Origin of the sequence: Lysobacter gummosus, from assembly GCF_001442805.1 — a bacterium.
Taxonomy (GTDB): Bacteria; Pseudomonadota; Gammaproteobacteria; order Xanthomonadales; family Xanthomonadaceae; genus Lysobacter; species Lysobacter gummosus.
In genome coordinates this window covers 4,008,116-4,930,861 of the sequence record NZ_CP011131.1, presented here as the reverse complement: position 1 = coordinate 4,930,861, position 922,746 = coordinate 4,008,116, and the positions used below count along the sequence as shown (strand labels likewise).

General features: G+C 66.5%; 723 protein-coding genes, 8 tRNA genes, 1 other RNA gene, 5 pseudogenes and 2 riboswitches (2 of these 739 only partly in view). Of the genes and pseudogenes, 499 read left to right on the top strand and 238 right to left on the bottom strand.

Going from position 1 to position 922,746, the window contains the following annotated elements; all coding sequences use genetic code 11:
* The 5 genes from LG3211_RS20005 to LG3211_RS19990 all read left to right on the top strand — a co-directional run.
* A protein-coding gene (locus tag LG3211_RS20005) for an adenosylcobalamin-dependent ribonucleoside-diphosphate reductase (protein WP_057944367.1) crosses the window boundary here: on the top strand, positions 1-119 show its 3' portion. Its footprint begins 2,035 nt before the window's first position; 119 of the gene's 2,154 nt are visible here — the last part of the coding sequence; its start codon lies off the left edge, out of view; the stop codon is at positions 117-119.
* Positions 120-434: 315 nt separating this feature from the next.
* Positions 435-938, top strand: coding sequence for a hypothetical protein (locus LG3211_RS20000; protein ID WP_057944366.1), 504 nt, complete (start codon positions 435-437; stop codon positions 936-938).
* A 126-nt stretch (positions 939-1,064) separates the two neighbouring features.
* Entirely contained in the window at positions 1,065-1,850 is a 786-nt protein-coding gene (locus LG3211_RS19995; protein ID WP_057944365.1) for a TSCPD domain-containing protein, read from the top strand.
* Positions 1,851-1,952: 102 nt separating this feature from the next.
* Positions 1,953-2,231 carry a hypothetical protein gene (locus tag LG3211_RS25955; RefSeq protein ID WP_148649035.1) on the top strand — a complete coding sequence of 93 codons (279 nt, stop codon included), beginning with the start codon at positions 1,953-1,955 and terminating at the stop codon, positions 2,229-2,231.
* Positions 2,232-3,208: 977 nt separating this feature from the next.
* Positions 3,209-4,468 carry a delta-60 repeat domain-containing protein gene (locus LG3211_RS19990; protein ID WP_057944364.1) on the top strand — a complete coding sequence of 420 codons (1,260 nt, stop codon included), beginning with the start codon at positions 3,209-3,211 and terminating at the stop codon, positions 4,466-4,468.
* Positions 4,469-4,593: 125 nt separating this feature from the next.
* Here LG3211_RS19990 and LG3211_RS19985 read toward each other — a convergent pair whose 3' ends face one another.
* Both LG3211_RS19985 and ubiG read right to left on the bottom strand, forming a co-directional pair.
* Positions 4,594-6,822 (bottom strand): TonB-dependent siderophore receptor, encoded by a 2,229-nt coding sequence (locus LG3211_RS19985; protein ID WP_057944363.1) that lies wholly within the window; start codon positions 6,820-6,822, stop codon positions 4,594-4,596.
* Between the two features lie 239 nt (positions 6,823-7,061).
* Positions 7,062-7,847 carry a bifunctional 2-polyprenyl-6-hydroxyphenol methylase/3-demethylubiquinol 3-O-methyltransferase UbiG gene (gene ubiG / locus LG3211_RS19980; RefSeq protein ID WP_057944362.1) on the bottom strand — a complete coding sequence of 262 codons (786 nt, stop codon included), beginning with the start codon at positions 7,845-7,847 and terminating at the stop codon, positions 7,062-7,064.
* A 129-nt stretch (positions 7,848-7,976) separates the two neighbouring features.
* Here ubiG and LG3211_RS19975 point away from each other — a divergent pair, with 129 nt between their 5' ends.
* On the top strand, positions 7,977-8,420 hold the full coding sequence (locus LG3211_RS19975; protein ID WP_057944361.1) for a DCC1-like thiol-disulfide oxidoreductase family protein: 444 nt from the start codon (positions 7,977-7,979) through the stop codon (positions 8,418-8,420).
* Positions 8,421-8,450: 30 nt separating this feature from the next.
* Here LG3211_RS19975 and LG3211_RS19970 read toward each other — a convergent pair whose 3' ends face one another.
* Positions 8,451-9,476: an AI-2E family transporter gene (locus LG3211_RS19970; RefSeq protein ID WP_057944360.1), complete on the bottom strand. Its 1,026-nt coding sequence runs from the start codon at positions 9,474-9,476 to the stop codon at positions 8,451-8,453.
* Positions 9,477-9,837: 361 nt separating this feature from the next.
* On the opposite strand from LG3211_RS19970, the gene LG3211_RS19965 reads away from it, so the two are divergent.
* The 10 genes from LG3211_RS19965 (at position 9,838) to LG3211_RS19920 (ending at position 39,651) form a co-directional block, all read left to right on the top strand.
* The gene (locus LG3211_RS19965) at positions 9,838-10,380 is read left to right on the top strand and encodes a hypothetical protein (RefSeq protein WP_057944359.1); all 543 of its coding nucleotides are present in this window, start codon (positions 9,838-9,840) and stop codon (positions 10,378-10,380) included.
* A gap of 1,213 nt (positions 10,381-11,593) precedes the next feature.
* Positions 11,594-26,800, top strand: coding sequence for a non-ribosomal peptide synthetase (locus tag LG3211_RS19960; protein ID WP_269465117.1), 15,207 nt, complete (start codon positions 11,594-11,596; stop codon positions 26,798-26,800).
* Between the two features lie 64 nt (positions 26,801-26,864).
* Positions 26,865-28,196, top strand: coding sequence for an MFS transporter (locus tag LG3211_RS19955; RefSeq protein ID WP_057944357.1), 1,332 nt, complete (start codon positions 26,865-26,867; stop codon positions 28,194-28,196).
* A 131-nt stretch (positions 28,197-28,327) separates the two neighbouring features.
* On the top strand, positions 28,328-29,131 hold the full coding sequence (locus tag LG3211_RS19950; protein ID WP_148649034.1) for a DUF6875 domain-containing protein: 804 nt from the start codon (positions 28,328-28,330) through the stop codon (positions 29,129-29,131).
* A complete protein-coding gene (locus LG3211_RS19945; RefSeq protein ID WP_083512688.1) occupies positions 29,128-30,534 on the top strand; it encodes an FAD-dependent oxidoreductase in 1,407 nt (468 codons plus the stop codon). The genes LG3211_RS19950 and LG3211_RS19945 overlap by 4 nt, the downstream gene beginning before the upstream one ends.
* Before the next feature lie 84 nt (positions 30,535-30,618).
* Positions 30,619-32,040: an MBOAT family O-acyltransferase gene (locus LG3211_RS19940; RefSeq protein WP_057944355.1), complete on the top strand. Its 1,422-nt coding sequence runs from the start codon at positions 30,619-30,621 to the stop codon at positions 32,038-32,040.
* Positions 32,015-33,205 carry a hypothetical protein gene (locus LG3211_RS19935; protein WP_148649033.1) on the top strand — a complete coding sequence of 397 codons (1,191 nt, stop codon included), beginning with the start codon at positions 32,015-32,017 and terminating at the stop codon, positions 33,203-33,205. The genes LG3211_RS19940 and LG3211_RS19935 overlap by 26 nt, the downstream gene beginning before the upstream one ends.
* Before the next feature lie 84 nt (positions 33,206-33,289).
* Complete coding sequence (locus tag LG3211_RS19930) at positions 33,290-35,317, top strand: acyltransferase family protein (protein ID WP_057944353.1); 2,028 nt, start codon at positions 33,290-33,292, stop codon at positions 35,315-35,317.
* Between the two features lie 35 nt (positions 35,318-35,352).
* A complete protein-coding gene (locus LG3211_RS19925) occupies positions 35,353-36,498 on the top strand; it encodes an efflux RND transporter periplasmic adaptor subunit (protein WP_057944352.1) in 1,146 nt (381 codons plus the stop codon).
* Positions 36,499-36,513: 15 nt separating this feature from the next.
* The gene (locus LG3211_RS19920; RefSeq protein WP_057944351.1) at positions 36,514-39,651 is read left to right on the top strand and encodes an efflux RND transporter permease subunit; all 3,138 of its coding nucleotides are present in this window, start codon (positions 36,514-36,516) and stop codon (positions 39,649-39,651) included.
* Between the two features lie 40 nt (positions 39,652-39,691).
* Here the strand turns inward: LG3211_RS19920 and LG3211_RS19915 are convergent, their stop codons facing one another.
* Positions 39,692-40,108, bottom strand: a complete 417-nt coding sequence (locus LG3211_RS19915; RefSeq protein ID WP_057944350.1) for an OsmC family protein — start codon at positions 40,106-40,108, stop codon at positions 39,692-39,694.
* Positions 40,109-40,722: 614 nt separating this feature from the next.
* On the opposite strand from LG3211_RS19915, the gene LG3211_RS19910 reads away from it, so the two are divergent.
* Positions 40,723-41,886 carry a lactonase family protein gene (locus LG3211_RS19910; protein ID WP_057944349.1) on the top strand — a complete coding sequence of 388 codons (1,164 nt, stop codon included), beginning with the start codon at positions 40,723-40,725 and terminating at the stop codon, positions 41,884-41,886.
* Positions 41,887-42,048: 162 nt separating this feature from the next.
* On the opposite strand, the gene LG3211_RS19905 is transcribed toward LG3211_RS19910, so the two are convergent.
* A complete protein-coding gene (locus LG3211_RS19905) occupies positions 42,049-43,851 on the bottom strand; it encodes an acyl-CoA dehydrogenase (protein WP_083512687.1) in 1,803 nt (600 codons plus the stop codon).
* Positions 43,852-43,927: 76 nt separating this feature from the next.
* Here LG3211_RS19905 and LG3211_RS19900 point away from each other — a divergent pair, with 76 nt between their 5' ends.
* Genes LG3211_RS19900 through LG3211_RS19890 form a run of 3 tightly spaced genes read left to right on the top strand, consistent with a single transcriptional unit; the run spans position 43,928 to position 45,708 of the window.
* On the top strand, positions 43,928-44,707 hold the full coding sequence (locus LG3211_RS19900; RefSeq protein ID WP_057944348.1) for a QsdR family transcriptional regulator: 780 nt from the start codon (positions 43,928-43,930) through the stop codon (positions 44,705-44,707).
* A gap of 30 nt (positions 44,708-44,737) precedes the next feature.
* Positions 44,738-45,133, top strand: coding sequence for a hypothetical protein (locus tag LG3211_RS19895; RefSeq protein WP_148649032.1), 396 nt, complete (start codon positions 44,738-44,740; stop codon positions 45,131-45,133).
* Positions 45,133-45,708: a hypothetical protein gene (locus LG3211_RS19890; RefSeq protein WP_148649031.1), complete on the top strand. Its 576-nt coding sequence runs from the start codon at positions 45,133-45,135 to the stop codon at positions 45,706-45,708. Before LG3211_RS19895 ends, LG3211_RS19890 begins: the two co-directional genes overlap by 1 nt.
* A gap of 73 nt (positions 45,709-45,781) precedes the next feature.
* Here LG3211_RS19890 and LG3211_RS19885 read toward each other — a convergent pair whose 3' ends face one another.
* Both LG3211_RS19885 and bla read right to left on the bottom strand, forming a co-directional pair.
* Positions 45,782-47,884, bottom strand: a complete 2,103-nt coding sequence (locus LG3211_RS19885) for an NHL repeat-containing protein (RefSeq protein WP_057944345.1) — start codon at positions 47,882-47,884, stop codon at positions 45,782-45,784.
* Between the two features lie 159 nt (positions 47,885-48,043).
* Complete coding sequence (gene bla, locus LG3211_RS19880) at positions 48,044-48,940, bottom strand: class A beta-lactamase (protein ID WP_057944344.1); 897 nt, start codon at positions 48,938-48,940, stop codon at positions 48,044-48,046.
* Positions 48,941-49,097: 157 nt separating this feature from the next.
* Between bla and LG3211_RS19875 the strand changes: the two genes are divergently transcribed.
* Positions 49,098-50,009: a hypothetical protein gene (locus LG3211_RS19875; protein WP_057944343.1), complete on the top strand. Its 912-nt coding sequence runs from the start codon at positions 49,098-49,100 to the stop codon at positions 50,007-50,009.
* Between the two features lie 15 nt (positions 50,010-50,024).
* On the opposite strand, the gene LG3211_RS19870 is transcribed toward LG3211_RS19875, so the two are convergent.
* Complete coding sequence (locus tag LG3211_RS19870; RefSeq protein ID WP_057945622.1) at positions 50,025-51,575, bottom strand: MFS transporter; 1,551 nt, start codon at positions 51,573-51,575, stop codon at positions 50,025-50,027.
* 319 nt (positions 51,576-51,894) lie between these two features.
* On the opposite strand from LG3211_RS19870, the gene LG3211_RS19865 reads away from it, so the two are divergent.
* The 5 genes from LG3211_RS19865 (at position 51,895) to LG3211_RS19840 (ending at position 59,610) form a co-directional block, all read left to right on the top strand.
* Complete coding sequence (locus LG3211_RS19865; protein WP_057944342.1) at positions 51,895-52,737, top strand: LysR family transcriptional regulator; 843 nt, start codon at positions 51,895-51,897, stop codon at positions 52,735-52,737.
* 166 nt (positions 52,738-52,903) lie between these two features.
* The gene (locus LG3211_RS25030; protein ID WP_237049780.1) at positions 52,904-55,690 is read left to right on the top strand and encodes an AAA family ATPase; all 2,787 of its coding nucleotides are present in this window, start codon (positions 52,904-52,906) and stop codon (positions 55,688-55,690) included.
* Positions 55,662-56,702, top strand: a complete 1,041-nt coding sequence (locus LG3211_RS19850; protein ID WP_237049779.1) for an McrC family protein — start codon at positions 55,662-55,664, stop codon at positions 56,700-56,702. Before LG3211_RS25030 ends, LG3211_RS19850 begins: the two co-directional genes overlap by 29 nt.
* Before the next feature lie 343 nt (positions 56,703-57,045).
* Positions 57,046-58,689, top strand: a complete 1,644-nt coding sequence (locus LG3211_RS19845) for a M28 family metallopeptidase (RefSeq protein WP_057945621.1) — start codon at positions 57,046-57,048, stop codon at positions 58,687-58,689.
* A gap of 129 nt (positions 58,690-58,818) precedes the next feature.
* Positions 58,819-59,610, top strand: a complete 792-nt coding sequence (locus tag LG3211_RS19840; protein ID WP_057944338.1) for a hypothetical protein — start codon at positions 58,819-58,821, stop codon at positions 59,608-59,610.
* Between the two features lie 27 nt (positions 59,611-59,637).
* On the opposite strand, the gene LG3211_RS19835 is transcribed toward LG3211_RS19840, so the two are convergent.
* The 3 genes from LG3211_RS19835 to LG3211_RS19825 form a co-directional block, all read right to left on the bottom strand.
* Positions 59,638-59,925 (bottom strand): hypothetical protein, encoded by a 288-nt coding sequence (locus tag LG3211_RS19835; protein WP_057944337.1) that lies wholly within the window; start codon positions 59,923-59,925, stop codon positions 59,638-59,640.
* Between the two features lie 71 nt (positions 59,926-59,996).
* Positions 59,997-60,374: a VOC family protein gene (locus tag LG3211_RS19830; protein WP_057944336.1), complete on the bottom strand. Its 378-nt coding sequence runs from the start codon at positions 60,372-60,374 to the stop codon at positions 59,997-59,999.
* A 166-nt stretch (positions 60,375-60,540) separates the two neighbouring features.
* The gene (locus LG3211_RS19825) at positions 60,541-61,092 is read right to left on the bottom strand and encodes a hypothetical protein (protein WP_057944335.1); all 552 of its coding nucleotides are present in this window, start codon (positions 61,090-61,092) and stop codon (positions 60,541-60,543) included.
* Between the two features lie 516 nt (positions 61,093-61,608).
* Between LG3211_RS19825 and LG3211_RS26545 the strand changes: the two genes are divergently transcribed.
* The 3 genes from LG3211_RS26545 to LG3211_RS19815 all read left to right on the top strand — a co-directional run bounded on the left by LG3211_RS26545 (position 61,609) and on the right by LG3211_RS19815 (position 63,633).
* Positions 61,609-61,746, top strand: coding sequence for a hypothetical protein (locus LG3211_RS26545; protein WP_187313057.1), 138 nt, complete (start codon positions 61,609-61,611; stop codon positions 61,744-61,746).
* An 81-nt stretch (positions 61,747-61,827) separates the two neighbouring features.
* Positions 61,828-63,102 (top strand): YcaO-like family protein, encoded by a 1,275-nt coding sequence (locus LG3211_RS19820; protein WP_057944334.1) that lies wholly within the window; start codon positions 61,828-61,830, stop codon positions 63,100-63,102.
* A gap of 63 nt (positions 63,103-63,165) precedes the next feature.
* On the top strand, positions 63,166-63,633 hold the full coding sequence (locus LG3211_RS19815; protein WP_057944333.1) for a hypothetical protein: 468 nt from the start codon (positions 63,166-63,168) through the stop codon (positions 63,631-63,633).
* A 56-nt stretch (positions 63,634-63,689) separates the two neighbouring features.
* On the opposite strand, the gene LG3211_RS19810 is transcribed toward LG3211_RS19815, so the two are convergent.
* Both LG3211_RS19810 and LG3211_RS19805 read right to left on the bottom strand, forming a co-directional pair.
* Positions 63,690-64,436: a hypothetical protein gene (locus LG3211_RS19810; RefSeq protein ID WP_057944332.1), complete on the bottom strand. Its 747-nt coding sequence runs from the start codon at positions 64,434-64,436 to the stop codon at positions 63,690-63,692.
* The gene (locus LG3211_RS19805; RefSeq protein ID WP_083512685.1) at positions 64,436-66,085 is read right to left on the bottom strand and encodes an alkaline phosphatase family protein; all 1,650 of its coding nucleotides are present in this window, start codon (positions 66,083-66,085) and stop codon (positions 64,436-64,438) included. The genes LG3211_RS19810 and LG3211_RS19805 overlap by 1 nt, the downstream gene beginning before the upstream one ends.
* A 489-nt stretch (positions 66,086-66,574) precedes the next feature.
* Between LG3211_RS19805 and LG3211_RS19800 the strand changes: the two genes are divergently transcribed.
* From LG3211_RS19800 to LG3211_RS19785, 4 genes are all read left to right on the top strand, one after another.
* On the top strand, positions 66,575-69,160 hold the full coding sequence (locus LG3211_RS19800; RefSeq protein ID WP_057944331.1) for a hypothetical protein: 2,586 nt from the start codon (positions 66,575-66,577) through the stop codon (positions 69,158-69,160).
* A gap of 255 nt (positions 69,161-69,415) precedes the next feature.
* On the top strand, positions 69,416-70,258 hold the full coding sequence (locus LG3211_RS19795; protein ID WP_057944330.1) for an ATP-grasp domain-containing protein: 843 nt from the start codon (positions 69,416-69,418) through the stop codon (positions 70,256-70,258).
* A gap of 114 nt (positions 70,259-70,372) precedes the next feature.
* Positions 70,373-70,843, top strand: coding sequence for a hypothetical protein (locus tag LG3211_RS19790; protein ID WP_057944329.1), 471 nt, complete (start codon positions 70,373-70,375; stop codon positions 70,841-70,843).
* A 74-nt stretch (positions 70,844-70,917) separates the two neighbouring features.
* On the top strand, positions 70,918-71,409 hold the full coding sequence (locus LG3211_RS19785) for a hypothetical protein (protein WP_148649030.1): 492 nt from the start codon (positions 70,918-70,920) through the stop codon (positions 71,407-71,409).
* Between the two features lie 33 nt (positions 71,410-71,442).
* On the opposite strand, the gene fabR is transcribed toward LG3211_RS19785, so the two are convergent.
* Positions 71,443-72,120 (bottom strand): HTH-type transcriptional repressor FabR, encoded by a 678-nt coding sequence (gene fabR, locus LG3211_RS19780; protein WP_386816087.1) that lies wholly within the window; start codon positions 72,118-72,120, stop codon positions 71,443-71,445.
* Positions 72,121-72,221: 101 nt separating this feature from the next.
* Between fabR and LG3211_RS19775 the strand changes: the two genes are divergently transcribed.
* Together LG3211_RS19775 and LG3211_RS19770 are read left to right on the top strand one after the other, a co-directional pair.
* Positions 72,222-73,328: a ferredoxin reductase gene (locus tag LG3211_RS19775; RefSeq protein ID WP_057944327.1), complete on the top strand. Its 1,107-nt coding sequence runs from the start codon at positions 72,222-72,224 to the stop codon at positions 73,326-73,328.
* A 7-nt stretch (positions 73,329-73,335) separates the two neighbouring features.
* Positions 73,336-74,475, top strand: a complete 1,140-nt coding sequence (locus LG3211_RS19770; protein ID WP_057944326.1) for a fatty acid desaturase family protein — start codon at positions 73,336-73,338, stop codon at positions 74,473-74,475.
* Positions 74,476-74,691: 216 nt separating this feature from the next.
* Here LG3211_RS19770 and LG3211_RS19765 read toward each other — a convergent pair whose 3' ends face one another.
* On the bottom strand, positions 74,692-75,396 hold the full coding sequence (locus LG3211_RS19765; RefSeq protein ID WP_057944325.1) for a glutathione S-transferase family protein: 705 nt from the start codon (positions 75,394-75,396) through the stop codon (positions 74,692-74,694).
* A gap of 140 nt (positions 75,397-75,536) precedes the next feature.
* Between LG3211_RS19765 and LG3211_RS19760 the strand changes: the two genes are divergently transcribed.
* The gene (locus LG3211_RS19760) at positions 75,537-76,430 is read left to right on the top strand and encodes a LysR substrate-binding domain-containing protein (protein WP_057944324.1); all 894 of its coding nucleotides are present in this window, start codon (positions 75,537-75,539) and stop codon (positions 76,428-76,430) included.
* A gap of 81 nt (positions 76,431-76,511) precedes the next feature.
* Here the strand turns inward: LG3211_RS19760 and LG3211_RS19755 are convergent, their stop codons facing one another.
* Positions 76,512-77,555: a pyridoxal-phosphate dependent enzyme gene (locus LG3211_RS19755; RefSeq protein WP_057944323.1), complete on the bottom strand. Its 1,044-nt coding sequence runs from the start codon at positions 77,553-77,555 to the stop codon at positions 76,512-76,514.
* 94 nt (positions 77,556-77,649) lie between these two features.
* Entirely contained in the window at positions 77,650-78,126 is a 477-nt protein-coding gene (locus tag LG3211_RS19750; protein ID WP_057944322.1) for an Lrp/AsnC family transcriptional regulator, read from the bottom strand.
* Positions 78,127-78,269: 143 nt separating this feature from the next.
* On the opposite strand from LG3211_RS19750, the gene LG3211_RS19745 reads away from it, so the two are divergent.
* Both LG3211_RS19745 and LG3211_RS19740 read left to right on the top strand, forming a co-directional pair.
* A complete protein-coding gene (locus tag LG3211_RS19745; RefSeq protein ID WP_148649029.1) occupies positions 78,270-79,763 on the top strand; it encodes a M20/M25/M40 family metallo-hydrolase in 1,494 nt (497 codons plus the stop codon).
* 45 nt (positions 79,764-79,808) lie between these two features.
* Positions 79,809-80,426: a glutathione S-transferase family protein gene (locus tag LG3211_RS19740; protein ID WP_057944321.1), complete on the top strand. Its 618-nt coding sequence runs from the start codon at positions 79,809-79,811 to the stop codon at positions 80,424-80,426.
* A 49-nt stretch (positions 80,427-80,475) separates the two neighbouring features.
* On the opposite strand, the gene LG3211_RS19735 is transcribed toward LG3211_RS19740, so the two are convergent.
* The 8 genes from LG3211_RS19735 to LG3211_RS19700 all read right to left on the bottom strand — a co-directional run bounded on the left by LG3211_RS19735 (position 80,476) and on the right by LG3211_RS19700 (position 86,906).
* Positions 80,476-81,339 (bottom strand): sterol desaturase family protein, encoded by an 864-nt coding sequence (locus LG3211_RS19735; RefSeq protein ID WP_057945618.1) that lies wholly within the window; start codon positions 81,337-81,339, stop codon positions 80,476-80,478.
* Complete coding sequence (locus tag LG3211_RS19730) at positions 81,339-81,836, bottom strand: SRPBCC family protein (protein ID WP_057944320.1); 498 nt, start codon at positions 81,834-81,836, stop codon at positions 81,339-81,341. The genes LG3211_RS19735 and LG3211_RS19730 overlap by 1 nt, the downstream gene beginning before the upstream one ends.
* A gap of 62 nt (positions 81,837-81,898) precedes the next feature.
* Positions 81,899-82,381 carry a hypothetical protein gene (locus LG3211_RS19725; RefSeq protein ID WP_057944319.1) on the bottom strand — a complete coding sequence of 161 codons (483 nt, stop codon included), beginning with the start codon at positions 82,379-82,381 and terminating at the stop codon, positions 81,899-81,901.
* A 345-nt stretch (positions 82,382-82,726) separates the two neighbouring features.
* The gene (locus tag LG3211_RS19715; protein WP_057944317.1) at positions 82,727-83,296 is read right to left on the bottom strand and encodes a hypothetical protein; all 570 of its coding nucleotides are present in this window, start codon (positions 83,294-83,296) and stop codon (positions 82,727-82,729) included.
* 57 nt (positions 83,297-83,353) lie between these two features.
* Positions 83,354-84,874: a Tle-like phospholipase domain-containing protein gene (locus LG3211_RS19710; protein WP_057944316.1), complete on the bottom strand. Its 1,521-nt coding sequence runs from the start codon at positions 84,872-84,874 to the stop codon at positions 83,354-83,356.
* Complete coding sequence (locus LG3211_RS19705; RefSeq protein WP_148649028.1) at positions 84,871-85,419, bottom strand: hypothetical protein; 549 nt, start codon at positions 85,417-85,419, stop codon at positions 84,871-84,873. The genes LG3211_RS19710 and LG3211_RS19705 overlap by 4 nt, the downstream gene beginning before the upstream one ends.
* 144 nt (positions 85,420-85,563) lie before the next feature.
* On the bottom strand, positions 85,564-86,091 hold the full coding sequence (locus LG3211_RS25950; protein WP_148649027.1) for a hypothetical protein: 528 nt from the start codon (positions 86,089-86,091) through the stop codon (positions 85,564-85,566).
* Positions 86,092-86,222: 131 nt separating this feature from the next.
* Positions 86,223-86,906: an SIR2 family NAD-dependent protein deacylase gene (locus LG3211_RS19700; protein WP_057944314.1), complete on the bottom strand. Its 684-nt coding sequence runs from the start codon at positions 86,904-86,906 to the stop codon at positions 86,223-86,225.
* Between the two features lie 217 nt (positions 86,907-87,123).
* Between LG3211_RS19700 and LG3211_RS26540 the strand changes: the two genes are divergently transcribed.
* Positions 87,124-88,653: an amidohydrolase family protein gene (locus LG3211_RS26540; protein WP_057944313.1), complete on the top strand. Its 1,530-nt coding sequence runs from the start codon at positions 87,124-87,126 to the stop codon at positions 88,651-88,653.
* Positions 88,654-88,683: 30 nt separating this feature from the next.
* Here the strand turns inward: LG3211_RS26540 and LG3211_RS19690 are convergent, their stop codons facing one another.
* The 4 genes from LG3211_RS19690 to ftrA all read right to left on the bottom strand — a co-directional run bounded on the left by LG3211_RS19690 (position 88,684) and on the right by ftrA (position 92,280).
* A complete protein-coding gene (locus tag LG3211_RS19690; RefSeq protein ID WP_148649026.1) occupies positions 88,684-89,616 on the bottom strand; it encodes a hypothetical protein in 933 nt (310 codons plus the stop codon).
* 38 nt (positions 89,617-89,654) lie between these two features.
* A complete protein-coding gene (locus tag LG3211_RS19685) occupies positions 89,655-90,110 on the bottom strand; it encodes a pentapeptide repeat-containing protein (RefSeq protein WP_057944311.1) in 456 nt (151 codons plus the stop codon).
* A gap of 80 nt (positions 90,111-90,190) precedes the next feature.
* Positions 90,191-91,015, bottom strand: a complete 825-nt coding sequence (locus tag LG3211_RS19680) for an alpha/beta fold hydrolase (RefSeq protein WP_057945617.1) — start codon at positions 91,013-91,015, stop codon at positions 90,191-90,193.
* A gap of 230 nt (positions 91,016-91,245) precedes the next feature.
* The gene (gene ftrA, locus LG3211_RS19675; protein WP_083512682.1) at positions 91,246-92,280 is read right to left on the bottom strand and encodes a transcriptional regulator FtrA; all 1,035 of its coding nucleotides are present in this window, start codon (positions 92,278-92,280) and stop codon (positions 91,246-91,248) included.
* A 92-nt stretch (positions 92,281-92,372) separates the two neighbouring features.
* Here ftrA and LG3211_RS19670 point away from each other — a divergent pair, with 92 nt between their 5' ends.
* The 4 genes from LG3211_RS19670 (at position 92,373) to LG3211_RS19655 (ending at position 95,322) form a co-directional block, all read left to right on the top strand.
* Entirely contained in the window at positions 92,373-92,786 is a 414-nt protein-coding gene (locus LG3211_RS19670; protein ID WP_057945615.1) for a rhodanese-like domain-containing protein, read from the top strand.
* A 311-nt stretch (positions 92,787-93,097) separates the two neighbouring features.
* Positions 93,098-93,523 carry a RidA family protein gene (locus LG3211_RS19665; protein WP_057944310.1) on the top strand — a complete coding sequence of 142 codons (426 nt, stop codon included), beginning with the start codon at positions 93,098-93,100 and terminating at the stop codon, positions 93,521-93,523.
* Between the two features lie 182 nt (positions 93,524-93,705).
* Entirely contained in the window at positions 93,706-94,257 is a 552-nt protein-coding gene (locus LG3211_RS19660; protein WP_057944309.1) for an HD domain-containing protein, read from the top strand.
* 162 nt (positions 94,258-94,419) lie between these two features.
* Positions 94,420-95,322 (top strand): aldo/keto reductase, encoded by a 903-nt coding sequence (locus LG3211_RS19655; protein ID WP_057944308.1) that lies wholly within the window; start codon positions 94,420-94,422, stop codon positions 95,320-95,322.
* Positions 95,323-95,401: 79 nt separating this feature from the next.
* Here the strand turns inward: LG3211_RS19655 and LG3211_RS19650 are convergent, their stop codons facing one another.
* On the bottom strand, positions 95,402-95,941 hold the full coding sequence (locus tag LG3211_RS19650) for an SRPBCC family protein (RefSeq protein WP_057944307.1): 540 nt from the start codon (positions 95,939-95,941) through the stop codon (positions 95,402-95,404).
* 41 nt (positions 95,942-95,982) lie between these two features.
* Positions 95,983-96,387, bottom strand: a complete 405-nt coding sequence (locus tag LG3211_RS19645) for a YciI family protein (RefSeq protein ID WP_057944306.1) — start codon at positions 96,385-96,387, stop codon at positions 95,983-95,985.
* A 283-nt stretch (positions 96,388-96,670) separates the two neighbouring features.
* On the opposite strand from LG3211_RS19645, the gene LG3211_RS19640 reads away from it, so the two are divergent.
* The 4 genes from LG3211_RS19640 to LG3211_RS19625 all read left to right on the top strand — a co-directional run bounded on the left by LG3211_RS19640 (position 96,671) and on the right by LG3211_RS19625 (position 102,057).
* Positions 96,671-97,780, top strand: a complete 1,110-nt coding sequence (locus LG3211_RS19640; RefSeq protein ID WP_057944305.1) for an alpha/beta fold hydrolase — start codon at positions 96,671-96,673, stop codon at positions 97,778-97,780.
* A gap of 506 nt (positions 97,781-98,286) precedes the next feature.
* Positions 98,287-99,192, top strand: a complete 906-nt coding sequence (gene gnd, locus LG3211_RS19635) for a phosphogluconate dehydrogenase (NAD(+)-dependent, decarboxylating) (RefSeq protein ID WP_057944304.1) — start codon at positions 98,287-98,289, stop codon at positions 99,190-99,192.
* Between the two features lie 95 nt (positions 99,193-99,287).
* Complete coding sequence (locus tag LG3211_RS19630) at positions 99,288-100,535, top strand: acetyltransferase domain-containing protein (RefSeq protein ID WP_083512681.1); 1,248 nt, start codon at positions 99,288-99,290, stop codon at positions 100,533-100,535.
* A gap of 268 nt (positions 100,536-100,803) precedes the next feature.
* On the top strand, positions 100,804-102,057 hold the full coding sequence (locus LG3211_RS19625; protein WP_083512680.1) for a family 8 glycosyl hydrolase: 1,254 nt from the start codon (positions 100,804-100,806) through the stop codon (positions 102,055-102,057).
* Positions 102,058-102,273: 216 nt separating this feature from the next.
* Here LG3211_RS19625 and LG3211_RS19620 read toward each other — a convergent pair whose 3' ends face one another.
* The 5 genes from LG3211_RS19620 to LG3211_RS19605 form a co-directional block, all read right to left on the bottom strand.
* On the bottom strand, positions 102,274-103,053 hold the full coding sequence (locus tag LG3211_RS19620; protein ID WP_057944303.1) for a DUF3955 domain-containing protein: 780 nt from the start codon (positions 103,051-103,053) through the stop codon (positions 102,274-102,276).
* 10 nt (positions 103,054-103,063) lie between these two features.
* Positions 103,064-105,115, bottom strand: a complete 2,052-nt coding sequence (locus tag LG3211_RS19615; protein ID WP_484502510.1) for a Tle-like phospholipase domain-containing protein — start codon at positions 105,113-105,115, stop codon at positions 103,064-103,066.
* On the bottom strand, positions 105,007-105,486 hold the full coding sequence (locus tag LG3211_RS25940; protein WP_148649025.1) for a hypothetical protein: 480 nt from the start codon (positions 105,484-105,486) through the stop codon (positions 105,007-105,009). The genes LG3211_RS19615 and LG3211_RS25940 overlap by 109 nt, the downstream gene beginning before the upstream one ends.
* Before the next feature lie 30 nt (positions 105,487-105,516).
* Entirely contained in the window at positions 105,517-106,422 is a 906-nt protein-coding gene (locus tag LG3211_RS19610) for an ankyrin repeat domain-containing protein (protein WP_237049778.1), read from the bottom strand.
* 333 nt (positions 106,423-106,755) lie between these two features.
* Positions 106,756-107,184 (bottom strand): hypothetical protein, encoded by a 429-nt coding sequence (locus LG3211_RS19605; RefSeq protein WP_057944301.1) that lies wholly within the window; start codon positions 107,182-107,184, stop codon positions 106,756-106,758.
* 234 nt (positions 107,185-107,418) lie between these two features.
* Here LG3211_RS19605 and LG3211_RS27230 point away from each other — a divergent pair, with 234 nt between their 5' ends.
* A complete protein-coding gene (locus LG3211_RS27230; protein WP_257720559.1) occupies positions 107,419-107,541 on the top strand; it encodes a hypothetical protein in 123 nt (40 codons plus the stop codon).
* A gap of 298 nt (positions 107,542-107,839) precedes the next feature.
* The gene (locus LG3211_RS19600; protein WP_148649023.1) at positions 107,840-108,286 is read left to right on the top strand and encodes a hypothetical protein; all 447 of its coding nucleotides are present in this window, start codon (positions 107,840-107,842) and stop codon (positions 108,284-108,286) included.
* Between the two features lie 99 nt (positions 108,287-108,385).
* Here the strand turns inward: LG3211_RS19600 and LG3211_RS19595 are convergent, their stop codons facing one another.
* Positions 108,386-108,577: a hypothetical protein gene (locus LG3211_RS19595; RefSeq protein WP_057944299.1), complete on the bottom strand. Its 192-nt coding sequence runs from the start codon at positions 108,575-108,577 to the stop codon at positions 108,386-108,388.
* Between the two features lie 295 nt (positions 108,578-108,872).
* On the opposite strand from LG3211_RS19595, the gene LG3211_RS19590 reads away from it, so the two are divergent.
* Positions 108,873-109,673 (top strand): N-acetylmuramoyl-L-alanine amidase, encoded by an 801-nt coding sequence (locus tag LG3211_RS19590; protein WP_057944298.1) that lies wholly within the window; start codon positions 108,873-108,875, stop codon positions 109,671-109,673.
* Position 109,674: 1 nt separating this feature from the next.
* On the opposite strand, the gene LG3211_RS19585 is transcribed toward LG3211_RS19590, so the two are convergent.
* On the bottom strand, positions 109,675-110,250 hold the full coding sequence (locus LG3211_RS19585) for an NADPH-dependent FMN reductase (RefSeq protein ID WP_057944297.1): 576 nt from the start codon (positions 110,248-110,250) through the stop codon (positions 109,675-109,677).
* A 154-nt stretch (positions 110,251-110,404) separates the two neighbouring features.
* A complete protein-coding gene (locus LG3211_RS19580; RefSeq protein WP_057945611.1) occupies positions 110,405-111,643 on the bottom strand; it encodes an APC family permease in 1,239 nt (412 codons plus the stop codon).
* A gap of 791 nt (positions 111,644-112,434) precedes the next feature.
* Here LG3211_RS19580 and LG3211_RS19575 point away from each other — a divergent pair.
* Complete coding sequence (locus LG3211_RS19575; protein WP_057944296.1) at positions 112,435-112,623, top strand: hypothetical protein; 189 nt, start codon at positions 112,435-112,437, stop codon at positions 112,621-112,623.
* Positions 112,624-112,862: 239 nt separating this feature from the next.
* The gene (locus tag LG3211_RS19570; RefSeq protein ID WP_386786673.1) at positions 112,863-113,657 is read left to right on the top strand and encodes a lytic transglycosylase domain-containing protein; all 795 of its coding nucleotides are present in this window, start codon (positions 112,863-112,865) and stop codon (positions 113,655-113,657) included.
* Between the two features lie 176 nt (positions 113,658-113,833).
* Here the strand turns inward: LG3211_RS19570 and LG3211_RS19565 are convergent, their stop codons facing one another.
* The gene (locus LG3211_RS19565) at positions 113,834-114,973 is read right to left on the bottom strand and encodes a PQQ-dependent sugar dehydrogenase (protein ID WP_057944295.1); all 1,140 of its coding nucleotides are present in this window, start codon (positions 114,971-114,973) and stop codon (positions 113,834-113,836) included.
* Between the two features lie 239 nt (positions 114,974-115,212).
* Positions 115,213-115,716: a hypothetical protein gene (locus LG3211_RS19560; RefSeq protein ID WP_057944294.1), complete on the bottom strand. Its 504-nt coding sequence runs from the start codon at positions 115,714-115,716 to the stop codon at positions 115,213-115,215.
* 374 nt (positions 115,717-116,090) lie between these two features.
* Here LG3211_RS19560 and LG3211_RS19555 point away from each other — a divergent pair, with 374 nt between their 5' ends.
* The 9 genes from LG3211_RS19555 to LG3211_RS19520 all read left to right on the top strand — a co-directional run bounded on the left by LG3211_RS19555 (position 116,091) and on the right by LG3211_RS19520 (position 122,037).
* Positions 116,091-116,279 carry a CPXCG motif-containing cysteine-rich protein gene (locus tag LG3211_RS19555; protein WP_057944293.1) on the top strand — a complete coding sequence of 63 codons (189 nt, stop codon included), beginning with the start codon at positions 116,091-116,093 and terminating at the stop codon, positions 116,277-116,279.
* The gene (locus LG3211_RS26535) at positions 116,276-116,452 is read left to right on the top strand and encodes a hypothetical protein (protein WP_187313056.1); all 177 of its coding nucleotides are present in this window, start codon (positions 116,276-116,278) and stop codon (positions 116,450-116,452) included. Before LG3211_RS19555 ends, LG3211_RS26535 begins: the two co-directional genes overlap by 4 nt.
* 11 nt (positions 116,453-116,463) lie before the next feature.
* Positions 116,464-117,621 (top strand): winged helix DNA-binding domain-containing protein, encoded by a 1,158-nt coding sequence (locus LG3211_RS19550; protein ID WP_057945609.1) that lies wholly within the window; start codon positions 116,464-116,466, stop codon positions 117,619-117,621.
* Between the two features lie 399 nt (positions 117,622-118,020).
* A complete protein-coding gene (locus LG3211_RS19545) occupies positions 118,021-118,404 on the top strand; it encodes an EF-hand domain-containing protein (protein ID WP_057944292.1) in 384 nt (127 codons plus the stop codon).
* 84 nt (positions 118,405-118,488) lie between these two features.
* Positions 118,489-119,235, top strand: a complete 747-nt coding sequence (locus LG3211_RS19540) for an HAD family hydrolase (RefSeq protein WP_057944291.1) — start codon at positions 118,489-118,491, stop codon at positions 119,233-119,235.
* A 123-nt stretch (positions 119,236-119,358) separates the two neighbouring features.
* Positions 119,359-119,835, top strand: a complete 477-nt coding sequence (locus LG3211_RS19535) for a glycogen synthase (RefSeq protein WP_148649021.1) — start codon at positions 119,359-119,361, stop codon at positions 119,833-119,835.
* Between the two features lie 274 nt (positions 119,836-120,109).
* Positions 120,110-120,592, top strand: coding sequence for a hypothetical protein (locus LG3211_RS19530; protein WP_057944289.1), 483 nt, complete (start codon positions 120,110-120,112; stop codon positions 120,590-120,592).
* 154 nt (positions 120,593-120,746) lie between these two features.
* On the top strand, positions 120,747-121,376 hold the full coding sequence (locus LG3211_RS19525) for a hypothetical protein (protein ID WP_057944288.1): 630 nt from the start codon (positions 120,747-120,749) through the stop codon (positions 121,374-121,376).
* Positions 121,377-121,509: 133 nt separating this feature from the next.
* Positions 121,510-122,037, top strand: a complete 528-nt coding sequence (locus LG3211_RS19520; protein ID WP_057944287.1) for a GNAT family N-acetyltransferase — start codon at positions 121,510-121,512, stop codon at positions 122,035-122,037.
* Between the two features lie 306 nt (positions 122,038-122,343).
* On the opposite strand, the gene LG3211_RS19515 is transcribed toward LG3211_RS19520, so the two are convergent.
* Positions 122,344-124,182 (bottom strand): ABCB family ABC transporter ATP-binding protein/permease, encoded by a 1,839-nt coding sequence (locus LG3211_RS19515; RefSeq protein WP_057944286.1) that lies wholly within the window; start codon positions 124,180-124,182, stop codon positions 122,344-122,346.
* Between the two features lie 209 nt (positions 124,183-124,391).
* Here LG3211_RS19515 and LG3211_RS19510 point away from each other — a divergent pair, with 209 nt between their 5' ends.
* Positions 124,392-125,222: a penicillin-binding transpeptidase domain-containing protein gene (locus tag LG3211_RS19510; protein ID WP_148649020.1), complete on the top strand. Its 831-nt coding sequence runs from the start codon at positions 124,392-124,394 to the stop codon at positions 125,220-125,222.
* Positions 125,223-125,268: 46 nt separating this feature from the next.
* On the opposite strand, the gene rtcR is transcribed toward LG3211_RS19510, so the two are convergent.
* Positions 125,269-126,864: an RNA repair transcriptional activator RtcR gene (rtcR, locus tag LG3211_RS19505; protein ID WP_057944284.1), complete on the bottom strand. Its 1,596-nt coding sequence runs from the start codon at positions 126,862-126,864 to the stop codon at positions 125,269-125,271.
* 176 nt (positions 126,865-127,040) lie between these two features.
* Here rtcR and LG3211_RS19500 point away from each other — a divergent pair, with 176 nt between their 5' ends.
* From LG3211_RS19500 to rtcA, 3 genes are all read left to right on the top strand, one after another.
* Positions 127,041-128,591 carry a TROVE domain-containing protein gene (locus tag LG3211_RS19500; RefSeq protein WP_057944283.1) on the top strand — a complete coding sequence of 517 codons (1,551 nt, stop codon included), beginning with the start codon at positions 127,041-127,043 and terminating at the stop codon, positions 128,589-128,591.
* Positions 128,592-129,505: 914 nt separating this feature from the next.
* Entirely contained in the window at positions 129,506-130,747 is a 1,242-nt protein-coding gene (locus tag LG3211_RS19495; RefSeq protein ID WP_057944282.1) for an RtcB family protein, read from the top strand.
* A 132-nt stretch (positions 130,748-130,879) separates the two neighbouring features.
* On the top strand, positions 130,880-131,902 hold the full coding sequence (gene rtcA, locus LG3211_RS19490) for an RNA 3'-terminal phosphate cyclase (RefSeq protein ID WP_057945608.1): 1,023 nt from the start codon (positions 130,880-130,882) through the stop codon (positions 131,900-131,902).
* A 117-nt stretch (positions 131,903-132,019) separates the two neighbouring features.
* Here the strand turns inward: rtcA and LG3211_RS19485 are convergent, their stop codons facing one another.
* From LG3211_RS19485 to LG3211_RS19475, 3 genes are all read right to left on the bottom strand, one after another.
* Positions 132,020-134,056 carry an FG-GAP repeat domain-containing protein gene (locus LG3211_RS19485; RefSeq protein WP_057944281.1) on the bottom strand — a complete coding sequence of 679 codons (2,037 nt, stop codon included), beginning with the start codon at positions 134,054-134,056 and terminating at the stop codon, positions 132,020-132,022.
* A gap of 274 nt (positions 134,057-134,330) precedes the next feature.
* Positions 134,331-136,316, bottom strand: coding sequence for a DUF11 domain-containing protein (locus LG3211_RS19480; RefSeq protein WP_057944280.1), 1,986 nt, complete (start codon positions 136,314-136,316; stop codon positions 134,331-134,333).
* A 442-nt stretch (positions 136,317-136,758) separates the two neighbouring features.
* Positions 136,759-137,103, bottom strand: coding sequence for a VOC family protein (locus LG3211_RS19475; RefSeq protein ID WP_057944279.1), 345 nt, complete (start codon positions 137,101-137,103; stop codon positions 136,759-136,761).
* A gap of 486 nt (positions 137,104-137,589) precedes the next feature.
* Here LG3211_RS19475 and LG3211_RS19470 point away from each other — a divergent pair, with 486 nt between their 5' ends.
* The 7 genes from LG3211_RS19470 to LG3211_RS19440 all read left to right on the top strand — a co-directional run bounded on the left by LG3211_RS19470 (position 137,590) and on the right by LG3211_RS19440 (position 145,311).
* A complete protein-coding gene (locus tag LG3211_RS19470; RefSeq protein ID WP_057944278.1) occupies positions 137,590-139,452 on the top strand; it encodes a M91 family zinc metallopeptidase in 1,863 nt (620 codons plus the stop codon).
* Entirely contained in the window at positions 139,439-140,140 is a 702-nt protein-coding gene (locus LG3211_RS19465) for a hypothetical protein (protein ID WP_148649019.1), read from the top strand. Before LG3211_RS19470 ends, LG3211_RS19465 begins: the two co-directional genes overlap by 14 nt.
* A 237-nt stretch (positions 140,141-140,377) precedes the next feature.
* The gene (gene dusA / locus LG3211_RS19460) at positions 140,378-141,400 is read left to right on the top strand and encodes a tRNA dihydrouridine(20/20a) synthase DusA (RefSeq protein ID WP_057944276.1); all 1,023 of its coding nucleotides are present in this window, start codon (positions 140,378-140,380) and stop codon (positions 141,398-141,400) included.
* A 144-nt stretch (positions 141,401-141,544) separates the two neighbouring features.
* Positions 141,545-142,480, top strand: coding sequence for an arginine deiminase-related protein (locus LG3211_RS19455; RefSeq protein ID WP_057944275.1), 936 nt, complete (start codon positions 141,545-141,547; stop codon positions 142,478-142,480).
* Between the two features lie 175 nt (positions 142,481-142,655).
* Positions 142,656-143,003 (top strand): hypothetical protein, encoded by a 348-nt coding sequence (locus tag LG3211_RS27105; protein WP_057944274.1) that lies wholly within the window; start codon positions 142,656-142,658, stop codon positions 143,001-143,003.
* A gap of 61 nt (positions 143,004-143,064) precedes the next feature.
* Positions 143,065-143,748, top strand: a complete 684-nt coding sequence (locus LG3211_RS19445) for a response regulator transcription factor (RefSeq protein ID WP_031372686.1) — start codon at positions 143,065-143,067, stop codon at positions 143,746-143,748.
* Positions 143,749-143,901: 153 nt separating this feature from the next.
* Complete coding sequence (locus LG3211_RS19440) at positions 143,902-145,311, top strand: ATP-binding protein (RefSeq protein ID WP_057944273.1); 1,410 nt, start codon at positions 143,902-143,904, stop codon at positions 145,309-145,311.
* Between the two features lie 196 nt (positions 145,312-145,507).
* On the opposite strand, the gene LG3211_RS19435 is transcribed toward LG3211_RS19440, so the two are convergent.
* Both LG3211_RS19435 and LG3211_RS19430 read right to left on the bottom strand, forming a co-directional pair.
* A complete protein-coding gene (locus LG3211_RS19435) occupies positions 145,508-146,257 on the bottom strand; it encodes a M90 family metallopeptidase (RefSeq protein ID WP_425479918.1) in 750 nt (249 codons plus the stop codon).
* A 59-nt stretch (positions 146,258-146,316) separates the two neighbouring features.
* Positions 146,317-146,592: a hypothetical protein gene (locus tag LG3211_RS19430; protein ID WP_057944271.1), complete on the bottom strand. Its 276-nt coding sequence runs from the start codon at positions 146,590-146,592 to the stop codon at positions 146,317-146,319.
* Positions 146,593-146,741: 149 nt separating this feature from the next.
* On the opposite strand from LG3211_RS19430, the gene LG3211_RS19425 reads away from it, so the two are divergent.
* From LG3211_RS19425 to LG3211_RS19380, 10 genes are all read left to right on the top strand, one after another.
* The gene (locus LG3211_RS19425; RefSeq protein WP_057944270.1) at positions 146,742-148,607 is read left to right on the top strand and encodes a DegV family protein; all 1,866 of its coding nucleotides are present in this window, start codon (positions 146,742-146,744) and stop codon (positions 148,605-148,607) included.
* Positions 148,608-148,700: 93 nt separating this feature from the next.
* The gene (plsY, locus tag LG3211_RS19420) at positions 148,701-149,381 is read left to right on the top strand and encodes a glycerol-3-phosphate 1-O-acyltransferase PlsY (protein WP_057944269.1); all 681 of its coding nucleotides are present in this window, start codon (positions 148,701-148,703) and stop codon (positions 149,379-149,381) included.
* The gene (gene birA, locus LG3211_RS19415; RefSeq protein ID WP_057945607.1) at positions 149,381-150,379 is read left to right on the top strand and encodes a bifunctional biotin--[acetyl-CoA-carboxylase] ligase/biotin operon repressor BirA; all 999 of its coding nucleotides are present in this window, start codon (positions 149,381-149,383) and stop codon (positions 150,377-150,379) included. Before plsY ends, birA begins: the two co-directional genes overlap by 1 nt.
* On the top strand, positions 150,376-151,134 hold the full coding sequence (locus tag LG3211_RS19410) for a type III pantothenate kinase (RefSeq protein ID WP_057944268.1): 759 nt from the start codon (positions 150,376-150,378) through the stop codon (positions 151,132-151,134). The genes birA and LG3211_RS19410 overlap by 4 nt, the downstream gene beginning before the upstream one ends.
* 22 nt (positions 151,135-151,156) lie before the next feature.
* A complete protein-coding gene (locus LG3211_RS19405; protein WP_057944267.1) occupies positions 151,157-151,999 on the top strand; it encodes an SPOR domain-containing protein in 843 nt (280 codons plus the stop codon).
* A gap of 100 nt (positions 152,000-152,099) precedes the next feature.
* Positions 152,100-152,175: transfer RNA gene (locus tag LG3211_RS19400), tRNA-Thr, on the top strand.
* Between the two features lie 639 nt (positions 152,176-152,814).
* A complete protein-coding gene (locus LG3211_RS19395; RefSeq protein ID WP_187313055.1) occupies positions 152,815-154,275 on the top strand; it encodes a heparin lyase I family protein in 1,461 nt (486 codons plus the stop codon).
* 265 nt (positions 154,276-154,540) lie between these two features.
* Entirely contained in the window at positions 154,541-155,464 is a 924-nt protein-coding gene (gene rocF, locus LG3211_RS19390) for an arginase (protein ID WP_057944265.1), read from the top strand.
* Between the two features lie 197 nt (positions 155,465-155,661).
* Entirely contained in the window at positions 155,662-155,811 is a 150-nt protein-coding gene (locus tag LG3211_RS19385; protein WP_057944264.1) for an entericidin A/B family lipoprotein, read from the top strand.
* Positions 155,812-156,141: 330 nt separating this feature from the next.
* Positions 156,142-156,342, top strand: coding sequence for a CsbD family protein (locus LG3211_RS19380; protein WP_057944263.1), 201 nt, complete (start codon positions 156,142-156,144; stop codon positions 156,340-156,342).
* Positions 156,343-156,511: 169 nt separating this feature from the next.
* Here LG3211_RS19380 and LG3211_RS19375 read toward each other — a convergent pair whose 3' ends face one another.
* The gene (locus LG3211_RS19375) at positions 156,512-157,369 is read right to left on the bottom strand and encodes a hypothetical protein (protein WP_083512676.1); all 858 of its coding nucleotides are present in this window, start codon (positions 157,367-157,369) and stop codon (positions 156,512-156,514) included.
* Positions 157,370-157,556: 187 nt separating this feature from the next.
* Here LG3211_RS19375 and LG3211_RS19370 point away from each other — a divergent pair, with 187 nt between their 5' ends.
* From LG3211_RS19370 to LG3211_RS19360, 3 genes are all read left to right on the top strand, one after another.
* On the top strand, positions 157,557-158,909 hold the full coding sequence (locus tag LG3211_RS19370) for a tryptophan--tRNA ligase (RefSeq protein ID WP_057944262.1): 1,353 nt from the start codon (positions 157,557-157,559) through the stop codon (positions 158,907-158,909).
* Positions 158,906-159,229, top strand: a complete 324-nt coding sequence (locus LG3211_RS19365; protein ID WP_057944261.1) for a hypothetical protein — start codon at positions 158,906-158,908, stop codon at positions 159,227-159,229. Before LG3211_RS19370 ends, LG3211_RS19365 begins: the two co-directional genes overlap by 4 nt.
* A gap of 191 nt (positions 159,230-159,420) precedes the next feature.
* Positions 159,421-160,383: an MBL fold metallo-hydrolase gene (locus tag LG3211_RS19360; RefSeq protein ID WP_057944260.1), complete on the top strand. Its 963-nt coding sequence runs from the start codon at positions 159,421-159,423 to the stop codon at positions 160,381-160,383.
* Positions 160,384-160,431: 48 nt separating this feature from the next.
* Here the strand turns inward: LG3211_RS19360 and LG3211_RS19355 are convergent, their stop codons facing one another.
* The 11 genes from LG3211_RS19355 to LG3211_RS19305 all read right to left on the bottom strand — a co-directional run bounded on the left by LG3211_RS19355 (position 160,432) and on the right by LG3211_RS19305 (position 179,627).
* Positions 160,432-160,815: a VOC family protein gene (locus LG3211_RS19355; RefSeq protein ID WP_057944259.1), complete on the bottom strand. Its 384-nt coding sequence runs from the start codon at positions 160,813-160,815 to the stop codon at positions 160,432-160,434.
* 333 nt (positions 160,816-161,148) lie between these two features.
* Positions 161,149-162,090: a HEAT repeat domain-containing protein gene (locus LG3211_RS19350; RefSeq protein WP_057944258.1), complete on the bottom strand. Its 942-nt coding sequence runs from the start codon at positions 162,088-162,090 to the stop codon at positions 161,149-161,151.
* An 80-nt stretch (positions 162,091-162,170) separates the two neighbouring features.
* A complete protein-coding gene (locus LG3211_RS19345; protein WP_057944257.1) occupies positions 162,171-163,001 on the bottom strand; it encodes a M23 family metallopeptidase in 831 nt (276 codons plus the stop codon).
* A 180-nt stretch (positions 163,002-163,181) separates the two neighbouring features.
* Entirely contained in the window at positions 163,182-163,979 is a 798-nt protein-coding gene (locus LG3211_RS19340; RefSeq protein ID WP_057944256.1) for a M23 family metallopeptidase, read from the bottom strand.
* 357 nt (positions 163,980-164,336) lie between these two features.
* Positions 164,337-165,701, bottom strand: a complete 1,365-nt coding sequence (locus LG3211_RS19335) for a dihydrolipoamide acetyltransferase family protein (RefSeq protein WP_057944255.1) — start codon at positions 165,699-165,701, stop codon at positions 164,337-164,339.
* A gap of 40 nt (positions 165,702-165,741) precedes the next feature.
* Positions 165,742-166,098, bottom strand: a complete 357-nt coding sequence (locus tag LG3211_RS19330; protein ID WP_057944254.1) for an SH3 domain-containing protein — start codon at positions 166,096-166,098, stop codon at positions 165,742-165,744.
* Position 166,099: 1 nt separating this feature from the next.
* Complete coding sequence (locus LG3211_RS19325) at positions 166,100-167,131, bottom strand: alpha-ketoacid dehydrogenase subunit beta (protein ID WP_057944253.1); 1,032 nt, start codon at positions 167,129-167,131, stop codon at positions 166,100-166,102.
* On the bottom strand, positions 167,128-168,201 hold the full coding sequence (gene pdhA / locus LG3211_RS19320) for a pyruvate dehydrogenase (acetyl-transferring) E1 component subunit alpha (RefSeq protein WP_057944252.1): 1,074 nt from the start codon (positions 168,199-168,201) through the stop codon (positions 167,128-167,130). The genes LG3211_RS19325 and pdhA overlap by 4 nt, the downstream gene beginning before the upstream one ends.
* Before the next feature lie 743 nt (positions 168,202-168,944).
* Positions 168,945-172,265 (bottom strand): lamin tail domain-containing protein, encoded by a 3,321-nt coding sequence (locus LG3211_RS19315; RefSeq protein ID WP_148649018.1) that lies wholly within the window; start codon positions 172,263-172,265, stop codon positions 168,945-168,947.
* A gap of 54 nt (positions 172,266-172,319) precedes the next feature.
* A complete protein-coding gene (locus tag LG3211_RS19310) occupies positions 172,320-175,844 on the bottom strand; it encodes a lamin tail domain-containing protein (RefSeq protein WP_057944250.1) in 3,525 nt (1,174 codons plus the stop codon).
* Positions 175,845-176,105: 261 nt separating this feature from the next.
* A complete protein-coding gene (locus LG3211_RS19305) occupies positions 176,106-179,627 on the bottom strand; it encodes a lamin tail domain-containing protein (RefSeq protein ID WP_083512673.1) in 3,522 nt (1,173 codons plus the stop codon).
* 221 nt (positions 179,628-179,848) lie between these two features.
* Between LG3211_RS19305 and LG3211_RS19300 the strand changes: the two genes are divergently transcribed.
* From LG3211_RS19300 to LG3211_RS26530, 3 genes are all read left to right on the top strand, one after another.
* Positions 179,849-180,724 (top strand): tryptophan 2,3-dioxygenase, encoded by an 876-nt coding sequence (locus LG3211_RS19300; RefSeq protein WP_057944248.1) that lies wholly within the window; start codon positions 179,849-179,851, stop codon positions 180,722-180,724.
* A gap of 313 nt (positions 180,725-181,037) precedes the next feature.
* Positions 181,038-182,621, top strand: coding sequence for a peptide MFS transporter (locus LG3211_RS19295; protein ID WP_057944247.1), 1,584 nt, complete (start codon positions 181,038-181,040; stop codon positions 182,619-182,621).
* A 28-nt stretch (positions 182,622-182,649) separates the two neighbouring features.
* On the top strand, positions 182,650-183,063 hold the full coding sequence (locus tag LG3211_RS26530) for a hypothetical protein (protein WP_057944246.1): 414 nt from the start codon (positions 182,650-182,652) through the stop codon (positions 183,061-183,063).
* Between the two features lie 714 nt (positions 183,064-183,777).
* On the opposite strand, the gene LG3211_RS19285 is transcribed toward LG3211_RS26530, so the two are convergent.
* Positions 183,778-184,362, bottom strand: coding sequence for a MarR family winged helix-turn-helix transcriptional regulator (locus LG3211_RS19285; RefSeq protein ID WP_083512672.1), 585 nt, complete (start codon positions 184,360-184,362; stop codon positions 183,778-183,780).
* Between the two features lie 98 nt (positions 184,363-184,460).
* Between LG3211_RS19285 and hppD the strand changes: the two genes are divergently transcribed.
* The 7 genes from hppD (at position 184,461) to LG3211_RS19250 (ending at position 192,236) form a co-directional block, all read left to right on the top strand.
* A complete protein-coding gene (hppD, locus tag LG3211_RS19280) occupies positions 184,461-185,552 on the top strand; it encodes a 4-hydroxyphenylpyruvate dioxygenase (RefSeq protein WP_057944245.1) in 1,092 nt (363 codons plus the stop codon).
* 31 nt (positions 185,553-185,583) lie between these two features.
* The gene (locus LG3211_RS19275) at positions 185,584-186,069 is read left to right on the top strand and encodes a hypothetical protein (protein ID WP_057944244.1); all 486 of its coding nucleotides are present in this window, start codon (positions 185,584-185,586) and stop codon (positions 186,067-186,069) included.
* 178 nt (positions 186,070-186,247) lie between these two features.
* Positions 186,248-187,531: a homogentisate 1,2-dioxygenase gene (gene hmgA, locus LG3211_RS19270; RefSeq protein ID WP_187313206.1), complete on the top strand. Its 1,284-nt coding sequence runs from the start codon at positions 186,248-186,250 to the stop codon at positions 187,529-187,531.
* A gap of 398 nt (positions 187,532-187,929) precedes the next feature.
* On the top strand, positions 187,930-188,559 hold the full coding sequence (locus LG3211_RS19265) for a hypothetical protein (RefSeq protein ID WP_057945603.1): 630 nt from the start codon (positions 187,930-187,932) through the stop codon (positions 188,557-188,559).
* A gap of 138 nt (positions 188,560-188,697) precedes the next feature.
* Positions 188,698-189,714 (top strand): sodium:calcium antiporter, encoded by a 1,017-nt coding sequence (locus tag LG3211_RS19260; RefSeq protein ID WP_057945602.1) that lies wholly within the window; start codon positions 188,698-188,700, stop codon positions 189,712-189,714.
* 421 nt (positions 189,715-190,135) lie between these two features.
* Positions 190,136-191,365: a Na+/H+ antiporter NhaA gene (gene nhaA / locus LG3211_RS19255; protein ID WP_057944243.1), complete on the top strand. Its 1,230-nt coding sequence runs from the start codon at positions 190,136-190,138 to the stop codon at positions 191,363-191,365.
* 4 nt (positions 191,366-191,369) lie between these two features.
* On the top strand, positions 191,370-192,236 hold the full coding sequence (locus tag LG3211_RS19250) for a Rossmann-fold NAD(P)-binding domain-containing protein (protein ID WP_148649016.1): 867 nt from the start codon (positions 191,370-191,372) through the stop codon (positions 192,234-192,236).
* On the opposite strand, the gene LG3211_RS27530 is transcribed toward LG3211_RS19250, so the two are convergent.
* Both LG3211_RS27530 and LG3211_RS19245 read right to left on the bottom strand, forming a co-directional pair.
* Complete coding sequence (locus tag LG3211_RS27530) at positions 192,233-192,328, bottom strand: DUF6053 domain-containing protein (protein WP_222837524.1); 96 nt, start codon at positions 192,326-192,328, stop codon at positions 192,233-192,235. The genes LG3211_RS19250 and LG3211_RS27530 overlap by 4 nt on opposite strands.
* A gap of 31 nt (positions 192,329-192,359) precedes the next feature.
* The gene (locus LG3211_RS19245; protein ID WP_057944242.1) at positions 192,360-193,241 is read right to left on the bottom strand and encodes a DMT family transporter; all 882 of its coding nucleotides are present in this window, start codon (positions 193,239-193,241) and stop codon (positions 192,360-192,362) included.
* 91 nt (positions 193,242-193,332) lie between these two features.
* On the opposite strand from LG3211_RS19245, the gene LG3211_RS19240 reads away from it, so the two are divergent.
* The gene (locus tag LG3211_RS19240) at positions 193,333-193,746 is read left to right on the top strand and encodes a hypothetical protein (RefSeq protein WP_148649015.1); all 414 of its coding nucleotides are present in this window, start codon (positions 193,333-193,335) and stop codon (positions 193,744-193,746) included.
* A gap of 13 nt (positions 193,747-193,759) precedes the next feature.
* Here the strand turns inward: LG3211_RS19240 and LG3211_RS19235 are convergent, their stop codons facing one another.
* The 3 genes from LG3211_RS19235 to LG3211_RS19225 form a co-directional block, all read right to left on the bottom strand.
* Positions 193,760-194,254, bottom strand: coding sequence for an Mpo1 family 2-hydroxy fatty acid dioxygenase (locus LG3211_RS19235; RefSeq protein ID WP_057944240.1), 495 nt, complete (start codon positions 194,252-194,254; stop codon positions 193,760-193,762).
* A gap of 79 nt (positions 194,255-194,333) precedes the next feature.
* Positions 194,334-194,669, bottom strand: coding sequence for a DMT family transporter (locus tag LG3211_RS19230; protein ID WP_057944239.1), 336 nt, complete (start codon positions 194,667-194,669; stop codon positions 194,334-194,336).
* A gap of 350 nt (positions 194,670-195,019) precedes the next feature.
* Positions 195,020-195,949 (bottom strand): phosphoribosylaminoimidazolesuccinocarboxamide synthase, encoded by a 930-nt coding sequence (locus LG3211_RS19225; protein WP_057944238.1) that lies wholly within the window; start codon positions 195,947-195,949, stop codon positions 195,020-195,022.
* 250 nt (positions 195,950-196,199) lie between these two features.
* Between LG3211_RS19225 and LG3211_RS19220 the strand changes: the two genes are divergently transcribed.
* From LG3211_RS19220 to LG3211_RS27685, 19 genes are all read left to right on the top strand, one after another.
* Positions 196,200-196,532, top strand: coding sequence for a J domain-containing protein (locus LG3211_RS19220; RefSeq protein ID WP_057944237.1), 333 nt, complete (start codon positions 196,200-196,202; stop codon positions 196,530-196,532).
* 133 nt (positions 196,533-196,665) lie between these two features.
* Positions 196,666-197,361 (top strand): ribulose-phosphate 3-epimerase, encoded by a 696-nt coding sequence (rpe, locus tag LG3211_RS19215; protein ID WP_187313054.1) that lies wholly within the window; start codon positions 196,666-196,668, stop codon positions 197,359-197,361.
* A 180-nt stretch (positions 197,362-197,541) separates the two neighbouring features.
* Entirely contained in the window at positions 197,542-198,015 is a 474-nt protein-coding gene (gene rraA, locus LG3211_RS19210) for a ribonuclease E activity regulator RraA (RefSeq protein WP_057944236.1), read from the top strand.
* A 52-nt stretch (positions 198,016-198,067) separates the two neighbouring features.
* Entirely contained in the window at positions 198,068-198,349 is a 282-nt protein-coding gene (locus LG3211_RS27525; RefSeq protein ID WP_425479979.1) for a hypothetical protein, read from the top strand.
* Complete coding sequence (yegS, locus tag LG3211_RS19205; protein ID WP_057944235.1) at positions 198,346-199,332, top strand: lipid kinase YegS; 987 nt, start codon at positions 198,346-198,348, stop codon at positions 199,330-199,332. The genes LG3211_RS27525 and yegS overlap by 4 nt, the downstream gene beginning before the upstream one ends.
* Positions 199,333-199,479: 147 nt before the next feature.
* Positions 199,480-200,970 carry an anthranilate synthase component I gene (gene trpE, locus LG3211_RS19200; protein WP_057944234.1) on the top strand — a complete coding sequence of 497 codons (1,491 nt, stop codon included), beginning with the start codon at positions 199,480-199,482 and terminating at the stop codon, positions 200,968-200,970.
* Positions 200,971-201,526: 556 nt separating this feature from the next.
* Entirely contained in the window at positions 201,527-201,721 is a 195-nt protein-coding gene (locus LG3211_RS19195; RefSeq protein ID WP_057944233.1) for a hypothetical protein, read from the top strand.
* Between the two features lie 235 nt (positions 201,722-201,956).
* Positions 201,957-202,631 carry a winged helix-turn-helix domain-containing protein gene (locus LG3211_RS19190; RefSeq protein WP_057944232.1) on the top strand — a complete coding sequence of 225 codons (675 nt, stop codon included), beginning with the start codon at positions 201,957-201,959 and terminating at the stop codon, positions 202,629-202,631.
* A gap of 52 nt (positions 202,632-202,683) precedes the next feature.
* Positions 202,684-204,042, top strand: coding sequence for a sensor histidine kinase (locus tag LG3211_RS19185; RefSeq protein ID WP_057944231.1), 1,359 nt, complete (start codon positions 202,684-202,686; stop codon positions 204,040-204,042).
* Positions 204,043-204,559: 517 nt separating this feature from the next.
* Complete coding sequence (locus LG3211_RS19180; protein ID WP_057944230.1) at positions 204,560-205,141, top strand: anthranilate synthase component II; 582 nt, start codon at positions 204,560-204,562, stop codon at positions 205,139-205,141.
* Positions 205,142-205,293: 152 nt separating this feature from the next.
* The gene (gene trpD / locus LG3211_RS19175; protein WP_057944229.1) at positions 205,294-206,328 is read left to right on the top strand and encodes an anthranilate phosphoribosyltransferase; all 1,035 of its coding nucleotides are present in this window, start codon (positions 205,294-205,296) and stop codon (positions 206,326-206,328) included.
* Between the two features lie 228 nt (positions 206,329-206,556).
* Positions 206,557-206,922 carry an antibiotic biosynthesis monooxygenase family protein gene (locus LG3211_RS19170; protein WP_057944228.1) on the top strand — a complete coding sequence of 122 codons (366 nt, stop codon included), beginning with the start codon at positions 206,557-206,559 and terminating at the stop codon, positions 206,920-206,922.
* Entirely contained in the window at positions 206,915-208,120 is a 1,206-nt protein-coding gene (iadA, locus tag LG3211_RS19165; RefSeq protein WP_222837522.1) for a beta-aspartyl-peptidase, read from the top strand. The genes LG3211_RS19170 and iadA overlap by 8 nt, the downstream gene beginning before the upstream one ends.
* Before the next feature lie 31 nt (positions 208,121-208,151).
* Entirely contained in the window at positions 208,152-208,997 is an 846-nt protein-coding gene (locus LG3211_RS19160) for a cyanophycinase (RefSeq protein WP_057944226.1), read from the top strand.
* A gap of 72 nt (positions 208,998-209,069) precedes the next feature.
* Complete coding sequence (gene cphA, locus LG3211_RS19155) at positions 209,070-211,859, top strand: cyanophycin synthetase (protein ID WP_057944225.1); 2,790 nt, start codon at positions 209,070-209,072, stop codon at positions 211,857-211,859.
* Positions 211,860-211,862: 3 nt separating this feature from the next.
* Positions 211,863-213,692 (top strand): Mur ligase family protein, encoded by a 1,830-nt coding sequence (locus tag LG3211_RS19150; protein WP_083512671.1) that lies wholly within the window; start codon positions 211,863-211,865, stop codon positions 213,690-213,692.
* Between the two features lie 3 nt (positions 213,693-213,695).
* Positions 213,696-214,487 (top strand): indole-3-glycerol phosphate synthase TrpC, encoded by a 792-nt coding sequence (gene trpC / locus LG3211_RS19145; RefSeq protein ID WP_057944224.1) that lies wholly within the window; start codon positions 213,696-213,698, stop codon positions 214,485-214,487.
* Positions 214,484-215,257, top strand: a complete 774-nt coding sequence (locus LG3211_RS19140) for a haloacid dehalogenase-like hydrolase (RefSeq protein ID WP_057944223.1) — start codon at positions 214,484-214,486, stop codon at positions 215,255-215,257. The genes trpC and LG3211_RS19140 overlap by 4 nt, the downstream gene beginning before the upstream one ends.
* A 30-nt stretch (positions 215,258-215,287) precedes the next feature.
* Positions 215,288-215,569, top strand: a complete 282-nt coding sequence (locus LG3211_RS27685; protein WP_484502500.1) for a DUF6053 domain-containing protein — start codon at positions 215,288-215,290, stop codon at positions 215,567-215,569.
* Here the strand turns inward: LG3211_RS27685 and LG3211_RS19135 are convergent.
* Both LG3211_RS19135 and crp read right to left on the bottom strand, forming a co-directional pair.
* A complete protein-coding gene (locus tag LG3211_RS19135; protein WP_057944222.1) occupies positions 215,509-215,970 on the bottom strand; it encodes a global regulator CLP-associated N-acetyltransferase in 462 nt (153 codons plus the stop codon). The genes LG3211_RS27685 and LG3211_RS19135 overlap by 61 nt on opposite strands.
* A 6-nt stretch (positions 215,971-215,976) precedes the next feature.
* The gene (gene crp, locus LG3211_RS19130) at positions 215,977-216,642 is read right to left on the bottom strand and encodes a cAMP-activated global transcriptional regulator CRP (RefSeq protein ID WP_056106010.1); all 666 of its coding nucleotides are present in this window, start codon (positions 216,640-216,642) and stop codon (positions 215,977-215,979) included.
* Between the two features lie 237 nt (positions 216,643-216,879).
* Here crp and speD point away from each other — a divergent pair, with 237 nt between their 5' ends.
* Positions 216,880-217,674: an adenosylmethionine decarboxylase gene (gene speD, locus LG3211_RS19125; protein WP_057944221.1), complete on the top strand. Its 795-nt coding sequence runs from the start codon at positions 216,880-216,882 to the stop codon at positions 217,672-217,674.
* Positions 217,675-217,993: 319 nt separating this feature from the next.
* Here speD and coq7 read toward each other — a convergent pair whose 3' ends face one another.
* On the bottom strand, positions 217,994-218,635 hold the full coding sequence (gene coq7, locus LG3211_RS19115) for a 2-polyprenyl-3-methyl-6-methoxy-1,4-benzoquinone monooxygenase (protein WP_057944219.1): 642 nt from the start codon (positions 218,633-218,635) through the stop codon (positions 217,994-217,996).
* A 177-nt stretch (positions 218,636-218,812) separates the two neighbouring features.
* Entirely contained in the window at positions 218,813-219,985 is a 1,173-nt protein-coding gene (locus LG3211_RS19110; protein WP_057944218.1) for a (Fe-S)-binding protein, read from the bottom strand.
* Between the two features lie 168 nt (positions 219,986-220,153).
* Between LG3211_RS19110 and rplM the strand changes: the two genes are divergently transcribed.
* The 3 genes from rplM (at position 220,154) to LG3211_RS19095 (ending at position 221,131) form a co-directional block, all read left to right on the top strand.
* Positions 220,154-220,582, top strand: coding sequence for a 50S ribosomal protein L13 (rplM, locus tag LG3211_RS19105; protein ID WP_057944217.1), 429 nt, complete (start codon positions 220,154-220,156; stop codon positions 220,580-220,582).
* Positions 220,583-220,591: 9 nt separating this feature from the next.
* Positions 220,592-220,984 carry a 30S ribosomal protein S9 gene (gene rpsI / locus LG3211_RS19100; RefSeq protein ID WP_057944216.1) on the top strand — a complete coding sequence of 131 codons (393 nt, stop codon included), beginning with the start codon at positions 220,592-220,594 and terminating at the stop codon, positions 220,982-220,984.
* Between the two features lie 72 nt (positions 220,985-221,056).
* Positions 221,057-221,131, top strand: a tRNA-Gln gene (locus LG3211_RS19095).
* A 114-nt stretch (positions 221,132-221,245) separates the two neighbouring features.
* On the opposite strand, the gene LG3211_RS19090 is transcribed toward LG3211_RS19095, so the two are convergent.
* Positions 221,246-221,755, bottom strand: coding sequence for a GNAT family N-acetyltransferase (locus LG3211_RS19090; protein WP_057944215.1), 510 nt, complete (start codon positions 221,753-221,755; stop codon positions 221,246-221,248).
* A gap of 282 nt (positions 221,756-222,037) precedes the next feature.
* On the opposite strand from LG3211_RS19090, the gene LG3211_RS19085 reads away from it, so the two are divergent.
* Positions 222,038-222,589 carry an ECF-type sigma factor gene (locus tag LG3211_RS19085; RefSeq protein WP_057944214.1) on the top strand — a complete coding sequence of 184 codons (552 nt, stop codon included), beginning with the start codon at positions 222,038-222,040 and terminating at the stop codon, positions 222,587-222,589.
* Between the two features lie 28 nt (positions 222,590-222,617).
* Positions 222,618-225,401 carry a serine/threonine-protein kinase gene (locus tag LG3211_RS19080; protein ID WP_057944213.1) on the top strand — a complete coding sequence of 928 codons (2,784 nt, stop codon included), beginning with the start codon at positions 222,618-222,620 and terminating at the stop codon, positions 225,399-225,401.
* Between the two features lie 340 nt (positions 225,402-225,741).
* Here LG3211_RS19080 and LG3211_RS19075 read toward each other — a convergent pair whose 3' ends face one another.
* On the bottom strand, positions 225,742-227,709 hold the full coding sequence (locus LG3211_RS19075) for a peptidoglycan DD-metalloendopeptidase family protein (protein WP_187313053.1): 1,968 nt from the start codon (positions 227,707-227,709) through the stop codon (positions 225,742-225,744).
* A 496-nt stretch (positions 227,710-228,205) separates the two neighbouring features.
* On the opposite strand from LG3211_RS19075, the gene LG3211_RS19070 reads away from it, so the two are divergent.
* Both LG3211_RS19070 and maiA read left to right on the top strand, forming a co-directional pair.
* Positions 228,206-229,192 carry a fumarylacetoacetate hydrolase family protein gene (locus tag LG3211_RS19070; RefSeq protein WP_057944211.1) on the top strand — a complete coding sequence of 329 codons (987 nt, stop codon included), beginning with the start codon at positions 228,206-228,208 and terminating at the stop codon, positions 229,190-229,192.
* A gap of 188 nt (positions 229,193-229,380) precedes the next feature.
* Entirely contained in the window at positions 229,381-230,043 is a 663-nt protein-coding gene (maiA, locus tag LG3211_RS19065; RefSeq protein WP_057944210.1) for a maleylacetoacetate isomerase, read from the top strand.
* Between the two features lie 178 nt (positions 230,044-230,221).
* Here maiA and LG3211_RS19060 read toward each other — a convergent pair whose 3' ends face one another.
* Positions 230,222-231,337, bottom strand: a complete 1,116-nt coding sequence (locus LG3211_RS19060; protein ID WP_057944209.1) for a PilT/PilU family type 4a pilus ATPase — start codon at positions 231,335-231,337, stop codon at positions 230,222-230,224.
* A gap of 98 nt (positions 231,338-231,435) precedes the next feature.
* Here LG3211_RS19060 and LG3211_RS19055 point away from each other — a divergent pair, with 98 nt between their 5' ends.
* The 20 genes from LG3211_RS19055 to LG3211_RS18960 all read left to right on the top strand — a co-directional run bounded on the left by LG3211_RS19055 (position 231,436) and on the right by LG3211_RS18960 (position 257,423).
* Positions 231,436-231,816 carry a DUF4398 domain-containing protein gene (locus LG3211_RS19055; protein WP_083512669.1) on the top strand — a complete coding sequence of 127 codons (381 nt, stop codon included), beginning with the start codon at positions 231,436-231,438 and terminating at the stop codon, positions 231,814-231,816.
* Entirely contained in the window at positions 231,813-232,451 is a 639-nt protein-coding gene (locus LG3211_RS19050; protein ID WP_057944208.1) for a hypothetical protein, read from the top strand. Before LG3211_RS19055 ends, LG3211_RS19050 begins: the two co-directional genes overlap by 4 nt.
* Positions 232,452-233,124: 673 nt before the next feature.
* A complete protein-coding gene (locus LG3211_RS19045; protein WP_057945597.1) occupies positions 233,125-233,340 on the top strand; it encodes an HP1242/YdcH family protein in 216 nt (71 codons plus the stop codon).
* Between the two features lie 463 nt (positions 233,341-233,803).
* Complete coding sequence (locus LG3211_RS19040; RefSeq protein WP_057944207.1) at positions 233,804-235,174, top strand: pyridoxal-phosphate dependent enzyme; 1,371 nt, start codon at positions 233,804-233,806, stop codon at positions 235,172-235,174.
* A gap of 407 nt (positions 235,175-235,581) precedes the next feature.
* On the top strand, positions 235,582-236,763 hold the full coding sequence (locus LG3211_RS19035) for a cystathionine gamma-synthase (protein ID WP_057944206.1): 1,182 nt from the start codon (positions 235,582-235,584) through the stop codon (positions 236,761-236,763).
* 80 nt (positions 236,764-236,843) lie between these two features.
* The gene (locus tag LG3211_RS19030; protein ID WP_057944205.1) at positions 236,844-238,217 is read left to right on the top strand and encodes a glycosyltransferase family 4 protein; all 1,374 of its coding nucleotides are present in this window, start codon (positions 236,844-236,846) and stop codon (positions 238,215-238,217) included.
* Positions 238,218-238,219: 2 nt separating this feature from the next.
* Positions 238,220-239,011 (top strand): ABC transporter permease, encoded by a 792-nt coding sequence (locus tag LG3211_RS19025; RefSeq protein ID WP_057944204.1) that lies wholly within the window; start codon positions 238,220-238,222, stop codon positions 239,009-239,011.
* Positions 239,008-240,264 carry an ABC transporter ATP-binding protein gene (locus LG3211_RS19020; protein WP_083512667.1) on the top strand — a complete coding sequence of 419 codons (1,257 nt, stop codon included), beginning with the start codon at positions 239,008-239,010 and terminating at the stop codon, positions 240,262-240,264. The genes LG3211_RS19025 and LG3211_RS19020 overlap by 4 nt, the downstream gene beginning before the upstream one ends.
* The gene (locus LG3211_RS19015; protein ID WP_148649013.1) at positions 240,198-241,661 is read left to right on the top strand and encodes a methyltransferase domain-containing protein; all 1,464 of its coding nucleotides are present in this window, start codon (positions 240,198-240,200) and stop codon (positions 241,659-241,661) included. Before LG3211_RS19020 ends, LG3211_RS19015 begins: the two co-directional genes overlap by 67 nt.
* The gene (locus tag LG3211_RS19010) at positions 241,658-242,593 is read left to right on the top strand and encodes a GDP-mannose 4,6-dehydratase (RefSeq protein ID WP_057944203.1); all 936 of its coding nucleotides are present in this window, start codon (positions 241,658-241,660) and stop codon (positions 242,591-242,593) included. Before LG3211_RS19015 ends, LG3211_RS19010 begins: the two co-directional genes overlap by 4 nt.
* Positions 242,590-243,564, top strand: coding sequence for a GDP-mannose 4,6-dehydratase (gene gmd / locus LG3211_RS19005; protein ID WP_057944202.1), 975 nt, complete (start codon positions 242,590-242,592; stop codon positions 243,562-243,564). The genes LG3211_RS19010 and gmd overlap by 4 nt, the downstream gene beginning before the upstream one ends.
* Positions 243,565-243,749: 185 nt before the next feature.
* Positions 243,750-247,757: a glycosyltransferase family 4 protein gene (locus LG3211_RS19000; protein ID WP_222837521.1), complete on the top strand. Its 4,008-nt coding sequence runs from the start codon at positions 243,750-243,752 to the stop codon at positions 247,755-247,757.
* Positions 247,687-249,285 carry a class I SAM-dependent methyltransferase gene (locus LG3211_RS18995; RefSeq protein ID WP_083512666.1) on the top strand — a complete coding sequence of 533 codons (1,599 nt, stop codon included), beginning with the start codon at positions 247,687-247,689 and terminating at the stop codon, positions 249,283-249,285. Before LG3211_RS19000 ends, LG3211_RS18995 begins: the two co-directional genes overlap by 71 nt.
* Before the next feature lie 161 nt (positions 249,286-249,446).
* A complete protein-coding gene (locus tag LG3211_RS18990; protein WP_057944199.1) occupies positions 249,447-252,257 on the top strand; it encodes a YfhO family protein in 2,811 nt (936 codons plus the stop codon).
* A 22-nt stretch (positions 252,258-252,279) separates the two neighbouring features.
* Positions 252,280-252,990, top strand: coding sequence for a sugar phosphate nucleotidyltransferase (locus LG3211_RS18985; protein WP_057944198.1), 711 nt, complete (start codon positions 252,280-252,282; stop codon positions 252,988-252,990).
* Positions 252,987-253,877 (top strand): NAD-dependent epimerase/dehydratase family protein, encoded by an 891-nt coding sequence (locus LG3211_RS18980; RefSeq protein WP_083512665.1) that lies wholly within the window; start codon positions 252,987-252,989, stop codon positions 253,875-253,877. The genes LG3211_RS18985 and LG3211_RS18980 overlap by 4 nt, the downstream gene beginning before the upstream one ends.
* Positions 253,874-254,872: a glycosyltransferase family 2 protein gene (locus LG3211_RS18975; protein WP_057944196.1), complete on the top strand. Its 999-nt coding sequence runs from the start codon at positions 253,874-253,876 to the stop codon at positions 254,870-254,872. Before LG3211_RS18980 ends, LG3211_RS18975 begins: the two co-directional genes overlap by 4 nt.
* Positions 254,865-256,094, top strand: a complete 1,230-nt coding sequence (locus LG3211_RS18970) for a polysaccharide biosynthesis protein (RefSeq protein WP_057944195.1) — start codon at positions 254,865-254,867, stop codon at positions 256,092-256,094. Before LG3211_RS18975 ends, LG3211_RS18970 begins: the two co-directional genes overlap by 8 nt.
* Positions 256,081-256,986 (top strand): class I SAM-dependent methyltransferase, encoded by a 906-nt coding sequence (locus LG3211_RS18965; protein WP_057944194.1) that lies wholly within the window; start codon positions 256,081-256,083, stop codon positions 256,984-256,986. The genes LG3211_RS18970 and LG3211_RS18965 overlap by 14 nt, the downstream gene beginning before the upstream one ends.
* A gap of 71 nt (positions 256,987-257,057) precedes the next feature.
* Positions 257,058-257,423, top strand: coding sequence for a DMT family transporter (locus LG3211_RS18960; protein ID WP_057944193.1), 366 nt, complete (start codon positions 257,058-257,060; stop codon positions 257,421-257,423).
* A 7-nt stretch (positions 257,424-257,430) separates the two neighbouring features.
* On the opposite strand, the gene LG3211_RS18955 is transcribed toward LG3211_RS18960, so the two are convergent.
* The 8 genes from LG3211_RS18955 to LG3211_RS18915 all read right to left on the bottom strand — a co-directional run bounded on the left by LG3211_RS18955 (position 257,431) and on the right by LG3211_RS18915 (position 266,256).
* Positions 257,431-257,898 carry an NUDIX domain-containing protein gene (locus LG3211_RS18955; RefSeq protein WP_057944192.1) on the bottom strand — a complete coding sequence of 156 codons (468 nt, stop codon included), beginning with the start codon at positions 257,896-257,898 and terminating at the stop codon, positions 257,431-257,433.
* A gap of 2,349 nt (positions 257,899-260,247) precedes the next feature.
* Entirely contained in the window at positions 260,248-261,171 is a 924-nt protein-coding gene (locus tag LG3211_RS18945; protein ID WP_057944190.1) for a glycosyltransferase family 2 protein, read from the bottom strand.
* Positions 261,168-262,256, bottom strand: coding sequence for a DegT/DnrJ/EryC1/StrS family aminotransferase (locus tag LG3211_RS18940; RefSeq protein ID WP_057944189.1), 1,089 nt, complete (start codon positions 262,254-262,256; stop codon positions 261,168-261,170). The genes LG3211_RS18945 and LG3211_RS18940 overlap by 4 nt, the downstream gene beginning before the upstream one ends.
* Positions 262,257-262,290: 34 nt before the next feature.
* The gene (locus LG3211_RS18935; protein WP_057944188.1) at positions 262,291-262,692 is read right to left on the bottom strand and encodes a GtrA family protein; all 402 of its coding nucleotides are present in this window, start codon (positions 262,690-262,692) and stop codon (positions 262,291-262,293) included.
* Positions 262,693-262,702: 10 nt separating this feature from the next.
* Positions 262,703-263,326, bottom strand: a complete 624-nt coding sequence (locus tag LG3211_RS18930) for an acetyltransferase (protein ID WP_083512660.1) — start codon at positions 263,324-263,326, stop codon at positions 262,703-262,705.
* Positions 263,327-263,559: 233 nt separating this feature from the next.
* Positions 263,560-264,501, bottom strand: coding sequence for an electron transfer flavoprotein subunit alpha/FixB family protein (locus tag LG3211_RS18925; RefSeq protein ID WP_057944186.1), 942 nt, complete (start codon positions 264,499-264,501; stop codon positions 263,560-263,562).
* A complete protein-coding gene (locus tag LG3211_RS18920) occupies positions 264,501-265,247 on the bottom strand; it encodes an electron transfer flavoprotein subunit beta/FixA family protein (protein ID WP_057944185.1) in 747 nt (248 codons plus the stop codon). Before LG3211_RS18920 ends, LG3211_RS18925 begins: the two co-directional genes overlap by 1 nt.
* Positions 265,248-265,419: 172 nt before the next feature.
* A complete protein-coding gene (locus tag LG3211_RS18915) occupies positions 265,420-266,256 on the bottom strand; it encodes a D-hexose-6-phosphate mutarotase (RefSeq protein ID WP_057944184.1) in 837 nt (278 codons plus the stop codon).
* Between the two features lie 180 nt (positions 266,257-266,436).
* Between LG3211_RS18915 and LG3211_RS18910 the strand changes: the two genes are divergently transcribed.
* Positions 266,437-267,849: a mannose-1-phosphate guanylyltransferase/mannose-6-phosphate isomerase gene (locus tag LG3211_RS18910; RefSeq protein WP_057944183.1), complete on the top strand. Its 1,413-nt coding sequence runs from the start codon at positions 266,437-266,439 to the stop codon at positions 267,847-267,849.
* Between the two features lie 252 nt (positions 267,850-268,101).
* On the opposite strand, the gene LG3211_RS18905 is transcribed toward LG3211_RS18910, so the two are convergent.
* Positions 268,102-269,010 (bottom strand): ATP-grasp domain-containing protein, encoded by a 909-nt coding sequence (locus LG3211_RS18905; RefSeq protein WP_057944182.1) that lies wholly within the window; start codon positions 269,008-269,010, stop codon positions 268,102-268,104.
* Between the two features lie 117 nt (positions 269,011-269,127).
* Here LG3211_RS18905 and LG3211_RS18900 point away from each other — a divergent pair, with 117 nt between their 5' ends.
* From LG3211_RS18900 to LG3211_RS18890, 3 genes are all read left to right on the top strand, one after another.
* The gene (locus LG3211_RS18900) at positions 269,128-269,847 is read left to right on the top strand and encodes a CoA transferase subunit A (protein ID WP_057944181.1); all 720 of its coding nucleotides are present in this window, start codon (positions 269,128-269,130) and stop codon (positions 269,845-269,847) included.
* A gap of 157 nt (positions 269,848-270,004) precedes the next feature.
* A complete protein-coding gene (locus LG3211_RS18895) occupies positions 270,005-270,637 on the top strand; it encodes a CoA transferase subunit B (protein WP_057944180.1) in 633 nt (210 codons plus the stop codon).
* Positions 270,638-270,902: 265 nt separating this feature from the next.
* Positions 270,903-273,143, top strand: coding sequence for a reprolysin-like metallopeptidase (locus LG3211_RS18890; RefSeq protein ID WP_057944179.1), 2,241 nt, complete (start codon positions 270,903-270,905; stop codon positions 273,141-273,143).
* A 98-nt stretch (positions 273,144-273,241) separates the two neighbouring features.
* Here LG3211_RS18890 and LG3211_RS18885 read toward each other — a convergent pair whose 3' ends face one another.
* Positions 273,242-274,909 carry an electron transfer flavoprotein-ubiquinone oxidoreductase gene (locus LG3211_RS18885; protein WP_057944178.1) on the bottom strand — a complete coding sequence of 556 codons (1,668 nt, stop codon included), beginning with the start codon at positions 274,907-274,909 and terminating at the stop codon, positions 273,242-273,244.
* Between the two features lie 293 nt (positions 274,910-275,202).
* On the opposite strand from LG3211_RS18885, the gene LG3211_RS18880 reads away from it, so the two are divergent.
* Positions 275,203-275,793: an alpha-ketoglutarate-dependent dioxygenase AlkB family protein gene (locus tag LG3211_RS18880; protein WP_057945594.1), complete on the top strand. Its 591-nt coding sequence runs from the start codon at positions 275,203-275,205 to the stop codon at positions 275,791-275,793.
* 205 nt (positions 275,794-275,998) lie between these two features.
* Here LG3211_RS18880 and LG3211_RS18875 read toward each other — a convergent pair whose 3' ends face one another.
* The 6 genes from LG3211_RS18875 to LG3211_RS18850 all read right to left on the bottom strand — a co-directional run bounded on the left by LG3211_RS18875 (position 275,999) and on the right by LG3211_RS18850 (position 282,054).
* Positions 275,999-277,189, bottom strand: coding sequence for a glycoside hydrolase family 16 protein (locus tag LG3211_RS18875; RefSeq protein ID WP_057944177.1), 1,191 nt, complete (start codon positions 277,187-277,189; stop codon positions 275,999-276,001).
* Between the two features lie 200 nt (positions 277,190-277,389).
* Positions 277,390-278,067 carry an ABC-type transport auxiliary lipoprotein family protein gene (locus LG3211_RS18870; protein ID WP_057945593.1) on the bottom strand — a complete coding sequence of 226 codons (678 nt, stop codon included), beginning with the start codon at positions 278,065-278,067 and terminating at the stop codon, positions 277,390-277,392.
* Between the two features lie 53 nt (positions 278,068-278,120).
* Positions 278,121-279,062: an MlaD family protein gene (locus tag LG3211_RS18865; RefSeq protein ID WP_057944176.1), complete on the bottom strand. Its 942-nt coding sequence runs from the start codon at positions 279,060-279,062 to the stop codon at positions 278,121-278,123.
* A gap of 34 nt (positions 279,063-279,096) precedes the next feature.
* Complete coding sequence (locus tag LG3211_RS18860) at positions 279,097-279,981, bottom strand: CPBP family intramembrane glutamic endopeptidase (RefSeq protein WP_057944175.1); 885 nt, start codon at positions 279,979-279,981, stop codon at positions 279,097-279,099.
* Positions 279,978-280,847, bottom strand: coding sequence for an ABC transporter ATP-binding protein (locus LG3211_RS18855; RefSeq protein WP_057944174.1), 870 nt, complete (start codon positions 280,845-280,847; stop codon positions 279,978-279,980). Before LG3211_RS18855 ends, LG3211_RS18860 begins: the two co-directional genes overlap by 4 nt.
* An 85-nt stretch (positions 280,848-280,932) precedes the next feature.
* Positions 280,933-282,054 carry an ABC transporter permease gene (locus LG3211_RS18850; RefSeq protein WP_057944173.1) on the bottom strand — a complete coding sequence of 374 codons (1,122 nt, stop codon included), beginning with the start codon at positions 282,052-282,054 and terminating at the stop codon, positions 280,933-280,935.
* Between the two features lie 226 nt (positions 282,055-282,280).
* Here LG3211_RS18850 and LG3211_RS18845 point away from each other — a divergent pair, with 226 nt between their 5' ends.
* A complete protein-coding gene (locus tag LG3211_RS18845) occupies positions 282,281-283,531 on the top strand; it encodes a threonine/serine exporter family protein (protein WP_057945592.1) in 1,251 nt (416 codons plus the stop codon).
* Positions 283,532-283,675: 144 nt separating this feature from the next.
* Here the strand turns inward: LG3211_RS18845 and LG3211_RS18840 are convergent, their stop codons facing one another.
* The 3 genes from LG3211_RS18840 to LG3211_RS18830 form a co-directional block, all read right to left on the bottom strand.
* On the bottom strand, positions 283,676-284,068 hold the full coding sequence (locus LG3211_RS18840; RefSeq protein WP_057944172.1) for an H-NS histone family protein: 393 nt from the start codon (positions 284,066-284,068) through the stop codon (positions 283,676-283,678).
* A gap of 518 nt (positions 284,069-284,586) precedes the next feature.
* Positions 284,587-286,308 carry a proline--tRNA ligase gene (locus LG3211_RS18835; RefSeq protein WP_057944171.1) on the bottom strand — a complete coding sequence of 574 codons (1,722 nt, stop codon included), beginning with the start codon at positions 286,306-286,308 and terminating at the stop codon, positions 284,587-284,589.
* A gap of 204 nt (positions 286,309-286,512) precedes the next feature.
* Positions 286,513-287,016, bottom strand: a complete 504-nt coding sequence (locus LG3211_RS18830; protein ID WP_237049777.1) for a DUF4124 domain-containing protein — start codon at positions 287,014-287,016, stop codon at positions 286,513-286,515.
* Positions 287,017-287,126: 110 nt separating this feature from the next.
* On the opposite strand from LG3211_RS18830, the gene pssA reads away from it, so the two are divergent.
* Genes pssA through rimI form a run of 3 tightly spaced genes read left to right on the top strand, consistent with a single transcriptional unit; the run spans position 287,127 to position 288,776 of the window.
* Positions 287,127-287,921, top strand: a complete 795-nt coding sequence (pssA, locus tag LG3211_RS18825; protein WP_057944169.1) for a CDP-diacylglycerol--serine O-phosphatidyltransferase — start codon at positions 287,127-287,129, stop codon at positions 287,919-287,921.
* Positions 287,922-287,925: 4 nt separating this feature from the next.
* The gene (locus LG3211_RS18820; protein WP_057944168.1) at positions 287,926-288,288 is read left to right on the top strand and encodes a hypothetical protein; all 363 of its coding nucleotides are present in this window, start codon (positions 287,926-287,928) and stop codon (positions 288,286-288,288) included.
* Positions 288,285-288,776 (top strand): ribosomal protein S18-alanine N-acetyltransferase, encoded by a 492-nt coding sequence (rimI, locus tag LG3211_RS18815; RefSeq protein ID WP_057944167.1) that lies wholly within the window; start codon positions 288,285-288,287, stop codon positions 288,774-288,776. Before LG3211_RS18820 ends, rimI begins: the two co-directional genes overlap by 4 nt.
* Before the next feature lie 18 nt (positions 288,777-288,794).
* Here rimI and LG3211_RS18810 read toward each other — a convergent pair whose 3' ends face one another.
* Positions 288,795-289,676: a DUF2785 domain-containing protein gene (locus tag LG3211_RS18810; protein WP_057944166.1), complete on the bottom strand. Its 882-nt coding sequence runs from the start codon at positions 289,674-289,676 to the stop codon at positions 288,795-288,797.
* 444 nt (positions 289,677-290,120) lie between these two features.
* On the opposite strand from LG3211_RS18810, the gene LG3211_RS18800 reads away from it, so the two are divergent.
* Positions 290,121-291,641, top strand: a complete 1,521-nt coding sequence (locus tag LG3211_RS18800; RefSeq protein ID WP_269465121.1) for a catalase — start codon at positions 290,121-290,123, stop codon at positions 291,639-291,641.
* Between the two features lie 147 nt (positions 291,642-291,788).
* Positions 291,789-292,418: an ankyrin repeat domain-containing protein gene (locus LG3211_RS18795; protein WP_083512657.1), complete on the top strand. Its 630-nt coding sequence runs from the start codon at positions 291,789-291,791 to the stop codon at positions 292,416-292,418.
* A gap of 84 nt (positions 292,419-292,502) precedes the next feature.
* On the opposite strand, the gene LG3211_RS18790 is transcribed toward LG3211_RS18795, so the two are convergent.
* The 3 genes from LG3211_RS18790 to LG3211_RS18780 form a co-directional block, all read right to left on the bottom strand.
* Positions 292,503-295,268, bottom strand: a complete 2,766-nt coding sequence (locus LG3211_RS18790; RefSeq protein WP_057944163.1) for a valine--tRNA ligase — start codon at positions 295,266-295,268, stop codon at positions 292,503-292,505.
* A 103-nt stretch (positions 295,269-295,371) separates the two neighbouring features.
* Entirely contained in the window at positions 295,372-295,797 is a 426-nt protein-coding gene (locus LG3211_RS18785; RefSeq protein ID WP_057944162.1) for a DNA polymerase III subunit chi, read from the bottom strand.
* Positions 295,798-295,945: 148 nt separating this feature from the next.
* Positions 295,946-297,418 (bottom strand): leucyl aminopeptidase, encoded by a 1,473-nt coding sequence (locus tag LG3211_RS18780; protein ID WP_057944161.1) that lies wholly within the window; start codon positions 297,416-297,418, stop codon positions 295,946-295,948.
* Positions 297,419-297,693: 275 nt separating this feature from the next.
* On the opposite strand from LG3211_RS18780, the gene lptF reads away from it, so the two are divergent.
* Positions 297,694-298,776, top strand: a complete 1,083-nt coding sequence (gene lptF, locus LG3211_RS18775; RefSeq protein ID WP_057944160.1) for an LPS export ABC transporter permease LptF — start codon at positions 297,694-297,696, stop codon at positions 298,774-298,776.
* Entirely contained in the window at positions 298,773-299,873 is a 1,101-nt protein-coding gene (lptG, locus tag LG3211_RS18770) for an LPS export ABC transporter permease LptG (RefSeq protein WP_057944159.1), read from the top strand. Before lptF ends, lptG begins: the two co-directional genes overlap by 4 nt.
* A gap of 36 nt (positions 299,874-299,909) precedes the next feature.
* Here lptG and LG3211_RS18765 read toward each other — a convergent pair whose 3' ends face one another.
* A complete protein-coding gene (locus LG3211_RS18765; RefSeq protein ID WP_057944158.1) occupies positions 299,910-300,383 on the bottom strand; it encodes an RDD family protein in 474 nt (157 codons plus the stop codon).
* Positions 300,384-300,548: 165 nt separating this feature from the next.
* On the opposite strand from LG3211_RS18765, the gene xerD reads away from it, so the two are divergent.
* The 17 genes from xerD to LG3211_RS18680 all read left to right on the top strand — a co-directional run bounded on the left by xerD (position 300,549) and on the right by LG3211_RS18680 (position 322,680).
* Positions 300,549-301,496 carry a site-specific tyrosine recombinase XerD gene (gene xerD, locus LG3211_RS18760; RefSeq protein WP_057944157.1) on the top strand — a complete coding sequence of 316 codons (948 nt, stop codon included), beginning with the start codon at positions 300,549-300,551 and terminating at the stop codon, positions 301,494-301,496.
* Positions 301,497-302,079: 583 nt separating this feature from the next.
* Positions 302,080-302,958 carry a DsbC family protein gene (locus LG3211_RS18755; RefSeq protein WP_057944156.1) on the top strand — a complete coding sequence of 293 codons (879 nt, stop codon included), beginning with the start codon at positions 302,080-302,082 and terminating at the stop codon, positions 302,956-302,958.
* A 392-nt stretch (positions 302,959-303,350) separates the two neighbouring features.
* Positions 303,351-307,316, top strand: a complete 3,966-nt coding sequence (gene purL / locus LG3211_RS18750) for a phosphoribosylformylglycinamidine synthase (RefSeq protein WP_057944155.1) — start codon at positions 303,351-303,353, stop codon at positions 307,314-307,316.
* Between the two features lie 393 nt (positions 307,317-307,709).
* Positions 307,710-309,446: a type II secretion system ATPase GspE gene (gspE, locus tag LG3211_RS18745; protein ID WP_148649220.1), complete on the top strand. Its 1,737-nt coding sequence runs from the start codon at positions 307,710-307,712 to the stop codon at positions 309,444-309,446.
* Between the two features lie 89 nt (positions 309,447-309,535).
* Positions 309,536-310,321 (top strand): DUF4333 domain-containing protein, encoded by a 786-nt coding sequence (locus LG3211_RS18740; RefSeq protein ID WP_187313052.1) that lies wholly within the window; start codon positions 309,536-309,538, stop codon positions 310,319-310,321.
* A 39-nt stretch (positions 310,322-310,360) separates the two neighbouring features.
* Positions 310,361-311,578, top strand: coding sequence for a type II secretion system protein XpsF (gene xpsF / locus LG3211_RS18735; protein ID WP_057944153.1), 1,218 nt, complete (start codon positions 310,361-310,363; stop codon positions 311,576-311,578).
* Positions 311,579-311,924: 346 nt separating this feature from the next.
* The gene (gene gspG / locus LG3211_RS18730) at positions 311,925-312,359 is read left to right on the top strand and encodes a type II secretion system major pseudopilin GspG (RefSeq protein WP_057944152.1); all 435 of its coding nucleotides are present in this window, start codon (positions 311,925-311,927) and stop codon (positions 312,357-312,359) included.
* Between the two features lie 151 nt (positions 312,360-312,510).
* Positions 312,511-312,945, top strand: a complete 435-nt coding sequence (gene xpsH, locus LG3211_RS18725; protein ID WP_148649010.1) for a type II secretion system protein XpsH — start codon at positions 312,511-312,513, stop codon at positions 312,943-312,945.
* Positions 312,942-313,424: a type II secretion system protein XpsI gene (gene xpsI, locus LG3211_RS18720; RefSeq protein ID WP_083512656.1), complete on the top strand. Its 483-nt coding sequence runs from the start codon at positions 312,942-312,944 to the stop codon at positions 313,422-313,424. The genes xpsH and xpsI overlap by 4 nt, the downstream gene beginning before the upstream one ends.
* Before the next feature lie 68 nt (positions 313,425-313,492).
* Positions 313,493-314,140, top strand: coding sequence for a prepilin-type N-terminal cleavage/methylation domain-containing protein (locus LG3211_RS18715; protein WP_057945588.1), 648 nt, complete (start codon positions 313,493-313,495; stop codon positions 314,138-314,140).
* Positions 314,140-315,069: a type II secretion system minor pseudopilin gene (locus tag LG3211_RS18710; RefSeq protein WP_057944150.1), complete on the top strand. Its 930-nt coding sequence runs from the start codon at positions 314,140-314,142 to the stop codon at positions 315,067-315,069. Before LG3211_RS18715 ends, LG3211_RS18710 begins: the two co-directional genes overlap by 1 nt.
* Entirely contained in the window at positions 315,066-316,238 is a 1,173-nt protein-coding gene (locus tag LG3211_RS18705; RefSeq protein WP_083512655.1) for a PilN domain-containing protein, read from the top strand. The genes LG3211_RS18710 and LG3211_RS18705 overlap by 4 nt, the downstream gene beginning before the upstream one ends.
* Entirely contained in the window at positions 316,228-316,899 is a 672-nt protein-coding gene (gene gspM / locus LG3211_RS18700) for a type II secretion system protein GspM (protein WP_235113805.1), read from the top strand. The genes LG3211_RS18705 and gspM overlap by 11 nt, the downstream gene beginning before the upstream one ends.
* The gene (locus tag LG3211_RS18695) at positions 316,889-317,680 is read left to right on the top strand and encodes a hypothetical protein (RefSeq protein ID WP_057944149.1); all 792 of its coding nucleotides are present in this window, start codon (positions 316,889-316,891) and stop codon (positions 317,678-317,680) included. Before gspM ends, LG3211_RS18695 begins: the two co-directional genes overlap by 11 nt.
* A gap of 9 nt (positions 317,681-317,689) precedes the next feature.
* Positions 317,690-319,948 (top strand): type II secretion system secretin GspD, encoded by a 2,259-nt coding sequence (gspD, locus tag LG3211_RS18690; RefSeq protein ID WP_057944148.1) that lies wholly within the window; start codon positions 317,690-317,692, stop codon positions 319,946-319,948.
* Between the two features lie 1,012 nt (positions 319,949-320,960).
* Positions 320,961-321,800 carry a glycosyltransferase gene (locus LG3211_RS18685; RefSeq protein WP_057944147.1) on the top strand — a complete coding sequence of 280 codons (840 nt, stop codon included), beginning with the start codon at positions 320,961-320,963 and terminating at the stop codon, positions 321,798-321,800.
* 7 nt (positions 321,801-321,807) lie between these two features.
* A complete protein-coding gene (locus tag LG3211_RS18680; RefSeq protein ID WP_057944146.1) occupies positions 321,808-322,680 on the top strand; it encodes a glycosyltransferase family 2 protein in 873 nt (290 codons plus the stop codon).
* Between the two features lie 158 nt (positions 322,681-322,838).
* On the opposite strand, the gene LG3211_RS18675 is transcribed toward LG3211_RS18680, so the two are convergent.
* On the bottom strand, positions 322,839-323,804 hold the full coding sequence (locus LG3211_RS18675) for an MBL fold metallo-hydrolase (protein WP_057944145.1): 966 nt from the start codon (positions 323,802-323,804) through the stop codon (positions 322,839-322,841).
* Between the two features lie 115 nt (positions 323,805-323,919).
* On the opposite strand from LG3211_RS18675, the gene LG3211_RS18670 reads away from it, so the two are divergent.
* A complete protein-coding gene (locus tag LG3211_RS18670; protein WP_057944144.1) occupies positions 323,920-324,801 on the top strand; it encodes a DUF1444 domain-containing protein in 882 nt (293 codons plus the stop codon).
* A 19-nt stretch (positions 324,802-324,820) separates the two neighbouring features.
* On the opposite strand, the gene LG3211_RS18665 is transcribed toward LG3211_RS18670, so the two are convergent.
* The 6 genes from LG3211_RS18665 to lpxO all read right to left on the bottom strand — a co-directional run bounded on the left by LG3211_RS18665 (position 324,821) and on the right by lpxO (position 330,547).
* Positions 324,821-325,084, bottom strand: a complete 264-nt coding sequence (locus LG3211_RS18665) for a hypothetical protein (RefSeq protein ID WP_057944143.1) — start codon at positions 325,082-325,084, stop codon at positions 324,821-324,823.
* Positions 325,085-325,097: 13 nt separating this feature from the next.
* Positions 325,098-325,910: an orotidine-5'-phosphate decarboxylase gene (pyrF, locus tag LG3211_RS18660; RefSeq protein ID WP_057944142.1), complete on the bottom strand. Its 813-nt coding sequence runs from the start codon at positions 325,908-325,910 to the stop codon at positions 325,098-325,100.
* 109 nt (positions 325,911-326,019) lie between these two features.
* Positions 326,020-326,757, bottom strand: a complete 738-nt coding sequence (gene map, locus LG3211_RS18655; RefSeq protein ID WP_057944141.1) for a type I methionyl aminopeptidase — start codon at positions 326,755-326,757, stop codon at positions 326,020-326,022.
* Between the two features lie 73 nt (positions 326,758-326,830).
* A complete protein-coding gene (locus LG3211_RS18650; protein WP_057944140.1) occupies positions 326,831-327,238 on the bottom strand; it encodes a hypothetical protein in 408 nt (135 codons plus the stop codon).
* 122 nt (positions 327,239-327,360) lie between these two features.
* The gene (ettA, locus tag LG3211_RS18645) at positions 327,361-329,022 is read right to left on the bottom strand and encodes an energy-dependent translational throttle protein EttA (protein WP_057944139.1); all 1,662 of its coding nucleotides are present in this window, start codon (positions 329,020-329,022) and stop codon (positions 327,361-327,363) included.
* 622 nt (positions 329,023-329,644) lie between these two features.
* Positions 329,645-330,547: a lipid A hydroxylase LpxO gene (gene lpxO / locus LG3211_RS18640; RefSeq protein WP_057944138.1), complete on the bottom strand. Its 903-nt coding sequence runs from the start codon at positions 330,545-330,547 to the stop codon at positions 329,645-329,647.
* Between the two features lie 283 nt (positions 330,548-330,830).
* Between lpxO and glyA the strand changes: the two genes are divergently transcribed.
* The 11 genes from glyA (at position 330,831) to LG3211_RS18585 (ending at position 341,492) form a co-directional block, all read left to right on the top strand.
* Positions 330,831-332,120, top strand: a complete 1,290-nt coding sequence (glyA, locus tag LG3211_RS18635; RefSeq protein WP_057944137.1) for a serine hydroxymethyltransferase — start codon at positions 330,831-330,833, stop codon at positions 332,118-332,120.
* 142 nt (positions 332,121-332,262) lie between these two features.
* Positions 332,263-332,781: a transcriptional regulator NrdR gene (gene nrdR / locus LG3211_RS18630; protein ID WP_057944136.1), complete on the top strand. Its 519-nt coding sequence runs from the start codon at positions 332,263-332,265 to the stop codon at positions 332,779-332,781.
* On the top strand, positions 332,778-333,254 hold the full coding sequence (locus LG3211_RS18625) for a hypothetical protein (protein ID WP_148649009.1): 477 nt from the start codon (positions 332,778-332,780) through the stop codon (positions 333,252-333,254). Before nrdR ends, LG3211_RS18625 begins: the two co-directional genes overlap by 4 nt.
* Positions 333,255-333,283: 29 nt before the next feature.
* A complete protein-coding gene (gene ribD, locus LG3211_RS18620; protein ID WP_057945585.1) occupies positions 333,284-334,348 on the top strand; it encodes a bifunctional diaminohydroxyphosphoribosylaminopyrimidine deaminase/5-amino-6-(5-phosphoribosylamino)uracil reductase RibD in 1,065 nt (354 codons plus the stop codon).
* Positions 334,349-334,530: 182 nt separating this feature from the next.
* The gene (locus tag LG3211_RS18615) at positions 334,531-335,307 is read left to right on the top strand and encodes a class I SAM-dependent methyltransferase (RefSeq protein WP_057944134.1); all 777 of its coding nucleotides are present in this window, start codon (positions 334,531-334,533) and stop codon (positions 335,305-335,307) included.
* A gap of 485 nt (positions 335,308-335,792) precedes the next feature.
* A riboswitch (FMN riboswitch) is annotated at positions 335,793-335,957 on the top strand.
* Between the two features lie 196 nt (positions 335,958-336,153).
* Positions 336,154-336,765 (top strand): riboflavin synthase, encoded by a 612-nt coding sequence (locus tag LG3211_RS18610; protein WP_057944133.1) that lies wholly within the window; start codon positions 336,154-336,156, stop codon positions 336,763-336,765.
* Positions 336,762-337,937: a 3,4-dihydroxy-2-butanone-4-phosphate synthase gene (gene ribB / locus LG3211_RS18605; RefSeq protein ID WP_057944132.1), complete on the top strand. Its 1,176-nt coding sequence runs from the start codon at positions 336,762-336,764 to the stop codon at positions 337,935-337,937. The genes LG3211_RS18610 and ribB overlap by 4 nt, the downstream gene beginning before the upstream one ends.
* Positions 337,938-338,168: 231 nt before the next feature.
* Positions 338,169-338,636: a 6,7-dimethyl-8-ribityllumazine synthase gene (gene ribH / locus LG3211_RS18600; RefSeq protein WP_057944131.1), complete on the top strand. Its 468-nt coding sequence runs from the start codon at positions 338,169-338,171 to the stop codon at positions 338,634-338,636.
* The gene (gene nusB, locus LG3211_RS18595) at positions 338,633-339,094 is read left to right on the top strand and encodes a transcription antitermination factor NusB (protein ID WP_057944130.1); all 462 of its coding nucleotides are present in this window, start codon (positions 338,633-338,635) and stop codon (positions 339,092-339,094) included. The genes ribH and nusB overlap by 4 nt, the downstream gene beginning before the upstream one ends.
* A 51-nt stretch (positions 339,095-339,145) precedes the next feature.
* Positions 339,146-340,153, top strand: a complete 1,008-nt coding sequence (thiL, locus tag LG3211_RS18590; protein WP_057944129.1) for a thiamine-phosphate kinase — start codon at positions 339,146-339,148, stop codon at positions 340,151-340,153.
* Between the two features lie 118 nt (positions 340,154-340,271).
* The gene (locus LG3211_RS18585; protein ID WP_057944128.1) at positions 340,272-341,492 is read left to right on the top strand and encodes a hypothetical protein; all 1,221 of its coding nucleotides are present in this window, start codon (positions 340,272-340,274) and stop codon (positions 341,490-341,492) included.
* Positions 341,493-341,621: 129 nt separating this feature from the next.
* Here the strand turns inward: LG3211_RS18585 and LG3211_RS18580 are convergent, their stop codons facing one another.
* From LG3211_RS18580 to LG3211_RS18565, 4 genes are all read right to left on the bottom strand, one after another.
* Positions 341,622-343,010 carry an FAD-binding oxidoreductase gene (locus LG3211_RS18580; RefSeq protein ID WP_057944127.1) on the bottom strand — a complete coding sequence of 463 codons (1,389 nt, stop codon included), beginning with the start codon at positions 343,008-343,010 and terminating at the stop codon, positions 341,622-341,624.
* Entirely contained in the window at positions 343,007-343,549 is a 543-nt protein-coding gene (locus LG3211_RS18575) for a metal-dependent hydrolase (RefSeq protein WP_057944126.1), read from the bottom strand. Before LG3211_RS18575 ends, LG3211_RS18580 begins: the two co-directional genes overlap by 4 nt.
* Before the next feature lie 229 nt (positions 343,550-343,778).
* Positions 343,779-344,192 carry a YraN family protein gene (locus LG3211_RS18570; protein ID WP_057944125.1) on the bottom strand — a complete coding sequence of 138 codons (414 nt, stop codon included), beginning with the start codon at positions 344,190-344,192 and terminating at the stop codon, positions 343,779-343,781.
* A complete protein-coding gene (locus tag LG3211_RS18565; protein WP_237049776.1) occupies positions 344,176-345,531 on the bottom strand; it encodes a penicillin-binding protein activator in 1,356 nt (451 codons plus the stop codon). Before LG3211_RS18565 ends, LG3211_RS18570 begins: the two co-directional genes overlap by 17 nt.
* 234 nt (positions 345,532-345,765) lie before the next feature.
* On the opposite strand from LG3211_RS18565, the gene rsmI reads away from it, so the two are divergent.
* Positions 345,766-346,593 carry a 16S rRNA (cytidine(1402)-2'-O)-methyltransferase gene (gene rsmI, locus LG3211_RS18560; RefSeq protein WP_057944124.1) on the top strand — a complete coding sequence of 276 codons (828 nt, stop codon included), beginning with the start codon at positions 345,766-345,768 and terminating at the stop codon, positions 346,591-346,593.
* Positions 346,594-346,603: 10 nt separating this feature from the next.
* Here rsmI and LG3211_RS18555 read toward each other — a convergent pair whose 3' ends face one another.
* Positions 346,604-346,945 carry a hypothetical protein gene (locus LG3211_RS18555; RefSeq protein ID WP_057944123.1) on the bottom strand — a complete coding sequence of 114 codons (342 nt, stop codon included), beginning with the start codon at positions 346,943-346,945 and terminating at the stop codon, positions 346,604-346,606.
* Between the two features lie 100 nt (positions 346,946-347,045).
* Here LG3211_RS18555 and rnpB point away from each other — a divergent pair.
* Positions 347,046-347,405, top strand: an RNA gene (rnpB, locus tag LG3211_RS24600) — RNase P RNA component class A.
* 427 nt (positions 347,406-347,832) lie between these two features.
* Here the strand turns inward: rnpB and LG3211_RS18550 are convergent.
* Positions 347,833-348,414 carry an ester cyclase gene (locus tag LG3211_RS18550; protein WP_057944122.1) on the bottom strand — a complete coding sequence of 194 codons (582 nt, stop codon included), beginning with the start codon at positions 348,412-348,414 and terminating at the stop codon, positions 347,833-347,835.
* A 477-nt stretch (positions 348,415-348,891) separates the two neighbouring features.
* Between LG3211_RS18550 and mraZ the strand changes: the two genes are divergently transcribed.
* From mraZ to lpxC, 15 genes and pseudogenes are all read left to right on the top strand, one after another.
* Complete coding sequence (mraZ, locus tag LG3211_RS18545) at positions 348,892-349,338, top strand: division/cell wall cluster transcriptional repressor MraZ (protein ID WP_057944121.1); 447 nt, start codon at positions 348,892-348,894, stop codon at positions 349,336-349,338.
* A gap of 11 nt (positions 349,339-349,349) precedes the next feature.
* The gene (rsmH, locus tag LG3211_RS18540) at positions 349,350-350,393 is read left to right on the top strand and encodes a 16S rRNA (cytosine(1402)-N(4))-methyltransferase RsmH (RefSeq protein WP_148649008.1); all 1,044 of its coding nucleotides are present in this window, start codon (positions 349,350-349,352) and stop codon (positions 350,391-350,393) included.
* Positions 350,390-350,653 carry a cell division protein FtsL gene (gene ftsL / locus LG3211_RS18535; RefSeq protein WP_031371593.1) on the top strand — a complete coding sequence of 88 codons (264 nt, stop codon included), beginning with the start codon at positions 350,390-350,392 and terminating at the stop codon, positions 350,651-350,653. Before rsmH ends, ftsL begins: the two co-directional genes overlap by 4 nt.
* Positions 350,650-352,662, top strand: coding sequence for a peptidoglycan D,D-transpeptidase FtsI family protein (locus LG3211_RS18530; RefSeq protein ID WP_083512653.1), 2,013 nt, complete (start codon positions 350,650-350,652; stop codon positions 352,660-352,662). Before ftsL ends, LG3211_RS18530 begins: the two co-directional genes overlap by 4 nt.
* Before the next feature lie 8 nt (positions 352,663-352,670).
* Positions 352,671-354,182 (top strand): UDP-N-acetylmuramoyl-L-alanyl-D-glutamate--2,6-diaminopimelate ligase, encoded by a 1,512-nt coding sequence (locus LG3211_RS18525; protein ID WP_083512923.1) that lies wholly within the window; start codon positions 352,671-352,673, stop codon positions 354,180-354,182.
* The gene (locus LG3211_RS18520) at positions 354,179-355,573 is read left to right on the top strand and encodes a UDP-N-acetylmuramoyl-tripeptide--D-alanyl-D-alanine ligase (RefSeq protein WP_057944118.1); all 1,395 of its coding nucleotides are present in this window, start codon (positions 354,179-354,181) and stop codon (positions 355,571-355,573) included. The genes LG3211_RS18525 and LG3211_RS18520 overlap by 4 nt, the downstream gene beginning before the upstream one ends.
* On the top strand, positions 355,563-356,651 hold the full coding sequence (gene mraY, locus LG3211_RS18515; protein WP_057944117.1) for a phospho-N-acetylmuramoyl-pentapeptide-transferase: 1,089 nt from the start codon (positions 355,563-355,565) through the stop codon (positions 356,649-356,651). The genes LG3211_RS18520 and mraY overlap by 11 nt, the downstream gene beginning before the upstream one ends.
* Positions 356,651-357,964: a putative lipid II flippase FtsW gene (gene ftsW, locus LG3211_RS18510; protein WP_057944116.1), complete on the top strand. Its 1,314-nt coding sequence runs from the start codon at positions 356,651-356,653 to the stop codon at positions 357,962-357,964. The genes mraY and ftsW overlap by 1 nt, the downstream gene beginning before the upstream one ends.
* On the top strand, positions 357,961-359,052 hold the full coding sequence (gene murG, locus LG3211_RS18505; RefSeq protein WP_057944115.1) for an undecaprenyldiphospho-muramoylpentapeptide beta-N-acetylglucosaminyltransferase: 1,092 nt from the start codon (positions 357,961-357,963) through the stop codon (positions 359,050-359,052). Before ftsW ends, murG begins: the two co-directional genes overlap by 4 nt.
* 175 nt (positions 359,053-359,227) lie before the next feature.
* On the top strand, positions 359,228-360,673 hold the full coding sequence (gene murC, locus LG3211_RS18500) for a UDP-N-acetylmuramate--L-alanine ligase (protein ID WP_057944114.1): 1,446 nt from the start codon (positions 359,228-359,230) through the stop codon (positions 360,671-360,673).
* On the top strand, positions 360,670-361,647 hold the full coding sequence (locus LG3211_RS18495; RefSeq protein ID WP_057944113.1) for a D-alanine--D-alanine ligase: 978 nt from the start codon (positions 360,670-360,672) through the stop codon (positions 361,645-361,647). The genes murC and LG3211_RS18495 overlap by 4 nt, the downstream gene beginning before the upstream one ends.
* A pseudogene (locus LG3211_RS18490) lies at positions 361,644-362,324 on the top strand (cell division protein FtsQ/DivIB); the annotation flags it as partial. The gene LG3211_RS18495 and the pseudogene LG3211_RS18490, both read left to right, overlap by 4 nt.
* Before the next feature lie 56 nt (positions 362,325-362,380).
* A complete protein-coding gene (gene ftsA / locus LG3211_RS18485; protein ID WP_057944111.1) occupies positions 362,381-363,616 on the top strand; it encodes a cell division protein FtsA in 1,236 nt (411 codons plus the stop codon).
* A gap of 194 nt (positions 363,617-363,810) precedes the next feature.
* Positions 363,811-364,884, top strand: a pseudogene (gene ftsZ, locus LG3211_RS18480) (cell division protein FtsZ); the annotation flags it as partial.
* Between the two features lie 535 nt (positions 364,885-365,419).
* A complete protein-coding gene (lpxC, locus tag LG3211_RS18475; protein ID WP_057944109.1) occupies positions 365,420-366,340 on the top strand; it encodes a UDP-3-O-acyl-N-acetylglucosamine deacetylase in 921 nt (306 codons plus the stop codon).
* A 373-nt stretch (positions 366,341-366,713) separates the two neighbouring features.
* Here lpxC and LG3211_RS18470 read toward each other — a convergent pair whose 3' ends face one another.
* Positions 366,714-367,181 (bottom strand): DciA family protein, encoded by a 468-nt coding sequence (locus LG3211_RS18470; protein ID WP_083512651.1) that lies wholly within the window; start codon positions 367,179-367,181, stop codon positions 366,714-366,716.
* A gap of 7 nt (positions 367,182-367,188) precedes the next feature.
* On the opposite strand from LG3211_RS18470, the gene LG3211_RS18465 reads away from it, so the two are divergent.
* The 3 genes from LG3211_RS18465 (at position 367,189) to LG3211_RS18455 (ending at position 372,236) form a co-directional block, all read left to right on the top strand.
* Entirely contained in the window at positions 367,189-368,100 is a 912-nt protein-coding gene (locus LG3211_RS18465) for a M23 family metallopeptidase (RefSeq protein ID WP_057944107.1), read from the top strand.
* Between the two features lie 361 nt (positions 368,101-368,461).
* On the top strand, positions 368,462-371,182 hold the full coding sequence (secA, locus tag LG3211_RS18460; RefSeq protein WP_057944106.1) for a preprotein translocase subunit SecA: 2,721 nt from the start codon (positions 368,462-368,464) through the stop codon (positions 371,180-371,182).
* Between the two features lie 88 nt (positions 371,183-371,270).
* On the top strand, positions 371,271-372,236 hold the full coding sequence (locus LG3211_RS18455; RefSeq protein WP_057945583.1) for a Nudix family hydrolase: 966 nt from the start codon (positions 371,271-371,273) through the stop codon (positions 372,234-372,236).
* Between the two features lie 238 nt (positions 372,237-372,474).
* Here LG3211_RS18455 and coaE read toward each other — a convergent pair whose 3' ends face one another.
* From coaE to pilB, 4 genes are read right to left on the bottom strand one after another with little or no spacing between them, the layout of a single operon-like run.
* Positions 372,475-373,095: a dephospho-CoA kinase gene (coaE, locus tag LG3211_RS18450; protein ID WP_057944105.1), complete on the bottom strand. Its 621-nt coding sequence runs from the start codon at positions 373,093-373,095 to the stop codon at positions 372,475-372,477.
* A 2-nt stretch (positions 373,096-373,097) separates the two neighbouring features.
* On the bottom strand, positions 373,098-373,985 hold the full coding sequence (locus tag LG3211_RS18445) for a prepilin peptidase (RefSeq protein ID WP_057944104.1): 888 nt from the start codon (positions 373,983-373,985) through the stop codon (positions 373,098-373,100).
* A gap of 21 nt (positions 373,986-374,006) precedes the next feature.
* On the bottom strand, positions 374,007-375,269 hold the full coding sequence (locus LG3211_RS18440; protein WP_057944103.1) for a type II secretion system F family protein: 1,263 nt from the start codon (positions 375,267-375,269) through the stop codon (positions 374,007-374,009).
* A 4-nt stretch (positions 375,270-375,273) separates the two neighbouring features.
* On the bottom strand, positions 375,274-377,004 hold the full coding sequence (gene pilB / locus LG3211_RS18435; RefSeq protein WP_083512649.1) for a type IV-A pilus assembly ATPase PilB: 1,731 nt from the start codon (positions 377,002-377,004) through the stop codon (positions 375,274-375,276).
* Between the two features lie 134 nt (positions 377,005-377,138).
* On the opposite strand from pilB, the gene LG3211_RS18430 reads away from it, so the two are divergent.
* The 10 genes from LG3211_RS18430 (at position 377,139) to LG3211_RS18385 (ending at position 387,099) form a co-directional block, all read left to right on the top strand.
* Positions 377,139-378,032 carry a glycosyltransferase family 2 protein gene (locus tag LG3211_RS18430; protein WP_057944102.1) on the top strand — a complete coding sequence of 298 codons (894 nt, stop codon included), beginning with the start codon at positions 377,139-377,141 and terminating at the stop codon, positions 378,030-378,032.
* A gap of 62 nt (positions 378,033-378,094) precedes the next feature.
* A complete protein-coding gene (locus tag LG3211_RS18425; protein WP_057944101.1) occupies positions 378,095-378,724 on the top strand; it encodes a class I SAM-dependent methyltransferase in 630 nt (209 codons plus the stop codon).
* Positions 378,725-378,779: 55 nt separating this feature from the next.
* A complete protein-coding gene (locus LG3211_RS18420) occupies positions 378,780-379,574 on the top strand; it encodes a hypothetical protein (RefSeq protein WP_148649007.1) in 795 nt (264 codons plus the stop codon).
* On the top strand, positions 379,571-380,743 hold the full coding sequence (locus tag LG3211_RS18415; protein ID WP_057944099.1) for a glycosyltransferase: 1,173 nt from the start codon (positions 379,571-379,573) through the stop codon (positions 380,741-380,743). Before LG3211_RS18420 ends, LG3211_RS18415 begins: the two co-directional genes overlap by 4 nt.
* A 149-nt stretch (positions 380,744-380,892) precedes the next feature.
* Positions 380,893-382,293, top strand: coding sequence for a UbiA family prenyltransferase (locus tag LG3211_RS18410; RefSeq protein ID WP_057945581.1), 1,401 nt, complete (start codon positions 380,893-380,895; stop codon positions 382,291-382,293).
* Positions 382,290-383,588, top strand: coding sequence for an FAD-binding oxidoreductase (locus LG3211_RS18405; protein WP_057944098.1), 1,299 nt, complete (start codon positions 382,290-382,292; stop codon positions 383,586-383,588). The genes LG3211_RS18410 and LG3211_RS18405 overlap by 4 nt, the downstream gene beginning before the upstream one ends.
* A 2-nt stretch (positions 383,589-383,590) precedes the next feature.
* Complete coding sequence (locus tag LG3211_RS18400) at positions 383,591-384,322, top strand: SDR family oxidoreductase (RefSeq protein ID WP_057944097.1); 732 nt, start codon at positions 383,591-383,593, stop codon at positions 384,320-384,322.
* A gap of 11 nt (positions 384,323-384,333) precedes the next feature.
* The gene (locus LG3211_RS18395; RefSeq protein WP_057944096.1) at positions 384,334-385,287 is read left to right on the top strand and encodes an NAD-dependent epimerase/dehydratase family protein; all 954 of its coding nucleotides are present in this window, start codon (positions 384,334-384,336) and stop codon (positions 385,285-385,287) included.
* Between the two features lie 68 nt (positions 385,288-385,355).
* Positions 385,356-386,663: an NAD(P)/FAD-dependent oxidoreductase gene (locus tag LG3211_RS18390; protein ID WP_057944095.1), complete on the top strand. Its 1,308-nt coding sequence runs from the start codon at positions 385,356-385,358 to the stop codon at positions 386,661-386,663.
* A 28-nt stretch (positions 386,664-386,691) separates the two neighbouring features.
* On the top strand, positions 386,692-387,099 hold the full coding sequence (locus tag LG3211_RS18385; protein WP_057944094.1) for a GtrA family protein: 408 nt from the start codon (positions 386,692-386,694) through the stop codon (positions 387,097-387,099).
* Positions 387,100-387,156: 57 nt separating this feature from the next.
* Here LG3211_RS18385 and LG3211_RS18380 read toward each other — a convergent pair whose 3' ends face one another.
* From LG3211_RS18380 to LG3211_RS18350, 7 genes are all read right to left on the bottom strand, one after another.
* Positions 387,157-389,049 carry a hypothetical protein gene (locus LG3211_RS18380; RefSeq protein ID WP_148649006.1) on the bottom strand — a complete coding sequence of 631 codons (1,893 nt, stop codon included), beginning with the start codon at positions 389,047-389,049 and terminating at the stop codon, positions 387,157-387,159.
* Between the two features lie 202 nt (positions 389,050-389,251).
* Positions 389,252-391,144, bottom strand: a complete 1,893-nt coding sequence (locus LG3211_RS18375) for a hypothetical protein (protein WP_148649005.1) — start codon at positions 391,142-391,144, stop codon at positions 389,252-389,254.
* Between the two features lie 91 nt (positions 391,145-391,235).
* Positions 391,236-393,131, bottom strand: a complete 1,896-nt coding sequence (locus LG3211_RS18370; protein ID WP_148649004.1) for a hypothetical protein — start codon at positions 393,129-393,131, stop codon at positions 391,236-391,238.
* 124 nt (positions 393,132-393,255) lie between these two features.
* Positions 393,256-393,669 carry a pilin gene (locus tag LG3211_RS18365; protein ID WP_057944090.1) on the bottom strand — a complete coding sequence of 138 codons (414 nt, stop codon included), beginning with the start codon at positions 393,667-393,669 and terminating at the stop codon, positions 393,256-393,258.
* Between the two features lie 366 nt (positions 393,670-394,035).
* Positions 394,036-394,467, bottom strand: coding sequence for a pilin (locus tag LG3211_RS18360; protein WP_057944089.1), 432 nt, complete (start codon positions 394,465-394,467; stop codon positions 394,036-394,038).
* A gap of 708 nt (positions 394,468-395,175) precedes the next feature.
* On the bottom strand, positions 395,176-396,585 hold the full coding sequence (locus LG3211_RS18355; protein WP_057944088.1) for a sigma-54-dependent transcriptional regulator: 1,410 nt from the start codon (positions 396,583-396,585) through the stop codon (positions 395,176-395,178).
* 97 nt (positions 396,586-396,682) lie between these two features.
* Positions 396,683-398,308, bottom strand: coding sequence for a sensor histidine kinase (locus LG3211_RS18350; protein WP_235113844.1), 1,626 nt, complete (start codon positions 398,306-398,308; stop codon positions 396,683-396,685).
* Between the two features lie 402 nt (positions 398,309-398,710).
* Here LG3211_RS18350 and sucC point away from each other — a divergent pair, with 402 nt between their 5' ends.
* The 5 genes from sucC to LG3211_RS18325 all read left to right on the top strand — a co-directional run bounded on the left by sucC (position 398,711) and on the right by LG3211_RS18325 (position 403,264).
* Positions 398,711-399,877 carry an ADP-forming succinate--CoA ligase subunit beta gene (gene sucC / locus LG3211_RS18345; RefSeq protein ID WP_057944087.1) on the top strand — a complete coding sequence of 389 codons (1,167 nt, stop codon included), beginning with the start codon at positions 398,711-398,713 and terminating at the stop codon, positions 399,875-399,877.
* A 12-nt stretch (positions 399,878-399,889) separates the two neighbouring features.
* The gene (sucD, locus tag LG3211_RS18340) at positions 399,890-400,765 is read left to right on the top strand and encodes a succinate--CoA ligase subunit alpha (RefSeq protein ID WP_057944086.1); all 876 of its coding nucleotides are present in this window, start codon (positions 399,890-399,892) and stop codon (positions 400,763-400,765) included.
* A gap of 154 nt (positions 400,766-400,919) precedes the next feature.
* Complete coding sequence (locus LG3211_RS18335; RefSeq protein ID WP_057944085.1) at positions 400,920-401,204, top strand: CopG family ribbon-helix-helix protein; 285 nt, start codon at positions 400,920-400,922, stop codon at positions 401,202-401,204.
* Between the two features lies 1 nt (position 401,205).
* A complete protein-coding gene (locus LG3211_RS18330; RefSeq protein ID WP_057944084.1) occupies positions 401,206-401,502 on the top strand; it encodes a type II toxin-antitoxin system RelE/ParE family toxin in 297 nt (98 codons plus the stop codon).
* A gap of 106 nt (positions 401,503-401,608) precedes the next feature.
* Positions 401,609-403,264: an NAD+ synthase gene (locus LG3211_RS18325; protein ID WP_057944083.1), complete on the top strand. Its 1,656-nt coding sequence runs from the start codon at positions 401,609-401,611 to the stop codon at positions 403,262-403,264.
* 352 nt (positions 403,265-403,616) lie between these two features.
* Here LG3211_RS18325 and LG3211_RS18320 read toward each other — a convergent pair whose 3' ends face one another.
* Positions 403,617-404,513: an outer membrane protein assembly factor BamD gene (locus LG3211_RS18320; protein ID WP_057944082.1), complete on the bottom strand. Its 897-nt coding sequence runs from the start codon at positions 404,511-404,513 to the stop codon at positions 403,617-403,619.
* 166 nt (positions 404,514-404,679) lie between these two features.
* Between LG3211_RS18320 and rluD the strand changes: the two genes are divergently transcribed.
* The 7 genes from rluD (at position 404,680) to clpB (ending at position 413,620) form a co-directional block, all read left to right on the top strand.
* Positions 404,680-405,654, top strand: coding sequence for a 23S rRNA pseudouridine(1911/1915/1917) synthase RluD (gene rluD / locus LG3211_RS18315; RefSeq protein ID WP_057944081.1), 975 nt, complete (start codon positions 404,680-404,682; stop codon positions 405,652-405,654).
* A complete protein-coding gene (gene pgeF, locus LG3211_RS18310) occupies positions 405,651-406,439 on the top strand; it encodes a peptidoglycan editing factor PgeF (protein ID WP_057944080.1) in 789 nt (262 codons plus the stop codon). Before rluD ends, pgeF begins: the two co-directional genes overlap by 4 nt.
* Positions 406,439-407,263 (top strand): PA3715 family protein, encoded by an 825-nt coding sequence (locus LG3211_RS26525; protein WP_057944079.1) that lies wholly within the window; start codon positions 406,439-406,441, stop codon positions 407,261-407,263. Before pgeF ends, LG3211_RS26525 begins: the two co-directional genes overlap by 1 nt.
* 17 nt (positions 407,264-407,280) lie before the next feature.
* Positions 407,281-407,982 carry a DUF4166 domain-containing protein gene (locus tag LG3211_RS18300; protein WP_057944078.1) on the top strand — a complete coding sequence of 234 codons (702 nt, stop codon included), beginning with the start codon at positions 407,281-407,283 and terminating at the stop codon, positions 407,980-407,982.
* A 436-nt stretch (positions 407,983-408,418) separates the two neighbouring features.
* Complete coding sequence (locus LG3211_RS18295; RefSeq protein WP_057944077.1) at positions 408,419-410,026, top strand: SulP family inorganic anion transporter; 1,608 nt, start codon at positions 408,419-408,421, stop codon at positions 410,024-410,026.
* Positions 410,027-410,081: 55 nt separating this feature from the next.
* On the top strand, positions 410,082-410,612 hold the full coding sequence (gene gloA / locus LG3211_RS18290; protein WP_057944076.1) for a lactoylglutathione lyase: 531 nt from the start codon (positions 410,082-410,084) through the stop codon (positions 410,610-410,612).
* A 422-nt stretch (positions 410,613-411,034) separates the two neighbouring features.
* Positions 411,035-413,620: an ATP-dependent chaperone ClpB gene (clpB, locus tag LG3211_RS18285; protein WP_057944075.1), complete on the top strand. Its 2,586-nt coding sequence runs from the start codon at positions 411,035-411,037 to the stop codon at positions 413,618-413,620.
* Between the two features lie 71 nt (positions 413,621-413,691).
* Here the strand turns inward: clpB and LG3211_RS18280 are convergent, their stop codons facing one another.
* From LG3211_RS18280 to LG3211_RS18270, 3 genes are all read right to left on the bottom strand, one after another.
* Complete coding sequence (locus LG3211_RS18280) at positions 413,692-415,737, bottom strand: amidohydrolase family protein (protein WP_057944074.1); 2,046 nt, start codon at positions 415,735-415,737, stop codon at positions 413,692-413,694.
* Between the two features lie 203 nt (positions 415,738-415,940).
* Complete coding sequence (locus tag LG3211_RS18275; protein ID WP_057944073.1) at positions 415,941-418,322, bottom strand: TonB-dependent receptor plug domain-containing protein; 2,382 nt, start codon at positions 418,320-418,322, stop codon at positions 415,941-415,943.
* Positions 418,323-418,575: 253 nt separating this feature from the next.
* Positions 418,576-419,331: an SDR family oxidoreductase gene (locus tag LG3211_RS18270; protein ID WP_057944072.1), complete on the bottom strand. Its 756-nt coding sequence runs from the start codon at positions 419,329-419,331 to the stop codon at positions 418,576-418,578.
* Positions 419,332-419,475: 144 nt separating this feature from the next.
* Positions 419,476-419,719: riboswitch (cobalamin riboswitch) on the top strand.
* 109 nt (positions 419,720-419,828) lie between these two features.
* On the opposite strand from LG3211_RS18270, the gene btuB reads away from it, so the two are divergent.
* From btuB to LG3211_RS18205, 13 genes are all read left to right on the top strand, one after another.
* On the top strand, positions 419,829-421,739 hold the full coding sequence (btuB, locus tag LG3211_RS18265) for a TonB-dependent vitamin B12 receptor (protein WP_425479977.1): 1,911 nt from the start codon (positions 419,829-419,831) through the stop codon (positions 421,737-421,739).
* A gap of 56 nt (positions 421,740-421,795) precedes the next feature.
* Positions 421,796-422,386: a hypothetical protein gene (locus LG3211_RS18260; RefSeq protein ID WP_148649002.1), complete on the top strand. Its 591-nt coding sequence runs from the start codon at positions 421,796-421,798 to the stop codon at positions 422,384-422,386.
* Positions 422,387-422,437: 51 nt separating this feature from the next.
* A complete protein-coding gene (locus tag LG3211_RS18255) occupies positions 422,438-423,046 on the top strand; it encodes a hypothetical protein (RefSeq protein WP_425479917.1) in 609 nt (202 codons plus the stop codon).
* Positions 423,047-423,123: 77 nt separating this feature from the next.
* Positions 423,124-423,690, top strand: a complete 567-nt coding sequence (gene cobO, locus LG3211_RS18250; RefSeq protein ID WP_057945577.1) for a cob(I)yrinic acid a,c-diamide adenosyltransferase — start codon at positions 423,124-423,126, stop codon at positions 423,688-423,690.
* Positions 423,691-423,719: 29 nt separating this feature from the next.
* On the top strand, positions 423,720-425,069 hold the full coding sequence (locus tag LG3211_RS18245) for a cobyrinic acid a,c-diamide synthase CobB (protein WP_083512644.1): 1,350 nt from the start codon (positions 423,720-423,722) through the stop codon (positions 425,067-425,069).
* A gap of 5 nt (positions 425,070-425,074) precedes the next feature.
* The gene (cbiB, locus tag LG3211_RS18240; RefSeq protein ID WP_057945575.1) at positions 425,075-426,004 is read left to right on the top strand and encodes an adenosylcobinamide-phosphate synthase CbiB; all 930 of its coding nucleotides are present in this window, start codon (positions 425,075-425,077) and stop codon (positions 426,002-426,004) included.
* A 56-nt stretch (positions 426,005-426,060) separates the two neighbouring features.
* Positions 426,061-427,080 (top strand): threonine-phosphate decarboxylase CobD, encoded by a 1,020-nt coding sequence (gene cobD, locus LG3211_RS18235; RefSeq protein WP_057944071.1) that lies wholly within the window; start codon positions 426,061-426,063, stop codon positions 427,078-427,080.
* Positions 427,077-428,555: a cobyric acid synthase gene (locus LG3211_RS18230; protein WP_057944070.1), complete on the top strand. Its 1,479-nt coding sequence runs from the start codon at positions 427,077-427,079 to the stop codon at positions 428,553-428,555. The genes cobD and LG3211_RS18230 overlap by 4 nt, the downstream gene beginning before the upstream one ends.
* A complete protein-coding gene (gene cobU / locus LG3211_RS18225; RefSeq protein ID WP_057944069.1) occupies positions 428,543-429,061 on the top strand; it encodes a bifunctional adenosylcobinamide kinase/adenosylcobinamide-phosphate guanylyltransferase in 519 nt (172 codons plus the stop codon). The genes LG3211_RS18230 and cobU overlap by 13 nt, the downstream gene beginning before the upstream one ends.
* Positions 429,062-429,123: 62 nt before the next feature.
* Positions 429,124-430,149, top strand: coding sequence for a nicotinate-nucleotide--dimethylbenzimidazole phosphoribosyltransferase (cobT, locus tag LG3211_RS18220; RefSeq protein WP_057945574.1), 1,026 nt, complete (start codon positions 429,124-429,126; stop codon positions 430,147-430,149).
* A gap of 133 nt (positions 430,150-430,282) precedes the next feature.
* A complete protein-coding gene (locus LG3211_RS18215) occupies positions 430,283-430,891 on the top strand; it encodes a histidine phosphatase family protein (protein WP_057944068.1) in 609 nt (202 codons plus the stop codon).
* Positions 430,888-431,631 (top strand): adenosylcobinamide-GDP ribazoletransferase, encoded by a 744-nt coding sequence (locus LG3211_RS18210; RefSeq protein ID WP_057944067.1) that lies wholly within the window; start codon positions 430,888-430,890, stop codon positions 431,629-431,631. Before LG3211_RS18215 ends, LG3211_RS18210 begins: the two co-directional genes overlap by 4 nt.
* A 92-nt stretch (positions 431,632-431,723) precedes the next feature.
* Positions 431,724-432,719 (top strand): AraC family transcriptional regulator, encoded by a 996-nt coding sequence (locus LG3211_RS18205; RefSeq protein WP_083512643.1) that lies wholly within the window; start codon positions 431,724-431,726, stop codon positions 432,717-432,719.
* A gap of 80 nt (positions 432,720-432,799) precedes the next feature.
* Here the strand turns inward: LG3211_RS18205 and LG3211_RS18200 are convergent, their stop codons facing one another.
* The 3 genes from LG3211_RS18200 to LG3211_RS18190 all read right to left on the bottom strand — a co-directional run bounded on the left by LG3211_RS18200 (position 432,800) and on the right by LG3211_RS18190 (position 438,169).
* Positions 432,800-433,510 carry a YceH family protein gene (locus tag LG3211_RS18200; RefSeq protein WP_083512642.1) on the bottom strand — a complete coding sequence of 237 codons (711 nt, stop codon included), beginning with the start codon at positions 433,508-433,510 and terminating at the stop codon, positions 432,800-432,802.
* Positions 433,511-433,552: 42 nt separating this feature from the next.
* Complete coding sequence (gene ybaL / locus LG3211_RS18195) at positions 433,553-435,244, bottom strand: YbaL family putative K(+) efflux transporter (protein ID WP_057944065.1); 1,692 nt, start codon at positions 435,242-435,244, stop codon at positions 433,553-433,555.
* A gap of 522 nt (positions 435,245-435,766) precedes the next feature.
* A complete protein-coding gene (locus tag LG3211_RS18190; RefSeq protein ID WP_057944064.1) occupies positions 435,767-438,169 on the bottom strand; it encodes a TonB-dependent receptor plug domain-containing protein in 2,403 nt (800 codons plus the stop codon).
* Positions 438,170-438,373: 204 nt separating this feature from the next.
* Here LG3211_RS18190 and LG3211_RS18185 point away from each other — a divergent pair, with 204 nt between their 5' ends.
* The 4 genes from LG3211_RS18185 (at position 438,374) to LG3211_RS18170 (ending at position 443,814) form a co-directional block, all read left to right on the top strand.
* Positions 438,374-440,245, top strand: coding sequence for an ABC-F family ATP-binding cassette domain-containing protein (locus tag LG3211_RS18185; protein ID WP_057944063.1), 1,872 nt, complete (start codon positions 438,374-438,376; stop codon positions 440,243-440,245).
* Positions 440,246-440,451: 206 nt separating this feature from the next.
* A complete protein-coding gene (locus tag LG3211_RS18180; RefSeq protein WP_057944062.1) occupies positions 440,452-440,799 on the top strand; it encodes an FmdB family zinc ribbon protein in 348 nt (115 codons plus the stop codon).
* A gap of 583 nt (positions 440,800-441,382) precedes the next feature.
* Complete coding sequence (aspS, locus tag LG3211_RS18175) at positions 441,383-443,152, top strand: aspartate--tRNA ligase (protein ID WP_057944061.1); 1,770 nt, start codon at positions 441,383-441,385, stop codon at positions 443,150-443,152.
* 125 nt (positions 443,153-443,277) lie between these two features.
* Positions 443,278-443,814, top strand: coding sequence for a GNAT family N-acetyltransferase (locus LG3211_RS18170; protein ID WP_057944060.1), 537 nt, complete (start codon positions 443,278-443,280; stop codon positions 443,812-443,814).
* Positions 443,815-444,852: 1,038 nt separating this feature from the next.
* Here LG3211_RS18170 and LG3211_RS18165 read toward each other — a convergent pair.
* From LG3211_RS18165 to LG3211_RS25920, 5 genes are all read right to left on the bottom strand, one after another.
* Positions 444,853-445,332 carry a hypothetical protein gene (locus LG3211_RS18165; RefSeq protein ID WP_057944059.1) on the bottom strand — a complete coding sequence of 160 codons (480 nt, stop codon included), beginning with the start codon at positions 445,330-445,332 and terminating at the stop codon, positions 444,853-444,855.
* Positions 445,333-445,354: 22 nt separating this feature from the next.
* Positions 445,355-446,551 carry a LamG domain-containing protein gene (locus LG3211_RS18160; RefSeq protein WP_083512641.1) on the bottom strand — a complete coding sequence of 399 codons (1,197 nt, stop codon included), beginning with the start codon at positions 446,549-446,551 and terminating at the stop codon, positions 445,355-445,357.
* A gap of 202 nt (positions 446,552-446,753) precedes the next feature.
* Positions 446,754-447,080 (bottom strand): hypothetical protein, encoded by a 327-nt coding sequence (locus LG3211_RS18155; protein ID WP_057944057.1) that lies wholly within the window; start codon positions 447,078-447,080, stop codon positions 446,754-446,756.
* Between the two features lie 354 nt (positions 447,081-447,434).
* Entirely contained in the window at positions 447,435-448,919 is a 1,485-nt protein-coding gene (locus LG3211_RS18150) for a DUF4832 domain-containing protein (RefSeq protein ID WP_057944056.1), read from the bottom strand.
* A gap of 124 nt (positions 448,920-449,043) precedes the next feature.
* Positions 449,044-449,262 carry a hypothetical protein gene (locus LG3211_RS25920; RefSeq protein ID WP_148649001.1) on the bottom strand — a complete coding sequence of 73 codons (219 nt, stop codon included), beginning with the start codon at positions 449,260-449,262 and terminating at the stop codon, positions 449,044-449,046.
* A 121-nt stretch (positions 449,263-449,383) separates the two neighbouring features.
* Here LG3211_RS25920 and LG3211_RS18145 point away from each other — a divergent pair, with 121 nt between their 5' ends.
* The 20 genes from LG3211_RS18145 (at position 449,384) to LG3211_RS18050 (ending at position 466,836) form a co-directional block, all read left to right on the top strand.
* Positions 449,384-450,010 (top strand): esterase/lipase family protein, encoded by a 627-nt coding sequence (locus LG3211_RS18145; RefSeq protein ID WP_057944055.1) that lies wholly within the window; start codon positions 449,384-449,386, stop codon positions 450,008-450,010.
* Positions 450,011-450,115: 105 nt separating this feature from the next.
* Entirely contained in the window at positions 450,116-450,847 is a 732-nt protein-coding gene (locus LG3211_RS18140) for a YebC/PmpR family DNA-binding transcriptional regulator (RefSeq protein ID WP_057944054.1), read from the top strand.
* 16 nt (positions 450,848-450,863) lie between these two features.
* Positions 450,864-451,391: a crossover junction endodeoxyribonuclease RuvC gene (gene ruvC / locus LG3211_RS18135; protein WP_057944053.1), complete on the top strand. Its 528-nt coding sequence runs from the start codon at positions 450,864-450,866 to the stop codon at positions 451,389-451,391.
* Between the two features lie 165 nt (positions 451,392-451,556).
* Positions 451,557-452,150: a Holliday junction branch migration protein RuvA gene (ruvA, locus tag LG3211_RS18130; protein ID WP_057944052.1), complete on the top strand. Its 594-nt coding sequence runs from the start codon at positions 451,557-451,559 to the stop codon at positions 452,148-452,150.
* A 34-nt stretch (positions 452,151-452,184) separates the two neighbouring features.
* Entirely contained in the window at positions 452,185-454,131 is a 1,947-nt protein-coding gene (locus LG3211_RS18125; RefSeq protein ID WP_057944051.1) for a potassium transporter Kup, read from the top strand.
* Positions 454,132-454,334: 203 nt separating this feature from the next.
* The gene (locus LG3211_RS18120; RefSeq protein ID WP_235115073.1) at positions 454,335-456,188 is read left to right on the top strand and encodes a potassium transporter Kup; all 1,854 of its coding nucleotides are present in this window, start codon (positions 454,335-454,337) and stop codon (positions 456,186-456,188) included.
* A gap of 160 nt (positions 456,189-456,348) precedes the next feature.
* Positions 456,349-456,798 (top strand): cupin domain-containing protein, encoded by a 450-nt coding sequence (locus LG3211_RS18115; RefSeq protein ID WP_057944049.1) that lies wholly within the window; start codon positions 456,349-456,351, stop codon positions 456,796-456,798.
* Positions 456,799-457,073: 275 nt separating this feature from the next.
* Entirely contained in the window at positions 457,074-458,111 is a 1,038-nt protein-coding gene (ruvB, locus tag LG3211_RS18110) for a Holliday junction branch migration DNA helicase RuvB (protein ID WP_057944048.1), read from the top strand.
* A gap of 40 nt (positions 458,112-458,151) precedes the next feature.
* A complete protein-coding gene (ybgC, locus tag LG3211_RS18105; RefSeq protein WP_057944047.1) occupies positions 458,152-458,607 on the top strand; it encodes a tol-pal system-associated acyl-CoA thioesterase in 456 nt (151 codons plus the stop codon).
* A gap of 169 nt (positions 458,608-458,776) precedes the next feature.
* Positions 458,777-459,559 (top strand): protein TolQ, encoded by a 783-nt coding sequence (gene tolQ, locus LG3211_RS18100; protein ID WP_057944046.1) that lies wholly within the window; start codon positions 458,777-458,779, stop codon positions 459,557-459,559.
* Positions 459,560-459,651: 92 nt separating this feature from the next.
* Positions 459,652-460,104: a protein TolR gene (tolR, locus tag LG3211_RS18095; RefSeq protein WP_057944045.1), complete on the top strand. Its 453-nt coding sequence runs from the start codon at positions 459,652-459,654 to the stop codon at positions 460,102-460,104.
* Positions 460,101-461,054 (top strand): cell envelope integrity protein TolA, encoded by a 954-nt coding sequence (tolA, locus tag LG3211_RS18090; RefSeq protein ID WP_057944044.1) that lies wholly within the window; start codon positions 460,101-460,103, stop codon positions 461,052-461,054. The genes tolR and tolA overlap by 4 nt, the downstream gene beginning before the upstream one ends.
* The gene (locus LG3211_RS18085; RefSeq protein WP_057944043.1) at positions 461,054-461,539 is read left to right on the top strand and encodes an energy transducer TonB; all 486 of its coding nucleotides are present in this window, start codon (positions 461,054-461,056) and stop codon (positions 461,537-461,539) included. Before tolA ends, LG3211_RS18085 begins: the two co-directional genes overlap by 1 nt.
* A 214-nt stretch (positions 461,540-461,753) precedes the next feature.
* Positions 461,754-463,073, top strand: coding sequence for a Tol-Pal system beta propeller repeat protein TolB (tolB, locus tag LG3211_RS18080; protein WP_057944042.1), 1,320 nt, complete (start codon positions 461,754-461,756; stop codon positions 463,071-463,073).
* 94 nt (positions 463,074-463,167) lie between these two features.
* Positions 463,168-463,689, top strand: coding sequence for a peptidoglycan-associated lipoprotein Pal (gene pal / locus LG3211_RS18075; RefSeq protein WP_057944041.1), 522 nt, complete (start codon positions 463,168-463,170; stop codon positions 463,687-463,689).
* A 46-nt stretch (positions 463,690-463,735) separates the two neighbouring features.
* A complete protein-coding gene (gene ybgF, locus LG3211_RS18070) occupies positions 463,736-464,539 on the top strand; it encodes a tol-pal system protein YbgF (RefSeq protein WP_057944040.1) in 804 nt (267 codons plus the stop codon).
* An 8-nt stretch (positions 464,540-464,547) separates the two neighbouring features.
* Positions 464,548-465,225, top strand: coding sequence for a 7-carboxy-7-deazaguanine synthase QueE (gene queE, locus LG3211_RS18065; RefSeq protein ID WP_057944039.1), 678 nt, complete (start codon positions 464,548-464,550; stop codon positions 465,223-465,225).
* 329 nt (positions 465,226-465,554) lie between these two features.
* A complete protein-coding gene (gene queC, locus LG3211_RS18060) occupies positions 465,555-466,253 on the top strand; it encodes a 7-cyano-7-deazaguanine synthase QueC (RefSeq protein WP_057944038.1) in 699 nt (232 codons plus the stop codon).
* 112 nt (positions 466,254-466,365) lie between these two features.
* A tRNA-Lys gene (locus LG3211_RS18055) sits at positions 466,366-466,441 on the top strand.
* 14 nt (positions 466,442-466,455) lie between these two features.
* Positions 466,456-466,836, top strand: coding sequence for a phage portal family protein (locus LG3211_RS18050; protein WP_187313051.1), 381 nt, complete (start codon positions 466,456-466,458; stop codon positions 466,834-466,836).
* Positions 466,837-467,013: 177 nt separating this feature from the next.
* Here the strand turns inward: LG3211_RS18050 and LG3211_RS25910 are convergent, their stop codons facing one another.
* From LG3211_RS25910 to LG3211_RS25895, 5 genes are all read right to left on the bottom strand, one after another.
* On the bottom strand, positions 467,014-467,211 hold the full coding sequence (locus tag LG3211_RS25910) for a hypothetical protein (RefSeq protein ID WP_148649000.1): 198 nt from the start codon (positions 467,209-467,211) through the stop codon (positions 467,014-467,016).
* Positions 467,212-467,391: 180 nt separating this feature from the next.
* Entirely contained in the window at positions 467,392-468,414 is a 1,023-nt protein-coding gene (locus LG3211_RS25905; protein ID WP_148648999.1) for a hypothetical protein, read from the bottom strand.
* Positions 468,414-469,241 carry a hypothetical protein gene (locus LG3211_RS18045; RefSeq protein ID WP_148648998.1) on the bottom strand — a complete coding sequence of 276 codons (828 nt, stop codon included), beginning with the start codon at positions 469,239-469,241 and terminating at the stop codon, positions 468,414-468,416. Before LG3211_RS18045 ends, LG3211_RS25905 begins: the two co-directional genes overlap by 1 nt.
* A 1,127-nt stretch (positions 469,242-470,368) precedes the next feature.
* On the bottom strand, positions 470,369-471,034 hold the full coding sequence (locus LG3211_RS25900) for a hypothetical protein (RefSeq protein WP_148648997.1): 666 nt from the start codon (positions 471,032-471,034) through the stop codon (positions 470,369-470,371).
* Positions 471,035-471,048: 14 nt separating this feature from the next.
* On the bottom strand, positions 471,049-471,474 hold the full coding sequence (locus tag LG3211_RS25895; protein WP_148648996.1) for a hypothetical protein: 426 nt from the start codon (positions 471,472-471,474) through the stop codon (positions 471,049-471,051).
* Positions 471,475-471,910: 436 nt separating this feature from the next.
* Between LG3211_RS25895 and LG3211_RS25890 the strand changes: the two genes are divergently transcribed.
* The 5 genes from LG3211_RS25890 to LG3211_RS18020 all read left to right on the top strand — a co-directional run bounded on the left by LG3211_RS25890 (position 471,911) and on the right by LG3211_RS18020 (position 476,960).
* Positions 471,911-472,855 carry a retron St85 family effector protein gene (locus LG3211_RS25890; protein ID WP_148648995.1) on the top strand — a complete coding sequence of 315 codons (945 nt, stop codon included), beginning with the start codon at positions 471,911-471,913 and terminating at the stop codon, positions 472,853-472,855.
* Positions 472,852-473,787, top strand: coding sequence for a retron St85 family RNA-directed DNA polymerase (locus LG3211_RS25020; protein ID WP_083512640.1), 936 nt, complete (start codon positions 472,852-472,854; stop codon positions 473,785-473,787). The genes LG3211_RS25890 and LG3211_RS25020 overlap by 4 nt, the downstream gene beginning before the upstream one ends.
* Positions 473,788-474,351: 564 nt before the next feature.
* The gene (chrA, locus tag LG3211_RS18030) at positions 474,352-475,575 is read left to right on the top strand and encodes a chromate efflux transporter (RefSeq protein ID WP_057944033.1); all 1,224 of its coding nucleotides are present in this window, start codon (positions 474,352-474,354) and stop codon (positions 475,573-475,575) included.
* A 313-nt stretch (positions 475,576-475,888) separates the two neighbouring features.
* On the top strand, positions 475,889-476,323 hold the full coding sequence (arsN2, locus tag LG3211_RS18025) for an arsenic resistance N-acetyltransferase ArsN2 (protein ID WP_057944032.1): 435 nt from the start codon (positions 475,889-475,891) through the stop codon (positions 476,321-476,323).
* A 214-nt stretch (positions 476,324-476,537) separates the two neighbouring features.
* The gene (locus tag LG3211_RS18020) at positions 476,538-476,960 is read left to right on the top strand and encodes a hypothetical protein (RefSeq protein WP_057944031.1); all 423 of its coding nucleotides are present in this window, start codon (positions 476,538-476,540) and stop codon (positions 476,958-476,960) included.
* Positions 476,961-476,968: 8 nt separating this feature from the next.
* Here the strand turns inward: LG3211_RS18020 and LG3211_RS18015 are convergent, their stop codons facing one another.
* The 3 genes from LG3211_RS18015 to LG3211_RS18005 are packed head-to-tail and all read right to left on the bottom strand — an operon-like array spanning position 476,969 to position 480,201.
* The gene (locus LG3211_RS18015; RefSeq protein WP_057944030.1) at positions 476,969-478,099 is read right to left on the bottom strand and encodes an ABC transporter substrate-binding protein; all 1,131 of its coding nucleotides are present in this window, start codon (positions 478,097-478,099) and stop codon (positions 476,969-476,971) included.
* The gene (locus LG3211_RS18010) at positions 478,096-479,484 is read right to left on the bottom strand and encodes a sensor histidine kinase (RefSeq protein ID WP_057944029.1); all 1,389 of its coding nucleotides are present in this window, start codon (positions 479,482-479,484) and stop codon (positions 478,096-478,098) included. Before LG3211_RS18010 ends, LG3211_RS18015 begins: the two co-directional genes overlap by 4 nt.
* Before the next feature lie 6 nt (positions 479,485-479,490).
* Positions 479,491-480,201 (bottom strand): response regulator transcription factor, encoded by a 711-nt coding sequence (locus tag LG3211_RS18005; protein ID WP_057944028.1) that lies wholly within the window; start codon positions 480,199-480,201, stop codon positions 479,491-479,493.
* 483 nt (positions 480,202-480,684) lie between these two features.
* On the opposite strand from LG3211_RS18005, the gene LG3211_RS18000 reads away from it, so the two are divergent.
* From LG3211_RS18000 to LG3211_RS17975, 6 genes are all read left to right on the top strand, one after another.
* Positions 480,685-481,683: a glycoside hydrolase family 6 protein gene (locus LG3211_RS18000; RefSeq protein WP_222837520.1), complete on the top strand. Its 999-nt coding sequence runs from the start codon at positions 480,685-480,687 to the stop codon at positions 481,681-481,683.
* A 208-nt stretch (positions 481,684-481,891) separates the two neighbouring features.
* The gene (locus LG3211_RS17995; RefSeq protein WP_148648994.1) at positions 481,892-482,131 is read left to right on the top strand and encodes a hypothetical protein; all 240 of its coding nucleotides are present in this window, start codon (positions 481,892-481,894) and stop codon (positions 482,129-482,131) included.
* 241 nt (positions 482,132-482,372) lie between these two features.
* On the top strand, positions 482,373-482,891 hold the full coding sequence (locus LG3211_RS17990; RefSeq protein WP_057944025.1) for a M23 family metallopeptidase: 519 nt from the start codon (positions 482,373-482,375) through the stop codon (positions 482,889-482,891).
* 98 nt (positions 482,892-482,989) lie between these two features.
* The gene (locus tag LG3211_RS17985; RefSeq protein WP_057944024.1) at positions 482,990-483,856 is read left to right on the top strand and encodes a PhzF family phenazine biosynthesis protein; all 867 of its coding nucleotides are present in this window, start codon (positions 482,990-482,992) and stop codon (positions 483,854-483,856) included.
* Between the two features lie 573 nt (positions 483,857-484,429).
* A complete protein-coding gene (locus LG3211_RS17980; RefSeq protein WP_083512638.1) occupies positions 484,430-485,884 on the top strand; it encodes a collagen-like triple helix repeat-containing protein in 1,455 nt (484 codons plus the stop codon).
* Positions 485,885-486,040: 156 nt separating this feature from the next.
* A complete protein-coding gene (locus LG3211_RS17975) occupies positions 486,041-487,762 on the top strand; it encodes a ShlB/FhaC/HecB family hemolysin secretion/activation protein (protein ID WP_057944022.1) in 1,722 nt (573 codons plus the stop codon).
* A gap of 166 nt (positions 487,763-487,928) precedes the next feature.
* On the opposite strand, the gene recQ is transcribed toward LG3211_RS17975, so the two are convergent.
* The 3 genes from recQ to LG3211_RS17960 all read right to left on the bottom strand — a co-directional run bounded on the left by recQ (position 487,929) and on the right by LG3211_RS17960 (position 491,157).
* Positions 487,929-489,746, bottom strand: coding sequence for a DNA helicase RecQ (recQ, locus tag LG3211_RS17970; protein ID WP_057944021.1), 1,818 nt, complete (start codon positions 489,744-489,746; stop codon positions 487,929-487,931).
* A gap of 101 nt (positions 489,747-489,847) precedes the next feature.
* Positions 489,848-490,288: a nuclear transport factor 2 family protein gene (locus LG3211_RS17965; protein ID WP_057944020.1), complete on the bottom strand. Its 441-nt coding sequence runs from the start codon at positions 490,286-490,288 to the stop codon at positions 489,848-489,850.
* Positions 490,285-491,157: a nuclear transport factor 2 family protein gene (locus tag LG3211_RS17960; RefSeq protein ID WP_057944019.1), complete on the bottom strand. Its 873-nt coding sequence runs from the start codon at positions 491,155-491,157 to the stop codon at positions 490,285-490,287. The genes LG3211_RS17965 and LG3211_RS17960 overlap by 4 nt, the downstream gene beginning before the upstream one ends.
* A gap of 157 nt (positions 491,158-491,314) precedes the next feature.
* Here LG3211_RS17960 and LG3211_RS17955 point away from each other — a divergent pair, with 157 nt between their 5' ends.
* Positions 491,315-492,271 carry a LysR substrate-binding domain-containing protein gene (locus tag LG3211_RS17955; protein ID WP_057944018.1) on the top strand — a complete coding sequence of 319 codons (957 nt, stop codon included), beginning with the start codon at positions 491,315-491,317 and terminating at the stop codon, positions 492,269-492,271.
* 109 nt (positions 492,272-492,380) lie between these two features.
* Here the strand turns inward: LG3211_RS17955 and LG3211_RS17950 are convergent, their stop codons facing one another.
* On the bottom strand, positions 492,381-492,950 hold the full coding sequence (locus tag LG3211_RS17950; RefSeq protein WP_057945572.1) for a Dps family protein: 570 nt from the start codon (positions 492,948-492,950) through the stop codon (positions 492,381-492,383).
* A 158-nt stretch (positions 492,951-493,108) separates the two neighbouring features.
* On the opposite strand from LG3211_RS17950, the pseudogene hrpA reads away from it, so the two are divergent.
* Positions 493,109-495,019 (top strand): annotated as a pseudogene (gene hrpA / locus LG3211_RS27515) (ATP-dependent RNA helicase HrpA); the annotation flags it as partial.
* A gap of 141 nt (positions 495,020-495,160) precedes the next feature.
* A pseudogene (locus LG3211_RS27510) lies at positions 495,161-497,320 on the top strand (DUF3418 domain-containing protein); the annotation flags it as partial.
* 234 nt (positions 497,321-497,554) lie between these two features.
* On the opposite strand, the gene LG3211_RS17940 reads toward LG3211_RS27510, so the two are convergent.
* Positions 497,555-498,034 (bottom strand): hypothetical protein, encoded by a 480-nt coding sequence (locus LG3211_RS17940; RefSeq protein WP_057944016.1) that lies wholly within the window; start codon positions 498,032-498,034, stop codon positions 497,555-497,557.
* Positions 498,035-498,106: 72 nt separating this feature from the next.
* The gene (locus tag LG3211_RS17935) at positions 498,107-498,631 is read right to left on the bottom strand and encodes a hypothetical protein (protein WP_057944015.1); all 525 of its coding nucleotides are present in this window, start codon (positions 498,629-498,631) and stop codon (positions 498,107-498,109) included.
* Between the two features lie 259 nt (positions 498,632-498,890).
* Between LG3211_RS17935 and LG3211_RS17930 the strand changes: the two genes are divergently transcribed.
* The 4 genes from LG3211_RS17930 (at position 498,891) to LG3211_RS17915 (ending at position 505,891) form a co-directional block, all read left to right on the top strand.
* Positions 498,891-501,032, top strand: a complete 2,142-nt coding sequence (locus tag LG3211_RS17930) for a RelA/SpoT family protein (protein WP_235115074.1) — start codon at positions 498,891-498,893, stop codon at positions 501,030-501,032.
* A 234-nt stretch (positions 501,033-501,266) separates the two neighbouring features.
* Complete coding sequence (locus LG3211_RS17925) at positions 501,267-502,874, top strand: hypothetical protein (RefSeq protein WP_057944014.1); 1,608 nt, start codon at positions 501,267-501,269, stop codon at positions 502,872-502,874.
* A gap of 258 nt (positions 502,875-503,132) precedes the next feature.
* A complete protein-coding gene (locus LG3211_RS17920) occupies positions 503,133-504,650 on the top strand; it encodes an NBR1-Ig-like domain-containing protein (RefSeq protein ID WP_187313049.1) in 1,518 nt (505 codons plus the stop codon).
* A 305-nt stretch (positions 504,651-504,955) separates the two neighbouring features.
* Positions 504,956-505,891 carry a glycosyltransferase family 2 protein gene (locus LG3211_RS17915; RefSeq protein ID WP_057944012.1) on the top strand — a complete coding sequence of 312 codons (936 nt, stop codon included), beginning with the start codon at positions 504,956-504,958 and terminating at the stop codon, positions 505,889-505,891.
* On the opposite strand, the gene LG3211_RS27680 is transcribed toward LG3211_RS17915, so the two are convergent.
* Positions 505,888-505,998 (bottom strand): hypothetical protein, encoded by a 111-nt coding sequence (locus LG3211_RS27680; protein ID WP_484502509.1) that lies wholly within the window; start codon positions 505,996-505,998, stop codon positions 505,888-505,890. The genes LG3211_RS17915 and LG3211_RS27680 overlap by 4 nt on opposite strands.
* On the opposite strand from LG3211_RS27680, the gene LG3211_RS27505 reads away from it, so the two are divergent.
* The 11 genes from LG3211_RS27505 (at position 505,946) to LG3211_RS25880 (ending at position 527,484) form a co-directional block, all read left to right on the top strand.
* The gene (locus tag LG3211_RS27505) at positions 505,946-506,128 is read left to right on the top strand and encodes a DUF6053 domain-containing protein (protein WP_222837519.1); all 183 of its coding nucleotides are present in this window, start codon (positions 505,946-505,948) and stop codon (positions 506,126-506,128) included. The two genes, LG3211_RS27680 and LG3211_RS27505, sit on opposite strands and share 53 nt — an antisense overlap.
* Positions 506,129-506,214: 86 nt before the next feature.
* Complete coding sequence (gene mrcB / locus LG3211_RS17910) at positions 506,215-508,629, top strand: penicillin-binding protein 1B (protein WP_057944011.1); 2,415 nt, start codon at positions 506,215-506,217, stop codon at positions 508,627-508,629.
* 3 nt (positions 508,630-508,632) lie between these two features.
* A complete protein-coding gene (locus LG3211_RS25885) occupies positions 508,633-509,250 on the top strand; it encodes a hypothetical protein (RefSeq protein ID WP_057944010.1) in 618 nt (205 codons plus the stop codon).
* Positions 509,251-509,257: 7 nt separating this feature from the next.
* A complete protein-coding gene (gene yoaA / locus LG3211_RS17900) occupies positions 509,258-511,372 on the top strand; it encodes a DNA repair helicase YoaA (RefSeq protein WP_057944009.1) in 2,115 nt (704 codons plus the stop codon).
* Between the two features lie 17 nt (positions 511,373-511,389).
* Positions 511,390-511,824, top strand: coding sequence for a VOC family protein (locus LG3211_RS17895; protein ID WP_057944008.1), 435 nt, complete (start codon positions 511,390-511,392; stop codon positions 511,822-511,824).
* A 301-nt stretch (positions 511,825-512,125) separates the two neighbouring features.
* Positions 512,126-512,848: a tRNA (adenosine(37)-N6)-threonylcarbamoyltransferase complex dimerization subunit type 1 TsaB gene (gene tsaB, locus LG3211_RS17890; protein ID WP_057944007.1), complete on the top strand. Its 723-nt coding sequence runs from the start codon at positions 512,126-512,128 to the stop codon at positions 512,846-512,848.
* Between the two features lie 301 nt (positions 512,849-513,149).
* On the top strand, positions 513,150-513,335 hold the full coding sequence (locus LG3211_RS17885) for a hypothetical protein (protein ID WP_057944006.1): 186 nt from the start codon (positions 513,150-513,152) through the stop codon (positions 513,333-513,335).
* Positions 513,336-513,962: 627 nt separating this feature from the next.
* The gene (locus LG3211_RS17880; protein ID WP_148648993.1) at positions 513,963-514,472 is read left to right on the top strand and encodes a hypothetical protein; all 510 of its coding nucleotides are present in this window, start codon (positions 513,963-513,965) and stop codon (positions 514,470-514,472) included.
* 126 nt (positions 514,473-514,598) lie between these two features.
* Positions 514,599-521,492 (top strand): pre-peptidase C-terminal domain-containing protein, encoded by a 6,894-nt coding sequence (locus LG3211_RS17875; protein ID WP_187313048.1) that lies wholly within the window; start codon positions 514,599-514,601, stop codon positions 521,490-521,492.
* Positions 521,493-521,548: 56 nt separating this feature from the next.
* Entirely contained in the window at positions 521,549-526,999 is a 5,451-nt protein-coding gene (locus tag LG3211_RS17870; RefSeq protein WP_083512634.1) for a T6SS effector amidase Tae4 family protein, read from the top strand.
* 8 nt (positions 527,000-527,007) lie between these two features.
* Positions 527,008-527,484, top strand: coding sequence for a hypothetical protein (locus LG3211_RS25880; protein ID WP_148648992.1), 477 nt, complete (start codon positions 527,008-527,010; stop codon positions 527,482-527,484).
* Positions 527,485-528,054: 570 nt separating this feature from the next.
* Here the strand turns inward: LG3211_RS25880 and LG3211_RS17865 are convergent.
* The 3 genes from LG3211_RS17865 to gshB form a co-directional block, all read right to left on the bottom strand.
* The gene (locus tag LG3211_RS17865; RefSeq protein ID WP_057944002.1) at positions 528,055-529,071 is read right to left on the bottom strand and encodes a cytochrome-c peroxidase; all 1,017 of its coding nucleotides are present in this window, start codon (positions 529,069-529,071) and stop codon (positions 528,055-528,057) included.
* Positions 529,072-529,147: 76 nt separating this feature from the next.
* Positions 529,148-530,029 carry an energy transducer TonB gene (locus LG3211_RS17860; RefSeq protein ID WP_057944001.1) on the bottom strand — a complete coding sequence of 294 codons (882 nt, stop codon included), beginning with the start codon at positions 530,027-530,029 and terminating at the stop codon, positions 529,148-529,150.
* Positions 530,026-530,988 carry a glutathione synthase gene (gene gshB / locus LG3211_RS17855; RefSeq protein ID WP_057944000.1) on the bottom strand — a complete coding sequence of 321 codons (963 nt, stop codon included), beginning with the start codon at positions 530,986-530,988 and terminating at the stop codon, positions 530,026-530,028. Before gshB ends, LG3211_RS17860 begins: the two co-directional genes overlap by 4 nt.
* A gap of 331 nt (positions 530,989-531,319) precedes the next feature.
* On the opposite strand from gshB, the gene pilG reads away from it, so the two are divergent.
* The 13 genes from pilG (at position 531,320) to LG3211_RS17790 (ending at position 553,636) form a co-directional block, all read left to right on the top strand.
* The gene (gene pilG, locus LG3211_RS17850) at positions 531,320-531,718 is read left to right on the top strand and encodes a twitching motility response regulator PilG (protein ID WP_031372856.1); all 399 of its coding nucleotides are present in this window, start codon (positions 531,320-531,322) and stop codon (positions 531,716-531,718) included.
* A gap of 19 nt (positions 531,719-531,737) precedes the next feature.
* Positions 531,738-532,103: a response regulator gene (locus LG3211_RS17845; protein WP_057943999.1), complete on the top strand. Its 366-nt coding sequence runs from the start codon at positions 531,738-531,740 to the stop codon at positions 532,101-532,103.
* A gap of 10 nt (positions 532,104-532,113) precedes the next feature.
* Positions 532,114-532,659, top strand: coding sequence for a chemotaxis protein CheW (locus LG3211_RS17840; protein ID WP_057945570.1), 546 nt, complete (start codon positions 532,114-532,116; stop codon positions 532,657-532,659).
* Positions 532,660-532,714: 55 nt separating this feature from the next.
* Positions 532,715-534,733, top strand: a complete 2,019-nt coding sequence (locus tag LG3211_RS17835) for a methyl-accepting chemotaxis protein (protein WP_057943998.1) — start codon at positions 532,715-532,717, stop codon at positions 534,731-534,733.
* Between the two features lie 168 nt (positions 534,734-534,901).
* Complete coding sequence (locus tag LG3211_RS17830) at positions 534,902-541,750, top strand: Hpt domain-containing protein (protein WP_057943997.1); 6,849 nt, start codon at positions 534,902-534,904, stop codon at positions 541,748-541,750.
* Positions 541,743-543,758, top strand: coding sequence for a chemotaxis protein CheB (locus tag LG3211_RS17825; protein WP_083512632.1), 2,016 nt, complete (start codon positions 541,743-541,745; stop codon positions 543,756-543,758). Before LG3211_RS17830 ends, LG3211_RS17825 begins: the two co-directional genes overlap by 8 nt.
* 136 nt (positions 543,759-543,894) lie before the next feature.
* Entirely contained in the window at positions 543,895-544,410 is a 516-nt protein-coding gene (locus LG3211_RS17820) for a chemotaxis protein CheW (RefSeq protein ID WP_057943995.1), read from the top strand.
* Positions 544,411-544,445: 35 nt separating this feature from the next.
* Positions 544,446-545,528 (top strand): acyltransferase family protein, encoded by a 1,083-nt coding sequence (locus LG3211_RS17815; RefSeq protein ID WP_083512921.1) that lies wholly within the window; start codon positions 544,446-544,448, stop codon positions 545,526-545,528.
* Between the two features lie 840 nt (positions 545,529-546,368).
* Positions 546,369-547,532 carry an OprO/OprP family phosphate-selective porin gene (locus tag LG3211_RS17810; RefSeq protein ID WP_057943994.1) on the top strand — a complete coding sequence of 388 codons (1,164 nt, stop codon included), beginning with the start codon at positions 546,369-546,371 and terminating at the stop codon, positions 547,530-547,532.
* Between the two features lie 76 nt (positions 547,533-547,608).
* Complete coding sequence (locus LG3211_RS17805) at positions 547,609-549,774, top strand: ATP-binding protein (RefSeq protein WP_057943993.1); 2,166 nt, start codon at positions 547,609-547,611, stop codon at positions 549,772-549,774.
* A gap of 12 nt (positions 549,775-549,786) precedes the next feature.
* Complete coding sequence (locus tag LG3211_RS17800) at positions 549,787-550,155, top strand: response regulator (RefSeq protein ID WP_222837518.1); 369 nt, start codon at positions 549,787-549,789, stop codon at positions 550,153-550,155.
* Complete coding sequence (locus LG3211_RS17795; protein WP_057943992.1) at positions 550,155-550,616, top strand: chemotaxis protein CheX; 462 nt, start codon at positions 550,155-550,157, stop codon at positions 550,614-550,616. The genes LG3211_RS17800 and LG3211_RS17795 overlap by 1 nt, the downstream gene beginning before the upstream one ends.
* Before the next feature lie 314 nt (positions 550,617-550,930).
* Entirely contained in the window at positions 550,931-553,636 is a 2,706-nt protein-coding gene (locus LG3211_RS17790; RefSeq protein WP_057943991.1) for an ATP-binding protein, read from the top strand.
* Positions 553,637-553,679: 43 nt separating this feature from the next.
* On the opposite strand, the gene LG3211_RS17785 is transcribed toward LG3211_RS17790, so the two are convergent.
* Both LG3211_RS17785 and bioA read right to left on the bottom strand, forming a co-directional pair.
* Entirely contained in the window at positions 553,680-554,417 is a 738-nt protein-coding gene (locus tag LG3211_RS17785) for a 16S rRNA (uracil(1498)-N(3))-methyltransferase (RefSeq protein WP_057943990.1), read from the bottom strand.
* The gene (bioA, locus tag LG3211_RS17780) at positions 554,408-555,808 is read right to left on the bottom strand and encodes an adenosylmethionine--8-amino-7-oxononanoate transaminase (RefSeq protein ID WP_222837517.1); all 1,401 of its coding nucleotides are present in this window, start codon (positions 555,806-555,808) and stop codon (positions 554,408-554,410) included. Before bioA ends, LG3211_RS17785 begins: the two co-directional genes overlap by 10 nt.
* 92 nt (positions 555,809-555,900) lie before the next feature.
* Between bioA and nudE the strand changes: the two genes are divergently transcribed.
* Genes nudE through mazG form a run of 3 tightly spaced genes read left to right on the top strand, consistent with a single transcriptional unit; the run spans position 555,901 to position 558,159 of the window.
* Complete coding sequence (gene nudE / locus LG3211_RS17775; RefSeq protein WP_057943988.1) at positions 555,901-556,503, top strand: ADP compounds hydrolase NudE; 603 nt, start codon at positions 555,901-555,903, stop codon at positions 556,501-556,503.
* Positions 556,500-557,330 carry a 3'(2'),5'-bisphosphate nucleotidase CysQ gene (gene cysQ, locus LG3211_RS17770; RefSeq protein ID WP_057943987.1) on the top strand — a complete coding sequence of 277 codons (831 nt, stop codon included), beginning with the start codon at positions 556,500-556,502 and terminating at the stop codon, positions 557,328-557,330. Before nudE ends, cysQ begins: the two co-directional genes overlap by 4 nt.
* Positions 557,323-558,159 carry a nucleoside triphosphate pyrophosphohydrolase gene (gene mazG / locus LG3211_RS17765; RefSeq protein WP_083512631.1) on the top strand — a complete coding sequence of 279 codons (837 nt, stop codon included), beginning with the start codon at positions 557,323-557,325 and terminating at the stop codon, positions 558,157-558,159. Before cysQ ends, mazG begins: the two co-directional genes overlap by 8 nt.
* 8 nt (positions 558,160-558,167) lie before the next feature.
* On the opposite strand, the gene LG3211_RS27500 is transcribed toward mazG, so the two are convergent.
* Entirely contained in the window at positions 558,168-558,230 is a 63-nt protein-coding gene (locus tag LG3211_RS27500) for a DUF6053 domain-containing protein (RefSeq protein WP_386792897.1), read from the bottom strand.
* A gap of 144 nt (positions 558,231-558,374) precedes the next feature.
* Here LG3211_RS27500 and LG3211_RS17760 point away from each other — a divergent pair, with 144 nt between their 5' ends.
* The 4 genes from LG3211_RS17760 (at position 558,375) to LG3211_RS17745 (ending at position 560,255) form a co-directional block, all read left to right on the top strand.
* The gene (locus tag LG3211_RS17760) at positions 558,375-558,701 is read left to right on the top strand and encodes a YnfA family protein (protein ID WP_057943986.1); all 327 of its coding nucleotides are present in this window, start codon (positions 558,375-558,377) and stop codon (positions 558,699-558,701) included.
* A gap of 75 nt (positions 558,702-558,776) precedes the next feature.
* Positions 558,777-559,391, top strand: coding sequence for a hypothetical protein (locus LG3211_RS17755; RefSeq protein ID WP_148648991.1), 615 nt, complete (start codon positions 558,777-558,779; stop codon positions 559,389-559,391).
* The gene (locus LG3211_RS17750; RefSeq protein ID WP_148648990.1) at positions 559,388-559,903 is read left to right on the top strand and encodes a hypothetical protein; all 516 of its coding nucleotides are present in this window, start codon (positions 559,388-559,390) and stop codon (positions 559,901-559,903) included. The genes LG3211_RS17755 and LG3211_RS17750 overlap by 4 nt, the downstream gene beginning before the upstream one ends.
* Positions 559,904-559,949: 46 nt before the next feature.
* Positions 559,950-560,255, top strand: a complete 306-nt coding sequence (locus tag LG3211_RS17745) for an Mpo1-like protein (protein WP_057943983.1) — start codon at positions 559,950-559,952, stop codon at positions 560,253-560,255.
* Positions 560,256-560,625: 370 nt separating this feature from the next.
* Here LG3211_RS17745 and LG3211_RS17740 read toward each other — a convergent pair whose 3' ends face one another.
* Complete coding sequence (locus LG3211_RS17740) at positions 560,626-560,967, bottom strand: DMT family protein (RefSeq protein ID WP_057943982.1); 342 nt, start codon at positions 560,965-560,967, stop codon at positions 560,626-560,628.
* 117 nt (positions 560,968-561,084) lie between these two features.
* On the opposite strand from LG3211_RS17740, the gene LG3211_RS17735 reads away from it, so the two are divergent.
* From LG3211_RS17735 to LG3211_RS17660, 16 genes are all read left to right on the top strand, one after another.
* Entirely contained in the window at positions 561,085-561,795 is a 711-nt protein-coding gene (locus tag LG3211_RS17735) for a response regulator transcription factor (RefSeq protein WP_036112873.1), read from the top strand.
* 15 nt (positions 561,796-561,810) lie between these two features.
* Entirely contained in the window at positions 561,811-563,148 is a 1,338-nt protein-coding gene (locus LG3211_RS17730) for a sensor histidine kinase (RefSeq protein WP_083512630.1), read from the top strand.
* Between the two features lie 390 nt (positions 563,149-563,538).
* Positions 563,539-565,125 (top strand): efflux RND transporter periplasmic adaptor subunit, encoded by a 1,587-nt coding sequence (locus LG3211_RS17725; protein WP_083512629.1) that lies wholly within the window; start codon positions 563,539-563,541, stop codon positions 565,123-565,125.
* The gene (locus LG3211_RS17720) at positions 565,122-565,844 is read left to right on the top strand and encodes an ABC transporter ATP-binding protein (RefSeq protein WP_148648989.1); all 723 of its coding nucleotides are present in this window, start codon (positions 565,122-565,124) and stop codon (positions 565,842-565,844) included. Before LG3211_RS17725 ends, LG3211_RS17720 begins: the two co-directional genes overlap by 4 nt.
* Positions 565,841-567,079, top strand: a complete 1,239-nt coding sequence (locus LG3211_RS17715; RefSeq protein ID WP_057943981.1) for an ABC transporter permease — start codon at positions 565,841-565,843, stop codon at positions 567,077-567,079. The genes LG3211_RS17720 and LG3211_RS17715 overlap by 4 nt, the downstream gene beginning before the upstream one ends.
* Before the next feature lie 106 nt (positions 567,080-567,185).
* Positions 567,186-568,388: a hypothetical protein gene (locus LG3211_RS17710; protein WP_057943980.1), complete on the top strand. Its 1,203-nt coding sequence runs from the start codon at positions 567,186-567,188 to the stop codon at positions 568,386-568,388.
* 382 nt (positions 568,389-568,770) lie between these two features.
* Positions 568,771-569,166, top strand: coding sequence for a diacylglycerol kinase (locus LG3211_RS17705; protein ID WP_057943979.1), 396 nt, complete (start codon positions 568,771-568,773; stop codon positions 569,164-569,166).
* A 121-nt stretch (positions 569,167-569,287) separates the two neighbouring features.
* Positions 569,288-570,040 carry a TerC family protein gene (locus tag LG3211_RS17700; protein WP_235113911.1) on the top strand — a complete coding sequence of 251 codons (753 nt, stop codon included), beginning with the start codon at positions 569,288-569,290 and terminating at the stop codon, positions 570,038-570,040.
* A gap of 347 nt (positions 570,041-570,387) precedes the next feature.
* Entirely contained in the window at positions 570,388-571,011 is a 624-nt protein-coding gene (locus LG3211_RS17695; protein WP_187313047.1) for a LemA family protein, read from the top strand.
* 214 nt (positions 571,012-571,225) lie between these two features.
* Positions 571,226-572,014, top strand: coding sequence for a TPM domain-containing protein (locus LG3211_RS17690; protein ID WP_148649214.1), 789 nt, complete (start codon positions 571,226-571,228; stop codon positions 572,012-572,014).
* Positions 572,014-572,508: a TPM domain-containing protein gene (locus LG3211_RS17685; protein WP_057943977.1), complete on the top strand. Its 495-nt coding sequence runs from the start codon at positions 572,014-572,016 to the stop codon at positions 572,506-572,508. Before LG3211_RS17690 ends, LG3211_RS17685 begins: the two co-directional genes overlap by 1 nt.
* A gap of 272 nt (positions 572,509-572,780) precedes the next feature.
* Entirely contained in the window at positions 572,781-573,680 is a 900-nt protein-coding gene (gene lgt, locus LG3211_RS17680; protein WP_057943976.1) for a prolipoprotein diacylglyceryl transferase, read from the top strand.
* Positions 573,681-573,683: 3 nt separating this feature from the next.
* Positions 573,684-574,478, top strand: a complete 795-nt coding sequence (locus LG3211_RS17675; protein ID WP_057943975.1) for a thymidylate synthase — start codon at positions 573,684-573,686, stop codon at positions 574,476-574,478.
* 10 nt (positions 574,479-574,488) lie between these two features.
* Positions 574,489-575,166, top strand: a complete 678-nt coding sequence (locus LG3211_RS17670; protein WP_148648988.1) for a DUF3828 domain-containing protein — start codon at positions 574,489-574,491, stop codon at positions 575,164-575,166.
* A gap of 46 nt (positions 575,167-575,212) precedes the next feature.
* Entirely contained in the window at positions 575,213-575,719 is a 507-nt protein-coding gene (locus tag LG3211_RS17665; protein ID WP_187313046.1) for a dihydrofolate reductase, read from the top strand.
* Between the two features lie 133 nt (positions 575,720-575,852).
* A complete protein-coding gene (locus tag LG3211_RS17660) occupies positions 575,853-577,805 on the top strand; it encodes an acyl-CoA synthetase (protein WP_057943973.1) in 1,953 nt (650 codons plus the stop codon).
* A 156-nt stretch (positions 577,806-577,961) separates the two neighbouring features.
* Here the strand turns inward: LG3211_RS17660 and LG3211_RS17655 are convergent, their stop codons facing one another.
* The 7 genes from LG3211_RS17655 to lptD all read right to left on the bottom strand — a co-directional run bounded on the left by LG3211_RS17655 (position 577,962) and on the right by lptD (position 585,910).
* Positions 577,962-578,651: a DUF1287 domain-containing protein gene (locus LG3211_RS17655; protein WP_057943972.1), complete on the bottom strand. Its 690-nt coding sequence runs from the start codon at positions 578,649-578,651 to the stop codon at positions 577,962-577,964.
* Positions 578,652-578,662: 11 nt separating this feature from the next.
* On the bottom strand, positions 578,663-579,526 hold the full coding sequence (locus tag LG3211_RS17650; RefSeq protein ID WP_083512628.1) for a symmetrical bis(5'-nucleosyl)-tetraphosphatase: 864 nt from the start codon (positions 579,524-579,526) through the stop codon (positions 578,663-578,665).
* Positions 579,527-579,539: 13 nt separating this feature from the next.
* A complete protein-coding gene (apaG, locus tag LG3211_RS17645) occupies positions 579,540-579,923 on the bottom strand; it encodes a Co2+/Mg2+ efflux protein ApaG (RefSeq protein ID WP_057943971.1) in 384 nt (127 codons plus the stop codon).
* Between the two features lie 243 nt (positions 579,924-580,166).
* A complete protein-coding gene (gene rsmA / locus LG3211_RS17640; RefSeq protein ID WP_057943970.1) occupies positions 580,167-581,003 on the bottom strand; it encodes a 16S rRNA (adenine(1518)-N(6)/adenine(1519)-N(6))-dimethyltransferase RsmA in 837 nt (278 codons plus the stop codon).
* On the bottom strand, positions 581,000-581,989 hold the full coding sequence (pdxA, locus tag LG3211_RS17635) for a 4-hydroxythreonine-4-phosphate dehydrogenase PdxA (RefSeq protein WP_057943969.1): 990 nt from the start codon (positions 581,987-581,989) through the stop codon (positions 581,000-581,002). The genes rsmA and pdxA overlap by 4 nt, the downstream gene beginning before the upstream one ends.
* Position 581,990: 1 nt before the next feature.
* Positions 581,991-583,355, bottom strand: a complete 1,365-nt coding sequence (locus LG3211_RS17630; RefSeq protein ID WP_057943968.1) for a peptidylprolyl isomerase — start codon at positions 583,353-583,355, stop codon at positions 581,991-581,993.
* Positions 583,352-585,910 carry an LPS assembly protein LptD gene (lptD, locus tag LG3211_RS17625; protein ID WP_057945561.1) on the bottom strand — a complete coding sequence of 853 codons (2,559 nt, stop codon included), beginning with the start codon at positions 585,908-585,910 and terminating at the stop codon, positions 583,352-583,354. The genes LG3211_RS17630 and lptD overlap by 4 nt, the downstream gene beginning before the upstream one ends.
* A 162-nt stretch (positions 585,911-586,072) precedes the next feature.
* Here lptD and msrB point away from each other — a divergent pair, with 162 nt between their 5' ends.
* Positions 586,073-586,531 (top strand): peptide-methionine (R)-S-oxide reductase MsrB, encoded by a 459-nt coding sequence (gene msrB, locus LG3211_RS17620; protein WP_057943967.1) that lies wholly within the window; start codon positions 586,073-586,075, stop codon positions 586,529-586,531.
* 56 nt (positions 586,532-586,587) lie between these two features.
* Here the strand turns inward: msrB and LG3211_RS17615 are convergent, their stop codons facing one another.
* From LG3211_RS17615 to LG3211_RS17605, 3 genes are read right to left on the bottom strand one after another with little or no spacing between them, the layout of a single operon-like run.
* Positions 586,588-587,499 carry a histone deacetylase family protein gene (locus LG3211_RS17615; RefSeq protein ID WP_057943966.1) on the bottom strand — a complete coding sequence of 304 codons (912 nt, stop codon included), beginning with the start codon at positions 587,497-587,499 and terminating at the stop codon, positions 586,588-586,590.
* A 2-nt stretch (positions 587,500-587,501) separates the two neighbouring features.
* Entirely contained in the window at positions 587,502-588,056 is a 555-nt protein-coding gene (locus tag LG3211_RS17610; protein ID WP_057943965.1) for a cob(I)yrinic acid a,c-diamide adenosyltransferase, read from the bottom strand.
* 8 nt (positions 588,057-588,064) lie between these two features.
* The gene (locus LG3211_RS17605) at positions 588,065-588,658 is read right to left on the bottom strand and encodes a hypothetical protein (RefSeq protein WP_057943964.1); all 594 of its coding nucleotides are present in this window, start codon (positions 588,656-588,658) and stop codon (positions 588,065-588,067) included.
* A 299-nt stretch (positions 588,659-588,957) separates the two neighbouring features.
* On the opposite strand from LG3211_RS17605, the gene LG3211_RS17600 reads away from it, so the two are divergent.
* From LG3211_RS17600 to LG3211_RS26515, 4 genes are read left to right on the top strand one after another with little or no spacing between them, the layout of a single operon-like run.
* Positions 588,958-590,349 carry an FAD-dependent monooxygenase gene (locus LG3211_RS17600; RefSeq protein ID WP_057943963.1) on the top strand — a complete coding sequence of 464 codons (1,392 nt, stop codon included), beginning with the start codon at positions 588,958-588,960 and terminating at the stop codon, positions 590,347-590,349.
* The gene (locus LG3211_RS17595) at positions 590,346-591,545 is read left to right on the top strand and encodes an FAD-dependent oxidoreductase (RefSeq protein WP_057943962.1); all 1,200 of its coding nucleotides are present in this window, start codon (positions 590,346-590,348) and stop codon (positions 591,543-591,545) included. The genes LG3211_RS17600 and LG3211_RS17595 overlap by 4 nt, the downstream gene beginning before the upstream one ends.
* On the top strand, positions 591,538-591,720 hold the full coding sequence (locus LG3211_RS25875; protein ID WP_148648987.1) for a hypothetical protein: 183 nt from the start codon (positions 591,538-591,540) through the stop codon (positions 591,718-591,720). Before LG3211_RS17595 ends, LG3211_RS25875 begins: the two co-directional genes overlap by 8 nt.
* On the top strand, positions 591,708-591,857 hold the full coding sequence (locus tag LG3211_RS26515) for a hypothetical protein (protein WP_187313045.1): 150 nt from the start codon (positions 591,708-591,710) through the stop codon (positions 591,855-591,857). The genes LG3211_RS25875 and LG3211_RS26515 overlap by 13 nt, the downstream gene beginning before the upstream one ends.
* Before the next feature lie 10 nt (positions 591,858-591,867).
* Here the strand turns inward: LG3211_RS26515 and LG3211_RS17590 are convergent, their stop codons facing one another.
* Positions 591,868-593,172, bottom strand: coding sequence for an MFS transporter (locus LG3211_RS17590; protein WP_057943961.1), 1,305 nt, complete (start codon positions 593,170-593,172; stop codon positions 591,868-591,870).
* A 196-nt stretch (positions 593,173-593,368) separates the two neighbouring features.
* On the opposite strand from LG3211_RS17590, the gene LG3211_RS17585 reads away from it, so the two are divergent.
* Positions 593,369-595,246: a DUF1302 domain-containing protein gene (locus tag LG3211_RS17585; RefSeq protein ID WP_057943960.1), complete on the top strand. Its 1,878-nt coding sequence runs from the start codon at positions 593,369-593,371 to the stop codon at positions 595,244-595,246.
* A 289-nt stretch (positions 595,247-595,535) separates the two neighbouring features.
* Here the strand turns inward: LG3211_RS17585 and LG3211_RS17580 are convergent, their stop codons facing one another.
* The 4 genes from LG3211_RS17580 to LG3211_RS17565 all read right to left on the bottom strand — a co-directional run bounded on the left by LG3211_RS17580 (position 595,536) and on the right by LG3211_RS17565 (position 599,994).
* Positions 595,536-596,228 carry a hypothetical protein gene (locus tag LG3211_RS17580; protein WP_057943959.1) on the bottom strand — a complete coding sequence of 231 codons (693 nt, stop codon included), beginning with the start codon at positions 596,226-596,228 and terminating at the stop codon, positions 595,536-595,538.
* A 224-nt stretch (positions 596,229-596,452) separates the two neighbouring features.
* On the bottom strand, positions 596,453-597,523 hold the full coding sequence (gene rlmM, locus LG3211_RS17575) for a 23S rRNA (cytidine(2498)-2'-O)-methyltransferase RlmM (protein ID WP_057943958.1): 1,071 nt from the start codon (positions 597,521-597,523) through the stop codon (positions 596,453-596,455).
* 129 nt (positions 597,524-597,652) lie between these two features.
* Positions 597,653-598,228, bottom strand: a complete 576-nt coding sequence (locus LG3211_RS17570) for a nucleoside deaminase (RefSeq protein ID WP_057943957.1) — start codon at positions 598,226-598,228, stop codon at positions 597,653-597,655.
* Positions 598,225-599,994 carry a glutamine--tRNA ligase/YqeY domain fusion protein gene (locus tag LG3211_RS17565; RefSeq protein ID WP_057943956.1) on the bottom strand — a complete coding sequence of 590 codons (1,770 nt, stop codon included), beginning with the start codon at positions 599,992-599,994 and terminating at the stop codon, positions 598,225-598,227. The genes LG3211_RS17570 and LG3211_RS17565 overlap by 4 nt, the downstream gene beginning before the upstream one ends.
* A 192-nt stretch (positions 599,995-600,186) precedes the next feature.
* On the opposite strand from LG3211_RS17565, the gene LG3211_RS17560 reads away from it, so the two are divergent.
* Both LG3211_RS17560 and LG3211_RS17555 read left to right on the top strand, forming a co-directional pair.
* Positions 600,187-600,459: a putative signal transducing protein gene (locus tag LG3211_RS17560; protein ID WP_057943955.1), complete on the top strand. Its 273-nt coding sequence runs from the start codon at positions 600,187-600,189 to the stop codon at positions 600,457-600,459.
* 264 nt (positions 600,460-600,723) lie between these two features.
* Positions 600,724-601,680 carry a DMT family transporter gene (locus LG3211_RS17555; RefSeq protein ID WP_057943954.1) on the top strand — a complete coding sequence of 319 codons (957 nt, stop codon included), beginning with the start codon at positions 600,724-600,726 and terminating at the stop codon, positions 601,678-601,680.
* 117 nt (positions 601,681-601,797) lie between these two features.
* Here LG3211_RS17555 and LG3211_RS17550 read toward each other — a convergent pair whose 3' ends face one another.
* The 3 genes from LG3211_RS17550 to LG3211_RS17540 all read right to left on the bottom strand — a co-directional run bounded on the left by LG3211_RS17550 (position 601,798) and on the right by LG3211_RS17540 (position 605,258).
* Positions 601,798-603,438 (bottom strand): peptide-N4-asparagine amidase, encoded by a 1,641-nt coding sequence (locus LG3211_RS17550; RefSeq protein WP_057943953.1) that lies wholly within the window; start codon positions 603,436-603,438, stop codon positions 601,798-601,800.
* Positions 603,439-603,784: 346 nt separating this feature from the next.
* Positions 603,785-604,096: a putative quinol monooxygenase gene (locus tag LG3211_RS17545; RefSeq protein WP_057943952.1), complete on the bottom strand. Its 312-nt coding sequence runs from the start codon at positions 604,094-604,096 to the stop codon at positions 603,785-603,787.
* Positions 604,097-604,313: 217 nt separating this feature from the next.
* On the bottom strand, positions 604,314-605,258 hold the full coding sequence (locus LG3211_RS17540; RefSeq protein ID WP_057943951.1) for a LysR substrate-binding domain-containing protein: 945 nt from the start codon (positions 605,256-605,258) through the stop codon (positions 604,314-604,316).
* Between the two features lie 155 nt (positions 605,259-605,413).
* Here LG3211_RS17540 and LG3211_RS17535 point away from each other — a divergent pair, with 155 nt between their 5' ends.
* Positions 605,414-605,953, top strand: a complete 540-nt coding sequence (locus LG3211_RS17535; protein WP_057943950.1) for a peroxiredoxin — start codon at positions 605,414-605,416, stop codon at positions 605,951-605,953.
* A gap of 363 nt (positions 605,954-606,316) precedes the next feature.
* Entirely contained in the window at positions 606,317-606,844 is a 528-nt protein-coding gene (gene ahpD, locus LG3211_RS17530) for an alkylhydroperoxidase, AhpD family (RefSeq protein ID WP_057943949.1), read from the top strand.
* Positions 606,845-607,733: 889 nt separating this feature from the next.
* On the opposite strand, the gene LG3211_RS25870 is transcribed toward ahpD, so the two are convergent.
* The 4 genes from LG3211_RS25870 to LG3211_RS17515 all read right to left on the bottom strand — a co-directional run bounded on the left by LG3211_RS25870 (position 607,734) and on the right by LG3211_RS17515 (position 613,254).
* The gene (locus LG3211_RS25870; protein WP_148648986.1) at positions 607,734-607,916 is read right to left on the bottom strand and encodes a hypothetical protein; all 183 of its coding nucleotides are present in this window, start codon (positions 607,914-607,916) and stop codon (positions 607,734-607,736) included.
* A gap of 78 nt (positions 607,917-607,994) precedes the next feature.
* Positions 607,995-609,602: a PKD domain-containing protein gene (locus LG3211_RS17525; protein WP_083512625.1), complete on the bottom strand. Its 1,608-nt coding sequence runs from the start codon at positions 609,600-609,602 to the stop codon at positions 607,995-607,997.
* 523 nt (positions 609,603-610,125) lie between these two features.
* Positions 610,126-612,000: a tetratricopeptide repeat protein gene (locus tag LG3211_RS17520; RefSeq protein ID WP_057943948.1), complete on the bottom strand. Its 1,875-nt coding sequence runs from the start codon at positions 611,998-612,000 to the stop codon at positions 610,126-610,128.
* Positions 612,001-612,054: 54 nt separating this feature from the next.
* Positions 612,055-613,254, bottom strand: coding sequence for a PqqD family protein (locus tag LG3211_RS17515; protein WP_057943947.1), 1,200 nt, complete (start codon positions 613,252-613,254; stop codon positions 612,055-612,057).
* A gap of 855 nt (positions 613,255-614,109) precedes the next feature.
* Between LG3211_RS17515 and prmC the strand changes: the two genes are divergently transcribed.
* From prmC to galE (LG3211_RS17465), 10 genes are all read left to right on the top strand, one after another.
* Complete coding sequence (gene prmC / locus LG3211_RS17510; protein WP_057943946.1) at positions 614,110-614,985, top strand: peptide chain release factor N(5)-glutamine methyltransferase; 876 nt, start codon at positions 614,110-614,112, stop codon at positions 614,983-614,985.
* 155 nt (positions 614,986-615,140) lie between these two features.
* Positions 615,141-616,082 (top strand): prolyl aminopeptidase, encoded by a 942-nt coding sequence (gene pip, locus LG3211_RS17505; protein ID WP_057943945.1) that lies wholly within the window; start codon positions 615,141-615,143, stop codon positions 616,080-616,082.
* 142 nt (positions 616,083-616,224) lie between these two features.
* The gene (locus tag LG3211_RS17500; protein ID WP_057943944.1) at positions 616,225-616,809 is read left to right on the top strand and encodes a hypothetical protein; all 585 of its coding nucleotides are present in this window, start codon (positions 616,225-616,227) and stop codon (positions 616,807-616,809) included.
* A gap of 531 nt (positions 616,810-617,340) precedes the next feature.
* Complete coding sequence (locus tag LG3211_RS17495; RefSeq protein ID WP_187313044.1) at positions 617,341-619,656, top strand: glycosyltransferase family 2 protein; 2,316 nt, start codon at positions 617,341-617,343, stop codon at positions 619,654-619,656.
* Between the two features lie 4 nt (positions 619,657-619,660).
* Entirely contained in the window at positions 619,661-620,452 is a 792-nt protein-coding gene (locus tag LG3211_RS17490) for an ABC transporter permease (protein ID WP_148648985.1), read from the top strand.
* An 11-nt stretch (positions 620,453-620,463) separates the two neighbouring features.
* Positions 620,464-621,594: an ABC transporter ATP-binding protein gene (locus LG3211_RS17485; protein ID WP_057943941.1), complete on the top strand. Its 1,131-nt coding sequence runs from the start codon at positions 620,464-620,466 to the stop codon at positions 621,592-621,594.
* A gap of 79 nt (positions 621,595-621,673) precedes the next feature.
* Positions 621,674-624,475, top strand: a complete 2,802-nt coding sequence (locus tag LG3211_RS17480) for a glycosyltransferase (RefSeq protein ID WP_057943940.1) — start codon at positions 621,674-621,676, stop codon at positions 624,473-624,475.
* Positions 624,476-624,677: 202 nt separating this feature from the next.
* Entirely contained in the window at positions 624,678-625,205 is a 528-nt protein-coding gene (locus tag LG3211_RS17475) for a methyltransferase domain-containing protein (protein ID WP_187313043.1), read from the top strand.
* Positions 625,206-625,231: 26 nt separating this feature from the next.
* Positions 625,232-626,146, top strand: coding sequence for a hypothetical protein (locus LG3211_RS17470; protein ID WP_148648984.1), 915 nt, complete (start codon positions 625,232-625,234; stop codon positions 626,144-626,146).
* A 54-nt stretch (positions 626,147-626,200) separates the two neighbouring features.
* Positions 626,201-627,217, top strand: coding sequence for a UDP-glucose 4-epimerase GalE (galE, locus tag LG3211_RS17465; RefSeq protein WP_083512622.1), 1,017 nt, complete (start codon positions 626,201-626,203; stop codon positions 627,215-627,217).
* A 54-nt stretch (positions 627,218-627,271) separates the two neighbouring features.
* Here galE (LG3211_RS17465) and LG3211_RS17460 read toward each other — a convergent pair whose 3' ends face one another.
* The 3 genes from LG3211_RS17460 to LG3211_RS17450 all read right to left on the bottom strand — a co-directional run bounded on the left by LG3211_RS17460 (position 627,272) and on the right by LG3211_RS17450 (position 629,561).
* Entirely contained in the window at positions 627,272-627,838 is a 567-nt protein-coding gene (locus LG3211_RS17460) for an NUDIX hydrolase (RefSeq protein ID WP_057943936.1), read from the bottom strand.
* A 190-nt stretch (positions 627,839-628,028) separates the two neighbouring features.
* Positions 628,029-628,958, bottom strand: a complete 930-nt coding sequence (locus tag LG3211_RS17455) for a 5'-3' exonuclease (RefSeq protein ID WP_057943935.1) — start codon at positions 628,956-628,958, stop codon at positions 628,029-628,031.
* 24 nt (positions 628,959-628,982) lie between these two features.
* Positions 628,983-629,561: a nitroreductase family protein gene (locus LG3211_RS17450; protein WP_425479976.1), complete on the bottom strand. Its 579-nt coding sequence runs from the start codon at positions 629,559-629,561 to the stop codon at positions 628,983-628,985.
* A 129-nt stretch (positions 629,562-629,690) separates the two neighbouring features.
* Between LG3211_RS17450 and LG3211_RS17445 the strand changes: the two genes are divergently transcribed.
* The 4 genes from LG3211_RS17445 to LG3211_RS17430 all read left to right on the top strand — a co-directional run bounded on the left by LG3211_RS17445 (position 629,691) and on the right by LG3211_RS17430 (position 634,550).
* On the top strand, positions 629,691-631,997 hold the full coding sequence (locus tag LG3211_RS17445) for a DUF1631 family protein (protein WP_187313042.1): 2,307 nt from the start codon (positions 629,691-629,693) through the stop codon (positions 631,995-631,997).
* Positions 631,998-632,392: 395 nt separating this feature from the next.
* The gene (locus LG3211_RS17440) at positions 632,393-633,496 is read left to right on the top strand and encodes an NAD(P) transhydrogenase subunit alpha (protein ID WP_057943932.1); all 1,104 of its coding nucleotides are present in this window, start codon (positions 632,393-632,395) and stop codon (positions 633,494-633,496) included.
* 6 nt (positions 633,497-633,502) lie between these two features.
* Positions 633,503-634,174, top strand: a complete 672-nt coding sequence (locus tag LG3211_RS17435; RefSeq protein ID WP_057943931.1) for a hypothetical protein — start codon at positions 633,503-633,505, stop codon at positions 634,172-634,174.
* 109 nt (positions 634,175-634,283) lie between these two features.
* Entirely contained in the window at positions 634,284-634,550 is a 267-nt protein-coding gene (locus tag LG3211_RS17430; RefSeq protein ID WP_057943930.1) for a polysaccharide deacetylase family protein, read from the top strand.
* A gap of 384 nt (positions 634,551-634,934) precedes the next feature.
* Here the strand turns inward: LG3211_RS17430 and LG3211_RS17425 are convergent, their stop codons facing one another.
* The 3 genes from LG3211_RS17425 to LG3211_RS17415 form a co-directional block, all read right to left on the bottom strand.
* Positions 634,935-635,450 (bottom strand): DUF3106 domain-containing protein, encoded by a 516-nt coding sequence (locus LG3211_RS17425; protein WP_057943929.1) that lies wholly within the window; start codon positions 635,448-635,450, stop codon positions 634,935-634,937.
* A 6-nt stretch (positions 635,451-635,456) separates the two neighbouring features.
* Positions 635,457-635,825: a hypothetical protein gene (locus tag LG3211_RS17420; RefSeq protein WP_083512920.1), complete on the bottom strand. Its 369-nt coding sequence runs from the start codon at positions 635,823-635,825 to the stop codon at positions 635,457-635,459.
* A 68-nt stretch (positions 635,826-635,893) separates the two neighbouring features.
* A complete protein-coding gene (locus LG3211_RS17415; protein ID WP_057945559.1) occupies positions 635,894-636,457 on the bottom strand; it encodes an RNA polymerase sigma factor in 564 nt (187 codons plus the stop codon).
* 443 nt (positions 636,458-636,900) lie between these two features.
* Here LG3211_RS17415 and LG3211_RS17410 point away from each other — a divergent pair, with 443 nt between their 5' ends.
* Both LG3211_RS17410 and LG3211_RS17405 read left to right on the top strand, forming a co-directional pair.
* Entirely contained in the window at positions 636,901-637,206 is a 306-nt protein-coding gene (locus tag LG3211_RS17410; protein WP_057943927.1) for an NAD(P) transhydrogenase subunit alpha part 2, read from the top strand.
* 131 nt (positions 637,207-637,337) lie between these two features.
* Positions 637,338-638,771, top strand: coding sequence for an NAD(P)(+) transhydrogenase (Re/Si-specific) subunit beta (locus LG3211_RS17405; RefSeq protein WP_057945558.1), 1,434 nt, complete (start codon positions 637,338-637,340; stop codon positions 638,769-638,771).
* Positions 638,772-638,819: 48 nt separating this feature from the next.
* Here LG3211_RS17405 and LG3211_RS17400 read toward each other — a convergent pair whose 3' ends face one another.
* The 4 genes from LG3211_RS17400 to LG3211_RS17385 all read right to left on the bottom strand — a co-directional run bounded on the left by LG3211_RS17400 (position 638,820) and on the right by LG3211_RS17385 (position 641,784).
* A complete protein-coding gene (locus tag LG3211_RS17400; RefSeq protein WP_057943926.1) occupies positions 638,820-639,293 on the bottom strand; it encodes a YehS family protein in 474 nt (157 codons plus the stop codon).
* Positions 639,294-639,574: 281 nt separating this feature from the next.
* Positions 639,575-640,192 carry a cytochrome P460 family protein gene (locus LG3211_RS17395; protein WP_057943925.1) on the bottom strand — a complete coding sequence of 206 codons (618 nt, stop codon included), beginning with the start codon at positions 640,190-640,192 and terminating at the stop codon, positions 639,575-639,577.
* Complete coding sequence (locus LG3211_RS17390) at positions 640,182-640,682, bottom strand: hypothetical protein (RefSeq protein WP_057943924.1); 501 nt, start codon at positions 640,680-640,682, stop codon at positions 640,182-640,184. The genes LG3211_RS17395 and LG3211_RS17390 overlap by 11 nt, the downstream gene beginning before the upstream one ends.
* 229 nt (positions 640,683-640,911) lie before the next feature.
* Complete coding sequence (locus LG3211_RS17385) at positions 640,912-641,784, bottom strand: helix-turn-helix domain-containing protein (protein WP_057943923.1); 873 nt, start codon at positions 641,782-641,784, stop codon at positions 640,912-640,914.
* Positions 641,785-642,059: 275 nt separating this feature from the next.
* On the opposite strand from LG3211_RS17385, the gene pdxR reads away from it, so the two are divergent.
* A complete protein-coding gene (pdxR, locus tag LG3211_RS17380; protein WP_057943922.1) occupies positions 642,060-643,514 on the top strand; it encodes a MocR-like pyridoxine biosynthesis transcription factor PdxR in 1,455 nt (484 codons plus the stop codon).
* Between the two features lie 14 nt (positions 643,515-643,528).
* On the opposite strand, the gene LG3211_RS17375 is transcribed toward pdxR, so the two are convergent.
* Positions 643,529-643,969: a hypothetical protein gene (locus tag LG3211_RS17375; protein ID WP_057943921.1), complete on the bottom strand. Its 441-nt coding sequence runs from the start codon at positions 643,967-643,969 to the stop codon at positions 643,529-643,531.
* A 101-nt stretch (positions 643,970-644,070) separates the two neighbouring features.
* On the opposite strand from LG3211_RS17375, the gene sufT reads away from it, so the two are divergent.
* From sufT to LG3211_RS17295, 18 genes and pseudogenes are all read left to right on the top strand, one after another.
* Positions 644,071-644,622 (top strand): putative Fe-S cluster assembly protein SufT, encoded by a 552-nt coding sequence (gene sufT, locus LG3211_RS17370; protein ID WP_057943920.1) that lies wholly within the window; start codon positions 644,071-644,073, stop codon positions 644,620-644,622.
* A gap of 894 nt (positions 644,623-645,516) precedes the next feature.
* Positions 645,517-647,292, top strand: coding sequence for a S8 family serine peptidase (locus LG3211_RS17365; RefSeq protein WP_083512619.1), 1,776 nt, complete (start codon positions 645,517-645,519; stop codon positions 647,290-647,292).
* Positions 647,293-648,491: 1,199 nt separating this feature from the next.
* Positions 648,492-650,300: a S8 family serine peptidase gene (locus tag LG3211_RS17360; RefSeq protein ID WP_083512618.1), complete on the top strand. Its 1,809-nt coding sequence runs from the start codon at positions 648,492-648,494 to the stop codon at positions 650,298-650,300.
* 213 nt (positions 650,301-650,513) lie between these two features.
* On the top strand, positions 650,514-651,068 hold the full coding sequence (locus LG3211_RS17355) for a hypothetical protein (RefSeq protein ID WP_148648983.1): 555 nt from the start codon (positions 650,514-650,516) through the stop codon (positions 651,066-651,068).
* A gap of 577 nt (positions 651,069-651,645) precedes the next feature.
* Complete coding sequence (locus tag LG3211_RS17350) at positions 651,646-653,151, top strand: S8 family peptidase (RefSeq protein WP_057943918.1); 1,506 nt, start codon at positions 651,646-651,648, stop codon at positions 653,149-653,151.
* A 385-nt stretch (positions 653,152-653,536) separates the two neighbouring features.
* The gene (locus LG3211_RS17345) at positions 653,537-654,112 is read left to right on the top strand and encodes a TetR/AcrR family transcriptional regulator (protein WP_057943917.1); all 576 of its coding nucleotides are present in this window, start codon (positions 653,537-653,539) and stop codon (positions 654,110-654,112) included.
* A gap of 96 nt (positions 654,113-654,208) precedes the next feature.
* Positions 654,209-654,496 (top strand): SDR family NAD(P)-dependent oxidoreductase, encoded by a 288-nt coding sequence (locus tag LG3211_RS17340; protein WP_057943916.1) that lies wholly within the window; start codon positions 654,209-654,211, stop codon positions 654,494-654,496.
* Between the two features lie 24 nt (positions 654,497-654,520).
* Entirely contained in the window at positions 654,521-655,522 is a 1,002-nt protein-coding gene (locus LG3211_RS17335; RefSeq protein ID WP_057943915.1) for an SDR family oxidoreductase, read from the top strand.
* Positions 655,519-656,202 carry a Rossmann-fold NAD(P)-binding domain-containing protein gene (locus LG3211_RS17330; protein ID WP_057945557.1) on the top strand — a complete coding sequence of 228 codons (684 nt, stop codon included), beginning with the start codon at positions 655,519-655,521 and terminating at the stop codon, positions 656,200-656,202. Before LG3211_RS17335 ends, LG3211_RS17330 begins: the two co-directional genes overlap by 4 nt.
* 214 nt (positions 656,203-656,416) lie before the next feature.
* Positions 656,417-656,986, top strand: coding sequence for a hypothetical protein (locus LG3211_RS17325; protein ID WP_148648982.1), 570 nt, complete (start codon positions 656,417-656,419; stop codon positions 656,984-656,986).
* A gap of 446 nt (positions 656,987-657,432) precedes the next feature.
* Positions 657,433-658,755: pseudogene (locus LG3211_RS17320) on the top strand (M12 family metallo-peptidase); the annotation flags it as partial.
* Positions 658,741-659,370, top strand: coding sequence for a PKD domain-containing protein (locus LG3211_RS27495; protein WP_386792931.1), 630 nt, complete (start codon positions 658,741-658,743; stop codon positions 659,368-659,370). The pseudogene LG3211_RS17320 and the gene LG3211_RS27495, both read left to right, overlap by 15 nt.
* A 280-nt stretch (positions 659,371-659,650) precedes the next feature.
* Positions 659,651-661,663 carry a proprotein convertase P-domain-containing protein gene (locus LG3211_RS26830; RefSeq protein ID WP_057943913.1) on the top strand — a complete coding sequence of 671 codons (2,013 nt, stop codon included), beginning with the start codon at positions 659,651-659,653 and terminating at the stop codon, positions 661,661-661,663.
* A gap of 722 nt (positions 661,664-662,385) precedes the next feature.
* A complete protein-coding gene (locus LG3211_RS17310) occupies positions 662,386-664,398 on the top strand; it encodes a proprotein convertase P-domain-containing protein (protein ID WP_057943912.1) in 2,013 nt (670 codons plus the stop codon).
* Positions 664,399-664,706: 308 nt separating this feature from the next.
* Positions 664,707-666,989, top strand: coding sequence for a M14 family zinc carboxypeptidase (locus LG3211_RS17305; protein ID WP_057943911.1), 2,283 nt, complete (start codon positions 664,707-664,709; stop codon positions 666,987-666,989).
* 196 nt (positions 666,990-667,185) lie between these two features.
* A complete protein-coding gene (locus LG3211_RS25860) occupies positions 667,186-667,467 on the top strand; it encodes a hypothetical protein (RefSeq protein WP_148648981.1) in 282 nt (93 codons plus the stop codon).
* Between the two features lie 169 nt (positions 667,468-667,636).
* On the top strand, positions 667,637-669,298 hold the full coding sequence (locus tag LG3211_RS17300) for a M20/M25/M40 family metallo-hydrolase (RefSeq protein ID WP_148648980.1): 1,662 nt from the start codon (positions 667,637-667,639) through the stop codon (positions 669,296-669,298).
* A gap of 347 nt (positions 669,299-669,645) precedes the next feature.
* The gene (locus LG3211_RS17295) at positions 669,646-670,917 is read left to right on the top strand and encodes a M20/M25/M40 family metallo-hydrolase (protein WP_148648979.1); all 1,272 of its coding nucleotides are present in this window, start codon (positions 669,646-669,648) and stop codon (positions 670,915-670,917) included.
* Positions 670,918-671,169: 252 nt separating this feature from the next.
* On the opposite strand, the gene LG3211_RS17290 is transcribed toward LG3211_RS17295, so the two are convergent.
* The 4 genes from LG3211_RS17290 to wrbA all read right to left on the bottom strand — a co-directional run bounded on the left by LG3211_RS17290 (position 671,170) and on the right by wrbA (position 673,618).
* Positions 671,170-671,838, bottom strand: a complete 669-nt coding sequence (locus tag LG3211_RS17290; RefSeq protein WP_148648978.1) for a hypothetical protein — start codon at positions 671,836-671,838, stop codon at positions 671,170-671,172.
* A gap of 198 nt (positions 671,839-672,036) precedes the next feature.
* Complete coding sequence (locus tag LG3211_RS17285; protein ID WP_057943907.1) at positions 672,037-672,522, bottom strand: asparaginase domain-containing protein; 486 nt, start codon at positions 672,520-672,522, stop codon at positions 672,037-672,039.
* A gap of 140 nt (positions 672,523-672,662) precedes the next feature.
* Positions 672,663-673,028, bottom strand: a complete 366-nt coding sequence (locus tag LG3211_RS17280; RefSeq protein WP_237049775.1) for a DUF2069 domain-containing protein — start codon at positions 673,026-673,028, stop codon at positions 672,663-672,665.
* Positions 673,025-673,618, bottom strand: coding sequence for an NAD(P)H:quinone oxidoreductase (gene wrbA / locus LG3211_RS17275; RefSeq protein ID WP_057943905.1), 594 nt, complete (start codon positions 673,616-673,618; stop codon positions 673,025-673,027). Before wrbA ends, LG3211_RS17280 begins: the two co-directional genes overlap by 4 nt.
* A gap of 257 nt (positions 673,619-673,875) precedes the next feature.
* On the opposite strand from wrbA, the gene LG3211_RS17270 reads away from it, so the two are divergent.
* From LG3211_RS17270 to LG3211_RS17260, 3 genes are read left to right on the top strand one after another with little or no spacing between them, the layout of a single operon-like run.
* On the top strand, positions 673,876-675,147 hold the full coding sequence (locus LG3211_RS17270; RefSeq protein ID WP_057943904.1) for a YihY family inner membrane protein: 1,272 nt from the start codon (positions 673,876-673,878) through the stop codon (positions 675,145-675,147).
* A gap of 2 nt (positions 675,148-675,149) precedes the next feature.
* Positions 675,150-675,803: a TlpA family protein disulfide reductase gene (locus LG3211_RS17265; protein ID WP_057945556.1), complete on the top strand. Its 654-nt coding sequence runs from the start codon at positions 675,150-675,152 to the stop codon at positions 675,801-675,803.
* 10 nt (positions 675,804-675,813) lie between these two features.
* On the top strand, positions 675,814-676,083 hold the full coding sequence (locus LG3211_RS17260; RefSeq protein ID WP_057943903.1) for an acylphosphatase: 270 nt from the start codon (positions 675,814-675,816) through the stop codon (positions 676,081-676,083).
* A 262-nt stretch (positions 676,084-676,345) separates the two neighbouring features.
* Here LG3211_RS17260 and LG3211_RS17255 read toward each other — a convergent pair whose 3' ends face one another.
* Together LG3211_RS17255 and LG3211_RS17250 are read right to left on the bottom strand one after the other, a co-directional pair.
* Entirely contained in the window at positions 676,346-677,206 is an 861-nt protein-coding gene (locus LG3211_RS17255) for a DUF2145 domain-containing protein (protein WP_083512615.1), read from the bottom strand.
* Positions 677,203-677,679 (bottom strand): hypothetical protein, encoded by a 477-nt coding sequence (locus LG3211_RS17250; protein ID WP_148648977.1) that lies wholly within the window; start codon positions 677,677-677,679, stop codon positions 677,203-677,205. The genes LG3211_RS17255 and LG3211_RS17250 overlap by 4 nt, the downstream gene beginning before the upstream one ends.
* Before the next feature lie 79 nt (positions 677,680-677,758).
* Between LG3211_RS17250 and LG3211_RS17245 the strand changes: the two genes are divergently transcribed.
* Positions 677,759-678,502 carry a helix-turn-helix domain-containing protein gene (locus tag LG3211_RS17245; protein WP_057943900.1) on the top strand — a complete coding sequence of 248 codons (744 nt, stop codon included), beginning with the start codon at positions 677,759-677,761 and terminating at the stop codon, positions 678,500-678,502.
* Between the two features lie 90 nt (positions 678,503-678,592).
* Here the strand turns inward: LG3211_RS17245 and ppk2 are convergent, their stop codons facing one another.
* The 7 genes from ppk2 to hemA all read right to left on the bottom strand — a co-directional run bounded on the left by ppk2 (position 678,593) and on the right by hemA (position 685,369).
* Complete coding sequence (gene ppk2, locus LG3211_RS17240; RefSeq protein ID WP_057943899.1) at positions 678,593-679,360, bottom strand: polyphosphate kinase 2; 768 nt, start codon at positions 679,358-679,360, stop codon at positions 678,593-678,595.
* Entirely contained in the window at positions 679,357-679,734 is a 378-nt protein-coding gene (locus tag LG3211_RS17235) for a helix-turn-helix domain-containing protein (RefSeq protein WP_057945555.1), read from the bottom strand. The genes ppk2 and LG3211_RS17235 overlap by 4 nt, the downstream gene beginning before the upstream one ends.
* A gap of 5 nt (positions 679,735-679,739) precedes the next feature.
* Positions 679,740-680,258, bottom strand: coding sequence for a molybdenum cofactor biosynthesis protein B (gene moaB, locus LG3211_RS17230; protein WP_057943898.1), 519 nt, complete (start codon positions 680,256-680,258; stop codon positions 679,740-679,742).
* A gap of 280 nt (positions 680,259-680,538) precedes the next feature.
* Positions 680,539-682,263, bottom strand: a complete 1,725-nt coding sequence (locus LG3211_RS17225; protein WP_057943897.1) for an O-linked N-acetylglucosamine transferase, SPINDLY family protein — start codon at positions 682,261-682,263, stop codon at positions 680,539-680,541.
* A 67-nt stretch (positions 682,264-682,330) separates the two neighbouring features.
* Entirely contained in the window at positions 682,331-682,789 is a 459-nt protein-coding gene (locus LG3211_RS17220; protein WP_057943896.1) for a GNAT family N-acetyltransferase, read from the bottom strand.
* A 132-nt stretch (positions 682,790-682,921) separates the two neighbouring features.
* Entirely contained in the window at positions 682,922-684,004 is a 1,083-nt protein-coding gene (gene prfA, locus LG3211_RS17215) for a peptide chain release factor 1 (RefSeq protein WP_057943895.1), read from the bottom strand.
* Between the two features lie 69 nt (positions 684,005-684,073).
* A complete protein-coding gene (gene hemA, locus LG3211_RS17210) occupies positions 684,074-685,369 on the bottom strand; it encodes a glutamyl-tRNA reductase (protein ID WP_057943894.1) in 1,296 nt (431 codons plus the stop codon).
* Positions 685,370-685,762: 393 nt separating this feature from the next.
* Between hemA and LG3211_RS17205 the strand changes: the two genes are divergently transcribed.
* The 54 genes from LG3211_RS17205 to LG3211_RS16940 all read left to right on the top strand — a co-directional run bounded on the left by LG3211_RS17205 (position 685,763) and on the right by LG3211_RS16940 (position 730,018).
* Positions 685,763-687,424: a tetratricopeptide repeat protein gene (locus tag LG3211_RS17205; protein WP_057945554.1), complete on the top strand. Its 1,662-nt coding sequence runs from the start codon at positions 685,763-685,765 to the stop codon at positions 687,422-687,424.
* A gap of 62 nt (positions 687,425-687,486) precedes the next feature.
* Entirely contained in the window at positions 687,487-688,116 is a 630-nt protein-coding gene (lolB, locus tag LG3211_RS17200; RefSeq protein ID WP_057945553.1) for a lipoprotein insertase outer membrane protein LolB, read from the top strand.
* Positions 688,117-688,148: 32 nt separating this feature from the next.
* Positions 688,149-689,018, top strand: a complete 870-nt coding sequence (gene ispE / locus LG3211_RS17195) for a 4-(cytidine 5'-diphospho)-2-C-methyl-D-erythritol kinase (RefSeq protein ID WP_057943893.1) — start codon at positions 688,149-688,151, stop codon at positions 689,016-689,018.
* 22 nt (positions 689,019-689,040) lie between these two features.
* Positions 689,041-689,117: transfer RNA gene (locus LG3211_RS17190), tRNA-Gln, on the top strand.
* A 111-nt stretch (positions 689,118-689,228) separates the two neighbouring features.
* Positions 689,229-690,188, top strand: coding sequence for a ribose-phosphate diphosphokinase (locus tag LG3211_RS17185; protein ID WP_057943892.1), 960 nt, complete (start codon positions 689,229-689,231; stop codon positions 690,186-690,188).
* Positions 690,189-690,364: 176 nt separating this feature from the next.
* On the top strand, positions 690,365-691,024 hold the full coding sequence (locus LG3211_RS17180) for a 50S ribosomal protein L25/general stress protein Ctc (protein ID WP_057943891.1): 660 nt from the start codon (positions 690,365-690,367) through the stop codon (positions 691,022-691,024).
* A gap of 59 nt (positions 691,025-691,083) precedes the next feature.
* Entirely contained in the window at positions 691,084-691,665 is a 582-nt protein-coding gene (gene pth / locus LG3211_RS17175; RefSeq protein ID WP_057943890.1) for an aminoacyl-tRNA hydrolase, read from the top strand.
* Positions 691,666-691,742: 77 nt separating this feature from the next.
* A complete protein-coding gene (ychF, locus tag LG3211_RS17170; RefSeq protein WP_057943889.1) occupies positions 691,743-692,834 on the top strand; it encodes a redox-regulated ATPase YchF in 1,092 nt (363 codons plus the stop codon).
* A gap of 125 nt (positions 692,835-692,959) precedes the next feature.
* Positions 692,960-693,045 (top strand) — tRNA-Tyr (locus LG3211_RS17165).
* 91 nt (positions 693,046-693,136) lie between these two features.
* Positions 693,137-693,211 (top strand) — tRNA-Gly (locus LG3211_RS17160).
* Between the two features lie 68 nt (positions 693,212-693,279).
* Positions 693,280-693,355: transfer RNA gene (locus LG3211_RS17155), tRNA-Thr, on the top strand.
* Positions 693,356-693,425: 70 nt separating this feature from the next.
* Positions 693,426-694,616, top strand: coding sequence for an elongation factor Tu (gene tuf, locus LG3211_RS17150; protein ID WP_057943879.1), 1,191 nt, complete (start codon positions 693,426-693,428; stop codon positions 694,614-694,616).
* Between the two features lie 273 nt (positions 694,617-694,889).
* Positions 694,890-694,965 (top strand) — tRNA-Trp (locus LG3211_RS17145).
* A gap of 96 nt (positions 694,966-695,061) precedes the next feature.
* A complete protein-coding gene (gene secE / locus LG3211_RS17140) occupies positions 695,062-695,439 on the top strand; it encodes a preprotein translocase subunit SecE (protein ID WP_057943888.1) in 378 nt (125 codons plus the stop codon).
* Positions 695,440-695,452: 13 nt separating this feature from the next.
* Positions 695,453-696,028: a transcription termination/antitermination protein NusG gene (gene nusG / locus LG3211_RS17135; RefSeq protein ID WP_057943887.1), complete on the top strand. Its 576-nt coding sequence runs from the start codon at positions 695,453-695,455 to the stop codon at positions 696,026-696,028.
* 263 nt (positions 696,029-696,291) lie between these two features.
* Positions 696,292-696,720 carry a 50S ribosomal protein L11 gene (rplK, locus tag LG3211_RS17130; protein WP_036115418.1) on the top strand — a complete coding sequence of 143 codons (429 nt, stop codon included), beginning with the start codon at positions 696,292-696,294 and terminating at the stop codon, positions 696,718-696,720.
* Between the two features lie 2 nt (positions 696,721-696,722).
* The gene (rplA, locus tag LG3211_RS17125) at positions 696,723-697,421 is read left to right on the top strand and encodes a 50S ribosomal protein L1 (protein ID WP_057943886.1); all 699 of its coding nucleotides are present in this window, start codon (positions 696,723-696,725) and stop codon (positions 697,419-697,421) included.
* 530 nt (positions 697,422-697,951) lie between these two features.
* Positions 697,952-698,485 carry a 50S ribosomal protein L10 gene (gene rplJ / locus LG3211_RS17120; RefSeq protein ID WP_057943885.1) on the top strand — a complete coding sequence of 178 codons (534 nt, stop codon included), beginning with the start codon at positions 697,952-697,954 and terminating at the stop codon, positions 698,483-698,485.
* A gap of 71 nt (positions 698,486-698,556) precedes the next feature.
* Positions 698,557-698,928, top strand: a complete 372-nt coding sequence (gene rplL, locus LG3211_RS17115) for a 50S ribosomal protein L7/L12 (protein WP_057943884.1) — start codon at positions 698,557-698,559, stop codon at positions 698,926-698,928.
* Between the two features lie 341 nt (positions 698,929-699,269).
* Positions 699,270-703,439: a DNA-directed RNA polymerase subunit beta gene (gene rpoB, locus LG3211_RS17110; protein ID WP_057943883.1), complete on the top strand. Its 4,170-nt coding sequence runs from the start codon at positions 699,270-699,272 to the stop codon at positions 703,437-703,439.
* 130 nt (positions 703,440-703,569) lie between these two features.
* Positions 703,570-707,796: a DNA-directed RNA polymerase subunit beta' gene (gene rpoC / locus LG3211_RS17105; protein WP_057943882.1), complete on the top strand. Its 4,227-nt coding sequence runs from the start codon at positions 703,570-703,572 to the stop codon at positions 707,794-707,796.
* Positions 707,797-708,206: 410 nt separating this feature from the next.
* Complete coding sequence (gene rpsL, locus LG3211_RS17100; protein WP_036115437.1) at positions 708,207-708,581, top strand: 30S ribosomal protein S12; 375 nt, start codon at positions 708,207-708,209, stop codon at positions 708,579-708,581.
* Positions 708,582-708,661: 80 nt separating this feature from the next.
* Positions 708,662-709,129, top strand: coding sequence for a 30S ribosomal protein S7 (gene rpsG / locus LG3211_RS17095; RefSeq protein WP_057943881.1), 468 nt, complete (start codon positions 708,662-708,664; stop codon positions 709,127-709,129).
* Between the two features lie 144 nt (positions 709,130-709,273).
* Positions 709,274-711,394, top strand: coding sequence for an elongation factor G (gene fusA, locus LG3211_RS17090; RefSeq protein WP_057943880.1), 2,121 nt, complete (start codon positions 709,274-709,276; stop codon positions 711,392-711,394).
* A gap of 167 nt (positions 711,395-711,561) precedes the next feature.
* The gene (tuf, locus tag LG3211_RS17085) at positions 711,562-712,752 is read left to right on the top strand and encodes an elongation factor Tu (protein WP_057943879.1); all 1,191 of its coding nucleotides are present in this window, start codon (positions 711,562-711,564) and stop codon (positions 712,750-712,752) included.
* 711 nt (positions 712,753-713,463) lie between these two features.
* The gene (gene rpsJ, locus LG3211_RS17080) at positions 713,464-713,775 is read left to right on the top strand and encodes a 30S ribosomal protein S10 (RefSeq protein ID WP_022968186.1); all 312 of its coding nucleotides are present in this window, start codon (positions 713,464-713,466) and stop codon (positions 713,773-713,775) included.
* Between the two features lie 10 nt (positions 713,776-713,785).
* Positions 713,786-714,442, top strand: coding sequence for a 50S ribosomal protein L3 (rplC, locus tag LG3211_RS17075; RefSeq protein ID WP_057943878.1), 657 nt, complete (start codon positions 713,786-713,788; stop codon positions 714,440-714,442).
* A 2-nt stretch (positions 714,443-714,444) separates the two neighbouring features.
* Complete coding sequence (gene rplD / locus LG3211_RS17070) at positions 714,445-715,050, top strand: 50S ribosomal protein L4 (RefSeq protein ID WP_057943877.1); 606 nt, start codon at positions 714,445-714,447, stop codon at positions 715,048-715,050.
* Positions 715,047-715,343, top strand: a complete 297-nt coding sequence (gene rplW, locus LG3211_RS17065) for a 50S ribosomal protein L23 (RefSeq protein ID WP_057943876.1) — start codon at positions 715,047-715,049, stop codon at positions 715,341-715,343. The genes rplD and rplW overlap by 4 nt, the downstream gene beginning before the upstream one ends.
* A gap of 10 nt (positions 715,344-715,353) precedes the next feature.
* The gene (rplB, locus tag LG3211_RS17060) at positions 715,354-716,181 is read left to right on the top strand and encodes a 50S ribosomal protein L2 (RefSeq protein WP_057943875.1); all 828 of its coding nucleotides are present in this window, start codon (positions 715,354-715,356) and stop codon (positions 716,179-716,181) included.
* 6 nt (positions 716,182-716,187) lie between these two features.
* Positions 716,188-716,457: a 30S ribosomal protein S19 gene (gene rpsS, locus LG3211_RS17055; protein ID WP_057943874.1), complete on the top strand. Its 270-nt coding sequence runs from the start codon at positions 716,188-716,190 to the stop codon at positions 716,455-716,457.
* A gap of 10 nt (positions 716,458-716,467) precedes the next feature.
* Positions 716,468-716,803 (top strand): 50S ribosomal protein L22, encoded by a 336-nt coding sequence (gene rplV / locus LG3211_RS17050; RefSeq protein ID WP_057943873.1) that lies wholly within the window; start codon positions 716,468-716,470, stop codon positions 716,801-716,803.
* Between the two features lie 14 nt (positions 716,804-716,817).
* Positions 716,818-717,561 (top strand): 30S ribosomal protein S3, encoded by a 744-nt coding sequence (gene rpsC / locus LG3211_RS17045; RefSeq protein WP_057943872.1) that lies wholly within the window; start codon positions 716,818-716,820, stop codon positions 717,559-717,561.
* Positions 717,562-717,567: 6 nt separating this feature from the next.
* The gene (rplP, locus tag LG3211_RS17040; RefSeq protein WP_036111797.1) at positions 717,568-717,981 is read left to right on the top strand and encodes a 50S ribosomal protein L16; all 414 of its coding nucleotides are present in this window, start codon (positions 717,568-717,570) and stop codon (positions 717,979-717,981) included.
* Complete coding sequence (rpmC, locus tag LG3211_RS17035; protein ID WP_057943871.1) at positions 717,981-718,166, top strand: 50S ribosomal protein L29; 186 nt, start codon at positions 717,981-717,983, stop codon at positions 718,164-718,166. Before rplP ends, rpmC begins: the two co-directional genes overlap by 1 nt.
* Positions 718,167-718,175: 9 nt before the next feature.
* Positions 718,176-718,445 carry a 30S ribosomal protein S17 gene (gene rpsQ, locus LG3211_RS17030; RefSeq protein WP_057943870.1) on the top strand — a complete coding sequence of 90 codons (270 nt, stop codon included), beginning with the start codon at positions 718,176-718,178 and terminating at the stop codon, positions 718,443-718,445.
* A 14-nt stretch (positions 718,446-718,459) separates the two neighbouring features.
* Positions 718,460-718,828 (top strand): 50S ribosomal protein L14, encoded by a 369-nt coding sequence (rplN, locus tag LG3211_RS17025; protein WP_031373826.1) that lies wholly within the window; start codon positions 718,460-718,462, stop codon positions 718,826-718,828.
* Positions 718,829-718,844: 16 nt separating this feature from the next.
* On the top strand, positions 718,845-719,159 hold the full coding sequence (gene rplX / locus LG3211_RS17020; protein WP_057943869.1) for a 50S ribosomal protein L24: 315 nt from the start codon (positions 718,845-718,847) through the stop codon (positions 719,157-719,159).
* Between the two features lie 11 nt (positions 719,160-719,170).
* Positions 719,171-719,713 (top strand): 50S ribosomal protein L5, encoded by a 543-nt coding sequence (gene rplE / locus LG3211_RS17015; protein WP_057943868.1) that lies wholly within the window; start codon positions 719,171-719,173, stop codon positions 719,711-719,713.
* A 15-nt stretch (positions 719,714-719,728) separates the two neighbouring features.
* Entirely contained in the window at positions 719,729-720,034 is a 306-nt protein-coding gene (gene rpsN, locus LG3211_RS17010) for a 30S ribosomal protein S14 (RefSeq protein ID WP_057943867.1), read from the top strand.
* 145 nt (positions 720,035-720,179) lie between these two features.
* The gene (rpsH, locus tag LG3211_RS17005) at positions 720,180-720,578 is read left to right on the top strand and encodes a 30S ribosomal protein S8 (protein WP_057943866.1); all 399 of its coding nucleotides are present in this window, start codon (positions 720,180-720,182) and stop codon (positions 720,576-720,578) included.
* Between the two features lie 14 nt (positions 720,579-720,592).
* Positions 720,593-721,120 (top strand): 50S ribosomal protein L6, encoded by a 528-nt coding sequence (rplF, locus tag LG3211_RS17000; protein ID WP_057943865.1) that lies wholly within the window; start codon positions 720,593-720,595, stop codon positions 721,118-721,120.
* A 66-nt stretch (positions 721,121-721,186) separates the two neighbouring features.
* Positions 721,187-721,540 (top strand): 50S ribosomal protein L18, encoded by a 354-nt coding sequence (rplR, locus tag LG3211_RS16995; RefSeq protein WP_057918898.1) that lies wholly within the window; start codon positions 721,187-721,189, stop codon positions 721,538-721,540.
* 201 nt (positions 721,541-721,741) lie between these two features.
* A complete protein-coding gene (gene rpsE / locus LG3211_RS16990; protein ID WP_046657640.1) occupies positions 721,742-722,281 on the top strand; it encodes a 30S ribosomal protein S5 in 540 nt (179 codons plus the stop codon).
* On the top strand, positions 722,274-722,480 hold the full coding sequence (rpmD, locus tag LG3211_RS16985; protein WP_036111762.1) for a 50S ribosomal protein L30: 207 nt from the start codon (positions 722,274-722,276) through the stop codon (positions 722,478-722,480). Before rpsE ends, rpmD begins: the two co-directional genes overlap by 8 nt.
* A gap of 10 nt (positions 722,481-722,490) precedes the next feature.
* Complete coding sequence (rplO, locus tag LG3211_RS16980; RefSeq protein WP_036111758.1) at positions 722,491-722,928, top strand: 50S ribosomal protein L15; 438 nt, start codon at positions 722,491-722,493, stop codon at positions 722,926-722,928.
* A 7-nt stretch (positions 722,929-722,935) separates the two neighbouring features.
* A complete protein-coding gene (gene secY / locus LG3211_RS16975) occupies positions 722,936-724,309 on the top strand; it encodes a preprotein translocase subunit SecY (RefSeq protein WP_057943864.1) in 1,374 nt (457 codons plus the stop codon).
* Between the two features lie 233 nt (positions 724,310-724,542).
* Entirely contained in the window at positions 724,543-724,899 is a 357-nt protein-coding gene (gene rpsM / locus LG3211_RS16970; RefSeq protein ID WP_036111754.1) for a 30S ribosomal protein S13, read from the top strand.
* A gap of 13 nt (positions 724,900-724,912) precedes the next feature.
* On the top strand, positions 724,913-725,305 hold the full coding sequence (gene rpsK / locus LG3211_RS16965) for a 30S ribosomal protein S11 (RefSeq protein ID WP_036111750.1): 393 nt from the start codon (positions 724,913-724,915) through the stop codon (positions 725,303-725,305).
* Positions 725,306-725,319: 14 nt separating this feature from the next.
* Positions 725,320-725,949, top strand: coding sequence for a 30S ribosomal protein S4 (gene rpsD / locus LG3211_RS16960; RefSeq protein ID WP_036111747.1), 630 nt, complete (start codon positions 725,320-725,322; stop codon positions 725,947-725,949).
* A gap of 159 nt (positions 725,950-726,108) precedes the next feature.
* On the top strand, positions 726,109-727,107 hold the full coding sequence (locus LG3211_RS16955; RefSeq protein WP_057943863.1) for a DNA-directed RNA polymerase subunit alpha: 999 nt from the start codon (positions 726,109-726,111) through the stop codon (positions 727,105-727,107).
* Between the two features lie 238 nt (positions 727,108-727,345).
* On the top strand, positions 727,346-727,720 hold the full coding sequence (gene rplQ / locus LG3211_RS16950; protein WP_057943862.1) for a 50S ribosomal protein L17: 375 nt from the start codon (positions 727,346-727,348) through the stop codon (positions 727,718-727,720).
* Between the two features lie 315 nt (positions 727,721-728,035).
* A complete protein-coding gene (locus tag LG3211_RS16945) occupies positions 728,036-728,536 on the top strand; it encodes a disulfide bond formation protein B (RefSeq protein ID WP_057943861.1) in 501 nt (166 codons plus the stop codon).
* A gap of 87 nt (positions 728,537-728,623) precedes the next feature.
* Positions 728,624-730,018: a class II 3-deoxy-7-phosphoheptulonate synthase gene (locus LG3211_RS16940; protein ID WP_057943860.1), complete on the top strand. Its 1,395-nt coding sequence runs from the start codon at positions 728,624-728,626 to the stop codon at positions 730,016-730,018.
* Positions 730,019-730,126: 108 nt separating this feature from the next.
* Here the strand turns inward: LG3211_RS16940 and LG3211_RS16935 are convergent, their stop codons facing one another.
* Positions 730,127-730,816 carry an ArsR/SmtB family transcription factor gene (locus LG3211_RS16935; protein WP_057943859.1) on the bottom strand — a complete coding sequence of 230 codons (690 nt, stop codon included), beginning with the start codon at positions 730,814-730,816 and terminating at the stop codon, positions 730,127-730,129.
* Between the two features lie 74 nt (positions 730,817-730,890).
* Between LG3211_RS16935 and LG3211_RS16930 the strand changes: the two genes are divergently transcribed.
* Positions 730,891-731,907 carry an alpha/beta hydrolase gene (locus tag LG3211_RS16930; RefSeq protein ID WP_057943858.1) on the top strand — a complete coding sequence of 339 codons (1,017 nt, stop codon included), beginning with the start codon at positions 730,891-730,893 and terminating at the stop codon, positions 731,905-731,907.
* 32 nt (positions 731,908-731,939) lie between these two features.
* Here the strand turns inward: LG3211_RS16930 and LG3211_RS16925 are convergent, their stop codons facing one another.
* From LG3211_RS16925 to typA, 8 genes are all read right to left on the bottom strand, one after another.
* Positions 731,940-733,580 (bottom strand): amidase, encoded by a 1,641-nt coding sequence (locus tag LG3211_RS16925; RefSeq protein WP_057943857.1) that lies wholly within the window; start codon positions 733,578-733,580, stop codon positions 731,940-731,942.
* A gap of 320 nt (positions 733,581-733,900) precedes the next feature.
* A complete protein-coding gene (pqqE, locus tag LG3211_RS16920) occupies positions 733,901-735,073 on the bottom strand; it encodes a pyrroloquinoline quinone biosynthesis protein PqqE (RefSeq protein WP_083512614.1) in 1,173 nt (390 codons plus the stop codon).
* A gap of 34 nt (positions 735,074-735,107) precedes the next feature.
* Positions 735,108-735,404 (bottom strand): pyrroloquinoline quinone biosynthesis peptide chaperone PqqD, encoded by a 297-nt coding sequence (gene pqqD / locus LG3211_RS16915; protein ID WP_057943856.1) that lies wholly within the window; start codon positions 735,402-735,404, stop codon positions 735,108-735,110.
* Positions 735,401-736,186, bottom strand: coding sequence for a pyrroloquinoline-quinone synthase PqqC (pqqC, locus tag LG3211_RS16910; RefSeq protein WP_057943855.1), 786 nt, complete (start codon positions 736,184-736,186; stop codon positions 735,401-735,403). Before pqqC ends, pqqD begins: the two co-directional genes overlap by 4 nt.
* A complete protein-coding gene (gene pqqB, locus LG3211_RS16905) occupies positions 736,183-737,115 on the bottom strand; it encodes a pyrroloquinoline quinone biosynthesis protein PqqB (protein WP_057945551.1) in 933 nt (310 codons plus the stop codon). The genes pqqC and pqqB overlap by 4 nt, the downstream gene beginning before the upstream one ends.
* A 64-nt stretch (positions 737,116-737,179) precedes the next feature.
* Entirely contained in the window at positions 737,180-737,263 is an 84-nt protein-coding gene (pqqA, locus tag LG3211_RS27490; RefSeq protein ID WP_036111709.1) for a pyrroloquinoline quinone precursor peptide PqqA, read from the bottom strand.
* Positions 737,264-737,680: 417 nt separating this feature from the next.
* Positions 737,681-738,154, bottom strand: a complete 474-nt coding sequence (locus tag LG3211_RS16895) for a DUF2127 domain-containing protein (RefSeq protein WP_057943854.1) — start codon at positions 738,152-738,154, stop codon at positions 737,681-737,683.
* 268 nt (positions 738,155-738,422) lie between these two features.
* Positions 738,423-740,252, bottom strand: coding sequence for a translational GTPase TypA (gene typA, locus LG3211_RS16890; RefSeq protein ID WP_057943853.1), 1,830 nt, complete (start codon positions 740,250-740,252; stop codon positions 738,423-738,425).
* Positions 740,253-740,721: 469 nt separating this feature from the next.
* Here typA and LG3211_RS16885 point away from each other — a divergent pair, with 469 nt between their 5' ends.
* The 5 genes from LG3211_RS16885 (at position 740,722) to LG3211_RS16865 (ending at position 745,541) form a co-directional block, all read left to right on the top strand.
* Positions 740,722-741,228, top strand: a complete 507-nt coding sequence (locus LG3211_RS16885; protein WP_057943852.1) for a peptidylprolyl isomerase — start codon at positions 740,722-740,724, stop codon at positions 741,226-741,228.
* Between the two features lie 435 nt (positions 741,229-741,663).
* Positions 741,664-742,869, top strand: a complete 1,206-nt coding sequence (locus LG3211_RS16880; protein WP_057943851.1) for a pyridoxal phosphate-dependent aminotransferase — start codon at positions 741,664-741,666, stop codon at positions 742,867-742,869.
* A 60-nt stretch (positions 742,870-742,929) separates the two neighbouring features.
* Positions 742,930-743,319, top strand: a complete 390-nt coding sequence (locus LG3211_RS16875) for a glutaredoxin family protein (RefSeq protein ID WP_057943850.1) — start codon at positions 742,930-742,932, stop codon at positions 743,317-743,319.
* 87 nt (positions 743,320-743,406) lie between these two features.
* Entirely contained in the window at positions 743,407-744,393 is a 987-nt protein-coding gene (locus tag LG3211_RS16870; RefSeq protein ID WP_057943849.1) for a malate dehydrogenase, read from the top strand.
* 473 nt (positions 744,394-744,866) lie between these two features.
* Positions 744,867-745,541, top strand: a complete 675-nt coding sequence (locus LG3211_RS16865) for a LuxR C-terminal-related transcriptional regulator (RefSeq protein WP_057943848.1) — start codon at positions 744,867-744,869, stop codon at positions 745,539-745,541.
* 18 nt (positions 745,542-745,559) lie between these two features.
* Here LG3211_RS16865 and LG3211_RS16860 read toward each other — a convergent pair whose 3' ends face one another.
* From LG3211_RS16860 to LG3211_RS16840, 5 genes are all read right to left on the bottom strand, one after another.
* Positions 745,560-745,964, bottom strand: a complete 405-nt coding sequence (locus LG3211_RS16860; protein WP_057943847.1) for a hypothetical protein — start codon at positions 745,962-745,964, stop codon at positions 745,560-745,562.
* A gap of 122 nt (positions 745,965-746,086) precedes the next feature.
* Positions 746,087-748,750 carry a hybrid sensor histidine kinase/response regulator gene (locus tag LG3211_RS16855; RefSeq protein WP_057943846.1) on the bottom strand — a complete coding sequence of 888 codons (2,664 nt, stop codon included), beginning with the start codon at positions 748,748-748,750 and terminating at the stop codon, positions 746,087-746,089.
* 215 nt (positions 748,751-748,965) lie between these two features.
* Positions 748,966-750,153 (bottom strand): OprO/OprP family phosphate-selective porin, encoded by a 1,188-nt coding sequence (locus LG3211_RS16850; RefSeq protein ID WP_057943845.1) that lies wholly within the window; start codon positions 750,151-750,153, stop codon positions 748,966-748,968.
* A gap of 129 nt (positions 750,154-750,282) precedes the next feature.
* A complete protein-coding gene (locus tag LG3211_RS16845) occupies positions 750,283-751,614 on the bottom strand; it encodes a dicarboxylate/amino acid:cation symporter (RefSeq protein ID WP_057943844.1) in 1,332 nt (443 codons plus the stop codon).
* A 43-nt stretch (positions 751,615-751,657) separates the two neighbouring features.
* Positions 751,658-752,986, bottom strand: coding sequence for an MFS transporter (locus tag LG3211_RS16840; protein WP_235113991.1), 1,329 nt, complete (start codon positions 752,984-752,986; stop codon positions 751,658-751,660).
* Positions 752,987-753,398: 412 nt separating this feature from the next.
* On the opposite strand from LG3211_RS16840, the gene LG3211_RS16835 reads away from it, so the two are divergent.
* Positions 753,399-755,762 (top strand): TonB-dependent receptor, encoded by a 2,364-nt coding sequence (locus LG3211_RS16835; protein ID WP_083512613.1) that lies wholly within the window; start codon positions 753,399-753,401, stop codon positions 755,760-755,762.
* A 254-nt stretch (positions 755,763-756,016) separates the two neighbouring features.
* Here LG3211_RS16835 and LG3211_RS16830 read toward each other — a convergent pair whose 3' ends face one another.
* The gene (locus LG3211_RS16830; protein ID WP_057943843.1) at positions 756,017-756,724 is read right to left on the bottom strand and encodes a Crp/Fnr family transcriptional regulator; all 708 of its coding nucleotides are present in this window, start codon (positions 756,722-756,724) and stop codon (positions 756,017-756,019) included.
* 103 nt (positions 756,725-756,827) lie between these two features.
* Here LG3211_RS16830 and LG3211_RS16825 point away from each other — a divergent pair, with 103 nt between their 5' ends.
* Positions 756,828-757,589 carry a class II aldolase/adducin family protein gene (locus LG3211_RS16825; protein WP_148648976.1) on the top strand — a complete coding sequence of 254 codons (762 nt, stop codon included), beginning with the start codon at positions 756,828-756,830 and terminating at the stop codon, positions 757,587-757,589.
* A gap of 207 nt (positions 757,590-757,796) precedes the next feature.
* Positions 757,797-758,672 carry a bile acid:sodium symporter family protein gene (locus tag LG3211_RS16820; RefSeq protein ID WP_057943842.1) on the top strand — a complete coding sequence of 292 codons (876 nt, stop codon included), beginning with the start codon at positions 757,797-757,799 and terminating at the stop codon, positions 758,670-758,672.
* 267 nt (positions 758,673-758,939) lie between these two features.
* On the opposite strand, the gene LG3211_RS16815 is transcribed toward LG3211_RS16820, so the two are convergent.
* On the bottom strand, positions 758,940-759,821 hold the full coding sequence (locus tag LG3211_RS16815; RefSeq protein WP_057943841.1) for a PhzF family phenazine biosynthesis protein: 882 nt from the start codon (positions 759,819-759,821) through the stop codon (positions 758,940-758,942).
* A gap of 350 nt (positions 759,822-760,171) precedes the next feature.
* Between LG3211_RS16815 and LG3211_RS16810 the strand changes: the two genes are divergently transcribed.
* The 4 genes from LG3211_RS16810 to LG3211_RS16795 all read left to right on the top strand — a co-directional run bounded on the left by LG3211_RS16810 (position 760,172) and on the right by LG3211_RS16795 (position 766,595).
* A complete protein-coding gene (locus tag LG3211_RS16810; RefSeq protein ID WP_057943840.1) occupies positions 760,172-762,781 on the top strand; it encodes a bifunctional aspartate kinase/diaminopimelate decarboxylase in 2,610 nt (869 codons plus the stop codon).
* A gap of 49 nt (positions 762,782-762,830) precedes the next feature.
* A complete protein-coding gene (gene murL / locus LG3211_RS16805; protein WP_057943839.1) occupies positions 762,831-764,192 on the top strand; it encodes a UDP-N-acetyl-alpha-D-muramoyl-L-alanyl-L-glutamate epimerase in 1,362 nt (453 codons plus the stop codon).
* Positions 764,173-765,573, top strand: a complete 1,401-nt coding sequence (gene murD, locus LG3211_RS16800) for a UDP-N-acetylmuramoyl-L-alanine--D-glutamate ligase (RefSeq protein ID WP_057943838.1) — start codon at positions 764,173-764,175, stop codon at positions 765,571-765,573. Before murL ends, murD begins: the two co-directional genes overlap by 20 nt.
* Positions 765,574-765,797: 224 nt before the next feature.
* Positions 765,798-766,595, top strand: coding sequence for a dienelactone hydrolase family protein (locus LG3211_RS16795; RefSeq protein WP_057943837.1), 798 nt, complete (start codon positions 765,798-765,800; stop codon positions 766,593-766,595).
* A 318-nt stretch (positions 766,596-766,913) separates the two neighbouring features.
* Here LG3211_RS16795 and LG3211_RS16790 read toward each other — a convergent pair whose 3' ends face one another.
* Positions 766,914-767,912: a polyprenyl synthetase family protein gene (locus tag LG3211_RS16790; RefSeq protein WP_057943836.1), complete on the bottom strand. Its 999-nt coding sequence runs from the start codon at positions 767,910-767,912 to the stop codon at positions 766,914-766,916.
* A gap of 1,130 nt (positions 767,913-769,042) precedes the next feature.
* Between LG3211_RS16790 and LG3211_RS16785 the strand changes: the two genes are divergently transcribed.
* Positions 769,043-779,038 carry a DUF7507 domain-containing protein gene (locus LG3211_RS16785; protein ID WP_187313040.1) on the top strand — a complete coding sequence of 3,332 codons (9,996 nt, stop codon included), beginning with the start codon at positions 769,043-769,045 and terminating at the stop codon, positions 779,036-779,038.
* A 10-nt stretch (positions 779,039-779,048) separates the two neighbouring features.
* Entirely contained in the window at positions 779,049-782,876 is a 3,828-nt protein-coding gene (locus tag LG3211_RS16780; RefSeq protein WP_148648975.1) for an OmpA family protein, read from the top strand.
* A gap of 57 nt (positions 782,877-782,933) precedes the next feature.
* Here LG3211_RS16780 and LG3211_RS25855 read toward each other — a convergent pair whose 3' ends face one another.
* From LG3211_RS25855 to LG3211_RS16765, 4 genes are all read right to left on the bottom strand, one after another.
* Positions 782,934-783,272 (bottom strand): hypothetical protein, encoded by a 339-nt coding sequence (locus tag LG3211_RS25855; protein ID WP_148648974.1) that lies wholly within the window; start codon positions 783,270-783,272, stop codon positions 782,934-782,936.
* 320 nt (positions 783,273-783,592) lie between these two features.
* Positions 783,593-784,701 (bottom strand): IS3 family transposase gene (locus LG3211_RS25000; protein ID WP_148648973.1). Its coding sequence is split into 2 segments (ribosomal slippage): positions 783,593-784,440 and positions 784,440-784,701, totalling 1,110 coding nucleotides; the frame shifts between segments, so codons are not numbered across the junction.
* Between the two features lie 239 nt (positions 784,702-784,940).
* Positions 784,941-785,285, bottom strand: coding sequence for a hypothetical protein (locus LG3211_RS25850; protein WP_148648972.1), 345 nt, complete (start codon positions 785,283-785,285; stop codon positions 784,941-784,943).
* Positions 785,286-785,288: 3 nt separating this feature from the next.
* A complete protein-coding gene (locus LG3211_RS16765) occupies positions 785,289-800,030 on the bottom strand; it encodes a putative Ig domain-containing protein (protein ID WP_083512610.1) in 14,742 nt (4,913 codons plus the stop codon).
* Between the two features lie 280 nt (positions 800,031-800,310).
* Here LG3211_RS16765 and LG3211_RS16760 point away from each other — a divergent pair, with 280 nt between their 5' ends.
* A complete protein-coding gene (locus LG3211_RS16760; RefSeq protein ID WP_057943832.1) occupies positions 800,311-801,456 on the top strand; it encodes a tetratricopeptide repeat protein in 1,146 nt (381 codons plus the stop codon).
* A 76-nt stretch (positions 801,457-801,532) separates the two neighbouring features.
* Here the strand turns inward: LG3211_RS16760 and LG3211_RS16755 are convergent, their stop codons facing one another.
* Both LG3211_RS16755 and LG3211_RS16750 read right to left on the bottom strand, forming a co-directional pair.
* The gene (locus tag LG3211_RS16755; RefSeq protein ID WP_083512608.1) at positions 801,533-803,380 is read right to left on the bottom strand and encodes a cyclic peptide export ABC transporter; all 1,848 of its coding nucleotides are present in this window, start codon (positions 803,378-803,380) and stop codon (positions 801,533-801,535) included.
* Positions 803,377-805,833, bottom strand: coding sequence for a penicillin acylase family protein (locus tag LG3211_RS16750; RefSeq protein WP_057943831.1), 2,457 nt, complete (start codon positions 805,831-805,833; stop codon positions 803,377-803,379). The genes LG3211_RS16755 and LG3211_RS16750 overlap by 4 nt, the downstream gene beginning before the upstream one ends.
* A gap of 658 nt (positions 805,834-806,491) precedes the next feature.
* Between LG3211_RS16750 and LG3211_RS16745 the strand changes: the two genes are divergently transcribed.
* The 25 genes from LG3211_RS16745 to LG3211_RS16625 all read left to right on the top strand — a co-directional run bounded on the left by LG3211_RS16745 (position 806,492) and on the right by LG3211_RS16625 (position 871,439).
* On the top strand, positions 806,492-808,141 hold the full coding sequence (locus LG3211_RS16745; protein ID WP_187313039.1) for a fatty acyl-AMP ligase: 1,650 nt from the start codon (positions 806,492-806,494) through the stop codon (positions 808,139-808,141).
* Positions 808,142-808,190: 49 nt separating this feature from the next.
* A complete protein-coding gene (locus LG3211_RS16740; RefSeq protein ID WP_083512606.1) occupies positions 808,191-808,457 on the top strand; it encodes an acyl carrier protein in 267 nt (88 codons plus the stop codon).
* A 23-nt stretch (positions 808,458-808,480) separates the two neighbouring features.
* On the top strand, positions 808,481-814,972 hold the full coding sequence (locus tag LG3211_RS16735; RefSeq protein WP_057943828.1) for a non-ribosomal peptide synthetase: 6,492 nt from the start codon (positions 808,481-808,483) through the stop codon (positions 814,970-814,972).
* 58 nt (positions 814,973-815,030) lie between these two features.
* Complete coding sequence (locus LG3211_RS16730; RefSeq protein WP_057943827.1) at positions 815,031-824,837, top strand: non-ribosomal peptide synthetase; 9,807 nt, start codon at positions 815,031-815,033, stop codon at positions 824,835-824,837.
* Positions 824,834-834,838 (top strand): non-ribosomal peptide synthetase, encoded by a 10,005-nt coding sequence (locus LG3211_RS16725; protein ID WP_057943826.1) that lies wholly within the window; start codon positions 824,834-824,836, stop codon positions 834,836-834,838. Before LG3211_RS16730 ends, LG3211_RS16725 begins: the two co-directional genes overlap by 4 nt.
* Positions 834,831-848,630, top strand: coding sequence for a non-ribosomal peptide synthetase (locus tag LG3211_RS16720; RefSeq protein ID WP_057943825.1), 13,800 nt, complete (start codon positions 834,831-834,833; stop codon positions 848,628-848,630). Before LG3211_RS16725 ends, LG3211_RS16720 begins: the two co-directional genes overlap by 8 nt.
* Positions 848,627-849,394 (top strand): thioesterase II family protein, encoded by a 768-nt coding sequence (locus tag LG3211_RS16715; RefSeq protein WP_057943824.1) that lies wholly within the window; start codon positions 848,627-848,629, stop codon positions 849,392-849,394. Before LG3211_RS16720 ends, LG3211_RS16715 begins: the two co-directional genes overlap by 4 nt.
* A 49-nt stretch (positions 849,395-849,443) precedes the next feature.
* Positions 849,444-850,403 carry a TauD/TfdA family dioxygenase gene (locus LG3211_RS16710; protein WP_057943823.1) on the top strand — a complete coding sequence of 320 codons (960 nt, stop codon included), beginning with the start codon at positions 849,444-849,446 and terminating at the stop codon, positions 850,401-850,403.
* Between the two features lie 99 nt (positions 850,404-850,502).
* Positions 850,503-851,612, top strand: coding sequence for an amidinotransferase (locus tag LG3211_RS16705; protein ID WP_057943822.1), 1,110 nt, complete (start codon positions 850,503-850,505; stop codon positions 851,610-851,612).
* A 68-nt stretch (positions 851,613-851,680) separates the two neighbouring features.
* Positions 851,681-852,370 (top strand): HalD/BesD family halogenase, encoded by a 690-nt coding sequence (locus LG3211_RS16700; protein ID WP_057943821.1) that lies wholly within the window; start codon positions 851,681-851,683, stop codon positions 852,368-852,370.
* A 178-nt stretch (positions 852,371-852,548) separates the two neighbouring features.
* The gene (locus LG3211_RS26505; RefSeq protein WP_187313038.1) at positions 852,549-854,798 is read left to right on the top strand and encodes a DUF5916 domain-containing protein; all 2,250 of its coding nucleotides are present in this window, start codon (positions 852,549-852,551) and stop codon (positions 854,796-854,798) included.
* Positions 854,799-854,914: 116 nt separating this feature from the next.
* Positions 854,915-855,487: an RNA polymerase sigma factor gene (locus LG3211_RS26500; protein ID WP_057943819.1), complete on the top strand. Its 573-nt coding sequence runs from the start codon at positions 854,915-854,917 to the stop codon at positions 855,485-855,487.
* A 2-nt stretch (positions 855,488-855,489) separates the two neighbouring features.
* Positions 855,490-856,332, top strand: coding sequence for a hypothetical protein (locus LG3211_RS26495; protein WP_057943818.1), 843 nt, complete (start codon positions 855,490-855,492; stop codon positions 856,330-856,332).
* Between the two features lie 48 nt (positions 856,333-856,380).
* A complete protein-coding gene (locus LG3211_RS16680; protein WP_057943817.1) occupies positions 856,381-857,442 on the top strand; it encodes an outer membrane protein assembly factor BamD in 1,062 nt (353 codons plus the stop codon).
* A gap of 92 nt (positions 857,443-857,534) precedes the next feature.
* Positions 857,535-858,161, top strand: coding sequence for an ankyrin repeat domain-containing protein (locus LG3211_RS16675; protein WP_057943816.1), 627 nt, complete (start codon positions 857,535-857,537; stop codon positions 858,159-858,161).
* A 490-nt stretch (positions 858,162-858,651) separates the two neighbouring features.
* A complete protein-coding gene (gene ssb / locus LG3211_RS16670; RefSeq protein WP_057943815.1) occupies positions 858,652-859,215 on the top strand; it encodes a single-stranded DNA-binding protein in 564 nt (187 codons plus the stop codon).
* 432 nt (positions 859,216-859,647) lie between these two features.
* The gene (locus LG3211_RS16665) at positions 859,648-861,093 is read left to right on the top strand and encodes an undecaprenyl-phosphate glucose phosphotransferase (protein WP_057943814.1); all 1,446 of its coding nucleotides are present in this window, start codon (positions 859,648-859,650) and stop codon (positions 861,091-861,093) included.
* 342 nt (positions 861,094-861,435) lie between these two features.
* Positions 861,436-862,164, top strand: a complete 729-nt coding sequence (locus LG3211_RS16660; protein WP_187313037.1) for a polysaccharide biosynthesis/export family protein — start codon at positions 861,436-861,438, stop codon at positions 862,162-862,164.
* A complete protein-coding gene (locus LG3211_RS16655) occupies positions 862,165-863,673 on the top strand; it encodes a GumC family protein (protein ID WP_057943812.1) in 1,509 nt (502 codons plus the stop codon).
* A 47-nt stretch (positions 863,674-863,720) separates the two neighbouring features.
* Positions 863,721-864,809, top strand: a complete 1,089-nt coding sequence (locus tag LG3211_RS16650) for a glycoside hydrolase family 5 protein (protein WP_187313036.1) — start codon at positions 863,721-863,723, stop codon at positions 864,807-864,809.
* A complete protein-coding gene (locus tag LG3211_RS16645) occupies positions 864,806-866,128 on the top strand; it encodes a VpsF family polysaccharide biosynthesis protein (protein ID WP_057943810.1) in 1,323 nt (440 codons plus the stop codon). The genes LG3211_RS16650 and LG3211_RS16645 overlap by 4 nt, the downstream gene beginning before the upstream one ends.
* Positions 866,125-867,291: a glycosyltransferase gene (locus LG3211_RS16640; RefSeq protein WP_083512603.1), complete on the top strand. Its 1,167-nt coding sequence runs from the start codon at positions 866,125-866,127 to the stop codon at positions 867,289-867,291. Before LG3211_RS16645 ends, LG3211_RS16640 begins: the two co-directional genes overlap by 4 nt.
* Entirely contained in the window at positions 867,288-868,730 is a 1,443-nt protein-coding gene (locus tag LG3211_RS24990) for a WecB/TagA/CpsF family glycosyltransferase (RefSeq protein ID WP_222837515.1), read from the top strand. Before LG3211_RS16640 ends, LG3211_RS24990 begins: the two co-directional genes overlap by 4 nt.
* Positions 868,717-870,264 carry a glucosamine inositolphosphorylceramide transferase family protein gene (locus LG3211_RS16630; RefSeq protein WP_148648968.1) on the top strand — a complete coding sequence of 516 codons (1,548 nt, stop codon included), beginning with the start codon at positions 868,717-868,719 and terminating at the stop codon, positions 870,262-870,264. The genes LG3211_RS24990 and LG3211_RS16630 overlap by 14 nt, the downstream gene beginning before the upstream one ends.
* 65 nt (positions 870,265-870,329) lie before the next feature.
* Positions 870,330-871,439, top strand: a complete 1,110-nt coding sequence (locus tag LG3211_RS16625) for a glycosyltransferase (protein WP_057943807.1) — start codon at positions 870,330-870,332, stop codon at positions 871,437-871,439.
* Positions 871,440-871,459: 20 nt separating this feature from the next.
* Here the strand turns inward: LG3211_RS16625 and LG3211_RS16620 are convergent, their stop codons facing one another.
* From LG3211_RS16620 to LG3211_RS16610, 3 genes are read right to left on the bottom strand one after another with little or no spacing between them, the layout of a single operon-like run.
* Positions 871,460-872,614 (bottom strand): GNAT family N-acetyltransferase, encoded by a 1,155-nt coding sequence (locus tag LG3211_RS16620; RefSeq protein ID WP_057943806.1) that lies wholly within the window; start codon positions 872,612-872,614, stop codon positions 871,460-871,462.
* Positions 872,611-873,564, bottom strand: coding sequence for a cupin-like domain-containing protein (locus LG3211_RS16615; RefSeq protein WP_222837514.1), 954 nt, complete (start codon positions 873,562-873,564; stop codon positions 872,611-872,613). Before LG3211_RS16615 ends, LG3211_RS16620 begins: the two co-directional genes overlap by 4 nt.
* A gap of 11 nt (positions 873,565-873,575) precedes the next feature.
* Positions 873,576-875,021, bottom strand: coding sequence for a lipopolysaccharide biosynthesis protein (locus LG3211_RS16610; protein ID WP_057943805.1), 1,446 nt, complete (start codon positions 875,019-875,021; stop codon positions 873,576-873,578).
* A 310-nt stretch (positions 875,022-875,331) separates the two neighbouring features.
* Between LG3211_RS16610 and galE (LG3211_RS16605) the strand changes: the two genes are divergently transcribed.
* From galE (LG3211_RS16605) to LG3211_RS16540, 14 genes are all read left to right on the top strand, one after another.
* Positions 875,332-876,297: a UDP-glucose 4-epimerase GalE gene (gene galE, locus LG3211_RS16605; protein WP_057945544.1), complete on the top strand. Its 966-nt coding sequence runs from the start codon at positions 875,332-875,334 to the stop codon at positions 876,295-876,297.
* 465 nt (positions 876,298-876,762) lie between these two features.
* Positions 876,763-879,834 (top strand): TonB-dependent receptor, encoded by a 3,072-nt coding sequence (locus LG3211_RS16600; RefSeq protein ID WP_057943804.1) that lies wholly within the window; start codon positions 876,763-876,765, stop codon positions 879,832-879,834.
* Between the two features lie 252 nt (positions 879,835-880,086).
* Complete coding sequence (locus tag LG3211_RS16595) at positions 880,087-880,800, top strand: SapC family protein (RefSeq protein WP_057943803.1); 714 nt, start codon at positions 880,087-880,089, stop codon at positions 880,798-880,800.
* A complete protein-coding gene (locus LG3211_RS16590) occupies positions 880,784-881,809 on the top strand; it encodes a cupin-like domain-containing protein (RefSeq protein WP_057943802.1) in 1,026 nt (341 codons plus the stop codon). The genes LG3211_RS16595 and LG3211_RS16590 overlap by 17 nt, the downstream gene beginning before the upstream one ends.
* A gap of 8 nt (positions 881,810-881,817) precedes the next feature.
* Positions 881,818-883,356 carry a tryptophan halogenase family protein gene (locus LG3211_RS16585; RefSeq protein WP_057943801.1) on the top strand — a complete coding sequence of 513 codons (1,539 nt, stop codon included), beginning with the start codon at positions 881,818-881,820 and terminating at the stop codon, positions 883,354-883,356.
* A complete protein-coding gene (locus LG3211_RS16580) occupies positions 883,346-885,088 on the top strand; it encodes a cellulase family glycosylhydrolase (protein WP_222837513.1) in 1,743 nt (580 codons plus the stop codon). Before LG3211_RS16585 ends, LG3211_RS16580 begins: the two co-directional genes overlap by 11 nt.
* Entirely contained in the window at positions 885,088-886,122 is a 1,035-nt protein-coding gene (glk, locus tag LG3211_RS16575; protein WP_083512600.1) for a glucokinase, read from the top strand. The genes LG3211_RS16580 and glk overlap by 1 nt, the downstream gene beginning before the upstream one ends.
* A gap of 365 nt (positions 886,123-886,487) precedes the next feature.
* The gene (locus LG3211_RS16570) at positions 886,488-887,603 is read left to right on the top strand and encodes a TlpA family protein disulfide reductase (protein WP_083512599.1); all 1,116 of its coding nucleotides are present in this window, start codon (positions 886,488-886,490) and stop codon (positions 887,601-887,603) included.
* 345 nt (positions 887,604-887,948) lie between these two features.
* The gene (gene rfbB / locus LG3211_RS16565) at positions 887,949-889,001 is read left to right on the top strand and encodes a dTDP-glucose 4,6-dehydratase (RefSeq protein WP_057943800.1); all 1,053 of its coding nucleotides are present in this window, start codon (positions 887,949-887,951) and stop codon (positions 888,999-889,001) included.
* Positions 889,002-889,023: 22 nt separating this feature from the next.
* A complete protein-coding gene (gene rfbA, locus LG3211_RS16560; RefSeq protein WP_057943799.1) occupies positions 889,024-889,908 on the top strand; it encodes a glucose-1-phosphate thymidylyltransferase RfbA in 885 nt (294 codons plus the stop codon).
* Between the two features lie 26 nt (positions 889,909-889,934).
* On the top strand, positions 889,935-890,492 hold the full coding sequence (gene rfbC / locus LG3211_RS16555; RefSeq protein WP_057943798.1) for a dTDP-4-dehydrorhamnose 3,5-epimerase: 558 nt from the start codon (positions 889,935-889,937) through the stop codon (positions 890,490-890,492).
* The gene (gene rfbD, locus LG3211_RS16550; protein WP_057943797.1) at positions 890,489-891,385 is read left to right on the top strand and encodes a dTDP-4-dehydrorhamnose reductase; all 897 of its coding nucleotides are present in this window, start codon (positions 890,489-890,491) and stop codon (positions 891,383-891,385) included. The genes rfbC and rfbD overlap by 4 nt, the downstream gene beginning before the upstream one ends.
* A 139-nt stretch (positions 891,386-891,524) precedes the next feature.
* The gene (locus LG3211_RS16545) at positions 891,525-893,582 is read left to right on the top strand and encodes an alpha/beta hydrolase family protein (protein ID WP_237049774.1); all 2,058 of its coding nucleotides are present in this window, start codon (positions 891,525-891,527) and stop codon (positions 893,580-893,582) included.
* A gap of 126 nt (positions 893,583-893,708) precedes the next feature.
* Complete coding sequence (locus LG3211_RS16540; RefSeq protein ID WP_057945541.1) at positions 893,709-895,676, top strand: alpha/beta hydrolase family protein; 1,968 nt, start codon at positions 893,709-893,711, stop codon at positions 895,674-895,676.
* Between the two features lie 99 nt (positions 895,677-895,775).
* Here the strand turns inward: LG3211_RS16540 and LG3211_RS16535 are convergent, their stop codons facing one another.
* Positions 895,776-897,554 carry a peptide MFS transporter gene (locus LG3211_RS16535; RefSeq protein WP_237049773.1) on the bottom strand — a complete coding sequence of 593 codons (1,779 nt, stop codon included), beginning with the start codon at positions 897,552-897,554 and terminating at the stop codon, positions 895,776-895,778.
* A 420-nt stretch (positions 897,555-897,974) separates the two neighbouring features.
* On the opposite strand from LG3211_RS16535, the gene LG3211_RS16530 reads away from it, so the two are divergent.
* The 3 genes from LG3211_RS16530 to LG3211_RS16520 all read left to right on the top strand — a co-directional run bounded on the left by LG3211_RS16530 (position 897,975) and on the right by LG3211_RS16520 (position 903,614).
* Positions 897,975-899,915: an OPT family oligopeptide transporter gene (locus LG3211_RS16530; RefSeq protein WP_057945539.1), complete on the top strand. Its 1,941-nt coding sequence runs from the start codon at positions 897,975-897,977 to the stop codon at positions 899,913-899,915.
* Positions 899,916-900,022: 107 nt separating this feature from the next.
* Positions 900,023-902,104, top strand: a complete 2,082-nt coding sequence (locus tag LG3211_RS16525) for a S9 family peptidase (RefSeq protein ID WP_057943796.1) — start codon at positions 900,023-900,025, stop codon at positions 902,102-902,104.
* A gap of 250 nt (positions 902,105-902,354) precedes the next feature.
* Positions 902,355-903,614, top strand: a complete 1,260-nt coding sequence (locus LG3211_RS16520; protein ID WP_057943795.1) for a DUF819 family protein — start codon at positions 902,355-902,357, stop codon at positions 903,612-903,614.
* A 218-nt stretch (positions 903,615-903,832) separates the two neighbouring features.
* On the opposite strand, the gene LG3211_RS16515 is transcribed toward LG3211_RS16520, so the two are convergent.
* From LG3211_RS16515 to LG3211_RS16495, 5 genes are all read right to left on the bottom strand, one after another.
* Positions 903,833-904,054, bottom strand: a complete 222-nt coding sequence (locus LG3211_RS16515) for a YbdD/YjiX family protein (RefSeq protein WP_057943794.1) — start codon at positions 904,052-904,054, stop codon at positions 903,833-903,835.
* A gap of 1 nt (position 904,055) precedes the next feature.
* Positions 904,056-906,128 (bottom strand): carbon starvation CstA family protein, encoded by a 2,073-nt coding sequence (locus LG3211_RS16510; RefSeq protein WP_057943793.1) that lies wholly within the window; start codon positions 906,126-906,128, stop codon positions 904,056-904,058.
* Between the two features lie 302 nt (positions 906,129-906,430).
* Positions 906,431-907,423 carry a magnesium/cobalt transporter CorA gene (corA, locus tag LG3211_RS16505; RefSeq protein WP_057943792.1) on the bottom strand — a complete coding sequence of 331 codons (993 nt, stop codon included), beginning with the start codon at positions 907,421-907,423 and terminating at the stop codon, positions 906,431-906,433.
* Between the two features lie 39 nt (positions 907,424-907,462).
* Positions 907,463-908,731, bottom strand: a complete 1,269-nt coding sequence (locus tag LG3211_RS16500; protein ID WP_057943791.1) for a lipoprotein N-acyltransferase Lnb domain-containing protein — start codon at positions 908,729-908,731, stop codon at positions 907,463-907,465.
* Between the two features lie 270 nt (positions 908,732-909,001).
* On the bottom strand, positions 909,002-909,871 hold the full coding sequence (locus LG3211_RS16495) for a CorC family transporter (protein ID WP_057943790.1): 870 nt from the start codon (positions 909,869-909,871) through the stop codon (positions 909,002-909,004).
* Positions 909,872-910,574: 703 nt separating this feature from the next.
* On the opposite strand from LG3211_RS16495, the gene LG3211_RS16490 reads away from it, so the two are divergent.
* Positions 910,575-911,102 carry a GspH/FimT family pseudopilin gene (locus LG3211_RS16490; RefSeq protein WP_057943789.1) on the top strand — a complete coding sequence of 176 codons (528 nt, stop codon included), beginning with the start codon at positions 910,575-910,577 and terminating at the stop codon, positions 911,100-911,102.
* 78 nt (positions 911,103-911,180) lie between these two features.
* On the opposite strand, the gene LG3211_RS16485 is transcribed toward LG3211_RS16490, so the two are convergent.
* Entirely contained in the window at positions 911,181-911,714 is a 534-nt protein-coding gene (locus LG3211_RS16485; RefSeq protein ID WP_057943788.1) for a GspH/FimT family pseudopilin, read from the bottom strand.
* A gap of 466 nt (positions 911,715-912,180) precedes the next feature.
* Here LG3211_RS16485 and LG3211_RS16480 point away from each other — a divergent pair, with 466 nt between their 5' ends.
* The 8 genes from LG3211_RS16480 to LG3211_RS16445 all read left to right on the top strand — a co-directional run bounded on the left by LG3211_RS16480 (position 912,181) and on the right by LG3211_RS16445 (position 920,788).
* Positions 912,181-912,708: a GspH/FimT family pseudopilin gene (locus tag LG3211_RS16480; RefSeq protein WP_057943787.1), complete on the top strand. Its 528-nt coding sequence runs from the start codon at positions 912,181-912,183 to the stop codon at positions 912,706-912,708.
* Positions 912,699-913,199: a type IV pilus modification protein PilV gene (gene pilV, locus LG3211_RS16475; protein ID WP_083512596.1), complete on the top strand. Its 501-nt coding sequence runs from the start codon at positions 912,699-912,701 to the stop codon at positions 913,197-913,199. The genes LG3211_RS16480 and pilV overlap by 10 nt, the downstream gene beginning before the upstream one ends.
* Positions 913,196-914,407 (top strand): PilW family protein, encoded by a 1,212-nt coding sequence (locus LG3211_RS16470; protein WP_083512595.1) that lies wholly within the window; start codon positions 913,196-913,198, stop codon positions 914,405-914,407. Before pilV ends, LG3211_RS16470 begins: the two co-directional genes overlap by 4 nt.
* Before the next feature lie 84 nt (positions 914,408-914,491).
* Positions 914,492-914,908: a pilus assembly PilX family protein gene (locus LG3211_RS16465; protein WP_237049772.1), complete on the top strand. Its 417-nt coding sequence runs from the start codon at positions 914,492-914,494 to the stop codon at positions 914,906-914,908.
* 14 nt (positions 914,909-914,922) lie between these two features.
* Entirely contained in the window at positions 914,923-919,182 is a 4,260-nt protein-coding gene (locus LG3211_RS16460; RefSeq protein WP_057943784.1) for a pilus assembly protein, read from the top strand.
* Entirely contained in the window at positions 919,130-919,624 is a 495-nt protein-coding gene (locus tag LG3211_RS16455) for a hypothetical protein (protein ID WP_148648967.1), read from the top strand. Before LG3211_RS16460 ends, LG3211_RS16455 begins: the two co-directional genes overlap by 53 nt.
* 21 nt (positions 919,625-919,645) lie before the next feature.
* Complete coding sequence (locus tag LG3211_RS16450; protein WP_057943782.1) at positions 919,646-920,110, top strand: type IV pilin protein; 465 nt, start codon at positions 919,646-919,648, stop codon at positions 920,108-920,110.
* Positions 920,111-920,275: 165 nt separating this feature from the next.
* Positions 920,276-920,788, top strand: coding sequence for a hypothetical protein (locus LG3211_RS16445; protein ID WP_057943781.1), 513 nt, complete (start codon positions 920,276-920,278; stop codon positions 920,786-920,788).
* Between the two features lie 31 nt (positions 920,789-920,819).
* Here LG3211_RS16445 and ybeY read toward each other — a convergent pair whose 3' ends face one another.
* The 3 genes from ybeY to LG3211_RS25840 form a co-directional block, all read right to left on the bottom strand.
* Positions 920,820-921,302 (bottom strand): rRNA maturation RNase YbeY, encoded by a 483-nt coding sequence (ybeY, locus tag LG3211_RS16440; RefSeq protein ID WP_057943780.1) that lies wholly within the window; start codon positions 921,300-921,302, stop codon positions 920,820-920,822.
* A gap of 147 nt (positions 921,303-921,449) precedes the next feature.
* On the bottom strand, positions 921,450-922,436 hold the full coding sequence (locus tag LG3211_RS16435) for a PhoH family protein (RefSeq protein ID WP_057943779.1): 987 nt from the start codon (positions 922,434-922,436) through the stop codon (positions 921,450-921,452).
* Positions 922,437-922,650: 214 nt separating this feature from the next.
* Positions 922,651-922,746 carry the 3' portion of a hypothetical protein gene (locus LG3211_RS25840; protein WP_148648966.1) on the bottom strand. Its footprint extends 297 nt past the window's final position, so only the last 96 of its 393 coding nucleotides appear in the window; its start codon lies off the right edge, out of view; it ends in the stop codon at positions 922,651-922,653.

Here is a 922,746-nt window from a genome sequence, read left to right as displayed (position 1 = left end):
TCGAAGACGGCAGCGTGCTCGAGGTCAAGGGCAACGAACAGATCGAATACGACGGCGAGATGCACACCGCCGCGAACCTGTTCGACGCCCTGAAAGAAGGCTATTACGGCAAGTTCTGACGGCGCGCCCGCCGCGCGCGGCCCAGGTAATCGGATCGATTCCCGGGGCGCGCAAGGCGGGCGGTCGCATTCAGCCGCGGCGCCCGCCGAGCGTCTTCGCGCAGGCCCGCGACCGGTCCGGTCCGGCGTCCCGGGCCGGCGCCAACGACCGCCCCGGCAGCGCTGGTAACCGCGACGAATCTCCCGGATGCGATCGGGTATCAGCCGCCACTGTTTTTCTCTCGCGCCACGGGTATAGCATCACTCCGGCAACACCCCGATTGCTGCACGTAGCCACGCGTACCGCTATTAGAAATCGCCCACCAGGAGGGCATCATGAGCAACGGTAATGGAGTGACGGCAACCCTGACCCAGGCCGCCGAGAACGTGAAAGAAACCGCGTCCAACATCGGTAGCGCCATCGCAACCCGCGCGGAAGAAGCCGTGGCCTCGGTCAAGAAGACCGCGACCAAGGCCCGCAAGGCCGCCAAGAAAGCCGTCGGCTCGGCGAAGAAGAAACTCGCCTCCGCCAGCGCCAAGGCCAAGAAGGAAGCCTCCGCGCTGAAGGACAAGGCCACCGGCAAGAAACCTGCCAAGAAGGCGGCGAAGAAGGCCGCAAAGAAAGCCGCGCCGAAGAAAGCCGCGAAGAAAGTAGCCAAGGCCGCGAAGAAGGCGGTCAAGGCCGTGAAGAAGACCGCGAAGAAGGCGGCCAAGAAGGTAGCGGCCAAGAAGGCGCCGGCCAAAAAGGCCGCGAAGAAAGTCGTGAAGAAGGCCGCCGCCAAGAAGGCGCCGGCGAAGAAGGCTGCGAAAAAAGCCGCCAAGAAAGCCGCCAAACGTTAAGCCTCAACGCTCCATTCCCTCTCCCGCTTGGCGGGAGAGGGCTAGGGTGAGGGCCGCCCCAGCCGCGCCGCACCCGTTCCAGCGTCACCCCACACCAGAACACGCAACGCAGTAGGAGTCGGGCCCATGGCCGTCAAGATCGAAAAGAAAATCAAGGGCTACAGCGTCGTCACCCCGGAAGACAAGGCGAAGGAAGCGGCGAAGGCAGCCGCGGCCAGCGCCGCGGCCGTGAAGGCCGAGGAACCGGTCGACAACGTCATCCAGATGCACGAACGCATCGAACGTCCCGAGATCCTGATCGGCTCGACCTACAAGATCAAATCGCCGCTGTTCGAGCACGCGCTGTACGTGACCATCAACGACATCGTGCTCAACGCCGGCACCGAGCACGAATCGCGCCGTCCGTTCGAGATCTTCATCAACTCCAAGAACATGGACCACTTCCAGTGGATCGTGGCGCTCACGCGCATCATGTCGGCGGTGTTCCGCAAGGGCGGCGACGTGACCTTCCTGGTCGATGAAATGAAGGCGGTGTTCGACCCGCGCGGCGGCTACTTCAAGGCCGGCGGCGTCTACATGCCGTCCCTGGTGGCCGAAATGGGCGCCATCGTCGAAGACCACCTCAAGTCGATCGGCATGATCCACGACCCGGAGATGAGCGACGCCCAGCGCGAACTCATCGCCGAGAAGCGCGCCGCCTACGAGCAGCGCGGCGCAAAAAAAAACTCTGAAGTAACCCGCTCGGCCAGCATCACCGTGGTCGAGCCGCGCAACGAAGACGTCACCGTCACCGGCGACGGCGCCTCGTTCCCGCCTTCGGCCACGGTCTGCCACAAGTGCAGCACCAAGGCGCTGGTGCTGATGGACGGCTGCGCGACGTGCTTGAACTGCGGTTATTCGAAGTGCGGTTGAGGGCGCTTCGGCCGGCGGCTTGATCGTTTTGTTCGCGTCCACAATTCATTCAAGCCGAAGCCGCTTTGCGGCTTCGGCTTAATTCACACACTAGCCCCATCCATGAAGCTACTGGAGCCATTTCGCCATCCGGCCGTGGTGGTGATGCATCTTCCGGGTGGTTTCACTCGTGTTCGGCTCTTCGCGCTCGGACATGGGGAGGGTTGGTGGGAAATTCCAACAGAGTCAATTCCACATCACCTGCGAAATCTGGGTGGCAAGTTGCTAGTCACCGTCTCGCGCTTCTCGGTGGAGGAGGATGACCTCATCGTCGATATCCGCAACCAGGTTCACAGCGTCTTGGTCGAGGCGTTACCAGTCTCCGAAGGGCAAAGTGATTAGTCCAATGCCAGCGGTCTTTCCCGTCTATGTCGCCGGGCACTCGGCTCATATTCGTACTGAGCAATCCCACACGTCTGTGCGGGTAGCTTAAAGCCGCCAGTTAGGCATCCAGAAGTTGCCAGTACCTGAAAGGGGCTCTCCGGAGCCCCTTTTCCTTTTTCGACAAACCACTTCTGCTCAAAGCCGACCGTGGTGGCTACGAAAGGTGGGTTCAGTGCGCCCAAGCGCTGGGTATTCCATGTCTCCGGAGCGTCTCAACGACGGAGATTCGCCTAGGGCACACTAGGCGAAAGGGGGCGCTGAATGTTCGCGCAGAATATGGAACTGCTCACCATCGCACACAGAAGCATGTCCTGGACCGAGAGACAGGGCAGTGGATGACCCTGGTCAAGCACATGGGGAAGTGCGACTACGGGACGGTCATCTAGCAGAAACGTGTTGGTCTGAAGCTTGCCGGAGGGGAGCCACGTTACCTGTGCCCGAACTGCCGGCTCGGCCAGGCGTGGCGAGCTTGTAGCCCGCGGCTTGGACAACTTCATGCCGCTTGCCAACAGCCTGTACGACCGCCGTAAGAACGCGTTCTTTTGAGAGCCGAGATCTTATCCGGCACGACAAGTTACGGCCGACACTTTGGCGGACCGTACCTCGTAAGTTCGAGGTACGAGTGCCCGATGAGCATCTCCCAATATCGAAGGCTTCGCCAACAGCGTCGTACGTCGTCAAGCAGTCCATCGAAGAGGCTGACAGGTTGATCGCCACGAACGGCCCGTCAGTGCGATAGATCAACTCACGCCGCGCTGCACGGCTACTTGCGCGATACCTGTACTCATGCACGGATTCCTTCGGAAAACCGCGCCCCCCCACACAGCCGCCTTCTAAACCTCGTGCGCTCAGCACTCCGCCGCTACACAGCAAGCGACAGTGAATTGAATGGAACACCAAATGGACTCAACCACATCCAACAAGGAGAACACGCAGTGATCAGCAACGCGATGAAGGTTTCGTTTGGCATGGCCATCGGCGCTATCGGCGCACTTGCAACGCCCGCACAGGCCGCATCGCTGGACCCGACGTTCGGTTCAGCAGGCATCACCTCCACCGCATTCGGCAATTACGGCGCCGCCGCCCGGATTGTGATCCAGCCCGACGGACGGATCGTCACCGCTGGCCAGACCGCCCTCGGCGAGTTCGCGCTGGCGCGTTATACGACCAGTGGCGTGCTGGATACGAGTTTCAATGGCACCGGCAAGGTCACCACCACGCCATCGGGCAGCTGCTCGGGACAGGCGCGCGCACTCGCCCTGCAGGCGGATGGCAAGATCGTCGTTGCGGGTACCTCGTGTCCGAACTTCACTTCCACTCGCAACTTCACCATCTATCGCTACAACACGGATGGTTCGCTGGACACCAGCTTCGGCAGCTCGGGCAAGGCGACCGTCAATTTCTACGCGGGGGCTTCGGAAGCCTACGCCATTGCCGTACAGGGCAGCTCGATCTGGGTTGCGGGCTATGCCGGTTCCGGCTTTGCACTGGCGCGCCTCACCAGCGGCGGGACCCTGGATTACAGCTTCGGCAGCGGTACCGGTACCGTCACCTCGGCGGTTGGCACCGGCTCGGCCTTCGTCAACAGTCTGGCCATCCAGGCCGATGGCAAACCCGTGCTGGCCGGCTACGCGTCGAGCGGCGGCACTGTATTCGCGTTGACGCGTTACACCACCAGTGGCGCGCTGGACACCACGTTCGGTTCCGGCGGTAAAGTTCTGACCAATGTGGGCGGCACGTCCACGGGCAACTCTTCCATCGCCACTTCGCTGGCGATTCAAAGCGACGGCAACATCGTCGCCGCGGGCTACGCTAAAAGCACGAGCGCCAGCTACTACCGATTTGCCGCCGTTCGTTACACCAGCGCCGGCGCGCTGGACAGCTACTTTGGATCCGGCACCGGCAAGGTCCTTACCGCCATCGGTAGCGGCGATGCGGTCGGTAGCGATGTCGCCATCGACGCCAACGGAGGAATCATTGTCGGCGGCTACTCCAATGCGGGCAGCTACCGCCAGTTGACCTTGAATCGCTACGACCCGTTCGGCAACCAGGACGCCAGCTTCGGGCCTGTTGCCACCACTGTCGGCAGTGCGAATGCCGCGGTTCAAGGGCTCGCAATCCAGGGTGACGGCAAAATCGTCGTGGCGGGCTACGGCAACTCGCCAGCGGCCTTCGTTGTTGCGCGTTACCAATAAGCTGCCGCTTTAGGTGTCGGCTGGTAAGGAATAGCGCCTTCCGGGAAAATCCACAGGCGGCTTGAAACACGAAGGGCTCCCACGCGGGAGCCCTTCTTTTTTGTCCACGAGTGCCGCCGCCCGCCTCAGAACCTGTACGTCACCGCCACCCGCACATTGCGCGGCTCGCCCCAGGTGTAGGTGCTGTAGGCGTTGAAGATCGTGTAATAGCGCTTGTCGAACAAGTTGCCGATGTTGAGCGTCGCCGACAGTTGCTCGTTGACCTGATAGCGCGCCATCGCGTCGAACACCCAATAAGGCTCGGTGCGGTGTTCGATCGTGCCGAGCGTCGGATGCGGGATATCGCCCCAGGTCGGGCTCTGCCAGCGCGCGCCGCCGCCGACGGTCCAGCCTTGCAGGCCGCCGCGCAGGCGATAGCTGGTGTGCACGCTGAACTGGTCTTCCGGTTCCAGCGTCGAAATCTTGCCGCCGTCCTTGCGCGCGATCTTGTGCGCGTAGCCGCCCTGGATCTGCCAGCCCGGGCGCAATTGGCCGGACAGTTCCAGCTCGTAACCTTCGGTGCGCACGCCGGGCAGGGCGCGATAGGCGATGCCGCCGCTGGGCGTGCGGCCGCCGGTCGGGTCGGGGTAGTTGTCCTGATCGAGCCGGAACACCGCGGCGCTGGCGTTGAGGCGGCCGTCGTAAAACTCGCCCTTCAGGCCGAGCTCGTAGTTGCGACCTTCCAGCGGATCGAGCCGGCGCCCTTGCTCGTCCTGATTGCTCTGCGGCTTGAAGATGCTGCTGTAGCTGACGAAGGCGGACAGGTTGTCGTTGAGGTCGTAGACCGCGCCGGCGTAGGGCACCAGGATGCCGCTCTTGTCGATATCCACCGCCTTGTAGTTGGCGATGCGGCTGCCGACGATGAGCTTCAACGGATCGGCCACATCGAAACGGCCGACGATGTAGGCGCCGCTCTCGCGGGTGACTTCGTCGTTGGCGAACGCCGACACCCACACCGGTTCCGGGATGTCGCCGTTCCAGCTGCGGTAGTCGGGCACTTGCAGCGGATAGTCGGCCGGCGCGAAGTAACCGTCGTTGGTCCAGCGTTTGCGCGACATGCTGCCGCCGATCACCAGTTCGTGCTCGCGGCCCAGCCAGGCGAACTTGCCGCTGAGGTACACATCGGCCGCGTTGCTGACGGTCTTGCCGATGTACTGGCCCAGCCACAGGCCGACGCCGGTGCCGGTGACCGGATCGGGATTGCCGGAGGCGCCGGCGCCGAGCGCGGCGTCGTAGCCGTTGACCTGATGGTTGAGCTGCAGCTTGGCGATCCAATCGTTGCCGAAATGGTGTTCCAGCGTGGCGAAGCCGGTGCGGGTGTACTGGCGCCAGCGGCTCCAGCGCGCGCCGTTGTTGAACGAGCGCGGCTTGCGATTGAAATCGCCGCGGCTGTCCAGCAGCGGGATGCCGCCCCAACTGGAGCCGCGCGGATCGCTGTCCTGATAATCGGCGCCGACGGTCAGCAGCGTGGCCTCGCCGATGTCGGCTTCCAGCACGCCGTACAACACTTCGGTCCGGCGCTGATAGTGATCGGTGTGCGCATGCGCGTCCTGGTAAGTGGCGACGGCGCGGCCGCGGATGCGGCCGTCGGCGCTGAGCGGGCCGCCGATGTCGAACTCGCCGCGGTAGTCGTCCCAGGAACCGGCGCCGAGCGTGACGCTGCCGCGCACCTCATTGCGCGAGGGCTTCTTGCGGATCAGGTTGATGGTGGCGCCGGGATCGCCGATGCCGGTCAGCAGGCCGGTCGCGCCCTTGAGCACTTCGACGCGGTCGTAGATCGCCATGTCGCTGAGCGTGTTGCCGGCCGAGTAGGCCGAATCGCGCTGCATCGGAATGCCGTCGTACTGGAAGTTGTTCACCGCAAAGCCGCGCGCGTAGTACTCGGTGCGCTCGCTGTCGTAGGTCACGATGCTCAGCCCCGGCGTGACGCGCATGACGTCGTCGATGCCGGTCAGGCCGAAGTCGTCCATTTCCTGGCGGGTGATGACGCTGATCGTCTGCGGCGTCTGCCGCGGCGTCAGCACCAGGCGCGTGGCGGTGGCGATGGTGCCCGGCGTGTAGGCGCCGCTGCCTTCGGTGACGGTGCCGAGCTGGTTGGCGGTGACCCGCACCGTTTCCAGCGTCTGCGCTTCGTCCGGCGGCGGCGCGGGTTCATCGGCGGCCTGCGCCGATTGCGCCCAGGCGGCGCCGACGCCGCTCAGGCCGAGCGCGCCAGCCGTTAGCGCGATGCGCAGGCTGGTGCTCAGCGACCGCGCGCAGGCGGCGCGAAACAAAGGATGAGGAGGGAGCCCACGCAGGGCGTAGCGAACGGACATGGCAAGCGCTTCCAGAGAGAGTGGTTCCTCTGGCGGCGGCTCGAGGGGGACGTCGCGCGCGGGCGGACGCCGCGGCGGTGGCGATTATATGGCCAATCCGGGCCGCGGTGATCGCGAGCCGCCTTCAGTGTCCCGGTCATGCTCGACGGCGACGCGTTGGCGGTCGTCCGGCGCGCGCCGCGGGAGCCGGACGATGCCCCCGCGCGAGCGCGGGCTCCGTCGCTGATCCGCGAACGGGTTCAGCGCGCCTGCGCGCGGGCGAAGCCCATGTAGGAAATCGACAAGTCGTCGCTGCGCTTGAGTTTCAGCTTCGAGCCGAGCTCGGCGAAGCTCATGCGTCCGAGCTTGTTGCGCACCAGCGCGTTGAGCGCGGTCAGCGGATTGATGGCTGGCGACAGGCCGGCGAATTCGTGTTCGCGCAGGCCATGGCGATTCATCGACGCGGCCAGTTCGTGCGGACGGATGAACTTGTCCCAGACGTGGACATCGCGCGGGATCAGCCGGGTGAGGCGCCAGTCCTGGGCGAGCTTGATGGCGACCAGTTTGCTCATGAAAGTGCGGTTGATCGTGTCGAACAGAAACACGCCGCCGGGCTTGAGCACGCGCGCGATCTGCGCCACGACGGCATCGGGGTCGTCCACGTGTTCCAGCACGTCGCAGCAGCACACCACGTCGAACTGGGCCGCATCGAAGGGCAGCGCCTCGGCGCTGGCTTGGCGGTAGTCGATGTTCAGGCCGGATCTTCCTGCGTGTTCGCGCGCCGCGGCCAGGCTCGGCAGCGAGCGATCCACGCCGGTCACCGCGCAGCCCAGGGCGGCGAATTCCTCCGACAGCAGTCCGCCGCCGCAGCCCACATCCAGTACCCGCAATCCGCGCGGGTCCAGACCCAGGCGTTCGCTCAGCACAGCGCGGAAATAGGCGAAACGCGGCGGATTGACCGAGGTGCGCAGCAGCGCCATGAATCCGTCCTGGTCCCACCAGGTGGCGTGGACGTGGTCGTAGATCGTGTTGTCTATGCTCGGCATGTCGGGTCTCGGACGGTGGCGGCCTTGACGGCCGGCGCTGGAATTAATCAATTAGCTATTTTGTTAATTGTTGTGTAAGGTAACCCCAACGCAGCGGCATTTCCAGTGCGGGCCTGAAAGGAGCCAGCCATGAGTCGGGAAACGGAAGCAGCATCGGGAAGCGGGGACGTCTGGCTGGTCTACGACGGCGAATGTCCGCTGTGCAACGCCTACTGCAAGCACGCGCGCGTCAGCGAAGCCGTCGGCCGGCTGCATCTGGTCGATGCGCGTGAACCCGGCGCGCTGATGGACGAAATCACCGCGGCCGGGCTGGATATCGACCAGGGCATGGTCCTCAAGTTCGAGAACGTCATGTACTACGGCCCGGAGGCGATCCGGATGCTGACTCTGCTGAGCACGCCGTCGGGTTATTTCAACCGCATCAGCTATTGGTTCTTCGGCGGGACTAAGCGCGCGCGGATCTTCTATCCGCTGAGCAAGGCGGTCCGCAACCTGGTGCTAAAACTGCTGGGCATCCGCTACATCGACAATCTGAAGACCGCGGCCGGATCGCCGCCGGCGAACGCGCGCTGACCGGCGCGAGCGATGGCCGGCCGCGCCGCATCAGATCCAGGACTGATCGACCAGTTCGCGCTTGATATAGGCGTAATAGATCGGACCGGCGATGAGCCCGGGCATGCCGAACGCCGCCTCCATCATCAGCATCGCCAGCAACAACTCCCAGGCGCGCGCCTTGATCTCGCCGCCGACGATGCGCGCGTTGAGGAAGTATTCCAGCTTGTGGATCAGCACCAGATAGACCAGCGCGGTGACCGCGACATAGATCGACACCGACAGCGCGGCGATGGTGATCAGGGTGTTCGAGATCAGATTGCCCACCACCGGCAACAGGCCGGCGATGAAGGTCACCACGATCAGCGTCTTCGACATCGGCACGTGGATGCCGAACAACGGCAGCACGATCAGCAGGAACACCGCGGTGAACGCGGTATTGAGCGCGGAGATCTTGATCTGCGCGAACACCACCCGGCGGAACGCGTCCGACAGGCGGCTGACCCGCGCCAGCAATTCCTGCCCCAGCGGCCCCAGGTGCAGCGCCGGCAGCTCTTCCTGCAGCGCGATCATCGCGCCCAGCACCATGCCCACCAGCAGGCGCGCGCTCAACTGCGCGGCTTCGGCGCCGACCAGGCTCAATTCGCCGCGATGCTCGTCCAGCCAGGCATTGAGCCCGCGCTTGAGGTCGGACATGTCGTCGGGCAGGTAGGGCTGCGCCCATAGCGGAACTTGATTGCGCGAAGCGTCGATGACGTCCATCAACCGCGCCAGCAGCGCCTGTTCGCCGCCGGTGTCGGCGCGGAAGAACGCGATCAGGCCCAGGGTGGCCAGGGTCAGAAAGCCGATGATCAGGATCGCCAGCAACGCCACCGCGATCAGCCGGGCGCGGCGTCCGCGCACCTTGCGATCGACCAGCGGCGCCAGCACGTGGATCAACTGGAACACCAGCAGGCCGGCCAGCACCGCGCCCAACAGTCCAAGCCGCAGAATCAGGAACAACCCGATCAGGCCCAGTATCCAGGCCGCGATGCGGGCGGGCGGCGCGGTCAAACGCGTTTCGGGCACTGTCGACATGGCGGTTCTTCAAGGCAGGGTGGAGAGGGTTGCGCGCCGGAAACTCCGGCGGACTTGCGCGATCGAGCAGTGCGAAACCGCCTGCGCCATAGACTACGGCACGGCCGTCGCCAACAGTATGAAGGGCAGCCATCGCCGGCGAGTCAGGCGCGGCGACGCTTGCGTGCCGGCGGACGGCTGAGCGCCCTCGCGCAGCGGCTGCCGAATCGATGCGGCGGCGACAGTGCGGGTGCCCTCGTTGCCGACCGCCTGCGCAAGTTCGCCGCCGCGCGCGTTCGCTAAGCTGCCGAAGCGGGATCGGCGAGGTGCGAACTCGGCGTCCCCGCATCGAGCCCAATCTCAACGACAGGAGGTTACAGAGATGAAAGCGCAATCCCCGTACCGCGCCGCCGGCCGATCGAAGTCCGCGCGGCTGGCGACCGCCGCCGCGCTCATGCTCGCGCTCGCCGGTTTCGCGCACAGCGCCTCGGCCGCGCAATGGGTGGCATCCGGGCGTTATCAATACTTCTCCGAAGGGGTGCTGGGCAGCAACGGGTCCAGCGGCTGCCAGGCCAATCAGACGCCGACCGCGTCGGGCGATTGCCCCGCCGATGCCGCCACCGGTTGGTTGCCGAACTACAACGCGGCGGTCGCCGCCGCCGATGCGGTCGAAGCCACCGGCGTATGCCGATTGGCGTATCAGTACCCGTCCTCGTGCCGGTTCGCGGGTTACGCCATCCAGGGCGTCGGCGTTTCGGCCAGCGAGACCTTCCAGCCCGGCGCCGATCTGCCGCTGCCTTGCACCAGCGGCGCCCATGCCGTGACCTACGTGATCTTCCGCCGGGTCACCGATTCGCCCGACGGCACGCCGGACGATCGCGGTATCGAAAGCGACTACATGGCGGACGAGTTCACCTGCGAATAAACCCGGCGGCGAATCGGCGTTGAAATCTTCGGGTAAGGCTCGCCACTCCGGTTGAGATCGGGGTGGCGAGCGCGTGCGTCTGGCTCGCATCGCATTGCCACGTTGGCATCAGGTTGCGACTTCCAGTGGCGATGCCGAGCGATTGCGTTGCATTCGTGCAACACGAAAATCCGTGGGCTACGCATCCGATCGATGTCTTGCAATGCCTCGCGGCCAGCATCGCAGCGGCCGCTGGTTGAACGAGATTCGGCGAGGTATCGCCGCGCGCGCGAAAAAAACAGCCTCGCAAATGATGCAACAACGAGAACCACGCACAGTTTGTTTGTTCGTAATTCCGTCGTTTGAGCGGGAAAAACTCGGTGATGCCAATCACGTTATCGATCACGATGCCGACCGCTAATTCGATTTAAGTTCAACTCTGAATTGTGATTTTTTTGGCCGCTACGCATGCAGATCGCAAACTGCATCACAACGAATCTGGCGACTCAACACGCAAGTTCCATCAGGCGACGCGACACAAATTGACAACCCAATAATGATCCCGTAGACAAATTCGCCACGCAGAAGCGTTTGTAGGGCACTGCGTGAGTGCCGGGGGATCGGCATCGGAGCACGTTCGCAAGGCAGCATCGCCGGGGGGCGAAATGGACAGCGGGAACTGCAGGAGCGCGTCGGCGCCGGATCTGGGCGCGTGGGCGAATGTCAAAGGAAAACAATGGTTTCGCCATGCGATTGCGCTGCGACCGGTGCGCGTCGCAGCGAGCGACTGCGTGTGCGGCCACTTTTCACGGCGTTTCCTGAACATCGTTCATGTTCACAACGCGTGTCACATTTCGTGTCCGGAACATGGCGATTTCTCCGTACTCGTTGCCAAGGGTCGCAGGATCACGGCCGAGCCTCGCACCGTCGAGGTCGTTGCCGAATCCGATGCCTGCGGCCCAAGGCAGCCCGGTGCTGCCACCGGGAAGTTGCGCATCTCGCCGCGATGCGCACCGCCGACGGCCGTCGCAGAGGTAGCGACGGCTAGGCGCAATTCTTGTGGAAAGGAAGCGTCGCGAATGCGCGATGCAAGCGGCTAGCCACCTCGTCGCCTGAAGGTAGCGGGGTTCGAGCGAACCAATACAACTCGAACGGAATGAGTCACAGGCTAAGGGATCTAGCAGTGAATACACGCGATCGAAACACGTCCTCCGTGCAGACGGAAGATTCGGAATTGTCTGCAGCTTCCATCGCGCAATCGCTGTCCGCGCAGGTCGCGACACTGAAGTTCTGCGCCGACGGTCATTTCGACTGCGCGCTGTCGCTGCAGTGGGATGCGGCATTGCTGCGCGAGTTGGAGTCGCTGGAGCGCGCTCATCGATTGAGCCGCTGCAGTGTCGTCGCGGCCGCTTGCGCGGCGGTGCTGGCGAAGCTGAGCGAACACGACAGCCTGTTGATCGGCGCGTCGCTGGCGCGCGGCGAACGCGCGCAGCGCGACGGCGTCGCCGGTCGCTTCGTCGATGCGCGCAGCTTGCCGATCGATGCCACGCAGTCCGTCGGCCAATGGCTGGCCGAAGTGGGGCGGTTGGTTGCGGCCGATGAGGGCGAGGTCGCGGGCGGCGGCGAAATCTCGCTGTTTTTCGCGCGTGGCGAAACCTTCGAACTGCATTTGCAGCTGAGCGCTGCCGATGACGGCATCGTCGGCCGGTTGAGCCATGCCTCGGCGCTGTTCGATCCGGCGATGGCCCAGCGTTGCGCCGGCTACCTGCAGCGCGCGATCGGCGCGATGGCGGCCGACGACGCTCAGCCGGTGGATCGCATCGATCTGCTCGACGCCGATGAACGCCGGCTGGTGCTGAGCGATCTCAATCAGACCCAGGCCGAGTATCCGCAGACCGCTTGCATTCATGAGCTGTTCGAGGCGCAGGTCGCGCGGACGCCGGATGCGACAGCGGTGGTGCATGGCGGCGAGTCGCTGAGCTATGCCGAGCTGAATCGTCAGGCCAACCGGCTTGCGAATCATCTGATCGGCCTGGGCGTGAAGCCCGATGACCGCGTCGGCATCAGCATCGAACGCGGTCTGTCGATGGTGATCGGTGTGTTTGGTGTGCTCAAGGCCGGCGGAGCGTATGTTCCGCTGGACCCGGTGTATCCGCGCGACCGTCTGGCGCACATGCTCGCCGACAGCGCGCCGGTGGCGGTGCTGACTTCAGCGGCGGCGCGCGAGTCGTTGCCGGACGTGGTGGCTGCGCCGTTGATCGATCTGGTTGATCCGGATGCGGCGTGGCGGAACGAACCCGCTGAAGCGCCCGTTGTGAGCGGCCTGACCTCCAGCCATCTCGCTTATCTGATCTACACCTCCGGTTCGACCGGCATGCCCAAGGGCGTGATGATCGAACACCGCAATGCGGTGAACTTCCTGGCCTGGGCCAAGGAGTCGTTCGAAGCATCGGTGCTGGCGAAGACGCTGTTCTCGACCTCGCTGAACTTCGACCTGTCGATCTACGAATGCTTCGCGCCGCTGATCGTCGGCGGCTGCACGGAAGTGGTCGATGACGCGCTGGCGCTGCAGGAAGGCGAGCACGACATCCGCCTGATCAACACCGTTCCGTCTGCATTGCAAGCCTTGCTGGACGCACAGGCGATCGACCCCAAGGTCGAAGTCGTCAACGTCGCCGGCGAAGCGCTGAAGCGCGAACTCGCCGAACGCCTGTTCGCGCAGACCCCGGTGCTGCGTCTGTGCAACCTGTACGGCCCGACCGAAACCACGACCTATTCGACCTGGGTCGCGATGGGCCGCGACAGCGGCTTCGCCCCGCACATCGGCCGTCCGCTGGCGAATACCCAGGTTTACCTGCTCGACCGTCACTTGCAGCCGGTGCCGATGGGCGCCAGCGGCGAGTTGTATATCGGCGGCGCCGGCGTGGCGCGCGGTTACTTCAATCGCGACGAACTGACGGCGGAACGTTTCCTGCCGAATCCGTTCATCGACGGCGAGCGCATGTACAAGACCGGCGACCTGGGTCGCTGGCGCGCCGACGGCAATATCGAATATCTGGGCCGCAACGACTTCCAGGTCAAGATCCGCGGCTTCCGCATCGAGCTGGGCGAGATCGAATCGCGCCTGATCGAGCACGAATCCGTGCGTGACGCCGTGGTGCTGGCGCGCGAAGACCAGCCCGGCGACAAGCGCCTGGTGGCCTACATCGTCACCCAAGACGATACGGCCATGGACGCCGATGCATTGCGCGCCCACCTGAGCGCGACGCTGCCGGACTACATGCTGCCGTCGGCCTATCTGCAACTGCAGAGCCTGCCGCGCACCTCCAACGGAAAACTCGACCGCAAGGCGTTGCCGGCACCGGACGCCGATGCCTATCGACGCCGCGATTACGAAGCCCCGCAAGGCGAGACCGAGACCCTGCTGGCGCAGCTGTGGGCCGACGTGCTCAAGCTCGACCGCGTCGGCCGCCACGATCATTTCTTCGAACTCGGCGGCCACTCCCTGCTCGCGGTGACCTCGCTCTCGCGCCTGCGCCGCGCGCTGTCGGTCGATGTGTCGCTGCGCGATCTGTTCGCGCGTCCGGTGCTGTCGGAACTGGCCGCGCATCTGCAAGGCCAGGCGCGCAGCGAGCAGCAGCCGATCCTGCCGGTATCGCGCGACCAGGAGCTGCCGCTGTCGTACGCGCAGCAGCGCTTGTGGTTCCTGGCTCAGGTCGATGGCGCCAGCGGCTCGTACCACGTCCCGCTGGCCCTGCGCCTGAGCGGCCGGCTCGATCGCGACGCACTGCAACGCACGCTCGACCGCATCGTATGGCGGCACGAGGCGCTGCGGACCACCTTCGTGCGCGAGCATGAGCAGACCGTGCAGCGCATCGCCGCGCCGGAACTGGGCTTCGCGCTGCAACACCGCGACCTGCGCGGCGATGTCGAATCGCTGCAAGGACATCTGCACGCGGAAGCCGAGGCGCCCTTCGATCTGGAGCGCGGCCCGCTGATCCGCGGGCAACTGCTGCAGACCGCGGACGACGAACACGTGCTGGTCGTGACCATGCACCACACCGTCTCCGACGGCTGGTCGAAGGGCTTGCTGATTCGCGAACTGGATGCGCTGTACAGCGCTTACGCGCGCGGCCAGGACGATCCGCTGCCGCCGCTGCCGATCCAGTACGCCGATTACGCCGTGTGGCAGCGCCAGTGGATGCGCGGCGACCAGTTGTCCAGGCAGAGCGCGTACTGGCGCAACGCATTGGACGGCGCGCCGGTGTTGCTGGAACTGCCGACCGACCGTCCGCGCCCGGCGCAGCCGGTCTTCGTCGGCGCCAGCGTCGCGGTCGAACTGGACGCCGCGCTGACCCAAAGCCTGAAACGGCTGAGTCAGCGCCACGGCATCACCCTCTACATGACCGTGCTGACCGCGTGGATGGCGGTGCTGTCGCGCCTGTCCGGTCAGGACGATGTCGTCGTCGGCAGCGTGGTGGCCAATCGCACCCGCACCGAGATCGAGGACCTGATCGGTTTCTTCGTCAACACCCAGGCGCTGCGCGCCAACATCGCCGGCACCGTGGGCGAGCTGTTGCAGCAGGTCAAGGGCCGCGTGCTGGATGCGCAGGAACACCAGGATTTGCCGTTCGAGCAAGTGGTGGAGATCGTCAATCCGCCGCGCAGCCTGTCGCACGCGCCGATTTTCCAGGTGCTGCTGGCCTGGCAGAACACCGACGCGGGCGAGTTGGCACTGCCGGATCTGAGCGCGACCCCGATCGAGATGCCCTACGATCTGGCCAAGCTGGATCTCGGCCTGGAGCTGTCGGAAGTCGAAGACCGCATCGCCGGCCGCCTGGAATACGCGACCGCGCTGTTCGACCGCGCCACCGCCGAGCGTTATGTGGGCTATCTGCGCCGGATGCTGCAGGCGCTGGCGAGCGACGATGCTCAACCGGTGGATCGCATCGATCTGCTCGATGCCGATGAGCGCCGGCGGGTGCTGAGCGATCTCAATCAGACCCAGGCCGAGTATCCGCAGACCGCTTGCATCCATGAGCTGTTCGAAGCGCAGGTCGCGCGGACGCCGGATGCGACGGCGGTGGTGCATGGCGGCGAATCGCTGAGCTATGCCGAGCTGAATCGTCAGGCCAACCGGCTTGCGAATCATCTGATCGGCCTGGGCGTGAAGCCCGATGACCGCGTCGGCATCAGCATCGAGCGTGGGCTGTCGATGGTTATCGGCGTGTTCGGCGTGCTCAAGTCCGGCGGCGCCTATGTGCCGCTGGACCCGGTGTACCCGCGCGACCGTCTGGCGCACATGCTCGCCGACAGCGCGCCGGTGGCGGTGCTGACTTCGGCGACGGCGCGCGAGTCGTTGCCGGACGTGGTGGCTGCGCCGTTGATCGATCTGGTTGATCCGGATGCGGCGTGGCGGAACGAACCCGCTGAAGCGCCCGTTGTGAGCGGCCTGACCTCCAGCCATCTCGCTTATCTGATCTACACCTCCGGTTCGACCGGCATGCCCAAGGGCGTGATGATCGAACACGGAAACGCGGTGAACTTCCTGGTCTGGGCGAAGGAATCGTTCGAAGCGTCGGTGCTGGCGAAGACGCTGTTCTCGACCTCGTTGAACTTCGATCTGTCGATCTACGAATGCTTCGCCCCGCTGATCGTCGGCGGCTGCACAGAAGTGGTCAATGACGCGCTGGCGTTGCAGGAAGGCGAGCACGACATCCGCCTGATCAACACCGTGCCGTCTGCATTGCAAGCCTTGCTGGACGCACAGGCCATCGACCCCAAGGTCGAAGTCGTCAACGTCGCTGGCGAAGCGCTCAAGCGCGAACTCGCCGAGCGTCTGTTTGCGCAGACGCCGGTGCAGCGTCTGTGCAACCTGTACGGCCCGACCGAAACGACGACGTACTCGACCTGGGTCGCGATGGACCGCGACAGCGGCTTCGCTCCGCACATCGGCCGTCCGCTGGCGAATACGCAGGTTTACCTGCTCGACCGTCACTTGCAGCCGGTGCCGATGGGCGCCAGCGGCGAGTTGTACATCGGCGGCGCCGGCGTGGCGCGCGGTTACTTCAACCGTGATGAGCTGACCGCGGAACGGTTCCTGCCCAATCCGTTCATCGACGGCGAGCGGATGTACAAGACCGGCGACCTGGGTCGCTGGCGCGCCGACGGCAATATCGAATATCTGGGCCGCAACGACTTCCAGGTCAAGATCCGCGGCTTCCGCATCGAGCTGGGCGAGATCGAATCGCGCCTGATCGAGCACGAAGCGGTGCGCGATGCCGTGGTGCTAGCGCGCGAAGACCAGCCCGGCGACAAGCGCCTGGTGGCCTACATCGTCACCCACGACGATACGGCCATGGACGCCGACGCATTGCGCGGCCACCTGAGCGCGACGCTGCCCGACTACATGCTGCCGTCGGCCTATCTGCACCTGCAGAGCCTGCCGCGCACCTCCAACGGCAAGCTCGACCGCAAGGCGCTGCCGGCGCCCGACGCCGATGCCTACCGCCGCTGCGACTACGAAGCGCCGCTGACCGAAACCGAAACCGCGCTGGCGCAGATCTGGGCCGGCGTGCTCAAGCTCGACCAGGTCGGCCGCCACGATCATTTCTTCGAACTCGGCGGCCACTCGCTGCTGGCGGTAACGCTGCTGTCGCGCATACGCAGCGCGATGTCGGTGGAAGTCTCGCTGAAGGATCTGTTCGCCCGGCCGGTGCTGTCGGATCTGGCGGCGCATCTGCAAGCGCAGGCTCGCAGCGAGCAACAGCCGATCCTGCCGGCGCCGCGCGATCAGGAACTGCCGCTGTCGTACGCGCAGCAGCGCCTGTGGTTCCTGGCCCAGGTCGACGGCGGCAGCGAGGCGTACCACATTCCGCTGGTCCTGCGTCTGCGCGGCGCGCTCGACCGCGCCGCCCTGCAGCGCGCGCTCGACCGCATCGTGTGGCGACATGAAGTGCTGCGCACCACGTTCCTGCGCGATCAGGAACAGACCGTGCAGCGCATCGCCCCGGCCGATATCGGCTTCTCGCTGCAGCGCGCGGATCTGCGCGGCGCGGACGCCGCGGCGGTGCGCCGGCGCCTGGACGAAGAGGCCGAGCGGCCCTTCGACATGGAACGCGGCCCGCTGGCCCGCGGCCTGTTGCTGCAAGTGAACGACGACGAACACCTGTTGGCGATCACGATGCACCACATCGTGTCCGACGGCTGGTCGCTGGCCGTGTTCAGCGATGAACTCAGCGCGTTGTATGCGGCCTATCTGGCCGGCGAAGACGACCCGCTGCTGCCGCTGCCGATCCAGTACAGCGACTACGCGGTCTGGCAACGGCAATGGCTGGTCGGCGATGTGCTGAGCAAGCAGAGCGATTACTGGCACAAGACCCTGGCCGGCGCGCCGGCGGTATTGGAACTGCCGACCGATCGCCCGCGTCCGCCGCAGCAATCCTTCGACGGCGCCATCGTACCGGTGCATTTCGACGCCGAGTTGAGCCAGGCCGTGCGCCGGCTCAGTCAGCGCCACGGCGCGACCTTGTACATGACCGTGCTGGCCGCGTGGATGGCGGTGCTGTCGCGTCTGTCGGGCCAGGACGACATCGTCGTCGGCACCGCCGTGGCCAATCGCACGCGCTCGGAAATCGAAGGCCTGATCGGCTTCTTCGTCAACACCCAGGCCTTGCGCGTCCCGGTCGATGGCAGCGCCTCGCAGCTGTTGCAGCGGGTCAAGACGCGGGTGCTGGAAGCGCAGGATCACCAGGACCTGCCGTTCGAACAGATCGTGGAACGGGTCAATCCGGTGCGCAGCATGGCGCACGCGCCGATCTTCCAGGTGATGCTGGCCTGGCAGAACACGGCCGAAGGCGTGCTCGAATTTCCCGGGATCGAGGCTTCGCTGGAAGACTCGACCTACGACGTGGCCAAGTTCGACCTCAGCCTGGATCTGGGCGAGAGCGACGGCTGCATTGTCGGCCGCATGGAATACGCGACCTCGTTGTTCGACCGCGCCACGGTCGAACGCGGCGTCGGCTACCTGCGCGGCATGCTCGCGGCGATGGCCGCCGACGATGCGCAGGCGGTCGATCGGATCGAGCTGCTCGGCGCCGACGAGCGCCATCAGATCCTGGAAGCCTGGAACGACACCGCCGCCGAGCTGCCGCCGCCGCAGTGCGTGCAGGCCCTGTTCGAAGCGCAGGTCGCGCAGCGTCCCGACGCCGTTGCCCTGGTGTACCAGGGCCGTGAGGTCAGCTACGCCGAACTCAACCGTCGCGCCAACCGCCTCGCGCACAGCCTGATCGCCGGCGGCCTGAAGCCCGACGACCGCGTCGCCATCTACATGGAACGCAGCGCCGAGATGGTCGTGGGCATCCTCGCCACGCTCAAGGCCGGCGGCGCCTACGTGCCGCTGGATCCGGCCTATCCGCCGGATCGCCTGGAATACATGCTCGGCGATGTCGGCCCGAAGGTGGTGCTGACTCAACCGGCGTTGCGCGCCTCGTTGCCGGCGACGAACGCGCAGGTGCGCGTGCTCGACGGCGACGATGCGCAATCCGCGCACGACGACAGCAACCCGGACCCGGCCACGCTGGGTCTGCGGCCGGATCAGCTGGCCTATGTGATCTACACCTCCGGCTCGACCGGTCTGCCCAAGGGCGTGATGATCGAGCACCGCAGCCTGACCACGCTGGTGCATGCGCTGGAAGTCGGCTACGCGCTCGAACCCGACGACCGCCTGCTGCAGTTCGCCGCGCTGAGCTTCGACATGTCGGTGGAGGAATACTTCGGCGCGCTGTGCACCGGCTGCACCCTGGTGCTGCGCAGCGACGAATGGATCGCCGATGCCACCACGTTCTGGCGCCACTGCGAAGAGCAGAAGATCAGCGTGCTGAATCTGCCCACCGCGTTCTGGCACCAGCTGGCCGACGAACGCGGCGGCGAGATTCCGCGCGGCGTTCGCCAGATCATGATCGGCGGCGAGAAAGTCAACTCGGAAATGGTCGCGCGCTGGTTCCAGCGCGACGGCCACCTGCCGCGCCTGATCAACGCCTACGGCCCGACCGAGGCGACGGTGGACGCGACCATGTGCGTGCTCGACGGCGATCCGGCCTCGCAGCTGCTGATCGGCAAGCCGATCGTGCACACCCGCATCTACATCCTCGATCAGCACCTGCAGCCGGCGCCGATCGGCGTGGCGGGCGAGCTCTATATCGGGGGCGCCCAGGTCGCGCGCGGCTATCTCAATCGCGCCCAGCTGACCGAAGAGCGTTTCATCGCCAGCCCGTTCGTGGCCGGCGAGCGTCTGTACAAGACCGGCGACCTGTGCCGTTGGCGCGGCGACGGCCAGATCGAATACCTCGGACGCAACGACTTCCAGGTCAAGATTCGCGGCTTCCGCATCGAGCTGGGCGAGATCGAAGCGCGTTTGGCGCAGTTCCCCGGCGTGCGCGAAAGCGCGGTGCTGGCGCGCGAAGACCAGCCCGGCGACAAGCGTCTGGTCGGTTACGTGTCGGCCGCCGATCCGAGCCAAATCGATATCGAAGCCTTGCGTGCGCATCTGGCCGAGAGCCTGCCGGCCTACATGGTGCCGGGCGCGTTCGTGGTGCTGGACCGCATGCCGATGACCGGCAACGGCAAGCTCGACCGCCAGGCGCTGCCGGCGCCGGACGCCTCCGCGTACCGGGTGCGCGAATACGAAGCGCCGGTCGGCGAGGTCGAATCCGCCCTGGCGCAGCTGTGGGCCGACGTGCTAAAGCTCGAGCGGGTCGGCCGCCACGACAACTTCTTCGAACTCGGCGGGCATTCGCTGCTTGCGGTGACGCTGTTGTCGCGCCTGCGCCGCGCGCTGGAAGTCGAGGTTTCGCTCAAGGATCTGTTCGCGCGTCCGGTGCTGGCCGAGCTGGCCGAGCATTTGCACGGACGCACCCGCAGCGAACAGCAGCCGATCCTGCCGGTGCCGCGCGATCAGGCCTTGCCGCTGTCGTACGCGCAACAACGCCTGTGGTTCTTCAGCCAGCTCGACGGCGGCAGCGAGGCGTATCACATCCCGATGGCGCTGCGCCTGCGCGGCGCGCTGGATCGCAGCGCGCTGCAGCGCGCGCTCGACCGCATCGTGGCGCGGCACGAAGTGCTGCGCACCACCTTCCGCCGTGTCGATGGCCAGACCGTGCAGCACATCGGCCCGGCCGATGCCGGCTTCGACCTGCGCATGCGCGATCTGCGCGGCGCCGACGCCGCGGCGCTGGACCGGCATCTGGCCGACGCCACCATCCGCGCCTTCGATCTGGAACACGGCCCGCTGTTGCGCGGCGAGCTGTTGCAGACCGCGGACGACGAACACGTCCTGTCGATCACCATGCATCACATCGCCTCCGACGGCTGGTCGGCGGGCGTGTTCACCGAAGAGCTGAGCGCCTTGTACGCCGCCTATCTGGCCGGCGAAGACGATCCGCTGCCGCCGTTGCCGATCCAGTACGCCGATTACGCGGTATGGCAACGGCACTGGCTGCAGGGCGAAGTGCTGGCGAAGCAGAGCGACTACTGGCAGCAAGCGCTGGCCGGCGCGCCGGCGCTGCTGGAACTGCCGACCGATCGCCCGCGCCCGCCGCAGCAATCCTTCGTCGGCGACGCGGTGCCGGTGGAGTTCGACGCCGAACTCACCCAGGCCCTGCGCAAGCTCGGCCAGCGCCACGGCGCGACCTTGTACATGACCGTGCTGGCGGCGTGGATGGCGGTGTTGTCGCGCCTGTCCGGCCAGGACGATGTCGTCGTCGGCACCGCCGTGGCCAATCGCACGCGCCCGGAAATCGAGCCGCTGATCGGCTTCTTCGTCAACACCCAGGCGCAGCGCGCGCAGATAGACGGCAGCGCCGCGCAACTGCTGCAGCAGGTCAAGAGCCGGGTGCTGGAAGCGCAGGATCATCAGGATCTGCCGTTCGAGCAGGTGGTGGAGCTGGTCAACCCGCTGCGCAGCCTGGCGCATGCGCCGATCTTCCAGGTGATGCTGGCCTGGCAGAATCTGGACGAAGAATCCCTGCGCCTGCCCGGCTTGAGCGTGTCGGAAGTCAATCCGGCCTACGGCATCGCCAAGTTCGATCTCGGCCTGGATCTGAGCGAAGTCGGCGAGCGCATCGTCGGCCAGCTGGAATACGCCAGCGCTTTGTTCGACCGATCCAGCATCGAGCGCCATCTGGGCTATCTGCGGCGGATGCTGCAGGCGATGGTTGTCGACGAGCATCAGGCGATCGCCGACATCGAACTGCCCGATGCGATCGAACGCGCCGAGCTGCTCGCGCTCGGCGACGGCGGCGCGCATGCCGACGGGCATCTCGATGCCGATGCGCAATCGCTGTACGCCTGGATTCTGGCCCAGGCCGAACGCACACCCGATGCGGCCGCCGTGGTCGAACCCGGCCGCGAATTGAACTACGGCGAACTGGTCGCGCGCGCCAACGGCGTGGCCCGGCATCTGCGCGAACTCGGCGCCGATGCCGACAGCCGCATCGCGATCCTGGCCGATCGCTCGATCGACTCGCTGATCGGCGTGCTCGGCATCCTGGCCGCAGGCGCGGCTTACGTGCCGGTCGATCCGGGTTATCCCGACGAACGCATCGCTTACGTGCTCAACGATGCGCAGGTCCTGGCCCTGTTGCTGCCGAACGAGGCCTTCGCCGAATACGCCGGCAAGGCCGTGCAATGGCGCGCAAGCCTGTCCGGCCACATCGCCACTGTCGCCGGATTGGCGGCGCATACCCGCGCGCCGGCGCTGAACGCCGATGCAGACGCCACCGCGTACGTGATTTACACCTCCGGCTCGACCGGCACGCCGAAGGGCGTGGTGGTCAGCCATCGCGGCGCGATGAATCTGGTGCGCGGTTTCGTCGCCGGACACGATTTCGCCGGCCAGCGTCTGCTGATGATTCCACCGCTGGTGTTCGATGCCTCGGTCGGCGACGTATTCCCAGCCCTGTCGGTCGGCGCGGCGCTGGTGCTGCATCCTTCGCCCGCCGACCTGACCGCGAGCGCGCTGGAAGACTATTGCCGCGAACATCGCATCAGCGCGATCGACGCGCCGGCGGCGTTGTGGCGGCGCTGGACCGACGGCCTGATCGATCTGCGCGCTGGCCGCGATGCGCCGGTGCTGCCGGACCTGCGCCTGTTGATGTTCGGCGGCGAAAGCGTTCCGCTGGAACTGGTGCGCCGCTTCGCGGAACTCACGCAAGGCCGGGTCGCGCTGAGCAACCACTACGGCCCGACCGAGGCGTCGGTCTGCGCCACCATGCTCGCCACCCGCGACGGCTCGGAGCTGTCCGGCGCCGAGCTGCCGATCGGCCGGCCGCTGCCGGGCGTGCGCACCTACGTGCTGGACGCGCAGTTGCGGCTGTTGCCGCGCGGCGCCGAAGGCGAGCTGTGCATCGGCGGCGTGGGTGTCGCGCACGGCTATCTGGGCGCGCCGGACCTCACCGCCGCGCGTTTCCTCGACGATCCGTTCGCGGCGCAGGCGGGGGCGAAGTTGTACCGCACCGGCGACCGCACGCGCTGGAATGCCGACGGCAGCCTGCAGTTCCTGGGCCGCGGCGATTTCCAGGTCAAGATCCGCGGCTTCCGTATCGAGTTGGGCGAGATCGAAGCTTGCCTGGCCGGTTGCCCCGGCGTCGGCGAAGTCGCGGTGCTGGCGCGCGAGGATCGCCCCGGCGACAAGCGTCTGGTCGCTTATGTGCGAAGCAACGACGAAGCCGGCGTCGAGATCGAAACCCTGCGCGCACACCTGAGCGCGGCGCTGCCCGAGTACATGGTGCCGGCGGCGTACGTGGTGCTGGAACGCATGCCACTGACCACCAACGGCAAGCTGGACCGCAAGGCATTGCCGGCGCCGCAGGCCGATGCGTATCTGTCGCGAGCCTACGAGGCGCCGGTCGGTGCCGTCGAAACCGCGATCGCGCAGTTGTGGAGCGAAGTGCTCAAGCTCGATCAGGTCGGCCGGCACGATAACTTCTTCGAACTCGGCGGCCATTCGCTGCTGGCGGTGAGCCTGATCGAGCGCATGCGCAACGCCGGCCTGGCCATCGACGTGCGCGCCTTGTTCGCCGCGCCGACCTTGCAGGCGCTGGCCGCGGCGGTCGGCGGCGACTACGCCAGCGTGGCGGTGCCGGCCAACGCGATCGCGCCCGACAGCGACACCATCGTGCCCGCGATGTTGCCGCTGGTGCGGCTGCAGCAGGCCGACATCGACCGCATCATCGCGGCGGTGCCCGGCGGCGCGGCCAATGTCCAGGACATCTATCCGCTGGCGCCGCTGCAGGAAAGCTTCCTGTTCCACCACGCGCTCGGCCGCCACGGCGACGTGTTCCTGTCGCCGACGCTGTACGCCGTGCAGCATCGCGAGGATTTCGATCGCTACGCCGAAGCCTTGCAGACGGTGATCGACCGTCACGACATCCTGCGCACCGCGCTGGCCTGGGAAGGCCTGCCCGAACCGGTGCAGGTGGTGTGGCGGCGCGCGCCGCTGGTGATCGAGCAGATCGAACTCGATCCGGCCGACGGCGATATCGCCGTACAGCTGCGCGAGCGTTTCGATCCGCGCCATTACCGTCTGGATCTGCGCCAGGCGCCGGCGTGGCGCTGGTTCATCGCCCGCGACGAGCGCAACCAGCGCTGGGTCGCGCTGGAACTGATGCATCACCTGACCAGCGATCACACCGCGCTGCAGCTGATTCACGAGGAAGTCGAGGCGATCCTGCGCGGCCGCGTCAGCGAACTGCCGGCGCCGGTGCCGTTCCGCAATTTCGTCGCTCAGGCTCGCCTGGGTGTGAGCCGCGAAGAGCACGAAAGCTATTTCCGCAATCTGTTGGGCGATATCGATGAGCCGACCGCGGCGTTCGGCCTGCTCGATACCCAGGGCGACGGCAGCCGCATCGCCGAAGCCGATTTCGAAGTCTCCGCCGATCTCAGCCGCCGCCTGCGCGCGGCCGCGCGCGCCGCCGGCGTGGGCCCGGCGACGCTGTGCCACCTCGCCTGGGCGATGGTGCTGGCACGGGTCAGCGGCCGCGACGATGTCGTGTTCGGCACGGTGATGTTCGGCCGCATGCACGGCGGCGAAGGCGCCGATCGCGGCATGGGCGTGTTCATCAACACCTTGCCGCTGCGTCTGGCGCTGGGCGAAGGCAGCGTGCGCGACAAGGTGCGACTGGCGCACGAGCGCCTGACCGAACTGCTGCGTCACGAGCACGCGCCGTTCAATCTGGCCCAGCGTTGCAGCGCGGTGCCGTCGCCGCTGCCGTTGTTCAACTCGCTGCTCAATTACCGCTATCAGGCGGCGGGCGAGGGCGGCGATGCGCAGGACGGTTTCTCCACCGGCCTGGAACTGCTGCAGTGGTCGGAGCGGACCAACTATCCCTTGACCGTGTCGGTCAACGATGAGGCCGATGGCGGCTTGAGCTTCAACGTCCAGGTCGATGAGTCGATCGATCCGGCTCTGATCTGCGCGATGTTCGATACCGCGCTGGCTTCGTTGGCGCAGGCGCTGGAACAGGCGCCGGGTTCGGCGCTGACGCAGTTGGAGGTGTTGCCGGCGGCTGAGCGGCAGCGCGTACTGGCCGATCTCAACGATACCGGCAAGGCGTATCCCGAGCAGGCTTGCATCCACCAGTTGTTCGAGGCGCAGGTCGCGCGGACGCCGGATGCGACGGCGGTGGTGCATCGTGGCGAATCGCTGAGCTATGCCGAATTGGATCGTCAGGCCAACCGGCTTGCGAATCATTTGATCGGCCTGGGCGTGAAGCCCGACGACCGTGTCGGCATCAGTATCGAACGCGGTCTTTCGATGGTGATCGGCGTGTTCGGCGTACTCAAGGCCGGCGGCGCCTACGTGCCGCTGGACCCGGTGTACCCGCGCGATCGTCTGGCGCACATGCTGGCCGACAGCGCGCCGGTGGCGGTGCTGACTTCGGCGACGGCGCGCGAGTCGTTGCCGGACGTGGTGGCGGCGCCGTTGATCGATCTGGTTGATCCGGATGCGGCGTGGCGGAGCGAATCTTCCGAAGCGCCAGCCGTGAACGGTCTGACGTCTAACCATCTTGCCTACCTGATCTACACCTCCGGTTCGACCGGCATGCCGAAGGGCGTGATGATCGAACACCGCAACGCGGTGAACTTCCTGGTCTGGGCGAAGGAATCGTTCGAAGCGTCGGTGCTGGCGAAGACGCTGTTCTCGACCTCGCTGAACTTCGATCTGTCGATCTACGAATGCTTCGCCCCGCTGATCGTCGGCGGCTGCACGGAAGTGGTCGATGACGCGCTGGCGCTGCAGGAAGGCGAGCACGACATCCGCCTGATCAACACCGTTCCGTCTGCATTGCAAGCCTTGCTGGACGCTCAGGCGATCGACCCCAAGGTCGAAGTCGTCAACGTCGCCGGCGAAGCGCTGAAGCGCGAACTGGCCGAACGCCTGTTCGCGCAGACCCCGGTGCAGCGCCTGTGCAACCTGTACGGCCCGACTGAAACTACGACCTACTCGACCTGGGTCGCGATGGACCGCGACAGCGGCTTCGCCCCGCACATCGGCCGTCCGCTGGCGAATACCCAGATTTACCTGCTCGACCGCCACTTGCAGCCGGTGCCGATGGGCGCCAGCGGCGAGTTGTACATCGGCGGCGCCGGCGTGGCGCGCGGCTACTTCAACCGTGATGAGCTGACCGCGGAACGCTTCCTGCGTAATCCGTTCATCGACGGCGAGCGCATGTACAAGACCGGCGACCTGGGTCGCTGGCGAGCCGACGGTAATATCGAATACCTGGGCCGCAACGACTTCCAAGTCAAGATCCGCGGCTTCCGCATCGAGCTGGGCGAGATCGAATCGCGCCTGATCGAGCACGAATCGGTGCGCGACGCCGTGGTGCTGGCGCGTGAAGATCAGCCGGGCCACAAGCGCCTGGTGGCCTACATCGTCACCCACGACGATACGGCGATGGACGCCGACGCATTGCGTGCCCATCTGAGCGCGACGCTGCCGGACTACATGCTGCCGTCGGCCTATCTGCAACTGCAAAGCCTGCCGCGCACCTCCAACGGCAAGCTCGACCACAAGGCGTTGCCGGCGCCCGACGCCGATGCCTACCGCCGCCGCGACTACGAAGCGCCGCAAGGCGAGACCGAAACCCTGCTGGCGCAGCTGTGGGCCGACGCACTCAAGCTCGACCGCGTCGGCCGCAACGACCGCTTCTTCGACCTCGGCGGTCATTCGCTGCTGGCCCTGCAAGTGCAAGGCCGTCTGCACGCGGCCGGTTTCGATCTGGCCCTGGCCGATCTGTTCGAACAGCCCACGCTCGCCGCGCTGGCCTCGCGCGTGGGCGATCGCCGCGCCCGCGCGCAAGCGACGCGGACGGGTGCCCCGGCGAAGACGCCGACGGTCGATTTTCAGTCCGATGACGCACCAGCGGAGCTGCCGCTATGAGCACCACCACGAAGCGATGGCGCGGCCGCATGCCGATGCAGTCATGCAAGGGAGCAATACGGGTATGAGCCGGTTCGTGCTGTCGCGGAATTTCCTGCTGGTGTGGATCGGGCAGATGCTCTCGGGCATCGGCTCGAAGCTGTCGAGCTTCGCCCTGGGACTGTGGGTGCTGCGCACCACCGGCTCGACCACCCAGTTCGCGATCACCTTCATCGTCACCGCGCTGCCGGCGATCTTCGCCGCGCCGTGGGCCGGCGCGCTGGTCGATCGCTGGGACCGGCGCACGATCCTGATGGTCTGCGACGTAGCGGCGATGACCTTGATGGCGTCGTTGGCCTTGCTGCTGTCCACTGGCCAACTCGCGGTCTGGCATGTGTACGCGGTCGCCGCGACCGCCTCGCTGCTGGAAACCTTCCGCAAGCCGGCTTTCCTCGCCAGCGTGCCGCTGCTGGTGCCGGCGCAACATCTGCCGCGCGCGAACGGGCTGGTTCATTCCGGCGAAGCCGCGGCCTCGATCTGCGGGCCGCTGCTGGCCGGTTTCCTGGTCAGCGCCATCGATTTCAAGGGCGTGCTGCTGATCGATGCTTCGACCTTCGCCGTCGGCATCGTGACCTTGTTGCTGGTGACGATCCCGCGCGCGCCGGCGAGCACCGGCGCAGCGCCCGAAAGCGTCTTGCGCGAAGCGGTGATCGGCTGGCGTTACGTGCACGGGCGGCCGGGATTGCTCGGCCTGCTGAAGGTGTATGGCTATAACCATTTCGTGTTCGCCATCGCCAGCGTGCTCATCGCACCCTTGCTGCTGTCGTTCTCCACGCCGGAGCGGGTCGGCATGCAATACGCCATCAGCGGCTGCGGCCTGCTGCTCGGCGGCCTGGCGATGACGATGTCGGGCGGGCCGAAGAAGCGCATCAACGGGGTGCTGGTGTTCTCGATGCTCGGCGGCGTGTTCCTGGCCGCGCATGGGCTGCATCCCACGTTCCTTCTGGTCGCGGTGGCGGGGTTCGTGTTGTTCACGATGCTGCCGGCGATCGACGCCTCCAACAACTCGCTGTGGCAAAGCAAGGTTCCGCCGCAGTTGCTGGGCCGCTGCTTCGCGATCCAGGACCTGGTGCTCAACGTGGCGATGGCGATCGGTTACTGCCTGGCCGGGCCGTTGTCGGATTACGTGTTCGGTCCGGCGCTGCTTGAAAACGGTTGGCTGGCCGACAGCGTCGGCAGCGTGATCGGCGTCGGCCCCGGCCGCGGCATCGGCCTGATGTTCGTGCTGCTGGGCGTGTCGATGAGCCTGGTCGCGCTGTGGGCCTACGGCGTGCCGGCGATCCGCCGCATCGACGAACTCGAAGACGTGGCGGCAGCCGAAGAAAAGAATCAAATCATCGCCGAGCCCTCGTACTGAGGCGTGGCGCGGATCACCAGGCGGCCTCTAGGGGACGGCCGGTTCACAACGACAGGAAGTGCAGCGATGAACAGGAAGTATCGAGCAGGTCAGCAAGGCTGGCGCGACAACGTGAAGGCAAGGAGTGCGAAATGAAGACTGAGCTAGGGCAATCCCCGGCGCCGTGCAAGCACGCCGCCGCGGCGGCCGGACACAACGACCAGACGCCGGCGGCGATGCAGTCGTCCGCGGTGCCGCGGCTGATGCGGGTCTCGGAAGTGGAGCGCGAATGCGAGCCGACTTCGACCTTGGCCGGCATGCTCAAGTGGGTGCGCGAATTCATCGGCGCGCCGCATCCCAACCTCGGCCGTTCCGGTTCGATCTGCCCGTTCGTTCCGGGCGCCCTGAACATGGACACGATCTGGATTTCCGAGGTCGCCGACGCCGAGCCGACCGTGGACAGCATCTCGGAGATCATCAAGGAATACCGCAACGTATTCCTGGCGACCGAGCCGACCAAGTCGCCGGACTCGATCAACAAGGCGTTCCTGGTCGCGTTCCCGACCCTGACCGCGCGCGGCGCGGAAGGCGCGGCGCTGGTCGATAAGGTGCAGTACCGGCTCAAGCCGTACTTCGTCGACCAGGGCATGATGCTCGGCGAGTTCCATTCGATGAACGAAAGCCCGGGCCTGCGCAATCCCGACTTCCGTCCGCTGCGCAGCCCGGTGCCGATGCTCGCCATCCGTCTGATGGTCGAATCGGATCTGCCGTTCATGACCCGCGATCTGTATGCGCCGGCCGAGCGCGCCGCGTTCCTGCGCTCGTATCTGTATCGTCTGGGCGGATCGCTGAAGCCGTCCAAGTTCAACGAAGCGCTGGAAAAGCTGATCGTTGCCGAGGTCGCCATGCGCACCGTGCCGGCCGAGGCCAGCGAAGCGGCGGTGGAGCCGGCATGAACCTGCATACGCGAGAACATGCCGACGGCAGCGCCAGCCTGGGCAAGGCCGAGACGATCGCCAGCGACACGCCGGCCAGCGAGCGCATCGCCATCGTCGGCGGCGGCCTGGCCGGTTCGATGCTGACCCTGGCGCTGGCGCAGAAGGGCTACGCGGTCGATCTGTACGAGCGCCAGCCCGATCCGCGCACGCAGGGCGGCCGCGCCGGCCGCTCGATCAACCTGGGCTTGTCCAAGCGCGGCATGCAGGCGCTGGAGATGGTCGGCCTGCTGCAGACCGTGCTCGATACCGCGGTGGTGATGAGCGGCCGGGTGATCCACGCGCCCGACGGCAGCACGCGCTATCAGCCCTACGGCAAGGACGCCAGCGAAGTCCTGCATTCGATCGACCGCAACCAGCTGGGTCATCTGCTACTGGATCACGCCGAGCGCCATCCGCAGGTGCGCCTGCACTTCGGTCACCGCCTGGCGCAGGTCGACAAGGCCGCGCGCACGGTCGAGTTCGAGACCGCGCAGGGCCGCGTGGTCGCGCATCCGCAGTGGATGGTCGGCGCCGACGGCGCGTTCTCCAGCGCGCGGCGCGAACTGCAGCGCGGCGAGCGCGCCAACTATCACCAGGAATACCTGGAGTGGGGCTACAAGGAACTGACCCTGGCGCCCGGCGCCGACGGCCAGTCGGTGATCGAGCTGACCGCGCTGCACGTGTGGCCGCGCAGCCATTGCCTGTTCGTCTCCCATCCCAACCGCGACGGCTCGCACACCCTGACCTTGTTCCTGCCGTTCGAAGGCGAGGACAGCTTCGCCACGGTGCGCACGCCGGAAGAAATCACCGCGCTGATCAGCAAGTACTTCCCCGATCTGGTGCGGCTGCTGCCGGGGCTGATCGAGGAATGGATGAAGCATCCGGTCGGCTCGCTCATCACCACCCGTACCGCGCCGTGGACCTTCGGCGATTGGGCGGTGCTGGTCGGCGACGCCTGCCATGCGGTGTATCCGTTCTACGGCCAGGGCATGAACTCGGCGTTCGAGGATTGCTGCACGCTGGTGTCCGCGCTGAGCGCGAACCAGGGCGACACCGCCGCGGCCTTCCACGCCTACGAACAGGCCCGCCGCCAGCACACCGACGTGCTGTGCGAGCTGTCGAAGGAGAACTTCGTCGAGCTGCGAAAGAAGGTGCAGTCGCCGTGGTTCGTCGCGCGCAAGCGCCTGGACATCGCCCTCAACCGCTTGTGGCCCAAGCGCTGGCTGCCGCTGTATTCGATGATCGCGCACACGACCATGCCCTACGGCGAGGCGCGCGCCCGCGCCCGGCAACAGGACGCGATCCTGCTGGGCTCGGCGAAGGCGCTGGCCGCGGTCGCGGTATGCGGCGTCGCCGCGGCGGCCTGGTGGTGGCTGCGATGACGGCCGCGCTCGCAAGCATCGGCGCCGGCCTGCGCACGGGCCGGTTGCGGATGCATCCGCGCTCACAGGCAACGGAGGCTCGCCGTGGTCTTTAATTCGCTCACGTTCCTGGTGTTTTTCGCGGTGGTGCTGTTCCTGCACAACCTGCGGCTGCCGTGGTCTATCAAGAAAGCCAATCTGCTGGTGGCGAGTTTTCTGTTCTACGCCGCATGGAACCCGCCGTTCCTGTTGCTGCTGTGGGCCTCCACCGTGGTCGATTGGGCCGTGGCGCTGAAGATCCATCGCCAGACCGAGCAGGGCCGGCGACGGGCCTGGCTGATCGTGTCGATCATCTTCAACCTGAGTTTTCTGGGCTTCTTCAAATACGGCAACTGGGCGCAGGAGAACTGGCACGCGCTGATGCAGTTGATCGGCGTGCAGTACACCGCGCCGAAGTGGAACATCCTGCTGCCGGTCGGCATCTCGTTCTACATCTTCCATTCGATGTCCTACACCCTGGACATCTACTGGAAGCGGGTCGAGCCGATTCCGAAGTTGTTCGACTTCGCCTTGTTCGTGTCGTTCTTCACCCAGTTGGTGGCCGGCCCGATCCTGCGCACCGCCGATCTGGTGCCGCAGTTCCAGCGTCCGCGCACCGCCACGGCGAATCAGCTGTGCTGGGGATTCGCGCTGATGATCTTCGGCATGTTCGAGAAAGTGGTGCTGGCCGACGGCGTGTTCGCGCCGGCGGTGGATGCGGTCTACGGCAACGGCGACCCGATCACCGGTGTCGACGCCTGGGTCGGAACGGCCTCGTTCGCCACGCAGATTTTCTTCGACTTCGCCGGTTACTCGGTCACCGCCATCGGCGCGGCCATGTGCCTTGGCTTCAGCATTCCGAACAACTTCCGCGCGCCGCTGGCGGCGATCGGCATCGCGGAATACTGGCGGCGCTGGCATATTTCGTTCTCGACCTGGCTGCGCGACTACGTGTACTACCCGCTCGGCGGCAGTCGCGACGGCGAAGCGCGCACCTACCTCAATCTGATGATCACCTTGTTGATCAGCGGCCTGTGGCACGGCGCGAACTGGACCTTCGTGATCTGGGGCGGCGTATTCGGCCTGCTGCTGTGCGGCGAGCGCTGGATGCGGCGCAAGACCAAGGCCTGGAACATTCCAAAGGGGCTGTGGTTCCAGGTCAGCATGATGTTGCTGACGTTCTGGATCATCACCTGCACCCGCGTGCTGTTCCGTTCGCCGACGCTGGCCGAGGCGATGTCGATCTACCGCAGCATGATCGGCCTGCATGCCGACGCCGCGCCGATCCTGTCGTTGTATCAGATCGTTCTGAGCATGGTCTGCGTGGTCCTGACCCTGTTCGCGCATTGGCATATGCGCGACAAGGAGCTGGAACACGTGGTTGCGCGCGCTCCGCAATGGCTGTTGGTCTCGGCCATGAGCGGCATGCTGTTTCTGACCATCATTACGCAAGGGAATGGCGATGGTTTCATCTACTTCCAGTTTTGACGCCGGCGCCGTCGCCCCCGATCTGCTCGGACCCGATCCGTCGCAGCGTCCGCATTCGGCCGTTTCCACCGCCGATTCGGAGAGCAGCTTCGGCACCGGGCTGGCGCGTCCGGTGCCGGATCAACCCTGGCCGAAGCTGATGCTGAAGGTGCTGATCAGCACCTTCCTGCTGGTGCTGGGCTGGGAGATCGCGATGCGCCATCTCGGCCTGCAGGCGGGCGATCTGGACGACGATCGCGACTACTGGGTCGAACAGCGGCGCAGGCTGGACAAGCTGCCCGCCGATTCGGTGGTGATCATCGGCGACTCGCGCGTGCTGTTCGGCACCGAGCTGAGCAAGTGGGAGGAACTCACCGGACGCAAGCCGCTGCAGCTCGCCTTGCCGGCCACCAGCGCGCAGCCGTTCCTGCACGATCTGGCCTCCGACGAACGCTTCGCCGGGCTGGTGGTGATCGGCATCAGCGAATCGAGCTATTTCAGCGATGAGCTGGGCCGGCGCGTGACGGTGCTGAAGTACATCGATCACCAGACGCCTTCGCAGAAGTCCGGCCATCTGCTGTACAAGGCCGCCTCGCGCGATCTGGCGTTCCTGGACAGCAACTACACCTTGTTCAAGCTGCTCGAACGGGCCGACTGGCCGCAACGCGAAGGCGTGGCGCCGCTGTCGGTATGGAAGATCGCCGAGTCCTACGACGACCGTCAGATGTATCTGTGGAACCGGATCGAGACCGATCCGCGCTTGAACGAACACGCGCGCTACGTTTGGGGCCAGTACTGGATCGGCGATCCGATCGAAAAGGACCTGGTCGATCGCGTGATCGCCAAGACCAAGCCCGACATCGATCGCATCCGCGCCAGGGGCGGTGAAGTGGTGTGGTTGCGCACGCCTTCGGCCGGCCATCTGCTGGATGTGGAGCGCGTGCGCTTCCCGCGCGCGGTGGGCTGGGATCGATTGATGCGCGAGACCAACTCGTTCGGCATCCATTTCGAGGACTACACCCAGATGCACAACCTCGACATTCCCGAGTGGTCGCATCTCTCGCAATCCGGCGCGCAGGTCTACACCGACGCCTACGTGAAGGTGCTGATGGAGCGGGTGGAGTGGTTGAAGGTGCACAGCAAGCGGTGGCAAGAGGAGGGCAGGCGCAAACCCGGCGACGGATGAACCCGGACGGTCCATGCCGGCCCGGCGCGAACGCGCGGGCCTTCAGCGGATTCCATTCAACTCTTGCCAAGCACAGGTAGCCCCATGTCCATTGCAGTCACAACCGACGCCATCGCGCCGGCCAAGGAAAAACCCGCAGCGCCGCACCTGGATTACCGACCCGACGTCGATGGCCTGCGCGCCATCGCGGTATTGCCGGTGGTGATCTTCCACGCGTTCCCGGCGCTGATACCCGGCGGCTTCGTCGGCGTGGATATCTTCTTCGTCATCTCCGGTTATCTGATTACCGGCATCCTGCTGCGCGCCTTGAACAAGCAGCAGTTCAGCCTGCTGGGCTTCTACGGCCGCCGCATCAAGCGCATCTTCCCGGCGCTGATCACCATGATGATCACGGTGTTCCTGTTCGGCTGGCTGGTGCTGTTGCCGGACGAATTCGAGCAACTGGGCAAACACATAGCCGCCGGCGCGGCCTTCGTGCTCAATCTGAGTTTGTTCATCGACACCAACCTGTACTTCGGCGCGATCGAGGCGCCGCTGGTGCATTTGTGGTCGCTGGGCGTGGAAGAGCAGTTCTACCTGGTGTGGCCGCTGCTGCTGTGGGCGACCTGGCGACTGGGCCGCTGGCAGGTGGCGCTGCTCGGCGCGATCACCGTGGTGTCGTTCTACTTGAACGTGTCGGCCGTGCACGAAGAACCGCTGCAGTCGTTCTATCTGCCGACCGCGCGCCTGTGGGAGCTCTCGCTCGGCGGTTTGCTCGCCTTCGCCACCCAGAACAAGGCCGCCCACGGCGGACATGAAAGCCTGCCGTCGTGGATTCCGCACAAGGGTTTGTTCGGCGACAACGCCCGCGCCAACCTCGGCGCGGTGCTGCTGATCGGTTCGTTCGCGTTCCTGCACAACAAGATGGAATTCCCCGGCTGGTGGGCGCTGGCGCCGGTGATCGGTTCGGTGCTGCTGATTTCCGCCGGCCCGGGCAGCTTCATCAGCCGCCGCGTGCTGAGCCAGCGCTGGATGGTGTTCGTCGGCCTGATCAGCTATCCGCTGTACCTGTGGCATTGGCCGCTGCTGTCGCTGGCCCATACCATCGACTGGCGCGACTACACCCCGGCCCTGCGCGTGGGCGTGGTGGCCCTGTCGTTCGTGCTGGCGTGGCTGACCTATCGCTACATCGAGCGGCCGCTGCGCGGCTCGCCGAAGACGCTGAAGGTCGCCAGCGGCCTGTTCGCGACGATGGCGGTGTGCGCGGTCGGCGGCTGGCTGACCTACAAGACCCAGATCCCGGCGCGTCCGATCCCGGCCGATGTGGCCAAGATCCTCGCCGCCGAAAACGAAGACTTCCCGTATCCGAAGGAGCCGGGTTTCCTCAACGTCGGCACCGGCGCGAAGAAGGTCTTGTTCATCGGCGACAGCACCCTGGCGCAGTACCACTGGCGCGTGGACAAGGTGCTCAAGGAGCATCCGGGCAACAGCCGCGGCGCGATCTTCGCCTGGCGCCCGGGTTGCGCCCCGCACGACGAAATCACCCGCGTCGCCCACGCCAAGTGCCGGCAGCTGCTGGTCGATGCCATCGCCATGGCCAAGACCGCGCCGATCGAATCGGTGGTGATCGGCTTCTCGTGGTACTCGTACCTGACCGGCAACCGCGACAGCGATCACGTCGGCGAAGTGCGCCCGCTGCTGCCGGTGGCCGATCCGGCGCTGGAGAACGTGCGCCGCATGGTCGAGGGCTTCGCCGCCTCGGGCAAGAAGGTCTACATCATGCAGAACGCGCCGCTCAATCCGGGCTTCGCGCCGCGGCAGATGGTCCAGCGCACCATTTTTGCGCCTGGTTTCCGGGTCAACAGCGAGCCGGCGAGCAAGCAGCACCTGTTGACGGCGTACGAGCCGTTCCTGGTACGGTTGCGGCAGATCGCCAAGGACAACAACGCGACCCTGATCGATCCGCTCGGCGGCCTGTGCCCGGAAGGCGTATGCCCTTCGATCACCAAGAACGACGAGCCGATCTACCGCGACGCGTTCCATCTGCGCAAGTTCTACATTCTCGAGAGCGTGAGCTACATCGATCCCGTCGTTCTCGATACCGGACATGATTCCATGCCCGGCGGTCGCTAGGAGAAACTGCAGTGCGTTCGTCAGTCAGCAATGCCATGGCGCTCGCCGCCGGATGTGCGCTCGCGATCCTGTTGCCTGCTTGCGGCGAAAGCCGCTCGCAGGAGGACGGGAGCAAGCCGCCGCAGCAGGTCGGCGTGGTCACGCTCGTCAATGCCCCGTTGGTCCTGACCCAGGAGTTGCCGGGCCGCACCCGCGCGATGCAGGTCGCCGACATCCGTCCGCAGGTCAGCGGCATCGTGAAAAAGCGCTTGTTCGTCGAGGGCGAATTCGTCCAGGCCGGGCAGGCGCTGTACCAGCTCGACGATGCGGTGTACCGGGCGAGCTTCGACAGCGCGCAGGCCAATCTGCGCAAGGCCGAGGTCACCGCCCACGCCGCGCAACTGGCGGCCAGGCGTTCGCGCGAGTTGAACAAGATCCACGCGGTCAGCGAGCAGGACAACGAGAGCGCGGTCATGGCCGCCGACCAGGCCCAGGCCGAAGTCGGCGTGGCGCGCGCCACCTTGCAGAGCGCGCGGGTCAATCTGGCCTACGCCAACATCGTCGCGCCGATCAGCGGGCGTATCGGCAAGTCCAACGTCACCGAAGGTTCGCTGGTCACCGCCAACCAGGACGAGCCGCTGGCGCTGGTGCAGAAGCTCGATCCGATCTACGTGGACGTCAATCAGCCCAGCGCCAACTGGCTGGCGCTGAAGCAGGCGATCGATTCGGGCCGGCTGCAATCCAGCGACGCCGGCGCGGCGGTCAGCATCCAACTGGAAAACGGTGCGGCCTACGGCCACGAAGGCAAGCTGCAGTTCTCCGACGTCACCGTCGACCCGACCACGGGCAACTTCCTGTTGCGCGCGGTGGTGCCCAATCCGAAGCTGACCCTGTTGCCGGGCATGTACGTGCGCGCGATCGTCAAGGAGGGCACGCTCGCCGATGCCTTGCTGGCGCCGCAGCAGGCGGTGACCCTGGACGCCGACGGCAAGGCCAGCGCCTGGGTCGTGGACAAGGACAACAAGGTCAAGCAGCGCAGCGTGCGCGTGTCGCGCACGGTCGGCGACCAGTGGCTGGTCGAGGACGGGCTCAAGGCGGGCGAACGCGTGATCGTGGAAGGCGGGCAGAAGGTAGAGCCCGACATGCTCGTGAAGGCGGTGCCGGTGTCCAGGCCGGCGCCGGCCGCGAGCGCCGGCCGTTAATTCAGGGAAGACTGGATGTCGCATTTTTTCATCAAGCGCCCCATCCTCGCGTGGGTGATCGCGATCGTCACCGTGCTGGTGGGGCTGTATGCGCTGACGCGGTTGCCGATTTCGCGTTATCCCGATATCGCGCCGCCGTCGGTGGATATCGAGGCCAGCTATCCGGGCGCGTCGGCCGAGACCGTGGAGGAATCGGTCACGCAGATCATCGAGCAGAACGTGACCGGGCTGGAGGGGCTCAAGGACATCGTCTCCACCAGCGACCGTTACGGCAACGTCACCGTCAGCCTGACCTTCGTCACCGGCACCGACCAGGATTTCGCCCAGATCCAGGTGCAGAACAAGCTGCAGCAGGCCACCCCGCTTTTGCCGCAGATCGTGCAGCAGCAGGGGATTTCCGTCACCAAGGCCAGCGGCGCGCGCCAGCTGGTGGTCGCCTTCGTCTCCACCAACGGCAATCTGCGCACGGATGAAATCGACGATTTCGTCGCCACCACCGTGTTCGATTCGCTCAGCCGCGTGCCCGGCGTGGGCACCGTGCAGTTGTTCGGCTCCAAGCGCGCGATGCGGATCTGGCTGGACGCGGACAAGCTCAACTCGTACAAGCTCACCCCCGCCGACGTGTCGGCGGCGGTGCAGGCGCAGAACTCGCAGGCCTCCATCGGCCAGCTCGGCGACACGCCGTCGGTGCAGGGCCAGCAGCTCAACGCCTCGGTGATCGCGCTGGGCCGGCTGCGCACGCCGGAGCAGTTCCGCAACATCATCCTGCGCAACGAAAGCGGCAGCGGCGCCAGCCTGCGCCTGGGCGACGTCGCCCGGGTCGAACTGGGCCGTGCCGACTACAGCCGCCTGGCGCGCTACAACGGCAAGCCCACCTCGGGCATCGGCATCACCCTGGCCAACGGCGCCAACTCGCTGGCGATGGTGGAAGGCGTCAAGGCCCAGCTCGACCGGCTCAAGCCGCAGATGCCGCGCGGGCTGACCGCGGTGTTTCCGTTCGACACCTCGCCCTACGTGCGCATGTCGATCCACGGCGTGGTCGAGACCTTGTTCGTGGCGATCTTCCTGGTGTTCGTGGTGATGTACCTGTTCCTGCAGGACATCCGCGCCACCCTGATCCCGACCATCGCCGTGCCGGTGGTGCTGCTGGGCACCTGCATCGTGCTGGCCGTGGTCGGCCTGTCCATCAACATGCTGACCATGTTCGCGGTGGTGCTGGCGATCGGCCTGCTGGTAGACGACGCGATCATCGTGGTCGAGAACGTCGAGCGGCTGATGCACGAGGAAGGGATGACGCCGGTGGAGGCGACCTCGCAGTCGATGAAGCAGATCACCGGCGCGCTGATCGGCATCGCCTCGGTGCTGTCGGTGATCTTCATTCCGATGTCGTTCCTGCAAGGCTCGGCCGGGGTCATCTACCGGCAGTTCTCGATCACCATCGTCTCGGCCATGGTGTTGTCGGTGATCGTCGCCATCGTGCTGACCCCGGCGCTGTGCGTGACCTTGCTCAAACCCTATGACCCGGCCGCGCCGCGGCGCCAGCGCGGGTTCTTCCATTGGTTCAACACCAAGTTCGACCAGGGCGGGCGGCGTTACGAGGGTTTCATCGCCGGCATGCTCAAGCGGCCGCTGCGCTGGGTGGCGGTGTACCTGGGCCTGGGCGTGCTGATGGCGGTGCTGTTCTTCCGCCTGCCGACCGCGTTCCTGCCCGCCGAGGACCAGGGCTATCTGCTGACGATGGTGCAGGGCCCGGTCGGCGCGACCCAGGCGCGGACCTTGAAGGTGCTCGACCAGGTCGAACACATCTTCCTGAAAGACGAGAGCAAGGCGGTGGCGGCGACCTTCACCGTGGCCGGCTCCAACTTCAGCGGCAAGGGCCAGAACGCCGGATTCGGCTTCATCCAGCTGCGCGACTGGAGCGAGCGCAAGCCCGCCGAGCTCGGCGTCAAGGCGGTGCAGCAGCGCGCAGCCAAGCAGTTGTCGAAGATCACCGACGCGCGCGTGTTCGCCTTCGCGCCGCCGCCGGTGGTCCAGCTCAGCGATTCGGTCGGTTTCGATTTCTATCTGCAGGACAGCTACGGCCAGGGCCACAAGGCGCTGACCGCGGCGCGCGACAAGTTCCTGGAGCTGGCGGCCAAGAGCCCCTTGCTGGCCAACGTGCGCGCCAACGGCCAGGACGACACGCCGCAGCTGTACATCAACATCGATCCGCAGAAAGTGGCCTCGCTGGGGCTGTCGATGAGCGATGTCGAGGACATGCTGTCGGTGGCCTGGGGCGGGCGCTACATCGACGACTTCATCGATCGCGGCCGGGTCAAGCGCGTGGTGATGCAGGCCGACGCGCCGTTCCGCATGCGGCCGGAGGATTTCGGCCGCTGGCACGTGCGCAACAAGCAGGGCGAGATGGTATCGGTGGCGGCGTTCGCGACTTCGCGCTGGGAACACGGCCCGCCGCAGCTGGAACGCTACAACGGCGTGTCGGCGATGAATCTCAACGGCGAGGCGGTAGAAGGCCTGAGCACCGGCGAGGCGATGCAGGAAGTCGAGCGCCTGGTCGCGCAATTGCCGCAGGGCTTCGCCGCCGAGTTCGTCGGCCAGTCGTTCGAGGAGCGCGAAGCGGTGTCGCAGGCGCCGCTGCTGTATGCGCTGTCGCTGCTGGTGGTGTTCCTGTGGCTGGCGGCCTTGTACGAAAGCTGGTCGATGCCGGTGGCGATTTTGCTGGCGGTGCCGCTGGGCATCATCGGCGTCGTCGTGTTCACTTTCATGCGCGGCATGGAGCGCGACGTGTACTTCCAGGTGGCGGTGTTGACCACGGTCGGGCTGACATCGAAGAACGCGATCTTGATCGTCGAATTCGCCAAGCACTATGTCGAGCAGGGCAAGTCGCTGATCGAAGCCACCGTGCTGGCCGCGCACAGCCGCCTGCGCCCGATCCTGATGACCTCGCTGGCGTTCGGTTTCGGCGTGTTGCCGCTGGCGGTCGCGACCGGTGCCGGCGCCGGCGCTCAGCGCGCGATCGGCACCGGCGTGTTCGGAGGCATGCTCGCCGGCACCTTCCTCGGCGTGATCTTCATTCCGCTGTTCTTCGTGCTGGTGCAGCGGGCGTTCCACAGCTTCCACCGCACCGCCGCGGCGGCGCCGGCGGCGCAGTAACGCCGCCCACGCGGCGACCGCTACGCGCGGTCGCCGCGGCTCAGGCTTGCGCCGCGTCCAGGCGGGTCGCGATGCGTACCTCGCCGGTCAGCACCTTGTGGATCGGGCAGGCGTTGGCGATCTGCAGCAAGCGCTCGCGCTGTTCTTCGCTGAGCTCGCCGAGCAGGCGGATGTTGCGTTCGATATCGGTGCCCGCGGCCGGCTTGCCGTCGGGATTGAAGCGCAGCGCGACTTCCACTCCGGCCAGCGGCCACTGCTTGCGCGCGGCGTACATGCGCACGGTGATCGCGGTGCAGGCGCCCAGGCTGGACAGCAGCAGGCGCTCGGGCGAGGGAGCGCTGTCGCCGCCGCCGAGCTCGGCCGGTTCGTCGGCCTGCCAGGTGTGGCCGCCGTCGTCGATGAAGGTCACCACGAAGGGCGTGGGTTCGGTGCGGGCGTTGACGGTGGCGACGGGCATGGCGGTCCTTGGGGGATGCGGCGTTGGGGCCGCTTGCGCTGACCTTAAGGCGGGCTTGCGGTTGGCGCTAGCTGGTGTTGCCGCACGGATAGTTTCATCGGCGGGTGTTGCTGAGCGTCGGTAACAGGACCGCTGCCAACAGAAGTGCGCATGAAGCCCCTCTCCCGCTTGCCACCCAAGGTGACTTCCTACGGGGCGCGGGAGAGGGGTTGGGGTGAGGGTGTCCGGCCAGCGGTGAGGCTTCCTTAAGAGCAAGAGCATTCGCGCCTGCGGCGCTCATCCCTCACCCCGGCCCTCTCCCGCAAGCGGGAGAGGGAGAGGGAGAAGGAGATCGCCGAGGCTGCCAACAGAAGTGCGCATGAAGCCCCTCTCCCGCTGGCGGGAGAGGGGTTGGGGTGAGGGTGTCCGGCCAGCGGTGAGGTTTCCTTAAGAGCAAGAGCATTCGCGCCGCGGCGCTCATCCCCTCTCCCTCTCCCTCTCCCTCTCCCTCTCCCGCAAGCGGGAGAGGGAGAGGGAGATCGCCGAGATCGCAGCGCCTCGGCATGACATTCGACAGGGGCCGTGCGCAGCCGCGTTGCCGATCATCGACGCTCCCTCCCCCGAAGGACGCCCGCATGAACGCATCTCGCCTGCCGCTCGCCCTGAGCCTGATCCTCGCCGCGCTGGCCGCCAACGCGCAGGTCGTCGGCGTTGCAGTGGATTCCAAGGCGATCCTGGTCGATGGCCAGAGCGCGATCGCGGCCAAGCCGGCCGGCGATTCGGCGGTGTTCTTCAAGCTCGATGGCGGCGAGTTGCTCAAACTCGGCGAAGTGAAGCTGCCGACCAGTTACCTGGGCCCGCCCGAATCGCTGGCGGTGTCCGCGCGCGGCGATCTGGCGCTAGTGGTGTCGTCCTCGCGCGTGGATGCGGCCGATCCGAAGGCTTACGCCAACGACGACACGCTGTCGGTGGTCGATCTGTCCGGCAAGACCCCGCGCCTGAGCCAGACCTTGGCGCTCGGCGTGCGGCCGTCCTCGGTCAAGTTCCATCCCGGCGGCGCGATGGCGGTGGTGGCGTCCAATCCCGACAACGCGCTGGTGTGGCTGTCGATCCGCGACGGCAAGGTCGCCATCGCCGACAAGCAACCTCTCGAGGCAGGGCGCGGGCCGCTCACCGTCTCGTTCCCGGCCGACGGCAAGCACATGCTGGTCGCCCAGGCCGACGCGCAGCGCGTGTCGTTGTATGCGCTGGAAAACGAGCGCATCAAGACGCCGCCGATCCGCGACATGGTCGCCGGCGTCACGCCGTTCACCGTCGCCTATTGCGGCGACAGCGGACTGGCCGTGGTCGGCAACTTCGGCATTCCCGATGCCGGCAACGGCGATATCGACACGGTCAGCCTGATCGACACCACCGGCGCCAAGCCGCGCGTGATCGACACCGTCGCGGTCGGCTCGGCGCCGGAAGACGTCGCCTGTTCGCCCGACGGCCGTTACGCGGCGACGACGGTGCAGAACATGAGCAACCGGCCGAAGGATCATCCCTTCTATTCGCCGAACAGTCTGGTGGTGCTGCTGAAGCTCGAAAACCGCCGGCTGCGGCGCGTGGCCGAAGCGCCCATCGGCGCCTGGGCCGAGGGCCTGGTGTTCGGCGAGGATTCCAGGACCGTGCTGGCGCAGAGCATCGACGATCGCGCGCTGCATGTGCTGAGGATCGACGGCGATACGCTCAAGCCGGCGCGCGCGCCGATCGTGTTCGGCAACGGCGCGCCGGTGGGGATCGGCATCGCCGGGCGTTGAGTTCGAGCTGCGGCGATAGCTTTAGGTCTTTTGTGGGAGGGGCTTCAGCCCCGATGCTCTTGGCTCAAATCGCCTTGAACTTTCCGCGGATCTCACCGAAAAGCATCGGGGCTGAAGCCCCTCCCACAAAAGACCTCCAAGCCGCGTCGGCCGGCGCCTTCATCAAAACCATTCTGCCCGCATCGCATGCGCGCTGGGCTCGGCCTCGCTCACCAACTTCGCCGCCAGTTCCACCTGCGGCAATTCATGGGCGAAGAAGAACCGGCAAGCCTGCAGCTTGCCCTGATAGAACGCGGTATCGGCTTCGCTGGCAGTGGCGAGCGCGTTTTGCGCGATCGTCGCCTGACGCAGCCACAACCAGCCGATGACGACATGGCCGAGCAGGGTCATGTAATGCCCGGCGTTAGCCAAACCCAGGCGCACTTCGCCGGCGGCCATGCGCTGGCCCACCGCCGCGGTGGCGGCGCCGGCCAGTTTCGCCGCGGCGCCCAGTTGCGCGGCCAGCGCCTGCAATTCCGGTAACGCGGCGGCTTGCGCGCAGCTCGCGCCGATCTCGCGCAACAGCAGCTTCAACGCCGCGCCGTTCTGCATCATCGCCTTGCGTCCGAGCAGGTCCAACGCCTGGATGCCGTTGGTGCCTTCGTGGATCGGATTGATGCGATTGTCGCGATAACACTGTTCGACCGGATACTCGCGGGTGTAGCCGTAGCCGCCGAGAATCTGGATCGCCAGTTCGTTGGCCTTGAGCGAGTAATCCGAACCCCAGGCCTTGATGATCGGCGTCAGCAGATCCAGCAGCAGCGCGCTTTCGCCGCGCACGGTGTCGTCCGGATCGAGCGCCTGATCGACCAGCAGCGCGGTGTAGAAGCCCAGCGCCTGCGCGCCTTCGACCCAGCATTTCTGCAACAGCAGCATGCGCCGCACGTCGGCGTGCTCGATCAGCGGCAGCGGCGGCGAGGCCGGATCTTTCTGGTCCGGATGACGTCCCTGGCGGCGTTCGCGCGCGTACTGCAGCGAATACAGATACGCCGCGCTGCCTTGCTGCACCGCGCCCAGGCCGACGCCGATGCGTTCCTCGTTCATCATGTGGAACATGTACGTCAGACCCTGATGCGGCTGTCCGACCAGATAGCCGTGGCAGTCGCCGGACTCGCCGAACTTGAGGAAGGTGTTGACGCTGCCGCGCTGGCCCATCTTATGGTTCAGTCCGGCCAGACTGACATCGTTGCGCGGCCCGCGTGCGCCGTCGTCGCCAACACGCCAGCGCGGCACGATGAACAGGCTGATGCCGCGCACGCCGGGCGGCCCGCCGGGAATCTTCGCCAGTACCAGATGCACGATGTTTTCCCCGAGTTCGTGGTCGCCGGCGGAGATCCACATCTTCGCGCCGCTGATGCGATAACTGCCGTCGGCCTGCGGTTCGGCCTGGGTCTTGATGTCGGCGAGCGAAGAACCGGCCTGCGGCTCGGACAGGCACATGGTGCCGTAGTAGCGGCCATCGACGATCGGCTTCATGTACAGCCGTTTCTGTTCGTCGCTGGCGTAGGCCTCGAGCAGATTGGCCACGCCGCGCGCCAGCGCCGGATAGGCGACGGTGGACGGGTTGGCCGCGGAGAACATGCAGTCGCACACCGCGCCGATCACGAACGGCAATTGCATGCCGCCGTCTTCGAAGTCGGCCAGCACCGCCATGAAGCCGGCTTCGTTGAACGCCCGCAGGCTTTCGCCGATTTCCGGGATCAGCTCGACCCGGCCATCGACCATGCGCGGTTCGTTGAGATCGCTCTTGCGGTTGTGCGGCAGGAACTTGCTCACCGCCAGTTGATGCGCCAGTTCGATCGCCGCGTCGAAGGTCTCGCGGCCATGCTCGGCGAAGCGTGGATAACGCGCGAGGCGCTCCACCTCGAGCAGTTCGTACAGCATGAAATCCAGATGGCGGCGGTCGATCAGCGGACTGGAACTCATGCTTGCGCTCCGGCAGTGGGTGAGTCATTCTTTACATGTGACTCATCAGGAGTCAATCCGGGAATTCGTCCAGGCCATGCCCAAGTCGCCCGCGCGCAAGCCCGCCGCCCCGCCGAAAGGCCCGTCCAAGCCGGTTTCGGCCAAGCGCGCCGCGGTCCAGGCCAAACCCGCGCCGGCCCAGACCCGGCTCGAGCAGGCCTTGCGCGAATCCACGCCGCGCCGCGCCACCCCGCTGGACCTGTTCCGCGCCGCGCGCCGCGGCTGGATCGCGGGCGAGCGATTGGACATCGGCGCATTGGCCGCCGAATTGGGCATCGGCCGCGCCACCGCGTTCCGCTGGGTCGGCAGCCGCGAGCAACTGCTCGGCGAAGTGGTGTGGTCGCTGTGCGAGCCCTTGCTGCAACAGGCCGCGGCGGCGACCTCCGGGCGCGGGCCGCGCCGCGTCGCGGCGATCTGCGAATACGCGATCCGGGCGATGCTGGTGTATCCGCCGCTGCGCCGTTTCATCGAGCAGGACGCCGAATTCGCCCTGCGCCTGCTGACTTCGAAACAAGGGCCGGTGCAGGAGCGGGTGATCGGCCAGGTGCGCGAACTGCTGCGCCATCAGGCCGATCAGGGCGCGCTGGTGCTGCCGCTCAATGTCGACACCTTGTCGTATCTGATCGTGCGCTTGTGCGAGTCGTTCCTGTACGCCGATGTGATCAGCGGGCAGCGCGTGGATGCGGCCGAGGCGGGGTTGGCGATCGAGTTGCTGTTGTCGGGCAAGGTCGAGCCGCGGGCGAAGGCGTCGCCGAACGATCCGGGCAAGACTTCATCGCCGCGCCGCCGTGGCGGCGGTGGAAACAGTCGGGCATAGTTCGCGCAGTCATTCCCCGGTCTGGCTCGCATGAATCAAGATCCCTATCGCGCTCCTTCCTCGACGGTCCCTGATTCCTCCCGGTCGAAGTGGAGCCTTTGCGTGGCGATCCTGGCTTTCGTGCAGGTGCTGCTGGCGCTTCTGGGCGCGCCCTCGATGCTGGAGATGGTGAGCAGCGGCGATGTCTCCATGGTGCTTTTCGGCGCGTACTGGCTCGCCACGGCGAGCTTGCTGGTCGGCGGGGCGATGCTGTTGTGGCGCAAGCCGCTCGCGGCGATGGTCTTGTGCGCTTTGTCGGCGTTGGGCATGAGCGCGGCATTGATCGATTGGCGGCCGCTGTTGAGCATCACCGGCTTCGGCATCGCGCTGGTAGGAGCGCTGGTCGCTCTGAGCGTGATCAGGCGGGGGCCGGCCGCTCAGGTCTGATGCGCGCGCGGCCGGCGTCGCGGGGAATCTCCTGCGCGGGCGGGGCGCATAAGATATCCGTGTCGCGGCCGGCGACCGTCATCCAGGGGGAGTCCATGCGTTGTGTACTTTATTGCGCCGTGCTGGCGGTCGCGCTGTTTCCATTCGGCCATGCCAAGGCGCAGATGCCGATGATCATCAACGATGCGATCGCGGCGACGGTCAGTTCCGAACGCGCCGCGGTGAAGATCGATCCGGCGCCCGAGGGCCAGGCGCAGATCGTTTTCTATCGCAAGCGGCCGTTTTTCGGCAACAAGGAAATCTTCGCCCTGAGCGAAGGCGGCAACGAGTTCGCGCAGCTGCGGTTCGGCCAGTACGCGGTCCATGTCATCGAGCCGGGCACGCGCCAGTTCGCGCTCGCGGCCGGCGGCGAAGCCTTGGAGTTGCAGGCGCAAGCCGGCCAGACTTATTACGTGGAAGGCGAATTGGTCAAAGCCGAGGGCGGCAAACGCCAGAGCCTGAAGCGGGTGGACGAGGACCAGTTCCGCAAGGTGTCGTTCCAGTTGATGAAGCTGGAGACGAAGGCGGCCGAGTGATTCGGGTTCGCGCCCTCTGTCCGGCCCAAGGCAGTCGCCTGGGGCCGCAAGCGGGAGAGGGCGCAGCCGCGCCTTACTGCAAAGTCACCGCCAGATCTCGATTCGCCGCCGCCTCGTTGCCGCTGTAATCGCGGGCGGTAATGCGCAAGGTGTAGTCGCCCGGCTGCAGTTCGCTCGGCAGCCATAGTCCGGCGCTCAGCTGGCCGTCGCGCACGGTGTTGGTCAGCAGGTAACGGAAGCGGGTGATCGCGCTGCCGTGCACGGTGATGCCGCTGTCGGGCGCGTACACGGTCTTGGTCGCGTCGGCCTGCGAGGGCAGACGATTGAATTCGATGTTCATGCGCGGGCTTTCATAACCCGGCAGCGGTTGTCCGGCCGAGTCCAGCCACTGATAGCCCAGCGCATACAGACCCAGCCGCCGGCGCGGCAGATTGTCGTCCACTTGGTCCCAGGCTTCGGCGACGATCTGCAACCCCGACAAAGCGCGCGACACCAACACGCGGCCCTTGAGCTTGGTGCGCAGCGGCTGCGCCAACGAGTCGAGCAATTCGATGCGCTCGATGCGCGGCGGGTAGTGATCGGCGTAATGGCTGAAGTCCAGGCTGATCGCGTTGCGCTCGTAACCGGCGGCGCCCAGGCTCAGGTGCACGTGCGCCATCGCGTTGATGGTGCCCAGCACATCGCCGGCCTTGAAGCGGGTGCCGCGCAGCAGGCGCATGCGTTCGATCTTGCCGGCATCGTCCATGATCGACTGGAACCGCGCCGGATCGATCGGCTCGCCCTGCGCGGTGCGGCCCACGCGCATGTGGATGTAGCTGATCTGATCCAGCGCCGCGCCTTCGCCGAGATTGCCGAAGCCCCAGGCGCTGGACGGATTGCTGACCTTCGCATCGGCGATCGCCAGCACCTGCTGGCCGATGTCGCCGCGGATGTCGAGGCCGCCGTGCAGATGGTGGCGGCTTTCGTGTTGGCCGTCGCCGCGCACTTCGCCGAGCGTGCCGACCACTTCGTGCCAGCCGTCCTGCGGCTTCAGCGGCCAGCGTCCGGCGGTGAAAGGCAGCGGGTCCTGCGGCGACGGCCCGGCCACGCTGGCGATCGGTTGCGCCGCGGCCGGGGCGATGCGGTGCACGCGATAACTCGCCGCGTCGGTCACGTACACCGCGCCGTCGCGATCCAGCGTCATCGCCGCCGGCAGCGACAGCCGTTGTTCCTGCGCCTGTCCGGTCAGCACCGTCCAGTTGCCGTCGGGGCGGATCTGAAAGGTCAGGCCCGAGAGCATGTCGCCGACGTACATCACGCCGTCGTGGGCGATCGCCAGCGCCGACGGCCGATACAGCGGATTGCCGCCTTCGCTGTCCGGCACCAGGGTGAGAGTGATCACGTCGCCATCGGGTTCGACCTTGCGCAGTGCCTTGTTGCGCGTGTCGGCGACCCACAGCAGGCCCTGCGCATCCAACGCCAACGCAGTCGGCGTGTCGAAGCGCGCGATCGCCGCGGCGCCGTCCAGGAATCCGGGCTTGTCGCCGCCGGCCAGGGTGCTGACGGTGCCGTCGGGCTGGATCACGCGGATGCGGTCGTTGTAGGTGTCGGCGACGAACACGCGGCCGCGCTGATCCACGGCGACGCTGATCGGGCCATTGAACTGCGCCTGCGCGCCGGGGCCGTCGCGATAGCCGGCGATGCCGGTGCCGGCCAGCGTGGTGACCGCGCCGAGTTTGGAAATCTTGCGGATCGCATGATTGCCTGTATCGGCCACATACAGATTGCCCGCGCTGTCCAGCGCCAGCCCCGACGGCGTACTGAACGCCGCGGCGGTGCCGACGCCGTCGGCGAAGCCTTCTTTCGAGCCGGCCACCGTCGCCACGCTGCCGTCGGGGCGGATCATGCGGATGCGGTTGCTGTCGCCGGCATCGCTCAGATACAGCGTGCCGTTGCCGCTGCGTACCAGCCCGTAGGGATCGGCGAAGCGCGCCTGCGCGGCCGCGCCGTCGCGCAGGCCGCGCACGCCGTCGCCGGCGACCTGTTCCAGTTGCGCGATCCAGCCGATCGGCGTCGGCGCCGGCGGCGCCGCGACCGTCGCGATCAGGCGGCGGGTGCCGGGTTCGAACACGAAGGTCGCGGCGAGCGCCGCGACGGTGAGGCCGGCGGCGAGCCAGATCCAGGTTTTGCGGGTCATGCGGTTCCTTGGCGCGTGGACGGCGCCGTCGCGGCGCTGTCCTCCTGATCATGATTCTAAGTCACGCCATCGAACGAGCGCCGTCATCGCTCCCCGCCAACGCGGTCACGGTGAGCGCAAGCGACGCGATCGGCCGCCTGCGCGCAACGCAACGCGACTTCACGCCGCCGCGCCGCCCCAGGCCGAGTACACCAGCCGCGCGACCTGCGCATGCACCGCATCGCGCGCGGCGTCGTCGAGCTTGGCGGTCTGCAGATAACTCACGATCAGGATCGGCGCGCGCCCCGGCGGCCAGACGATGCCGACATCGTTATTGGCCTCGCCGGCGGTGCCGGTCTTGTCGCCAACCCGCACGCCCGCCGGCAGGCCCGCGCGCAGGCGCTTGTCGCCGGTCTTGTTCGCGACCAGCCATGCGGTCAGCTGTTCTCTCGATGCCGGCTTCAGCGCATCGCCGAGCAGCAGCGCGCGCATCGTCGCCACCTGCGCCAGCGGCGAGCTGGTGTCGCGCGGATCGTCGGCCGCGCCGCGGTTGAGCTCGGGCTCGGTGCGATCGCAACGGGTGACGGTGTCGCCGATATCGCGCAGAAACCGTGTCAACCCCTGCGGTCCGCCGACCAGCGGCAGCAGCAGGTTCGCCGCCGGATTGTCGCTGAGCGTGGTGGTGGCTTCGCACAACTGCGCGACGGTGGCGCTGGAGCCCACCAGCGGCTGGGTGAACGGCGCGTGCGAGATCATGTCGGCGGCGGTGATCGGAACCTTGCGATCCAGCGTCAGCTTGCCCAGTTCGACCTGACGCAACACCGCCGCGGCCAGCAGGTACTTGAACGAGCTGCACATGCGAAAGCGCTCATCGCCGCGCCACTGCATGCTCTGGCCGCTGCCGGTGTCGATCGCGGCCACGCCGAGGCGGCCGCCGGTGGGCTTCTCCAATGCGCGCAGGCGGGCGTTCCAGTCGGGCTCGTGCCCGGCCTTGGGCGCGGCGGCGCCGAACGCGGCGCCGGTGCCGGCGGCCAACAGCAGGCCGCTGGCGCATTGCAGAAAGTGACGTCGTTGCATCGGGGGATCTCCTTCGGGGCGAGCCTGGATTATTCGCAGCCGCCGCGGCGCCGACAAACGAGGATTTCTCGCGGCAGGCAAAAGAAATCCTTGCAGCACCTGCAACCGCGGCGGCGGTGCTGGCATCAACACCTGTCAACATCCTGCGAGCGCCCGCATGAACGCCAGTACCGCCTGTGTCGTCTACGCCTCTTTGTTCGCCGTGGTCGCAGCGCCGCTGGCGTTCGCGCTGTTCGGCCTGCTGCGCCGCGAGCGCGGACCGGTGCCGCCGCGCGCGCGCTGGGATTGGCGGCTGTCGCTCAACTCGGGCCTCATGTATGCGTTCAGCTTCAGCCTGATCTTCTTCATCCAGGAATTGTTCCTGGTGCTGCCCAAGGCCTTGACGCCGGGATTGAAGGCGACGCTGTTCCACAACAATCATCATTGGGACGGCGACAACCCGCTGGCGCGGTTGTTCCAGGGCACCGGCGCGTTGGCGATCCTGCTGACCGCGATCGGCTTCAGCCTGTGGTTGAAGCTGCGCCCGCCGCGCTCGGCGAGCTTGCGATTGTTCGTACTGTGGACCGCCTTTCACGGCTTCTTTCAATCGCTGCCGCAGGTGGTGGTGGGCGCGGTGATTCCGCAGAACGATGTCGGCATGGCCTTCGACTATCTGCAGTTGAGCGAGGCGACCAAGCTGGTGCTGGCCGGCATCGCCTTGCCGGTCATCGTGATCCTGGCGACGCGTTTCGCCCGGCCGCTGCTGGAGTTCGCCGCCAACGCCGGCGATGTCGCCACGCCGCTGCGCCGCAGCGGCTTCATGCTGCGCACCGCGACCTTGCCGGCGTTGCTGGCCCTGCCGGTGATCGTCGCGATGCGGGTGCCGGGCAGTCTGGATCAGGTCGCGATCGTGCCGGTGGCGGAATTCGTGATCGGCGTGTTCTGGCTGCAGGCCTATGCCTGGTTCGCCAGGCCGCAGCGGATCGGACAGGTCGAATCCGCGCCGTCGGCATTGGGCGCGGCGCTGATGGTGGCGGCGCAGTTGCTGATCTTCCAGTTCGCGTTGCGGCCGGGGATCGCGTTCTTCTGAGCGGGCGATCCTTGCCTACCGGCCGCAGGCTTCCGCCTTTGCGCCCGCCGCTGGCGTCGCCGCGCGCGCGGGCGCGAACAGCGCCAGACTCAGCGCGGCCAGCACCCACACGCCCAGGCCGCCGTACCACAGCACCCAGCCGAAGCCGTGGACCAACGCCTCGCGCGCTATCTCCTGCACCTGACCCGGCAAACGCAGGGCCTGCGCCGCGCTCAAATCGCCCGCCGCCACCCGTCCGGCCAACGCGCGCAACTGTGTGCCGTCGAGCGCGGCTCCGTACACCGAGCGCAGATGCGCGGCGATGCCGGCGATCAGGATCAAACCCATCAACGCGATATTGATCGCCAGCGTGATCAGCCGCGCGCTCATGTCGATGCCCGAGGCCATGCCGGTGCGCGAGGCCGGCACCGATCCGGTCGTGGTGTTGCTGACTGGCGTATTCGTAAGGCCCAGGCCGCAGCCGGCCAGCAGGGCGCCGGGCAGCATGGTGATCCAGCTCGCATCAGACCGCGCGCTGCCGTAGCGCATCGCCAGGAAACCCAGGCCGATCGCGAACAGGCCCAGCGGAATGATCCAGCCCGGGCGATAGCGCGCCGACCAGCGCTCGGCCAGCGGCGGCATCGCCAGCGTCGGCAAGGTGTAGGCCAGCAAAGCCAGACCGGCGGTGACGGTGTCGTAGCCCAGCGCGCTCTGGAAATAGATCGGCAGGTAGATCATGAACGGCCAGAAGCTGAAGTTCATACCGATCGAGCCCATGATCGCGCCGGAAAATTCGCGGATGCGGAACACGCCGAAATCGAACATCGGATGCGGATGGCGTTTTTCCACCCGCACGAACGCGATCAGGCTCAGCACGGTGAGCGCGAGCACGCCCAACAGCAGCGGATCGGCATAGCCCGATTCCGGCGCCTGGGTGATGTAGTAGGTCAGCCCCAGCACGCCCAGCGACAAGGTCAGCAGGCCGGCGCGGTCGAGCTTGTGCGATTGCGCTTCGCGCGATTCCTGCGCGCCCAGCGCGATCAGCGCCCAGGTCAGCAGCGCCAGCGGCGCGTGCACCAGGAACACCCAATGCCAGTTCGACAGCGCCACGATCGCGCCGCCGATGATCGGCCCGAAGCCCAGCCCGGCGCCGAACACGATGCCGAACACCGCGAACGCGCGGCTGCGTTCGCGGCCGTCGCGGAACTGATGCGAGAGGATCGCGAACTGGCTGGTCAGCATCGCGCCGCCGGCCAGCCCTTGCAGGAAACGTCCGCCGATCAGCACCGGCATGCTCTGCGCCCAGCCGCACAACAGCGAAGTCAGGCCGAAGGCGATCGTGCTGATCACGAACACGCGGCGACGGCCGTAGCGGTCGGCGAGGGTGCCGGCGGCCATCAGCACGGTGGTGCAGGCCAGGGTGTAGGCGTTCATCACCCACTGCATGTCGCGCAGGTCGCCGTGCAGTTGCTGCTCCAGGGTCGGCAGGATCACCGGCACGCTGGAGATTTCCAGGCCGAACATCAGCGCGGCCAGGCTGACGGCGGCCAACGCGAGGGTGTTTCGGGCGGCGGGGGACAAGGTCATTGCGGCGTCCTTCGTGAAAGCGGCCGAGGGCGGCGGCCACGGCGCGGCGTCGCCGCGCACGCCGGGGCGGCGCGGTTCGGGATTAGGCAAGCGGGAGGGGCGGCGGCTGTCGTGGCAGGGGCTTGCGCCCCGGCGCTTTCGATCCGATACCAATTAAATGCAAGCGCTGATCGAAAGGCCCCGGGGTGCAAACCCCTCCCACGAAAGCGGCGGTGGCGAGTCGATGGCGATCATTCTGGCCAAACCCGACTCATGAGGGAAATGATTAAATTTTGTAGGGTCTATTAATCGCAATCATCAATCGACGTATGCTGACGGCATGGACCTGGACCCGACCCTGCTGCGAACCTTCGTCGCCGTGACCGAATCCGGCGGCTTCACCCGCGCGGCCGAGCGCCTGCACCTGACCCAGTCCGCGGTCAGCCATCAGATCCGCCGCCTGGAGGAACAGCTGGGCTGCTCGCTGCTTCACCGCACCACGCGCCGGCTGACCCTGACCGAGGACGGCGAAGACTTCCTGCGCCACGCCGAACAGATCCTGCAATCGCTGGACGCGCTGTCGCGGCGCTTCCAGCCCTCGCCGATCACCGGCGTGGTGCGATTCGGCGTGCCGGAAAATTTCATCGGCGACCGCCTGCCCAACCTGCTGTGCCAGTTCACCCGCGCGTTCCCGGCCGTGCGCATGGACATCAGCGTGAGCATGAGCATGGACCTGCGCCAGATGGTCGATGCCGACGAGCTCGATCTGGCCGTCGTCATCGCATTGCCCGGCGGCGCCGCCGACACGGTGCTGCGGCGCACGCGTTTCGTCTGGGTCGCATCGGACACCTTCGACGTCGCCCCCGGCCGCTCGCTGCCGTTCGCGTTTTTCCCCTCGCCGTGCATCAACCGCCAGATCGGCGTGTCCGCGCTCGACGGCACCGATGTGGAGTGGCACGTGATGTTCACCTCGCCCAGCTCGCAAGGCTTGAACGCGGCGATCTCCGCGGGCCTGGGCATCACCGTGATGATCGAGGACGACGTCCTGCCCGGCATGCGCATCGTCGACGGCCAATACGGCCTGCCCTCGCTGCCGCCGGCCGAATTCGTGCTGCTGCGCCGGCCGGGCGGGTGCACGCCGGCGGTGGCGGAGTTCGGCAAGTTGGTGTTGGAGTTGCCGTAACTTTGCGCGGCCGGTTCGTGCGGCGGTTGATTCGGCGATGAAGCATCCGCGGCCGTTCGTACGAAACCGGCCCGCGTAGGCATACATTCGACCTTGCCGATCCAGCGCTCAGACCATCGCGATTGTTGTATCGTTCCGCGAGCTTCCAGGGACAGGGACAGAATCGATGGCGTTCGATCAAGACACTCGCGTCTGGGACGATTTCCTTCAGGCCTGGCCGATCGAGCGTCTGCGCACGATGACGCTGCCCGAATACGCCACCGCCGGCGACAAGAACAGTTTCGTCTACTGGATGGAAAGCCGGCTGGACGGCCTGGGCAGCATCTGGGGCGGATCGGCGTTCAAGTTCGGCATTTACTCCCGCGTCGCCGCCACCGCTATCGCCACCACGGCGGCCGACGACGATCTTTCGCGTGCATACGACGGCCAGTACGGCTGGTATCGCAAGTTCGGCCGGACCGCGGCCGAGGCCTTCGAAGCGGTCAGGCGCGAAGTAATAGCCGTGGCCACGGCCGCGCGCGATGGCCGGCTCGAGGACATCGACGCCAGCCCGTTGGGCGAGGCGTACCGCTGGAAAATCGCCTTTCACTATCAGTCCCGGCAGTCGCCGCAGATCGTCTGCGTCTACCTGCGCAAGCCGTTGCTGGGATTTCTCGGCCTGCCGGCGAACAGCCGCCGCGAATTGCCGCAAAGCCGGCTGTATCGCGACATCGCCGCGCGCCGGCCGCAGTCCGAGTCCATCGTCGCCTTCAGTCATCGCTTGTGGCGGGAGTGGGCGCGCAACAATCCCTACGCGATCAAGCTCACCGACGGCGCGGTGCGCAACGGCTATCTGACCCTCAATCTGGTGTCGGCGCCGTTTCCCGAAAACATGCGGGGTGGCTTAGGCGACGAGGAACATGGCGAAGTCGCGCGCTTCCGCACCGACACCGGATTCGAATTCGAGTCCGACATCCGCGCGTCGAGCGACACCCGTGGCCGCCTGCGCAAGCGCTTGAACCGTTATTTTTCCGACGCGGACATCAAGGCCGGCGACATCGTCCACATCTCGCCGGAAGCCGAAGGGCGCTACCTGATTTCGCGCCAGCTCCCCGCCGTGTCGCCTGTCCGCAACCGAGTCGCCGAGCCGCCTTTCGAAAGGACCCCGATGATGAGCAAGCCGCCCCTCAATCAGATTCTGTTTGGCCCGCCGGGCACGGGCAAGACCTATCACGCGATCGACAAGGCGTTGGAAATCCTCGCTCCGGACCTGTTGGCCCAACATGCCGCCGACCCGGGCGGGCGCGCAGTCTTGAAAAAGCGTTTCGACGAATTGGTCCACGACAAGCTGGTGCAGTTCGTGACCTTCCATCAAAGCTTCAGCTACGAGGATTTCGTCGAAGGAATCCGCGCACATGCGCCGGTCGATGGCGGCGCCCTGCGTTATGAAGTGGACGATGGCGTATTCAAATCGATCTGCGCCGCGGCCGCCGGCGCGAAGATAGCCAGGAAAGCGCAGGCGCCGTTCGACCTTTCCGGTAAGCGCATCTGGAAGATGTCGCTCGGCAACAGCCGGGGCAGCGATTCGTACATCTACGAGGAATGCATCAAGAACGGCATCGCGCTGCTGGGGTACGGCGACGGCATCGACTTCAGTGGTTGCACTACCCGGGCCGAGGTCTACCAACGCTTCCTGCGCGAAGGCCAGAAGGTGGAGTCCGGCGATTACGCCGTGACCGCGGTGGCGACGTTCCTGCTGCGGATCAAGCAGGGCGATTTGCTGGTCGTCAGCGACGGCCTGCAGAAGTTCCGCGCCATCGGTGAGGTCATCGGCGATTACCGCCCGGTTCCGCGCGAGGGCGACGAGTACACGCAATGCCGCGCGATCCGCTGGCTGCGCGTCTACGAGCCATCCTTGCCGCTCGATCAGCTGATGCACAATCAGTTCAGCCAGATGACGATCTACCAGTTGCACGACGGCTCCATAGACCGCGACAAGCTGGAGCAGCTGCTGGGGCTGCAGGGCGAAGCGCAGCCCGGCGCGCGGCCGCACGTACTGATTATCGACGAGATCAATCGCGGGAATATCTCGCGTATTTTCGGCGAGCTGATCACCTTGATCGAGCCGTCCAAGCGCGTCGGCGAGGACGAGGCGCTGGAGGTCATCCTTCCCTATTCGAAGGAGAGGTTCGGGGTTCCGGGCAATGTCCATTTGATCGGAACGATGAACACCGCCGACCGCTCCCTGACCGGGCTGGACATCGCCCTGCGGCGCCGCTTCGAGTTCTTCCGAGATGCCGTCGCGGCCCGAGTTGCTGTCTGCGATCGTCGTGGAAGGCGTCAATATCGGCGAGATGCTCGCGGTCATGAATCGGCGCATCGAGGTTCTGCTCGATCGCGACCATCACCTGGGGCATGCGTATTTCATGGCGCTCGACAAGGAGCGCAGCCTGTCGCGTCTGGCCGCCGTGTTCCGCAATCAGATTCTGCCGCTGCTGCAGGAATACTTCTTCGAGGACTGGGAACGAATCCGCTGGGTGCTCAACGATCAGAACAAGGCCGAAGGGCATCGATTCATCATCGAGCCCAAGCGGTCGGTCGAAGGCCTGTTCGGCAGCACGACCGATTTGGCCGCTTGAAAACCGGATCTGGCAGGTCGATACGGAAGCGTTCGGCCAGGCCGACAGTTATCGCGGCATCATCGCGGTCTGACCATGGCCGCTCTGGTCACTGTCCGCGAGTACGCGCGTCTGACCACCGGCGCGGCCGCGGGTTCCCTGGACGAAGCCGCCGTTCCCGTCGCTGTCTTCGACTGGCTGTGCGCGGAAAGCGAACGCCTGCGCGCATCCGGCGCGGCCCTGGTGCAACTCGAGGGTCGGCGTTGGCTGCGATTGGACAATTATGTCGGTGTGATCGAGGCGCCGTGCGGCACCCGCATCGAGATATTGCCCAAGCACGTCGACGGCCAGGATGAGCAGGCCGTCGCTGCCGCCCGCAATCTGTTGTGCAAGATGCTGTCGCGCTGCCTCAATCTGAGCCCGCGCGAAAGCGCCGCGACGCATTTGCGTACCTTCGATGCGCCGCTGACCGAATGGGTGATGCGGCAGTTTCTCGAAGGCCTCGACCATCTGATCAAGCGCGGCATACGCTTCGATTACCGCGCCGTGCGCGAGCAACAGCGCTATCTGCGCGGTCGGCTGGATGTCACGCGGCAGCTGCGGCAACCGCCCGGACGCGAGCACCTGTTCCAGATCGAGCACGACATATTCGATTGCGACCGAGCGGAAAACCGCTTGCTGCGCAGCGCGCTCGACCGGGTCTGCAAGCTGACCGGCGACCCGCGCAATTGGCGCTTGTCGCGGGAACTCGCCAGCTATCTGGCGGCGGTGCCCGTCAGCGCCGATCACGCCACGGATTTTCGCGACTGGCGCGAGGATCGCTTGATGGCCCACTACCGGCCGTTGAAGCCCTGGTGCAGCGTGATTCTCGGCGGCCACAGTCCGCTCGCCGTCGCTGGAGCATGGCGCGGCCTGAGTTTGCTGTTCCCGATGGAACGGGTGTTCGAGCGCTATGTCGAGGCATGTCTGCGGCGCCAGTTGCCGGCCGACACCGCGGTCAAACCCGGCGCGTCCTCGCGTCACCTGTGCCGCCACCGCGAGCGCGACTGGTTCCAGCTCAAGCCCGATTTCCTGCTGTCGCGCCGCGATCGCAGCTGGGTACTCGATACCAAGTGGAAACGGCTGGACGTCTCGCGCGGCATGGCCGGCGAGAAGTACGGGCTGGCGCAATCGGATTTCTATCAGCTGTTCGCCTATGGCCGGCACTATCTGGACGATCGCGGCGAGTTGTTTCTGGTCTATCCGAAAACCGTCGACTTTCACGCGCCGCTGGAGGAGTTCGTCTACTCCGACAGTCTGCGCTTGCGGGTACTGCCGTTCGATCTGGAACGCGACATCGTGCTCGGCCTGGACGAGCGCTTGTCGTAGCGCCTTTGCTCGCGCTTGCCTGGCAGACCAGGCCGTCGCCGGTCCGGTCCGGGCCGACGTCCTGGCGGCCACCGTCGGAGGCTCGGCCGACCCAGGGTTCACCGCGCCGATGAGCCCGTCCGTGCCGGCCCCTCCGTGGCGGGTATGCCCGGGCAGGCGCGCCCGCCTCATCGTCCGAACCCCGTCGGCCGGCGCTTCCGCTTCCGCTCCGCGCCACAAATGCCCAACGGCCGATAGACCCATCACGCCCTCCTGGCTAGTATCGGCCGGACCATCCGAGGGCCTCCCCATGAAGTTCCCAATCGCCACCCCGTTGGCGGTGCTCTGCGCCGCCGTCCTTTCGATGCCGGCCATCGCCGCCAAGCCGGCCAAAGCGCCGAAGGCGCCCAAAGCCCCCACCTTCGACACCAAGCGCCTGTCGGAGGAAGTGAAGGTGCTGTCCTCCGACGAGTTCGAGGGCCGCGGCCCGGCCACCGCCGGCGAGACCAAGACCATCGACTACGTCGTCGCCCAGCTTAAGGCGGCCGGCGTCCAGCCCGGCGGCGAGCTCAAGGACGGCAAGCGCCTGTGGACCCAGCCGGTGCCGCTGCTGCGCGCGGAAATCGCCGGCACGCCTAGCTTGTCGGTGTCGGTGAAGAAGAAGGCCCGCGCCCTGACCCAGGGCAACGAGATCGCCGTGCGCGCCGCGCTCGACGGCTCCACCAACGTCGCCATCAAGAACGCCCCGCTGGTGTTCGCCGGCTACGGCATCACCGCGCCCGAGCGCCAGTGGGACGACTTCAAGAACGTCGATCTGAAAGGCAAGATCGCCATCGTCCTGATCAACGACCCGGACTTCGAATCCGGCCAGGGCGACTTCGGCGGCAAGGCCATGACCTACTACGGCCGCTGGACCTACAAGTTCGAAGAGGCCGCGCGCCGCGGTGCGGTCGGTTTGCTGATCGTGCACGAGACCGATCCGGCCTCCTACGGCTGGGCCACGGTCAAGAACTCCAACACCAACACCATGTTCGACGTGGTCCGCGACAAGCCCGGCGCCTCGCACCCGACCATGGAAGGCTGGATCCAGCGCGACTTCGCCGTGAGCCTGCTCAAGAGCGCCGGCCTGGACTTCGACAAGCTCAAGAAGCAGGCGCAGACCCGCGAGTTCAAGCCGGTCACGCTGAAGAACGTCACCCTCTCGGCCAACTACGTGGTCGACAGCGCGGTGATCACCTCGCAGAACATCGTCGGCCGTATCGAAGGCAGCAAGAAGCCCGACGAGACCGTCATCTACAGCGCGCATTGGGATCACCTGGGCGTCGGCCAGCCCGATGCGAAGGGCGACAAGATCTACAACGGCGCGGTGGACAACGCCACCGGCACCGCGGCGCTGATCGAAATCGGCCGCGCCTTCGCCAAGGGCAAGAAGCCGCAGCGCTCGGTGGTGCTGCTCAACGTCACCGCGGAAGAAAAGGGCCTGCTGGGTTCGGAGTACTACTCTGCGCGTCCGCTGTACCCGCTGAGCAAGACCGTCGCCGTCATCAACATGGACGCGCTCGATCCGACCGGCCCGTCGCGCGACTTCACCACTTCCGGCAGCGCCAAGCAGGAGCTGCTGGATGAGCTGATCGCCACCGGCCAGCGCTGGAACCTCAACTACGTCACCGACCCGAAGCCGGAAGCCGGGCACTTCTTCCGCTCCGATCATTTCCCCTTCGCCAAGCGCGGCGTGCCGGCGGTCTCGTTCGGCTCGGGCGAAGACAAGGTCGATGGCGGGCAAGCCGCGGGCAAGGCCGAGCAAGAGGCCTACACCCGCGATCGCTACCACCAGCCCGCCGACCAGTGGGAGTCCAGCTGGACCTTCACCGGCATGGCGCGCGACCTGCAGGTGCTCTACACCCTGGGCAACGATCTGGCCAATTCGAACCGCTGGCCGAACTGGAGCCAGGATTCGGAGTTCCGCGCGGCGCGCGATGCGAGCGCGGCCGACCGCGGCGCCAAGTAACACGGTTCAATCGCGCCGGCCGATGCCGGCGCGATGCTGGACGTCGCGGCCGCGCCGGAGCTCGCCTCCGCGCGGCCGCGTTCGTTTCCGCCCGCAAGGGCGACACCCGCCACGGACAGGCCCCCCGATATGACCGCGCAAACGCCCCACGTCCTGCTCAACGAATGCGAGGCCCTCGACTTCGACGGCCTGCACCTGCGCAACGTACTGCTGTGCGACCCCGACGCGCCCCGGCAATGGGGCGATCTCTACCGCGCGCGCGCGCAGGCCACGCCCGACCGGCGCTTCCTGTGCTCGGCGCTGTGGGCCGGCTACCGCTGCGTGTATCGGGTGGACGCCGACGCGCGGATCTCGCTGGTCGCCTTCGACTACCCCTTCCATGAGGGCCGCCCCGCCGACATCGTCAACGAAGCGATGCCGGGCGACTTCTGGCTGTGCATGAGCGAACGCTTCGGCGGCCCCGGCGCCTACGTCCCGGTGAAAGACGGCCAGGTACAACCGCGCGAGCACTGGTTGTTCGAACTCGAACACGGCCACCGCTACGTGCTGGGCCGCGACCTGAAACCCGGCGAATGGCCGCCGCCCTTGCCGAGCCGGCACGAACTCGCCGAACGCTCGCAAACCTGCAGCCTGCTGGTGCGCGCCGTCGGCGGCCTGCTGTTGGCCGAACACAAGCTCTACGTCGACCGCAACATCGCCCGCACCCCGAGCTACCTCGCCGACCACGCCCCCGCCAACGCCGTATACGTTCGCCTGTCCGCCGGCTCGCACACGGTGACGTTGCGCGAGTGGGACCCGGAGAAGCCGAATCGGATGGAATCGGCGACGGTGGGGTTCGATCTTGATTCGGGGGAGGGGGTGGAGATTGTCGCCAGTCAGGCGGAGGGGCGGTTGTGTTTGGAGTTTGTTTCGCGGGTTTGATGGGGGAGGCGTAACTCCGGTATGGAATCAGTAGTCGCGTTCCAACGTCCAAAGATAGAGCGGTGACGGAAAACGCGACGACAGCTCGACGATATCCTCGGGCGTGGCGCCATCCACATAGCTGTGAACGGCGATGAGCTGTACCTCATCCGGTGAAACCGGTGACCAGCATTCGAGTCCGAGCTGCGCCAACGTCGGCGGTCGCGAGAGCACATCCAACGCAGCGCCATAGGTGGATTTGCCACCGAGCCAGCGCTCGCAGACCACCTCGACGGAATCCGCTTTGAAGATAATCAATGAAAAATCGGTTGGCATGTCGCGCTCCTATCTACCCGGCGGCGATCCCGGACCGCCGCAGTCTCGCAGGTCTCAGCCGGACAATGACATCACACCGGCAAGTTATGCCCAATCCGTGACAACACTACCGTCGGATCGACCAGGGTGAAATCGCGAATCATCCATGGCCGATCCTCGGGTGCGCCGATGTCCACGCCGAAGGTCTGCGCGATGTTCTGCTCGGCCAGATGCCGCCACCAATCGTCGGCGTTCTCCACCAGCAGATGCATCTGGAAGTTCTGCGCGTGCTGGGCGAGGTAGAACTTCTGCAACAGGGAACTGCAGTCGCCGTGATGGACGTAGGCCAGATCGTCCGACGACCACGGAATGGCGAAACCGATCGCGGTGTAGAAGCGTTTCGACAACTCGAAGCCGCGGGCTGGCACGAAGACTTTGGCTTCGACGGTTCGCAGGTTGAGCGCGGTCATGGGCGGACGATCGGCTGAGAGTGTTCTGTTGATCGTAGACGATGCCGGGTCGATGCGAATGCGTTGGCGATACACCCAGTCCGCTGCCTTCGCTAAGTCGCCTAACATCGCGCGCCAGGCGGGGTAGAAAAGTGCCCGCTCCATACTCGGAGCGGGCACCGGCAACTCAGTTGAAAACGTAACCCTGAATGCCTTCGTTCACCACGTTCGATCCGCCTTCGCAGTTGGCGTGCACGGTGTCGAAGTGGTCGAACCAGCCTTGGCCGTTGTTGTACAGGCAGCGGTACAGGGGAATGGTGCCGGGGATGTTGGTCGATGCGATGTAGCCGTTCTGGCCCCAGGCGCCGGGATGACGTTGCTGGCCTTCGCAGTTGGGATCGGTCGAGGTGAAGTCGTCGCGCTGGCCGACGATGTTCGGATTGGTCAGGAAGCAGCTGTACAACGGATGCGAGCCATCGAACGGCGTGCTCGATACCGAGCCCGATGCGCCTTGCAGGGTGTAGGAAACCGAGCCGTACGGCGGGATCAGGCTGGTCCAGTGCAAGCGGCGAAAGCCCGAATCGACGTAGCGGTTCAACGCTACGAGAGTCACGCCCGCGGGCGCCGCCGCGCGGACGTTGAGGCCGGCGTGGGCGTTCTGCGCGTAGGCGGGGGAAGCGGCGATCAGGGCCATCGACAGCGCGGTCAGGCCCGCGAGTTGCTTAAGCATCGTCTTCATTCGTTCAAGTTCCTTTTGTGAGTGATGCGAACGCATCGGGGCGTTCGCGGTGCAACAGCTAACATGGATCGATCGCGTTCATCACCGCGCGGCGCGCTTCGGGCGGATGCGGCAAAGCGGATGTTTCGCTGTGTGCGTTCGTGATCGCATCGAACGCGGAAATTCGACAGGTTGCAGCGCATGCGCTGTAGGCCTTGCGGCGATTGGCCGCGGGTGTTTGCGGCTAGCGCTCGCGGGCCCGTTTGTCGTCGCCGTTTCGTTTCGCAGTTACGTTGGACCCAGGCGTCTGTTCGCCGGGAAAGGCGGCGCCGTGAACCCGCCGGCCCCAGCCAAAACCCGCGAATCTGTGGCCGCAGTCGCATAACCACACGGCCCGCGATCTGGTTGTGATTGACTCCCCGGTCACGGCCGGCGTATTGCTGATCAGCAGGCCGCCGCGAGCGCGCGGTTCACACCGGCGCCATGGTCCGGCACTGCGGGGATTTATCGCTTGCACCAACACCTACGAGGGACTGTATGAAGAAGTTGATCGGAACGACCATCGTCAAGTCGCCTGTCAGCCTGGCCATTGCCGCGCAGCAGCAGGTCAGCCAGAACCAGGCGCCGGCGCCGACGCCGGAAGAGAAGGCGATCCTGGATCTGCTCGCCAAGTAAGCGGCGAGGGTGTGAGCGAAGCGGCGCGGCTCAGGCCGGGCCGCTTCGTTTTTGCGAACCCATGGCGCAAGGAGCGCGGGCATGATTCCGTTGGAACGCGAGCGGTCGCTGGCCGGGGCCGAGCGAGTGGTGAGGGCCTTTATCGCCCAGCAAGGCTGGAGCGCGCGCATCGACAGCAGCGACACGGGGCTGCAAGGCGCGCTGTGCATGGTGCACGACGCCGACGGCGAGGCCATCGGCAGCGGCTTCGGCAAGGGCGAGCCCGAGGCGGCGCGGGTCGGCGCGTTGTACGAGGCGGTGGAGCATATCTACGCGAACAGCTGTGCGCCGCAAGAACGCGTGGAATTGCGCGCCGCCACGCAACTGTTCGCCGATCCGCGGTATGCCGCGTTGCCGTTCGTTGCCGAGTTCGGCCGGCAGGCCTCGCGGCAACTGAGTTGCCTGTGCTATCGCCGGTTTTTCGATGAAAGCGATGGCGACGCGCTCGCCGTGCCGGCGTTCCTGTGCCGGCCCAATGCGCTGGCGGATCTGTTGCCGGGCGACGACTTCGACTACGCCAGCGTGATCCGCTACGGCTCCAACAGCGGGACCGCGATCGGCGCCAGCCTGGAAGAAGCGGCGGTGCATGCGATCGGCGAACTGATCGAACGCGATTCGTGGTCGTTGTTCCTGCTCGCGCATTACCTGGGCGATGCTTCGAGTTTCGGCGCCTGGGTCGATCCGGGCTCGCTGCCCGAATCGGTCGCGGCGGTGCACGCGGCCGCGAGCGAACAACTGGGTCGCGAAGTGTTGTTGATCGATGCGACCAGCGATCTCGGCGTGCCGGCATTCATCGCCACCACCGATCGCATCCTTGATGGCGAAGCGGTATTCCCGAGTGGGTACGGCGCGTCCTTGTACGCCGGCCATGCGGCGATCCGCGCGCTGACCGAACTGGTGCAGACGGTGCTGGTGGGGCAGCGTCTGGCCACCGTGGGTGAGTACAGCCGGCAGGTGCTGCAGGCGCTGAGCGAGTATCCGAAGCTGCGCGCCTGCGCTTATTTTCAGGTGGAGCGTCAGCGCATGCGGCAGACGGACTGGTCGTACCCACAACGCGAGCGACAGCCGCCGTCGGCGTTGCTGCGAGAATTGATCGTCACCCTGGCCGGGCGCGGCATCGACGTGCATCACTTGGTCCATCACCGCGAGGGCGATGCGTTCTGCGTGGTCAGTTGCGTATCGCTGGAGCTTGAGCGCTTCCTGCTGGTCACCACCGGCATGGTGATGGCGCCGGGGCGGCGCGGCATGGCGTTGCTCACGGGCGGGTTGCCTGTGCGCGCGATGCGCGATGCGTCTGTCGAGACATCGGCGGGATAAGCGCGAACCCGCTGGTGCGATGTCCGGGCATCTGCTCGGCTAAAGATACTTGGATCGTTACTGATGAATTTTCGTCTTCCGACGATAGCGCTGATCTGCCTGGCGCTGACTGCCTGTGAGCCTGCGACCGACAAGAAGCCGAGCCGATCCCGCGCCGAAACGACCGCGGATTTCATCGCGAGGTCGAAAAAGAATCTCGCCGCCGGAGCCGGCTACGCCGATTTTCGCAAGGCGGCGCTGGCGATGGGATGGGTGCCCCGCAAGAGCAGGCGCTGCCTGCACGGGGACTTTCAGGCCGGAGAAAAACAGCCCGGCGAAAACAAGTCGGCGTCGAATCCGTACTGCGCCGATATGCCGGAGTTGGGCGCGTTCGACGAAAACGGCAGCCATCTGGCGCTGTTCGGCTATCCGCGTTCGCCATGGAGGCTGCAGGCCGTGGTCGCCGGCGACAGCGAACGCAGACACGTGCCCGGCGATTCCTCCGGCTTCGTCGTGCTCAAGTGGTCGCTGGCGGATACTGCCGCAAATTGATCGGCTGCGACGGCATCGGCCTGCGGCGGTTCGATGCCGCCGACAGGCCGGTTGTTTCAGTGCGTATGGCCGCTGTGCTGCTTCACATAATTCGCCGCGAACGGATCGAGTTCCATATCGCCCAGATCCGCGTAATCGGTCTCGCGATAGTCGATCGTCGCGGTGAACGCCGCATCCGCGCTCACCCGCTCCAGCTTGCGCAGACGCAGTTCGTAGAGACCGGGTTCGCCGGTCTTGGCCTTGCGCTTGCCGGTGCGGTAGTACGCGGGCAGGGCGTCGGCTTCGATCCATTCCAGCGCTATCGGCTGGCCTTCGGCGCTTTCGCCGTTATAGCGCGCGGCGGTGGTGCCGAAGGCCTTGGTCTGGCCGTCGCGCTTGAGCGCCGTCCGCAGTTCGGGGTCGATCAGGCTGGCCAGTTGCGGCCACTGCGGCATCTGCCCGATGGTGCGCAGATCGCCGGGGGACCACGAAACGCTGCGCTGTTCCTTCGCGAACAGTTCCAGCCGCGCGATGCCGTCGGGCGTCTTGCGCCACAGCTCCACCGGTTCGCCCTGCATGCGGTATTCGATGCGGTCGGCCGAGCGCACCAGTACCAGGGTTCGCCCGCCCTTGGCGTCGCGGACTTGGTACTCGGCCACCAGCGCTTGCGAAGCGGACGCCGACGCTGTTGCGACAGCCGGCGCGGCGTACTTCGTATCGTCGCCGCTTTGCGTCGCTCCGCCGGCCCGCGAGGGGCCGGCGAACGCGAAGGACACCGCGATGGACAACGACAGCACTGCCAGCGTGGTCGATCCGCTGCGCATCACAGCTTGGCCGACTGCCGCGCCATGCCCGCGCGCAGGTCTTCTTCCATCAGCGGGGCGGCGATCGCGGAGCGGCCGCGGCCGTTGCCGCACTGGCCCAGCAGGGTGCACAGGAAGATGCTGGTGTTGCGCTGCGACTGCGCCATCACGTGGAAGATCGTGTTCTGCTCGACCACGCCCTGGAACGAATGCGCGCCGGGGCCGCGGGCGTAGATGGCGACGTCTTCCGCGGCGTGGGTTTCATCGCTCAGCGGCACGGTCGCTTCCTGCAGGTAATCCTGGTGCGTGGTGTCGATCGCGGTCAGGTCCGGACGCGCGTTCGGGCCGCGGTAGCCGGGGCCGTTGACGTAGCCCAGCGTGGTGTAGGGCTTGCCGTTCTTGTCCAGCGCCAGTCGGCCGTTGGTGACGACCTTGCCGAGGATGTCGTTGCCGCGGTCGGGATAGCCGGCGACGGTGAAGGTGTGGCTGTGGTCGGCGGTGACGATGATCAGGGTGTCGCGCTCGGAGGTCTTCTCCAACGCCTTGCGCACCGCGTCCGACAGCGCGATGGTGTCGGTGAGCGCACGGCTGGCGTTGCCGGCGTGGTGCGCGTGATCGACGCGGCCGCCTTCGACCATCAGGAAGTAGCCTTTGCGGCTGTTGGCTTCCAGCACGTCGATGGCCTTCGAGGTCATGTCGGCCAGGCTCGGTTCCTTGCCGCTGTCGTTCGGGCGGTCTTGCTCGTATTCCATGTGCGAGCGCTCGAACAGGCCCAGCAGATGGCGGGTGCGGCGCGGATCGACGGCGTCGAACTGGGCCTTGTTCCACACGTAAGGCGAAGCCGCGCGCGCGGCCCATTCCTGCGGCAGGTTGCGGCCGTCCTTGCGGCGGCCGGCGGCGCCGGCGTCTTCCGGATCGCTCACGGTGTTGGGCAGGAAGTAGCCGCGGCCGCCGCCGAGCGCGACTTCCAGGCCGTCGCCGTAGGGGAATTCGACTAACTGGCGGGCGATGTCCTTGCAGCCGTTGGCCTTGGCCTCGGCGGGCAGCTCGGCGTCGCTTTCCCAATCGCGGTTGGGCGTATGCGAATACGTGGCCGCCGGCGTGGCGTGGGTGATGCGCGCGGTGCTGACGATGCCGGTCGCAAGGCCCAGCGCCTCGGACAGTTCCAGCATGGTGACCACGCCCTGGCCGCGCGCGGAGGCGCAGTCGCCGTACTTGGCTTTCTGCGTGACGCTGAGCACGCCCTGGTTGGTCTTGATGCCGGTGACCATCGCGGTCATGGTCGGCGCCGAATCCGGCGTCTGGCCATCGACCGAGTAGGTCTTGGACAGGCTCACGTACGGCAGGCGCTCGAACGACAGCGAATGCTCTTCGCCGCTGCCGCCCTTGAGCTGGCCTTCGCGGATGCGCGCGGCGGAGATGGTGGAAATGCCCATGCCGTCGCCGACGAACAGAATCACGTTCTTGGCCTTGAACGGGCTCGGGCGCAGGTTGGCGCCGTCGCGCGCGGTCTGCGCGCCTTCCTCGAACCAGCGCTGCGCGCTTTCCTGGCGGGCCGGCGACTTGGGCGCGGCCTGTTTGGGCGCGGCCAGCACGGGCAGGGCGATGAGAGCGGTGAAGATGGCGCCGCCGAGAACGGTGGCGGCGACGGAATTCGGAGTCTGGCGCATGGAGGGCTCGGGATCGGGGGATCGAGGGAGCCACACTTTGCGGGACCCGCGTTTCAGTCGCATGACTGTCTGGGATCACAGCGCCGAGCGACGCCGCAGTAACGAGCGCGATGCCCATCGCACTGCGAATTCGCTGCAATGCGCAACGGATCGCGGGCTGTCCCGATGCGGCCCGGTTTGTTCCCGGAATCGTCCTCGTAAATCCTCATGCGCTTGTCTAGCGTGGGCTCGCAACACTTGGCGCGATCGAATCGGATCGCGCGAGACCGGGCCGGCATGCACTGGAACGAGTTCCGGCCGCGTCGCGACCGACGTCGTTCTCCCTGTGAGCGGCGGCGGTTCGCGGCGCGGCCTCCATGCGCGCGCACTCCGCGCGACGGTCACGCTGAACAGGGAAAACCGCGAAATCACTAGGGCTGTCCCCAGTATCACCGCACATCGCGACGCCCTAGGCTGTCCGCTTGAGTCACCGCCTGCGAGGACAGCGCCATGGTCATGATGATCGACGACCGCACTCCCTACATCTCGCCGCCGCCTCCGCCCCCGCCGCCTACGCCGCCGGAGTTGAAGAAGGCCGATCCGGCGCAGGCCAACGCCGCGATCAAGCAGATGACGCCGGAGCAGCAGGCGCAGCTGAAGACCGACGTCGAGGCGATGTCGGTCAGCGACCGCACCGATTTCGTCAACGATCTGGCGGCCAAGCTCGACGCGCCGCAGTTGCTGAAAGTCGAATCGGTGTTCGGCAAGGACGCGGTCAACGACGCGGTGGAAACGCGCAGCCCGGCGACGGTGCGCGAGGAGTACGCCAACCTGTCCGCCGGCAAGCCCGCCGACGATCCGGCGCCGGTGTCGAGCGTGCCGGTCGATCAGCAGGTCAGTCAGGCGCAGCAGGACTACAAGGATCAGGTGCAGGGCACCGGCATCACCTCGACCTATCAGTTGACCGAACTGGCCAAGGCGCATCCCAACGATCAGGCCTATCTGGGCGAACTGGCGCGGCTGTCGAAGGACGGCGGCGAACTGCAGGCTGGCGCCAGCACCATGCCGGGCAGTCTGTTCCAGAAAGACGCCTCCGGTAATTACAGCTGGGGCGCCGACGCGCAAGGCGACGCCCGCCGCGATGCGTTCGCCAATCTGGTCGATGCCGGCCTGCAGCGCGGCACGCTGAAGGAAAGCGACATCCGCAGCGATGCGGCGACCAATCCGGTCTGGACCGACGTCGCGCAGCGAATCGGCCTGTCGCAGGTCGGGCCCACCGACGCCTCGCGCGCGGTCGCGGACAAGGTCGATGATCTGAGCGGCGCGCAGAAGAGCGCGAAGGACGATGCGGCCAAGCTCGACAAGGAACTCGGCGGATTGTTGGCCGAAGCCGGCCCGCTGACGCCGCAGCAGCAGGCGAAGTTCATCGAGGCGTATCGCAACGACCCCGATCACAAGCCGACCTACGACAAGGCGATCCAGACCTCGCAGGCGCTCAACGATTATCTGGCGAGCAATCGCGACGCGGTGCTCGACGCCTCGGTGCGCGATCCCGAAGTAGCGCAGCAGGTCCACGATTCGGTCGTCGCCCTGGCCGAAAGCGGCCACGGCATCACCGCCCTGCAATACCTGGCCGATGTGCAGCGCGTTCCGGATTCGGCCCTGGGCGCCGCGTTCGCGAAGTTCACCGATCTCAACGGCGAGGTGCTGACCAACGCGTCGTCCTCGGCGATGGCCGAACTGCTGGCCAAGAACGACGGCAGCGTCAGCGCCGCGCAGGCGCAGTTCACCAACCTGATGGACGCCATCGGCAAGGGCGTGCCGGCGTGGGGCGGCTACAAGGATTTCAGCGAGGGGCAGAAAGTCCTCGACGCCTTCGCCAAGGGCGATTTCAAGGCGATCGACTATTACTCCAAGCTCTACAACGATGCCTCGCCGACCATGCGCGCGTTCGCCGGCGCGGGCGTGGTGCTCGGCGCGGTGTCGGCGACCGCGGCGGGCAAGGAAGGCGACTACGTCAACGCGGTCAAGGGCTATGCCCAGGCCGGCGAAAACGGCGCGCGCCTGATTTCCGGCGCGCTCAACGGCCTGGCCGAGAGCGGACGGCTGGCGCAGTACGCCGGCACCTTCACCGGCGCGGCCGGTTTCGCCGCGAAGCTGGCGCCCGGGCTGGGCCTGATCGCCAACACCGCCTCGTTCGTGCACAGCTTCGGCGAGGCGAAGGACGGCAACGTCGGCTACGCCATCGCCTTGTTCGGCGACACCATCGGCGTGCTCGGCAGCGCGCTTGAGTGCTTCCCGCCCACCGCGATTCCCGGCGCGATCGTGGCCGGCATCGGCGGCATCGTCTCCGGCGTCGGCGGCTTCGTCGGCGAGCTGATCAACGGCGGCGAACGCCGCGACGAGATCCGCGGCTTGTTGAAGGAGGCCGGCGTGGACCCGGCGATCATCGACAACATGGTCGCCAGCGGTTCCAAGCTGTACGAGATGACCAAGGACTTGGACATGACGCCCGAGCAGGTGCAGTCGTTGATCAAGTCCCAGCCGGGCATCGCGTTCTCGCCCGGACATGCGCAGGCCTTCGTCGATGCGGCCAAGGCCTGCGGCCTGACCGGTTCGGAAGTGCAGCCCTTCGCGGAGAAACTCGCGCAGGATAATTCCGAATTCGCCTGGGACCTGTTCAACCAGCGCAGCAACGCCAATCCTTCGCCGGAGCAGTATGCGCAGCAGTTGCGCGGCTTCGTCGAGAACCTGTATCCGGACGCGAGCGATTACGCCAAGCAGCAATCGCCGGAGTTGTTCGGCCAGGCGGCCGAACAGCGCGACGCGGCGGTGCGCGATTACGAGCGCGACGGCTTGAGCACGACTTGGGAAATGAGCCTGGGCAACGACCTCAAGAACAACAGCGACCCGGCCTACCGCGCCGAGATGATCGGCCGACTGCAGCAGGATGGTCGCCTGGAAAGCTTCACTCAGTTCATTTCCGGCTACGGCGATCTGTGGAGTGGCGACGCCCGGGCCGCGATCGGCGATGCGGTGAAGGCCGGCCGGCTTTCGCAGTCCGATGCGGACAATGCATTGAAGTACTTGCCCTGACCGCCGGGCCGACAGACCCAGGCCACAAACAGGCGCGTAAATTCGCCCCCTTTGAAAAAGGGGGGCTGCGCGCGACGAAAGCCCGAAGTACGGGAGCGCCCGCCGCGCGGGGGATTGGCTCTTCAACCGTACGCATGACGATGCCACAGGCCGGATCAACCACGGCCGCAGTGGTTTTTTCCCGGCCAGACGTTATCGTTCCCACCAGAGCACGCGACGCGAGATAGCGTCCGCGGCCATCGTAGGGACACGGCCATGCTGCGGATCGCATTATTGGAAGACAAGTTGACGATCGTCAGCGCGCCGGTCGGCGTCGCGGTCTACGACTTCGATTTCGAACTGTATTTTCGCTGCAGCCATCCGGCATTTTTCGAAGGCGACACCCCCTGCGTCCTGCGCGTCGGCGCGGTCGAGGACTATGCCGCGCAGTACCAGGAAAAGCTCGATTGGGGTTTGCGTCCGGTGAACACGCCCGAGCAGCACGAGCGGGCCAGCGAGTTGTCGGTGTGGTATCCGCTACTGACCGACATGACGCCGCGCACGCGGATTTTCGAGCAATTGCCGGACGCGACGGAGATAGAGCGCGAGTTTGCCTGGCCGATCTTCCTCAAGGGCTCGCGTCAGACCAACAAGCACAATCTGAAACTGTCGATCATTCGCGATCGCGGTCAATACGTATGGGCCGCTGAGCAATACCGCCGCGATCCGGTACTGCATTGGCAGCGGCCGGTCGTGCGCGAGTTCGTGCCGCTGCAGCCGGTAGCGGGCGGTATCCCCGGAAAGGTGCCGGCGTCGATGGAGTTCCGTAGTTTCTGGTGGCGCGGGCATTGCGTGGGGTGGGGCCGCTATTGGTATCAGGCGGCCGACTATGCCTGCGACGATATCGACACCGGACTCGCGCTGGCGCACGAGGCGGCGCGGCGTCTGCAAGTGCCGTTCCTTGTGGTCGATATAGCCAGGGCCGTGGACGGTCGCTGGATCGTCATCGAATGCAATGATGCGCAGGAATCGGGCTACGCCGCGGCGCCGCCCCGGGCGATCTGGAGCGCGATACTCGAACGGATCGAGCTGGCGCAGCCGGGGCAGGGCGCGGTCTGAACGTAATGCTTGGCAGACGTCTGCTGCGTGGGGTTTTCCCTAGCGGCGCCGCGTAAGCGCGCGTGGGAACATCCGCGCCGGATCACCGCCCGCCTTGCCCAGGAACACTCTGCAATGACCTACAAGCTCGCGCTCTACATCCCGCTGGCCGTAACCGCGGTAGCCCTGGCGCTGGCCGCCCTGGGCGTGTTCTTCATCAAGCGGCGCCATAAGCAGAAGCTGGCGCTGCGTTTTGCCTTCGTGTGTTTCCTGATGGCGGCGCTGGTCGGCGGGGTGATGGCGCCGGGGATGTTTCTCGATCGGGTGACGCTAGATGAGCGACGCCTGGAGCAGCCGCACGGGATCTGGTTCATGCCCGGCTACGGGCCGAAAGGTTTCGATCTGGCGCGGGTGCGCGAGATCGCGATCGGCGTGCGCGAACGCACGGCGCGGCGCGGCCGACGGGTGAGCGAGGAAGTGTGGACGGCAACCTACGAGGACGGCAGCACCGAGGCGGTGGTGGCCGGGGATCTGTGGAAGCACCACGATCGGGAGATCATCGAGCGATTGCGCAAGCGCGGCATCGTGGTCAATGATCTGCGCTGAGCCGCGCCGGCGATGTCCGCTTCGCCGATAACCCGCGCAAGACTTCTTTCCCGCGATATCGATCGAGTCCGCCCATGCGCGCCCATCATCTGCGAATGAAATACCTGCTGGCCGATTTCGCCGTCGGCGAACCGGTGGCCTTCGTCAACGCGTTCGGCGGCGAAGGCGGCGTGCAGGCCTTGCGCAAGTTCTGGGCGCAGGTCGGCGAGGATCTGCCCGAGGACGATCGCGTCGGCGAGGACGGCATCGCGATCGACCGCCTGCGCGTCGGCGAAGACGGGCCGAGCATGCTGATGTTGAGCCTGCCCGCGCCGCAGCAGCGCAACGAAGTGTATTTCCTCGCCGTTATCGTGCGCCCGCAGCCGGTGCGGGTGTTTTATCTGGAAAAATCCGTGCTGCCCGACGGCAGGGAGTTGACGATGATCGCCGAGCGCGACGCGCGCGGGCGCTACAACTGGGGCCCGGGCTGCGAACCCGATCCCAGGCAGTTCGCCGCGCTGTTGGCCAGCCTGCTGGCCACGCCCGATGCGCAGCCGATGTCGTTCTTCGAATTGCCGCTGCGCTGATCTGCGCGCGGTGGCGCCAGCGCCGGAACGCGCTCAGCGATTGGCCGCGCTTCTGGCCGCGTTCTTCGCCGCCATCGACATCGCCCGTGAGCCGGCCAGGATCATCCGCACCATCACGCTCATCTGTTCGATCAGCTCGGGGTCTTTCTCGCGCGGCATGTCCATGGCGGTGGCGCCCATGGCGAACACCAGGCGGGTGATCGACCGCGCGACCAGGGCCGGTTCGTACAGCGTGACCTTGTCGATCGCGGCCAGGCGGATCAGGTCGACCCGCAGCTCTTCTTCGAAAAACGACAGCTCGCGATCGACCGCGCGCTTGAACGCGTCCGAGCCGACCGTGCCTTCGCGCAGCAGTACGTGCAGCAGTTTGTCGTCGGCGCGCAGTTGATCCATGAACGCTTCGATCGAGCTGCGCACGATGCTGCGGCGCGCGGCCACGCGCTGGCGCGCTTCGCCGACGATCTGGCGCAGGGATTGTCCGGCGAGGTCGATCAGCGCCACCGCCAGTTCGTCGGTGTCGCGGAATTGGCGATAGAAACTGTTCGGGGCGATGCCCGCTTCGCGCGCGACCTCGCGCAGGCTCAGGCTGGACACGCTGCGGTGCGGTCCGATCAGTTTCAGCGCGGCGGCGATCAGGTCCTCACGGGAGATCGTCGCCTTGCGGCCCGGGTGCGTATCGGCGTCGATATCGGTATGGAGGCGTTGGCTCACGGATGGCTGGCGCGAAGACGGGCAGCGCACATGATACCTCTGTTACGGAATTAATATACGGTTGTGCACACACCTGTGCGGATATGTGTATAGTTCCGGCTATGAACGCTGCCATCCGCCCCTCCACCCGCCGCCCCCAGAGCCGTCTTCGACGGCTCATCGCGCCCCTGGTGGCTCCGCAAGTCTTTGATTTCTGGGCCTCCAGGCTCCATCCGACCTGGTCCTGGGAGCGCTCGCTGGCGCGCATCGTCGGCCGCAGCGAGGCCTCGGCCGACGCGGTGACCCTGCTGCTGGCGCCGAACCGGCACTGGCGCGGCGCCCGCGCCGGTCAGCATCTGATGGTCGGCGCGCGTATCGATGGTGTCCTGGTGCAGCGCAGCTACAGCCTGTCGCACGCGCCGCGCGGCGACGGCCGCATCGCCATCACGGTCAAGGCGATCGAGGGCGGCAAGCTCAGCCGCCATCTGCACGGCGAGGCCAAGGTCGGCGACGTGCTGGAACTCGGCGCCGCTTTCGGCGACATGGTGCTGCCCGAACGCGTCGATGGCGCGTGGCTGTTTCTCGCCGCCGGCAGCGGCATCACGCCGTTGATGGCGATGACGCGCGAACTGGCCGCGCAAGGCATGCCGGCGCCGCTGACCGTGTTGTATTGGGCGCGTCGCCGCGAAGAATTATGTTTCGTCGATGAGCTGCGCGAGATCGCGGCCCGGCATCCGAATTTCCGCGTGCGCTTTCTGCTGACCCGGCAGGAGCCGCGCGACGACGACGAAGACGCCGGCCGCATCGATCCGGCGCTGCTGGCCAGGCATGTCGGCGATCTGTCCGCGCGTCAGGTCTATGCCTGCGGCCCGGGCGGTTTCGTCGTGCAGGCGCGCGAGTCCGGCGCCGCGCAGGCGCGCGCCTTCGCCGCGGAAGCTTTCACGCCGCCGCCGCGCACGCTGGAAGAAAGCGGCACGGTCGAAGTCCTGCTCGCGCGCAGCGGCCGCACCGTGGAACTGCCGCGCGGCGAGTCGCTGCTGACCGCGCTGGAATCGCAAGGCCTGAAGCTGCCCTCGGGTTGCCGCATGGGTCTGTGCAACACCTGCTCGTGCGGCAAAACCTCCGGCACCACCCGTCATCTGCACACCGGCGATGTTCAGGCCGAACCGGTGTCTTCGCTGCGTCTGTGCGTGAACAGCGCGACCAGCCACCTCGTCCTCGATCTGTGATCCGCTCATGACCACTGCCCGCAATCGTCCGCTGACCCCGACCGAACTCGACCGCTTCGGCGAAGAACTCGACGCGCTGCGCGCGCGCACCGTCGCCCAACTGGGCCGGGTCGATGCCGACTACATCCGCCGCGTGGTCGCGGCCGTGCGCTACATCAGCCTGTTCGGCCGCCTGCTGCTGTTCGTCGGCGCGATCGGCGGTGCGTTCGTGTCGTGGCTGTTCTGGCCGGCCTGCATCGCCGGCACGGTGTTGCTGGGCCTGGCGAAGATCCTGGAGAACATGGAAGTCGGCCACAACGTCATGCACGGCCAGTACGACTGGATGCGCGATCCGCACCTGGACGGCAAGACCTACGAGTGGGACATCGTCGCCACCGGCGACAACTGGCGCAAAACCCACAACTACATGCACCACACCTGGACCAACGTGCGCGGCATGGACGACGACATCGGCTACGGCCTGCTGCGTCTGTTCCCCGAGCAGCGCTGGCGCGCGTTCTATCTGCTGCAGCCGTTCATCGCGGTGGTGTTCGCGATCCTGTTCGAGTGGGGCGTGGCGATCCAGGAACTGCGCGTGGGCCGCTGGCTGGCCGGCAAGACCACGCATCGGGCGATGTGGCGCAAGTTCGCGCCGGTCGGCCGCAAGATGGGCAAGCAGTTGCTCAAGGACTACGTGCTGTTTCCGGCGCTGGCCGGGCCGTTTTTCCTGCCGGTGCTGATCGGCAACCTGATCGCCAACGTGATGCGCAACATCTGGACTTACACGGTGATCTTCTGCGGTCACTTCACCACGGATGTGGAAGTGTTCCCGAAGGAATCGGTACGCAACGAGTCGCGCGGGCATTGGTATCTGCGCCAGTTGCGCGGGTCGGCGAATCTTACCGGCGGCAAGTGGATGGATCTGATGACGGGCAATCTGAGCCATCAGATCGAGCATCATTTCTATCCGGACATTCCGGCGCGGCGCTATGCGGCGTTGGCGGTGGAGGTTCGGGAGATCTGCGGGCGATACGGCCAGCATTACGATACTGGTTCGCTGCCTAAGCAGTTCGCGCAGGTGATTTGGCGGATCTTGCGGCATGCGTGGCCTAGCCGGCCGGGCAAGCGGCGGCCGCTGGTGCGGGCTGAGGCGGTTGCTGAGGCTTGAGGGCGACAGCAACAGCTCAAATCCCCCGCATCCGCTTCGCGGATGCTTGCCCCCTTTTCTAAAGGGATGGGACGAGTTGAAGCCGCAAGGCCTGCGTAGGTAAATCGACGCGTCATATCAGCGCGTCTGCCTGCAGGCCTCGAGGATTCGCGGCGATCGGTTCCCTTTGAAAAAGGGGGGGCAGGGGGGATTTGCTCTTAACTCTCCAAGCGCCGATCAAGCCGCCCGCTTGTACCGCACCGCCTCATCCAAAGCGACCTCGCCTAGAAACCCGCCGCTGCTGCGAGCCGGCTGCTGCTGTTCGATCGCATGCGCGAAAACCACCGCCGGATCGGCCTGCAGCTTGTCGTACAGGCGCTGCAAGTTCGGATAGTCGCGACGATCGACGACCTCGTGATACTTGGTCCAGCGGGCAATGCCGACGAAATACGCATCGGCCAAGGTGCGATGTTCGCCCAGCAGCCAGGGCTTGTCGCCGAGCATGCGCTCCAACTCCTCATGCGCCCGCACCACGCGGCCGCGACCGTATTCGGTCAGCGCGGCCTTGGTCGCCTCGTCCACTTCGTGCTCCAGAACATGCCACAGCGAGGCGAAGGAATTGAAGAAGGTGGTGTTGAGGAAAGCGAGCATGCGGTTGAGTTCGTCGAACTCGCGCGTGCCCTGCCGGTAGGCGATGCCGCTGGCGACGGCGTTGGCGCCGATGTGGTTGAGGATGGCCATGCTTTCGACCAAGGCGTCGCCCGACTCGGTCAGCAGCGCCGGGGTTTCGCCGACCGGGTTGATGGTGCGGTAGGCGTCGGTGTGGATCATCTCGGGCATCTCCACTCGCGCCAGCCGGTAGGGCAGGCCGGACCATTCCAGCGCGACGATGGAGCCGAACGAGCAGCCGGAGGGGACGCCGTAGTAAAGGATCGGGGACATGGGGTTTCCTTCTTAAGTGAGTGAGCCGGGACACAGGCTGTGTGCGTGTCGCGGCGGTGGAGTCACTGTAAGTTCGTGGACTTTGGCTGTGTAGTCGGGGAAAAGTGGACTCAAAGTCCACGCTTGTGTACTTTGCGGGCATGCTCAATCTCAACGATCTGGTCTTGTTCGCCGCCGCGGTCGAGCACGGCGGCTTCGCCGCGGCCTCGCGCCGGCTCGGCGTGCCCAAGTCCACGGTCAGCAAGCGGGTGGCGGCGCTGGAGGAGGAACTCGGCGTGCGCCTGATCCACCGCACCTCGCGCAGCTTCACCCTCACCGACACCGGCCGCGACTTCCACGAGCACGCGCGCGCGGCGCTGATCGAAACCGAGGCGGCGGAGAACATCGTGCGCCGCCGCGTCGCCGAACCCAGCGGCAAGGTCCGCATCACCTGCGGCGTGCCGACCGCGCAGGACTATCTGGCCGAACATCTGCCGGCGCTGGCGCGGGCGTATCCGCGCCTGCATGTGCAACTCGACGTCAGCGATCGCTGGGTCGATCTGGTCCAGGAGGGCTACGACATCGGCGTGCGCAGCCACTTCGCGCCCTTGCCCGATTCGGGCCTGATCCAGCGTCAGGCGCTGGTGGAAACCATCGTCGTGGTCGCCGCGCCGGCGTATCTGGCGCAGCGCGGCGAACCGCAGCGGCCGCAGGATCTGGCCGGGCACGACGCCCTGCTGACCGGCCTGTCCGGACGCACGGCGTGGACGCTCGAAGACGCGGCTGGCGCCCGCATCGAGGTCGAGCCGATCGCGCGCATGACCGCCAACGAAGGCCGCGTGCTGTGCGCCGCCGCGGTCGCCGGGCTCGGCGTGACGGTGTTGCCGCAGCGCATGTGCCGCGACGAACTCGCAGACGGCCGCCTGCGCCGGGTGCTGCCGCAATGGAGCGCGGGACAGGTGACGACGACGCTGGTGATGCCGCATCGCCGCGGCCAGTTGCCCGGTGTGCGCGCGACCGTGGAATTCCTGCTCGATTGCCTGTCGCGGCGGTGATGCCGCGACGCGAGCGTTCGCGGTCGCGTCGTTGCCGGTTCACGCATTACTTGCGAACGAATGCGCGCTGCGTGCACCGCTCTACTCGCGCATCGCGCCTTCGGTGATCAGCAACAGCACGCTGCTGTCGGCGTCCAGGCCGTGCGCATCGCGCAGGGCGGGATCGGCGGTCGCATGCAGCAGTCCGGCCCATCCGGCGGCGCCGGACGCGCTGCTGTCGGGCCCGCCGCCGGCGCGCAACAGCGCGGGCGCGGCCGACAACTGGGCTTCATCGACGCTCAACGCGCTCACCCGGTGCCGCTGCAGCACGGCCAATGCCGAGGCCGAGGCCAGACCGCACGAAAGCATTTCCGCGCAGGTGTCCAGGTCGCCGTCGATCCGCACCGGCGCCGCGCGCGCCAAGGCGTGGGCGAGGCAGGCGGCCGATCGCGGTTCGACCGCGACGATGCGCGCAGGCAGGCGCAACTGCGCGTGCAAGCCTTCGGCCATCGCCGCGGCGAGTCCGCCGACGCCGGCCTGCACGAAGACGTGGCTGGGTCGTTCGTGCGCGCGCTCGCGCAACTGCGCGTGCAGTTCGCGCGCGATCAGGCCGTAACCGGCCATGACATCGGCGACCACTGGATCGGCCGGGTCGGCGCTGGTATCGGCGATCAACACGCCGTCGCCGCGCGCCGCCGCGGCGTGCGCGGCCAGCACTGCGTCGTCGTAGCTGCCGTCCACGCGCACCACCTCGCCGCCGAGCGCGCGGATGCGCGCGGCGCGCGCCGGCGACACCGCCGCGGGCAAGTAGACGCGCGCCGCCGCGCCTGCGCGCTGCGCTGCCGCGCTCACCGACAGGCCGTGATTACCGTCGCTGGCGCAGATCAATCGCGGCCTCGTTGCGCGGCCGCCGCAAGCCTGACGCAACTGCTCCAGCGAACGCGCGCCGGTCAGCCGGCTCAACGCGCGCAGGCCGGCGACCATGCCGCCGAGAACTTTGAAATTGCCCAGCGGCCGTTCGTTCTCGGCCTTGGCCAGCACGCGCCGCACGCCGCAGTGTTGCGCCAGTTCGGGCAGATCGAGCAGTCGGGTGGGGCGATAGTCCGACCACAGTTGCGCCGGGTCGTTGAGCCAGGAGTCGTTCATGCCGCCAGTGTGGCGGCGCCGCCGCGCGCTTGCGCCGCATCCCGGGGCCGCGCGATGCGAAAAAACCGCGCGATCGCGCCGCCGTGCGCGCAGCTCAGTCGTCTTCGTCCAGCGATACCGGAATCGTCAGCCCGCGCTTGACCAGGCTGAGCGCGACATTGGTGGTGAAGCGCTTGATGTTGGGGTTGTCTTCGACCATGCGGATCATCAGCGCGTCGAAGTTCTCCGTATCCGGCGCGGTCATCACCAGGACGAAGTCGGCCTCGCCGGTGACGTAGAACACTTGCTGCACCTGATCCTGCGCGGACAGCCAGCGGCGCAGTTGCGCCAGCAGTTCCGGGCGCTCGCGCTCGACCTGCAGCGAGACGATGAAGAAGGTGGGCTTGCCGATCTGCCTGGGATCGAGCAGCGCCGCCTGGCGCACGATCACCCCGTCCTCGCGCATGCGCCGCAGGCGGCGCTGGATCGCCGAGGGCGACAGCGCGACCTGTTCGGCCAGGCGCTCGGCGGTCTGGCCGGCGTCTTCCTGCACCAGATTGAGCAGTTGGCGATCGAAGCGGTCGAGTTTCATGCGCGCATCTTAAATCCAGGCGTCGGCGAAAAATCACCCAGCGCAGGCGGCAGGCGCGGAAAAACCGCGTCCGGCGCCGTCGCTATGCGGCGCAAACGCGCGCCGGCGCCGTTAGCCTTTCCGCCTCCCCCCGAGGTGCCGTCATGGATGCTCCCAAGCTGGATTCGGCCGAGTTGGATTTCGCCGCGCTGCAAGGCCATGTCGATGGCCTCTGGCAGGAGCGCATCCTGCCGGCGCTGTGCGACTACATCGCCATCCCCTGCCAGTCGCCGGCCTTCGATCCCGATTGGGCCGCGCACGGCCATATGCAACGCGCGGCCGACCTGATGACCGCCTGGGCGCGCGAGCATCTGATCGCGGTGCCCGGCGCCAGCATCGAAGCGTTGCAGCTGCCCGGGCGCACGCCGCTGATCTTCATCGATATCCCGGCGCATGGCCGCGGTGCAAGCGATGCGCCGGTGCTGATCTACGGTCATCTGGACAAACAGCCGCCGATGCCGGGCTGGGCGCCGGGGCGCGATGCGTGGACGCCGGTGTTCGAAGGCGATCGCCTGTACGGTCGCGGCGGCGCCGACGACGGTTATGCGATCTTCGCCGCGATCGCGGCATTGCTCGCCTTGCGCGCACAGTCCCTGGCGCATCCGCGTTGCCAGATCCTGATCGAGGCCAGCGAAGAATCCAGCAGCATCGATCTGCCGGCCTACATCGAACAACTCGCGCCGCGCCTGGGCCAGCCTGCGTTGATCGTCGCGCTCGATGCCGGCTGCGGCAATTATGAGCAACTGTGGACCACGACCTCGCTGCGCGGACAGGTGGCCGGCACCCTGACAGTGCGGGTGCTGGATGAAGGCGTGCATTCCGGCGATGCGTCCGGGATCGTGCCGTCGAGTTTCCGCATCGCCCGGCAGTTGTTGTCGCGGCTGGAAGATCCCGCGACCGGCGAGATCGTCGCCGACTTCCACGTCGAGATCCCGCGCCACCGCCGCGAACAGGCCGCGATGGCGGCGGCCGCATTGGGGCCGGGGTTGCTCGAAAGCTTTCCGTTCCACGCGCGGACACAGCCGGTGCAGGACGATCTGTGCGAACTCGCGCTCAATCGTTCTTGGCGGCCGCAATTGGCGATCACCGGCATCGACGGCGCGCCGCGCGTGGCCGACGCGGCTGCGGTGATGCAGCCGTTTACCGCGCTCAAACTGGGCCTGCGCCTGCCACCGACTCTGGACCCGGACGCGGCGGCGAAACGCTTGCAGGCCTTGCTCGAATCCGACCCGCCGTATCGCAGCGACGTGCGCTTCGAACTGGATTTCGCCAGCCGCGGCTGGCATGCGCCAGCGGCGGCGCCGTGGCTGGCCGAGAGTCTGGAGCGCGCCTCGCAACGCGCCTTCGGCCGCGCCAGCGCCCTGATCGGCGGAGGCGGCGGCATTCCGTTCCTGGCCATGCTCGGCGAGCGTTATCCGCATGCGCAGTTCCTGGTCACCGGTGTGCTGGGCCCTCAATCCAACGCCCACGGGCCGAACGAATTCCTGCACCTGCCCACCGCGCGCCGGCTCACCGCAGCCTTGGCCCAGGTGCTGCACGATGCCGCGCGCACCACCCACGACACGGCGCGAACCGATAGCCTGAGCGCCGTCGCGTAGCGCCTTGCGCCCCTCTTCCGCTTTTGCAAACTCATAAGGTTCGCCATGCAACTGCTCTATCAAACCCACTCGCCGTATGCGCGCAAGGCGCTGGTGTTCGCGCACGAGGCCGGTCTGGCCGATCGCATCGAGGTCGTGCATCACGAGACCAGCCCGACCCTGCGCAACGAAACGGTCTATGCGCAAAATCCGCTCGGCAAGGTGCCGGTGCTGATCCGCCCCGGACAAACGCCGATATTCGATTCGGACGTCATCTGCGCCTACCTGGACACGCTGCACGATGGCGCGCCGCTGATTCCGCGCGACGGCGAAGCGCGTTGGCATGTGCTGCAACTTCAGGCGCTGGCGCAGGGGCTGGCCGACTTCGGCATCAAGGTGCGCTGGGAAACCGTGCGCCGGCCCGAAGCGCTGCGCTATGAGGCGCTACGCACGGGTTACACGCAAAAGCTGATCGAAAGCTACGATTGGCTGGAACGCGAACTCGATACCGACACGGCCGTGCACGTGGGCCATATCGCGGTGGCGACGGCGCTGAGCTGGCTGGAGTTTCGCGAGCTGCCCGATTTCCGCGCCGGCCGGCCGCGACTGAGCGCGTGGCTGGATGCGTTCGAGCGTCGCGAATCGATGCGGGCGACGCCGCTGTCGGGCGAAACCCAGGACTGAGCGGGGCCCGCGCCGGTCGTGGCGCGAACAACAGCGCCGGCAACCGATCCTAGCGGCCGGCTTCGTTTCCAGCGGCCGCATCCAGATGCGACAGCGAGCGTTCCGGCGGCCCGAACAACTGCCCGAACACGCCGCGCAGCCCGCGCGCGCGCCAGGCATCGCGGAACATCGCGATCCATTCGTGGAAGGTCAGCCGGATCGGATTGTGCCCGCGCACCTGGCCGACGATGCCGTATTCGCACGGCACCTGTTCGTCTTCTTCCACGTAGGTGCCGAACCACTTGTCCCAGACGATCAGCACGCCGGCGTAGTTGCGGTCGATGTACTTCGCATTGCGGGCGTGATGCACGCGATGGTGCGAGGGCGTGTTGAAGATTTTCTCCAGCCAGCCCAGCTTGCCCACCGCCTGAGTGTGGACGAAGAACTGGAAGGCCAGATTGATCGCCACCACCGCGACGATGTGCTTGGGCTCGAAGCCGATCCAGGCCAGTGGCAGCCAGAACAGCCACATGCCCGAGATCGGGTAGGTCAGGCTCTGGCGGAACGCGGTGGACAGGTTCAGGCGTTCGGAAGAGTGATGGGTGACGTGCGAGGCCCACATCCAGCGGATGCGGTGGCTGGCGCGATGGAACCAGTAGTAGAAGAAATCCTGCGCGAGGAACAGCGCGGCGATGGTCCACAGCGAGGCCGGCGGCAATTCGAACAAACGGTGTGCGTACACCGCGTAGTAGATGCCGATCACGATCAGCCACGCGACCGCGTCGCTGGCCTGGTGCATCAACGCCAGCGCCGCGTTCGACAAGGTATCGCGCAGGCTGTATTGATCGGGCCGGCGCTTGCGCCAATACCACGCCTCCAGCGCGATCAACAGCAGGAACACCGGCGCCAGCGCCAGCAGAATCCAGTCCTGCATCAGCCGCGCTCCTTGCGCCACGCGCCTTCCAGGCTCTGCGCCATGCGGTCCAGGCAGCGCCGCATCGCCGCGCGCATGAAGCCGCGCAGCAGCGGCGCGGCCAGCGGCCAGGCCAGCGCGCTGGTGAGTTCGAATTCGTAGCGCCACACCACCCGCGTCGATTCGCTGCCGTCGTCGTGTTCGGCTTCGAAGCGCCAATCGGCGTGGCCTTCGCGCGCCAGCCACGACAGCGGCGGGCGCAAGCCGCTGAGCACATAGGCGTGGCGGCGCGGCGGATCGAGCACGGTGATGCGCTCCATCAACTTCGAGCCGTCGCGGTTTTCCAGCGCGCGCAGACTGCCGACCGCGGCCGGCGCCAGCGGCGTGATGCGCTTGAGTCCGGGAATCGGCCCGTAGCCTTCGAACAGCGCCGGGAAGCGTTCGCTGTCGAGGGCGAGGGCGAACACCGCCTCGGGCGCGGCGGCGATGCTGCGTTCGGCGGTGAGGGAAAGGCGCATGGCCGGAGTCTAGGAGCGGCTCAGTGGGTTGTCCACACGCTTGCGTATGTTTTGCGGGGCGCCTAGTCGGGCTTGCGTTCGGGCTTGAGGCAGCTCAGGCCGCGCAACAGACGGCCGGTGTGACCGTCCCGGTCAAGACGTCCGACGCATCGTTCGCCGTCGCGGCCGAACACGACCCCGGGGCTGATCCACTTCACCGGGTTCTTTTGGTCCAGCGGAATCAGCATCGGGCAATTTCTTATCGTGGCCGCGCACAGGCGGCGCTCGGGAACGTCGGGCCGGTCTGCGTGCAACACGATCACATCGCCCGATCGGCGCCAACTGCCGTACGAAAACGAATCGCGCGGACAGATATCGCGCCACGGCCGGCTCACGTAACGTCCGGAATCGAGCAGGCGCAAGTCCTCGCCCATCAGCAACCCCCCCGTCCAGTTCTGTCCGGGCTGCATGTACGGACTGGCTTGCAGCACGAACACCGGCGCGGCGATGCAGACGGCCAGGGTCGTCGCCATGAGGGAGAACACGAAGGCTTTCGAGGCGAGCATCGGCTGTCACCTGTGATCCGATGGGTTGATCCTAACGTCAGCGAAGCCGGCTTGCCTGTATCGGGACATCCGCCAGAACAAGGCGACCGAGATGTTCTGTTTCATGTTCGACACTCTGAATCGGGAACCGGCCCTGCGATCGCGCGCGCCGCGCCCGTCGATGCGTTCGCGCTGGGCGGCGATCATGGGGGGGCTTTCAACCATAGCGTAACGGCGCGCATCTGTTGGGGCAGACGCTGCGAGCGCGCCGCCCGATCCGGCCGCCGCGGCGCTGAGCGTTTCATGCGATCGGCACCACCGCCTGTTCGCATCCCAGTCGGGGCGAAGTTGCGGCCGTGTCGTCGATCATCGTTGTTGCACGGGCAGGTACTGACTTTTGTCGCCGTACCCCTGGGCCTTGCGATCGATGTTGGCGCACAGACGGCCGCTGCACAGGGTTAGATCGGCGCTGTTGATCGCTTTGAGTTTGTCGGCCGCGATCTGGTTGTCGCGAATCACGCCGGCATAGTGCGTGGACAGCCAGGCGCCGCCGGCCAGCAGCAGCCCCATGCACCCGATAAGCACGGCGGAGGTTTTCCAGAGCAGGTTCTTGTGCAGAGCTTCCATGCGCTGCAGCTGCTGAGCGAGCGCCTGCGACCCGTTGCCCAAAAGCGCGCCGGCTTGGCTCAAGCGCTTTTGATAATCGTCAACAGGCTGTTCCAGGCCGCTTTGCAGTTTGCCCATCAGTGCGCCAGGCAGATGGCTCAAGGTGGCGTCGGCCGATTGCCGGACGGTCTCCGGAAGCTGCAGCGACAGTGTTTTCAACTGTTGCGATAATGCGCGCTGCTGGTGTTCGATCTGGGTGCAGTTGCGTTCGAACTGTTCCATGAGCGTGGCGGTCGCGCTGATCAGCTCGGTCATTTCCTGCTGGTCCATGTGGGGCATTTCTCCTTTGGCGAACGGTCACGGCAAGTTTCAGCGAGGGCGGGCGACTCAGCGCGAGCGGCCACCGTGACTATGCGATGCGGCTTGCTGCTGCTCGCGTTGTTGCTGCTGTTGCGCGACCAAGCGTTCGGCCGCTTGCTGTTGCTCTTGCCGATCGACGGTGGCGACGGCCTGTTGGCGCAGTTGTTGCCCGGCATCGTGGTTCGCGGCGGACTGGGTCATCGCGCGGAAAGTTTCCCGATCGCCGGAGGCATGGGCCTGAGTCATTTGTTTGACGAAGGCCAAGGGGTCCCTGCTGAGCAGCGCGGTGCCGGCGCCGACTGCAGCGGCTTTGGAGTGCAGGAAGTCGCTGATGCTGTCGGCCGCTTCGTACGCCTTCTTGCCGACGTTCTCCCCGACCTGCGTGGCCTTCCGGCCGACGCTTTCGCCCAGTTCGGCGGCCTTCTTGCCAAAGTGCTCGCCTGCCTCGATGGCTTTCTTCCCGGCATAAACGCCCAGATCGACCGCTTTCTCGCCGGTTTCGATGGCTTGCTTTCCGACTTGCACGCCTAGCTCGGCGGCCTTCCTGTCGGCCTTCTCGTGCAGTTCAAGAATCTTCTCGCCGGTGTCGACGACCGCCTTGCCGGTCTGTACGCCGGTCTCGACAGCTCTTTTGGCAGCCTTCTCGTGCAGCTCGACCACTTTCTCGCCGATTTCGACGGTTTGGGTGATGCCGCCGCGCAAGTGGCGAACATCGTCGCGGTACTTGTCGATCATCGGCTCGTATTGCTTAGCCAAGGCCTGGGTCCTGGGATCGCTGAGGACGGAGACATCCTTGTTGCCGGCGCCATCAACGTTAAGGAAGTTGTCCATGTTGTGCGAGGTGCCCTTGGTTCCGGACAGCACCGCCGCCACGATCGGAGCGCGATGCAGGGCGTCGGTCGAAAGGCCTTCGTGGTTGTTGTAACCGGCGGCTTTCAGACTGCTGATTTCTTCCGGCTTGGCGTAGACGCGAACCTGGCCGTAATGCGGACTCGCGGCGCTGACCGCATCGCCGGCCATGACGTGATTGACGAAGCGGTTGCCGCCTTCGGGCACGCCGTAGTCGAGGCTGGCGGCGCCGTAGGGATTGAAGGCTTCGCCGCGCAGGCCGAATTTGTGCGCGGTGGCCTGGGCCAGGCCGCCGCCTAGGGAATGGCCGGTGGTGGTGACTTCGGGGATATGGCCGTATCTACGAACACTCTTTTTTGCGTGGTCCAATGCGTGCCTAGTCAACTCCAGCGCGTCATCGATCTGGGGATTGACGCCTTTGGTCACCATGCCGCCGTCTGCAATGAGGCCATCTCTCTTGGCCTCGCGATCGAATTCGGTGCCGCGATGCGCCACCACGATCTCGCCGGTATCCACGCGCTGGTAGATGGCCCCCTGGTAGCCGGACGGGCGATCCATGGATTCCAAGACCTTGTACGTTACACCTTCGCGTTCGAATTTATCGCCGACGAGATGGTGAATTTGGCCTTTCAGTCCGTTGTGCACTTCGCCGTAGGAATGCGATGCCAGATGGGCGTACTGCTGGGACGTGATGGTCATGACTTGGTTGCCTTTGGAGCGAGAGAGACAGTGAACAGTTCGCTGTCTCGCAGATGAGTCATGGTCGAGCGTTCGGTTTCCCCGAAATTAACCGGATGTTCCAGGCTCGTGATCTCAGTATCTAAATAGTCCGCCCTTACGAAATAGGTGGCTTGAGCCTGCTGCGCTTCCAATTGGTTCAAATCGATACTAGGTATGAACCGAGTTTCACCTTTCGCTCCCGTAGCCATCAGATCCGCGCGAGCCTGGATCAACTTCCAGCGACACACGCCACGACCGTAGTAGTCCTCATCGATCATTTCATCGAGGTGCACCAGGCCGGTGTATTCGGTGTCACTGACCCGAGTCCAGGCAATCGGGATGTGATGGACCGGTATCGGCCAGGGCATGCCACCGTTCTCGCTGGGAGGCGGTAGACATTCCGGCGTCACCACGTCGAATTGCACGATGCCCGCGACTGACTTGAATGGGCCTGGAGCATTGGCGATGGTCAGGGTCAGCAGGTAGGCCTGCTTGGGGTGCGGGTTCTGCTTGAAGTCGGGCATGATTTTCTCGTGCGAGGAAGAGCTGCAAGCGGACAAGAGCAGCAACAGACTCAGGCCAATCCACAAAAGGTGTTGTCGCATATCCATTCCTTGAGACGCCTCGCGTTTTTAGGCTCGTCGCAGACATCGCCAACGTCGAGCCGGTCACTTTGGAAATTCGAATTTGATCTCGTCTCCGGAACGGAAGCTCGAACGTGGAAACTCGCCAGGTCGAAATCCTGGATAGGACGCTTGTAAGGTGTCGTTTGAAATCCATCGGATCTTCAGCTGCTTGTAGTCGTACGGAGCTTCGAATCCGGCAATCGGATCAGTGACTGTGCTTGCTTCCATTGGGGGGACGCTCATCACGTGTACCGAGGTAAAACACATCCCTGGGGCGCCCTGTGATTGTTCGAGCACCGCTTTGTGTTTTCTGTCTGGGGAATAGACAGTTCCGACATGGCCGGTCTCGCATCCGCATGAAGCCAGCATGGTGAAAAAGCCAAGGAGCAGTAATTTCTGGATTTTTTCATTATTGCTGTCCCTTGGCGCAGAGGTAAGCCTCGATGGTCGTTGCCCGGGCTGTGGGTTCTGCTCAAGCCACTGCGTGGCTCTACCGGCGGACGGGCGAAAGTCGCATGCGGTCAAAGCTGATGACGGGTTCAGCATCATCCATGAGCGGTGTCGGCGCATATCCAGTCCTTGAAGCGGCTGGGTTCGAGGCTACGTCCTGTGGACGCGACCTTCAAGGTTGAATAAATGTGCCCGAAGACCGAGCGGCTTAACCGCCGCGATTCAACTGTGCCGAAGACGGATGAGCCGTCTCAGTGCGACAACCACCGCGCCACCAACGGCGGCACCGTCTCCACCGCGGTGCCCTGCAGGAAGCGGTAATAACGCGGCACCTCCTGCAGTTCGGGCGACACGAATACGCGCTCGGCGGTGGGCGGGGCGTAATCGACCAGGCCCGCGGCCGGGAATACGGTCAGCGAGGTGCCGATCGCCAGCACCTTGTCGGCGTTGGAGAAATGCTGCGCCGCCTGCTCCAGGTGCAGGACGCCTTCGCCGAACCAGACCACATCCGGACGCAACTGGCTGCCCAGTTCGCACAGATCGCCGATCTCGATCAGCGGGCCCTTGAGCGTGTAGATGCGCGATTGGTCGGCGCTGCTGCGCGCCTTGAGGATTTCGCCGTGCACGTGGATCACGTGGGTGGAGCCGGCGCGCTCGTGCAGGTCGTCGATGTTCTGCGTGATGACGACGACGCTGTACTTGTCCTCAAGCCGCGCGATGGCCTCGTGCGCGGCGTTCGGGCGCGCGGCCAGCACGGCCTTGCGGCGCTCGTTGTAGAAACGCAGGACCGTGGCGGGGTCTCGCTCGAATGCCTGCGGCGAAGCGACGTCCTGCAGACGATACTCGTGCCACAGGCCGCCCATGTCGCGGAAGGTCTTCAGGCCGCTTTCGGCGCTGACGCCGGCGCCGGTGAATACGACGATGTTCTGTTTCATGTTCGACACTCTGAATCGGACGCCGGCGTCGCGATCGCGATCGCCGCGCCCGCCGGTGCGGCCACGCGGGGCGGCAACGATTGCGGCGGATCTTTCAACCATAACGCAACGACGCGCATCTGTTGAGGGCGGACGCTGCGAGCGCGCCGCCCGATTCCGGCCGCCGCGGCTTCGCGGCCGGTGCTTATCATCGACACCTCACGAGTGGGAGACAGGAATGATCGCTTATCTGCTGGGCATGGTCTTGGGCGCGGCGCCGGCAACGGCGGCCGCCGCAACCGCGACGGCGCCGCCGGCCGCCGCGTCCGTCGAGCCCGCCGGCAGCTGGGTGGTTCGCGATGTCACCGTTATTCCGGCCGATACCGATGAAGTGCTGGCGCATCGCACGGTGCTGATTCGCGACGGCAAGATCGCGCGGATTCTGCCGCCCGGCGCGGTGGCGAAGGTCAAGGACGCGTCGGTGGTGGATGGGCGCGGCAAGTTCCTGGTGCCCGGTTTCGTCGATGCGCACTTGCACTTGGCCACCGAGGGCGCGATTCGCGGCAGCAAGGACGCGACGCTGTCCGGCCTGGATCTGGGCCGCGACCATCGCTACGACCGCCAGGTGATGTTGAGCCTGCTCAAGGCCGGCGTTACCGGCGCGGCCAATCTGGGCGGCAGCGTGAGCAGCGATGACGACCTGTTGTGGCTGCGCGGCGAAATCGATGCCGGCCGCATCGACGGGCCCAAGCTGTACGTTGGCAAGCTCATCAACGGCCCGCGCGCGGCGGTCGCGGCCAAGCCCGAAGGCGCGGTGCCGGCGTCGAAACCCGAGGCGCCGACCACCGCCGCCGACGGCGTCACCGCGGTGCGCCGCGCGCGCGAACGCGGCTACGATTTCATCAAGCCGTATCAGTTCCTCAATCGCGAAACCTATCTGGCCGTGGTCGAAGAATCCAAGCGACAGGGCTTCATCACCACCGGCCATCTGCCGCAACTGGGTTGCGGCACCTGCGCCGATCGCGATTTCACCTTCGCCCATCCGATGACCAACGTCGCCCACATCGAAGAGCTGGCGCGCTTCGCCCGTTTCGGCAGCGATCTGGCGCCGAAGGACATCGACGCGCTGGCGCAGGCGATGGTCGATAGCCGCATGTCGGTGTCGCCCGGCCTGATCACGCTCAAGACCATCGTCGGCATGTACGTGCAGCGCGAAGTGCCGCCGGTTCCCGGCGAATGGCTGAAACTGGTCGATCCGGTCACGCGCCGCGAGTGGGCGCCGCCGGCCAACCGCTATCTGAGCCAGGCCTTCCGCGATCAGGAGAACGCCGACCGCTTCTCGGCCGGCTACGACTTCGGCCGCGTGCTCGCGCGCGAGTTGTGGAAGCGCGGGGTCGGCTTCACTGTCGGCACCGACGCTCCCTTGCCTGGGCTGCCGTTCGGCGTGTCGGCACAACAGGAAATGATCGAACTGCGCGAGATCGGCCTCAAGCCGGTGGAAGTGCTGCGCGCGGCCTCGATCAACGCCCATCGCCTGTTCGACCCGGGCGCCGGCAGCGGCGCGGTGCGCGAGGGCGAACGCGCGAACCTGGTCTTGCTCAACGCCGATCCGCTGGCCGATGTCCAGAACGTGGCGAAGATCGACGGCGTGTTCGCGCAAGGGCGCTGGCTGTCGATGGAACAGATAGATCGCAAGCTGGCCGAAGGGGAAGCCTTCCAGCGCGACCTGGAGCGGCAGTTGCAGGCGCGCAAGCCGGCGGCGCCGTGAGCCTGGCGCCGGCGATCGCCGAGGCGGCGGTCAGCGGCCGGATTCGCTGATCGCCCGATGGATGTCGCAGGCGTAAATGCGCCGGCCGCTGAGCAGGTACAGCGTATCGCCGCGGCCGGCGATGCGCGCCGCGCGCAGCGGCTCGCCGTCTTCGTCGATCAATTCGAAACTCGCCGCCGCGCAGGCCTGTGGACCGTCATCCAGGCTCAGCAAGTGATAAGTATCGCGATGGCGGTAGCCTCCGGCGAACAGGACATGGCGATGATGCACGGCGAAGGCATGCGAACCGATCGCGGGATCGGGCAACGTCCATGAGCGCACGATGCGGTGATCGCGCAGTTGCACCAGCGGAAAGCCGGTGTAGTAGCACAACCAGGTTTCGTTATGGCTGGCGAGGTTGAGCGCGTAGCAATCGGCCATGCTGTCCAGCGGTGCCGGCGGATCGTAGCGGAACACGCTCGTTCCTTGCGCGTCCCAGGCGACCAGGCCCGCGGTGGAAATCGGGTCGTCGCCGAATACCCCCTCGTCGAAATACCCGGTCCATATCTCGCCGCGCGCCGTCGTCTGAAGATGCTCGATGCCGTCGCCCAGCGCCAATTCGCGCAACAACTCGCCCGATCGCGAGTACACGCGGCCGTTGAGGCGGCTGTAACCGCCGCGCTGATGGGAGCGCGCGCAGGCCAGCAACAGATCGTCGCCGAGTGGTTGCAAGTGATGGATGTTGTGATGCTTGTCGTCGATGATCGCGTCCAACACGCATTCGCCGTCGAGCCAGGCCTGCGCGCGATAGCGCCGCGACGCGACCGGACGGTGCTTCGACGAAGCCGGGCCGCCGCCGCGATGATCCGGCGATCCGAGCGTATGCAGGGTATACAGCGTGCGCTGCGGGCCGGGATCGAAAGCGACCAGTTCGCCCGAGCCCGGATCGAGCGTGACAATGGGCCACAGTTGCAGAGTCTTCATGACGTGGGTCGAGTCCATTCGGATGCAGGCGAGGGATATCAGCGCCGCGGCGCAGTCTCGATCATGCCCGCGGATACAGGATCGAAGCCGGCCGGGAAGCGGGTGCTGTCGTCGTACTGCGCGCCTTCAAGCTTGCAGCCGTGCAACTGCGCACCACTGAAATCGGCGCCTTGCACGCGGGTGGCGCCGCCGAGCGCGTCGAGGCCCAGGTCGGCATCGCGCAGATTCGCGCCGGCCAGATTCGCGCCGCGCAAGTTCGCGCCGCGCAAATCCGCGCCCTGGAAAATGCATCCGGACAGGTCGCTGTCCGCCAGGATGGCCCAATACAGATTGGAGCGCGCGAAGCTGCGGCCGCGCAAGACTGCGGTGCCCATTGCGCACAGGGCGCTGAAATCGCCGTCCTCGCAGTCGATCGAATCGGCCGGCAGGTAGTAGACGCCCAGGTGATCGCCGTCTTCGTCGGTAAACGCTACGCGTCGTTTGTCGGTCGCCATCGCCGGCCCATCGTGTCGGTGCGGGCCCAGCTTAGCGCCCGCACCGCCCGGCGAAAACGCCGGGCGCCCGGCCTCGGGTTTCAGCCTTGCAAGAACGCCAGCAGATCGGCGTTGAGCCGGTCCTTGTGGGTGTCGGTCAATCCGTGCGGCGCGCCCGGGTAGACGATGAGCTTGCTGTTCTTGATCAACTTGGCCGATGCGCGGCCGGCGGCGTCGATCGGCACGACCTGATCGTCGTCGCCGTGCACGATCAAGGTCGGCACGTCGAATTTCTTCAGGTCTTCGGTGAAATCGGTGGCCGAGAACGCGGCGATGGAGTCGTAGGTGTTCTTGTGGCCGCCGGCCATGCCCTGCACCCAGAACCAGTCGATCGCGCCTTGCGAAGGCTTGGCGCCGGGCCGGTTGTAGCCGAAGAACGGGCCGGCGGCCAGGTCCTTGTACAACTGCGAACGGTCGGCGAGCGAGGCCGCGCGCAGGCCGTCGAACACCTCGCTCGGCAAGCCGCCGGGATTGCGCTCGGTCTTGAGCATCAGCGGCGGCACCGCCGAAATCAGTCCGGCTTTCGCGACCCGCGCGGTGCCGTGACGGCCGATGTAGCGCGCCACTTCGCCGCCGCCGGTGGAGAAACCGAACAGGACCGCATCGCGCAGGTCCAGGTGTTCGATCAGTTCGGCCAGATCGTCGGCGTAGTGATCCATGTCGTTGCCGTCCCAAGGCTGGGCGGAACGGCCGTGGCCGCGGCGGTCGTGGGCGATGCAGCGAAAACCGTTGCCGGCCAGGAAGAACATCTGCGCTTCCCAACTGTCGGCGGTCAGCGGCCAGCCGTGGCAGAACACCACCGCGGGACCGCTGCCCCAATCCTTGTAGTACAACTCGATACCGGCGCGCGTGGTGAAGGTGCTCATGGGGGCTCCGTGGTCGGTGGGGTGCCCGCGCGACAGCAGTCCGCGCACGGCCAGGGCGGCCGCTCGCGGCATGCCATCCTGGCGGAAGCTGGAGAACGGGCGGCGCGAGGACGCGGCCCATTACCGGTCCACGGGCAAAGCAGGTGGCGCCGGACAGCGTGATTGTCGATTCGTGACGGTTATCGCGATCGGATTTAGCGCGCGCGCTCATTGCGCCGCGCCGCCGCGCTTCAGCCGCGTTCGCGCGCGAAGCGTTGCCGATAGTCGCGCGGGCTGACGCCGAGCTTGCGGCGGAAGTGGTGGCGCATGGTGATCGCGCTGCCGAAGCCGGTCTCGCCGGCGATGCGGTCGATCGAGGCGGGCGTGGTTTCCAGCAGTTCGCGCGCGCGCTCGACCCTCGCCTGGATCAGCCAGTCGGCCGGCGTGGCGCCGGTGGCCTGCTTGAAGTGGCGCATGAAACTGCGCTCGCTCATCGCCGCGATCCGCGCCAGTTCGGCGATCGTCAGCGGCTCGGCCAGGCGCCTGCGCATGTCGTCCAGCAGCGGCGCCAGCGCGCCGCGTTCGCTGCGTTGCACCGGCCGTTCGATGTACTGCGCCTGGCCGCCTTCGCGATGCGGCGCGATCACCAGGCGCCGCGCCACGTGATTGGCGATGCGCGGGCCCCAATCGCGCCGCACCAGATGCAGGCACAGGTCCAGTCCGGCGGCGCTGCCGGCTGAGGTCAGCAGGTGGCCTTCGTCCACGTACAAGGCGTTGGCGTCGATGCGGATGCGCGGATAGCGTTCGCGCAGGGTTTCGAGGTAACGCCAGTGCGTGGTGGCGCGGCGGCCGTCGAGCAGACCGGTCGCGGCCAGCACGAACACGCCCGAGCAGATCGACAGCAGCCGCGCGCCGCGCGCATGCGCTTCGCGCAGGGCGTCGGCGATGGCGGCGGGCACCGGCGCGTCGCTGCCGCTCCAGCCTGGAACGATCACCGTGCCGGCGCGGGCCAGCCGGTCCAGTCCGCCGTCGGCCTGGATTTTCAGGCCGTACTGGCCGCGCAAGGGGCGGCGCTGGGCGGCGCAGGTTTCGAAGCGGTACCAATCGCGGCCCAGGCGTTCGCGGGTCAGTTCCGGCCGCGCCAACCCGAACACTTCCGCCGCGCAGGAAAATTCGAACGCGCACAGGCCTTCGTAGGCCAGCACCGCCACGCGCGGATTGATCGGCGCGCCGGTCTTCGCGGCGGCGCGCGCGGGCTTGCGGAGCACTGCGGCGGACTTCGGCATGATTTGATCGAAGTGTGGCAATCCTGCCAATGGTGGCGCAGACGGGCGCTGCCGACAATGAGCGTGTCGTCCTTACCTCGCCGGAGTTGATCATGCGCAATGCCGTCACCGAGATTCCCGCCGCCGCGCCCGCATCGGCGCTGGCGCACTTCCAGTCGCAATTCGCCTTCGAGACCGATTGCTGGGACACCCACGCCGCGATGGCCACGGCCGAGCCCGGCTTCGTGCTGGTCGATACGCGCAGCCCCGAGCTGTACGCGCGCGGCCACGTGCCCGGCGCGATCAATCTGCCGCATCGCAAGATCATCGCCTCGCGCATGGCCGCGTACCCGGCCTCGACCTTGTTCGTCGTCTACTGCGCCGGCCCGCATTGCAACGGCGCCGCACGCGGCGCGGTGCGGCTGGCCGAGCTGGGCTATGCGGTCAAGCTGATGGCCGGCGGCGTCACCGGCTGGCTCGACGAAGGCTTCGCGCTGGCGAGCGGGGAGGCCGAGGCGGCGGCGTGAGCGAAGCCGCGGCGCCTTCGCGCAAGTTGGATGGCAGATTCCGCCATGGAGTCGCGACGCGATCGGTATCCGCCGTCGGGCCGGTAGCCTGCCCGCGTGGCGGCCGAACGCGAGAATCCGAACGCCGCGCGCGTTGAGCGAGGTGTTCGCCTTGCCCGCCGGGCGCGGCGGGGGCTGAGCGAAAAATTTCTTCGCGGCGCGCATGTCACGGCGAAGCGGGCTGTATCGTCGTACCGTGGCGAGCGATTCGAAGACGCGCATCGACGCGTCCGCATCGCCGCATCGCCATCCCCCATTCGCAAGGAATCCGCATGAACTCCGCATCTCCCCGGCCGGTCTTCGCCCTCAGCAATCCCGTCGGCCTGTACGACCCCGCGCCCAACGGCTATTCGCATCTGGCCCAGGTCGAAGCCGGCGCGCGCTGGATACTGGTCGCGGGGCAGGGCGGTGAAACCGCCGACGGCGCGCTCGATCCCGACTTCCGCGCGCAGGTGCGCCAGGCCATGGCCAATCTGATCACCGCCCTGGCCGCGGCCGGCGCCGGCCCGCGCGATGTGGTGAAGTTCACCGTGCTGGTGGTCGATCACAGCCACGAGCGGCTGCACGTGTTCGGGGAAGAACTGGTGGCGGCGTTCGGCGCCGATCACCGCCCCGCCTGCACTTTGATTCCGGTGCCGCGCCTGGCCCTGGACGGGATGTTGTTCGAGATCGAGGCGAGCGCCGCGGTAGCGGCCTGAGTCGAGGCTTGTCGCCGCCGGAATCGACCGGCGGCGGCCGTGCGCGGCGCGAACGTGATAAATTGTGTTCGCGCCTGCAACGGGCGCGTCCCGCGGCCGTTCGCCGCCATCCCCGCCTTCCAATCCCCGCCCGCGCAGCCCGACTGCGTGGCGCGATCGGTTGGACGTCAGCAGGAGCCCGTATGAATCCATCGCAAGCCTTGATCCTGCGCGCCGCGGCGTTCGCCGCCGAGCGCCACCGCCATCAGCGCCGTCTCGACGCCGCCAGCACGCCGTACATCAACCATCCGCTGGCCCTGGCCGATGTGCTGGCCAATGAGGGAGGCATCGACGACCCGCTGGTGCTGTGCGCGGCGTTGCTGCACGACACCATCGAAGACACCGAAACCACCGCTGCGCAAATCGAGGCCGCATTCGGCGCGCAGATCGCCGCGGTGGTGTTGGAAGTCAGCGACGACAAATCCCTGAGCAAGCACGAGCGCAAGCGCTTGCAGATCGAACACGCCGCGCACGCATCGGCGCCGGCGCAGTTGATCAAGCTTGCAGACAAGATCTGCAACCTGCGCGATCTGCTGCAGACGCCGCCGAAGGACTGGTCGGCCGCCCGCAAGCGCGAATACTTCGAGTGGTCGGCCCGCGTGATCGCCGGCGTGCGCGGCGTGCACCCGGGTCTGGAAGCGGTGTTCGACGCGGTCTACGCGCACGTCGAGGAATTGGCGGACAGCGCCGCCTGAACCCGCCGGGGCAGGTTCAGCGAGGTCGCGCCGCGGCCTGCTGATGTATCGGCGCAAACGCTACGGCGCATGAGCCTGGCTGGGAGGCTCGCTCCGCTCCCGCAGCACAGCGTTGCGGACGGCGCAGGATAGACTGGGCATCCCCCGATCCGCGTCCATGCCATGCCCGTCCATACCGAAACCGAAACGCCCGCCCTGCAACTGTCGCCCATCGTCGCCGGCGTGTGGCGCATGGCCGACTGGAACTTCGATGTCGATCAGCGCCGGGACTGGATCCATCAGGCCCTGGCGCTGGGCATCGACAGCTTCGATCACGCCGATATCTACGGCGACTACCGGGTGGAGTCGTTGTTCGGCGAGGCGTTGGCGGCCGAGCCGTCCTTGCGCGATCGCATCAGGATCGTCAGCAAGTGCGGGATCAAGCTGACTTCGGCGCAGCGGCCGGAGCACCGGATCAAGTCCTACGACAGCTCGCGCGAGCACGTGCTGGCTTCGGTCGACAATTCGCTGCGCGCGTTGAACACCGATCGCCTCGATCTGCTGCTGATCCATCGCCCGGATCTGCTGATGGACGCCGATGCCTTGGCGCGCGCCTTCGAAGACCTGAAGGCCGCCGGCAAGGTGCTGCATGTCGGCGTGTCCAACCACACGCCGGCGCAGTTGGCGCTGTTGAACTCGCGCCATCGCCTGGCCACGCATCAGATCGAACTGTCGCCGCTGCATCTGCCGCCGCTCGACGACGGCACGCTGGAACAATGCCAGGCGCTGGCGATGCGGCCGATGATCTGGTCGCCGCTCGGCGGCGGGCGCTTGTTCGACGACGCCGACCTCCACGCCCGGCAGGTGCGCGAGGTGCTGGCGGCGGTGGGCGAACGCCACGGCGGCGCGTCGGTGGCGACGATGGCGTATGCGTGGCTGCTGCGGCATCCCTCGCGGCCGTGGCCGATCACCGGCAGCGGCCGCGTGCAGGGCCTGCGCGATGCGGTGCAGGCGCTGACGATTCAGCTCAGCGCGCAGGACTGGTACGAAATCTGGCAGGCCGCCGCGGGCCGCGAAGTGGCCTGAGGCCGCGGGACGCCATCGCGCAAACACGAAGGCCGCCGGTATTCCGGCGGCCTTCGTGTTTGCGCGCATTGGCAACGGCTTATTGCGCGAACGAATTCTCGCTGAGCCGCTTGAGGTCGCGCAGGCCTTTTTCGAACATGCCGCCGACCATCTTGTCCATGCTCATGAAGATGCCGATCGCCTTGAACAGGAAGTTGTGGCGGCCACTCATGGCCCAGGTCACCTCGGTGCGCGCGCCGACCGGCGTGAAGGTGAATTCGGCCAGGTTGTGGGCTTCGAAGGGCTTGAGGAAATCCAACTGGATCTTGATGTACTGGTCCGGGCGGGTTTCCAGGATCAGCATGCGGCCCTCGCCGACGTCCTTGTTGCCGACCCAGGCGTAGATCGCGCCTTCGCCCGAGGCGGCGCCTTCGTAGCTGCGGCGCAGATGGGGATCGACGTTTTCGAACGGCGACCACTGCGGCCAGCGGTGGAAATCCTGCACCTGGGCGAACGCGGCCGCGGGCGGCGCGTCGATGAGGATGCTGCGCTCGACGCGGAAATCCGATGGCCGCATCGCCGCCACGGCCAGGAACAACACGATGAGCGCGGCGATTGCCAGAAGAATGATCTGCAGCATGGAGAGGCGTCCTGAGGTTCGGGTAAGAGGCGATGCCGCGATCAGCGGCCTTGCGATTCCAGGCGCTCGACCGATTCTTGCACGTCGGCGGGGAAGTCCTCGATTTCCATGACCTTGCGGATCTCGATGGTCTCGTTGTCCGAACCCGGGCAGCGCTTGGCCCAGGCGATGGCCTCCTCGCGCGAAGCCACATCGAGCATCCAGAAGCCGCCGAGCACTTCCTTGGCCTCCGGGAACGGGCCGTCGGTGACCGTGGGCCGGCCGCCGCGGAAGCTGACGCGAGCGCCCATCGACGGCGGATGCAGGCCATCGAGCGAGATCAGCACGCCGGCTTCCTGCAGTTCCTGGTTGTAAGCCCTCATCGTCTCGATCTGTTCGGCGCTGGGCAGCGTGCCGGCCTTCGCGGATTCGTAGCCTTGCGGAATCATCAGCATCATGTAGCGCATGGGTGTTTCTCCTGTCGTTGTCGTTGGGTAGACGCGGCGGGCAGGCTTGGCGTTTAAGCCGGTTGCGGCACCGCGTTCTTGCAAGGACGACGAACCGGCGCGCGCCGGATCGACACGCGGGCGAAAAATATTTCGCCTCGCCCGCGACGGCGACCCGGCGGCGATCCACGCGGCAGCCGCCGCGGAACTGAATCGAATCTGTCTTGCGTGTGCCGCGATGCCGCAGCGGCGACCAAGGGACTGCTTACCATCGCGCCTTCATTGACCGAAGGCGAGGGCGGTAATGAGCAATTGGCAGGTCGCACGCAATGCATGGGCCTGGAGTCTGGCTGGCCTGTTGCTGAGCCTGGGCGCGGCCCGGGCCTTCGATGCGCCGGCGCCGGCGCGACCGGCCGCGGCCAAGGCCGCGCCGGCGGCTGCCGGCAAGGGCGCCTCGAAGGCGCGACCGGCGCCGGATACGAGCCTGGACCTGTACGCCGAACCCGATCGGCTCGTGGACATCGGCGGTGGCCGCCGGCTCAACCTGCGCTGCACCGGCCAGGGCGAGCCGACCGTGCTGCTGGAGTCGGGTTTCGGCGCCGACTCATTGGCCTGGGCCAAGTCGCAGCCGCAGATCGCGCTGCAGAACCGGGTGTGCTCCTACGATCGCGCTGGCCTGGGCCACAGCGACGCCGGTCCCTTGCCGCGCGATCTGCAGGCCGATGTCGCCGACCTGCACGCGCTGATCGACGCCGCCGACCTGGAAACGCCGCTGATCCTGGTCGGCCATTCTTACGGCAGCCAGATCGTGCGCCGCTTCGACGAGCGCTATCCCAAGCAGGTCGCCGCGCTGGTGCTGGTCGATCCGCCGGAGCAGAACGTCGGCGAGTTTTCCGCCGCCTACGCCAAGACCGAGGCCGCGATCGCGCCGAAGATGCTCGCGCTGTACGCCGCCTGCGAGCAGGGCGCGAAGGACGGCCGGCTGAGCGCGGCCAAGCCGCCGTCCGGCCTGCGCAACTGCCTGCGCGGGCCTAACCCGAACTACAGCGACAAATTGAACGCCGCCATCCGCGCCTGGCGCTCCAAGCCGGCGTTCTGGCAGACCATGATTTCCGGCTCGCAGGACCGCCTGTCGATGTACGGCAGCGCCGTGCCCAAGAGCGAGCGCCACGACGGCAAACCGGTGATCGTGCTCAGCGCCGACCAGCCGTACGCGGGCGCGCCGCCGGACGATCTCAAGGCGCTGACCGATGCGCGCGAACAGACGCATATGGCGTTGATCGCGACCTCGCGGCTGGCCAAGCGGGTGACCATCGCCAACAGTTCGCACGACATTCCCGGCGATCAGCCCGCGGCACCGGCGATCGCGGTGTTCGAGGCGATGCAGATGCGCAAGCGGGGCGAGGGGCGGTAGGTGGGGGCGGACTTCGGCAAGAAGCGAGAGGTATCTGATACTGGCTCAGTCATCGTCGTCCCGTTTCGTCACGCTTCCCCACGCCCGTCATTCCCGCGAACGCGGGCTCTGCTTTACTTCGGCGGCGCCGAACATCCAGCGTCTTTCGTGCAAGGTAGCCGCATCCCTTCAAGTCCGTCATTCCCGCGAAGGCGGGAATCCAGGGCCTTTCGTGCGAGAACGCCTGAAGTCACTGGATGTTCGGCGCCGCTGAAGTAAAGCAGAGCCCGCCTTCGCGGGAGTGACGGTAGGTAAGAACGCCGAGTCGTCCCATCGCCCCAAGCCGGAACGACACCAGCCAACCACACCAAGATGGAATATACCGTCACACCCACGCACCCCTTGCCCAACGCCAACACGCTCACACTTCTTTATCGCCACAAGCCGGAATATCGGCAACTTCGCGGCGCCGCAGTCAGCGCCCGCCGCGTCACCGCATTCGAACGCATAAACACGAAGGAGTCAGCATGGAACTGGGCATGGTCGGCCTCGGGCGCATGGGCGCCAATATGGCCGAGCGATTGGTGCGCGGCGGACACAAGGTCAGCGGTTACGATCCCGGCCCGGCGGCGCGCGAGCAAGCCGCCGCGCGCGGTGTGGGTACGCTGGCGTCGCTGGCCGAACTGGTCGCCGCGCTGCCGGCGCCGCGCGCGCTGTGGCTGATGGTGCCGGCCGGCAAGGTGGTCGATGCGACCATCGCCGAACTGCTGCCGCTGCTCGCGCCCGGCGACACGATCATCGACGGCGGCAACTCCAACTACAAAGACACCATGCGCCGCGCCGCGGAGCTGGCGGAGCACGGCCTGCACTACGTCGATTCGGGCACCAGCGGCGGCGTATGGGGCCTGAAGGAAGGCTACAGCCTGATGATCGGCGGGGAAGAAGCCGCGGTCGAACGCCTGCGGCCGATCTTCGAAACCCTGGCGCCGGCGGCCGATCGCGGCTGGGGCCGGGTCGGGCCCAGCGGCGCCGGACACTTCACCAAGATGGTCCACAACGGCATCGAGTACGGCCTGATGCAGGCCTATGCGGAAGGCTTCGCGATCATGGGCCATAAGGCCGACTTCGGCCTGGACCTGCACCAGATCGCCGAAATCTGGCGCCACGGCAGCGTCGTGCGTTCCTGGCTGCTGGACCTGAGTTCGGACGCGCTCGGCAAGAATCCGAGCCTGGACGGCATCGCGGCTTACGTCGAAGACTCCGGCGAAGGCCGCTGGACCGTGGCCGAGGCGATCGACCTCAACGTCTCAGCGCCGGTGATCACCGCGTCCTTGCTCGAACGCCTGCGCTCGCGCGACAAGGATTCCTTCGCGGACAAACTGCTCGCGGCGATGCGCAACGAGTTCGGCGGGCACGCGATCCGCAAGGAATGAATTGACGCCGCCGGGCTCTGAGCCCGGCGCGCGTCGCGGCGGCCGCGCTATGCTCGCGGCCAGCCGCGCATCCGGCGGCGCTTGCAGGCCCGCGCATGTCCATGCCATCGCCGCCGTCATCGATCCCGGCCGACGCGGCCGTTTCCGCACCGGCCGCGAGCGTTGCCGACGCGCCCGGCCTGACCCGCCTGGGTGCGGCGCGGCTGGACATGATCGACACCTTGCGCGGTCTGGTGATCGCCCTGATGGTGCTCGACCACGTTCGCGATTTCTTCCATCGCCAGGCGCTGCAGTTCAGCCCTACCGACCTGGATCAGACCACGCCCGCGCTGTTCGCCACGCGCTGGGTCACGCATCTGTGCGCGCCGAGTTTCGTCTTCCTCGCCGGCGTGTCGATCTACCTGCAGGGCGTCGGCGGCAAGAGCCGCGCCGAACTGTCGCGCTTCACGCTCTCGCGCGGCGCCTGGCTGGTGCTGCTGGAACTGACCGTGGTCGGTTTCGGCTTCCAGTTCCTGTGGCCGTTCGTGTTCCTGCAGGTGATCTGGGCGATCGGCTTTTCCATGATCGCGATGTCCGCGTTGCTGTGGCTGCCGCGTCAGGCGGTGTTGGCGCTGGGCGTGCTGATCGTCGCCGGGCACGGCTTCCTGGGCGGGTTCGATGCGCGGTCGCTGGGCGCGTGGGCGCCGCTGTGGACCGTGCTGATGCGGCCGGGCCCGTTGCCGGGCATCGAAAGTTTCGTCGCTTATCCGGCGCTGCCGTGGACCGGCGTGATGCTGATCGGCTACGGCCTGGGGCCGATGTTTCTGCTGGAAGCGGAGCGGCGCCGACGCGCGATCGCTGCGCTGGCGCTGGCGTTGTTGGCGACGTTCGCGATCCTGCGCGGCGTGGTGGCGTTCGGCGATCCCAGGCCGTGGCGGCGCATGACCGATCCGCTCTTCGATGCGATGTCGTTCGTCAACGTCTCCAAGTATCCGCCGTCGTTGCAATATGTCCTGGCGACATTGGGCGTGTCGTTGCTGCTCATGCTCGCCCTGGAGCGATTGCGCGGCCCGTTGCGTCCGGTGCTGCTTGCCTACGGCCGAACGCCGTTGTTCACCTACCTGCTGCACATCTATCTGGCGCACGGATTGGCCGTGGCGATCGGCGTCGCCGGCGGAATTCCGGCGTCGGCGTTCCCCGGCATCATCGGCAACGGCCAGCGCCTGCTCGAGGCAGGCTGGGGCATGGGATTGCCGGCGGTGTTCGGCATGTGGCTGCTGGTGCTGGCGATCCTGTATCCGTTGTCTGGCTGGTTCGCAGGAGTCAAACGCCGCCGCCGCGACCGCTGGTTGAGTTACTTATGATCTAAGACCTTGGTCTAATTGAGAGGCGGCGCATGCCGCTTTCACACGTGCGGTCACGGATGACAACGATGTCTTCTCTCGCGTCGCGCTAGCCTGCGCAGGCAGTCCGGGCTCGAGCATGCGCGAGCCCGGCTGCACCCGTCGCCGCTTTCGCACCGACCTTGTTTCGTCGAATCGATCCTCTCCCACATGCGCTTTCATGCGCGTGAAGCGGGCGGGTGCGCGCGCGGCCTTGTCCGGTTGTCGTTCCCCACTTCGGAGATACCTCATGGCTATCGTCACGAAATCCACGCATCGCACCCTGGTACGCCGCGGCCTGCAATGGCTCGCCCTGGCCGCCGCCGCCACGGCTTTCATCGGCGCCGCGCAGGCCGCGCCGAACTATCCCTTCGGCAGTCATCGCCAGGCCTATGTCAGCGGCACGCTCAGTCCGAGCGTCGGCCGCGCCTCGGCCGATCAGTCCACCGCTTCGTTCTACAACAGCTGGAAACAGCGCTATCTCAAGACCGCGTGCAAGTCCGGCGAGTACCGCATCAAGGCCGACACCGGCGATGCCTACGTGGTCTCCGAAGGCCAGGGCTACGGCATGCTGATCACGGTGATGATGGCCGGCAACGATCCGCAGGCGCAGACGTATTTCGACGGTCTGCACCGCTATAACCGCGGCCATCCCAGCGTCAACGACCCCGACCTGTTGGCCTGGGCGCAGGACGTGAACTGCAAGAACGTGGTCGGCGCCGACTCGGCCACCGACGGCGATCTCGACATCGCCTACGCCTTGTTGCTGGCCGATGCGCAATGGGGTTCGGCCGGTTCGATCAACTACCTCAGCGAAGCGCGCAAGGTGATCGCCGCGATCCGCCGCAGCAACGTGCATCCCACCACCAAGCTGGTGAATCTGGGCGACTGGGTCGATAGCAGCTCGCCGACGTACTACAACTCCACGCGCAGTTCGGACTGGATGCTCGGCCACTTCCGCGCCTTCGGCGCCAAGCTCGGCGACAGCTACTGGACCGGCGTGCTCGACGCGCACCAGAACCTGATCGTGAAGATGCAGAGCACCTACGCGCCGAACACCGGCCTGCTGCCGGACTTCATCGTCAACACCAACACCACCGCCAGGCCGGCGCCGGCGGGCTTCCTCGAAGGCGACTACGACGGCGCGTATTCGTGGAACGCCGGGCGGGTGCCGTGGCGCATCGGCATCGATGCGGCGGTCAGCGGCGACACGCGTTCGCGCACCGCCGCGCGCAAGCTCAGCCAATGGATCCGGGTCAAGGCCGGGAACAATCCCAGCAACGTAAAGGCCGGCTACAAGCTCGACGGCTCGGTGATCGACAACTACAACGAAGTGTTCTTCACCGCGCCGTTCGCTGTGGCCGCCACCGTCGATCCCGATGCGCAGGCGTGGCTCGACAAGCTGTGGACCTACATGGCCACCGGCGCGCCCGGCGATTACTACGGCGACAGCGTCAAGCTGTTGTCGATGCTGGCGGTGTCGAATAACTGGATCAAACCCTGATCCCGCCGCGTTGAAGCGGGCGGCGCACCGGCATGGTGCGCCGCTCGCGTGGCGCATGAATGCCTTGTCGCACGGTCGGCATGATGGTGCCCGGCCGCAGAGATCGGAAGTCCATGCAATGGCGCCGGATCGGCTTCGGCGCGGTTGGCTGCATGCGCCGTCGCGTTCGAGGCCGGCGGTGGTCGCGGTGCGGCCGCCTGGCTGAGCCGGGCGGCGTTACGAGGCCGGCGTACGCTCGCCGCCGGCGCGCGCGCGATGCACGAGACGGCGGACCACGACGCATGCGCCGACAAGCGAGCCGACCGCGATCGCCGCCGCGCCGATAGGCAACAAGGCGAACGGCTCATGGACGAAGCGGGGTTCGTCGATGCGGGCAACGATCAGGTCGAAGGCGATGCAGCACGAAATGCCGGGCGCGATCAGAAGCGCGGATACGGGAACATTGCGCAAGATGAAATTTCGACTACGGGCACGAGGCCGCAATGGTTGCACCGGCAATGTCGGTTCCGGCGAGGCCGGCGGCTGCGGATCGGCGCATGTGGATGGGGCGGGGCAAAGATAATGCAATGATCGCAGTCGCCGGCACGACCGGGCGGAATCCAGAATTCGCGGGAGGGATGCTCTGGGCGAGATTTCGGAAACCTGGGCCCAAAATAGCGGCGATACGCCGATTTCCTGCTTCCACTGCTCCAGCCATTGCGGATTGCCGGTTTCCACCAGACGCCGCTGCCAGGCATGCGGCCAGCGCCGTATCTGCGCGGCCCGCGCCAAGGCCTCATCGCGGCCGGGCTGGGCTTCGTACCACATCAGCAGGAACGGGTCGCGGGAATACCGGTTGGCGGATTTCATGATGCGCGAGGCGTGCTCGAACGCATCGTAGCCGATCTGCTCCAGATCGCGGCCCACGCCGATGATGTAAGGACGACTGCGCTGATGGGCCAGCACGTACACCAGCCAGGGAGCGGCGGCATCCTCGGTCGCTGCGGGGACTTCCATGCAGCCAGGCTCAGCGCTTCTTGCCCGGCTCGTCGGGGCCCTGGGTTTGCGTTTGCTGCTGCGTGCGCTGGCGCTCCAGTTCTTGGTCGAGCGCCTGATTGGCGGCCGCGAGCTTCTGGTCGGATTGTTCGACCGGCGTGTTGAGCGCCTGTTGCGACGACACGGACGCGCGCTTGTGGGCAGGATCGTCGAGCTTGCCCTCAACCGCGAAAATATTGCCGTTCGGCGCCGGCACGACATGGTCCACCCGGTTCAGCGCATTGGCCGCCCTCGAGACATCCGTGCCCGGATGCCGGCCTAGAGGATCTTTGGACTCGGCCAGCAACGCGCGGCTGATCCGCTCGCTGCCTTCGTCGTAGGGCTTGCCCAGTTGCGCATCGAGCTTGCGCATGCCGTCGCGAATCTGCAGCAGCATCGAATGGTCGCGGTGCCCGGAGTGGTCCGGACCGGGCGGCGCCGGCTTGCCGGCCGCCGGCGCCTGCTCCGGCGCGACCGGTTGCGGGAGCTGCGCGCGCGCCGCGCGTTCCTGCGCCTGCACTCGCGACGCCATGCTCGGCAATACCGCCTCGGTCATCAGATGGCGTTCGATGCCCTCGCCGGCCTGCGTCGTCACGCCGCGCGCGAAGCGCGCCGTCTGCGTGAGATCGAATACATTGGAATTGGCCGCGAGCCCGGCCGTGGCGCCGATGGCCGCGCCGGCACCGGCTCCGGCGGCGGGCATGCGCGCGGATACGGCATCCAGGGCGCGGCCGCCGCTGTCCAAGGCCCGGTCCGACGCGATGCCTGAGCCTGCGATCACTGCGTGCCGCGTGTGCTCGACCACGGCCTGCACGCGCTCGAGTTCGACCACCCGCGTCGAGGCCGTCGCACGGATCGAGACCGCATCGGCCGTCGCATCGGCGCGTGCCTGCGCGGCCTCGCCGCGATTGCGCGCATGCGCTTCGACCCCGCCGCGCTCGATGTCGTCGGCCTGGTCGTGCGCCCAACGCTGCACGCCATCGGGCAAAACATCCAGGCGGCTGAGGCCGCGCAACACGCCCGCGCTGGCTTGCGCGCCACGCAACTGCATCTCGCCCTGCACCGTATCGACCGCCGCCTCCGCGTGGCCCACGGCCAGCCGCGCTTGCGCCGCGGACTCGCCGCCCACGCGCACCCCGGCCTGCACCGTCGCATGCGAAACGCCGGAAACCACGTCGGCGAAATCGGCCGCCTTCGCCGTCGCGCCGCGCACCGCGTCGCCAGCGTCGTCCATGCCCTGGGCCGTGATCCGTCCGGACGCCGCCGCGACCTGGCCCACCGAGTGGCCTAGGTGCGCTCCCTGCAGCGTCATGTGCGCGGTTTCCAGCACTGGCTTGGCGAAGTTGGAGATTTCGGTCAGCGTCAATCGCTGCTCGCGATCTATCAGGCGGCCCGCGCCGTCCCAGGCTTTTACATCGTCCAGCGGTACGACCTTGCCGGCGGCGAGCGGCAAGTCGCGCAGCATCTGGTTGGTGTCGCCTTCGGCGAGTTGCTTGACGAATTCGCGCACGGCCGGACGGGCGTGCTCGGGCATCATGACGTTGAGTTTGGAGCTCAGCAGTTGCTGGCCTTCCGGAACTCTGTGCAGCAGGTCGCAGGTTTCCCCGAGCACGCCGCCCAGTTGCCTGCGATGCAGCGCATCGAGGCGGTCGATGTTGTGCTGGATGCCTTCGTTGAGCAGTTCGCCGTGGATCTGGTAGGAGGTGACGGTGTGGTTGGTGTCGTGGATCTGCACGCCGGGGGTTTCGCGGGCGAATCGGGCCGCCGTTTCGGGGTGCAGGCCCGCGGCATTGAAGGTAGTGGTGGGCCGGCCGGTGACCGCCGACATGGCCGAGGCCATGCCGCCGCCGAGGGAGTGGCCGGCGTATTCGGCGTCGAGGCCGAAGCGTTCCATGTCCACCGCCAGTCGCATCGTACGGTCGTAATAATCGGTCTTCATGCCGATGGACTGTGGAAAGTTGTTGGCGACGAAGTCTTCGGCGCCGGTGGCGTGGAGTTCGCCGTCCGGCCCGACGACTTCGCCGGCCGATCCCTTGGGGACGATGACCGGTTTGTAGCCGGGGCCAGGACTTCCGGGATGGGGAAGTAGATTTCGGCGCGGAAGCCGGAATCATCGGGCTTGAGATAGTCGAGCAACTGTTTGTCGGTCAGGTGTGCAAGCTTAGGAGCGGTTTCTCGCAATTTGTCGAGATTTTCGCTTGCGCGAATCCAACCTGGAGGCGATTTCTTGCCTTCTTCCGTCGCATGCTCACCCATCGCGGACCAATAAGTGTCCTTGGATAACACCGCCATGTTGTCGTCGTGATAGGTGCGTTGCAGCTCGTCGGCACGGGCGATGGCGGCCGGATTGCCGCTATCGTGCAGGCGGCGCAGCAAGTCTTGGCGGGCCTTGAGTTCATCGGCGGTGGGAAACATGGCGACTCCTTGTCGTTTCGGTTTGGCGACTTACAGCAACGGAATGTCTTTTTCTTCTGTTGGGTAACCAAAAGATTGGCGCATACGCTTGATATGTGGGGGCATCGGTGGACGCTTATATCCATGCGCGAGCAGCCATTGCTGGCACTTACGCTGCCACTCGACAAAGTCAGGTTTGCTCGGATACCAGAAAATTTCAGAAATAACGAAGGACTGCCCCGCCGGAACGCCAGGAGGACGAGTCCCTTCCATGGTTGGGTCCGCGCCATGCTCAAGCAGCCAGAGCGCCTGCTGAAAACCTCCACGCCCTGTGTAATCGCTCAGGATGGTCGAGCCCTGGCTACGTGCGTTGACATCGGCGCCGCGCTCGACGAGAAGTTTCACGTTCTGCCACTGCTGCCCCCAAAGGAAAGCTTGCAGCAACAGCGTTTCGTCGTTGGAGTTCCGAGTGCTCGGATCGCCGCCATGATCGAGCAGCAGCTTGAGGTAAACGGTATCGTCGGCCTTGGCCGCCCACACCATGGCGTTGTTCGGATAGGAGGTGTCAACGCTGCCGTCCTTGTACTTGGTCACCCTTGGTGTCGGAAACCGTGCATTCGGATCGGCGCCATTCTCCAGCAACACCTGCAGCGCTTTCGGGTACTTGTACATAACCAAAAACGCAATCAGCGGGTACTTCGCTTCCTGGCTGAAAATCTTGTCCGGGTTGACCCCTTCGTCTTTCATCAGCCGCCGCACTTCATCGACCCGGCCGGCGTCGGCGGCCAGGATCAATTGCTGGGCTTTGGGGTTGTCCGGGAACCAGGATGCCGCATCGATCGCCAGCGCCCGGTTGGATGGCGGCGCCTCGAGACAGCCTGCGCTCGACAACAACAGCAGTACGAGCAGTGCGTGCGAGGCGCAAGTGGCAAAACGTGCAAGGGCTGTCCAGCGCAAGGTCGGTCTCCTGATGCGGAACGCGGTGTTCGGCTTGGGCGATTCTAAGCAGGCTGGGCGCGAATGTTTCGTATGGCTATCGGTTTTTATCGACGGCGCCCGTGTGAATCGGAGAATGTGTGCCGATGGCGTGCTCTGATGCTGTGCTTCCTGCCCGCTGATGAGGCGCAGAACACCCGTACCTGTTTTTGCTCCCCCGTCGCCCGACGGCGGGCGCCATGTCGAAGGCCGCAACGGTCTCGGTGTCGGTTAGCAGCGCCGGCGCTATTGCTGCAAATCCGTGTGTGATGTTCCCAGTAGGCATGCAACGACCGTGACTATTTTTTTACTTTCCTAGCGGGCGCACACTGTCTGCCACAGTGCTTCTTTGAAAGCGCCGATGCCCGGGTCGCCCGTGTTTACTATCAGGGGTTTCAGACTCTCGGGAACGTAAAACTTCGTGTAGCCAACATATGCGCCGTCTCGATTCTTCATGTTGATTTCGCCGCAAACGGCATAGGGATGGCCTTCCCTGGTCAATCGAGGGCTCATTTCGATATTGCGAAACATGGCTGAGCCGCGATCGGTGAGTTGGTCGAGTATTGCGCGTTTTGCCGCTTCCTCGGTGATAGGGGGAATGGGCGCTTTAGCGGCAGGAGCGACGGGCAGATCGGCCTTGGCCGCAGTCGTGGTCGCCTTCGTTTCGGCGAGAACGGTTGGAGCGAACGCAAACGCAGCCGCGAGGGTGGCGAGCAGGTAATAGCGGATGTTGGGCAGCGACATGGAGTTCTCCGGGATGCAGGAGCCATCAGTCGGCTCTAGGCATGGTTTCGGCTCGCGTGCGAGGAACGATGAATTACGAAGTGACTTGGGCGTCAACGACGGAGTTCATGAGAGAGCAAAAATTCAAAAAAGACAACGGCAACTCAAAGTTTCGCTTGCGAGTGATTTGTCGGGGATGTTTTTTCCGCATGAAACGCGCGAAAAATGTTTTGAAGTAAAGGCACCGGTTGATGCATGGCCGAAGTGATATTCAAACTGTGGACCTGCATGGCCACCGGCGCGCCCGGCGATTACTACGGCGACAGCGTCAAGCTGTTGTCGATGCTGGCGGTGTCGAATAACTGGATCAAACCCTGATCCCGCCGCGTTGAAGCGGGCGGCGCACCGGCATGGCGCGCCGCCCGCCTCGCGCGTGAGTGCCTTGTCGCCCAAGTCGGCAAGGTCGTACCCGCCCGCATAGGTCGAAAGTCCATGGAGTGTGGCCGGCGTCTCGATTAGGATCGGGACGCCGGCCACGATGGGGATCGTCCGCGAAGCCGGCCCGGTTACACACCCGGCACCTATGGAAGGCGAGCGGACCCGTTCGGTCCGTACCTGCGGCGTTCGCGGCCGCACCGACGAGGCATAAGGAACCATGCGCAAAATCGAGTTTTCGTTGAGCAAGACGTTACTGAGCCTGATCCTCGCCACGGCCTGCGCCGCGGCGACCGCTTCCGACACGCCCGCGCCGTTCGACGCGACGGCGGTGCTGGAGCAGCAGAAGCAGATCCGCGGCGACATCGACGCCGGCCGCGGCAATTACGGCAAATTGAATGCGGCCACGCGCCAGGAACTGCGTTCGCGTCAGGATCGTCTGAGCAAGCTGCTCGACGGCCACCGCTACGAAGACCTCAGCGCCGGCGATCGCGAACAGGCCCATCAGGACCTGAGCTGGATTCAGTCGGCCGGCGCGGACAAGGTCGAAGACCGGGTCACCTGCGAACGCGTGCGCGCGATCGGCAGCAACCGCGTCGAGCGCGTGTGCAAGAGCGCGTCGCAGCGTCGCGACGAGCAGAAGAACCGCGTCGATCCCAAACTCGATACGCCCGGCGTTCGCAACTGACGCCAAGCGGCGCCGCGCGGGTCGGGCCCGCGCGGCGCCGGATGTCGGCGTGATTGATTTCCAATGGCCGGCTTCAACGCCGCCGGCCGCTAACCGCGATCAATCGCAGCAACGGCAAGGCTCGCCGTTGCCCGGGCTCCAGCCCGGCATGCCGCCGCAGCGGTCCTGGCAGATCTTGATGCTGCACAGCGCCTTGTCCGGCGGGGCCGAACCCGCGGCCTGCACGCCGAATCCGAATCCGAAAGCGGCCAACGCGAACGCGGCCAGATAGCCGTAAGACTTGCGTTTCATGCGCGATCCTCCTGTCGTGGCGACATGTCCGGAGGCCGCGCGATCGACGAGATGCGATCGGCTGGGCGCGGTCGCCGGCGCGCGGGCAGGGGCCCGCGTCGGCGGCACTGTAGGTCCGCCGGGCAGGCCGAACTGTCCAGCGCGTCACCAAAGCCGCGCCGGGTGACAGTTGTAACGATGCGGCGCGTACACGCCGGCGAGGGCGGATGTTCGCGGCCTGCGCCGGCGCGTGCCGCATTCAGCCGCCGCGGCATCCTCTACACTGATCGCTCGATCGCAGCACGAGCGCAGTCGCATGACTTTCCCGTTCCGTTCCTGGCATCCGCTGGCCTTCGCGCTGGCCGTCAGCGTGCTCGCCGCGGCCGGTTGCGCCAGCGCGCCGCCGCACAATCCGCTGGCGCAGTGGCATCCCTCGCCGAACTACAACGAACGCCGCGCGCAGTTGATCGTGCTGCACCACACCCAGCAGGACAGCGTCGAGCGCTCGCTGCTGACCCTGCGCACGCGCAACTCGCAAGGGCAGGTCAGCGCGCACTATCTGATCGGCGAGGACGGCCGCATCTATCAACTGGTCGCCGAAGACCAGCGCGCCTGGCATGCCGGCGCCGGCCGCTGGGGCGATATCTGGGATCTGAATTCGACCTCCATCGGCATCGAGATCGACAACGACGGCAGCGAGCCGTTCGCCGAGCCGCAGATTCAAAGCCTGCTGAAACTGCTCGGCGACATCACCACGCGGCTGGGCATTCCGCGTTACATGATCGTCGCCCACGGCGACATCGCGCCCACGCGCAAGACCGATCCTAGCGTGTTGTTCCCGTGGGCGCGTCTGGCGCAGGCCGGCTTCGGCCTGTGGCCGCGCGACGACCGGCCGGCGCCGCCGCCGGGATTCGACGCCTGGGCGGCGTTGCGTCTGGTCGGTTACGACCTGCGCGAACCCGGCGCGGCGCTGGCCGCGTTCCATCGTCACTTTCGCGGCAACGAAATGCGCGAATGGCAGCGGGGCGATGCGGAGATCCTCTACGACCTGCAACGGCAATTGATGGCGCTGCCCGAAGGCGCGCCGCCGCCGCCGGCCGCGCCGCCGTTGCGTTGAATCAAGCCGCGGCTTCGTACGGCATCGCCGTGCGCGCGTCGCGCAGCGCCCACGCCCACCAGCTCAGGCGCGCGAGCGTGGTGGTCATGGCCTGATGCGCGGCCTGCGGTTCGCGCAATTCCCCGTCGACGCCGAACTGGCGCCAGGCATGGACCAGGTTGACGCAGTCGCGCAAGGTCACCGCATGCAGCTCGCCGTACACCTGGCGCAATTGCTCGATCGCGCGCAGGCCGCCGGAACTGGCGCCGTAGCTGACGAACGCCACCGGCTTGGCGCGCCAGGGTTCGTAGCACGCGTCGATCAAGGCCTTGAGCGCGGCCGGATAGCCGTGGTTGTACTCGGGCGTGATCACCAGGAATCCATCGGCCGCGTGCAGGCGTTCGCGCAGTTGCTGCAATTGCGCTTCGTCGCTGCGGTTGATGCGGCCCGACAGCGGCCAGTCGAGCGGATCGATGCGGTCGATCTCGAAACCGCCGTGGCGCACAACGCGCCGCTGTGCCCATTCGGCGACCACGTCGCAGAAGCGGCCTTCGCGCGCGCTGCCGAGAATCAGCGCGAGCCGTAGGGGAGAAGTCATGGCGATCGCTCGCAGATGAGGAAGCCGGCAGACTACGACCTCAAGCTTGGTTGAGGTCAAGCCAGCCGCGCCCGCGCAGGTGGCATCAACGCGCGATCGTGTTGTCCGGCAAACGTCCGGGCGGGCCGCCGCCGCGGCCCGCATCACAGCACGCTCAGGCTGCGTCCGGCTTGCGCCGCAGCTTGTAGATCACCGCGCCAACCAGCAGCGCGACCGCGCCGGCGATCAGATTCTTCGCGCTGGCGCTGGCGAGCAGGCCCAGCGACAGCACGATCGCGGCGACCGGAATCAGCGGGCCGCCGGGCAGGTGCAAGGCGCCTTCGCGATCGCGATGGCGCTTTTGCAGCACCAGCACCGACACCGCGGTGCCGATGTAGGTGCACAGGCGCGCGACCACCGACAACAGCGCCAGTTGCTGGAACGAGCCGGTCAGCGCCAGCACCAGCGCGATCACGCCGATGAACAGCACCGCCCGCGCCGGAGTGTGAAAGCGCGGATGGATCGCGCCGAGCCAGCGCGGGCCGTAGCCGTCCTGCGACAAGGCCAGCAGATAACGCGGCCCCATCATCACCGTGTTGCTGTTGGTGCCCAGGATCGAGATCGCCGCGCCGATGGTCAACACCAGCGCCAGGCCGGTGCCGCTGAAGTGGGCGGCGGCTTCGGCCAAAGGACTGGACGACGTCGCGATATCAGGCAGCGTCCCCAGCGCGACGAGTTGCACGGTGAAGTAAATGATCGTGACCAGCGTGATCATCGTCAGCAACGCGAACGGCACGTCGCGGCGCGGATTGCGGTACTCGCCCGCCGCCGCCGGCAGATTCTCGAACCCGGCGTAGGCGAACAGCAGCAGCAACGCGGCCTCGCCGAGATTTTCCATTTTCAGCGGCGCGTCGGAATGCAGCAGCGAGGGATCGAAGTAGAACGCGCCGATGGCGACGAACAGCACCAGCGGCACCAGCTTGCCGATCGCCAGCGCCACGCCCGCGCGCGCCGCGGTGCGCACGCCCCAAACGTTGATCAGCACCAGCAGGCCCAGGGAACCTGCGACCACGAACAACCGCGCCGGCCCACCCTTGGCCGCCGGCCAGAACAGCGCCACCGCTTCGGCCAGGCCGTTGCTCAGCGAGGCGGCGGTGGAGATGCGCGTGACCAGCAGCATCCAGCCCACTTCGAAACCGGCGAACGGGCCGAAGGCTTCGCGTGCGTACAGATAGCCGCCGCCGGGTTGGTCGAAATAACTCGCGGCCTGGGCGTAGCACAGCACCAGCAGCGCGACCGCGAAGCCGGCCAGCAGCACCGCCCACAGGCTGGACGGGCCGAGCAGCAGCGCGGCGGTCGCCGGCAGCAGATAGATGCCGCTGCCGATGACGTCGTTGATCGACAGACCGACGATCTGCCAACGGCTGACGGCGCGTACGGTATTGGGATGATCGGCCGAGGCTTCGGGACGAGAGGACGGAACGGACGCGCGCGACGGCGTCGGCTGGCTCGGCGGCTGGCTCAAAAGGTGGTTCCCCTCGCTCGATGGCGTGCGGCGCGCGGCGCCGCTGTGATCGCACCATAGGCCGAGTCGGCGGCGGGTTTCAATCCGCAGCGCGGCATGGCGATATAAGCCGGGCATGGGCGTGGCGGCGAGGGCGGTGGGTTCGGGAGGTGGCGAGGCGAGTGCGCGTAGCGGTTCGGCGCGAATGCGGCGAAGGCGATCGAGGCGTTCGATCGATGCGAGCATCGCATCCGCCACGGCGTGGCTTCGGCATCGCCTCGCGCGCGGCGCGAACGCCGGGCGAGCGTTCGGCGACGACGCGAGCCACCGCGGCCATCGGGAAACCATCGTGCAGTGCTGTGTACGTAAACGTTTTGTTTTGTTCAGCCGCGCGCACGGCCGCGCGATGCGCGCAAACGAGGACTGGTTCACGCTTTCGCGCTGTTCATGCCGCGCGGCTAACGCAAGTCGGCGCGCACCGGGTTAAGGAAACGTAGCGGACGCCGGCTCCGCATCCGTTTGCGTTCATACCGGTGACGGCAGTGTGCAGCGCGTGCCGTCGCTTCCCCCGGCACGCGTAACCGGCGAGCGGCCGGGCGATCCCGGTGCTCCCCCGCGCCGCGTCCGCCGTCGCCGCGACTGGCAGTCCGGCCGCCGTTCGGCCCCGCGAACCCGGCCCATTCCTGGAGGTAACCGCTCTGATGAAGATCGACATCCGCAACGCGCTGTACGTAACGGCCGCCGTGGCCACGCTTTCGCTCGCCGCCTGCGCGAGCAAGGGCGAGACCACCGATGCGCCGGCCGCGTCCACCGCGCCACCGGCGACCGACACCGCGCCGGCCGACGCCACCACCACGCCGCCGTCGAACGGCGGCGGTTCCGGCGGCTGAGGCCGGGCAGGCGGCGTGAGGATCGGGCCCTGCGCTCGCTCCTCGCGCCGCCGTCGTTGCGTCACACGGGCGGCCACCGGGCCGCCCGTCGTTTATCCGCCCTGGCGCGTCTCTCCGGCCGCCGGCCCTGAACGAAAAGCGCCGCCGCCTGAACGCGCCGGCCCCCTACGTGAACGCCACGCCGCGACCCTGACCTGTGGCGCTGGTGTAGCGGCCGCGCCGCCCTAAAATCGCGGCTCATGAACGCGCGTTTGCCCCGTCCCGCCCTGCGTATCGCCGCCGCCCTCGTGCTGCTGGCGCTGAGCGCCGGCGCGCAGGCGCGCACCGTGTATCGCTGCGTGCGCGACGGCACGGTCAGCCTGGCGACCGCGCCGGAGCCCGGTTCGCGCTGCACGCCGAAACAGATCGACGACAACGCCGTGAAGCTGCCCAATCTGTGGGGCGAGATGGGCGTGATCAACGGAAATCTGTACGAGCGCCAGCAGGATGGCAAGACCGTCTACAGCACGCGCAAGCTGCCCGGCTCGGTACGGGTGATGGGCTTCACCGTGGAAACCCCGCCGGGCGAACCGGCGCATCCGGGCCTGGGCAAGGTCGGCAAGCCGCAACTGGACAAATTCCCCGCGCAGTTCCGCAGCGCGGCCAAGGCCAACGGCCTGGACGATGCCTGGCTGCGCGCGATCGCGCACGCCGAAAGCGGTTTCGACGCCAAGGCGGTGTCGAACAAGGGCGCGCAAGGGGTGATGCAGTTGATGCCGGACACGGCGAAGGAATACGGCGTCGCCGATCCGTTCTCCTCGGCCGAGTCGATCAACGCCGGCGCGCGCCACATCAAGTCGCTGATGCGCCGCTATCACAACGACCTGACCCTGGTCGCGGCCGCGTACAACGCCGGCATCGGCACGGTCGCGCGCTTCGGCGGCGTGCCGCCGTATCGGGAAACGCAGGAATACATCGCCAAGGTGCAGGCGCTGCATCAGCGCTATCAGCTGGCGATGGGGACGCGTAAGCCTGAGTTGCGGGCGGCGCAGTGAAGCAGGAACGAGTGGGGAGGAGTGAGGAGTGAGTTAAGGCGGGGCGGTTTTATCGTAGTCGAAAAAAAGCGGGCCGAAGCCCGCTTTTTTTGTTGAAGGGATGGAGGTGGTGGCCGAAGCGCGTTATCCGCCTTAACTCACTCCTCACTCCTCACTCCTCTCCATTCTTTTCTGCCTCAGATAGGCGTCAACCGCAACAACCGCGCACCGGTCCCGTCTTCAAGCAACCAGACATCGCCGTTGGGCCCCTGCTCGACTTCGCGAATGCGCTTGCCCATGGGATAGCGCTCGGCCTCGGCGGCGGTGTTGCCGTTGAAGCGCACCCGCACCAGCGCCTGCGAAGCCAGACCGCCGATCAGGCCGCTGCCGCTCCAGTTGGGGAACCGCGTGCCCGAATAGATGACGAAGCCGGCCGGCGCGATCACCGGGTTCCACCACGCTTCGGGCGCGTTGAGATCCGGACGCGTGCTGTGGCGTGGAATCGGCGTGCCGTCGTAGTGATCGCCCTGCGACACCAGCGGCCAGCCATAGTTGGAACCGCGTTCGATCAGGTTGAGTTCGTCGCCGCCCTTCGGCCCCATCTCGTGGATCCACAGCTTGCTCTGCGCATCGAAAGCGATGCCGAGCAGATTGCGGTGACCGTAGGACCACACCGTCGCGGCGACACCGCCGCGGCTGTAGAAGGGATTGTCGCTGGGCACGCTGCCGTCGTCGTTGAGGCGGATCACCTTGCCCAGCGGCGAATTCAGATCCTGCGCCGGATCGAACTTCTGCCGTTCGCTGGAGGTGATCCACAGCTTGCGATCGGGACCGAAGGCGAGGCGATGGCCATAGTGGTTGCTGCCGCTGACCTTGGGCTGGCGCCACAACACCTGCAGATTGCTCAGCGAACCGCCGCTGCTGGTGAGGTTGAGCTTGGCGCGCGCGACGGTGGCGCCGGCGGTGCCGCTGGTGCTGCCCTTCTCGGCGTAACTGATGTAGATCAGGCCGTTGGTGGCGTACGACGGATGCAGGATCACATCGCCCAAACCGCCCTGGCCGCCGTAGGCCACCGTCGGCACGCCGGTGATGGTCTGCGCGGTGCCGCCGATGGTCAGCACCTTGAGCACGCCGCGTTTTTCCGTGACCAGCAGGCGGCCGTTGGGCAGGAAGGTCATCGCCCAGGGTTCGTTGAAGCGCGCGACTTCGGTCGCGGTGAATGGATTGGCCTTGGCGGCCTGCGCGGTTGCGCCATCGTCGCGCGCTTGCGCCGCCGGCGCGGCGAACGCGGCCAGCAGCGCGCTGGAACACAGCAGGCAGAGCGTCGAGCGTTTCATTGCGGTTCTCCGGCTTGAGCATGGGGGGTGAAGCCGGGCCGAGAGTGCCACCGAAGCCGGAGCGTTCTTGCGACCGGCTCGGCAGTTCGCGGCGCACGGGCGTGCATCGCCCGCGATCTTCAACCGCGATCACGCGCGCAATGAGGCTTGCGCGCTAGGAAATCGTAAGCATGCGAGATCGCGCCGCGAACGCGGCCACATCGATGCTGCATTGGCATCACGCGATCTATGCCGCTGCGCTAAGCGAACGCCGCCAACGAATCGAACGGCAGGACTTCCGCGCCGACGGTGTTGGCGAGCATGCGCGCTTCGGCCTGCGTGAGCACTTCGCGATCGCCGTCGATCACCACCAGGATGCGGCCGGCCTGGATATGCGCGTCGAACTTGCGCCGGATCGGATCGGGCAGGGAGGAACCCACCAGCGCCGAGGCCCAGCAGCCGACCATCGCGCCAGCGACGGTCGCCGCGGCGGCGCCGGCGATGGTCAAGCCGATCGGCGCGATCACCACCGCCAGCAATCCGGCCAGCAGGCCGGCGGCGCCGCCGTAACCGGCGCCGCGCACCGCGGCGGGCATGAGATCGGTGTCGGCTTCGCGGCGGTCGTTGGGAATCGATTCGAGTTCGATGTCCGCACGCGCGATCAGAAGAATGTCGTTGTCATGCACGCCGGCCTCGCGCGCGGCGTCCATCGCCGCTTGCGCAGTGGCCAGATCGGGGGTGCTGAATACATGGCGGGTTTTCATGCTTGCTCTCCGCGCGCGGCCGCCGTGGGCGCCGTCGGTCAGCGCCGTTCGCACCGGACGGGCACGGCGGCTGGTGCCAGCCCGGGCCATATGGCCCAGCGTCCGCCCGGATGGGTTAGCGCGGAGTGATGCGCCGGGTGAACGGGCGCGTAGGCGGCTGCGCCGATTCACGGCGGTTGTCGCGACATGCGGCGTGGGCAGTCGGAAAGGGCAGGGACACGCTGGCGTGAGCAACCGCGCGGCGCGTGGCATCGCCCGCCCGATCTTTTTTCCGCGAGCGGGGTTTTGCCCTGACCGCCAGGGATGAAGAACGTCACTGGACGCGGCCGGTTTCGCGCCGCATCCTGCGCCAGCCACCGCTGCCGGAGTCCGCCATGTTGCCGAGCGCCGAAGTTTTCTGCCCGTACTGCGGCGAACCGATCGAACTGATCATCGACGACTCCGCCGGCGATCAGCGTTATATCGAAGACTGCCAGGTCTGTTGCCGTCCGATCGTGGTCGCGGTCAGCCTGGATGAGGACGGCGAGCCGCGCGTGGACGTGTTCGGCGAGGACGAGGCATGAGGCCTGCGCGCGTGCAGTTTTCAGCGCTCGCGTGGGCCGTGTTCGCCAGCGCGTTCGCGGCGCGCGCCGCCAGCGGTGCCAGCGTCGAGCAATGGAGCCCGCCGCGCATCGCCAGCGACCGCGACGGCCACGGCGACGCCAGTTGGCCGCCGCGTTGCCCGCGGCCGCGCTGAGGCCGCGGACGATGCCGGTCAAACCGCGCGCCGCCGCGGCATCAGGCGGCGAGGGCGAGGTCCTGCGCGTGCGCGCGCTCAATCGCGCCTTGCTCGCGCGGCAGTCCTTGTTAGAGCGCAGTGCGCAATCGCCGCTGCAGATGGTCGAGCGCTTGATCGGGCTGCAGGCGCAGGCGCCGAATCCGCCGTACCTGGGGCTGTGGACGCGCCTGCAAACATTTTCGCTGGATGATTTGTCGCAGGCCATGCACGCGCGCCGGATCGTGCGCGCGACGATGATGCGCGGCACCTTGCATCTGGTCAGCGCGGACGATTACCGCGCCTTGCGTTCGGTGCTGCAACCGGTGTTGCGGCGTCTGTCGATGCAGAGCGCGCACGCCAAGGCTCTCGACGGGCTCGACCTGGCGGCGGTGCGCAAGGCCGGCGCCGATGCCTTGCGCGAGCGGCCGCTCAGCGCGACCGCGCTGGGCGCGGCCCTGAGCGCGCATTGGCCGGCGCACGACGGAAACGAACTCGCGCTGTTGGTGCGCAGCGTCGAACCACTGGTGCACGTGCCGCCAGCCGGGATCTGGGATTCGCATAAAGCGGCGAGCTTCGCCACCGCGCAGGACTGGCTCGGCGCGGCCATCGCCGACGAAGCCGACGATGCGGCGGTCGAGGCGATGCTGCTGCGTTACCTGGGCGCGTTCGGCCCGGCCAGCGCGCGCGACGCCAGCGTGTGGTCGGGGCTGACCGCGACGCGCCAGCATCTGCAACGGCTGCGTCCGCGATTGCGCGTGTTCCGCGACGAAGACGGCACCGAACTGTTCGATCTGCCCGATGCGCCGCGCCCCCACGAAGACACGCCGGCGCCGCCGCGGCTGTTGCCGGAATTCGACAACGTACTGCTGGCGCATGCGCAGCGGGCGCGGATTCTGCCCGAAGCCCGGCGCGCCTCGGTGTTCACCCGCAACGGGCTGGTCGCCGCGACCGTGCTGATCGACGGTTTCGTCGCCGGCACGTGGAAATTGCAGCGCGAGGCCGCCGCGGCGACATTGACGATCACCCCGTTCAAGCGCCTGAGCGCGGCCGATCGCGCCGCGCTGGAGAGCGAAGCCGAGGATTGCCTGCGCGTGGCCGCGCCGGAGCAGGCGCGGCGTGAGGTGCGGTTCGCGGCGGTGCACAAGTGACTGCGCGCGGCGAAGCTGTCCGGCCGCAGTCGAAATCCGGTCCGGCGAACATTCGAAACCGGCCGCCGCGGCACATACCGCAGCGAATCGATCGCCGTTGACCGGCGCATTCGTAAAGGTTGTGTTGCGTTCAGCGAATTCGCGCCGACCGCGCGCCGTGCAATTTCCGGCGCAGGTCACGTTTTGCGGCTTATCCGTGCCCGAGCGGCGCCCGGCCTAACGCGCGCGCGCCGCGCTGTGGTTAAGCGAACGTAGCTTTAACACCCGCGCGCTCCGTTTCGTTCAGAAGCGCGAGGGCAAGGTTGGGGCCGTGCGGTAAGCCTCACTGCGCGAACAAGCCGAACCAGTCCCAGGTAACGCAACCGCGCGGCTCAGCACATTCATTCCAGGAGAACCGACATGAATTTCAAGCATAAGTCCCGCAAGCCGATGATCCTCGCGATGGCTCTGGCCGCCACCTTGTCGGCGCCGCTCGCCTTCGCGCAATCGGCCGGCGAACAGGCGCCGCCGAGCAGCGACGCGGCGACCGCGGCCAGCGCGGCGCAGGACGCCGGCGCGGCCACCGCCGCGCAGCCGGCGGCGGCTCCGCAGAAGAAGAGCTGGGCCGATGTGGACGGCGACAAGGACGGCAATCTGAGCAAGACCGAGGCCTCCGCGGTACCGGCGCTGGGTCAGGTGTTCGATCAGGCCGACTCCGACGCCAACGGCTCGCTGACGCCGGACGAATACAAGAATTACGTCGCCAAGGTCCAATCCAACGGCGGCGGCAAGAAGGGCGGCTGATTCCGGCCGAGCCCTTGGGGGCAGGAGTTCCTGCGTTGTGTGAAGGGCGGCTTCGGCCGCCCTTTTTTGTCCGCGCGCGCGGCAATGCGGGATAATGCCGGCATGAGCGCTTCCCCCCTCCGTATGGTCGGCTTCGACGCCGACGACACCCTCTGGCGCAGCCAGGATTACTTCGACCAGGCCCAGCTCGATTTCGAGCGCATCGTCGGCGCCTACGTCGATCTGCACGACGCGCGCCTGCATGAGCGCCTGTACGCGATCGAGAAAAGCAACATCGGCGTGTTCGGCTACGGCGTCAAAGGCATGACCTTGTCGATGATCGAGGCGGCGGTGGAAATCACCTCCCAGCGCATCAGCGCGGCCGATCTGCATCGCATCGTCGAACTGGGCAAGGACTTGCTGCGCCATCCGGTGGAGATCCTGCCGGGCATTCCCGAAGCGGTGGCGGCCATCGCGGCCGAGTTCGAGGTGGTGCTGATCACCAAGGGCGATCTGTTCCATCAGGAAGCCAAGGTCAGGCAGTGCGGGCTGGCCGATCTGTTCCGGCGCATCGAGATCGTCAGCGAGAAGGACGTGGAAACCTACGCGCGCCTGCTGCGCGAGTTCGAGCTGCCGGCCTCGCAGTTCGTCATGGTCGGCAATTCGCTGCGCTCGGACATCGCGCCGGTGCTGGCGCTGGGCGGCTGGGGCATTCATGTCCCGTATCACACCACCTGGGCGCACGAGAACGAGGCGGAGATCGCCGCCGACGCGCCGCGCCTGCGCCGGGTCGAGCAGGCGGCGCAGTTGCCGCAGACGGTGCGCGAGCTGGCCGCGATCGCGGCGAACTGAACGGCCGCTCCACAATCCGGCGGCGGCGAGGCCCGGGGCGGAATCATTAAAAACCGGTTCACTGTCGCGGGCTCACAGTCGCACCGTGCCTGCCGACGATGCAGGCGTCCCAGGAGCCCCGCCATGACCGCTTTCTCTCGCTGGCTTGCACCCGTCGTATTCGCTGCCGGTCTCGGCGCGGTGATGACGGCGTTGCCGACGCCGGCCCGCGCCGACGATCAGCTGGCGCGCGTGATCGTCGATATCGCCGACGTGATCGTGCGCAACAACACCCCCTATTACCGTTACGGCAACTACGGTTACGCCGACCGCCTGGTGGTGGTGCGCGACCGCTGGGGCCGCCCGACCTATTACCGCAACGTCCCGCGCTACGTCGATTACCGCTATCGCCCGGCGCCGCCGCCGCGTTATTACGGCTACAACCGTTACGACAACAATCGCGGCTATTACGACCGCGACTGCAACCGCCACGGCAAGTGCCGCACCACCTACTACGACGCCCGTTACGACAACCGCTACGACAATCGCTACTACGACCGCCATGACGGCCGCGGTCACGGCAACGGCCGCGGTAACGGCCATTGGCGCCACGACGATTGATCCAGACCTCCGATCGGGCGTGTGATTCACGCCCGTGATCCATGCGCCGGCCGAGTCGCTCCGGCCGTCACCCTCAATCTCGCGACGGCGCCCCACGGCGCCGTCGCCGTTTCGGTCGGCGCGTTCGGCCGGGTGATCGGGTCGGCGGAGCCGCCGCCACTGTCGGAACCGGCAGGCGCCGCGGTCATCGCGCGGTGGTAGCCTGCGCTTCCGTTGCTGCCGCCGTTAGCGGCGGCGTTCCCATTTCGTGAGCTCAGATCCTGTGAGGTTCGCCATGCGCATCGATAGCGAAGGTTCCGCCATCCGTACCGTTTCCACCCGACGTGCGCCGCGCGCGCTGCTCGCGGCGCTGCTGCTGGCGGCGATCGCGGTGCCGGGCGCGGCGTCGGCGCACGGCACCATCACCTGCAAGCTCAAGTTCTCCATGTCCGGCTGGTCGGTGTTCTACAAGACTTCCTCCGGCCGCGGCACCATCAGCTGCAGCAACGGCCAGAGCATGGCGGTGAAGATCAGCGCCAAAGGCGGCGGCCTGACGGTGGGCAAGTCGCGCATCGACCACGGCACCGGCGAATTCTCCGGCGTGCACGGCATCAGCGACACCCTGGGCAACTACGCCACCGCCGAAGCGCATGCAGGCGCGTCCAAGTCGAGCAAGGCCCAGGTCATGACCAAGGGCGAGGTCTCGCTGGCCTTGGCCGGCACCGGCCAGGGCTGGGATCTGGGCGTGGCCTTCGGCAAGTTCACGATTTCGCGCTGACGCGGCGCGCTCGGTGGCTGCCGGATGAACGCGCGCGCGCCCGGCGGTTTGATCCGGGCGCATCGCCCCCGATCTAGTACTTGATTGAGTCGATAGCCACCGCCCGCTGCGCGATCGCAGACGCTACAGGACCGACGGTCCGAGGGAGCCCGCCATGACCGACAAACTCAAGACCCGTTTCTTCGCTCTGACCGCGTCCATCGCGGCCTTGCTGGGCACGTCCGCGCATGCGCAGGACCTGCCGGCGGGCTGGGACCCGCGCAGCGGCGACGGCTGGGTCGATGCGTGGTTGGGCGACATCAGCCGCTACGGCGCGCGCTATCGCGAACCGTTCGTGGACGAGATGGTTCGCTACTACGGCGCGCCGCGCGAGTTGGTCAGCGATCTGCTCGACCGCCGCCACTGGACGCCGGGCGATGTCTATTACGCCTGCGCGATCGCCCAGGTGCTGGGTCGTCCCTGTCGCTACGTGGTGGACGAATGGGACCGCGATCATGTCGAAGGCTGGGGCGGGGTGGCGCTGCGGCTCGGGGTGAAGCCCGGTTCGAGCGAGTTCCACAAGCTCAAGCGCGGTTTCGTGCCGACCTACGACCGCTGGGGCCGGCCGATCGTCATCGACAGCGAATTGCGCCGCGATTTTCCCAATCGCCCGTATCGCGATTACGCCGACGCCGCGCCGGCCAAGGGCAAGGCCGGCAAGGCCGGCGGCGAAAAAGCCCCTGGCGGCAAGGACAAGGCCAAGCCGGGCAACCGCGGCCACGGCAAGGCGCCAGGGCAGGGCTGAGCGCGGCGGCAGTCGATGTGAATCGGGATGACGGCGGCCGCGAGGTCGCCGTTTTTATTCGTGCGTTTGCCCGGCGCGAATCTTCGCGCGTCCAGGTGGCACCGGCGCGCCGCCCGGCCGCTATCATCGGCCTATGAACGACTCATCCTCTTCCGCCAGCCCCGCCCCGATCGAGATCGTCGGCGAGGTGCGCATCGTCGGCTTCCATCCGCGCTGGCGCGAGGACTTCGCCCGACTCAACATCGAATGGCTGGAGCGCTGGTTCAAGGTCGAGCCGGTCGATCGCGAAGTGCTCGGCGATCCGCAGACCCATCTGCTCGACGGCGGCGGCCGGGTGCTGTTCGCGGTGGACGACAGCGATCGCGTGCTCGGCACCGTCGCGCTGCTGCGTCACGACGACGGTCTGGTCGAGCTGACCAAGATGGCGGTGGAACCGGCGCTGCGCGGCGGCGGCATCGGCCGCAAGCTGATGCACGGGGCGATCGAAGCGTTCGCGCAGATGGGCGGGCGCGAGCTGTTCCTGGAATCGAGCAAGAAACTCGGGCCGGCGCTGAAGCTGTACGAAAGCATGGGCTTCCGCCATCACCCGGCGCCGCGGCCGGGCTCGCATTACCAGCGCGCCGATGTGTACATGATCTGGGAACCCGATTCGGCGGCGTGATCACCGGTTGATGGAACCCCGATTGAGCCTCCCTTCCGCTTGCCACCCAAGGTGACTGCTTTCGGGGCGCGGGGGGAGCGGACGTTGCTTGCGAGCCACTGGCTCGCACGTCCGCGAACGCCTAAACGCTATGCGTTTGGGCCGGGGTGGGGTTGGGTTGAAGGTGCGCGGGCCGGCGCGGAATCCAGGCAACAGCATTCGCGCCTGCGGCGCTCATCCCCTCACCCCAGCCCTCTCCCGCGAACGGGAGAGGGAGCATGAGAGGGAGAGGGGGACGGAGCGGGAGAGGGAGCGCGAGAGGGAGGTCTAAGCGACCACTTCGTCTTCCTGCCGCTGCTGCAGATCCCACATCTGCGCATACACCCCGTCCATCGCCAGCAACTGGCTGTGGGTGCCGCGTTCGAGGATGCGGCCGGCGTCCATCACCAGAATCTGGTCCGCATCCATCACCGTCGATAGGCGGTGCGCGATCACCAGGGTCGTGCGACCTACCGCGAGCCGGTCCAGTTCGTCCTGGATCGCGCGCTCGGACTTGGAATCCAGGGCCGAGGTGGCTTCGTCGAAGATCAGGATCGACGGGTTCTTCAACAACGCGCGCGCGATCGCCACGCGCTGCTTCTCGCCGCCCGACAGCTTGAGGCCGCGTTCGCCGACCGGGGTTTCGTAACCGTCGGGCAGGCCGACGATGAAATCGTGGATGTGCGCGGCGCGCGCCGCCGCTTCGACGTCGGCGTCCTGCGCTTCGGGCCGGCCGTAACGGATGTTGTAGCCGATGGTGTCGTTGAACAGCACCGTGTCCTGAGGAACGATGCCGATCGCGCCGCGCAGCGAGGACTGCGTCAGCGCGCGCAGATCGCGGCCGTCGATATCGATCGCGCCGCTGTCGATGTCGTAGAAGCGATACAGCAACCGCGCCAGCGTCGATTTGCCCGAGCCCGAGTGGCCGACCACCGCGACGGTGGCGCCGGCGGGAATCTCGAAATCGATGCCGCGCAGGATTTCGCGGCGGGTGTCGTAGCTGAAGCGCACATCGCGGAACGCCACGCTGGGCTGCGAGGTGGTCAGCACCTGCGCGTCGGGCGCATCGCGCACGTCCTGGCGTTCGTCGAGCAGGCCGAACAACCGCTCCATGTTGGTCAGGGCCTGCTTCACTTCGCGGTACATCATGCCGAGCATGAACAACGGCGCCGACAACTGCAGCAAGTAAGCGTTGACCAGGACCAGGTCGCCGACCGTCATCGTACCCTCGACCACGCCGTGCGCGGCCAGCCACATCATCGCCGTCACGCCTAGTGCGACCACCAGGCTCTGGCCGAGATTGAGCACCGCCAGGGTCTTGATCGACATCACCATGGAATTTTCCACATGGCGCAGGTTGTCGTCGTAGCGGCGCGCTTCGTGTTCTTCGTTGTTGAAGTACTTGACCGTCTCGTAGTTGAGCAGCGAATCCACCGCGCGTTCGTTGGCGCGGGTGTCGGCCTCGACCTGCGCGCGGTAATAACGCGTGCGCCATTCGGTCACCGAGAACGTCCACGCGCCGTAGAGCACCAGGGTGCCGATCGCGACCGCGCCGAAGCGCCAGTCGTAGATCCACACCAGCACCGTGGTCACCATCGTCACTTCCAGCAGCACCGGGACGATGGTGTAGATGGTCCAGTCCAGCAGGTCGGCGATCGAGCTGCCGCCGCGCTCGACATCGCGGGCGACGCCGCCGGTGCGGCGGGCGAGGTGGAATTTCAGGCTCAGCCCGTGCAGATGCCTGAACACCTGCAAGGTCACCTGGCGCGAGGTGCGCGCCATGACCCGCGCGAACACCACCTGGCGCAATTCGGTGAACAAGGTCACGCCGATGCGCGCGATGCCGTAGGACAGCAGCAGGCCGACCGGCAGCAGCAACGGGGTGACCGGCACGTTGAGGCGGTCGATCAGATGCTTGAGCGCCAGCGGCACGTACAGATTGACCAGCTTGGCCGCGAGCACCATCGCCAGCGCCAGCGCGATCCGGCCTACGTAGGGCCGCAGGTACGGCAGCAGCGAGGCGATCACCGACCATTCGCCGCGCCGCTCGCTGGCGCGCGCGACCGGCGCGGCCCCATCGGTGGGATTGTCGGCGGCGGGCGTCTCGACGGGCGGGATGGCGGTCATGCGGTCCTTGGCGGGCGGTGGCGGCTGAGGATAGAACCTCAAGCGCGCTTGCGGTCAAGCCGAAGGCCGCGCCTTGCGGCGGCGCGCTCGAAAAGCGCGGGCGAGGCGTGGCATCCTGGGCACGGCCGCGTGCCGCCGCAAGGCGCCGCGCCGGTAATTGGAACCAACCGCAGTCGATCAGCCGTATCCGAGCAAGGAGCAATGCAGGCATGACAGCCGTGAAAGGCGGAATCGCCGCCGTGATGTCCGTGGTGACGCTGTGGATCGGCGCGGTCGCCGCCGCGCCGCAACAGATGCGCCCGCCGGGCGACTTCGAGGTCTTTCCCGATCCGGCCGCGCTGCCGAAGGAACCCTCGCTGAGCGCCTGTTTCCTGCTGTTCGACGTCAACGGCGGCGAAGTCCGGCGTTCGCCCGCGCAAGGCTGCGCGCGCCGGGTCGCGCCGGGAGAGACCTTCGAGATCGCCGCGAACCTGGCTGCCCTGGACGCGGGCACGGTGCGCGGCAACGCGGCGACCCGCGGCGCGCAGAACCTGGAAGCGGCCCTGGGCTATGCGCCGCCGGACGATGCGCGCGAACAGGTGCAGAACCTGGGTGCCGGCCGCATGGGCGAGTACCTGAGACGATTCACCTACGGCAACGCCGACACCCGCAGCGGCGGCGAGTACTGGAACGGCGGTTCGCTGGAGATTTCGCCCAGCGAGCAGATGCATTTCCTGAGCCGGCTGTTCCGCAACGAACTGCCGGCCAGCCGTCAGGCCATGACCGAGGTGCAGTCCATGCTGGGCCAGCCGTCGGAAGTGATGGTCGGCCGCAACGGTGTGGCGATCGTGCGCGTCCCGCGGGTCGGCGACACTTCGGTGATCGGCAAGAGCGCTTCGCTGGTGGTCGGCAATGAAGCGATCAGCTGGCAGGTCGGCCAGATCGACCGCGGCAGTCGCCGCTTCGTCTTCGTCAGCTGCGTGACCGGGCCGCGCAGTCTGCCGCGCAACGCCGCGGCGGTGTTGGCGGAGGCCGAGTTGCGCAACGGCGGCGCGCTCTAAAACAACCCGCACGCGAACGGCGGCGCGGACGATCCGCGCCGTCGCCTCAGTCCCGCGCCTTCACCCGCTCCCAATCCAGGCCGAACCGCGCCAGATACTTGCGCAGCCGGTCGGCATCGTTGCTGCTGGCCTTGCTCGCGCGCGACACCGCGAACAATTCGCGGCCGGCTTGCGACAGGCTCTTGGCCTGAGCGCATACGCGCAGCACGTCCTCCAGCTGCACGCGTTCGAAACGGTCCAGGCGCGCGGCGTCTTCGCCGAGCACGCGTTCCAGCGCCGAAGCCTGCGTCGGCGCGCCGTGCCATTGCCGGCGCAGGCGAGCGATTTCCTCTTCGACCAGATCGATGCGGATGCGCCCGCCTTCGGCCAGGGTCGCCAGACGCATCACCGACGCGCCCAGATCGCGGAAGTTGCCGCTCCAACTGGCGTCGCCGCCGCGGGCGAAGGCGAGGTAGCGTTCGCGCGCTTCCTTGTTGAACATGACCCGCTGGTGGTTCTCGCGCGAATGCCGTTCGAGTTCGAAATCCAGGTTGGGCTCGATGTCTTCCGCGCGCTCGGCCAGGCCGGGCAGGCGGTAGGTCCACAGATTCAGTCGCGCCAGCAAGTCCTCGCGGAAACGGCCTTCCAGCACCGACACCTGCAAGTCGCGGTTGGTGCCGGCGATCAACTGGAAATCGCTTTCGACTTCCTTGTCGCCGCCGACCGGCAGGAAGCGTTTCTCCTCCAGCGCGCGCAGCAGCATGGCCTGTTCGTCCAGGCCCAGTTCGCCGATTTCGTCCAGGAACAGCAGGCCCTGGTGCGCCGAACGCAGCAGCCCGGCGCGATCGGCCGAAGCGCCGGTGTAGGCGCCCTTGATATGGCCGAACAAGGTGCTCATCGCGCCGTCGCCGCGCAGCGTCGCGCAGTTCACCTCGACGAAGCGTCCGGGCAGTTGATGCTTCTGCTTTTTCAGATCGAACACGCGCCGCGCCAGCTGGCTCTTGCCGGCGCCGGTCGGGCCCATCAGCAGCATCGGCGACTTCGAGCGCGTGGCCACTGTTTCGATCTGCTCGATCATGCGGTTGAACGCGGGATTGCGCGTGGCGATGCCGCTCTTGAGTAGATCGCGATCGTGCAGGCGCTGCTCGGCGAAACGCTGGGCGATGCGGTCGTAGCGCGACAGATCCAGATCGATCAGCGCATACGAGCCCGGGTTGGTGCCTTTTTGCTTGCGCGGCGGCGCGGTCTGCAGCAGGCGGCCGGGGAACAGGCGGCTTTCGGTGAGCAGGAACCAGCAGATCTGGCTGACGTGGGTGCCGGTGGTGATGTGGACGTAGTAGTCCTCTTCCTCGGGGCGGAAGTCGTAACCGCGCACGAAGTCGTCGAGCACGCCGTAGACGGCTTCGAAATCCCATGGGTCGGCGAGGAAGGTGTCGTGGCGGCGCACGCGGGTCTCCGGCGAGACCTGGGCCAGATCCTCCCCGACCTGCTGGGCGAGTTGGGCGAAGCGGCGCTCATCGACCAGCAGCTCCAGCCGGTCGAGCAGGAAATCCTCGTGCATGCCCAGCGACACGGTCGGCCGCCACTTCTCCCAGCGGCCCGGGCCGTAGCCGGCCGCATCGAGCTGGGTGCCGAGCATGCCGATCACTACTTGGCGTTTCATGGCGATCCCATTGGATAGATTCTTATCCATGAGTATAGATATTTTACAATTCAGAGGGACGGCTGAAATCCGGGTTTCAAGAAAAATTCGTTGTAAATCAAAAAGATGTAATCATCCCTTCGAAGTTGGCACGGCGCTTGCTCTGGTACAGGCCAGTCCCCAGCCGGAATGCCCCGATGGCCAACTTCAATCTCTTCGCTTCCGCCCGCGGCGCTTCGGTGCCGGCGGCGACCTCGCGCAACGAGGCGGGCGGCCAGGCCTATGCGCGTCGCCCGCAGACGGCGCTGGCGCTGTACGCGGCCACCGGTTGCTTGAACAACACTTACTACGCCAGCGCCGAGGAGCAGCTCGATCACGTCCTGAGCTTGTGCGCGCAGGTCGAGCCGGCCTTCGTCGCCAAGACCGCGATCCACACCCGCCAGCGCGGCCACATGAAGGACATGCCGGCGTTGTTGCTGGCCAGCCTGACCGCCCGCGACGGCGCCGCGTTCGAGCGCGCGTTCGGCCGGGTGATCGACAACGGCCGCATGCTGAGCACGTTCGTCCAGATCGTGCGCAGCGGCCGGATCGGTCGCAAGTCGCTGGGTTCGCAGCCCAAGCGCCTGGTGCGGCAGTGGTTGGACAACGCCTCGGTGGAGCAGTTGCTGGCCGCGGCGATCGGTCAGCAGCCCTCGCTGGCGGACGTGATCAAGATGGTCCACCCCAAGCCGGCCGATGCCGAGCGCGCGGCGCTGTATGCGTGGCTGATCGGCAAGCCGTTCGACGAAGCGGCGCTGCCGGCCAAGGTGCGCGCGTTCGAGGCCTTCAAGCGCTCGACCGATGCGCCGATGCCGAAGCTGCCGTTCCAGTACTTCACCTCGCTGCCGTTGAGCGTGGCGCACTGGACCCAGTTGGCGCGCACGGTGTCGTGGCAGACCTTGCGCATGAACCTCAACACCTTCCAGCGTCACGGGGTGTTCGACGATCCGGCGGTGGTGACCGAGATTGCCGCGCGTCTGGCCGACGTCGATGAAATCCGCAATGCCCGCGTGTTCCCGTACCAGTTGTTGAGCGCGTATCACGCCGGCGGCGAATTGCCGGCGCCGATCATCGCCGCCCTGCAGGACGCGATGGAGATCGCGACCGGCCAGGTGCCGGCGCTGCAGGGCGAGGTGGTGGTCGCGGTGGACGTGTCGGGCTCGATGAGCGCGTCGATCACCGGTTACCGCAAGGGCGCGACCAGCAAGGTGCGGTGCGTGGACGTGGCGGCGCTGATCGCGGCGTGCATCCAGCGCACTCATGCGGCCGCGCGGGTGATGCCGTTCGACACCGAAGTGCGTGGGTTGCGGCTGAACCCGCGCGACAGCGTCACCACCCAGGCGGCGCAGTTGGCGTCGTTGTGTGGCGGCGGTACCGCGGTGAGCGCGCCGCTGGCGCAGTTGAATCGGGAGAAGGCCAAGGTCGATCTGCTGGTGATGGTGTCCGACAACGAGAGCTGGCGCGACACCCGCAGTGGCGGCGCGACCGCGACGATGCGCGAGTGGGCGCAGATCAAGGCGCGTTGCCCGGATGCGCGGCTGGTGTGCATCGACTTGCAGCCGACCGCGACCAGCCAGACGGTCGAGTCGCCGGACGTGCTGCATATCGGCGGCTTCAGCGATGCGGTGTTCGATCTGTTGGCGGTCTACGCGGCGCAGGGCAGCGATGCCGCGCGCTGGGTCGAGCGGATCGGATCGATACCGTTGTAAGGCGGCGCAGGGATCGCGCCGCCGCGGCGCAAGGACGCGCCGCGACGCGAACGCAGGGAACGCGTTCGCGAGGACGGGAGCGGATGCCCGTCCGCCGCACGCGCCAGGCAGGTGCGAGGCGGCGCAGGATGCGGCCGGCGGACAATGGGGTCCGCCGGCCGGCTTCGGAGGATTCGAGTTTGCCGTTGCATGGCGAATGCTTGACGAAACTACACCTATCACGTGCCAGGACGCGGGTTCGAGTCCCGCCCGCCCGCAAGGGCGGTAGCTCAGTCGGATAGAGCAGGAAAACGTTTCGTCGCCTTTTGTCGCAATGCAAGGGCATCGGGTTTGCGAGTGGGTTCGGGTCGGATTGGACCGGCCTGGCCGTCGTACTGCGAATGCTGGCGAAACTACATCGGAACTCACAGACGCGGGTTCGAATCCCGCCCGCCGCGAGGCGGTAGTTCAGCCCGGTAGAACGGTGGGTAAGTCGTTTCGCGGAATAACTTGTCGCAGTGCGCCGGTTTCATGCTGTTCGAGCCGTGCGCTCATCGTTTCGCCGCTGTATCGCGAATGCTTGTGGAACTACATTTTATCCTGGTGTCGTGGGTTCGAATCCCGCCCGTTGCGAGACGGTAGCTCAGTCGGTAGAGCGCAGAATGTTCCGCATCACCCTGGTCGCGATGCATCGGTTTTTGTTTCAAGCGTGTCACGACGCGAATGCGGGCGGAACTACAACCTCCAACGTTCCATATTCCGCTTTTACTGGTCGCATCGTGCCGCGTCCTTTACCGCCGCGAGCGGTCGCAACGCCCCGTGCGCTGAACAGCGCTGGCCGTGCGCGCCGCAACGCTGCATCCTTCACGTTCCCGCCGGCCGCGAGCGCCGGCGGGAGACAGGGCCGCAAGGCCCGCAACACAGAGAGCAAGACCATGAACGCCAATAGCAACGCCGAAGTCCATTACGACGTCATCAACGAGCCGGGCGCGGTGCCGATCAAGCACTGGACCCGCGGCGTGCCGCTGGAAGACGAGGCGCGCCGTCAGCTGCAGAACATCGCCAAGCTGCCCTTCATCCACCGCTGGGTCGCGGTGATGCCCGACGTGCACCTGGGCAAGGGCGCGACCGTGGGTTCGGTGGTGCCGACCGTGGGCGCGATCGTGCCGGCGGCGGTCGGCGTGGACATCGGCTGCGGCATGATCGCGGTGCGCACCACGCTGATGGCCGAGGATCTTCCGGACCAGCTCGGCGAAGTGCGCGCGGCGATCGAGAAGGCCGTGCCGCACGGCCGCACCGTCGGCCGCGGGCAGCGCGACAAGGGCGCATGGGCGAATCCGCCCGAGGCTTCGCTGCAGCGTTGGGCCGGTCTGCACGAGGGGTTCGATCGCATCATCGCCAAGCACCCGAAGCTGGAGCGCAGCAACCACTTGAGCCATCTGGGTACGCTCGGCACCGGCAATCACTTCGTCGAGGTCTGCCTGGACGAGGAAAGCCGCGTGTGGTTCATGCTGCACTCCGGTTCGCGCGGCGTCGGCAACGCGATTGGCAGCCACTTCATCGAGCTGGCCAAGCAGGACATGCGTCGCTGGATGATCAATCTGCCGGACCAGGACCTAGCGTATCTGCCAGAAGGCAGCGAGCACTACGACGACTACGTGTTCGCGGTCGAGTGGGCGCAGCAGTTCGCCCGCAGCAATCGCCAGATCATGATGCAGCACGTGGTCGAAGCGGTGCGCACGGTGATCGCAAAGCCGTTCCAGGCCCAGGCCGAGGCGGTCAACTGCCATCATAATTACGTCAACCGCGAGCATCATTTCGGCAAGGACGTGCTGGTGACGCGCAAGGGCGCGGTGAGCGCGCGCAAGGGCGAGCTGGGCATCATTCCCGGCAGCATGGGCGCGAAGAGCTTCATCGTCCGCGGGCTGGGCAATGCGGACAGCTTCCATAGCTGCAGCCACGGCGCCGGCCGCGTGATGAGCCGCACCGAGGCGAAGAAGCGCATCAGCCTGGACGACCACGCCAAGGCGACCGCGCACGTGGAATGCCGCAAGGACGCCGACGTCGTGGACGAGTCGCCGGCCGCGTACAAGTCGATCGATGCGGTCATGGCCGCGCAGAGCGACCTGGTCGAGATCGTGCATACCCTGCGTCAGGTGGTGTGCGTGAAGGGTTGAGTGGCGGCGCGGACGGCATCCGTTTTCGCGTGCGGTACTGCGCGGCAATCGAAATCAGCGGGCGGTGAGGACCGTTCGCACAGGAAAGGAGTACGGGCGGCCGCAGGGCCGCTCACTGTCATGGATCGCAAGATGGAATTGATCGAAATCAGCGGGCAGGAAGGCGGCGGACAGCTGCTGCGCACCGCATTGAGCTTGAGCCTGTGCACCGGCACCGCGTTCGAGATGCAGCACATCCGCGCCAAGCGTTCGCGCCCGGGCCTGATGCGCCAGCATCTGACCGCGGTCGGCGCGGCGGCGCAGATCGGCCGCGCCCACGTCGATGGCGCGCAACTGGGCGCGACCACGCTGCGCTTCGTACCCGGGCAGGTACAGGCCGGCCGCTATCGTTTCTCGATCGGCACCGCCGGTTCGGCGACGCTGGTGCTGCAGACCGTGCTGCCGGCGCTGTGGTCCTGCGCGCAGGCCTCGGAGCTGATCGTGGAAGGCGGCACCCACAATCCGCTCGCGCCGAGCGCGGACTTCATCGCCCAGGCCTATCTGCCGGCGCTGCGCCGCATGGGCGTGGACACCGCGTTCGCATTGCAGCGCCACGGTTTCTTCCCGGCCGGCGGTGGCAGCGTGCAACTGCGCGTGTCGGGCGACGCGCGCCTGGGCCAATGCGCGTTCGATCAGCGCGATCCGGCGCCACGCCTGGAGGCGACGGCATTGTTGTCGGCCTTGCAGGACCAGATCGGCTATCGCGAACTGCAGGTGGTCGGCGAGCGCCTGAATCTGGGCGAGGACGCCCTGCATCTGCGCCGCGCCGCCGATGCGCAAAGCCCGGGCAACGTGCTGATGCTGAGCGTGAGCGGCGATGCGCAGCACACCGAGTTGTTCGACGCGCTCGGCGAGCGCGGGATCAGCGCGGAACAGGTCGCCATCGGCGTGGTCAAGAAGGTCGAGAGTTATCTCGCCTCCAGCGCCGCGGTCGGCGAGCACCTGTCGGACCAGTTGCTGTTGCCGATGGCGCTGGCCGGCGGCGGCGAGTTCACCACCGCCTTCATCAGCGATCACCTGTCCAGCAACGCGCGGCTGATCGAGAAGTTCCTGCCGGTGGAGATCGATTGGGTGCAGGTCGAGAAGCGGTGCTGGCGGGTCAGGATCAGCTCCTGATCACGGTTGCGCAGTGTGTGTGTCGTGCATGCGACGCCGCTATCGGAAACGAAACAGCCCGCGTGATGCGGGCTGTTTCGTTCTTCCGGCGGTGGTCTGGTCTGCGCGAGTCGTCGATCAAAGTCCGCTCGGCGACCAGCGTGCGATCGGCGACCAGGCGCGAGGATATTCGGGCATGACAACGCCAACGAAGCCCGCGCCGGTGGACGCCCACAACTGCATGCTGTTGCCGTCGCTCCAGACCAGGTCGGTTTTCTTGTCGCCGGTGTAATCGCCGCTGCCGACGACGCGCCATGCGCTGCCGACCGAGTAACTGCTGCCCCAGACACGGTGCGGGCCGGCCATTTTCCAGATCACGAACGCGCCGGCGCCCGCATGGCGCCAGAAAAGATCGGAGCGGCCGTCGCCGTCGGTGTCGCCAGTGCCGGCCAGTTCCCAGCCTTGCGGATAGCCGCCCATTTCGCGGCGTTCGAACATCAGCTTGGATGTGTTGGACCATAGCCGCATGCGCTGGCCGTCGCTGCAGATCATGTCCATGCGGCCGTCGCCGTTGAGATCGCCGGAACCCACTACCTGCCACGGTGCCGGCAGTGGATAGCCCTTGCGCGATGCGATGCGGGCGCCGTCCATCGTCCATGCCGACAGGCTGGTGTTGCCTTGATCGCGCCAGATCAGATCGCTCTTGCCGTCGCTGTCGATGTCGCCGACCGCGACCACGCGGAAGCCGGCCGGAAACGGCACCATCTCTTCGCCGATGAAACCACCGGCGGTGCCTTTCCACATCTGCATGGAATAACCGTTGCTCCAGATCAGATCCAAGCGGCCGTCGCCCTGGAAATCGCCGCTGGCGACGACGTTCCAATCCGGCCCGACCGAATACGACGCGCCGCTGCTTTTGCTAGCGCCATCCATGGTCCAGTAGGCCCAATAGTTCTTCGAATCGCTTCGCCACAGCATGTCGCTCTTGCCGTCGCCGTCGATGTCGTTGACGGTCGGCGTAGGCGCCACCGGCTTGCAGTTCTGGCCGTAGAACATGGTTATGTTCTGCAGCGGGTGGCCGCCGATGACAACGTCGGTGCAGCCATCGCTGTTGAGATCGCCCGCGGCAATCTGCAGGTGTATGTTGCTTTGCGCCCCTCCGGGGAACGCCGCCCGGGGCTGCTCGGGTCCGAACACGCCTTTGTCTTGCAGGTAGTAGCTGACGATGGTGTCGTGAGTGGAGAACAGGTCGGTCTGCCCGTCGCGGTCCAGGTCCACGGCCAGCACCGAACGTTGCGGTTCCGCGGAGACCAGCCCCGGTTGGTTCTGCAATCGCCCATGGTCGTCTTGAATATGCAGATGCAGCCGGCCACCGGTGCTGCCGTTGGCCGCGGCGACGTCGTTGCGGCCGTCGCCGTTGAAATCGCCCACCGTCAGTCGCGTGGTCGGACTGCCTTCGCCCACACGGTAGGACTGGCTGGTGTTGAACCCGCCGATGCCATCATGCGGATAGACGGTGAAGCCATGCCAGCCCAGGTAGGCATGAATCATCAGATCGGGATGGCCGTCGTCGGTGACATCGGCGGCGACCGCGTAGGTGTTGAACTCGGGCGTCACCATCGGCTGACGCTGGCGGATGCCGCCAGTGCCGTCGCCGAACAGCACTGAGGTACCGCCGTAGATCTGACTGTGGATGATCACGTCGGCGTTGCCGTCCTTGTCCACGTCCATCGAAGTGATGTCGCCAGCGGAATAGTTGCTGGTGAAGGCGAACAAGCGCTTGTCGAAGTCGCCTGCGCCGTCGGCGATCAACAGGCCCAGACCGGTCCCGCGCGAGACGACGATATCGAGGATGCCGTCGCTATTGAGATCGACTAATTCGATCGCGCCAAAGCCGCCATTGGGCGGATCGCTGTAGGCCATGACCGGGCCGAGCGTGCCATCGGCTTGTTGCCGGTAGATCATCAGCTTGGGCGCGTTGATGGTCGGGTAATCGCGCTCCACCGGGTAGGTGGACACGATCAGATCGTCCAGTCCGTCGCCGGTGACGTCGCCTACCCGCACCGGGCCGACTTGGGCTTGCGCGATCGAGGCGTTGATCGGAGCGCCGAAGCGGAACGCCGCGGGCTCAGCCGTCGATGCAATGCCGTTCGGGGCGGCGGCCGGGGCGATCAATCCGGATTGCGGCGCGGCTAGGCGCGATTCGGGACCGCTTCGGCTTGTCGATGGGCCCGCCGATGGGCCGTGACTCCAATACGCGGCCGACGCGGCCGCAACGCACCCCAGGCCGATGACGGCCGTCCATGTCTTTCGCATCGATTGTGCCCCCTGTTCGAGGCGCCATCATAATTGGCGAATGTGCGATTTATCACGCTTTCTCTCGCCTATCGGCATCAAAGCCGACAGCTGAGGGCGCCCAGACCCGCCAAGCCTGATCGCTTTTCCCGTCTCAATAATCCGCCGGATTCGAACTGAAATTCACCGGCACGTTGACGCTCACGCAGCCGCCCACCGGCAGTACCACGCCGGTGACCGATACCGCGTTGCCGCCGGCGACGCCGCCGCCGGCCGGGCAGGTGCCGAGCGTGGCGCCGCTGCCGGCGCAGCTCCATGGGCCGCTCAGGGTCACGCCGGGCGGAAGGGTGTCGGTGATGGCGGCGCCGTTGGCCACGTCCGGGCCGGTCTGGTTGCAGGCGGTGATGACATAGGTCGTGCTGCCGCCGGGCGTGTAGGTGGCGGGTACGTCGGACTTGCTGATGCGCAGGCTGACCGACGGACGTACCACCGGCGTGCTCGGCGGCGTCGGATCGGGGCAAGGCGTGGCGATCGGGCAGTTGGCGTCGCCGCCGCCGCCCACGCGCGCGGTGTTGACCATGTTGCCGGAGGCGGCGAAGTCTATGTTGACGGTGAAGCCGAAAGTCGAGCTGGCCGCGGCTGCGATCGCGGTATTGCTGATGCACGTCAGCGTGTTGGAAGCCGCGGTGCAGGCCCAGTCGGCGGCATTGGCGCCGCTCAGGACGACCGTGCCGTCGGGAACGTTGAGTCCGGCCGGCAAGGTGTCGGTGACGGTGAGCTGGCCGATCGTGGCGAGGGTGCCGCTGTTGCTGACCGCGATGTTGTAGGTGCCGGTGCTGCCGGCGGTGAACTGGGTCTGCGGCGTGGTCTTGTCGACCGCCAGGTTGATGCAGTCCACCGCGAAATTGACGCTGGCGCTGTTGTTGGTCGGATCGATGTCGCCGAAGCGGTCGGCCGCGGAGAAATCGACGGTGGCGGTGTTGGGCACGGTGGCGTTGCACACCGCGTTGTTGGCGAGGTTGCCGGTGACGGTGAAGGTGAGCGTGCCGCCGGGCGCGAGCGAATAGCCGCCGGTGAAGGCGAGGTTGCCGGTACCGCTGGCCGCCGGACATGTCGAGCCGGCGCTGGCGGCGCAGGTCCAGGTCGCGCCGGTGACTTGCGCGGGCAGGGTGTCGGCGATGTCCGGCGCGTCGGTACCGGGAATCGTCGGCGCCTGATTGCCGGCGACGACCGGGTTGATGTCGAGATTGCTGACCACGACGGTGTAGGTCACCGGCTGGCCGCGGCGCACGCGCGGCGCCGAGACGGTCTTGGTGATACCGACGTTGGCCGGCACCGAGGCGATGAAGTTGCGCACTTCATGGATGTTGTTGAGGCCGCCGGTCGAGCCGGCGTAGCCCATGCGCAGGTCGGCCGGCGCGGTGTAGGGGAAGTTGACGTTGTTGAGCAGCACCGTCGGCGTGGTGCCGTCCAGGCCGAGCGAGACGGTGACGGTGTAGCCCGGCGATGGCGTGTTCGGCAGCAGCGCCACACGCAGGCGGTCGCCGGTCGGTCGGGCGGTCACGCTGGGCGTGTCGATGCCGCCGCTGACCGCGCCGCTGGCCAGCCAGCGGTTGTTATCGCTGAGCGGGCCGCGCAACACCACCCGGTCGGCCTGGCTGCCGGGGCTGCTGCTGTTGGCCGGACAGCCGCCGACGACGCCGGGCTGCGAGCCGGAGAAGTTGCCGAATTCGTCCAGGCCGATGCCCAGGTAACCGCCGTTGCCGCCGCAATAGCCCAGGCTGCCGCCGGGCTGGGCGCCGACCATGGTGCCGGTGGCGTCGTAGAGAAAGAAGGTCGTGCCGTCGGCGCCGTTGCCGCCCCAGTTGACGTAGTCGAACTCGACGATCACGCCCTGTGACGACGGGAACGAGCCGCCGGTGTAGAGAGCCAAGCCCTGCTGGTTGTTGCTGTTGGTGCTCAGGCGCAGCCAGCCGCTGCCATTGGCGTCGTTGACGTTGTTGGGGATGGCGCCGTAGCCGCCGGTCAGGATGCCGCTGTCGTTGATGCCGACGTTGTTGGTGCCGGTGATGGTCCAGCCCGTCTCGGTGTTGTTGCGGAAGGTCGAGGTGACCTTGAACTGGGCCTGGGCGCTGGACATGCACAACGCCGCCGCGGCCAGAATCGTAAGTGCCGGAAAGCCGGCACGAAGGCCACGATGCGATATCAACATGTCGATCCCCAACGGACGCCGGCGTCCCCCAATGGACGCGCTCCGGCACGGCATCAACATCGGCCCAAGGGGATGAAATTTGGGTAAAAAGAGTGATTTAAGTGTGCGGATAAATCCCGATCCGGGGGCTGGGTCGCAAATCGGATCGCCCGGGCGGATGAGAGACAGCGGGTCGTCACGCGGTACGCGTAGAGGGAGCGCGCGCCGCGACGGGGTCGGGACTCAGCGTCTGGGGTCTTCTGGATTGACGACTGCCGCGCAACCGACCCGGCCGGGACGAAGGTTCAGCCCGCCATCGCCGCGGCGGGCAAAAGCGATCGGCGCCGCGTACGCAGACAAGCGGCCAGCGCCCATGCAGATGCGCAACCGGCTAGAGCTGCCACAGGCCGTGATCGTTGCCGCCCTGAAGATAAATCGCGAAGGTTCCGTGGCCGGGTATCAACGTGGGCTCGACCGCGACCGTGCCACCCGCCTGCACCACTGCCGCGACTGCGGCTTGGATGTCCTTCACCCGCCAATACGGCCGGACCACCGGTTCTTCCGTGGCGCGCAACGGCGCGCGCACGCCCACCAGCCCGCCGCCGGCCATGATCGCGGTCCGGGCATTGCCGAGGCCGGCGTCGGGCTCGCCGAACTGCACCGCGTTCGCCGCCGCGTAGGCCGCGCATACGGCATCGACGTGCTTGGTCACGATTTCGAGATAGTGGATCTGCATGGCGATGGTTCTCCGATGGTCGATGACGGTATCGGTCGCGGCGATGATCCGCGCGCTTGATCGGCATAGTTCGCGGACGTTTACAGGAGTGTCCGGCCGTGACCATGGAAGAATTCGAGCGCTATTTCAACGGCCGGTCGCTGCCGCGCGAACTCATTTGGCTTCAGGCCCCCAGCAGCCTATGCCCGACTTTGCGCAAGGTTCCGCGTTGATCGAACACGACGGATCGGCCTTGACGCGCAGAATTTATGAATCGGACGAAGTTGCATTTTTATTGTTTTTAATCAGTGTTTTATGCCGATTTCATGCGATCCCGGTACATGGCTGCGGCCTCGACACATGCGGTCATGAAGCAAAGCGCGATCCGACAGTTTCTGTTGCACACCGTGGGCAAAGCAGCGCTTTACGTAGGGTCGCCCCGAGATTGTGCGGCTCCGGCGGCGCGCGTATTACAGGCGCATCCCCTCATGACCCAAGGACGCAGGCATGGCCATCCCCGATCTTCCGCCGCCGTCGCCACCCTCGCCGCCGGTAACGCGCGAACCGGCGCCGCCGACCGTCAAGCAACTGGAAACCGCCACGCCCGAGCAGGCGCGCCAGCAGATCGACGCGCTCACGCCCGAAGGCCAGAAGGCGCTCAAGACCGAAGTCGACAAGCTCCCGGTCGCCGAGCGCGAGCACCTCATCAACGGCCTGGCCGGAAAACTCGAAGCGCCGCAACTGACCAAGCTGGAACCGGTGTTCGGCAAGGACTCGGTCAAGCAGGCGGTCGAGTCGCACGCCAGCGCGACCGTGCGCGAGGACTACGCGCGGCAGAGTCCCGGCGGCAGCGTCACTCAGAAAGGCAATCAGGTCACGGTGGAAACCAGCGACAACGACGACAACGTCCGCGTCAGCCGCGATGCGCAGACCGGCGATGTCACGGTCAACGTCAACGGCCAGGAACATCGCTACAGCGCCGCGCAGGCCGAGCACATCACCATCCGCACCCACGGCGGCAACGACGTGATCGGCGTGGCGCCGGACATGCAGGTCAACTTCAGCGTCGAAGGCGGCGACGGCAACGACATCATCGCCGGCGGCGCGGGCGCGGACACGCTCGACGGCGGCGCCGGCGACGACCGCATCATCGGCGGCCTCGGCAGCGATCGCATGATCGGCGGCAGCGGCAGCGATAATCTCGGCGATTCTTCCAGCCTGCTGGATATCAGTCTGCTGTCCCGCGGCATCGTGCCGCGCAGCGGTGGCGGCAACGATGTGATCGAAGGCGGCGACGGCATCGACACCATCAAGGCCGGCAGCGGCGACGACAAGATCGACGGCGGCGCCGAGGACGACAAGATCGATGCCGGCGAAGGCCAGGATGTGGTCGCCGGCGGCAAGGGCGACGACCGCATTCAAGGCGGCGCGGGCCACGATGAAATCGACGGCGGCGAGGGCGACGATTACCTCGACGGCTTCACCGGCCACGACCAGCTCAAGGGCGGCGTGGGCGCCGACACCATTTACGGCGGCGAGGGCGACGACAACGTCGATGGCGGCGAGGGCGAGGATTACCTCGACGGCTATCTCGGTAACGACAGCATTTCCGGTGGCGATGGCAAGGATGTGGTCTCCGGCGGGCAGGGCGAAGACAGCCTGTTCGGCGACAAGGGCGACGATGTGATCTACACCGGCGCCGGCCGCGATTTCGTCGGCGACTTCGATGGAACCAATGCGGTTTATTACCAGGGCGAGGACAATCTCTCGGTCAACGACGCCACGCGCAACAACGCCAAGACCGTGACGGTGGAAATCATCGGCGTGCCCGACACGATCCAGATCGAAGGCTCGCCGGAGTTCCAGGCGCGCATGCGCGCGGATCTGGAAACCCTGGCCGCCTCGCCGACCGGGCAGCAGATGCTCAAGGACCTGGACAAGCAAGGCAACGACGGCGGGTTCCTGTGGTTCGACGACGACAACAAACTCACCATCCGTGAATTGAAGGCCGAAAACGGCAAGGGCGGCGGCCAGTTCGGCGGCGACGGTTTCGCCGAGATCAACCCGGCCTTCCATCTGGACGACGACGACGGCCGGGTGCCGCCGATCACCGTGCTGTATCACGAACTGGCCCATGCGCGCGCGGCGATGAGCGATCACTGGGCGGGCGGCCAGTACCACGACGACGCCGATCCGAATCAGTCCGACGACGGCATCGAGAACGGCGAGCGTCAGGCGGTCGGCCTGCCCGTGGATCACGACAACGATCCCAAGACCGCTGCCGTGCCCGCGCCGGACACGCCCGCCGCCCTGACGGAAAATGCGATCCGTGAGGAAATGGGCTATGGTCCGCGCAATGACTATCGCTGATGAGCATGCGCCGATCGCGATGACGACAAGCGCCGGCATCGAGGCCGGTTGCGTTAACGCCGATGATCCGACGCCGCGCCGCGCGCGCGCCGTCGGCCGTGGCGCGCGAGGTTGGGCGATGGCGTTGTTGGCGGTGGCGCAGGTATTCGCAGCGAGCGCTTGCGGCGCGGGGAAAGCGATGAGCGAGGACGCAGTCGAAATCAGCGCCACGGTGCGCGACGCCAATACGCGGCTGGACATCGAATGGTCGCTGCTCAATCGCGGGCAGCGGCCGTTGCTGGCGCTGGTCGCTCCACTCAAACACGATGAGTCCGCCGGCGAACAGACCATCTACGTGAGCCGTGGCGAGGACGGCGCGGTCGTGTTCGCGCTGCGCGCGTTCGCCGCCGACGGCGCGGTCGCGGCGCAGGACCGGATCGGCGCCAAGCCGCTCGCGCCCGGTCAGCGTCTGCAAGGCAAGGCGCACGTCGCCTTGCCCTTGCGCAGCTTCGAACCGTATCGGTCCGCGGCCGATATCGCCACGCCGGCCACGGTGCGCGTATGCATAGGCGTGATCGATGCCGACGCACGGTTTCCGCACAGCGCGCGCCAAGCCGATGGCAGCGTGGCGACGTACCACGATCCGGCCCTGGTCAAACTGCAGCGCGTGGTGTGCACCGCGCCGATAGCGATCGAAGGGCGGCGCTGACCGGAGGGGTTTCGGCGTACGGCTGAAGCGGGCGTTTCATGGCCGGGCGGCGAGTGGGATTTCTCGGAACAGCTTCGAAGAGGTCGAAAGCGCCGCCGGATCGGCCCGGGCGACCGGCGCCTATCTGCCGTCCATATCGGCACGGACCACGACCAGAACCGGGACCGGTTCACTTTCGGGGAGGCGGCTTAGCCCGTTATCGGCGAGAATTAGCCTCCACGCGTCACTCCCGCCTCCATGACCGCTCCCGATCCCTCCATCCCCCAGCCGCCGCGTCAGGCCGTGTTCGAGCGCCTGTCCGTCGCCCCGATGATGGACTGGACCGACTCCCACTGCCGCGTCTTCCATCGCGTCCTCGCCCCGCATGCGCGGCTGTATACCGAAATGGTCCACGCCAACGCGGTCATCCACGGCGATCGCGCGCGCTTGCTGGCGATGGACCCGGTCGAGCACCCGGTGGCGCTGCAGCTCGGCGGCAGCGAGCCGGCGTTGCTGGCGCAGGCGGCGCGGATCGGCGCCGAGCGCGGTTTCGATGAGATCAATCTCAATTGCGGCTGCCCGTCGGACCGGGTCCAGGCCGGGCGCTTCGGCGCCTGCCTGATGCGCGAGCCGGCGCTGGTGGCCGCGTCGGTCGCGGCGATGGTCGCGGCCTGCGACGTGCCGGTGACGGTGAAGTGCCGGCTCGGCGTGGACGACGATCACCGCTTCGAAGGCTTCCTCGCCTTCATCGACGAGGTCGCCGCGGCCGGCTGCGGCATGTTCGTCGTGCATGCGCGCAATGCCTGGCTCAAGGGCCTGTCGCCGAAGGAAAACCGCGAAGTGCCGCCGCTGCGCTACGACTGGGCCTACCGGCTCAAGCGCGAACGCCCGCATTTGCAGGTGATCGTCAACGGCGGCATCGCCACGCCGGAAGAGGCCGCCTCGCACCTGGATCACGCCGACGGCGCGATGCTCGGCCGCGCCGCGTATCACGAGCCCTACGTGCTGCACCGGCTCGACACCGCCTGGTTCGGCGGCGAGTTGCGCAGCCGCGCCGAGTTGCTGCGTTCGCTGCGGCCCTATGTGGAAAGCCAGCTCGAACGCGGCGTGTTCCTCAAGCACATGACCCGGCACATGCTCGGCCTGTTCCACGGCGAGCGCGGCGGCCGCGCGTTCCGGCAGGTGCTCAGCGAAGGCGCGCACAAGCCCGGCGCGGACTGGTCGCTGATCGAGCAGGCGCTGGCGGTGACCGAATCCTTCGCCACGCGCGATGCGGCCTGAGGCCGCGCCCGCAGGCCTGACGGCGGGCGCGAGCCCGGATTGCGATCGTTGTCTCACCACCGTTGCCGCGCCCCCGCCGTCCCACCGCGATCGCCAGAGCCGCCACGGCCGGCGCCTGTCGCCCCTGCGCATGAGCCGAAGCCGATGATCACTCGCGACCTGCCCAGCTTCTTCGATCATGCCCGCACGCTGGGCCCGGATTTCGGCCCGGCCACCGCGCGCGCGGCGTTCCTGGTCGCGCCCGACGGCTTCGCCCGCGCCGAGCAGTCGGCCGGCGACAACCGCTACATGGCCCAGGCCGCCGCCTTCGACCCCGGTCGCGCCAGCGCCCAGCACCGCGATCTGCACCGCGCCTTGTCGCTGTCGCTGCCGACGATCTGCTTCGCCGGCGACCCGGACACCCCCGACGCGCTGTTCCCGAACAACGTCTTCGCCACCGGCCGCGGCGATGCCGCCGTCGGCGCGCAACCGCGCTATGTGATCGGGCGCATGCGCCATCCCGTGCGCCAGCGCGAAGCCGGGCGCGAGGACATCCGCGCCTTCTTCCGCGAGGTGCTGGGCTACCCGGAAGTGGACCTGTCCACACAGCCGCATGCCTGCGAACTCACCGGCGCGCTGGTGATCGACCGTGCCCGCGGCCTGGGCTTCGCCGGCTTGTCGGAGCGATGCGACGAGCAGGGCGCGCGGCTGATGCACCGCGCCCTGGGTCTGCGCGCCACCCTGATGTTCGAGCTGGCGCCGGGCGAGTACCACACCAACGTGGTCCTGGCGGTGCTGGCCGGGCGCGCCGCGCTGGTGTGCCCGGGCGGATTCGCCGATCCGGCCGTGGCCGAGGCCATCGCCGGGTTCTACGCGCCCAACGGCATCGTCCTGTCGGCGGCCGAACATGCGGCTTTCGTCGCCAATTCGATCGCTTTATCGACCTATGGCCTGTGGATGAGCGCCGCCGCCGGGCGGGCGCTGAGCGAGCCCACGCGCGCGGCGCTGGCCCGCGCCGGGTTCGCCGTGTCCACGGTCGAGCTCGACGCCATCGAGGCCGGCGGTGGCTCGCTGCGCTGCTGCGTCGGCGAGATCTTTTGAAGGACCCATCGCCTCGGCGGCCGCGGTCGCAACGTGTGACCGGGGTCCGGCCGGCCTGAATGGCGGCTGGGATGAGGCGGAAAAGTTCAGATCGGATTCACCGCAACGTTTCGAAAATGCCTGCACGCTGCAACTTCGCCACATTATTGTTCCGCTGGGGTCATCCTAGAACGTCATGAGCATCCGGTCCGCCCGCGTCCTGTCGTTGTTGCTGCTCGTCGCCTGTGCGGCGGCGGCCGGCGGCGCCTGGGCGCAGCATGACGACGGCGGCCGCCCCTGGCGCGGCCACGAGCGCCGCGAGGACCGCAGCTCGCTGTCCAACTCGGTCCGCCGGTTCGAGCGCGAAAGCGGCGGCGGCCAGGTGCTCAGCGCCGAACGCATCCCTTTCGACGGTCGCGACGTAAACCGGGTCAAGGTGGTGGACTCCACCGGCCGGGTCAAGATCTATATGGACGACCCGCAGCAGCGGGGGCGCCGCGACGACGACCGTCCTACACGCCGCGAAGACAACGACAACGACTAACCTTCGCACCGACAGTCCACAAAACGATCCTGTCGGGCTGCATATCATCAAGGGAGTGCCCATGCGAATTCTGCTGGTCGAAGACGAAGCGCCGTTGCGCGAGACCCTGGCTGCGCGCCTGAAGCGCGAGGGCTTCGCGGTCGATGCCGCGCAAGACGGCGAGGAAGGCCTGTATATGGGCCGCGAGGTGCCGTTCGACCTGGGTATCATCGATCTGGGCCTGCCGAAGATGTCCGGCATGGAGCTGATCAAGGCCCTGCGCGATGAGGGCAAGAAATTCCCGGTGCTGATCCTCACCGCGCGCTCGAGCTGGCAGGACAAGGTCGAAGGCCTCAAGCAGGGCGCCGACGACTACCTGGTCAAGCCCTTCCACGTCGAAGAACTGCTCGCCCGCCTCAACGCGCTGGTCCGCCGCGCCGCCGGCTGGAGCAAGCCCACCCTGGAATGCGGCCCGGTGATGCTGGATCTGGCCGCGCAGACGGTCAGCGTCAACGGCGGCAACGTCGATCTGACCAGCTATGAGTACAAGGTGCTGGAGTACCTGATGATGCACGCCGGTGAGCTGGTCTCGAAGGCCGACCTCACCGAGCACATCTACCAGCAGGACTTCGACCGCGACTCCAACGTGCTGGAAGTCTTCATCGGCCGTCTGCGCAAGAAGCTCGACCCGGATGGCGCGCTCAAGCCGATCGAGACCGTGCGCGGCCGCGGCTACCGTTTCGCCATCCCGCGCAGCGGCGACTGAGCTTAGGCCGTCGCCGCCGATGAGGTTTGACAGCGTTCGCGCGGCGGCGATCTACTAGGCCGCATTCCGCGCGGCGAGCGTTTTCCAGGAGTTTCACCGATCCATGAGGCCCGCGCCTCCCACCGATGCGGGCCGGACGGCCCGCCCGACGCCATGAGCTGGGGACAGCCCCGGTCGCTGCGCGCGCGCCAGTTGCTGGCCGCCAGCCTCGGCCTGCTCGCGTTCCTGGCCCTGGCCGGCGTGGCGCTGGATCGCGCCTTCCTGGAAACCGCGGAAAACAACCTGCGCCAGCGCCTGACCAGTTACGCGCTGGCCTACGCCGCCGACACCGATTTCGGTCGCGGCGGCGAAATCATCCCGCCCTACGACCCGCCCGATCCGCGTTTCGACCGGCCCGGCAGCGGCTTGTACGCCGAAGTGATCCTGCCCAACGACCATTGGGACTCGGTATCGGCCCAGGGCCCGGTGCTGCCCGACGGCGGCATGCTCAAGCCGACGCAGGAGACCTTCGACGGCCCGCTGCCGCTGACCGAAATCAGCGGCCGGTCGGGGGAGGCCTACCGCTACGGCCGCGGCCTGATCTGGAGCGTGGACGGCGATTCCAAGTCCGAGTTTCAGTACACGATCTACATCCTCGAAGACACCAGCGCGCTGCGCCATCAGGTCGCGGTGTTCCGCCAGGCGCTGTGGCGCTATCTGGGCGGCGCCGGCGTGATCCTGCTGTTGCTGCAGGCCTTGATCATGCAGTGGAGCTTGCGTCCGCTGAAGCGGGTGATCGAAGAGCTCAAGCGCGTGCAGCGCGGCCTGGCCTCGCGCATGAGCGAGCGCCACCCGCGCGAGCTGGAACCGCTGACCGAGAGCATCAACGCCTTCATCGAGAGCGAGCGCGAGAACCTCGACCGCCAGCGCAACACCCTGGCCGATCTCGCCCACAGCCTGAAAACCCCGCTGGCGGTGCTGCGCGCGCGCCTGGACGATCAGAACGGCCCGGTGCCGATCGATCCGGAACTGCGCGAAGACGTCGATATCCAGCTGCGGCGCATGAACGATCTGGTGTCCTACCAGCTCGCGCGCGCGGCCTCCGGCGGCCACGCCTTGTTCGCCGCGCCCGTGGCGATCGAGCCGCATGCGGAAGAGATCGTGCGCGGCCTGGAAAAGGTCTACGCGCCCAAGGGCATCCTGTGCGAATTCGACCTGGCCGACGGCGTGCAATTCCACGGCGAGCCGGGCGATCTGCAGGAACTGCTCGGCAACCTGCTGGAAAACGCATTCAAGTGGGCGAACTCGCGGGTGCTGCTGACGGTGAAGCCCGGCGAAGTCGCGGCCAACCGCCGTCCCGGCCTGCTGCTGGCGGTGGACGACGACGGCCCGGGCATCGCCCCGGAGAAAGTCGCCTCGATCCTGCAGCGCGGCGTGCGCGGCGATGAGCGCGTGCAAGGCCACGGCATCGGGCTGGCGATCGTGCAGGACCTGGTGCGCGGTTACCGCGGCACTTTGGATGTCACCCCGTCGCAGGAACTGGGTGGCACGAGGTTCGAAGTGAAGTTGCCGCCGGGGTTGTGATCGCCTTGGCGTGCTGACTTGGCCCATGAGAGGGCTGCTTTTGTGGGAAGGGCTTCAGCCCCGATGCTTTTCTCTCAGCTCGCCATGAACTTTCCACAGGCCTGATCGAAAAGCATCGGGGCTGAAGCCCCTCCCACAAGAGCGGCCTCTCCCACAAAAGATTTCGTGACGGCGATGACGGCATGAGCGCTGCCGATCAGGCGAACGGAGACGGCCCGTAGAAGCGCTGCAAATGCCCAGCGATCGTCGGCATCTGCTCGCGCAGCGCCGCCGGATCGCTGAAGTGGTACTCGGTGACCACGGCGAAGAATTCTTCCGGCGCTTCGGCGGCGTAAGGATCGATCCGCGTTTCGCGCCGGTCGTCCACCCGTTCGATGAAATCGTCGTAAGCGTGTTGGAAATCATGCGCCCACTCGCGCTGCCACGGACGCGGCAAGGGCGGGGTGCCGTCGAGCACGCCATCGAGCACATCGAGCTTGTGCGCCATCTCGTGCGCAGCCACGCAGAAGCCCGCGCGCGGGTCTTCGCAATCGGCCTGGACATCGGCCCAGGACAGGATCAGCGGCCCGGCGTCCCAGGATTCGCCGATCAATTCGTCCTGCCATTCGTGCAGAACCCCGGCCGCGTCGGTGTGGCTGCGATTGACCCGGAATGCGTCGGGATAAACGATCAGCTGCGACCAGCCGCGCAAACCTTCTTCGCCGAATTCCAGCAGCGGCAGGCAGCACAGCATGGCGAGCTGGACGCGCTGGGCCGGGCCCAGCTCCAGTTCGCCGATCGGGCTGATGGTCTTCTCGTGCACGAATCGCGCGGACAGCGCGCGCAGGCGTTCGCGGCGGGTTTCATCCAGCGCTTGCGCCCACGGCACGGCGGCGACGGCGTCGCGCCAGACGGTGTCGTCGACAGGTGCGGGAGGGCGCCGCAGACGGCGCAGGAACTCGAACAAGGGAATCTGCGAAGCGCGTGGGTGGAGACGGGCGGGCCGGTTTGCTTAAGGCCGGTCGATCAGCGGAACATGCCCGGCAGGAAATTGTGCCAGCGCGGCGATTGCAAGCGATTGGTGTTGTCGGAGTCGCTGTGCATGCTCGGCTTGGCCTTGGTGTCGCGCGCGGTCGCCGGAGCGGTGTTGCGGCCGGTGCTGCGTGCCGCCGTGTCCTTGCGGGACGCGGCGCTGTCGGAGCAGGCGTCGTTGGGGCTGAGCTTGTTGACCTCGCGCGCGCCGACCTCGGTGATGGCCAGGCTGGCGAAAGCGAACAGCAGGCACAGACAGATCCGTAACATGGCGGAATCCTTGGGGGTCGGCGCGGCCCGACAGGCCGTGAGCGATTGCCGACTATAGCGCGAATTGCATACCGAATCCGGCGACTCGGCCGGCCCGGGCGTGCTGCGGCGCAGCAGGGGCCCGCTCAGGTTTGCGCCAGACTGCGGTCATGCCGCCCGCCCGTCTTCCGCTGACCGCCCCGGCGCTGCGCCGGGCCCTGATCGCGGGCGCCCGGCGGGTCATCGCCGGCCGCGATACCCTCAACCGGATCAACGTCTTCCCGGTCGCCGACGGCGACACCGGCAACAACCTCGCGCACACCCTCGGCAGCCTGCTGAACGGGGCGCTGAGCCGGCGCAGCCGGCATATCGGCGAACTGTTGCGGCGCATCGGCGACGACGCCATCGACGGCGCGCGCGGCAATTCCGGGGCGATCCTGGCGCAGTTCCTGTACGGGGTCGCCGAGCACGCGCGCGCTCAGCCGGAACTGGACGCGACCACCCTGGCGGCCTCGGTGCGCCACGGCGCCGGCAATGCCCGCGCCGCGCTCGCGCACCCGGTCGAGGGCACCATTCTGAGCGTGATCAACGCCTTCGCCGATGCGCTGGACGAAGCAGCCCGGGCCAGCGCCGACGGCGATCCGCGTCCGGGCTTCGTGGTCGCGCTGGCGCGGGCCCGCATCGCTCTGGCGCGCACGCCCCAGCAGATGGCCTTGCTGCAAAGGGCCGGCGTGGTCGATGCCGGCGCGCAGGGCTTCGTCGATCTGCTCGAAGGCATCGCGGAATTCGTCGATGGCGGCCCGCGCGCGCTGCGCATGCACGGCGCCGCCGGGGCCGCGAACGAAGCCTGCGCCGGCCATGCGCACGGCGCCGGCGATACGCAGATTCCCGTCCTGCACGAGACGGTGGACCCGCACCGGCGCTGGTGCAGCGAGTGCCTGCTGATCGGCACCGAGCTGTCGCGCGACGCCTTGCGCGACGCGCTGGAGGCGATCGGCGCCGACTCGCTGGTGCTGGCCGGCGGCAGCACCCGCCTGCGCGTACACGGCCATGTCGCCTCGCCGCAGGCCTTGTTCGACGTATGCGCCGGCCATGGCGCGGTCGAAGGCATGAAGGCCGACGACATGCTGGCGCAGCAACGCAGCGTGGAGCGGGTGCAGCGGGTGGCGGTGGTCACCGACAGCGCCGCCGATCTGCCGGAGGAACTGGCCGAACGCTACGGCCTGCACACCGTGCCGGTGCGGGTGTCGGTGGACGACCGCGATTACCTGGACAAGGTCGGCCTGGCCACCGGCGAGTTCTACCGCCGCATGGCCGCCGGCGCCGCGCGTCCGCAGGCCGAACAGCCGCGCACCAGCCAGCCGCCGCCCGGCGATTTCCGCCGGGTCTTCGAATTCCTGCTGGGCCATCGCGCCCAGGTGCTGTACGTGGGGTTGTCGCGCGCGGTCTCGGGCACCTTGCAGTCGGGCGAACAGGCCGCCGCGCGCGCCGACGGCAGCGGACGGGTGCAGGTGTTCGACACCTTCAACGCCGCCGGCGGGCAGGCCTTGCTGGCCTGGCGCGCGGCCGAGCTGGCGACGGACGGGATTGAGCTGGCGGCGATCCTTGCCGAGCTCGAACGACTGCGTCCGCTGACCGCCACCTGGGCGATGGCGCGCGACATCTCGCATGCCGTGCGCGGCGGCCGCATTCCGCCCTGGGCCGGGCCGCTGGTGCGTTTCACCGGCCTGACCCCGATAGCGAAGTTCAAGCCCGACGGACGCCTCGGCGTCAGCGGCGGCGTGTTCGCCAAGGCCGGCGCGCCGGAGGCGTTCGCGCGCTACATCGCCAAACGCAGCCCGCGCGGGCTGCGGTGGCGCGCGATCGTCGGCCATTGCGACGCGCGCGCGGACGGCGAGCGCCTGCTCGAAGCGCTGCGCCGGCGGCTGGATCTGGAGCAGGCCTGGGTGGTCGAGACTGGACCGGCGTTGGGCGCCCATGCCGGGCGCGGCGCCTTGCTGGTGTCGTTGCAGCCGGTGACGGACTCGGCGGCGTAAGCGGGCGATCGCGATGCGCAATACCCTTGCGCGCAATGCCCGGTCCCGCCGGCGCGACGCTGCAAACCCGGCGCCGTCCCGCATAATCCGCGCATGCCGTTCGCCGCTCTCACACCGCCGTTGTCCGTCGCCACCGCCGTGGCGCCGCTGTCGGTGCTGTTGCTGGTCGCCGCTTACCTGATCGGTTCGCTGTCGGGCAGCCTGCTGCTGGGCAAATTGCGCGGCGTGGACATCCGCCAGCACGGCAGCGGCAACGCCGGCGGAACCAACGCGTTCCGCACCCAGGGGCTGCGCTTCGCTCTGTGCGTGGTCGTCATCGATATCGGTAAAGGCGTGCTCGCGACCTGGCTGGCGCTGCGCTTCGCGCCGGTCGCGGCGAACTGGTCGGTGACCGCGCACGGCTATCTGGCCGCGTTCGCCGCGGTGCTCGGCCACGTCTGGCCGATCTGGCACGGTTTTCGTGGCGGCAAGGGCGCGGCGACCCTCGTCGGCGGGTTGGCGGTGCTGTGGCCGTTCGCGGTGCCGGTGCTGGTGGCGGTCTGGGCGGTGGTGATTGTGGCCAGCGGTTACGTCGGCCTGGCCACGGTGATCGCGGCGGTGAGTCTGCCGCTGCTGGCCTGGATCACCGATGCCGGCATGCCGCGGCTGTGGTTTTCGCTGGCGGCCGCGGCGCTGATCGTGTTCACCCATCGCGGCAATCTGGCGCGGCTGCGCGCCGGCACCGAATCGCGTTTCGCCCGGGCGCGTCTGCTGCATCGTTGGCGCCGGAGCTGATGGACGATCGCGCACTGCTGCAACGCCTGATCGCAGGCCCTGCCACCGGCGACGCCTTGGCCAGCGCGGCCGGGCAGACCCGCGCCGCGGTATGGAAGCGGATCGAGGCCCTGCGCGAAGCCGGCGTGGCGATCGAGGCCAAGCCCGGCCGCGGCTACGCGCTGTCGCAGCCGCTGGATCTGCTCGACGCCGAGGCGATCGCCGCGGCGCTGGACGCCGGCGCGCGCGCACGGCTGGCCGAACTCGATGTCGCTTGGAGCATCGATTCGACCAACAGCGAGCTGCTGCGCCGGACCACGCCCGCGCAGGGCGCTGCGGTGCTGCTGGCCGAACGCCAGACCGGCGGCCGCGGACGGCGCGGGCGGATCTGGGCCTCGCCGCTGGCGGCGCATGTCTATCTGTCGCTGGCCCGTTCCTTCGGCGGCGGCCTGGCCCGGCTGGGCGGCCTGAGCCTGGTCGCCGGCATCGCCGCGGTCCAGGCCCTGCACGGCCTGGGTTTCGACGCGGTGCGGCTGAAGTGGCCGAACGATCTGGTCGTGCTCGACCGCGCCGGCCTGCGCAAACTCGGCGGCCTGTTGATCGAAGGCGGCGGCGAATACGCCGGCCCGGCGCGCGCGGTGATCGGCCTGGGCCTCAACGTGCGCATGCCGGCCGCCGCGGCCGCGCAGATCGACCAGCCCTGGTGCGATCTGGCGACCTTGGCGGGCCCGCGCGCGCTGTCGCGCAACGCGGTCGCCGCGGCGCTGCTGGATGCGCTGCTGCCGGCGCTGGGCGAATTCGACGGCGCCGGCCTGGCGCCCTTCATCGAGCGCTATGCGGCCTTCGACGCATTGGCCGGGCAGGCGGTGAGCGTGCACGGCGCCGACGCCGAACACCAAGGCCACGCGGTCGGACTGGCCGACGACGGCGCCTTGCGCGTGCGTCTGCCCTCCGGCGAAGAACGCCGCTTCCATGCCGGCGAAGTCAGCGTGCGCCGCAGCGGCGAGGACGCGCGATGAACGCATGGCTGTTCGACCTGGGCAATACCCGGCTCAAGTGCGCGCCGCTGCGCGCCGACGGCCGCCCCGGGCCGGCGCTGGCCTTGCCGCATCGCGAAGAAGACATCACCGCAGCGTTGGCGCAGGCGCTGCCGAGCGAACGCATCGACGTGGCCTATCTGGCCAGCGTCGCCCATCCAGCCCAGCGCATGGCCGTGCTGCAGGCGCTGAGCGCGCGCTGCGCGCGGATATCGATCGCGCGCACGCAGACGCGCTTCGCGCTGCCCGGTTTCGGCGCGGTGCGCATCGCCTATGCCGACCCGCACAAGCTGGGCGCCGATCGGTTTCTCGCCTTGCTCGGCGCGCATGCGCAAGGGCAGGGCGCGGCCCTGATCTGCGGCGTCGGCACCGCGCTGACCATCGACCTGATCGACGCCCACGGCCAGCATCACGGCGGCCTGATCGCGCCGTCGCCGACGCTGATGCGCGAAGCGCTGCACGCGCGCGCGCCGCAATTGCCCGAGCTGGGCGGCGAGCGCATGGCTTTCGCCGCCGATACCGAGGACGCGTTGGCCTCCGGCTGCGACGGCGCCGCCCTGGCCTTGATCGAGCGCAGTCTGCTGGCGGGCAAGTTGAAACTCGGCGCAGTGCCGCGCCTGCTGCTGCACGGCGGCGGCAGCGACGCGCTCGCCGCCGCGCTGCCCACGCCGATCGCTTCGCCGACGCTGGTGCTGGAAGGCCTCGCGATCTGGGCCGGCGTCGAAACTCCGCGCTGAATCGTCAGGCTAGAATCCGCACATGCTTGTCCGCGCCCTCATCGTCTTGCTGCTTGTGCTCAACGTCGGCGTCGCCGCGTGGTGGATCGCGCGTCCCGCGCCGCCGCCGCCGGCGGAAGAAAAACTGCCGATGGGCGTGGCGCGTCTGCAGATCGTCGGCGAAGACCGGCTCATCGAGGGCTCGGCGACGGCCGCGACGGCGAATCCGGCCGCGCCAGCGGCGCAGACCGCCGCCGCCCCGCCGGTCGCGAACGCTGCCGCGCACAGCGCAACGGCTCCGAGCGCGGCCACTGCGCCGGCACCCGGGGCAGCGAAACCGACAACTCCTGCCACGCCGCCCGCCGTGGCCATCGCCGCGACTACGCCGCCGACCTCTCCGCTGCCTGCGCCTGAACCCGCGGCCAAGGCGCAATGCTTCAGCGTCGGCCCCTTCGCCGATGCCGCCGCGGCGGATGCGGCGCGGGCGAAACTGCAGCCGCTGGCACAAAAAATGGCCAGCCGCAGCGAAGGCGCCAGCAGCAAGAGTTCGCGCGGCTGGCGCGTGTATCTGCCGACCGCCAACGCTGAGGCCGCGCAGGCTACCGCGCAACGCATCCGCGCGGCCGGCTTCAACGATCTGTTCGTGATGAGCGGCGCCGACGCCAATGCCATCGCCCTGGGGCGTTTCCGCAGCGAGGAATCGGCGCGCAAACGCGGCAACGAACTAAGCGCCGCCGGTTTCGCCGCGCGCGTGGAGGCGCTGGGCGAGAGCGCGAGCGGTGCCACCTGGATCGACGTCGCCACCACCACCGCCAACGGCGACGCCTTGCGCCGCGCCGCCGGCGCCTCGCGTTGGCGCGGCCGTTCCTGCGCCGGCCTGGGCTGACCGGAGCGGTCAGGGGCGCGTCGCGCTGTCGCGATGAGACCCGGGCGCGATAGAATGCGCCGGCGCCACCGATCCACCGCGTGGCCGCAATACGTACCTTGCCGCTTTAGCTCAGTTGGTAGAGCACTCGCCTTGTAAGCGAGCGGTCGTCCGTTCGATTCGGACAAGCGGCACCACGCACCTCGCGACCCTCATGAACAAGCGTCCGGCCGATCCATCCGCGGGCCGGGCGGTTTCCGCCGCGCCGTGGATCGCCTGGCGAGCTATTGCGCATACGGAGCCGCGCTATGCGCGCCCGCGCTTCGCGCCGCGTACTGCCGTCACGCTCGGCAAATTCCCGGCGGCTCATGTCCGTTGTCGCAGGCGCCTCGTTCATGGCCGTGGGGCGAGTGGGAAGTCCTTGGCGCATCTGGCCACGCCGCCTTGCCCGCCGTTCCCGCGGAGGTGTCCGATATCCTGCTTCGGTGGGGCCGAGCATCCAGCCGCCGCGGTTTCGCCGCTTGCCGATGCCGTTCTCGCGAGCCGCTGTGTCGCGGGCCAATCTCTAAACACTCGTTTCGTTTTGGTTGTTCGCACACGTAATGCACGCGATTGGTATCGTGGTGCGCACGCAGTTCGCAATGCGATACCGAGCAAGCGCAAGACGATTGTGCGCGGCGCCTCACGGTTCGGCGGGGAGGTTCGGTGTCTGATTGCGGACGATCTTCTCGAATCGCAGAATGGCTTGGTCGGGGATTGTCCGCGAAACCCGGTGTCGGAGAACCATCGTGTCCGGCCTTGATTACAAGGGGTGTTGCATGATCCGGCTCAAGCAAATGCGATCGCTGTGCGCGATCGCGACGATGGCGATGATCCTGGCGCTGCTGTCGGCGCCGCTCGCGCACGCTCAACAGCCGCTGGTCGTCGTCGATTACGAAACCGGCACCGCCGACTCGGGCTACACCGGTGTGGAGACCACCGGGGCGACTGCGCCGGACGCGGTGTTCGTGAGCACCCAGTACGCGCGCTCGGGACTGTATTCGGTCGGCCACAAAGTAACCCTCGGCGATCCGGCCTATGTGTCCTATGGCGCGCCGCGCAGCGAGATGACGCTGGGCGCGCTGCCGATCGCGCGTTATACCAACGGCGATCATCGCGCCTACGCCTTCAGCGTACTGCTCAATGATTGGCAGGACTGGACCGGCGGTACCGCGACGATCGACATCATCTGGCAGTTCAAGCACGTCAACGGCGGGCCGGACATGTTCGTCGGCATCCGCCGTAACCAGATGCTGCTGCGTTACGGCAACGACCAGATCGTGCTGATCGACGACATTCGCCCCTACGACAATCAATGGATCGATTTGCGTTTCGAGGTCCTGTGGTCAAGCAACCCCGATGGCTATTTCACCGCCGACGTGCGCCTGCCGGGCGCGGCGGATTTCGTCCGCAAGGCCAATGTGAGCAACCACGCGACCTTCGATCCGGCGTCGGCCGGCGCGCATGGGGTGGTGCAGTGGGGCCTGTATCGTCCGGATTCCACGATCGCCAACGGCGCGGCGCTGACCCGGATCATCTATCACGACGACATTACCGTTACCGCGCTGCCGTCGCCGTCGATCCGGCTGCAGAAGGCCTTCGGGCGCGGTGGGCGCTTCGGTGCGGGCGATCAGTTCGGGCTGGTGATCGAGTCGGTGGCGATCGGGCGCAGGATAAGCGGCGACACCACCGGCACGGTCGCGCGGGTGAATTCGGCGCCGGTGGCGATGGTGACTCCCACGCCCGGGACCTATGTGTTGTCGGAAGTGCCGGCGCTCAGCGCGCCCACTACCAATCTCGCCAACTATCAAACCCGTTACGCCTGCACCAACAACAATCCCGGCGGCCCGGCGCCGCAGGGCACCGGCACCACCTTCAGCGTGACCGTGTCGGCGCAGGACGAACTCGAGTGCGTGTTCACCAATACCCGCAACACGGCCACCGATCTGACGGTGTTCATGACCAACACTCCCGCGGCCGGCAATAGCGATCAGGCCGACGATACGGTGACGCGCGGCGCCACCAGCACCTATCGCATCGTCGTGGCCAACAACGGGCCGGACACCTCCACCGGCGCGATCCTGCGCAGTTCCGCCCTGGCCGGATTGAATTGCACCAGTCCGGCGAGCTGCGTCGGCACGGCCTGTCCGAATGCTTCGGTGCCGATCGAGGCCTTGAACAGCAGCGCCGGAGTGGCGCTCGGAACCATGGCGATGGGCGAGAGCATCAGCCTGAGCCTGGATTGCATGGTGCAATAGCCTCGGCGCGGGCGCCGAGGAGCGTTCTGCCGTATCGCGCCATGCCATGCCACTGGTTCGGGTGCCTGGACGCGAGATCTATTCGCGCGAGGTTCCGCGCCCGCCCTCGGTCAGGCCGGGTTCGCGCCGAGGCACTAGAATGTGCCCATCGTCGGCGGCCGCAATGGCCCTGTTGCGGCGATCGCGCGATGCCGCGGGCATCCGCCGCGTTCACCTATCGATGCCGCGCGCTCATCCGTCAGCCAGCGCGGCCAGAGGAAGTCTTATGAATCGTACGTATCCCCGGGTTTCGCTGATCGGCGCCCCCACCGACGTCGGTGCCGGCCATCGCGGCGCGCGCCTGGGACCGGAAGCGCTGCGCATCGCCGGCCTGGGCGAGGCCCTGGCCGCGCGCGGCGTCGATGTGCTCGATCGCGGCAATCTGGACGGTCCGCGCAATCCCTGGCAGAAACCGGTCGACGGCTATCGCCATCTGCCCGAAGTGGTGGCCTGGAATCGCCTCGTCATGGACGCGGTCGGCGCGGAACTGCGCGAAGGCCGCATGCCGATCCTGCTCGGCGGCGATCACTGCCTGGGGCTGGGATCGATCACCGCGATCGCGCGCCATTGCCGCGAAACCGGCAAACAACTGCGCGTGCTGTGGCTCGATGCGCATGCCGACTTCAACACCAGCCAGGTCACGCCCTCGGGCAACATCCACGGCATGCCGGTGTCGTGCCTGTGCGGCATCGGGCCGGAAGCGCTGACCACGCTCGGCGGCCCGGCGCCGGCGATGCGCGCCGAAGACATTCGCCAGATCGGCATCCGCTCGGTCGATCCGGGCGAGAAGCAGTTGATCAAGCAGCACGGCCTGGATGTCTACGACATGCGCTACATCGATGAGATCGGCATGAAGCGGGTGATGGAGGAAGCGCTGGAAGGCGTGGACGACAACACCCATCTGCACGTGAGCTTCGATGTGGATTTCCTCGATCCGAGCATCGCTCCAGGCGTGGGCACCACGGTGCCGGGCGGGCCGAACTATCGCGAAGCGCAGTTGGTGATGGAGATGATCGCCGACAACGGACGTCTGGCTTCGCTGGACATCGTCGAACTCAATCCGATCCTCGACAAGCGCAACCGCACCGCGAAGCTGTCGGTGGATCTGGTCGAAAGCCTGTTCGGAAAATCGACGTTGATGCGCGATTGAAAACGCCATGAGCGGATCGGCTGGCGGCGATGAATCGCGGCTGACGCCGGTCCCAAGGATTGCCGTGCAAGCCTTTGTTTTGTCGGGTTTCCGGCGTGCGCTGCACGCAGGCTTCACATCCGCTCGCGTCTGATCGGTGCCCAGGACGCGACAAATGGCGCGGCCATCTGGTACCCGCAACCGACCAAGGAGTTCCCATGAAGCGTTTGACTGCCCTGTTGCTGCTCGCCCTGTTCTCGATCGGCACCCTGACTGCCTGCAACACCGTGGCCGGCGCCGGCAAGGACGTGAAGAAGGCCGGTGAAAAGGTCGAGCAGAAGGCCGAAGAAGTACGCGACGGCAAGTAAGTCGCAACGATTTCGCTGCAAGGAAAAGGCCGGAGCGATCCGGCCTTTTCTTTTGCCTGCGTGTCTTGCATGGCGAATGCGCAATGCGATGGCGCGCACAGCTCAAACTGAAGAATTCAAAGTGTTCATCGACATCAAGCTGCAGCTAACGCAATCGTGACCGGATGCGAATGGAGGCGCTGCGACACTGGCCCAGCGATATCGGCAAGCAGCAAGCCGCGTACGTGCGGGCGGGTTCCGATCCGATCCTCGCCATCGCGAATCTTGCGGGTGCGCGCGGGCATCGGCGCATCTTGCGAAATCCGCATCCCCCAACGAAGGAGTTCTACGATGAACAAAGACATCATTGCCGGCAAGTGGACCCAACTCAAGGGCAAGGCCAAGGCCAAGTGGGGCGACCTGACCGACGACGTGTTCGATGTCGCCGAGGGCAATTCCGAATACCTCGCCGGCAAATTGCAGGAACGCTATGGGTGGGAACGCGACCGCGCCGAGAAGGAAGTACGCGACTTCAGCAAGACCTTGAACTGAACGCGGTGACCGATGCCCCGGCCGCGGTGCAGCCCGCGGCCGGGTGAATCGGAGAGATCGCCGCGCGGCGCGTGGACCGCCCCGCTGGCGAGGTACGAGGAGCAGGTACGAGAAGAAACGGGCCGGATGCGAATCCGGCCCGTTTTTCTGCGCATGCGATGGTCGCGGCTTACCAACCGCGCGACGGCGGATCGGCGACGAAGCCGTTCGGAAACGCGCGCGGCTCGACATTGCGCGAGTAGTACGGATCGCGATAACGCGGCACGACGCCGCGCGCGACCAGATTGGCGTAGTCGTCGTAGCGCAACTGGATCACCTGCGCCGGCGAACGCGACGCGCGGACGAACTGGGTCTGCGACACCGGCGACCATTCGCGCGCACCGTGGCCGGTGCCGATCGATTGCGCGGCGGCGGTGTCGGCCATGCTCTGTTCGCGTGCGGCGCCGGCCGGTGCGGGCGCGGCGTTGCTGGCGCGGCGCTCGGCCTTGGCCGCGGAGGCGTCGGCCTCGCCGCGGGCGTAGGGCGGGTACGGATAGGGCGAGGGATACGGGCGCGGTTGCTCGTACGCCGGGCGGTATACCTGGCGCTCCTGGAACACCGCCACGCCGATCACGCCGACATTGTCCGGCCGGCCGGTGCGCGCGGCGTAGCTGTCGGGCAGGTCGGTGAAGACGAACTGGGCGACATCGTCCATCGACTTGCGCCAGCCGTTGATCTCGGTCGATTGCCAGGCTTCGAGCACGTAACCGGCCTGGGACGGGCTGGCGGTCTGGCCGCTGACGGCGTTGACGCCGTCCACCGACAGCACCACCAGCACGCGCCGGTCGCTGCTGTTGGTCAGGCGCACCGAATAGCGGTGGCCGGGCGTGCCGGCGATCCATTGCTGGCCGCGGTGCGACCAGTTCTGCAGCCAGTCGCCGTTGTCGCGGTCGATCACCGCGACATCGACCAGGGGGCGGGCGTAGCTCGGGGTGCAGGCGCCGGCGGTCAGCACGGCGCCGGCGAGCAGGACTAGCGAGCGGAACATGGCGCGATCTCCTTGGGGTTCGAAATCTGCAAACGCCGGGCCGCGGCCGGTGGGGTTAAGCGCCCGCGGGCCGGGTTTGCCGGCCGGCGGGCCCCGCCGACCGCGCGTACCCGCCGCCGACCGACTGCCTGCGCCGGCGTGGACTTTCCCTTTAAACTGGCCGATCACGCTCCACCCAGCGATTCCCATGACCCAGACCCGCGTTCTCACCGGCATCACCACCTCCGGCACTCCGCACCTCGGCAACTACGTCGGCGCGATCCGCCCGGCCATCGCCGCCAGCCGGACCCCGCAGGTGGAGAGCTATTACTTCCTGGCCGATCTGCACGCGCTGATCAAGGTGCAAGAACCCGAGCGCGTGCAGCGCTCGACTCTGGAAATCGCCGCGGCGTGGCTGGCCTGCGGCCTGGACCCGGCCACGGTGTGGTTCTACCGGCAGAGCGAAATAGTCGAGATTCCCGAACTGGCCTGGTTTCTGACCTGCGTCGCCGGCAAGGGCATCCTCAACCGCGCGCACGCCTACAAGGCCGCGGTCGACAAGAATCGCGAAGAGGGCGAAGACGACGACGCCGGCATCAACGCCGGCCTTTTCATGTACCCGGTGCTGATGTCGGCCGACATCCTGGTGTTCAACGCGCACAAGGTGCCGGTCGGCCGCGACCAGATCCAGCACATCGAGATGGCGCGCGATTTCGCCCAGCGCTTCAACCATCTGTACGGCGAGCATTTCGTCCTGCCCGAGGCCCTGATCGAAGAAAACGTGGCGACCTTGCCGGGCCTGGACGGCCGCAAGATGAGCAAGAGCTACGACAACACGATCCCGCTGTTCGCGCCGCGCGATCAGCTCAAGAGGCTGATCTATTCGATCGTCACCGACTCGCGCCTGCCGGGCGAGCCGAAGGACACCGAAGGCTCGGCGCTGTTCCAGATTTATCAGGCCTTCGCCAGCGAGGAAGAAACGCAGGCGATGCGCCGCGCCTTCGCCGACGGCATCGCCTGGGGCGAAGCCAAGCAGGCTTTGTTCGAGCGCATCGACGCCGAGATTACGCCGCTGCGCGAGAAGTACGAAGACCTGATGGCGCGTCCGCAGGACATCGAAGCGATCCTGATCGACGGCGCGCGCCGCGTGCGCGAGCGTTACGGCGTGGGCATGATGAAGCGTCTGCGCGAAGCGGTGGGCTTGCGCGATCTGTCGCAGACCGCCACAGCTGCGGGCGAGGCCAGGACCGATGCGAAGGCGGCGTCGCTGCCGGCGTTCAAGCAGTACCGCGAAGCCGACGGCCAGTTCTATTTCAAGCTGGCCGACGGCGAACAGGTGCTGCTGCAAAGTCGCGGTTTTGCCGCGCCCAAGGAGATCGGACAACTGATCGGCGCGGCCAAGGCCGGGCGCCTGGAACTGGCGCAGTTGCTGGCGGCGGCCGAACCGGTCGATGCCGCGCGGCAGGCGCAGATCGCGGCGGCGGTGGCGGCGATCGCGAAGGCCGAAGCCGATGCGCGCGCGGCCAAGGACGGCGCGGCGCGGGAGTCGGCCGGTTCGTGAGCCGCTTCGTCGAACTCAACCTGGCGTTGATCCTGTTTCTGCCGTGGTTCGCGATCCTCGGCGCCTTGTTCTGGCTGTATCCGCGCAAACCGCGGACACCTGCGCGGCAGTTGTTCGACGCGGTGTCGCTGGCGGTGTCGGTCTGCGCCTTCGTGCTGGCCGTGCATTGGGCGCATATGAATGCCGGGCACGGCCATGGCGCGATGTGGCCGCAGATATTGGCCACGTCCTTGGGCTATGGCGTGTTTCTCGCGGTGCTGGCGCTGGCCTTCGTGTTGCGTTGGCGCTGGTTGCGCGGAGTGAAAGATTACCGCGAGTGACCGAGGTCTTTTGTAGGAGGGGCTTCAGCCCCGATGCTTTCGGCTCAGATCACCCGGACCTACATCGCGACCTGAGCCAAAAGCATCGGGGCTGAAGCCCTTCCCACAAAAATCGTACCGACCAAAGCCGCATCGCCGCCATGACCTGCCAGGGCATAGACTCAGGTTAAGTCACAGCCGATGCTTTCGTCATGACCTCCCTCCGCGAACCTGCGCCGCACGATTCCGCCGAGCACGGCATCGTCACCATCGACACCGGTTTCCACCGGCCGGTATTCGACGCCGCGTATCTGGTGATCGAAAACGGCCGCGCCGCCTTCATCGATTGCGGCACCCAGCATTCGATTCCGGCCTTGCTCGACGCGCTGGCGCGGCACGGCCTGACCCCGGCCGAAGTCGATTGGCTGATCCTGACCCACGTGCACCTGGACCACGCCGGCGGCGCCGGCGCACTGATGCAGCGCCTGCCCAACGCGCGCCTGGTCGTGCATCCGCGCGGCGCCGCGCACATGATCGATCCCTCGCGCCTGGTCGCGGGCGCCACCGCGGTCTACGGCGAGCAGGAAATGACTCGCAGCTACGGCGAGATCGTGCCGGTACCGGCGCCGCGCGTGGTGGTGGCCGAAGACGGTCACGTGGTGAATCTGGTTGGTCGCGCGCTGCTGTGCGTGGATACGCCCGGCCACGCGCGCCATCACCTGTGCGTATGGGACGAACGCAGCCGCGGCTGGTTCACCGGCGACACCTTCGGTTTGTCGTACCGCGAATTCGATTCCGCGCACGGGCCTTTCATCGTGCCGACCTCCTCGCCGGTGCAGTTCGAGCCCGAACCGCTGAAGGCCTCGATCCGCGCCTTGCTCGCGCGCGATCCGGACTGGATGTACGTAACCCACTACGGCCGCATCGGCGACGCGCAGCGCCTGGGCGCCGATTTGATCGAGCAGATCGACGCGATGGTGCGACTGGCGCGCGAAGCGCGGTCGGCCAGCGACGGCCTGCATGCGCGCCTGACCGAGTCGCTGGCCGACCACTTCGTCGCGCGTGCGCGATCGCACGCGAGCCCGCTCAGCGACGAACAGGCGCGCGCGGCGCTGGCGGTGGATGTCGAGCTCAACGCGCAGGGACTGGAAGTCTGGTTGGCGCGGGCCGGTTGAGGCCGCGGCGCGTCAGCGCGATATCGACGTTGTGTCGGGGACGCGGACTCACTCCCAGACGTTGGGCGGCGATCCGAGTTCGGGGTGTTTCATGCGCACGATGCAGAAGCGGTGGCCGGTCGGGGCTTCCATCACCCACCAGCGTTTGACGAATTTGATCCGCTTGGCCCCGAGTTTTTCCAGGCGCTCGGCTTCGGCATCGAGGTCGTCGCTTTCAATGTCCAGGTGCACGCGCGAGGGGTGATCGACCTTCTGCACTTCCACGTGCAACTCGCCGGCGGCGTTGGCGAGTTGGGCGTATTGGGCGCCTTCGTCGTCGTAGGTGTCGACGCGGGCCAGGCCCAGGGCGGCGCTCCAGAAACTCGCGGCGGTATCGATGTCGTCGGTTTCGCAATCGATGATGAAACCGGCCAGACGGCTGCGGTGGGCCATGTCGTTGCTCCTGCATGGGGTCGGGTAAGAGTGCCGAGGCGAGGGTGCAGATGGAAGTGCCCTCGGCGCTTATGGCCGTTGCTGCTGCTTTTGCCGTTGCTATTGCATAGCTTTTGTTCGCCTGGCTTTGGCTTGGCGCCGCCCTCCGGGTGTCCCTGGTCTCGCGAGTTACAAGCTGCGCCCAGCAAAGGCAAAGGCAAAGGCAAAGTCGAAGTAGGAGCAAAGCGGAGCCGAAGCAAAATCTTGGCAACGGCAACGGCAACGGCAACGGCAACGGCAACGGCAACGGCAACGGCAACGGCAATGGCAATGGAAGTAGCAGCAACAGCAACCTCAGCGCTGCGGATACTCGCGCTCATGCCCATCGCCGTCCACCACCTGCTCGGCAGCCTTGCGATATAAGGCGTACTCACCCCGATTCATCGCGAAATTCTGCAGCGCGAACACCGCCGCATTGCGAGTCTCCGCGTCGGTCTGCGAATCGGAAGCAAGCGCAAGCAACGCATCCTTGAGCCGATCCGAACGCGTCCCCGAGGCGTTGATGCCGGCGATCGCCGCCTGACGCACGGCCAGGTCGCTGTCGAGGATGGCCTGATGCAGGATGTCTTCGTTGTTGCCGTTCTTGTTCCATTGCACCGACTGCAGCACGCTGCTCGCGCGCACCGCCGGGTCGGCGTGACGGCGCAGGGTGCCGAGCCGGTCGAGCAAGGGCGCGGCGTCTTCGCTGGCGATCACCGCCGGTGTCAGCATGTCGACCAGTTGCTTGAGCATGGCCGGGTCGCGTTCATCCTGGATCTGCCGCGACAGCAGGTCACGCACTTCCGGCACGTCCAGCGAGAACGACTTGAGCAGCTCCAGACCGTTGCGTCGCTGCTCGGGATCGCCGCTGTCGGCCAATTGCCGACCCAACTGCAGCACGTCCTGATTGGCCACGCCCTGCAGCACCGCCAGCAGCGCGCCGCGTTTGTCCAGCTCGGTCTCGAAGCTGTAACTGCGCAGCAATTCGCGCAAGTAAGCGGGATCGCGACGCGCGCGCTGGGTCATGCGGTCCAGGTTGTCGTCGCCGTTGCGCGCGGGGTAGGTGTAGGCGGCGAGGTCGCCTTGCGCCGGCGCGCGCGCGGACGACGCCAGCGCGTTGCGCGGGGCGGCGCCGGTCGCCGCCGCGGTGGCGTGGGTCGGCAGCGGCGCGGCGATGGCGCGGGTGATCGAGCTGCCGACGACGGCGCCGGTCAGCGCCGATGCGAGCAAGGCCAGAGTCAATTGCAATCGGTTCATACGGGGCGTTCCGAGTAGCGTTGTGTATCGCTCCAGCGGCCCGAAGCGGCGCGCACGCCGCTCCGGGCCGGTGACGCGGATCAGCAGTCCGGGGCGACGCGGCCGTCGGAACCGGTGAAGGTGTAGACGTCCGGGATGTACTTGTTGCTGCCGGCCGGCGCGATGTTGTTCCACAGGTTGCTGGTGCCGAACGTGCCGGTGACGGTTTCGCCGGTCTTCTGGCAACGGATGCTGACGACGGTGCCGTTGGCGAGCGAATCGACCACGCTGTAGCTGGTGCCCGGGCCGGAGCGCACGTTCAACGGCGAGCCAGCGGTCTTCACAGTGCCGGAGAAGCCGCCGGGCGGCGTGGTGCCGCAGCTGTTGCGGCTCTTGTAGGCGACTTCGTATCGATCGTAGACGATCGTCGAGCCGTTCCAGACGATCTTCTGGTCGTCGCCGTTGAGGCGCTGTTCGTAATGCAGATGCGCGGAGATGCTGTTGCCCGGGCGCGTGGTCTTGCCCAGGGTGCCGATCTTCTGGCCTTGCCTGACGTTGGCGCCGTTGGCGACGGCGATGCTGTCCAGATGCGCGTACCAGGTGGTCCAGCCGCCGCCGTGGTCGATCACCACCAGGCGGCCGTAACCGGTGCCCGGATGCGGGTTGTAGGTGGTGGCCTTGCCCGCGGCCGAGGCGACCACGGGCGAGCCGAGATCGGCGTCGCTGAGTGGACGCGGCTTGTGATTGAGATCCACCGCGTAGCGCAGGCCGTGGCCGGGATAGGTGTCGCCGTACCAGGTCTGGTTGCAGGCGAAAGGCATCTGGAAATCGGGGCGGGCCGCGTGCGCGGCGCTGGCGAGCAGGCCGAACGTCGCCGCGGCGAGGCAGGCGAGCATCGTGCGGCGGGCGCGGCGGTTATGCGAATGCGTCATGTCGGAAACCTCTTGAGCGATGAATGGGAGAACGCTAGAGGCCCCGGTTACGTGGGTGCCGAGGCGGTGTCGGTACGGCGTGGGGCGTATTGCGTATTGCATGGAACTTCGGTGCGCGGATCGGCGCGCTGATCGCTGCGCGTCTTGTCGATGCCGCGGCCGTTGCCGCTGCGCGGCGTATCAGCAATCCGGCGCGACGCGGCCGTCGGAACCGGTGTGGGTGTAGGCGTCGGGGATGTACTTGTTGCTGCCGCTGGCGCCGATGTTGTTCCAGATGTTGCTGGTGCCGTAGGTGCCGCTGATGCTCTCGCCGGTCTTCTGGCAGCGGATGCTCACGGTGCTGCCGTTGGCGACCGAATCGACGATGCTGTAGTTGGTGCCCGGGCCGGAGCGCACGTTCAGGGCCAAGCCGGCGGTCTTTACCGTGCCGGTGACGCCGCCGCCGCTGCCGCAACTGTTCTGGCTCTTGTAGTTCTTCTTCTCGAAGTACCGCAACGCCACGCCGTTCCACGTCGCCTTCTGCACCGCGCCGTTGTAGATCTGTTCGTAGTGCAGGTGCGGGGCGAGGTTGTACAGCGCGCTGGTGTTGCCGACCGCGCCGATCTTCTGGCCCTGGCGCACGCTGGCGCCGGCGGAGACCGCACGCGATTGCAGATGCGCGTGCAGGGTTTTCCAACCGCCGCCGTGATCGATGACGATGTAGTTGCCGTAACCGGTGTTGTTGGAATAAGTCGAAGTAACGACGGTGCCGGCGGCGGAGGCGACCACGGTGGAGCCGGCGGTGGAACGGCTGTCGCCGGCGGGGCGGTTCATATCGACCGAATTGCCCGGCTTGTGACCGTCCCAGGTGTTGGCGACCCATACATCGTTGCAGGCGAAGGGCATCTGGAAATTCGGCGCGGCCTGGGCCGCGTTCGCGGCCAGCAGGCACGAAGCCAGGGACGCCAGCGCGAAGGCGCGGCGCGGGAGATGGTTCATGGTGTTTCCTCGCTAATTGGGCGAGCCGGCGCGGCTCGCTGAAGGGTTGCGACTCCGACGCCTCTGGTCCCGCCAGGGGAGGGGACGCGCGACGCCGGAGTCGCAAGCCGACGCTAGCGGTATTCGTTACCTGTTTGTTATGTAAATTTTTTATTCCTGGACGCACGCGCGGCATCGACCGTGATCGCAGTCGCGCTCGGCGAAGACGTTTTTCTTACCTGTCGTTCAGCTGTCGCCCGCGCGCGAGGCTTGCGCGCGAAAGTTCGCGGCGAAACGCGCCGGTAAAAAACACAACGCCCCGGAATCGGGGCGTTGGTTGCTTGCTTTCGCGCGTGCCGCGCGGCGATGCGCTACGGCTTAATTCGCGCGGGCCAGATCGTCGATCATCGCCTTGAGGAAGCGCGCGGCTTCGCCGCCGGTGCAGGCGCGGTGATCGAAGGTCAGCGACAGCGGAATCACTTTGTGCGATTCGAAGCCGCCCATCACCGGCGTCATCTGATGACGGCCTTTGCCGGCGGCGATGATCGCCACCGTCGGCGGCACCACCACCGGGGTGGCGTAACGGCCGGCGAACATGCCGAAGTTCGACAGCGAGATCGTGTAGCCGGTGAGTTCCGAGGCCGGAATGCTGCGGTCTTCGACCTGCACGCGCAGACGGTTGATCGCTTCGCGCACGCCGCGCGAATCGAGCACGTCGGCATTGCGCAGCGCCGGCACGAACAGGCCATCGTCGGTGTCCACGGCGATGCCGATGTCCACGTGCGGATGCAGGGTGCGGGTGAGCTTGTCGCCGTCGAACCAGGCATTCAACGCCGGCACGGTCTTGCAGGCGACGACGATCGCGCGCACCAGGCGGCCGGTGATGTCGTTGCCCGGCGCCCAGGCGTGGATGTCGGCGTCGTCGGCGAGCGTGGTCGGCACGACCTTGCTGTGCGCGTCGGCCATTACCCGCGCCATGTTGCGGCGCACGCCCTTGAGCTGTTCCGGCTGGCCGGTCGCGGCCACGCCCGGCGGCTGGGTACGCATCGGACGGCCGGACTGCGACAAGGTGCTGCGCGAAGGCGCGGCCGGCGCTTCGGCGATCGGCGCGCGGGCAGGAGCCGCGACCGCCGCGGCGGGGGCCGCGCCGATCTTGGCCGAACCGTCGGCGGCGGCGCGCTTGACGTCGTCGTTGGTGACCACGCCGTCAGTACCGGTGGCGCGCACGCGGCTCAGATCGACGCCGAGCTTGCGCGCGAGCGCGCGCACCGCCGGCATCGCCTTGACCCCGCCGACCGCGACGGCTTGTTCGCTGCGCACCGCGTCGGAGGATTGCATCGCACCGACCACGGTGCCGCTGTCAGCGCGCTCGCCGCCTTCGGCGGGTTTCGCCGGTGCGGCCGGTTCGGCGGATGCGGCAGGCGCTTGAGGCGCCGGCGCATGACCGCCGCCGTGGTGATGCCCGGTATCTTGCCCATCGGCGCGCTGCGGCTGGCTGGGGTCGAGTTCGAACTCGGCCAGCATCGCGCCGGTGACGACGATATCGCCGGCGGCGCCGGCGAGCTTGAGCACCTTGCCCGACACGGGCGAAGGCACTTCCACCACCGCCTTGGCGGTTTCCATCGACACCAGGGTGTCGTCGAGGCGGATCGTGTCGCCGACCTTGACCGCCCATTCGACGATGGTCGCGTCGGGCAGGCCTTCGCCGAGGTCGGGAAGCAGGAAGGTCTTGGTATCGCTCATAAACGGGATCGTCTCTGAAAGAAGGGAGGGCGACGCGGCGTCACGACGCATCGCCTTGGAGGATTCGCAGATGGCGTGCGGGCACCCAGCCCTGCGCGCCGTCGTGTTCGCGTTGCGCCCACCACCAGCCGCCGAGTTCGTCGAGCAGCCGCAGCGACTGGCCGACGGACACGTCGAGCTCGCGTGCGTCGTAACCGCACAAGGCTTCGGCGCGTCCGGCGTCCAGCGGGCGCAGCAGATCGCACGGCGCCCAGCCGGCGCGGCCGTCGGCGACGCGGGTCCAGACGAAGGCGGGCCACTCGTCGTCGCGCTCGCCCAACTGCACGATCTCACCCGCCTCGAAGCGGATGGGATCGTGATGCCGGGTGCGATAGTCGGCGACGACGAGCGCGCGCATGTCAGCCGTGGCCGAGCGCGCGCTTGGCCGCGGCGACGATCTTGTCGACGCTGGGCAGGTACTTCATCTCCAGGCGGAACAGCGGGATGTGGGTGTCGTAGCCGGTGACGCGCTCGACCGGCGCGAGTAGGTCGTACATCGACTCCTCGGCCAGGCGCGCGGCGATCTCGGCGCCGAAGCCGGCGGTGCGCGGGGCTTCGTGCACGATCACGCAGCGGCCGGTCTTGGCCACCGATTCGGCGATGGTGGCGAAGTCCAGCGGCTTGAGCGTGGCGACGTCGATCACTTCCGCGCTGATCCCTTCGCCGGCGAGTTTGTCCGCCGCTTCCAGGGTTTCCTTGACCTGCGCGCCCCAGCTGACCAGGGTGATGTCGCTGCCGTCGCGCAGCACGTAGCACACGTCCAGCGGCAGCGCTTCGCCGTCGTCGGCGACCACTTCCTTGTACTGGCGATAGATGCGCTTGGGTTCGTAGAAGATCACCGGGTCCGGATCGCGGATCGCCGCCAGCAGCAGGCCGTAGGCGCGCGCCGGCGAGGACGGCAGCACCACGCGCAGGCCCGGCACGTTGGTGAACAAGGCCTCGTTGGCTTCGCTGTGATGTTCCGGCGCGCGGATGCCGCCGCCCCACGGCACGCGCAGCACCATCGGGCAGGTCAGGCGGCCGCGGGTGCGGTGACGGAAGCGCGCGGCGTGGCAGATGATGTGATCGAGCATCGGATAGACGAAGCCGTCGAACTGCGCTTCGGCCACCGGCTTCATGCCCTGCGCGGCCAAGCCGACGGTGAGGCCGGCGATGGTGGTTTCGTCCAGCGGCGTGTCGAGCACGCGCTCGCTGCCGAAGATCTGCTGCAGACCGGCGGTGGCGCGGAACACGCCGCCGTTGACGCCTACGTCTTCGCCGAGCACCAGCACGGTGTCGTCGTTACGCATCTCGTAGGCGAGCGCCTGCGTGATCGCTTCGATCAGGGTGATCGCGGCGGGCGTGGCCACCGGCTGACTCGTATCCACGTTGGCTTTCGTCGCGACGTTCATCGACGACCCTCCAGAGCAAGTACTTCGGCGCGCTGCGCCTGCAGATCCGCCGGCATGTCGGCGTAGAGATAATCGAACATGGCCTCGACCGGCTGCACCGGCGTTTCCAGGTAGGCGTTGATCTCGATATCGACCTTCTTGCCGCATTCCTCGGCCCAGGCTTTTTCGAGTTCTTCGTTCCACACGCCCTGATCGGTGAGATAAGTGCGCAGGCGCGGCATCGGATCGCGCGTCCATGCATCCTTGACTTCGGCATCGTCGCGGTAGCGGCGCGCATCGTCGGCGGTGGTGTGATCGTGCAGGCGGTAGGTCATGAACTCGATCACGCTGCCGCCCTGGCCGCTGCGCGCCAGTTCCGCGGCGCGGCGCATGCCTTCGAGCACCGCGATCAGATCGTTGCCGTCCACTTGCAGGCAATGCAGGCCGCCGGCCAGGCCCTTCTGCGCCAGCGTCTTGGCGCCGGTCTGCGCCGAGCGCGGCACCGAGATCGCCCAGCCGTTGTTGATCACGCACAGGATCAGCGGCAACTGATAAGCGCCGGCAGAGTTGAGCGCAGCGTAGAAGTCGGTCTTCGACGAACCGCCGTCGCCGCAGCAGGCCACGGCGAGGTTGGTTTCCTTGCGCAGCTTGAACGCCAGCGCGCCGCCGGCGGCATGCAGGCATTGGGTGGAGATCGGCACCGACCAGGCGAAGTCTTTACGCGGGCCGGCGAAGTCGTTGCCGCGCTCGTCGCCGCCCCAGTACAGCAGCACTTCGCGCGGTTGCACGCCGCGCATGAACTGGGCGCCGTATTCGCGATAGCTCGGCGCGAACACGTCGTCGGGCAGCATCGAGCCGCCGATGCCGACATGGGTGGCTTCGTGGCCCAGGCAGGCGGCATAGGTGCCGAGCTTGCCGGTGCGTTGCAAAGCGATGGCCTTGGTATCGAAGGTGCGCACGAACAGCATCTGCTTGAACAGCGGCAGCAGCGTGTTGGCGTCCTTGAACGCGGCGGGAATCTCGGCGACGGGTTTGCCGTCTGCGCCGAGGTATTGGAGATATTCGATTTCGAACGTCGCGGCGACGGTCATCGCGGAAGGTCCTCACGGGTGGGGATGAGGTCCGAATCGTTCCGGTCCCGGATCCAGTGCCGGGCGCGCTGGTCAGCTTCAGACGGCTGGGTCCGGAGACCGCGATTACAGCGGGTAGTTCCGGGCCGGGCTAAAGCCGCGACACCCTGGCGGGGCGCCGCGTCTGCCGCGAATGATACCGAAACCCGCGTTAAGCGCCGTTGCGCGCTGCGGCATGCATTGCGGGGCGAAAACCGCTAGGCGTCGCAGTTTGCGACCGGCGACAAGCCGGTTGCGTCGATCATTGAGGAAGCGGCCGAATATGCTTGCGCCGGTTTTCTCATGTGCAGCCGACACTTACGTTTTTGCGGTGAGACGATTAGGTCCTTGGCGCGTGAAGCCCGTACGTATGCGTAGTGCATCGCGAAGATCGCTCATACCGATATGCGAACTGAGACTTTGCGAGAGTCGGCGGTCCGGATTCGACAAGACCTGGTCGTATGGATATCGATGACAACCGCGAACAACCGAGTGGCGACCAGTCGCCTGTTTTGGCAAACACAATGAGGTTGACGGTTGCTGGACTGAACGCGCTTGCGCCGGTCTCTGAGCCGCTTGCCTGAGCTGAATGCACAAACTCCGGCCGAAGCCGGAGTTTGTGGGTGCCGGCCATCGAGCTGGACCGAACCGGAAGATGCATGACCGCAACCTGCCGGCCACACCCTTGAAGCAGCCTTATGCGTCGCGACCGATATCGTCAGCGATCACATGTCCACCGATTCACAGCAGGGTCCCGGTCCCGGCACTTCTTCCGCATGCCCGACCCAGGCCTGCGCCGAGTTGTTGCCAAGTTGAACGTCTTCGGACTGAGCATCGACCGAGACCGCCAGCTTGATGCCCTTGTTGATGAAGTCCTGAACCCATGCGGCAGGCCCGGTGACATCGAACTTGGCGACCTCATTGGCGGACATGATGGCGGTGCTGCATGCCACCGTTGTCTTGCCGTTGGCGATTTGCGATTGATCGCAGCTCCAATTCGCGCCGGTTGCGGTGACCGGTTCGAGGAATGCCGGCGACTCGGTGTCCAACGCGAAACCCACGCCTATGGATCTGGCGCGGCTGGGGCCGTGATTGGTCACGGTGACCGTGAAGTGGTAGTTCTCATTGGTCGGGATAAAACCGGAGCTTGCAATCGCGGTCACGCCGAGGTCAGCGCGTGGCGGCGGCAGCAAGTACACAACCGTCGGATCGCGATCGGACAGGCGCAAGGCCGAGTCGGGCTGATTGCGATGGGTTTCGGGGAAGTCGGCGTTGATGCGTGCACGGCTGAGCTCGATCGAAGTCGTAGCGGCCACCGTGGTTTCGTTGACCAGTACATGATCCAGACTTTGCGCATTGCCCTCGGCGACCGAGGTGTAGCGTTCGGTCGCGGGAACGATATCGGCGAGATTGATCAGGTTCGGCTCGACCAGATCCGCGCCGTCGCCCGGAACCGCGGTGGTTTCATCCAGACTGGGCGTGCCGGTCACGACGTTGACCACGTCGGCATAGGCGTCGTTGAACTGCGGCGAGTTGAAATCGCCCAGCACAATCAGACGGGTGGCCGGTTCGTTGATCTGGCGCTGGTTGAGATAGCCGGCCAGGAACTCGGCCTGCCGCTGCCGCTTGAGCCGCAGGTTTTTGCCGTTCAAGTCGTTGGGAACGATGCCGTCGGCGGACTGCTGATTCACCAGCACGGCGCTGAGCGGGAAGTCGCGGCCGTCGGCGTAGTGCACGACTGCATTGAGCACCAACGGCGGTCGATCGTTGAGCACAGCGGTGTTGCCGGTGCGATCCACCCAGACCGTGTCCTTGCCGAGTTGCGCGATGGACACCACTTCCACGCGCGGCTTGCCCGGCAACACGTCCGCGGTCTTGACCAGATAACCCGGGTCCAGGCCGAGCGCGTCGTTGCCTTCGAGCAAATGCGCCACATAGCGCGGATCGGGTTGGCCCGCGGCGACGGCATCGCTGTTGATGCGCGCGGCCAGCGTCTGCAGCGTGGCCAGATTTTCGATATCGGTCAGGCCGAGAATATCCGGCAGCTTCAGGTAATCGCGCACGCCGAGCGAGGCCTTGGCCACGCGGCGGTCGAACGCGGCCGGAATCATCACCGGCTCGGCGATGACCGGATCGTTGGCCGCGTCGAACAATCGCAGCGACGGATACATCGCCACGGTTACGCCCGGGCCGTCAGCGGTATCGGTTTGCGAAGCGGCCACGGCGATAGGCTGATCTTCCAGGAACGGTCGCTGGAAGTCGGCCATGGTGTCGGGGTCCATCAACACCGTATAGCGACGAGCGCTGTAATCGAGGATGCCCTTGAACTGCAGGACGTGGGTTCCATAGCCCAAGTCCAGTTGGCTATAGCCGAGCGCGTCGCTGTCTACCGCAATCAATTCCGGATTGAAATCCCACTGCGGATTGTCGCCTCCGGGGGGCGGCGGATCGCCGGCTCTGTAGCCCTCCTCGCGGAACGGTCGCGGGCTGTCCGTCGTGCCGTAGAAGACTCCGTTGGTGGTCGTGGCGGCAGCGGTTTCGTTGAGCGCGCCCTTGCCCGGTCCCATTACGGTAAGGCCGGACACGTAGATGCGCATGCCTTCGTAACGTTCGAGGTTGCCGGTGGCGAGCGCGGCGTTGTCATACACCGGTGCGGGCAGCGTCGTCTGATCAGTGAGAAAGACGATGCTGGGTGAGCCGCCGATCTGGGTCCTGGGCGCCTGATTCAGGTCGGCGGTGGGCACGAACTCGACCACCGTGCCGGTCACGCGGACCAGATTGCCGGTTGCCGCCGCGGCCGGCGGAGCGAAGCCGACGAAGACGAAGATGCCTTCGGAGGTGGCCGGATTCTGATCGTCGGCGCCGTCGGGGGTCTGCACGAAGAACCCATCGTCCTTGCGGCCGGTGACTATGCCTTCGATGGTCACCAGCCGGCCATTGAGCGGCGACACATCGCCGGAGCCCTGCACGGCGCCGATCGCGGTGATAGTCACATCGTCGTTTCGAATCATGATCTGGCCGCTGATATCCGCGCCGCTGGCGCCGACGATATTGCTCAGATCGACGAACGCGGTTTCGTTCGGCTCCGGCGTGGTATCGCCGAGCACCGGCACGATCACGCTGACTTCGCTCTGGCCGGCGGCGATGGTCGCGCTGCCGGCGGTTTGCGCGAGGTAGTCCAAACCGGCCGTGGCCGTACCGTCGCGGGTGACGTACTGGAAGCTGACGCCGCCGGCGCTGGCCGGTCGGTCCAGGCGGACGGTCACGGTCGCCGCGGTCTGGCCGGTGTTGCCTTCATCCACCGCGACATCCTGCACCGTCAGCGACGGCAGACCGCCGCTGCACAGGCGCGGCGCGGAGGCGCTGTTGCGCGGCGCCGGCGCAGCCACTTCGAAATCCAGGCTGTTGTCGCCGGTGTCGTTGCAGCCGCCGTCCTTGCGCGCAGCCGCGGTGGTCACGCCCAGCGTCGTGGCGAGCGGTTTGGTTTCCGAGCAGGTGGCGGTGGTGCTGATGCCCAAGGCGTCGATGCGCGGCGACGGGCAGGCGCCGGTGAGCGCGCTGTTGTGATTCACCAGCAGCACCTTGCCGCCGCTGGTCTGCATCTGGATGGTGCCGATCGCGTCGGGCGCCGGTAGCGCGGGGGTGTCGGCGCTGCCGTCGCCTTGCTTGATCAGATAGTAGCCGCCGGGCGCGATGGAGCCGCTGAGCGCGGTGCGCTGCCAGGCGAAGTTGCTGGCGGCGATGTTGTACTGGACGCTCCAGCCGCTCAGGTCGACCGCGGTGTCGCCGTTGTTGTGCAGCTCGATGAAATCGCTTTTGAAGCTGGCGCCGGCACTGCCGCCGCCGCTGTAGACCTGGCTGATGACGACCTCCGCCTGGGCCGATCCGGCCGCGGCGAAGGCCAGCGCTGCCGCCAGCAGGCGGCCCCCTGACTTGTTCATGTAACTCCCTTTTTGCCCGCCGGACCTTCCGTTGGGAGACCGATTTTGCATGATGTAGGTCTCAAAAATGGCGATGTTTGGGTGCCGATCGCGCGCCGCGGGCAAAAAAAAGACCCCGGCGCTGGGCCGGGGTCTTGAGGGCGTTCGCCGCGCGTCAGATCAAGGGACGACGAAGGTCGGCAACAGCGTTACGCGGCTGAACGCGGTCGCGCCGCCGAGAACGGTGATGTACCAGGTTCCGGCTTGCGGATTGGTGGTGAACACCACTTCGTTGTTGCCGGTCCGGATCGAGCGCAGATCGTAATCGCTGGTGGTCGCCGGCGCGCCGCGCTTGAGGTACAGCGAGACATCGCCGGTGCCGCCTTGAGTGATGACTCGCAGGTTGCGTGCGCCGGCCGGGATGTCGATCCGGTACACCTTGGCCTGGCCGGCTTCACCGGAGACACGGACGATTTCGGAGTTGGCGATCGGCGTGGCATCGCTACCCGCCGCGGTGATCGCCACCGAAGCCTCGGCCGCGTCGTTGCCGGCCACGGTGTCCTGCGAGGTCGTGGTGCCGGCGACGGCGAGCTTGACGCTCTTGCCGGCCAGATCGGCGGTGGCGGTGGCCGACAGCGTGAAGGTGGCGCTGTCGTTGGCCGCCAGTTGCGCGATGTCGCACGCCACCGAGGTCTTGCCGTTGGCGATCTGCGGTGCATCGCAGGTCCAGCTCGCGTTCGGCGCAGTCACGCTCAGCGACGGCACTTCGGCATCGAGGGCGAAGCCCACGCCGACCGCGTCGGCGCGGCCCGGGCCGTGGTTGCTCGCCACCACCGAGTAGCCGTAGCTCTGGCCGACTTGCGCCGTGGCGGCGTTGGCGGCCGCGGTCACGCCCAGATCGGCGATTTCGCGCGGGACCAGATACGTCACCACCGGGTCGTGATCGGACAGGCGCGAGGGCGAGTCGGCCAGGTTGCGGTTGACCTCCGGATAGTCGGCGTTGATGCGCGCATGGGCGAGCTGGATCGAGCCGGTGCTGACCACCATTTCCTCGTTGACCAGCACGTGATCCAGGCTTTGCGCATTGCCGTCGAACACGAAGGAGTAACGCTCGCTCGGGTCGGAGATGCTGGCCAGGTTGATCAGGTTCGGATCGACCAGATCGGCGCCGTCGCCCGGGACCACGGTCTCGTTGTCCGGGGTGGGCGTGCCGGTGATCACGTTCATCGCATCGACGTAGCCGTCGTTGAACTCGAACGCGTTGAAGTCGCCCAGCACCAGCAAGCGCGTGGCCGGGTTATCGGTCTGGCGCTGGTTGAGGTAGGTGGCGAGGAACTCGGCCTGCGCCTGACGCTTGCGGCGAACGCGGTCGCCGGAGTTCTGCGCGTCTTCGGTATCGACGTCGTTGAGCGAACGTTGGTGCACCAGCACCACGCTGATCGGGAAATCGCGGCCATCGGCGTAATGCACGACCGCGTCCAGAGCCAGCGGCGGACGATCGTTGAGCGGCTTGGTCGAGCCGGTCGGATCGGTCCACTGCGTGTCCTTGCCGATCTGCGTAACCGACGCCACGTCCACGCGCGGCTTGCCCGGCAGCACTTCGGCGGTCTTGACCAGATAACCCACGTCGATACCGCCGACGTCGTTGCCTTCCATCAGGTAAGCGACGTAGTTCGGATTCGGCTGTCCCGCAGTGACCGCGTCGGCGTTGATGCGCGCGGCCAGATCCTGCAGCGTGGTCAGGTTTTCGACTTCGACCGTGCCGAGGATGTCCGGGGTCTTGAGGTAATCGCGGATGCCCAGCGAGGCTTTCTTCTTGCGCTGGTCGTAAGCCGCGGCGGTGAGGACCGGATCGTCGGTATTGGGATCGTTTGCAGTATCGAAGAACCGCTCCAGGTTGTAGCCGGCCACCGAAACCGCATTGGGATCGACCGTCTCCACCGCCGCGTGCGGCGCCGGGCCCGGGGTCACGTTGACCGTCGAGGCCGGATCGACCAGCAGGGTGTAGCGGCGGAAGCCGTAATCCAGCGGACCGGTCATGCCGGTGATCACCGCGCCGTTGGCGACTTCAAGCTTCGGCGCGCCGAGCGCGTCGCTGTCCACGGTCATCAATTCGGCGTTGCCGTCCCAGCGCGGGATCGGCGGCGAGGTGCCGCCGCCCGGGATCGGCGTGCCCGGCTGGATGCCCGGCTCGCGGAACGGACGCGGCAGGTCGCCGATCACGCCATGGAAGATGCCGTTGCTGGTGCCGGTGGCGTTGGGCTCGTTGGTGCTGCCCTTGGTCGGCGCGGTCACGGTGAAGCTGGGGATCGACACGCGCATCGCTTCGAAGCGCTCGAGCGCGTCGAGCGGCGAGGTCGGCAGCACCTGCGGCAACACCACCGGAACCGGCAACGAAGCGGTGCCGGTCTGGCTGTAGGTGGCGAAGCTCAGCTCGGTCAGCGGCAGCTGGCCCAGGTCGGCGGTCGGGATGAACTCGACCACGGTGCCGCTGACGCGCACGCGGTTGCCCACCGTGGCCGCCGCGGTCGGCGCGGTGCTGGTGAACACGTACACGCCTTCGGAGGTGGCCGGATCGGCATCGGCGTCGGCGTCGCTGGCCTGGATGAAGAAGCCGTTGCTCTTGCGGCCGGTGACCACGCCTTCGGTGGTGACGATCTGACCGGTCAGCGGCGAGGTCGCGCCGTTGCCCTGGATGTCGTGGATCGGAACGATGACCACATCGTCGTTGACGATGGTGGCGGTGGCTTCGGCGAAGGCCGGCGGGACCGGCAGGCCGCCGCTGACGACCTGCACGCGCAGCTTGAAGGTTTCGCTGGCTTCCTGGACGGTGTCGCCGCTGACATCGACCGCGACGGTCGCGCTGCTCTGGCCTTCGGCGATGGTCCCGGTCAGGGCCGACACGGCGGTGTAGTCGCTGCCCGCGGTCGCGGTGCCGTCGAGGGTCGAGGCCGACCAGGCCACGCCGCCGGCGCCGGCCGGCTGGCTCAGGCTCAGGGTGAACACGAACGAAGTAGTGCCGCTGTTGCCTTCGTCCAGCGAGACGTCGGCGACGCTCAGCACCGGCTGATTGCCGCCGCTGCACGCGAACGCCGGCGAGGCGCTGTTGCGCGGCGTCGGCGCGGCGATGTCGAAGTCGTTGAGGTTGACGTCGGTGTCGGTGCAGCCGTTGTTCTTGCGGATGGCGGCGGTGGTGTTGCTCATCACCGGCGTGGGTTTGTCCCCGCCTTCAGAGCAGTTCGCGGTCGGGCCGATGCCGACCAGATCCACGCGCGTGGCCGGGCAGGCGCCGGTCAGTGCGGAGCTGTTGTTGACCAGCGCGACCTTGGCGGTCGAACCGGACATCGCGATCGGGCTGCCGTTGGGTGGCGCCGGAATGACGTCGGGGGTCGGCAGCGGATCGGTGCCGCCGGTGCCGTCGGCTTCCTTGATCAGGAAGTAGCCGCCGGGCGCGATCGAGCCGGTCAAGGGCGTGACCGTCCAGTTGCCGGTGCCCGTGGCGGACTGATACTGCACGCTCCAGCCGTTCAGACTGACCGCGCTGGCGCCGTTGTTATGCAGTTCGATGAAATCGCTTTTGTAGCGCGCGCCGGAGTTGCCGCCGCCGCCGTAAACCTGACTGATAACGACCTGCGCCTGCGCCGATCCGGCCGCGGCGAAGGCCAATACCACCGCCGCCAAAAGGCGGCTCGTGCGCTTGTCCATGTTGTTCCCCAAGTGAGCGTCTGCCCGACCTCCCCGGTCGCAGACGGCTGGATTGTGCACGAATACTCACTTTCTGGCGTTGCAGTGCGATGACTTCACATGATCTGCGTCACGCCTGGGCTGCCGTATCGGTGCGTTCGAGCCCCGCGCAGTAACGCAGTGGCGCGTATTCAGCCAGTGCGATGCTGCGGCGCGGCAGGCCGGGGACCGCCTTCGCGTGGAAGCGGCGGCGCCCGCAGGCGCCGCCGCAAGCCGTCCCTGTCAGGGCTGCGGCGCGGTCAACAGCGTCGTGGCCTGGGCGCCGTTGTCCCCAGGCTGGGTTTCAGCCGCTTGCGAGGTCGCCGAGACCGCCAGATCCAGGCCGGTGCCGGCCTGTTCGGCCAGCGTCGGCACGAACACGCGCAAGACCTCCTGCTGCCCGTTGTAGCCCGGCGCCAGCAGCGCGAGCGAGCAGGCCACGCTGCTGCGTCCGGCCTCCACGCGCGCGCTATCGCAGGTCCAGCCCGCGGGCGCGGTCACCCGCACCTCGCCCACGACTTGCGACCACGCCAGCCCCAGGCCGACGTTGCGGGCGATGTCGGGGCCGCGATTTTGCAGGCCGATCTGATACTCCAGTTCCTGCCCGGCGACCGCGGTCTGCGGCGCGGTGGTCCACAGGTTGAGGTCGGCGTGCGAGCGCGGCACCAGCCGCAGATGCAACGGATCGGTATCGGAGCCGCGCATCGGCGAGCCGGAGAAAGACCAGCTGAGCGGGAACGCGGAGTTGATGCGCGCGCGCTGCACCTGTACCGAATCGACCGCCGCGACCATGCGTTCGTCGATCAGCGCGTGCTGCAGTTCCTGGCGCGTGCCTTCGACGATGGAGGAATAGCGCTCGCCCACGGGGCTGAAGGTATCCGTGTCGATCAGGTTCGGCTCGACCCGATCGACCCCGTCGCCCGGCACCAGGGTCCACAAGGGATCGCTGGGTTGGCCGAGCAGGGTGCCGAAGGGATCGGTGAAGGCATCGCTGAAGGCATGCGCCTGCAGATCGCCGAGCAACAACAGCGGCAAGGCGTTCTCGCCCTGCTGGTGCTGCTGCGCCCATTGCGCGATGTACTCGGCCTGGGCGTGACGGCGCAGACGCAGGCGCTCGCCGTCGCGGCTGTCGGCCTGGCTGCCGGCGATCGGCGCGAGCTTGACCAGCACGATGCGCGCATCGAAGCGGCCGCGGTTGCCATGCACGCTCACGTCCATGGCCAGCGGCGGTTGCTCGAACAGACGCAGCGATTCGCCCCACGGAAACTCGTAGCGATCGTCGCGGGCGAGTTGCTCGGTGTGCTCGACCACCACGCGCGACGACGTCTGGCGCTGATCGCTGCGGACCAGGAAACCGATCTGCGTCTGCAGCGGATCGGGCGCGTCGATCAGCACCGGCCGATACAGCGGATCGGGCAGGCCATCGGCGACCGCGCGCTCGTTGCTCATCTGCGCCAGTTGCTGCAGCAAGGCCAGATTCTCGAAGCCGCTGACCGCGACGATGTCTGGCGCGCGCAGCGAGCCGGCCACGCCTTTGGCGATGACGAGCAGACGGTCGTACAACGCCGACGGATCGGTTTGCGGCTGTCCCGAGTTGGGCGGACTGACGGCGTCGTACAGCGCGCCCAGATCGTAATGGGCGATTTCGACCGGCGCCTGCGCATCGTCGCCGGCCTCGACGCCCGCCGGCTGTCGCGCCGGCGTCAGCAGGTGGATCGTAGCGGCGTTCTGCTGGATCACCGTGTAGTGCCCGCTGCGTTGATCCAGCGGCCCGACGATGCCGAGCACGCGCGCGCCGACGCTGACATCGAGGGCTTGCGAGTGAGCGTCGTCGCTGTCCACGCCGAGCACTTCCAGGTTGCCGTCCCAACGCGGCAGCCAGCCCACCGGTTCGCCGTTCTGCAGCGCCGGCAGCGCGCTGCCCATCTCGCGCACCGGCGGCGTCGTATCGACCGGACCATCGACGACGTAGAACAGCCCGTCGCTGGCCGGACGCAAGGCGCCGTAGTCGAACGCGCCGGTCGGCCCGACCACCAGCGATTCGCCGAGCGCTACCCGCATGCCTTCCAGCGCTTCATACCTGGTCACGCCGCCCAGCAAGGGTTGATTCGCCACCGGCGGCAGGCCGCTGGGCATGGCGATGTCTTCCAAGGTCGCGCCGTCGATCACCGTCATCGAGCCGCGCTGCGGATGATCGCCGGGGCCGTACAGCTCGGCGACCGTGCCGGATGCGCGCATGCGCCAACCCATCAGTATTTCCTGCGCGCCTTCGCGGGTTTTGACGAACACGCCCTCGGAGGTCTGCGGATCGGCGTCGGTTTCGCTCGCCGGCGCCTGCAGGAACACGCCTTGCGACGTCACCGCGGTGACGATGCCTTCGGCGTGGACGACGTGGCCGATCATCGGCGAGCGCTCGCCCGAGCCCTGGATGTCGTGGATCGCGGTGAGCACCGGGTCGTCATCGACGATCAGCGCTTCGGTGTCCAGGCGCGTGCCGCCGTTTTCGTCCGCGAACGCGCCGGAGAGAATGTCCACCTGCACCTTCACCGTTTCGTCCGGCTCGTGGCGGGCATCGCCGCGCACCAGCAGGTCGAAGCGCGCCTGCGCCTGGCCTTCGGCGATCGTGCCGCTGGCGTCGACCGGCTGATAGTCGTCCACCGCGGTGGCGCTGCCGCCCGAGACCGTGGTCGCGCGCCACTTCACCCCGCCCGGGCCGGCCGGACGATCGAGGTTGAGCTGGAACGCCAGGGCGCGATAGTCGCGATGGCCTTCGGCGCCTTCGGCGCGATTGACCGTCATGCGCGGCGGCGGCGCGCCGGTGTCGTCGTCGAGGATGGTCGCCTGGGTGTTGAGATAGTCGCCGTTGGCCGTCACCGCGCCGCGCAGGGCCTTGACCTGGATCAGGACGGTTTCGTCCGCCTCGGCCACACCATCGGCGCGCACCGGCAGGGTGAAGGTGCCGCTGATCTGCCCCGGCTCGATCCGGCCGCTCAGATTGATGGCCTGATAGTCCTCGCCGCTGGTGGCGGTGCCGCCGTTGCTGAAGGCGCTCCAGTCCACGCCGCTCGTGCCGGCCGGGCGATCCAGGCGCAGTTCGAACACGAACGGCGTGGTGCCCAGGTGGCCTTCGGGCCGGCTGATCGCTTCGACCGACAGCTTCGCCGGCGGCGGCGGACACACGTAACGCGTCGAGGACGCATTGCGCGGCGTGGTCGTGCCGACGAGGAAGTCGGCGGCGTTGGACTGGCTGTCGGTGCAACCGTTCTGCTTGCGCAACTGCGATTGCAGCGCCCCGGTGGCGACTGCGACCGGCTGCGCGCCTTCGGCGCAATCGGCCGAACCGTAACCGACGAAGTCGATCAGGCCGGTCGGGCAGGCGAGGTTGAGCGGGGTGTTGTTGGCGACCAGCGCGACCTTGCCGGCGGTGGTCGCCATCGAGGTCGAACCGGTGGCGTTGGCGCTGGGCAGGGCGCGGCCGCCGGTGCCGCTGCGTTGGCGGACCAGATAGAAGCCGCCCGCCGGAATGCTTCCGGTCAGCGGCGTGCGCTGCCAGTTGGCGCCCAACTCGGCGTATTGCACGCTCCAGCCGCTGAGGTCGACCGCGGCATTGCTGTTGTTGTGCAACTCGATGAAATCGGCGATATAGCCGGCGCTGGTGTTGCCGGCGCCGGAATAGACCTGGGAGACGACGACCTGGGCGCCGGCCGGGCCGGCCAGGGCCAAAGCGATACCCGCCGCGAGTGCGCGGTTGGCAAGTGCATGCATGAGTTTCCCCTTTAGTAGTGCGCCCGCGGACAGGACGACACGGCCTTGTGTCGCGTCGGGCGGGCTCGGCGATTATGCCGCCGGGCTGTCGCAATACCCGCGAATTCGCACGAAAAGCGTCATAGCAAGCGCGTCACTTGAGCACACAGCGTTGCCGTGTCCGAGACCCCCGCGCCGGGACGGATGCGCTACGCTTTGCGCCCCTGCCGCGAGCCCCGCCGATGTCCGTCGAGAAGAACCAGCGCGAACTGGAAAGCGGTATCCATACCGACCTGCACGGACGCATCACCTACGGCGGCTATCTGCAGTTGGACAAACTGCTCGCGGCGCAGCAGCCCTTGTCGCAGCCCAGCCATCACGACGAGATGCTCTTCATCATCCAGCACCAGGTGTCGGAGCTGTGGATGAAACTGATCATCCACGAGCTGCGCGCGGCGATCGAACACCTGCGCCTGGATCAGGTCTGGCAATGCCAGAAAGTGCTCTCGCGCTGCAAGCAGGTGCTGCGCCAGCTGACCGAACAGTGGTCGGTGCTGGAGACCCTGACGCCGTCGGAATACATGGGTTTTCGCGAGACCCTGGGGCCGTCGTCGGGCTTCCAGTCGCTGCAGTACCGCACCATCGAGTTCATGCTCGGCAACAAGAACGAGGCGATGCTGCGCGTGTTCGCGCACGACCCGCAGGGCCAGGCCACGCTGGAAACCGCGCTGGCCTCGCCGAGCCTGTACGACGAATTCCTGATGTATCTGGCGCGTTTCGGCCACGCCATTCCCGACGCTCACCTGCGCCGCGACTGGCGCCATCCGCACGTCAGCGATCCGGCCTTGCAGCCGGTGTTCGAACGCATCTACGAAAACACCGACGTGTACTGGCGCGAATACGCGCTGTGCGAAGACCTGGTGGACGTGGAAACCCAGTTCCAGCTGTGGCGCTTCCGCCACATGCGCACGGTGATGCGCATCATCGGCTTCAAGCGCGGCACCGGCGGCTCCAGCGGCGTGGGCTTCCTCAAGCAGGCGCTGGAACTGACCTTCTTCCCGGAGCTGTTCGAGGTGCGCACCAGCATCGGTCTGGCGGGCGATTCCGGAAGCTATTGAGTCCGGACGCCGGGTGCTGGGATTGGGCGGCGGAGCGCCGGCGCGCACCGATCCGCTCCCGCCGCATAGCCCATCCAGCGTGACAGTTGTCACCCGATCGCCGCACGAAGACACCGCGAACCCCGAACTTCGCCCCTGCGGCCGCGCAAAATCCATCCCCATTCAGGGGTTTAGGAGCGCGAATGTTGCGCCGCAACACGTCTCGCCAAGCTTCACAAAGGTTTGACGGGACCGGTCCGCACCGGTAAATCTCCCCGACCCGTGCCGTCGGCGTGGGATTTTCATTCAGTTTCCACACGACAGGGGACACCGCATGAGCGGAGCCGCGACATCCATCCAGGGCCAGGCGCCCATCCCGGAATTCGAACAGCGACTCGGGCATCCCAAGCCCCTGTGGATGCTGTTCATGACCGAGTTCTGGGAGCGTTTCGCCTTCTACGGCATCCGATGGGCGCTCGTGCTCTACATCGTGGCTCAGTTCTACAACGGCGACGGCGTCGGCCAGGCGCCGGCCAACCGCGTCTACGGCGCCTACCTGGCGCTGGTCTACGCCGCGGCGATCTTCGGCGGCTACATCGCCGACCGCGTGCTGGGGTATCAGCGCTCGATCCTGCTGGGCGCGGCGATCATGTCCGCCGGTTTGTTCATGATCGCGATCCCGAACGAACAGGTATTCAAGTTCGGCCTGGCCACGATCATCTGCGGCAACGGCCTGTTCAAGCCGAACATCTCGACCATGGTCGGCAAGCTCTACGCGGTCAGCGATGAGCGCCGGGATTCGGGCTTCACCATCTTCTACATGGGCATCAACCTCGGCGGCTTCCTGTCGCCGATCCTGACCGGCTGGCTGGCCGAGCAGGTGTTCGGCACCTCGGCGATGCCGGCCTACAAGATGGTGTTCCTGGCTTCCGGCGTGGGCATGCTGATCAGCCTGTTCTGGTTCTGGTTCGGCCGCCGCCAGCTCGAAGGCATCGGCCGTCCGCCCGCCGACAGCCAGGGCAAGCAGAAAGTGCTGTACGTATTCCTCGGCGCGCTGGCCGCGATTCCGGTGGTGTATTTCCTGCTCGCGCTCGGCGCCGGCACCTTGCAGTGGGTATTGCTGGCGATGTTCGTGGCGCTGTGCGGCCTGCTGTTGTTCGAAGGCTTCCGCGAAGGCTCGGCGCAGCGCGACAAAGTGATCGCGATGCTGATCATCTTCACCTTCAACATCCTGTTCTGGATGTTCTTCGAGCAGGCCGGCAGCTCCTTCACCTTCCTCGCCGATCAGATCGTCGACCGTCAGTTCAGCGGCGGCTTCGTATTCCCGAACGCGTGGTTCCAGTCGGTGAATTCGCTGGCGATCATCGCGCTGGCGCCGATCATCGCCTGGATCTGGGTGGCGATGCGCAACTCCAATCCCTCGATCCCGCGCAAGTTCGGCCTGGGCCTGATCTTCAACGGCCTGGCCTTCCTGTTGCTGGTGGTCGTGCTGACGCCGCTGGTGGTTCCGGCGATGGGCCTTGAGAGCCTGCCGTCGTGGTTGAAGTGGGCGCCGTCGGTGTCGCCGGGTTCCGCGTTCGCCGCGGCGCCGGGCAAGATTCCGTTCTGGTCGTTGTTCATGGTCTACGTGATCCAGTCGGTCGGCGAGTTGTGCCTGTCGCCGATCGGCCTGTCGATGGTGACCAAGCTGGCGCCGGTGCGCCTGGTCGGTTTCGGCATGGGCGGCTGGTTCCTGTCCACCGGCATCGGCAACAACCTGTCGGGCATCTTCGCCGGCGAAGTCAGCGGCGAGAAGGGCATGAGCACGGCGACGGCGCTGACCGGTTACGGTTTCGGCTTCATGGTTCTGGTGGGCGCGGGGTTGTTGTTGTTCCTGATCGCGCCGCTGGTGCAGAAGTTGATGCATGGGGTGAAGTGATCGCCTTGCGCTGATTGCGGCGATCGTTGTGTTCGAGAACGGCAGCTCAGGCTGCCGTTTTCTTTTGGTGCGGGACTATTGGCGGTGGCTGCTGCGGTTGTTGCTGTTGTACTTGCAGTTGCAGTTGCAGTTGCAGTTGCTGTTGCTGTTGCTGTTGCTGCTGATGCTGAGATTTTGCTCTGGCTTTGCTCTGCCGTTGCTGTTGCTGTTGCTGGGCGCAGCTTGTAACTCGCGAGACCAGGGACACCCGGAGGGCGGCGCACATGGACGTGCGCCGGGTGCCACCTTGGGCAGGATGCCCAAGGTGGCACCTGCCTGCGCAGGCACCGCACTCGTGGCTCTTGATGCGAAACAGCTAAAGCCCTTTCTTTGGTTACTTTCTTTGTGGCTTTGGACAAAGAAAGTGACCCGCCGCTCCATGGCGGAAGCTTTAGGCGTTTGATCTTGCTTCTGCTCCTGCTTAAGGCTTTTTTGCTCGTCATTCCCGCGAAAGCGGGAATCCAGAGACTTGAATCGTTCTCGCACGAAAGGCACTGGATTCCCGCTTTCGCGGGAATGACGGTAGGAGGGAGTGCGTAGGTTTGGGTGCTTCGATCAGAGGCTTCGGGTTCTTTAGAAGCTTCAAGCAAGATCAAATGCGACAAGCAAGATCAAACGCTAAACGCTTCCGCCATAGAGCGGCGGGTCACTTTCTTTGTCCAAAGCCACAAAGAAAGTAACCAAAGAAAGGGCTTTAGCTGTTTCGAGTCAAAAGCCACGAGTGCGTAGCTTGCGCAGGCAGGTCCCGCAGTGGGCATCCTGCCCACGGCGGGACCCGGCGCACGTCCATGTGCGCCGCCCTCCGGGTGTTCCTGGTCTCGCGAGTTACAGGCCGCGCCCAGCAACAGCAACAGCAACATCAAAGCCGAAGCGCACAGCAAAGCGAAGCCGAGGCAAAGCAAAGTCTTAGCAACGGCAACGGCAACGGCAACGGCAACGGCAACCGAAGCCGCCATTGCCAGCGCAATTTCAAATGGGATTGTGGCGGCAGCGCAACCGCAAAGCGGACTGCGGTTCTCGCCAAAACCACGCCGGCGCCCGCAAGGTCAGGGCGCGGCGTTCAATGCCGGAAGCGACAGCGCGCACCACCCGGCGCCGACGACAGCAAGCACGACGCTCAGCGCTTATCCGCCGCCATCTCCGCCTCGGCCTGCATCTCCAGCTCATCCAGCCGGTCCAGCAGACGAAACAGCGCGTCGCGCTCGGCCGATTCGATCCCCGCCAACAACCGCTGCTCGAAGGCCAGCGCCATCGGCGCGACCTCGTCATAAATCTTGTAGCCGTCCGGCGACAACCGCAGCACCGAACGGCGACGGTCGTCGTCGTGGGTGTCGCGCTCCAGGCGGCCGGCCTCGGTCAGGCGGGCGACGGCGCGGCTCACCGCGACTTTGTCCATCGCCGTGCGCTGCGCCACTTCGTTCGCGGACAAACCGGGGAAGCGGCCGAGCACGGCCATCACCCGCCACTCGGTCACGCTCAGCGCGTAACGCTCGGAATAGACCCGCGCGATCGCACTGCTGACCCGGTTCGACAACACCGACAGGCGATAGGGCAGGAAGTGGTCCAGGTCCAGCTCCGCGTGCCGGGCCGCGCCGCTGCGCGCGGCGGCGCGGACGGGGGGCGCGGTCGGGCCGGGGCCGGCCTGTTCAGGGTCGGAGGGGGCGGTGCCGGCCGGGCCGGACTGTGAGGTCGGTCGATTCATGCTGCACTGTGCCTTGCTTATGGTTTCATGTGAAACTATAACGACCCTTTCCCTGAGGCCGTCCGCAGCGGATCCGGCCGCCACCCGAGAACAATGCCATGAATGCACAGCCCAACCTCGGCATGCAGGTCACCACCTTCGAAAATCCGCTCGGCATCGACGGCTTCGAGTTCGTCGAGTTCGCCGCCCCGGCCGGGCAAGGCGAGATGCTCCACGACTATTTCCGCCGCCTGGGCTTTACCGCCGTGCTGCGCCACAAGTCGCGGCCGATCACGGTCTATCGCCAGGGCGGGGTGAACTTCCTGGTCAACGAAAGCCCGGACAGCTTCGCCTCGGCCTTCGCCGACGCGCACGGCCCCTGCGCGGCCGGGTTCGCCATCCGCTTCAAGAAGCCGGCGGCCGAAGTGCTCAAGGCGGTGCTCGGCAACGGCGGCGAAGCGGTGGGCGAGCGCGCCGACACCCGCGTCATCGACGCGCCCGTGGTCAAGGGCATCGGCGACTGCATGCTGTACCTGGTCGATCAATACGGCGACAAGGGCAACGCCTACGCCGACTACGAGCCGATCCCGGGCGCGGACCAGAACCCGACCGGGTTCGGCCTGACCTTCATCGACCATCTGACCCACAACCTGTACTTCGGCAACATGCAGAAGTGGTCGGATTACTACGAGCGCTTGTTCAACTTCCGCGAAATCCGCTACTTCGACATCAAGGGCGTCAAGACCGGCCTGGTGTCCAAGGCCATGACCGCGCCCGACGGCGTGGTGCGCATTCCGCTCAACGAGTCCAACGACCCCAAGAGCCAGATCAACGAATACCTGGACGCCTACAAGGGCGAGGGCATTCAGCACATCGCCTGCTTCACCGACAACATCTACGAGACCGTCGAGGCGATGCGCGCGCAGAACGTCGATTTCCTGGATACGCCGGACACCTATTTCGATGTGATCGACCTGCGCGTGCCCAATCATGGAGAGGACGTCGCGCGGTTGGCCAAGAACAAGATCCTGATCGACGCCGACCCGGAGACCCATCAGCGCAAACTGCTGCAGATCTTCACCAAGAACGCGATCGGCCCGATCTTCTTCGAGATCATCCAGCGCAAGGGCAACGAAGGCTTCGGCGAGGGCAATTTCCAAGCCTTGTTCGAGAGCATCGAGCGCGATCAGATGCAGCGCGGCGTGCTGTAATAAGCGCCCACCACGCCGCGAAGGAATCGCCATGCTGAAAGAACTCGTCGATCTGCTGACGTCCCGGGAGCTCGAGCCTGCGGAACTGGAATCGACCGTCGCCGCCATCGACGGCGCGGCGGACGATCCGGATATGGATTGGCTGTACGAGCCCACGCCGGAAGAACTGACGCAGACCGCGATCATCTTCAAGCTCCGCGATTTCATCGCGGTCGGCGACAAGATCGACGAAGTGCATGAGCAGATCAGCGATTTCTTCGCCGAACCGCTGCCGGATTATCCCTTGCACGAAGACGGCCGCTATTTCCTGCCGGACGAGTATTTCCTCTGGCTGGATCAGCAGTTGATCCAGCGCGCCGGGGACAACGGAGGTTACGAATTGCTCCTGCTCGGCCAGCATTACAGCGAGGAATTGCACGCTGTCGCGGTGCTGCGCGCCGATGCTCCGCGGACTTTGCAGCTCGCGACCGAGCTGGCATTGACCGTCGAGCGTGCGACCGAGCGCAGTCTGGCCTGATCGCGGAGATTCAGGCCGCCAGGATGTAACCCGCATCACCACCGTTTGCGTCACGCCGCCGCCGATGCCGCGGCATTCAACCGCCCAGCGAGCCCGTATGAGCACCGCAGCCAACGACATCGACAACGTCATCCCGATGCCCAGCACCGACAGCCTGCGCCAGAATCCGCGCGGCTACATGAGCGGGTTCGGCAACGAATTCGCAAGCGAAGCGGTGGCCGGCGCGCTGCCGGAAGGGCAGAACTCGCCGCAGCGCGTGGCGATGGGCCTGTACGCCGAGCAGCTCAGCGGCACCGCGTTCACCGCGCCGCGCAAGGAAAACCGGCGCAGCTGGCTATACCGCATTCGTCCGGCGGCGATGCACGGCACGTTCTCGCTATACCGGCAGCCGCAGTTCCATAACGAGTTCGGCGACGGCCCGGTTTCGCCCGACCAGTTGCGCTGGGACCCGCTGCCGTTGCCGCAGGCGCCGGTCGATTTCCTCGATGGCCTGTACACGATGGCCGGCAACGGCTCGGCCGCGGGCCAGCACGGTTGCGGCATCCATTTGTACGCCGCCAACCGTTCGATGGAAGGGCGTTATTTCTACGACGCCGACGGTGAGCTGTTGATCGTGCCGCAACAGGGTCGCCTGCTGATAGGCACCGAGTTCGGCGCGATCGAGGTCGAGCCGTTCGAAGTGGCGGTGATTCCGCGCGGCGTACGCTTCCGCGTCGAATTGCCCGACGGCGCTTCGCGCGGCTACGTGTGCGAGAACTTCGGTGCCGCGCTGCGCCTGCCGGACCTCGGCCCGATCGGTTCCAACGGCCTGGCCAATTCGCGCGATTTCCTCACCCCGCACGCGGCCTACGAGGACATCGACGGCGAGTTCGAGCTGATAGGCAAATTCCAGGGCCACCTGTGGCGCGCCGACATCGGCCACTCGCCGCTGGACGTGGTCGCCTGGCACGGCAACTACGCGCCATACAAATACGATCTGCGCCGCTTCAACACCATCGGCTCGATCAGCTTCGACCATCCCGATCCGTCGATCTTCACCGTGCTGACCTCGCCCAGCGACACGCCCGGCACGGCCAATATCGATTTCGTGATCTTCCCGCCGCGCTGGCTGGTGGCGCAGCACACCTTCCGGCCGCCGTGGTTCCATCGCAACATCGCGAGCGAATTCATGGGACTGGTGCATGGCGTGTACGACGCCAAGGCCGGCGGCTTCGCCCCGGGCGGCGCTTCGCTGCACAACAGCATGACCGGACATGGGCCGGATGCGGAGACCTTCGAGAAAGCCTCGCATGCCGATCTGAGCAAGCCGCATGTGATCACCGACACCATGGCTTTCATGTTCGAGACGCGCGCAGTGATTCGTCCGACCGCGCAGGCCTTCGATGCGGCGCACCGGCAGCGCGACTATCAGGCGTGCTGGGCGGGGCTGCGGAAGCATTTCGATCCGACTCGGAAAGAGTGAGCGAAGCGATCGCGTCGCATCGTCGATGGCTAGAAAACGACAACGCGCGGCTTCGGCCGCGCGTTTTGTTTGAGCTGCCATCGCCTTCGAGGTCTTTTGTGGGAGGGGCTTCAGCTCCGATGCTTTTCGATCGGAAGTGGTGAAGTTCCAAGCGATCGGAGCGAAGAGCATCGGAGCTGAAGCCCCTCCCACAAAAGACCTCGTGGATTCGCGGTTTCGCCATTCGGCTTAACCCGCCGCCGGCGACGCCGGCTTCGATCCAGCCCGCTTCTCGCCGCGTTCACGTAAAAACGCTAGGCTGCTTCGGCCATTCGAATCGCGCCCCGGGCGCCGGAGTTCCGCCGATGACACACGCGCCGACGACCTTCGCACCGACCCGCACCGCTTTGCTCGCCGCGATGCTGCTGAGCCTGGGCCTGAGCGCCTGCCAGCGCGAGGCGGCACCGACCGCAGCCGCGCCGGCGACGCCCGCGGCGGACACCGCGCCGGCGGTCAATCCGGCGCCGATCACCGACCAACCCGCGGAAAACGTGCCGCCGGCGACCGCGCCGGTATCCAATCCTCCGCCGGCCGCGAGCAGCACGCTCGCGCGCTTCGACGGCTACGGCGACATGCGCTTCGGCATGAGCGTGGAGCAGACCAGGCAGGCCTGGGGCGGCGAACTCAAGGGCAAGCCCTCGGCCGACAGCACTTGCTATTACCTGCTGCCGATCTGGGCGAGCAATGCGCGCGAGTTCGGTTTCATGGTCGAAGACGGCAAGTTCGCGCGCGTGGACGTGGGCGGCGAGAAAGAAGTCGCGCCCGGCGGCGGCAAGCGCGGCATGAGCGCGGACGAAATCCGTCGTCTGTATCCGGGCAAGGTCGAAGAGCAGCCGCACAAGTACGAACAAGGCGGCAAGTATCTGCGCGTGGCCGATCCGGCCGGCGGCGCGGGCGTGCTGGTGTTCGAAACCGGCGCCGACGGGAAGGTCGGTCACTGGCGCATCGGCGTGCCGCCGCAGGTGGATTACGTCGAGGGTTGTTTCTGATGGCTCGCTCCCGGCACGGTGGCCGTCGCCGCCGGCATTGACGGCCGGCGGACGAACCGGCCCGGCCGGGCATAGAATCGGGTTCGGAACGCTCGCGCCCGCAGCGCGCGAATCATTGATCGCAAGGGGATGACCGCCATGTTCGAAGCCGTCGGCTTGTTCGTATTGGGCCTGTTTCTGCTGGCTCTGGGCGGCGATTCGATCGTCAAGGGCGCGTCCGGCCTGGCCCAGCGCTTCGGCGCCTCGCCGTTCGCGGCCGGGCTGGTGCTGGTGGCCTTCGGCACTTCGCTGCCGGAACTGGCGGTCAATCTGCAGGCGGTGCTGCGCGGCCAGCAGGCGCTGGCGCTGGGCAACGCGGTCGGCAGCAACGTGGTCAATTTCGGCCTGACCCTGGGTCTGGCCGCGCTCGCCGCGCCGCTGGTGGTGCGTTGGCGGGCGTTGGCGCCGCTGTTGCTGGTGCTGCTGGTGGGCACCGTGGCGGTGATCGGCCTGGGCCTGGACGGCGCGCTGAGCCGGGCCGAGGGCCTGGGCATGATCGTGGTGTTCGTCGCGGTGGTCGCCTTCGCGGTCGCGCGCACACGCCGCGAGGCGCCGGAGCTGCAGGAGGCGATCGCCGCGTTCGCGCAGACCCAGACCCATCTGGGGTTGAACCTGGTGCGGGTGTTCATCGCCGCGGTGCTGCTGCACATGGGCGCGTATCTGATCGTCGGCGGCCACGGGCTGTGGAGCTTCGCCGCCGCCGCGCCGGCCGTCGCGGGCGGTTTCGGTTCGCCTAACGCGGCGATTATCGGCGCGGGCCTGGGCCTGTCGCCGCTGCTGACCGGCCTGTTGCCGGTCGCGATCGGCACCGCGCTGCCGGAAGTCGCCGCCGCCATCGCCGCGGCGCGGCGCGGGCAGGGCGACATCGTGGTCGGCCACGTGATCGGTTCGAGCCTGTTCAATCTGCTGATCGTGCTCGGCGGCATGGCCGCGCTGCACACGGTGCCGTTGCCGGAATCGTTCGTGCGTTTCGAACTGCCGGCCGCGGCGGTGTTCGCGCTGATGCTGTATCCGATGCTGCGCGGCGATCTGCGGGTGAGCAAGCGCGAGGGCGGGATTCTGCTGGTCGGTTTGCTGGTGTGGGTGGCGTTCGAGTTGGTGATGTTGCATCACTGATCGGGTTCGGATCGAAAACCTCACTGCCTAGAGGCTTGTCTCCCTCTCCCGCTTGCGGGAGAGGGCTGGGGTGAGGGCGCGCGTCGCAAGCCGAATCCTGCGCGCCCTCATCGCCCCCCCGCCTTCGCGGGGGGCAGGCTCTCCGGGCGCCTTCTCCCGCAAACGGGAGCAGGGACGAGCCGCGCATCCACAAACCCCATGCAACCCTCACCCCCTATTACTGCGTAGCGGCTTGTCTCCCTCTCCCGCTTGCGGGAGAGGGCTGGGGTGAGGGCGCGCGTCGCAAGTCGAATCCCGCGCGCCTTCATCCGCCCCCGTCTTCGCGGGGGCAGGCTCTCCGGACGCCTTCTCCCGCAAACGGGAGCAGGGACGAACCTCGCATCCACAAACCCCATGCAACCCCCGCCCCTATAATGGCCCGATGAGCGAAATCACCTCCTCGCCGCGCCTCACGCGCCGCGCCCTGCGCGCACTCAGCGAATTCTTCCGCCTTGAAGCCGCCGGCGGCATCGTCCTGATCGGCGCCGCGGTGCTGGCGCTGATCGCGGCCAATTCGCCGCTGCACGAAGCCTACGAAGCGTTCCGCCAGATCCCGGTGCAGGTGCGCATCGGCGCGCTCGACATCAGCAAACCGCTGCTGCTGTGGATCAACGACGGGCTGATGGCGATCTTCTTCCTGGTCGTCGCGCTGGAGATCAAGCGCGAAGCCCTCAGCGGACAATTGGCCGAACGCTCGCAACTGGTGCTGCCGCTGCTGTGCGCCTGCGCCGGCGTGATCGTGCCGGCGCTGTTGTTCTACGCGCTCAATGCCGGCGATGCCGCCTCGATGCGCGGCTGGGCCGTGCCGACAGCGACCGATATCGCCTTCGCGCTCGGCGTGCTGGCGCTGCTGGGCTCGCGCGTGCCGGTGGCGATGAAGCTGCTGCTGTCGACCATCGCCGTGGTCGATGACCTGATGGCGATCCTGATCATCGCGTTCTTCTATTCGCACGGCATGTCGGTCACCGCCCTGGTCTGGGCCGCGGTGGCGCTGGCGGCGATGTGGCTGCTCAACCGGCGCGGAGTGAAGTCGCTCGGGCCGTATCTGACGCTGGGCGTGGTGCTGTGGGTGTGCGTACTCAAGTCGGGCGTGCACGCCACCTTGGCCGGCGTCGCCACCGGTCTGATGATTCCGCACATCGACAAGCGCAACAACATCGACGACGCCCACGAGCACTCGCCGCTGGAAACCCTGGAGCACGCGCTGCATCCGTGGGTGGCTTACGCGATCCTGCCCTTGTTCGCCTTCGTCAACGCCGGCCTGTCGCTGAGCGGAGTCAAGCTGGAGGACGCCACCGCCGCGTTGCCGATGGGCATCGTGCTGGGCCTGGTGGTCGGCAAGCCGGTCGGCATCGTCGGCGCCGCGCTGCTGATGCGTGCGCTGGGCTGGGCGCGCTTCCCCAACGGCATGGACCTGCGGGCGATGATCGGCCTGGGGCTGATGTGCGGTATCGGTTTCACCATGAGCCTGTTCATCGCCTCGCTGGCCTATCAGGACCCGGCGCTGTACGAGGAAGCGGTTCTGGGTATCCTTGCCGCCTCGCTGCTGTCGGCGGTGATCGGCTTCGGTTGGCTGCGCGCGGTATTGCCGGTGCGCGGCGCCCAGGATTGAGTGCATGAAACATGCTTTGGTGTTCGGCGGCAGCGGCCAGATCGGCCTGCCGCTGTTGCAGCGTTTGTCCCACGCCGGCTGGCGGGTGACCGCGATCTCGCGGCACGAGCAATTCGATCGCCCCGGCCTGCACTGGCTGCAGGGCGATCTTGCGCAGATGCCGGAATTGCCGCCGCGGGTGGATGCGATCTTCAGCTGCGGCCCGCTGCTGAAGTTCGCCCAGTGGTATGCGCAATCCGGAATCGAGGCCACGCGGGTGATCGCGTTCGGCTCGACCAGCGCGGAAACCAAGCGCGGCTCGGCCGATGCGGAAGAGCGCCGCGTGGCCGGCGAATTGCGCGAAGGCGAGGCGGCCTTGTTCGCCGCCGCGCAACCGCGCAGCGACGCGGCCACGGTGCTGCGTCCGACCCTGATCTACGGCGCCGGCCGCGACGCGACCCTGACCCGGATCGCCCAGCTCGCCAAGCGCCTGAAGTATTTCCCGCTGCCGCGCGGCGCCAACGGCCTGCGTCAGCCGGTGCACGTGGACGATCTGGCCGACGCCGCCTTCGCCGCGCTGACCGCGCCGGCGAGTTTCGGCAACACCTACGCGGTGCCGGGCGGCGAGACCTTGAGTTATCGCGACATGGTCGAACGCACGCTGGCCTGCCTGCGTCCGCCGGTGAAGCTGGTCGAGTTGCCGTCGCCGTTGTTCAACCTCGCGCTGGTGGCCGCGCAGGCCGCCGGCCGCGCGACCGGGCTGGGCGAAGCGGCGGTGCGGCGCATGCGCACCGACATGACCTTCGACGCGGCGCCGGCGCGGCGCGATTTCGGGTATGCGCCGCGCAGCTTTCAGCCGAGCGCGGAGATGTTCGAGACGCCGCGCGACTAAGCGCCTGCGGCGGTGCGAGAGGGCTCTTTTGTGGGAGGGCCTTCAGGCCCGGTGCTTTTGTTTCCGATCATCGCGATCTGAGCCGAAAACACCGGGCCTGAAGGCCCTCCTACAACAACAGCTTCAAGCGGCTTGCTTGAGCGCGCGCGCCTTGGCCAGATTGCGCAGCGCGATCATCAGCACGCCGCCCAGCACCATCGCACCGCCGATCCACAGGCTCGGCCCCGGCCGATCTCCCCAGAACGCGATGCCGAGCGCGATCGCGAACACCGGCACCAGCAGCAGCCACGGCGTCACCTGCGCCACCGGATGGCGCTGCACCAGCACGTAGTACAGGCCGTGGCCGAGCAGCGAGGACACGAACGCGGCATAGATCGCGCCGGCCCAGGCCACCCAGCTGATCTGCGGCAACGCGCCCACGCCGCCGGGTTCCAGCACCAGGCTGATGATCAGCAGCGGCGGCACCGCGATCAGCGCGGTCCAGCCTTGCTGGGAAAACATGTCGAGCCCGCGCAGGCCCTTCATCAGCACCGTGCCCAGGGCCAGGAACGCGGCCGAGACCAGCATCAGCACCACCGCCAGCGGCTTGTCCAGCACCAGCGGGTCGAAGCCCAGCACCAGCACGCCGCAGAAGCTGATCGCGATCGCAACGCCAGTGCGCCAGGCGAAACGCTCGCCCAGCAGCCACCACGCCAGCAGCGCGGTCATCGGCACATAGCTTTGCAACACGATCGCCGGCGAGGACAGATCGCCGGCGGCCTTGAGCGCGCTGAAGCTCAGGCCGAAATGCAGCACGCCGATGCACAGGCACACCGCGATCAGGCGCGGCCACTGGCCCGGCGCCGGGCGCTTGAGGAAGAACACCAGCGGCAGCGCGAGCAGGGCGAAGCGCACGGCGGTGAACAGGAACGGCGGAATCTCGCGCAGCGCCAGCGCCGAGGTCAGGAAATTGATCGCCCACGACAGGACGACGAGCATCAGCAGAACCAGATCGCGGGCGGGCATGACGGTGTCGCTGGCCTGTCGTGTGGGCTATCGTGGCCGCCTTGCGGACGGACGCGAACAGCGCGGTGGGATCATCATTGTGAAGGATGCGATGCAGTCTGCGGGGCCGCTGTTGTGGCTGCTGGGCATAGCGGCGCTGGTGGCCGCGTTGGCGCCGGGCGCGTGGCTGTTGCGCGCGCTGGTCGCGCGCGTGGTCGGGGCGCGGCCTGCGTTCGGCGCGGCGCTGTGGTCGGTGGTGTTCGCGCTGATCGTGTGGGCGATGCTGGCGGTGATCGCGCTGATGGTCTCGCGCGGCAGCGCCGTGGGCAGTGGCGCGCCGTTTCTGGCCCTGGCGATGGTGTTGTCGTGGTGCGCGCTCAGCCTGAGCGTGCGCCTGTATCTGCCCGATCCGGCCGGGCTCAAATTGCCGTGGCCGCGCGCGCTGTGGGTGTCGCTGGCGCCGGTGCTGCTGTTGTGGGCGGAGCTGCTGCTTGCGTGGTGGTGGCTGATGCCGCGGATCGACTGAGGCCGAACGCGCCTCAGTACGACCAGCCCAGCTTGCGATACAGCTTGGACAGCACCCAAGCCGGGCCGATCAGCAGATAGGTCAGGTCGGTGAGGAAGCTGGGTTTCTTGCCTTCGATCTTGTGGCCGATGAACTGCGCGATCCAGGCGACCACGAATACGCCGATCGCCAGCCACAGCAGCGCGTTCAAGCCGAAGCTCGCGGCGATCCAATTGGTCAGCAGGGTGAACACCGCGAACTGCACCAGCATGCCCAGGCCGAGTTTGCGCGAGGCGCGGTAGTAGAACAGCATCGCCGCGAACATCGCCATGGCGGCCCACATACCCGGCTTGAACCAGGTGCCGGGCACGGGGATGCACCACAGCAGCGCGATCACGCTCCACAGGATCGCCGGCACGGCGAACACGTGGATGAGCTGGTTGGTGCCGTTGCGGTGATCGCCGGAGTAGCTGGCGAACCAGCGGTCGATCGGGCGGTCGTGTTCGGTGGCGTGGGCGAGGCTGCTCATGTTCGGCTCCCGGTGAGGCGTGACGGGCGCGAGGCCCGCGCGGTGGCTGGCGCGTCCGCGACGGGCGCGCGTGGTGCGGCTAGTGCGCGGCCGCTTTCGAGAATAGCTGGATCACGATGACGCCGGCGACGATCAGGCCGATGCCGGCCAGCGCGCCCGCATCCAGGGCCTGTTTCATGAACAGCCAGCCGATCAGGGCGATCAGCACGATGCCCACGCCCGACCACACCGCGTAGGCGACGCCGACCGGCACGGTCTTGAGCACCAGCGACAGGAAATAGAACGCGACCCCGTAGCCGGCGGCGACAAGGATCGTCGGCCCGGTTTTGGTGAATCCGTCCGAAGCCTTGAGCGCGCTGGTGGCGACGACCTCGGCGGCGATGGCGATGGCCAGGTAGAAGTAGCCGATGTTCATGCGCACCCGGATCTGCGTGGAGTAAGGCGGGCAGGGTAGCGCGCATGGCGTGGAGGCGTGGCGGAGGGCGTCGGGGCAGTGTTGCGTATTGGGTGGGCGGGGTCTGTAAAGCAGGCGACAGTCGGGCTTAAAGAGCAAATCCCCCCTGCCCCCCTTTTTCAAAGGGACGGGACGAGTTGACGCCGCAAAGCCTGCGTAGGTAAATCGACGCCGCGCATTAGCGCCCCTCCCGCATGCCATGAGGATTCGCGGCGATCGGTTCCCTTTGAAAAAGGGGGGCAGGGGGGATTTGCTCCACCCAACAAAAAGGCCGCATCCGCGGCCCTTTCGCTTCGAACCCAACGCCCGAATCAATCCACCGAAATCCCCGCCAACTTCAGCAAGGCCTCGGCGTACTTCGCCCGCGTGCGCTCGATCACTTCCGCCGGCAGATTCGGCCCCGGCGGGGTCTTGTCCCAGCCCAGCGTCTCCAGATAGTCGCGCACGAACTGCTTGTCGTAGCTCGGCGGGCTGGTGCCGACCTGATATTCGTCGGCCGGCCAGTAACGCGAGGAATCCGGCGTCAGCATCTCGTCCATCACGTACAGACGGCCGTCGGCGTCGGTGCCGAATTCGAACTTGGTGTCGGCCAGAAGAATCCCGCGCTCGGCGGCGAAATCGGCGGCGAAACGGTACAGCCGCAAGGTCGCGTCGCGCACCGCTTCGGCCAACTCGGCGCCGACCGTGCGCACCGCGGTGTCGAAGTCGATGTTTTCGTCGTGATCGCCCACCGCCGCCTTGGTCGAGGGGGTGAAGATCGGCTCGGCCAGCTTCTCGGCCTGGCGCAGGCCGCTGGGCAGGGCGATGCCGCTGATCCGGCCGGTGCGCTGGTAATCCTTCCAGCCGCTGCCGATCACGTAGCCGCGGGCGATGCATTCGATCGCCACCGGCTTGAGCCGTTTGGTCACCACCGCGCGTTTGGCGTAGAGCGCGGCGTCCACGCCCTGCGGCAGCACCGCCGCGACGTCGATGCCGGTGAGGTGGTTAGGGATGATGTGCGCGGTCTTGCCGAACCAGAAATTGCTGATCTGGCACAGCATCTCGCCCTTGCCCGGGATCGGGTCGGGCAGGACCACGTCGAAGGCGCTGAGCCGGTCGGTGGCGACCATCAGCAGGCAGTCGCCGCCGGGAGCGGCGCCCGCGGGCAGGCGGTCGGCGGGCAGATCGAAGACATCGCGGACTTTGCCGCGGTGGCGCAAGGGCAGGCCGGGCAGTTCGGATTGCAGCAGTGTGGTCGTCAACGTGGGGACCCCTGAAGGCAGTGCGTAGTCCCTCCATCGCGGTGCACAGGTCTGAAGCCGGCCTCCGGGAGCCGTCCGGCTCGCGCGTGCGTGCGCGACGGGGCCGGGCAGTGTACGCCGCCTGAGGGGTATGTGTAGCCCCCCGCCCGCCGGCGGCCCCGGATGGGCGCCGGCCCGGCCGCGGCGGCCCCCGGTTAAGATGGCCGCCGGCGGGCCGCGACGGCCCGGAAACGAGGCAGCCGGCGACCCGATGAAGCGTTGGTACGGCAAATTGCTGGGATTCTTCGCCGGCGCGGCCCTGCTGCGCGGCAACCCGTTCCTGGGCGCGGTGATCGGGGTGCTGATCGGCCACGCCTTCGACACCGACTGGTTCAAGCTGCGCGGCGACAACCCCTACGCGGTGCTGGGCCTGACCCTGGAGGCCACCGACGCCGAGGTCGATCAGGCCTACCGCCGGCTGATGGCGCAATACCACCCCGACCGGGTCGCCCAGGCCGCGCCCGACATCCGCCAGCAGGCCGAGACCAAGGCGCGTGAGATCAACCGCGCCTACGACCGCATCAAGACCCTGCGTAGGCGCTGACGCGCCAGAAACGAGTGCAGAGGAGTGAGGAGTGAGTAAAGGCCGCTCGACCGGCGCTTTTACTCACTCCTCACTCCTCTGCACTCGTTCCTGAGCTTTTACAATAGCCGCCTGTCCCGTCCGGCCCGACCCCATGTCCCTGCAATCCACCGTCATCGCCCCTTCGATCCTTTCGGCCAACTTCGCCAAGCTCGGCGAGGAAGTGGACAACGTGCTCAAGGCCGGCGCCGACTGGGTCCATTTCGACGTGATGGACAACCATTACGTGCCCAACCTGACCATCGGCCCGCTGGTCTGCGAAGCGCTGCGCAAGCACGGGGTGACCGCGCCGATCGACGTGCACCTGATGGTCGATCCGGTCGACCGCATCGTCCCGGACTTCGCCAAGGCCGGCGCCAGCACCATCAGCTTCCATCCCGAAGCCAGCCTGCACGTGCATCGCACCATCCAGCTGATCAAGTCGCACGGCTGCGGCGCGGGCCTGGTGTTGAACCCGGCCACGCCGATCGAAGTGCTGGACTGGGTGCTGGAGGATCTGGATCTGGTGCTGCTGATGTCGGTCAACCCGGGCTTCGGCGGCCAGAGCTTCATCCCGTCGGCGCTGGACAAGCTGCGCCGCGTGCGCGAGCGCATCGACAACAGCGGGCGCGCGATCCGACTGGAGATCGACGGCGGGGTGAAGGCGGACAACATCGCCGAGATCGCCGCCGCTGGCGCCGATACCTTCGTTGCGGGCTCGGCGATCTTCAATGCGCCGGGGGCGGATCAGCACGGTTATGACGAGATCGTGCGCCGGATGAAGGATGCGGTGGCTGCGGTGCGCAAGTAAGCGCTGCAGAGCGAATCCCCCTCGATCCCCCTCAACAAAGGGGGAAGTCCTTCGGCCGCTATCGCTCGCTCCCGAAGCGGCGCTGTTCCCCCCTCTTTGAAAAAGGGGGGCAGGGGGGATTCGCTCTTGCTCTTGCTCGTGGCATCGTCCCCACATCTCCCGCGACGCCGGAGCGACCCCATGAACACCTGCGACCTGTGCGACCTCCACGAAGCGCAAGTGCGCGTGCTCGAACTGCCGCTGCGCGACTACGGCGGCCGCATCGCCTTCGACGGCATCGTCAGCACCATCAAGGCCTACGAAGACAACGCCCTGGTCCGCGAGGCGGTGGCCGAGGCCGGCAACGGCCGGGTGCTGGTGATCGACGGCGGCGGCTCGCTGCGGCGGGCGATGCTCGGCGATCTGCTCGCGGCCAAGGCGGTCGAGAACGGTTGGGCCGGGGTGGTCGTGTTCGGCGCGATCCGCGACAGCGGCGCGCTCGGCGCGATGGAGCTGGGCGTCAAGGCGCTGGGCACTTGTCCGCGCAAGACCGACAAGCGCGGACAGGGATTGCGCGATGTCGAGGTCGAATTCGGTGGGGTGACGATCCATCCGGGCGAGTGGCTGTGCGCGGACGAGGATGGCGTGGTGTTGGCGCACGAGCGGTTGCGCTGAGGCGAACCGCGGTTTTGTGCGAGGGCCTTCAGGCCCGGCGCGCTTCGTTCCGATCGCGGTGAGCCGAAAGAAAAGCCTCGGGCCTGAAGGCCCTGCCACAAGGGTTTTGCGCAACCGTCGCCAAAAACAAAGAACGCGGACCTTGCGGCCCGCGTCCCGGAATATTTGGAGGCAATCCAGCCTCCGCCCGTCGTCCCTGATATGGCCTCCTATACTCCGGATCGGCCATGACAGATGTGTGACAGATTTTGCGCATTCGTATATTCACCTGCGCCGACGACGGCGGCTGTTAGCCTCGCGAACCCTGCATAACCGACGGATCGCCGACTCATGACCTCACCGCGCTGGCGTTTGATCCTCAACGGCAAATCGGCCGGCGACGACACCCTGCGCGAAGCGGTCGCGGCCTTGCGCGACCGCGGCGTCGTCCTCGATGTGCGGGTCACCTGGGAAGGCGGCGACGCCGAGCGCTACGTCGCCGAGGCCATCGCCGACGGCGTGACCACCCTCATCGCCGCCGGCGGCGACGGCACGCTCAGCGAAGTGGCGACCACGCTGGCGCATCGCGATGAGGCGGCCGATGCGCTGCCCAGCCTCGGCCTGGTGCCGCTCGGCACCGCGAACGATTTCGCCAGCGCCGCGCTGATTCCCACCGATCCGGCGCTGGCGCTGGATCTGATCCATCGCCAGCCGCCGCGGCCGATCGACCTGATCCGGCTGCAGGCGCCCGATGGCCTGCACTGGGCCGCCAATCTGGCCAGCGGCGGGTTCGGTACGCAGGTGACGATCGAGACCGATGCGGGGTTGAAGAAGATGCTGGGAGGACTGGCTTATCTGGTCACCGGCATCTCCAAACTCGGCAAGATCGAGCCGATCCGCGCGCGCCTGCACGGCGAGGATTTCGAATGGGAAGGCGAGTTCATCGCCCTGGGCATCGGCAACGGCAAGCAGGCCGGCGGCGGCCAGGTGCTGTGTCCGGACGCCCTGATCGACGACGGCCTGCTCGATGTGACCGTGGTTCCGGATCTGTCCGGCGAAGTCGGCGCGACCGCGCGCACCTTGCTGACCGAAGGCAAGCACGCCGCGCTGGACCGCGTCGCCACGCGCGCGCAACTGCGCTGGGTCGAGATCGAATCGCTGAAATCGCTGACCCTCAATCTCGACGGCGAACCGGTCCAGTCGCATCACTTCCGCATCGACTGCATCCCGGCGCGCGTGCGCATGCACCTGCCGGCCGACTGTCCGCTGCTGTCGGCGGTCGCGCGCGCCGCCGTCGCCGCCGGTGCGACCGCCGCGGCCGACGATCCGGTCGCCTGACCCCGTCGCGCCGCGCCCGCGAAGCAGTTACAGTTACCGCCATGAAAGCCTGGGCGAACCCGCATTTCCTCTGTGCCGACGTGGGTTGGCGATGGTGGCCGTCGGCCATCGTCGCTCCTGCCCACTCGTCCATGAAGGAACTGCCGCGTGATTTCGCACGAACTCTTCCAGCAACAGGCTGCTAACGGCTACACCCGTATTCCCGTCGTGCGCGAGGTCCTGTCCGACCTCGATACGCCGCTGTCGGTCTATCTCAAACTCGCCGACGGCCCGCACACTTACCTGTTCGAATCGGTCGAAGGCGGCGAGCGCTTCGGCCGCTACTCGATCATCGGCCTGCCCGCGCAGCGCGTGTACGCCTTCGCCGGCCACACCCTGTTCGTCAGCGAGCACGGCGAGCTGATCGAAAGCCGCGTGGTCGAAGACCCCTTCGCCGAAGTCGAACGTCTGCGCACCGAATACCGCGTGCCGAAGATCGACGGCCTGCCCGGCTTCACCGGCGGCCTGGTCGGCTGGTTCGGTTTCGAGTGCATCCAGTACATCGAAAAGCGCCTGGCCGGCCCAGGGCCGGACGGCGCGCACAAGCCCGATGAGCTCGGCACGCCCGATATCCTGCTGATGCAGAGCGAGGAAATCGCGGTATTCGACAATCTCAAGGGCCGCCTGTACCTGATCGTCCACGCCGATCCGCGCGAACCGCAGGCCTATGCGCGCGCCAACCGCCGTCTGGACCAGCTGGTGCACCGCCTGCGCATCGGCGGCGCCAGCTATCCGGAAACGCTCGACCCGGCGGGCCTGGACGAGGGCGACTTCGTCTCCGGCTTCACCCGCGAAGGCTTCATCGAGGCGGTGGAAAAATCCAAGGAACTCATCCGCGCCGGAGACATCTTCCAGGTGGTGCTGTCGCAGCGGCTCAGCGTGCCGTTCAAGGCGCGCCCGGTCGATGTGTACCGCGCGCTGCGCGCCTTGAATCCGTCGCCGTACATGTATTTCCTCGATGTCGGCGGCACCCAGGTGGTCGGCTCGTCGCCGGAAATCCTGGTGCGCCTGCAGGACGGCGAAGTCACCGTGCGGCCGATCGCCGGCACCCGCCCGCGCGGCAAGACGGTGGAAGAAGACAATGCGCTGGAAGCCGAATTGCTGGCCGATCCGAAGGAACGCGCCGAGCACCTGATGTTGATCGACCTGGGTCGCAACGATGTCGGTCGCGTCTCGCTGCCGGGCACGGTCGAGGTCGGCGAACAGTTCGGCATCGAGCGCTACAGCCACGTCATGCACATCGTCAGCGAAGTCACCGGCAAGCTGAAGGCCGACATGAGCTACATGGACGTGCTGCGCGCGACGTTCCCGGCCGGCACCGTCAGCGGCGCGCCGAAGATCCGCGCGCTGGAAGTGATCCGCGAGTTCGAGCCGGTCAAGCGCAACGTCTACTCCGGCGCGGTCGGCTACATCGGCTGGCACGGCGACGCCGACACCGCGATCGCGATCCGCACCGCGGTCATCCAGGACGGCCGCCTGCACGTGCAGGCCGGCGCCGGCATCGTCTACGACTCCGACCCGCAGAAGGAATGGGAAGAGACGATGAGCAAGGGGCGCGCGTTGTTCCGCGCGGTGGCCGAGGCGGCGCGGGGGCTCTGAGGTTCGGCCCGCTCTCAGCAATGACATGATGCGATGACGCTCGCCGAATGAGCGGCGTCATCCGCTTGTTCGCTCGCTTGTTCGCGGCCATGGTGCGCGCAGTTCCTGCGCGCGACTGCGCAATCGCATCGCTGCTTCGGGTATCGAGCCTCTGCGCTCTTGCTCGTCATTCCCGCGAACGCGGGAATCCAGCGACTTCAAACGCTCTCGCACGAAAGGCACTGGATGTTCGGCTCCGCCGAAGTAAAGCGGAGCCCGCGTTCGCGGGAATGACGGTCTGGAGAGATGGCGCTGAAGTCTCTGGATGCTCGGCTCCGCCGAAATAAAGCGCAGGCTACCTCCGCGTGAATACCGAACTTGTTCTCCGACGATTTTGAGCACGCCATAGCGCAGCCCCACCAGCGGCAAGCCCGTCGCAACCATCCCATCGCCCACATTAAAAAAAGTTCATCCGCCGGAAAGGCCCGGGGCAGGGCGGCGGGAGCAATCTGACTTCGCGATGGGGCCCACCCCACCGGCCAGACCTCCCACCCAAACGTTTCCCCAGGAGCCTCACATGAACGTCCGCAACGCCCTGATCGCCGTCGCTCTCACCGCGTTCGCCGGTTCCGCCTTCGCTGCCGCGCCGGCCACGACCGCTTCGACCGCCGCGCCGGCCGCCAAGACCGTCAAGCACAAGCATCACAAGGCCAAGAAGGCTGTGGCACCCAAGGCCGCCGCGGCTGCGGAGGCGGCGCCGGCATCGAACTGATCCTTCGCGAGCCTGCTCCCCCGAGCCCCACGCATCGTCGGCGTGGGGGCGATACCCCGCCGGTGTGAGCCGGCGGGGTATCTTTTTTCCGGGAATCGGGAATCGGGAAAGCCGAGCCAAAAAAGCCGGAAATGCCTGTCCTTGCCGGGTTTTTTCGATTCCCGATTCCCCATTCCCGATTCCCGCCCTTATCCTGTCCCCGCCACCTCACGCACCATCGCGATCCGGAGTCGGCATGCGCGTCCTGCTCGTCGAAGACGATCCCCATACCGCTGCCTTCATCGCCAAAGGCCTGCGCGAAGACGGGCACACCGTCGATCTTGCCGACAACGGCAAGGACGGCCTGTTCCTGGCCACCACCGAGAACGTGGATGCGATCGTGCTCGACCGCATGCTGCCGGCGCTCGACGGCCTGACCCTGCTGCAGACCCTGCGCGGCGCCGGCAATCGCACGCCGGTGCTGCTGCTGACCGCGCTGGGCGAAGTCGATCACCGCGTCGAGGGCCTGCGCGCCGGTGCCGACGATTATCTGGTCAAGCCCTTCGCCTATGCCGAACTCAGCGCGCGCCTGGACAGCGTCCTGCGCCGCGGCAGCTCCGGAGGCAGCGAGCCCACCCGCCTGCGCGTGGCCGATCTGGAACTGGATCTTCTCAGCCGCGAAGCCCGCCGCGGCGACAAGCGCATCGAACTGCAGCCGCGCGAATTCCGCCTGCTGGAATACCTGATGCGCCAGGCCGAACGCGTGGTCACCCGCACCATGCTGCTGGAAGCAGTGTGGGACTATCACTTCGACCCGCAGACCAACGTCATCGACGTGCACATCAGCCGCCTGCGCCAGAAGATCGATCAAGGCTATCCGCGCCCGCTGCTGCACACCGTGCGCGGCGCCGGTTACCGGCTGGGCGTATGAGCGCGGCCGGCGTGCAGCCGCGACGGCAACCGCATCGGTGCGAGCAGCCCGCATGCGCCTGATGCCGCGCTCGACCAGCGCGCGCCTGGCCCTGGCGGTGACTGCCTCGTTCCTGCTCGCCTTCGTGCTGCTCGGCTTCGGCGTGCACTACGCGGTGTCGGCGATGCTGATCCAGGACGCGCGCGAACTGGTGCGCGTGGACGCCGCCGGTCTGGTCGAGATGTACCAGGACGACGGCCGCGCCGCGCTGCTGGGCGAATTACGCGACCGCATCGGCTCGGGCGAAGACCCCGACGCGGTGTACGCGCTGACCGCGCCCGACGGCCGCGTGGTCGCCGGCAACACCGCGCTGCCGATCCATCGTCAGGGCGCGCGCTGGATCGAATTCACCGAGCACGGCGACGACGGCGACCTGCGCGTGGTCGCGCAATTGCAGCGCCTGCCCGACGGCACCACCCTGCTGACCGGCACCCGCACGCGCAGCCAGGATCGCTTTCTGTCGTTGATGCTGCGCACCGCGCTGGCCGCGTTCGTGGTCGCCGCCACCCTGGGCGCGCTGATCGGCTGGATGACCTCGCGCTGGGTCTCGCGCCGGCTTCGCCATCTGGACGGCACCGCCGAACGCGTGGGCAGCGGCGAACTCGGACTGCGCGCGCGCCTGGACGGCAGCGACGACGCCTTCGATCGGCTCGCGCGCCGCTTCAACGGCATGCTCGACCGGATCGAGGAACTGCTCGGCGGCGTGCGCCATGCCACCGATCACATCGCCCACGATCTGCGCACGCCGCTGACGCGTTTGCGCAACCGCCTGGAGGAAGTGCGCCGGCGCGAGCAGGGCGCCGAGGCCGGCGTCCAACTCGATGCGGCGATAGGCGAAACCGACCAGTTGCTGCATTCCTTCGGCGCGCTGCTGCGGCTGGCGCGGATCGAGGCGCAGCCGCCGGTGCACGACGAGCCGATGCTGGACTTGTCCGATCTGGCCCGCGACGCGGCCGAGCTGTACACGCCGATCGCCGGCGAACGCGGCATCGCCTTGAACACGCAACTGCCCGCGCCGGGCGAGGCGGCGGTGCGCGGCGATGCCGACCAGTTGTTCCAGATGCTGGTCAATCTGCTCGACAACGCTGTGAAGTACGCGCCGGCCGACACCGAAGTGCGCTTGAGCGTGCTGCGCGAACGCGGCGCGATCGCGGTGCAGATCGACGATCGCGGCCCGGGCATTCCCGCCGCCGACCGCGAGCGCGTGTTCGACCGCTTCCAGCGCCTGGAAACCCATCGCGGCTCGCCCGGCACCGGCCTGGGCATGAGCCTGGTGCGCGCGATCGTGCACCGCCACGGCGGCCATATCGCCTTGTTCGACAACGCCCCCGGCCTGCGCGTGCGGGTCACGCTGGGCGAAGCGGCGGCCTGACCGGGCGCGCCGCCAACCGTCGCACAAACCGCCGCGCGCCGGTTACAGTAGGGCCATGATCCTCCGCGCGATCCCGCACAATTCCCGCAAGGCCGGCCAGGGCTGGCGATGGTGGCGCAGCGCCTCCGTCCGCCTGTCGTCGTCTTTCGAGGAATCCGTGCGTGTCCCCGCCATCGCTATCCACCCCCGCGGCCGCTGAGCGCCGCCGCCGCCCCGCCCGGGGCGCGCCCCCAGTCACCAACGCCTGTCCGCCCGCCGCCCGCGCCCTGTCGCCGGCGCGCGCCGGCAATCCCTGGCCCGTATCACGCCCGCAGCCCGTTCGCAGACGGGATAATGGCCGGCTTGTGCCCGCGCCAGGGGGCCGCCGGAGCGTCGGCGGCGGGGCGCGGATTCGCGGGCCGACTCAGTCGCACGCGGGGACATCTTTCGCGGGCACGATGGCCGGGCCGGGCCCCGGCGCCGGACCGTATCCAGGCATTCCAGACATCCAAGGCACCACCCGCATTCGAGGCGCGTCATGTCCGTTCTGATGATCGACAACTACGACAGCTTTACCTACAACCTCGTGCAGTATCTGCAGGCGCTCGGCGCGGACGTGAAGGTGATCCGCAACGATGAATTGTCGGTGGAGGAAATCGAGAAACTCGCGCCCGAGCGCATCGTGATTTCGCCCGGCCCGAGCACGCCCGACCACGCCGGCGTGTCCCTCGAGGTGATCCGTCGGCTCGGCGAGCGCACGCCGATCCTCGGCGTGTGCCTGGGCCACCAGAGCCTGGGCCAGGCTTACGGCGGCCAGGTGATCCGCGCCAAGCGGATCATGCACGGCAAGACCTCGGCGATCCGCCACGAGGGCCTGGGCGTGTTCGCCGGCCTGCCCGACCGCTACGAAGCCACCCGCTATCACTCGCTGGTGGTGGAGCGCGAAACGCTGCCGGCGCATCTGGAAGTCACCGCCTGGACCGAATACGACGACGGCGGCTTCGAGGAAATCATGGGCCTGCGCCATCGCGAGCACCCGGTGGAGGGCGTGCAATTCCATCCCGAATCGATCAAGACCGAGCACGGCTACGCGCTGCTGCGCAATTTCCTGGAGCGGTGAGGGAATGCGGCGGGGAATGAAATGCGTGAGCAGGCAATGCAAGCGGCGATGGCGAAGCTCATCGTTCGCGATCCGAAGCCCTGCTTCCGCGCGATTCCCCGGTTCCCTGATGTTCCCCGATTGCCTTTGTGCCTAATTCGCGAATCCATCCCATGCCCCTGACTCCGCAAGAAGCCCTGCAACGCACCATCGAGCACCGCGAGATCTTCCACGACGAGATGGTCGATCTGATGCGCACCATCATGCGCGGCGAAATTTCCCCGACCATGACCGCGGCGATCCTGACCGGGTTGCGGGTGAAGAAGGAAACCGTCGGCGAAATCGCCGGCGCGGCGACCGTGCTGCGCGAATTCGCGCGGCCGGTGGAGGTCGCCGACCGGACCCATCTGGTCGATATCGTCGGCACCGGCGGCGACGGCGCGCACACCTTCAATATTTCCACCGCGAGCATGTTCGTGGTCGCCGCCAGCGGCGCCAAGGTCGCCAAGCACGGCAACCGCAGCGTGTCGTCCAAGTCCGGCAGTGCCGATGTGCTCGAAGCATTGGGCGCGGTGATCGAGCTGCAACCCGAGCAGGTCGGCCGCTGCATCGAACAAGCCGGCATCGGCTTCATGTTCGCGCCGGTGCACCATCCGGCGATGAAGGTGGTGTCGCCGGTGCGGCGCGAGATGGGCGTGCGCACCTTGTTCAATATTCTCGGGCCGCTGACCAATCCCGCCAACGCGCCCAGCATCCTGATGGGCGTGTTCCATCCCGACCTGGTCGGCATCCAGGTGCGCGTGCTGCAGGAACTGGGCGCGCAACGCGCCCTGGTGGTGTGGGGGCGCGATGGGATGGACGAAATCTCGCTGGGCGCCGGTTCGCTGGTCGGCGAACTGCGCGACGGCGTGGTGCGCGAGTACGAGGTGCATCCGGAAGATTTCGGGATCGCGATGGCGGCCAGCCGCAATCTGCGCGTGAACGATGCGGAGGAATCCAAGGCGATGCTGTTGCAGGCGCTGGAGAATCGCGATGGGCTGCCGCGGGAGATCGTGGCGCTGAATTCCGGTGCGGCGTTGTATGTGGCGGGGGTGGTGGAGAGTATTGCGGAAGGGATCGATTTGGCGCGTAAGTCGCTGGCCTCCGGTGCGGCTCGGGCCAAGTTGGATGAGTTTGTTGCGTTGACTCAGCGGTTGGCGGTGGGGTGAGCGGTTGGGGGAGAGCAGAAGCAAAAGCAAATCCCCCTAGCCCCCCTTTTTCAAAGGGGGGAACTGCAGGCGCGGTGATCGGGGGAGGGCGCGCGCATGCCGCGTTGAACCGAGCCAAGATATGACCCGCCGCATCGCCCCCCTCCCCAGCCCGTGCTGTTCCCCCCTTTGAAAAAGGGGGGCAGGGGGGATTTGCTTTTAACCGTTAAAACAAAAAACGAGCCAGCCATGTCAGCCAGCTTCGCCACCCCACCCAAGCCGCCGTACTACGCGGTGATCTTCAGCTCCCTGCGCACCGACCAGGGCGACGACGCCTACGGCGAAGCCGCCGCGCGCATGGTCGAACTGGCCGCGCAGCAACCCGGTTACCTCGGCGTGGAATCCACCCGTGGCGCGGACGGCTTCGGCATCACCGTCAGCTACTGGATCGACGAAGCCTCGATCCTGGGCTGGAAGCGCAACCTGGAACACACCGCGATCCGCGAGCGCGGCCGCAAGGAGTGGTATCAGCAGTTCGAACTGCGTGTGGCCAAGGTCGAACGCGCTTATGGTTGGAGCCGCAGCGACGCACCGCGCAGCCCCGTCCATGAGTAACCCCGCCATGACCGAGCACCCCACCAACGAACCCGCGCTGCGCCTGCTGCTCAACGCCCAGGTCTACGGGCCGCAAGCGCTGGGCCGGCAGAACCTGTTGCTCGGCGGCGGCAAGATTCTGTGGATGGGCATCGACACGCCCGACCTTCCGGCGCAGCTCCCGGTCGAGACCATCGACCTGCAAGGCCGGCGCCTGATTCCGGGCCTGATCGACGGCCACGTCCACGTCACCGGCGGCGGCGGCGAAGCCGGGTTCCGCACCCGCGTGCCGGCGCCGATGCTGTCGCGCTACACCCGCGCCGGCGTCACCAGCGTGGTCGGGCTGCTCGGCACCGACGACCTCGCGCGCGGCACCCGCGAGCTGGTCGCCGGCATCTACGCGCTGCGCGAGGAGGGCCTCAACGCATGGGGCTACTGCGGCGGCTATCACCTGCCGCCGACCACGCTGACCGGCAGCGTGCGCGGCGATGTGGTGTTCATCGAGCCGCTGATCGGCGTGGGCGAGATCGCGATCAGCGATCATCGCTCCAGCCAGCCCACGCTCGATGAGCTGCTGAAACTGGCCTCGGAAGCGCACGTCGCCGGCTTGATGACCAACAAGGCCGGCATCGTCCACCTGCACCTGGGCGACGGCCCGCGCGGCCTGGAACTGGTGCGGCAGGCGCTGGACATCAGCGAACTGCCTGCGCGCGTGTTCAACCCGACCCACGTCAACCGGCGCAAGGCGCTGTTCGAGGAAGCGGTGGAACTGGCGCGGCGCGGCTGCCATGTCGATCTGACCGCATTCCCGGTCGAAGAAGGCGAGGACGCCTGGACCGCGGAGGAAGCGCTGATCCGCTACCTCGACAGCGGCGCGCCGCCCGAGCGCATCAGCGTGAGCTCCGATGCCGGCGGCTGCCTGGCCTGCTTCGACGAACACGGCCGGATGTGCGGCATGGGCGTGGGCGAATCGGGCGCCTTGCTCGACTGCCTGAACGCGGTGCTGGCGCGCGGCGTCGATCTGGAGCGCGCGCTGCCGGCCTTCACTCTCAATCCGGCGCGCCTGCTGCGGCTGCCCGGCAAGGGCCTGATCGCCGCCGGCGCCGACGCCGATCTGGTCGCGCTGGACGTAAACGGCGCCGCCTTCGACGTGTTCATCGCCGGCCGGGCCCATCTGCGCGACGGCGCGGTGCTGCGGCGTGGTAATTTCGAAGCCTGATTCCAAGAACGATCAAAGCGAGTAAGTACGGATGTCACCAAGCAGAATCCCCGACGGTGAAGAGCGGGGCTGGATCGTTCCGATTGGCGGTGCCGAAGACAAGGAAAACGGAGCCAAGATACTGCAGCGTTTCCTCGAGCTGTGCGGCGGCGACGGCGCCGACATCGTGGTGATTCCCACCGCCAGCCGCTTGCCCGACACCGGCGACCGCTACGAAAAACTGTTCTCCGACCTCGGCGCCAACCGGGTGGAGGCGATGGATTTCGACACCCGCCGCGATTGCTTCGAACCCAACCGGATCAAGCGCATCGAGCAGGCCAGCGGCATTTTCTTCACCGGCGGCAACCAGCTGCGCATCTCGACCATGCTCGGCGGCACGCCGATTGCACAGGCGATCCGTGCGCAGAACGCACGCGGCGTGGCCGTGGGCGGCACCAGTGCCGGCGCCAGCATCCTCAGCGAACACATGATCGCCTTCGGCACCGAAGGCTCATCGCCGCGCGCCGACAGCGTGCGCCTGGCGCCGGGTCTGGGTCTGACCAATCGCGTGGTGATCGACCAGCATTTCCGCCAGCGCGACCGCCTCGGCCGCCTGGTCGCGGCGCTGGCCTACAACCCGTTCGCGATCGGCATCGGCCTGGACGAGGACACCGCGGCCTTCATCGGCCCGGACAACACCATCGAAGTGGAAGGCAGCGGCTCGGTCACCGTGGTCGATGCCGACGGCCTGCAGTTCTCCTCGATGCACATGGTCGGCGAGGACGAACCGGTATGCCTGCTCGGTTTGGGCGTGCACATCCTGACCAAAGGCGCTACGTTCAACCTCAACACCCGCAAGGCGTCGGCGGGTTCGCTGGCCGGCTCCAAATCGGCATGACCTGAGCCGGCACTGACTAATTGGTATGACCCCCATCTGCATGCTCCGAATCACCATGAACTGAGGTTTTCTATGCGCATTCTCGATCGTTCCGTCTACGTCGGTCCTTCGCTGTATGCGCACTTCCCGGTCATACGGCTGGAACTGGACTTGCAGGCGCTGGAAGCCTGGCCGACCGCGCGGCTGGGGCCGGCGTTCATCGATGCGCTGGTCGAGGCGCTGCCCGGCCTGGCCGAACACGGTTGCTCGTATCGCCAGCCCGGCGGCTTCGTGCGGCGCATGCGCGAGGACGAAGGCACCTGGCTCGGCCACGTGCTCGAACACGTCGCGATCGAATTGCAGAACGTCGCCGGCGAAAACGTCACCTTCGGCAAGACCCGCAGCGTCAGCGAGGATCGGCCCGGCGTGTATTCGGTGGTGTACGAATACGCGCAGCGCGATGAAGGCATCGCCGCCGGCGAGCTCGGCATCAAGTTGCTGTGCTCGCTGCTGCCGGCGGAGATCCGTCCGGCCGGCAGCGTGCCCGACGACTGGGAATGGGAAAGCGCGCGCGATGGCTTCATCCGCTACGCCCAGCGCCGCGCGCTGGGCCCGTCCACCGCTTCGCTGGTGCGTGCGGCCGAAGAGCGCAACATCCCGTGGCTGCGGCTCAACACCCAGTCGCTGATCCAGTTCGGCCACGGCAAGTACCAGCAGCGCATCCAGGCGACGGTGACCGGCAAGACCTCGCATATCGCGGTCGAGCTGGCCAGCGACAAGGAAGAGACCAACAAGATTCTCGCCTCGCTCGGCCTGCCGGTGCCGCGGCAGGAGTTGGTCACCGATTCCAGCGGCGCGATCCGCGCGGCGCGCAAACTCGGCGGCAGCGTGGTGACCAAGCCCTACAACGGCAACCATGGCCGCGGCATCACCATCGACATCTCCAGCGACGAGGACATCCGCGCCGGCTTCGAAGCCGCGCGCGAGCATTCGCGCTCGGTGATCGTGGAAACCTTCGTCGGCGGCGACGATCATCGCCTGCTGGTGATCAACGGCGAGCTGATCGCCGCGACCAAGCGCACGCCGGGGCACGTGGTCGGCGACGGCAAGTCCAGCATCGCCGAATTGGTCGAAGTGGTGAACCAGGACCCGCGCCGCGGCGTCGGCCACGAGAAAGTGCTGACGCGCCTGGAGCTGGATTCGCAGGCCGAACAGATGATGGAGCGGGTCGGCTACACCGCCGCCTCGATCCCGAAGGACGGCGAAATCGTCTATCTGCGCTCCACCGCCAATCTGTCCACCGGCGGCACCGCCACCGACGTTACCGACATCATCCATCCCGACAACCGCGACATGGCCGTGCGCGCGGTGCGCGCGATCGGCCTGGACGTGAGCGGCGTGGATTTCATCTCGCCGAACATCGCCGAGAGCTACAAGAACATCGGCGGCGGCATCTGCGAAATCAACGCAGCACCCGGCTTCCGCATGCACGTCGCGCCCAGCGAAGGCACCCCGCGCGATGCCGCCGGCCCGGTGATCGACATGCTGTTCGCGCCCGGCGCGCCCACGCGCGTGCCGATCGCGGCGGTGACCGGCACCAACGGCAAGACCACCACCGCGCGCATGCTCGCCCACATCACCAAGATGGGCGGCTTCACCCCGGGCCTGACCACCACCGACGGCGTCTACATCGACGGCCAGCGCACGGTCGAGGGCGACATGACCGGGCCGGTATCGGCGCGCATGGTGCTGTCGGACCCGCACGTGGATATCGCCGTGCTGGAAACCGCGCGCGGCGGTCTGCTGCGCGCCGGCATGGGCGTGTCCGAGGTCAACGTCGGCGCGGTGCTAAACATCCAGTCCGATCACCTGGGCCTGAAGGGCATCGACACGCTGGAGCAGCTGGCCGAGATCAAGCGCGTGGTGGTGGAAGTGGCCACCGACTGCGCCGTGCTCAACGCCGACGATCCGAACGTGCTGAAGATGTCCGCCTACACCGACGCCAAGGTGATCTGCTACGTCACCATGAACCCCTCGCACGCGCTGGTGCGCGAGCACATCCGCGCCGGCGGCCGCGCCTGCGCGCTGGAGGCCGGCATCAACGGCCACATGATCACGCTGTACGACAAGGGCAGCCATATCCCGCTGCTGTGGACGCACCTGATTCCGGCGACGATGGAAGGCCGCGCGCTGCACAACGTGCAGAACGCGATGGTGGCGGCGGCGATGGCGTTTTCGCTGGGGATCAAGCTCGACGCGATCCGCCATGGCCTGCGCACTTTCGATACGACCTTCTTCCAGGCCCCGGGCCGGATGAACGTCTACAACGAGCATCCGTTCAAGGTGCTGATGGACTACGGCCACAACGCGCATGCGGTCGGGGTGATGGCCGATCTGGCCCAGCGCCTGGACGTGAGCGGCTGCCGCATCGTGGTGCTGGCCGGTCCCGGCGATCGCCGCGACGAAGACCTGCACGCGATCGCCGAAGCCGTGGCCGGCCGCTTCGATCATTACATCTGCCGCCGCGACGATTCGCTGCGCGGCCGCGACGGCGACGAAGTGCCGCGCATCATCGCCAAGGCGCTGATGGCGCGCGGCGTGACCGAGGCGGCGATTTCGATCATTCCCGACGAGCAGCAGGCGGTGGAAGCGGCGCTGCGCATGGGCCAGGCCGGCGATCTGGTGCTGGTGTTCGCCGACGCGCTGGCGCGTTCGTGGAAGCAGATCATCCACTTCCAGCCCGAAGGCGTGGTCGCCGCGGTGTCGCAGCGCGCCGAGCTGCCGCCGCTGGAACCGGCGCTGGACGAAGCCGCCTTCGCGGCGATGGAAGGCGTGGTGCGCGACGAACGCGGGCTGGTGTTCGAGCGCGAAGAGAGCGATTGATCCGTGCCCCCGCAACCTGCCGACAATGCGGCGAGCTCCGATAAGGTCTCGCCCGATTACGTCTTCGCCTTCGAAGATTCGCGCCGGCTCACCGGCGCGAATCTGTATTTCGACGAGCCCGGCGCCGCGTTGGAAACCCACGGCGTCGCCGCCGATGCGCGCGCGCTGAGCGGCTGGCGGCAGAACCTCGCCGACGCCCGCGATGCACTGCATTGGAGCGAAGGCCGGATCGTCGTGCGCGAACACGCCAGCGGCGCGTCGCTGGCCTTCGTCGCGCCGATCGATCAGCTGTACGCCGCCACCGAAGTCAACGAATGGGCCTGGACCGACGCCGCCGGCGCGATCGAGCAATCGGCGCTGCCGCCGCACGCGCCCGGCCATGCCGCGTTGTGGGATCGCGGCGACGCCCTGCGCACCTTGCGCGCGCTCGCCGAAGCCGAAGCGCGGCCGGATCTGATCGCACTGCTGGAACAGGCGCGGATACACGGCCTGCCGGCCTACAGCGACGACGACGCGGTGTCGATCGGCGAGGGCGCCGGCAGCCAGACCTGGCCGCTGGACGCGCTGCCCGGTTCCACCCAGGTGCCGTGGCCGCGCCTGCATGCGATTCCCACCGCCGTGGTCACCGGTTCCAACGGCAAGACCACCAGCGTGCGCCTGCTCGCGGCGATGGCGCGCGCGCAGGGCTGGATCACCGCCTACAGCAGCACCGACGGTTTGTTCGTCGATGGCGAACGCGTGGACAGCGGCGATTATTCCGGCCCGGTCGGCGCGCGAACCTTGTTGCGCCAACCCACGGTGCAGGCGGCGATCCTGGAAACCGCGCGCGGCGGCATGCTGCGCCGGGGCGTGACGCCGCAGCAGGCGCGGGCGGCGTTGGTCACCAACATCAGCCCGGATCATTTCGGCGAGTACGGCATCCATTCGCTGGAAGACCTGGCCCAGGTCAAGTTGACGGTGGCGCGCGCGCTGGCCGACGACGGCGTGCTGGTGCTCAACGCCGACGACGCGCTGCTGCTGAAGCGCGGCGCCTCAACGCCGCATCCGCTGGCCTGGTTCGCGCTCGACGATGCGCATCCGCAACTGCGCGCGCATCGCGAACGCGGCGGCGCCACCTGCGGCGTCGGCGAAGGCCGGCTGTGGCTGAGCCTGGGCGAGGCGCGCCATGATCTGGGCGAAGTCGAGGCCCTGCCGCTGACCCTGGGCGGCCGCGCCCGCTACAACATCGCCAACCTGGCCGGCGCGGCGCTGGCCGCGGCCGCGCTGGGCGTGGACCCGGAGCGGATCGCGGCGGTGCTGGCGCGTTTCGGCTCGCAACCCGGCGACAACCCCGGCCGGCTGCAGCGCTGGAGCTTCGGCGCCAGCGAGGTCTACCTGGACTACGCGCACAACCCCGACGGCCTGCGCGGCCTGCTGGAAGTCGCGACCCGCCGCGACGGCCGGCTGGGCATCGTGCTGGGCCAGGCCGGCAACCGCGAGGACAAGGACATCCGCGCGCTGGCCGCGGTGGTGGCCTCGTTCCGGCCCGACCGGGTGGTGCTCAAGGACATCGAAAGCTTCCTGCGCGGCCGTGCCCCGGGCGAGGTCGCGCAGATCCTGCGCGCCGAGCTGCTGCGCCAGGGCGTGCCCGAAAGCGCGATCCGGCTGTGCCTGGATGAGGCCCGCGCCGCCGCCGAATTGCTGCAGTGGGCGGCCGAGGGCGACGTGCTGGTGTTGCCGATTCACAATTCCGACGCCCGCGATGCGGTTGTCGCCTTGCTCGATCGGCTGCAACTGGGACAATGGCGCCCCGGCCTGCCCCTGGCAGGCGACACGACTGGCGAAACGGAGTAACCGATGACCGATGTCTTGCGCACGATCCTGGCCCGCAAGGTCGAGGAAATCGAACAACGCAGCCGCGTGCGCTCCTTGGCCGACTTGCGCGCGCGCGCCGGCGCCCAGCCGCCCGCGCGCGGCTTCATGGACGCGATCAAGCGCAAGCACGCCTCGGGCGAGGCCGCGGTGATCGCCGAGGTCAAGAAAGCCAGCCCGTCTAAGGGCGTGATCCGCGCCGACTTCCGCCCCGGCGAGATCGCGCGCAGCTACCAGGCCGGCGGCGCCGCCTGCCTGTCGGTGCTGACCGACGTGGACTTCTTCCAGGGCAGCAACGCTTACCTGGGCGAAGCGCGCGAAGCCTGCTCGCTGCCGGCGTTGCGCAAGGATTTCACCATCGATCCGTATCAGGTCTACGAGGCGCGCACGATCGGCGCCGACGCGATCTTGCTGATCGTCGCCGCGCTGGAAGACGGGCCGATGATCGAGATGGCGGGTCTGGCGATGGAATTGGGCATGGACGTGCTGGTCGAGGTCCACGACATCGACGAGCTCGAACGCGCGCTGCAGACCGACTGCGAGCTGATCGGCGTCAACAACCGCAATCTGCGCACGTTCGAGGTGTCGCTGGATACCTCGATCGCGTTGCGCGCGGCGGTGCCGAAGGACCGCACTCTGGTGACCGAGAGCGGCATCGTCACCGCCGGCGATGTCGCCCGCATGCGCGGGGCGGGGATCGACACCTTCCTGGTCGGCGAGACCTTCATGCGCGAACGCGATCCGGGCTCGGCCCTGCAGCGTCTGTTCGCGGCATGAGCGCGACGCCGGCGCCCCCGGTGTCGAGCGCGTCGCTGTCGGGCGCGCGCTTTCCCGCGCTGCGCGCCGACGCGCCGCTGATCGTCTTCGACTTCGACCACACCTTGTACGACGGCGACTCAGGCAGCCATCTGTTCGCCTGGCTGATCAAGCGCTCGTGGTGGCGGATGGCGCTGGCGCTGCTGATCGCGCCGGTGGCCGGGCCGATGGTGGCGTGGCTGAAGACGCGGCGCGTGGGGATTTCCGCGTTCGTGTGGGTCGGCACGGTCGGCATGCATCGCGCCGGCAATCTGGACGCGGCGATCGATCGTTATGTCGCCACGCACAAGGAACAAATCCGCGTGCGCCTGCTGCCGATCGCGCTGGACGTGCTGCACCATCATCGCGAACAGGGCGATCAGGTGGTGATCGCCACCGGCGCACCGCCGGAGCTGGCGCGGGCGATCCTGGCCTTCGTCGCCCATGAAGACATGCCCGTGGTCGGCACCCTGGTCGGCCCGCGCCTGGGCGCGCTGGGCGCGCGCCGGCACTGCCATTCGCGCATGAAGATGACGATGCTGCGCGAAGCCGGCTTCACCGCGCCGGTGGAGATGGCCTATTCCGACAGCAGCGCCGACCTGCCGCTGCTGCAGGCCGCGCGCCATCCGGTGGTGGTCAATCCCAAGCCGCGGCGCGTGGAGATGTTCCGCCGCGTGCTGCCGCCGGGCACGCCGATCCTCAACTGGGGCTGCCCGGGGCGGGGCGGGGATGAGGTCGCTTCGGCGCAGTAATCCGACCGGACGGCGGTAGCCTCGTAAGCCATGAAGTCTTTTGTGGGAGGGGCTTCAGCCCCGATGCTCTCGGCTCAAATCACCGCGCACTTCCAGCAAGCGGCTTCGCCCTTGGCGAATATGGCGATCGGATCGGAAAGCATCGGGGCTGAAGCCCCTCCCACAAAAGACTTCGTGGCGGCGAAAAGGTGGGAATGCGCGGGATTACGGCTGAGCGACGGCGGGAATTGGCCTCAGCCGCGCAAGATCTTTCAGTCGCCCAGCGTCTTGACGAACTTCAACGACCCGTCCGAATACCCGCAACTGCGGTAGAACTCATGCGCCTGCGCGCGGCGGACGTTGCTGGTGACCTCGATGCGGCTGACGCCGTCGCGGCGGGCGCGGCGTTCGACTTCGCGCAGCAGTTGCCGGCCGATGCCCTGGCGATGGCAGGACGGGGCGACCACCAGGGCGGTGATCCGGGTCAGGTCGGCGCCGTGGGTCAGCGAATAACGGGTGTGGCTGGCGACCAGGCCGCAGGCGTGGCCGTCGATTTCGGCCAGCAACAGGTAATGGCGGGGATCGTCGTGCAGGGTGGCGATGCGCTCGATGGCCTCATCGCGGGTGCAGGGATAGCCCAGTTGGCCGAGCAGTTCGGCTACGTCGCTGGCATCGCCCAGCTCCGCGAGCCGCACCGTGGGTGCGGTCTGCGCAGAGGGGGCGATACGTCCCATCGAGGCTTAGCGGGTCCCGTACAGGACGACCGTCTTGCCGCGAGCGTGCAGTTTGCCGTCGGCCTGCAGCTTCTTGAGCACGCGTCCGGCCATTTCGCGGGAGCAGCCGACCAGACGCGAGAGCTCCTGGCGCGACACCCGCAACTGGGTGCCCTGCGGGTGGCTCATGGCCTCGGGTTCCTTCGCCAGGTCGTGCAGGGCGCGGACGATGCGGTCGGTGACGTCGAGGAAGGCCAGGCGGCCGGCCTTGCGGCTGGTGTCGAGCAGGCGCCGGGAAATCTGCGCGCCGATCGCATACAGCAGCTTGGGCGCGTCCAGCGACAGCCGGGTCAGCAGCAGGTCGTAGAGGCGCTCATGGCCGATCTCGGCCAGTTCGCAGGTGGCCCGGGTTCGCAGGATCACCTCGCGGTGGTCGCTCTCGATGAACAGGCCGAGTTCGCCTACGAACTCGCCGGGGCCGAAATAGCCCAGGACCAGTTCGCGACCGTCTTCTTCTTCGGTAATGATGCTGACCGAGCCGGAAACGACGTAATACAGAGTGCTGGCCGGATCGCCGGGGCGGAACACGTCCGTACGGGACGGGTAACGCCTGCGGTGGCAGTGGGCCAGGAAACGTTCGATCGTCGCGCCGTCAGGCAACAACGGGCTATTGGTTCGGCGCAAAGCAGTCAAGGGGGCTACCGGGTTGGCGGACATTGGAATGGGCTTCGTTTTCGGCCGAGCTTAGGGCGATACGGCCGCTGGAGCAAATCCTGCCGCTGAAAATGACGGGCCGATAGAGAGCGATGATGGAAGTTCAGTGGCGGTCACGCTTTTGTCACCAATACAGTCCAAAAACACCATGCGTTTCCCCCCGGGGCCAATTGCCTCATAATCTCGGCCCTCGCCGTCCGTCCGGAATCTTACTCAGTGGTCAAGCCGTTGCCGCGCCTGCGGTTGCAGGGTTTTAACAACCTCACCAAGGCCCTCTCGTTCAATATCTACGATGTTTGCTTCGCGGCTTCAGAAGACGAGCGCCGCCGGTATATCGAGTACATCGACGAGGCGTATAACGCCGACCGCCTCACCCAGATCCTCACGGATGTGGCGGAAATCATCGGTGCGAATATCCTGAACATCGCCCGCCAGGACTACGACCCGCAAGGGGCGTCGGTCACGATCCTGATCTCGGAAGAGCCGGTGATCGACAAGAAGGACGCCGGCAAGGAGATCATCGCCGACGCGGTGGTGGCGCACATGGACAAGTCGCACATCACCGTGCACACCTATCCGGAAACCCATCCGGACAACGGTATCGCGACCTTCCGCGCCGACATCGACGTGGCGACCTGCGGGGTGATTTCGCCGCTGAAAGCCCTGAATTACCTGATCGAGAGCTTCGAGTCCGACATCGTGGTGATGGACTACCGCGTGCGCGGGTTCACCCGCGACATCAAGGGCAAGAAGCACTACATCGATCACAAGATCCACTCGATCCAGGATTACCTGGCCAAGAACATCAAGTCGCGCTACGAGATGATCGACGTCAACGTCTATCAGGAAAATATCTTCCACACGAAGATGCACCTGAAGGAGTTCGACCTCGACACCTACCTGTTCGAAGAGAAGGCGAAGAACCTCTCGTTCAAGGAGCGGATGAAGATCGAGGCGCGCCTGCGCCGCGAGATCGAGGAGCTTTACCACGGGCGCAATCTGGCCGATTGAGGGCCGGAATCGGGAATTCGGAATTCGGGATTCGCCAAGGCGATGATCGGATCCGATCCGCCGTGGCGCCCGGGGTCTCCCGGGTCGTTCAGAAAAAGGCCGGCGCAAGCCGGCCTTTTTCGTTTGCGCAGTTTGTCTGCATTGCGCGGCTTGTCTCCCTCTCCCGCTTGCGGGAGAGGGTCGGGGTGAGGGCGCGCCGCAGGCGCGAGGGTTTGGGGATTCTCGCGACCGGAAAGCCCCTCACCCCAGCCCTCTCCCGCAAGCGGGAGAGGGAGCAGTGCAGGGCTCAGGGCGGGCGCAAAAGCGGCCCGGCCGGGCTTTAAAGCCGGTAAGCCACCGTCTTCATCAGTTTCGACGCCGCCGCCATGATCGTCGGCACGGGCATCGGCAGGATCCGCGCCCCGGCGTTTTCCGCATTTTCGGCGTGGCGGGCCTCATCGGCCTTCATCGTGCGCAGAATCGCCCGGCTGCGCTGGTCGCCTTCGGGTAGCGATTCCAGGTGTTCGTCGATATGCGCCTCGACCTGGCGCTCGGTCTCGACCACGAAACCCAGGTTCCAGCCGTCGCCGCGCAGGCCGGCCAGCACGCCGATGCTGAAGCTGCCGGCGTACCACAGCGGGTTGAGCAGGCTGGGCCGGCTGTCGAGTTCGCGCAGGCGGTCGGCGCACCAGGCCAGGTGGTCGGTTTCTTCCTGGGCCGCTTCCAGCAGGTGCTCGCGGGTGGATTCGTCGCGCGCCACCGCCGCCTGGCCGCAGTACAGCGCCTGCGCGCAGACCTCGCCGACGTGGTTGATCCGCATGAGTCCGGCGGAATGGCGCTTTTCGGCCGGTTCCAGCACCAGTTCGGCGGTGTTGCCGGCCGGATTCGGGCGTTCGGCGCCGGGGGCGCCGAAAACGGTGTCCAGGGCGCGCTGAGCTTCGCTGAGCACGCGATCCAAGGGGCTGAGTGCGCGAGGGTTCATGCGCCGATTCTACGGCGCGGGCGGCGTAGAAGTCGTTTGCGCGGCCAGGACAAATCGTCCGGGGCGGTTGTGGGAGGGGCTTGGGCCCCGAGGCTTTTGGCTCAGGTCGCCGCGATCGGATCGGAAAGCAGTCGGGGCCCAAGTCCCTCCCGCAACCGCGCAAAGCCGAAGCCGGAATCAGCCCGTCGGGGTTTCTTCCAGGCACTGCGCCAGAAACTCCAGCGGATGCTGCACCGGCGCCGTCGTGCCGTTGCCCAGGTGCAGCCGGCAGCCGATGTTCGCGCTGAGCAGCCGGGTCGCGCCGCTGCGCAGGAATTGATCGATCAGCGGCGCGCGGTATTCGGCCGCGCGCTCGGGGTCGGCGAACATCTGCGTGCCCGAGGCGCCGCAGCAGCCATGGCCGGCGTCGAGTTCGATCACCTCCAGCCCGGGGACGCCGGCCAGCAGGCGCCGCAGCGCCGGCACCGACTTGACCACGTTGCGCTGGGTGCAGGGCAGATGCAGGGCCACCCGCTGCGGGGTCGCGCGCCAGCGCAACGCGGCGGCGCGCTCGCCCAGGAAGCTCAGCGCATCGATCGTGCGCACGCCGCTGCCCAGGGCATGGGCAACGCCGTCGTGACAGCCGCTGGCCAGGGTCAGCACGGTGTCGTGGCCGGCGAAGGCGGCGCGATTGCCGGCCGCCAGCCGCGCCGCGGAATCGCGATTGCCGGCGTGTTCGTGCAGCGCGCCGCAGCAGCCTTGGCCGGCGACCGGGTCGAGTTCCACCCCGAGCGCGCCGCACAGCCGGGCCAGGGCCGCGCGCAGCGGGCTTTCATAGGCTTGGGCGACACAGCCCACGAACAGACCGACCCGGGCCGCCGGGGCCGGCGTGGCGGGCCTGGATGGCCAGCGCACCGGCCGGGGCGGCCGCGGAAGCGGCCGCAGCGAGGCGGGCAGCCAGCCATGGGCGCGCCGGTACAGGCCGAGCCCGGCGTTCAGCCAACGTGGCCGTGCCGCCAGGCTTTCGATCAGGCGCTGGCGCCAGGCCGGTGGGCGCCGTTCGCGCTGGCGCTGGCGCGCCTGGACCAATAATTGGCCATACTCCACGCCGGCCGGGCAGACCGCTTCGCAGCTGCCGCAGCCCAGGCAGTGGTCCAGGTGGGTGTCGGCGACGGCGGTCGGGGCGATGGTGTCCAGCGCCCAGGCCCGGGACAGCGCGATCCGGCCCCGCGGCGACTCGGTCTCCAGCCGTTCCAGGCTGTAGGTGGGGCAGACCGGCAGGCACAGCCCGCATTGGACGCAGCGATCGGCCAGGGCCACCAGCGGGTCCAGGACCGGCGGGGCAGGGGTCGGCGGGCGTGCGGCGGGCATGCGGCAGATGCTAGCGCAGCGGCCGCCGACTTGCGGAGGGGTGCCCGGACCGCTATCATTCCGCCTCTTTCGTTCCACAAACACAACGCGAGGCGAAATTCCGCCCCCGCTTCCCGCTCGGAAGCATGGCGAAATCAGCCCGACCACTGCACCCATATAAGAGTTTTCATGAAGACTTTCACCGCCAAGAACGAGACCGTCCAGCGCGACTGGTACGTCGTCGACGCGTCGGGCAAGACGCTCGGCCGTTTGTGCTCCGAACTCGCGCGCCGTCTGCGCGGCAAGCACAAGCCCGTCTACACCCCGCACGTCGATACCGGCGATTACCTGGTGGTAATCAACGCCGAAAAGATCACCGTCACCGGCAAGAAGCTGCAGGACAAGATGTACTACCGGTTCACCGGTTACGTCGGCAACCTGAAGAGCGAGACGCTGGGCCAGGCGCTTGAGCGCCACCCGGAACGCGTCATCGAGATCGGTGTGAAGGGCATGCTGCCGAAGAATCCGCTCGGCCGCGCCATGTACCGCAAGCTCAAGGTCTACAAGGGCTCCGAGCATCCGCACGCCGCGCAGCAGCCGCAGCCCCTGGACATCTAAGGTACGAACATGGCCATCCAACACAATTACGGCACCGGTCGCCGCAAGTCCTCCACCGCTCGCGTGTTCCTGCGCAAGGGCGAAGGCAAGATCACCATCAATCAGCGCACCATCGAAGACTTCTTCGGTCGTGAGACGGCGCGCATGATCGTGCGCCAGCCGCTCGAGCTGACCCAGTCGACGGACAAGTTCGACGTCAATGTCACCGTCTCCGGCGGCGGCATCACCGGCCAGGCCGGTGCGATCCGCCTGGGCATCGCCCGCGCGCTGGTCGAGTACGACGAAACCCTGAAGTCCGAGCTGCGCAAGGCCGGCTTCATGACCCGCGACGCCCGTGAAGTCGAGCGTAAGAAGGTCGGTCTGCACAAGGCTCGCCGCGCAACGCAGTTCTCCAAGCGCTAATCGCCGTTTGCTGCGTTTTTCGCAGCATCCGGTTTTTGCAGCTTCGAAGTTTTGCGCTAGAATCTGTTCCATAGCCCCGTCGCCAAGCGGTAAGGCACCTGACTCTGACTCAGGCATTCGGTGGTTCGAATCCATCCGGGGCTGCCATACCCAAGCCGGTCGCTGCAATCCAACGCAGTCGATCGCAACGAAAAACCCGCCAATCGGCGGGTTTTTTGTTTTCCGGGCCGGGGCGATGCGGCGTTCGTGGCCGCGGCGAACTCATTCGTCATCCAGCGGCCGGATCAGAGTGATCTCGTCGCGCAGCGGTATGCCGTGCCGGCCGATCCGCGCGATCGCCGGATCGGCCTCGCGTTCGCGATCGATCGCGCCCGGCGTCAACCGGTACAGGCGAAAGCCGCGGCGCTGATAAAAGCGCAGCGCATCCAGATTGTCGTTGGTGGTGCGGGTCAGCAGCCGTTGCAGGCCCAGAGCGCGGGCGCGCTGCGCGGCGAGTTCGATCAGCGCAGTGCCCAGACCGGCGCCGGGCGAGACCGCGTCCAGGGTGACGATCTCGGTCTGAATATCGTCGTCCAGCAGGGTCGCCAGACCGGCGATGCCGTCGTCGTCGCCCGATTGATCGGGCCCGGCGGCGCAGGCGATGAATCCCGGCAAGGCCGCGGCGTCGATCGCGCGCGCGTCGAGCATGATCGTCGCCGTGCCCCAGCGCCGCGTCAGAAAGCGGCCGATGGCGTGGCGGTCGGCGGCTTCAATGGCGCGGGGTATAGGCATGAGGCTTCGGAACGATGGCGGGCCGTTCACTGTAAGGGCGCAAACGCGGCCGGCGTATCGCCCGATGCGGCGTTTGGCGTGACGCAGACGGCGCTACGCAGGACGGGACCGCCATCCGCCGGCAAGCCACCGGGGCCGGACTCGCGCACGGCACCGGCCGGCGCCCCATCGAACCGTGCCGTCCGTCGCGTCTGCGACCTGCCGTCTCGCGCATTCTGCCTCTGCGCCGCGCCCGCTCGGCTACCATCCGCGCGCAGGGGCGAAGCGGCGTCGGGGGACGCGATGAGCGAGGATCTGACTCGATTGCTGCACGACTGGCGCGGGGGCGATATCGCCTCGCGCGATCAATTGTTCGCGCAGGTCTACGACACCCTGCGCGGCATGGCCGCGGCGCGCCTGGGCGCGCGCGGCGGCGACCGCACCCTGCAGGCGACCTCGCTGGTCAACGAAGCGCTGATCCGGCTGATCGGCAGCGACGTGGATTGGCAGGATCGCGCGCACTTCTACGCGCTGGCTTCGCTGAAGATGCGCGCGGTGCTGGTGGATCAAGCGCGGGCGCGGGCGGCCGACAAGCGCGGCGCGCGTCCGGTGATGCTGACCTTGTCGCACGCCGATCTGCAGGGCGGACAGACCGTCGGTTTCGATGTGCTGGCCTTGCACGACGCGCTGCAACGTTTGTCCGAACGCGACCCGCGCGCCGCGCGCGCGGTCGAGATGGCGTATTTCGGCGGCATGGAGCAGCGCGATATCGCCTGTGTGCTGGAAGTCTCCACGCCCACGGTCGAGCGCGACCTGCGTTTCGCCCGCGCCTGGTTGAGCCAGCAGTTGAGTTGAACCGGCCCCGGGCCGCGCAGGAGACGATATGCAAACTCAGCGTTGGCAGGAACTGCGCCGCTTGTTCGATGCGGTCTGCGATCTGCCGGCCGAGCGCTGGCGCGAGCAGTTGCGCGCGCTCAGCGACGACGATTCGCTGATCGAGGAAGTCCTGCAACTGCTCGGCGCGCAGACCGAGGCCTTCGGCCAGGTGGCGCGGCCGCTGGGCGAGTTGCTCGCCGACAGCGGCGGCAGCGAATTGCAGGCCGGCGATCGGCTCGATGCCTGGCGGCTGGTCGAGCGATTGGCCAGCGGCGGCATGGGCACGGTGTTCACCGCCGAACGCGTCGATGGTCTGTTCCGCCAGCAGGTCGCGATCAAGCTGCTGCGCAGCAACGCGGTCAATCAGGAAGAATTCGCCCAGCGTCTGGCGGCGGAGCGGCAACTGCTGGCCGAACTGCAGCATCCCAACATCGCCCGCTTGTACGACGGAGGCACCACGCCAACCGGACAGCCGTATCTGGTGATGGAGTACGTGCCCGGGCGGGCGCTGGACGAATACTGCGAATGGCGCGCGCCGGACCTGCGCCAGCGCCTGCATCTGTTCCAGCGCATCTGCGGCGCGGTGCAGAGCGCGCACCAGCGCCTGATCGTGCATTGCGACCTCAAGCCCGGCAACGTGCTGGTGCTGGACGACGGCGAGCCGGTGCTGCTGGATTTCGGCATCGCCCAGGTGCTGGACCGGCAGCAGGGCGACGGCGAACGCAACAACACCTTCTGCACGCCGGCCTACGCCAGCCCGGAACTGCTCGGCGGCGCGCGGGTCAGCGTGGTCAGCGATGTGTTCGCGCTCGGCGTGCTGCTGACCGAGTTGCTCGCCTGCCGCACGCTCGCGCGCACGCTGGCCGATCGCGACACGCCGGTGCCGCTGCCGAGCGCGCTGGCGCAAGCCGATTGCGCGTGGCGCTCGCAACTGCGTGGCGACCTGGATGCGATCGCCGCGCGCGCCTGCGACCTGGACCCGCGCAAGCGCTATTCCTCGGTCGAGGCCTTGTCGCAGGACATCGGCCGCCATCTGGACTGGCGCACCGTGACCGCGCGGCTTCCGACCTGGAGTTACCGCAGCACCCGCTATCTGCGCCGGCATTGGCGCGAAGCCGCCGCGACCGCGACGGTGCTGTTGTTGGCCGGCGGTTTCGTCTGGCGCGTCACCACCGAGCGTGCGCGTGCCCAGCGCGAAGCCGCGGTCGCCGAGCAGGTCAGCGAATTCCTGGTCTCGGCCTTCGACGCTGCCGACCCGCGCATGCGCGGCGCGCGCGCCGGCGAGGAGGTCAGTGCACGGCAAGTGCTGGATGCTTCGGCGGCGCGGATCGAGCAAGGTTTGAACGACACGCCGGCGATCCGCGCGCGGTTGCGCGCGGTGCTCGGCCGCGCCTATCGCAACCTCGGCCAGCCGCAGCGCGCCGAGGTCTTGCTGGATCAGGCGGCGAAGGAATTTCTCGATCCGGCAGTGGCGCGTCCGGATCAGGCCGCGCAGGCGCTGGCGGAATTGTCGCGTTCGATGAGCGATCGCCAGTACGGCCCGCAGGCGGTCGCGGTCGCGCGGCGCGCGTTGGCGTTGAGCGAAGGCGAGGGCGAGCCGCGCGCGCTGGCCGATGCCTACGACACCCTCGGTCTGGCTCTGGTCGCCGACAACCAGTACGACCCGGCCGAGCGAGCCTTCGAACAATCGCGGCGACTGCGCGGCAAGTACGCGATGGCGCAGTCGCCGGAGCAGCGCGCGGCGATGCTCGGCCATCTGGCGCAGCTGTATCTGCGCCGCGGCGAACTCAAGCGCGCCGAGCAGACGTTCCGCGAGGCCTTGCAGTTGTCGCGCCAGATCGGTGCGAACACGGTGGCGGTGCAGCTCAATCAGTTCGGCCTGGCCAAGGCCTTGTTCGGGCAGGGACGCGCCGAGGACATGCGCCGCGAGTTGGTCGAGAATCTGATCCTGGCGCGCGATCTGTACGGCGAGCAGAGCGACATGGTCGCCAACATCCATTCCGATCTGGCCAACGCCGCGCAGGACCTGGGCGAGACGCGCCAGGCCGACGAGCATTACCGCGCCGCGCTGGCGATCCTGGGCGTGGTGGCCGGCAAGCGCAGCCTCGACTACGGACGCGTGCTCAACAACTGGGCGGTGCTGGCCGACGAGCGCGGCGATGTCGGCGAGGCCGAACGGCGCTGGCGCGAGGCCTTGTCGATCCGGCGCGAGCATCTGGGGCCGGACGAACGCCGCGTGCTGCGGGTCGAAAGCGCGCTCGGGCGGCTGCTGGCGCGTAGCGGCCGCACCGAGCAGGCGCAGCCGTTCATCGAGCACTCCCTATCGATCTGGCGCAAGCAGCATGGCGAGGATCACGCCGGGCTGTTGATGGTGAAACTGACCCGGATCGAATGGCTGCTCAGCCGCGATCGCCTCGAGGAGGCCGGCGCGGAACTGGCGGCGCTGAATGTCGCGCAGGGCGAATACAACGCCTTCATGCTCGCGCGCATTCCGGCGCTGCAGGCCGAACTCGCGCAGCGTCGCGGCGACTGGGGCGAGGCCGAACGCGGCTGGGCGCGGGTGGTCGCAGACAGCGCGCAGGCCAGCGGCGAGCAGCAGCTCAAGACCGCCAAGGCGCGGGTGCCGTATGCCGAGGTGCTGCTGGCGCGCGGCGATGTCGCCGGGATGCGGCGGCAACTGCAATCGGCCGAGCCGGTGCTGCGGCGCGAGTTGCATCGCGAGTCGGAATTGTTGCGGCGGTTGAATGCGCTGGAGAGTGGCGAGGCCAGGTTACAGATGGCGGTGAGGTGAGGGCGTGGGTGAGAACAGACCGCAGGCTCCGCGCCCGCCACGGCCGTCATTCCCGCGAACGCGGGAATCCAGTGTCTTTAGTCGCCATTGCACGAAAGTCGCTGGATGTTCGGCTCCGCCGAAGTAGAGCGGAGCCCGCGTTCGCGGGAATGACGAGCTTGGAGGTTCGCGCCGCGTGGGCCATCGCATTCGCAACCACGCTGCCGCCGACGAACACGACAGAAACAAAAAACGCCGCCCGAAGGCGGCGTTTCTCATTGCGCTGACCCAAACTCCTGCGCTGAGCTGACTTTCAGGCTGGGCCGGCCAAACCGCGGCAGGCCCAGCCCCACTCAAGCCATCACTCGATCGCCTGCACATCCACCAGTCGCAAGCCCTTGGTCGCGTACTTCTCCGAAGACTGGAACAGCCCCTGCCAGCCCTTGACCGCTTCCAGCGCATGGCCGCCGGAACCGGCGCGGAACACGCCGACGTAGTTGCGCACGCCCGCATCGAGGTAGGTATCGACATCGATCAGGCGATAGCCGTTGTCGGACAACTCGTCCCACTTCGCGGTGAAGCCGCTCCACGAGGTCGAACGCCACAGCGCGGTGCTGTCGGTGCCTTCGCGGTACACGCCGACGAACTGGCGCTGACCATTGCCGATGTCGAAGCTTTCCATGTCGATCAGACGCAGGCCCAGGCCCTTGGCGATTTCGCGCTGATTGGCGAAGGCGCTGAAACCGGTGTGGCTCCACAGGCCGGCGTTGCCGGTGCCCGGACGGAACACGCCGACATAGTGGCGCGTGGTGCCGCTCAGGTAGGTGGTCATATCGACCAGGCGCTGGCCGTCGTCGCTGAGTTCCTTCCACACCGCGGTGAAGTTCTCCCAGCTGTCGGCGTTGTACAACGCGCCGCCGCCGGTTTCGCGCTTGAACACGCCGACGAAGTGGCGATCGCCGTTCTCGACATAGGTATCGATGTTCTCCAGGCGGAAGCCGTCGGCGACCAGCTCGGTGCGTTTCTGGGTGAAGGCGGTCCAGCTGGGCTTGTTGATCCGCATCTCGATCTCGTTGCTGGCGCGCCACACGCCCAGGTAGGTCTTGTTGTCGGTTTCGGCCGCGTCGAACGCGTACGGGGCGCTGGACGGGTACAGCAGGCTGAAGGGATGGGGCGCGGAGTGGTTGCTCAGCGCGGTCCAGTCGGTCGGGTCCATGCTGTTGGCGCCGGCCATCGCGGTGGCTTCGGTGCGGGTCAGGCTTTGCAACTGGGCGAAGGTCATCGGACGCGGACGCACGGAGTTGCCGACGCACGAACCCGGCGAGGTTTCCTGGCTGACGTGCACATGCACGTGCGGGCCACTGGATTTTCCGGTGTAGCCGACCTTGCCCAGATACTGGCCTTGCTTGATGACCGCGCCGGGGACCAGCAGTTCGGCCGGGATCGAGCCGGGCTGCATGTGCGCGTACAGGGCGACTTCGTTACCGCTCTGGATCTTGAGGAAGTTGCCGCCGGCCGAATACTGGCCGGTGCTCGGCGCGATCGGCTCGGGTTCGATTTCCTTCGACACGCGCGGATAGTTCTTCCACTCAGGCAGGTCGTTGAGGCCTTCGCAGACGATGCCGTCGGCCATCGCGTACAGCGGCAGGCCGTAGGCGCGGCGGCCCTCGGGCTTGGTCGAATCCGCGCCCGGGCGACGATCGTCCCAGGAGTCGCCGTCCCAGCCGGTCACGCTGTTGTCCAGGCCGTAGGCCTGGCTGCCGCCGACGTGGTTGCTCGAGGTCTGCCAGGCTTCGTTGAAGCGCAGATCGGTGGCCTTGCCCGGGAAGCGCAGCGGGCCGTTGTCGTTGGTGGCGGCGGCGAAGGGCAGGTTCTTGATCACCGGCGCGGAGAAGCCCTGCACGTAGACCGCGACCTTGACCGTGGTCGGGTAGGGCGCGCTGATGATGATCGGGAACGAGGACGGCACGTCCGGCGCGTTCGGGTCGGCGTTTTCGTAGTCGCAATTGCAGTTCTGGAACGCGTACTGGGTGCCCGGGGCGATTTCGACCGGGGCCAGGAAGTTGGACGCGAGCTGGTTGAGGATTTCGACCTTGGTGATCTTCAGCGGGGTGGCGCCGTCGTTGCGGATACCCATGCGCAGGGACACGCGGCCTTGCTTGGCGCCGCCGACCTGGGCCGGGCCGAGCGCTTCGAACACGACCTTGCCGTCCTTGATCGGGTTGACCACGTCGATGGTGAGGGCCTGGGCGTTGGCGCCGGTGGCGACGCACAGGGCGAGCGCGGCCGGCAGGGCGCGCAGGAGCAGCGAAGAGGACTGGATTTTCATGGTGGACTCCATAGGCATGATTGGGAAATCACGCGGTCGCAGAGGGACGAGCCCTCAACTGGTGAAGCCGGGATTTGGGATTAGGGATTCGGATTGGTGAAGCGGCCGCGTCGTTTCTGGCTTGCCAATCCCGAATCTCTAATCCCAAATCCCGGCTCTTCCCGGCTGGGTCTGTCCCGGCGAACCCGGGCGTGACCACGCCGCGCTTAACTCAACAAACCGCGCAACGGCGGCCGGACCCATCAACGGATTTCAAATTTTTTTTCGGGCCGGCCCGGAAGGCGGCAAAATGGCCGGCGAAGCGGGCGGCGGCGGGCTTCGGCGGGGCGCGCAAACGCAGTCCCGGCGGGCCTTGGGCGGCGGAACGGCGGGCTTGGCGGCCGGTTCGGACCCGCTGCGCGACGCCCGCGGCCCGTGCGGCTGCCAATGGCGCCGCTAGTGGTTACAATTGAAACCATTGCGCCGTGGCGCCCTGAAACGACATCGAGGTCTCTGGATGAAGCTTGGTTCCCTGAAGGAAGGCGGCCGCGACGGCACGCTGATCGTCGTCTCGCGCGACCTGAGCCGCGCCGTGCGCGCCACCGGCATCGCGCCGACCCTGCAGCGCGCGCTGGAGGACTGGTCCAACACCGCGCCGCGCTTGAACGCCTTGTCCGACGCGCTCAACGAGGGCAGCGCCGACGGCGCGTTCGACATCGATTTCGCCGCGCTCGCCGCGCCCTTGCCGCGCGCGTACGAGTTCGTCGATGGCAGCGCCTACCTGCCGCACGTCGAGCGCGTGCGCCGCGCCCGCGGCGCCGAGGTGCCGGAGAGCTTCTACAGCGACCCGCTGATGTACCAGGCCGTCAGCGCCGGCTTCTACGGCCCGCGCGACCCGGTGCGCGTGGTCAGCGAGGACTACGGCATCGACCTGGAAGCCGAAGTGGTGATCGTCACCGACGACGTGCCGATGGCGGTGACGCCCGAGGATGCCGCCGGCCATATCCAGCTGATCGGCCTGGTCAACGACGTCTCGCTGCGCAATCTGATTCCGAACGAACTGGCGAAGGGCTTCGGCTTCCTGCAGTCCAAGCCGCGTTCGGCGCTGAGCCCGGTGTTCGTGACCCCGGACGAACTCGGCCCGGCCTGGATCGGCAGCAAGGTGCACCGCCCGCTGACGACCCACATCAACGGCGAATGGTTCGGCGCGCCGGAAGCGGGCATCGACATGCAGTTCAACTTCGCCCAACTGGTGGCGCATGCGGCCAAGACCCGGCCCTTGTCGGCCGGCACCATCGTCGGCTCGGGCACGGTCGCCAACGAAGACACCAGCCTGGGCGCATCGTGCTTCGCCGAGCGCCGCACCGTGGAAACGCTGGAGCACGGCAAGCCGCTGACCCCGTTCATGAAGTTCGGCGATGTGGTGCGTATCGAGATGCTCGACGCCGACGGCAGCAGCCTGTTCGGCGCGATCGAGCAGCGCATGGAGCGGCCTTCCGCCTGACGGCGCCGCGCGCGGGACGAGTGGTTGCCCGTTCCGGCGCGTTGCGGCGCGCATCCCGGTAAGGTGCGCGTCGACGTCTGGGTGCGTGCGTGGAAACGAGGCGCCAGTCGCAACCCCGGCGTTGCGATCGACCCCGCACGCACGCGTTCCTCGTTACTCTCCACTCGGTTCTCTTTCAAGGCCATCCGGTGAGCGATCAACTGCGGCTGTATTCGTACTGGCGTTCCAGCGCGTCCTATCGCGTGCGCATCGGGCTCAACCTCAAGGGCCTGGATTACGAGATCGTCCCGGTCCATCTGGTCCGCAACGGCGGCGAACAACACGCTCCGGCCTATCGCGCGCTCAATCCGCAGGGATTGGTGCCGGTGCTGCAGCACGGCGCGCGCACGCTGACGCAATCCATCGCGATCCTGGAATACCTGGACGAAACCTGGCCGCGGCCGAACCTGCTGCCGGTGACCGCGCGCGACCGCCATCGCGTGCGCGCGATCGCCCAGACCATCGCCTGCGAAATCCACCCGCTCAACAATCTGCGCGTGCTGCAGTACCTGGACGGCACCTGGAACGTTCCGCAGCCCGAGCGCGACGGCTGGGTCAAGCACTGGATCATCGAGGGCTTCACCGCGGTGGAGACGATGCTGGCCGAGGACGCCGCCACCGGCACCTATTGCGAAGGCGACACCCCGGGCCTGGCCGACTGCTGCCTGATCCCGCAGTTGTACAACGCGCGCCGCTTCGGCGTGCCGCTGGAAGCGTTCCCGACCATCCTGCGCATCGAACAGGCTTGCCTTGCCTTGCCGGAGTTCGACAAGGCGCTGCCTGAGAATCAGCCCGATCGCCCGCCGGGGTAGGTTTGAGGAGTGAGTGCAGAGGAGTGAGAAGTGAGTAAAAGCGCGGTGGTCGAGCGATAACCTGCTTTATTCACTCCTCACTCCTGTCCACTCACTCCTAAGCAAACGGGCCCACAAGGGGCCCGTTTGCCACGGAACGCACTACTCGTTCCTCACTTCTCTAAACGCGTTCCTGGCTTCAGTGCGCCGCGGACGCGTCGTACATGTCCGCATACGGATCGTGCTCGCCGGTGCCGCCCTCGGACAGGCGGAACTTCAGCGCCAGGCCGTCGCGCGAGTCGGCCGCCTTGAGCGCCTCCTCCATCTCGATCTTGCCTTCCTTGTACAGGCGGAACAGGCACTGGTCGAACGACTCCATGCCTTCTTCCAGCGACTCTTCCATCGCCTGCTTGATCTCGTGCACCTGGCCGCGACGCATCAGATCGCGCACGTGCGGGGTGTTGATCAGGATCTCGGCCGCCGGCAGGCGACGCCCGTCCACGCCGATCACCAGGCGCTGCGAGACCACGGCCTTGAGGTTCAGCGCCAGGTTCATCAGCACGTTCTTGTGCGCGGCTTCCGGGAAGAAGTTGAGGATGCGCTCCAGGGTCTGGTCGGCGTTGTTGGAGTGCAGCGTCGCCAGGCACAGATGGCCGGTTTCGGCGAAGGCGATCGCCGCTTCCATCGTGGTCGCGTCCAGGATTTCGCCGATCAGGATCACGTCGGGCGCTTCGCGCATCGCGTTCTTGAGCGCGTTGTGGAAGGCGTGCGTGTCCAGGCCGACCTCGCGCTGGTTGACGATCGACTTCTTGTGCTTGTGCAGGTACTCGATCGGATCCTCGATGGTGAGGATGTGACCGGCCGTGCTGGAGTTGCGATGGTCGATCATCGAGGCCAGCGTGGTCGATTTGCCCGAACCGGTGGAGCCCACGATCAGCACCAGCCCGCGCGGGGCCATGATGATGTTCTTGAGCACCTGCGGCAGCTGCAGCTCTTCGATGCTCGGAATGATGCTGCGGATGGCGCGGATGACCATGCCGACTTCGCCGCGCTGCTTGAACACGTTGATGCGGAAGCGGCCGGCGTCGGGCAGGGCAAGGGCCATGTTCAGTTCGAGGTCACGCTCGAACAGCGGCACCTGGCCCTCGTCCATCAGCGAATACGCGATCTTCTTGACCATGCCCGGAGGCAGGCCCGTATTGCCGAGCGGGTACAAACGGCCTTCGACCTTGATGTACACCGGCGCGCCGGTCGTCAAGAACATGTCCGACGCGTTCTTTTCCGTCATCAGCTTCAGGAAATAGCCGATGTCCATGCATTCATACCCCTTGTTGACGGCGCGCGCCGTTGCAAGCACGCTGCCGGCTTGACGACAATGTCCGTGCGTCATCCCTTCCGCACAGCGCTCCCCTAATGCCCACAAGCTTCGCACAAATTCGTTTGCCGCTGCTGGCCGCAGTTCTCGCTTCCGGTCTGGCCGGCTGCGCGTCCACGCCCCCGCCCACCGGCGATCTGTCCGCCGCGCAGCAGGCGGTGATCCGCGCCGACGATGCCGACGCCGACCAGTACGCGCCGCAGGACCTCGCCGCCGCGCGCAGCGCCCTCAGCGGCGCCCAGGCCGCGATGTCGCAGGGTAAGGACGAGGACGCCCGGCGTCTGGCGCTGACTGCCGCGGCCGAGGCCGACCTGGCCTTTGCCCACAGCCGCGAGACCCTGGCCAACGCCGAACTCAACCAGCGTCGGGCCGAGATCGCCGAGTTGCGCCGCCGCCTGCAGAGCGGAGGTGATCAATGAGCGCGCGCCTGTTCGCCTTGCGCATCGCCGCCGCCGGCGCCTTGTCGTTGGCCTGCCTGAGCGCGCTGGCCGCGCCGGCGGACGACCCGGACGTGGCCCGGCTGGTCCAGCGCGTCAACGTCAGCGAGGCCAGTCCCGATGCCGCGCAATACGGCGCGTATGAGCGCCTGAAGGCGCGTCAGGCCATCGACGCGGTGCGTACCGCGCGCAGCCGCGACCGCGCCTGGACGTTGCGCATCGCCGATCGCCGGGTGGAAATTGCTGAAATTGTGACGCGCACCCAATTAGCGCAGCGCGAGATCGACCGTCTGGAGCGCGAGCGCAGCGATCTGCTGGTCGAAGCCAGCCGCCGCGACGCCGACCGCGCCCGCGCCGAAAGCGAGCGCCTGCGCGTGCAGGCGCAGATCCAGGCGGAAGAAGCCGAACGCCTGCGCCTGGCCGCCGAGCAGGAGACCCAGGCCCGGCAACAGGCCGAAGGCCTGCTCGACAACGTCGCCGGCCAGCAGGCCGCCAAGCTGCGGGCCGCGCGCGAGCGCGACGCCGAACTGGCGCGCAAGGAGGCCGAGCTGCTCGGCCAGACCGGTCAGGCCGTCGATGCGCCGAAGCCGGCCAAGCCCAAGCCGAAGAAGAAGTAATCGCTGCGCCCTCGGGCGCTGCTTGATGTGCGACCACGAGCCGGCTAGTCCGGCTCGTGGCGTTTTTGTGCGAGGCGAAGGCCGCGGCAGCTTTTGTGGGAGGGGCTTCAGCCCCGATGCTTTTCGGTCAGAGCCGATGAAGCGAGGGGCGAGCGGCTCGAAAAGCATCGGGGCTGAAGCCCCTCCCACAAAAGACCTCGCAGCCCTTCATGGACCGGTTGGATCTACCCGGCCTCAAGGCGCCCGACGCGGCGGTTTCGCCGCCCCCAGCCGACGAACGGCCGCGTGCGATACGGCCTCATCGCAGGCGCCGCCGGCGCTTGGCGACAGTCACCGCAAGTGTGACCGCCATATCAAGTAAAACAATGGCTTGCGACCGGTTTTCCGCTCGTCGGAGATTCCTGGCGGGCACCTGAAAACGCTTGCGGATCGCCCTTGCCGGATCCAGAACACAGGAGTAGGGTCAATTATCCGAGCGCTCCGCAAGCGCTCGGCGAAGAGCCAGGCCGATGACGCAAACGCCCCTTCCGCAGGACTCCGCCGCCGCACACTCAGGTGCGGTCGGATTGCGTGAAGCCGGCGCCGCACCGCGCCTGACCCACCATCTCACGCTCCCCCGCAACGCCCTGGTCTAGCGACCGGGGCGTTTGCATTCGTGCTGAAGGAGGCTTTCATGTTCGAAGAACGACCGCAGCCTGAAATCGACGCGCTCATCAAGAGCAACCCGGAGTTCAAGCAGCTCTACCAGCGCCACAAGGACCTCGACAAGAAGGTCATGGACGCCGAGCTCGGCGTATTGCCGATCGACGACACCACCTTGGGCCAGATGAAGCGCGAGAAGCTCGCGGCGAAGGACCGGCTGATCCAACTCTACGATCAGCAACATTGATGCCGTTCGCGTGCGTGCGGCCCATCTTCGGATGAGGCGGCCACGCATGCAGTGCAGCCGGCGCGACGCCGGTTGCGCACCGGTCGGGCCCGGAAGTCCCGACTCAGTCCACATGGACCCGACCCGTCCGCGGTCGCGGCTCCAGGCTTAGCGCGGGCGGCGGCGGTCATCCTCGTCGATCGCCGCCGCCCGCGGCTACCAACCCCGATAGCGCCCGATCCCGCCACCCGGCGGGTTTTGCCGTGCGCGCGCCCCCGGAGTCTTTTGCAGCAGGGGCTTCAGCCCCGATGCTTTTCGATCAGATCGGCGGAAACCCCAGTCGCCTTGATGGCGCCGCGGCGAACTGAGACAAAAAACATCGGGGCTCAAGCCCCTCCCGCAAACGCAGCCGAGGCGGCAACGCCCGCAACGGCGCGGCTAGAATGGTCCGATTCGCCGCACGGTAGCGGCTAGCAGGAACCTCATGGCCATCCATTCCTCGGTACTCGAACTCATCGGCAACACCCCGATCGTCAAGGCGCAGCGCCTGGACGCGGGCGTATGCGAGCTCTACCTCAAGCTCGAATCGCAGAACCCCGGCGGTTCGATCAAGGACCGCATCGGCCTGTCGATGATCGAAGCGGCGGAAAAGGCCGGCCGGATCAAGCCGGGCGACACCCTGGTGGAAGGCACCGCCGGCAACACCGGCATCGGTCTGGCCCTGGTCGCCCAGCAGAAGGGCTACAAGCTGCTGCTGGTCGTGCCCGACAAGATGAGCCGCGAGAAGATCTTCAACCTCAAGGCCATGGGCGCGCAGGTGGTGCTGACCCGTTCGGACGTGGCCAAGGGCCATCCGGACTACTACCAGGACCTGGCCGAGCGCATCGCGAAGGAAACCCCGGGCGCCTACTTCATCAACCAGTTCGGCAATCCGGACAACCCGGCCGCGCACGAATTCGGCACCGGCCCGGAAATCCTCGAACAGATGGGCGGCGACCTCGACGCGATCGTGTTCGGCTGCGGCAGCTCCGGCACCATGACCGGCCTGTCGCGCGCCTTCGCCAGGCTCTCGCCGGCCACCGAGTTGATCCTGGCCGATCCGGTCGGTTCGATCCTGGAGGAATACATCAACCGCGGCACTTTGTCGGACAAGTCCGCCAGTTGGATGGTCGAAGGCATCGGCGAGGATTTCCTGCCGCCGATCTCCGACTTCACCCGGGTCAAGAAGGCCTACGCGATCAACGACCAGGAAAGCTTCCTGACCGCGCGCGAGCTGCTGGAAAAAGAAGGCATCCTCGGCGGCTCCTCCACCGGCACCCTGCTGGCGGCGGCGCTGAAGTACTGCCGCGAGCAGACCGTGCCGAAGAAGGTGCTGGTGTTCGTCTGCGATACCGGCAACAAGTACCTGTCGAAGATGTACAACGACTACTGGATGCTCGACAACGGCTTCATCCAGCGCCAGCAGTACGGGGATTTGCGCGATCTGATCCTGCGGCCCTATTCGCAGCGCGATACGGTGGTGGTGGGGCCCGGCGATCTGTTGGTCACCGCCTACCAGCGCATGAAGCTTTACGACGTCTCGCAGTTGCCGGTGATGGACGGCGAACACATTGTCGGCATCGTCGATGAAAGCGACGTGCTGCTGCACGTGTACGGCGACGAATCGCGTTTCCGCGATCCGGTGTCGACCGCGATGGTCAGCAAGCTCGACAAGATTCCGGTCGCCGATCCGATCGAATCGCTGCTGCCGGTGTTCGACCGCGGCCATGTCGCCATCGTCATGGACGGGGACAAGTTCCTGGGCCTGATCACCCGTATCGATCTGCTCAACTTCCTGCGTCGCCGGGTGCAGTAAGGGCGGCTGCGCGAGCCGATGAGGAGAGGTTGAGGGGCCTGCCTGGTGGCGGGTGGGGCGTCCAACAGCATTCGCGCCTTCGGTGCTCATCCCCTCACCCCGGCCCTCTCCCGCAAGCGGGAGAGGGAGTAGATCCGCTCCATCCGCCGGGCCGCCGCTGGACAGGCGTCGCGCCAGCCGTTCGCGCCCGGTTCTGGCCCGCCGCCTGAACCGCGCATTCAGCTAATGGCCGCCGCGTGGACTGTGTGCGCCGTCTCAACCCCGCCGTGTGGCGCCCACAGCACGCCTGCACCCCCGCTGAAGTGCCGCCATGTGAACCAGGGGGCTCACAACCGCAATGTTAGAATTCGCGGTTGCGCCAATCGGCCGAATAGCTCGGTCGATCACTCAGCGGACGGAACGATTCAATGAGCCAACAACAGCCGCAAGGCGGAGCCCGCAAGCTCGGCCTGGGAACCCTCGCCATTCATGCCGGACAGTCGCCCGATCCGAGCACCGGCGCGGTCATGCCGCCGATCTACGCGACCTCGACCTACGCACAGAGCAGCCCCGGGCAGCATCAGGGCTTCGAATACTCGCGCAGCCACAACCCGACCCGCTTCGCCTACGAGCGCTGCATCGCCGGCCTGGAAGGCGGCACCCACGGTTACGCCTTCGCCTCCGGCCTGGCGGCGACCTCGACCATCCTGGAGATGTTCGACGCCGGCAGCCACGTGATCGCGATGGACGATGTCTACGGCGGCACCTACCGCCTGTTCGAGCGCGTGCGCCGGCGCAGCGCCGGGCTGGATTTCAGCTGGGTCGATCTGAGCGACGCGGCCGCCTTCGAAGCGGCGATCCGCCCGGACACCAAGCTGGTGTGGATCGAGACCCCGACCAACCCGCTGCTCAAGCTGGTCGATGTCGCCCAGATCGCCGCCATCGCGCGCAAGCACGGCCTGGTGGTGGTGGTCGATAACACCTTCTCCTCGCCGATCCTGCAGCGGCCGCTGGAACTGGGCGCGCACATCGTCATGCACTCGGCGACCAAGTACCTCAACGGCCACTCCGACATCGTCGGCGGCATCGCCGTGGTCGGCGACGACGCCGACCTGGCCGAGCGCATGACCTTCCTGCAGAACGCGGTGGGCGGCATCCAGGGCCCGTTCGACAGCTTCCTCGCTCTGCGCGGCCTGAAGACCCTGCACCTGCGCATGAAGGCGCACTGCGACAACGCCCAGGCCCTGGCCGAATGGCTGCAGACCCATCCTTCGGTCGAGAAAGTGATCTACCCGGGCCTGAAGTCGCACCCGCAGCACGAACTGGCCAAGCGCCAGATGCACGGCTTCGGCGGCATGGTCAGCATCTACGTCAAGGGCGGCATGGACGGCGCGCGGCGGATGATGGAGCGCTGCGAACTGTTCACCATCGCCGAATCGCTCGGCGGCGTGGAGAGCCTGGTCAATCACCCGGCGGTGATGACCCACGCCTCGATTCCGCCGGAGCGCCGCGCGGCGCTGGGCATTACCGACAATCTGGTGCGCCTGAGCGTCGGCGTGGAAGATCTGGCGGATTTGCGGGCTGAGCTTGAGCACGCGCTTGCGAACTGATCCGAATGGTCGCCTCCGCGAAACAGGAACCATCGGGTGAGCCGTTGAGCGACCTCACGATCTCCAGGTCCGATACGGGCATGTTCCTGCTGGGGCTGTCGGCGTGGGTGCGCCGGCAGAGCTGGCTGCGCGCGCTGTACCGTCTTTTCCCGCAGCGCCTGCGCGACAAGGTGTCGTTCATGCTGGCCGCTCGGGCGAGCCGGCGCGCGCATTTCGAACGCACGCCGGCGTGGTCGCGGCCGCTGCAGGCGCAGGCCGAAATCGCGGCGCCCGCCATCGCGCGCGACGACACGCCGGGCGTGAACATCTTCGCCTACCTGCGCGGTCAGTTCGGCTTGGCCGAGAGCGCGCGCATGTACGGCCGCGCGCTGATCGAATCGGGCTATCCGGTGGCCCTGCACGACATCGCCATCGATCTGCCGCATGGCCTGGACGACCGCAGCCTGGATGCGCATATCGGCGAGGACGCCGCGCACGGGATCAGCATCATCTTCGTCAATCCCGATTATCTGGACGAAGCGCTGAAGCACATCGGCCAGGCCAAGCTCAAGGGCCGCTACCTGATCGCCTGCTGGTTCTGGGAACTGGAAGAAATTCCCCAGGACTGGTTGCCGGCCCTGGATCTGGTCGACGAGATCCTGGTCGCGACGGCGTTCGTCGAGCAGGCGTTCCGGCGCGTGACCGACAAGCCGATCCTGCGGGTGCCGCTGCCGTTGTGTCCGGTGCCCGACAGCGGTCTCGGCCGCGAGGACTTCGGCCTGGCGCCCGAGCGCTTCGTGTTTCTGGTTACGTTCGACTTCAACTCCTGGATCCACCGCAAGAATCCGTTCGCGGCGGTCGAGGCGTTCCAGCGCGCGTTCCCGCCCGAGCGCGACGACGTGCAACTGCTGCTCAAGTCCAGCAACGGTTACCGCCATCCGGACAATTTCCTGAGCCTGCTGGCGCTGGGCGCTCGCGATCCGCGCATCGTCGTGCGCGACGAGGTGATCGACCGTGCCCACGTGCATGCGCTGCAGCGTTGCGCCGACGTCTACGTGTCGCTGCATCGCGCCGAGGGATTCGGCCTGGGCCTGGCCGAAAGCATGGCGCTGGGCAAGCCGGTGATCGGCACCGGCTGGTCCGGCAATCTGGAATTCATGAACGCCGACAACAGCTGCCTGGTCGATTACACGCTGGTGCCGGTCGGTGAAGGTGAATATCCGCATCCGCCCGGCGCGAAGTGGGCGCAGGCCGACGTCGAGCATGCCGCGATGCACATGCGCCGCCTGGCCGACGATCGCCAATACGCCGCCGAACTCGGCCGGCGCGCGCGCGAGGGCGTGCTGCACACGCTGTCGCCACGCGCCGCCGCCGATGCTATCGCCGCGCGGCTACGCGACCTTTCCGCGGCGTCGGCGACGAAGCGCGCAGGCGCGGACGCGCCGTCGGGCCCTCCAATCATGGGAAGTCACTAACTATGTTCCGTTTGTTCGGCGCCGCATGGCGCTACCGCGGCTTCATCGCCTCATCGGTGGTGAACGAATTCAAGTCGCGCTTCTCGCGCAGCACTTTCGGCGCCTTGTGGATTATTCTGCAGCCGCTCGCGCAGGTGATCATCTTCGCCACCATTTTGTCCAATGTGCTGGCGGCGCGGCTGGAAGGGGTCGATAACAAGTACGCCTACGCGATCTACCTGATTTCGGGAATCTTGTGCTGGTCGCTGTTCGCCGAGATCGTGCAGCGCTGCCAGAACGTGTTCATCGACAACACCTCGCTGCTCAAGAAGATGCAGTTCCCGCGCATCGCCCTGCCGGTGATCGCGATCGGTTCCTCGATGGTCAACAACATCGCCCTGCTGTGCGTGGTGATGGTGATTCTGCCGATCCTCGGCGTCTATCCGAACGTGCACTACCTGTGGCTGCCGCTGCTGATCGCCCTGACCGTCGCGCTGGCCACCGGCGTCGGCCTGATCGTCGGCGTGCTCAACGTGTTCATGCGCGACGTCGGCCACGTGATGGCGGTGGTGCTGCAGTTCTGGTTCTGGGTCACGCCGATCATTTATCCGATCAAGGTGGTGCCCGACACCTTCAAGGCGTCCCTGGCGTTCAACCCGGTCGCGCCGCTGGCGATGGCCTATCACGATGTCATCGTCTATCAGCGCGCGCCGCAGCAGAGCCTGGTCCTGGTGGCGATCGTCGCCGCGGTGCTGCTGCTGATCGCGATGATGCTGTTCCGCCGCGCCTCTTCGGAAATGGTGGACGTGCTATGAGCCTGCCGGTGATGGTGGTCGAAAATGTCGGCAAGGCCTACGTCGAGTACGCCAGCGAACTGCAGCGCTTCGCGCGTTGGTTCGGCGTGCCGGTGAAGCCGCGTGCCGAGCACTGGGTGATCCGCAACGTGTCCTTCAGCGTGCACCAGGGCGAATCGATCGGCGTGATCGGCCAGAACGGCGCCGGCAAGAGCACACTGCTGAAGATGATCACCGGCACCACCAAGCCCAGCGAAGGGCAGGTGACGGTGCGCGGACGCGTGTCGGCGCTGCTGGAGCTGGGGCTGGGTTTCAGCGGCGAGCTCACCGGTCGCCAGAACGTGGTCCACGCCGGCGGCCTGATGGGCCTGCCGCAAGACCAGATCGAAGCGCTGATGCCGCAGATCGAGGCGTTCGCCGAGGTGGGCGAATACTTCGATCAGCCGGTGCGTACCTATTCCAGCGGCATGCAGATGCGCGTCGCGTTCTCGATCGCGACGGCGGTGCGACCGGACGTGCTGATCGTCGATGAGGCGCTGTCGGTGGGCGACACCTACTTCGTCCACAAGTGCTTCAAGCGCATCCACGAATTTCGCGACGCCGGCACCACCCTGCTGATCGTGTCGCACGATCCGGTCGCGATCCAGGCGCTGTGCGACCGCGCGATCTTGCTCGATGGCGGCAAGGCCGTGCTCGACAGCGATCCCTACGAAGTCTTCGATTACTACAACGCGCTGATCGCCAAGCGCGAAAACAGCTCGGTGCGCACCGAGGTGTCGAAGGACGGCAAGGTCGCCACCGAGTCGGGCACCGGAGAGGCGGAGATCGCCGAACTGCAGTTGCTGGATCAGCACGGCGCGCCGGTGGAATTCATCGGCGTCGGCCAGGACGTGACGTTGCGCGCGCGCGTTCGCATCCACGATGCGGTGGATCGGCTGGTGTTCGGCTACATGATCCGCGACCGCCTGGGTCAGGCCATCTTCGGCACCAACACACATCACACCGGGCAAGTGCGCGAGCACCTGGATGCCGGTTCGGAAGTCGAATATCGGGTGCGTTTCCCGGCCAATCTGGGGGTCGGCACCTATTCGTTCTCGGTCGCGCTGACCAGCGCCGAGACCCACCTGCAGAAGAATTATCAGTGGCGCGATCTGGCGCTGGTGTTCACCGTGGCCAATCTGGACAAGTCGATGTTCGTAGGTACCGCTTGGATTCCGCCCTCCATCGATGTGGTGTCGCCGTTGCCGGCGCCGCGGCCGGAGGCCGTGCGATGAGCCGCGCGCTGGATCCGATGGATGTGGATGGGGTGATGCAGGCTGTCGCCACGCGTCTGCGCGACTCGATTCCGATCGAGTCCGACGGCGCGGTGGATGCCGACGGCGCGGTTGCGCGGATGCGCGAGCGCATCGATCGGGCGCTGTACCGGCACGCCGCGGGCGAACACGGTCTGCAGCACTGGCGCTCGGCCGCTTATTCGATTCCGATCAAGCGCGAATACGTGCTGTCGGAGCTGCTTGGGCCTTCCGACGCCAGCTTTGTGGAAATGGCGTACCGCGTGGTGTTGCGCCGCGAACCCGATCCGCAGGGACTGAACCATTTCTTGCACGAATTGCGTTCGGGCCACGTCACCAAGATCGAGGTGTTGGCGCAGTTGCGTTGGTCCGAGGAAGGAATGACCAAGCAAGTGCATATCGATGGTCTGCTCCTTCCGTACAAGTTGCAACAATGGAAACGCAAGCCAGTGCTCGGCCGGGCGCTGTCGTGGATTCACGGCCTGGCGCGGCTGGGCAGCTTGTTCGATCGTCAATACACCATCGAGGCGACGCAGGCGCGGGAAACCCATGAGCTCGGCCGGCATCTGAACATGATGTTGGACGAGCTGTCGGAGTTGCGTGGCCAGCGTGCCGGCTTGCTGCGCAACGTCGCCAGGATGATGCCTATGTTCGAGCGGATGCAGGCCGCCGAACTCGAGCGCGAACGCGCGCAGCCGGCGATGGATCGGCTCTACGCGGACTTCGAGGATGAGTTCCGCGGTTCGCGCGAATTGGTGCGGGCGCGGGTCGAACCGTATTTGGAATGGATTCGCGAAGTCGGTGCGGGCGAGCCTGGAGCGCCAGTGATCGACATCGGTTGCGGTCGCGGCGAATGGCTGGAACTGCTCGGCGAACACGGGTTTGAAGCCAGCGGTATCGATCTCAACCACGCTTTCGTCCTCAGCTGCGCCGATACCGGGCTGAAGGTAATCGAGGGCGACGCCGTGGAAGTGTTGCGCGGCATGCCGGAAGGCTCGGCCGGCGCGATCACGTCGATGCATTTGGTCGAACATTTGCCGTTCGAGCGGGTGGTGGCGTTGATCGACGCTGCGCTGCGCGCTTTGCGGCCTGGTGGATTGCTGTTGTTGGAGACGCCCAATCCGGAAAACTTGATGGTCGGCTCGCATTATTTCTACATGGATCCGACCCACCTCAAGCCGTTGCCGCCGGCGATGCTGCGTTGGGTGGTGGAAAACCGCGGTTTCGCCGAAGCGCGCATCGAACGGTTGAGCGCCCATCGCGCGCTCAACGCGCCGGCGATGCTGCCGCCGGAGATTCCCGGCTCCAAGTCGATCAACGACATGTTGTGGCATATGCACATCGCACCCGATTACGCCATCGTGGCGAGGCGTCCATGAGCGTCGTTGAAACGCTAGCGGCGCCACGCCGCCTGCTGGTCACCGGCGGCAGTGGATTCGTCGGCCGTTATGTGGAGGCGGCAGTGCGAGCGGGCGATTTCGGCGACTTCAGATTTCACACGCCGCCTCAAGGGTGGGATATCCGCGATGCCGAGGCGGCGTTGCAGATCGTCGAGGAAGTGCGCCCCGACGCGGTTCTGCACTTGGCCGCGCAAAGTTTCGTGCCGCGCTCGTTCGAAGATCCGCGCGAGACTTTCGAGATCAACACCCTGGGCACGCTGAATTTGTTGCAGGCGCTCAAGCGTGCCGAATTCTCCGGGCGCTTCTTGTACGTGAGCTCGGGCGACGTTTACGGCCAGGTCGCCGAATCGGATATGCCGGTGACCGAGCAGCTGATGCCGGCGCCGCGTAATCCCTATGCGGTCAGCAAGTTCGCGGCCGAGCAGTTGTGCCTGCAGTGGCAGCGCAGCGAAGGCCTGGACGCTATTGTGCTGCGTCCGTTCAATCACGTCGGGCCGGGCCAGGGGCGGCAATTCGTGCTGCCGGCGCTGGCCAGCCAGGTGGTTGCCATCGCGCAGGGGCGGCAGGCACCGGTGATCGAAGCCGGCGACATCGACACCACGCGCGACTTCACCGACGTGCGCGATATCGTCGCAGCTTATGCGGCGGCATTGCGCGACGGCGTCAGCGGCAGTTTGTATCTGATCGCGTCGGGCGTGGAGCGCAAAGTACGCGATCTGCTGGAGGCCATGTGCCGGATCGAAGGCATCGAAGTCGAGGTCCGGCAGGACCCGGCCAAGCTGCGCCGGGCCGAACAACGAAGGATGGTCGGTTCGTCGCGCGCGCTGAATGACGCGACCGGATGGGCTCCACGCATCCCGATGGACCAGACCTTGCAAGACATTCTCATCGACCAACGGAATAACTCATGAGCAACAAAAACGCATTGATCACCGGCATCACCGGTCAGGACGGCGCCTACCTTTCGCAGTTGCTGTTGTCAAAGGGCTACGGCGTGTATGGCGTCTTGGCCCGTCGCAGCAGCGACACGCTGTGGCGCCTGCGCGAACTGGGGATCGCCGATCAGGTGACGTTGCTCGACGGCGATTTGACCGACCTGTCGTCGATGATACGCGCGCTGCAGACCTCCAAGGCCGACGAGGTCTACAACCTCGGCGCGCAGAGCTTCGTCGGCTCGTCCTGGCAGCAGCCGTTGCTGACCGCGCAGGTCGATGGCGTGGGCGCGCTGAACGTGCTCGAGGCGGTGCGCATCGTCAATCCGCAGGCGCGTTTCTATCAGGCGTCGACCAGCGAAATGTTCGGCCTGATCCAGGCCGAAATGCAGGACGAAAAGACCCCATTCTATCCGCGCAGCCCCTACGGCGTGGCCAAGCTGATGGCGCATTGGGCCACGGTGAACTACCGCGAAAGCTTCAACCTGCACGCCTCCAGCGGCATCTTGTTCAATCACGAATCGCCGCTGCGCGGCATCGAGTTCGTGACCCGCAAGGTCACCGACGCGGTGGCGCGCATCAAGCTGGGACAGCAGAAAGAGCTGCGCCTGGGCAACATCGATTCCAAGCGCGACTGGGGCTTCGCCGGCGACTACGTCGAAGCGATGTGGCTGATGACCCAGCAGGACAGCGGCGACGACTATGTGGTCGCCACCGGCCAGACCACGACCGTGCGCGACATGTGCGCGATCGCGTTCGGCCACGTCGGTCTGAACATGGACGACCATCTGATCATCGACGAGAAGTTCTTCCGTCCGGCCGAAGTGGACGTACTGCTCGGCAATCCGGCCAAGGCCAAGGCCAAGTTGGGCTGGGCGCCCAAGACCTCGTTGCAGGAGCTCATCACGATGATGGTCGACGCCGACCTGCGCCGCTTGCAGGCGCGTTGAGGCAACACGCCGGTCCCGATCGGGACCGGCCTGCAACAAAGGACTGACCGGAATTGAAAATGGCTGAGAAGCGACACAAGTTACTGGCGATCAATTTCTTCCCCGCGTTCGTGCCGCCGCGCAGCGGCGGTGAACAGCGCTATTACATGTTGTACCGCCATCTTAGTGACGTCTTCGACGTGACCTTGCTGTCGGCGACCTACGCCGACGCCAAGTCAGAAACTATCGTGCATTCGCCCTCGTTCCGCGAGATTCGCGTACCCAAGCCGCGCGAGGCCGACCAGATCCACTGGAAGCTGGACTCCGAGCAGATCGGCCCGGAATGCTCCGGACTGGCGCTGGCATTGGCCGGCGAATTCGACACCGAACTCGGCCGGCAAATGGGGCGGCTGGTCGCGGCGGCCGATCTGATCGTGCACGAATCGCCGTTCACCCTGCCGTACGACCGGGGCGCGGGCAGCGACGGCAAGTTGCGCGTCTACAACGCCTACAACGTCGAGTATCGGCTTGCCGAGCAGATGTTCCATGGCGAGATCGGCCAGCGTGGCGCGGCTTTCATTCGCGACCTCGAGGCGCGACTGATCGCCTGCAGTTCCGCGGTGCTGGCGATCAGCGAGGAAGAGCGGCAGGAGTTCGCGCAGGTCTTCGACTTCCCGCTCGAGCGGATCCACCTGGCGCCGAACGGCTTCGAGCCGGCGACGGGCGGCCAGCCCGCGCGGCAGCGCGAACGTTCCGCATTGTTCCTGGGCAGCGCTCATCCACCCAATGTCGAGGCGCTCGCGTTCATCGTCGAGCGGCTGGCTCCGGCATTGCCCGACGTCGCCTTTCATGTGCTCGGCGCCGTGTGCGCGGCATATACCAAGCCGGTGCCGGACAACGTCAAGTTGCTCGGCTTCGTCGACGCGGCGGAGAAGGACGCGTTGTTGTGGCGTTGCGGCGCGGCGATCAATCCGCTGCGTAGCGGCGCCGGCACCAATCTCAAGATGCTCGACTACATGGCGCACTCGGCGCCGATTGTGTCCACGCCGATCGGTGCCCGCGGTCTGGACATCGAATCGGGTTCGCAGGCTCGAATCTGCGGTCTGGCGGATTTCGCCGCTGGCCTGCGCGAGACATTGGACCAGGCCGACGCGGCCCGGGCGATGGGTTCGCGTGGCGCCGAGTTCGCTCATGCGCGCTATACCTGGGAAGCCATCGCCGCCGGAGTCGTTCCCGCGATCGAGAACGTGCTGACGGCCCTGGCCGCCGGTACGGCCCGTAAACGGATCCTGGCGGTGTGCGACTACGAAGTGCATCGCGCCGCCGGCGGCGGACAGGTCAGGATCAAGGAACTGCTGACCGAAGTCGGGCGCGAATTCGATGTGACCTTGCTTTGCTACAACGACGGTCAGACCGAGGAGCGTCGTGCGATCGCCCCGGGCGTGATCCAACGTTCGGTGCCGAAGACCGCGGCTCATCGTCGCGAGAACATAGAATCGCTGAAGGGCAACAGCGTGTCGGTGGCCGACTTGGTCGCAGCCAAGCACTGCATGAATAACGACGCGCTGGTCGCTGCATTCCGCGAGGAAGCGGGTTCCGCCTCGCTGGTGAGCTTCGAGCAGTGCTTCATGGCACCGTTGCTGACGCTGGTGCCGCCCGGCGTGCCGGTCGTGCATTCTTCGCAGAACGTCGAGGCCGAGCTCAAGCGCGACTTGTTGACCGCGCGCAACGATGGCGCGGCATGGATCGAATTGGTGGAACGGCTGGAGCGCGAGGTGGCAACGCGCGCGGATGCGGTCTTCTGCGTATCCGACGCCGATACGGAGCGGTTTCGCGAGCGTTACGGCGTCGCCGACGTGCTGACGATCGAAAACGGCGTGCGCATGCCCACGATCCGCCGCGAGGCGCTGTCGCCGACCGGCGCTCAGGACAAGGCGCCTCTGGCCGTGTTCGTCGGCAGCGCGCATCCGCCGAACGTGCATGCGGCGCAGTTCATCGTCGAACAACTGGCGCCGCGTTGCCCGCAAGTCGGGTTCGCCCTGGTCGGTTCGGTGTGCGAAGCGCTCGACGTCGCTGCGCTGCCGTCCAACGTCGCTTTGCTCGGCTTCCTCGATCCGGTGGACAAGGATGCGCTGTTCGCGATCACCGATATCGCGGTGAATCCCTTGTTCGAAGGCGGTGGATCCAGCCTCAAGGTGCCGGACTTCCTCGCCGCCGGCCTGCCATTGCTGACCTCGCCCGTTGGCGTTCGCGGCTTCCCGGGCTTGTATCCGGACACGCATTACATCGAGGCCGCGCCGGAGGCGATGGCCGAATGGATTCCGAAGCTGCTCGGCGACACGTCGTTGCGCGAACGCATGTCCGCAGAAGCGATGGACTACGTCGCCTCACACCTGGACTGGCGGGTGTTAGGCGGGCGCATGCGCCGAGAGCTGAATCGGCTGATCGGTCACGAAGGTCCGTGCCGCGTACTGGTGCTGACCTATAGGTTCGGAGAGCCAGCGCGTGGCGGCGCTGAGGTCTATCTGCTCAACGTCCTGCGTGAGCTGGACAAGAACGATGACCTGCGTATCGACGTGGTAGCCCCGGCCGTGGGTGCGATCCACGATCGCTTGCACTTTTCCGCCGACTACGAGCCGCCCTCGGCGCGCGACGGCGTACCGGCGATGAGGGGAAGGGTGCATCTGTTTCCGCCCGATTCGCCCGTGCAGGACCGTTTCGACGAAGCGACAATTCTGCAAAGGACCTGGATGCATGAATCGCTGGAGATCGGCCGCAATCTTGCCGAAGAGCTGGGCGTCGGACTGCTGGGCGGATGGAACTATCCCGAGAACAGCGACGGCCGGATCGTGCGCTGGGCTGGGCGAGTGGCTCAAGTAAAGCTGCCGCAGGGAACCGAATCGGTCAAGATCGCCGGTCTGGCTTTACAGCCGGTGCGTGTGTCGATCCGCGTCGGCGGCGTCGACGCGGAGGCCAAGAGCCTGTCGGGCAAGTTTTCGTTCCAGCAGCGGTTGCCCGCGGCAGGCGAGCTGTTGGAACTGCACGCTTCGACCGTTATGGATAGCCGCGAGGACGCGCGCGAGCTCGCCTACCTCGTCTCCTCGATCGAGCTCGTCGGGCCCGATGGCAGCGTCCAGGTCGATTTGCGAGAAGGGATGGAGGAGCGCGGCCGGCGCAAATTGCCGGAGCGATGGGTCGGCGAGCTGGTCGATACGGCCAAACGTCGCCCGCGAGACATCGATCGCCGCTTCTGCCGGATCCGCGGACCGCACAGCCGCGCGATGGAGCACTGGCTCGATCGCAATGCCGCCAATTACGATGTGATCCTGGCTCAGGGCGTTCCGTTCGCCAGTTCGGTTCTGGGCGTGCGGGTCGCTGCCACCAACGGGCTGGCATCGATAGTGTTGCCGCACTTCCACATGGAAGATCGCTATTACCACTGGCGCGAGTTCTACGATGCGTTCGCGCAGGCCGAGGCGGTCATCGCTTTCCCGGTCGCCAGCAAGCGCGCGTTCTTCGACCGGGTTGGCGCCAACGCAGTGACGGCCGCCGGTGGCGGCTTCCATGCCGAGGACTTTTCCGCCGAGTCGATCGCCCGTGGTCGCGAGGCCTTCCGCAGCCTGCATCGTGGCGAGCGGCCCTTCGTATTGGTATTGGGGCGCAAGACCGGAGCGAAGAATTATCGGATGATCGTGCAGGCCTGCGGAAAACTCCGCGATTCCGGGCACGATCTGGACGTGGTGCTGATCGGACCCGACGACGACGGCCTGCCCCTGCAGGGCGCGGGTGTTCACTACTACGGTGCGCAGCCGCGGGAGGTGGTGATCGGAGCGCTGGCCGATTCGCTGTGTCTGGCGAACATGAGCGAAAGCGAGAGTTTCGGAATCGTTTTGCTTGAGTCGTGGATGGCGAAACGCCCGGTGATCGCGCGCAGCTCGACCGTGGCTTTCACCGAGTTGGTGCGCGACGGCGAGAACGGTTATCTCGCCGACAACCTCGACGACGTGGCCGCCGCGATCGAGCGCTACCTCGGCGACCGGGCTCTCGCCGATCGCCACGGCACGGCAGGAATCGACACGGCACAGGGATACAGTTGGGCGGCTTTGGCGGACCATCTGCGGCAGATCATCTTGGGGGTGGCAAGTGAGCGAAATCGAGGCATTGCACGGAAGGGTGATTCATCAGCTTCGGAACAAGGAGGTGCACGACCCTGACTTCCAGGCGCTGGCCTGGATCGACCATCACGTGCGGCCGATCCGCACTGTGCTGGACGTCGGCGCCAACGGCGGGCAGACCATCGCCTCGGTCAGGGCGGTCCTCGGCGAGGCCGTGGAAATCCACTCCTTCGAGGCCAACCCGAAGCTGTGGCCGGGGCTGGAGCGGATCGCGCAGGAATCCGGCGGGGCGGTGCATGTGCATCGGTCGGCATTGGGTACGCAGGCTGGAGAGCTGATCCTGCATGTCCCTTCCTCGGGCGGCCAGGTATTCCTCGAGGAATCCACTTTCGACCCGAGCCAGTTCGACAAGCCGTGGGTGCGTGAAAAGTATCTCGCGCGCGGTGGCCAGGCGCCGGAGCTGTTGCAGATGCGTGTGCCGGTCGAGCGCGGCGACGATTGCGCGCTGCGCCCCGACCTGATCAAGGTGGATGTCGAAGGTTTCGAGGCCTCGGCGATCCGCGGGCTGCTGCGGACCATCGTCGAGTTCCAGCCGGTGCTATTGGTGGAGAACAGCGATTGGCACAACGTGACCGAGTTGCTGAGCGAACTCGGCTACCGGCCGTTCCGCTGGGACGACGGCGCGATGAACCCGTTTCATGGCGCGACGACCAATACGTTCTATCTGCCCGCGGAGAAACCAGCAGTGATCGCAACGGATAACCAGATGCCGGATCTGCAACCTCAACCCGAGGCCGCCAGCGCAGGCTATTCCGAAGCCGCGGACGTCGCCGAGCACTTGGCCGATGTCGAGCGCATGCGGCAATTGCTTGCATCGCTTGGCGTATCGCTTCCTGGCGACGGATTGGCGCTGGACGTGGGCGGCGGTGCCGGCGGCCATAGTGCGTTGTTGGCCAATGATGTGAGGCGGATCTATTGCACCGATTACTTCGATCAGAACGCGCGCTTCGGCGGTGAACTGGTGAAGCTGGTGAAAGAGAAGGTCCTGCGCCACGGCCACGATTTCCCGGTCGAACGCTTCGAGTTCCACGCCGTCGACGCGATGAGCACGATCTATCGCGACGATCTGTTCGACGTGGTGTTCTCTTTCAACGCCTTCGAGCACATTCCCGATCCGGCTGCGGCCCTGCGCGAGATCGTGCGAGTGCTCAAGCCCGGCGGTATGGCCTACATCACCTTCGACCCGATCTGGACCTGCGATTTCGGCAGCCACTTCCAGCATCGCGTTCCCCGGCCCTGGCAGCACCTGATCAGCGACGACGGGCAGTTCGTGGAGATGATGAAGCAGGCGGGCGGCTCGGACGAAGAAGGGCAGGAGTACGTGAATGCCATGAATCGGCGCCGTCTTTCCTTCTACCGCGAATTGTTCGCCTCGTTCCGCGACGAGGTGGAGTATCTGCACGAGGGCGAATGGAGCGGTTGCGTCGTGCCCGGCAGCGAATCGCACGAGAATTTCCAGCGCTGCCTGTCGCTGGGCTACAGCCGCGAGGAGCTGCTGTTGCGCGGCATGGTCAAGGTGTTCAGAAAGAAGGCTCCGGGCCAGGCCCCGCCGGCAGCCGAGGCGTAGCCAAAGCGCTGGCGCCTGTTCGGCTGAGAAAGGGGGGAGATTCGATCGGTGGTTGGCTCCACGGGAATCGTCGTCCTCCGGCTATTGCGAAACTTTGATGTCGGCGAACGAAGCGGCGAAACGAGCAGAAATCACAACAGATGCACTCATCGGATAAATCAATGACCGTCGGTTCCGCCGAAGGCCGGGCGCGGCTCTCGCGATCGCAATTGCTGACTTGGTGGCTGGCTCTGGCCGCCGTGTTCGTCGGCTTCTACGTCGCGTATTTTTCGCCGGTGCTGTTCGGCGGCAGCGTGCTCGGTCCAGGCGATGGCATCGTCTACTACCTGGCGTTCTTCGATCTTCCGATCGGCCGCGTCTGGAACAGCATGATTTTGTCCGGCTATCCGGTGGTGACGGACATCCAGGCGCAGAGTCTGTATCTGTTGCGCTGGATCAGCCCGGATTTCAATACCCTCGTGCTGTCGGCCTACGTGGTCAGCGCGCTGGGCATGTTCGGCTTGAGCCTGAAACTGACCGGCTCGCGCATCGGCGCCTTCTTCGCCGCGATCGTGGTCTCCGGCAGCGGTTTCATGACGGGCCACCTGGGCCATTTGAGCATCATCCACGTCGCCGCCTGGATTCCCTTCATCCTTTGGGCCATCGCCTGCCTGCGCGGCATGCGCAGCGTCTGGCCCGTGATCGCCGGCGCTATGGCGGTCGCCTTGTCGGTCTATGCCGGCCATCCGCAGGTGTCGATCATCGGTCTGCTGCTGTCGGGGTGCTATGGCCTGCATGAGATCGGCTACGTGGCCCGGACGCGCGGCGCAGGCGAGGCCTGGGCGATGTTGCTGCGTGTCTTCGCCCTGTTCGCGCTGGGGCTGATGCTGGCGGCGCCGGCCTTGCTGCCGGTCACCCAGGCGGTATCGGACGGAGTTCGCTCGGGCTGGACGATCGAGGATTTCGGTTCCTATTCGTTGACCCCCGGCACGTTGCGGCTGCTCGCTTTCCCGAATCTCTACGGCACTTACGCCCCCAGCCCGTTCGGCGGGTACTCGGGTTTGTGGAACCTCACCGAGATCGCGATCTACGTCGGCATCTTGCCCGGACTGCTCGGCTTGGCCGCGCTGTTGGGTTGGCGGCGCGATCGCTCGCAGTGGTTCTGGGCCGCGGCCGCAGTCGTCGGCTTGCTGCTGTCGCTGGGGATCTCCACGCCACTGGGACATTGGGTGTACGAACTGCCGGTGCTCGGCAAGTTCCGCGCGCAGGGACGCTTCGGCCTGGTAACCATCATCGCGCTGGGAGTGCTGAGCGCGTACGGGTTCTCTGCGCTACTGCGCGCGCCGTTGCCGCGGCGGCGCCTGTATGCGCTGGCCGGCGCCTCGCTCGTGCTGCTGTCGATCGCGATCGCTTCGGTAGCGCTCGATCCGACGCCGCCGCATGGCTTGGCCGATGCCGCCGATGCCCGACTGTGGCCGAGGCCGGCGTTCTGGAGCGCGCTGTTGTTCATGGGGTTGTCGCTGATCGGTCTGCTGGCGCTGGCGCTGAAGCGCTCGCGGTTCGTCGCGGTCGCATGCGTGCTGCTGGTAGCGGTCGATCTGGGCAGTTTCGGCTGGTTCGAGCAATGGCGTTACTTCGCTTCGCCCAAGATGGAACAGCGCGACTTGAGTCGGAAGGCGGCGCAAGTGGTCGAACGCCTGGCCCAGGGCGACGGCCGCCTGCTGCCGGTGGATTCGGCCGAAATGCCTTACCACCCGTTGCGTCCGAACATCAACGTGCGCTTCCGCATTCCCAGCGTGGTCGGTTACGGCCCGCTGATGTCGGCGCGCTATTCGCAGTACACGCGCGCCGATTCGGTCGGCCGGTTCCCGATCACCGATCCCAACGCGCCGATCATGGACGTGCTGGCGATCCGCTGGATCGCCGGCGAGGGCGGGACCCTGGCGCCCGAACTGCTCGGCTCGGGTTGCGGCGCGCCGACGCCGATTCGACGCAAGGTGCGCGCGGTCGTGCCGCAAGGCGCGAGGGTTTCGGCCATTCGCGTGATCTCCAATTCGGCCTGCTCGGCAACGATAAGCACCGGCACGACGCTGGCGCGGATGCGCTTGTTCGACGCCGATGGCGCGAATGCGGGCGAGTACACCATCGATGTGGGCGAGGAAACGGCCGAATGGGCCTACGACCGACCCGACGTCGCCGCCACCATCAAGCACACCCGCCCGGCCGTATTTGAGACTTATCCCGCCGGCGACTTCCAGGGGCTGTGGTTCCAGGCCGATCTGCCGGTACGGACGCAGGCCGGAACCAAACCGCCGCGAACTATCGAAGTCGAGATGGAGGCGATCGAAGGCGCCACCTTGCGCGTGCGCACGCTGGCGCTGGTCGAGGACGAGGGCGCGCAGCCGCGGCCCTTGCGCATCGATGCCGACGCGGAGGCTTCCGCGCGGGCGCTGACGCGGCGCTGGCAGGTCGAAGGCTTGCCCGTCGTGTCCGAACGCAACGGCTACCGCGGCATGGTCTGGGGCGTGTGTTCGGCGCGCGTGGCCACGCCGGATCAGATCGCCGAAGCGCTGGGTTCGCGCCAACTCGGCGACGGCCGCAAGTTCGATCCGTTCGCCGAAGCGCTGCTGGAGCACGAGGACGGCAGGGCGCGCACGGACTGCCGCAGCGCGCCCCAGGTCACGGTACTGGACAAGCACGACGGTTACTGGAAACTGCGCGTGAGCGGCGACGGCGCTGCGCTGGCGATGATCAGCGAAAGCTATCACCGCGACTGGCGCGCCCGCGTCGATGGGAAAAAGGCGCCGGTGTTCGCGGCCGACGGCCTGATCATGGCCGTGCCGGTGCCGACCGGCGAACATACGCTCGAGCTGACTTACACACCCAAGCGCTATCGGATCGGCCTGTTGATCGCGTTGATCGCGATCGCCGGCTGTTTGCTCCTGGCGCTGGGCGCGTGGCGCAAGTCGGCCCGGGGCCGTTCCACCCAATAATCAAGAAAAGCAGGCGATAACCATGAAACGAGCTGTAATCCTGGCGGGTGGAAAAGGCACGCGACTGCGTCCCTATACCCTCGCGCTGCCCAAACCGCTGATGCCGGTCGGCGACTATCCGATCCTCGAGATCATCGTGCGCCAGTTGCGTCAGAACGGTTTCGATCACATCACGCTGGCGGTCAACCACCAGGCCGACTTGTTCAAGGCCTTCTTCGGCAATGGCGAGAAGTGGGGGTTGACCATCGACTACTCGCTGGAGCACATGCCGCTGAGCACGATGGGGCCGCTGAAGTTGATCCCGGATCTGCCGGATAATTTTCTGGTGATGAACGGCGACATTCTCACCGACATCGATTACGGCGCGTTCCTCGATGCGCACGCGCAGTCGCGGAGCCTGTTCAGCATCTCCGCGGCCAAGCGCGAGCAACGTATCGATTACGGTGTGCTGCACACCAACGACGACATGCGCCTGGTGGGTTTCGAGGAAAAGCCGACTTTCCCGTTCCTGGTCAGCATGGGTGTTTATGCGGTGTCGAACCGGGTGCTGGAAGTGATTCCGGAAAACCAGGCCTTCGGTTTCGATCACCTGGTGCTGGGTTATCTGCGTGACGACAAGCCGGTGCGCGTGGTGCCGCACGAGGGCTACTGGCTCGACATCGGCCGTCCCGACGACTATCAGCAGGCCCAGGACGACTGGCAGACGCTGTCGGCCAAACTCGCACTGGCATGAGCGATTTCTCTCCACAGCAGGGCGGATTGGCCGTCGGCGATCGGGTCGTGGTAACTGGCGCCAGCGGCTTCCTGGGACGCCATCTCGTCGGTCGCCTGCGAGCGGCCGGTGTCGAGGTGGCCACGCCGTCGCGCGGCGAAGGTTTCGATCTGCTCAACGACCAACTGCCGTTGGACGGCGCGACGCACGTGTTCCATCTCGCCGCGGAAACCGGCGTGCCCGACTCCTGGCAGGATCCGGCGCGCTTCCATCTGGTCAACACGCATGGAACCGTGCGCGTGCTCGATCAGTGCCGGCGCGCGGGCTGCGCGATGACCTACGTCGGCGCGTATATTTACGGCGTCCCGCAGCATCTGCCGATCGATGAAACCCATCCGGTCAATGCCAACAACCCCTATGCCTATTCCAAGTGGATGGGCGAGCAGGCTTGCGAGTGGTACGCCGACATGTATTCGATGGGCGTCACCGCGATCCGCCTGTTCAATACCTATGGGCCGGGCCAGAGCAACCGCTTCCTGATTCCGCGCATCGTCGAGCAGGTGATCGATCCGACGGTCGAGCGGATCGAGCTGATGGACTTGGCGCCGCGCCGCGACTATCTCTATGTAGACGACGCGGTCGATGCGCTGCTGGCCGCGCGCGGCCTGCCCGGTTACCGGTTGTACAATGTCGGCAGCGGCGTGTCCCACTCGATCAGCGACGTGCTGGAATCGGCCATGCGCCAGGCCGGCATCCGCAAGGAAGTGGTGGATCTGCAGCAAGTGCGCCCCAACGAAATTCCCGACGTGCGCGCCGACTGCTCGCGGATCGGACGCGAGTGTGGTTGGCGTCCCCGTTTCAGCCTCGATGAAGGCATCGAGCGCATGCTGGAAGAGGTCCGTAAATGAAATCCCTGCAGATTCTCTGTCCGGTATTCCGGGAAGAGGAAATCATCCTCGAATTCCATGAGCGCCTGCGCGAAGCGGTGCGGCCCTTGCGCGAGCGCTATTCGATCGCGGTGACCTACGCGCTGGATCCGGCTCCTGACCGCACCGAAGAGATCCTGCTCGCGCTTGCCGAGCGCGACCCGGAGGTGCGCGTACTGGTAATGTCGCGCCGCTTCGGCCATCAGGCCGCGCTCATGGCCGGCATCGACACCTGCCAGGCCGATGCCTTGATCATGCTCGATAGCGACGGCCAGCATCCTCCCGAGTTGATTCCGCGCCTGGTCGAAGCCTGGGAAGGCGGCTCGCAGATCGTCCAGACCATGCGCCGCGACGGCAACGAAACCGGCTTCCTCAAGCGTTCGACTTCGGCGATGTTCTATCGGCTGATCTCGCGCATCGGCTCGATCGAGCTGCAGTCCGGCGCCGCCGACTACCGCTTGCTCGATCGCGCGGTGGTGCAGGTGATCCGCGACCGCCTGCCGGAGACGAACATCTTCCTGCGCGGCATCGTCGCCTGGGTCGGCTATCGGATTTCCTTCATCGAGTTCGAGCCGCTGCGCCGCCTCAAGGGCGCGTCCAAGTACCGGCCTTCGGTGCTGGTGAACTTCGCCATCCAGGGCATCAGCTCGTTCTCCAAGACACCGCTGCGCCTGTGCACGATCACCGGCCTGTTCGTGGCGATGCTGAGCATGCTGGCCGCGGCCGGGCAGATGGCGGCGTATTTCCTGTTCGGCCACAGCGACGTGCAGGGCTGGGCGTCGCTGATGACCTTCGTCTCGCTGCTCGGCGGCGTGCAGCTGTTCTTCATGGGCATCCTCGGCGAATACCTGGGCCAGATCTTCGACGAGGTCAAGCGCCGTCCCCGTTACCTGATTCGCACCGACAGCGCCGCGCGCCCCGATGCTTCGCCCGGCGCCGCCGCCCAAACCGTTCCCGGACCTTCCGAACATGTTTGAAACCTTACGTATCGATTCGGCCGCGCTCGACCGCCTGGTGCTGCGCCGCGAAAACTCGCAGTTCGCCAGCGACCTGCACGAACGGCAGGCCGACCTGCGCGCGGCCGTCGCCGGCAAGCGCATCCTGGTAGTGGGCGGCGCCGGCACCATCGGCTCGTCGACGACGATGCTGATCTCGCGCCTGGCTCCGGCGGCGCTGCACGTGGTCGATCAGAGCGAGAACTATCTGGCCGAGCTGGTGCGCGATCTGCGCGGCCGTCCAGGCGGCCTGGACATCGCCGATTTCCGCACCTTGCCGATCGACTACGGCGCGCCGGTGATGGGACGTTTCCTGTCCGAGTCGGCGCCGTACGACATCGTCATGAACTTCGCCGCGCTCAAGCACGTGCGCTCGGAGAAGGACGTGTACTCGCTGCTGCAGATGATCGACACCAATGTCGTTCGCCACGTCCGCTTCAAGCGCTGGCTGGCGCAGTACGGCCACGGCGCGCGCTACTTCGCCGTGTCCACCGACAAGGCCGCCAACCCGACCAGCCTGATGGGCGCCAGCAAGCGCTTGATGGAAGACATCGTGTTCGACATCGCCGTGCCCGAAGGCGCGCTGGCGGTGTCGGCGCGTTTCGCCAACGTGGCGTTTTCCAACGGCAGCCTGCTGCAGGGCTTCCTGTACCGCCTGTCGAAGGGGCAGCCGCTGGCGGCGCCGCGCGATACCCGGCGTTACTTCGTTTCGCAGCAAGAGTCCGGCGAGATCTGCGCGCTGGCCGCGCTGCTGGGCGGCCACGAGCAGGTGCTGTTCCCCAAGCTCGATCCGGTGGCCGAGCTGCAACTGCTGGAAGACGTGGCCTGCCGGGTGCTGGGACACGCCGGGCTCACGCCGGAGTTGTTCGACGACGAGGACGCCGCACGCGCGGCCTTGCCGGCCCTGCGCGATGAGGGCCGCTGGCCGCTGCTGATCACCGCGCTCGACACCAGCGGCGAAAAGCCTTACGAGGAATTCGTCGGCCACGGCGAGCAGCAGGTCGATACCGGCCTGAGCACGCTCGGCGCGGTGCGCCATCTGCGCAGCCGGGCGATTTCCGACGGCGTGGTGTCGATGCTGGAAAACGCGGTCAACAGCGTCGATGGAACCCTCGATAAACGCGCTATCGTGGCGGCGATCGAGTCGGCCATTCCCAATTTCTCACATCGCGAAACCGGCAGGAATCTTGATGAGCGCCTCTGAACTTTCCGCTGCGGCGGCGACCCCGCACCAGCCCGCGCCCAATCTCGACGGCGCGTTGTGCCTGGCCTGCCTGGGCGAATACGGCCCGTGCAAGCTGCCCGGACTCAAGCAGTGCAAAAGCTGCGGCTTCATCACCGCCGATCTGGCGATGTCCGATGAGGCGCTGGCGGCGTTGTACGGCGAAGACTATTTCCACGGCGAGGAATACCGCGACTACGTCTCGGAAGAAGACAGCCTGAAGGACAACTTCCGCCGCCGCATCAAGACGCTGCAGCAGTTGATCCCGAACCTTTCGAAAACCGACGTGTTCGAGGTCGGCTGCGCTTACGGCTTCTTTCTCGACGAAGTCAAAGGCGACGTCGCTTCGGCCAAGGGCATCGACATCTCCGCCGACGCGGTCGCACACGCGCGCGCCAACAAGGGCGTGGACGCGATCGCCGGCAGTTATTCCGATTACCTCGTCGAGCCGCGGGTCGGATTGGTGGCGATGTGGGACACGGTCGAGCATCTGCCGCGTCCGGACTTGTTCATCCACAAGGCGCAGCGCGACCTGCTGCCGGGCGGGCATATCGCCATCACCACCGGCGACATAGACAGCCTCAACGCGCGCATGCGCGGCAAGCACTGGCGCATGATCCATCCGCCGACCCACCTGCATTATTTCTCGGTGGCGACGCTGCGGCGCATGCTCGAACGCAACGGTTTCGAAGTGGTGCACGTCAGCCATCCGGGCAACGCGCGCGACCTGCGTTCGATCCTGCACTTCATTCTCGACCTGCGCCTGGGCTGGGGCGGGCTGTATCGGCGTATCGCCAAATGGCGGATTTTCGATCTGTCGATATCGATGAATCTGTTCGACATCATGTTCGTGGTGGCGCGCCGCAAGGCCTGACCGCCGGCCGCGGCGAGGGCGGGGCGCTTTGACGCGCCCGGCTTTCGCGGGCAAACGCGAGTACCGGGACGATGTTCAAAGAGTTGCTGATGCCGTTGCTGTTCCTGATCTATACCGTCCTCAGCGTGGGCGGCATGGTCTTGGTCAAGTACGCCCTGCCTTCGTTCAAGGCGGCGTGGGACCAGCAGCACCAGATCTTCAACATCCACGCGCTGTGGGTCGGCACGGGCGCGACCATGTACGTGGTCAGCTTCCTGACCTGGATGATCATCCTCGCGCGCGCGCCGCTGAGCATCGCCTATCCGATCGCGATCGGCCTGAGCCTCGCCGGGTCGAGCCTGTGCGCAGTGTTCATCCTCAAGGAACAGCTCAGCACGATGGGTCTGCTCGGGATCGGGCTGATCTTCATCGGCGTGGTGCTGTTGAGTCGCAACTGAGCGGCGACTAGGCCGGCGGCGGTTCGCCGTTCTCGAAATACGCCGGCGCCGAGGCGTCGGGGGCCAGCGAACGCAGGCGCTTGGCGATGCTGGGCACCAGCAGCGCATAGGCATGCTCGGGTTCGCACCAGCGGAATTCCAGCAGTTCGATCCCATCGACGCGGATCGCTTGCGCAACCGCATCCGTCAGCGGTTCGCACTCGAACAGCAGATGCAGGCTTTCGCCGTACTGCGTGCTTGCGCTGAGATAGTCGATGCACAGCAGCCGGCGCGGCCGCACGCGCACGCCGATTTCTTCGAGGATTTCCCGGCGCAGCGCCTGCTCGGGCGATTCGTCGGCTTCGACCACGCCGCCCGGCAACAGCCAGTGCTCGCGATAGGACGGTTTGACGATCAGCAGCCGGCCGTCGCGGCCGCCGATCAGGCCGCCGGCGGAGATACGTTTCTTGGGAAAGTCGGCATCGAGCGGATTCATCGTTGCTGCACTCAGAATGTTGATCGCCGCCGCAGGACCTGCCGCGATTATGGAGAAGCGCGTCGGCGCCAAGCACAGCGCGGCACCGTTTCAGTTGCCACCGCGGCTTGAAGCAAAGCCGGATCATCGAAACACAGGATCAACGACGGCTTCCGGCTCCGCCGCATAAGACCGGATCGGCGAGCAATAGCGAGAAGGAAACAGGGCGTGGATCGCCAGCGTTGGCGGTGGTGGCCGGCATGGTCTTCAGCCGCACCGTGGCCCCCTGTCTGGGCACGGGTAGCGTCAGATGCGCGTGCGCTTCGGGACGGATTTCAACTTGCGTGGTCTGGGCGCCATCCACCCACACCTCGACACGACGCGGAACGAGGGTTCCCAGCTCCAGGTCCAGTGCGCAGCCGGAAACGCCGCCGGCCACCGCGGCGATGCGGATGGACGCGTCGCCCGACGACCAGATCAGCGATTTGCCGCCGCCTTGGTCTTCCGGCGGGTACCAGCCCTGTTCGGGCGCCAGCAATAGCGCTGGCGCGGCGGCGATCGGAGTCTTCAGGGCGTAACCCGTCTGCGTCCCGTCGCCGGACGTCACGGTGGTAAGCGAATGTATCGCGGCGAGCTCGCGCAGGAATTCGTCGATCCACGGCGTGCGAGCGCGTTCGTCCACTACGACTCCGGCAAAACCGGCGGAGTCGAACAGGCGCACTGCTTCGGCCGCCGGTCGCATGCTCAGCAGGGTCAGCCAGTTCGACGCGGCGCGTCCCTTCATTGCGCCATACGTCCAGTGCAGGTCGAGTCCGTGCAGTTGGTTGCGAAGCTGGATGTAGCTGGGGAGCGGGGTATCGGTCTCCGGGTATTCGAAGAACGGCAATTGCAGCACGCTGGCGCCGGGCGGCAGTTGCTTGCGCAGGTCGGCCACGAATTTGCGGTCGGCATCGAAATGGGCGATGGCCGTGGCGCTGCGTTCCTTGAGCATCCGGCGCCGGTCGGGCATTTGATCCGGAATCGCGATCAGCACCATCAGCACGGCGGCCAGCGGCGCCAGCCAGCGCCGGTTGTAGCTCGCCGCCGCCGTCTGTACGACATAGGCCAATACGATCAGGGAGGCGAAGCCGATCAGCGGCGAGACGCGATTCACCGCGCGGATATCCGGCGAGACTATCAGCGAGAACAGCGTGGCGAAGCCGCCGATGGTCGCGAAGAAGGTCATGATCGCGACCGTCATCGCGGCGAACTGCGCCTGCTGCGGCAAGCGGCGGCGCAGCGCCGGTACCAGCAGCACCAGCAACGCCAGGCAGAAGCCGGCCGAGCCGACCAGGCCGAGGCCGGCGCTGGAGTTTTCCGTCTTCAGCGGCGCCACTACATCGTATTTTTCCCTGAGCCGGGCGAACGGGTCGAAGCGATGGCCCGGCACCGGCAGCAACATCTGCGCGATCTTCAGCCCGAAGATTTCCGTTTCGGACACCCGCCGCACGGCGACCCGGTCGTTATTGCCGTTTTCCATGCGATACAACATGGTCGGCAGCAATTGCAGCGAGGTGCACAGGGCGATGACCGCGATCGACAACAGCATCCTGCGCAAACTCGAAGCGGCCCGGAACTGCAGGTAGCCGAGCGTGCCGGCGGCGCCGATCAGCACGCAGGCGAAAAAGCCGAAATAGATGCCGGTACTGCCGATCCAGATCAGGATCGCGGTGCGCGCGGCGACCGAGGCCCACCGTCGCGCTCGGGAGCGTTCCGGTGCGTTCGGATCGGCGGGCAGATAAGTCCAGGTCGCGACTAGCAGCGCCAGCGCCAACGCGGAATAGTTGTTGTAGTAAAGATGCTGCTCGCGCAGGAAATGAAACGGCAGCACCGAGAACGCGATCGATACCGCGACCGACAGCGCCAGGCCGATGCCGAGCCGTCTGGCGACGGCGAAACCGGCCAGCGCCGTCAGCGCCACGCCCAGCAGGTAGACGCGGTTGTAGCGAGGGCCGAAATCGCCGGGCGCCGCCACCGCGTTGGCCATGACGTGATTGGCGTAGTCGGCGTTGGGGAAGTCGAGATGATCCGTACCGATCGGCGCGCCGGCCAGATCGATGCGCGATACGCTGCCCGCCTTCTGCGCTTCCAGCACATAGGAATACTGCAACGCGTCGCCTTCGTACATGAACGGTACGTCCGCGCGGCCGTAGGTCATGCCTACGCCGTACCGACAGGCGATCACGGCGATCAGGATGGATACCAGGCAGGCGACGAGGTTGATCGTCGCGATCCGGCCGGGCTGCAAGGATGAGGAGGCGAGGCGACTCATGGATGCGGGTAAGGACTCGTTCGACGCATAGTTCGCGGGCACGTCCGCGACGGGGACGATTACTTTTGTTCGTCGATTACGTACAAAGGCTTGTCTTTGATCTCGTCGAGAATACGCCAGAGGTACTCGCCGATGATGCCCAGCATGAACATCAGGATGCCGCCGATGACCAGCAACGCGACCATGATCGGCGCCCAGCCGGTGAAGGGCGTGGCGTGCATCGTCCAGGCGACGACGATGACCGCCGCGTAGGCCACTCCGAGCAGGGCGAAGATCGCGCCGCACATGGACATGATGCGGATGGGCAGGTAGGAACCGTCGAGCAGGAAGTCGTAGAACAGTTTCATCTTCTTGCTGAAGTTGTACTGCGACTTGCCGACTTCGCGCTTGCGGCGCACGTAGGGCAGGTAGGTCGTAGTCAAGCCGGCCCAGATCACATCGCCCTGGTAGAAACGATTGCGCCCGCGGTAGCTGAGAAACAACTCCAGCGCGCGACGGCTCATCAACACGAAATCGAAGCCGCCGGCCGGGATGTCCGGGTTGGACGCCCGCAGTGCGCCGTAGGCCAGACGGGAGAAGAATTTGGCCCCGAAAGAGTCTTCGCGATCCTCGCGAAAGGCCACCACCACTTCCGAGCCGGCCAGCCATTTGTTGACCATGTCGGCGGTCAGCTCCGCCGGATCTTGCAGGTCGGCCGACATGTTGATGATCGCATCGCCGCTGGCGTGCCGATAGCCCGCCACGATCGCTGCCAACTGGCCGAAATTGCGGCTGAAACGGATGCGGCGCACGTTGGGGTCCATCCGCGCCACTTCCTCGATCTCGGCCTGCGAACCGTCCTTGGACCCGTCGTTGACGAAGATGATCTCGTACTGGTGCGCGGCCAGCGGCCCGTCCCGGTACAGCGCGACGATCGCCTCCCAGGTGCGTTTGATCGAGCCTTCGTTATGGTAGACGGGAATGACGTAGGTCACCTTGTTCACAGCGACTCCCCTTCCAGGTATGCATGCGCCAGCGCCGCGCAGACGCGGGCGATCTGTTCATCGGACATGCCGATGAAAAACGGAATGCCGAGGATGCGCTCGCCGATGTCGATAGCCACGTCCAACGGGCCGAACCGCTCGATATCGCGCAATGCCGGATGAGTATGCAAGGACGGCGAGTACCAGCGGCGGCTCTGGATGCCTCGACTGGCCAAGTGCTCGCTCCAGCGGGCGGCGGATGCTCCCGCGGGCAGCAGCACCGGCAACAACGGATAGATGCCGTCGGCGGGCTTGGCCTGATAACGCAGGAAAGGGCAGGTGCTGGCCAGCGCGCGCGCGTAGCGGGCGCTCAAGTCGCGGCGGGCGCGTTTGGTGTCGCCCCACTGATCGAACGAGGCCAGGCCGATGGCGCAGTGGTACTCGCTCATCTTGCCGTTGGTGCCGATGGAATCGAGCATCCCGATCGATGTGTCGATGCCGAAATTGGAAAGCTTGCGAATGCGCTCGATCCGCTCGACAGAGCGCGACAACACGGCGCCGCCCTCGGCGGTGCCGAAGGATTTTGTGGCATGGAAGCTGTACACGATATCGATCAACTCGCCCGGAGCCTGGTTGCCGAAGGCGCCGGCCGCGTCCACGACCACCGCTACCGACGTGTCGCGGACGAAAGCGTCCCACTCGTCGGTATCGTGCGGGCAGGCGAAGGTCGAGACCGGAATGACTGCGTCGATGCCGCCGCCGGCGACGGCCGCGCGGGCCAGTTGCGGGCTCAGCAGCCAGCGATCAGGGTCTATGTCGCAAAGCACCGGCGTCATCCCAACCCGGATCACCGAGGTCACCGTGGCCGCAAAGGTGATGGCGGGGATCAGGACGCGCGCTCCCGGCGGCAACTCCAGTGCCTGCAGCGCGAGTTCCAGCCCGACCGTGCAATTGGAGACGGTGGTGACCTGTTCCGGCAGCCATTGCCGGCCCACATCGGCGGCGATGCGACGTTCGAACTCGGCGTTGAGCGGGCCGAAATTGGTGTAGTACCGGTTCTGGTCGATCTGCCTCAGGTACGGCAGCAGGCTGTCGGCTTGCGGCATGTGGGGCACAAGCAAAGGAATGATGTTCATGGAGTCAGTCGGCGAACGAGTAATGCTTGTGGACGAGATAGCTGGCGACCGTCGAGCCGGCGACGAACAACGCCTGGCCGAACAGCGGGCTGGTACGGGTTGCCGCCACGAAAAGCGGAAGCAAAATGAGGTTCGCGGCGAATATCGCGCTGTTGCTGCCCAGGAAGCGCAGGAACTGCTTGCGCCAATCGTCCTGGGTGCGCTGGAACACCAGCAGCCGTTGAGTGAGGAACGACTGGGGCAGGGCTATGCAGTAGGCGACCACCACCGTCGCGGTCGGATGCCAGGCCTCACCGGACAGCAGATGCGTGGCCGCGAACGCCAGATAGCCGAACAGCGTGTTCCAGGCTCCGACGATCAGGAACCGTCGTTTGTCGGATTGCCACGTGTGGCGGAGCCACTTCATCGGCGTGCGGTCAACGCACGGGTTTGAGGCGGGCGGGGCTGCCGACATAGACGCCGCCGGCTTCCGGCAAATCGCCCACGACCACCGCGCCCATGCCGACGATCGCATCGGGGGCGACACGGACCTTCTCGCGCACGCAGCTGTTGGTGCCGAAGTACGCGCCGGCGCCGAGGATACAGTTGCCGCTGATGTTTACCCCGGGGGCGGTGCTTACGAAGTCTTCCAGATGGCAGTCGTGCCCGATGGTCGTGATCAGATTCAGGTTGACCTGGCGGCCGATGACGACGTCGCAGGTGACGATGCTGCCCGCGCAAATGATGCTGCCTTCGCCGACGCTGCTGCTGCGATGGATGCGCGCATCTGGATGCACCAAGGTCGGGTAGCGGGTCTGCGCCGGCAGCGAGGATTGCATCCTGCGCCGCGCCTGCGGGTTGCCGACTGCGAGCACCAGATCGGTGGTGGCCGGGTCGAAGCGACCGATGGGCTGCGTGGCGATGCCGGCGACGATGCGCTCGGTCCATAGATCGTCGCTTTCGTACACGGCGACCACGCGGTCGCTCAAGCCCATGTCTTCCAGCAGCATCAGGACTTCGCGTGCGAAACCGCCACCACCATAAAGTGCGAGTTTTCTCATGCTGGGGTCATGGGGGCCTGAGCGATGATGGAGCGAAATCGGCTGGACTTTCGTAAAGCTAAAGCATGCCCGCCGATGCGTGCGGACGGCTGTACATCGCAAGCCTGCAACGATTCCCCGTGCCTGGACATGGATCAGGTTTACTCGTAGGTCGAGCCCCAAAATAATCCCCGCCAGCGCGGCCGTGCTGGCGGGGTCTTCAGGTTAAGCGCAGTGGAAGTACCGCGGACCGGTCAGGCCAGCGCCGCTTCCAGCTCCGGCAACAGCTTGAACAAATCCCCCACCAGGCCGATATCGGCGATCTCGAAGATCGGCGCTTCGCCGTCCTTGTTGATGGCGACGATGGTGCCGGCGTCCTTGATGCCGGTCAGGTGCTGGATCGCGCCGCTGATGCCGACGGCGACGTACAGCTCCGGGGCGATGATCTTGCCGGTCTGGCCGACCTGCAGTTCGTTCGGCACGTAGCCGGCATCGACCGCGGCGCGCGAGGCGCCGACGGCGGCGCCGAGCTTGTCCGCGAAGTCGTAGATGATCTTGAAGTTGTCCGCCGAGCCCACGCCGCGGCCGCCGGAGACGACGCGCTTGGCGCTCTGCAGATCAGGGCGATCCGACTTGCCCGCGGCCAGGCCGACGAAACGGGTGTGGGTCGGAAGCGCGGCTTCGACCGAAGCGGCTTCGACCGCCGCGCCGCCGCCCTTCGCCGCTTCCGGCCACGAGGCCGTGCGCACGGTAGCGACGACGGTGTGATCGGCCGGCGCTTCGACGGTGATGATCGCGTTGCCGGCGTAGATCGGACGCTTGAAGGTATGGCTGCCTTCCACCGCCATGACGTCGGACACCTGCGCCACGTGCAACAGCGCGGCGACGCAGGGCATCAGGTCCTTGCCGAAGGTGGTCGAGGGGCCGAACACGTGGCTGTAGCCCTTGGCCAGCGCGGCGATCTGCGGCGCCAGCACCTGCGCGATCGCGTGGGCGTTGGCGGCGTTGGCGACGGTCAGCACCTTGGCGACGCCGGCGATCTGCGCGGCCTGCGCGGCGACGCCGGCCGGATCGGCGGCGAGCACGACGATGTCGATGGACTCGGGCTTCAGCGCCTGCGCGGCCGACACGCACTTGGCGGTGGACGCGTTGAGCTTGCCGTCGAGATGTTCGGCAACAATTAAAACCTTGCTCATCACAGCAACCCCTTCTGCTTAAGTGCGGCGACCAGTTCGGCCGCGTCCTTGACCATCACGCCCTTGCTGCGCTTGGGCGGCGGTGCGAAATGGGTGGTCTTGAGCGTATCGCCGGTGTCCACGCCGAGCTCGGCGAACTGGATGGTCTCCAGCGGCTTGCTCTTGGCCTTCATGATGTCGGGCAGCTTGATGAAGCGCGGCTCGTTGAGGCGCAGGTCGGTGGTGATCACCGCCGGCAGATCCACTTCCAGCGTTTCCAGGCCGGCGTCGACTTCGCGCGTCACCGTGGCCTTGCCGTCGGCGACTTCGAGCTTGGAGGCGAAGGTCGCCTGCGGGCGGCCCCACAGGGTGGCGAGCATCTGGCCGGTCTGGCTGGCGTCGTCGTCGATGGCCTGCTTGCCGAGGATGACGATGTCGGGCTGTTCTTTTTCGATCAGCTTGAGCAGCGCGCGCGCGGCGGTCAGCGGCTGGATCGGCTGGTCGCTGACCACGTGGATGGCGCGGTTGGCGCCCATGGCCAGGCCGTTGCGCAGATGCGGCTGGGCATCGGCGGGGGCGATCGTGGCGACCACGACTTCGGTGGCGATGCCCTTGTCGCGCAGGCGCAGGGCCTCTTCCAGGGCGATATCGTCGAACGGATTGGCCGACAGCTTGACGCCGTCGGTGACTACGCCGGAGCCATCCGGCTTGACCTGAATGCGGACGTTGTAGTCCACCACGCGCTTGTAGCCGACGAGGATCTTCATCGTGCGGGATTTCCTTGTGGGGGTGTCCGGCCGGGAGCGGCCAAGAGCCGCCAATTCTAACGGAGACGGCCGGGCCGGGGCAGCGCGCCATGGTTTTTGGCCGCGCGGGCGTTTCAAACGCCGGCCTTGCGCGATCGGCCGGCGGGCTCGCCCAGGGCCCGCGCGGCGGGCCTCAGCGGCCGGCGGAGGGCTCGACGGTGAGGATCTGCGCGCCGGTCCAGACCGCGCCGGGTTCCAGCCGCACCGGGCTGAGCACGTTGCCGGCTTCCACGCACACGAAGTGACGGTGCTCGCCGGCGCCCAGGTCGGCCAGCCCGGCGGCGAGTTCGGCGCCGGGATTCCACACCACGGTATCGGCGAAGCCTTCCGCTTCCAGGCGCAGCAGTTGCTCGCCGTCGGTGACCCGCAGCGGCTGGCGGGTATCGGCGTAGATGCGGTCGATTTCGCCCTCGAAGCGCACCGGCGCGTCGCTGGCCGCGAGTACCGCGCCGCCTTGTGTCGAATCGAGGTAATCGCGGTCTTCCAGGCCGTGGACCAGGGTGCCGGCGATGTCGGCCACGCGCAGATAGGTGTGCAGGGCGGCGCTGAATTCGAACGCCTCCTGGCCGGTGTTGCGCACGCTCAGGGCGATGCGCAGCCGGTTCGCGGCCGGCTCGATGTCCAGTTCAGCTTCGAACGGATACGGCCAGTGGCGACGGGTTTCCGCGCTGTCGCGCAGCGCGAACGCCAGCCGCGGCGGCAAGCTGCCGGCGATGTCCAGCGCGTCCCAGGTCAGGGTGCGGGCGAAGCCGTGGCGCGGGCCGTCGCCGCGTTCGCCGAATTGCGGAAAGATCACCGGCACGCCGCCGCGGATCGCCTTGCCGGCGCCGAAACTGGCGTTCGGGCTCAGGTACAGGCGCTCGCGGCCGCGGTAGCGCCAGGACAGCAGGTGGGCGCCGAACGCGCTGGCTTCGACGCGGGACGCGTCGGGGCCGTCCAGATGCAGGGAAGCGGGCAGTGAGTGGGGCATGAAAGTCCATCCGTGGAGGGAGCGCCGAGGGCGAAGCATGGCGCGGCGCGACGGCCCAGGCTGGCACGGCGATCATAGTACCGACAGCGCCGCGGACGTGGTTTAGGTGCCGTGAAGCCTGCCAGGCAGGGGGTTCGGCTATTCTTGGCGCCCCTTTCCGTTCCGAAATCTGGAGCCAGGATGCTTCATCCCGTCGTTCTAAGCGGTGGCAGCGGTTCGCGCCTGTGGCCGCTGTCCCGTCAGAATCAGCCCAAGCAGTTCCTGTCGCTGATCGGCGATCACTCGCTGTTCCAGGAAACCATCCTGCGCGCCAACGCCCTGCCCAACACCGGTGCCCCCGTCACCGTGTGCGCCGAGGACCACCGTTTCATGGTCGGCGAGCAGTTGCAGGGCATCGGCGTCGCCAACGGCGCCATCTTGCTCGAACCCATCGCGCGCAACACCGCGCCGGCGATCGCGCTGGCCGCGCTGCACCTGGTCGCCGGCGAACCCGACGCGACCATGCTGGTGCTGCCGGCCGATCATCTGATCGAAGACGTGGACGCGTTCCGCGATGCGGTCGCGCGCGCGGCGGTGCTGGCCGATCAGGATTGGCTGGTCACCTTCGGCATCCATCCGGACTATCCGGAAACCGGCTACGGCTACATCGATCGCGGCGACGCGCTGGGCGAGGGCGGCTACAAGGTCAGCGGTTTCGTCGAGAAGCCGGATCTGGCCACCGCCGAAGGCTATCTGGCCGCCGGCACCTACGCCTGGAACTCGGGCATGTTCCTGTTCAAGGCCCAGCGTTATCTCGACGAACTGGCGAGGCTGGCGCCGAAGATTCTCGAATCGGCGCGCGCGGCCTACGCCAAGGCCAACACCGACCTGGACTTCATCCGCCTGGGCAAGGACGAATTCGCCGCCAGCCCGAACGATTCCATCGACTACGCGGTGATGGAAAAGACCGACCGCGCCGCGGTGGTGCCGGTGAGCTGCGGCTGGAGCGACATCGGTTCGTGGTCGTCGCTGTGGGCGGTGGCCGAGCGCGACGACGACGGCAATCGCTACGAAGGCGACGTGATCTCGGTCGATACCACCGGCTCGCTGGTGCGCGCTTCGGATCGGCGCATGATCGCCACCATCGGCGTGGAAGACCTGGTCATCATCGACACGCCGGACGCGACTCTGGTCGCGCGCAAGGACCGCGTGCAGGACGTCAAGACCATCGTCGACAAGCTCAAGCAGGCCGGGCGCCAGGAGCATCTGTTCCACCGCAAGGTCTATCGTCCGTGGGGCAATTACGACTCCATCGACATGGGGCAGCGCTTTCAGGTCAAGCGCATCGAGGTCAAACCCGGCGGCGTGCTGAGTCTGCAGAAGCATCACAAGCGCGCCGAGCATTGGATCGTGGTGTCGGGCGTGGCCGAGGTTACCTGCGACGACAAGGTGTTCGAGCTGCGCGAGAACGAGAGCACCTATATTCCGCTGGGCAGCGTGCATCGCCTGCGCAATCGCGGCACCGAGCCGGTCGAGCTGATCGAGGTGCAGTCGGGCAGTTACCTTGGCGAGGACGATATCGTTCGCCTGGAAGACGTGTACGGGCGTTCGTAAGCGGCGCTGTCGGGTTGGTGAGGCGATGGGCGTTTGAATCTGCCTGTTGCCGAACCGCGGCTTAGGACCGCGACTCAGGAATGCAAAGACCGGCCATTGGCCGGTCTTTGTTTTTGTAGGGTTGTTGCAGCGGATCGAAAGGCATCGGGGCTGAAGCCCCTCCCACAAAAGACTTCGCGGCGACACAATCTTTTGTGGGAGGGGCTTCAGCCCCGATGCTTTCCGGTCAGACCAAGCGCCCGCACAACCAACTCAAGGCGCCGCCGTCTCCAACAGCTCCGCCAACACCTCGGCGAACCGATCCGCGCTGCCCGCGTCATGCGCGAAGAACAACGAAGGCTCGCACAACTCCAGTTCCAGCAACTGCGGCTGCCCCTCGCCATCGCGGATCAGATCCACCCGCGCATACGGCAGCGGTTCTTCCAGATCCAGCCGCGCCGTCATCGCGGTCAGCGCATGCAGCGCCACCGCGCGCTCGTCTTCGCCGGCTTCGCGCGCGTTGATGCGCTCCACCGCGCGCAGGTTCAGCGCGTCCTCGCGTTGCAGCATCGCGCCCTTGCGGATCGCGTGGCTGAAAACGCCGTTGAAATACATCAGCGCGGTTTCGCCGTCGCGATCCACCGAAGCCAGATACGGCTGCAGCATCGCGCTGCGGCCCTCGTCGAGCAGCCGCGCGATGTGATTGGCCGCGGCGAATTCCTGCGCGCGCGCATAACGCTGGGTGTCGCGCGAACCGGCGCTGATCGCCGGCTTGACCACGAACTCTTCCGCTTGCGGCTGCGCAAGCAGGAATTCCTGCAGCGCCGGCAACGGGTCCATCTCCGGTTCGACGAACACGGTCGCCACCACCGGCACGCCGCGCGCGGCCAGGTCGGCCAGGTAATGTTTGTCGGTGTTCCAGCGCAGCACCGGCCAGGGATTGAGCAGGCGGGTGAGGGCATCGACCCGTTCGCACCAGGCGGTGAATTCATCGAAGCGCTCGGTGTAATCCCACGGCGAGCGCAGCAATACGGTGTCGTATCGCGCCCAGGCCACGCTGGGGTCGTCCCAGGCGCGGATCTCGGCGTGCAGGCCGCGCGCCAGGCAGGCGGCGTGCAGCAGCGGCAGGTCGTCGTCCTGCGCGGCGGTGGCGATGGCGGTGACCAGGGCGAGTCGGCTCATATCGCAAGTCTAGCGTCGGCACACAATCAAGGCATTGTGGCGCCATTGCCCGAAAGTCCGCTACGTCCCGGCGCGGGCGCGCGTTAAACTGCGCTCATCCCGCAACGGAGTTGTCCCATGGCCCAGGCCATCGCCGCGAAAACCAAGCTGTATCCCAGTGCCAAAGACGCGCTGCAGGGCGTCGTCGCCGACGATCAGACCCTGGCGGTCGGCGGTTTCGGCCTGTGCGGCATCCCCGAAGCCCTGATCGGCGCGCTGCGCGACAGCGGGGTCAAAGGGCTGACCGCGATCTCCAACAACGCCGGCGTGGACGGCTTCGGCCTGGGCCTGCTGCTGGAAACGCGCCAGATCAGGAAGATGATTTCGTCCTACGTCGGCGAGAACAAGGAATTCGAGCGCCAGTTCCTGTCCGGCGAACTCGAACTCGAGTTCAACCCGCAAGGCACCCTGGCCGAGCGCCTGCGCGCCGGCGGCGCCGGCATTCCGGCCTTCTTCACCCGCACCGGCTACGGCACCGTGGTGGCCGAAGGCAAGGAGACGCGCGAGTTCGACGGCCATCATTACGTAATGGAAACCGCGCTCAAGGCCGACGTGTCGCTGGTCAAGGCGTGGAAGGCCGACACCTCCGGCAACCTGGTGTTCCGCAAGACCGCGCGCAATTTCAATCCGGCCTGCGCGATGGCCGGCAAGGTCTGCATCGCCGAGGTCGAGGAACTGGTCGCGCTGGGCGACATCGATCCCGATCACGTGCATCTGCCGGGCATCTACGTCGATCGCATCGTGGTCAACGCCACGCCGGAAAAACGCATCGAGCAGCGTACGGTTCGCGCCGGCTGAGCGAGCAGTCGCATCGTCGGTCGCGGCTCGGCGCCAAGCGCGCCGCGTACCGATCCGATGCGACAGGTTCGCCGCACAGGCCGCAACGGGCGTCGCCGGCGGGTTTGCTTCTCGCAGATGTTTTGACTTCCCTTTCGAATTACAGGACGAATCACTCATGGCATGGTCCCGCGACGAAATGGCGCAGCGCGCCGCGCAGGAACTCACCGACGGCGCTTACGTCAATCTCGGCATCGGCCTGCCGACGCTGGTCGCCAACTTCATTCCCGACGGCATGGACGTGTGGCTGCAGTCCGAGAACGGCCTGCTCGGCATCGGCCCGTTCCCGACCGAGGCGCAAGTCGACGCCGACCTCATCAACGCCGGCAAGCAGACCGTCACCGCGCGCGAAGGCGCCAGTTATTTCGGCAGCCACGACAGCTTCGCGATGATCCGCGGCGGCCATATCGATCTGGCCATCCTCGGCGCGATGCAGGTCACCGCCAAGGGCGATCTGGCCAACTGGATGGTGCCGGGCAAGATGGTCAAGGGCATGGGCGGCGCGATGGACCTGGTCGCCGGCGTCAAGCGCGTGGTCGTGCTGATGGAACACACCGCCAAGAGCGGCGAACACAAGATCCTGCCCGAATGCACGCTGCCGCTGACCGGCCTGGGCGTGGTCAACCGGATCATCACCGAACTTGCGGTCATGGATGTGACCGAACAGGGACTGGTGCTGGTCGAGTCCGCACCGGGCGTGAGCGAAGACGAACTGCGCGAGAAGACCGGTGTGCCCTTTCGGCGCGCCTGAACAGGTCTAAGGCACGCGCAAGCGCGCTCATCGAATCCGGATTCGGATATTTGCGAATCCGGCCCGAAAAGTCGCATATGAAACTGAATCCGCGGGCATTGCAGTCTGCCCGCCGGGCGTGCAGCATGGCGCGCTGCTATTCCCCGCCGGCTGATTCGTCATGCGCAATTTGTTCCTTGTCACTGCCTTGCTCCTTGGCGGAGCCGGCTGCACTTCCGCGGACCGCGATCCATCTTCGGAAGGCGCACGCAAGGACGCAACCGCGTTGTCCGCACGCACGCACGCAGGTCCGGTCGCATACGCACGCGCGCTGCCTGTCGCGGCCAAGCGCCGCGTCGGTTTCGGCCAATGGCCGGACCGCGGCGAACTGGTCGGCTATTCCGATCCGCGCGCCACGACCAGCGAAGGCGCTTACACCTGGCATCAGGTCGATCTGAGCGAACGCCATGCGATCGCCGCGATCGCGCAAGGCCACCTCAGCCTGACCACGCCGTCCGGCGAGAAGCTCGACTTCCGCTACGAACGCCACATCGAACATCCCGGCGGCGACTGGACCTGGGTCGGCCGCGTCGATCGCGACGGCGTCGTCCAGCAGGCGATCATCACCTTCGGCGAGCGCGCCGCGTTCGGCGCGATCGACCAGGACGGCAAGCCGGCGTTGAAGCTGACCATGCGCGACGGCAAGGCGTGGCTGGTGGAAACCGATCCGGTCAAGCTGGCCCTGGTCGAGAAGCAGTTCGGCGGCGGGCATCGCGACGATTTTCTGATTCCCAGCGCCGCCGTCGGCGCCGCCACCGATTCGCAGTCCAACCCGCTGGCGGCCGCGGCCGTCGCCGCGGCTCAGGCCGCGACCACGGTCGATGTGCTGGTTGGTTACAGCAACGGTTTCGCCGCCGGCCTGGGCGGCGCCTCGCAAGCGCAGACCCGGATCAACAATCTGGTCGACATCGCCAATCAGGCTTACATCAACAGCCAGATCGACGCGCGCATCCGCTTGGTGCATGCGATGCAGGTGAACTATCCGGACAACACCGACAACGGCGACGCGCTGGAGAAACTCACCGGCACCCGCACCACGCCGGTCGATCCGGCGTTCAACGCCCTGCGCGCGGCGCGCGACCAGTACGGCGCGGATCTGGTCTCGCTGGTGCGCAAGTACGATCGCCAGACCCAGAACGGCTGCGGCATCGCCTGGTTGATCGGCGGCGACCGCCAGCCGTACACCACCGGATCGGCCGGCAACGGCTATTCGGTGGTCAGCGACGGACGCCAGCAGGACGGCAACACCACGTATTTCTGCCGCGACGAATCCTTCGCCCACGAGCTCGGCCACAACATGGGCGCGCAGCACGATCGCGAAACCGCGAGCACCGACGGCACGCTGAAGTACGGCGCGTTCGTGTATTCCTTCGGCTACAAGACCGATGCCGCCGGCGGCAACTTCTACGACATCATGGCCTACGGCGATCAGGGCCAGACCGCGTACCGGGTGTTCTCCAACCCGCGCGTGACCTCGTGCGGCGGACGCGCCTGCGGCGTGGAGAATCAAGCCGACAACGCGCGCACGCTGTCGCAGACCATGCCCACGGCCGCGGCGTTCCGCGCCACGGTGGTGCCGGAGCAGGACTACGCGGATCTGATCGACGCGCGCGCTCAGGACGTCAACGGCGATGGCCGCTCGGACCTGCTGTGGGCCTTGAGCAGCAACACCGATTGGGCGTACTGGGCCATGAGCGGCGGCAGCAAGATCGGCGGCGCAGGGTATTCGGTGAGTCCGGAATGGCGCGTGGTGGCGACTGGCGATTTCCGCGGCGATGGGCGCGTGGATCTCATTTGGTCCGACGGCGCACAGATGCAGATGTGGGAAGGCAACGGCAGCGCTTTCGCCGGCGCGGCAATGCGCTCGTACCCGGCCGGCTACCGCCTGATCGCGGTCGGCGACGTCAACGGCGACGGCCGCGTGGATCTGGTCTGGCGCGATAACGGCAACACCCAGATCGGCATCTGGCTCATGAACGGTCCGGCCATCATCGGCAGCGCCGCCGCCGCCACCAGTCCGGGTTGGAAGGTGCTCGGCAGCGGCGATTTCGACGGCAACGGCCGCCTGGATCTGCTGTGGACCAACGACACCTCGATGCAGATGTGGCTCGGCCAGACCTCGGGCGGCTTCGGCGGCGCCAGCACGGAGAACTACCCGACCGGCTGGAGTCTGTTCGGCATCCAGGACGTGGACGGCGATAATCGCGACGATCTGTTGTGGCGTTATGCGCCGACCGGCGACGTCGCGTATTGGCGCATGAACGGCGGCACTCGCCTGTCGGGCCTCGGATTCGCCGCGTCGCCGGCGTGGCGTCCGATCCAGGTCGGCGATTGGAACGGCGATGGCCGCGGCGACATTTTGTGGACCGACGGACAGTCGATGCAGATGTGGCTGTGGAACGGCAGCGGATTCAACGGTCAGGCGGCGCCGGCCTATCCGGGCGGCTGGAATCTGATCCACCACTGATCGATCGAGCCCGCGGCGGCAACGCCGGTACACACGAAAAAGGCGCGATCTTCATGATCGCGCCTTTTTTCGTTTACCCGGCCGCGGCGCGGGTAGCGTTACAAGTTCTGATAGTTCGGCCCCGAGCCGCCTTCCGGCGTGACCCAGTTGATGATCTCGTACGGGTCCTTGATGTCGCAGGTCTTGCAGTGCACGCAGTTCGCGGAGTTGATCTGCAGGCGCTTGGCGCCGGCTTCTTCCACGATTTCGTACACGCCCGCCGGGCAGAAGCGCGTGCACGGGTTGCCGTACTCTTCCGCGCACTGGGTGATGCAGATGTTGGTGTCGGCGACCTTCAGGTGCACGGGCTGGTCTTCGTCGTGCTCGGTCGCGGCGAAATACACCGAGGCCAGGCGATCGCGCGGCGCCAGGGTGCGATCGATGTAATCGCGCTTGGGCTTTTCCGCCTCGCCGAGTTTCTGCAGCGACGGCCAGTCGGCCTTGTTCTTCAGCGTCCACGGCGACAAACCGCCGGTGACGGTTTCCCATGCGGCGTTGAACATGCCGAACCAGAAGCCCTTCTTGAAACCGGGCTTGATGTTGCGGACCTTCTTGAGCTCGGCCATGGCGTCGGAGGCGCGCAGCTTGGCGTCGAAACCGGCGCTTTCGAGCGCGCCTGCCGCATGCTGCGCGGCGAGGTGTTCGGCGGCAAGCATGCCGCTGCGGATCGCCTGGTGCGTGCCCTTGATCTTGGGCACGTTGAGCAGGCCGGCGGTGTCGCCGATCAGCAAGGCGCCGGGCATGTCCAGCTTGGGCAGCGACTGCCAGCCGCCGGTGACGATCGCGCGCGCGCCGGCCGAGACCAGATTGCCGCCTTCCAGCAGCGGCTTGATCATCGGGTGGTTCTTCCACTGCTGGAACGCTTCCCACGGCTTGTAGTCGGGATCGCGATAATCCAGTCCGCTGACGTAACCCAGCGCGATGCGGCCCTTGTCCAGGTGATACAGGAAGCTGCCGCCGTAGGTGTGGCTGTCGGCCGGCCAGCCCACGCTGTGCACGATCTTGCCGGGCGTGACGCGGTCTTCCGGCACCTGCCACAGTTCCTTGATGCCGATCGAATAGCCCTGCGGGTCGCTGTCGGCGTCGAGCTTGAAGCGCTTGATCAGGCGCTTGGTCAGATGGCCGCGCGCGCCCTCGGCGAATACGGTGACCTTGGCGCGGATGTCGATGCCGGCGGTGAAGCCGGGCTTGTGCGTCCCGTCCTTGGCGATGCCCATGTCGCCGATGCGCACGCCGGCGACGCGGCCGTCGGCATCGTGCAGGGTCTCGGCGGCGGCGAAGCCCGGATAGATTTCCACGCCCAGCGCTTCGGCCTGCGGCGCCATCCACGCGCACATCGCGCCGAGGCTGACGATGAAATTGCCGTGGTTGTTCATGTCCGGCGGCACGATCGGCGACTTGTAGCCGCCGGTCTTGGTCATCAGCCAGAACTCGTCCTCGCCGGCGGGCACGCAGATCGGCGGCGGATTGTCGCGCCAGCCCGGCAGCAGCGCGTCGAGCGGGCCCGGCTCGATCACCGCGCCGGACAGGATGTGCGCGCCGATGGTGCTGGATTTTTCGATCACGCACACCGACAGCTCGGGGTTGAGCTGCTTGAGCCGGATCGCGAACGAAAGCCCGGCCGGACCGGCGCCGACGGTGACGACGTCGTACTCCATGACGTCGCGTTCGATCTCGATGGCTGGCGTGTCGGACGGCTGGACCGAGTCGATCGGCTGTTCGCTCATGCTGGCGGTACTCGTGCGTGCAATCCGCTCATTGTCGCGGGTTTGCCCGGGTGGGCCAAGCGCGGCGGGCCGATCCGGACGCCGGACCGTTTTAAACGCGATGGCGGCCCGGTCGCGAGCGGGCCGCCATCGGGGCCCGAACGGGCGCCCGGAAGGCTGGAGGACAGGGGTTTGGGGCGTGGTTGGCGGCTTGTTCGCGGGCGATCGGCGGGGGCGCTGCCGCCGCGGGCGACTGCGATGCCGGCTGCAAGATCCGGATCGCGGCGGCGCGCGGCCGCGTGCTAGCGTGCCGCATGTCCGTGAAACCGCTGCCGCTGCAGGGCGCCGAACTCGCCTTCGATCCGCACTGGCTCGCGCACGAGGCGGCCGACGCCCTGTACGCGGCCGTGCTGGACGAAGTCGCCTGGGAGGTGCATCGCATCCGCTTGTTCGGCCGCGAGCATGATTCGCCGCGATTGAGCAGTTGGATCGGCGATCCCGATGCGCATTACCGTTATTCCGGCGCCGACTTCCGTCCGCATCCGTGGCCGCCGGCCTTGCTCGCGATTCGCCTGCTGTTGGCGGAGGAACTCGGCGCGCCGTTCAACAGCGTGCTGGCCAATCGTTATCGCGACGGCCGCGATGCGATGGGCTGGCACAGCGACGACGAACCCGAACTCGGGCCGGCGCCGGTGATCGCCTCGCTGAGCCTCGGCGCGAACCGGCGCTTCACCCTCAAGCATCGTCGCGACGCGTCGTTGAAAGCGGCGCTGGAATTGGGGCACGGCAGCTTGCTGGTGATGTCCGGGGCGACGCAGGCGAATTACCGGCATGCGCTGCCGCGCACCGCCAAGCCGGTGGGGGAGCGGATCAATTTGACGTTTCGGGTGATCGAGCGGCGTTGAGTGGGGCTTTGCTGAGTTCGTTGCGACCTGAGCGAAAAGCATCGGGCCTGAAGGCCCTCCCACAAAAAGCGTCGGGGCTGAAGGCCCTTCCACAAAAGTCATGCGGGCCTTCGGCAACTTTTGTGGGAGGGCCTTCAGGCCCGATGCCTTTCGTTCCGATTGCGGCACACCCGCAACCGGAACGACGCGCCCGCTCAACCGCGAATCAAGGCCGCTGCCAAGCGCGAATGTAATCCACATACGTCGTCGCCGACTGCGTGGTCGAAGCCGGCGGCTTGCCCGCATAGACGAAATGATCGACCAGGATCGAAGTTTCGATCTGGCTGATATTGCGAGTCGTGCGAACCAGCTGCCCGTCCACATAGAACCGTGTCGCATCCGGCGAGATATCGGCGCCGTAGACGTGATACCCCGCGCTCGGATCGAAGCTGATGGTGTGGATGTAACTGTCCAGATCCTCGGCGCCGTTCTTGATCACATACTGATTCAAGTACAGCCGGCTCTTGTTGTCGGAGTAATACTCGAACACGTCGGTTTCGTTCCACTGCTGCGCGCCGGGCGCCTGAAACGTCCAGAACGCCGGCCAGAAACCGGCCACGCCCGGCAGTTTCATGCGCGCCTCGATAAAGCCATAGCGGAAGTTGTAGCGCTTGTGCGAGGACAGCAGGCACGAAGTCCAGTCGTAATAGCGCCCCGACGGCGAGCGCACGCGCTCGCGCTTGGCCTGCATCGCCAGTACGCCGTTGCCGACCGAGCAATTGGCGGCCTGATTCCACTCCAACTGCTGGTTGCCCGGGTTGCCGTGGCCGTTATCGGATTCGGCCGAGGAATTGTCGGCCCACTTGTTCCAGTCCACCGTGGCGGCGGTGAATTCGTCCCCGAACTTATAGACCCAGTTGCTGCCGGCGCCGAGCGGCCGGCTATCGACCGGATCGCCGCCGGGCGGCGCGGCGGCGACGGTGAAGCTGCGCTCGGGAGCGAGATTGGTCCACTGCCCGCCGGCGTAGTACGACAGCCAGTAGCGATACTGCCCGGCCGGGAATTGCCCGCTTGCGGTGAGTTCGCGCTGGGTCGTGCCGACGGTGTAGTTGTTCTGATGGCCCAGGTCGAAATTGCGATCGCTGGCATCGCGCACCGCGAACACGACCTGATCGTAGGTGACCGGTTGCGGATTGAGCAACTGCGCGCCGAACAGCACGCTGGTATTCGCGACCGGCGCCTGGATGTCGCGGCCGATCGCGCGCAGCGGCGTGCCGCCCACGTTTTCGTAATCGATGGTGCCCGGCGGCGTGGCCTGGGCCAGGCCGATGCAGGCGAGAAGCTCGACGCCCAGCGCGAGCGTGAGCAGGGCGCGGCGCGCGCTGACGCGGCGGCGCTGCGAGAACGGTGCGGTCATGACTTTCCTCCGGAGGCGGCGCCAGGCATCGGCGCGGCGCAGTCTAGGAGCGCGCCGTGGCGCGGCTTGTGTTGGCAGTCACCGATTACAACGTTTTCGCGAACCTGTCGCGAAGCTGTCGGCAAGCTGTCGTCGCAAACGACAACGGCCATGCTCGCGCATGACCGTTGTCGGTGACCGGCGTCGGCGCGATCGGCGGATCAGCGCTTGTGCGTCTTCTCGTGCGCATCGCCCGAAGTCAGCGTCCACCCCGCGATCTGAGTGACGACGGTCTGCATCGACTGCTCGAAGGCGTTGATGACATCCGGCACGTCGACGCTCGCGGCCGGGCTGGATTGCAGGAAGGTGCGCGAGGCGACCACTTTCTGGTCGGCGTTGTGCATCAGCTTGGCGTTGATCTCGATCACCGCCGATGGCGTGGCGTTGCCGGCGTAATCGGATTCGAAGCGGCGCAGGTCCAGCACCAGCTTGTACTCCGAGGCGATGCCCGCACCCTGGCGCGCGACCGCGGCGATCTTGCCCGAGTCCTCCAGCGTGCGCAGCAGCGCGTCCTCGATCATGCTGCTGGGCAGCTTGGCCCAGGCCGCGCCCTTGTAGACCTGGATTTCGTTGCCGCTGGGACGCACGGCGATGCGCAGGCTGTCGATCATGCGCGCGGCGTTGGGCGCGCTCACCGAGAGCTGCCAGTTGGCGTTGGGCCAGGACGGATCGGCCTGTACGCGCGGGTCGGGCGCGTACTGGACGGTCGGGGTCTTGGGTTTTTCGCCGAGGATCGACGAACAACCGCTGAGCATGAGCAACGCAGCCAGGCCGGCGGCGAGCACGCGCGGCGGCGTGGCGGTGAAGGGCGGGCGGTTGCGCGCGCGGGTCGTCGTCATGGTCGTCATCGCAGTCGTGATCGCAGGGTCTGGCGAAGGCATCAAGTGGCGGCTCATCGCGCGGCTTTCTCCGGCTCGAATTCCTTCGTCGCGTCGCGTCCCAGCAGGTAGCGGGTGGGATTGCTGTCCAGGCGGTCGCTGATCCGGCGCAGATCGCGCACCAGCGAGCGCAGTTCGCTCAGGGTCGGGCCGAGCTGGGCCAGGCCGTCGTTGGCGAAGCTGCTGATCGCGGCGCGGTTGTCGTTGAGGATGCCGTTGGCGCCGTTGGCGGCCGAATCGAGCTTGGTCAGGGTGCTGTCGAGCTTGTTGATGATGCCCGGCAGCTTGCCGGCCAGTTCGCGGTCCACCGTTTCCACCGCGCGGTTGGTGGTGGTCAAGGTGGCGCTGAGTTGTTCGCTGGACTTCTTGGCGTTGGCGATCAGCTCGCGCAGGTCGCCGCGCTGGTCGGCGATCGAGCCGGTCAGCGATTCGATGTTGGCCAGGGTGTTGGACACGTGCTTGACGTTGTCGTCGCTGAGCACCTGGTCCAGGCGCGCGACCAGGCGGTTGGCGGTGTCGGCGATGTTCTGCAGCGCCGAGGCTTCGGTCTGGATGATCGGAATCTCGCCGCTGCCCTCGGCGTCGGCCAGCGCCGGGCTGTTGGGGCTGCCGCCGGTGAGCTGGATGATCGGCGTGCCGGTGATGCCGGTCAGCGACAGCTTGGCGCGGGTGTCGGTCTTCACCGGCGCGTCGGCCTGCAGGCGCAGCTTGGCGATGACCCGGCGCGGATCGTCCGGCGCCAGGCTCAGCTGCTGCACCGTGCCCACGCCGATGCCGTTGTATTGCACGGTGCTGCCTTCCGACAGGCCGGTGACCGGTTCGTTGAAGATCACCGCGTATTCGCGCCAGCTCTTCTCGGACGAATACTTGGCCGCCCACAGAGCGAACAACAGCAGGAACAGCGTCACCACGATCGTGAACGCGCCGATGAGGACGTAATTGGCCTTGGTTTCCATCAGGCACCTTTGAGCGATGAAGCCCTGGCCGGCATCATGCCAGCATGGGATAGGTAAACACGGTGAAATGCAGCAGGTTGAGGCCGAAGTGGGCGAGCACGGCGCCGAGCAGGCCGCCCTTGCGATACGCCCAACCGTAAGCCAGCCCCGCCAACGTAGCCAGAACGACCCAGCGCCAGCCGCCGCCGGCATGCACCAGGCCGAAGGCCAGCGCCGAGACCATGGTGGCGTAAGTCGCGCCGTGCCGGACCTCGCGCCAGCGCCGCTGCAGCGATTCCAGAAGATACCCGCGGAACATGGCTTCTTCGGTCAGCGCCACCAGCAGCAGATTGTTGAGCGCCCACAGCGCGCCGAAGGCGGGCCATTTCGGCGCCCATGTAAGCAGGTGCAAAGCCAGCGCCAAGCCCAGGCACAAAACGCCGGCGACTGTCGCGCCGATCAGACCCGCGGCCAGCGACGCGGCGACCGGCCGTTCGCCCTCGCCGTACAGGCGCAGCAACGGCCAGCACAGCAGCAGCCAGAACCCGGCCAGCGGTTTGTCGAAGTTGAAGTACAGCGACATCGGCGCCGAATCGGGCGTCAGCCGCAGGTCCTGGATCAGTTGCGGGTTGTGGAACCCCGGCATCAGGTGCAGGCCCAGGGCGAAGGCGACCAGCACGAACAACACATGCCCGGCGATGCGCGCGCCCTTGGCCCGCGCCGGTGTCACCAACCAGGCGGCCAGGATCAGCAGGGCGAAGGACATCAGCGCCAGCGGATCGAGCAGGCCGCGCGCCAGGGCGGCGACCATCGTCACCGTCAGCAAAGCGAGACTGGCCTTGCGTGCCCGCGGCCACCACAGCAGCGCCGCGGCCGCGCACAGCAGTCCCCAGATCGACACGCTCCACAGCGTGTCGGCATGCGCGAACAGCCCGCTCATCCGGCCTGCGCATCGGTCGGCTTGTGCGCGGTGCCGGCCACGTTCTTGTCGCGCGCGACCTGGGCGGCGCGCGCGCGCGGGCCGTGGAAATATTCCTGCACCCACGGGTGATCGAGCTTTTCCACTTCCTCGATCGGCGCGCAGGCGATGACCTTCTTGTCCGCCAGCACCGCGATGCGGTCGCAGATCGCGTACAGCGTGTCCAGGTCGTGGGTAATCAGGAACACGGTCAGGCCCAGCGCCTGTTGCAGCGTGCGGATCAGGCGGTCGAACGCGGCCGCGCCGATCGGGTCCAGGCCGGCGGTGGGTTCGTCGAGGAACAGCAGCGGCGGGTCCAGCGCCAGCGCGCGCGCCAGGCCGGCGCGCTTGCGCATGCCGCCGGACAACTGCGAGGGCAGCTTGTCGATCGCGTCCGCCGGCAGGCCCGACAGCTTGACCTTCAGCAGCGCCAGTTCGTAGCGCAGCGAATCGGGCAGGTCGCCGTGGTACTCCTTCAGCGGCACCTGCACGTTCTCGCCGACGGTCAGCGACGAGAACAGCGCGCCGTCCTGGAACAGCACGCCGGTGTTGCGTTCGATCTCTCGGCGCAGGCGCGGATCGGGATTGCGCGCGTCGATGCCCAGCACTTCGATCTCGCCGGCATTGGGCCGGCGCAGGCCCAGGACGGACCGCATCATCACCGACTTGCCGGTGCCCGAACCGCCGACCACGCCGATGATCTCGCCGCGCTTGACGTCCAGGTCCAGGCCGTCGTGCACGACCTGATCGCCGAAGCGGTTGACCAGGCCGCGGATGCGGATGATTACGTCGTCGGCTTTGCCGTCGGCTTCATCGGGAATCGGGAGTCGGGAATCGGGAATCGTCAAAGCGGTTTCTCCGCGAACTTCGCAAGCACGTGCGCGGCACGCCTTTCGACGATTCCCGATTCCCGATTCTCCATTCCCGGCCCGATCACCAGCCCATCTCCATGAACCATATCGCGAAGAACGCATCGAGCACGATCACCAGCGAAATCGACTGGACCACGCTGGAAGTCGTGCGCTCGCCGACCGACTGCGCGGTGCCTTGCACCTGCAGGCCTTCCAGGCAGCCGATCAGGCTGATCAGCAGGGCGAAGACCGGCGCCTTGGACATGCCGACCAGGAAATGGCGCAGTTGCATGGTGTCGTGCATGCGCGCCAGGTACTGCTGCGGCGGAATATCCAGGCCGTAGGCGCCGACGGTGAGGCCGCCGAGCAGGCCGGCGACCATCGCGATGAAGGTCAGCAGCGGCAGCATCACCAGCAGCGCCAGCACGCGCGGGATCACCAGCAGGTCGATCGGGTCCATGCCCAGGGTGCGGATCGCATCGACTTCCTCGCGGCTGACCATCGCGCCGATCTGCGCGGTGAAGGCGCTGGCGGTGCGGCCGGCGAGCACGATCGCGGTCAGCAGCACGCCGAACTCGCGCAGGAAGGCGATGCTGACCAGCTCGACCACGAAGATGGTCGCGCCGAAATCCTTCAGGATGGTCGAACCCAGGAACGCCACCACCGCGCCGACCAGATAACACAGCAGCGCGATCAGCGGCACCGCGTCCAGGCCGACCTGCTCCATGTGGTGCACGGTCGCGGTCGGACGAAAGCGCCCCGGGTTCTTGAACAACCGCAACATCTTGACCAGCGTTTCGCCGAAGAAGGCGATCAGCGCCAGCACTTCCTTCCAATTGTCGGTGACCGCGAAGCCCAGGCGCGCGAGCGCGGCCTGGAAGCCGTATTCGCGTTTCTTCTTCGGGCGCTCGTCGGCGACGTCCTCGATCGCGCTGACCAGCGCGCGATGACTGTCGTGGAAACTGAAGCTGGCGTCGAAATCCATCTGGTGGCGGCGCGCGTAGCGCATCAGCTGCAGCACGCCGACCGAGTCCAGGCGCTCGACCCCGGTCGCGTCGATTTCGCTGACGCCCTCGGGCACGTGCTTGAGCACGCTGCCGATGGTCACCGCATGTTCCAGCGTCCAACAGCCGGAAAGGCGTAGCCGCGAGGGCGCTTGGCCATCGGCGGCGATTTCCGGCGCTTGCGTGGTCGATACGGTCATAGGGCCTCGAGCGGGAGGATACAGGCTAGGGACGGCATGGTGAGTGTTGCGTGCAGTTTGGGGCTGGGACGGGAATGGGGAATCGGGAATCGGGAATCGGGGCCTCGAAGGATGCGATCAACCGCCGGCCGCTTTTGCTTCATCCGATTCCCCATTCCCCATTCCCCATTCCCCATTCCCCATTCCCGATTCCCGTCCCAGCCCACCCATGCGATCCTTGCGCGACATGTCCACCCCGCATCCGCTCAGCGCGACCAGTTACGCCGCCCGCATCGCCTTCGTGGTCGAGCTGGCCGAGCGTCTGCACAGTTACGGCACGACCGCGCAGCGCCTGGAAGGCGCGGTGACGGCGGTGGCGCAGAAACTGCGCTTGGAATGCGAGCCGTGGTCCAATCCGACCGGATTGATCCTGACCTTCAGCGATCCCAACCGGCCGCTGGGCGACAGCGACACCACTCGTGTCATCCGCCTGCCACCGGGCGAAAACGACCTCTACCGGCTCAGCGAAACCGACCGCATCGCCGAAGAGGTGATGGCCGGCAATCTGGATCTGGCCGCCGGCCACGCCGCGCTGGAGGCGCTGGACCGGCCTCGCAGCAAACGCTGGCGGGCGATGCAGGTGTTCGGCTACGGCCTGGCCGCCGGCGCGGTCGCCGGTCTGCTGCGGCTGCCGTGGCTGGACATCGGCGTGGCGGCGTTGAATGGATTGATGATCGGCCTGCTGGTGGATATTTCCGGCCAGCGCCCGCGTCTGCGCGAGGCGCTGGAGGCGATCGCGGGCATGTTCGCCGCGGCCTCGGTGCTGCTGGTGGCCAATTTCATCGCGCCGTTGAATCAGAACACGGTGATCATCGCCTCGCTGATCGTGCTGCTGCCGGGTATGGCGCTGACCAACGCGGTCAACGAATTGACCAGCCAGCATCTGGTATCGGGCACGGCGCGATTCGCCGGCGCGGTGACCACGGTGGTGAAACTCGCGGTGGGCACGGTCATCGGCCTGTACCTGGCCGATCTGGTCGGCCTGGAACCGGTGGTGCGGGCGTGGCGGCCGCAGGAATCCTGGGTCGAATGGTGCGGGCTGGCGGTGGCGTCCTACGCCTTCGCGGTGCTGTTCCGGGCCCACCGCAGCGATTACCTGAAAGTCATGGCCTCGGCCGCCGCCGGTTATCTGATTTCGCGCTTCGTGGGTTTGGCCTGGGGCAGCCCGGCCGGGATATTCCTCGCCGCCCTGATCATGACCGCGATCGGCAACGCCTACGCGCGCTGGGGCAATCGGCCCGGGGCGATCATCCGGGTGCCCGGCATCATCCTGCTGGTGCCCGGCAGCGTAAGCCTGCGCGGGCTGCTGACGATGATCCAGCAGCAGGACGTGAACGTCGGCCAGGATGCGATTCTGGCGGTGATCAATATCTTGCTGGCGTTGATCGCCGGGTTGATATTCGGGAATTTGTTGTTGCCTTCGCGGCGGAATCTTTGAGGGGGCGGGATTGGGGATTGTGAGGGCGGGGGGGGGTGGCTGCTGTTGCTTCGCCAATCCCTAATCCCTAATCACGAATCTCGGCTCCAATGAAAACGCCGGCTTAAGGCCGGCGTATTCGTTGATTTTGGTTTTTAGTCCAGATTACTTGATCAGGAAATCTTCCAGCTTCTTACCCTGCGCCGTATAAGCGGCCAGCCAGCGCGGTTGCTTGCCGCGGCCGGTCCAGGTTTCGCCGGTATTGGCCGGGTTGCGGTACTTCGGGGCGACCTTGCCCAACGGCTTGCGCGCCTTGCGGGCGGCGGCGGCCGGCTTGGCGGCGGCCTTGCTGGCCTTGCCTGCGCCGCGGGCAGCGGCCGGAGCGGCGCTACCGAACAGTTCTTCCAGGGTGTAACCCTCGGTTTTGAGCACCTGGCTGATTCTTTTGCGCACCGCCGCGATCGGCTTGCGCTTGTTCAACGTGGTCTTGCGCTTCTTGGCCTGGCTGATCAGGGATTCGAGTTCTTTCGCGGACAACGAGGACAGATCGATCGACATGGGGCCTCCGGGGAGTAATGGTCGGAAAACGGCCAATCCCTGGCGCGCGGCAGCATACTAATGGCAGCGCAGTCTGCCGTAAACGTAAGCAAAGATATATACCCCGATATTGGGGCGGCGCCGGTCGTGAGCGGCATCGGAATTCGCCGGGCCGATGCGGCGGTTAACCGCGATACTCACGCATGTCGCCGGGGCGGGCCGCGCTTGTCGTTAATCCAGCGCTATTGGGCGGTTTTGCCGGCGAAAGCGGCCGGATCGCGCTTGCACGGCAGGGCCGGCGAGGATTACGTCGGGGGTTTAGACGGATTTATCCAAACCTGGAGCCGCCGGTTTGGAAAGCAGGCGCGCAACCTGCTTATAAAAGCCGATTGGGCGATGACCCGGCGGCCGGCTCAGGCCGGGTCCGGGACGATGTCAAACACCGGCCGGTATTACCCGTGGCGCTGGGAAAGGTAATCGCCGGCGCCGCCGCGATGGGGCGGCGGCGCCGGTTTTAATCGCGCGCGCGGCGCCCGGCTTTACTGCGCGGCGCCGCCGATCCGGGCCAGGACCGCGGCGCGGTCGAGATTCTCCGCCTCGCTGGCGCGGCGGTGACGGTATTCGAAACTGCCCGCGGCCAGGCCGCGTTCGGACACCACCACCCGGTGCGGCACGCCGATCAGTTCCATGTCGGCGAACATCGCGCCCGGACGCAGGCCGCGGTCGTCGAGGGCGGCGTCCACGCCTGCCTTGAGCAGATCCTGGTACAGATCCTGCGCGGCCTGGGCCACGGCGGCGTCGTTCTTCGGATTGATCACGCACACCACCGCCTGCCACGGCGCCATCGCCTCGGGCCAGGCGATGCCGGCTTCGTCGAAGTTCTGCTCGATCGCCGCGGCGACGATGCGCGACACGCCGATGCCGTAGCAGCCCATCGCCGGGGTCGCGGCCTTGCCGCTGTCGTCGAGCACGCTGAGCTTCATCGCTTCGGCGTACTTGCGGCCGAGCTGGAACACGTGGCCGACCTCGATGCCGCGGGCGATGCCCAGGGTGCCCTTGCCGTCGGGCGAGGGATCGCCGGCCACCGCGTTGCGGATGTCGGCGACTTCGTCGGCCTCGGCCAGATCGCGGCCCCAGTTGACGCCGGCGAGGTGGTAGCCGTTTTCGTTCGCGCCGACCACGAAGTCGGCCATCGCCGCGACGCTGCGGTCGGCGATCACGCGCACGGGCTTGAGCGGCTTGACCGGGCCCAGGAAGCCCGGCTGCGCGCCCAGGTGTTCGAGGATTTCCGCTTCGGTGGCCAGGCGGTACTCGGCCAGGCCGGCGAGCTTGGACAGCTTGATCTCGTTGACCACGTGATCGCCGCGCACCAGCGCCAGGGCGAACTGCGGTTTGCCTTCGCCGTCGCTGCCGATGATCGCCACCGACTTGACCGTGCGCGCCAGGCCGATGCCGAGCAGGGCGGCAACGTCCTCGCAGTTTTTCTGCGTCGGCGTATCGACCTTGCGCAGTTCTTCGCCGGCCGCGGCGCGCGCGCCCGGCGCCAGCGCTTCGGCCAGCTCGACGTTGGCCGCGTAGTCCGAGCCGTCGGAGAAGGCGATCGCGTCCTCGCCCGAATCGGCCAGCACGTGGAACTCGTGCGAGGCGCTGCCGCCGATCGCGCCGGTGTCGGCGAACACGGCGCGGAACTTCAGTCCCAGGCGGGTGAAGATGCGGCCGTAGGTGTCGTACATGTTGCGGTATTCGCGGCCCAGGTCCTCGTCGGTGACGTGGAAGGAATAGGCGTCCTTCATCAGGAACTCGCGCGCGCGCATCACGCCGAAACGCGGGCGGATCTCGTCGCGGAACTTGGTCTGGATCTGATAGAAATTGACCGGCAGCTGCTTGTAGCTGGACAGCTCGTTGCGAGCGAAGTCGGTGATGACTTCCTCATGCGTGGGGCCGAAGCAGTACCAGGCTTCCTTGCGGTCCTTGATCTTCAGCAACTGGCCGCCGAATTTCTCCCAGCGCCCGGTTTCCTCCCACAGCTCCTTGGGCTGCACCGCCGGCATCAGCACTTCGATCGCGCCGGCGGCGTTCATTTCCTCGCGCACCGCGCGCTCGACCTTGCGCAATACGCGCAGGCCCAGCGGCGACCAGGTGTACAGGCCGGCGGCGAGCTTGCGGATCATGCCGGCCTTGAGCATCAGCTTGTGGCTGACGATTTCGGCTTCGGCGGGCGTTTCCTTGCTGGTGTGGAGATGGAACTGCGACAGACGCATCGGCTGGGGTTCGCGGACTTGGAAAGCGAACAGTTTGCCATGCGGCGGGATTCGGGACTTGGGACCTGGGACTCGCGAAGCGGTGGCGGGCGAGCGGATCGTTCGGGCGCGGGCGGACAAACGAAAACGCCGGGCGCCGCGGGGCGGCGTCCGGCGTCGTTCGATGGGCAGATGGAACCGGGAGCGCATCCCGATTCCCGGCGCTCAGCTGTCGGCCATCTTCGGGCCACCGACCGGGTTCGGCGCGGTGTTCGGCCTCGCATTCGGCGAAGAGGCCGCGGGCGCGGTCGTCGGCGCGGCGCAGTAGGCGCGGATCGAGGTCTGGGCCAGATCGACCTGGGCCTGGCGCTGCTTGGCGTCGAGCACGTTGTCGGGCTTGCCGTCGCCGTTGCTGTCCACGCCGACCTGGGCCGAGCTCTGCAACTGCTTGAGGTTGGCCCGCGCGGTGATGCACTGGCTGCTCTCGCTGGAGGCGGTGACGGTGGCCGACTGGGTCGGCGTACCGGTCTTGTTCTTGATCACCCGGTTCTTGACCTGACCGGATTGGCCGGGCGGTGGCGAGTCGGAATAGTGGGTGACGCCCTGGGCGTCCTTCCACTGATACAGCTCGGTGGCGGCGGCCGGCGCGGCCAGCACGACGGCCAGGGCGGCGCTCAGGCCCAGCGCCGAAAGGGCGCGACGGGCGGAAAGACGGGACATGCGGGACATGAGTGGCTCCGGAAACGGGGCAGGGCGGAACAGCCGGGACTAAGGTACGGCGGGGGAACGCGAATTGCAGCATCCTGCCGGGACGCAGGCAAGCGCTACACTTCCCAGTTATGGAACCTCAACCCTCGCCCCGCCCGCGCGGCCGCGGCATCTATCTGCTGCCTAATTTGTTCACCACCGGCGGCATGTTCGCCGGCTTCTACGCGATTATCGCCGCCACACAGGGGCGTTTCGACGAAGCCTGCATGGCGATCTTCATCGCCGCCATCCTCGACGGCGTGGACGGCCGGGTCGCCCGGCTGACCAATACCCAGAGCGAATTCGGGGTCCAGTACGACTCCCTGGCCGATCTGATCAGCTTCGGCCTGGCCCCGGCCCTGGTCATGTACCACTGGGCCCTGGAATCGACCAAGCTCGACGGGGTGATCCCGGGCAAGATCGGTTGGGTCGGCGCCTTTCTCTATGCCGCCTGCGCGGCCTTGCGGCTGGCGCGCTTCAATTCCCAGGTCGGGCAGGTGGACAAGCGCTGGTTCATCGGCCTGGCCAGCCCGGCCGCGGCCGGACTGGTGGCCAGCTTCGTATGGACCTGCCACAGCTTCGATCTGGACGGCGAGCAACTGCGCTACGGCGCGCTGGCGGTGACCACCATCGCCGGCCTGCTGATGGTCAGCCGGCTGCGCTATGTCAGCTTCAAGGGCAGCGGCCCGCGCAACGACCGGGTGCCGTTCCTGGCGATCCTGGTGGTGGTGGCGGTGCTGGTGGCGATCGCGATCGACCCGCCGCGGGTGCTGCTGGCGATCTTCGCCCCGTACGCGCTGTCCGGCCCGGTCCAGGCCATCTGGCGCCGGATGCGGCGCACGCCGCCGCCGGAAGCCCCGGCGCCGCCGCCCAAGAACGAGAGCTGAGCGCATGAGCGAACTGTGGAGCGCGCAACAGCGCGAGTGGCTGCAGGCGATGGGACACACGGTGCTGGCCCTGGCCGGCACCGAGACGGCGGCTGCGCCGGCGCCGGTGCTAGCGCAGGAAAGCGAGCGTGCCGACGATGCGCGCCCCGCGCCGGCCCGCGTCGACAGCGGCCGCGCCGCGCCCTCGCGCGATGCCGGCGGCGATCCGCCGCTGCTGCGCAATTTGCTGCGCGCCGCCCGCCGTCAGGCCGGCGACGCGGCGGTGCTGGCCTTGTTCGATGCGCAGGCGCTGCGCGGCAATCCGGCCGCCAAGCGCGCGCTGTGGCCGCAGTTGCGCGGCCTGCGCCGCGGGAGCGCAGGCGGATGAGCGCGCAGGTGTCGGACCGGGACCCCGCCGCCGCGCCGACCGCGCTGCGGCCGATGCGCGAGGACGATCTCGAACTCATCCACGCGATCGAAATCCGCGCCTACGAATTCCCCTGGACGCCGGGCATCTTCCGCGACTGCCTGCGCGCGGATTACCCCTCGTGGGTGTTGACCGAGCAAGAACGCATCCTGGGCTACTTCCTGATGAGCGTGGCCGCGGGCGAGGCGCACGTGCTCAACGTGTGCGTCGCGCCGGAAGCGCACGGCCACGGCTACGGCCGCAAGCTGCTGCGCGCGCTGATGCACATCGCGCGCGGACGCGGCGCCGAGCGGGTGTTCCTGGAAGTGCGTCCGTCCAATCCCGGCGCCATCGCCCTGTACCACAGCGAAGGCTTCAACGAGATCGGCCGCCGCCCGCGCTACTACCCGGCGCGCGGCGGGCGCGAGGACGCATTGGTAATGGCGATCGAGCTGCTGCCGCAGGAGTGAGCCGCGCCGGCCGCGGCGTCAGCGCAACTGCCGCAACGCCGCCGCGATCGCCGGTTTCAGATTCTTGATCGCCGCGTCTTCGCTCTGGTCGGTCTGCACGTACAGGCCGGACAGGAACGCCATCAGATCGTGGCGGCGTCCCAGCCAACCGGCGTAGTCGGCGCGATCGAGCTTGCCCACCTTGACCGGCAGCGCCGCGAACCAGGCGTCCCATTCTTCCGCCGACAGCAGCCCGCGCTGGGCGCCGAACAACACCGGCTGGGCCAGCCGGCCGGGTTCGCCGAACACGTAGGCGTGACCGCCGCGCGGCACCGCCTGCGCCGCGACCGCGGCCAGGATGCGTGGGTACTGCGCGCGCTCCAGCGCCGGGTTCAAGCTCAACTGCATCAGCCAGTCGGCGCCGTGGGCGACGCCGTGGCGCCAGCCTTCGCCTTCGCTGTAGCCGCGGTAATCGCGCACCGATTCGACGTAGGCCGCGGCGCGATCGACCATCGCCGCGCGTTCGGCCGCGCTCATCCACGGCCTGATCCGGTCGGTGCGCGCCACCTCCGCCAGCGCCAGCGCCGCGAACGGTTTGCCGAAGCCCGCCGCGTCCTCGCCGTCGAGCGTGGCGTACAGCGGATCGCGCAGGGCGCGCAAGGCGGCGGCATCGAAATCGCCCGCGCGCATCCACTGGCTCAAGGCCTCGAAGGCGATGCCGTCGCGCAATTCCGGGTCGGGATCGGAGAGGCAGCCGAGCAGGCCCTCGGCCAGCCGGCGCTTTTGCGCCGCATCGGGCACGGCGAACTGCGCCGCCTTGAGCGCCTGCAGCGAGGCCCGGGTCTGCCCGGCCGGCGGGCAGTCGCGCGCGAACGCCGGCGCGGCCAGCAGGCAAAGACCCAACAACACGATATGGCGCATGGCGTTCCCCCGGGCCGCGATGTCCGCGTGGCCCAGCCTAGGCGGCCGTGTCGCGGTGCCGCAAGGGCCGCAGGCGGCATGCCGATGTGCACGGCTTGCGCGTCGCGCGGCGATCGTTCGCCGCGCACGCAAGACGAAGGCCGGCGCGCCCGTCGCACGCGTTATCGGTTCATACGCGACAGCGGCAAGGCTGCATCAGTGACGGCGATCGAACTATCGATCATCGCTTCGCCGCGCATCGACCCTGCAGATGTGCGCCGCAACCGGATTGGCTGTCCGCCCTGAGCGCCATGCGCGATCGAACGGTGATGCCGTTGGCGGAACCGCCCATGCCGAATAGCCGCGAGCTATCGCTGCGATGCAAACAAACGATTTTCCACGATGGCATCGCTGTAGGACGCTCCCGCGCAGTCCCCAGGAGTAACCCCCATGCCTCAACGCAGTTTGATCGCGGCCCTCGTCTCCGCGCAGTTGCTGGTCTCCGGCGCCGTCTTCGCACAGGCCGCGTCCACCACCCTCACGCGCGACAACGGCGCGCCGGTCGGCGACAACCAGAACTCGCAGACCGCCGGCGCCGGCGGCCCGGTCCTGCTGCAGGACGTGCACCTGATCCAGAAGCTGCAACGCTTCGATCGCGAGCGCATCCCGGAACGGGTCGTCCACGCCCGCGGCACCGGCGCGCACGGCAGTTTCACCGTCAGCGGCGACATCTCGCAGTACACCCGCGCGAAACTGTTCCAGCCCGGCGTGACCACGCCGGTGTTCGTGCGCTTCTCCACGGTGATCCACGGCAACCATTCGCCGGAAACCCTGCGCGATCCGCACGGCTTCGCGACCAAGTTCTACACCAGCGAAGGCAATTGGGACCTGGTCGGCAACAACCTGCCGGTATTCTTCATCCGCGATGCGATCAAGTTCCCGGACATGGTGCATTCGCTCAAGCCCAGCCCCGACACCAACGTGCAGGACCCGGCGCGGGTCTTCGATTTCTTCTCGCACGTGCCCGAAGCCACGCAGATGCTGACGCGGGTGTACTCCGACTACGGCACGCCGCGCAGCTATCGCGAGATGGACGGCAACGGCGTGCACGCGTACAAACTGATCGACGACAAGGGCGGCTACGTCTACGTCAAATTCCACTGGGACAGCCGCCAGGGCGAACACAATCTGTCCGGCGCGGAAATCGCCGCGGTGCAGGGGCGCGACTTCAATCATCTGTCCAACGATCTGATGAAGGCGATCGATCGCGGCGACTATCCCAAGTGGGATCTGTACGTGCAGATCCTCAAGCCCGACCAGCTCGATCAGTTCGACTTCAATCCGCTCGACGCGACCAAGATCTGGTCCGGCGTGCCCGAGGTGAAAGTCGGCACCATGACCTTGAACCGCAATCCGGCCAATATCTTCCAGGAGACCGAGCAGGCCGCGTTCGCGCCGGCCAATCTGGTGCCGGGCATCGAGCCGTCGGAAGACCGTCTGCTGCAAGGGCGCATGTTCTCCTACGCCGACACGCAGCTTTACCGCGTCGGCACCAACGTCAACCAGTTGCCGATCAACGCGCCGAAGGTCGCGGTCAACAGCAACAACCAGGACGGCGAACACAACGGCGGCGCGCGCACCGGCAAGGTCAATTACGAGCCGTCGCGGATCGCGCCCAAGCCGCAGTCCGACGCCGCGCGCTACAGCGCCTTGCCGCTGGAAGGCGCGACCCAGCAGGCGCGCATCGCCAAGACCTTGAACTTCCGTCAGGCCGGCGAGTTCTACCGCTCGCTGCCGGCCAACGAGCGCACCAGCCTGATCGCGAATCTGGCCGGCGACCTGGGCCAGGTGCGCGACGAAACCACGATGTACACGATGCTCTCGTACTTCCATAAGGCCGACGCCGACTACGGCACGCGTCTGGCCCAGGCGCTCAAGCGCGATGTCGGCCGGGTGAAGACCTTGTCGGCGGCGTTGAGCGATTGATCCAGTCGCGGGCATGAGCGCGCAGCGGGCCGCGGTGTGCGGCTCGCTGCGGCAATGTTGAGAGTTGTCGCGCCGCGATCGGCGGTGACGCCGTGTCCGTTTGTGTCGCAATGGCCGCGCGATGGCTTTGATGTGTCGGGAGAACCTATGAATCGTTCCTTGTTGAAATTCCATGTCGCTCTGGCAGCGTCGTTGGCCTGCGCGGTCGCGGCTCCCGCATTCGCGCATGAGCCGCGGGCGTCGCAAACGACCGCGGCGCAAGCCCCGGCGGTGCAGGGCGCCGACCTGAGCCGCTACCTGTTCGATGCCGCGCGTTCGGGCGATACCGATGTGATCAAGTCGCTGCTGGCGCGCGGCGTGGCGGTGGATGCGCGCGATGAGCGCGGCTCGACCGCGTTGATCCTCGCCGCTTACTACGGCCACGCCGAGGCGGTGCGGGCGCTGCTCGCGGCCGGCGCGGCGCCCGACCTGAGCGACAGCGCACGCGGCAATACCGCACTGATGGGCGCCTTGTTCAAGGGCGAGACCGAATGCGCGCGCGTGCTGCTGGCCGATCCGCGCAGCAACGTTAATGCACGCAACGCGGCCGGGCAGACCGCGGCGATGTTCGCGGCCTTGTTCGGCCGCGCCGAGCTGATCGAAGCGCTGGCCTCGCGCGATGCCGACTTCGCCCTGACCGATGCCAGCGGCGCGACCGCCGAGTCGCTGGCGCGCGGGCAGGGCAATGCGGCGCTGGCCGATCGTCTGGCCGGCTTGAGCCGCAAGCGCGGCGGCTGACGGCGGCAACAAAAAAGCCGCGGCTCGGCCGCGGCTTTTCGTGGGCGACGGCGAACGGCCGCGAGGCCGTGCGCCAAAGCGGCGTCAGGCCAGCTTGGCGCGTTGCGCGGTCAGGCCTTCGAGCTGCACGTTCCAATCGACCAGACGCTTGCGCTCCTGCTCGACCACCGCCGGCGGCGCGTTCTGCACGAAGGTATCGCTGGCCAGCTTGCCCTTGCTCTTGCCGATCTCGCCTTCGACGCGCTTGATTTCCTTGTCCAGGCGGCCGCGTTCGGCGTCGAGTTTGTCCGCCGGCAACGGCACCAGCAAGGTCAGTTCGCCGACCACCGCGGGAGCGGCCGGAGGCGTCGGCGCGCCGTCGTCGATGAACTCGATGCGATCGATTCGGTTGAGGAATTTGAGCTGCGAAGCGAAGCGCTCGACCCGGGTGCGATCGGACGCGTCGCCCTTGCACAACAGCAAGGTCACGAAATCCGACGGCTTGACGTTGAGCTCGCTGCGCACCTTGCGCAGCGCCGACACCATCGCCTTGAGCCATTCCACATCGGCTTCGGCCTGGGCGTAATCGCCGGTGAATTCCGACGCCTGCGGATACGGACGCAGCATCACCGTGGTTTCGGCCACGCCGAGCTTGGGCGCGACCTGCTGCCACAGTTCCTCGGTCACGAACGGAATCAGCGGGTGCAGCAGCGACAGCAGGCGTTCGAGCACGTACAGCAGCGTATGACGCGTGCTGTTCGCCGCCGCCTGGTCTTCGCCCTGCAGCGCCGGCTTGGACAGCTCGACGAACCAGTCGCAGAACGCGTTCCAGGCGAATTCGTACAGGCTCTGTGCGAGCAGGTCGAAGCGGTAGGAGGCGAAGTGGGCTTCGGCTTCGGCTGCGGTCTTGGCCAGCTGCGCCAGGATCCAGCGCTCGGTATCGGTGGTGGGTTGCGGCACGCCGCTGAAGCTGGCGTCTTCCGTGTTCATCAGCACGAAGCGCGTGGCGTTCCACAGCTTGTTGCAGAAATTCTTGTAACCCTCGGCGCGGCCGAGATCGAACTTGATGTCGCGGCCGTGCGTGGCCAGGGCCGAGATGGTGAAGCGCAGCGCGTCGGCGCCGAAGGCCGGGATGCCTTCGGGGAATTCCTTGCGCGTGGCTTTCTCGATCTTCTCCGCCTGCTTGGGATTCATCAGGCCGGTGGTGCGCTTGCCGACCAGCTCATCGAGGGTGATGCCATCGACCAGATCGATCGGGTCGAGCACATTGCCCTTGGACTTGGACATCTTCTGCCCGTCCTTGTCGCGCACCAGACCGGTGATGTACACGTCCTTGAACGGAATCTGCCCGGTGAAGTGGTCGGTGAGCATGATCATGCGCGCGACCCAGAAGAAGATGATGTCGAAGCCGGTGACCAGGACGGAGGACGGAACAAACCGCTCAAACCCGCGCTCGGCCATCGCTGCCTGGTCCGGCCAGCCCATCGTGCTGAACGGCCACAGGCCCGAGGAGAACCACGTTTCCAGCACGTCGTTGTCCTGATGCAGCGCCACATCGGCGCCGATGCCGCCGCGCGCGCGCGCATCGGCCTCGTCGCGGCCGACGAAGATATTGCCCTGGGCGTCGTACCACGCCGGAATCCGATGACCCCACCACAGCTGGCGGCTGATGCACCAGTCCTGGATGTTTTCCATCCAGTGGCGATAGGTGTTGATCCAGTTCGGCGGCACGAAACGCACATCGCCGTTCTCGACCAGCTCCAGGCCGCGCTTGGCCAGCCCGTCCATCTGCACGAACCACTGGTCGGTCAGGTACGGCTCGATCACCTGGTTGGTGCGGTCGCCGCGCGGCACCTGCAGCTTGTGCGGCTTGGTTTCCACCAGCAGGCCTTCGGCTTCCAGATCGGCCAGCACGACCTTGCGCGCTTCATAGCGATCCAGGCCGACGTACTTGGCCGGCGCGTTGTCGTTGACCTTCGCCTCGGGGGTGAAGATGTTGATCATCGGCAGGCTGTGGCGCTGGCCGACCGCGTAGTCGTTGAAGTCGTGCGCGGGCGTGACCTTGACCACGCCGGTGCCGAACTCGCGATCCACGTAAGCGTCGGCGATGACCGGAATCTCGCGCGCGCTCAGCGGCAGCGTCACCGTCTTGCCGATCAGGTGCTGATAGCGCTCATCGTCGGGATGCACCATCACCGCGGTGTCGCCGAGCATGGTTTCCGGACGCGTGGTCGCCACCGTCAGCGTGGTGCTGCCGTCGCTTAGCGGGTAGGCGATCGACCACAGGAAGCCGTCTTCTTCTTCGTTGACCACTTCCAGGTCCGAGATCGCCGTCTTCAGCACCGGGTCCCAGTTGACCAGACGCTGGCCGCGGTAGATCAGGCCTTGCTCGTGCATGCGCACGAAGGCTTCGACCACGGCGGTGGAGGCGATCGGGTCCATCGTGAACACCGAACGCGACCAGTCGCCGGAGGTGCCCAGGCGGCGCATCTGCCGTTCGATGGTGTCGCCGGACTGGCGCTTCCACTGCCACACTTTTTCGATGAAACCGTCGCGGCCCAGGCCGTCGCGGGTCAGGCCTTCGGCGCCCAGGTTGCGCGCGACGACCATCTCGGTAGCGATGCCGGCGTGATCGGTGCCCATCTGCCACAAGGTGTCGTAGCCGCGCATGCGGTAGTAGCGGATCAGCGCGTCCTGCAAGGTGTGCTGGAACGCGTGACCCATGTGCAGCGTGCCGGTGACGTTCGGCGGCGGCAGCAGGATGGTATAGGGCTGGCCCTCGCCGCGCGGCTTGAATACGCCGCTGCTTTCCCACTGTTCGTACAGGCGGGTTTCGAACTGTTTGGGGTCGTAGCTGGGGGCGAGGGACATTTTTGGGCCGGGATTCGGGATTGGGGATTCGGGATTCGGAAGATCAAGGGCGGGACGCGGGCGGTCTTCGAATCTCGAATCCCCAATCCCGAATCCCGGCCTTTCACATATCGTGCTTGTTCAAACTCAAGCCGCGCGCCTGGTACTGCTTCCAGCGCTCGCGCAGCGGGCCGCGCGCGGAGTCGTCGGCGGGTACGACTTCCAGCACGCGTTCGAAGCCGTCGGCGACCGCGGCGTCGCGCAGGTTGATCACCAGCGCGCGCAGCGCGGCGTCGGACTCGGGCGCGGCGATCAGCACATCGGCTTCGTCCTCGTCTTCATCCATGCCGGCGATCTGGTGCGGGATGTAGGCGTCTTCGCCCATGTCCCACAGCATGTCGTCGAGCTGCTCGGCCTGTTCGGCGCTGCGCGCCAGGATCAGCGTCGGCAGGCCGGCGTCGTGGGCCTTGCGCGCGAGCTCGCAGACCAACCGAAGCGGTTCTTCTTTGAAACGCGGCGATTGGATCAGATAGAAATCAGCGCGGGGCATAGGGGCCGGGAATGGGGAAGCGGGAATGGGGAATCGGTTGACGCGAGAAGCGAAAGGCGAAAGGCGAAAGGCGAAAGCGAGAAGAGCGGAGCGGGAATCGGTCGCGGCGCAAGCGCCCTACCGATTCCCCATTCCCGATTCCCGTCCGTCAATTCCCGTTTCTTTCCAGCAACCACTGCGACAGCAACCCGACCGGACGGCCGGTCGCCAGGCCGCGCTTGCCTTCTTCGTTGGATACGCCGGCGATGTCCAGATGCGCCCAGCGCTGGCCTTCGGTGAAGCGCGACAGGAAGCAGCCGGCGGTGATCGCGCCGGCCCAGCGGCCGCCGATGTTGTAGACGTCGGCGAAGGTGGATTCCAGCTGGGTCTGGTACTCGTCCCACAGCGGCAGGCGCCAGGCGCGGTCGAAGACTTGCTCGCCGGCGGCGAGCAGTTCGGCCGAGAGCTGGTCGTCCTTGCTCATCAGGCCGGTGGCGAACTTGCCCAGCGCGACCACGCAGGCGCCGGTGAGGGTGGCCACGTCCAGCAGCGCCTGCGGCTCGAAACGCTGCGCGTAGGTCAGCGCGTCGCACAGGATCAGGCGGCCTTCGGCGTCGGTGTTGCCGACTTCGATGGTCTTGCCGGACATGCTGGTGAGCACGTCGGACGGGCGGTAAGCGTCGGCGTCGGGCATGTTTTCCACGGCCGGGACGATCACCACCAAGTTGATCGGCAACTGCATGCCCACCGCCGAGACGAACGTGCCCAGCACCGAGGCGGCGCCGCACATGTCGAACTTCATTTCCTCGATGCCGCCCTGGACCTTGAGGTTGATGCCGCCGGTATCGAAGGTGATGCCCTTGCCGACCAGCACGAACGGCTTGGCGTCGCCGCCGTTGGTGTACTTGAGCACGATCAGCTTGGGCGCGTTGGCCGAGCCGCGCGCCACCGCGAGCAGCGAGCCCATGCCCAGTTCTTCCATCTGCGCGCGGTCGAGCACTTCGCAGTCGGTGGTGTCGAAGCGGGCGGCGAATTCCTGCGCCTGCTGGGCCAGATAGGCCGGGTTGCAGACGTTCGGCGGCAGGTTGCCGAGTTCGCGCGCGAACTTGACGCCGGCGGCGATGGCCTGGCCCTGGGCCAGCGCGGTCGCGTCGCTGCCGTTGATCGACAGCTTGCGCAGGCCGGGTTCGTCTTTCTTCTTGCCCAGGGTGGCGGTGTAGCGGTAGCAGGCGTGATCGGCGGCGATGGCGGCCTGGCGGATCGCCCAGGCGGCGTCGCGGCCCAGCACCGGTTCTTCGCTGAAGGTCAGCAGCGCGTGCTGGACCGGACCGGCCTTGAGCGCGCGGGCGGCGTCGCCCACCGCCTTGAGATACTGGGCCACGCCGAACTTGCCGGCCTCGCCCAGGCCGACCACCAGCACCCGCGGCGCGGTGACGCCGGCGACATCGTGCAGCAGCGAGGTCTTGCCGGTCTTGCCGCTGATGTCGCCGCGTTCCAGCAGCGCGGTCAGGCGCCCGCCGCTGACTTCATCCAGCGTTCGCGCCGCTGCGGTCAGGGTCTTGTCAGCGAAGGCGCCTACCACGACGCAATCAGTTTGGGCGGCGGACGGCGCGTCGCGGTTCAGGTCGAATTCGAGGGTCATCCAACAGATTCCCGAGCAGATAAGAAGGTGAGTACGTACAATCGTCCGGCTTTGTCGAAGCTGGCGTTGCGGACCGCAAGGCCCGGTGCCGGAGCCGCAAGGCGTCCAGCGCCGCAAGGCGCGAGTGGATTCGTAACCGGAAGCTTCGGCTTGCCACCGGCTCCAGGACCGCGGTCCGGGGGGCAACGGGGCAGGACGGCCGTCGAACGAACTCCCGAGTTTAAAGCAAGCCCGCCCGATGCCGAAGCCCAACCCGAAGCGCGCCCCCACGCCTAATGCTCAAGCTTGACCGTTATCTGACCGGCGAATTCGCCCAGGCGATCTTCGCCACCCTGGTGGTGCTGCTGATCGTCAGTGTCGGCGGCGCCTTCACCGACGTGCTCGAGGACATCGCCAAGGGCAAGGTCCCGGCGGGCATGATGTTGGTTCAGCTGGGGCTGGTGCTGATCAAGTGGCTGCCGCTGATCCTGCCGCTGTCGCTGATGCTGGGCCTGATGATGGGCATGGGCCGGCTCTACCGCGACTCGGAAATGCCCGTGATCGCCTCCGTCGGCGTCGGCCCGCGGCGGATGCTCAAGCCGCTGATGCTGGTGGCCGGGCCGATCATCCTGGTCGTCGGGGCCTGCTCGCTGTGGCTGGGGCCGTGGGCCGACCGCGCTTCGCGGCAGATGATCAACGAGGCCAACCGCAGCCTGGTCGTGGCCGGCCTGGAGCCGGGCGCCTTCACCGGCCTGCCCAACGGCAACGGGGTGATCTACGTCGGCGGCATGTCCAACGACGGCAAGAGCTTCGACCGCATCTTCATCTACCGCAGCAAGCCCGACCGCCAGGACGTGACCACGTCCAAGACCGGCCGGCTGACGGTGAACGCCAACGGCGACCGCTATCTGACCCTGGACGACGGCTTCGAGGTCGAAGGCCCGGTGGACGGCAGCCTCAATTACCGCCTGATGCGCTACGCGCGCAACGATTTCCTGCTGCCGGCCAGCGAAGACCGCTACGACCCCAAATCGCCGGAAATGCTGCCGACCACGCAATTGTTCGGCGACACCAGGCCCGAGGCCGCGGCGCAGCTGCATTACCGCATCGCCCCGCCGCTGCTGGCGCTGGCCTTCGCCCTGCTGGCGATTCCGCTGGCGCGCAGCACGCCGCGTCAGGCGCGTTACGGCAGCATGCTGATCGGCTTTCTGGCTTATCTGATCGGCAATAACTTCATGATGATGGGCACCGGCTGGATCGAGGACGGCAAGATTCCGGCCGCGCTGGGCCTGTGGTGGCTGACCTTGCCGCTGCTGGCGGTCACCACCTGGATGTATTTCCGCGATGGCCGGGTCGGCCGCAGGCGGAGCCTGGTATGAAGCCGTTTCCGAAGATTCACGACATCTATGTCGGCAAGGTGGTGCTCAGCACCGTGCTGCTGACCTGGGCGGTGCTGCTGGGGCTGGACTTCATGCTCAGCTTCGTCGGCGAGTTCGGCGACATCGGCAAGGGCCGCTACGGTTTCATGCAGGCGCTGGCCTACATGGCTTTGACGGTGCCGCGACGCGCCTATTCGCTGTTCCCCTACGCCTCGGTGGTCGGTTCGCTGATGGCGCTGGGCCAGTTGGCGGCCACCTCGGAGCTGACCGTGCTGCGCGCGGTCGGCCTGTCGCGGCGCCGGCTCAGCATCGCGGTGGCCGGTTCGCTGGCGATCCTGACCCTGCTGATGGTGATCAACGGCGAAACCCTGGCGCCGGAAGCGCAGCGCCGCGGCGAGTCGCTCAAGGCCGCGGCCAAGTCGAACAATCAAGTCGTGGCCGAATACTCCGGCCTGTGGGCGCGCGAGGGCGATGTGATCCTCAGCGCCAGTCAGGGCCAGGAACGCAGCCAGGGCAGCGATCGCTGGCTGGAACTGCGCAACGTGAGCCTGTACCAGTTCGGCGCGGACGGGCGGCTGGTGTCGATCGCGGTGGCCGGCATCGCCGAGCATCGCCCCGGCGGCTGGTTGCTGCGCAATGTCACCCGCACCACCTTCCAGGCCAAATCGGCCGAAAAGAAGCAGATCGCCGAAGAGCGCTGGGAGTCCAAGCTCGACAGTTCGGCGCTGATGAGCGGCACCAACCGCCCGCGTTATCTCAGCGCCAAGGCCCTGCACAAGGCGATCGAAGACCGCGAGCGCAATCAGCTCGACGCGGGCGAATTCGAAGCGCATTACTGGGGCCGCTGGTTCTATCCGCTCAATGTGTTGGCGCTGTGTCTGGCGGCGGTGCCGTTCGCTTTCGGCAGCCTGCGTAGCGGCGGCATGGGCAAGCGCTTGTTCATCGGCATCGTGTTCGCGCTGGTGTTCTGGCTGCTGCAGACGCAGTTCGTCGAACTGGCCAAGGTGTTCCGCTTCGACTTCCGCCTGGCCTACGTGGCGCCGACGGTGGTGATGCTGGCGGTGTCGGCGTATCTGTTCAAACGGCGCTCGGGCTGATCGGCCCGGACGCGCGTCGTCTCGAACCGGAGCGGCTTACTTCTTTCGCTTAGGCAGGCGCAGCGTGCGGGTCGCGCTGGCGCGGTCGTGCCAGGTCAGCCGCTCGCGGTCGAACCACGCCCACCAAAAGCCCAGCCCGGCCGCGGCCAGCGACAAGGTGCCGACCGCGTAGCGAATCCACAGCGCCTTCCATTCCGGCGCCTGCTCGCCGCGGCCGACCACGCGCAAACGCCACGGCCGCATTCCCAGCGTCTGCCCGCCGCGGCGCCAGCTCACCGTCGAATACACGCCGGTGATGACCCAGCACACCAGCCACAGCAGCCATTGCAGCGCGCTGAAGGGGCGGATGTTCTCGTGCGAATCGTGGCCGGCGAGGGTGTAGCCGACCGCGAACACGGCGCCGGCGACCATCCACAGCGCCAGCACGGGGAACAGGTCGTACAGCATCGACAGCAGCCGCCACAGGATCAGGGCGGCGGGTTTGGCGGGAGCGGGGGCGGGTGCGGTCATCGGATCAGGATAAGCGAGCAGGCAAACGGGAAACATCGCGGACCGGCGGCGGCACAGGCCGCGCGCCGCACACAGGGCGGCCATTCTCCCATCGCATGCGCGCCGTGTTGCGATAGGCGCGCATCGATCGTCCCCATCGCGCGCCCGAGCCACTAAGCTGCCGGCATGAGCGCCAGCACTCCCGCCGAACGCCGCACCCAGGCCATGTCGCTGCCGCCGCTGGCGGAGGCCGACGACACGGCGATCACTCAGTTCCTCGACGCGATCTGGGCCGAAAACGGCCTGGCGCAGCAGACCCTCGACAGCTACCGGCGCGATCTGGAAGGCCTGGCGCGCTGGCGCGACGGGCGCGGCATCGCCGGCGCCGATCGCGGCGCGCTGTTCGACTACCTGTCCTGGCGCACGCGCGAAGGCTATTCGCCGCGCAGCAACGCCCGACTGCTGTCGGCGCTGCGCGCCTTTTACGCCTTCCGCCTGCGCCGCGGCGAACGCCGCGACGATCCGACCGCGCTGCTGGCGCCGCCGAAGCTGCCGCGCTCGCTGCCCAAGGCGCTGGCCGAAAGCCAGATCGACGCGCTGTTGAACGCCCCGGACACCGAAAACCCGCTGGGCTTGCGCGACCGCGCCATGCTCGAACTGATGTACGCCGCCGGCCTGCGCGTGAGTGAACTGGTGCACCTGCCCTCGACCGGGGTCAATCTGCGCCAGGGCGTGTTGCGGGTGATGGGCAAGGGCAGCAAGGAGCGGCTGGTGCCGCTGGGCGAAGAGGCCCAGCACTGGCTGGAGCGTTATCTGGCGCAATCGCGCCCGAAGTTGGCCGGCAAGCGCGCGCTGGCGCCGTTGTTCATCGAAGCCAGCGGCGAGGCGCCGACCCGGCAGGCGTTCTGGCATTTGGTCAAGCGCTATGCCGCGGTCGCCGGAATCGACCCGGGCAAGATCAGCCCGCACGGCCTGCGCCACAGTTTCGCCACGCATCTGCTCAATCGCGGCGCGGATTTGCGCGCGCTGCAGATGCTGCTGGGGCATAGCTCGTTGTCGACGACGCAGATTTACACCCTGGTGGCGCGCGAGCAGCTCAAGAAGCTGCATTCGAAGCATCACCCGAGGGGGTGAAAGCAGGCGCTTATGTGGCACCGCCGCATGCCTGCTTGAACGCCCGGCGCACTGCGCCGGGCCGGGAGCGTCGTCGCAGACCCGTCGTAGCTGCATTTGCGAGACCGCGGTTACGTCGTTCCCACCCCGGAGCAACTACAGGAGCAGCGCAAGCTGCGACCGCACCCCGTGCCTATGCGGCAGCCGCATGCCTGCTTGAACGCCCGGCGCACTGCGCCGGGCCGGACCGGGAGCGTCGTCGCAGACCCGTCGTAGCTGCATTTGCGAGACCGCAGTTACGCCGTTCCCACCCCGGAGCAACTACAGGAGCAGCGCAAGCTGCGACCGCGCCCCACGTGCCAACGCGAGTCGCAACTCAAACTGATCCAACCCAACTCAGCAAAGCCCCGAACCCATCGGCGCCGAGCGCCCACCGGCACATTCCCGCCTCGCCACGACCCCAAATCGCGACCCCCATCGCCCCTTAGCCTCGTGATACCCATCGCGGAACCGCGATCCCAGCCCCGGCCATGCCACAATCGGACGAACCTATTCCCTCTCGGGCGGTCCAAGGCCCGACAACAGAACGCCAAGGATTCGATAGATGAAGCGCATCATGTTCGCCGTGCTCGGCGCGATCAGCCTGTCCGCCTGTGCCCAGGCACCGCAGGCCGCCGCCGCCAAGACCGATCCGGTCAAGCCGGCCGCCGCCGCAGCCGCCGAAGCCCCCAAGGGCGCCGCGCCCAAGGTCGCCGCCGGCAGCGCCGATGCGCGCGCGGTAGACGCCATCCGCACCCTCAGCCCCAATATCAACATCGACAAGGTCGGCGCCGCGCCGATGCCGGGCTTCCGCGAAGCCCTGGCCCAGGGCCAGGTGGTCTACGTCAGCGACGACGGCCGTTACCTGTTCCTGCCCGGCTCCGGCGGCGCCCTGTTCGACACCCAGGCCAAGCGCAATCTCAGCGAAGACACCCTGGCCGGCATGCGCAAGGACCTGGTCAAGAGCATTCCGGTCAGCGAGCGCATCGTGTTCTCGCCGCCGAATCCCAAGCACACCGTCGCGGTGTTCACCGACGTGGAATGCGGCTACTGCCGCAAGCTGCACAGCGAGATCGCCGAATACAACCGCCAGGGCATCGCGGTGGAATACCTGGCCTTCCCGCGCGCCGGCATCGGCAGCGAGGATTACAAGAAGATGGTCTCGGTGTGGTGCGCGGCCGATCGCCGCAAGGCCCTGACCGAAGCCAAGAGCGACCACGGCGTCGCCGCCAAGGAATGCAAGAACACGATCGAGCAGCAGTACAACATCGGCCAGCGCGCCGGCCTGACCGGCACGCCGATGATTCTCAACAGCGAAGGCGTCCAGCTCGGCGGTTACGTCCCGCCGGCACAGCTGCGTCAGGCGCTGGACAAGCTGGCGGCCGAATCCAAGACCGCGGCCAAGCCGACCGCGGCGGTCGCCACGCCGGTGGGCGGGCTCTGAGCCTCGCCTGAGCGCGGCCGGCGGTTGCCGGCCGGCCAGCGTCAACGAAGGGCTCGCTCAGGCGGGCCCTTTGTATTTCAGCGGCTTAGCTGAGCCGTAATGGCAACTTCGAATGGGTTGTGCAACCTGAAGTTGACGGCGTTTCACGGGTGAGGCGTGAAACCTCCAGAGCCCGCTGCGCGCCAAATCCGTCGCTGCGCCGCCGCTCAATCCGGTCCCGGACCCGACCGGCCCGCCGAACTTGTAGCGTCCGACCCCCGACGCCGGAACCCCGACGCGACCCCCGAGCTTGCCGCGATCGGTCCAAGCGAACCTCTTCGCCCCGGCGCGGCCCGAAGCCCGCTCGCGTTTTCGATACAATACCGGGCCCTGCGTTGCACGGTTTCCCGGACATGATCGTCCTCGAGGGCCACTCGGCCCTGTCTTCGTTCCGCCGCGAGCGGCTCCAAGCCCGCCTGTCCGCCCTCCATTCCGATGTCCGCCTGCTCGATGCCTGGCCCGTGTACTGGGTCGAGCCCGAGCCCGGCGCCACGCCCGACGACGCAACGTTGCGCCGCATCCTGCAGGCCGAAGCCAGCGAAGCGGCGCGCGCAAGCGATGCCACCTCGCGCTATGTGACCCCGCGCCTGGGCACGCTCTCGCCCTGGGCCAGCAAGGCTACCGAGCTGCTGCGCGGCGCCGGCCAGCCGGTCAAGCGCGTGGAGCGCGGCACCCGCTACGACCTCAGCGGTTGGTCAGCCGATGCCGCCACCCAAGGCGCGCTGGCCAAGGTCCTGCATGACCCGATGACCCAGTCGCTGCTGCAAACGCGCGACGACGCGGCCGCATTGTTCGCGGTGCCGGCGCGCGGCGAACTCGAGCGCATCGCCCTGGAGCAGCTGGAAGCGGCCAACGGCCGCCTCGGCCTGGCCCTGGCCGAGGACGAAATCGCCTACCTGCGCGAGCGCTACGGCGCGCTCGGCCGAGCGCCGTCGGACGTCGAACTGATGATGTTCGCGCAGGCCAATTCCGAGCACTGCCGGCACAAGATCTTCAACGCATCCTGGACCCTCGACGGCCGCGACCAGCCGCAGTCGTTGTTCAAGATGATCAAGCACACTCACGCGCAGACGCCGGAAAACACCCTGTCGGCGTACAGCGACAACGCCGCGGTGGTGGAAGGCTATCCGACCCGGCGTTTCCGCCCGCAACCGGGCAGCCAGGCCTACACGGCCGAAGCGCAGACGCCGTCGGCGTTCTGCATCAAGGTCGAAACCCATAACCACCCGACCGCGATCGCTCCGTTTCCGGGCGCGAGCACCGGCAACGGCGGCGAAATCCGCGACGAAGGCGCGACCGGCCGTGGCGGCCGCCCGAAGGCCGGCCTGTGCGGTTTCAGCGTCTCGCACCTGCGCATTCCGACCCTGCCGCAGCCGTGGGAACGCCCGCGCGCGCTCAATCCGCGCATGGCGCCGGCCCTGGAAATCATGCTCGACGGCCCGATCGGCGCGGCCGCGTTCAACAACGAATTCGGCCGTCCGAACCTGGTCGGCTATTTCCGCAGTTTCGAACTGTCCGAAGGCGCGCTGACCCGCGCCTACGACAAGCCGATCATGCTGGCCGGCGGCCTGGGCGCGATCGACCGCATCCAGGTAGACAAACTCGGCCTGAAGCCCGGCCACGCGGTGATCGTGCTCGGCGGCCCGGCGATGCTGATCGGCCTGGGCGGCGGCGCGGCCAGTTCGGTCGCCTCTGGCGACAGCGCCGAAGCGCTGGATTTCGCCAGCGTGCAGCGCGACAACCCGGAGATGGAACGCCGCTGCCAGGAAGTGATCGACCGCTGCGTCGCGCTCGGCGCCGACAACCCGATCGACAGCGCCCACGACGTCGGCGCCGGCGGTTTGTCCAACGCCATTCCCGAACTGCTGCACGACTCCAACCTCGGCGGCGTGATCGATCTGGCGCAAGTGCCCAGCGACGATCCCTCGCTGTCGCCGATGCAGCTGTGGTGCAACGAATCGCAGGAACGCTACGTGCTCGGCCTGCCGGCCGATCGCGTGGCCGACTTCGCCGCGATCTGCGAACGCGAGCGCTGCCCGTTCGCGGTGGTCGGCTATGCGACGGCGGAAGAGCGTCTGGTGGTCGGCTACGGCGCCACGATCGAAAGCGTCTACGGCGAACAAGCCATCGCCAACCCCGATTGGCCGATCGATTTCCCGATGGACGTGCTGTTCGGCAAGCCGCCGAAGATGCACCGCGACGCCCGCCACCCGCCGCCGGCGCCGTGGCCGGCGCTGCAATGGGACGGGCTGGACCTGCACGACACCGGTTTGCGCGTGCTCGCGCATCCGACTGTCGCGGCGAAGAATTTCCTTGTCACCATCGGCGACCGCACCGTCGGCGGCCTGGTCGCGCGCGACCAGATGATCGGCCCGTGGCAACTGCCGCTGGCCGACTGCGCGATCACCTTGTCCGGTTTCGACGGCTTCGTCGGCGAAGCGATGGCGATCGGCGAACGCACCCCGATCGCGCTGCTCGACGCCGCCGCCGCCGCGCGCATGGCGGTCGGCGAAGCGATCACCAACCTGTGCGCGGCGCCGGTGGAATCGCTCAACCGCATCAAGCTGTCGGCGAACTGGATGGCCGCGGCCTCGCATCCGGGCGAAGACGCGCTGCTGTTCGACGCGGTGAAGGCAGTCGGCCTGGAGCTGTGCCCGGAGCTGGAGCTGAGCATCCCGGTCGGCAAGGATTCGCTGTCGATGCAGGCGCAGTGGGGCTCGGGCGACAGCGCGTCGAAGTCGGTGTCGCCGGTGTCGTTGATCGTCAGCGCGTTCGCGCCGGTGGTCGATGTGCGCCAACAACTTACCCCGCTGCTGTCGCGCGATCCCGATACCGAGTTGTGGCTGATCGGCCTGGGCGCCGGCAAGCAGCGCCTGGGCGGTTCGGTGCTGGCGCAGGTGCATCCCGATGCGGTCGAAAAACAGGCCGGCGACTCGCTGCCGGCCTTCGCCGGCGCGCCCGGCGACAGCAACCGCTTCGATGCCGGCGTGCCCGACCTCGACAGCCCGCAGCGCCTGCGCGATTTCTTCGAACTCATCCGCGATGCGCGCGAAGCCGGCCTGCTGCTGGCCTATCACGACCGCAGCGACGGCGGCGCCTTCGCCGCGCTGGCGGAAATGGCGTTCTGCTCGCGCCTGGGCGTGGACATCAGCCTCGACGGCTGGGGCGAAGATCCGTTCCGCACCTTGTTCAACGAAGAACTCGGCGCGATCGTGCAGATCCACAACGACGACCGCGCCGAATTCGCCGACCTGATCTCGCGCCACAACCTGATCGATTGCGCGCAGCGCATCGCCAAGCCGACCACGGCCGCGTCGGTGCGGGTGAAAGAGGACGGCAAGATTCTGGTCGAATGGCGCTGGGACGAATTGTTCGACGCCTGGTGGTCCACCAGCCACGCCTTGCAGAAGCTGCGCGACAACCCCGATTGCGCCGACGAAGAGCGCGCGATCGCGCGCGACTTCAACGCGCCGGGCCTGAAGCCCAAGCTCGGCTTCGATCCGGCGGACGATGTCGCCGCGCCGTTCGTCAACACCGGCGCGCGGCCCAAGGTCGCGATCCTGCGCGAGCAGGGCGTCAACGGCCAGATCGAAATGGCCGCCGCCTTCGACCGCGCCGGGTTCGAAGCCTTCGATGTACACATGAGCGACCTGATCAACGGCCGCTTCAAGCTGGACGACTTCAAGGGCTTCGCCGCCTGCGGCGGTTTCAGCTACGGCGACGTGCTCGGCGCGGGCCGCGGCTGGGCCACCAGCATCCTCGAACGCAGCGCGCTGCGCGATGCCTTCGCCGCGTTCTTCGCGCGCGAAGACAGTTTCTCGCTGGGCGTGTGCAACGGCTGCCAGATGCTGGCCCAGCTCAAGCCGATCGTCCCCGGCGCCGAGCATTGGCCGGTGTTCCTGCGCAATCGCAGCGAACAGTTCGAAGCGCGCCTGGGCCTGCTGGAAGTGGTCGAGTCGCCGTCGCTGTTCTTCCGCGGCATGGCCGGTTCGCGCATCCCGGTCGCGGTCGCCCACGGCGAGGGCCGGGCCAGCTTCGAAACAAACGGCATCGCCAGCGGCACCGATCAGGCTTCCGCCGACATCTCCCTGCGCTACATCGACGGCGACGGCCGCGTCGCCGACCGCTACCCGCTCAACCCCAACGGTTCGCCCGACGGCATCGCCGGCCTGACCAGCCGCGACGGCCGCGCCACCATCCTCATGCCGCACCCCGAGCGCACCCTGCGCAGCGCCAACTACAGCTGGGCGCCGAAGGACTGGGTCGAGGACTCGCCGTGGTTGCGGATGTTCCGCAATGCGCGGGTTTGGGTGGGGTGATCATGGGCGGTTGCGCCGGCCGGTCGGCCGGCCGCTGACGAAAGGGCGTCCGGTGGGCGCCCTTTTTTGTTGCATGCGTGATCCGTTCCGGTGGCGCCGCCGCTGAATCGGCGCCGATGGCTGAACCGCGGCCCCGCCGCGACAGGCCCGAGCGGCACGCGAACCGAGCGGCGGCGGAGTCAGAAATGTGACCATCCCTGCAGTCCGCGATGAATTGCCATCCGAATCCGATCTTGCGAGACCGCGCTCGCGCAAGCTCGTGTGGATTCGCCGATGCCGCCATCGTCTATGGAACCGAATCGATCCGCCGTGGTCTGGTAGAGACCGCGAACGAAACTGCTAAAGTCCAGGGTTCACGCGCAGGAGGGTGACGTGAACGCAGTAGCCACCACTATCGATCCGTCCGTCAACACCGCCGCGGCAAGCAGCGGCGACATCCAGTTGGCGGTAGACACGCGCATCGTCGATGCGCTGCTCGCCAAAGGCCGGCTCAAAGAGCCCGACCTGGCGCGCGCGCGGCGTTTGCAGGAGGAAACCGGCGGCAGTCTGCTGGCGCTGCTTTCGCGGCTGGGCCTGGTCTCCGAGCGCGATCACGCCGAGACCGTCGCCGCCGCGCTGGACCTGCCGCTGGTCAGCATCAAGGACGCGCCGGAGATGCCGCCGGAGGGCGTGGCGCTGACTCTGAAGTTCATGAAGCAGTTCGCGATCTGCCCGGTGGGCGAGGGCGACCGCCACGTCGAAGTGCTGATGGCCGATCCGCAGGACGCCTATCAGATGGACGCGCTGCGTTTGGCGACCCAGCGCGAGATCAAGCCCTATGTGGCGCTGCGCTCGGAGATCGGCGATCTGATCGAGCGCTGGCACGGCCAGGGCCGCAGCGCCATGGGCGCGATCGTCGAGACCGCCGAGGGCGAAGGCGCCGGCGATATGGACGATGTCGAGCATCTGCGCGACCTCGCCTCCGAAGCGCCGGTCATCCGCCTGGTGAATCTGGTGATCCAGCGCGCGGTCGAGCTGCGCGCCTCCGATATCCACATCGAACCGTTCGAAAACCGTTTGAAGGTGCGCTACCGCATCGACGGCGTGCTGACCGAGGGCGAAAGCCCGCCGGCCAACCTGACCGCGGCGGTGATCAGCCGCATCAAGATCATGGCCAAGCTCAACATCGCCGAGCGCCGCCTGCCGCAGGACGGCCGCATCATGCTGCGCGTGCAGGGCAAGGAACTCGACCTGCGCGTGAGCACGGTGCCGACCGCGCACGGCGAGTCGGTGGTGATGCGATTGCTCGATCGCGAAACGGTCGTGTTCGACTTCTACAAGCTCGGCTTCACGGACGAATTCCTGCCGCAGTTCCAGAAGGTGCTGGATCAGCCGCATGGGATCATGCTGGTGACCGGCCCGACCGGTTCGGGCAAGACCACCACGCTGTACACGGCGCTGAGCAAGCTCAACACCAGCGACGTCAAGATCATCACCGTCGAAGACCCGGTCGAATACCAGATCGAGGGCATCAACCAGATCCAGGCCAAGCCGCAGATCGGCCTGGACTTCGCCCACGCCCTGCGCTCGATCGTGCGCCAGGACCCGGACATCATCATGATCGGCGAAATGCGCGATCTGGAGACGTGCAAGATCGCGATCCAGTCGGCGCTCACCGGTCACCTGGTGTTGAGCACGCTGCACACCAACAACGCCGCCGGCGGCATCACCCGCCTGCTCGACATGGGCGTGGAAGACTACCTGCTGACCTCGACCATCAACGGCATCCTCGCCCAGCGCCTGGTGCGCAGGCTGGAGCCGACGCATGCGGAGAAATACCCCGCGTCGCCGGAAGAGATCGAGAAGTTCAACTTGCGCCGCTACCAGCCCGAGGGCGAGATCTATTTGTACCGGCCGCGTCCGTCGGCGCTGGCGCCCAGCGGGTATCACGGCCGCACCACGATCATGGAATTTCTGGTCATGAACGACGAGTTGCGCCGCGCGGTGATGCGTCATGCCGGCATGGGCGAGATCGAGCAGATCGCGCGCGAAACCGCGAACATGCGCACCATGTACGAGGACGGCATCGTCAAGGCGATGGCCGGGCTGACCACGATCGAGGAAGTGCTGCGGGTAACCGAGGATGCGTGAGCCCCGGCGGCCCGCGACGCCAGGCGCATGCGCGCCGCCGCGCCCGGACCTTGCGCGCGCGCGATGAAACATTCGACATGAAACAGGCCATGCACGGACGCAGATGGATGAAGTGGGCGGGCCCGGCCGCCGCGCTTGTGTCGTTGACCGGGTGCGAGGCGGCGATGGACCGCTGGTTTCCGCCGCAGCTCAAGCCCCCGCAGCTCGAACAACGCATTCGCACGCATATCTCCGAGCAGAAACTGCCGCCGCCGAAATCGGTGTCGTGCCCGCGCAAACTCACCTCCACGTCGGGCGATACGGTGCAGTGCGCGGTGGTCTCGGCCGCCGGCGATCGCTATCACTACCGATTCACCAGCGAACACCGCCAGGGCCGGCTGCTGCAATACGAATTGCGCGAGGTCCGCTCGTTCGTCACGGCCCGCGAATTGGAAGACACCATTGCGCAGACCCTGGCCAAGGGCGGTTCGGCCGCGGCCAAGGTCGTGTGCCCGGGTTCGCTGACCGGCCCGGTCGGCCGCCGCATGGACTGCGTGGCGACTTCGCCGTCGGGCGAGACCGAATCGGTCGGGCTGACGGTGGTCGAGGTGGGGGAGGACGTCTCGCAAATGCGTTATCAGATCACCACCCGCATCACCCGCGAGCGCTTGCAGGCCGGCTTGAAGGCGGCCTTGAACGAACGGGCGAAGCTGAGCGCGCAGTCGGTGCGATGCGACGGCCCGCTCGGCGAGCAGGTCGGCGACTTGGTGCGCTGTGTCGCAGTCGTCGATAGCGCGCGTCGCGTCGGCTTGACCGTGAAGACCGCGCAACGCGATCCTGAAACCCATATGCAGAACTTCGAATTTCAGCTCGATCCCGACAGCGCCCGCCACTGACGCCCTCCAACCGACCCAACGCCCAGCCGACCCCAGCGAATGCCCCTTTTCCACTACAAAGCCCTGAACGCGCGCGGCGAGCTGCTGGACGGCCAGATGGAGGCCGCGAGCAACGCCGAAGTCGTGCAGCGCCTGCAGGAACAAGGCCATCTGCCGGTCGAGGCCAAGCTGGCCTCGGAAGCGGGCGGGGCGTCGTCGTGGAAGGGCCTGTTCAAGCCCAAGCCGTTCACCGGCGCGCGGCTGGTGCAGTTCACCCAGCAGCTGTCGACCCTGCTCGGCGCCGGCCAGCCGCTGGATCGCGCCCTGACCATCCTGCTCGACCTGCCCGAGGACGAGGCGGCCAAGAGCACGGTCGCCGACATCCGCGATGCGGTGCGCGGCGGCACCTCGCTGTCGGTGGCGCTGGAGCGCCAGCACGGCACGTTCTCGCGTCTGTACATCAACATGGTCCGCGCCGGCGAGGCCGGCGGCAATCTGCACGAAACCCTGTCGCGCCTGGACGATTACCTGGAACGCAGCCGCTTGCTGCAGGGCAAGGTGATCAACGCCCTGATTTATCCGGCGATCCTGCTGTGCATGGTCGGCGCCAGCCTGATGTTCCTGCTGGGCTACGTGGTGCCGCAGTTCGGCGCGATGTACGAAAGCCTGGACGCCGAGCTGCCGATGTTCACCCAGGTCGTGCTGTGGGCGGGCATGTTCGTGCGCAATTGGTGGATCCTGCTGATCGCGGTGCCGGCGGTGGCGGTGCTGTGGTTCGACCGCAAGCGCCGCGATCCGGCATTCCGCGAGGCGCTCGACGCGTGGCTGCTGAAGCGCAAATTCGTCGGACCGTTGATCGGCAAGATCGAAACCGCGCGGCTGGCGCGCACCCTGGGCACGCTGGTGCGCAACGGCGTGCCGCTGATGACCGCCATCGGCATCGGCCGCAACGTGCTCAACAACCGCGTGCTGGCCGCCGACGTCGATGCCGCCGCCGAAGAGGTCAAGAACGGCGTGGCGCTGTCCACCGCGCTGTCCAAGGGCAAGCGCTTCCCGCGCCTGGCCATGCAGATGATCCAGGTCGGCGAGGAATCCGGCGCGCTCGACGCGATGCTGATGAAGACCGCCGAGACCTTCGAGCAGGACACCGCGATGGCGTTGGACCGCATGCTCGCCGCGCTGGTGCCGGTGGTGACCGTGGTCCTGGCCGGCATCGTCGGCACGGTGGTGATGGCGGTGCTGTTGCCGCTGTACGACCTCACTAACTCGATCGGTTGATCATGATCGAACCGCGCCCGCATCCCTTCGCCGCGAAGAACCTCCAGCCCCGGCCGCATCGCGACGCCGCGACGGGCGGCCCGCGCCGGGCCTGTCCGGTATTTACCGCTCCGCGCCGCAGCCTTGCGCCTGTTCATCCAGCGGCCTTGAACGCCCGCTGTACCGACTCGCGCGCACGGCGGGTTTCAGCGAACTTTGGCAATCGGTGCGGAACAGAATCCTTGCAACCCCGTTTCTGCCCGCCGAACGTTGAGGCTTCGGCATGGCCGGCCGCGCCATGCCCCGCCGAAGCCGCGCCCCATCTCAGCATCAACCTGTAACCCACTTTCTACGGATGACGACGACGATGCGTAACCTCCGCTCCAAGACCCGCTCCCCGTCCCCCCGCCACCAGCGCGGCATGAGCCTGATCGAGATCATCATCGTGATCGTGTTGATCGGCGCGGTGCTCGCCTTCGTCGGCAACCGCGTGCTCGGCGGCAAGGATCGCGGCGACTACAACCTGGCCAAGGGCCAGGTGCAGACGCTGGCCGGCAAGATCGACTCGTTCCAGATGGACACCGGCCGCCTGCCGGGCACGCTGGAAGAACTGGTCAAGCAGCCGGCCGACGCCAGCGGCTGGCTCGGCCCGTATGCGAAGGAAGTCGAGCTCAAGGATCCGTGGGGCCATCCGATCGAATACCGCCAGCCGGGCGAGAGCGGTCCCTACGACCTGGTCAGCTACGGCAAGGACGGCAAGGCCGGCGGCAGCAGCGTGGACGGCGATATCAAGAACAACTGAGGCCGGCGGTAAACACGCCAGGCAGATCAGGCCCCAGCGAGGTCGGTAATCGATGATGCGTTCGCGGCACAGTCCCTCCGCCCGAGGAGGGCGAGGAGATCAGGCCGCGACGCAGCCTGGGCCCGCGCGCGCGCGCGTCCGCCAGCGCGGCATGTCTTTGCTGGAGATGCTGCTGGTGATCGCCCTGATCGCCGCCATCGGCGTGCTGACCGTGGCCGCCTTGACCGGCGGCATCGCCGGCATGCAATTGCGCTCGGCGTCGAAGGAAATCGCCGCGCAACTACGCTACACGCGCAGTCAGGCGATCGCGACCGGACGCTCGCAGAAATTCACCCTCGATCCCGGCGCCCACACCTGGACCGCGCCCAACGGCCGCAGCGGCAGCATTCCCAAGTCGATCGGGCTGATCTTCACCGGCGCGCGCGAAGTGCAACCGCGCCGCGGCGAAGGCGCGATCATGTTTTTCTCCGACGGCGCCTCCACCGGCGGCCGGGTCAAGCTCAGCGCGAAGCAGGCGGCGTGGAACGTCGATGTCGCCTGGCTGACCGGCGAGGTCAAGCTCAAGCGCGGCGAGGCGCCGCGATGAGCGCGCCAGGCACGACACCGGCGCCGTCGCGGCGCCGCCTCGGCGCGCTGCGGCGCGCACCGTCCTCGCGCGAGCGCGGCTACACGCTGCTGGAAGTCATCGTCGCCTTCGCTCTGCTGGCGATGGCGCTGACCTTGTTGCTCGGCACCTTGTCGGGTGCGGCCAAGCAGGTGCGCTGGTCCAGCGACGCCGGCCGCGCCGCCTTGTATGCGCAATCGCTGATGGATCAGGTCGGCGTCGGCCAGGCGCTCAAGCCGGGCCAGCGCAGCGGCGATTTCGAGAACGGCCGTTACCGCTGGACGCTGGGCATCACCCAGTGGCGCGATTCGCTGCCGGCCTCCAACCAGCCCATCGACCCCAACGCCATGCGCCTGTTCGAAGTGCAGTTGGCGGTGGAGTGGGGCGACGGCGGCCCGAGCCGGCGCTTGTTCCTGCGCACTTTGCGCAGCAGCACGGCGTCGAACGAGGTGTCGCTGTGAGTCGCGCGATGGCGATGCGCAGCGTGAAAAAACGTGTCGCGACGAACCGCGGCCGCGTGCTGCGTGCAATTCCGCGCGCGGCGCGCGGCTTCACCCTGATCGAAGTGCTGCTGGCGATGGTGTTGCTGGTCGCCGGGCTGGCCCTGGCCTTCGCGACGCTGACCGCGGCGACCAAGACCGCTTCGCGCGGCGAGCTGTTGGCCCAACGCAGCGAACGCGAGCGCGCGGTCGAAGGCTTCCTGCGCAAGCGCATCGCCGCGACCCGGCCGATCCCGTTCGCTTTCGACCAGAGCACGGCGGTGCCGCAGCGCTTCGTCGGCGAGCCCGATCGCCTGCGTTTCGTCGCCGACCTTCCGGATTACCTGGGCCAGGGCGGCCCGTATCTGCACGATTTCGCCATCGAGAACGACGGCGACCAGACGCGGATGGTGCTGTCGCTGTCGATGGTGCTGGCCGGCGAGACCATCAAGGACGAACGCGAGCGGCCGCCGGAATTGCTGGTCGAAGGCTTGAAGTCGGCGCGTTTTCGTTATCGCGCGATCGACCCGCAGCGCGGCGGGCTCGGCGACTGGCAGGAACGCTGGCAGCAGCCCGATCAACTGCCGCTGTTCGTGGAGGTCACCCTGACCGATCGCGACGGCCGCAACTGGCCGCCGCTGGTGGTGTCGCTGCCGTTGGCCAGCGCGTCCTCCAACGGCTTCGTGCCGGAGCTGTGATGCGCGCGCATTCCACTCCCGTCGCCATGATTCGCCCGCGTCCGCGCAGCCGCGCACGCGGCGCGGCCTTGCTGCTTGTGATGTGGCTGATCGCGCTGCTGACGGCGCTGATCGGCGCCTTTTCGCTCACTGCGCGCACCGAAAACCTGCAGGGCCGGGTCATGGTCCGCGGCCTGGTCGCGCAGAACGCGGCGCGCGCCGGCATGGAGTATTCGCTGACGCGGGTGGCGATGACCGACCAGAAACTGCAGTGGCAGCCCGATGGCCGCCCGCATCGCTGGCGTTATGCCGATGCGCAGCTGGAGATCAAGATCGTCGATGAGAACGGCAAGATCGACCTCAACCAGGCCGACGCCACGCTGCTGACCGCGCTGCTGCAGGGCGCGGGCAAGATGGAGCAGTCCGAAGCGGCGCGACTGGCTGGCGCCATCATCGACTGGCGCGACGCCGATACGCTGACCCAGCCCTCCGGCGGCGCGGAAGATGCCGATTATTCGTCGGCCTCGCGGCCCTACGGCGCCAAGGATGCGGAGTTCGAAAGCGTGGCCGAACTGGAACAGGTGCTGGGCTTCACCCCCGAGCTGTATGCGCGGATCGCGCCCCACGTCACGGTTTACAGCGGCCGCACCCGGCCGGAACAGGCGTTCGCATCAAAGGAAGTGCTGGATGCTATGGGGTTGAACGGAAGCCAGCTGGTACAACAGCGGGAAAGAAACCAGCCGGGATCACAATTGCCGGGTGCCGACGGCAGCGGCGGCGTCGGCGGTCTCGTCGGCGAACGCAGCGGCACCTATAGTATCGACAGCCGTGCACGGCTAGCGGATGGCCGTGAATCGGTTTTGCGGGTGGTCGTGCGAGCGGGAGGGGGGGCAGTTCCAGGATTGCCGTACACCCCGCTACGTTGGGAGGAGGGAGCTTCATCACGATGAACTCGCAGGTTGCCGAAGGCCGGTTGGGTAACAACCGGTTGAGAAGTCTGAGCGCGCGGCTTGCACCCGGGGCGGGCGGCTTTTTCTCATGGTGGGGACGAACCCTCGCCTCATGGTTGCCGCTGCGCGCGCGCCAGGCGCTGGGCGTGGATCGCGGCCGCTTGTTGCTGCAGGTCGATGGCGATCAGGTTCATCTGCGCCTGCAACAGGGCCTGGAGGTCCGCGATCTGGCGGTGCTGCCCAGCCTGGCCGACTTGAACGTCGCGGGCGACGCGGTCGTCGCCGACCCGCTGGCGCCGTTGCTGCCGCCTCGCGTGGCTGAATTGCCGCGCTGGCTGTTGCTGCCGCCTGCCGCCAGTCTGCGCAGGCGTCTGACGTTGCCTGCCGCGGCGGCCGATCGGCTGCGCGACGTGGTCGGTTTCGAGATCGATCGCCAGACCCCATTCACCGCCGACGCGGTCGCCTTCGACGCGCGCGTGATCGGGCGCCGCGACAGCGACGGCCAGCTCGACGCCGAACTGGTGGCGGTGCCGCGCCAGTCGCTGGACCCGCAGCTCAGCGCGATCGGCCCGCTGGCCTCGACCCTGGCCGGCATCGAAGTCGCCGGTGGCGACGGCGTGCCGCTGGGCGTGAACCTGCTGCCGCCGGCCCAGCGCCGCACCCGCAGCGATCCGTTCCGCTTCTGGAACCTGGCCCTGGCCGCGGTCGCGGTGTTCGCGCTGGCCGCGGCGATGTGGCAGGTACTCGACAACCGCCGCGAAGCGATCGTGACCCTCAAGCAGACCATCGCCAAGAACGCCAGCGCCGCGCGCCAGGCCGCGACCCAGCGCCAGCAGATGGTCGATCTGATCGAAGGCCAGGCCTTCCTCGACCGCACCCGCGCCGCGCGTCCGAGCACGGTGGAAATCATCGACGAACTCAGCCGGCGCATGCCCGACAGCACTTACCTGGAAAAACTCGCGATCGAGGACGAAAGCCTGCTCATGATCGGTCTCAGCCGCGAGGCTTCGTCGCTGATCGGCAAGCTGCAGGGCACCAAGCTGTGGCGCTCGCCGGCGTTGACCGGCGCGGTCCAGCCCGACCCGGCCACCAGCCGCGACCGCTTCACCCTCACCGCCGAAATCGGCCCGCCCAAGGCGCAGACCCCGGAGGCCGCGCGTGGCCCCTAATCTGTCCGGCTTGCGCAACCTCGCCGCTGATCGCGAACGCTGGCTCGCGCTGGGCCTGCTGCTTGCCGCGCTCGGCATCGCTTACGCCGTGCTGATCCACCCGTGGTGGACGGTGCCGATGCTGGAGGCCGGCGACAACCTTCACGACCTGCAAGAGCGCGAACTGCGCCAGCGCATGGAGCTCAAGCAGGCGCCGCAGATCAAGCAGCGCCTGGAGCAGGTGCGCAAGCAGCAGGAAACCCGCCCCGGCTTCCTGCCCGAAACCACCGCCGAACTGGCCACGGCCGGATTGGTTCAGCGCCTGGAAACCGTGGTGCTGCAGGCCAGCCCCGGCAACCGCAGCTGCGGCATCGTCAACCGTTCGCCGCTGGCCGAGCCGCGCCGCGACCGCTACGCCCGCGTCGTGGTGCAGGTGCGCCTGCGCTGCGGCGCGCCGGAAACCGCGGCGGTGCTGCATTCGCTGGAAAGCGGCTCGCCGCGCCTGTTCGTCGGCAATCTCAACCTGCTGTCCACGCGCGGCTATTTCGTGCCCGGCACCGCCGGACCGGCCAACGACGGCGGCCTGGACGTGAGCTTCGACCTGTACGGCTACCTGCGTCCGGGCCCGGCTCCGGCCGCGGCGCCCGCCGCCCCTGCCGCGGGAGCCGCCAATGCGCCTTAACGATGCCAGCCCGCGTACCTGGCTGCTGGCCACCGTGGCCGGCTGGGCGCTGCTGACCTGGGTGCTGGCGCTGGCCGGCATGGGCCGCAGCGTCGATGCGCTGCCGGAAGACCCCAGCCTGGTCAAACCGCTGCCGCAGGTGCGCAAGAACCCGACCGACACCCTCGGCCCGCTCACCCAGTACAGTGAAATCGCCTCGCGCCCGCTGTTCGTCGACGACCGCCGGCCCAAGCCGTTCTTCATGCAGGGCAAGGGCGAGGGCGAGAACCAGGCGGCCGCGTTCGATTACCTGCTGACCAGCGTGATCCTGACTCCGCAGCTGTCGATGGCCTTCCTGCAACCGGCCGACGGCAGCGAGTCGGTGCGGGTCAAGCTGGGCGAGGTGCCCGAATCGCATCCGGCCTGGCGCCTGACCTCGCTGCAGCCGCGCCATGCCGTGTTCGAGGGGCCCGAAGGCCGGCGCGAACTCGACCTGCGCGTGTTCAACGGCCAGGGCGGCGAGCCGCCGACCGCGTCCACCTCGGCACCGCCCGGCGCGGCGGGCCCGCAGCCGGTCGGGCGTCCGATCCCGCCGATCCCGCCGCCGCCGATGCCCAACCGCTCGCCGCAGGTCTCGCAGGTGCCGCCACCGCCCACGCCGCAACCGCAACCCGCATCAACCGAAGCATCCGCGCCGCTCACCGAGCAGGCGCAGATGGAAGCCATCCGCAAGCGGATCGAGGCGCGTCGCGCGCAACTGCGGCAGCAACAAGCCGCTCAACCCCCGGCCAACACGCCGTAGAGTGAACGCATGAAGCTACGTCCCCAGCAATACGCCACCCATGCACTGGCCGCGGCGATCATCGCCTCGCAATTGGCCTCGTGCGCCAGCGTGATGTCGCCACGCGTCCAGCGCAACGGCGACCCGCAGGCCCTGAAGGGGTCCAAGGAAGAACAGGCCGGCGCGCGGCTCATCCACAACGGCGTCGAACAAAAGCCGCTGGAGGGCACCAGCGATGAGGACGGTCCCAAGGCGCAGATCCGCCGCGGCACCGGCCAGACCATCAACCGCGGCGCCGCGGTCAAGCCGCCGCCGGGGTTGCCGGTCACCACCGGCACCGCTTCGTTCAATTTCGAAGGCGAGTCCGTGCACGCGGTGGTCAAGGCCATCCTCGGCGACATGCTCGGGCAGAACTACGTGATCGCGCCGGGCGTGCAGGGCACCGTCACCCTGGCCACGCCCAAGCAGGTCAGCGCGGCCGAAGCGCTGAACCTGCTCGAGATGGTGCTGAGCTGGAACAACGCCCGCCTGGTCTACAGCGGCGGGCGCTACAACATCGTGCCGGCCGATCAGGCGCTGCCGGGCAACGTCGCCCCGCGCACCGGTTCGGCCGCGGACGCGCGCGGCTTCGAAGTGCGCACGGTGCCGCTGAAGTTCATCTCGGCCACTGAGATGGAGAAGATCCTCAAGCCGTACGCGCGTCCCAACGCGATCGTCAACGTCGATAACTCGCGCAACGTCGTCACCGTCGGCGGCACTCGCGCCGAACTCGAAAACTATCTGCGCACGATCGAAGTGTTCGACGTGGACTGGCTGTCGGGCATGTCGGTCGGCGTGTTCCCGCTGCAGTCGGGCAAGGCGAGCAAGGTCGTGGCCGACCTGGAAAAAGTGTTCGGCGAACAGAGCAAGTCGCCGGTCTCGGGCATGTTCCGCTTCATGCCGCTGGACGGCGCCAACGCGGTGATGGTGATCACTCCGCAGGCCGACTATCTGGACGACATCAAGGATTGGCTGGATCGCATCGACAGCGCCGGCGACAACGTCCAGCTGTATACGCAGGAACTCAAGTACATCAAGGCCAAGGATCTGGCCGATCGATTGTCGGAAGTGTTCGGCGGCCGCAGCGGCAGCTCGGGCGGCGGCGACGGCGCGCCTTCGTTGATGCCGGGATTGGAATCGACCGAAGTGCGCGACGATGGTTCGGGTACATCCAGCGCCGACATCGGCAAGAACAGCGGCGACAGCGGCTCAAGCGGCAGCAGCGGCGGCGGGCTCGGCAACGGCGCTTCACTGGGTTCGCGTCAATCCGGCAACGGCGCGGTGACGCTGGAAATCGACGGCAGCAAGGTCGGTGTGGCCGCGGTCGAGGAAACCAATTCGATCCTGGTTCGCAGCAGCCCGCAGGCGTGGAAGTCGATCCGCAACGTGATCGAAAAACTCGACGTGATGCCGATGCAGGTGCATATCGAGGCGCAGGTGGCCGAGGTCCAGCTCGGCGGCGACCTGAGCTACGGCGTGCAGTGGTTCCTGGATCGCGCGACCATCGACAACGGCTTGGGCAATCTGGCTTCGCGCAATCCCGATCGCACCCCGACCGGCATTCCGCCGAAATGGAGCACGCTCGCCGGCAGCATCGGCGGCAAGAGCGGCGACGGCCTGTCGTGGTCGTTGATCAAGAACAACGCTGCGGCGATCCTGACCGCGCTGGATTCTGTCACCGACGTGCACATCTTGCAGACGCCGTCGGTATTCGTGCGTAATAACGCCGAGGCCACGCTTAACGTCGGCACGCGCATTCCGATCGAATCGGTGTCGGTCAACACCGGCACCGGCAACAGCAACACCTACAGTCAGGTGCAGTACCTCGACACCGGCGTGATCCTAAAGGTGCGTCCGCGCGTCAGCCGCGACGGCATGGTGTTCATGGACATCGTGCAGGAGGTCAGCTCGGCGGTGCCGCGCGCGCAGGGCGATACATCCACCAACGTCTCGATCAACACTCGCAAGCTCAAGACCGAGGCGGCCGTGCAGAGCGGCGAGACGGTGATGCTGGCGGGCTTGATCAACGACACGACCAATCGCACCTCGACTGGCTTGCCGGGCCTGAGCCGCATCCCGGTACTCGGCGGCCTGTTCGGCAAGCAGGGTTCGAGTACCCAGCGGCGCGAGACCATCATCCTGCTGACGCCGACCCTGGTGCGCAACCCGCAGGAATCGCGTGACCTGACCGACGAATACAGCCGCCGGTTCCGAGCGATGGAACCGCTCAACTCCAAGAAAAAGAAGTAAAGCCCCTCACGCTGCGACGCGATCGGGGCGACCACGCACGGGGCCGGCATTGCCGGCCTCGTTTTTTTGCGGAGAGCCGTCTTTCCTGTCTTCCTCTTTGAAAAAGGGGCCGGGGGATTTGCTTTGCCAGCAGATCGCCGCGCCCCGCGGCGAAGAGCCAAATCCCCCGGCGCCTGCGGTGGATCCAGGCTTCGCGCTCTCGCCGGCGCCAGCCCCCTTTTTCAAAGGGAGCGAATTGCCGCGCGCTGACGTCCGCGAGGATCGGCGCCTTTGCTGTTCCCCCCCTTTGAAAAAGGGGGCACGGGGGATTCGCCTTTACCAGCAGATCGCCGCGCCCCGCGGCAAAGAGCCAAATCCCCCGGCGCCTGCGGTCGCTCCAGGCCTCGTGATCTCGCCGGCGCCAGCCCCCTTTTTCAAAGGGGGCGAATTGACGCGCAGCTGTCCGCGAGGATCGGCGCCTTTGCTGTTCCCCCCTTTGAAAAAGGGGGGGCAGGGGGGATTCGCTTTTACCAGCACATCGCCACGCCACGCCCCGCGGCAAAGAGCCAAATCCCCCAGCAACTGCAATCGATCCAGGCTTCGCGCTCTCGCAGGCGCCAGCCCCCTTTTTCAAAGGGGGCGAATTGACGCGCAGTTGTCCGCGAGGATCGGCGCCTTTGCTGTTCCCCCCTTTGAAAAAGGGGGGCAGGGGGGATTCGCTTTTACCAGCACATCGCCACGCCCCGCGGCAAAGAGCCAAATCCTCCAGCAACTGCAATCGATCCAGGCTTCGCGCTCTCGCAGGCGCCCGCCCCCTTTTTCAAAGGGGCGAATCGACGGCGCGCGCTGCCCCGCCTTTGCCGCGCCGTCCCGGTGACGCCGCCATCACCCGTACCCGCCCGCGATCGCGCACACTATGCGCGTCCCTTACGAACGCGCAGATGCCCGAACGTCCGCACCCGCCCTCGTTCCGCTTCGCCGCGCCGCCGATCGCGCGCGGCCCGGCCCGGGTCGCGCGTGGAGCGCCGACCCGATGAGCGAACTGCCCATCATCGTGGTCCCGGTCGGCGTCGACGACGACGCCCTCGACGCCTGCCTCGCCGCGCTGGAGTTGTGCACGCCGCCGGGCGCGCGGGTGTGGCTGGCCGACGATGCCCAGGCTGGGCCGCGCGGTTACGCCATCATCGAACGCTGGCTGCAGCGCACCGCGCTCAAGGCCGACTACAGCCGCCGCCAGCGCAGCATCGGCGAGGTCGCGCACCTGGACGAAATCTTGAATGTCTGCGGTGACGCCGACGTCGCCGTGCTCGCGGCCGACGCCGTGCCGGCGCCGGGCTGGCTGTCGCGCCTGCACGCCTGCTTCACCGCCGACGGCGCCATTGCCTCGGCCACGCCCTGGTGCAACGCCGGCGAAGCCGCGTCGTGGCCGCGCATCGGCGAAATCGAGCCGCCGCCCGACGCCAGCGATGCCGAACGCCTGGCGCGCGCGCTGGCGCAAATGCCGGCCGTGCATCCCGAACTGCCGGCCGCGATCGGCCACGCCGTGCTCCTGCGCGGCAGCGCGCGCCGCCGCGCCGGCGGCCTCGACGCGGCCAGTTACGGCTCGTGGTACGCGGCCCTGACCGATCTGTCGCTGCGCCTGTCCGGGCTGGGATGGCGCAACGTCCTGTGCGATACCGCCTTCGTCGCCCGCGCCGGCGAAGGCCGGCCCAGCGACGGCGACATGGACGCGCTGGCCGCGCGCTGGCCCGACTGGCACGCCCGCCTGGCCAACTTCCTCATGCACGACCCCCTGCGCGATCTGCGCCAACAACTCGCCGAACGCCTGGAACGCGTCGGCCCACCGGACATGCAACGTGATCTCTTCCTCTGACCAACCGATGAGGCCGCCCGCCCAGGGCCCGGCCTTCAAAGCCGTGGTGGTCAGCTACCGCAGCGCCGCTACCATCGACGAATGCCTGGAGCGGCTGCGCGCCTGCGACGGCGTCGTCGCGATCCGCGTGGTCGACAACCAGTCCGACGACGGCACCCTCGACATCATCCAGCGCCACGCCTCGCTCGATCCGCGACTGCGCTTCATCGCCAACCCGGACAACCCCGGCTTCTCGGTCGGCTGCAATCAGGGCGCCGCCGATCTGGAGCCGGCGCCGGAGGAAGACGACTGGCTGGCCTTCGTCAATCCCGACTGCATGGTCGAGCCCGACACGCTGCGACGCCTGCACGCGCTGGCCGCGCCGCTGGGGCAGGTGCTGATCAGCGCCGACCTGGTCAACGAACAAGGCGAACGCGACGCCGCGGTGCGCCGCCGCGATCCGGATTTCGGCGCGATGCTGGCCGGCATCGCGCGGCCGTGGGCGGCGCCGAAAATGGCCGTGGCGCCGGACGACACGCAGGCGCTGCAGGTGGTGGAAGCGACCTCGGGCGCGCTGATGCTGATGCCGCGCCATCTGTTCGCGCGCATCGGCGGATTCGACGAAGACTACCGCCTGCACGCGGAAGACCTGGACCTGTGCCGGCGCGTGCGCGAAGCCGGCGGCACCATCGCGGTGGCCAACGCCGTGCGAGTCATGCATGTGCGCGGCGTGTCCAGCCGCTCGCGGCCGTTCTTCGTGGAATGGAACAAGCATCGCGGCCTGTGGCGTTATTTCCGCAAATTCGAAGCGCCGCGGCGCGGCGCGCTGGTGCGCGCGGGTGTGTTCGCGGCGATCTGGCTGCGGTTTCCGATTGCGGCCTTGCGCGCGGCGCTGCGTTGAGGTCTTTTGCAGGAGGGGCTTCAGCCCCGATGCTTTTCTTTCAGATGAGTCGGTCGCTCGACTTCGCAGTCGCGCGCGATCGGACCGGAAAACATCGGGGCTGAAGCCCCTCCCACAAAAGAATCCACAAACGAATCCACAAAAGATCCCGGCGCCCGTCAAAGCTCCATCAGATCGCGCCCGATCACCAACTCACCCTTGAAATGCGGCGCCACCGCCGCCCGCCACACCTCGTCGGTCAAGGCAGGATCGCCGCCGGGCACGAAGTGATTGAGCACCAGCGTCTTCACTCCCGCTTCGCTGGCGAGCTTGCCGACCTGCTCGGTCGTCGTATGACTGTCGAGCAAATGCTGCCGCAACCGCGCCGCCTGCGCCTCGCTGGCGATCAGCTTCTCCAGCGCCGGCAGATACATCACCTCGTGCACCAGCACGTCGGCGCCGCGCGCCAGTTCGATCAGGGCCGCGCTGGGCCGGGTGTCGCCGGAAAACACGATCGAGCGATCCGGCGTGTCGAAGCGATACGCGAACGCCGGATGCATCGGCGGATGATCGACCAACGCCGCGGTAACCCGCACGCGTTCGTCGCGCATCACCTCGCCGCCGGCGCGCAACTCGTGCGGGCGGATCAGCGAGGCCAGCTCGGGCCGGCCTTCGTCGGCGATACGGGTGCGGATGTCGGTGTCGTTGAGGCGCAGGAACTGCCGGGTCATGCGCTTGAGCGGCGGCGGACCCCAGGTATCGACGCGATGGCGCAGATCCGCCGCCCAGGCCAGCCACAGCAGATTGCCGTAGTCGGCGTTGTGGTCGGAGTGATGATGGGTGAGGAACACGTTGCCGATCGCGCCCAGCGACAAGCCGGCCAGGGCCATCTGCCGGGCCACGCCGTTGCCGCAGTCGATGAGGTAGATCGCATCGTCCACCACCACCGCGCTGGCCGGAGCCGCGCGCAGCGCCTTGGGCGTCGGCCCGCCCGCGGTGCCGAGCAGGATCAGCCGCGTGCGTGCGCCCGGTTTCGAGACGGGTGTCGCGTCCGCCGCGGCGAGCGCGGGCAGGGCGCTCAGGCCCAGCGCGGCGACTGAGGCGCCGAGCAGGCGGCGGCGTGTGCGATCGGTGAATCGGTCCATGGCCGCTAGCCTAACCCGCGATCCGGATGCGTGAAGGTTGTGAATGCACCTGTCCACGGGGCGACCCGTATAGTCGGCCGACACGGGCCCGCGGGCCGACCACAAGGAACCGGTCATGTCCTTCTTCAGCAAGCTGTTCGGCGGCCGGCCCGAGGGACGGCCGCTGGAGCATCCGATGGATCTGCACGCCTTCGCCGACCGCTACGCGGCGTTGCTGCGCGAGGCCTGGCCGCAGGCGCGGCTGGCGATCACGCACGGCGCGCGGGTCGCGGACACGCGCATCGAGTGGTCGTTGCCGGACGGCTTCAAGGCCACGAATTTTCTCGGCAACAGTTACCAGCGTTATCTCGACGCGCCGCAGCGGTTGAGCGAGGTGCTTAGCGATCAACTGGCGTCGGCGCAGGCGATGCAGCGCAGTTTCGTCGATGGCGACAGCGACGAGGCCGGCCGCGCCAACGCGGTGATCCTGCCGGTGCTCAAGACCCGCGGCTGGCACGAGATCGCATTGCAGCAGGCGCGCTCGATCGGCGCCGGCGCGCAGATTCCCTTCATCGTCGAACCGCTGGCCGGCGATCTGGTGCTGACCTATGTCGAAGACACGCCCGAGTCGATGAGCTTCCTGTCGCCGACCGAAGCCGAGCGCCGCGGCCTGGGCCGCGAAGCGCTGCACGCGCAAGCGCTGAACAACCTGACCAAATTCCTGCCGGAACTGCAGATCCAGGGCGGTGAAGGCCGCTTTGTGGCGCGTCTGGACCGCAACTACGACGCCAGCATGGTGCTGTTGTTCGATCGTTGGCGCGAACGCATCGACGTGCAGGGCGATCCGGTGTTCGCGATCGCCGCGCGCGATGAGGTGATGGTTTGCGGCAGCGACGATGCGGAGAGCCTGGCGTCGCTGAAGGACATCGCCGCACAGATCGAACAATCTTCGGCCTACAACCTGTCGCGGGCGCTGTACGTGTTCCGCGAAGACCGCCTGCAGGTGCTGGCCGATTGAGGCGGCGCCAGCGCCGCGGTCAGCCGGTGCGCGGTTCGACCGCGGCGATCAGCGCTTCCAGCTCGGCCTGCTCCTGCGCCGTGCACGGCTCGATGAAATGCAGATCCGGGCCGTAGGCCAAGTCGAACTTCGCATTCACGCGTTTTCCGCGCCAGCGGCATAAGAAGAAATCCGCTTCGGGGACAAGACCTTCGCCGAGCAGTTCGACCTCGCCGCGCGCGAACAGTACGCGCAGCGCGGCGGCCACCTCGTGGTTGTCCATGTGCAGGAACGAGTGGCTCACGCGCGGGCCGCGCTCAGCGATAGCGGTTGATCTGATCGCGCAGCGACTTCGCGGCAATGGCGGCGGCCTGCGCGTAATCCTCGCCGGCGGAGGCGTACAGGATCGCACGCGAGCTGCTGACCATCAGGCCGGTGCCGTCGGCGGTCTTGGCGTTGCCGACCACCGCTTCGACATCGCCGCCCTGGGCGCCGACGCCGGGCACCAGGAACGGCACGTCGCCGACGATCGCGCGCACTTCGCGCAGTTGCGAAGGCCAGGTCGCGCCGACCACCAGCGAGCAGTTGCCGTTGCCGTTCCAGTCGCGCGCGACTTTTTCCGCGACGTGCTGATACAGCGGGCGGCCATCGACGAGCAGGTCCTGCAGATCGCCGGCGCCGGGATTGGAAGTGCGGCACAGCACCACCACGCCGCGGTCGGCGCGGTCGAGAAACGGCTGCACCGAATCGCGGCCCAGATACGGGTTGGCGGTGACCGCGTCGGCGCCGTAGCGGTCGAAGGCCTCGCTCACGTAGTGCTGCGCGGTGCTGCCGATGTCGCCGCGCTTGCTGTCCAGGATCACCGGGATGCCGGGATGTTTGGCGTGCACGTACTCGATCAGGCGGGTGAGCGCGTCTTCGGCGCGCAGCGCGGCGAAGTGGGCGATCTGCGGCTTGAACGCGCAGGCGTATTCGGCGGTGGCGTCGATGATGTCGCGATTGAAGGCGAACACCGCGTCGCCGTCGGCGGCGAACCTGGCCGGGAATTTCGCCGGCTCCGGGTCCAGGCCGACGCAGACCAGGGTGTCGGCGCTGTGCCAGCGCTGCCGCAACGACTGCATGAAACTCATATCGCGAATCCTTGTTGGGCCGGCGGCATCGGTCGCCGCGGCTTGAAGAAAAAATCCGGCCGGAAAACCACCGCGCCGCCGTGCTCCCGCGAATCCCGAATCCCGGCCTTCAAGTGACGATGATCGGCTCGCCCGAAGTCACCACCACCGTGTGTTCGAACTGCGCGGCGAAACCGCGGCGGCAGCGCATCGCCCAGCCGTCGGCGCCTTCGTCGGTCTGGGTGCAATGGGTGGCCAGGAACGGTTCGACCGTGATCACCATGCCTTCGTGCAGGCGGCGGGTGTCGCGCGGATCGTAGTAGCCGGGGATGTTGCCCGGCGCTTCGTGCAGGGCGCGGCCGACGCCGTGGCTGCCGAGGTTGCGGATCACGCGCAGGCCGCGCTTGGCGGCGACGCCTTCGACGGTGCGGCCGATGCTGTTGATCAGGTTGCCGGCGCGCAGTTGCGCGATCGCGGTGTCGCGCGCTTCCAAGGTCGCGTCGAGCAGTTTCTGCTGGGTGGCGTTGGGCGCGCCGATGACGAAACTGCCGCCGGTGTCGGCGAAGTAGCCGTCGAGTTCGGCCGAGACGTCGATATTGATCAGGTCGCCCTCGTGCAGCACGGTCGCATCGGGAATGCCGTGTGCGGCGATGGCGTTGATGCTGATGCAGGTCGCGCCGGGGAAATCGTAGGTCAGCTGCGGCGCCGAGCGCGCGCCGGCCTCGCGCAGCATCGCCGCGCCGATGGCGTCGAGATCGCGCGAGACCGCGCCGGGGACGGCGGCTTCGCGCATGGTCGTCAGGATCGACGCCACCAGCGAGCCGGCGCGGCGCAGGCCTTCGAGTTCGAATGCGTGCAGGACGGTCATGGGGTCATCCTCGGGTTCGGCGCGGGGGTGTGTGCATGATCGCGCAATGCGCGTGTTCCGGGCGTGCGGGCGTTCACGTCAGGGCGCGGATCAGCAGCGCCAGCGCCACGCTGGCGATGGTGCTGACCGCGGCGATGATCGCGCTGTCCTTGAAGCTGGTGCGCAGCGCCAGCATGAACGCTGCGATGAACGAGCCGAGCAGGATCGCCAGTACCACGAAGGCGCCGGTGCCCTGGAACTGGGTAATGCCGGTGGACGCGCCGAAACTGAGCAGGCCGAAGATCACCAGCACCGGCAGGATCGCTGCGTAGATCACCGCCCAGGCGGCTTCGCCGTAGCTCACCGCGCAACCGACCAGCTTGTCGGCGCTGATCCGTACCGTCGCGGTGGTGACGGCGAACCAGACGCCGAGTTTCAACGCCGCTTCCGGCGCGAACGCCAGCAAGGCGATGAAGGCGAGGATCGGCAGAAGGATCGGCATGGCGGTACGACTCGGCGGGAATTGCGAATGGCATGGTTGCGGTCGGCGCCGCGCGTGAAGATCGCGACGCCGGGTGCGCAGAACGAATCGGGCCGCGTCGATCGACGCGGCCCGATGGGGTCTTACTTCAGCGCCTTGAACCGCAGACGATGCGGCCGCGCGCCTTCTTCGCCGAGGCGACGCTTCTTGTCTTCTTCGTACTCGCGGTAGTTGCCCTGGAAGAACTCGACGTGCGAGTCGCCTTCGAAGGCCAGGATGTGGGTCGCGATGCGGTCCAGGAACCAGCGGTCGTGCGAGATGACCACCGCGCAGCCCGGGAACTCCAGCAGCGCGTCTTCCAGCGCGCGCAGGGTTTCGACGTCCAGGTCGTTGGACGGTTCGTCGAGCAGCAGCACGTTGCCGCCCTGCAGCAGGGTCTTGGCCAGATGCAGACGGCCGCGTTCGCCGCCCGACAGCGTGCCGACCATCTTCTGCTGGTCCTGGCCCTTGAAGTTGAAGCGGCCGAGGTAGGCGCGCGACTGGATCTCGACGCCGTTGATGTTGAGGATGTCGGCGCCGCCGGAGATTTCCTGGAACACGTTGTGGTTGCCGTCGAGCTTGTCGCGGCTCTGATCCACATAGGCGATCTTGGTGCTCGGGCCCTTGACGATCTCGCCCTTGTCCGGGGTTTCCTGGCCGGTGACCATCTTGAACAGCGTGGATTTACCGGCGCCGTTGGGACCGATGATGCCGACGATCGCGCCGGCCGGGATGATGAAGCTCAGGTCGTCGATCAGCAGGCGGTCGCCGAAGGACTTGGACACGTTCTTGAACTCGATCACCGAGTTGCCCAGGCGCTCGCCCGGCGGGATGAAGATTTCATTGGTCTCGTTGCGGCGCTGGTACTCGACCGAGTTGAGCTCTTCGAAGCGCGCCATGCGCGCCTTGCCCTTGGTGCGGCCGCCCTTGGCGTTGCTGCGCACCCATTCCAGTTCCTTCGCCAGCGCCTTCTGGCGGGCCTTTTCGCCGGATTCTTCCTGCTTGAGGCGCTCGGACTTCTGCTCCAGCCACGCGGTGTAGTTGCCCTTCCACGGGATGCCCTTGCCGCGGTCGAGTTCGAGAATCCACTCGGCGGCGTTTTCGAGGAAGTAGCGATCGTGGGTGACGGCCACCACGGTGCCGGTGTAGCGGGTCAGGAACTGCTCCAGCCATTCGACCGATTCGGCGTCGAGGTGGTTGGTCGGTTCGTCGAGCAGCAGCATGTCGGGCTTTTGCAGCAGCAGCTGGCACAGCGCGACGCGGCGCTTCTCGCCGCCCGACAGCTTGCCGATGATCGCTTCCCACGGCGGCAGGCGCAGCGCGTCGGCGGCGACTTCCAGCTGGTGTTCCAGGGTGTGGGCGTCGCCGGAGGCGAGGATCGCTTCCAGGCGCTGCTGTTCGGCGGCGAGCTTGTCGAAGTCGGCGCCTTCCTCGGCGTAGGCGTCGTAGATCTTGTCGAGCGCGGCCTGGGCGCTGAGCACGTCGCCCACGCCGACCTCGACCGCTTCGCGCACGGTGTGTTCCGGGTTGAGCTGCGGCTCCTGGGCCAGGTAGCCGACCTTGATGCCGGTGGCCGGGCGCGCTTCGCCGGTGAAGTCCTGATCGACGCCGGCCATGATCTTGAGCACGGTGGACTTGCCGGCGCCGTTCAGGCCGAGCAGGCCGATCTTGGCGCCGGGGAAGAACGACAGCGAGATGTCCTTGATGATCTGACGCTTCGGCGGCACGGTCTTGCTGACGCCGTTCATGGTGTAGATGTATTGCATGCGAACTCCGAAGCATGGACGCGCCGAGCCGGGCCGGGGAAGGCCGCAGGGGCGGGGCGGGAAACGAGGATTATCCCGCAGGCGCCGGCTGGGTTCCAGCGCGGGGGACGGGATCAGGAGATGGTGGCGCGGGGCGGGGATTCAAATGGCCGGGGTATGGGCCGTTGGAGTCGCAAAGGGAGGCGGGATTGGAGTTTCCGGGGCTGTGCTGCTGCCAGGCCGTCATTTCCGCACAAGTCGTCATTCCCGCGAAGGCGGGAATCCAGAGACTTAAGCGCCATCTCTCCACACCGTCATTCCCGCGAAGGCGGGAATCCAGAGACTTCAGCACCATCCCTCCAGGTCGTCATTCCCGCGAAGGCGGGCTCCGCTTTACTTCGGCGGAGCCGAACATCCAGGGCCTTTCGTGCGAGAGCCTTTGAAGTCGCTGGATTCCCGCTTTCGCGGGAATGACGGTCTGGAGGGATGGCGCTGAAGTCTCTGGACGTTCGGCTCCGCCGAAGTAAAGCGGAGCCTGCCTTCGCGGGAATGACGGCCTGGGAGGGACGTCGCCATCGACCAGGAACGCCATCGCAATCGCGCTGAAACAGGGCTCACCTGACCCGAAGCCCGAACTCCAACCTCAAAGCCAGACAATAAACGCCACCACCGCCACCACCGCCGCGTACTTGAAGAAGTAGTACGTCCCCTTGCTGCGTTCCTTCAGCCCCTTGGCCTTGAGCCGCAAGGTGTAGAAGTACTTGAACGCCTTATTGATCCCGCCGGTCTTGTCGCCCTCGTTATTGGGCGAGGCGCCGGCCGCGATCAGGCGCTTGGCGATGAAACGGTTCAGCCCGCGCGCCCAGCCCCAGCGCATCGGCCGCTCGATGTCGCAGAACAGGATGATGCGGTTCTGGCTGGAACCGTTCTGGGCCCAGTGGATGTAGGTCTCGTCGAACATGGTCCATTCGCCGTCGCGCCAGCTGTAGCGCTGGCCGTCCACGTCGATGAAACAGGCGTCGTCGTTGGGCGTGTCCAGGCCCAGGTGCAGGCGCAGCGAGCCGGCGTAGGGGTCGCGGTGCGGGCGCAGTTCGCCGCCCGGCGGCAGCTCGGTGAACATCGCCGCCTTGACGCTGGGCACCTCGCGCAACAGCTGGGTGGTGACCGGGCACAGCTCGGCGGCCGAGGGATGGGCGTCGTCGTACCACTTCAGGTAAAAGCGCTTCCAGCCGCGGCGGAAGAACGAGTTGAAGCCGACGTCGTTGTAACCCTCGGCGGCCTTGATCTGCTGCAGTTCGCGCAGATGCAGGGCCTCGGCGCGGATTTCGCGCCAGCGCGCGCGCAGCGGCTCCAGCTCCGGGAAGTACTGGTCCGGGCTCAGGAAGGCGGTGGTCGGCACCCGCGAGCAGGCGTACATCAGCACGTTGATCGGGGCCATGAAGGTCGAGTGGTCCAGCAGCTGCCGGCCCAGACGATGGCGCACCCGGCCGCGGTAGTGCACGTACACCGCGCTGGCGAGGAACAGGAAGACGAAGACCCATTTCATGGTCGCAACATCCGAATCAGGGGCCGCGCAAGTCGGGGGGCGCCGGGGTAGGGCGGCGGGTCCGGCGGTTGGGCGGGCACATTAAAAGTGTGAGGCGAGTATTGTCCGCCGGAGCGGGCGCCGATGGCAGCCCCGCCTTGGCGGTTGGCCGCCATACGCCCCTAGGCTAACATTTCAAGTCTTGCGTCAAGCCACCGGCACGTTAACGGCACCGCGTGCGTTGCCGGCCCGGCCGTTAGACCTCCTCCCCCCTTCCCCGTCCGCTCTTTCCCCGAGGCCGCGAATGTTTCCCAGCCACACCCGTATTGCCGGATTCGACGATGAACTCGCCCAGGCCATCGCCGACGAGGCGCGTCGCCAGGAAGACCACGTCGAATTGATCGCCTCGGAAAACTACGCCAGCCCGCGCGTGCTGGAGGCCCAGGGCAGCGTGCTGACCAATAAGTACGCCGAGGGCTACCCGGGCAAGCGCTATTACGGCGGCTGCGAATTCGTGGACGTCGCCGAGCAGCTGGCGATCGACCGGGTCAAGCAGCTGTTCGACGCCGATTACGGCAACGTGCAGCCGCATTCGGGCTCGCAGGCCAACCAGGCGGTGTATTTCGCCCTGCTCAACCCGGGCGACACCATCCTGGGCATGAGCCTGGCCCACGGCGGCCACCTGACCCACGGCGCCAAGGTCAACGCCAGCGGCAAGCTGTTCAACGCCGTGCAGTACGGCGTCAACGAGCAGGGCCTGATCGATTATGAGGAAGTCGAGCGCCTGGCCCTGGAGCACAAGCCGAAGATGGTCGTGGCCGGCTTCAGCGCCTACTCGCAAGTGGTGGACTGGGCGCGTTTCCGCGCCATCGCGGACAAGGTCGGCGCCTACCTGTTCGTGGACATGGCCCACGTCGCCGGCCTGATTGCCGCCGGCGTCTACCCCAGCCCGGTCCCGCACGCGCACGTGGTCACCTCGACCACCCACAAGACCCTGCGCGGCCCGCGCGGCGGCATCATCGTGGCCAAGCGCTGGGAATCGGCGGTGGACACCGGCACCGGCGCGGTGGATTTCGATGAAATGCAGAAGAAGCTGCAGAGCATCGTCTTCCCGGGCATCCAGGGCGGCCCGCTGATGCACGTGATCGCGGCCAAGGCGGTGGCGTTCAAGGAAGCGCTGGAGCCGGAGTTCAAGGACTACCAGGCCCAGGTCGTGAAGAACGCCCAGGCCATGGCCAAGACCATCATCGCGCGCGGCTACAAGATCGTTTCCGGCGGCACGCAGAATCATCTGATGCTGGTGGACATGATCGGCAAGGGCATCACCGGCAAGGACGCGGAAGCCGCGCTCGGCCGCGCCCACATCACCGTCAACAAGAACGCGGTGCCCAACGATCCGCAGAAGCCCTTCGTGACCTCGGGCCTGCGCATCGGCACCCCGGCCGTCACCACCCGCGGCTACAAGGAACCCGATTGCGTCGCCCTGGCCGAGTGGATCTGCGACGTGCTCGACAACCCGAAGGATGAGAAGGTCATCGCCGGGGTGCGCGAGAACGTGACCAGGCAGTGCGCTCAGTTCCCGGTTTACGGCTGAGAGCGAGGAGTGAGCGGTGAGGAGTGAGGAACGAGCAACAGCAACCGTGCCGTGGCTTGTTCTTGTTGCTGGTTCGGAGGACAGTGGCCGCGTTACCGGCCTGTCCACTCACTTCTCACTCCTCTCGACTCACTCCTAGCCAATGCATTGTCCCTTCTGCCAGCACGTGGACACCCGGGTCATCGATTCGCGCGTGTCCGACGACGGCGCGACCATCCGTCGCCGCCGCGTCTGCGAGGCTTGCGGGGAACGTTTCAGCACGATCGAGACGATCGAACTCAAGCTGCCGGTGATCATCAAGGGCGACGGCCGCCGCGAGGCCTTCGACGCGCGCAAGCTGCGCGCCGGCTTCGATCGCGCGCTGCAAAAGCGCCCGGTCTCGGAAGAACAGATCGAATCGGCGGTGCGCGCGGTGGTCCATCAACTGCGCATGACCGCCGAGCGCGAACTGGCCTCGCGCCGGATCGGCGAATTCGTCATGGCCGAGCTGCGCAAGCTCGACCATGTCGGCTACGTGCGCTTCGCCTCGGTGTACCGCTCGTTCGAGGACGTGGCCGATTTCCGCGAGGAACTCGACCGCCTGGAACGCGATATTCCCGGCGACGGGCAGCTGCCGCTGTTGGGCGACGACGTACAGGCCGAGCGACCCAAGCGGCGATGAGCGAGAGCGCTCCACGCAAGTACCGGTATGCGCGCGATAAATTGCGCAGCCATTGGTTTTCGATGTGGGTGCTGTACGCGACGGGCCTGCCGCTCGTAGCCGCCGGCGCTTACTTCTACCCCAGTCCGCCAGCGACCGGCTTGGCCATCGTGTGGGCGGTGCTGGCGCTGTTGCTGTGGTGGCGCGAACGCCGCGCGGAGGCGGCGCACTGGCGCGATATCGATGGCACCGCGCTGTGGTTCGACGACGGACATCTGTGCTGCGAGGGACCGATCCAGGGACGACTGGATCTGATCGAGGTGCGCGAGGTGCGGGCCTTTTTGAAACGAGGCGAAGTCGATCGGCTGGCGATCAAGCACGCGAGCGGGCATACGGTGTTGTTCATCGGCATCGACGATCCCGCGGCGTTTTTGGCCGATTTCCGCCGCAACGTGCCACGAGCGAGCTACCAGACTACGAAGGATTGGCTGTGAGCGAATTCAGCGCCACCGATCACGCCCACATGGCCCGCGCGCTGCGCCTGGCCGAGAAGGGCGCCTACACCACCAAACCCAATCCGATGGTCGGCTGCGTGATCGCGCACGGCGAGGAAATCGTCGGCGAGGGCTGGCACGTGCGCGCCGGAGAGCCGCACGCGGAAGTGCATGCGCTGCGCGCGGCCGGCGACCGCGCGCGCGGCGCGACCGCGTACGTGACCCTGGAGCCGTGCGCGCACACCGGCCGCACCGGGCCGTGCAGCGATGCGCTGATCGAAGCCGGCGTGGCGCGCGTGGTCGCGGCGATGCGCGACCCGTTCCCGCAAGTGGACGGCGCCGGTTTCGCCAAGCTGCAGGCGGCCGGCATCGCGGTGGAAAGCGGCCTGATGGAAACCCAGGCGCGCGCGCTCAATCGCGGCTACCTTGCGCGCCTGGAGCGTGGACGGCCGTGGCTGCGGGTCAAGCTGGCGACCAGCCTGGACGGCCGCAGCGCGCTGGCCAGCGGCGAATCCAAATGGATCAGCGGCGAGGCTTCGCGCCTGGACGTGCAGCGCTGGCGCGCGCGCTGCGGCGCGATCGTGACCGGCGCCGGCACCGTGCTGGCCGACGATCCTTCGCTGACCGTGCGCCTGGGCGACGACACCGCTTTCGTCGCGCCGCTGCGGGTGGTGCTCGATCCCGGCCTGGCCACGGTCGCGCGCGGTCGCGTGCGCGAAGGCGATGCGCCGACCTTGTACCTGCATGCGCCCGACGCCAAGCCGCCGCGCGATTTCAGCGCCCAGCACGCGGCGGTGCCGGTGCGCGAGGGCCGCATCGACCTGGAAGCGGTGCTCAAGCTGTTGGCCGAGCGCGGCGTCAACGAAATCCAGCTGGAAGCCGGCGCTACCCTGGCCGGCGCGTTTCTCGCCCAGGGGCTGGTCGATGAGGTGTTGCTGTACATCGCGCCGGTGCTGCTGGGCGAGAACGCGCGACCCTTGTTCGACGGCCTGGGCATCGAGGCGATGACTCACAAGCTGCAGCTGGATGTGATCGATGTGCGCCGGCTCGGTGAGGACACGCGGGTGTTGTTGCAGCCCAGGCGTCAGGGGTAACGAGGAGTGAGTTCACAGGAGTGAGGAGTGAGTTAGATCAAGAGCGTTCGTTGGCGGTTGCGACGGCGCTGGTTCGCTGTTTTTGCCGATTCTCTTCAGCGCATCTATCCCCCACTCACGCTGCTTTCGCCCTTGATCCTACTCACTCCTCACTCCTCTTAACTCACTCCTAGCTCCAACCCATGAGCCAGAACGCGTTCAAGGACCATTTCTCCGCGATCGCCGGCGCCTACGCGGCGGCGCGGCCGGAGTATCCGCCCGCCTTGTTCGAGCAGATCGCGCGCCACGTGCCGGCGCAGGCGCGGGTGTGGGAGCCCGGTTGCGGCAGCGGCCAGGCCACGCGCGGGTTGGCGGCGCATTTCGCTCAGGTGCACGCCACCGATCCGAGCGCGCAGCAGATCGAACAACACTGGGCGCGCGAAGCGGCGATGCGCGGCGACGGACCGGTCAGCCTGGCGATCGAGCCGGGCGAGCGCACCGAACTGGCCGATGGCAGCGTGCAGTTGGTCGCGGTGGCCCAGGCCGTGCATTGGTTCGATCGCGAACGCTTCTTCGCCGAATGCGATCGCGTGCTCGCGCCGGGCGGCGTGCTGGCGGCGTGGGCCTACGGCGATTTCCTGGCGCCGGAAGGCATGGTCGAGGCGGTGGCTGCGTTTCGTTTCCAGATCGACGAATACTGGCAGCGCGAAAACGCCGAAGTCCGCGACGGATACACCGGCTACGCGTGGCCGTTTGCGGCATTGCCGACGACGCCGGTGTGGCTGGAAGCGCAGTGGGGCCTGGGACGTTTTCTCGGCTATCTGAACAGTCTGTCGGCCAGCGAGCGCTGCCGTGCCGCGACCGGCGACGACCCGGTCGCGATGCACCGCACGGCCTTGACCCAGGCCTGGGGCATGGCCGAGGACGTGCGCACGATCCAGTGGCCGCTGCATCTGCATTTGCGGCGCAAGGCGGAATGATTCAGGTGGGGGCGTAAATCTCCAGGCCGTCACTCCCGCGAAGGGTGCAGAGCCTTTAGCGTCGTCCTCCAGACCGTCATTCCCGCGAGCGCGGGCTCCGCTTTACTTCGGCGGAGCCGAACATCCGGAGCCTTCAGCGCCATCCCTCCAGGCCGTCATTCCCGCGAAGGCGGGAATCCAGAGGCTTCAGCGCCCTCCCTCCAGACCGTCATTCCCGCGAACGCGGGAATCCAGAGACTTCAGCGCCATCCCTCCGGACCGTCATTCCCGCGAACGCGGGAATCCAGTGTCTTTGCCGTGACCTGCACGAAAGTCGCTGGATTCCCGCGTTCGCGGGAATGACGGCGGGGGAGAGGCGTCGCAGCCGGAAGCACCCCAACCTCCGCACCCACAGAACAAACCATCCGGCCCCAGCCAGCCCCGGACCACCGGCCCCCCAGGCCCCCGGTGCTAAACTCCCCCGGCCGGTTCGCCGGCACCACAGGTAACGTCTTCAGGGCGGGGCGAAACTCCCCACCGGCGGTAGGCGCGGCAACGCGCGAGCCCGCGAGCGCCTGCGGATCCCGGCCTCGGCCGCGCGAACCGCAGGGTCAGCAGATCCGGTCCAATGCCGGAGCCGACGGTCACAGTCCGGATGAAAGAAGACGGCTACGCGCGAGCCCGTTCGCGAACATGTTCGCGCGCACGGGCGAGACGACTCCCGCGGCCCGGCCGCGCGTCGTGCGTTGTCTTCAAAGCCTTGAGGCGTTTTTCGCTCACTTCATGCGGGAAACGTTTCATGACCCAGTTCAATCGCAACACCGGCGCGGCCTCGCGCCCGCGCGCCCTCCATCGGGAGGTGCGCTGATGTTCACCGGCATCATCGAAGGCGTCGGCAGCCTTGCCTCCACGCAAGACCTGGGCGGAGATGTGCGGTTGCGCATCGCTACCGGGACGCTGGATTTCTCCGAGCCCAAGTTGGGTGAGAGTATTTCGGTCAATGGGGTTTGTTTGACCGTGATTGCGTTCGGCTCCGGTTGGTTCGACGCCGACGCCTCCACCGAAACCCTGTCGCTGACCACGCTGGGCGCGCTCAAGCCCGGTGCGTTGACCAACCTGGAACGCGCGATGCGCCCGACCGACCGCCTCGGCGGCCACATGGTCAGCGGCCACGTCGATGGCGTCGGCGCGGTGCTGTCGGTGCACGAAGACGCGCGCGCGCAGCGCTGGCGCTTCCGCGCGCCGCAGCCGCTGCTGCGCTACATCGCCAAGAAAGGCTCGATCTGCGTCGATGGCGTCAGCCTGACGGTCAACGAAGCCGACAGCGAAGGGTTCGAGGTCGCGTTGATTCCGCATACCGTGCAGAACACCGCGTTCGCGCAGACCGGCGTGGGCGCTTCGGTCAATCTGGAAATCGATCTGGTGGCCCGCTACGTCGAGCGTCTGCTCGGCGAGCGCCGGCCCGGAGGTGCGGCATGAGTTTCGCGAGCGTTCCCGAACTGCTGGAGGAAATCCGCGCCGGCCGCATGGTGGTGATCGTCGATGACGAGGACCGCGAGAACGAAGGCGATCTGATCATGGCCGCCGAATTGGTGCGTCCGGCCGACATCAACTTCATGGTCACCCACGCCCGCGGCCTGGTGTGTCTGTCGCTGATGCGCGAGCGCTGCCTGCAACTGGGCCTGGGCCCGATGGTGCGCGACAACACGTCCTCGCACCACACCAATTTCACCGTCAGCATCGAGGCGGCCGAAGGCGTCACCACCGGCATTTCCGCCTACGACCGCGCGCATACCGTGCGCACGGCGGTACGGCCCGACGCCAAGCCGTCGGATCTGGCCCAGCCCGGCCACATCTTCCCGCTGATGTCGCAACCCGGCGGCGTGCTCAGCCGCGCCGGCCACACCGAGGCGGCGAGCGATCTGGCCCTGCTGGCCGGCCTGGAACCGGCCGGCGTGCTGGTGGAGATCCTCAACGCCGACGGCAGCATGGCGCGGCGTCCGCAGTTGGAAGCCTTCGCCGCCGAGCACGGGCTCAAGATCGGTTCGATCGAGGAATTGATCCGCTACCGCCTGGCCACCGAGCACACGGTCGAGCGCGTGGATTCGCGCGAGATCGAAACCGAGCACGGCCCGTTCCAGTTGCTGAGTTATCGCGACCGCCTGACTCATTCGCTGCATTTCGCCCTGACCCGCGGCGTCGCCGACGCGAACACGCCGACCCTGGTGCGCGTGCATGTGCAGAACCCGCTGGCCGACGCGCTGCATTGGCGTCGCCCGGACTTCGGCCCGGCGGTCGGCGACGTGCTGGCCGCGATCGCGCGCGAAGGCCGCGGCGCGCTGGTGCTGCTGGCCGACCATGCCGACGCCGAGGCCTTGCTGGCGCGCGTGCGCGAGCAGCCGGCCACGCACGCGGATGGGCACGGCGCGCACGAGCCCGCGTTCGAGGGGCAGGGCGGGACGGCCCCGGCCGAGCCGCCGACCCGCGGCCACGCCCTGCTGGAATGGCGGCGCAACGGCGCCGGCGGCCAGATCCTGGCCGACCTGGGCCTGGGCAAGCTGCGCGTGCTGGGCACGCCCCGGCGCCAGATCGGCCTGGCCGGGTTCGGGCTGGAAGTGGTCGAGTACGTGGATATCGCGGCGCTGGGGTGAGGTCGGCGGCGCTTCGTTTCTTCCATGCCGTCATTCCCGCGAAAGGGGGAATCCAGCGACTTCAAACGTCCTCGCACGAAAGGCCCTGGATTCCCGCCTTCGCGGGAATGACGAGCAAAAACAAAGGCCGGGCAAACCCCCGGCCACCGCCCACCCAACCGGCAGCCGATGCCTGCACCCGTTAAACTAGCCCCCTTTCGTCCAGCCCCCCTCAGTTCAGCGGACCCCGTCATGCCCCATTACGAAGGCGACCTGCGCAGCCCGCCGGGCGCGCGCTACGCCATCATCGCCAGCCGCTGGAACCCGCGCATCACCGACACCCTGGTGGCCGGTGCGCGCAAGACCTTCGCCGAACACGGCGTCACCGAGGGCGCCATCGACGTGATCCGCGTCCCCGGCGCCTGGGAACTGCCGGTGCTCGCGCGCCGCCTCGCGCTCGCCGGCCGTCACGCCGCCGTGGTCGCGCTGGGCTGCGTGGTGCGCGGCGATACCCGTCATTACGAACAAGTCGCCGACGGCTGCTCCGACGGCCTGATGCGCGTGTCGCTGGATCACGGCCTGGCCATCGCCAACGGCGTGCTCGCGGTGGAACGCCACGAGGACGCGGAAAACCGCGCCGGCGGCAGCCACGGCAACAAGGGCGAGGAAGCGGCGCTGGCCGCCTTGGAAATGAGTCACCTGCTGGAGCAACTGCCATGAATCGCCGCCGTCAGGATGGAATCGACCCCGTAGCGCGTTCGCGCGCCCGCCGCCGCGCGCTGCAGGCCGTGTACGCTTGGCAGCTGTCGGGCGCCAAGGTCAACGACGTGATCTCGCAGTTCGCCCACGAGCAGGCCCACGAAGTGGCCGACCTGATCTATTTCGAGGATCTGGTGCGCGGCGTGGATCAGCATCAGGACGATCTGGATCAGGCGCTCACGCCGTTCCTGGATCGCGAGATCGAACAGGTCGATCCGATCGAGCGCGCGACCCTGCGCATCGCCGCCTACGAACTGCGCCATCGCCCCGACGTGCCGTATCGCGTGGTCATCAACGAGGCGATCGAAACGGTCAAGCGCTTCGGCGCCGAGCACGGCCACACCTACGTCAACGGCGTGCTCGACCATGCCGCCGCGCAATGGCGCGCGGTGGAATTCAACGCTTCCAAGAAGAAGTGATCCGCTCGCGCCGCGCCCGTTGAACACGACGGGCGCGCCGGGACCGTCGCGATGAGCGCAGCCGAATTCGACCTGATCGCACGCATCCGCGCCCGCGCGGCGACGCGCGGGGACGTGGTGCTGGGCATCGGCGACGATGCCGCCTTGCTGCAGCCGCCGCCGGGCCGGCAGTTGGCGGTCGCTACCGACACGCTCAATCGCGGCGTGCATTTCGGCGACGACGCGGCCGCGGCCGATATCGGCTGGAAAGCGCTGGCGGTGAATCTGTCCGACCTGGCCGCGATGGGCGCCGAACCGGCCTGGTGCACCTTGTCGTTGTCGCTGCCGGATGAGGGCGGCGAGTCGCGCCAGACATTCGTCGATGGTTTTCTCGATGGTTTCCTGGAGCTGGCCGCGCAACACCGCGTGGCCCTGGTCGGCGGCGACACCACGCGCGGGCCCTTGTCGGTGTGCGTGACCGTGATCGGTTTCGTCGAACCCGGTTGGGCGTTGCGTCGCGACGCGGCGCAAGTCGGCGACGAAATCTGGGTTACCGGCACGCTCGGCGACGCCGCGGCCGCGCTGGCCCTGGCCGGCGTCGCGCCGTACTGCGATCACGAAGTGCGCAACAACAGCGGCGACGCACAGACCGACGCCGCGCGTTTGTTCGAACGGCTGCATCGCCCGACGCCGCGCGTCGTGGCTGGCCGTGCGCTGCGCGGATTGGCCCGCGCCGGCATCGATATTTCCGATGGTTTGCTGGCCGACCTCGGTCACGTGTGCGCGGCCTCGAACGTCGGTGCGTGCATCGAAGCCGGGCAACTGCCGACCTCGCATGCGCTCGCAGCCGCGCGCGACGGCGATTCGCGCCGTGTTCTGCAACTGACCGGCGGCGACGATTACGAACTGTGTTTCACCGTCGCGCCGCGGCAACGCGCGAGCGTCCTGCAGGCGTTGTCCGCGAGCGGCACGCTGGTGCAAATGATCGGCCACATAGAAGCGCAGCCGGGCGTGCGCGTACGCCTGCCCGATGGTTCGGCGTGGACGCCGCCGCGCAACGGCTATCAGCATTTCGGCTGAGAGTTCCCCGCGCGATCGCCGGGCTATGCCATCAGTTGGGTCGATCGCCCGGAAGAGTTCAGACCGCTTTCATTGCGCCGATGAGAGTCTGAACGCGACTTCCTCATTGCCTCTGCCCATGCGCCTGCCTGCATCGACGTCGGTTCGTTTTTGCAGGTCGCGCACCTGGATCTGGCTCGGCCTGGCCGGCGCGGCGCTGGGTTTGAGCGGTTGCGGCGCGGTGCGTTCGATCGCCGGCATCAACACTGTCCATCTGCAAGATGCGAAGGTCAGCGCGATCCAGGCCGGCATCGGCCCCGGGGTGAGCACGATCTGTCCGCGCCAGCCGGTGCAGATGCACGTGGCGGTCACCGCGCAACTGCCGCGCCAACCGGCGCCGGCGAGCTTCGAGACCTGGAGCGGCGGCAACGGCACGCGCCGCAACGGCATGCTGGATTTTCGCAATTTCGCTTTCTCCAGCGCGCAGGGACGGTTCGACGAACTGGGTTGGTTCGCGCCCGATCCCGATGTTCTGGCGACGGTGGACAGCGGTTTCGCGATCAGCACGCAGTTGCTGCACCCGACCGCGTCGCTGGCGCAGACGCGGCATTACCCGGCCGATTACCGCTGCATCGTCGGTGTCGGCGCGCCCGGCGGACCCGGGCCGGCGGGCGCGGATGGCGCCAGCGGTTTCAGCGGCAGCGATGGACGCAGCGGTTACGACGGCCAGGATGGACAAAGCGGCGGTCGCGGCGGCGACGGCATGCCGGGCGGCCCGGGTTTCCACGGGCCGCGGCTGCGCATGTACGCGACCTTTGCGAGCACGCGGCTGTATTCGAAGCTGATCGCGGTGCGCGTGCTCGGCGATTTCGAGGACTTCGTGCTGGCGCCGGCGGATCGCCCGCTGACCCTGATCGCGACCGGCGGCATCGGTGGCGCGGGCGGCGACGGCGGCATGGGCGGCAGCGGCGGCGATGGCGGACGCGGCGAAGGCGACAAGGACCGTCCGGGTTACGGCGGCGATGGCGGCGACGGAGGCGATGGCGGTTACGGCGCGCCCGGCGGCATCGGTGGCGACGGCGGCGGGATCGAATTGGTCTACGACCGGCGTTATCCCGAGCTCGCGCAGCTGCTGCGTTTCGACGTTTCCGGCGGCCGTCCCGGCCCGGGCGGCGAAGGCGGCAGCGGCGGCAGCCAGGGCAGCGGCGGCGGTGGCAGCCACTCGGGCCGCAGCGGAGGTTACGGCACGTACGGCTCGTCCGCTCCCGAGGGTTTGCCGGGGCGTCCGGGACATGCCGAACTCAGCGCGGGCGATGTATCGGCGTACTTTCGCGATCTGCCGGGCGTGCGGATGTTGTGAGCCGCCCCGCTGGGCAGGCGAGAACATCCAGGCCCACGATCCAGATTCAGTATCGTTCCGGCCCGATGCTTCAATCCACGCGCTCGCCGCACAGGCGCCGCGAAAAGAACAACCGCATCGCCAGGCGACTCATTCGTCCGGCAGCAGCTTGCCCGGATTGAGGATGCCGTCCGGATCGAACACCGTCTTCAACTGCCGCATCAACGCCAGCGTCTGCGCGCCCACCGCCTGCGGCATGAACTCGCGCTTGGCCAGGCCGATGCCGTGTTCGCCCGATAAAGTGCCGCCCAGCGCGAGCGCCAGTTCGAATACACGGTTCATCGCGTGGTGCCCGCGCTGGTTCTGCGATTCGTCGGCCGGGTCGTAGAGCAGGTTGACGTGCAGGTTGCCGTTGCCGGCGTGGCCGAAGCACACGATAGGCAAGTCGAATTCGCGCGACAGCGCCTGCACGCCGTCGACCAGTTCCGGAATGCGCGAGACCGGCACCACCACGTCTTCGTTGATCTTGCCCGGCGCCAGCGTGCGCAGCGACGGCGACAACGCCTTGCGCGCGGCCCAGAGTTTTTCGCGAGCGGCTTCGTCGGCGGCGTCGTCGAGCGAAAGCAGGCCGTCGCCGGCGGCGGCGCGCTTCAAGGCTTCGATCGCGTACGGCAGGGTCTGCGCATCGCCGTCGGCTTCGATCATCAGCAAGGCGCCGGCCTCGTGCGGCAGATCGGCGCCGCCGACATCGCGCGCCAGCTGCACCGCGTGCGCGTCCATGAATTCCAGCATCGACGGCGTCACCGGTTGCGCCATCAGCCGCGCGACCGCGAGCGCGGCCGAGGACACGTCGCGATAGATCGCGCGCAGCGCCGCGCGCGCCGGCGCCGACGGCGTCAGGCGCAGGCTGGCTTCGACGATCAGCGCCAGCGTGCCTTCGCTGCCGACCAGGAGACGATGCAAGTCGTAGCCGGTGGAGCCCTTGGTCGTGGCCGTGCCGCACACGATCAGTTCGCCCGCGCCGGTCACCGCGGTCAGCGCCAGCACGTTGTCGCGGCTGGCGCCGTACTTCACCGCGCGCGGGCCGCCGGCGTTGCAGGCCAGATTGCCGCCGACGGTGCTGAACGCCGCGCTGGTCGGGTCCGGCGGCCAGAACAGGCCGTGGGCCTTGAGCGCGGTCTGCAGGTCGCCGTTGAGCACGCCGGGTTCGACGATCGCGCAGCGGTCGCCGGGACGGATTTCGACGATGCGGTTCATACGCTCGAACGAGACCACCACGCCGCCGGCGATCGGCACCGATGCGCCGGTGGTGTTGGTGCCGCGTCCGCGCGCGACCACCGGCACGCGATGGCGCCGGCACGCGCGCACCAGCGCCTGCACTTGCTCGCGGTTGCGCGGCAGGGCGACCGCATCGGGCAACGCTTGCCGGCGCGAGTTGTCGTAAGCGTAGGCCAGCCGGTCGCCCGGATCGGTCAGCCACGCGTCGCCGAGCAGCTGCGCGAGCTCCTCGTGCAAGGCCGGCGGCAGGCGGCTGCTCATCGCGCCGGTTCCGCGCGCATCGACATCCGTCGCAAGCTCGCGCCGAGCGCGCCGACGGCGAGCGCGGGCAGCACGATCCAGCGTGCTTCCGACCACAGCACCTGCAGTCCGCGCGCGCTGAAGAAACGCGCGCCGATCGGCGAGACCTCGATAGGACGCCACGGCGCGAAGATGCGCGCGTCCGACCATGGCCAATACAGCGCCACGCCGAGGCCGCCGTCGGTCAGCGCATCCAGCAGCGGATGCGAGGCGGCGCAGACGAACAGCCACAAGGCCGCGCGCGACGGCGGCGCGCGCAACCAGCGCGAAGCCAGCGCGCCGAATACGGCGAGGATCGCCGCGAAGGCGAAGGAATGGCTGGCGCCACGATGACCGAAGTCGTCCGCGTAGGCGATGCCGAGCTTGAACGCGGCCACGTCGGCGTCCGGCAGCATCGCCGCGATCGCGCCGGCGACCAACAGCCGCGATGGAATCGTGCGCGGGCCCAGCGCCCAGCCCAAGGCGAGCGGAACCACGGCGTGGGTCATGATGGTCGGCATAGTGGGCTCATGGTATCGCCGCGGGCCGGCGGTTGCTGCTGGCAAATCGCTGTGCAACGGCGAAGTGTTTTGTGGGAGGGACTCAGTCCCGATGCTTTTCGATCAGATTGCGCGATCGTGGAAAGGTTTGGCGACCTGATCGAAAAGCATCGGGGCTGAAGCCCCTCCCACAAGAGCAAATCCCACAACAGCAAATGCCGCAAGAGCAAATGCCGCAAGAGCAAAAGCGCTAGACATCGTCGGCGCGAAACGCATCGCGCAGCCAGTTCAAGCGAGGCTGCGCCGGATCGCCATCGGCTTCGATCACATCGAAGCGGCACGGACAGTCGGCATAACGCGGATGAGCGAGCAAGAACGCCTGCGCGGCCAGCACCAGCTTGCGGCGTTTGCGCGCGTCCACCGAGGCCGCGCCGCCGCCGAAGCGATCGTCGCGGCGGTAACGCACTTCCACGAAGACCACGGTGCCGCCGTCGAGCACGACCAGATCGAGCTCGCCGAAACGGTAGTTGGCGTTGGCGGCGACGGCGCGCAGGCCGTGTTCGAGCAGATGCGCGCGCGCCGCGGCTTCGACCGCGGCGCCGCGGCCGCGACGATCCGGCGCGGTGCGCGCCGGACCGGCCGCCGGATCAGCGGCGCGAGGCATCCGCCAGCGGCACCGCGACGCCGCTGCTGAAGGTGGACCACGCCGGCGTGCGCAGCACGGTGCCGCCGCCGTCGATGCGCAGCACGCCGGTCGCGCCGGCGATGTAGGCATCCGGACGCGAAGCCAGACGTTCGAGATAGGCGCTGAGCTGCCAGGCGTCGTAGCCGAAGGCGAACAGGCGCGCGCCGCCGGGGCCACGCGCGGTCGGCAGCGTCTGGGCGACGCCGACCGCCGGCGACAGGCCGCGGATGCCGCCGGTGGTCCAGGTTTCCGAGGGGAAGGCGATGCCGTCCAGGACGCGGTCCTGCTCCGGCTTGCCGGTGCCCTGCAGCACTTGCGAGGTCGCCACGCGCGGCTTGTCGGACAAGCCGACCATCGCCAGCTTGGGCACCAGATTGCGCGCCGAGCTGCCCTTGACCGCGAGGAACACCGCATCGACGCCGCCTTCCTTGGCCACGAACGGGCCCAGGTCGGCGGTGCCTTCGCTGACGCTGTCGGTGACCACGGCGCCGCCGCCGGCCAGGCGTTCCTTCAGCGCGGCGATGGCGCGGCGCTGGCCGTCGTCGCCGCCGTCGATGGCGAGCACGCGCTTGACCTTGCGTTCGAGCAGGTAGTCGGCCGCGGCCAGGCCTTCGTCTTCCGGAGTCAGCGAGAAACTGACGTTGCCGCTGGGCGGCGCCACGTTGCCGCGATTGAGCGCGAGCACCGGCACCGGCAAGGCGCCTTTGGCGAACAGGGCGCTGACTTCATCGCGGCCGAGCGGGCCGATGACGAAGTCGTTGCCGTCGGCCACGGCCTTGTCGTAGGCGGCCAGGGTGCCGCCGCCGGTGCTGCCGGTGTCGTAGAAATGGATTTCCGGACGGCGCCGGGTTTCGCCGTAGTAGGCGGCGTTCAAACCGTCGCGCACCGACGCGCCGGCGATCATGCTCGGGCCGCTGGAAGGCAGCAGCACCGCCAGTTTCATCGGCGGGCGGTAGCCGTCGGCTTCCGCGGGCGGGCGCTGGCCGGCGTTGAAACTCCAGTCAGAGCTGCGGTCGAACGGACGCGGCAGCGGCAGTCCGCGCTTCATCAGCGCGCGGCCGACGAAGTTGTACAGCGGATCGCCGGGCGGCAGCGCGTTGGCTTCGCGGCTCAAGGTGGCGTCGTCGAGCTGGGTCAGCAGGCGATCGATCTGTTGTTCGTTCGCGGCGCGCTCGGCACCGGTCAGGCCGGCGTGTTTGCCGGCCAGATGGCCGGCCTGGGCCACGATCGGATTGGACGCGCTGACCGCGGCGGTGGGCCGGGTTTCCACGCTGGCGCAGCCGCCCAACAGCGCGGTCGCCGCCAAAGCACTGAACATCCATGTCAAAGCGGGCCGGTTTTTCTTATAAGTCATCGGCTTGCATTCGCCGCGCAGCGGCGTTCCTATGGGACCGGTTAGGATTCTACCCGGCCTGGGTAGCGGTGAATCATTCGCGCCGCCCCGGCTTCAGGTACGGCGCTGGACGGCGGGTACGGCATCCAGCGCGCGCGCCGGTGCGGTTCTTGCGTGCCCGGCGCCGCCCGGTTAAGCGATTTCATTCAGTTGAGCACGATGCAGACTCCCGCCACCTTACATATCGTCGCCACCCCGATCGGCAATCTCGGCGACCTCACTCCGCGCGCGCTGGAAACCTTGCGCAGCGTGGCGGCGATCTGCGCCGAGGACACGCGCCATACCCGCCAGTTGCTGTCGCATTTCGGCCTGGAACGGCCGTTGCTCGCCTTGCATCAGCACAACGAGGAACAGCAGGCGGCGCAGTTGGTGGCGCGTTTGCAGGCGGGCGAGTCGCTGGCGTTGGTGTCGGATGCGGGCACGCCGTTGGTCAGCGATCCGGGCTATCGCCTGGTCCGCGCCGCGCGCGCGGCCGGCATCCGGGTATCGCCCGTGCCGGGCGCTTGCGCCGCGATCGCCGCGCTCAGCGTCGCCGGCCTGGCCTCGGATCGGTTCAGTTTCGAAGGATTCCTGCCGGCCAAGACCTCGGCCCGGCGCGAGCGCCTGACCCGGCTGGCGGCCGAGCCGCAGACCTTGTTGTTCTACGAGTCGGCGCACCGCATCGAGGAAACCCTGGACGACATGGTGGCCGCGTTCGGCGAACAGCGCGTGGCGGTGATCGCGCGCGAGCTGACGAAACTGTTCGAGACCGTGCTCGACGGCCCGCTGGTCGAACTGGCGGCGCGGGTGAAGGCCGATCCCAATCAGCGCAAGGGCGAGTTCGTGGTGATCGTCGAGGGCGCCGGCGACGACGCCGACGCCAAGGTGATCGAGGGCAAGCGTATCTACGCCAAGCTCAGCGAGCATCTGCCGCCGTCCACCGCGGCGAAGCTGGCGGCGGAGTTGAGCGGGGCGCCGCGCAAGGCTTTGTACGGCAGCGGCGAATAAGCGCCGTCGATCAGCCCGGCGGCGGTTTGCGCAGGGGCCGCATCGCCGCGACCAGTTGATCCAGCAGTTTCGGCCCGGCCACCACATCGAACGACCAGCGGTCTTCGGAGATGAAGATCGGCAGGCCGTTGACCTGAAGCGTGCGTTCGCCGCCGTCGATGCTGAAGGAGCGCTCGCCGTCGATTTCAGTTCTGCGGATCGAGCCATAGGCCGGCCAGAACGCGGCCTGCAGTTCTTCCTCGGCCCAATCGGGCAGGCGCGCGGCGAGGCTTTGCGCGTCGAGCAGGCCGGCGCGGCGGAGCATGCCGCGGGGGTACAGCGGATAGTGGTCTTCGGGGTCGTCGCTTTGCATGGGCCGGCCGATCCTCGCCGCGGCGCGCGGGATGCGCGGTATTCGCCAATTTAACTGCGCGACGGCGGTTGAGCGCGTGCGCGTGCGACAATGCCGGCGCGAAGTAGGCCAGGCAGTCGCGTCATCGGGTCGCAAGATCCGGTGCCGAGGAAAGTCCGGGCTCCACAGGGCACGGTGCCAGGTAACGCCTGGGCGGCGCGAGCCGACGGAAAGTGCAACAGAGAGCAGACCGCCGAACGGCCCGCAAGGGTGCGTGGTAAGGGTGAAACGGTGCGGTAAGAGCGCACCGCGAGTCTGGCAACAGACCGGCACGGCAAACCCCACCGGGAGCAAAACCAAATAGGGAGACTATGTCGCGGCCCGCGATGTCTCCGGGTAGGTTGCTTGAGCGTAACGGTGACGTTGCGCCTAGAGGAATGACTGTCCACGACAGAACCCGGCTTATCGGCCTACTTCGCGCTTTTCTTGGCTGCGCCTTCGAAAAGCCCCAAAGTTTGCTTTGCAAACTTCGGGCCCCGCTATGTGCTTCCAAATCCCCGCCCCTTCGGGGCACCCCCTTTACTAAACGGGGCTCTCGTATTGATGGGGACGCGGAGAGCTGGGCGTTCGTTATTCGCTTTTGCTTGAAGCCCTCTCCCGCTTGCGGGGTGAGTGGGCGCCGCTTGCGAGCCATCGGCTCGCGCGTCCGCGAACGCCCAAACGCTACGCGTTTGGGCTGGGGTGGGTTGGGTGAGGGCGCGCGAGGCTCATGCGTCTGCGTAAGCCGCGGCGGCTGGCCCTCATCCGGCCCCCCGCCTTTGCGGGGGCAGGCTCTTCGGGCCACCTTCCCCCGCTCGCGGGAGAAGGGCTCGGTCGGCGTTGTTGGCTCGATCCGGCGTTATGCGCCGTTACTGCGCCGCGCCGATCTGCTTCATGAAAGCCTGGTTGTCCCAGAACAGCCACTCTTCGACCATTACCCCTTTTTCCCACCGGCCGATCGTGGCCATGTCCAGCTTGAAGCGCTTCTGGGTCGGGGCCAGGGTCTTGCCGTCGCCCAGCGCCATCGGCTGGCTGAAGGTGCCCTCCATCACTCCGGTTACCGCGGTCAGGTTGCCCTGGGCGATCTTGATCGGGTGGACCTTGATCTTGGTGTCGGGGGCGAAGGCGAACAGCGGCTTGAGTTCGGCGATGTGCGCGTCCAGGCCGGTGGTGATGCGGCCGTCGGGGTAGTGCACGAGGATGTTCTGCGCGTGGCTCTTATGGAAATCGTTCCACTGCTGGTTGCTGTAGTGGACGAAATCGAGCTCGTCGAAGGTCTGCAGGTTGCGGTCCTGCTGGGCCTGTTCGGCCTGCATCCGCTTGAGGATGGTCGCGTCGGCGGCCGCGGCGGTCAGGGGCGCGCGGTCGGGCGCGGCGCGGCTGCAGCCGGCTGCGAACAAGGCGGCCAGGGACAGGGCCAGCAGGCCGGCGCGCAGGGGCGGGGTGGGCATGGGGCGGAACTCCGGGAAACGGTGCCGGCCACGCTAGGCCCTGCTGCGTGAACCCGATGTCGGATGGCGCGGCCGCCGCATTGTGTCGATGTCGATAGCTGCCAGCGATCACGCCGGCAAATCCGATCTTCTGCGCCGATCTTCGCCTTTTGCTGCGCAGCAACATGGCCGCGGCAGGTCCACGCAACTGTGACGGAGTTCGCTCAAGGGTCACTTTGTGACGTTCAGAGTCTCAAAACATGAGACGAAACAAAGGGTAGTGGATAAGTCTTGAATAAGACTCTGAAGTTCGCTGCAAGCCATTGATGCGCCTAGCGAAATTTGGCCAGGAAAGTTGTTGACAACCCTGTGGGCCCTGCTAATGTGGACATCCGAGGGAAAACCTGGGTTTTAGTGGTTTTCGGAGGCCAATCGCCCAGCCGGGCGAAAGAACTGAGGTGACCCGTCCGGTAGAGACGGGAGCCGCAAAGGTGCGCAATGTTCCAAGGCGAAACCGCCATCACGATCGACGACAAGGGCCGGCTGGCGGTGCCCACCGCTTACCGTGACCTCGTCGCGCGCGAGTGCGACAACCGCCTGGTCATCACCTACAACCCCTTCGAGTCGGGCTCTCTCTATCTGTATCCGCTGTCGATCTGGGAACGCGTTCGCGACCAGGTCAACAAGCTGCCCAAGGTCAAGCAGGTCAATCGCAACATGCAGCTCAAGCTGGTCGGCGCGGCCGCGTTCGTCGAACTCGACGGCAACGGCCGCATCACCGTCCCGGCCAGCCACCGCGCCGCGGTCGGCATCGAGAAGAAGGCCGTATTGCTGGGCATGGGCGACAAATTCGAACTTTGGAGCGAGCAGGCGCACCACGCGCAGATCCGTCAGACCATCACCGACGACGATCTGAGCGACGAACTGCTCGACTTGCAGCTATGACGGGCGGTGGCATGGAACGCACGCACGCGCGATCCGGCCACCTTCCCGTGATGTACCGGCAGGTGCTTGAAGGCCTGCGGGTGCACGGGAACGGAGCCTATCTGGACGGCACGTTCGGACGCGGCGGGCATGCCCGCGGCGTGCTTTCGCAATTGCAGGCCGGAGGCCGGCTACTGGTGATGGACAAGGACCCCGAAGCGATCGCCGTGGCCGAAAGCGAGTTCGGCGCCGATCCGCGCGTGTCCATCTATCGCGGCAGCTTCGCCGACCTGGCCCAGTGGGACGCGACCGCGGCCGGTCTGGACGGCGTGCTGCTCGACCTGGGCGTGTCCTCGCCGCAGCTGGACGTGGCCGCGCGCGGTTTCAGTTTCGGCAAGGACGGCCCGCTGGACATGCGCATGGACCCGGACAACGGGCTGAGCGCGGCGGAATGGTTGGCCAAGGCGGGCGAGAAGGAGATCGCGGACGTGTTGTGGACGTATGGCGAGGAACGGCAGAGCCGCAAGATCGCGCGCACCATCGTGGCGCGTCGCGACGGGCAGCCGTTGACCCGCACCGCCCAGCTCGCCGACCTGATCGCCTCGGTCATGCCGCGCGGCGACCAGAAGATCCACCCGGCCACGCGCAGCTTCCAGGCCATCCGCATCTTCATCAACCGCGAGCTGGCCGATCTGGAACTCGGCCTGGACGCGGCGCTGGCGCGGCTCAAGCCCGGCGGCCGGCTGGCGGTGATCAGCTTCCATTCGCTGGAAGACCGCATCGTCAAGCAGTTCATCCTGCGTCACTCCAAGGCGCCGCCGGCCAACCGCCGAATGCCGGTGGAGATCGACTTCACCCCGACCCTGCTCGCCATCGGCGGCGCGCAGAAGGCCGAGTGGGAGGAAACCGCCGACAACCCGCGCGCGCGCAGCGCGGTGTTGCGGGTGGCCGAGAAGCTGGGATTCGGGAGTCGGGATTCGGGATTCGCTGAAGCCCAGGTCGATTCCGGCGCGCTCGACCCAATCCCCAATCCCCAATCCCCAATCCCGGCGACTCCGGCAGGAGGCGCCAAGTGATGCGCCTGCTGCTGGCCCTGCTGATCGTCGCCAATGTGGTGTCCGCGTTGTTGGTGGTGTTTGCGCGCCACGAGCATCGCCAGCTGTTCGTGCAGCTCAACAAGCTGCAGCGCGAGCGCGACGAGCTCAATATCGAATTCGGCCGGCTGCAGCTGGAGCAGGCCACCTGGGCGGAAAGCAACCGCATCGACCAGGTCGCGCGCGAGCGCATCGGGATGAAATTTCCCGAAGGCGCCGAAACCGTGGTGATCCGGCCATGAGCGCGCGCAAGAACAACAAGCGCCCCGGCCGCAGCGGTCCGCTCGACCGCGTGTTGGGCGAGCGCGGCAATCGCGGCGGCGGCCTGGACCGGCTGGTCGAAAACCTCGGCGAAGGTTTCTCGCGCCTGCGCGAGGAGCGCGCGCGCGCGGCCGGCAACAAGCCGCGCAACCGCAACGCCCAGTTCAATCTGCGCAACCGCCTGATCCTGGTCGGCGGCGCGCTGGGGCTGTGCTCGCTGGCGCTGCTGGGCCGCGCGCTGGATCTGCAGGTGATCAGCAACGATTTCTATCGCCAGCAGGGCGACGCGCGTTCGCTGCGCGAGATTCCGATTCCGACCTCGCGCGGCATGATCACCGACCGCAACGGCGAGCCGCTGGCGGTGTCCACGCCGGTGGAATCGATCTGGGGCAACCCGAAGGAACTGGCCAAGAGCCCCGAGCGCCTGCCGGAGCTGGCCAAGGCCCTGGGCGTGGCGCCGGACGAACTGACCCGCAAGCTGTCGCAGCGTTCGGGCAAGGAATTCATGTACCTCAAGCGCCGGATCAATCCGGACGAGGCGCGCAAGATCCTGGCGCACAAGATTCCCGGAGTGTTCTCGCAGCGCGAGTTCCGCCGCTTCTACCCGCAGGGCGAAGCGATGGCGCACGTGCTGGGCTTCACCAACATCGACGACCGCGGCCAGGAAGGTCTGGAGCTGGCGTTCGACCACGAGCTGCGCGGCAAGCCCGGCACCAAGCGGGTGATCCGCGACGGCGCCGGCCGCATCGTGGAGAACGTCGATCTGGTGCAGTCGGCCGAGCCGGGCAAGGACATTACCCTGACCCTGGATCGGCGCATCCAGTACCTGACCTATCGCGAACTGCGCCGCGCCCTGATCGACACCGGCGCCAGCAGCGCCTCGGCCGTGGTCCTGGACATCGAGACCGGCGAAGTGCTGGCGATGGCCAATCTGCCGACCTACAACCCGAACCTGCTCGGTGCCGGCAATCGCGACACCCATCGCAACCGCGCGATCACCGACGTGGTCGAGCCGGGTTCGACGATGAAGCCGATCACCGTCGCCGCCGCGCTCAACGCCGGCACCGTCAAGCCGACCACCCTGGTGAACACTTCGCCGGGCTGGATGCCCAACGGCCGCTACCGCATCACCGACACGCACAACAACGGCGTGTTGACCGTCACCGGCGTGATCACCAAGAGCTCGAACATCGGCGCGGCCAAACTGGCGCTGCCGTTGCCGAACGACTACTTCTATAAGTTCATCCGCAACTTCGGTTACGGCAGCAAGCCGGGCAGCGGCTTCCCGGGAGAATCCTCGGGCCTGCTCGCGCCGCCGCAGCGCTGGAGCGGCACGACCAAGGCGACCATGGCCTACGGCTACGGCCTGTCGGCCACGCCGCTGCAGATCGCGATCGCCTACGCGGCGATGGCCAACGGCGGCAAGATGATCCAGCCGACCTTCGTCAAGGGCCAGCCCAACGAAGCGCACCAGGTGCTCGACCCGGTCGTGGCCGGCGAAATCATGCGCATGATGCAGACCGTGACCGAGCCGGGCGGCACCGCCAAGCAGGCCGCGATCCTGGGCTATCACGTCGCCGGCAAGACCGGCACCACGCGCAAGTTCAGCGCCACCGGCGGTTATTCGAGGAAGTACGTGTCGCTGTTCGCCGGCGTCGTGCCGGTGGAGAAGCCGCGCTTTTCGATGGTGGTGGTGGTCAGCGAGCCCGATCCGACCAAGCGCGGTTACTACGGCGGTTCGGTGTCCGGCCCGGTATTCCGCAACGTCATGGACGGCGCGCTGCGCCTGATGGACGTGGCGCCGGACGATATCGAAACCTGGCTGGCGGTGCAGGCCGCGGCCGAGGCCAAGCGGCTCAAGCAGAGTGGCGGCAAGCCGACCGGCCCGGTGGTTCCGGCCGCGGCGACGGCGACCCATGCGGTCGCTTCGCCGCCGCCCATCGCCGCCAGCAGCGTCGCGCAGGCCGCGGCCCATGGAGGCGCTCGATGAGCCGCCTCATGGCCCTGGCCGAACTGTTGCCCGACATCGCCGGCATCCCCGGCGATCTGCGCATCACGGGTCTGGTGATGGACAGCCGCGCGGTGCGTCCGGGCAATGCCTTCGTGGCGATCGCCGGCTTCGGCGCGCACGGGCTCAAGTTCGTCGAACAGGCGCGCGCGCAGGGCGCGGTCGCGATCCTGTTCGAGCCGCCCGCGCCCGAGGACATTCCCGCGCCGGACGATGCGATCGCGGTGCCCGGGCTGCGTTCGCGCCTGGGCGCGATGGGCGACCAGTTCCATGGCCGCGCCACCGAAGCGATGACCGTGGTCGGCGTGACCGGCACCAACGGCAAGACCTCGACCGTGCAGTTGATCGCGCAGGCCTGGGCCTTGAGCGGCATCCGCTGCGGTACCGTCGGCACGCTCGGCGCCGGTTTGTACGGCGAGATCGTCCCGACCGGTTTCACCACGCCGCTGGTGCTGCAGCTGCACGAGTTGCTGGCCGACATGCACGAGGCCGGCGCGCAGGCGGTGGCGATGGAAGTCAGCTCGCACGCGCTCGACCAGGGACGCGTGGCCGGCGTGCATTTCGACGTCGGCGTGTTCACCAATCTCACCCGCGATCATCTCGACTACCACGGCGACATGGCCAGCTACGGCGCGGCCAAGGCGCGCTTGTTCGCGTGGTCGGAACTGAAGGCGGCGGCGATCAACCTGGACGACGAGTTCGGCCGCGAACTGATCGCGCAGCTGCCCAAGAGCGTGCGCGCGATCGGCCTGAGCTCGCGCGGCCGCGACGGCGCCACGATGCGCGCGCAGGCGTTGAGCTTCGACGGCCGCGGCATCGGTTTCGATCTGGTCGTCGCCGGCAAATCGCATCCGGTCGCCTCCAAGCTGCTCGGCCGCTTCAACGTCGACAATCTGCTGGCGGTGGCCGGCGCGCTGTACGCGCTGGACCAAGCGCCGGCGCAGATCGCGCAGACCCTGTCGCAGCTCGAACCCATTCACGGCCGCATGAACCGCCTCGGCGGCGACGGTGTGCTGCCGCTGGTGGTGATCGACTACGCGCACACGCCCGATGCGCTGGAGCAGGCCCTGGCCTCGCTGCGCGCGCACGCCAACGCGCGCCTGATCTGCGTGTTCGGCTGCGGCGGCGAGCGCGACCGCGGCAAGCGCCCGCAGATGGCGGCGATCGCCGAACACGACGCCGATCTGGCGATCGTCACCGACGACAACCCGCGCGGCGAAGACGGCGACGCCATCGTCGCGGACATTCTCGAAGGCTTCCGCGATCCGCAGCGCGCGGTCGTGCTGCGCGATCGCCGCGCCGCGATCGAGTACGCGATCGGTGAGGCCGGCCCCGACGACATCGTGCTGGTGGCCGGCAAGGGCCACGAGCCTTATCAGGAAATCCACGGCGTGCGCCATCCGTTCGACGACACCTTGATCGCACAGGCCGCGCTGGAAAGCCGTGAGCCGCGCAAGGGCGCGCATGTGCCACCGGCCCTGGGCGGGGAGGAGCGGCCATGAGGCGTTTGCTGCTGTCGGAAATCGCGCGCATGACCGGCGGCCGCCTGCACGGCGAAGACGCCGCGATCGACGTGGTCGCCACCGACACCCGCGCGTTGCCGGCGAGCGGCGCGGCCTTGTTCGTCGCGCTCAAGGGCGAGCGTTTCGACGGCCACGACCATGTCGCCAAGCTGGCCGGCACCGCCGTGGCCGGCGCGCTGGTTTCGCGCGAGATCGATGCGCCGATCGCGCAGGTGATCGTCGCCGACACCGAGCGCGCGCTGGCCGATCTGGCCACCACCGTGCAGTCCACCCGCGACACCCGCGTGGTCGCGATCACCGGCAGCAACGGCAAGACCAGCGTCAAGGCGCTGACCACGGCGATCCTGGAACAGGCCGCGCCGGGCCGCACTTATTCGACGCCGGGCAACCGCAACAACGAAATCGGCCTGCCGCTGGCGGTGCTGGACGCGCCGGAAGACGCGCAGTTCGCCATCTATGAAATGGGCGCGGGCAAGCCCGGCGACATCGATTACCTGGTGCGCATCGCGCGCCCGCAGGTGGCGCTGGTCAACAACGTCGCGCCGGCGCATCTGGAACGCATGGGCAGCCTGCTCGGCATCGCCGATACCAAGGCGGCGATCTACGACGCGCTGCCGTCGTATGGCGTGGCGGCGATCAATGCCGACGATGCGTTCGCGCCGTATTTCGAGAATCGCGCTTCGGGCCGCACGATCATCCGCTACGGGATCGATGCCAGCGCGGAGGTTACAGCTCGGGATGTTCGCGTCGGGCCTGAGGGTTCTACGTTCGCGCTTGTAACCCCGCTGGGCGAGGCCAAGATTGCGCTGAAGGCGATTGGCCGCCATAACGTGCGCAACGCACTCGCCGCGACCGCGCTGGCCCTGGGCGCGGGCATGTCGCTGGACATCATCGCCGCCGGCCTCGACGCCGCGCAGCCGGTCGACGGCCGCCTGATCACCCATCGCCTGGACAACGGCGCGGTGCTGATCGACGACAGCTACAACGCCAACCCGGGCTCGACCGCAGCCGCCATCGACACCCTGGCCGAGATGGCCGGCGAGAACTGGCTGGTGCTCGGCGCGATGCGCGAGATCGGCAATGAAGAAGTCGCCATGCACGCCGAGATCGGCCGCCGCGCCAAGGCCGCCGGCTTGCGCCGTCTGTTCGCGCTGGGCGAGCTGCCGAGCGCCGCCGCGCAGGCCTTCGGCGAAGGCGCGCAAGTGTTCGACAGCCACGACTCGCTGGCGCGCGCGCTCGACGCCGAGCTGCGCGAGGGCGTGCGCGTGTTGGTGAAAGGTTCGCACAGCAGTGCGATGGACAAGATCGTGACGGCGTTGCTGTCCGCGCACACACCCGCAACGGGGAAGGGGACGACGCATGTTGCTTGAACTCACTCGCTGGCTTGAACAACTGCAGAGCCTGTTCGGTCTGTTCGGCTATCTGACCTTCCGCGGCATTCTCAGCGCGTTGACCGCGCTCGCCCTGTCGCTGTGGTGGGGCCCGGCGGTGATCCGCAAGCTCGCCCAGTACAAGGGCGGCCAGCCGATCCGCCAGGACGGCCCGCAGAGCCACTTCTCCAAGGCCGGCACGCCGACCATGGGCGGCGCGCTGATCCTGATGACGGTGCTGGCCTCGGTGCTGCTGTGGGGCGACCTGCGCAACAGGTACGTGTGGCTGGTGCTGGCGGTGATGCTGTGCTTCGGCGCGATCGGCTGGTACGACGACTGGATCAAGATCGTGCGCCGCGATCCCAACGGCCTGAAGTCGCGCTGGAAGTATCTGCTGCAGTCGATCTTCGGCCTGGCCGCCGGCGCCTTCCTGTACTTCACCGCCGATCCGGCGGTGGTCGCCAGCACCACCTTCTATGTTCCGCTGATCAAGGCGGTGGCGATTCCGCTCGGCGCCGGCCTGATCGTGGTCGCGTATTTCTGGATCGTCGGCTTCTCCAACGCGGTCAACCTCACCGACGGCCTGGACGGGCTGGCGATCATGCCGACCGTGCTGGTGGCCTGCGCGCTGGGCGTGTTCGCCTACGCTTCGGGCCATGCCGAGTTCTCCAAGTACCTGCAGATTCCGCAGGTGCCCGGCGCCGGCGAGCTGGTGATCATCTGCGCGGCGATCGCCGGCGCGGGCCTCGGATTTTTGTGGTTCAACACCTATCCGGCCATGGTGTTCATGGGCGACATCGGCGCGCTGGCGCTGGGCGCGGTGCTCGGCACCATCGCCATCATCGTGCGCCAGGAACTGGTGCTGGTGATCATGGGCGGCGTGTTCGTGATCGAAACCCTGTCGGTGATGATCCAGGTCGCTTCGTTCAAGCTCACCGGCAAGCGCGTGTTCCGCATGGCGCCGATCCATCACCACTTCGAACTCAAGGGCTGGCCCGAGCCGCGCGTGATCGTGCGCTTCTGGATCATCTCGGTGGTGCTGGTCCTGGTCGGTCTGGCCACGCTCAAGGTCCGCTGATGGAAAATTCCGCACGCCAGGCAACCCGGCTCGACGCCATCCACGGTCGCTACGACCCGTGGCTGCTTTTCGTGTCCGCGGCGCTGGCCTGCGTCGGCGTGGTGATGGTCGGTTCGGCTTCGCTCGGCGTCGCCGCGACCCATGCGGTGGACCCGTTCTACTTCCTCACCCGCCATCTGATCTTCCTCGGCATCGGCCTGGGCCTGGCGTTCTGGCTGATGCGCACCGAGCTCAAGACCATCGAGCAGCACAACCAGTGGCTGCTGCTGGTGTGCGTGGTGCTGTTGCTGGCGGTGTTCGTGCCGGTGATCGGCAAGCAGGTCAACGGCGCCAAGCGCTGGATCAACCTGGGGCCGGCCAGCTTCCAGGCGGTCGAGGCGGTCAAGCTGATGTACATCGTCTGGCTGGCCAGCTACCTCAAGCGTTTCAGCGAAGACATTTCCGCGACCTGGGGCGCGATGCTCAAGCCGATCGGCGTGGCCATCGTGCTGGTCGGCCTGTTGCTGATGCAGCCCGACTTCGGCTCGTCCTCGCTGCTGCTGGCGATCACCGCCGGCATGCTGGTGCTGGGCGGCGTCAACATGCCGCGCATGTTCGGCCCGGTGCTGATCGGTCTGCCGGTGCTGGCGGTGATCGCCATCGCCGAGCCCTACCGCGTGGTGCGCCTGACCTCGTTCCTCAATCCCTGGGTCGATCCGTTCGGCACCGGTTATCAGCTGACCAATGCGCTGATGGCGGTCGGCCGCGGCGAATGGACCGGCGTCGGCCTGGGCGCGTCGGTGCAGAAGCTGTCGTACCTGCCCGAGGCGCATACCGACTTCATCATGGCGGTGATCGCGGAAGAGTTCGGTTTCGTCGGCGTGTGCGCCGTGGTCGGCCTGTACATGCTGCTGTCCGGGCGCGCGCTGTGGATCGGATTGAAGTGCGTGGAAATGCGCCGCCACTTCTCCGGCTACGTCGCCTTCGGCATCGCGCTGTGGATGGGGCTGCAGAGCTTCGTCTCGATCGGCGTGAACCTGGGCCTGCTGCCGACCAAGGGCCTGACCCTGCCGATGATTTCCTACGGCGGCTCCAGCGTGGTGATGAGCTGCGCGGCGCTGGCGGTGCTGCTGCGCGTGTCCTACGAACTGGACCGCGCCCAGCGCCAGGTCGCGCGCCTGCGCGGCGAAGCGACCCAGCCCGCGGCCGGCGCGCCGGCCACGGCGAATCCGATTCCGTCCGCCGCCGCCAACAGCGCGCGCGGCAGCGACGCCGCGCGCGGCACCAGCCGCCTGCGCGAGCGCGTCGAGCCGACGCTCGGGAGGTCCGCATGAGCGAGCTTCGTTCGAGCGAGCGCCCGGTGATGATCCTGGCCGGCGGCACGGGTGGACACATCTTCCCGGGACTGGCGGTGGCCAAGGCTTTGCGCGGCCGCAACGTCCCGGTGTGCTGGCTGGGCGCCGACGGCGGCATGGAAACCCGTCTGGTGCCGCAGCACGGCATCGATATCGACACCCTCGCCATCAGCGGCGTGCGCGGCAAGGGACTGGCGACGCTGTTGCGCGCGCCGTTCCGGCTGGCGGCGTCGGTGCGCGCGGCGCAGCGCGTGCTGCGCCAGCGCCAGCCGCGGGCGGTGATCAGTTTCGGCGGTTACGCCGCCGGCCCCGGCGGCATCGCCGCGCGGCTGGCCGGTCTGCCGTTGATCGTGCACGAACAAAATCGCGCTCCAGGCCTCACCAACCGCGTGCTGTCGCGTTTCGCGCGGCGCGTGCTGACCGGGTTCCCGGACACCTTCGCCAATGTCAGCGAAGAAGTCGTCGGCAATCCGGTGCGCGCGGAAATCGCCGAGATCGCGCCGCCGGCGCAGCGTTTCGCCGATCGCAGCGGCCCGCTGCGCCTGCTGGTGCTCGGCGGCAGCCAGGGCGCGCGCGCGCTCAACAGCGCAGTGCCCGAAGCCATCGCCGGTTTGCGCGGGCGAGTGCCGTGCGAAGTGCGTCATCAATGCGGCGAGAAGTTGCTGGCCGATGCGCAGCAAGCCTATGCCAAGGCCGGAATCATCGCTTCGTTGGAACCTTTCATCGCCGACATGTCGGCCGCTTACGCCTGGGCCGATCTGGTGGTCTGCCGCGCCGGCGCGCTGACCCTGGCCGAGCTGTGCGCGGCCGGCGTCGGCAGCGTGCTGGTGCCGTTCCCGCAGGCGGTGGACGACCACCAGACCAAGAACGCGCGCTTCCTGGTCGACCGCGGCGCGGCCCAGTTGCTGCCGCAGGCCGGCGAAGACCTGGGCGCGCGCCTGTCGGCGACGATCGAAATCCTGGCCGAGCGCGGCGTGCTGCTGCAGATGGCGCAAGCGGCGCGAAGCATCGCCAAACCCGACGCGGCCGATCGCGTCGCGGAGATTGTGCTGGAGGTGGCGCGATGAGGGCCGGGATTCGGGATTGGGGATTCGGGATTCGCAACGGCGAGTTCGGCCAACGCCCGGCCGATTCGCTGGTTGCTCCCGTGTCCTTATCGAAATCTCGGAAGTTCGCAATGCCGCAGTCGCTTTTTGTTTTTTCCAATCCCCAATCCCTAATCCCGAATCACGGACGTCAAGCATGAGCACCGCACTCCGCCGCCGCCTGCAGCACACCGGCGATCTGGCCAAGGCGTTTCCGCGCGTGCATTTCGTCGGCATCGGCGGCACCGGCATGAGCGGCATCGCCGAAGTCATGTGCACGCTGGGCTATCAGGTGTCCGGCTCGGACATGGCCGACAACGCCGTGACCCGCCGCCTGGCCTCGATGGGCGTCACCGTGCACCGCGGCCATTCCGCCGCCAACGTGCTCGGCGCCGATTGCGTGGTCGTGTCCAGCGCGATCAAGCGCGACAACCCGGAATTGATGGAAGCGCGCTCGCAGCGCATTCCGGTGGTGCCGCGCGCGGAAATGCTGGCCGAGCTGATGCGCTTCCGCCGCGGCATCGCAGTGGCCGGCACCCACGGCAAGACCACCACCACCTCGCTGACCGCCAGCGTGCTGGCCGAGGGCGGCATCGACCCGACCTTCGTGATCGGCGGCAAGCTGCTCGCCGCCGGCGCCAACGCCGGCCTGGGCGGCGGCCAGTGGCTGGTCGCCGAGGCCGACGAAAGCGACGGCAGCTTCCTGCGCCTGAATCCGCAGATCGCCATCGTCACCAACATCGACGCCGATCACCTGGAAAACTACGGCGGCGATTTCGCCAAGGTCCAGGCCGCGTTCGAGGAATTCCTGCATCGCCTGCCGTTCTACGGCCTGGCCGTGCTGTGCATCGACGACGCCAACGTCGCCAAGCTCGCCGCCGAAACGCCGCGTCACGTGATGACCTACGGCTTCGACGAAACCGCCGACGTGCGCGCCGAAGACGTCAGCCAGAACGGCGGCGCGATGCGCTTCACCCTGTGCCTGCCCGACGCGACCCGCACCGCGGTGACGCTGGCGCTGCCGGGCCGGCACAACGTGCTCAACGCGTTGGCCGCCGCGTCGGTGGCGTGGCAGTTGGGCGTGCAGCCCGACGCGATCGCGCGCGCGCTGGAGAAATTCGCCGGCATCGGCCGTCGCTTCAACCTGCTCGCCCAGATCAAGACCGACAAGGGCGCGACGGTGCAATTGGTGGACGACTACGGCCATCACCCGAAAGAGCTCGAAGCGGTGTTCGCCGCCGCGCGCGGCGGCTGGCCGGACAAGCGTCTGGTGGTGGCGTTCCAGCCGCATCGTTACAGCCGCACCCGCGATCTGTTCGACGACTTCGCCGCGGTGTTGTCGTCGGTGGACGCGCTGGTGCTGACCGAGGTCTATCCGGCCGGCGAAGCGCCGATCGCCGGTGCCGACGCCAAGTCGCTGGCGCGCGCGATCCGTGCGCGCGGCCGCATCGACCCGGTGGTGGTCAACACCGCCGCCGATCTGGCCGGCGTGCTGCCGGACGTATTGAACGACGGCGACCTGCTGTTGCTGATGGGCGCCGGCGATATCGGCGCGGCCGCGCAGCAGTTGTCGAGCAACGGTTTCCAAGGAGAATCCAAGTGAGTTCGCAGTTCGCTCCGCTTCGCGTCACCGATCCGGCGGTATTCGGCCGCGTCGCCGTGCTGATGGGCGGCACCAGTTCCGAGCGCGAGGTGTCGCTGGATTCCGGCCGCGGCGTGCTCGAAGCGCTGCGCTCGCGCGGCGTGGACGCGTTTGCGGTCGATGGCATTCCGGCCCTGATCGACGCCATCCGCGCCGGCAGCGTGGATCGCGTCTTCAACATCCTGCACGGCAACAAGGGCGGCGGCGAAGACGGCGTGCTGCAGGGCGTGCTCGAAGCGCTCGGCGTGCCTTACACCGGTTCGGACGTGCTCGGCTCGGCGCTGGCGATGGACAAGATCCGCACCAAGCAGGTGTGGATCGGCGCCGGCCTGCCGACCCCGAAGTACAAGCGCATCGCCAAGGGCGACGACGTGCACGCGGCGGCGCAAGAGATCGGCCTGCCGGTGATCATCAAGCCGTCCAGCGAAGGCTCCAGCGTCGGCGTGTCGCGCGTGCTCAAGGACGCCGACATCGACGACGCCGTCGCGCTGGCCGCGCGCTATCCCGGCGAGATGCTGATGGAGCAGATGGTGATCGGCGAGGAGCTCACCGTGGCCGTGCTGATCAACGGCGAGGGCTACACCGCACTGCCGTCGATCCGCATCGTGCCCAAGGGCGAGTGGTACGACTATCACGCCAAGTACATCGCCGATGACACCCAATACCTGTGTCCGGGTCTGGAAGGCGAGATCGAAAACGAAATCCGCCGCCTGGCGATGGAGGCCTTCGTCGCCGCCGGCTGCAAGGGATGGGGCCGCGTGGACTTCATGCGCGACCGCACCAGCGGCCAGCTGTACCTGATCGAGGTCAACACCGCGCCGGGCATGACCAGCCATTCGCTGGTGCCCAAGGCCGCGCGTCAGCTCGGCATCGAGTACGACGAGCTGTGCTGGCGCGTGCTCGAAGCGACCGTGCAAGGAGGTGCGGTGGCGTGAACGCCCTGCTGCGACTTGTCGGATGGGTGCTGGCGCTGGCCTTGGTCGCGCTGCCGGTCGTGGCCGTGCTCAACGGCTGGATCGGCGCGAACCAGTGGCCGCTCAAGCGCCTGCGCGTGACCGGCGAGTTCGAGCGGGTCGACGCGGCGGCGCTGCGCAAGACCTTGCTGCCGTACGCGCAGCGCGGTTTCTTCGCGGTCGACCTGCCGCGCGCGCAGGACGCGGTGGCGAAGCTGCCGTGGGTCGAGCATGCCGAAGTGCGCAAGCGCTGGCCCGATGTGCTGGAAGTCAGCGTGATCGAGCACAAGCCGTTCGCGCGCTGGGGCAAGGATCAGCTGTTGTCCGAGCAGGGCCGTTTGTTCCCGGTCAGCAACATCCAGGTGCCGGCCAACCTGCCGCAGTTCGGCGGTCCCGACACGCGCGTGGCCGATGTGGTCGCGCTGTACAACGAGTCGCGCGAGTTGTTCGCGCCGATCGGCCTGGACGTGAAGCAGATCGAAGTCGATCAGCGCGGCAGCTGGACCCTGGGTCTGGCCAACGGCGCGCAGATCGTGGTCGGTCGCAGTCAGGCGCGGGCGCGGTTGAGTCGCTTCGTCAAGTTGTTGCCGCAGTTGATGGCGCAGCGGGTGCAGGTGCTGGCGCGCGCGGATCTTCGTTACACCAATGGTTTTTCGCTGTCGTGGGCGCCGGTACAGGCGCCGGCGGCGGCACCGAAGCAGCAGCAAGGACAGTCATGAATCGCAAAGGCGACAAGTCGCTGATCGTAGGCCTCGACGTTGGCACCTCGAAAGTGGTGGCGCTGGTGGGCGAGTATTCGCCCGGCAATCCCATCGAGGTGATCGGCATCGGCTCGCACGAATCGCGCGGACTCAAGCGCGGCGTGGTCGTGGATATCGAATCCACCGTGCAGTCGATCCAGCGCGCGATCGAGGAAGCCGAGCTGATGGCCGGCTGCGAGATCCGCTCGGTGTATGCCTCGATTTCCGGCAACCACATCCAGTGCCGCAACTCGCAGGGCATCGCCCCGATCCGCGACGGCGAAGTCACCTATGGCGATCTGGACCGGGTGCTGGACGCGGCCAAGGCGGTGGCGATCCCGGCCGACCAGAAGATCCTGCATGCGATCCCGCGCGACTACGTGCTCGACGATTCGCAGGAAGGCATCCGCAATCCGGTCGGCATGACCGGCGTGCGCCTGGAGGTGCACGCGCACCTGGTGGTGTGCGCGCAGTCGGCCGCGGCCAACATCAGCAAGTGCGTGCAGCGCTGCGGCCTGCAGGTGGACGATCTGATCCTGGGCGTGCTGGCTTCGAGCAACGCGGTGCTGACCAGCGATGAGCGCGAGCTCGGCGTGGTGCTGGTCGATATCGGCGCGGGCACCACCGACATCGCGGTGTTCGTGCAGGGCGCGATCGCCCACAGCGCGTCGCTGCCGATCGCCGGCGATAAGGTCACGGAGGACATCGCGCACATGCTGCGCACGCCGACGCCGGAAGCCGAGCAGATCAAGGTGCGCTACGCCTGTGCGCTGGCGCAGATGGCCACCGCCGAGGAATCGATCCAGGTGCCCAGCGTCGGCGACCGTCCGCCGCGGCGCATGCCGCGCCACTCGCTGGCGCAGGCGGTGCAGGCGCGCTACGAGGAAATCTTCGAAATGATCCAGGCCGAGCTGCGCCGTTCCGGCTTCGAGCATCACGTCCGCGCCGGCATGGTCCTGACCGGCGGCGCGGCCAAGATGGAAGGCGTGGTCGAGCTGGCCGAGGAAATGCTGCAGATGCCGGTGCGCGTGGGCATTCCGCAGCACGTCACCGGCCTGGGCGAGGTGGTCGGCAACCCGGTGCACGCCACCGGCGTGGGCCTGCTGCTGATGGGCAGTCAGATCGAAAACCCGCGCCGTCCGGTGATCTCCACCGGTCGCGCCGGCAGCTTCTTCAACAAGATCAAGAACTGGTATCGCGGCGAGTTCTGACAGCCGGGATTTGAGATTCGGGATTCGTAACAGCAAGAGCGACAGCACTGGCAGGTTGTAGCAACGGCGGTAACGGTAGTAACAGAAACTAAAACCAAAAACGTCGAAGAGGACGGCATCGGAATCGAGACCAGCGCTTTTGCGAATCCCGAATCCCGATTCCCGAATCCCGACACTTATAAGAGGACGAGGACATGGCACACTTCGAATTGGTTGAAAAAATGGCCCCGAACGCGGTCATCAAGGTCGTTGGCGTGGGCGGCGGCGGCGGCAACGCCGTGGCGCACATGGTCAGCGGCAACGTCGATGGCGTGGAGTTCATCACCGCCAACACCGACGCCCAGGCGATCAAGAACTGCGGCGCCAAGCTGCAGCTGCAGCTGGGCAGCAACGTCACCAAGGGCCTGGGCGCCGGCGCGAATCCGGAAGTCGGCCGTCAGGCGGCGCTGGAAGATCGCGAACGCATCATGGACGCGCTGACCGGCGCCGACATGGTCTTCATCACCGCCGGCATGGGCGGCGGCACCGGCACGGGCGCGGCGCCGGTCGTGGCTCAGCTCGCGAAAGAGATGGGCATCCTGACCGTGGCCGTGGTCACCAAGCCGTTCCCGTTCGAAGGCCGCCGTCGCATGCAGGTCGCGCTCAAGGGCATCGAGGAGCTGTCGCACCACTGCGATTCGCTGATCACGATCCCCAACGAGAAGCTGATCACCGTGCTCGGCCGCAACGCGACGATGATCCAGGCCTTCCGCGCGGCGAACGACGTGCTGCTCGGCGCCGTGCAGGGCATCGCCGATCTGATCGTGCGTCCGGGCCTGATCAACGTCGATTTCGCCGACGTGCGCACCGTGATGAGCGAGATGGGCCTGGCGATGATGGGCACCGGTGCCGCGCGCGGCGACGATCGCGCTCAGGCCGCGGCCGAGTCGGCGATCCAGAACCCGCTGCTCGACGACGTCAACCTGGCCGGCGCCAACGGCATCCTGGTCAACATCACCGCCGGCCCGGACTTCACCATGGCCGAGTTCGACGAAGTGGGCCGCACCATCGAAGGCTTCGCTTCCGAAGACGCCACCGTGGTCATCGGCACCGTGCTCGATCCGGACATGCAGGACGAGGTCCGCGTCACCGTGGTCGCCACCGGCCTCAACCGCGTCGCCGCCAAGCAGTCGGTGCGCGGCCAGGGCTATGACCGCGAATCGCAGCGCGCGCCGATCCAACTGGTGCGCAACGCGACCACCGGCCAGCCCGAGTTCGGCGCCATGGACGACGTCGGCCATGCGCCGATGCCGAGCTTCGGCGGCAGCCTGCGCGGCAACACCCGCCAGGAACCGACCGGCCCGGCCGTGGCCGATTTCGGCAGCGACAACAGCTACCTGGACATCCCGGCGTTCCTGCGCCGTCAGGCGGATTGAAGCGTTGAAGCCAGGAACGAGTGCACAGGAGTGAAAAACGAGTAAAAGCCCGGCTTTTACTCACTCCTCTCAACTGGTTCCTGCTTCAAGAACCACCCAAGGGCCGGACTCGTCCCCGGCCCGAGGCATCTTGCCCCGGCGTTATCGCGCGGGGCTTTGGGCCGGTCGGCCCGACCCGAAAGGGCGGGCCGACCGGTCAGTTTGACGCTCGCTGTTGACAACGGCGGGACAGTGCGTCCTTTTCGTTCAGGTTCAGCGACCTGCGTGCTAATCTTGCGCAGTTTCGTGTCCGTCCCCATTAGCTATTCCGTCCTCGCGGCCCCAGGGCCTTGCGGACGGACAGCCAGCAAAATCCCAGAACAAGAACTTCGCGGAAGTCCCCACGACCATGCTGCGTCAGCGCACCCTCAAGAATGTGATCCGCGCCACCGGCGTGGGCCTGCACAGCGGCGAGAAGGTTTTTCTCACCCTGCGTCCGGCCCCGGTGGACACCGGCATCGTGTTCCGCCGCGTCGATCTCGACCCGGTGGTGGAGATGCCAGCGCGCGCCGATCTGGTCACCGAGACCACGTTGTGCACCGGCCTGACCTACGGCGTCGGCAAGGTCATGACGGTCGAGCATCTGCTCTCGGCCATGGCCGGGCTGGGCATCGACAACTGCTATGTCGAACTGTCGGCGCCGGAAGTGCCGATCATGGACGGCTCGGCCGGCCCGTTCGTATTCCTGCTGCAGTCCGCCGGCATCGCCGAGCAGGACGCGCCGAAACGTTTCATCCGCATCAAGCATCCGGTGGAAGTGCGCGAAGGCGACAAGGTCGCGCGTTTCGAGCCGTTCGAAGGCTTCCGCCTGGGCTTCACCGTGGTCTTCGACCACCCGGCGATCCCGGCCTCGCAGTCGCGCGCGGAAGTGCAGTTCTCCACCGAGAACTACATCCGCGAAGTCAGCCGCGCTCGCACCTTCGGCTTCATGCGCGATCTGGAGTACATGCGCGAACGCAACCTCGGCCTGGGCGGCTCGATGGACAACGCGATCGTGCTCGACGAATTCCGCGTGCTCAACGACGACGGCCTGCGCTACGCCGACGAGTTCGTGCGCCACAAGATCCTCGATGCGGTCGGCGACCTGTACCTCGCCGGCCATCCCATCATCGGCGCCTACGAGGGCCACAAGTCCGGCCACGCGCTCAACAACAAGCTGGTGCGCGCGCTGCTGGCCGAGCGTTCGGCCTGGGAACTGGTGAGCTACAGCGACGCCGAGCCGGTCCCGGTCGCCTACGGCGAACCGCTGACGGCCGGATACGCCGCCTGAGGCAGCGCCGGGTCGCCCCGATGGGCCGCCCGGACAAAGCCGGACCCGCGCCTCGCCGTGGTCCGCAACGCGCCCGCCATGGCGCCCGATCGACCCAGGGGCATCCGGCCGCCGCCGCGATGCCTGCTTCGTGCCGGAGCCCTCCGGCCTTATGCGAAGCCCGCCGGCCGCGTAGCGCCGGCCGTAAAAAGTCAGGAACGTTAACTCGGTCACACTCGTGAATGCAGCGTGACGCCTTAACGTTTTTCTAACGGAAATTTTCTGGAACCCTTCCGAACACTTAACAAACCCCTGGGGCCCGGCCAGTAGGATTCTCCGACCCGGCACTCGGACCCCCGCCGGCTCCGCCCCTGAAGCGCGAGCCTACCGAGCGTCAGCTGGCATCGTTGGAACCCGACGGATCGGGCTTGTTCAACGACGCCAGTGCGGCCTGCAGCGCAGCTTGCGTCGCGGCCGACATGGGTTTGGCCTTCCGAACCGGTGCTGCCGCCGGGTTGGGAACCGTCGTCTTGACGACGAGTTCGGCCGTATCCAGTCCGATGGATCGGGCTGCGTCGAGCAGTTCCGGAGCCGCGAGCCGAAGCTTGGCGCGCCACACCGGGGCATCGACGACGTACACGAGCCTGCCGCGTTCGAAGTTGGCCAGCCGCGCATGCGCGGCGATCGAAGGCGGCAGGTAGGGGCGTAACCGACGGTCCAGTTCGTCGAGCCACAGCGCTCGCCGGACGATGGAACCGCCCGGGTTGCCGGTAGCGGGGTCTGCTCCCGCCAGCGCATCCATAGCGATGCGCGGCGAGGATGGGCCGCGCGATGGCGGCCTTTTGGGCTTGTAATCAGACATCGGACACATGACCTATCAATCCATCGTAAACAACACGCGCGCCAGGCTGGATGGTTTCTTCCAGCAGTGCGGCCGGATCGGCGCTCGCCGCCCCGCGCTCGTCATGGCGCTGCTGCTCGGCACCGGCGTCACCATCGGTGCCGGCGCCGGCATCGCCGACAACCGCATGCTACGCGCCGAACTGGCCCAGCAGCAGGGCCAGATCGCCGCGACCCGCCGCGACGCGCAGCGCGAGATCAACGCCCTGGCCGCGCGCATGGGCGAGCTGCAGGCCGAGGCCAACCGCCTCAACGCCCTGGGCGAGCGCCTGACCCGCATCGGCCAGCTGCAGGACGGCGAGTTCGATTTCAACAAGCCGGTCGGCGTCGGTGGCGCCGGTCCCGTGCGCGACATGGCCAAGCCGGAGCTCAACGCCGGCATGGACCAGCTGGAAAGCCAGTTCAAGGCTTCCGGCGAACAGCTGTCGGTGCTCGAAGCGCTGCTGTTCAATCGCCAGATCGACATGAACGCGGTGCCCTCGCGCGCGCCGATCGCCAACAGCTACATCACTTCCGGCTTCGGCGGCCGCGCCGATCCGTTCAACGGCGGCGCTGCGTTCCACAAGGGCATTGATTTCGAAGCCGACGTCGGCGACCCGGTCCTGGCCGTGGCCGACGGCGTGGTCAGCTACTCCGGCGTGCGTTCGGGCTACGGCAACGTGGTCGAGATCGATCACGGCAATGGCTACGTGACTCGCTACGCGCACAACTCGCGTCTGCTGATGAAGGTCGGCGAGCTGGTCCGCGCCGGGCAGGAGATCGCCAAGGCCGGTTCCAGCGGCCGCTCCACCGGCGCCCACGTGCACTTCGAGGTCTGGGAAAGCGGCCGGGTCGTCAATCCGGTCAAGTTCCTCAACCAGCAGTCGCCGCTCAGAGGGTAAGGCGGGCCTGCTTGCGAGCCATTGGCTCGCGGCCCGTCGAACGCCCGCCGCACCGCGGCGGGCCGGAACGATAGACGGCAACTGCGAACCCCCGAATTGGGCAAAGTCCCACATTCGATAGGCGCACATCCCCCTTGATACCGTTCAGGTCGCCCCCCACGCTAGAATGCGTGTGGCCAAAGACCAGGCTCGATCCGATCGGGGGCGCATGGCGCCCCCGATTTCGTTTCGGCGAACCGCAAGGGGAGCCCTAGCGCGACGGATCGGCCGATCGACTGGATTCCTGGGGAACTTGCCGGCGGCAACGCGTTCTTAACACGTCCCGCCTGTGCAACCCCGTTCGCTTTACACGGACCCGTTCATGCTCAACAGCTTGCTTACCCGCGTTTTCGGCAGCCGCAACGATCGCCTGCTGCGCCAACTGCAACGATCGGTCGTCAAGATCAATGCGCTCGAGCCGGAGATGGAAAAACTCTCCGACGCCCAGTTGCAGGCCAAGACGCCGGAGTTCCAGCAGCGCATCGCCGACGGCGAGGCGCTGGACAAGCTGCTGCCGGAGGCCTTCGCGGTCTGCCGTGAAGCGTCCCGGCGCGTGCTGGGCATGCGTCACTACGACGTCCAGCTGATCGGCGGCATGGTCCTGCATCTGGGCAAGATCGCCGAGATGCGTACCGGCGAAGGCAAGACCCTGGTCGGCACGCTGCCGGTGTACCTCAACGCGCTCGAAGGCAAGGGCGTGCACGTGGTCACCGTCAACGACTACCTCGCACGCCGCGACTCGGCGTGGATGGGCAAGCTCTACAACTGGCTGGGCCTGAGCGTCGGCGTGGTTTACCCAGGCATGCAGCACAGCGACAAGCATGCCGCCTACGCCAGCGACATCACCTACGGCACCAACAACGAATTCGGCTTCGACTACCTGCGCGACAACATGGCGCTGTCGAAGGACGACCGTTTCCAGCGCAGCCTGCATTACGCGATCGTGGACGAAGTCGACTCGATCCTCATCGACGAAGCGCGCACGCCGCTGATCATCTCCGGCCCGGCCGACGAATCGCCGGAGCTGTACATCAAGGTCAACCGCATCGTTCCCTCGCTGACCCGCCAGGAGAAGGAAGACGGCGACGGCGATTACTGGGTCGATGAAAAGGGCAAGCAGGTGTACCTGTCCGAAGCCGGCCAGGAACATGCCGAAGAACTGCTGCGCAAGGCTGGAATCCTCTCGGAAGAAGACGATTCGCTGTACGCCGGCCACAACATCTCGGTCGTTCACCACCTCAACGCCGCGCTGCGCGCGCACGCCATCTATCAGCGCGATGTCGATTACATCGTCCGCGACGGCGAAGTGGTGATCGTGGACGAATTCACCGGCCGCACCCTGCAGGGTCGCCGCTGGTCCGACGGCCTGCACCAGGCGGTCGAAGCGAAGGAAGGCGTGCCGGTCCAGCGCGAAAACCAGACGCTGGCTTCGATCACCTTCCAGAACCTGTTCCGCATGTACAAGAAGCTGTCCGGCATGACCGGTACGGCGGATACGGAAGCGTACGAATTCCAGAGCATCTACGGCCTGGAAGTGATCGTGATTCCGACCAACCGCCCGATGCAGCGCAAGGACCATTCCGATCAGGTGTTCCTCAACCGCGCCGGCAAGTACCGCGCGGTGCTCGCCGAGATCAAGGCCTCCTACGAGCGCAAGCAGCCGGTGCTGGTCGGCACGACTTCGATCGAAGTATCGGAGATGCTCAGCCAGCAGCTCACCGCGGCCGGCGTCGCGCACGAAGTGCTCAACGCCAAGCAGCACGAGCGCGAGGCGAACATCATCGCCCAGGCCGGCCGGCCGGGCGCGATCACCATCGCCACCAACATGGCCGGCCGCGGCACCGACATCGTGCTCGGCGGTTCGCTGGAAGCCGAACTGGCCGATCTGGCCGCGCAGAACAACGGCGAACCGGTCGATGAAGTCACCCACAAGCGCCTGAAGGCGGCGTGGCAGGAACGTCACGACGCGGTCAAGGCCGCCGGCGGCCTGCACATCGTCGGCACCGAGCGCCACGAATCGCGCCGCATCGACAATCAGCTGCGTGGCCGCGCCGGCCGTCAGGGCGATCCGGGTTCCTCGCGCTTCTACCTGTCGCTCGAAGACAACCTGATGCGCATCTTCGCCGCCGACTGGGTGCAGCGCGTGATGGCGCGCATGGGCCTGAAGGAAGACGACATCATCGAAAGCCCGCTGGTGACCAAGCAGATCGCCAACGCGCAGCGCAAGGTCGAGGCGCACAACTTCGACATCCGCAAGAACCTGCTCGATTTCGACGACGTCAACAACGACCAGCGCAAGGTGATCTACGGCCAGCGCGACGAGTTGCTGGAAGCCGAGAGCGTGCAGGAGAACGTGGAAGGCATCCGCGCCGACGTGGTTGCCGACATCGTCCAGCGCTACGTGCCGGCCAATTCGGTCGATGAGCAGTGGGACCTGCCGGGTCTGCAGGCGACGATCGCACAGGATTTCAACGTCGATGTGCCGCTGGTGGAAATCGCCAACCAGGCCGACGAACTCGATTCCGACGCGGTCGGCCAGAAGGTCCAAGAAGCGGTCGCCGCGCATTTCAGTACGCGCGAAGAGCAGTTGGGCAGCGAAACCATGCGCATGCTCGAAAAGCACATCATGCTCAATGTGCTCGACCAGAACTGGAAGGAACATCTCGCGCGCATGGACTACCTGCGCCAGGGCATCCATCTGCGCGGTTATGCGCAGAAGCAGCCCAAGCAGGAGTACAAGAAGGAAGCCTTCGAGCTGTTCTCCGAGATGCTCGACAAGGTCAAGCGCGAAGTGGTGACGATCCTGGCGCGCGTGCGCATCCAGAGCGAAGACGAAATCGCGCAGATGGAAGCGCAGGAACGCGCCCAAGCCGAAGCGCAGTCGCGCCAGTTGCAGTTCCAGCACGCCAGCGCCGGCGGTTTCGGCGCCGACGAGGAAGCCGCGCAGGTGTCCGAAGACGCGTTCGCCAACGTCGGCCGCAACGATCCTTGCCCCTGCGGCAGCGGCAAGAAGTACAAGCATTGTCATGGGCAGTTGGGCTGATAAAGGCGGGATTCGGGATTCGGGGTTCGGGAATGGCAAAGCCGAATCCGGACTTGCCGGTCGCGAGGCCGGTGCTTCCGAATCCCCAATCCCGAATCTCCAATCCCGGCTCGTAGAAGTCGTCGCCGGAGTCATCCGCGACGCACGCGGCCGCATCCTGTTGAGCCGCCGCACCGAAGGCCGCGATCTGGCCGGACTGTGGGAGTTCCCCGGCGGCAAGCGCGAGCCGGGCGAAACCGCCGAGGCGGCGTTGAGCCGCGAGCTGCAGGAAGAACTCGGCATCGAGACCGAGGTCGGCGCCGCGCTGATCCGGGTGCCGCAGGCGTATCCCGACAAACGACTGGTCCTGGACGTGCGTGAGATCCGCGCCTGGCGCGGCAGCGCGCGCGGCCGCGAGGGCCAGGCTCTGATGTGGGTGCCGCCGCACAAGCTCGCCAGCTACGCGATGCCGCCGGCCGACCGGCCGGTGGTGGCGGCGCTGGAGCAGGCCGATCGCTACCTGGTTACGCCCGAACCCGGCGACAACGACGACGAATGGCTGGCCGCGCTGTCGCGCGCGCTGGCCGCGGGTGTGCGCCGGGTGCAGCTGCGCGCGCCCGAGTTGGGCGCCGGCGACGGGCAACGCTGGCCGCGTCTGGCGGCGGCCGCGGTCAAGCGTTGCCGCGCGGCCAAGGCCGAGGTGCTGATCAACGGCGACATCGCCCTGGCCAACGCGCTCGGCGCCGGCCTGCATCTGCGCGCGGCGCAGTTGCGGGAGCTGGGCGAGCGGCCGATCGCGGCCGGCGCGGTGCTGGCCGCTTCGTGCCACGACGCCGATGAACTGCGCGCGGCGCAGGCGCTGGGCTGCGATTTCGCCGTCGTCGGCTCGATCAGGCCGACCCCGAGCCACCCGAGCGTGCTCGGCATCGGCTGGGAAGCGTTCGCGGCCTTGCGCGAATCGGTGTCGCTGCCGATCTATGCGATCGGCGGGCTGGGTCCGGGCGATCTCGATGAAGCGCGACGCCATGGTGCCCAAGGCATCGCCGCGATACGGAGTTTGTGGGCGACTGCTTGAGGCGGTGCGCGTCCTTGCTCAAGCGGCCGCGATGGTCTGCTTAGAGCAGTCTGCAAGGGTTCAAGCGGGCAGGGGCGGTGCTATCGGACCGAAAGGCATCGGGCCTGAAGGCTCTTCCACAAAAATCCTGCCGCAGTCGCGGAGATCCTTGTGGGGGTGTCTTCAGGGCCGACGCCTTCGGCTCAATTCGCCGTACGCCCTCAAATCCGAGGCTTTTGACTCAGCCTGCCGTGCGCCTTCAGCCTCGCAGGCTCTCCGCCATCGCCCGATAGCGCCGGTCCAGCGCCTCGACCTGCACCTGTAGCGCCTCGATCGGCCCGTCGTTGACGAGGATGTCGTCGGCGATCGCCAGCCGCGCTTCGCGCGTCGCCTGGGCCGCGATCATGCGTTGGGCCAGTTCAACCTCGATACCGTCGCGGCGCATCACCCGGGCCTGCTGCACCGCCACCGGCACGTCCACGACCAGGCAACGATCCAGCCACGGATAAGCCTCGCGCCCGCCGCCTTCGGCCAGCAGCGGAATCGCCGCTATCGCATAGACGCCCGCGGCGGCTTCGCATTGCGCCCGCAGCATCGCCCGCACCAGCGGATGGACGATGGCTTCCAGCCGGCGCCGCGCGGTTTCATCGCCGAACACGAGCCGACGCATCGCCGCGCGGTCGAGCGCGCCCTGGGCATCGAGAATGTCGCGACCGAAGGCCGCGACGACCTGGGCCAATCCCTCGCTGCCGGTCTCGACCGCGGCGCGCGCGGCCACATCGGCATCGGCTACGACCACGCCCAGCGCCTGGAAGCGCCGGGTCACCTCGCTCTTGCCCGAGGCCACGCCGCCGGTCACGCCGACGCAGAACGCGGCCATGCTCAGCCGAGCCCGGAGAACCGCAGATAGGCCTGGAGCAGCGCTTCGCCCCAGAAGAAAACGATCCAGCCGGCGATCGCCAAATAGGGGCCGAACGGAATCGGAATGCCCATGTCGCGGCCCTTGACCGCGAGCCAGATCGAGCCGATCACCGCGCCGACCAGGGACGACATCAGAATCGTCGGCAGCACGCCCTTGAGCCCGACCCAGGCGCCGATGGCCGCCAGCAGCTTGAAGTCGCCGCCGCCCATGCCTTCGCGCGGGTCTTTGACCCGTTTGACCACGACCTGATACTGCTTGTAGACCCAGTTCACCAGCCACAGGCTGGTGAAGCCCGCGATCGCGCCGAGCACCGCCGGCTTGACCGGGAAATACAGGTTATCGCTGGCGGCGATGATGCCCAGCCACATCAGCGGCAAGGTCAGGCTGTCGGGCAGGTACTGCGTGCGCAGGTCGATGCCCGACAGGATGATCAGGAAGCTGGTGAACACCATCGCCCCGAAGCCCTGCCAGCCGAAGCCGAAGCGGGCCACGCAGGCCACCATCAGCAGCATGGTCAGCAGTTCGACCGCCGGGTACTGGATCGAGATCGGCGTCTTGCAGTGCCGGCACTTGCCGCGCAGCGCCAAGTAGCTGAATACCGGGATGTTTTCGTACCAGGACAGCTGGTGCTTGCAGTGCGGACAGTGCGAGCGCTCCACCGCGATGCCCGGCGGCGGCGGATCGTAGATCTCCGGCAGCTCCAGGGCCTCGCGCGCGTCCTTCTTCCACTCCCACTCCAATCGCTTGGGCAGGCGCAGGATCACCACGTTGTAAAAGCTGCCCAGCAGCAGTCCGAGTCCGGCCGCGAGCGGATACCCGAGGCCGGGGTTCTGATCTAGAAATGCCATGTGCGAAGGATACTTTGCCGATCAGATCGTCGCAGCCAGTTTGAAGATCGGCAGATACATGGCGACGACCATGCCGCCGACGATCACGCCGAGGATGATCATGATCAGCGGTTCCAGCAGGCTCGACAGCGCATCCACGGCGTTGTTGACTTCCTGCTCGTAGAACTCCGCGACCTTGACCAGCATGGTGTCGAGTGCGCCGGCCTCTTCGCCGATCGCGGTCATCTGGATCACCATGTGCGGGAACAGGTTGACCTGCTTCATCGCCATGTTGACCTGGTAGCCGACCGAGACGTCGTCGCGGATGCGCAGGACCGCCTTTTCGTAGACCACGTTGCCGGTCGCGCCGGCCACGGTGTCCAGTGCCTCGACCAGCGGCACGCCGGCGCGGAAGGTCACCGCCAGGGTGCGGGCGAAGCGGGCGATCGCGGCGTTGTGCAGGATCTGGCCGACGACCGGGATCTTGAGCATGGCCCGGTCGAGGAAGTGGGCGAAGGCGGGGGAGCGGTTCTTGGCCATGATGAAGGCCACGGCGGCGCCAATCACCACCAGCAATACCGCCCACCACCATGAAATCATGAAATCGCTCATGCCGATGACCATGAGCGTGAAGGCCGGCAAGTCGGCGCCGAAGCTCTTGAACGTGGCCTGGAACTGCGGCACCACGAAGATCAGCAGGATCGCGCTGACCAGGATCGCCACCGCGACCACGGTGGCGGGGTAGAACAAGGCCTTCTTGATCTTGCCCTTGAGGGTTTCGATGTTTTCTTTGTAGTTGGCGACCGTGTCGAGCACGGTTTCGAGCACGCCCGCCGATTCGCCGGCCTTGACCAGGTTGCGGTAAAGCTCATCGAACTGGACCGGATGCTTGCTCATGGCCTCGTGCAGCGACGAGCCGCTTTCCAGGTCGGCGCGCACCGAGTTCAGCAGCTTCTTCATGCGCGGGTTCTTGTGGCCCTCGCCGATGATTTCCAGCGAGGTCACGATCGGCACGCCCGACTTCATCATGGTGGCGATCTGGCGGCTGAAGATCGCGATTTCGCCCGGGGTGATGCGGCTGCCGGAGGCGCCGAACAGCGGCTTGCCCTTGGGCTTGACCACGGTCGGGGTGATGCCTTGCCGGCGCAGTTCGGCGCGCAGCAGGTTGGCGTTCTTGGCCGCCTGCTCGCCCTTCATCTTGATGCCGCGCTTGTCGGTGCCCTGCCAGACGAACATGTCGAGCGGGTTGGCCCGGCGTACTGCGGTCTGTGTGGCTTGCTTGGTGGCGGTTCGGGTCGCGGACATGGGCTTAGTCCTTGGTTACGCGGTTGATTTCGGCCAGGCTGGTGACACCGTTCATCGCCTTGTCCAAGGCCGAGCGGCGCAGATCGCGCACGCCCGACCGGATGGCGGCGGCGGCGATCTGCATCGCATTGCCGCCTTCGAGCACGATGGCCTGGATTTCGTCGGTCATGGGCATGACCTGATAGATGCCGGTACGTCCTTTGTAGCCTTCGGTGCAATCCGGGCACCCGACCGGCTCATAGAGTTTGACGCCGGCGGCAATTTCTTCGGGGGTGAAGCCTTCGGCGAGCAGGGCGTGCTCGGGCAGATGCACCTCGCGCTTGCAGTCGTGCAGGCGGCGGGCCAGGCGCTGGGCGATCACCAGGGTGACCGAGGAGGTGATGTTGTACGGCGCCACGCCCATGTTCATCAGGCGCGCGATGGTCTGCGGGGCGTCGTTGGTGTGCAGGGTGGACAGCACCATGTGGCCGGTCTGGGCGGCCTTGATGGCGATTTCGGCGGTTTCCAGGTCGCGGATTTCGCCGACCATGATCACGTCCGGATCCTGACGCAGGAAGCTGCGCAGGGCCGCGGCGAAGGTCATGCCGCGCTTGACGTTCATCTGTACCTGGTTGATGCCGGGCACGCGGATTTCGACCGGGTCTTCGACCGTGGAGATGTTGCGTTGGTCGTCGTTGAGGATGTTGAGCGCGGTGTACAGCGACACCGTCTTGCCCGAACCGGTCGGGCCGGTCACCAGGACCATGCCGTAAGGCTTTTGCACCGCACTGACGAACAGATCGCGCTGGTGGTCCTCGTAGCCGAGCTTCTCGATACCCAGCCGCGCCGCGCTGCCGTCGAGGATACGCAGCACGATCTTCTCGCCGAACAGGGTCGGCAAGGTGCTCATGCGGAAGTCGATCTGCTTGGTCTTGGACAGATTGAGCTTGATGCGTCCGTCCTGCGGCACGCGCTTCTCGGCGATGTCGAGCTGCGCCATGACCTTCAGGCGCGCGGCGATGCGCGCATGCAGCTTGTTGGGCACCTTGGCGACCTGCTTGAGCAGGCCGTCGATGCGCAGGCGCACGCGGTATTCGGTTTCGTAGGGTTCGAAATGGATGTCGGAGGCGCCGCGGCGGATCGCATCGACCAACACCTTGTTGATGAACTTCACGACCGGGGTGTCGTCGCCCTTGGCGTCGATGCCGGTGTCGGCGCCGACATTGGCCAGGTCGTCGTCGCGGCCGATCTCCAGCGTATCCAGGCCTTCGCCGTCGCCGACCGCGGCGGCGAGCTGGTCGGAGCTCTCCAGCCAGCGGTCCAGGGAGCGGCGGATCAGCTCGTCATCGACCAGGATCGCCTCGACGGCGGCGTTGGTCTGGAACTTGATGTCGTCGAGCGCGGCGGTGTTGGTCGGGTCGGACAGGCCGATGAACAGCTTGTTGCCGCGTTTGAACAGCGGCAGCGCGTTATGTTTGCGGATCAGCTCTTCGCTGATCGAACGGATCGCGGACTGGCCCGGATCCATCGCGGCGGGGTCGAACAGCGGTACGCCGAACTCGATCGAGTTGGCCGCGGCCAACTGCGCCGACGTGGCCAGCCGGTGTTCGGCCAGGTAGGTCGCCAGCGGCTTGCGCTCGGCGCTGGCCGCGGTCATGGCTTCGCGCGCCTTGACCTCGTCCAAGGCGCCGTCCATGACTAAACGCCGGGCGATGCCGGTGATCCCCACCAAATTGGCAGTAGCGACGGTGGACATTTCAGCCCTCAGTTTTCCCCACCCTGACTTTACCTCAATCTCAGTTCCTGGCGAGCTGACCGGTGTCGCTATTCTGCAGCCCGGCGGTATCGAGTCCAACTTGGACACGGTATCCTGCGCCACGGGGAGGTGGCATGCATATATCTATCGTTTTACCGGCCAAGAACGAGTCGGAGGGGCTGCAGCGCACGCTGCCGGCACTGCGCCAGGCGTTTCCGGCCGCCGAGGTCATCGTGGTGGACGACGGTTCCACCGACGACACCGCCGCCGTCGCCGCCCAGCTGGGGGCCAGGGTCCTGTCCTCGCCGTACTCGATGGGCAACGGCGCGGCCATCAAGCGCGGCGCCCGCGCGGCCAGCGGCGAGGTCATCGTATTCATGGACGCCGACGGCCAACATGATCCGAACCACATTTCGCTGCTGTTGGAGCGCCTCCAGCAGGGCTACGACATGGTCGTGGGTGCCCGCAGCTCGGGCGGCCAGGCCAGCGTCGGCCGCGGCCTGGCCAACGCGCTGTACAACCGCCTGGCCAGCTGGATGACCGGACACAAGGTGCTCGACCTCACCTCCGGCTTCCGGGCGGTGCGGGCGAGCAAGTTCCGCGAGTTCCTGCATCTGCTGCCCAACGGGTTCAGTTATCCGACAACCAGCACGATGGCGTTCTTTCGCAGCGCCTATCCGGTTACCTATGTGCCGATCGAGGTTGCGCGGCGCGTCGGCACGCAAAGCCACATCCGGCCTCTGCGCGATGGCGTTCGTTTTCTGCTGATCATCTTCAAGATCGCCACGCTTTATTCGCCCTTGAAGTTGTTCGCGCCGACGGCGATCGCCTTCGCCTTGCTGGGCCTGGGCCACTACGCCTGGACCTTCGCGACCCAGGGTCGGTTTACCAATATGAGTGCGTTGATGCTCAGCGCCTCGGTCATCGTTTTCCTGATCGGGCTGGTGTCGGAGCAGATTACCGGCCTGACCTATCTGCACGGACGAGACGCGGGAGTCGATCCCGACGAGAAGCCCGAATGGCGTTAGCAGGGACCGGCGGCGGACTGCGTAGCCGTTTTCGCGGCTACTCAGGTGCTCGTCCCGACGTCGTGCGACTGCTTCCGCCGCAGAGCAAGAGGGTGCTGGACGTGGGCTGCGGCGCCGGCATGAGCGCGGCGCTGATCCGTGAGCGCTGCCCGCAAGTACGCGTGATCGGGGTCGAGCCCTCGCCCGAACTGGCCGCGCATGCGCGCGAGAACCTGGACGAAATACTGCAAGGGCGGATCGACGATCCCGAAACGATTCGCGCCCTGGCCGCGCAGGAACCCTTCGACGCGATCATCTGCGCCGATGTGCTTGAGCACTTGGCCGAGCCGTTGCCCGTGCTGCAGGCACTGACCGAGCGCCTGGCCATTGGTGGATGCGTGATCACGAGCATTCCCAACGTTCGCCATCTTTCGACCTTCCTCGCGCTGGGATTGCTGGGCACCTGGCCGGCGCGCGATCGCGGCATCCACGATCGGACCCATCTGCGGTTCTTCGCGCGCGGCGACATCATCCGCCTCGGCCGCGCGGCCGGGCTGGAGCCGCGCGGCGAACGCCGGAATGTGCGTCTGATCGAATCCAAGGCCTGGAGTCTGGTGCCGGCCAAGTGCCTGGATTTCTGGCCGTTCCGCGGATTCGTGACGTTCCAGTATTTGCACCGCTGGGTGCGGGCCGACCACGATCGTGGCGACTGATTCGGGCAAGTTCTGGCGCCTGGGCCTGGGGTATGCGCTGGCGATAGCGGCGCTGGTGTTCGCGGCCCGCTATCTGGGCGTGCAGGGGCCGCAGTTTCTGAAAGCGATCGCCGCCATCGACCCAGCTCGCTTGTTGCTGGCGTTCGTGCTGTTCGCGTTGTCCCTGGTTTTCAACGCGGCCGCGTTCGCATCGGCCAACCGGGCCTTCGGCGTCGGTGTGATTGGCCCGCGGCTGAGCGCGGTATGGCTGGCGACTTTGCTCGCCAAATACGTGCCGGTCGGTATCGGCCATGTTCTCGGTCGCGGACTGATGCTGTCCGGGTTCGGCGTTTCGTCGCGAACGACGATGATCGTCGGCGTGTTGGAACAGGGGTTCTCGTTGTCGATCTGCGCTGCGATCGCGCTGGCCGCGTCCGCGTTGATCTATCGGCCGGACGGCGCCTTGTGGGTTGGCGCGGCCGCGCTTTTGACCGTCGTCGTTCTGATCGCGGCGGCCGTGCTGACCGGCAAGCGCAGCACCGTGAAGGTCGTGCCGTTGGCTGCGTCGTTACTCGGTTATGCCCTGGCGATGCTGCCTTATGCGGGTGCCTATCTGGTGCTGGTCGAACCCGCCGACACCCTGGCTTTCGTCCAGGCGCTGTTCGCCGGCACGGTTGCCGGGGTGCTTGCGATTCTGGTGCCGGGCGGCCTGGGCGTGCGCGAATCGGTGATCGCCTCGATGTCCGGCGCGGTCCAGGCGAGCACCGTGTTGGCCGGTGTGGTCGCCGCCCGGGCTCTGATCCTGGCCAGCGAATGCGCCGGCACCTTGGCCGGACATGCCTGGCTGCGTCGTAGCGGAGCAGGGCGATGATCGCGCAGACCCTGGTCGTCGCCGGACTGCGCGCATCCGGATCGGGTTATCCCAACGCCGAGCAGACTCTGAAACTGCTGCAGGCGCACGAGGTGGCGCGTATTCGCGATCTCGGCCGGGAATTGCCGCCGCATCTGCATTTGTGGACGCTGCGGCATCTTTCGCCCTTGAAGCAATTGCGTGCGCTGGCAGGCCTGGGCTTGGGCAATCTGTGCAGTCTGTTGCGAGTGTTGTGGGTCGCGCGCGGCGGCGAAAGCGTTCCGGTCTACGTGCCTTATCCCAGCGTCTTCTTCATGTGGCTGGCGTCGTGGCTGCCGCGCGGCATCCGCCCTTATTGCATCGTCGATGCGTACATCTCGATATGGGACTCGATGTTCCGCGATCGCGATCGCGATCGCAGCGGCGGCGGCTCCGCGGCCTCGCGATGGATCAAGCGTTTCGAAGCCCGCGCCTTGCGCGCCGCGTCCATGGTCCTGGTCGATACCGAGGCCAACCGGCTCAGCATGATCGACGACTTCGACCTGCAACCGCAGCGAGTGCGATCCTTGCCCCTGGCGATCGACGAAGCGCCGTTTCTGGCCGTGCCGTCCGGCGTGGAAGACTCGCATGAGCCCTTGCGTGTCCTGTTCGTGGGTACGCTGATTCCATTGCACGGCGTGCCGACGATCCTGTCGGCGATACAGCGGTTGTTGAGCGATGAGCGGCACGCCGGGCGTTTCCACTTCCGGTTCATCGGCGACGGACAACTGGGGCCGGCGTTGAGCGAGTTCATCGCCGGACACGATGCCACTCAGGTGAGCTGGGTGCGTCAATGGCAATCGCTGGAGGCGCTGGCGTCGGAGATCGCCGGTGCCGATATCTGTCTGGGCGTATTCGGCGGCGAAGGCAAGGCCGCGCGGGTGTTGCCGTTCAAGCTCTACATGTATCTGGCCGCCGGGCGGGCCATCGTCAGCCAGGGCAAGATGTCCCTGCCGCACGCGGTTCCGGCTCCGCCGCTGTTGGCGGTCGAGACCGCCGATGCGAACGATCTGGCACGGGCCTTGGCGTCGCTCGCCGAGGATTCCCGTCGCAGGTATTCTCTTGCCAGACAGGCGCGTGGTTATTTCACCGAGCATCTGGCGGGGGCGCGGGTGGTTTCCGCATGGCGTTCGATCCTGCAGCGGGAGTAACCCATGTCCGGCGGCCGATCTGGCTTTGATCTTATTTCGACAGGCACGGTCGCGGCGATCGCGCTTGTTCGCGTTCGACCCATCTCAACCCTGCAGGGCAGCGAGCGGTGACGGAACATACGCCTCAAACCGAGCGCAGCACCGTCGCCCTGTGTGTCGATCTCGACGGCACCTTGCTGAAATCCGATCTGCTGTACGAGTCGGTGCTGGCCTTGTTCAGCAGGCGACCGCTGCTGCTGCTCCTGCTGCCGTTCTGGCTGCTGCGGGGAAAAGCCGCGCTGAAGCATGAGATCGCCTCGCGAGTCGAGCTGGACGTCGCCACCTTGCCGTACGACGAACGCGTGGTGGACGCATTGCGCGAGACCCAGGCACGGCCGCGCGTGCTGTGTACCGCGAGCCACACGAAGTTCGCGCAACAAGTCGCGACCCATCTGGGCGTGTTCGATCTGGTGTTGGCCAGCGACGACGGTGTCAATCTGTCGGGCGCGAACAAAGCGCAGGCACTCGCCGAGCGTTTCGGTGAGCGCGGCTTCGACTACATGGGCAACGCCGCCATCGATCTGCCGGTGTGGGCGCGGGCGCGCAATGCCTGGGTCGTCAATGGTTCGCCGGGCCTGGCCGCGCGCGCGGCGCAGGTCGTCGATGTCGCCGGCCAACTGCCTGCGCAGGGCGGCGGGTTCAAGACCTGGATCAAGGCGCTACGCATCCACCAGTGGTTGAAGAACCTCCTGGTGTTCCTGCCGTTGCTGGCTTCGCACCGGTTCTTCGATGTCGAGGCCGTGATCGTCTCGGTGCTCGCCTTCATCGCTTTCAATCTGAGCGCTTCGGGCGTCTACGTCCTCAACGATCTGCTCGACTTGCCCGCCGACCGGCAGCATCCACGCAAGCGGTTGCGGCCGTTCGCCGCCGGGCGCCTGCCGTTGCTGCACGGTCTGTTCGTGGCGCCGCTGTTGGCGCTAGCTGGTTTCGCCTTGGCGCTCATCGCCAACCCCTGGTTCGCCCTGGTGCTGATGGGGTACTACGCGACGACCCTGGCCTATTCGCTGCGACTCAAGCGCATCGTCATGGTCGATGTGATCGTGTTGGCGAGCTTGTACACCTTGCGCATCATCGGCGGCGCGGTCGCGATCGGCGCCACGCTTTCGTTCTGGCTGCTCGCGTTCTCGATGTTCATCTTCCTCAGTCTGGCGATGCTCAAGCGCTACACCGAGTTGTCGGCGATTCTCGGCAACGGCCAGCGCAAGGTCAGCGGCCGTGGTTATGCGGTCGAGGATCTGCCGCTGATCCAATCCCTGGGCAGCAGCGCCGGCTATCTGGCCGTGCTGGTGTTCGCGCTCTACATCAATAGCCCGGAAAGCCTGGCGCTGTACGCGCGTCCGCAGGTGCTATGGCTGATCTGCCCGTTGCTGCTGTACTGGATCAGCCATCTGTGGATGACCTCCCATCGCGGCGGCATGGACGACGATCCGGTGGTGTTCGCGGCCACCGATCGCGCCAGCCAGATCGTGATCGTCTTTTGCGGATTGCTGGCCCTGGGCGCCATCGGATGACCCGGCCGGGCCAATCCTGGGGGCGTTATCCGCAGGCACGCCAGCGGATCGTGCCGCTGACCGATCGCCGCCAGCCATTGCCGCAGGTCGATGGCAGCGTTCTGCCCTACGGCAACGGCCGCAGTTACGGCGACAGTTGCCTCAACCCGGACGGCACCTTGCTGCACCTGCGCGGTCTCGATCGTTTCATCGCGTTCGATTCCGCCAGCGGCGTGTTGCGCTGCGAGGCCGGGGTGACCCTGGCGGACATCATCGCCATCGCCTTGCCGCAGGGCTGGTTCCTGCCGGTGACGCCGGGCACCCGTTACGTCACCGTGGGTGGCGCGATCGCCAACGACGTGCACGGCAAAAACCATCACGGCTCGGGCAATTTCGGCCATCACCTGCGCTGCTTCGAATTGCTGCGCAGCGACGGCAGCCGCCAGGTGTGCGCGCCCGGCGAGGATTTGTTCGCGGCCAGCGTCGGTGGGCTGGGGTTGACCGGCGCGATCGTCTGGGCGGAATTGCAATTGCGGCGCGTGCCCGGTCCGTGGATGGAGGTCGAGTCGATCCGCTTCGGCCAGCTCGACGATTTTTTCGCTCTGTCGGCGCAATCGGCGCACAGCCACGAATACACCGTCGCCTGGATCGACTGCATGGCTCGCGGCCGCTCCCTAGGGCGCGGCCATTTCCTGCGCGCCGATCATGCGCCCGGCGACGCCGGCCGGCATGTGCCCGCGTCGGCGACGCCTATGGCGATGCCGTTCACACCGCCCATGTCGCTGGTCAACCGGCTCAGCCTGCGTCCGCTCAACGCCTTGTACTACCACCGCCAGCGGGCGCCGCGCCGACGCGACAGTGTTCATTACGCGAACTACTTCTATCCGCTCGACGGCATCGGCGACTGGAACCGCATGTACGGCCCGCGCGGTTTCTTCCAGCACCAATGCGTGCTGCCGCCAGCGAACGCGCGCGACGGCATCGCCGCGATGCTCGGTGAAATCTCGCGCGACGGCGGCGGTTCGTTCTTGGCGGTGCTGAAAGAATTCGGCGAGATTCCCTCGCTCGGCCTGCTTTCGTTTCCTCGTCCCGGCACGACGCTGGCATTGGATTTTCCTAATGGCGGCCCGGCGACCTTCGCGCTGCTCGATCGCCTCGACGCCATCGTCGCCGAGGCCGGCGGCGCGGTGTATCCGGCCAAGGATGCGCGCATGTCCGGCCGTCTGTTCCGTAGCGCATACCCGCAATGGCCGCGCTTTCAGGCCCATATCGATCCGAAGTTCTCGTCCGGTTTTTGGCGCCGGGTGATGGAGTGAGCATGTACCGAGTCCTGATCATCGGCGCCACATCGGCCATCGCCGAGGCCACCGCCCGTGTTTACGCCGCTCGCGGCGCCGCGCTGTATCTGGTCGGTCGCGACCTGGACCGGCTGAGCGCGATCGCCGCCGACCTGGGCGTACGCGGCGCCGGCAAGACCGCGGTGAGCGCGTTCGACGTCAACGCTTACGAGCGGCATCAGGACGTGCTCGACGCGGCCTGGGCCGAGTTCGGCCAGATCGATCTGGTTCTGATCGCGCACGGTACCTTGCCCGACCAGGCGGCTTGCGAGGCGTCGGCGGAACTGGCGCTGCGCGAGTTTTCCACCAATGGCTTGTCCACCATCGCGTTGGCCACGGCGATCGCTCCGCGGCTCAAGTCCGGTTCCACGCTGGCGGCGATCTCGTCCGTCGCCGGCGATCGCGGCCGTGCCAGCAACTATCTTTACGGCAGCGCCAAAGCCGCGGTCAGCACCTTTTTCAGCGGCCTGCGCCAACGTCTCAACGCCGACGGGATCAATGTGCTGACGATCAAGCCGGGCTTCGTCGATACGCCGATGACCCGGTCGTTCAAGAAAGGCGCGTTGTGGGCCACGCCCGACCGGATAGCGCGCGGCATCGTCGATGCGATCGACAAGCGCCGCGGCGTGGCCTACCTGCCATGGTTCTGGTGGGGAATCATGCAGGCGATCAAGAACATCCCCGAATTCGTCTTTCGCCGTATCAAGCTGTAAGCCGGATTTCGATGAACGACAAGCACGCCAAGATCGTACTGACCGGCGCCGCCGGACTGGTCGGCCAGAATTTGATCGTCGAGTTGAAGGCACAGGGCTATACCCGGCTGGTCGCGATTGACAAGCACGCCTACAACCTAGACATCCTCAAGTCGCTGCATCCCGATGTCGAAGCCATTCACGCGGATCTGGCGGACCCTGCCGAAACGGCGAAGTGGGAACCGGCCCTGCGCGACGCGCGTTGCCTGATCCAGCTGCATGCGCAGATCACCGGCAAGCACGGCGAGTTGTTCATCCGCAACAACATCGACGCCACCCGCGTCGTCCTGGAGGCGTGCAAGCGCCAGCGGATGCCGTATCTGGTGCACATAAGCTCGTCGGTGGTGAATTCGGTCGCCAACGACGATTACACCAATACGAAGAAGCAGCAGGAGGCCATGGTCGTGCACAGCGGCCTGCGCCACTGCGTGCTGCGTCCGACTCTGATGTTCGGCTGGTTCGATCCCAAGCACCTGGGCTGGCTGTCGCGCTTCATGGCGCGCACGCCGGTATTCCCGATCCCGGGCGACGGCAAGTTCATGCGCCAGCCGCTGTACGAGCGCGACTTCTGCCGCTGCATCGTCAAGTGCATCGAGCGCGAACCGCAAGGCGCGATCTACGACATCGTCGGCGACACTCGCATTACCTATGTCGACATCATCAAGACCATCAAGGCGGCCAAGGGCTTGCGCACCTGGATCGTGCATATCCCCATCGCCTGGTTCGCTTTTCTGCTGCGGACCTATGCCGTGTTCAGTCGCAAGCCGCCGTTTACCGTGGATCAGCTCAAAGCCTTGTCGGCCGGCGACGACTTCAAGGGCGTGGACACTCAGGCGGTGTTCGGAGTCGCCCAGCATGCCTTCGAGGACGCGGTGCGCGAGAGCTACTGCGATCCGACCTATTCTAAGATCGTTCTCAAGCGCTGAAGCTTCCAGGCCCTTCGGTTCGCACCCGAGGGCCGATCACTCTAACTCCCCGAATACGCCGAGCCTCAATGACCACTGCACCGAAACGTTTCGCGATCGTCGGCTCCGGCCCGATGGGATTGATGGCGGCCATGGAACTTCTCAAGCAGGGTCACCAGGTCGATATCTACGAACGCGACGATCGCATCGGCGGCATGTCGGCCAGCTTTAATTTCGATGGCCTCAAGATCGAACGCTACTATCACTTCATCTGCAAGACCGACCACGCTCTGTTCGAGTTGCTGGATTCGCTTGGTTTGTCGGACCGGCTGAAGTGGACCGACACCAAGATGGGCTATTACTACGACGGCAAGTTGTACAAGTGGGGTACGCCCTTCGCGTTGCTGGCGTTCCCCAAGCTTGGCCTCATCAGCAAGTTTCGTTACGCCCTGCATGTAATGGTGACCAAGGGCATCAAGGACTGGACAGCGCTGGATCGGGTCAACGCTACCGCATGGCTGCGCCGCTGGCTGGGCGAGCGGGGTTACGACGTGCTTTGGCGCCGCACCTTCCATCTCAAATTCTTCGAATACACCGACAATCTTTCGGCCTCGTGGATCGGCACGCGGATCAAACGCATCGCCCTGTCCCGGCGCAGTCTGCTGAGCGAGAGCCTGGGTTATATCGAAGGTGGCTCGGAGACCGTGCTGGAAGCGATGGAGCGCTTCATCCTCGAGCACGGCGGCAGGATCCATCTCAAGCAAGGCATCGATCAAGTCAACGTCGATCAAGGCCGGGTCACCGGCGTGCGCGTAGCCGGCGAGGACCGCGCCTGCGACGCCGTGCTATCAACCGCTCCGATCCAGTACGTGCCGGGCATGGTCCCGGCGCTGCCGCGCGAATTCGCCGATCGCATACGCCGGATCGAGAACATCCCGGTGGCTTGCGTCATCCTCAAGTTGCGCCATGCGCTAAGCGCGAACTTCTGGATGAACATCAGCGATCCGGAGATCGAAATCCCAGGCGTCATCGAGTACTCCAACCTCAATCCCGGCACGGGCGAGGGCGAGCACATCCTGTACGCGCCGTTCTATATGCCCAAGACCCATCCCAAGTGGTCCCGCAGCAACGAACAGTTGATCGACGAGGTCGTCGGCTATCTGTCGAAGATCAATCCCGCGTTCGGCCCCGACTGGATTGTCGCCCGTCATTGCCATCGCTACGACTTCGCCCAGACCATTTGCCCGCCGGGCTTCCAGGCCATGCTGCCGGCGATGAAGACGCCGGTGCCAGGTTTTTACATGGCCGATACTTCGTATTACTACCCCGAGGATCGATCGATCAACGAGAGCATAGCGGTTGGACGCACACTCGCCGCCGTCGCCGCCGCCGATTAATCGCACCCCTTCGGATGAGGTAAGTACCTTGATTTCGCGCCGCTTCATTCTTTTCGTTCTGGCGGGCGGGGCCGCGGCCGTGGTCAATTTCGGCTCGCGGATCGCGCTGAGTACGTGGATGGACTATGTCCCTGCCATCACGCTCGCCTATTGCCTGGGTATGGCGACGGCCTTCGTCCTCAACAAGATTTTCGTTTTCCAGGCCGACGGCGCGGCGCGGCTACATCGCCAGATCGGCTGGTTCGTCGCGGTCAACCTTGCCGCGGTACTGCAGACGATCGCGATCAGTTTGCTACTGGTTCGCGTGGTGCTGCCGGCGATCGGAGTTCACGCTCACGCAGAAACGATCGCGCACGCCATCGGCATCGCTGTTCCCGTCGTTACGAGCTACTTCGGGCACAAATACCTTTCTTTCGCGCCGGGCAGGAGCGAATAAGCCGGCGTTGGCGGCGTGCGCGAAGGCCTAGGCCGTTCCTCGGGTGTTGCAGGTCGGCTAGGGCGTCGGCGCAGGATCATGAGGCGACACCGGAGACGATGTTACCGCCGGTTCGCTGTAGCGCAGCCGGTAGTCTTGCTCGAACCCGGCATGCCCAAGCCAGGATTCGCCGCGCAAACGCAGCCGGGCTACGCGTTCGCTTTTGTCGGTGGCCAGCCAGTCCCAGAGCGACTGTGTGTTTTCGATAAGCGGCGACAGCAGGAATCCCGCCCGCGCCGCACCCGGAACGATGCGATAGCTGCGTTGCGTTCCATCGCCGAGCTCCAGATCGATATACAAGCGAGGCGATCGGTGCAGCGCCCCGGCGGCCCGGCCCCAGGCGGTGGGCTCGATGTCGATGCTCAAAGCGAGCGCTTGACCGGGCCTGGAAGGAACCACGACGAACTCATCGAGGCGGCCTTGCGCTTCTCCCAGCGGCTTCGCGGTCGCTCGGGCACTGGCATTGCGCTGCATGAGCAGCAGGCCGCGCTCGCTCAAACGCGGACGGTAGGTCTGGATGACCTGCAGCATCGCCAACGGGTCCTCGCTCATCGGCAGGCGACCGTCGATGGCCCTGAGGTCCAACATGACCCACTGCGGGCCGCGCGATGAAACGATGAAATCGCGATTCATCGCCGCCAGCTCGGGCGTATAAGCCGAATAGCCTTGGAAGATCGGACGCGGCCGGTAATTGAGTTGGTTGAGGAAAAGGACGCCCTGTCCGACGGAGATGATGTCTATCGGGTCGCGGCCGACCAGTTGCCTGGTTTGAGGCATCGACGCGTCGGCTCTCAGCTCGCGCGTGTTGCGGCTGAGATATTCGGTCCGCGGAGCGAACAAAACCAGATCGAGTGCGCGTTGTATCGACGTGTCGACGGCAGGGGCGCCTATGGCCAGGAAGAGCTTCTGGTCCGGGCGAATGGATGGCAACGCGAAGGCGCCGGCTGCGCAGGCAACGGCGGCGGCCGTTGTGAATCGCCGCAAGCCATTGCTATGAACGAAAATCCCGAGCAGTACCAGGACGGTTGCGGCGGTAGGGAAAAAGATAAACAGGTGGACAGTATCGACTCTCGTGAATGCTGCCTTGAAAGATAGACCCACGGTCGCGGCCGCGAGCATGAAGAACGCAATGCGCTGGGGCCAGCCTAAGCGCGAACGTGCGAAAGCCAATGCCAACACGGCCAACGCCAGCGCCAACGTCACGAACCCGATCGTATCGGTCCACTCGGGGCCTGGGCGTTGCATCGCATGGCTATAGCCGATCGCTACCTGGAAGCTTCTTTCCAGGTGTGTAGGGAGGTCGGCCAAGTCGTGGCCGGTAAGCCACCACAACATCAGTGCGGTGATCGCGCTAGAGCCGACCGATAGCAAACCGGTGCGCACGTACCTGGTCATCGCGATAGGGGCGCTGATCAACCAGGCGATCCACAATGGGAAAAGGCTGAACTTGATTAGCCAAGGGATGGCGCACGCGGCTCCGGCCGCGATGGCTATCCAGGCGGAGTGTCGGAAAGCGCCTTCATGCGCTCGCCACATGGCGATCAAGGCGATCGGATAGATCGTCAGCCAGAGCACGTCGCCGGCCCAGACCGTACCGAACCAAACCACGATCAGCAACAAGGCCAAGCGTGATGAGGGGGCAAGGGCCGAGCATGCAATCGCAAACAACATTGCATAAAGCGCCGAAAAAGCTACTTGGCCGCAAGCGGCGACCAGCAGCATCGATGGCGTGTAGCTGAATTGAGGGCTCAACAACCCCAGGGGGCCGTAAGTGAAAACGATGTCCTGGCCCCAGCGCGCACCGTGCTCGGCGCCCCAAGTGACGACAGACGCCCAGGATGGGTCTATGTCGTAGCCTGCGGAACCCCGGCTGAAATGGAACCCAAGCAGGAACACCAGCAACGTACTCACAAACAGCGCCAAGCCGGACCAAGTTATCTTGGATGGTGGGCGCTGGGTTCGTGCTTTGCCTTCGCCTAAGGGAGCTTGCATCTCAGTAACCAACATTGATGATTTCGATGATCCTGACGCGCCGAGTGTCTGTGATGGCAAGGAGCGAGAGCTCAGATTCGCCGTCGGTCAAATTCATGGGTTCAAGATTCGACATAATGGTTTATGGATGCGCTGAAATCATCTTACGAGCCGGCTCCAATGCAGCCTGCCCGGCCCTGTCTTTAGCCGAGGTTTCTTGGTTCAACCGCCACAACAGACGCGCTGCTTCATCGCGTAATCCGTTATGCGCCAGAGCCTGAACGAGCAGTGCGCCCACCTCGGATGGCACGCCAGGCTGCCAGGCATGCCGCAGTTCGGTTAGTGCGTCGGACCAGTGGCCTATACGTCCATAGATGATTGCCGCTGCATAGTGCAGTTGCCATTTTGGGCCGACATTGTCCGCCTGACCGCTGGCCTTGTTGGCGATGGCGGCGATGGTCGCTGCGATGCGCTGTTCGGACTGTTTGCCGCAACGATGGTCGCGACTGACCTGCATCAACAGGCCGACGGTCTGGGTTTCGGCGAGGGTCAATCTATCTCTTGCATCGCGAATCGCTTGATCCAACCAAGCGGGATCCGGAGGGTTGCCCGATAGGCAGCGGATCGAAGTCATATCCAGATACGCAAGGAGACGGGTGCGCGGGTTGTTCGAGTTGGCCATCGGCGAAATCAGCGCAAATGCCTGTTCATAGCGCTTGCGATTGATGGCTTCGATCATCTTGGCTTGCACGGCACGAAGCGAGTGCGGATGGTTGCGCACCGACTGATCGACGATGGCTTCCTTGCTGCGCCAAATATTTGCCTGTTGCCAGGTGATCGAGGCTAAGGCTGCGGCGCACAGTGCGAACGCAGTCAGCGCACCGTATCGAAGGCGCGAGTCATTCCGGAGCTTTTCGGGAAGCAGGGAAATCAAGCCTGCAATCATCAGCAGAAGTCCGACCGATGGCAGATAGTTGCGGTGTTCGAAATACAATTCCAGCGGCAAGATCGTCGATTCGACCCCATGAGCCACCAGGAAGAAGAACCAGCCGGCGAACAAATGCGGCGCGCGGCGCCGCAGGACGATGACAATCACGCTGATCGCCACGAGGGCCAACAGTGCCACCATTGTGCTGGGCGGCGACAGCAAGCCGGTGGAAATGGCGAAATCGTCGTTAAAGACACTCATGTTTTCGCCTCTGGGAAATATCAACATTCCCAGATACGAAAACAGCGCGCGTGCTTGCGACAACAGCCGTTGCGGCATATCGAATTCGAGAATTCGGTAGCCGCCCAACAAAATGGAGGGCCGGATGACGGCGACCAGTCCGGCCAACAGAACCGGCAGGATCAGTGTCGTCGCATAGAACCAGGCCAGCGTCCGCTTCGACGCCTCATCGCGCTTGAAGTACGCCAGCTCCAGCACCAGGCACAGCGCGGAAGCGACGGCTGCGTTTTCCTTGCTAAGCAGACCCAGCAGCCACAATGCGGGGAACGCCGCGAACAACCAGATGCGAGCCTTGAGTAGCTGTGAGGAGATCAGTGCCGACCGGCCCCTGAGATAGGCCAGCAGTGCGAGCAGCACGAATAACGTGCTCAGTTGGGCCATGCGTTGCACGGCGTAAAGCACGGTGCTGACATGCAGTGGATGCAGTAACCACAGCGCTGTCAGCAAGCCCGCCGACACTGCGACAGTGTCGGGCGAACGATGGTCGGCAGCCAGAAGTTTCTGCAGAAGGCGAAAGATCAGGACGGAGCAGATCAGGTGGGTCGCCAGATTGCCGGCTTTGTAGTCCAAAGGCGTGGCGCCGCCGATGGCCGCGCTGAGCATGAAGCTCGCCATGGATACCGGCCGTCCGAGTACTCCCGAGACGTTGCCGAACATCACCTCGCTCCAATCGAGCCGTCCGGCCGCCCAGAGCCTTACCGGCATCAGATTGAACGTGTCGTCGAATAGGTACGGTCCATCCAGGCCGACAGAGTAAATCAGCATCGCCGCGAGGATCGCGGCGGATACTATCCATCTGGCTTTCATCGGATTTTGCCTGCTACGCGCATGCCGCGTGCGGCGACATCCCGCCGATATCCGCCGTGGTACCTACGACCGCTTGTTGCCGAACGGTTGTTCATTCCTGCTCGAGCAGTGACCGGGTCTTGGCGAGCTCGGCCTGGCCCTGCTTGTCGTAGGGCTTCATCCTTTTCTCCAGCACTGCAAGCAACTGCTGCGCTTCGGCCTTCATTTTGCGGCCTGCGTAGATCTGCGAGAGCAGCGTGCCTACCGGAAGATCTGCGCTGGCTTTCCAGGCCAGTTCTGCTTGCGTCTGTGCTTCAGCGGCTCGGCCGGCACGGAGCAATGTCTCTGCCGCCAGGAAACGGGTCAGCCATTTTGCGCGCGATTTGTCGGGTTGGGCGGACGCGCGGTCGAGCATGGTGATGATGCCGTCCGCTATTGCGGAGTCGGTCAATTGGCTGCAGCCGCGTTCCCTGCTGAATCGCGTAAGCAATCGCAAGGCAGGCACTTCAGCCATGCTCAGGCTCGGGCGGGCTTTGGCCACCGCGTTCTGGAAGTCCATCGGAGTTACCGTCTTGCCGGTCATGCAGTCCAGTGTTACCCAGCTGATGCGTCCGACCACTTGATTGCGCAGATTGCTTCCTCCGAGTAGATCGGCGAAGGCGTCATAGGCTCCTTGAGGATTGGCCTGCTGCTGGAGCGACATGGTTGCGCGTTCTAACTGCGCTCGCATCGAGCCCGGGTGATGCTTGAGGCCTTGTTCGAGCATTGTGTCCGACGCCGCCCAGACGTTGGCGCGGCCGGCGGTCGCGAACGCGAACGAAAGGGCGAAGCCGCCGACGATCAGCGCGCCCAGTTGCTTGGGGCTGAAGATATTGAGCGGCAGATCTTCTGGCAGCAGCGCGGTTAGGCCCACCAGTGCCAAGATCAGGCCGAGAGCCGGCAGGTAGTTACGATGTTCGAAATACAGCTCCAAGGGAATGATGCTCGACTCGACGCCGTGAGCGGCGAGGAAGAAGAACCAGCCGACGAAGACGCTAGGCGCGCGCTTACGTAGCTTGATGGCGAGGGCGCTGATCAGTGCAAGCGCAAGGATCGATACGGCGGTCGTGACGGGGGCGAACAGCCCTCGCGACGGGACGAAGTCGTCGGTGTACAGGCCCATCAACGGCGTGCGCGGAATGATGACCGTGACGATGTAGTCCATCAGCGCCCGCGACTGAGTCATCAACCTTTCGATCAGGGTGAAGTCGCGTTCGGAGTAACTGACCAACAATTTGCTCGGGGCGAGCAGGAGCACTCCCAGCACGGCCAGCGCGGGCAATATAAGAAAAACCGCGAAGAACGCCTGCCTGACCCGTTTATGTCCGGTGCGCGCGAGAAAGTACCCCAGCTCCACCACCAGGCACAGCGCCGGAGCGACGGCGGCGTTCTCTTTGCTCATCAGTCCGGCCAGCACGAACAGGGGGAACAGTACGAACAGGGCAGGAAGCGCCGTAGTCAACTTATCCTTGATGAGTTGTTGCCGCGCAGCGAGATAAGTCCACAGTGAAAGCAGGACGAACAACGTGCTCAACTGCGCCATGCGCTGCACCGAGTAGAGCACGGTGCTCGTGTTGATCGGGTGCAGTAGCCACAAAGCGATGACTACGCTGGCAAGCATGTCGGCGCGCATGGACAGACGGGGGTCTTCGGCGAGGAAGCGACGAATGACCTGCCAACCGACGAAGCCGCAAAGCAAGTGGACGATCAGGTTGCCGAGCTTGTACGCGTACGGGGTGTGCCCGCCGAACTGTGCGCTGAGCAGGAAGCTGGCCATCGAGATCGGCCGACCCAGGAGTCCGGACTGGTTACCGAACACGATCGACTGCCAAGTCGCCTCGCCGTTGAGCCAGCTTTGTATTGGCGCCAGGTTGGGCTGGTCGTCGAATATGAAGGGGCCGGACAAGCCGGCCCAATAGACGAACACGGTGAGCGCCATTGCGGCCAGCAGTACTAAACGAGCGGGCATAGTCCGTTCCAAAAAATGAACTCGCGCAGACTATACGGAGCGCAAGGCGTTCTGCCGAGTGCAGCCCGGGCGTGGAGTGACTTGTTGCTCGTTTTCTTCCTGGGCGATGGTAAGTAAACGACTCTCAGCGGCACTCTGCGGGCACAAGCGTCAGATTGGTGCCGCTGGCCACGCTGCAATCCCATTCCAGGCGTCCGCTTTCCAATGAGGGGCGCAGGGTAAACGTTACCGGCGTGCTGGCGCCAGGAGACGATACGGCGGTGATCACTCCAGAGGCGCCGACATCGACGCTGGCGCAATAACTGGAAGCGGCGAAGCTGTAGCCGGTGTTGGTCGCGGTAACCATATCGATTCCGCCTCGGTCTTGTGCGGTTTCGGAAACTGCGATCTTTGCCCCTGCCGCCACATTGAGGCATTCGGCATTTTTGGTGCGGGTTACGTAATCGAGGTAGGCCGGTAATGCGATGGAGATGAGGATGCCGAGGATTGCGATGACAATCATCAGTTCGATCAAGGTAAAACCCTTCTGCGGTTTCATTGCGGTATCCCCCTGGATATTTGGCTGCGACCCGCGCCGGCCGTCGTCGATCCTTCGGCAGTGCTTTTGCACTGCGCGCGATAACTAAAGAGGTAAGCACGGCTCGTGCCAACTTTTCCTGTTGTTGGTCGCTGCAGGAGGAAAAACGGCTATTCGTGGCTTTTTGATGCCGTACGGATTGAATCTGGCGACGAACGGTTCGTACGGTCGCGATGCGCAGGCAATCACAGTGGGATTCGGTCGATCGAAATTGTTGGAATCTATGGGCTAAATGGGACCGGAAAAACGGTTCTTATTTAGAAACGCCAAAACAAAAGGCCCCGGCTTGCGCCGGGGCCTTTATTGAAGCAGGTAGTAATCAGTCGATTACGGACGGCATTCAGCCGGAACCTGCGACATCTTGGTGCCGGCCGGGACCGAGCAATCCCATTCGATGCGGCCAGCGGCCTGGGTCGGCTTCAGGGTGAACGCGACAGAAGCGCCGCCGGTGCCGCCAACGCCGCCGAGGGTGGTCGCGATGATCACGCCGGTACCGGCAGTGATGGCGACGGTGGAGCAGTAGCTGCTGGCGATGAAGCTGTAGCCGGTGTTGGTCGCGGTGATCGCGCCGAGCGAGCCACGGTCCTGAGCGGTTTCCGACACGGCCAGCTTGGCGGCGGCGGCGACGTTGAGGCACTCAACGTTCTTGGTGCGGATCGTGTAGTCCTGGTACGCCGGCAGAGCGATGGCGATCAGGATGCCCAGGATCGCGATGACGATCATCAGTTCGATGAGGGTAAAGCCTTGCTGCTTCTTCATGGTGTATCCCCTAGGAGTGATTGAGTTGCTTCACGTGCCAACAGGTCCGGTGTTCGATCCTTCGGCAGCCGTGCGTGCCGCACGTGCATGTAAGGCTACGCACATCCCATGCCAACTCCCCGGTACGCGGCGGCGTGGATAGAAACTGATAGCCCAGTCACGTATCGACGCGCAGGGGCTTGGATGGGGTGACGCACAGGGTCACTCGGCGCGTGGGTTCGGTGACCAAATGCGTCAGGTTGAATGTGAGGGGTGAGAAATTGCGATTTTCGTCACATCGCCCTGCGTGCGGACATTTTTGCAGTGCGTCACAAAGTGAGTTGTTCGATCGGTCTGTGCATCTGCGCTTGCCTCGGAGGAAGCGTTTGTGACCAAAGCGTTGCGATTTGCCACTGAATAAGTGGAGTGATGCGCGAGTGGGCATCTCTAAAGATGTCAGTGCGCATCCGCGCCGGGCCGGCGCGTTCGATCGGTCACTTAGCGCTGCGTTCGCCGAGCCGTTAGCCCGCTCGCGATCGACGCGACCTTACATCGTGATTCTGGCTACAAGAGTTCGGCGGTAACTCGCAGCACTATCGGCTTCGGCGATTTGACGCAGCCCGCAGCCCGACAGGCGCGGCCTGAATCAGGCGCGCCGTGCGTGTATGGAGTTCGAATCAGCGATTAGCGCGGCGATGGCGCTGCGACGGCCTCGACAGGCCGCCGCGATCAGTCAATCCCAAGCTTCTTGAGCTTATACCGCAGCGCACGAAAGGTAATCCCCAGCGCCGCCGCGGTGCGGGTCTTGTTGTAGCGGTTTTCCTGCAGCGCCTGCTGGATCGCGGCGCGTTCTATTTCCTCGATGTACGAGGGCAGGGCGCTGGTCGCGGTGTCGCGCGGGTTGAGCGTGCGCGGGTCGACGGCGCCGGCTTGCTGTGGCGGGTTGCCGTTCTGGGCGACGTTGGCCGGCAGCGGCGGCGGCTGCGTGGACAGGCGCGGCAGGCGCAGGTCGGTGGCGCTGAGCACTTCGCCTTCGGCCAGGGCCAGGGCGCGTTCGAGGATGTTTTCCAGCTCGCGCACGTTGCCGGGGAAGCCGTACGCACGCAGCGCGTCGAGGGCGTCGTCGCCCAGGCGCGGGACCGGACGGCCCTGGTTGCCGGCGAGGCGGTGCAGGATCTTGCCGGCCAGGCCGGGCAGGTCGTCGAGGCGCTCGCGCAGCGGCGGCACGCGCAGCTCGATGACGTTGATGCGGTAATAAAGGTCTTGGCGGAAGCGGCCGTCGGCCACCAGCGCGGCGAGGTCCTTGTGGGTCGCCGACAGAATGCGCACGTCGACCACCAGTTCGGCTTGCGCGCCGACCGGGCGGATCGATTTTTCCTGGATCGCGCGCAGCAGCTTGACCTGCATCGGCAACGGCAGCTCGGCGACTTCGTCGAGGAACAAGGTGCCGCCGTCGGCGGCCTGGAACAGGCCGGGCTTGTCGGCGTGGGCGCCGGTGAAGCTGCCTTTCTTATGGCCGAAGAATTCGCTTTCCATCAGCTCGGCCGGAATCGCGCCGCAGTTGACCGGCACGAACGGGCCGTCGGCGCGGCCGCCTTCGGAGTGGATGGTGCGCGCGACCAGTTCCTTGCCCACGCCGGACTCGCCGGCGATGTACACCGGCGCCTGGCTGCGCGCGACCTTGCCGATGGTCTGGCGCAGTTTGATCATCGCCGGCGATTCGCCGTACAGGCGCGAGCCCACGGCCTCGCTGGCGCTGCGGCGGGTGTCGTTGAGTTCCAGCGCGTGCCGCACCAGATCGCGCAGCACCGCCAGATCGACCGGCTTGGCGACGAAATCGAAGGCGCCGGCCTTGAGCGCATCGACCGCGGCTTCGACGTTGCCGAAGGCGGTGATCATCGCCACCGGGGTGTTCGGGTACTTCTGGCTGATCTCGGCGACCAGATCCATGCCCGAGCCGTCCGGCAGGCGCATGTCGGTCAGGCACAAGTCGTAACTGTTGCGCAGCAGCTGGCTGCGAGCCTCGCCGAGGCCCGACGCGGTGTCGCAACGCAGGCCCATCCGGCCCAAGGTCATGACCAGCAGCTCGCGAATATCGCGCTCGTCATCGACTACCAATGCACTACGGGTTTCAGCCATTACGCCCTCCACCGCCCACGATAGCTTAACGAACCTGTCGCGGCCAAGACGCTTGTGGCACAGATTCTGCTTATGACGTCGATTGCGATGCCGTCGTTCAGGGCGAGGACAACGCGCTTGCGCCGGCCAGACGGATGCGGAAACAGCCGCCGCCGCCGGGAACCGGCACGTAATCCAGCGCCGCTTGGTTGGCCCGGCACAGCTCGCGCGCGATATACAGACCCAGACCGGTGCCGTGGCTGGAGGTGGTGAAGAACGGGCGGAACAGGCGTTCGGCGACGGAATCGGGAATGCCCGGGCCGCGATCGAGCACATCGATCGCCGGCAGACCGACTTCGTCGAAATACACATGCACGGTCACGCGCGCCGGCTCGCCGGGGATGCGGCCGTAGGTCAGCGCGTTGTGCACCAGCACGGTCAGGGCCTGATGCAGTTGGCGCGGATCGACCAGCGCCGAGGCCTGGCTGTGCGAGCCGGTCGCGCGCAGCGTGTCTTGTTCGATCGGATGGCTGACGCGGTATTCGTCCACGAACTGGCGCACGAAGCCCATCAGCTCCACATGCTCGGGCTTGGCCGGCTCGCGCCGTGCCATGCCGAGCACGTTCTCGACGATGCCGTTCATGCGCGAGCCCTGCTGGCGCACGATTTCCAGCAGGCGCCGGTCGGAGATGGCGATGTCGCGCGACTCTTCCAGCAACTGCACCGCATAGTTGATCGCCGCGAGCGGATTGCGGATCTCGTGGGCGAGGCTGGCGGAAAAGCGGCCGAGCGCGGCCAGGGTGATCGATTCGGCGCGGCGCGAGACCAGCGAGGTGTCGTCGAGGAAGATCAGGGTCTGGTCGCTGCCGGCGAGCAGACGGGTGAAGCGCGGCACCACTTCGGGCAGGTCCGGCGCGAGTTGCAGCGGACTTTCGTCGGGGCGGCCTTCGACCCGCCAGCGGCTCAGGCGGCGCGCGAGCTCGGGCGAGGCGATGGCGAGGATGCGGTGGCCGTGGCGGGTGCCGTCGTACTCGCCGCTGTCGCCGAGCAGCAGCATCGCCGCCTCGTTGGCCAGGCGCAGGCGGCCTTCGCCGTCGACCAGCAGCACGCCGGTGCGCATGCGGCGGATGATCAGCTCGTTGATCTCGGCGTAGTTGGCGGCCTCGGCGCCGCGGCGCTCGGCCAGTTCCTGGCTCTCGCGCATCTGCCGGCCGAGCATGTTGGTCAGCAGCGCGATCGACAGATAGCCCAGCGCGAACATGATCGGCTCGGCGATGGTGCGGCCGGTGCTTTCGTTGCCCAGCTCGGTCCACAGCCATTCGCCGATCAGCCCCAGGCAGGCCACGATGGCCGCGCCGATGCCGTAGCGCGCGCGCAGCAGCAAGGCCGCGGCGCCGACGTTGAACATCAGCATCAGCGCGATCCCGGTGCCAGCGCCGGGCAGGGCGTGGATGGCCAGGATGCCGAAGAACAGGTCGCAGGCGATGCCGGCCAGGACCTGGCTGCGCAGGTCGCCACGGCGGCTGAACACGAACAGCAAGGTGGCGATGAACAGATAAGACAGCGACAGCGAGCGCGCGAACAGATCGTGGCGCGGCGCGCCGATCAGGTTGTCGACCGGCCCGAACAGGAAGAACACCAGCAACGCGGCTTCGAGCAGGCGGTAGAGGGTGAAGAAATACAGTTCGCGGCGCAGCGCGAGGTCCGCATCGGCTGGACTGACGGGAGCGAGACCTGGCGGCAAACGGGTTTCCATACGCGGGCGGGGTATCGGTCAGTATAGGGCGGCTGACCGCTCCGAACCGGCGTGACCGCTGCCCGGACGCATTCGCGACGTGCGTCGGCCCGATCCCGGGCCGTCCCGCGGGGCCGGTGCGACCTTGCCGGATCGGGCCTGAGGCCATCCGCGGCCTGCCGGCAGACGGCGGCCGCGGGCCGCGCCGGCCCTGCCGGACCCGGGCCGGAGGCGGCCGGCGCTGGCATCGGCGGTCACAAAGCCGGTACAGGCTGGGTCCTGCGGCCGGGCCGGCTGCGATCGGGTTTTGCTCGGCCCGCCGCGATCGGCGACAATGCGGCCCCCTCGCGCGTCCGCCGGCTCTTGGCCGGGGTACATGCGCGGGACGTCTTTCACTCCCCTCGGTGACGCATGAATTTCCACGAATATCAGGCAAAGCAGCTGTTTGCCGACTACGGCATCGCAGTGCCGGCCGGGCGCGTTGCGCGCACTCCCGATGAAGCGGTCGCGGCCGCCAAGGCCATTCCGGGCGATCTTTGGGTGGTCAAGGCCCAGATCCACGCCGGTGGCCGCGGCAAGGCCGGCGGCGTCAAGCTGGCGAAGAACTTCGACGAAGTGAAGCAGTACGCCAAGGCCATGCTGGGCACCAAGATGGAGACCTACCAGTCGGCCGGCGTGGCACTGCCGATCGATACGGTGCTGATCTCCGAAGGCACCGACATCGCCAAGGAACTGTATCTGTCGGTGTTGGTGGATCGCTCGACCCAGTCGGTCACCTTCATCGCTTCGGCCGAAGGCGGCGTGGAAATCGAGAAGGTCGCCGAGGAAACTCCGGACGCGATCAAGACCGTGCACGTCAACTACGTGCAGGGCCTGCAGGCCTACCAGTGCCGTGAGCTCGCTTTCGACCTGGGCCTCAATGCCAAGCAGGCCGGCCAGCTGACCACGATCATGCTGGGCCTGTACAAGCTGTTCAACGAGAAGGACCTGGCGCTGGTCGAACTCAACCCGCTGGCGATCCTCACCAACGGCAACCTGGCCGTGCTCGACGGCAAGGTCAACAGCGACGACAACGCCACGTTCCGTCACAAGGACCTGGCCGCGATGCGCGATATCCGCCAGGAAGACGAGACCGAGGTGCTGGCCAGCCAGCACGACCTCAACTACGTCACCATGGACGGCAACATCGGTTGCATGGTCAACGGCGCCGGCCTGGCGATGGCGACCATGGACGTCATCCAGCTGGAAGGCGGCTCGCCGGCCAACTTCCTCGACGTCGGCGGCGGCGCCACCAAGGAGCGCGTGACCGAGGCGTTCAAGCTCATCCTGAGCTCGGACAAGGTCAAGGCGATCTTCGTCAACATCTTCGGCGGCATCGTCCGCTGCGACATGATCGCCGAGGGCATCATCGCCGCGGTCAAGGAAGTCGACGTCAAGGTGCCGGTGATCGTGCGCCTGGAAGGCACCAACGTGGAAGCCGGCAAGGAACTGCTGAAGAATTCGGGTCTGGCCATTACCCCGGCCGACAACATCAACGACGGCGCTAAGAAGGCGGTTGCTGCCGTCGCTGGCAAGTAAGGGGCTGATGACATGTCCGTTTTGATCAATAAGAACACCAAGGTGATCGTGCAGGGCTTCACCGGCTCGCAGGGCACCTTCCACGCCGAACAGATGCTCGAGTACGGCACCAAGGTCGTCGGCGGCGTGACTCCGGGCAAGGGCGGCACCCAGCACCTGGGCCTGCCGGTCTTCAACACCGTGCGCGACGCGGTCGATGAAACCGGCGCCGACGCATCGGTGATCTACGTGCCGCCGCCGTTCGCGGCCGACGCGATCCTGGAAGCCGCCGCGGCCGGCATCAAGGTCATCGTGTGCATCACCGAAGGCATCCCGGTGCTGGACATGCTGCGGGTGAAGAACACCCTCAACGGCTTTGAGGACGTGGTCCTGGTCGGTCCGAACTGCCCCGGCGTCATCACCCCGGGCGAGTGCAAGATCGGCATCATGCCGGGCCACATCCACAAGCCGGGCAAGATCGGCATCGTTTCGCGTTCGGGCACGCTGACCTATGAAGCGGTCAAGCAGACCACCGACGTGGGCCTGGGCCAATCGACCTGCATCGGCATCGGCGGCGATCCGATCAACGGCACCAACTTCATCGACGCGCTGAAGTGGTTCCAGGACGATCCGCAGACCGAAGGCATCATCATGGTCGGCGAGATCGGCGGTTCGGCCGAGGAAGAAGCGGCCGAGTTCATCAGCCAGTACGTGACCAAGCCGGTCGTCGGCTTCATCGCAGGCGCCTCGGCGCCGAAGGGCAAGCGCATGGGCCACGCCGGCGCGATCGCCTCCGGCGGCTCGGGCACGGCCGAAGGCAAGTTCGCGGCGATGGAGAAGGCCGGCGTCACCACGGTGAAGTCGCCGGGCGATCTGGGCGCGGCGATTGCCAAGCGGTTGGCTAAGTAAGGCCTCCCCAGCGGGATCGATCCGCTGCATTGAGCCGACGAAGAAGCCGCCCTCGGGCGGCTTTTTCGTTTGCGCCACCGCCGGGCGGCGGCATGGATGCATGTAGCACAGATGTGCTACATTGCGCGACAACGCACCGATAGCCGAGGACGCCATGTCCACTACCACGATCCGGCTGACCGAAGAACTCAAGGTCCGCATCGCCCGCGCCGCCGAGCGCGCCGGAACCACGCCGCACGGTTTCATACTCGAAGCCATCGCCGAGAAGACCGAAGCGCAGGAACGTCGCGACGAGATGCGCGATCTGGCCGAGCAGCGTTATGCGCAGATTCTCGCCAGCGGCCAAGTCATCGCCTGGTCCGACATGCGCAGCTACCTGCAAGCCCGCGCCGCGGGACGATCCGCGCCCGCGCCGAAGCCGGGAAAGCCGGGTCGTTGAGATGGCGAAGGTCGAGTTCGCCCCGGAACTGCTCGAAGATATCGACCGGATCATCGACCATCTGGCTGCGCACGAGGTCGCGCAGGCCGGGGCGCGCATCGAGGGTATCGTCAATGCCTTCGATGCGCTCGCCGACAATCCGTTGATCGGCCGGCCCGCGGTGTCGGACTTGCGCGAACTGATCATAGGTCGCGACACGCAGGGCTATGTGGCGCTGTACCGCTATGCCGAAGCGATCGATACGGTGTTCGTGCTGGCGATCCGCGCTCAGAAGGAAGCCGGCTACACACGGCTTTAGTCCATTCGACTGAATTTTAGTATCGCCATCCGATTTCGAAACCGTTCGCTCCTAAACTTCGTTCGCGCCCCATCCTTTTCCGCGCCACTCAACGAGTAACCGCCGCATGTCCGCATCGCTCCGCATCGCCCTGGCCCAATTCGACTTCCCCGTCGGCGCGGTCGAAAAAAACGCCGAGCGCATCGCGACGATGATCGCGCAGGCGCGCGACGAGCACGGCGCCGACGTGGTGCTGTTCCCGGAACTGGCGGTCAGCGGTTATCCGCCGGAAGACCTGCTGCTGCGGCCGAGCTTCCTCGCCGATTGCGAAGCCGCGCTGCTGCGCATCGCCGGCGCGGCGCGCGGCATCGTCGCGGTGGTCGGCTGGCCGCAGGCGGCCGGCGCCATCGTCTACAACGCCGCCAGCGTGTTGCGCGATGGGCAGGTCGAAGCCACCTATCGCAAGCGCGAACTGCCCAACTACGCGGTGTTCGACGAACGCCGCTACTTCGACGTCGATCCCGACGGCGAGGCCTGCGTGTTCGAGGTCCGGGGCCGCCAGTCGCAGGCCAGCGTGCAGGTCGGCGTGGTGATTTGCGAAGATCTGTGGTTCGCCGAGCCGCTGGCGGCGACCGCGAAGGCCGGCGCCAGCCTGGTGCTGGTCCCCAATGCTTCGCCGTTCGAACGCGACAAGCACGCCCAGCGCGACGCCTTGCTGGAAACGCGCGTGCAGGAGACCGGCGTGGCGCTGGCCTATCTCAACGTGGTCGGCGGCCAGGACGCGCTGGTATTCGACGGCGCATCGGTGCTGGCCGACGGCGACGGCACCGTGCATCCGGCCGCGACCGCGTTCGAAGATCATTGGCTTATCGCCGACTACTTTGATGAAACCCGCAGCTTCACTCCGGTGTCGTGGCCAACCGAAGCCGACGAAGGCCGGGACGCGCTGGCCTGGCGGGCCGTGGTGCGCGGCACCCGCGATTACTGCCGCAAGAACGGTTTCGAAAAAGTCTGGCTGGGGCTGTCGGGCGGCATCGACTCGTCCTTGGTCATGGCCATCGCGGTCGACGCGCTCGGCGCGGAGAACGTCATCGCGGTGCGCATGCCTTCGCGCTACACCGCCGACATGTCCAACGATCTGGCCGCCGAACAATGCCAGACTCAGGGCGTGCGCCTGCTCGCGCTGCCGATCGAAAAACCGTTTCAGGGCTATCTGGACACCTTGGCGGAGACCTTCGCCGGCAAGGCGGTGGACGTGACCGAGGAAAATCTGCAATCGCGCACCCGCGGCGCGTTGCTGATGGCGATGAGCAACAAATTCGGCGGTCTGCTGTTGACCACCGGCAACAAGAGCGAATACGCGGTCGGCTACGCCACCATCTACGGCGATATGTGCGGCGGATACGCGCCGATCAAGGACTTGTACAAGACCGAAGTATTCGCCCTCGCGCGCTGGCGCAACGCGATCGCCGGCGCCCCGGTCATCCCGTGGGCGGTGATCGACCGTCCGCCTTCGGCGGAATTGCGCGAGAACCAGAAAGACCAGGATTCGCTGCCGCCCTACGACGTACTCGATGCGATCTTGCTGCGTCATGTCGATCAGGAGCAGTCGCGCGACGAGATCGTCGCCGCCGGTTTCGAGCCGGCGACGGTGGACCGGGTGCTGCGTCTGGTGCGGATCAGCGAATGGAAGCGGCATCAGGCCGCGCCGGGACCTAAGGTTTCGCATCGCGCGTTCGGGCGTGAGCGGCGGTATCCGATCACTAACGGCTACTCGGCCTGAGTGCGCGTCGGCGGATATCGTTCGCCGAGACGCCTCACACCCAGCAGCCCACATAGCTTCCCGCCCCCCACGCAGCTGTTCTCCCCTTTGAAAAAAGGGGGGGCTAGGGGGATTTGCTCTTGCCGTCCAATCACCACGCATCACGAGCAAAGCAAATCCCCCGCGCAGGGCAGATCGATCCCGTCTTCGCGCAAGCGCCGGGCGCCGCCCCCCTTTTTCAAAGGGGGAGAATTGACGCGCTTGTTCGGGGGAGGGGGTCGCCGTTGGATCGTCGCTGCGGATTCCAGCCCCCAAACAAAAACGCCGCCCGAAGGCGGCGTTTTCAGTACTGCTGCGAGCCGAACCCAGGCGCTCAGTTCTTGCGCTTGGCTTCTTCCTTGTCGCGGTTATCCACCGCCGACTTCTCGCCCGCGAACGGGTTGAGCTTGCGCAGGTTGCTCGGGTAGTCCGGCCAGTCGCCCGACAGCGCCGGGTGGCCGGCGTCGTTCTGCTGCAGCACGCGCTTGGCGTCGGTGGCGAGCTTGTCGTTGCCCAGGCCCTCGTAGGACTTCACCAGCACCGCCACCGCGTCGTTCTGGTAACGGCTCTGCGGGTAGGTTTCCAGCAGGTACTTGGCGCGATCGGCCGCGGCCACGTAGGCGGTACGGCGCAGGTAGTACAGCGACACGTCCAGCTCATGGCGCGAGAAGGTGTCGCGCAGCGCCATCATGCGCTTGCGCGAATCCTCGGCGTAACGGCTGTTCGGGTAGCGCTCGACCACGATCAGGAAGTCGTTGTAGGCCTGCATCGGCGTGGCCAGGTCGCGGCGGCTGACATCCAGGCGCCAGACCTTCTGCAGGAACACCGTGTCGCGGCTGGAGTTGACCAGGCCACGCAGGAAGTACAGATACGCGATGTTGCGATGGGTCGGGTAGGTACGGATGAAGCGGTCGATGCTGCTGATCGCGTCGTCGTGCTTGCCCGACTTGTACTGGGCGTAGGCGGTCTCGATCAGCGCCTGCTCGGTGTAGGGGCCGTACGGGTACTGGGCGACCAGGCGCTTGAAGCTGACCTCGGCCGAGGCCCAGTTGCCGTTGGTCATCGACTTGTGGGCCTTCTCGTAGATGGCCTCGACCGGCTGGCCTTCATCCGCGTCCTTGTCCTTCTTGAACATCTTGCCGACGCTCTTGCAGCCGGTGGCGGCGACGGCGACAAGCAACAGCAGGCAAAACAGGCGAACAATGCGGGACGGGGCAGAACGTACAGTCATGGCAGGCATCGACGGGCGCCGGAGGCACGAAGAGCCGATAATAGCAGTCCGCGGGTCGAGCCCCTTAACCGATCCCGTACCTCCTCGCCGGCCGCCCCCGCGCCGACCGGCCCACCGCAGCTCCTGGCTGCGGCCCCTTTTTCATAGATTCCGTAGACCCGACCCGATGAGCGAACCCCGCCAGACCCTGACCGCGACCGTGCCCGACAGCGCGGCCGGCCGCCGCTTCGACGCCGTGCTCGCCGAGCTGTTCCCCGATTATTCGCGCTCGCGGCTCGCGGCCTGGATCAAAAGCGGCGATGCCCGCCTGAACGGCCAGGAGGTCCGCCCGCGCGACCCGGTTCGGGGCGGGGAGAGCGTCGAATTGAACGTGGTCCTGGACACCCAGACCCACGCCGAGGCCGAGGACATCGCCCTGAACATCCTCTACGAGGACGCCGAGGTCATCGTCATCGACAAGCCGGCCGGGCTGGTCGTGCACCCCGGCGCCGGCAACCCGGCCGGGACCCTGGTCAATGCGCTGCTGCACCACGACCCTTCGCTGGCCTCGCTGCCGCGCGCCGGCATCGTCCACCGCCTGGACAAGGACACCTCCGGCGTCATGGTCGTGGCCCGCACCCTGCCGGCGCACACCTCGCTGGTCGATCAACTGTCCGAACGCGAAGTCCATCGCCAATACCTGGCGGTGGTGGTCGGCGCGCTGGTCTCCGGCGGCACCGCCAACGCCCCGATCGACCGCCATCCGCGCGACCGCCTGCGCATGGGCGTGCGCGACGACGGCAAGGACGCGGTCACCCATTACCGCCTGCGCGAACGCTTCCGCGCCCACACCTTGCTCGAATGCCGGCTCGAAACCGGGCGCACGCATCAGATCCGCGTGCACATGCAGCACCTCAAGCACCCGATCATCGGCGACCCGCTGTACGGCGGCCCGCTCAAGCTGCCCAAGGGCGCGACCGACGGTCTGGTCGAGGCGCTGCGCGGATTCAAGCGCCAGGCCCTGCACGCGGAAACCCTGGAGTTCGTGCATCCGGTCAGCGGCGAACCGGTGCGTTGCAGCGCCGCGGTGCCGGCCGACATGCTGCATCTGCTCGCCGAACTGCGCGCCGACACGCGCGCGGCGGTGGAAGCCGGCCGATGAGCGCTGCGGCCGGGCAGGCGCCGTGGCTGGCCGCGGACTGGCCGCTGCCGGCCCGCGTGCACGGCTTCACCACCGTGCGCGGCGGCCTGGGCGTATCGCAGCCTCCGTTCGACCGCTTCAACCTCGGCACGCGCTACGGCAGCGATCGCGACGATCCGGCCGCGGTGACGCGCAATCGCGAATTGCTGGCGCAACGCGCGGCGCTGCCATCGACGCCGCGCTGGCTGCATCAGGTGCATGGCGCCGGCGTGCTGCGTTTCGACGACAGCGCCGCCGACCGCCAGCCGCAGCTGCACGAACCCGAAGCCGACGCATCGGCGACCTCGGTGCCCGGCGTCGTGCTCGCCATCCTCACCGCCGATTGCCTGCCGGTGCTGTTCGCGGCCGAAGACGGCAGCGAGATCGGCGCCGCCCATGCCGGCTGGCGCGGTCTGGCCGACGGCGTGCTCGAAGCCACCGTCGCGGCGATGCGCACCTCGCCGCAGCGCCTGCACGCCTGGCTCGGACCGGCGGCGGGGCCGCGGCATTACGAGATCGGCGCGGAAGTACGCAATGCCTTCCTCGCCCGCGATCCGGGCGCGGATGCGGCCTTCGTCGCGACGCGGCCGGGGCATTGGTTAGTGGATTTGTATGCGCTGGCGCGGATGCGACTGGCGCAGGCCGGATTGCGCGCCGATCATATGCACGGCGGCGGCTTGTGCACGATCGCCGATCCCGAACGCTTTTATTCCCACCGCCGCGACCGCCGCACCGGACGCATGGCGACGCTCATATGGATGGATTGATGCGCACCACGGCCCATCGGACGGTCCTGTCCCTGTCGTTATCCCTCGTCGCACTAATAGTTAGCGCCGACGCCGTCGCGGCGGATTGCGCTTCGCGCCTGCCCGAACTGCTGCAGGCGGCCTATCCCGGCGCACGCGAGGGCAGCGGCGACGAGGAAGGTCTGTTGCGCACCGCCGGCGCGCAGCCGCGCTGGATTCAAATCGACGAAGTCGCGTGCAAGGTGTGGCCGGCGTCGCCGGACAAGACCTTGCTCGCGGTGCGCCTGCGCCACCAGGCCGCCAGCGGCCTCGAGGTGGAATCCGCCGATCTGGAAGTGCTGGTGGCCGACTCGGCGCAGCCGCGCATCGCGCAGCGTTACCGCGAGGACGACGCGTTGCAGTCCGATGCCATCCGGATCGGCTCGATCGCGCTCGACACCGCGCGATACCGCCTCAACGAAACCACCGCCGCCTTCGGCGTGCGGATCGACTACAACGGTTCTTCGCGCGCCAATCCTTACGGCAGCACGCAGCTGAACCTGTACGTCGCCGACGGCGACTCGCTGCGGCCGGTGTTGCGCAAGCTGGAAGTGGCGCTGGATCGCGGCGAATGGGACACCAACTGCGCCGGCGAGTTCGAGACCGTCAAGCGCACCGTCGCCATCGACGCCAAGCGCGATCGCGGCTATGCCGGTTTGCGCATCGCCAGTGTCGAAGAAGCCCGGCGCAGCGTGGCCAAGGGCGACGACTGCACCGAGCTGCCGGTGTCCAAGCGCCAGCGCGTCGCCCGCCTGGCCTTCGACGGCCGTCAATACACCGTGCCGGCCGACCTGCGCGGCCTGTAAGTTTTGGAGCACGGATCATGAAGAACGCGCCGGAGCGCCTGAAAACGCGCGAGGGACTGTACCCGCGCGTGCTGGGCGTGCGTTTCGTATTGCTGCCGCGAACCCTGCGCCTGCTGCACGGGCGCGGCGGCCGCCAGCGCTATCGCGGCGAAGCCGAGGTCGAACGCGGCCCGGGCCTGTGCTCGCGCTTGTTCGCGCGTATCGCCGGATTGCCGAAGGCGCATGCCGGGCCGATCGAAGTGGAGATCGACGCCGGCCCGCGCGGCGAAACCTGGACGCGGCGTTTCGGCAAATCGGCGATGCGTTCGCGCCTGCTGGAACGCGACGGCCTGGTGTTCGAGCGCCTGGGGCCGATGCGCTTCGCGTTCGCGCTCGAACTCAGCGGCGAGCTGCCGGAAGCGGCAGCCTCGGGCGTGCTGTCGTTGCAGACCGGCGCGGCGGTGACGGTGTCGTCCGCGTTGAGCCCGTCGCCGATGTCGGGCGGCATGGGCCAGTTGTCGATGAGCGAAGGCGCCGACGAGGACGCGAACGAGCCCGGCCTGACCTGGCGGCTGGTGCGCGTGCGCGCGCTCGGCCTGCCCTTGCCGCTGGGCTGGTTCGGCGGCGTGCGTGCGCGCGAGTTCGAGCGCGACGGACGTTACCGCTTCGACGTGCGCGCGGCGCTGCCGGGCATCGGGCTGCTGGTGCATTACCAGGGCTGGCTGGACGTCGAGGGCTGAGCGGAGCGGGGCGGACCCGCGTTCCGGCGCGGGTTTTGGGCCGCTGCGTTTCCGCGTCGCGGGTGCGCGGCGGGCGCGCGACGTTCTATGCTGCGTGGCGACGGTGTCGGGAACGGCGAAATCGGCGGGTTTTCGGGGATTTCATCCCAGGCGCGGTGGCTTGGCGGCTTGGGTGGCGATCGGGAATTCCAAGCGGCCGCGAACCTCGTTCGACTGACGTCAGAACTCCCGTTCGTTCGGCACGTCCCCGCACAAGGATCGCGGGTTCCATCCGCAAGGAGGCGCCCCTTCCCGCATTCCGAGTGCCGCCCATGAGTGTCGTCAGTTCGTTTCCCTCCGCGCCGTGTTCCGACTTCGCGGCCGCGCCGCTGTCGGTTCCTGGGTTTCTTCGTCGGGCTGAGTCGGCGGGTGGCGCTATGGACGGGGGACGCGGCTGGTGAACGTCGGGACCCCAACCAAACAGCGCTCGTGGTTCGTCGCCGGCGACCTCAACGGCTTCTTCGGCCTGGTGGTCGATAACCTGTCGATCCTGGGTTTCATCTCCGCCGCGCTGATCGGCATCTTCGGTTTTCCGGCCGAAGTCATTTACACCCGCATGTTCCCCGGCACCGCGTTCGGCGTGCTGGTGGGCAATCTGATCTACACCTGGATGGCGCGGCGACTGGCCGCCAAGACCGGCCGCGACGATGTCACCGCGATGCCGCTGGGCCTGGACGCGCCGACCAGCATCGGCATGGCCTTGCTGGTGCTCGGCCCGGCCTTCGTCGGCTTCAAGCAGGCCGGCATGGACGAAGCCGCCGCGGCGACCGCGACCTGGCAGCTCGGCATGGCCTCGCTGATCGTGATGGGCCTGCTCAAGTTCGTGCTGTCGTTCTTCGGTGACGCGGTGACGCGGTTGATTCCGCGCGCCGGCCTGCTGGGCTCGATCGCCGGCGTGGCGCTGGTGCTGATGGGCTTTCTGCCGCTGATCGAAACCCTGCGCTCGCCGATGGTCGGGTTCATGACGCTCGGACTGTTGCTGTACGTGTTGATCGCCAAGGGACGTTTGCCGATCAAACTGCCGGGCGTATTCGTCGCCTTCGTGTTCGGCACCGTATTGTTCTACGGCTTCGGCGCGCTGGGCCTGGGCGCGCCCGGCTTCACCTTCCCCACGCCGCAGCCGCTGAACTTCGTCCTGCCGCTGCCGACGCTGGGCTTCATCGACGGCCTGCCGTACACCGTGCCGTATCTGCCGCTGCTGCTGCCGTTCGGCCTGCTGATGGTGGTCGGCGGTATCAACGTCAGCGAAAGCGCGCGCGCGGCCGGCGACGACTACCGCACGCGCGATATTTTGCTGGCCGAGGCGTTTTCGACCCTGGTCGCCGGCCTGGTCGGCGGCGTCGCCCAGACCACGCCCTACATCGGCCAGCCCGCGTACAAGCACATGGGCGCGCGCAGCGGCTACACGCTGCTGACGGGTTTGTTCATCGGCCTGGGCGGCATGCTCGGCATCGTCTCGGGCCTGGTGCAGTGGCTGCCGCTGGCGGTGCTGGCGCCGATCATCGTCTACGTCGCGCTCGACATCACCACACAGGCCTTCCAGGCCACGCCGGGCAAGCACGCCACCGCGATGGTGTTCGGCTTCCTGCCCTCGGTGGCGTACATGCTCGCGATCAAGACCGGCAACCCGGGCTGGATCGCGCCGGATCACCACGCCCAGCTGATGAGCGCGCTCGACGGCCACGGCCTGCCGGAACTGGCGGTGATCGTGACCCTGGGCAACGGTTTCATCATGACCTCGATGATCTGGACCTCGGCGGTCGCGGCGATGGTCGATGGCCGCCTGCGCCGCGCCGCGGCGTTCCTGCTCGCGGGCGCGGGATTGGCCTTGTTCGGCATCATCCACTCGGTCGATCCGCGCGGCGGCGTGTACCTGCCGTGGGCGCTGGAAGGGTTGTCGCGCACCATCGCCTGGCAGTTCATCGGCGCGTACATCGGCCTGGCCGTGTTGCTGGTTCTGCTGTCTTTCCAGCGCGATCCGGTAGCGGCGCCGCCGCAGGCTTGAGACTTCGCCGCCGCGGCCTCAAATCATCCATTCCCTTTTCGAACGGCCTCACGCCATGTCCCTGCAGAACGAACTCAACGCCGTGCCCGGCGTGACCGCGCAACCGGAAGCCGCCACGCGCGACTTCGTGTTCAACCACACCATGCTGCGGATCAAGGATCCGAATAAGTCGCTGGATTTCTACACCCGCGTGCTCGGCTTCACCCTGGTGCGCAAGCGCGATTTTCCCGAGGCCAAGTTCAGTCTGTACTTCCTGGTGTTGGTGAACGATCCCGCGCAGATTCCCGCGGAGGAACCGGCGCGCGGCGAATGGCTGTTGAGCCAGCGCGGGGTGCTGGAACTTACGCACAACCATGGCACTGAGGACGATGCGGCGTTCGCGTATCACCATGGCAACAGCGAGCCGCGCGGCTTCGGGCATATCTGCGTGTCGGTGCCGGATGTGCAGGCGGCTTGCGCGCGTTTCGAGCAGTTGGGGGTCGAGTTTCAGAAGAAGCTCAGCGATGGGCGCATGAAGCACATCGCCTTCATCAAGGACCCGGACGGGTATTGGGTCGAGATTCTGCAGCCAACCGATCTGGTTTGATTCGCCCGGCCAGTAGTTCCCCTCTTTTGAAAATGGGGTAGGGGGGATTCGCTTTTGCTTTTACGCTCAGAAGCAAATCCCCCGCGCTATCGAGTCGATCAAACCTCGAGCCGACGCCGGGCGCTCGCCCCCTTTTTCAAAGTGGGCGCCAGTTAGCGCGCCCGGGTCTCCGCCGCCGCCGCGCCAGCGTTCCCCCTTTGAAAAAGGGGGGCTAGGGGGGATTTGCTTTTGCCGCCCCCCCCCCAGTCCCCCGCGCCCCAAGCACCGTCCCGCCTTCCATCACCCCGCGCGCCGCCCCTTTTTCAAAGAGGCCCACAGCCCGCGCTCGCTTGAAAGATTGCGCCCCGACCCGCATTAACAGGTCATTCGCGGCTCGTGCGCGACACTCGCGTCCGGCCGCCACACCTTTCGGAGAAACCTCCATGCGAATGGACAAGCTCACCTCGCGCTTCCAGCAGTCCCTGTCGGATGCGCAGTCGCTGGCGGTCGGGCGCGACCACAGCGTCATCGAACCGGCGCATCTGCTGACCGCGCTGCTGGACCAGAGCGGCGGCAGCACCAAGCCATTGCTGGCACAGGCCGGGGTCAACGTGCCGCTGCTGCGCGAGCGCCTGGGCGAAGCGCTGGAGAAGCTGCCCAAGGTCTCGGGGCAGGCCGGCAACGTCTCGGTCGGCAACGATCTGGCGCGGCTGCTCAACGTCACCGACAAACTGGCCCAGCAACGCGGCGATGCCTTCATCGCCAGCGAACTGTTCCTGCTCGCCGCGCTCGACGACGGCGGCGATGTCGGCCGCGCGCTCAAGGCCGCCGGCGCCACCAAGGCCAAGCTGGAACCGGCCATCGACAAGCTGCGAGGCGGCGAAAGCGTGCAATCGGAAAACGCCGAGGAACAGCGGCAGGCGCTGGAAAAATACTGCATCGACCTGACCGCGCGCGCCGAGTCGGGCAAGCTCGATCCGGTGGTCGGCCGCGATGAGGAAATCCGCCGCACCATCCAGGTGCTGCAACGCCGCACCAAGAACAACCCGGTGCTGATCGGCGAACCCGGCGTGGGCAAGACCGCCATCGTCGAAGGCCTGGCCCAGCGCATCATCAATAACGAAGTGCCCGAAGGCCTGCGCGGCAAGCGCGTGCTCTCGCTCGACATGGGCGCGCTGATCGCCGGCGCCAAATTTCGCGGCGAATTCGAAGAGCGCCTGAAAGCGGTGCTCAGCGACCTGTCCAAGAACGAAGGCCAGGTCATCTTGTTCATCGACGAACTGCACACCATGGTCGGCGCGGGCAAGGCCGAGGGTTCCATGGACGCCGGCAACATGCTCAAGCCGGCGCTGGCGCGCGGCGAGCTGCATTGCATCGGTGCGACCACGCTGGACGAATACCGCAAGTATGTCGAGAAGGATGCCGCGCTGGAGCGCCGCTTCCAGAAAGTGTTCGTCGGCGAGCCTTCGGTCGAGGACACCATCGCGATCCTGCGCGGTTTGAAAGAGCGCTACGCGGTGCACCACGGCGTGGAGATCACCGATCCGGCGATCGTCGCTGCGGCTACTTTGTCGCATCGCTACATCGCCGACCGCCAACTGCCCGACAAGGCCATCGACCTGATGGACGAAGCGGCCTCGCGCATCCGCATGGAGATCGACTCCAAGCCGGAAGAACTCGATCGCAAGGAGCGCCGGCTGATCCAGCTCAAGATCCAGCGCGAGGCGCTGAAGAAGGAGAAGGACGCCGAATCCAAGCAGCGCCTGGCCGACCTGGAAGCCGAGATCGCCACCCTGGAGCGGCAGTTCAACGACCTGGAAGAAATCTGGAAGGCGGAAAAAGCCACCTTGCAGGGCGCGACCAAGATCAAGGAGCAGATCGAGCAGGCCAAGCTCGAACTCGAAGCGGCGCAGCGCACGCAGGATTTCGGCCGCATGAGCGAAATCCAGTACGGTCGTCTGCCCGAGTTGGAGAAGCAGCTCAAGGCCGCGCAGGAAGTCGAGACCAAGGGCTTCACGTTGCTGCAGGACAAGGTCACCGCGGAGGAAATCGCGGAAGTGGTCGCGCGCTGGACCGGTATCCCGGTGTCGAAGATGCTCGAAGGCGAGCGCGACAAGCTGCTGAAGATGGAGCAGGCGCTGCACGCGCGCGTGGTCGGCCAGGACGAAGCGGTGCGCGTAGTGTCCGACGCGGTGCGCCGTTCGCGCGCGGGCCTGTCCGATCCCAATCGCCCCAGCGGTTCGTTCCTGTTCCTGGGCCCGACCGGCGTGGGCAAGACCGAACTGTGCAAGGCGCTGGCCGAATTCCTGTTCGATTCGTCCGACGCGATGATCCGCATCGACATGAGCGAGTTCATGGAGAAGCACGCGGTCAGCCGTCTGGTCGGCGCGCCTCCGGGCTATGTCGGCTATGAAGAAGGCGGCTACCTGACCGAGGCCGTGCGCCGCCGTCCGTACAGCGTGATCCTGCTCGATGAAGTCGAGAAGGCGCATCCGGATGTGTTCAACATCCTGCTGCAGGTGCTCGACGATGGCCGCCTGACCGACGGTCAGGGTCGCACGGTGGATTTCCGCAACACCGTGATCGTGATGACCTCGAACCTGGGCTCGCAGATGATCCAGGAACTCAACAACGACGACACGCCGGAAAGCTACACGCAGATGAAGGCGGCGGTGATGGGCGTGGTGCAGGCGCACTTCCGTCCGGAATTCATCAATCGCCTGGACGATATCGTCGTGTTCCATCCGCTCGACAAGAGCCAGATCCGCGAGATCGCCAAGATCCAGCTGCACGGCCTGGAAAAGCGCCTGGGCGAACGCGGCCTGAAGCTCGCCTTGTCGGATGCGGCGCTGACCTTGATCGGCAACGTCGGTTTCGACCCGGTCTACGGTGCGCGTCCGCTCAAGCGCGCGGTGCAGCAGCAGTTGGAGAACCCGCTTGCGCAGAAGATTCTCGGCGGCGAGTTCGTCAGCGGCGACACCATCGGCGTCGAGGCCGAGGCGGGGCATCTGGTGTTCCGCAAGAGTTGATCGACCGGTGATTAGTGAAGACCAGAACGGCCCGCATGCGCGGGCCGTTCTGGTTTCTGCGGCGACCGGCGTTACTGTCCGACCGCCACCGCCTTGCGAGGCACGATCCCCAGGGCCTTCTCGATCTGCGCCGGATCGAAGCGCTTGCCGCCCTTGAACACCGCCTCGACCTTGCGGATGTCTTCCATGTTCTTGATCGGGTCGCCGTCGATCAGCACCAGGTCGGCGAACTTGCCCGGCGCGATCACGCCGCGGTCCTTGTCCACGCCCAGCACCTGCGACGGCGTCAGCGTCGCCAGGCGCAACACTTCGGCGTTGGGAATGCCGGCGCGCGAGTACGACACCAGCTCCGAATGCAGCATGTAGCCGGCCAACGCGTCGGTGCCGGGCAGGATGGTCACGCCGGCGTCGTACAGCGCCTTGAGCAGGCGCATCATCGCCGGGAACGATTTCGCGTACGCCTCTTCTTCGCCCTTCGGCGCTTTAAGCGCGCCCCAGCTCAGATTGCGCTGCGCCTGCGGCGGCAGGCGCGAGGCCACGGTCTTCAGGCCCGGCGGCGTCTTGTCCTGAGGATTGCCGGCGAACAAGTCCTCTTCGATGCCCATGGTCGGGTCGATCACAGTGTGGTGGCGCTTGAGGAACTCGATGAACTCGCGCACTTCCGGCTTGTCCGGCGGGAACTCGAACGCGTGCGCGCCGACTTCGGTCAGGCGCGCCATGGTGTGGGTGTCCTGCACGCGCGGGTACATGAAGTTGAGTTCGACGAACAGCATGTGCTGCAACTCGTCGGCGCCGCCTTCGATGAACTGCTTGGCCGACATGAACGCCGGCACGTGGCCGCTGTAACGCAGGCCGCGGGCGTGGGCGCGGTCGGCGATCACCGGCACCAGCTCGGGTTTAAGCGATGAGTAACTCTTGATCTGCATGTAGCCGTGGTCGGCGTACCAATCCACCGCCTTGATCGCCTCTTCCGGCGTGGCGACCAGCATCTTGGTCGGCCCCGCGTACGGGCCGGGGCCGTCGATGAAACCGGCGGCGAGCACGCGCGGGCCGATCTCGGTGCCGGCGTCGAAGCGCTTGATCTTTTCCAGGAACGCGTCGGTGTTGTTGGCCAGATCGCGGCTGCTGGTGATGCCGTTGGCGATGTCCATGGCGCCGTCGGAATCGGAGTAATGCTTGTGCACATCCCACAGGCCCGGCATCAGGAAGCGATTGCCGGCGTCGAAGATTTCCGCGTTCGCGGGCGCCTTCATCGCCGCGTCCGGAGCGACGCGGATGACGCGTTCGCCTTCGACCAGCACGCTGGTGTTGGGCGTCACCGTGAGGTCGCGCGGGTCGTACAGGCGCGCATTGCGGATCAGCAGCGGGCCCTTGGGCGCGTGGGTGAGTTCGCGCGCCATGCGCAGCGACCATTGCGCGCCGGCGTTGTCCTGCAATTCGATCAGCTTGGGCAGCGAATCGGCCAACTCCGGCGCGATCACCGACACCCAACCGGAGGAGAAGATCACCGCCGCGGTGTCGCCGTTCGCGTCCAGCCAGACCGAGTCGGGCGTGTAGTTCATGCCGGCGATGCGATACAGCGACAAGCGCCGCGGCCCGTTCTTGCTCGCGATGTCGAACGTGCCGGCTTCTTCCAGCCGCGCCTCGCCGGCCGGCAACAGCGCCAGCTTGCGGCCCGGCGCCTTGAGCAGGGCGCGCGCCAGCACGGCCTGCATTTCCGGCGTCGCGTTGAGCGGCAGGAAGAACGCCGGCGCGCTCAGGGCTTTCTCGCCCTGTTCGCTGTCGTTCTTCCAGCTGGCCTTGCCGCCGCGCACGCTGAAATGCTCGCTTATGGGGACTTTGAGGTAGTTGTTGCCTTCGGCGTCGTACTGGGTCGGGATGCCGGCGGCGTCCAGGGTCCAGCGGCTCTTGATGTGATCGCCGCGGCCGCGGTCCTGGTACTGGAATTCGGCCTGGGCGCTGCCGTCGGCGGCGGTGTCCACGCTCTGCTGGCCGGCGGGCTTGCCTTGCATCAACACGGTCTGCTCGCGCTTGCCGGGCGCGGCGAGGGCGTCGGATACGGCCAGGGCGAGCATCATCGGGACGAGCGACAGCAACAGCGGAGCGGTCATGCGCATGGCGTGGGCCTCGGCTTTGCGTAAGGACGATGTGCGGAGCCTCGCACTTGCCCGGCCCGGCGATGGCCGGTGCGTGCGGCGGCAGGCTTGGTGTATAGCCGATCCGGGCCGCCCGGGTATGTGCCGGAAGAATGGAAAATCGGGCAAAAAACGACGGCCCGGAATTCCGGGCCGTCGGGTCGTGCGTGTCGCCTGCGTCTAACTCACCACTTGTAGCCGACCTTCAGGTAAGCGAAGGCGCCGTTGAAGCCGAACGGCGAGGCGGTGTTGTACGGCAGGTAGTTGCGGGTGCCCAGGACCAGCTTCTGCTCGTCGGGATATTCGTTGAGCACGTTGTCGCCGCCCACGGTGAAGTCCCAGTTGTTCAAGCGATACGTCGCGGCCAGATCCAGCGTCCATTTCGCGCCGAAGGTCTGATCCTGCAGCGGATCGGTCGCGTGCAGTTCGGTGAACTCGCCGTAGCGCGTGGCGGTGGCGTTGAAGCTCCAGTTGCCGGTCTTCCAGTCGCCGGCGAGGAAGAACTTGTCCTTCGGCGCGCCCTTGGTGATGCGGCCGATCTCGGTGCGGCCGATGCGCACCGCGTTCGGATCGATCGCCGCCAGGCGCGCCGGGTTGGGCGCGATCTTCTCGATCTCGGTCTTGGAGTAGTTGTAGCCCAAGGTCAGATTGAACTTGCCCGACGCCCAATCCCAGGCCTGGGTCGCGACGATGTCCACGCCCTGCGTCTTGGTGTCGACCGCGTTGGTGAAGTAACGCCCGCCGCCGATGCCCGGATAACCATTGGCCTGCAGGTAGTTGCGCACCGCGGTGCTGGTCAGGTTTTCCGACAGCAGGATGCGATCGTCCACGGTGATGTGGTAAGCGTCGATGGTGATGTACAAGCCATCCGACGGCTGCAGCACCAGGCCCAGGCTGTAGTTGGTGGATTCCTCGGCCTTCAGCGGCTCGGAACCCAGCGCGACCGCGGCCGGGTTATCGACGCGGAAGGTGCCGATTTCATACGGAATGCCGCTGATGAAGTTGGTCGCGATCGACTGGAAAAACTGCTGCTGCAGCGACGGCGCGCGGAAGCCGGTGGAGGCGGTGGCGCGCAGCGCGACCTTGTCGGTGAAGGCGTAGCGCGCCGACAACTTGCCCGAAGTGGTGTCGCCGAAATCGCTGTAGCTCTCGTAGCGCGCGGCGAGGCCGGCGGAGAACTTGTCGGTCAGGTCGGCTTCGACATCGGCATAGAACGAATAACTGTGGCGGTCGAACTCGCCGGCGTCGCTGGCTCGGAAACCGGAGAACACCTGCGCGCCGGGGATGATCTGGCCGTTGGACGCGGGCACGCCGCCGTTGGCGTAGGACAGCGGCTCGCCGGCGCGCTGGCTGAATTCCTCGCCGCGCCATTCCGCGCCCCAGGCGAAGGTCACCGGGTATTGCCAGCCGAAATCCACCGGCCGGGTGAAGTCCAGGTTCAACACGTGCTGGGTCACTTCCAGCGCGCCGGCGTAGAACTGCGTCGGCGAGGTCGGGCCCAGGCTGCGGTTGAGGGTGTGCTCGATGTCGAAGGTCAGGCCGTTATGGCCGTAGTTGTAGCTGAAATCGATCTGGGTGCCGCCGGCGGTCTCGGTGCGCAGGCCGACCACCGCGGCGCGGTCCTTGCTGATGTTGTGGATCTGCGGCAGGAAGCCGTTGGGATAGATCGACGGAATGTTGCGCGCATCGCCGGCGAAGCGGAAATAGCCGTTGGAAAGCACATCGCGCTTGCTGTAGCTGCCGAAGGAATAGAAGGTCAGGTAGTCGGCCGGCTTGTATTCGCCGTTGTACGACACCGCGCCGCTGTCGATCTCCGGATCGCCGTAGCGCTGTTCGACCACGCCCTGGAACGGACGCGCGCGGTTGGTCTGGTCCTGATGTCCGCCCTGCGCGGCCAGATGCACCTTGCCGTTTTCGCCGAGCTTGAGGCCGACATCGCCCGACAGCTGGTACTGCTCGCCGTCGCCGGCGCTGTACTGGCCGTAGCGCGCGGCGATGCTGCCGCCCGAATCGCTGCCCTTGAGCACGATATTGACCACGCCGGCGATGGCGTCGGAGCCGTATTGCGCCGAGGCGCCGTCGCGCAGCACTTCCACGCGCTCGATGGAGGCGATCGGAATGGCGTTGAGGTCCACCGGCGAGGAGCCGCGGCCCTGGCTGCCGTTGAGGTTGATCAGCGCGGTGGTGTGACGGCGCTTGCCGTTGACCAGCACCAGCACCTGATCGGGCGCGAGCCCGCGCAACTGCGCCGGGCGCACCGCGTCGGTGCCGTCGGTGATGGCCGGGCGCGGGAAGTTCAGCGAGGGCAGGGCGCGCGCCAGCGCGGTGGCCAGTTCGACCGTGCCGCTGGCTTCGAGGGTTTCCGGCGTGATGATGTCGATCGGCGCGGTCGATTCGGCGACGGTGCGGTCGGACACGCGGGTGCCGGTCACGATGACCTGGTCCAGGGTTTTGGGATCGCCTTGCGGAGCGGCGTCTTGAGCGAAGGCGGCGGGCGCGGCGAATGCGATCAGCAGGCCCAGGGCCAGTGGGTGAAGGGGTCCGGTGAGCTTGCGACTGGCGTGCATGAAGACTCCTGGTGGGGGTGACATCGATGGCAATCGGGTTTAACACGCTTATAACAAGCGGGTCAATAAAGCGGCCAAGCTGTGCCTAACGCAAGTAGCCAAAAAGTGGTAAACGCCCCAGTTTCGGCGCCGGGCCGCTCCGAAGCGCCGCCAATCCCGAATCCCGATCCCGGCTCCAAAAAAAACGCCGGGTCGCATCGATCGCGATCCCGGCGTCCGGAAGAGGGTGCGGCGACCTGCGCCGCGGAGCGGCTCAGATGATCAGCGCGCCCCCATCGACGTCGATCACCGTGCCGGTGACGTAGGCGTTGTCGATCGCGAACAGATAGGCCGAAGCGATTTCGTCCGTGCGGCCGACCCGGCCGACCGGCAGTTTCTCGCCGGCCCGCGCCAGCGCCGACATGCGCGCGAACGGTTCCATGCCGTGGTAGCCGTCGCTGTCGGTCAGGCCTGGGCTGATGGCGTTGACGCGCAGCGGCGCCAATTCGCGCGCCAGCACTTTGACGCTGGCTTCCAGCGCGGCGTTGATCACGGTGCGGGCGAGCGCGCCGGGCGTGGCCTTGCGCGCGACGATGCCGCTGGTCAGGGTCACGCTGCCGTTGCCGCTGAGATAGGGCAGGGCCAGCTGCACGGCCTGGATCGAGCCCCACAGCTTGCGTTCGAACGCCTGCCGCGCCTGATCGAGGTCCAGTTCGGCCAAGGGTCCGGCCGGCGCCGGGGCGCTGGCGGCGATGATCAGGTGGTCGATCCGGCCGGCGCGCTCGAACAGGCGGCGCAGGCTGTCGATGTCGTCCAACTGCGCCTGATGGGTGTCGATACTGGATTTGGCCAGCGGACGCAGCGTGTCGGCGGTGGCGTCCAGCTGCTGCAGATCGGCGCAGGCCAGGGTCAGCTGGCCGCGGCGGCGCGACAGGCGTGCCGACAGGGCGCGGCCGATACCCGACTGCGCGCCGAGGATCAGGCTGCGGACGTTCGGGGCGGGGCTCAGGCGCAAGTCGGTGGCGTTCATCGGCGGGATCGGGTCGCGGCGGGTGAGTGCATCGTCCACGGACTGCGCCCGCGAATGAATCAGACGCGTCTGAAATGTGCCTGAGGGGTCGCGCATGTGCCTCATCGAGGCCCATACCCTGGCGCCGCCACCGGGCGGCACTGTTAAGATGCCCGCGCTCAAGGTGATCGCCGACACAGTCGGGCGATTGAAACGGGAATCCGGTGGCGCGCGGCTCATGCCGAACGCTCAAGCCGGAGCTGCCCCCGCAACGGTAGGCGAGTCAACGTAACGCTCTTGGCCACTGTGCTGATGCACGGGAAGGCGCGTTACGGGAACCGCGATCGGGTGTTCGCACCGATCGCTTCCGCTCGCGAGCCCGGAGACCGGCCCGGAGCGCGAACCGACAGGCGGAGGGCCGTGTCTCGGGAATCCTGCGCTCGCGCCTGCCTCCCTTGCCGCTCTTCGTGTGTCTCGACCTAGTCTGGACCGCGCGGGTGAGGCGCGGCCGTGGAGACCTGCCAGTGATTGCGTCTGTAGTTGCCGTTGCATTTCCGTCGCGCCCCGCGCGGCTTGCCCTGAATACCGCCTTGTGCGCCGCCCTGGCCGGCGCCGCCTTCGGCGCCAGCGCCGATACCGCGGTGGATATCGACCAGGTCGTGGTCACCGCCAGCCGTACCGCCCAGACCCAGGACGCGACCCTGGCCGCGGTGACGGTGATCGATCGCGCCGACATCGAGCGCCTGCAGCCGGCCTCGCTGCCGGACCTGCTGCGCGGCACGCCGGGCGCATCGCTGGCCAACCACGGCGGCGCGGGCAAATCCACCTCGCTGTTCCTGCGAGGCACCGAATCCGATCACGTGCTGGTGCTGGTCGATGGCATCAAGCTCGGCTCGGCCACCAGCGGCGGCGCCTCGCTGCAGGACATTCCGGTCGAACAGATCGAACGCGTGGAAATCGTGCGCGGCCCGTTCTCCAGCCTGTACGGCTCCGAAGCCATCGGCGGCGTGGTCCAGATCTTCACCCGCCGCCCGCAGGGCGCGTTCGCGCCGAACTTCAGTCTGTCGCTGGGCAGCAACCAGACCCATCGCGGCTCCGCCGGCGTCGCCGGCAAGGGCGAGCGCGGCTGGTATTCGATCAACGCCGCGCACGAAGACACCGACGGCATCAACGCCTGCCGCGGCAAGCCCTCGCCGGGCGGCGCGGGCTGTTTCACCAATTCGCCCGATCGCGACGGCTACCGCAACAGCTCGCTGACCGTGCAGGGCGGCTACCGTTTCAGCGAACAATGGGACGCCGAGGCGCGCGTGCTGCGCGCCCAGAGCAACAACCTCTACGACGGCAGCCAGAACAATCAGACCGACGCGGTGCAGCAAGTGGCCGGCGCCAAGCTGCGTTACAAGCCCAACGACCGCGTCAGCGTGAGCCTCAACGCCGGACGCAGCGCCGATCTGAGCGACAACTACAAGAACGGCAAGTATTCGAGCACCTTCGATACGCGGCGCCAGTTGGGTTCGGTGCAGGGCGATTTCAGCCTCGGGCAGAATCTGCTGACCGCCGGCTTCGATTGGCAGCGCGACGAGATCGAAAGCAGCACCCGCTACGCGCGCGACCATCGCATCCTGCGCGGCGCGTTCGGCCAATGGCAGCGCGACTTCGGCGCGCATGCGCTGCAGGCCAGCCTGCGCCGCGACGACGACAGCCAGTTCGGCGGGGAAACCACCGGCAGCGTGCTGTGGGGCTGGGATTTCACCGAATCGATGCGCCTGACCGCCAGCTACGGCACTGCGTTCAAGGCGCCGACCTTCAACGAGCTGTACTTCCCCGGTTACGGCAATCCGGAGCTTTCCCCGGAAACCTCGCGCAGCTTCGAGCTCGGGCTGCGCGGCAGCTTCGGCGGCGAACGCCGGCAGGTGTGGTCGCTCAACGCCTACCAGACCCGGATCGACGATCTGATCGCCTACGACGCATCGCGCGGTGTGCCCGGCAACGTCGATCGCGCCCGCATCCGCGGCCTGGAAGCGGTGCTCGATACGCGCCTGGCCGACTGGGACCTGCGCGCCAGCGCGACCTGGCTGGACGCGCGCAACGACAGCCGCAACAGCTACAACGACAACTATCTGCCGCGCCGCGCGCGCCGCAGCGCACGCATCGACCTGGACCGCCGCTTCGAGTTGGGCGCCGCCCGCGCCGTGTCCTTCGGCGCCAGCGTCTACGCCGCCGGCCAGCGCTACGACGATCTGGCCAACGCCCGCAGCCTGGGCGGCTATGCTCTGACCGACTTGCGCCTGGGCTACGCCTTCGACGCGGCCTGGAGCTTGCAGTTATCGGCCAATAACCTGTTCGACCGGCATTACGAAACCGCGGCCTTCTACAATCAGCCCGGCCGCAACTATCTGCTGACGCTGCGTTACCGCCCCCTTCGCTGATGTCACCGCGCCACCCCGGCCGCGTCCGCGCGGCCGGCTCCGACCGAGAGCTTGAGATGAACGATCTGTCCGTGCCCGTGAAAACCAGCATCGTCGCGGTCCTGCTGACGCTGATGATCGCCACGCGCTTCCATCACTTCGGCAGCGCGCTGCACCTGCCTGATGCGTCGATGGCGGTGTTCTTCCTGGGCGGCGTGTATCTGCGCCGGCATGCGTTGTTCGCAGGCTTCATGCTGTTGGCGGTGGCGATCGACTACGTCGCCATCACCGGCCGCGGCCTGAGCTTCTACCAGCATTACTGCGTGACGCCGTCGTATGCGTCCTTGCTGCTGGCCTACGCGGTGCTGTGGTACGCCGGGCGGATGTACGCACCGCGCATGGCCGCGAACGGACGCGCGGTGGCGATCGGGCTGGGCCTGGCGCTGGTCGCGGCGAGCGTGTCGTTCCTGATTTCCAACGGCGCCTTCTACTGGTTCGGCGGCCGCTATCCGCAGCCCAACCTCGACCAGTATCTGGCGCGCCTGTGGCGATGGGGGCCGCTGTTCGTGCGCACCACCATGATCTACATCGCCAGCGGGTTCCTGGTGCATGCGCTGATCGCGCGCTTCGCGCCGGCGCACGCGGCGCAGTCGCGCAGCCGGGCCTGATCGCCCGCGCAAGCGCTTATCGGTTTTGCCAGTCGATTCGGGAGTTCGAACATGTCGATCCTGCTTGCCCCCAGCGATGCGATCCTGCCCTTGCGTTCGCGCAACGCGCAGATAGCCACCGCCGCGCTCCTGGCCGTGTTGATGATCTGCACGCGCGGCCAGCATTTCGCCACCGTGGACGCTCTGCCCAGCGCGTCGTGGGCGGTGTTCTTCCTGGCCGGGGCGATGCTGCGGCCGGGCTGGGTGTTTCCGGCCCTGTTCGTGCTGTCCTCGCTGCTGGACCTGGCCAGCCTGGCGCTGGGCCGGATCACCGACTGGTGCCTGTCGCCGGCGTACTGGGCGCTGGCGCTGGCCTACGGCGCGCTGTGGATGGGCGGACGCTTCTATGCGCGCATGCACCGCGATCATTGGCGCAGCGTGCCGCGACTGGTGCTGGCGCTGCTGGCGACCTCGGTGGTGGCCTACCTGATCTCCAAGGGCGGGTTCTATTTCCTCTCCGGGCGCTACCCGGACGCCTCGCTGGCCGGCTTCATCGATCGCATCGCGCAGTACTACCCGCGCACCCTGGGCACCCTGGCCGGTTATGTCGGCGTGGGCTTCTCGGTCTATGCCGTGGCCCGTCTGCTCGATGCGCGCGATCGCTTCGGAGCGGCGGCGTGAGCGCGCCCGGCGACGAGGCGCAAGCCGCGGATCGCGCCGGCTATGCCGGCCTGAGCGAAGAAAAACACCGCGAGCGCATGCAGCGCAAGAAGGAGCTGATCGATCGCAAGATCGCCAAGGCGACCATCGAGCGCGGCGTGCTGGTGGTCAACACCGGCAACGGCAAGGGCAAGAGTTCCTCCGGTTTCGGCATGCTCGCCCGTTCGCTCGGCCACGGCTTCAAGTGCGGCGTGGTGCAGTTCATCAAGGGCAGTTTTTCGACCGGGGAAGAAGCCTTCTTCCGCCGTTTCGAGGAGCTCGAATACCACGTGATGGGCGAGGGCTTCACCTGGGAGACCCAGGACAAGCAGCGCGACATCGCCGCGGCGCAGGCGGCCTGGGCCATCTCGGCGAAGATGATGAGCGATGAAGCCTACGACTTCGTGCTGCTGGACGAACTCAACATCGCCCTGGCGCATCGCTACGTCGCCCTCGACGACGTGCTCGCCGCGGTCGCGGCGCGGCCGCCGCGCCAGCATGTGGTCATCACCGGCCGCGGCGCGCCCGATGCCTTGATCGAAGCGGCCGACACGGTTACCGAGATGCGCGTGATCAAGCATGCGTTCAAGGCCGGGATCAAGGCGCAGCAGGGGATCGAGTTGTGATCTCGGGAATCGGGAATGGGGAATCGGGAATGGCAACAGCCGCGACCACGCGGGCTTTTGCCGTCCCGATTCCCGATTCCCCATTCCCGATTCCCGTCGATTGCCCGGCGCTGCTCATCTCCGCGCCCGCCTCCGGCCAGGGCAAGACCAGCGTCACCGCCGCGATCGCGCGCTGGCATGGGCGCCAGGGCCGGCGCGTGCGGGTGTTCAAGACCGGACCGGATTTTCTCGATCCGATGGTGCTCGAACGCGCCAGCGGCCACCCGGTGCAGCAGCTGGATCTGTGGATGTGCGGCGAAGCCGACGTGCGCGCGCGTCTGCACGCGGCCGCGAGCGAAGCCGATCTGATCCTGATCGAAGGCGTGATGGGCTTGTTCGACGGCACGCCGTCCAGCGCCGATCTGGCCGAACGACTCGGCGTGCCGGTGCTGGCGGTGATCGACGGTTCGGCGATGGCGCAGACCTTCGGCGCGCTCGCCACCGGCCTGGCGCGTTATCGCGACGGCGTGCGCGTGTACGGCGTCGCCGCCAACCGCATCGGCAGCGCTTATCACGCGCAACTGCTGCGCGAGAGTCTGCCCGCCGATCTGCGCTGGCTCGGCGCGTTGCCGCGCGATCCCGCGCTGGCGCTGCCGGAACGACACCTGGGCTTGGTCGCGGCCGGCGAACTGGGCGATATCGACGCGCGTCTGGACGCGCTCGCCGATGCCTGGGCCGAGCATGCCGATATCGAGCTGCCGCCGCCGGTGACGTTCGCGCCGGCCGCGACGGCCGCGGTGGAGCGCGCGCTCGCCGGCCGCCGCATCGCGATCGCGCGCGACGCGGCCATGTGTTTTTTGTACCCGGCGAATCTGGACCTGCTGCGCGCCGCCGGCGCCGAGCTGGCGTTCTTCTCGCCGATCGCCGGCGACGGCCTGCCCGAATGCGATGCGGTGTGGCTGCCGGGCGGTTATCCGGAACTGCATCTGGCGGCGCTGTCGGCCAATCGCGGCTTGCGCGATGCGCTGCACGCGCATGTCGATGCCGGCAAGCCCGTGCTGGCCGAATGCGGTGGCCTGTTGTATGCGCTCGACAGCTTGCAGGACCGCGACGGCGCCAGCGCCGCGATGGCCGGCCTGCTGCGCGGCAGCGCGACGATCCAGCCGCGTCTGGCGGCGCTGGGATTGCAGGCGGTGACGCTGGCCGAAGGCGAACTGCGCGGACACACCTTCCACTACGCGCGCGCCGAGATCCAGGCCGAGGCGATCGCCGATTCCAGCAATCCCAATGGCGGCCCCAGCCGCGAAGCGGTGTATCGGCGCCAGCGCCTCACCGCTAGCTTCGTCCACTTCTATTTTCCGTCCAACCCTGCCGCGGCCCTGTCACTGTTTCTGCCATGAATCTCATGCCGCTGGCCCTGGCGATGCTGGCCGGCGTGCTGCTGGATGCGCTGCTGGGCGAACCGCGGCGCGCGCATCCGCTGGTGGCGTTCGGGCGGCTGGCGCGCGCGATCGAATCGATCCTGCATCGCGACAGCCGCGTGCGCGGCGCGATGGCGTGGTTGCTGGCGGTGGTGCCGTTCAGCGCCGCGGCGTGGTGGCTGCAGCGGCAATTGCTTGCGTGGTCGCCGTGGGCCGATGGCGTCTACGCCGCCGCGGCCCTGTACTTCGCCATCGGCCTGCGCAGCCTGAGAGAACACGCCACGCCGGTGGCCGCCGCTCTGGCCGCCGCCGATCTGCCGGCCGCGCGCGCAGCGGTCGGGCGCATCGTCAGCCGCGATACGCAGGCGCTCGACGCCGAGCGCGTGGCCGCGGCGGCGACCGAATCGGTGCTGGAGAACGGCAGCGACGCGGTGTTCGCGGCGCTGTTCTGGTTCGCCGTGCTCGGCCCGGCCGGCGTGGTGCTGTATCGGCTGGCGAACACGCTGGATGCGATGTGGGGTTATCGCACCGCGCGCTATCGACGCTTCGGTTGGGCGGCGGCGCGCATCGACGACGTGCTCAACTGGATTCCCGCGCGCCTGACCGCGATGACTTACGCCGCGCTCGGCCACACCGGCAGCGCGCTGCGTTGCTGGCGCACCCAGGCGAGCGCCTGGGACAGCCCGAACGCGGGCCCGGTGATGGCCGCCGGCGCGGGCGCGCTGCGGGTGCGGCTGGGCGGCGACGCGCCGTATCACGGCGTGTGGGAATCGCGGCCGTTGTTGGGCGAGGGCGCCGCGCCCGACGCCGATTCGATCCTGCGCGCGCTGAGTCTGGTGGTGCGCGGAACCGCGTACTGGCTGTGCGGATTTCTATTGCTCGCCTTCGGCTGGTGGCTGCATGCGGATGCATGAGGCCGGTCGCGTTGGCATGACACGACTGCAACGGTTCGCGCGCGGAGGCGACGACCATGCTTGAACACGGCGGCCGCCTGTTGCGCGCAGCGCAGCGCTACGGCATTCCCGCGCGGGATTGGCTGGACCTGTCCACCGGCATCAATCCAGTCGCTTGGCCGGTGCCGGCCATTCCTGCCCGCGCCTGGCATCGATTGCCGGAAGACGACGACGGCTTGCTCGATGTCGCGCGCGGTTATTACGGCGCGGGCGATCTGCTCGCGGTCGCCGGTTCGCAAGCCGCGATCCAGGCCTTGCCCGAGCTGCGCGCGCCCTCGCGCGTGGGCGTGCTCGCGCCCGGCTACGCCGAGCATGCGCACGCGTGGCGGCGCGCCGGACACCAGGTGACGACGCATTCGGCGGCGGAGCTGTTCGCCCGCGCCGATGAGTTCGAGGTGATCGTGCTGATCCATCCGAACAATCCCGGCGGCGATGCGTTCGAACGCGACGCGCTGCTGGCCTTGCACGCGCAACTGGCCGCGCGCGGCGGCTGGCTGCTGATCGACGAAGCCTTCATCGACGCCACGCCCGAACACAGCCTGTGCGCGGACAGCGCGCGCGACGGCCTGATCGTATTGCGTTCGGTCGGAAAGTTCTTCGGTCTGGCCGGCGCCCGCGCCGGCTTCGTCTGCGCCGCGCCGGCCTTGCTCGAACGCCTGCGCGATCGGCTCGGCCCGTGGACGCTGACCGGGCCGGCGCGTTATGCGCTGCGCCATGCCCTGGCCGATCGCAAGTGGCAGGATGCGATGCGCGCGCAACTGCTGGAGCAAGGCGCGCGGCTGGCGCGATTGCTGAGCGCGCACGGCCTGGCGCCCAGCGGCGGCAGCGCGTTCTTCCAGTGGCGCCGCGACCGCCGCGCGCCGCAATGGCATCAGGCCTTGGCCGAGCGCGGCATCCTGACCCGCTTGTTCGAGCAACCGCCGAGCCTGCGTTTCGGTTTGCCGGGCGCGGAACACGAGTGGCAGCGACTGGACGACGCGCTGGCGCAAATCCGCAAGGATGCGACGATGCACGATCACGACGGGAGCGATACATGACGGCGCGGGTAGTGATGGTGCAAGGCTGCACGTCGGATGCGGGCAAGAGCGCGCTGGTCACGGCCCTGTGCCGATGGCTGCGGCGCCGCGGCGTCGCGGTCGCGCCGTTCAAGCCGCAGAACATGGCGCTCAATTCGGCGGTGACCGAGGACGGCGGCGAGATCGGCCGCGCCCAGGCGGTGCAGGCGCAGGCGGCCGGGCTGGCGCCGCATACCGATTTCAACCCGATCCTGCTCAAGCCCAACAGCGATACCGGCGCGCAGGTGATCGTGCACGGCCGCGCGGTGGCCAACCTGGACGCGCGCGACTATCACGACTACAAGCGTGTGGCGATGGAAGCGGTGCTGGTCTCGCACCAGCGCCTGACCGACCTGTTCGAAGCGGTGGTGGTCGAAGGCGCCGGTAGCCCGGCCGAGATCAATCTGCGCGCCAACGACATCGCCAACATGGGCTATGCCGAAGCGGTGGATTGCCCGGTACTGTTGATCGCCGACATCGACCGCGGCGGCGTGTTCGCGCATCTGGTCGGCACCCTGGCGCTGTTGTCCGAGAGCGAACGCGCGCGCGTGAAAGGCTTCGTCATCAATCGTTTTCGCGGCGATATCGGCCTGCTGCAACCCGGGCTGGACTGGCTGCAGCGCGAAACCGGCAAGCCGGTGCTGGGCGTGTTGCCGTATCTGCACGGCCTGCACCTGGAGGCCGAGGACGCCTTGCCACGCGCCGACGAGAGCAAGCAGGGCGCGCGCTTGCGCGTGGCCGTGCCGGCCTTGCCGCGGATCAGCAATCACAACGACTTCGACGCGCTGCGCGCGCATCCGCAGGTCGAGTGCGTGTTCGTCGGCCCGGGCGAAACCCCGCCGGTGTGCGATCTGATCGTGCTGCCCGGCTCGAAATCGACCCGCGCCGACCTGGACTGGCTGCGCCGGCAGGGTTGGCCCTCGGCGATTTCCCGGCATCTGCGCTACGGCGGCAAGCTGATCGGCATCTGCGGCGGATGGCAGATGCTCGGCCGCGCCGTGCACGATCCGCTCGGCATCGAAGGCGAGGCCGGTTCCAGCACCGGGCTGGGCTGGTTCGATCTGGAGACCACCCTGGACGCGCACAAGCAACTGCGCAACGCGCGCGGCCGGCTCGCGTTCGGCGAAGCGACGGTCGGCGGTTACGAAATCCATTGCGGCATCAGCACCGGCGCCGCGTTGGAGCGGCCGGCGATGCATCTGGAAGACGGTCGCCGCGACGGCGCGATTTCCGCCGACGGGCAGATCCTCGGCACCTATCTGCACGGCGTGTTCGACGAGCCGCAGGCCCTGGCCGCGTTGTTGCGCTGGGCCGGACTGGAGCAGGCGCAGGCGCTGGATCTGCGCGGCCTGCGCGAGGCCAGCATCGAACGGCTGGCCGATGCAGTGGAAGCGCACCTGGATACCGCGGCATTGGCGCAGTTGTTCGGATTGGAGCCGGTCGCATGCGCAGTCTGATTCTGGGCGGCGCGCGTTCGGGCAAGAGCGCGTTGGCCGAACGGCTGGCGTCGTCGTTCGATGAAGTGGTCTACATCGCCACCGCGCAGGCGCTGGATGGCGAGATGAGCGAGCGCATCGCCCATCACCGCGCGCGCCGGCCGGCGCAGTGGGCCTGCATCGAAGAGCCGTTCGCCCTGGCCGACACCTTGCGCGCGCAAGCCGCGCCGGGCCGCTGCCTGCTGGTGGATTGCCTGACGCTGTGGCTCAGCAATCTGCTCGGCGCGGCGGATGAGGGCGTGTGGGAGCGCGAACGCAGCGCCTTGTTGTCGGCCTTGCCCGGGCTGGACGGCACGGTGCTGTTGGTCAGCAACGAAGTCGGCCTGGGCGTGATTCCGATGGGCGAATTGACCCGGCGTTATGTCGATGAGGCCGGGCGGCTGCATCAGGCGCTGGGACAGGTGTGCGAGCGGGTGGTCTTCGTCGCCGCGGGTTTGCCGCTGGTGTTGAAAGGGCCCGCGTTGTGAGTACGGCGATCGAAGGAGTGTTGAATTTGAACGAGCAAGGCGTGTGGTGGCGGGGCGAGTGCATGCGCCCGGATGCGGACATTCGCGCGCAGGCGCTGGCGCGGCAGCAACAGCTGACCAAGCCGCCGGGCTCGCTGGGCGCGCTGGAAGCGCTGGCGGTGCGGCTGGCGGAGTTGCAGCGCACGCCGACGCCGTCGGCGCAGCGGGTGTGGATCAGTGTGTTCGCCGCCGATCACGGCGTCGCCGCCGAAGGCGTGTCGGCGTTTCCGCAGGCGGTCACCGGCGAGATGGTGCGTAACTTCGCCAGCGGCGGCGCCGCGATCAGCGTGCTCGCGCGCAGCCTCGGCGCCAATCTGGACGTGGTCAACCTGGGCACGGTCAACGATCCGGGCCCGGTGGCCGGCGTGCATCGCGCGATCATCGCGCCGAGCACGGACAACTTCTGCGAAGGCCCGGCGATGAGTCAGGCGCAGCTGCAAGCCGCGCTAGCGGCCGGCGCGGCCAGCGTGCGCGCGGCGCTGGACGCCGGCGCGCAGGTGTTCATCGGCGGCGAGATGGGCATCGCCAACACCACCTCGGCGGCGGCGCTGGCTTGCGCGCTGTTGCAACGCGCGCCGGCCGAACTGGCCGGCGCCGGCACCGGCCTGGATGCGGCCGGCATCGCGCACAAGGTCGCGGTGATCGAGCGCGCGCTGGCGTTGCACGCCGGCGCCGGCGACGACTGGGAACGCTTGCGCCGCCTGGGCGGTTTCGAAATCGCCGCGCTGGCCGGCGCGTACGTGGCCGCGGCCCAGGCCGGGCTGCCGGTGCTGGTCGATGGCTTCATCGCCTCGGTCGCCGCGCTGACGGCGCTGCGGCTCAATCCGGATTGCCGCGACTGGCTGCTGTACGCGCACCGCTCGCACGAGCGCGGCCACGCCGCGGTGCTCGACGCCCTGCAGGCGCAGCCGCTGCTGGATCTGCAACTGCGCCTGGGCGAAGCCAGCGGCGCGGCGGTGGCGGTGCCGCTGCTGCGGCTGGCCTGCGATCTGCACAACGCCATGGCGACCTTCGCCCAGGCCGGCGTCTCGGCCGGCGCGCGCGCGTGAACCGTCGGCCGCGCCTCGTAGGGCAAGTGTATGGACCTGCGCAAGTGCGCTCGCGGTCCCATTCCCGCGTGGACGCAGAGCAGGCATCATCGTGGCCCACGATCGCCGACCGCGCACAAGGACTGATGCCGCGATGAGCTCAAACGCCGCCCCCATCGATCTGCTGCGCCACGGCGACACCGGCCATCGCAGCTACCGCGGCCAACTCGACGACAGCCTGCTGGAACTGGGCTGGCGGCAGATGCGCGACGCCGTGCTCGGCCGCGACTGGGACGCCATCGTCAGCTCGCCGCTGCAGCGCTGCGCGGCGTTCGCGCAGGAGTTGTCGCAGGTGCGCGGCTTGCCGCTGAGCCTGGAGCCGCGATTGCGCGAATATCACTTCGGCCAATGGCAGGGCAAACCGGTGGACGCGATCGCCGCTGAAGAGAGCGACGCACTGGCGCGGTTCTGGGCCGATCCGGTCGCGCATCCGCCGCCGGGCGCGGAGCGCTTCGCCGATTTCGCCGCGCGCCTGACCGCGGCCGCGGATGAAATCGTGCGCGGCTACGCCGGTCAGCGCGTGCTGGTGGTGACCCACGGCGGGGTGATCCGGCTGCTGCGCTGCCTGGCGGCGGGACGGCGTTACACCGACCTGCTCAATATCGATGTCGCGCATGCCTCGCTGCATGCGTTGAACTGGCCGCCGAAGCCGATGCGCGAAAGCCAGGCCGCGCTGGCTCAGGCCGATCCGGTCGGCGGCTGATGCGCGCGCTGCTGGCCGCGATCGGGTTCCTCACCCGGATTCCGGTGCCGGCGCGGGTGTTCGCCGATCCGCGCGCGCAGACGCGTTCGCTGGTCTGGTATCCGCTGGTCGGGCTGCTGATCGGCGTTTTGCTGTGCGCGCTGGCCTGGCTGCTGCAGACCCGCCCGCCGCTGTTGGTGGCGGCGCTGTTGCTGACGTTGTGGGTGGTATTGACCGGCGCCTTGCACCTGGACGGCCTGGCCGACAGCGCCGACGCCTGGGTCGGCGGCATGGGCCGCGACGAAGCGCAACGGCGCGAGCGCACCCTGACGATCATGAAAGACCCGCGCAGCGGCCCGATCGGCGTGGTCGCGGTGGTGCTGGCGCTGCTGCTGAAATTCGCCGCGCTGGCGAGCCTGCCGGCGCCGGCGTGGGCGGCGCTGCTGCTGGCGCCGATGCTGGCGCGCGCGGCGCTGACCCTGGCGTTCGTGACCACGCCCTATGTGCGCAGCGGCGGATTGGGGCAGTCGCTGGTCGATGCGCCGCGCGCGGCCTGCATCGTCGCCCTGTTGGTCAGTGCCGCGACATGCGCGCTCGCCGGCTGGCGCGGCGGCGTGGCGCTGCTGGTGGCGTTGGCGCTGTTCGCGCTATGGCGCCGCGCCTGCATGCGTCGCCTGCAGGGCATGACCGGCGACACCTGCGGAGCCTTGACCGAGTTGACCGAAGCCGGCGTGCTGGTCGCCTGGGCCTTGTCGCAGTAGGGCCGACGGCGAAAGCGCAAGATAGGAACCGCCGGCCGGGCCCGCGCCTGCGACGCTGGCGACCGATCCCCCCATGCCGCGAGGCGCCCGCCATGTCCCCCGTGAAGGACCATCCCGCCGCTGCGACCGCGCCGCCCGCCGAGGCCGATAACGACGCCGGCGACGACGCCTCGCGCGAACGCGCCAAGGGCGCGTTCAAGCCCGTCACCCGCAACGCCCATCAGCGCCGTATCGAACGTGCGGTCGCGCTGATCGAGCAGGCGATCGTACGCGGCGAAGACCCGCCCGAACTGAGCCGCCTGGCCGAAGCCGCGGCGTTCTCGCCGTTTCACTTCCATCGCGTGTACCGGGCGATGACCGGCGAAACCACCGGCCAGACCGTGGCGCGATTGCGCCTGCTGCAAGGGCTGCGCCTGCTCGCCAGCGCCGATCGCTCGATCACCGACGCCGCGCTCGCGGTCGGTTACCAGACTCCGCAGGCCTTCACCCGCGCGTTCCGCCAGGGCGTGGGCGGCACGCCCAGCGAACTGCGCGCGCAGCCCGAGCGGTTGTGGCGCGAAATCGACCGGTTGTCGCAGCCACCGCCGACCGACGCCGCCGCGACGGCGGCGCCGCTGCGCGTGGAAGTGGTCAGCGTCGATCCGTTCCAGGTCGTCGCCTTGCGCGTGACCGGCGCGTATCCGGAACAGAACCAGGGCTATGGCCGTTTGTTCGGCTGGGCCGCGGAGAACGGACTGCTGGATTCGCTGCGCGGCTTGTACGGCGTGCCGTGGGACGATCGCCGCGACGTGGAGCCGCAGGCCTGTGGATTCGATTGCATGCTCGCGCTGGGCGCGCCGTTCCGCCTCGATCCGGTTACCGCCGCCGGCCTGCGCAAGATGCAACTGGGCGGCGGCCGCTACGCACGCGTCCGCCATGTCGGCGCCTTCGATGGCCTGGAGGCGCTGACCGACGCGGTATTGGCGCTGTGGTTGCCCGGCAGCGGCGAATCCTTGCGCGCCGCGCCGCTGCATCACGAGTATCTGGACGATCCCGACGAAGTGCCCGCGGCGCTGCTGCGCACGGATATCTATCTGCCGCTGGCCTAGGGCGCGGCGAGGGTTGCAGCTAAACCCGCGCGATCGCCGCTAATTCCCAGCCGCGACCACATCCGTCCCCGCGACGGACCTCAGGCCCCGGCCGCTTCCAGCCGCGCTTCCAGTTCGGCGACCTTCGCCTCCAGCGCTTCGATGCGTTGAATCAGCGCCGATTGCGCCGCCGGCGACGCGCCGCCGCCGTCCTCCGAGCCGCCCGAGACGCTGCCGTTCCACACCGGCTCGCCGCACAGCAGATGGCCGTAGCGATCCTCGCGTTGCCCGGGCTGACGGCCGAGCAGCCGCACCAGCGGCGGCGAATGCTGCGCCAGCCGTTCCAGCGCGTATTGCACGTCGCCGGCCGATTCGAACTTGGCCATGCGCTCGCTGCGCACCAGCAACTCGTGCGTGGTCTGCGGGCCGCGCAGCATCAGCAGCGCAATCAGCATGCTCTGCGGACGGGTCACGTCCAGCACCGTGCCGGCGCGGTGCGAGTAGCGCTCCGCGCGCGAGGCGTGCTGCGACTTCACCCAGCCGCGCGGTTCCAGCCGGCGCAGCGCGTTGGCGACCTCGCCTTGTTCCAGAGCCGTGATCGGCTCGCGCGAGGTCTTTTGATTGCACGCGGTGACGATGGCGTTGAGGGTCAGCGGATACGCGTCGGGCGTGGTCGCTTCCTTTTCGATCAGGCTGCCGATGATGCGGGCCTCGGTCGCGCTGAGCTGCGGCGCGAGGTTTTCCGGCGCGGCATCGGCGTGGGTGTTTTCGGTGCCTGTGGACTCGGGTTCGGAGGTATCGATTGCGCTCATGATCGTGCGGGTTTCCAGAAAGACGGGATCAGCCTAGCGCGCTCAGACCAAGGCCGTCGATGGCGGCAGATGACGGTCGCCGCGGTACACCGGCGCGGCCAGCACCATCTCGGCCAGGCTGTGCGCCAATTCGCGCTCGGCCATCACCGCGCCGTCGGCGCCGTGCTGGATGAGATGACGGACTTCGTTGTCGCTGTGCGCGCGCGCGACGATGCTCAGCGCCGGATTGATCTCGCGCAGCTTGGCGATGATCTCGCCGGCTTCCAGCGCCTGCGGGATCGCCAGCATCACCGTGGTCGCGCGCTCGGGCACGGCTTCGCGCAGCACGCGCTCGTTGACCGCGTTGCCCAGGATCGCCGGCAGACCGGCCGCGCGCGCCTTGGCGATCAGGCTGTCTTCGCCGTCGATGACCACCAGCGGCACGCCGTGCTCGGTCAACAGGCGCGCCAGCTCGCTGCCGACGCGGCCGTAGCCGATCAGGATCACATGCTTGTCGATATCGGCCGGCACCGGCGCGATCACCGGATCGATTTGCGCTTCCTGCAGCGCGGCCGCTTCGCGCGCCTGCTTGCGGTCGAGCCAGGCGAACAGCAGCGGATTGACCACGATCGACATCAGCGCGCCGGCCAGGATCAGGTCCTGGCCTTCCTTGGGCAGGATCTTCAGCTCGATGCCGAGGGTGGCGAGGATGAAGGAGAACTCGCCGATCTGCGCCAGGCTGGCGGAAATCATCAGCGCGGTCGAATTGGGCTTGCCGAACGCGCGCACCAGCGCATAGGCCGCGGCCGATTTGCCGAGCACGATGATCGCGAACACCGCCAGCACTTCCAGCGGCTCCTCGATCAGGATCATCGGATTGAACAGCATGCCGACCGAGACGAAGAACAACACCGCGAACGCATCGCGCAGCGGCAGGGTCTCGTTGGCGGCCTGATGGCTGAATTCGGATTCGTTGAGCATCATTCCGGCGAAGAACGCGCCCAGCGCGAACGACACCCCGAACAGCTCGGCCGAGCCGAACGCCACGCCCAGCGCGATCGCCAGCACGCACAGGGTGAACAACTCGCGCGAACCGGTGCCGGCGACCCGTTCGAGAATCCACGGAATCACCCGCCGCCCGACAATCAGCATGAACGCGACGAAGGCGCCGACCTTGGCCAGGGTGACGAACAACTGGCTCCAGATCGCCGAGCCTTCGGTGTCTTCGCCCTTGAGCAATCCCGACAGCGCCGGCAGCAGCACCAGCGCCAGCACCATCGCCAGGTCTTCCACGATCAGCCAGCCGACCGCGATGCGGCCCTTGGCGGTTTCCACCAGCCGTCGCTCTTCCAGCGCCCGCAGCAGCACCACGGTACTGGCGACCGACAAGGCCAGCCCGAACACCAGTCCGGCCCCGTGCGACCACCCCAGATACCACGCCATGCCCCAACCCAACGCGGTGGCCACCACGATCTGCAAGATCGCGCCGGGCAAGGCGATGGCTTTGACCTCGAGCAGATCGCCGAGCGAGAAATGCAGGCCGACGCCGAACATCAGCAAGATGACGCCGATTTCGGCCAACTGCGGCGCGAGGGTTTGATCGCCGACGAAACCCGGCGTGAAGGGACCGGCGATGATGCCGGCGATGAGGTAGCCCACCAGCGGCGACAGCCGCAGGCGTTGCGCGATCATTCCGAAGATGAAGGCCAGGACGAAGCCGGCTACCAGGATCGCGATCAGGGACGTGTGGTGCATCGGATCTCCTGTGGTCTGGTCCTTAGAGAATGTGTGCTGGGGGCGCCCGATGCAAGTCTTTCTCGTTTGGCGGGCGCTCGCAAACGATTGTTTCTGCGAGATTTTTGTTGAAAATCCGGAGGCCGGCGCGGGCCTGGTGCGACGACTTCATGCTGGCCGGCAGGGCTGCGCCGCATTTCGTCCGCGACCGGCCGCGGGGACTGCAGGCAGGCACTGTCTGGATGAATCCCGGTTCAGTCCCGCGCCGTCGATCGCGCGCGCAGCGGCCGGTTTGCGCGAAATCCTAGCCGCGGCGGTGTGCAGGGCGCGGGAACGGCGCAACGAGGTCTTTTGTGGGAGGGAGCTTTAGCCCCGATGCTTTTCGATCCGGCGCGGTGATCTGAAACAAAAGCATCGGGGCTAAAGCTCCCTCCCACAAAAGACTTGCGGCGTCTCGCGGTGATGTGGCCTGTGCAAAAACGAATCAGGGCCGCACTGGGCGGCCCTGATTCGTTCGCGTTTCGATCGCTTAGCTGCGATCCCTCACCACTTGTACCCGACCTTCGCATAAGCGAACGCGCCGTTGAACCCGAACGGCGAATTGCCGCTGTACGGCAACTGCCCGCTCTCGCTGTTGGCGTAAATCGATTCGTCCGGGTACTCGTTGAGCACGTTGTCGCCGCCGACGGTGAACTCCCAGCCGTCGATGGCGTAAGTGGCGGCCAGATCCAACGTCCACTTCGCCGCGTAAGTCTGATCGCGCACGCCGCTGGGATCGTCGTTGAAGGTGTGGAACTCGCCGTAGCGCGTCGCGGTGGCGTCGAAGCGCCACGGGCCGGTGTTCCAGCTGCCGCCGAGGAAGAACTTGTCGCGCGGCGCGCCCTGGGTGATGCGGCCTTGTTCGACCCGGCCGATGCGCTGCAGGTTCAGGCCGCCGGCGGTGAGTTCCGGCGGATTGGCGGCGATGCGCTCCAGCGTGGTCTTGTTGTGGTTGTAGCCGCCGGTGAGATCCAGCGTGCCGTTGCCGAGCGTCCACTTGTAGCTGCCGACGATGTCGATGCCGCGCGTGCGGGTATCCACCGCGTTGGTGAAGTAACGCCCGCCGTTGATGCCGGGATAGCCGCGCGCTTCCAGGAAGCTAGCCACCGCCGGACCGCGCAGGTTTTCCGAGAGGATGATGCGGTCGTCCACGTCCACCTGATAGGCATCGACGGTGATGTACAGGCCTTCCACTGGCTGCAGCACCAGGCCCAGGCCGATGTTGGTGGATTCCTCGGCCTTGAGCGGCTCGGCGCCGAGCGCGATCGCGGCCGGATCGTCCACGGCGAAGGTGCGGACCTGGAACGGGTTGGGATCGCCGAGCACGATCACCGTCTGCGTGGACTGATAGAACTGCTGCTGCAGCGACGGCGCGCGGAAGCCGGTCGAGACCGTGCCGCGCAACGCGACCTTGTCGCTGAAGGCGTAGCGCGCCGACAGCTTGCCGGACGTGGTTTCGCCGAAGTCGCTGTAGCTCTCGTAACGCGCGGCGGCGCCGAGCGAGAGCTTGTCGGTCACGTCGGTTTCCACGTCGGCGTAGAACGAATAGCTATGACGGTCGCGGCGGCTGGCGTCGGACGGAGTGAAGCCGGGGAACACCTGCGCGCCCGGCGCGCCGGGCTCGGGACCGGCGACGTAGGAGGCGAGTTCGCCCGCGCTCTGGTTGAATTTTTCGCCGCGCCATTCCGCGCCGAAGGCGAAGGTCAGCGGGTACTTTAGCCAGCCCACGTCGAAAGCCTTGTTGAAATCGGCGTTGAGCACGTTCTGGGTGACTTCCAGCGCGCCGATGTAGAAATCGTGCGGCGAGGCGACGCCCAGGGTGCGGTTCAAGCTGTTGCGCACGTCGAAGTCGAGCTGGTTCTGCCCGTAGTTGTAGCTCAGGTCGAGATTCCAGCCGCCGCCGGTCTGGCCGCGCAGGCCCAGCACCAACGCGCGGTCCTTGCTGAGGTTGTCGATCTGCGGCAGGAAGCCGTTCGGATACACCGACAAAATGTTGTTCGCATTGCCGGGCGCGCGGAAATAGCCGTTGGAAATCGCGCGGCGGCGGCTGGCGGTGCCGAAGGAATAGAACTCCACGCCCTCGGCGGCTTGGTACTGCGCGTTGTAGGCCACCGCGGCCTGATCGATTTCCGGATCGCCGTAGCGATGCACGACCTTGCCCGGCGGATTGCTGGTCGGCGTGACCGGGCCCAGGTACGGCCGCGCGCGGTCGGTGTTGTCGCTGTGGCCGCCCTGCGCCGACAGATGCACGCTGCCGTTCTCGCCGAGCTTGAAGCCGGCGTCGCCGGACAACTGGTACTGCTTGCCATCGCCGGCGCTGAACTGGCCGTAGCGCGCGGCGATGCTGCCGCCTTCGCCGGAACCCTTCAGCACGATGTTGATGACGCCGGCGATCGCATCGGAGCCGTACTGCGCCGAGGCGCCGTCGCGCAGCACTTCCACGCGCTCGATCGCGGCGATCGGGATCGCGTTGAGATCCACCGGCGAGGAGCCGCGGCCGATGCTGTCGTTGAGATTGATCAGGGACGTGGTGTGGCGGCGCTTGCCGTTGACCAGCACCAGCACCTGGTCCGGGGCCAATCCGCGCAGCTGTGCCGGGCGCACCGCGTCGGTGGCGTCGGTGATGGCCGGGCGCGGGAAGTTCAGCGAGGGCAGGGCGCGGGCCAGGGCGGTGGCCAGTTCGACCGTGCCGGTGGACTCCAGGGTCTGCGGGGTGATGATGTCGATCGGCGCGGTGGACTCGGCCACGGTGCGGTCGGACACGCGGGTGCCGGTGACGATCAGGGTGTCGAGGTTGGTCGGATTCGAGGCCGGGGCCTCGGGGGCGCCGGCGTCCTGGGCCCAGGCGGGCGAGCTGGCGAGGGCGATTAATACGGCGGTGCTGAGCAGGGACAGGCGGCGGGACATGGACACTCCGGGCGGTCGAACGGGGGACGTCAGGGCGAGCGCGGCCGCCACGGCCGGCGCGAGGGGCGCTTTGCCGCGGGAGGCGATCTCGTTGACGCGTGGGGGCGGTCTGAGGCCGAGGTTCCGATTATTCGACGGCCGCCCCGGGCGCGGCCGAACTTGTCCTCATGAGCAAATACCGATCAGTCATGCGACCATATCCGCATGATTTCTTTCCGTGATTTCGCCATGCGGCGCGGCGAACGCCTGCTGCTGTCCAACGTAGACCTGACCCTGCACGCCGGCTGGCGGGTGGGCGTGATCGGCCGTAACGGCACCGGCAAGTCCTCGCTGTTCGCGGCGATCCAGGGCGAAGTCGAGGCCGACCGTGGCGATATCGACGTCCCCAACCGGGTGCGCATCGCCAGCGTGGCGCAGGAGACCCCGGCCCTGGACGACCCGGCGCTGGACTTCGTCCTGTCCGGCGACGCCAACGTCTACAAGGTCATCGCCGCCGAGCGCGAAGCGGTCGAGCGCGAGGACTGGGAGGCGGTCGCCGAGGCCCACCACCAGCTCGAAGAACTGGGCGGCTACGACGCCACCGCGCGCGCCGGCAAGCTGCTGCACGGCCTGGGCTTCAGCGCCGACACCCACGAACGCGCGGTCAAGGAATTCTCCGGCGGCTGGCGCGTGCGCCTGAACCTGGCGCGCGCGCTGATGACGCCGTCGGACCTGCTGCTGCTCGACGAACCGACCAACCACCTGGACCTGGATGCGGTGCTGTGGCTGGAGCAATGGCTGCTGAAGTACCCGGGCACCTTGCTGCTGATCTCGCACGACCGCGAATTCCTCGACGAAGTCACCACCCACACCCTGCATCTGCACGACGGCAAGGCCAAGCTCTACACCGGCGACTACACGGCCTTCGAGCGCCAGCGCGCCGAGCACCTGCGCCTGCAGCAGATCACCCACGAAAAGCAGCAGGCCGAGCGCGCCCATCTGCAGAGCTTCATCGACCGCTTCAGCGCCAGCGCGGCCAAGGCCAAGCAGGCGCAGTCGCGGGTCAAGCGCCTGGCCAAGATGGTCGGCACCGAGGCGGTGCGGCAGGAACGCGCGCTGCGCATCGAATTCCCGGCCCCGACCAAGCTGCCGCACGCGCTGCTGCGCCTGATCCACGCCGATTGCGGCTACGGCGATCACGTCGTCCTCGACGATGTCAGCTTCATCCTCGAAGCCGGCGACCGCATCGCCCTGCTCGGTCCCAACGGCGCGGGTAAATCCACGCTGGTGAAATCGCTGGTCGGCGAGCTGGAACTGCTGACCGGCGAGCGCGGCGGCCATCCGGACCTGCGCATCGGCTACTTCGCCCAGCACACGGTCGAATCGCTGCACGAGGGCGTAAGCCCCATCGACCATCTGGCCGAGATCGCGCCGGGCGTGTCGACGCAGCAACTGCGCGATTTCCTCGGCAAGTGGAATTTCCCCGGCGACCGCGCCTTCGAATCGGTCGATGGTTTCTCCGGCGGCGAACGCGCGCGCCTGGCCCTGGCGATGATCGCCTGGCGCAAGCCGAACGTGCTGCTGCTCGACGAACCGACCAACCACCTGGACCTGGACGTGCGCGAAGCGCTGGCCGAAGCGCTGTCGGATTTCGACGGCGCGATCGTGCTGGTCTCGCACGATCGCCACCTCATCGGCCTGGTCTGCGAAACCTTCTGGCGCGTGGCCGATGGCGTGGCGCAGCCGTTCGACGGCGACCTCGACGCCTACGCGGTGTGGCTGCGCACGCGCGACAACAGCAACGACGGCAAGGGAGCGGCCGCGGCCAAGGCCGCCGCGCAGGCCACCGCCGCGGGCAAGGCGGCGCCGGCCGGCAAGGGCGCGCGCAAGGCCAATCCGCACAAGCTGGCCGAAGCCGAAAAGCGCATGGCCGAACTGGAATCCAAGCTGCACACGCTGGACATGGATCTGGCCGACCCGACCAAGTACGCCGGCGGCGGCGACAACGCCGCCGAACTGGCCAAGCAGCGCGAACAGGTCGCGGCCGAATTGGCCAAGGCCGAGGCGGAGTGGATGGCGTTGTACGACGCGGCCTGAGGTTGCAGTCCTCTGCCGCGAGCGAAAAGGGGCTCGGAACGAAGGCTCGGCCGTTCCCTTCTCCCGCTTGCGGGAGAAGGCGCCCCGAAGGGGCGGATGAGGGCACGCAAGCCCCGAACCGCAGCCCTCACGCCCCCGCAGCGCTTGCATCGGCCCGATCCGCCCCCAAACTGTCCCACTCTGCCGTTCCGAACACAGCCATCGCCATGCCCATCTACGCCTTCCAGTGCAGCGCCTGCGGCCACAGCTTCGACCGCCTGCAGAAGCTGTCCGACGCCGACCCCACCATCTGCCCCGAATGCGGCGCCGAGAAGGTCGGCCGCCAGCTGACCGCGCCTCAGTTCCGTCTGGCCGGCGGCGGCTGGTACGAGACCGATTTCAAGAAGGACGGCGACAAGAAGCGCAATCTGGCCGGCGAGGGCAGCTCGGGTGGTTCGTCCTCGGCCTCCGGCGGCGACAGCAAGCCGGCCGAGAAGAAGGGCGACAGCAAGCCCGAGAAAAAGGCCGAATCGGCGCCGGCGAGCAAGCCGGCCACGGGCGGCGGGGCGGCCTGAGCCTTCGGCGCTGAGCCGTCGATGTGATCGTGAAAGGGCGCCGGAAGGCGCCCTTTCTGCTTTTCTGCTTTGGGGGGCAGCTCGGCCTGCCCTTGAGCGACATCCTTTCAAGTCCGTCATTCCCGCGAACGCGGGAATCCAGTGTCTTGCCGCGGTCTGGACGAAAGTCGCTGGATGTTCGGCTCCGCCGAAGTAAAGCGGAGCCCGCGTTCGCGGGAATGACGGCATTCGGGGTGATCAGCGCTCATGTCGCGCCAATACCCGTAAAGACGCCGCCAGGGCCGCGCCCACGAAACGCATAGTCGCCAGACGGCATTCAACATCGCCCGATACCGCCAGGGTCTTTTGTGGGAGGGCCTTCAGGCCCGACGCTTTCGGCTCCGATCGCCGACGCGGATGGAAAAGCCCGAGCTTGAAGGCCCTCCCAAAAGATCGGCCGAACCCCCGGTGCGCTGCCGGTGCTCTAGAATGTCCGGTCCCGGCCCCCGGCCGGTGAGGCGATCCGGCCCGGCCACCCGCCGCGGCCCGGTCCATCCGCCTGCTGCATCCCCCACGATTCACAGATCCACCTATCGGAGCTTCCATGCGTACCCACTTCTGCGGCCTCGTCGATGAGGCGCTGATCGGCCAGACCGTCACCTTGTGCGGCTGGGTCAACACCAATCGCGTCCAGAGCCACGTGGTGTTCACCGATCTGCGAGATCACGAAGGCGTGGTGCAGATCGTGGTCGATTCGGACATGGCCGACCTGTTCAAGACCGCCAGCGACCTGAGCGTGGAAAGCTGCGTGCGCGTCACCGGCACCGTGCGCGTGCGCGGCGCGGCCAACGACAAGATCCGCAGCGGCAAGGTCGAAGTGCTGCCGAGTTCGATCGAAGTGCTCAACAAGGCCGAGCCGCTGCCGTTCCACGCCCACGAGAACGCCGGGGAAGAAACCCGCCTGACCTACCGTTACCTGGACCTGCGCCGCCCGGAAATGCAGAAGATGATGCGCACCCGCATCCGTCTGGTGCAGTCGCTGCGCCGCTGGCTCGACGCGCGCGGCTTCCAGGACATCGAAACCCCGATCCTGACCAAGGCCACGCCCGAAGGCGCGCGCGACTTCCTGGTCCCGGCGCGCATGCATCCGGGCGAGTTCTACGCGCTGCCGCAGTCGCCGCAGCTGTTCAAGCAGATCCTGATGGTGGCCGGCTTCGACCGTTACTACCAGATCGCGCGCTGCTTCCGCGACGAAGCGCTGCGCGCCGACCGCCAGCTCGAATTCACCCAGCTCGACATGGAGTTCGCCTGGGTGTCCGAACGCGACGTGCAGGACACGGTCGAGGACATGATCCGGGTCGTGTTCAAGGAAAGCATCGACGTCGAACTCGACGCGCAGTTCCCGCGCATGACCTACGCCGAAGCGATGCGCCGCTACGGCTCGGACAAGCCCGACCTGCGCATCGATCTGGAATTCGTCGATATCGCCGAACTGGTCAAGACTTGCGAGTTCAAGGTCTTCACCGATTGGGCCAACCACCCTGAGGGTCGCGTGATCGCGCTGCGGGCGCCGGGCGCGGGCGCGTTCTCGCGCAAGCAGATCGACGAAGCCGGCGCGCACGCGGCCAAGTACGGCGCCAAGGGCCTGGCGTGGATGAAGATCGAAGACGCCGGCAAGGGCCGCGAGGGCATCAACTCGCCGATCGCGAAGTTCCTCGACGACGCGACGCTGGCGAAGATCGTCGAAGCCACCGGCGCGCAGAACGGCGATGCGATCTTCTTCGGCGCGGCCGATTACAAGACCGCGAGCGACTTCATGGGCGCGCTGCGCTTGAAGTTGGGTAAGGATCTGGATTTGGTCGGCGAAGGCTGGAAGCCGCTGTGGGTCACCGACTTCCCGATGTTCGAATGGGACGAAGAGGCGCAGCGCTACGTCGCCCTGCATCACCCCTTCACCGCGCCGGCGGTGGACGACATCGCCGATCTGCGCACCAACGCCAAGACCGCGGTGTCGCGCGGTTACGACATGGTGCTCAACGGCAACGAGATCGGCGGCGGTTCGATCCGCATCCATCGTCCGCAGATGCAGTCGGCGGTGTTCGATCTGCTCGGCATCGGCGCGGAGGAAGCCGAGGCGAAGTTCGGCTTCCTGCTCGACGCTCTGAAGTACGGCGCGCCGCCGCACGGCGGCATCGCCTTCGGTATCGACCGCATCGCCGCGCTGATGGCCGGTACCGAATCGATCCGCGACGTGATCGCGTTCCCGAAGACCACGACCGCGCAATGCCTGATGACCGGCGCGCCCTCAAAGATTCCGGACGCGCAGCTGGCGGAAGTGCATGTGATGGTGCGGCCGAAGAAAGATCCGGCTTGAGATCGGCTTGATCTGAGCTAGATCGGCGCATCGACCCGGCTTCGCGCCGGGTCGATGCATTTGAGGGGATCGGTTTGGCTCCGATCCATTGGCATGTCGATGAATTTCATTCCATGCGAGGCCTTATGAGCAGCGAAACCCCGCAGTTTTCGATCCGCCGCGCCGGCGTCGCCGACGCCGCGACCGTGGCCGATATCGCCACGCGCACGTTCGTGGAGACTTTCGGCGCCATGTATCCGCCGGAGGATCTGGAGTTTTTCCTGCGCGACAGTTATTCGATCGAGAAGCAGACGATCATCCTGTCGCATCCGGACTACGCGATCTTCCTGCTGGAGCGAGACAGCGTCGTCGTCGGCCACGCCGCCGCGGGCCCGTGCGGCCTGCCGCATCCGCAGGTGGCGCCGGGCGATGGCGAGCTGAAGCGTCTGTACCTGCTGCGCGAGGCGCAGAACGGCGGCTGGGGTGCGCGCTTGTTCGAGACGGTGCTGGAATGGCTGCTGCGCGATGGGCCGCGCACGTTGTGGATCGGGGTGTGGTCGGAGAATTTCGGCGCGCAGCGGTTTTATGCGCGTTATGGGTTCGAGCGGGTGGGCGAGTACGAGTTCATCGTGGGTGGTACTCACGATCATGAGTTTGTTTTGCGGCGGGGCGCGGCAGGCTGATGCCGTTGCCAGGATTGTGCTTCGTCTTGGCTTAGCCCTGCTTTTGCCATTGCCAAGATTTTGCTTTGCCTTTGTATTTGTCGTTGCCGGGCGCAGCTAGTAACTCGCGAGACCAGGGACACCCGGAGGGCGGCGCACAAGGACGTGCGCCGGGTCCCACCTTGGGCAGGATGCCCAATGTGGGACCTGCCTGCGTCGGCATCGCACTCGTCGCTTTTGATTCGAAACTGCCAAAGCCTTTTCTTTGGTTACTTTTGACCGAAGGAAATCCCGTGGGACTTTGTGGCTTTGGACAAAGAAAGTAACCCGCCGCTCCATGGCGGAAGCGTTTAGCGTTTGATCTCGCTCTTGCTCTGCTTGAGGCTTCTGTGTTTTTGCTCGTCATTCCCGCGAAGGCGGGAATCCAGCGACTTCAAGCGTTCTCGCACGAAAGGCACTGGATTCCCGCCTTCGCGGGAATGACGGTAGGAGGGAGTGCGCAGGGCTGGGTGCTTCGATCTGAGGCTTCGGATTCTTTAGAAGCTTCAAGCAAGATCAAACGCTATAAGCAAGATCAAACGCTAAACGCTTCCGCCATAGAGCGGCGGGTCACTTTCTTTGTCCAAAGCCACAAAGTCCCACGGGATTTCCTTCGGTCAAAAGTAACCAAAGAAAGGGCTTTGGCTGTTTCGAGTCAAGAGCCACGAGTGCGATGCTTGCGCGGGCAGGTCCCGCAGTGGGCATCCTGCACACGGCGGGACCCGGCGCACGTCCATGTGCGCCGCCCTCCGGGTGTCCCTGGTCTCGCGAGTTACAGGCGGCGCCAAGCAACGGCAAAGGCGAAGCCAAAGCCAAAGCCAAAGCCAAAGCCAAAGCAATGCCAAAGCTAGGACCGGAGCGAAAAACAAAGCAAGAAACAGAGCAAGAGCCAGAGCCAGAGCCAGAGCAAATTCCTCGCCGGCAGCGCTTACCCCGCGCACTCGACCCCAAAACAAAACGGCCCCGCCTCGCCATCGCGAAGCAGGGCCGTACGTCTGACGACGTCAACCAATCAGACTATCAACGTCCGTCGAGCAACACGTTCAACGTCGTGGCATCCAACGCTCCGCGCTTCTGCCCGAGCTTAAGCAACATCGCCTCCAGATCCCCTGCCGCCGCCGACGTGCGCGTAGTCGCCGTGGCCGACTTGAGATCGCTGGCCGGCGCGGTGTCGATCCGCACCTGTTGTCCCTTGATCACCAGAGGCTGCGGCCTGCTCTTCGCCGACGAACCGCCGACGTGCTCGATCAGGATGCCGTTGTAGCCCAGGATCGGCTCGGCCGCGGCGCCGGATTTGGCCGGGGCCGCCAGCGCGTCGGTCAGGCGGGTTTCGATCGCGCGCATCGACGCGGCATCGGTGACGGTGACCACCGGGTTCGGGCGGCCCGAATAGATCAGGTAGGTGATCTGCAATCTCGGCGCCTCGGCGGCCAGGGCCAGGGCCGGCGCGGCCAGCAACGCCAACGCGGCGATCAGAGTCTTGAGCGAACGCTTGTGCATGGTTCCTCCGTGAGCCGCTGGCTCAGTTGACTTGTTCATGACCGCTGCCTTCGATGCTGTCGGACCACACGCGGTAGAAACCGCAGAAATCCGTGTATGGGCCGCGATTGGCGGTGCGCGGATCGGTGATTTCGTTGCCGGAGTTGTCGCGGTTGGTGGCCGCGGTGCTGCCGGGTTTGTGCGTCCATTTGCCGTTGGCGTCGCGGCGGTACCAGTGGTAGTCGTAGTTGGGCCCGACCACCAGCGCGGAAATGTTCTTGTAGCTGCTGGCGTTGATCGCAGTGTCGGCGACCGGCTCCAGGCCGTCGCGCTCGGCCGCCGCGCGCACCGCCGCGCAGGTCAGCGAGGTGTACATGCCGCCGGCCGCGCGCCCGGGCTGGGCGAAGGTGTTGGTGCCCTTGTTGTTGGCGTAGTTGTAGCAGTTGTTGTTGCGCTGGCGGGTGCTGCCGTCGTTCCAGTAGGTCGGCTGGAAGTTGGTGCGGCCGGCGAACATGATGTCGCCCAGGCCGCCGCTGGCGTCGGCCGGCAGCGCGCGGTTGTAGACCAGCACTTCGTCGACGCGGTCGCTGAAGCGGTACGACGGGATGTTCATGTGTCCGCCGATCTGGAACGGCAGGACGGTGTTGTCGATGTTGGCCAGCATCGGCGAGGGCTGCGCGGTGGTGCGGCGGCCGTCGATGTAGAACGAGATCGTGTACGGCGCGCTGCTGCGGTTGACCACCGCGGCGATGTGATGCCAGCGGTTGGGCGCCATGGTCAGGCTGCCGTCGGAGACGTAGTTGGCCCAGGTGGTGCCATCGTTGAGTTGCAGCAGCACGTTGCGGCCCTGATCGACGGCCAACACGTAGCCGCGTCCGTTGCCGCCGCCGCGGTTTTCGATCACGGTCTTCACTCCCGACGAGCCCGGCGCGGCCATGCGGATCCACGCGGCGAGGGTGAAGCTGCCGGTGCCGAAGTTGAGGTTCGGCGAATTGGGGACTTCCACGTACTTGCCGCCGCTCAGGTCGGCCGAGGTGCTGAGCCAGCCCCACGACGAGGCGGCGCCGCCGACGACAGTGCCGTTGCGGCCGTAGCCGCTGGTGTCGTAAGCGGTGGTGCCCGACAGGTCCAGATGCCATTCGCCGACCAGGCCATTGGTGACCCGCGGCGGTGCAGCATGTGCGGTGAGACAGGGCGCGAGCGCGAGGCTCAACGCCAGAAACCATGACGATCGATACATACCGACTCCCTGGTGAACGCCCTCGCTGGGCGTGGCCGGAATCTAGAAGCCGGCCGCAGCCGCAAACGTGACAGCGCACGCGGATCGCGGCGGCGTCATCGCACGTTCTTATAGCGTTTTCGGCTTATGTGAGCAGCGTCTTCTACGGAGCGGGACCCGGGCCTGAACGCCTGCGCGCCGGCCAGGGCGACGCCGTTTGGCCTCAGCCGAAACTGTGCATGAAACTGCGTAGTTGTTTACGTATCTGCGACACACTGCGGCTCAGGCCCGGGTCGCCGGGAATCTGCTCGCAGCGGCAATCGATGCGGCCCTGGCTGATCAGCTTGTCCGGCGCCCAGCGCAGCAGCAGCGGGTAGTCGTGTTGAAGCTGAGCTTCGACACGGTCGAAATACAGATGGATCGGATTGATCAACGACACGTGCCGCCGCGGATGGCAGGAAGCCGGCGCCGCGGAGTACATCGCCACCGCCGCCAGCAAGGCCGAGGCGAGGACGTTGACGATGGGCAGTGCAGGGTGGCTGTGGGCCATTACGCGTTGCCGTCGGCGGAGGAGTGGCGCGCATCCTGAAGCGGGCGCAGCCCTCGATTAATTGCGCGCCGTCACACTAGCAAGGGTTTGCTGTTTCTGGCTTGTACTTAATTGACATGTATCACCTTTTTATTTGTCCAAATTTTTACAAAGGGCTTGACTGGTTTCATTTGCTGCAAAGCTTCGTGACAGCGGTCAAACACCGTCTCGCCGGAATCGGTGCGTGTTGTCATCGAACTGTGATCGAACTTCGGCTTGGCTGACCGTTTGTAACCGTCCAGCCCCGAATCCGCCGTGCGATCCGGGACGAAACCGCGGGCCGGCGCCCGCGCGGGACGCCGGCCCGCGGCAAAGTCAGCGGGCCGCAGCGACAGTCACCGTTCCCAGGGGCAGGCGGCCGCTGGTGTCGCGGCCGCTGTTCTGCGCGGCGATGCCGGGACGGCCGGGCGCGGTGTCGGCGATCGCCAGACGCAGCGAGTAACTGCCCGGCGCGAGCGTGGCCGGCACCGTCGCGGTGCGATCGAGCAGGCTCGGCGCGGCGCCCGGCAACAAGGTGTTCAAGGGATAGTCGAAAGCGGCCTTGGCGCGGGTGATGCCGCCGGCATCGACCCAGTGCAGCTCGGTCTGATACAGGTGATACAGCGGCGCCGAGCCGGTGTTCTCCACGCTCAGCTTGAGCGGGATCGGGGCGCCGGCGCGCATGCTGTCGGGCCAGTTGACCTGGCGCACGGTGAACTCGTAGCCCAATGCGCGCTTGATCGTGCGCATCTGGCTGGCGTAACCGGCGCTCTCGTGCTGGCCGGCCGGGCCGAGCCAGGTGAAGTGGTAGTCCTTGAGCATCTTGACGATGTTGGCGGTGCGCGAGGTCCAGGTCTTCTTCTGGTCGGCGTAGGGGCTTTCGCCGCCGATCGGGTTGGATTTCCAGTTCTCGCGCGCGGCCGGGACTTCATTGCGGAAGCCCCATTCCAGATTCCACCAGCCGGTGTCGTCGCAGCGCGGCATCTGCGGGCTGTAGGCGCTGCACATGGCGGTGAAGGACGGGAAGAAATCCTCGCTGATGCCGAAGGTCGTGCCGCCCAGGTCGCTGGCGCGCGCGTAGCGCGTGTGCACCGGCGTCTGCACGAACGCGGCCGCGTAGGCGTCGCGCACGGTCTGGCGGGTGGTCGCGTCCGGTTCCCAGGCTTCGCAGCCGGAGGTGTGCCACTCGCCCCAGAAGCCGAGCAGGCCGACGTGGATCGCGGTGATGCGCGGATCGCCGTCGTAGCGTTGGCCGAAGGCGGTCACGAACTGGCGCAACTGCTCGCGCATCTGCGGCGTGTTGTATTCCGGCGCGCGGCCCGGGCCGTCGCCGCCGCAACTGGTGTAGTCGTGGCCGACGACGTTGACCGGCGACTGTTCGAGGAACTTCGGATAGTCGCGTTCGAGTTGGCCTTCGGTCTTGTTGAAATAGAAGCTGATGTTGTTGCTCACGCCGTCGGGATAGTCCGCGACCGGGCGCAGGATGAAGGTCGCCTTCGGGTTCTCGGCCAGGATCGGCGCGAGGTGGCGCTGCTCGAAACCGGCCCAGTCGAACTGCTGGTCGGCGGTCTCGATCTCGCGCCACGGCACGTAGATCTGGTACATCGACGCGCCGTAGTGATTGTCCGGCAGGCCGCCGTCGGCGCCGACGGTGGTTCCCCACAGCAGGAAACCGCGATGCGGGTTGGGCAGGTCGTCGCTGCTCTGTGCCGGGCGCAGTTCGCCGGCGTGGGCGAGCGGCGCGGACAGCATCGCGAGCGCGGCCACGGCGGCCGAAGCCAGAACGGTCAGGACGGGTGAGGCGGGGTGTCGGAGGCTCATGCGCAGTATTCAGGCCAGGGTGGCGCGAATCCTGGCGCTTGTATGCGCGGACAAACGGACCTGAGTCACGCTATGCAGGGTTTATCGTTCTTTATCTTTCGTCGTGAGGATATTCGCCACTATTTCAATCGAAATGTGATGAATTTGTTTCGTTTTGTAGCGTGGACTGGCGGCCGGCCGCGCCGGCCGGGCTGAACTCCAGGGGCGATTCGGCGCCGCGAGTGCGGTGAAACTGTGCGATTGCTACCTGCCGCGGCGCCGCCGACGACCGGGACTGGCGGCGCGCCGCGACGATCCGTCCGCGTCCGACCAATGCACCGATATCGCCGCGTTCGGCGGCCACGACGATTCGCGAAAGCCGCCGGCGTTCGACCCATCGCGGTCCCCGTCCGCCCCGGCGCTGCTTGGATCGCAAGCCCGACGGCCCGATATTGCGAAGACCGCAGCCGCAGCGAGGAACGCATATGGCCAAACCCCCCAGCCTTCGCAGGGTCGTGATGCTGCACGGCATCTGGATGCCGGGCGTGTCGATGGCCTGGCTCGGCGCGCGGCTGTCGGCGGCCGGGTTCGAGCCGGAGGTGTTCGCCTACGCCGGCGCCAGCGGAGGCCCGCAGGCGACGATTCCGCGTCTGATCGACAGCCTGCGTCGCGCCCCCGGCCACGTGCTCGCGCATAGCCTGGGCGGACTGATCACCCTGAGCGCGTTGAGCGATCACCCCGACTTGCCGGTGCGGCGCGTGGTCTGCCTGGGGTCGCCGCTGCTCGGCAGCGCCGCCGCCCACGGCCTGGCGAGCCACGCCTGGAGCGCGCCCGCGCTGGGCCGCGCCGCGGATCTGCTCAAGACCGGCTGCCCGCCGTGGCAGGGCGAGGCCCAGATCGGGCTGATCGCCGGCAGCAGTCCGCATGGCCTGGGCCGCTATTTCGGCCGCTTCGACGGCGACAGCGACGGCACCGTGGCGGTTTCCGAGACGCGCCTGCCGGGTCTGGCCGCGCATGCGGTGATCCCGGCCAGCCACAGCGGCCTGCTGTTTTCCGCGCAGGCCGCGCGCATGGCCGAGGCCTTCTTCCGTCGCGGCCGTTTCGGCGACTGAGGCCGGGCCGGCGGCGCGGGCGGCATTAATCCTCGTTTTCGAGTCCGCGCCTTAACCTGATCGGGTAAAATCGCCGGCTTGTTCATACAACACGCCGGTAACGCCATGGGTAGAGGTCCGTCGATCGAAGCACGCAAGAACGCCGAGGATTCGCGGCGCGGCAAGATCTTCACCAAGATCATCCGCGAAATCAGCGTGGCCGCGCGTCGCGGCGGCGGCGATCCCAACGGCAATCCGAGCCTGCGCACCGCGGTCGATAAAGGCCTGTCGGCGAACATGTCCAAGGATGTGATCGAGCGCGCCATCAAGAAAGCCACCGGCGCGCTGGAGGGCGTGGAATACGAGGAAATGCGCTACGAGGGCTACGCCCCGGGCGGCGTGGCGGTGATCGTGGATTGCCTGACCGACAACAAGGTCCGCACCGTCGCCGACGTACGCCATGCCTTCGGCAAGTTCGGCGGCAACCTGGGCACCGACGGCTCGGTGTCCTTCATGTTCGCCAAGCGCGGCGTGCTGTGGTTCGAGGCCGGCGCGGACGAGGAAAAGATCACCGAGGTGGCGATCGACGCCGGCGCGGACGATGTCGTGGTCTACGCCGAGGACGGCTCGATCGACGTGCTGACCTCGCCGGAGGCCTTCGTCGCGGTCAAGGCGGCGATGGACGCCGCCGGTCTGGTCGCCGGACAGGCGGAAGTCACCTATCGCGCCGACAACAACATCGCCGTCAGCGGCGAGACCGCGCAGCAAGTGGTCAAGCTGCTGAACTGGCTGGAAGACATGGACGACGTGCAGAGCGTCTACTCCAACGCCGATCTGGGCGAGGATGCCTACGCGTAACGCGTAGACTCCAGCCGTGATCAGAATCCTAGGGATCGACCCGGGCTCGCAGCGCACCGGCCTGGGCGTCATCGACGTCGCCAGCGACGGGCGTTGCACGTTCGTCCACGCCTGCGCGCTCAAGTTGCTGGACGCGGAGGATTTTCCCTCGCGCCTGGGCCTGCTGTGCGAGGGGCTGGAAGCCATCCTGGACGAGTTCCAGCCGGCCCAGGTCGCGATCGAAACCGTCTTCATGGACAAGTCCGCGACCTCCGCGCTCAAGCTCGGCCACGCCCGCGGCGCGGCGCTGGCCACGGTGGTGCGGCGGCGGATCAAGATCGCCGAATACCCGCCGCGGGTGATCAAGCAGTCGCTGGTCGGGCGTGGCGCGGCCGACAAGCAGCAGGTCCAGCACATGGTGCGGCTGTTGCTGAATATTCCCGAAGTGAAGCTGCAGGCCGACGCCGCCGACGCGCTTGCGGTCGCGCTGACCCATGCCCACATGAGTGCTACGGCCCAGCGCACCGGTATTTCCACCCAGCAGTTGCGCAGGCGCGGGGCCTGAAATGATCGCCGACACGGGGATCGCCGCGAAGTACGCGGCGTGCGGGGTAGGGACCCGTGCGCGCGGCCGCGTTGTCGTAATCGCCCACCGGCGACATTGTCCGAATCCTGAATCCTCGCGGCGCGCCGATCCCGGCGTGCCGCATACCGCGTTTGGAGTCTCACCGTGATCGGTCGTCTCAAAGGCATCCTGGTGCACAAGCAGCCGCCGTGGCTGGTCATCGACGTGCACGGCGTGGGCTACGAGCTCGAAGCGCCGATGAGCACGTTCTACGATCTGCCCGATATCGGCCGCGAAGTCGCCTTGTTCACCCACTACGCGCAAAAGGAAGACAGCGTGTCGCTGTACGGCTTCCTGCGCGAAGGCGAGCGCCGTCTGTTCCGCGACGTGCAAAAAGTCAGCGGCATCGGCGCCAAGATCGCGCTGGCGGTGCTGTCGGGCGTACCGGTGGAAGAATTCGCGCGCCTGGTGCAGGTCGGCGACGTCACCGCGCTGACGCGCATTCCCGGCATCGGGAAGAAAACCGCCGAACGCATGGTGGTCGAACTGCGCGACCGCGCCGCCGATCTGGCCGGCATCGGCGCGACGCTCGGCGGCAACGGCGGCGTGCCCGCCGACGCGCAGAGCGAGGCGACGATCGCGCTGCAGCAACTGGGTTACAAGCCGGCCGAAGCCGCGCGCATGGCGCGCGACGCCGTCGCCGCCGGCGACGATGCCGCCGCCATCATCCGCAAAGCGCTAAAGTCCGCGCTTCGTTGAGCCAAGGCGGGCCTCCGCCACGGAACTACGCGAAATGTCTTCCACTGTTCCTTCCAGTCCGAAAGACGCTCACGGCCATAAGGCCGCGAATGGACACGACTCAGGCCATCACGGGGCCAAGCGCGGGCTTCCGGGGTTGGTTGTCGGCGCGATCGGCGTGGTCTTCGGCGACATCGGCACCAGCCCGCTGTACACGCTGAAAGAAGCGTTCTCGCCGCATTTCGGCCTGACCGGCAACCACGACACCGTGCTCGGCATTCTGTCGCTGGTGTTCTGGGCGCTGATGATCGTGGTCACGCTGAAGTACGTGACCATCATCATGCGCGCCGACAACGACGGCGAAGGCGGGATCATGGCGCTGATGACCCTGGCCCAGCGCACGCTGGCCAAGGGCGGGCGCTCGGCGTATGTGGTCGGCATTCTCGGCATTTTCGGCGCCTCGCTGTTCTTCGGCGACAGCGTCATCACCCCGGCGATTTCGGTGCTCGGCGCGGTCGAGGGCCTGGAAGTCGCCGCGCCCGGGCTGCACCGTTTCATCGTGCCGATCACCGTGTTGATCCTGGTGATGGTGTTCATGGCGCAACGCTTCGGCACGGAGAAAGTCGGCAAGGTGTTCGGGCCGATCACCATGATCTGGTTCATCGCGCTGGCCGCGATCGGCATCCACAACATCATCCAGGGCCCGGAAGTGTTCAAGGCGCTGAATCCGATCTGGGGCGTGCGCTTCTTCATGGAACACGGCTGGCATTCGGTGCTGATCCTCGGCGCGGTGGTGCTGGCGGTGACCGGCGGCGAAGCGCTGTACGCCGACATGGGCCACTTCGGCGCCAAGCCGATCCGCTACGCCTGGTACACGATGGTGCTGCCGTGCCTGATGCTCAATTACCTGGGCCAGGGCGCGTTCGTGCTGCACCATCCCGAGGCGGTCAAGAATCCGTTCTTCGAAGCGGTGCCGTCGTGGGCTCTGTACCCGATGATCGTGCTGGCGACGATGGCGGCGGTGATCGCATCCCAGGCGGTGATCACCGGCGCGTATTCGGTCGCGCGCCAAGCCATGCAGCTGGGCTACATCCCGCGCATGCAGATCAAGCACACCTCCAGCGACACCATCGGCCAGATCTACGTGCCGTACATCAACTGGGTGCTGGCGATCACGGTGATCGGCGTGGTGCTGGCCTTCCGCAGCTCCACCGCGCTTGCCACCGCATACGGCATTTCGGTCGCCACCACGATGCTGATCGACACCCTGCTGCTGGCCTTGGTCGCGCGCGCGCTGTGGCCGCGCTGGCGCAAGTGGGTGCTGCCGCTGTGCGTGGTGTTCTTCATCGTCGATGTCGGCTTCGTCTTCGCCAACGGCGCCAAGTTCTTCCAGGGCGCGTGGTTCCCGGTGGTGCTCGGCCTGGCCGTGTTCACCCTGCTGCGCACCTGGCGCCGCGGCCGCGAGCTGCTGCACGAGGAAGTGCGCAAGGAAGGCATCCAGCTCGACAGTTTCCTGCCCGGCCTGATGCTGGCGCCGCCGGCGCGCGTGCCGGGCACGGCGATCTTCATGACCGCCGACAAGGGCGTGGTGCCGCACGCACTGCTGCACAACCTCAAGCACAACAAGGTGCTGCACGAGCGCAATGTGTTCCTGACCGTGGAAACCCTCGGCATTCCGTATGCGCCGAAGGAGAAGCGGCTCAAGATCGAGGCGATCGGCAACGACTTCTATCGCGTGCTGATCCGCTTCGGTTTCATGGAAGTGCCCGACGTGCCGCTGGCGCTGATGCGCTCGTGCGACGCCGGCGGCATCTACTTCGATCCGATGGATACCACCTACTTCGCCAGCCGCGAAACCGTGGTCGCCAGCCGCCACCGCGGCATGCCGATCTGGCGCGACCGCCTGTTCGCCTTCATGCACCGCAACGCCGCGCCGGCCACCGGTTTCTTCCGGATTCCGGGCAACCGGCTGGTCGAACTGGGCGCTCAGGTCGAAATCTGAGCGCCGGCCCCGGGCCGGCGGCGTGACGCGGTTCGCGCCGCGCCGGCCTGGCGTGCCGCGTCGGCGTCATCCATAAAGCGCTAGAGTTCGCGCAGCGCCGCGCCCGTTCGCCGGGCCGGCCGTCCATTCCGGGGAATCCGATGTCCGCCAGCAAGCCCTCCCACGCTCACGCCGATGGCGCCAGCGGCCACGCCAAGACCGGCATGGCCGGCCTGGTGGCCGGCGCGATCGGCGTCGTCTTCGGCGACATCGGCACCAGCCCGCTGTACACCTTGAAGGAAGCGTTCTCGCCGCATTACGGGCTGGTGCCGAACGAGCACACCGTGCTCGGCATCCTGTCGCTGGTGTTCTGGTCGCTGATGATCGTGGTGACCTTGAAGTACGTGGCGGTGATCATGCGCGCCGACAACGATGGCGAGGGCGGCATCATGGCCCTGACCGCGCTGACCCAGCGCACGGTCAAGCACAATCCGCGCGCGGTCTACATCATCGGGATTCTCGGCATCTTCGGCGCCTCGCTGTTCTTCGGCGACGGCGTGATCACCCCGGCGATCTCGGTGCTGTCGGCGGTGGAAGGCCTGGAGGTGGCGGCGCCGCAGCTGGATCGTTTCATCGTGCCGATCACGGTGGCGGTGCTGGTGATCTTGTTCATCGCGCAACGCTTCGGCACCGAAGTCGTCGGCAGGGCCTTCGGCCCGGTGATGATCGTGTGGTTCTTCGTGCTCGGCGCGATCGGCGTGTACAACATCGTCGAGGCGCCGCAGGTGATCAAGGCGCTGAACCCGGTCTGGGGCATCCGTTTCTTCGCCGAACACAATTGGCATGCGGTGTTCGTGCTCGGCGCGGTGGTGCTGGCGGTGACCGGCGGCGAAGCGCTGTACGCCGACATGGGCCACTTCGGCAAATGGCCGATCCGCCTGGCCTGGACCTATTTCGCCTTGCCGGCGCTGACCTTGAACTACCTCGGCCAGGGCGCGCTGATGCTCAACAAGCCCTCGGCGGTCGCCAATCCTTTCTTTGAAGCGGTGCCGCAATGGGCGCTGTTCCCGATGATCGGCCTGGCCACCGCGGCCACGGTGATCGCCTCGCAGGCGGTCATCACCGGCGCGTATTCGGTCGCGCGCCAGGCCATGCAACTGGGCTACATCCCGCGCATGGCGATCAAGCACACCTCGCGCGACACCATCGGGCAGATCTACATTCCGGCGGTCAACTGGATGCTGCTGGCGCTGGTGATCGTGTCGGTGGTCGGCTTCGGCAGTTCCACCGCGCTGGCGACCGCCTACGGCGTGTCGGTGACCGGCACCATGTTGATCACCAGCGTGCTGATGATCATCTACCTGCGCGCCAACAGCCGTGTGCCGGCGCCGTTGTTCTGGCTGCTCGCGGCGGTGTTCGTGCTGGTGGACGTGGCGTTCTTCTACGCCAACATCATCAAGTTCATGGACGGCGCCTGGTTCCCGCTGCTGCTCGGCCTGATCCTGTTCACGATGATGCGCACCTGGCGCCGCGGCCGCGAATTGCTGCACGAAGAGGTGCGCAAGGAAGGCATCCAGCTCGACAGCTTCCTGCCCGGGCTGATGTTGGCGCCGCCGGTGCGCGTGCCCGGCACGGCGATCTTCATGACCGCCGATAAGGACGTGGTTCCGCACGGACTGATGCACAACCTCAAGCACAACAAGGTGCTGCACGCGCGCAACGTGTTCCTGACCGTGGAAACCCTGGGCATGCCGCACGCGCCGTTGGAAAAGCGGCTCAAGATCGAATCGATCGGGAACGATTTCTATCGCGTGCTGATCCGTTTCGGTTTCATGGAAGTGCCCGACGTGCCGCTGGCGCTGATGCGCTCGTGCGACGCGGGCGGCATCTATTTCGATCCGATGGAGACCACGTATTTCGCCAGCCGCGAAACCGTGGTCGCCAGCCGCCATCGCGGCATGCCGATCTGGCGCGACCGCCTGTTCGCCTTCATGCATCGCAACGCCGCGCCGGCGACCGGGTTCTTCCGGATTCCGGGCAATCGGCTGGTGGAGTTGGGCGCCCAGGTCGAGATCTGAGCGGTCGCCGGATCGGCGGCTTGTCATATCGGCAAGCGGCTTTGCAGGAACGCTGCGATGCGCGCGGCGAGCCGGGAATAACCGTTCCATCCGCAACGGCGACGCGCGCTGCGCGTGCGCCTAGCCTCGTGCTGACTCTCATCGATCACGAGGTTTCCCGATGTCCGATCCGCGCGCGTTCGTCATCCAGCAGGCCGACGCCGAGACCATGGCCGGCGACGGCACCCAGCTGTGGCTGCTCGCCGACGCCAGCGACTGCTGCGGCGCGCTCGGCGCCAACCGCCTGCGCCTGCAGCCCGGCGCGGCCGGTGCCCGGCCGCATCTGCACAAGCGTTCCAGCGAGGCCTTCTACGTGCTCGAAGGCGTCCTGGAGATGGTCATCGGCGGAGATACCGTGCGGGTGGAGCAGGGCGGCTACGCGGTGATTCCGCCCGGCGTGGTGCATTCCTTCGCCGCCACCGCCGGCGAGGTCGCGGACGTCTTCATCACCCTGACCCCGGGCGTGGAACGCTTCGACTACTTCCGCATGCTGCCGAGCATCCTGCGCGGCGAGGTCGATGCGCAGACGCTGGCGCAGGTACACGATCGCTACGACGTGCATTTCGTCTGAAGACACAAGCGTCCACCACCCGCCCACCCGCATCCCCGAGGTCGATTCCCCCCTTTGAAAAAGGGGGGCAGGGGGGATTCGCTTTTCACGAAGCCGCGCAACAGCAAATCCCCCGGCGCCCCACCGACATCGCCGCGTCACAACCACGATGGCCGCCCGCCCCCTTTTTCAAAGGGGGCTCGTTCGCGCCGAATTCGCCGCGTCATTGCGTCAATCGCGGCCAAACCTTCATCCAGTCCTGCCCGCGTCCCCCCGTCCCATGCGAACATATCCGCATGAACGATCCACGCATCCTCGCTCCCGGCGCCACCCGCGAAGACGACGCCATCGAGGCCTCCATCCGGCCCAAGCGCCTGGACGAGTACCTGGGCCAGCAGCCGGTGCGCGAGCAGCTCAAGATCTACATCGAGGCCGCCAAGCAGCGCGGCGAGGCGCTCGATCACGTGCTGATCTTCGGCCCGCCCGGCCTGGGCAAGACCACGCTGAGCCACGTCATCGCCAACGAACTGGGCGTCAACCTGCGCCAGACCTCCGGCCCGGTGATCGAGAAAGCCGGCGACCTGGCCGCGCTGCTGACCAATCTGCAGCCGCACGACGTGCTGTTCGTGGACGAAATCCATCGCCTCTCGCCCGTGGTCGAGGAAGTGCTGTACCCGGCGATGGAGGACTACCAGATCGACATCATGATCGGCGAAGGCCCCGCGGCCCGTTCGATCAAGCTCGACCTGCCGCCGTTCACGCTGATCGGCGCGACCACCCGCGCCGGCCTGCTGACCGCGCCGCTGCGCGACCGCTTCGGCATCACCCAGCGCCTGGAGTTCTACAACGCCGAGGAGCTGACCCGGATCGTGCGCCGCTCGGCGCAGATACTGGGCATTTCCTGCGTGCCCGAGGGCGCGGCCGAGATCGCCCGGCGCTCGCGCGGCACCCCGCGCATCGCCAACCGCCTGCTGCGGCGCGTGCGCGACTACGCCCAGGTTCGCGCCGGCGGGGTCATCGACCACGCCACCGCCGATGCGGCCATGCTCATGCTCAAGATCGATCCGGAAGGCTTCGACGATCTCGACCGGCGCCTGCTGCGCACCATCATCGAGTCCTTCGACGGCGGCCCGGTCGGGGTGGAATCGCTGGCCGCGGCGCTGAGCGAGGAGCGCGGCACGCTCGAAGACGTGATCGAGCCGTTCCTGATCCAGCAGGGCTACCTGATCCGCACCGCGCGTGGTCGCATGGCCACGCCCAAGGCCTATCGCCTGATGGGCCTGAAGCCGCGCGTGGACACGCCCAATCTGTTCGACCCGGAACCGGAGCTGTGAGCACGACTGCGATGCAAGCGATTGTCCTGGGAGCCCGCTCTTGACGTCCGATTTCCCATCCCCGACGCCCGAATCCCAGCTATTCAGTTGGCCGACACGCGTGTATTGGGAAGATACCGACGCTGGCGGCGTGGTGTATCACGCGCAATATCTGGCGTTTCTGGAGCGCGCGCGCAGCGAATGGGTGCGTGCGCTGGGTTACGGCCAGGACGGTTTGCGCCGCGATCACGGGCTGTTGTTCGTGGTCGCCGGCATGCAGATCGGTTTCCTCAAGCCGGCGCGGCTGGACGACGCGCTGGAGGTCACGGTGGAACTGCGGCGCTGCCGCCGCGCCAGCCTGATCTTCGCGCAGACCGTGCGGCGCGGCGCGGAAACGCTGATCAGCGCCGAGGTCCGGGTCGCCGCGGTGGACGCCGAGCATTGGCGTCCATGCGCGATCCCGCCCGGGATGCTGGCGCAATTGCAGGCGCAGGAAGCGCCCGGCGACGGCGGCTGACCGCATCGGCGGCCCGCCCGGCGCCTTGCACCGCGCTTCACGAACTTCGCTGTAAAAACTTCCGCATCAAATTACCGTTTCAACCCCTCCACACCCCGCGGCTCGTTGACTCCCCACGGACCGCGCTGCCCCATCACAGGCCCGCGTATCGGGCTACGGAGAACCAAGCATGACGTCATCGCTGATCGCGCTTCTGGCCACGACTGTGCAAGCCCTGCCGGAGGAAGCCGCCCAGGCCGTGACGCAAGGCGCCGCGGCGGCCGCCACGGCCACCGCCGGCTTCAATCTGTGGGATCTGGTGATCAAGGCCAGCCTGCCGGTTCAGCTCATCATGGCCCTGCTGGTGATCGCCTCGATCACCTCGTGGTTCATCATCTTCCGCAAGTGGAAGGTGATCCGCCGCGCCAGGTCCGAGGCCGACCATTTCGAAGAGCGTTTCTGGTCGGGCGCGGAGCTGTCCAAGCTCTACGCCGGCACCACCGAGCGCGCGCGCTCGGTCGGCGGCCTGGAGGCGATCTTCGAAGCCGGTTTCCGCGAGTTCAACCGCATCCGCCAGCGTCGCGGCGTCGATGCCCGCGCCCAGCTCGAAGGCGCCCAGCGGGCGATGCGCGCGACCGGTTCGCGCGAGCTCGACGGGCTTGAACACAACCTGGAACTGCTGGCCAACATCGGCTCAACCTCGCCCTACATCGGCCTGGTCGGCACCGTGTTCGGCATCATGGTGACGATGCATTCGCTGGTGTCCACCACCAAGCAGGTCGGCATCGCCGACGTCGCGCCGGGCATCTCCGAGGCACTGCTGGCGACCGCGATGGGCCTGTTCGTGGCGATCCCGGCGGTGTGGGCCTACAACCGTTTCGCCACCGGAGTGGAACGCCTGGCGGTGCGGTACGACGCGTTCTCGGAAGAGTTCTCCTCGATCCTGCAGCGGCAGGCGCACCTGGACGAGTGATGCGGCCCGCGCCGATCACCACTCCGCCCAGCCCGCGCTCAGCGCGACCGCTGCGCTCGCCGTAATCGAGCGCAACCGACGAGGAATCCGCCATGTCCGGCACCGCTATCCGCCGCCCGCGCAAACGCAAGCTCAAGGCCGAGATCAACGTCGTGCCTTACATCGACGTGATGTTGGTGCTGCTGATCATCTTCATGGTCACCGCGCCCTTGCTCAGCCTGGGCGTAGACGTCGAGCTGCCCAAGTCCAACGTGAAGTCCATCGACGCCAAGAACGACCCGATCGTGGTCAGCGTCGATAAGGACGGGCACTACTTCCTGGCGCTGAAGGCCGGCAACAACGAAGCCGTCAGCCGCGACACCCTGGCGACCAAGATCGGCGCCCTGGTCAAGCAGAACGGCAAGGACAAGCTGCAGGTGTTCATCGCCGCCGAAGGCACGGCCAATTACCAGAAAGTCTTCGACGCGATGAAGGTGCTGCAGGACGCCGGCGTGGAAAAAGTCGGCCTGATGAGCCAGCCCGAGCAGCGGAGCCGGGCGCAATGAGGGAAACCCGCGCCGACACCGTGCAAGCCGTGATCGTGGTCGTGCTGCTGCACGGCCTGCTGATCGTGGCCATTTTCCTGAGCATGCTCTGGAATTGGCAAAGCGAGCAGGTGGCCGCCGCGGGCTCGCCGATTTCCTCCGAACTCACCGACATCAGCGACCTGTCGGCGGCGATGCAGCGCACCTTGCGCAATCGCCCCAAGCCGGTGGAAACGCTGCCCACGCCCGAGCCGGAAGACGCAGCGCCGCTGCCGCAACCGATCCCGGAACCCAAGCCGCAGGACGCGCCCGCGCCGCAGCAGCAGGCGCCGCAGGATTTCATCCCGGTGCCCGACGACACCAGCCAGGAACAGGTGGTGGACACGCCCACGCCCAACCGGGCCGAAGAGCAGAAGGTGCAGGAAGCCAAGGCGCGCCAGGAGCAGGTCGATCTGACCGAGCAAAAACGCCAGGAAGAAGCGCAGCAACAGCAGCGCCTGGCCGCCGAGCAGCAGGAAAAGCTCAAGGAACTCGAAAAGATCCGCGCCGAGCGCGCCAAGCTGCAGAAGCAGACCAATCTGGCCGAGCAGAAGCTGCAGCAGCTCGCCGACGCGCGCGCCGCCAACGCCAGCCAGAACGCGGCGTCGCCGTCGCCGTCGCAGCCGGCCGGCAACGAAGGCGTGGACGCCGGCCTGGCCGCGCGCTACGCCGCCGCGCTGCAATCGGCGATCGTGCAGAAGTGGACGCGTCCGGACACCGTGCCGATCGGCGCCGGCTGCCGGCTCAACATCCGCCAGTTGCCCGGCGGCAACGTGATCTCGGTGGAAGTCGTCGAGCCCTGCGGCTACGACGAACAAGGCCGGCGTTCGATCGAGGCCGCCGTGCTCAAGGCCCAGCCGCTGCCCTACGCCGGCTTCGAGAAAGTGTTCTCGCGCAACCTCAACCTCAACTTCAAGGCCGAGGACCGCTGATGGCCGCCTTCGCTGCCGCGCGCGGTTCGCGCCTGGTCTTGCTCGGTGTCGTGGTGGCGATGGCCGTCGCCGCGTTCGCGCCGCCGGCCGCCGCGCGCCGTCCCGAGCCGATGGGCTCGGACTGCTCGCAGCCCGAGCGCTGCCTGCCGCAAAACCAGCTGCGTTATTACGAACTGCTGCGCGAAAACATCCTGCAGCGCTGGCGTCCGCCGTCCAGCGTGGCCGCCGACAGCACCTGCACCCTCGACCTGCGCCAGTTGCCGGGCGGGCAGGTGGCGGCCGTGCAGACGGTCGCCCCCTGCGACCTCGACGAGGCCGGCCGCAGCTCGCTGCTGGCGGCGGTGTGGGCGGCCCAGCCGCTGCCGTACGAGGGCTACGAACAGGTGTTCAAGCGCCAGCTGCGGCTGAATCTGCGCGCGCAAGAGCCCGACGACGCGGAAGACGGCAAGGTCAAACGCTGGTGGAGACGTCTGCGCGAGCGCTGAGACGCTCTGGCCGCCGAACGGCGTTGTGCCGAAGCGGTCCGGATGATCGCGAATTTTCGCCTCCGATCCCTGCCGATCCGCGCCGTTGGCGACCGTTGGGCCGGCCGGGCCTGCCGGAAATGCAAATTGACCCCAGGTTTTGAGCCCACGTTCACTCAACAGCGTTAACAATGCCGAACCTGAACAAACCCCCGTTGAACCCCACGGAGTGCCGATGAAACGATCCCTGCGCTGGCTGGCTTCACTGCTGGCTCTCCTGCTTCCCCTCGCCGCCGCGGCCCAGCAGCAAGGCTTGGAGATCGACATCGTCGGCGGCAACGCATCGGCCACGCCGATCGCGGTCGTGCCGATGCCCTACCAGGGGGGCGCCGCCGCGCCGCCCACCGATATCGCCGAAGTGGTGCGCAACGACCTCAACCGTTCCGGCCAGTTCCGCGGCCTGCCGGTCGAGCAGATGACGGCCAAGCCGACCCGCGGCAGCGAGATCAGCTATCCGGATTGGCGCGCGCTCAACCAGGACTACATCGTCGTCGGCCGCGTCGCCGACGCTGGCGCCGGCAGCTACCGGGTCGAGTACGAACTGTTCGACGTGGCCAAGCAGCAGCGCCTGCTGGGCTTCGCCCTGACCGCGCGCTCCAACGCGATGCGCGATGTCGCCCACCAGATCGCCGACGCGGTGTACGAGAAGATCACCGGCGTGCGCGGCGCGTTCTTCACCCGCATCGCCTACGTGACCGCTACCGGCCTGGGCCGCGGCAGCAACTTCGCGCTGATGGTCGCCGACTCCGACGGCTACAACCCGCAGACCGTGGTGCGCTCGCCCGAACCGCTGGTGTCCCCGTCGTGGAGCCCGGACGGCAACAAGCTGGCCTATGTGAGCTTCGAGGGCGGCAATTCCTCGATCTACATCCAGAACATCGGCACCGGCAGCCGCGAGCTGATCGCCAAGTTCCGCGGCATCAACGGCGCCCCGGCGTTCTCCCCCGACGGCCGCCGCCTGGCCCTGACCCTGTCGCGCAGCGGCAACCCGGAGATTTACGTGATGGACCTGGGCAGCAAGGCGCTGACCCAGCTGACCAACCACTTCGCCATCGACACCGAGCCGACCTGGTCGGCCGACGGCAGCAAGATCTATTTCACCTCCGACCGGGGCGGCAAGCCGCAGATCTACGTGGTCGCCGCCAGCGGCGGCGGCGCCACCCGGGTGACCTTCCAGGGCAGCTACAACGCCAGCGCCGACGTGTCCTACGACGGCAAGAAGATCGTCACCGCGCAGGGCGCCGGCAGCACCTACCGCATCGCGATGATGGATTCCAGCCTCGGCTCGCCGCGCTGGAGCACTTTGTCGCCCGGTTCGCTCGACGAGTCGCCGAGCTTTGCCCCGAATGCCTCCATGATCATTTATGCTGCGCGCGAAGGACGCCGTGGCGTGCTGTATGCCGTTTCCGCCGATGCCCGGGTGCGCCAGCGCCTGGTGCTCGCGGACGGCGACGTGCGCGAACCGGCCTGGGGACCTTACCGGCTGCCGCGCTGAAGCGCCGGCCGACCCCATGCGCAGATCGCGCCAGCTCGCCTGCTGACCCCCGAACGACTCCTGCCCCACGCTATAAACTGACGAGGAATACCCCATGAACAACGCTGCCCGCATTCTGCTCGCCGCCGTGCTCTGCACCGCGGCCGTCGCCTGCTCGAAGAAGGTCAAGGAAGTCCCGCCGACCGACTCCACCGGCCCGACCACCACCCAGCCCGGTGGCGATACCGGCCCGACCGCGTCCGGCGCCTACGGCCCGAACGACCTCGACACCGACGCCTGCCTGCGTCAGCGCGTGGTCTACTTCGACCTCGACCAGGATTCGCTGAAGCCGGAATTCCAGGCCATCGTCGGCTGCCACGCCAAGTACCTGCGCGACCGTCCGTCCTCGCGCATGACCCTGGAAGGCAACGCCGACGAGCGCGGCAGCCGCGAGTACAACTTCGGCCTCGGCGAGCGCCGCGGCAAGGCGGTGTCCTCGGCGATCCAGGCCAACGGCGGCTCGGGCAGCCAGATCACCGTGACCTCCTACGGCGAAGAGCGCCCGGTCTGCACCGAGTCCAACGAAGACTGCTGGGCCAAGAACCGTCGCGTCGAGATCGTCTACACCGCCAAGTAAGCCGCGGTCGTAAACATCCACGCTATACAACGAAGGCTTATCAGCGATGCGTAAATTCGCACTAGCCTTGGCGATCGTGGCGGCCTCGACGGCCGCCACGCCCGCTTTTGCCCAGCGCGCCAGCCTGGCCGACCGCGTCGCGGTGCTTGAGCAGCGCGCTTCGGACAATCAGGCCAATCTCGACCTGCTCAACCAGGTCACCCAGCTGCGGACCGAAATGCAGGCCCTGCGCTCGCAGATCGAAGAACTGCAGCAGCAGAACAAGCAGCTGCAAGACAGCAGCAAAGCCCAGTACCTGGACACCGATAATCGCCTCAACCGTCTCGAAGGCGGTGCCGGCGCACCCGCGGCGCCCGCCGCAGGCTCGCCGCAGGCATCCGCTCCGACACCGCCGCCCGCGGCGGTGAAGGACAGCCCGCCGACCGTGCACGGCGATGCGGGCCTGATCGCCCAGAGCGGCGACGAACGCGCCGCCTACGACACCGCCTTCGGCGCTCTGAAGGCCGGGCAGTACGTCGAATCGGCGCGGCTGTTCCAGGAATTCCTGGCCGCGCACCCGGGCGGCACCTATGCGCCGAACGCCTTGTACTGGCTCGGCGAAAGCTATTACGTCACGCAGAATTACCAACTCGCGCAGGAGCAGTTCCAGGCCCTGCTCGATCGCTATCCGACCCACGACAAGGCCGCCGGCGCCCTGCTCAAGGTCGGCCTGGCACAGTTCGGTCTGAAACAGGTCGATGCCGCCGAGCGCACGCTCGCCGACGTCGCGACCCGCTATCCCGGCACCGACGCGGCCCGCACAGCCTCCGATCGCCTCAACGCGATCCAGCTGAGCCGGCTGCGCAACTAAGGTTTCCCATGAACGCCGTTGTCACCCAGACGGCCGAGGCGCCGTCCGAGCGCCTGCGGCTGACCGAAATCTTCCTGTCGCTGCAGGGCGAGTCCAACAGCATCGGCTGGCCGACCGTGTTCGTGCGCCTGACTGGCTGCCCGCTGCGCTGCCAGTACTGCGACACCGCGTACGCCTTCCACGGCGGCGAATGGTGGGAGTTCGACGCGATCCTGGCCGAGGTCGCCAAGCACGGCGCCCGCCACGTCTGCGTGACCGGCGGCGAGCCGCTGGCGCAAAAGCGCTGCATCCAATTGCTGCAGAAGCTGTGCGACGCCGGCTATGAGGTTTCGCTGGAGACCTCCGGCGCGATCGACATCGGCCCGGTCGACCCGCGCGTCTCGCGGGTGCTGGACATCAAGACCCCCGATTCGCTGGAAGCCCACCGCAACCTGTGGAGCAACCTGCCGCTGCTGACCGCGCACGACCAGATCAAGTTCGTGATCTGCAGCCGCGAAGACTACGAGTGGTCGAAGGCCATCGTCGCCGAGCACGGCCTGACCGCGATCTGCGACGTCCTGTTCTCGCCGAGCTTCACCCAGATCAAACCCAGCGACCTGGCCGACTGGATCGTCGCCGATCGCCTGCCGGTACGGTTCCAGCTGCAGCTGCACAAGATTCTTTGGAACGACGAGCCGGGTAGGTGAGAGCGGGGATCGGAGATTCGGGATTCGGGGTGCGTTGAAGCGAGTCCGTCCGTCCCGACGCGTTGCGTTGCAATGCGCTGCAATGTTCCGATTTGCCGACTTTTCTGCTCGTCATTCCCGCGAAGGCGGGAATCCAGGGCTTCATCGCGACATGACTCTGAAGTCTCTGGATTCCCGCCTTCGCGGGAATGACGAGCGAAACATCAGCTAACCGGTTTAGCCTTTCCCGATTCCCGATTCCCGATTCCCGATTCCCGATTCCCGATTCCCGATTCCCGATTCCCGATTCCCGATTCCCGATTCCCGATTCCCGATCCAGAGCCCGCCCCATGAAAAACGCCGTCGTTCTAGTCTCCGGAGGCATGGACTCCGCCGTCGTCATCGCCATCGCGCGCGAGCAGGGCTTTGCCGTGCACGCCTTGAGCGTGCGCTACGGCCAGCGCCACACCTCCGAACTCGACGCCGCCGCGCGCGTCGCCGTGTCCCTGGGCGCGGTCGCGCACAAGACCGTCAGCGTGGACCTGCGCAGCATCGGCGGCTCGGCCCTGACGGATGAGACCATCTCGGTCCCGCTGGACAACGACGGCCACGCCATCGGCGCCGCCGCGGCCAAGGACGACATCCCCGTCACCTACGTCCCGGCGCGCAACACCATCATGCTGTCCATCGCCCTGGGCTGGGCCGAAGTGCTCGGCGCCAATGACATCTTCTGCGGTGTCAACGCCGTGGACTACTCCGGCTACCCCGACTGCCGCCCCGAATTCGTGGAAGCCTTCGAGCGCCTGGCCAACCTGGCGACCAAGGCCGGCGTAGAAGGCGCCGGGCTGCGCGTCCAGGCCCCGCTGCAGTTCATGAGCAAGGCCGACATCGTCCGCGAAGGCCTGCGCCTGGGCGTGGATTTCAGCCAGACCGTCTCGTGCTACCAGGCCGACGATGCCGGCCGCGCCTGCGGCCACTGCGACGCCTGCCGCCTGCGCGCGGAGGGCTTCAACGCCGCCGGCGTGGCCGATCCCACGCACTACGTCTGACCCGCCCGCGCCGCGCCACTGAACGCGAATCGCCGGGGGGCCTGACTCGGCGGCGCAAGCTTTGTTAGAATGCTCGACCCGGCGCAGCGCCGGGACCGAGGCGCACCACTTCGGGTCGTTAGCTCAGTCGGTAGAGCAGAAGACTTTTAATCTTTTGGTCGAAGGTTCGAATCCTTCACGACCCACCAAATAAAACAGGCACTTGGGATTGCTCCTAAGTGCCTTTTTTCTTGCTTCGGGAAAATTGCCGGTAAAAATAACGCGCCTCCCGCATCTGCTGCACGGCTTCGGCAAGAAGGACAGTGTGCAGGTGATCGCGATCAGCGAAGTCGCGTCGAAGGATGAATTTCTAGGGATCAAAGGCGCGACGCGCGATGATGTTTTGGCTGCGCATCGGGTACCACCGCAATTGCTGGGGACCGTACCGAACAACACTGGCGGTTTTGGCGACGTGGAGAAGGCCGCCCGCGTGTTCGCGCGAAATGAACTATTGCCGCTGCAAACGCGATTCCGCCGGGTCGATGATCGGATCGGGGAGGAAGTGGTACGTTTCCTCCCGTGCGACCTCGGTATGCCAGCCTAGGATTTGTACGCTCAAGCAGTGCTTGCATGCTGATAGTGGGCGCCGGTAAAGACATTTTCGTCTCCAAGAAAAAAGGCGCCAGACGGCGCCCTTTTCTTCAGATAAATTGAATTGGATTGCCTTCTGCGTCGACAGGCTGTCATCTTTGAGCATTCGCTTAACGAAGCCAATTGATGGTTATCGTGCTTGCTCCGCATCAGCGCCAAAAATCTTAGTGTCTTTGGCAATAAGCCCCGGAGCATGAATTTCGCAATAAGCGTCGTCGTCAGCGACCGTCGGTTGCGAGATGGTTAGGGAAATTGGCGTTGAGCCGCCACTGCTTAGCAAGAAGCCTTCGAAATGAATTTCAGTATGCAGCATGGTCAGTGATTCCATTTGTTCACTAGCCAGCACTACGCCAACGTAACGCGTAAACGTTTGGCTGGTGTATAACCTTGCGGGCGCGTCGCCGTTAGCCAGAAAGAACTCAGAGGTCGTTGTCGCGCCATGCATTGCCGTGCATGGCGCGACAGCTGAAGCTATTTCAGCGACGCGAATGGCGGAATGGACTCCAACTTAATTCGTAATTATTACCCTGCCAACGGAGTTGGATTTATCTCCAGGGTCCTTCTTGAGTGTTCCAGACGCCTTTGTGCATGTGCTCGTGTGATCCACCGAGTTCGTCACCGTGCCGCTGGCATCAGTCAGCGTTGTTCGCCAGCCGAACGTACCCGTTGGCTTAGTGCTATCGACACTGCACCTAAAATTGAAGGTTAGCGGCGACTCAGTCTGGCTTGAGTAGGAGCCGTCGTAGTCGTCGCAGGACCAGCCGGAAGGACACGTAATATTCTCAGTGTGTCGTTGTACGGGAAAGGTCGGCGTTCCTTGGAAATTGATCTTGGCCAGAATATTCGTATTGTGCGGTCCCGTCACGTTGGGGATGCTCAGGATCTTAAACTGCAATCCATATCCCTTTAGGTAATTTTGTTTCTCGGCGTCGCAAAGGACTCGTTGGTTTTCACCCGCCAGCTTTGCGTAGTACATCGCGCAGCGGCGAGACGTAATGTTGTGATCATCTATGAACCCGGCAGCGTGACCCAGTTCGTGCAGCATTGCGGTCTGCCAATCAAGCTTGTCGGCCGGTACGGTAGATCCTGCGGTGCAAGTGAATCCTACCCGCTGTGGATTGAGTGGGCTCATGCGTGCCCGATCCACATAGGTGTCCGAATTGATCATCGTGGTAAGCGTTTGGCCCGTCCGCGTCTGGGCAGTCTGCATTGGTACATTGAGGTCGGGTATTTCCTTGTCCTCTACAGTGTGATGCGAGTAATTGTATGCTTGCGTCTGCGTCGCGACCCGAGGTTGATTGGCTACGGAGTCCGTCCAAAAATAGTAACCTGCGCCTACGGCATTCCACGTATTTGCCGCGCCTATCGTAGGGTAAATACAGGCAGACACCGACTCATGAAATCCGACGGCGTTGGATGTCGTCTCCCATAGATAAGCAAGTTCTGGCGTTTCTTGTGCTTGGGCGAGTCCGCTCCACGCGGCAATTCCTGCCAGCAGCGCGATGTGATAGTGCTTCGACTTCACCTTCATCACGTCCCCCCGTTCTTACTTTTGCCCTTGGACAACTTGGCTAGATCATTTTCGGCGGTCTTTACATCCTTCGGAGACTCGCCGAACAGGGTGGGTCGAGGGCCTGGGAGCAAGGCGCCGTTTGCGGTGATTTCATACGCGAGAAACAGCAAGGCATTGAATCCCACTTCCGCTTGCTTCTTGTTCTGCGCGACTATCTGCTCATATCGATTCTTCGACACGACTAGTAGATAGGTTTTTCCAGGCGTCACCGCGATGTCAGATGAGACATCCACGTAGGAGCCGTCGGCAGCTTTGCCTGATTCTCGCGCAAGATAGATGGTGTCGCCAGCCGCACGGGATCCTTTGATCGATCTCACAACAGTGAACGGGATCGACGATAAGAACCCGTCAATGCGAGTTTTGTTGTCTTCAACTTTGCCTGCCTTAGCCACCACAACGGTATCCGCTAGCAACATCTGTTCTGCGGGGGATGTCTTCCCCTTAAACAGTCTATGGGTCATGTCGAAAATATCGATTTGGCGTTCGCGATAAGTCGCCACATCGGCCGACGTAAACCCCAAGGCGGCTAGGTTTATTGCTGCGTCGCGCGAATCCGCATCTGCTTGTTCACTATCGACTGCGCTCTTAGCGGACACCTTTCCGGTGCTTTGCAACTGTTGATAGCTACTCAGCCGGCCCCGTTTCGCGAGGGCATCGATTCGCTCTTGCTGTTGCGCTCGCACTTCAGCACGTGCACGTTCCATCCGGCCGTCAACTGGAGTCGCTGCCAGTGCGGAAATGCTGGAGCCGGCCAAGGCAGTAACTATTGCTAAGTTTCGCCACATTTCACTTCTCTCCTTGTGAGGGGGCTGCCCCAATCATGCAGTTGTCTCGCGACGAATTCCTCTCGTTCAGGTCGGGAGCTTCGTTTTGAGTTGCGATTGGCGAGTATTGCAATCCTCGCCTGCCGCGCCATTGAGCGCGACACCCCGAGTGTAACTAGAGGTCGTATTGAAGATTGGGATGTGGTGCGCGCCAGAGTTTGCTAATCGTGCGCTGTCACCAGCGCTACGCCAACGAATACGCGAGCGCTTAGAGGGTCAATGCGGGGCTCGGGGCGCGCGTTCGCCCGCTGGCGCGCGATCGAGATCCCGCCGCGCCTTCCTGCTACTAGTGTGCCTTTCGACTCAAATCGTGGAGCGGAGTGGGCGTCCTAGCCACAACGGCTATAGCGGGGCTCGGAGGGAACACTTTTTCGACGCGAATGACGCGCGCAAGGCGGTTTTCAGGGCTGCGGCGGAGCCCGATTTAGCACGCTCCATCAGTCGATGAGATGAGCGGGAAACCGCAGCGTTTTCCAAAGCGAGGGGAGGAGGCGTCGGGAAACGGTAACCTCATCGGGAAGGACCGTTTTCAGCGCGTAAGTCTCTTCTATTAAATTGATTTGTAGGTCGCCGCAGAGGAGTAATTTTCGGTAACTCGATCGGTAACCGATAAGTCCGCGTTACCGATGCTACTGATTTCCGACGGTGCCCCAAATGTTCTGGGCCCTAATCGCTCCGGCCAAAGTCCGCACAATCTTAGGCTGTAAGACTCGGGCCGCTACGATGGCGCCATGCCGTCCTGTCTTGTTCGATACCGGGTCGTGATCCCGCCGCGCGGCCGACGTGGTGGAAATCCTGCCCACACCGTCGCCGGCACCGCCCTAGTTGATGAGGAATGGGAACCCGACGAATGGGGCGACCCAGGCCGCTGCGTGCGGCGTCGCGCCCTGGTGATGCGGCGTGGTGAAGATGGCGGCTGCTACCTAGATCGCGTGCGAGGACGCTCAGGCCACTGGCGGATCACTGGTGCGAAGATCGCGGGCGCTATCCGTTGGGCCGGCACCACAGACGTCGAATTCGACCTAGCCTAATTATTCTAGACATATGCTGGATCACTGATTTGGCCCGACTAACTCACGAGCAGTAAGTCAATCATGCGGGATGCGCCCAAGCACTTTATCTATTGATAACTTCAGGGCTGCCTCATCGGGATACACGGCATCTAGGAACTGCTGCGTCGGCTCCCTCGATATCCCTATATCTTGGCGTACGGCAGCTACAGCGCGGAGCATCGCTTTCCCGGTATCAATTACGTTATCAAGGATGAAGCCAGCTAGCTGGGTATGCTTTTCGAGATAGAGGGGGTTCTCCTTACCGTTAGGGAGTTGGTCTAGATCGGCTCTCATCTTCATGGCTTGCAGAAATAGCGGGCCCACCCTGCTGACATATTCATTGCCTAGTCGCGCGGCGTCCAGGCTTGCAACAGTCGCAGCCATGGTGAGCTTCGCAGTAGCGTCTTGAAAACTTAAGGATGCGTCTTGGTAGTCAATATTAAGATTTGCCAATGACGAAAACGCAGCTTGTCCTTTTGTCATCGCTTGGACGCCAGCAAGAAGAATTTCACGTTTGGTTTGCAGCTCTCGGTCTATGGCCTTTTGATCGCTATCCTCTCTTAGCTTCCATATCGCAACTAAAGCGGTTAAACAGATGCTGACAGCTGGCCACTGAATATCGTAACCAATTGCGGTCGAAACAGTCTCGCTCGCAACCGCCGCGACTATTAGGGTTGGAAGTATTAGGACTGCTTTGTTCATAGGCTCATTCTCCGTCAGATACCAAATCCAGTGGTTTCGGCCAGGTAATCGCGATCACAATTTGGGCAGCAATTCTCCGTGGGTGATTTCCGATTGAGATGAATTAGTACTTGGCTACGCTCCCAGCAAAGTAAGCAGTATGGGTCGCCGCTACCCGCCCCACTTTCATTGGCTAGGTAATAGGCATCAAGATATTTGACGATTTTTGTTCTCAGTTTAAGAGCGGGGCTTAAATTTTCAATTTCTTTGAAGGGTTCGGAGCGTTCTTGCGCAACAGATAGCATGGCCTCTTGTGCATGTATCAATTGCTTCGAGACTGCGAGTGCAATCGCACGGCTTTTTTCTTGAGCCAAAGCGTCATTGCCTTCTAATAGCAACTTATGCGTGCTCGTTGCTTCAGACAGCGTAGCGCGAGCATTGGTAATGGCGTCCCAGCCCATAGCCCCTCCTAATGATTGGTCTTAAGAGAAGTCTGCGGCGATTCGCGGGCCAGTCAAGCCATGGGGGTGAGGTCGTCCAGCGCGGGCACAACTGAGCCTTTACAGTCGCAGCAGCAGGCGCGACCGGCCATGCTGCGATGCCGCAGGGGGGCGCACAGGTTGCCCTTTACCGCTGTCACATGCCACAAGCTGGTCTCCCTGTTGCTCCTGCCGTATTGACGATCGACGCGCTATGTGTCCAAACTTCTCGCGCTCTTTACGCGACGGCAATGGAATGCCACGAATTGTGAAATGTCCGGCGCTGCGCCGGACGGCGAGGGATTGATTGGGATTATCGCCCCGTATAACCGGCTCGGGCTCACCGCCTCCGGTCCGCGGGTCCTCGGCGGTAAGCCCGATCCGGTTATACGGGGCGGTTTCTTGGTGAAGAGAGCAGATGTCTGATCCACGTGGGGACTTCGTCGCAAGAATCGATCTATCCAAAACGCGTGTGCGCGCGTTTGAGGGTTTCATTTTTTTGTGCGGTGGAGAGAATGCGAGTGATCCAAGGCCGATCAAGTCGATTCGCCACATGATTTATCACGAGCTAACTTCAAGCAGGCATAGCCAGATGGCAAGCCGATTGAAATTGGCCGAAGAAATCCAAAACTGGTTTCACGACGGCTACTACCGGGATCTGGTCACGCTGGAAGAACACCTCGCAGGACTGTCTGCGGTGATAGTTCTAGTAGTAGAAAGCGAGGGCGCCATAGCTGAGTTAGGTGCCTTCGCAGTCAGTCCAGCGATTCTCGACCGTCTTCTGGTCCTTATCGCTGAAATTCATTACGAGACTACATCTTTCATCCGATTGGGGCCGATACGGCGGCTAGAGAACAACAGCGAAAAATCAGTCTTGGTTTATGACTGGCATGATCGATCGGTGATCGGAAGAAGTACGATCAACTTTGATAAGTTTGAAGGTGAAGTTGGAGGTGTCGTTGACGCTATCCGTAATTTTACCGGGCCAGGACAATCGGAGCGCATATTCCGTCCAGTAGAGCCGGCTCATGTGATGTTTCTGATTTGCGAGCTCTGCGATCTTTTCGGGGCGTTGAACACTACGGAAATATCCATTTACTTGAAAGGCCTTGGCCTCGAAGTAGAATCGGACCAACTTAAGCAATATCTATTTCTCCTAGAGAAGCTTGATCTACTTCGGATCAAGGCAAATGGGCATGGTCGGTATTATTACCCGCCGGAATGGGTGTCGAGAATCTCATTTGGGTATACCCCTGGGGATCATATCGACAAGGAGCGCCTCCGCGTCAATGTCACGGAGTACTACGACAAATCCCTGAAGAGTCGGTCGGACGTCGTTCGAAAAATTAGGCGAGCCTCATGATTGGGTTAGTCAGTCAAGTCGCTGAGAAAGTAGGTATTTCCTCGCAGGCTTGTCGGCGCATAGCCAGTAGCGCATATCTGCGCTACAAAAAATTCGTTATCCCAAAAAGTAACGGGCGAGATTTCAGGTTCGTGGCGCAGCCCGCGAAAGAGGTTAAGGCGATTCAGCGAGCCTTGGTGGAAATTCTTGGGGCCTATCTGCCAGTCCATGATTCCGCAACAGCCTATCGCATCGGGTTATCGATTTGCGATAATGCGCGTAGGCATGCGTCAGCAAAATTTATAACAAAGCTGGATTTTTCGGATTTCTTTCCATCAATTGACGCTCCAGCTTTATCCGCTCATCTTCGCGCTCACATTGCGAATATTTCGGATGCGGAAGTTATGTTTATTATGAACGCCTGTTTGTGGCGGCCTGAAGGGCGTCAAGTGCTCTGTATTGGTGCGCCAAGTTCACCAATGCTGTCGAATTCAGTGATGTTTGAATTTGATACTTTAATTTCTGGGCTGGCTAGTCAAGCCGACGTGGTTTATACGCGATACTCGGACGATATAACGGTTTCGTCTCGCGAACCCGATAAGCTTCGAGGAATTGAGATTGCAATCCGAAAAGCATGCGCAACTATGAGCCATCCAAAGCTTGAGATAAATGAAAAGAAGCGGGTGGCTGTTGGTCGTGGAAATGCGATGCGGGTGACTGGTCTGACGCTAACCAATGCTGCTGACGTTTCAGTCGGGCGACTAAGGAAGCGAGGAGTTCGCGCTGGCATTAATCGATATGTCAACGGGGATCTGGACGATGATCAGGTTGAGCGACTGAAAGGTGAGCTGGCCTTCGTGCTAAGCGTTGAACCCAACTTTGCAGAGGCTTTGTTGCGATCCTACGGCGCCATGTCGCTTAGTAAAATCTTGCCTCGCAAAGTACTTCCCTGAATCGAATATCCGCCGACTCCAGCGGCTTGACTATGGCGAGTGGCGGGCGCCAGCTGTGAGAGGATTCGGCCACCGCATAGGGCCTAGGTTGGACCGCGATTGTGTGATGAAACTAGCCTCTAAGCCGGGAAAATTACGGCCAGTGTTCTAGTGCAATCAGTGCCTTATGCGCCTGCCTTCGGAAAAATTGGGTAATCTAAGTGATTGAATTTAAAGCCTTACTAGCAGAGACTTTTAATCTTTTGGTCGAAGGTTCGAATCCTTCACGACCCACCAAATAAAACAGGCACCTAGGGCCAGCGCCCTAGGTGCCTTTTCTTATTCTGCATGCGCGATCGCTCATGCTTCTGGCGCGGCAAGGGCGCCAATACTGCCGGCCCTGTCCGCTGGTCGGCCCGGCAGCGTTGGAGTTCTATCCGGCACGACCAAGTCCATGCAACGCACTTGTCGATTGCCTCTGTGTCGGTTTTCGAACCCACAAACCCTCTGCGGATTCCCGGCTGCTAACTGACACAGGCGTGTTGGTAGCATGACGTCTGCCTTCACTTTCACTGTGAGCCGCCGTTGTCCGATATAGCCCCCAAAGACGCGCTAAGTCCGGGCTCGGCAAGCGAAGTGTTCCGGGTGTTCCTGGGGCTGGGCCTGACCTCGTTCGGCGGCCCGATCGCTCATCTGGCCTACTTTCGCCAGGAGTTCGTGACGCGGCGAGGGTGGCTGGACGATGCCCGCTTCGCGCAGTTGTTGTCGGTGTGTCAGTTTCTGCCGGGGCCGGCCAGTAGCCAGATGGGGTTTGCGATTGGGTTGTTCCGTGGCGGCTGGCTCGGCGCGCTTGCGGCCTTCATCGCGTTCACGCTGCCATCGGCGCTGTTGATGGTCGGCTTCGCCGCGCTGGCGCCGCAGCTCGGGCACGGTGTTGGCGCGGCGGCGGTGCATGGTCTGAAGTTGGTTGCCGTGGTCGTGGTCGCGCACGGTCTGTTGGGCATGGTGCGGCAATTGGCGCCGGATGCGACGCGTGCTCTGATCGCCGCCGGTGCGGCGGCCCTGATCGTGGCGACCGGCAGCGCGTGGATGCAGCTCATCGCGATTGCGCTCGGAGGGATGCTGGGGACCTTGGTGTGCAGGCGTGCGGCCGCAGGTGCTGTCGCTGCTTTCCCCATACGCTACGGCAGTCGCGGCGGAATAGTGTTTCTGGGCGTTTTCCTGCTTGGCTTATGTGGTGCGTTGATGTGGCCGTCTGCGAGTGAGCCCACGACCGCGGGGCTGGCCGCCGCGTTCTACCGGGCCGGGGCGCTGGTGTTCGGGGGCGGTCATGTCGTGTTGCCGCTGTTGCAGGAATCGGTGGTGAAGAGCGGTTGGATGGGGGCTGACAGTTTCTTGTCCGGTTACGGCGCTGCGCAGGCGATGCCCGGGCCGATGTTCTCCTTGGCTGCGTTTCTCGGTGCGGAGGTGCCGTTGAATTCTTCGCCTCTGGTGGGTGCGGCCGTTGCGTTGCTGGCGGTGTTCATCCCCGGCTTCTTGTTGTTGCTGGCGGTGCTGCCGATCTGGGGGCGTCTGGTGCAGCGACCCTGGGCTGCCAACGCGATGGCCGGCGTTAACGCCGCCGTCGTCGGATTGCTGATAGCGGCGTTCTACGATCCGGTCCTGACCGAGGGTGTGCGCGGCTTGACTGATATCGCCGTCGCTGTGATCGGGTTTTCGCTGTTGGCGGCCGTTAGAGTCTCGGCGCTGTGGGTCGTGCTGTGGTGCGTGGCCGCGTCCATAGCGGCGAACCTGGCCGGATGGTCGTAACGTCGCAGCGGCTCGGAACTGCGATCTTGCGTATGGCGCATGCGGGGTGCGCGGGCAATGAACGCGCTGGTCTGCTGCTTGAACCGGCGCCTCGGCGTGGCCCGTCGCACTGCAGGGGAGGCGGCTCTGATTGGCGCTGCCGCGGCCAATTTGTTCGCAGCGCGATCGGATGCTGCGCTGACGGCGGCCGCGGTACTCATCGAGATGCCCGTTATGCTATCGGTAATACATATCGTCAGCCGTTCGAAAAGTTGGTGCGAGGCGGGCGTGTCATCGGTTCGTTGAAAATCGATCAAGCAACAGGACTATCACTATGCGTCTGGTTTCACCGGTTCTCATCGAACCAGAAACACTGGCTTTTCTGGCGGGCAGCGGGCTGCCGGTGGCGGACCTCGGCGCAAACTCGACAGTCAGGCTCTTTGCGGCGCGCCGAGGCAACGTCATCGACGGGGTGGTCGGGTTGGAACTCGACGGCCCCCACGTCTTGCTGCGCTCCCTGGCGGTGTCTGCTGAGTTGCGCGGCAGCGGCCTCGGCGTCGCCCTGGTGGGTTTTGCCGAGCGCGCGGCGGCAGAAAGCGGGGCGGTGGGCCTCTATCTTCTGACTACGACTGCGGCCGATTTCTTCCGGCGACTGGACTTCGTCGATCTCGACAGGACGCAGGCCCCTCCGGCAATCGCGGCGACGCAAGAGTTCGCTTCGCTTTGCCCGGCGTCGTCGGCCTTTCTCTACAAGCGGCTTGGGCCGTAGCGGTCGGGAAAAACAGGCGCCCGCGAGCTGTCGGTGGCCCGGCAGGGCGCACGAGACCGCGCATCGAGAGCGCGCCCGCGATCGCGTGCAGGCCAACACCAGCGGCAAATAGCGCACGTGGCGCGGCTGTTATGATGCCGGCCCGCTGGTCGCCGCCGGAAAACGCCGCGACCACGCGCCGGATCATCGCAAACACTTACAAGGAGCGGGTTTGATGGGGATCGTCGGTTTGGCGCTGTTCGGCGCTTTGTGCGGCTTGGCTTTTCTCAACGTCATGGCGTTGATGGCCAAGAACGGCAGCAATCAGCGCGATCATGTGGAGTTCGATTCGCAGCAGGACGTGTACGCCATCGTCGATGCCTGGGCCGCGAGCAACGGTTACGCGCTCAAGCACAACCAGGGCGATAAGCGCACCTACCAGAAAGGCAGCGGCTTCCTGACCGCGCCGATGTTCCTGGAATTGGACCGCTCGGGGACGAAGTATTCGATCACCAGCTACGTGCGCATCAACGGTTTCATCATCCAGGGCGATGTCGCGCTGGGCGGCGGCGGGTTCATGGTGAAGGTGCCGCGTTCGCTCGCCAAGAAGGCGCAGAACCAGTTGTTCGAGCAGTTGCAGCTCGCGCCGTTGGCGTAAGCGGCGACTCAGCGTGCCGCCGCCGTGGCGGCGCTGTCGGGTGCCAGGTAATTGCGCCATTGCTGCAGGAAGCGCCGCCGCTTCACTTCGTCCAGGTAGACCAGGAAGCCCAGGCCCAGCGGCGTGCGCCGCAGGGTCGTGCTGTTCGGGTCCAGGTCCGGGTAGATGCGCGCCGGCGCGGGCAGGTCGGTGCGCGCCGGAATCAGCTTGGCCTCGCGGGCGAGGATGGCCTGTCCGCGCGCCGACAGCAGGTGATCGAGAAAGCGCTGCGCTTCGGCCGGATTGGGCGCGTCGCGCAGGATCAGCGCGGTGCGCGCGACCAGCAGCAGATGATCGCGCGGTAGCACGATCCGCAGCGGCGCGCCGCGCTCGATGCGCTGCAGGGCGTACGAGCCGAAGACGCCGTAGGCGGCCACCATTTCGCCCGACGAGAGCTGATCGAGCAAGTTGTCCATGCGCTTGAACAGGCGCGCCTGGTTTTCGCCGAGCGAGGTCAGCATGGGGCCGGCGTCGTTGCCGAGCAGCTTGGCTTCCTGCGTGGCGATGAAATACGCCACGGCGCTGTCGCGCGGGTCTTGCAGGGCGATGCGGCCGCGCAGCGGGTGCTCGGATTCGCGCAGCAGTTTTTGCAACTGGCTGCGGGTCCGCGGCGCGCGCTGCGCGTCCAGGTGCGCGGTGTTGTAGACCATCACCACCGGCTCGTAACCGTAGGCGAAGATTTCGTCGCGCCAGCGCGCGGCCGTGGGCAGGGCCTGGTTCTGCGGTGAGCGGTATGGCCGGCTGTAACCGTCGTTGACCAGTTTGATCTGCAGGTCGGTGCTGGCGCTCAGCAGCAGGTCGGGGCGTTCCTGCGCCGCCGCCGAGCGCGCGCTGCGCTGGTAGATGTCCTGCGTGTCCAGATGCGAGTAACGCACCTCGACGCCGGGATGGATGCGCTGATAGTCGAGGATCAGCGCGCGCATCAGGCCGACATTGGACGATCCATGCAAGACCAGCCGGCCTTGCCGGGCGATGGACGGTTCGAACACGGCGATGCGTTCGTTCTGCTTCGGCCGCGCCTGCGCCGGCGCCAGATACACCGCGCCGACCGAAGCGATCAGGAACAGCGCCATCGTCGCGATCAGCCGCAGCAGTTTCATGCCGCGTCCTTGGGCAGGTGCAGGCGCACGCTCAGACCGCCGAGCCGCGACGGCGCCAGCACGACGCGGCCGCCGTGGCTCTCGACCACGCGCTTGACGATCGCCAGTCCCAATCCCGCGCCCTGCGCCGAAGCGTTTTCGCCGCGGCCGAAGCGCTCGAACGCGCGCTCGCAATCCTCCGCGCTCATGCCGGGGCCGGCGTCGCTGACGCTGAGCGCAAGCCCGCAGTCATCCTGCTCTAGCAGCACCTGCACCGGCGATTCGGCGCCGGCGCCGTGCTTGATCGCGTTGTCGATCAGGTTCTTGATCGCCTCGCGCAGCATCAGCGCGTCGCCGTGCAGCGCGGTGTCGCCGGCCTTGCATTCGAAACTCACCCGCGGCCGCGGTTCGGCCTGCGGCACCGATTCGTGCAGGGCCTGGCGGGCGATGGTTTCCAGGTTCAAGGGCTTGAAGTTGTGCAGTTCGGCGCGATGGGTCACGTTGGCGTGGCTGAGCAACTGGTTGAGCAGGCGGCTGAGCTTGCCGGAGTGGCGCTCGATCGCGTACAGGCCCTGCCGCCATTGCTGCGGATTGTTCTGGTGCAGCGACAACTGCGCCTGCGCGCGCAGCGAAGCCAGCGGATTGCGCATCTGATGCGCGGCTTCGGCGATGTAGGTGCGCAACACGTCGATGTTGGTGGAAAGCCGCGACATGAAGTGGTTTTGCGCCGCCACCACGTGCGACAGCTCGGTCGGCACCGCGCGGGTGATCGGGCGCAGGTCGAACGGCGTGCGCACGCTGAAATCCTGTTCGATCCGCGCCAGCGGTTGCAATGCGCGATCGATCGCGAACCACGCTAGCAGCAAAATCGCCACGGTGAATATCGCGATCCAGCCGGTGACATGCCAGACGATGTCCTTCGCGACTTCATCGCGCGCGCGCCGGGTCTGGCCGATCTGCACCAGCGCCGCTTCCGGTCCGTCGGCGCTGCTGGCGGCGCGGCGCAATACGGCGAAGCGAACGGCTTCGCCGCGGTACTGCGCATCGAAGAAGCTCGCGTGATCGCTCGCCGCCGATGGCGGCCGCGGCAAGTCGTCGTAACCGGTCAGGGTGCGTCCGCCGGCGAGAAACACCCGGTAGAACGCGCGGTCGTCCGGCGCCGCCGACAGCAGTTCCAGCGCGGCGCAGGGGATGTTCGCCTCCCACTGTCCATCGACCAGGGTGATGCTGTCGGCGATGGTCAGCGCCGAGGCGTTGAGCAAGCGGTCGTAGGACAAATCCGCGGCGCGCCGGCCGTACTGGCTGGCGCCGAAGAACAACAGCAGCATGCCGACCAGCGACAACAGGCCGATCGACAGCAGCAGAGTGCGCCGAATCGAAGGGCGCGTGTGTTCGGGCTCGGTCATGCGCGCTCAGTCGTGGGCGACGCCGGCCGACGCGGCCAGGATCGATTCGCCGCGGATGGTCTCGGCCAGATAACCCGAGCCGCGCACGGTGACGATGCGCAGGAACTGCTGCGGCAGTTTCTTGCGCAGCCGCGCGATGTAAAGCTCGACCGTGTTCGAGCCGGCTTCTTCGCTCAGCGCGAACAAGCGATTGGTGATTTCGCTCTTGCTGACCACCTGGCCGAGCCGGCCGACCAGGATTTCCAGCAGGCTGTATTCGCGATTGGGCAGGTCGATGGTGCGGTCCTCGAACTTCACCCGGCGCGCGGCGTTGTCCATCACCAGCGGGCCGATGCGCACCAGGCTCGAGGTCTGGGCCTGACGGCGGCGGGTGAGGGCGCGGCAGCGCGCGCTGAGTTCGCGGAAGTCGAAGGGCTTGCCGATGTAGTCGTCGGCGCCGACATCGAGCGCGCTGATGCGGTCTTCGATGTCGGAACGCTCGGTCAGCATCAGCACCGGCGTGGCGTCGCCGCGGCGGCGCAGTTCGGCGAGCAGGCTCAGGCCGTCCATGCGCGGCAGGCCGATGTCGAGCAGGATCAGATCGTAGCGTTCGTGTTCGAGAAAACGGCAGGCGTTGAGGCCGTCGGATTCGTGATCGACGGCGTTGCCGGTGCGGCGCAGATGCTGCACCACGGCCTGGGCCAGGTCGAGATTGTCTTCGATCAAGAAAATACGCATTGAAACTCCTGGATGACCTGGATAGCCGTGCGCCTTGCGCGAACGGCGCATGCCAGGTGAGAAGGGGATTCGACAGGCCGATCTCGCGCCTGATGCGCTGCGGCCTGAGTCGTTGCCGCAACTGCGACAGGTCGGCGACAGCCTATCTGCTTAGACTGAACGCGTGCTCTGGAGGGAGTGTTCGGTTGCGCTTGATCGTTGTGGTTCGGGCCGGCCGATAGTTGATGGACGCATGCTCCGGGGAAGGGAGCATGCGTCCACGACTAACACGACGAATTTTCACTGTCGATGATTGCCGCGACCAATATCCGAAAGTGTGAGGAATTTAAAAGTGCAATGCCGGCGGCGCGGTCATTTTGTCGGGTACGGGCACTTGCGAACAAAGTAGAGCTGATGGCTGTAGCAACAAAAACTAGGTATCGCGCGAAACGAACGCATCGCCGCCGACCACTACCCGTCAATGCGTCACTTGCAGGAGGAGACATGCGTCAAACAAACAAGGCCGCGGCATCGATGGCCCGGAATCATTCGCGCAATCGCGTCGCCCCGGCGACCTTGCTGCTGGCCGTGGCCGCCGTGTTCGGCAGCGGCTGCGCGACCGCGGCGAACCAGAGCAGCGGTTTCTATGTCGATCCCGATTCCAATCCGGCGGTGTGGGTGCGCGATCATGCCTCCGACTCGCGCGCGAGCACGATCAAGACTTCGATTGCGACCAAGCCGATGGCGCGCTGGTTCGGCAACTGGAGCGGCAACATCGGCAGCGCGGTGTCGCGTTTCGTCGAGGCCGCGCGCGCCGCCGACAAGCTGCCGATCCTGGTCGCGTACAACATCACCAGCCGCGATTGCGGCAGCCATTCCGAAGGCGGCGCGGGCAGCGCCGAGGCTTATCGCGCCTGGATTTCCAGTTTCGCCTCCGGCATCGGCAATACCCGCGCCGTGGTGGTGATCGAGCCCGATGCCCTGGCTCAGTTGAAAGACTGCCTGAGCGAGGCCAAGCAGACCGAACGGCTCGGCTTGCTGAGCTACGCCGCGCGCGAGTTCAAGCTGCGCGCGCCCAATGCGATGGTCTATCACGACGGCGGCAACGCCGGCTGGATCGCCGCGGACGAAATGGCGCGGCGTCTGAACTCGGCCGGCCTCGGCGAGATCCGCGGCTTCGCCTTGAACGTGTCGAACTACAAGACCACCGCCGATTCCAATGCCTACGGCGCATCGGTCAAGGCGCAGTTGAAGAGCCAGTTCGGCTACGAGAAACCGTTCGTGGTCGATACCAGCCGCAACGGCAACGGTTCCAACGGCGAGTGGTGCAATCCGGCCGGACGCAAGCTCGGCGTGGTCTCGCGCACCGCCACCAGCGGCGCGGAGATGTTGCTGTGGGTGAAGGTGCCGGGCGATTCCGACGGCCCCTGCGGCATCGCGCCGAACACGCCGGCCGGCACGTTCTCGCCGGATATCGCCACGCGCCTGATCGACGGGCGCTGATGTGGCCGGCGTTGTGCTGATCGCATAGCGCCCGGGCCGGGCCGCGGACGACTCGCGGCCCGGCGCTGTCGCGGCGCGCGCTATCGCGCGGCCGTGTTCTGTTTCGATTCGATCCGCCGCGTCCGTCGCGGCGGCCGGGGACGCTTGCGCTCGGATTCTGGCATTCGGTGTCGCCGGTACGGTCGTGGTCTTGTTCTGGAGTGGTCGTATGTCTTCGTTACCGCATCGCCGCGCCGCGCGGCGCCGGCTGCGCTTTGTCTGGATGCTGGCGCTGTATGCGGCGTTCGTCACCAGCGTGGCGTTGTCGGCCGATCGCGCGGCGTTTCTGGCGCAGGTGCAGGCGCTGTCGGACGGCGGCCCGCCGGCGGTCGCACCAAAGCGAGGCGAGGCGGTGATCACTCAAACGGCGGTCGCTGTGCCGCTGACTCGAAACGCCGAGGCACGCTGATGTTTTCGCGCGACGGCGCAAGGTTGCGACCTTCGTGCCGGCGCCGTGGTTTCTCCGCCACGCACTCACGGGCCCTATGCCCCCTCGGGCCCGACCGACCGCGCTCTTCTTCGGCGGACGTGCGGTTGGCGGAGCGTTGCGGTGCGGTCTCCACTCGTGGATGGAGACCGCTCCGCAGCGGTTTATTCGCGGCGGCGCACTGGCGCCGCCGTCCATCCCATGTTCTTTCGAGGAAGTTCGCATGCCGGGTTTTTCCGTTCGTCTCGCCGTCGCATTGAGCGCCGCGCTCGCATTGCCGTCCGCGTTCGCCGCCGCGCCGAAATTCCAGATGCCGTTTCCGTGCAAGCAGGTCTGGCACGGCAATACCCGCGAAAACCACAGCCCGAAGCTGGCGGTGGACTTGAGCCGCAGCAACGGCGCGGGCGACAAAGTCGTGGCCGCGGCCAAGGGCCGGGTCAGCAAGGTGCGCAATCTGGGCAACACCAGTTACGGCAAGTACGTGGTGATCGATCACGGCGGCGGCTGGAGCACGCTGTACGCGCATCTGAATTCGTATTCGGTCAAGGTCGGCGACAACCTCGCCCTGGGCCAGGGCATCGGCACGGTCGGCAACACCGGCACCTCGTTCGGCGCGCACCTGCACCATGAGCAGTTGCTCAACGGCGCCTTGCAGAAGATCAAGTTCAACGGCGCGCAGATCCATTACTTCGACGGCCGCGACAAGTACACCGACTACAAGAGCGCGAACTCCTGCCCATGACCGTCGCGTTGGCCGCGGCCGGCTCAAGCCGCCGCGGCCCGAGTCAACAGGCCTAAAGCCACATCGCCGCGGCCTGCCGCGGCCGTTACGATCGGGGCATGAGCCTGCGACGTTATCTGCAACTGGATGTGTTCGCCCACCGCATCGGCGCCGGCAATCCGCTGGCGGTGGTGTTCGACGCGCAAGGCATGGACACGGCGGCGATGCAGTCCTTCGCCGCGTGGATGCATCTGCCGGAAACCATCTTCCTGCTGCCGCCGCAGGCCGGCGCGGATTACCGCGTGCGCATCTTCACGCCGCGCCAGGAACTGGCCTTCGCCGGACATCCGAGCATCGGCGCGGCCTGGGCGGTGCTGGATGCGCGGCGGGTCGCGGCCGACCGCGTCGAGTTGATCCAGCAATGCGACGCAGGCCTGCTGCCGGTGAAGCTCGCGCACGACGCCGGCCAGGTTCGCGTCAGCATCCGCACGCCGCGCGCTCGTGCGTGCGCGGTCGATGCCGCGCACGGCGCACGCATCGATGCCGCGCTGGCCGGTGCGGCGCGCGGCGCATTGGCGCCGGCGTTGTGGGACAACGGCCCGCGCTGGTGGCTGGCCGAGCTGGCCGACGCGGCCGCCGTGCGCGGTCTGCACCCGGATCTGGCCGCCATCGCCGCGCTCAGCGGCGAGGATTCGCTCGGCCTGGCGGTGTTCGCGCGCAGCGACGAGACCGGCCATGCCTGGGTGGTGCGGGCGTTCTGTCCGGGCGACGGCATCGCCGAGGACCCGGTCACCGGCAGCGCCAACGCGGCGATCGCCTCGGCCTTGCTCGCCGCCGGTCGGGTCGCGCGCGGCGATGCGTACAGCGTCAGCCAGGGGCGCGAGGTCGGCCGCGATGGCTATATCGAGTTGCGGATCGACGAGGACGGCGAGGTCTGGATCGGCGGCCGGGTGCAGGCGGTGATCCGCGGCACGGTGGAGTGGTGAGCGCTCCGATTACGCACATCTAAATTGCGTAATCGCTTCGCGTAAATTTGCGTGATTTACGTAGTTCATCACACTTCGCCGCACCGGCAGTCTGTGCGGCCGTTCCGGTTTCCTGCGGCGCAGGCCTCTGTATTTAAGGCATCGTTCGAGTGCCTGTCGGTGCCCATTAATCCCGAAAGTCAGATATCCGGCCGCCCTCTATGGTCGAGTCGATCACACTTTACGGTGGTAGTTTGCGTGAGCGACCCGAGGCCGCCCGGTCCTGTCCGCACCTCGCCGCAGGGCGGTTGACCGCTGTGCCCGGCGGCCCGCGTTCCGGCACGCCGCCGTGAATGAAAATCACGCTTTCTCACGGAAAATGCCGGCTATCGGAAATCTCCGCCGGTCCAATCGGATCGTGCCGTTTCATCACGTGTCCTTAACACTAATCAGGTGCAGCCTGTTCACGGTGCACACGAAATGACACCTCGAATGTGTGTTACCGGCGCTCGACCGGTGTCGCCCCCGCGAACGCAGGCGTAGCGATTAACCCCTAGGGCACGAAGCTGCCCAGAGCTGCATTCGGAGGACGTGATGGATACTCACAGCATTCGTAAGGCCCTTTCCTACAGCCTGCTCGCGGCGTGCATCTTGACGATCACGGTATCCACGACCGGCTGCTCGGGGTCGGGCGGGGTCAAATCCAATTTCAATCCCAATCCGGGCGGTCCCGGCGGCCCCGGTGAGCCCGGCGGTCCCGGCGGCCCGGGCGATCCGGGCGGTCCCGGTGGCCCCGGCGGCCCAGGCAATCCCGGTGGTCCGGGTGGCCCCGGCAATCCGGGCGGTCCCGGTGGTCCGGGCAATCCCGGCGGTCCTGGCGGTCCCGGCAACCCGGGTGGTCCGGGCGGCCCCGGCGGCACCAGCCTCCCCGGTAATCCGGTCGGTTCGATCGTCACCGTCGCGGGCAATCTGTTGACCGGCATCGGCACGGGCGTCAGCACGCTCGGCGCGCAGATTCCGAACCAGTCGCTGCTCGGCGGCAGCAATCCTACGACTCAGGGTCTGGCCACGGTCATCGACGACCTGGGCAAGACCATCAGCGGGCTCGGCACCTCCACCAGCAGCGGTCTGGGCCAGATCGGCAATATCAGCGATCCGCTCGGCACCACCGTCGGCGGCGTCGATAACCTCGTGGTCAACGTAGGCACCACCGTCGATGACCTGGGCAAGACCGTCGCCACGGTCGGCGCCTTCCAGGGCTCGCCGATCCAGCCGCTCACCAGCACGGCCGGCGGACTGGTTTCCGGCGTCGGCACCGGCGTGAAGACGGTCGGGACCAAGCTCGGCGGTGTGCTCGAAGGTACGCAGAGCCAGCAGCTGACCGGCGCGTTGAGCCAGGTGCTCACGCCGATCGCGGGCCTGGGTCAGGCCAACGGCGGCACGACCGGCGGCAGCGGCGGCGGCAATCTGGTCGCCAACCTGTCGCGCGGCGCGGGCGGCGTGGTCGGCGGCGTGGCTTCGGCCGGCAATACCCTCGGCGCGGCCATCGGCGGCGCACCGGTACCGGGCGGCGCGACCAATCTGGTCGGCGGCGCGGTGCAGGGCGTCAGCGGCAATCTCGGCACGGTCGGCGCGGGTATCACCGCGGGGCTGGGCAATGCCGGCACGATCGCCAACCCGGTCGGGGTGACCGTGGCCGGCGCGACCACCGGCGTGGCCGGACTCGGCGGCACAGTCGTCGCGGTCGGCACCGGTCTGTCCACCACCGGCGCGACTACGCCGTTGGGGCCGGTCACCAGCCTGGTCGGCGGCGCGGTCGCCGGCGTGGGCGGTGGCATCAATCAGGTAGGCACTACAGCGACGGCGGCCGTGAACGGTCCGCTGCAGCCGGTTACCCAGGGGCTGAGCACGGTCGTCAACGGCGTGGCCGGGGCGACCGGGCTCAACAACACCAACGGTGGCCTGCTCGGCGGCGTGATCGGCAGCACGGACAGCGGCAAGGGGGGCTTGCTCGGTACCGGCCTGCTCGGCAAGGGCGACAAGCCGTAAGCGGTGTGTGACACAGCGCGCGGGAACGGTACGGTGCCGTTCCCGTCGCGCCATAACGACATAGAGTGAAAGCAGGACTTGCGGATGCGCGTTCGGCCCAGGGCGGGCGCGCATCCTCATTGGCAGTCGTTGCAGCCATCGCTAAAGGGGTACCGCATGGGTACAGGGCTTTGGGGGAAGCGCTATCCACTCGCGCTGGCGGTCACCGCGCTGTTGCAGGCGAGCATGCCGGCGTATTCCCAGACCGCCCCGCCGCGATTGCCGAGCACCGGCAATCCGCTGCAGACCCTGCCGCAAGCGCCGCTGCCCAAGGCCGAACCCAAGGTCAGCACGACCGTCGCGCCGCAGCAGAATCCGGAAATGGCCGCGTTGCTGGCGCTGCAGCTCACGCCGGCGAAGTTCGAGGTGTCCGGAGTCAAGTCGGTGCCGTTCGATCAGGTCACCGCCCTGTTCGCGCCGCTGGCCGGCAAACAGATCACCGTCGGCGATCTGCTCACCACCGCCGCGGCCTGCACCAAGTTGTATCGCGACCGCGGTTACGCGCTGTCGTTCTGTTATGTCCCCACGCAGGATTTCGCCGACGGCACGGTGCGCGTGGTGGCGGTGGAAGGTTATGTCGCGAAGGTGAACATCAGCGGCAAGGTCGGCAATCTGGAACGCAAGTTGCGCGCGATCGCGCAGCACATCGTCGATGACCGGCCGCTGCGCCAGAGCACCTTCGAACGCTATTCGCAGATCCTGGGCTTCCTGCCCGGGGCCAAGCTCAACATCAACGTGCCCGCGCCGACCACCACGGACGGGGCGACCTCGCTCGACCTGAGCGTGGGCAGCAAGCGTTACGACGCGACCTGGGCGCTGGAGTTCAATCATCCCGGCACCCAGGGTCTGGTCACATTGAATCTCAACGCACTGACCTCGCTGGCCGAGCAATGGAGCCTGGCGGCGCTGTATCCGGACGGGCGCGGCGACGAGCGCTTCTACAGCGCCGGGTATTCGCAGTTGTTCGGCAGCGACGGCTGGATCGGGCGCGCCGAAGGTTCGCGCTATCGCGGCGTGCCGGTCACCAATACGCCGCTGCCGGAGTTTCTCGATCACCGCATCGAGCAGGACCGGGTGGCGATCAGTGCGCGCTATCCGCTGCGGCTGAGCAACGAGCGCTCGCTGTTCGTGTCGGCGGGCGTTTACGCGGCCGATCAGTCCGATCGCTACTTCAACACCATCAACGGCGCCAGCCTGGAGCAGCGCTCCAAGACCCGGGTAGTGCAGGGCACGCTGGACTACACCCGCGCCAAGAAGGATCGCGCGCGTCAGGTCAGCTTCGCGATCGCGCGCGGCCTCGACGCCTGGGGCGCGTCGGCGGACACCCTGACCAATCTGAGCGGGGTGAATCTGGCCGCGGCCAGCGACGTGTCGTTCACCAAATACAGCCTGGGCTATGCGCAGACGCGCACGTGGAAGGAGCAGCGCTACGCCGCGGTGCTGCGCGCGAGCGGGCAGTACACCCGCCAGCGCCTGCCCTCGTCGGAGCAGATCAGTTTCGGCGGCGCGCGGTTCGGTCTGGCTTACGATCCTGGCGAGACTTCAGGCGACAAGGGGTGGGGCGCCGGCCTGGAATTCAGCCGCAATTTCCGTCCGCAGAAGCGATGGCTCAAGGCGGTGTCGCCTTACGTGGTGGCGCAACACGCGCAGGTGTCGCTGACCGACGGCCGCCGTCCGCAGCCCGACAAGCTGGGTTCGCTCGGCGTCGGCGTGCGGCTGTCGGACAACAAGCACTACAGTCTCGATTTCGCCTACGCCAAACCCACCGCGGACCTGCCGTTGGAAAGGGACAGTCGCAAGCCACGCTGGAATCTGAATTTTTCGTATCAGTTGCCGTGAGCACGGGCGAGGCCGGAAGCGAAGCACAGTCTTGGGGGTAGGAGCGGCTCAAGCCGCGACCACGAAACTTCGCATGCATTGCAACTGCGATGTTCGCGGCCGCGGCGTGTGACCGAAGGAAATCCCCGCGGGACGCCGCTGCTACATGTTCGCGCCGGTCGCGGCCTCAGGCCTGATCGAGTAAGTGCTGCAGCACCGCCTCGCCGTAGCGGTCGAGCTTGCTCGCGCCGATGCCGGGGATGCGCGCGAGTTCGTCCAGGTCGTCCGGCGCGTGTTCGGCGATCGCGCGCAGGGTGCTGTCGTGGAAGATCACGTAGGCCGGGACGTTCTGCTCGCGCGCGGTGATCGAGCGCCATTCGCGCAGGGCGTTGAAGCGGATCAGCGATTCGGGATCCAGGTCGATCATCGGCGCCGCGCTGGCGCCGCCGCGCGCCTTGCGCGTGCTGGCGCGCGCGGCCTTCGGCGCTTCGGTGCGGAAACGCAGGGCGCGCTCGCCGCGCAGCACCGGGGCGCTGTCGGCGGTCAGGCGCAAGGCGCCGTGGCGTTCGATGTCGGCTTCCAGCAGGCCGGCGGCGACCAACTGGCGGAACACGCTGCTCCACTGCTTGGCATCCAGGTCGCTGCCGATGCCGAAGGTGCTCAGTTCCTCGTGGCCGAAGCGGGTGACCTTTTCGGTCGCCGCGCCGCGCAGCACGTCGATGACGTGGCCGGCGCCGAAGCGCTGGCCGGTGCGGTACACGCACGACAGCGCCTTGCGCGCGGCGGTGGTGCCGTCCCAACTCTGCGGCGGCTCCATGCAGTTGTCGCAGTTGCCGCAATCGCCCGGGTGCGGTTCGCCGAACCACCCGAGCAGACTCTTGCGCCGGCACTCGGTGGACTCGCAGAACCCCAGCAAGGAATCCAGCTTGCGCAGCTCCAGCCGCTTGCGTTCTTCGCCGGCTTCGCCTTGCTGGATGAGTTGGCGCAGATTGACCACATCGCCCAGGCCGTAGCAGAGCCAGGCTTCGGCCGGTTCGCCGTCGCGGCCGGCGCGGCCGGTCTCTTGGTAATAGCCTTCGATCGATTTGGGCAGGTCGATATGGGCGACGAAGCGCACGTCGGGTTTGTCGATGCCCATGCCGAAGGCGATGGTCGCGACCATGACCACGCCGTCTTCCTGCAGGAACCGGCGTTGGTTGCCGGCGCGCACGCTGGCTTCGATGCCGGCGTGATACGGCAGCGCCTTGATCCCGGCGGCGACCAGTTGCTCGGCCACCGACTCCACCCGCTTGCGCGAGAACGCATAGACGATGCCGCTCTCGTCGCGATGCGCGGCGAGGAAATCCAGCAGCTGGCGGGTGCCGTTGTCCTTGTGCACGACGCGGTAGCGCACGTTGGGACGGTCGAAGGAGCTGACGAAGCGGCGCGCGTCTTCCAGGGTCAGCCGTTCGGCGATCTCGCGCTGGGTCGGCGCGTCGGCGGTGGCGGTCAGGGCGATGCGCGGGATGTCGGGCCAGCGCTCGTGCAGGATGGTGAGTTCGCGGTATTCGGGACGGAAGTCGTGGCCCCATTGCGAGACGCAGTGGGCTTCGTCGATGGCGAACAGGGCGATCTTGGCGCGGTCGAGCAGGTTCAGGCAGCGCCCGGTGAGCAGGCGCTCGGGCGCGACGTAGAGCAGGTCGAGTTCGCCGGCGAGCAACTGGCGCTCGACTTCGGCGGCGGCGTCCGCGCTCAGGGTGGAGTTGAGATACGCCGCGCGCACGCCGAGCTGGCGCATCGCCTCGACCTGGTCCTGCATCAGCGCGATCAGCGGCGAGACCACCAGGCCGCAGCCTTCGCGCACCAGCGAGGGGATCTGATAGCACAGCGATTTGCCGCCGCCGGTCGGCATCAGCACCAGGGCGTCGCCGCCGTCGATCACGTGCTGGACGATCTGCGCCTGTTCGCCGCGGAACGCGGTATGGCCGAAGACGCGGTGAAGGATTTCTAGAGCGGGGGAGGGCATGGGCCTAGTTTACCCGTGCCGGTCCTTCGGTCGGTCGGGAATGGCCGCGGCTTTGGGTAGGGGCTTGGAGATCGGTGGGTCGGATCGCCGCGCCCCAGCCCTCAGCGCGAGCGCCGCTTCACATGCCACACATTGCAGATCTTGCGATCGCGCACCTGATACACCGTGAGCTCATCGGCGACCTTGCCGTCGGCGCCGCCGCTGACCCTTTCGCGGCTCATGACGATGTCGTCCACCGCCTGCATCTGCACGATGTCCACCCGCACATGCGGCCGCTTGGCGAACGCGCCGCGGTAGAAGCGGGCGCGCTCGCCGGCGTTGGCGCCGGCGATGGAGGCGCCGACCAGCCCTTCGTCGTCGCGGTCGCGCCGGTAGGTGCGCGCGTCATGGCTGGCCAGGGCCAGGAACGCTTCGACATCGTCGTCGTTCCAGGCCTGCACGTAGCGGCGCACCACCGCTTCCTGCGCGCTCTCGGCCTGCGCCAGCGCCAGCCACGACACCGCCAGCAGGACGGCGATCAGCCACCAGCGCCAGTGTTTCATCGCCCGGTCCCGGCGACGGCGGCGCCGCTCACCAGCCGCTGCAGCGGCCACAGATCGCGCACCAGGCCATCGCGCACGCGCAGGATCGACACCAGTTCCTTCACTTCGCCGGGCTTGGCGGTGTCGGTGATGCGCTCGTGCATGGCGACCAGATCGCCGACCGCGAACGCGGCCAGGGTCTGCACTTGCAGGCCGTCGCCCTTGGCGTACAGCGCGCGGTAGACACGATCGCGGCTGGGGGCATCGACGATGTTCTTCGACGGTTCCTCGGCCAGGCGATCGGGGTCTTCGGACATGCGGTTATGCCGCGAATCGGGAGCGAACAAGGCCAGGAAACCGTCGGCGTCGGCGCGGTTGCTGGTCTGCACCAGTGCGTGCATGGTCGCCAGCGCGGCGGCGCTTTGGCCGCGGTTGTCGTCGCTTTCGCGGACCACGTGCCACAGGTCCTGGATCAGGCCGTCGCGCACGCGGTAGACCACCATCATCACGGTCGGCTCGCTCTGGCCCGGCACGTCGATGCGCACCTTCCCGACCAGCAGTTCGCCCAGCGCGATCGATTCGGTCTGCTGGATCTTCGGCGTGACCGGCTCGGCCATCGCCTTGGCGAACCAGGCGCGCAGCTTGTCGGCGCCGTGCATCTGCTCCAGGCGCGGGCCGGCCAGACGGCGAGGGTCCTTGGGCAGGCCGAAGATCTGCGCCTGCGGTGCGTACAAGGCGAGGAAGGTTTCCAGATCGTTGTCGTTGAGGGCGCGCAGGTCGGCCTGGACCACCGCCGCGGGCGTGGCCGCGGCGTCGGCGAGGGCCGGGATGGGGCAGGACAACAACGACAGCGCCGCGAGGGCGAGCGTCAGCAGGGTTCGGCGCGGCATGGGGGAACTCCGGGGGGAATGGCCTAGGCAGGCTTTGGTCTGGGCGGGTTCGCGCCGTTTCGGTCGGTGCGGGCTATGCTTTGCTTCCAGCGAATCCTAGGAATCCCGGGTCGCGCCGGACAAGCCGAAAATCGCCGCCAATCCATAAGTTGAATTTATGACTGGACCGACCCTGCCCCCGCTCAGCGCGATCCGCGCCTTCGAAGCCGCCGCGCGCCTGGGCAGCTTCACCCGCGCCGCGGAAGAGCTGGACATGACCCAGGCCGCGGTCAGCTACCAGATCAAGCGCCTGGAGCAGCGCCTGGGCCTGGTGCTGTTCCAGCGTCTGGCGCGCAAGGTCGTGCTGACCCGCGACGGCGAGCGTCTGGCGCCGGCGGTGCTCGATGCCTTCCAAGGCCTGCGCGGCGCGTTCGCGCAAAGCCGCGAGCGTTCGCAGAGCGAACTGGCGATCACCGCGTTGCCGACCATCGGCGCGAACTGGCTGGTGCCGCGCCTGGGCGGCTTCCAGCTGGCGCAACCGCGATTGGCGGTGCGCCTGGACACCAGCGTGCCCTTGATCGATCTGGCCCAGGGCGAGTTCGACCTGAGCCTGCGCAACGGCGGCGGCCAGTGGCCGGGCATGAGCGCGCACTTCCTGCTGCCGGGCTTGTTCACGCCGCTGTGCAGTCCGGCGCTGATCGCCAGCGGCGCCTTGCGCACGCCGGCGGATCTGCTGGGACTGGCGCGGATCGGCCGCGAACGCTGGTGGCGGCAATGGCTGCACGCGGCCGGCGTGGCCACGGGCGAGGCGCCGCTGGTCTCGGCGATCGATCTGGGTGTGGAGCAGTACGAGGTCACCGCCGCGCTGGCCGGGCAGGGCGTGGCGATCACCTCGCCGCTGTTTTTCCGCGCCGAACTGGCGTCGGGGCGGCTGGTGCAGCCGTTCGAATTGATCGTGCGCGACAGCCGCGACTACTGGCTGGCCTATCCGGAGGTGCGGCGCGGCAGCGCCAAGATCTGCGCGTTCCGCGATTGGGTCCTGGCGCAGGCGCGGCAGGATCTGGAGACATGGCGCGCCGAATGCGAGCGCGCCGGCGCGCCGTTGCCGTCGCTGGCGCAAGCCGCGCCGGCCTGAGCGCCGCGGCGGGACTTACGAAAAATCCCTCCGCCGTTGCCGGCGAAGGGGTCGGATCGAGCAAGCCGGCGCCACGCTCAGCGCATAGCCGGCCGAACTGCGCGGGCGATCACTGCAACAGCGAACGCAGCATCCACGCATACTTCTCGTGGGTCTGCAGACGCTGGGTCAGCAGGTCTTCGGTCGGCGCGTCATCGACGTCGTCGGCCTGGTCGAGTACCTTGCGCGCGGTGCGGCACACCGCTTCGTTGCCCACCACCAGCTGGCGAACCATTTCGTGCCAGTCGGCGGCGTCGGTCAGGCCCGGTTCTTCCGGAATCGAGGTCAGACGCACGAATTCGGCATAGGAACCCGGCGCATTGAAGCCCAGCGCGCGGATGCGCTCGGCGATCTCGTCCAGCGCGGTCCACTGCTCGGTGTACTGGGTCTCGAACATGACGTGCAGGCTGTTGAACATCGGCCCGGTCACGTTCCAATGGAAGTTGTGGGTCTTCAGGTACAGGGTGTAGCTGTCGGCCAGGAAGCGCGACAGACCTTCGGCGATCTTCTTGCGATCGGCGGTCGAGATCCCGATATCGATCGAGGGCGCGCCGTCGCCGGCGGCAGGCGATGCGGCCGGATTGACCGGCGCCTTGGACTTGCCGGGTTTGGTCTTGACGGGCTTGGTGGACTTGGCCATGGGCGACTCCTTCTCCATTGCGGGGGTTCTGTGGATTTGAAGCTGGGATCTTGAGCTGGTGCCGGAGCGGTTTTTCCGGAACTTGCGGCGACAATAGGCGCTGTCGCCAAAGATGTGAAATGGTTTGTTCCTAGCGCTGCGATGCAAACGATCTATCGATGAATACCAGCCATACCCAACAGTCTAATCACGCCGACGCGAGCGCTGCGTTACGGCAGGCGCGGCGCGCCATCGACGGCGCGCTCAGCCGCGATCGCGGCCGCCTGCACGGCCTGTGGTCGCGCTGGAGCGGCAAGCCCGGCGACGACAAGGCGCAGGCCGCGTTCGCGCAGGCATTGGCCGCTTCCGTCGCGCAGCGCGAAGCGCGCGCGAAGTCGCTGCCGCGCGCGCCGGTGGACCCGGCTTTGCCGATCGCGGCCGAAGGCGATCGCATCGTCGAATTGATCCGCAAGCATCCGGTGGTGGTGATCGCGGGCGAAACCGGTTCCGGCAAGACCACCCAGTTGCCGAAGCTGTGCCTAGCCGCCGGCCGCGGCGCCGCCGGCATGATCGGCTGCACCCAGCCGCGCCGCATCGCCGCGCGCGCGGTGGCGCGGCGCGTGGCGGAGGAGCTCAACACCCAGATCGGCGAAACCGTCGGCTACCAGGTGCGTTTCAACGACAACGTCGGCGAGCGCACCGCGGTGAAGTTCATGACCGACGGCATCTTGCTGGCGGAAATCCAGTCCGACCGCTGGCTGTCGGCCTACGACACCATCCTGATCGACGAGGCGCACGAGCGCAGCCTCAACATCGACTTCCTGTTGGGCTATCTGAAGCAGTTGCTGAAGAAGCGGCCCGACCTGAAGGTCATCGTGACCTCGGCGACCATCGACACCGACCGCTTCGCCGCGCATTTCGACAATGCGCCGGTGGTCAACGTGGAAGGGCGCGGGTATCCGGTCAGCGTGCGTTATCGGCCTTTGGACGAGACGGAAACCGGGAATCGGGAGTCGGCAACCGTTGAAGCGGACTCGCGGCGTCCGGGCCGTCCGAATCCCGAATCCCGAACCCCGAATGCCGCGATCTCGACCAACGACGGCATTGTCGCGGCCTGCGACGAAATCACCCGCGAAGACCCGCGCGGCGACGTGCTGATCTTCCTGTCCGGCGAGCGCGAGATCCGCGACGCGCACCAGGCGCTGGAGCGGCGCAAATACCGCGAGACCGAAGTGCTGCCGCTGTACGCGCGGCTGTCGGTGCGCGACCAGGACCGGGTGTTCAATCCCGGCCCCAAGCGCCGCATCGTGCTGGCGACCAACGTCGCCGAAACCTCGCTGACCGTGCCGCGCATCCGCTACGTGGTCGATCCGGGCCTGGCGCGGGTCAAGCGTTACAGCCCGCGCGGCAAGCTCGACCGCCTGCACATCGAACCGATCAGCCAGGCCAGCGCCGACCAGCGCAAGGGCCGCTGCGGCCGCATCAGCGAAGGCACCTGCTACCGCTTGTACAGCGAAGCGGATTTCGAATCGCGCGCGCGCTACACCGATCCGGAAATCCGTCGCGCCGCGCTGGCCGGGGTGATCCTGCGCATGCTCTCGCTGGGCCTGGGGCATATCGAGGACTTCCCGTTCCTGGAGCCGCCCGACAGCCGCGCCGTCGCCGACGGCTGGCAGCAGTTGGCCGAACTGGGCGCGGTGGACGAAGGCAGGAAACTCACCGCGATCGGCCGGACCATGGCGCGCCTGCCGGTGGACGTGAAGCTCGCGCGCATGCTGGTCGCGGCCAACGACCACGGCTGCCTGCGCGAGATGATCGCCATCGCCGCGTTCCTGGGCATCCAGGACCCGCGCGAACGCCCGGCCGACCAGCGCGGCGCGGCCGACGCCGCGCATGCGCTGTTCGCCGATCCGCGTTCGGAATTCGTCGGCATCCTGAATTTGTGGGACGGCTACCAGAACGCCCACGAGGAGCTGACTCAGTCCAAGCTGCGCGCCTGGTGCGAGAAGCATTTCCTCGGCTTCCTGCGCATGCGCGAGTGGCGTGAGCTGCATCGGCAGTTGAAGTTGCTGTGCGATGAGCTCGGTTGGGCGAGCCACCGCGTCAGCGAGCCACCGGCTCGCGCGGTGGCGAGCGCCCGGCCACGGATGGCCGGGCCGGACGGTCCGGAGGCGAAAGTGTCGCGCCAGGGACGGCAGCCGCAGTCGTCGCTCGAAGACGGCCGCGACGGCTACGCGACCTTGCACCGCGCCCTGATCGCCGGCCTGCCGACCCAGATCGGTTTCCGCGCCGACAAGGGCTTCTACGACGGCCCGCGCGGGCGCAAGTTCCAGTTGTTCCCGGGCTCGCCGCTGGCCAAAAAGCCGCCGCCGTGGGTGCTGTCGGCGACCTTGCTCGACACCGAGCGGGTGTGGTCGATGACCAACGCCAACATCGAGCCGGACTGGGCGATCCAGGAACTGCCGCATCTGCTGGCGCGGCGTCATCACGATCCGCGCTGGGCGCGTTCGCAAGGCCGCGTGGTCGGCAGCGAGCAGATCAGCCTGTTCGGGCTGGTGCTGGCGCCGAAGCGGCCGATCCATTACGGCGCGCTGTATCCGGAAGAGAGCCGCATCATCTTCGTCCGCGACGCGCTGGTGACCGGCGAGATCAACACCCGCGCCGCGTTCTTGCCGCGCAATCTCGCCACCCTGGCCAAGGCGCACGAAGAAGAAGCCAAGCAGCGCCGCGCCGGGCTGGTGGTGGATGAGGAATGGATGGCGCAGTGGTACCTGGACCGCTTGCCGGCGCAGGTGCACAACGCGCAGGCGCTGGACGCCTGGTACAACAAGTTGCCGGCCGACGAGAAGGCCAGGCTGGAGTGGTCCGGCGACGATCTGATGATCGGCGGCGAAAGCGAGGCCGCGCGCTTCCCGCCATATCTGCAACTGGGCAACGCGCGGCTGGCGGTGAGTTACCGCTTCGAGCCGGGCGCGCCGGACGACGGCATGACCCTGGCGGTGCCGCTGCATCTGCTCAACGCGCTCGATCCGGCGCAGCTGTCGTGGCTGGCGCCGGGCTTCGTCGCCGACAAGGCCGCTGCCTTGATCAAGTCGTTGCCGAAAACGCTGCGGCGCAACTTCGTGCCGGCGCCGGATTTCGCCAAGGCCTTCTTCGAGGCCTATTCAACTTCCGAGGGCGACGATCTGGTCGGCACGCTGGCGCGCTTCCTGCGCAAGCTCGGCGGCACCGAGGTCGCGCCGACGGATTTCGATGCGGCGTCGATCGAGCCGCATCTGCGCATGAATCTGCGCTTGCTCGATGCGCCGCAAGGCAAGGGCAAGCAGGGCGAGGCGGTGGTGCTGGCCGAGTCGCGCGACCTGGACGAACTGCGCGCGCGCTTCGGCGAACGCGCCGCGCGCGCCTTCGCCGCGCAGGCCGCCGACGGCCTGGGCCAGCGCGGCCTGACGACGTTCCCGGAGCAGCCGATCCCGATGTCGGTGCCCGGCGCGGCCGGCGTGCCGGCATTCCCGGCCTTGCACGACGACGGCGAGACCGTGTCGCTGCGCGTGCACGCCGAGCGCGAGGCCGCGTTGCGCGCGCATCCGCGCGGCGTGCGCAGGCTGCTGACGATCGCGATGGCGGAGAAGCTCAAGCAATCGCGCAAGCAATTGCCGATCCAGGCCAAGACCGGCCTGCTGTACGCGGCGATCGAATCGGCCGCGCCGCGCAAGGAGCGCGTGTCGCCGACCCGCGCGGCGCAGATCGCCGCCTTGCAGACCGGCGCGGGGAAGAACGTCGCCGCGCACGACCGCCCGCGCGACAGCGACCGCCTGCGCGAGGATCTGGTCGATGGCGCCCTGCAATCGTTGCTGGGCGACGATGCCGAGCTGGTCGCGGTGCGCGATCCGGCCGCGTTCGAACTGCGCCGCGATACCGTCGCGCGCAAGCTGTTTCCCGAGGCGATGGAGCGCTTGCGCCAGGCCGAGGCGATCCTCAGCGCGGTCGCGGAAGTGCGCGCGCGCCTGGAATCGCCGCTGATGGGCTGGGCCAGCGGCAATCTCGACGACATGCGCGCGCAACTGGCGCGGCTGACCCCGCCGGGCTTCCTGCGCGATGTCGCCACCGTGGCGCTGGCCGAGTACCCGCGTTACCTCAAGGCCTTGTCGGTGCGCAGCGAACGCGCGCTGCGCGATCCGGTGCGCGACCAGGCGCGGATGCTGGAGATCAAACCCTTCGTCGATGCGCTGGACGCGGCCAACGCGGCCGGCGAGGACGACAGCGAAGGCTGGCAAGCCTTGCGCTGGGATATCGAGGAACTGCGGGTGTCGTTGTTCGCGCAGGAACTGGGCGTGCGCGGCGGGGTGTCGCCGAAGAAGCTGGCGCAGCGGTTGGCCGGCTTGCGCGATTGATGCCCGTGCTGCGTCGCGGCCGTCGCTGTGGCCCCACGAAGTCTCTGTGGGAGGGGCTTCAGCCCCGATGCTTTCGGCTCAGATCGCTGCAGAACCTATGAGCAAACAAGCTTCATCGCCCCGGATAGGAAAACATCGGGGCTGAAGCCCTCCTGCAGAGACCTTGGGCAGAAACAACGAAGGCGGCCAAGGCCGCCTTCGTTCGATCCGATCGCCGGGCACGCAGCCCGCACCTCAATCCAACCGCTTGACCTTGGCCTTCGGCGTCTGCCCTTCGGCTTCCAGGTACCAGCCGCCCATCAGGCCGGGACGGATGGTGATCTTCGGCGCCGGCACCGACTTGCCGAGGAACAGCGAGCCTTCCACCACGCGCCAGCGCTGGCCGTTTTCCAAGGTCAGCACGGTACCGCTGGACCAGCCGCGGAACTCGCCCTTCAAAGTGCTGGTCACCGGTTCCACGTCGCCGCGATCGAGCAGGCCCTTGCGCTCGGTGCGCACCTGCTTGACCGCTTCGGTGACCGCGACGTTCTGGTCTTGCGACAGCAACTCGTTCAAGGCCTGCAACTGCTGCGCCGACAGCGTGTCCAGGCCGGTGGCCTTGAGCTGTTCGGCGGTGAAGCGCTGTTCGACCGGCACGTAGGGACGCTCGGCGCCGAAGGCGGCGGGGGCGATCGCGAACAGCACGGCAACGGTCAACGAAGACAGCACACGCATGACGAACTCCGAAGCGGGATGTGCAAGCGGTTGAGGCCCGCGCGCGAAGCCGCGCGCGGGAACAGGGAGGGGTTACTTGACGCGGCTGACCTTGGCGCGGGTGTTGTAGCCCTGCACCGACAGGTACCAGGCGTTGCCGATGATGCTCGGGGTGATGCGCACCTGCGGCGATTCCAGCGTGCGCACGCCCGGCAGGTCGGCGTTGTCTTCCTGGCGCCATTCCTGGCCGTTATCGAGCACGTAGGTCTGGCCGCGGTTGAAACCGGTGAAGCTGCCGTTGAGGCGTGCGACGACCGGCTCCTTGGATGCGCCGACCGACAGGAAGCCGGTGCGCTCGTGCTTGGACTCTTCCTTGGCCTTGACCGCGGCCTTGCTGGTCTCGGCATCGACGGTATGGTTGAGCCAGGCGTTCAGGTTGCTCAGTTCGGTGTCGCTGAGCTTGGTCAGGCCGGCGTTCTTGAACTGCTCGGCGCTCATTTGCTGTTCGATTTTCTGTTGCGCCATCGCGGCCGGCGCGGCCAGGGCGGCGGCGAGGCAGGCGGCCAGCGCGAAGGCGGTGGGCAGGCGGCGCAACGCGGTAGGGGGAATCGCGGACATTCGTGCTGTTCCTCGGGGCGGTTGCTCGCTAGTGTAGACGTTAGCCGCGCCCGCTTCGATGTATCGCGCGCGCCGCGTCGCCGCAGTGCGGTCGCCGTTGCGGCCGCCCGCATCCGCGGGCGCCGCGTTCCCCATTCACCGCCACCGTTCCGCCCGCCGCCCCACCCGCACGCTCCCCAACGAACAGGCTCCGCCAGCACACCGACCCTTCGCAGTGAACGCTTCCCCCGCCGAGTCTCATTCGCCCCTGTCCGACGTGCTGGCGCTGCCCGCGGCGGCGGCCCTGTCCGCGCCCTTGCGCAAGGCGCTGAGCGCGGCCGCGCTCAAGCCCGAGGCCGGCGCCGGCGCGCTGGATTCGCCGGCGGTGGTCGCCGCGACCATGGATGCGCTGGCCTTGCTCGACGCCGACAGCGACACCGTCGCCGCGGCGATCCTGCATGTCTATCCAGGCTGGGCCGCGGCCTTGGGCCCGGGCCTGGAGCGCGAACATCCGGTGGTCGCCGCCCTGCTCGACGGCCAGCGCGCCGCCGGCCAAGTCTGGGCGCTGCATGCCGAACAAAGCCGGCGCTCGGGCACCGAGGGCCTGCGCCGGCTGTTGCTGGCGATCGTGCGCGACCTGCGCGTGGTGCCGATCCTGCTGGCGCGCCAGCTCGCGCGCATGCGCCACGCCGACGCCCTGGCGCCGGAGACGCGGCGCGAGCTGGCGGCGTTGACCCGCGACATCCACGCGCCGCTGGCCAACCGCCTGGGCATCTGGCAGCTCAAGTGGGAACTCGAAGACCTGGCGTTCCGCTATCTGGAACCGCAGACCTATCAGAAGATCGCCCGCCTGCTGGACGAAAAGCGCGGCGATCGCGAGCGCTACATCGAGCAGGTCAAGCGCACCCTGCGCGAAGCCATGGTCGCGCAGGGCCTCAAGGCCGAAGTCGCCGGCAGGCCCAAGCACATCTACAGCATCTGGAAGAAGATGCAGCGCAAGGACGCGCCGATCAGCGAGCTGTACGACCTGCGCGCGGTGCGGGTGATGGTGGACGACGTGGGCGCGTGCTACGCCGCGCTCGGCGTGGTCCACGCCACCTGGACACCGATCCCGAGCGAGTTCGACGACTACATCGCCCGGCCCAAGCGCAACGACTACCGCTCGCTGCACACCGCCGTGGTCGGGCCGGAAGGCAAGACCCTGGAAGTGCAGATCCGCACCCACGAGATGCATCGCCAGGCCGAGCTCGGCGTGGCCGCGCACTGGAAATACAAGGAAGTCGGCAGCCACAGCGCCGATGCCGCGTTCGACCGCAAGATCGCCTGGATGCGGCGCCTGCTCGACGCCAAGAGCGAAGGCGGCCAGGGCGGCGACGAGGCGCTGGCCAGCGAGCTGGATACCGAGCTGGTCGAAGACCGGGTCTATGTGCTCACGCCCAAGGGCGAGGTGATCGATCTGCCGGCCGGCGCCACGCCGCTGGATTTCGCTTATCACGTGCACACCGAAGTCGGTCATCGCTGCCGCGGCGCCAAGATCGACGGCCGCATCGTGCCGCTGGATCACAAGCTGCGCACCGGCGACCGGGTGGAAATCCTGACCGCCAAGACCGGCGAACCGCGCCGCGACTGGCTGGTGGCCTCGAACGGTTTCCTGGCCAGCAACCGCTCGCGCGAGAAGGTGCGCAACTGGTTCCACAAGCTCGACCGCTCGCGCAACGAAACCGCCGGACGCGAGTTGCTGGACAAGGAACTGCGCCGGCTCGGTGTGCTCGGCGCCGATCTGGCGCCGGCGCGCGAACGCTTCAATCTGGCCAGCGACGGCGATCTGTACGTGCAGGTCGCGCTCGGCGACATCGGCCCGCACCAGATCGGCCGGGTCCTGCTGGAGCACGAACGGGCGATGTCGGCGCCGCCGCCGGCGCCCGCCTCGGGTTCAACCACCACCATTCCGCCGGCGCCGCGCAAGGTGCCGGGCAAGTCCACCGATTTCACCGTCGAAGGCGTGGGCAACCTGCTGGTGCAGCTGGCGCGCTGCTGCCAGCCGCTGCCGGGCGAGCCGATCGTCGGTTACCTCACCCGCGGCCGCGGCGTCAGCGTGCATCGTCCCGGCTGCGGCGCGTTCGAGCGCCTGGCCGCCGCCCAGCCGCAGCGGGTGCTGCCGGTGGAGTGGGGGCGCAAGGGCTCGGGCTACGAGGTCGATATCGAAGTCCTGGCCCTGGACCGCAAGTGGCTGCTCAAGGAAGTCACCAACGTGATCGCCCAGGGCAACGCGCACGTGATCAGCATCCGCAGCGATGTCGAGCGCAACGGCGCGCAGGTGCGGCTGCGGCTGCGCTTGCGGGTGGGCGATTACGGGCAGTTGTCGAGCCTGCTCGGCAAGCTGTCGTCGCTGCCAGGGGTGGAGTACGCGCAGCGCAGTTGAGGTGAGGTGTTGCGCGGCGGCGGGCCGAAAAGCGTCGGGGCTGAAGGCCCCTCCCACAAAATACTTCGCGGCTTTCGCAATCTGTTGTGGGAGGGGCCTTCAGCCCCGATGCCTTTCGATCAGGTAACCCGCCCCCCACACCGGCATTCATCGCGCTTCGCCTTCGCACTGCGCTCGCACGCCATGGCGAAAATAACAGCACGATCGTCATCCTCGTAGCGCTATCCTGTCGCCGTGAAATCCCGCCCGCCGTCCTCGCCCGAAGGTTCCGCCACGCACGCCGCAGGCGCCGCGCGGATCGAACCCCTCGCCGGCGATTGGAGCACGCTGCATTTCGACGACGAACCGCGCCGCGATCCCGCCTCCGACCGCGCCCGGCGCCAGCGCTGGACCCGCATCGCGCTGGCGGTCGCCGCGCTCGCGGTGTTGTCGGCGTTGATCGTGTGGCGGCAACCGCTGTCGGAATGGCTGTGGCCCGACACCCGCCTGCAAAGCCTGCGCGAACAGGCCGCGCGCGCGCTGGCCGAAGGCCGCCTGACCTCGCCCGACGGCCGCGGCGCGCGCGAGTTGTACGAAGCCGCGCTGGCGCTGGATCCCGATCGCAGCGACGCGCGCACCGGCCTGACCCGCACCGGCGAGGCGGCGCTGCAGCAGGCGCGCCAGGCCATCGACGGCGGCCATTTCGAATTCGCCCGCGGCCGCCTGGAACTGGCCCGCGATCTGGCCACCCCGCGCGACCGGGTCGAAACCCTGGCCCAGCGCCTGCGCGAACGCGAAGCCACCCACGCCGGCCTGGACCGGATGGTCGCCGCCGCGGCGAGCGCGCGCGAGCAAGGCCGCCTCGACGGCGCGCCGGACACCGCCCTGCCGCTGTACCAGCGCGTGCTGGAGCTGCAGCCGCAACGCAACGACGCCCTGGAAGGTCGCGACGACACCCTGGCCGAACTGCTGCAACAAGCGCGCCAGGCCCTGGAAAACGGCGAACTGGTGCGCGGCGCGCAAGGCGTCCAGCGCGCCCAGCAGGCCGATCCGGGCCATGCCGATCTGCCCGACAGCCTCACCGTGCTGGAGCGCCATATCGAACGCCGCCGCCGCGAAGCCGATCAGGCCCTGCGCCGGCAGCGCCTGGAGCTCGCCTTGGCCGCTTATCGCGACCTGCTCGCGGTGCGCGCCGACGACGGCGCCGCGCGCAACGGCCTGGTCGCGATCGCCGATGCCCACGCCGCGCGCGCCGAGCGATTGGCCGCCGATTTCGATTTCGCCCAGGCCGAGGCCGAGTTGGCGCAGGCGCGCGAGATCGCGGTGACTGCGCCTTCGATCGCGGTCGCGCGCCAGCATCTGGACCGCGCGCGCGAATCGCACAAACGCTTCGACCAGGAGGCGCCGGGCAAGCAGCGCCAGTCCTTGCAGCGCCTGTTGGCGCAGGCCGCGGCCGCCGAACAGCGCGGCGATCTGCTGACCCCGCCCGGCGACAGCGCCTACGACAAATTGCGCGCGGCGCAGGCCATCGCGCCGCAGAACCCGGCCGTGCGCGCGGCCGTGGCGCGGCTGCTGCCGACCGCCAAGCGCTGCTTCGAACGCGAGCTCAGCGGCAACCGCCTGGGCCGCGCCGGCGAATGCCTGGACGCGCGCCGCACCCTGGAAGGCAGCAGCGCGCCGCTGCGCGAAGCCGCCTTGCGCCTGGCCCTGCGCTGGATCGCGGTCGGCGACGAGCGTCTGGGCGCGGGCGAAGTGCAGGCCGCGCGCGCCGCGCTGCAGGCCGCGCGTTCGCTCGATGCGTCCGCCCCGGGCTTGCACGAGTTGACCGAGCGAGTGAAGACGGCGCGGGCCGCCGGCGAGTGAAGCGCGGGTTCGTATCCGAACAGCGTGTGCGGCGCGCAGAGGCTTTCACTTCATCGATGGGCCGTTGTCCTTGCGCAGCTTCGCCGATGAATCAGCGTTTTTTTGTGTAATAGATCGGGTCCGATTCGGACTTTGAGATTCGTGTGTGCATGATGAACGCCGACCGGCCCAGAAAGGACGAGCCGGGGGAGCGCGTCGCGGGACTGTTTCGTTTCGGCGTCGCGCGAGCTGTCATGCATGCACGAATGGAAGAAGACCATGTTCTACAGAATCCTGATCGTTCTGCTTTTAGTCTGCGCCCGGCCGGTATCGGCGCAGGAGCACCTGCGTTATTTCGGTTATTTCGCCAACAACACGTATCAATCCGAGAATCAGGCGCACACCAACATCACCCATGTGTGGACCGGCCCGGACCGGACCCAGGCCAGGTCGATCATCCTGGCGGAACTGCAACAGGCCAAGAGTTATGGGATCAAGGCGGTCGTATCCGTCGATTCCTTCGTGTTCGCTGCCTCCGGCGGCTGCCCGTACGCGAATTCGCCCAGCGCCGCCGCCGATTTCCGCGTACTGGTGGACGATCTGGTGACCGCGGGCTATCTGGTGCCGAACGATCCGGAAGCGAGCACCGTGGTCGCGTTCTATCCGATCGACGAGCCCGAACTGTGCGGGCTGAAGGACCAGGGCGGCGCGCCGCATCCCGCGCTCGTCAACGCGGTCAACGCCATTCGCGGCGATGCCCGCACCAGCAACTTTCCCGTCGCCAGCATCGGCAGCAAGAAGTACGACGAGGCGATCCAGGGCCTGCGCCTGTTCGATTGGGTCGGCCTGGACAACTACGGCAACGACAACGACGGCTACTTGTACGACCTGCTGATGCTGAGCTTCAATCTGCGGCCGCAGCAGCGCATCATCGTGGTTCCGCAAGCCGCGCAGGGCGGCATGCTGGACAACAGCTATCACGATCCGGGACGGATGGCCGCCTACGCCAACAGCGAAGCGCGCGTGATCATGCTGATGCCGTTCCTGTGGGGGCATGCCGACACCAACGGCACCCGCGGCATTCCGGCCTTGCGCGACCAATACCGCGAAATCGGCTCGCGGGTGAAGTTCGGGCTGGCGGCGCAGTTCGTCGGCCAGTCGGTGCCGGCGACGATGACGGCGGGGCAGCTCTACCCGGTCAGCATCACCGTCAAGAACACCGGGACCGGCACCTGGGTCGCCGGCAGCCATGTCCGCCTGGGTTCGCAGAGCCCCATCGACAACAGCACGTGGGGCACGCATCGCATCGCCTTGCCGGCGACGGTCGCGCCGCAGCAGAGCGTGACCTTCCAGTTCAACGCGCTGGCGCCGTCGGCGCCGGGCAACTACGCGTTCCAATGGCGGATGGTGGCCGACACGCAGGCGTGGTTCGGCGATGCGACGGCGCTGACGACGGTGAACGTCACTCCCGGGCCGAGCGGCTCGATCGGCGTCAGCCCCAGCCCCTGCATCATTTATGCGGGGCAGAGCACCTGCACGGTCAACATCGGCTGGAACTCCAACCGCGCCGATGCCGAGGTCTGGGTCGCCGATACGCAGAACACCAACCCGGTGCTGTTCGCGCGCGCGCAGACCGGTACCCAGGCCGCGCCCTGGATCACGGAACAGACCGTGCGCTTTTCCCTGCGCAGCGGCGCCACGACGATTTCCAGCGTCGATGTGCGTGGCGTGAGGTCCGATGAGCCGCCGCCGGGCGGGCCGACCGATCCGACCTGCCCGTTGTGCCAGGAGCCGTGACCGAAAGCGATCGACGGTTCGATCGGCTTTGAAATCGGCCCCGGATCGATGGATCCGGGGCCGTTGTTTTTACGCGACCGGTCCGGGTTGCCGGCGAGCGCGGCGGCGCCTGATCGCGGCGTTTTCCGATCGCAGGATCGGGTGCCGTCCGGTTTGCGTGTCCGGCCTGCACGCCCGCGCCGCGCCCTCGGCGCGGCGATGGGCGATAATGCCTGCATGCCCTTTCTCAGCAGCCTTCCGCCGCCGCGCGCGCCTTACCTGCCGGTGCGTGGACGCGCCCGGCCGTATTCGGGAACCGGCCCGGCATGAGCGCTTCCGCACGATCCGGTGTGTCCGGGGTTTGCGCCGCCATAGTCACCTACCACCCGCAGATCGAATTGCTGGAGCAGGTGATCGCCGCGGTGTTGCCGCAGGTCGGGCGGGTCGCGATCTTCGACAATGCCAGCACCGGCGCGGCCCTGGAGGCCTATTTCGACGAACTGCGCGGACGCGGCGTGAAGGTGCTGCGCTCGCCGCGCAACGTCGGCCTGGGCAGCGCCATCAACCAGGCCGCGCGCGCCGCGCGTGAGGCCGGTTTCGCCCAGATCCTGCTGATGGACCAGGACAGCATCGTTGATGCCGGCATGGTCGCGACCTTGCACCATCAGCTGAGCCAGTTGCAGACGCACGGCCCGGTCGCCGCGGTCGGGCCGCAGTTCCGCGACCAGCGCACCGGCGAAGTCGCGCCGTTCGTGCGCATCGCCTTCCCCATGAACCGCAAGCTGTTCGGCGGCCCGGGGCAGGTGATCGACTGCGATTTCCTCATCACCTCGGGCACCTTGCTGCCGCTGGACGTGCTCGATGTCGTCGGCGGCATGGACGAGGGTTTGTTCATCGACAACGTCGATATCGAATGGAGCTCGCGCGCGCGCCATCGCGGCTACAAGCTGTTCGGCGTGTGCGATGCGCGGATGCAGCACCGCATCGGCGATCTGGTGCGGGTGTCGAGCCTGTTGCCGTACCGCACCGTCGTCCACAGCCCGACCCGGCTGTACTACATGATGCGCAACCGCGTGCTGCTGTACCGCCGCGCCGAGGTGCCCGGACGCTGGGCGGCGCAGGATCTGCCGCGGCTGGTGTTGAAGTTCGTCGGCACCGCCCTGTTCCTCAAGCCGCGGCTGGCGTATCTGGGCGCGATGCTGCGCGGTCTGCGCGATGGTGTGCGCGGCCGGCAAGGGCCGATGCCGACCGAAGCGGACTAGAACAGGCCGGCTTTTGCGGGGCTGGGATCTTTTGTGGGAGGGGCTTCAGCCCCGATGCTCTTCGATCCGCTGCCGGAATTTTCCGCGAGCCGGTGGTTTTCGGCGATCCGAGACAAAAGCATCGGGGCTGAAGCCCCTCCCACAAAAGCAGCCCTCCCACAAAACAGCCCCTCCCATACAAAAACACGCCGGGGAACGGGCTATCTGCCTGAACCATCGCTTATTCACAGGGTCTGAATGCGCAATGCCCCTGCCGTCCGGCCCGAGCACGGCCCCCGGACGCCTGCGCTAGACTTCCCCGCGACCCCCTGTACGGCACCCCTGTGGCCCGAATCGATTACGACGAAGACGAGCACGACGACGACAGCGACGAGAACGGCAGCGCGCCGAGCTGGCGCCGCCGTCTGGTGACCTGGGCCCTGGCCGCCGTCGGCCTGGGGCTCGGCTTCCTGATTCCGTACACGCTCTACCTCAATCACGAGGTCGGTCAGCGCTTCGGCCAGCTGCAATGGCAGATCCCCACGCGGGTCTATGCGCGGCCGCTGGAACTCGCGCCGGGCCTGGCGCTGGACCCGGCCACGCTGAAGACCGAACTCGACGCGGCCTCCTATCGCGAGGACGGCGGCGAGCGTCCGGGCACCTACGCCCGCGAGGGCGGCAAGTTCACCATCGCCAGCCGCGGTTTCAACGACGTCGACGGCGTGGTGCAGCCGCGCCGGATCGAAGTGATCGTCTCCGGCGGCCGCGTCGCCGGCGTGCGCGACCTGACCACGCGCAAGGCGATCCGGGTCGCGCGGCTGGACCCGGCGCGCATCGCCACGCTGTACGGGCAGAAGCAGGAAGAACGGCGGCTGGTGCGCATCGAGGAAGTGCCCGAGCTGTTGGTCACCGGCCTGCAGGCGGTCGAGGACCGCGACTTCAACCACCACATCGGCATCGACATCAGCGGCATGATCCGCGCCGCGTTCAAGAACGTCGCCGCCGGCCGCGCCAAGCAGGGCGCCAGCACCCTGACCCAGCAGCTCGCGCGCAGCGGCCTGCTCGGCATCGGCCAGGAACAAACCCTGACCCGCAAGGGCAAGGAAATCATCTACGCCCTGCTGATCGAGGCGCGCTACGACAAGCGCACCATCCTCGAGGCCTATTTCAATCAGGTCTATCTGGGCCAGCGCGGCTCGCAGGCCATCCACGGCGTCGCCGCCGCGTCGGAGTTCTGGTTCGGCCGCGATCTGCGCGACCTCAACACCGAACAGGTCGCGCTGCTGATCGGCATCGTGCGCGGCCCGTCCTACTACGATCCGCGCCGCAATCCCGAGCGCGCGTTGCAGCGGCGCAATTTCGTCCTGGGCGAAATGCTCGAGACCCAGCTGATCAAGCAGGAAGAATACGATCGCGCGGTCAAGGCACCGCTGGAAATCACCCAGAACCCGGGCAATATCGCCGCCAACCGTTTTCCGGCTTATGTCGATCTGGTCCGCCGCCAACTGGCGCGCGACTATCCGGCCGACGCGCTGGCCGGCGCCGGCCTGAGCGTGATGAGCGGCATGTCGCCGTCGGCGCAGGCGCAGGCCGAAGGCGCGGTGGCGCGCACGCTCAAGAGCCTGGACAACAAGCGCCGCCCGCCGCTGCAAAGCGGCCTGGTGGTCACCGACGTGCACAACGGCGAAGTGGTGGCGGTGGTCGGCAGCCGCGAGTTCACCCAGCCCGGCTTCAATCGCGCGGTGGAAGCGCAACGGCCGGTGGGTTCGCTGCTCAAGCCGTTCGTGTATCTGCTGGCGCTGGCGCGGCCCAGCGAATTCAACCTCGCCAGCTGGATCGACGATTCGCCGGTGACGGTGAAGCTCGGCCGCGGCCGCAACTGGAATCCGGGCAACTCCGACGGCCGCAGCCATGGTCTGGTGCGCATGGTCGACGCGCTGGCGATGTCCTACAACCAGGCCACGGTGCGCATCGGCATGCAGGTCTCGCCGGAGAGCATCGGCGAACTGGTGCAGAAACTCGCCGGCATCCAGGCGCCGAACAATCCCTCGCTGATTCTCGGCGCGGTCGACCAAAGCCCGTACGCGATGGCGCAGCTGTACCAGTTCCTCGCCTCCGGCGGCGAAGTGCAGCCGCTGCACGCGGTGCGCGGCGTGCTCGGCGCCGACGGCAAGGCGGTCAAGCGCTACGACAAGGAACCGGCGCCGGCGCAGGAAGGCGACGCGATCGCCGCGCGCCTGATCACCATCGCCTTGCAGCAGGCGATCACCAACGGCACCGGCCGGCAATTGGTCGGCGACGGCCTGGGCCGTCTGTCGCCGGCCGGCAAGACCGGCACCAGCAACGACGGCCGCGACAGCTGGTTCGCCGGCTGGACCGGCGATCATCTGGCGGTGATCTGGGTCGGCAACGATCAGAACCAGACCACCGGCCTGTACGGCGCCACCGGCGCGATGCGGGTGTGGTCGGCGATCTTCTCGCGCCTGCCCACCGCGCCGCTGAAAGTCACCGACAAGGGCCTGGACTGGCAGTCGGTGATCGGCACCAACACCACCGACGCCGCCTGCGTCGGCGCGCGCCGCTTCCCGTTCGTCGCCGGTTTCGCGCCGCAGTACGCGCCGTGCCCCGAGCCGCAGCCCGAGGCCGGCGCGGAGGAATCAGGCGGCGGCTGGCGCTCGTGGTTCGGTATCGGCAAGGACAAGGATGAACCCGCGCGCGAACCGGCGCCGTCGAACAATCCCCCGCCCCCGGAGCAGTAAGCAATGAAGCGCAGTTCCTTACCCGGCGCCGTCCCCCGCGGCGCCGCACTCGCGGTCCTGACCGCATTGGCCGCGGCCTGCACGGTCGCGCCGCCGCAACCCTCGGCGCTGGCCGAAGCCAGCTTCAACGGCGAGGCCGCGGTCGCCGCGGTGCGCGCCGCCGGCGGCGCCGACGCGCGCGAGCTCGACGTGCAGCCGATCCGCGACACCCAGGTCGAGGATCTGCGCCAGCGCGCCGACGCCCTGGAAAAAACCCGCAAATACCCCGAAGCCGCGGCCGCGCTGGATCAGGCGCTGCAGATCAACGGCAACGATCCGGCGCTGCTGCAGGAACGCGCCGAAGCCGCGCTGTATCTGCACCGCCTCGACGACGCCGAACGCTACGCGCAGCAGGCCTACAACGGCGGCTCGCGGGTCGGTCCGCTGTGCCGCCGGCATTGGGCCACCATCGCCCAGGCCAAGCAGGGCCAGCTCGACGGCGTCAATGCGGCGATGAAACTGGCCCAGCGCCAGGATCATTACGACGCGCTGGTGCCGCAGCGCACCGCGCTGACCGAGGCGCGCAAGCAAGCGCAAGCCAAGATCGGCGTGTGCACCGTCGCCGCCCAACCGCGCTACTGAGCCTTACATGGAACCCAGCCGCCTTGGCGTCGCCAGTCGAGCCGCGCTGAGCGAAGGCGGCGACCTCGCGCGCAACATCGCCGCGTTCGCGCCGCGATCGGCGCAGCAGGATTTGTCCGCGGCGATCGCCGATGCGTTCGAGTCGCGCTCGACCCTGCTGGCCGAGGCCGGCACCGGCACCGGCAAGACCTTCGCCTATCTGGTGCCGGCGCTGTTGTCGGGGCTGAAGACCATCGTCTCCACCGGCACCCGCGCGCTGCAGGATCAGCTCTATCACCGCGACCTGCCGCGCGTGCGCGACGCGCTGGGCATCGGCTTGAAGACGGCCTTGCTGAAAGGCCGCGCCAACTATCTGTGCAAGTACCGCACCGAGCAGGCCAAGGGCGAGCCGCGCTTCACCAGCCGCGAATACGCCGCCCAGTTCCAGCGCATCGTCAGCTGGGCCGGGCGCACCCGTGCCGGCGATCTGGCCGAACTCGACGCGCTGCCGGAAGACTCGCCGCTGCTGCCGATGGTGACGTCCACGGCGGAAAACTGCCTGGGCAGCGAATGCCCGATGTACGCCGACTGCTTCGTCGTGCAGGCGCGCCAGCGCGCGCAGGCGGCGGATCTGGTCGTGGTCAATCATCATCTGCTGCTCGCCGATCTGGCGCTCAAGCAGGAAGGTTTCGGCGAAATCCTGCCGGGCGCGCAGGCCTTCGTGGTCGATGAGGCGCATCAGCTGCCGGAACTGGCGTCGCAATTCTTCGGCGAAGCGATCAGCGCGCGTCCGCTGGTGGAACTGGCGCGCGACGCGCTGGCCGAATGCAAGACGGTGACCGGCGCGCTGGCGACGGTGCAGGTGCCGGCGCGCGATCTGGAACAAGCCGTGCGCGGCCTGCGCGCGGCGATGGACGATCTGCCGGTGCGCGCGACCCGCCGCCGCGCCGCCGAATTGCCGGCGGTGGAAGCGGCCTTCGACGAACTGGAGCAAGCGCTGCGGGCGATGCAGAACGCGCTCGACTCCCTGCGCGCCGCCGCGCCGGGGTTCGACAGCTGCCACGCGCGGGCGAAGGATTTCGAAACCAAGCTCAAGCGCTGGCGTGGCGCGCCGGTGCCGCGGCCGGTGCAGGAAGAAGCCGAATACGACGATTTCTCGCCGCCGCCGCGCGAGCCGGTAGTCAGCGCCGAGACGGACGAAACCGCCGACGCCGAGCAGGACGCCGAAACGCCGGCGCCGGCCGCGCCCGACACCAGCGTGCTGTGGTACGAACTCACCGCGCGCGGCTTCCGCCTGGCGCGCACGCCGCTGGATGTCGCCGGGCCCTTGGCCGAGCATCGCGAGCGTTCGCGCGCGGCCTGGGTGTTCACCTCGGCGACGCTCGCGGTCGGCGGGCATTTCCAGCATTACGCGCAAAAGCTCGGCTTGGCCGAACCCACGACCTTGCTGGCGCCCAGCCCGTTCGACTGGGCGCAACAGGCGCTGCTGTATCTGCCGCCAGGGCTGCCCGATCCGGCGGTGCGGCATTACAACGAAAGCCTGGTCGATAAGCTGCGGCCGATCCTGGAAGCCTCCGGCGGCCGCGCCTTCGTGTTGTTCGCCTCGCATCGCGCCCTGCGCGAAACCGCCGAACTGCTGCGCGGCGGCCCGTGGCCGTTGTTCGTGCAGGGCGAAGCGCCGCGGCACGTGCTGCTGGAACGCTTCCGTGCTTCCGGCAACGGCGTGCTGCTGGGCGCGGCGAGTTTCCGCGAAGGCGTGGACGTGGCCGGCGAGGCGCTGAGCGTGGTGGTGATCGACAAGCTGCCCTTCGCCGCGCCCGACGATCCGGTGTTCGAAGCGCGCCTGGACGCGATCCGTCGCGGCGGCGGCAACCCGTTCCGCGACGAACAGCTGCCGCAGGCGGTGATCGCGCTGAAACAGGGCGCCGGCCGCCTGATCCGCAGCGAAACCGATCGCGGTGTGCTGGTGTTGTGCGACCCGCGCCTGCTGTCCAAGAGCTACGGCAAGACCTTCCTGGACTCGCTGCCGCCGCTGCCGCGCACGCGCCGGATCGAGGACGTGGCCGATTTCTTCTCCGGCCGGCCGGTGGTACTAGAATCGGCTTCGGCCTCGTCGTCGGACGACGACGATTACTACCGCTGACCTGGGAGGGTGAGAGCATGAGCGACGACAATCAGACCGCGCCGGCGCGCAAGCCGCGCGTGCACGGGCTGGGCGGCGTGTTCTTCAAGGCGCGCGATCCATCGGCCTTGTCGGCCTGGTACGAGCGCCATCTCGACATCGGCGGGCAGGGCTGGGGCGGCGCGATGTTCTCGTGGCAGCGCGAGGAGACCGGCGAGACCGGCTACACCATCTGGTCGCCGTTCGCGGAGAACACCGAGTATTTCAAGCCCAGCGACAAGCCTTACATGCTGAACTTCCGCGTCGACGATCTGAAGGCCACGCTGCAGGCGCTGCGCGAGGAAGGCTGCCAGGTGCTCGATCGTTATGAGGAAAGTGAGCAGGGCAAGTTCGGGTATGTGGTGGATCCCGAAGGCGGTCTGATCGAATTGTGGCAGCCGAATCCGAATGATCCGGCGGTGGTTGCTGAGTGAGGTGGGTAGGCGGGGTGTTGTGTTGCGGATGATTGATTTTCGCGCGACGTACTTCACCCTGTCCGATCGCAGCGAACCCTCGCTTCGTTCTATCCAGTTGCCGCGACTCCCTCACTCCGTCATTCCCGCGAACGCGGGAATCCAGTGCCTTTCGTGCGAGAACGCTTGAAGTCGCTGGATGTTCGGCTCCGCCGGAGTAAAGCAAAGCCCGCCTTCGCGGGAATGACGAGCAAAAGCAAACACGCAGACACGCTTTCTAATAGCAACTTCGAAGCGCCTGAATAAACATCACCGAGCAACAATGAACCTCCTAGCCTTCGAAACCTCCACTGAAGCCTGTTCCGTCGCCCTGTGGCTGGACGGCGAAGTGCGCGAACGCTACGAACTCGCGCCGCGCCGTCACGCCGAACTCTCGTTGCCATGGGCCGAGCAGTTGCTGGACGAAGCCGGCCTCAAGCGCAGCCAGCTCGACGCCATCGCGATCGGCCGCGGCCCTGGCGCATTCACCGGCGTGCGCCTGGCGATCGCGCTTGCGCAAGGCATCGCGCTGGCCTTGGACAAGCCGATCGTGCCGGTCTCGACCCTGGCCGTGCTGGCGCTGCGCGCACGCGCGATGGACGTCGCGCAAACACTGACGCAACGGGTCTTTGCCGCGATCGACGCGCGCATGGGTGAGGTCTACACCGCCGCGTTCGAACTGCGCGGCGACGAGGCGAATTTGTTGGACACCGAAGTCGTGCTCGCCCCCGACGCAGCGATCGTGCCCGGCGAGGAAGACGATTGGTTCGGCGTCGGCACCGGTTTCGCCGCCGGCGATGCGGCCCTACGCGCGCGCCTGTCCGCGCGATTCGCCGCGGTCGACGCCGAAGCCCTGCCGCACGCCGCCGATCTCGCGCGCCTGGCCGCAGCCGCCTACGCGCGCGGCGAAGCGGTAGCTCCCGAGCGCGTCGAACCGGCGTACCTACGCAACAATGTCGCTTTGACCATCGCCGAGCAGGTTGCGCTGAGGGCGAAATCGCGCTGAGCGCGCGGCCAGGATCGTGGGCGCTGGCGATCAGCGCGATCACTGCGTCGCGCCGTTCGTGCGTCCGGAAAACTCGACAGATCAGGGAAGATTCATGGACGCATCACGCAAGCAGACAGCAGTGATCACCATCGCGCTGCTCGCCGCGCCGGTATCGGTGTAGACGCGGTTGAGCATGAGGCTTGCGCAGACGATGCCAATCGAGCCGATGAATTGCTGGGGCGTTCAAGACGATCATGATCAAGCTCTCCTGGCTGTCGTTGCATTGCGCGAGTGATGGTCGAATCTAGACTGTCACGGTATGAGCACCGATGTTGTCGGTTCGCTTGTGGTATTCAATTTCAAGAATCGTTTCATGAGCAGAGCGTTCGCGATCAAGCTCAAGCCTGGATGGTTTTCCGGACAGGTGCTGATTACGCCCGAGGATGCAGAGCAATTCGTGGGTGGGCTCTGGAGCACGGTATCCCCGGTAGCAGTGGGGGGCTGAGCTTTGTTCGCGGTCGCGACCGTTGGGGTTGATCGGTTAGATGCCTGCAAGCTGCATCGGCAGACAGACGTCTGCGTCGCGTCGCAAGCTCCGCAACGCCATGGCCGTAGTGTGGCGGCTGGGTCGGTCAACCCCTGATCAGGTCAGCCCGCTTAATGGATTGCCCGAGTGGGATCCATTCGATGGCGTTTGGACCACTGAGTGCACACCCATTACGCCTCATCAGCATGGCGCCGGGCAAGTTCAGTGAAAACGGTCACATAGATAGTCTTTTTTACTATTTATGAACGGGATTGCTTGCTATTAGAGGCTGACATGGCGTAGCGCCCATCTATCGGATGGGGCAGGCAGTTCGCCTGGTGGCTGGCGCTCGGGGATGCGACTCAAGGATGGAGCGATGCATGGCGGTGCGGAGAATTTCAGTCTAGGGGCAAGCCGGATTAAGACCGTTGCCGTCAAGAGCGGCAGCGCGTAAGCCTGCGCGCGATGGGCAGTGGTGTCCGCTCGTCGGGCGAGGGTGATCGATATACAGATTGGTTTAGGACGCGGGCGATGAGCCGTATCGCCCCGCGATGGCGAGTACAAGGATGGCGAAGTTCGGCATCGCCTACAGCTAGGTCGAAGGTCATGAAGAAAACCGAGTTTCTTGTTTCAGCGGTCTTGATTTGTGCGGCATTGGCTACCGGCTGCGGACAGAAAGCCGGACCGGCGAGTCCTGCCGCCGCGGCTCCGGCCGCTTCTGCGCCGGACAAAACCTTGGAACTGAACCTGTTCGCCCTGGACGTAGGCACCAGCGAAAACTCCGACGGCACCGTCACGCCGCTGACTCAGTTCCTGCCTGCCGAAAAGATCGTCGCGTCGCTGCGCACCCGCGGAGCGGCCAACGCCGTACCGGTAACGGCGAAGCTGATTGCGATGAGCAACGGCGAAATCGTCGGCGAACTGAAGAAGGACCTGACCCTGACCGGCGCGGCCACGACCAATCTCGAGTTCGTCAGGCAAGGCGCCGGCAATTGGGCGCTGGGTCGGTACGTGGTCGAAGTGACGATCGATGGTAAGCCGGTGGGGCGCCAGGAAATCGAGGTGACGCAGACACTGCCGGAAGGCGCGCGACCGAAGACCGACGCCAAGGCTTGACCCGATCGGATCGACTTGGCATCACGTCGTAGACCCGCCGGCGGGATGCCGGAAGCACAGGACTCACCACTTTAGGAAGCCCGGTCGGACCGGGCTGCTCTTGGAGAGAGCATCATGGAACAGCGCGTGGATCTCGCCCCTAAGGCCCAGGGCAATCGGCCGTTCGTAGACGGTACGTGGTTGTCCAGGGCGAGCGCGCGTGCTCGAGCCGGCATTGCGCCGCAGTGGTGGGTGCTGCTGCTCGGCCTGGCCATGTTGGTCAGCGGTTCGCTGGCGCTGGCCGCCAAGTATGTTTACGACGATAACGGCCGCTTGATCGTGATGGTCGATGAGCAGTCTGGCGAGAGCGCGCGTTACGTCTACGACAAGGTCGGCAATCTGTTGCGCATCGAACGCCTCGCGGCGGGCCAGGTCGCGGTGTTCTCCTTCGTGCCCGCTCGCGGCGCCAGCGGCGTGGCGGTCAGGATCGAAGGCAAGGGCTTCAGTGCGGTCGCGGCCGACAATATCGTGCGCTTCAACGGCGTCGCGGCGACGGTGACGGCGGCAACGCCAACCGAACTCGACGTATCGGTGCCGGCCGGCGCAAGCACCGGTCCGCTAACGGTCACGGTGGGGGCCCAGACGATCGCGGGCCCAGCCGATTTCGTCGTCGACGAAAACGCGCAGCCGCCGGTCATCGCCAGCGTGACGCCGATGGTGGGGGCGGCCGGGACCACGGTGACCGTGACCGGCCAGCGGTTGTATCCGGCGCCCGACATGACCCGTGTATTGCTCGGCGAGCGGATCGCGGTGCCGACCAGCATTAACGACACCCAATTGGTGTTTGCAGTTCCGGTGCGCGCCGGTACCGGCAAGATCACCGTCAGCACGCCTTACGGTAGCGCGCAAAGCGCGGACGAATTCGTGGTCGCGCCGGCCGGCATCAATCCGGCCGACTTGATCAGCGGCGGTCGCCTGATGCTGGATGCGGCCACGCGCGCGTTGGAGACCACCGCGGCGAATCAGCAGGTCGCGCTGCTGCTGGACTCGCCGAATCGCGATCTCACCAGCCTGCAGTTCAGCGGCATCGCCACCGGCAGCGTCGCCTATACCTTGTATGGCCCGGATAACCGCCAGTTGCTGGGCGGCAGCGCGAGCGCCACCTCGCCCACGGTGCATCTGCCGCGCCTCGGGGCCGGCCTGCACCTGCTCCTGCTCAAGCCGAGCGCGCCGATGGCGTGGTCGATCAACTGGGAAAAGAATGCGACGCTCGGCGCGTCGGCCGAGCCGTTGGCGGTGAGCACTGCCAGCGCGTATCAGAGCAAGCGTTTCGTGTTCGACGCCGCCACCGGCGACAGCCTGGGCATCGGCTTGAGCGATCTGGTGACGGCCGGTTCGACGAGCTATGTGCTGGCGACGATCTATCGTCCCGACGGGAGTCAATTGGCATACGAGTATTGCTACGCCCAATACGGCGGTTGCGATCTCAATCTGGCGAGCCTCAGCGGCTCTGGCACCTACAGCCTGGTCCTGGCCCCCACCTCCGACGGCCAGAGGTTGCTTTCGCTCAAGGCTACGCTCAGCGAGGACCGTGTCTTGCCGTTGAGCGCGGATATTCCGGCTTCGCTGGCGCTGGAGCGCCGCGGCCAGAACGGTCGTTTGAACTTCGCTGCCGAAGCCGGCCAGACCTACGCCTTCAACGTCGCCACGCAGACCAGCGTGCCGGCGAACCGCGAGGTCTACTACACCGTGTACAAGCCCGACGGCAGCGTGCTGCAGCAGGGCAATACGAAGATCGGGTTGACCTTGAACCTGCCGCGCTTGCCGGTCGCGGGAAATTACTGGATTTATGTCGATCCCTACTACGGCGAAACGGCTAGTGCCCAGGTGACCCTGGTATCGGGTCAGTCCGGCGAAGTGGTCCCTGGACAAGCCGCAAACGAATTCGCCACCCAGACCGCCGGCCAGAATGTCTACTTCAGTTTCGTCGCCCAGCAGGGCGCGAATCTGGGACTGGGAATCAGCGAACTGAAGACCCTCGGTAGCACCGGTGCGGTATACCTCTACGTCTACCGCCCCGATGGCAGCCAATTGTCTTATGAGTATTGCTACGCCCAATACGACGGCTGCGATCTGAACCTGAGCAATCTGCCCGCGGGTACTTACACCGCGACAGTCGTTCCGACTTCGGACGGCGCGCGCACCCTGAGCTTCAAGACCACATTGAGCCCGGACATGGTGGTCCCGCTGACGGTGGATGTTTCCGCGCCGCTCGCGCTGGAACGCCGCGGTCAAAACGCGCGACTGACCTTCTCGGCCGAGGCCGGGCAGACGCGGGCGTTCAACGTATCCGCGCAATCGACCTTGCCGGCGAACCGCGACGTCTACTACACCGTCTATAAACCGGATGGCACGGTGTTGCAGCAAAGCAATACGCGTGTCGGTCTGACCTTGAATCTGCCGAACCTTCCGCAGACCGGCGGCTACCAGGTTTTCGTCGATCCGGGTCAAGGCGAAACCGCCGTCGCGCAAACCAAGCTGGTATCCGGCCAGGTGGGCGGGCCGGATCCGGGCGGCTCGCTCGGAAGTTTCGAAACGCAAACGCCGGGGCAGAACGTCTACTTCAGCTTCCCGGCCCAAGCCGGCGACAGGTTGGGCCTGGGGATCAGCGATCTGCTCACGCCGGGAACCACCGGTGCGGCGACTGTGTATGTGTATCGCCCGAACGGAACGCAGCTGACATACGAATACTGCTACGCGCCATACAACGGTTGCGATCTGAATCTGTCCATCGCCGACGCCGGCACCTACAACGTCACCGTGGTACCGCCCGGCGCCGGGGAGAGAACGATGGCGTTCAAGGCCATCTTGAGTCCCGACCAGTCGATCGCACTGGCGGTGAATGCGCCCAGCACCGTCGATCTGACCCGGCGGGGCGAGAACGCGCGCCTCAAATTCTCCGCCCAGGTCGGCCAGACCTTTGCCTTCAACGTGTCGCAGCAGTCGACCTTGCCTGCCAATCGCAATGTGTACTACACGGTGTACAAGCCCGACGGCACCAGCTTGCAGCAGGGCTACACCAAAACCGGATTGACCCAGAACCTGCGCAATTTGCCGGCTGACGGCGAATACACGATTTTCATGGACCCCGAGTACGGCGAAACCGCCAAGGCCACCGCGGTGCTGTTGCCCGGCGAGGCGGGACGTACCGATCCGGGGGCCGAGCCACGCAGTTTCTCCACCCAGGTCCCGGGCCAGAACGTGTACTTCGCGTTCACCGCGGAGCAGGGCGCCAATCTCGGCCTCGGTATCGCGGACCTGCTCACTCCGGGATCGACTGGCGCGGCGACCGTCTACATCTATCGGTCGAATGGTAGCCAGTTGACCTATGAGTACTGCTACGCGCAGTACAACGGCTGCGATCTGAATCTGGCGAATCTTCCGGCCGGCGAATATACGGGCATGTTGGTTCCACCCAGCGACGCCGCCTCGGTCAGTTTCCAGGCGATCGTCAGCACCGATCTTGTGGCTACTGCTTCGATCGATACTTCGTTGAGCCTGGTCCTGGATCGCCGCGGCCGCAACGGCCGGATCAAGTTCTCTGGCGAGCTGGGGCAGACATTCGCCTTCAATGTGGCCGGGCAAAGCACCATCCCGACCAACCGCGACGTCTACTACACGATCTACAAGCCCGATGGCACGTTGTTGCAGCAGAGCTATACCAAGACAAACTTGACGATGAATCTGTGGAATCTGCCGGTTAGCGGCGAATACACGGTCTTGGTCGATCCCAATTACGGCGAGAACGCAACGACGCAGCTGACTCTGGTTTCGGGGCAGGCTCAGACTGTGTCTCCCGACGGCGATCCGGGCAGCTTCCTGACCCAGACGCCGGGCCAGAACGCTTACTTCACCTTCACTGCGGCGCAAGGGGCGAATCTGGGCCTGGGCATCACCGATCTGGCTACGCCGGGCACGACAGGTGCGGTAACCGTGTATGTGTATCGCCCCAACGGCAGTCAGCTGACCTATGAGTACTGTTATGCGCAGTACGGCGGCTGCGATCTGGATCTGCCGAGCCTGCCGGCCGGCACCTACAGTGTGATGGTGACCGCGCCCAGCGGTGGCAGCGCTACGATGAGTTTCAACAGCATTCTGAGCGCCGACACGACCGCGACTTTGTCGCCGAACACGCCGCTGGATCTGACGCTGAGCCGCCGTGGCCAGAATGGCCGTCTGAGCTTCGCCGCGACGGCGGGCCAGACGCTGGCGGTGAACGCGTCGAACATCGTGGTGTCGCCGACGGTGCGCAACGTGTACTACACGGTATACAAGCCCGACGGCAGCACCTTGGTGTCGTCGTATTCGACCACCGGCCTGAGCCTGAATCTGGCGAACCTGCCGATGAGCGGTCAGTACACCTTGTTCGTCGATGCCGATTACGGCATGACCTCCACGTCGCGGATCGAGCTCGACACCGGCGACGGTCTGGCCGTCGACGGCGCGCCGGCGGACTACGCCAGCGCGGCTGCGTGGGAGCGCGGGTACTTCACCTTCACCGCGGCGCAAGGCGCCAATCTGGGGCTGGCATTGGCCGATCTGGTGACGCCGGGGACGACCAACCCGGTGAGCATGTATGTGTATCGCCCAAACGGCAGTCAGCTGACCTATGAATACTGTTATGCGCAGTACGGAGGCTGCGATCTGGATCTGCCGAATCTGCCGGCCGGCACCTACAGCGTGATCGTGGTGCCGCCGAGCGGGGGCAGCGGAACGATGAGCTTCAAGGCGGTGCTGACGCCGGACGCGACCGCGACCTTGTCGCCGAACACGCCGCTGGATCTGGCGCTGGGCCGCCGCGGCCAGAATGGCCGTCTGAGCTTCGCCGCGACGGCGGGCCAGACGCTGGCGGTGAACGCGTCGAACATCGCGGTGTCGCCGACGGTGCGCAACGTGTACTACACGGTATACAAGCCCGACGGCAGCACCTTGGTGTCGTCGTATTCGACCACCGGCCTGAGCCTGAATCTGGCGAACTTGCCGATGAGCGGTCAGTACACCTTGTTCGTCGATGCCGATTACGGCATGACCTCCACGTCGCGGATCGAGCTCGACACCGGCGACGGGTTGGTCGTCGACGGCGCGCCGGCGGACTACGCCAGTGCGGCTGCATGGGAGCGCGGGTACTTCACCTTCACCGCGGCGCAAGGCGCCAATCTGGGGCTGGCATTGGCCGATCTGGTGACGCCGGGGACGACCAGCTTGGTGACCATGTATGTGTATCGTCCCAACGGCACCCAGCTCACCTACGAGAACTGCTACGCGCAGTACGGCGGCTGCGATCTGGATCTGCCGAATCTGCCGGCCGGCACCTATAGCGTGATCATGGTGCCGCCGAGCGGGGGCAGCGGAACGATGAGCTTCAAGACGGTGTTGACGCCGGACGCGACCGCGACCTTGTCGCCGAACACGCCGCTGGATCTGACGCTGGGCCGCCGCGGCCAGAATGGCCGTCTGAGCTTCGCCGCGACGGCGGGCCAGACGCTGGCGGTGAACGCGTCGAACATCGTGGTGTCGCCGACGGTGCGCAACGTGTACTACACGGTGTACAAGCCCGATGGCAGCACCTTGGTGTCGTCGTATTCGACCACCGGCCTGAGCCTGAATCTGGCGAACCTGCCTGTGAGCGGTCAGTACACCTTGTTCGTCGATGCCGATTACGGCATGACCTCCACGTCGCGGATCGAGCTCGACACCGGCGACGGTCTGGCCGTCGACGGCGCGCCGGCGGACTACGCCAGCGCGGCTGCGTGGGAGCGCGGGTACTTCACCTTCACCGCGGCGCAAGGCGCCAATCTGGGGCTGGCATTGGCCGACCTGGTGACGCCGGGGACGACCAACCCGGTGAGCATGTATGTGTACCGCCCAAACGGCAGTCAGCTGACCTATGAATACTGTTATGCGCAGTACGGCGGCTGCGATCTGGATCTGCCGAACCTGCCGGCCGGCACCTACAGCGTGATCGTGGCGCCGCCGAGCGGGGGCAGCGGAACGATGAGCTTCAAGACGGTGCTGACGCCGGACGCGACCGCGACCTTGTCGCCGAACACGCCGCTGGATCTGACGCTGAGCCGCCGTGGCCAGAATGGCCGTCTGAGCTTCGCCGCGACGGCGGGCCAGACGCTGGCGGTGAACGCGTCGAACATCGTGGTGTCGCCGACGGTGCGCAACGTGTACTACACGGTGTACAAGCCCGACGGCAGCACCTTGGTGTCGTCGTACTCGACCACCGGCCTGAGCCTGAATCTGGCGAACCTGCCGGTGAGCGGCCAGTACACCTTGTTCGTCGATGCCGATTACGGCATGACCTCCACGTCGCGGATCGAATTGGATACCGGCGCGGGGCTGGCCGTCGATGGCACTCCAGTGGATTACACCAGTGCGGCTTCGTGGGAACGTGCTTACTACACGGTTACCGTGACGGAGGGCGCGAACCTTGGCGTGGGCTTGAGCGACTTCGTCACTCCGGGTTCGACCAGCAACGCCAGCATGTACGTCTATCGCCCCAACGGCACCCAGCTCACCTACGAGAACTGCTACGCGCAGTACGGCGGCTGCGATCTGGATCTGCCGAACCTACCGGCCGGGACCTACAGCGTGATCGTGGTACCGCCGTCCGGCGGCAATGGCACGATGAACTTCAAGCTCACTCTCAGCAATGACGCGACAGGAGTGTTGCCGTTGAACACCTCGTTCCCGTTGGCCCTGAATCGCAACGGCCAGAACGCGGCACTGAATTTTACTGCGACCGCCGGCCAATCTCTGTCGCTGGTGATTTCCGCGCAGACCACCGACCCGGCCGCGCGTGACGTCTACTACACGGTGTTCAAGCCCAGTGGAGGTTCGTTCAAGCAAACCTCGACCCGGACGGGTACCACCATGACGCTGCCGAACCTGCCCGAAAGCGGGAATTATCTTGTCCAGGTGGACGCGAACTACGGCGCCAAGGTCGGCGCGCAACTGTCGGTGACTTCGCCCTGATCGACGCAGCACACGCTGCTTCGGCAATGGCGGAACATGGATAAGGAAACGAAGCGATGAATCGTATCGAGCAAGGAAAGCGTAAGGGCTGGCGAGTCGGCGCGATGGCGCTCGCACTTGGCCTTTCGATGGGCGCGGTGTCGTTGCGTCCGGGCGAGGTCGGTGCGGCGCTGGAACCGTTACCGGTTTCACTGTCGCAACAGCTGGCGCTGCAGTCGCGCGAGGCGCGCGCGCAGTTGCCGGATGGTCGTTGGCTGGTGCTTGCGCGCGATGGTCGCTCGTTGTCGTTGCGAACGGATGCGACGCCGGCGCGCGAAGTACGTCATTGGTCCTTGAGTTCGGCGCGGCGCTTGGCGAGCGTGAGCGTGTTGGCCGATGGCCGGGTATTGGTATGGGGCGGCGTGGATGAGGGCGGCCGGGCGCAGCCTGAAGGCCTCTGGTTCGACTCGTCGACGCAAACCTTGATGCCAGCGCGGGTACCCGGGCTGGCGCCGCGTGTGGGCCATGCGGCGACCTTGCTGAGCGACGGTCGCTTGTTGCTGAGCGGTGGCTGGACCCCGGGCGTGACCGGCGTGGCCAAATCGGAAGTGTGGGACGAGCGCGACGGCACGGTGCAGATCGTCCCCGGCGCGTGGAATCCGCCGCGCCTGGGGCATTCGAGCGTACTGGAGGCGGACGGTCGGGTGCGGCTGTCGGGCGGCGTGGACGCGCAAGGCCGGTTGCTGAAGCAGGACGATCGATTCGATCCGCAACGGCAGACGTTCGCGCCCGTACCCATGCCCGCAGCGATGAAGGACAGGGCGTCGGCACCGGCGCTGTCGGCCTCGTGGCCGTCGGCGAAGGCGGTGGACGTGTCGCCGGATGCGCGACTGTCGCTGCGTTTCAGCGAGCCCTTGCAGGCCGTGGAACTGAATGCGAGCAGCGTGGTGCTGTTCGGTCCGGGCGGTCGCGCCACTGTCCGGGTGGTGCCGGCGGAAGCGGGGCGTTTGTTGTTCGTGACGCCGCAGCAGGCGCTGTTCCCTGATTCGGCTTACACCTTGTTGATCGACGGCGTGCGTGGCCGCAACGGGCAGCCGTTGGCGACGACGGCAATCGATTTCAAGACCGCCGCACTCAACGCGGCTGAGGTGCCGGCTGGTACATCCAGTGAAGTGCAAGTGACCGGTGAAGGCTCAACACACGCGTGCGTGCAGAAGAGCGCCTGGTACACACCATGCCGCATGCGCTCGGAATTGAAGGACGGCGTTTGGTACCCGGGTGCCGACAACACCGACAGCCGTTGGCGTATTTACACTCCAGACCAAGCGCCGACGCCGAATCCGTCGATGGCCAAGACCGCAGCGCTGTACGGCGTGACAGTGGTGCGCGGCCGGGTAGTGCGGGTCGACGAACAGCCGGTGGCGAACGTGGAGGTCAGCATCGGCGCGAACAAGGCGCGGACCGACGCGGACGGCTGGTTCACTTTGCTGGACGCGACGCCGGGTTGGCAAGAACTGTACGTGGACGGCAGCACCGCCAATGGTTCGGGCGCCGAATACGGCCAGTTCGTGGTTGGTGTGCGGGTGGCCAAGGGCAAGCTAACCGAGCTGAATTACCTGCTGCATCTGCCGCGGATCACGGCGCGCGACAAGATCCAGATCGCCTCGCCGCTGCGCGAGGAACTGCGGGTGGGACACCCGGACATGCCGGGGCTGGAGCTGCGAATTCCGGCAGGCACGGTGATTCGCGATCGCAAGGGCCGGCTGGTGACCGAACTGGCGATCGTGCCGACGCCGGTGAACCGCGCGCCGTTCCCGGTCAAAGAAAACCATCCGATGGCGTTTACCTTGGAGCCGGGCGGCGCGCAGGTGCAGGGTCTGACGCCGACGGCATCAGGCGGAATCCGGGTGTATTACCCGAACTACGATCGCAAGCCGGCGGGCACCTCGGCGGACTTCTGGATTTACGACCCGCTCGAAGGCTGGCGAGTGTACGGCCAGGGTACGGTGTCTGCGGACGGACGCCAGTTCGAACCCGAGCGCGGGGTGGCGTTGCACCAGACGATGGGCGGCATGTACAGCGTGCCGAATACTGATCCGCCGCCGAAGGATGGGATGCCGCCGGATCAGGATGGCAAATGCCCCGATCCGAACTGTGCCGACCAGAGCGCCAAGGGCGGCGGAGCCGGCACCGAGGGCGATCCGGTCGATCTGCACACCGGCGACTTCATCTACTCCGACACCGACGTGACGATCAACGACGTGGTGCCGCTGTCGATCGAGCGGCATTATCGTCCGCGCGACATGGTCAAGCGTGAGTTCGGACTGGGTATGTCGCTGGGCTTCGGCCACTACCTGCAGCGGACCTCCGATGACTATGCGGGAATCCGGATCGTGCTGCCGAACGGCTCAGCGGTGCAGTTCGATCGTTTGTCCGGCACGGGCGCGCAAGGCGAATGGCGTCAGAACGGATCGCGCACCGCTTATGCGGGTGCAGTGATGCGTTCCATCTTTGATTCCGATCCGGAGCAACCTTATGGTCGCGCGTACCGCGTGACCTTGCGCGATGGATCGTCGATGCAGTTCGGCAGCTACAACAACACCCGCTTGCAATGGATCCAGGACCGTTTCGGCAATCAGACGCGGCTGGTCTACAGTGCCGGCCTGCTGAGCCAATTGGTCTCGCCGAACGGCCGGATCGTCAGCTTCACTTACGACCCACAGAACAGGATCAAGGTGGCCAAGGACCATGTTGGCCGCACCTGGACCTACGACTACAACGACAAGGGTCTGCTGTCGGCGGTGACGTATCCGGATCTGACGACCAAGCGTTACACCTATCTGGTCAGCACGTTTGCCGACGACTTCGACGTGTGTCCGTCGGGGATTAACGTCGACCCGCGGTTCTGCCTGTACGCCAAGGCGCACAAGCAGTTCGGCACCTATCTGATGCAGCATGTAATGGAATCGGTAACCGACCGCCGCGGCCATCGCGTGGTCTACAACGAGTATCCCAAGTACGGCAGCTGGATCGGTCGGATCAGCAAGCAGACGCTCGCGGACGACAGCGTATACACGTTCGGCTACAGCAATACGCCGGAAGGTCACCTGGCGGTGTTGGTGACGCGTCCGGACGGCGTGAGGCGACGGGTGTTGTTCGATGAGAATGCAACGCCGTATCCGATCAGCGATACCTACGGCTATGGCACGGACAAGGCGCAGACGTACTTGTTCGAGCGCCATGCGTCGGGACAAGTCAAGGTGCGCACCGATCCGTTGGGGCGCAAGACTGAGTATGAGTACAACGCTGCAAGTCAAGTCACGCAGGTGACAGCTATGGCGGGTACGCCGAAGGCGCAATCGATCCGGATGTCGTACTACGACAACGGCGACCTTCACAGTGTGGCCGATCCCTTGAATCGCACGACGACACTGCAATACACGGACGGTTGTTTGAGCCGGATTACCGATCCGCTGAACCGCACTACCCAGATCGTGTGCAACCTCGCGGGCCAGCCGCTTACGACTACAGACGCGAAGGGCTATACGACGGCCTACCGCTACGAGGGCGGCGAATTGGTAGCGGTGATCGATCCGTTGGGCCGTGCCACGGGTATGGCCTATGACACGCTGGGCCGGGTGGTAGTGGTGCGTGATACGGAAGGTCGGATCGCACGGCGCACCTATGACAGTAACGATCGGGTGCGGACCGCGACCGATCCGATGCAGCAGACCACCGAGATCAGTTACGACAACAACGGCAACGTCTTGGCGGTACTGTTGCCGCATGGCAACGGCATTACCTACGTCTACGACGAACGCGATCGGGTAAAGGAGCGTCGCGACAGCCTGGATCAGGTCGAGACCTGGACCTATTTCGACGGCGATCGGATCAAGACCCATAAGAACCGCCGCGGTCAGATCTCGACTTTCAGCTTCGACGTATTGGGACGTCCGGAAAAGGTGACGTTCGAGGACGGCAGCACCCAGACCCTCGTGTACGACGCCGCCGACCGCCGCCGCCAGTTGATAGACACGGACGCCGGAACCTTGAGTTGGGAGTACGACGAGTTCGATCGCGTGCGCAGCGAAACCAGCGCCGTTGGCACGGTGACGTACGATTACGACGAAGTGGGGCGGCGTATCGGCATGACCGCCGGAAGCCAGGCCAAAGTCGAGTACCGTTACGACGACGGCGATCAGTTGAGTCGAATCTTGCAGGGTGCGGAGGAGGTCGCGTTCGACTACGACGAGATTGGTCGGCGCAAGAGCATGACGTTGCCGAACGGCGTGGTGGCCGCGTATGACTTCAACGAAGCTAGCGATCTGATTGGATTGGCGTACGCCAAGGGCGATGGAACGCTGCTGGGCTCAATGGGTTACGGTTATGACCGAGTGGGACGGCGCGTCGCGCAGACCGGCTCATGGGCGAATCGTCTGCTGCCGGTCGCGAGCGGCGGCAACGCGTTCGACGACAATAATCGGCAGATCCAGTATCACGGCCAAGCGTTGCGCTATGACACCAATGGCAACCTGATCGACGACGGTACCCGCACCTATGTGTGGAATAGCCGCGATCAGTTGGTAGCGATCCAGCAGGGCGGCCAGACGATCGCCAGTTATGTGTACGACCCATTGGGCCGCCGTGTGGGAAAGACCGAGAATGGCCAAGCGGTGCAATATTTGTACGATGGTCTGGACGCGGTGCAAGAGACGCGTGGCGCGGCGGTGAGCGGCATCTTGACCGGTCTGGGCATCGACGAACGCTTTGCGCGTACAGACGTATCAGGCCGAACGTATTTTCTGACCGACGCGTTGGGCAGCACGAAGGCGTTGTCGAATGCGAGTGGCGCGGTGGTGCAGCGCTACGATTACACGCCCTACGGTCAGACCGAGGCGACGCAAGTTGGGTTCAGTAATCCGTACCAGTATGCGGGGCGCGAACGGGACGAGAGCGGGCTGTATTACTATCGGGCCCGTTACTACCATCCGGGGATGGCGCGGTTTATCAGTGAGGATCCGATTGGGTTGGCTGGTGGACTTAATACCTATGCCTATGTCAGTGGAGATCCGATATCTCTTTACGATCCCGAGGGTTTGGCTGGTAAAACACCTCCACGGCAATTTCCCTCCTTCGATATGTTATGGCGGAACTACCCCCGAAATCCCGATCGATCACCAGCTCATCCGAGTTCAGGTCCTTATCCGAATCAATGCGCAATCCGATTGGGCAAGGCTCTGCAGGATTCTGGTGTTGATTTAACCAGCTATCCTTCTGTAAATAAATCAAAAGAAGGCTGGCCCCGTTCGGCACAAAATTTAGCGGATTGGCTTACGCAAAACTACGGAAAGCCGAAAATAATGACCAATACTCAGTTTGAAAGTAAAGATCAATGGTATAAAAATCGTGGCATTATTTTTCAGCCGGGTGTTGAGGGGCAGGCAGATCATATTGATTTGCACAATGGCGGCTGGCAGGGGTCCGGCTATTACAGAGGAACTGAAATATGGTATTGGCCAATCAAATAAAGTGGTGCATGAAAGTAATTCTGCTGGTCGGGCTTGTGCTTGCATGTTTGCCGGTCACTGCTGTTGCAGAGCAATGCGCGCTTGAGAAGAATTTTATATTGCAGGCGGATAGCGAATGGGTGCCGGTTGCGAGATTTATAAGGGGAAAAAAATCTTCTTCGAATTTTTACCCGGTCACTGGTATTAGTGTTGCTGAGGGGGTTTTTTGGGTGAGTACTTATCATTCCGACTACTCTCCAGTAAAGCTCGATGATAGGGCGGGCGTGTTAGTGATATCGAACGTCCGATATTTATATGCACCCATGCATGTTACAAACAATGGGGACGTGAATTCCATAAGGAAATATTCGAATAAGGCGGTCGAATATATTTTGCAAGGCATGAAACCTTGCGATAAATTAAAGTCATTAAAGCTTCTTATATTCTTGCGTGGCTACAGGGATGGGCGATATGCGGACGAGGTGATTGTTTTTAATAAGAAATAAAGGCTGTGGCGCACGGCTCTGTAGTTCTGGCGAAGCGCTTTCTCGATTAGCGAGGACGTAGGCATCTCCATGGAGGACTAGGTCAGGCGACACCTCTTGAAGGAGCAGGTTTTGATAAAGCTGCCTGTGACATTGGCAGAGAGGGACGGCGATAAAAGTATTTGTCGCACTCTGGGCGAGACGGTTGGTGTCGTTGAGCGTGTTGATGTTTTTAAATGGTGAGTATTCGATTTTCGATGCTGGTGGAGTCGCATTGAAGTTCAAGGTTTCGCGTAAGAAGGTTAGGCTCTTTTTTGGCTTGCTGAGTACCGAAATTGATTGCGTAGAGGTTGTCGAGGCTCCGTGATTGCGAAATTGCGGACGCCACAACTGGGGCCTGCGCGCAGATGCAGTTCGGCAGCTACAACAACACCCGTTTGCAATGGGGTCAGGGCCGTTTCGGCAATCAGGCGCGGCGGGACTAGCGCCGGCTTGCTGAGCCAATTGGTCTCGTCGAACGGTCGGATCGTCAGCTTCACCTACGATCACGCGGGTACGCATTTGGCGCATGGCGTTGCCGACCCGTTCTGTCTATTGGGCGGCCGACAACGCCTTGAGAAACGTCAGTAACTGCCTGCGTTCCTCCACCGTCATCGACAATGGCCGTCCCTTGTTGATGCCGCGGTAATACACCTCTTGTTCCACCGCTTCCTCCAGCGTCGCCACCGAGCCGTCGTGCATGTAAGGGGCGGTCAGGGCGACGTTGCGTAACGAGGGGGTGCGGAACGCGGCGAGGTCGGCCGGTTTGCGGCTGGCGACGAAATGGCCCAGGCCGGCGATATCGACTTCGGTCAGCACGAGGTGGCCGAGATTGCGTTTGCCGTCCAGACGTGGAATCAGCGTCGCCACTTTGCCGGCGATGGCGTTGTCATTGATGCCAAGGTGATGAAAACGGTCGTCGGTGAAGCGTGGGCGCGGTTCCTGCAACACATGGCAATCGCTGCAAGCAGCCTTGCCGGTGAACAGGGCCAGGCCGGCTTGTTCGTCGGGGCTAAGTGCGTCGCGGTTGCCGGAACGGTAGCGGTCGTAAGCGCTGTCGCCGCTGCGCAGTGTGCGCAGATGGGCGGCCAGGGCAGTGGCGACCGCATCGGTGGATACGCCACCCACGTCCGCGAACGCGGCGGCGTATTTCGGATCGGCGCGTAGGCGCCGCAGCAAGTCGTCGATCGAACCCAGCCCCATCTCGACCGGATTGGTCATTGGTTGCAGTACGACCTGTTCTAGCCGGGTCTCACGTCCATCCCAGAACAGATGCGGCAGCTCGCCGACATCGAGCAGGGTCGGCGCGTTGCGCGTGCCGGTTTGGCCGCGCACGCCCAGCGAGAGCGGACGCCCGTCGGAGAACGCATGCTCTGGACGGTGGCAGGAGATGCAGCCGGTGCGGCCGTCGCCGCCGAGCCGGGTGTCGGCGAACAGGCGACCGCCGAGGGCCGCCCAGCGGGCATCCGTGGCCGCCGGCACGAGGGCTTGGCCGCAGCCGACGGCGAGCGCGGCCAGTGCGATCGCCAGACACGACAGCCATCGACGGGGCTTGAGCGAAATGCGCATTGCGTTCAGTCCATTGATGCGAGAAGGCGCGGCCGGGTGCCGCGTCGGCTCACGATAACGCGGGTTCCGCCCGCCGCTACTCGTCCACCAGCGATCCGCCCGGCAGGAAATTCCAGGTGCGGGTCACATGCAGGATATCCGGGTCTTCTTCGGTCTTAGGCAGCGGCGGATACGGCTCCGCCAGCCGGGCGATACGCAGGGCCGAGGCGTCCAGCAAAGCGATGCCGCTGCTGCGCACGATATCGGCACGCTCGACACTGCCGTTGCGCCGAACCGCCACGCTGATGACGACTTGCCCGGCCAAGCGGCGGCGACGCGCTTCGTCGGGGTAGTTGAGGTTGCCCACGCGCTCGACCCGGTCCACCCACGAGCGCAGGTAGCCGGCCCAGGCGTATTCGGTGGTGCTGGCGGAGACGAACTTGCGGCTCGGGCGCTTGGCATAGCGCTCCGAGCGCATGTGGATCTCGGCGGCCAGGCGCGCCATCTCGATGTCGTGTTCGATCTTGCGCTCGCCGGCCGGCAGCGGCCGCTCGGTCGGGGTCTGGGTGGCGCGGTCGCGGGCGACCACGGTCTCGCCGCGGGTGCTGCTGACCACGCGCGCGACCGGCTCTGGCTGCGCCGTGGGCGACTGCGCGCGCAACGCCATCTGCGCCACGCCGGCCTCGGCCTGCGGGGCCGGCCCGGACTGGTTGTCGCGCGGGCGGGTGCTCTTGTCGTGCTCGCCGCCGCCCTGGTTGTTGGCCTGGGCGAGGAAATCGGCCTGCTTGGGCGTCAGCGCGGTCTGGGTCTGGGTCAGGATCACGTCCAGCGTCGGCACCACCGGCGCGGCTTTCTCCAGGGTGTAGCCGACGCCGAGCAGAAGAATGCCGTGGACGATCACCGACAGCACTATGGTGGCGCTGAAACGCTGCGGCTCGGCCAAGCCGCCGCCGGGCAGGGGTGGCGCGATCGAACTCATGCGGCGCGGGCGGCTTGCAGGCGGGCCTCGATGGCGTCGAACAGCAAGCCGGCGATGTTGAGGCCGAATTGTTCGTCGAGCTCGCGGATGCAGGTCGGGCTGGTGACGTTGAGCTCGGTCATGTAGTCGCCGATCACGTCCAGGCCCACGAACAGCATGCCGCGGCGTTTCATCTCCGGGCCGACCTCATGAGCGATCCAGCGGTCGCGATCGCTCAGCGGGCGGCCCTCGCCGCGGCCGCCGGCGGCGAGGTTGCCGCGGAACTCGTCGCCCTGCGGGATGCGGGCCAGGGCGTAGTCCACCGGCACGCCATCGACCAGCAGGATGCGTTTGTCGCCGGCGCTGATCTGCGGGAGGAATTTCTGCGCCATGACCAAATGCCGGCCGCCGTCGCCGAGGGTTTCCAGGATGACGTTGAGGTTGGCCTCACCCGCTGCGGCGCGGAAGATCGAACGCCCGCCCATGCCGTCCAGCGGCTTGAGCACCGCCTGGCCGTGCTGTTGGACGAAGGCCTTGAGCTGGGCCGCGTCGCGGCTGACCAGGGTGTCGATGCAGCACTGCGGAAACAGCAGGGCGGCCAGTTTCTCGTTGTAGTCGCGCAGCCCCTGCGGGTCGTTGACCACGAACGCGCCGGCGCGCTGGGCGACGGACAGGATCTGGGTGTCGTGCAGGTACTCGGCATCGACCGGCGGGTCCTTGCGCATCAGGATCACGTGCGCGGCGCCGAGTTCGATTTGTGACCAACCGCCCAGTTCGTGCCAGCCGGCCTTGTCGTCGCGCACGGTCAAAGAGGCGACTTTCGCTACGGCTTTACCGCCCACCAGGCTCAAACCGCCCGGTTCTACATACCAGAGCCGATGTCCGCGCCGCTGGGCTTCCAGTAGCATGGCGAAAGTCGAGTCCTTGGCGATCTTGATCGACCCGATGGGGTCCATCACGACGACGATGTCCAACGGCATGGGAACGGAATCCTGAAAGATTGACGTGATGGTAGCAGGCGGGTCGCCGGTATCTGTCATGATGTCGGGGTCGTAAACGGCCGCCCTGCGTCCATTTGCGACACGCAACGATCAGGTCATCGCACGATGCCAGGGGCGACGATACGCAGGTCGATGGAGGGGTTCTGCCGCATCGTGTGATGCGCGGCAAATGCCCTTCGTGACGCCGGTGCGTTGCGTATTCAGTTTCCAAGCACGGAATGCGCGCTTGACAGCCTGCGTGCGGCTTGGAATAAAGACGGCTTCGCAACGCCCGGGGATTTCACGGCGTTTGCAATGGGGGATACAAAGAATGCTCGACGAGGTTCGTAGCGGCAGCCTCGATGGTCTCAGGGTCATGGTGATCGACGATTCCAAGACCATCCGTCGAACCGCCGAGACGCTGTTGAAACGCGAAGGATGCGAGGTGGTCACGGCCATCGACGGGTTCGAAGCGTTGGCGAAGATCGCCGACCAGCAGCCACAGATCATTTTCGTGGATATCATGATGCCGCGTCTGGACGGCTATCAGACCTGTGCGCTCATCAAGAACAATCAATTGTTCAAGGGCACGCCGGTCATCATGCTGTCGTCCAAGGACGGTCTGTTCGACAAGGCGAGGGGTCGCATCGTCGGCTCCGAGCAATATCTGACCAAGCCTTTTACGCGCGAGGAACTCCTCGACGCGATTCGCAAGCACGTACACGCCTGACCGGGGGGTAAGGCACACCATGGCACGCATCCTGCTTATTGAGGACTCGCCGACGGACACCGCGGTCCTGACTCAGTTGCTGCAACGCAACGGGCACGAAGTTTTCGCCGCGGGCAGTGCCGAGGACGGTATCGAGACCGCCAAGCGGGAACGGCCGGACCTGGTGATGATGGACGTGGTGTTGCCGGGCATGAACGGGTTCCAGGCCACGCGCGCGCTCAGTCGCGACGCGCAGACCAAGGAAATCCCGGTCCTGATCGTCAGCACCAAGGGCATGGAGACCGACCGCGCCTGGGGCATGCGCCAGGGCGCGCGCGACTACATCGTCAAACCGCCGCGCGAGGAAGACCTGATCGCGCGGATCAAAGAATTGCTGGGTAACTGACACGATGATCTTGAAGACGCCGTTCGATGTGCTGAGCGATTACGAGCGCCGCTCCCTGGCGCACGTACCCGGTCTGCCCGAACAGCTCGATGCGCCCGGCCTGTGGCGCGGCGTCGGCTACCGCATCGGCGGGCGCCGGCTGGCCTCGACCTTCACCGAGGTGGTGGAAATCCTCTCGCTGCCGCAGGTCACCCAGGTCCCCGGCGCGCAGCCGTGGATGCTCGGGCTGGCCAACGTGCGCGGCAGCCTGCTGCCGATCGTCGACCTCAAGCAGTTCCTGGAAGGCGAGCGCACCGTGCTGCACGAAGGCCAGCGCATCTTGCTGGTGCGCCAGCCCGGCGGCGACGTGGCGGTGTTGATCGACGAGCTCTACGGCCAGCGCAGCTTCCACGACCAGCAGCAGATCAGCCTCGAAGAAGCGGCCGGCGACGGCCTCATCGAGGGGCGTTACACCCATTTCATCGATCGCGCCTACCGCATCGATGGCCAGCCCTGGGGCATCTTCAGCCTCGACCGGCTGGCGCGCACTCCCGAATTCCGACAAGCAGCGGCCTGAAGCCGCTCCCTTCAATCCAGCACGCAAACGCACGTACACCTGAGGTTTCCGAACCATGAGCACTGTGATGGACAACGCCGGCAAGAGCCGCCTACTGGGCGCCAATACCTGGCTGATCGTGCTGGGCCTATCGGTGTTGGTGTTCGGCCTCAATACAGGCTACGCGACCTGGAAGGCGGCCCGCCTGGGCGGCGCCAGCTCGGCGGCCTCGCGCCTGCAGGTCAACTCGCAGAAGCTCGCGGTGCAGGGGCGTGAAGCGGTCGGCGGCAACAAGGACACCTTCGCCGAGTTCAAGAAGACCAAGGCGGCCATCGACGGCGACATCCAGCGCCTCAACGACAACTACGGCAACACCGCCGGCGTGTCGGGCCCGATCGGCGTGGTCAGCAAGAGCTGGGAGCCGATGGGCAAGAGCGCCGATCAGGTGATCGCCTCCGAGCAAGCCGTGCTGGCCCTGGCCGGCAACGCCGACAGCTTCTCCGGCCGCGTGCCGCAGCTGCAGGCGCGCCTGGACGAACTGGTCCGCGCGATGTCGGCCTCCGGCTCGCCCTCCTCGCAGGTCTACATCGCCCTGCGCCAGGTGGTGCTGTCGGCGACCATGGCCCGCCGCATCACCGAAATCCGCGCCGGCGGCAGCGGCGCCGGCATGGCCGGCGAAGCACTCGGCCGCGACGCGATCGTGTTCGGCAACATCCTCACCGGCCTGCGCAAGGGCGACGCCTCCTTCGGCGTCAACGCCCTGTCCAACGGCGGCGCGCTCGCCGCGCTGGGCCAGGCCGAAACCCTGTGGCAGGAAATGAAAAAGGACCTGGACGCCATTTCGGCCAGCTCCAAGAACCTGTTCCAGGCCCAGGCCGCGGCCGAGGCCATCACCGGCGGCTCGGACAAGATGCTCAGCGAGAGCGAGGCGCTGTTCAGCGCCTTCACCTCGTTCGGCTCGGTGCGCGACACCAGCGTGTTCGGCAACATCTGGGTATCGATCATCTCCGGCGTGGCCGCGCTGATCGCCATCGGCGGCTTGCTGTTCTCGCTGAACTACGCCCAGCAGCGCCGCTACCAGACCACGAAGGAACTCAACGACCGTAACCAGGAAGCGATCATGCGCTTGCTGGACGAAATGGGTTCGCTCGCAGAAGGCGACCTGACGGTGAAGGCCACCGTCACCGAGGACATGACCGGCGCGATCGCCGACTCGATCAACTTCGCCGTCGAACAGCTGCGCAGCCTGGTGCAGACCATTACCGACACCTCGGTGCAGGTGGCCTCCAGCGCGCAGGAAACCCAGGCCACCGCCATGCATCTGGCCGAGGCCGCCGAACACCAGGCGCAGGAAATCAACTCCGCCTCCGACCGCATCAGCGAAATCGCCGCCTCCATCGACCAGGTCTCGAAGAACTCCGCCGAGTCGGCCGACGTGGCGCAGCGCTCGGTGCAGATCGCGACCAAGGGCGCGGGCGTGGTGCGGCAGACGATTCAAGGCATGGACTCGATCCGCGACCAGATCCAGGAGACCTCCAAGCGAATCAAGCGGCTGGGCGAAAGCTCGCAGGAAATCGGCTCGATCGTCGAACTGATCAACGACATTTCCGAACAGACCAACATCCTCGCGCTCAACGCGGCCATCCAGGCGGCCTCGGCCGGCGAAGCGGGCCGCGGGTTCGCGGTGGTGGCCGACGAAGTGCAGCGGCTCGCCGAACGCGCGTCCAACGCGACGAAGCGAATCGAGACATTGGTCCAGACAATTCAGTCCGACACCAACGAAGCTGTGAGCTCGATGGAACAGACGACTTCCGAAGTGGTCGCCGGTGCGCGATTGGCGGAGGACGCCGGTACCGCACTGGGCGAGATCGAAAAGGTGTCGTCGGATTTGTCGAACCTGATTCAAGGCATTTCCAGCGCGGCCCAGCAGCAGTCCAGCGCGGCCTCGAACATCACCCAGACGATGAACACGATTCAGCAGATCACCTCGCAGACCTCGCAGGGCGCCAATCAGACCGCCGCGTCGATTGGAAACCTCGCGCAGTTGGCCGCCGACCTGCGCCGTTCGGTCGCCGACTTCAAGCTGCCGGCCTGAAGGGCGGGCAGCGAAGCCGTTTGAGCGAGGTGCGGTGATGGATCGGCAGTTGCAGCAGGCGGCACAGACATACGAAAGGGTTGTACCGAGGATGAAGCGTCCGACACATCGCTGGCTGAGCCATGGACCGCGTCTGCGATGCGGCCGCGTAGAAGGGCGGATCACGTCATGACCGCCCTGCGCGAAGCCATCGACACCACCACGCTGGGCTGGATCAAGCCCGAGCTGGACGAAACCCTGCGTCAGGCGCGGCAGGAGATCGAGGCGTTCGCCGAAGATCCCGCCGACACCTCGCGCATGCGCGTGTGCGCCAACCATCTGCATCAGGTGCACGGCACCCTGCGCATGGTCGAGCTCTACGCCCCGGCGATGGTCGCCGAGGAAATGGAGCGCCTGGCCGTGGCGCTGCAGCAAGGTGCGGTCCACGACCGCGACGAAGCCTGCGCGGCGCTGATGCGCGGCGTGGTGCTGCTGCCCGATTACCTGGAACGCCTGCAGGGCGGCCATCGCGATATTCCGATCGTGCTGCTGCCCTTGCTCAACGAACTGCGCGCCACGCGCGGCGAGTCGGGCCTCAACGAAAGCGTGCTGTTCGCGCCGAACCTAGACCGTCCGCTGCCGGCGCACCTGCCGCCGCCGCTGCCGGTCGGCGCGGCCGGCGGCCGCAACACCAGTGCTCCGCATCTGGCCTCGCTGCGCGACGCCCTGGCCGCATGGCCGGAAGACGGCGCGCCGGGCAACGCTTCGCAACTGGCCTCGGCCATCGACGGCCTGCTGGCCGACGTGGTGCTGGAACCGGTGCGGCGCATGCTGTGGGTCGCATCCTCCGTGGCCCACGCGCTGCGCGACGGCGCCCTGCCGCCGACCCGCGCGCTGCGCCAGGCTTTCGGCGGCGTCGAGCGCGAAGCGCGGCAGATGCTGGCCGACGACGGCTTCAGCGCGCCGCGCGGCGAGCCCGCCGCCGAGCCGACCCGTCAACTGCTGTACCACGTCGCCCACAGCGACGGCCGCCATCCGGCGCTGGACGACCTGCGCCAGACCTTCGAACTCGCCGCGCACCTGCCCAGCGAGTCGGAACTCGAACACGCCCGCGGCAGCCTCAGCGGCCGCAATCGCGCCCTGCTCGACACCGTCGCGGCGGCGATCAAGGAAGACCTGCTGCGGGTCAAGGACGCGCTCGACCTGCACCTGCGCACCAACCAGACCGACCCGGGCGAACTGCGCCCGCAGGTCGAAGCCCTGGCCCGGGTCAGCGACACGCTCGGCATGATGGGGCTGGGCATGGCCCGCACCGTGGTGCTGCAGCAGCGCGAGGCCATGAGCGAAATCGTCGAAGGCCGCCGCGCCGCCGACGAAGGCACCTTGCTCGATGTCGCCGGCGCCCTGCTGTACGTGGACGCCTCGCTCGACGACCAGGTCTCGCGCCTGGGCCTGCCCGACGACAAGGCCGAGGAAGACCTGCTCGCCGGCGAAGCGCGCAAGGTGCTCGACGTGGTCGCGCGCGAAGCCATCGCCAACTTCGGCGACGCCCGCCAGTCCTTCGTCGCCTTCGTCGAGACCAAGTGGGATCACGAAGAACTCATCGAAGTGCCGCGCGTGCTCGACGAAGTCGCCGGCGCCCTGCGCATGATCGAGCTGCCGCTGGCCGCCGATTACCTCACCGGCGTCAAGCGCTACACCGAAGTCGAACTGATCGGCCGCCGCCGCGTGCCCAGCGGCCAGCAGCTCGACACCCTGGCCGATGCTCTGGCCAGCCTGGAGTACTACCTCGAAGCGCTGCGCGAGCAACGCCCGAACCGCGACGACATCCTCGACATCGCCCGCCAGAGCCTGGAAGCGCTGCGCTACTGGCCGCTGCCGGACGTGGTCCGGGCCGAACCGCAGGCCGAACAGGCCGCCGCGCCCGCGACCGCCGAAGCCGCGTCGCAGGACGGCGCGCAGGCGCCGGCCGCCGCACCCACGCCGCCCGCGCAGAACCAGATCCCCGCCGCCGCCGAATGGACCTTGTCCGACGTGCAGGCGCGCGAGCTGTCCGCCTCTTCCGAACCGGTCGATGCCGAACACGGCGCCGCCCAGTACGCCTCGGCCTTCGACGCCGAGCCGAACACGGCGCAGCCGCCGGCCGAAGCGGCCGACGTCACCGAACGCATCTCCGGCGGGCTGGTCAACAGCGCGCTGATGGAAGCGGTGCCGTCCTCGCCGCCGTCCTTCCTCGGCCAGTCGCAGCCCGCCCACGGCGGCTTCGAGACCGTGGACGACATCGACGACGAAGTGCGGGAAATCTTCCTCGAGGAATTCGAAGAAGAAATCGCCAACCTCGATCACCTGCTGCCGGCCTGGCGCGAAACGCCGGAAGACCTGGCGCGCGTGCAGCCGGTGCGGCGCGTGTTCCACACCCTCAAGGGCAGCGGCCGCCTGGTCGGCGCGCGCACCTTGGGCGAATTCAGCTGGAAGATCGAAAACCTGCTCAACCGGGTGCGCGAGCACGGCCGTCCGGCCAGCCCGCAGGTCATCGATCTGATCGAGCACGCGCATCGCGCGCTGCCGGGTTTCTACGCCGCGCTGCGCAACGAAGCGCCGCTGAGCGTGGACGTGGCCGGCATCGAAGCGCATGCCGATCTGCTCGCCAGCGGCGAAGAAGCGTTCTATCAGGTGCCCGCGCCGGTGTCCGCCGAGCCGCCGGTCGAAGCCGCCGCGCCGCCGGCGATCGTCACCGAAGGCCCGTACGTGCCGGCCTCGGTCGATCCGGTGCTGCTGGAAATCCTCGACGGCGAAGTCGCCGGCCACCTCGTCACCATCGAGGCCTGGCTCGCCAGCGCGCAGGCCAAGCCGCAACTGGCCAGCGACCAACTGCAGCGTTCGATCCACACCTTGAACGGCGCCTTCGCGATGACCGAAGTGCCGGTCATCACCGACGTCACCGCGCCGACCGAAGCCTACGTCAAGCGCCTGCTCGCCAGCGGCGCGCCGGCCAGCAGCGAAGGCATCTCCGCGCTGAGCGCGGTCGCCGACGCGATCCGCCGCACGGTCGAGGCCCTGAAGTCGCCGACCCCGCACGTGCCGATGTTCCTCGGCCTGCCCGAACGCATCGCCGCGCTGCGCGACAGCCTGCCCGACGCGCGCTCGCCGATGGTCGTGGAAGAGTTCGAAATCGAACTCGACGAACTGCCGGGCGGCCAGGAAGTGGCCGAACTCACCGCCACCGATCTGAGCGCTTTCGAAGGCTACGATCTGCAGCGCGAGAGCGAAGACGGCCCGGCGCCGCCGCAGACCTCCACGCCCGCGTCCAACGAAGAAGCTTTCGAGATCAATCTCGATGAGCTGCCGGGCGAGCTCGACGCGCACACTCTGGGCGCGTTGGGTCTGAGCGATCACAGCATCGAAAAAGCCCGCGTCGACGCCGAGCGCGCCGTCGCCGAACAGGCCGCGGCCGAACGCATCGCCGCCGAACAGGCGCAAGCCGCGCGCGCCCAGGCCGAACGTGCCGAAGCCGAGCGCATCGCTGCCGAACAAGCGCAAGCCGCGCGCATCGCCGCCGAACAAGCCGCCGCCGCGCGCGCTGAAGCCGAACGCGCCGAAGCCGAGCGCCTCGCCGCCGAGCGCGCCGAAGCCGCGCGTCTGGAAGCCGAACGCCTCGCCGCCGAGCAGGCCGAAGCCGCACGCCTGGAAGCCGAACGCCTCGCCGCCGAGCAAGCCGAAGCCGCGCGTCTGGAAGCCGAACGTCTGGCCGCCGAGCAAGCCGAAGCCGCGCGTGCGGAAGCCGAACGCCTCGCCGCCGAGCAAGCCGAGGCCGCGCGCCAGGAAGCCGAACGCCTCGCCGCGGAACAGGCCGAAGCCGCGCGTCTGGAAGCCGAACGCCTCGCCGCGGAACAAGCCGAAGCCGCGCGTGTGGAAGCCGAACGCCTCGCCGCCGAACGCGCGGAAGCCGCGCGTTTGGAAGCCGAGCGCCGCGAAGCCGAACGTCTGGCCGCCGAAGAGCAGGCCGCCGCCGAACGCCTCACCGCGGAGCAGGCCGAAGCCGCGCGCCTGGAGGCCGAGCGCCTGGAAGCCGAGCGTGTCGCCGAAGAAGAGCGCCTGGAATACGAACGCCTGGAAGCCGAGTACGCCGCCGAAGCGCAACGCGCCGAAGCCGAGCGTCTGGCCGCGGAACAAGCCGAAGCCGAACGCCTGGAAGCCGAGCGTCTCGCCGCGGAACAAGCCGAAGCCGAACGCCTGGAAGCCGAACGCCTCGCCGCGGAACAGGCCGAAGCCGAACGCCTGGAAGCCGAACGCTTCGCCGCGGAACAGGCCGAAGCCGAGCGTCTGGAAGCCGAGCGTCTCGCCGCGGAGCAGGCCGAAGTCGAACGCCTGCAAGCCGAACGCCTCGCCACCGAGCAGGCCGAGGCCGAACGCCTGGAAGCCGAGCGCATCGCCGCGGCCCAACGCGACGAAGCCGACCGACTGCAGGCCGAATATCTGCAAGCGGCCAACAGCGAGCCGGACGAACTCGTCCAGGCTCATCTGCAAGACCTGGCTCGCGAAGCCGAAGCGGCCGCCGCCGCCGAAGCCGAGCAGGCCGCGCGCCGCGCGGCCGCGCCGAGCAGCGCCGTGGCCGGCATCTCCGCCGCACTCGCGGCCGCGTTCGCGCAAGCCTCCAGCGCCGATCCGGACCCGGAAGCCTCGCTCGACCTGAGCGAGCTCGATCCGGAACTGGTCGATATCTTCGTGGAAGAGGGCGGCGACCTGCTCGACCACTCCGACGGCCTGCTCGCGCAACTGCGCGAAGCGCCGAACGAGCGCGAGCCCCTGGTCGGCCTGCAGCGCGATCTGCACACGCTCAAGGGCGGCGCGCGCATGGCCGGCATCATGGCCGTGGGCGAACTCGGCCACGTCATGGAATCGCTGCTGGAATCGGTGGTCGATAACCGCATCGAACTCGGCCGCGACGGCATCGTCCTGCTCGAGCGCGGTTTCGACCGCCTGCACGCGATGGTCACCCGGGTCGGCGGGCGCAAGGCGATCGCCATGCCCAACGCGCTGATCTCGGTGTTCGAAGCGCGCTCGCGCGGCGAAGCGCTGCCGGGCATGGCCGAAGGCTACGAAGGCGAAGGCGCGGCGCAGGCCGCGGCCGTGGACACCGGCGCGCTCAAGCCGCTGTCGGCGCCGATCGTGGACGCGCCGTTCGCGGACGAAGACGACATCGGCGTGCGCGCTCCGCAGGAACAGGTGCGCATCCGCGCCGACCTGCTCGACCGCCTGGTCAACTACGCCGGCGAAGTGGCGATCTACCGCGCCCGCCTGGAACAGCAGCTGGGCGCGTTCCGCGGCGCGATCGCGGAAATGGCCGCGACCAACCTGCGCATGCGCGATCAGCTGCGCCGCCTGGAAATCGAAACCGAAGCGCAGATCATCGCGCGCTACCAGCGCGAGGGCGAATCGGGCGACCAGTCCTTCGATCCGCTGGAACTCGACCGTTTCTCGACCCTGCAGCAGCTGTCGCGCGCGCTGGGCGAATCGGCGGCCGACCAGAACAGCCTGCAGATCACCCTCGACGATCTGACCCGCCAGTACGAAACCCTGCTGCTGCAACAGTCGCGCGTGAGCTCGGAGTTGCAGGAAGGCCTCATGCGCACGCGCATGGTGCCGTTCGATACGCTGCTGCCGCGTCTGCGCCGCGTGGTGCGCCAGGCTTCGACCGAACTGGGCAAGCAGGTCGCGCTGAAGCTGGAAGGCACCCAGGGCGAACTCGATCGCAACGTGCTCGAACGCATGACCGCGCCGCTGGAGCACATGCTCCGCAACGCAGTCGCGCACGGTCTGGAAAAACCCGAACAGCGCCGCGCCGCCGGCAAGCCGGAAGAAGGCACGGTGCGCATCGCGGTACGCCGCGAAGGTTCGGAAGTCGTGCTGGAAGTGGCCGACGACGGCGCCGGTCTCGACCGCGCCGCGATCCGCCGCCGCGGCGAAGAACGCGGGCTGGTCCGCACCGACGCGGTGCTGTCCGAAGCCGATCTGGACACGCTGATCCTGGAACCGGGCTTCTCCACCGCCGACGAAGTCAGCCGCCTCGCCGGCCGCGGCGTCGGCATGGACGTGGTCGCCAGCGAAGTGCGCCAGCTCGGCGGCACGCTCGACATTCATTCCAACCCGGGCAAGGGCGTTCACTTCACCCTGCGCCTGCCGCAGACGCTCGCGGTCACCCAGGCGGTGTTCGTGCGCATCGGCGACATCACCTTCGCCGTGCCGATCGCCTCGGTGCGCGGCGTCGGCCGCCTGTCGCGCGAACTGCTCGACGCCGGCGATGTGGCCTACCGCTACGGCGGCGAGGACTATCACGTCCACGATCTGGGGGTCCTGGTCGGCCATGCGCCGGCCAAGGCCGAAGGCCAGTTGCAGATGCCGTTGCTGCTGATCCGCTCCGGCGATCTGCGCGCCGCGGTCACCATCGACCAGGTCATCGGCAACCGCGAAATCGTGGTCAAGCCGGTCGGCCCGCAGGTCGCGTCCGTGCCGGGCATCTTCGGTGCGACGATCATGGGCGACGGCCGCGTGGTGGTGATTCTCGACATCGCCCCGCTGGTGCGCCGCCGCGCCGCGCTGCTGCAGGACTTCGCCTTGAACGCACCGCCGCCGCCGGTTCCGGCCGAAACCCGGCGCGTGCCGCTGGTGATGGTGGTCGACGACTCGGTGACCATGCGCAAGGTGACCGGCCGCGTGCTGGAGCGCCACAACTTCGAAGTGGTCACGGCGAAGGACGGCATCGACGCGCTTGAGCGTCTGGCCGAACGCGTGCCCGACCTCATGCTGCTGGATATCGAAATGCCGCGCATGGACGGCTACGAGCTGGCCACGCAAATGAAGGCCGACCCGCATCTGCGCGACGTGCCGATCGTGATGATCACCTCGCGTACTGGCGAAAAACACCGCCAGCGCGCGTTCGAGATCGGCGTCGAGCGCTATCTCGGCAAGCCTTATCAGGAGCCCGAATTGATCCGCAACGTGTTCGAACTGCTTGGAATTTCGCGTAGTCATGGCTGAAGCAGAACGTCGCGTAGTGTTGTTGGCGCGAGCCGGCGTCGCCTGTGAGCGCCTGCGCGGCGCGCTGATGGAAGCCGGCGCGAACCTGGTGCTGGAAGGCGATCCGACCGTACTCGATCCGGCCGCGCTGGATTCGGCCGATCCGGACGTGGTCGTGGTCGTGCTCGATCCGGCCGCCGAAGACGCGCTGGACCGGTTCGAAAACGTGCTGATCGATCCTTCGATCGAAGTGATCTTCGAGGAGGCCGAACTGGCCGCCTCGCGCGAAGGCTGGGACGCGGCGCGCTGGGCGCGCCACCTCAGCGCCAAGCTCAACCGTCACGACGACGTGCTGCCGCCGGGCCGCGAGCCGGAGCCCGAATCGGTGCCCGTGCTGGTCGCCGACGGGTTCCAGCGTCCGCAGTCCGATACCTCGCCGCTGGCGCAGGAACCGGTGGCGGCCGATGTCGGCCTGGTGCCGTTGCAGCAGGTCGAAGCGTCGGAGGCATCGCAATTCGGCGAGATCGAGGAAATCGAAGCGGTCGAGGCCTTCGAAGCGGAAAGCTTCGACGCGGGCGATGCCGCAACGGACGATTTCCGCTCCAGCCCGGCGACTTCCGCGCCGGCCTTCGATGCTGGCTCCGTCGAACCCGCGTCCGATTCTTCTTCCTTCGCCGCCGCCGAACAGCTCGCCGAACTGGCCCGCGTCGCGCCGACCGGCTCGGCCGGCGACCGCATCCTGTCCGAACCGCCGCCGCTGCCCGACGAAGCGCGCGAGTTCTTCGCCCGTCAGGCGCTCGGCACCGCCGTGCCGGGCGGCGACACCGATCTCATCGAGATCGACGCCTATCCGGCCGACGGCGCGGTCGAAGAAGTGACCGCGCAGCCGGCGGCGTTCGACGACAAGCGCGTTTCGGATTTCGATTTCGAAGGCCTCACCCTGGAAGCGACCGACAAGCAGTCGGCGGTGCCGGGCGAGGCGCAGCCCTATTCGCCGGCGGTGGACCAGTGGGTTGAGGCCGACCACGTCGACACCGGACTGCCCGCGCTCGACGAAGCCGGCCTGGGCGATCTGGAAGTGTGGCGCGCGCCGGCGCCGGACCAGATGCAGGAACTGGTCGATCTGGATGCCTCGTTCGCCGTCGAAGGCGCGCGCATCGATTTCGACGCGAGCCATCGCGATGCGACGCCGATCGCGCCGATCGATTTCGACGACGGCCGCGGCGAACGCCGCGACGGCGGCGCGGAAAATTTCACCTTCGAATCCGGCATGGATTTCGACCTGAGCACCGAAGCGGCGCCGCTGGTCGATCGCATCCCGGTCGCGTCGGCGCCGGCGGTGCCGGATTGGTCCTTCAGCGACGAGGCCAGCCTGGTCAGCGCCGCCACCGGCCAGAGCGGCGCGCATGGCGCGGCCTCGATGGGCAAGCACGATTTGGACGAAATCGAACGGCGCATCTCCGGCCTGGAACTGGTCGATGACCGCTTGCCGGCTTCGACCCGCAGCGGCGCGGTGCTGGTGCTCGCCGGCATCGGCGGCCCCGACGCGGTGCGTCAGTTGCTCGGCGCGCTGCCGGAAAATTTCGATCGTCCGGTGCTGGTGCAGCAACGCCTCGACGGCGGCCGTTACGACAGGCTGGTCGCGCAGATGCAGCGCGCGACCTCGGTACTGGTCAAGCTCGCCGAACCGGGCTCGCGCACCATCGACGGGGTGATCTACATCCTGCCGGCGGGCGTGGGCATCGAAGCGACCGACAACGGAATCCAGTTCGTGGAAGGCGGCGACGTGCTCGAGGCGCTGCCCGCGTCCGACAGCGCGGTGCTGTTGTTCAGCGGCGCCGATCCGGGCCAGGTCGATGCGGCGATGAAGCTGTCCGCGCACGGTGCGCTGATCGCAGGCCAGGCGCCCGACGGCTGCTACGACGCGGCCGCCGCCAGCGCGGCGATCGCGCGCGGCGCCGGTCACGGCCAGCCAGCCGATCTGGCGGCCAAGCTGGCGGCGCGCTGGTCCAGGCAAAGCCCGATCTGATCGCGCCGCGCGGCGACGCGCAGCGCGACGTTGTTCCAAAGCGATCGCCCGATGGCGGCCGCGACGCGTCAACCACCGGCTTCGCCCGTCGAAGCCTTCGCAACAAGCCGCGGCCACCGCGGCGAGGATTCGCGCGATGTCGAACGAAAATCAAACCAGCGGTTCCGCGGGCGACGCCTCGGCGTCCGCCCAGACCGACATCCGCGGCGTGTTGATCCAGGTCGGCGGCGCCCGTCTGCTGCTGCCCAACGCGACCATCGCCGAGGTGCTGTCGTTCGCGCCGCCCGCGCCGATCGAAGGCGCGCCGCGCTGGCTGCTCGGCCAGACCCGCTGGCGCGGTTGGACCTTGCCGCTGATCGCGTTCGGCGAACTGTCCGGACTGGCGCGCGAACCCGGCGGCCTGGGCAGCAAGGTGGTCGTGCTCAAGGCGCTCAGCGCCGCCTCGCGCCTGCCGTATTTCGCCCTGCTGACCCAGGGCTTCCCGCGCCTGGTCACGGTGGCCGCCGACAGCCTGACCCTGGAAGGCCGCGAAGGCGATGTGCTGCCGCACGGCGTGCAGGCGCGCGTGCGCCTCAACGACGATGCCGCGCTGCTGCCCGACCTGGAAGCGGTCGAGGCGATGATCGGCGAAGCGCTCGCGCAAGCGGCGTGAGTCCGGCGCCGCAGCACGGCGGCGCCGCGTCGCCCGTGTCCGCGCCGCCCGCGTCCGTCAAACGCTATGCCTCGGTCGATGCGCTGCGCGGATTGACCGTCGCGGCGATGCTGCTGGTCAACGATCCGGGCGACTGGGACCACGTCTACGCGCCGCTGCTGCACTCGGCCTGGAACGGATTCACTCCGACCGATCTGGTCTTTCCGATGTTCTTGTTCATCGTCGGCGTGTCGATCGCGCTGGCGATGATGCCGCGCCGCGACAGCGGCGTGCCCGCCGCCGACCTGCTGCGCCCGGCGCTGTGGCGCGCGCTGCGCATCGTCGGCCTGGGCCTGCTGCTGCACACCATCTCGATGTGGGTCACCGGCCACGAGCACCTGCGCCTGCCCGGTGTGCTGCAACGCATCGGCCTGTGCTTCGCCGCCGCGGCCGTGCTGGCGTTGTATGTGCCGGCGCGCGCGCAATGGATCGCCTTGTTGGCGTTGCTGGCCGGCTACGCCGCGCTGCTCGCCGCCGGCGGCAGCTACGAGCCGTTCATCAACATCGCCAGCCGCATCGACAGCGCGCTGTTCGGAGTACACGTCTATCAGATCGACCCGGTCAGCGGCCGCGGCCACGATCCGGAAGGGCTGGTCTCCGCGCTCGGCGCCCTGGCCACGACCTTGCTCGGCCTGCGCGCCGGCGATTGGCTGCGCCGCGGTCAATTGCGCGCGCTGCTGGTGGCCGGCGGCGTGTGCCTCGCCGCGGGCTGGGTGCTGTCGCATGCGCAACCGATCAACAAGAACCTGTGGACGCCGGCCTATGTGCTGTGGGCGGGCGGCTGGTCGTGCTGGATTCTCGCGCTGTTCCATCGCCTGATCGATCGCGCCGGATGGCCGCCGATCGGACGCGCCTTCGGTGTCAACGCGATCGCCGCGTACGGCGGTTCGGCACTGATGTTGTATGCGCTGATCGGATTGGGCTGGCTGGAACCGGTCTATCGCCACGGCTTCGCCGACTGGATGACGCCGCGCTTCGGTCCCTACCTGCCGTCGCTGGCGTTCGCGCTGGCCTTCGTCGCGCTGTGGTGGGCGGTGGTCAAGCTGCTCGATGCCCGGCGCATTTACTTCAAGATTTAATTCGCGCGTGCCGCACTCGCGGCGGACGGCGCCGCGTCATCGCGGAGTTGTGCCGATGCTACTTACTCAGCGTGCCGGTCAGCATGCAGCTCTCGCGCGCAAGATAAACGTCACGTGACGTGGGTCACATTTATGCCGTCGATGTCGGCAGGTTTCTCGTTCTTTTTTCGTCATCCCGGGTTTTAGGCGCCGCGCTTCACCCGATTGGCGCACATCACATGCCTCTCCATCGCTTGCACCGTGCGCATGAGTATCGAGGAATGCAGCGATCCCTTGGCGGCGATGCGCTATCGCATTGAAGCGGCGATGTTCGTCGTGCGATCGCGGCCGACGCGACCCCTGAGCGCGGCGGCGCGTCATTACGATTCGGCAATGCATGCGCGATATGCATGCGATGCACGCAATCGACCTTCGACGTGCACATGCGATGCAGCTATCGGTCGCACCCCGAATTTTTCCCGCTGGACAAGCTTCATTCGTCTCGCTATCGAAAGCATGAAGTCTGCGATGTGATGAGCAGCACGTAAGTCGTCTCGCAGACCCGATGGCAGGGGTAGGGAAAGCAGGGGAGGAAAGGCGCGGCGCGCCGCATCGCTTCCGATCGCCATCCGCGGATCATCGAGCCGCGGGCGATTCCAGGATGCGAGCGCGCCGCGGGACGCGACGAGGACGTCGGCGCATTCGCGGACGACACGAACCGCGTGAGCCGAGCGGACAGGATGCCGACGCACGCGGCGATGCAGACAAGACATGACCTCGGCCCGGCCGCGGCGATTCGTCGCGCCTTGCCGATAAGCAAACCAGGGGCCGGCACGGCCGGAAAATACAGGGGAAGCAACCATGCGGATCAACACTGCGCTCGCCGGCGCGATGTCCTTGGCGTTCGCCGCGACGGCTCAGGCGGAAACTGCGGACTACAGCCTGCTGGGCGATTGGCCGGTCAAGCTGACCACCGATTCCGGACTGGAACTCGGGCTCAAGGGCAATGCGAATTACGACTACAACGAATTCGGCGACGACCGCTTGCCGTCCGGGGCCGATCGCTTCGTCGATGACGACGCCTGGCGCCGGCAGGAACTCAGCGCCTTCGTGCGCAAGCCCGGCGTATTCGACATCGCGGCCGGCTACGACTTCAAAAGCAAACTGTGGCTCGACAACTTCCTGCGCCTGTCGAGCAAGGTCGGCGGCGATCTGCGCATCGGCCAGTTCAAGACCCCGGTCGGCTACGAGGAAAGCGCGGTCGGCTCCAATGCCTCGACCTTCATGGAACGCGCGCTGCCGGTCGGCCTGATGTACGAAGGTCGCCGGCTCGGTGTGGACTGGACCTACGACAAACTTCCGGGCTGGTACATCAACGCCGCGCTGATGAGCGGCGGAGACCTGCAAGGCAACAACGACGGCCGCACGCTCGCCGCGCGCGTGGTGTTCAATCCGATCAAGACCGACGCCGACGTGATCCACCTGGGCCTGTCGGCCTCCAACGAAAAGCGCGACGACGACCAGGCGCGAGCGCGGGTGCGGCCCGAGGCCGCCCTGACCGACGTGCGCCTGGTCGATTCGGGCGCGCTCGGCCATGTCGAGGCGATCAATCGCCAGGGCCTGGAAGCGATCTGGCGCCACGGCCCCTTGCTGGTGCAGAGCGAATACCTGCGCATGGGCGTGGACCGTTACGGCCAGCCCGACTACAGCACCGATGGTTATTACATCGCAGGTTCGTGGGTGTTGACCGGCGAGGCGCGCCCGTACAAGAACTCGGGCTTCGGCAACCTCAAGCCCAGTCGCGCGTTCGGCGCGGTGGAAGTGGCCGTGCGCTATTCGCAGGTCGATCTCGACGATCGCGGCGTCGCGCTCGGCGGACGCCAGCGCGACTGGACGCTCGGCGCGAACTGGTACATCGGCCAGCACTTCAAGTTGCAGGCGAACTACATCTGGGCCGACAGCAAGCGCCGCGGCCTGCAGCTGGACCCGGACATCGCGCAGTTGCGCATGCAGATCTATTTCTAGGCCCGATCGCGCGAGCACGGCCGGTCGGGTCCGACCGGCCGGCGCGTTCCAGCCAAGTCCACAGGGGGAAGCCACCATGCAACAGGCCAAGAGCAGCAGCTTCTGGAAGCGCTATTACATTCTGATCGTGGCGGTGAGCCTGTTCCTGCTCATCTCCGGCGCGTTGATCGCCGCCAGCCTTCTGCTGTCGGGACAGATCGCGCAAGGCACCCAGGCCCGCGACTTGAGCGGCGCGGCGCGAAGCGCTTCGCAGATCGTGCTGCGTTCGATGCTGGAAATGGATCAGGACATCAAGAACGGCAAGCCGGTTTCGGCCGATCTGCGCGAAACCTTGCGCAAGCGCTCGGAGCAGGTCAGCAACACGATCAAGCTGTTCCGCACCGGCGGCCGCTTGCCGGGCGACAGCAGCGCGGTGGCCTTCGACATCGCCCTGGCTTCGCCGGAGATGATCCAGACCGACGCCCAGCTCGCCAAGCTGTGGGGCCCGTACGAAACGCGGATCACGGCGGTGTTGGCCGGGCCGAGTCCGGACCCGGCCGAACTGGCCTCGGCGATTCAATACGGCCGCGCCAGCAACAGCGAGCTGTTCGAACTGTTCAACAAGCTGGTCGCCGGTTCCCAGGCGATCACCGAACAGGCCAACCGCCGCCTGACCCAGGCGCAGACCATCGGCGCTGCCCTGATCATGCTGAACTTCCTGTTCACCGCGCTGGTCGCGTTCCGCCGCCTGCTGGCCGGCGACCGCGCCGTCACCCAGTCGCGCAAGCAGACCGACGACATCCTGGCGACGGTGAAGGAAGGCCTGTTCCTGGTGACCGGCGACTTCACCGTCGGTCAGCAGATGTCGCACTCGCTGCCGCAGATCATGCAGCGCAAGGTCGAGCCGGGCATGAACCTGATCGAAGTGCTGCGGCCGATGGTCGCGGCGCAGACGCTGGAGGCCACGCGCGACTATCTGGGTTTGCTGTTCGGCAAACGGGTGAAGGAAAACCTCGTCGCCAGCCTCAACCCGCTGTCGGAAGTGCCGGTGGCCGGCGGCAGCGACGGACGCGGCCAGCCGCAGTCGCGCTACCTCAACTTCCAGTTCAACCGCGTGCAGGAAAGCGAGGACACGGTCTACCTGCTGGTGACGGTGTCGGATGCGACCGAGCGCGTGCGCCTGACGCAGGAAATCGCCGCCGCCAAGACCCGCACCCGCGAGGAAATGGAAGGCCTGCTGCGCGTGCTCAGCCGCGAGTCGAGCGAGGTGCGCCTGTTCCTGCATCGCATCGGCGTGGTGCTCGAACGCGTCAACGACGATCTGCGCCAGGCCGCCGCGCGCCGCACCGGCACCGACTACGGCGAATTGGTCAACGCGATCTTCCGCGACGTGCATTCGCTCAAGAGCGAAGCGGCGGCGCTGGGCCTGGAGATGATCGAGGCGCTGGCGCATACCTTCGAAGCCGATCTGATCGGGCTGCGCGATCGCGGCAGCATCGAGGGCGCCGACATGGTCAAGATGACCGTGCATCTGGACGACATGTTCGAATGCGTCGCCACCATCCGCGATTTCCTCGACCGCATCGGCGGCGGCCGCGACGCGGGCGCGGCCAAGAGCGCGGCCTCGCCGTCGCAGCGCGCGGTCGAAGGCTGGAACACCCTGGCCGAACGCATCGCCCGCGAGCAGGGCAAGCAGGTCCAGTTGGACATGCAGTTGCAGGCCTTCGACCGCGTGCCCGGCGAAGCCTTGAACGCCTTGCGCACGATCGGCCTGCAACTGCTGCGCAACGCGGTGGTGCACGGCATCGAGACCATGGACGAACGCCGCGCGGCGTCGAAACCGCCGGCCGGCATGGTCAGCTTCCGCAGCGAGGACCTGGGCACGCGCCAGATCGAACTGGTGGTGCGCGACGACGGCCGCGGCATCGACGCCCGGCGCGTGCGCGAGGCGCTGGCGGCAACCGGGCTGTACTCGGCCGAGCGGCTTTCGGCGCTGAGCGACCGCGACGTGATCATGAAAATCTTCGAGCCGGGCGTGTCCACCGCCAGCCAGAACAGCGACCGCGATGCCGGCCACGGCGTCGGCATGGATCTGGTGATGAAGCAGGTGCGGGCGATGTCGGGAACGATCTCGATGGCGACCAAGGTCGGCGCCTACACCGAGTTCCGCATCCGCCTGCCGGTCGCGGAGATCAAGCCGGCGGCCGACGCGGCGCCGGCCGGCGCGCAAGCCGATCCTGGCGAGTTCCAACTCACTTTCTGACGGGCCTTGATCATGATGAAGCTTTTGATCGTCGACGATTCCAATGTGATCCGCCAGCGCATCGCGCGTCTGGCCGGCGATACCCGCTTGCCCGGATTGGAGATCGTCGCCCAGGCGCACAACGGCGCGGAGGCCTTGAACATGTTCGTGCGCTATCGCCCGGACGTGGTGACGATGGATCTGACCATGCCGGAAATCGGCGGCGTGGAATGCACCGAGCAGATGGTCGCCATCGACGACAACGTGAACATCCTGGTCGTGTCGGCGCTCAGCGACAAGACCACCGCGATCAGCGCGCTCAAGAAAGGCGCGCGCGGATTTCTCTACAAACCGTTCACCGACGACCAACTGGTCGGGGCCTTACTGGAGATGCTGCCGTAATGAGCGACCTCAACGAAACCGAAATCAAGGTCTTCATCGACGCGGTGACGAACTATTTCAACCAACTCACCCAGGAGGCCGCGGTGGTGCGCGGCGCGTTCCTCGACGACAACAGCGGGACCGTGCCGGTATACGACTACAGCGGCCAGATCGCGATCAGCGGACAGTTCCGCGGCACCATCACGGTATCGGCGCCGCGCGCGATGATCCGCCACCTGTTGCTGGCGCTCAACGAAAGCGATCAGTCCGACGCCAACCTGCGCGACACCGTCGGCGAGTTGGCCAACACCCTGGCCGGCAACGCGCGCAAGCACTTCGGCGGCGAGATGGAGATTTCCGTGCCCAAGACCGCGGCCGGCGCGATCGGCCACTCCGGATCGCGCAAGCGGCCGTACGTGATCATGGTGAGTTGGAAAACCTATAGCGCCTCGCTGGTGGTCGATATCGAACGCCTGGACTGAGCCGGCATGGACGAAAGCTTCGCGAAGGCGGCCCCGGCCGCGTGGGAGCGTCGCCGCGGCGCCGATACCCCCCTTGAACCATCGGTGCCGCGGTGGTCCGTATTCCGCGGGGCGGGGCCGTCCTTCGTGATCTTGATCGGAACCAGGGCAAGGCGCGTTGCAAGCGAACAGGTGCGGGCGACACGCGATTCGCCACTGGGGACGCGGCGAACGCAGGCGAGGAGTGCGCAAGGGCGAGGCGTGCCAGGTCAGGCGATCGTCTGATCGGTGCGTCGGTGGCTTCAGGTTCTCGATCGCGCAGGCAGGAGCGGGAGATGTCCGATACGGTGAAAGGCGTCCGCATGCGGTATGCACGGTTGTTCGGCGCGGTCGCCGCGATCGCGGTCTGCGCCGCGGTGATGGCCGGGGCGGCGGCGGGCTTGATCGCGAGGGACGCGGAAAGCGCCGGGCTGTTCGGGATCGTCGGCGACGGCCCGCGGATGATGGTGATCGGCGCCGGACTGTCGCTGCTGGCGGCGGTGGCGTATCTGATTCTGGGACCGCTGCGGCGCCTGTACGCGCACGAGCGCGAGCAGGCGGCGTGGCGCGAGTTCACCGAGGACGCGTTGCGCGCGGTGCCGGACGGGCTGTTCCTGATCGATTCGAACTTCATCATCCGCGATCCGGTCTCGCCGGCGTTGCTGCAGGTGCTGCAGCGCAAGCTGTGGCCGGGCATGGACCTGATCGAAGTGCTGCGGCCGATGCTCGCCGACGATACCCTGGAGGCGACGCGCGGCTACCTCAAGCTGTTGTTCGCCGAACGCGCGCGCGATCGCCGCATCGCCGCGCGCAACCCGCTGGCCGAGGTGGTCTTCGCCGGGCCGCCTTCGCGGCAGGCGCAGGTGGGGTTCCGCTTCGAGCGGGTCGAGCGCGATGGCGCGGCGCAGTATCTGCTGGTGAGCGTCAGCGACATCGGCGAGCGCCTGCGCCTGGGCAAGGAACTGGCCGGCGCCAAACTGCGCCTGCGCGCGCAACTCGAAGGCCTGGTGCGCGCCTTGGGCCACGACAGCGCGCGCATTCACGCCTGCCTGAATCACGGCGACGCGGCCGTGGAGCGCATGCGCGTGCGGTTGCAGCGTCTGTGCATGGCCGCGGACATGGACGAGCGGTTAGCCTCGTATCGCGCGCTGATCGCCGATGCGCAATTGCTCAAGAGCGAGGCCGGCGAGATCGATCTGGACCTGATCGAAACGCCGGCGCATTGCTTCGAGCTGGATCTGGTCGAGCTGAGCCATCGGCCCGAGTTCGGCCATGAGGATGCGCGCCGGCTCGGCGCGGAGGTGGAGTATCTGGGCGAGCGCATCGGCACGATGCGCGAGTTGCTGGTCCAGATCGACGGCAGGGCGGCGGCTGCGCCGCTGTCGGCGGCCGTGGTTGCGAGCGAGCTTGCGCCATTGTCGGTCGAGCCGACGCAGGCAGCGGTGACCGGACCGGCCTTCGCGCAAGCGGCGCCGGCGACCGCGCCGCAAGCCGCCATGGCGACGCTCGCGCAGGCGTCGATCGATACGGCGACCGCACGCGCATCCGATGAGTTGGCCGCCGCCGGCTCCGCGCAGCCTCCGGCATCGGCATCTGCGTCGGCATCCCACGCCGGATCGCACCACGACCCGGCTCATGGCCGACTCACGGGCCAGATCTCGATCGGCGGCAGCGCGGCGGCCATCGCGGGCGGCCCGGAGCGCGCGGCGGCGTTTCTTGAGCGCATGCAGTCGCGTATCCCCGCGCGGGTGAGCGGCTCCGAGCCGCCGCAGCCGCCGCAGTCGGCATCGCCCGCGCCATCGCCGCAACCGCCGCTTGTGCGCTCAGGCTTGCCCACGCGGCCGGTGCAGACCGCGCAACCCGGGCAGCCGCCGCAACTGTCGCCAACGCCCGCGGCAGCGTCGCCGAAGATCGAATCGCAGCCGCCTCTCGTTCTGGGATCCAGTCCGTCGCTGCCGTTGACGAACCCGCTCGCCGCGTCCGGTGGAGCGGCCGAAGTCGGCGCGCGGACACCTGCGAACCATGCTTCGGCTCTGCCTTACGCATCGCGAACCGCACCGGCACAGGCGCTCGCGGAAACCTACGTCGGAATTACTCCGGCAGCCACGCCGTCCACCGGGACGTCGCCCTCGGAACCCGCCGACCCGCCCATGCCCGCCGCTGCGATAACCAATGCGTCGAGCAAAGCCGTCGTCGAAACAACGAGCAACGCGACGGACGCCAACGCTTCGACTGCGACGACTCCGTCATTCGCCAGCCACGATATCGACGCAGCGACGCAAGCCGACATCGAGCTGACCATCGATCCCGACTCCACGCCGGCGGAGCCGACCGCGGACGATCTAGTCAGGACCACCGCCTCCACCGCCTTCGACAACGGCGCCGAAGAAGCCTTCGCACTGGTGCCGCTGCTGGCGTTGTCCGGCGGCGACACGGTGCTGTCGCCGTCGAAGGCGGCATTCGCCGATTGGGCCGCGCACGCACGGCAACTGGCCGGGCAGCAGAGCAAGTCGGTGCGGGTCGAGGCGGTGCTGGATCTGTTCGAACAATTGCCCGAGCCGGCGATCGCGGTCCTGCGCGATGTCGGCAAGGAACTGGTCGCCAATGCGGTCACGCACGGGATCGAATCGATGTCGATGCGTCGCCGGGTCGGCAAGGACCCGGTCGGCGTGGTGCGGCTGGTGCTGAGCCGCGAGGAATCGGCGTGGCAGTTCGTCGTGCGCGACGACGGCCGCGGCATCAACCTGGTGCGCCTGCGCGCGGCGCTGCTGCGCGAGGGCCGCTATCGCATCGACGCGGTCAGCCGCATGAGCGAGCGCGACGCGATCCTGAAAATCTTCGAGCCCGGCGTGACCACCGCCGCCAGCAGCGAAGGCGACAGCGGCCTGGGCATGGGCCTGCCGGCGGTGATGGAGCGCATCCGCGGCCTGGGCGCGCGCATGGCGCTGGCGACGGTGGCGGGAAAATCGACCGAGTTGCGGATGCGCTGGACGCAGCGGTGAACCTGTCCGGCGATCGCGGAGCCGCCGCGATCGCCGCGGCGATTCAGGCCAGATCGCCGAAGCGCGCCTGCAACGCGGCGATCGCCGCCAGCCCGGCGGTTTCGGTGCGCAGGATGCGCGGGCCCAGCCGCAATCCCTGGAAACCGGCATCGCGCAGTTGCTGACGGTCGAGCGGGGACCATCCGCCTTCCGGGCCGATCGCCAGCAGCACCGGCGCATCAAAGGCGAGCGCGAGCGTGGCGAACGCCAACTCGCCGTCCGGATCGAGGATCAAGCGCGCCCCGCCGGCCGGCAACGCCGCCAGCACCGCCGCCAGCGAACGCGGCGCGGCGACCTCGGGCAGGCAGGCGCGGCCGCTTTGTTCGCAAGCCGAGGCGACCACGCTGCGCCAGTGCGCCAGGCGTTTTTCCGCGCGCGCTTCGTCGAGCTTGACCTCGCTGCGCTGCGACCACAGCGGCAGCACCGCGCTCACGCCGAGTTCGGTGGCCTTCTGCAGGATCAGGTCCATCTTTTCGCCGCGCGCCACGCCCTGGAGCAGATGCAGGCGCAGCGGCGATTCGCGTTCGATCTGGTGCGCGGAGTCGATCCGCACCCGCACTTCGCGCTTGCCCAGCGCGCTGATCTGGCCGTGGTAGTCGCGGCCGTCGCCGTTGAACAGCACGCAGGCGTCGCCGACTTCGTGCCGCAACACCCGCGCCAGGTGAGTGGCCGGGCCTTCCGGCAAGACGACTTCGCTGCCGGGCGCCAGCTGCGCATCGACATGGACTCGGGTCAGGCGCATGCGTCGGCCTCCTGCACGGCGTGGTCGATCGCCGCGCGGGTGGTCGCGGCGAGCAGTTGCAAGGCTTCTTCGTCGATCGAATACGGCGGCATCCAGTACAAGATGTCGCCCAGCGGCCGCAGCAGCACGCCGCGTTCCAGCGCGGCGCGGTAGGCGCGCAGGCCGATGCGCTGGGCCGGGTCGAAGCCCTTGCGCTTGTCGCCGCCGCGGCTGAGTTCGAAGGCGACGATCATCCCGGCCTGGCGCACGTCGGCGACGTGCTCGTGATCGGCCAACGGCGCGGCCAGTTGGCGCATGCGTTCGGACGTGATGCGGTTGCGCGCGATCACGTCGTCGTCGCGGAAGATGCTCAGGCTCGCCAACGCCGCCGCGCACGCCAGCGGGTTGCCGGTGTAGCTGTGCGAATGCAGGAACGCGCGTTCGCGCGAGTCGTCGAGGAAGCCGTCGTAGATGTCCTGCGTGGTCAGCACCGCCGCCAGCGGCAGCGCGCCGCCGGTCAGGCCCTTGGACAGGCACAGCAGATCGGGCATCACTCCGGATTGCTCGCTGGCGAACATGGTGCCGGTGCGACCGAAGCCCACCGCGATTTCGTCCGCGATCAAGAACACGCCGTGCTTGTCGCACAGTTCGCGCGCCAGCTTGAGATACAGCGGGTCGTGCATGCGCATGCCGCCGGCGCACTGCACGCGCGGCTCCAGGATCAGCGCGCAGACTTCATCGGCATGGCGTTCGAGCAGTTCGCGCAAAGCCTGCGCGGCCCGGCGCGCGCGGTCGGCCGGGCTTTCGCCGGGTTCGCACAGGTAGGCGTCGGGCGAGGGCGCGAAGATCGACTCGGCCAGCAGCGGCGCGTAAATGCGCCGGTACAGCGGAATGTCGCCGACCGCGAGCGCGCCCAGGGTCTCGCCGTGATAGCCGTTTTCCAGGGCGATGAACTTGGTCCGGCTGTCGACGCCGCGATTGCGGAACCAGTGGAAGGCCATCTTAAGCGCGACCTCGACCCCGGCCGAGCCGTTGTCGGCGTAGAACACCTTGCTCAGCGGCGAGCGCCCGTCCTGGCGCGGCGCGATCGCGAGCAGGCGCTCGGCCAGCTCCACCGCGGGCGGGTGCGAGCAGCCGGCCAGGATCACGTGCTCCAGCGTCAGCGCCTGGGTGGCGATGGCCTGGGCGATGCGCGGCTCGGCGTGGCCGAAAATATTCGTCCACCAACTGGAAATCGCATCCAGATAGCGTTTGCCGTCCTGGCCGATCAGCCAGGGCCCGCGGCCGCTGGCGATCGGCAGCAAGGGCAGTGTGTGGGGATGCTCGCGCATCTGCGTGCAGGGGTGCCACAGCACCTTCAGGTCGCGTTCGCGCCAGGAGTCCGCCGCGGCCATGCCCGGCTCTGTTAGCATCTGTGGGTCGTGAGTGATCTCTCGCATCCCCCTATTATCGTGCCTTTCCGCTCTTCGCTCATGCCCGGATCGCTAATGCTCGCAGGCGCACCATGAGCCGACGGCTGCCGATCATCCACAGCGTCACCGAGCACGAGGCCGGCCCGTACCGGATGGAACTGCTCGACCTGGAATTCTCCAACGGCGAGCGCCGCCGCTACGAGCGCCTGCACGGCCGCAACCGCGCCGCCGGGCCCGGCGCGGTCATCGTCGTGCCGATGCTCGACGCCGACACCGTGCTGCTGGTGCGCGAGTACGCTGCCGGCGTGCACCGCTACGAGCTGGGCCTGGTCAAGGGCCGGATCGACGCCGGCGAGGACGCGATCGAGGCGGCCAACCGCGAACTCAAGGAGGAAGCCGGCTACGGCGCCCGTTCGCTGACCGTGCTGCGCTCGCTGACCCTGGCGCCCTCCTACATGAGCCATCAGGCCCATTTGGTGCTGGCGCGCGACCTCTACCCCGAGCGCTTGCCCGGCGATGAGCCGGAAGAACTGGAAGTGGTGCCGTTCAAGCTCGACGACCTGCACCAGCTGATCCTGCGCGAGGACTTCTCCGAAGGCCGCAGCATCGCCGCGCTGTTCATCGCCCGCGAGTGGCTGCGCAACGGCGAACCGGCGCCGCCGGAAGCCGGCGCCGGCGGCGAGTCGCCGCCATGAGTCTGGTCCCGGGTCTGAGCGATCGCGAATTGACCGAAGGCGCGATCGAAATCGCGCGCGCCGCGGCCGCGGCGATCCTGGTGGTCTACGACGGCGAATTCGAAGTCGAACGCAAGGCCGACGCCTCGCCGGTGACCGCCGCCGACATGGCCGCGCATCATGTGATCGTCGATGGTCTGGCGCGGCTGACTCCGGACATCCCGGTGCTGTCGGAAGAATCCGCCGACGAGGTCGATCTGGCCCAGCGCCGGCAGTGGAACCGTCTGTGGCTGGTCGATCCGCTCGACGGCACACGCGAGTTCGTCAAGCGCAACGGCGAGTTTTCGGTCAACCTGGCCTTGATCGAAGACGGCGTGGCGGTGTTCGGACTGGTGCTGGCGCCGGTCGGCGGCGCGCTGTGGTACGCGCAGCGCGGCGGCGCCGCGTTCCGCCGCGACGGCGACCTGACCACGCAAGTGCACGCGCAGGTACCGCCCGCGCAGCCGATGCGCGTGGCCGCCAGCCGCTCGCATCACAGCCAGCGCAGCGACGATTTCCTCGTCCGCGCCCATCGCGAGGCGGCCGGCGGCATCCGCATGGTCAGCCTGGGTTCGTCGTTGAAGTTCTGCCGCATCGCCGAAGGTTCGCTGGACTTGTATCCGCGTTTCGGCCCGACCAGCGAATGGGACACCGCGGCCGGGCAGTGCGTGCTGGAAGCCGCCGGCGGCGCCCTGCTGGACCCGCAGGGCCGGCCGTTCCGTTACAACCAGCGCGAGCATCTGCTCAACGGCGACTTCATCGCGCTGGGCGATCGCGCGTTGCCGTGGAAGGAGTGGCGAGATGGCTGAAGTATTGAACCTGCCGCCGGGCATCGCCGGCCTGATCGAGATCATGGCGCGCCTGCGCGATCGCGAGCGCGGCTGTCCGTGGGATATCGAACAGACCTTCGCCACGATCGCGCCGTACACGATCGAGGAAGCCTACGAAGTCGCCGACGCGATAGATCGCCAGGACCTGGCCTCGCTGAAGGACGAACTCGGCGACCTGCTGCTGCAGGTGGTGTTCCATGCGCGCATGGCGCAGGAGCAGGGCGAGTTCGCCTTCGACGACGTGGTCGCGGCGATCAGCGACAAGATGCTGCGCCGGCATCCGCACGTGTTCGGCGATGCCAGCGTCGAGGACGCCGATGCGCAGACCGTGGCCTGGGAAGAACTCAAGCGCCGCGAGCGCGAGGCCTCGGGCGAAGCCGACACCTCCGCGCTGGCCGGCATCGCCCGCGGCCTGCCGGAGTGGCAGCGCGCGGTGAAACTGCAAAAGCGCGCGGCCACGGTCGGCTTCGACTGGCCCGAGGTAACGCCGGTGATCGCCAAGCTGCACGAGGAGATCGACGAAGTGCGCACCGAGTTCGACGCGGTCGCGGCCGCGCCCGACGATGCCGCCGCGCGCGATCGGCTGGAGGACGAGATCGGCGACGTGCTGTTCGTCTGCGCCAATCTGGCCCGTCACGGCAAGGTCGATGTCGGTACCGCGCTGCGCCGGGCCAATCTCAAGTTCGAGCGGCGCTTCCGCGCGATGGAATTGCTGGCGGCGCAGGACGGTTTGTCCCTGGCCGAGCTGCCGCTGGAAGGGCAGGACGCGTATTGGGACAAGGCCAAGCAGGCCGAACGCGGCGAGTGAGTGGGCGCTCAGGTCTGTGGCGGGTTAGCCGCGATCTGAGCCGAGAGCATCGGGCCTGAAGGCCCTCCCACAAAAGACTTCGAAGCTGCGTGGGTGGTTGAGGCCCGCCCACAAATGACTTCGACGCCGCGAGGTTTGTTGTGGGAGGGCCTTCAGGCCCGATGCTTTCCTCTCAGCCGCCGCATACCTCCGGCTTTCACCGCAGGAACCTTGCCATGCTCAAGACCTTCCTGCTGTTCCTCGTCACCGCCGTAGCCGAAATCGTCGGCTGCTATCTGCCCTACCTGTGGCTGCGCAAAGGCGGCAGTGCCTGGCTGCTGTTGCCGGCTGCACTGAGCCTGGCCGCGTTCGCTTGGCTGCTGAGCCTGCATCCCACCGCCTCGGGCCGCGTCTATGCGGCCTACGGCGGCGTCTACATCGCCGTGGCGATCTTCTGGCTGTGGTGGGTCGATTCGATCAAGCCCACGCGCTGGGACCTGTTCGGCGCCGGCCTGTGTCTGGCCGGGATGGCGGTGATCATGTTCTCGCCGCGGCCGGGTTGAGTTTGCGCAGACCCCTGCGGCTGGCGGAGGATATTGCGCAGGATCGCTCACAGCGGATACCACATGGAGGACTCGATGCGCAGATTCTGGACGCTGCTGCTGGTCGCGATGGCCTGGTCCGGCCCGGTCGCGGCGGGAAACGATCTGATTGTGTTCGTCGGCGAGAAACTCTCGGTCGAGAAGTTCGAACCGAAGCTCGAGCCCGGACAGCGTCTGATGGACGCCGCTTTCAAGGCGAAATTCCGCGTCAAACAGATCGTGTACGGCCGCTACGACGGCGAGATCATCGACTTCGAAGCCTACGACCACCACGGCACTCCGCATTTCGCCCAGTTCAAGCACTCGTTGATGTTCGTTTCGCGTGCCAACGGCAAGCTGTATCACGAGAAGTATCAGTTCTACCCGGTGTTTCGCTCCGCTTCGGGCGAGTGGGCCGGATGCGGCCCGACCGGGCCGCACGAAGCCAAGCTGCGGGAGGGCATCTCAGTCGCGCGCCCCATGGTTTTTGCCGAAAAGGCGTTCTATCCGATTGCTTCGGACATGCCCCGCGAAGCCAGAATTCGCTGGTTCCCTCCCGAGCACTTCGCGATTCGCGATGACAAAGCCTTCTGCTTGACCGGGGCCCCGATCCGGGACTTGTTCGAAGTGAAGAAGCGCACGGTGCTGAAGGCGCGCGGCCTGTTCGATTGAAACCGAGCGATGGGCTGTTTCTTCATCTGTTGTGGGAAGGGCTTCAGCCCCGACGCTTTCTGGTCACATCTGCGCGAACGGAACCCGCCGACCGGCTTGAAGCCTCCCGCCCACAGGCGCAGGATCGGCCCGTCGCCCGCTTGGTCCGCCGCATGCACTGCTACCGCCACGCCCCCGCCGAGGCCCTCGGCATCTGCCGTTCCTGCGGGCGCGGGGTGTGCGCGCAATGCGTGCGCGAGGTCGGCCTGTCGCTGGCCTGTTCGCTGGAATGCGAAGAGCGGGTGCGTCGCGGCGACGCGCTGATCGCCAACAGCGAAGCCAGCTTCCGCCAGGCGCGGCGCGGAAGTGTCGTGTTGGTGATATTTCCGATTCTGCTGGGCGCGGTACTGTGCTATTTCGGCCTGAACGAGCGCGGCTGGTTCAATGCCTTGACCGCGATGGGCTCGATTCTGATCTTGTTCGGGATCGTGGCCGGGTGGCGGCAGCGGCGCATGCAACGGCAACTGCAATAACCCGGCCGCGACCGGGTCCGGGGACACTGCGAACAGGAGACATCTGATGGCCAGCCGCTTCGCCAGCTTCAGCGAGTTCTATCCTTTTTATCTCAGCGAACACAGCAATCGCACCAGCCGGCGGCTGCATTTCATCGGCAGTTGCGGGGTGCTGATCCTGTTCGCGCTGGCCGTGGTCCAGGCGCGGCCGTGGCTGTTGCTGGCGGCGTTGTTGTGCGGCTACGGCTTCGCCTGGGTCGGGCACTTCTTTTTCGAGAAGAACCGGCCGGCGACGTTCAAGTACCCGTTCTATTCCTTCGCTGGCGATTGGGTGATGTTCAAGGACATCCTGACCGGGAAGATCAAGTTCTAGAGGCTGTTCGAAATCTCTGGAAGTGCGGGGGGAATCGCCCTCCCGATGCCTTCGCCATTCCCCCAGGCCGTCATTCCCGCGAACGCGGGCTCCGCTTTACTTCGGCGGAGCCGAACATCCAGGGCCTTTCGTGCGAGAACGTTTGAAGTCGCTGGATGTTCGGCTGCGCCGAAGTAGAGCGGAGCCCGCGTTCGCGGGAATGATGGTGTGGAAGGATGGCGCTGAAGACTCTGGATTCCCGCCTTCGCGGGAATGACGGCCCTGGGGATTGGCGCTGAAGTCCCTGGATGTTCGGCTCCGCCGAAGTAAAGCGGAGCCCGCCTTCGAGGGAATGACAAGCAAAAGCTAAAGCCGCCCCGGGCCGCCAGCCTCACTCCAAGAAGATCAACCAGGCCGCCACCACGATCAGCCCGAACCCGGCCCAGTGGTTCCACTTCAGCGGCTCGCCCAGGTACCAGGCCGAGAAGCCGGCGAACACCAGCAGGGTGATGACCTCCTGCATGCCCTTGAGCTGCGGCGCGGAGTACACCGCGCTGCCCATGCGGTTGGCCGGCACCTGCAGGCAGTATTCGAACAGGGCGATGCCCCAGCTGGCCGCGATGGCGATCACCAGCGGCGAGGACTTGTACTTCAGGTGTCCATACCAGGCGAAGGTCATGAAAATGTTCGAGCCCAGCAGCAGCAAAATCGGGTAGAGACGGTCGGCAAGCATCTGTCAGGTGTCCGGAGGGCGTACGAGGGCGGAATTAGACAGCCTAATGGTGGCCTTCACGAGCCGTCCACCTTGTGGACGGCAACCTTCACAAAACTGAAGGAATGGAGAGGCTGCATGCAGGGTACGAGAGACGGGGGCCTGGTCCTCATCGTCGAAGACAACCGCAATATCTCCGAGATGGTCGGTGAATACCTCGAAAGCCGCGGCTTCGAGGTCGATTACGCCGCTGATGGCCTCGACGGCTATCGCCTGGCGACCGAAAACAGTTACGACGTGATCGTGCTCGACCTGATGCTGCCGCGCATGGACGGCATCGAGGTCTGCAAGAAGCTGCGTGAAGAAGCGCGAAAGTCCACCCCGGTGTTGATGCTGACCGCGCGCGACACGCTCGACGAAAAACTCACCGGCCTGAGCGCCGGCGCCGACGACTACCTGACCAAGCCCTTCGCGATCCAGGAACTGGAAGCGCGCCTGCGCGCCCTGATCCGCCGCGAGCGCCGGCAGGTGGGCGGCGAAGTGCTCAAGGTCGCCGATCTGGTGCTCGACCCGGCCAGCCTGCGGGTCACCCGCGGCGGCAGCGAACTGCAGTTGTCGCCTATCGGCCTGCGCCTTTTGACCATCCTGATGCGCGAATCGCCTCGCGTGGTCAGTCGCCAGGAGATCGAACGCGAAATCTGGGGTAACGGCTTGCCCGATTCGGACACCTTGCGCAGCCATCTGTACAACCTGCGCAAGACCATCGACAAGCCCTTCGGCAAGCAACTGCTGCATACCGTGCAAAGCGCCGGATATCGCGTGGCGGATATCTCTCAGCCGCCCGACTGACCCGGCGCCGCCGCCATGCCGCAAGGGTTACCGCGCAAGATCAAGCTTGCGTTCATCCTGCAAGCCTTGATCGGCAGCATCGCCATAACGCTGGGCATTCTCCTGGCGGGACTCGCGGTGCGCCACGTGGTGCTGGAACAGCGCATGCAGCGCGAGGCCGACGACTACTGGGCCGGGCACGCGCGCGATCCCAACTATCCGCTGCCGCGCACCTCCACCACGCGCGGCCACTTCGTCCCCGCCGGCGCCAGCGACGCGCTGCTGCCGGCGTCGGTGCGCGGTGTCGAGTCGGGCCTGCACAACATGCCCGGCGGCGGCCGGGTGGTGCTGGTGGACCGGCGCGAGGCCGGCACGTTCTACATGGTCTATGCCACCGAGCTGATCGATGAGGCCATCCTCTACACCGGCCTGTTCTCGCTGCTGTTTTCGCTGCTGACCACGTACCTGATTTCCTGGCATACCTATCGCACTTCCAAGCGTTTGGTATCGCCGGTGAGCTGGCTGGCCAATGTGGTCTCGCAATGGGACCCGCGCGATCCCGACACCAGCCTGATCGAGCCGATCAAATTCCCTTACGACCCCGGCAGCGAAGTGCGCCGGTTGTCGAGCGCGCTCAGCGGACTGGCCGAGCGCGTCAGCGATTTCGTCCAGCGCGAACGCGATTTCACCCGCGACGCCAGCCACGAACTGCGCACGCCGCTGACGGTGATCCGCGTCGCCACCGACCTGATGCTGGCCGATCCGGAAACGCCGATGCGCGCGCAGCGCTCGCTGCTGCGGGTGCAGCGCGCCGGCCGCGACATGGAGGCGGTGATCGACGCCTTCCTGATCCTGGCGCGCGAATCCGACGTGGAGCCGCAGTCGGAAGAATTCGCGGTCCGCGACATCGTCGATAGCGAGATGGAGCGGATCCTGCCGTTGCTCAACGGCAAGCCGGTGGAACTGCATCTGTACGACGAAGGCGGCCCGCGCCTGATCGCGCCGCCGCATGCGCTGGGCGTGATGATCGGCAACCTGCTCAGCAACGCGGTGCGCTTCACCGACCAGGGCCGCATCGACGTGCGCCTGAGCCGCGACAGCATCGAGATCCGCGACACCGGCATCGGCATGTCGGTGGAGACTCTGACCAAGGCCTTCACCCCGTTCTACCGCGCGGATTTCTCCGCCAGCGACGGCAAGGGCATGGGCCTGTCGATCGTGCGCCGGCTGGGCGAGCGCTTCGGCTGGCCGGTCACCCTGACCAGTGCGCCGGAACTGGGCACCACCGCGGTGATCCGCTTCCGGCCGGGCACGACGGTCGTGTCTTCGCCCCTGCCGCCGCCGGCGCCGGTGCCCCGGGTGCCCGAGGCCTGATTCGCCGGACGACTGCCGACAGGCAGCGAAGTCTTTGTGGGAGGGGTTTCAGCCCCGATGCTTTTCGTTCAGATCGCCGGAACGCTTCCGCATCGGATCGGGAGCATCGGGGCTGAAAGCCCCTCCCACAAAAGCCATGAACCCTTGGAAGTTCGGCGTGGCGCTGAAAGCGTCGCCAGACGGTTCGCGACGCTTTCCCGCCCCACCGCATCTGTGTGCAAGATCGGTCGCGTCCGGATGCTTGCCTCCAACCCGCGATCGATGGCCGCAAACCGGGGGCGCAGGCGAAACTGAACCGCTGCGGCCACATGCGGCCAACCCGTCGGCAAATCCTGTCAACCCTGTTCAGCCACGCGCGTTCGCGCCTGCATAGCCCACCGTCCGAGTCCCATGAGCGCAGCCAAGCCGTCCACCGCCACCCACAAGTCCCTGCGCCCGCGCAAGTCCCCGTGGCTCAAGCGCGCGGCGATCGCCGTGGTGGTGCTGGCCGCGGCCGGCATCGGCTGGCACTACTACAGCAAGCGCAACGCCGAAGAAGCGGCCGGCGCGTATCGCACGGCCAAGGTCGAGCGCGGCGACATCCGCGTGGCGATCTCGGCCACCGGCGCCTTGTCGGCGATTTCGACGGTCGATGTCGGCAGCCAGATTTCCGGGCAGGTCACCGAGGTGCTGGCCGACTTCAACGATCGCGTGACCAAGGGCCAGGTGATCGCGCGGATCGATCCGAGCACCTATGAGGCGCAGATCGCGCAGGGCACCGCCCAGGTCAACAATGCCCGCGCCAGCCTCGCCACCGCGCAGGCGACGCTGCACAACGCCGAGCTGGATTTTCAGCGCAAAAGCGAACTGGCGAAGAACCAGCTGGTGGCCCGCAGCGACGCCGACCTGGCCCGTGCCGCGCGCGATCAGGCGCGCGCGCAGTTGGCCGGCGCGCAGGCGCAGATCAACCAGCAGATCGCCTCGACCCAGACCTCGCGCCTGAACCTGCAGCGCACGGTGATCCGCGCGCCGGTCGATGGCGTGGTGCTGACCCGCACCGTCGAGCCCGGCCAGACCGTGGCCGCGAGCCTGCAATCGCCGGTGCTGTTCCAGATCGCCGAAGACCTGTCGAAGATGGAGATCGTGCTGGCCATCGACGAAGCCGACATCGGCCAGGTCAAACCCGGCCAGAGCGTCAACTTCAGCGTCGATTCCTTTCCCGATCGCAAGTTCCGCGGCGCGGTCCAGCAGGTGCGGCTGTCGGCGACCAACACCAGCAACGTCATCACCTATCCGGTGGTGGTCTCGGTCGATAACGCCGACGGTGTGCTGTTGCCGGGCATGACCGCGAACGCCGAGATCGAAGTCAGCCATCGCGATAACGTGCTGCGCGTCGGCAACGCGGCGCTGCGCTACAAGCCCTCGGACGACGACGCGGCCGCGGTGGGCGCGCCGGGCGGCGGCGGCGCGGCGCGCGGCGGCCTGGGCAACGATCTGCCGGCCGTGGCCGACAAGCTCAAGCTCGATGCCAGTCAGCGCGCGCTGTTCGATGCCGCGCTGGAGCAGATGAAGCAGCGCATGGCCTCGCGCACGGCCGCGCCGGCCAGCACCGCCGGCGGGCCTGCGGGCGGCGGCCCGCCGACCATCATCATGGGCGGCGGACGCGGCCCGGGCGGCGGTGGCGGCGGCAACAACCGCAGCGGCAATCGCGCCGGCGGCGCGGTTTCCGGCGCGGCGCGCCAGCGCATGCAGGAACGTTTCAAGCAACAGTTCGGCGCCTTCCGCGCCACCCTCAACGACGATCAGCGCAAGCTGTGGGACAACGAAATCGCCGCCCTGGTCAGCGCGCGCCGGGCGCCGCTGTACAAGCTGGTCAAGGGCGAGCCGCAGGCGGTGGTGGTGCGCGTCGGCGTCAGCGACGGCAGCTGGACCGAAGTCTCGGGCAACGTGAAGGAAGGCGACGACATCATCGTCGGCAGCGGGCGCGGCGCGAAATGAGTTCCGCCGTCAGCCGCGACAGCGCCGGCACTCCCGCGGTGATCGAGACCCGCGCGCTGGGCAAGGTCTATTCGCCCGGCAGCGAGGCCGAGGTGATCGCGCTGCACGGCGTGGAGATGTCGATCGCGCGCGGCGAGTTCGTCGCGATCATGGGGCCGTCGGGCTCGGGCAAGTCCACGCTGATGAACCTGATCGGCTGCCTGGACACGCCGAGCAGCGGCGTGTATCTGTGCGACGGCATCGACGTGGCTACCCTGGACAAGGAAGAGCGCGCGATCCTGCGCCGCGACAAGATCGGTTTCGTGTTCCAGGGCTTCAACCTGCTGCCGCGCATGAACGCGCTGGAGAACGTGGCGATGCCGATGGGCTACGCCAACATCAAGCGCGAGGAGCGCATCCAGCGCGCGCATGCGGCGCTGGAAGCAGTAGGGCTGGGGCCGCGCGCCAATCACCGGCCCAGCGAATTGTCCGGCGGCCAGCAGCAGCGCGTGGCGATCGCGCGCGCCTTGATCAACCGCCCGCCGATCATCCTCGCCGACGAACCCACCGGCGCGCTCGACACGCGCACCGGCGAGGAAATCCTGGCGTTGTTCAAGCGCCTGCAGGCCGAGGATCACACCGTGGTGCTGATCACCCACGATCCGGACGTGGCCGCGCATGCCGACCGCATCTTCGTGATGCGCGACGGCGAGTTGCACGTGCAGGAGGCGACGGCATGAACTTCATGGAAGTGCTGCGCACCGCCGTATTCGCTTTGCGCGGCAATTGGCTGCGCAGCGGGCTGACCTCGCTGGGCGTGATCATCGGCATCGCCGCGGTGATCGTGATGGTTTCGGTCGGGCAGGGCACGCAGGCGGAAATCGACAAGCTGGTTTCGGGCCTGGGTTCTAACCGGCTGGACATCAGTTCCGGCGGCGGCGGACGCGGCACCGGCGGCGTGCGCCTGAGTTCGTCGAGTTTCTTCACCCTGACCGAGGGCGACGGCGACGCGATCCGCAACGAAGTGCCGGAAGTGCAATACGTCGCCGCGTCCCTGCGCGGCGGCACCCAGGCGGTGTACGCGGAAAACAACTGGTCCACGCAGTGGCAGGGCGTGCAGGCGGATTTCTTCGATATCAACGGCTGGGTCATCGCCTCGGGCGCGAATTTCGAGACGCGCGATTACGGCAGCGGCGCCAAGTCGGTGATCCTGGGCGAAAGCGTGCGCCGCGAATTGTTCGGCGACGAAGACGCGATCGGCCAGACCATTCGCCTGGGGCGCGTGCCGTTCACCGTGATCGGCACGCTCAAGCCGAAGGGCCAGGGCGGTTTCGGCCAGGACCAGGACGACATCGTGCTGGTGCCGCTGGAAACCGGGCGCCGCCGCCTGCTCGGCGCGATGGGTCTGCCCAATGGCGCGGTGATGCAGATCGCGGTCGGCGTCGGCCGCGCCGAGGACGTGTCGTATGCGCAGGAGCAGATCGAAGGTCTGCTGCGCCAGCGGCACAAGATCCAGCCCGGCAGCGACGACGATTTCAGCGTGCGCAACATCGCCGAAGTGGTGGCCACGCGCACGCAGACGACGCGGCTGATGTCGCTGTTGCTGGGCGCGGTGGCGACGATTTCGCTGATCGTCGGCGGCATCGGCATCATGAACATCATGCTGGTGTCGGTGACCGAGCGCATCCGCGAGATCGGCCTGCGCATGGCGGTGGGCGCGGGACCGCGCGATATCCAGCGGCAGTTCCTGGCCGAGGCGATGCTGATTTCGCTGATCGGCGGCGCGATCGGCATCGCCATCGGCGTGGTCGGCACCTTGCTGGTGAGCAAGTTCGGCGCGCTGCCCGTCGCCTTGAACGGGCAGGTGGTCGGATTGGCCGCCGGGTTCTCCATCGCCACCGGCTTGTTCTTCGGCTATTACCCGGCGCGCAAGGCCTCGCAACTGGACCCGATCGAAGCGTTGCGGCAGCAGTGAGGCGCCGCGGGCGCTGCGCGCTGGCGGCGGTCGACTACGACTTGAGGCACGGTTGCCGCCGGGCAGGCCGTGGCATCGTTTGCGCACCCCGTGGTGCGGAGCGCGAATGAAGACGCTGTGGCTGAGTGTGTTGCTGTTGATCTGCGCCGGCAGCGCGAAGGCCGAGGGTTCCGATCCGAAGCCGACGACGGTGATGATCCTGGGCGTGGATCACGCCGCGCAGTTGGTCTCGCGCAACGACCAGCCGGCACTGCTGGACGCATTCCTGGATCGCGCCAAGCCCGATGCGATCTGCATCGAGCGCGCGCCGGAAGCGTTCGCCCGCGGCGATTTCTATGAGTTCACCTACGAGGTCCAGGACGTGGTGGTGCCGTTCGCGCGGCGCCATCGCATCGAGCTGTGTCCGTTCGATTGGGAGCCGCCGGCGGAAGACCAGAAGCTGGGGTTCGGCATGGACCTGGGCGCGCTGCCGCAACTGCGTCCGCTCAAGGGCTTCCAGCAGTTCATGAGCTTCGCTCCGCAGAGCCTGCAGCGGGATTTGTTCCACGCCGACGATCCGAAGAACCTCGCGCGCGTCACCCAATGGGCGTCCACGCCTGCGGCTCGGACCAAGAACGATCTGCCGCGCCGGCTGTATCTGTATCGCACCTACCTCCAGGCCCAGCGCATCGCCGCCGCCGCCCGCGCCCATCCCGGCGGCACGGTGGTGGTGGTCGTGGGCGAGTTCCACAAACTCGATATCGAAGCGATCCTGCAGGACGACGCGAACATTCGCGTAGTGCAACCCTCGTCGCTCGGACGGCCGAGCACGCAAGAGATCGAAGCGCATGATCGGCGCGAGTACCGCGCGGCGATCGCCAGTTTCAATCTGCTCGGCGCGCAGGCATCGACCGGTGCGATCGATTACGAATTCGTCCGCGCCGCGGTAGAGGGATTGGAGGCAGCCGGTTCCACCCCGGAAGCGCGCCTGTTCCGGACCCGCCTCGACCTGCTGAAAAAGCGCATCGGCCGCGCCGAAGCCGTCGAGCGATACCAAGCCGTCGCGGCATCGGCCGGGGACGCGAAGTTTTCCTGGAACGGGGTGAAGGACGCCACGCGGGTGGATTCCTACTTCGATCCGTTCGGCAATCTGAGCGTGCGCCAGCGCGCGTTGCTGGAAGCGGCGCGAGAGCTGCTCGCGGCCGGCGAAGTAAAGCGCGCGAACGAGCTTGTCGATGCTTGCGCCGCCGGGCTCAGTCCGCGTCAACGCGAGCAGCTGCAGGGCTATTGGGACCGGGAAGCCGGCAACGCTGTTCCGAAGCCGCGGTAACCAAGCGGCGCTGGCGAGGAAAACCACCGAAGCCCTCCGCCGCGTCGCGGCCGCCTGTGCCGCGAAGCGGGTGCGGGCCGGCCGCAGCGGCCTCGACAGGTGTGGTCGCAGGCCCGCTGCGATCGCACAAGCCGCGGCTCTCGCCGCCGCCCGGGCCCGGTCGAAGGCCCCTACAACCCGCCGCCTGGCGCCCACGCCGGGGCGCCGCTGCCGGGCTTATGGCAAAATCCCCGGCTTGTAGCGGCCGCCAGCCGCGTCCGCCCGGCCGGTTCCGGCCCATACGACCGAGAAAGCATCTCAATGCCGACCTTCGCGCCGTCCCCGTCCGTGCGTTATCGCCGCCTTGATGCGGCATCCACCACCCAAACGGAGCGCCGCCGGCATGGCTGACGAATACGGCCACCTGCCGCGCGGCCCGGGCCGCATCCTCAAGGCGGCGACCTGGTCCTTCCAGGGCCTGCGTGCGGCCTGGCTGCACGAGTCCTCGTTCCGCCTGGAGGTCTATCTGTTCCTGGTCCTGGCCCCGGTCGGCTGGTATTTCGGGCAAACCGGGGTCGAGCGCTCGCTGTTGATCGGCTCGATCCTGCTGGTGCTGAGCATCGAACTGCTCAATTCCGCGGTCGAGGCGGTGATCGAACGCTATGGCCCGGAATTCCACGAGCTGGCCGGCCGCGCCAAGGACATGGGCTCGGCGGCGGTGTTCGTGCTGCTGATGAACGTGCTGCTGGTGTGGGCCTCGATCCTCGGCCCGCGCCTGTGGCACCACCTGACGGCCTGAGCGCAGCGCTTAGGCCGCATCGCGCATCGAAGGATCGACGCGCACCGTTGCATTTGGGCCGCCGTCCCGGCGGGTCCCGCCCGCGGAGCGTCCGCGGGCTTGAACATCGACACCTTGAGGTATGCCGTACGTGATGGACGTGATTGCACTGCTGACCGATCCGCAAGCCTGGATCACCCTGATTACCCTGAGCGCGATCGAAATCGTGCTGGGTATCGACAACCTGGTCTTCATCTCGATCGCGGTCAGCAAGCTGCCGTTCGATCAACGCGAGAAAGCGCGCAAGTTCGGTATCGCGGTGGCGTGCATCAGCCGTATCGCGCTGCTGCTGACGCTGGCCCTGCTCGCGCGCCTGACCAGCGACTTGTTCACCGTGTTCGGCCAGGGCATCTCGGTGCGCGACCTGATCCTGATCGTCGGCGGCGCGTTCTTGCTGGTGAAGGGCTCGATGGAGATCAAGGACCTGATCGTCGGCGAGGAAGAATCCGAGGACATCCACACCAAGCCGGCGGCGTCGTTCATGATGGTCATCGCCCAGATCGCGGTGATCGACATCGTGTTCTCGCTGGACTCGGTGATCGCCGCGGTCGGCATGGCCAACCACATTCCGGTGATGGTCGCCGCGATCATGCTCGCGGTCGGCGTGATGCTGCTGGCGTCCAAGCCGCTGGGCCATTTCATCGACAACAACCCGACCATCAAGATGCTGGCGCTGGCGTTCATCGTCATGGTCGGCCTGTACCTGATCGCCGACGGCCTGGAGTTCCACATTCCCAAGGGCTATCTGTACGGCGCGATGGGTTTCTCCGCGCTGGTGGAGTGCCTGAACCTGTGGGCGAAGAAGCGCGCGACGCAGCGGCTGACGTCCGAGTAAGCGGCGCGGCGGCATCGGCGCGCGAAAGGCCGGCGAGCGATCGCCGGCCTTTTTGTTTTTGCAGGAGGGGCTTCAGCCCCGATGCTTTTGGCTCGGATCGCCGCAGGATTCCGGCAGCGCAATGAAAAGCATCGGGGCTGAAGCCCCTCCCGCAAAATCCAAAACCCTTCCACAAAAGCTGCAGGCGCTCTCAAAAAATTCAGGGGCTGGTGTGAGCGCGCCGGCAGCCGCCGACGCCACGGTGAGCTTCGGTGGGCCACGTCCTTCGCGTCATCACACGCCGTCCATTGCGCCCCCGCGCATCCGGTGCTGCAATGCGGCCGTCCATCCTGTTGGAGAGCCGCGCCATGTTTCGTGCCTTGATCGTGCTTGCCTTGACCGCGCTGCTCAGCGGCTGCGGCTACAACACCATCCAGCAGAAAGACGAGGCGGTGACCGCGGCTTGGTCGCAGGTGCTCAACGTCTACAAGCGCCGCGCCGACCTGGTGCCGAACCTGGTCGCGACGGTCAGGGGTTACGCCAGCCACGAGCAGCAGGTGCTGACTCAGGTGACCGAGGCGCGCGCCAAGGTCGGCAGCATCAACGTCAACGCCAACGATCCGGCCTCGCTGCAGCAGTTCGAACAGGCCCAGGGCGAGTTGCGCGGCGCGATCGGGCGCCTGCTGGTGGTCAGCGAAAACTATCCCCAGCTCAAGGCCGACCAGAGCTTCCTGAGCCTGCAGACGCAGCTGGAAGGCACCGAAAACCGGATCACGGTCGAGCGCCAGCGCTACATCGCCGCGGTGCAGGACTACAACACCTACCTGCGCCAGTTCCCGACCAACCTCACCGCGAAGATGTTCGGTTACGCGGTCAAGCCGAATTTCACCGTGGAAAACGCGGCGCAGATACAGGAAGCGCCGAAGGTCGATTTCGGCCAGCCCGCGCAGCCTGCGCCGGCGACCAATCCGCCGGCGCCGGGCAAGGGCTGATCGCGCCGCGATGCCGGCGATCCCGGCACTGACAGGTGCGGCGATGCGACGCCTGCGAGGCCGGCTGACCGGTATGGTCGCGGCCGTGTTGCTGGCGGCGTTGCCGCTGTTGCCGGCCTCGGCGCAGAACGGCGCGCAGGCCTTGCAGTCGCCGCCGGAGGCCCCGGCACCGGCCGCCGCCGCCGGTGCGCTGACCGACGCGAAGATTCCCGCGATGGATTCGCCGGTGGTGGACACCACCGGCACGCTCGATGCCGCCGCGCGCGCTCAGCTCGATGCGCAGGCGCGCGCCTTGCAGCAACGCAAGGGCGCGCAGTTGCAGATCCTGATGGTCGCAAGCACCCAGCCGGAAGACATCGACAGCTACGCGGTGCGCGCGTTCGAGCAATTCAAGCTGGGGCGCAAGGGCATTTCCGACGGCGTGCTGCTGGTGGTCGCCAAGGACGATCGCCGCGTGCGCATCGAAGTGGGCTACGGCCTGGAAGGCGCGATCACCGACGCCCAGGCCGGACGCATCATCCAGGAATACATCACCCCTCGATTCCGCACCGGCGATTACGCCGGCGGGTTGAGCGAGGCCAGCGCGATGCTGACCCAGCTGATCGACGGCGAACCCTTGCCGCCGCCGCTGGCCGACCAATCCGATGGCGATGCACCGGGCGAGGGCAACTGGATGCTGGCGGTGTTCATCGGCCTGTTCGGCGCGGGCTTCCTGCGCGGCCTGCTCGGCCGCCTGCCGGGACTGGTGCGGGGGCTGATCAGCGGCGTGCTCGTGGCCGGCGTGGCCTGGCTGCTGTCGCTGGCGTGGTGGGCGATCGGCCTGGCCGGGTTGATCGGCCTGCTCTTCGGCATGTTCGGCGGCGGCGGCGGGCAGTTCGTCGGCGGCGGCGGTTGGGGCGGCTACAGCGGCGGCGGCTGGAGCGGCGGTGGTGGAGGCGGCGGTGGCGGCTGGTCGGGCGGCGGCGGTTCCAGCGGAGGCGGCGGCGCCTCGGGGAGTTGGTGATGCGCATGCTCCGGCATTGGTTCGCGCCGTCCTCGCGGCGGCTGTTTCCCGAGGACAGCATGCGGCGCATCGGCGCGGCGATCGCGGCCGGCGAGGCGCGCCACAGCGGCCAACTGTGTTTCGCGGTGGAATCGCGGCTGACCTTCGGGGAACTGCTGGACGGGCGCCAGGCGCGCGAAGCGGCGCTGGCCGCGTTCGCGCATCTGGGCGTGTGGGACACCGCGGCCAACAACGGCGTGCTGTTGTATCTGCTGCTGGCCGACCATCGCATCGAGATCGTGGCCGACCGCGGCTACGACAACCGGGTCGGCGACGAGCGCTGGCTGGCGGTGTGCGAGAGCATCCAGCAGGCGCTGGCCGCGGGCGAGGCCGAGGCGGCGGTGCTGGGCGGCGTAGCGGCCTTGTCGGAGATCATCGCAGAGCAGTTTCCGCGCGTGGACCGCGGCGCGGGCGGCGAGGGCAACGAATTGCCGGATCGGCCGGTGCGGCTTTGATCTTGATAATGCCGGAGGTCTTTTGTGGGAGAGGCTTCAGCTCCGAGGCTTTCCGGTCTGGCCTGGCGATCTGAGAGAAAAGCATCGGGGCTGAAGCCCTTCCTGCAAAAGACTTCAGGCTTTCGACCTGCTCCGGGCCGCAACCGCACGGCGTTGCAACCTGCGCTGAAACACAGCGTTCGCCCGGCCTCAGCGACCGCAACCGGCATCCCTCACGCGGGCGGGCTGGGGCACAATAAGCCGGTCATCCGCCCCCCGAGCCGTCCCGCCGCATGACCATCCTGCATCAGATCGATCCGATCGCGCTCAATCTCGGCCCGCTGCAAGTCCATTGGTACGGGATCATGTATCTGCTCGGGTTCGTCACCGCCTGGTGGCTGGGGCGGCAGCGCGTGCGCGCCGGCCGCCTGCCCGGCGTCAACGAGCAGGCCTACGGCGATCTGCTGTTCTATTCCATGCTCGGCGTGGTACTCGGCGGCCGCATCGGCTACGTGCTGTTCTACAACTTCGCCGAACTGCTGAAAGACCCGCTGATGCTGTTCCGCATCTGGGAAGGCGGCATGAGCTTCCACGGCGGCCTGCTCGGCGTGATGGGCGCGGCCTGGTGGTGGGCACGCAGCCATCGCACGCATTTCTTCGACGTGATGGATTTCGTCGCGCCGCTGGTGCCGCCGGGGCTGGGCTTCGGTCGCCTCGGCAATTACATCGGCGGCGAGTTGTGGGGCAAGTTCACCGACGGCGGCTGGGGCGTGATCTTTCCGCGCGCGCCGGAATTCGCCAACTGGTCCAGCCAGCAATTGCAGACCCAGTTCGCCGCCGGCGCCCTGGACCGCTACGCGCGCCATCCCTCGCAGCTGTATCAGGCGGCGCTGGAAGGCCTGACGATGTTCGCGGTGCTGTGGTGGTTCTCGCGCAAGCCGCGTCCGCGCTACGCGGTGTCGGGCATGTTCGCGCTGCTGTACGGCTGCTTCCGCTTCCTGGTCGAATTCGTGCGCGTGCCCGATGCGCAGCTCGGCGACAACGGCTATCTGGCCTTCGGCTGGCTGACGATGGGTCAGGTGCTGAGCACGCCGCTGATCCTGCTCGGCCTGTTCTGGCTGTGGCTGTCCACCCGCTCGCCGACCCTGCAGCCGCAGGTGCCGGCGGCCGAATCCGCGCCGGCGAAGGGCTGAGCCATGCAGCAATATCTCGATCTGCTTCGGCACGTACTGGAACACGGCGCGGAGAAATCCGACCGCACCGGCACCGGCACGCGCAGCGTCTTCGGCTGGCAGCTCCGGTTCGATCTGAATGCCGGGTTCCCGTTGGTCACCACCAAGAAACTGCATCTGCGCTCGATCGTGCACGAGCTGCTGTGGTTCCTCAAAGGCGAAACCAACACCGCCTACCTGAAAGACCACAAGGTCAGCATCTGGGACGAATGGGCCGACGCGCAGGGCGAACTCGGCCCGGTCTACGGCAAGCAGTGGCGGCGCTGGGCCGGCGCGGACGGCGTGGAGATCGACCAGATCCGCTGGGTCATCGACGAGATCAAGCGCAATCCCGATTCGCGCCGCCTGATCGTCAGCGCCTGGAACGTCGCCGACCTGCCGCAGATGGCGTTGATGCCTTGCCACGCGCTGTTCCAGTTCTATGTCGCCAACGGCAAGCTCAGCTGCCAGCTGTATCAGCGCAGCGGCGACATCTTCCTGGGCGTGCCGTTCAACATCGCCAGCTACGCGCTGCTCACGCACATGGTCGCGCAGGTCTGCGGCCTGGGCGTCGGCGATTTCGTGCATACCCTCGGCGACGCGCATCTGTATTCGAATCACTACGACCAGGCGCGCGAGCAACTCTCGCGCACGCCGCGCGCGCTGCCGACCTTGACGCTCAATCCAGAAGTGAACGACATCTTCGGTTTCGGCTTCGAGGACATCGCGATCGAAGGCTACGATCCCTTGCCGGCGATCAAGGCGCCGGTAGCGGTTTGACGGTGACGTGGTGACGGCGCCGCTGTCGCCGCGCCGCAACGCCTGGACGGCGCTGATGTTGGCCGCGTGCCTGGGCGCCTGCATGCATCCGGACGAAGACCCGTCGATCGCGCCGCAAATGGCTATCGCCGAGGCGCAGTTGCCCGCCGCGGCCTTGCCGCCGGCGCAGCCGCCGACGCCGCCGGTGGAGCCGGGCGTGCGGGTCGAACCCGTCGCCGAGCCGGCGCCGGTCGGCGACAGCGCCGCGGACGCTGCGCAGGCGTTCTACCGCATGCATCTGGAATTGAAGGCCAGCGGTTTGCCGGTCGGCGAGGACCTCGCGCGTTACCGGCCGATGCTGTCCAGGCGCCTGCTCGCGCTGATGGCGCCGGCGGCGCGCGAACGCGACCGGATGATCGCGCAGGAACCGGGCCTGAAACCGCCGTACATCGAAGGCGATCTGTTCACCAGCGCGTTCGAAGGCGCCAGCGCGTTCAAGCTGGGCAAGCGCAGCGTGCTCGGCCCGGATCGGGAAAGTTTCGAAATCGAACTGAGCTATACCCAAGCCGGCGCCGGCTCGCACTGGAAAGACCGCGTGCAGATGCTGCGCGAGGACGGGCGCTGGAAACTCGACGACGTCGAATACGGCGGCGATTGGGATTTCGCCGCGCATGGACGCTTGTCGGATACGCTCAAGCCCGCTCAATGAAATCGCCGCATCCCCGGCCGGGGACGCCGCCGCGCAGGAGTCCGTTATGACCCGCTTGGTACTGATCGCCGCACTCGACCGCAAGCACGCCATCGGCCGCGACAACGCCTTGCCGTGGCGATTGTCGGACGATCTCAAACGCTTCAAGGCGCTGACCCTGGGCAAGCCCTTGCTGATGGGGCGCAAGACCGCGCAATCGCTGGGCCGCGCGCTGCCGGGCCGGCGCAACCTGGTGCTGACGCGTTCGGGCGAAGTGCCGTTCGCCGGCATGGAAGCGGTGGGTTCGACCGAACAGGCGCTGGAGCTGGCCCAGGCCGACGGCGCCGCGGAGTTGTGCGTGATCGGCGGCGGCGAGATCTACGCGCTGTGCCTGCCCTCGGCCTCGCGCATGCATCTGACCCGGGTGGACACCGAAGTCGAAGGCGCCGATGCGTTCTTCCCGCGTTTCGACAGCGACGAATGGCGGGTGCAATCGCGCGAATCGCATGCGGCCGACGAGCGCAACGAATTCGCGTTCGAGTTCATCGACTACGCGCGGGTCGGCATGGACTGAGCGCCGCAGCCGGTCGGCGTCGGCGAAGCTTGAAAGCCGTTGCGATCCGGCCGCGGCGATTGCGGCACAGTGGAGGCAGACGCGAGCGCGGCGGGCCCGACCGTCTTCGCCGCTCGCACGAGGGAGGCGGCGCATGAGCGGGATCGGTTCCTTACGCGACATCGAAGCTTTGGAAAGCGAGGGCCCGCCGGTGCTGCCGTCGAGCACGCTGGAGATGATCCGCCGCGGCGCGGCGATCGATCCGAACGCGCCGGCGCTGTCGTTCTTCCTGCGCACCGCCGAGCACGCCCGCGCCGAGCGCTGGAGCTACGCCGAGTTCCTGCAGTGCATCCATCGCAGCGCCAACGCGTTCCATGCGCTGGGCGCCGACAAGGACACGGTGATCGCCTACGTCCTGCCGAACCTGCCCGAGACCCATTTCACCCTGTGGGGTGGCGAGGCCGCCGGCATCGTCATGGCGATCAATCCGCTGCTCGATGCCGCGGCGATCGGCGCGCTGCTGGCCGAGGCCGGGGCGACGATCCTGGTCACGCTGGCGCCGTTTCCGGGCGTGGACCTGTGGCCGCGCGTGTGCAAGGCGTTGCCGGCGGCGAGCACGCTGCGGCATCTGTTGCTGGTCGATCTGGCCGAGCACGTGCCCGGGCCCAGGCGCATCGCCGCGCGCCTGCTCGGACGGCGCGAGCGCTGGCGCCTGCACGGCTGGAGCGGCCTGCGCGGCGCGGTGCCGGCGCGGATCGAGATCCACGACTTCAAGCGCGCGCTCCGCGGCCGCAACGGCGACAGCCTCGACAGCGGCCGGCGCATCGAGCCGGGCGATCGTTCGTCCTACTTCTGCACCGGCGGCACCACCGGCCTGCCGAAGATCGCCGTGCGCACCCACGGCAACGAAGTCGCCAACGCCTGGAGCGCGGGGCAGTTCTTCGGCGAGGACATGGGTTCGAACAAAAACCTGTTCTGCGGGCTGCCGCTGTTTCACGTCAACGCAGCGATGGCGACCGGCCTGATGCCGTTCGCGCGCGGCGCGCACGTGATCCTGGGCACGCCGCAGGGCTATCGCGGCGAAGGCGTGGTGCCGCGTTTCTGGGAACTGGTCGAACGCCATCGCATCCATTTCTTCAGCGGCGTGCCGACCTTGTACGCCGCGCTGATGCAGGTGCCGGTGGCCGGGCGCGACGTGTCTTCGCTGGAATACGGCCTGTGCGGCGCGGCGCCGATGCCGGTGGAAGTCATCCGCGGCTTTCAGCAGCGCACCGGTCTGAAGATTCTGGAAGGCTACGGCCTGACCGAATCGACCTGCGTGAGCAGCCTCAATCCGCCGATGGGCGAACGCCGCATCGGCTCGATCGGCCTGCGCTTGCCCGGTCAGGCGATGAAGCCGGTGGTGCTGGACGAAAACGGCGGCTACATGCGCGATTGCGCCGTCGATGAGGTCGGCATCATCGCCATCAGCGGGCCGAACGTATTCGCCGGTTACAAGCTCGATGCGCAGAACCAGGGCTTGTGGATCGATTGCGGCGACGGCCGGCGCTGGCTCAACACCGGCGATCTGGGCCGCCAGGATGCCGACGGATATTTCTGGCTGACCGGCCGGCGCAAGGATCTGATCATCCGTGGCGGCCACAACATCGACCCGGCGTCGATCGAAGCGCCATTGCACCGGCATCCGGCGGTGGCGATGGCGGCCGCGGTCGGGCGCCCGGACGCGCACGCCGGGGAAGTGCCGGTGGCGTATGTGCAACTGCAGGCCGGCGCGAGCGCGAACGAGGACGAGCTGCTGGCGTTCGCGCGCGAGCACGTGGCCGAACGCGCGGCGGTGCCGCGCGCGATCCACATCGTCGAAGCTCTGCCGCTGACGCCGGTCGGCAAGATCTACAAGCCGGCGTTGAAGCAGCGCGAGATCGCCGATGCCTTGGCTCAGGCCCTGCGCGAGGGCGGGGTAGACGCGTCGCGGGTGAGCGCGCGCGAAGACGGATCGCGCGGCGTGGTGGTGGAGGTGCGTCTGCGCGATCTTGCCCAAGCCGATGCCGCCGCCAGGATCCTCGGTCTGTTTGCGTTCGCGTTCGAACTGCATGCAGCCGATAGTTGATCGCGAGGTCTTTTGTGCAATGTCTTTTGTGGGAGGGGCTTGAGCCCCGATGCTTTTCGATCCGACGCCGCGATCTGACAGGAAAGCATCGGGGCTCAAGCCCCTCCCACAAAAGACCTCCCGCAAAGGCCTCGTGCGGCATTCGCCGCATCGGATTCAACGCGCCGCGGTCGCCTCGCCGCTCCGCAACACCGGCCGGTAATGCCCGGTGATCGGGTAATCGAACAACACATCGTCTTCCTGCGTGCCGCGCGCGATGTTGTGCAGCATCAGCGGCCGCTGGCGATCCCAGGATTTGCGGTCGGAGACGATGCCGATATGCGGCACGCCGCTGCGCAGTTCCCAGGTCACCAGATCGCCGGGCCGATAGTCGGCGGCGCTGTCGCTGACCGGCTGAGTCCATCGCTGGCGTTCGAACCATCGACGCAGATTCGGCACGCGGCGGTGATCGATGTTGCGGTCGGTGGCGCTGGCGCGCCAGATGGTCGGATAACTGGCGAAGTTGGCGCGCATGTCTTCGTGCACGGCCTGCTGCAGATCCAGGCCCTGCGTGCGCAGCGCGCGGATCACCACGTCGGTGCAGACGCCGCGGTCGTTGGCGACATCGCCGCCGGGATAGGCCAGTTGCACGTAGGCCGGATCGTAATAGCGGGTGACGCCGATCTGCGCGCGCGCGGCGGCGACCAGCGGCGGTGAGGGCGCGGTTTCGCTCGGCGCCGGTTGCGGCCACACCCGCACGCCGCTATCGGGCTTGGCCGGTTCCTGCGGCGCGCGCGAGCACGCGGCCGCGGTCAGCGCCACGGCGAAAACGAGGATCGAGCGAAGTCGCTGCCATCCGTGGCGCATGCCTGGTCCTTTCAGGGTGCCGGGCGCGGCGGCCGCGGGCGCGGCGGATGCGCGGGCACGTCGCGGCCGGGCACCTGCACCAGCCGCAGTTCGTCGGTGTCGAGCTGCAAGGCGGTGAGCTTGCCGCCCCAGACCGCACCGGTGTCGATGGCGTGCACGCCGTGGCCGATGAACAAGCCCAGGGTGGACCAATGCCCGCAGACGATCTTGAGATCGCGCTCGACCCGGCCGGGCACTTCGTACCACGGGTACAGACCGACCGGCTGGGTGCCGGGGCTGCCCTTGTCTTCGAAGGCGATGCGGCCGCGCGGCGTGCAATAGCGCAGGCGGGTGAAGATGTTGATGATCGCGCGATGGCGGTCGATGCCGGCGAGCTTGGGATTCCAGGCCGGGCGATCGCCGTACATGTTCTTGAGCAGGCGGCGGTATTGATCGCTGTGCAGACGCTCTTCGATCTCGCGCGCATGGCGCTCGGCCATGGCGGTGGTCCACTTCGGCGCCAGGCCGGCGTGCACCATCATCCAGCCGAGCTTGCGGTCGGTGTGCACCAGCTTCTGCATGCGCAGCCAGTCGAGCAGCATCGGCCCGTCTTCGGCCAGCACGATGCGCTGCAGGTCGGGATTGACCTTGCGCTTTTCTTCCTCGGTGCGCTGGCCGATCGCCAGCAGCGACAGATCGTGATTGCCCAGCACGGTCACGCTGTTCTCGCGCAACGAATGCACCAGCCGCAAGGTTTCCAGCGATTGCCCACCGCGGTTGACCAGATCGCCGCAGAACCACAGCTGATCGCGCGCCGGATCGAACGCGATCCGCTCAAGCAGCCGCTGGGTGGCGTCGTAACAGCCTTGCAGGTCGCCTATTGCCCAAACGCTCATACCCGGCGCGCGCTCAATGCAGGGTGCGCGGAATGGTGAGCGTGAACGTCGGAACCGGCGCCTCGAACTGGGTGCCGTCGTCGGCCACCATCGCGTAGCTGCCTTCCATCGTTCCCAGGCTGGTTTCCAGCACGGCACCAGAGGTGTATTCGTAATCGTCGCCCGGGCGCAGCCACGGTTGTTCGCCGACGACGCCGTCGCCGCGCACTTCCTGCACCTTGCCGTTGGCGTCGGTGATGACCCAGTGGCGCGAGATCAGACGCGCGGGGATCTTGCCGGCGTTGCGGATGTGGATGGTGTAGGCGAAGACATAGCGGTCCTGCTCCGGCTCGGATTGGTCGTCCAAGTAACGGGTGGCGACGTCGATGTCGAAGACGTAGTCGGGCGGGGGGTTCATAGCGGCAGTTTAAGCAAAGCGGGCATGAAGCGGGAATGAGTCCGGAAAATAACGGTTGGCGCGGCGAAAAGGCCAGGGCGGTCGGACCGCAGTGACCGCGCCGCGCGCAGGCCACATGCTCGCGCCGATGGGCGCGGCCGCGCTCTTTCGAAAGCGGAAACCGAGGCCGACGGCGCGAACTTCGCGCGGGCTAGCGTTGCTCCTGTTCGATCGAGCCGTTCGCCTTGAGCCAACTCAGCCAGCTCACACAGTCTCCGGCTCGATCGATCCGTTTGCCTTGAGCCAGTTGCTCAGGCGCACGAAGTCGGCGACTTCGATCTGCTCGGCGCGCGCGTCCGGACGCAGGCCGGCGGCTTCGATCGATACGCCTTCGCAGATCTGCGACAGCGCGTTGCGCAGGGTCTTGCGACGCTGGCCGAAGGCGTCGCGGACCACGCGCGCGAACAGGGCGCGGTCGTCGATGCCGATCTTGTCCGGCGCGTGCGGAATCATCCGCACCACCGCCGAATCCACCTTCGGCGGCGGACGGAACGCGCCCGGCGGGACGTCGAACAGGGCGATCACCTGGCAGTAGGCCTGCAGCATCACGCTCAGCCGTCCGTAGACCTTGCTGCCGGGGCCGGCGGCCATGCGATCGACCACTTCCTTCTGCAGCATGAAGTGCATGTCGCGAATCGCCGCGGCGTGGTCCAGCGCATGGAACAGGATCGGCGAGGACAGGTTGTAGGGCAGGTTGCCGACCAGACGGATCCGGCTTTCGTTGGCCAGCGAGGTGAAGTCCACGGTCAGCACGTCGCGATGGATCACTTCCAGTGTGCCGTGGGCGCGCGCGCCTTCGCTGAGCGGGAAAATCAGGTCGCGGTCGAACTCGATCACGGTCAGCTCGCCGTGGCGGTCCAGCAGCGGGAAGGTGATCGCGCCCTGGCCCGGGCCGATCTCGACCAGACGGTCGCCGGGCTTGGGGTCCACGGCGTGGACGATCATCGAGATGATCCCCTGGTCGTGCAGGAAGTGCTGGCCCAGGTGTTTCTTGGCTTCGGGCTTGAAGCCCTTGGCGTGGGTCTTGGCGGTGCCGGTCATGGCGTGGCTCCGGATGAGCGGCGGGTGCGCGCGATCTGCGCGCAGGTCTGGGCGGCGGCGATCAGGCTGGACGGATCGGCCAGGCCGCGGCCGGCGAGGTCCAGCGCGGTGCCGTGATCGACCGCCACGCGCGGGTAGGGTAGCCCCAGGGTGAGGTTCACGGCGCGTTCGAAGCCGCTGTACTTGAGCACCGGCAGGCCCTGGTCGTGGTACATCGCCACCACCGCGTCGAAGCCGCGCAGCTTGGCCGGCAGGAAAGCGGTGTCGGCGGGCAGCGGGCCGATCAGGTCCAGGCCCTCCAGGCGCAGGGCGGCCAGGACCGGTTCGATCACCTCGATCTCTTCCATGCCCAGGTGCCCGGCTTCGCCGGCGTGCGGGTTGAGGCCGAGCACGGCGATGCGCGGCCGGACGATACCGAAGTCGCCGCGCAGGGCGGCGGCGACGGTGCGCAGGGTGCGGCCCAGCGATACCGGTTCGATCGCATCGGCGACCGCGCGCAGCGGCAGGTGGGTGGTGGCCAGGGCGACCCGGACGATGTCGTTGGCCAGCATCATCACCACCTCGCGCCCGGCCTGCCGGGCCAGCAGCTCGGTGGTGCCGGTGTAGGCGATGCCGCCGTCGTTGATCACGGCCTTGTGCACGGGACCGGTGACCAGGCCGTGGAAGCGCGCTTCCAGGCAGCCCTGGGCGCCGTCCAGCAGCGCCTGGATCACCGCCGCGGCATTGGCAGGCTCGGGCGTGCCGAAGGCCGGCATGACGGGATTGGGGATTTCGACCAGGGCCAGCTCGCCGGGCGCCCGTGAGGGGCGATCGGGCGGCAACAGGGTCAGGGGCAGGCCGAGCGCGTCGGCGGCGGCGCGCAGGCTGCGCGGATCGGCGAAACCGATCAGATCGTAATCGCGCGGCTGTTGCAGCAGCCGCACGCACAGCTCCGGCCCGACGCCGGCCGGCTCGCCCGGCACCAGCGCGAGCCGGGGCGGGGTCATATCAGCCGCCGGCCGGTTTGGCCGGAACGGTGGTCTCGGTGCCGGGCTGGCTGGCGTCGGCGGCCTTGCCGACGCGGAAGTCCACGTAGGCTTCGCCGCGCTTCTCGCGCAGGAAGCGGTTCCATTCCTCTTCCAGCTTGCGCCGGCCGATGGTCTCCTGGACCTGGGCGCGCTTGCTCTGGTCGGCGACGTCGCTCTGACGCGTGCCCAGGCGCTGGACGATGTGATAACCGGCGGTGGTGTGGATCGGCTGGGAGACTTCGTTGTCGGCCAGCGCAGCGACCGCGCCGCCGAATTCCGGGCCGAACTCGTCCTGGGTGAACCAGCCCAGATCGCCGCCCTTGCCCTGGGTGCCCAGGTCTTCCGAGCTTTCCTTGACCACGTCCTCGAACTTGGCGCCGCCGGCGATGCGCGCGCGCAGGGTCTCGGCCTTGGCCTTGGCCTGGGCTTCGGTGGTGGTGTCGTTGATGCGCACCAGGACGTGGCGGGCGTGGTACTGGGTGACCATCTGCGGGCCGGACTGCGAGGCGTCGCGCACCTCGACCAGCTTGAGCAACTGGAAGCCGCTGGGGCCGCGGATCGGGTCAGTGACTTCGCCGGCCTTCATCGACTTCATCATCTCGCCGAACGCGGCCGGGATTTCGTCGAGGCTGCGCCAGCCCAGGTCGCCGCCTTCCAGCGCGTTGGGGCTGTCGGAGTAGCGCACCGCGGCGGCGTTGAAGTCCATCTCGCCCTTGGCGATCAGGGTCTTCACGCCATCGACCTTCTTCTGCGCCGTGGCGATCTGCTCGGGCGTGGCGCCTTCGGGCAGGGCGATCAGGATGTGGGCGAGGTGGTACTGGGTGCCGGTGTTGGCCTGCGCCTTCAAGGCCGCGTCGATTTCCGCGTCGCTGACCGAGACGCGGGTCTGGGCGAAACGCTGACGCAGGCGCTGGACCAGCAGTTCATCGCGGATCGAGGTGCGGAAGTCGGTGTAGGAGCTGCCGTCGCGGGCCAGCTGCTGGCGCAGCTGGTCGATGCTGAGCTTGTTGGACTGGGCGATGCTGCCGATGGCCTGATCGACTTCCTGATCGGTCACCCGCACGCCGGTGCCCTGGGCCTGGGCGACCTGGATCTTGAGCAGGATCAGGCGCTCGAGCACCTGGCGCTCAAGCACGTCGCGCGGCGGCAGCTGCTCGCTGCGACCGGCGTACTGGCTGAGGATATTGGCGACGGCGCGATCGAGCTCGGTCTTGAGGATGACGTCCTCGTCCACCACTGCGGCGATACGGTCGATCGGCTGCTTGTCCTGGGCGTGGACGCTGCTCAGCAGCAGGCCAGCGGCAAGGAAACCAGCGAACAGCGGGCTCGCGAAACGTTTGTTCATAGGGTCGGGTCGAGGGTCGAGTCGTCGGCGTCGTTGCCGCGGTTTTGGCGGCTGACCGTGGGAGACGGCGGCGCCAGATACAGGTCGTCGCGGTTATAGCCGAGAATAGCACGGCGCAAAACGCGCTCCGTGTTCTGGCCGGCCGAGCCTAGGCCCTTGAGCTCGAACTCCACCTGAAGCGAGCTGTTGAGGTCTTCGGAGCGGTTGCGCTGGTAGCGGCGGGCGATCAGGCGCACCGCCAGGCAGCAGCTTTCCCACTGCACGCCGCCGATCTGCTCGAGCGGACGCTTGTCCTTGATCGAGTAGTAATAGCGGCCGACCACGCTCCAGTTGTTGTTGATCGGGTACAGGAAGGAGAAGTCGGCCTGCTCGTACTGGTCGCGCACATCGCGCGGGGCGTCCAGGGCGGCGCTGAGGTTGCGGCGGTAGCGGTAGGCGAAGTTGACCACGCCGGTATCGCGGAACAGGTAGCGGGCGCGGAAGGTGGCCACGTCCTCGCTGCGCAGGCGCGGGTCCCACTGGTAGGTGGCGTTGATGGTCCAGCGGTCGCTGGGCGAGACGCTGACGTCGGCCACCCAGGCCGACTTGCCCTGCTTGATCGGAGTTTCCGCGCCGATGACGGTGCGGATGTCGTCGAAGTACTGGATCTGGCCGATGCTGGCGGCCAGGCGCTCGCGGCCGTCCTCGGAATTGATCAGGCGGGTGGTCAGCGCGGTGGTCAGCTGGTTGGCGTCGGTCTGGCGATCGGCGCCGGAGTAGCGGTTGTCGCGGAACAGCGCGCCCCAGCTGAACGACATCGGGTTGGTGTCGAACAGCGGAATGCCGTTCTGGTCGCGGTAGGGTGCGCGCAGGTAGAACACGCGCGGCTCCAGGGTGTGGATGTAGTTGTCGCCGCGGATTTCGGTCTCGCGATCGAAGTACAGGCCGGCGTCGATCGAGGTGATCGGCAGGCTGCGGGTGGGCGACTTGTTGTAGAAGCTGCGCACCAGTTCCGGCGTCTTGGTCACCGTGCCGTTGCTGGCGGCGACGAAGGCGTCGGCCTGCTGGTTGGCCATCTGCTGGGCGAGGTCGCCTTCCAGCTCGTAAGCGGTATAGCGCCAGGCCAGCTTGGGCCGGATGAACCAGGCCGCGCCTTCCAGCGGCAGGCTGACGTAGGGCTTGATGTCGAAGCGGCTGCCGCCGGGAATCGCGGTGCGCAAGCCCGGGGGCGCGGCCGGATCGCCCGGAGTGAACTTCATGTCCTCGTGCTGGAAGCGCACGGCCTCGGTGTCCACGCCGGTCTCGACCCACTTGTTCCACGGCTGCGCCCAATGGAAGGTCGCGCGCGGCAGGCGGTCGTAGGCCAGCGAGTTTTCCTGCAGGGTGAAGTCGGCCAGCTGGTTGTGGTCGGCGGTGAAGCTGGCGTCCCAATAGCGGCCGCGGCCGTAGATGCCCACTTCGCTGCGCAGCGAGATCGCCGACTGGCCGTACAGGCTGTTGCTGAAGTCCTGCAGGTAGTACTTGTCGCTGACCCAGGCCAGGTTGGCGGCGGCGTACCAGGTGCCGTCCAGGCGGTGGGTGGTCTTGAGCGCGAATTCGCCGCGGTTCTTCTCCGGCAGGCGGTCCTTCGGAATCGGGAACAGCTCCGGGCCGCTGCGGCGGTAATCGGTGTAGCGGTTGCGATCGTTGCTGGGCAGGTCGTCGCTGGGCATCCAGTTGCCCGAGACCTCGCCGGAGCCGCGCTCGTACAGCCAGCGGAACTCGCCGCCCATCGCCACGCCGCGCTTGCTCATGTAGCGCGGGAACAAGGTCGCGTCGTAGTTCGGCGCCAGGTTGAGGTAGATCGGCTGGCGCCAGTCGAAGCCGTTCTTGCCCGACACGCCGATGTTTGGGAACAGCAGGCCGGTGCGGCGGCGGTCGTCGATGGGGAACATCAGCCACGGCACGTACAGCACCGGCACCTTGCCGATGCGCAGCACCGCGTTGTGGGCCACGCCCATGCCTTCGTCGGTGTTCAGATCGATGCGGTGCGCGCGCAGCTCCCACACGCGCTGGTTCGGCGCGCAGGTGGAATAGGTGGAGCCGTGCAGGGCGCCCTTGGCGCCGTTCAAGTCGATGCGCTCGGCGCCGCCGTTGCCGCGGCGCGAGGTCAGCTGGTACTCGACGTCGTCGATGCGGTGCTGGTCGGCGTTCTGGTCGCCTTCGGCGTGCTCGGCGACCAGGCGCATGCTGGAATCCTGGTAGCGCACGTGGCCTTCGGCCGTGTACTTGCCCGATTCCTGGTTGTAGCTGAGCTTGTCGGTGCCCAGGAACTGGTCGCCGCGGCTGAGCCGGACGTTGTCCTGGACCACGATGTTCTGCTCGTCGCTGCCGCGCTGCAGGGTGCCGCCGTCGATGTCGGTCGGCTGGGCGGCGCGCTGCTCGGCGGTGCCGGTGGGGGCGGGGGCGTCGTCGAAGGACGGCACCGCGTCGATCAGCGGGCACAGCCCCCAATTCTCGTTGTCGTCCGCCGCGTAAGCGGGCAGAGCGATGGCGATGCACAACGACAACGGGAGCAGGCGGAGGGGTTTGCGCACGCGAGCATCCGGCAGACGGAAAACGGCCGTTAGATTGCCGTATCCCTTGCAAGCGGGCAACGCGAACGCCATCTATCGGGCTCCGGCGTTCAGTTCCGCGAACGCCCGCCGGCCCGGACCTGAGCGTTCCCGGCGCCGGCCCGCCCGCCTTTTGGAGGAGACATGAGCCAGCATCCCCACCCCAACTCCGGCACCGATTCCAACCCGGCCGCGCCGGCGGTCGAGAAGAGCGAAGCTGAATGGCGCGAGCAACTGTCGCCGGAGCAATACGCCGTGTGCCGTTGCTCGGCCACCGAGCGCGCCTTCACCGGCCGTTTCTGGAATCACAAGGAAGCCGGCACCTACACCTGCGTGGCCTGCGGCGAGCCGCTGTTCTCCTCGCAGGCCAAGTACGATTCGGGCAGCGGATGGCCCAGCTACTACCAGCCATTGAGTGCCGACGCGGTGGCCGAACATGCCGACGAAAGTCACGGTATGCGCAGGATCGAGGTCAAATGTGCGCGTTGCGACTCGCACCTGGGCCACGTGTTCCCGGACGGGCCTAAGCCCACCGGGTTGCGCTACTGCATCAACTCCGCGTCGCTGGGATTCCTGAGCGACGACGGCAAAACGCCGGGCTGAGATCGCCCGCGGCCCGATCCGGACCCGGTCCGGGTCGGGCCCGTCCCGCGCGGGACTCAGGCCATCAACGCGCCGACATGCGCCACCGAGCTTTCGCGCAGCGCGGCCAGGTCGTAGCCGCCTTCCAGCATCGATACCACCCGGCCCAGCGCATGGCGCTCGGCGATCGCCACCAGTTCGGCGGTGATCCAGCGGAAATCCTCGCCGTCCAGTTCCACCTGCGCCAGCGGATCGCGCTTGTGCGCGTCGAAGCCGGCCGAGATCAGCAGCAACTGCGGACGGAAGCCGTCGATGGTCGGCAGCAGCCGTTCGCGCCAGACCCGGCGGAAGCCTTCGCTGCCGGTGCCCGGCGGCAGCGGCGCGTTGACGATGTTGCCGACGCCGCGCTCGTGCACGTAGCCGGTGTCCGGATACAGCGGCATCTGGTGCGAACTGACGTACATCACCCGCGGATCGGTGTCGAAGATCGCCTGGGTGCCGTTGCCGTGATGGACATCGAAATCGATCACCGCCACCCGCGACAGCCCGTGCTTCTCGCAGGCGTGGGCGGCGGCGACGGCGATATTGTTGAACAGACAAAAACCCATCGCCGCGTCGATGGTGGCGTGATGGCCGGGCGGACGCACCGCGCAGAACACGCGCTTGTCTTCGCCCTTGATCACCGCATCGACCGCGGCCACGCCGGCGCCGGCCGCGCGCAGCGCGGCTTCGGCCGAGCCCGGCGCGAGCACGGTGTCCGGATCGAGTTGCATCGGCCCATCGACCACGCTGTCGAGCACCAGCGACAACAGCCCGTCGCCGTGCGCGCGCAGCAACTGGCCGCGGCTGGCCAGCGGCGCTTCGCACCATTGCAGATCCGGATAGGCCTCGCGCAGCGCCTCGGTCACCGCGACCAGACGCAACGGCCGCTCGGCATGACCCGGGCCCGGGTCGTGGCGCGTGCAGGCCGGGTGCGTGTAGATGCGCACGATCAGCCCTTGCGGCGCTCGTGGTTCCAGGTGACCTCGCCGTGGCCGCCGGCGCGGGCGAGCACGCGGGCGATCACGAACAGCAGATCGGACAGGCGGTTGAGGTAACGCACCGCTTCGGGGCGCACGCTTTCCAGCCGCGACAGCGCCACGGTTTCGCGTTCGGCGCGGCGCACCACGGTGCGCGCGATGTGGCAGCGCGCCGCCGCTTCGCCGCCGGCCGGCAGGATGAATTCCTTCAGCGCCGGCAGATCGTCGTTATGGCCGTCCAGCCACTGCTCCAGGCGATCGATGTCGGCATCGAAGATCGCCGCGTGGCCGGGGATGCACAGCTCCGCGCCGAGGTCGAACATCTGGTGCTGGATCGCGACCAACTGGTCGCGAACCAACGCCGGCAGCTCGCTCGCCAACACCAGACCGATGGTCGAGTTGGCCTCGTCCACCGTGCCGTAGGCATCCACGCGCGCCGAATCCTTGCCGGTGCGACTGCCGTCGCCCAGGCCGGTGCTGCCGTCGTCGCCGGTACGGGTATAGATTTTCGAAAGACGGTTGCCCATCGGGCCGGTCAGCGCTTGCTGTGATCGTTCGGCGCCGGCAGCGGCTTATCGGCCTTGCTGGCGCTCGCGGCGATGGCCTGGACCACGGTGGCGATGCCGACATAGGTCGCGGTGGTGCGCAGGTACGGCAGCAGCCATTCGAAGTAATTCGCGGCCCAGCCGGCGAAGGACTTGTTCTGCACCGAGTCGGAGATCCAGTAGAAGCTGCCCTGGCTCAGCAACTGGCACAGCGCGACCGAGCCGATCAGCGCGACCGCGGTCAGGCCCAGCGTGCGCCAGCTGCGGCTGTAGTTGCGCGACACCCACAGGCCGCCGGCCCACATCGCGAAGTACGCCGGGACCAGGAACCAGTACGCCGCCGACACGCAGTAGTGCTCCCAGAAATTGATGCCCTGGCGGGTGATCACGGCGTAGTCGATCGCCACCGCCAGCGCCATCAGCAACGGGAACGCCCAGCGGGTCCAGGTGCGCAGATAGAAGCCGCCGATGAAGAACACCGCCCAGGATGCGTCGGGGATCGGCGTCCAGTGATTGACGCGGGTAGCGACCATCAACACGGCCAGCAGGGCGAGGATCAGACTGTTGCGGGTGTTCGGCTTCATGGGTTCGGTCTCCTGACGCCGGACCGGCGCGTCGATCCGCACATTCTAAGGAACCTGCGACCAAAGTGCCGGTTTGCTTGCGGGGGCGGTCGCGGGCTGGGGAGATGGGGTGGCTAAGTGATTGATTCGCGGGGTCTGAGCGGAAGGCATCGGGCCTGAAGGCCCTGCCACAACAGACTTCGTGGCTGCGCAATCTCTTGTGGCAGGGCCTTCAGGCCCGGTGCTCTTCGATCAGCCACCGATATCCATTCAACCCGATCCGAACAGACGCTGCACGGACGCCGCCGTATCATGAACGCATGACTTCCGACGCCACGCAGCAGTCTCCGCACGCCGCCGTCCACGCCAGCCACGATGTCCTGATCGTCGGCGGCGGACTGGTCGGCGCCAGTCTCGCCATCGCCCTGGACCGGATCGGCCTGGACGTGGGCCTGATCGAAGCCGCGCCGCCCGGCGCGCTGCCGGCGGTGTTCGACGAGCGCAACCTCAGCTTCGCCGAAGCCACCGTCAACGCGTTGAGCGCGCTGGGCGTGCTGCAGAAACTGCGCGCGCCGACCGGCTCGATCCGCCGCATCCACATCAGCCGCCGCGGCGATTTCGGCCGCGCCCTGCTCGACGCGCAGCGCTATGGCCGCGAAGAGTTCGGCCGCATCGTGGTCGCGCGCGACTTCGGCGAAGCGCTGGAAGCGCGCCTGGCCGAGTTGCCGCGGCTGCAGCGCTATCGGCCGGTAAGGTTTGTGGGTCTGGCCGACGAAACGTGTGAGCGCGATGTCGGTTCAGCCGATGAAACTCAGGCGCGTGATGTGGATGCGTCGTCTCGGCGCGAGGTAGGCGTTGCGACTGGCGCGGGGTTGGGGTGGCGCGCGATCCGCGTCGCCGACGGCGCCGGCGAACGCGTGCTGCGCGCGCGCCTGTTGATCGCCGCCGACGGCACCCGCAGCGGCGTGCGCGAGGCGCTGGACATCGGCGCGGACGAATACGACTACGGGCAGACCTTGTTCATCACACGTCTGCGCTGCGAACGCGCGCCCGACGGCACCGCCTACGAGCGCCTGGGCGACGAAGGCCCGACCGCGCTGCTGCCGCGCGGCGATCGCCATTACGGTCTGATCCACGGCGTCGCCAACGCCGAAGCCGACGCGGTCGCCGCGCTCGACGAGGCCGGCTTCCTGGCGCGCGTGCAGGAAGCCTTCGGCTGGCGCGCCGGCCGCTTCGTCGCCTGTGGCGCGCGCGGCATGCATCCGGCGATCCGGGTGCTGGCGCGCCGCACCACCGCGCGCCGCGCGGTGCTGGTCGGCAATGCCGCGCAGACCATCCACCCGATCGGCGCGCAGGGTTTCAATCTGGGACTGCGCGACGCGATGACCCTGGCCGAACTGATCGAGCACGACTTGAGTGCGAACGCGGCGCAGGCCGATTGCGGCAGCGCCGATCTGCTCGAACGCTACGCGCGCCGTCGCGCCGAAGACCGCGAGCGCACGGTCAACTTCTCCGACTCGCTGGCGCGCATCGCCTCCAACGCCACGCCCTTGCTGCGTCCGCTGCGCAGCCTGGGATTGCTGGCGCTGGACCGGCTGCCGACCGCGCAATCGATGCTGGTCGGCGGCGCGATGGGGTATCGCGGCGACGTCCCGGCGCTGTGCCGCGGCGAAGCCGGTGTGGATGCCTGGGGCGCGGGAGGCCGCGCATGAGCCGGCGCGAGATGTTGGACATCGTCGTGGTCGGCGCCGGCGTGGTCGGCGCGGCGGCGGCGCTGGCGTTCGCCCGGGACGGTTTCGAGGTGGCTCTGGTCGAAGCGCGCGAGCCCGCGCCGTGGTCGCCGCAACAGTCCGACCTGCGCGTGTATGCATTCGCGCCGGACAACGCCGCGCTGCTGGACAACCTGGGCGTGTGGCCGTCGGTGCGCGACGCGCGCGCGCAGCCCTACCGCACGATGCGCGTGTGGGACGCGGCCGGCGGCGGCGAGCTGCATTTCGATGCCGACACCTTCGGCCGGCGCGAGCTGGGTTGGATCGTCGAACACGGCCTGCTGGTCGATCGCCTGTGGTCGGCGCTGCCGGCGGCGGGCGTGCAGTTGTATTGCCCCGATCAAGTCGAAGCGCTGGAACTCGATGCGCCCGACAGCGTCGGCGTGGTGCTGGCCGGCGGCCGTCGCCTGCGCGCGCGGTTGTTGATCGCCGCCGACGGCGCCGAATCCAGACTGCGCGAACTGGCCGGCATACAGGCGCCGGCGCACGACTACGGCCAACGCGGTCTGGTCGCTTACATCGACAGCGAACTGAGCCACGAGGCGACCTGTTGGCAGCGATTCCTGCCGAGCGGGCCGCTGGCGTTCCTGCCGGCGCAGGGCGAAGAAGGCGCGCGCGACCGGCGCAGTTCGATCGTGTGGACCTTGCCGGCGAACGAAGCCGATCGCCTGCTCGGTCTGGACGAGGACGCATTCGCGAACGCGCTCGAACGCGCCTTCGCCGGCCGTCTCGGTGCGCTGACTCTGGCGTCCAAGCGCGCCGCGTTTCCGTTGCGCCGTCAGCTGGCCGAGCGCTACGTCGCCGGCCGCGTCGTCGTCGCCGGCGACGCCGCGCACGTGGTGCATCCGCTGGCCGGGCAGGGCGTCAACCTGGGCTTGCGCGACATCGCCGGTCTGCGCGAAACGTTGGCACAGGCGCGCAAGCGCGGACTCGATCCGGGTTCGCCCACGCGCCTGGCGCGCTGGGCGCGCGAACGTCGCAGCGAAAACGCCCTGGCCGCGTACGGCTTCGACGGCTTGAACAAACTGTTCTCGAACGACGATTTCGCCGCGACGATGCTGCGCGGGCCGATGCTCGGCCTGGCCGGCAAGTTGCCGCCGTTGACGCATTATTTCTGGCGCCGCGCAGCGGGTGTCTGAGTCGAGCGGACGATGGGTCGCGCGCTGCGGGGCCGCGCTGTGCGTGGCGGTGTCGGGCGCGGCCGGTGCCACCCGCCAGTGCCCGCCGGGAAGCGGGGAGAAATCCACGCTGTTCTGGGCCGCGGGCTGGAGCGTGTTCGGCCTGTTCCTGCTGTTGGGGCTGTGGCCATCGTGATCGGCGCGGTGCGCGCCACGCGCGCTCAGCGCTGGACCCGGCGCGTGCCGCTGCTGATCCTGGCGGCGGTGGCGATGCTGGGATCGTGGGTGCTCGGCCTGTTCGTGTTCGTCAACGGATTCGTGATGGTGTGTTGATCCGGCCGGATCAGTCTTCGTGGAAGCGCTGCCGGGTATTGAGCAGATACACCGACACCAGCATCCCGACCACCGCCACGCCCATCACGTAATACGCCGGCGCCATGCCGCCCAGATGCGAGGCCATGTAGCCGATCAGCGGCGGCGTCAGCGCGCCGAATACGGCGTAGGCGACGTTGTACGAGAACGACAAGCCCGAGAACCGCACCGGCGCCGGGAACGAGGCCACCATCACCGCCGGGATCACCCCGACCACGCCGACGAACACGCCCGCCAGCGCATACAGCGGCAGGAAGTTGTGCGCGCCGTGGTTGAGGTCGTAATACAGCGCGAAGCTGCTGGCCAGCACGCCCAGCGAGCCGATCAACAGCGCCTTGCCGCGGCCGAGCTTATCCACCAGCAGGCCGCCGCCGACCGCGCTCAGAGTCAGGAAGAACGCCGCCAGGGAATTGCCGAGAAACGCGCGCGCCGGTTCAATGCCGAACTTCTGCTGCACGATGGTCGGCGTCATCAGGATGATCACCACGATCGCCGCGGTCAGCAGCCACGTCACCAGCATCGACAGCACCACGCCGTCCAGGTGATTGCGCAGCACCTGCTTGAGCGGCAATTCCTGCACCAGTTGGCGGCTGGCGCGCATCGCCGCGAACACCGGCGTCTCGCTGAGCCAGCGGCGCAGATACACCGCCAGGAAACCGAACACGCCGCCGATCACGAACGGCGCGCGCCAGACCCCGCCCAGCACTTGTTCGGGTGTGAACCAGGTGTTGATCGCGGTGGAGATCAGCGAACCGATCAGGATGCCGGCGGTGAGTCCCGCCGACAGCGTGGCGCAGGCGAAGCCGACGCGACCGCGCGGCGCGTGCTCGGCGACGAAGGTCCACGCGCCCGGCACTTCCCCGCCGATCGCGATGCCCTGCACGATGCGCAGCGCCAGCAGCAACAGCGGCGCGGCGATGCCGATCTGCGCGTACACCGGCAACAGGCCGATGAACAGCGTCGGCAGCGCCATCAGGAACACGCTGAGCGTGAACATGCGCTTGCGTCCGGAGCGGTCGCCGAAGTGGGCCATGATGATGCCGCCGATCGGCCGCACCAGATAACCGGCGGCGAAGATGCCGTAGACCTGCAAGGTGCCGAGCCAGGTCGGCATGTCCGGCGGAAAGAACAACTGCCGCAAAGTCTCGGTCAGGAACACGAAGATGACGAAATCGTAGAACTCCAACGCGCCGCCGAGCGCGGACAGCAGCAAGGTGCGGATGTCGCTGCGATTCAGTGGGCGAGCGGCGTCGGGAACGATCGTTGTGGCGGTCATGGCGTGCGGCGTGTCGGCGGACGGGGGAGGCAAGGCACTATGCCGCAACCCCGGGCCGACGCAAGTCACAGGACGTGCGATCCGGCCTAAAGTAGTAGTGCGGCGCCTGCGCGGCCGATGCTAGAAACACAGGGTCTCCGTTCCCCCGCAGAGCTGTATTTTGTTCTCTTCTCCCTCTTCAGGCGCGCTTGCCGCCTTGCGCGCGCACGTGCCGGTCATCGCGGTTCTGCCGGCCACGCTCGCCCTGATCCTGTCGTCGCCGGCCGCACGCGCGGCCGAATTCGAACTCGCCGACGGCCGCATTCAGGGCCAATGGAACACCCGCATCGTCGCCGGCACTTCGGTGCGCACCGGCAAGCCAAAACCGCATCTGCTAGGCAAGGGCTTTGCCTCCGACGGCCGCGCCAAGGGCGGCAACGGCGCCGATACCGCCGACGACGGCAATCTGAATTTCGACCGTGGCGATGCGTTTTCGACCTTGTTCAAGATCGTGCAATCGGTCGATCTGAAATACCGCGACGTCGGTGTGAACCTGAGCGCGCGCACCTGGTACGACGCCACGCTCGACACTCGCGAAGTCGCGCAGGGCAACGTGCCGAACGGGTTCGATGCGCGCGCGCCGCTCAACGATGCCGGCTTGTCGCGCTCGAACAAGTTCTCCGGGTTCCTGTGGCTCAACGCCTATGTTTACGGACACCTGAAACTGGACGAAGACAGCGCGCTGGATCTGCGCGTGGGCAAGCAAAGCGTGAAGTGGGGCAACAGCCTGTTCCTGCAGGGCGTCAATCAGGTCAATCCGATCGACTACACGAGCTTGCGCCGGCCCGGCACCGATGCGGCCAGCGAAGCGCAGATTCCGGTCGAGATGCTGTGGGCGAAATGGACGCTCGATTCCAGGTTGAGCCTGGAAGGGTTCTGGCAATGGAACTGGCGCGCGTCGGAATACGATCCGTGCGGCACGTTCTTCTCCGGCAGCGATCTGGGCTTCGATCGCGGCTGCGCCGGCATCCAGACCAATGCCTACTACCCGATCAACAGCGCATCGCCCGACGCGGGGCCGTGGCTCAGCGACGGCTTCATGCAATCGATGGGCGCGATCCTGCCGCGCGATCGCGACCGCTATGGCAGCGATTCGGGGCAATGGGGTCTGGCGCTGCGTTATCGCGACGAACCGCGTGGACTGGGTTGGGGCGCGTACTACCTGCGGATCAATTCGCGCGCGCCGTATCTGGACGCGATCACGATGGACCCCGCGCTTACCGATCCGACCCTGGCGCCGCGGCTGATCGCGGCCGGCGTGCCGACGAGTTACGCGCAACTGTCGGCGCGGCTTTCGACCATCCGTGTGTCGTGGGAATACCCCGACGACATCCGCATTTTCGGCCTGAGTTTCGATGCGCGCGTCAAAGGCTGGAAGCTCGGCGCCGAGTTGTCGCATACGCAGGACCAGCCGGTGCAACTCAATACCGCGGACATGTTCCGCGCCCTGACCAGCAACGGCGGACCGATCGGCCAGCGCAACGCGGTATTGCCGCCGAGCGCGGTGTTGCGCGGCTATGACCGGGTCGGCAAGAGCCAGTTGCTGCTGAATTTCCAACGCAGCTTCACCGGCGTGCTGGGCGCGCAACAGGCGTCGGTATCGGGCGAAGTGGCCTATAGCCACGCCGATTTGCCCGCGTTGAGCCAGGCGCGCTATGGGCGCGGCTTCCATTGGGGCTTCTCACCGGAAGGCTACGGCGGCGTGTGTCCGCCGGTGCAGAATCCGCGCGGCTGTATCGATGAAGGGTTCTATACGCGCAATGCCTGGGGCTATCGGTTGCGCGCGCAACTGGACTATATGCCGGGCGGTGCCTGGATGTTGTCACCCAGCCTGAGTTTCGGCCACGACGTGCGCGGTTATGCGATCGACAATCAGCTGGTTGAGGATCGTCGGCAGCTGACTTTGGGGTTGCTGGCGAAGTACGGCAAGAACTACTTCGCCAGTGTCAGCTATACCGACTATGCCGGCAGTGCGCGTTACGATCCGCTGGCGGATCATGATTTCGCTAGTGTTGCGGTGGGGGCTACGTTCTGAGTGGGGGAGGCGATCTGCTTAGCGCATTACGGATCAATCCCGCAGAATTTTGTATCCGTCATTCCCGCGTTCGCGGGAATGACGGCCTGGAGAGGTGACGCTGAAGTCTCTGGATGTTCGGCTTCGCCGAAGTAAGGCGGAGCCCGCCTTCGCGGGAATGACGGTCTGGTGAGGTGCTGCTAAAGGCTCGGTGTATTCGGCTTCTAGGCCGCGGCGTATCTGGCTTTTACGAATTGAAGAGGCGAGGCCGCCTTCCCGCAGGAACGACGGCCCCCTGCCGTGCCGACGCTTACCGCCTCCACCCCGCAATCTCGCTAGCACTCAACACCCCGTCGGCATTGACATCCACCGCGATGAAATTAGCGCTGAGCGGCGTGAACGCGCGTGCCTCGCTGCGCGTCAAGGTCCCATCGGCATCGACATCGAGTGCGACGAAATTGACATTGCGTCCATCCGACGGCGGAGCCACTACAGTCGCCGGCAGCTGATTGGCTTCCGCGGTCGCCGCAGCCGCGGCCTGCGCCACGCTGGTGGCATCGGTGGCGATCGCGTTCGCGGTGCGTGCTTCGCTCATGGCCGCCTGGGCTTGGATCGCCGCGCCGGTCGGGTTGCTGCCGGAGACCGCGGCGGCCTGCGCCGAACGCGCGGCTTCGGAGGCGCGCACGGCCTGGCGCGCGGCGGTTTGCGCATCGATGGCCGAACTCTTGGCTTGTTCGGCGGTGATTTGCGCCGCTACCGCGCCGCGTGCGCTGATCGCGCCCTGGTCGCGGGTGTCGGCCGCCGCGCGCGCCGCCGTCTGCGCGCTTGCCGCGTCCTGACGCGCGGCTTGCGCCTGCGCCGCGGCGATGTCGGCTTTCTCGATCGCTTCGTGCTTGGATTCGACCTTGGCCGGAACCTGCGCCGATGCGGCGCCAGCGCTCGCCATCGCGGCCAGCAGGGTCAAGGCGAGCAGGGAGTGTCGTTGGTTCGCGTGCTGCTTCATGGCGGAGCCTCGCGCTGGGGAGAGGCCCGACGCTAGCCCTGTGCGGATCAATCGGATGTCAATCTTCGAAACCCGCGCTGAACGGCGCGGCGTCACCGCGACGACGCGAACTACGGCGACATCGCGCTGCCGTGTGGAATCGACCGGGATATGCATGCGCAGCAAGCGCACATCACCTGCGCATCACCGCGATGAACCGCAGCCATCGCAGGCGAATGCGCCGCTTACTTGGGCGTAGCGAACACCGTGATCTCTTCGCGATCGTGATACAGCTGGCGCGCGCGCACGATCATCGGACGATGCGCCTGATGTTCGAATGCTTCCAGGCAGATGCGCGTTTCTTCCCAGCGCTTCTTCATCGGCAGCTTGAGATTGAAGATCGCCTGCCGGCACCAGTTCTCGCGGAACCAGGTGGCCATGCGCTCGGCCACGCGCGCGGGCGACTCGACCATGTCGCAAACCATCCAGTCCAGCGTGCGCTTGGGCTGCCAGGTGAAACCGTCGGCGCGCAGATGATCGACGCGGCCGCTGTCGAGCAGCGCCTGCTTCAAGGGGCCGTTATCGACCGAGGTGACCTTCATGCCGTTGCGCATCAGCACCCAGGTCCAGCCGCCGGGCGCGGCGCCCAGGTCGGCGGCCTGCATGTTGTCGCGCACGCGGCGTTCGCGTTCTTCGTCGTCGAGCAGGGTCAGCAGCGCTTCTTCGAGCTTGAGCGCGGAGCGGCTGGGCGCGTCGGGATGCATGCGCAGGCGCGCGATGCCCAGCGGCCACGGCGCGCTGTCGTACGGCTCGGACATCGCCAGCACGGCGTGATCGCCGGCCAGGAACGCCACGTGCAGGCGCGGCCGGCGCGCGTCGTCGGCCTTGCTCAGCCATCCGGCCTTGCGCAGCGCCGGGCGCAGCGCGTTGCCGAAGCTGCGCGCCAGACCGGCCAGCGGCTTGCCGTCGTCGGAGTCGGGATGCTCGACCCACAGTTCGCCGAACATCGACACGTTCAGGCCCGAGCCGCCCAGCGCATCGAGCGCGGCCAGCATCGGGGTGATGCGGTCGGTCGGATTCAAGTTGGGCAGATCGGCCAGGCGCACCAGCTTCTGCCGGGCGAAGATCAGTTTCGACCACGGCAGCGCGCGCGACAGCGCGGCGGCGTCTTCGACGATGAATTCGACGTAGCCGCTGTTGCGCTGGGTGCGCGCATAACCGGGATGGCCGGCGAGCGCGGCGCGTTCGCTCAATTCGGCGGCGAGTTCGGGTTCGAAGCCGGCGCGGCACCAACACAACAGGGCGGAGTCGGTCATCGTGGGACACTCGCGGAAGCAAAGGGTAGGAGCGGCGCGAACCGCGACCGCGCCGATTCGCGAACCGGCGCGGTGGATTGCAGGAGCGTCGCCGCGGCTCGCGCCGCGTCTAGCCCTTGAAACGTCGGATCAGTACGAAATGCCGCTCTCGCCGTAACGGCGCAGCACCTCGCAGGCGGCGTCGCGATGCAGGTCGCGGCGCACGGCGATGCCGCGGCGTTCCAGTTCGCCGATCCAGTCCGCCGGCAGCGGGCCTTCGTCGAATTCGGTCAGGCGCATCACGTCTTCCGAGCGCGCGCCGATCAGCAGATGGTCGATGCCGGCCCAGAAGCTGGCGCCGTAGCACATGCAGCACGGCTGCGCCGAGGTGGCCAGGGTCATCGGCCCGATGTCGTTGAGCCGGAACGCGCTCAGCGCCGCCTGCGCGCACATGAAGGCCATCATCTCGGCGTGGGCGACCGAGCAGTTCTGCGGCACCACGCGATTGACGCCTACGCCGATCACCAGGCCGTTGCTGTCGAACACCGCCGCGCCGAACGGGCCGCCGGTGCCCAGCTCGATGTTGCGCCGGGACAATTCGACCGCCAATGCGACCTTGTCCTCATCGCCGGGATAAGCGCGCTGACGGTCGACCGCTTCATCGATCCAGTCCGGCAGGGCCAACTGCACCGCGCCGGTCAGCTGATAGGAGATTTTCGGACTCATTCCTTGCTCGCCCAGGTATCGCGCAGCGTCACGCTGCGGTTGAACACCGGCTGCTGCGGACGATGGTCGTAGCGATCGGCGACGAAGTAGCCCACGCGCTCGAACTGGAACGCCTGCTCCGGCGCGGCCTGCGCCGCGGCCGGCTCGACATAGCCGGTGACGGTGCGGCGCGAGTTCGGATTCAGGTGATCCTTGTAGGTCTTGCCGTCGCCGTCGTCGTCGGGCGCGGCCACGTCGAACAGGCGGTCGTACAGGCGCACTTCGGCCGCGACCGCGTGGCGCGCGCTGACCCAGTGGATGGTGCCCTTGATCTTGCGATCGGCGCCGGCCATGCCGGGACGCGATTCGGGATCGAGCGTGCCGCGCAGCTCGACGATTGCGCCGGCCTCGTTCTTGATCACTTCATCGCAGCGCAGGATGCCGGCGCCGCGCAGGCGCACTTCGCCGCCCGGAATCAGGCGCTTGAAGCCCTTCGGCGGCACTTCCTCGAAATCCTCGCGCTCGATCCACAGATGGTTCGAGAACGGCACCTGGCGCGAGCCGAAGCTCTCGTCCTTCGGGTGATTGGAGAAGTGCAGCGATTCTTCGTGCGAATCGTCCAGATTGGTGATGACCAGCTTGAGCGGATCGATCACCGCCATGCGCCGCGCCGCGGCCGCGTCGAGGTCTTCGCGCAGGCAGCCTTCCAGCACCGAGTAGTCGATCACCGAGTTCTGCTTGCTCACGCCCAGGCGCTCGGCCCACAGGCGGATCGCGGCGGCGGTGTAGCCGCGGCGGCGGATGCCCTGCAGGGTCGGCATGCGCGGATCGTCCCAGCCATCGACCAGCTTGTCCTGCACCAGCACCATGAGCTTGCGCTTGCTCATCACGGTGTAGTTGAGGTTGGCGCGCGAGAACTCGATCTGACGCGGAATCGCGGCCTCGTTCGGCAGGCCCTTGGCCAGCAGCGGCGCCAGCAGCTCGGGCGAATGGGGCAGATCGACCTTGCTCACGCACCAGTCGTACAGCGGGCGGTGGTCTTCGAACTCCAGCGTGCACAGCGAATGGGTGATGCCTTCGCACGAGTCGCTGAGCGAATGGGCGAAGTCGTACATCGGATAGATCGGCCAGGCGTCGCCGGTGTTCTGGTGGGTGACCTTCTTGATCCGGTACAGCGCCGGGTCGCGCAGGTTGATGTTGCCCGAGGCCATGTCGATCTTCGCGCGCAGGGTGCGTGCGCCGTCGGCGAACTCGCCCGCGCGCATGCGCCGGAACAGGTCGAGGTTTTCCTCGACGCTGCGGTCGCGGTACGGCGAGTTGCGGCCCGGCTCGTTGAGCGAGCCGCGGTAAGCGCGCACTTCCTCGGCGCTGAGATCGCAGACGAAGGCGTCGCCCTGGCGGATCAGCTTTTCGCCGGCCAGATAGAACAGTTCGAAATAATCCGAGGCGTGGCGCAGCTCGGCCCACTGGAAACCGAGCCAGCGCACGTCGTCCTGGATCGCCTCGACGTATTCGGGGTCTTCCTTGGCCGGGTTGGTGTCGTCGAAGCGCAGGTTGCAGCGGCCGCCGAATTCGTTCGCGACGCCGAAATCCAGGCAGATCGCCTTGGCGTGGCCGATGTGCAGGTAGCCGTTGGGCTCGGGCGGAAAGCGCGTGCGCACGCCCTGGTGCTTGCCGCTGGCCAGGTCGTCGCGAACGATCTGACGGACGAAATCCTGTTTGACCGCGGCCGGGGCGGCGCTGTCGGCGGGATGTTCGGGGGCAAGACGGGAAGGATCGGCGGACATGCAATGCATCTTGAGAAAGAGAGAATCGGGAGTTTAGCCGGTGCCGGGCCGGCTTGCCCGTGCGAGGCGGTCCGCGCAGGCCAGGGCGAGCTTGCCCGGATGGCTGTTTCGGCGGCGGGCGCGCCCGCCGCGGCGCGGCGGCGTATGCTGGCCGCAGACTCGCAAGGCCGCGCAGGCCGAAGGACAGCGACGATGAAAGTCGTCTACGAAGCCGCCCATCTGATCGACGCCCATCTGGTCCGGCACGCGCTGGAAGACGCCGGGATTCCGGTGTTTCTGCGCGGCGAAGCGCTGGTCGGCGGGCTCGGCGAGTTGCCGCTGTTCGGCGCGGTGCAGGTGTGCGTGCCGGAAATCGTCTGGCCGCAGGCGCGCGAGGTGGTCCAGCAATTGTCGCTGGGCGAGCCGCCGCCGGCCGAGCCGGAACCGCTCGCGGCGATGCCGCCGCCGGGCTGGCTTCCGGCCTGAACGCCGCGTTTCGGGCCTCGCGGCCCGGGTTTGCCGGCGGTTCGGCCGCGGCGCCAAGGCGCCACGGGTCCGCGATCTGAAGCTGCGGACCGGGCCGGGTCCCGACCCGACCCAATCAACCTATCCCCATTGAAGCGCCCGTCGCGGCGCGACCGGCCCGGTGCCGGCCGCCGCGACGCGGCGCCCCGTCCAGGGCCAAGCCGTGGGCGGATCGACCGGAGTTTTCGCGATGCGATCGATACGACTGTGTTTCCGGGGGCGCGCATGAACGCCTCCTCTCAAGCCTCCTCGCGCGGCGCGCTGTTGCAGATGCTGCTGGGCGCCAGTGTCATCAGCAGCTCGGCGGTGTTCGTCAAACTGGTGCAGATCGGCCCGGCCGCCTCCGCGTTCTGGCGCATGGCGCTGGCGGCGGTGATCCTGCTGGTGCTGCTCGGCCAGCCGTGGCGGCGCGGTCGCCTGCGCCATTGGCGGCCCGAGGGCCGGGTGCTCGGGCTGGTCATGCTGGGCGCGGCGTTCCTGGCGCTGGACCTGTGGCTGTGGCACCGCAGCATCCTTTACGTCGGCGTCGGCCTATCGACCTTGCTGGCGAATTTCCAGGTGTTCGTGCTGGCCGGCGTCGGCGCGATCTGGCTGGGCGAACGCGCCGGCTGGAAGCTGTGGCTGGGCCTGAGCATGGCCCTGGTCGGGTTGGCCCTGCTGCTGGCGCCGGGCTGGGAGCACATGGACGCGCGTTTTCGCATCGGCGTGGCGTTCGCGCTGGCCGCGGCCTTGTTGTATGGCGGCTTCCTGCTCGCGTTCCGCGCCGCGCAGGCGCGTCGCGGAAAGACGCCGAACGAGGCCCTGCAGTGGTGGCTGTGCCTGGGATCGGCGGCGATGCTCGGCGCGATCGTGCCGTTCGGCGGCGAGACCCTGCTGCCGGCGAGCGCGCGCGACTGGATGATCCTGACCGCCTACGCCGCGATCGCGCAGGTGCTGGGCTGGCTGGTGATCGGCCGCGCCATGCCGAAGCTGCCCGCGGGCGTGGTCGGCCTGTGCCTGTTGCTGCAGCCGCTGTTGGCTTATGTCTGGGATGTGCTGTTCTTCCATAAGCGATTGGGCGGGGTCGAACTGATCGGCATCGCCTTGTCGCTGGCAGGCATCTTCCTGGGATTGGCGCGCGGCGATCAGCCCTTGTTCGGCCCGCGCAAGGACGCCGGCGAAGCTGAGGATTCGTCCACATAAGTTTTCTGCTTGCGCTTATGTGAGAGGGGCTTAGCCCCGACGTCTTTCGATCCGACCCAACCGCAGCCTCACCCTTGCCCCGCGCCGAAACGCGGGGCAAGGCGTGCCGCGATGCGATCAGGGCTGTCCGCAGCGATAGCGATCGGTCGCGATGAAGCCGTTGCTCTGCGAAATCTCGTGGTCGTAGCAACCCTGCGTGCCGATGCTGCGGTGGCGCTGTGTCGAATGCCCGGTCGCATGCCGCTCCGGCCGCGGCACGCCGTAGTTCCAGCCGGCTTCGCCTTCGAAGCGGTTGCGCTTGATCTGCGCGAGCGCCGGCTGGCCCGGGGCCGGGGTCTGCAAGATGTTGGCCTCGTCGGAGATCTTCATCCTGGTGACGATGCGCTGCGCCGTGCCCGAAGGCTGCACGCTGATCGAGCCGTCCACGCCGAAGCGCTGCGATTGCCTCGACACGCTCGGCAGGCCGCGGCCCAGGCGAGTGACGGTTTGAGTGTCGTTCCATTCGCCCTGGATGCCATCGGGGTTCTCGTCCGCGCCCCAGCCGTGCAGATTGGTGTTGCCGACGATGCGCTCGACCGTGGTGTATTCGCGGCCCTTCGAGGTATCGACGTAACCGCTCGCGCGCAGACGATGGCCGCCGCGGGTATCGACCTGGAACGTTCCGTCCGGCGACGCGCTGTATTTCGACTCGGCCGCAAGCGGAGTCAACTCGTAACTGAGCAGACGCCCGCCGGTGGCGGCGCGGCGCGCGTCGGTCCAGGCTTGCAGGTTCGGCTGCAAGGTCCAGCCGGAGGCGCCGTCGGGCAGGTTGGCCACGCGAAACCGCACTTCGTGCGCGCGGCCGTCGTTGACCGCGCCGATGAAGGGCGACAGGTCGTAGCGGATCGGCTCGATATTGAACGCGCGCGACGCCGGTAGCACGTACCACAGGAACGGATTCGACCAGCCGCCGGTGTAGATGTGCGGATACGGCATGGCGATGCCGGCGACGCGGCCGTCGATCAGCACCTGCACTTCGCGATACGGGCCGTGCTGGGCGGGGCAGGAGTAGTTCGCCTCCGGCGGCGCGGTGAAGTACCAGAACTCTTCGCAGCCGCCGCCCGAGCCGGTGGCGTAGACCTCGCCGATCCAGCGCGTGGCGTTGGCGGGCAGGGTGTAGTCGCCGATCAGATCGCTGCCGTCGCGGCGTTCATTGCTCAACGGCGCGACCGCATCGGCGCTGTCCGGCGCCGGGTGGCGGCGGTCGGCGTTGTAGAACACGACCCGCGCCTGCACGTAGATCACGCCGGTGTAGGTCTGGTTGACCACGTTGCCCAGGTACATGCGCACCTGCTGCGGCGATTTCAGCAGCGCCGCGTAGGCGCTGATGTCTTTTTCGACATGCCAGCCGATGCCGTCGCGCGAGGGCTCCGGGGTGCTGGTCGACAGCACGGTCATGCCGCCGATCTGCAGATAGCCCAGGCGATCGAACTGCACGCCTTTCACCTGGCCGTCCATTTCCAGCACCACCTTGCTCCACGGGCCGGGGCAGGCGGCCGGCGGCGCGATCGCGCCCAGGTGCCATTCGAAATCGGCGAACGCGGTGTCCAGTACTTCGACGGTGCAACTGCGCGTATCCGGGCGGGCCACCGGCGGGTCGGCGGTGCGCGGGTCGTCCCAGTCGCTGCCGAATTCGTCGGCGGCGAACACCGGCGCGGCGCTGAGGCACAGCAGGCCGAGCGCGGCGGCGGACAGGCGCGAGGGTAGGCGTGATCGCATGTGGGTGATCTCGTAAGCGGAGGGAGGGCCATGGCGAGAGCCGCGGAATGCGGCGGCACCGCGATGGGCGGGGCGGTTCCGAGCTTCCGGCTTCGAGTGCGAGGCGGCAAGGTGCGCGTGTGGCGCGATGCGGGCAATCCTGCGACGGATGCCTCAGTTCGTCGGTCCTTTTTGCAGGAGCAGCTTCAGCCCCGATGCTGTTCGCTACGGGGCAGTGATCTGATCGAGAGGCCTCGGGGCTGAAGCCCCTCCCGCAAAAGACTTCGGCGCGTTCATGCCGGGGGCTGAGTCGGTTTGCACGGCCTCGAACCCATCCTTCTCTCGCCTGCGGGAGAGGAGGCAACGGCTAAGCGAGTTTGCGCAGCCCGATCAGCCGCAGGGGCGCGCCCAGCAATTCGTCGAAACGGCGTTGAAACGCCTTGAAGTGCGGCGTGGCGATGTGGACCTGGAAGGCGCCCTGATCGGCGAAGGATTCGCGCATATAGAACGTGCCGGGCTCATCGGCCAGTTCGAACAAGGTGTAGTCGAGGCAGCCTTGCTCGTCGCGAGTGGGGGCGACCAGTTCGATCAGTGCCGCAGCGAGCGCGACGCGTTGGCCGGGGCGGGCCTTCAGCACGGCGATGTTGATCACGGGGGTGGTTTCGGTTTGCGCCGGCATGTTCGTAGTCCTCAGGGATGGGAGCCGGGGCGCTGGAGCGCCCGCGGTCTGGTTGTCACTGTAGGAATGCGGTCAAGGCCGAAACAGCGGCCGGCGGCGCAATCAGTTTCAAGCCGCGATTGCGAATCGGCGCGACGGCGCGCGATGGATGTCGGGTGAACCGGGCGAAACCCCGGGTCTTTTCGCTGATTCCGCCGGGGCCGGCCGCGCGCGAAGCTCAGTGCGGCTCGCGCAAACTTTTGCGTTCCGCGCTGGTGGGCGGTCGCTGCAGCAGCGAGGCCGGCAACTTGCGCAACTCATCGGCCAACTGCATCAGGAAATCCGACATCGCCGAGCTGCGCCGCCACAGCATGCCGACTTCGCGGTGCGGGGATTCGCCGTTGAAGCTCAGCAGGTGGATGTCCGGCGAGGGCGGCACCGGCGGCTGCACCGCCAGCATCGGCAACAAGGTGATGCCCACGCCGGCGGCGACCATCTGCCGCAGCGTTTCCAGGCTGGTGGCGCGGAACCCGTCGCGTTCGTCGGCGCCGGACAGGCGGCATACGTCCAGGGCCTGTTCGCGCAGGCAGTGGCCTTCTTCCAGCAGCAACAGGTGCTGATCGTCCAGGTCGTGCAGATCCAGCGAGTCGCGCCCGGCCATCGGATGCTGCTGCGGCACCGCCAGCAGGAAGGGTTCGTCGAACAAGGGCTCCACATGCAGTTGGTCGTCGTGGATCGGCAGCGCCAGCAGGCCGGCGTCGAGGCGGCCGTCGCGCAGGCGGGCGAGGATCTGGTCGGTCTTCTCTTCCACCAGCAGCAACTCCAGGCGCGGGAAGCGCTTGCGCAGGCCCGGCACCACGTGCGGCAGCAGGTACGGCCCCAGCGTCGGGAACAGGCCCAGGCGCACCGTGCCGGCTTCCGGGTCCTGGCTGCGGCGGGCGATCTCGCTCATCTGCTCGACATCGGCGATGACCTTGCGCGCGCGTTCGGCGATATCGCGTCCGACCGGCGTCAGCATGACCCGCCGCGGCGCGCGTTCGACCAGCGATACGCCCAGTTCTTCCTCCAGCTTCTTGATCTGGGTGGACAGCGTCGGCTGGCTGACGAAACTCGCCGCCGCGGCCCGGCCGAAGTGCTTGTGATCGGCCAGGGCGACCAGATATTTAAGATCACGAAGATTCATACGACGGCTGTCAATTGAGGATGGCTATCGGCATAATAGGAACAATTCATTTCATTAATCAAATGCTGTGATGCAACATACACGGCATAGGTTGTACCCATCGGCTACACCCAACCCGATTTCCACCCATCCCATCCCCTCAAGGAGTCATACGCATGCTTTCGATCGGCGAAAAGTTCCCCAAGTTCAAGGTCAAGGCCACGGTCGGTATCGACAGTCTCGATAGCGCGTTCGCCGACATCGACAACGACACCTACAAGGGCAAGTGGCTGCTGGTGTTCTTCTACCCGAAGGACTTCACCTTCGTCTGCCCGACCGAGATCAAGGGTTTCGGCGACCTGAACCAGCAGTTCCTGGACCGCGACTGCCAGGTACTGGCCGCGTCCACCGACAGCGAGTTCGTGCATCTGGCGTGGCGCAAGGATCACAAGGATCTGCGCGACCTGCCGTTCCCCATGCTGGCCGACATCAAGAAGGACCTGACCTCGGCGCTGGGCATCCTGACCGACGACGGCGTCGCTCAGCGCGCCACCTTCCTGGTCGATCCGGACGGCATCATCCGCTTCGTCTACGTCACCGACGGTTCGGTCGGCCGCAACCCGCAGGAAGTGCTGCGCGTGCTGGACGCCCTGCAGACCGACGAGCTGTGCCCGTGCAACTGGAGCCAGGGCGAGAGCACCCTCAAGGTCGCTTGATTCGTCCGAGACCGTCCGGCAACGGACAGTTCGTAGCGATGATCGGCCCGGAGTGATCTCCGGCGGAGCCGGATTCCGTGACCCGGCTCCCCTCTGGTTCTGCTGCGCTGTCGGCCTGAGCCGCCAGCGCAGGTTTTTTCGGCAACACCCGCATGCGGCCGGTCGTACCGGCCCCCCTCCCTCCCGTGCGGGATGTGCCCCGCGGCCGGGGTTCGCTCCGGCCGCACTTACTCGCGCATGCGTGTCAGCGCAGGCGCCTTTCTTATCGTCATCCCAGCCAGCCGTGCGCTTGCGCATGCCCGCCAGGCGTTGACGCGTGTCCGTCGCCCGACGGATGGTTTCCGCAGATTTCAGGAGTTTTCGATGAGCCTTTCCGAACTTCGCAATTCGCTGCCCGATTACGCCAAGGACCTCAAGCTCAACCTCGACAGCGTGCTCAGCGACGCCGGTTCGCCGGGCGTGGACGCCAAGCAGATCCGCGCGATAGCGCTGGCCTGCGCGATCGCCTCGCGCTACAAGCCGTTCGCCGCGGCGGTGGAGGAATTCGCCGCCGAGAAGCTGTCGCCGGAAGAGATCAACGGCGCCAAGGCCGCGGCGGCGGTGATGGCGATGAACAACATCTACTACCGCGCCACCCATCTGATCCAGAACGAAGAGTACGGCCAGTTGCGCGCGGGTTTGCGCATGAACGTGATGGCGAATCCGGGCATCGACAAGATGACCTTCGAGCTGGCGTCGCTGGCGGTGTCGGCGATCAACGGTTGCGGTGCCTGCATGGACTCGCACGAGAAGGTGTTGCGCAAGCATGAGATCAGCGCGCAGGGCGTGCAGAGCGCGCTCAAGATCGGCGCGGTGGTGCATGCGGTGGCGGTGACGTTGGAGCAGATGTGATCGGTTGATTTGGCCGATGGCATGGTTGTACGGGATCGCCGGCGAAAGCCGGCGATTTTCGTTTTGGGGGGCGTTATCTTCCTGTTGCTGTTGCTGTTGCTGTCGCTGTCGCTGTCGCTGTTGTAGTGTTAGTTGTAGTTGTAGTTGTAGTTTTTGCTGTTTTTGCTGCTGTTGCTGTTGCCGTGATTTGCTTCGTCTTTGCTTCAGCTCTGGCTTGGCGCAGCTAGTAACTCGCGAGACCAGGGACACCCGGAGGGCGGCGCACATGGACGTGCGCCGGGTGTCACCTTGGGCAGGATGCCCAATGTGGCACCTGCCTGCGCAAGCACCGTACTCGTGGCTTTTGACTCGAAACAGCCAATGCGTTTTCTTTGGTTACTTTCTTTGTCGCTTTGGACAAAGAAAGTGACCCGCCGCTTTATGGCGGAAGCGTTTAGCGTTTGATCTTGCTTGTGGCTTCTAAGGCTTCTAAGGAACCTGATGTCCTTGATCGAAACAACCAGATCTGCGCACTCCCTCCTACCGTCATTCCCGCGAACGCGGGAATCCAGCGACTTCAAGCGTTCTCGCACGAAAGGCACTGGATTCCCGCGTTCGCGGGAATGACGAGCAAAAAGCAGAAGCCTCAAGCGAGAGCGAGAGCGAGAGCGAGAGCAAGGGCGAGAGCAAGATCTAACGCTTAAAGCTTCCGCCATGGAGCGGCGGGTCACTTTCTTTGTCCAAAGCCACAAAGAAAGTAACCAAAGAAAGGGCTTTGGGCTGTTTCGAGTCAAAAGCCACGAGTACGGTGCTTGCGCAGGCAGGTGCCACATTGGGCATCCTGCCCAAGGTGGCACCCGGCGCACGTCCATGTGCGCCGCCCTCCGGGTGTCCCTGGTCTCGCGAGTTACTAGCGACGCCCAGCAACTACAAAAACAAAGGCGAAGCGAAGCAAAATCTTGGCAACGGCAACGGCAACGGCAACGGCAACGGCAACGGCAACGGCAACGGCAACGGCAACGGCAACGGCGGCGGCGGCGGATTCTATGGCGCATCCAGGCCAAAACAAAAAAGCCACCGCCATGCGTTGCATGACGGTGGCCCCGATCTCCCCTCACACCCCAACCCCAAAACCGGCGCCCTAGCGCCGATCAGATCCCCCTCACACCACTCACCTGACCTCGAACTCATAAATCCGAGTAGCCGGATCCGTGTTCTGCGTAGGCGTAGTCACATTGAGCTTCACGTACCGCGCCGAAGTCGCCGTGATCGAGTGCGTGGAGGAATTGCCGGTGTTGTTGGTGATCGTCACCGGCGTGCTCCAGGACGTGCCGTTGCTCGAAGTCTGGATGGTGAAAGCCTTGCTGTTCCACGTCGCCGATTCGCCGCCCGCGCCGGCGTGCTTGACGGTGAAGCTGCTGACGGTCTGCGCCGAGCCCAGATCGACCTGCAGCCACGACGGCGAGGTCAACGAACAGAACTTGTCCGTGTTGCCGCCCGAGACGCTGCCGTTGACCGCCTTGGCCCCCGATTCGTTGCTGTTGCACGCGGTCGAACTCGTGGTCGGTTTGTTGAGCGCGAGGTTGACGTTGCCCGCGCCGACCGACACGGTCGAGGTCTTGGTGTTGGTGGCGCCGCCGTTATCGGTCACGGTGAGGGTGACGGTGTAGTTGCCGGCGCTGGCATAGGCGTGACTGGGATTGGTCGCGGTGGAGGTGCCGCTGTCGCCGAAATTCCAGCTGCGCGAAGCGATGCTGCCGTCGGCATCGCTGGAGGAATCGCTGAAGTTCGCGGTCAGGCCGCTGATGCTGACGCCGAAGTTCGCCACCGGCGGAGTGTTGCCGCTGACGGCGGCATTGATCGCGGAAGCGTATTGCGCGGTGGTGCCCTGCGCCCAGCACTTCTGGATGTCGTCGTACAACCACAGGAAACCGCCGCTGATGCCGGCGCTGGTCTTCCAGCCGGCCATGCGCGTCTGCACCTGCGAGGGGCTGTCGCCCGAGGTGCAGCCGCTGCCGTGCTTGGTCCACAGGCCGGGCATGACGGTCATGCCCATCGCGGTATTCCAGTTCGCCGGATCGTTGCCGGCGCCGCCGTCGTACACCTGCAGGTAGATGCGATCGACCGAGCTACCCAGGTTGTCCTTGACGCCCTTCCAGAACGATTGATTGGTGTACGGCGCGAAGGTGATCTTGTAGCCCAGCCCGACCAGCATCTGGCCGAAGGTGGTGGTGTCGGCGACGTTGTAATGGCTCTCGTCGTCGAAGTTGACCGCGTCGGCGCCGGTGGCGGTCTTCAGCGCCTGGAAATTGCGGTACAGGATGCTGGTGCTGCCGGTACCGCAGACGATGGTGGTGCCGCAGCCGGCGGCGGTGCCGTTGGCCAGTTTGGCCATGCGCTCGAAGTCGGGTACGCCCCAGGCGCCGATCGAGACTTCCACGCGCTTGACCGAGGTCGGCGCGGTCTTCAGCGAGGCCAGTCGCGCCGGCCAATCGGCGTCGGCGCCGGCGTAGGCGCCGTTCTTGACCACCGGGATGTCGTTGTAGACCAGGTCGCCGTTGTCCTCGATGTGGATGCTCCACAGGAACACTGTGGTGAAGCCCGAATCGCGCAGGTCGTTGATGACGGTCTGGCCGCCGGAATAGAACGGGCCTCCGCCGAAGATCGCCGATTCGCCGCCGACCGCGGCCGGCGCGGCGAGGGCGAGACTCAGCGCGGCGAGCGCCGGCATCAGGCGGCGCGAGGCCGCGGACGGTTTCTGGTTCGACTGCTTCGACATGGAGCGATCCCCTGCGGTGGGCGTCAAGGCGACGCAATGGCGGTAATGCGCATCGGAGTGCCGCGATGAGGTTCGCGGTCCGGCAATGCGCGCTCGTCGCCAAGCCCGGCGACGCGCTGACAGTGCGAGCGCCGATTCCGGCATGTCAATATTTAGATCGATTTAAAACAGGTAAAAACGTTTAAACCCGGCGCGCCGTCGAGGTTTTCCCCGAGCAATCAAGGCGCTGCATGGATTCGCGCGGCGATGGCGAAATCCGAACCCGCGCACGGATTGCGCTGGCCACGCGTTGCGGCGCAGCAAGCCGCTGCGCGATTGAGGCGACGCGGAGTCGTATTCGCGCGCGGTGTCCGCGCGCGATGCAAGGAGTGGGGCGGGTGTGGAGTCGGAATGGCGATCCCGCTTTCGAGCCACGCCGTTATGAGATGGCGCGACAGGGCGCCATCGCTTCCGATGGACAGACCCGAACCGCACTTGCGAGAGAGGCGCTCAGGCCCGAAGCCCGAGCGCCCGGGCCGAAACCTCAAGCCGTTTCGCGACAGGCCTCGGCGCGATCGAGATCGAGCCGGTACAACTCGTCCTGACGCATGGCCTTGTGGATCTCGGCACGGTTCTCGTAATGACCGGCCTGTCCGCCATCGATCGCGATCACGTGATCCATGTCCGACAGCGCCAGATCGTAACGGCCGCGACCGAAATGCATCACCGCGCGGTTGACCCGCGCCGGCACCGAATCGGCCGCAAGCGCGATCGCCGCGTCGTAATCGGCCAGCGCGCGCTCGGCGTCGTCGAGTTCCTCGTGGATTTCCGCGCGCAGCACATGGATCTCCGGCTGCGCCGGATTGAGTTCCAGGCTCAGTTCGAAGAACGCCAGCGCCTGCTCCCATTCGCTCAGGCGCGAATGGCAGACGCCGCGATTGAAATGCACCTCCGGATACGGCGCGCTGTAGCGCGCGGCCGATTCGTACAGCTCCAGCGCTTCCTCAAAGCGCTCTTCGCGCTGCAGGATGTTGGCGCTTTCGTTGTAGTACTCGGAGTAGTACGGGTCCATCTCGATCGACTTGCGGTAATGCACCAGCGCGTCTTCGGTGCGGTCGAGCATCACGTAGACCTGCGCGGTGTTGTACTGCAGCACCGAGCGATGCAGGGTGTGGCGATCTTCGCCGAGTTCGCGCGTGAGCAGGGCGTAACCCTCCTGGCACAGCGCCAGCGCGTCCTGCGGCCGGCCCTGGCGCACGCGCAGGAAGGCCAGGCCGTTGTCGATGAACACCTTGAGGAAAGTCTGATCGGCATCGGGGATTTCGCCGCGGGCGGCGTCGATGTCGGCGGCGGCGAGCAGGATGTAGTGCTCGGCCAGTGCCAGATCGGGCTTTTTCGAATAGCGCAGGTAGATCATCGACAGCAGGTAATGCATCTTCGCCCGCAGCTCGCGCCGGGTCAGCCGGGGCTCGGCCAGATCCAGGATCAGGCGCAGCGCGCGCACTTCGGCGTCGGTGGTGACCATGCCCTGGAAAATATTGCCCAGGTAGTTCCAGCGCGCGTCTTCGTCGTCGCCGACCATCTCGTCGAAATGCGGCAGCACGGTGTCGGCGAAGCTGGCCGACTCGTGGTAGTAGCCGTAGTGATTGCACAGGCACAGCGCGCGCAGCGCGACCTGCGCCGCCGCCAGCGATTCGCCGCGGCTGAGGTGGTGCGCCAGCAGGCGCGGCGCGTTGATTTCCCAGTCCAGCGCGCCGCCGCGGGCGAGTTCGGCTTCGAGCGCGGCGCCTTCGGCTTCGCCCGGCGCGCCGGCGCGCGACGGCGCCGGACGTGCGCGCAGCTCATCGCTCGCGAGCGAGGTTTGTAAGCCAGGCGCGCGCCGACCCAGTTCGGCGTGATCGAGCGCGCTGTCGATGATCACCGCGATTTCGCCGCGCCGCGCCGCGCGCCGGGCCAGTTCGGCGAACAAGCGCGTCGCCAAATGCTGGGCGTGGTCGTACTGGCGTACCAGCACCAGCCACGACTCGCCCGGCGCGACCGCCTGCTTCCAGTCCAGCACCAGGCCGACCAGGCCGTGGACCAGGCGATAGGCGCGATCGAGCGGGAAATTGCGCGTGCGCTCGGCGTCGCGTGCGGTATCGGTCAGGCAGGCGTACTTGAGCGGTATGCGCTCGCGATGCAGCGGCAAGGCCATGTGCAGTTCGGCGTTGTGCGCGTCGATCAGATCCTCGCGGCCGTGTTCCAGCAGTTCGAGGTAAGCGCGCTCGGCCAGTTCGCGCGCGCCGGCCCAGGTGCCGTCGCGGGCGAAGTCGGCGTCGATCTCCAGCACCCGCGCCGGGTTCGCGGCGGCGGGGCCGGCGTTGGCCGGATGGAGTCGGAGCAGCCGCTGCAGTCCGGTGTCGCCGACGGCGAGGTTCATTGCAATCTCCTTATGCATTCGGGTCGGTGAAATGAGCGGCTGCGCCGGGCGCCTTCAGCGCCGGCGCAGCCACAGATACATGCCGCCGGCGAACAGGGCCACCGAGATCGCGGCGAAGCCGGCGGCGTCCATCGCGGTGGCCTGGGTCGCCTGCGGGCTGGCGAAACTGTCGTAGGCCTTGCGCACGTAGCGCGAGAGTGTCGGGATCAGCACGAAGGCGAGGAATATCAGCGCGGAAATCCGCCCGATCACCCATAGCAGCGAGAACGCGCGCAGCACGCCGATGTTGCGGTGATCGATCGCTTCGGCGGCTTCGCCGAAACGCCCGAAGCTGATCCGGTGCATGCGGTCGCGCAGATAGATCCGCGCCTGCCGGTCCAGGTCCGGATTGCCGAAGAAATTGCACACGACGTAGTACATGTCGGTGCGCAGGAAAATATTGAATTGCCACGAGATCGTGATCAGCAGCTGCAGGATCAGCGCTTGCAGCAGCTGGATCAGGAAGGCGTTGCCGCTGTGATCGATCAACCAGCCGATGGCGAGCGTCAGCAAGGCGATGTTGAGCACGTCCACCATCATGCCGGCCATCAGCGGCAGATAGCGCTGCGAGCGCGGCAGAGACAGGATGCCGGTCAGGTCGGCTTCGGCGACCAGATCCCACAGGCGATTGCCGATGCCCAGCCGCGAATGCACGCCGTAGCGCGCCGCGGCCATCATGTGGCCCAGTTCGTGCAGCATGGTGGCGAGGAAGTACAGCACCAGCAGCGTGACCAGGGTCAGGGTCAGGTGTTGTTCGAGATAGAACGCCTGCAGATTCAGGCGCAGGCGCGGGTCCTGATACGCGCTGAGGGCGGCATAGCCGATCACGCCCAGGTAGATCGCCAGCGACAGCGGCGAGAACAGCGCGCGCGCCAATGCCAGGTTGCCCTTGAACGAAAGACGCTTGTCGCCGGCGGTCGATTCGGCCAACTGTTCGTCGTAGCGGTGTTGATCCTGCTGGCGATGGATGAAGCCGATTTCGACGAGCTGCTCGATGAAGTCGTCAACGTCCAGGGTTTCGTCGGACTGCGCGGCCAGCGCGGCCTTGATCTGCTCGGCGCTGTCGCCCTTGCGCAGCATCTGGATGATGCGCAGACCGTCTTCGGGGAACTCGTAGAACTCGTTGAGCTCGGCGTTGCCGATGTAATAGCCATCGCCTTCGGGCTGAACCGATAGCGGAATGACGAAGTACGTCTGCTCGTCGTGCTTTGGCATTGCGGGATGCTCGATGGGACGGTCGTTGCGATGGGCGTAAGCGGGCCGGCGAACGAACGCCGGCCCGCAACCACATCTGGTGGCTGTCGAGAGCTGTCCAGGGGCGCGCGCCGCGCATGCAGCCGCGAAACGGCGGCCGACGCGATGCGCTAGGAAGGAGGGGATGTCCGCCCATCCCTGGCGGAGTTCAAGACAGTGCGCCCGCTACGGCGGAACCGCCGTGGCCGGGCGCCCGGCTCAGGTCAGAAGCGCGGCCAGGGGAACGGCAGGCAGACCCAGATCGGATACGCGGCAACGGAGGTGGTCTTCAGCTTCTGCACTTTGAGGATCGAAATCTTCTTCATGAAAACATTCCTTGGTTGAGTGAACTCATCATGTGTGAAACAGCGCCGGCGACCGTCGCGATGAACGCGGCGAGCGAAGACGGAGCGCATCGCGGCGGCGGCCGGCGCGAGGGACGGCATAAACCGCGATGTACCCAAGCCGTGGTTAGCACGCGGTTTTGCGCGCCGCAACCGAGCCTGCGCACGACTTATTTCATCGCCGCCGATTCGGCGGATTCGGTGACGCAACGTCGGTTTTATTCACAAATCTGTGATCGCCGCGGGGGTGAATGCGGCTTGCGTGTCCTGTCGGTTTACTGGTTTGCGTAATCGCCCGCGGCTATCTGTAAGCACATTCGATATTGCGATGCAGCACGCGTCAGCGATGAAGACGCAGCGCGAAATGGCGGTTCCAAGCACATTGGATGCGGGCTCGCGGCGTGGGCGCGATTCCGGCCCGGCCGAGAGGCCTCGAACCCCGGACAGGCGGCTTGCGGGGCCGCTGCCGGTCGGGCTCCGGTAGCATGTGGCGATGATTTCCGACCCAGACTCCCTGCGCGATGCCGCGTTTTCCCCGCTGCCGGTGGCGGCGGTCCTGCGCGAGGCGCGTAGCCGCATCGATCCGGCCGAGGCCGAAATTTTGCTCGCCCACGTGCTGGGCCGTTCGCGCAGCTGGTTGTTCGCGCACGACGATTACCGCCTGGATGGGGAAGCGGCGCGAGGTTTCCGCGATCTGCTGGAACGCCGCATCGAAGGCGAGCCGGTCGCGTATCTGATCGGCCACCGCGGCTTCTGGCGCTTCGACCTGCATGTGACTCCGGCAACCTTGATCCCGCGTCCGGAAACCGAGCGGCTGGTCGAACTGGCGCTGCAGCGGCTGCCGCAAGAGCGCGAGCTGAGCGTGGCCGACCTGGGCACCGGCAGCGGCGCGATCGCCCTGGCGTTGGCGTCTGAGCGGCCGCGGGCGATGGTGATCGCGGTGGATGTCAGCGCCGCGGCGCTGGAGATCGCGCGCGGCAATGCGCGCACGCTGGGCTTGGCCAATGTCGAGTTCCGCGAAGGCGATTGGTGGGCGCCGCTGGCCGGCCAGCGTTTCGATCTGATCGCGAGCAACCCGCCGTATATCGAAGAACGCGACGAGCATCTGCGCCAGGGCGATCTGCGTTACGAACCGCTCAGCGCGCTGGCCTCGGGCGCCGACGGGCTCGATGCGATCCGCGCCATCGCCGGCGGCGCGCCCGCGCACCTGCGTCCGGGCGGATGGCTGCTGATCGAACACGGTTGGGAGCAGGGCGCGGCGGTGCGCGCGCTGTTGCTCGCCGCCGGACTGGTCGATGCGGCGACCGAGCGCGATTGGGAAGACCGGGACCGGGTCACCCTGGCGCGCATGCCCGCGGCCGCGCCCTAGCGGCGGCGGCGCTCCGCGACCATTGCGCCGATTGCGCAAAGTCGGACATTCGCCGCGCCGTAGCTCGCCGCATCAAAGGGTTCGCCCGGCCGCGTGCACAGCAAGCCGCGCCGGCCTTGATTAGACTGCGCGCTATCCCGCACAAGAGGCTTCCGATGCGCACGCTCTATCCCGATATCGAACCCTTCGACACCGGCACGATCAAGGTCGATGACCGCCACACCTTGTACTACGAGCAGTGCGGCAATCCCGACGGCAAGCCGGTGGTGCTGCTGCACGGCGGTCCCGGCGCGGGCTGCAGCCCGAAGATGCGGCGGTTCCACGATCCGGCCAAGTACCGCATCGTGCTGTTCGATCAGCGCGGCAGCGGCCGTTCCACGCCGCACGCGGACCTGGTCGGCAACGGCACCTGGGAACTGGTGGCCGATATCGAAAAGCTGCGCGCCAAGCTCGGCATCGAACGCTGGCAGGTGTTCGGCGGCTCCTGGGGTTCGACCCTGGCGCTGGCCTACGCGCAAACCCATCCGCAGCGCGTCACCGAGCTGGTTCTGCGCGGCATCTTCATGCTGCGTCGCTGGGAGCTGGAATGGTTCTATCAGGAAGGCGCCTCGCGCCTGTTCCCCGACGCGTGGGAGCACTACCTCAAGGCGATTCCGCCGGTCGAGCGCCACGACCTGATCAGCGCCTTCCATCGCCGCCTCACCAGCGAAGACGAAAAGACCCGCCTGGACGCGGCGCGCGCGTGGAGCGTGTGGGAAGGCGCGACCAGCTTCCTGCACGTGGACCAGGATTTCGTCAGCGGCCACGAAGACCCCCGGTTCGCCCTGGCCTTCGCCCGCATCGAGAACCACTACTTCGTCAACGGCGGCTTCTTCGAAGTGGAAGACCAGTTGCTGCGCGACGCGCACAAGATCGCGGACATCCCCGGGGTGATCGTGCACGGCCGCTACGACGTGGTCTGCCCGGTGCAGAACGCGTGGGAACTCAAGCAGGCCTGGCCGAAGGCGGAACTGACCATCACTCCGGCCTCGGGGCATTCGGCGTTCGAGGACGAAAACGTGGACGCGCTGGTCAAGGCGACCGACCGTTTCGCCTGAACCCGCCGGCAATGCGGCGGCCGGCGGCGCGCTGCGTCGTGGCCGCCGCGTCTTATAGTTCCGGCGTAGCGGCCGCCTTGCAGGCAGCCGGCGAAGGCAAAGGGAGATTGTCATGGGGCGTCGTGGAATCGCGAGCGTTGTATTGGTGGTCGTACTGGCCGGCTCGGCCTGGATCGCGGCCGCGGTAGAGGCGCCGCGCGATGAGGCGGCAGGGCACTGGTCATCGGCCGAAGCGATGCACCGCCAGTACGAGCGCGGTTTCATCGAAGCCTCCGGCTTTGGCCCCAACCGGCTTCCCGTCAAGCCGTTGCGCGATTGGCGCAAGACGCTCAGCGTCGACGGCGTCCGATATCGCATTACCGCAATAGACCTGATCGGAGTGGCCCGGCATGAACAGCCGGTCGCCTACGCCGGCCTCAAGTCCTCCGACACGGACGCGCGGTCCGGCGTGCTGGTCGCCGGTGTCGGAATCGATCTCGACGTGCACAACAACCACAGCCGGACGCGTGCGCTCGACGATTTCGAGCGCACGGCATTGGCGCAGTTGATCGCGAAGCGCGGGTTGGAGGTGGCCGGCGCGGCAGACGGCGACGGCCGGCGCGCGCTCGGTGGTTTGCGTGCGCAGCCGGATTGCTTGCGTTGCCATGATTCGTATCACGACGGCGATGTGCTTGGCGCCTTGTCCTATCGCTTGGCGCGATTGCCGGCGCCGACGGATAAACCCTGATCCGCGTCATCGCGTTGGCTCGCCGGTGTGGGCGACTTGAATCGCCGCCGACCAGTCCGGATTGCGCTCGATCATCCGAAGCCGCCCACAGCGTGGACGTCATCCGAAGGCACATTTTCTGATCAGGATGGCTGCGTTCCCGATGTCGATTCCGTTGAGCGCAGCCGGCCGGCGGCTTTTCGATCGCGCGCAATCGAGTGGCCCGCACCGCCGTCATCGTTTCGGCGTGCATAAATAATGGCCGGATAGCCAAGTACTTTGCGCCGGTTCAGGGCACGCCCAATACGCCATCCGCTCGGGCGGACGCAAACCACACCAAGGTTTTCCACGGCGAGCCGCGCTCGCAGACCCGCGATCGGGCGGTTTTCGCGCGCTTGACAGTTTTCTGATCAGAGTGTGATTCTCCAATTGGGATTTATTTGGGTCACTTCACCGATTGAGACAGGGGAAGCACGCGCCGCGGCGAATGCCACGCCGCGCGACACGGAGCTGGCGGACGTCCCGATGTCCGTCGGGCGTGTGGAGGGCACGATGGGGGACGAAGGTTTGGTAGATGCGCAAGACGGGCAACTGCAACTGGTGCCCGTGCACCAGTTGCAAGCCCAGCGCACGCAGGCGCGTTGCGAATACCGGACGGACGGCGACGATCCGCAGTTCGAACTGCGTGCCTCCAGCGCCGCCGCGCTGCCGGCGCCGGGCTGGTATCTGCTGACGATGCGCTTCGGCCTGGATGAAGGCGCGATCGTCGCGCCGTGTCTGTACCCGGATTACGGCGGCGGCTACTCCGAGGCCTTGCGCATCGCGCTCGCCGAGCCGTCTGCGAAGGGCCGCTCGGACACCGTGGTGCTGATCGGTTCGCCGCTGCGCGGCCTGCGCTTCGATCCGACCGAATCGACGGCGCGTTTCTCGCTCGATCGCTTCCGCTTGCGCCGTATTTCCCGCCCGCGCGCGGTCTGGGAAATGCTGCGCGGCATTCAACGCGCGACCCGCGCCTTGCTGTGGGAGGACGCGATCGCCGCCGGCATCGCGTTCGCGCGCGATGCCGTGCGCGGGCAGTTGATGGCGGGCGGCAAGACGCTGTTGCAGCGCTATCGCCGCAGCTTGCGCCAGGGCGCGAATTCCTACCAGCACTGGATGGCGCGCTTCGAGCGGCGCGAGGATCGCCCGCGCGAACCCGCCGCCCCCCCGCCGCAGGCGCCGCTGATTTCCATCGTCCTGCCGGTGCGCGACCCGCCGCTGGCGTGGTTGCGGCGCTGCATCGACAGCGTGATCGGGCAAAGCTATCCGTATTGGCAGCTGTGCATCGCCGACGATGTTTCGCATTCCGGCGCGGTCAAGCGCGCGCTGCGCGAGTACGCCGCGCGCGACTCGCGCATCCAGGTCCATTTCCGCGAAAACCATGGGCATATCTGCGAGGCCAGCAACAGCGCGATCGAGCTGGCCTGCGGCGACTACCTCGGCTTCCTCGATCACGACGACGAACTCGGCGAGGAAGCGCTGGCGGAAATGGCGCGGGCGATCCAGGAGCATCCCGAGGCGCAACTGCTGTATTCCGACGAAGACAAGATCGACGAAAGCGGCCGCCGCACCGAACCCAATTTCAAGCCGGCCTGGAATCCCGACCTGCTGCGTTCGCAGAACTACATCTGCCACTTCACCGTGATCCGCACCGAACTGGTGCGCGCGCTGGGCGGATTGCGGCCCGGCTACGAAGGCGCGCAGGACCACGACTTGCTGCTGCGTTGCGCCGAACGCCTGCAGGAGCACCAGATCGTGCACATCCCGCGGGTGCTGTACCACTGGCGCATCAGCTCGCACTCGACCGCGCAATCGGGCGGCAACAAGTCGTACGCGCTGGAGGCCGGGCGGCGCGCGATCGAAGACCATCTGGGCCGTACCGGCGTGCTGGCGCGCGTGGAGATTACGCCGCACGGCTATTACCGCACCGTGCGCGAACTCAGGAACCGGCCGCTGGTGTCGCTGATCGTGCCCACGCGCGACCGCGCGAACCTGCTGCGCACTTGCCTGGACAGCGTGCTGGTGCGCACCGCCTACCGGCCGTTCGAAGTGCTGGTGATGGACAACGGTTCCAGCGAACCCGAGGCCCTGGCTTACCTGGATGAGTTGCGCCGACACGAACAAGTGCGGGTGATCGCGCGCCCCGGGCCGTTCAACTTCTCCGCGATCATCAACGACGGTGTGCGCAATGCCGCAGGCTCGGTGCTGTGCCTGCTCAACAACGACACCGAAGTGATCGCGCCGGACTGGCTCGACGAGATGGTCTCGCACGCGATCCGCAAGGAAGTCGGCGCGGTCGGCGGGATGCTGTATTACCCGGGCGACACGATCCAGCATGCCGGGGTGATCCTGGGCGTGGGCGGCGTGGCGGGTCATGCCCACGGGCATTTGCGACGCGGCAGCAACGGCTATCTCGGCCGCGCCGGCGTGGCGCACAACATGGCGGCCGTGACCGGCGCGTGCCTGGCGATCCGGCGTGAGGTGTTCGAAGAAGTCGGCGGCATGGACGAGAGCCTGGCGGTCGCGTTCAACGACGTGGATCTGTGCCTGAGAGTGAGCGCTCGCGGTTACCGCAATGTGTGGACGCCGTTCGCGGAGCTCTACCACCACGAATCGGCCAGTCGCGGCGCGGAAAACACCGTGGAAAAACGCGAACGCTTCCGGATCGAGGCGCAGACGATGCTGCACCGTTGGGGCGAAACCCTGCTCAACGATCCGGCCTATAACCCGAACCTGTCGCTGGACAGCGTCCATTTCGAACTGGCCTTCCCGCCGCGGTCGCTCGCAAGCCGAGTGGCGGTGGGGAAGTGCTGGACGCAATCAAGGTGAACTCGTGAGTATGTTGTTCAATCACTTCATGCAAAGCGTCCGCAAGCCGGATCATTGGCTGTACGGGAGTTGGCTCGATACGGTCGTTCGGTACCGGAAGATGCGGCTGGGGATGCTGTGGCTGCTGATCCCGACGGTGGTCTATATCTGGGTGATCGGCGGCTTCCTGGTGTCGATGCAGCCTGGCATCGACAAGGCGCGTTTCTTCGCTCATATCGGTATCGGCTACACCATATTCCGCATGGTGGCGGCGGTGATGAGCGACGCCACCTCGGTGTTCGCGGGCTATCAGTACTTCATCTACGACGGCAACCAGCGGCTGACCGATTTCATCCTGCGCAATCTCGCGCGCTCGTTCTATTACTTCCTGCTCACCATGCCGCTGGTGATGGCGGTGGCGATCGCATCGCCGGATTTCGATCTGGCCGGCATCCCGCTGGCGGTGGCGGGGCTGGCCGTGGTGCTGGTCAATCTGTTTTCGTTCTCGGTGGTGCTGTCCATCGCCGGGGCGCGATTCCCCGACCTGTCCGAATTGATGGGCAGCATCATGATGGCCGCATTCCTGATCACCCCGGTGGTCTGGTATCCGCAGGCCGCGCCGGAAGACACCGCCTCGGGCGTGTTCATGCGAGCCAACCCTTTTCATCATCTGTTGCTGGCGATCCGCGCGCCGCTGCTCGGCGAAACCATCGACGCTTCGAGCTGGGTCTATCTGCCGGTGATGACCGTGACCGGCCTGATCGCTGCGGCGGTGACCTACCGGCTGTACGCACGTCGCGTCGCGGTGTGGCTGTGAGGCCGGGACCGATGACGACCTGTCTGCGCGCGCACCATGTGTCGCTGGAACTGCCGGTGGACATGCAGAACCTGTCCGGCGGCAGACCGATCGGACTGCGTTCCAGCCTGAGCGGAACCACGCGTCGTTACTCGACCGTGCTTTCGTCGATCGACTTCGCCGCCGAAGAAGGCGACCGCATCGCGCTTATCGGGCTCAACGGCGCCGGCAAGACCACATTGCTGCGGGTGCTCAACGGCGCCTTTATTCCGACCCGTGGCGTGGTCGAAAGCCGCGGCCGCATGCAGTCTCTGCTCAGTCCGACCCTAGGCTTCGCCGAGCATGCCTCGGTCAGCGAGAACGTATTCCTGCGCGGCACCGCCATGGGCCTGCGCCGGCGCCAGCTGCAGAGCGCCCTGGCCGGAATACTGGAGTTCGCCGGACTGCACGATCGCGCGAATCACCGCTTGAACACCCTGTCGGCCGGCCAGAAAACGCGTCTGGGCTTCGCCATTTCCACCGCGGTGCAGCCCGACATCCTGTTGATGGACGAATGGATCAGCGCCGGCGACGGTGCCTTCCTGAGCCGCGCCCAGGACCGCATGAAGGACCGCTTCCACGGCAGCCGGATCGTGGTGCTGGCCGGACACAGTTCCGATCTGCATCGAACCTTGTGCAACAAGGCGCTGGTTCTGGAAGCCGGCCGCATGCGCTATTTCGGCGCGGTCGAGGAAGGTTTGTCCGTCTACCGCGAAATGGTGTCGCAAGCCGGCGGCAGGTTGCGCGAACAAGTCGCGGCCCGCGATCCGCTGTTGTTCGGCGATATCAGCGGCTTCGTGGAAAAGATACGTTTGCGCGAAGGCCTGATCGAGGTCGAGGGTTGGGCGATCGGCGATCGCGGCCGCGAGGTCGAAGTCCTGTGCGTTGAGATCGACGGCGAAAGCCGGTTCCTGGAGCGCTTCGACCGGGTCGAACGCGACGACGTGCTGCGCGCGACCGCCAAGCGCTCCGGACGCTTCGGTTTCCGTTTCGCCCTGGGCCATCCGGATAGCGCCGATCCGGCCGACATCGCCGTGCGGCTGCGCGTGTCCGCGGGAATGGCCCGCAACCGTCTGGGCGCGCCACTGCAGATGGTGGCGGGCGGAATCGTGGAAGCGGCCTGACCGGTCTACTGGCTGTCTGGGGCGCAGGGGGCGCGCTGACGGCCGTTGCAGCTAAACAATGGGGAAGAAAGTGAATGTAATGCAAAAGATCAGCCTGCTGCCCGAGCGGCCCGCCGTGTGCCTGGTGACCGAGGAACTGCCCGGAGTCGGCGGTTGCGGAGGAATTGGCGCGGCCTTCCATGAGCTGGCCTTGCTGCTGGCCGCGCGCGGGGCGCTGGTGGACATCCTGTTCTGCCCGTTGTCGCCGCTGTCGGATGCGGAGATGGTCCGGCTACAGGAAAAATTCCGCGACAAATCGATCAAGATCAGCTTTCTCGACATGAATCGCTATGTCGATGGTCCGGTATCGCACGAGCGCCGCGCCTATGCGGTCTATCGGCAGATCGAAGCGGCGCGTCGCTACGATTTCATCCATTTCCACGACTACAAAGGGCTGGGCTTCTTCTGCGTCAATGCGAAGAAGCAGGGGCTGGCCTTCGAGACATCGTTGTTGGTGGTGCAGCTGCACGGGCCCACGCGCTGGACGATCGAAGCGAACAAGACCTTCTTCGTCCACGAAGATCAGCTCAAGATCGACCATCTGGAACGGGTTTCGATCCGCAATGCCGACTACGTGGTCAGCCCCAGCGCCTATCTGGTGCAGTGGCTGCGCGAGAACGATTTCGAACTGCCGCCGGTCGAGCGCGTCGTGGTGCTCAAGAACGTGTGTTCGAACATCGTTCGCGAACTGCAGGCCGACACCATGGGCGCAGGTTCCGGGCCCGTCACCGACCTGGTGATGTTCGCCCGTCATGAGGATCGCAAGGGATTCGCGGTGTTCTGCGACGCGCTCGATCGCCTCGACGGCTTTCTGGCCGGCCGCAACATCGGCGTGACGTTCATGGGCAAGTTCGGGATGGTGGATTCGCAGCCGTCCGGCGTGTATCTGATCGATCGCAGCCGCAAGTGGTCGTTCGGTTGCAAGGTCAGGACCGGATGCGATCGCTCCGGCGTGGCCGCGTACCTGGCGTCGTTGCGCGCGCCGATGGTGGTGGTGCCGTCGCCGTTCGAGAACAGCCCTTATACCGTGCTGGAAACGGTCGCCATCGGAGTGCCGTTGATTTCCTCCGTGGACGGCGGCGGCCCGGAACTGCTCGAACCGGACTATCCGGGGTTGTGCGAAATCGAAGCAGCGGCGCTGGCGCAGAAGATTCGCTGGGCGATCGAGAATGGGCTCGAGGCGCCGCGCGCCGCGCAGTCGCTGGGCGAAATCGAAGACGCCTGGCTGGAGTTCCATCGCCAGCAGGTCAAGCCCCGGAAGCCGGGCAAGACGCGGCAGCCCAAGGTCGCGTTCGCGATCACCCACTACGAGCGCCCGTCGAAGCTGGTGGACGCGCTGATCTCGGTCGTCCGCCAGTCTTATTCGAATATCGAAATCATCCTCGTCGATGACGGCTCCCGGAGCGAGGCCACGATAAACGCCCTGGCCCAGCTGGAGCCGTTCATTTCGCGCATCGGCGCGCGCCTGATCCGGCGCGAGAACGGCTACCTCGGCGCGGCGCGAAATACCGCATTGGCCGCGACCGACGCGGAGTACATCTGTTTTCTCGACGACGACGATTACGCGTTCCCGAACCTGATCGAGCACCTGGTCGAGGCCGCGGTCGCCACCGACGCGGACGTGATCAATTGCCTGAACTCCTTCATGCCCGAATCCAACCGTCCGGAATTGATCGCGGGCCTGGGCGGGGCGGAGCCGAAGGTCTGTTATGTCCCCATCGCAGGACCGCTGTCGATCGCGGTGTCCGAGAACAGCCTGGGCGCGGCGACCGCGTTGATCCGGACCAGCGCGCTGCGGTCGATCGGCGGCTACACCGAAATCAAGGGCGTCGGCCACGAAGACTACGAGTTGTTCCTGCGCATGCTCCAGGCCGGGATGAAGATCGAGATCGTGCCCAAGCCTCTGTATCTGTACGAGGTCGGCCGCCCCAGCATGCTGTCGCGCACCAGCATGGTGAAAAACTTCCGTCGCTGCTTCGACGCTTGCGAACTGCCGCCCGACAGCCCGGTGGCTCGCGACTTGTTGTCGTTGATTCTCGGCAAGAAGGTCGCGGTCGATGCGCACAACCGGCTGTGGTGGCAGTACTCCTTGTTGCCAACCTCCGATCTGCGGCACCAGTTGATGTCGCACAGCCTGTCTCGCGAGGACGCGCTGTCGCTGCTGATCCGATTGGCGCAATCGGAAGGCAATCAACGCATCGCCATGGCGTTCGCGGAAGACCTGCGTTCGTCTACGGCGCCCCGGCACGAGTTCGAGGACGGCGATCTGGTCAGCTTGCATGTGCAGGCCGCACGGCCTTGCGAATCGACCGTTCCGATATACGACCCGCGGCTGGCGGATATCAAGCTGGAAGCGGCATTGGGCCGCGGAGATCTCGCGCTGGACAAGCTGATCGGCTTCGTCAAGGACACGCGCAGCCTGGCGCAGGACTTCTACCAGGTCGCCTTCGAAGTGCTCAGGCGCACCGACTCCAGCGTCCATGTGGCCCAGTACCGCGAGTTGAATCTGGCGCTGTCGTCCAAGCGCGTGCCCAAGGCGCAGGTTCTGGATGCGCGGGTTCTGCTGGCTTCGCTGGAATACATGTCCGGTCGCAGCGTGCCGGTCAATGCGCTGCGCGAGATCGTGGCGGCCGACGAAGCGGCATACCTGTCCATGTACGCCGACGTGGCGAACGCCGTCGATGCGGGTCTGATCGGCCGGGGCGCGGAGCACTACGCGTTGTTCGGCCTGCGCGAAGGCCGCGGCGGCTTCGACAGCATCGGGCGAATCGCGTCGATCCTGCAGGACTGCAAGCTGGATGTCGGCGCCGACGATCTGATCGAAGTGGCGTGCCGTCCATGAAGCGGATCGATCCGGTCGGTTTCAACGGCAGGCACGGCGCTCGTGTCGCTTCTTTCGGCATCGCTTCAAGGGCTCGATCCGCATGAATCAAGGCAACCTCTATTGGAATTCGTACTACGACGCAGCCTCCGGCGTGGTTTCCGAATCTCCTTCGCAATTCGCCGCTTTCGTCATCGGCGAGATCGGCACTGGACGAACGATCGTGGACGTGGGCTGCGGGACGGGGCGCGATGCCTTGTTCTTCGCCAGGCACGGATGCCGGGTGGTGGGCGTGGACGCCTCGCCGGTCGCGGTGGAGTTGTGTTTGCGCCGGCGCGACGAACTGGGCCTGTCGGACCGTGCCGCGTTCGTGTGCGACGAGGTCGGATCGGCGAGCTTGTCCGAAACCCTGCGCGCCCATCTGAACGGCGGTCCTGTCGTCGTCTATGCGCGGTTTTTTCTGCACGCGATCGACGAGGAGGCGGAGGCCTCGTTCATCAAGATCGCCAGCGAGCTGGTCTGCGAGCGTTCGATACTCGCCGTCGAATTCCGGACCCATCGCGACAGCATGTTGCGAAAGGAAACGCCAGGCCATTTCAGGCGCTATATCGAGCCGGCGAGATTGGTCGCCCGGTTGGGCGCGAGCGGTCTCCAAGTCGATTACCTGGTGGAAGGCTTCGGCTATGCGAAATACCGCGCAGACGACGCGCATACCGCGCGGTTGGTGTGCACCCGGGCGGCGGCTGCGTGACGACGGCCGTGGGCACGGGCTCGGCCATGAACCTCGCCGACTTTTTTCATGAGGTGCCGGCGCTCTTCCATCGGTTCGCGATGAGCTTGTCGCCGAAGGAGGTTCCTTTCGCGGGGAGGCTGGTCGTCGGCGGCGATGCGACAGGCTATCTGGAGCAGATCGATGCGCTGATACGCGACTTCGGCCTGGCCGAGTTCGTGGAAGTCGCGTTCTTCCGTTCGGTCATCGGTGGCCTTATGCGAGACGAACGCCTGAATCTGAGCGAGAAGCTGGGAGAGGCTTGTGCGCTCGGAATGGACAACAAGCAGGTCCGCGCCGTTCTTTCGCATATCAACGAATTCTATGTTCTCGGCGCGGGCGTGGAGATCACCAGTCACGGCCTGGTGCGTTCGTTCCGATTCTGGAGCCGGATGGAGAAGGTCGAGTATCTGAAGAACGCCGCCGCGGTACTGGAACTGCTCCGCGACCGCTACGGCAACGCCTGCCTTGCTTATGGAGCGACGCTGTCGTGCGTTCGCAGTGACGATCTGTCGCCGCACGACGACGATCTGGATGTGCTGGTGGGTTTGAACATGGAGCGTTATCCGACTTTCGGCGCGGGCGTGGCGGATGTCGGCGATTTCCTTGTCGCGCACGGTTACGAGGTGATCGGGCGTTGGCCCGCGTTTCTCAAAGTCGGCAAGCCGGACATGAGCGCGGACATCGACGTTTTTATCGGCTTGAACGAAGGCGGGATGCTCGCGGCGATTCCAGGCCCCAGGTCCGCCATTGCCTGGGAATCGGTATTTCCGTCCAGCGAGCGGGCGCTGTTCGGCGTGGCGCTTGCGCTTCCGGCCCAGCCTGAGATCTATCTCGGTCATGTCTACGGACCCAGTTGGCGCACGCCGCAGGCCGGTTGGCAACACCAATGGAACTATTCCCAGTATGCCGACATCACCTGACCTCGCTTGGGGCCGGATGCGTCGCCAGGTGGTGTTCCGTCCGAAGGCTGTGTCGTGAGCGGCAAGGTCCTGATCACAGGCGGCGCCGGATACATCGGCTCGCACACCTACGTGGCGCTGCGCGAGGCGGGCTTCGCGTGCCTGATCCTGGACAATTTCAGCAATAGTTCGGCGCGCGTGCTGGAGCGACTGGAACGCATCACCGGTGCCCGGGTCGATGTCGTGGATGCGGATATAAACGACGCCAAGGCTCTGGACGCGCTGCTTATGGGCGGCGATATCGATTCGGTGATCCACTTCGCCGGCTGGAAGGCGGTGGGGGAGTCTTCGCAGCGGCCGCTGAAGTATTACGACAACAACGTATGCGGCACGGTGAATCTGCTCAAGTCGATGCAGCGATGCCGGGTCACCAAGTTGGTCTTTTCTTCATCGGCGACAGTGTATGCGCAGGAGGCGAGTATGCCTTTGATCGAGAGCTCGCCGCGCGCCGCGACGAGCCCTTACGGGCGCACCAAGCTGATGGTCGAGGAAATTCTCGGCGACTTGTGCCACACCGATCCCAGCTGGCGCATCGCCGCGCTGCGCTACTTCAATCCGGTTGGAGCGCATGCCAGTGGTCTGATCGGCGAGGATCCGACGGGCACTCCGAACAATCTCGTTCCGTTTATCGCGCAGGTGGCGATCGGGCGAAGAGAGCGGCTGACGATCTTCGGCGACGATTATCCGACCGCCGACGGCACCGGGGTGCGCGATTACGTGCATGTGCTGGACGTAGCCGAAGGGCACGTCGCGGCGTTGAGGTATCTGGCGGACAACCCGGGACTGATCAACGTCAACCTGGGCACCGGCCGCGGTACGTCGGTCCTGGAGATGCTCCGCCAGTACGAACTCGCCTGCGGCCGCGCGATTCCGTTCGCGATCGCGGCGCGGCGCCAGGGCGATGTCGCCTCTTGCTGGGCCGACATCGCCAAGGCGCGTGAGTTTCTGCGCTGGCAGGCGACTCGTTCCATCGCCGAGATGTGCGCCGACAGTTGGCGTTGGCAGCAGTTGAATCCAGACGGCTATCGCTGACAGCCGCCATCGCGCCGAGGCGAACGGATGGGTGGACTCATTCCACGGGCCAGTTCAGCCCACCATCGACCCATCCGGATTGCGCTCGATCATCCAAAGCCCCGCCCAAAGCTTCAAATCCAGCTCGAAACCCTCCGCCTGCTTCTGCATCAGCCACGCCGGCGCCTGCGCGCGCGGGACTTCGTGGACGATGATGTCCTCGCCAGCGACGCCGCCGCCGGCGCCGACTTTGCTCAGTTCGCTGGCGCGCACGAAGGCGATGCGTTCGCTGCTCATGCCGGCCGAGGTCGGGCCGGTCAGCAGCACTTCGACGCGGGCCGGGTTCCAGCCGGTTTCTTCGACCAGCTCGCGCTGGGCGGCCGATTCCAGGGTGTCGTGGGCGTGGTCGTCGCCGACCAGACCGGCCGGCATTTCGATGGTGCGCGCGGCCAGCGGCACGCGGTATTGCTCGACGAACAGGATGTTGTCGTCGGGGGTGACGGCGATGATGATCACCGCCATGCCCTTGCCGTGGGTGCGCTCGGCGTATTCCCAGTGACCCCGGCGCATCATGCGCAGCCATTGGCCGGTGTAGATGGTTTCGACCGGTTGGTCGTGTGCGGCGTGATCTGCTGGCGTCATTGCGTTCCTCGCGGGGTCGCGTCGCGGGCGCGGGGCCCGCTGCGCTTGATGGTGTGTTCGATGTCGGCCGGTCCGCACACGGCGGGCCGGTCTGGCCGGAGCGATGTACGCTGCGCTCGCCGTGCAAGCCTATCGCGTCCGGCCGGCGCGGGCGGCAATGCGCTCGGGGCCCGGGCCGCTGGCCCCGATGCTACGACGGAACCTGTGACGCGGCGAAGTCGAGCCCGACCGCGTCGAACAGCCGGCGCCGGGTCATCGGGCCGAAGCGCAGGCGGTCGCACAATGCCTGCAGGTTCGCCGCGTCGGCCGGACCGCGCACGAAGTGTCCGCTGCTGTCGCCGAGCGGCGCGTCCACCGCGATCGTGGTCAGCTGCCGGCACAGCAGCGCCTGGGCGCGATGTTCGCGCAGCCGCGCCGCGGCACTGGCGGCGCCGCGCAGGCGCAGGAACGGCACTTCTTCCACCCGCGCCAGCAACGCGTCCAGGGTGTCGAAGTGGCCGAGCAGGGCGGCGGCGGTCTTGGCGCCGATGCCGGGCACGCCGGGAATGTTGTCGACCGCATCGCCGGTCAGGGCCAGGTAGTCCGCGACCTGCCGCGCCAGCACGCCCTGCCGCGCGGGCACGCCGTCGGCGGTCCAGCGCACGCCGCGGGCGAAGTCCCATTGCTCGTCGCTATCGACCAGCAACTGCGACAGATCCTTGTCGGCCGAGACGATCACGCCGCGATAGCCGTGGCCGCGCATGGCCACGATCGCGCTGCCGATCAGATCGTCGGCCTCGTACTGCACATCGGCCAGCACCGACAGGCCCAGCGCGCTGCACAGCGCCTTGCAATGGCCGAACTGGCGCTTGAGCGCGTCCGGCGCGGGTTCGCGGTTGGCCTTGTAGGCCGGATACAACTCGTTGCGGAAGCACGAATCCAGCGCTTCGTCGAAGGCGATGGCGATGTGGCGCGGCTTCTCGCGTTCGATCAGTTCCAGCAAGAAGCGGGCGAAGCCGTGCACGGCGTTGCTCGGCCAGCCTTCGGCGTCCTGGAAGTCGTCGGGAATCGAATGCCAGGCCCGGAATACGTACAGGCTGGCATCGACCAGATACAGCGGCGTGCGCGGTGCGTCGTTCATGCGCTCATTCAAACACGCGGCCGCTCAAACCGGCGACCACTCGCTAAGCAGCGTCGCCACATCCGGGCGTTCCCGCTCGGGCGCGTCGATCTTCGCCGTACCAATATGGATGAATCCCGCCACATGCTCATCCGCCTGCAGCCCCAGCCAACGGGCGACCTGTTCGTCGTAGGCAGGCCAGCCGGTCAGCCAGACCGCGCCGAAACCGAAGGCCTGCGCGGCCTGCAGCAGGGCGAAGCAGACGCAGCCGGCGGTCAGGGTGCGCTCGAACTCGGGGATTTTCTCGTCCGGGCCGAGCTGGGCGATCACGGTGACGATCAAGGGCGCATACGAGAAGCGGCCGCGGTCTTTTTCCACCGCCGCCGCGCCGGCGTCGGGGAATTTTTCCATGCCGCGCGCGGCCAGGCGTTCGCCCAGGGTGTGGCGCGCGTCGCCCTGGATGGTCAGGAAGCGGAACGCCACGCGCTTGCCGTGATCGGGCACGCGCACGGCGGAGGTCAACATACGGTTGAGGGTGGATTCGTCCGGTCCAGGCGCCGAAAGCTGCTTGGCGGGGATCGAGCGGCGGCTGTCTAGGGCGGTCAGCAAGTCGGGTTGGGGGATGGCCATTTAAGTAAGTTGAACTCTGGTCACAAAAATGAACGGCGACACATAAATGGTCGCATCTAGGCACTATCCTGACGTCGGCAGTCGCAAATGGACATGCCGTATTCACCAGGGGGAACTCCGTACGTGTCCGGTCACTTGCACGGCGTCGTTCAGACCACGCGCACCGATCCGTCGCGCGTGCTCGAAGAAATCAAACGACAGACGCTCGAGCAACTCGGGGGGCTGCCTGGCACCCTGTACGGACCGATCGAGGAAGCCCTCAAGGCCGATTCGCTCAAGGGCGACGGTCGCAATCACCATTTCGAAGATCAGGCCGCATTGTGGGTGCTGCGCCAGCAACAGGCCAGCCATGTCATGGCGTTTCGCCAGCACGTCGGCCTGGGCTTCGAGGCGTTCCGCTCGCCAGGCTCGGCGGTCGGCGGCCTGGGCGGTTCGCCGCTGCAACTGGTCGGCGAACAGCAACTGGCGTTCGACCTCGACGGCGAGCGTCTGACCGAAGCGCTGGAACAGCGCTATCTGCGCCCGCTGGAAATGCTCGACGGCCGCCTGAAGATGCTGTCGCAGGCCATCGGCGCGCCCGCCGGCGCCAACCCGTCGGGACCGTATCGCCTGGTGCGCGCGTTCACCGCGCTGTACAGCGATGCCCAGGTCAACGAAAGCCTGCGCCTGCGGCTGTTCCGCCAATACGAATTCGAGCTGTCGCGCGTGCTCGGCGACCTGTACGCGCGCATCAACAATCTGCTGGCCACCGCCGGCTACGGCGTCGGCATGGCCGGCGGCGCGGCGCCCAACGCGCCGGCGCGCGCGGCCGAGGAACGCCGCGATCGCAATACGCTCGACGACGTGTTCGACACCGTTCCGCATCGCGAGGCTGCCGCGTCCGTGCCCCATGACTACAACGGCGCGCCCGGCGCCGGTTACGGCGGCGATCCGCGCGCCGCTCACGCAGGCGCGGGTTACGGCGCGCAGCAGCAGGCCTCGCAGGCCGATGTCGCCGCGATGGCCAGCGAATTGGCCGAACTGCGCTCGCAACTGCACGCCTGGCGCGAAGGCCTGATCAAGGCCGGAGGCCTGCCGCCGACGCATCAACAGCCGCAGCGCTCGATGGCGCCGCGGCGCGAGCTGCGGGTGGAAGAAGTGCTCGGCATGGCTTCGCTGCTGCAGCCCGAGCCGCCGGACGCGTACGCGCGCGCGCTGGCCGTGTCCGGCCGCCTGGGCGAAACCATCCGCGATCAGCTCTACGACGGCGCCCGGCGCCTGGGCTTCAATCCGGACCAGACCTGTTTCAGCGCGGAAGAAGACGACGCCATCGATCTGGTCGCGTTGCTGTTCGACTCGCTGTTCCGCAATCACGCCCTGCAGGACCGCGCCCGGCGCGTGTATGCGCGGCTGGTGATGCCTTACGTGAAGGTCGCTCTGACCGACAACGCGGTGTTCGTCAAGCGCGAGCATCCGGCGCGGCGCCTGCTGGACGCGATCACCGAGGCCTGCGAAGGCAACGACGGCGAAACCCCGCAGGATCGCGATCTGCTGGAGCGCGCCTCGGAGATTTCGCAGCGCATCGTCTGCGACTACAACGAAGACCTGGCCGTGTTCGAGCTGGCCCATGCCGAGCTCGACGCCATGCTGGCGCAGCACCGGCGCCGGATCGAATTGCAGGAACAGCGCGCGGCCAAGGCCACCTACGGCCGCGAGCGCCTGGGCGCGGCGCGCAGTCAGGCCGATCAGGCCGTGCGCGAACGCATCGGCGAATCGCGCCTGACCCAGGCGGTGGCGGACTTCATCGCCACGCCGTGGCGCCATCATCTGGTCCAGGTGATGCTGCGCGAAAACGACGATCCCAAGCGCCGCGCCCAGGCGATGGCGCTGGGCGACGCGCTGGTGATGGCCGACAAGCTGGCGGCGGAAAATCGCGGCCGCGAACTGGCCGATCAACTGCTCGCCTTGCAGCCGATCATCGTCCAGTGCCTGGCCAGTTCCGGACTCGACGACAGCGCCGCCCAGCACGGCATGGCCGGCCTGGTGCGCGCCTTGTCCACGCCGGACAAGGAACGCAGCGAGCATCCCTTGCCGAGCGCGTCCGACATCGAAGAAGACGTGGCTGAGGAGCGCCGCCTGTACCTGGCCAGCGGCAGCGCCCAGGTCGCGCACGATCCGCTGCTGGCCGAGCGCATGCGTCAGCTCGAACCGGGCGACTGGCTGCGATTGACCAACATCCAGGGCGAGACCATAGCGGTGAAGGTCGCCTGGGTTAGCCCGCTGACCTCGCGTTTCCTGCTGGTGAACCGACGCGGCGTGCGCGCCCTGGTGGCCTCGGCCGAAGAACTGGCGATCCTGGCCGCGTCCGGCCGGCTGCTGGTCGGCGCCGAACGCACCGCCTTCGACGAGGCGATGCGGCAGGTGCGGCGGCATCTGGATCGGGTGATCTGAGCCTTCGGGCGATCGGATGCGCGCATAGGCATGAACACGAATCGGGGCGAAAGCCCCGAAGTCGTTTGTGGCAGGGGATATTTTGTGGGCGTGCTTTTGCGGGGCTTTTGTGGGAGGGCTTCAGCCCCGATGCTTCCCGATCAGATGCCCTGATCCTGCAGCGACCTGAGCGAACAGCATCGGGGCTGAAGCCCCTCCCACAAAAGCGCCCCTCTCGCAAAAAGACTTCTGTGCCCGCAGGCGGCGGACACCGGTCCCCGGAGCCGACCTGTCCCCCGCCGCGCTGTGACCCCAATCCGTTTCCGCGACATCCCCCGGCGCATCGTCATCGATCGAAGATCGCACGCGCCCCGATCATTCCGCTAGGATGCATCGAACGAGGCACGGAGCGGAGCATGTCGGGCATCACCATTGGCGTTGCGAGCGAAACCGCATCCGGCGAAAAGCGCGTAGCGCTGACGCCGGAGACCTGCAAGAAACTGGTCGCCCGCGGTGCGCGCGTGCGCATCGAGCGCGGCGCCGGCCGCGCGGCGAGTTTCACCGACGACGCCTACCTCCAGGCCGGCGCCGAACTCGCCGACGACGCCGGTGCCGCCACCGGCGAGGCCGACGTGGTGCTGTGCGTGCAAGCGCCGGACCCGGCGCGGCTGGCGCAACTGCGCGAAGGCGCGGCGCTGGTCGGGCTGTTGCAGCCGCAGGCCGACGCCGCGCGCGGCGAGGCCATCGTTGCGCGCAAACTCAACGCCTTCCCGCTCGAACGCCTGCCGCGCACCACCCGCGCGCAGGCGATGGACGTGCTCAGCTCGCAGGCCGGCATGGCCGGCTACAAGGCCGTGCTGATCGCCGCGCAACTGGCGCCGCGCTTCTTCCCGATGCTGACCACCGCGGCCGGCACCATTCGTCCGTCCAAGGTGTTGATCGTCGGCGCCGGCGTGGCCGGATTGCAGGCCATCGCCACCGCCAAGCGCCTGGGCGCGGCGGTGGAAGGCTTCGATGTGCGCCCGGAAACCCGCGAACAGATCGAATCGCTGGGCGGCAAATTCCTCGACCTGGGCGTCAGCGCCGCGGGCGAGGGCGGCTACGCGCGCCAGCTCACCGACGAGGAACGCGCCGAACAGCAGCGCCGCCTCGGCGAGCATCTGAAGAACATCGACGTGATCGTCTGCACCGCCGCGGTGCCCGGGCGTCCGGCGCCGAAGATCGTCAGCGCGGCGATGATCGCCGGGATGAAGCCGGGCAGCGTGCTGGTCGATCTGGCCGCCGAAACCGGTGGCAACTGCGAACTCACCCAGCCCGGACAGACCATCGACGTCAACGGTGTGACCGTCGCCGGCCCGTTGAATCTGGCCAGCAGCGGCGCGGTCCACGCCAGCGAGATGTATGCGCGCAACGTGCTCAACTTCGTCAGTCTGTTCGTCAACGACGGCGCGGTGAACTTCGACTGGGGCGACGAACTGCTGGCCAAGACGATCTGGCCGGAGCGCGCCGCGACAGCCTGAGCGCGCATGACCTGGTTCGCCGACGAAATCCTGCTGCCGGCCACCGCGCAAGCGCTCGCGCGGGTGTCCGGCGATCCGCTGCTGGCGCCGTATGCGTACTGGGTGCGCGATCTGGACGGACACGACTGGTTCGCCGACGAGCATCGCCACGAGCTGCCCGAGGGCGGCCTGATCGCGATTCGTCCGGTGCGCGACACGCGCAGCGACGACGAAGACGATTCCTGGTACGGCGTGCCGTCGCTGGACTGGTCACGCCTGCAGCCGCGCGAGAATCAGGGCCCGGAGCCGGATCGGATCGGCCGGCGCCTGGCGGCTTACTTGCTCGAATGCACCACCGGCGAGCCGCCGTCGGCCGATGACCTGGCCGACGATGTCGATTCGCTGCCGCCGCCGTCGCTGCGCCGTTATCTGGGCGAATTGTCGGCGCAGCTGTCGGTGCCGGTGCTGTACCACTCGGCGTTCTTCTGGGGCGGCGCGGTCGAGTACGAATACAGCCTGTGCTATCGCCCGCACGAGGCGCTGTTCCTGACCAAGCCGCCCGAGCCGGGCGACGAAGCCATCCGCCATGCCTTGCACGACGGTCTGGCCGGGGTCGGGGTGAATCTGCCGAGTCCGTATTTCGCCCTGCACGCGCGCGAATTTCCCTGGGCCAGGCATCGCCTCGACGGCAAGGGCTGAGGCGCCGCCGCATCGGTGCGGCTTACGCGGCGCTCATGCGCGGCACGCATGGAATTAACGCGGCAGGCCGCAGGCTCGCGTCCAGGTCAGCGACGGCGAGGCGGTGGCGATGGACGAAGACCTGCAATCGATGAGCGCGGAGGAGTTGCGCGAGCAAGTGCGGCGCCTGCGCGCCGGCATCCGCGCGCATCGCGACAGCAGCGGGCACGAGTTGTGCTGGCATCACCCGCAGCTTTGGAATCTGTTGCCCGAACGCATTGAACCGCAGATCGCGGTGCCGCAATGGCCGGCGTTTCTGCGCGGCTGCGTACGCTATCGCGAGTCGCTGGACCGGCAACGGCCGGATGCGCCTCGGAGCGAGGATGAGTTGAAGTAGGGCGGTGCGGTGCGCTGAAGTAGCGCGCGGCGGTGCGCTGTGTCGTGCGATGAGTCGGCGAGTGCTTGAAGTCCCGGCGAAAGCGGGGATCCGCAGGCTTCATGGTCCTGCCCCGATGAAGCCCTGGATCCCCGCCTTCGCGGGGATGACGGTGGAGCTTGGAGCGGCTTGGCGCTGCGGTTGGCGATTGCGCTGGTTTTGTTCTGCGTTCTGCTGCGTTTTGCCGCGTTCTGTGTTTGTTTTTGCTCGTCATTCCCGCGAAGGCGGGAATCCAGGGCTCTTCGTGCGAGAACGCTTGAAGTCACTGGATGTTCGGCACCGCCGAAGTAAAGCGGAGCCCGCGTTCTAGCAAATGACGACCTGGAACGATGACGCTGAAGCCCATCAATCCCGAGGCGGCATCGGCCCGCGATCCGGCCGATCCGACCGCTCAGGCTTCGGCGGCGGCGGATTGGCCTGCACCCATGCGCGGCGTTGTTCCGGCGTCATCGTGCGCCACTTCTCCATCAGCGCGCGGCGGGCGTTGTCGTCCAGGCCGCGCATGTGGCCGAACAGCGCGCGCATCTGGCCGCGCTCTTCCGGATTCAGATGCTCCCAGCGCTTCATGCCGCGGCGCGCGTCCTGGCGCTCTTCAGGCGTCATCTGCTGCCAGCGGCGCGCGTGTTCGAGCATGCGCGGGCGCTCTTCGGGCGAGCTGTTCCAACGGTCGCGCATCGGTGCGATCAGTTGCTCGCGTTGGGCCTGACTGAGCTGGTCCCAGGACGGCAGATTGACCGCACTCTTGGCGGCCGGACCCGGCGGCGGCGGGGCCGCCCAGGCCGGGGCGAGCACGGCGGGCAGCGCGAGCGCGCCCAGGGCGAGTGCCAATCCGGCGCGGCGTAGCGTGGCGAAGCGGCGCATGGCGGTTTACTCCGTGTGAGTCCGGGGCAGAGCGTCGGTGTTGGACGCCAGCCACAGGTAAAGATCGGGATTTTCGTCGAGCGCGGCGACCGCGGTGTCCGGGTCGTAGCCGGTGTCGGCCGGCGCGACGGCGCTGGACGCGACGACGACGGCCGGGCTGGTCGCCGCAGGCGCGCCGCCGGACGGAGCGCCGCTGCCGGCGAACTGCAGGCCCAGCGCGAGCGCGACCGCGGCCACGCCGGAACTGGCCAGGGTCCAGCCGAGGAGGCCGCCGCGCCGATGCGGCTGGGCGGCGGCCTCGCTGCGGATCGTGCGCAGGCGGGCGCGGATCTGCGGGCTGACGCGTTCGACGGCCTGCGCGTGCAAGTCGCGCATGGCGGCGTCGAAGCGCGCGTCCGCATCCGCAGGCGGGCTTGCGCGGTGCCGAGAGTGTTCGTGGGTGTTCATCGCCATTCCTCCAATTGCCGCTGCAGGGTTTCGCGCGCGCGCGACAGATGGGTTTTCACCGCGCCTTCGCTGCAACCCATCGCCCGCGCAGTCGTGGCGACGTCGAGTTCTTCCAGAATCCGCAACGAAAACGCCTCGCGTTGCCGGCGCGGCAGTTTGCCCAGCGCGCCGGCGAGTTTGCTGTAGGCCTCGCGGCCGTCGTGGGTGCGCTGCGGGTCGGGGCCGTCGTCGGCCCAGTCCATCGGCGCATCGTCGTCGTCGCGCGGGGCCGGCATCAGCCAGCGCAGACGGAAAGTGCGGCGGCGCTGGATATCGACGATCCGGCTGCGCAGGATGCTCCAGAACAGCGGCGTCCACTCCGAGGCGGGGCGCTCGCGGTAGCCGAGCATCTTCATCATCGCGTCCTGCACTGCGTCCAGCGCGTCTTCGCGATGGCGCAGGCCCAGTTCGGCGAAACGGAACGCGCGCGTGCCCAGGCCGGCGAGGAATTCCTCGATCGTCGCCGGCAGGCGCGCCGCCGGCGCGGCCGCTTCGGGCTCGAGTTCGCTGGAGGCTTCCAGCGCCGCGTCGTCATGCCAGGCCGGGTCCGAGGCCGATCCGTCCGGCGGCGCGCGGTCGCGCGGCCTGTTCTCGGACGGGACGCCCTGCGGCGGCCCGACGGCGCCCGGTTCGGCCGGCCCGCCCTCGCGCACGCGCCCGTTCCGCCGCTGGTCGTAGCGGTGATCGAGCGGGTCGCTCGGCGGCAGCGGGTCGTTTTCGACGCTCACGGCCTCCAGCATACGGGCGCTAGGCGGTAGCAGCACCTGGGGACCCTCAACGACGGCCGGGTGGACGGGCGGGGCGCTTATGACGGTTCGTCGCGTTCGGCATCGGCATTTACCTGCACCGGAATGTGCGGCGCTTACACAAACCGGAAACGTCCCCGCCCTGGATCGGTTGACAGCGGTGGCGCCGTATTCACGGACGGTTATGATGCGGATGACACCGCATGGGGAAAGATCGGATGAGCGACGGGTTCGTGGCGCTGTACATCTTCATGCTGGCGGGTATCGCCGGCCACGTGATCATCTCGCGGGTGCCGGTAATCCTGCACACACCGCTGATGTCGGGTTCCAACTTCATCCACGGGATCGTGCTGATCGGCGCGATCATGGTGCTCGGCCACGCCGACACCACCTTGGAGAAAGCCATCGGCTTCGTCGCCGTGCTGCTCGGCGCGGGCAATGCCGCCGGCGGCTACGTGGTGACCGAACGCATGCTGGAGATGTTCAAGTCCAGCAAGAAGCCGGCCGGCAAGGCGGGCGGTTGAATGGTCGCCTCATTCGATACGCCGCGGCCGCCGCGGCCGTTCTCGCCGGTCTGGGGCTGCTCGCCGCTCCTGCTTTCTTCGGTTACCTGCTGCCGCTCGGGCAGCTGTCGTTCTATGGAGCGCGCGCGCTGATGGATGTCTTATCGATTCTGGTCAAGTCCAGCTATCTGGTCGCGGCGACGCTGTTCCTGCTGGGCCTGCAACGCATGGCCTCGCCGGTCACCGCGCGCAGCGGCATCCGCTGGGCCGGCGCCGGCATGGTCATCGCCACGGTGGCGACGTTCTTCCTGCCGGGCCTGCACAATCTGGCGCTGATCGTGCTCGCCGTCGGCATCGGCACGATCCTGGCGTGGGTCTCGGGCAAGAAAGTCGCCATCACCGACATGCCGCAGATGGTTGCGTTGTACAACGGCATGGGCGGCGGCTCGGCGGCGGCGATCGGCGCGGTCGAACTGCTGCGCCTGTCCGGGCAGATGCCGGCCGATCCGCTGCAGGCGCAGATCGAACGCGGCGTGATCGCGATGCAGACCCCGACCGTGGGCCTGGTGCTGGCGGTGATCGGCGCGGCCATCGGCGCGATTTCGCTGTCGGGTTCGGTGATCGCCTGGGCCAAGCTCGACGGCCGCCTGGACCGGCGCGTGGTGTTCCCGGGCCAGCAGATCTTCAACGCGATCGTGGCGCTGGCGGTGCTGGTGCTCGGCATCGCGGCGTTCATGACTCTCAATGTGCCGGTGATCATCGCCTTCTTCATCGCCGCGCTCGCGCTGGGCGTGTTGATGACCTTGCCGATCGGCGGCGCCGACATGCCGGTGGTGATCTCGCTGTACAACGCCTTCACCGGTCTGGCGGTGGCGTTCGAGGGTTATGTGCTCGGCAACGAGGCCTTGATCATCGCCGGCACCATGGTCGGCGCGGCCGGCATGTTGCTGACGCGCTTGATGGCCAAGGCCATGAACCGGCCGATCAGCGGCGTGCTGTTCTCCAACTTCGGCGGCGGCGGGCAGGCGCAGGAAATCAGCGGCACGCAAAAGCCCATCGAAGCCGGCGACGTGGCGGCGATGATGGCCTTCGCCGAACGCGTGGTGATCGTGCCGGGCTACGGCCTGGCGGTGGCGCAGGCGCAGCACAAGATCTGGGAGCTGGCGCAGAAGCTGATGGATCGCGGGGTCAAGGTGAAGTTCGCGATCCATCCGGTCGCCGGCCGCATGCCCGGGCACATGAACGTGCTGTTGGCCGAGGCCGGCGTGCCTTACGACCTGATCGCCGACATGGACGACATCAATCCCGAATTCGCCAACACCGACGTGTCGCTGGTGATCGGCGCCAACGACGTGGTCAATCCGGTGGCCAAGACCGATCCGTCCTCGCCGATCTACGGCATGCCGATTCTGGACGTGGTCAACTCGAAGAACACCATCGTGATCAAGCGCGGCAAGGGCACCGGTTTCGCCGGCATCGAGAACGCGCTGTTCTACGCCGACAATACCCGCATGCTGTACGGCGACGGCGCCGAGATGGCCAGCGCGCTGGTGTCGGAATTGAAGGGGCTCGACGGCGGGCATTGAGCCGCCGTCGCGGTCCGGCGGGCGCGGGATTCGCGCCCGCGGCGGCCGTCAGTTGCCGCCGCGAATGCGCAGCGTCAGGCCCTTGAGGAAATTGCGCAGCATCTGATCGCCGCACAGGCGGAAATTCTTGTGGTCGGGCTGGCGGAACAGCGCGCTCAACTCCGGCTTGGACACCGGGAAGCCGGCGTCGGCGAAGGCCTGATGCATGTCCACGTCCTTCAGCTCGAAGGCCACGCGCAGTTTCTTCAGCACCAGGTTGTTGCTGACGCGTTTTTCCAGCGGCCGCGGCGGCAGGCTTTCGTCGCGGCCGCGGTAATGGAACACCAGTCCGTCGAGAAAGCGCGCCAGCACCGCATCGTCGCAGGGCGCGTAGCCTTCGTCTTCGTCTTTCTTGAGGAAGGCCTGCACGTCGGCTTTCTCGAGCGGGAAGCCGGCGTCGGCCAGATGGACGATCTCCACGACTTTGTTGTCGCTCAGATCGAGCATGTAGCGGATGCTGCGCAATACATCGTTGTTGATCATGGTCTGTCCTGCCGAGCCGAGCCGGGCCGGGCCGTGGCGCCGGTGGTGATGCCTGCGGACCCCGAGCGCGATGCGCGGGGCCGTTCGTTCTGCGATGCCGTCGTCGATGCGGCGCCCGGCGGAGGCTTCGGGGCGGATCGGGGCGGTCGGTGAACGCGGATTCTCGCATTTCGGGCGAGGTCCGGGCGGATCGGCCTCGACGGCCAGGGGCGGGCAGGCGCTCGGGCGGCGGCCCGAACGGGCGCCCGGACTGCGCGCAGTCCGGGCGAAACGCGTGAATCTCAGGACCCGGTCGCGGCCGATTCGGCCTGGTTGGCCCATTCGCTGAAGACATCGCCGTGCTGGCGGCGGCTCGCGTGGCAGGCGGCGCAGCCGTCGCGTTCGGCGGTTTTCAGCCGGTCGCTGCGCTGGCCGGCGGCGAATTCGGCGTAGCCCCAGCCGGCGGTGGCGGCGAAACGGCGGCTGTCCTTGACCATCACGTCGATATGCCGACGCGGGCCCTGGTCGATGATGCCGTCGCCGTGATCGCGGGTTTCGAACAGGTCGTAGACCAGCACCGCGCCGTCGGGGTAGTTGCCGCTGCGGAAGCCTTGTAGCGCGGCGGCGTTGCCGTAGACGTGGTGCAGGCCGCCGAAGCGCGGGTAGGCGGCATGGGCGGAGGTGATCAGGCCGCTCTTGATGTGGGTCCACATCGCGTAGCCGCTGGGGTAGGCGATGGCGGGTGCGTCCTTGCCGGCGGCCGTGCTCTGCGCCGGCGGCGGCGCGGCGGCGGCCTGGGCGATGCAGCCGACCGCGACGGCGAGGGCGACCGCGGCGACCAGCACCGCGTCGCCGAGATCGAAGCCGTAGCCGCGCGCGCCTTGCCCGTGCGAAGCGCGATCGCGTGGGTCAGCGCGCATTCGAAGCCCCCTTCATCGCGCGATTGACCGCCCAGGCGATCGGCCAGGCGACGAAGACCACGTGTACGGCGATGCTGAGCACGATCCACACCACATCGTCCGGCAGGCCCTTGCCGCCGGCGCGCGAGAGCGGCACGACGATGAAGTTCATCGCCACGAACAGCCACAGCCCGTACAAGGTCGACGCCAGCCACGGGCGCTGGCGCATCCACGCCAGCCGGGTCGCGGCGAAGGCGTACACCGCCGCCATCGCCAGGGCGATGAAGTAGTGCAGGAACAAGCCCAGCGCAGCGGTCGATGCGCCGCCGGCCAGCGCCGCTTCGCGGCCGATCAGGCCGGAGGCGACGCTGTGCAGGATGCGTTGCGCCGGCACATGCGCGGTCACGCCCCAGTAGGTGATCGCGTAACCGATGTCGAGCGTGCCCGCGATCAGGCCGCCGATCGCGGTCCACAACGGCAACGAGCGGGTGGAGCGTGCGGCGTAGTTCATGGCGGGTCTCGTGAATGAGAGGAGGGACGGATGCGTCGGGGCTGCGGCGCGGGACGTGGCCACTGCGATGAAGCCTTGCTGTCGCCGGCTGGGAGCGGCGGCATCGTTGCGGAAGGCGAATGCCTGCGATTTCGCCGTATCGCCGCGGCGCGGGCCTCTCCCATTGGTCACCCCGGCCAATGCCCCACGGATGATGCGGCTATGCGGCGCAGCGACCGGAACGCGCGACTCAGGCCGCGCGCACCTGCGGCCGTTCCATCCGCCGCGCCTGGGTCGCGGTCAGTCCGAACGAGTTCTTGAACGCGCGGCAGAACGCGCTCTGGCTCTCGAAGCCCAGCGCTTCGGTGATCTCGCACACCGGCATGCGGGTCTCGCGGACCATGCGCCAGGCACGATCCGAGCGCAGGCGCGCGGCGAATTCGGTCGGGGTTTCGTCGAACACTTCGCGGTAGATGCGGATCAGGTGGCAGGGCGAGTAGTTGGCGCTGCGCGCCAGACGGTTGAGGTCGAGGCGGATTTCCGGGTGACGGCGGATCAGATGTTGCACCCGCAGCAGTCGCAGCAGTGTCTGCTGGCGCCGGCGCTGAGTGCGGCCGCTGCAGCGCGGCAGCCGCGCCTGCAGTTCGCGTTGCTGTTCCAGCAGCAGCGAGCACAGCGTGCGCACCAGCGCGGCGCCGTTGGCGGCCAGCTCGGCCGGCTGCGAGACCAGCCGCGCCAGGCGCACCATCAGCCGCTGCACGTCGCGCGGCGCCGCGCCTTCCCACGGGAACAGGTCGTTGTTCTGCTCGTCCGGGCCGTTGAGCACGTGCGGGCGCCAGGCCTGCTCCGGGCCGCTCAGGCACAGCCACCAGCACGGCAGGCGCGCGCTGGTGCGCAGGCGGCCGTCGCGCCAGATCTGCAGGTGGCCGGGGGCCAGCTCCCAGGTGCTGTCGGTCGATTCCAGCCGCAGCGGGCCGCGCAGCGGCAGCCACAGCGACATCCAGCCGGCCGGCAGGTCCAACTGGACCGCGCGGCCGGAGGCGCGGATCAGGTGCAGGCCCGGGCGGGCGGCGGAAAGATCCAGGTGTTCGGCGAAGTGAATCCGGTGGTGATGCAGGCTCATGCGGCCCTCGTCGGGGGATAGCGGCTGGGGGGAACCACATCGGTTGGCCCCTAAGCTAGCCATCTGGAGCTGTCATCAGGAGGGCCAATTACCCCGGCCTCGAAGGAGCCAATCGGATTCGGCGTGGATCGCCGTCTCAATCCGGCATTGCGCCGGTCTCGCGCCGTCGATGTGCCGGGAACGACCGACTCGCAGGCGCCGTCTCGCAACTCGCCGATTGGCTTGGCACACTCGGCGCGACACCGGGCCCGAGGGGGCCAATCCGGAGCCACGCCATGTATCTGCCGTTGGACGGCCGGGGGCCCTTGCACGGCCAATTGGTCCGCTCGCTCAAAGACGCCGTGCTGGGGGGCCGCCTGCCGGCCGGGGTGCGGTTTCCGCCGACCCGGCTGCTGGCGCAACAACTGGGCCTGTCGCGCAATACCGTGCTGGCCGCCTACGAGCAGCTGCGCGCGGAAGGCTTCATGCAGGCGCGGGTGGGATCGGGCAGTTTCGTCGCCCTGCCGGGCTCGCCGGTGCAGATGCGCACCGAACCGCCGCAGCGGATCGTCGCGCAGAGCGCCTACTCGCGGCGGCTGCGGCGCTATCACGACCACGCCAACATCCCCGGCCGGCGCGCGCCGGGCACCCTGCACAGCTTCCAGTACGGCGTGCCCTTCACCAATCCGCTGCTGACCTCGGCCTGGGCGCGCGCGCTGTCGCACGCGGCCGCCTACACGCCGCCCAATTACCCGACCGCGCAGGGCCTGCCGGTGCTGCGCGCGGCGGTGTGCGAATACCTGTCGCTGCGCCGTGGCGTGCAGGCCGCGCCGGAGGACGTGATCATCGTCGCCGGCACCCAGCAGGCGATCAGCCTGACCGCGCGGGTGGTGCTCGACGAAGGCGAAGAGGTGGTGATCGAAGACCCGCAGTACTTCGCCGTGCGCGAAGCGCTGCAGATCCACGGCGCCAAGCTGGTGCCGGTGGCGGTGGACGGCGACGGCCTGCGCACCGAGCTGCTGCCCGAGCGGCCGCCGCGGTTGATCTGCGTGACGCCCTCGCACCAGTTCCCGACCGGCGCGTTGATGTCGCTGCCGCGCCGGCGCGCGCTGCTCGACTACGCCAACCGCCACGATTGCTGGATCTTCGAGGACGACTACGACGGCGAATTCCGCTACGACGCGCAGCCGCACGCGGCGCTGTGCGGACTCGACGACAGCCGCCGGGTGATCTACGCCGGCACCTTCTCGAAAGTGCTGTTTCCGTCGCTGCGGCTGGGCTACATCGTGGCGCCGCCGGGATTGCGCGACGATTTCGTCAGCGCCAAGTGGGTGGACGATTTCGGCTCGCCCGGCATCGAGCAGACCGCGCTCGCGCATTTCCTCGCCGACGGCGGCTTCGAACGCCATCTGCGCCGCACCGCCAAGACCTTGAAGCAGCGCCGCGACGCGCTGCTGGGCGCGCTACGGCGCCTGGCCGGCGACGGCGTGCAGATCGACGACTCGCATGCCGGCATGCACCTGGTGGTGTGGCTGCGCGGGCGCAACGCGGCCGAGGGCGAGGCCTTCATCGACTATGCGCAAGGCCGCGGCCTGGGTCTGTATTCGATCGCGCCCTATTACGTCCACCCGCTGGAGCGGGCCGGGCTGCTGTTCGGCTACGGCGCCTTGTCGGTGGCCGAGATCGAGGAGGCGGCGAAGTTGTTCGCCAGTTGCCTGCAGGAGATGGCGTTCGAGGACGCGGCGGTCTGAGGGCGGCCGCGGCTTCAGCGCGAAGCCAGCGCCGCCACCGCCAGCGCGATCGCCAGCCACACCAGTTCCAGGCCGCTGTTGGCCAGTTGGAACAGGTTCCAGAAGAAATTCGGCCCCAGCTTGGCCGCCGAGGCCACCGGATCCAGGCCCATCAGCACGCCGATCTGGCCCGCGGCGATGCCCCAGTTGGCGGTGACGACGATCAGCACGGTCGCGACCAGCGCCGCCAGCGCCCGCCTGGGGCCCGGCCGCCAGCCGGCCAGGCGCAGCATCCAGGCGATATCGAGGGCGCCGATCACCGCCATCCAGTGGTACTGGCGGTCGAAGGCCAGCGACAGCAGCACCCAGAACGCGGCGAAGCCGAACGTGCCCAGCGCCAGCATCAGCCACGAAAACAGGCTCAAACGGCCGCGGGCGGGCGTGGCGGCGGAGCGTTCGGGCGGGGCGACGGTCATGGACGGAACACTGTGGACGGGGCAAGCCCTACAGCATAGCCGGCCGCGACCGGTAGAATGTCGCGACTTGTGCTGCGGCACGGCATCCCCATCTTTCCGCCATGTATTCCCGCAGCAGCGAACCCGTCCGTTTCGAGCGCGATTGCGCCGCCGTCCTCGTGCCGCAAGGCGAGCAGGTCAACCTGCCCGCGGGCAGCGTGGGCTATATCACCCAGGCGCTGGGCGGCAGCTACACCGTCTTCGTCGAAGGCAATCTGTTCCGCATCTCCGGCCTGGATGCCGACGCGATCGGCAAAGAACCGCCCGAGCCGCTGGAACTGCCCGCCGGCGCCGACGACGACGCGGTCGAGCAACTGGTGTGGAAGCAACTGCGCACCTGCTTCGATCCGGAAATCCCGATCAACGTGGTCGAGTTGGGCCTGGTCTACGAGGCCGTGGTCAAGCATCGCGACGACGGCCAGCGCCTGGTCGAGGTGCGCATGACCCTGACCGCGCCGGCCTGCGGCATGGGCGACATCCTGGTCGATGACGTGCGCAGCAAGCTCGAGATGATTCCGACCGTGGTCGAGGCCGACGTCGAGCTGGTGTTCGACCCGCCGTGGAACCGCAACATGATGTCCGAGGCGGCGCGGCTCGAGACCGGGATGCTCTGAGGGGCTGTTCGAGGTCTCTGGGCTCGTTATCCCGCGAAGGTGGGCTGCGCTTCACTTCGGTGGAGCCGGGCATCCAGAACTTCAGCGCCATCTTCCCAGTCCGTCATTCCCGCGAAGGCGGGCTCTGCTTTACTTCGGCGGAGCCGAACATCCAGAGACTTCAGCGCCATCTTTCCAGTCCGTCATTCCCGCGAAAGCGGGCTCTGCTTTACTTCGGCGGAGCCGAACATCCAGGGACTTCAGCGCCATCCTTCCAGTCCGTCATTCCCGCGAAGGCGGGAATCCAGGGACTTCAGCGCCATCCCTCCAGATCGTCATTCCCGCGAACGCGGGAATCCAGTGACTTCAGGCGTTCTCGCACGAAAGGCCCTGGATGTTCGGCTCCGCCGAAGTAAAGCAGAGCCCGCGTTCGCGGGAATGACGAGCAAAAGCACCCGAAACGCAGTTATGGGACAGAACAGGTCCTGACTCGGCAGCCGGCCGTGAGCATGCCGTCCGGCGCCCGTGTTGTTGCTCTGCAACTTCGCCCATAAAGCCAATTTCCTACTAGAAACGTAGGAAAACAAAACCGCGTCCATCCGCACACTCAGTCATCCGAGACGGCGCACTTTTAGTGCGCCGCAACAAACGGCGCATGCCCGATGCCTGCCCGAACCGCATCGTCCAAAAAAATCTAAATGTGCGACACCTCTCACATATAACCCTCTGTATGAACAGTGTTGAGTGCTTGTTGGCACTACAACTGTCGCCGTAGCGTGTTACGGCGGGCCGGGACAGCATCGAGTCCGTACACAAACAGCGTGGACGCTGTGGTGTGCAGACAGGGACGTGGCCACCCAGACCACCACGCGTAGACGCCGTAACGCGGCACTTCAGTTTTTGGGGGTTTCATCCATGTCCGACCGCTCCATGCGCGCACTGCGCAAGCATGCGCTTGCCGCTGCCACCGTGACCGCCCTGTCCTGCGTAGCCGTATCGGCCTACGCAGCCGACCGCATCAACCTGTCCGCGCTGGCCAACGCAAGCCAGCAGGATGAGTTCATCGTCAAGTATCGCGACGGCAGCGCCGCGCGCAGCAACGAAGCCACCCTGCAAAGCTCGCTCAGCGCCGCCTCCACCGGTTTCTCCGGCAAGGGCCGCGCGCTGGGTCTCAAGCACGTGCGCCGCACCTCGATCGGCGCCGACCTCGTGCGCGCCGCGCGCAAGCTCGACCGCGCCGAAGCCGAATCGCTGATGCGCCAGATCGCCGCCGACCCGAACGTCGAGTTCGTCGAGCCCAACGCGCGCATGACCGCGTTCTTCACCCCGGACGACACCCGCTTCGCCGAGCAATGGGGCTATACCGCCTCGGGCATCAATGCGACCCAGGCCTGGGACGTGAGCACCGGCACCGGCGTGGTCGTGGCGGTGATCGACACCGGCATCACCTCGCACAGCGATCTCAACGCGAACATCATCGGCGGCTACGACTTCATCAGCGACGCCACCGCCGCGCGCGACGGCAACGGCCGCGATTCCAACCCCGCCGACCAGGGCGACTGGTTCGTCGGCTCCGATTGCGGCGTGACCTACAACAGCAACTCCAGCTGGCACGGCACCCACGTCGCCGGCACCATCGCCGCGGTGACCAACAACGCCAAGGGCGTGTCGGGCACGGCCTACAACGCCAAGGTGGTTCCGGTGCGCGTGCTCGGCCGTTGCGGCGGCACCCTGGCCGACATCGCCGACGCCATCACCTGGGCTTCCGGCGGCACCGTGTCGGGCATCCCGGCCAATCCGAATCCGGCCGAAGTCATCAACATGAGCCTGGGCGGCAGCGGTTTGTGCGGTTCGACCTACCAGACCGCGATCGACGGCGCGGTGTCGCGCGGCGTGACCGTGGTCGTGGCCGCCGGCAACAACAACGGCAACGCCTCCAACGCGCGTCCGGCCAACTGCACCGGCGTAATCACCGTCGGCGCGGTCGACAGCAACGGTGCGCGTTCGGTGTGGAGCAGCACGCAGAAGTCGAACTACGGCGCCGTGGTCGATGTGGCCGCGCCGGGTTCGAACATCCTGTCCACGCTCAACGCCGGCACCACCACGCCGGGCGCGGAGAGCTACGCCTCCTACGGTGGCACCTCGATGGCGACGCCGCACGTGGCCGGCGTGGTCGCGCTGCTCCAGGCCAAGGCGACGACGCCGAAGACGCCCGCCGAGATCGAGACCATCCTGAAGAACACCGCGCGCGCGTTCCCGGCCACGCCCGACCAGCCGATCGGCGTGGGCATCGTCAACGCCAAGGCGGCGCTGGATTCGCTTAGCGGCACGCCGAACCCCGGCACGCAGACCTACACCAACGGCACCGACTACAACATCCCGGACAACAACACCACCGGCGTGTCGAGCACCATCACCGTGTCGGGCCGCACCGGCAACGCGCCGAGCAATGCCTCGGTTTCGGTCAACATCATCCATCCGTACAAGGGCGACTTGAAGGTCGATCTGATCGCGCCGGACGGCTCGGTCTACAACATCCACAACCGCACCGGCAGCAGCGCCGACAATGTGACCGGTACCTTCACCATCAATCTGTCGAGCGAAGCGCTCAACGGCGCGTGGAAGCTGCGTGCGGTCGATGCCGCGGCGGTGGACGTGGGCCGTATCGATACCTGGAGCATCACGTTCTGAATCCGGCCGGCGGCCGTTCGCGGCCGCTTTGGATTCCACGAAACCCCGGCTTCGGCCGGGGTTTTGTTTTTTGCGATGCGATGCGGCGAAGGCGAGGCTGCCGAATCGTCATGCGGTGTCGAGAGCGGACACTCGCGTTTAGGGTGTATTGAGTGTGCTTTCAGACACGTCTGATGGTGTCGCGGAGAGGTGTTGCGTAACTTTGATCGCAAGGACGGTGGCTTGGAGCGGCTTCAGAGTTTCGGAAAAACCTTCGTTCGTCATTCCCGCGAAAGCGGGAGTCCAGCGACTTCAAACGTTCTCGCACGAAAGGCCCTGGATGTTCGGCTCCGCCGAAGTAAAGCAGAGCCCGCGTTCGCGGGAATGACGGGCAAAAAGCAGAGGCGGAGCAACCGGAACAACCGGAGCAGTGGCCCAGGCTCTTAGCTCTTTGTCCCGATACAACTCATGGTGTGGAGGCGCACCCGGACTTCCGGCGGGGGTCGGAAGTCCGGGACTGCGTTGGCCTCGAGCCCATGCGGCGCGTCGATCAGCGTCGCGCCGCGGAAACAACAGACCGAACAGGCTCCTGCGTGGTGTTGGAGGACGGACCCGGACTTCGGTTACAGCCGAAGTTCGGGTATCCGTTTCCGCTGCCGCGATGGCCGGCGGACAGCGAGCCGAAGTCAGTCGCCGGCAGGATATTCCGCCTGCGCAACGCTCACGCTCACGCCACCTTAGCCTTCGGCTTCGACATCGACATCGACATCGACACAGCCATAGCGATCACGATCGCCTGCGCCATCGGAGCAGCGCGAACCATTCGACGCACACGACTTCCGATGCACGTGACATGTGCCATCGATAGCATCAGTAACCACTCGATCAGTGGAAGTCCTCGCCAGCATCCACCATCGGCTACTCGCGACCGTGATAATTCAACGAATAATTCGCACAAGGGTAGGGTGGTTTCGCGTTTTTTCGTTGTCGCCTCTCACACAAAATCAGTGTGTAGATGTGTGACGGCAGGCGGCTTGCAAGCGCATTAATTTTCCCAAGACGCCTTGCCGCGGATTTTTCCGAACCGTTAGTTTGGAACCAGGCTTCGCGGCGTCGTCCGCGTCCATCGCAGCGTTCTCCGGGCTGCTGGCAACACCGGGATTCGCCGGAAGAACGTTCCACTTCGCCGCACGCCGGCGCTTACTTGGGGTTTCCACCACATGACTTCCCGCTCGAACCGCAATCATCGCTTGCACCTGCTCGCCGCAGCCACGGCGCTTGCGCTGGGTTCTGTCGTCGCCGCGCCGGCCATCGCCGGCCAGGCGCATCTGGCCGGTCTGAAGGCCGATGGCAGCTACAGCCGCTTCATCGTCAAGTACAAGAACGGCAGCGCGCCGGCCAGCAGCGACGTGCAAGTGTCGTCGTCGCTGAGCAGCGCCGCTTCGCGCACCGCGCTGCCGGCCGCGTCCAAGGGCAAGAAGCTGGGCCTGCGCTCGGTGCGCCGGATGATGCTGCCGGGCGCGCAGGTCGTGGCCAGCGATATCGCCCTCAACCGCGACGAAGCCGAAGCGGTGATGCGCCAGATCGCTTCCGATTCCAACGTCGAGTTCGTCCAGGTCGATGGTATCCGTCACGCCCTGGCGGTGCCCAACGACACCCGCTTCGGCGACCAGTGGCATTACGCCGACAGCGCCGTGGGCATCCGCGCGCCGACCGCGTGGAACACCAGCACCGGCACCGGCGTGGTGGTTGCGGTGATCGACAGCGGCATCCTGTCGCACACCGATCTCAACGCCAACATCCTGCCCGGCTACGACATGATCAGCTCGACCACCGGCTTCAGCGACGCCGAATGCCAGCAGGCCGGCGCCAGCCCGGGCTGCGGCAAATCCGACGACGGCAACGGCCGCGATTCGAACCCGAACGACTCCTCCAACATCGTCCACGGCACCCACGTCGCCGGCACCATCGCGGCGGTGACCAACAACGCCGCCGGCGTGGCGGGCGTTGCGTACAACGCCAAGGTCGTGCCGGTGCGCGTGCTCGGCAACCAGGGCTTCGGCAGCGACTCCGACATCGCCGACGCCATCGTCTGGGCCTCCGGCGGCACCGTCGCCGGCGTGCCGGCCAACGCCAATCCGGCCGAAGTCATCAACATGTCGCTGGGCGGCGACGCGCCGTGCAGCGAAACGCCGGCGTACCAGGCCGCGATCGACGCCGCGATCGCCAACGGCTCGGTCGTGGTCGCGGCCGCCGGCAACAGCAATATCGATGTCGCCGGCGCGACGCCGGCCAGCTGCAACGGCGTGATCTCGGTCGCCGCCAGCAACAAGAGCGGCGCGCGTTCGTACTACTCCAGCTGGGGCGCGAGCATCGACATCACCGCGCCGGGCGGCGCGCAGTCGTTCGAAGGCGATCCCAACGGCATCCTGTCCACCGTCGCCAACAACGGCTACGGCTATATGCAGGGCACCTCGATGGCCTCGCCGCACGTGGCCGGCGTGGTTGCGTTGATGCAGGCCGCCGCGCCGACGCCGAAGACCTCCGCGCAGATCCAGGCGCTGCTGGCCAGCACCGCGCGTCCGATCGCGGCGAGCAAGTGCAGCGGCGGTTGCGGCCCGGGCCTGATCGACGCCGCCGCCGCGGTCGCCGCGGCCGCCGGCACCACGCCTCCGACCGGCACGCAGACCTACACCAACGGCACCGACGTCAGCATTCCGGACAACAACGCCACCGGCGTGTCGAGCAGCATCACCGTGTCGGGCCGCACCAGCAACGCGCCGAGCAACGCCTCTGTGTCGGTCAACATCGTGCATCCGTACAAGGGCGACCTGATCGTCGATCTGATCGCGCCGGACGGTTCGGTCTACAACATCCACAACCGCACCGGCAGCGCCACCGATAACGTCAGCGGCACCTTCCAGATCAATCTGTCGAGCGAAGCGCTCAACGGCACCTGGAAGCTGCGCGCCGCCGATCGCGCCGCGCTGGACGTCGGCAAGATCGACACCTGGAGCATCACGTTCTGATGATCGGACGCGCACGGCCGGAGCGATCCGGCCGCGCGCACGCCGCCTGCGCGGCGGCAAGGGAATGCGGCGGAACCCCGGCTTCGGTCGGGGTTTCTTTTTTGTGTCGTCGGCGGCGCGTCGGGACATGGCCGTGCGGCCGAGCGGCCAGTGCGCGGCGCATATCGGTAAACGAATTCGATCCCGGACACGCCGGTATTCAGTGCTATTAACGTGCTTTCGGACGCGTCTGATGGCTCCACCGCGACGCGCTGGATAAATTGGTTCCGAGGATGGCAGCCAGGACTTCCATCCGCAGCGCACTCCCTTCGCCAAGGCGCGCAGGGCAACGCCGCCGACGCGGCCGCTTTCGGAATCGAAACCATGCCGGTTCTTCCATCGCCTCGTTCCCGCAGGCCGGTGTCGTGCGCGGCGATCTCCACGATCGCCGCCGTCGTCGGCTTGAGCGGCGGCGATACGGTCGCGATGCCCGGCGTGGGCATGGACGATGCGTCGGCTTCGCACGGCCAGACCATGCAAGAGTTCATCGTGAAATATCGCGGCGGCCGCCACGCGCGCCGCGACATAGACCGCCTGCATCGCGCCTTGCGGGACGCCGAAGCCGGCTTCGTCCAGGCCGCCAGTCTGCGCCGCGTGCGCCGCCTCGCCACCGGCGCCGATCTGATCCGCGCCGATCGCCCGCTCGACCGCGCCGAGGCGCTCGCGTTGATGCGCCGCCTGGCCCGCGATCCGCAAATCGAATACGTGTTGCTCAACGGCAAGGCCTAGGCCGCGGCGGTGCCGGACGCAAGCGACTCGTATTGATCCAACGCCGCGCGTGAGGCGGCGAAAACTCAAGTGGGGAGGCGGGCCCGGACTTCTGGCCACGGCTGGAAGTCCGGGGAACCCGTCGTCGCATCGGCTGCGGCGGTGCGATGGGCCGCGGCGAAGTCGGCGAAACGGCACATATCAGGCGCAGTTTCCTGCGTGTGTTGGAACAAGGGCCGCAGCTTCCGGCTGCGACCGGAACGCGAGCCTGCGTTTTGCGCGGCTTCGACGCGATGGGCTCGGGACCGGCGATGCCGCCGCCGAATGGATCGTCGCCCGTCGCGGCGCGATCGGCATCGGCGATTTAGGACTTGTCCTAATCCAAATGGCGTGTGATGGGGTTAACACTTGACCGCCACGCTGCGGTATCGATCGCATCTCCATCGAGTTCTAAGTCGCCTTAGCGTGACTGGGCCAGGCCATCGCCGACATCGTGGCCGGCACCGTATCCGGATCGTTGCCGCATGGAATGTTCCGCGCGGTCGGATCCGCTCCGTCGCTGCCATCGCGGCTTAATGACACCAAGGGAGCTGCATCGATGTCCATCCGTTCCAACACTTTCAACGCACTCGCCGCCGCCATGGCGCTCGCGCTGTGCGCCGCCGGTTCCGCATCCGCCGCCGGCCGCGTCGATCTGAGCAGCCTCCACGCCGACGGCAGCCAGAGCTTCGGCCGCCTGCTGGTGACCTACAAGCCCGGTACCGCGCCGCGTCGCGACGCCGTCAGTTTCAACAAGGCGATCGGCGCGGCCGCGAGCGCGGCCAGCAACCGCCTGGGCGGCGGCGACAACACGGTGCAACTCAAGCGCCTGCGCCGCACCGCCGGAGGCACCGACGTGGTGCTGAGCAACCGCGCGCTGAGCCGCGATGAAGCGATCACCGTGATGAAGGAAATCGCCGCCGACGAAAACGTGCTGGCGGTGAGCAACGACATCCGGATGGTGCCGTATCTCACCCCCAACGATCCCAAGTTCAAGGATCAGTTCGGCTTCGGCACCGGTGCCGGCGGCATTCGCGCCACCCAGGCCTGGGACGTGACCCAAGGCGCTGGCGCGGTGGTGGCGGTGATCGATACCGGCATCACCAATCACAGCGACCTCAACGCCAACGTGATCGGCGGCTACGACATGATCAGCGGCGATGATCCGGCCGATGCCCTGCCGCATCCCTACTACGTCGCCAACGACGGCAACGGGCGCGACGCCAATCCGGCCGATCCGGGCGACGGGATCAGCTTCAGCGAATACTTCTCCAACGCAACTTTGCAAAAGTACTGCCGCTACGGTTCCTCGACCTGGCACGGCACCCATGTCAGCGGCACCGTCGCGGCGGTAACCAACAACGCCAAGGGCGTGGCCGGCACCGCGCCGGCCGCCAAGGTCGTGCCGGTGCGCGTGCTCGGCAAGTGCGGCGGCTATGGTTCGGATATCGCCGATGCGATCATCTGGGCGTCCGGCGGCAGCGTGCCGGGTATCCCGGCCAATCCCAACCCGGCCGATGTGATCAATATGAGCCTCGGCGGCTCACAGCCGGCCGCCTGCCCGCAGATCTACAAGGACGCGCTGAGCGCGGCGGCCGCGCGCGGCAGCATCGTGGTGGTCGCGGCCGGCAACAGCGATCAGGATACGCTTACCGCCACCGACACCTCCGGCGCGGCGGTGGGCTATACGATGACCAACTGCGGCACGGTCATTTCGGTGGCCTCCACCACCTCGAGCGGCGCGCGTTCCAGCTTCTCCAACTACGGCGCCGGGATCGATATCGCCGCGCCGGGTTCGAGCATCGTGTCGACGCACAACAGCGGCAGCCAGGGACCGTCGACGGAAAGCTACAAGTCCAATAGCGGCACCTCGATGGCCTCGCCGCACGTCGCCGGCGTCGCCGCGCTGGTGCAGTCGGTGGCGCCCACGCCGCTGACCCAGGAGCAGATGCGTTCCCTGCTCAAGCGCACCGCGCGCGCGTTCCCGGTCGCCATCGACAAGCCGATCGGCCCAGGTATCGTCGATGCGGCCGCCGCGGTCAACGCGGCGAGGAACGGGCAGTAACAGCGCTGAGAGGAAAACGTTCGGCGGCGCGCGAGGGTATCGCTTGGCGCCGGGCGTGATCCGCGGGGCGGCGGCTGGGGCAGGACCCGGGCCGCCGCCTTTTTGTTGCCTCCAGTCTGGCCGGAGCTATATCGCGACGGGGCGGCACGCCGTCCCGGCCACGCCGATCACAGCGGGACTGCCACGCGATAGCTGCCGTTCGTCGGAGCGTCGGTGCTGGCAGGTCCCTGTTCCAAGTTCTATTTTCCTTAAAAATTAGCGGCTTGCTTGATTGCGGCCGCTTGGCGCGACGACCCGTGCCAGCGCCGGGCCCGTCGAGCTCTTGTAATCGCTGCTGCCGTTATTATGATTGAGCAATCACTCATTAATTGATTCTACCCCGGCCATGGCCCGTCCCCGCAGCGAAGACAAACGCAACGCCATCCTCAGCGCCGCCACCCGCGTGTTCGCCGAGCAGGGCCTGGCGGCGCCGACGGCGAAGATCGCGCGCGAGGCCGGGGTCGCGGAAGGCACCTTGTTCACTTACTTCGCGAACAAGGACGAATTGCTCAATCAGCTGTATCTCGAACTCAAGTACGAGATGCGCGAGGTGATGAGCGAAGGCCTGCGGCGAGTGGACGAAGAGGATCTGCGCGAGCTCGCGCACCGTTTCTGGGTGGCCTATATCGACTGGGGCGTGATGCATCCGCACAAGCGCAAGGTGGTCAGCACCCTGACCTTGTCCGACCGCATCAGCACCGAAAACCGCGTCGCCGGCGCGGCCGCGTTCGCGGTGTTCAACAGCCGCCTGCACAACAGCGTGGAGCAGGGGCTGATCTGCAGTCCGTCGTCGAGCTTCGTCGGCGCGCTGCTCGGCGCCATCGCCGAGGTCACGATGGACTTCGTCGCCCGCGAACCCGAGCGCGCCGCGCATTACCGCGAAGCCGGGTTCGAAGCGTTCTGGAAATCGGTCTCCGCCTGAGGACTCGCCCGCGGCGAATTTTTCCATTCTTTTAATGAGTGCGTAATCAGTCATTTTTTCCTCCCCGCGTCGTATCCATCCTCAAGGAATGCCGTCATGTCGAAAGTCTGGTTGGTCACCGATAGCGCCCGCGGTATGGGCCGCGATATTTCCGCAGCCGTGCTGGCGCGCGACGACCGTTTGTTCGCCGCCGCGCGCGATCCGGCGCAGCTCGACGATCTGCTCGCGCGCTGCGGCGAGCGCGTGCGTGCGTTCGCCCTGGACGTCACCGACGCCGCCGCCGCGCAGGCCGCGGTGGTCGCCGCGATCGATGCTTTCGGCCGCATCGACGTGCAGGTGAACAACGCCGTCCGCGGCCCGAAGCCGCGATTCCCCAACGCCTGATCCATCCGACAAGGAACCCACTGCATGAAACCCTGGACTGTGCGCGAACTCGCGCCGCAACCCGGCCGCCGCGCCGTCATCACCGGCGCCACCGGCGGCATCGGCCTGGAAACCGCGCTGGCTTTGGCCGGCGCCGATTTCGAGGTGACCGTGACCGGCCGCAACGACGACAAGGGCGAGATCGCGCTGCGCCGCATCCGCGATGCGCATCCGCGCGCGCGGGTGCGCTACGAACACCTCGACCTCGCCAGCCTGGCCTCGGTGAAGCAGTTCGCCGAGCGCTATGCCGCGCAGCACGACGGCCTCGACGTGCTGATCAACAACGCCGGCGTGATGACGCCGCCGCAGCGGCAGACCACCGCCGACGGTTTCGAACTGCAGTTCGGCACCAACTATCTGGGCCACTACGCGCTGACCGCGCGGCTGTTGCCGCAGTTGCGCAAGGGCGCCGCGCCGCGCGTGGTCAACGTCAGCAGCCTGGCGCACAAGCTGCTGGCCGATATCCACTTCGACGACCTGCAATGGCAGCGCGGCTACAAACCGTGGCGGGCGTATGCGCAGTCGAAACTGGCGATGCTCAGCTTCGCCCTCGAACTGCAGCGGCGCAGCGATGCCGGCGATTGGGGCTTGATCGGCAACGGCGCCCATCCGGGCTATGCGCGCACCGACCTGATCGCCAACGGGCCCGGCACCGATGCGTGGCACACGCGGCTGGGCGTGCGCTTGCTTCAGCCCTGGACCAGCCACTCCGCCGCCGACGGGGCGATGCCGACGGTCTATGCCGCGGCCGCGCCCCAAGCCAGGCGCGGCGGCTACTACGGCCCCAGCGACATGTTCGAACAGAAAGGCCCGGTGGGCGAAGCCAGGATCGGCGCGCGCGCGCTCGACGAAGCCGTGGCCGCGCGCCTGTGGGACGTTTCGGCCAAGCTCACCGGAGTAAGCTGGCCAAGCACCTTGATCGACACCGCCGCGCCCGCGCGCATCGCGGCCGGCGGCGCGGATTGGAATTCGGAGCGACCGGCATGAAGGTGGTGATCTTCGGCGCGACCGGCATGGTCGGGCAGGGCGTGTTGCGCGAGTGTCTGCTCGCGCCGGACGTCGAGTTGGTGCAGACCGTCGGCCGCACCGCGACCGGCGGCGGCGAGGCCAAGCTGCGCGAAGTGGTGCATGCGAATTTCCTGGACTTCAGCGCGGTGGAAGAACGACTGCGCGGCTTCGACGCGTGTTTCTTCTGCCTGGGCGTGAGTTCGCTGGGCATGAACGAAGCCGACTACACCCGCATCACCTACGACTACACGATGGCGGCCGCGCGCACGCTGGCGAAGTTGAATCCGGGCATGGTCTTCACCTACGTCACCGGCGCCGGCACCGACAGCAGCGAGAAGGGGCGCACGATGTGGGCGCGGGTCAAGGGCCGCACCGAAAACCAGTTGCAGACGCTCGGTTTCAAGGCGACGTATCTGTTCCGGCCCGGCGCGATCCTGCCCTTGCACGGCATCGAACCGAAAGATTCGCGCCTGCGCACGCTGTACCGGTTGACCAGGCCGTTGTGGCGCATGGCGCGCGCGGCCTGGCCGAATCGGGTCGCCAGCACGGAAACCATCGGCCTGGCGATGCTGGGCGTGGTGCGCCGCGGCGCGGCCAAGCCGATCGTCGATCCGCCCGACATCGAGGCGATCGCGCGGCGCGAACGCGGCCAGCGATAAAGCCGGCGCGCAGGCCGCGGGTTCGTGCCCGCCGTGGGCCTCGCGGCCGCGCAGGCGCTCGCGTCGGGCCGCGCCGTAGCGGGACAGCACCCGCGCTATGCAAGAATGAACCGACCTTGCCGCTTTCAGCCCAGGTTCGGTGCCCGCGCGCTTACATCGACCCCGCTGCGCACGCGCATACGTTGCAATCTGTTCCATCCCAGGAGGTGCCCGCATGTCGTCCTCGATCCGCGCACGGTGGCTGCCCGCCACGGCTTTGTTGCTTTCCTTCACAGTGAGCGCCTGCATGGCATCCGGCAGCAATCCTTCCGATCCGAAATCCGCCGGCGCCAAGCCGGCCCCGGCCGCCGCGCCGGCCGCGCCGCAATCGCAACCGGCACAGGCCGAACAGGCGCCGCCGCAGTACGCCCAGCCCGACGACTCGCAGGCCAAGCCGGGCCGCGCCCAGGTCGGCGCGCCGGTCGGCGCCGGGCCGTTCGCCCAGTTCATCGTCAAATACCGCGACGGCACCGCGCCGCTGACGCAGACCGGCGCGGTGCAGCCGCGCCTGGACCGCACCGCGAAGCAGGCCGGGCTGGCCAACAAGAGCGGCCTGAAGCTGACCTGGAAACACCGCATGGGCATCAACGCGGATGTGTTCGCCGTCAGCCCGGCGCTCGACCGCGCCGAAGCCGTGCGGTTGATGGAAACCTTCGCCAACGATCCGGACGTGCAGTTCATCGAGCCCGACAACCACATCTCGCTCGGTCCGATCATTCGCAGCCCCGAGCCGGTCGACAAATAAGGCGCAATATCGATTCGTTGATGCGCGACACAGAAATCGGCGGCCGGTGCGGCGCGGTGGACGACCTCAGGAACCCCGGCGAAAGCCGGGGTTTTTTCGTTGCGGCGCAATAAGACGATTCCTTCGAATTCTATGCATTGCATGGAAGAAAGCGGCACAGCTAAAGCAGATTGCCGATGCATGACAAACATCACGAACGAGGCTGTTCAATCGCCTCCGATGGCATTGCCGCTGCTTGCTTCGAGCCGCTAGCGTCGTGATGCGGGCGAGACGACGACCTCGGCCCGCGAACGGATCTTCGCAAGGGCAGGGCACGCACGCTCATCGGCTCCACTGCGCATCGATGCTTCGATGCGCGGGCGAGTCCGCGTCAGCTCCACCCTCGAGGTTCCGATGAAGTCACCTTTCGGCCGCTTTGCGGCTTTCCACTCTCGGGGGTTTCAATCATGTCCAGCAAGTCTTCCGGCCGCTCGCGCGGTCTGAATGCGGCGCGCGCCGTCGTATTCGCATCGGGTATCGCGGCGTTGCCGGCGTTCGCCGCGCAGCCTTTGTTCATCGGCGAGGCCACGCCCGCGCGCGCCGCCACCGCGTCCGCGCAAGGCGCTTCCGCGTTCGGCCGCGCGCAAGCCCTGGCCGCCGCGCCGGCCACCGCATCGCTGCAACTCAAGCGCGCCAACGCCAGCCTGGTCAGCGCCGACACGCGCGAGATCGAACTGCGCCTGGGCTCGCGCCTGGTCAACGCCGTGCTCGACAGCGCGCGCGACACCGGCCGCGGCAGCACCGTGTGGCTGGGCCATCTGCGCGAGAACGCCAAGGCCGCCAGCCACGACGCGCGCGAAGTGCGCCACGACGAACGCAACTCGGTCGCCCTGGTGCGCCGCGGCAACGGCGTCACCGGCAACGTGCGCGTGGACGGCCACCTGTATCGCATCCGCCCGCTCGCCGACGGCAGCCATGCGGTGATCGAGGTCGATGAAAGCAGGATGCCGCCGGATCACCCGGCCTATTATCGCGATTCGGACCTGCCGCAGATCGACATGCGCGCCGGCACCCGCGCCGCGATCGCCGCGGTCGGCCCGAGCGCGGTCGATCCGGGCGCCACCGCGACCATCCGCGTGCAGGTCGTGGCCACCAACCAGGCCGTCGCCGCGTACGGCGGCGACATGCAGGCGCTGGTCGAGCTGGCCGTGGCCGAGAGCAACCAGGGCTACGCCAATTCCAACGTCGGCATCAAGCTGGAACTGGCCAACTACCGCACCGTCGAATACACCTCGGCCGGCGACGGCCACTTCACCGACGAAGACCGCTTCTCCGATCCCAGCGACGGCTACATGGACGACATCCATGCCAGCCGCGACGCCAACGCCGCCGACGTCAACGTGCTGGTGATCGACGACGGCGGCAACTGCGGGCTGGCGCATTCGATCGGCTCGACCGCGGCCACCGCTTTCGCGACCGTGCATTACGACTGCGCCACCGGCTACTACAGCTTCGCGCACGAAATCGGCCACCTGCTGTCGGCGCGCCACGATCCGGCCGCCGATCCGACCAACACCCCGTACGCCTACGGCCACGGTTATCGCTATGAACCGGCGAGCGGCGCCAAGTGGCGCACGATCATGGCCTACAACTGCACCGGCGGCTGCCCGCGTCTGAACTACTGGTCGAATCCGGACGTGACCTACAACGGCGTGGCGATGGGCACGGCCGACAAGAACCACAACCAGCGCGTGCTGGTGCAGACCAAGGCCGCGATGGCCGCGTTCCGGGGCGCGCCGGGCGGCAACACCGCGCCGGTGGCCAACTTCAGCTCCAGCGCCAGCGGATTGACGGTGAGCTTCACCGACAGCTCCAGCGACAGCGACGGCAGCATCGCCTCGCGCAGTTGGAACTTCGGCGACGGCACCACTTCGACCGCGACCAATCCGAGCAAGACCTACAGCGCGGCCGGCACCTACACCGTCACCCTGACCGTCACCGACAACGGCGGCCTGACCCACACCAAGACCGCCTCGGTCACGGTCAGCGCCGGCGGCGTGCAGACCTACACCAACGGCACCGACGTCAACATTCCGGACAACAACGCCACCGGCGTGTCGAGCAGCATCGCCGTGTCGGGACGTACCGGCAACGCGCCGAGCAATGCGCAGGTCGCGGTGAACATCGTGCATCCGTACAAGGGCGACCTGATCGTCGATCTGGTCGCGCCGGACGGCTCGGTCTACAACATCCACAACCGTACCGGCACCAGCGCCGACAACGTCAGCGGCACGTTCACCATCAATCTGTCGAGCGAAGCGCTCAACGGCACCTGGAAGCTGCGCGCCGCCGATCGCGCCGCGCAGGACATCGGCAAGATCGACACCTGGAGCATCACCTTCTAAGCCGCGTGCGCGCACGCCGTCATTGAAGTTCCAACGCGCTCATAGCGGGCGCGTCGTCACCCGCGTGTCGTCCCGTCGTGCATCGGCGGGCGCGGCGACAGGCGCCGGTCCGGACGCGGACCGTCGCCGCCCCTGCCGTCGCAGCCGGTTCCGCCTCGGGCCGGACTGCGGCGGCGCGGGCCGTCGCCCACGCAGCCCCTGCAAGACCAAGCCGCGCATCGCCGGCAACGCCGATGCGCGGCAAACCATCGCCTGCATTCCCCACTGGACGGAGACAGACATGAAACGATTCACCCTGACCCTGGGCCTGCTCGCCCTGTCGATCGGCACCGCGATCGCCGGCCCGGCGCTGCGCCCGGCCGCGTTCGACAACGCGCGCATTTCCCGCATCGACCGCATCGCCCTGCGCAGCATGCCGGCGGTGGACGTCGCCAAGCTGCGCGCCGAGGACGTACAACGCGCCGCGCGCCGCGAAGTGCCGCGCTTCGCCACCGCGCTGCCGCTGAACATCGACACGCTGACCTCGGGCACCTGGGAAGACCTGGATGCCGACCACGTGGTGTGGCGCACCCGCATCGAATCCAAGAACGCGCTGACGCTGAACTTCCACTTCACCCAGTTCAAGCTGCCGGCCGGCGCGCGCATGTTGATCTATCCGGCCGACCAGACCCCCAGTTCCAGCGCCAACTTCGTGCGCAGCTTCACCTCGGCCGACAACCAGGCCGACGGCCAACTGTGGACGCCGGTGGTGATCGGCGATGAAGCGGTGATCGAAGTGGTGGTGCCGCGGGCCAAGGCCGGCGAACTCAAGCTGCGCCTGGGCGAGGTCAACCACGATTACGTCGGCATCAGCAAGCTCGCGCGCGACGCCGCGCTGGATCAGGCCAAGGGCGTGTCGGGCAGCTGCAACATCGACGTGGTGTGCCCGGAAGGCAACGGCCATCGCGACGTGATCCGCTCGGTCGCGGCGTATTCCAAGCAGGGCACGATGTGGTGCACCGGCTCGCTGGTGAACAACTCCGCCAACGACAAGAAGATGTACTTCCTGACCGCGAACCACTGCGGCATGACCACCGCGGCGATCGCCTCGAGCATGGTCGTGTATTGGAACTACCAGAATTCGACCTGCCGCGCGCCGGGCTCGTCCTCCAGCGGCGCCAACGGCGACGGCTCGCTCGCGCAGTCGCAGACCGGCGCGGTCGTGCGCGCGACCAACGCCGCGTCCGACTTCACCCTGCTGGAACTCAACACCGCCGCCAACCCGGCCTACAACCTGTTCTGGGCCGGCTGGGACCGCCGCGATCAGAACTTCGCCGGCGCCACCGCGATCCATCATCCCAATGTCGCCGAGAAGCGCATCAGCCACTCCACCGTCGCCACCCAGATCAGCGGCTACAACGGCGCCAGCGGCACCACGCACCTGCACGTGTTCTGGCAGGCCAGCGGCGGCGTGACCGAGCCGGGTTCGTCCGGTTCGCCGATCTACAGCCCCGAAAAGCGCGTGCTGGGCCAGTTGCACGGCGGCCCGTCCAGCTGCAGCGCCACCGGCGCCGATCGCAGCGACTACTACGGCCGCGTGTTCACCTCGTGGACCGGCGGCGGCACCGCGGCGACGCGCCTGAGCGACTGGCTCGACGCGGCCGGTACCGGCGCGCAGTTCATCGACGGCCTGGATTCGACCGGCACGCCGCCGGTCAACAATCCGCCGACCGCGAACTTCAGCTCCAGCGCCAGCGGCCTGACGGTGGCCTTCACCGACAGCTCCAGCGACAGCGACGGCAGCATCGCTTCGCGCAGCTGGAACTTCGGCGACGGCACCACTTCGACCGCGACCAGCCCGAGCAAGACCTACACCACCGCCGGCACCTACACCGTCAGCCTGACCGTCACCGACGACGACGGCGCCACCCACACCAAGACCGCGTCGGTCACGGTGGGCGGCAGCACCGGTCCGCAGACCTACAGCAACGAGACCGATGTCGCCATCAGCGACAACGCCACGGTGGAAAGCCCGATCGTGGTGTCGGGCCGCAGCGGCAACGGGGCGAGCAGCACGCCGATCGCGGTCGCCATCGTCCACACCTACAAGGGCGATCTGAAGGTCGACCTGGTCGCGCCGGACGGCACGGTCTACAACCTGCACAACCGCACCGGCGGCAGCGCCGACAACATCAACCAGACCTACACCAAGAACCTGTCGAGCGAAGCCTTGAACGGAACCTGGAAGCTGCGCGTCAACGACAACGCCGGCGGCGATGTCGGCAAGATCGACAAGTGGACCATCACGTTCTGATCCAGGCAGGTCTTCACTTGGATCATCGCATCGCGATGAACGGGTGAGGTTCGATGCGTTGCAAGCAGAACCCCGGCTTCGGCCGGGGTTCTTTTTTTCGTGCTCGCGAAAATGCTTCGAGGCCGTGGCTCCCGCAGACGGCGGGAGAGTTCGATAGCGGGTTGGTGATCGCATCAGCAGCCGTCGGCTGGCGGAAAACAGCATCGGCGGGCGCCGTAAGCAACGGCCCGCGCATCCGCTAGTGCAGCGCAACATGCTGCTGCGAAGCCGTCGAAATCACGGAGGTTTTCCTCGCAACGCCGCGCGCTTCGCCGCGTCTGCTCGCCACCCTACCTGCAAGTTCCCGTCCATCGTGAGCTGCATTGCATTATGAATTCGCGCGATGTCTCAGTTTCAATTTCCTGTTCGATACACCGATTTCAGAAGAAACAAATCTTGCTCGTATGCGTGACGCGATGCACGAATCCGATGTCGATTCGGAGGATTTGCGTCTTGTTGTGCGCGACGCGGCTGCCGCAAAGTCGCGCCGTGGTGCAAATGATTGATCGATCCGCACCACGCGTGGTAGCTGCAAACGCACGCTGAAGGGGAAGCATGCGGCATCGCCTGCATCAAATACTGGAGCATCCAGTTCCCACCGCCTGATCCGACGCCATCGCCATACCAGCACCGGCCCTGCCGGGCGTCGGGCTCATGCCTCTAATCACGGACGGAGAGACTCAATGAAACGCATTTGTGGTTCCTTGTTGTTGCTCGGACTCTCGATCAGCGCCGCACTCGCCGCGCCGGCCTCGCGCCCGGCGGCTTTCGATCATCACAATATTTCCAGCGTGGACAAGATCGCCGTGCGCGCCATGCCCGCGGTCGATGTGGCCAAGCTGAAGGCGGAAGACCTGCTGCGCGACAAGCGCGGCGATATCCCGCGTTTCGCCTTCCCGATCAAGGTCGATATGACCCCGCTCAACTCGGGCGTGTGGGAAGACCTCGATGCCGACAACGTCATCTGGCGTCAGCGCGTGCGTTCGGAAAAAGCGCTGTCGCTGAACTTCGGCTTCACGCAATATCACATGCCGCAGGGCGGCCGTCTGCTGGTGTATCCGGCTACTCAGGCTGCCGCCGGCGACCGCAACCTCATCAGCGAATACACCGCGCGCGACAACAACGCGCAGGGCCAGCTGTGGACGGCGATCGTGCCGGGCCAGGAAGCGGTGATCGAAGTGGTGGTGCCGCGCGCCAAGCTCGGCGAGCTCAAGCTCAAGCTGGGCCAGGTCGGCCACGACTACGTCGGTTTCGGCCCGCTCGCGCGCCGTCTGGCCGCGGCCAGCGGCGAGAAGGGCGTGTCGGGTCAGTGCAACGTGGACGTGGTCTGCCCCGACGGCGACGGCCGTCGCGACATCATCCGTTCGGTCGCGGCCTACTCGAAGAACGGCTCGCTGGCGTGTACCGGTTCGCTGGTCAACAACACCGCCAACGACAAGAAGATGTACTTCCTGACCGCCAATCACTGCGGCATGACCACGGCTTCGACCGCGGCCAGCATCGTGGTGTACTGGAACTATCAGAACTCGACCTGCCGCGCGCCGAACACGCCGGCCAGCGGCGCCAACGGCGACGGCTCGATGAGCCAGAACCAGTCCGGTTCGACGGTCAAGGCGAGCTACGCCGACTCCGATTTCACCCTGCTGGAACTCAACACCGCGGCCAACCCGGCGTTCAATCTGTACTGGGCCGGCTGGGACCGTCGCGATCAGAACTTCTCCAGCGCGATCGCCATCCATCATCCCAACGTCGCCGAGAAGCGCATCAGCCTGTCCACCAGCCCGACTTCGTTCGTGGCCTGGGGCGGCGGCGCCGGCACCACGCACTTGAACGTGCAGTGGCAGCCCACCGGCGGCGTGACCGAGCCCGGTTCTTCCGGTTCGCCGTTGTACAGCCCTGAAAAGCGCGTGATCGGCCAGCTGCACGGCGGTCCGTCCAGCTGCAGCGCCACCGGCACCAACCGCAGCGACCAGTACGGCCGCGTGTTCACCTCGTGGACCGGCGGCGGCACCGCCAGCACCCGTTTGAGCAACTGGCTCGACGCGGGCAACACCGGCGCGCAGTTCATCGACGGTCTGGATTCCGGCGGCGGCACGCCGAACACTCCGCCGGTCGCGAACTTCACCTCGACCACCAGCGGCCTGACCGCGACCTTCACCGACACCTCCACCGACAGCGACGGCACCATCGCCTCGCGCAGCTGGAACTTCGGCGACGGCACGACCTCGACTGCGACCAACCCGACCAAGACCTACAGCGCCGCCGGCACCTACACCGTCACGCTGACCGTCACCGACAACGGCGGCGCCACCCACACCAAGACAGGCTCGGTCACGGTGTCCGGCACTCCGGGTTCGCAGACCTACACGAACGAAACCGACGTCGCCATTACCGACCACGCCACGGTCGAAAGCCCGATCACCGTGTCCGGTCGCAGCGGCAACGGTCTGCCGAGCACGTCGATCCAGGTGACGATCTACCACACCTACAAGAGTGATCTTAAGGTGGACCTGGTGGCTCCGGACGGCACGGTCTACAACCTGCACAACCGCACCGGCGGCAGCGCCGACAACGTCATCGGCACCTACACCAAGGATCTGTCGAGCGAGCCGCTCAACGGCGTGTGGAAGCTGCGCGTCAACGACAATGCGACCATCGATACCGGCCGCATCGACAAGTGGAGCATCACGTTCTGATCCACCGCGTTTGATCGACCGAACGCCGCGGCCCAAAAGGCCGCGGCGTTTTTCCTGGTGCAGCGGCACCGGCGCTGAAGCGACGCGCGTTCGAGGCCGTCACTGCATCGCCCGCATCGTCTGCGCTCGAAAGCGCGATTGCTTCGCGCATCGATCCTTGCCGCGTCGTTCTGCTGCGAACATCACGAAAGCGCCGCGTTCGCGCGCCCAGTGGTGCTTGTCAGTGCTTCGAACTCATCCGCAGCATGGATACCAAGCACGCCCCCCCGCGTCGCTACCCACCGCACCGGTACATGGAGAGTTTCCCAATGCGCTTCCAACACGCCGCGTTGCCGCTGTTGCTGGCTTTGTCCGCCAGCGCCGCGGCCGCCGATGAGCAACCCGTCTTCGTCACCGCCAGGTACGACAATCCCGCGCAACTGCAGCGCATCGCCTCGCGCTTCCAGCATCTCAACGTCGATCGCCGGGCCAAGACCGTACGCGTTGAGGCTCTGCCTGAAGACCTGACCGCGCTGACCCGCGCCGGCTTCAAGTACGAAATCGACCAGGACGCCACCGCCAGGCTCCAGCGCCTGCAAAGCGCGCTGCAAAGTTCCCTGGACGGCGCCAAGAGCATTCCCGGTTTCACCTGCTTCCGCACGGTGGAAGAAACCTATTCCACGATGGACACGCTGGCGGCGACCAAGCCGAACCTGGCGCGCATCACCAACATCGGCCCGACCTGGCAGAAGACCCAGAGCGCCGGCACCGGCTACGACATGCGCGTGCTGCGGCTGAGCAACACCGCCACCGACGCCGCGCTGCCGAACAAGCCCACGCTGGTGCTGTTCGGCTCGATCCACGCGCGCGAATACGCGCCGGCCGAACTGGTCACCCGTTTCGCCGAAGGCCTGGTCAACGGCTACGGCACCGATCCGGAAGCGACCTGGCTGCTCGACAACTTCGCCTTCCAGCTGGTGCTGCAGGCCAATCCCGACGGCCGCAAGAAGGCCGAGGCGGGCGCTTCGTGGCGCAAGAACGTCAACAACAGCAACGGCGGCAACTGCAGCGCCAGCAGCTACGGCACCGATCTCAACCGCAATTTCCCCTATCACTGGAACACCGCCTCGGGCGGTTCCAGCGGCAATCAGTGCGCGGAGACCTATCGCGGCCCGACCGCGGCGTCGGATCCGGAAACCCAGAACCTGATGCGCCTGGTCGCCGGCACCCGCGGCAGCAACGGCGTCTACACCGGCGGCGTCTTCGCCGACCGCCGTCCCGACGACGTCAACACGCCCGCGCCCGAAGACACGCAGGGCGTGTTCATCGATATCCACAGCGCCGCCGACCTGGTGCTGTGGTCGTGGGGCGACACCAGCAATCCCGCGCCGAACATGAGCGGTCTGCGCACGCTCGGCCGGCGCATGGCGTATTTCAACGGCTACTACCCGCAGCAGTCCGATGAGTTGTACGCCACCGACGGCACCACCGACGACACCATGTACGGTCTGCTCGGCGTGCCGGGTTACACGATCGAACTGGGCGGCAGTTTCTTCGAAAGCTGCAGCAGCTTCACCGGCACCACCCTGCCCAACAACCTCAAGACCCTGCGCTATGTCGCGCGCAGCCTGTGGGCGCCGTACACGCTGCCCAGCGGCCCGGACACCACGGTGGTCAACGTGTCCTCGGCCACGGTGCCGGCGGGCACGCCGGTGACGGTCACCGCCAACATCAACGACAGCCTCTTCAGCCAGCGCAACGGCACCGAGCCGGTGCAGAACATCGCCTCGGCGCGCGCGTATCTGGACGCGCCGCCGTGGGCGAGCGGGGCGACGCCGATCGCGCTCAGCGCCAGCGACGGCAGCTTCAACAGCAGCAACGAGAACGTCACCGGCAGCATCTCCACCACCGGCCTCAGCCAGGGCCCGCACACGGTCTACGTGCAGGGCACCGATGCTTCGGGCAAGCCGGGCACGCCGAACGCGGTGCGTTTCACCGTGGGCGGCACCGGCCCGGGCAACAATCCGCCGGTGGCGAATTTCACTTCCAGCGCCAGCGGCCTGAGCGTGAACTTCACCGACACCTCCACCGACAGCGACGGCACCATTGCCTCGCGCAGCTGGAATTTCGGCGACGGCACTACCTCCACCGCGGCCAATCCGTCCAAGACCTACAGCGCGGCGGGCACCTATACCGTCACCTTGACCGTCACCGACGACGACGGCGCCACCAACACCAAGAGCGGTTCGGTCACCGTCGGCACCAGCGGTTCGCAGACCTACACCAACGGCACGGACGTGGCCATCATCGACAACGCCACGGTGGAAAGTTCGATCACCGTGTCCGGCCGCACCGGCAACGGCTCGGCGAGCACGCCGATCCAGGTCACGATCTATCACACCTACAAGAGCGACATCAAAGTCGATCTGGTGGCGCCGGACGGTACGCTCTACAACATCCACGATCGCACCGGCGGCAGCGCCGATAACCTCATCGGCACCTTCAACAAGAATTTGTCCGGCGAGCCGCTCAACGGCGTGTGGAAGCTGCGCGTCAACGACAACGCGAGCAGCGACGTCGGCCGGATCGATACCTGGAGCATCACGTTCTAAGGTCGTTGCGCTTTGGCCGCAGCCGCGGCGGGCGCATGCCGGTCGCGATCGGCTGAGAACGACAACGCGCCCCCGGCTTCGGCCGGGGGCGTTCGTTTTTGAGGGTTGCCGCGATCGCGACGGCATCGCGAGCGCAGGCATGCACAGGCCCTGCGGCTCACGAAGATTCACGCGATGCTATCGAAAACATAAGGCGATGCCGCCGCTTTCCGGTCAACCATGGTGGACTGATCCACGCCGCCATCGCGAAAGCCATCCATCAATCCGCGACGTGCGGCGCATCATCGCAGTGCGCGATGTGCATCGTGTTTCCAGCGCCGAAACCCGGAAAATTCAGGAGTTTTCGCGGGCCGAAGAGGCCGGCCTGCATGCGTGTGCGCACCGTAATCGTTTACTGCGCGGTTGCATGACTCAAGTCACGAACGCGAATGTGCGCTCGCACCGGTTGTGGCTTGTTGATGCGGTAGCGCGCGATTAGGGTCGAACACCGGGCGCCTCGGATCGTTTTCCCCACGCACGTTTCGGCGCCGCTTTCACGCGCAGCTAGTCCTCCGGCGATCGCACCCTGCGATCGTTTTCCCATCACCCCGCGTCCTAGCGCCGATGCCGGAGCATCTGCCGACGACGCCGAACCTGGAGCGCCATTCGTGAATCCGCACCTCGCCTCTACGCCCGTGAAGTTCGTTCCGGCCCTGCTTGCACTCGCCCTGGCCGCCGCCGTATCGCCCGCCCTCGCACAAAGCCATGGCCACGACCATGCACGCCCGGCCGACGCGACCGACGATCCGTTCAAGCCCGTCTACATCGTGACCTCGCGCGCGACCTTCGACGCCGGCGTGCAGACGCTGGCCAAGAGCGCCAGCGGCGTCAGCAACCGTGCCGGCGACAAGCTGGTCATCGCCGAGCTCAAGACCCATCAGCTCACCGACGTCACCCGTCACGTGCACGAGAAGGAAAAGCGCTGCGGCGGCTTCGTCGCCTTCGACAGCCGCGAAGAGGCGGAAGCCTTCGTGCGCAGCGAGCGCAGCGTGGAGGCGATGAACAACACGTTCGCGACCTACACCGTCGATAACCAGGCCACGGTCACCCCGTGGTTGAGCCAGGTCGCCGAGGCCAACATCCGCGGCACCATCAACCATCTGTCCACGCAATATCCGAACCGTTACTACGCCTCCACTCATGGCCGCACTTCGGCGACCTGGATCAAGGACAACTGGCTCTCGCTCGCCAACGGCCGCAGCGACGTCAGCGCCGAGCTCTACACCGGCTGCACCAACTGCTCGACCCAACCGTCGGCGATCCTGACCATCCAGGGCAGCGAACTGCCGAACGAAGTGGTCGTGCTGGGCGCGCATCTTGACTCGATCTCCAGCAGCGGCAGCGGCGATGCGATGAACGCACCGGGCGCCGACGACGACGCGTCGGGCATCGCGACCTTGACCGAAGTGGTGCGGGTGGCCCTGGCCAGCGGCTACAAGCCCAAGCGCACGATCAAGTTCATGGGCTATGCGGCGGAAGAGGTGGGCCTGCGCGGTTCCAATGCGATCGCCAACGATTTCAAGAACCGCGGCGTCAACGTGGTCGGCGTGTTGCAGCTGGACATGACCAACTACCGCACCACCGGCCCGAACCCGGTGCGTCTGGTCACCGACTACTCCAACTCGGCGCTGCAACAGTTCCTGCGCGATCTGCACTCGACCTACCTCGGCGGCACCCTGGGCACCTACACCTGCGGCTATGGTTGTTCCGATCACGCGTCGTGGACCTCGGCGGGCTTCCCGGCGGCGATCTACTTCGAAGGCGGCACCTCCAGCGGCGGCTATTCGCCGTATATCCATTCGCCGTCGGACACGATGGCGAACATGAGCAACTCGGCGGCCAACAGCGTGCCGTTCGCCAAGCTCGGCCTGGCCTTCCTCGGCGAGCTGGGCAAGACCGCCGGCACCGGCCCGGGACCGGGTCCGGGCACCCAGACCTACAGCAACGGCACCGACGTTGCGATCAACGACAACGCCACGGTGGACAGCCCGATCACGGTGTCCGGCCGCACCGGCAACGCGCCGACCAGCGCCAGCGTTTCGGTCAGCATCATCCACACCTACAAGGGCGATCTGAAGGTCGATCTGGTCGCGCCGGACGGTTCGCTCTACAACATCCACAACCGCACCGGCGGCAGCGCCGACAACGTCAGCGGCACCTTCACCTTCAACTTGTCCAGCGAGCCGCTCAACGGCGTGTGGAAGCTGCGGGTCAACGACAACGCCAACAACGACGTCGGCCGTATCGACACCTGGAGCATCACCTTCTGATCGCGCGGCGGGTCGCGTCTGTCGCGGTCCGCCGGCGTGTTCAGCACTTGGCGAACACCTTCGCGACCCCGGCCCTGTGCCGGGGTTTTTCTTGCGGGCCGGCAAGACGGTTGCTGGCGCGCAGCCCATGCCGCGGCGGCGATGTTCGATTAGGACTCGTCTGATTTTCCACCGCCCACGACAGCCATCACGCGTGCGCCGCGCCGTGCGGTGAATTTCCGGCCGCGCGCCCCGGCGCGCGCTTTTAGCCTGTATCCGCCGACACCGATGCGCCCGCTCGCTCAGGTGCCGCGTCCAAGCCGCGGGCAGTCGCCTGCGCGCGAACCCATTTTGGAAGGAGTCCGGCCGTGCAACGTACTGTCTTGTTGTCCCTTTCCCTGGCATCGCTGGCGGCATGCGCATCGGCGTTCGCTCCGGCCTTTGCGCAAAGCGCCGCCGGGCAGCCCGATCCGTTCAAGCCGGTGTACGTAGTGACTTCGCGCCAGACCCACGACGCGGGTTTGAGCACGCTTGCCCGCAACGCCACGGCCCGTATCGGCGTCACTGGCGCGCCGCTGATGGTGTCGGAGCTCAAAGCGCATGAGCTCACCGACCTGTCGCGCCATGTGCACGAGAAAGAGCGGCGTTGCGGCGGCTATTTCGCGTTCGACACCCGCGCCGAAGCCGAGGCGTTCATGCGCAACGACCGCAGCGTGCAGGCGATGAACATCGCCTTCGCCGACTATGCGATCGACAACCAGGCCACGGTCGCGCCATGGCTGAGCCAGGTCAAGGAAGCCAACATCCTCGCCAGCATCAAGGCGATGTCCACCAATTGGCCTAATCGCTACGCGGGGTCCAGCTACGGGCGCAAGGCTGCGCTCTGGGTCCGCGATCGCTGGGCCGAACTCGGCGCCGGCCGCAGCGACGTCAGCACCGAATTGTTCACCGCTTGCAGCAACTGCGGCCAGCAGCCGTCGGTGATCCTGACCATCCGCGGCAATGAGCGGCCCGACGAAGTGGTGGTGCTCGGCGCACACCTGGATTCGATCTCCAACAGCGGCAGCGGCGAGTTCATGCGCGCGCCCGGCGCCGACGACGACGCCTCCGGCATCGCGACCCTGACCGAAGTGCTGCGTATCGCCCTGTCCAGCGGTTACAAGCCGCAGCGCACCATCAAGGTGATGGGCTATGCGGCGGAAGAGGTCGGCCTGCGCGGTTCCAACGCGATCGCCAATGATTTCAAGAGCCGCGGCGTCAATGTGGTCGGCGTGTTGCAGCTGGATATGACCAACTACCGCACCGCCACCGCGCCGGACGTGCGCGTGATCAGCGATTATTCCAACGCCAACCTGCAGAAATTGCTGCGGGATCTGTTCTCGACCTACCTCGGCGGCAGCATGCGTCTTGGCGATTACACCTGTTCTTACGGTTGCTCCGACCATGCCTCGTGGACCAGCGCGGGCTATCCGGCGGCGATGTATTTCGAGGGCGGCAACGCCAGCGGCCAGTACCTGCAACAGGTCCACACCGCTAACGACACCTTGGCGACGGTGGGTCAGAGCGCCACAGCGAGCGTGCCGTTCGCCAAGCTGGGCCTGGCGTTCCTGGGCGAGGTCGGCAAAACATCCGCCAACTGAGTCGCGCCGCTCGTCCCACCCCGACCCGGATGAGTTACGAGAAAAACGCACGCCGCGCCATGCGCGCGGCGTGCGTTTGTTATCGGCGGTGGCCAGGCGTGGACATTGGATCGCGGACGCGCGTGCCCGCGAAATTGGCCCGCCAGCAATGCGCATGCGGTGCATGGCGCTGCGATCGGGCGAGGCAGCCGCGCGAGGCCGCGCAGCTGGTTCGGATCGGCCGACCAGGCTCAGCCGGCGAGGAGGGTTAGCTCAGCGCGTGCAGCTTTCGTTCGGCTCCAGCGCGGCGCGCTTGGCGATGCGCCAGTTGGTGACATTACCCAGCGCGTCGGTTTCGAACGTCAGCTGCGTGTCCTTGCCGTCGGGCGGGGCGACCTGCAGGAAGGCGGCGCCTTCGAAGCTGGGGTTGGGCACTTGCTTGACCTTGCCGGCGTAGGCCTGGTTGATCTCGTCGATGCTCATGCCGATGTGGCCGCCGCCGGGCGCCAGCGCCTTCGGGTCGTACACATCGATGCCGGCCAGGCCGTCGCTGCCCATCAGGAAGCCGTACTGGTGGGTGATCGCGCCGCGCACCGGATACAGCAGGTAGCACTTGGCGTCGGGACGCTGGCTGTTGTTGTCTTTCATCTCGCCGCCCCAGGCGCCGCGGATGGTCGGCGCGTCGCTGCCGAACTTGGCGCTGACGGTGCCGGCCTCGGTGGTGCCGTTGAAGCCGTCGTAGCCGATGGCGTCGTTGCGCAGCACGCGCTCGGGCGGTTCGAGCGGATTGGGCGCGGCGGCGACGGGCTGGCGGGCGGGCGCCTTGCCGGTGTCGGTCTGCGCCGCGGGGGCGGACTGGGCGGGTTCGGCTGGCTTCTGGCAGGCGGCCAGCGTGCACAAGGCCAGGGCAGACACCGTCAGGGCCGGTACGAATCGACGCATGAAGATCACCGCAACAGTAGGACAAGCCCCTGATGCTAATCGATCGGGCGCCGCAGCAAAGGCGAATTGCCCAATCGATGTGCCACCCAATGCGCGACCGCGTCGGCGAACCGGCGCACGGCCTGCAAGCCGTGCGCGGCGACACATCGTGGTTTGCCGATTGCGGCAGCTGGGCCGCGGCCGCGATCGGCGGCGTCGTCAGATCGCTTCGAAGCGGTTGGCTTCGACGTTCTTGCGGACCTTGGCCGGGTCCCAGATGCGCCCGTTCATGGCGATGTACACGCCGGCCGGCAGCGACTGCACCGCGCCGACCGCGGTGCCGATGTTGAACTCGGCGTCGGAGCCGCGAAAACGCGCCGGATTGAGCGCGCCGGTCAGCACGATGGTCTTGTTCGGGATCGTGGCCAGCACCTTGGCGGTCTCGACCATGCTGTCGGTGCCGTGGGTGACCAGCACATGCTGCGCGTCCTGGGCCGCGATCGCGGCGCGGATCAGCTCGCGGTCGCTGGCGGTGATATGCAGCGAGTCCTTGCGGATGATCGGGATCACGCTGTAGCGGAAGGCCACGCCCAGCTCATCGAGAATGCGGCCGATCTGCGGTTCGCCGATCTGGTAGTCCGACTTGTCGTCGAAGTAGATCTTGTCGATGGTGCCGCCGGTGGTGACGATGCAGAGCTGATCCATCTCGATGAGTTCGCGTGTAGCTGGGGAGGACGGAATTATAGGCCCGACGGCGGCGTGGCCGGGCACCGCGGGCGTTACGCGCGTTGGCGGCGTAGCGCAGGCCGTTCGTTCGCGTATGGCGAAGCGGGGCGGGCGGCGGCTCAGGTTTTCTTGCCGAAGCGCGCTTTCACCCCGGCCAGGTTGGCGGCGAAGATCACCACCAGCGCCAGCGCCAGTTCGATCCAGGCATAGCCGCGCTCGGCCGGCGACGACCAGGCCAGCATGACGCCGTGGCAGAACCAGAACAGGGCGAGCACGCCCGCCCAGTACGCGGCCAGGCGGCTGCGCAGGGAGACGCCGAGGGCCAGCAGCCCCGGCGGCGCCATGAACACGCTCAGGCCGGCGAGCAGATGCCGACCCGGCAGCACGTACCACAGGCCGAACAGCGCGGTCAGCGCCAGCAGCGCGGCCAGCAGCACCCAGTCCGCGCGCGGTCGCGGCGGCCGGGCCGGCACGGGCGCGTTCAACGGCTCACCTTGGCGGTCAGCTCGGCGACGCGGCGGCCGAGCGCGCGTGCCAGCGTGGCTTCGTCGTCGCTGAGCTGCGGATCGTCCTGGCTGCCGGCGACGTGGCTGGCGCCGTAGGGCGTGCCGCCGCCGCGGGTGTGGCTGAGCGCGGGCTCGGTGTAGGGAATGCCGACGATCACGCAGCCGTGGTGCAGCAGCGGGACCATCATCGTCAGCAGGGTCGATTCCTGGCCGCCGTGCTGGGTCGCGGTGGAGGTGAACACCGCCGCCGGTTTGCCGACCAGGGTGCCGCTGGCCCATTGCGCGCCCAGGCCGTCGAGCCAGTGCTTGACCGGCGCGGCCATGTTGCCGAAGCGGGTGGGGCTGCCGAGCACCAGCGCCGCGCATTCGGTCAGATCGCGCGCTTCCACGTAGGGCGCGCCGTCCTCGGGTTCCGGCGGCGCCGCGGTCTGGGTCACCGCCGCCACCGGCGGCACGCTGCGCAGGCGCGCGCTGACCCCGGCGACTTCGCCGATCCCGCGCGCGATCTGCTTCGCCAGCCGCGCCACCGATCCGCCGCGGCTGTAGTAAAGCACCAGAACTTCGGTCATCGAATTCTCCTTTGCGCTGCGAAGGATAGAGGAATGCGGCGGGCGGGGGCTTGTGGCCCATGGTGGCCCTCGGTCCGACCCCGGCCCGAACGCATAGCGTTCGGGCGTTCGCGGACGCGCGAGCCGATGGCTCGCAAGCAGCGCCCGCTCACCCCGCTGGCGGGAGAAGGTGGCGCGAAGCGCCGGATGAGGGCGCACCGCCGCACCCACGCCCCCATGAATACCGCCCCCACACCCCATCGGTTAACCTGCGCCGGATGGAACCACTGGACTCGATCTATCGCTGGAGCGAACGCGTGCGCGACCGTGCGCGCGTGGCGACCTTCTTTCGCTTCCTCAGCCGCCGCTTCCTGGACGACAACCTGTTCCAGGCCGCCGGCGCGCTGTCCTACACCACCGTGTTCGCGCTGGTGCCGCTGTCGATGGTGGTGTTCGGCGTGTTGTCGGCGTTCCCGATGTTCAGCGAATGGAGCGACCGCCTCAGCGACTACATCTTCTCCAACTTCGTGCCGTCGGCGGCGCGCTCGGTGGAGAGTTACCTCAAGCAGTTCTCGGCCAACGCCGGCCAGCTCACCACCGCCGGCGTGATCGCGCTGGTGGTGTCGCTGCTGATCACCCTCAACGGCGTGGAAGCCGCGTTCAACCGGATCTGGCGCGTGCCCTCGGCGCGGCCGCGGCTGGGGCGCTTCCTGGTCTACTGGACCGTGCTGACCCTGGGCGCGCTGATGGCCGCGGCCAGCCTGGCGATCTCGGCGCGCTTTTTCGCCATGGAAGTGTTCTCGACCGAACCGGGCCGCTGGCTGGAAGGCCTGCTGCTGCGCGCCGCGCCGATGGGCCTGGAGTGGCTGGCGTTCGCGGCGATCTACAAGGTCGTGCCGCATCGCACGGTCAAGTGGCGCCACGCGGTCGCCGGCGCGTTCTTGGCGATGGTGCTGTTCGAGGTGGTCAAGGGCGGTATCGGACTGTACCTGGGCAGCTTCGGCTCGTATTCGAAGATCTACGGCACGCTCGCCTTCGTGCCGATCTTCCTGTTGTGGATCTACCTGAGCTGGATCGCGGTGTTGCTGGGCGCGTCGCTGGCCTCTTCGATCGCCGCGTTCCGCTATCAGCCCATAGCCATGCGCCTGCCGCTGGGCTTCGAGATGTACGGCCTGCTGCGCCTGCTGGCGCGCTTCAACGAGGCGCGCAAGGACGGCCGCGGCCTGCACAGCGACGACATCCAGCAACTCGAACCCATGCTCACCGACGCCCTGGTCCAGCAGATGCTCGGCCAGTTGGGCGACATCAGCGTGGTGCGCCGCGCCGAGAGCGGCGAATGGCTGCTGGCGCGCGATCTCGACGAACTGTCGCTGGGCGAACTGTACGAAGCCTGCAACCTGCGCATCCCCATCGCCGAAGCCATGTTGCCGTGCCGCGACGACTCGCTGGGCCAGTCCGCGGTCGCGGCGATGGACGAGCTGCGCGTGCCGCTGCGCGCGCTGATGAAACGACGCGTGTCCAGCATTCACGCCGAAGAGGAAGAACCATGATCGTGAGCGTTCGCAATTCCCGCGCCGCCGCGCCGCTGCTCGCCGCGGCGATCGCGGCCCTGCTGTTGGCCGCCTGCCAGAAGTCTCCCGACGAGCGTCATCCGGCGGCGCAGACCGATGCGACGACGGCCGCGGAGCCGAAGCCGGCCGAGTCCAAACCGGCCGACACGCCGCCCGCGGCGACGCCGGCGCCCGCATCCGACACCCCGGCGCTGCGCATCGCAACCATCGACGGCAAGACCTACGACCTGTCCGAGCATCGCGGCCGCTGGGTGGTGGTGAATTTCTGGGCGACCTGGTGCGCGCCGTGCATCAAGGAAATGCCCGAGCTGTCGGCGCTGGACACGATGCGCGAGCACATCGAAGTGGTGGGTCTGGCTTACGAGGAAATCGAGAAGCCCGACATGGAGGTCTTCCTCAAGCAGCATCCGGTGTCGTACCCGATCGCCATCGTCGATGTCGCCGATCCGCCCAAGGCCTTCGACACGCCGAAGGGATTGCCGATGACGTATCTGATCGGGCCCGACGGCAAGATCGCGGAGAAATTCCTCGGCCCGGTGGATGCGAAGAAGCTCGAAGACGCCATCGCCAAGGCCGGCGGCCCGAAGCCGGGCGACGCCAAGCCCGAACCGACGGCGCCCGCGGCCAAGTCGTGAGCGCGGCGCCATGAGCGCGGCGCGGTTTTTCGTTGCCGGCAAAGTGCAGGGCGTGTGGTTTCGCGCCTCCGCGCGCGAGCAGGCGATTGCGCTGGGCTTGCGCGGTTACGCCAACAACCTGCGCGACGGCCGGGTCGAAGTGTTGGCGGTCGGCGATGCCGCCGCGATCGAGCGCCTGGCGCAATGGCTGAGTCACGGCCCGCCGATGGCGCGGGTCGATCGGCTGGTGCGCGAGGATGCGCGTGAGGAGGAGGCGAGCGAGGCGTTTGTTTGTGGTTGAAGAACGCCGTCCCGTTCGCCAGTAACCCACACCCCCAGCGAAACAGTTCCCCCCTTTGAAAGAGGGGGGCTAGGGGGGATTTGCTTTTGCTGCGGCCAAAAGCAAATCCCCTGGCGCCGACACACAACGGCTCAGACGATTGTTCGCCGGGCGCAAGCCCCCTTTTTCAAAGGAGGCGAATTTTCGTGCTTGGTTGATGAGGATGAGTGCGTGGCGGTTCTGCGCAAACGCCCATCGCCCGGCGACCATCCATCCCCAAAAACTACAACGCCCCAAGCCGCCCCATCGCCTTACCGTTGCGCCATTCCCGCTGCGCGCTCACATGCCCGCTGCGAGCCAGGTACTGCACGATCGAGCGCACCGTCACCACCGGATAATCGCCGCCCAGCCGCGTGCCGATCGGGTGATCGGTGAAGGCGACATTGGCGCTGAACAAACCGCCGAGCACACGCTTGGAGTACGGGATATGGATGCGATCGGGCTCGAACCCATCGCCTTGCGCGGCGAGGTAGGCGGTGCGGCGATCAACCACGGCCGCGGTCTGCGGCAACGTCGTGCCCAGGATTTCCAGAACCCAAGCGGTGGAGTTCTGATAATCACCGCTGCCCGGACGCGCGATCAGGTTGTAGCGCGGCTGATGCAGACCATCGCGCGGCAACGCGCGCAGGCGATCGGCCAGGCGCTGCGCCTGCGCGGGTTCCAGCCAGACGATGCGCGCGTCCTGGTTGACCAGATGATCGGAGAAGAAATTCACCAGCCCCTGGGTGTAGAGGCCGGAACGGTCGCTGCCGCATTCGTTGAGCAGATGCACCGCGGTCCAGCGTCCGGCCGGATGGTCGCGAACGACGAAACCGACATGACTGTAGACCAAGCCCTGCGCGGACAGATCCGTGCCCACCCGCGCCACCAGCGCCGCCGGTGCGTCGCGTTCTTCCAGCGCCGCGGCCACGGTCAAGGCGGTCTGCGCGGCGGCGGCGACCTTCTGCGGCGAGATCGTCTCGGCCTCGCAGGCGGTGCCCGCACGTCCCTGTGCGGGCATCACTCCCACCACCACGGCCACCACCATCGCGGCGATCAGCCTCCTGCCTGCCGCGACATCGGGGTAACGAGGGAACCGCTTCATCCGGCCATCCGGGCGCTGTGGGTCAAGGCGCGCGCGCGGTCGTTGGGGACGAAGCAAATAATGTTGAGGTGGCCGTCGCTGATCAGCCAGCCGGCCGCGACCACGGTGACGATCACGGCCCAGCCGACCTTGAGCCCGAGTTCTTTCGCTTGCGCCGCCGACAAGGCGACGACGAAGGAGGTGCCGGCCGCGGCCGCGGAGATCGTCACCGCCACGCCGTTGGCGCTGGCTTCGATAGCGGTGACGGAAAATTTCGCGCCCTGCGACAGCGCGTTCGCCGCGGCCACCGGCACCTCGACCGAGGCGTCCAGGCTGGCGGCGGACTGACGGCTCAGGCCGTCGGATTGCACCGCCGCCCTCGCCGGCATCCCTGCCAGCGAGCCCGCCATGGCGGCAGCGACCAGAACGAGGAGGAGCAGGCGTTCGGAAGTCCGTGTCATTCGTGCCACCTCGTTCAGGTCCGCAGCCACCATCGGCAGCGCCCGCACGCTTGGCAAGATTGTTCGACAAGGTGGCTCGAATTTCTCTGTTCAGTAGCGTAATTTGATACGCATGGCCCTGTCCTTTGAACTCGTAGACGCCCTCAAGCGCTTTTTGCGCGCGCAGGATCTGACCTACCGCGATCTGGCCGGGCGGCTCAAGCTCAGCGAGGCCGCGGTCAAGCGGATGTTCTCGAGGCGGGCGATGAGCCTGCAGCGGCTGGAGCAGGTCTGCGATGTGCTCGACATCGGCCTGGCCGAACTCAGCGCCGAAGCCGCGCGCGGGCGCGCGCCGATGGCCATGCTCAGCGAAGCGCAGGAGCAGGCCCTGGTCGATGAGCCGGCGTTGCTGGTCGCACTGTTTCTGACCTTGAACCGCTGGAAGCAGGCCGACGTGCAGGCTCACTTCAACTTCGACAACGCGCGCTGGACCGCGCTGTTGGTGCGATTGGACCGGCTCGGCATCATCGAGCTGATGCCCGGCAATCGCGGCCGGCCGCTGACCACGCGCAATTTCCGCTGGCGCGCCGACGGGCCGATGGAGCGCTATTTCCGCCTGAAGCTGCTCGGCGATTATTTCGCCGATCCCTTCGACGGCGAGCAGGATGTGCTGCTGTTGCTCAGCGGTTCGCTCAGCGTCGCCGGTATCCGCGAACTCAAGCTGCGCTTGAACGAAGTGGCGCGGGAATTCGACGCGCTGTTGGCGCGCGATGCGGCGCTGACGGCGCAGGAGCGCATCGGCGTGAGCCTGGTGTTGGCGCAGAAGCCGTGGCTGTTGCAGTTGTTCCAGCCGTTTCGGCGGTCGCAAGAGGATTAGGTGCGGCCGTAAGGCGAACACTACGCGCTGAGCATCGCGTCTCTATGGTCCGACATCCCCGCCTTCGCGGGGATGTCGAGCCAAAGCGTTCTAGCCGCGAATCGGCTTAAGCACCTTGTACTTCTCTTTAGCCGGCTTGCCCTTCAGCGGCGGGAACTCCAGCTCGGTATCGGGCAGCTTGGTATCCGGCAAACGCGAGAGCAGATCGCGGATCAAGGTCAGCCGGCCGCGGCGCTGATCGTTGAAATCCACCAGCGTCCACGGCGCGTGCTTGGTGTGGGTGGCCTCGAGCATGGCCTCGCGCGCCTTGGTGTAGTCCTCGTAGTGCTTGCGCGCTTCCTGGTCGATCGGCGACAGCTTCCAGCGCTTGAGCGGATCGTTCAGGCGCTCGGCGAAACGTTCTTCCTGTTCTTCCTGGTCGCAGCACAGCCAGTACTTGAACAGTACGATGCCGTCGTCGATCAGCAACTTCTCGAACACGGGAGTCTGCTTCAGGAAGGCCTTGACCTGATCGGGCTTGGCGTAGCCCATCACGCGTTCGACGCCGGCGCGGTTGTACCAGCTGCGGTCGAACAGCGCGATCTCGCCCGCGGCGGGCAGATGCGGGACGTAGCGCTGGAAATACCACTGGCCGCTTTCGCGTTCGCTGGGCTTGGACAGGGCGACGACATGGCATTGGCGCGGGTTGAGATGCTCGGACAAGGCGCTGATGGCGCCGCCCTTGCCGGCGGTGTCGCGGCCTTCCAGCACCACCACCACGCGCTTGCCGGCGCTTTGCACCCAGCGCGCCATCGCCACCAGTTCGACTTGCAGCGGCTCGAGTTCGGCCTCGTAGTCCTTGCGCTTGAGCGTGCTCATCGTTTGGCCTTTCTCGATCCGGTGGTTTTCGCCGAGGGTTTGGCTGCGCCGCGCTTGGTGCCGGCCAGGCCGGTGGCGATTTCCAGCAGCGCGCCTTGTTGTTTGGTGCTGAGCGCGCGGTAGGCGGCGAGCAGGTCGTGTTCGCCCTGGGTGCGGGACGGGTCGAGCGTGCTGGCCAGATCGGCCAGCAAGGCGCCGGCCGGAACGCCGAAGGCGCGCGCGAGCGCATCGACCTGATCGCGGCCGGGCAGCTTGTCGCCGCGCAGCCAGGCGCTGACGGTGGCGGCGCCGGCGCGCGGAATCGCCGTGGCCAGATCGGTCACGCTCAAGCCGCTGGCCTTGGTCAGCAAACGCAGGGTGGTGTCCAGCGACATGCCCATCACTCCTTGAGGCGGGGACGCAAAGTGGCGAGGTTGCACGGCCGGGTGCGCGCATCGAGTTGTGCGCTGACGATCTTTTCCCAGGCGGTGCGGCAGGCCGAGGTCGAGCCCGGCAGGCAGAACACGAAGGTGGCGTTGGCCAGACCGGCGAAGGCGCGCGACTGCAAGGTGGAGGTGCCGATTTCTTCGAAGCTGATCGCGCGGAACAGTTCGCCGAAGCCGGGCATCTCTTTGTCGAGCAGCGGCAGCAGCGCCTCGGGCGTGGAATCGCGGCCGGTGAAGCCGGTGCCGCCGGTGACCAAGATGCCGTCGACACTTTCATCGGCGATCCATTGCGACACCGCCGCGCGCAGCTTGTAGCGGTCGTCGGGCAACAGCTTGCGCTCGACCAGCCGGTGACCGGCGTCGGTGAGCGACTGGATCAGGTAATCGCCGGAGCTGTCTTCGGCCAGCGTGCGGCTGTCGGACACGGTCAGCACGCACAGGTTCAGGGGGATGAAATCGCGTTGCGCAGTCATGGGCGCAGACTAGCGCAAATGGTGTTGGGTGGGGTTAGGGCTGTGTTGGGGGGCAGGAGCAAATCCCCCCTGGCCCCCTTTTTCAAAGGGGGGAACCCGTCGGGTGGCGGCGCGATCTGCTTGAGTGTCGCGGCTTCGATTACTTACGCGATCGAACCATCATGAGCGTCGTCGCTATCCACCCGCCACGTCCAATCCCGAAGAATTCCTGCGGCCCCCTTTGAAAAGTAACCCGTGCTGTTCCCCCCTTTGAAAAAGGGGGGCTGGGGGGATTTGCTCTTCAACGAGCCGGCCCCTGCAGCACCGCCGGCGCCTCGCCCTTGCGCTGCCGCCGCGCCATCGCGATGGTCATCGCGGCGAAATCCACCGAGAAGCCGTCCATGTCGAACAGGCCGCTGTCGCCGCGCCGCACCGCCAGTTCGTTGCGCAGCGCCGCCAGCGCTTCGCGATCGTTGCCCAGCGCCACCGCGCGGGCAATGAAGGCAGCATCGTCGGCGACGTTCATGTGCTCCATGCCCAAGTGATGATTGAGGCTGCCGGCCACGCGCGCGGCGAAGGTCGCGCCCGGACAGGTCAGCACCGGGCAGCCGGCCCACAGCGCGTCGGAAGCGGTGGTGTGGGCGTTGTAGGGATTGGTGTCGAGAAACAGATCGGCATGGCGCAGGCGCGCCAGGTAATCGGGATGCGGCTGTTTGCGCATGAACACCAGACGCGACGGGTCGATATCGCGCTGCTTGGCGAATTCGCGCAGGCGCTGGTCGGCGCGGCCCGGGCCCGACAGCAGCCACAGCACGCTGCCGGGCACGCCGCGCAAGACTTCCAGCGCGCGCGCGACGCTGCGCGGGTTGAGTTTGTAGCTGTTGTTGAAGCAGCACAGCACCGTGCCGTCCTCGGGCAGGCCGCATTCGGCGCGGGTCGGCGGCAGTTGCAACTCGCGGCTGGTGTCGGACGGCTGGAAACAGCGCGGCAGCCAGGCCACGGTTTCGCTGAAGTCGGCGGTCATCGACTCGGGCAGCACGTAGCGGTCGGCCAGCACGTAGTCGATCCACGGCGCGGCCGAGGTGCCCGGGTAGGCGAGCCAGTTGACCTGCACCGGCGCCGGCCGCATCGCCAGCACTTCCGGCGCGCCGCCGCCACCCCAGCCGCGCAGGTCGAACAAGACGTCGATACCGGCGCGGCGAATGCTGGCGGCGACCTGCGCATGCGGCTGCATCGCCACGTCGTGGACGGCGTCGGTGGCCGCGCGCAGGCGTTGCCGGATCGGGCTGTCGTCGTCGCGATTGAGCGCGAACAGATGCAGTTCGATGCCGCCGCGGCGGTACATCGCTTCGAACAGGGCCACCGTCAGCAAGCCGGTGGGATGGGCGCCGAAGCCGTTGGACAAGAAACCCACGCGCACGGTCGCGGCGAGGTCCTTGGCCGGCGCCGGCGGCATCGGCTGCACGCTTTGCGCGATCACCGCCGCGCGCAAGCCGGCGCAACGGCGCTGCTCGGCGGCGCTGGTGTCTTCGCTGAGAAAAGCGAACGGCTCGACCGAGGCCTGCGCCTGCGCCACCGCTTCGCGCACTTGGCGCGAGAGCGTATCCAGATCGCGCCAGTCGCACAGCCGCCGCCGCCAGTTGAGCAGGTAAGCGGCCAATTGCGGTTCGCGCGGCGCCAGGGTGTAGGCGCGGGTGTAGGCCTCCAGCGCGCCCTCGGCGTCGCCGACGTCTTCCAGCGCATGCGCCAGCCACACGACGATGCCAGGATGTCCGGGCGCTGCGCGCGCGGCCGCGCGCAGGCTGGTCACTGCGTCTTCGAACTTGCGCTGCATCGCCTGCGCGCGGCCCAGCCGCGCCAGCGCTTCGGGATGGCCCGGGCGCAGATGCAGGGCGCGCCGCGACGCGGTTTCGCCGGCCTGGGCGTCGCCGGCGTCGAGTTCGTGTTCGGCCAGCATCACCCAGCCCATGGCGTCGCCAGGATTGCGCTTGAGCGCCTGGCGCAATTGCGCGCGCGGATCGTTCATGGGCGGGGTTTGCGTCGGACGGGTGTCGATGGCGGGCATTGCGACGGCGCGGACATCATCGGCTTCTTCAAGTCGCGCTCAGCGGCAGGTGATAGCGCTGAGTGCCGTCGTAACGCTGCCAGCCGGCGGCGTCGTACAGCGCCTGCGCGGTGAGATTGTCGTGGTTGGTTTCCAGCTCCAGGCGCGCGGCGCCGTCGGTGCGGGCGAAGTCGGCGGCGGCATCGAGCAGGGCCTGGGCGACGCCGCGGCGGCGCGCCTGAGGCTCCACGAACAGATCGTTGAGCACCCACACCCGCGCGGCGCGCACCGAGGAAAAGGTCGGATACAACTGGGTGAAGCCGGCGCCGTCGCTGCCGTCCAGCGCGGCCAGCAACAACACCGAGTCGCCGCGCTGCAGGCGCTCGCCGATGAAGGCGCGCGAGACCGCTTCGTCGAAACGCTGGGTATAGAAATGCCGGTAGCGGTCGAACAGCGGCGCGAGCAGGTCGAGGTCGGCGGAGCTGGCGCGGCGGACGGTGGGGCTCATGCGAAGGGCAGTCCGGCGGGGGATGCCGGATTATGGCCGCTCGCAGCGGGCGCAGTCATGACTCGTGATAGCCATTTGGTGTGGGCTGTGAGCCAGCGCACGGCTTGCGCTGCTGCATTGAAGCCGCAGCGATCAACCCGCCGACAGCCGCGCCAGTTCGTCGGCCTGATGCTCGTGGATCAGCCGCCCGATCAAGCCGTCCAGGTCGCCGGCGACGATATTCGGCAGGTCGTACAAGGTCAGCCCTTCGACGCGATGGTCGGTGATCCGGCCCTGCGGGAAGTTGTAGGTGCGGATGCGCTGGCTGCGATCGCCGCTGCCGACCTGCAGGCGCCGGTCCAGCGCCTGCGCGGCCGCGGCCTTGGACGCCGCCGCGTCGGCCAGCATCGCCTGCAGGCGCTTGAGCGCCTTGTCGCGGTTGGCGTGCTGGCTGCGTTCGGTCTGGTTTTCGACCACCACGCCGCTGGGAATGTGGGTGATGCGGATCGCCGATTCGGTCTTGTTGACGTGCTGGCCGCCGGCGCCGGAGGAGCGGAAGGTATCGACCTTCAGATCGGCCGGATTGATTTCGATCGGCTCGCCTTCGGGTTCGACCGCGATGATCGCCACCGTCGCCGCCGAGGTGTGGATGCGGCCCTGCGATTCGGTTTCCGGCACGCGCTGGACGCGATGGGTGCCCGATTCGAACTTGAGCCGCGAGTACGCGCCGCGGCCTTCGACCCGGGCGATGATTTCCTTGTAGCCGCCGTGCTCGCCGGGGCTGGACGATTCGATCTCGACCTTCCAGCCCTGGCGCTCGGCGTAGCGCGCGTACATGCGGAACAGGTCGCCGGCGAAGATCGCCGCTTCGTCGCCGCCGGTGCCGGCGCGCACTTCCAGATAAAGGTCTCCGTCGTCGCGCGGGTCTTTCGGGATCAGGTGTGCGAGCAGTTCGACGTCGAGCTGCAGCAGGCGTGCCTGCGCCGCGGCGATTTCCTCCTCGGCCAGTTCGCGCAGTTCCGGATCGTTGCGCATCGCCTCGGCGGCGGCGAGATCGGCCTTGGCCCGCGCTTCCTCGGCCAGCGCGACGGCGACCGGTTCGAGCTGGGCGAATTCGCGCGAAAGTTTGCGGAAGCGGTCGTTGTCGCCGATCACGCCCGGATCGGCGAGCAGGCGTTCGAGTTCTTCGCGCCGTTCGGCCAGGGCTTCGAGTTTGCGGCGCAGGGTGGGGGTCATGAAGGCCGGGATTCGGGATTGGGGATTCGGGATTGGCAAAAGCAGGCGCACAAGCGAGCGAGAGTGTCGCTAAGGCTCGTCCGCATCGGCTTTTTCGAATCCCGAATCCCGAATCCCCAATCCCGTCGCCGGGAACAACTTATCCGCCGCCCGGGCCAGCTCCGGATTGCCGGTCAGCGCCGCCTCGCGCAAGGCCATCGTCGGCGCATGCAGCAGGCGGTTGGTCAGCGTGTGGGCGAGGAAGTTGAGCACTTCGGCCGGGTCTTGCCCGGCGCTCAGTTGCTGGCGCGCCTTGGCCAGTACTTCCTCGCGCGCCAGTTCGCCGTGATCGCGCAGGCGCTTGATCGGCGCGGTGCGCGTGCTGGCCGCCAGGGTTTCGACGAAGCGCGCGACCTGCAGCTCGACGATCGCCTCGGCCTCGGTCGCCGCCTCGCGGCGGCTGCGGCGGTTGTCTTCGATCGCGCGTTCCAGATCGTCCACGGTGTAGAGGAACACGTCCTTCAGGCCGGCCACGTCCGGGGCGATGTCGCGCGGCACCGCCAGGTCCAGCAGCAGCATCGGCCGATGCTTGCGCGTGGCCAGCGCCGCGGCCACTTGCGCGCGCTGCAGGATCGGTTCGCGGCTGGCGGTGGCCGACAACACGATGTCGGCTTCGCCCAGGTGGCGGTCGAGCTCACTCAACGGCAGCGCCACGCCGCCGTGGCGGGTGGCCAGGTCCTGCGCATGGGCGAGGGTGCGGTTGGCGATCAGCAGGCGCTTGGCCTTGGCCTGGACCAGATGCCGCGCTGCCAGCTCCACGGTTTCGCCAGCGCCGATCAGCAGCACGGTGGAGTCATCCAGCCGCGCGAACGATTCCTGCGCCAGCCGCACCGCCGCGGAGGCGACCGAGACCGGATTGGCGCCGATGCGGGTGTCGGTGCGCGCGCGCTTGGCGGTGGAGAAGGCTTGCTGGAACAGACGGTCGAGCTGGCTGCCCAGGGTGCCGGCGCCGCGCGCGGTGGCCCAGGCGTCCTTCACCTGGCCCAGGATCTGCGGCTCGCCCAGCACCAGCGAATCCAGGCCGGTGGCGACGCGGAACAGATGCCGCACCGCGTCGGCGTCGCGATGGCGATAGAGATAAGCGTGCAGATCGCCGCTGTCGTCCGGATGCGTGGCCAGCCAATCGGCCAGCGCGCGGCCATCGTCGTCGGCGACCGCGTACAGCTCGGTGCGGTTGCAGGTAGACAACAACGCCACCTCGCGTACCGGCGCCAGCGCGCGCAGCGCGCCGAGCGCGGCCGGTATCGCATCGCCGGAGAACGCGACGCGCTCACGCAGGCTCACCGGCGCGGTCTGATGGTTGATGCCGAGGACGAACAAGCTCATGGGCGCAGGCGGATCGATCCCGGGCAATGGGCGCGGCAGACCGTCGTCGCGGCGAGGCGAAAAAGTTTCATCGGGCGGCGTGCGGCGCGGGACATCGGTTCAGGTGCTTGCGATAAGCTGCGGGCTGCTGAAGGCCGCCATTCTACCGGCCGAAATGGTCCTCACGTGGTTCTCTACGATTCGATTTGCTCGATCGGTCCAATAGACAGAACTGAAGACAAGCGCCGGGCCCCGGTTCCGGTCCCCGCGGGCCGGTCGCGGCGGGCCCTGAAGTGGACGGTTCTGGCCCTGGCGCTGGCGGTCTGGGGCTCCGCCGCGGCTGCGACTTCGGAGGCTCAGCCGTCGGCTTCGAAGGCAGCGTTGGGAGCAGGAAGCTCCTCTGCCGCGGCGGCGATTGCATCGGCGGCCCAGCCTACTGCGGCTGACTTGGCCGCCGCCCGCGCGACCATCCAGGCCCAGGCCGCCAAGGATCCCACCGGCGCTTCGCTGGAGTCGTTGCTGGCCGGCGAATTCGCCCTGCAGTCGGGCAAGTTGAACGACGCCGCCAGTGCCTACCTCAAGGCCGCGCGCGCCGCCGGCGATGTGGTCCTGGCCGAGCGCGCCACCTCGATCGCCCTGGTCGCCAAGCAGGACACGACCGCCGCCGAGGCGCTGGGGCTGTGGCGCAAGCTCGGCGGCAAGGGCCACTCGCTCGCCGCCGCCGAAGCGACCTTGTCGCTGCGCCGCGGCGACGATCGCGCCGCGCTGCGCCAGCTCAACGACTTGATGACCGCCGAGCCCGACACCGGCTGGCGTCAGGTGCTGGGCGTGCTGACCGCCGGCGCCAAGGATCAGAAGCAGGCCGGACGCGTGCTCGAGAAGATCGTCGACGGCGGCAAGATCCCGCAGCGCAATCTGATGGCCTGGGTCGCCTTCGGCGGCCTGGCGCAGCGCCTGGATCAGCCCAAGCTGACCGAGCGCATCGTCAGCGAAGTGGTCAAGCGCTTCCCCGGCGAGCCGCGCGTGGGCCTGCTGCGGGTGAGCCAACTGCGCGAGGACGGCAAGACCGAGGAAGCCTCGCAATTGCTCGCCACCTTGTTGCCGCTGGCCGATACCGACACCAATCTGCGTGCGCTGATCGCCGAGCAATACGAAGGCCTCAACGATTTTCAGAACGTCGCCGCGGTGCTCGCGCGCGGCCCGCAGGACGAGCAGACCTACGCCCTGCGCGCGTCTTATCTGGCCCGCGCCGAGGACAAGCCGACTCTGACCAAGCTTTACGACGAACTGCGCGCCGACGCGGCCAAGCCCGATCCGGCGCGGCGTCTGCTGCTCGGCCAGCTGGCCGAGTTCCTGGAGCGCAACGACGAAGCCCTGAACTGGTATCAGGGCGTGCCCGGCGGTTCGCAGCGTTCGATCGCGCGCCTGCGCAGCGCCAACGTGTTGCACAAGCTCAAGCGTTCGGATGAGGCCTATGCCAGCCTGCGCGCGATCCAGTCCGACGCCTCGGCCGACGACGACACCCGTCGCGACGGCTACATCCTGGAAGCGAACCTGCGCGCCGACGACAAGAACGTCGCCGGCGAAAACGACGCGTTCGCCCGCGGTCTGGCCGCGTTTCCGGACGAACCGGAAATTCTCTACGCGCGCGCCCTGAGCTGGGAGCGCCGCGACGACGTCGCCCGCGCCGAAGCCGATTTCCGCCGCATCCTGGTCGCCGAGCCCGACAGCATCGCCGCGCTCAACGCGCTGGGCTACACCCTGGCCGACCGCACCACGCGCTATCAGGAAGCGTTCGAATTGATCGAGCGCGCGCGCACGGCCGAGCCGGACAACGCCGCGATCATCGACAGCTACGGCTGGGTGCTCTATCGGCTGGGCCGGGTCAAAGAGGCCGAAACCGAACTGCGCCGCGCGCTGACCATGCAGAAGGACGCGGAGATCGCCGCGCATCTGGCCGAGCTGCTGTGGGAGACCGGGCGCAAGGACGAAGCGCGCAAGTACTTCGAACAGGCGCGCAAGATCGATGCCGACAACCGCTCGCTGCAGCGCGCGCTGAAGAAATACGGCTTGTGAGCGCGGTGACGACCACCGCGACGACGCGGTATCCGCGCGCCGCGCAATTGCTCGCCGCCGCGATGTTGACCGCGCTGCTGGCCGCGTGCGCGGGGCAGGGCGTCAAACAAGCGCCGGCGGGAACCGTGGTGCCGGCCGCCGATGCGCTCGCGCGCGAAGCCGCGCGGCTGGAACGAGTGCGCGCGCAGGGCGATTGGTCGCTGACCGGCCGGGTCGCCGTGTCGAACGCCGGCAAGGGCGGCAGCGGGCGGATGGAATGGAGTCAGCGCGACGGCCGTTTCGACGTCGCACTCAGCGCCCCGGTCACTCGCCAGAGCTGGCGCCTGAGCGGCGGCCGCGAAGGCGCGCGCCTGGAAGGCCTGGATGGCGGCCCGCGCGAGGGCGCCGATGCCGGCGAACTGCTGCTGCAAGCCACCGGCTGGGACATCCCGGTGTCGGCGCTGGCCGACTGGCTGCGCGGCCTGCCGGCGCGCGACGCCCCCGCCGCGAAGGTCGTCCCCGGCGCGGACGGCCGTCCGCAGTCGATCGAACAAAATGGCTGGACCATCGCCTACCAATGGCCGGCCAGCGGCGACCTGCCGTCGCGGCTGGACGCGCGGCGCGATTCGGCGCGGGTCCGTCTGATCGTGGATGAGTGGAAGGGCGCCACCGCGGGTATTGCGGCCGATACCGCGCCGCCTTCCGTGCGCTGAACGAAACACGCTTCGTCCTTCTGATTGCCGCCATGTCCGAAACCTCCGCAACGCCTGCCTGGACCGTCTGGCCCGCCCCGGCCAAGCTGAACCTGTTCCTGCGCATCACCGGCCGCCGCGCCGATGGCTACCACCTTTTGCAGACCGTGTTCCGCCTGCTGGACTGGGGCGACACCATTCGTCTGCGTCCGCGCGAGGACGGCCGGGTGGTCCGCCATGGCGCCTCGGTGGCGGGCGTGGCGGAGCAGGACGACCTCACCGTGCGGGCCGCGTTGCTTCTACAAAAAGAAGCCAACAGCGGCCAAGGTGCGGATATCGTCGTCGAAAAGCGCATTCCGGCGGGTGGCGGTTTCGGTGGCGGCTCGTCCGATGCTGCCACCGTTCTGGTGGCCCTGGACGCCCTGTGGGGCACGAATCTGGGCGTGGACCGGCTGGCCGAGCTGGGCCTGCGCCTGGGCGCCGACGTCCCCGTCTTCGTCCGCGGCGAGAACGCCTGGGCCGAAGGCGTCGGCGAAGTGCTGCGTCCGATCGAGCTGCCGCCGGCCTGGTACGTGCTGGCCGATCCGGGCGTTCACGCACCGACCGCGGTTTTATTCCAGTCAACTGAATTGACTCGCGATGCCGCGCCCGCGACAATGTCGGACTTCGTTTCGGGTAAGCCGCTCGGGAATGCGTTCGAGCCGGTACTGCGTCAGCGTGAAACCGCCGTCGAGGCTGCTTTCGCTGCACTGTCGAGTATCGGTTCGCCACGCCTGACCGGCTCGGGCAGCGGCTGTTTCGTCGAGTTCGCCACGCGCGAATCCGCCGAAGCGGCGCTGTCGCGACTGCCTGCCGGCCTTCGGGCCTGGACGGCCGCCGGCGCAAGGCGTTCTTCGCTGCGCTCCGCGCTTGAAGCTAAGTAAAAAAGCTGAACTGGTTTACTGCAGGGGCGTCGCCAAGAGGCCCAAGGCACCAGGTTTTGATCCTGGCATTCGTAGGTTCGAATCCTACCGCCCCTGCCATCAGTTGTTGCGGGAGTAGGGAATGGAGAATCCGGAAACGTTATAGGCGATTCCGGATTCTCGATTCCCCATTCCCGAGCCGCCCGGTCAGAGCGAAGCGGAGTAAACAAAGTGCAAAACGATCGCAATCTGCTGGTTTTCAGCGGCAACGCCAACCGTCCGCTCGCCGAGGCGGTGTGCAAGGAACTCGGCATCCGGCTCGGCAAGGCCCTCGTCGGGCGCTTCTCCGACGGCGAGGTGCAGGTCGAGATCGAAGAGAACGTGCGTCGCCAGGAGGTGTTCGTCATTCAGCCGACGAACGCGCCCACGGCGGAGAACTTCATGGAGCTGCTGGTGCTGATCGACGCGCTCAAGCGCGCATCGGTGGCCAGCGTGACCGCGGTGGTGCCGTACTTCGGCTACGCCCGCCAGGATCGCCGCCCGCGCTCCTCGCGCGTGCCGATCACCGCCAAGGTCGCGGCCAAGATGTTCAGCGCGGTCGGCGCCGACCGGGTGCTCACGGTCGATCTGCATGCCGATCAGATCCAGGGCTTTTTCGACATCCCGGTCGATAACGTCTACGCCTCGCCGCTGCTGCTCGCCGACATCTGGCGCGCGCACGGCACGGACAATCTGATCGTCGTCTCGCCCGACGTCGGCGGCGTGGTTCGCGCCCGCGCGATCGCCAAGCGGCTGGACGATGCGGAACTGGCGATCATCGACAAGCGCCGTCCGCGCGCCAACGTCGCCACGGTGATGAACATCATCGGCGACGTGTCGGGCAAGACCTGCGTGCTGGTCGATGACATCGTCGATACCGCCGGCACCCTGTGTGCCGCCGCGGCGGCGCTGAAGGGCCAGGGCGCGCAGAAAGTCGTCGCCTACTGCACCCATCCGGTGCTGTCGGGCGCGGCGATCGACAATGTGATGAAGTCGCAGCTGGACGAGCTGGTGGTGACCGACACCATTCCGCTGACCGCCGCGGCCCGCGCCACCGGCCGCATCCGCCAGCTCAGCGTCGCCGAGCTGCTGGCCGAGACGATCCGCCGCATCGCCTTCGGCGAATCGGTCAGTTCGTTGTACGTGGATTGATTTGCCCGGGATTGGTGATTCGGGATTAGGGATTCGCAAGAGCGGCTACGCAGCTTTGGCTGTAACGAATCCCCAATCCCGAATCACCAATCCCCGCTCCAAAGACTCATCTGGTCGCGGATGAGTCTCCAAGCCGCCGCGAGGCGGTCCTAACGCTGCAAAGTGAGTAAACCAACATGTCCGAACACATCATCAAGGCCACTGGCCGCAACGTCGAGGGGAAGGGTGCGAGCCGCCGCCTGCGTCGTGCCGCCAGCATCCCGGCCATCATCTACGGCGGCAGCGCCGCGCCGCAGCCGATCCAGCTGGACCACGAGAAGATCTGGCTCGCCAGCCAGCACGAGTGGTTCTACTCCTCGATCCTGAGCCTGGACCTCGACGGCAAGGTCGAGCAGGTGCTGCTGCGCGATATGCAGCGTCACCCGTTCAAGCAGATCATCATGCACCTGGACTTCCAGCGCGTTGACGCCAACCAGGCGATCCGCGTGGCCGTGCCGCTGCACTTCCTCAACGAAGACAAGTCGCCGGCCGGCAAGGCCGCCGACGTCGTGGTCACCCACGAGCTCAACGAAGTCGAAGTCAGCTGCCTGCCGAAGGACCTGCCGGAGTTCCTGGAAATCGATCTGTCGGCCCTGGCCGTGGGCGACATCGTCCACCTGTCGCAGATCAAGCTGCCCAAGGGTGTCGAGATCCCCGAGCTGAAGCTGGGCAAGGAACACGACGTCGCCGTCGTGATCGCCAAGCACGGCAAGGAAGAGGCCGAGCCGGCCGCCGATGCGCCGGTCGCCGAAGTGCCGGCCGCCAAGGTCGCGAAGAAGGACGAAGACAAGAAGTAATCGCTTGCCGGCGCGCCTTCGCAGGCGCGCCGGTCTGCGTTTGCGGACTGTCGTGAGTCATGGCGGAATTGCGCCTGATCGTCGGCCTGGGCAATCCCGGCGCCGAATACACCCGGACCCGGCACAATGCCGGGTTCTGGTTTGTGGACGCCCTGAACGCGAAGTTCGGCGGGCGTTTCGGTCTTGAGTCCAAACTGTTCGGCGAGACCTCGAAGATCGAGATCGGCGGCCGTCCGGTGTGGTTGCTCAAGCCGGCCACCTTCATGAATCTGTCCGGCAAGTCGGTCGCCGCCGCCTTGCGTTACTGGAAGATCGAGCCGGAAGAAGCGCTGCTGGCGCACGACGAGCTCGACCTGCCGCCGGGCGCGGCGCGGCTCAAGTTCGACGGCGGCCATGGCGGCCAGAACGGCTTGCGCGACACCATGCAATTGCTCGGCCACGGCAAGTTCCACCGCCTGCGCGTGGGCATCGGCCATCCCGGCCACAAGGACAAAGTCACCCCGTGGGTGCTCGGCCGTCCCGGCAAGGACGACGAAGCGGTCATCCTGCGCGCGATCGACGACGCCATCGATGTGATGCCGCTGGCGGTCAAGGGCAATTTCATGGATGCGATGACGCAGTTGCATACGCGTCGGGATTAGGGATTGGGGATTCGGGATTCGAGAAGCGATGGCTTTTTCGAATCCCGAATCCCGAATCACCAATCTCGGATTCACTAATGGGCATCAAATGCGGCATCGTCGGCCTGCCCAACGTCGGCAAGTCGACCCTCTTCAATGCGCTGACCAAGGCGGGCATCGCCGCGGCCAACTTCCCGTTCTGCACGATCGAGCCCAACGTCGGCGCCGTGCCGGTGCCGGATCTGCGTCTGAACGCGTTGGCTGAGATCGTCAAGCCGCAGAAGCTGATTCCCACCGCGGTCGAGTTCGTCGATATCGCCGGCCTGGTCGCCGGCGCCGCCAGCGGGCAGGGCCTGGGCAACAAGTTCCTGGCCCACATCCGCGAAGTCGATGCGATCACCCACGTGGTGCGCTGCTTCGAAAATCCGGATGTGATCCACGTCAACAACAAGGTCGATCCGATCGCCGATATCGAGACCATCGATACCGAGCTGGCCCTGGCCGATCTGGAAAGCGTCGAGAAGGCCTATCAGCGCGCCGAGCGTTCGGCCAAGACCGGCGACAAGGAAGCGATCGTGCGCAAGGAAGTCCTGGGCCGCGTGCGCGCGGGCCTGGACGCGGGCAAGGCCGCGCGCGCGCTGGGCCTGTCCGAGGACGACAAGGCGGCGGTGCGAGACCTGTTCCTGCTCACCCTCAAGCCGGTCATGTACGTGGCCAACGTGCTGGAGGACGGGTTCGAGAACAACCCGCACCTGGACGCGGTGCGCGAACGCGCGATCACCGAGGGCGCCCAGGTCGTGCCGGTGTCGGCCGCGATCGAGGAAGAGCTCAGCCAGCTCGACGACGCCGACCGCGACGCCTTCCTGGCCGATCTGGGCCTGGCCGAGCCGGGTCTCAATCGCCTGATCCGCGCCGGGTACGCGCTGCTGGGCCTGCAGACCTATTTCACCGCCGGGGTGAAGGAAGTGCGCGCCTGGACGGTCAAGGCCGGCTCGACCGCGCCGCAGGCCGCGGCGGTGATCCATACCGACTTCGAGAAGGGCTTCATCCGCGCCGAAACCATCGCCTACGACGATTTCATCAAGTACAAGGGCGAGTCCGGCGCCCGCGACGCCGGCCGTCTGCGCCTGGAAGGCAAGGAATATCGCGTCCAAGAGGGCGATGTACTGCACTTCCGGTTCAATGTCTGAGTAGACTACGCGGCCCGTCCCCGGATGGCCGCGGCCGCAGTCGGCGGGTCGGAAAATTTTTCAAAAAGTTGTGTGAAAGTTCGTTGACTTCCTGAAGATCGCACGCCAGAATTACGGGCTCTTTCGGAGGGATACCCAAGCGGCCAACGGGGGCAGACTGTAAATCTGCTGGCTTACGCCTTCGGTGGTTCGAATCCACCTCCCTCCACCAGATGTTTCAAGCCGCATGTGTCTGGTGACAAAGCTTCAAAAGTTCGACAGGCAGTGCGATACGTTCCAACGCTGTAATGGCTGTACGCGGCGCGGGAGTAGTTCAATGGTTAGAGCCTCAGCCTTCCAAGCTGATAATGCGGGTTCGAATCCCGTCTCCCGCTCCATTGAATTCATTCTTGACGACCCCATTGCAGCAAGGCCCGGTTGATCGGGTCGCAACACCGAGTTTCACGCTCACGTAGCTCAGTCGGTAGAGCACCTCCTTGGTAAGGAGGAGGTCGAAGGTTCGATTCCTTTCGTGAGCACCACATCCCGCAGTATCGGCTGCTTTACCAACAGCCACCGCAACACACAGACCACAAACGAGAAGCGACAGCCATGGCTAAGGGTAAATTCGAGCGCACCAAGCCGCACGTGAACGTCGGCACGATCGGTCACGTTGACCACGGCAAGACGACGCTGACGGCGGCGCTGACCAAGGTGGGCGCTGAGCGTTTCGGTGGCGAGTTCAAGGCGTACGACGCGATCGACGCGGCGCCGGAAGAGAAGGCTCGCGGCATCACGATTTCGACCGCGCACGTGGAATACGAATCGGCGAACCGCCATTACGCGCACGTCGATTGCCCGGGCCACGCGGACTACGTGAAGAACATGATCACGGGTGCGGCGCAGATGGACGGCGCGATTCTGGTGTGCTCGGCCGCTGACGGTCCGATGCCGCAGACGCGCGAGCACATCCTGCTGTCGCGTCAGGTCGGCGTGCCGTACATCGTCGTGTTCCTGAACAAGGCCGACATGGTGGACGACGCCGAGCTGCTGGAGCTGGTGGAGATGGAAGTCCGCGAGCTGCTGACCAAGTACGAGTTCCCGGGCGACGACACCCCGATCATCCACGGTTCGGCCCGTCTGGCGCTGGAAGGCGACCAGAGCGAAATCGGCGTGCCGGCGATCCTGAAGCTGGTCGATGCGCTGGACACGTTCATTCCGGAGCCGGAGCGCGCGATCGACAAGCCGTTCCTGATGCCGGTGGAAGACGTGTTCTCGATCTCGGGCCGCGGCACCGTGGTGACCGGTCGTATCGAGCGCGGCATCGTGAAGGTGGGCGACGAAATCGAAATCGTCGGTATCCGTCCGACGCAGAAGACCACGGTTACGGGCGTGGAAATGTTCCGCAAGCTGCTGGACCAGGGTCAGGCGGGCGACAACGCCGGTCTGTTGCTGCGCGGCACCAAGCGTGACGACGTGGAGCGCGGCCAGGTGCTGTGCAAGCCGGGTTCGATCAAGCCGCACACCGACTTCGAAGCCGAAGTGTATGTGCTGTCGAAGGACGAAGGCGGCCGTCACACGCCGTTCTTCAAGGGCTACCGTCCGCAGTTCTACTTCCGCACCACCGACATCACCGGCGCTTGCGAGCTGCCGGAAGGCGTCGAGATGGTGATGCCGGGCGACAACGTGAAGATGGTGGTGTCGCTGATCAACCCGGTGGCGATGGACGAAGGCCTGCGTTTCGCGATTCGCGAAGGCGGCCGTACCGTCGGCGCCGGCGTGGTGGCGAAGATCATCAAGTGACGATTTGACCCGGGCGCGCTTGCGCGCCCGGCTTTGTCGAATCGTCATCCCCGCGAAAGTGGGGATCCAGAGACGAGGACGAAGTCCGAAGTATCAGGCAAAAGCAAGAATGTTCATCCCAGCCCACCGGCGATGAATGCAAGCCCAAGCGAACGGCGGGCCGGCAACCCGGTCCGCCTTCGTTGTTTCAAAGCTCCGTGTTTTCGAACACAATGATCGACCGGCGATCCGCCTGAGAATGGCGTTGATCCGGGTCAGAAGATTTCAAGACGTACGCCAGTAGCTCAATTGGCAGAGCAGCGGTCTCCAAAACCGCAGGTTGGGGGTTCGAGTCCCTCCTGGCGTGCCACTCGACACCGAGCCGGTTCGGACGACCCGGCGACTGGAATGCATTGAAAGGGCCGCGCAGGGATGGGCGGGCTTTCGCGAGGGAATCGCCCCGAGAATGAACAGCAAGGCCGAACAACACAAATCCGGCGGCGCCGGTGACATCGTCAAGTACGCCCTGGCTCTGCTGCTGGCGGCCGGCGGTGTGTTCGCCTACCTCTGGTTCGAGAATTGGAGCGGCCCGCTGCGTTCAGGCGTGGTCGTGGCCGGTCTGCTCGCCGGCGCGGCGGTGTTCATGCTGACCGGCAAGGGCCTGCAGACCCGCGAGTTCCTGTCCGAATCGCGCTTCGAACTGCGCAAGGTGGTCTGGCCGACCCGTGAAGAAGCGCTCAAGACCACCTGGGTGGTCATGATCGCGGTGGCCATCCTGAGCCTGATCCTGTCCAGTTTCGACTGGGTGATCCAGGCCGCGGTCAAATTCCTGCTGTCGCGCTGAGGAGACGACCGACTTGAATACGCAAGACAACAAGCGTTGGTACGTAGTCCACGCCTACTCCGGTTTCGAGAAGTCCGTGGCCCAGGCGCTGCGCGACCGCATCGTCCGTTTCGAAATGCAGGACCGCTTCGGCGACGTCCTGGTCCCGACGGAAGAAGTCGTGGAAATGCGTTCCGGCCAGAAGCGCCGTTCCGAGCGCAAGTTCTTCCCGGGCTACGTCCTGGTCCAGATTTCCACGCATGACGAAGCCGGCATTCCGCGCATCGACAGCGAGAGCTGGCACCTGATCAAGGAAACCCCGAAGGTCATGGGTTTCATCGGCGGCACCGCCGATCGCCCGCTGCCGATCCAGGACAGCGAGGCCGACCGTATCCTGCAGCGCGTTCAGGAAGGCGTCGAGAAGCCGCGTCCGAAGGTGCTGTTCGAGCCGGGCGAGATGGTCCGCGTGGTCGATGGCCCGTTCGTGGACTTCAACGGCGTGGTCGAGGAAATCAACTACGAGAAGAGCCGCCTGCGCGTCGCGGTGCTGATCTTCGGCCGTTCGACCCCGGTCGAGCTGGAATTCGGTCAGGTCGAAAAGGCCACCTGAGCCTGACGGGGCCGGCGCGTCCGGTCCCGCTCCGATCTGCGGGCTGCAAAGTCCGAAAAACCTGATATAGTGTGCGGCTCGCTGCCTTTGTGTGGCGAGCCTTGCCTGTTCGGCCGCCCTGCGCATTCGCTCTGGGCGGCTATCTGTGCAATTCAAGTGCTTGATTTTGAAGTGTTAAATTCAATACGCGATACCGGAACGCGCGATTTCCGGTCCGATGGGGAGCCTGCGGTCAAGGCGCTAGCACCCGGAGAGAAACCAAAATGGCAAAGAAAGTAGTCGGCTACATCAAGCTGCAGGTCAAGGCCGGTCAGGCCAACCCCTCGCCGCCGGTCGGTCCTGCGCTGGGTCAGCGCGGTCTGAACATCATGGAGTTCTGCAAAGCGTTCAACGCCGCGACCTCCAAGCTCGAGCCGGGTCTGCCGACGCCGGTCATCATCACGGCCTACTCGGACCGTACCTTCACCTTCGTCACCAAGTCGACCCCGGCTTCGGTGCTGCTGAAGAAGGCCGCGGGCATCACCTCCGGCTCCAAGCGCCCGAATACCGACAAGGTGGGCAAGGTCACCCGTAAGCAGCTCGAAGACATCGCCAAGGCGAAGGAAGCCGATCTGACCGCGGCCGATCTGGACGCGGCGGTGAAGACGATTGCGGGCTCCGCCCGCAGCATGGGTCTGGTGGTGGAGGGCTGATCATGGCAATCACGAAGCGCGAAAAAGCAATCAAGGCCGCCGTTGTTCCGGGTAAGGCTTACTCCTTCGACGAAGCCGTCAAGATCGTCAAGACCGCCACCAAGGCCAAGTTCGTCGAGTCCGTCGACGTGTCCGTCCGTCTGGGCGTGGACGCGAAGAAGTCCGACCAGCAGGTGCGCGGCTCGACCGTGCTGCCGGCCGGTACCGGCAAGTCGGTGCGCGTGGCGGTGTTCGCCCCCGCCGGCGCCAAGGCCGACGAGGCCCTGGCCGCGGGCGCCGAAGCTGTGGGTATGGACGATCTGGCCGAGAAGATGCAGGCCGGCGATCTGAACTACGACGTCGTCATCGCTACCCCGGACGCCATGCGCGTCGTCGGTAAGCTCGGTCAGGTGCTGGGCCCGCGCGGCCTGATGCCGAACCCGAAGGTCGGCACCGTCTCGGCCAATCCGGCTGAAGCGGTCAAGAACGCCAAGGGCGGCCAGGTGCGTTACCGCACCGACAAGGCCGGCATCATCCACTGCACCATCGGCAAGGTCTCCTTCGAGGACGGCTCGCTGAAGGACAACCTGCAGGCGCTGCTGCTCGACCTGATCAAGGCCAAGCCGTCCACCGCCAAGGGTCAGTACCTGCAGAAGATCTCGATCAGCTCGACCATGGGTCCGGGCGTGATCGTCGATCAGACCTCGCTGACTCTGAAGTGATGTCTCGGCGCTCCTGCGCATAGCGCGAGCGCCTTGCTTCACTCCGGTTGCAGCAACGAACAAGTCACTGGATTCCCGCTTTCGCGGGAATGACGAAACAAAGGCGAGCGGCGGTCCACTCCGCCGCAAGCCAAACTTTTGAGGGCATCGCCCCGGGCCCAGGCCCAAAGCGATAGCCGTCAAAGACCGCAGGCGCGGTCAGCGCGTACCGACGACGGGCAGGGAAGCTCGACACGGCAAGGAGTCGCCGTCGGTGCTAGCGGGATCGCTTAATTCGGACTCTTCGGAGCCGGGCCGGCGTAGATGGTGCCCCTACTGAAATTTTTCAGGAACGGCCACCACCGGGATGCCGCAGGCATCCCCGGCGCCCACGGACGGTCGCCGCCCAGGACCGCGAACGGCAGGAGCCGTAAGCGGAGTTAATAGTGCCGGGATTGGATGTTCGGGGATTGGGGATCGGTTGAAGTCGGCGAAAGCCGCTCCGTCGATTCCGGCTCGCGAATCCCGAATCCCGGCCTTGGAGGAGTGCAATGGCTCTTAATCTGTCTCAGAAGCAAGAAGTAGTCGCCGAACTGGCAGAAGTCGCTGCGAAGGCTCACTCCTTGATTGCCGCCGAGTACGCAGGCATCACGGTCGGTCAAATGACCGCGATGCGTAAAAAGGCTCGTGAAACCGGTGTGTACTTGCGTGTTGTCAAGAACACCCTGGCGTCGCGCGCCGTGGCTGGTACCGAATACGAGTGCGTCCAGGACAAGCTCGTCGGCCCGCTGCTGTATGCGTTCTCGACCGAAGAACCCGGCGCTGCCGGTCGTCTTATCAAGGAATTCGCCAAGGGCAACGACAAGCTGAAGGCCAAGGTCGTTGCGATGGGTGGTCAGGTGTATCCGGCCAGCCACGTCGATGTCCTCGCCTCTCTGCCGACCCTCGAGCAGGCCCTGGCCATGTTGGCCCGCGTCCTGTCCGAACCCGCCAGCATGTTCGCCCGTGCCGTCAAGGCCGTGGCCGACAAGCAGGGCGGCGGCGAAGTCGCTGCCGAAGCTCCGGCGGAAGCGGAACCGGCCTAATCGCCCGTCCGCGTTCGCGACCGCTTCACTGAACCCGATTCGAAAGATCAATATTTCCTGAGGTTATTCAAATGTCCCTTTCCAACGAACAAATCGTTGACGCCATCGCCGAAAAGACCCTGATGGAAGTCATGGAGCTGGTCCGTGCGATCGAAGAGAAGTTCGGCGTTTCCGCCGCTGCTCCGGTCGTCGCCGGCGTCGCCGCCGAAGCCGCCGCTCCGGTCGAAGAGCAGACCGAGTTCAACGTCATCCTGAAGGCTGCCGGCGACAAGAAGGTCGAAGTCATCAAGGCCGTGCGCGCCATCACCGGCCTGGGTCTGAAGGAAGCCAAGGACCTGGTCGAAGGCGCTCCGCAGACTGTCAAGGAAGCGGTCAACAAGGCCGACTCCGAGAAGTTCAAGAAGGATCTCGAAGCCGCTGGTGCGACTGTCGAAGTCAAGTAAGCAGTACTTGCGTCGCCGAGTTTCTTTGGCGACCACTGAAGGCTGGGGACGAAAGTCCCCGGCCTTTGGCCGTTCCACGGGATTGGTGATTCGGGATTAGGGATTCGAAACAGCGGCTTTTGTTTTTACGAATCCCTAATCCCGAATCACCAATCCCGGCAATACGAGTTGGCAGTTGGAAGTAGCGGGAGAAGGCGTGCTGGTGCCGGCAATACCAGCGACTTCCCACTGGCAATTTTAGTTTTCAGACATTAGTCCCTGAACCGCGGACGCGCGGTTCGCCCGGAAGGCGCCAAGCGCGGCTTTCCCGGCCCCACAGCTAATCGAGGCGGTAGCTCACCATGACCACAGCTTCCACGACGCAGCAATATTCGTTCACCGAAAAGAAGCGCATCCGCAAGGATTTCGGTAAGCGCAAATCCATCCTCGAAGTTCCCTTCCTGCTCGCGATCCAGGTCGATTCCTACCGCGAATTCCTGCAGGAAAATATCGACCCGGCCAAGCGCGCCGATCGCGGCTTGCACGCGGCCCTCAAGTCGGTGTTCCCGATTTCCAGCTACAGCGGCAACGCCGCGCTCGAGTACGTGGGCTACAAGCTCGGCGACCCGGTGTTCGACGAGCGCGAATGCCGTAACCGCGGCCTGTCCTACGGCGCTCCGCTGCGCGTGACCGTGCGCCTGGTGATCTACGATCGCGAGTCCTCGACCAAGGCCATCAAGTACGTGAAGGAGCAGGAGGTCTACATGGGCGAGATTCCGCTCATGACCGACAACGGCACCTTCATCGTCAACGGCACCGAACGCGTCATCGTCTCGCAGCTGCACCGCTCGCCGGGCGTGTTCTTCGATCACGACCGCGGCAAGACCCACAGCTCGGGCAAGCTGCTGTACAGCGCCCGCATCATTCCGTATCGCGGCTCGTGGCTCGACTTCGAGTACGACCCGAAGGATGCGCTGTTCACCCGTATCGACCGTCGCCGCAAGCTGCCGGTGACCGTGCTGCTGCGCGCGCTGGGCTACAACAACACCGAGATGCTGGCCGAGTTCTTCGAGATCAACACCTTCCACATCATGCCCGAGGGCGTGCAGTGGGAACTGGTCTCCGAGCGCCTGCGCGGCGAAACCCTCGACTTCGATCTGGCCGACGGCGACAAGGTCATCGTCGAAGCCGGCAAGCGCATCACCGCGCGCCACGTGAAGCAGATGGAACAGTCCGGCATCGCCGCGCTGGCCGTGCCCGACGCCTATCTGGTCGGCCGCATCCTGTCGCACGACGTGGTCGATACCAAGTCCGGCGAACTGCTGGCTTCGGCCAACGACGAAATCAGCGAAGAACAGCTCGCCGCGTTCCGCAAGGCCGGCATCGAAATGGTCGGCACGATCTGGGTCAACGACCTCGACCGCGGCCCGTACATCTCCAACACCCTGCGCATCGATCCGTCCAAGACCCAGCTCGAAGCGCTGGTCGAGATCTACCGCATGATGCGTCCCGGCGAGCCGCCGACCAAGGACGCCGCGCAGAACCTGTTCCACAACCTGTTCTTCACCTTCGAGCGCTACGACCTGTCGGGCGTGGGCCGGATGAAGTTCAACCGCCGCATCGGCCGCAAGGAAACCCTCGGCGCCTCGGTGCTGTACGACGCCAAGTACTTTGCCGAGCGCAAGGACGAAGAGTCGGTGCGCCTGCGCAACGAGCTGGGCCAGACTTCGGACATCCTCGACGTCATCCGCGTGCTGACCGAGATCCGCAACGGTCGCGGCGTGGTCGACGACATCGATCACCTGGGCAACCGCCGCGTGCGTTCGGTCGGCGAAATGGCCGAGAACACCTTCCGCGTCGGCCTGGTCCGCGTCGAGCGCGCGGTCAAGGAGCGCCTGTCGATGGCCGAGTCCGAAGGCCTGACGCCGCAGGAACTCATCAACGCCAAGCCTGTAGCCGCCGCGATCAAGGAGTTCTTCGGCTCCTCGCAGCTGTCGCAGTTCATGGATCAGAACAACCCGCTGTCGGAAGTCACGCACAAGCGTCGCGTGTCGGCCCTCGGCCCGGGCGGCCTGACCCGCGAACGCGCCGGCTTCGAAGTGCGCGACGTGCACCCGACCCATTACGGCCGCGTGTGCACCATCGAAACGCCTGAAGGCCCGAACATCGGCCTGATCAATTCGCTGGCTGTGTTCGCCCGCACCAACAAGTACGGCTTCCTCGAGACGCCGTACCGCAAGGTCGTGGACGGCAAGGTCACCGACGACGTCGAGTTCCTGTCGGCGATCGAAGAGAACGAGTACGTCATCGCCCAGGCCAACGCGCCGCAGGACGACAAGGGCATGATCACCGCCCAGTTCGTCGCCTGCCGCTTCCAGGGCGAAACCTTGCTCAAGCCGCCGTCCGAGATCCACTTCATGGACGTCTCGCCGATGCAGACCGTGTCGGTCGCCGCCGCGCTGGTTCCGTTCCTGGAGCACGACGACGCCAACCGCGCGCTGATGGGCGCGAACATGCAGCGCCAGGCCGTTCCGACCCTGCGTTCGCAGAAGCCGCTGGTCGGCACCGGCATCGAGCGCGCCGTGGCGCGCGACTCGGGCGTGACGGTGAACGCGCTGCGCGGCGGCACGATCGAGCAGATCGACGCGGCCCGCATCGTGGTCAAGGTCAACGAGAGCGAAATCTCCGGCGTCACCGATGCCGGCGTGGACATCTACAACCTGATCAAGTACACGCGTTCGAACCAGAACACCTGTATCAACCAGAGCCCGCTGGTCAAGGTCGGCGACGTGATCGCCCGCGGCGACGTGCTGGCCGACGGTCCCTCGACCGACATCGGCGAGCTCGCGCTCGGCCAGAACATGCTGGTCGCGTTCATGCCGTGGAACGGCTACAACTTCGAAGACTCGATCCTGCTCTCCGAGCGCGTGGTCGAAGAGGATCGCTACACCACGATCCACATCGAAGAGCTGACCTGCTCGGCGCGCGATACCAAGCTGGGACCGGAAGAAATCTCCGCCGACATCCCGAACGTCTCCGAGCAGGCATTGAACCGCCTCGACGAGTCGGGCGTGGTCTACATCGGCGCGGAAGTGCGTGCCGGCGACATCCTGGTCGGCAAGGTCACGCCGAAGGGCGAGTCGCAGCTGACTCCGGAAGAGAAGCTTCTGCGCGCGATCTTCGGCGAGAAGGCTTCCGACGTTAAGGACAGCTCGCTGCGCGTGCCCCCGGGCATGGACGGCACCGTCATCGACGTGCAGGTCTTCACCCGCGACGGCATCGAGAAGGACAAGCGCGCCCGTCAGATCGAAGAGTCGGAAATCCGCCGCGTCAAGAAGGACTTCGACGACCAGTTCCGCATCCTGGAAGCGGCCATCTACGATCGCCTGCGCACGCAGCTGATCGGCAAGATCGCCAACGGCGGCGCCGGCCTGAAGAAGGGCGACACCGTCACTTCCCTGGTGCTGGACGGTCTGAAGAAGTCCGACTGGTTCACCCTGCGCATGAAGGACGAGGAAGCGATCGAGGCGATCGAGCGCGCGCAGAAGCAGATCGACGTCCATCAGAAGGAATTCGATCGCCGCTTCGCCGACAAGCGCGGCAAGATCACCCAGGGCGACGACCTCGCGCCGGGCATCCTCAAGACGGTCAAGGTGTTCCTGGCGGTCAAGCGCCGTATCCAGCCGGGCGACAAGATGGCCGGCCGTCACGGCAACAAGGGTGTCGTGTCCACGATCGTTCCGGTCGAGGACATGCCGTACGCGGCCGACGGCCAGACCGTCGATATCGTGCTGAACCCGCTGGGCGTGCCGTCGCGTATGAACATCGGCCAGATCCTGGAAGTGCATCTGGGCTGGGCCGCCAAGGGCCTGGGTCAGAAGATCCAGCGCATGCTGGAGGCGCAGCAGAAGATCTCCGAACTGCGCAAGTTCCTCGACGACATCTACAACCACGACCAGAAGCTGCACGGTCAGCGCGTGGATCTGAAGCAGTTCACCGATGAGGAACTGCTGACGCTCGCACACAACCTGACCGACGGCGTGCCGATGGCGACGCCGGTGTTCGACGGCGCGGCCGAAGTCGAGATCAAGCGCATGCTCGAACTGGCCGAACTGCCGAGCAGCGGCCAGGCCGTGCTGCACGACGGCCGTACCGGCGAGGCCTTCGAGCGTCCGGTGACGATCGGCTACATGCACATGCTGAAGCTGAACCACCTGGTCGACGACAAGATGCACGCGCGTTCGACCGGTCCGTACTCGCTCGTCACCCAGCAGCCGCTGGGCGGCAAGGCGCAGTTCGGCGGCCAGCGTTTCGGCGAAATGGAAGTCTGGGCGCTGGAAGCCTACGGCGCGGCCTACACCCTGCAGGAAATGCTGACGGTGAAGTCCGACGACGTGCAGGGCCGCAACCAGATGTACAAGAACATCGTCGACGGCGAGTACGAGATGGTCGCCGGCATGCCGGAGTCCTTCAACGTGCTGGTGAAGGAAATTCGCTCGCTCGCGATCAACATGGAGCTGGAAGAGAACTGAGAGCCGTGAATGGGGAATCGGGAATCGGGAGTCGTCGAAGCAAAAGCTGCATCTGCCGACGATCCCCGATGACCTGGTTCCCCGCCTCTGACGATTCCCAATTCTCGATTCCCGATTCTCGGAGAAACCCATGAAAGACTTGCTCAATCTCTTCAACCAGCAGCGTCCCGCGCTGGACTTCGACGCGATCAAGATCGCGTTGGCTTCTCCCGACCTGATCCGTTCGTGGTCGTTCGGCGAAGTGAAGAAGCCGGAAACCATCAACTACCGTACCTTCAAGCCCGAACGCGACGGCCTGTTCTGCGCCGCGATCTTCGGGCCGATCAAGGACTACGAGTGCCTGTGCGGCAAGTACAAGCGCATGAAGCACCGTGGCGTGGTCTGCGAGAAGTGCGGCACCGAAGTCACGCTGGCCAAGGTCCGCCGCGAACGCATGGGTCACATCGACCTGGCTTCGCCGGTCGCCCACATCTGGTTCCTCAAGTCGCTGCCCTCGCGTATCGGCCTGATGCTGGACATGACCCTGCGCGACATCGAGCGCATCCTGTACTTCGAAGCCTATGTCGTGACCGAACCGGGTCTGACCCCGATGGAACGCGGCAACCTGCTGACCGAAGAGCAGTACCTGACCGCGCGCCAGGAGCACGGCGACGACTTCGAAGCCGCCATGGGCGCCGAAGCCGTCTACGACCTGCTGCGCACGATCGATCTGCAGGCCGAGATGCTGCAGCTGAAGGAAGAGATCGCCTCGACCAACAGCGAAACCAAGCTCAAGCGCCTGACCAAGCGCATCAAGCTGGTCGAAGCCTTCCTTGAATCCGGCAACCGTCCGGAGTGGATGGTCATGACCGTGCTGCCGGTGCTGCCGCCGGACCTGCGTCCGCTGGTCCCGCTGGAAGGCGGCCGCTTCGCGACCTCCGACCTCAACGACCTGTACCGCCGCGTCATCAACCGCAACAACCGCCTGCGCCGCCTGCTCGAACTCAATGCGCCCGACATCATCGTGCGCAACGAGAAGCGCATGCTGCAGGAGTCGGTCGACGCCCTGATGGACAACGGCCGCCGCGGCCGCGCCATCACCGGCACCAACAAGCGCCCGCTCAAGTCGCTGGCCGACATGATCAAGGGCAAGCAGGGCCGGTTCCGTCAGAACCTGCTCGGCAAGCGCGTTGACTACTCGGGCCGTTCGGTCATCGTGGTCGGCCCGACCCTGCGCCTGCACGAGTGCGGCCTGCCGAAGAAGATGGCGCTGGAGCTGTTCAAGCCCTTCATCTTCGCCAAGCTGCAGCGTCGCGGCCTGGCGACCACGATCAAGGCCGCCAAGAAGCTGGTCGAGCGCGAAGAAGCGGAAGTCTGGGACATCCTCGAAGAGGTGATCCGCGAGCATCCGGTGCTGTTGAACCGCGCGCCGACCCTGCACCGCCTGGGCATCCAGGCGTTCGAGCCGGTGTTGATCGAAGGCAAGGCCATTCAGCTGCACCCGCTGGTCTGCACCGCGTTCAACGCCGACTTCGACGGTGACCAGATGGCCGTCCACGTGCCGCTCTCGCTGGAAGCCCAGCTGGAAGCGCGCGCGCTGATGATGGCGTCGAACAACATCCTCTCGCCGGCCAACGGCGAGCCGATCATCGTGCCGTCGCAGGACGTCGTGCTGGGTCTGTACTACATGACCCGCGCCTTGGAGAACAAGGCGGGCGAGGGCATGGTGTTCGCCAACGTCGCCGAAGTGAAGCGCGCCTACGACAACCGCGTCGTGCAGATCCACGCCAAGGTCAAGGTCCGCATCAGCGAGATCGTGATCAACGAGGACGGCACCCGCGAGCCCAAGACCTCGATCGTCGACACCACCGTCGGCCGCGCCCTGCTGCGCGAGATCCTGCCCGACGGCCTGCCGTACGCGCTGGCCAACACCGAGCTGACCAAGAAGAACATCAGTCGTCTGATCAACTCGTGCTACCGCATGCTCGGCCTGAAGGACACCGTCGTGTTCGCCGACCGCCTGATGTACACCGGCTTCGCTTACGCGACCCGCGCCGGCGTCTCCATCGGCATCGACGACATGATCATCCCGGGCGAGAAGAAGGGCATCCTGGCCGAGGCCGAGACCGAAGTGCTGGAAATCCAGCAGCAGTACCAGTCCGGTCTGGTCACCGCCGGCGAGCGCTACAACAAGGTCGTCGATATCTGGTCGCGCACGAACGAGCGCGTGGCCAAGGCGATGATGGACGCGATCGGCACCGACACCGTCGCCAATGCGGAAGGCAAGATGGTTCCGCAGAAGTCGATGAACTCGATTTACATCATGGCCGACTCCGGCGCGCGTGGTTCGCAGGCGCAGATCCGTCAGCTGGCCGGTATGCGCGGCCTGATGGCGCGTCCCGACGGCTCGATCATCGAAACGCCGATCACCGCGAACTTCCGCGAAGGCCTGAACGTTCTTCAGTACTTCATCTCGACCCACGGCGCGCGTAAGGGCCTGGCCGATACCGCGTTGAAGACGGCGAACTCGGGTTACCTGACCCGTCGTCTGGTCGACGTGGCGCAGGACGTGGTGATCACCGAAGACGACTGCGGCACGCTCGAAGGTCTGACCATGACCCCGATCGTCGAAGGCGGCGACGTGGTCGAACCGCTGCGCGATCGCGTGCTGGGCCGCGTCGTGGCCGAGGACGTGTTCCTGCCGGGCAACGACGAAGATCCGATCGTCACCCGCAACACCCTGCTCGACGAAGCCTGGGTGGCCAAGCTCGAGGACGCCAGCGTCCAGTCGATCAAGGTCCGCTCCACGATCACCTGCACCAGCAGCTTCGGCGTGTGCGCGAACTGCTACGGTCGCGACCTCGGCCGCGGCCACCTGGTCAACCACGGCGAAGCGGTCGGCGTCGTCGCCGCTCAGTCGATCGGCGAGCCCGGCACCCAGCTGACCATGCGTACCTTCCACATCGGTGGTGCGGCATCGCGAGCTGCGGCGATCGACAACGTCACGGTCAAGACCACCGGTTCGATCAAGTTCAACAACCTCAAGCACGTCGGTCACGCCAACGGTCACCTGGTCGCGGTCTCGCGTTCGGGCGAACTGTCGGTGCTCGACCCGCACGGCCGCGAGCGCGAGCGCTACAAGCTGCCGTACGGCGCGACCGTCAACATCAAGGACGGCGCCGAGATCAAGGCCGGCCAGACCGTCGCCAACTGGGATCCGCATAACCACCCGATCGTTTCGGAAGTCGCCGGTTTCATTCGCTTCATCGACTTCGTCGATGGCGTGACCGTGATCGAGAAGACCGACGAACTCACCGGCCTGGCCTCGCGCGAAATCACCGATCCCAAGCGTCGCGGTTCGCAGGGCAAGGATCTGCGTCCGATCGTGCGCATCGTCGATAAGAACGGCAAGGATCTGTCGATCCCCAACACCGATCTGCCGGCGCAGTACCTGCTGCCGCCGCGTTCGATCGTCAACCTGCAGGACGGCGCCGCGGTCGGCGTGGGCGACGTGGTCGCCAAGATCCCGCAGGAAGCGTCGAAGACCCGCGACATCACCGGTGGTCTGCCGCGCGTGGCCGACTTGTTCGAAGCGCGCAAGCCCAAGGACCCGGCGATCCTGGCGGAAGTCTCCGGCATCGTCAGCTTCGGCAAGGACACCAAGGGCAAGCAGCGCCTGATCATCAAGCAGGCCGACGGTGAAGAGCACGAAGAGCTGATCCCGAAGTACCGCCAGATCATCGTGTTCGAAGGCGAGCACGTGGAGAAGGGCGAGACCGTGGTGGACGGCGAGCCGAGCCCGCAGGACATCCTGCGCCTGCTCGGCGTGGAGCCCCTGGCCGTGTACCTGACCAAGGAAATCCAGGACGTCTACCGCCTGCAGGGCGTGAAGATCAACGACAAGCACATCGAAGTGATCGTCCGTCAGATGCTGCGCAAGGTCGAAATCACCGACCACGGCGACAGCAAGTTCCTGCACGGCGAGCAGATCGAGCGTCAGCGCTTCGTCGAAGAGAACGCGCGTCTGCTGGCCCGTAACCTGATCCCGGCCAAGTACGACCCGGTCCTGCTGGGCATCACCAAGGCCTCGCTGGCGACGGAATCGTTCATTTCGGCGGCGTCCTTCCAGGAAACCACCCGCGTGCTGACCGAGGCCGCCGTGCGCGGTACCCGCGATGGCCTGCGCGGCCTGAAGGAAAACGTGATCGTCGGCCGTCTGATCCCGGCCGGCACCGGCCTGGCGTACCACACCCAGCGCCGCAAGAACGCTTCTGGTCTGACCGACCAGGAGATGGAAGCGCTGTCCGGTCCGGTCGTTGCGGTCGAGGCTCCGGCCCCGGCGGCGGCCGAAGCGGTGACCGGCGACGACAACGCGTAAGCGCTGATCGCTCCGACGCGGTTCCAGAACAAGGCGGGCAGCGATGCCCGCCTTGTTTTTTGCCCGCTCCCCCGGCGCGGCCGGCGTGGGGCGGGGCGGCGCCGATTGGGGCTGGCAAAACCGGCGAAGTGTGCTATCTTCGCAGACCGGATCAACCCGTATGGGCTGAATCCCAGATCACGAAATTAGGCGCAGGGAGCGCCTAGTGTTCGGCCCAAGGCAGGGCGGGATCAATCGAATAGGTATGGAGTCGGCGCAAACAGGCGCTGGTTCTGCTTGTTCGTGTCGCCTGCGTTGACGGAAACGTTCAGCGCGGGCTATACTTTTTCGTCTCGGCAGGTCGGAAGTCTTCGGCGTGCCGTTTGTTTCTCACGAAGCGGCCGCCCGGCCCCTCAATACAAGAGTTCTAGATGGCAACCATCAATCAGCTCGTCCGCAAGCCGCGGCAGGCGACCACCTACAAGAGCGCCTCGCCGGCGCTCGCGAACTGCCCGCAGCGTCGCGGCGTTTGCACCCGCGTGTACACCACGACCCCGAAGAAGCCGAACTCGGCTCTGCGTAAGGTCGCCAAGGTGCGCCTGACCAACGGTTACGAAGTCATTTCGTACATCGGCGGCGAAGGCCACAACCTGCAGGAGCACTCGGTCGTGCTGATCCGCGGCGGTCGCGTCAAGGACCTGCCGGGCGTGCGCTACCACACCGTGCGCGGCTCGCTCGACGCCGCCGGTGTGGCCAAGCGTCGCCAGAGCCGCTCCAAGTACGGCGCCAAGCGTCCGAAGTCCTAAGCGCGTCGCTGCCTCGGCGAGCGCCCGGCGCCGCCACCCGCCAGCACGTCTGTCAAGAATCAAGAAAATAGGTACGCACCATGTCGCGTAAAGGTTCCACCCCACAGCGTTCGGTTCTGCCCGATCCCAAGCACGGCAGCGAGACGATCGCGCGCTTCATCAATATGGTCATGCAGAGCGGCAAGAAGTCCGTCGCCGAGAAGATCGTTTACGGCGCAATGGACGTCATCGGTGAAAAGAATCCGAACGCCCTTGAGCTGGTCGAGAAGGCGCTGACCAATGTGTCGCCGTCGGTCGAAGTGAAGTCGCGTCGCGTCGGCGGCGCCACCTACCAGGTGCCGGTCGAAGTTCGCACCTCGCGCCGCATGGCGCTGGCGATGCGTTGGCTGATCGAATCCGCGCGCAAGCGCGGCGAGAGCTCGATGCCGCGCAAGCTGGCCGCCGAGCTGCTCGATGCTTCGGAAAACCGCGGCGCGGCGATCAAGAAGCGCGAAGAGACCCACCGCATGGCGGAAGCGAACCGCGCGTTCGCCCACTACCGCTGGTGATCTAAGCGCCCTGGCGACAGGGCCTTCGCAACATCCGCATGAGATGTTGCCGCGGCGGCGTAAAGGCCGCCTTGCGAACCGGAGGCCGCCGATAAGGCGGCGTCCGGCCATCTGGAATTCGAAAACTTATTACGAGAGGGTCCCGTGGCTCGCACCACTCCCATCGAGCGTTACCGCAACTTCGGCATCATGGCTCACATCGATGCCGGCAAGACCACGACTTCCGAGCGCATCCTGTTCTACACCGGCGTCAGCCACAAGATCGGCGAAGTGCACGAAGGTGCCGCGACGATGGACTGGATGGAGCAGGAGCAGGAACGCGGCATCACCATCACTTCCGCCGCGACCACCGCGTTCTGGAAGGGCATGGACAAGTCGCTGCCCGAACACCGCTTCAACATCATCGACACCCCCGGACACGTGGACTTCACCATCGAAGTGGAGCGCTCGCTGCGCGTCCTCGACGGTGCGGTGTTCGTGCTGTGCGCCGTCGGTGGCGTGCAGCCGCAGTCGGAGACCGTGTGGCGTCAGGCCAACAAGTACTCCGTGCCGCGCATGGCGTTCGTCAACAAGATGGACCGCACCGGCGCCAACTTCGACAAGGTCGTCGAGCAGCTGAAGGCGCGCCTGGGCGCGTACGCTGTGCCGATGCAGGTGCCGATCGGCGCTGAAGAAGGCTTCGAGGGCGTGGTCGATCTGCTCAAGATGAAGGCGATCCATTGGGACGTCGCATCGCAGGGCACCAAGTTCGAGTACCGCGACATCCCGGCCGACCTGCAAGCCCGTGCCGACGAAGCTCGCGCGTTCATGATCGAAGCCGCGGCGGAAGCCTCGGAAGAGTTCATGGACAAGTACCTCAACGAGGGCGAGCTGTCCGAGGAAGAGATCGTCGCCGGTCTGCGCGCGCGCACCCTGCGCGTCGAGATCGTGCCGGTGTTCTGCGGCTCGGCGTTCAAGAACAAGGGCGTTCAGGCCATGCTCGACGGCGTGATCAACCTGCTGCCGTCGCCGTCCGATCGTCCGCCGGTGGCGGGCATCGACGAAGACGACAAGGAAGACACCCGCAAGGCGTCCGACGCAGAGCCGTTCTCGGCGCTGGCGTTCAAGATCATGACCGACCCGTTCGTGGGTTCGCTGACCTTCTTCCGCGTCTACTCGGGCGTGCTCAATTCGGGCGACCAGGTGTACAACCCGGTCAAGTCGAAGAAAGAGCGCGTGGGCCGCATCCTGCAGATGCACGCCAACCAGCGCGATGAAATCAAGGAAGTCCGCGCCGGCGACATCGCTGCGGCGGTCGGCCTGAAGGACGTGACCACCGGCGACACGCTGTGCGCGCAGGATCACATCATCACCCTGGAACGCATGATCTTCCCGGAGCCCGTCATCTCGATGGCGGTCGAGCCCAAGACCAAGTCGGACCAGGAAAAGATGGGTATCGCCCTGGGCCGCCTGGCGCAGGAAGATCCTTCGTTCCGCGTGCGCACCGACGAAGAATCGGGTCAGACCATCATCGCCGGCATGGGCGAGCTGCACCTGGACATCCTCGTGGACCGCATGAAGCGCGAGTTCAACGTCGAAGCCAACGTCGGCAAGCCGCAGGTGGCGTACCGCGAGACCATCCGCAAGTCGGACGTCAAGTCGGACTACAAGCACGCCAAGCAGTCCGGCGGTAAGGGTCAGTACGGTCACGTCGTGATCGAGCTGTCGCCGATGAACGAGAAGGACCGCGCGAACGAGGACGTCGAGAACGATTTCCTGTTCGTCAACGACATCACCGGCGGCGTGATTCCGAAGGAATTCATCCCGGCGATCGAGAAGGGCCTGCGCGAAACCATCACCAGCGGTCCGCTGGCCGGCTTCCCGGTCGTGGGCGTCAAGGTCAAGTTGGTGTTCGGCTCGTACCACGACGTCGACTCCTCGGAAATGGCGTTCAAGCTCGCCGCGTCGATGGCGTTCAAGGAAGGTTTCCGCAAGGCCGATCCGGTCCTGCTGGAGCCGATGATGAAGGTCGAAGTCGTGACGCCGGAAGATTACGTCGGCGACGTGATGGGCGACTTGAGCCGTCGTCGCGGCCTGCTGCAGGGCCAGGACGACACGCCGTCGGGCAAGACCATCAACGCGATGGTGCCGCTGGGCGAAATGTTCGGTTACGCGACGACCATTCGTTCGCTGACCCAGGGTCGCGCCACCTTCACGATGGAATTCGATCACTACGCCGAGGCGCCGAACAACATCGCCGAGACCGTGATCAAGAAGGGCAACTGATAAGCGGGATTCGGGAGCGGGGATTCGGGATTCGCACAGCGGATTCCACCTGCTCCCGAAGACCTCGGTCGGCGCCGCATCGCGAAAATTTGCAAGGGATCGGGCCGCTTTCGATCGCCAATCCCAAATCCCGAATAACGAATCACAGAACTTAAGAGAGACACATCATGGCTAAGGGTAAATTCGAGCGCACCAAGCCGCACGTGAACGTCGGCACGATCGGTCACGTTGACCACGGCAAGACGACGCTGACGGCGGCGCTGACCAAGGTGGGCGCTGAGCGTTTCGGTGGCGAGTTCAAGGCGTACGACGCGATCGACGCGGCGCCGGAAGAGAAGGCTCGCGGCATCACGATTTCGACCGCGCACGTGGAATACGAATCGGCGAACCGCCATTACGCGCACGTCGATTGCCCGGGCCACGCGGACTACGTGAAGAACATGATCACGGGTGCGGCGCAGATGGACGGCGCGATTCTGGTGTGCTCGGCCGCTGACGGCCCGATGCCGCAGACGCGCGAGCACATCCTGCTGTCGCGTCAGGTCGGCGTGCCGTACATCGTCGTGTTCCTGAACAAGGCCGACATGGTGGACGACGCCGAGCTGCTGGAGCTGGTGGAGATGGAAGTCCGCGAGCTGCTGACCAAGTACGAGTTCCCGGGCGACGACACCCCGATCATCCACGGTTCGGCTCGTCTGGCGCTGGAAGGCGACCAGAGCGAAATCGGCGTGCCGGCGATCCTGAAGCTGGTCGATGCGCTGGATACGTTCATTCCGGAGCCGGAGCGCGCGATCGACAAGCCGTTCCTGATGCCGGTGGAAGACGTGTTCTCGATCTCGGGCCGCGGCACCGTGGTGACCGGTCGTATCGAACGCGGCATCGTGAAGGTGGGCGACGAAATCGAAATCGTCGGTATCCGTCCGACGCAGAAGACCACGGTTACGGGCGTGGAAATGTTCCGCAAGCTGCTGGACCAGGGTCAGGCGGGCGACAACGCCGGTCTGTTGCTGCGCGGCACCAAGCGTGACGACGTGGAGCGCGGCCAGGTGCTGTGCAAGCCGGGTTCGATCAAGCCGCACACCGACTTCGAAGCCGAAGTGTATGTGCTGTCGAAGGACGAAGGCGGCCGTCACACGCCGTTCTTCAAGGGCTACCGTCCGCAGTTCTACTTCCGCACCACCGACATCACCGGCGCTTGCGAGCTGCCGGAAGGCGTCGAGATGGTGATGCCGGGCGACAACGTGAAGATGGTGGTGTCGCTGATCAACCCGGTGGCGATGGACGAAGGTCTGCGTTTCGCGATTCGCGAAGGCGGCCGTACCGTCGGCGCCGGCGTGGTGGCGAAGATCATCAAGTGACGATTTGACCCGGGCACGCTTGCGCGCCCGGCTTTGTCGAATCGTCATCCCCGCGAAAGCGGGGGTGAGGCGACACCGCTTGCGACATGCGTTGAAGCGCATGTCGCGTGGCGCCGAGCGCCATCGCGCTATGCGCGATGGCCGGGTCGAAAGTCGGTGGCGAAGATCTTCGGTTCCAGCTTCATGCGTCAAGGTGGTGGCCCAGCCGGATCGCCACCGGATCCAAAGAAACCCGCGGCGGGCCCAGCCCGTCGCCGGTTTTCTCAACCGCAGTCCCGCGACCGCGATTGAGAAAACCGGTAGTCCAAGCCCGGCCCGGAGAGGGCAGGGGCCGTATTCATCGTCCGGGAGGCGGGTGCTTGCACTCTCCGATCGGATGCATGTAGAATGCGCGACCACCGTGCCACCCCTGTTTATTCCGGGGCGGCGCAACCAGCGAAATGAGGAGCAGGATGCGCCTCGTATTCGCCAGACAGGGACATGTCGCACGGCAGCGCTCCATACGTTCTGGGCCCTAGGGCATCCAAAGAACGCTAAATGGAGCCATTCGTGCGTTTTATTCCGTCTGGGCGGGCCGGGAGACCGGGCCGCCTTAGCTTTTCCAGGCAAGGAAGCTCCGGGGCGAGGGTGTTGCCCTGGAGTGTTTGCGTTTTCGTGGGGTCGGCGCACCCAGAAGCCGTCCCGTCGCTCTTTTAACCAAGGAATTCCGTCATGGCGGACCAAAAGATCCGGATCCGGCTCAAAGCGTACGATCATCGTCTGATCGACCGCTCGGCCAGCGAGATCGTCGAGACGGCCAAGCGGACCGGCGCGCAAGTGCGCGGCCCGATCCCGCTGCCGACCAAGATCGAGCGCTACACCGTCCTCGTCTCCCCGCACGTCGATAAGGACGCGCGCGACCAGTACGAGACCCGCACGCACAAGCGCGTGCTCGACATCGTAGACCCCAACGACAAGACCGTGGACGCGCTGATGAAGCTCGAACTCGCGGCTGGCGTTGATGTCCAGATCAAGCTGACCTGAGGCACCCACCATGACCGCGAAGAAATATTCGTTGGGCATCGTCGGTCGCAAGGCCGGCATGAGCCGCTTCTTCACTGAAGACGGCAAGTCGGTTCCGGTGACCCTCATCGAGGCGACCCCGAACCGCATTACCCAGATCAAGACCACGGAAACCGACGGCTACAGCGCCGTGCAGGTGACCGTCGGCGTGCGCCGCGCGGCGCTCGTCAACAAGCCCGAAGCCGGTCACCTCGCCAAGGCGAAGGTCGAAGCAGGCCGCGGCTTGTGGGAGCTGCGCGTGGAAGACGACAAGATCAACGCTTTCGAAGTGGGCGGCGAAATCAAGGCCGACATCTTCGAAGTGGGCCAGATCGTCGACGTCCAGGGCATCACCAAGGGCAAGGGCTTCCAGGGCACGATCAAGCGCTGGAACTTCAGCATGGGCGATGCGACGCACGGTAACTCGCTGTCGCACCGCTCGCCGGGTTCGATCGGCCAGCGCCAGACGCCGGGTCGCGTTTTCCCGGGCAAGAAGATGTCCGGTCACATGGGCGCCGTCCAGCAGAGCACGCAGGGCCTGGAAGTGGTCAAGGTCGACGCTGAGCGCGGCCTGATCGCGATCAAGGGCGCCGTGCCGGGCGCTCCGGGCGGTGACGTGATCGTCCGCCCGTCGAGCAAGGGAGCATAACGATGGAACTTGCCATCAACGGTAGCGACAAGAAGCTGTCGGTTTCCGACGCCATCTTCGATCGCGAATTCAGCGAAGACCTGGTTCACCAGGTTGTTGTGGCCTACCGCAACGCGGGCCGCGCCGGCACCAAGGCGCAGAAGACGCGTTCGGAAGTCAACGGCACCACCAAGAAGTCGAAGAAGCAGAAGGGCGGCGGTGCGCGTCATGGCGCGCTGACGGCTCCGATCTTCGTCGGCGGCGGCGTGACCTTCGCGGCCAAGCCGCGCAGCTTCGCCCAAAAGGTGAACCGCAAGATGTACCGCGCGGCGATCGCTGCGATCCTGTCGGAATTGAACCGCCAGGGCCGCATCACCGTCGTCGAAAAGCTGGATATCGACTCGCCGAAGACCTCGGGCATGATCGCCATGCTCAAGTCGCTCGAAATGGGCCGTCGTCCGCTGCTCGTCACCGAGGAAGCGTCCGAGAATCTGTACCTCTCGGCCCGCAACCTGCCTTATGTGGAAGTCCGCGACGTGCAGGGACTCGATCCGGTGGCCCTCGTCGGCGCCGATTCGATCGTGTTCACCGCCGATGCGGTCAAGAAGATCGAGGAGTGGCTGGCATGAACGACGCCAAGCTCTACAGCATCATCCGCGCACCGCGCGTGTCCGAAAAGACCGCGCGTCTGCAGGAAGTCTCCAACCAATACGTCTTCGAAGTGGCGACGGACGCTACCAAGGCCGACATCAAAGTCGCCGTGGAAAAGCTGTTCGACGTGAAGGTCGAGGCTGTCAATGTGGTCAACGTGAAGGGCAAGCAGAAAGCCTTCAAGAACCGCATGGGCCGTCGCGCCGACTGGCGCAAGGCGTACGTGAAGCTGGCCGATGGCCAGTCGATCGACGTGATGGCCAAGGCCTGAGGAAAGATCCATGGCATTGATGACTTTCAAGCCCACTTCCGCCGGTCGCCGCAATGCGGTCCGCGTCGTGACGCCGGGCCTGCATAAGGGCGCGCCGCACGCGGCGTTGGTCGAAAAGCAGAGCAAGAGCGGCGGCCGTAACCACCACGGTCGCATCACCACCCGTCACATCGGCGGTGGTCACAAGCAGCATTACCGCATCATCGACTTCAAGCGCGACAAGGAAGGCATTCCGGCGCGCGTGGAGCGGATCGAATACGATCCCAACCGCACCGCGCACATCGCGCTGCTGTGCTACGTCGATGGCGAACGCCGTTACATCATCGCCCCCAAGGGCCTGAAGGACGGCGATCAGGTGATCGCGGGCCGTGACGCTCCGATCCGCGTCGGCAACACGCTGCCGCTCACCAACATCCCGGTCGGCTCCACGGTGCATTGCATCGAAATGAAGCCGGGCAAGGGTGCTCAGCTCGCCCGCGCCGCCGGCGCCGGCGTGCAGCTGGTCGCTCGCGAGCAGGGCTACGCCACGCTGCGTCTTCGCTCCGGCGAAATGCGCAAGGTGCCGGTCGAGTGCCGCGCCACCATCGGCGAAGTCGGCAACGACGAGCACAGCCTCGAGAAGCTCGGCAAGGCCGGCGCCAAGCGTTGGCGCGGTATCAAGCCGACCGTTCGCGGCGCGGCCATGAACCCCGTCGATCACCCGCACGGTGGTGGTGAGGCGAAGGCTGGCCAGGGCAACCCGCATCCGGTCACCCCGTGGGGTGTTCCGACCAAGGGTTACAAGACGCGCAAGAACAAGCGCACCACGCAATTCATCGTGCGCGATCGCAGGGGTTAATCGGACATGGCACGTTCACTCAAGAAGGGCCCGTTCGTCGATCATCATCTGATGAAGAAGGTCGAAACCGCGGGCAACAACAAGAAGCCGATCAAGACCTGGTCGCGTCGTTCGATGGTGCTGCCGGAAATGGTTGGCTTCACGATCGCCGTCCATAACGGCAAGAATCACATCCCGGTGCTGGTCAACGAAAACATGGTTGGCCACAAGCTTGGCGAGTTCGCTTTGACCCGTACGTTCAAGGGTCACGGCGGCGACAAGAAGTCGGGCAAGTAAGGAGATGACTATGGAAGCGAAAGCCATCCTGCGCACCGCGCGCATCTCCCCGCAGAAGGCCCGCCTGGTCGCTGACCAGGTGCGCGGTCTGTCCGCTGAGCGCGCCGTCAACCTGCTGAAGTTCTCGGACAAGAAGGCAGCTGCACTGATCCGCAAGGTCGTGGAGTCCGCCATCGCCAACGCCGAGAACAACCAGGGCGCCGACATCGACGAGCTCAAGGTCAAGACCATCATGGTGGACGAGGGTCCCGCACTGAAGCGCTTTATGGCTCGTGCGAAAGGCCGCGGCACCCGCATCCTCAAGCGCACCAGCCACATCACTGTGGTTGTGGGCGCGGGCAAGTAAGGCGGAGTCAGACAATGGGTCATAAAGTTCATCCGACCGGAATCCGCCTGGGCATCGCCAAGGACTGGAATTCCAAGTGGTTCGCCAACAAGAAGCAGTACGCCGAGTACCTGGCGGCTGACCTGAAGGTTCGCGAAATGCTTCGCAAGAAGCTGGCTCAGGCCGGCATCTCGAAGATCTTCATCGAACGTCCGGCGAACAACGCCCGCGTGACGATCCACACCGCCCGTCCGGGCGTGGTGATCGGCAAGCGCGGCGAGGACATCGAGAAGCTGCGTAAGGAAGTCAGCGCGCTGATGGGCGTTCCGGCGCACATCAACGTGACCGAGGTCCGCAAGCCGGAGCTCGACGCGCAGCTCGTCGCCGAGTCGATCGCTCAGCAGCTGGAACGCCGCATCATGTTCCGCCGCGCCATGAAGCGCGCGGTCGGCAACGCGATGCGCCTGGGTGCCCTGGGCATCAAGGTCAACGTCGCCGGCCGTCTCAACGGCGCCGAAATCGCGCGTTCGGAGTGGTACCGCGAAGGTCGCGTGCCGCTGCACACGCTGCGTGCCGACATCGACTATGGCTTCGCTGAAGCCAAGACGACCTACGGCATCATCGGCATCAAGACCTGGATCTATAAGGGCGAAGTGTTCGACTTCTCCCAAGTGGGCCAGGAGAAGCAGGACGATTCGCCGCGCAGCGATCGTGGTGACCGCGGCGACCGCGGTGATCGTAACGACCGTCCGGGCCGTCCTGCCCGCGAACAGAGGTAATCCGTCATGTTGCAACCCAAGCGAACCAAGTACCGCAAGGTACACAAGGGCCGCAATGATGGCCTGAGCTGGAGCGGCAACGCCGTCAGCTTCGGCGAATACGGCCTCAAGGCAACCGCGCACGGTCAGCTGACCGCGCGCCAGATCGAGGCGGCCCGCCGTTCGATCAGCCGTTACGTCAAGCGTGGCGGCAAGATGTGGATCCGCGTGTTCCCGGATAAGCCGATCACCAAGAAGCCGATCGAAGTCCGAATGGGCTCCGGTAAGGGCAACGTCGAGTACTGGGTCGCTCAGATCCAGCCCGGTCGCATGATTTACGAGATCGAAGGTGTGGCTGAAGACGTGGCGCGCGAAGCGTTCCGTCTGGCCGCGGCCAAGCTCTCGGTGACCACCACTTTCGTTACCCGGACGGTGCGCTAATGGAACTCAAGCAACTTCGTCAGAAGTCGGCCGATGAGCTCAAGGCTCATCTGGTCGAGCTGCATAAGGAGAGCTTCGCTCTGCGCATGCAGAAGGCCACCGGCCAGCTGGCCAAGACCCACGAACCCCGCCGCGTGAAGCGCGAGATCGCTCGCGTGAACATGCTGCTGGGCGAGAAGAAGTAAGGACCCGCCATGACCGACAACAATACAGACAAGGCGCTGCGCACGGTTGAAGGCCGGGTCGTCAGCAACAAGATGGACAAGACCGTCACCGTGCTGGTTGAGCGTCAGGTCAAGCACGCGCTGTACGGCAAGTACATCCGTCGCTCGACCAAGCTCCACGCCCATGACGCCGATAACGCCTGCAAAGAAGGCGACATCGTGCGGGTGAAGGAAATTGCTCCGATGTCCAAGACCAAGAACTGGAGCGTGGTTGAAATCGTCAGCCGCGCGGCCGTCTAAGAGGAGGCTGAACCATGATCCAGATGCAAAGCTACCTCGGCGTTGCCGACAACTCCGGTGCTAAGGAAGTGATGTGCATCAAGGTGCTCGGCGGCTCCAAGCGCCGTTACGCGCACATTGGCGACATCATCAAGGTCACCGTGAAAGACGCGATCCCGCGCGGCAAGGTCAAGAAGGGCGACGTCTACGACGCCGTCGTGGTCCGCACCCGCAAGGGTGTGCGCCGTCCGGACGGCTCGCTGATCCGCTTCGATGGCAACGCTGCGGTGTTGCTCAACAATAAGCATGAGCCGATCGGCACCCGTATCTTCGGACCCGTGACTCGCGAGCTTCGCTCGGAGAAGTTCATGAAGATCGTCTCGCTCGCGCCTGAAGTGCTCTGAGCAGAGGAACTAGACCATGAACCGTATCAAGAAGGGCGATCAAGTGATCGTCACCGCCGGCAAGGACAAGGGCAAGAAGGGCGATGTGGTGCGCGTGCTCGGCGACAAGGTCGTCGTGTCGAACATCAACATCATCAAGCGCCACACCAAGCCGAATCCGCAGGCCAACCAGCCGGGCGGCGTGATCGAGCGCGAAGCGCCGATTCACATTTCCAACGTCATGCTGTTCAACCCTGCCACCGGCAAGGGCGAACGCATCGGTTTCAAGGTGCTGGAGAATGGACGCAAACTGCGTGTGTTCCGCTCCAGTGGTGAGGCGGTTGACGCCTGAGGAATGCTGAAATGACCACCCGGCTCGAAGAGTTTTACAAGAAAGAAGTGGTTCCGTCGCTGACCGAAAAGTTCGGCTACAAGAACCCGATGGAAGTGCCGCGCCTCGTCAAGATCACGCTGAACATGGGCGTGGGCGAAGCGGCCACCAACAAGAAGATCCTGGAAAATGCCGTCGCCGACATGACCAAGATCGCCGGCCAGAAGCCGATCGTGACCAAGTCCCGCGTGTCGGTGGCTTCGTTCAAGATCCGCGACGGCTGGCCGATCGGCGCCAAGGTCACCCTGCGCCGCGCCAAGATGTACGAGTTCCTGGACCGCCTGGTCAACATCTCGTTGCCGCGCGTGCGCGACTTCCGTGGTGTTTCCGGCCGTTCGTTCGACGGCCGTGGCAACTACAACATGGGCGTCAAGGAGCAGATCATCTTCCCGGAAATCGATTTCGACCAGGTCGACGCCCTGCGCGGCATGGACATCGCGATCACCACGACCGCGAAGACCGACGCCGAGGCGAAAGCCCTGCTCGAAGCCTTCCGCTTCCCGTTCCGCAACTGAGTCTAGGATTGAACTATGGCTAAGACTTCCATGATCAACCGCGACATCAAGCGGACCAAGCTGGTGAAGAAGTATGCCGGCAAGCGCGATGCGTTGAAGAAGATCATCTCCAGCGACAGCGCTTCGTACGAAGACAAGGCCGAGGCGGTCATCAAGTTGCAGAAGCTGCCGCGCGATTCCTCGCCGAGCCGCCAGCGCAACCGTTGCGCCCTGACCGGTCGTTCGCGCGGCGTCTACAAGAAGTTCGGCCTGGGCCGCAACAAGCTGCGCGAAGCCACCATGCGTGGCGACGTGCCGGGCCTGCGCAAGGCAAGCTGGTAAATCTCTGGTACTATTACCGGCTTTCCCGGTTCCACCGCCGCGGCCCTCGGGTCGCGGCGGCGTTGTTGAAGCAACGTAACTAGCTGTATCTATTACTGAAATTCGCAATCCCGCGGATATCGGTGCTACTCATAGGTGATATTCAATGAGCATGACTGATCCCATCGCCGACATGCTGGTCCGCATCAAGAATGCGGCCGCTGTGCGCAAGCAGACGGTGAAAATGCCGTCGTCCAAGGTCAAGGTGGCTATCGCCGCCGTGCTGAAGGACGAGGGTTACATCCTGGATTCGCGCGTGACCGAAGTCGGTCCGGGCAAATCCGAACTCGAAATCTCGCTGAAGTACTACGAAGGCAAGCCGGTGATCGAGCGCCTCCAGCGCTACTCCCGTTCGGGCCTGCGCCAGTACCGCGGCAAAGACGGGTTGCCCAAGGTCCTCGGCGGCCTGGGTATCGCCATCATCTCCACCTCCAAGGGCATCATGACTGACGCGCAGGCGCGCCAGCAGGGCGTCGGTGGTGAAGTCCTGTGCTTCGTGGCCTAAGGGAGTAATCAGACATGTCCCGAGTTGCCAAGAAGCCGATCGCTCTCCCGAAGGGCGTCGAAATCAACATCCAGGCCGAAACGATCGTCGCCAAGGGCCCGAAGGGCTCGTTGTCGATCGGTAAGCCGGCCGCCATCAATCTGAAGGTCGAGAACGGCGAAGCCCTGTTCACGACCGAAGACGCGGCGCTGATCCCGCTGACCGGTACCCTGCGCGCCATCCTCGCCAACATGGTGAAGGGCGTGTCGGAAGGCTTCGAGCGCAAGCTCGAGCTGGTCGGCGTCGGTTACCGCGCCTCGATGCAGGGCGCCGATCTGAACCTGGCCCTGGGTTTCTCCCATCCGGTTCTGTTCAAGGCCCCGGAAGGCATCACCATCGCGACCCCCACCCAGACCGAAATCCTGGTCCAGGGCGCGGACAAGCAGCGCGTCGGTGAAGTCGCCGCCAAGATTCGCGGTTTCCGTCCGCCGGAGCCCTACAAGGGCAAGGGCGTGAAGTACGCCGGCGAAGTCATCATCCGTAAGGAAGCCAAGAAGGCCTAACGGGTAGGGCGCCGGCCCTGGTGCCGGCGTCAAAACACCAAGCTTTCAGCTTTCGGAGATCAGAACATGAACAAGAACATCGCTCGTCTGCGTCGCGCCAAGTCGACCCGCTCGCACATCCGCAATCTCGGCGTCGCCCGTCTGACCGTGCTTCGCACCGGTCAGCACCTGTACGCCCAGGTCTTCACCGCCGACGGTTCCAAGGTCCTGGCCACGGCTTCGACCGTGCAGGCCGACGTCAAGGAAGGCCTGAAGAACGGCAAGAACGCCGAAGCCGCCGTCAAGGTCGGCAAGCTGATCGCCGAGCGCGCCAAGGCTGCGGGCATCGAGAAGGTCGCTTTCGACCGCTCGGGCTACCGCTACCACGGCCGCATCAAGGCGCTGGCCGATGCCGCGCGTGAAGGCGGTCTGCAGTTCTAATACGGCTAGCCGTATTCAGACTGACAGCAGGCTTGAAAGCGTGGAGATTCGTCTCCACGCCTTTCGCACCGAACAGCTTCACCTGCCGACACGGGCTTGTGTCGGGCGCTTTGGCGGATTCCTGCCACTGCGCGGCACCCGAACCACTTCACAATCATAAGCGGCCACGCCGCAAATCCCTTTAATCAAAGAGACATCGAAATGGCAGACGATAGAGCCCCGCGGGGCCGCGACCGTGATCGCAACCGCGAAGAGATCGACGACGGCATGATCGAAAAGCTGATCGCGGTCAACCGCGTCAGCAAGACCGTCAAGGGCGGTCGCCAGTTCACCTTCACCGCGTTGACGGTGGTCGGTGACGGCAACGGCAAGGTCGGCTTCGGTTACGGCAAGGCGCGCGAAGTGCCGGTCGCGATCCAGAAGTCGATGGAATACGCCCGCAAGGCGATGAACAACGTGGACCTCAACGGCGGCACCTTGTGGCATGCCGTGAAGTCCGGCCATGGCGCGGCGCATGTGTACATGCAGCCTGCCTCGGAAGGTACCGGCGTGATCGCCGGCGGCGCGATGCGCGCCGTGCTCGAAGCGGTCGGCGTCAAGAACGTGTTGGCCAAGGCCACCGGTTCGCGCAACCCGATCAACCTGGTTCGCGCCACGCTGAAGGGTCTGACCGGCATGCATTCGCCGGCCAAGATCGCGGCCAAGCGCGGCAAGAAGGTGGAGGATCTCAACCATGGCTAAGGCTGCTAACAAGCCCGTCGAAGGCGGCACCGTCACGGTGCGCCTGGTCAAGGGTCTGCGTGGCTGTCAGTCGCGTCACCGTCTGTCGGTGAAGGCGCTCGGCCTGAACAAGCTCAACGACGTGCGGACGCTGAAAGACAGCCCGCAGGTTCGTGGCCTGATCAATACGGTCCACTACCTGGTTCAGGTCGAGGGCTAAGGAGAACATCATGCGTCTCAATACACTCAAGCCGGCTGACGGCGCCCGCGAAGACCGCAAGCGCGTCGGTCGCGGTATCGGTTCCGGCCTCGGCAAGACCGCCGGCCGCGGCCACAAGGGTTCTTTCGCCCGTTCGGGCAAGGGCAAGATCAAGGCCGGCTTCGAAGGCGGTCAGATGCCCATGCAGCGTCGTCTGCCGAAGATCGGCTTCCGCTCCAAGCTGAAGAACGATACGGCCGAAGTCCTGCTGTATCAGCTGGACAAGCTGGAAGCCGGCGAGATCGATTTCGCCGCGCTCAAGGCCGCGAAGCTCGTTCCGAGCAACGCCAAGCAGGCCAAGATCGTGAAGAAGGGCGAGCTGACCAAGAAGTTCGTGCTCAAGGGCGTGCTGGCCACGGCCGGTGCGAAGGCCGCGGTCGAAGCGGCCGGCGGCAAGGTCGAGGAGTAAGGGCTCAATGGCGCGCAGCGGCAACGCAATGGCTGGAATCGGCGGCGGACTCGGCAAGTTCACCGAGTTGCGTCAGCGTTTGCTGTTCGTCATCGGCGCGTTGATCGTCTATCGCATCGGCAGCTACATCCCGGTGCCGGGTATCAACCCGGAGGCGATGGTCAAGTTCATGGAGACCAAGCAGGGCACCATCGTGGACATGTTCAACATGTTCTCCGGTGGCGCTCTGCACCGTTTCAGCCTGTTCGCGTTGAATGTGATGCCGTACATCTCGGCGTCCATCATCGTGCAGTTGCTGGTGCAGATCGTGCCGAGCCTGAAGGCCATCCAGAAGGAAGGCGAGTCGGGCCGTCGCAAGATCAACCAGTGGTCGCGCATGGGTGCGATTCCGCTCGCGGTGTTCCAGGCATGGGGCATCGCGGCGGGTCTGCAGTCGAGCGTGGCGCCTGACGGTCTGCCGGTGGTGTACGCACCGGGCATGGGCTTCATCCTGACCGCCGTGATCTCGCTGACCGCCGGCACCATGTTCCTGATGTGGCTGGGCGAGCAGATCACCGAGCGCGGTATCGGCAACGGCGTGTCGCTGATCATCTTCGCCGGTATCGTGGCGGGCCTGCCGGCCGCGGTGCTGCAGATGTTCGAGCAGATCCGCAACGGCGACATGAGCGCGATCGCGGCCATCGCCGTCATCGCCCTGGTGTTCGGCTTCACCTACCTGGTGGTCTTCGTCGAACGCGGCCAGCGCCGGATCACGGTCAACTACGCCCGTCGTCAGGGCGGTCGCAACGCCTACATGAATCAGGCGTCGTTCCTGCCCCTGAAGCTCAATATGTCGGGCGTTATCCCGGCGATCTTCGCTTCGAGCATCGTGATGTTCCCCGCCACCGCGGCGACCTGGTTCGCCCAGAGCAACAGCGGCAGCGGCGTGTCCGGCTTCCTCCAGCGCATGAGCCAGTGGCTCAGCCCGGGTGAACCGGTGCACATGATCCTGTATGCTGGTCTGATCATCGGCTTCGCGTTCTTCTACACGGCGCTGGTGTTCAATTCGCAGGAAACCGCCGACAACCTCAAGAAGTCGGGCGCGCTGATCCCGGGCATCCGTCCCGGCAAGGCCACCGCGGACTACGTTGATGGCGTGCTGACGCGGCTTACCGCGGCCGGCGCGATTTACCTGGTGATCGTCTGTCTCCTCCCGGAGATCATGCGTACCCAGCTCGGCACCTCGTTCTACTTCGGTGGCACCTCGCTGCTGATCGTGGTGGTCGTGATTATGGATTTCATCGCTCAAATCCAGGCTCATCTGATGTCGCATCAGTACGAGAGCCTGTTGAAGAAAGCGAATTTGAAGGGCGGCTCGCGCGGCGGTCTCGCGCGCGGGTGAGTCAGGACCGGTTCGCGCGCAAGAGTAGCGCGCGGGGCTGAGCAGGGCAGGTCATCGCATTGTTCAGCCAGTTCAGACTCGTCGCCGGAGCATGGGCACACTCCCCATGCCGTGGTTCCGTGGCACCTCTGGTGCCGCGGGGCTTCCTATTAACCCGAGACCTAGATATAATTTCCAGTTCACTCCGCCGGGATTAATCCGTCTCGGCCGCCAAATCAGTTGGAGATCGCCTTATGGCGCGTATTGCGGGCGTTAATTTGCCTGCCCAGAAGCATGTCTGGGTTGGCCTGCAAAGCATTTTCGGCATCGGCCGTACCCGTTCGAAGCAAATCTGCCAGACGGCAGGCGTGACTTCGACGACGAAGATCCGTGACCTGTCCGAGCCCGAAGTCGAGCGCCTGCGCGCCGAAGTCGGCAAGTTCGTGGTCGAGGGCGATCTGCGTCGTGAGGTCGGCATCGCCATCAAGCGTCTGATGGACCTGGGCTGCTACCGCGGCCTGCGTCACCGCCGCGGCCTGCCGCTGCGTGGTCAGCGTACCCGGACCAATGCACGTACCCGTAAGGGTCCGCGCAAGGCCATCAAGAAGTAAGGGGACCTAGACCATGGCCAAGCCGGCAGCAGTCAAGACCAAGAAGAAGATCAAGCGCATCGTCACCGACGGTATCGCCCACGTCCACGCTTCTTTCAACAACACCATCATCACGATCACCGACCGCCAGGGCAACGCGCTCTCGTGGGCGACTTCGGGCGGCGCGGGTTTCCGCGGCTCGCGTAAGTCGACCCCGTTCGCCGCCCAGGTGGCAGCCGAAAAGGCTGGCCGTGCTGCGCTCGACTACGGCGTCAAGTCGTTGGAAGTGCGCATCAAGGGCCCGGGTCCGGGTCGCGAGTCCGCCGTTCGTTCCTTGAACAACGTCGGGTACAAGATCATCAACATCATCGACGTGACGCCCATCCCGCACAACGGGTGCCGTCCGCCGAAAAAGCGTCGCGTCTGAGGAGCTGAAGAAAAATGGCTCGTTATATTGGCCCCACCTGTAAGCTCGCTCGTCGCGAAGGCGCTGACCTCGGTCTGAAGTCTTCCGCGCGTGCGCTCGACTCGAAGTGCAAGCTCGAGCAAAAGCCCGGCCAGCATGGCCCCACCGCCCGCAAGGGCAAGCTGTCCGACTACGCCACCCAGCTTCGCGAGAAGCAGAAGGTCAAGCGTATCTACGGTCTGCTGGAACGTCAGTTCCGCAACTACTACAAGAAAGCCTCGACCAAGAAGGGCAACACCGGCGAGAACCTGCTGCAGTTGCTGGAAACCCGTCTGGACAACGTCGTCTACCGCATGGGCTTCGCCGTGACTCGTCCGGCTGCCCGTCAGCTGGTCTCGCACCGCGGCGTCACGGTCAACGGCAAGTCGGTCAACCTGCCTTCCTACCAGGTCAAGGCCGGTGATGCGATCGCTCTGTCCGAGCGCGCCCAGAAGCAGCTTCGCGTGCAGGAATCCCTGACCGTGTCGTCGCAGATGGACCTGTCGCCGTCGTGGGTCGAAGTGGACAGCAAGAAGTTCAGCGGCGTGTTCAAGGCGGTTCCGGATCGTGCGGACCTGCCGGCCGACATCAACGAAGCGCTGATCGTCGAGTTGTACAGCAAGTAATAGTGCAGGGCATCCGCCGGCGTCCCTCGGGATTCCGGCGGAGAACCCGCAACCCAGGTCGGTGCGCCAGTCGCATCGGCCGCTCCCTCGATCCGAGGGGGCTCCAAGAGCTAAAGCCTCTCGCCGCCCCCCGGCCGAGGTCATTGGAGACACCGAAACATGACGGTTACCGCCAACCAGGTACTGCGCCCGCGCGGTCCGCAGATCGAACGCCTCGCCGGCAATCGCGCGAAAGTCGTGATTGAACCGTTGGAGCGCGGTTACGGCCACACGCTGGGCAACGCGCTGCGTCGCGTGCTGCTGTCGTCGATCCCGGGTTTCGCCATCACCGAGGTCGAAATCGACGGCGTACTGCATGAGTACACCACGGTCGAAGGTCTGGAAGAAGACGTGCTGGAAGTTCTGTTGAACCTCAAGGACGTCGCCATCCGCATGCACACCGGCGACGCTTCGACGCTGTCGCTGGCCAAGCAGGGTCCCGGCATCGTCACCGCCGGCGACATCAAGACCGACCACAACGTTGAAATCCTCAACAACGACCACGTGATCTGCCACCTGACCAAGGATACGGCGATCAACATGCGTCTGAAGATCGAACGCGGTTTCGGCTACCAGCCGGCGGCTTCGCGCCGTCGTCCGGACGAAGAAACCCGCGCGATCGGCCGCCTGATGCTGGATGCCAGCTTCTCGCCGGTCCGTCGCGTCGCTTACGCCGTGGAAGCCGCGCGCGTCGAGCAGCGTACCGACCTGGACAAGCTGGTTCTGGATATCGAAACCAACGGCACGATCGACGCCGAGGAAGCCGTGCGCACCGCCGCCGACATCCTCACCGATCAGCTGTCGGTGTTCGGCGACTTCACCCACCGCGACCGCGGTGCGGCCAAGCCGGCGACCAGCGGTATCGATCCGATCCTGCTGCGTCCGATCGACGACCTCGAACTCACCGTTCGTTCGGCCAACTGCCTCAAGGCCGAGAGCATCTACTACGTCGGCGATCTGATCCAGAAGACCGAAGTCGAGCTGCTCAAGACCCCGAACCTCGGCAAGAAGTCGCTCACCGAGATCAAGGAAGTGCTGGCTCAGCGCGGCCTGTCCCTCGGCATGAAGCTGGAAAACTGGCCGCCGGCGGGTATCGCTTCGCATGGGATGATGGGCTGAGCCTAGCGCTCGGTTCATACGCGACCGCGCCTTCGGGCGCGGTCTGCGTCTAGACGATTCGTAAGCAACACCGCTTCAAGCAAGAACGCTTCACGCAACACCTATCCCGACGGACATTCAAGTCCGCGGTACGCCGATCAAGGAACGATCGGTTCGGACCACCCGCAGTCCAATGCACCAACGCCTGGATGGCGACAGCGAAGTCCAATCGTTTCAACATTCATCAGGAATCACAGTCATGCGCCATCAGAAAGCCGGCCGTAAGTTCAGCCGCACCAGTGCTCACCGCGACGCCATGTTCACCAACATGGCCGCTTCGCTGATCAAGCACGGTCTCATTCGCACCACCCTGCCGAAGGCCAAGGAGCTGCGCCGCGTCGCCGAGCCGCTCATCACGCTGGCGAAGAAGGACGGCGTCGCCAATCGCCGCCTGGCCTTCTCGCGCCTGCGCGACAAGGAAGCCGTCGGCACCTTGTTCGTCGAACTCGGCCCGCGTTACGCCTCGCGTCCGGGCGGCTACCTGCGCATCCTCAAGTGCGGTTTCCGCGCTGGCGACAATGCGCCGATGGCCTATGTCGAGCTGGTCGATCGTCCGCAAGCCGCGGCCGAGTAATCAAGCCGCGCCGGGCGACCGGCGCTGCGATGTACAAGATCCATAAACGACAAGGTCCGCGGCCGCTCATCCGGCCAGGGACCCGTCAGCGAAACCCCGGCCCCGGCCGGGGTTTTTGCTTTTAGGCGACGGTTACGCCGGCAACGGTTGCAGCGGAAAATGATCATGGGAGGCAGGTCCAGGTAACGGTTGGTTTGCGCGCGCAACTTTCGCCGCCGGGCGCAGTCGATGTTGACTGCGACGAAACGCCACGTTGCGCCACGACATGCCTATCCGACATTGGCACGACCCGACCCAGACCCGTATGGTGTGAATATGAGCCCCTTCAAAGCCTCCTTCCGTATCCAGTACCTGCTCGGCTTCCTGGCCTGCGCGGCGCTGCTGGCATATGCGTTCTACCTGCAGCTTTACCAGCACCTCGAGCCGTGCCCGCTGTGCATCTTCCAGCGCGTGGCGTTCGCCGCCCTGGGCGTGGTGTTTCTGATCGGCGGTCTGCATGGGCCGAAGAAGCCCGGCGGCCGTCGCAGCTACGGCGTCCTGGCGCTGTTAGCGTCGTTGGCGGGCATCGCGGTGGCCGGCAATCACGTGCGCCTGCAGCACTTGCCGCCGGATCAGGTCCCGGCCTGCGGCCCGGGACTGAACTACATGGTCGAGGCCATGCCGCTGGCCAGCGTGATCCGCAAGGTCATGACCGGCTCGGGCGAATGCGCCGCGGTCGATTGGACCTTCCTGGGCCTGGCCATGCCGGCCTGGAGCCTGATCTGTTTCATCGTGCTGGCGCTGTGGGCGGCCTATGCCGCGTTCCGCGCACGTTGAACCGAGTAAGCCTTTAATTGCAGCCGTCCCAACCCTCCCATCCACCCCAACCATCCACACACCGCGACACCAACTGGAATCAAGGAAATGAGCGCTTCCGATCGCAACAGCAACCTTCGTGCCGTCAATCTGCCCGCCGACTGGAGCCCGACCTCCTGGCGTGAGCGCACCGCACTGCAGTTGCCCAGCTATCCGGACGCGACCGAGTTGGAATCGGCGTTGCAGGAGCTGCGTCAGTTGCCGCCGCTGGTGACGTCGTGGGAGATCCTCTCGCTCAAGCAGCAGCTGGCCGAGGCTCAGGAGGGCAAGCGATTTTTGCTGCAGGGCGGCGACTGCGCCGAGAGCTTCGACCAGTGTTCCTCCGACGTCATCTCCAACCGCCTGAAGGTGTTATTGCAGATGAGCCTGGTGCTGGTCCACGGCATGCGCAAGCCGGTGGTGCGCGTGGGCCGCTTCGCCGGCCAGTACGCCAAGCCCCGTTCGGCCGACAGCGAGACCATCGACGGGGTGACTCTGCCGAGCTACCGCGGCGACATGGTCAACGCGCCGGCCTTCAACGAGGCCGCGCGCAAGCCCGATCCGCGTCGCATGATCAAGGGTCACGCCCGTTCGGCGATGACGATGAATTTCGTCCGCGCCCTGATCGACGGCGGTTTCGCCGACTTGCACCATCCCGAGTACTGGAACCTGAGCTGGGTCGGCCACTCGCCGCTGGCCGACGAATACCGGCGCATGGTCAATGCGATCGGCGACGCGGTGCGTTTCATGGAGACGCTGTCGGGTTCGGAAGTGCACAACCTCAACCGGGTGGATTTCTACACCTCGCACGAGGCCTTGCTGCTGCCGTACGAAGAATCGCTGACCCGGCAGGTGCCGCGTCATTGGGGCTTCTTCAACCTCAGCACTCACTACCCGTGGATCGGCATGCGTACCGCCGCGGTCGAGGGTGCGCACGCGGAGTACTTCCGCGGCATCCGCAATCCGATCGCGCTCAAGGTCGGCCCGTCGGTGACGCCGGATCAGCTGCTGCGCACGATCGATCTGCTGAACCCCGAGGATGAGCCGGGCCGTCTGACCTTCATCCACCGCATGGGCGCGACCGCGATCGCCGAAAAGCTGCCGCCGCTGCTCGATGCGATGCGCCGCGACGGCCGCCGCGTGCTGTGGGTGTGCGATCCGATGCACGGCAATACCGAAAGCACCAGCAACGGTTACAAGACCCGTCGTTTCCGCAATATCCGCTCGGAGATCGAAGACTCCTTCGAACTGCATGCGGCGGCGGGCACGCGCCTGGGCGGCGTGCACCTGGAGCTGACCGGCGAAGACGTGACCGAGTGCCTGGGCGGCGCGCGCGAGCTCACCGAGAGCGATCTGGAACGCGCCTACCAGTCCACCGTCGATCCGCGCCTGAACTACGAGCAGGCGTTGGAAGTGGCGATGCTGATCGTGCGCAAGCAGGTGCAGATCGCCGCGCCGGCCTGATCGGCCGGTTCGACCCGTTGCGCTGCGAAGCCCGCCGATCGGCGGGCTTCGTGTTTGTGGAACGATCCGAACGGGCGGTCGCTTCCACGCGCCGTAGATTCGCCGCGCTCAGTCCGAGCGCGACCATTCGCGCAATTTGCGCGCGCCGGCGTCGGTGACATCCAGACTGCGCGAGTTGCGCCGCCGGCGCAGCAGGCCCTGGGCGAGGCAGGCGGCGAGCAGGTTGGCGCCGAGCTGTCCGCCGATGTGCGGGCGACGCTCGCTCCAGTCCAGGCACGGGCGCAGGGCCGGTCGGCGCCGGGTTGGATCCGGCAGCGCCACGCCCAGGCGCACGATGCGTTCGCCGCCGTCCGCCGTCAGCGTCCAGCCTTGCGGCTGTGCCGCGATCCAGCCGTTGCGTTGCCACGCATCGGCCAGGGCGACGGCGAGTTCGCCGGCAAGATGGTCGTAGCAGGTGCGCGCGTGGCGCAGCGCCGCGTCCCTGGGGCCGAGCAAGGATCGCGGCCGCGGCCGCGAAGCCAGACCGTCGGTGAGGCCGAGCAAGGCTTCGACTGCCTCGGCGACTTCGCCGGAGGCGAGCCGGTGATAGCGGTGCCGCCCCTGTTTTTCCGTGGCGATCAGCGCCGCCGCGCCGAGCCGGGCGAGATGGGTGCTGGCGGTCTGCGGAGCGACGCCGGCGGCGGCCGCCAGCTCGCCCGCGCTGCGGCTGCGGCCGTCGAGCAAGGCGACCAGCATCAGCGCGCGCGCGGGGTCGCCGATCGCGGCGGCGATGTCGGCCAGGGCGTGTTCGGTTCGCACGATTCGATGTTGGTCGAAGCGTTGTGGCAGCGCAAGTGCGCACAATCGCGGCACTTTCCCAGGCGGCGACCACGATGAAACGACGCGACTTGATGCGCTTGCCGATGTACGCGATGGCGATGTCGGCGCTGCCCAGCCCGGCCGGGGCGATGGCGGCGAGCGCCGCCGCGAGCGCGCCCAGCCAACGATATGCGGCGGACTGCGTACTGGACGGGCAGAGCTTGCGTCTGTCGCTGGTGCGTCGGGCGGGCATCGGCCCGGTGGTGCTGTATGTGCATGGCGCGACGTTTCCCTGCGACTTGTCGGTCGGCTGGCGGATGCAGGGCGTGTCGTGGCTGGATCATCTGCAATCCCGGGGTTTCGACGCCTGGGGCTTGGATTTCGCCGGTTACGGGCGATCCGAGCGGCCGGCGGTGTTCGCCGCCGATCCGCATTCGGCGCCGCCGTGGGGCGACTACCGCATGGGCGCGGCGCAGATCGCGGCCGCGATCGCGGCGATACGGCGCGAACGTCCGCGCGCGCCGATCCATCTGCTCGCCCATTCCTGGGGCACGCTACCGGCAAGGCAGGCGGCGATCGAGCACCCCGACGCGGTGAGCAAACTGGTCTTGTTCGGCCCGGTGGCGACCCGCGAAGGGCCGCGCGAGAACGCGCCCGCGCCGGCCTGGGCGCTGATCGGCGCGGCCGAACAACGGCCGCGGCAACGCTCCGGGTTGCCGGCGGATGCGCCCACGCCGGTGAGCGCGGAAGAGATCGAACGATGGTGCGCGGCGTATCTGGCCACCGACCCCGACTCGGCCGCGCGCAGCCCGCCGGCGGTGCGGATTCCGAACGCGCCGATCGCCGACATCGACCGGCTGTGGGCCGGCGAATCGCTGGTCGACCACGCCCGGGTGCGGCAACCGACCTTGATCGTGCGCGGCGAGTGGGACCACGTCACCACCGATGCCGACGCCGCGCGTGTGTACGCCGAGCTCAGCGCCGCCGCCGAGCGTCGCGACGTCAAGATTTCCGGCGGCAATCACTGGCTGCATCTGCAGCCGCGGCGGACCGCATTGTGGTCCACGGTGAGCGCGTTTCTAAGCGATTGAGCGGCGCCGCGCGCGAGCGTGCGCGGGCGCGCTTACGGACTCAGCGTCTGCCGATAGCGCGGCGGCGTGCGCGCCTGGGCGGCCTGCTCGAAGGCGTAGCCCAGCGAGAGCAGCTGGGCGTCGTTCCAGCGTTTGCCGATGAACGCCAGACCGACCGGCAGGCCCGAGGCCTCGCCCATCGGCACCGTCAGGCTGGGGTAGCCGGCAACCGCGGCCGCGCCCCAGTTCTCGCCGCTCAAGACGTCGCCGTTGACCGGGTCGACCATGAACGCAGGCGAGGTGGTCGGGGCGATCAGGGCGTCGAGCTTGTGCTGCTTGAGCGCGGCATCGATGCCTTGCGCGCCGGCGAGCTGGCGCGCCTGCGCCGCGGCCTTGCGATAGGCCGGGTCCTTGAGGCTGTTCTTCCGCGCCGCTTGTTCCAGCAGCTCTTGGCCGAAATACGGCATTTCGTGCGCGGCGTTGGCGCGGTTGAAGGCGATCAGCTCGTCCATGGTCTTGATCGGCGCGCCGCTGTCGCGCAGATAGCGTTCCAGGCCGTCCTTGAACTCGTACAGCAGCACCTGGAATTCGGCTTCGCGCCATTTGCCGTCGTTGGGCATGCGCACCTCGACGATGGTCGCGCCGGCGTCGCGCATGAGCTTGAGCGCGCGCTGCAGCGCCGCATTGCCCTCGGGCGGCAGCTTGACCGCGCTGTCGCGCAGCAGGCCCAGGCGCGCGCCGTTGAGCGAGTCGGCGTCGAGCGCGGCGACGTAATCGGCCACGCGCTTGCCGGCCGCGGCCCGCGCCGCGCTGTCGTCGCCGGCCTCGGCCGCGGCGAGCACGCTGAGCAACTGCGCCGCGTCGGCGACGCTGCGCGCCATCGGCCCGGCGGTGTCCTGGCTGCTTGAGATCGGAATGATGCCGGCGCGGCTGACCAGCCCGACCGTGGGCTTGAAGCCGACCAGGCCGTTCATCGCCGACGGGCACAGCACGCTGCCGTCGGTTTCGGTGCCGACCCCGACCGCAGCCAGGTTCGCCGCGATCGCGGTGCCGGTGCCGCTGCTGGAGCCGCAGGCGCTGCGGTCGAGCACGTAGGGATTGCGGGTCAGCCCGCCGCGCGCGCTCCAGCCGGAGATCGAGCGATCGGAGCGGAAGTTGGCCCATTCACTGAGGTTGGTCTTGCCCAGGATCACCGCGCCGGCCGCGCGCAGCGCCGCGACCAGCGGCGCGTCGCGCTTGGGCCGGTGCCCGGCCAGGGCCAGCGAGCCGGCCGAGTTGACCATCGGCGTGGCGTCGATGTTGTCCTTCACCAGCACCGGAATGCCGTGCAGCCGGCCGCGCAGTTTGCCGGCCTTGCGCTCCTCGTCGAGCGCGCGCGCTTCGGCGATCGCGTTCGGATTGATTTCGATCACCGCGTTGAGCCGCGGGCCGTTGTCGTCGAGCGCGGCGATGCGGTCCAGGTAAGCCTGGGTCAGGCGCACGCTGCTCAGATTGCCGTCGGCCATGCGCGCGGCGAGCGTGGCGGTGTCGGCCTCGACGATGCGCAGCGGATCGCCCGGCGCGAATCCCCTCGGCGCCGCGCCGTTCGCCGCCGCCGGGCGCGAGCTTCGCGATGCGCCGTCGCCGGCGCAACCGGCCAGGGCCAGGGCGAGCGCAAGCAGGCTGAGACGAGCGGTGAAATGGGGGATGGGCATGGCCGGTTCCGGATCGGGACGCGCAAGGAATTCGCGCGAGTATGCACGCGGTTCGGCGCAGTGGAAGCCGGATGCGATCGGGCAAGGCGGGCCGCGGCGTATCGCGGCGCGTCGGCGGTGGAAGACGTGAGTCGGCGGCGTGCCTGGGACCTGCAGATACGGCACAGCGGCGTTTTTTCGGGTCCGCGCGGCGCCCGGGGCCGTCGCGGGATCGCGGGGACTCAAGCGCAGGCGAATGCGGCATCGGCGCGGAAACAATGCGCGACGCCGATCGCTCTCGCGCCGCGACTGCGAGCGCAGTTCGCGGCGCGTCGGGGCGATCAGTCCTCGGCGGCGAGGTTCGCCGTCGTCGCGCGCATGCGGCGATACACGAACTGCGGCGCGGGCGCCGAGGCTTCGGCGATCGCCAGCGCGAGCACCCGCTCGTGGTCGGGCGACTTTTCGCAGACCGGATCGAGCGTGTCGGCGCGGCCGCTCAACGCCAGCGCCTGGCAGCGGCAGCCGCCCCAGTCGCGTTCGCGATGTTCGCAGCCGCGGCAGGGCTCGGGCATCCAGCCGGTGCCGCGATAACGGCGGAAGGCTTCCGAGTCGCGCCAGATCTCGCCCAGGCTGCGTTCGCGCACCGATTCGAAATGCAGGTCGGCGATGGTCTCGGCGGCGTGGCAGGGCAGCACCTTGCCTTCGGGGGTGATGTTGACGAAACGCTGCGCCCAGCCGCCCATGCAGGCCTTGGGCCGGCGCGCATAGTAGTCGGGCGTGACGTAGTCGATGGTGAGCCGGCCGCGCAGCCGCAGGCGCGCGTCTTCGACCACGGCGGTGACCGCGTCGAGCTGCGCGCGCGTGGGCATCAATGCGGCGCGATTCTTCAAACCCCAGCCGTAGTACTGCGTGTGCGCGACTTCCAACCGCCCGGCGCCCAGTTCGAGCGCGAGTTCGATCATGTCCGCGACGCGTTCGGCGTTATGCCGATGGACCACGGCATTGAGCGTGAGCGGCAATTCCAGTTCGCCGCACCAGCGCGCCAGGGCGAGTTTGCGCTGGTGGCTGCCGGCGTAACCGGCGATGCGGTCGGCGCCTTCGCTATGGCTGTCCTGGATGCTCAGTTGCAGGTGATCCAGGCCGGCATGCTGCAGTTCCTGCAAGCGCTCGCGGCTGACGCCGACGCCGGAGGTGATGAGGTTGCAGTACAGGCCGTGCGCGCGCGCATGTCGCAGCAGCTCGGGCAGATCCTTGCGCAAGGTCGGCTCGCCGCCGGAGAAATGCGCCTGCAGGATGCCGAGTTCGGCCGCTTGTTCGAGCACGCGCAGCCATTGTTCGGTGCTCAGCTCCTCGCGTACGCCGACCAATTGCAGCGGGTTGGAGCAATACGGGCACGACAACGGGCAACGATGGGTGAGTTCCAGCAACACCGCCAGCGGCGGCGCCGGCTCGGGATCTGCGCGCAACGGCCGCAACGATGCGGCGGTGGCGACCGTGGCGGCGTCGGTGCTCATGACGGGCGATACCGGGCGCGCATCGGCTCCGCCCTCACGACATCTGCGGCGCGAACGCCAGCATGCGTTTTTCGAGCAGGCCGGCGAACAGTTCGAGCACGTCGCTGTAGATCTCCCCCGCATCGGCGCCGTACTCGGTCGCCAGCGCGGCGACGATGGCTTCGACGTCGGAACGCCCGTCGATGTGAGTGAGCACGGCGTGGGCGATGTCGTCGAGCTCGACCACGCGCTCGGGCGCCAGCAGCACCCACTGATCGCGCGCGCGGTCGTGCTGCAGGCGCACGCCGACCGGGAAGCGCAGCACGCTGCCGGCGTCGATGGTCGCGGTCATGACGGCATCCGCCGCGGATCGAACGCGCCCGGCGGAATCAGCCGCGGCTCGACGTAGGCCAGGTGCAGCGCGTCGAGCATCGACCACAGCACCTCGCACTTGAAACGCAGCGCGTCGCAGACCGCGTCCTGCTGCTCGCGCGTGCGCGCATGGCGCTTGACGTAGTCCAGGGCGAAGTTCGCGTCCTGCGGCGCCTGATGCAGGCGCGAGTCGAAATAGGCCAGCGCCTTGGGCGAGACGAAATCGTAATTGGCCAGCATGCCGGCGACGCGCTGGCCGATGATGGTCGGCGCGAACAATTCCGTGAGCGAGGAGGCGATGGCTTCCAGCAGACTGCGTTCGCGCACGAAGTGGATATAGGCCTGCACCGCGAACCGCGTCGCCGGCAGCAGGGCGCGGCCGGATTCGACCAGTTCGCGATCCAGCCCCAGCGCATCGGTCAGATGCAGCCAGCGCGCGATGCCGCCGTCGCCTTCGCGTTCGCCGTCGTGATCGACGATGCGCTGGCGCCACACGCGGCGCAGTTGCGGATCTTCGATGCGGGCGAGCAGGGCGGCGTCCTTGAGCGGGATGCAGCGCTGGTATTCGAAGCGGTTCAGTGCCCAGGCCTGGACCTGGCCGCGATCCAACTGCCCACCGTGCAGCAGACCGTGGAAGGGATGCTTGTCGTGATAGCGTTCGGCGCCGATCGCGCGCAGGCGCGCTTCCAGTTGCTCAGGCGACAGCAGTTCACGATCGTGCGGCGCGAGGGCGCGCGGCAGGTCGGCGGCGCTGGCGTTCATAGGCTCACTTCCATGCCGTCCTCGGCGATGTCCCAGCCGTGCGCGCGGGCTTGCGCGCGCTCGGGCGAGGATTCGTCCAGGACCGGGTTGGTGGTGTTGAGATGGATGAAGATCTTGCGCCGCACGTCCAGCCCGGCGAACGCGGCGAGAGTGCCGGCGTCGTCGTCGCCGTTGCCGCCGGCGATGCTCATGTGGCCCATGCGCGCGCCGGTCTTGCTGCCGACGCCGGCGCGCTGCATTTCATCGTCGCGCCACAAGGTGCCGTCGAAGAACAGCAGCGCCGCGCCGTGCAGGCGCTGGCGCAAGGCCGGGGTCAGTTCGGCGCAGCCGGGTATGTAGTAGAAGCGTTCGCGGCCGTCGGAAATTTCCAGGCCGACCGTCTCTTCCTCGCCGCCCTGCAGGTCGCCGTTGGCGCGCGACTCCATGAACAAGGGCACTTTGCCGGGGACGCTGAAAGCGGTGACGCGCAGGCCCAGCGGCGCGTGGAGGCCGGCGATGTCCAGCGGCGCCTCCAGGGTCAGCGCGCGGCGGGTGACGTAGTCGGGATGGAGCGAGTCGAAGATCGGATTCTGGCTGAGCACGTCGAGCACGCGCGCGCTGGCCCACAGATCGAAGCGCTGGCGTTCGCGCATCGACAGGAGCCCGGCGATGTGATCGATTTCGCCGCTGGTCAGCAGTACCGCTTCGATCGGCGAATGGCGCAGATCGCGCTGCGGCCATAGCGCGGGCGCGGCGAGAATCTGCTGGCGGAAGTCGGGCGAGGCGTTGATCAGCAGCCAGCGTTCGCCATCGGCGCTGACCGCGATGCTGGCCTGGCTGCGGCGTTGATGGCCGGGCTCCTGGCGCCAGGCGCGCCGGCTGCCGGGGGTATTGCAGTTCCACTGCGGATAGCCGCCCCCGGCCGCCGCACCGAGCACGAGGATGCGCATCATCGATGAACCATCGATGCGATGCGCTGCCGCATGTGCGTTGCGACGGCGGAAGCGGACATGCTCAGAACAGATCGCCGGAGGAGTACGAGTTGATTTCGCAACCGACCGAGATTTCGCGGATCTGAGGCTTGGACCAAGTCTTCATAAGCGTTCCTCATGTTGGACAGTGGGCTGTGAGCGTGGAAACCGCGTGCTTGGGAGGGCGCGCGTGCGCATCGGTGAGGTATTGAGCATGCCGCTGGATGCGCTGCGGCGGCATGCCTCGCAACTCGCGTTGCGATGCCGAAACCATACACCGGAGCGGTGCGCGATGCCTGTGACTTCAGCCCGAACGGGTTGGAATGCAGGCACGGTGAAAATTAATCCGCAGCTAACATTCGGGCGCGCGCGCTGGCGCGGCAGCGAGGCTTGGAGGTGTGTTGGGGGAGGAGGGCTTTTGCTGTGGGAGGGAGCTTCAGCCCCGATGCTTTTCGGTCAGATCGCTGGTAAGCCCGCGGCGACTTGATCGAAAAGCATCGGGGCTGAAGCTCCCTCCCACAAAGACGTGCCGCGTCGGCGGGCCTCAGCGGCGCCGCTTGAGAATGTCGCGCGCGAGAACCCAAACCACGATCACGTTGATTATGAGAACCGCCGTGGCGAGCCAGCCGGGGTGGCGGGTCAGCGCGTAGATGTCGAACGGCAGGTACAGCGCCGCACCCAGGCAGCCCAGCCACGAGGCCCAGGCCTTGGCCTTCCACAGGCCCCAGGCTTCGATCAGGTGCAGCACGCCGTAGGCGAGCACGATGGCCGCGGCCAGGTGCACCGAATTCGGGCTGATGCTGTGCGCCAGCCAGGCCAGCGAGCCGTGCTCGGGGTCCAGGTGGAAGCGCTTGATGAGTTCTTCGATCCAGCGCTGCAGCGGCGCCGGCCCGAGCAGTTCCAGGCCGCTGGCGGCCGACAGCGCGAGCGCGCCCTTGGCCGCTTCGACCGCGGCGATCACGTGCAGGCCCGGATGGGCCTTGGGGTTGGCGTCGTAGTGGTGTTCGGGTGCGGTCATCGCGCGTGCGCCGGCCAGTGTCGGGCCGTGCCCGGCAGGGCAGCGCGGGAGCCGGGGATTGCGATCAGACCGTGCACATGCATGCCGCTTCGATCCTCATGACGCGCCAAGGTTCGCAACGCGGCGAGGCGGGCGGCCCGGCGGACGCGGCACGCGCCGATGCGCGATGCCGCCGTGCCCCAAGTCCCGCGTGACGCTTCGTTGCAGCGAAGCGTACTGACTTGGGGCGAGGGCGCCGCGGTTCAAGCCGACGGCGCCCCTGCTGCGATCAGGCCGCGCGCGAGGCGCGCTTGCGATCGCTTTCGGTGAGGAACTTCTTGCGCAGGCGGATTTCCTTCGGCGTGACTTCGACCAGTTCGTCGTCTTCGATGAAGTCCAGTGCCTGCTCCAGCGTGTACTTGATCGCCGGGCTCAGCTGGATCGCATCGTCCTTGCCCGAGGCGCGCATGTTGGTCAGCGGCTTGGTCTTGATCGCGTTGACGGTGAGGTCGTTGTCCTTCGAGTGGATGCCGACCAGCTGGCCCTCATACACGTTGTCGCCTTCGGCGGCGAACAGCCTGCCGCGATCCTGCAGCGGCCCAAGCGAATAGGCCGGGGTGGTGCCCGGCGCATTGGCGATCATCACGCCGTTGATGCGCTTGGCGATCGCGCCCTGTTCCTTCGGACCGTAGTGGTCGAACACATGGAACAGCAGGCCCGAGCCCTGGGTCAGGGTGCGGAACTCGTTCTGGAAGCCGATCAGGCCGCGAGCCGGGATCATGTAATCCAGGCGCACGCGTCCCTTGCCGTCGGACACCATGTCCTTCAACTGGGCCTTGCGCGTGCCGAGCTTCTCCATGACGCCGCCCTGGTGCTGCTCTTCGATGTCGACCACCAACTGCTCGACCGGTTCCATCAGCTTGCCGTCGATTTCCTTGATGATGACTTCCGGACGCGACACGGCCAGCTCGAAACCTTCGCGGCGCATGTTCTCGATCAGCACCGACAGATGCAGTTCGCCGCGGCCGGAGACCAGGAACTTGTCCGGATCGGAGCCTTCTTCGACCTTCAGCGCCACGTTGTGCAGGGTTTCGCGCACCAGGCGCTCGCGCAGCTGGCGGCTGGTGAGGAACTTGCCGCCGCTCAGATCCTTGTTGCCGGCGAACGGCGAGTTGTTCACCTGGAAGGTCATGCTGATGGTCGGCTCGTCCACGGTCAGGGCGGGCAGAGCTTCCGGGGTGTCCAGCGCGCACACGGTGTCGGAGATCGACAGATCGGCGACGCCGGAGATGGCGACGATGTCGCCCGCCTCGGCTTCCTCGGTCTCCAGGCGCTCAAGGCCCATGAAGCCGAGCACCTGCAACACCTTGCCCTGGCGCTTCTTGCCGTGACGGTCGATCACGCTGACCGGCATGTTGCGGCGGACCTTGCCGCGCTGGATGCGGCCGATGCCGATCAGGCCGACGAAGTTGCTGTAGTCCAGCTGGCTGATGCGCATCTGGAACGGGCCGTCGAGATCGACCTGCGGCGGCGGGACGTGCTTCATGATCGCTTCGTACAGCGGGGTCATGTCGCCCGAGCGCGCGGCGTCGTCCAGGCTGGCGTAGCCGTGCAGCGCCGAGGCGTAGACGATCGGGAAGTCGAGCTGCTCGTTGGTGGCGCCGAGCTTGTCGAACAGGTCGAACACCTGGTCGATGACCCAATCCGGACGGGCGCCCGGGCGGTCGATCTTGTTGACCACCACGATCGGCTTGAAGCCCATCGCGAACGCCTTCTGGGTGACGAAGCGGGTCTGCGGCATCGGGCCGTCCATCGCATCGACCAGGATCAGCACCGAATCGACCATCGACAGCACGCGCTCGACCTCGCCGCCGAAGTCGGCGTGGCCTGGGGTGTCGACGATGTTGATGCGGTTGCCCTGCCAGGTGATGGCGGTGTTCTTGGCCAGGATCGTGATGCCACGTTCCTTTTCCTGGTCGTTGCTGTCCATCGCGCGCTCGGCCAGCACCGTGCGTTCGGACAGCGTGCCGGACTGCTTCAACAGACAGTCGACGAGGGTGGTCTTGCCGTGGTCGACGTGAGCGACGATGGCGATATTGCGCAGGCGTTCGATGGACATGCGATTGGACGCCGGAAGGCGCTATAGCTGAGGAAGATAGCCGGCCATTATACCGGTCAAAGGTGGCAAGTGCCTGCCGGGGCGGGCTTTATTCATGTCGGGGCGGTTTTATGAACGGGCAGGGCCGATAAAAGGCGGGAAAGGCCCTGCAGAAGCGGCGCGAGCCGCGTCCCGGAAGCCCGGCCAACCCGCCGTCCGGCCTCCGCCGGCTGGGACGTACGCCTGCCGCCTGGCGGCCGTGCCCGGCCTTGCGCCACCGCATTCAGCTTTGGACCGCGGTTCGAGGACGGGGCCTCCCGCGACGCGATCAAGGCCGTGCCCGCGCCGCCGCGGCTCGCGCCGTTCCGGCAAGGGTTGCGGCCCGACGAGGTTTTTTTCGCTTCGGTACCATTGAGGATTGCCCTGGCCGCCGCCATCTCGGCCGGCGAACCGTTTTCCCATCCCCATCGCTACACCTGGAGTGCGCTGCATGAGCCTGATCGCCACCTTCGACACCGAACGCGGCCCGATCCGCGTCGAACTCGCCGCCGACAAGGCGCCGCTGACCGTCGCCAACTTCGTCAATCTGGCCCAGCGCGGCTTCTATGACGGCCTGAACTTCCACCGCGTGATCCCGAACTTCATGATCCAGGGCGGCTGCCCGCAGGGCACCGGCACCGGCGGCCCGGGCTATCGTTTCGAGGACGAGACCCGCAACGGCCTGGGTCACCAGCGCGGCGTGCTGTCGATGGCCAATGCCGGCCCGGGCACCAACGGCAGCCAGTTCTTCATCACCCACATCGTCTGCGACTGGCTGGACGGCAAGCACACCGTGTTCGGCAAGGTGCTGGAAGGCCTGGAGATCGTCGATACGGTCAAGCAGGGCGACAAGATCAACTCGGTGAAGATCGAAGGCGATGTCGCCGCCGTGCTGGCCGCCAAGGCCGACCGCGTGGCCGACTGGAACAAGGTGCTCGACGAGAACAAGCGCGCCTGAGTCCGGATTCGGGCCATCTCGCGCGGCCGCAGGGCTGTGCGATGCGAAAAGACGGCCGAAAGGCCGTCTTTTTCGTTTGCGCCCTGGAATTTCGCCATAGCCGGCATGGCAGGGCGCTGCCGTAAAAGGGGCTTTTGTGGGAGGGAGCTTCAGCCCCGATGCTTTTCGGCCCGATCGCGCCGGGCTCTCACCGGGGCTGATCGAAAAGCGTCGGGGCTGAAGCTCCCTCCCACAAAAGCATTACCTCCCACAACATATTGCAAACCAGGGCCCGGCCATCGCTGTGCTACCATTTTGCGGCTAGAACCAGCGGTTCCAGTGCGTCCGGCGACAGCGCCCGTAACGAGCGCCGCCGTCGCAACCGCCGCTGCGTCCAGCGTCCTCGCTACTCATCTCCGCACGCTCCGTCGTACACCACCCCACGAGGTTTACACGATGCCCCAGCTCGCCCGGCGCATCGGTCGCGCCAAGCCCAGCGCGATCATGCAGGTTGCCGAAAAGGCCAAGCGGCTCAAGGCCGAAGGTCGCGACATCATCAGCTTCTCGATCGGCGTTCCCAACTTCCTGCCCGGCGATCATGTCTATGCCGCCGTGCGCGAAGCGCTGGCCAAGGACAGCGGCCAGTACGGCAGCAACCGCGGCGCCGACGCGCTGCTGGACGCGTTCATCGAGCACATGAGCAAAATCGGCCTGACCGGCTACGGCCGCGTCAATTGCGCCACCGGCATCGGCGCCAAACACGTGATCTACAACATCGCCGAGGCGCTGTTGGACGAAGGCGACACGATCGTCTTCCCGACCCCGTACTGGACCAGCTATCTCGACATCGCCGAGATCGTCAACGCCAAGATCGACCTGCTGCCGTGCCCGGCCTCGCAGGACTACAAGCTCACCCCGGCCCAGCTGGAAGTCGCGCTGGCGAAGAAGCCGAAGGTGTTCTTGTTCAACAACCCGTCCAACCCGACCGGCATGGTCTACGGCAAGGACGAAATCGATGCATTGGCCGCGGTCATCGCCAAGTACCCGGACACCTGGGTCATCACCGACGACATCTACAACCGCATGGTGTTCGACGGCCTGGGCTATCACAACTTCGTGCACTCGCATCCCGAGTTGCGCGACCGCGTGATCTTCATCGACTCGCTGTCCAAGACCTACGGCATGCCGGGTTGGCGCGTGGGTTTCATGGCCGGTCCGGAAGTGATCGCGCAGGCCGTGACCACGATGAACTCCAACCACATCACCAACGTCCCGGAAATCGTCACCGCCGCCGCCGTGGCCGCGCTGTCGGGTCCGCAGGACGTGCCGACCGCGCGCTGCGCCGAATTCCAGGTCAAGCGCGACCAGGTCATGGACGTGATGAATTCGATCCCGGGCGTGGTCTGCCCGCGTCCGCAGGGCGCGTTCTACGTGTTCCCGGACATCAGCGTCGCCTTCGGCAAAACGCATGGCCCCAGCGGTTTGAAGATCGGCAACGACATGGATTTCTGCAACGCTCTGCTGGAAACCAAGGGCGTGGCCTGCGTGCCGGGTTCGGCGTTCGGCGAGCCGCGCGCGCTGCGCATCAGCTACACCTGTCCGACGCCGCAGCTTGCGCCGGGTCTGCAGCGCTTCCAGGAATTCTTCGCCGAGCTCGCCTGAGCCCGGCGTCGATTCGACCAGCGTTCGCCCTCGGCTACGATCCAGACCAAGGACTTCGATATGCGCGTGACCACCGTGCTCTGGATCGCCATCGCCGCGGCTGTCGGCGTCGGCGGCGTCAAGTTGCTCAAGGCCAACGGCGCGGGCGGCCTGTTCGCCTCGCGTCCGGCCGAGCTCAAGCCCGACGATCCGCGCCACACCACCGGCGACAAGCGCATCGTCATGCTTGCGGCGGAGTGGTGCGGCTACTGCGAAAAGCTGCGCAAGGATTTCGAACTGGCCGACGTGCGCTACACCCTCATCGACGTCGATACCGCCGCGGGCCAGAAGGCGATGGACGCGGTCGGCGCGCGCGGCGTGCCGGTCACCATCGTCGGCCAGGACATCGTTTACGGCTACAACATGGACGAGATCAAAGGCCATCTCGAACCGTTGGGCTATCGCCTGTGAGCGCGCGGCGGCCGCCGCGCGCTCGACTCCATCCATAACGCGGGCCGCGTGCCCGCCACCTTGTTCACTAGCGAAGGAAACACCCCGATGAAGACCCCCGTCCGCGTTGCCGTCACCGGTGCTGCCGGCCAGATCGGCTACTCGCTGCTGTTCCGCATCGCTTCCGGCGAAATGCTCGGCAAGGATCAGCCCGTCATCCTGCAGCTGCTGGAACTGCCGCTGGAGAAGGCCCAGGCCGCGCTCAAGGGCGTGATCATGGAGCTGGAAGACTGCGCGTTCCCGCTGCTGGCCGGCATCGTCGGCACCGACGACGCCGAAGTCGCGTTCAAGGACGCCGACATCGCCCTGCTGGTCGGCGCGCGTCCGCGCGGCCCGGGCATGGAGCGCAAGGACCTGCTGCTGGAAAACGCGAAGATCTTCACCGCCCAGGGCGCGGCGTTGAACAAGGTCGCCTCGCGCAACGTCAAGGTGCTGGTGGTCGGCAACCCGGCCAACACCAACGCCTACATCGCGATGAAGTCGGCGCCGGACCTGCCGGCGAAGAACTTCACCGCCATGCTGCGCCTGGACCACAACCGCGCGCTGAGCCAGCTCGCCGCCAAGGCCGGCGTCGCCGTGGGCGACATCGAGAACCTGATCGTGTGGGGCAACCACAGCCCGACCATGTATCCGGACTACCGCTTCGCCAAGGCCGGCGGCGTGTCGCTGAAGGACAAGATCAACGACGCCGCCTGGAACGCCGACACCTTCATTCCGGTCGTGGGCAAGCGCGGCGCGGCGATCATCGAAGCGCGTGGCCTGTCCTCGGCCGCCTCGGCCGCCAACGCCGCCATCGACCACGTCCGCGACTGGGTCCTGGGCAGCAACGGCAAGTGGGTGACCATGGGCGTGCCGTCCGACGGCAGCTACGGCATCCCGGAGACGGTGATGTACGGCGTGCCGGTGATCACCGCCAATGGCGAGTACACCCGCGTGGAAGGCCTCGAAATCGACGCCTTCAGCCGCGAGCGCATGGACAAGACCCTGGCCGAGCTGGAAGAAGAGCGCGCCGGCGTCGCCCATCTGCTGGGTTGATCGAACCGCCGGGCGCGGTTCGGCCCGGATGGATGCATGAACGGGGCGGCTTCGGCTGCCCCGTTCTTTTTTCCCTTCTCCCGCTGGCGGGAGAAGGTGGTCCGAAGGACCGGACGCCCGAAGGAAGCACCCTTGGGGTGTGAGGGTGCGCGAACTTAGGCCTGCGGCGCCATCTGCTACCTCGCGCGCCCTCACCCCAGCCCACCCCGGCCCGAACGCACGGCGTTCGGGCGTTCGGTGCCGCGCGAGCCAATGGCTCGCAAGCGCGGCCCCTCACCCCGCAAGCGGGAGAGGGAGGCGAGGTCCTTCGACGCAACGGACCGTGCTGCGTGCCCTCACCCCAGCCCCCACCCCGCAAGCGGGGCAGGGAACTAAATGGCGGAGTGTGAGCCCGGACAGCCGCGCCAAAGTCCCGCGCGCGCCCCGACCGTGTAGGATCGGTCCCGCTCTCAGCCCGAGGGGTATCCAGTCCGATGAGCGCAACCCTGCGCCTGTTGATCGCCGACGACCATCCGATGTTCCGCGCGGCGCTGCGCTATGCGCTGGGCGAGATCGCGCCCGGCGCGCAGATCGTCGAGGTCGCCAGCCAGAGCGCATTGGAAGCGGCCATCGCCAGCGGCGGCGAATTCGATCTGGCCATGCTCGACCTGATGATGCCCGGGGCGATGGGGTTCTCTTCGCTGGTCTACGCGCGCGGCGAACGCCCCGAGCTGCCGGTGGTGATCATTTCCTCCAACGAACACCCGCGCACCATCCGCCGCGCGCAGCAGTTCGGCGCCTCCGGTTTCGTGCCCAAGTCGGCGCCTTCCTCGGTGCTGGGCGAAGCGGTCAACGCCGTGCTCGCGGGCGAAGTCTGGTTTCCCTCGCAAAAGGCCGATCGCGATGAGGGCGACGCGCAACTCGCCGATCGCCTGGCCCAGCTGACGCCGCAACAGATGCGCGTGCTGCTGCGCCTGGCCGACGGCCTGCTCAACAAGCAGATCGCCTACGAGCTGTCGCTGGCCGAGAACACGGTGAAGATCCACGTCACCGCGATCCTGCGCAAGCTCGGCTGCCATTCGCGCACCCAGGCGGCGGTGCTGGTGAAGGGGCTGGCGCTGGACGAAGACGGCGCCGGCCTGCACGACGACGCGCTGCGCCTGTCCTGAGCCGCAGAGGCCGCGCGCTCAGTCCTGCGCGATCGAGGTATCCACGATCAGTGCCGGATCGAGCAGGCGAATGCGCCGGTCGACGAAATAACCGCCGCCCTCGGTGTAGTGCAGAAAGCAGCGGCCGCACTGGCGGCATCGCCAGACATCGCAGTGATTACCCGGATAGCGGTCGATCGCGATCGGCGCGTCGGGCGACCAGTAGTGAGTGCCGCGCGGATGGTATTCCTCGACGCTGAGCTCGTAGTCCGCCGCCGCGATCAAGGTGGCGATCCGTTCCAGCCGCGACTGCGGCAGCTCCATCGGCATGCTGGTCCAGGCGATCGGCGCCGGCGCGACGCACGCGCAGGCGCCGGCGATCGCGGCCGAGTCGCGCGCCAGCGCGCGCAAGGCGGCGAGGTCGAGCAAGGGCAAGTCGGGCATGGCGCGTGCGCAGGGGAGGGCGAAGCCCAGTGTGCTACCGAACCGGGCCCGGCGCGGCGGCCTTCGGCGCGGGGTGTCGATGCCGACCGACCCGGCAAACCGCGGGCCTGCAGACGGCGCGCTTACAGGCCCATGCCGAGCAGTCGTGTCGCCAGCGCGCGCAGCGCCGCCGGCCGCAGCGGCTTGGGCAGGAAGCTCCAGTCGCGTTCGGCCGCGCGCGTGCGCAGCGACGGGTCGGCATCGGCCGACATCAGCACCACCTGCGGCATGCGTTTCCACTTGGCTTCCAACTGCGTGCCCAGTTCGAAACCGGTGCTTTCGCCGAGCCGGTAGTCCAGCAGCAGCAGGTCCGGCATCGTCGCCGCCGAAGCCTTGGTCAGCGCCTCGGCCGCGGTGCCGGCGGTTTCGACCGCGCAGCCCCAATCGCCGAGCAGGCGTTGCGCGGCCTGGCGCGAATGCAGATCGTCGTCGATCACCCACACCCGGCGGCCGTGCAGCGGCGAATCCTGGCCCTGCGCGGCATGGCCGTCGGCCGCGACAAGCGGCGCCGCGGTTTCCGGCGCGTACGAGGCGGCCTGCGCGTACGGCACTTCTACCGAAAACACGCTGCCGTGCCCGGGCCAGGAGCGCACGTGCACGCGATGGCCGAGCAGCAGCGCCACCCGGCGCACGATCGCCAGGCCGAGCCCGGCGCCGCGCTGCGGCGCTTCGACGCCGGTGTCCAGGCGCTGGAATTCCTCGAAAATCAGTTCGCGTTTGTTCGCCGCGATGCCCGGGCCGGTGTCCCACACCTCGACGCGCATGCTGTCGTGCAGGCGCCGCGCGCCGATCACGATGCGGCCGTCGCGCGGGGTGAACTGCATCGCGTTGGAGACGAAGTTCTGCACGATCCGGCGCAGCAACACTTCGTCGCTGTCGATCACCGCGCTGGAGGCGATGCAGTGCAGGCGCAGGCCGCGCGACTCGGCCAGAATGCGGAACTGGCTGTCGATGCTGGCGAACAGCCGCGACAACGGCAGCGCGGCGCGGCGCACTTCCAGCGCTCCGGATTCCAGGCGCGAAATGTCCAGCAGGCTGGACAGAATGTCGTCCTGCGCGGCCAGCGCGGCCTCGATGTGGTCGCTGAGCTCACGGCCTTCGCCATCGCTCACGCGCCGCCGCAGCGACGACAGGTACATGCGCGCAGCGTTCAAGGGCTGCAGCAGATCGTGCACGGCGGCGGCGACGAAGCGGGTCTTGGAGCGGTTGGCGCGCTCGGCTTCGCCCATGGCGCTTTGCAGATCGCGGGTGCGCTGCTCGATGCCGCGTTCCAGGCTGTCGGCCAGCGTGCGCAGATCGCGCGCGGCCTGCTTGTAGGCGGTGATGTCGGCGTAACTGGTGACGAAGCCGCCGTCGGGCATCGGATTGCCGCGGATCTCGATCACCGTGCCGTCCGGGCGTTCGCGTTCGTGCAGGTAAGGCTGGCCGCGTTGCAGATGATCCAGGCGGCGCCGGATCGCGTCTTCCGGATCGGCGCCGAGCAGACCGCGGCGGGCGTTGTAGCGGATCAGGTCTTCGATCGGCCGGCCCACCTGCAACAGCTCCGGCGGATAGCGGAACAGCTCGGCGTAGCGCTGATTCCACGCCACCAGCCGCAGTTGCGCATCGACCACGCTGACGCCCTGCGGCAAATGTTCCAGGCTCTGGCCTTTGCCCAGGCTCGCCTGCCGCGCCGCGTGAACCACGCCGTCCTGGGCGTTGCGCAGCGCTTCGGCGTGGTGCTCGACCATTCGCTCCAGTTCCTGCCGGCTGCGCAGGCGCAGGCTGGCGATGCGGTTGCGCTGCATCAGCAGCAGCGCGACCGAGACCAGCAGCAGCCACGCGCCGGCCGCCACCGCGCGCGCGATCCAGGCGATGCGGATGCTCGGCGTGGTGTCGCGCAGCAGGTGCAGGGTCCAGTCTTCGCGTTGCAGATGCAGCGATTGCCACAGCATCGGCTCGCGCATGCCCGGCTCGCGCAGGCGCACCACGCGCGCGCCGTCGCCGACTTCGCGTTCGAGCCGGAACGAGGCCGGCCGCAGTTTCTGCCCTTGATACTGGCGGGTGCGCTGTAGCTCGCTGCTTTGCGCCGGTGTCGGTGTGCGCAGCATGCGGTAGCGCCATTGCGGCTGCGCGGTCAGGAACACCACGCCGTTGGCGTCGCTGAGCAGGACCAGATCGCCGCGTTCGCTCCAGTCCGAGCGGATGTCTTCCAGCTCGACCTTGACCGCGACCGCGCCGACCGCGCCGCCGCGTTCGTCGTGGATGGCGCGGGCGATGAAGTGGCCTGGCACGTGGGTGGTCACGCCGATGGCGTAGAACTCGCCCGAGCCTTCGGCCATGGCTTTCTGGAAATACGGGCGGAATGCGTAGGAGTGGCCGACGTTGCTGTTGGGCAGGTCCCAGTTGCTGGCGGCCAGACCGATGCCGTTGCCGTCGATCAGGGTCAACGTGCTGGTGCGGTTGGCGAAATTAAGCTGGACCAGGCGCTCGTTGGCGCGCTGGCGCTGGACGCGGTCGGCGGGATTGGCCAGGGTCGCGCGCAACTGCGGGTCCAGCGACAGCACCGCCGGCATGATCCGGTAACGATCGATGTGCTGCTCGATCACCTGCGCGCGCTGCGCCAGCAGCACGCTGGCTTCGCCGGCCTGGCGCTGCAAGGCCTGCGAATAGGCGATGCGACCGACGATCAGCATCGTCAGCAGCGCGCCGGCCAGCGGCAGCACGATCCATAAGGCGGTCTGGAGCTGGCGGCGGCGGGGGATCACGTTGGGGCCGGGATTCGGGATTCGGAATTTGGGATTCGTAACAGCGGGGCGCCGTGAACCTGGATGCGCACGGGCTGAGCGTCGGGTCTGCCGCGGACGCCCGCTGTGGCGGGCTACGCCTTCATCGTCCTCACGTGCCGCGGCAAAGTCAAAAGCGCGCAACCTCCCGCCGCGCTTTTACCAATCCCGAATCCCGAATTCCGAATCCCGGCTGCTCAGAACTGCACCTGAGCCCGAACCTCCATCACGTCCGGATCGGCCGACAGCAGGCCCTTGTCGGCCTTCACCCGCACGTAGTTGGCCTGGAACTTGAAGTGTGTGGTCAGGTACCAGTTCACGCCCAAGGTCCAGTCGCGCTGCTTGCCACCGGCGATGCCGCCGTCGTCCAGATCCAGTTCGCCCAAGCGCGCCAGCAACTCCACCGCGCCATAGCCGTGCGCGGGCTTGATGTTGCCGACGTTGTTGCCGGTGTAGGGGCGGGTTTCGCCGGTCAGCACCCAGCTGCCGGTGACGTAGTAACCGTTGGCGGTGAAATCGCGTGCGCCGTTGTCGCGTTCGGCGGTCGCGCGCAGATACTCGGCCTGCACCGACCACGGGCCGTCGATCCACAACGCTTCCAAGCCGTTGCGCACGATCTTGTCGGTATTGCGCAGGCTGCCCGAATCGACCAGGCGCACCGGCGTGAGGCCGTTCATCGGCCGCGCGCGGAAACGCGCGGCGGGGCCGAAATAGGCGCCGCGTCCATCGGTGAAGCCGTGCGGGTTCTCGACCGAGCCGGTCAGGCCCAGGTGCACGACGTGATCCTTGTCCTTGACCGGCGTCCACACCGCGCGCCCGGCGGCGGTGGTGCCCGGGTTGTCGCCCTGCAGATCGTGACCGAAGAAGTACGCCGCGCTGACCGCGTAGCGCGGGCGTTCCATCGACCACTCCACGCCGGTGCGGCGGCCTTCGTAGACCGCCTGCGAGGCGGCCGACTGCTCCAGCATGCTGGCGGAGCGCGAGGCGGCGACGCTCTCCATGCTCACCGGCGTCTTGAAGTAACCCACGCGCAGCTTGCCGTAGTCGGCGCCGAACCAGGCCTTGGTGTCCAGGCGCAGGGCGACGTCGAGCCAGAGCTTGGATTCGAAATCGAACACCGCGGTGAAATCGTAGACGTCTTTCTTTTTCAGATTCATGCCGAACTCGCGGCGACGGTAGTGGCCGTCGTCGGACAGGTCGGTCGCGGCGGTGCCGTAGCCGTCGCCGGAAAAATCCACCACGTCGTAGGCGAAGTTGCCGGTCGCGGAAATCTCCGTGCCGTCGCCGAAGGTGTACTTGGTCGGCCAGTCGTCGAAGTTGCCGGCCTGCGCGGCACAGGGCAACGCGGTCAGGGACAGGACGAGGGCGAGGCGATCGATGCGCATGGTCGGTCGTGCTCCAAGGTCGTTATTACCGCCGTCCTGGCAGCAGGAAACCGCGCCGGGCGCGCTGTGCGTCCGGCTGGGAAGGGTTGGGGTTGTACGGCCCGCGCGCCCGGCGCGGGCCGGTGGAACTCAGGCGGCCTTGTCGCTCAGCGGGCCGTGGTGGTCGCTCGGCAGCTCGGCGTCGAGGTCGAGCGCGCTCGGCGGATTGATCAGCTCATGATTGAGCTTGTCGCGGTCGAGCTCGTTCTCCCAGCGCGCCACCACCACCGTGGCCACGCCGTTGCCGATCAGGTTGGTCAGCGCGCGCGCTTCGCTCATGAAGCGGTCGATGCCCAGGATCAGCGCCAGGCCCGCGACCGGCACCGCCGGCACCACGGTCAGGGTCGCGGCCAGGGTGATGAAGCCCGCGCCGGTCACGCCGGAAGCGCCCTTGGAGGTCAGCATCGCTACCGCCAGCAGGGTGATTTCCTGCGTCAGGGTGAGTTCGACGTTGAGCGCCTGCGCGACGAAGATCGCCGCCATCGTCAGATAGATGTTGGTGCCGTCGAGGTTGAACGAATAACCGCTGGGAACCACCAGGCCGACCACCGGCTTGGAGCAGCCCAGGCGTTCGAGCTTGCGCATCAGCGGCACCAGCGCCGATTCCGACGACGAAGTGCCCAGCACCAGCAGGAGTTCGTCGCGGATATAGCGGATGAAGCGCAGGATGCTGAAGCCGGTGAGACGGGCGATGGCGCCGAGCACGATCAGCACGAACAGGGCGCAGGTGAGATAGAAGCTGCCCATCAGCTTGAGCAGCGGGCCGAGCGATTCGATGCCGAACTTGCCGATGGTGAAGGCCATCGCCGCGCCGGCGCCGATCGGGGCCAGCTTCATGACCATGCTCATGATGCCGAAGAACGCTTTCGACAGCGTCTCGAACAGATCCATGACCTTTTCGCCGGCCTTGCCCATGTGCAGCAGGGCGAAGCCGAACAGCACCGCCAGCAGCAGCACCTGCAACAGGCTGCCTTCGCCGGTGAAGGCGTCGGTGAAGGTCTTGGGGATGATGTGCAGCAGGAAATCGACCGTGCTCTGCTCTTCGGCCTTGTGCGCGTAGCCGATGGCCTCGGCGACCTTCTTCGGGTCCAGGTCGGCCACGTTGGCGTTGAAGCCCGCGCCAGGCTTCAGCGTGTTGACGACCATCAGGCCGATCACCAGGGCGAAGGTCGAAACCACTTCGAAGTACAAGATCGCCTTGGCGCCGACGCGCCCGACCTTCTTGACGTCGGCGACGCCGGCGATGCCCAGCACCACGGTCAGGAAAATGATCGGGCCGATCAGCATCTTGATCAGCGAGATGAAACCGTCGCCCAGCGGCTTTAGCTTGACGCCGAAATCGGGGAAGAAATGCCCGACCACACCGCCGAGGATGATGGCGGCCACCACCCATAGATAGAAACGCGAGGCTGGCGATTTCATGGTTTCGTTCCTGTAGCGCGAAGACGTGAAGAGGGAAGGACGATCAGTCGTGATCGATCTGCGAATGCTTGCGGGTGTCGGGCATGAACGCGTAGACCAGCAGCGAGCAGGCGATGCAGGCGCTGACGTACCAGAAGAAGCCGGTTTCCATGCCGATCTGCTTGAACCACAGCGCGATCGGCTCGGCGGTGCCGCCGAACAGGGCGACGGTGAGCGCGTAGGGCAGGCCGACGCCGAGCGCGCGGACCTCGACCGGGAACAATTCGGCCTTCACCACCGCGTTGATGGCGGTGTAGCCGCTGACCGCGCTGAGCAGGATCATGATCAGCCAGAACGCCTGCATCGGCGATTGCGCGTCGCGGATCCAGTGCATCACCGGCACGGTCAGCACGGTGCCGAGCACGCCGAAGGCGATCAGCAGCGGGCGCCGGCCGATCCGGTCCGACAGCGCGCCGACCAGCGGTTGCATCAGCATGTACACGAACAGGCTGGCGGCGTTGATCAGCGACGCGGTTTCCTTGTCGAAGCCGGTGCTGATGGTGAGGAACTTCAGCATGTAGTTGGTGTAGGTGTAGAACGCCAGCGTGCCGCCCATGGTCAGGCCGACCACGGTCAGCACCGCGCGCGGGTGCTGCGCCAGCGTGCGCAGCGAGCCTTCCTTGCGCTTGGGCGTGTCGCTGGCCTGCAGCTTGGTGAACGATTCGGTTTCCTGCATGTTGCGGCGCAGGTACAGGGCGATGATCGCGGCCATCGCGCCGATCGCGAACGGAATCCGCCAGCCCCAGTCGCGCAGCTGTTCTTCGTTCAACACGAACTGCTGCAGCACGATCAGCACCATCAGCGCGAGCAGCTGGCCCATGATCAGGGTGACGTAGAGGAAGCTGGACCAGAAACCGCGGTTCTCGCGCGAGGCCATCTCGCTCAGGTAGGTCGCCGAGCTGCCGTATTCGCCGCCGACGCTCAGGCCCTGCATCAACCGCGCCGCCACCAGCAGTACCGGCGCGAACACGCCGATGGTTTCGTAGCCGGGGGTGAAGGTGATGATGAGCGAGCCGGCGCACATCATCAGCACCGACAGCATCAGCGCGGCCTTGCGGCCGTGGCGGTCGGCGTAGCGGCCGAACACCCAGCCGCCGAGCGGGCGCATCAGGAAGCCGACTGCGAAGATCGCCGCGGCGTTGAGCGCCTGCGAAATCTTGTCGCCCTTGGGGAAGAACACGTGGGCGAAGTACAGCGAGAATGCGCTGTAGACGTACCAGTCGTAGTACTCGACCAGATTGCCGATCGATCCGGAGAAGATCGACTTGAGCCGTTGTCCCGGGCTCATGGCCGGAGCGATGGAGGGGATGTCGGCGGTGGTGATCGCGCTCACGGCGGCTCCTGCAACGGCGGGTATGGCGGGGTGATGCGTTGTCGTCGCGGTGCGATCGTTCGCGGCGCGGCAACGGCGGGCGCGGCACGTCCCTGCACCCGGCGCCGATGGTGGGCTGGGGGGCGGGGTGGGCCAATAGCACCTTAGGGTTAGAACTCTGGAACGCAGTGTGCGCAGGGTTGGAAATACGCCGCCGAGCGCTGTTCAGCGGCGTATTTCGCGCGCTACGGGCGGGGTAGTGCTTTAGTCGAAGAACGCCGGGCGCGGCGCGAACGATGCCGCTCCAGGCCGGCGATTCGTCGCGTCATCGTCCGGTAAATCACCGCGCCGGTGCGCGCCGTGCCGCCATCTGCACGTCATCTGCGCCATTCATGCTTGTCCGGATGTGTCCGTCCTGCCCCCGGAGAGAGTCATGAAGTACCCCCACACCACGGCCGCGCTCGCGCTGGCGATTTCGACCGCGCTGGCGACCGTGCCGGTGTATGCCGCCGCCGCTGCGCCCGCCAGCGCCGCGGCCGATGCCACCGCCGACGCCGACGCCGGCATGAGCGGCGAAACCACCACGCTCGATGCGGTCTCGGTGATCGGCATGGGCGAAACCCGCCAGGTGCAGCGCGTCAAGCTCGCCGACATCGAGAAGACCACGCCCGGCACCAGCGCGCAGAAGATCCTCAACAAGCTGCCCGGCATCTCGGTGCAGTCCAACGACGCCTACGGCGCCAACGAGGAATCGCAGACCATCAGCTTGCGCGGCTTCAACCAGCGCCTGCTCGGCTACACCCTCGACGGCATCCCGCTGGGCGACAACAGCTACGGCAACTACAACGGCCTGGGCATCAGCCGAGCGCTGATCGGCGAAAACCTGGCCAGCGCCGAACTCGCCGCCGGCATCGGCTCGCTCGGCACCGCCTCGACCAGCAACCTCGGCGGCACCTTGCAGTACTACTCCTCCGATCCGCAGGCCGAGTTCGGCCTGCGCGTGGCGCAGACCTTCGGCAGCGACAACACGCGCCGCACCTATGCGCGCCTGGACACCGGCGACCACGGCGGCTTCTCGATGTATCTGTCCGGCTCGCTGCTCAGCGCCGACATGTGGTCGCGTCCCGGCGACAACCAGGACCAGAATCAGGTCAACCTGAAGGCGGTCTATAACTTCGGCGACGGCAACCGCATCAGCGCCTATGTCGCCAGCGCCGAGACCAGCCAGGCCAACTACGCCTATCTGTCGAAAGCGCTGCTCGCGCGCGGCGCGGATTGGGACTGGAATCTGTACAAGCCCGACTGGCAGCGCGCCATCGCCGCGGCGTACTGCGCGCCCAAGCCATGGCCGGCCAACCAGCATCGCGCCGGCGATCCGCGTTGTTCGTTCACCAGCCCGGCGGCGACCATCGACGACGCCTACTACGCCAGCCGCGCCATCCGCACCGACCATCTGGCCGCGCTGGCCGGCGAGTTCAATCTCGGCGAAGGCCTGCTGTTGAAGTCGCAGGCCTACTACCACGACGACCGCGGCCAGGGCCATTGGTGGTCGCCGGGCAATTACTCGTATCCGAACACGGCCAAGGCCATCCCGATCTCGATCCGCAGCACCAACTACGGCATCAACCGTTACGGCGTGATGAGCTCGCTGGCCTGGGAAATCGGCAACCACCGCATCGAAGGCGGCTTCTGGTACGAGAGCAACCATCACGACGTGCAGCGCAATTTCTATTTCATCGAAGGCCCGGTCAACGACGACCGCTTCCTCAACGATCCCGACCGCCGCCTGTTCTTCCAGAAGTACCGCATCAACACCCGCCAGGCCTATCTGCAGGACACCATCAGCCTGCTCGACGGCCGCATGACCGTGGACGTGGGCGCCAAGAGCACCCAGGTGGACATGCGTGCGCGCCAGGTCGATCCGCGCGCGATGGAAGTGCCCAACGCGACCGGGCGCCTGGAAACCAAGGACAGCTTCCTGCCGCAGATCGGCGTGGGCTACAAGCTCGGCGAAGGCCAGGAATTGTTCGCGGCCTACACGGAAAACGTCGCCGCCTTCGTCGGCGGCGGCGCCGGCGGCCCGCTGGCGATCGGTCAGGCTGCGTTCGATGCGCAGAAGGCCGACCTCAAGCCGGAAGAATCGCAGACCCTGGAAGCCGGCTACCGCCGCGTCGGCGAGACCTATCAGGCCTCGTTGAGCGTGTACAAGGTCAAGTTCGACAACCGCCTGTTGTCGTTGAACCCGTGTTCCAGCATCGAAGCCGGCACCCGTCCGGAGTGCATCACGAAGTTCTTCAACGTCGGTTCCGTGGACAGCTACGGCAGCGAGCTGGTCTTCATCTGGAAGCCGAGCGAACACTTCGAGTGGTACAACGCGCTGTCGTGGAACAAGTCCACCTATCAGGACAACTACATCGACAGCGGCAAGGTCGTGCAGACCCGCGACAAGCGCGTGGTCGATGTGCCGGACAAGATGCTGTCCAGCGAGATCACCTATCGCAACGGCCCGTGGCTGGCGACGCTTAGCGGCAAATACACCGGCAAGCGTTACTACACCTACACCAACGACAACGGCTTCGGCGGTTCGACCACCTTCGATGCGGCGGTGCGCTACACCTTCGATGCGATGGGGCCGTTCCGGCAGTGGTCGATCGCGCTCAACGGCACTAACCTGGGCGACAAGCGCACGGCGAGCAACCTGACCGCGTTCAGCGCTTCGGACCCGCAGGGCAAGACCTATGCTTTCCATGCCAATGCGCCGCGGCAGGTGTTCTTGACCTTCGACGCCCGGTTCTGATGGGTAATGGAGAGGCGCGGCGGCTCGAGGCGGGCCGCCGCGCGCGCGATTTTGCATCTTGGCTCGTCATTTCCGCGTTCTCGGGAATGACGGTGGTGGTTTTCGCTGCAACCTGATCGAAGAGCATCGGGGCTGAAGCCCCTCCCACAACAGACTTCGATGATGCGCCGAGGTCTTTTGTGGGAGGGGCTTCAGCCCCGACGCTTTTGTCCCAGCGCTGGTCGGTCTACCTGTCCAAGAACCCGCAGCGCGATCTAGCGCCCCTCCGGCAACCCCGACAACCGCGCCACCATCCGCTCCAGCGCAGCCGCATCGCGCAACACTACATGCCGGTAGCGCAGCGCGATCCAGCCCTGCTGTTCCCACGAGCGCAGTTCCTTGCTCACGCTCTGGCGAGTCGCGCCGAGCATGCTGGCCAGATCGTCCTGCGGCAGCGCCAGATCGATCAGCCGGCCTTCGGCTTCGTCCACGCCGTACACACGCGCCAGCTCCAGCACGCGCTTGCCCAGGCGCGCGGCCAGCGGCAGGGTCAGGGCGTCTTCGACGAACTCCAGCACCGTGCGCAGCTTGCGGCACAGCAGGCGGGTGAAGCCGCGATACAACTCCGGGTGGTCGTCCAGCAGGGCGAGGAACCGCGTGCGCGGCAGCAACAGGATTTCGGTGTCGCCGACCGCGCGCGCATCCTGCGGACGCGGCTCGCCGTCGAACATCGACACCTCGCCAAACCAACTGCCGGGCTCGAACAGCACGAACAACATCTCGCGCCCGTTCGGCGTCGGCACACTCATGCGGATGCGGCCGCGGACCACGCCGTACAGGCCGTCGGCGGCGTCGCCGCGCGCGTACAGAAGCTCGCCGTCGCGCAGGCGCCGATGCACCGACATCGCCTGCAGATGCGCGACCACGGCCGGCGACAGATCGCGCAGCCAGGGATCGGCGGTGAGCGGCGAGCGATCGTGCATGCGGGCTCCGGTGGCTGCGGGTGCGGCAAGTGTCGGCCAGGCGACGGTCGCCGCCGCTGGCTCCGGGGTATTTTGCGCTCAGCCCACCCGAAGGTAAGCCACGATGAGCGCACGCCCGATGTCCGGCCCCGACTGCTCCGCCGAGGAATGGGCGCTGCGGGTCGATCTGGCCGCCGCCTACCGGCTGATCGCCCTGCACGGCTGGGACGATCTGATCTTCACCCATCTCACCGCCCGCGTCCTCGGCCCGGAGCACCATTTCCTGATCAACCCCTACGGCATGGGATTCGCGGAGATCACCGCGTCCTCGCTGGTCAAGGTCGGCCTGGACGGGCAGCCGGTCGGCGCCTCGGAGTATCCGGTCAATCCGGCCGGGTTCGTGATCCACAGCGCGGTGCACGCCGCGCGCGAAGACGCTTTGTGCGTGATGCACACCCATTCGCTCAACGGCGTGGCGGTGTCGGCGCAGAAGGACGGCGTGCTGGCGATTTCGCAGCAGTCCCTGTTCGTGCTGGCGGCGCTGGGCTATCACGACTACGAGGGCGTGGCCCTCAACGACGCGGAAAAGCCGCGGCTGGTCGCCGACCTGGGCCGCAACACCTTCCTGATGCTGCGCAATCACGGCTTGCTGACCGTGGGCGCGAGCGTGGCCGATGCGTTCCTGGCGATGTACATCTTCGAGGCCGCGTGCGCGATCCAGGTGCGTGCGCTGGCCGGCGCGCGCGAGCTGCTGCCGATTCCGGCGCCGATCCTCGCCGGCATCCAGGCGCAGGCGGCGCAGGTGACGCGCGGACTGGGCGGGGCGTTGGCGTGGCCGTCGCTATTGCGGCGTCTGGCGCGGGAGAGCCCGGGGTACGAGCAATGAGGCGGCGCTGCGGGCCGAGCGAAGTGCATCGGGGCTGAAGCCCCTCCTGAAAGCCCTCTACCGGGGCTTCAGCAGCAGCGATCGGCGCAGACGTTTCGATGTTGCGTTTCGAGATGTGTTCGACTTGACGGCGGCGCGTGCACGCAGCTCATCATCGCTGTGTCGCCGCGTCGATCCGGGCCGCGCGCGCCATCCAGGAGAAACGCCGTGCAGGACAGCCTGTTGCTCAAGATCGGTCTGCCGATCGCGATCGCCATCATCATGTGCGGCATCGGCCTGACGCTCAGCGGCGAAGACTTCCGCCGCGTCGGCCGCCATCCCAAGCCGGTCGTGGTCGGCCTGATCGGCCACTATCTGCTGCTGCCGGCGCTGGGCTTCGCGGTGGCCTGGATGTTTCCCGATTCGCTCGAATTCGCGGTCGGCTTCGTGCTGGTCGCGGCCTGTCCCAGCGGCAGCAGCTCGAACGCGCTGACCTATCTGGCCCGCGGCAACGTCGCCCTGGCGGTGACCTTGACCGTGATCAGCGCGCTGGTGACGTTCGTCAGCGTGCCCTTGCTGGTCAATCTGGCGCTGCAGTGGTTCGGCGGCGAGGCCCGCCAGATCCGCTTGCCGGTCGCGCAGACGGTGATGCATCTGGCCGCGCTGGTGCTGGTGCCGGTGTTGCTCGGCATGGGCGTGCGCCGGGTCGCGTCGGGCTTCGCGCTGCGGGTCGAACCGTGGGTGAGCCGGTTCGCGTTGGGGCTGCTGCTGTTGCTGATCGTGGCGATCATCGTGACCCAGCGCGATCTGCTGTGGCGCAGTTTTCCCGAGTTGGGTCCGGCGGCGCTGGGCATGTGCGCGGCGGCGATCGGCGGCGGCTTTTTGCTGGCGCGGATCAGCGGCCTGGCGCTGCGCGATGCGATCACCGTCGGCATGGAGGTGGGCGTGCAGAACAGCACGCTGGCGATCGTGATCGCGCTGACCTTGCTGCAGTCGCCGCAGATCGCGGTGCCGGCGGCGATGTACGGGCTGATGATGTATCTGCCGGCGTTCGCGGTGGTGGTGCTGGGGCGGCGCGCGGTGGCGCGCGGCGCCGTCGCCTGAGCCCCTCTCGCGTTGACGGGGGGGCGCGCGAAGTAGCGGCTTACTTCGCAAGCGTAATTGCGCGCGCCCTCATCCGGTCCTTCGGACCACCTTCTCCCGCAAGCGGGAGAAGGGAAAGCCTCAGTCGCTTGAGCCCCTCTCCCGTTGACGGGAGAGGGGTTGGGGTGAGGGCGCGCGAAGTAGCGGCCCGCATCGCAAGCGCAATTGCGCGCGCCCTCATCCGGTCCTTCGGACCACCTTCTCCCGCCAGCGGGAGAAGGGAGAAACTCAACGCCAGTCGATCGTCCCGCGCACCACGTTGCTCACCCGTCCGCCCGACCAGACCTCGCCGTCGGCGTCCACGCGCAGTTCCAGGCGCGCGTCGAAACCGACTTCGCGGCCCTGGCTGACCGTGTAATGGCCGTCGCGGCCGGGCAGGGCGCCGTTGTGGTTGAGCCACGCCGCCAAGGTGGCGTTGGCCGCGCCGGAGGCGGCGTCCTCGAACTGCGCCGGCGCCCCGACGAAGGCGCGCACGACCAGGTCGTAGTCGCGGCCGGCGTCGGCGCGCGCGAACGCGCACAGGCCCATGCTCTCGGTGCTTTCGGCCAGGGCGCCGATCGCGGCCCAGTCCGGGCTCGCCGCGCGCAGGGCGGCCTCATCGCGCAGTTCGGCCAGCCACCATCGGCGGCCGCCGTCCATCAGCGCCGGCGGCAGCGCGCCCAAGGGCAGGCCGCGCAGAGTTGCGGCCAGGCGCGGGTCGCCCGCGCTGGCGGTCTCGACCACGCGCGCGCGCGGCGTGCGCACGGCGATCGTGCGCGCCTCGCCCTCGCCATCGACCGCCAGCGGCAACAGACCGGCCACGCCTTCCTGAACCAGGCGGCCGTCCACCGGCGCGGCCAGGCCGGCTTCCAGCACCACGCAGGCGGTGCCGACGCTGGGATGGCCGGCGAAGGGGACTTCGCGGCGCGGGCTGAACATGCGGATGCGGTAGCTGGCGCCGGGCTGGGACGGCGGGAACACGAAGGTGGTTTCCGGCAGTCGGGTCCAGCGGGCGATGGCCTGCATGGCGTTGTCGTCGAGGCCTTGCGCATCCAGGACCACGGCGAGCGGATTGCCGGCGCCGGGGCGGTCGGCGAAGACATCCAGTTGCAGATAGCGGCGTTGCGTCATTTCGGGAAGGGATCCGATGGGCCCATGCGGTGGCGGCACAAGGGCGGTGCCAGGGAATAACGATAGAAAAGAAAGCCTCGGAAGCTACAGCCAGGGTACGTTCGGGAGCCGGCCAGTTCGACTAGAATCGTCGCTTCGTGCCCCGGCTCCCGGATGAGCGCGCGGCTGTCGAAGGTGCGGCGTCCGAGCGAAGTTCCGCCGGGCGCTGCTCACAAGGCCGCGATTCTAGGCGCGCACGACCCGCAAGTGTGGAATCCCGCGACGTGCGTATCGACGCCGCCGCGGGCGGATCGACCTGCCCCGGCCGCGTGCCGGGCCCTAATCGAAGTGAAACGACAACCGAGGAAGACGTGGAGACGCAACAGACTGGCTGGGTGGTGCTCAAGTTCGGTGGTACTTCGGTATCTCGCCGCAATCGTTGGGACACGATCGGACGCCTGGCTGGGAAACGTCTGAAACAAGACGGCCGGCGCGTGCTGGTCGTGGTCTCCGCGTTGTCGGGCGTCACCAATGAATTGCAGGCGATCGCCAACGCCCCGGCCGGGGTCGATGACGGCATCGCCGCGCGCTTTGCCGGTCTGGTCGAGCGCCATCGCTCGTTCTGCGCCGAACTGAGCCTGGACCCGGACACGGTGCTCGGCGAGCGCCTGGCGAAACTGGTTGCGTTGGAAACCGATCCGCGCGCGGCGACGCGCGCGCTGGATTGGCAGGCCGACGTATTGGGCCAGGGCGAATTGCTGTCCTCCACCCTGGGCGCGGCCTACCTGCGCTCGCAGGGCCACGACTTCGGCTGGTGCGACGCGCGCGACTGGCTCGACGCGGTCTCGTTGCCCAACGCCAGCGACTGGGCCCAGCGCCTGTCGGTGAACTGTCGCCATCAGGCCGAGCCCGGCTTCGCCGAGCGCTTCGACGCGCAGCCGACCGCGATGCTGATCACCCAGGGCTTCATCGCCCGCCACGGCGACGGCGGCACGGCGATTCTCGGCCGCGGCGGTTCCGATACCTCGGCGGCGTACTTCGGCGCGCTGCTGAAGGCGCAGCGCGTGGAAATCTGGACCGACGTGCCGGGCATGTTCAGCGCCAATCCGCGCGAAGTGCCCGACGCGCGCCTGCTGGCCCGGCTGGATTACGCCGAAGCGCAGGAAATCGCCACCACCGGCGCCAAGGTGCTGCATCCGCGCTCGATCGCGCCGTGCCGCGACGCCGGCGTGCCGATGGCGATCCTCGACACCGAGCGCCCGGAGCTGCCCGGCACGCGCATCGACGCCAGCGCGGTCACCGTGCCCGGCGTCAAGGCGATCAGCCGCCGCAACGGCATCGTGCTGGTGGCGATGGAAAGCATCGGCATGTGGCAGCAGGTCGGCTTCCTCGCCGACGTGTTCGAACGCTTCAAGCGCCACGGGCTGTCGATCGACTTGATCGGTTCGTCGGAAACCAACGTCACCGTGTCGCTGGACCCGAGCGAGAACCTGGTCAACAGCAACGTGCTCGAAGCGCTGTCGGCGGATCTGGCCGAAGTGTGCCGGGTCAAGGTGATCGCGCCGTGCGCGGCGATCACCCTGGTCGGCCGCGGCATGCGTTCGCTGCTGCACCGGCTGTCCGACATCTGGGCCGCGTTCGGCCGCGAGCGCGTGCATCTGATCTCGCAGTCGTCCAACGACCTCAACCTCACCTTCGTCATCGATGAAGCCGACGCCGACGGCCTGCTGCCGCATCTGCATCACGAACTGATCCGCGGCGGCGCCATGCCGGTGCGCGACGAGAGCGTGTTCGGCCCCAGCTGGCGCAGCATCCAGGACGAAGGCAACGGCAAGCCGCCGCGCCCGGCGCCGTGGTGGCGCGGCAAGCGCGCGCGCCTGCTGGCGATGGCCGCGGCCGGCACGCCGCGTTATGTCTACGATCTGGCCACCGTGCGCGAACGCGCGCGCTCGCTGATCGGCACCCAGGCGGTGGATCGCTGTTTCTACGCGATGAAGGCCAACTCGCATCCGGCCGTGCTCAAGACCATCGTCGGCGAAGGCTTCGGCCTGGAATGCGTGTCGCTGGCGGAAATCGAGCGGGTGTTCTCCGCGATCCCGCACATGGCGCCCGAGCGCGTGCTGTTCACGCCGAGCTTCGCGCCGCGTCACGAGTACGAAGCCGCGCTCAAGCGTGGCGTGATCGTCACGCTCGACAACGTCGAAGCGCTCAAGCGCTGGCCGGAAGTGTTCCGCGGCCGCACCTTGTGGCTGCGCCTGGACCTGGGCCACGGCGAAGGCCATCACGAGAAAGTCCGCACCGGCGGCGTCGCGGCCAAGTTCGGCCTGCCGCTGGCGCGTTTCGATGCCTTCATCGAAGAAGCGCGCAAGCTCAACATCCGCATCAGCGGCCTGCACGCGCATCTGGGCAGCGGCATCGACGATCCGCAGCATTGGCGCGGCGTCTACGCCAGCCTCGCCGGCCTGGCCGACAGCGTCGGCACGGTCGAGACCATCGACATCGGCGGCGGCTTGCCGGTGGCGTACACGCCCGAAGCGCCGAGCTTCGACCTGGCGCAATGGCGCGCCGGGCTGGAAGAGATCAAGGCCGCGTATCCGCGCTACGGCCTGATCATCGAGCCGGGCCGCTATCTGGCCGCCGAAAGCGGCGTGCTGCTGATCAGCGTGACCCAGGTGATCGAGAAGGACGGCGTGCGCCGGATCGGCTGCGACGCCGGCATGAACGCGCTGATGCGTCCGGCCATGTACGAGGCCTATCACGGCATCCACAACCTCAGCCGTCTCGACGACACTCAACTCGCCGCGTTCGACGTGGTCGGCCCGGTGTGCGAGAGCAGCGACGTGCTCGGCCGCGCGCGTCCGATGCCGGTGGCCACCGAGGAAGGCGACGTCATCCTGGTCGCCGACGCCGGCGCCTACGGCATGGCGATGGCCAATACCTACAACCTGCGCGCGCTGCCGGTGGAGGAGGTGATCGAATGAAACCGATTCCGTCCCGCGCGCGCATCGCTTCGATTTCGGGAAAACGCTTGTGAGTGCTCAATTCCAGCGCGACGCAGTGCGCGCCTTCCGTTTCGTCCGCTGCGGCCTCGACGCCGCGACCGGCGTCGCCGAACTGGTCTATGCCTTCGACGACGGCCCGGAGCTGACCGAGACCATCACCATCCCCGGCGCGCCGTTCGCGCTGGCCGGCGCGCGCGCGCATGCGGTCGAGCAGGCGCTGCGCGTGCTGCACCTGATCGCCGGCGTGAGCTATTACAAGGCGGCGGTGCCGGAACAGATCCGCATCGATTCGTATGCGATCGATGCCGATACCGCGGCGCTGCTGGAGCTGATCTACGTCAACGGGCTGGGCGAATTCGCTTATCGCAATGGCCTGAATCTGCACGGGAAGATTCGTTTTCCCGTGGGAGAGGGCCGGGGCGAGGACCGCGCGCCCACGTTGGGCCTGCGCCAACACGCGCTGGTCGCCATCGGCGGCGGCAAGGACTCGCTGGTCAGCATCGAAGCCTTGCGCGCGATGGAGATCGAGCAGACCGTCACCTGGGTCGGCGGCTCGCAACTCATCGCCGCCTGCGCCCAGCGCACCGGCCTGCCCACGCTCAATCTCGGCCGCGCGCTGGCGCCGCAGTTGTTCGAACTCAATCGCCAGGGCGCCTACAACGGCCACATCCCGGTCACGGTGGTGAACTCGGCGATCATGGTTCTGGCCGCGCTGCTGCACGGCGTGGATCAGGTGGTGTTTTCCAACGAGCGCTCGGCCAGCTACGGCAGCCTGATCGAGGGCACGGGCGAAGTGAACCACCAATGGTCCAAGGGCTGGGCCTGCGAACAGGCGTTCGGCGATTACGTCCAGCGCCATGTCGCCGCCGATCTGCATTACTACTCGCTGCTGCGTCCGCTCAGCGAGCTGGCGGTGGCGCGGCAGTTCGCCCGCACCGATCGCTACGACGCGCATTTCAGCAGCTGCAATCGCAATTTTCATATTCTCGGCGAGCGGCCGGTGAGTCGCTGGTGCGGGGTGTGTCCCAAATGCCACTTCGTGTTCCTGGCGCTGGCGCCGTTCATGACCAAGCCGCGCCTGGTCGGCATCTTCGGCCGCAATCTGCTCGACGATCCGGCCCAGACCGACGGCTTCGACGCGCTGCTGGAATACCGCAACCACAAGCCGTTCGAATGCGTCGGCGAGGGCCGCGAATCGCGCGCCGCGCTGGCGGCGCTCGCCGAGCGTCCGGAGTGGCGCGAGGACGCGCTGGTCGAACGCTTCGCGCGCGAGATCCGTCCGCAACTCGGCGACGACGATCTGCGCATCGAACCGCTGCTGACGCTGGACGAAGAACAGCGCCTGCCGCCGCCGTTGTGGGAACGCTTGCGTGCGTATTTCGCAGCTTGAAGGCCGGCGCGTCGCGCTGTGGGGCTGGGGCCGCGAGGGACGCGCGGCCTATCAAGCGATCCGCTCGCGCCTGCCCGAACTCGCGCTGACCCTGTTCTGTTCGCCGGAAGAAGCCGTTGAAGGCCGCGGCCTGCACGACCCGCGCCTGGCGATCGAAACCGCGGCCAGCGCCGAACGCCTGAGCGCGTTCGACTGGGTGATCAAATCGCCCGGCATCAGCCCGTATCGCGCCGAGGCCCTGGCCGCGGCCGAGCAGGGCACGCGTTTCATCGGCGGCACCGCGTTGTGGTTCGGCGAGGACATCGGCGGCCGCACGATCTGCGTGACCGGCACCAAGGGCAAGAGCACCACGACCTCGCTGCTGGCGCATCTGCTGCGCGCAGGCGGCCATCGCACCGCGCTGGTCGGCAATATCGGCGTGCCCTTGCTGGAAGTGCTGGAGCCGTCGCCGCCGCCGGAATTCTGGGCGATCGAGCTGTCGAGCTACCAGACCGGCGATGTCGGCATGGGCGGCGCGCGGCCGGACGTCGCGATCGCGCTGAACATCTATCCCGAACACCTGGACTGGCACGGCTCGCAAGCGCGCTACGTCGAAGACAAGCTGCGCCTGCTGACCCAGGGCAAGCCGCGCATCGCGGTGTTGAACGCGAACGATCCGGTGCTGTCCGCGCTGCAATTGCCCGACAGCCGGATCCATTGGTTCGGCGATGAGGCCGGCTGGCATCTGCGCGGCGATGTGCTGTGGCGCGGCGATCGCGAGATCATGGACACCGCTTCGCTGCCGCTGCCGGGGCGCCACAACCGCGGCAATCTGTGCGCGGTGCTGACCGCGATCGAAGCGCTCGGTATCGACGCCGCGCCGCTGGCGCCGCATGCGGCCAGCTTCAAGCCCTTGCCCAACCGCCTGCAGCCGATCGGCGCGCGCGACGGCATCGCCTACGTCAACGATTCGATCAGCACCACGCCGCATGCGACCTTGGCGGCGCTGGAATGCTACGCCGGCCGGCGCATCGCGCTGCTGGTCGGCGGCCACGACCGCGGCGTGGAATGGCGCGGCTTTGCCGAGGCGATGCGGCAGCAGGCGCCGCTGGCGATCGTGACGATGGGCGAGAACGGCCCGCGCATCCACGAACTGCTGGCGCCGGTCGCGGCGCAGGCCGGATTCCATCTGGGCGCGGCGAAAGATCTCGCCGACGCGATGACGCAGGCGCGCGAGGCGCTGGGCGGCGAGGGCGGCGAGGGCGGCGTGGTGTTGATGTCGCCGGGCGCGCCGAGCTTCGGTCCGTATCGCGACTACGTCGCGCGCGGCCGGCATTTCGCCGAACTGGCCGGGTTCGATCCGGACTCGATCAGTGCGATCGCCGGTTTGGGGATTAGCTGAGGAACAGGCGAGGAACGAGTTTAGAGGAGTGAGGCGTGAGTAAAGGAACGGCTTCTCGGCTCCGTTTTTTTGCCTCTACTCACTCCTCACTCCTCTGAACTCACTTCTTGCCCCGGATGAATTCGTATCCAGGGCTTGCGGCTTCGCTGCCCGAGCCGCGCCTTCACATGCGAGCGCCACACAGACGCGCTAGGCTTGGGCTTTACCCCAATCCGGAGCCCGCCATGCACCGTCTTGCCGCTGCCTTGTCGCTAGTGCTGTGCGCCTCGCCGTCGTTCGCGGCGATGCAGACCAAACCGGTGGAATGGAAGATCGGCGACGACAGCTTCAGCGGCGTGCTGGTCTACGACAACGTCAACGCGATCAAGCGCCCCGGTCTGGTGATGGTGCCCAACTGGATGGGCATCACCGACAACGCGATCCAGCACGCGAAGAACATCGCCGGCGACGATTACGTTGTGCTGGTCGCCGATGTCTACGGCAAGAACGTGCGGCCGAAGAACAAGGACGAAGCCAAGGCCGCGGTCGGCAAGGCCTACAGCGACGGCGGCGCTACGCTGCGCAAGCGCGTGAGCGAAGCGGTGACGGTATTGAAGGCGCAGGACAAGACCGCGCCGCTGGACGCGGGCCGGATCGGCGCGCTGGGCTTTTGCTTCGGCGGCTCGACCGTGCTGGAACTGGCGCGCACCGGCGCGAACCTGGCCGGTATCGTGAGCTTCCACGGCGGCCTCAAGGCGCACCTGCCGGGCAACGGCGTCAAGGTCAACGCGCCGGTGCTGGTGCTCAACGGCGCGGCCGACAAATCGGTGCCGCAGGAAGACATCGTCGCCTTCGAAAAAGAAATGGACGAAGCCGGCGCCGATTGGCAACTGGTGAACTACAGCGGCGCGCGTCATTGCTTCGCCGAGATCGAGAACGCCAACAACGCGCCGGAAGACAACTGCCGCTACGACGAACGCGCGTCCAAGCGCTCGTTCGCGGCGATGCGGGCGTTCTTTGCGGAGCGGTTTGGCGCGCGCTGAGGCGGGACTTGCGAGGCTTAGTGCCGGAGAGACTGCAGATCAACGCGCCCCTTCCAGCCCGTCATTCCCGCGAACGCGGGAATCCGGAGACTTCAGTCGCATCTCTCCAGGTCGTCATTCCCGCGTTCGCGGGAATGACGGCTGGGGGGCTGTCGCGACACGCTGCTTCGTTGAACGCAGCCGAACTTAACCACCTCGCCGGTCCCAACGCCTACGGTCCCCCAACGAATAACGGCAGCCAAGGCTGCCGTTATTCATCTACCGATCGATGCACCCGGAACAACGCCCCCCAACCGGACGCGCCCGCAACCCCAACGATCAGTGATCCCGACTCACCGCATACCGCGCCAACCCGCGCAGCGCCGCCGTGTAGTCGTTGTCGTCCAGCCCTTCCAGCGCCGCTTCGGCGGCCTGCGCATAGTCCTCGGCGCGCCGACGGCTGTAGTCCAGCCCGCCGGTGGCGTGGATCGCCGCCAGCACCTCGGGCATGGCTTCGGTATCGCCGTGCTCGACCGCCGCGCGCAGGCGCGCGCGCACCGCGTCGTCGCTGTGGGCGATAGCGTGGATCAGCGGCAGCGTGGCCTTGCCCTCGGCCAGATCGTCGCCGAGGTTCTTGCCCAGGGTCTGCGCGTCGGAGGCGTAATCGAGTACGTCGTCGGCGATCTGGAAGGCGTAGCCCAAGGCCAGCCCGTAATCGTGCAGGCGCTGCTGGACCTGCGCGTCGGCGCCGGCCAGGACCGCGCCCAGGCGCGTGGCGGCGGCGAACAGCACCGCGGTCTTGCGCTCGATTACCCGCAGATAGGCCGCTTCGTCCGTGTCCGGGTTGCGCACGTGCAGCAGCTGCAGCACTTCGCCCTCGGCGATCTGGTTGGTGGTGTCGGCGAGGATCTTCATCACCTCCAGCCGGTCGAGTTCGACCATCAGCTGGAAGCTGCGCGAGTACAGGAAGTCGCCGACCAGCACGCTGGCGGCGTTGCCCCACACCGCGTTGGCGGTGCGGCGGCCGCGGCGCAGGTCGGATTCGTCGACCACATCGTCGTGCAGCAAGGTCGCGGTGTGGATGAACTCGACCACGGCCGCGAGCTGGTGGGCGTCCGGGCCGCGATGGCTCAGAGCCCCGGCCGCCAGCAGCAACAGCATCGGCCGCAGGCGCTTGCCGCCGGCGCCGACGATGTATTCGGCGACCTGATTGATCAGCACCACATCCGACGCCAGCCGGCGCCGGATCAGGGCGTCTACGGCGGCCATGTCGTCGCGGGCCAGGGACTGGATGTTCGCCAGGTCGAGGACTGACAGGGTCGTAGCGCTGGAAGGCATGGGACGGCCGAATCGTTGGGACATGAATTATAGGGCCTGTGTCGCTTTCCATCTCAGCCCGCCGCGAGCACGCCACTCCCCGTCAATCACGGCACAGCCCGCGCATGGCAAGCGTGACTGATTCGCGCGTTCGGGCTGAAGCAGCTGAATTCCAGAATCTGCGATTTAGCAGACAATTTGCGCTCTTTTTAAGGCTATTTGCGATGCACTTCGCGCTGATATTTCACGCGGCTTCTGCATGCATAACGTTAATTTCTGTCTGAAAGGGCACATTCAGTTTGCCGGGATTGGGGTTTTGAGACGTAGCCCAGGCACTTCGTAATTCGCCCGCCGGCGACGTCCAAAGCTGCCGGAGGAGGTCACCCGTCTGACCTGGAAGGGCACCTTAGTGCGATAGCTAGCTCACTTTTATTGTGATGACCATTGAAATGGTAATGTGATGAATGGCACACTATTTGCCATCCTGTCCTGTGTAGCAGTGCTCGACACGTATTGGAGTTAGGGGTTCCACAGTACTTCTGGTGCATCTACCGGCACTTTCCCTCGTAGGGAAGGTGTAGGCGGAGTGGAAATAAGGGGGAGGCACGTTATGACGTGTCAGGGGCTGAGTATCGGTATCCAAGGGGATGTCGCTGGTCCGGCCGCCATGTGGCGGCTTCCTGCTGTTTGTCGAACGGCCGCGCAAGTGCGGCCGGCGTCGGGCGGCTCCTATCCAAAGCGAATTGAACAGCCAGGCCTTGGTGCTTGGGTTGGCGCGGCGAATGTGCCGAGCGAACTCCACGCGCATGACCTAGCGGTAGTTCAAACGCAAGCGTGCGCTGTATCAACAACGCGTTTTATGTGGATGTAGAGCCGTCCCGGGCTTGAGCGCTCAGCGTTCGCCCAATGCATCAGGCATTCGTCGTACCGCACGACCAGCAATACGAACAAACCCGCAGTAAGCACGTCGACCAGCCGGTCGACGGCGTCCGGACATCGCCGCAAGGCGATGGACGATGTCGTCCCGGCGCTTACCGAACTCCTGTTTGGGCTAACGCATGAAAATCGCCACTACTCGTACTCCGGCCAGCCAATCGTCCGTCCACCGCGACGTCCGTGCTGGATCGCGCATTGCTCGAACCGGAGTGCGTGTGCTGCTTGCAGCCGTGCTGACCCTGGCCGGCCTGCCGGCGATGGCGCAGTTCGCCAACCCGCTGAACAACACCGCGACCATCACGCCGCCGGCCAACGTGACCAACGTCGATACGGCGTGTACGGCCAACGGCGGTACGTTCAATGCGGGGACCGGGGCTTGTTCGGCTACCGATTCGAATACGTTGGCGGCGGTGGCCGATCTGGTACTGACCAAGACCGACGGCGTGACCAGCGTCACCGCCGGCGGTTCGACCATATATACGATCGTGTTGCGCAACAACGGCCCGAGCGCGGCCAACGGCACGATCATCACCGATCCGGTTGCTGTGGGCCTGACCAAGACCGCTGTGAGCTGCCTGGTCAGTGCGGGCACTGCGGTTTGCCCGGTCGTGACCGTGGCCAACTTCGAGAGCGGTTTGACTATCGCGAATCTGCCCTCGGGCGGCGAGCTGACGTTCACCGTCAACGCCAATGTCACCGCGACCAGCGGCAGCGTGACCAACGCGGTCACCGCGACCTTGCCGGCCAACACCACCGATCCGACGCCGACCGGCACGGTTACCGATGTCGATACGGTTACACCGGTCGCGGATCTGGCCATCACCAAGACGGTGTTGCCGACCAACCCCGCGATTGGAACCAACGTCACCTTCACGGTGACCGTCAACAACAACATCGGCCCGTCCGATGCGGCCGGCGTGGTCGTCAACGATGTGTTGCCGGCCGGCTATACCTTCGTTTCCGCCACTCCAAGCGTGGGCACCTATAACAACGGCAGCGGCGTTTGGACGATTGGCGCGCTTGCGCATAACGCCAGCGCGACCCTGACGTTGGTCGCCCGTGTTCTGGAAACCGGGCCTTATCTCAACAGCGCCACGGTGAGCGCGACCACCAACGATCCGGTCGCCGGCAACAACACCGCGACGGCGACGCCGACGCCGGTGTCTAACCCGAGCTGGACTCTGGACAAGGCCACCACTTCCACGCCGACTCGCGCCGGCGACACGGTGACCTACACCTTCAGCGTCACCAACACCGGTAACGTCACGATCAACAGCATCACCGTGACCGATCCGAAGCTGCCTTCGCTGACGTGCACTATCGCCACGTTGGCGCCGTCCGCGACCGCCAGCTGCACCGCGACCGGAAACGTCTATACGGTCACGCAGGCTGAGGTGAATGCTGGTTCGGTCGTCAATACCGCGACCGCGAGCGGCACGCCGACGAGCGGCACATTGCCGAATGCGACCGATACCAATACGGTAACGATCGCGGCTGCGCCTGCGATGACGATCGACAAGGCCTCAACCGCGACGACGTACGCGACGGTTGGTCAGGTGATCCCGTACACCTACATCGTCACCAACACCGGCAATGTCACGATCACCGCGCCGATCAGCGTGACCGACGACAAGACCACGGTGACCTGTCCGGCGCTGCCGGCCGGCGGCCTGGCGCCGACCCAGACGCTGACCTGCACGGCGAACTACAGCGTGACCCAGGCCGATCTGAACGCCGGCACGTTGACCAACATCGCCAGCGCGACCGACGGCACCACGACCTCGCCGACGGATACGGTCACGATCACCGCGACGCAGACGCGTGCGATGACGATCGACAAGGCCTCGACCGCGACGACCTACGCCGCGGTGGGCGATGTCCTGCCGTACACCTACATCGTCACCAACACCGGCAATGTCACGATCACCGCCGCGATCAGCGTGACCGACGACAAGACCACGGTGACCTGTCCGGCGCTGCCGGCCGGTGGTCTGGCGCCGACCCAGACGCTGACCTGCACGGCGAACTACACCGTGACCCAGGCCGATCTGAACGCCGGCACGTTGACCAACATCGCCAGCGCGACCGACGGCACTACGACCTCGCCGACGGACACGGTCACGATCACCGCGACGCAGACGCGTGCGATGACGATCGACAAGGCTTCGACCGCGACCACGTACGCGACGGTCGGCCAGGTGATTCCGTATACCTACATCGTTACCAACACCGGCAACGTTACGATCACCGCGCCGATCAGCGTGACCGACGACAAGACCACGGTGACCTGTCCGGCGCTACCGGCCGGTGGCCTAGCGCCGACCCAGACGCTGACCTGCACGGCGAACTACAGCGTGACCCAGGCCGATCTGAACGCCGGCACGTTGACCAACATCGCCAGCGCGACCGACGGCACTACGACCTCGCCGACGGACACGGTCACGATCACCGCGACGCAGACGCGTGCGATGACGATCGACAAGGCTTCGACCGCGACGACGTACGCGACGGTCGGCCAGGTGATTCCGTATACCTACATCGTCACCAACACCGGCAATGTCACGATCACCGCCGCGATCAGCGTGACCGACGACAAGACCACCGTGACCTGTCCGGCGCTGCCGGCCGGCGGCCTGGCGCCGACCCAGACGCTGACCTGCACGGCGAACTACACCGTGACCCAGGCCGATCTGAACGCCGGCACGTTGACCAACATCGCCAGCGCGACCGACGGCACCACGACCTCGCCGACGGATACGGTCACGATCACCGCGACGCAGACGCGTGCGATGACGATCGACAAGGCTTCGACCGCGACGACGTACGCAACGGTCGGCCAGGTGATCCCGTACACCTACATCGTCACCAACACCGGCAATGTCACGATCACCGCCGCGATCAGCGTGACCGACGACAAGACCACGGTGACCTGTCCGGCGCTGCCGGCCGGTGGTCTGGCGCCGACTCAGACGTTGACCTGCACGGCGAACTACACCGTGACCCAGGCCGATCTGAACGCCGGCACGTTGACCAACATCGCCAGCGCGACCGACGGCACTACGACCTCGCCGACGGACACGGTCACGATCACCGCGACGCAGACGCGTGCGATGACGATCGACAAGGCTTCGACCGCGACGACCTACGCGACGGTCGGCCAGGTGATTCCGTATACCTACATCGTCACCAACACCGGCAACGTTACGATCACCGCGCCGATCAGCGTGACCGACGACAAGACCACCGTGACCTGTCCGGCGCTGCCGGCCGGCGGCCTGGCGCCGACCCAGACGCTGACCTGCACGGCGAATTACACCGTGACCCAGGCCGATCTGAACGCCGGCACGTTGACCAACATCGCCAGCGCGACCGACGGCACTACGACCTCGCCGACGGACACGGTCACGATCACCGCGACGCAGACGCGTGCGATGACGATCGACAAGGCTTCGACCGCGACGACGTACGCGACGGTCGGCCAGGTGATTCCGTATACCTACATCGTCACCAACACCGGCAATGTCACGATCACCGCCGCGATCAGCGTGACCGACGACAAGACCACCGTGACCTGTCCGGCGCTGCCGGCCGGCGGCCTGGCGCCGACCCAGACGCTGACCTGCACGGCGAATTACACCGTGACCCAGGCCGATCTGAACGCCGGCACGTTGACCAACATCGCCAGCGCGACCGACGGCACTACGACCTCGCCGACGGATACGGTCACGATCACCGCGACGCAGACGCGTGCGATGACGATCGACAAGAACACGACGTCGACCGGCTACGCCGCGGTAGGCGACTCGCTGAATTACACCTACTTGGTCACCAACACCGGTAATGTCACGATCACCGCAGCGATCAACGTGACCGACGACAAGACCACGGTGACCTGTCCGGCGCTGCCGGCCGGGGGCTTGGCGCCGACTCAGACGCTGACCTGCACGGCCAGTTACACCGTGACTCAGGCCGATCTGGATGCCGGTAGCGTCGTCAATATCGCCAGTGCGACTGATGGCACTACGACTTCGCCGACCGACACCGTCACGGTGAACGCGACGCAGAATCCGGGCCTGGCGATCGACAAGGCCTCGACCGCAACGACGTACGCCACGGTCGGTCAGGTGATCCCGTACACCTACATCGTCACCAATACCGGCAACGTGACCCTCACGACGGCGATCACAGTCGCCGACGATAAGACCACGGTGACCTGTCCGGCGCTGCCGCCCGGCGGTTTGCCGCCGACTCAAAGCCTGACGTGTAACTCCACCTATACCGTCACCCAGGCGGATCTGAACGCCGGCACGTTGATCAATATCGCCAGCGCGAGCTCGGGCGCGGTGCAGTCCCTTACCGACAGCGTCACACTCAATGCCACGCAGACGCGTGCGATGACGATCGACAAGGCCTCGACCGCGACGACCTACGCCGCGGTGGGCGATGTCCTGCCGTACACCTACATCGTCACCAACACCGGCAATGTCACGATCACCGCCGCGATCAGCGTGACCGACGACAAGACCACGGTGACCTGCCCGGCGCTGCCGGCCGGTGGTCTGGCGCCGACCCAGACGTTGACCTGCACGGCGAACTACACCGTGACCCAGGCCGATCTGAACGCCGGCACGTTGACCAACATCGCCAGCGCGACCGACGGCACTACGACTTCGCCGACGGATACGGTCACGATCACCGCGACGCAGACGCGTGCGATGACGATCGACAAGGCTTCGACCGCGACGACCTACGCGACGGTCGGCCAGGTGATTCCGTATACCTACATCGTCACCAACACCGGCAACGTTACGATCACCGCGCCGATCAGCGTGACCGACGACAAGACCACCGTGACCTGTCCGGCGCTGCCGGCCGGTGGCCTGGCGCCGACCCAGACGCTGACCTGCACGGCGAACTACAGCGTGACCCAGGCCGATCTGAACGCCGGCACGTTGACCAACATCGCCAGCGCGACCGACGGCACCACGACCTCGCCGACGGATACGGTCACGATCACCGCGACGCAGACGCGTGCGATGACGATCGACAAGGCTTCGACCGCGACGACCTACGCGACGGTCGGCCAGGTGATTCCGTATACCTACATCGTCACCAACACCGGCAACGTTACGATCACCGCGCCGATCAGCGTGACCGACGACAAGACCACCGTGACCTGTCCGGCGCTGCCGGCCGGCGGCCTGGCGCCGACCCAGACGCTGACCTGCACGGCGAACTACAGCGTGACCCAGGCCGATCTGAACGCCGGCACGTTGACCAACATCGCCAGCGCGACCGACGGCACCACGACCTCGCCGACGGATACGGTCACGATCACCGCGACGCAGACGCGTGCGATGACGATCGACAAGGCCTCGACCGCGACGACCTACGCCGCGGTGGGCGATGTCCTGCCGTACACCTACATCGTCACCAACACCGGCAATGTCACGATCACCGCCGCGATCAGCGTGACCGACGACAAGACCACGGTGACCTGTCCGGCGCTACCGGCCGGTGGCCTGGCGCCGACCCAGACGCTGACCTGCACGGCGAACTACAGCGTGACCCAGGCCGATCTGAACGCCGGCACGTTGACCAACATCGCCAGCGCGACCGACGGCACTACGACCTCGCCGACGGACACGGTCACGATCACCGCGACGCAGACGCGTGCGATGACGATCGACAAGGCTTCGACCGCGACGACGTACGCGACGGTCGGCCAGGTGATTCCGTATACCTACATCGTCACCAACACCGGCAATGTCACGATCACCGCCGCGATCAGCGTGACCGACGACAAGACCACCGTGACCTGTCCGGCGCTGCCGGCCGGCGGCCTGGCGCCGACCCAGACGCTGACCTGCACGGCGAACTACACCGTGACCCAGGCCGATCTGAACGCCGGCACGTTGACCAACATCGCCAGCGCGACCGACGGCACCACGACCTCGCCGACGGATACGGTCACGATCACCGCGACGCAGACGCGTGCGATGACGATCGACAAGGCTTCGACCGCGACGACGTACGCAACGGTCGGCCAGGTGATCCCGTACACCTACATCGTCACCAACACCGGCAATGTCACGATCACCGCCGCGATCAGCGTGACCGACGACAAGACCACGGTGACCTGTCCGGCGCTGCCGGCCGGCGGCCTGGCGCCGACCCAGACGCTGACCTGCACGGCGAACTACAGCGTGACCCAGGCCGATCTGAACGCCGGCACGTTGACCAACATCGCCAGCGCGACCGACGGCACCACGACCTCGCCGACGGATACGGTCACGATCACCGCGACGCAGACGCGTGCGATGACGATCGACAAGGCTTCGACCGCGACGACCTACGCAACGGTCGGCCAGGTGATCCCGTACACCTACATCGTCACCAACACCGGCAATGTCACGATCACCGCCGCGATCAGCGTGACCGACGACAAGACCACGGTGACCTGTCCGGCGCTGCCGGCCGGCGGCCTGGCGCCGACCCAGACGCTGACCTGCACGGCGAACTACAGCGTGACCCAGGCCGATCTGAACGCCGGCACGTTGACCAACATCGCCAGCGCGACCGACGGCACCACGACCTCGCCGACGGATACGGTCACGATCACCGCGACGCAGACGCGTGCGATGACGATCGACAAGGCTTCGACCGCGACGACCTACGCGACGGTCGGCCAGGTGATTCCGTATACCTACATCGTCACCAACACCGGCAACGTTACGATCACCGCGCCGATCAGCGTGACCGACGACAAGACCACGGTGACCTGTCCGGCGCTGCCGGCCGGTGGCCTGAACCCGAGCCAGACCCTGACCTGCACGGCGAACTACAGCGTGACCCAGGCCGATCTGGATGCCGGCAGCCTTACCAACATCGCCAGCGCGACCGACGGCACCACGACCTCGCCGACCGATACGGTCACGATCACCGCGACGCGCAACCCCGCGATGACCCTGCTCAAGTCCCAGCCCACCAACGCCGACAACGACGGCAGCGGCACGGTGACGATCGGCGACGTGCTGACCTACACCATCACCGCCACCAACACCGGCAACGTGACGTTGAACAACGTCGTCATCACCGACAGCAAGACCACGCCTTCGAGCTGGAATTGCCCGGCGATGGCGCCGACCGGCGGCAGCGCGACCTGCGTGGTCACCGGTACGTACACGGTGACGGCCGGCGACGCCACCGCCGGCAACATCGTCAACGACGCCAGCGCGACCTCGGCCGAAACGCCGACGCCGTCCACTTCGCAGGTGACCACGCCGGTTGCCCGGCGCCCGATCGTGGCCGCCCCTGATTCGGGTACGGTCGCCAACGGCGCAACCGGTGGTGTAGCCGTGCCGAACGTGCTGGTCAACGACACGCTAAACGGCCAGCCGGCGACGACTTCGAATGTCACCATTCGCCAAATCTCGACCACCAGCCCGAACGTGACCATCGATCCGGCCACCGGCGCGGTGAACGTCGCGCCGGGCACGCCGCAGGGCAGTTACGTGGTGCGCTACGAGATCTGCGAAATCGCCGATCCGACCAATTGCACCCAGGCCGATGTGACCGTGACGGTGAGCGCCGCGGTCATCGACGCGGTCGATGACATCGTCGCCACGCCGGTCAACGGCGGCACCGGCGGCACCAACGTGGTCAACGTGCTCGGCAACGACACGCTCGGCGGCAGCACCGTCAACCCCGCCGACGTCACCGTAACCCCGAACACCAACGGCCCGCTGACGGTCAAGGCCGATGGCGGCGTGGATGTCGCGCCCGGTACGCCGGCCGGCAACTACACCGTGACCTACCAGCTGTGCGAAGTGCTGAACCCGAGCAACTGCGATACCGCCACGGTGACCATCACCGTGACCGCGCCCGCGATCACCGCCACCGACGATCCCGCCGGCGGCACGGGCACGACTCCGCAGAACACGCCGGTGACGACCAACGTGATCGCCAACGACACGCTCAACGGCGCGCCGATCGATCCGAACCTGGTCGTGATCACCGTCAGCACCGATCCCAGCAACGGCACTGTCGTGGTCAACAGCGACGGCACCATCACCTACACGCCGCGTCCGAACTTCAGCGGCAACGACAGCTACGTCTACACGATCTGCGAGAAGCTCAATCCGACCAACTGCGCGACCGCGACGGTCACCGTGACGGTGCAGCCCAATACGGTCACGGCCAATCCGGATGTGGGCAAGACCGACCAGGGCAAGCCGGTGACGATCAACGTGGTCGGCAACGACACGGTGACCGGCGCGCCGCTGGATCCGGCCTCGCTGACCATCGTCGGCCAGCCGAGCAACGGCACCGTGACCTGCGCGGCCGGTTCGTGCACCTACACGCCGAACCCGCTGTTCGCCGGTACCGACACCTTCACCTATCGCGTCTGCGACGTTTCTTCGCCGACGCCGGTGTGCGCGAACGCGACGGTAAGCATCACCGTGGTGGCCAACGCGCCGGTGTTGCGCCTGATCAAGACCGCGGCGGTGCGCGAGGTCAAGATCGGCGATCTGGTCCGCTACACCGTGCAGATCGAGAACGTCGGCGATTCGCCCGCGGTCAACGCGACCCTGGTCGATATCCCGCCGGCCGGCTTCACCTTCGTCGATAACTCGCTGACGGTGGACGACGACAACCGCAACGGCGTGGTGATGAGCGCCAATCCGCTGCGCATCGGCGGCATCGACATCGCGGTCGGCGGCAAGGGCTCGGTGAGCTACTTCCTGCGAGTGGGCGCCGGCGTGGGCAAGGGCGGCCATAAGAACCAGGTCGCCGGCTACGACGACAACGGCATCAAGATCAGTAACGACGCCACCGCCGAAGTCACCATGGCGGGCGATCCGCTGCTGGAAGACAGCCTGATCGTCGGCAGCGTGTTCGACGACCGCGACAGCGACGGCTGGCAGGATCCGGCCAAGGCCACCGGCGTGCGCGTGCAGGGAGGCTTCGCTCCAAACGCCTACGTCGCCGGTTCCACCACGGTCGATCGCGGCGACGGTCCGGTCGCCGAGCCCGACGCGAGCGCGCCGCTGCTGCATGGCATCGCGCTGGGTCGCATCGAAGGCCGCAGCTCCGACGCGGTCACCGCCGCGCAGCGGCAGGTGATCGTGCGGCAGACGCTGAGCTCGCTGGAGTTCACCGACGACTTCGTGCTGACCACCGACGAAGGCACCACGGTGCGGATGGACGCCGCCGGCAAGACCACGGTCGAACGCGGCCGCGGCGATGCCGCCAAGGGTCTGACCGCGCAGGACCTGCAGATCAGCCGTCAGGTCAGCCAGAGCGCGGCCGGTTACCAGGTCGCTTACACGATCCGCAACAACGGGGTCGAGGAGCGCGGCATTCCGGGCGTGCGCATCGCATCGGTGGAAGGTCTGATCATGGAAACCGACGCGTACGGCCGTTACCACCTCGAGGGCATCCACGGCGGCGACGCCGCGCGCGGACGCAACTTCATCCTCAAGGTCGATCCGGCGACATTGCCGCCGGGCTCGGTGTTCACCAGCGAAAACCCGCGCGTGCGCCGCATCACCCAGGGCGTGCCGACCCGCTTCGACTTCGGCGTCAAGCTGCCGCCGGGCGAAATCGGCAGCGGCAAGTCGAACACCGACGTCGAACTGGGCGAGGTGATCTTCGAAGCCGGCAGCGCCAAGGTGAAGCCGGACTACACGCCGATGTTCGAGGACATCGCCGGCCGTCTGCGCGAAGCCGGCGGAGGCAGCGTCACCGTCACCGCGCAGGCCGAGGAGGAGGCATTGGCCTTCGCCCGCGCCCGCGCCGTGCAGGCCGAGCTGCTCAAGCAGCTCGAGTCCGATCCGGACCTCGCGCACAAGGTGCAGGTGGATGTGGTGGCCGGCGTCGATGCGAGCCAGGCGTTGGTGAGCCTGGATCCGTCGATCCGCTTGGGCGAGGTGCTGTTCGACACCGACCAGGCCACGATCAAACCGAAGTACAAGGCGCTGATCAGCGAGATCGCCAAGGCGCTCAATCAGCAGGGCAGCGGAGCGGTCGGCGTCATCGGCCGCGCCGACAAACGCGGCGCCGCCGCCTACAACGTGCAACTGGGACTGCGTCGCGCCAAGGCCGTGTTCGAAGCGATCTCGGCCGAGCTCAAGCCCGAGGTGAGGCAGAAAGTGAGAGTGGATATCACCGACGACACCCAGGCGCCGGTCGGCGTGGGCAACCGCTGAGGACATGACCATGAAGATGAAGATGAAGCTTCTGGACATGACCCTGATCGGCTTGCTCTCCGCCGGCGCGGCCACGCCCGCGCTCGCGCAGAAGACCGGCGTCAATAATCCGAGCCAGAACCGCGCGCCCGACACCCTGGCCCAGCCCAGGCAGGATCTGGGCCGGCGCACCACGCCGGTCCCGGTGGACCTGAGCTCGCTCGACAAGCCGGCGCCGCAGACCGAAGCGACGCAGCCGGTGCCGCGCGCCAAGTGCGAAGGCAGCGAATGCCGCAGCGAGGAAGGCCTGCTGTTCCGAGTGCGAACCCGCGGCGAAGAGAAGCCGGTGGCGCAGGGCGACGATGCGGCGGCGCTGCAAGCCAATCGCCGCGTCGATGTGGTGCACGAGAACCTCGCGCCGGGTGCGGCGAAGATCGCCGGCAAGTTCCAGATCGACCTGCCCAACGGCGGCGTGATCTGGGCGACCGAAGATCCCACGCTCGGCCCGCCGGTGCTCAACGTGCAGGCCGGTTCGACCGCGCCGTTCGAGAACGGCCGCATCACCAAGCCGGTGCGCTTCCACGGCTATACCAACTACGCCTCGTTCATCGACAAGCTGACGGTGACCGTCTACCGCGGCAGCGACACCGATCTGGTGACGCCGCTGGCGACGATCGACCTGCCGGTCGAGAACGTCTCCGAGCAGGAGTGGGACGGCACGCTGCCGTCCAACATCAACCTGTTGGCCGGCGACGAGCTGATCTACATCGCCCGCGCCTACGGCAAGGACGGCGTGTTCGACGAAATCAATCAGCAGCGCATCCAGTTGCTGAAGCCGGAAGAGTACGACCGCGGCGTGCAGATCCAGCGCGAACAAGTGCAGCGCACGCTCGGCCAGCCGATCGACGATCGCGGTGCGCAGGACGTGGCGATCACCAGTTCGATCTACGGCTCCAACGCGATCCGCATCCAGAACATCCCGGTCTACGGCTCGCGCGTGCGCATCTACGGCCGCGACATTCCGCGCGACAGCCAGCTGACGATCAACGACCAGACCTTCCCGATCGACCTGGAACGCAAGTTCGCGGCCGAGTTCCTGGAACCGGTCGGCCCGCACACCTACGCGGTGAAGATCAAGAACCGCGGCGGCGGCGACATCGAGAAGAACCTCGACGTCAACGTGACCGGCAAGTACAGCTTCCTGGTAGCGCTGGCGGACGTGACCCTGTCGGAGAACAACGTCAGCGGCAACATCGAACCGCTGGCCGCGGGCGACCAGGGCCGCTACGACGACAGCTTCATCAGCGAAGGCCGTCTGGCGTTCTATCTGAAGGGCAAGGTGCAGGGCAAGTACCTGATCACCGCCCAGGCCGACACGCGCGAGAACGAAATCAAGCGCATGTTCAACGGCTTCTTCGACGCAGATGCGCAGGACATCTTCCGCCGTCTCGATCCGAACCTGTACTACCCGGTCTACGGCGACGATTCCAACACCTATCGCGACGTAGACACCCAGGGCAAGTTGTACCTGCGCGTGGACTGGGATCAGAACCAGGCGATGTGGGGCAACTTCAACACCGGCATCACCGGCACCGAATACGGCCAGTACAACCGCTCGCTGTACGGCGCGGCGCTGAACTGGCGCAGCCGCAACACCACCGTGCTCGGCGATCCGCGCAGCGAACTCAAGCTGTTCGGCTCCGAAGCGCAGAGCGCGCTCGGCCACACCGAGTTCCTCGGCACCGGCAACAGCGTGTACATGCTGCGCCACACCGACGTCCTGCCGGGCTCGGAAAAGGTCACGGTGGAAATCCGCGACGTCACCACCGGCCGGGTGGAGTCGCGCGTGGACCTCAAGCGCGGCGCCGATTACGAAATGAACGACATGCAGGGTCGCCTCATCCTGACCCGGGCCTTGTCGCAGATCACCCGCGAAAACGTGCGCACCCTGACCCGCGACACGCCGCTGGACGGCTACACGCAGCGCCTGCTGGTCGATTACGAATACGTCCCGGCCGGTTTCCAGACCGACGACGTCAGCGCCGGTTTCCGCGGCAAGCAATGGTTCGGCGATCACTTCGCGGTCGGCGGCACCTACATCGACGAAAACCGCAGCGGCGACGACTACAGCCTCAAGGGCGTGGACCTGACCCTGCAGGCCGGACGCGGCACCTACCTGAAACTGGAGAAGACGCGTACCGAATCCACCGCCGCGCCGATCTGGTATTCGACCAACGGCGGCGTCGATTTCACCCGCATCAACCCGGTCACCGGTGCGCGCAGGGGCGACGCCGACAAGGTCGAAGCGCGCGCCAACTTCAAGGAATTGGGTTGGACCGAGCTCGACTGGAGCGTCGGCGCCTGGTGGCGCGACATCGACGAAGGTTTCTCGATCTCGCGCTACGACAACGGCGAAGCGGTGCAGGAGTACGGCGCGGAGTTCCTCGGCTATTTCACGGAGAACTTCAGCCTGTTCGGCCGACACACCCGTCGCGAACGCGGCGACGAGTCGCTCGAACAAAGCCAGCTGACCGCCGATTGGCGCATCACCAACGACGACCAGCTCGGCGCCGAACTGCGCCGCATCCGCGAAGAGCGCGGCGCGAGTTCGACCTCGACCGCGCCCGACATCGACGCGATGCTGTTCGCGCTCAGCTACCGTCACCGCATCGGCTCGACGCTTGAGTTGTACGCGACCGGGCAATACACGGTCGATGACGACGGCGGCAAGTACGACCGCAACGATCTGCTCACCCTGGGCGCGCGCTACCTGTTCGGCGATCGCTCCAGCGTCGGCGCGGAAGTCAGCAGCGGCAGCCGCGGTCAGGCCGGCAAGCTCGACGCCGAGTATCGCCTCAACACCGATCACACGCTGTACGGCGCCTACACCTTCAGCACCGACAACACCGAGCGCGATCCGCTGTTCGACAACGCCCTGCAGACCGGTTGGACCATCGGCCAGCGCTGGCGCTTGAACAACCAGACCAACCTCTACAACGAGAGCCAGTTCCTCAAGGACCCGCGCGATTCCAGCGAAGGCATCATGCATACCTTCGGCATGGACTTCTATCCGGCCGAAGGCTGGAACCTGGGCTTCACCTTGATGGACGGCGATCTGGAAGCGTCCACCGGCCACGTCGATCGCCGCGCCTACAGCCTCAGCGGCGGCCGCGTCGATCCGCGCACCGACTGGTCGAGCAAGATCGAATACCGCAAGGACAGCGGCGCCGAGCGTCGCGAAGTGTGGGTCACCACCAACCGCCTGTTCTACAAGATCAACGAGGACTGGCGCATCGCCGCGCGCTTCGTCTACTCCGACATCAACGACGAAATCGACGCCAGCCGCGGCGCCAAGACCGTCGAAGGCAACCTGGGCTTCGCCTACCGACCGCACGACAGCTCGCGCTGGGCCGCGTTCGGCAAGTACATCTACTTGTACGATCTGGCCACCATCGGCCAGGAAGGCGGCAACCAGTACGACCAGCGCTCGCAGGTGCTGTCGTTCGAAGGCATCTACCGCATCGACGACAAGTGGGAAGTGGGCGGCAAGGCCGCCAGCCGCTGGGGCGACTACCGCCTCGGCCGCGGCACCGGCCTGTGGCTGGACAGCCGCGCCGACTTCCTCGCCGGGCAAGTGCGATACCACCTGATCGCCAAATGGGACGCCATGGCCGAATACCGCTGGCTGGCGGTGAAGGACGGCGGCGACAAGCGCGGTTGGCTGGTCGGCGTGGACCGTCAGATCGGCGACAACTTCAAGGTCGGCATCGGCTACAACTTCACCGACTTCAGCGATGATTTGACGGATCTGGAGTACGACAACAAGGGGTGGTTCTTGAATTTGGCGGGTTACTACTGATCGGCTGGCGGAGCACATCGCCAACCCAATGAGAAAGGCGCCCTCGCGGCGCCTTTTTTATTGGATATTTACCCTTGAGGTGAGCCAGTCATTGAGGTTTGCATTTTCAGTCAGTTCGATATCCTCACGCTGACGCAATGTGGCTGACGTTTCGTTGACATTGCCCGCTAGTTCAAGGGGTTCGATATCCCAATATAAGTCAAATAGTCTTTCGGAAATTCGCGTAGATAGCACGAGATCGATGCCGGGGGCGCCTTGGTACTCAATCTTTAGATGCATGAGGAATGCAAATTTTGCTCTCGCCGTATAGTCCTTTAAGGTCCATGGAGATTTTCCTCCCTCCGGGCTTTCCCAAAGTTTGCTTTCATTGAGAATGTCGCTCGACAACTCATCCATGCTAGATGTCAATTGTCAGAGTGAGACTTTTGGACGAATTAGATAGTACCTATTTGTCTTCATGTGAGATCAGTATTTCGTGGCCAAAATTAATAGATAGGGTGACTAAGCGAGGCTCGATCACTCTCATCAGTCTGCCAGCTGTGGATGTTGGGTGATAAAGCCTGTTTTCATATCCACGAGTACATTTTTGATTGATCAAGGCCGTGCGGACCTCTGTCTTGTAGCCCGGAGTCATACCTCCTTTGATATTTCCAAGACGGAGAGCGACTGCCGTTTTCGACAGTCGTTGATATTGGATCCTGTCACCTCCCCATAAATCAGTGCCACCCAAAACTAGAGGTCGCCGGGTCGTTGTGAACTCGGAACTCGGCGGGTGTTAGGCCGCCCAGGCTGTCATGGGGAATCTCGCCGTTGTAGTCGCAAAGCCACTGTTCGGTGTGTTCGCGAACCTCGCTCAGGGTTCGAAATACGTGCATGTCCAGCACACCGCGTCGGTAGCTGCCGTTGAAGCGTTCGATAAAACCGTTCTGCATCGGGCGGCCCGGCTCGATGAAGTCCAAGGTGATGCCTTTGCGTTCAGCCCACTCGGCCAGCGCCAACGCGATGAACTCCGGGCCGTTGTCCAAGCGCAACTTGCGGGGATAACCGCGCCAGGCGCCAATGCGTTCCAGGGTGCGGATGACTCGGGTAGCCGGCAGATTCAGATCGACTTCGATCGCCAAGGCTTCGCGACTGAAATCGTCGATGACGTTGAAGGTGCGAAAGCGGCGGCCATCCCACAGTGCGTCGGACATGAAGTCGATCGACCAACTGCCGTTGATCTGCTCGCCGGCTACCAGCGGCAAAGGATGCCGGTTAGGCAGTCGTTTCTTGCCGCTACGTCGGTGATTAAGTTGCATCAGGCAATACACCCGCCACACCCGCTTGTGGTTCCAAGGCTGCCCTCGGCGCCGGATCAACTGGAACAGCTTGTCGAATCCGCGCTCCGGGAACCGCTCAGCCAACTCCGCCAACAACGCAATGACCTGCTCGTCGCGATCCGGGCGCTTTCGATAACGCACCGTCGATCGCGACAGGCCAGTCGCCGTACAAGCCCGGCGCTCGCTCCAACCGTGGTGCTCCATCAACCACGCGGCCAGCGGGCGCTTATGCCCCGAGGCTAGAGCTTTTTTGCGATGACATCCTTCAAGGCATGGTTTTCCATCGCCAGCTCGGCGTACATACGTTTGAGCTTGTTGTGCTCGGCTTCCAGATCCCGCAGCCGTTGCACATCCGCCGCTTCCATCCCGCCGTACTTGGACTTCCACACGTAGTACGTTGCTTCGGAAATGCCCAACTCGCGGCAGACATCCTTGACTTGGCGCCCGCCTTCGACCTGCTTCAGCGCCGTGACGATCTGGCTCTCAGTGAACTTGCTCTTGCGCATTTCAGTCTCCTTTGGGCTATTTTGCCTGGAGACCTCTAGTTATTGCTGGAGTGAGTTTACGGGGAGGTGACAATCCGAGGGGGCTCGCGCAAAAAAAAAGAGCGGAAATTCGAAGGGGGAAGGCCATTCGGCCAGCGGACAGTACACTGACATCGACGCGCTCAACCGACAACATCCGGCGGTGCTGGGCGTTGGGGTGCTTTTTAGCCACTAGAAGAAAGTGGGTATCCCGGTCTTCGTTATGAGATCGAGTCTGATGTTTTCAGAAAAGTTCTCTTGCCTACATGCTCGATTCCGTCACCCTCAAGGTACAGAGCCCCAGTCACTCCCAAGGGCAACTCTTGAATTAACTTCCTCATCGAATCAATTGCCGTAACTGTCAGCGCCACACTTCGCTGATTTACGGGTTCTGCTCTAGGGCGGTCATTAAGCGCATCGTCCAGTGTGCGTGGCACTTCATATCGCAGGATGAATTTATCTCCCACACGAACGCCACGCCCTTGATTAGGAACTCCAACATAGACAGGCCGGCCTGACCTATCTTTCATGACCTCTTCGACGAAAAACTCTGCTTCTAAATTCATAAATCAGCCCCCATTCCTGGTTCGACGCAAGAACTCTGCAGTCTGCTCTGGTGTCATTTTCGGCGCAGCATCAAGAAACATTCTGCGATCATCTGGGGTGCGAATAACACGGGGCAAAGAAGGCAGCCCCATATCATCCAAAATCGCCCTCGCACGATCTACAGGGAAATTGTACGGCGCTCTTTCAGCAAATCCCACTGCATTGGTCAGGACACCAACCTCGCGTTCTTGCACCGCGAACCAATTGCCTCTGGTGAACGTGCCTACTTCTGACCTGCTGCCAAACTGAAGAACTGCTCGCCCACCTTGAGCTCTCGCCTCCAAGCCGAACACCGTGGCTACGTATGGATCTACAGAAGCAGAGACAGCCGTCGCCTGGGCACCCGGCGAACCAACCCATCCTTCCGATGTGCCTCGGAAGAGATAGACGTCTCCATTCAGTTCGATATGACGCGCAATTTCGGCGCGAGAAAGACCGGCTGTCTTGAGAGCCCTTAACTCGCCGAATGATAGTCTCGCTGCGTTTCCGCTGTTTGCAACATCAGGTATCAGCCGACCAGCCGCCCCCGCAGGCATCGCCGCTCCAACAACCCCATTGTAGACTGCATCAAACTTCTCCATGCCGCTCGATGTGTTCCACCACTGCTTCGCCTCTCCAGGGAAGCTGAATAGATTGCCGGCATACTCATATCGTGCGTCCTCATCGAATGTTGTCCTGGCGAAGGACAGCGTTCCAGCCACCGCATCGGCCACGATAGCCAGTGCATGTCCCGACAGGACGTTCGCATCCGCATAATCGAGCGGAGCTCTTTGATTCACGTTATTCGACCATAGCGCGTCGGTGGCAGGATTCTTCCCGCGCATGGTGTTTGCGACATCTGACAGCCATTGAGAGCCAGTCGCCAGCCATTCGCTCATATTCTCCACTGGGAATGTGGTGAAACTCTCCCACGCGGTCAGGCCTTTGGTGCTGCCGATGTCGGCCGCGTTTGTTTTCCCGTATGTTGCCCGCAATGCCGCAGACTGAGCCACCGCGGTTCGATGCTGTTTTCCTGCGGCGAGTGCATCATCCAGGTCTCTGCCGCTCAATCCGGAGTAGCGCGATCCTTCCAGCAACTTTGCTAACTTGGCTTCTTCTGCCATAGCACGCGCTCGCGCCTGTGCCGCGGCAAACTTTCGATCGAAGCTTCGATCGATGCGCGCTTGGCCTCTAGCCAGCGCCGCACCCAGTATCTGCTCGGTCTTCTTCTCCATGCCCCGCATAAGCTTGGCATCAATCTCATCCATCAACTCCGCAGTGCGCGCATCCAGCTTGACTTGCGTGGTCTCCATGCTCCGCTTCAGCCCAGCATCCAACTCGGCCTGGCGCTCTGCCGCGCGATCCGCCTGCCGGCTCTGGATTCCGGCAACTGCCGCGTTGCCCAACGCATTACCAAATGCATCAAGCGCCATCCGCTTGTAGTCGATATCATCATTGAACCCGAAAGTTCGGCGAGTATGAAGCCCAACGATGCCGCCGATCATGCTGTCGGAAAAATCTCCCAGCAGCGAGCCGGTGCCGCCGAACGATTGGGACGCAGGCTGCCCGATCGCGGCGCTGATGCCTGCGGAAGCATATTGAGCCACGGCACTTGCGGCGATGGCGCGCCAGCTGAAGCCATGATCGATGCCGGCTACTTTCTGACCGATGTAATCGGCCGCGGCATTTCCCAGAGCCACCCCCGCCGCTTTCATTGGCGATTGCGCAAGAGCGGATTGCACGCCGCCTACTCCCATCAGATTGCCCACGCCAGCGGTCAAGCCGCCCGCAACGCCGGCAGACAGGGCATTGCGCCAGCTGAAGCTAGTGGCTCCCATCATGCTGCCGACGGCCTGTCCCGCAATGCTTCCCGCGGCGCTTGCGGCTGCGCCGGCCAGCACCGCGGTGCCCAAACTGGGGGCTAGCGCCGCTGTCGCGGTGATGGCCGCGCTCGTTCCGACTGCTCCCAATGTGGCTGCGCTCGCGGCCGTGGCGCTGGTCGCGGCACTCATGGCGCCGACCGTTTGGGCCGTCATCGTGCCCCACGTCGCCACAGTCACCGCGACAGCGACAATGACCATCATGACGATCGCGAAGCCACCGCACCCATCCTTCGGCGGCGGAGCGATATAGGGCAGGTTCGGAGTCGTGGATCCGATTGCTTCGCCAGGGTCGTACGGCTTGAACGTCGAAGCATTGTTCTGGCTGACCACTGCCCGCGGTACGGTCAGCCCCAGCCCGGGAATCAGTTCCTTATTGGGATCGCTCAAGCCGTTGGCCTCGGCGATCAGGTACCACATCAGTTCGCTGCCATAGACCCGCTGCGCCAGTCCGCGCAAGGTTTCGCCGGCCAGGGGCATGACCTTGCCGGCGTTGCCGGCTTCGTAGCCGCCGATGCCGTTGAGGCTCACAAACTGGTTGGTGTAGGCGAAGCTGCCGTCGGACTTTTGGATGCGGGTACCTTGGCGCAGCTCGGCCTGTTGCACGCCGCCGGCATGGATCAGGCGGTAGTTACCCGGGCCGAGGGGTTCGTCCTGGACGAATTGGCCGCTGTCGTTGATGCGGCCTTCGCGCCGTTGCATCACTGAGCCGTCGGCATTATAGGCGTAGTAACGCATGCGGTCGTCCGTGCCGCCGCTGCGCAAGGTGGTGTGCTCGCGCTGGGCGAGCAAGCGGCCGAGAGCGTCGTAGCTAAGGGTGTTGGTGGTGGGCTTGAAGCTGCTGTGGTCGCTGGTACCGCTGGTGGAGGCGAGTTGGTAGTTCTCCCAGCCTTGGTAGGTGTTGGTGTAGGTGTGAATGTATTGGCGGCCGTCGGGTGCCACGCCGTAGACCTTGTAGGTCGTCAGGCGGCCGAGGGAGTCGTGGCCGGTGGCAGTGGCATCTCCAAGGGTGGCGACGTAATGGGTGCTGCCGCGCCACCCCAGCACACCGATATCGTTGCTTTGCCGGTTGCCTGCGTTGTCGGCGGCCGCTGCGATCACCCAATTGCTGTCGCCGGCGGAACCGGCACGTTCCCAGGCGTGCTGCAAGAGCAGGCGGCCATCGATGTCGTAGCTGTAGTTCTCGGCGGCGTACAGCCAGCCGCCGTACTCGTGGAAGCGAACTTCGCCATCCGGCAGGCGCTCTTGATGCACCGCATCGCTGCCGAAGTAGCTGCGCGAATCGGTGAGGCGGTTGTTGGCGTCGTAAGTCATGCGTTTGCGCAAGCCGCCGTTCGATACGATCTCACCGCCACGGATGATTTGCTCGTAGAACTCCTCGGTGCGGTTGCCGCGCAGGTCGTAACTGGAGCGTTCGATCACCGTTTGCAGGATGCCGCTGTCGCTGCTGGTCGTCGGATCCGGTTGCAGGCCGGCGCGCGCCACGACGTTGCCGGCTGCGTCGTAAGTGATTTCGTACGAATTCTCTCCCATCGGCTGCAGGGCGATGCCGCCACCGGAGAGCGTGCCGTTGTTGATCTTGATGCGGTTTTCGGCGTCGTAGGTGTACCAGTAGGTCTTATGCTGGGTTGGGCCAAGGGCGGGAACGCTGGCTGTTGAGGCGACCGCCGCTGGGGACGACTCAGCAGCCATGTCGAACAGCAGCACCCCATCACCGGGAAGGCTGGTCGGATCCTGCGGGTTGCCTGGGTCGCCTGGATTGTTAGTGATGGTGGTGACGTCGACATAGAACGTCATGTCGACATAGGCGCCCTTGCTGTCGGTGGCACGGATGACGACGGTGTATGTGTCGGTCCAGCCGACATTGCTGGTCGCCGGCCTAGCTTCGATGATGTGCTGGCCGTTGCCGTCGATGTAGTGGGTCCAGTCGGTCGGAGTGATCAGTCGGTAGGAAAGCGCATCCCCGTCTGGATCGCGGAAAGTATCGGCGGCGGCGATGTAGCGCTGAACAGTGTAGGGATATTCGATCAGGACGTTCCACTGGGCGTTGGGCGCCTGGCGATTGATGTACGGCGCAAGGTTATGCGTCGGACGGGGAGCCACGTCGATGATGAACTGGGAACTGGAGACGCCCCCGTAGATATCGCTCGAATACAGGGTGACGGTGTAACTGCCCGCAACAGTAGGTGCGCCGCTGACCACGCGGGTGTTGGGATCATAGGTCACGCCGGGCGGCAGGCCGGTGAATGAGTACTTCACCTCGTCGTATTCGGCATCGTAGCGTTCCGGCAGCTGATAGCTCCAGCCGACCGAAACCATCGCGTTCTGATTCGGAATGACGGTCGGTTCCGGTGCGCTGTTGGGGCGCACCCAGATCTGCAGGCTGACCTGACCGACGCCGCCCAGTCCGTCGTCGGCGTAGTAGGTGACAGGATAGGTGCCGGCGACGGTCGGGTTGCCGGTAATCACGCGTGTGGCGGAGTTGAAGCTCAGGCCGGGCGGCAGCTGGCTCAGGCGATAGCTGAGCGTATCCCCGTCCGCGTCGGTGAAAGCGGGCAATTGGTACCAGTAGCCACTGCTGCCGATCACCGCCGGTGGCAATGCCGGCATCGCCGAGGGCGGTTGCGGACGCTGGTTGACTTGGCGCGTAGTCAGGCTCAGCGTCGTGTTGCGACTGGCGCCATTGGTGTCGGTGGCAGTGAAGACGATGGTGTAGATCTGACCGACGGGCGTGCCTTCCGGTGGCCGGCCGGACAGGCTCAGATACGGTTGGCCCAGCACGGTGGTGCGCTGGAAAACCATCCAGGCCGGCAGACCGGTCGCGGACAGGCTGAGGCGGTCGCCGTCGGCGTCGACGAAGGCCTGCGACAACGGCACCGACCAAGTCAGATCGCGATCGGTCAGCAAATACGCTGACGGCAAGGTTCCCGGTCCGGTCGGCGCATTATTCGGCGCCACCACGATCTGGATCGTCTTGACCTCCGATTGTCCCTTATCGTCGGTAGCGCGGACCTGGAAGGTGTACGTGCCGGTCGGTGCGGTGCCGCTTAAGCGCAAGACGGCCTGGGCGCTCTGGTCCCAGTTCAGCCACGACGGCAGTTGCGCGGGGTTGTCCAGGCTCAGGCGCAGGCGGTCGCCGACATCGAGGTCGTAGAAAAAGTCGGTTGCGAGCAGATCCTTGTTCCAGCTGTCGCCGGTCTTGACTTTCAGGGTTTCGACATTGTCGTTGTAGCGACGTGGCGCGACGTTGTCGCGCAGATAGAGGTTGAAGACGATGGATGCGCTCTGTGTGGACGCATTGGTCTCCGACGCGATCAGTTCGATCCGCAGATCCTGATCGGAGGCGTTAGCCGGCGGATTGGCGGTGAACGAGATCCAGCCGGTAGCCGGGTCGCGCTGCACGCTCAGCCATGACGGTAGCGGCTGCTCGTTTTCGAGTGAGATCTGCAGAGTCAGCGGGTCTTGTTCGGCGTCGCGGAACAGGTCGCTGAAGAGCAGTGAGAATTGAGAGCTCATGCCGCGACGGACCGCGCGGTCCGCCGGGGTGAGCAGCGCCTGGGGCGCCGAGTTCGAGTTCGGAATGCCCGGCGCGTCCGGTCCGTAGCTGGCCGTGGCCGAGACGCTGCGGCGGTTGCCGACCGCGTCGTAGGTGTAGCTCAGGTCGAAGATGCGCTTGTTTACGGCCAGATCGTCCTGGACGACGCGCGAGACACGGTTGTTGCTGTCGTACCAGGAACGAGTGATGGTATGCACCGCTTGGCCGCCGCCATCGACGGTATCGACCTCTTCCAGTGTGCGGTTGCCGGCGGCGTCGTACTCGTAGCGGTAAGTCGGATTCGGGCCGTTTTCATAGATCGCCTTGATCCGTCCGCTGGGATAGTAGGTGTAGTAGCGCGCGCCGGCGGGTATCGAATTACCGACCTGGGTCTCCGCGGAGAGTTGGCCGGTGGTGTCGACGTATTCATAGTTCCAGTCGCGCCCGCCGAGATTGTTATGGTCGAGCAAGCGACCATAGACGTCGTAGTCCCAGGTCAGTTCGTCCAGACGCACGGTCTCGCCGTCGCGGTCCTGGACCGCGGCGCCGACGGAACCGTAGTTCTCGGCGATCTTGCGGCCCATGACGTCGTAGCCGTAATTGGTTACCAGTCCGGTTGCGGTTCGTACACGTCCGATCTGATGAGTACTGCTGTAGTCGTAATAGGTGGAATTGCCGAGCGCGTCGGTGACCTTGATGCGGTCGCCGTTCTGGTTCAATACGTAGCTCTGCAGTCGATTGCGGCTGCGCGTGCCGCTGGCGGTGGGCAGCAGGTCGCCGGTTTCGATCAGCCGACCGAGCTGATCGTAGTCGTTGTAGGTGAGATAGCCTGCCGGATTTTGCACGATGCGCTGCTGGCCGAGCGCGTCGTAGGCGTACAGCGTGGTGGACCCGAGCCCGTCGGTGCTGCGCACCTGCTGGCCCACGGCATCGTATTCCTGCATGCGCAGGTTGCCGTTGGCGTCGCGGGTGCCGATCAGGCGGCCTAGTGCGTCGTAATACCACTCGTTGACTGGACGCAACCAGGTGATTGTACCGTTTTCGCCGACCACGGCCACCAGCGGACGCTCGTCGCGGACGACCTGGTTGAGTTCGTTGTAGCGATAGTTGGTGCGGTAGCCACGTGCGTCGACCGCCTCGATCACGTTGCCCCAGCGGTCGCGATACTGCTGGATCGCGGAACTGAGGTTGGGGTCGGTGGTGTGCGAGGGTTGGCGGGTGAGGGTGATGCGGCCCAGTCGATCAGTAGCGTTCCAGGTCACCGCGTCCACGCGTTGCCCGTCGCTGGTGGCCGCGACATGTTGCTCGCGGACTTGGTGGCCGGCGAGGTTGTAGCCGAAATTGCGGGCGCCGAAATTCTCGTTCGAGCGGATCAGGCGGCCGGCCGAGTCGTAGACGTAGTCGAGGCTGCCTTGCAGCAAGCCGTGAGTCTTGCGCACGATCTCGCCGAAGGCGTTGTACTCGACCGTCTGTTGTTGGTCGATGGCGGACCAGGCCTGCAGTACCCGGTATTTTTGCGTTTGTGTCTGCCGTCCCGCCTTGTCGTAGACGTAGTCGGTGTAGGTGGTGCCGCTGAGCCCAGGCTGGGTACTGGTGAAGGCGCTGCGCTGACGCACCACGTGATCGGCTGCGTCGTACTCGCTGTAGCGCGTATCGCCGTTGGCCGCGCCGACCGCGACCGCACGGCCTTGCCAGTCGTAGCGGACGTACTCAAGTTGGTCCTTGGCGTGCGCGGTCACCGTGCCATCGGCGCGCTTGCCGGTGGCGTACTTGCGGGTCAGCAGCAGGTTGCCGAAGGCGTCGTAGCGCATCTCGGTGTAGGGCGAGGCGCTTTCGTACATGTAATCGAGGAAGAGGTCACGTCCGGCAGAATCGGTCAGCAGGCCGAACGTGCCGTCGTTGATCACGCGCCGGTTCGGCTCGGTGACGCTGGTGACGCGGCCGAGCGCGTCGTAGGCCGTGGTGAGTGTGCCGGTATCGTCGATGATCTGGGTGACGCGGTCTTCGCCGTCGTAGCGCAATTGACGCGCGACGTCGCGTACACCGTTGCTGCCATCGATGCGCTGGAAGTGGCGCACCGAAGTTTCGCTGGTCTTGCGGCCGATGGCGTCGTAGCTCCAGCGGGTGAGGCGGTCATAGCCGCTGATCGCGTCACCGGCGATCGGCGCGGCAGGCGCGGCGTCGGTAGTGAGGTTGCCGGTGAAAATCGCCTTGGCGTATTCGATGCACTCCACGGCTTCGCCGTTGGCGTTGTAACTCACCCGAGTGACGTAGCCTTCCGCGTCCACGCTCATGGTCTTGCGGCCGACCGCGTCGTAGTAGAGATAGGCATCGGCCCAGCGCGCGTCGGAGCCGCCGGCGGTGCCTTCCAGCAGGGTCGATTCCCTCACCTTCTGACCGTAAGCGTCGTAAGCCATGCGCACGGTCGGCGTACCGGTGGCGGCGGCGCCGGCCGAGGTGTAATACGCGACTTGCGATTGCTCGACCTGGATCGTCAGGCCGCGCTGATCGTAGCGAGTGGTCAGGATGCGGTCGGTCGCGGACGTGGCGGACGCAGCCTGCGCCTGCGCCAGCGAGATCGGTTGGCCCTCGCTCCAGCCCGACAGCGCGGCGACGTTAAAGCGCTGCGCATAGCGGCGCAGTTGGGTCTGTTGGCCGAAGCCATCATGGGTGTAGCCGGTGACGTAGCCTTCCTGGTCGATCTCGAACGCGAGTTGGCCCAAGCCGTCATAGACCTTGTAGCTGTAATAACCGCGGGTGTCCTTCTGCACCACGGCGCGGCCGAGCGCGTCGTAGCTCACCTCCAGGGTCGGCTGCGCGCCCGTGGCGACCAACTGGTCGGTGGTCGGATCGATGCGTCCGGCATCGGGAAAGATGGTACGAATCTGATGGCCGCGGTTGTCGTAGACGTAACGGGTGACGCGCGACTGCGCGGTGTCGGCGTTCTCGGTCCGGCTGAGCACGTTGCCGAGCGCGTCGTAGGCGGTGCGGGTGACGATGCGGACGGTGCGCACGCTCTGCGCGCCGGCGGCGTCGGCGCTGCCAATGCTGACTTCGGGGCTGAACTCGGCGACGCGGCGGCCAGCGAGATCGTAGTCGTAGTTCCAGACGTGGCCGTTGGCGTTGGTATGGCTGCGCAACTGGCCGAGATTGTCGTAGCTGTAGCGGCGGACCTGGTTGAGCGAGTCCGTGACGGTGAGCGTGCGGCCCATGGCGTCGTAGGTGGTGGTGGTCTTGCGCACATCGGCGATACCAGCGACAACGGCCGCCACCGCGGCTTCGGTCATCACGGTGTCGACGGGAATGTAGGCGCCGTATTGGCGCGATTCGGCAACGCGTCCGGCACCGTCATAACGCTGTTCGGCGACTGCGCCGAGATCGTCGACGCTGAAGCGCAGGCGGCCCGCGGAGTCGTAGACGTAGCGGGTCTGGCGATTGCGGTCGGGCGCGAACAGGCCGCCCAGGGTCAAGGCGGCGTTGACGTCGTCGACCGTGGCGCCGGCGCCGAAGGCGACCGGGCTGCCGTAGCGCGTGGTCAGGACAACTCGGTTCGCGCCGTCGTAGCGCCGCTCGTCAACCGTGTAAAGGCCTACGCCGCTTTGGACAAGGCCGGTCTGGGTCAGGGTAAAGCGCTCGCGGCCTGCAGCATCGTAGGCGCGCCGGGTTAGCGTGTCGGTAATCTCGTTCTGCGGTGTGACCGCGGCGAGCTCGGCATAGCTGGCCGTCCCCGCGGTCAGCTTGGCTCGTAGCGTGGCGGAGATCGTTGCGGTTTGGCTGCGATGACGTTCCTGGACGAGATGCCCGGCGGCATCGTAGGTACGCACGGCGACGTAACCGGCAGCGTCGACGACGGCCGCGAGGCGGCCAGCGCTGTCGTAGACACGGTATTCACGCAAGTCTCGAGCGTCATCGGCGGTCGCGGCGAGACGGTCGCGGAGGGTGATGAAGGCGGCGGTGTCTCCGGCGATCAGCTGTGGCTTGAACGGCGCGTCGAAAACGACGGGGACGACATAGGCGCGGGTTCCGGCGACGCGGCCGGCGGCGTCGTACAAGGTTTCCACGACGCTGCCGTTGGCGTCGACCGCGTAACGGGCGCGGCCAGCACCGTCATAGCTGGTATAGGTCACCTGGTCGGTGGCGTTGTCGACAACGGTGACGTCGACGACGTCCTGCGGCGATGCGGTGCCCGCGATCAGCTTGGCGCGGATCGTCGGATTGAACTGAGCCGCATGCGTGTAGCGCTTGTGCACGACCATGCGCCCGGCGCGGTCGTAGACGTAGGAAATCACGGTGCCGGCATTGTCGACCGTGGTGCGCAGTTCGCCGGCGGCGGTGTAGACCTGATAGGTGATCCGGTCGGCGGCGTCGTTGCGCAGCGGCGCAAGATCGAATTCGCCCGGCAGTGCCGTGCCGGCGAACATCTTGCCGACCCGGGCCTGACTGAAGTCCGGCCACAGCGCGGCGTAATCGCGGATCGCCGAGACCCGGCCGGCGGCGTCGTACACGTATTCCTGCACCGTGCCCATCCCGGTGAGCACCAGTGCAATGCGTCCGTCGCGGTCGTAGACCGTGTAGTTCGCCGGATCGAGCGCATTCCAGTTGATCCGCGCATCCAGCTCGACGATGGTGGTGGTGTCGGTCAACGTGGAGGCGTTGGTGGCGACGATGAAAGTGCGGCTGGCTACCACTCGTCCAACCTGGTCGTACCAGTTGCGCTTCATCACCCCGAGCGGATCGACCGTGTACATCAACTGCCCGGCTTGGTCGTAATAGAACCGCGTGACATTGCCGGTGCCGTCGGTATGCCGGATCAGATTGTCTTCGGCGTCGTAGGCATAGGCGGTAACCAGATTCAGCCCGTCCGGGTCCACCCGCTCCGCGACGCGCCGGCCGAGGGCGTCGTAGTCGTACTGCACGGTGCGCGCTGCGGCGGTGCCGGCGCCCTCGGTCATGCGGATCTGCCGACCCTGGGCGTCGTAGCTGTAGGTGGTTCGCAGGTTCAGCCCGGTCGGATCCTGCGCGGTCTGGACCAGCCGGCCTTCGCGATCATACGTGTAGGCGATGACGCGACCGCTGGCGTCGACGGTTTCGGTCTGGCGACCCTGGCCGTCGTAGCGATAGGCCGTGGTCAGCGCCAGTCCGGCGGGGTCCTCGATTCGCTGCAGCAGTCGGCCGGCGGCGTCGTAGCGCAGTTCCACCCGGCGTCCGCTGCCGTCGACAGTGGCGGCCAGCAAGCCGCGCGTGTCGTACTCGTTACCAGCGGTGCGACCCACCGGATCGGTGCTGGAGATCAGGTGACCGTCGCGATCGTAGACGTAGGTCGTCTCGGCGAACGTACCGCCTGGTAGCGGCGCGGTCACCTTGATCCGCTGGCCGTGGCGGTCATAGCTGGTCTTGACCGCCACGCCCTCCGGTGTGGTGACCGTGGTGGTGCGATTGGTGGTGTCGTAGACGCTGGTGGTGGCGCGGCCTAACGCGTCGGTGACGCTGAGCACGCGGCCGTAGGCGTCGTAAGCCGTGGTCGTGACTTGTTCGCGATTGAGCACGGTCTGGCGCGAGGTCAACTGGCGACCGAGGCGGTCGTAGCTGTAGAGCGTGGGCACGCCGCGCGCATCGGTGGCTCGCACGATCCGGCCGAAGGCGTCGTAGGTTGCGCTGGTCGAGCGGGCCAGCGGGGTGCCGACGCCTTCGCGGTGAGCGATGGCCAGGCCGCGACGGTCGTAGTCGGTCTCCACCGTGGAGGCCGCACCGGGGTTGAGGATCGCTTCGCGGATGCGCTCGGCGAACGCGTTGTACGTGTACTGGCGCAGTTGCCCTTCGGCCTCGGTGACGGTGGCGAGCTGGCCGCGCTGGGTATAGGTGTAGCTGCGGCGGCTGTCGCTGGCGGCGAGGTAGGTCAGGGCGGCGATCGCGCTGGCCGCGCTGTCGCGGCTGCCGGCGGTGGCCAGGGCGATGCGGCCGGTGTAGGCGGTGGTGTCGCGCACTTCGCCGAAAGCGTCGTAACGGGTCTCCAGGACCTCGCCCTGACTGTTGGCCACACCGCTGGCGTTGGCTACGCCCTTGACCACATAGGTGGACCGGCCGGCGGTGTCGTAGAAGTACCAGGTCTTGTTGCCGGCGGCGTCGATGCTTTCGATACGCTCGCCGAGGCTGTTATAGCTGTGAGTGACGCCGTACTGGCTGTAGACGGCATCGAGCTGGGCTTCGGTCATGCCGGCGGTCAGGTTGGTCGCGCCTTCGCCGCTCAACTCGCCGATCAGTTCGCCGAAGACGTTGTAGCGCAGGCGATTTTCCCGTACTTCGCTGGTGTCGGCGGCCGCTTCGGTGCGAAGCAGGCGGCCCTGCGCATCGTAGGTATAGCGGGTGACGGTGCCTTCGGCGTTCTTCTGCGTGGTCAGCTGGCCGAGGCTGTCGTAGCTGCGACGCGTTTCGCGCACGGCTCCGGCAACGGCGGTGTTGTGCAGGCTGGTGAGCGTTTCCGAGCCGGTCAGACCGGTGAGCTGATTGGCGTAGGCCAGCACGCCGCGTTCGTTGCGCGCTTCGTCGAAGACGTACTCGGTAAGATAACCTTCGGCATCGAGCTGGCCGACGATGTTGTTGCGGCCGTCGTAGAACCAGCGCGTCAGCTGGTCGTCCGCTGCCGTGGCCGGGCGCAGTTGCGCAAGCGTGCCGTCGGCTCGTTGTGCGGACGCGGTCGCGGTCGCATAGGCCTTGCTGGCGATGCGGCGGCCGAGCAGGTCGTAGCTGTATTCGGTCAGGTAGCCTTCGGCATCGAGCTGGCCGGTCTGGCGGCCTTCGATATCGTAGAAGTAACGAACGACCCGTGAATTCCCGGCCGCGTCCTGGGCCTTGGCCTGCAACAAGCGCCCGGCGCCGTCGTAGCTGTATTGCGTGGTCGCACCGTCCGTGCCGGATTTTTCGCTGAGCAAACGGCCCAAGGCGTCGTAGCTGCGGGTCGTCACGCGATCGTCCGCCGAAATGGCCGGCCGTATCGCCGCGACCGTGGCCGGTACCACCGCGCCTGATGCCACCCAGGCGCTGGTATTCACCAGCGTTGCATACGATTTGGTTTGAACGATCCGGCCCAGGTTGTCGCGGACATATTCGACGACCGCGCCGACCTCATCCACCTGCGCGGCCAGTTGGCCTTCTTCGTCGTAGAAGAAATAGGTCCGCGCGCCTCCGGCGTTTTCGCTTGCACGGACACGGCCGGCGGTGTCGTAGTAGTTTTTCGAAATCGCGCGGGTACCGCCACCGCTGAGTGCCGATTCACTGACGCTGACCAGTTGCCCGGCAGCGTTGCGTACTTCGATCCTGAGCAGATCGTTGCCGATCGCACCGTCGTTGACGATGCCGCCTTCCATGACGGTCCTTACGCTGGCGCCGGAGTCCTGGTAGGTCCATTTCGAGGTGATGCGCCGCAGCTCTTCGGTGCCATTACCGACTTTTTCCGTGACGACCTCCGATACGACGCGGTCCATGCCGTCGTACAGATATGTCGTGGTCTGGGTGACGTCCCGACCGTCATTGGCCGCCGTGGTCGAACTGCGCATCACCCGGCGCTGTGTGAGCAGGCCTTGCGCGTCGTATAGATATTGGACGATTTCGGCCGAGTCGTTTTCCACACCGTTGCCGGACGCGTCGACTTGCGCGTACGCCGTGGTTCCCGAAAGCCGGCCCTTGTTGTTGTAGACCGACGATACCAGCGTGCTTTGTGCCCGCTGTGTCGGCGTGGCCCAGGCGACCAACGCGGCCAGGGTCATGGCGCCGGCATAGCTCGCGGCGAGATATTGCCTAGATTTCGCGACCTGGCCGGCACCGGCGCCAACGGTCTCGTATTCGTATTCGCGCACAGCACCGAGCGCATCGACGACGAAGCGGACGCGGTCCTGCGCGTCGTACAGATAAGAGGTGGTCGCACCCGCGGTTGGGGATTGCGCGCCGAGTTCACGGTCCGCGTCCAGGCCGCTGTAAATGGTTTCGCTGGCCAGCTGGTTATTGGCGGTGTAAGTCCGTTGGACCGCCGTGGCCGCGGTGCCGATTGCAGGATCGACCGTCTGCCACTGCCACAGAACATTGCCCGAGGTGTCGTACTGGTAGACGCTCTCGCTGAGCGTCGTGCCGCCGCGCAGTGTCTTGACGCGGGTGATATTGCCGTCGCTGTCGTAGGAATATTGAGTCAGGTCGCGCAAGCCCGAACTCGCCGGGGAGCGGACCTCGGTGATCTGTCCGGCCGCGTCGTACACATAGATGTAGGACCGACCGGTCGAATCGGCGACCTCGGTGCTGCGATTGGCGTCGTCGTAGGTGAACGTCAGGGTCTGGCCCTGTCCGTCCGCATCGTTGGTGTTGGTGTCGCCGCGGGTCAGCGTCTTAACGCGGCCCTGGGCGTCGTAGGTATAGCTGACGATAGTGCCGTCGCTCTGGCGAACTTGACTCAGACGCAGGCTGCTCGCATCGACATAGGTATAGACGGTCTGGAAGCGGTAGCCATCGTTGTTGGAAGCCGTACCGGCGTCCCAACTGTCGCGATCGCCGGCCGCGTCGGCAGGCGTCAGATCGACCAGTACCGAACTCAATCGGCCGGCGGCATCGTAGCCATAGCTAACCTGCTCATTGACGACGCCGTTGATGCGCGTGGACAGCGTGCTCAGCCGGCCGTTGGCGTCATAACCGAATAACAACGCTTCCTGCGGGCCGCCTTCGACCGCCTGGACTTCGCTGACACGGTTGCCGGAGTCGTAGAGAACGTTCCAGGTGGTCTGCGATGCGCCGTCGGACTTCAGTTCGCGAATGCGCGTCAGCCGGCCCTTCAATGTCGCATCGGCGTGGTTGGCGTACAGTTCCTCGCGCCGGGAGCTGCCCTCGACCCAGGTCCAGACGCTGCTGGTCCCATTCCAGGTAAGCGTGTCGTGCGCGCCGTCGCCGGTCACCGAGCGGTAGACATTGGCGCTCACGTAGACGAAGTCCTGATAGGACCCGTCGCCGACGTGGCGGCGCATGACGCTGCCAGCCACATTCAGGCTGCCCGAGAGCAGTTCGACGCGCCGCTCGAAGCCGGTGATCCAGGCATCGCCGCCGACCTGCGACAACTGGCCCAGGCTGTTGTAGGTGCGCACCGCGGCCAGGGTCGTGCCGCGGAACAGGAGCTGCTCGTCCTGACTGCGCAATATCAGGTTGCCGGTGGCGATGTTGACGTGCTGGGTATTGCGCCCCTGATTGATCTGGGCGTTGCCGCCCAAACCCATCCCGAGCTGGCTCATCGAGCCGTTGAACAAGCCCAGACCGCTTCCTGAAACGATTCCCGTCATCGCGAATTCCCCAAATACAGCACCGCGCCAGTGGCGGTCTCTAACTACTTCTCTGGGGTTTCGAAAATTTATTTAGGACTGTATTTTTATGATTTATTCGGCATTCAGTATTTGAGGCATGTAAAACCGGGCCTGTGATATTGGTCGGAGCTTTCATTGACATCGGCGATTTTGACGGGATAGCGTGGCCGCCCTTCGAGCCTTCGTCGTGGCCATGATCCGCTGCGATGAATCGTCCGGCCCGGCCGGAACGGCTCGCGATATCGCAAGGAGGTTTCCGATGGCGGAAGATATGGATGCGCGTATCGCGCAGTTGCGCGATTTTTTCCGGCACGATCCGGACAACGCCGATCTGGCGTGCGCTCTGGCCGACGCGTTGTGCGCGCGCGCGGACTATGCCGCCGCCGACGCGGTCCTGGGCGGATTGTCCGTCGAATCGGCTGTTGACTCGGGCGTGCGGTTTCGCGCCGCCAGGCTGGCTCTGATCAGCGGCAGGTACGAGGCGGCCGAAGCCGGCTATCGACAACTGCTGGCGTCAGGTGACGATAGTTTGGCGGTTCTGCACGATCTGGCCTTCAGCCAACTGTGCCTGCGGCGTCTTGATGCCGCCCACGCGAGTATCGATCAGGCTCTGCTGCGGTTCGGCCGCGAACCGGTCTTGCTGATACTGAAGGCGCGCACCTTCGCCATATCGGGAGAATACGACGCGGGGATCGCGCTGTTGGACGAAGCGACGACGGCGGCGCCTGAAGATGCTTCGGCTCATGGGGTGCGGGCGCTGACGTTGTTCGACGCGGGTCATCAGGATCTTGCCGAAACCGCCGCCGCAACCGCTTTGGCGCTCGATCCCGGCCAGCATGAAGCCTTGTTGGTCGCTGGCACGCAGTCGTTGTGGCGCGCTGAGCTGGATCTCGCTCATGCTCGTTTGCAAGAGGCATTGCGGCTTCATCCGAACTCGGGGCGCGCGCTTTCCGGCTACGGGCAGTTGCAAATGCTTCAACGCGATCTGCCGGCGGCGCGGGTCACTGTCGAGAACGCCGTGCGGGCGATGCCGGATCATATCGGCACTTGGCACGCGCTGGCCTGGGCGCAGCTATTGCAAGGCGATCAGGACGCTGCGCTGGCGAGTTATCGCGGCGCCTACGAGGTCGATCGCAACTTTGCCGATACCCACGGCGGGTTGGCGTTGATTTCGGTGCTACGAGGCGATCACGCCGGAGCCGAACTCGAACTCAAGCGCGCTCAACGATTGGATGCGAACTCGCCGACCGCGCGCTACGCGCAGTCGTTGCTGCTGCAGGCGCGGGGGGACGAGGCGGGTGCCGAGGCATTGCTCGACGGTCTGCTGCAAGACAAAGCCGTGCCGGCGCGCGAGTTCGCCCGCCAGCTGAAGCTGCGTTTGCAGTCCGGCGAAGGCCGGCGCTAAGAGCTCACGCAAATAGCGAAAAATCCAGTTCGTACGACTCGAACCTTCGACTGACACCGGCTGCATCGGCTCAGCATCAAGCCCCATCGTTCGAAGCCAATTGCGCCAGTTCGTTGCGCACGAGCGCTTCGGTGCTGTGCGGGATCGAATCCTCGATATCCGTGGTCGCATCGTGCGTGGCCACAACGTCCCGGTCTTGTCCGCCCCGCATCACGAACTTCGGCCCACCCGTCGCCCCCGACTCGTTGACGTATTCGCTCTCGCGCACAGTCACGCTGGCCAGCTTGCCGTCCTCCAGCGTCACCACCTGATCGGCGACGTCGAAGTAACGATCGTCGTGGCTGATCGCGACGATCGCCTTGTTGCGCCGCTTCAGCGCCGGCAGGATTTCGTAATAGAACACCGCCTTGAAGGTCGGGTCCTGGTCGGCGGCCCATTCGTCGAACAGGTACAGGTCCTTGTCGTCGAGAATCGCCGCCAGCAGCGCCATGCGGCGGCGCTGGCCGTCGGATAGCGACAGGGTGGAGAACTTGCCGTCGCGGTACTTCACCTTGTGGTCGAGTTGCAGCGCCTTGAGGTAATGCTCGACCAGTTCGGTCAACCGTTCGCGTTCCTCGGAGCCGAGTACGCGGTCGAACAGGTAGTAGTCGGAATAGATCGCGCCGATCGACTGGCGCAGCGAGCCGATGGTGGCGTCGCTGAGCGTCTGTTCGCCGAAGTGGATATTGCCGCCGGTCGGGCGGTAGTGCAGGGTGATCAGCTTGCTCAGCGTCGATTTACCCGAGCCGTTGCCGCCGACAATGAAAGTGATCTGGCCTTTGCGGATCTGCAGATCCAGCGGCCCGACCTGGAAGCCCGCGCCCTCGGCGGCCTGATGGTGATAGCTGACCTGTTCGAAGCGCACGCAGTCCCATTGCGCGGCCGGCTCCTGCACGGTGTCGATCGACTCGGCGGGAATTTCCTCGAACAGCTTCGCCACCCGCTGTACCGACACGCGCGAGACCGTCAACTGCGGGATGTAGTTGAGGATCATCGCCACCGGACCGGTGATGTAGAGCAGGGCCATGATCACGCCGATCAGCTCCGGCGTGCTGACCAGATGATAGTTGACGAAAATGAAGAGGATCGAGCCGATCACGAAGAAGCTGAGCAGGTCGCCGTAATTGCTCGCCGCGCGCACCAGGGTGTGGCCGGCCTTCTCGCTGGAGCGGACCTGATGCTCGTGCGCCATCAGCACATCGTCGAAAAACGCCTGGCGCTTGCTGTCGTTGAGCTTGAGTTCCTTGATGCCGTGGATCAGGCCCTGGATGGACTCCTGCAATCCATCGAAACCGTGACGCGCGCGTATGAAATGGCGGCGGCCGAACAGCATCGGGATCTGATAGCTGGCCACGCCGAAGGCGATGCAGCCCAGCACGAACACGAACACATCCGAGTTGAGCACCAGCAGGAAGCCGAGCATGCCGATCAGGGTGACGATGTTGATCAACAGGTCCGGCATCATCCGCGCGCCCAGCACGATGCGCGGCACGTCGGTGGTCAGGGCGGCGATCATGCGCGCCGCGCCGATGCGTTCCAGCGCCGGCAAGGGCGCGTTGGCGATGCGCGCGTACATCCGCGTGCGCAGGTCCGAGGCCACGTCGATGGCGACCCGGGTCAGCATGATTTGCGATAGCGTGCGCGCCACCAGGATGAACACGCACACCAGCGCGAACACCGCGGCGAATGGCGCGTTGGCGATCTCCAGTCCGAACAGGTGCGTCGGCGCCGCCGCGACTTCGTCGAAGCGGCGGTCGCCGTCCTTGATCACGCTGAGCACCAGCGGAATCAGCAGCGAATAGCAGATGCCGGACAGGCCGCCGAGCAGGATCGAGACGAACACCCGGTTGGGCGCGCGTGCGGAGAATTGGCTGAACAATTTCATCGGCTGGCTCCTGCCGCCGCCATCGAAGCGGTGTTCGGCGCGGGGAGGGCACCGTCGGCGGAGGTGCGCAAACGGTAATAGCGGACATCGCGGAACGGTTCGACCATGTCGTCGTAGTGCGGACTCATCGCATTACCCGATTGCCCGGTCGAATTCATGTACCAATGCGTCACCTGCCTGGGGCTGAGTGCGATCACCTGGCGAAAACCCGCGCCGAAGTCCTGCAGGTAACCGTCGGCGTAGGCGAAGTTGGACGAGGCCACGTTGATGGAATTGCTGGACCCGCCGTTGCCGATCCGGCGCTCGAACACCTTGTCCAGAGGCTTCATGGCGCTCATCGGGATATGCGTGTACACGGTCTTCTGCACTTGCCCCCACTGCCAGTCGCGCATGCTCCAGCCGCCTCGCAGTTTGTGCAGTTCATCCAGGGCGCTGGCCTGGGAACTGGCCAGCGCCTGCTCGCAGGTTTCGCGTCGCGACGTGTCGCGGTTGTCGCACCAGCCGGTCGGGTCGTCCTGGATCAAGCGGCCGAGCCGCTCCAGGCGCACGCTATCGCCGAGCCGTCGCAGCAGGCGCGTGCGTTGCGGGTTGTTCCAGGTGCCCTGCAGCTGATCGGCGAACAAGGTGCTGCGGAAATGCTGCATCCACACGTGGAAGATGCTCGCGGCCTGACTGTCGGCGCGCATGTCGCCGTTCCAGCCGCGCAGGTAGGTGGCAGCCTGAGCGCCGTGCTCGCCTTGCGGCAAGCGCTCGCGAAGACGCGTCATCATCGCGGCGGCGTCCAGGTCGACGGTGTCGGCCTGGATGCGTTGCATATCCTCGGCGACAAGTTTGCGGCCGGAGCCGATGCGTTGCCGCAACAGTTGTTCGATGCGTTGCGCCCGCGCCGGCGAAGCCCAGTCGTGCGAGACGAAATAGGGATAGTCCTCGCCGACCACGCGGTTGTTCGCGCTGACCAGGTAACCCGACGGCGGGTTGTACGCCTGCGGCCATTGCGTGGGCGGCACTTCGCCGGACCAACCGTAGCTGGAATCCCAGCCGGGCGAGGGGATAGTGCCTTCGCCGCGGCTGCGCACCGGAATGCGGCCTGCGCCGAGATAGCCGATGTTGCCGGCGCGATCGGCGTAGAGCATGTTCATCGCTGGCGCGACGTGATGGCTCAAGGCCTGCTTGAACTCGTTCCAGTCGCGCGCATAGTTCATGCGGAAGAAGGCTTCGTAACTGGTATCGGCCGCGTCCAGGCTGGTCCAGCGCAGCGCCACGGGTTGGTCGAACACCTTGAAGTGATCGCTGATGATCGGCCCGTGGCGGCTGCTGCGCACCTGCAGCGTCACCGGCGCGTACTGGCGACGAAGCTTTTCCGGGAAGTCGGCGCGGACGTTGAAGACTTCGCTGCGCACCTGGAACGGTTGCCAGACGCCGTCGGTCTCGTAGTTCGCTCCGCTCGCGTCGGCGCGTTCGAAGAACAGGTCCTGGGTGTCGGCCATCATGTTGGTGCCGCCCCAGGCGATCTGTGCGTTGCGGCCGAACACCACCACCGGCAGGCCGATCAGGCTCATGCCGGAGACTTTGAGCGTCGGCGTGTCCACGCTGATCGCATACCACAGCGACGGAATCTGTAGGCCCAGGTGGGGATCGTTGGCGAGCAGGGCGCCGCCGTCGGCGGTATGCCGGCCGGCGACGGCCCAGGCGTTGCTGCCGGTGTTGGGCGCGGCCAGGCGCAGCTTGCTTTGCAGCTCGTGCTGCGAATCGGCCATCGCCAGCAGGCTTTGCGCTTGTTCGACCGAAGCGACCGTGGTCGGCGCCTGCGCGGGATACTCCGGAAAGAAGATCGCGACCTGCTCCGGCGTCAGCGCGCTCTGGGCAACAAAGCGATCGATTTCGCGACGATAGTTGCCGCCCAGGTCCAGCGCGAACACCTTGATCCAGGCGAGCGAATCGATCTCGGTCCACGGCTCGGGCTTCACGCCGAGAATGCGGAATTCCGCCGGCAGTTGCGCGGTGTGCGCCAGCCTGGCGTTGATGCCCGCGGTGTAGGCGGTGAGCGAGGCCCGCGCCGGCGCGCTCAAGGCCGGCCAGGCCGATCGCGCCGATTCGTAAAGACCCAGCGTGCGGAACAGAACGTCGGCGTCGATGCTGTCCTTGCCGAGCACCTCGCTGAGCCGGCCGCGCGCCATGCGCCGCTGCAACTCCAGTTGCCACAAGCGGTCTTGCGCCTGCGCATAGCCGATGGCGAAGAACGCGTCGCGGTCATTGCCGGCACTGACGTGCACGACGCCGTGCTCATCGCGCGACAGCGTGACCGGCGCGCCGACGCCTTCGGTGATCTGGATCGTGCCCTCGGACGGAAGGCTGTTCCTGACGTTGCTCCACATCCACAACGCGCAACCCAGCAGCGGCAACAGCACGAACACGATCAGTCGTGCGGTCAGTGGGTGGCTGCGCAAGTACATCGGCAATCTCATGAGGTCGGACCGGTGTCGCGTAACGACAATTAATAAAGGTGGGCGAAGTTCGCGCGGGACGCGTTCGGATCAGCGCCGAAGCGACGGCCATACGCCGCCGCACGCGCGCGCGAGGCGACGACTCATGTCGAAGTGGAATGAATTCATGAGTTGCGATGCGCCTCCCCTGCGCAATCCGGTCGCGTGCCGGTGGTATCAGTTCTTGCGACGGCGAGGAGATGTAGTAGCGGCATATCCCTGCCTGCGTGGCAAATTCATGATGGCGTTGTGGCACTCATCAACGATGCACGGTTTCCGAGACGCTATGCTACGTGATCGTAGCGTGATTCAAATTTCGCCGAATGCAACATCTGCGTGACACATCAACAACTGACTGCGATCCGATGCTCTATATGTGTGTGATAGTGCATGGCAATGAACACTGCGATGAATCACATTTCCGTACATGCGTGCTTCCTTTCTGTGCGACATATGGATAACTTACCTCGAAGCGGTTAGCAAGTTTTGCGCGTGATATATCGAGCGCGCCGATCTGGGGGCTAAGCCTGAACGAGTAGCGACCTGTGTCGCATTTAGCGCGAGCTGAATGTGCCGGGCGGGCTTGACAGGTGCGACCGCACAACCAAGGAAGGAGCGGGAAGACGGCATGTCGACTTTTCCCAATATCGTGCACGAGCGAGGGCTTTCGCAGCCCGATCGAATCGCATGCCGCTTCTTCAAGGGCGCTTCGCTGATCCCGGAAGACCTCAGCTTCGGCGAATTATGGCGGCGTTCGTCCGCGCTGGCGCAGCGGTTGCAGGCGATGGGCTTGCGCGGTGAGCGCGCGGTGCTGGTGTGCAAATCGCAGGCGACATTCGTCGAGGCGTTCTATGCATGTTTGCTGGCCGGCGTGGTCGCGGTGCCGACCGCGCCGCCGCGCCGGCAGGTGTTGCAGAGCCGCTTGCAGTTGATCGTCGGCGACGCGCAGGCGCGCGCGCTATTGTTCGACGCCGACGAATTGCTGCAGGCGGAATTGCACGAAGGCGGCGAGGCGCTGATCAAGATCGACTTGCGCGAACCGTCGGATGCGTTCGTGAGCTCGGCCGAGCCATGGCGCCCGGTTTCGCCCGAAGCCGATGCGCCGGCGTTCCTTCAATACACCTCCGGATCGACCGGCGATCCGAAGGGCGTGATCGTCACCCACGGCAACCTGATCGACAACTGCGCGTCGATCCGGGAAGCGATGGAAATCAGCGCCGATTCGGTACTTTTTACCGCTTTGCCGCTGTTCCACGACATGGGGTTGGTCGGCGGCGTACTGCAGCTGATGTACTCGGGTTGTTCGGCCGGATTCATGTCGCCGGCGGAGTTCGTCCAGTACCCCGAGCGCTGGCTGCAGATCATTTCCAGATACCGCGTGACCGTCAGCGGCGGTCCGAATTTCATGTACGAACTGGCCGCCGGCTCGGTCAGCGATGAACAACTGCAGGGCGTCGATCTGTCGTGTTGGCGGGTGGCGTTCTGCGGCGCCGAACCGATCAAGGCGAGCACGATCGAACGCTTCGGCGATCGCTACGGCGCTTACGGTTTCGACGCGGGCGCGTTCTATCCGTGCTACGGCATGGCCGAGTCGACGCTGTTCATCACCGGCACCTCGGTCGGGCAGGCGCCGCGGTTCGCGCATCGCGAGGGCGCGCGGGTGGTCGGCTGCGGCCATGTGCGCGGAGACGTTCGGCTCGAAATCGTCGATCCAGACACGCAGCTGCGCGTGCGCGCCGGCGAGGTCGGCGAGATTTGGGTCAGCAGCGCAAGCGTTGCGCGAGGTTATTGGCGACGGCCGGAGCTCAGTGCGCGGATTTTCGGCGCCCGCATCGAAGGCGGCGACGAGGCTTATCTGCGCACCGGCGATCTGGGTTTCATCAGCGACGATCAGCTCTACATCGCTGGACGACTCAAGGATCTGATCATCGTCAGCGGGCGCAAGTACGCGCCGCAGGACATCGAGCACGAATGCGAGCGCAGCCACGGCGCGTTGCGTCAGGCGGGCGGCGCGGCGTTCTCGATCGAAGACGGTGGACGCGAGTCGGTGGTGGTCGTGTTCGAACTCAAGCGCGAATGGCTGCGCCGCCGGTCCGAGTGGGACGAGGTCGCGCGCGCGATGCGCGCCAGCGTCAGTGCGGCGTACGGCTTGCCGCTGTCGGAAGTGGTGCTGATCGCGCCGGGCAGTCTGCCGCGCACGTCCAGCGGCAAGGTCCGGCGCGCGCAATGCCGGATGGATTACCTCGCGGGCGTGTGGGAGCCCGCGGTAGAAGTTTGAAGGTTCGCCCGCGTGTCGGCGGGCGTGTTGGAACAGTTCGGGGGCAGGGATGAGTAATCGCGAGCAGTGGCTCAGGAATGCGATGGCGGACGTGATGCAGATCGAGCCTGCGCAGATATCGGTGGAACAATCGTTCGCCGAGCAGGGCGTGGATTCGCTGATGGGGCTGCGGTTGACCCGCGCCTTGCAGGACGACCTTGGAGTAGAGATCGAACTGGAGTGGTTGTTCGATTATCCGAATATCCGCGAGTTGGCCGGATATCTCGATAGCCAGTTCGGCGAGCGCGCCGAAGAATCCGCTGCGACGACGGCATAACTTGGCGAACTGAGGCGTTCGGGATGAACCTGGAAGCAAGGGCGGAGCTTTGGCTGCCGCTGTCGGCGGCGCAGCGCGGCCGCTGGTTGACGTACCGCATGGCGCCGGCGCGTCAGAGCGATCACAACAATGTGTTCTCGGCTCGAGTGCGCGGGCACTTTAGCAGCGACGCCCTGCAACGGGCCTTACGCCATTTGGCGATTCGTCACCCGATGCTGCGCGTGCGCATCCGCGAGCGCGACGGAATCGCCGAGCAGCGCTTCTGCGATACCGCCGAAGTGGAACTGCGCTGCGCCGACGCCAGCGGCTGGGACGAGGGCGAACTGGCGCAACAGGTGGAACGCGATGGCGCACGGCCGTTCCGGCTCGACAGCGAACCGCCGTTCCGCGCCGGCTTGTATACGCGTGGTCCGAACGAGCAGGTGCTGATGCTCGCGTTCGATCACATCGCGGTGGATGGTTGGTCGTATTGGCTTGTGCTGGAAGAACTTGGCGCGCTGCTGTCCGATGCGAACATTTTCGATCCGGCCGCGCCGGTTCACGATTACGGGCAGTACGTGCGCTGGCAGGAGCAGTGGCTGCGCGGCGACGAAGCAGTTGCGCAGAGGAACTATTGGCACCAGACGATCGCCGATGAAGGAACACTGCTGCAGCTTCCGACCGATCGCGCGTCCGCCGATTCGGTCCAGGGAACCCAGGTGGTGTCGGTATCGGTGCCCGTCGGCTTGAGCGACGCCGTCAGCGGCTTGGCGCGGCGTCACGCATCGACCTTGTACACCTGCCTGTTGGCGGCGTATCAGATGTTCCTGCATCGGATCACCGGCCAGGACGAGATCGCGGTGGGTTCGCCGATGCCGGGCCGCAGCCTGGCGCAGTGGGACCGGGTGATCGGCGACTTCGTCAATCCGGTTGTGATCAAGGCCAGTTTTACCGCGGAAAAACGCGTGGCGCAGGTGCTGCGCGAAACCCGCAACTCAGCGCTGAAAGCGGTGCGTTATCAGGACTATCCGTATCAGTGCGTGGTCGAAGACCTGCGCGCCCGCCGCGGCGGTGCGGAGATTTCCCTGTTCCAGACCATGTTCGTGTTCCAGCACGCGCGCCACGGCGCCGGCTTACGCGGCCTGTGGAGCGAACAGGGCGCGGACGAAGGCATCGCATGGGGCGGCGCGGCGCTGAGCGCGTATCCGGTGGGCCGCAGCGGCGGCGAGTCGCTGCCGCTGGTGCTGGAAGCGATCGAGCTGGAACAAGGGCTGCGCTGCGATTTCAGGTTCGACCCGGCGCTGTTCGATCGCGCCACGGTCGAACGTCTGGCGGGCTGCTGGCTGCGCCTGCTGGAGAGCCTGACCGCCGATGACGGCCAACGGGTCGCCGAGCTCGACTTGCTCGACCAGGCGCAGCGCCATCAACTGCTGCACGACTTCAACGCGACTCAGGCGCCGTTGCCGGCCGAGCCGCTGGCGCATCGGGCCTTCGAGGCGCAAGCGGCCGTGCTTGCGCAGCAACCCGCGCTGGTGTCCGGCGATCGCACGATTTCCTACGCGGAATTGAATCGTGACGCCAACCGCATAGCGCATCGGCTGATCGCCGCGGGCGTGGGCGTCGGCGATCGGGTGGGAATCTTCCTGGAGCGCGGGCCGTCGTTGATCGCCGCGCTGCTGGGAACTCTGAAGGCCGGCGCGGCTTACGTGCCCATGGACCCGGCTTATCCGTCCGAACGCCTGAGCCACATGCTTCACGACAGCGCGCCGCGGCGAGTGCTGAGCACTTTGTCGTTGCGCGATCGTCTGCCCGATCCGGATGCGACGAACATCTTGTGGTTGGACGATGCGGGCATCGCGGCGGACGGAGACGATCACAATCCGCTCCCAGCCGGACTGAGCGGGAACGACGCGGCTTACCTCATCTACACCTCCGGTTCGACCGGCAAGCCGAAAGGCGTGGTGGTCGAGCACCTCAGTCTGACCGCGCAGATGACGACGCATGTGCGCAACTGCGGCCTCGGGCCGGGCGAACGCATGCTGCAGTTCGCTTCGTACTCGTTCGACAGCTCCGTGGTCGAGATATTTCCCGCGCTGTCGGCCGGCGCGACCGTGGTGCTGCGCCCGGACGATCTGATCGCGCCGGATGCGGACTTCGTCGGCTTTCTGCGCAGGCACGATGTCGGAATCGTCGATGTGCCGACCGCGTTCTGGCATCGCTGGGCGATGCAACTGCGCGACGGTGCCGTGGAGCAGGCGCCATCGTTGCGCCTGGTCGTGGTCGGCGGCGAGAAGGTGGAACGCCGCTTCCTCGATGCATGGCTGACGGCGACGCCGTGCCCCGTGCTCAACACTTACGGGCCGACCGAAACCACCGTCTATGCCACGGCCGTTCGGCTCGACAGGACGACGGCGCGTCTGGATCGCGAGGTTCCGATCGGCGGCCCGGTGGCGAATACCCGCATATATGTGCTGGATGCGCGTGGCGAACCGGTGCCCGTCGGCGTCGCCGGCGAATTGTTCATTGCCGGCGTGCAGGTTGCGCGCGGGTACTGGAATCGTCCGGAGCTTACGGCTGAGCGCTTCGTGCGCGATCCGTTCAGTGCCGATCCGCGGGCGCGGATGTACAAGACCGGCGATCTGGGACGTTGGTTGGCGGACGGGACGATCGAGTTCCTGGGCCGTAACGATTTTCAGGTGAAGATTCGTGGCTTTCGCATCGAGCTGGGCGAAATCGAAGCCCGGCTTGCTGCCTGCGACGGTGTGCGCGAAGCGGTGGTGATCGCGCGCGAAGACGTCGAGGGCGACAAGCGTTTGGTGGCCTATGCGGTAATGGACGCGGGCGCCGAGTTGTCGGTGGCGTCGCTGCGCGAATCGCTGTCGAAGGACTTGGCTGAGTACATGATTCCGAGCGCCTTCGTCGCGATGGAATCGCTGCCGTTGACGCCGAACGGAAAGCTGGATCGCAAGGTGCTGCCTGCGCCTGATCAAGGGGCGGTGCTGAGCCGCGAACACGAAGCGCCGCTTGGCGAAATCGAAAGCGCCATCGCCGCGGTCTGGCAAGACCTGCTGGGCCTTGAGCGGGTCGGCCGTCACGATCACTTCTTCGAACTCGGCGGACATTCGCTGCTGGCGGCGCAGGTCGCCTCACGCCTGCGGCATTCGCTGGGTCTGGACATTCCGCTGCGGGAGCTGTTCTCGCGTCCTACGCCGGCGATGCTTGCGGCGGGCTTGCTGGACGCGCAAAGCGCATCGCAACCGCCCATCGCGCTGGCTGACCGAAATGCCGCGTTGCCGCTGTCGTGGGCGCAGCAACGCTTGTGGTTCCTGGATCAGCTCGATCATTCGGCTGGCGCGGCCTATCACATGCCGGTGGCCTTGCGGTTGAGCGGTGAGTTGGATCGTCTGGCGTTGCAGAAGAGCCTGGATCGGATCATCTCGCGCCACGAGAACCTGCGAACCCGCTTTGTCAGCCAGTCCGGCGCCCCGGTGCAAGTCATCGACTCGGCCGACACCGGCTTCGTTCTGGTCGGTCAAGACTTGAGCGATCTCGCCGCCGATGCGAAAGCCTCCGCTGTGGCCGCGCAAAGTCGCGAAGAGGCCCACGCCTCATTCGATCTTGCGCAGGGGCCGTTGATCCGCGGCCGACTGCTGCGCCTGAGCGAAGACGAGCATGTGCTGCTGGTGACCCAGCATCACATCGTCTCCGACGGTTGGTCGATCGGCGTGCTGGTAAAGGAAGTCAGCGCGTTGTACGACGCGTTTCGCCAGGGCCGGCCCGATCCGCTGCCGCCGTTGCCGATCCAGTACGCCGACTACGCCGCATGGCAACGCGGTTGGTTGCAGGGCGACAGGTTGCAGCGTCAAACGACGTATTGGCGCGAGCAACTGCGCGGCGCGCCGGCGGTCCTGGAACTGCCGACCGACCGGCCGCGGCCCGCGGTGCAGAGCTATGCCGGCGACCGCGTGCCGGTCCGTCTGTCGAGCGAGTTGAGCGCTCGGCTGCGCGGCTTGTCGCAACGTCACGGCACGACCGTCTTCATGACCTTGCTGACGGGCTGGTCGATCTTGTTGTCGCGTTTGAGCGGTCAGTCCGAGGTGGTGGTCGGCAGTCCGGTTGCCAACCGCCAACGCAGCGAGCTTGAGCCGCTGATCGGTTTCTTCGTCAATACGTTGGCGCTGCGCGTCGATCTGCAGGACGCGCCGAGCGTGTCCGACCTGTTGTCGCGAGTGAAGGCGACAACGCTGGCCGCTTATGAACATCAGGACCTTCCGTTCGAACAGGTAGTCGAAGCCGCGCAGCCCGTGCGCAGCATGAGTCACAGCCCGCTGTTCCAGGCGCTGCTGAGTTTGAACAACACGCCCGACGGCGGCGGCCTGCAACTGCACGGCCTGAGCCTGTCGCAGCTCGAAAGCGGCCAGCAGACCACGCATTTCGATCTGGAACTGTCGCTCGAAGACAACGGCGACGAAATCTTTGGCGAACTGTCCTATTCGACCGAACTGTTCGATCGCTCGACGATCGAGCGCTATGTCGCCAGCCTGACCGTGCTTCTTCGGAATCTGGCCGAGGAGTCGTCCACGGTCGACGCGCTGCCGTGGTTGCCGGCCGGCGAACGCGAGCGGGTGGTGGAGGCGTTCAACGCGACCGTCGCGCCGCGCCGTATCGAGCTGATTCATCGCGCCTTCGAAGCGCAGGTCCACGCCACGCCGGAAGCGGTCGCGCTGGAGTTCGATGGCGCCCGCCTGAGTTACAGCGAACTCAACCGGCGAGCCAATCGTCTGGCGCACCGGCTGATCGGCCTCGGCGTGAAGCCCGATGAGCGAGTCGCCATCTGTGTCGAGCGTAGCCTGGAGATGGTGATTGGCCTGCTGGGCACGCTGAAGGCCGGTGGTGCTTATGTGCCGCTGGACCCGAGCTACCCGCGCGATCGTCTGGCTTACATGCTGGAAGACTGCACGCCGACGGCGGTGTTGATGCACTCGGCCACTCGCGCGTTGTTGCCGGAAGACGTTGCGTCGCCGCGCATCGCGTTGGATGCCGACGCGTTGCTGGGTGAACAGAACGAACACGATCCCGAGCCTGAGGCGCTCGGGCTGACGCCGCGGCATCTGGCCTACGTGATCTATACCTCGGGTTCGACCGGCCAGCCCAAGGGCGTGATGAACGAGCATCACGCGGTGATGAATCGTCTGGATTGGGGTGTTCGACAATTTCCGTGGAACGCTTCCGATCGCGTACTGCAAAAGACGCCGTTCGGTTTCGACGTATCGGTATGGGAGTTCTTCCAGCCACTGCTGTCGGGCGCGACCTTGGTGTTGGCAAAACCGCTGGGCCATCAGGACCCGGATTATCTGGTCGATCTGATCGAAAGTGCCGGCATCACAGTGGCGCATTTCGTGCCGTCGATGCTGCAGGTGTTTGTCGATCGCACCGATGCGGGCCGCTGCAAGGGACTGAAACAGCTGTTCTGCAGCGGCGAAGCGCTGCCTTACAGCCTGCAACAACAAGTATTTGCCGCGCTGCCCGGCGTTGAGCTGCATAACCTGTACGGCCCGACCGAGGCCGCGATCGAGGTGACGTATTGGAACTGCGCCGAGCCGTCGCAACGACGCGCGGTGCCGATCGGGCGTCCGGTGGCGAATACGCAGATGTATGTGCTGGATGCTCGCGGTGAACCGGTGCCGGTGGGTGTCGCGGGTGAGCTGTTTATCGCCGGCGTGCAAGTGGCGCGCGGCTATTGGAATCGTCCGGAGCTGACGGCGGAACGGTTCGTGCGCGATCCGTTCAGTGCCGACCCGCAAGCGCGGATGTACAAGACCGGCGACCTGGGCCGTTGGCTGGCGGACGGCACGATCGAGTACCTGGGCCGCAACGACTTCCAGGTCAAGATCCGCGGCTTCCGCATCGAACTGGGCGAGATCGAAGCGCGGCTGGTGGCCTGCGAGGGCGTGCGCGAAGCGGTGGTCATCGCGCGTGAAGACGTCGAAGGCGACAAGCGTCTGGTGGCTTACGCGGTGATGGAGCCGGGCGTCGAACTGTCGGTGGCGGCGCTGCGCGAGGCGCTGTCGAAAGACCTGGCCGAGTACATGGTCCCAAGCGCTTTCGTCGCGCTGGACGCATTGCCGCTGACTCCGAACGGCAAGCTGGACCGCAAGGCCCTGCCGACACCGGATCAAGCCGCGGTGCTAAGCCGCGAGTACGAAGCCCCGCAAGGCGAGATCGAAACCGCCATCGCCGAGATCTGGCAAGACCTGCTGGGCCTTGAGCGAGTCGGCCGCCACGACCACTTCTTCGAACTCGGCGGCCACTCGCTGCTGGCCGTGCAGGTCGCCTCGCGCCTGCGCCAACAGCTCGACGTGGATATCCCGCTGGCCGATCTGTTCAAGTCGCCGCAGCTGATCGCTCTGGCCCGCACCGTGCTGGTCGCTTCGGTCGAGCGTTACTCGCAGGAAGACGTGGCGATGCATTCCGACGAACTCGATGGCCTGTCGGAAGAAGAATTGCGCGCCCTGCTAGAGGAAGAAGACGGCTGAGCCGCGATCGAGTCTGTTAACACCCCTCCGTTTTTACGAATCACCTGATAGGGATGTCATGTCTCAAGAAACATCGTCCGATGTCGAACTGATGAAACTGGAGCTGCTGCGCCGCAGGCTGGCCAAGTCGGCCAAGCCCAGCGCGCAGCTCGGCGGCGCGTCGATTCCGAAGGCCGATCGCGACGGAGAACTTCCGCTGTCGTGGTCGCAGCAGCGCCTGTGGTTCCTCAATCAGTTCGATCAGGCCGCGGGCTCGGCGTATCACATGCCGGTGGCGCTGCGGTTGAGCGGCGAGCTCGACGTCGCCGCGCTTCAGGCCGCGATGGATCGCATCGTCGCGCGGCACGAGAACTTGCGCACGGTGTTCGTCAAGTCGGGCGAGTCGGCCAGGCTGGTGATTCGCGGCGAAGACGTCGGGTTGCCGCTGATGCATCATGATCTGAGTTCGATCGAAGCGGCCCAGCGCCAGGCGCAGGTCGAAGCGATCGGTGCCGAGGAGGCGAGTAAGCCGTTCGACCTCGCCAGCGGTCCGCTGATTCGCGGTCGGTTGTTGAAGCTCGCTGAACGCGAGCACGTATTGCTGGTGACCCAGCACCACATCGTCTCCGACGGTTGGTCGATCGGCGTGCTGATCGGCGAGTTCAGCGAGCTCTACAGCGCGTTTCATCAAAATCGCCCCGATCCGCTGCCGCCGTTGCCGATCCAGTACGCCGACTATGCAGCATGGCAGCGTCAATGGCTGCACGGCGAGGAGCTGAGCAAGCGCATCGAGTTCTGGCGAAATCACCTGCAGGGTGCGCCGGCACTGCTGGAGCTGCCGAGCGATCGTCCTCGACCGCCTTCGCAGAGCTATACAGGCGACCGAGTGCCGGTACGTTTGCCCGACGCGTTGACCGAGGCGTTGCGATCCTTCTCCCAGCGCCACGGCGCGACGATGTATATGACCTTGCTGACCGGCTGGTCGGCATTGCTGTCGCGTCTGAGCGGGCAGACCGATCTGGTGGTGGGCAGTCCGGTCGCCAATCGGCAACCCTCACAGGTCGAGGCATTGGTCGGTTGCTTCGTCAACACGTTGGCATTGCGGATCAGGCTCGAAGACGATCCGAGCGCGGCGCAGCTGGTCGAACAGATCAAGCGCACGGCGCTGTCGGCGTATGCGCATCAGGAGCTGCCTTTCGACCAAGTGGTCGAATCCTTGCAGCCGGAACGCAGCATGAGTTACAGCCCGTTGTTCCAGGTCATGCTGACCTTGGACAACACGCCGCGGGGCGCGAGTTTGTCGCTGCCGGGACTGGAGTTGAGTCAGATCGACCCCGACCATCGAACCGCGCATTTCGACCTGCGCTTGTTGCTCAGCGACGCAGGCGCCGAGCTCGAGGGCGAATTGGAATACGCCAGCGATCTGTTCGACCGCGATACCGTCGAGCGCATGGTGGGACAGTGGTTCAATCTGCTGGGAGCGATGTGCAAGGACGAAGATCGGGCGCTCAGTGTGCTGCCGCTGATTTCAGCGGAAGAGCGCAGGCGTGTGCTGGTAGATTTCAATACTGTTCGTGCGGACGCGCATGATCAGACGCTGGTGGGGCTGTTCGCCGCACAGGTCGCGCGAACGCCGGATGCGCCTGCGGTGTCGTACGAAGACGTGACGCTGAGTTATGCCGAGCTGGATCGCCGCGCGAATCAGATCGCGCATCGTCTGGTCGGCTTGGGCGTGAAGCCCGATGATCGGGTAGCGATCTGCGTCGAGCGCAGCGTGGAGATGGTGGTCGGTCTGGTCGGCATCCTGAAATCGGGGGCTGGTTACGTTCCGCTGGACCCGAGCTATCCGCTGGATCGATTGAGCTACATGCTGGCCGATAGCGCGCCGATGGCGTTGGTGACGCAGGCTTCAGTGCGGTCGTTGTTGGGTTCGTTGTCGGTGCCGGTGATCGAGCTGGAAGACGCGACGCTGGCGCAGGAATCGGAACAGCCGCCTTCGGTGGCGCTGAATTCGACGCATCTGGCCTACATGATCTACACGTCGGGCTCGACCGGTCAGCCCAAGGGCGTAATGATCGAACACCGCTCGCCGGTGAACTTCTGGCAGGCGATGCAGGCGACTACGCATCGCGAAGTGGCCCCAGGTTCGCGGATCGGCTTGAACGCGGCTTACGCGTTCGACATGTCGCTCAAGGGCTTGTTGCAGCTGCTGTCGGGCCACTGCGTGCTGCCGATCCCGCAGTCGATCCGCGCGAGCGGTCCGGCGATGTTGGACTTCATCGAAGCGCAGAAGATCGATGCATTGGACAGCACGCCTTCGCAGCTCGAAGGTTTGTTGGCCGCGGGGCTGTTGGAAGGCGAGGGCCATCGCCCCGTCAGCGTGCTGCTGGGCGGCGAGCCCATCGGCCCGAAGCTGTGGGCGCAGTTGCGGGATTCGAAGCGAATCCACTTCCACAACATGTACGGCCCGACCGAATGCACGGTGGACGCGACGATCGGCAGCATCCGCGAAGCGATGGGCGGACCGGTGATTGGCCGGCCGATCGCGAATACGCCGGTGTACGTGCTGGATGCGCGCGGCGAACCGGTGCCGGTCGGCGTCGTGGGCGAGTTGCACCTGGGCGGCGTGCAGGTGGCGCGCGGTTACTGGAATCGTCCCGAGCTGACGGCCGAGCGGTTCGTCCGGGACCCATTCAACGCCGACCCGCAAGCGCGGATGTACAAGACCGGCGACCTGGGCCGTTGGCTGGCCGACGGCACGATCGAATACCTGGGCCGCAACGACTTCCAGGTCAAGATTCGTGGCTTCCGCATCGAACTGGGCGAGATCGAAGCACGGCTGGTCGCTTGCGATGGCGTACGCGAAGCGGTGGTCATCGCACGCGAAGACGTCGAAGGCGACAAGCGCCTGGTGGCCTACGCGGTCATGGCGTCGGACGTCGAATTGTCGGTCGCTTCCTTGCGCGACGCGCTATCGAAGGACTTGGCCGAATACATGATCCCGAGCGCGTTCGTCGCGCTGGAATCGCTGCCGCTGACCCCGAACGGCAAGCTGGATCGCAAGGCGCTGCCGGCTCCGGATCAAGGTGCGGTCCTGAGTCGGGCCTTCGAAGCCCCACAGGGCGCGATAGAAACCGCCATCGCGGACGTCTGGCAAGACCTGCTGGGCCTTGAGCGAGTCGGCCGCCACGACCACTTCTTCGAACTGGGCGGTCACTCCTTGTTGGTGATCGGCCTGATCGAACGCCTGCGCCAGCGGGGTTATTCGACCGACGTACGCACGGTATTCACCACGCCGATGCTGCGAGCGCTGGCCGAACAACTGGCCTGCGAACCGGTGGCGGCTACGGCCGAAGCGGCGGCGAACCCGATCACGGAACAGACGACGCACCTCACCCCCGATCTGCTGCCGCTGGTCGCGCTGAACCAGAACGAGATCGACGGGATCGTCGAATCAGTGCCCGGTGGCGTAAGCAACATCCAGGACATCTACCCGCTGGCGCCGTTGCAGGAAGGCATCCTGTTCCATCACCTGTTGGAACAGGACCGCGAAGGCGATGCCTACCTGATGCGATCGGTGGTCGCGTTCGATAGCCGCGAGCGCCTCGACCTGTTCCTGACCGCGCTGCAACAGGTCATCGCGCGTCACGACATCCTGCGCAGCTCGGTGCGCTGGCAGGGCCTGCCGCGGCCAGTGCAAGTGGTGCATCGCGAAGCGCCGCTGCCCATCGAGTCGATCGCGGTCGATCCGCGGCAAGAAGCACTGCCGCAACTGCTGGAGCGAACAGATCCGCGTCGCATGCGGCTGGACCTGAGCCAGGCGCCGGTCCTGCGCGGGTACATCGCCCAGGATGCCGCCAGCGGCGAATGGCTGCTGGCATTGCTGCGCCACCACTTGGTCTGCGACCACGTGGCGATGGACCTGATTCTGTCGGAGATCCAGACCCTGCTCAGCGGCGGTGTGTTGCCGCCGGCACGGGCGTACCGTCATTTCATCGCTCAGATGCAGACGGTGGCCGACGACGAGCACGAAGCTTATTTCCGCGCGCAACTGGAATCGGTAGAAGAGCCAACGGCGCCGTTCGGAATACTGAACGTACAGAACGACGGCGAGCAGGTCGAAGAAGCGCGATTGTCGCTGTCGATGGCGATGGCCCGTGCGATCCGGGACGCATCGCGTCGCCGCGGCGTAACCCCGGCGGTGCTGTTCCACGTCGCCTGGGCGCGGGTGCTGGGTCAGTGCAGCGGCCGCGAGGACGATGTCGTGTTCGGTACGGTGCTGTCGGGCCGTCTGCAGGGATCGGAAGGCGCCGACCAGGTCGTCGGCATGTTCCTGAACACCTTGCCGATCCGGATCGGGTTAAGCCATGACGTACCGGCGTCGATCGCGCAGGTGTATGCGCAGCTGAGCGAACTGCTGGAGCACGAACAGGCGTCGCTGGCGCTGGCGCAGCGTTGCAGCGGCGTGCAGGCGCCGCTGCCGTTGTTCACGTCGCTGCTGAACTACCGCCACGGTCACGCGGCGACGCCGGAAGACAGCGCGCAGGCGATGCAGGCGTGGAGCGGCATGCGGCTGATCGGTGGCGATACGCGCAACAACTATCCGCTGACGATGTCGGTGGAGGATCTGGGCGAAGCGTTCGGATTGACGGTGCTGGCGGTGGCGGGAATCGATCCGCAACGGCTGGTGCGGTACATGGAGCAGGCGTTGGCGTCGTTGTTGTCGGCGCTGGAGGATGGGTCGCAGCAAGCGCTGCAGGAACTGCCGATTCTGCCCGCGGCCGAGCGCGAGACGGTCTTGCGCGAGTTCAATTCGGTGGATGCGCAGTCGCACGATCAAACGCTGGTGGAGCTGTTCGAGGCCCAGGTCACGCGGACGCCGGACGCACCGGCGGTGTCGTATGAAGGGGTGACGCTGAGTTATGCCGAGCTGGATCGCCGGGCGAATCAAGTCGCGCATCGTCTGATCGGTTTGGGCGTGAAGCCCGATAATCGCGTGGCGATCTGCGTCGAGCGCAGCGTGGAGATGGTGGTCGGTCTAGTCGGCATCCTGAAATCGGGGGCTGGTTACGTTCCGCTGGACCCGAGCTATCCGCTCGAACGCTTGAGCTACATGCTGCAAGACAGTCAGCCAATGGCTTTGGTGACGCAGGCGTCGGTGCGGTCGTTGCTGGGTTCGTTGTCGGTGCCGGTGATCGAGCTGGAAGACGCGACGCTGGCGCAGGAATCGGAGCAGGCGCCTTCGGTGGTGCTGAATTCGACGCATCTGGCCTACATGATCTACACCTCGGGTTCGACCGGTCAGCCCAAGGGCGTGATGATCGAGCATCGCTCGCCGGTGAACTTCTGGCGGGCGATGCAGGCGACTACGCATCGCGAAGTGGCTCCGGGTTCGCGCATAGGCTTGAACGCGGCTTATGCGTTCGATATGTCGCTGAAAGGATTGCTGCAACTGCTGTCGGGCCATTGCGTGCTGCCGATCCCGCAGTCGATCCGCGCGAGCGGGCCGGCGATGTTGGAGTTCATCGAAGCGCACAAGATTGACGCGTTGGATAGCACGCCTTCGCAACTCGAAGGCTTGTTGGCCGCAGGCCTGTTGGAAGGCGAGGGCCATCGCCCGGTCAGCGTGCTGCTGGGCGGCGAGCCCATCGGCCCGAAACTGTGGGCTCAACTGCGGGATTCGAAGCGCATCCACTTCCACAACATGTACGGTCCGACCGAGTGCACGGTGGACGCGACGATCGGCAGCATTCGCGAAGCGGCGGGCGGACCGGTCATTGGCCGGCCGATCGCGAATACGCCGGTGTACGTGCTGGATGCGCGCGGCGAACCGGTGCCGGTCGGCGTCGTGGGCGAGTTGCATCTGGGCGGCGTCCAAGTGGCGCGTGGTTACTGGAATCGCCCGGAGCTGACGGCCGAGCGATTCGTCCGCGACCCGTTCAGCGCCGACCCGCAGGCGCGGATGTACAAGACCGGCGACCTGGGCCGTTGGCTGGCGGACGGCACGATCGAGTACCTGGGCCGCAACGACTTCCAGGTCAAGATCCGCGGCTTCCGCATCGAACTGGGCGAGATCGAAGCGCGGCTGGTGGCCTGCGAGGGCGTGCGCGAAGCGGTGGTCATCGCGCGTGAAGACGTCGAAGGCGACAAGCGTCTGGTGGCTTACGCGGTGATGGAGCCGGGCGTCGAACTGTCGGTGGCGGCGCTGCGCGAGGCGCTGTCGAAGGAGCTGGCCGAGTACATGGTCCCAAGCGCTTTCGTCGCGCTGGACGCATTGCCGCTGACTCCGAACGGCAAGCTGGACCGCAAGGCCCTGCCGGCGCCAGACCAAGGCGCAGTGCTGAGCCGCGAATACGAAGCCCCGCAAGGCGAGATCGAAACCGCCATCGCCGAGATCTGGCAAGACCTGCTGGGCCTTGAGCGAGTCGGCCGCCACGACCACTTCTTCGAACTGGGCGGCCACTCGCTGCTGGCCGTGCAAGTCGCCTCGCGCCTGCGCCAATCGCTGGGTCTGGAGATTCCGCTGCGCGACCTGTTCTCGCGTCCCACCCCGGCCGCGTTGGCCGCCAGCGTGCAGGGTTCGCAGAGCGCGTCGCAACCGCCGATCACGCTCGCCGACCGCAATGCCGCGTTGCCGCTGTCGTGGGCCCAGCAACGCCTGTGGTTCCTGGATCAGCTCGATCACTCGGCCGGTGCGGCGTATCACATGCCGGTGGCCTTGCAGCTGAGCGGCGAACTCGACCGTGCAGCGCTGCAGAGCAGCCTGAATCGAATCGTCGCGCGCCACGAAAACCTGCGCACCCGCTTCGTCAGTCAGTCAGGCGCCCCGACCCAGGTCATCGATCCGGCCGATACCGGCTTCGTTCTGGTCGATCACGATCTGAGCGATCTGGCCGCCGACGCACAAGCCTCCGCCGTAGCCACGCAAAGCCGCGAAGAAGCCCGCGCCCCGTTCGATCTGGCCCAGGGCCCGTTGATCCGCGGTCGCTTGCTGCGACTGAGCGAACGCGAGCACGTGCTGCTGGTAACCCAGCACCACATCGTCTCCGACGGTTGGTCGATCGGCGTGCTGGTGAAGGAAGTCAGCGCGCTGTACGACGCTTATCGTCAGGGCCAGCCCGATCCGTTGCCGCCGCTGCCGATCCAGTACGCCGATTACGCCGCGTGGCAACGCGGCTGGCTGCAGGGCGAGACCCTGCAGCGTCAAAGCAACTACTGGCGCGATCAGCTGCAAGGCGCCCCGGCGGTGCTGGAACTGCCGACCGACCGGTCGCGCCCGGCGTTGCAGAGCTACGCCGGCGACCGCGTCCCGGTTCGGCTGTCGGCTGAGCTGAGCGCGCAGTTGCGCAATTTGTCGCAGCGTCACGGCACGACCGTCTTCATGACCTTGCTGGCCGGCTGGTCGGTGTTGCTGTCGCGCCTGAGCGGCCAATCCGATGTCGTCGTCGGCAGCCCGGTCGCCAATCGCCAGCGCAGCGAACTCGAACCGTTGATCGGCTTCTTCGTCAACACCTTGGCGCTGCGCGTCGATCTGCAGCATCAACCCAGCGTGACCGACCTGCTGGCCCAGGTAAAAGCCACGACCCTGGCCGCGTACGAACACCAGGACCTGCCGTTCGAACAAGTCGTCGAAGCTGTGCAGCCGGTGCGCAGCATGAGCCACAGCCCGCTGTTCCAGGCGCTGCTGAGCTTGAACAACACCCCCGACGGCGGCGGCCTGCAACTGCACGGCCTGACCCTGTCGCAACTCGACAGCGGCCAGCAGACGGCGCAATTCGATCTGGCCCTGTCGCTGACCGACAACGGCAACGCCTTGAGCGGCAGCGTCGCCTATGCCAGCGACCTGTTCGACCGCGGTACCGTCGAGCGGATGATGGATCACTGGACGACCTTGCTGACGGCGATGGTCGCCGACGATTCGGCTTCGGTCGCGCGTCTGCCGCTGCTGACGCCGCCGCAGCGGGCGCAGGTGCTGCAGGGCTTCCACGCCCAGGCCCACGGCGACACGCCGCGTCAGTTCGAGCACGGCGTGATCCATCACGGCTTCGAAGCCCAGGTCGCGCGCACCCCCAATGCACCGGCGGTGTCGTACGAACAGCAAACGCTTAGTTACGCCGAACTGGACCGCCGTGCCAACCAAGTCGCACATCGCCTGATCCAGTTGGGCGTTAAACCCGACGACCGCGTCGCGATCTGCGTCGAGCGCAGCCTGGACATGGTGGTCGGCCTGCTCGGCATTCTGAAGGCCGGCGGCGGCTACGTGCCGCTCGATCCGGCGTATCCGGCCGACCGTCTGGCCTACATGCTGGAAGACAGCGCGCCGGTGGTGTTGCTGAGCCAATCGGCCCTGCGCGCGAGTCTGCCGTTAGCAACATGCCCGGTTCTGGAACTGGACGACGAAGCCGTATGGGCACAGGCAGATACCGATACACCGGTCGTGAGCGGCCTGCAGCCGCACCATCTGGCCTACGTGATCTACACCTCCGGCTCGACCGGACAACCCAAGGGCGTGATGGTCGAACACGGCCAGGTCAGCCGTTTGTTCGCCTCCACCGACCACTGGTTCGGCTTCAACGAAACCGACGTATGGACGCTGTTCCATTCGTTCGCGTTCGACTTTTCGGTATGGGAACTGTGGGGCGCATTGCTGTACGGCGGCCGCGTAGTCGTGGTGCCGTCGCTGTGCGCACGTTCGCCGGTGGAGTTCTACGAACTGCTGGTGCGCGAAGGCGTGACCGTGCTGAACCAGACCCCGAGCGCGTTCCGTGCCCTGATCGCGGCGCAGAGTGAGCACGAGCACAAGCTGCGCACGATCGTGTTCGGCGGCGAAGCCCTGGAACTGAGCACGCTGGTGCCGTGGCTGCAGCGCAACCCGACATCGCGCACGCAGCTCATCAACATGTACGGCATCACCGAAATCACCGTGCATGCGACCTACAGGCCGATCACCGAAGCCGACGTCGCGGTCCCGCGCGGCAGCCCGATCGGCCAAGCCATCGCCGACCTGCGTCTGTACGTGCTGGACGGGCAGGGCGAACCGGTGCCGGTCGGCGTGACCGGCGAGTTGTACGTCGCCGGCGCCGGTGTCGCACGCGGGTATTTGAACCGCGAAGAACTGACTGCGCAGCGCTTCCTGCCGGATCGATTCGACCCCGATCCGCAGGCACGGATGTACAAGACCGGCGACCTGGGCCGCTGGCTGGCGGACGGCACGATCGAGTACCTGGGCCGCAACGATTTCCAGGTCAAGATCCGCGGCTTCCGCATCGAACTGGGCGAGATCGAGGCCAAGCTGGCCGCGTGCGAGGGCGTACGCGACGCCGTGGTGATCGCACGCGAAGACACCCCGGGCGACAAGCGCCTGGTCGCTTATCTGGTGATGCGCGAAGGCGCGACCTGGTCGGTGCCCGAACTGCGCGAGACGCTGTCGCGCGATCTGGCCGAATACATGGTCCCGAGCGCATTCGTCGCCCTGGACGCGTTGCCGCTGACGACCAACGGCAAGCTGGATCGGCAGGCGCTGCCGGCGCCGGACCAGGCATCGGTATCGCAGCGCGAATACGAAGCACCGCAGGGCGAAACGGAAACCGCGATCGCCGAGGTATGGCAAGAGCTGCTGGGCCTGGATCGCGTCGGTCGCCACGATCATTTCTTCGAACTGGGCGGTCACTCGTTGCTGGTGATCGGCCTGATCGAACGCCTGCGCCAGCGCGGTCTGAATGCCGATGTGCGCAGCGTATTCATCGCACCGGTTCTCAGCTCCCTGGCCGAAACCCTTCGCGCGAACCCGAGCGACGCAGACGATTTCCAAGTCCCCGCCAATCTGATTCCGGACAGTTTCCGGGATGAAGCGAACGAAGCAGATACCGAGGAGTTTCACGTATGACGCCACAGGATGTGCTCGCCCGACTGCGCGAGAACAACATTTCCGTACATGCCAGCGCCGGCGAACTGGTCGTGCGCGCGGCGCGCGGCGTCATGACCGCCGAATTGCTGGCCTTGCTCAAGGAGCACAAGGCCGCGCTGTTGGCGGTCCTGCCGGACGAGGCGGCCGCAGCGCGGATCACGCCGGAGATGTTGCCGCTGGTGCGGTTGTCGCAGGAAGAGATCGACGGCATCGTCGATAGCGTCCCGGGCGGCGTGGCGAATATCCAGGACATCTACCCGCTGGCGCCGTTGCAGGAAGGCATCCTGTTCCATCACCTGCTCGATGGCGAGGCCGACGCGTATCTGCTGCGCTCGCTGATCGCCTTCGACAGCCGCGCGCGCCTCGATGCCTTCGTCGTCGCCATGCAGAAGGTCATCGCGCGTCACGACATCCTGCGCAGCGCCGTGCGCTGGCAAGGCGTGAACAAGCCGGTGCAGGTCGTGCATCGTCAAGCGGCGCTGCCGGTCAACGAGCTGGAGTGCGAGGCGGGCGAAGACGCCATGCAGTATCTGCTGGCGCAGACCGATCCGCGCCAGACCCGATTGGATCTGCGCCGGGCTCCACTGTTGGAGGCGTACATCGTGGCCGACCCTGCGAACGGCGAATGGCTGCTGAGCCTGCTGCGCCATCACATGGTGTGCGATCACGTAACCATGGAGTTGCTGTTGTCTGAAGTGGCCGTCGTGCTGCGCGGCGATGAGCGCGATCTGCCGGCACCGCAGCCGTACCGCAACTTCATCGCCCGCACCCAGGCGGTTTCGACCGATCACCACGAAGCCTATTTCCGCGAGCGCCTGGGCGATATCGATACGCCGACGGCGCCTTTCGATGTGCTGGACGTGCAGGGAAGCGGCGATGCCGTCGAAGAGTCGAAGCGCGTCTTCAGCGAAGCGACGGCGACGGAGCTGCGCGCCAGCGCCCGCCGTCTCGGCGTCTCGCCGGCGGCATTGTTCCATCTGGCCTGGGGCCGGGTGCTGGCGCAGTGCAGCGGGCGCGAAGCGGTGGTGTTCGGCACCGTGCTGTCCGGACGCTTGCAGGCCACCGACAGCGGCCAAGTGGTCGGCATGTTCATCAACACGCTGCCGATCCGGATCGATCTGAATCAAGCCCCGGCCATCGAAGCGGTGCGGGCGACTCAGCGCGGCCTGGCCGAACTGTTGCAGCACGAACAGGCATCGCTGGCGCTGGCCCAGCGCAACAGCGGCGTGCAGGCGCCGTTGCCGTTGTTCACGACGCTGCTGAACTATCGCCACAGCCACGCGCCGAAACAGCCTTCGGACGCCGCGGCTAGCGACGTGTGGTCCGGCGTGCGCCTGATCGGTGGCGAAGAGCGCACCAATTATCCGATCACGATGGCGGTGGAGGATTGGGGCGATGGTTTCGGCCTGACCGCGCAATGCGCGGCGGGTATCGATCCCGACCGCATGGCGGGATATCTGGAGACCGCGGTCGAATCCCTGCTGCAAGCGCTGCGCGAAGAACCGCAGCGCGCCGTGTGCCGCCTCAAGGCGATGCCGGACAGCGAGCGTCAGCGGTTGCTTCAAACGTTCAACGCCACCGATACCGATTTCGATCTCGACCAGACCGTACATCGTCTATTCGAAGTACAAGTTGCGCAACGGGCGGATGCGGTCGCGCTGGAGTTCGAAGGCGAGCAACTGAGTTATGGCGAGCTCAACCGTCGCGCCAATCGACTGGCCCATCATCTGATCCAGGCCGGCGTGCGTCCCGACGACAGGGTGGCTATCCATATCGAACGCAGCATCGAGATGGTGGTCGGCCTGCTCGCCATTCTGAAATCCGGCGGCGCCTACGTGCCGCTGGATCCGAGCTATCCGCCCGAGCGGTTGAACTACATGCTCGCCGATTGCGCGCCGGTGGCGCTGCTGACCCAACACAGTCTGCGCGACCGCTTGCCCGAGTCGGGTGCGCGCCCGGTGTGGTGTCTGGACAGCGATGCCGGCTTGTGGGCCGATCAGTCCGATGCCAATCCCGATGCCGCTGCGCTGAAGCTGACTTCGCGCCATCTGGCCTATGTGATCTACACCTCCGGCTCGACCGGTCAGCCCAAGGGCGCGATGAACGAACACCGGGGCGTGGTCAATCGCCTGCTGTGGGCGCAATCGCAGTTCCAGCTGACCGCGTCGGATCGCGTGCTGCAGAAGACGCCGTTCGGATTCGACGTATCGGTGTGGGAATTCTTCCTGCCGCTGCTGGCGGGCGCGCGATTGGTGATGGCGCGGCCGCTGGGACATCAGGAGCCGGATTACCTTGCGAACATCATCGATTCGGCGGCGATCACCGTCGTTCATTTCGTGCCGTCGATGCTGCAAGTGTTCCTGGAACAGATCGCCCCCGCCGAGTGCGGCAGCCTGCGGCAAGTGTTGTGCAGCGGCGAGGCGCTGCCGTACGCGCTACAACAGCGTTGCCTGCAGAAATTGCCGACGGCGAGCCTGCATAATCTGTATGGCCCCACCGAAGCGGCCGTGGACGTCACCTATTGGCGCTGCGATCCGCAGCAGCACGCCGGCCGCGTTCCGATCGGCCGGCCGATCGCGAATACGCGCATGTATGTGCTCGATGCGCGAGGCGAACCCGCGCCCGCGGGCGTGGCGGGCGAGCTGTTTATCGGCGGCGTTCAAGTCGGCCGCGGCTATCTCAATCGCCCGGATTTGACCGCGGAGCGCTTCGTGCGCGATCCGTTCAGCGCCGATCCGCGGGCGCGGATGTACAAGACCGGCGACTTGGGTCGCTGGTTGTCCGACGGCACGATCGAATACCTGGGGCGCAACGATTTCCAGGTGAAGATTCGCGGCTTCCGCATCGAGCTGGGCGAGATCGAAGCCAAGCTGATGGCCTGCGACGGCGTGCGCGAAGCGGTGGTGATCGCGCGCGAGGACGTGCCCGGCGACAAGCGTCTGGTGGCGTACGCAGTGATGGACGCAGATGTCGAACTGTCGGTGTCGGCGCTGCGCGAGTCATTGTCGCGCGATCTGGCCGAGTACATGGTGCCGAGCGCGTTCGTGGCGTTGGAGTCGCTGCCGCTGACGCCGAACGGAAAGCTGGATCGCAAGGCGTTGCCGGCGCCGGATCGCGATTCGGTGTTGAGCCGTGTCTTCGAGGAACCCGTCGGCGAGATCGAAATCGCGATCGCGGCGGTGTGGCAGGACCTGTTGGGTCTGGAGCAAGTAGGCCGCAACGATCATTTCTTCGAGCTGGGCGGGCATTCGCTGCTGGTGATCGGATTGATCGAACGGCTGCGCCAGCGCGGCTATTCGACCGACGTACGCACCGTGTTCACCGCGCCGGTGCTGCGCGCGTTGGCCGAGCAACTGGCTGGTGGTCCGGTCGCGGCAACCGATGAGGTCGCGGCCAATCCGATCACGCCGGAAACCACGCGCATCACGCCCGACCTTCTTCCGCTGGTCGCCTTGAGCCAGGACGAGATCGACGGCATCGTCGATTCGGTTCCCGGCGGTGTGCGAAATCTGCAGGACATCTACCCGCTGGCGCCGTTGCAGGAAGGCATCTTGTTCCACCATCTGCTGGAGCACGGCAGCGAGGGCGATGCCTACCTGATGCGTTCGGTGGTGGCATTCGACGGCCGCGAACGGCTGGACACGTTCCTGGCGGCATTGCAGCAAGTGATCGCGCGTCACGACATTCTGCGCACGTCGGTGCATTGGGAAGGATTGCCGCGGCCGGTGCAGGTAGTGCATCGCGAAGCGCCGTTGCCGGTCGAAGCGTTGACTCTGGATCAGAGCCGGGACGCGCTGCCGCAGCTGCTTGAGCGAACCGATCCGCGCCGCGTTCGCTTCGACCTGCGCCGCGCGCCTTTGCTGCGTGCGTACATCGCCGAGGATCGCGATAACGGCGAGTGGCTGCTGGCCTTGCTTAACCACCACATGGTGGATGACAACTATTCGCTGCAGCTGCTGCTCAAGGAAGTGCAGATGTTGCTGCGCGGCGAGCAGGACCGGCTCGCGCCCGCGATGCCGTACCGCAGCTTCATCGCGCGGACGCACGCGATGGACATGAGCGGGCACGAGGCTTATTTCACCGAGCAACTGGGCGCGGTGGACGAACCGACGGCACCGTTCGGAATCCTGAACGTGCAGGGCGACGGCGATCTGGTCAGCGAGGCGCGTATCGGCTTGGCACCTTCGTTGGCGCTGGGAATACGCGATACGTCGCGGCGATGCGGCGTTTCGCCGGCGGTATTGTTCCATGTCGCCTGGGCGCAGGTGGTTGCGCAATGCAGCGGCCGCGAGGATGTCGTGTTCGGCACCGTTCTGTCGGGTCGCCTGCAGGGGTCGGAAGGCGCCGACCAAGTCGTCGGCATGTTCATCAATACCTTGCCGGTGCGGCTGTCGCTGGCAGATATCGATGCGGCTCAGGCCGTGCGGCAGATGCATCAGCGCCTGGTCGAGTTGCTGCAATACGAGCAAGCGTCGCTGGCTTTGGCCCAGCGCTGCAGCGCTGTGCAGCCGCCGCTGCCACTGTTCACCGCGCTAATGAACTACCGCCACAGCAATGCACTTACCAGCGATGAAGAGATCGAGGCTGCGGCGCGAGCCTGGAACGGAATGCGGTCGATCAGCGTGGAGGCGCGCAACAACTATCCGCTGACGATGTCGGTGGAGGATCTGGGCGAGGCGTTCGGCCTGACCGCGCTGACGGTGGCGGGGATCGATGCGCAGCGCCTGGTGCGGTATATGGAACAGGCGCTGACGTCGTTGTTAGCGGCGTTGGAGAGTGGGAATTCGCAAGCGCTGAAGGGGTTTTCGATTCTGCCTTCGCCGGAGCGTGAGGGGATCCTACGCGGGTTCAACTCGGTAGATGCGTCGCCGCATGATCAGACACTGGTGGAACTGTTCGCCGCGCAGGTCGCGCGGACGCCGGACGCACCGGCGGTATCGTACGAAGACGTGACGCTGAGTTATGCCGAGCTGGATCGCCGCGCGAATCAGATCGCGCATCGTCTGGTCGGCTTGGGCGTGAAGCCCGATGATCGGGTAGCGATCTGCGTCGAGCGCAGCGTGGAGATGGTGGTCGGTCTGGTCGGCATCCTGAAATCGGGGGCTGGTTACGTTCCGCTGGACCCGAGCTATCCGCTGGATCGATTGAGCTACATGCTGGCCGATAGCGCGCCGATGGCGTTGGTGACGCAGGCTTCAGTGCGGTCGTTGTTGGGTTCGTTGTCGGTGCCGGTGATCGAGCTGGAAGACGCGACGCTGGCGCAGGAATCGGAACAGCCGCCTTCGGTGGCGCTGAATTCGACGCATCTGGCCTACATGATCTACACGTCGGGCTCGACCGGTCAGCCCAAGGGCGTAATGATCGAACACCGCTCGCCGGTGAACTTCTGGCAGGCGATGCAGGCGACTACGCATCGCGAAGTGGCCCCAGGTTCGCGGATCGGCTTGAACGCGGCTTACGCGTTCGACATGTCGCTCAAGGGCTTGTTGCAGCTGCTGTCGGGCCACTGCGTGCTGCCGATCCCGCAGTCGATCCGCGCGAGCGGTCCGGCGATGTTGGACTTCATCGAAGCGCAGAAGATCGATGCATTGGACAGCACGCCTTCGCAGCTCGAAGGTTTGTTGGCCGCGGGGCTGTTGGAAGGCGAGGGCCATCGCCCCGTCAGCGTGCTGCTGGGCGGCGAGCCCATCGGCCCGAAGCTGTGGGCGCAGTTGCGGGATTCGAAGCGAATCCACTTCCACAACATGTACGGCCCGACCGAATGCACGGTGGACGCGACGATCGGCAGCATCCGCGAAGCGATGGGCGGACCGGTGATTGGCCGGCCGATCGCGAATACGCCGGTGTACGTGCTGGATGCGCGCGGCGAACCGGTGCCGGTCGGCGTCGTGGGCGAGTTGCACCTGGGCGGCGTGCAGGTGGCGCGCGGTTACTGGAATCGTCCCGAGCTGACGGCCGAGCGGTTCGTCCGGGACCCATTCAACGCCGACCCGCAAGCGCGGATGTACAAGACCGGCGACCTGGGCCGTTGGCTGGCCGACGGCACGATCGAATACCTGGGCCGCAACGACTTCCAGGTCAAGATTCGTGGCTTCCGCATCGAACTGGGCGAGATCGAAGCACGGCTGGTCGCTTGCGATGGCGTACGCGAAGCGGTGGTCATCGCACGCGAAGACGTCGAAGGCGACAAGCGCCTGGTGGCCTACGCGGTCATGGCGTCGGACGTCGAATTGTCGGTCGCTTCCTTGCGCGACGCGCTATCGAAGGACTTGGCCGAATACATGATCCCGAGCGCGTTCGTCGCGCTGGAATCGCTGCCGCTGACCCCGAACGGCAAGCTGGATCGCAAGGCGCTGCCGGCTCCGGATCAAGGTGCGGTCCTGAGTCGGGCCTTCGAAGCCCCACAGGGCGCGATAGAAACCGCCATCGCGGACGTCTGGCAAGACCTGCTGGGCCTTGAGCGAGTCGGCCGCCACGACCACTTCTTCGAACTGGGCGGTCACTCCTTGTTGGTGATCGGCCTGATCGAACGCCTGCGCCAGCGGGGTTATTCGACCGACGTACGCACGGTATTCACCACGCCGATGCTGCGAGCGCTGGCCGAACAACTGGCCTGCGAACCGGTGGCGGCTACGGCCGAAGCGGCGGCGAACCCGATCACGGAACAGACGACGCACCTCACCCCCGATCTGCTGCCGCTGGTCGCGCTGAACCAGAACGAGATCGACGGGATCGTCGAATCAGTGCCCGGTGGCGTAAGCAACATCCAGGACATCTACCCGCTGGCGCCGTTGCAGGAAGGCATCCTGTTCCATCACCTGTTGGAACAGGACCGCGAAGGCGATGCCTACCTGATGCGATCGGTGGTCGCGTTCGATAGCCGCGAGCGCCTCGACCTGTTCCTGACCGCGCTGCAACAGGTCATCGCGCGTCACGACATCCTGCGCAGCTCGGTGCGCTGGCAGGGCCTGCCGCGGCCAGTGCAAGTGGTGCATCGCGAAGCGCCGCTGCCCATCGAGTCGATCGCGGTCGATCCGCGGCAAGAAGCACTGCCGCAACTGCTGGAGCGAACAGATCCGCGTCGCATGCGGCTGGACCTGAGCCAGGCGCCGGTCCTGCGCGGGTACATCGCCCAGGATGCCGCCAGCGGCGAATGGCTGCTGGCATTGCTGCGCCACCACTTGGTCTGCGACCACGTGGCGATGGACCTGATTCTGTCGGAGATCCAGACCCTGCTCAGCGGCGGTGTGTTGCCGCCGGCACGGGCGTACCGTCATTTCATCGCTCAGATGCAGACGGTGGCCGACGACGAGCACGAAGCTTATTTCCGCGCGCAACTGGAATCGGTAGAAGAGCCAACGGCGCCGTTCGGAATACTGAACGTACAGAACGACGGCGAGCAGGTCGAAGAAGCGCGATTGTCGCTGTCGATGGCGATGGCCCGTGCGATCCGGGACGCATCGCGTCGCCGCGGCGTAACCCCGGCGGTGCTGTTCCACGTCGCCTGGGCGCGGGTGCTGGGTCAGTGCAGCGGCCGCGAGGACGATGTCGTGTTCGGTACGGTGCTGTCGGGCCGTCTGCAGGGATCGGAAGGCGCCGACCAGGTCGTCGGCATGTTCCTGAACACCTTGCCGATCCGGATCGGGTTAAGCCATGACGTACCGGCGTCGATCGCGCAGGTGTATGCGCAGCTGAGCGAACTGCTGGAGCACGAACAGGCGTCGCTGGCGCTGGCGCAGCGTTGCAGCGGCGTGCAGGCGCCGCTGCCGTTGTTCACGTCGCTGCTGAACTACCGCCACGGTCACGCGGCGACGCCGGAAGACAGCGCGCAGGCGATGCAGGCGTGGAGCGGCATGCGGCTGATCGGTGGCGATACGCGCAACAACTATCCGCTGACGATGTCGGTGGAGGATCTGGGCGAAGCGTTCGGATTGACGGTGCTGGCGGTGGCGGGAATCGATCCGCAACGGCTGGTGCGGTACATGGAGCAGGCGTTGGCGTCGTTGTTGTCGGCGCTGGAGGATGGGTCGCAGCAAGCGCTGCAGGAACTGCCGATTCTGCCCGCGGCCGAGCGCGAGACGGTCTTGCGCGAGTTCAATTCGGTGGATGCGCAGTCGCACGATCAAACGCTGGTGGAGCTGTTCGAGGCCCAGGTCACGCGGACGCCGGACGCACCGGCGGTGTCGTATGAAGGGGTGACGCTGAGTTATGCCGAGCTGGATCGCCGGGCGAATCAAGTCGCGCATCGTCTGATCGGTTTGGGCGTGAAGCCCGATAATCGCGTGGCGATCTGCGTCGAGCGCAGCGTGGAGATGGTGGTCGGTCTAGTCGGCATCCTGAAATCGGGGGCTGGTTACGTTCCGCTGGACCCGAGCTATCCGCTCGATCGCCTAAGTTACATGCTGCAAGACAGTCAGCCAATGGCTTTGGTGACGCAGGCGTCGGTGCGACCGTTGCTGGGTTCGTTGTCGGTACCGGTGATCGAGCTGGAAGACGCGACGCTGGCGCAGGAATCGGAGCAGGCGCCTTCGGTGGCGCTGAATTCGACGCACTTGGCTTACATGATCTACACGTCCGGTTCGACCGGTCAGCCCAAGGGCGTGATGATCGAGCATCGCTCGCCGGTGAACTTCTGGCGGGCGATGCAGGCGACTACGCATCGCGAAGTGGCTCCGGGTTCGCGGATCGGCTTGAACGCGGCTTACGCGTTTGATATGTCGCTCAAGGGCTTGCTGCAGCTGCTGTCGGGCCACTGCGTGCTGCCGATCCCGCAGTCGATCCGCGCCAGCGGTCCGGCGATGCTGGAGTTCATCGAAGCGCAGAAGATTGACGCGCTGGACAGCACGCCTTCGCAACTCGAAGGCTTGTTGGCCGCAGGGCTGTTGGAAGGCGAGGGCCATCGCCCGGTCAGCGTATTGCTGGGCGGCGAACCTATCGGCCCGAAGCTGTGGGCGCAGTTGCGGGATTCGAAGCGCATCCACTTCCACAACATGTACGGTCCGACCGAATGCACGGTGGACGCGACGATCGGCAGCATTCGCGAAGCGGCGGGCGGACCGGTCATTGGCCGGCCGATCGCGAATACGCCGGTGTACATGCTGGATGCGCGCGGCGAACCGGTACCGGTCGGCGTCGTCGGCGAGTTGCATCTGGGCGGCGTCCAAGTAGCGCGGGGTTACTGGAATCGCCCCGAGCTGACGGCCGAGCGGTTCGTCCGCGACCCGTTCAGCGCCGACCCGCAGGCGCGGATGTACAAGACCGGCGACCTGGGCCGCTGGTTGGCCGACGGCACGATCGAGTACCTGGGCCGCAACGACTTCCAGGTCAAAATTCGCGGGTTCCGCATCGAGCTGGGCGAGATCGAAGCACGATTGGTCGCCTGCGATGGCGTGCGCGAAGCAGTGGTGATCGCGCGTGAAGACGTCGAAGGCGACAAGCGCCTGGTGGCCTATGCGGTCATGGAACCCGGTCTCGAACTGTCGGTGGCCGCATTGCGCGAATCGCTATCGAAGGACTTGGCCGAGTACATGGTCCCGAGCGCTTTCGTCGCGCTGGACGCATTGCCGCTGACTCCGAACGGCAAGCTGGACCGCAAAGCCCTGCCGACACCGGATCAGGGCGCGGTGCTGAGCCGCGAATACGAAGCCCCGCAAGGCGAGATCGAAACCGCCATCGCCGAGATCTGGCAAGACCTGCTGGGCCTTGAGCGAGTCGGCCGCCACGATCACTTCTTCGAACTCGGCGGCCATTCGCTGCTGGCAATGCAGTTGATGGTGCGTGTGCGCGAGAAATTCCACGTAGACGTGCCACTGCGCGGTCTGTTCGAACAACCGGTTCTGCACGTGCTGGCCGACGCGGTCAGGGCCCAGCAGATGATGGAGTTCCTCGGCGATGAGCTGCAGGACATGGAAGACGAACTCGACGGTCTCTCGGAAGAGGAATTGTTGGAAATCCTGAAGCGGGAGTCGGTCAATGAGTAAGAGCAGCGAGTCGCTGGAAGAGCTCAAGCGCAGCATCCTGCTGAACCGGCTCAAGCAGCGCGCCGCCGCCGGCGCGGCGGAGCGCGAAGCGCGCGATGCGATCGCGCATGCCGATCGCAGCCAGTCGCTGCCGCTGTCGTGGGCGCAGCAACGCCTGTGGTTCCTGGATCAGCTCGATCATTCCGCCGGCGCCGCCTATCACATGCCGGTGGCCTTGCAGCTGAGCGGCGAGTTGGATCTGTCCGCGTTGCGGAGCAGCCTCGACCGGATCGTCGCGCGCCACGAAAACCTGCGCACCCGCTTCGTCAGCCAGTCCGGCGCTCCGGTGCAGATGATCGATCCGGCCGACACCGGTTTCGCCTTGAATCAATCCGATCTGCGCGGCCTGTCGGCCGATGGACAAGCCGCGGCGATCAGAGCGCAAAGCCGCGAAGAGGCGCGCGCTCCGTTCGATATGGCCCAGGGGCCGCTGATCCGCGGTCGCTTGCTGCGTCTGAGCGAACACGAACACGTGCTGCTGGTGACCCAGCACCACATCGTCTCCGACGGCTGGTCGATCGGCGTGCTGGTGCAGGAAGTCACCGCGTTGTACGAAGCTTTCCGCCAGGGCAAATCCGATCCGTTGCCGCCGCTGCCGATCCAGTACGCGGATTACGCGGCGTGGCAGCGCGGCTGGCTGCAGGGCGAGACCCTGCAACGCCAGAGCAACTATTGGCGCGAGCGGTTGCGCGGCGCTCCGGCGGTGCTGGAGTTGCCGACCGATCGGCCGCGCCCGCCCGTGCAAAGTTACGCAGGCGACCGGGTCCCGGTTCGGCTGTCGAGCGATTTGAGCGCGCAGCTGCGCAGCTTGTCGCAACGCCACGGCACGACCATTTTCATGACCCTGCTGGCCGGCTGGTCGCTGTTGTTGTCGCGTCTGAGCGGTCAGTCGGAAGTGGTGGTGGGTAGCCCGGTCGCGAATCGCCAGCGGCGCGAACTGGAGCCGCTGATCGGTTTCTTCGTCAACACGCTGGCGCTGCGCGTCGACATGCAGGGCGCACCGAGCGTTGCCGACCTGCTGTCGCGAGTGAAAGCGACGACGCTGGCCGCATACGAACATCAGGACCTTCCGTTCGAGCAAGTGGTCGAAGCCGTGCAGCCGGTGCGCAGCATGAGCCACAGCCCGCTGTTCCAGGCGATGCTGACGATGAACAACACGCCGGGCGGCGGTGGCGGCCTGTCGTTGGCCGGCCTGCGGATAGCGGCGCTGGAATCGCCGCATCCGACCACTCATTTCGATCTGGCGCTGTCGCTCAACGAAGGCAGCGACGGAATCGCGGGTAATCTCGAATTTTCCACCGACCTGCTCGATCGCGACACGGTGGAGCGCTATGTCGGCCATTTCGCGACTCTGCTCGCGGCGATGTGCGCGGACGATCAGAGTTCCATCGCGCACCTGCCGCTGCTGACGCAAGTAGAACACCAAGCCATCGTCGAAGGACTCAACGGCGACCGCGCCGAAACCGGCAGCGGCCGGTTGTTGCACGAACTGATCCAGGCCCGGGTGCATGCGAATCCGAACGCGATTGCGCTGGAATTCGAAGGCCAATCGCTCAGTTATGGCGAACTGAACCGCCGTGCGAACCGGATGGCGCATCGGCTGATCGCATCGGGCGTGAAGCCCGACGACCGCGTCGCCATTTGCGCCGAGCGCGGTCTGGACATTGTGGTCGGTCTGCTCGGCATCCTGAAAGCCGGCGGCGGATACGTGCCGCTGGATCCCGCCTATCCGCCCGAACGATTGGCGTACATGCTCGCCGACAGCGCGCCGGTGGCGTTGGTCACGCAGCGCGCTTTGCGCGACAGCTTGCCGCTGCTGCGCAATTGCACGGTGCCGATGTTGGATCTGGATGGACAGGACGCGGATGCGGGCAACGCCGACGATCCCGATCCAGGCGCTCTGGGCCTGCAATCGCGGCATCTGGCCTATGTGATCTACACCTCCGGTTCGACCGGCGAACCCAAGGGCGTGATGATCGAACACGCCAGCATCGTCGCCCAGGCCCTGACGCATATCCGCGCCTACGCGCTGACGCCCAAGGATCGCACGCTCGAATTCGCCACTTTCTCGTTCGACAGTTCGGTGATCGAGCTGTTCCCGGCGCTGTGCGCGGGAGCGACGGTGGTGCTGCGTTCGGCCGACATGGTCGCGCCGGATAAGGAATTCGCCGATTTCCTGCGCGATCGCCGTTTGAGCGTGATCGATCTTCCAACCGCGTTCTGGCATCAGTGGGTGCAGGAAATCGGCGCCGGACGCAGCTTGCCCGGCAATGATCTGCGCCTGGTCGCGGTGGCTGGCGAAAAAGTCGAGCGACGCTATCTGAGCGCATGGCTCGCGGCGCCGTCCACGCGCGGTTGCCGCTGGCTCAATCTGTACGGTCCGACCGAAGCGACCGTGGACTCGACCTTCATCGCCTTCGACGGCGGCGCGGCCGCGCCGGCGGGAGAAGTACCGATCGGCCGGCCCATGACCAATACGCGGGTGTATTTGCTGGACGAAAATCTCCAGCCGGTGCCGATCGGCGTGGCCGGCGAGATTCATGTCGGCGGTGCGGGCGTGGCGCGCGGTTATTGGAATCGGCCGGAGCTGACTGCCGAGCGCTTCGTGCGCGATCCGTTCAATGCCGATCCGCAGGCATGGATGTACAAGACCGGCGATCTGGGCCGTTGGCTGGCCGACGGCACGATCGAATACCTCGGGCGCAACGATGCGCAGGTCAAGATCCGCGGATTCCGCATCGAGCTGGGCGAGATCGAAACCCAGCTGGCCGCGTGCGAAGGCGTGCGCGAAGCGGTGGTGATCGCGCGCGAGGATTCGCCCGGCGACAAGCGGCTGGTGGCGTACCTGTTGGCCCACGATGGCGTGGTTCTATCCGGCGCCGCGTTGCGCGAACACTTGTCTCATCGCTTGGCCGAATACATGGTGCCGAGCGCGTTTGTGGTACTGGAGTCGCTGCCGTTGACGCCGAACGGCAAGCTGGATCGAAAGGCCATGCCGGCGCCGGACCAGAGCGCTGTGCTGAGCCGCGAGTACGAAGCGCCGCAAGGCGAGGTCGAAAGCGCGATCGCGGTGGTGTGGCAGGAACTGCTGGGTCTGGAGCAGGTCGGGCGTCACGATCACTTCTTCGAGCTCGGCGGACATTCGTTGCTGGCCGTGCAGGTCGCTTCGCGCCTGCGGCAATCGCTGGGTCTGGAAGTTCCGCTGCGTGATTTGTTCGCGCGGCCTACGCCGGCCGCGTTGGCCGCCGGTCTGCAAGGCAGAAGTGGTGCATCGCAGTCGCCGATCGGATTGGCCGACCGCGGCGCGGCGTTGCCGCTGTCGTGGGCGCAACAGCGCCTGTGGTTCCTGGATCAGCTCGACCACTCGGCGGGCGCGGCGTATCACATGCCGGTGGCGTTGCGGTTGAGCGGCGATTTGGATCGCTCGGCGTTGCGTGGCAGCCTGGATCGCATCGTGGCGCGGCATGAAAACCTGCGCACGCGCTTCGTCACCGAGGCCGGCGCCGCGGTACAGGTGGTCGACTCACCTGACATCGGCTTTGCGTTGAGCGAATGCGATCTGAGCGGCATGTCTGCCGATGAGTTGGCGGCGTCGGTGGCCGCGCAAAGCCGCGAAGAGGCGCGGGCACCGTTCGATCTGACTCTGGGGCCATTGATTCGCGGTCGCTTGCTGCGACTGAGCGAGAGCGAACACGTGCTGCTGGTGACCCAGCATCACATCGTCTCCGACGGCTGGTCGATCGGCGTGCTGGTGCAGGAAGTCAGCGCGCTGTACGACGCATTTCGCCAAGGCCAACCCGATCCGCTGCCGCCGCTGCCGATCCAGTACGCGGACTACGCCGCGTGGCAACGCGGTTGGCTTCAGGGCGAAACCTTGCATCGTCAGAGCAACTACTGGCGCGAGCAGCTGCGCGGTGCTCCGGCGGTGCTGGAATTGCCGACCGACCGGCCGCGCCCGCCGGTGCAGAGCTATGCCGGCGGTCGGGTGCCCGTGCGGTTGTCGAGCGATCTGAGCGCGCAGTTGCGTAGCTTGTCGCAGCGCCACGGCACGACCGTCTTCATGACCTTGCTGGCGGGCTGGTCGATCTTGTTGTCGCGTTTGAGCGGTCAATCCGAGGTGGTGGTCGGCAGTCCGGTTGCCAACCGCCAACGCAGCGAGCTTGAGTCGCTGATCGGCTTCTTCGTCAACACATTGGCGTTGCGCGTCGATCTGCAGGACGCACCGAGCGTGGCCGACCTGTTGTCTCGGGTGAAGGCGACGACGCTGGCCGCGTACGAGCACCAGGATCTCCCGTTCGAACAAGTGGTCGAGGCCGTACAACCGGCGCGCAGCATGAGCCACAGCCCGTTGTTCCAGGCGATGCTGACGATGAACAACACGCCGGGCGGCGGCGGTCTGAACCTGCGCGGTCTGTCGATCGAGTCGCTGGACAGCGGCCAGGCGACGACGCATTTCGATCTGGAATTGTCGTTGAGCGATAACGGCGAGTCCATTGTCGGCGGTCTGCTGTATTCGACGGATTTGTTCGATCGCGAAACCGCGGAGCGCTATGTCGCCAGTCTGACCGTGCTTCTGCAGCATTTTGCCGAGGAGTCGTCCACGGTCGATGCACTGCCGTGGTTGCCGGCCGGCGAGCGTGAGCGGGTGGTTGAGGCGTTCAACGCGACCGCCGCGCCGCGTCGTATCGAGTTTATTCATCGCGCCTTCGAAGCACAGGTTCGCGCCACGCCGGAAGCGATCGCGCTGGAGTTCGATGGCGCCCGTCTGAGTTACAGCGAACTCAACCGGCGAGCCAATCGTCTGGCGCACCGGTTGATCGGCCTCGGCGTGAAGCCCGACGAACGAGTCGCCATCTGTGTCGAGCGTAGCTTGGAGATGGTGATCGGCCTGCTGGGTACGCTGAAGGCCGGCGGCGCTTACGTGCCGTTGGACCCGAGCTACCCGCGCGATCGTCTGGCTTACATGCTGGAAGATTGCGCGCCGACAGCGGTGTTGATGCACTCGGCCACTCGCGAGTTGCTGCCGGAAGACGTTGCGTCGCCGCGCATCGCCTTGGATGCCGACGCGTTGCAGGGTGAACAGAACGAACACGATCCCGAGCCTGAGGCGCTCGGGCTGACGCCGCGGCATCTGGCCTACGTGATCTACACCTCGGGCTCGACGGGGCAACCCAAGGGCGTGATGAACGAGCATCACGCGGTGATGAATCGTCTGGATTGGGGTGTTCGACAATTTCCGTGGAACGCTTCCGATCGCGTACTGCAAAAGACGCCGTTCGGTTTCGACGTATCGGTATGGGAGTTCTTCCAGCCGCTGCTGTCGGGCGCGACCTTGGTGTTGGCAAAACCGCTGGGCCATCAGGACCCGGATTATCTGGTCGATCTGATCGAAAGTGCCGGCATCACAGTGGCGCATTTCGTGCCGTCGATGCTGCAGGTGTTTGTCGACCGGGTCGATGCTGGTCGCTGCAAGAATCTGAAGCAGCTGTTCTGCAGCGGCGAAGCGCTGCCTTACAGCCTGCAACAACAAGTATTTGCCGCGCTGCCCGGCGTTGAGCTGCATAACCTGTACGGCCCGACCGAGGCCGCGATCGAGGTGACGTACTGGAACTGCGCCGAGCCGTCGCAACGACGCGCGGTGCCGATCGGGCGTCCGGTGGCGAATACGCAGATGTATGTGCTGGATGCTCGCGGTGAACCGGTGCCGGTGGGTGTCGCGGGTGAGCTGTTTATCGCCGGCGTGCAAGTGGCGCGCGGCTATTGGAATCGCCCCGAGCTGACGGCCGAGCGGTTCGTCAGCGACCCGTTCAGCGCCGACCCGCAGGCGCGGATGTACAAGACCGGCGACCTGGGCCGTTGGCTGGCCGATGGGACGATCGAGTACCTGGGCCGTAACGACTTCCAGGTCAAAATTCGCGGGTTCCGCATCGAACTGGGCGAGATCGAAGCACGACTGGTCGCATGCGACGGCGTGCGCGAAGCAGTGGTGATCGCGCGTGAAGACGTCGAAGGCGATAAGCGCCTGGTGGCCTATGCGGTCATGGAACCCGGTGTCGAACTGTCGGTGGCCGCACTGCGCGAATCGCTGTCGAAGGAGCTGGCCGAGTACATGGTCCCGAGCGCCTTCGTCGCGCTGGACGCATTGCCGCTAACCCCGAACGGCAAGCTGGACCGCAAGGCCCTGCCGGCGCCAGACCAAGGCGCAGTGCTGAGCCGCGAATACGAAGCCCCACAAGGCGAGATCGAAACCGCCATCGCCGAGATCTGGCAAGACCTGCTGGGCCTTGAGCGAGTCGGCCGCCACGACCACTTCTTCGAACTCGGCGGCCACTCACTGCTGGCCGTGCAAGTCGCCTCGCGCCTGCGCCAATCGCTGGGTCTGGAAATTCCGCTGCGCGACCTGTTCTCGTGTCCCACTCCGGCCGCGTTGGCCGCGAGCGTGCAGGGTTCGCAGAGCGCGTCGCAACCGCCGATCACGCTCGCCGACCGCAATGCCGTGTTGCCGCTGTCGTGGGCCCAGCAACGCCTGTGGTTCCTGGATCAACTCGATCACTCCGCGGGTGCGGCCTATCACATGCCGGTGGCCTTGCAGCTGAGCGGCGAACTCGACCGCGCGGCGCTACAGAACAGCCTGAATCGAATCGTCGCGCGCCACGAAAACCTGCGCACCCGCTTCGTCAGCCAGTCCGGCGCCCCAGTGCAAGTCATCGATCCGGCCGATACCGGCTTCGTTCTGGTCGATCACGATCTGAGCGATCTGGCCGCCGACGCACAAGCCTCCGCCGTAGCCACCCAAAGCCGCGAAGAGGCCCGCGCCCCGTTCGATCTGGCCCAGGGCCCGTTGATCCGCGGTCGCCTGCTGCGTCTTAGTGAACACGAACACGTGCTGCTGGTAACCCAGCACCACATCGTCTCCGACGGTTGGTCGATCGGCGTGCTGGTGAAGGAAGTCAGCGCGCTGTACGACGCTTATCGTCAGGGCCGGCCCGATCCGTTGCCGCCGCTGCCGATCCAGTACGCCGATTACGCCGCGTGGCAACGCGGCTGGCTGCAAGGCGAGACCCTGCAGCGTCAAAGCAATTACTGGCGCGACCAGCTGCAAGGCGCCCCGGCGGTGCTGGAACTGCCGACCGACCGGCCGCGCCCGGCGTTGCAGAGCTACGCCGGCGACCGCGTCCCGGTTCGCCTGCCGGCTGAGCTGAGCGCGCAATTGCGCACTCTGTCGCAACGCCACGGCACGACCGTCTTCATGACCTTGCTGGCCGGCTGGTCGGTGTTGCTGTCGCGCCTGAGCGGCCAATCCGATGTCGTCGTCGGCAGCCCGGTCGCCAATCGCCAGCGCAGCGAACTCGAACCGTTGATCGGCTTCTTCGTCAACACCTTGGCGCTGCGCGTCGATCTGCAGGACGCGCCGAGCGTGGCTGGTCTGCTGGCGCAGGTAAAAGCCACGACCCTGGCCGCGTACGAACACCAGGACCTGCCGTTCGAACAAGTGGTCGAAGCTGTGCAGCCGGTGCGCAGCATGAGCCACAGCCCGCTGTTCCAGGCGCTGCTGAGCTTGAACAACACCCCCGACGGCGGCGGCCTGCAACTGCACGGCCTGACCCTGTCGCAACTCGACAGCGGCCAGCAGACCGCGCAGTTCGATCTGGCCCTATCGCTGACCGACAACGGCAACGCCTTGAGCGGCAGCATCGCCTATGCCAGCGACCTGTTCGACCGCGGTACGGTCGAGCGGATGATGGATCACTGGACGACCTTGCTGACGGCGATGGCCGCCGACGATTCGGCCTCGGTCGCGCGTCTGCCGCTGCTGACGCCACCACAGCGGGCGCAGGTGCTGCAGAGCTTCCACGCCCAGGCCCACGGCGACACGCCGCGCCAGTTCGAGCGCGGCGTGATCCATCACGGCTTCGAAGCCCAGGTCGCGCGCACCCCGCATGCGCCGGCGGTGTCTTACGAGCAAGACACCCTGAGCTATGCCGAACTGGACCGACGCGCGAACCAGGTCGCACATCGCCTGATCGAGCTGGGCGTCAAACCCGACGACCGCGTCGCGATCTGCGTCGAACGCAGTTTGGACATGGTGGTCGGCCTGCTCGGCATCCTGAAGGCTGGCGGCGGCTACGTGCCGCTCGATCCGGCGTATCCGGCGGATCGTCTGGCCTACATGCTGGAAGACAGCGCGCCGGTGGCGTTGCTGAGCCAATCGGCCTTGCGCGCGAGTCTGCCGTTAGCAACATGCCCGGTGCTGGAGTTGGACGACGTGACGGTATGGGCGCAGTCCGGTACCGACACCCCGGTCGTAAGCAACCTGCAGCCCCACCACCTGGCCTACGTGATCTACACCTCCGGCTCGACCGGACAACCCAAGGGCGTGATGGTCGAACACGGCCAGGTCAGCCGTCTGTTCGCCTCCACCGACCACTGGTTCGGCTTCAACGAAACCGACGTATGGACGCTGTTCCATTCGTTCGCGTTCGACTTTTCGGTATGGGAACTGTGGGGCGCGCTGCTGTACGGCGGCCGCGTGGTCATCGTGCCGTCGCTGTGCGCACGTTCGCCGGTGGAGTTCTACGAACTGCTGGTACGCGAAGGCGTGACCGTGCTGAACCAGACCCCGAGCGCGTTCCGTGCCCTGATCGCGGCGCAGAGCGAGCACGAGCATCAGCTGCGCACGATCGTATTCGGCGGCGAAGCCCTGGAACTGAGCACGCTGGTGCCGTGGCTGCAGCGCAACCCGACATCGCGCACGCAGCTCATCAACATGTACGGCATCACCGAAATCACGGTGCATGCGACCTACAGGCCGATCACCGAAGCCGATGTCGCGGTGCCGCGCGGAAGCCCGATCGGCCAAGCCATCGCCGACCTGCGTTTGTACGTGCTGGACGGGCAGGGCGAACCGGTGCCGGTCGGCGTCACCGGTGAGCTGTACGTCGCCGGTGCCGGCGTCGCACGCGGCTATTTGAATCGCGAAGAACTGACCGCGCAGCGCTTCCTGTCGGACCGATTCGACCCCGATCCGCAAGCACGGATGTACAAGACCGGCGACCTGGGCCGCTGGCTGGCGGACGGCACGATCGAGTACCTGGGCCGCAACGATTTCCAGGTCAAGATCCGCGGCTTCCGCATCGAACTGGGCGAGATCGAGGCCAAACTTGCCGCGTGCGAGGGCGTACGCGACGCCGTGGTGATCGCACGCGAAGACACCCCGGGCGACAAGCGCCTGGTCGCCTATCTGGTGATGCGCGAAGGCGCGACCTGGTCGGTGCCGGAACTGCGCGAAGCCTTGTCGCGCGATCTGGCCGAATACATGGTCCCGAGCGCATTCGTCGCCCTGGACGCGTTGCCGCTGACGACCAACGGCAAGCTGGATCGGCAAGCGTTGCCGGCGCCGGACCAGGCATCGGTATCGCAACGCGAGTACGAAGCAGCGCAGGGCGAAACGGAAACCGCGATCGCCGAGGTATGGCAAGACCTGCTGGGCCTGGATCGCGTCGGCCGCCACGATCATTTCTTCGAACTGGGCGGTCACTCGTTGCTGGTGATCGGCTTGATCGAACGCCTGCGCCTGCGCGGTCTGAATGCCGATGTGCGTACGGTGTTCACCGTGCCCGTGCTCAGCGACTTCGCCGAGCGCGTGCTGGCCCAAGTTACCTCGACGCCCGACCGCATCGCCGACAACGTCATCGACACCCATACCAGCCGGATCACGCCCGACCTGCTGCCGCTGGTCGATCTCACCCAGGAACAGATCGACGCCATCGTAGCGTCGGTGCCGGGCGGTACCGGCAACGTCCAGGACATCTATCCGCTGGGGCCGTTGCAGGAAGGCATCCTGTTCCATCACCTGATCGAGAGCGAACGGCCGGGCGATGCGTATCTGATGCGTTCGCTGATCGCCTTCGACAGCCGCGAGCGGGTGGATTCGTTCGTCGATGCGCTGCAGCATGTGATCTCGCGTCACGACATCCTGCGCAGCGCGCCGCGTTGGCAAGGGCTGGCGCGGCCGGTGCAGGTGGTGCACCGCCGCGCGCCGATGCCGGTGGAACTGCTGACCGTGGCCGAAGACCGTCCGGCGATGCAGACGCTGCTGGCTGCCAGCGATCCGACCCGGATCAAGCTGGACCTGGAAAAAGCGCCGCTGCTGCGCGCCTACGTGGTCGAAGACTACGCCACCGGCGAATGGCTGATGGCCTTGTTGAACCACCATCTGGTGGACGACAACTATTCGATGCAGCTGCTGCACAAGGAAGTGCGCCTGATCCTGCAAGGGCAGGAGCACTTGCTGGCCGCGCCGCAGCCGTATCGCAATTTCATCGCGCGCACTCACGCGGTGCCCGATTCCGTGCACGAAGCCTATTTCCGCGAGCGCCTCGGCGACGTGGACGAACCGACCGCGCCGTTCGGCGTGTTGAACGTGCAGGGCAGCGATACCGGCGCGCAGGCGCGGGTCGATCTGCCGGCGGCGACGGCCAGGCGCGTGCGCGAAGCCGCGCGCCAGCAGGGCGTCACCCCGGCGGTGCTGTTCCACGTGGCCTGGGCGCTGGTATTGAGCCGGTGCAGCGGCCGCGACGACGTGGTGTTCGGCACCGTGTTGTCCGGACGCTTGCAGGGCTCGGAAGCGGCCGATCAGGTCGTGGGCATGTTCATCAACACCTTGCCGATCCGCGTGCGCCTGGGCGGGGTGAGCTTGAGCGAGGCGATCGCGCAGGCCTACCGCAGCCTGGGCGAACTTCTCGAACACGAGCAGGCGTCGTTGACCCTGGCGCAACGATGCAGCGCGGTGGCGCCGCCGTTGCCCTTGTTCACCACGCTGATCAACTTCCGCCACGGGCAGATGCTGCAGGACGCGCAGAACCCGTCCGCTTCGAGCTGGCAGGGCGTGCGCGCGCTCGGCACCGAGGAGCGCAGCAACTACCCGCTGGGCATCTGCGTAGACGACATCGGCGAAGGCTTCAGCCTGACCGCGCAGACCAGTCACGGCATCGACGCGGACAGGATCGTCGCCTATCTGCACACGGCGGTGGACAGCATGCTGGCCGCGCTCGACGCTGAGCCGGCGATCGCATTGCAGGCGCTGGAGATCCTGCCGGCCACCGAGCGCGAGCGTTTGCTGATCGAGTTCAACCAGGCTTCGGTATCGGCCGAACCGCTGCAAGAGCCGTTCGTGCATCGTATGTTCGAAGCCCAGGTCGCCGCACGTCCGCATGCGGTCGCGTTGCGCGACGCCGCCGGCGAATGCAGCTACGACGAGCTCAATCGCGCCGCCAATCGCCTGGCCCATCAACTGATCGCGCACGGCGCCAGCCGCGGCGCGCGGGTGGCGGTGTTCGGCGAGCGCGGCCGGCCGATGGTGCAAGCCTTCGTCGCCACGCTCAAGGCCGGCGCGGTGTATCTGCCGGTCGATCCGGATTACCCGTCCGAGCGTCTTCGCTACATGTTGGGCGACAGCGAGCCGGCCGTGGTGCTGGCCACGCTGGCCAGCTGCGGGAAGGTACGCGAGCTGGGTTATGCCGGGCCGATGCTGATCCTGGACGAAGCCGACGGCGCGATCGCGCGCGAAACCCGCGAACACGATCTGAGCGTGGACGATCTGGCGCTGCGTCCGGAACACCCGGCCTACATGATCTACACCTCCGGTTCCACCGGTCATCCCAAGGCGGCGATCAATCATCACCGCGGACTGGCCGGGATGGTGAAAGCTTCGGTGGCGACGCTCGGAGTGGATCGCGACAGTCGCATGCTGCAGTTCGCCTCGCCGAGTTTCGACGGCAGCGTGTTCGAGCTGACCTGCGCCTTGTCCAGTGGCGCCACGGTGTGTCTGGGAACGCGCGAAAGCCTGCGCCCCGGCGCGCCCTTGCTGGAGGCGTTGAACAGTTACCAGATCACCCACGTGGTGTTGCCGTCGTCGGCCCTGCAGGCCTGCGGCGACGACGCACCGGTGCCGACCCGCGTAACGCTGATGCTGGCCGGTGAAGCCTTGCCGCCGGCATTGGCCAAGCGCTGGGCCGCGACGAATCGCGTGTTCAATTTCTATGGCCCCACCGAAACCTCGGTCGCCACGAGCGCGCATCGCTGCGAAACCCGGTTCGAAGGCTCGGTGCCGATCGGCCGTCCGTTGTCGCATTGCCGCGTGCACTTGCTCGACGAACACGGCCGTCTGGCGCCGATCGGCGTGCCCGGCGAGTTGTGCATCGGCGGTAGCGGGGTCGGCCTGGGATATTGGCGGCGCGAGGACTTGAACGAGGAGCGCTTCATCGCCGATCCGTTCGCCGATTCGTTCGCGCCGCAAGCCGGGCGTGCCGATGCGCGGCTGTACCGAAGCGGCGACATGGCGCGCTGGCGCGAGGACGGTACGATCGAATACCTGGGCCGCAACGATTTCCAGATCAAGCTGCGCGGCTTCCGCATCGAGCTGGGCGAGATCGAAGCGCGCCTGTGCGAGATCGAGGGCGTGCGCGAGGCGGCGGTGATCGCCCGCGAAGATCGCCAGGACACGCGCCTGGTCGCCTATGTGGTCGGCGAGGAAGGCGTGACCCTGGACGTCGCGTTCCTGCGCGAGCGCCTGGCGCAGAAACTGGCCGAGTTCATGCTGCCCAGCGCATTCGTGCCGCTGCCGGCGTTGCCGTTGAACCAGAACGGCAAACTCGACCGCAAGGCGCTGCCGGCGCCGGACATGGCGGCGTTGCTGTCCAGGGACTACGCCGCGCCGGCCAGCGCCAGCGAACGGACGCTGGCGCAGATATGGAGCGAACTGCTGGGCGTCGAGCGCGTCGGCCGCCACGACCATTTCTTCGAACTGGGCGGGCATTCGCTGTCGGCGATCAAACTGGTGTATCTGCTCAAGCAGCGTCTGCAGGCCTCGTTGCCGCTCGCGGCGGTGTTCGCGTCGCCGACCTTGGCGGCGCTGGCCGAAGCGGTGGACGCGGCGCGCGGCGGCGATGCGCCGCCGCTGGCGCCGTCGCTGGTGGTGCCGTTGAATGCCGTAAGCGATGCGCCGGCCTTGTTCTGCATCCATCCGATCGGCGGCCAGATCGGCTTCTATCGGCCGCTCGCGCAACGCCTGCAGTCGCATTGGCGGGTGTTTGGCGTGCAGGCGGCCCACGACGACGGCGCGAATCTGCAAGCGATGGCACGCGTCTACGCCGACGCTATCCGCGCCGAGCAAGCGCAAGGTCCGTATCGCCTGCTGGGCTGGTCGACCGGCGGCCTGTTCGCCTCGGCGGTCGCCGACGAACTGATCGCGCAGGGCGCGCAGGTCGATTACCTGGGCTGGGTGGATACCCATGCCATGCCCCATCGCGACGCGCTCGACGAGGGCAGGGCATTGACCGAAGCGGCCCTGGCCGAACTGCGCGGCAACGGCTTCGTCCTGCGCGAGGCACCGGCGCAGGGCGAGCGCTCAATCCGCGAACTGCTGCAGATGCCGTTCGATCAGGCCGTGCCGCAGTTGCAGCGTTGGCTTAGCCCGGCGATGAACGTGGAGACGTTCGGGCACCTCAAGGCGCAGCTGGCGATCACCCAACGCCATCTACAGTCGCTGTACGCGCATGAATCGCCATCGCGGACACCGACGCAGGCGTTCTGGGCCGGCAGCGGCGAGGCGCATACCGCCGCGCAGGCATCGGTGCGCGCACGCAGCACGCATTGGATCGACGCCGATCACTACGCGATGTTGTCCGAGCCGCACGTGGCCGCGATCGCCGACGCGCTGCAGGCATTCTTCGCCGCCAGGAGCCACGCATGAGCGTTCATGCCCCCACGCCGTGGCTGATCGCCCAGCCGCGCCCGCACAGCCGCCTGCGCCTGTTCTGCTTCGCTTACGCCGGCGGCAGCGCCTCGGTGTTTCACGGCTGGCAGGCAGCGCTGGACCCATCGATCGAAGTTTGCGCGGTGCAGTTGCCCGGCCGCGGTGCGCGCATGGCCGAAGCGCCGATCATGTCGATGCCGGCGTTGCTGCAACAGATCGCCCCGCTGATCGCGCGGCGCAACGACCGCCCGTTCGCGTTCTTCGGACACAGCGTCGGCGCCTTGATCGCGTTCGAACTGGCCCGCTACCTGCGCCTGCACGGCATCAACGGGCCGGCGCGGTTGATCGTCTCCGGTTGCCAGGCGCCGCAGCATCGCAGCCCGTCGAAGCAGTACCACACGCTCGCCGACGATGCGCTGATCGATGTGCTCAGGGACTACAACGGCACGCCGCCGCAGGTGCTGCAAAGCCGCGAGCTGATGGAGCTGGTGCTGCCGACGATCCGCGCCGATTTCTCGCTCGCGGAAAACTACCGCTACCGCACCGGGCCGCTGCTGAACCTGCCGATCAGCGTGTTCGCCGGCGAACGCGACGATAACCGCGGCGAAGGCCAGGTCGACGGCTGGAGCCGCGAAACCAGCCAGGACTGCCGCGTCGTGTGGTTCGACGGCGGCCATTTCTTCATCGATTCGCAGCGATCGCAGGTGCTCGAACAGGTCGGTATCGAACTGGCCGAGCTGAACGGACGCATGAGCGCTTGAACCCACCACCCGTACACGACCACGCCCGACCAGTCTTAAGGAAGCGACCATGAAAGTGAATTCGTTGTTCTCCGCCACCGAGCATCATCCCGTGGTGATCACCCCGGACGGGGACGCCAGCCTGCAGGCGCTGCACGACTACCTCGGCAACAACGAGGATCAGGTCCAGCAGTTGTTGCTGCGCCACGGCGGCATCTTGTTCCGCGGTTTCGGCGTGGACGGCGCCGAGGGTTTTCGCGGCAGCGCCGAGCGCCTGGGCGCGCGGCCGTTCGACTACGTTGGCGGCAACTCGCCGCGCAGCCGCGTGTCCGCCGATGTCTACACCTCGACCGAATATCCGGCCAGCGAAGTGATTTCGTTGCACAACGAGATGTCGTACCTGCCGAGCTGGCCGCGCCGGCTGTTCTTCTACAGCCTGATTCCGGCGGCCTCCGGTGGCCAGACCTCGCTGGCCAACAGCGGTGACGTGCTGCGGGCCTTGCCGGAGGAGATCCGCGCCAAGTTCCGCGACAAGAAAGTCAACTACATCCGCAATTTCCAGACCGAGATTCCGCTGGGCAAGAACTGGCAGACCACCTACCAGACCCGGGACCGCGCCGAGGTCGAGAGCATCGTTGCCGACCAGGGCTCGGTCTGCCATTGGGGCGCCAAGGACGCGCTGCGCGTATCGACCCGCTGCGAGGCCTTCGCCACTCATCCGCAGACCGGCGAGGAGGTGTGGTTCAACCAGGCCGAGCAGTGGCATCCCTCGGCCTTGAATCCGGCCATTCGCGGCATGTTCGAACAGGCCCTGGGCGTGGGCAATCTGCCGCACGAATGCGAGTACGGCGACGGCGAGCCGATCGAAGAGAACGTGCTGATCGAGATCCGCCGCGCCTTGAACACGAGCAAGTTGCTGTTCGACTGGCAGCGCAACGATCTGCTGATGATCGACAACATTTTGATGATGCACGGGCGCGAGTCGTTCAAGGGCGAGCGCAAGACCTTGGCGTATCTGTCGGCGACCTGAGCGGGCGCGGACGACTGATTGGCGCATTTCGCGCAGCAATGGGGACGGACTTCGCCGAGCCGGCGCGGACCGACTAAATCTGGAAATGGAGAAACGAGAATGGACGATCCGAATCACTACATCGCCGAAGAGGCGGAAACCGAATACGGCCTGGTGAGCTCCTACAACGAGTGGGATCCGCTGGAAGAAGTGGTGGTGGGCCGCATCGACGACGCGGTGGTGCCCGAATGGCATGTCACGCTGGAATCGACCATGCCGGAAGTGTCTTGGGACTTCTTTCGCCGCAACGGCGGACAGCGTTTCCCGCAGGACATGCTGGACAAGGCCAAGGAAGAAATCGAGGGCTTCGTGCGCGTGCTGCGCAACGAGGGCATCGTGGTGCAGCGGCCGCGGGCGGTCGATCAGCAACTGCCGTTCGCCACGCCGCAATGGCAGAGCAAGGGCAGCCTGTACTCGGCGATGCCGCGCGATACCTTCCTGGTGGTCGGCAACGACATCATCGAAGCGCCGATGGCCTGGCGTAACCGCTACTTCGAGCCCAATGCGTTCCGGCCGCTGCTCAAGGGCTATTTCAAGAAGGGCGCGCGTTGGACCTCGGCGCCCAAGCCCGAGCTGAGCGACGAGTTGTACCGGCAGGACTTCAAGCATCCCGAATCGATGGCGGAAATGATGTACGCGGTCACCGAGTTCGAGCCGGTGTTCGACGCCGCCGACTTCGCCCGCTGCGGCCGCGACATCTTCGCGCAGAAGAGCAACGTCACCAACGACATGGGCATCGCCTGGCTGCAGCGCCATCTCGGCGACGACTACCGGGTGCATGTGATCGATGTGGTGGACACCCATCCGATGCATATCGACGCCACCTTCACGCCGCTGGCGCCGGGCAAGGTGTTGATCAATCCCGAGCGCATCAACGAGCTGCCGGCGATGTTCGACAACTGGGAGAAGCTGGTTCCGCCGCGCCCGACCATCGACATCACGCAAGAGTTCTCGATGTGCAGCAACTGGATCGTCGCCAACACCTTCATGCTCGACGAGAAGCGGGTGTTCGTGGAAGCCAGCGAAGAGCCGTTGCTGCGCCAGTTCGAGGCCTGGGGCTTCGAGCCGATTCCGTACTCGCTGATCAACTTCAACCGTTTCGGCGGCGGTTTCCATTGCTGCACGCTCGATGTGCGCCGCCGCGGCGGCCTGGAATCGTATTTCGAATGATCCGCGCCTCCTTCGTGCCGGCGCCGCGCGGCGCCGGCGTGTCACTTCCGTATCGCGAGTAATCGATCATGTACAGATCCGATCTTTATCATCCCGGCAGCGAGATCGCCGACGAGCTCAAGTCGCATTACCAGCGCCTGCACCACGTGCCGTTTCCCGGATTCGTCGCGGCCGAGTTCTTTCCCGAGCTCAAGGCCGAGGTCGATCGGCTGCTGGAGCAGTCCAGGCGCCGCGATTTCCTGATGGAGTGCATGGACAATTCGCCGCGGCGAATGAACGTGGTCAACGGCCACACCATCGAGCGCCTGTCCACGCTGATCCCGCAGATCTACAACGACCAGCGCATCATCGACTTCCTCTCGCACGTGGTCGGCGAGAAGGTGCTGCCGCTGACCGACGACATCGACCGGTATGTCATCAACCAGCTCAGGAAGTCCTCGGATACCTTCGGCGCGCATTACGACGACTATCCGCTGTCGTTCGTGCTGATCATGGAGTCGCCGGGCATAGAAGGCGGCGGCTATGCGGAAATGGTTCCCAACGGCGCGCTGTCGGATCTGGACGTCAATCCGATCAAGCTGCCGCTCAAGGCCGCCGATGCGTATCTGCTCAAGACCGACACCACCGCGCACCGGGTCGCGCCGTTGAAGGTAGACGTGCTGCGCACCGCGATCAACCTGGCCTACACCACGGAAAATTTCGTGCCGCGCGCGATCACCGAGTCGGCCAACAAGCTGTACGCGGAGGAAGAGGCCTGATGCCGCGTTCGGCGCGGTCCGCATGACGGCGCCGGTGCGCGCCGTCGTGCGGCCGTGCGCGGCCGCCGTCTTCGGGCCGGCCGCTGGCGGACTCCACCCATCGGCCGGCCGTCGCGCCGGCAGATGACTTTTTGCGGCTGGCCGCATCTAAACCATGAACGCTACATAGAGCTATACGATGCCCCTGCGAGCCATCTTTCCGAGTCCGCGTCCCACCTTGGTCCTGCTGATCCTGTTGACCTGCGCGCCTGCCCAGGCGGCCATCGTCATCGACGGGCGGGCGGATGAGCCCGAATGGGAGCAGGCGGCGCGCTATGGCGATTTCAAGGTCACCGAGCCGTATCGGCTGAGCTCTCCGGACCCGGGCATGGGCACGCAGGCGCGGTTGCTGTCCACGCCGGAAGGGATCGCCGTCGCATTTCAGGTCGATCAGAAGGCCGGGGTGTCGCGGCTCAAGCCGCGTTTGGAGCGCGATCAGAAACGCGAAGCCGATCGCGTCAATTTCATGATCGATTTCGACGCCGACGGCCGCACCGCGTACAGCTTCACGGTCGGTCTGTCGGGATCGATCCAGGACGGCGTGCTCACCAACGAACGCGACCTCAATCTGGACTGGGACACCGACTGGACCTGGGCCGTCAGCGAAAGCGAAAACGGCTGGCAGGTGGAAATGCTGATCCCGTGGTCGGTGGCGCCGATGCGCGGCATCGAGCAGCCCAACCGCACCGTGGCGGTGTATTTCGGCCGCGTGCTGGGCAGCACCAGCGAGCGCCAGGCGTTTCCGGCGGTGACCGCCGACCGCAGCCGCTTCCTGTCGGGCTTCGAGCGCCTGGAGATCGCCCAGTACCGCAAGAGCCTGTTCCACTTCTGGCCTTACCTCACCGCGCGCCACGATCTGATCGAGGGCCGGACCAAGTACACCGCCGGCCTGGACGTGTTCTGGAAGCCGTCGCCGGACTTCCAGCTCAACGCCACCATCAACCCGGATTTCGGCCAGGTCGAATCCGACGATCTGGTGGTGAACTTCGACGCGATCGAAACCTTCTACAGCGACAAGCGCCCGTTCTTCACCGAGAACCAGGGCATCTTCGACCTGCGCACGCCCGACGAAGGCCGGCTGGTGCACACCCGCCGCATCGGCGGCACGGCCGACGACGGCTCCGGCGCCAACGACATCGACGCGGCGGTCAAGTTGATCGGCTCGGTCGGCGCGATGGGCTACGGTGTGCTGGCCGCGTCCGAGGACGGCGCGGCAGGGCGCGACTTCTACGTGGCGCGATTGCAGTATCCGCTCAGCCGCGGCCTCAACATCGGCTGGCTCGGCACCGACGCCGAACGGCCTTATCTGGACCGCTCGGCGCAGGTGCAGGCGCTGGACATGAGCTGGCGGCCGAATGAGCAGTTGATCGTCAACGCGCAGGTGCTGGGCAGCTTCATCGACCAGAAGCGCGAGCGCCGCGACGACACCGGCGCGTGGACGCGGATCAACTGGATTCCCTCCACCAACTGGAGCTACGAGCTGGAGGCCACCCATTTCGGCCGTCAACTCGACTTCAACGATCTGGGCTATCAGCGCCGCAACAGTCTCAACGAGCTGGAGCTGACCGGCGAGTACGTGCACCGTCAGCAGAGCCAGACCTCGCGTCTGCGCAGCACCCGCTGGAACCTGGAACTGCAGGCGCGCAGCAACGATCGCGGCGATCGCTTGCCGACCTATCTGATCTTCACCAATGCCTTCAACTTCCGCAGCGGCAACCGGCTGGTGCTGGAGACCAGCGCGATCACCGACGGCTTCGACGATCTGATCTCGCGCGGCAACGGTCTGTGGCATAAATCCGGGCGTTACGGCATGCAACTGGACCTGACCAGCCGGCGTTACGGCGACTGGTCGTTCAACGCCACCGCCGAGCTGATCGGCCGCGGCCTGTCGGCGCGACCGGCCAAAGTGCTGACCCTGATCGGTAACTGGTATCCCAGCGACGCCTTCAACGCCGAGTTCGAGATCGGCCCGGAATGGACCGACGACTGGCTGATCTGGGAAGGCGGACGCAATTTCGGCCGCTACCAGCGCCGGGTCGATTTCGTCGGAGTGAACTTGAGCTGGTTCCCCGGAGTCCGCCACGAATTGCGGCTGAAGTCGGAATGGCTGGCGATCCGGGCCGAGGACGGCCAACGTTATGTCTTGCTGGACAACGGCCGCATGCAGGGCAACGGCCAGGTCCGGCCCGATTTCGACATCAACAATTTCGGCCTGCAGCTGCGCTATCGCTACCTGCTGGGGCCGCAGTCGGACATCTTCGTGGCCTATTCGCGCGGCGGGGCGATGCGTCAGGAGCGCGATCAGGTCGGCGGCGGCGAGCTGTTCGACGAAGCGCTGCAACTGCGCGACTCCGACCAATTGCTGGCCAAGATCCGTTACCGCTTCTGAGCCGGCGCAGCGCAAACGGCCCAGGCGGGCTAGGATTTCGACTCGGGCTGCGGAGCCGGTCACAAATCGGCTCAAGGTCGGCTAACCGCGGGCCAGGAACCCGCATCGAAGTCAAAATGGCTGACAGCGAAGCGCAATGGATAGCCCAGGCGAGACAAGGCGATCAGCAGGCATTCCGGTGTCTGGTGCAGACCCACGCGCGCAAGCTGCACCTGCTGTGCCTGCGCATCACCCGCGACAACGCCCTGGCCGAGGACGCGGTGCAGGAAGCCTTCTACAACGCCTGGCGCAAGCTGGACGGGTTCGATGAACGTGCCGCGTTCTCGACCTGGCTGCACCGCATAGCCGCCAACGCCGCGCTGGAGCAGCTGCGCCGCAACGCGCGCCATCAGCACGAGCAGACCGAAAGCCGTTACGAGGACGACGCCGAGTCGGATTTTCTCGCCGAACTGGCCGACGAAGTCCCGGGCCCGGAGGCGCGCGCTTCCGGTGAGCAGGTGGCGCGCCAGATCGGCGAGCAGATGGCGATGCTGAGCGTGTCCGAACGCGCCGCGTTCGTGCTGCGCCATTGCGAGGGACGCGGGCTCGACGAGATCGCCCAGACCTTGTCGATGAACACCGGGCAGTGCAAGCAGGCGATCTTCCGAGCCGTGCGCAAGTTGCGCGGCGCTTTGGAAACCGTGAGGTAGTCATGTCGGATATCAGCGACAACGAATTGATCCTGTTCCGTTACCGCGACGGACTGTCGATGGCGCGCATGCTCGAAATCGAGCTGGCGCTGGCCTGCGAGGTCAGCCTGCGCTCGCGTTACCGGGCCTTGCAGCTGGTGCTGGACGCGGCCGCCAAGGAGCCGATGCCGTCGCCGCCGCCGGATTACGAAGACCGCCTGTGGCAACGCCTGCAGCCGCGCCTGGATGCGCTGCCGCCGGTGGTTCGTCCGGTGGCGCAGCTGCCCGGGGCGATGCCGGGGCCGGCCTTGCGCCATCGCGAACGGCCGCGCTCGCGGCGCTGGCTGTGGATGGCCGGCGGCACCGCCGCGGCGGCCATGCTGGTGCTGGCGATCACCTCGCCGCTGCTGCGCGCTCCGCGCGAGCGCTCGCTGCCGATGGACGGCCTGACCGCGGCGCCGCCGGTGACCGTGCCGGCGCCGCTGCAGGCGCCGTCGCCGGCCGCGCGCGAACGCGTGCTCGACGACTACGTCGCCACCCATCTGCGCAAGACCGAGAGCATCCTGCTGGGTGTGCTCAACGACGAATCCTCGCGCCTGGCCGCGGGCGACGACGGCCACGCCCGCAACCTGCTCGACGACAACCGGCTCTATGCCGCCGCCGCCGCGCGCCGCGGCGACAAGGCGCTGGCCGGCTTCCTGCGCACCCTGGAACCGGTATTGACCGAACTTGCTAACCAAACTCCCGACGACGGCATCCAATTACAACAAGAGGGCTTGCGCGAACTGGTACGCAATGCCGATCTGCTGTTCCAGGTGCGCGTGGTCGAGCAGCGCCTGCAGTCGCGCGGCAACACCCGCGCCTGATTCGAACCGCGTCTGATTCGACCTGCACCCGATTCGAGGTATGTCATCGTGAAAACCCCATCGCGTCTTCTGATTGCCTGTGCACTGCCGCTCGCGCTGTCGCTGTGCTTCGCGGTCAGCGCCGCGTCGGCGCCGACGGACGCGGCAGATTCCGCGCAGACCAAGGCGCTGTACCAACAAGGTCACGAGGCCATCGGCGAGGGCGACTGGAGCGAGGCCGATCAGCGCTTCGCCGAACTCGAGCGCCGTCTGCACGGCGGCGCCGGCGCCGATGCCGCCTTGTACTGGCGCGCCTATGCGCTGGCCCAGGCCGGCCGCGCCGCGCAGTCGCAGGAGCTGGTCAAGCGCTTGCGCAGCGAACACCCGAACAGCCGCTGGATCGCCGAAGCCGAACGCCTGCAGCGCCGGCCCGCCGCCGCGGCCGCTACCGGCGGCGAATCCGATCAGGATCGTCTGGAGACCTTGCTCGAGCAGCCCGCCGACAAGTCGTTGCCGCAACTGGCGCAGTTGCTGCGCGACGCGAAGACGCCGCAGGCCAAGCGCCGGGTGTTGTTCGTGCTCAGCCAGATCGACGATCCGCGCGCCATGGCGCAGATCGCGGCGGCGGCCGAAGGCGGCGATCCCGCGCTGTCGGCGCAGGCCGTGCACCTGCTCGGCGTCAGCGGCGCGGAAACGCTACTGCGTCAAATCTATTCCAAGACCGGCGACGCGAAACTGAAGCAACGCGCGTTGCAGGCGCTGGGCGTGGCCGGCGCGACCGATGCATTGGCCGATGCGGCCCGCAACAGTTCCGACACGCAACTGCGGCATGGTGCGGTGCAAGGCCTGGGCGTGTCCGGCGGTGTGGACGCGCTGGCGCAGATCGCCGCGGGCGACGCGGATATGTCCACTCGACGCGAAGCGATCAAGGCCTTGGGCGTGGCCGGCGGACAGAAACAACTGCTGGAGCTGTACCCCAAGCTGTCCGCGGTGCCGGAATTGCGCGCGGAAGCCTTGAGCGCCTTGCGCGTGGCCGGCGGCGATCAGGGCTTGTTGACCTTGTACAAGAACGCGAAGACCCCCGAAGAGAAGCAAGCGTTGCTGCGCACGCTCAAGGGAACCGAGAACTGAGCGGGCCAGACAGACGCGACTACGCGATGGCTATCGACGGCCCCCCGGCCGGACAACGAATCCGATTACATTCACAACACAAGGAGAGGCAGATGAAAACGGGAAAGCTCAATACGTGGTTCGGACGCATCGTCGTACTCGGCGCGTTCATGGCGATCTTCGGCGCGTTCGGACTGGAAGCGCAGCCCCGGCAGGCGCAGGCGCGCGCGGCCTCGGGCTTCACCACCAGCGGCAGCGCGCTGCTGCTGCTCGAAGCGGTGCAGGCCGGCGATCTGGAAACCGTGCGTGAACTCGTCCTCGGCGGCGTCGATGTCAACTCGGTGGTCGAGAACGAAGGCACCGCGCTGATCGTGGCCGCGCGTTCGCGCAATCTGGCGATGGTCAACGAACTGCTGCTGTTGGGCGCCAACGTCACCCTGGCCGCGCGCGGCGACGGCAATCCTCTGATCGCGGCGTCCAGCGTCGGCAGCAACGTGACGGTGATCGAGCGCCTGCTCAGCGCCGGCGCGGTCGTCAACGCCGTGGTTCCGGGCGACGAGACCGCGTTGATCAACGCCTCGCGCAGCGGCAGCCTGGCCAACGTCAAGTCGCTGGTCGAGCACGGCGCCGACGTCAACCTGGCGGTGATCACCGAACTGGGCGTGCGTCGCTCGCCGTTGAACCAGGCCAAGGTGCAGGCGGTTCGCGACTATCTGATCGCGCACGGCGCGCGTCCGTAATCGCGTCGGGACAGGTTCGGGCAAAGGGGCCTCCTTCGGGAGGCCCTTTTTTTCGTGGCGGCTGGTGGCCGGTTCGGCGCGGATTGGATCTTCGTCGTGAGCCTGGGCTCGCGGCGGCGGGCGAAGGCGTTGGCGAACCAGGGCGCGATCGGGTCACGGGACGGCGCGGTGCCGGCGAATGGAGTCGGGGCCGTGGGATCTGGCCGGGCCGGATGGCCGCAAGGAGGCGGGGTCGGGCGCCGGGAGGGCCGTCAGCCGGCGTGGGGGCCGAGGCTCGACGGTTGGCCGGCTCAGGAGACTCGGCCGATTTCAGGCGCCAGGCAGGGGCCGCAACCCGCTCGAAAGCCGCTCCCAGCCTGGATTGCGGCCACCCCGGGCCCTACAGCCGCCTGGGATTTGTCCGACCCGCCGGCGCGCCCGGGACCGATGGCGGGGCTCGGCGCTATAATCCATCATCTTGGCCGTACACCCGGCAATTTGAAGGAATCTCATGGCACGCGGCATCAATAAAGTCATCCTGGTCGGCAACCTCGGTAACGATCCGGAGACCAAGTACACCCAGGGCGGCATGGCCGTGACCACCCTCAGCCTGGCGACCACCAGCGTCCGCAAGGACCGCGACGGCAACCAGCAGGAACGCACCGAGTGGCACCGGGTCAAGCTGTTCGGCAAGCTCGGCGAGATCGCCGGCGAGTACCTGAAGAAGGGCCGTCAGGTCTATATCGAAGGCTCGATCCGCTACGACAAGTTCACCGGTCAAGACGGCGTCGAAAAGTACTTCACCGACATCATCGCCGATGAGATGCAGATGCTCGGCGGCGGTGAAGGCGGCGGTGGCGGCGGTGGCCGTTCCGAAGGCGGCGGTCGCGGCGAGTTCCGCGGCGCTGGCGGCGGTGGCGGCGAACGTCCCGCGCGCGCGGCTGGCGGCGGCGGTGGCGGTTACGGCGGCGGTGGTGGTGGCGGTGGCCGCGATGCCGGTCCGCGTCGCGAGGCGCCTCCGGCGAAGTCGAACGACTTCGGCGACGATTTCGCCGACGACGATATTCCGTTCTGATATCGACCCCGCGCTGAAACGTCGTGCTTAGTGAAAAGGCCTGCTTTTGCAGGCCTTTTCTTTTGCCTGTGCGTTTCGCAGGCAGCGACCGGGGTGTCTACTAATCCTGATAGCTCCTCGTCGACACCCGTCGATATTGTCTGCCGAAGAACAAATCAGCCTTACAAAGAAGCAGTTTTCGCGACGACGCGCAGAGGACTCTGATGACCTGAGTCGAAACGATCCTGCCGATAGGAGATCAGTGGCCGCAAGACAGCGGCGCGAAACGTCATTCGTTTAGCCGATTCAGATAACGCTGGCCTCGAAGCGGTCTTCGCGACCTCATCACGCATGTGTACCCAGACTTTCCGCATAAGAAAGCTAAAGCCGAAGACGCGAATTACTAGCTGAATATTCAGTCTTCCAGCATGTACAGGGGCATGTGGTAAGCAGATGAGGTTGCCGTTCTCCAGCACGCTGTTCGCGTTCGCGCGACCTACTGCCATCCGCTATACCATCGTCATGGCGCGCTTGGCTCATTTCGCCATCGCCGCCGCCCCCGGCTTTGCGATCCTGTCGTGGATGCAGGCCGATCCGTTCGCGCAGGCCGGCCATCATCTGGCCTTGTCGTTCATTGCCGGGCTGCTGTGCGTGTTGGTATTCAACACTTTCGACATGTACGGCCGCGACATGTTCAGCAATCTGCTGCTGATCCGGCGGACCTTCTTCGCCTGGTCGACTACCTTCGGCCTGCTGATGACGCTGCACCAGTTGTCGCGATTCATCTCGCCGACCTCGCCCCAAGCCCTGGTGCTGTGGTATTTGCTGAGTTTCGGCCTGTTCGCGCTCAGCCGGCTGGTCATGCTGTCGTTCTTCCAGCGCCGCATCCGCGCCGGGCATTTCATCCAGCGTTCGGTGATCGTGGGCATGACCGAGAACGCGATGCGCCTGGCCGAGCAGATTCATCACCGCGCCGACGTGATATCGGGCCTGATCGGCTATATCGACGACCGGCGCTCGCACCGTTTGCACGAAGCGCCGCCGGTCGCCTTGCCGCGCCTGGGCGATATCGGCGCGCTGGAACAATTGATCCGCGACGGTCGCGTCGATCAGGTCCTGGTGGCGCTGCCGGCGCAGGCGCAGGACCGCAACGAAGCGCTCGCCCAGCGGCTGCGCCGTTTGCCGGTGCAAGTGCTGCTGATCCCCGACATGACCACGTTCCGTTTCGCCCATCGCCGCATGGTGCCGATGGGCGGCGTGCCGATGTTCGTGGTCGCCGAGCCGCCGCTACAGGGTTGGTCTCCGCTATATAAGCGCTGTGAAGATATCGTGCTGTCCGGGGTGGCGCTGTTGGCGCTGTCGCCGTTGATGCTGCTGATCGCGCTGGCGGTGAAGCTGGAATCGCGAGGTCCGGTGCTGTTCCGGCAGAAGCGCTACGGCTACAACCACCGGCTGATCGAGGTCTACAAATTCCGTTCGATGCATCACCACCTGCGCGACGAACATGCCGACCGGCAGACCGGACGCGACGACCCGCGCGTCACCCGGGTCGGCCGTTTCATCCGCAAGACCAGCCTGGATGAACTGCCGCAGCTGTTCAATGTGCTCGGCGGCAGCATGTCGATGGTCGGCCCGCGTCCGCACGCCACCGCGACCAAGGCCGCCAACGTGTTGTTCGAAGACGCGGTGGAAGAATACGTGGCGCGTCATCGGGTCAAGCCCGGCATCACCGGCCTGGCCCAGGTCAACGGCTATCGCGGCGAGACCGACACCGTCGAGAAGATCCAGAAGCGCGTCGAGTACGACCTGGAATACATCGAAAACTGGTCGCTGTGGCTGGACCTGTCGATCCTGCTGCGCACCATTCCGGCGGTGCTTTCGGCCGAGGCAGCGTACTGAAGTCGCCGGCCCGGTTCATCGAGTTCATGCAGCCGGACGCCACATTCGCCCCGTCCACGGCGCCGTGACACACAGGTCATATAATGTGATGTAAGTCACATTATTTCTGGTCGCCCGAATATTCCCGCCAGCCAAGCGGGCCTGTCGGCGGATGACCGGATTCCTTTTGTAATCAGTCTATTACGAAGCCGTTGCGGCAACGCCGCGGCCGGGACGGAAGGCATGATCGAGTGGTTGGGAGGGGGGCGGCCATTGGCTTGCGACATGCAGGTGGCGGGGCGGAATTCGGCCCGGCGGCCGACCGGCGCTGCCGCGGCTATTCGTGCGGTGTTCCTGAGCGCGATGCTGATATGCGCTGCCCTGTCGCCGGCAACGGCGCGCGGTCTCGGCGAAACCGCGCCGGCTGAAGACGCGAACGCCGTGGTGCAGTTATCGGCGCGCGACGCGCAGCTCTCCGAAACTTCCGTCGCCGGCGATTACCGCATCGCGCCTGGCGACGAACTCGCGCTGAAATTCTTCTACGTCCCCGAGCTCAACGAAGTCGCGATCGTGCGGCCCGACGGCAAAATCCATCTGCAACTGATCGGCGAAATCCGCGCGGCCGATCTCACGCCAGAGCAACTGGCCGCGGCGCTCAAGCGCGCGTATGCCGCGAATCTGCGCCATCCCGAGGTCTCGGTCGAAGTCCAGAAGGGCTTCGCCCGGCAACAGGTGTTCGTCGGCGGCGAAGTCGCCCGTCCCGGTGCGCAGCCGCTGCTGCCGTCGCTGACGGTGATGCGCGCATTGATCGTCGCGCAGGGGCTGAAGGAGACCGCCGCGGCCAATCGCGTGGTGATTCTGCGCCGCGGCGAAGACGGCAAACCGCAGGTCATCCAGGTCAACGTCGCCTCGCAATCGCGCAAGGGCGCCAGCGACGGCAACGACCCTTTGTTGCAACCCTTCGACGTGGTGCTCGCGGTTCCCTCGCGCGTTTCGCGTCTGAACAAGTGGATCGACCAGTACGTGCGCCGAAACCTGCCGGTCAACGTGGGCTTCTCCTACGACCTCAACGACAACCGGTCGGGCTATTGAATGGATAAGCCGATGCACGACGGCCCGGGCGCAGAGCCCGGCGACGGATTCCGCGGCCGGGCCGCCTCGGCCTTTTCGCTGCGGGAAATGCTCGAGATCGCGTTCAAGGACCGGCGCCGCATCGCGCTGGCGTTCGCGATCTCCTTCGGTCTGGTGCTGTTGGCATCGCTCCTGCCGACCGCGCGCTACGTTTCCGATGCCAGCCTGCTGGTGCGCCTGGGCCATGAATACGTCTATCTCGCCGATACCTCCGAAGGCGGCGGCACCGGCGGCGCCACGCCGCTGATGTTCGACCGCACCGAGGCATTGAGCGCGGAAACCGAGATCCTCGCCAGCCGCGACGTGATCCGCGATGCAGTCGCGCGCGTCGGTCTGGGCCGGCTGTATCCATCGATCGCCAGGCAGAGCGAAGACCCGCGTCGGCCCAAGATCGATCAGGCCGTGCAGGCCTTCCGCGAACACATGGACGCGCACCTGCTCAAGGGCGCCACGGTGATCCAGGTCAACTTCAGCCATTCCGATCCGGTTGTCGCGCAACAGGCGTTGCGTGCCTTGGTCGAGACCTATCTCGACCGCCGCCGCGCGATTTTCTCCGACGATCAGGTGCGTTTCCTCGCAGGCCAAGTCGCCGCGGTCGATAAGCGCCTGAAAGATTCCGAGCGGCGCCTGACCGCGTTCAAGCAAACCCACGGCATCGTCAACTACGACCAGCAGATCAGCTTGTTGCTGCAGCAGGGCAACGACCTGGAAACCCGTTTCAACGAGGCCAGCCAACAGGCGCAGACCGCGAACGCCCGGGCCAGGACGCTCAAACGGATCGCCGGAAAGACCCCGGCGAATCTGGTTCAGTACAGCGAAACCCTGGGCGATCCGCAGGTGCCGCGCCAGCTGTTGGACCTTCAGCTCAAGGAACAGAGCCTGCGTTCGCGCTATGTCGATGACAACCCGTTGGTGGTGAACGCGCAGAAGGATGTTTCCACCGCGGAATCCTTCATCCGGCAACAACGCCGCGCGCCGCCTACCACGGTCCGCACCGGCCGCAATCCGGTGCGCGAGGCCGCCGAACTGGATCTGCTGCGTGCGACCTCGGACGAATCGGCGCTGGTGGGCGGCCGCAAAGCTTTGCAGGAGCGCCTCACCCAGTTGCGTAAGCGCGCCGCCGAGCTGAGCCGGCAGCAGATCGAGCTGGGCGCGCTGAGTCGCGAACAGAAACTGCTGGAAGACAGCTACGCGAACTACGGACGCAAACTGGAAGCCGCCCGCATCAACGAGGCGCGCGACCAGAAACAGCGCACCAGCGTCAGCGTGCTGCAGGCGGCGAGCTGGCCGCTCAAGCCCAAGAGCGTGCGACTTGCGATCATCGGCATCGGTTTCTTCTTCAGCCTGGGCGTGGCGCTGATCGTCGCGTTCTTGTGCGAGGCCTTGCGCTCCAGTTTCCTGTCGCCGGAGAAGCTCGAACGCAGCCTGGGCGTGCCGGTGCTGGCGACGATGCCGCTGGTGGGCCGCTGATGGCGGCGCGCCGCTCGCCGCTGAGAAAGCGTGCGTGGCACGGCCTGATGTTCTTGCTGTTGCTGCTCAGTGGCGCTGCAGGCGCGGCCCCGTTCCAGCGCGGCGTCAATCTGAGCCGGTGGTTCGAGGCCAGCGCGGGAGCGCCGGTCGAAAGCAGCGAACTGCGCCGCTTGCGCGATGCCGGTTTCGACCACGTGCGTATCCCGGTCGATCCGGTCGCGCTGGGCTGGTCGCCGGCTCGCGGTTCGCAACTGACCGGCACTGCGCAATTGCGCGCCGCGATCGGCGCCGCACTGGCGGCCGGACTTGACGTGATCGTCGATTTGCATCCCAACGAAGAAACAAAGCAGGCGATCGAGAGCGACAGCGCATGGGCCGATGGCTATGTCGCGATGTGGAAGCATCTGGCGACCGAGTTCAAGGCATTGCCGCCGCAACGCGTCGCCTTCGAGCTGTTCAACGAACCCGGTTATTACGGGCTGGCCGGTTCCTTCGTCTGGAGCCGATACCAGAGGCGATTGGTGAAGACCGTTCGCGGCGTACTGCCGCGGCACACGCTTATCGTCAGCGGCCGCAAGGGCGGCAGCCTGGAAGGTCTGATCGAACTGGCCCGGCTCGACGACGACAACCTGATCTACAGCTTCCACTACTACCTGCCGTACATCTTCACCCATCAAGGCGCGAGCTGGATGCAGGGCGACCAATGGACCACGGCCGGGCATTGGCGCCGCGTGCGCTACCCGTCGGCGCTCGCACGCGCACAGTTGCCGCGTACCGACGGAAAAGTCGCGGTGGACAGGGCCAGGGACGAGTTGACGGAGTATTTCCAGACTGGCTGGGACCGCGCGCAGATCGCCAAACAATGGCAGCCGCTGCGCGACTGGGCGCGAGTCAACCGGGTTCGCGTGCACTGCGGCGAGTTCGGGGTGATCCGCAACGGCGTGGATCCACAATCGCGTTATCGCTGGATCGGCGACGTGCGTTCGCTGGTCGAAGCGAACGGCTGGGGCTGGTCGGTGTGGAACTACGCGGACGACTTCGGCATCACCACCAGCAGCAACACCGACGGGAGCGCGCGCGGCGAACTCGAACCCGCGGCACTGCAGGCGCTGGGCCTGGAGAAGGCCGGGCGATGAACACGGCCAGCGCGCAAGCAGGCATCTTTCAACGCATCGGCTACGCGATCGCCGCGTCGGCTCTGGTCGCGTATCTGACCTTGTCGCCGGCATTGTTGTCCGCGCTGGGAATTCCCTACGACGCGCCTTACGGAAACTTCCTGTTCAAGCTGCATCCCGGCGACTATCTGCTCGCCGTCGCGCTGGCGTTTTCGCTGGCCGGGCAGGGCAATCCCCTGGTCGCATTGCTCGCGCGGTTGCGCGAGTCGCCGCCGCTGAGCCTCTATCTGGCCGCGATAGCGCTGGCTTTCGTCTACTCGCTGCTGCGTTACGGTCCCTCGGGTTCGGCGTTTTTCATCGATACCCTGATGATGCCGGTGGCGATCGTGCTGATCGTGAGCCGTTTGAACGACGCGCAGTTGCGCGGCCTTTTCCGGCTCATCGTGGTTCTGGTGGTCGTCAACGCGGCGATCGGTCTGGCCGAAGCGGCGTTACAGCACCACCTGGTGCCCTACACCGTGGCCGGCGGCGTGCCGGTCATCGAAGACAAATTCCGCGCGACCGCCTTGCTCGGCCATCCGCTGGAAAACGCGTTGATCACCAGCCTCGTGCTGCTGGCATCGCTGGACATGTCGATGCAGTTGTGGCGCCGCTGGGCGCTGAGCGGTTTTCTGATACTCGCCTTGCTCGCCTTCGGCGGGCGTACCAGCTTCCTGCTGACCGTCATGGCGTTGCTGGCCTACGCGACTGTGAACGCGGGGCAGGGGCTGCGCGCCGGGCGTTACGGCTATCTGCATATCGTCGGTTCCTGCGTCGCCGCATTGTTCGCGCTGCCGGCATTGGCGGCATTGGTCTGGAGCAGCGGCCTGGGCGAGAGAATCTTCGAAGGTCTGTATCTGGACGACAGCGCCACTGTTCGCTTCCGCATCTTCTCGGTATTCGATTATCTCGATCTCTACGACGTCCTTTTCGGCATTTCGCCGGCGCAGATCCAGGAGCTGTCGGCGCGCATCGGCCTGTCCAGGAATCTGGAGGCCATCGAGAATTTCTGGCTGTTCATGCTGTTGCAACTGGGTGTATTCGGTTTCGCCACGTTCGTGATCGGTCTGTTCAGCGGCTTGTGGTTGCTGTGGCGTCGCGCCGGAACCGGCGCGCGCTGGACCTTGCTGGTGTTTGTGATCACCGCTTCGACCACCAACTCGCTGGCCTCGAAGACCAGCGCCTTGACCTTGCTGTTCGCGATGCTGTGCGGTCTGGCCGGCTACCGCTCGACGCGTCAGCTTACTTCTCAGGCCGCCAGACGGCCGAATATGTCCGTTCGACAGGGAGTCCATGCATGACTCGCGTATCGGTGATCAGCGCGCACGACGGATGGCAGCTAAGGCCGTCGCGACCGCTGCGAGCCTTGCACCTGATCAACGGCGAGCACTATGCCGGCGCCGAGCGCGTGCAGGATCTGCTAGCGCAGCAACTGCCGCGGTTCGGTTGGGTGGCCGATTTCGTCTGTCTCAAGCAAGGTGTGTTCGAGCAAGTCCGCGAGTCGGTCGAGAGTCGGGTAACCACGCTCAGCATGCGCTCGCGCCTGGATTTTTCGCCGGTAAGCCAAGTGGCGCGGCTGCTGCGCGAGGGCAACTACGACCTGTTGAACACCCACACCGTTCGTTCGGCCCTGATCGGACGTTTCGCCGCGCGCAGCGCGCGCAAGCCGATGGTCCACCACGTCCACAGCCGCACCGACTTCGATACCGAGAGCGCGCTGCGCAACGGAATCAACAGCGCGATTCAGACCTTCAGTCTCAGGCGCGCGAAGCGTCTGATCGCGGTGTCGCACGGAACCGCCGACTATCTGCGCAAGATCGGCTACGACGACGATCGGATCCGCGTCGTTCCGAACGGGGTGCCCAGAGCGGCCGCGCCGCGAGACTGGCGGCCGCCGGAGTCGCAATGGGTGCTCGGCATGGTCGCCTTGTTCCGCCCGCGCAAGGGGGTCGAAGTATTGATTCAAGCGCTGGCCTCGCTGCGCGCGGCCGGATACCCGGTGGTCTTGCATGCGATCGGCGGTTTCGAAAGCGAGCCGTATCGCCAGCAAGTGCTCGCGTTCGCGCAAGCGCTGGCAGTGGCCGAGGCCATCGTATGGACCGGTTTCACCCGCGATATCGCCGGCGAACTGGCCAAGGTCGATTTGTTCGTACTGCCCAGCCTGTACGGCGAAGGCTTGCCGATGGTGTTGATCGAGGCATTGGCGGTCGGATTGCCGGTGGTAGCCACCTCGAACGAGGGTATTCCCGAAGTGCTGGCCGATGGCGGCGCCGGAATGCTGGTGCCGCCGGGCGATGCGAGCGCATTGACCCAGGCCGTGATCGCGATGATCGAGGCGCCCAAGCGCACCCAGGCGCTGGCGCACGCGGGTTTGCGCAGGCAGCGCGAGAATTACTCCGATATCGCGATGGCACGGCAGGTTGCCGCGGTGTATCAAGAAGTGTTGCAGGAGGCTGAGACGTGAGCGATATTCTGGCCGCGTCCGCCTCGGACGAACGAAAGATCCCGCGGATTCACGACTTGCTCGAACGGTTGCGCGTCGTCGCGGACCCGCGTCAGCATCGCCGTTTGCTCGATGAGCTGAGCCGGCCGAAGCGCGCGAGGGTCGTTTCGTTTCTGAATCAGCATGCCTTCAATCTGGCATGGACCGATCCCGCGTTCGGCGACGATCTGCTGCGCAGCGATGTCCTGCTGCGCGATGGCGTCGGCATGGCTGCCTGCCTGCGCCTGCTCGCCCGCGCGCCTGGGATGAATTTGAACGGCACCGATTTCATTCCCCAGTTGGTCGCGGCCTATGCCGGCCGCCGCGTGGCCTTGATCGGCACCAGCGAACCTTATCTGGAACGCGCCAGGCAATACCTGCGCGAGCGCGGCGCCGATGTCGTCTGCGCGCTCGACGGATTCGGCGATGAAGAGCGTTACCCGGCAGCGGTCGTGGAATCCCGGCCGGATCTGGTGATCCTCGGCATGGGGATGCCGAAACAGGAGCGGATCGCTTCGCGTCTGGCCGCGGCGGCGGATTATCCGGTGGTCATCGTCAACGGTGGCGCGATTCTCGATTTTCTCGCCGGGCGTTTCCCGCGGGCGCCGATGTGGGCTCGCCGTGTCCGGATGGAGTGGCTGTACCGGCTGGCCCGCGAGCCGCGCCGTTTGTGGCGCCGTTATCTGCTCGGCGGCGCGCAGTTCCTGTCGCGCGTTGTTCGGCTGTGTTGGGGCGATGGCCCGGACGCGTCCGCGATACGGATGGAACGCGCCGCGAATTCCAACGTAACGACCTGGGAGATGCCATCGATGGCCATGGATATGCAGCCTTTGTTCGCTCAGACCGATACGCGTCTGGCCCAGTTGGTGCAGCGCCTGGATGTCGGCATGGGCGAGGGTGGAAGACGCATCGTGCAGTTCATCGCGGCGCGGCCGGGCGAGGGCGTCAGCAGCCTGGCCTACAGCTACGCGCTGGCCTCGGCGCAACTGCGCAAGCGCCGGGTGCTGCTGCTTTCGAACGACATAGACGACGCCGAACACGCGGCATGCCTGGTCGATGAAGTCGGCGGGGACGATCCCCATCCGGTCGCATCGGCCGCCGGCGAGGGCGTGACTCGCATGCGGCTGTTCAGCGATACACGCAGCTATCAGGACAATTACGCGGTGCTTGACGACAACGCCGTCTGGAAAGGGCTGGCCGAGCGCTTCGACGAAATCGTCGTCGATGCGCGCTCGCCTTTCGCCCTGGCCACAGCCAAGCACGCCGGCGGGGTGATTCTTGTCGTCGAAGCCGAGGTCACGCGCGCCTCGCTCCTGCGCAAATTGCTCGACGATCTGGCCGGAGTCAACGCGCGCGTGCTCGGATCGGTCTTGAACAAACACCGTAGCCACCTGCCGTATGCGTTGCATGAGCGACTTTGAAGATTCATCGGCTGCACGGGTCCGTATCGCCGTTCTGTTGCCCGCGGTCGGCGGTCGCGTGTGGCAGGAATACGCGGTCGAAGCGCTGCGTCAGTTGCCCGGAGTAGATGTCGAGATCCGTCGCGTCGACGTCGAGCACGCCGGCGATGCTCGGTGGCGGCGGTTGCAGACCTCAGTGCTTGCCCTACGCGAATCTTCCGGGTCCTGTATCGATCCGGAGCCGGGCGACCCGTTCTGGAACGCGGTGATCGACCTGGCGGGCATCGATGATCCCAATGCATGGCGCGCATGCAGCATGCGCGGCGTATGGCAGCCGCTGGACGCGCAGGGCACCCACTTGGCCGCCGCCTATCCCTGCCTGGCCTCGATCACCTCCGGCACCGGCGGCGAGCTGCTGTTGGTCCGCAACGGCGACACGGTCGTCGATTCGGTTCGCTTCTTCGCCGATCCGCGGTACACAAACTCGCTGGAAAATCTCTACAAGCAGATCGTCCCGTTGCTGAGCAACTCGGTGCGGGATATGGCCTATGCCGACCAGGACGAACCGGCATCGGTATTTTCGCGCCAGCCGCGTCCGACACGGTCGCGGCGAGCGGTCCATGAGATCCGCGGCCGCGCGCTGGCCTTGCGCAGGCGTCTGAAGGCGCAGTGGCTCAGCGAGAGCTGGATGATCGGAGTCATCGACGCGCCGATCCAGCACATGATCGACCAGCCGATGGAAGGCCGGGTTCGATGGATCGGTCCGCGCGAATCGATGTTCTATCGCGCCGATCCGTTCGGCGTTCCGGGCGACGATCGCCGGGTGTATTGCGAAGTGTACGATTACCGCGACGGATTCGGCCGCATCGAAGCGGTTGAACTCGGCGACGGCCATAGCATCGTCGATGCAGCCCCGGCCCAGCTGAAACTGCCCGGGCATATCTCCTATCCGTATTTGTTCGAGCATGAGGGCCGGGTGTACGCCGTTCCCGAAACCGCGGCCCGGAAAAAATGCGAGCTGTACGAAATAGATAAGACCGGGCAGTGGCGCTTTGTTGCAGTGCTGCTCGATGGCGTGGCGGCGGCCGATGCGAGTCTGTTCGTCTGGAACGATCTGTTTTGGCTGGCCTATACCGATCTGGCCATGGGGCCGTTCGACAATCTGTGCTTGAGCTATTCCGAGGAACTGCGCGGTCCTTGGAAGCCGCACCTGCGCAATCCGGTCAAAGTCGATCACCGCAGTTCGCGCCCGGCGGGAACGCCGTTCGTTCACGAGGGCGTGCTGTATCGGCCGGCGCAGGATTGCGGAAGCGGCTACGGACAGGCGGCGGTGATCAATCGGGTCTCGTTGTGCACGCCGCAGCGGTATCGCGAAGAGGTCGTGCGCCATTGTCGTCCCGATCCGTGCGGTCGCAATCCGCACGGCCTGCATACCGTGTCGGCCTGGGGCGAGCGGACCTTGGTCGATGGAAAACGTTACGTTTTCAACCTGCATGAGCTGACTCGCAAGTTGCGGCATCGGCGCGAAGATTCTGGCCGGGCGGTTCGCGAATGAGCTTCATCGGGTCCACGGCAGGCGTGCCCGCGAATCGGTCCGGACTTGCGCCTGCGCGGAAGGTCATGGTCTATCTGCCGCAGCTCAAGGTGGGCGGCGCCGAGATTTCGATGCTGCGCCTGGCGCAAGGGCTGCGGCTGCGGGGCGTCGAAATCGCTTTCGTCGTGCATCGCGCCGACGAAGCGGCTCATGCCTTGGCCGGCGATATCGAGCTGATATCGCTGCAGGCCGATCGGACCTTGAGCGTGCCGAACAGATTGGCGCGGCTGTTGCGCAGCCGCAGGCCCGACATCCTGATTTCGGCGCTCACGCACAGCAATATCGTCGCCTGCCTGGCCGCGCGTCTGGCCGGCTCGCGAACGCGTGTGGTCGTGACCGAGCACGCGCCGATTTCGTCGATGCGGCAGCTGGACCGGTCGCGGCGTTATCGCGCGACGCTGCGGTTGATGCCCTGGGCCTATCGGCTCAGCGATGCGATCGTGGCGGTATCGCAAGGCGTGTCGAACGATATCGCCGGACCGCTGGGGCCGGCCAATCGGTCGCGTCTGTCGGTCATTGCCAATCCGATCCTGCGCGACGATTGGCAGGCGCTGTCGGAAGCGGCGTTGGACGATGACTGGTTCCTGCCGGGCAGCACGCCGGTGATCCTGTCGGTCGGCCGCCTGAGTCCGGAGAAGAACTTCGTCGGACTGATCCGCGCCTACGCCGGGCTGCGCCTACCGATGCGCGTGCATCTGGCGATCATCGGCGAAGGCCCGCAGCGCCCCGTCCTGCAAGCGTTGATCGACGATCTGGGCTTGGGCGAGCGGGTGCGTTTGCTGGGGCAGCGCGATAATCCCTACGCCTACATGCGTCATGCCCGCATCTTCGCGCTGGCTTCCGTGTTCGAAGGCTTCGGCAACGTATTGATCGAAGCCATGGCCTGCGGCGCGCCGGTCGTCAGTACCGATTGCCCGGTGGGGCCGCGCGAGATATTGCGCGACGGGCTCTACGGGGCCTTGGTGGCGGTGGGCGATACGGCGGCGCTGACGGCGGCCATCGAGAACCAGCTGCAACGTCCCGATGCTCAGATCGAGGCCGACGCCAAGGCGCATGCGCTGCAGTTCACGGTCGAGCGCAGCGTCGGCCAGTATCTGGCGCTGTTCGATCGCATCGCGCGGGTCCGCCGCGCGTAGCGAAGCGAAATTTATGAATCTTATTGATCCCGGTTCGGGCGCCGGGATTTCATCGCCGAGAGCCGTTCGCGCAGCTGCGGATGAGCCGCCAGCCATTGCTTGGCCCGGTGCTTGAGCGCGACCTGGCCGCTCCGGGGCAACCCCCTCCACGACAGGGCGATGGTCGAGTCGAACAAGTCCAGTTGGTCGGGCATGAAGCCGCGTTTGTAGGCGTAGTCGCCGATGGTGAAATCGAAACGACGCACGCCCTGGGCGTGCAGCGCGGCCATCGTGCGCTCGATCACCACCCGGCCGGGCGAGCAATTGCGCCACTCGCCGGCGGCGTTGCCGATTCGAATCATCGCGTACTCGGTATCCCGGCGCAGGCCGAGCAAGGCCGCGACGACTTCTTCGCCCGCCGTCAACGCGGTCAGAATCACTTCGCCGCTGGGCAGGCCTTGCCGGATCAGGGTTCGGTAGAAGTCGCGATAACCCGGCTCATCGAGGATATAGGCCCAGCCTTTGCCGTGGATGGCGCTGCGCTGATGGATTTCCAGCGCATCCATGACCTGCATCGCGTGCTCGACATCGGCGACCTGCTCGAAGCGCGCATCGGGATGACGGGTGAATACCCGCCAGGACCGTTCCAGTTCCTTGCGATGGGTCTTCTCGCGGCTGAAACGCCAGGCTTCGAAGTCCTCGCCGATCGTCGCCGGATTGCCGAACAAGGCCGATTGCCGCGTCCCGGGAAGCCGGCGCAACGGATTGGGGCGATCGCCGATGCGCTCGGGCATCTTCTCGATCGTCCACAGATCGGCGCGGGGCAGGGCGCGACGCAGAGCGCCGAACATCGCGCGCACCGCTTCGCCGTCGTCCGGGCAGTCGGGCATCCACAGCGGCGCGGCATAGTCGGTCACGCCGGCATCGGCGAATGCGATGCGGATCAGGCCGTCGCGTTCCTCGCGCACCAACGGCAGCGCCATCACCGTGCGGCCATCGGAGCGGCGGGCGATGCTGGCCAACAAGGGCGTGCGTCCGGCCTGAGCGCCGAGTGTCGCGTACCAGGCCGCCAGCCAATGCGTGGTTTGGAATACGCTGGTGATCGCGCCGGATTCGATCCAACCCTGCCAACGCGGCAGCGCTTTCGCGACATCGGTTTCGACAGTCGCGGTGTAGGTGTCGTCGGCGATGCTCATGCGGGAAGGTTGCCGTCGAGATCGACAATCCGGCCGGGATGCTCCGGGTCGAGGCGGAAATCCACCGGTCGCGCGGCGCGGCGCAGAGATTCCAGTCGGCCGCTGCGGCGCCACAGCGATTGCAAGGCCGCCTTGGCGTAGAACGAGGGGCCGCTCAAGCGGCGATTGCGCGGCGTGTGATGGAAGTAACGGCGCAGAATACCGTTGGCCATGTTGATCATATGGTTGCGGCGTATGTCTTGCGTCCAATACTCCAGCGTCATCGAGATGTTGAGGCAGTCGTGGTTCTCGATCCGATGCGGCGAATTGAGCGGCCAGAACAGGCCCTGTCCGGCTTCCAGATCGAACACTTGCGCGCCCCGGTCGAAATCCGGCTCGTAGCGCAATCCGACTTCCAACTGGCTCAACGCGATGTTTTCCAATCCTTCCGGGCTCAGGAAGGGCGGGCGCGGCGGATAGAGGTAGATGCGTTTTCGGCCATGCAACTGCAACAGTCCCTGCCCAGGCAGGTCGGCGTGGTAATAGACCTGCGCGTTCGGCGAGGACACCAGGATGCCCATGCGGTGGTCGTAGCTCGACACCGGCGGCGCCAGCGCGCCGGCCTCGGCGAACAAGGCCATCATCGCCGCGCGCAGCGACGGGTCGAAGTCGTGCCCATCGCGCAGGTTCAGCCACAGGCGGCCGCGTTCGATCGCATCGAGCACCCGGTGGCCGTCGAGTCCGCCGAATTCGCCTTCGCGCCACACCCGCTTGCCGTTCGCGCCTTGCTCGCCCATGTGCACGATGGAGTAGTTCTGCCGCGGATAACGGCCGATCAGATCGGCGATGGCGGCTTTATCGAAGCCGGGATCGGTATGCAGGCGGTGTTCGAACAACAACGGCGCCTGTTGCCATTGCGCGGGCGATTGCGGGGTCAGTGCGCTCAACGGCGCGCTTGCGGTGCGATCCATGTCGGGAATCTTCAGGAGGTGGGATTGAGAGAGCCGCGCAACTTGCCCAGATGGCCGCGATAGCACAGCGCGAGCGTCGCCGCGTACACCGTGCCGCCGAGCAATACCGCGCCGATCAACGTGGGCCAGCCCGACAGCGGCGGCAGTAACGACAGCGTCGCGGCCATCGCCGCGGTCGCCAGCACGATGCGCAGCAAGTGCGCGACCGGTACCGGCATGTCGAGCTTGCGCACGGCGATGACGAACGACACCAGCGCGCCGATCAGCACCGCCGCGAACGCGCCCCAGGCCGCGCCGGCCAGGCCCATCGTGCGCAGGCCGATCGCCGCGCCGATCAGGAACAAGCCGGTTTCCATGGCGTCGATCGCCAGGGTCCAACCGGTTTTCTGCGCCAGCAGGAACGGCTGATTGGCGAAGTGGCTGCGCAGGTTCTTGACCAGGCCGGCGAGCGTCGCGATGGGCAGGATGCTCAGCGTCGTGGCGACATACGGGCTCGATACCGCCAAACGCGACAGCGGGTCCGCGAGCAGTATCAGGCCGGTCGCGGTCGGCAGCAGGATCGCGCACAGCAGCGCGCCGTTGAGCGCGAGTTGTTCGAGCGCGCGGTGCTTCTCGCCGTCGGCTTCCAGGCGCAATGCGATCGGGAACGCGGCCGCGGTGACCAGCATCGCGGCGAACGCGCATGCGCGCTGGCCCAAGGTCCAGCCGACCGAGAACAGGCCGACCGCGGCGATGCCCTTGCCGTGTTCCACCACGAAGCGGATGCCGTTGCCGGGCACCCAGGCCAGCACGCCGCTGACGGCGAGCGGCAGGCCGTAGAGGCAGATCCGTCGCAGCAACGCGGCGTCGGGCCGGCGCAGATGCAATTTCAGGCGCAGGCTGGGCACGGCGAACACCAGCGAGAGGGTCTGCGCGATCGCGTAGGCGGCCAGCACCTGGGTGGGGCCGATCTGCGCGGGACCGTTCGACATCGAACTGGCCCAGATCCAGCCGATGATCAGTCCGCCCAGCGGGCCGACACTCTGCAAGGCGGTGTATACGCCGATCGCGTTGGCGACCTTGGCGCGCTCGGCCAGGTGCGTGCAGTACGAGCGGGTGAACGTGAATACGAACAAGGTCAGCAGCACGGTCGCGTCGGGCCATTCGTGCCAGACGTAGCGCAACAGCACGAGCAGCGTAGCCGCCTGCAGCGCGCCGTTGGCGAAGAACACCCAGCTCTCGATCGCATCCATGCGTTCGCGCGTGGCCGTATCGGCGCCAGGCAGGAAACGCAGCAGGAAGTAGGACCAGAACGCCAGGAACAGCAAGTACACCGCTTCCTGCGTCGCCAGCGCCAAGGTGAACAGGCCGAATTCGTTCGGATCCAGCCAATGCGTCCACAGCACGATGGCCGCGAGCTGGGCCAGAGGGCCGAGCAATTGCGCAGGCAGATACAGAACGGTCTGACGGATCAGCATGCCGCGTTCATGCCGGCAGCGTCCGTCGCGGCGTCCGCGGTGTTCGGTTGGGGACGGTTGCCGCCCACTGGCCGACGCATGTCCTTAGATAGCCAGTTCATTCATAAGTCTGAATATATTTAAGTGATTTGCGTCACAAATTAAGCGTGCCGCATACTCCCATGCAACGACCCGGAGCGACAAGCGTTCGCCGCGGAAAACCAGGTAATCGCTTCAGATTCAAAGGAATTTCGTGACATTTTCTTCACCCGGGCCGCGGCCCGGGACGAGCTGCGTTCCTGCTTCGGCCGACACGCGCCGGACGCGCCATATCCTGGTTTGCGGCGGTGCCGGTTATATCGGCGCGCACGCCGCTTATGCGCTCGCGCAGCAGGGATTCGAAGTCAGCGTGCTCGACAATCTGAGCACCGGCCATCGCGAAGCCTTGCGTTGGGGGCGATGGATCGACGCCGATCTGCTGCAGCCGCAATCGCTCGATGCCGCGTTCGCGCGGCCGGTCGATGCGGTGATGCATTTCTGCGCGCGCTCGCTGGTCGGCGAGTCGGTAATCGCGCCTTACGACTATTACGACAACAATGTCGTGGGCAGTCTGAATCTGCTGCGCGTCATGCATCGGCATGGTGTCGGCAAGTTGGTATTTTCCTCATCTGCCGCGGTGTTCGGCCACCCGATCGGCGAAAGAATCGACGAAGCGCATCCCAAAGCGCCGATCAATCCCTACGGCGCCAGCAAGCTGATGGTCGAGCGTATCCTCGCCGACGCCGCGCAGGCCTACGGTCTGCGCTCGGTGTCGCTGCGTTACTTCAATGCGGCCGGCGCGGCGGCGGAGGCCGGCATCGGCGAATCGCACGATCCCGAAACGCATCTGATCCCCAACGTGATCCGCGCAGGGCTGGGGCAGGGCGGCGCGCTCAATGTGTTCGGCGACGACTACGGCACCACCGACGGGACTTGCGTTCGCGACTACGTGCACGTGCTGGATCTGGCCGACGCGCATATTCGCGCCTTGGACTGGATGGACGGCAACGAGGGCGCGCACTGTTTCAATCTCGGAAACGATGCCGGGTTCAGCGTGCTGCAAGTCATTCGCGCGGCATCGCAAGTCATGGGACGCGACATCGAATATCGCGTCCTGCCGCGACGCCACGGCGATCCGGCGGTACTGGTCGCGTCGAGCCAGGCCGCGCGCGTCCATCTGGGCTGGACGCCGCGTTATACCGGTATCGAACGCATCATCGAGAGCGCATACCGCTGGCATCGCGATCCTGGATTCTGATCGGCGGCCTGGGGCCATGAGTGTCGCCGCACGCATGCCCCGGCGGCAGGGCCGGAGCGACGGCTATGTGGCGAAGGATCGGCGTCCCATCGTCGTCGATCGATTGCGAGCCCGGTCGGCGAGCGTGGACGCTCGAGTGCCGCGCTAGCGCGCTAGCGGCGCCGAGCGCACTTCGTCGCGCCAGCACCCATTCGAAATCCGTCGCGCGTCACACATCGTCGCGCCGAGTCATGCGCGTGCGCGTGCGGTCCGTTCGCGCTGGCGGAAAAGGTCGATTCGCGCGCGCTCCATGTTGCGCCGCGGCAAATAAAACGGGCAAAAAACCGCTTTCTTTCGAATCCTTTATCGCGCGAGTCCGGATTTATTGACAGCGCTGTCATGCGCGTGTCAAATCGCCCCGCGGTACAGAAGGGCGTGGCAGGACGTGCCTGCATATCCATCGTGCGATCCTGGGGAGGAGTTTCGATGAAGCAAATGCGTGTTGCCCCGCGGCACACACTGTTGACGTCCGCACTGCTGTTGGCGCTTGCCCAGCCGGTGTACGCACAGAACACCACACCGGCGCCGGACACCGCCGCCGAACCGCAGCGCCGCACCGGCGCCGCGGACGAAGCCAGGACGCTCGACACTGTCGTCGTCACCGGCATCAAGGGAAGCCTGACCTCGTCGATGAACCTCAAGCGCGACGCGCAGGGCGTCGTCGATGGCATCGCCGCCGAGGACATCGGCAAGTTCCCCGACACCAACCTGGCCGAGGCGCTGCAGCGCATCAGCGGCGTGTCGATCGACCGCAGCAACGGCGAAGGCTCGCGCGTGACCGTGCGCGGCGTCGGCCCGGATTTCAACCTGGTCCTGCTCAACGGCCGGCAGATGCCGACCGCCACCGGCGGCCGCGCGTTCGAATTCAGCGATCTGGCCGCCGAATCCATTTCCGCGGTCGAGGTCTACAAGACCAGTCGCGCCGCCACGCCCACCGGCGGCATCGGCGCCACGATCAACATCAAGACCGCGCGTCCGCTGGACAATCCGGGCATGCACGCCAATGCCGGCATCAAGGGCATCTGGGACGGCTCGGACGACGATCTGCCGGGCGGCCTGCGCGGCAGCTCGGTCACGCCCGACGCGTCCGGCATCTTCAGCAACACCTTCGGCGACGGCCGCTTCGGCGTGTCGCTGAGCGCGAACTACCAGAAGCGCGAATCCGGCTCGGCGTCGGCGTTCGTGGCCTCCGGCAACGGCTGGCGTCCGTTCATCGACACCCCGCTGGCCAGCGGCGAAGGCTCCGGCTCGGCGCTGCCGCTTCCGGGCCAGCCCGGTTCGGAGAACATTACCAACCGTCCCGGCCCGAACGACGTCTATTCGATGCCGCAGAGCCTGGGCTACAGCGTCAACTCGGTGAAACGCGAGCGCATCAACAGCCAGCTCACCTTCCAGTGGGCGCCCACCGACGACCTCACCGCGACGCTCGATTACACCTACTCGCAAAACAAAATCGAGCAGATGCGCAACGACATGTCGGTGTGGCTGAACTTCACGCCGGGGGTCAGCTCGTGGACGCCGGGTTCGGGTTCTTCGCCGCTGACCTACGACGAGCGCTACGCGGGCAATTCGGACTTCGCCAACGGCACCGGCAAGTCGGCGGTGAAGCGCGAGAACAAATCCGTCGGCCTCAATGTCGAATGGAACGTGACGGACAAGTTCAGCCTGAACCTGGATTACCACCGCTCCACGGCCGATTCGCTGCCCGACAGCCCGTACGGTTCGAGCAACACCCTGGCCAGCGCCGGTTTCTTCCGCGCCGGCAACACCATCGACTTCAGCCGCGATTTCCCGGTGCTGACGCTGCACTTGCCGGCGGGCATGAACGCCATCGATCCGGCGCAGATGCTGGTGACCGGTTCGGTGTTCCGCAACGATCGCCAGCGCGCCGAGATCGAACAGTTCCAGGCCAGCGGCGAGTACCAGTTCCAGGACTACTCCAAGCTCAACTTCGGCGTCGCCACGACCGATTACGAAAACCGTTCGGCCTTCACCAACGTCCAACTCGACACCTGGGGCGGCGCCACCAGCGTCAACGATTACCCCGATTCGGTCTGGCAGTTGCAGCACATGGGCGACTACTTCAACGGCGTCAGCGGCAGCCGCGATCCGCGCTTCACCGATTCGTTCTTCATGTTCGACTTCGACACGGTGCGGCAGCTGGCCGAGGACGCGTGGGTCAAGAGCGGCAAGGGCGTTCGCGACGATTACCGCGCTTCGTTCGACTACAGCGGCGCGCAGGTTCCCGGCAGCGCCGCCAACCGTTCGGTGGGCGACAGCCAGGTCCGCGAGAAGTCGAGCAGCTTCTATGTCCAGTGGAGCAATACCTTCGACTGGAAGCTGCCGGTCAACGTCGCCGCCGGCGTGCGCTACGAGCGCACCAAGGTCAAGGCGCAGGCATTGCAGCCGGCGCCGGCGGGCATCGACTGGGTCTCGGAGAACGAGTTCATCATTCGCTATTCGGGCTCGGAGTTCCGCAAGCTCGACGGCGACTACAAGTACTGGCTGCCCAGCCTGGACGTCTCGGTGGATCTGACCGAGAACATGAAGCTGCGCGCCAGCTACGGCGAGTCCATCGGCCGCCCGAACTGGAGCAGCCTCAACCCGGCGCTGGGCGTCGGCGGCCAGGCGCGCTTCGACGGCGGCGGCGGCGGCGCGGGCAATCCCGCCCTCAAGCCGCTGGAATCGCGCAACTTCGATCTGTCCTACGAGTGGTACTACGGCGAATCGAGCTATCTGTCGGTCGGCTACTTCCGCAAGAACATCGACAACTTCATCGCCGACCAGGTCAGCCGCCAGACACCGTATCCGGATCTGCATACGCCGGCGAGCGGTGCGTACTGGAACGCGGCCATCGGCGCGGGCGGCTGCGCCGCCACCGACCGGGCCTGCATCCGCAACTACATCCTCAACACCTTCAACGGCCAACCCGGCGTGGTGCGGACCGGTACGAGCGCCAACGGCTCGCCCACCGGCACCATCAGCGGCCTGCCCGGCGATCCGGTGCTGACGTTCAACATCACCGAGCCGGTCAACAACCGCGCCGATACCCTGGACGGTTGGGAATTCAACATCCAGCACGTGTTCGGCGAAAGCGGCTTCGGCCTGGCGGCGAACTACACCATCGTCAATTCCGGCCTGACCTACGACAACGGCCGGCTGGGCACGCAGTTCGCGATGACCGGCCTGAGCGATTCGGCGAACGTGGTGGCCTTCTACGAGAAGGGCCCGTGGCAGGCGCGCGCGGCCTACAACTGGCGCGACGAATTCCTGACCTCGCTGGGCGACGGCAAGGGCGCCAACCCGATCTACGTGGAAGCCTACGGCCAGCTGGACATGAACGTCAGCTACGCGGTCACGGAGAACCTGGTGTTGTCGCTGGAAGGCATCAACGTGACCGACGAGACCATGCGCACCCGCGGTCGCAACAAGCGCCAGCTGTACTCCTACGATCAGTCCGGGCCGCGTTACATGTTCGGCGTGCGTTACAAGTTCTGATCGCGGCGGCCGCGGCGTCTTGCCGTCGGCGCGCGCGGGGCCGCCGTTGTTGCGGCCGTTCCGGGCGTCGCCAGCGGCGGGGGCGCGGCGAACATCGTCCGCGGCCGCGTCCCGCCGTTCCCAATCCGGGCGGCGGGCGAGGCCTTCCCCTCGGCGCGTTGCCGGTACATCCTCCGCGGACACCTCGCCGCTGCGGAAACGCGGGCCGCTGGGCGCAGTCCCGTCCGGTCCGCACCGATCCTGGAAACCGCGATGTCCCAAGCCGTATTGCTCAACAACATCGATCACCACGACCTGCGCGTGATCACCGCCCGCGGCGCGCGCTACGGCGACGACACGATGTTGGCGCCGACCTTCTTCCGCGAGTTCCGCGAACTTCAGGCCTATTACCCGCTGGTGTTCCAGAAGACCGCCGAGGGCGGCTTCCTGCCGGTGGCGCTGCTCGGCCTGCGGCAGAACGAGAATCTGTTTCTCGACGGTGAGCGCTGGGACGCGCACTGCCTGCCGATCGCGGTCGAGCGCCTGCCGTTCCTGATCGGCATCGCCGACGAGGAGCCGATGATCCACGTCGATCTGGCGCACCCGCGCGTCGCCCGCGGCGGCTCGCAGGGCGAGGCGCTGTTCCTCGAACACGGCGGCACCACCGCGTACCTGGAGCGCATGGCCTCGGTCCTGCGCACGCTGCACGACGGCCTGCAGGACAACGCCGGCTTCATCGCCGCGCTGCTGCGCCATGAGTTGCTGGAACCGTTCGCATTCGACTTCCAGCTGGGCGATCGCTCGCAGCACCGCCTGTCCGGCTTCCACACCATCGACGAACAACGCCTGCGCGCACTCGATGGCGCTGTGCTGCAAGAGCTGTCGCAGTCCGGTTATCTGGAGGCGGCGTACATGGCGTTGGCGTCGATGTCGCACTTGCGCGACCTGATCGAACGGATGAACCGCCGTCATGCCGCCGCTTGTTGAGGCCATCGAAGAACTCCACGGCATCGACGCGGCGGCGCTGCCGCCGTCACTGCTGCATCCGACCCGGCCCTACGTCCTGCGCGGCGTGGCCGCGAACTGGCCGATCGCCCGCGCCGGCGCCGCTTCGGCGCCGGAGGCGATCGGCTACCTCAAGGATTTCGCGCGCGACACGCCGGTGACGGTCAGCGTGGCGCCGGCGCAGGCCGGCGGACGGATTTCCTATCGCGAAGACCTGCAAGGCTTCAGCTTCACGCAGGAACGGGCGCCGCTGCCGGTCGTGCTCGATACCTTGCTGCGGCAGCTCGACGATCCGGCGGCGCCGACGCTTTATGTCGGCTCGACCACCATCGACACCTGGCTGCCGGGCTTGCGCGACCACAACGATTTCGGATTCGGCGCGCTGCAACCCTTGGCGAGCATCTGGATCGGCAACCGCACCCGCATTCCCGCGCATCAGGACGTGCCGGACAACATCGCCTGCGTGGTCGCCGGCCGGCGCCGCGTGACGCTGTTTCCGCCGGATCAGTTGCAGAACCTGTATATCGGGCCGCTCGACCGCACGCCGGCCGGGCAGGCGGTGAGTCTGGTCGATTTCGCCGCGCCCGATTACCGGCACGATGAGCAGCGTTTCCCGAAGTTCGCCGAAGCCCTGCGCCATGCGCAGAGCGCCGAACTCGCGCCCGGCGACGCGGTGCTGATCCCGAGCATGTGGTGGCATCACATCGAAGCCCTGGACGCGTTCAACGTGCTGGTCAACTACTGGTGGCGACAGTCGCCGAAGTGGATGGACACGCCGATGAACGCGCTGATGCTCGCGATCATGAGCGTGCGCGATCTGCCGCCGGAGCAGCGCGAGGTCTGGCGCGAAGTGTTCCGTCATTACGTATTCGATGCCGACGCGCAGACCGCGGCGCATATACCGGAAGCCGCGCGCGGCATGCTCGCGCCGATCGACGAACTGCGCGCCCGCGAACTGCGCGCGCGCCTGCTACAGGCCCTGAACCGTTGAGAGACGCCATGCATAACGATGCCGACACCCATGCGGCCGCAGTCAGGCCGGTCAAGCGCGTGGTGATCGCCGGCGGCGGCACGGCCGGCTGGATGGCGGCGGCCGCGGTCTCGAAGATCCTTGGCGGCACGCTGGAGATCAGCCTGATCGAGTCGGAGGAAATCGGCACGGTCGGGGTCGGCGAAGCCACCATCCCGACCTTGAGCACCTTCCACCGCTTGCTCGACATCGACGAGCGCGAATTCATGGCCGCCACGCGCGGCACGATCAAGCTCGGCATCTCGTTCGAGAACTGGCGCACCCAGCAGCATCGCTACATCCACTCTTTCGGCACCACCGGCCGCGATCACTGGAGCGCCGGCTTCCAGCATTTCTGGCGCAGGGGGCGCGAGCTCGGGCTGGCCGGCGGTTACGACGACTACTGCGTCGAACTGCAGGCCGCGTTGCAGGGCAAGTTCGCCCACCTGAAGAACTATCGGATGAACTACGCCTATCACCTCGACGCCAGCCTGTATGCGAAGTACCTGCGCGCGATGAGCGAGCGCAACGGCTGCCGGCGCATCGAGGGCAAGATCGTCGAAGTGCTGACCGATGCGGATTCGGGTTACATCACCGCGCTGCGGCTGGAACGGGGCGAGGTGATCGAAGGCGACTTGTTCATCGACTGCACCGGATTTCGCGCGCTGTTGATCGACAAGACGATGGGCGTGGGGTTCGAGGACTGGTCGCACTGGCTGCTCAACGACAGCGCCATCGCCGTGCAGACCACCTCGGTATGCGATCCGGTGCCGTACACCCGCGCGATCGCCGAGCCCTGGGGCTGGCAGTGGCGCATCGCTTTGCAGCACCGCGTCGGCAACGGCATCGTCTATTCCAGCCGCCATGTCGGCGACGAGGAGGCCAGGCAGCGGCTGATGGAGACGGTGGACGGCGAGGTGCTGAAGAATCCCTGGCCGGTGCGCTTCCGTCCGGGACGGCGCCTGCAATGCTGGAACCGCAATTGCGTCGCGCTCGGCCTGGCCGGAAGTTTCATCGAGCCGCTGGAATCGACCACCATCCATCTGATCCAACGCGGAATCACTCATCTGATGCGGTCGTTCCCGCAGGTCATCGGCCAGGCCGGCATCGACGAATACAACACGCAGATGGCCGACGAGCTGCAGCACGTGCGCGACTTCGTCGTGCTGCATTACTACGCCACCGAACGTCGCGATACGCCGTATTGGGAATATCTGGCGAACATGGAGTTGCCGCAGACGCTGCGCCGCCGCATCGAGTTGTTCCGCGAGACCGGCACGGTGTTCCATGTTCCCGGCGAGCTGTTCGCGGAGAACTCGTGGATCCAGGTGATGATGGGGCAGGGCATCACACCGAAAGCCCATCATCCCACCGCCGACACCATGAGCGAGACCGATCTGCGGCGGTTCCTCGACGATATCCGCACGCATGTGGAAACCACCGTGCGCATGCTGCCGTCGCATCAGGCTTACCTCGATCAGTATTGTCCCAGCGGTCCGCGCGCCGCGGTGTCCACCAGTGTCGCCTGACCGCAGCCGCGCGCGCGGCGTGGGCGCCGCGTTGGCCGCGACGGCTCTGTGTCTGGCGATGAGCCTGGCGCCGGCGCGCGCCGCGCAGTTCCTGCGCGCGCAGGGCCAGCAGATCGTCGACGAACAAGGCCGGCCGGTGATCCTGCGCGGCGTCGGCCTGGGCGGCTGGATGCTGCAGGAAGGCTACATGCTGGGCCTCGGCGGCCCGGGCATGCAGCACACGATCCGCCAGCGCATCGTCGAATTGATAGGCGAGCAGGACACGCAGGCGTTCTATCGGGCCTGGCTGGACAACTACGTCGGCAAGGACGACATCGACGCGGTCGCCGCGTGGGGATTCAACTCGGTGCGCCTGCCGATGCACTACGAGCTTTACACGCTGCCGCTGTCGAAGGAACCGGTGCCGGGCCAGCAGACCTGGCTGGAAGACGGCTTCAAGCGCACCGACGACTTGATCGCCTGGGCCAAGGCCAACGGTCTGTATGTGATCCTGGACCTGCACGCCGCGCCCGGCGGACAGGGCAACGATCTGAATATCTCCGATCGCGATCCGTCCACGCCCTCGCTGTGGGACGACGCCGGCAACCGCGACAAGATGGTCGCGTTGTGGCGCAAACTGGCCCAGCGTTATCGCGACGAGCCCGCGGTCGCCGGCTACGACATCATCAACGAGCCCAACTGGGGCTTCGCCAGCGCGGCCGACAAGAACGGCTGCGCCGAAACCGGCAATGCGCCGCTGCGCGAGCTGCTGGTGCGCACCACCGCGGCGATCCGCGAAATCGACCAGCGCCACATCGTCATCATCGAAGGCAACTGCTGGGGCAATAACTACCGCGGCGTGCTCGATGCCGGCCCGTGGGACGACAACCTGGTGCTGAGCTTCCACAAATACTGGAACGGCACCGGCCGCGACAGCATCAAGGATCAGCTCGCCCTGCGCGCGCGCTGGAACATGCCGCTGTGGCTGGGCGAGACCGGCGAGAACTCCAACGACTGGTTTACCCGCACCGTGGAAACCATGGAAGGCGAGGGCATCGGCTGGGCCAACTGGCCGCTGAAGAAACTGCGCTACAACAATCCGCTGCAGGTGATCGCCAACCCGGGCTATCAGCGGGTGCTGGCGTATTGGGAAGGCAAGGGCCCGCGGCCGAGCCGCGAGCAGGCGCGCGAGGCGCTGATGACCCTGGCCACCCACGACATTCGCTTGCAGAACAACGCCCGCCATCCCGACGTGGTGGATGCCTGGCTGCGCGCGCCGCGCGACGATCGCAGCCTGCCGTTCAAGCCCAACCGGGTCGCGCGCGACGGCGCCGAGATCGCCGCGGTCGATTTCGACCTGGGCCGCAACGGTGTGGCCTATTTCGATCTCACCGCCGCCAACGAGAGCGGCAAGCCCGGCGCGCAGTGGAATCCGTCGCAGCTGTATCGCAACGACGGCGTCGATCTGGCCGGCGGCAGCGACGGCCCGCGCGTGGCTGCGATGCAGGACGGCGAGTGGCTCAAGTACACGATCGATGTCGAGGCGGGCGGTACTTACATGCTCAGCGTGCGCGGCAAGCCGGGCGTGACGAAGGCGAAGGTCAACGGCGGGCCCTTGGCGCCGGTACGGGTGAATGACGCGCAAGCGGTGTCGCTGCAACAAGGACGCAATACTTTGGTGATCGAGGCGGTATCTGGCGAGCCCGATTTGTCGACGCTGAGTTTGCGACCGGCCTTCGGGGGTGAGCGTTGATGAAGGTGTTGGTCAGCGATATCGGCGGCACCAATGCCCGATTCGCGATGGCGGAACTGGGCCGGGGCGCGGTGCTCCTGCACGACAGCGTGCGCGAGTACCCGGCCGCGGGATTCGCCAGCGCGGCCGATGCGGCGCGGCATTTCCTCGATGAGCTGGGCGAACGCGCCGATGCCGCGGTGTTCGCGGTGGCCGGGCGCGTGCGGCTGGAGGAAGCGAGCATCACCAATCATCCCTGGCAGATTCGCACTTCCGAGATCGGTGCCGCGCTGGACACGTCGCGGGTGGCGTTGATCAACGACTTCACCGCGCAGGCCATGGCGATCTCGCGTCTGCGCGCGGACGATGTGGTCGCGATCGGCGCGGTCGGCTGGCCGGGTTTCGACCCGCGCGGCGCGCAGACCTTTGCGGTCATCGGCCCCGGTACCGGTTTGGGCGTGGGCGGGCTGCTGGTGCGCGACGGGCGCTGTTTTCCGCTGGAAACCGAAGGCGGCCACGCCGGCTTCGCGCCGTCGCGGCCGCAGGACCTGCGCATTCTGGAATGCCTGATGCGCCGCTTCGGCCGCGTGTCGTGCGAGCGGCTGGTGTCCGGGCCGGGTCTGGTGAATCTGTATGCGTCGGTGTGCGAAGTCGAGGGCGTAGCGGCGGAATCGTTGTCGCCGGCGCAGATCAACACGCGCGCGGCTTCCGGCGATGGTCATTGCCAGCAGGCGGTGGAGTTGTTCTGCGCGGCGTTCGGCTCGATGGCCGGCGACCTCGTGCTCACGCTCGGCGCCTGGGACGGCGTCTTCCTCGCCGGCGGCGTGGTGCCGAAACTGCTGGATTCGCTGCAGACCTGCGGCTTTCGCGAGGCATTCGAAGCCAAGGGCCGTTTTTCGGCGGGGATGGCCGAAGTGCCGTCGCTGGCGGTGGTGCACGCCTGCGCCGGTCTGCTGGGCGCGGCCGCGCATGCGGCGGAAACCTACGATCACTGCGTGGTGCCGGTATTCGCGCACCTCGCGCCGCAACCCGTTGCGGATAGCCTCGGCGGGTGAGTGCTGGCGATCTGCGATCGCCGCTTTTGTTCATCGTTCCCGCGAACGCGGGACCCCGGCGTCCTTGATTTCCTCCCGGGGTCGAATTTCGCCTCCGCACTCATGACTGCGTTGTGAGCGCAACGCGGGTGGCGGACTGCCGCCGGACCAAAGCCGCGGTGCCGGCCGGACAGCGGACGCCAGCCGGCCCGACTGGTTCCTCAAAAATCAACGCAACTGGCTCGCCGCGTCCGCCGGCCGGGCGCTAAGTTAATCCTGCGCGGTCTGGCAGGCTCGCGGTTCCGTCACGGCCAGTTGCGACCCTGCCGAGGTCACGCCCGCGTCCGGCCGCCTAGCCGTCCCCCCCATCCGACCTGGATATCGCAATGCTTCCGCACATCGATACCGCTTCTTCGCGCCACCGGCTGCGCTCGTGGATTCTGCCGACGCTGCTCGCGATGGTGTGCTGGTCCGGCGCCGGGCCGGCGCGGGCCGAGAGCGGCGACGACTTCGCGCGCCAGGCCGGCGCGCGCGTGCTCGGCCGCGTGGTGCCGCCGCTGGCGCTCACCACCATCGACGGCAAGACCCTCGACCTGGGCGCCCTGCGCGGGCGCAAGGCCGTGTACCTGAAATTCTGGGCGACCTGGTGTGTGCCCTGCCGTCAGCAGATGCCGCACTTCGAGCAGGCTCAGCGCCACGCCGGCACCGATCTGCAGGTGGTCGCGGTCAATATCGGCTTCGACGACACCGTCGAGCAGATACGCGCCTTCCGGCGCGAACTCGGCCTGACCATGCCGATGGTGCGCGACGACGGCGCGCTGGGCGAGTTGTTCGGTTTGCGGGTGACGCCGCAGCACGTGGTGATCGGCAAGGACGGACGCATCGTCTACGTCGGCCATCAGGTCGATGCGCGCCTGGAGAGCGCTCTGGCGCAGGCGCGCAAGGCGCCGGATTCGGCGGACAGCGACGCGCTCGCGCAGGCGGCGCCGGCATCGGCCGGTGCGCGCGCGACGCCGGCGCTGCGCGTCGGCGAGGCGGTGCCGAAGTCGGAGCTGAGCAGCCTGGAATCGCATCGGCTGGCGCTGAGCGATCCGGCGCGAAAGCGCTCCAGCGTGCTGGTGTTCCTGTCGCCGTGGTGCGAGAGCTATTTCGCCAAGACCCGACCGCGGTCCTCGCGCGAGTGCCGGGCCGTGCGCGAGCAGTTGGTCGCCTTGGGGCGCGATAACAGCGTGCGCTGGGTCGGCGTCGCCTCGGGCCTGTGGGCGTCGGAGCAGGATCTGCGCGAGTACCGCGATCAGCACCGCATCCCGGTGCCGCTGGCGCTGGATCGCGACGGCGCGGTGTTCCGCCGTTTCGGGATCGCGCGGGTGCCGGCGGTGATCGTGGTCGATGCGCAGGGACGGGTGGCGCGCCGGGTCGAAGTCGGCGAGCGCTCGGGTCTGTCGCTGGATCGATTCTTGTCGCCCGCCGCGGCCGCCGCGGTGCAGGGCGGCCAGCCCTGAGAGCCGGGCCGCGCACCTGGCGCGCCATCGCCGCCGCCCGCCCGGGCGGCCCATCGATACCTTCGCCCGTGCCCGCGCGCGGGCGAAGCCGTGTCGTGAGCGACGGCAAGGCCGAATCGATGCACGCCGCACATTTACAGTGGGCCGATCGCTCAAATGCGAGGTAAATCAGACACCTTGCCTGTCGCGCGACTGATCGCCGTGACCGGTTTGACGCTGGGGCCCGGTCGATAGGCCTTACAATCGGTTCCGACTTTCAGCCGGTGCAGGATGAATGAGTCGCGCGGCCCGGCCCGAGCCGTGGCTTCGTCTCGCCGGTTCATTCCCCCTATAGGAGTTCCCTGAGTGTCCACTTGGCTCGTGACCGGCGGCGCCGGTTTCATCGGCGGCAACTTCGTCCTCGACGCGGTCGGCAAGGGCGTGAAGGTCGTCAATCTCGACGCGCTGACCTACGCCGGCAATCTCGACACCCTCAGCTCGCTGGACGGCAACGCCAATCACGTCTTCGTCCAGGGCGACATCGGCGATGCGGCCCTGCTCAAGCGCCTGCTGGCCGAGCACCGTCCCGAGGCGGTGATCAATTTCGCCGCCGAAAGCCATGTCGATCGCTCCATCGACGGCCCGGCCGCGTTCGTGCAGACCAACGTGGTCGGCACCCTGAGCCTGCTGGAGCAAGTGCGCGACTACTGGAAATCGCTCGACGCGCCCAAGCGCGACGGCTTCCGTTTCCTGCACGTGTCCACCGACGAGGTCTACGGCTCGCTCGGCGACAGCGGCAAGTTCACCGAGACCACGCCGTACGCGCCTAACTCGCCGTACTCGGCTTCGAAGGCGGCGTCCGACCATCTGGTCCGCGCCTTCCACCACACCTACGGCCTGCCGGTGCTGACCACCAACTGCTCGAACAACTACGGGCCGTTCCAGTTTCCGGAAAAACTCATTCCGCTGGTCATCGCCAAGGCGCTGGCCGGCGAGCCGCTGCCGGTGTACGGCGACGGCATGAACGTGCGCGACTGGCTGTTCGTCGGCGATCACTGCGCGGCGATCGCGCGCGTGCTGGAAGCCGGCCGCATCGGCGAGACCTACAACGTCGGCGGCGAGGCCGAGCGTCCCAACCTCACCGTGGTCAAGACCATCTGCGCCTTGCTCGACCAGCGCCGTCCGCTCGCCGACGGGCGCGCGCGCGAGTCGCTGATCACCTTCGTCGCCGATCGTCCCGGCCACGACCGCCGCTACGCCATCGACGCTTCCAAGCTGCATGACGAACTGGGCTGGAAGCCGACGCTGACCTTCGAGCAAGGCATCGCCCGCACCGTGGACTGGTATCTCGATCACCAGCCGTGGGTGCGGCGCGTGCTCGACGGCAGCTATCGGCTCGAACGCATCGGCCAGGCCTGATACGGCACTAGGGGAACTACGCATGAACCGCAAGGGCATCATCCTGGCCGGCGGCTCCGGCACGCGGCTGTATCCGATCACCCAGGGCATCAGCAAACAGCTGCTGCCGGTGTACGACAAGCCGATGATCTATTACCCGCTCAGCGTGCTGATGCTGGCGGGCATCCGCGAAGTGCTGATCATCAACACCCCGCACGAGCAGGCCTTGTTCAAGAACCTGCTCGGCGACGGTTCGCAATGGGGCATGCGCATCGAATACGCGCAGCAGCCCAGCCCCGACGGCCTGGCCCAGGCCTATCTGATCGGGCGCGAGTTCGTCAACGGCGAGCCCAGCTGCCTGGTGCTGGGCGACAACATCTTCCACGGCCCGGGCCTGACCGCGATCCTCAAGCGCGCCGGCGCGCGCAGCGAGGGCGCGACGGTGTTCGGTTACTGGGTCAGCGATCCGGAACGCTACGGCGTGGCCGAGTTCGACAGCGACGGCCGGGTGATCGGCCTGGAAGAAAAACCGCTCAAGCCGCGCTCGCGCTATGCGGTGACCGGCCTGTATTTCTACGACGGCCGCGCCAGCGATTTCGCAGCAAAGCTCAAGCCGTCGGCGCGCGGCGAACTGGAGATCACCGATCTCAACCGCATGTACCTGGACGAGGGCTCGCTGCATCTGGAGCAGCTCGGCCGCGGCTATGCCTGGCTGGATACCGGCACGCACCAGTCCTTGCTGGAAGCGTCGAATTTCATCGAGACCATCGAAGCGCGCCAGGGCCTGCGCATCTGCTGCCCGGAGGAAATCGCTTTCGGCAACGGCTGGATCGACGCAGCGCAGCTGACCGAACTGGCGCGGCCGCTGGCCAAGAACGGCTACGGCCAGTACTTGCTCGATCTGATCGAGCGCGGCCCGGTACCGTGATGTTTATGTTTTTCGCAGAGTAACGAATGAAGATCATCGAAACCGATCTGCCGGGCTGCCTGATCGTCGAACCGCAGGTGTTCGGCGATTCGCGCGGCTATTTCTACGAGTCGTTCAATCGCGACAAGCTCGCCAAGGCCGGGCTGGACCTCAGCTTCGCCCAGGGCAACGTGTCCTCCTCCGCGCGCGGCGTGCTGCGCGGCCTGCATTACCAGTGGCCCAAGCCGCAGGGCAAGTTCGTCTCGGTGATCGAGGGCGAAGTCTGGGACGTGGCCGTGGACATCCGCCGCGGTTCGCCGCATTTCGGCCGCTGGACCGCGGCCGTGCTCAGCGGCGAGAACAAGCGTCATTTCTGGATACCGGAAGGGTTCGCGCATGGCTTCGCCGTGCTCAGCGAGAAAGCGGTATTCACCTATCTGTGCACGCAGACCTACGACGCCCAGGCCGATGCCGGCTTGCGCTGGGACGATCCGGATCTGGCGATCGACTGGCCGATCAGCGAGCCGACGCTGTCGGCCAAGGATCAGGCCACGCCGCTGTTGAAGGACGTCGCCGCGGAGCGGTTGCCGGACTACGCGGCATGAAAATCCTGTTGCTGGGCGGCGACGGCCAGGTCGGCTTCGAATTGCGCCGCAGCCTGGGCGCGCTCGGCGACGTGGTCGCGACCACCCGCAGCGGTGTCTTGAACGATGGCGGCGGCGCCTGCGAGGCGCTGGACCTGGCCCAACTTGAAACCGTCGCGCCGCTGTTGCAGCGGCTGCGTCCGGATTGGGTGGTCAATGCCGCCGCTTACACCGCGGTGGATCGCGCCGAAAGCGAGCGCGATGCGGCCTTCGCCATCAACGCCGCCGCGCCGGCGCGGCTGGCCGAGTTGTGCGCCGCCGACGGCATCGCGCTGTTGCATTACTCCACCGACTACGTCTTCGACGGCCGCGGCACGCGCCCGTACCTGGACACCGACCCGACCGCGCCGCTGAGCGTCTACGGCCACAGCAAACTCGCCGGCGAGCAGGCGATCGGCGCCAGCGGCGCGCGCCATCTGATCCTGCGCACCGCCTGGGTCTACGCCACGCGCGGGCAGAATTTCCTGCGCACGATGCTGCGCCTGGGCGCCGAGCGCGACGAACTGCGCGTGGTCGCCGATCAGCACGGCTCGCCGACCCCGGCCTGGCTGCTGGCCGACGCGGCGGCGCGGGTGCTGAAGCAGGGCATCGCCGAATCGGGCGTGCGCCATCTGGTCGCCGCCGGCCAGACCACCTGGCACGGTTTCGCCGAAGCCATCTTCGAAACCGCCCTGGCGCGCGGCCTGATCGCGCGCGCGCCGCGGGTGCTGGCGATCACCACCGCCGACTACCCGACTCCGGCGCAGCGGCCGGCCTATTCGGTGCTCGACAGCGGCCATCTGCGGGCTGAGTACGGGCTGAGCGTTCCCGACTGGCGCGATGCGCTGGATGCGACCTTCGACCGGGACGGCTGAATCGGCCGCGACCGGTCAGGCGAATCGCCCGATTGTGCGAGGCCGGTCACGTTGCCTATGATCGCGGCGTAGCGGGCAGGGTGCCTGCGAGCCGGCGGTGAATGGCATTGCCCGGCAACGATCAGGGATAGGGGGCGCAATGGGAATCGGATTCGAACGCAGCCTGCGGATGTGGGCGGCGGCGTTGTGCTGCACATGCCTGGCCGGTCCGGCGATCGCGCAGGCGCAAACCGCCGGTGCCGGCGTAGCCCCCGCGACCGTCGCGGGCGGTATCGACGTTGCCGTCTATGCGATCCGCGACAGCTTCAGCGACATCAAACTGTCGCCGACCGGCGCCTACTACGCGGCCACCGTGCCCCTGGAAGACGAGACCATGCTGGCCGTGCTCAAGCGCGATCCGGCGTCGGCCGACGTGCGCAAGGCCAAGATCGTCGGCCGCTTCCGCCTGGCCAAGGACTACCACGTCTCCGGCTTCATCTGGTCGGCGCCCGAACGCCTGCTGATCAGCATGGCCTACAAGCGCGGCAAGCGCGATCAGCCGATCGAATCGGGCGATATCTACGCCATGAATGCCGACGGCAGCGGACTGGAAGTGCTGATGGGCAGCCGCTCGCTGAAACGGCCCGACGGCAAGACCGTCATGCCGCCCGATCGCGGCGAGCGCGGATTCGCGGCGATCATCGACGACTTGCCGCAAGACCCGGTCAACGTGCTGATCTCGCTGCAGCCTTACAGAAGCGAATACACCCGGGTCGAAAAGCTCGACACCCTCACCGGCACGCGCACGAAGATTTCCAGCGCGCCGATCCGCGATGCGGTGTTCCTCAACGACAACCACGGCAACGTGCGTTTCGCGCTGGGCTATAACCGCGACGGCAAGCGCGAGCTGTATCACCGCGACGCCGGCCAGGGCGACTGGCAGTTGCTGCGCGCGGAAGACGACAAGAAGCTGATGGACCTGCCGATCGGCTTCTCCGCCGACGATCGCATCGCCTACATGCGCAGCGAACACGAGAACGGCCCGGATTCGATCACCAGCTTCGATCCTGTCAGCAAGGCCCGCGCCGAGGTCCTGCGCGATCCGGTCTTCGATCCGGCCCGAATCATCTATCGCAACAACAGCCGGATTCCGGTGGGCGCGTTCTTCCTCGGCGACGGCAAGCCGCGCACGGCGTTTTTCGATGCCAACTCGCCCGAGGCGCGGCGTTATCGCAGCCTGGAAGCGGCGTTCGCGGGGCAGACGGTGCTGCTGAACTCGCAGACCGACGATGAGCGCTGGTCGTTGGTGCAAGTGGCCAGCGATCGCAATCCGGGCGACTTCTTTCTGTTCGACAACACCCGCAGCAACGCCGAGCACGTGGTCAGCCGCCGCAGCTGGTTCGACCCCGCACACATGGCGCCGAGCCGCGCGATCGTGGTGGCGGCGCGCGACGGCTTGCAACTGCACGGCCTGTTGACCGTTTCGGCGAGCGCGGGCGCCAAGCCCGCGCTGGTGGTGATGCCGCACGGCGGCCCGTTCGGCGAACAGGACGTGTGGGGCTTCCAGGACGACGCGCAGATGCTGGCCGCGGCCGGCTATGCGGTCCTGCAGATCAACTACCGCGGCTCCGGCGGCTACGGTACCGCGTTCGAGCGCGCCGGCCAGCGCCAATGGGGCGCGAAGATGCAGGACGATCTGACCGACGCCACGCGTTGGGCGATCGCGCAGGGGCTGGCCGATCCGCAGCGAGTCTGTCTGTACGGCGCCAGCTACGGCGGTTATGCCGCGTTGATGGGCGTGGCCAAGGAGCCGGCGCTGTACAAGTGCGCGGTCGGCTACGTCGGCGTCTACGACTTGAACATGATCCAGCGCCAGACCAACAGCCGGCGGGTGATACGCGAGTGGATGGGCGAGCCGGCCGAACTGGAAGCGGCATCGGTGGTGCACATGGCCGACAGGATCAAGGCGCCGGTATTCCTGGCCGCGGGCGGCAAGGACGAGCGCGCGCCGATCGCCCACAGCAGGAAAATGGAAGCCGCGCTGCGCAAGGCGGGGGTGCCAGTGGAAACGCTCTACTACGAGACCGAGGGCCACGGCTTCTACGCGCAGGAACATCAGCGCGAATTCGCCAGCCGGCTGCTGTCGTTCCTGTCCAGGCATCTGGGCGGACGCACGGCGCAAGCCGCCGCGGCGACTGCGGCGACGGCGAAGGATTGAATCGGCGGATATTTACGAGCGGTGCCGCGACGGCACCGGAACAACGCTATGGCTAGTCAGAAGGGGGCAAGGATGAAGTACTGGGTAGGCGGCATGCTGTTGGCCGCGTTGAGCACGACCGCGGCCATGGCCGCGGAGGTACCGGCGGACATCGCGGCACCCGCGGCGGCGAGCGCCGCATTGGACATCGACAGCTTCGCCAAGGGCGACACCTTCAGCGACATCAAGTTGTCGCCGACCGGCGAGTTCTTGGCCGCGTCCGTGCCGATGAACGACGAAACCGCGCTGGTGATCTTCACCCGCGAGAACATGAAGCGCACCGGCGTGTTCCGCGTCGGCCGGCACAATCACGTGGACGATTTCTGGTGGGTCAGCCCGACCCGCGTGCTGATCAGCATGGCGCAGAAGCTGGGATCGCGCGACGAGCCGATCGGTACCGGCGAAATCTTCGCCATCAACGCCAACGGCACCGGCGCCGACGTGCTGGTGGGCTATCGCGTGCAGGGCCGCGGCGCCGGCACCCGCATCCAGCCGAAGAAAGTCGAGGACGTGGCCGCGTTCCTGGTCGATGACCTGCCGGCGGAAGACCGCGCGGTGGTGATCTCGGTGCAGCCGTTCAAGGCAGATGCCTATTCGCGCGCCGAGCGCCTGGACACCTTCACCGGCCAGCGCAACCTGGTGGCGCTGTCGCCGGTGCGCAACACCCGCTTCACTACCGACAACGCCGGCGTGGTCCGCTTCGCGCGCGGCTTCGGCACCGACACCGTGCGCAAGCTGTTCTATCGCCCCGGCAACAACACCGAGTGGACCTTGGTCAGTTCCGATGCCGGCGAGAACGGCATGGATCTGCCGATCGGGTTCTCGGCCGACGACAAGACCGCGTACTTCCAGACCGAACATGCGCAGGGGCCGGATTCGATCGTCGCCTTCGACATCGCCACGCAGACGCGCAAGGAAATCCTGCGCGACAAGGTCGCCGATCCGGACCGGATCATCTATCGCACCAACAGCCGGATTCCGGTCGGCGTGTTCTTCGCCGACGGCAAGCCGCGCACGGTGTTCTTCGAGAAGAATTCGCCCGAAGCGCGCCAGTACAAGAGCCTGGAAGCGGCGTTCCCGGGCGATGCGGTGCGCATCACCTCGCAGAGCGCGGACGGCAAGCTGTCGCTGGTGGAGGTCTGGAACGACCGCAGCCCGGGCGATGTGTACCTGTTCGACAACGAGAGCAAGCACGCCGCGCACATCATCAGCCGCCGCTCCTGGTTCGATCCGGCGCAGATGGCGTCGGTGAAGCCGGTTGCGTTGAAGGCGCGCGACGGGCTGGCCCTGTCCGGCCTGCTGACCACGCCCAAGGGCGCGGCCGGCAAGTCGATGCCGCTGGTGGTGATGCCGCACGGCGGACCCTACGGCATCCAGGACCACTGGCAGTTCGACGACGACGCGCAGGTGCTGGCCGCGGCCGGCTATGCGGTATTGCAGGTGAACTATCGCGGCTCCGGCGGTTACGGCGAGGCCTTCATCCAGGCCGGCCGGCGCGAGTGGGGCGGCAAGATGCAGGACGACGTCACCGACGCGACGCGCTGGGCGATCGAGCAGGGCATCGCCGATCCGGCGCGCATCTGCATCTACGGCGCCAGTTACGGCGGCTATGCCGCATTGATGGGCGTGGCGCGCGAGCCGGGGTTGTACAAGTGCGCGGCCGGCTATGTCGGCGTCTACGACTTGCCGCTGATGCATACCACCGGCGACATCCAGAAGCGTGGCTCGGGCGAGAGCTATCTGCGCGATTGGATCGGCACGCCCGAAGCGCTGGACAAGGTGTCGCCCGCGCGTCTGGCCGGCAAGATCAAGGTGCCGGTGTTCCTGGCCGCCGGCGGCCAGGACGAACGCGCGCCGCAGGTGCACAGCGAGCGCATGGAGAAAGCCTTGCGCGAGGCCGGCGTGCCGGTGGAGTCGCTGTACTACAAGAGCGAAGGCCACGGCTTCTACGAGGAAGCGCACAAGCGCGAGTACTACTCGCGTTTGCTGGCGTTTCTGTCGCGCTCGCTCGGCGGCAAGGTCGCCACCGCGCCGAAGCCGGACACCAAGCAGTAACCCGCTTGCGCGGCCGCCGCGACACGGCGGCCGCGGCCGGAAACGAAAACGGCGCCCCAGGGCGCCGTTTTCGTTCGCAAGCCCGGCGCGAACGCCGCCTCACTTCACCCCGTGCATCCAGCGCTTGAGCAGCGGCGACAGCACCAGGAACAGCACGCCCGAGCCGATGCCCAGCCACATCAGCATCGAGAACAATTCGCCGTACTTCATCGACGCCACCGCCATGTCGATGGTGCCGCCCTCGGGGATTTCGACCGAGGCGATCTTGGCGAACTGCGCGGCCAGCACTTCGGAGAACGCGGTGGCGAGCCAGAACGCGCCCATCATCAGGCCGACCACGCGCGCGACCGACAACTGCGTCACCGCCGACATGCCGATCGGCGACAGGCACATCTCGCCGACTTCCAGGATGAAATACGCCGCGACCAGATACCACACGCTGGCCATTTCGCCGCCGCCGGAAATCTTCGCCGCCGCCATCAGCGGCAGGAACGACAGGCCGGCGAAGATCAGCCCCAGCGACATGGTCACCGGCTTGCTCGGATTGCGGCCCTTGCGCGCCAGCCACGGCCACAGCCAGGAAAACAGCGGCGCCAGCACGACGATGAAGAACGCGCCCAGATAGGTCAGCGAACCGGCGGTCTGCGGCACCAGCACCACGTCGTGCGCGGTCGCCAGCGCCAGGCCGATCGCCAGCAGCGCGACCAGGCCCTTGGCCAGGCCGTCGCGGCCGCGATCGCTGGCGACCAGCGCGGCGACCATCAGCGGCGGGCTGGCGGCCATCGAGAACAGCGACCACGGCAGGGTGGGCGAGTACTGGCCCAGGGCCATGCCGAACATGTCCTTGGTCATCAGGCGATCGTTGAAGGTGACCCACGAACCGTAGGTCTGCTCGTACAGGGTGAAGAAGATCAGCACGGCGAAGATCAGCACCACCAGCGCCAGCATCTGCTCGCGTTGCTCGCGCGTGCACTGGCGGGCGATGAAGCCGAAGAACCAGATCAGGAACACCAGCAAGGTCGCCAGCATGATGCCCAGCGCCGCGGTGAAGCTGATGGCGCCGAGCTTGATCGTGATCTGCGAGGCGAACTGGATCGTTCCCCACAGCACCAGCACGCCGGCGGCGCTGCCCAGATAAATCCACGCCTCGCGCGAGAAGCCGTTGACCTTCTCGCGCAGCTTGGCCGGATCGGCCGGTTCGGCGTGGCCGCGCAGATAACGCTGGCCCCACAGGAACATCGCCAGGCCCGCGATCATGCCGATGCCGGCGGCGCCGAAGCCATACTTCCAGCCGTAGGTTTCGCCCAGGAATGCGCAGATCAGCGCCGAGAACAGCGCGCCGACGTTGATGCCGGCATAGAACAGGGTGAAGCCCGAATCGCGGCGCGGGTCGTTGAGTTCGTACAGCTTGCCGACGATGGTGGAGATGTTCGGCTTGAGGAAGCCGACGCCGGCGATGATCAGGGCCAGCGACAGATAGAACACCTGCAGCGCGGTTTCGTCGCGCACCGCCACGCCGTCGACCATCTTCGCCGCGTGGCCCTCAAAGGCCATGCCCAAGTGCCCGAGCACCAGCAGCACGCCGCCCAGCACCACCGCCTTGCGCATGCCCAGGTAGCGGTCGGCGAGCAGGCCGCCGATCACCGGCACCGCGTAGACCAGGCCGCCGTAGGCGCCGATGAGGTCGTAGCCGGCGTCGTCGCTGAACAGGTGGTACTTCAGCAAGTACAGCAGCAGCAGCGCTTTCATTCCGTAGAACGAGAAGCGCTCCCACATCTCGGTGAAGAAGCACACGTACAGGCCCTTGGGGTGGCCGAGGAAGTCGTCATTGCGCGGGGCGGCGGGCGCCTGGATCGAAGCGGTGCGGGCTGCGGGCACGATCGGGTTCTCTGCGGTCCCTGGGATGGGCCGGGAGGCGGGAGTATAGGGCGATGGGCTGGGGCGGCCCTCATCCGGCCTGTCGGCCACCTTCTGCCGTGAACGGGAGAAGGGAGACCTCGCGTTTACGTCTCATGCTCAGGTCTTCAATCTTCTGCGCGTGCTTATAGCTCCCTCTCCCGCTTGCGGGAGAGGGCTGGGGTGAGGGCCGCCTCGCCGCGTTTCCTCCAATCCCCCGGAAAAACCCGCTGCAACCGCCTTCGCCGGGGTTTTGCCCAATCCCGCTTTTTGCCGCACTGCACTTTTACAGCGGCCCGCGGCGGATGCGATCATCGGCGGATTGCGTGGCGCCCGGCCCCTGGCGGCCGGCTCCGCACATACGCTGCCGCATATGCCCGATCACCCGCGATGGAGACGCCGATGGCCTCGTCCGCACAGCCACAATTGACCTTCCGAGCCGTCCTGCTATCCGTCTTCCTGGCGGTGATCCTGGCTGCAGCCAATGCCTATCTGGGCCTGTTCGCCGGCCTGACCATCGCCACCGCGATCCCGGCCGCGGTGATCTCGATGGGCGTGCTGCGCCTGCTCGGCGGCGGCACCATCCTGGAAAACAACATCGTCCAGACCGGCGCTTCGGCCGGTTCGTCCATCGCCGCCGGCGTGATCTTCACCATCCCGGCGCTGGTGATCCTGGGCTACTGGCAGGACTTCCGTTACTCCTGGGTGCTGGCCATCGCCGGCCTCGGCGGCCTGCTCGGCGTGCTGTTCTCGGTGCCGCTGCGCCGTTCGATGATCGTCGAAGACCCGCTTCCCTTCCCGGAAGGCAAGGCCGCGGCCGAAGTGCTCAAGGCCGGCGAAAATCCCGGCCCGGGCCTGAAGATCCTCGGCCTGGCCGGCGGCATCGGCGCGCTGGTCAAGCTGGCGGCCGAAAGCGGCCTGCGCGTGATCCCGGACAACGCCATCGTCTCGGGCTGGATGGGCAAGTACCTGGGTTTCATGGGCACCAACCTGTCGCCGGCGCTGCTCGGCGTGGGTTACATCGTCGGCCTCAACGTCGGCATCGTGGTGTTGTCCGGCAGCGTGCTGTCGTGGCAGTTCGCCATTCCGATCTATCACGCCTTCTTCCTCAACTCCGATCCTGAGCTGGCCGCGCGCATCGCCGACGGCAGCGCCGAAGCGATCGGCCGCGCGATCTGGTCGGCCAAGGTGCGCTACCTGGGCGTGGGCACGATGCTGATCGGCGGCGTGTGGACGCTGTTCTCGCTGCGCAAGTCGCTGCTGTCGGGCGTCAAGAGCGGCCTGGCCGCGGCGCGCAAGGGCAGCAGCGGGGTGGTCGCCGAAACCGACCGCGACCTGCCGATGAAGTGGATGCTGATCGCGCTGGTCGCCTTCGTCATGCCGCTGATGCTGCTGTATCAGGCCATCGTCGGTAACTGGTTCGTCAGCGTGCCGATGACCATCATCATGATCGTCGCCGGATTCCTGTTCGTGTCGGTGTCGGCGTATCTGGCCGGCCTGATCGGTTCGTCGAACAATCCGGTCTCGGGCATCACCATCTCGACCATCCTGTTCGCTTCGGCGGTGCTGGTGCTGATGCTCGGCCGCGACTCGCCCATCGGAGCGGTCGCCGCGATCATGATCGGAGCGGTGGTGTGCTGCGCGGCGGCGGTCGGCGGCGACAACCTGCAGGACCTCAAGGCCGGCTACATCGTCGGCGCGACGCCGTGGAAGCAGCAGCTGATGCTCGGCATCGGCACGTTCTCGTGCGCGCTGATCATGGCGCCGATCCTCAACCTGCTCGCCGCCGCCTACGGCATCGGCGCGCCCACCGCCGAGCATCCGAACTCGCTGGCCGCGCCGCAGGCGACGCTGATGGCTTCCGTCGCCAAGGGCATGTTCGGCGGCGAACTGCCGTGGACCATGATCGGCATCGGCGCCGGCATCGGCGTTGTGATCATCGCCTTCGACGAATGGCTGAAGTCGCGCAAGTTCAAGTTCCGCGTGCCGGTGCTGGCCGCGGCCATCGGCATCTACCTGCCGCTGGAACTGATGGTGCCGATCTTCCTCGGCGGCCTGCTGTCGCACATCGTCGGCCGCCGTCGCGGCCTGACCAAGGACAGCGACGAGGCCGAGGTCGATCGCGTGCATCGTCCGGGCACCCTGTTCGCCGCCGGCCTGATCACCGGCGAGGCGTTGATGGGCATCGCCATCGCCTTCCCGATCGTGATCTCCACCCGCGCCGACGTGCTGGCGCTGCCCGAGCGCTTCCACTTCGGCGCCGGCATCGGTCTGCTGGTGCTGGCGGTAGTGGTGTGGATGTTCTACCGCAGCAGCCGCAACGCGCCGGTACCCAAGGCCTGATTCGAATCGACGGCCCGGCGCAACGCCGGGCCGTTCTTCTTTCCATCCCGTGCTTTTCGCCGCCTCGCGCGGCGCACGGCACATCCGATAACGCAAGAGGTTTCGCCATGACGCCACGCCACGCACTTCTGCCGTTGGCCCTGACCCTGGCCTGCGCATCCGCGCCGGCGTTCGCCCTCACCCCGGCGCTCGCGCGCGGCCTGGAAGCGCGCGATCTGGCCAGCCTGGACCGTTACTCCTCGCCGACCTTGTCGCCCGACGGCCGCCAGCTGGTGTTCGCCAAGCGCGTGGTCGATTTCGGCGCGAACAAATCCTCGACCTCGCTGTGGATCGAAGACCTGTTCGCGCGCGACGCCGCGCCGCCCAAGCGCCTGACCCCGGAAGGCTGGAACGTCAATTCGCCGACGTTTTCCGCCGACGGCAAGACCGTGTATTTCCTCAGCAGCAAGGGCGGCAGCTCGCAGCTGTACGCGCTGCCGCTGAGCGGCGGCACGCCCAAGCAGGTGACCGCGTTCGACGGCGACGTCGGCGGCTATCAGCTCTCGCCCGACGGCAAGCGCCTGGCCTTCAATGCCGAAACCTACGTCGAGTGCGCGGCCGATCTGGCCTGCACCAAGAAGAAGTTCGACGCGGCCGAGAAGAGCAAGACCAGCGGCAAGGTCTTCGATCGCATGTTCGTGCGCCACTGGGATGCGTGGAACGACGGCCGCCTGAATCGTCTGTTCGTGACCGATCTGCCGGCTGCGGGCAAGACCGCCAGCGCCGCCAAGCTGGTCAGCGGTGAAGTGATCGGCGACGTTCCTTCGCGTCCGTTCGGCGACAGCAGCGAATACACCTGGTCGCCCGATAGCCAGTCGCTGGTGTTCAGCGCGCGCAAGGCCGATGCGAAGGAACCGTGGTCGACCAATTTCGATCTGTACCTGGTCGGCGCCGACGGCGGCGCGGCCAAGAACCTGACCGCGTCCAATCCCGCCTGGGACACCGGCGCGGTGTTCAGCAAGGACGGCAAGGCCCTGTACTACCGCGCGATGAAGCGCCCGGGTTTCGAAGCCGACCGCTTCGGCCTGATCGAACTGGATCTGGCCAGCGGCAAGTCGCGCGAGATCGCGCCGCAGTGGGATCGCTCGGCCTCGGGCATCGTCTTGTCCGACGACGGCAAGACCATCTACACGACCACCGAAGACCTGGGCCAGCAGCCGCTGTTCGGCGTGGATATCGCCAGCGGCAAGGCGAACCTGCTGATCGGCGAGGGCACCGTGGGTTCGGTGGCGCTGGCCGGCAAGACCCTGGCTTTCACCCGCAACAGCCTCAAGAGCGGCGACCAGATTTTCGTCGGCGGTCTCGACGGCGCGCCGCAGCGCGCGATCACGCCGAACGCGGGCGAACTGCTGCCGGGCGTGAAGTTCGGCGAGTTCGAACAGTTCGATTTCAAGGGCTGGAACGGCGACACGGTGCACGGCTACGTGGTCAAGCCGTGGAATTATCAGGAAGGGCAGAAGTATCCGGTCGCGTTCCTGATCCACGGCGGCCCGCAGGGCAGCTTCGGCAACGGCTGGAGCTATCGCTGGAATCCGCAGACCTACGCCGGCCAGGGCTATGCGGTGGTGATGATCGACTTCCACGGCTCCACCGGTTACGGCCAGGCCTTCACCGATGCGATCAGCCAGCACTGGGGCGATCGTCCGCTGGAAGACTTGCAGAAGGGTTGGGCCGCGGCGCAGAAGAAGTATTCCTTCCTCAACGGCGACAAGGCCTGCGCGCTGGGCGCCTCCTATGGCGGTTTCATGGTCAACTGGATCGCCGGCAACTGGAACCAGCCGTGGAAGTGCCTGGTCAGCCACGACGGCGTGTTCGACCAGCGCATGATGGGTTACGCGACCGAAGAGCTGTGGTTCACCGAGTGGGAGCAGGGCGGCACGCCTTACGAAAAAGCGGCCAGCTACGAGAAGTTCAACCCGGTCAATCACGTCAAGGACTGGAAGGTGCCGATGCTGGTGATCCACGGCCAGCAGGATTTCCGCATTCCGGTCGAGCAGGGCCTGGGCGTGTTCACCGCGCTGCAGCGCCAGGGCATCGAGTCGAAGTTCCTGTATTTCCCGGACGAAAACCACTGGGTGCTCAAGCCGCAGAACAGCGTGCAGTGGCACGACACGGTCAACGGCTGGTTGAAGCAGCACATCGGCCAGTAACCACAGTTCCCCCCTTTGCTTGTGCCCCTCGTTTGTTTCCCCCCTTTGAAAAAGGGGGGGGATTTGCTTTTGCCGCACGAAGAGCAAATCCCCCGCGCGCCGATTCATTTCAAGACCCTCTAGCAACGCAACGCGCAGCCCCCTTTTTCAAAGGGGGCAATGGGTTTCCGCGCGCGGACAACTCCCGGCCCTTGCCCGCCTCGACCAATTCGAAGTACAAGCGGGAACGCCAACGCCACGGAACTCCCGCATGCCCGATACCGCCCGCACGGCGCTCATCAGCAACGACATCGTCGTCCTCGGCCTGATCGCCGCGACGCTGGGGCTGGTGTTCTGGACCTCGTCGAAACAAGCCGGGTTCTGGAAGAAGTTCTATACCTTCGTGCCGGCGCTGCTGCTGTGCTATTTCATTCCGGGCATCTACAACACCATCGGCCTGGTCGACGGCCAGAACACCAAGCTCTACAACCCGGTCGCGAGCCGCGTGCTGCTGCCGGCGGCGCTGGTACTGCTGACGCTCACCATCGATCTCAAGGGCGTGCTCCGGCTGGGCCCGAAGCTGCTGGTGATGTACGCGGTGTCCTCGCTCAGCGTGATGCTCGGCGCGATCGTCGCCTTCGTGGCGATGCGCGCCTTCCATCCGGAAACCGTCTCCGGCGATACCTGGGGCGGCATGGCCGCGCTGGCCGGCAGCTGGATCGGCGGCGGCGCCAACATGCTGGCGATGAAAGAGATCTTCCAGGTCGATGCGACCACCTTCGGCCAGTTCGCGGTGGTCGATGTCGGCGTGGGCTATGTGTGGATGGCGGTGCTGATCTTCCTGGCCAGCCGGGCCAAGCAGATCGACGAGCGCAGCGGTGCCGATACGCGCGGCATCGAGGAGCTCAAGCAGCGCATCGAAAGCTTCCAGGCCCAGCATCAGCGCGTGGCGAGCCTGACCGATCTGGCGATGATCGTGGGTATCGCGTTCGGCGTGGTCGGATTGGCGCATGCGATAGCCGGCCCGCTGTCGGCGTGGTTCGCCGGCAACGTGTCGTGGGCGCGCACGGTCAGCCTGCACGAGCCGTTCTTCTGGGTGGTGGCGGTGTCCACCTTCGCCGGGCTGGCGCTGAGCTTCACCCGCGCGCGCGAACTGGAAGGCGCGGGCGCGTCGAAGATCGGCAGCTTGCTGTTGTACTTCCTGATCGCCTGCATCGGGCTGCAGATGGACATCCTGGCCTTGCTCGACAAGCCCTGGCTGTTCGCGCTGGGCTTGATCTGGATATCGGTGCATATCCTGATCTTGTGGGGCGTCGGCCGCTTGCTGCGGGTGCCGTTCTTCTATTTCGCGATCGGCTCGCAGAGCAATATCGGCGGGCCGGCATCGGCGCCGGTGGTGGCGTCGGCGTTTCATCCTTCGCTGGCGCCGGTGGGTGCGCTGTTGGGGACACTGGGGTACGCGACGGGAACGGGGTTGGCCTATGTGGTCGGCATCACCTTGCGCTCATTGGCCGGCGCTTCTCCGGCTTGAAGTCTGCGCGCGGGAGCGGGCCGCAATGCTTCTTCACAAGAGCCAGCGCTTCTTCCAGCCGTCATTCCCGCCTTCGTGGGAATGACGGCTGGGAGAGAGACGATGTGTGTTGCAGCGGCGTGTCTTCGGCTGTGCATCGCAAGCATCGGATCACTAGTGATCGTCCAACGAAAAAGGCCGCCCTCGGGCGGCCTTCGCACATTCGCATCCGGGTTAACTCAACAACACCCGATCCGTCCGCCGCCATAACGCGCCTTCTGCCGCTCACGGAAGAACGTCGCGTAATCCGGAATCGGCCGCTCCGGATGCTTCTCCATCAGGTGCCGGACATAGTTGTCGTAGTCCGGCACCCCGCAGCACAGCCGCGCGGTCTGCACCAGACGGCGCCAGGTGCGCTTGTAGATCTGGTACTGGCTGACGGGTACGAGTTCGGTGCCCATGTCACAGGTTCGCCATTTCGTTGGGCTTGAGCGCCACGTAAGGGGACTCGCGATCGCTGCGCTGCGGGTTCGCCCGCGCCTTCATGATCGCGCCGATCGAATACACCAGCACGCTGAACACCACGAACAGGAACAGCGCGGTCAGGCCGGTGTTGACGTAGCTGTTGACCATGATCTGCTGCATCTGATCGATGCTCTTGGCCGGCGCCACCACCTCGCCCTTGGCGATCGCGGCGCTGTACTTGTGCGCCTGGGCCAGGAAGCCCACCGACGGGTTGCCGTCGAAGATCTTGATTAGGCCGGCGGCGGTGGTGCAGATCAGCAACCACGTCGCGGGCAGGATCGTCACCCAGGCATAGCGATCGCGCTTGAGCTTGAACAGCACCACCGTGCACAGCATCAACGCGATGCCGGCCAGCATCTGGTTGGCGATGCCGAACAGCGGCCACAAGGTGTTGATGCCGCCGAGCGGATCGACCACGCCCTGATACAGGAAGTAACCCCACAAGGCGACGCAGCCGCCGGTGGCGAGCAGGTTCGGGCCCCAGGCCTCGGTGCGGCGCAGCGCCGGCACGAAGCTGCCGAGCAGGTCCTGCAGCATGAAGCGACCGGCGCGGGTGCCGGCATCGACCGCGGTGAGGATGAACAAGGCCTCGAACAGGATCGCGAAGTGATACCAGAACGCCATCGTGTTCTCGCCCGGCAGCACGCTGTGCAGGATCTGGGCGATGCCGACCGCGAGCGTCGGCGCGCCGCCGGCGCGGGCGAGGATGGTGTGTTCGCCGATGTCCTTCGCCGTCGCCTCGAGCATTTCCGGGGTCACGCTGAAGCCCCAGCCGCTGATCGTCTGCGCGACCGCATGCACGTCGGTGCCGACCAGCGCGGCCGGACTGTTCATGGCGAAGTACACGCCCGGCTCGATCACCGAGGCTGCGACCAGCGCCATGATCGCGACGAAGGATTCCATCAGCATGCCGCCGTAGCCGATGTAGCGCATGTGCGCTTCATTAGCGAGCAGCTTGGGCGTGGTGCCCGAGGAGATCAGCGCGTGGAAGCCCGACACCGCGCCGCAGGCGATGGTGATGAACAGGAACGGGAACAGCCCGCCTTTCCACACCGGGCCGGTGCCGTCGGTGAACTGGGTCAGCGCCGGCATGCGCAGGTCGGGCATCACGATGACGATGCCGATCGCCAGGGCGATGATGGTGCCGATCTTCAGGAACGTGGACAGGTAGTCGCGCGGCGCCAGCACCAGCCACACCGGCAGCACCGCGGCGACGAAGCCGTAGCCGATCAGCATCCAGGTGATCTGGGTGCCGGTGAAGGTGAAGCGCGGGCCCCACACCGGATCGGCGGCGATTACCCCGCCGTACCAGATCGCCGCCAGCAGCAGGATCAGGCCGACCACCGAGATCTCGCCGATCTTGCCCGGTCGGATGTAGCGCATGTACACGCCCATCATCACCGCGATCGGCAAGGTCGCCATCACCGTGAACATGCCCCACGGGCTTTCCGCCAGCGCCTTGACCACGATCATCGCCAGAACCGCCAGGATGATGATCATGATCAGGAACGCGCCGAACAGGGCGATGGTGCCGGGAATACGGCCCATCTCCTCGCGCACCAGATCGCCGAGCGAGCGGCCGTTGCGGCGGCTGGAGACGAACAGGACCATGAAGTCCTGCACCGCGCCGGCCAGGACCACGCCGACGATCAGCCACAGCAGGCCGGGCAGGTAGCCCATCTGCGCGGCCAGCACCGGGCCGACCAGCGGGCCGGCGCCGGCGATGGCGGCGAAGTGATGGCCGAACAGCACGTGCTTGTTGGTGGGAACGTAATCCAGGCCGTCGTTGTTGATGACCGCGGGCGTGGCCCGGGTCGGATCGAGCTGCATCACCTTGTTGGCGATGAACAGGGAGTAGTAGCGATACGCGACCAGGTAGATCGACACCGCTGCGACCACGATCCACAGCGCGTTGATGTGTTCGCCGCGCCGCAGCGCGATCGTGCCGAGGCAGAACGCCCCGAGGATTGCGAGGGCCGCCCAGCCCAATTTGCCCAGACCACCTTTCATGACGACCCTCCCGGTTTTGAACTCCCGAAGCGTCGCCCCTGCGACCGGGCGGGTCAATGCGCAGCGCGGCAAAGGCACGCAAATGCGGCTGATACTTTGGTCTTAGATGGGCGGGTGCTGTTCCCCCCTTTGAAAAAGGGGGGTAGGGGGATTTGCTCCCGACTTGAAGCATTAACCGGCAAAAGCGAATCCCCCGGCGCATTGCTGCGGTGCGGGCGCTTCATGCCTACGCAAGCGCCAGCCCCCTTTTTCAAAGGGGGCGAACTTTAAAAGAGCTGACTGGGTGGCGCAGAGAAGCAGATCTAAAGCCACTTGGCCCGCTTGAACCCGATATACAGCACCACGCACGCGGTGATCACCACGCCGATCAACACCGCGTAGCTCCATTGCCCCGGCAGTTCCGGCATGTGCACGAAGTTCATGCCGTACCAGCTCGCGACCAGCGTGGGCGCCGCCAGCAGCGCCGCCCATGCGCCCAGGCGCTTGACCACTTCGCCCTGGCGCACCGTCACCAGCGACAGGTTCACGCCGACCGCGGCGGTCAGCATCTCGCGCAAGGTGTCGGTGGTTTCGTTGATGCGCACGGCGTGATCGAGCACGTCGCGGAAGTACAGCTGGATTTCTTCGTCGATCAGGCCGCCGCGCGAACGCGTCAGCTGGCCCAGGATGTCCTGCAGCGGCGCCACCGCCATGCGCAGGCGGGTGAGTTCGCGCTTGAGGTCGTACAGCTCCTGCACGGTTTCCTTGCTGAAGTCTTCCGCGAAGATGTCTTTTTCCAGTTCGTTGAGCTCTTGCGTGAAGCCCTCGACGATCGGCATGAAGTTGTCGACCACGCTGTCGAACACCGCGTACAGCGCCGCGCCCGGGCCGTGTTCGAGCAGATCCGGTTCGCGCTCCATGCGCGCGCGCGCGGACTTGTAGCTGATCGAGGCGCCGTGGCGCACTGTGACCAGATAGCGCGGGCCGACGAACATATGCGTCTCGCCGAAGCGGATGCGGTTGTCGATCTTCTGCGCGGTATGGATGGCGATGAACAGCGAGTTGCCGTAGCTCTCGATCTTCGGGCGCTGGTGGGCGTTGTGCGCGTCCTCCACCGCCAGATCGTGCAGGCAGAATTCTTCCTGCAGCTTGTCCAGGATGCCCTCATCGGGCTCGTACAGGCCGACCCAGACGAAGCTGCCGTCGTCCACGGCCAGCACGTCGCTGATCGCATCGAGTGAAATGTCGCGGCGGGTGCCGTCGCGGCCATAGGCCGCGCAGTTGATGACGCATTGGGGGAGGGAGGGATCGCTCATGGCCGAATCCTGCCCTCGCGCGCCCGCAGGGGCAAGCCGTCAGGCCAGGCGCAGCTTGGCGGCTTTGCGGAAGCCGAACCACAGGCCCAGGTGGATCGGCAGCCACAGGGCGATCCAGTGCGCGTTGCGCTGCGGGTACAGCGGCAGCCAGTACAGGAACAGGGCCGCCACCGCGCTCAAGGCCGCCAGCGCGGTCAGCCACACGAACACCGGCCCGGTCTCGCGCCCGCGCAACGCGCGCCAGCCGCCGAACCACAGCAGCAGGCACAGCGGGTTGAACAGCAACAGATTGCGGTTCCCCCAGAGGTAGTTGTGGCCGGTGCCGAACCAGCCGTAGATCAGGATTGCGCCGATCAGGCCGAGCAGGCCCCACAGCGGCAAGGCCGCGAACGCCAGCACGCGCGGGCTGCGGTCGCCGATCCAGGCCAGCGCCACGCCGAACACCAGCCCGACCAGGGCCCAGGGCCACCACGGCAGCGGCATCGCCTCCGGCGCCGGCGCGATGCGGTGCGGCAGCAGTTCGCGCTCGGCCTGCACCAGCGGCTGGCCCTGGTCGTTCTTAGCTTCGCGCAGGGCGTCGGCGAGCCGCGCGGGCACATAGGACTCGGCCCACACCGGCACCGGCTTGTCGGTGTCCGGCCCCATCAGGATGTCCAGTGTCGCCCACATCCACAGGTCCGGCTTGGACAGGCGCAGCGCTTCGCTGCGCAGGGTGTTGCCGTGCGAGCGGCCCTCGATCTGGCGCCGCAGCGCGCCGCCCAGCACGGTGTCGATCGCGTCGCGCACGCGGGTGGCGCAGTTGTCGTCGAAATACTGGTAACGGTAGAACGCGTTCTCGGGCAGGGCATTGACCCGCAGCGCCTCGGCGATCTGCCGCGCCTGCGCCGGGCTCAGATTCAGCCATTGGATCGACACGCCGCGGCCTTCGTAGCCGTACTGGGCCATGTCCTGGTCGAACGGCAGCGCGACCAGGCGATAGCGCATGTTGTTGTCGATGAAGCGCTGGACGAAGTCGGGCTCGGTCGGATCGAAGAAGCCGAAGTTGTACGAGATCGCCGCGCCGCTGTCCTGGTCGAGCACCACCAGCGCGTCGTGGCCGAAGCGCGACCAGAACTCCTGGCCCGGCTGCATGGTGACCATGCCCACGCGCGGCGGCCGCGGCGTTGCGGTGGTTCCGGCAGCGGGTTGGGGCGCGGTGGATGGCGTGACTGCCGGCGTGGCGGCGCCAGGTGCGGCGTAAGCCAGGGATTGGATCAGCACCAGCACGGCGAAGGCATACAGCCGGACGAAACGGGAAAGAGAGGTCACGGGGAGCCTGGTCAGGCGGGGCGGGTGGCGGCCATTGTAAACAGCCTGGGCGGCGGTGCCGGCCGCGTTGGCGCGACTCGGACCTCAGCGGACGGCGCAGCGTCGGCCTGGATGTGTTTTTGTGGGAGGGGCTTCAGTCCCGACGTTTTTCGATCCGCGGCGACGCAGTTCCTAACACAGTGCAGCGCTGCGAAGCCGCACCGAAGGGACTGAGAGCAGATGCCAACCCAGTCCAAACCCCGCCGATGCCGACTCCGCCGGCACCCGGACTCAACCGTTCCCCAACACCCCGACATGGAAGGCATGCACGCGCCGCACATCCGCGCTGGCCACGCGGAACACGAACCGGTCCAGCGTCAGCTCTTCGCCGGCTTCGGGCAGATGGCCGATCGCCGCGGTCACCAGACCGCCGATGGTGTCGTACTCGTCGTCGTCGAAATCCGCGCCGAAGCGTTCGTTGAAATCGTCGATCGGCGTGAGCGCATCGACCACGTACTGGCCGTCGGCCTGGGCCGCGATCAGCGCATCGGGGTTTTCCGCTTCGTCGTGCTCGTCGTCGATCTCGCCGACGATCTGTTCCAGCACGTCCTCGATGGTCAGCAGGCCGGCGACGCCGCCGTGCTCGTCGATCACGATCGCCATGTGGTTGCGCGACTGGCGGAACTCGCGCAGCAGCACGTCCAGGCGCTTGGATTCGGGAATCAGCACGGCCGGACGCAGCAATTCGTGGATGCTGCCCGGGCCGTTGTCGGCGACCACGCCGCGCAGCAGATCCTTGGCCAGCAGGATGCCGAGAATCTCGTCCTTGTCCTCGCCATGCACCGGGAAGCGCGAATGGCCGGACTCGACCACCATCTTCATCAGGTCGAGGAACTTGGCCTCGGCCGGCAAGGCGACCATCTGCGAGCGCGGGATCATCACATCGCCGACGGTGAGGTCGGATACGGCGATCGCGCCTTCCATCATGCGCAAGGTGTCGGCGGCGATCAGGCCATCGGATTGCGCATCGCGCAGCAACTCGACCAGGTCTTCGCGGGAACTGGGCTCGCCCGACAGCGCGGAACTGATGCGGTCGAGCCAGGAACGCCGTTTCTCGTGGGATTCCGGCGGGTGGGTGCTACTACTGTCGTCCTCGGACATTCGATTTTTGCGCTATGTCCCTCGGGGGGGAGGGACGAAAGGAGGGAGTTTAACCTGGAAGACCGTTTCAGGCGGAGCCAGCCGGGAGCGGTCGGGGGGAATTCTGAATGCGGGGTTCGGGGCGAGGGAGCATGGGTGGCTGGGTGAGATCGCGTTGCACCCCTGTGCGGACTGGTCTTTGCAAGGGCGCGGGCTCGATGGTTCCAACGCGGCGCCTGCACCTGTCCGGACACAGCTTTCCACATGCGGGGGCAATGGTTCGTCGTGGTCGCAAGCCGAGGCGCACCGCGCGACATCGCGATGTCGGGTCGGGGCGATCCGCCTCGATCGATTGGGGCCAAGCCAAGCCGGGCGGCGCAGGCGCTGCACCATGCCATCACGCTTTCCGGCGGAAGGCGGAAGGCGGAATCGGGAGCGCGCCGAAAGTGCGCTGCCGGGCGTATCGACAGATCAGTCAACAAGTTGTGTGTCTTCCAATTAGCAAGTGATAGTTCCGCGATCAAAGAATCAGTCATGGATTACGTGCACTGAATTCATCGTTCAGCGCTGACGTCGATAACTGTGCATAGCTGAAATACCACCCGGCACGGATAATCATGATGTTTTTCCGTTCGTCCCGATATCCGCGCCGCCGGTCGCAGGCTTCACGCCGCGTGCTCAAAGGGACTCGACGATTTCCCTGTGATTTACTGGGGAAACGACGATGCGCAGCCATCGTGAAAGCGGCTTTACCTTGATAGAATTTTTGCTTGCCACTGCCATCGCCGCGATCGTTCTCGCGATGGCATTGCCCGACATCCGCCAGTCGATGCGTGCCAATCGCGTGGCGGTCTCGACCAACGAATTCATCGCCGCGCTCAGCCTGGCCAGAAACCGTTCGTTCGGCAGCCTGCACGAGGGCCAGGTATGTGCGAGCGCCGACGGCAAACATTGCAGCGGCAGCTGGAACGATGGTTGGATCGTCTGGTTCGATCGCAATCAGGACCACGAACCTTCCACAGATGAGATCCTGCGCCGCGCATCGGCGCAGGATCGGATCGACCTGAGAGCGACCGGCGCCCCCGCAGCGGCCGCCGCCATGACGTTCGATCGCCGCGGCCGCCTGTCGGATGGGCGACAACGCGATTTCGCCTTGACCTATGCATCTTGTGCAAGCGGCGAGAATGACGCGCGCCGGATCACCGTCGCCTCCAACGGCCAGGTACGGGTGAAGCCGGCGGCTTGTGAGTAGTCGCGCAACACCTCCGCCGACAACGGTCGCAGGCCGGGTGCGGCGACGAGCGACCACGACCCCGTGATCGGGCAGGACTCACTGATTCCAACACCGCTGCGCCACGTCTCCCGGCGTCGCGGCGATCCTGAATCGTCCCGAGTTCGCCAAGGCCAGCACGCGTGCTTCGCGGGTGTCGCGACTGCATAGAGTGAAGGTCAGATTGGTGCCGGCACTGGCGCCGTCGGGCTGGAACACGATGCGCTTGCGCCCGTCGTTACTGGAAATACGCAGCCGCTGCGACCATGGCGCGTAGCGCCCGATCAGCGTGTCGCGCGGCCCGAGTTCGCGATCATCATCGACATCGGCGAACGCCATCCAGCCTTGGCTCCAGTCCGAGTCCTGCCGGCAACCGCCGTTTTGCGCGGTCGGGCAGATGATCGTGGCGCTGCCGGTCGCGACGGCGGTCCGGCTGGAGGTCAGCACACTCTCGCCCAAGGTCATCGCGGTTTGGTCGAAGCCGAAGCGGGTATACATCGAGACGCTCGCTGGCAGCGCGATGCCGGCCAGTACCGCGACGATCAAAAAGGCTATCAATACCTCGATAACGGAAATTCCCTGCATCTGCTTCATCGGCCTTCCTTGGCTGTGGGGGATGGGGCCAGTGTGGGTGTTTCGTGCGCGGCCCGACGATAGGTAATTTCTGATTGGCTTGTGGGTGATCGGATCGCTTTGTTGTAGTCGAACGCTCCGATATGAATTCGACCCTGGGATCGACGGCGTACGATCTTGTCGCCATGCCTGGCCTTGATCGAGTGGAATAAAGGCTCTCTTACTATGTAGATTTACATTCTGCGTACAGAGCATTTCGCCTATTCGCCATCCATGCGCGGCGCGCCGCCGACCAGGATCCGCGCGCAATTGATTTCCAGAGGTTCGCGCAGTCCGCGAAATACTTGTGTAATTGAAGTGGTCGGTGCGTGCGTGAATTGCTGAAGGTATTCCGTTCGTCCTTGTTCGACAGCCGCCGATCGGTGGATGCGTTCAAAAGCACCTCATCGCGATCAAGCATCTGCCTGGGTCGAACTGAGTAACAGTCATGCGCGAACGGGGCATGCGTGGCTTCACCTTGATCGAGTTGATGGTGACGATCGCCCTGGTCGCGATCGTCCTGGCCCTGGGCTTGCCCAACTTCCAGCAGGCCATCCGTTCCAACCGGGTGGCGGCATCGGCGAACGAAATGCTCGCAGCGCTCAATCTGGCGCGCAGCGAGGCAATGCGCAGCCCGCTTGGGGGACGTGTGTGCACCAGCGCCGATGGCCTGAGCTGCGGCGGTACATGGAAAGACGGCTGGATGGTCTGGACCGACCGCAACGACAACAAGACCCCGCAGTCCGACGAAGTGTTGCGCTATGTGCCGGCGCCGTCGCAGATCGATGTCAGCGCCACCGCGGCAGCGGGCGACGCGAATGCGTTCGTGTTCGACCTGCGCGGTCGCCTCAAGGACGGCGGTTTGCGTCGTTTCACCCTGCGCCCTTCGCAATGCAGCTCCGGTGCGCAACAGATACGCGAAATCACCTTGACCGCGGTCGGACAGACGCGGATGGAGCGCAAGTCATGCGATTGAACATCGCCAGGGCGGCCCCGGGCCGTTTCGCACCGCAACAGCGCGGCTTCAGTCTGATCGAGGTGTTGATATCGATGCTGGTCATCGGTTTCGGCCTGCTGGGGCTGGCGATGATGCAGACCTTGAGCGTGCGCTACTCGCAAAGCGCCAACTACCGCACCCAGGCCAACAATCTGGCTTACGACCTGCTCGACCAGATCCGCGCCAACCGCGCGCTGTCGGCGCAGTTCACCAAGATCGATCAGGCCAGCTTCGCCAATGTGACCGGCAAAAGCTGTTCGCGCCAGGTGGACACGTATCTGTCACCCGAGGATAGCGCCACCCGCTGGAAGTGCCAGGTGCGCGCGACGCTCGGCGGCGGGGCGTATGCCGTGGTCTCCAAATCGGGAACTCAGACCCGCGTGACGATCAGTTGGGCGGACGCGCGCGGTGCGGTCGGCGCGGTCGGCGACAACTTCAACGGACAGATAAGCGTGGGGACCGATCTATGAACCGCCCGGGTGCATCGAGGGGTTTTACCCTGATCGAATTGATGGTCGCGCTGGTGCTCGGATCGTTGCTGATACTGGGCTTGCTCAAGGTGTTCGACGCCTCGCGGGTGAGTTACAAGCTGTCCGAAGGACTGGCGCGCGTGCAGGAGAACAGCCGGTTCGCAATGGATTATCTGCAACGCGATCTGCGCATGGCCGGGCATATGGGCTGCGCAAGCGATCAGGCCCGGTTCCAGGGCTCGCCGGTGCGGTTCGCGTCAGCGTTCGTGGCCGAGGAACAGCCCACCGAGGCGGAGTTCGACACGGCGCCAGAGCCGTTGCGGTTCAACACCATGCTGCAGGGATTCGAGGCGGCCGGCACCGCGCCCGGCGCGACGTTGGATCTGGCAGCGTCCGGCGCGTGGAGCGGGACGCCAGCGCTGCCCGGATACATTTCCTCGCTGACGCCAGCGCCGGCGGCGGGATCGGACGTGATCGCGCTTCGCTACTTCTCCGCAGAAGGAATCGCGGTCAAGTCCTTCGACGGCGCCCGTATCGCGGTGGATACCGGCCGCTGGAACGAGGTGCTGAGCGCGGGCGGCATCGCCGATCCGGGCTTGCTGGCGATCAGCGACTGCGCCAGCGCGGCCGCGTTCGAAGCCACTGCGGTGCATAAAGGCGGCATCGATACCGTCGTCCAGGTCAGCCAATCGGGACTCAACCGTTCCAGCCTCGCCAATCGCAACTTCACCGCGGGCCAGGCCACGTTGTACCGCGCCGAAAGCCAGGTCTACTACGTCGGCTTCAATCCGCAGGCCAGCAACGAGCCGACGCTGTATCGGGCGCGTTTCGTCCTGGCGCCGGGTAGCGGTGGGGTGACCTTGCTCGGCGGCGCGCCCGAAGCCTTGGTCGAAGGGGTGGAGAACATGCAACTGATCTATGGCCTGGACAGCCAGACCGATCAGAGCCGGCCGCCGACCGGCTACGTCGCCAGCCAGGCGGTGGCGAGCAAAGTCCAGCCCAGCAACGACACCACGCCGTGGCGTCGCGTCGGCCTGGTCCAGGTCGCGTTCCTGGCCCGCAGCACCGAGCGCGCCGGTGTGCCGGGCGCCGAGCGGTCGGAGCCGCCGCGCCTGCTCGGCGTCGCTGTGACGCCGCCCGACGACGGCCGCTACCGGGCCGTCTACGAATCCACCATCGCTCTGCGCAACCGCCTCTACGGCAACTGAGCGGGAGTACGTCCGATGCCGAACCTTCGTCCCCCCCTTCGCTCCTTTCCACCACGCCAGCGCGGCGCGGTGTTGTATGTGGCGATGATCATGCTGATCCTGCTGGCGCTGCTCGGCCTGGTCGGCATGCAGGTGACCGCGATGCAGGAGCGCATGTCGTCCAACTACATGCGCGTCAATACCGCATTCCAAGCCACCGAGGCGCTCACGCGGCAACGCGAGAGCGATATCAAGACCGCCTTGTTCGGCGGCTCGGGCATCTTCGTCGCCGACGAGGAACTGTGCTCGACCGACTACGACCCGCAGCGCTGGGCCGATGGCCAGCACGCGGCGGCGAGCCACACCCGCCGCATCGACAAGTGCTTCGCCGCCTCCAGCATCGTGGTAGGGCGCAAGCAGAACGAAGAAACCGGAAACATCTACCAGATCAGCGTCGTTCACGGCGACACCGATTCGGACCCCGCCGCCACCGCGGCGATCGATACGACCTTCATTCCCTGAGCCGAGGCGACGACATGCGCACGATTTTCCGTCTCCGTCATGTTCCCGGCCTGCTGGCCGCGGCCGTGCTGGCCGCCGCGACCTGGCTCGGCGTGCACATGGTCTACCTCCAGGCCGCGTCCAACGACTACGCCCTGGCCGAGAAGCCGCTCTACGTCGGCGGCAGTGCGCCACCGCTGATGATGCTGGTGGCCTCGCGCGACGAGCAATTGTTCGACAAGGCCTATCCGGACTACACCGATCTAGACGGCGACGGAGTGGTCGATGCTACGTACAACAATCGATTCGACTACGAAGGCTATTTCGATCCGTTCCTTTGCTACGCCTACGACGGGAGCCGGTTCAAGGCGGCGGGCGCGCGCAATGTCGATCACAAATGCGGCGGAGCGAAAGGCTGGAGCGGCAACTTCCTGAATTGGGTGACGATGAGCCGCCTGGACGTGTTGCGCTACGTGCTTTACGGCGGCAACCGTTCGACCGATAGCGCCGTCGAAACGGTGCTGGAGCGCGCCCACATTCCAAACGACATGCATGCCTGGGCCAAGGTATACAAGGGCACCGACCTGAAGGACTACGTCGCGATCGCGGTCAGCGGCACGACGACCTTTTGCAACGCCAGCTCCGGGCCGACAGGCGCGCCGCTGATGCGCGTGGCCAGCGGGAGCCTGTCGAACTGGGCGGTGACCGAGTACAACCAGTGCGTGGTGAGGGACGGCAGCGCGGGCGACCCGGACCGTCCGGTCGGCACCATCGTCGATTTCAACGTCAGGGTGAAGGTTTGCGATCCGACGGCGAGCGAGGCGGGGCGCGAACGTTTTTGTTCGCGCTATGGGTCGAGCTACAAGCCGACCGGCCTGCTGCAGGAATACGGCGAAAGCGGCCGCCTGCGTTTCGGCCTGGTCTCCGGTACCTACAGCAAGCCGCGCGCCGGTGGCGTGCTGCGCAAGAATGTCGGACTGTTCGCGGGCAATGGCGCCGACCCCGCGACCTGCGTAGCCGGCGACGAGGTAAGGCTGTCGGACGGCACATTCTGCAATCAGACCGACAACGGCCAGGGGATCGTCAACGCACTCAAGCGCTTCAAGATCGTGGGTTGGACGGGCGCCGGCACCGACGGCGCCTGGAACGGCGCGACTTGGGGCGCGGATTGCGGCAACTGGGGCACGAGCAACCGCACCGACATCGGCGCCGGGGTGCTCGCCGATCCGGGCGGCGGCACGTACAAATGCTCGCCCTGGGGCAATCCTATCAGCGAGATGTATTCCGAGGCGCTGCGCTACCTGTCCGGCGAGACCGCCGCCACCGCGAGCTTCGCCGAAAACCCGTTGAGCGACATCAAGGGCGCGCGTCCCGCCTGGGTCGATCCATACGGGAAAAAAGACGCTACCTACGGCGGCGGCAACAGCTATTGCGCCGCTTGCAGCATCATGGTGCTCTCCAGCGGCGCCAGTAGTTACGATGGCGACGCGGTTCAAGAGGTGAGCCGGCTGGGCAGTTCGGCCGCCGCCGCGACCAAGCGGGTCGGCGATGCCGAGCAGATCAGCGGCAATTCCTTCTTCGTCGGTTCGGCCGCGGAGCCCATCGCGACGAATCTGGCGATGTCGCATACGTTCTTCTGCCAGAACCAGGCGGTGTCCGACTTGGCCTACGTGCGCGGCATCTGCAACGAAGCGCCGCAGCGCGAGGGCAGCTACCTGGTTGCGGGCCTGGCCGAGGCCGCGTTCGCCGCCGACCTGCGCTCGGGCAATCTCCCTGGCAAGCCGGCCGGCATCAAGGTCAACGCGACCACTTTCGCCGTGGTGCTGGCCGACGGCGTGCCGACCGCGGAAATTGCGACCAGCGCCGGAACCATCGCCCTGACTCCGTATTGCCAGGCCAATCCCAACGCCGCCAGCAAGCGCACCTGCCAACTCGGCGATACGCTGGTCGGCAAACAGGAATCGACCGGCGGTTCCAAGCATGTGTACGGCCGCGACATGACCGCAAGCGGCGGCAGCTTCATGTTCAGCTGGGACGGTGCGCCGCAGGGCGAGGCCAACGACCGCGACTTCGTCTACATGTTGACCTACTGCATCGGCGGGAGCTGCAGTGACGACACCAATCCAGTCAACAATCCCAATTACAAGGGCTACGACATTTGTTGGGGCAGCCAGTCGGCCGTCTGCGGCCGTGACGGCCGGCCTGCGGTGGGCGGCGACGAAGTGCTGGTTCGCACCGAAATGATCAGTTTGTCCACCGGCAATCCGGTGCGGGTGGGTTTCAACGCATCGGGAAGCACCAGCGACGCACTGTATCCGAACGTGTACGCCCCCCAATCGCCCAGCGGCATGGAGGGGCAGGTATTCAACCTGCTCAACGGCGGCACGCCGTCGGCCAGTTATCCGATGGACAACCCCGTCAACAAGGTCTGGAACAGGCCGGAAGTGGTGAAGCTCAAGGCCGCCGGACAGGCTGTTTCGGCGCTGCGGCCGCCGCTGTGGTACGCGGCGAAGTACGGCGCCAGCGCCCAGGATCTCAACAGCAACGGCAAGCCGGACTGGGACGACAACGGCGATGGCCAGCCCGACAACTACCTGCTGGCGCGCAACCCGGCCAAGCTCAAGGCCGAACTCGGCAAGTTGATCTCGAAGGCCGCGGGCGCCTCACCGGTAACCGGCGGCGGCGGTTCGGGCGCGCGCCTGAGCGCGGGCAACTCGTTCTCGATCGCCAGTTCGTTCGACCTGAGGGCCGGCGGCAACGACTGGACCGGCAACCTGGTCGCCAACGACACCAACCTCGACGGCAGCGTCGGCAGTCAGCGCTGGGCGGCCGCGACGGTACTCGCGGGACAGGCGGCGTCTGGCAACCGCAACATCCGCGTGGCGATGGACGCGACCTCGATCGGCGCGAGCGGCACCAAGCAGGCCGCCGCCAAAGTCAGGGCGTTCACCGAAGCCAATCTGCGCAGCTTCGATCCCGCGGTCACGGTGCGCGCGCAGTTGGGGCTGAGCGCGTCCGACGCGGGTTGGATCGGTACGGTCACAGATGCGGACCTGGTGGATTACCTGCGCGGAAAGAAAAATTCCGCACCCTTGCGCGTGCGCTCCGGGCTGATCGGCGACATCGTCAACTCTTCGGTGGAAGTGGTCGCGGCCAAGGACGACTTCGGCTATGGCGCCTGGTCGGCCTTGGGCGGCGGCTGGAAGAGCGCGCTGGGCGAAAGCTACAAGACGTTCCTGGCTGACAAGCGCGCGGCTGGGGTCAATACCGCCCTGGTCGGAGCCAACGACGGCATGCTGCACGCATTCGACGTGGCCGATGGCAGCGAGCGGTTCGCCTTTATCCCCTCGTCTGCGCGCGAGCGCATGGGACAACTGGCCAATCCCAACTACGTGCATCGCTACACCGTGGATGGCGAGATCGTCAGCGCCGACGTCCCGACCACTTCGTCCGGCGGTTGGCGCACGGTCGCGGTGGCGGCCAGCGCAGCCGGCGGAAAGTCGGTGTCGGCGCTGGACCTCAGTGCCCCGGCAGGGTTCAACGATGCCTCGGTGCTGTGGGAGCTGCGCGGTAGCGAAAGCGGCAACCCGATCATGGACGACCTGGGCCATGTGTTCGGGCGGCCACTCGTGGTGCCGGTCACCGGCGCGACCGTGGGCGGCGCGCCGCGCTGGGTCGCGCTGTTCGGCAACGGCGTCAACTCCGCTGGTGGGGCGCCGGCGTTGTTCGTGGTCGACCTCAACACCGGCGACGTGCTGGCGCGACTGAAACCGGGCGGCAGCGAATACGCCTCGCGTAACGGTCTGTTCAATATCGCCGCGGTGGCGTTGTACAACAACGACAACGTCGTCGACACCGTGTACGGCGGCGACCTGCAGGGCAATGTGTGGAAGTTCGATCTCTCGGCGACCGAGGTTTCGTCGTGGAAGGTCGCGTTCAACGATGCGCCGCTGTTCTCCGCCGAGGACCACAAGGGCACAACGCAGCCGATCACCGGAGGACTGGAGGTCGCGCGCGGCCCGGGCGGCGGCGCCGTGGTGCTGTTCGGTACCGGACGCTATTTCGCCAGTACCGACAACCTGGTGCCCGACGATCCGCCGGTGCAGAGCTTCTACGGCGTGTACGACCGTTGCATTGCGGCCGATTGCGTCGACCGCATCGCCGAGGGGCGGGCCGGTCTGGCCCGGCGCAGCGTGAGCGAAGGCACCGGGTCCAGCGGCTACGTCACTCGCAGCATCGGTCGTGGCGGCGCCGGCCGCGACGGTTGGTATCTCCGACTTGCGTGTGGACGATAAGGCTGCGAGCGGCGAGCGCTTTATCGGCATGCCGCGCCTGCAAAACGGCAACGTGTTCTTCACCGCCTTCGAGCCGATCGGCAACGACTGCCGACCCGGTGGCCGCAACTGGCTTTACGGACTGGATCTCATGACCGGCGCCGGCGCCATGAGCGGCGTGAGCACGACACCCGGCGGCGCGCCGGTATGCGGCGCCGACTGCGGCGGCGTGGCCAGCGAAGCCACCGGAGCGCCAGTGAAGAACACCAATGTGCTGCTGCCGCCGCCGCCGCCGTCGGGCATCGTCGGTTGCGGCGCGAACGATCCCGCCTGCGCCAATCTTGAGACGCTCAACGCGGCCTTGGCGGCCAAACAGTGCTCGCTGGTGTTGCGTTCGGAAGGCACCAAGCCGCTGTACCTGCCGCGACCGTGCGGTCGCCAGTCCTGGCGTCAGGTCCGTTGATTCGTGTTTGGGGGAATTCCGATGTCCGCATACCACGCCCAGATTCCAGCGCGCGCCCGATATGGGCGCGGCAGGATCGCCGCCGGCTTCACCTTGATCGAACTGATGATGGCAGTCGCCGTGGTGGCGATATTGGCCGCCATCGCCTATCCCTCCTACCAGGACAGCGTGCGCAAAGCGCGGCGTTCGCAGGCGAAGGCGGATCTGGTCGAGCTGGCGCAGCGCGCGGAACGCTACTACACCTTGAACAACAGCTACGCCGGGTTCTGGGCCAGCGTGCCTGCGGGTCAAAAACGCTCGCCGCGAGACGGGGCGGCGTATTACCTGTTCGCCAGAACGCCGAACGACAGCGACGTCAACGCCTTCATTCTGTCGGCAACGCCCACCGGAACGCAGACGGCCGACACCGGTTGCGGAACGCTGACGCTCAATCAGGCAGGCGCCAAAACCATAACGGGAACGATGGAGTTGTCCCGATGCTGGTAGCTGTCTTGAGTCATCGTCCGGGTGAGCTCGATTCGATGGAAAGAATCCTACCCAAGATCGGGCCGATGTCCGAAAGACACGGCTCGATCGGTACGGCACGCTAAGCAAACAGTCGCGAACACGCTCGTCGCTCGCGATCCGGAAGAAACCCATCAAGGAGGATGTATGCAAGCACGCACGTTTTTCGTCTCGGCGCTGATGTCGTTCTGCGCGGTTGTGGCCTGGAGCCCCGCGCAAGCCGATACCGGCACGTCCCGGTCCACGCCGACGCAGGCGACTTATGTGGATATCGACAGCTACCTGCGCACCGACGCGGAGCTAAACGCCTGGTACGAACTGCGCTATCAGCTGCGCCGCAACTTCGACGATATCTGCGGCGATACCTTCTGCGAAGGCGACTACAGCAATATCGAGTCCCTGCGCTTTCGTTGTTCGGCCGATCAATCCAGCGGCGTCATCGGGCGCTGCGTCTGGGTGTTCGCGGGCAGCAACGAGGAAATCGATCCGGCGACCGGGGCGATCCGGGTGACGCCGAAGATCTGGCGCTGCCGCGCGCCGCTCGCGCCCGGGACGACCGCGTCGGCCTTGCTCGTCGCATTGGCCGGCGATCAGCCGCTGCATGCGCGATTGCCAGGCGCTTCGGTGTCGATCTACGACGGATTGGTCGATTGCTTGTGAAAGCGCCGGTGCGAACCGAACCGGTATCGGCTCAGTCTTCCAGGTAGGGGTCCGCGATTCCCAGCGAAGCCAGGATCTCGCGCTCCAACTGCTCCATGCACTCGGCCTCGCGCTCGTCCTCGTGATCCCAGCCGAGCAGGTGCAAGGTGCCGTGCACGGTCAGATGCGCGTAGTGCTCGTTCAGGGCTTTCCTCTGCTCGCGCGCCTCGCGCGCGACCACCGGGGCGCAGATGACCAGATCGCCCAGCAAGGGCAGCTTCACGCCCTTGGGCAGGCCTTCGGGCAGCTCGGCGGGGAAACTCAGCACGTTGGTGGCGTAGTCGCGGGCCCGGTAGTGACGGTTGAGCGATCGGCCTTCCTTGCTGTCGACGATACGGATGGCCAGATCGGCTTCGCGGATGCGGCCTTTGAGCGCGGCGGCGACCCATTTGCGGAAACTGGCCGCGGCCGGCAGGCCTTTGCGGGGCAGGGCGTAGTTGATGGTGACATCGAGTCGTACGGGACCTTGGGTCATCGCGGCGCTCACTCTTCGTTGCGTGCGCGCGGCTTGGGGCCGCGCGGAAATCGGTAAGCCGCCGCCGATGCCGGTTGCGATCGGCAGCGATCAGCCGGCGCCGGTTCCGGTCGCGACCTGGGTCGCGCGCCGGGGCGGGCGCTTGGATCAGGCGCTCGGGCCGCTCTGCGCGTCCTTGGCATCGCGCGCGTCGTACGCGGTGACGATGCGCGCGACCAGCGGATGGCGGACCACGTCCTTGGCCTCGAAAAAGGTGAAGCTGATTCCGTTGACCTCGCGCAGCACGTCCAGCGCGTCGCGCAGGCCTGACTTGACGTGCTTGGGCAAGTCGATCTGGGTGAGATCGCCGGTGACCACCGCCGTGCTGCCGTAACCGATGCGGGTCAGGAACATCTTCATCTGTTCGATGGTGGTGTTCTGCGCTTCGTCCAGGATCACGTAGGCGTCGTTGAGGGTGCGGCCGCGCATGTAGGCCAGCGGCGCGATCTCGATGACGTTCTTCTCCAGCAGCTTGACGACTTTCTCGACGCCGAGCATTTCGTACAGCGCGTCGTACAGCGGACGCAGGTACGGATCGACCTTCTGGCTGAGGTCGCCGGGCAGGAACCCAAGCTTTTCCCCGGCTTCGACCGCGGGGCGCACCAGGATCAGGCGCTGCACGCGCGATTCGTTCAGGGCCTCGACCGCGCTGGCGACGGCCAGGAAGGTCTTGCCGGTACCGGCCGGGCCGATGCCGAAATTGATGTCGTGGGTGGCGATCGCGTGCAGGTACTTGGCCTGATTGGCGCCGCGGCCGCGGATGGTGCCGCGCTTGACCCGGATCGCCACTTCCTGCGGCTCGATCTCCTCCAGCACCGCCTGTTCGGCGCCGGTTTCGGTCAGGGCTAGATGGACCGCGTTTTCGTTCAAGGTTTCTTCGCCCGCGTCCTTCCACAGGCGGCGCAACAGCTTCTCGGCCTGGCCGACCGCGATGATCGGGCCGTCGATGCGGAAGATGTTGCCGCGATTGGCGATTTCCACGCCCAGGCGCAGTTCGATCATGCGCAGGTGACCGTCGAAGGGGCCACTGAGGTTGGCCAGACGTTCGCTGTCGGCCGGGTCTAGAGTGAATTCGGAGGCGGTTCGGGCGGGCATGGGGAAAGCGTAAGCAGATTCGCACGCACAATGCGTGCTGGGGCGTCACAGCTTGCGCCTGTCGGGGCGTTTTCGCAAAGCATGGCGGTGCGGCGTTGGGTCGTTCGGGGCTCAAGCCGCGGTCATGGCGAATCGCCGCCGTGCCGTCATCGGCAGCACGAACGAATGCGCCGTCAAATCGTCTTCACATGCCGGCGCCGCGCGACGCCGGTGTTTACCCGCGCGGCGGTCCTTCGCGCAGCGTGCGCCAGACCCGCAGCGCGCCCATCAAGGTCAGCAGCAGCGAACCGATCAGCCACAGCAAGGTGAT

Bases quoted from the DNA above. Each gene is read 5' to 3' on its own strand.
- LG3211_RS20000 (WP_057944366.1), top strand. From the start codon at position 435: ATGAGCAACGGTAATGGAGTGACGGCAACCCTGACCCAGGCCGCCGAG.
- LG3211_RS19995 (WP_057944365.1), top strand. From the start codon at position 1,065: ATGGCCGTCAAGATCGAAAAGAAAATCAAGGGCTACAGCGTCGTCACC.
- LG3211_RS25955 (WP_148649035.1), top strand. From the start codon at position 1,953: ATGAAGCTACTGGAGCCATTTCGCCATCCGGCCGTGGTGGTGATGCAT.
- LG3211_RS19985 (WP_057944363.1), bottom strand. From the start codon at position 6,822: ATGTCCGTTCGCTACGCCCTGCGTGGGCTCCCTCCTCATCCTTTGTTT.
- ubiG (WP_057944362.1), bottom strand. From the start codon at position 7,847: ATGCCGAGCATAGACAACACGATCTACGACCACGTCCACGCCACCTGG.
- LG3211_RS19975 (WP_057944361.1), top strand. From the start codon at position 7,977: ATGAGTCGGGAAACGGAAGCAGCATCGGGAAGCGGGGACGTCTGGCTG.
- LG3211_RS19970 (WP_057944360.1), bottom strand. From the start codon at position 9,476: ATGTCGACAGTGCCCGAAACGCGTTTGACCGCGCCGCCCGCCCGCATC.
- LG3211_RS19965 (WP_057944359.1), top strand. From the start codon at position 9,838: ATGAAAGCGCAATCCCCGTACCGCGCCGCCGGCCGATCGAAGTCCGCG.
- LG3211_RS19955 (WP_057944357.1), top strand. From the start codon at position 26,865: ATGAGCCGGTTCGTGCTGTCGCGGAATTTCCTGCTGGTGTGGATCGGG.
- LG3211_RS19950 (WP_148649034.1), top strand. From the start codon at position 28,328: ATGAAGACTGAGCTAGGGCAATCCCCGGCGCCGTGCAAGCACGCCGCC.
- LG3211_RS19945 (WP_083512688.1), top strand. From the start codon at position 29,128: ATGAACCTGCATACGCGAGAACATGCCGACGGCAGCGCCAGCCTGGGC.
- LG3211_RS19935 (WP_148649033.1), top strand. From the start codon at position 32,015: ATGGTTTCATCTACTTCCAGTTTTGACGCCGGCGCCGTCGCCCCCGAT.
- LG3211_RS19930 (WP_057944353.1), top strand. From the start codon at position 33,290: ATGTCCATTGCAGTCACAACCGACGCCATCGCGCCGGCCAAGGAAAAA.
- LG3211_RS19925 (WP_057944352.1), top strand. From the start codon at position 35,353: ATGGCGCTCGCCGCCGGATGTGCGCTCGCGATCCTGTTGCCTGCTTGC.
- LG3211_RS19920 (WP_057944351.1), top strand. From the start codon at position 36,514: ATGTCGCATTTTTTCATCAAGCGCCCCATCCTCGCGTGGGTGATCGCG.
- LG3211_RS19915 (WP_057944350.1), bottom strand. From the start codon at position 40,108: ATGCCCGTCGCCACCGTCAACGCCCGCACCGAACCCACGCCCTTCGTG.
- LG3211_RS19910 (WP_057944349.1), top strand. From the start codon at position 40,723: ATGAACGCATCTCGCCTGCCGCTCGCCCTGAGCCTGATCCTCGCCGCG.
- LG3211_RS19905 (WP_083512687.1), bottom strand. From the start codon at position 43,851: ATGAGTTCCAGTCCGCTGATCGACCGCCGCCATCTGGATTTCATGCTG.
- LG3211_RS19900 (WP_057944348.1), top strand. From the start codon at position 43,928: ATGCCCAAGTCGCCCGCGCGCAAGCCCGCCGCCCCGCCGAAAGGCCCG.
- LG3211_RS19895 (WP_148649032.1), top strand. From the start codon at position 44,738: ATGAATCAAGATCCCTATCGCGCTCCTTCCTCGACGGTCCCTGATTCC.
- LG3211_RS19890 (WP_148649031.1), top strand. From the start codon at position 45,133: ATGCGCGCGCGGCCGGCGTCGCGGGGAATCTCCTGCGCGGGCGGGGCG.
- LG3211_RS19885 (WP_057944345.1), bottom strand. From the start codon at position 47,884: ATGACCCGCAAAACCTGGATCTGGCTCGCCGCCGGCCTCACCGTCGCG.
- bla (WP_057944344.1), bottom strand. From the start codon at position 48,940: ATGCAACGACGTCACTTTCTGCAATGCGCCAGCGGCCTGCTGTTGGCC.
- LG3211_RS19875 (WP_057944343.1), top strand. From the start codon at position 49,098: ATGAACGCCAGTACCGCCTGTGTCGTCTACGCCTCTTTGTTCGCCGTG.
- LG3211_RS19870 (WP_057945622.1), bottom strand. From the start codon at position 51,575: ATGACCTTGTCCCCCGCCGCCCGAAACACCCTCGCGTTGGCCGCCGTC.
- LG3211_RS19865 (WP_057944342.1), top strand. From the start codon at position 51,895: ATGGACCTGGACCCGACCCTGCTGCGAACCTTCGTCGCCGTGACCGAA.
- LG3211_RS25030 (WP_237049780.1), top strand. From the start codon at position 52,904: ATGGCGTTCGATCAAGACACTCGCGTCTGGGACGATTTCCTTCAGGCC.
- LG3211_RS19845 (WP_057945621.1), top strand. From the start codon at position 57,046: ATGCCGGCCATCGCCGCCAAGCCGGCCAAAGCGCCGAAGGCGCCCAAA.
- LG3211_RS19840 (WP_057944338.1), top strand. From the start codon at position 58,819: ATGACCGCGCAAACGCCCCACGTCCTGCTCAACGAATGCGAGGCCCTC.
- LG3211_RS19835 (WP_057944337.1), bottom strand. From the start codon at position 59,925: ATGCCAACCGATTTTTCATTGATTATCTTCAAAGCGGATTCCGTCGAG.
- LG3211_RS19830 (WP_057944336.1), bottom strand. From the start codon at position 60,374: ATGACCGCGCTCAACCTGCGAACCGTCGAAGCCAAAGTCTTCGTGCCA.
- LG3211_RS19825 (WP_057944335.1), bottom strand. From the start codon at position 61,092: ATGAAGACGATGCTTAAGCAACTCGCGGGCCTGACCGCGCTGTCGATG.
- LG3211_RS26545 (WP_187313057.1), top strand. From the start codon at position 61,609: ATGAAGAAGTTGATCGGAACGACCATCGTCAAGTCGCCTGTCAGCCTG.
- LG3211_RS19820 (WP_057944334.1), top strand. From the start codon at position 61,828: ATGATTCCGTTGGAACGCGAGCGGTCGCTGGCCGGGGCCGAGCGAGTG.
- LG3211_RS19815 (WP_057944333.1), top strand. From the start codon at position 63,166: ATGAATTTTCGTCTTCCGACGATAGCGCTGATCTGCCTGGCGCTGACT.
- LG3211_RS19810 (WP_057944332.1), bottom strand. From the start codon at position 64,436: ATGCGCAGCGGATCGACCACGCTGGCAGTGCTGTCGTTGTCCATCGCG.
- LG3211_RS19805 (WP_083512685.1), bottom strand. From the start codon at position 66,085: ATGCGCCAGACTCCGAATTCCGTCGCCGCCACCGTTCTCGGCGGCGCC.
- LG3211_RS19800 (WP_057944331.1), top strand. From the start codon at position 66,575: ATGGTCATGATGATCGACGACCGCACTCCCTACATCTCGCCGCCGCCT.
- LG3211_RS19795 (WP_057944330.1), top strand. From the start codon at position 69,416: ATGCTGCGGATCGCATTATTGGAAGACAAGTTGACGATCGTCAGCGCG.
- LG3211_RS19790 (WP_057944329.1), top strand. From the start codon at position 70,373: ATGACCTACAAGCTCGCGCTCTACATCCCGCTGGCCGTAACCGCGGTA.
- LG3211_RS19785 (WP_148649030.1), top strand. From the start codon at position 70,918: ATGCGCGCCCATCATCTGCGAATGAAATACCTGCTGGCCGATTTCGCC.
- LG3211_RS19775 (WP_057944327.1), top strand. From the start codon at position 72,222: ATGAACGCTGCCATCCGCCCCTCCACCCGCCGCCCCCAGAGCCGTCTT.
- LG3211_RS19770 (WP_057944326.1), top strand. From the start codon at position 73,336: ATGACCACTGCCCGCAATCGTCCGCTGACCCCGACCGAACTCGACCGC.
- LG3211_RS19765 (WP_057944325.1), bottom strand. From the start codon at position 75,396: ATGTCCCCGATCCTTTACTACGGCGTCCCCTCCGGCTGCTCGTTCGGC.
- LG3211_RS19760 (WP_057944324.1), top strand. From the start codon at position 75,537: ATGCTCAATCTCAACGATCTGGTCTTGTTCGCCGCCGCGGTCGAGCAC.
- LG3211_RS19755 (WP_057944323.1), bottom strand. From the start codon at position 77,555: ATGAACGACTCCTGGCTCAACGACCCGGCGCAACTGTGGTCGGACTAT.
- LG3211_RS19750 (WP_057944322.1), bottom strand. From the start codon at position 78,126: ATGAAACTCGACCGCTTCGATCGCCAACTGCTCAATCTGGTGCAGGAA.
- LG3211_RS19745 (WP_148649029.1), top strand. From the start codon at position 78,270: ATGGATGCTCCCAAGCTGGATTCGGCCGAGTTGGATTTCGCCGCGCTG.
- LG3211_RS19740 (WP_057944321.1), top strand. From the start codon at position 79,809: ATGCAACTGCTCTATCAAACCCACTCGCCGTATGCGCGCAAGGCGCTG.
- LG3211_RS19735 (WP_057945618.1), bottom strand. From the start codon at position 81,339: ATGCAGGACTGGATTCTGCTGGCGCTGGCGCCGGTGTTCCTGCTGTTG.
- LG3211_RS19730 (WP_057944320.1), bottom strand. From the start codon at position 81,836: ATGCGCCTTTCCCTCACCGCCGAACGCAGCATCGCCGCCGCGCCCGAG.
- LG3211_RS19725 (WP_057944319.1), bottom strand. From the start codon at position 82,381: ATGCTCGCCTCGAAAGCCTTCGTGTTCTCCCTCATGGCGACGACCCTG.
- LG3211_RS19715 (WP_057944317.1), bottom strand. From the start codon at position 83,296: ATGGACCAGCAGGAAATGACCGAGCTGATCAGCGCGACCGCCACGCTC.
- LG3211_RS19710 (WP_057944316.1), bottom strand. From the start codon at position 84,874: ATGACCATCACGTCCCAGCAGTACGCCCATCTGGCATCGCATTCCTAC.
- LG3211_RS19705 (WP_148649028.1), bottom strand. From the start codon at position 85,419: ATGCCCGACTTCAAGCAGAACCCGCACCCCAAGCAGGCCTACCTGCTG.
- LG3211_RS25950 (WP_148649027.1), bottom strand. From the start codon at position 86,091: ATGCGCCGACACCGCTCATGGATGATGCTGAACCCGTCATCAGCTTTG.
- LG3211_RS19700 (WP_057944314.1), bottom strand. From the start codon at position 86,906: ATGAAACAGAACATCGTCGTATTCACCGGCGCCGGCGTCAGCGCCGAA.
- LG3211_RS26540 (WP_057944313.1), top strand. From the start codon at position 87,124: ATGATCGCTTATCTGCTGGGCATGGTCTTGGGCGCGGCGCCGGCAACG.
- LG3211_RS19690 (WP_148649026.1), bottom strand. From the start codon at position 89,616: ATGAAGACTCTGCAACTGTGGCCCATTGTCACGCTCGATCCGGGCTCG.
- LG3211_RS19685 (WP_057944311.1), bottom strand. From the start codon at position 90,110: ATGGCGACCGACAAACGACGCGTAGCGTTTACCGACGAAGACGGCGAT.
- LG3211_RS19680 (WP_057945617.1), bottom strand. From the start codon at position 91,015: ATGAGCACCTTCACCACGCGCGCCGGTATCGAGTTGTACTACAAGGAT.
- ftrA (WP_083512682.1), bottom strand. From the start codon at position 92,280: ATGCCGAAGTCCGCCGCAGTGCTCCGCAAGCCCGCGCGCGCCGCCGCG.
- LG3211_RS19670 (WP_057945615.1), top strand. From the start codon at position 92,373: ATGCGCAATGCCGTCACCGAGATTCCCGCCGCCGCGCCCGCATCGGCG.
- LG3211_RS19665 (WP_057944310.1), top strand. From the start codon at position 93,098: ATGAACTCCGCATCTCCCCGGCCGGTCTTCGCCCTCAGCAATCCCGTC.
- LG3211_RS19660 (WP_057944309.1), top strand. From the start codon at position 93,706: ATGAATCCATCGCAAGCCTTGATCCTGCGCGCCGCGGCGTTCGCCGCC.
- LG3211_RS19655 (WP_057944308.1), top strand. From the start codon at position 94,420: ATGCCCGTCCATACCGAAACCGAAACGCCCGCCCTGCAACTGTCGCCC.
- LG3211_RS19650 (WP_057944307.1), bottom strand. From the start codon at position 95,941: ATGCTGCAGATCATTCTTCTGGCAATCGCCGCGCTCATCGTGTTGTTC.
- LG3211_RS19645 (WP_057944306.1), bottom strand. From the start codon at position 96,387: ATGCGCTACATGATGCTGATGATTCCGCAAGGCTACGAATCCGCGAAG.
- LG3211_RS19640 (WP_057944305.1), top strand. From the start codon at position 96,671: ATGAGCAATTGGCAGGTCGCACGCAATGCATGGGCCTGGAGTCTGGCT.
- gnd (WP_057944304.1), top strand. From the start codon at position 98,287: ATGGAACTGGGCATGGTCGGCCTCGGGCGCATGGGCGCCAATATGGCC.
- LG3211_RS19630 (WP_083512681.1), top strand. From the start codon at position 99,288: ATGTCCATGCCATCGCCGCCGTCATCGATCCCGGCCGACGCGGCCGTT.
- LG3211_RS19625 (WP_083512680.1), top strand. From the start codon at position 100,804: ATGGCTATCGTCACGAAATCCACGCATCGCACCCTGGTACGCCGCGGC.
- LG3211_RS19620 (WP_057944303.1), bottom strand. From the start codon at position 103,053: ATGGAAGTCCCCGCAGCGACCGAGGATGCCGCCGCTCCCTGGCTGGTG.
- LG3211_RS25940 (WP_148649025.1), bottom strand. From the start codon at position 105,486: ATGTTTCCCACCGCCGATGAACTCAAGGCCCGCCAAGACTTGCTGCGC.
- LG3211_RS19605 (WP_057944301.1), bottom strand. From the start codon at position 107,184: ATGTCGCTGCCCAACATCCGCTATTACCTGCTCGCCACCCTCGCGGCT.
- LG3211_RS27230 (WP_257720559.1), top strand. From the start codon at position 107,419: ATGGCCGAAGTGATATTCAAACTGTGGACCTGCATGGCCACCGGCGCG.
- LG3211_RS19595 (WP_057944299.1), bottom strand. From the start codon at position 108,577: ATGAAACGCAAGTCTTACGGCTATCTGGCCGCGTTCGCGTTGGCCGCT.
- LG3211_RS19590 (WP_057944298.1), top strand. From the start codon at position 108,873: ATGACTTTCCCGTTCCGTTCCTGGCATCCGCTGGCCTTCGCGCTGGCC.
- LG3211_RS19585 (WP_057944297.1), bottom strand. From the start codon at position 110,250: ATGACTTCTCCCCTACGGCTCGCGCTGATTCTCGGCAGCGCGCGCGAA.
- LG3211_RS19575 (WP_057944296.1), top strand. From the start codon at position 112,435: ATGAAGATCGACATCCGCAACGCGCTGTACGTAACGGCCGCCGTGGCC.
- LG3211_RS19570 (WP_386786673.1), top strand. From the start codon at position 112,863: ATGAACGCGCGTTTGCCCCGTCCCGCCCTGCGTATCGCCGCCGCCCTC.
- LG3211_RS19565 (WP_057944295.1), bottom strand. From the start codon at position 114,973: ATGAAACGCTCGACGCTCTGCCTGCTGTGTTCCAGCGCGCTGCTGGCC.
- LG3211_RS19560 (WP_057944294.1), bottom strand. From the start codon at position 115,716: ATGAAAACCCGCCATGTATTCAGCACCCCCGATCTGGCCACTGCGCAA.
- LG3211_RS19555 (WP_057944293.1), top strand. From the start codon at position 116,091: ATGTTGCCGAGCGCCGAAGTTTTCTGCCCGTACTGCGGCGAACCGATC.
- LG3211_RS26535 (WP_187313056.1), top strand. From the start codon at position 116,276: ATGAGGCCTGCGCGCGTGCAGTTTTCAGCGCTCGCGTGGGCCGTGTTC.
- LG3211_RS19550 (WP_057945609.1), top strand. From the start codon at position 116,464: ATGCCGGTCAAACCGCGCGCCGCCGCGGCATCAGGCGGCGAGGGCGAG.
- LG3211_RS19545 (WP_057944292.1), top strand. From the start codon at position 118,021: ATGAATTTCAAGCATAAGTCCCGCAAGCCGATGATCCTCGCGATGGCT.
- LG3211_RS19540 (WP_057944291.1), top strand. From the start codon at position 118,489: ATGCGGGATAATGCCGGCATGAGCGCTTCCCCCCTCCGTATGGTCGGC.
- LG3211_RS19535 (WP_148649021.1), top strand. From the start codon at position 119,359: ATGACCGCTTTCTCTCGCTGGCTTGCACCCGTCGTATTCGCTGCCGGT.
- LG3211_RS19530 (WP_057944289.1), top strand. From the start codon at position 120,110: ATGCGCATCGATAGCGAAGGTTCCGCCATCCGTACCGTTTCCACCCGA.
- LG3211_RS19525 (WP_057944288.1), top strand. From the start codon at position 120,747: ATGACCGACAAACTCAAGACCCGTTTCTTCGCTCTGACCGCGTCCATC.
- LG3211_RS19520 (WP_057944287.1), top strand. From the start codon at position 121,510: ATGAACGACTCATCCTCTTCCGCCAGCCCCGCCCCGATCGAGATCGTC.
- LG3211_RS19515 (WP_057944286.1), bottom strand. From the start codon at position 124,182: ATGACCGCCATCCCGCCCGTCGAGACGCCCGCCGCCGACAATCCCACC.
- LG3211_RS19510 (WP_148649020.1), top strand. From the start codon at position 124,392: ATGACAGCCGTGAAAGGCGGAATCGCCGCCGTGATGTCCGTGGTGACG.
- rtcR (WP_057944284.1), bottom strand. From the start codon at position 126,864: ATGAAACGCCAAGTAGTGATCGGCATGCTCGGCACCCAGCTCGATGCG.
- LG3211_RS19500 (WP_057944283.1), top strand. From the start codon at position 127,041: ATGGCCAACTTCAATCTCTTCGCTTCCGCCCGCGGCGCTTCGGTGCCG.
- LG3211_RS19495 (WP_057944282.1), top strand. From the start codon at position 129,506: ATGAACGCCAATAGCAACGCCGAAGTCCATTACGACGTCATCAACGAG.
- rtcA (WP_057945608.1), top strand. From the start codon at position 130,880: ATGGAATTGATCGAAATCAGCGGGCAGGAAGGCGGCGGACAGCTGCTG.
- LG3211_RS19480 (WP_057944280.1), bottom strand. From the start codon at position 136,316: ATGTCCAGCGCCCAGGCCCAGTTCAAGGTCACCTCGACCTTCCGCAAC.
- LG3211_RS19475 (WP_057944279.1), bottom strand. From the start codon at position 137,103: ATGCAGATCCACTATCTCGAAATCGTGACCAAGCACGTCGATGCCGTA.
- LG3211_RS19470 (WP_057944278.1), top strand. From the start codon at position 137,590: ATGGCCATCCCCGATCTTCCGCCGCCGTCGCCACCCTCGCCGCCGGTA.
- LG3211_RS19465 (WP_148649019.1), top strand. From the start codon at position 139,439: ATGACTATCGCTGATGAGCATGCGCCGATCGCGATGACGACAAGCGCC.
- dusA (WP_057944276.1), top strand. From the start codon at position 140,378: ATGACCGCTCCCGATCCCTCCATCCCCCAGCCGCCGCGTCAGGCCGTG.
- LG3211_RS19455 (WP_057944275.1), top strand. From the start codon at position 141,545: ATGATCACTCGCGACCTGCCCAGCTTCTTCGATCATGCCCGCACGCTG.
- LG3211_RS27105 (WP_057944274.1), top strand. From the start codon at position 142,656: ATGAGCATCCGGTCCGCCCGCGTCCTGTCGTTGTTGCTGCTCGTCGCC.
- LG3211_RS19445 (WP_031372686.1), top strand. From the start codon at position 143,065: ATGCGAATTCTGCTGGTCGAAGACGAAGCGCCGTTGCGCGAGACCCTG.
- LG3211_RS19440 (WP_057944273.1), top strand. From the start codon at position 143,902: ATGAGCTGGGGACAGCCCCGGTCGCTGCGCGCGCGCCAGTTGCTGGCC.
- LG3211_RS19430 (WP_057944271.1), bottom strand. From the start codon at position 146,592: ATGTTACGGATCTGTCTGTGCCTGCTGTTCGCTTTCGCCAGCCTGGCC.
- LG3211_RS19425 (WP_057944270.1), top strand. From the start codon at position 146,742: ATGCCGCCCGCCCGTCTTCCGCTGACCGCCCCGGCGCTGCGCCGGGCC.
- plsY (WP_057944269.1), top strand. From the start codon at position 148,701: ATGCCGTTCGCCGCTCTCACACCGCCGTTGTCCGTCGCCACCGCCGTG.
- birA (WP_057945607.1), top strand. From the start codon at position 149,381: ATGGACGATCGCGCACTGCTGCAACGCCTGATCGCAGGCCCTGCCACC.
- LG3211_RS19410 (WP_057944268.1), top strand. From the start codon at position 150,376: ATGAACGCATGGCTGTTCGACCTGGGCAATACCCGGCTCAAGTGCGCG.
- LG3211_RS19405 (WP_057944267.1), top strand. From the start codon at position 151,157: ATGCTTGTCCGCGCCCTCATCGTCTTGCTGCTTGTGCTCAACGTCGGC.
- LG3211_RS19395 (WP_187313055.1), top strand. From the start codon at position 152,815: ATGCGATCGCTGTGCGCGATCGCGACGATGGCGATGATCCTGGCGCTG.
- rocF (WP_057944265.1), top strand. From the start codon at position 154,541: ATGAATCGTACGTATCCCCGGGTTTCGCTGATCGGCGCCCCCACCGAC.
- LG3211_RS19385 (WP_057944264.1), top strand. From the start codon at position 155,662: ATGAAGCGTTTGACTGCCCTGTTGCTGCTCGCCCTGTTCTCGATCGGC.
- LG3211_RS19380 (WP_057944263.1), top strand. From the start codon at position 156,142: ATGAACAAAGACATCATTGCCGGCAAGTGGACCCAACTCAAGGGCAAG.
- LG3211_RS19375 (WP_083512676.1), bottom strand. From the start codon at position 157,369: ATGTTCCGCTCGCTAGTCCTGCTCGCCGGCGCCGTGCTGACCGCCGGC.
- LG3211_RS19370 (WP_057944262.1), top strand. From the start codon at position 157,557: ATGACCCAGACCCGCGTTCTCACCGGCATCACCACCTCCGGCACTCCG.
- LG3211_RS19360 (WP_057944260.1), top strand. From the start codon at position 159,421: ATGACCTCCCTCCGCGAACCTGCGCCGCACGATTCCGCCGAGCACGGC.
- LG3211_RS19355 (WP_057944259.1), bottom strand. From the start codon at position 160,815: ATGGCCCACCGCAGCCGTCTGGCCGGTTTCATCATCGATTGCGAAACC.
- LG3211_RS19350 (WP_057944258.1), bottom strand. From the start codon at position 162,090: ATGAACCGATTGCAATTGACTCTGGCCTTGCTCGCATCGGCGCTGACC.
- LG3211_RS19345 (WP_057944257.1), bottom strand. From the start codon at position 163,001: ATGACGCATTCGCATAACCGCCGCGCCCGCCGCACGATGCTCGCCTGC.
- LG3211_RS19340 (WP_057944256.1), bottom strand. From the start codon at position 163,979: ATGAACCATCTCCCGCGCCGCGCCTTCGCGCTGGCGTCCCTGGCTTCG.
- LG3211_RS19335 (WP_057944255.1), bottom strand. From the start codon at position 165,701: ATGAGCGATACCAAGACCTTCCTGCTTCCCGACCTCGGCGAAGGCCTG.
- LG3211_RS19330 (WP_057944254.1), bottom strand. From the start codon at position 166,098: ATGCGCGCGCTCGTCGTCGCCGACTATCGCACCCGGCATCACGATCCC.
- LG3211_RS19325 (WP_057944253.1), bottom strand. From the start codon at position 167,131: ATGAACGTCGCGACGAAAGCCAACGTGGATACGAGTCAGCCGGTGGCC.
- pdhA (WP_057944252.1), bottom strand. From the start codon at position 168,201: ATGACCGTCGCCGCGACGTTCGAAATCGAATATCTCCAATACCTCGGC.
- LG3211_RS19310 (WP_057944250.1), bottom strand. From the start codon at position 175,844: ATGGACAAGCGCACGAGCCGCCTTTTGGCGGCGGTGGTATTGGCCTTC.
- LG3211_RS19305 (WP_083512673.1), bottom strand. From the start codon at position 179,627: ATGCATGCACTTGCCAACCGCGCACTCGCGGCGGGTATCGCTTTGGCC.
- LG3211_RS19300 (WP_057944248.1), top strand. From the start codon at position 179,849: ATGTCCGTCGAGAAGAACCAGCGCGAACTGGAAAGCGGTATCCATACC.
- LG3211_RS19295 (WP_057944247.1), top strand. From the start codon at position 181,038: ATGAGCGGAGCCGCGACATCCATCCAGGGCCAGGCGCCCATCCCGGAA.
- LG3211_RS19285 (WP_083512672.1), bottom strand. From the start codon at position 184,362: ATGAATCGACCGACCTCACAGTCCGGCCCGGCCGGCACCGCCCCCTCC.
- hppD (WP_057944245.1), top strand. From the start codon at position 184,461: ATGAATGCACAGCCCAACCTCGGCATGCAGGTCACCACCTTCGAAAAT.
- LG3211_RS19275 (WP_057944244.1), top strand. From the start codon at position 185,584: ATGCTGAAAGAACTCGTCGATCTGCTGACGTCCCGGGAGCTCGAGCCT.
- hmgA (WP_187313206.1), top strand. From the start codon at position 186,248: ATGAGCGGGTTCGGCAACGAATTCGCAAGCGAAGCGGTGGCCGGCGCG.
- LG3211_RS19265 (WP_057945603.1), top strand. From the start codon at position 187,930: ATGCTGCTGAGCCTGGGCCTGAGCGCCTGCCAGCGCGAGGCGGCACCG.
- LG3211_RS19260 (WP_057945602.1), top strand. From the start codon at position 188,698: ATGTTCGAAGCCGTCGGCTTGTTCGTATTGGGCCTGTTTCTGCTGGCT.
- nhaA (WP_057944243.1), top strand. From the start codon at position 190,136: ATGAGCGAAATCACCTCCTCGCCGCGCCTCACGCGCCGCGCCCTGCGC.
- LG3211_RS19250 (WP_148649016.1), top strand. From the start codon at position 191,370: ATGAAACATGCTTTGGTGTTCGGCGGCAGCGGCCAGATCGGCCTGCCG.
- LG3211_RS19245 (WP_057944242.1), bottom strand. From the start codon at position 193,241: ATGCCCGCCCGCGATCTGGTTCTGCTGATGCTCGTCGTCCTGTCGTGG.
- LG3211_RS19240 (WP_148649015.1), top strand. From the start codon at position 193,333: ATGCAGTCTGCGGGGCCGCTGTTGTGGCTGCTGGGCATAGCGGCGCTG.
- LG3211_RS19235 (WP_057944240.1), bottom strand. From the start codon at position 194,254: ATGAGCAGCCTCGCCCACGCCACCGAACACGACCGCCCGATCGACCGC.
- LG3211_RS19230 (WP_057944239.1), bottom strand. From the start codon at position 194,669: ATGAACATCGGCTACTTCTACCTGGCCATCGCCATCGCCGCCGAGGTC.
- LG3211_RS19220 (WP_057944237.1), top strand. From the start codon at position 196,200: ATGAAGCGTTGGTACGGCAAATTGCTGGGATTCTTCGCCGGCGCGGCC.
- rpe (WP_187313054.1), top strand. From the start codon at position 196,666: ATGTCCCTGCAATCCACCGTCATCGCCCCTTCGATCCTTTCGGCCAAC.
- rraA (WP_057944236.1), top strand. From the start codon at position 197,542: ATGAACACCTGCGACCTGTGCGACCTCCACGAAGCGCAAGTGCGCGTG.
- yegS (WP_057944235.1), top strand. From the start codon at position 198,346: ATGACCTCACCGCGCTGGCGTTTGATCCTCAACGGCAAATCGGCCGGC.
- LG3211_RS19195 (WP_057944233.1), top strand. From the start codon at position 201,527: ATGAACGTCCGCAACGCCCTGATCGCCGTCGCTCTCACCGCGTTCGCC.
- LG3211_RS19190 (WP_057944232.1), top strand. From the start codon at position 201,957: ATGCGCGTCCTGCTCGTCGAAGACGATCCCCATACCGCTGCCTTCATC.
- LG3211_RS19185 (WP_057944231.1), top strand. From the start codon at position 202,684: ATGCGCCTGATGCCGCGCTCGACCAGCGCGCGCCTGGCCCTGGCGGTG.
- LG3211_RS19180 (WP_057944230.1), top strand. From the start codon at position 204,560: ATGTCCGTTCTGATGATCGACAACTACGACAGCTTTACCTACAACCTC.
- trpD (WP_057944229.1), top strand. From the start codon at position 205,294: ATGCCCCTGACTCCGCAAGAAGCCCTGCAACGCACCATCGAGCACCGC.
- LG3211_RS19170 (WP_057944228.1), top strand. From the start codon at position 206,557: ATGTCAGCCAGCTTCGCCACCCCACCCAAGCCGCCGTACTACGCGGTG.
- iadA (WP_222837522.1), top strand. From the start codon at position 206,915: ATGAGTAACCCCGCCATGACCGAGCACCCCACCAACGAACCCGCGCTG.
- LG3211_RS19160 (WP_057944226.1), top strand. From the start codon at position 208,152: ATGTCACCAAGCAGAATCCCCGACGGTGAAGAGCGGGGCTGGATCGTT.
- cphA (WP_057944225.1), top strand. From the start codon at position 209,070: ATGCGCATTCTCGATCGTTCCGTCTACGTCGGTCCTTCGCTGTATGCG.
- trpC (WP_057944224.1), top strand. From the start codon at position 213,696: ATGACCGATGTCTTGCGCACGATCCTGGCCCGCAAGGTCGAGGAAATC.
- LG3211_RS19140 (WP_057944223.1), top strand. From the start codon at position 214,484: ATGAGCGCGACGCCGGCGCCCCCGGTGTCGAGCGCGTCGCTGTCGGGC.
- LG3211_RS27685 (WP_484502500.1), top strand. From the start codon at position 215,288: ATGAAGTCTTTTGTGGGAGGGGCTTCAGCCCCGATGCTCTCGGCTCAA.
- LG3211_RS19135 (WP_057944222.1), bottom strand. From the start codon at position 215,970: ATGGGACGTATCGCCCCCTCTGCGCAGACCGCACCCACGGTGCGGCTC.
- coq7 (WP_057944219.1), bottom strand. From the start codon at position 218,635: ATGAACCCTCGCGCACTCAGCCCCTTGGATCGCGTGCTCAGCGAAGCT.
- LG3211_RS19110 (WP_057944218.1), bottom strand. From the start codon at position 219,985: ATGCCCGCCGCACGCCCGCCGACCCCTGCCCCGCCGGTCCTGGACCCG.
- rplM (WP_057944217.1), top strand. From the start codon at position 220,154: ATGAAGACTTTCACCGCCAAGAACGAGACCGTCCAGCGCGACTGGTAC.
- rpsI (WP_057944216.1), top strand. From the start codon at position 220,592: ATGGCCATCCAACACAATTACGGCACCGGTCGCCGCAAGTCCTCCACC.
- LG3211_RS19090 (WP_057944215.1), bottom strand. From the start codon at position 221,755: ATGCCTATACCCCGCGCCATTGAAGCCGCCGACCGCCACGCCATCGGC.
- LG3211_RS19085 (WP_057944214.1), top strand. From the start codon at position 222,038: ATGAGCGAGGATCTGACTCGATTGCTGCACGACTGGCGCGGGGGCGAT.
- LG3211_RS19080 (WP_057944213.1), top strand. From the start codon at position 222,618: ATGCAAACTCAGCGTTGGCAGGAACTGCGCCGCTTGTTCGATGCGGTC.
- LG3211_RS19075 (WP_187313053.1), bottom strand. From the start codon at position 227,709: ATGAAAATCCAGTCCTCTTCGCTGCTCCTGCGCGCCCTGCCGGCCGCG.
- LG3211_RS19070 (WP_057944211.1), top strand. From the start codon at position 228,206: ATGAAGCTTGGTTCCCTGAAGGAAGGCGGCCGCGACGGCACGCTGATC.
- LG3211_RS19060 (WP_057944209.1), bottom strand. From the start codon at position 231,337: ATGGACATCGGCTATTTCCTGAAGCTGATGACGGAAAAGAACGCGTCG.
- LG3211_RS19055 (WP_083512669.1), top strand. From the start codon at position 231,436: ATGCCCACAAGCTTCGCACAAATTCGTTTGCCGCTGCTGGCCGCAGTT.
- LG3211_RS19050 (WP_057944208.1), top strand. From the start codon at position 231,813: ATGAGCGCGCGCCTGTTCGCCTTGCGCATCGCCGCCGCCGGCGCCTTG.
- LG3211_RS19045 (WP_057945597.1), top strand. From the start codon at position 233,125: ATGTTCGAAGAACGACCGCAGCCTGAAATCGACGCGCTCATCAAGAGC.
- LG3211_RS19040 (WP_057944207.1), top strand. From the start codon at position 233,804: ATGGCCATCCATTCCTCGGTACTCGAACTCATCGGCAACACCCCGATC.
- LG3211_RS19035 (WP_057944206.1), top strand. From the start codon at position 235,582: ATGAGCCAACAACAGCCGCAAGGCGGAGCCCGCAAGCTCGGCCTGGGA.
- LG3211_RS19030 (WP_057944205.1), top strand. From the start codon at position 236,844: ATGTTCCTGCTGGGGCTGTCGGCGTGGGTGCGCCGGCAGAGCTGGCTG.
- LG3211_RS19025 (WP_057944204.1), top strand. From the start codon at position 238,220: ATGTTCCGTTTGTTCGGCGCCGCATGGCGCTACCGCGGCTTCATCGCC.
- LG3211_RS19020 (WP_083512667.1), top strand. From the start codon at position 239,008: ATGAGCCTGCCGGTGATGGTGGTCGAAAATGTCGGCAAGGCCTACGTC.
- LG3211_RS19010 (WP_057944203.1), top strand. From the start codon at position 241,658: ATGAGCGTCGTTGAAACGCTAGCGGCGCCACGCCGCCTGCTGGTCACC.
- gmd (WP_057944202.1), top strand. From the start codon at position 242,590: ATGAGCAACAAAAACGCATTGATCACCGGCATCACCGGTCAGGACGGC.
- LG3211_RS18990 (WP_057944199.1), top strand. From the start codon at position 249,447: ATGACCGTCGGTTCCGCCGAAGGCCGGGCGCGGCTCTCGCGATCGCAA.
- LG3211_RS18985 (WP_057944198.1), top strand. From the start codon at position 252,280: ATGAAACGAGCTGTAATCCTGGCGGGTGGAAAAGGCACGCGACTGCGT.
- LG3211_RS18980 (WP_083512665.1), top strand. From the start codon at position 252,987: ATGAGCGATTTCTCTCCACAGCAGGGCGGATTGGCCGTCGGCGATCGG.
- LG3211_RS18975 (WP_057944196.1), top strand. From the start codon at position 253,874: ATGAAATCCCTGCAGATTCTCTGTCCGGTATTCCGGGAAGAGGAAATC.
- LG3211_RS18970 (WP_057944195.1), top strand. From the start codon at position 254,865: ATGTTTGAAACCTTACGTATCGATTCGGCCGCGCTCGACCGCCTGGTG.
- LG3211_RS18965 (WP_057944194.1), top strand. From the start codon at position 256,081: ATGAGCGCCTCTGAACTTTCCGCTGCGGCGGCGACCCCGCACCAGCCC.
- LG3211_RS18960 (WP_057944193.1), top strand. From the start codon at position 257,058: ATGTTCAAAGAGTTGCTGATGCCGTTGCTGTTCCTGATCTATACCGTC.
- LG3211_RS18955 (WP_057944192.1), bottom strand. From the start codon at position 257,898: ATGAATCCGCTCGATGCCGACTTTCCCAAGAAACGTATCTCCGCCGGC.
- LG3211_RS18940 (WP_057944189.1), bottom strand. From the start codon at position 262,256: ATGCCGCAAGCCGACAGCCTGCTGCCGTACCTGAGGCAGATCGACCAG.
- LG3211_RS18935 (WP_057944188.1), bottom strand. From the start codon at position 262,692: ATGAAGTGGCTCCGCCACACGTGGCAATCCGACAAACGACGGTTCCTG.
- LG3211_RS18930 (WP_083512660.1), bottom strand. From the start codon at position 263,326: ATGAGAAAACTCGCACTTTATGGTGGTGGCGGTTTCGCACGCGAAGTC.
- LG3211_RS18925 (WP_057944186.1), bottom strand. From the start codon at position 264,501: ATGAGCAAGGTTTTAATTGTTGCCGAACATCTCGACGGCAAGCTCAAC.
- LG3211_RS18920 (WP_057944185.1), bottom strand. From the start codon at position 265,247: ATGAAGATCCTCGTCGGCTACAAGCGCGTGGTGGACTACAACGTCCGC.
- LG3211_RS18915 (WP_057944184.1), bottom strand. From the start codon at position 266,256: ATGCCCCACTCACTGCCCGCTTCCCTGCATCTGGACGGCCCCGACGCG.
- LG3211_RS18910 (WP_057944183.1), top strand. From the start codon at position 266,437: ATGCTTCATCCCGTCGTTCTAAGCGGTGGCAGCGGTTCGCGCCTGTGG.
- LG3211_RS18905 (WP_057944182.1), bottom strand. From the start codon at position 269,010: ATGAGCCGACTCGCCCTGGTCACCGCCATCGCCACCGCCGCGCAGGAC.
- LG3211_RS18900 (WP_057944181.1), top strand. From the start codon at position 269,128: ATGGCCCAGGCCATCGCCGCGAAAACCAAGCTGTATCCCAGTGCCAAA.
- LG3211_RS18895 (WP_057944180.1), top strand. From the start codon at position 270,005: ATGGCATGGTCCCGCGACGAAATGGCGCAGCGCGCCGCGCAGGAACTC.
- LG3211_RS18885 (WP_057944178.1), bottom strand. From the start codon at position 274,909: ATGAGCGAACAGCCGATCGACTCGGTCCAGCCGTCCGACACGCCAGCC.
- LG3211_RS18880 (WP_057945594.1), top strand. From the start codon at position 275,203: ATGTCCGTGAAACCGCTGCCGCTGCAGGGCGCCGAACTCGCCTTCGAT.
- LG3211_RS18875 (WP_057944177.1), bottom strand. From the start codon at position 277,189: ATGACCGCACCGTTCTCGCAGCGCCGCCGCGTCAGCGCGCGCCGCGCC.
- LG3211_RS18870 (WP_057945593.1), bottom strand. From the start codon at position 278,067: ATGACGACGACCCGCGCGCGCAACCGCCCGCCCTTCACCGCCACGCCG.
- LG3211_RS18865 (WP_057944176.1), bottom strand. From the start codon at position 279,062: ATGGAAACCAAGGCCAATTACGTCCTCATCGGCGCGTTCACGATCGTG.
- LG3211_RS18860 (WP_057944175.1), bottom strand. From the start codon at position 279,981: ATGAGCGGGCTGTTCGCGCATGCCGACACGCTGTGGAGCGTGTCGATC.
- LG3211_RS18850 (WP_057944173.1), bottom strand. From the start codon at position 282,054: ATGACCGTATCGACCACGCAAGCGCCGGAAATCGCCGCCGATGGCCAA.
- LG3211_RS18845 (WP_057945592.1), top strand. From the start codon at position 282,281: ATGTCCACCCCGCATCCGCTCAGCGCGACCAGTTACGCCGCCCGCATC.
- LG3211_RS18840 (WP_057944172.1), bottom strand. From the start codon at position 284,068: ATGTCGATCGATCTGTCCTCGTTGTCCGCGAAAGAACTCGAATCCCTG.
- LG3211_RS18835 (WP_057944171.1), bottom strand. From the start codon at position 286,308: ATGCGTCTGTCGCAGTTCCATCTCCACACCAGCAAGGAAACGCCCGCC.
- LG3211_RS18830 (WP_237049777.1), bottom strand. From the start codon at position 287,016: ATGTCCCGCATGTCCCGTCTTTCCGCCCGTCGCGCCCTTTCGGCGCTG.
- pssA (WP_057944169.1), top strand. From the start codon at position 287,127: ATGGAACCTCAACCCTCGCCCCGCCCGCGCGGCCGCGGCATCTATCTG.
- LG3211_RS18820 (WP_057944168.1), top strand. From the start codon at position 287,926: ATGAGCGAACTGTGGAGCGCGCAACAGCGCGAGTGGCTGCAGGCGATG.
- rimI (WP_057944167.1), top strand. From the start codon at position 288,285: ATGAGCGCGCAGGTGTCGGACCGGGACCCCGCCGCCGCGCCGACCGCG.
- LG3211_RS18810 (WP_057944166.1), bottom strand. From the start codon at position 289,676: ATGCGCCATATCGTGTTGTTGGGTCTTTGCCTGCTGGCCGCGCCGGCG.
- LG3211_RS18795 (WP_083512657.1), top strand. From the start codon at position 291,789: ATGAATCGTTCCTTGTTGAAATTCCATGTCGCTCTGGCAGCGTCGTTG.
- LG3211_RS18790 (WP_057944163.1), bottom strand. From the start codon at position 295,268: ATGTCCCTCGCCCCCAGCTACGACCCCAAACAGTTCGAAACCCGCCTG.
- LG3211_RS18785 (WP_057944162.1), bottom strand. From the start codon at position 295,797: ATGCCCCGCGCTGATTTCTATCTGATCCAATCGCCGCGTTTCAAAGAA.
- LG3211_RS18780 (WP_057944161.1), bottom strand. From the start codon at position 297,418: ATGACCCTCGAATTCGACCTGAACCGCGACGCGCCGTCCGCCGCCCAA.
- lptF (WP_057944160.1), top strand. From the start codon at position 297,694: ATGCTCAAGCTTGACCGTTATCTGACCGGCGAATTCGCCCAGGCGATC.
- lptG (WP_057944159.1), top strand. From the start codon at position 298,773: ATGAAGCCGTTTCCGAAGATTCACGACATCTATGTCGGCAAGGTGGTG.
- LG3211_RS18765 (WP_057944158.1), bottom strand. From the start codon at position 300,383: ATGACCGCACCCGCCCCCGCTCCCGCCAAACCCGCCGCCCTGATCCTG.
- xerD (WP_057944157.1), top strand. From the start codon at position 300,549: ATGAGCGCCAGCACTCCCGCCGAACGCCGCACCCAGGCCATGTCGCTG.
- LG3211_RS18755 (WP_057944156.1), top strand. From the start codon at position 302,080: ATGAAGCGCATCATGTTCGCCGTGCTCGGCGCGATCAGCCTGTCCGCC.
- purL (WP_057944155.1), top strand. From the start codon at position 303,351: ATGATCGTCCTCGAGGGCCACTCGGCCCTGTCTTCGTTCCGCCGCGAG.
- LG3211_RS18740 (WP_187313052.1), top strand. From the start codon at position 309,536: ATGCACGGACGCAGATGGATGAAGTGGGCGGGCCCGGCCGCCGCGCTT.
- xpsF (WP_057944153.1), top strand. From the start codon at position 310,361: ATGCCCCTTTTCCACTACAAAGCCCTGAACGCGCGCGGCGAGCTGCTG.
- gspG (WP_057944152.1), top strand. From the start codon at position 311,925: ATGCGTAACCTCCGCTCCAAGACCCGCTCCCCGTCCCCCCGCCACCAG.
- xpsH (WP_148649010.1), top strand. From the start codon at position 312,511: ATGTCTTTGCTGGAGATGCTGCTGGTGATCGCCCTGATCGCCGCCATC.
- xpsI (WP_083512656.1), top strand. From the start codon at position 312,942: ATGAGCGCGCCAGGCACGACACCGGCGCCGTCGCGGCGCCGCCTCGGC.
- LG3211_RS18710 (WP_057944150.1), top strand. From the start codon at position 314,140: ATGCGCGCGCATTCCACTCCCGTCGCCATGATTCGCCCGCGTCCGCGC.
- LG3211_RS18705 (WP_083512655.1), top strand. From the start codon at position 315,066: ATGAACTCGCAGGTTGCCGAAGGCCGGTTGGGTAACAACCGGTTGAGA.
- LG3211_RS18695 (WP_057944149.1), top strand. From the start codon at position 316,889: ATGCGCCTTAACGATGCCAGCCCGCGTACCTGGCTGCTGGCCACCGTG.
- gspD (WP_057944148.1), top strand. From the start codon at position 317,690: ATGAAGCTACGTCCCCAGCAATACGCCACCCATGCACTGGCCGCGGCG.
- LG3211_RS18685 (WP_057944147.1), top strand. From the start codon at position 320,961: ATGAGCGAACTGCCCATCATCGTGGTCCCGGTCGGCGTCGACGACGAC.
- LG3211_RS18680 (WP_057944146.1), top strand. From the start codon at position 321,808: ATGAGGCCGCCCGCCCAGGGCCCGGCCTTCAAAGCCGTGGTGGTCAGC.
- LG3211_RS18675 (WP_057944145.1), bottom strand. From the start codon at position 323,804: ATGGACCGATTCACCGATCGCACACGCCGCCGCCTGCTCGGCGCCTCA.
- LG3211_RS18670 (WP_057944144.1), top strand. From the start codon at position 323,920: ATGTCCTTCTTCAGCAAGCTGTTCGGCGGCCGGCCCGAGGGACGGCCG.
- pyrF (WP_057944142.1), bottom strand. From the start codon at position 325,910: ATGAGTTTCATGCAGTCGTTGCGGCAGCGCTGGCACAGCGCCGACACC.
- map (WP_057944141.1), bottom strand. From the start codon at position 326,757: ATGACCGTCCTGCACGCATTCGAACTCGAAGGCCTGCGCCGCGCCGGC.
- LG3211_RS18650 (WP_057944140.1), bottom strand. From the start codon at position 327,238: ATGCCGATCCTTCTGCCGATCCTCGCCTTCATCGCCTTGCTGGCGTTC.
- ettA (WP_057944139.1), bottom strand. From the start codon at position 329,022: ATGCAATACATCTACACCATGAACGGCGTCAGCAAGACCGTGCCGCCG.
- lpxO (WP_057944138.1), bottom strand. From the start codon at position 330,547: ATGAAATGGGTCTTCGTCTTCCTGTTCCTCGCCAGCGCGGTGTACGTG.
- glyA (WP_057944137.1), top strand. From the start codon at position 330,831: ATGTTTCCCAGCCACACCCGTATTGCCGGATTCGACGATGAACTCGCC.
- nrdR (WP_057944136.1), top strand. From the start codon at position 332,263: ATGCATTGTCCCTTCTGCCAGCACGTGGACACCCGGGTCATCGATTCG.
- LG3211_RS18625 (WP_148649009.1), top strand. From the start codon at position 332,778: ATGAGCGAGAGCGCTCCACGCAAGTACCGGTATGCGCGCGATAAATTG.
- ribD (WP_057945585.1), top strand. From the start codon at position 333,284: ATGGCCCGCGCGCTGCGCCTGGCCGAGAAGGGCGCCTACACCACCAAA.
- LG3211_RS18615 (WP_057944134.1), top strand. From the start codon at position 334,531: ATGAGCCAGAACGCGTTCAAGGACCATTTCTCCGCGATCGCCGGCGCC.
- LG3211_RS18610 (WP_057944133.1), top strand. From the start codon at position 336,154: ATGTTCACCGGCATCATCGAAGGCGTCGGCAGCCTTGCCTCCACGCAA.
- ribB (WP_057944132.1), top strand. From the start codon at position 336,762: ATGAGTTTCGCGAGCGTTCCCGAACTGCTGGAGGAAATCCGCGCCGGC.
- ribH (WP_057944131.1), top strand. From the start codon at position 338,169: ATGCCCCATTACGAAGGCGACCTGCGCAGCCCGCCGGGCGCGCGCTAC.
- nusB (WP_057944130.1), top strand. From the start codon at position 338,633: ATGAATCGCCGCCGTCAGGATGGAATCGACCCCGTAGCGCGTTCGCGC.
- thiL (WP_057944129.1), top strand. From the start codon at position 339,146: ATGAGCGCAGCCGAATTCGACCTGATCGCACGCATCCGCGCCCGCGCG.
- LG3211_RS18585 (WP_057944128.1), top strand. From the start codon at position 340,272: ATGCGCCTGCCTGCATCGACGTCGGTTCGTTTTTGCAGGTCGCGCACC.
- LG3211_RS18580 (WP_057944127.1), bottom strand. From the start codon at position 343,010: ATGAGCAGCCGCCTGCCGCCGGCCTTGCACGAGGAGCTCGCGCAGCTG.
- LG3211_RS18575 (WP_057944126.1), bottom strand. From the start codon at position 343,549: ATGCCGACCATCATGACCCACGCCGTGGTTCCGCTCGCCTTGGGCTGG.
- LG3211_RS18570 (WP_057944125.1), bottom strand. From the start codon at position 344,192: ATGCCTCGCGCCGCTGATCCGGCGGCCGGTCCGGCGCGCACCGCGCCG.
- LG3211_RS18565 (WP_237049776.1), bottom strand. From the start codon at position 345,531: ATGTTCAGTGCTTTGGCGGCGACCGCGCTGTTGGGCGGCTGCGCCAGC.
- rsmI (WP_057944124.1), top strand. From the start codon at position 345,766: ATGCAGACTCCCGCCACCTTACATATCGTCGCCACCCCGATCGGCAAT.
- LG3211_RS18555 (WP_057944123.1), bottom strand. From the start codon at position 346,945: ATGCAAAGCGACGACCCCGAAGACCACTATCCGCTGTACCCCCGCGGC.
- LG3211_RS18550 (WP_057944122.1), bottom strand. From the start codon at position 348,414: ATGCCCACCCCGCCCCTGCGCGCCGGCCTGCTGGCCCTGTCCCTGGCC.
- mraZ (WP_057944121.1), top strand. From the start codon at position 348,892: ATGTTCCAAGGCGAAACCGCCATCACGATCGACGACAAGGGCCGGCTG.
- rsmH (WP_148649008.1), top strand. From the start codon at position 349,350: ATGGAACGCACGCACGCGCGATCCGGCCACCTTCCCGTGATGTACCGG.
- LG3211_RS18530 (WP_083512653.1), top strand. From the start codon at position 350,650: ATGAGCGCGCGCAAGAACAACAAGCGCCCCGGCCGCAGCGGTCCGCTC.
- LG3211_RS18525 (WP_083512923.1), top strand. From the start codon at position 352,671: ATGGCCCTGGCCGAACTGTTGCCCGACATCGCCGGCATCCCCGGCGAT.
- LG3211_RS18520 (WP_057944118.1), top strand. From the start codon at position 354,179: ATGAGGCGTTTGCTGCTGTCGGAAATCGCGCGCATGACCGGCGGCCGC.
- mraY (WP_057944117.1), top strand. From the start codon at position 355,563: ATGTTGCTTGAACTCACTCGCTGGCTTGAACAACTGCAGAGCCTGTTC.
- ftsW (WP_057944116.1), top strand. From the start codon at position 356,651: ATGGAAAATTCCGCACGCCAGGCAACCCGGCTCGACGCCATCCACGGT.
- murG (WP_057944115.1), top strand. From the start codon at position 357,961: ATGAGCGAGCTTCGTTCGAGCGAGCGCCCGGTGATGATCCTGGCCGGC.
- murC (WP_057944114.1), top strand. From the start codon at position 359,228: ATGAGCACCGCACTCCGCCGCCGCCTGCAGCACACCGGCGATCTGGCC.
- ftsA (WP_057944111.1), top strand. From the start codon at position 362,381: ATGAATCGCAAAGGCGACAAGTCGCTGATCGTAGGCCTCGACGTTGGC.
- lpxC (WP_057944109.1), top strand. From the start codon at position 365,420: ATGCTGCGTCAGCGCACCCTCAAGAATGTGATCCGCGCCACCGGCGTG.
- LG3211_RS18470 (WP_083512651.1), bottom strand. From the start codon at position 367,181: ATGTCTGATTACAAGCCCAAAAGGCCGCCATCGCGCGGCCCATCCTCG.
- LG3211_RS18465 (WP_057944107.1), top strand. From the start codon at position 367,189: ATGACCTATCAATCCATCGTAAACAACACGCGCGCCAGGCTGGATGGT.
- secA (WP_057944106.1), top strand. From the start codon at position 368,462: ATGCTCAACAGCTTGCTTACCCGCGTTTTCGGCAGCCGCAACGATCGC.
- coaE (WP_057944105.1), bottom strand. From the start codon at position 373,095: ATGGCCGCGTTCTGCGTCGGCGTGACCGGCGGCGTGGCCTCGGGCAAG.
- LG3211_RS18445 (WP_057944104.1), bottom strand. From the start codon at position 373,985: ATGGCATTTCTAGATCAGAACCCCGGCCTCGGGTATCCGCTCGCGGCC.
- LG3211_RS18440 (WP_057944103.1), bottom strand. From the start codon at position 375,269: ATGTCCGCGACCCGAACCGCCACCAAGCAAGCCACACAGACCGCAGTA.
- pilB (WP_083512649.1), bottom strand. From the start codon at position 377,004: ATGTCCACCGTCGCTACTGCCAATTTGGTGGGGATCACCGGCATCGCC.
- LG3211_RS18430 (WP_057944102.1), top strand. From the start codon at position 377,139: ATGCATATATCTATCGTTTTACCGGCCAAGAACGAGTCGGAGGGGCTG.
- LG3211_RS18415 (WP_057944099.1), top strand. From the start codon at position 379,571: ATGATCGCGCAGACCCTGGTCGTCGCCGGACTGCGCGCATCCGGATCG.
- LG3211_RS18405 (WP_057944098.1), top strand. From the start codon at position 382,290: ATGACCCGGCCGGGCCAATCCTGGGGGCGTTATCCGCAGGCACGCCAG.
- LG3211_RS18400 (WP_057944097.1), top strand. From the start codon at position 383,591: ATGTACCGAGTCCTGATCATCGGCGCCACATCGGCCATCGCCGAGGCC.
- LG3211_RS18395 (WP_057944096.1), top strand. From the start codon at position 384,334: ATGAACGACAAGCACGCCAAGATCGTACTGACCGGCGCCGCCGGACTG.
- LG3211_RS18390 (WP_057944095.1), top strand. From the start codon at position 385,356: ATGACCACTGCACCGAAACGTTTCGCGATCGTCGGCTCCGGCCCGATG.
- LG3211_RS18375 (WP_148649005.1), bottom strand. From the start codon at position 391,144: ATGAAAGCCAGATGGATAGTATCCGCCGCGATCCTCGCGGCGATGCTG.
- LG3211_RS18370 (WP_148649004.1), bottom strand. From the start codon at position 393,131: ATGCCCGCTCGTTTAGTACTGCTGGCCGCAATGGCGCTCACCGTGTTC.
- LG3211_RS18365 (WP_057944090.1), bottom strand. From the start codon at position 393,669: ATGAAACCGCAGAAGGGTTTTACCTTGATCGAACTGATGATTGTCATC.
- LG3211_RS18360 (WP_057944089.1), bottom strand. From the start codon at position 394,467: ATGAAGAAGCAGCAAGGCTTTACCCTCATCGAACTGATGATCGTCATC.
- LG3211_RS18355 (WP_057944088.1), bottom strand. From the start codon at position 396,585: ATGGCTGAAACCCGTAGTGCATTGGTAGTCGATGACGAGCGCGATATT.
- sucC (WP_057944087.1), top strand. From the start codon at position 398,711: ATGAATTTCCACGAATATCAGGCAAAGCAGCTGTTTGCCGACTACGGC.
- sucD (WP_057944086.1), top strand. From the start codon at position 399,890: ATGTCCGTTTTGATCAATAAGAACACCAAGGTGATCGTGCAGGGCTTC.
- LG3211_RS18335 (WP_057944085.1), top strand. From the start codon at position 400,920: ATGTCCACTACCACGATCCGGCTGACCGAAGAACTCAAGGTCCGCATC.
- LG3211_RS18330 (WP_057944084.1), top strand. From the start codon at position 401,206: ATGGCGAAGGTCGAGTTCGCCCCGGAACTGCTCGAAGATATCGACCGG.
- LG3211_RS18325 (WP_057944083.1), top strand. From the start codon at position 401,609: ATGTCCGCATCGCTCCGCATCGCCCTGGCCCAATTCGACTTCCCCGTC.
- LG3211_RS18320 (WP_057944082.1), bottom strand. From the start codon at position 404,513: ATGACTGTACGTTCTGCCCCGTCCCGCATTGTTCGCCTGTTTTGCCTG.
- rluD (WP_057944081.1), top strand. From the start codon at position 404,680: ATGAGCGAACCCCGCCAGACCCTGACCGCGACCGTGCCCGACAGCGCG.
- pgeF (WP_057944080.1), top strand. From the start codon at position 405,651: ATGAGCGCTGCGGCCGGGCAGGCGCCGTGGCTGGCCGCGGACTGGCCG.
- LG3211_RS26525 (WP_057944079.1), top strand. From the start codon at position 406,439: ATGCGCACCACGGCCCATCGGACGGTCCTGTCCCTGTCGTTATCCCTC.
- LG3211_RS18300 (WP_057944078.1), top strand. From the start codon at position 407,281: ATGAAGAACGCGCCGGAGCGCCTGAAAACGCGCGAGGGACTGTACCCG.
- gloA (WP_057944076.1), top strand. From the start codon at position 410,082: ATGTCCCTGCAGAACGAACTCAACGCCGTGCCCGGCGTGACCGCGCAA.
- clpB (WP_057944075.1), top strand. From the start codon at position 411,035: ATGCGAATGGACAAGCTCACCTCGCGCTTCCAGCAGTCCCTGTCGGAT.
- LG3211_RS18280 (WP_057944074.1), bottom strand. From the start codon at position 415,737: ATGCGCATGACCGCTCCGCTGTTGCTGTCGCTCGTCCCGATGATGCTC.
- LG3211_RS18275 (WP_057944073.1), bottom strand. From the start codon at position 418,322: ATGCACGCCAGTCGCAAGCTCACCGGACCCCTTCACCCACTGGCCCTG.
- LG3211_RS18270 (WP_057944072.1), bottom strand. From the start codon at position 419,331: ATGAACGCCACCGACTTGCGCCTGAGCCCCGCCCCGAACGTCCGCAGC.
- LG3211_RS18260 (WP_148649002.1), top strand. From the start codon at position 421,796: ATGAACGATCTGTCCGTGCCCGTGAAAACCAGCATCGTCGCGGTCCTG.
- LG3211_RS18255 (WP_425479917.1), top strand. From the start codon at position 422,438: ATGTCGATCCTGCTTGCCCCCAGCGATGCGATCCTGCCCTTGCGTTCG.
- cobO (WP_057945577.1), top strand. From the start codon at position 423,124: ATGCAGCGCAAGAAGGAGCTGATCGATCGCAAGATCGCCAAGGCGACC.
- LG3211_RS18245 (WP_083512644.1), top strand. From the start codon at position 423,720: ATGGCAACAGCCGCGACCACGCGGGCTTTTGCCGTCCCGATTCCCGAT.
- cbiB (WP_057945575.1), top strand. From the start codon at position 425,075: ATGCCGCTGGCCCTGGCGATGCTGGCCGGCGTGCTGCTGGATGCGCTG.
- cobD (WP_057944071.1), top strand. From the start codon at position 426,061: ATGCTTGAACACGGCGGCCGCCTGTTGCGCGCAGCGCAGCGCTACGGC.
- LG3211_RS18230 (WP_057944070.1), top strand. From the start codon at position 427,077: ATGACGGCGCGGGTAGTGATGGTGCAAGGCTGCACGTCGGATGCGGGC.
- cobU (WP_057944069.1), top strand. From the start codon at position 428,543: ATGCGCAGTCTGATTCTGGGCGGCGCGCGTTCGGGCAAGAGCGCGTTG.
- cobT (WP_057945574.1), top strand. From the start codon at position 429,124: ATGCGCCCGGATGCGGACATTCGCGCGCAGGCGCTGGCGCGGCAGCAA.
- LG3211_RS18215 (WP_057944068.1), top strand. From the start codon at position 430,283: ATGAGCTCAAACGCCGCCCCCATCGATCTGCTGCGCCACGGCGACACC.
- LG3211_RS18205 (WP_083512643.1), top strand. From the start codon at position 431,724: ATGTCCCCCGTGAAGGACCATCCCGCCGCTGCGACCGCGCCGCCCGCC.
- LG3211_RS18200 (WP_083512642.1), bottom strand. From the start codon at position 433,510: ATGAGCGCAATCGATACCTCCGAACCCGAGTCCACAGGCACCGAAAAC.
- ybaL (WP_057944065.1), bottom strand. From the start codon at position 435,244: ATGCACCACACGTCCCTGATCGCGATCCTGGTAGCCGGCTTCGTCCTG.
- LG3211_RS18190 (WP_057944064.1), bottom strand. From the start codon at position 438,169: ATGTCCCGCCGCCTGTCCCTGCTCAGCACCGCCGTATTAATCGCCCTC.
- LG3211_RS18185 (WP_057944063.1), top strand. From the start codon at position 438,374: ATGATTTCTTTCCGTGATTTCGCCATGCGGCGCGGCGAACGCCTGCTG.
- LG3211_RS18180 (WP_057944062.1), top strand. From the start codon at position 440,452: ATGCCCATCTACGCCTTCCAGTGCAGCGCCTGCGGCCACAGCTTCGAC.
- aspS (WP_057944061.1), top strand. From the start codon at position 441,383: ATGCGTACCCACTTCTGCGGCCTCGTCGATGAGGCGCTGATCGGCCAG.
- LG3211_RS18170 (WP_057944060.1), top strand. From the start codon at position 443,278: ATGAGCAGCGAAACCCCGCAGTTTTCGATCCGCCGCGCCGGCGTCGCC.
- LG3211_RS18165 (WP_057944059.1), bottom strand. From the start codon at position 445,332: ATGCACAAGCGTTCGCTCAAGACTCTGATCGCCGCGTTGGCGTTGCTG.
- LG3211_RS18160 (WP_083512641.1), bottom strand. From the start codon at position 446,551: ATGTATCGATCGTCATGGTTTCTGGCGTTGAGCCTCGCGCTCGCGCCC.
- LG3211_RS18155 (WP_057944057.1), bottom strand. From the start codon at position 447,080: ATGGCCCACAGCCACCCTGCACTGCCCATCGTCAACGTCCTCGCCTCG.
- LG3211_RS18150 (WP_057944056.1), bottom strand. From the start codon at position 448,919: ATGAGCCTCCGACACCCCGCCTCACCCGTCCTGACCGTTCTGGCTTCG.
- LG3211_RS18145 (WP_057944055.1), top strand. From the start codon at position 449,384: ATGGCCAAACCCCCCAGCCTTCGCAGGGTCGTGATGCTGCACGGCATC.
- LG3211_RS18140 (WP_057944054.1), top strand. From the start codon at position 450,116: ATGGGTAGAGGTCCGTCGATCGAAGCACGCAAGAACGCCGAGGATTCG.
- LG3211_RS18125 (WP_057944051.1), top strand. From the start codon at position 452,185: ATGTCTTCCACTGTTCCTTCCAGTCCGAAAGACGCTCACGGCCATAAG.
- LG3211_RS18120 (WP_235115073.1), top strand. From the start codon at position 454,335: ATGGCCGGCCTGGTGGCCGGCGCGATCGGCGTCGTCTTCGGCGACATC.
- LG3211_RS18115 (WP_057944049.1), top strand. From the start codon at position 456,349: ATGTCCGATCCGCGCGCGTTCGTCATCCAGCAGGCCGACGCCGAGACC.
- ruvB (WP_057944048.1), top strand. From the start codon at position 457,074: ATGAACGATCCACGCATCCTCGCTCCCGGCGCCACCCGCGAAGACGAC.
- tolQ (WP_057944046.1), top strand. From the start codon at position 458,777: ATGACGTCATCGCTGATCGCGCTTCTGGCCACGACTGTGCAAGCCCTG.
- tolR (WP_057944045.1), top strand. From the start codon at position 459,652: ATGTCCGGCACCGCTATCCGCCGCCCGCGCAAACGCAAGCTCAAGGCC.
- tolA (WP_057944044.1), top strand. From the start codon at position 460,101: ATGAGGGAAACCCGCGCCGACACCGTGCAAGCCGTGATCGTGGTCGTG.
- LG3211_RS18085 (WP_057944043.1), top strand. From the start codon at position 461,054: ATGGCCGCCTTCGCTGCCGCGCGCGGTTCGCGCCTGGTCTTGCTCGGT.
- tolB (WP_057944042.1), top strand. From the start codon at position 461,754: ATGAAACGATCCCTGCGCTGGCTGGCTTCACTGCTGGCTCTCCTGCTT.
- pal (WP_057944041.1), top strand. From the start codon at position 463,168: ATGAACAACGCTGCCCGCATTCTGCTCGCCGCCGTGCTCTGCACCGCG.
- ybgF (WP_057944040.1), top strand. From the start codon at position 463,736: ATGCGTAAATTCGCACTAGCCTTGGCGATCGTGGCGGCCTCGACGGCC.
- queE (WP_057944039.1), top strand. From the start codon at position 464,548: ATGAACGCCGTTGTCACCCAGACGGCCGAGGCGCCGTCCGAGCGCCTG.
- queC (WP_057944038.1), top strand. From the start codon at position 465,555: ATGAAAAACGCCGTCGTTCTAGTCTCCGGAGGCATGGACTCCGCCGTC.
- LG3211_RS25910 (WP_148649000.1), bottom strand. From the start codon at position 467,211: ATGGAATCACTGACCATGCTGCATACTGAAATTCATTTCGAAGGCTTC.
- LG3211_RS25905 (WP_148648999.1), bottom strand. From the start codon at position 468,414: ATGAAGGTGAAGTCGAAGCACTATCACATCGCGCTGCTGGCAGGAATT.
- LG3211_RS18045 (WP_148648998.1), bottom strand. From the start codon at position 469,241: ATGTGGCGAAACTTAGCAATAGTTACTGCCTTGGCCGGCTCCAGCATT.
- LG3211_RS25900 (WP_148648997.1), bottom strand. From the start codon at position 471,034: ATGAACAAAGCAGTCCTAATACTTCCAACCCTAATAGTCGCGGCGGTT.
- LG3211_RS25895 (WP_148648996.1), bottom strand. From the start codon at position 471,474: ATGGGCTGGGACGCCATTACCAATGCTCGCGCTACGCTGTCTGAAGCA.
- LG3211_RS25890 (WP_148648995.1), top strand. From the start codon at position 471,911: ATGTCTGATCCACGTGGGGACTTCGTCGCAAGAATCGATCTATCCAAA.
- LG3211_RS25020 (WP_083512640.1), top strand. From the start codon at position 472,852: ATGATTGGGTTAGTCAGTCAAGTCGCTGAGAAAGTAGGTATTTCCTCG.
- arsN2 (WP_057944032.1), top strand. From the start codon at position 475,889: ATGCGTCTGGTTTCACCGGTTCTCATCGAACCAGAAACACTGGCTTTT.
- LG3211_RS18020 (WP_057944031.1), top strand. From the start codon at position 476,538: ATGGGGATCGTCGGTTTGGCGCTGTTCGGCGCTTTGTGCGGCTTGGCT.
- LG3211_RS18015 (WP_057944030.1), bottom strand. From the start codon at position 478,099: ATGAAACTGCTGCGGCTGATCGCGACGATGGCGCTGTTCCTGATCGCT.
- LG3211_RS18010 (WP_057944029.1), bottom strand. From the start codon at position 479,484: ATGACCGAGCCCGAACACACGCGCCCTTCGATTCGGCGCACTCTGCTG.
- LG3211_RS18005 (WP_057944028.1), bottom strand. From the start codon at position 480,201: ATGCGTATTTTCTTGATCGAAGACAATCTCGACCTGGCCCAGGCCGTG.
- LG3211_RS18000 (WP_222837520.1), top strand. From the start codon at position 480,685: ATGCGTCAAACAAACAAGGCCGCGGCATCGATGGCCCGGAATCATTCG.
- LG3211_RS17995 (WP_148648994.1), top strand. From the start codon at position 481,892: ATGTCTTCGTTACCGCATCGCCGCGCCGCGCGGCGCCGGCTGCGCTTT.
- LG3211_RS17990 (WP_057944025.1), top strand. From the start codon at position 482,373: ATGCCGGGTTTTTCCGTTCGTCTCGCCGTCGCATTGAGCGCCGCGCTC.
- LG3211_RS17985 (WP_057944024.1), top strand. From the start codon at position 482,990: ATGAGCCTGCGACGTTATCTGCAACTGGATGTGTTCGCCCACCGCATC.
- LG3211_RS17980 (WP_083512638.1), top strand. From the start codon at position 484,430: ATGGATACTCACAGCATTCGTAAGGCCCTTTCCTACAGCCTGCTCGCG.
- LG3211_RS17975 (WP_057944022.1), top strand. From the start codon at position 486,041: ATGGGTACAGGGCTTTGGGGGAAGCGCTATCCACTCGCGCTGGCGGTC.
- recQ (WP_057944021.1), bottom strand. From the start codon at position 489,746: ATGCCCTCCCCCGCTCTAGAAATCCTTCACCGCGTCTTCGGCCATACC.
- LG3211_RS17965 (WP_057944020.1), bottom strand. From the start codon at position 490,288: ATGAAACACTGGCGCTGGTGGCTGATCGCCGTCCTGCTGGCGGTGTCG.
- LG3211_RS17960 (WP_057944019.1), bottom strand. From the start codon at position 491,157: ATGCCGCGCCGAACCCTGCTGACGCTCGCCCTCGCGGCGCTGTCGTTG.
- LG3211_RS17955 (WP_057944018.1), top strand. From the start codon at position 491,315: ATGACTGGACCGACCCTGCCCCCGCTCAGCGCGATCCGCGCCTTCGAA.
- LG3211_RS17950 (WP_057945572.1), bottom strand. From the start codon at position 492,950: ATGGCCAAGTCCACCAAGCCCGTCAAGACCAAACCCGGCAAGTCCAAG.
- LG3211_RS17940 (WP_057944016.1), bottom strand. From the start codon at position 498,034: ATGCGTGTGCTGTCTTCGTTGACCGTTGCCGTGCTGTTCGCGATCGCC.
- LG3211_RS17935 (WP_057944015.1), bottom strand. From the start codon at position 498,631: ATGTCCGCGATTCCCCCTACCGCGTTGCGCCGCCTGCCCACCGCCTTC.
- LG3211_RS17920 (WP_187313049.1), top strand. From the start codon at position 503,133: ATGTTCTACAGAATCCTGATCGTTCTGCTTTTAGTCTGCGCCCGGCCG.
- LG3211_RS17915 (WP_057944012.1), top strand. From the start codon at position 504,956: ATGAGCGCTTCCGCACGATCCGGTGTGTCCGGGGTTTGCGCCGCCATA.
- LG3211_RS27505 (WP_222837519.1), top strand. From the start codon at position 505,946: ATGCTCTTCGATCCGCTGCCGGAATTTTCCGCGAGCCGGTGGTTTTCG.
- LG3211_RS25885 (WP_057944010.1), top strand. From the start codon at position 508,633: ATGAAGCGCAGTTCCTTACCCGGCGCCGTCCCCCGCGGCGCCGCACTC.
- yoaA (WP_057944009.1), top strand. From the start codon at position 509,258: ATGGAACCCAGCCGCCTTGGCGTCGCCAGTCGAGCCGCGCTGAGCGAA.
- LG3211_RS17895 (WP_057944008.1), top strand. From the start codon at position 511,390: ATGAGCGACGACAATCAGACCGCGCCGGCGCGCAAGCCGCGCGTGCAC.
- tsaB (WP_057944007.1), top strand. From the start codon at position 512,126: ATGAACCTCCTAGCCTTCGAAACCTCCACTGAAGCCTGTTCCGTCGCC.
- LG3211_RS17885 (WP_057944006.1), top strand. From the start codon at position 513,150: ATGAGCACCGATGTTGTCGGTTCGCTTGTGGTATTCAATTTCAAGAAT.
- LG3211_RS17880 (WP_148648993.1), top strand. From the start codon at position 513,963: ATGAAGAAAACCGAGTTTCTTGTTTCAGCGGTCTTGATTTGTGCGGCA.
- LG3211_RS17870 (WP_083512634.1), top strand. From the start codon at position 521,549: ATGAATCGTATCGAGCAAGGAAAGCGTAAGGGCTGGCGAGTCGGCGCG.
- LG3211_RS25880 (WP_148648992.1), top strand. From the start codon at position 527,008: ATGAAAGTAATTCTGCTGGTCGGGCTTGTGCTTGCATGTTTGCCGGTC.
- LG3211_RS17865 (WP_057944002.1), bottom strand. From the start codon at position 529,071: ATGCGCATTTCGCTCAAGCCCCGTCGATGGCTGTCGTGTCTGGCGATC.
- LG3211_RS17860 (WP_057944001.1), bottom strand. From the start codon at position 530,029: ATGAGTTCGATCGCGCCACCCCTGCCCGGCGGCGGCTTGGCCGAGCCG.
- gshB (WP_057944000.1), bottom strand. From the start codon at position 530,988: ATGCCGTTGGACATCGTCGTCGTGATGGACCCCATCGGGTCGATCAAG.
- pilG (WP_031372856.1), top strand. From the start codon at position 531,320: ATGCTCGACGAGGTTCGTAGCGGCAGCCTCGATGGTCTCAGGGTCATG.
- LG3211_RS17845 (WP_057943999.1), top strand. From the start codon at position 531,738: ATGGCACGCATCCTGCTTATTGAGGACTCGCCGACGGACACCGCGGTC.
- LG3211_RS17835 (WP_057943998.1), top strand. From the start codon at position 532,715: ATGAGCACTGTGATGGACAACGCCGGCAAGAGCCGCCTACTGGGCGCC.
- LG3211_RS17830 (WP_057943997.1), top strand. From the start codon at position 534,902: ATGACCGCCCTGCGCGAAGCCATCGACACCACCACGCTGGGCTGGATC.
- LG3211_RS17825 (WP_083512632.1), top strand. From the start codon at position 541,743: ATGGCTGAAGCAGAACGTCGCGTAGTGTTGTTGGCGCGAGCCGGCGTC.
- LG3211_RS17820 (WP_057943995.1), top strand. From the start codon at position 543,895: ATGTCGAACGAAAATCAAACCAGCGGTTCCGCGGGCGACGCCTCGGCG.
- LG3211_RS17810 (WP_057943994.1), top strand. From the start codon at position 546,369: ATGCGGATCAACACTGCGCTCGCCGGCGCGATGTCCTTGGCGTTCGCC.
- LG3211_RS17805 (WP_057943993.1), top strand. From the start codon at position 547,609: ATGCAACAGGCCAAGAGCAGCAGCTTCTGGAAGCGCTATTACATTCTG.
- LG3211_RS17800 (WP_222837518.1), top strand. From the start codon at position 549,787: ATGATGAAGCTTTTGATCGTCGACGATTCCAATGTGATCCGCCAGCGC.
- LG3211_RS17795 (WP_057943992.1), top strand. From the start codon at position 550,155: ATGAGCGACCTCAACGAAACCGAAATCAAGGTCTTCATCGACGCGGTG.
- LG3211_RS17790 (WP_057943991.1), top strand. From the start codon at position 550,931: ATGTCCGATACGGTGAAAGGCGTCCGCATGCGGTATGCACGGTTGTTC.
- LG3211_RS17785 (WP_057943990.1), bottom strand. From the start codon at position 554,417: ATGCGCCTGACCCGAGTCCATGTCGATGCGCAGCTGGCGCCCGGCAGC.
- bioA (WP_222837517.1), bottom strand. From the start codon at position 555,808: ATGCTAACAGAGCCGGGCATGGCCGCGGCGGACTCCTGGCGCGAACGC.
- nudE (WP_057943988.1), top strand. From the start codon at position 555,901: ATGAGCCGACGGCTGCCGATCATCCACAGCGTCACCGAGCACGAGGCC.
- cysQ (WP_057943987.1), top strand. From the start codon at position 556,500: ATGAGTCTGGTCCCGGGTCTGAGCGATCGCGAATTGACCGAAGGCGCG.
- mazG (WP_083512631.1), top strand. From the start codon at position 557,323: ATGGCTGAAGTATTGAACCTGCCGCCGGGCATCGCCGGCCTGATCGAG.
- LG3211_RS17760 (WP_057943986.1), top strand. From the start codon at position 558,375: ATGCTCAAGACCTTCCTGCTGTTCCTCGTCACCGCCGTAGCCGAAATC.
- LG3211_RS17755 (WP_148648991.1), top strand. From the start codon at position 558,777: ATGCGCAGATTCTGGACGCTGCTGCTGGTCGCGATGGCCTGGTCCGGC.
- LG3211_RS17745 (WP_057943983.1), top strand. From the start codon at position 559,950: ATGGCCAGCCGCTTCGCCAGCTTCAGCGAGTTCTATCCTTTTTATCTC.
- LG3211_RS17740 (WP_057943982.1), bottom strand. From the start codon at position 560,967: ATGCTTGCCGACCGTCTCTACCCGATTTTGCTGCTGCTGGGCTCGAAC.
- LG3211_RS17735 (WP_036112873.1), top strand. From the start codon at position 561,085: ATGCAGGGTACGAGAGACGGGGGCCTGGTCCTCATCGTCGAAGACAAC.
- LG3211_RS17730 (WP_083512630.1), top strand. From the start codon at position 561,811: ATGCCGCAAGGGTTACCGCGCAAGATCAAGCTTGCGTTCATCCTGCAA.
- LG3211_RS17725 (WP_083512629.1), top strand. From the start codon at position 563,539: ATGAGCGCAGCCAAGCCGTCCACCGCCACCCACAAGTCCCTGCGCCCG.
- LG3211_RS17720 (WP_148648989.1), top strand. From the start codon at position 565,122: ATGAGTTCCGCCGTCAGCCGCGACAGCGCCGGCACTCCCGCGGTGATC.
- LG3211_RS17715 (WP_057943981.1), top strand. From the start codon at position 565,841: ATGAACTTCATGGAAGTGCTGCGCACCGCCGTATTCGCTTTGCGCGGC.
- LG3211_RS17710 (WP_057943980.1), top strand. From the start codon at position 567,186: ATGAAGACGCTGTGGCTGAGTGTGTTGCTGTTGATCTGCGCCGGCAGC.
- LG3211_RS17705 (WP_057943979.1), top strand. From the start codon at position 568,771: ATGGCTGACGAATACGGCCACCTGCCGCGCGGCCCGGGCCGCATCCTC.
- LG3211_RS17700 (WP_235113911.1), top strand. From the start codon at position 569,288: ATGCCGTACGTGATGGACGTGATTGCACTGCTGACCGATCCGCAAGCC.
- LG3211_RS17695 (WP_187313047.1), top strand. From the start codon at position 570,388: ATGTTTCGTGCCTTGATCGTGCTTGCCTTGACCGCGCTGCTCAGCGGC.
- LG3211_RS17690 (WP_148649214.1), top strand. From the start codon at position 571,226: ATGGATTCGCCGGTGGTGGACACCACCGGCACGCTCGATGCCGCCGCG.
- LG3211_RS17685 (WP_057943977.1), top strand. From the start codon at position 572,014: ATGCGCATGCTCCGGCATTGGTTCGCGCCGTCCTCGCGGCGGCTGTTT.
- lgt (WP_057943976.1), top strand. From the start codon at position 572,781: ATGACCATCCTGCATCAGATCGATCCGATCGCGCTCAATCTCGGCCCG.
- LG3211_RS17675 (WP_057943975.1), top strand. From the start codon at position 573,684: ATGCAGCAATATCTCGATCTGCTTCGGCACGTACTGGAACACGGCGCG.
- LG3211_RS17665 (WP_187313046.1), top strand. From the start codon at position 575,213: ATGACCCGCTTGGTACTGATCGCCGCACTCGACCGCAAGCACGCCATC.
- LG3211_RS17660 (WP_057943973.1), top strand. From the start codon at position 575,853: ATGAGCGGGATCGGTTCCTTACGCGACATCGAAGCTTTGGAAAGCGAG.
- LG3211_RS17655 (WP_057943972.1), bottom strand. From the start codon at position 578,651: ATGCGCCACGGATGGCAGCGACTTCGCTCGATCCTCGTTTTCGCCGTG.
- LG3211_RS17650 (WP_083512628.1), bottom strand. From the start codon at position 579,526: ATGAGCGTTTGGGCAATAGGCGACCTGCAAGGCTGTTACGACGCCACC.
- apaG (WP_057943971.1), bottom strand. From the start codon at position 579,923: ATGAACCCCCCGCCCGACTACGTCTTCGACATCGACGTCGCCACCCGT.
- rsmA (WP_057943970.1), bottom strand. From the start codon at position 581,003: ATGACCGGCACCGCCAAGACCCACGCCAAGGGCTTCAAGCCCGAAGCC.
- pdxA (WP_057943969.1), bottom strand. From the start codon at position 581,989: ATGACCCCGCCCCGGCTCGCGCTGGTGCCGGGCGAGCCGGCCGGCGTC.
- LG3211_RS17630 (WP_057943968.1), bottom strand. From the start codon at position 583,355: ATGAACAAACGTTTCGCGAGCCCGCTGTTCGCTGGTTTCCTTGCCGCT.
- msrB (WP_057943967.1), top strand. From the start codon at position 586,073: ATGAGCCAGCATCCCCACCCCAACTCCGGCACCGATTCCAACCCGGCC.
- LG3211_RS17610 (WP_057943965.1), bottom strand. From the start codon at position 588,056: ATGGGCAACCGTCTTTCGAAAATCTATACCCGTACCGGCGACGACGGC.
- LG3211_RS17605 (WP_057943964.1), bottom strand. From the start codon at position 588,658: ATGAAGCCGAACACCCGCAACAGTCTGATCCTCGCCCTGCTGGCCGTG.
- LG3211_RS17600 (WP_057943963.1), top strand. From the start codon at position 588,958: ATGACTTCCGACGCCACGCAGCAGTCTCCGCACGCCGCCGTCCACGCC.
- LG3211_RS17595 (WP_057943962.1), top strand. From the start codon at position 590,346: ATGAGCCGGCGCGAGATGTTGGACATCGTCGTGGTCGGCGCCGGCGTG.
- LG3211_RS17590 (WP_057943961.1), bottom strand. From the start codon at position 593,172: ATGACCGCCACAACGATCGTTCCCGACGCCGCTCGCCCACTGAATCGC.
- LG3211_RS17580 (WP_057943959.1), bottom strand. From the start codon at position 596,228: ATGAAGCAGCACGCGAACCAACGACACTCCCTGCTCGCCTTGACCCTG.
- rlmM (WP_057943958.1), bottom strand. From the start codon at position 597,523: ATGACCGACTCCGCCCTGTTGTGTTGGTGCCGCGCCGGCTTCGAACCC.
- LG3211_RS17570 (WP_057943957.1), bottom strand. From the start codon at position 598,228: ATGAGTCCGAAAATCTCCTATCAGCTGACCGGCGCGGTGCAGTTGGCC.
- LG3211_RS17565 (WP_057943956.1), bottom strand. From the start codon at position 599,994: ATGTCCGCCGATCCTTCCCGTCTTGCCCCCGAACATCCCGCCGACAGC.
- LG3211_RS17560 (WP_057943955.1), top strand. From the start codon at position 600,187: ATGAAAGTCGTCTACGAAGCCGCCCATCTGATCGACGCCCATCTGGTC.
- LG3211_RS17555 (WP_057943954.1), top strand. From the start codon at position 600,724: ATGAACGCCTCCTCTCAAGCCTCCTCGCGCGGCGCGCTGTTGCAGATG.
- LG3211_RS17550 (WP_057943953.1), bottom strand. From the start codon at position 603,438: ATGCGATCACGCCTACCCTCGCGCCTGTCCGCCGCCGCGCTCGGCCTG.
- LG3211_RS17545 (WP_057943952.1), bottom strand. From the start codon at position 604,096: ATGCCGGCGCAAACCGAAACCACCCCCGTGATCAACATCGCCGTGCTG.
- LG3211_RS17540 (WP_057943951.1), bottom strand. From the start codon at position 605,258: ATGAATCTTCGTGATCTTAAATATCTGGTCGCCCTGGCCGATCACAAG.
- LG3211_RS17535 (WP_057943950.1), top strand. From the start codon at position 605,414: ATGCTTTCGATCGGCGAAAAGTTCCCCAAGTTCAAGGTCAAGGCCACG.
- ahpD (WP_057943949.1), top strand. From the start codon at position 606,317: ATGAGCCTTTCCGAACTTCGCAATTCGCTGCCCGATTACGCCAAGGAC.
- LG3211_RS25870 (WP_148648986.1), bottom strand. From the start codon at position 607,916: ATGCAACGCATGGCGGTGGCTTTTTTGTTTTGGCCTGGATGCGCCATA.
- LG3211_RS17525 (WP_083512625.1), bottom strand. From the start codon at position 609,602: ATGTCGAAGCAGTCGAACCAGAAACCGTCCGCGGCCTCGCGCCGCCTG.
- LG3211_RS17520 (WP_057943948.1), bottom strand. From the start codon at position 612,000: ATGAACCTCGCCGTCGGCGACACCGGACTGCAGCGGCTGCTCCGACTC.
- LG3211_RS17515 (WP_057943947.1), bottom strand. From the start codon at position 613,254: ATGCCAAAGCACGACGAGCAGACGTACTTCGTCATTCCGCTATCGGTT.
- prmC (WP_057943946.1), top strand. From the start codon at position 614,110: ATGATTTCCGACCCAGACTCCCTGCGCGATGCCGCGTTTTCCCCGCTG.
- pip (WP_057943945.1), top strand. From the start codon at position 615,141: ATGCGCACGCTCTATCCCGATATCGAACCCTTCGACACCGGCACGATC.
- LG3211_RS17495 (WP_187313044.1), top strand. From the start codon at position 617,341: ATGGGGGACGAAGGTTTGGTAGATGCGCAAGACGGGCAACTGCAACTG.
- LG3211_RS17485 (WP_057943941.1), top strand. From the start codon at position 620,464: ATGACGACCTGTCTGCGCGCGCACCATGTGTCGCTGGAACTGCCGGTG.
- LG3211_RS17480 (WP_057943940.1), top strand. From the start codon at position 621,674: ATGCAAAAGATCAGCCTGCTGCCCGAGCGGCCCGCCGTGTGCCTGGTG.
- LG3211_RS17470 (WP_148648984.1), top strand. From the start codon at position 625,232: ATGAACCTCGCCGACTTTTTTCATGAGGTGCCGGCGCTCTTCCATCGG.
- LG3211_RS17460 (WP_057943936.1), bottom strand. From the start codon at position 627,838: ATGACGCCAGCAGATCACGCCGCACACGACCAACCGGTCGAAACCATC.
- LG3211_RS17455 (WP_057943935.1), bottom strand. From the start codon at position 628,958: ATGAACGACGCACCGCGCACGCCGCTGTATCTGGTCGATGCCAGCCTG.
- LG3211_RS17440 (WP_057943932.1), top strand. From the start codon at position 632,393: ATGTCGGGCATCACCATTGGCGTTGCGAGCGAAACCGCATCCGGCGAA.
- LG3211_RS17435 (WP_057943931.1), top strand. From the start codon at position 633,503: ATGACCTGGTTCGCCGACGAAATCCTGCTGCCGGCCACCGCGCAAGCG.
- LG3211_RS17430 (WP_057943930.1), top strand. From the start codon at position 634,284: ATGGACGAAGACCTGCAATCGATGAGCGCGGAGGAGTTGCGCGAGCAA.
- LG3211_RS17425 (WP_057943929.1), bottom strand. From the start codon at position 635,450: ATGCGCCGCTTCGCCACGCTACGCCGCGCCGGATTGGCACTCGCCCTG.
- LG3211_RS17420 (WP_083512920.1), bottom strand. From the start codon at position 635,825: ATGCGCGACTTGCACGCGCAGGCCGTCGAACGCGTCAGCCCGCAGATC.
- LG3211_RS17410 (WP_057943927.1), top strand. From the start codon at position 636,901: ATGAGCGACGGGTTCGTGGCGCTGTACATCTTCATGCTGGCGGGTATC.
- LG3211_RS17405 (WP_057945558.1), top strand. From the start codon at position 637,338: ATGGATGTCTTATCGATTCTGGTCAAGTCCAGCTATCTGGTCGCGGCG.
- LG3211_RS17400 (WP_057943926.1), bottom strand. From the start codon at position 639,293: ATGATCAACAACGATGTATTGCGCAGCATCCGCTACATGCTCGATCTG.
- LG3211_RS17395 (WP_057943925.1), bottom strand. From the start codon at position 640,192: ATGCGCGCTGACCCACGCGATCGCGCTTCGCACGGGCAAGGCGCGCGC.
- LG3211_RS17390 (WP_057943924.1), bottom strand. From the start codon at position 640,682: ATGAACTACGCCGCACGCTCCACCCGCTCGTTGCCGTTGTGGACCGCG.
- LG3211_RS17385 (WP_057943923.1), bottom strand. From the start codon at position 641,784: ATGAGCCTGCATCACCACCGGATTCACTTCGCCGAACACCTGGATCTT.
- pdxR (WP_057943922.1), top strand. From the start codon at position 642,060: ATGTATCTGCCGTTGGACGGCCGGGGGCCCTTGCACGGCCAATTGGTC.
- LG3211_RS17375 (WP_057943921.1), bottom strand. From the start codon at position 643,969: ATGACCGTCGCCCCGCCCGAACGCTCCGCCGCCACGCCCGCCCGCGGC.
- sufT (WP_057943920.1), top strand. From the start codon at position 644,071: ATGTATTCCCGCAGCAGCGAACCCGTCCGTTTCGAGCGCGATTGCGCC.
- LG3211_RS17365 (WP_083512619.1), top strand. From the start codon at position 645,517: ATGTCCGACCGCTCCATGCGCGCACTGCGCAAGCATGCGCTTGCCGCT.
- LG3211_RS17360 (WP_083512618.1), top strand. From the start codon at position 648,492: ATGACTTCCCGCTCGAACCGCAATCATCGCTTGCACCTGCTCGCCGCA.
- LG3211_RS17350 (WP_057943918.1), top strand. From the start codon at position 651,646: ATGTCCATCCGTTCCAACACTTTCAACGCACTCGCCGCCGCCATGGCG.
- LG3211_RS17345 (WP_057943917.1), top strand. From the start codon at position 653,537: ATGGCCCGTCCCCGCAGCGAAGACAAACGCAACGCCATCCTCAGCGCC.
- LG3211_RS17340 (WP_057943916.1), top strand. From the start codon at position 654,209: ATGTCGAAAGTCTGGTTGGTCACCGATAGCGCCCGCGGTATGGGCCGC.
- LG3211_RS17335 (WP_057943915.1), top strand. From the start codon at position 654,521: ATGAAACCCTGGACTGTGCGCGAACTCGCGCCGCAACCCGGCCGCCGC.
- LG3211_RS17330 (WP_057945557.1), top strand. From the start codon at position 655,519: ATGAAGGTGGTGATCTTCGGCGCGACCGGCATGGTCGGGCAGGGCGTG.
- LG3211_RS17325 (WP_148648982.1), top strand. From the start codon at position 656,417: ATGTCGTCCTCGATCCGCGCACGGTGGCTGCCCGCCACGGCTTTGTTG.
- LG3211_RS27495 (WP_386792931.1), top strand. From the start codon at position 658,741: ATGGCCGCGTTCCGGGGCGCGCCGGGCGGCAACACCGCGCCGGTGGCC.
- LG3211_RS26830 (WP_057943913.1), top strand. From the start codon at position 659,651: ATGAAACGATTCACCCTGACCCTGGGCCTGCTCGCCCTGTCGATCGGC.
- LG3211_RS17310 (WP_057943912.1), top strand. From the start codon at position 662,386: ATGAAACGCATTTGTGGTTCCTTGTTGTTGCTCGGACTCTCGATCAGC.
- LG3211_RS17305 (WP_057943911.1), top strand. From the start codon at position 664,707: ATGCGCTTCCAACACGCCGCGTTGCCGCTGTTGCTGGCTTTGTCCGCC.
- LG3211_RS25860 (WP_148648981.1), top strand. From the start codon at position 667,186: ATGCCGCCGCTTTCCGGTCAACCATGGTGGACTGATCCACGCCGCCAT.
- LG3211_RS17290 (WP_148648978.1), bottom strand. From the start codon at position 671,838: ATGCGTCGATTCGTACCGGCCCTGACGGTGTCTGCCCTGGCCTTGTGC.
- LG3211_RS17285 (WP_057943907.1), bottom strand. From the start codon at position 672,522: ATGGATCAGCTCTGCATCGTCACCACCGGCGGCACCATCGACAAGATC.
- wrbA (WP_057943905.1), bottom strand. From the start codon at position 673,618: ATGACCGAAGTTCTGGTGCTTTACTACAGCCGCGGCGGATCGGTGGCG.
- LG3211_RS17270 (WP_057943904.1), top strand. From the start codon at position 673,876: ATGGAACCACTGGACTCGATCTATCGCTGGAGCGAACGCGTGCGCGAC.
- LG3211_RS17260 (WP_057943903.1), top strand. From the start codon at position 675,814: ATGAGCGCGGCGCGGTTTTTCGTTGCCGGCAAAGTGCAGGGCGTGTGG.
- LG3211_RS17255 (WP_083512615.1), bottom strand. From the start codon at position 677,206: ATGAAGCGGTTCCCTCGTTACCCCGATGTCGCGGCAGGCAGGAGGCTG.
- LG3211_RS17250 (WP_148648977.1), bottom strand. From the start codon at position 677,679: ATGGTGGCTGCGGACCTGAACGAGGTGGCACGAATGACACGGACTTCC.
- LG3211_RS17245 (WP_057943900.1), top strand. From the start codon at position 677,759: ATGGCCCTGTCCTTTGAACTCGTAGACGCCCTCAAGCGCTTTTTGCGC.
- ppk2 (WP_057943899.1), bottom strand. From the start codon at position 679,360: ATGAGCACGCTCAAGCGCAAGGACTACGAGGCCGAACTCGAGCCGCTG.
- LG3211_RS17235 (WP_057945555.1), bottom strand. From the start codon at position 679,734: ATGTCGCTGGACACCACCCTGCGTTTGCTGACCAAGGCCAGCGGCTTG.
- moaB (WP_057943898.1), bottom strand. From the start codon at position 680,258: ATGACTGCGCAACGCGATTTCATCCCCCTGAACCTGTGCGTGCTGACC.
- LG3211_RS17225 (WP_057943897.1), bottom strand. From the start codon at position 682,263: ATGAACGATCCGCGCGCGCAATTGCGCCAGGCGCTCAAGCGCAATCCT.
- LG3211_RS17220 (WP_057943896.1), bottom strand. From the start codon at position 682,789: ATGAGCCCCACCGTCCGCCGCGCCAGCTCCGCCGACCTCGACCTGCTC.
- prfA (WP_057943895.1), bottom strand. From the start codon at position 684,004: ATGACCCCCACCCTGCGCCGCAAACTCGAAGCCCTGGCCGAACGGCGC.
- hemA (WP_057943894.1), bottom strand. From the start codon at position 685,369: ATGAGCTTGTTCGTCCTCGGCATCAACCATCAGACCGCGCCGGTGAGC.
- lolB (WP_057945553.1), top strand. From the start codon at position 687,487: ATGTTGACCGCGCTGCTGGCCGCGTGCGCGGGGCAGGGCGTCAAACAA.
- ispE (WP_057943893.1), top strand. From the start codon at position 688,149: ATGTCCGAAACCTCCGCAACGCCTGCCTGGACCGTCTGGCCCGCCCCG.
- LG3211_RS17180 (WP_057943891.1), top strand. From the start codon at position 690,365: ATGTCCGAACACATCATCAAGGCCACTGGCCGCAACGTCGAGGGGAAG.
- pth (WP_057943890.1), top strand. From the start codon at position 691,084: ATGGCGGAATTGCGCCTGATCGTCGGCCTGGGCAATCCCGGCGCCGAA.
- ychF (WP_057943889.1), top strand. From the start codon at position 691,743: ATGGGCATCAAATGCGGCATCGTCGGCCTGCCCAACGTCGGCAAGTCG.
- tuf (WP_057943879.1), top strand. From the start codon at position 693,426: ATGGCTAAGGGTAAATTCGAGCGCACCAAGCCGCACGTGAACGTCGGC.
- secE (WP_057943888.1), top strand. From the start codon at position 695,062: ATGAACAGCAAGGCCGAACAACACAAATCCGGCGGCGCCGGTGACATC.
- rplK (WP_036115418.1), top strand. From the start codon at position 696,292: ATGGCAAAGAAAGTAGTCGGCTACATCAAGCTGCAGGTCAAGGCCGGT.
- rplA (WP_057943886.1), top strand. From the start codon at position 696,723: ATGGCAATCACGAAGCGCGAAAAAGCAATCAAGGCCGCCGTTGTTCCG.
- rplJ (WP_057943885.1), top strand. From the start codon at position 697,952: ATGGCTCTTAATCTGTCTCAGAAGCAAGAAGTAGTCGCCGAACTGGCA.
- rplL (WP_057943884.1), top strand. From the start codon at position 698,557: ATGTCCCTTTCCAACGAACAAATCGTTGACGCCATCGCCGAAAAGACC.
- rpoB (WP_057943883.1), top strand. From the start codon at position 699,270: ATGACCACAGCTTCCACGACGCAGCAATATTCGTTCACCGAAAAGAAG.
- rpoC (WP_057943882.1), top strand. From the start codon at position 703,570: ATGAAAGACTTGCTCAATCTCTTCAACCAGCAGCGTCCCGCGCTGGAC.
- rpsL (WP_036115437.1), top strand. From the start codon at position 708,207: ATGGCAACCATCAATCAGCTCGTCCGCAAGCCGCGGCAGGCGACCACC.
- rpsG (WP_057943881.1), top strand. From the start codon at position 708,662: ATGTCGCGTAAAGGTTCCACCCCACAGCGTTCGGTTCTGCCCGATCCC.
- tuf (WP_057943879.1), top strand. From the start codon at position 711,562: ATGGCTAAGGGTAAATTCGAGCGCACCAAGCCGCACGTGAACGTCGGC.
- rpsJ (WP_022968186.1), top strand. From the start codon at position 713,464: ATGGCGGACCAAAAGATCCGGATCCGGCTCAAAGCGTACGATCATCGT.
- rplC (WP_057943878.1), top strand. From the start codon at position 713,786: ATGACCGCGAAGAAATATTCGTTGGGCATCGTCGGTCGCAAGGCCGGC.
- rplD (WP_057943877.1), top strand. From the start codon at position 714,445: ATGGAACTTGCCATCAACGGTAGCGACAAGAAGCTGTCGGTTTCCGAC.
- rplW (WP_057943876.1), top strand. From the start codon at position 715,047: ATGAACGACGCCAAGCTCTACAGCATCATCCGCGCACCGCGCGTGTCC.
- rplB (WP_057943875.1), top strand. From the start codon at position 715,354: ATGGCATTGATGACTTTCAAGCCCACTTCCGCCGGTCGCCGCAATGCG.
- rpsS (WP_057943874.1), top strand. From the start codon at position 716,188: ATGGCACGTTCACTCAAGAAGGGCCCGTTCGTCGATCATCATCTGATG.
- rplV (WP_057943873.1), top strand. From the start codon at position 716,468: ATGGAAGCGAAAGCCATCCTGCGCACCGCGCGCATCTCCCCGCAGAAG.
- rpsC (WP_057943872.1), top strand. From the start codon at position 716,818: ATGGGTCATAAAGTTCATCCGACCGGAATCCGCCTGGGCATCGCCAAG.
- rplP (WP_036111797.1), top strand. From the start codon at position 717,568: ATGTTGCAACCCAAGCGAACCAAGTACCGCAAGGTACACAAGGGCCGC.
- rpmC (WP_057943871.1), top strand. From the start codon at position 717,981: ATGGAACTCAAGCAACTTCGTCAGAAGTCGGCCGATGAGCTCAAGGCT.
- rpsQ (WP_057943870.1), top strand. From the start codon at position 718,176: ATGACCGACAACAATACAGACAAGGCGCTGCGCACGGTTGAAGGCCGG.
- rplN (WP_031373826.1), top strand. From the start codon at position 718,460: ATGATCCAGATGCAAAGCTACCTCGGCGTTGCCGACAACTCCGGTGCT.
- rplX (WP_057943869.1), top strand. From the start codon at position 718,845: ATGAACCGTATCAAGAAGGGCGATCAAGTGATCGTCACCGCCGGCAAG.
- rplE (WP_057943868.1), top strand. From the start codon at position 719,171: ATGACCACCCGGCTCGAAGAGTTTTACAAGAAAGAAGTGGTTCCGTCG.
- rpsN (WP_057943867.1), top strand. From the start codon at position 719,729: ATGGCTAAGACTTCCATGATCAACCGCGACATCAAGCGGACCAAGCTG.
- rpsH (WP_057943866.1), top strand. From the start codon at position 720,180: ATGAGCATGACTGATCCCATCGCCGACATGCTGGTCCGCATCAAGAAT.
- rplF (WP_057943865.1), top strand. From the start codon at position 720,593: ATGTCCCGAGTTGCCAAGAAGCCGATCGCTCTCCCGAAGGGCGTCGAA.
- rplR (WP_057918898.1), top strand. From the start codon at position 721,187: ATGAACAAGAACATCGCTCGTCTGCGTCGCGCCAAGTCGACCCGCTCG.
- rpsE (WP_046657640.1), top strand. From the start codon at position 721,742: ATGGCAGACGATAGAGCCCCGCGGGGCCGCGACCGTGATCGCAACCGC.
- rpmD (WP_036111762.1), top strand. From the start codon at position 722,274: ATGGCTAAGGCTGCTAACAAGCCCGTCGAAGGCGGCACCGTCACGGTG.
- rplO (WP_036111758.1), top strand. From the start codon at position 722,491: ATGCGTCTCAATACACTCAAGCCGGCTGACGGCGCCCGCGAAGACCGC.
- secY (WP_057943864.1), top strand. From the start codon at position 722,936: ATGGCGCGCAGCGGCAACGCAATGGCTGGAATCGGCGGCGGACTCGGC.
- rpsM (WP_036111754.1), top strand. From the start codon at position 724,543: ATGGCGCGTATTGCGGGCGTTAATTTGCCTGCCCAGAAGCATGTCTGG.
- rpsK (WP_036111750.1), top strand. From the start codon at position 724,913: ATGGCCAAGCCGGCAGCAGTCAAGACCAAGAAGAAGATCAAGCGCATC.
- rpsD (WP_036111747.1), top strand. From the start codon at position 725,320: ATGGCTCGTTATATTGGCCCCACCTGTAAGCTCGCTCGTCGCGAAGGC.
- LG3211_RS16955 (WP_057943863.1), top strand. From the start codon at position 726,109: ATGACGGTTACCGCCAACCAGGTACTGCGCCCGCGCGGTCCGCAGATC.
- rplQ (WP_057943862.1), top strand. From the start codon at position 727,346: ATGCGCCATCAGAAAGCCGGCCGTAAGTTCAGCCGCACCAGTGCTCAC.
- LG3211_RS16945 (WP_057943861.1), top strand. From the start codon at position 728,036: ATGAGCCCCTTCAAAGCCTCCTTCCGTATCCAGTACCTGCTCGGCTTC.
- LG3211_RS16940 (WP_057943860.1), top strand. From the start codon at position 728,624: ATGAGCGCTTCCGATCGCAACAGCAACCTTCGTGCCGTCAATCTGCCC.
- LG3211_RS16930 (WP_057943858.1), top strand. From the start codon at position 730,891: ATGAAACGACGCGACTTGATGCGCTTGCCGATGTACGCGATGGCGATG.
- LG3211_RS16925 (WP_057943857.1), bottom strand. From the start codon at position 733,580: ATGCCCATCCCCCATTTCACCGCTCGTCTCAGCCTGCTTGCGCTCGCC.
- pqqE (WP_083512614.1), bottom strand. From the start codon at position 735,073: ATGAGCACCGACGCCGCCACGGTCGCCACCGCCGCATCGTTGCGGCCG.
- pqqD (WP_057943856.1), bottom strand. From the start codon at position 735,404: ATGACCGCGACCATCGACGCCGGCAGCGTGCTGCGCTTCCCGGTCGGC.
- pqqC (WP_057943855.1), bottom strand. From the start codon at position 736,186: ATGAACGCCAGCGCCGCCGACCTGCCGCGCGCCCTCGCGCCGCACGAT.
- pqqB (WP_057945551.1), bottom strand. From the start codon at position 737,115: ATGCGCATCCTCGTGCTCGGTGCGGCGGCCGGGGGCGGCTATCCGCAG.
- pqqA (WP_036111709.1), bottom strand. From the start codon at position 737,263: ATGAAGACTTGGTCCAAGCCTCAGATCCGCGAAATCTCGGTCGGTTGC.
- LG3211_RS16895 (WP_057943854.1), bottom strand. From the start codon at position 738,154: ATGACCGCACCCGAACACCACTACGACGCCAACCCCAAGGCCCATCCG.
- typA (WP_057943853.1), bottom strand. From the start codon at position 740,252: ATGTCCATCGAACGCCTGCGCAATATCGCCATCGTCGCTCACGTCGAC.
- LG3211_RS16885 (WP_057943852.1), top strand. From the start codon at position 740,722: ATGAGCCTGATCGCCACCTTCGACACCGAACGCGGCCCGATCCGCGTC.
- LG3211_RS16880 (WP_057943851.1), top strand. From the start codon at position 741,664: ATGCCCCAGCTCGCCCGGCGCATCGGTCGCGCCAAGCCCAGCGCGATC.
- LG3211_RS16875 (WP_057943850.1), top strand. From the start codon at position 742,930: ATGCGCGTGACCACCGTGCTCTGGATCGCCATCGCCGCGGCTGTCGGC.
- LG3211_RS16870 (WP_057943849.1), top strand. From the start codon at position 743,407: ATGAAGACCCCCGTCCGCGTTGCCGTCACCGGTGCTGCCGGCCAGATC.
- LG3211_RS16865 (WP_057943848.1), top strand. From the start codon at position 744,867: ATGAGCGCAACCCTGCGCCTGTTGATCGCCGACGACCATCCGATGTTC.
- LG3211_RS16860 (WP_057943847.1), bottom strand. From the start codon at position 745,964: ATGCCCGACTTGCCCTTGCTCGACCTCGCCGCCTTGCGCGCGCTGGCG.
- LG3211_RS16850 (WP_057943845.1), bottom strand. From the start codon at position 750,153: ATGCGCATCGATCGCCTCGCCCTCGTCCTGTCCCTGACCGCGTTGCCC.
- LG3211_RS16845 (WP_057943844.1), bottom strand. From the start codon at position 751,614: ATGAAATCGCCAGCCTCGCGTTTCTATCTATGGGTGGTGGCCGCCATC.
- LG3211_RS16835 (WP_083512613.1), top strand. From the start codon at position 753,399: ATGAAGTACCCCCACACCACGGCCGCGCTCGCGCTGGCGATTTCGACC.
- LG3211_RS16830 (WP_057943843.1), bottom strand. From the start codon at position 756,724: ATGCACGATCGCTCGCCGCTCACCGCCGATCCCTGGCTGCGCGATCTG.
- LG3211_RS16825 (WP_148648976.1), top strand. From the start codon at position 756,828: ATGAGCGCACGCCCGATGTCCGGCCCCGACTGCTCCGCCGAGGAATGG.
- LG3211_RS16815 (WP_057943841.1), bottom strand. From the start codon at position 759,821: ATGACGCAACGCCGCTATCTGCAACTGGATGTCTTCGCCGACCGCCCC.
- LG3211_RS16795 (WP_057943837.1), top strand. From the start codon at position 765,798: ATGCACCGTCTTGCCGCTGCCTTGTCGCTAGTGCTGTGCGCCTCGCCG.
- LG3211_RS16790 (WP_057943836.1), bottom strand. From the start codon at position 767,912: ATGCCTTCCAGCGCTACGACCCTGTCAGTCCTCGACCTGGCGAACATC.
- LG3211_RS16780 (WP_148648975.1), top strand. From the start codon at position 779,049: ATGAAGATGAAGATGAAGCTTCTGGACATGACCCTGATCGGCTTGCTC.
- LG3211_RS25855 (WP_148648974.1), bottom strand. From the start codon at position 783,272: ATGGATGAGTTGTCGAGCGACATTCTCAATGAAAGCAAACTTTGGGAA.
- LG3211_RS25850 (WP_148648972.1), bottom strand. From the start codon at position 785,285: ATGAATTTAGAAGCAGAGTTTTTCGTCGAAGAGGTCATGAAAGATAGG.
- LG3211_RS16765 (WP_083512610.1), bottom strand. From the start codon at position 800,030: ATGACGGGAATCGTTTCAGGAAGCGGTCTGGGCTTGTTCAACGGCTCG.
- LG3211_RS16760 (WP_057943832.1), top strand. From the start codon at position 800,311: ATGGCGGAAGATATGGATGCGCGTATCGCGCAGTTGCGCGATTTTTTC.
- LG3211_RS16755 (WP_083512608.1), bottom strand. From the start codon at position 803,380: ATGAAATTGTTCAGCCAATTCTCCGCACGCGCGCCCAACCGGGTGTTC.
- LG3211_RS16750 (WP_057943831.1), bottom strand. From the start codon at position 805,833: ATGTACTTGCGCAGCCACCCACTGACCGCACGACTGATCGTGTTCGTG.
- LG3211_RS16745 (WP_187313039.1), top strand. From the start codon at position 806,492: ATGTCGACTTTTCCCAATATCGTGCACGAGCGAGGGCTTTCGCAGCCC.
- LG3211_RS16740 (WP_083512606.1), top strand. From the start codon at position 808,191: ATGAGTAATCGCGAGCAGTGGCTCAGGAATGCGATGGCGGACGTGATG.
- LG3211_RS16735 (WP_057943828.1), top strand. From the start codon at position 808,481: ATGAACCTGGAAGCAAGGGCGGAGCTTTGGCTGCCGCTGTCGGCGGCG.
- LG3211_RS16730 (WP_057943827.1), top strand. From the start codon at position 815,031: ATGTCTCAAGAAACATCGTCCGATGTCGAACTGATGAAACTGGAGCTG.
- LG3211_RS16725 (WP_057943826.1), top strand. From the start codon at position 824,834: ATGACGCCACAGGATGTGCTCGCCCGACTGCGCGAGAACAACATTTCC.
- LG3211_RS16720 (WP_057943825.1), top strand. From the start codon at position 834,831: ATGAGTAAGAGCAGCGAGTCGCTGGAAGAGCTCAAGCGCAGCATCCTG.
- LG3211_RS16715 (WP_057943824.1), top strand. From the start codon at position 848,627: ATGAGCGTTCATGCCCCCACGCCGTGGCTGATCGCCCAGCCGCGCCCG.
- LG3211_RS16710 (WP_057943823.1), top strand. From the start codon at position 849,444: ATGAAAGTGAATTCGTTGTTCTCCGCCACCGAGCATCATCCCGTGGTG.
- LG3211_RS16705 (WP_057943822.1), top strand. From the start codon at position 850,503: ATGGACGATCCGAATCACTACATCGCCGAAGAGGCGGAAACCGAATAC.
- LG3211_RS16700 (WP_057943821.1), top strand. From the start codon at position 851,681: ATGTACAGATCCGATCTTTATCATCCCGGCAGCGAGATCGCCGACGAG.
- LG3211_RS26505 (WP_187313038.1), top strand. From the start codon at position 852,549: ATGCCCCTGCGAGCCATCTTTCCGAGTCCGCGTCCCACCTTGGTCCTG.
- LG3211_RS26500 (WP_057943819.1), top strand. From the start codon at position 854,915: ATGGCTGACAGCGAAGCGCAATGGATAGCCCAGGCGAGACAAGGCGAT.
- LG3211_RS26495 (WP_057943818.1), top strand. From the start codon at position 855,490: ATGTCGGATATCAGCGACAACGAATTGATCCTGTTCCGTTACCGCGAC.
- LG3211_RS16675 (WP_057943816.1), top strand. From the start codon at position 857,535: ATGAAAACGGGAAAGCTCAATACGTGGTTCGGACGCATCGTCGTACTC.
- ssb (WP_057943815.1), top strand. From the start codon at position 858,652: ATGGCACGCGGCATCAATAAAGTCATCCTGGTCGGCAACCTCGGTAAC.
- LG3211_RS16665 (WP_057943814.1), top strand. From the start codon at position 859,648: ATGAGGTTGCCGTTCTCCAGCACGCTGTTCGCGTTCGCGCGACCTACT.
- LG3211_RS16660 (WP_187313037.1), top strand. From the start codon at position 861,436: ATGCTGATATGCGCTGCCCTGTCGCCGGCAACGGCGCGCGGTCTCGGC.
- LG3211_RS16655 (WP_057943812.1), top strand. From the start codon at position 862,165: ATGGATAAGCCGATGCACGACGGCCCGGGCGCAGAGCCCGGCGACGGA.
- LG3211_RS16650 (WP_187313036.1), top strand. From the start codon at position 863,721: ATGTTCTTGCTGTTGCTGCTCAGTGGCGCTGCAGGCGCGGCCCCGTTC.
- LG3211_RS16645 (WP_057943810.1), top strand. From the start codon at position 864,806: ATGAACACGGCCAGCGCGCAAGCAGGCATCTTTCAACGCATCGGCTAC.
- LG3211_RS16640 (WP_083512603.1), top strand. From the start codon at position 866,125: ATGACTCGCGTATCGGTGATCAGCGCGCACGACGGATGGCAGCTAAGG.
- LG3211_RS16630 (WP_148648968.1), top strand. From the start codon at position 868,717: ATGAGCGACTTTGAAGATTCATCGGCTGCACGGGTCCGTATCGCCGTT.
- LG3211_RS16625 (WP_057943807.1), top strand. From the start codon at position 870,330: ATGGTCTATCTGCCGCAGCTCAAGGTGGGCGGCGCCGAGATTTCGATG.
- LG3211_RS16620 (WP_057943806.1), bottom strand. From the start codon at position 872,614: ATGAGCATCGCCGACGACACCTACACCGCGACTGTCGAAACCGATGTC.
- LG3211_RS16615 (WP_222837514.1), bottom strand. From the start codon at position 873,564: ATGGATCGCACCGCAAGCGCGCCGTTGAGCGCACTGACCCCGCAATCG.
- LG3211_RS16610 (WP_057943805.1), bottom strand. From the start codon at position 875,021: ATGCTGATCCGTCAGACCGTTCTGTATCTGCCTGCGCAATTGCTCGGC.
- LG3211_RS16600 (WP_057943804.1), top strand. From the start codon at position 876,763: ATGAAGCAAATGCGTGTTGCCCCGCGGCACACACTGTTGACGTCCGCA.
- LG3211_RS16595 (WP_057943803.1), top strand. From the start codon at position 880,087: ATGTCCCAAGCCGTATTGCTCAACAACATCGATCACCACGACCTGCGC.
- LG3211_RS16590 (WP_057943802.1), top strand. From the start codon at position 880,784: ATGCCGCCGCTTGTTGAGGCCATCGAAGAACTCCACGGCATCGACGCG.
- LG3211_RS16585 (WP_057943801.1), top strand. From the start codon at position 881,818: ATGCATAACGATGCCGACACCCATGCGGCCGCAGTCAGGCCGGTCAAG.
- glk (WP_083512600.1), top strand. From the start codon at position 885,088: ATGAAGGTGTTGGTCAGCGATATCGGCGGCACCAATGCCCGATTCGCG.
- LG3211_RS16570 (WP_083512599.1), top strand. From the start codon at position 886,488: ATGCTTCCGCACATCGATACCGCTTCTTCGCGCCACCGGCTGCGCTCG.
- rfbA (WP_057943799.1), top strand. From the start codon at position 889,024: ATGAACCGCAAGGGCATCATCCTGGCCGGCGGCTCCGGCACGCGGCTG.
- rfbC (WP_057943798.1), top strand. From the start codon at position 889,935: ATGAAGATCATCGAAACCGATCTGCCGGGCTGCCTGATCGTCGAACCG.
- rfbD (WP_057943797.1), top strand. From the start codon at position 890,489: ATGAAAATCCTGTTGCTGGGCGGCGACGGCCAGGTCGGCTTCGAATTG.
- LG3211_RS16545 (WP_237049774.1), top strand. From the start codon at position 891,525: ATGGGAATCGGATTCGAACGCAGCCTGCGGATGTGGGCGGCGGCGTTG.
- LG3211_RS16540 (WP_057945541.1), top strand. From the start codon at position 893,709: ATGGCCGCGGAGGTACCGGCGGACATCGCGGCACCCGCGGCGGCGAGC.
- LG3211_RS16530 (WP_057945539.1), top strand. From the start codon at position 897,975: ATGGCCTCGTCCGCACAGCCACAATTGACCTTCCGAGCCGTCCTGCTA.
- LG3211_RS16525 (WP_057943796.1), top strand. From the start codon at position 900,023: ATGACGCCACGCCACGCACTTCTGCCGTTGGCCCTGACCCTGGCCTGC.
- LG3211_RS16520 (WP_057943795.1), top strand. From the start codon at position 902,355: ATGCCCGATACCGCCCGCACGGCGCTCATCAGCAACGACATCGTCGTC.
- LG3211_RS16515 (WP_057943794.1), bottom strand. From the start codon at position 904,054: ATGGGCACCGAACTCGTACCCGTCAGCCAGTACCAGATCTACAAGCGC.
- LG3211_RS16510 (WP_057943793.1), bottom strand. From the start codon at position 906,128: ATGAAAGGTGGTCTGGGCAAATTGGGCTGGGCGGCCCTCGCAATCCTC.
- corA (WP_057943792.1), bottom strand. From the start codon at position 907,423: ATGAGCGATCCCTCCCTCCCCCAATGCGTCATCAACTGCGCGGCCTAT.
- LG3211_RS16495 (WP_057943790.1), bottom strand. From the start codon at position 909,871: ATGTCCGAGGACGACAGTAGTAGCACCCACCCGCCGGAATCCCACGAG.
- LG3211_RS16490 (WP_057943789.1), top strand. From the start codon at position 910,575: ATGCGCAGCCATCGTGAAAGCGGCTTTACCTTGATAGAATTTTTGCTT.
- LG3211_RS16485 (WP_057943788.1), bottom strand. From the start codon at position 911,714: ATGAAGCAGATGCAGGGAATTTCCGTTATCGAGGTATTGATAGCCTTT.
- LG3211_RS16480 (WP_057943787.1), top strand. From the start codon at position 912,181: ATGCGCGAACGGGGCATGCGTGGCTTCACCTTGATCGAGTTGATGGTG.
- pilV (WP_083512596.1), top strand. From the start codon at position 912,699: ATGCGATTGAACATCGCCAGGGCGGCCCCGGGCCGTTTCGCACCGCAA.
- LG3211_RS16470 (WP_083512595.1), top strand. From the start codon at position 913,196: ATGAACCGCCCGGGTGCATCGAGGGGTTTTACCCTGATCGAATTGATG.
- LG3211_RS16465 (WP_237049772.1), top strand. From the start codon at position 914,492: ATGATCATGCTGATCCTGCTGGCGCTGCTCGGCCTGGTCGGCATGCAG.
- LG3211_RS16460 (WP_057943784.1), top strand. From the start codon at position 914,923: ATGCGCACGATTTTCCGTCTCCGTCATGTTCCCGGCCTGCTGGCCGCG.
- LG3211_RS16450 (WP_057943782.1), top strand. From the start codon at position 919,646: ATGTCCGCATACCACGCCCAGATTCCAGCGCGCGCCCGATATGGGCGC.
- LG3211_RS16445 (WP_057943781.1), top strand. From the start codon at position 920,276: ATGCAAGCACGCACGTTTTTCGTCTCGGCGCTGATGTCGTTCTGCGCG.
- ybeY (WP_057943780.1), bottom strand. From the start codon at position 921,302: ATGACCCAAGGTCCCGTACGACTCGATGTCACCATCAACTACGCCCTG.
- LG3211_RS16435 (WP_057943779.1), bottom strand. From the start codon at position 922,436: ATGCCCGCCCGAACCGCCTCCGAATTCACTCTAGACCCGGCCGACAGC.